At 64.3% G+C, this 887,766-nt stretch carries 896 protein-coding genes, 16 tRNA genes, 12 pseudogenes and 3 riboswitches (2 of these 927 only partly in view); of the genes and pseudogenes, 496 read left to right on the forward strand and 428 right to left on the reverse strand.

Annotated elements, in window-relative coordinates:
* Positions 1-915 carry the 3' portion of a tetratricopeptide repeat protein gene (locus ACZ46S_RS00235; protein ID WP_464062887.1) on the forward strand. It extends 459 nt beyond the left edge of the window, so the window shows 915 of its 1,374 coding nt (coding positions 460-1,374); its start codon lies off the left edge, out of view; its stop codon occupies positions 913-915.
* Between the two features lie 10 nt (positions 916-925).
* Entirely contained in the window at positions 926-1,921 is a 996-nt protein-coding gene (locus tag ACZ46S_RS00240; protein ID WP_464062888.1) for a hypothetical protein, read from the forward strand.
* Positions 1,922-1,954: 33 nt separating this feature from the next.
* Here the strand turns inward: ACZ46S_RS00240 and ACZ46S_RS00245 are convergent, their stop codons facing one another.
* From ACZ46S_RS00245 to ACZ46S_RS00265, 5 genes are all read right to left on the reverse strand, one after another.
* Complete coding sequence (locus ACZ46S_RS00245; protein WP_464062889.1) at positions 1,955-3,304, reverse strand: MFS transporter; 1,350 nt, start codon at positions 3,302-3,304, stop codon at positions 1,955-1,957.
* Between the two features lie 72 nt (positions 3,305-3,376).
* Positions 3,377-3,553: a hypothetical protein gene (locus ACZ46S_RS00250; protein WP_464062890.1), complete on the reverse strand. Its 177-nt coding sequence runs from the start codon at positions 3,551-3,553 to the stop codon at positions 3,377-3,379.
* A 113-nt stretch (positions 3,554-3,666) separates the two neighbouring features.
* Positions 3,667-4,575 carry a L,D-transpeptidase gene (locus ACZ46S_RS00255; protein ID WP_464062891.1) on the reverse strand — a complete coding sequence of 303 codons (909 nt, stop codon included), beginning with the start codon at positions 4,573-4,575 and terminating at the stop codon, positions 3,667-3,669.
* 123 nt (positions 4,576-4,698) lie between these two features.
* The gene (locus tag ACZ46S_RS00260; RefSeq protein WP_464062892.1) at positions 4,699-5,052 is read right to left on the reverse strand and encodes a hypothetical protein; all 354 of its coding nucleotides are present in this window, start codon (positions 5,050-5,052) and stop codon (positions 4,699-4,701) included.
* Positions 5,053-5,158: 106 nt separating this feature from the next.
* Positions 5,159-5,232: transfer RNA gene (locus ACZ46S_RS00265), tRNA-Cys, on the reverse strand.
* A 161-nt stretch (positions 5,233-5,393) separates the two neighbouring features.
* Here ACZ46S_RS00265 and ACZ46S_RS00270 point away from each other — a divergent pair.
* From ACZ46S_RS00270 to ACZ46S_RS00300, 7 genes are all read left to right on the forward strand, one after another.
* Positions 5,394-6,065, forward strand: a complete 672-nt coding sequence (locus tag ACZ46S_RS00270) for a protein-L-isoaspartate O-methyltransferase family protein (protein WP_464062893.1) — start codon at positions 5,394-5,396, stop codon at positions 6,063-6,065.
* 17 nt (positions 6,066-6,082) lie between these two features.
* Positions 6,083-7,585, forward strand: a complete 1,503-nt coding sequence (locus ACZ46S_RS00275) for a TolC family outer membrane protein (protein ID WP_464062894.1) — start codon at positions 6,083-6,085, stop codon at positions 7,583-7,585.
* A gap of 177 nt (positions 7,586-7,762) precedes the next feature.
* Positions 7,763-8,662 carry a DUF2497 domain-containing protein gene (locus ACZ46S_RS00280; RefSeq protein ID WP_464062895.1) on the forward strand — a complete coding sequence of 300 codons (900 nt, stop codon included), beginning with the start codon at positions 7,763-7,765 and terminating at the stop codon, positions 8,660-8,662.
* Positions 8,663-8,808: 146 nt separating this feature from the next.
* Positions 8,809-11,445: a valine--tRNA ligase gene (locus ACZ46S_RS00285; protein ID WP_464064311.1), complete on the forward strand. Its 2,637-nt coding sequence runs from the start codon at positions 8,809-8,811 to the stop codon at positions 11,443-11,445.
* Positions 11,446-11,452: 7 nt separating this feature from the next.
* The gene (locus tag ACZ46S_RS00290; RefSeq protein WP_464062896.1) at positions 11,453-12,469 is read left to right on the forward strand and encodes a glycosyltransferase family 4 protein; all 1,017 of its coding nucleotides are present in this window, start codon (positions 11,453-11,455) and stop codon (positions 12,467-12,469) included.
* On the forward strand, positions 12,466-12,909 hold the full coding sequence (locus ACZ46S_RS00295) for an N-acetyltransferase family protein (protein WP_464062897.1): 444 nt from the start codon (positions 12,466-12,468) through the stop codon (positions 12,907-12,909). The genes ACZ46S_RS00290 and ACZ46S_RS00295 overlap by 4 nt, the downstream gene beginning before the upstream one ends.
* Complete coding sequence (locus ACZ46S_RS00300; RefSeq protein ID WP_295744218.1) at positions 12,906-13,241, forward strand: hypothetical protein; 336 nt, start codon at positions 12,906-12,908, stop codon at positions 13,239-13,241. The genes ACZ46S_RS00295 and ACZ46S_RS00300 overlap by 4 nt, the downstream gene beginning before the upstream one ends.
* Before the next feature lie 99 nt (positions 13,242-13,340).
* On the opposite strand, the gene ACZ46S_RS00305 is transcribed toward ACZ46S_RS00300, so the two are convergent.
* The 3 genes from ACZ46S_RS00305 to pepN are packed head-to-tail and all read right to left on the reverse strand — an operon-like array spanning position 13,341 to position 17,304.
* Positions 13,341-14,024 carry a glutathione S-transferase N-terminal domain-containing protein gene (locus tag ACZ46S_RS00305; RefSeq protein WP_464062898.1) on the reverse strand — a complete coding sequence of 228 codons (684 nt, stop codon included), beginning with the start codon at positions 14,022-14,024 and terminating at the stop codon, positions 13,341-13,343.
* Positions 14,021-14,707 (reverse strand): glutathione binding-like protein, encoded by a 687-nt coding sequence (locus ACZ46S_RS00310; RefSeq protein ID WP_464062899.1) that lies wholly within the window; start codon positions 14,705-14,707, stop codon positions 14,021-14,023. Before ACZ46S_RS00310 ends, ACZ46S_RS00305 begins: the two co-directional genes overlap by 4 nt.
* Before the next feature lie 11 nt (positions 14,708-14,718).
* Positions 14,719-17,304 (reverse strand): aminopeptidase N, encoded by a 2,586-nt coding sequence (pepN, locus tag ACZ46S_RS00315; protein WP_464062900.1) that lies wholly within the window; start codon positions 17,302-17,304, stop codon positions 14,719-14,721.
* 58 nt (positions 17,305-17,362) lie between these two features.
* Between pepN and ACZ46S_RS00320 the strand changes: the two genes are divergently transcribed.
* Complete coding sequence (locus ACZ46S_RS00320; RefSeq protein ID WP_464062901.1) at positions 17,363-18,502, forward strand: GNAT family N-acetyltransferase; 1,140 nt, start codon at positions 17,363-17,365, stop codon at positions 18,500-18,502.
* A gap of 111 nt (positions 18,503-18,613) precedes the next feature.
* Here ACZ46S_RS00320 and ACZ46S_RS00325 read toward each other — a convergent pair whose 3' ends face one another.
* The 5 genes from ACZ46S_RS00325 to ACZ46S_RS00345 form a co-directional block, all read right to left on the reverse strand.
* Positions 18,614-19,720 (reverse strand): ABC transporter substrate-binding protein, encoded by a 1,107-nt coding sequence (locus tag ACZ46S_RS00325; protein WP_295744239.1) that lies wholly within the window; start codon positions 19,718-19,720, stop codon positions 18,614-18,616.
* A gap of 75 nt (positions 19,721-19,795) precedes the next feature.
* Entirely contained in the window at positions 19,796-20,515 is a 720-nt protein-coding gene (locus ACZ46S_RS00330; protein ID WP_464062902.1) for an ABC transporter ATP-binding protein, read from the reverse strand.
* A complete protein-coding gene (locus tag ACZ46S_RS00335; RefSeq protein ID WP_295744246.1) occupies positions 20,512-21,339 on the reverse strand; it encodes an ABC transporter ATP-binding protein in 828 nt (275 codons plus the stop codon). Before ACZ46S_RS00335 ends, ACZ46S_RS00330 begins: the two co-directional genes overlap by 4 nt.
* 3 nt (positions 21,340-21,342) lie before the next feature.
* Complete coding sequence (gene livM / locus ACZ46S_RS00340; protein ID WP_464062903.1) at positions 21,343-22,614, reverse strand: high-affinity branched-chain amino acid ABC transporter permease LivM; 1,272 nt, start codon at positions 22,612-22,614, stop codon at positions 21,343-21,345.
* 2 nt (positions 22,615-22,616) lie between these two features.
* Positions 22,617-23,525 carry an ABC transporter permease subunit gene (locus ACZ46S_RS00345; protein ID WP_026439972.1) on the reverse strand — a complete coding sequence of 303 codons (909 nt, stop codon included), beginning with the start codon at positions 23,523-23,525 and terminating at the stop codon, positions 22,617-22,619.
* Positions 23,526-23,716: 191 nt separating this feature from the next.
* Here ACZ46S_RS00345 and ACZ46S_RS00350 point away from each other — a divergent pair.
* Together ACZ46S_RS00350 and ACZ46S_RS00355 are read left to right on the forward strand one after the other, a co-directional pair.
* Positions 23,717-23,792, forward strand: a tRNA-Lys gene (locus ACZ46S_RS00350).
* Between the two features lie 242 nt (positions 23,793-24,034).
* On the forward strand, positions 24,035-24,832 hold the full coding sequence (locus ACZ46S_RS00355; RefSeq protein ID WP_464062904.1) for an EAL domain-containing protein: 798 nt from the start codon (positions 24,035-24,037) through the stop codon (positions 24,830-24,832).
* Between the two features lie 116 nt (positions 24,833-24,948).
* Here ACZ46S_RS00355 and ACZ46S_RS00360 read toward each other — a convergent pair whose 3' ends face one another.
* The gene (locus tag ACZ46S_RS00360) at positions 24,949-25,380 is read right to left on the reverse strand and encodes a CoA-binding protein (protein ID WP_295739601.1); all 432 of its coding nucleotides are present in this window, start codon (positions 25,378-25,380) and stop codon (positions 24,949-24,951) included.
* 41 nt (positions 25,381-25,421) lie between these two features.
* Here ACZ46S_RS00360 and ACZ46S_RS00365 point away from each other — a divergent pair, with 41 nt between their 5' ends.
* A complete protein-coding gene (locus ACZ46S_RS00365) occupies positions 25,422-27,023 on the forward strand; it encodes a glycoside hydrolase family 17 protein (RefSeq protein WP_464062905.1) in 1,602 nt (533 codons plus the stop codon).
* On the opposite strand, the gene ACZ46S_RS00370 is transcribed toward ACZ46S_RS00365, so the two are convergent.
* Positions 27,018-27,425 carry a GFA family protein gene (locus ACZ46S_RS00370; RefSeq protein ID WP_295739598.1) on the reverse strand — a complete coding sequence of 136 codons (408 nt, stop codon included), beginning with the start codon at positions 27,423-27,425 and terminating at the stop codon, positions 27,018-27,020. The two genes, ACZ46S_RS00365 and ACZ46S_RS00370, sit on opposite strands and share 6 nt — an antisense overlap.
* Positions 27,425-28,003, reverse strand: a complete 579-nt coding sequence (locus ACZ46S_RS00375; RefSeq protein ID WP_295739596.1) for a cupin domain-containing protein — start codon at positions 28,001-28,003, stop codon at positions 27,425-27,427. Before ACZ46S_RS00375 ends, ACZ46S_RS00370 begins: the two co-directional genes overlap by 1 nt.
* A 227-nt stretch (positions 28,004-28,230) precedes the next feature.
* Here ACZ46S_RS00375 and ACZ46S_RS00380 point away from each other — a divergent pair, with 227 nt between their 5' ends.
* The 8 genes from ACZ46S_RS00380 (at position 28,231) to ACZ46S_RS00415 (ending at position 37,652) form a co-directional block, all read left to right on the forward strand.
* Entirely contained in the window at positions 28,231-29,340 is a 1,110-nt protein-coding gene (locus ACZ46S_RS00380; RefSeq protein ID WP_464062906.1) for an ABC transporter ATP-binding protein, read from the forward strand.
* On the forward strand, positions 29,337-30,251 hold the full coding sequence (locus ACZ46S_RS00385; RefSeq protein WP_295739589.1) for an ABC transporter permease: 915 nt from the start codon (positions 29,337-29,339) through the stop codon (positions 30,249-30,251). The genes ACZ46S_RS00380 and ACZ46S_RS00385 overlap by 4 nt, the downstream gene beginning before the upstream one ends.
* Entirely contained in the window at positions 30,248-31,084 is an 837-nt protein-coding gene (locus ACZ46S_RS00390; protein WP_464062907.1) for an ABC transporter permease, read from the forward strand. The genes ACZ46S_RS00385 and ACZ46S_RS00390 overlap by 4 nt, the downstream gene beginning before the upstream one ends.
* Entirely contained in the window at positions 31,084-32,145 is a 1,062-nt protein-coding gene (locus ACZ46S_RS00395; RefSeq protein ID WP_295739586.1) for a polyamine ABC transporter substrate-binding protein, read from the forward strand. The genes ACZ46S_RS00390 and ACZ46S_RS00395 overlap by 1 nt, the downstream gene beginning before the upstream one ends.
* A 52-nt stretch (positions 32,146-32,197) precedes the next feature.
* Positions 32,198-33,547: a glutamine synthetase family protein gene (locus ACZ46S_RS00400; protein WP_295739585.1), complete on the forward strand. Its 1,350-nt coding sequence runs from the start codon at positions 32,198-32,200 to the stop codon at positions 33,545-33,547.
* A gap of 148 nt (positions 33,548-33,695) precedes the next feature.
* Positions 33,696-34,952, forward strand: coding sequence for an NAD(P)/FAD-dependent oxidoreductase (locus ACZ46S_RS00405; RefSeq protein WP_464062908.1), 1,257 nt, complete (start codon positions 33,696-33,698; stop codon positions 34,950-34,952).
* A gap of 67 nt (positions 34,953-35,019) precedes the next feature.
* Positions 35,020-35,889, forward strand: coding sequence for a universal stress protein (locus ACZ46S_RS00410; RefSeq protein WP_295739581.1), 870 nt, complete (start codon positions 35,020-35,022; stop codon positions 35,887-35,889).
* A gap of 203 nt (positions 35,890-36,092) precedes the next feature.
* Positions 36,093-37,652, forward strand: coding sequence for a Do family serine endopeptidase (locus ACZ46S_RS00415; protein WP_464062909.1), 1,560 nt, complete (start codon positions 36,093-36,095; stop codon positions 37,650-37,652).
* 80 nt (positions 37,653-37,732) lie between these two features.
* On the opposite strand, the gene hrcA is transcribed toward ACZ46S_RS00415, so the two are convergent.
* On the reverse strand, positions 37,733-38,800 hold the full coding sequence (hrcA, locus tag ACZ46S_RS00420) for a heat-inducible transcriptional repressor HrcA (RefSeq protein ID WP_295739577.1): 1,068 nt from the start codon (positions 38,798-38,800) through the stop codon (positions 37,733-37,735).
* A gap of 52 nt (positions 38,801-38,852) precedes the next feature.
* Between hrcA and rph the strand changes: the two genes are divergently transcribed.
* Both rph and ispD read left to right on the forward strand, forming a co-directional pair.
* Positions 38,853-39,566 carry a ribonuclease PH gene (gene rph / locus ACZ46S_RS00425; RefSeq protein ID WP_295739574.1) on the forward strand — a complete coding sequence of 238 codons (714 nt, stop codon included), beginning with the start codon at positions 38,853-38,855 and terminating at the stop codon, positions 39,564-39,566.
* A 166-nt stretch (positions 39,567-39,732) separates the two neighbouring features.
* A complete protein-coding gene (gene ispD, locus ACZ46S_RS00430) occupies positions 39,733-40,410 on the forward strand; it encodes a 2-C-methyl-D-erythritol 4-phosphate cytidylyltransferase (protein ID WP_464062910.1) in 678 nt (225 codons plus the stop codon).
* Positions 40,411-40,419: 9 nt separating this feature from the next.
* On the opposite strand, the gene ACZ46S_RS00435 is transcribed toward ispD, so the two are convergent.
* Complete coding sequence (locus ACZ46S_RS00435) at positions 40,420-41,127, reverse strand: hypothetical protein (protein ID WP_464062911.1); 708 nt, start codon at positions 41,125-41,127, stop codon at positions 40,420-40,422.
* A gap of 153 nt (positions 41,128-41,280) precedes the next feature.
* On the opposite strand from ACZ46S_RS00435, the gene ACZ46S_RS00440 reads away from it, so the two are divergent.
* Positions 41,281-41,985, forward strand: a complete 705-nt coding sequence (locus ACZ46S_RS00440; protein ID WP_464062912.1) for an SIMPL domain-containing protein — start codon at positions 41,281-41,283, stop codon at positions 41,983-41,985.
* A gap of 59 nt (positions 41,986-42,044) precedes the next feature.
* On the opposite strand, the gene ACZ46S_RS00445 is transcribed toward ACZ46S_RS00440, so the two are convergent.
* Entirely contained in the window at positions 42,045-42,944 is a 900-nt protein-coding gene (locus ACZ46S_RS00445) for a LysR substrate-binding domain-containing protein (RefSeq protein ID WP_464062913.1), read from the reverse strand.
* A gap of 104 nt (positions 42,945-43,048) precedes the next feature.
* Between ACZ46S_RS00445 and ACZ46S_RS00450 the strand changes: the two genes are divergently transcribed.
* Positions 43,049-43,273: a DUF1127 domain-containing protein gene (locus ACZ46S_RS00450; RefSeq protein WP_464062914.1), complete on the forward strand. Its 225-nt coding sequence runs from the start codon at positions 43,049-43,051 to the stop codon at positions 43,271-43,273.
* A gap of 76 nt (positions 43,274-43,349) precedes the next feature.
* On the opposite strand, the gene ACZ46S_RS00455 is transcribed toward ACZ46S_RS00450, so the two are convergent.
* Positions 43,350-44,381 (reverse strand): aspartate-semialdehyde dehydrogenase, encoded by a 1,032-nt coding sequence (locus ACZ46S_RS00455; protein WP_464062915.1) that lies wholly within the window; start codon positions 44,379-44,381, stop codon positions 43,350-43,352.
* Positions 44,382-44,551: 170 nt separating this feature from the next.
* Between ACZ46S_RS00455 and ACZ46S_RS00460 the strand changes: the two genes are divergently transcribed.
* Together ACZ46S_RS00460 and ACZ46S_RS00465 are read left to right on the forward strand one after the other, a co-directional pair.
* On the forward strand, positions 44,552-45,757 hold the full coding sequence (locus ACZ46S_RS00460; protein WP_464062916.1) for an MFS transporter: 1,206 nt from the start codon (positions 44,552-44,554) through the stop codon (positions 45,755-45,757).
* A gap of 47 nt (positions 45,758-45,804) precedes the next feature.
* On the forward strand, positions 45,805-46,092 hold the full coding sequence (locus tag ACZ46S_RS00465) for a hypothetical protein (RefSeq protein WP_464062917.1): 288 nt from the start codon (positions 45,805-45,807) through the stop codon (positions 46,090-46,092).
* Positions 46,093-46,226: 134 nt separating this feature from the next.
* Here ACZ46S_RS00465 and ACZ46S_RS00470 read toward each other — a convergent pair whose 3' ends face one another.
* The gene (locus ACZ46S_RS00470) at positions 46,227-47,603 is read right to left on the reverse strand and encodes an MDR family MFS transporter (RefSeq protein ID WP_464062918.1); all 1,377 of its coding nucleotides are present in this window, start codon (positions 47,601-47,603) and stop codon (positions 46,227-46,229) included.
* Positions 47,604-47,700: 97 nt separating this feature from the next.
* Between ACZ46S_RS00470 and ACZ46S_RS00475 the strand changes: the two genes are divergently transcribed.
* From ACZ46S_RS00475 to atpC, 6 genes are all read left to right on the forward strand, one after another.
* Entirely contained in the window at positions 47,701-48,273 is a 573-nt protein-coding gene (locus ACZ46S_RS00475) for a DUF2889 domain-containing protein (RefSeq protein ID WP_295739554.1), read from the forward strand.
* Between the two features lie 140 nt (positions 48,274-48,413).
* Positions 48,414-48,977, forward strand: a complete 564-nt coding sequence (gene atpH, locus ACZ46S_RS00480) for an ATP synthase F1 subunit delta (protein WP_464062919.1) — start codon at positions 48,414-48,416, stop codon at positions 48,975-48,977.
* A gap of 1 nt (position 48,978) precedes the next feature.
* Positions 48,979-50,511, forward strand: a complete 1,533-nt coding sequence (gene atpA, locus ACZ46S_RS00485; protein WP_295739550.1) for a F0F1 ATP synthase subunit alpha — start codon at positions 48,979-48,981, stop codon at positions 50,509-50,511.
* A gap of 4 nt (positions 50,512-50,515) precedes the next feature.
* Entirely contained in the window at positions 50,516-51,391 is an 876-nt protein-coding gene (locus ACZ46S_RS00490) for a F0F1 ATP synthase subunit gamma (protein ID WP_295739548.1), read from the forward strand.
* 10 nt (positions 51,392-51,401) lie between these two features.
* The gene (gene atpD, locus ACZ46S_RS00495; RefSeq protein ID WP_295739546.1) at positions 51,402-52,835 is read left to right on the forward strand and encodes a F0F1 ATP synthase subunit beta; all 1,434 of its coding nucleotides are present in this window, start codon (positions 51,402-51,404) and stop codon (positions 52,833-52,835) included.
* Positions 52,836-52,838: 3 nt separating this feature from the next.
* Entirely contained in the window at positions 52,839-53,255 is a 417-nt protein-coding gene (gene atpC / locus ACZ46S_RS00500) for an ATP synthase F1 subunit epsilon (protein ID WP_295739544.1), read from the forward strand.
* An 88-nt stretch (positions 53,256-53,343) separates the two neighbouring features.
* Here atpC and ACZ46S_RS00505 read toward each other — a convergent pair whose 3' ends face one another.
* Both ACZ46S_RS00505 and ACZ46S_RS00510 read right to left on the reverse strand, forming a co-directional pair.
* Positions 53,344-54,105 (reverse strand): GDSL-type esterase/lipase family protein, encoded by a 762-nt coding sequence (locus tag ACZ46S_RS00505; RefSeq protein WP_464062920.1) that lies wholly within the window; start codon positions 54,103-54,105, stop codon positions 53,344-53,346.
* Positions 54,102-54,935, reverse strand: coding sequence for an undecaprenyl-diphosphate phosphatase (locus ACZ46S_RS00510; RefSeq protein WP_295739540.1), 834 nt, complete (start codon positions 54,933-54,935; stop codon positions 54,102-54,104). The genes ACZ46S_RS00505 and ACZ46S_RS00510 overlap by 4 nt, the downstream gene beginning before the upstream one ends.
* Before the next feature lie 88 nt (positions 54,936-55,023).
* Between ACZ46S_RS00510 and ACZ46S_RS00515 the strand changes: the two genes are divergently transcribed.
* From ACZ46S_RS00515 to ACZ46S_RS00600, 18 genes are all read left to right on the forward strand, one after another.
* Positions 55,024-56,190, forward strand: a complete 1,167-nt coding sequence (locus ACZ46S_RS00515) for an MFS transporter (RefSeq protein ID WP_464062921.1) — start codon at positions 55,024-55,026, stop codon at positions 56,188-56,190.
* The gene (locus ACZ46S_RS00520; protein WP_464062922.1) at positions 56,187-57,407 is read left to right on the forward strand and encodes an SLC13 family permease; all 1,221 of its coding nucleotides are present in this window, start codon (positions 56,187-56,189) and stop codon (positions 57,405-57,407) included. Before ACZ46S_RS00515 ends, ACZ46S_RS00520 begins: the two co-directional genes overlap by 4 nt.
* A 57-nt stretch (positions 57,408-57,464) precedes the next feature.
* The gene (locus tag ACZ46S_RS00525; protein WP_464062923.1) at positions 57,465-58,925 is read left to right on the forward strand and encodes an oligosaccharide flippase family protein; all 1,461 of its coding nucleotides are present in this window, start codon (positions 57,465-57,467) and stop codon (positions 58,923-58,925) included.
* On the forward strand, positions 58,926-59,810 hold the full coding sequence (locus ACZ46S_RS00530; protein WP_464062924.1) for an N-formylglutamate amidohydrolase: 885 nt from the start codon (positions 58,926-58,928) through the stop codon (positions 59,808-59,810).
* Positions 59,811-60,122: 312 nt separating this feature from the next.
* A tRNA-Ser gene (locus ACZ46S_RS00535) sits at positions 60,123-60,215 on the forward strand.
* Between the two features lie 148 nt (positions 60,216-60,363).
* The gene (locus tag ACZ46S_RS00540) at positions 60,364-61,605 is read left to right on the forward strand and encodes a tyrosine-type recombinase/integrase (RefSeq protein ID WP_464062925.1); all 1,242 of its coding nucleotides are present in this window, start codon (positions 60,364-60,366) and stop codon (positions 61,603-61,605) included.
* The gene (locus tag ACZ46S_RS00545) at positions 61,598-62,245 is read left to right on the forward strand and encodes a hypothetical protein (RefSeq protein ID WP_464062926.1); all 648 of its coding nucleotides are present in this window, start codon (positions 61,598-61,600) and stop codon (positions 62,243-62,245) included. Before ACZ46S_RS00540 ends, ACZ46S_RS00545 begins: the two co-directional genes overlap by 8 nt.
* A gap of 100 nt (positions 62,246-62,345) precedes the next feature.
* Positions 62,346-62,597, forward strand: a complete 252-nt coding sequence (locus ACZ46S_RS00550) for a hypothetical protein (protein WP_464062927.1) — start codon at positions 62,346-62,348, stop codon at positions 62,595-62,597.
* A 122-nt stretch (positions 62,598-62,719) separates the two neighbouring features.
* Positions 62,720-62,989 carry a hypothetical protein gene (locus ACZ46S_RS00555; RefSeq protein ID WP_464062928.1) on the forward strand — a complete coding sequence of 90 codons (270 nt, stop codon included), beginning with the start codon at positions 62,720-62,722 and terminating at the stop codon, positions 62,987-62,989.
* On the forward strand, positions 62,986-63,798 hold the full coding sequence (locus tag ACZ46S_RS00560) for a bifunctional DNA primase/polymerase (RefSeq protein ID WP_464062929.1): 813 nt from the start codon (positions 62,986-62,988) through the stop codon (positions 63,796-63,798). Before ACZ46S_RS00555 ends, ACZ46S_RS00560 begins: the two co-directional genes overlap by 4 nt.
* On the forward strand, positions 63,795-65,420 hold the full coding sequence (locus tag ACZ46S_RS00565) for a hypothetical protein (RefSeq protein ID WP_464062930.1): 1,626 nt from the start codon (positions 63,795-63,797) through the stop codon (positions 65,418-65,420). The genes ACZ46S_RS00560 and ACZ46S_RS00565 overlap by 4 nt, the downstream gene beginning before the upstream one ends.
* 640 nt (positions 65,421-66,060) lie before the next feature.
* Complete coding sequence (locus ACZ46S_RS00570; protein WP_464062931.1) at positions 66,061-66,276, forward strand: hypothetical protein; 216 nt, start codon at positions 66,061-66,063, stop codon at positions 66,274-66,276.
* On the forward strand, positions 66,273-67,703 hold the full coding sequence (locus tag ACZ46S_RS00575; RefSeq protein WP_464062932.1) for a hypothetical protein: 1,431 nt from the start codon (positions 66,273-66,275) through the stop codon (positions 67,701-67,703). The genes ACZ46S_RS00570 and ACZ46S_RS00575 overlap by 4 nt, the downstream gene beginning before the upstream one ends.
* A 133-nt stretch (positions 67,704-67,836) precedes the next feature.
* On the forward strand, positions 67,837-68,064 hold the full coding sequence (locus ACZ46S_RS00580; RefSeq protein WP_464062933.1) for a hypothetical protein: 228 nt from the start codon (positions 67,837-67,839) through the stop codon (positions 68,062-68,064).
* 11 nt (positions 68,065-68,075) lie between these two features.
* On the forward strand, positions 68,076-68,681 hold the full coding sequence (locus ACZ46S_RS00585) for a hypothetical protein (protein ID WP_464062934.1): 606 nt from the start codon (positions 68,076-68,078) through the stop codon (positions 68,679-68,681).
* Between the two features lie 13 nt (positions 68,682-68,694).
* On the forward strand, positions 68,695-69,033 hold the full coding sequence (locus ACZ46S_RS00590) for a hypothetical protein (RefSeq protein WP_464062935.1): 339 nt from the start codon (positions 68,695-68,697) through the stop codon (positions 69,031-69,033).
* Positions 69,030-69,437 carry a hypothetical protein gene (locus tag ACZ46S_RS00595; protein ID WP_464062936.1) on the forward strand — a complete coding sequence of 136 codons (408 nt, stop codon included), beginning with the start codon at positions 69,030-69,032 and terminating at the stop codon, positions 69,435-69,437. The genes ACZ46S_RS00590 and ACZ46S_RS00595 overlap by 4 nt, the downstream gene beginning before the upstream one ends.
* 60 nt (positions 69,438-69,497) lie before the next feature.
* Positions 69,498-69,998, forward strand: coding sequence for a hypothetical protein (locus tag ACZ46S_RS00600; protein ID WP_464062937.1), 501 nt, complete (start codon positions 69,498-69,500; stop codon positions 69,996-69,998).
* A 382-nt stretch (positions 69,999-70,380) separates the two neighbouring features.
* On the opposite strand, the gene ACZ46S_RS00605 is transcribed toward ACZ46S_RS00600, so the two are convergent.
* The 4 genes from ACZ46S_RS00605 to ACZ46S_RS00620 all read right to left on the reverse strand — a co-directional run bounded on the left by ACZ46S_RS00605 (position 70,381) and on the right by ACZ46S_RS00620 (position 71,980).
* Positions 70,381-70,911 (reverse strand): YfbU family protein, encoded by a 531-nt coding sequence (locus ACZ46S_RS00605; protein ID WP_464062938.1) that lies wholly within the window; start codon positions 70,909-70,911, stop codon positions 70,381-70,383.
* Positions 70,912-71,022: 111 nt separating this feature from the next.
* Positions 71,023-71,373: an STY0301 family protein gene (locus ACZ46S_RS00610; RefSeq protein WP_464062939.1), complete on the reverse strand. Its 351-nt coding sequence runs from the start codon at positions 71,371-71,373 to the stop codon at positions 71,023-71,025.
* A complete protein-coding gene (locus ACZ46S_RS00615; protein WP_464062940.1) occupies positions 71,342-71,719 on the reverse strand; it encodes a BPSL0067 family protein in 378 nt (125 codons plus the stop codon). Before ACZ46S_RS00615 ends, ACZ46S_RS00610 begins: the two co-directional genes overlap by 32 nt.
* A 51-nt stretch (positions 71,720-71,770) precedes the next feature.
* Positions 71,771-71,980, reverse strand: a complete 210-nt coding sequence (locus ACZ46S_RS00620) for a hypothetical protein (RefSeq protein WP_464062941.1) — start codon at positions 71,978-71,980, stop codon at positions 71,771-71,773.
* Positions 71,981-72,095: 115 nt separating this feature from the next.
* Between ACZ46S_RS00620 and ACZ46S_RS00625 the strand changes: the two genes are divergently transcribed.
* The 4 genes from ACZ46S_RS00625 (at position 72,096) to ACZ46S_RS00640 (ending at position 73,319) form a co-directional block, all read left to right on the forward strand.
* Entirely contained in the window at positions 72,096-72,515 is a 420-nt protein-coding gene (locus ACZ46S_RS00625; protein WP_464062942.1) for a hypothetical protein, read from the forward strand.
* Complete coding sequence (locus ACZ46S_RS00630; RefSeq protein WP_464062943.1) at positions 72,512-72,712, forward strand: hypothetical protein; 201 nt, start codon at positions 72,512-72,514, stop codon at positions 72,710-72,712. Before ACZ46S_RS00625 ends, ACZ46S_RS00630 begins: the two co-directional genes overlap by 4 nt.
* On the forward strand, positions 72,709-72,990 hold the full coding sequence (locus tag ACZ46S_RS00635; protein WP_464062944.1) for a hypothetical protein: 282 nt from the start codon (positions 72,709-72,711) through the stop codon (positions 72,988-72,990). Before ACZ46S_RS00630 ends, ACZ46S_RS00635 begins: the two co-directional genes overlap by 4 nt.
* A gap of 92 nt (positions 72,991-73,082) precedes the next feature.
* The gene (locus tag ACZ46S_RS00640; RefSeq protein ID WP_464062945.1) at positions 73,083-73,319 is read left to right on the forward strand and encodes a hypothetical protein; all 237 of its coding nucleotides are present in this window, start codon (positions 73,083-73,085) and stop codon (positions 73,317-73,319) included.
* A 124-nt stretch (positions 73,320-73,443) separates the two neighbouring features.
* On the opposite strand, the gene ACZ46S_RS00645 is transcribed toward ACZ46S_RS00640, so the two are convergent.
* Complete coding sequence (locus ACZ46S_RS00645) at positions 73,444-74,088, reverse strand: GAF domain-containing protein (RefSeq protein WP_464062946.1); 645 nt, start codon at positions 74,086-74,088, stop codon at positions 73,444-73,446.
* Positions 74,089-75,030: 942 nt separating this feature from the next.
* Between ACZ46S_RS00645 and ACZ46S_RS00650 the strand changes: the two are divergent.
* Positions 75,031-75,147: pseudogene (locus tag ACZ46S_RS00650) on the forward strand (hypothetical protein); the annotation flags it as partial.
* Between the two features lie 284 nt (positions 75,148-75,431).
* Here ACZ46S_RS00650 and ACZ46S_RS00655 read toward each other — a convergent pair.
* The gene (locus tag ACZ46S_RS00655; protein WP_295739533.1) at positions 75,432-75,995 is read right to left on the reverse strand and encodes a hydrolase; all 564 of its coding nucleotides are present in this window, start codon (positions 75,993-75,995) and stop codon (positions 75,432-75,434) included.
* Positions 75,996-76,056: 61 nt separating this feature from the next.
* Between ACZ46S_RS00655 and ACZ46S_RS00660 the strand changes: the two genes are divergently transcribed.
* The 13 genes from ACZ46S_RS00660 to ACZ46S_RS00720 all read left to right on the forward strand — a co-directional run bounded on the left by ACZ46S_RS00660 (position 76,057) and on the right by ACZ46S_RS00720 (position 89,023).
* A complete protein-coding gene (locus ACZ46S_RS00660) occupies positions 76,057-76,656 on the forward strand; it encodes a TetR/AcrR family transcriptional regulator (RefSeq protein WP_464062947.1) in 600 nt (199 codons plus the stop codon).
* 85 nt (positions 76,657-76,741) lie between these two features.
* Entirely contained in the window at positions 76,742-77,761 is a 1,020-nt protein-coding gene (locus ACZ46S_RS00665; RefSeq protein WP_464062948.1) for a LacI family DNA-binding transcriptional regulator, read from the forward strand.
* Between the two features lie 7 nt (positions 77,762-77,768).
* Positions 77,769-78,782: an extracellular solute-binding protein gene (locus ACZ46S_RS00670; protein ID WP_464062949.1), complete on the forward strand. Its 1,014-nt coding sequence runs from the start codon at positions 77,769-77,771 to the stop codon at positions 78,780-78,782.
* The gene (locus tag ACZ46S_RS00675) at positions 78,782-79,600 is read left to right on the forward strand and encodes an ABC transporter permease (protein WP_295739527.1); all 819 of its coding nucleotides are present in this window, start codon (positions 78,782-78,784) and stop codon (positions 79,598-79,600) included. Before ACZ46S_RS00670 ends, ACZ46S_RS00675 begins: the two co-directional genes overlap by 1 nt.
* 5 nt (positions 79,601-79,605) lie before the next feature.
* Positions 79,606-80,403, forward strand: a complete 798-nt coding sequence (locus ACZ46S_RS00680) for an ABC transporter permease (RefSeq protein WP_464062950.1) — start codon at positions 79,606-79,608, stop codon at positions 80,401-80,403.
* Positions 80,400-81,431 (forward strand): ABC transporter ATP-binding protein, encoded by a 1,032-nt coding sequence (locus tag ACZ46S_RS00685; protein ID WP_464062951.1) that lies wholly within the window; start codon positions 80,400-80,402, stop codon positions 81,429-81,431. The genes ACZ46S_RS00680 and ACZ46S_RS00685 overlap by 4 nt, the downstream gene beginning before the upstream one ends.
* Positions 81,428-81,838, forward strand: a complete 411-nt coding sequence (locus ACZ46S_RS00690) for a metallophosphoesterase (RefSeq protein WP_464062952.1) — start codon at positions 81,428-81,430, stop codon at positions 81,836-81,838. The genes ACZ46S_RS00685 and ACZ46S_RS00690 overlap by 4 nt, the downstream gene beginning before the upstream one ends.
* Before the next feature lie 35 nt (positions 81,839-81,873).
* A complete protein-coding gene (locus ACZ46S_RS00695; RefSeq protein WP_464062953.1) occupies positions 81,874-82,245 on the forward strand; it encodes a metallophosphoesterase family protein in 372 nt (123 codons plus the stop codon).
* A gap of 77 nt (positions 82,246-82,322) precedes the next feature.
* Positions 82,323-83,009, forward strand: a complete 687-nt coding sequence (locus tag ACZ46S_RS00700) for a GntR family transcriptional regulator (protein WP_464062954.1) — start codon at positions 82,323-82,325, stop codon at positions 83,007-83,009.
* Positions 83,006-85,603, forward strand: coding sequence for a Fe/S-dependent 2-methylisocitrate dehydratase AcnD (acnD, locus tag ACZ46S_RS00705; protein ID WP_464062955.1), 2,598 nt, complete (start codon positions 83,006-83,008; stop codon positions 85,601-85,603). The genes ACZ46S_RS00700 and acnD overlap by 4 nt, the downstream gene beginning before the upstream one ends.
* Positions 85,604-85,608: 5 nt before the next feature.
* Positions 85,609-86,793, forward strand: coding sequence for a 2-methylaconitate cis-trans isomerase PrpF (prpF, locus tag ACZ46S_RS00710; RefSeq protein WP_464062956.1), 1,185 nt, complete (start codon positions 85,609-85,611; stop codon positions 86,791-86,793).
* A gap of 156 nt (positions 86,794-86,949) precedes the next feature.
* The gene (locus ACZ46S_RS00715) at positions 86,950-88,008 is read left to right on the forward strand and encodes a DUF47 family protein (RefSeq protein WP_464062957.1); all 1,059 of its coding nucleotides are present in this window, start codon (positions 86,950-86,952) and stop codon (positions 88,006-88,008) included.
* Positions 88,009-88,015: 7 nt separating this feature from the next.
* A complete protein-coding gene (locus tag ACZ46S_RS00720) occupies positions 88,016-89,023 on the forward strand; it encodes an anion permease (RefSeq protein WP_464062958.1) in 1,008 nt (335 codons plus the stop codon).
* A 115-nt stretch (positions 89,024-89,138) separates the two neighbouring features.
* Here ACZ46S_RS00720 and argB read toward each other — a convergent pair whose 3' ends face one another.
* Genes argB through rpmH form a run of 6 tightly spaced genes read right to left on the reverse strand, consistent with a single transcriptional unit; the run spans position 89,139 to position 93,176 of the window.
* Positions 89,139-90,032 (reverse strand): acetylglutamate kinase, encoded by an 894-nt coding sequence (gene argB, locus ACZ46S_RS00725; protein WP_008492490.1) that lies wholly within the window; start codon positions 90,030-90,032, stop codon positions 89,139-89,141.
* 7 nt (positions 90,033-90,039) lie between these two features.
* A complete protein-coding gene (gene yihA / locus ACZ46S_RS00730) occupies positions 90,040-90,741 on the reverse strand; it encodes a ribosome biogenesis GTP-binding protein YihA/YsxC (RefSeq protein WP_464062959.1) in 702 nt (233 codons plus the stop codon).
* A complete protein-coding gene (gene yidC, locus ACZ46S_RS00735; protein WP_464062960.1) occupies positions 90,684-92,429 on the reverse strand; it encodes a membrane protein insertase YidC in 1,746 nt (581 codons plus the stop codon). Before yidC ends, yihA begins: the two co-directional genes overlap by 58 nt.
* A 5-nt stretch (positions 92,430-92,434) precedes the next feature.
* On the reverse strand, positions 92,435-92,668 hold the full coding sequence (gene yidD / locus ACZ46S_RS00740) for a membrane protein insertion efficiency factor YidD (RefSeq protein WP_464062961.1): 234 nt from the start codon (positions 92,666-92,668) through the stop codon (positions 92,435-92,437).
* Positions 92,665-93,018, reverse strand: coding sequence for a ribonuclease P protein component (gene rnpA, locus ACZ46S_RS00745; RefSeq protein WP_366516268.1), 354 nt, complete (start codon positions 93,016-93,018; stop codon positions 92,665-92,667). Before rnpA ends, yidD begins: the two co-directional genes overlap by 4 nt.
* 23 nt (positions 93,019-93,041) lie before the next feature.
* Positions 93,042-93,176, reverse strand: coding sequence for a 50S ribosomal protein L34 (rpmH, locus tag ACZ46S_RS00750; protein ID WP_284259385.1), 135 nt, complete (start codon positions 93,174-93,176; stop codon positions 93,042-93,044).
* A 402-nt stretch (positions 93,177-93,578) separates the two neighbouring features.
* Here rpmH and ACZ46S_RS00755 point away from each other — a divergent pair, with 402 nt between their 5' ends.
* From ACZ46S_RS00755 to ACZ46S_RS00780, 6 genes are all read left to right on the forward strand, one after another.
* Positions 93,579-94,505 carry a patatin-like phospholipase family protein gene (locus tag ACZ46S_RS00755; RefSeq protein ID WP_464062962.1) on the forward strand — a complete coding sequence of 309 codons (927 nt, stop codon included), beginning with the start codon at positions 93,579-93,581 and terminating at the stop codon, positions 94,503-94,505.
* Positions 94,502-95,929: a sensor histidine kinase gene (locus ACZ46S_RS00760; protein ID WP_464062963.1), complete on the forward strand. Its 1,428-nt coding sequence runs from the start codon at positions 94,502-94,504 to the stop codon at positions 95,927-95,929. The genes ACZ46S_RS00755 and ACZ46S_RS00760 overlap by 4 nt, the downstream gene beginning before the upstream one ends.
* Positions 95,930-96,115: 186 nt before the next feature.
* Positions 96,116-96,685: a precorrin-2 dehydrogenase/sirohydrochlorin ferrochelatase family protein gene (locus ACZ46S_RS00765; protein WP_464062964.1), complete on the forward strand. Its 570-nt coding sequence runs from the start codon at positions 96,116-96,118 to the stop codon at positions 96,683-96,685.
* Between the two features lie 38 nt (positions 96,686-96,723).
* Positions 96,724-97,437: a phosphoadenylyl-sulfate reductase gene (locus tag ACZ46S_RS00770; RefSeq protein ID WP_464062965.1), complete on the forward strand. Its 714-nt coding sequence runs from the start codon at positions 96,724-96,726 to the stop codon at positions 97,435-97,437.
* A 497-nt stretch (positions 97,438-97,934) separates the two neighbouring features.
* Positions 97,935-99,245 (forward strand): citrate synthase, encoded by a 1,311-nt coding sequence (locus tag ACZ46S_RS00775; protein WP_464062966.1) that lies wholly within the window; start codon positions 97,935-97,937, stop codon positions 99,243-99,245.
* 76 nt (positions 99,246-99,321) lie between these two features.
* Positions 99,322-100,341, forward strand: coding sequence for a potassium channel family protein (locus tag ACZ46S_RS00780; protein ID WP_464062967.1), 1,020 nt, complete (start codon positions 99,322-99,324; stop codon positions 100,339-100,341).
* 56 nt (positions 100,342-100,397) lie between these two features.
* On the opposite strand, the gene ACZ46S_RS00785 is transcribed toward ACZ46S_RS00780, so the two are convergent.
* Entirely contained in the window at positions 100,398-101,717 is a 1,320-nt protein-coding gene (locus tag ACZ46S_RS00785) for an LLM class flavin-dependent oxidoreductase (protein WP_464062968.1), read from the reverse strand.
* 232 nt (positions 101,718-101,949) lie between these two features.
* Between ACZ46S_RS00785 and ACZ46S_RS00790 the strand changes: the two are divergent.
* A pseudogene (locus ACZ46S_RS00790) lies at positions 101,950-102,024 on the forward strand (antibiotic biosynthesis monooxygenase family protein); the annotation flags it as partial.
* A 19-nt stretch (positions 102,025-102,043) separates the two neighbouring features.
* Here the strand turns inward: ACZ46S_RS00790 and ACZ46S_RS00795 are convergent.
* The 3 genes from ACZ46S_RS00795 to ACZ46S_RS00805 form a co-directional block, all read right to left on the reverse strand.
* Entirely contained in the window at positions 102,044-102,304 is a 261-nt protein-coding gene (locus ACZ46S_RS00795; RefSeq protein ID WP_464064328.1) for a hypothetical protein, read from the reverse strand.
* 72 nt (positions 102,305-102,376) lie between these two features.
* Positions 102,377-103,480, reverse strand: coding sequence for a PA0069 family radical SAM protein (locus ACZ46S_RS00800; RefSeq protein WP_464062969.1), 1,104 nt, complete (start codon positions 103,478-103,480; stop codon positions 102,377-102,379).
* A 152-nt stretch (positions 103,481-103,632) separates the two neighbouring features.
* A complete protein-coding gene (locus ACZ46S_RS00805) occupies positions 103,633-103,848 on the reverse strand; it encodes a heavy-metal-associated domain-containing protein (RefSeq protein ID WP_295739486.1) in 216 nt (71 codons plus the stop codon).
* 94 nt (positions 103,849-103,942) lie between these two features.
* Between ACZ46S_RS00805 and ACZ46S_RS00810 the strand changes: the two genes are divergently transcribed.
* The 5 genes from ACZ46S_RS00810 to ACZ46S_RS00830 all read left to right on the forward strand — a co-directional run bounded on the left by ACZ46S_RS00810 (position 103,943) and on the right by ACZ46S_RS00830 (position 110,375).
* Positions 103,943-106,021 (forward strand): heavy metal translocating P-type ATPase, encoded by a 2,079-nt coding sequence (locus tag ACZ46S_RS00810; RefSeq protein WP_464062970.1) that lies wholly within the window; start codon positions 103,943-103,945, stop codon positions 106,019-106,021.
* A complete protein-coding gene (gene cueR, locus ACZ46S_RS00815; protein ID WP_035179984.1) occupies positions 106,018-106,431 on the forward strand; it encodes a Cu(I)-responsive transcriptional regulator in 414 nt (137 codons plus the stop codon). Before ACZ46S_RS00810 ends, cueR begins: the two co-directional genes overlap by 4 nt.
* A gap of 132 nt (positions 106,432-106,563) precedes the next feature.
* Positions 106,564-108,210 (forward strand): DEAD/DEAH box helicase, encoded by a 1,647-nt coding sequence (locus ACZ46S_RS00820; RefSeq protein WP_464062971.1) that lies wholly within the window; start codon positions 106,564-106,566, stop codon positions 108,208-108,210.
* A 100-nt stretch (positions 108,211-108,310) separates the two neighbouring features.
* Entirely contained in the window at positions 108,311-109,393 is a 1,083-nt protein-coding gene (locus ACZ46S_RS00825) for a class I SAM-dependent RNA methyltransferase (protein ID WP_464062972.1), read from the forward strand.
* 127 nt (positions 109,394-109,520) lie between these two features.
* On the forward strand, positions 109,521-110,375 hold the full coding sequence (locus ACZ46S_RS00830; RefSeq protein WP_464062973.1) for a mechanosensitive ion channel family protein: 855 nt from the start codon (positions 109,521-109,523) through the stop codon (positions 110,373-110,375).
* Positions 110,376-110,433: 58 nt separating this feature from the next.
* On the opposite strand, the gene ACZ46S_RS00835 is transcribed toward ACZ46S_RS00830, so the two are convergent.
* The 3 genes from ACZ46S_RS00835 to ACZ46S_RS00845 are packed head-to-tail and all read right to left on the reverse strand — an operon-like array spanning position 110,434 to position 112,409.
* The gene (locus ACZ46S_RS00835) at positions 110,434-110,829 is read right to left on the reverse strand and encodes a hypothetical protein (RefSeq protein WP_464062974.1); all 396 of its coding nucleotides are present in this window, start codon (positions 110,827-110,829) and stop codon (positions 110,434-110,436) included.
* Positions 110,830-110,872: 43 nt separating this feature from the next.
* A complete protein-coding gene (locus ACZ46S_RS00840; RefSeq protein ID WP_464062975.1) occupies positions 110,873-111,967 on the reverse strand; it encodes a P-loop ATPase, Sll1717 family in 1,095 nt (364 codons plus the stop codon).
* 31 nt (positions 111,968-111,998) lie between these two features.
* Complete coding sequence (locus tag ACZ46S_RS00845; RefSeq protein WP_464062976.1) at positions 111,999-112,409, reverse strand: rhodanese-like domain-containing protein; 411 nt, start codon at positions 112,407-112,409, stop codon at positions 111,999-112,001.
* A gap of 54 nt (positions 112,410-112,463) precedes the next feature.
* On the opposite strand from ACZ46S_RS00845, the gene ACZ46S_RS00850 reads away from it, so the two are divergent.
* Positions 112,464-113,447 (forward strand): cysteine synthase A, encoded by a 984-nt coding sequence (locus tag ACZ46S_RS00850; RefSeq protein ID WP_295739475.1) that lies wholly within the window; start codon positions 112,464-112,466, stop codon positions 113,445-113,447.
* Positions 113,438-114,802, forward strand: a complete 1,365-nt coding sequence (locus tag ACZ46S_RS00855) for an amidase family protein (RefSeq protein ID WP_464062977.1) — start codon at positions 113,438-113,440, stop codon at positions 114,800-114,802. Before ACZ46S_RS00850 ends, ACZ46S_RS00855 begins: the two co-directional genes overlap by 10 nt.
* A 135-nt stretch (positions 114,803-114,937) precedes the next feature.
* Here the strand turns inward: ACZ46S_RS00855 and ACZ46S_RS00860 are convergent, their stop codons facing one another.
* On the reverse strand, positions 114,938-116,236 hold the full coding sequence (locus ACZ46S_RS00860) for a hemolysin family protein (protein WP_464062978.1): 1,299 nt from the start codon (positions 116,234-116,236) through the stop codon (positions 114,938-114,940).
* 268 nt (positions 116,237-116,504) lie between these two features.
* Here ACZ46S_RS00860 and ACZ46S_RS00865 point away from each other — a divergent pair, with 268 nt between their 5' ends.
* The 9 genes from ACZ46S_RS00865 to ACZ46S_RS00905 all read left to right on the forward strand — a co-directional run bounded on the left by ACZ46S_RS00865 (position 116,505) and on the right by ACZ46S_RS00905 (position 125,042).
* A complete protein-coding gene (locus ACZ46S_RS00865) occupies positions 116,505-119,204 on the forward strand; it encodes a glycosyltransferase (RefSeq protein ID WP_464062979.1) in 2,700 nt (899 codons plus the stop codon).
* Positions 119,205-119,480: 276 nt separating this feature from the next.
* On the forward strand, positions 119,481-120,725 hold the full coding sequence (locus tag ACZ46S_RS00870) for a DEAD/DEAH box helicase (protein WP_464062980.1): 1,245 nt from the start codon (positions 119,481-119,483) through the stop codon (positions 120,723-120,725).
* Positions 120,726-120,866: 141 nt separating this feature from the next.
* Positions 120,867-121,751, forward strand: a complete 885-nt coding sequence (locus ACZ46S_RS00875; protein WP_464062981.1) for an S-methyl-5'-thioadenosine phosphorylase — start codon at positions 120,867-120,869, stop codon at positions 121,749-121,751.
* Between the two features lies 1 nt (position 121,752).
* Positions 121,753-122,475, forward strand: a complete 723-nt coding sequence (locus ACZ46S_RS00880) for a polysaccharide deacetylase family protein (protein WP_464062982.1) — start codon at positions 121,753-121,755, stop codon at positions 122,473-122,475.
* Between the two features lie 342 nt (positions 122,476-122,817).
* Positions 122,818-123,696, forward strand: a complete 879-nt coding sequence (locus ACZ46S_RS00885; protein WP_464062983.1) for a Hint domain-containing protein — start codon at positions 122,818-122,820, stop codon at positions 123,694-123,696.
* A gap of 245 nt (positions 123,697-123,941) precedes the next feature.
* Positions 123,942-124,016 (forward strand) — tRNA-Thr (locus tag ACZ46S_RS00890).
* A 48-nt stretch (positions 124,017-124,064) separates the two neighbouring features.
* Positions 124,065-124,140 (forward strand) — tRNA-Phe (locus tag ACZ46S_RS00895).
* 247 nt (positions 124,141-124,387) lie between these two features.
* Entirely contained in the window at positions 124,388-124,657 is a 270-nt protein-coding gene (locus ACZ46S_RS00900) for an HU family DNA-binding protein (protein WP_008492525.1), read from the forward strand.
* Positions 124,658-124,730: 73 nt separating this feature from the next.
* Positions 124,731-125,042, forward strand: a complete 312-nt coding sequence (locus tag ACZ46S_RS00905) for a cupin domain-containing protein (RefSeq protein WP_464062984.1) — start codon at positions 124,731-124,733, stop codon at positions 125,040-125,042.
* Positions 125,043-125,120: 78 nt separating this feature from the next.
* Here the strand turns inward: ACZ46S_RS00905 and parE are convergent, their stop codons facing one another.
* The 11 genes from parE to ACZ46S_RS00960 all read right to left on the reverse strand — a co-directional run bounded on the left by parE (position 125,121) and on the right by ACZ46S_RS00960 (position 136,966).
* The gene (parE, locus tag ACZ46S_RS00910; protein WP_464062985.1) at positions 125,121-127,094 is read right to left on the reverse strand and encodes a DNA topoisomerase IV subunit B; all 1,974 of its coding nucleotides are present in this window, start codon (positions 127,092-127,094) and stop codon (positions 125,121-125,123) included.
* A 72-nt stretch (positions 127,095-127,166) separates the two neighbouring features.
* Positions 127,167-128,339, reverse strand: coding sequence for a patatin-like phospholipase family protein (locus ACZ46S_RS00915; protein WP_464062986.1), 1,173 nt, complete (start codon positions 128,337-128,339; stop codon positions 127,167-127,169).
* A gap of 174 nt (positions 128,340-128,513) precedes the next feature.
* Positions 128,514-129,173 carry a dienelactone hydrolase family protein gene (locus tag ACZ46S_RS00920; protein WP_464062987.1) on the reverse strand — a complete coding sequence of 220 codons (660 nt, stop codon included), beginning with the start codon at positions 129,171-129,173 and terminating at the stop codon, positions 128,514-128,516.
* A gap of 30 nt (positions 129,174-129,203) precedes the next feature.
* Positions 129,204-129,677 (reverse strand): RNA pyrophosphohydrolase, encoded by a 474-nt coding sequence (locus tag ACZ46S_RS00925; RefSeq protein ID WP_295743808.1) that lies wholly within the window; start codon positions 129,675-129,677, stop codon positions 129,204-129,206.
* A 207-nt stretch (positions 129,678-129,884) separates the two neighbouring features.
* Entirely contained in the window at positions 129,885-131,258 is a 1,374-nt protein-coding gene (locus tag ACZ46S_RS00930; RefSeq protein ID WP_295743805.1) for a S41 family peptidase, read from the reverse strand.
* Positions 131,259-131,321: 63 nt separating this feature from the next.
* Complete coding sequence (locus tag ACZ46S_RS00935; RefSeq protein ID WP_464062988.1) at positions 131,322-132,515, reverse strand: murein hydrolase activator EnvC family protein; 1,194 nt, start codon at positions 132,513-132,515, stop codon at positions 131,322-131,324.
* Between the two features lies 1 nt (position 132,516).
* Positions 132,517-134,031, reverse strand: a complete 1,515-nt coding sequence (gene gpmI / locus ACZ46S_RS00940) for a 2,3-bisphosphoglycerate-independent phosphoglycerate mutase (protein WP_464062989.1) — start codon at positions 134,029-134,031, stop codon at positions 132,517-132,519.
* Between the two features lie 72 nt (positions 134,032-134,103).
* Positions 134,104-134,562, reverse strand: coding sequence for a 23S rRNA (pseudouridine(1915)-N(3))-methyltransferase RlmH (locus ACZ46S_RS00945; RefSeq protein ID WP_295743796.1), 459 nt, complete (start codon positions 134,560-134,562; stop codon positions 134,104-134,106).
* Positions 134,559-134,981 (reverse strand): ribosome silencing factor, encoded by a 423-nt coding sequence (rsfS, locus tag ACZ46S_RS00950; protein ID WP_295743792.1) that lies wholly within the window; start codon positions 134,979-134,981, stop codon positions 134,559-134,561. Before rsfS ends, ACZ46S_RS00945 begins: the two co-directional genes overlap by 4 nt.
* 95 nt (positions 134,982-135,076) lie before the next feature.
* Positions 135,077-135,694: a nicotinate-nucleotide adenylyltransferase gene (locus ACZ46S_RS00955; RefSeq protein ID WP_464062990.1), complete on the reverse strand. Its 618-nt coding sequence runs from the start codon at positions 135,692-135,694 to the stop codon at positions 135,077-135,079.
* 9 nt (positions 135,695-135,703) lie between these two features.
* Complete coding sequence (locus ACZ46S_RS00960; protein ID WP_464062991.1) at positions 135,704-136,966, reverse strand: glutamate-5-semialdehyde dehydrogenase; 1,263 nt, start codon at positions 136,964-136,966, stop codon at positions 135,704-135,706.
* 60 nt (positions 136,967-137,026) lie between these two features.
* Between ACZ46S_RS00960 and mutT the strand changes: the two genes are divergently transcribed.
* The gene (gene mutT / locus ACZ46S_RS00965; protein WP_464062993.1) at positions 137,027-138,037 is read left to right on the forward strand and encodes an 8-oxo-dGTP diphosphatase MutT; all 1,011 of its coding nucleotides are present in this window, start codon (positions 137,027-137,029) and stop codon (positions 138,035-138,037) included.
* The gene (locus ACZ46S_RS00970) at positions 138,034-138,876 is read left to right on the forward strand and encodes a competence/damage-inducible protein A (protein ID WP_464062994.1); all 843 of its coding nucleotides are present in this window, start codon (positions 138,034-138,036) and stop codon (positions 138,874-138,876) included. Before mutT ends, ACZ46S_RS00970 begins: the two co-directional genes overlap by 4 nt.
* Positions 138,877-138,949: 73 nt before the next feature.
* Here ACZ46S_RS00970 and ACZ46S_RS00975 read toward each other — a convergent pair whose 3' ends face one another.
* From ACZ46S_RS00975 to ACZ46S_RS00985, 3 genes are all read right to left on the reverse strand, one after another.
* On the reverse strand, positions 138,950-139,819 hold the full coding sequence (locus ACZ46S_RS00975) for a LysR family transcriptional regulator (protein ID WP_464062995.1): 870 nt from the start codon (positions 139,817-139,819) through the stop codon (positions 138,950-138,952).
* Positions 139,819-140,355, reverse strand: coding sequence for a peroxiredoxin-like family protein (locus ACZ46S_RS00980; protein ID WP_464062996.1), 537 nt, complete (start codon positions 140,353-140,355; stop codon positions 139,819-139,821). Before ACZ46S_RS00980 ends, ACZ46S_RS00975 begins: the two co-directional genes overlap by 1 nt.
* 241 nt (positions 140,356-140,596) lie before the next feature.
* The gene (locus ACZ46S_RS00985) at positions 140,597-140,872 is read right to left on the reverse strand and encodes a hypothetical protein (RefSeq protein WP_464062997.1); all 276 of its coding nucleotides are present in this window, start codon (positions 140,870-140,872) and stop codon (positions 140,597-140,599) included.
* A gap of 174 nt (positions 140,873-141,046) precedes the next feature.
* On the opposite strand from ACZ46S_RS00985, the gene ACZ46S_RS00990 reads away from it, so the two are divergent.
* Genes ACZ46S_RS00990 through ACZ46S_RS01000 form a run of 3 tightly spaced genes read left to right on the forward strand, consistent with a single transcriptional unit; the run spans position 141,047 to position 143,015 of the window.
* A complete protein-coding gene (locus ACZ46S_RS00990; RefSeq protein WP_295743766.1) occupies positions 141,047-141,634 on the forward strand; it encodes a cytochrome b/b6 domain-containing protein in 588 nt (195 codons plus the stop codon).
* A complete protein-coding gene (locus ACZ46S_RS00995) occupies positions 141,631-142,341 on the forward strand; it encodes a molybdopterin-dependent oxidoreductase (RefSeq protein ID WP_464062998.1) in 711 nt (236 codons plus the stop codon). Before ACZ46S_RS00990 ends, ACZ46S_RS00995 begins: the two co-directional genes overlap by 4 nt.
* Entirely contained in the window at positions 142,338-143,015 is a 678-nt protein-coding gene (locus ACZ46S_RS01000; RefSeq protein ID WP_464062999.1) for a DUF1223 domain-containing protein, read from the forward strand. Before ACZ46S_RS00995 ends, ACZ46S_RS01000 begins: the two co-directional genes overlap by 4 nt.
* A gap of 75 nt (positions 143,016-143,090) precedes the next feature.
* On the opposite strand, the gene ACZ46S_RS01005 is transcribed toward ACZ46S_RS01000, so the two are convergent.
* Positions 143,091-145,688, reverse strand: a complete 2,598-nt coding sequence (locus ACZ46S_RS01005) for a penicillin-binding protein 1A (RefSeq protein ID WP_464063000.1) — start codon at positions 145,686-145,688, stop codon at positions 143,091-143,093.
* Positions 145,689-145,749: 61 nt separating this feature from the next.
* A complete protein-coding gene (locus ACZ46S_RS01010) occupies positions 145,750-146,544 on the reverse strand; it encodes an N-acetylmuramoyl-L-alanine amidase family protein (RefSeq protein WP_464063002.1) in 795 nt (264 codons plus the stop codon).
* Between the two features lie 188 nt (positions 146,545-146,732).
* Between ACZ46S_RS01010 and ACZ46S_RS01015 the strand changes: the two genes are divergently transcribed.
* From ACZ46S_RS01015 to ACZ46S_RS01035, 5 genes are all read left to right on the forward strand, one after another.
* Positions 146,733-146,810: transfer RNA gene (locus tag ACZ46S_RS01015), tRNA-Pro, on the forward strand.
* 324 nt (positions 146,811-147,134) lie between these two features.
* Positions 147,135-148,316, forward strand: coding sequence for an MFS transporter (locus ACZ46S_RS01020; protein ID WP_464063003.1), 1,182 nt, complete (start codon positions 147,135-147,137; stop codon positions 148,314-148,316).
* Between the two features lie 96 nt (positions 148,317-148,412).
* On the forward strand, positions 148,413-149,330 hold the full coding sequence (locus ACZ46S_RS01025; protein ID WP_464063004.1) for a lysostaphin resistance A-like protein: 918 nt from the start codon (positions 148,413-148,415) through the stop codon (positions 149,328-149,330).
* A 10-nt stretch (positions 149,331-149,340) separates the two neighbouring features.
* The gene (locus ACZ46S_RS01030) at positions 149,341-150,114 is read left to right on the forward strand and encodes a Crp/Fnr family transcriptional regulator (RefSeq protein ID WP_295743743.1); all 774 of its coding nucleotides are present in this window, start codon (positions 149,341-149,343) and stop codon (positions 150,112-150,114) included.
* 66 nt (positions 150,115-150,180) lie between these two features.
* Positions 150,181-150,888 (forward strand): CBS domain-containing protein, encoded by a 708-nt coding sequence (locus tag ACZ46S_RS01035; RefSeq protein ID WP_464063005.1) that lies wholly within the window; start codon positions 150,181-150,183, stop codon positions 150,886-150,888.
* 140 nt (positions 150,889-151,028) lie between these two features.
* On the opposite strand, the gene ccmB is transcribed toward ACZ46S_RS01035, so the two are convergent.
* Together ccmB and ccmA are read right to left on the reverse strand one after the other, a co-directional pair.
* Positions 151,029-151,673, reverse strand: coding sequence for a heme exporter protein CcmB (gene ccmB / locus ACZ46S_RS01040; protein WP_464063006.1), 645 nt, complete (start codon positions 151,671-151,673; stop codon positions 151,029-151,031).
* Positions 151,670-152,185, reverse strand: coding sequence for a heme ABC exporter ATP-binding protein CcmA (gene ccmA / locus ACZ46S_RS01045; RefSeq protein WP_464063007.1), 516 nt, complete (start codon positions 152,183-152,185; stop codon positions 151,670-151,672). Before ccmA ends, ccmB begins: the two co-directional genes overlap by 4 nt.
* Positions 152,186-152,326: 141 nt before the next feature.
* Between ccmA and acnA the strand changes: the two genes are divergently transcribed.
* The gene (acnA, locus tag ACZ46S_RS01050) at positions 152,327-155,014 is read left to right on the forward strand and encodes an aconitate hydratase AcnA (RefSeq protein ID WP_464063008.1); all 2,688 of its coding nucleotides are present in this window, start codon (positions 152,327-152,329) and stop codon (positions 155,012-155,014) included.
* 156 nt (positions 155,015-155,170) lie between these two features.
* Here the strand turns inward: acnA and ACZ46S_RS01055 are convergent.
* Positions 155,171-155,245, reverse strand: a tRNA-Val gene (locus ACZ46S_RS01055).
* Between the two features lie 249 nt (positions 155,246-155,494).
* On the opposite strand from ACZ46S_RS01055, the gene ACZ46S_RS01060 reads away from it, so the two are divergent.
* From ACZ46S_RS01060 to ACZ46S_RS01195, 28 genes and pseudogenes are all read left to right on the forward strand, one after another.
* A complete protein-coding gene (locus ACZ46S_RS01060; protein ID WP_464063009.1) occupies positions 155,495-158,488 on the forward strand; it encodes a hybrid sensor histidine kinase/response regulator in 2,994 nt (997 codons plus the stop codon).
* A gap of 41 nt (positions 158,489-158,529) precedes the next feature.
* Positions 158,530-159,279: a YebC/PmpR family DNA-binding transcriptional regulator gene (locus ACZ46S_RS01065; RefSeq protein WP_295745226.1), complete on the forward strand. Its 750-nt coding sequence runs from the start codon at positions 158,530-158,532 to the stop codon at positions 159,277-159,279.
* Positions 159,279-159,794 (forward strand): crossover junction endodeoxyribonuclease RuvC, encoded by a 516-nt coding sequence (gene ruvC / locus ACZ46S_RS01070; RefSeq protein WP_295745223.1) that lies wholly within the window; start codon positions 159,279-159,281, stop codon positions 159,792-159,794. The genes ACZ46S_RS01065 and ruvC overlap by 1 nt, the downstream gene beginning before the upstream one ends.
* Positions 159,791-160,384, forward strand: a complete 594-nt coding sequence (gene ruvA, locus ACZ46S_RS01075) for a Holliday junction branch migration protein RuvA (RefSeq protein ID WP_464064312.1) — start codon at positions 159,791-159,793, stop codon at positions 160,382-160,384. The genes ruvC and ruvA overlap by 4 nt, the downstream gene beginning before the upstream one ends.
* Positions 160,381-160,692 (forward strand): hypothetical protein, encoded by a 312-nt coding sequence (locus ACZ46S_RS01080; protein ID WP_464063010.1) that lies wholly within the window; start codon positions 160,381-160,383, stop codon positions 160,690-160,692. The genes ruvA and ACZ46S_RS01080 overlap by 4 nt, the downstream gene beginning before the upstream one ends.
* Positions 160,693-160,763: 71 nt before the next feature.
* Positions 160,764-161,798 (forward strand): Holliday junction branch migration DNA helicase RuvB, encoded by a 1,035-nt coding sequence (gene ruvB / locus ACZ46S_RS01085; protein WP_464063011.1) that lies wholly within the window; start codon positions 160,764-160,766, stop codon positions 161,796-161,798.
* A 93-nt stretch (positions 161,799-161,891) separates the two neighbouring features.
* The gene (locus ACZ46S_RS01090; RefSeq protein ID WP_008492566.1) at positions 161,892-162,287 is read left to right on the forward strand and encodes a YbgC/FadM family acyl-CoA thioesterase; all 396 of its coding nucleotides are present in this window, start codon (positions 161,892-161,894) and stop codon (positions 162,285-162,287) included.
* A gap of 13 nt (positions 162,288-162,300) precedes the next feature.
* A complete protein-coding gene (tolQ, locus tag ACZ46S_RS01095) occupies positions 162,301-163,017 on the forward strand; it encodes a protein TolQ (protein ID WP_026440056.1) in 717 nt (238 codons plus the stop codon).
* On the forward strand, positions 163,018-163,449 hold the full coding sequence (gene tolR / locus ACZ46S_RS01100; protein ID WP_008492568.1) for a protein TolR: 432 nt from the start codon (positions 163,018-163,020) through the stop codon (positions 163,447-163,449).
* A gap of 21 nt (positions 163,450-163,470) precedes the next feature.
* Positions 163,471-164,430, forward strand: a complete 960-nt coding sequence (locus tag ACZ46S_RS01105; protein ID WP_464063012.1) for a hypothetical protein — start codon at positions 163,471-163,473, stop codon at positions 164,428-164,430.
* A gap of 8 nt (positions 164,431-164,438) precedes the next feature.
* Entirely contained in the window at positions 164,439-165,794 is a 1,356-nt protein-coding gene (tolB, locus tag ACZ46S_RS01110; protein WP_295746202.1) for a Tol-Pal system beta propeller repeat protein TolB, read from the forward strand.
* Between the two features lie 134 nt (positions 165,795-165,928).
* Positions 165,929-166,612 carry an OmpW/AlkL family protein gene (locus tag ACZ46S_RS01115; RefSeq protein WP_464063013.1) on the forward strand — a complete coding sequence of 228 codons (684 nt, stop codon included), beginning with the start codon at positions 165,929-165,931 and terminating at the stop codon, positions 166,610-166,612.
* Between the two features lie 492 nt (positions 166,613-167,104).
* Entirely contained in the window at positions 167,105-167,863 is a 759-nt protein-coding gene (gene rpsB / locus ACZ46S_RS01120) for a 30S ribosomal protein S2 (RefSeq protein ID WP_295746205.1), read from the forward strand.
* A 102-nt stretch (positions 167,864-167,965) separates the two neighbouring features.
* A complete protein-coding gene (tsf, locus tag ACZ46S_RS01125) occupies positions 167,966-168,871 on the forward strand; it encodes a translation elongation factor Ts (RefSeq protein WP_464063014.1) in 906 nt (301 codons plus the stop codon).
* 105 nt (positions 168,872-168,976) lie between these two features.
* On the forward strand, positions 168,977-169,699 hold the full coding sequence (pyrH, locus tag ACZ46S_RS01130) for a UMP kinase (protein ID WP_295744982.1): 723 nt from the start codon (positions 168,977-168,979) through the stop codon (positions 169,697-169,699).
* 15 nt (positions 169,700-169,714) lie between these two features.
* Positions 169,715-170,278 (forward strand): ribosome recycling factor, encoded by a 564-nt coding sequence (frr, locus tag ACZ46S_RS01135; protein ID WP_295744981.1) that lies wholly within the window; start codon positions 169,715-169,717, stop codon positions 170,276-170,278.
* Positions 170,278-170,988 carry a polyprenyl diphosphate synthase gene (gene uppS / locus ACZ46S_RS01140; protein ID WP_295744980.1) on the forward strand — a complete coding sequence of 237 codons (711 nt, stop codon included), beginning with the start codon at positions 170,278-170,280 and terminating at the stop codon, positions 170,986-170,988. Before frr ends, uppS begins: the two co-directional genes overlap by 1 nt.
* Positions 170,972-171,784, forward strand: coding sequence for a phosphatidate cytidylyltransferase (locus tag ACZ46S_RS01145; protein ID WP_464063015.1), 813 nt, complete (start codon positions 170,972-170,974; stop codon positions 171,782-171,784). Before uppS ends, ACZ46S_RS01145 begins: the two co-directional genes overlap by 17 nt.
* Positions 171,775-172,938 carry a 1-deoxy-D-xylulose-5-phosphate reductoisomerase gene (locus ACZ46S_RS01150; protein ID WP_464063016.1) on the forward strand — a complete coding sequence of 388 codons (1,164 nt, stop codon included), beginning with the start codon at positions 171,775-171,777 and terminating at the stop codon, positions 172,936-172,938. The genes ACZ46S_RS01145 and ACZ46S_RS01150 overlap by 10 nt, the downstream gene beginning before the upstream one ends.
* Positions 172,939-172,941: 3 nt before the next feature.
* A complete protein-coding gene (rseP, locus tag ACZ46S_RS01155) occupies positions 172,942-174,024 on the forward strand; it encodes an RIP metalloprotease RseP (protein ID WP_464063017.1) in 1,083 nt (360 codons plus the stop codon).
* A gap of 213 nt (positions 174,025-174,237) precedes the next feature.
* Complete coding sequence (gene bamA, locus ACZ46S_RS01160; RefSeq protein WP_464063018.1) at positions 174,238-176,628, forward strand: outer membrane protein assembly factor BamA; 2,391 nt, start codon at positions 174,238-174,240, stop codon at positions 176,626-176,628.
* Positions 176,629-177,408: an OmpH/Skp family outer membrane protein gene (locus ACZ46S_RS01165; RefSeq protein ID WP_295744970.1), complete on the forward strand. Its 780-nt coding sequence runs from the start codon at positions 176,629-176,631 to the stop codon at positions 177,406-177,408.
* A 3-nt stretch (positions 177,409-177,411) separates the two neighbouring features.
* Complete coding sequence (lpxD, locus tag ACZ46S_RS01170; RefSeq protein WP_464063019.1) at positions 177,412-178,470, forward strand: UDP-3-O-(3-hydroxymyristoyl)glucosamine N-acyltransferase; 1,059 nt, start codon at positions 177,412-177,414, stop codon at positions 178,468-178,470.
* A 41-nt stretch (positions 178,471-178,511) separates the two neighbouring features.
* A complete protein-coding gene (fabZ, locus tag ACZ46S_RS01175) occupies positions 178,512-178,958 on the forward strand; it encodes a 3-hydroxyacyl-ACP dehydratase FabZ (protein WP_295744986.1) in 447 nt (148 codons plus the stop codon).
* Between the two features lie 112 nt (positions 178,959-179,070).
* Positions 179,071-179,865: an acyl-ACP--UDP-N-acetylglucosamine O-acyltransferase gene (lpxA, locus tag ACZ46S_RS01180; RefSeq protein ID WP_464063020.1), complete on the forward strand. Its 795-nt coding sequence runs from the start codon at positions 179,071-179,073 to the stop codon at positions 179,863-179,865.
* Between the two features lie 145 nt (positions 179,866-180,010).
* A pseudogene (locus tag ACZ46S_RS01185) lies at positions 180,011-180,828 on the forward strand (LpxI family protein).
* Between the two features lie 30 nt (positions 180,829-180,858).
* Positions 180,859-181,257 carry a lactoylglutathione lyase gene (gene gloA, locus ACZ46S_RS01190; RefSeq protein WP_295744961.1) on the forward strand — a complete coding sequence of 133 codons (399 nt, stop codon included), beginning with the start codon at positions 180,859-180,861 and terminating at the stop codon, positions 181,255-181,257.
* 22 nt (positions 181,258-181,279) lie between these two features.
* Entirely contained in the window at positions 181,280-182,467 is a 1,188-nt protein-coding gene (locus ACZ46S_RS01195) for a sulfotransferase family protein (protein WP_464063021.1), read from the forward strand.
* Here ACZ46S_RS01195 and ACZ46S_RS01200 read toward each other — a convergent pair.
* Positions 182,400-183,575, reverse strand: a complete 1,176-nt coding sequence (locus ACZ46S_RS01200) for a glycosyltransferase (RefSeq protein WP_464063022.1) — start codon at positions 183,573-183,575, stop codon at positions 182,400-182,402. The two genes, ACZ46S_RS01195 and ACZ46S_RS01200, sit on opposite strands and share 68 nt — an antisense overlap.
* A gap of 83 nt (positions 183,576-183,658) precedes the next feature.
* Between ACZ46S_RS01200 and ACZ46S_RS01205 the strand changes: the two genes are divergently transcribed.
* Complete coding sequence (locus tag ACZ46S_RS01205) at positions 183,659-184,906, forward strand: glycosyltransferase family 4 protein (protein WP_464063023.1); 1,248 nt, start codon at positions 183,659-183,661, stop codon at positions 184,904-184,906.
* 18 nt (positions 184,907-184,924) lie between these two features.
* On the forward strand, positions 184,925-185,539 hold the full coding sequence (ureG, locus tag ACZ46S_RS01210; protein WP_295746250.1) for an urease accessory protein UreG: 615 nt from the start codon (positions 184,925-184,927) through the stop codon (positions 185,537-185,539).
* Positions 185,540-185,748: 209 nt separating this feature from the next.
* Here ureG and ACZ46S_RS01215 read toward each other — a convergent pair whose 3' ends face one another.
* Both ACZ46S_RS01215 and ACZ46S_RS01220 read right to left on the reverse strand, forming a co-directional pair.
* A complete protein-coding gene (locus tag ACZ46S_RS01215; RefSeq protein ID WP_464063024.1) occupies positions 185,749-187,401 on the reverse strand; it encodes an outer membrane protein assembly factor BamB family protein in 1,653 nt (550 codons plus the stop codon).
* 125 nt (positions 187,402-187,526) lie between these two features.
* Complete coding sequence (locus tag ACZ46S_RS01220) at positions 187,527-187,934, reverse strand: c-type cytochrome (protein WP_464063025.1); 408 nt, start codon at positions 187,932-187,934, stop codon at positions 187,527-187,529.
* A 122-nt stretch (positions 187,935-188,056) separates the two neighbouring features.
* On the opposite strand from ACZ46S_RS01220, the gene ACZ46S_RS01225 reads away from it, so the two are divergent.
* From ACZ46S_RS01225 to ACZ46S_RS01270, 10 genes are all read left to right on the forward strand, one after another.
* Complete coding sequence (locus ACZ46S_RS01225) at positions 188,057-188,200, forward strand: hypothetical protein (protein ID WP_464063026.1); 144 nt, start codon at positions 188,057-188,059, stop codon at positions 188,198-188,200.
* A gap of 87 nt (positions 188,201-188,287) precedes the next feature.
* Entirely contained in the window at positions 188,288-189,223 is a 936-nt protein-coding gene (locus tag ACZ46S_RS01230) for a LysR substrate-binding domain-containing protein (protein ID WP_464063027.1), read from the forward strand.
* A gap of 211 nt (positions 189,224-189,434) precedes the next feature.
* Positions 189,435-190,592 (forward strand): alpha/beta hydrolase family protein, encoded by a 1,158-nt coding sequence (locus ACZ46S_RS01235; RefSeq protein ID WP_464063028.1) that lies wholly within the window; start codon positions 189,435-189,437, stop codon positions 190,590-190,592.
* A 21-nt stretch (positions 190,593-190,613) separates the two neighbouring features.
* Positions 190,614-191,570 (forward strand): VOC family protein, encoded by a 957-nt coding sequence (locus ACZ46S_RS01240; protein WP_464063029.1) that lies wholly within the window; start codon positions 190,614-190,616, stop codon positions 191,568-191,570.
* Positions 191,525-191,944: a Rieske (2Fe-2S) protein gene (locus ACZ46S_RS01245; protein ID WP_464063030.1), complete on the forward strand. Its 420-nt coding sequence runs from the start codon at positions 191,525-191,527 to the stop codon at positions 191,942-191,944. Before ACZ46S_RS01240 ends, ACZ46S_RS01245 begins: the two co-directional genes overlap by 46 nt.
* A gap of 5 nt (positions 191,945-191,949) precedes the next feature.
* Positions 191,950-193,068: an FAD-dependent oxidoreductase gene (locus ACZ46S_RS01250; protein WP_295741942.1), complete on the forward strand. Its 1,119-nt coding sequence runs from the start codon at positions 191,950-191,952 to the stop codon at positions 193,066-193,068.
* Positions 193,069-193,084: 16 nt separating this feature from the next.
* Positions 193,085-194,068, forward strand: coding sequence for a fumarylacetoacetate hydrolase family protein (locus ACZ46S_RS01255; protein ID WP_464063031.1), 984 nt, complete (start codon positions 193,085-193,087; stop codon positions 194,066-194,068).
* Between the two features lie 157 nt (positions 194,069-194,225).
* On the forward strand, positions 194,226-195,170 hold the full coding sequence (locus tag ACZ46S_RS01260; protein ID WP_295741948.1) for a SphA family protein: 945 nt from the start codon (positions 194,226-194,228) through the stop codon (positions 195,168-195,170).
* Between the two features lie 11 nt (positions 195,171-195,181).
* Complete coding sequence (locus ACZ46S_RS01265) at positions 195,182-196,378, forward strand: MFS transporter (RefSeq protein WP_295741951.1); 1,197 nt, start codon at positions 195,182-195,184, stop codon at positions 196,376-196,378.
* Positions 196,379-196,426: 48 nt separating this feature from the next.
* On the forward strand, positions 196,427-197,209 hold the full coding sequence (locus ACZ46S_RS01270) for a cyclase family protein (protein ID WP_464063032.1): 783 nt from the start codon (positions 196,427-196,429) through the stop codon (positions 197,207-197,209).
* A gap of 307 nt (positions 197,210-197,516) precedes the next feature.
* Here ACZ46S_RS01270 and ACZ46S_RS01275 read toward each other — a convergent pair whose 3' ends face one another.
* From ACZ46S_RS01275 to ACZ46S_RS01375, 21 genes are all read right to left on the reverse strand, one after another.
* Positions 197,517-197,744 (reverse strand): helix-turn-helix transcriptional regulator, encoded by a 228-nt coding sequence (locus tag ACZ46S_RS01275; protein ID WP_464063033.1) that lies wholly within the window; start codon positions 197,742-197,744, stop codon positions 197,517-197,519.
* A 33-nt stretch (positions 197,745-197,777) separates the two neighbouring features.
* Entirely contained in the window at positions 197,778-198,068 is a 291-nt protein-coding gene (locus ACZ46S_RS01280) for a hypothetical protein (RefSeq protein ID WP_464063034.1), read from the reverse strand.
* A gap of 180 nt (positions 198,069-198,248) precedes the next feature.
* Positions 198,249-198,467 carry a hypothetical protein gene (locus ACZ46S_RS01285; protein WP_464063035.1) on the reverse strand — a complete coding sequence of 73 codons (219 nt, stop codon included), beginning with the start codon at positions 198,465-198,467 and terminating at the stop codon, positions 198,249-198,251.
* Positions 198,464-198,793 carry a hypothetical protein gene (locus ACZ46S_RS01290; RefSeq protein WP_464063036.1) on the reverse strand — a complete coding sequence of 110 codons (330 nt, stop codon included), beginning with the start codon at positions 198,791-198,793 and terminating at the stop codon, positions 198,464-198,466. Before ACZ46S_RS01290 ends, ACZ46S_RS01285 begins: the two co-directional genes overlap by 4 nt.
* Entirely contained in the window at positions 198,786-198,983 is a 198-nt protein-coding gene (locus tag ACZ46S_RS01295; protein ID WP_464063037.1) for a hypothetical protein, read from the reverse strand. Before ACZ46S_RS01295 ends, ACZ46S_RS01290 begins: the two co-directional genes overlap by 8 nt.
* The gene (locus tag ACZ46S_RS01300; protein ID WP_464063038.1) at positions 198,980-199,426 is read right to left on the reverse strand and encodes a hypothetical protein; all 447 of its coding nucleotides are present in this window, start codon (positions 199,424-199,426) and stop codon (positions 198,980-198,982) included. Before ACZ46S_RS01300 ends, ACZ46S_RS01295 begins: the two co-directional genes overlap by 4 nt.
* A gap of 3 nt (positions 199,427-199,429) precedes the next feature.
* On the reverse strand, positions 199,430-199,621 hold the full coding sequence (locus ACZ46S_RS01305; protein WP_464063039.1) for a hypothetical protein: 192 nt from the start codon (positions 199,619-199,621) through the stop codon (positions 199,430-199,432).
* Positions 199,618-199,914, reverse strand: a complete 297-nt coding sequence (locus ACZ46S_RS01310; RefSeq protein WP_464063040.1) for a hypothetical protein — start codon at positions 199,912-199,914, stop codon at positions 199,618-199,620. Before ACZ46S_RS01310 ends, ACZ46S_RS01305 begins: the two co-directional genes overlap by 4 nt.
* Positions 199,915-199,917: 3 nt before the next feature.
* On the reverse strand, positions 199,918-200,478 hold the full coding sequence (locus ACZ46S_RS01315) for a hypothetical protein (protein ID WP_464063041.1): 561 nt from the start codon (positions 200,476-200,478) through the stop codon (positions 199,918-199,920).
* Positions 200,479-200,481: 3 nt separating this feature from the next.
* On the reverse strand, positions 200,482-200,862 hold the full coding sequence (locus tag ACZ46S_RS01320; RefSeq protein WP_464063042.1) for a hypothetical protein: 381 nt from the start codon (positions 200,860-200,862) through the stop codon (positions 200,482-200,484).
* The gene (locus ACZ46S_RS01325; RefSeq protein ID WP_464063043.1) at positions 200,859-201,206 is read right to left on the reverse strand and encodes a hypothetical protein; all 348 of its coding nucleotides are present in this window, start codon (positions 201,204-201,206) and stop codon (positions 200,859-200,861) included. Before ACZ46S_RS01325 ends, ACZ46S_RS01320 begins: the two co-directional genes overlap by 4 nt.
* Complete coding sequence (locus ACZ46S_RS01330; RefSeq protein ID WP_464063044.1) at positions 201,203-201,451, reverse strand: hypothetical protein; 249 nt, start codon at positions 201,449-201,451, stop codon at positions 201,203-201,205. The genes ACZ46S_RS01325 and ACZ46S_RS01330 overlap by 4 nt, the downstream gene beginning before the upstream one ends.
* Positions 201,451-202,056: a 3'-5' exonuclease gene (locus tag ACZ46S_RS01335; protein ID WP_464063045.1), complete on the reverse strand. Its 606-nt coding sequence runs from the start codon at positions 202,054-202,056 to the stop codon at positions 201,451-201,453. The genes ACZ46S_RS01330 and ACZ46S_RS01335 overlap by 1 nt, the downstream gene beginning before the upstream one ends.
* Positions 202,057-203,718 carry a hypothetical protein gene (locus tag ACZ46S_RS01340; protein ID WP_464063046.1) on the reverse strand — a complete coding sequence of 554 codons (1,662 nt, stop codon included), beginning with the start codon at positions 203,716-203,718 and terminating at the stop codon, positions 202,057-202,059. It lies immediately after the preceding gene.
* Positions 203,718-204,719: a recombinase RecT gene (locus ACZ46S_RS01345; protein ID WP_464063047.1), complete on the reverse strand. Its 1,002-nt coding sequence runs from the start codon at positions 204,717-204,719 to the stop codon at positions 203,718-203,720. Before ACZ46S_RS01345 ends, ACZ46S_RS01340 begins: the two co-directional genes overlap by 1 nt.
* Positions 204,716-205,561, reverse strand: coding sequence for a PD-(D/E)XK nuclease family protein (locus ACZ46S_RS01350; RefSeq protein WP_464063048.1), 846 nt, complete (start codon positions 205,559-205,561; stop codon positions 204,716-204,718). Before ACZ46S_RS01350 ends, ACZ46S_RS01345 begins: the two co-directional genes overlap by 4 nt.
* Before the next feature lie 2 nt (positions 205,562-205,563).
* The gene (locus ACZ46S_RS01355) at positions 205,564-205,737 is read right to left on the reverse strand and encodes a hypothetical protein (protein WP_464063049.1); all 174 of its coding nucleotides are present in this window, start codon (positions 205,735-205,737) and stop codon (positions 205,564-205,566) included.
* Between the two features lie 73 nt (positions 205,738-205,810).
* Positions 205,811-206,014 carry a hypothetical protein gene (locus tag ACZ46S_RS01360; protein WP_464063050.1) on the reverse strand — a complete coding sequence of 68 codons (204 nt, stop codon included), beginning with the start codon at positions 206,012-206,014 and terminating at the stop codon, positions 205,811-205,813.
* Entirely contained in the window at positions 206,011-206,223 is a 213-nt protein-coding gene (locus tag ACZ46S_RS01365) for a hypothetical protein (RefSeq protein WP_464063051.1), read from the reverse strand. The genes ACZ46S_RS01360 and ACZ46S_RS01365 overlap by 4 nt, the downstream gene beginning before the upstream one ends.
* Before the next feature lie 138 nt (positions 206,224-206,361).
* Positions 206,362-207,075 (reverse strand): FkbM family methyltransferase, encoded by a 714-nt coding sequence (locus ACZ46S_RS01370; protein WP_464063052.1) that lies wholly within the window; start codon positions 207,073-207,075, stop codon positions 206,362-206,364.
* A 7-nt stretch (positions 207,076-207,082) separates the two neighbouring features.
* The gene (locus ACZ46S_RS01375) at positions 207,083-207,460 is read right to left on the reverse strand and encodes a helix-turn-helix domain-containing protein (RefSeq protein ID WP_464063053.1); all 378 of its coding nucleotides are present in this window, start codon (positions 207,458-207,460) and stop codon (positions 207,083-207,085) included.
* Between the two features lie 75 nt (positions 207,461-207,535).
* Here ACZ46S_RS01375 and ACZ46S_RS01380 point away from each other — a divergent pair, with 75 nt between their 5' ends.
* The 29 genes from ACZ46S_RS01380 to ACZ46S_RS01520 all read left to right on the forward strand — a co-directional run bounded on the left by ACZ46S_RS01380 (position 207,536) and on the right by ACZ46S_RS01520 (position 230,446).
* Positions 207,536-207,748, forward strand: a complete 213-nt coding sequence (locus ACZ46S_RS01380) for a helix-turn-helix domain-containing protein (protein WP_464063054.1) — start codon at positions 207,536-207,538, stop codon at positions 207,746-207,748.
* A 410-nt stretch (positions 207,749-208,158) separates the two neighbouring features.
* Complete coding sequence (locus tag ACZ46S_RS01385; RefSeq protein WP_464063055.1) at positions 208,159-208,455, forward strand: hypothetical protein; 297 nt, start codon at positions 208,159-208,161, stop codon at positions 208,453-208,455.
* Positions 208,456-208,587: 132 nt separating this feature from the next.
* A complete protein-coding gene (locus ACZ46S_RS01390; RefSeq protein ID WP_464063056.1) occupies positions 208,588-208,944 on the forward strand; it encodes a hypothetical protein in 357 nt (118 codons plus the stop codon).
* 127 nt (positions 208,945-209,071) lie between these two features.
* Positions 209,072-209,410, forward strand: a complete 339-nt coding sequence (locus ACZ46S_RS01395; protein WP_295741486.1) for a hypothetical protein — start codon at positions 209,072-209,074, stop codon at positions 209,408-209,410.
* A gap of 43 nt (positions 209,411-209,453) precedes the next feature.
* The gene (locus ACZ46S_RS01400) at positions 209,454-210,299 is read left to right on the forward strand and encodes a DUF2303 family protein (RefSeq protein WP_464063057.1); all 846 of its coding nucleotides are present in this window, start codon (positions 209,454-209,456) and stop codon (positions 210,297-210,299) included.
* Between the two features lie 48 nt (positions 210,300-210,347).
* Positions 210,348-210,788 carry a hypothetical protein gene (locus tag ACZ46S_RS01405; protein WP_464063058.1) on the forward strand — a complete coding sequence of 147 codons (441 nt, stop codon included), beginning with the start codon at positions 210,348-210,350 and terminating at the stop codon, positions 210,786-210,788.
* Positions 210,785-211,009, forward strand: coding sequence for a hypothetical protein (locus ACZ46S_RS01410; protein ID WP_464063060.1), 225 nt, complete (start codon positions 210,785-210,787; stop codon positions 211,007-211,009). Before ACZ46S_RS01405 ends, ACZ46S_RS01410 begins: the two co-directional genes overlap by 4 nt.
* A complete protein-coding gene (locus ACZ46S_RS01415; RefSeq protein WP_464063062.1) occupies positions 210,991-211,176 on the forward strand; it encodes a hypothetical protein in 186 nt (61 codons plus the stop codon). Before ACZ46S_RS01410 ends, ACZ46S_RS01415 begins: the two co-directional genes overlap by 19 nt.
* A complete protein-coding gene (locus ACZ46S_RS01420) occupies positions 211,173-211,367 on the forward strand; it encodes a hypothetical protein (RefSeq protein ID WP_464063063.1) in 195 nt (64 codons plus the stop codon). The genes ACZ46S_RS01415 and ACZ46S_RS01420 overlap by 4 nt, the downstream gene beginning before the upstream one ends.
* Complete coding sequence (locus tag ACZ46S_RS01425) at positions 211,360-212,193, forward strand: DUF1376 domain-containing protein (RefSeq protein WP_464063064.1); 834 nt, start codon at positions 211,360-211,362, stop codon at positions 212,191-212,193. Before ACZ46S_RS01420 ends, ACZ46S_RS01425 begins: the two co-directional genes overlap by 8 nt.
* Positions 212,190-212,708 (forward strand): hypothetical protein, encoded by a 519-nt coding sequence (locus ACZ46S_RS01430; protein WP_464063065.1) that lies wholly within the window; start codon positions 212,190-212,192, stop codon positions 212,706-212,708. Before ACZ46S_RS01425 ends, ACZ46S_RS01430 begins: the two co-directional genes overlap by 4 nt.
* Positions 212,701-213,294, forward strand: coding sequence for a transcription termination/antitermination protein NusG (gene nusG, locus ACZ46S_RS01435; protein ID WP_464063066.1), 594 nt, complete (start codon positions 212,701-212,703; stop codon positions 213,292-213,294). The genes ACZ46S_RS01430 and nusG overlap by 8 nt, the downstream gene beginning before the upstream one ends.
* A complete protein-coding gene (locus ACZ46S_RS01440) occupies positions 213,287-213,523 on the forward strand; it encodes a hypothetical protein (protein ID WP_464063067.1) in 237 nt (78 codons plus the stop codon). Before nusG ends, ACZ46S_RS01440 begins: the two co-directional genes overlap by 8 nt.
* Positions 213,516-213,710: a hypothetical protein gene (locus tag ACZ46S_RS01445; RefSeq protein WP_464063068.1), complete on the forward strand. Its 195-nt coding sequence runs from the start codon at positions 213,516-213,518 to the stop codon at positions 213,708-213,710. The genes ACZ46S_RS01440 and ACZ46S_RS01445 overlap by 8 nt, the downstream gene beginning before the upstream one ends.
* A gap of 505 nt (positions 213,711-214,215) precedes the next feature.
* Positions 214,216-215,556, forward strand: a complete 1,341-nt coding sequence (locus ACZ46S_RS01450; protein ID WP_464063069.1) for a hypothetical protein — start codon at positions 214,216-214,218, stop codon at positions 215,554-215,556.
* On the forward strand, positions 215,544-217,616 hold the full coding sequence (locus ACZ46S_RS01455) for a portal protein (RefSeq protein ID WP_464063071.1): 2,073 nt from the start codon (positions 215,544-215,546) through the stop codon (positions 217,614-217,616). The genes ACZ46S_RS01450 and ACZ46S_RS01455 overlap by 13 nt, the downstream gene beginning before the upstream one ends.
* A 467-nt stretch (positions 217,617-218,083) precedes the next feature.
* Complete coding sequence (locus ACZ46S_RS01460) at positions 218,084-218,854, forward strand: hypothetical protein (RefSeq protein ID WP_464063072.1); 771 nt, start codon at positions 218,084-218,086, stop codon at positions 218,852-218,854.
* A 166-nt stretch (positions 218,855-219,020) separates the two neighbouring features.
* Positions 219,021-220,247, forward strand: a complete 1,227-nt coding sequence (locus ACZ46S_RS01465; protein ID WP_464063073.1) for a P22 phage major capsid protein family protein — start codon at positions 219,021-219,023, stop codon at positions 220,245-220,247.
* 53 nt (positions 220,248-220,300) lie between these two features.
* Positions 220,301-220,501, forward strand: coding sequence for a hypothetical protein (locus ACZ46S_RS01470; protein WP_464063074.1), 201 nt, complete (start codon positions 220,301-220,303; stop codon positions 220,499-220,501).
* Positions 220,498-221,217 carry a hypothetical protein gene (locus tag ACZ46S_RS01475; protein WP_464063075.1) on the forward strand — a complete coding sequence of 240 codons (720 nt, stop codon included), beginning with the start codon at positions 220,498-220,500 and terminating at the stop codon, positions 221,215-221,217. Before ACZ46S_RS01470 ends, ACZ46S_RS01475 begins: the two co-directional genes overlap by 4 nt.
* The gene (locus tag ACZ46S_RS01480) at positions 221,217-221,486 is read left to right on the forward strand and encodes a hypothetical protein (RefSeq protein ID WP_464063076.1); all 270 of its coding nucleotides are present in this window, start codon (positions 221,217-221,219) and stop codon (positions 221,484-221,486) included. Before ACZ46S_RS01475 ends, ACZ46S_RS01480 begins: the two co-directional genes overlap by 1 nt.
* Positions 221,483-222,967, forward strand: a complete 1,485-nt coding sequence (locus ACZ46S_RS01485; protein WP_464063077.1) for a hypothetical protein — start codon at positions 221,483-221,485, stop codon at positions 222,965-222,967. Before ACZ46S_RS01480 ends, ACZ46S_RS01485 begins: the two co-directional genes overlap by 4 nt.
* Positions 222,968-222,974: 7 nt before the next feature.
* A complete protein-coding gene (locus ACZ46S_RS01490) occupies positions 222,975-224,042 on the forward strand; it encodes a hypothetical protein (protein ID WP_464063079.1) in 1,068 nt (355 codons plus the stop codon).
* A complete protein-coding gene (locus ACZ46S_RS01495) occupies positions 224,042-224,287 on the forward strand; it encodes a hypothetical protein (protein ID WP_464063081.1) in 246 nt (81 codons plus the stop codon). The genes ACZ46S_RS01490 and ACZ46S_RS01495 overlap by 1 nt, the downstream gene beginning before the upstream one ends.
* Entirely contained in the window at positions 224,287-224,736 is a 450-nt protein-coding gene (locus tag ACZ46S_RS01500; protein ID WP_464063082.1) for a hypothetical protein, read from the forward strand. Before ACZ46S_RS01495 ends, ACZ46S_RS01500 begins: the two co-directional genes overlap by 1 nt.
* Entirely contained in the window at positions 224,733-225,977 is a 1,245-nt protein-coding gene (locus tag ACZ46S_RS01505) for a hypothetical protein (RefSeq protein ID WP_464063084.1), read from the forward strand. Before ACZ46S_RS01500 ends, ACZ46S_RS01505 begins: the two co-directional genes overlap by 4 nt.
* A 112-nt stretch (positions 225,978-226,089) precedes the next feature.
* Positions 226,090-226,785: a hypothetical protein gene (locus ACZ46S_RS01510; protein ID WP_464063085.1), complete on the forward strand. Its 696-nt coding sequence runs from the start codon at positions 226,090-226,092 to the stop codon at positions 226,783-226,785.
* A 3-nt stretch (positions 226,786-226,788) separates the two neighbouring features.
* The gene (locus tag ACZ46S_RS01515) at positions 226,789-228,246 is read left to right on the forward strand and encodes a hypothetical protein (protein ID WP_464063086.1); all 1,458 of its coding nucleotides are present in this window, start codon (positions 226,789-226,791) and stop codon (positions 228,244-228,246) included.
* Between the two features lies 1 nt (position 228,247).
* The gene (locus ACZ46S_RS01520) at positions 228,248-230,446 is read left to right on the forward strand and encodes a lytic transglycosylase domain-containing protein (RefSeq protein ID WP_464063087.1); all 2,199 of its coding nucleotides are present in this window, start codon (positions 228,248-228,250) and stop codon (positions 230,444-230,446) included.
* Here ACZ46S_RS01520 and ACZ46S_RS01525 read toward each other — a convergent pair.
* Positions 230,443-230,625: a hypothetical protein gene (locus ACZ46S_RS01525; protein WP_464063088.1), complete on the reverse strand. Its 183-nt coding sequence runs from the start codon at positions 230,623-230,625 to the stop codon at positions 230,443-230,445. The genes ACZ46S_RS01520 and ACZ46S_RS01525 overlap by 4 nt on opposite strands.
* Here ACZ46S_RS01525 and ACZ46S_RS01530 point away from each other — a divergent pair.
* The 8 genes from ACZ46S_RS01530 to ACZ46S_RS01565 are packed head-to-tail and all read left to right on the forward strand — an operon-like array spanning position 230,624 to position 235,440.
* On the forward strand, positions 230,624-231,964 hold the full coding sequence (locus ACZ46S_RS01530) for a tail fiber protein (RefSeq protein WP_464063089.1): 1,341 nt from the start codon (positions 230,624-230,626) through the stop codon (positions 231,962-231,964). The two genes, ACZ46S_RS01525 and ACZ46S_RS01530, sit on opposite strands and share 2 nt — an antisense overlap.
* Positions 231,965-231,967: 3 nt before the next feature.
* Complete coding sequence (locus ACZ46S_RS01535) at positions 231,968-232,162, forward strand: hypothetical protein (protein ID WP_464063090.1); 195 nt, start codon at positions 231,968-231,970, stop codon at positions 232,160-232,162.
* The gene (locus ACZ46S_RS01540) at positions 232,159-232,482 is read left to right on the forward strand and encodes a hypothetical protein (RefSeq protein WP_464063091.1); all 324 of its coding nucleotides are present in this window, start codon (positions 232,159-232,161) and stop codon (positions 232,480-232,482) included. The genes ACZ46S_RS01535 and ACZ46S_RS01540 overlap by 4 nt, the downstream gene beginning before the upstream one ends.
* Entirely contained in the window at positions 232,479-232,721 is a 243-nt protein-coding gene (locus tag ACZ46S_RS01545; protein WP_464063092.1) for a hypothetical protein, read from the forward strand. Before ACZ46S_RS01540 ends, ACZ46S_RS01545 begins: the two co-directional genes overlap by 4 nt.
* Positions 232,718-233,038, forward strand: coding sequence for a hypothetical protein (locus ACZ46S_RS01550; protein ID WP_464063093.1), 321 nt, complete (start codon positions 232,718-232,720; stop codon positions 233,036-233,038). Before ACZ46S_RS01545 ends, ACZ46S_RS01550 begins: the two co-directional genes overlap by 4 nt.
* A 40-nt stretch (positions 233,039-233,078) precedes the next feature.
* Positions 233,079-233,603 (forward strand): glycoside hydrolase family 108 protein, encoded by a 525-nt coding sequence (locus ACZ46S_RS01555; RefSeq protein ID WP_464063094.1) that lies wholly within the window; start codon positions 233,079-233,081, stop codon positions 233,601-233,603.
* On the forward strand, positions 233,600-234,055 hold the full coding sequence (locus tag ACZ46S_RS01560) for a hypothetical protein (RefSeq protein WP_464063095.1): 456 nt from the start codon (positions 233,600-233,602) through the stop codon (positions 234,053-234,055). Before ACZ46S_RS01555 ends, ACZ46S_RS01560 begins: the two co-directional genes overlap by 4 nt.
* Complete coding sequence (locus ACZ46S_RS01565) at positions 234,052-235,440, forward strand: hypothetical protein (protein WP_464063096.1); 1,389 nt, start codon at positions 234,052-234,054, stop codon at positions 235,438-235,440. Before ACZ46S_RS01560 ends, ACZ46S_RS01565 begins: the two co-directional genes overlap by 4 nt.
* Positions 235,441-235,587: 147 nt before the next feature.
* On the opposite strand, the gene ACZ46S_RS01570 is transcribed toward ACZ46S_RS01565, so the two are convergent.
* Positions 235,588-236,796, reverse strand: coding sequence for a tyrosine-type recombinase/integrase (locus tag ACZ46S_RS01570; RefSeq protein WP_464063097.1), 1,209 nt, complete (start codon positions 236,794-236,796; stop codon positions 235,588-235,590).
* 155 nt (positions 236,797-236,951) lie between these two features.
* Positions 236,952-237,027, reverse strand: a tRNA-Asn gene (locus tag ACZ46S_RS01575).
* 183 nt (positions 237,028-237,210) lie between these two features.
* On the opposite strand from ACZ46S_RS01575, the gene ACZ46S_RS01580 reads away from it, so the two are divergent.
* The 3 genes from ACZ46S_RS01580 (at position 237,211) to ACZ46S_RS01590 (ending at position 240,367) form a co-directional block, all read left to right on the forward strand.
* Positions 237,211-237,297: transfer RNA gene (locus tag ACZ46S_RS01580), tRNA-Leu, on the forward strand.
* 203 nt (positions 237,298-237,500) lie between these two features.
* Positions 237,501-238,007, forward strand: coding sequence for an FUSC family protein (locus tag ACZ46S_RS01585; RefSeq protein ID WP_464063098.1), 507 nt, complete (start codon positions 237,501-237,503; stop codon positions 238,005-238,007).
* Positions 238,008-238,102: 95 nt separating this feature from the next.
* Positions 238,103-240,367 (forward strand): FdhF/YdeP family oxidoreductase, encoded by a 2,265-nt coding sequence (locus ACZ46S_RS01590; RefSeq protein WP_464063099.1) that lies wholly within the window; start codon positions 238,103-238,105, stop codon positions 240,365-240,367.
* A 124-nt stretch (positions 240,368-240,491) separates the two neighbouring features.
* Here ACZ46S_RS01590 and ACZ46S_RS01595 read toward each other — a convergent pair whose 3' ends face one another.
* Together ACZ46S_RS01595 and ACZ46S_RS01600 are read right to left on the reverse strand one after the other, a co-directional pair.
* Complete coding sequence (locus ACZ46S_RS01595) at positions 240,492-241,754, reverse strand: DUF445 domain-containing protein (protein WP_464063100.1); 1,263 nt, start codon at positions 241,752-241,754, stop codon at positions 240,492-240,494.
* 50 nt (positions 241,755-241,804) lie between these two features.
* Complete coding sequence (locus ACZ46S_RS01600) at positions 241,805-242,164, reverse strand: hypothetical protein (protein ID WP_464063101.1); 360 nt, start codon at positions 242,162-242,164, stop codon at positions 241,805-241,807.
* A gap of 211 nt (positions 242,165-242,375) precedes the next feature.
* Here ACZ46S_RS01600 and ACZ46S_RS01605 point away from each other — a divergent pair, with 211 nt between their 5' ends.
* Positions 242,376-242,540: a hypothetical protein gene (locus ACZ46S_RS01605; protein ID WP_295741971.1), complete on the forward strand. Its 165-nt coding sequence runs from the start codon at positions 242,376-242,378 to the stop codon at positions 242,538-242,540.
* A gap of 58 nt (positions 242,541-242,598) precedes the next feature.
* Positions 242,599-243,540: an MBL fold metallo-hydrolase gene (locus tag ACZ46S_RS01610; RefSeq protein ID WP_464063102.1), complete on the forward strand. Its 942-nt coding sequence runs from the start codon at positions 242,599-242,601 to the stop codon at positions 243,538-243,540.
* A gap of 3 nt (positions 243,541-243,543) precedes the next feature.
* On the opposite strand, the gene ACZ46S_RS01615 is transcribed toward ACZ46S_RS01610, so the two are convergent.
* The 3 genes from ACZ46S_RS01615 to secD all read right to left on the reverse strand — a co-directional run bounded on the left by ACZ46S_RS01615 (position 243,544) and on the right by secD (position 246,923).
* A complete protein-coding gene (locus ACZ46S_RS01615; RefSeq protein ID WP_464063103.1) occupies positions 243,544-244,296 on the reverse strand; it encodes an EAL domain-containing protein in 753 nt (250 codons plus the stop codon).
* Positions 244,297-244,384: 88 nt separating this feature from the next.
* Positions 244,385-245,332, reverse strand: a complete 948-nt coding sequence (secF, locus tag ACZ46S_RS01620) for a protein translocase subunit SecF (RefSeq protein ID WP_464063104.1) — start codon at positions 245,330-245,332, stop codon at positions 244,385-244,387.
* Between the two features lie 10 nt (positions 245,333-245,342).
* Positions 245,343-246,923: a protein translocase subunit SecD gene (gene secD, locus ACZ46S_RS01625; RefSeq protein ID WP_464063105.1), complete on the reverse strand. Its 1,581-nt coding sequence runs from the start codon at positions 246,921-246,923 to the stop codon at positions 245,343-245,345.
* Between the two features lie 85 nt (positions 246,924-247,008).
* Between secD and ACZ46S_RS01630 the strand changes: the two genes are divergently transcribed.
* Positions 247,009-247,992 (forward strand): Gfo/Idh/MocA family protein, encoded by a 984-nt coding sequence (locus tag ACZ46S_RS01630; RefSeq protein WP_464063106.1) that lies wholly within the window; start codon positions 247,009-247,011, stop codon positions 247,990-247,992.
* Positions 247,993-248,124: 132 nt separating this feature from the next.
* Here ACZ46S_RS01630 and ACZ46S_RS01635 read toward each other — a convergent pair whose 3' ends face one another.
* The 4 genes from ACZ46S_RS01635 to gatC form a co-directional block, all read right to left on the reverse strand.
* Positions 248,125-248,661, reverse strand: a complete 537-nt coding sequence (locus ACZ46S_RS01635) for a flavin reductase family protein (protein WP_464063107.1) — start codon at positions 248,659-248,661, stop codon at positions 248,125-248,127.
* 89 nt (positions 248,662-248,750) lie between these two features.
* Complete coding sequence (gene gatB, locus ACZ46S_RS01640; RefSeq protein ID WP_464063108.1) at positions 248,751-250,202, reverse strand: Asp-tRNA(Asn)/Glu-tRNA(Gln) amidotransferase subunit GatB; 1,452 nt, start codon at positions 250,200-250,202, stop codon at positions 248,751-248,753.
* Positions 250,202-251,677, reverse strand: coding sequence for an Asp-tRNA(Asn)/Glu-tRNA(Gln) amidotransferase subunit GatA (gene gatA / locus ACZ46S_RS01645; protein WP_464063109.1), 1,476 nt, complete (start codon positions 251,675-251,677; stop codon positions 250,202-250,204). The genes gatB and gatA overlap by 1 nt, the downstream gene beginning before the upstream one ends.
* Entirely contained in the window at positions 251,674-251,961 is a 288-nt protein-coding gene (gene gatC, locus ACZ46S_RS01650) for an Asp-tRNA(Asn)/Glu-tRNA(Gln) amidotransferase subunit GatC (RefSeq protein ID WP_464063110.1), read from the reverse strand. The genes gatA and gatC overlap by 4 nt, the downstream gene beginning before the upstream one ends.
* 47 nt (positions 251,962-252,008) lie before the next feature.
* On the opposite strand from gatC, the gene ruvX reads away from it, so the two are divergent.
* Both ruvX and ACZ46S_RS01660 read left to right on the forward strand, forming a co-directional pair.
* The gene (ruvX, locus tag ACZ46S_RS01655) at positions 252,009-252,470 is read left to right on the forward strand and encodes a Holliday junction resolvase RuvX (protein ID WP_464063111.1); all 462 of its coding nucleotides are present in this window, start codon (positions 252,009-252,011) and stop codon (positions 252,468-252,470) included.
* A gap of 135 nt (positions 252,471-252,605) precedes the next feature.
* The gene (locus tag ACZ46S_RS01660) at positions 252,606-253,187 is read left to right on the forward strand and encodes a fasciclin domain-containing protein (RefSeq protein ID WP_464063112.1); all 582 of its coding nucleotides are present in this window, start codon (positions 252,606-252,608) and stop codon (positions 253,185-253,187) included.
* Positions 253,188-253,393: 206 nt separating this feature from the next.
* On the opposite strand, the gene ACZ46S_RS01665 is transcribed toward ACZ46S_RS01660, so the two are convergent.
* From ACZ46S_RS01665 to ACZ46S_RS01675, 3 genes are all read right to left on the reverse strand, one after another.
* On the reverse strand, positions 253,394-253,567 hold the full coding sequence (locus tag ACZ46S_RS01665; protein ID WP_295742008.1) for a CsbD family protein: 174 nt from the start codon (positions 253,565-253,567) through the stop codon (positions 253,394-253,396).
* Between the two features lie 63 nt (positions 253,568-253,630).
* Positions 253,631-253,798, reverse strand: a complete 168-nt coding sequence (locus ACZ46S_RS01670) for an entericidin A/B family lipoprotein (protein WP_295742011.1) — start codon at positions 253,796-253,798, stop codon at positions 253,631-253,633.
* 153 nt (positions 253,799-253,951) lie between these two features.
* The gene (locus ACZ46S_RS01675) at positions 253,952-254,959 is read right to left on the reverse strand and encodes an LLM class flavin-dependent oxidoreductase (protein ID WP_464063113.1); all 1,008 of its coding nucleotides are present in this window, start codon (positions 254,957-254,959) and stop codon (positions 253,952-253,954) included.
* A 120-nt stretch (positions 254,960-255,079) separates the two neighbouring features.
* On the opposite strand from ACZ46S_RS01675, the gene ACZ46S_RS01680 reads away from it, so the two are divergent.
* The gene (locus ACZ46S_RS01680; protein WP_464063114.1) at positions 255,080-256,105 is read left to right on the forward strand and encodes an LLM class flavin-dependent oxidoreductase; all 1,026 of its coding nucleotides are present in this window, start codon (positions 255,080-255,082) and stop codon (positions 256,103-256,105) included.
* Between the two features lie 200 nt (positions 256,106-256,305).
* On the opposite strand, the gene ACZ46S_RS01685 is transcribed toward ACZ46S_RS01680, so the two are convergent.
* The 3 genes from ACZ46S_RS01685 to lipB form a co-directional block, all read right to left on the reverse strand.
* On the reverse strand, positions 256,306-256,806 hold the full coding sequence (locus ACZ46S_RS01685) for an OsmC family protein (protein WP_464063115.1): 501 nt from the start codon (positions 256,804-256,806) through the stop codon (positions 256,306-256,308).
* Between the two features lie 188 nt (positions 256,807-256,994).
* Positions 256,995-257,363: a gamma-glutamylcyclotransferase family protein gene (locus ACZ46S_RS01690; protein ID WP_295742022.1), complete on the reverse strand. Its 369-nt coding sequence runs from the start codon at positions 257,361-257,363 to the stop codon at positions 256,995-256,997.
* Positions 257,360-258,010: a lipoyl(octanoyl) transferase LipB gene (lipB, locus tag ACZ46S_RS01695; protein ID WP_464063116.1), complete on the reverse strand. Its 651-nt coding sequence runs from the start codon at positions 258,008-258,010 to the stop codon at positions 257,360-257,362. The genes ACZ46S_RS01690 and lipB overlap by 4 nt, the downstream gene beginning before the upstream one ends.
* Before the next feature lie 56 nt (positions 258,011-258,066).
* Here lipB and ACZ46S_RS01700 point away from each other — a divergent pair.
* The 4 genes from ACZ46S_RS01700 to ACZ46S_RS01715 all read left to right on the forward strand — a co-directional run bounded on the left by ACZ46S_RS01700 (position 258,067) and on the right by ACZ46S_RS01715 (position 261,195).
* A tRNA-Leu gene (locus tag ACZ46S_RS01700) sits at positions 258,067-258,152 on the forward strand.
* Between the two features lie 117 nt (positions 258,153-258,269).
* On the forward strand, positions 258,270-258,923 hold the full coding sequence (locus tag ACZ46S_RS01705; RefSeq protein WP_464063117.1) for a hypothetical protein: 654 nt from the start codon (positions 258,270-258,272) through the stop codon (positions 258,921-258,923).
* Positions 258,920-260,542 (forward strand): phosphate acyltransferase, encoded by a 1,623-nt coding sequence (locus ACZ46S_RS01710; RefSeq protein WP_464063118.1) that lies wholly within the window; start codon positions 258,920-258,922, stop codon positions 260,540-260,542. Before ACZ46S_RS01705 ends, ACZ46S_RS01710 begins: the two co-directional genes overlap by 4 nt.
* Before the next feature lie 365 nt (positions 260,543-260,907).
* Positions 260,908-261,195, forward strand: a complete 288-nt coding sequence (locus tag ACZ46S_RS01715) for a hypothetical protein (RefSeq protein WP_464063119.1) — start codon at positions 260,908-260,910, stop codon at positions 261,193-261,195.
* Positions 261,196-261,204: 9 nt separating this feature from the next.
* Here ACZ46S_RS01715 and ACZ46S_RS01720 read toward each other — a convergent pair whose 3' ends face one another.
* The 6 genes from ACZ46S_RS01720 to hisI all read right to left on the reverse strand — a co-directional run bounded on the left by ACZ46S_RS01720 (position 261,205) and on the right by hisI (position 266,531).
* Positions 261,205-261,459 (reverse strand): hypothetical protein, encoded by a 255-nt coding sequence (locus ACZ46S_RS01720; protein ID WP_464063120.1) that lies wholly within the window; start codon positions 261,457-261,459, stop codon positions 261,205-261,207.
* A gap of 100 nt (positions 261,460-261,559) precedes the next feature.
* Positions 261,560-262,714: a lipid-A-disaccharide synthase gene (lpxB, locus tag ACZ46S_RS01725; protein ID WP_464063121.1), complete on the reverse strand. Its 1,155-nt coding sequence runs from the start codon at positions 262,712-262,714 to the stop codon at positions 261,560-261,562.
* On the reverse strand, positions 262,711-263,577 hold the full coding sequence (locus tag ACZ46S_RS01730) for a carbon-nitrogen hydrolase family protein (protein WP_464063122.1): 867 nt from the start codon (positions 263,575-263,577) through the stop codon (positions 262,711-262,713). Before ACZ46S_RS01730 ends, lpxB begins: the two co-directional genes overlap by 4 nt.
* Positions 263,574-264,188, reverse strand: a complete 615-nt coding sequence (locus tag ACZ46S_RS01735) for a GNAT family N-acetyltransferase (protein WP_464063123.1) — start codon at positions 264,186-264,188, stop codon at positions 263,574-263,576. Before ACZ46S_RS01735 ends, ACZ46S_RS01730 begins: the two co-directional genes overlap by 4 nt.
* Positions 264,189-264,402: 214 nt before the next feature.
* The gene (locus ACZ46S_RS01740; protein ID WP_464063124.1) at positions 264,403-266,034 is read right to left on the reverse strand and encodes a c-type cytochrome; all 1,632 of its coding nucleotides are present in this window, start codon (positions 266,032-266,034) and stop codon (positions 264,403-264,405) included.
* 101 nt (positions 266,035-266,135) lie between these two features.
* Positions 266,136-266,531 (reverse strand): phosphoribosyl-AMP cyclohydrolase, encoded by a 396-nt coding sequence (hisI, locus tag ACZ46S_RS01745; RefSeq protein ID WP_464063125.1) that lies wholly within the window; start codon positions 266,529-266,531, stop codon positions 266,136-266,138.
* 99 nt (positions 266,532-266,630) lie between these two features.
* Here hisI and ACZ46S_RS01750 point away from each other — a divergent pair, with 99 nt between their 5' ends.
* The gene (locus tag ACZ46S_RS01750) at positions 266,631-267,686 is read left to right on the forward strand and encodes an SDR family oxidoreductase (protein ID WP_464063126.1); all 1,056 of its coding nucleotides are present in this window, start codon (positions 266,631-266,633) and stop codon (positions 267,684-267,686) included.
* Positions 267,687-267,690: 4 nt separating this feature from the next.
* On the opposite strand, the gene ppk2 is transcribed toward ACZ46S_RS01750, so the two are convergent.
* On the reverse strand, positions 267,691-268,446 hold the full coding sequence (gene ppk2, locus ACZ46S_RS01755; RefSeq protein WP_295742052.1) for a polyphosphate kinase 2: 756 nt from the start codon (positions 268,444-268,446) through the stop codon (positions 267,691-267,693).
* Positions 268,447-268,508: 62 nt separating this feature from the next.
* On the opposite strand from ppk2, the gene ACZ46S_RS01760 reads away from it, so the two are divergent.
* Positions 268,509-268,889 carry a YybH family protein gene (locus tag ACZ46S_RS01760; RefSeq protein ID WP_295742055.1) on the forward strand — a complete coding sequence of 127 codons (381 nt, stop codon included), beginning with the start codon at positions 268,509-268,511 and terminating at the stop codon, positions 268,887-268,889.
* Between the two features lie 44 nt (positions 268,890-268,933).
* Here ACZ46S_RS01760 and ACZ46S_RS01765 read toward each other — a convergent pair whose 3' ends face one another.
* Both ACZ46S_RS01765 and ACZ46S_RS01770 read right to left on the reverse strand, forming a co-directional pair.
* Entirely contained in the window at positions 268,934-270,214 is a 1,281-nt protein-coding gene (locus ACZ46S_RS01765; RefSeq protein ID WP_464063127.1) for a carbohydrate porin, read from the reverse strand.
* 117 nt (positions 270,215-270,331) lie between these two features.
* Positions 270,332-270,844, reverse strand: a complete 513-nt coding sequence (locus tag ACZ46S_RS01770) for an N-acetyltransferase family protein (RefSeq protein ID WP_464063128.1) — start codon at positions 270,842-270,844, stop codon at positions 270,332-270,334.
* A gap of 103 nt (positions 270,845-270,947) precedes the next feature.
* On the opposite strand from ACZ46S_RS01770, the gene ACZ46S_RS01775 reads away from it, so the two are divergent.
* Together ACZ46S_RS01775 and infC are read left to right on the forward strand one after the other, a co-directional pair.
* The gene (locus ACZ46S_RS01775) at positions 270,948-271,904 is read left to right on the forward strand and encodes a glycosyltransferase family 2 protein (protein WP_464063129.1); all 957 of its coding nucleotides are present in this window, start codon (positions 270,948-270,950) and stop codon (positions 271,902-271,904) included.
* Positions 271,905-272,002: 98 nt separating this feature from the next.
* Positions 272,003-272,578 carry a translation initiation factor IF-3 gene (infC, locus tag ACZ46S_RS01780; RefSeq protein WP_295746353.1) on the forward strand — a complete coding sequence of 192 codons (576 nt, stop codon included), beginning with the start codon at positions 272,003-272,005 and terminating at the stop codon, positions 272,576-272,578.
* Between the two features lie 177 nt (positions 272,579-272,755).
* On the opposite strand, the gene ACZ46S_RS01785 is transcribed toward infC, so the two are convergent.
* The 9 genes from ACZ46S_RS01785 to ACZ46S_RS01825 form a co-directional block, all read right to left on the reverse strand.
* A complete protein-coding gene (locus tag ACZ46S_RS01785) occupies positions 272,756-273,604 on the reverse strand; it encodes a DUF4167 domain-containing protein (RefSeq protein WP_464063130.1) in 849 nt (282 codons plus the stop codon).
* Between the two features lie 164 nt (positions 273,605-273,768).
* Positions 273,769-274,593 (reverse strand): peptide chain release factor N(5)-glutamine methyltransferase, encoded by an 825-nt coding sequence (gene prmC / locus ACZ46S_RS01790; RefSeq protein WP_464063131.1) that lies wholly within the window; start codon positions 274,591-274,593, stop codon positions 273,769-273,771.
* Positions 274,594-274,600: 7 nt separating this feature from the next.
* Positions 274,601-275,662, reverse strand: coding sequence for a peptide chain release factor 1 (gene prfA, locus ACZ46S_RS01795; protein ID WP_464063132.1), 1,062 nt, complete (start codon positions 275,660-275,662; stop codon positions 274,601-274,603).
* Complete coding sequence (hisS, locus tag ACZ46S_RS01800; RefSeq protein ID WP_464063133.1) at positions 275,659-276,888, reverse strand: histidine--tRNA ligase; 1,230 nt, start codon at positions 276,886-276,888, stop codon at positions 275,659-275,661. Before hisS ends, prfA begins: the two co-directional genes overlap by 4 nt.
* A 66-nt stretch (positions 276,889-276,954) precedes the next feature.
* Positions 276,955-278,079 carry a flavodoxin-dependent (E)-4-hydroxy-3-methylbut-2-enyl-diphosphate synthase gene (ispG, locus tag ACZ46S_RS01805; RefSeq protein ID WP_295743887.1) on the reverse strand — a complete coding sequence of 375 codons (1,125 nt, stop codon included), beginning with the start codon at positions 278,077-278,079 and terminating at the stop codon, positions 276,955-276,957.
* Between the two features lie 10 nt (positions 278,080-278,089).
* Positions 278,090-279,136, reverse strand: coding sequence for a RodZ domain-containing protein (locus ACZ46S_RS01810; protein WP_464063134.1), 1,047 nt, complete (start codon positions 279,134-279,136; stop codon positions 278,090-278,092).
* A gap of 23 nt (positions 279,137-279,159) precedes the next feature.
* A complete protein-coding gene (locus ACZ46S_RS01815; protein ID WP_464063135.1) occupies positions 279,160-281,454 on the reverse strand; it encodes a putative PEP-binding protein in 2,295 nt (764 codons plus the stop codon).
* Complete coding sequence (locus ACZ46S_RS01820; protein WP_464063136.1) at positions 281,438-282,472, reverse strand: NAD(P)H-dependent flavin oxidoreductase; 1,035 nt, start codon at positions 282,470-282,472, stop codon at positions 281,438-281,440. Before ACZ46S_RS01820 ends, ACZ46S_RS01815 begins: the two co-directional genes overlap by 17 nt.
* Before the next feature lie 2 nt (positions 282,473-282,474).
* Positions 282,475-283,689: an aspartate kinase gene (locus tag ACZ46S_RS01825; protein ID WP_295743900.1), complete on the reverse strand. Its 1,215-nt coding sequence runs from the start codon at positions 283,687-283,689 to the stop codon at positions 282,475-282,477.
* A 75-nt stretch (positions 283,690-283,764) separates the two neighbouring features.
* Here ACZ46S_RS01825 and ubiG point away from each other — a divergent pair, with 75 nt between their 5' ends.
* From ubiG to ACZ46S_RS01860, 7 genes are all read left to right on the forward strand, one after another.
* On the forward strand, positions 283,765-284,472 hold the full coding sequence (gene ubiG, locus ACZ46S_RS01830) for a bifunctional 2-polyprenyl-6-hydroxyphenol methylase/3-demethylubiquinol 3-O-methyltransferase UbiG (protein ID WP_295743903.1): 708 nt from the start codon (positions 283,765-283,767) through the stop codon (positions 284,470-284,472).
* 69 nt (positions 284,473-284,541) lie between these two features.
* A complete protein-coding gene (locus tag ACZ46S_RS01835; RefSeq protein WP_295743906.1) occupies positions 284,542-285,675 on the forward strand; it encodes a M20 metallopeptidase family protein in 1,134 nt (377 codons plus the stop codon).
* A gap of 210 nt (positions 285,676-285,885) precedes the next feature.
* Positions 285,886-286,626, forward strand: a complete 741-nt coding sequence (gene recO, locus ACZ46S_RS01840) for a DNA repair protein RecO (RefSeq protein ID WP_464063137.1) — start codon at positions 285,886-285,888, stop codon at positions 286,624-286,626.
* Entirely contained in the window at positions 286,616-288,832 is a 2,217-nt protein-coding gene (gene parC / locus ACZ46S_RS01845; protein ID WP_464063138.1) for a DNA topoisomerase IV subunit A, read from the forward strand. The genes recO and parC overlap by 11 nt, the downstream gene beginning before the upstream one ends.
* Before the next feature lie 10 nt (positions 288,833-288,842).
* Positions 288,843-290,846, forward strand: a complete 2,004-nt coding sequence (locus ACZ46S_RS01850) for an FUSC family protein (protein WP_464063139.1) — start codon at positions 288,843-288,845, stop codon at positions 290,844-290,846.
* Between the two features lie 88 nt (positions 290,847-290,934).
* Positions 290,935-291,270, forward strand: coding sequence for a hypothetical protein (locus tag ACZ46S_RS01855; RefSeq protein ID WP_464063140.1), 336 nt, complete (start codon positions 290,935-290,937; stop codon positions 291,268-291,270).
* A gap of 76 nt (positions 291,271-291,346) precedes the next feature.
* A complete protein-coding gene (locus tag ACZ46S_RS01860; RefSeq protein WP_464063141.1) occupies positions 291,347-291,697 on the forward strand; it encodes a hypothetical protein in 351 nt (116 codons plus the stop codon).
* A gap of 35 nt (positions 291,698-291,732) precedes the next feature.
* Here the strand turns inward: ACZ46S_RS01860 and ACZ46S_RS01865 are convergent, their stop codons facing one another.
* The 3 genes from ACZ46S_RS01865 to ACZ46S_RS01875 all read right to left on the reverse strand — a co-directional run bounded on the left by ACZ46S_RS01865 (position 291,733) and on the right by ACZ46S_RS01875 (position 293,661).
* Complete coding sequence (locus ACZ46S_RS01865) at positions 291,733-292,176, reverse strand: SufE family protein (protein WP_008492681.1); 444 nt, start codon at positions 292,174-292,176, stop codon at positions 291,733-291,735.
* Entirely contained in the window at positions 292,173-293,135 is a 963-nt protein-coding gene (locus tag ACZ46S_RS01870; protein ID WP_295743920.1) for a magnesium transporter CorA family protein, read from the reverse strand. Before ACZ46S_RS01870 ends, ACZ46S_RS01865 begins: the two co-directional genes overlap by 4 nt.
* 64 nt (positions 293,136-293,199) lie before the next feature.
* Entirely contained in the window at positions 293,200-293,661 is a 462-nt protein-coding gene (locus tag ACZ46S_RS01875) for a nuclear transport factor 2 family protein (protein ID WP_464063142.1), read from the reverse strand.
* 264 nt (positions 293,662-293,925) lie between these two features.
* On the opposite strand from ACZ46S_RS01875, the gene ACZ46S_RS01880 reads away from it, so the two are divergent.
* Positions 293,926-294,936 (forward strand): glycosyltransferase family 2 protein, encoded by a 1,011-nt coding sequence (locus ACZ46S_RS01880; protein WP_464063143.1) that lies wholly within the window; start codon positions 293,926-293,928, stop codon positions 294,934-294,936.
* 15 nt (positions 294,937-294,951) lie between these two features.
* On the opposite strand, the gene ACZ46S_RS01885 is transcribed toward ACZ46S_RS01880, so the two are convergent.
* The 4 genes from ACZ46S_RS01885 to ACZ46S_RS01900 form a co-directional block, all read right to left on the reverse strand.
* Positions 294,952-295,854: a glycosyltransferase family 2 protein gene (locus tag ACZ46S_RS01885; protein ID WP_464063144.1), complete on the reverse strand. Its 903-nt coding sequence runs from the start codon at positions 295,852-295,854 to the stop codon at positions 294,952-294,954.
* A gap of 46 nt (positions 295,855-295,900) precedes the next feature.
* Complete coding sequence (locus ACZ46S_RS01890; protein WP_464063145.1) at positions 295,901-296,686, reverse strand: ABC transporter ATP-binding protein; 786 nt, start codon at positions 296,684-296,686, stop codon at positions 295,901-295,903.
* A gap of 4 nt (positions 296,687-296,690) precedes the next feature.
* A complete protein-coding gene (locus ACZ46S_RS01895) occupies positions 296,691-297,572 on the reverse strand; it encodes an ABC transporter permease (protein WP_464063146.1) in 882 nt (293 codons plus the stop codon).
* A gap of 282 nt (positions 297,573-297,854) precedes the next feature.
* Positions 297,855-297,928, reverse strand: a tRNA-Gln gene (locus ACZ46S_RS01900).
* A gap of 147 nt (positions 297,929-298,075) precedes the next feature.
* Here ACZ46S_RS01900 and ACZ46S_RS01905 point away from each other — a divergent pair.
* The 8 genes from ACZ46S_RS01905 to ACZ46S_RS01940 all read left to right on the forward strand — a co-directional run bounded on the left by ACZ46S_RS01905 (position 298,076) and on the right by ACZ46S_RS01940 (position 305,144).
* The gene (locus tag ACZ46S_RS01905) at positions 298,076-299,134 is read left to right on the forward strand and encodes a Ppx/GppA phosphatase family protein (RefSeq protein ID WP_464063147.1); all 1,059 of its coding nucleotides are present in this window, start codon (positions 298,076-298,078) and stop codon (positions 299,132-299,134) included.
* Positions 299,131-299,805 (forward strand): RlmE family RNA methyltransferase, encoded by a 675-nt coding sequence (locus ACZ46S_RS01910; protein ID WP_295739047.1) that lies wholly within the window; start codon positions 299,131-299,133, stop codon positions 299,803-299,805. Before ACZ46S_RS01905 ends, ACZ46S_RS01910 begins: the two co-directional genes overlap by 4 nt.
* A 97-nt stretch (positions 299,806-299,902) precedes the next feature.
* Complete coding sequence (gene guaB / locus ACZ46S_RS01915; protein ID WP_295739045.1) at positions 299,903-301,399, forward strand: IMP dehydrogenase; 1,497 nt, start codon at positions 299,903-299,905, stop codon at positions 301,397-301,399.
* Between the two features lie 427 nt (positions 301,400-301,826).
* Positions 301,827-302,165, forward strand: coding sequence for a hypothetical protein (locus ACZ46S_RS01920; RefSeq protein WP_464063148.1), 339 nt, complete (start codon positions 301,827-301,829; stop codon positions 302,163-302,165).
* Between the two features lie 12 nt (positions 302,166-302,177).
* Positions 302,178-302,390, forward strand: a complete 213-nt coding sequence (locus tag ACZ46S_RS01925) for a hypothetical protein (protein WP_464063149.1) — start codon at positions 302,178-302,180, stop codon at positions 302,388-302,390.
* Positions 302,391-302,471: 81 nt separating this feature from the next.
* Positions 302,472-302,954, forward strand: a complete 483-nt coding sequence (locus ACZ46S_RS01930; protein WP_464063150.1) for a hypothetical protein — start codon at positions 302,472-302,474, stop codon at positions 302,952-302,954.
* 52 nt (positions 302,955-303,006) lie between these two features.
* Positions 303,007-303,741: an ABC transporter ATP-binding protein gene (locus ACZ46S_RS01935; RefSeq protein WP_464063151.1), complete on the forward strand. Its 735-nt coding sequence runs from the start codon at positions 303,007-303,009 to the stop codon at positions 303,739-303,741.
* The gene (locus tag ACZ46S_RS01940) at positions 303,741-305,144 is read left to right on the forward strand and encodes a hypothetical protein (protein ID WP_464063152.1); all 1,404 of its coding nucleotides are present in this window, start codon (positions 303,741-303,743) and stop codon (positions 305,142-305,144) included. The genes ACZ46S_RS01935 and ACZ46S_RS01940 overlap by 1 nt, the downstream gene beginning before the upstream one ends.
* Before the next feature lie 6 nt (positions 305,145-305,150).
* Here ACZ46S_RS01940 and ACZ46S_RS01945 read toward each other — a convergent pair whose 3' ends face one another.
* Positions 305,151-305,447, reverse strand: coding sequence for a PilZ domain-containing protein (locus ACZ46S_RS01945; RefSeq protein ID WP_295739034.1), 297 nt, complete (start codon positions 305,445-305,447; stop codon positions 305,151-305,153).
* Between the two features lie 104 nt (positions 305,448-305,551).
* Positions 305,552-306,385, reverse strand: a complete 834-nt coding sequence (gene panC, locus ACZ46S_RS01950) for a pantoate--beta-alanine ligase (RefSeq protein ID WP_464063153.1) — start codon at positions 306,383-306,385, stop codon at positions 305,552-305,554.
* 77 nt (positions 306,386-306,462) lie between these two features.
* On the opposite strand from panC, the gene cydD reads away from it, so the two are divergent.
* Positions 306,463-308,148 carry a thiol reductant ABC exporter subunit CydD gene (gene cydD / locus ACZ46S_RS01955; protein ID WP_464063154.1) on the forward strand — a complete coding sequence of 562 codons (1,686 nt, stop codon included), beginning with the start codon at positions 306,463-306,465 and terminating at the stop codon, positions 308,146-308,148.
* The gene (cydC, locus tag ACZ46S_RS01960; RefSeq protein ID WP_464063155.1) at positions 308,145-309,773 is read left to right on the forward strand and encodes a thiol reductant ABC exporter subunit CydC; all 1,629 of its coding nucleotides are present in this window, start codon (positions 308,145-308,147) and stop codon (positions 309,771-309,773) included. Before cydD ends, cydC begins: the two co-directional genes overlap by 4 nt.
* 107 nt (positions 309,774-309,880) lie before the next feature.
* Here cydC and ACZ46S_RS01965 read toward each other — a convergent pair whose 3' ends face one another.
* Positions 309,881-310,762 carry a PrsW family glutamic-type intramembrane protease gene (locus ACZ46S_RS01965; RefSeq protein WP_464063156.1) on the reverse strand — a complete coding sequence of 294 codons (882 nt, stop codon included), beginning with the start codon at positions 310,760-310,762 and terminating at the stop codon, positions 309,881-309,883.
* A gap of 223 nt (positions 310,763-310,985) precedes the next feature.
* Between ACZ46S_RS01965 and ACZ46S_RS01970 the strand changes: the two genes are divergently transcribed.
* A complete protein-coding gene (locus tag ACZ46S_RS01970; RefSeq protein WP_464063157.1) occupies positions 310,986-311,444 on the forward strand; it encodes an Hsp20 family protein in 459 nt (152 codons plus the stop codon).
* An 88-nt stretch (positions 311,445-311,532) separates the two neighbouring features.
* On the opposite strand, the gene prfB is transcribed toward ACZ46S_RS01970, so the two are convergent.
* A protein-coding gene (gene prfB / locus ACZ46S_RS01975) for a peptide chain release factor 2 (protein ID WP_295739024.1) occupies positions 311,533-312,664 on the reverse strand; the annotation gives its coding sequence in 2 pieces (ribosomal slippage) (positions 311,533-312,594 and positions 312,596-312,664; 1,131 coding nt in all).
* Positions 312,665-312,745: 81 nt separating this feature from the next.
* Here prfB and ACZ46S_RS01980 point away from each other — a divergent pair.
* Positions 312,746-314,215 (forward strand): glycosyltransferase family 39 protein, encoded by a 1,470-nt coding sequence (locus tag ACZ46S_RS01980; RefSeq protein ID WP_464063158.1) that lies wholly within the window; start codon positions 312,746-312,748, stop codon positions 314,213-314,215.
* Between the two features lie 79 nt (positions 314,216-314,294).
* Here the strand turns inward: ACZ46S_RS01980 and ACZ46S_RS01985 are convergent, their stop codons facing one another.
* Complete coding sequence (locus tag ACZ46S_RS01985) at positions 314,295-315,257, reverse strand: M14 family metallopeptidase (protein WP_464063159.1); 963 nt, start codon at positions 315,255-315,257, stop codon at positions 314,295-314,297.
* An 84-nt stretch (positions 315,258-315,341) separates the two neighbouring features.
* Between ACZ46S_RS01985 and ACZ46S_RS01990 the strand changes: the two genes are divergently transcribed.
* The 4 genes from ACZ46S_RS01990 to ACZ46S_RS02005 all read left to right on the forward strand — a co-directional run bounded on the left by ACZ46S_RS01990 (position 315,342) and on the right by ACZ46S_RS02005 (position 319,434).
* A complete protein-coding gene (locus ACZ46S_RS01990) occupies positions 315,342-316,271 on the forward strand; it encodes a mitochondrial fission ELM1 family protein (protein ID WP_464063160.1) in 930 nt (309 codons plus the stop codon).
* A gap of 3 nt (positions 316,272-316,274) precedes the next feature.
* Positions 316,275-318,161, forward strand: coding sequence for a hypothetical protein (locus ACZ46S_RS01995; protein WP_464063161.1), 1,887 nt, complete (start codon positions 316,275-316,277; stop codon positions 318,159-318,161).
* Between the two features lie 270 nt (positions 318,162-318,431).
* Positions 318,432-318,569 carry a hypothetical protein gene (locus ACZ46S_RS02000; protein ID WP_464063162.1) on the forward strand — a complete coding sequence of 46 codons (138 nt, stop codon included), beginning with the start codon at positions 318,432-318,434 and terminating at the stop codon, positions 318,567-318,569.
* A gap of 10 nt (positions 318,570-318,579) precedes the next feature.
* Positions 318,580-319,434, forward strand: coding sequence for a hypothetical protein (locus tag ACZ46S_RS02005; RefSeq protein WP_464063163.1), 855 nt, complete (start codon positions 318,580-318,582; stop codon positions 319,432-319,434).
* Between the two features lie 95 nt (positions 319,435-319,529).
* Here ACZ46S_RS02005 and ACZ46S_RS02010 read toward each other — a convergent pair whose 3' ends face one another.
* From ACZ46S_RS02010 to ACZ46S_RS02025, 4 genes are all read right to left on the reverse strand, one after another.
* Positions 319,530-320,099 (reverse strand): lipocalin family protein, encoded by a 570-nt coding sequence (locus ACZ46S_RS02010; RefSeq protein WP_464063164.1) that lies wholly within the window; start codon positions 320,097-320,099, stop codon positions 319,530-319,532.
* 66 nt (positions 320,100-320,165) lie between these two features.
* Positions 320,166-320,927 carry an arginyltransferase gene (locus ACZ46S_RS02015; protein ID WP_295739010.1) on the reverse strand — a complete coding sequence of 254 codons (762 nt, stop codon included), beginning with the start codon at positions 320,925-320,927 and terminating at the stop codon, positions 320,166-320,168.
* 34 nt (positions 320,928-320,961) lie between these two features.
* Complete coding sequence (locus ACZ46S_RS02020; protein ID WP_464063165.1) at positions 320,962-321,420, reverse strand: RDD family protein; 459 nt, start codon at positions 321,418-321,420, stop codon at positions 320,962-320,964.
* Entirely contained in the window at positions 321,386-322,567 is a 1,182-nt protein-coding gene (locus ACZ46S_RS02025) for a glycosyltransferase family 87 protein (protein ID WP_464063166.1), read from the reverse strand. The genes ACZ46S_RS02020 and ACZ46S_RS02025 overlap by 35 nt, the downstream gene beginning before the upstream one ends.
* 49 nt (positions 322,568-322,616) lie before the next feature.
* Here ACZ46S_RS02025 and ACZ46S_RS02030 point away from each other — a divergent pair, with 49 nt between their 5' ends.
* Both ACZ46S_RS02030 and ACZ46S_RS02035 read left to right on the forward strand, forming a co-directional pair.
* On the forward strand, positions 322,617-323,471 hold the full coding sequence (locus ACZ46S_RS02030) for an alpha/beta fold hydrolase (protein WP_464063167.1): 855 nt from the start codon (positions 322,617-322,619) through the stop codon (positions 323,469-323,471).
* Between the two features lie 73 nt (positions 323,472-323,544).
* Positions 323,545-324,462, forward strand: a complete 918-nt coding sequence (locus tag ACZ46S_RS02035) for a YihY/virulence factor BrkB family protein (RefSeq protein ID WP_295739002.1) — start codon at positions 323,545-323,547, stop codon at positions 324,460-324,462.
* Here ACZ46S_RS02035 and ACZ46S_RS02040 read toward each other — a convergent pair.
* Entirely contained in the window at positions 324,407-325,216 is an 810-nt protein-coding gene (locus ACZ46S_RS02040) for a sulfite exporter TauE/SafE family protein (protein ID WP_464063168.1), read from the reverse strand. The genes ACZ46S_RS02035 and ACZ46S_RS02040 overlap by 56 nt on opposite strands.
* A 92-nt stretch (positions 325,217-325,308) precedes the next feature.
* Between ACZ46S_RS02040 and ACZ46S_RS02045 the strand changes: the two genes are divergently transcribed.
* Genes ACZ46S_RS02045 through ACZ46S_RS02060 form a run of 4 tightly spaced genes read left to right on the forward strand, consistent with a single transcriptional unit; the run spans position 325,309 to position 329,028 of the window.
* Positions 325,309-325,944, forward strand: coding sequence for a lysophospholipid acyltransferase family protein (locus ACZ46S_RS02045; protein WP_464063169.1), 636 nt, complete (start codon positions 325,309-325,311; stop codon positions 325,942-325,944).
* On the forward strand, positions 325,941-327,173 hold the full coding sequence (locus ACZ46S_RS02050; protein ID WP_464063170.1) for a 3-deoxy-D-manno-octulosonic acid transferase: 1,233 nt from the start codon (positions 325,941-325,943) through the stop codon (positions 327,171-327,173). Before ACZ46S_RS02045 ends, ACZ46S_RS02050 begins: the two co-directional genes overlap by 4 nt.
* Positions 327,170-328,114 (forward strand): tetraacyldisaccharide 4'-kinase, encoded by a 945-nt coding sequence (gene lpxK, locus ACZ46S_RS02055; protein WP_464063171.1) that lies wholly within the window; start codon positions 327,170-327,172, stop codon positions 328,112-328,114. Before ACZ46S_RS02050 ends, lpxK begins: the two co-directional genes overlap by 4 nt.
* A complete protein-coding gene (locus tag ACZ46S_RS02060; RefSeq protein ID WP_464063172.1) occupies positions 328,111-329,028 on the forward strand; it encodes a lysophospholipid acyltransferase family protein in 918 nt (305 codons plus the stop codon). Before lpxK ends, ACZ46S_RS02060 begins: the two co-directional genes overlap by 4 nt.
* Positions 329,029-329,135: 107 nt before the next feature.
* On the opposite strand, the gene ACZ46S_RS02065 is transcribed toward ACZ46S_RS02060, so the two are convergent.
* The 3 genes from ACZ46S_RS02065 to ACZ46S_RS02075 form a co-directional block, all read right to left on the reverse strand.
* Positions 329,136-329,438, reverse strand: a complete 303-nt coding sequence (locus ACZ46S_RS02065; protein ID WP_295738990.1) for a DUF2218 domain-containing protein — start codon at positions 329,436-329,438, stop codon at positions 329,136-329,138.
* Between the two features lie 78 nt (positions 329,439-329,516).
* Positions 329,517-330,083, reverse strand: a complete 567-nt coding sequence (locus ACZ46S_RS02070; protein WP_464063173.1) for a PadR family transcriptional regulator — start codon at positions 330,081-330,083, stop codon at positions 329,517-329,519.
* Positions 330,084-330,150: 67 nt separating this feature from the next.
* Positions 330,151-330,843, reverse strand: coding sequence for an SDR family oxidoreductase (locus ACZ46S_RS02075; protein WP_464063174.1), 693 nt, complete (start codon positions 330,841-330,843; stop codon positions 330,151-330,153).
* 226 nt (positions 330,844-331,069) lie between these two features.
* Between ACZ46S_RS02075 and ACZ46S_RS02080 the strand changes: the two genes are divergently transcribed.
* A complete protein-coding gene (locus ACZ46S_RS02080) occupies positions 331,070-331,567 on the forward strand; it encodes a hypothetical protein (protein WP_464063175.1) in 498 nt (165 codons plus the stop codon).
* A gap of 77 nt (positions 331,568-331,644) precedes the next feature.
* Here ACZ46S_RS02080 and rlmN read toward each other — a convergent pair whose 3' ends face one another.
* The 3 genes from rlmN to fdhD form a co-directional block, all read right to left on the reverse strand.
* Complete coding sequence (gene rlmN / locus ACZ46S_RS02085) at positions 331,645-332,817, reverse strand: dual-specificity RNA methyltransferase RlmN (protein WP_464063176.1); 1,173 nt, start codon at positions 332,815-332,817, stop codon at positions 331,645-331,647.
* The gene (locus tag ACZ46S_RS02090; RefSeq protein ID WP_464063177.1) at positions 332,808-333,305 is read right to left on the reverse strand and encodes an invasion associated locus B family protein; all 498 of its coding nucleotides are present in this window, start codon (positions 333,303-333,305) and stop codon (positions 332,808-332,810) included. The genes rlmN and ACZ46S_RS02090 overlap by 10 nt, the downstream gene beginning before the upstream one ends.
* Positions 333,306-333,484: 179 nt before the next feature.
* On the reverse strand, positions 333,485-334,294 hold the full coding sequence (gene fdhD, locus ACZ46S_RS02095) for a formate dehydrogenase accessory sulfurtransferase FdhD (RefSeq protein WP_464063178.1): 810 nt from the start codon (positions 334,292-334,294) through the stop codon (positions 333,485-333,487).
* 179 nt (positions 334,295-334,473) lie between these two features.
* Here fdhD and ACZ46S_RS02100 point away from each other — a divergent pair, with 179 nt between their 5' ends.
* Positions 334,474-334,758, forward strand: coding sequence for a hypothetical protein (locus ACZ46S_RS02100; protein WP_464063179.1), 285 nt, complete (start codon positions 334,474-334,476; stop codon positions 334,756-334,758).
* A gap of 27 nt (positions 334,759-334,785) precedes the next feature.
* On the opposite strand, the gene ACZ46S_RS02105 is transcribed toward ACZ46S_RS02100, so the two are convergent.
* A complete protein-coding gene (locus ACZ46S_RS02105; RefSeq protein WP_008492750.1) occupies positions 334,786-335,001 on the reverse strand; it encodes a hypothetical protein in 216 nt (71 codons plus the stop codon).
* A 168-nt stretch (positions 335,002-335,169) separates the two neighbouring features.
* On the reverse strand, positions 335,170-336,987 hold the full coding sequence (gene glmS, locus ACZ46S_RS02110) for a glutamine--fructose-6-phosphate transaminase (isomerizing) (protein WP_464063180.1): 1,818 nt from the start codon (positions 336,985-336,987) through the stop codon (positions 335,170-335,172).
* A 97-nt stretch (positions 336,988-337,084) separates the two neighbouring features.
* Here glmS and ACZ46S_RS02115 point away from each other — a divergent pair, with 97 nt between their 5' ends.
* The 9 genes from ACZ46S_RS02115 (at position 337,085) to ACZ46S_RS02155 (ending at position 343,974) form a co-directional block, all read left to right on the forward strand.
* Positions 337,085-337,711 (forward strand): HAD family hydrolase, encoded by a 627-nt coding sequence (locus tag ACZ46S_RS02115; RefSeq protein ID WP_295738974.1) that lies wholly within the window; start codon positions 337,085-337,087, stop codon positions 337,709-337,711.
* Between the two features lie 111 nt (positions 337,712-337,822).
* Positions 337,823-338,275 (forward strand): RrF2 family transcriptional regulator, encoded by a 453-nt coding sequence (locus ACZ46S_RS02120; protein ID WP_464063181.1) that lies wholly within the window; start codon positions 337,823-337,825, stop codon positions 338,273-338,275.
* Between the two features lie 2 nt (positions 338,276-338,277).
* Entirely contained in the window at positions 338,278-339,723 is a 1,446-nt protein-coding gene (gene sufB / locus ACZ46S_RS02125; RefSeq protein ID WP_464063182.1) for a Fe-S cluster assembly protein SufB, read from the forward strand.
* Positions 339,723-340,466, forward strand: a complete 744-nt coding sequence (gene sufC / locus ACZ46S_RS02130; protein ID WP_464063183.1) for a Fe-S cluster assembly ATPase SufC — start codon at positions 339,723-339,725, stop codon at positions 340,464-340,466. Before sufB ends, sufC begins: the two co-directional genes overlap by 1 nt.
* Before the next feature lie 2 nt (positions 340,467-340,468).
* Positions 340,469-341,569, forward strand: a complete 1,101-nt coding sequence (sufD, locus tag ACZ46S_RS02135) for a Fe-S cluster assembly protein SufD (protein ID WP_464063184.1) — start codon at positions 340,469-340,471, stop codon at positions 341,567-341,569.
* Complete coding sequence (locus ACZ46S_RS02140) at positions 341,566-342,804, forward strand: cysteine desulfurase (RefSeq protein ID WP_464063185.1); 1,239 nt, start codon at positions 341,566-341,568, stop codon at positions 342,802-342,804. Before sufD ends, ACZ46S_RS02140 begins: the two co-directional genes overlap by 4 nt.
* On the forward strand, positions 342,801-343,226 hold the full coding sequence (gene sufU, locus ACZ46S_RS02145; protein WP_464063186.1) for a Fe-S cluster assembly sulfur transfer protein SufU: 426 nt from the start codon (positions 342,801-342,803) through the stop codon (positions 343,224-343,226). The genes ACZ46S_RS02140 and sufU overlap by 4 nt, the downstream gene beginning before the upstream one ends.
* Positions 343,219-343,596, forward strand: coding sequence for an SUF system Fe-S cluster assembly protein (locus tag ACZ46S_RS02150; RefSeq protein ID WP_234729510.1), 378 nt, complete (start codon positions 343,219-343,221; stop codon positions 343,594-343,596). The genes sufU and ACZ46S_RS02150 overlap by 8 nt, the downstream gene beginning before the upstream one ends.
* Positions 343,597-343,605: 9 nt before the next feature.
* On the forward strand, positions 343,606-343,974 hold the full coding sequence (locus tag ACZ46S_RS02155; protein ID WP_464063187.1) for a HesB/IscA family protein: 369 nt from the start codon (positions 343,606-343,608) through the stop codon (positions 343,972-343,974).
* A 42-nt stretch (positions 343,975-344,016) separates the two neighbouring features.
* Here ACZ46S_RS02155 and xth read toward each other — a convergent pair whose 3' ends face one another.
* Both xth and erpA read right to left on the reverse strand, forming a co-directional pair.
* Complete coding sequence (gene xth / locus ACZ46S_RS02160) at positions 344,017-344,790, reverse strand: exodeoxyribonuclease III (protein ID WP_464064313.1); 774 nt, start codon at positions 344,788-344,790, stop codon at positions 344,017-344,019.
* A 12-nt stretch (positions 344,791-344,802) separates the two neighbouring features.
* A complete protein-coding gene (erpA, locus tag ACZ46S_RS02165) occupies positions 344,803-345,144 on the reverse strand; it encodes an iron-sulfur cluster insertion protein ErpA (protein ID WP_026438567.1) in 342 nt (113 codons plus the stop codon).
* Between the two features lie 61 nt (positions 345,145-345,205).
* Between erpA and ACZ46S_RS02170 the strand changes: the two genes are divergently transcribed.
* From ACZ46S_RS02170 to ACZ46S_RS02255, 18 genes and pseudogenes are all read left to right on the forward strand, one after another.
* Positions 345,206-346,348, forward strand: coding sequence for a deoxyguanosinetriphosphate triphosphohydrolase (locus ACZ46S_RS02170; RefSeq protein WP_464063188.1), 1,143 nt, complete (start codon positions 345,206-345,208; stop codon positions 346,346-346,348).
* Between the two features lie 8 nt (positions 346,349-346,356).
* Positions 346,357-348,090, forward strand: a complete 1,734-nt coding sequence (gene argS, locus ACZ46S_RS02175) for an arginine--tRNA ligase (protein WP_464063189.1) — start codon at positions 346,357-346,359, stop codon at positions 348,088-348,090.
* Positions 348,091-348,094: 4 nt separating this feature from the next.
* Positions 348,095-348,868, forward strand: a complete 774-nt coding sequence (locus ACZ46S_RS02180; RefSeq protein WP_464063190.1) for an SPOR domain-containing protein — start codon at positions 348,095-348,097, stop codon at positions 348,866-348,868.
* Positions 348,865-349,716, forward strand: a complete 852-nt coding sequence (gene nagZ / locus ACZ46S_RS02185; protein WP_464063191.1) for a beta-N-acetylhexosaminidase — start codon at positions 348,865-348,867, stop codon at positions 349,714-349,716. The genes ACZ46S_RS02180 and nagZ overlap by 4 nt, the downstream gene beginning before the upstream one ends.
* Positions 349,716-350,420 (forward strand): site-2 protease family protein, encoded by a 705-nt coding sequence (locus ACZ46S_RS02190; protein ID WP_464063192.1) that lies wholly within the window; start codon positions 349,716-349,718, stop codon positions 350,418-350,420. The genes nagZ and ACZ46S_RS02190 overlap by 1 nt, the downstream gene beginning before the upstream one ends.
* Complete coding sequence (locus ACZ46S_RS02195) at positions 350,401-351,159, forward strand: segregation and condensation protein A (protein WP_464063193.1); 759 nt, start codon at positions 350,401-350,403, stop codon at positions 351,157-351,159. The genes ACZ46S_RS02190 and ACZ46S_RS02195 overlap by 20 nt, the downstream gene beginning before the upstream one ends.
* Complete coding sequence (gene scpB, locus ACZ46S_RS02200) at positions 351,152-351,772, forward strand: SMC-Scp complex subunit ScpB (protein WP_464063194.1); 621 nt, start codon at positions 351,152-351,154, stop codon at positions 351,770-351,772. Before ACZ46S_RS02195 ends, scpB begins: the two co-directional genes overlap by 8 nt.
* Positions 351,769-352,440: a gamma-glutamylcyclotransferase gene (locus tag ACZ46S_RS02205; protein WP_295738946.1), complete on the forward strand. Its 672-nt coding sequence runs from the start codon at positions 351,769-351,771 to the stop codon at positions 352,438-352,440. Before scpB ends, ACZ46S_RS02205 begins: the two co-directional genes overlap by 4 nt.
* Positions 352,441-352,463: 23 nt before the next feature.
* Positions 352,464-352,907, forward strand: coding sequence for a Sec-independent protein translocase protein TatB (gene tatB / locus ACZ46S_RS02210; RefSeq protein ID WP_295738944.1), 444 nt, complete (start codon positions 352,464-352,466; stop codon positions 352,905-352,907).
* Positions 352,908-353,726, forward strand: a complete 819-nt coding sequence (tatC, locus tag ACZ46S_RS02215) for a twin-arginine translocase subunit TatC (protein ID WP_464063195.1) — start codon at positions 352,908-352,910, stop codon at positions 353,724-353,726.
* A pseudogene (gene serS / locus ACZ46S_RS02220) lies at positions 353,719-354,986 on the forward strand (serine--tRNA ligase). The gene tatC and the pseudogene serS overlap by 8 nt, the downstream one beginning before the upstream one ends.
* 71 nt (positions 354,987-355,057) lie before the next feature.
* Positions 355,058-355,882, forward strand: a complete 825-nt coding sequence (gene dapD, locus ACZ46S_RS02225) for a 2,3,4,5-tetrahydropyridine-2,6-dicarboxylate N-succinyltransferase (protein WP_464063196.1) — start codon at positions 355,058-355,060, stop codon at positions 355,880-355,882.
* Positions 355,879-356,976: a succinyl-diaminopimelate desuccinylase gene (gene dapE / locus ACZ46S_RS02230; RefSeq protein ID WP_464063197.1), complete on the forward strand. Its 1,098-nt coding sequence runs from the start codon at positions 355,879-355,881 to the stop codon at positions 356,974-356,976. Before dapD ends, dapE begins: the two co-directional genes overlap by 4 nt.
* A complete protein-coding gene (locus ACZ46S_RS02235) occupies positions 356,973-357,539 on the forward strand; it encodes a hypothetical protein (RefSeq protein WP_464063198.1) in 567 nt (188 codons plus the stop codon). Before dapE ends, ACZ46S_RS02235 begins: the two co-directional genes overlap by 4 nt.
* 102 nt (positions 357,540-357,641) lie before the next feature.
* Positions 357,642-358,889 carry an efflux RND transporter periplasmic adaptor subunit gene (locus ACZ46S_RS02240; protein WP_464063199.1) on the forward strand — a complete coding sequence of 416 codons (1,248 nt, stop codon included), beginning with the start codon at positions 357,642-357,644 and terminating at the stop codon, positions 358,887-358,889.
* Positions 358,886-361,969 (forward strand): efflux RND transporter permease subunit, encoded by a 3,084-nt coding sequence (locus ACZ46S_RS02245; protein ID WP_464063200.1) that lies wholly within the window; start codon positions 358,886-358,888, stop codon positions 361,967-361,969. Before ACZ46S_RS02240 ends, ACZ46S_RS02245 begins: the two co-directional genes overlap by 4 nt.
* Positions 361,966-365,256: an efflux RND transporter permease subunit gene (locus tag ACZ46S_RS02250; protein ID WP_464063201.1), complete on the forward strand. Its 3,291-nt coding sequence runs from the start codon at positions 361,966-361,968 to the stop codon at positions 365,254-365,256. The genes ACZ46S_RS02245 and ACZ46S_RS02250 overlap by 4 nt, the downstream gene beginning before the upstream one ends.
* Positions 365,253-366,695, forward strand: a complete 1,443-nt coding sequence (locus ACZ46S_RS02255; RefSeq protein WP_464063202.1) for an efflux transporter outer membrane subunit — start codon at positions 365,253-365,255, stop codon at positions 366,693-366,695. The genes ACZ46S_RS02250 and ACZ46S_RS02255 overlap by 4 nt, the downstream gene beginning before the upstream one ends.
* Positions 366,696-366,746: 51 nt before the next feature.
* On the opposite strand, the gene guaA is transcribed toward ACZ46S_RS02255, so the two are convergent.
* The 9 genes from guaA to ACZ46S_RS02300 all read right to left on the reverse strand — a co-directional run bounded on the left by guaA (position 366,747) and on the right by ACZ46S_RS02300 (position 376,366).
* Positions 366,747-368,297: a glutamine-hydrolyzing GMP synthase gene (guaA, locus tag ACZ46S_RS02260; RefSeq protein WP_464063203.1), complete on the reverse strand. Its 1,551-nt coding sequence runs from the start codon at positions 368,295-368,297 to the stop codon at positions 366,747-366,749.
* A gap of 51 nt (positions 368,298-368,348) precedes the next feature.
* Positions 368,349-368,882, reverse strand: coding sequence for an N-acetyltransferase family protein (locus ACZ46S_RS02265; protein ID WP_464063204.1), 534 nt, complete (start codon positions 368,880-368,882; stop codon positions 368,349-368,351).
* Positions 368,879-370,156, reverse strand: coding sequence for an RsmB/NOP family class I SAM-dependent RNA methyltransferase (locus ACZ46S_RS02270; RefSeq protein ID WP_464063205.1), 1,278 nt, complete (start codon positions 370,154-370,156; stop codon positions 368,879-368,881). The genes ACZ46S_RS02265 and ACZ46S_RS02270 overlap by 4 nt, the downstream gene beginning before the upstream one ends.
* A 59-nt stretch (positions 370,157-370,215) precedes the next feature.
* Positions 370,216-370,887 (reverse strand): SDR family NAD(P)-dependent oxidoreductase, encoded by a 672-nt coding sequence (locus tag ACZ46S_RS02275; protein WP_464063206.1) that lies wholly within the window; start codon positions 370,885-370,887, stop codon positions 370,216-370,218.
* Complete coding sequence (locus ACZ46S_RS02280) at positions 370,884-372,086, reverse strand: sialidase family protein (protein ID WP_464063207.1); 1,203 nt, start codon at positions 372,084-372,086, stop codon at positions 370,884-370,886. The genes ACZ46S_RS02275 and ACZ46S_RS02280 overlap by 4 nt, the downstream gene beginning before the upstream one ends.
* Complete coding sequence (locus ACZ46S_RS02285; RefSeq protein ID WP_464063208.1) at positions 372,087-373,499, reverse strand: sodium:solute symporter family protein; 1,413 nt, start codon at positions 373,497-373,499, stop codon at positions 372,087-372,089.
* Positions 373,500-373,582: 83 nt separating this feature from the next.
* The gene (locus ACZ46S_RS02290) at positions 373,583-374,359 is read right to left on the reverse strand and encodes an IclR family transcriptional regulator (RefSeq protein WP_464063209.1); all 777 of its coding nucleotides are present in this window, start codon (positions 374,357-374,359) and stop codon (positions 373,583-373,585) included.
* Between the two features lie 237 nt (positions 374,360-374,596).
* Positions 374,597-376,102, reverse strand: a complete 1,506-nt coding sequence (locus tag ACZ46S_RS02295; protein WP_464063210.1) for a phospholipase D-like domain-containing protein — start codon at positions 376,100-376,102, stop codon at positions 374,597-374,599.
* Between the two features lie 9 nt (positions 376,103-376,111).
* Positions 376,112-376,366 (reverse strand): hypothetical protein, encoded by a 255-nt coding sequence (locus ACZ46S_RS02300; RefSeq protein WP_464063211.1) that lies wholly within the window; start codon positions 376,364-376,366, stop codon positions 376,112-376,114.
* A 75-nt stretch (positions 376,367-376,441) separates the two neighbouring features.
* Here ACZ46S_RS02300 and ACZ46S_RS02305 point away from each other — a divergent pair, with 75 nt between their 5' ends.
* From ACZ46S_RS02305 to ACZ46S_RS02315, 3 genes are all read left to right on the forward strand, one after another.
* Positions 376,442-377,137 (forward strand): SDR family NAD(P)-dependent oxidoreductase, encoded by a 696-nt coding sequence (locus tag ACZ46S_RS02305; protein WP_464063212.1) that lies wholly within the window; start codon positions 376,442-376,444, stop codon positions 377,135-377,137.
* A complete protein-coding gene (locus ACZ46S_RS02310; RefSeq protein WP_464063213.1) occupies positions 377,134-378,126 on the forward strand; it encodes an NAD(P)/FAD-dependent oxidoreductase in 993 nt (330 codons plus the stop codon). The genes ACZ46S_RS02305 and ACZ46S_RS02310 overlap by 4 nt, the downstream gene beginning before the upstream one ends.
* A gap of 212 nt (positions 378,127-378,338) precedes the next feature.
* The gene (locus ACZ46S_RS02315; protein ID WP_464063214.1) at positions 378,339-379,130 is read left to right on the forward strand and encodes a formate/nitrite transporter family protein; all 792 of its coding nucleotides are present in this window, start codon (positions 378,339-378,341) and stop codon (positions 379,128-379,130) included.
* 53 nt (positions 379,131-379,183) lie between these two features.
* On the opposite strand, the gene ACZ46S_RS02320 is transcribed toward ACZ46S_RS02315, so the two are convergent.
* The 5 genes from ACZ46S_RS02320 to ACZ46S_RS02340 form a co-directional block, all read right to left on the reverse strand.
* Positions 379,184-379,402 (reverse strand): formate dehydrogenase subunit delta, encoded by a 219-nt coding sequence (locus ACZ46S_RS02320; protein WP_464063215.1) that lies wholly within the window; start codon positions 379,400-379,402, stop codon positions 379,184-379,186.
* Positions 379,399-382,242: a formate dehydrogenase subunit alpha gene (gene fdhF / locus ACZ46S_RS02325; protein WP_464063216.1), complete on the reverse strand. Its 2,844-nt coding sequence runs from the start codon at positions 382,240-382,242 to the stop codon at positions 379,399-379,401. Before fdhF ends, ACZ46S_RS02320 begins: the two co-directional genes overlap by 4 nt.
* A gap of 9 nt (positions 382,243-382,251) precedes the next feature.
* Positions 382,252-383,766 (reverse strand): formate dehydrogenase beta subunit, encoded by a 1,515-nt coding sequence (locus tag ACZ46S_RS02330; protein WP_464063217.1) that lies wholly within the window; start codon positions 383,764-383,766, stop codon positions 382,252-382,254.
* The gene (locus ACZ46S_RS02335) at positions 383,766-384,230 is read right to left on the reverse strand and encodes a formate dehydrogenase subunit gamma (protein WP_464063218.1); all 465 of its coding nucleotides are present in this window, start codon (positions 384,228-384,230) and stop codon (positions 383,766-383,768) included. The genes ACZ46S_RS02330 and ACZ46S_RS02335 overlap by 1 nt, the downstream gene beginning before the upstream one ends.
* Positions 384,231-384,324: 94 nt before the next feature.
* On the reverse strand, positions 384,325-385,239 hold the full coding sequence (locus tag ACZ46S_RS02340; protein WP_464064314.1) for a LysR family transcriptional regulator: 915 nt from the start codon (positions 385,237-385,239) through the stop codon (positions 384,325-384,327).
* A gap of 170 nt (positions 385,240-385,409) precedes the next feature.
* Between ACZ46S_RS02340 and ACZ46S_RS02345 the strand changes: the two genes are divergently transcribed.
* Positions 385,410-387,281 carry a chloride channel protein gene (locus ACZ46S_RS02345; protein WP_464063219.1) on the forward strand — a complete coding sequence of 624 codons (1,872 nt, stop codon included), beginning with the start codon at positions 385,410-385,412 and terminating at the stop codon, positions 387,279-387,281.
* Between the two features lie 13 nt (positions 387,282-387,294).
* On the opposite strand, the gene ACZ46S_RS02350 is transcribed toward ACZ46S_RS02345, so the two are convergent.
* Positions 387,295-388,287 (reverse strand): LacI family DNA-binding transcriptional regulator, encoded by a 993-nt coding sequence (locus tag ACZ46S_RS02350; protein WP_464063220.1) that lies wholly within the window; start codon positions 388,285-388,287, stop codon positions 387,295-387,297.
* Positions 388,288-388,467: 180 nt separating this feature from the next.
* Here ACZ46S_RS02350 and ptsP point away from each other — a divergent pair, with 180 nt between their 5' ends.
* The 5 genes from ptsP to ACZ46S_RS02375 all read left to right on the forward strand — a co-directional run bounded on the left by ptsP (position 388,468) and on the right by ACZ46S_RS02375 (position 396,684).
* Positions 388,468-390,975: a phosphoenolpyruvate--protein phosphotransferase gene (gene ptsP / locus ACZ46S_RS02355; RefSeq protein ID WP_464063221.1), complete on the forward strand. Its 2,508-nt coding sequence runs from the start codon at positions 388,468-388,470 to the stop codon at positions 390,973-390,975.
* Positions 390,972-391,943 (forward strand): 1-phosphofructokinase, encoded by a 972-nt coding sequence (pfkB, locus tag ACZ46S_RS02360; protein WP_464063222.1) that lies wholly within the window; start codon positions 390,972-390,974, stop codon positions 391,941-391,943. Before ptsP ends, pfkB begins: the two co-directional genes overlap by 4 nt.
* Positions 391,940-393,613, forward strand: a complete 1,674-nt coding sequence (locus tag ACZ46S_RS02365; protein ID WP_295740730.1) for a fructose-specific PTS transporter subunit EIIC — start codon at positions 391,940-391,942, stop codon at positions 393,611-393,613. Before pfkB ends, ACZ46S_RS02365 begins: the two co-directional genes overlap by 4 nt.
* 482 nt (positions 393,614-394,095) lie before the next feature.
* Positions 394,096-395,421: a TIGR00366 family protein gene (locus ACZ46S_RS02370; RefSeq protein WP_464063223.1), complete on the forward strand. Its 1,326-nt coding sequence runs from the start codon at positions 394,096-394,098 to the stop codon at positions 395,419-395,421.
* Positions 395,422-395,565: 144 nt separating this feature from the next.
* Positions 395,566-396,684, forward strand: coding sequence for an aldose epimerase family protein (locus tag ACZ46S_RS02375; protein ID WP_295740734.1), 1,119 nt, complete (start codon positions 395,566-395,568; stop codon positions 396,682-396,684).
* 306 nt (positions 396,685-396,990) lie between these two features.
* Here the strand turns inward: ACZ46S_RS02375 and ACZ46S_RS02380 are convergent, their stop codons facing one another.
* The 10 genes from ACZ46S_RS02380 to ACZ46S_RS02425 all read right to left on the reverse strand — a co-directional run bounded on the left by ACZ46S_RS02380 (position 396,991) and on the right by ACZ46S_RS02425 (position 407,196).
* The gene (locus ACZ46S_RS02380; protein ID WP_464063224.1) at positions 396,991-398,784 is read right to left on the reverse strand and encodes an IlvD/Edd family dehydratase; all 1,794 of its coding nucleotides are present in this window, start codon (positions 398,782-398,784) and stop codon (positions 396,991-396,993) included.
* A 44-nt stretch (positions 398,785-398,828) separates the two neighbouring features.
* Entirely contained in the window at positions 398,829-399,749 is a 921-nt protein-coding gene (locus tag ACZ46S_RS02385; RefSeq protein ID WP_464063225.1) for a dihydrodipicolinate synthase family protein, read from the reverse strand.
* On the reverse strand, positions 399,746-400,504 hold the full coding sequence (locus ACZ46S_RS02390; protein WP_464063226.1) for an ATP-binding cassette domain-containing protein: 759 nt from the start codon (positions 400,502-400,504) through the stop codon (positions 399,746-399,748). Before ACZ46S_RS02390 ends, ACZ46S_RS02385 begins: the two co-directional genes overlap by 4 nt.
* Position 400,505: 1 nt before the next feature.
* On the reverse strand, positions 400,506-401,471 hold the full coding sequence (locus ACZ46S_RS02395) for an ABC transporter permease (protein ID WP_464063227.1): 966 nt from the start codon (positions 401,469-401,471) through the stop codon (positions 400,506-400,508).
* A gap of 42 nt (positions 401,472-401,513) precedes the next feature.
* Positions 401,514-402,596 carry a sugar ABC transporter substrate-binding protein gene (locus ACZ46S_RS02400; protein ID WP_295740744.1) on the reverse strand — a complete coding sequence of 361 codons (1,083 nt, stop codon included), beginning with the start codon at positions 402,594-402,596 and terminating at the stop codon, positions 401,514-401,516.
* Between the two features lie 126 nt (positions 402,597-402,722).
* Complete coding sequence (locus tag ACZ46S_RS02405; protein WP_464063228.1) at positions 402,723-403,604, reverse strand: SMP-30/gluconolactonase/LRE family protein; 882 nt, start codon at positions 403,602-403,604, stop codon at positions 402,723-402,725.
* Positions 403,588-404,361, reverse strand: coding sequence for an SDR family NAD(P)-dependent oxidoreductase (locus ACZ46S_RS02410; protein ID WP_464063229.1), 774 nt, complete (start codon positions 404,359-404,361; stop codon positions 403,588-403,590). Before ACZ46S_RS02410 ends, ACZ46S_RS02405 begins: the two co-directional genes overlap by 17 nt.
* A gap of 138 nt (positions 404,362-404,499) precedes the next feature.
* Positions 404,500-405,468, reverse strand: a complete 969-nt coding sequence (locus ACZ46S_RS02415) for a LysR family transcriptional regulator (RefSeq protein ID WP_295740750.1) — start codon at positions 405,466-405,468, stop codon at positions 404,500-404,502.
* 120 nt (positions 405,469-405,588) lie between these two features.
* On the reverse strand, positions 405,589-406,254 hold the full coding sequence (locus ACZ46S_RS02420; protein WP_464063230.1) for a 2-dehydro-3-deoxy-6-phosphogalactonate aldolase: 666 nt from the start codon (positions 406,252-406,254) through the stop codon (positions 405,589-405,591).
* 3 nt (positions 406,255-406,257) lie between these two features.
* On the reverse strand, positions 406,258-407,196 hold the full coding sequence (locus tag ACZ46S_RS02425; protein WP_464063231.1) for a 2-dehydro-3-deoxygalactonokinase: 939 nt from the start codon (positions 407,194-407,196) through the stop codon (positions 406,258-406,260).
* Positions 407,197-407,507: 311 nt separating this feature from the next.
* Here ACZ46S_RS02425 and ACZ46S_RS02430 point away from each other — a divergent pair, with 311 nt between their 5' ends.
* Entirely contained in the window at positions 407,508-408,248 is a 741-nt protein-coding gene (locus tag ACZ46S_RS02430) for an SDR family oxidoreductase (protein ID WP_295740756.1), read from the forward strand.
* 236 nt (positions 408,249-408,484) lie between these two features.
* Here the strand turns inward: ACZ46S_RS02430 and ACZ46S_RS02435 are convergent, their stop codons facing one another.
* Together ACZ46S_RS02435 and ACZ46S_RS02440 are read right to left on the reverse strand one after the other, a co-directional pair.
* Positions 408,485-408,880 (reverse strand): PRC-barrel domain-containing protein, encoded by a 396-nt coding sequence (locus tag ACZ46S_RS02435; protein WP_464063232.1) that lies wholly within the window; start codon positions 408,878-408,880, stop codon positions 408,485-408,487.
* Between the two features lie 137 nt (positions 408,881-409,017).
* Entirely contained in the window at positions 409,018-409,716 is a 699-nt protein-coding gene (locus tag ACZ46S_RS02440; RefSeq protein ID WP_464063233.1) for a CerR family C-terminal domain-containing protein, read from the reverse strand.
* A 143-nt stretch (positions 409,717-409,859) separates the two neighbouring features.
* Here ACZ46S_RS02440 and ACZ46S_RS02445 point away from each other — a divergent pair, with 143 nt between their 5' ends.
* The 3 genes from ACZ46S_RS02445 to ACZ46S_RS02455 are packed head-to-tail and all read left to right on the forward strand — an operon-like array spanning position 409,860 to position 413,912.
* Positions 409,860-410,909, forward strand: coding sequence for an HlyD family secretion protein (locus ACZ46S_RS02445; protein WP_464063234.1), 1,050 nt, complete (start codon positions 409,860-409,862; stop codon positions 410,907-410,909).
* Positions 410,909-412,477 carry a DHA2 family efflux MFS transporter permease subunit gene (locus ACZ46S_RS02450; protein ID WP_464063235.1) on the forward strand — a complete coding sequence of 523 codons (1,569 nt, stop codon included), beginning with the start codon at positions 410,909-410,911 and terminating at the stop codon, positions 412,475-412,477. Before ACZ46S_RS02445 ends, ACZ46S_RS02450 begins: the two co-directional genes overlap by 1 nt.
* Position 412,478: 1 nt before the next feature.
* Positions 412,479-413,912 (forward strand): efflux transporter outer membrane subunit, encoded by a 1,434-nt coding sequence (locus ACZ46S_RS02455; protein WP_464063236.1) that lies wholly within the window; start codon positions 412,479-412,481, stop codon positions 413,910-413,912.
* A 100-nt stretch (positions 413,913-414,012) separates the two neighbouring features.
* On the opposite strand, the gene ACZ46S_RS02460 is transcribed toward ACZ46S_RS02455, so the two are convergent.
* The 3 genes from ACZ46S_RS02460 to ACZ46S_RS02470 form a co-directional block, all read right to left on the reverse strand.
* Positions 414,013-414,525: a hypothetical protein gene (locus ACZ46S_RS02460; protein ID WP_464063237.1), complete on the reverse strand. Its 513-nt coding sequence runs from the start codon at positions 414,523-414,525 to the stop codon at positions 414,013-414,015.
* 481 nt (positions 414,526-415,006) lie between these two features.
* Positions 415,007-415,954: a tetratricopeptide repeat protein gene (locus ACZ46S_RS02465; protein WP_295740771.1), complete on the reverse strand. Its 948-nt coding sequence runs from the start codon at positions 415,952-415,954 to the stop codon at positions 415,007-415,009.
* Positions 415,951-417,279 (reverse strand): ATP-binding protein, encoded by a 1,329-nt coding sequence (locus ACZ46S_RS02470; RefSeq protein ID WP_464063238.1) that lies wholly within the window; start codon positions 417,277-417,279, stop codon positions 415,951-415,953. Before ACZ46S_RS02470 ends, ACZ46S_RS02465 begins: the two co-directional genes overlap by 4 nt.
* Before the next feature lie 11 nt (positions 417,280-417,290).
* On the opposite strand from ACZ46S_RS02470, the gene ACZ46S_RS02475 reads away from it, so the two are divergent.
* Positions 417,291-418,048, forward strand: a protein-coding gene (locus ACZ46S_RS02475; RefSeq protein WP_464062101.1) for an IS5 family transposase whose coding sequence is annotated in 2 segments (ribosomal slippage) — positions 417,291-417,609 and positions 417,609-418,048 — 759 coding nt in all. Because the reading frame shifts where the segments join, the coding sequence is not laid out codon by codon here.
* 231 nt (positions 418,049-418,279) lie between these two features.
* On the opposite strand, the gene ACZ46S_RS02480 is transcribed toward ACZ46S_RS02475, so the two are convergent.
* The gene (locus tag ACZ46S_RS02480; RefSeq protein WP_464064315.1) at positions 418,280-418,537 is read right to left on the reverse strand and encodes an Arm DNA-binding domain-containing protein; all 258 of its coding nucleotides are present in this window, start codon (positions 418,535-418,537) and stop codon (positions 418,280-418,282) included.
* A gap of 166 nt (positions 418,538-418,703) precedes the next feature.
* Positions 418,704-418,780: transfer RNA gene (locus tag ACZ46S_RS02485), tRNA-Arg, on the reverse strand.
* Between the two features lie 167 nt (positions 418,781-418,947).
* On the opposite strand from ACZ46S_RS02485, the gene ACZ46S_RS02490 reads away from it, so the two are divergent.
* The 11 genes and pseudogenes from ACZ46S_RS02490 (at position 418,948) to ACZ46S_RS02540 (ending at position 429,147) form a co-directional block, all read left to right on the forward strand.
* Complete coding sequence (locus tag ACZ46S_RS02490; protein WP_464063239.1) at positions 418,948-419,148, forward strand: Flp family type IVb pilin; 201 nt, start codon at positions 418,948-418,950, stop codon at positions 419,146-419,148.
* A 378-nt stretch (positions 419,149-419,526) separates the two neighbouring features.
* Complete coding sequence (locus tag ACZ46S_RS02495; RefSeq protein ID WP_464063240.1) at positions 419,527-419,715, forward strand: Flp family type IVb pilin; 189 nt, start codon at positions 419,527-419,529, stop codon at positions 419,713-419,715.
* A 289-nt stretch (positions 419,716-420,004) separates the two neighbouring features.
* Entirely contained in the window at positions 420,005-420,511 is a 507-nt protein-coding gene (locus ACZ46S_RS02500) for a prepilin peptidase (protein WP_464063241.1), read from the forward strand.
* A 169-nt stretch (positions 420,512-420,680) separates the two neighbouring features.
* Positions 420,681-421,361, forward strand: a pseudogene (gene cpaB / locus ACZ46S_RS02505) (Flp pilus assembly protein CpaB); the annotation flags it as partial.
* Positions 421,361-422,779, forward strand: coding sequence for a type II and III secretion system protein family protein (locus ACZ46S_RS02510; RefSeq protein WP_464063242.1), 1,419 nt, complete (start codon positions 421,361-421,363; stop codon positions 422,777-422,779). The pseudogene cpaB and the gene ACZ46S_RS02510, both read left to right, overlap by 1 nt.
* Positions 422,780-422,793: 14 nt before the next feature.
* A complete protein-coding gene (locus ACZ46S_RS02515) occupies positions 422,794-423,093 on the forward strand; it encodes a hypothetical protein (RefSeq protein ID WP_464063243.1) in 300 nt (99 codons plus the stop codon).
* 35 nt (positions 423,094-423,128) lie between these two features.
* Positions 423,129-424,391 (forward strand): AAA family ATPase, encoded by a 1,263-nt coding sequence (locus ACZ46S_RS02520; RefSeq protein WP_464063244.1) that lies wholly within the window; start codon positions 423,129-423,131, stop codon positions 424,389-424,391.
* A gap of 6 nt (positions 424,392-424,397) precedes the next feature.
* Complete coding sequence (locus tag ACZ46S_RS02525) at positions 424,398-425,795, forward strand: CpaF family protein (RefSeq protein WP_295740787.1); 1,398 nt, start codon at positions 424,398-424,400, stop codon at positions 425,793-425,795.
* Positions 425,795-426,781: a type II secretion system F family protein gene (locus tag ACZ46S_RS02530; protein ID WP_464063245.1), complete on the forward strand. Its 987-nt coding sequence runs from the start codon at positions 425,795-425,797 to the stop codon at positions 426,779-426,781. The genes ACZ46S_RS02525 and ACZ46S_RS02530 overlap by 1 nt, the downstream gene beginning before the upstream one ends.
* Positions 426,768-427,724 (forward strand): type II secretion system F family protein, encoded by a 957-nt coding sequence (locus tag ACZ46S_RS02535; protein WP_295740790.1) that lies wholly within the window; start codon positions 426,768-426,770, stop codon positions 427,722-427,724. The genes ACZ46S_RS02530 and ACZ46S_RS02535 overlap by 14 nt, the downstream gene beginning before the upstream one ends.
* Before the next feature lie 28 nt (positions 427,725-427,752).
* The gene (locus tag ACZ46S_RS02540; protein WP_464063246.1) at positions 427,753-429,147 is read left to right on the forward strand and encodes an SPOR domain-containing protein; all 1,395 of its coding nucleotides are present in this window, start codon (positions 427,753-427,755) and stop codon (positions 429,145-429,147) included.
* Positions 429,148-429,340: 193 nt separating this feature from the next.
* On the opposite strand, the gene ACZ46S_RS02545 is transcribed toward ACZ46S_RS02540, so the two are convergent.
* Together ACZ46S_RS02545 and gltX are read right to left on the reverse strand one after the other, a co-directional pair.
* The gene (locus ACZ46S_RS02545; RefSeq protein WP_464063247.1) at positions 429,341-429,727 is read right to left on the reverse strand and encodes a hypothetical protein; all 387 of its coding nucleotides are present in this window, start codon (positions 429,725-429,727) and stop codon (positions 429,341-429,343) included.
* A gap of 109 nt (positions 429,728-429,836) precedes the next feature.
* Complete coding sequence (gene gltX, locus ACZ46S_RS02550) at positions 429,837-431,231, reverse strand: glutamate--tRNA ligase (RefSeq protein ID WP_464063248.1); 1,395 nt, start codon at positions 431,229-431,231, stop codon at positions 429,837-429,839.
* Positions 431,232-431,310: 79 nt separating this feature from the next.
* Here gltX and ACZ46S_RS02555 point away from each other — a divergent pair, with 79 nt between their 5' ends.
* Positions 431,311-433,314: a ComEC/Rec2 family competence protein gene (locus ACZ46S_RS02555; protein WP_464063249.1), complete on the forward strand. Its 2,004-nt coding sequence runs from the start codon at positions 431,311-431,313 to the stop codon at positions 433,312-433,314.
* Positions 433,315-433,350: 36 nt separating this feature from the next.
* Entirely contained in the window at positions 433,351-435,462 is a 2,112-nt protein-coding gene (locus ACZ46S_RS02560) for a polysaccharide biosynthesis tyrosine autokinase (RefSeq protein ID WP_464063250.1), read from the forward strand.
* A gap of 28 nt (positions 435,463-435,490) precedes the next feature.
* Here ACZ46S_RS02560 and ACZ46S_RS02565 read toward each other — a convergent pair whose 3' ends face one another.
* Positions 435,491-436,537, reverse strand: a complete 1,047-nt coding sequence (locus ACZ46S_RS02565) for an acyltransferase family protein (RefSeq protein ID WP_464063251.1) — start codon at positions 436,535-436,537, stop codon at positions 435,491-435,493.
* Positions 436,538-436,583: 46 nt separating this feature from the next.
* On the opposite strand from ACZ46S_RS02565, the gene ACZ46S_RS02570 reads away from it, so the two are divergent.
* From ACZ46S_RS02570 to map, 5 genes are all read left to right on the forward strand, one after another.
* Complete coding sequence (locus tag ACZ46S_RS02570) at positions 436,584-437,783, forward strand: hypothetical protein (protein ID WP_464063252.1); 1,200 nt, start codon at positions 436,584-436,586, stop codon at positions 437,781-437,783.
* Positions 437,780-438,523 carry a WecB/TagA/CpsF family glycosyltransferase gene (locus ACZ46S_RS02575; protein WP_464063253.1) on the forward strand — a complete coding sequence of 248 codons (744 nt, stop codon included), beginning with the start codon at positions 437,780-437,782 and terminating at the stop codon, positions 438,521-438,523. Before ACZ46S_RS02570 ends, ACZ46S_RS02575 begins: the two co-directional genes overlap by 4 nt.
* Before the next feature lie 36 nt (positions 438,524-438,559).
* On the forward strand, positions 438,560-438,844 hold the full coding sequence (locus tag ACZ46S_RS02580) for a hypothetical protein (protein WP_051060181.1): 285 nt from the start codon (positions 438,560-438,562) through the stop codon (positions 438,842-438,844).
* Positions 438,844-440,247 (forward strand): class II fumarate hydratase, encoded by a 1,404-nt coding sequence (gene fumC, locus ACZ46S_RS02585; RefSeq protein ID WP_464063254.1) that lies wholly within the window; start codon positions 438,844-438,846, stop codon positions 440,245-440,247. The genes ACZ46S_RS02580 and fumC overlap by 1 nt, the downstream gene beginning before the upstream one ends.
* Positions 440,248-440,317: 70 nt before the next feature.
* The gene (map, locus tag ACZ46S_RS02590) at positions 440,318-441,121 is read left to right on the forward strand and encodes a type I methionyl aminopeptidase (protein WP_008492878.1); all 804 of its coding nucleotides are present in this window, start codon (positions 440,318-440,320) and stop codon (positions 441,119-441,121) included.
* A gap of 220 nt (positions 441,122-441,341) precedes the next feature.
* Here the strand turns inward: map and hpf are convergent, their stop codons facing one another.
* The 7 genes from hpf to ACZ46S_RS02625 all read right to left on the reverse strand — a co-directional run bounded on the left by hpf (position 441,342) and on the right by ACZ46S_RS02625 (position 447,133).
* Complete coding sequence (gene hpf, locus ACZ46S_RS02595) at positions 441,342-441,950, reverse strand: ribosome hibernation-promoting factor, HPF/YfiA family (RefSeq protein ID WP_295745110.1); 609 nt, start codon at positions 441,948-441,950, stop codon at positions 441,342-441,344.
* A gap of 66 nt (positions 441,951-442,016) precedes the next feature.
* Positions 442,017-443,516 (reverse strand): RNA polymerase factor sigma-54, encoded by a 1,500-nt coding sequence (gene rpoN / locus ACZ46S_RS02600; RefSeq protein WP_464063255.1) that lies wholly within the window; start codon positions 443,514-443,516, stop codon positions 442,017-442,019.
* Between the two features lie 246 nt (positions 443,517-443,762).
* On the reverse strand, positions 443,763-444,539 hold the full coding sequence (gene lptB, locus ACZ46S_RS02605; RefSeq protein ID WP_008492881.1) for an LPS export ABC transporter ATP-binding protein: 777 nt from the start codon (positions 444,537-444,539) through the stop codon (positions 443,763-443,765).
* A gap of 10 nt (positions 444,540-444,549) precedes the next feature.
* The gene (locus ACZ46S_RS02610) at positions 444,550-445,491 is read right to left on the reverse strand and encodes an LptA/OstA family protein (RefSeq protein ID WP_464063256.1); all 942 of its coding nucleotides are present in this window, start codon (positions 445,489-445,491) and stop codon (positions 444,550-444,552) included.
* Positions 445,488-446,141: an LPS export ABC transporter periplasmic protein LptC gene (lptC, locus tag ACZ46S_RS02615; RefSeq protein WP_464063257.1), complete on the reverse strand. Its 654-nt coding sequence runs from the start codon at positions 446,139-446,141 to the stop codon at positions 445,488-445,490. Before lptC ends, ACZ46S_RS02610 begins: the two co-directional genes overlap by 4 nt.
* Positions 446,142-446,369: 228 nt before the next feature.
* Positions 446,370-447,002: a ribonuclease D gene (locus ACZ46S_RS02620; protein ID WP_464063258.1), complete on the reverse strand. Its 633-nt coding sequence runs from the start codon at positions 447,000-447,002 to the stop codon at positions 446,370-446,372.
* A gap of 44 nt (positions 447,003-447,046) precedes the next feature.
* Positions 447,047-447,133, reverse strand: a tRNA-Leu gene (locus ACZ46S_RS02625).
* A 162-nt stretch (positions 447,134-447,295) separates the two neighbouring features.
* Between ACZ46S_RS02625 and ACZ46S_RS02630 the strand changes: the two genes are divergently transcribed.
* The 5 genes from ACZ46S_RS02630 (at position 447,296) to ACZ46S_RS02650 (ending at position 455,732) form a co-directional block, all read left to right on the forward strand.
* A complete protein-coding gene (locus tag ACZ46S_RS02630) occupies positions 447,296-448,234 on the forward strand; it encodes a complex I NDUFA9 subunit family protein (RefSeq protein ID WP_464063259.1) in 939 nt (312 codons plus the stop codon).
* 234 nt (positions 448,235-448,468) lie between these two features.
* The gene (locus ACZ46S_RS02635; protein ID WP_464063260.1) at positions 448,469-449,902 is read left to right on the forward strand and encodes an NAD(P)-dependent oxidoreductase; all 1,434 of its coding nucleotides are present in this window, start codon (positions 448,469-448,471) and stop codon (positions 449,900-449,902) included.
* 6 nt (positions 449,903-449,908) lie between these two features.
* The gene (gene gltB, locus ACZ46S_RS02640; RefSeq protein ID WP_464063261.1) at positions 449,909-454,441 is read left to right on the forward strand and encodes a glutamate synthase large subunit; all 4,533 of its coding nucleotides are present in this window, start codon (positions 449,909-449,911) and stop codon (positions 454,439-454,441) included.
* Positions 454,442-454,638: 197 nt separating this feature from the next.
* On the forward strand, positions 454,639-455,307 hold the full coding sequence (locus tag ACZ46S_RS02645; protein ID WP_295741280.1) for a glutathione S-transferase family protein: 669 nt from the start codon (positions 454,639-454,641) through the stop codon (positions 455,305-455,307).
* Between the two features lie 8 nt (positions 455,308-455,315).
* Positions 455,316-455,732 carry an acyl-CoA thioesterase gene (locus ACZ46S_RS02650; protein ID WP_464063262.1) on the forward strand — a complete coding sequence of 139 codons (417 nt, stop codon included), beginning with the start codon at positions 455,316-455,318 and terminating at the stop codon, positions 455,730-455,732.
* On the opposite strand, the gene ACZ46S_RS02655 is transcribed toward ACZ46S_RS02650, so the two are convergent.
* Genes ACZ46S_RS02655 through ACZ46S_RS02665 form a run of 3 tightly spaced genes read right to left on the reverse strand, consistent with a single transcriptional unit; the run spans position 455,704 to position 458,261 of the window.
* Positions 455,704-456,135, reverse strand: coding sequence for a GNAT family N-acetyltransferase (locus ACZ46S_RS02655; protein WP_464063263.1), 432 nt, complete (start codon positions 456,133-456,135; stop codon positions 455,704-455,706). The genes ACZ46S_RS02650 and ACZ46S_RS02655 overlap by 29 nt on opposite strands.
* Positions 456,135-457,721, reverse strand: coding sequence for a PhoX family protein (locus ACZ46S_RS02660; protein WP_464063264.1), 1,587 nt, complete (start codon positions 457,719-457,721; stop codon positions 456,135-456,137). Before ACZ46S_RS02660 ends, ACZ46S_RS02655 begins: the two co-directional genes overlap by 1 nt.
* 3 nt (positions 457,722-457,724) lie before the next feature.
* Positions 457,725-458,261, reverse strand: coding sequence for an outer membrane protein assembly factor BamE (locus ACZ46S_RS02665; protein WP_295741302.1), 537 nt, complete (start codon positions 458,259-458,261; stop codon positions 457,725-457,727).
* Between the two features lie 93 nt (positions 458,262-458,354).
* Here ACZ46S_RS02665 and ACZ46S_RS02670 point away from each other — a divergent pair, with 93 nt between their 5' ends.
* The 11 genes from ACZ46S_RS02670 (at position 458,355) to ACZ46S_RS02720 (ending at position 466,209) form a co-directional block, all read left to right on the forward strand.
* Positions 458,355-458,900, forward strand: a complete 546-nt coding sequence (locus ACZ46S_RS02670; protein WP_464063265.1) for a YceD family protein — start codon at positions 458,355-458,357, stop codon at positions 458,898-458,900.
* 118 nt (positions 458,901-459,018) lie between these two features.
* Positions 459,019-459,222, forward strand: coding sequence for a 50S ribosomal protein L32 (rpmF, locus tag ACZ46S_RS02675; RefSeq protein WP_008492897.1), 204 nt, complete (start codon positions 459,019-459,021; stop codon positions 459,220-459,222).
* Positions 459,223-459,274: 52 nt separating this feature from the next.
* On the forward strand, positions 459,275-460,327 hold the full coding sequence (gene plsX / locus ACZ46S_RS02680) for a phosphate acyltransferase PlsX (protein WP_464063266.1): 1,053 nt from the start codon (positions 459,275-459,277) through the stop codon (positions 460,325-460,327).
* On the forward strand, positions 460,320-461,306 hold the full coding sequence (locus ACZ46S_RS02685; RefSeq protein ID WP_464063267.1) for a beta-ketoacyl-ACP synthase III: 987 nt from the start codon (positions 460,320-460,322) through the stop codon (positions 461,304-461,306). Before plsX ends, ACZ46S_RS02685 begins: the two co-directional genes overlap by 8 nt.
* A 99-nt stretch (positions 461,307-461,405) precedes the next feature.
* Positions 461,406-461,714: an integration host factor subunit alpha gene (locus tag ACZ46S_RS02690; RefSeq protein ID WP_464063268.1), complete on the forward strand. Its 309-nt coding sequence runs from the start codon at positions 461,406-461,408 to the stop codon at positions 461,712-461,714.
* Positions 461,715-461,730: 16 nt separating this feature from the next.
* The gene (locus ACZ46S_RS02695) at positions 461,731-462,375 is read left to right on the forward strand and encodes a MerR family transcriptional regulator (RefSeq protein WP_464063269.1); all 645 of its coding nucleotides are present in this window, start codon (positions 461,731-461,733) and stop codon (positions 462,373-462,375) included.
* A gap of 131 nt (positions 462,376-462,506) precedes the next feature.
* A tRNA-Pro gene (locus tag ACZ46S_RS02700) sits at positions 462,507-462,583 on the forward strand.
* 98 nt (positions 462,584-462,681) lie between these two features.
* Positions 462,682-463,554 (forward strand): NAD(P)-dependent oxidoreductase, encoded by an 873-nt coding sequence (locus ACZ46S_RS02705; RefSeq protein WP_464063270.1) that lies wholly within the window; start codon positions 462,682-462,684, stop codon positions 463,552-463,554.
* Positions 463,555-463,578: 24 nt separating this feature from the next.
* A riboswitch (Fluoride riboswitch) is annotated at positions 463,579-463,643 on the forward strand.
* An 83-nt stretch (positions 463,644-463,726) separates the two neighbouring features.
* Positions 463,727-464,164, forward strand: coding sequence for a fluoride efflux transporter CrcB (gene crcB / locus ACZ46S_RS02710; RefSeq protein WP_295741326.1), 438 nt, complete (start codon positions 463,727-463,729; stop codon positions 464,162-464,164).
* Complete coding sequence (locus ACZ46S_RS02715; protein WP_464063271.1) at positions 464,164-464,970, forward strand: universal stress protein; 807 nt, start codon at positions 464,164-464,166, stop codon at positions 464,968-464,970. The genes crcB and ACZ46S_RS02715 overlap by 1 nt, the downstream gene beginning before the upstream one ends.
* A gap of 69 nt (positions 464,971-465,039) precedes the next feature.
* Positions 465,040-466,209 carry a cation:proton antiporter gene (locus tag ACZ46S_RS02720; protein WP_464063272.1) on the forward strand — a complete coding sequence of 390 codons (1,170 nt, stop codon included), beginning with the start codon at positions 465,040-465,042 and terminating at the stop codon, positions 466,207-466,209.
* Positions 466,210-466,422: 213 nt separating this feature from the next.
* Here the strand turns inward: ACZ46S_RS02720 and ACZ46S_RS02725 are convergent, their stop codons facing one another.
* The 6 genes from ACZ46S_RS02725 to ACZ46S_RS02750 form a co-directional block, all read right to left on the reverse strand.
* Positions 466,423-467,796 (reverse strand): glycosyltransferase, encoded by a 1,374-nt coding sequence (locus tag ACZ46S_RS02725; protein WP_295741336.1) that lies wholly within the window; start codon positions 467,794-467,796, stop codon positions 466,423-466,425.
* An 18-nt stretch (positions 467,797-467,814) separates the two neighbouring features.
* Positions 467,815-468,729 carry a hypothetical protein gene (locus ACZ46S_RS02730; RefSeq protein ID WP_295741339.1) on the reverse strand — a complete coding sequence of 305 codons (915 nt, stop codon included), beginning with the start codon at positions 468,727-468,729 and terminating at the stop codon, positions 467,815-467,817.
* 140 nt (positions 468,730-468,869) lie between these two features.
* Positions 468,870-471,605 carry a glycosyltransferase gene (locus tag ACZ46S_RS02735; RefSeq protein WP_464063273.1) on the reverse strand — a complete coding sequence of 912 codons (2,736 nt, stop codon included), beginning with the start codon at positions 471,603-471,605 and terminating at the stop codon, positions 468,870-468,872.
* A gap of 13 nt (positions 471,606-471,618) precedes the next feature.
* On the reverse strand, positions 471,619-473,400 hold the full coding sequence (locus tag ACZ46S_RS02740) for a tetratricopeptide repeat protein (protein WP_464063274.1): 1,782 nt from the start codon (positions 473,398-473,400) through the stop codon (positions 471,619-471,621).
* 3 nt (positions 473,401-473,403) lie between these two features.
* A complete protein-coding gene (locus ACZ46S_RS02745; protein ID WP_295741348.1) occupies positions 473,404-474,822 on the reverse strand; it encodes an HlyD family type I secretion periplasmic adaptor subunit in 1,419 nt (472 codons plus the stop codon).
* Positions 474,794-476,953, reverse strand: coding sequence for a peptidase domain-containing ABC transporter (locus ACZ46S_RS02750; RefSeq protein ID WP_464064316.1), 2,160 nt, complete (start codon positions 476,951-476,953; stop codon positions 474,794-474,796). The genes ACZ46S_RS02745 and ACZ46S_RS02750 overlap by 29 nt, the downstream gene beginning before the upstream one ends.
* Before the next feature lie 373 nt (positions 476,954-477,326).
* Here ACZ46S_RS02750 and ACZ46S_RS02755 point away from each other — a divergent pair, with 373 nt between their 5' ends.
* Positions 477,327-477,818, forward strand: a complete 492-nt coding sequence (locus ACZ46S_RS02755; RefSeq protein ID WP_008492914.1) for a GNAT family N-acetyltransferase — start codon at positions 477,327-477,329, stop codon at positions 477,816-477,818.
* 10 nt (positions 477,819-477,828) lie between these two features.
* Here ACZ46S_RS02755 and ACZ46S_RS02760 read toward each other — a convergent pair whose 3' ends face one another.
* From ACZ46S_RS02760 to gluQRS, 9 genes are all read right to left on the reverse strand, one after another.
* The gene (locus ACZ46S_RS02760) at positions 477,829-479,187 is read right to left on the reverse strand and encodes a glutamine synthetase family protein (RefSeq protein ID WP_464063275.1); all 1,359 of its coding nucleotides are present in this window, start codon (positions 479,185-479,187) and stop codon (positions 477,829-477,831) included.
* Between the two features lie 126 nt (positions 479,188-479,313).
* Positions 479,314-479,793 (reverse strand): helix-turn-helix domain-containing protein, encoded by a 480-nt coding sequence (locus ACZ46S_RS02765; RefSeq protein ID WP_295741355.1) that lies wholly within the window; start codon positions 479,791-479,793, stop codon positions 479,314-479,316.
* Between the two features lie 211 nt (positions 479,794-480,004).
* On the reverse strand, positions 480,005-481,552 hold the full coding sequence (gene lnt, locus ACZ46S_RS02770; protein ID WP_464063276.1) for an apolipoprotein N-acyltransferase: 1,548 nt from the start codon (positions 481,550-481,552) through the stop codon (positions 480,005-480,007).
* On the reverse strand, positions 481,518-482,177 hold the full coding sequence (mtnC, locus tag ACZ46S_RS02775; RefSeq protein ID WP_295741361.1) for an acireductone synthase: 660 nt from the start codon (positions 482,175-482,177) through the stop codon (positions 481,518-481,520). The genes lnt and mtnC overlap by 35 nt, the downstream gene beginning before the upstream one ends.
* On the reverse strand, positions 482,174-482,713 hold the full coding sequence (locus ACZ46S_RS02780; protein ID WP_295741366.1) for a 1,2-dihydroxy-3-keto-5-methylthiopentene dioxygenase: 540 nt from the start codon (positions 482,711-482,713) through the stop codon (positions 482,174-482,176). The genes mtnC and ACZ46S_RS02780 overlap by 4 nt, the downstream gene beginning before the upstream one ends.
* Entirely contained in the window at positions 482,710-483,306 is a 597-nt protein-coding gene (locus tag ACZ46S_RS02785) for a methylthioribulose 1-phosphate dehydratase (protein WP_464063277.1), read from the reverse strand. The genes ACZ46S_RS02780 and ACZ46S_RS02785 overlap by 4 nt, the downstream gene beginning before the upstream one ends.
* A gap of 1 nt (position 483,307) precedes the next feature.
* Entirely contained in the window at positions 483,308-483,556 is a 249-nt protein-coding gene (locus ACZ46S_RS02790; RefSeq protein WP_295741373.1) for a twin-arginine translocase TatA/TatE family subunit, read from the reverse strand.
* Positions 483,557-483,631: 75 nt separating this feature from the next.
* Positions 483,632-484,585, reverse strand: coding sequence for a lysostaphin resistance A-like protein (locus ACZ46S_RS02795; RefSeq protein WP_464063278.1), 954 nt, complete (start codon positions 484,583-484,585; stop codon positions 483,632-483,634).
* Positions 484,582-485,391 carry a tRNA glutamyl-Q(34) synthetase GluQRS gene (gene gluQRS, locus ACZ46S_RS02800; RefSeq protein ID WP_464063279.1) on the reverse strand — a complete coding sequence of 270 codons (810 nt, stop codon included), beginning with the start codon at positions 485,389-485,391 and terminating at the stop codon, positions 484,582-484,584. Before gluQRS ends, ACZ46S_RS02795 begins: the two co-directional genes overlap by 4 nt.
* A 200-nt stretch (positions 485,392-485,591) precedes the next feature.
* Here gluQRS and ACZ46S_RS02805 point away from each other — a divergent pair, with 200 nt between their 5' ends.
* Complete coding sequence (locus ACZ46S_RS02805; protein ID WP_008492927.1) at positions 485,592-486,152, forward strand: HNH endonuclease; 561 nt, start codon at positions 485,592-485,594, stop codon at positions 486,150-486,152.
* A 3-nt stretch (positions 486,153-486,155) separates the two neighbouring features.
* Positions 486,156-486,581 carry a GlcG/HbpS family heme-binding protein gene (locus ACZ46S_RS02810; RefSeq protein WP_295741384.1) on the forward strand — a complete coding sequence of 142 codons (426 nt, stop codon included), beginning with the start codon at positions 486,156-486,158 and terminating at the stop codon, positions 486,579-486,581.
* 50 nt (positions 486,582-486,631) lie between these two features.
* Here ACZ46S_RS02810 and ACZ46S_RS02815 read toward each other — a convergent pair whose 3' ends face one another.
* Both ACZ46S_RS02815 and ACZ46S_RS02820 read right to left on the reverse strand, forming a co-directional pair.
* The gene (locus ACZ46S_RS02815; protein ID WP_008492929.1) at positions 486,632-486,877 is read right to left on the reverse strand and encodes an Lrp/AsnC ligand binding domain-containing protein; all 246 of its coding nucleotides are present in this window, start codon (positions 486,875-486,877) and stop codon (positions 486,632-486,634) included.
* Complete coding sequence (locus ACZ46S_RS02820; RefSeq protein WP_464063280.1) at positions 486,874-487,803, reverse strand: LysR family transcriptional regulator; 930 nt, start codon at positions 487,801-487,803, stop codon at positions 486,874-486,876. The genes ACZ46S_RS02815 and ACZ46S_RS02820 overlap by 4 nt, the downstream gene beginning before the upstream one ends.
* A 122-nt stretch (positions 487,804-487,925) precedes the next feature.
* On the opposite strand from ACZ46S_RS02820, the gene ACZ46S_RS02825 reads away from it, so the two are divergent.
* The 5 genes from ACZ46S_RS02825 to ACZ46S_RS02845 all read left to right on the forward strand — a co-directional run bounded on the left by ACZ46S_RS02825 (position 487,926) and on the right by ACZ46S_RS02845 (position 492,979).
* Positions 487,926-488,531, forward strand: coding sequence for an FMN-dependent NADH-azoreductase (locus ACZ46S_RS02825; protein WP_464063281.1), 606 nt, complete (start codon positions 487,926-487,928; stop codon positions 488,529-488,531).
* 81 nt (positions 488,532-488,612) lie between these two features.
* Positions 488,613-489,215, forward strand: a complete 603-nt coding sequence (locus ACZ46S_RS02830) for a YceI family protein (RefSeq protein ID WP_234730706.1) — start codon at positions 488,613-488,615, stop codon at positions 489,213-489,215.
* Position 489,216: 1 nt separating this feature from the next.
* On the forward strand, positions 489,217-489,786 hold the full coding sequence (locus tag ACZ46S_RS02835; RefSeq protein WP_464063282.1) for a cytochrome b: 570 nt from the start codon (positions 489,217-489,219) through the stop codon (positions 489,784-489,786).
* Positions 489,783-490,331, forward strand: coding sequence for a YceI family protein (locus ACZ46S_RS02840; protein WP_464063283.1), 549 nt, complete (start codon positions 489,783-489,785; stop codon positions 490,329-490,331). Before ACZ46S_RS02835 ends, ACZ46S_RS02840 begins: the two co-directional genes overlap by 4 nt.
* Positions 490,332-490,567: 236 nt before the next feature.
* Complete coding sequence (locus tag ACZ46S_RS02845) at positions 490,568-492,979, forward strand: DNA translocase FtsK (RefSeq protein ID WP_464063284.1); 2,412 nt, start codon at positions 490,568-490,570, stop codon at positions 492,977-492,979.
* On the opposite strand, the gene ACZ46S_RS02850 is transcribed toward ACZ46S_RS02845, so the two are convergent.
* Positions 492,976-493,194 carry a hypothetical protein gene (locus tag ACZ46S_RS02850; protein ID WP_464063285.1) on the reverse strand — a complete coding sequence of 73 codons (219 nt, stop codon included), beginning with the start codon at positions 493,192-493,194 and terminating at the stop codon, positions 492,976-492,978. The genes ACZ46S_RS02845 and ACZ46S_RS02850 overlap by 4 nt on opposite strands.
* Before the next feature lie 24 nt (positions 493,195-493,218).
* Between ACZ46S_RS02850 and ACZ46S_RS02855 the strand changes: the two genes are divergently transcribed.
* Entirely contained in the window at positions 493,219-493,656 is a 438-nt protein-coding gene (locus ACZ46S_RS02855) for a cupin domain-containing protein (RefSeq protein ID WP_464063286.1), read from the forward strand.
* Positions 493,657-493,778: 122 nt separating this feature from the next.
* On the opposite strand, the gene ACZ46S_RS02860 is transcribed toward ACZ46S_RS02855, so the two are convergent.
* Positions 493,779-494,435, reverse strand: coding sequence for a glutathione S-transferase (locus ACZ46S_RS02860; RefSeq protein ID WP_295741411.1), 657 nt, complete (start codon positions 494,433-494,435; stop codon positions 493,779-493,781).
* A 130-nt stretch (positions 494,436-494,565) separates the two neighbouring features.
* Here ACZ46S_RS02860 and ACZ46S_RS02865 point away from each other — a divergent pair, with 130 nt between their 5' ends.
* Positions 494,566-495,783, forward strand: coding sequence for a polyhydroxyalkanoate depolymerase (locus tag ACZ46S_RS02865; protein WP_295741414.1), 1,218 nt, complete (start codon positions 494,566-494,568; stop codon positions 495,781-495,783).
* Positions 495,784-495,921: 138 nt separating this feature from the next.
* Here the strand turns inward: ACZ46S_RS02865 and ACZ46S_RS02870 are convergent, their stop codons facing one another.
* The 7 genes from ACZ46S_RS02870 to hisB form a co-directional block, all read right to left on the reverse strand.
* The gene (locus ACZ46S_RS02870; protein ID WP_295741418.1) at positions 495,922-496,287 is read right to left on the reverse strand and encodes a histidine triad nucleotide-binding protein; all 366 of its coding nucleotides are present in this window, start codon (positions 496,285-496,287) and stop codon (positions 495,922-495,924) included.
* Between the two features lie 10 nt (positions 496,288-496,297).
* The gene (locus ACZ46S_RS02875; protein ID WP_295741422.1) at positions 496,298-496,750 is read right to left on the reverse strand and encodes a phosphoribosyl-ATP diphosphatase; all 453 of its coding nucleotides are present in this window, start codon (positions 496,748-496,750) and stop codon (positions 496,298-496,300) included.
* 30 nt (positions 496,751-496,780) lie between these two features.
* Positions 496,781-497,548 carry an imidazole glycerol phosphate synthase subunit HisF gene (gene hisF, locus ACZ46S_RS02880; protein WP_295741425.1) on the reverse strand — a complete coding sequence of 256 codons (768 nt, stop codon included), beginning with the start codon at positions 497,546-497,548 and terminating at the stop codon, positions 496,781-496,783.
* The gene (gene hisA / locus ACZ46S_RS02885; protein WP_464063287.1) at positions 497,542-498,273 is read right to left on the reverse strand and encodes a 1-(5-phosphoribosyl)-5-[(5-phosphoribosylamino)methylideneamino]imidazole-4-carboxamide isomerase; all 732 of its coding nucleotides are present in this window, start codon (positions 498,271-498,273) and stop codon (positions 497,542-497,544) included. The genes hisF and hisA overlap by 7 nt, the downstream gene beginning before the upstream one ends.
* Positions 498,270-498,812 carry a GNAT family N-acetyltransferase gene (locus ACZ46S_RS02890; RefSeq protein WP_008492943.1) on the reverse strand — a complete coding sequence of 181 codons (543 nt, stop codon included), beginning with the start codon at positions 498,810-498,812 and terminating at the stop codon, positions 498,270-498,272. The genes hisA and ACZ46S_RS02890 overlap by 4 nt, the downstream gene beginning before the upstream one ends.
* 177 nt (positions 498,813-498,989) lie before the next feature.
* Positions 498,990-499,631, reverse strand: a complete 642-nt coding sequence (hisH, locus tag ACZ46S_RS02895; protein WP_464063288.1) for an imidazole glycerol phosphate synthase subunit HisH — start codon at positions 499,629-499,631, stop codon at positions 498,990-498,992.
* Complete coding sequence (gene hisB, locus ACZ46S_RS02900) at positions 499,628-500,218, reverse strand: imidazoleglycerol-phosphate dehydratase HisB (protein ID WP_464063289.1); 591 nt, start codon at positions 500,216-500,218, stop codon at positions 499,628-499,630. Before hisB ends, hisH begins: the two co-directional genes overlap by 4 nt.
* A gap of 168 nt (positions 500,219-500,386) precedes the next feature.
* Between hisB and ACZ46S_RS02905 the strand changes: the two genes are divergently transcribed.
* The 3 genes from ACZ46S_RS02905 to ACZ46S_RS02915 all read left to right on the forward strand — a co-directional run bounded on the left by ACZ46S_RS02905 (position 500,387) and on the right by ACZ46S_RS02915 (position 502,869).
* Entirely contained in the window at positions 500,387-501,577 is a 1,191-nt protein-coding gene (locus tag ACZ46S_RS02905; protein ID WP_464063290.1) for a multidrug effflux MFS transporter, read from the forward strand.
* 5 nt (positions 501,578-501,582) lie between these two features.
* On the forward strand, positions 501,583-502,338 hold the full coding sequence (locus ACZ46S_RS02910; RefSeq protein ID WP_295741442.1) for a gamma-glutamyl-gamma-aminobutyrate hydrolase family protein: 756 nt from the start codon (positions 501,583-501,585) through the stop codon (positions 502,336-502,338).
* Positions 502,339-502,428: 90 nt separating this feature from the next.
* On the forward strand, positions 502,429-502,869 hold the full coding sequence (locus ACZ46S_RS02915; RefSeq protein ID WP_464063291.1) for a hypothetical protein: 441 nt from the start codon (positions 502,429-502,431) through the stop codon (positions 502,867-502,869).
* Between the two features lie 88 nt (positions 502,870-502,957).
* Here the strand turns inward: ACZ46S_RS02915 and ACZ46S_RS02920 are convergent, their stop codons facing one another.
* The 7 genes from ACZ46S_RS02920 to purB all read right to left on the reverse strand — a co-directional run bounded on the left by ACZ46S_RS02920 (position 502,958) and on the right by purB (position 508,856).
* Positions 502,958-503,716 carry a MipA/OmpV family protein gene (locus ACZ46S_RS02920; RefSeq protein ID WP_026438680.1) on the reverse strand — a complete coding sequence of 253 codons (759 nt, stop codon included), beginning with the start codon at positions 503,714-503,716 and terminating at the stop codon, positions 502,958-502,960.
* 243 nt (positions 503,717-503,959) lie between these two features.
* On the reverse strand, positions 503,960-505,477 hold the full coding sequence (gene mctP, locus ACZ46S_RS02925) for a monocarboxylate uptake permease MctP (protein WP_464063292.1): 1,518 nt from the start codon (positions 505,475-505,477) through the stop codon (positions 503,960-503,962).
* Positions 505,474-505,662 (reverse strand): DUF3311 domain-containing protein, encoded by a 189-nt coding sequence (locus ACZ46S_RS02930; protein ID WP_295741452.1) that lies wholly within the window; start codon positions 505,660-505,662, stop codon positions 505,474-505,476. Before ACZ46S_RS02930 ends, mctP begins: the two co-directional genes overlap by 4 nt.
* Positions 505,663-505,742: 80 nt before the next feature.
* A complete protein-coding gene (locus ACZ46S_RS02935) occupies positions 505,743-506,429 on the reverse strand; it encodes an NRDE family protein (RefSeq protein WP_295741454.1) in 687 nt (228 codons plus the stop codon).
* Positions 506,422-507,063, reverse strand: coding sequence for an NUDIX domain-containing protein (locus ACZ46S_RS02940; RefSeq protein WP_464063293.1), 642 nt, complete (start codon positions 507,061-507,063; stop codon positions 506,422-506,424). Before ACZ46S_RS02940 ends, ACZ46S_RS02935 begins: the two co-directional genes overlap by 8 nt.
* A gap of 88 nt (positions 507,064-507,151) precedes the next feature.
* Positions 507,152-507,460 (reverse strand): hypothetical protein, encoded by a 309-nt coding sequence (locus ACZ46S_RS02945; protein ID WP_464063294.1) that lies wholly within the window; start codon positions 507,458-507,460, stop codon positions 507,152-507,154.
* 64 nt (positions 507,461-507,524) lie between these two features.
* The gene (purB, locus tag ACZ46S_RS02950) at positions 507,525-508,856 is read right to left on the reverse strand and encodes an adenylosuccinate lyase (protein WP_464063295.1); all 1,332 of its coding nucleotides are present in this window, start codon (positions 508,854-508,856) and stop codon (positions 507,525-507,527) included.
* A 96-nt stretch (positions 508,857-508,952) separates the two neighbouring features.
* Here purB and ACZ46S_RS02955 point away from each other — a divergent pair, with 96 nt between their 5' ends.
* On the forward strand, positions 508,953-509,555 hold the full coding sequence (locus ACZ46S_RS02955; RefSeq protein ID WP_464063296.1) for a YjbE family putative metal transport protein: 603 nt from the start codon (positions 508,953-508,955) through the stop codon (positions 509,553-509,555).
* 176 nt (positions 509,556-509,731) lie between these two features.
* The gene (locus tag ACZ46S_RS02960) at positions 509,732-511,189 is read left to right on the forward strand and encodes an amino acid permease (RefSeq protein WP_295742687.1); all 1,458 of its coding nucleotides are present in this window, start codon (positions 509,732-509,734) and stop codon (positions 511,187-511,189) included.
* Positions 511,190-511,325: 136 nt separating this feature from the next.
* On the opposite strand, the gene ACZ46S_RS02965 is transcribed toward ACZ46S_RS02960, so the two are convergent.
* Together ACZ46S_RS02965 and ACZ46S_RS02970 are read right to left on the reverse strand one after the other, a co-directional pair.
* A complete protein-coding gene (locus ACZ46S_RS02965) occupies positions 511,326-511,979 on the reverse strand; it encodes a 2OG-Fe(II) oxygenase (protein WP_464063297.1) in 654 nt (217 codons plus the stop codon).
* Positions 511,972-512,595 carry a 2OG-Fe(II) oxygenase gene (locus tag ACZ46S_RS02970; RefSeq protein WP_295742608.1) on the reverse strand — a complete coding sequence of 208 codons (624 nt, stop codon included), beginning with the start codon at positions 512,593-512,595 and terminating at the stop codon, positions 511,972-511,974. The genes ACZ46S_RS02965 and ACZ46S_RS02970 overlap by 8 nt, the downstream gene beginning before the upstream one ends.
* Before the next feature lie 129 nt (positions 512,596-512,724).
* Here ACZ46S_RS02970 and ACZ46S_RS02975 point away from each other — a divergent pair, with 129 nt between their 5' ends.
* Entirely contained in the window at positions 512,725-513,240 is a 516-nt protein-coding gene (locus tag ACZ46S_RS02975) for a hypothetical protein (protein ID WP_295742611.1), read from the forward strand.
* 18 nt (positions 513,241-513,258) lie between these two features.
* Here the strand turns inward: ACZ46S_RS02975 and ACZ46S_RS02980 are convergent, their stop codons facing one another.
* Positions 513,259-514,656, reverse strand: coding sequence for an ArnT family glycosyltransferase (locus tag ACZ46S_RS02980; RefSeq protein WP_464063298.1), 1,398 nt, complete (start codon positions 514,654-514,656; stop codon positions 513,259-513,261).
* A gap of 99 nt (positions 514,657-514,755) precedes the next feature.
* On the opposite strand from ACZ46S_RS02980, the gene ACZ46S_RS02985 reads away from it, so the two are divergent.
* From ACZ46S_RS02985 to ACZ46S_RS03005, 5 genes are all read left to right on the forward strand, one after another.
* On the forward strand, positions 514,756-515,256 hold the full coding sequence (locus ACZ46S_RS02985; RefSeq protein WP_295742617.1) for a DUF192 domain-containing protein: 501 nt from the start codon (positions 514,756-514,758) through the stop codon (positions 515,254-515,256).
* 15 nt (positions 515,257-515,271) lie between these two features.
* Positions 515,272-515,348: transfer RNA gene (locus tag ACZ46S_RS02990), tRNA-Pro, on the forward strand.
* 17 nt (positions 515,349-515,365) lie between these two features.
* Complete coding sequence (locus tag ACZ46S_RS02995; RefSeq protein ID WP_026438692.1) at positions 515,366-515,671, forward strand: ETC complex I subunit; 306 nt, start codon at positions 515,366-515,368, stop codon at positions 515,669-515,671.
* A gap of 157 nt (positions 515,672-515,828) precedes the next feature.
* A complete protein-coding gene (gene kdsA / locus ACZ46S_RS03000) occupies positions 515,829-516,662 on the forward strand; it encodes a 3-deoxy-8-phosphooctulonate synthase (protein WP_464063299.1) in 834 nt (277 codons plus the stop codon).
* On the forward strand, positions 516,659-517,636 hold the full coding sequence (locus tag ACZ46S_RS03005) for a KpsF/GutQ family sugar-phosphate isomerase (protein WP_295742624.1): 978 nt from the start codon (positions 516,659-516,661) through the stop codon (positions 517,634-517,636). The genes kdsA and ACZ46S_RS03005 overlap by 4 nt, the downstream gene beginning before the upstream one ends.
* Positions 517,637-517,773: 137 nt before the next feature.
* On the opposite strand, the gene ACZ46S_RS03010 is transcribed toward ACZ46S_RS03005, so the two are convergent.
* A complete protein-coding gene (locus tag ACZ46S_RS03010; RefSeq protein WP_464063300.1) occupies positions 517,774-517,950 on the reverse strand; it encodes a hypothetical protein in 177 nt (58 codons plus the stop codon).
* 381 nt (positions 517,951-518,331) lie between these two features.
* Between ACZ46S_RS03010 and ACZ46S_RS03015 the strand changes: the two genes are divergently transcribed.
* From ACZ46S_RS03015 to ACZ46S_RS03035, 5 genes are all read left to right on the forward strand, one after another.
* A complete protein-coding gene (locus ACZ46S_RS03015) occupies positions 518,332-519,231 on the forward strand; it encodes a YicC/YloC family endoribonuclease (RefSeq protein ID WP_464063301.1) in 900 nt (299 codons plus the stop codon).
* Positions 519,224-519,805 (forward strand): guanylate kinase, encoded by a 582-nt coding sequence (gmk, locus tag ACZ46S_RS03020; RefSeq protein ID WP_295742633.1) that lies wholly within the window; start codon positions 519,224-519,226, stop codon positions 519,803-519,805. The genes ACZ46S_RS03015 and gmk overlap by 8 nt, the downstream gene beginning before the upstream one ends.
* A 149-nt stretch (positions 519,806-519,954) precedes the next feature.
* The gene (gene gyrA, locus ACZ46S_RS03025; RefSeq protein ID WP_464063302.1) at positions 519,955-522,690 is read left to right on the forward strand and encodes a DNA gyrase subunit A; all 2,736 of its coding nucleotides are present in this window, start codon (positions 519,955-519,957) and stop codon (positions 522,688-522,690) included.
* Positions 522,683-523,189 (forward strand): pantetheine-phosphate adenylyltransferase, encoded by a 507-nt coding sequence (coaD, locus tag ACZ46S_RS03030; protein WP_464063303.1) that lies wholly within the window; start codon positions 522,683-522,685, stop codon positions 523,187-523,189. The genes gyrA and coaD overlap by 8 nt, the downstream gene beginning before the upstream one ends.
* A 56-nt stretch (positions 523,190-523,245) precedes the next feature.
* Positions 523,246-523,734: a peptidylprolyl isomerase gene (locus tag ACZ46S_RS03035; protein WP_464063304.1), complete on the forward strand. Its 489-nt coding sequence runs from the start codon at positions 523,246-523,248 to the stop codon at positions 523,732-523,734.
* Positions 523,735-523,975: 241 nt separating this feature from the next.
* Here the strand turns inward: ACZ46S_RS03035 and hpnJ are convergent.
* From hpnJ to dxs, 4 genes and pseudogenes are all read right to left on the reverse strand, one after another.
* A pseudogene (gene hpnJ / locus ACZ46S_RS03040) lies at positions 523,976-525,411 on the reverse strand (hopanoid biosynthesis associated radical SAM protein HpnJ).
* Between the two features lie 8 nt (positions 525,412-525,419).
* A complete protein-coding gene (hpnI, locus tag ACZ46S_RS03045) occupies positions 525,420-526,559 on the reverse strand; it encodes a bacteriohopanetetrol glucosamine biosynthesis glycosyltransferase HpnI (protein WP_464063305.1) in 1,140 nt (379 codons plus the stop codon).
* A gap of 33 nt (positions 526,560-526,592) precedes the next feature.
* Positions 526,593-527,204 (reverse strand): ABC transporter substrate-binding protein, encoded by a 612-nt coding sequence (locus ACZ46S_RS03050; protein WP_464063306.1) that lies wholly within the window; start codon positions 527,202-527,204, stop codon positions 526,593-526,595.
* Between the two features lie 18 nt (positions 527,205-527,222).
* Positions 527,223-529,154 carry a 1-deoxy-D-xylulose-5-phosphate synthase gene (dxs, locus tag ACZ46S_RS03055; RefSeq protein WP_464063307.1) on the reverse strand — a complete coding sequence of 644 codons (1,932 nt, stop codon included), beginning with the start codon at positions 529,152-529,154 and terminating at the stop codon, positions 527,223-527,225.
* A 320-nt stretch (positions 529,155-529,474) separates the two neighbouring features.
* On the opposite strand from dxs, the gene ispH reads away from it, so the two are divergent.
* Both ispH and hpnH read left to right on the forward strand, forming a co-directional pair.
* Positions 529,475-530,428 (forward strand): 4-hydroxy-3-methylbut-2-enyl diphosphate reductase, encoded by a 954-nt coding sequence (ispH, locus tag ACZ46S_RS03060; protein WP_464063308.1) that lies wholly within the window; start codon positions 529,475-529,477, stop codon positions 530,426-530,428.
* 12 nt (positions 530,429-530,440) lie between these two features.
* Positions 530,441-531,607 (forward strand): adenosyl-hopene transferase HpnH, encoded by a 1,167-nt coding sequence (hpnH, locus tag ACZ46S_RS03065; protein WP_464063309.1) that lies wholly within the window; start codon positions 530,441-530,443, stop codon positions 531,605-531,607.
* A gap of 85 nt (positions 531,608-531,692) precedes the next feature.
* Here the strand turns inward: hpnH and ACZ46S_RS03070 are convergent, their stop codons facing one another.
* From ACZ46S_RS03070 to ACZ46S_RS03080, 3 genes are all read right to left on the reverse strand, one after another.
* Positions 531,693-532,343: a phosphorylase family protein gene (locus tag ACZ46S_RS03070; protein ID WP_464063310.1), complete on the reverse strand. Its 651-nt coding sequence runs from the start codon at positions 532,341-532,343 to the stop codon at positions 531,693-531,695.
* A gap of 35 nt (positions 532,344-532,378) precedes the next feature.
* Positions 532,379-532,453 (reverse strand) — tRNA-Lys (locus ACZ46S_RS03075).
* A 121-nt stretch (positions 532,454-532,574) separates the two neighbouring features.
* Entirely contained in the window at positions 532,575-533,630 is a 1,056-nt protein-coding gene (locus tag ACZ46S_RS03080; protein WP_464063311.1) for an NAD(P)-dependent alcohol dehydrogenase, read from the reverse strand.
* Positions 533,631-533,803: 173 nt separating this feature from the next.
* Between ACZ46S_RS03080 and ACZ46S_RS03085 the strand changes: the two genes are divergently transcribed.
* From ACZ46S_RS03085 to glnT, 4 genes are all read left to right on the forward strand, one after another.
* Positions 533,804-534,682, forward strand: coding sequence for a class II glutamine amidotransferase (locus tag ACZ46S_RS03085; protein WP_464063312.1), 879 nt, complete (start codon positions 533,804-533,806; stop codon positions 534,680-534,682).
* Between the two features lie 20 nt (positions 534,683-534,702).
* On the forward strand, positions 534,703-535,395 hold the full coding sequence (locus ACZ46S_RS03090) for a protein glxC (RefSeq protein ID WP_464063313.1): 693 nt from the start codon (positions 534,703-534,705) through the stop codon (positions 535,393-535,395).
* Positions 535,396-535,397: 2 nt separating this feature from the next.
* The gene (locus tag ACZ46S_RS03095; protein WP_295742675.1) at positions 535,398-536,735 is read left to right on the forward strand and encodes an FMN-binding glutamate synthase family protein; all 1,338 of its coding nucleotides are present in this window, start codon (positions 535,398-535,400) and stop codon (positions 536,733-536,735) included.
* Between the two features lie 175 nt (positions 536,736-536,910).
* Positions 536,911-538,212, forward strand: coding sequence for a type III glutamate--ammonia ligase (gene glnT, locus ACZ46S_RS03100; RefSeq protein WP_464063314.1), 1,302 nt, complete (start codon positions 536,911-536,913; stop codon positions 538,210-538,212).
* Here glnT and ACZ46S_RS03105 read toward each other — a convergent pair whose 3' ends face one another.
* Positions 538,213-539,406 carry a PQQ-dependent sugar dehydrogenase gene (locus ACZ46S_RS03105; RefSeq protein WP_464063315.1) on the reverse strand — a complete coding sequence of 398 codons (1,194 nt, stop codon included), beginning with the start codon at positions 539,404-539,406 and terminating at the stop codon, positions 538,213-538,215.
* 82 nt (positions 539,407-539,488) lie between these two features.
* Here ACZ46S_RS03105 and ACZ46S_RS03110 point away from each other — a divergent pair, with 82 nt between their 5' ends.
* Positions 539,489-539,965, forward strand: a complete 477-nt coding sequence (locus tag ACZ46S_RS03110; protein ID WP_464063316.1) for a GNAT family N-acetyltransferase — start codon at positions 539,489-539,491, stop codon at positions 539,963-539,965.
* Positions 539,966-540,099: 134 nt separating this feature from the next.
* Here ACZ46S_RS03110 and ACZ46S_RS03115 read toward each other — a convergent pair whose 3' ends face one another.
* The 5 genes from ACZ46S_RS03115 to ACZ46S_RS03135 all read right to left on the reverse strand — a co-directional run bounded on the left by ACZ46S_RS03115 (position 540,100) and on the right by ACZ46S_RS03135 (position 544,776).
* Positions 540,100-541,164 carry a sensor domain-containing diguanylate cyclase gene (locus ACZ46S_RS03115; RefSeq protein ID WP_295745817.1) on the reverse strand — a complete coding sequence of 355 codons (1,065 nt, stop codon included), beginning with the start codon at positions 541,162-541,164 and terminating at the stop codon, positions 540,100-540,102.
* A gap of 381 nt (positions 541,165-541,545) precedes the next feature.
* Positions 541,546-542,499, reverse strand: coding sequence for an aldo/keto reductase (locus tag ACZ46S_RS03120; protein WP_464063317.1), 954 nt, complete (start codon positions 542,497-542,499; stop codon positions 541,546-541,548).
* 3 nt (positions 542,500-542,502) lie between these two features.
* The gene (locus tag ACZ46S_RS03125; protein ID WP_008492997.1) at positions 542,503-543,513 is read right to left on the reverse strand and encodes a zinc-binding alcohol dehydrogenase family protein; all 1,011 of its coding nucleotides are present in this window, start codon (positions 543,511-543,513) and stop codon (positions 542,503-542,505) included.
* 70 nt (positions 543,514-543,583) lie between these two features.
* Positions 543,584-544,291 (reverse strand): M48 family metallopeptidase, encoded by a 708-nt coding sequence (locus ACZ46S_RS03130; RefSeq protein WP_464063318.1) that lies wholly within the window; start codon positions 544,289-544,291, stop codon positions 543,584-543,586.
* Positions 544,288-544,776 (reverse strand): YcgN family cysteine cluster protein, encoded by a 489-nt coding sequence (locus ACZ46S_RS03135; RefSeq protein WP_464063319.1) that lies wholly within the window; start codon positions 544,774-544,776, stop codon positions 544,288-544,290. Before ACZ46S_RS03135 ends, ACZ46S_RS03130 begins: the two co-directional genes overlap by 4 nt.
* Before the next feature lie 81 nt (positions 544,777-544,857).
* On the opposite strand from ACZ46S_RS03135, the gene ACZ46S_RS03140 reads away from it, so the two are divergent.
* The 7 genes from ACZ46S_RS03140 to ACZ46S_RS03170 are packed head-to-tail and all read left to right on the forward strand — an operon-like array spanning position 544,858 to position 551,368.
* Positions 544,858-545,820 carry a lytic murein transglycosylase gene (locus ACZ46S_RS03140; protein ID WP_464063320.1) on the forward strand — a complete coding sequence of 321 codons (963 nt, stop codon included), beginning with the start codon at positions 544,858-544,860 and terminating at the stop codon, positions 545,818-545,820.
* Entirely contained in the window at positions 545,817-546,689 is an 873-nt protein-coding gene (locus ACZ46S_RS03145) for a septal ring lytic transglycosylase RlpA family protein (RefSeq protein WP_464063321.1), read from the forward strand. The genes ACZ46S_RS03140 and ACZ46S_RS03145 overlap by 4 nt, the downstream gene beginning before the upstream one ends.
* Complete coding sequence (tmk, locus tag ACZ46S_RS03150; protein WP_464063322.1) at positions 546,690-547,310, forward strand: dTMP kinase; 621 nt, start codon at positions 546,690-546,692, stop codon at positions 547,308-547,310. It begins immediately after the preceding gene.
* Entirely contained in the window at positions 547,310-548,278 is a 969-nt protein-coding gene (locus ACZ46S_RS03155) for a DNA polymerase III subunit delta' (RefSeq protein ID WP_464063323.1), read from the forward strand. The genes tmk and ACZ46S_RS03155 overlap by 1 nt, the downstream gene beginning before the upstream one ends.
* Complete coding sequence (metG, locus tag ACZ46S_RS03160; protein ID WP_464063324.1) at positions 548,275-549,804, forward strand: methionine--tRNA ligase; 1,530 nt, start codon at positions 548,275-548,277, stop codon at positions 549,802-549,804. The genes ACZ46S_RS03155 and metG overlap by 4 nt, the downstream gene beginning before the upstream one ends.
* Positions 549,804-550,583: a TatD family hydrolase gene (locus ACZ46S_RS03165; protein ID WP_464063325.1), complete on the forward strand. Its 780-nt coding sequence runs from the start codon at positions 549,804-549,806 to the stop codon at positions 550,581-550,583. The genes metG and ACZ46S_RS03165 overlap by 1 nt, the downstream gene beginning before the upstream one ends.
* The gene (locus tag ACZ46S_RS03170; RefSeq protein WP_464063326.1) at positions 550,580-551,368 is read left to right on the forward strand and encodes an MBL fold metallo-hydrolase; all 789 of its coding nucleotides are present in this window, start codon (positions 550,580-550,582) and stop codon (positions 551,366-551,368) included. Before ACZ46S_RS03165 ends, ACZ46S_RS03170 begins: the two co-directional genes overlap by 4 nt.
* Before the next feature lie 55 nt (positions 551,369-551,423).
* Here ACZ46S_RS03170 and ACZ46S_RS03175 read toward each other — a convergent pair whose 3' ends face one another.
* From ACZ46S_RS03175 to ACZ46S_RS03185, 3 genes are all read right to left on the reverse strand, one after another.
* A complete protein-coding gene (locus tag ACZ46S_RS03175; RefSeq protein WP_464063327.1) occupies positions 551,424-552,830 on the reverse strand; it encodes a Hint domain-containing protein in 1,407 nt (468 codons plus the stop codon).
* 512 nt (positions 552,831-553,342) lie between these two features.
* The gene (locus ACZ46S_RS03180; protein WP_464063328.1) at positions 553,343-553,543 is read right to left on the reverse strand and encodes a hypothetical protein; all 201 of its coding nucleotides are present in this window, start codon (positions 553,541-553,543) and stop codon (positions 553,343-553,345) included.
* A 136-nt stretch (positions 553,544-553,679) separates the two neighbouring features.
* Entirely contained in the window at positions 553,680-554,087 is a 408-nt protein-coding gene (locus tag ACZ46S_RS03185) for an OmpA family protein (RefSeq protein WP_464063329.1), read from the reverse strand.
* 103 nt (positions 554,088-554,190) lie between these two features.
* Between ACZ46S_RS03185 and ACZ46S_RS03190 the strand changes: the two genes are divergently transcribed.
* Genes ACZ46S_RS03190 through topA form a run of 6 tightly spaced genes read left to right on the forward strand, consistent with a single transcriptional unit; the run spans position 554,191 to position 561,193 of the window.
* Entirely contained in the window at positions 554,191-555,114 is a 924-nt protein-coding gene (locus tag ACZ46S_RS03190) for an aspartate carbamoyltransferase catalytic subunit (RefSeq protein WP_295744854.1), read from the forward strand.
* A 26-nt stretch (positions 555,115-555,140) separates the two neighbouring features.
* Positions 555,141-556,382, forward strand: coding sequence for a dihydroorotase (locus tag ACZ46S_RS03195; protein WP_464063330.1), 1,242 nt, complete (start codon positions 555,141-555,143; stop codon positions 556,380-556,382).
* Entirely contained in the window at positions 556,379-556,972 is a 594-nt protein-coding gene (plsY, locus tag ACZ46S_RS03200) for a glycerol-3-phosphate 1-O-acyltransferase PlsY (RefSeq protein ID WP_008493012.1), read from the forward strand. The genes ACZ46S_RS03195 and plsY overlap by 4 nt, the downstream gene beginning before the upstream one ends.
* Complete coding sequence (locus ACZ46S_RS03205; protein WP_295744845.1) at positions 556,969-557,343, forward strand: hypothetical protein; 375 nt, start codon at positions 556,969-556,971, stop codon at positions 557,341-557,343. Before plsY ends, ACZ46S_RS03205 begins: the two co-directional genes overlap by 4 nt.
* Positions 557,336-558,433 (forward strand): DNA-processing protein DprA, encoded by a 1,098-nt coding sequence (gene dprA / locus ACZ46S_RS03210; RefSeq protein WP_464063331.1) that lies wholly within the window; start codon positions 557,336-557,338, stop codon positions 558,431-558,433. Before ACZ46S_RS03205 ends, dprA begins: the two co-directional genes overlap by 8 nt.
* Positions 558,434-558,478: 45 nt before the next feature.
* The gene (gene topA / locus ACZ46S_RS03215; RefSeq protein WP_464063332.1) at positions 558,479-561,193 is read left to right on the forward strand and encodes a type I DNA topoisomerase; all 2,715 of its coding nucleotides are present in this window, start codon (positions 558,479-558,481) and stop codon (positions 561,191-561,193) included.
* Between the two features lie 108 nt (positions 561,194-561,301).
* On the opposite strand, the gene ACZ46S_RS03220 is transcribed toward topA, so the two are convergent.
* A complete protein-coding gene (locus ACZ46S_RS03220) occupies positions 561,302-561,889 on the reverse strand; it encodes a hypothetical protein (protein ID WP_464063333.1) in 588 nt (195 codons plus the stop codon).
* Between the two features lie 102 nt (positions 561,890-561,991).
* On the opposite strand from ACZ46S_RS03220, the gene ACZ46S_RS03225 reads away from it, so the two are divergent.
* On the forward strand, positions 561,992-562,384 hold the full coding sequence (locus ACZ46S_RS03225) for an MAPEG family protein (RefSeq protein ID WP_464063334.1): 393 nt from the start codon (positions 561,992-561,994) through the stop codon (positions 562,382-562,384).
* A 172-nt stretch (positions 562,385-562,556) separates the two neighbouring features.
* Here the strand turns inward: ACZ46S_RS03225 and ACZ46S_RS03230 are convergent, their stop codons facing one another.
* A complete protein-coding gene (locus ACZ46S_RS03230; protein WP_464064317.1) occupies positions 562,557-563,804 on the reverse strand; it encodes a carbohydrate porin in 1,248 nt (415 codons plus the stop codon).
* Positions 563,805-564,133: 329 nt separating this feature from the next.
* On the opposite strand from ACZ46S_RS03230, the gene ACZ46S_RS03235 reads away from it, so the two are divergent.
* From ACZ46S_RS03235 to ACZ46S_RS03255, 5 genes are read left to right on the forward strand one after another with little or no spacing between them, the layout of a single operon-like run.
* Complete coding sequence (locus ACZ46S_RS03235) at positions 564,134-565,315, forward strand: extracellular solute-binding protein (protein ID WP_464063335.1); 1,182 nt, start codon at positions 564,134-564,136, stop codon at positions 565,313-565,315.
* A 28-nt stretch (positions 565,316-565,343) separates the two neighbouring features.
* Positions 565,344-566,411, forward strand: a complete 1,068-nt coding sequence (locus tag ACZ46S_RS03240; RefSeq protein ID WP_464063336.1) for an ABC transporter ATP-binding protein — start codon at positions 565,344-565,346, stop codon at positions 566,409-566,411.
* Positions 566,412-566,419: 8 nt separating this feature from the next.
* The gene (locus tag ACZ46S_RS03245) at positions 566,420-567,340 is read left to right on the forward strand and encodes an ABC transporter permease (protein ID WP_464063337.1); all 921 of its coding nucleotides are present in this window, start codon (positions 566,420-566,422) and stop codon (positions 567,338-567,340) included.
* A 5-nt stretch (positions 567,341-567,345) separates the two neighbouring features.
* Entirely contained in the window at positions 567,346-568,188 is an 843-nt protein-coding gene (locus ACZ46S_RS03250; RefSeq protein ID WP_295739356.1) for an ABC transporter permease, read from the forward strand.
* Entirely contained in the window at positions 568,188-568,964 is a 777-nt protein-coding gene (locus ACZ46S_RS03255) for an NAD-dependent epimerase/dehydratase family protein (protein WP_464063338.1), read from the forward strand. The genes ACZ46S_RS03250 and ACZ46S_RS03255 overlap by 1 nt, the downstream gene beginning before the upstream one ends.
* Before the next feature lie 7 nt (positions 568,965-568,971).
* Here ACZ46S_RS03255 and ACZ46S_RS03260 read toward each other — a convergent pair whose 3' ends face one another.
* The 3 genes from ACZ46S_RS03260 to ACZ46S_RS03270 form a co-directional block, all read right to left on the reverse strand.
* Positions 568,972-570,588, reverse strand: coding sequence for an acyl-CoA dehydrogenase family protein (locus ACZ46S_RS03260; RefSeq protein WP_464063339.1), 1,617 nt, complete (start codon positions 570,586-570,588; stop codon positions 568,972-568,974).
* Positions 570,589-570,694: 106 nt separating this feature from the next.
* On the reverse strand, positions 570,695-570,928 hold the full coding sequence (locus tag ACZ46S_RS03265; protein ID WP_464063340.1) for a hypothetical protein: 234 nt from the start codon (positions 570,926-570,928) through the stop codon (positions 570,695-570,697).
* A 112-nt stretch (positions 570,929-571,040) separates the two neighbouring features.
* Entirely contained in the window at positions 571,041-571,406 is a 366-nt protein-coding gene (locus tag ACZ46S_RS03270) for an MFS transporter (protein WP_464063341.1), read from the reverse strand.
* A gap of 198 nt (positions 571,407-571,604) precedes the next feature.
* Between ACZ46S_RS03270 and ACZ46S_RS03275 the strand changes: the two genes are divergently transcribed.
* Together ACZ46S_RS03275 and ACZ46S_RS03280 are read left to right on the forward strand one after the other, a co-directional pair.
* Complete coding sequence (locus tag ACZ46S_RS03275) at positions 571,605-572,465, forward strand: PAAR domain-containing protein (RefSeq protein WP_464063342.1); 861 nt, start codon at positions 571,605-571,607, stop codon at positions 572,463-572,465.
* Between the two features lie 5 nt (positions 572,466-572,470).
* Positions 572,471-573,454: a pentapeptide repeat-containing protein gene (locus ACZ46S_RS03280; RefSeq protein ID WP_464063343.1), complete on the forward strand. Its 984-nt coding sequence runs from the start codon at positions 572,471-572,473 to the stop codon at positions 573,452-573,454.
* 16 nt (positions 573,455-573,470) lie between these two features.
* Here ACZ46S_RS03280 and ACZ46S_RS03285 read toward each other — a convergent pair whose 3' ends face one another.
* The 3 genes from ACZ46S_RS03285 to ACZ46S_RS03295 all read right to left on the reverse strand — a co-directional run bounded on the left by ACZ46S_RS03285 (position 573,471) and on the right by ACZ46S_RS03295 (position 577,110).
* Positions 573,471-574,433: an MFS transporter gene (locus tag ACZ46S_RS03285; RefSeq protein WP_464064318.1), complete on the reverse strand. Its 963-nt coding sequence runs from the start codon at positions 574,431-574,433 to the stop codon at positions 573,471-573,473.
* A 92-nt stretch (positions 574,434-574,525) separates the two neighbouring features.
* A complete protein-coding gene (locus ACZ46S_RS03290; protein ID WP_464063344.1) occupies positions 574,526-576,085 on the reverse strand; it encodes a cisplatin damage response ATP-dependent DNA ligase in 1,560 nt (519 codons plus the stop codon).
* Positions 576,082-577,110, reverse strand: coding sequence for a ligase-associated DNA damage response exonuclease (locus tag ACZ46S_RS03295; protein ID WP_464063345.1), 1,029 nt, complete (start codon positions 577,108-577,110; stop codon positions 576,082-576,084). The genes ACZ46S_RS03290 and ACZ46S_RS03295 overlap by 4 nt, the downstream gene beginning before the upstream one ends.
* Positions 577,111-577,131: 21 nt before the next feature.
* Here ACZ46S_RS03295 and ACZ46S_RS03300 point away from each other — a divergent pair, with 21 nt between their 5' ends.
* The 5 genes from ACZ46S_RS03300 (at position 577,132) to ACZ46S_RS03320 (ending at position 583,170) form a co-directional block, all read left to right on the forward strand.
* The gene (locus ACZ46S_RS03300; RefSeq protein WP_464063346.1) at positions 577,132-579,615 is read left to right on the forward strand and encodes a ligase-associated DNA damage response DEXH box helicase; all 2,484 of its coding nucleotides are present in this window, start codon (positions 577,132-577,134) and stop codon (positions 579,613-579,615) included.
* Positions 579,612-580,310 (forward strand): ligase-associated DNA damage response endonuclease PdeM, encoded by a 699-nt coding sequence (pdeM, locus tag ACZ46S_RS03305; protein WP_295739371.1) that lies wholly within the window; start codon positions 579,612-579,614, stop codon positions 580,308-580,310. Before ACZ46S_RS03300 ends, pdeM begins: the two co-directional genes overlap by 4 nt.
* 27 nt (positions 580,311-580,337) lie before the next feature.
* Entirely contained in the window at positions 580,338-581,741 is a 1,404-nt protein-coding gene (locus ACZ46S_RS03310) for a cryptochrome/photolyase family protein (RefSeq protein WP_464063347.1), read from the forward strand.
* 80 nt (positions 581,742-581,821) lie between these two features.
* On the forward strand, positions 581,822-582,496 hold the full coding sequence (locus ACZ46S_RS03315; protein ID WP_464064319.1) for a metallophosphoesterase: 675 nt from the start codon (positions 581,822-581,824) through the stop codon (positions 582,494-582,496).
* Positions 582,497-582,681: 185 nt separating this feature from the next.
* Positions 582,682-583,170 (forward strand): DUF421 domain-containing protein, encoded by a 489-nt coding sequence (locus tag ACZ46S_RS03320; RefSeq protein WP_464063348.1) that lies wholly within the window; start codon positions 582,682-582,684, stop codon positions 583,168-583,170.
* Positions 583,171-583,214: 44 nt separating this feature from the next.
* Here ACZ46S_RS03320 and ACZ46S_RS03325 read toward each other — a convergent pair whose 3' ends face one another.
* The 4 genes from ACZ46S_RS03325 to ACZ46S_RS03340 are packed head-to-tail and all read right to left on the reverse strand — an operon-like array spanning position 583,215 to position 587,829.
* The gene (locus ACZ46S_RS03325) at positions 583,215-583,853 is read right to left on the reverse strand and encodes an MBL fold metallo-hydrolase (RefSeq protein ID WP_295739378.1); all 639 of its coding nucleotides are present in this window, start codon (positions 583,851-583,853) and stop codon (positions 583,215-583,217) included.
* A complete protein-coding gene (thrS, locus tag ACZ46S_RS03330; protein WP_464063349.1) occupies positions 583,850-585,775 on the reverse strand; it encodes a threonine--tRNA ligase in 1,926 nt (641 codons plus the stop codon). The genes ACZ46S_RS03325 and thrS overlap by 4 nt, the downstream gene beginning before the upstream one ends.
* Before the next feature lie 36 nt (positions 585,776-585,811).
* The gene (locus tag ACZ46S_RS03335) at positions 585,812-586,696 is read right to left on the reverse strand and encodes a glycosyltransferase family 9 protein (RefSeq protein WP_464063350.1); all 885 of its coding nucleotides are present in this window, start codon (positions 586,694-586,696) and stop codon (positions 585,812-585,814) included.
* Complete coding sequence (locus ACZ46S_RS03340; RefSeq protein ID WP_464063351.1) at positions 586,693-587,829, reverse strand: glycosyltransferase family 4 protein; 1,137 nt, start codon at positions 587,827-587,829, stop codon at positions 586,693-586,695. Before ACZ46S_RS03340 ends, ACZ46S_RS03335 begins: the two co-directional genes overlap by 4 nt.
* Positions 587,830-587,863: 34 nt before the next feature.
* Between ACZ46S_RS03340 and ACZ46S_RS03345 the strand changes: the two genes are divergently transcribed.
* Positions 587,864-588,613, forward strand: a complete 750-nt coding sequence (locus ACZ46S_RS03345; protein ID WP_295739386.1) for an alpha/beta hydrolase — start codon at positions 587,864-587,866, stop codon at positions 588,611-588,613.
* Here the strand turns inward: ACZ46S_RS03345 and ACZ46S_RS03350 are convergent.
* Together ACZ46S_RS03350 and ACZ46S_RS03355 are read right to left on the reverse strand one after the other, a co-directional pair.
* Positions 588,569-589,423, reverse strand: coding sequence for an SDR family oxidoreductase (locus ACZ46S_RS03350; protein ID WP_464063352.1), 855 nt, complete (start codon positions 589,421-589,423; stop codon positions 588,569-588,571). The genes ACZ46S_RS03345 and ACZ46S_RS03350 overlap by 45 nt on opposite strands.
* Before the next feature lie 179 nt (positions 589,424-589,602).
* The gene (locus tag ACZ46S_RS03355) at positions 589,603-590,349 is read right to left on the reverse strand and encodes an orotate phosphoribosyltransferase (protein ID WP_295739389.1); all 747 of its coding nucleotides are present in this window, start codon (positions 590,347-590,349) and stop codon (positions 589,603-589,605) included.
* A gap of 150 nt (positions 590,350-590,499) precedes the next feature.
* On the opposite strand from ACZ46S_RS03355, the gene ACZ46S_RS03360 reads away from it, so the two are divergent.
* Both ACZ46S_RS03360 and ACZ46S_RS03365 read left to right on the forward strand, forming a co-directional pair.
* A complete protein-coding gene (locus ACZ46S_RS03360) occupies positions 590,500-591,711 on the forward strand; it encodes an NADP-dependent isocitrate dehydrogenase (protein ID WP_464063353.1) in 1,212 nt (403 codons plus the stop codon).
* Between the two features lie 72 nt (positions 591,712-591,783).
* A complete protein-coding gene (locus tag ACZ46S_RS03365; protein ID WP_464063354.1) occupies positions 591,784-592,941 on the forward strand; it encodes a glycosyltransferase family 61 protein in 1,158 nt (385 codons plus the stop codon).
* A 66-nt stretch (positions 592,942-593,007) separates the two neighbouring features.
* Here ACZ46S_RS03365 and ACZ46S_RS03370 read toward each other — a convergent pair whose 3' ends face one another.
* The 3 genes from ACZ46S_RS03370 to ACZ46S_RS03380 are packed head-to-tail and all read right to left on the reverse strand — an operon-like array spanning position 593,008 to position 595,623.
* Positions 593,008-593,763, reverse strand: a complete 756-nt coding sequence (locus tag ACZ46S_RS03370; protein WP_464063355.1) for a hypothetical protein — start codon at positions 593,761-593,763, stop codon at positions 593,008-593,010.
* 16 nt (positions 593,764-593,779) lie between these two features.
* The gene (locus ACZ46S_RS03375) at positions 593,780-595,252 is read right to left on the reverse strand and encodes an efflux transporter outer membrane subunit (RefSeq protein ID WP_464063356.1); all 1,473 of its coding nucleotides are present in this window, start codon (positions 595,250-595,252) and stop codon (positions 593,780-593,782) included.
* Between the two features lie 14 nt (positions 595,253-595,266).
* Positions 595,267-595,623 carry a hypothetical protein gene (locus ACZ46S_RS03380; protein ID WP_464063357.1) on the reverse strand — a complete coding sequence of 119 codons (357 nt, stop codon included), beginning with the start codon at positions 595,621-595,623 and terminating at the stop codon, positions 595,267-595,269.
* Between the two features lie 35 nt (positions 595,624-595,658).
* Here ACZ46S_RS03380 and ACZ46S_RS03385 point away from each other — a divergent pair, with 35 nt between their 5' ends.
* On the forward strand, positions 595,659-595,919 hold the full coding sequence (locus ACZ46S_RS03385) for a hypothetical protein (protein WP_464063358.1): 261 nt from the start codon (positions 595,659-595,661) through the stop codon (positions 595,917-595,919).
* 99 nt (positions 595,920-596,018) lie between these two features.
* Positions 596,019-596,651: a hypothetical protein gene (locus tag ACZ46S_RS03390; RefSeq protein ID WP_464063359.1), complete on the forward strand. Its 633-nt coding sequence runs from the start codon at positions 596,019-596,021 to the stop codon at positions 596,649-596,651.
* Here the strand turns inward: ACZ46S_RS03390 and ACZ46S_RS03395 are convergent.
* Complete coding sequence (locus tag ACZ46S_RS03395) at positions 596,646-596,885, reverse strand: DUF6471 domain-containing protein (protein ID WP_464063360.1); 240 nt, start codon at positions 596,883-596,885, stop codon at positions 596,646-596,648. The two genes, ACZ46S_RS03390 and ACZ46S_RS03395, sit on opposite strands and share 6 nt — an antisense overlap.
* 111 nt (positions 596,886-596,996) lie before the next feature.
* Between ACZ46S_RS03395 and ACZ46S_RS03400 the strand changes: the two genes are divergently transcribed.
* On the forward strand, positions 596,997-597,977 hold the full coding sequence (locus ACZ46S_RS03400) for an IS1595 family transposase (RefSeq protein WP_464063361.1): 981 nt from the start codon (positions 596,997-596,999) through the stop codon (positions 597,975-597,977).
* A 49-nt stretch (positions 597,978-598,026) separates the two neighbouring features.
* On the opposite strand, the gene ACZ46S_RS03405 is transcribed toward ACZ46S_RS03400, so the two are convergent.
* Together ACZ46S_RS03405 and ACZ46S_RS03410 are read right to left on the reverse strand one after the other, a co-directional pair.
* Positions 598,027-598,302 carry a hypothetical protein gene (locus ACZ46S_RS03405; protein WP_464063362.1) on the reverse strand — a complete coding sequence of 92 codons (276 nt, stop codon included), beginning with the start codon at positions 598,300-598,302 and terminating at the stop codon, positions 598,027-598,029.
* A 14-nt stretch (positions 598,303-598,316) separates the two neighbouring features.
* Positions 598,317-598,754 (reverse strand): hypothetical protein, encoded by a 438-nt coding sequence (locus tag ACZ46S_RS03410; RefSeq protein WP_464063363.1) that lies wholly within the window; start codon positions 598,752-598,754, stop codon positions 598,317-598,319.
* Positions 598,755-599,378: 624 nt separating this feature from the next.
* On the opposite strand from ACZ46S_RS03410, the gene ACZ46S_RS03415 reads away from it, so the two are divergent.
* Together ACZ46S_RS03415 and ACZ46S_RS03420 are read left to right on the forward strand one after the other, a co-directional pair.
* The gene (locus ACZ46S_RS03415; RefSeq protein WP_464063364.1) at positions 599,379-599,516 is read left to right on the forward strand and encodes a hypothetical protein; all 138 of its coding nucleotides are present in this window, start codon (positions 599,379-599,381) and stop codon (positions 599,514-599,516) included.
* The gene (locus ACZ46S_RS03420) at positions 599,516-599,797 is read left to right on the forward strand and encodes a hypothetical protein (RefSeq protein WP_464063365.1); all 282 of its coding nucleotides are present in this window, start codon (positions 599,516-599,518) and stop codon (positions 599,795-599,797) included. Before ACZ46S_RS03415 ends, ACZ46S_RS03420 begins: the two co-directional genes overlap by 1 nt.
* 191 nt (positions 599,798-599,988) lie before the next feature.
* Here the strand turns inward: ACZ46S_RS03420 and ACZ46S_RS03425 are convergent, their stop codons facing one another.
* Entirely contained in the window at positions 599,989-600,303 is a 315-nt protein-coding gene (locus ACZ46S_RS03425; RefSeq protein WP_464063366.1) for a hypothetical protein, read from the reverse strand.
* 532 nt (positions 600,304-600,835) lie between these two features.
* On the opposite strand from ACZ46S_RS03425, the gene ACZ46S_RS03430 reads away from it, so the two are divergent.
* Positions 600,836-601,207, forward strand: a complete 372-nt coding sequence (locus ACZ46S_RS03430) for a hypothetical protein (RefSeq protein ID WP_464063367.1) — start codon at positions 600,836-600,838, stop codon at positions 601,205-601,207.
* Between the two features lie 4 nt (positions 601,208-601,211).
* On the opposite strand, the gene ACZ46S_RS03435 is transcribed toward ACZ46S_RS03430, so the two are convergent.
* A complete protein-coding gene (locus ACZ46S_RS03435) occupies positions 601,212-601,652 on the reverse strand; it encodes an RrF2 family transcriptional regulator (protein WP_295739403.1) in 441 nt (146 codons plus the stop codon).
* On the opposite strand from ACZ46S_RS03435, the gene ACZ46S_RS03440 reads away from it, so the two are divergent.
* Positions 601,651-601,803 (forward strand): hypothetical protein, encoded by a 153-nt coding sequence (locus tag ACZ46S_RS03440; protein ID WP_464063368.1) that lies wholly within the window; start codon positions 601,651-601,653, stop codon positions 601,801-601,803. The two genes, ACZ46S_RS03435 and ACZ46S_RS03440, sit on opposite strands and share 2 nt — an antisense overlap.
* Here ACZ46S_RS03440 and ACZ46S_RS03445 read toward each other — a convergent pair.
* Entirely contained in the window at positions 601,800-603,395 is a 1,596-nt protein-coding gene (locus ACZ46S_RS03445; RefSeq protein ID WP_464063369.1) for an NAD(P)/FAD-dependent oxidoreductase, read from the reverse strand. The two genes, ACZ46S_RS03440 and ACZ46S_RS03445, sit on opposite strands and share 4 nt — an antisense overlap.
* Before the next feature lie 257 nt (positions 603,396-603,652).
* On the opposite strand from ACZ46S_RS03445, the gene ACZ46S_RS03450 reads away from it, so the two are divergent.
* Positions 603,653-605,767, forward strand: coding sequence for a glycosyltransferase (locus ACZ46S_RS03450; RefSeq protein WP_464063370.1), 2,115 nt, complete (start codon positions 603,653-603,655; stop codon positions 605,765-605,767).
* A 401-nt stretch (positions 605,768-606,168) separates the two neighbouring features.
* Here the strand turns inward: ACZ46S_RS03450 and ACZ46S_RS03455 are convergent, their stop codons facing one another.
* Together ACZ46S_RS03455 and ACZ46S_RS03460 are read right to left on the reverse strand one after the other, a co-directional pair.
* Positions 606,169-606,384: a hypothetical protein gene (locus ACZ46S_RS03455; RefSeq protein ID WP_464063371.1), complete on the reverse strand. Its 216-nt coding sequence runs from the start codon at positions 606,382-606,384 to the stop codon at positions 606,169-606,171.
* Positions 606,377-609,718: a transglutaminase family protein gene (locus ACZ46S_RS03460; RefSeq protein WP_464063372.1), complete on the reverse strand. Its 3,342-nt coding sequence runs from the start codon at positions 609,716-609,718 to the stop codon at positions 606,377-606,379. The genes ACZ46S_RS03455 and ACZ46S_RS03460 overlap by 8 nt, the downstream gene beginning before the upstream one ends.
* Before the next feature lie 92 nt (positions 609,719-609,810).
* Here ACZ46S_RS03460 and ACZ46S_RS03465 point away from each other — a divergent pair, with 92 nt between their 5' ends.
* A complete protein-coding gene (locus ACZ46S_RS03465; protein WP_464063373.1) occupies positions 609,811-610,926 on the forward strand; it encodes a glycosyltransferase family 8 protein in 1,116 nt (371 codons plus the stop codon).
* Positions 610,927-610,986: 60 nt separating this feature from the next.
* Here ACZ46S_RS03465 and tyrS read toward each other — a convergent pair whose 3' ends face one another.
* Genes tyrS through ACZ46S_RS03480 form a run of 3 tightly spaced genes read right to left on the reverse strand, consistent with a single transcriptional unit; the run spans position 610,987 to position 614,646 of the window.
* Positions 610,987-612,222, reverse strand: a complete 1,236-nt coding sequence (tyrS, locus tag ACZ46S_RS03470) for a tyrosine--tRNA ligase (RefSeq protein ID WP_464063374.1) — start codon at positions 612,220-612,222, stop codon at positions 610,987-610,989.
* Positions 612,223-612,226: 4 nt separating this feature from the next.
* A complete protein-coding gene (locus tag ACZ46S_RS03475) occupies positions 612,227-613,435 on the reverse strand; it encodes a glycosyltransferase family 87 protein (protein WP_464063375.1) in 1,209 nt (402 codons plus the stop codon).
* Complete coding sequence (locus ACZ46S_RS03480) at positions 613,432-614,646, reverse strand: glycosyltransferase family 87 protein (protein ID WP_464063376.1); 1,215 nt, start codon at positions 614,644-614,646, stop codon at positions 613,432-613,434. The genes ACZ46S_RS03475 and ACZ46S_RS03480 overlap by 4 nt, the downstream gene beginning before the upstream one ends.
* 45 nt (positions 614,647-614,691) lie before the next feature.
* On the opposite strand from ACZ46S_RS03480, the gene ACZ46S_RS03485 reads away from it, so the two are divergent.
* Complete coding sequence (locus ACZ46S_RS03485) at positions 614,692-615,786, forward strand: anhydro-N-acetylmuramic acid kinase (protein WP_464063377.1); 1,095 nt, start codon at positions 614,692-614,694, stop codon at positions 615,784-615,786.
* On the opposite strand, the gene ACZ46S_RS03490 is transcribed toward ACZ46S_RS03485, so the two are convergent.
* From ACZ46S_RS03490 to ACZ46S_RS03505, 4 genes are all read right to left on the reverse strand, one after another.
* The gene (locus tag ACZ46S_RS03490) at positions 615,768-617,513 is read right to left on the reverse strand and encodes a hypothetical protein (RefSeq protein WP_464063378.1); all 1,746 of its coding nucleotides are present in this window, start codon (positions 617,511-617,513) and stop codon (positions 615,768-615,770) included. The genes ACZ46S_RS03485 and ACZ46S_RS03490 overlap by 19 nt on opposite strands.
* Positions 617,510-618,940 carry an FMN-binding glutamate synthase family protein gene (locus ACZ46S_RS03495; protein WP_464063379.1) on the reverse strand — a complete coding sequence of 477 codons (1,431 nt, stop codon included), beginning with the start codon at positions 618,938-618,940 and terminating at the stop codon, positions 617,510-617,512. The genes ACZ46S_RS03490 and ACZ46S_RS03495 overlap by 4 nt, the downstream gene beginning before the upstream one ends.
* A gap of 101 nt (positions 618,941-619,041) precedes the next feature.
* Positions 619,042-620,406, reverse strand: coding sequence for an ATP-binding protein (locus ACZ46S_RS03500; protein ID WP_464063380.1), 1,365 nt, complete (start codon positions 620,404-620,406; stop codon positions 619,042-619,044).
* A gap of 8 nt (positions 620,407-620,414) precedes the next feature.
* A complete protein-coding gene (locus ACZ46S_RS03505; RefSeq protein WP_464063381.1) occupies positions 620,415-621,644 on the reverse strand; it encodes a penicillin-binding protein activator in 1,230 nt (409 codons plus the stop codon).
* A 44-nt stretch (positions 621,645-621,688) separates the two neighbouring features.
* Here ACZ46S_RS03505 and rsmI point away from each other — a divergent pair, with 44 nt between their 5' ends.
* Complete coding sequence (rsmI, locus tag ACZ46S_RS03510; RefSeq protein ID WP_464064320.1) at positions 621,689-622,582, forward strand: 16S rRNA (cytidine(1402)-2'-O)-methyltransferase; 894 nt, start codon at positions 621,689-621,691, stop codon at positions 622,580-622,582.
* Between the two features lie 14 nt (positions 622,583-622,596).
* On the opposite strand, the gene pdxH is transcribed toward rsmI, so the two are convergent.
* Positions 622,597-623,175 (reverse strand): pyridoxamine 5'-phosphate oxidase, encoded by a 579-nt coding sequence (gene pdxH, locus ACZ46S_RS03515; protein WP_464063382.1) that lies wholly within the window; start codon positions 623,173-623,175, stop codon positions 622,597-622,599.
* 100 nt (positions 623,176-623,275) lie between these two features.
* Between pdxH and fabI the strand changes: the two genes are divergently transcribed.
* The 4 genes from fabI to ACZ46S_RS03535 all read left to right on the forward strand — a co-directional run bounded on the left by fabI (position 623,276) and on the right by ACZ46S_RS03535 (position 626,702).
* A complete protein-coding gene (fabI, locus tag ACZ46S_RS03520; RefSeq protein WP_295739430.1) occupies positions 623,276-624,118 on the forward strand; it encodes an enoyl-ACP reductase FabI in 843 nt (280 codons plus the stop codon).
* Positions 624,119-624,120: 2 nt separating this feature from the next.
* Positions 624,121-625,194 carry a chorismate synthase gene (aroC, locus tag ACZ46S_RS03525; protein ID WP_464063383.1) on the forward strand — a complete coding sequence of 358 codons (1,074 nt, stop codon included), beginning with the start codon at positions 624,121-624,123 and terminating at the stop codon, positions 625,192-625,194.
* A 57-nt stretch (positions 625,195-625,251) separates the two neighbouring features.
* Positions 625,252-626,202 (forward strand): GGDEF domain-containing protein, encoded by a 951-nt coding sequence (locus ACZ46S_RS03530; protein WP_464063384.1) that lies wholly within the window; start codon positions 625,252-625,254, stop codon positions 626,200-626,202.
* A 119-nt stretch (positions 626,203-626,321) separates the two neighbouring features.
* Complete coding sequence (locus tag ACZ46S_RS03535; RefSeq protein ID WP_464063385.1) at positions 626,322-626,702, forward strand: hypothetical protein; 381 nt, start codon at positions 626,322-626,324, stop codon at positions 626,700-626,702.
* Between the two features lie 157 nt (positions 626,703-626,859).
* Here the strand turns inward: ACZ46S_RS03535 and ACZ46S_RS03540 are convergent, their stop codons facing one another.
* From ACZ46S_RS03540 to ACZ46S_RS03555, 4 genes are all read right to left on the reverse strand, one after another.
* Entirely contained in the window at positions 626,860-627,273 is a 414-nt protein-coding gene (locus ACZ46S_RS03540; RefSeq protein ID WP_464063386.1) for a hypothetical protein, read from the reverse strand.
* A gap of 123 nt (positions 627,274-627,396) precedes the next feature.
* Entirely contained in the window at positions 627,397-628,011 is a 615-nt protein-coding gene (gene rpsD / locus ACZ46S_RS03545; protein WP_026438762.1) for a 30S ribosomal protein S4, read from the reverse strand.
* Between the two features lie 129 nt (positions 628,012-628,140).
* On the reverse strand, positions 628,141-629,754 hold the full coding sequence (locus ACZ46S_RS03550; RefSeq protein WP_464064321.1) for a Hint domain-containing protein: 1,614 nt from the start codon (positions 629,752-629,754) through the stop codon (positions 628,141-628,143).
* Positions 629,755-629,761: 7 nt separating this feature from the next.
* Positions 629,762-632,407: a hypothetical protein gene (locus tag ACZ46S_RS03555; RefSeq protein WP_464063387.1), complete on the reverse strand. Its 2,646-nt coding sequence runs from the start codon at positions 632,405-632,407 to the stop codon at positions 629,762-629,764.
* A gap of 107 nt (positions 632,408-632,514) precedes the next feature.
* Here ACZ46S_RS03555 and rnr point away from each other — a divergent pair, with 107 nt between their 5' ends.
* The 4 genes from rnr to ACZ46S_RS03575 all read left to right on the forward strand — a co-directional run bounded on the left by rnr (position 632,515) and on the right by ACZ46S_RS03575 (position 637,929).
* Positions 632,515-634,755 carry a ribonuclease R gene (gene rnr, locus ACZ46S_RS03560; protein WP_464063388.1) on the forward strand — a complete coding sequence of 747 codons (2,241 nt, stop codon included), beginning with the start codon at positions 632,515-632,517 and terminating at the stop codon, positions 634,753-634,755.
* The gene (locus ACZ46S_RS03565) at positions 634,752-636,278 is read left to right on the forward strand and encodes a S41 family peptidase (protein WP_464063389.1); all 1,527 of its coding nucleotides are present in this window, start codon (positions 634,752-634,754) and stop codon (positions 636,276-636,278) included. The genes rnr and ACZ46S_RS03565 overlap by 4 nt, the downstream gene beginning before the upstream one ends.
* A gap of 62 nt (positions 636,279-636,340) precedes the next feature.
* Positions 636,341-636,508, forward strand: a complete 168-nt coding sequence (gene rpmG, locus ACZ46S_RS03570; protein ID WP_008493085.1) for a 50S ribosomal protein L33 — start codon at positions 636,341-636,343, stop codon at positions 636,506-636,508.
* Positions 636,509-636,693: 185 nt separating this feature from the next.
* On the forward strand, positions 636,694-637,929 hold the full coding sequence (locus tag ACZ46S_RS03575; RefSeq protein WP_464063390.1) for a zinc-binding metallopeptidase family protein: 1,236 nt from the start codon (positions 636,694-636,696) through the stop codon (positions 637,927-637,929).
* A 126-nt stretch (positions 637,930-638,055) separates the two neighbouring features.
* Here the strand turns inward: ACZ46S_RS03575 and thiL are convergent, their stop codons facing one another.
* The 10 genes from thiL to ACZ46S_RS03625 all read right to left on the reverse strand — a co-directional run bounded on the left by thiL (position 638,056) and on the right by ACZ46S_RS03625 (position 646,283).
* Complete coding sequence (gene thiL, locus ACZ46S_RS03580) at positions 638,056-638,988, reverse strand: thiamine-phosphate kinase (RefSeq protein WP_464063391.1); 933 nt, start codon at positions 638,986-638,988, stop codon at positions 638,056-638,058.
* Positions 638,988-639,464 carry a transcription antitermination factor NusB gene (gene nusB, locus ACZ46S_RS03585; protein ID WP_295739447.1) on the reverse strand — a complete coding sequence of 159 codons (477 nt, stop codon included), beginning with the start codon at positions 639,462-639,464 and terminating at the stop codon, positions 638,988-638,990. Before nusB ends, thiL begins: the two co-directional genes overlap by 1 nt.
* The gene (gene ribH / locus ACZ46S_RS03590; RefSeq protein WP_464063392.1) at positions 639,461-639,940 is read right to left on the reverse strand and encodes a 6,7-dimethyl-8-ribityllumazine synthase; all 480 of its coding nucleotides are present in this window, start codon (positions 639,938-639,940) and stop codon (positions 639,461-639,463) included. The genes nusB and ribH overlap by 4 nt, the downstream gene beginning before the upstream one ends.
* A gap of 29 nt (positions 639,941-639,969) precedes the next feature.
* Positions 639,970-641,106, reverse strand: a complete 1,137-nt coding sequence (ribB, locus tag ACZ46S_RS03595) for a 3,4-dihydroxy-2-butanone-4-phosphate synthase (protein ID WP_295739451.1) — start codon at positions 641,104-641,106, stop codon at positions 639,970-639,972.
* A gap of 47 nt (positions 641,107-641,153) precedes the next feature.
* Positions 641,154-641,768: a riboflavin synthase gene (locus ACZ46S_RS03600; protein ID WP_295739453.1), complete on the reverse strand. Its 615-nt coding sequence runs from the start codon at positions 641,766-641,768 to the stop codon at positions 641,154-641,156.
* 10 nt (positions 641,769-641,778) lie between these two features.
* Positions 641,779-642,876 (reverse strand): bifunctional diaminohydroxyphosphoribosylaminopyrimidine deaminase/5-amino-6-(5-phosphoribosylamino)uracil reductase RibD, encoded by a 1,098-nt coding sequence (gene ribD, locus ACZ46S_RS03605; protein WP_464063393.1) that lies wholly within the window; start codon positions 642,874-642,876, stop codon positions 641,779-641,781.
* Positions 642,873-643,349, reverse strand: coding sequence for a transcriptional regulator NrdR (gene nrdR, locus ACZ46S_RS03610; protein ID WP_008493093.1), 477 nt, complete (start codon positions 643,347-643,349; stop codon positions 642,873-642,875). The genes ribD and nrdR overlap by 4 nt, the downstream gene beginning before the upstream one ends.
* Positions 643,350-643,358: 9 nt before the next feature.
* Positions 643,359-644,657, reverse strand: coding sequence for a serine hydroxymethyltransferase (gene glyA, locus ACZ46S_RS03615; protein ID WP_464063394.1), 1,299 nt, complete (start codon positions 644,655-644,657; stop codon positions 643,359-643,361).
* A complete protein-coding gene (gene rpiB / locus ACZ46S_RS03620) occupies positions 644,654-645,112 on the reverse strand; it encodes a ribose 5-phosphate isomerase B (protein WP_464063395.1) in 459 nt (152 codons plus the stop codon). Before rpiB ends, glyA begins: the two co-directional genes overlap by 4 nt.
* A 73-nt stretch (positions 645,113-645,185) precedes the next feature.
* Positions 645,186-646,283, reverse strand: coding sequence for a tetratricopeptide repeat protein (locus ACZ46S_RS03625; protein ID WP_464063396.1), 1,098 nt, complete (start codon positions 646,281-646,283; stop codon positions 645,186-645,188).
* 204 nt (positions 646,284-646,487) lie between these two features.
* Between ACZ46S_RS03625 and hemB the strand changes: the two genes are divergently transcribed.
* Together hemB and ACZ46S_RS03635 are read left to right on the forward strand one after the other, a co-directional pair.
* Positions 646,488-647,480, forward strand: a complete 993-nt coding sequence (gene hemB / locus ACZ46S_RS03630; RefSeq protein WP_464063397.1) for a porphobilinogen synthase — start codon at positions 646,488-646,490, stop codon at positions 647,478-647,480.
* A 16-nt stretch (positions 647,481-647,496) separates the two neighbouring features.
* Positions 647,497-648,237, forward strand: coding sequence for an SDR family NAD(P)-dependent oxidoreductase (locus ACZ46S_RS03635; RefSeq protein WP_464063398.1), 741 nt, complete (start codon positions 647,497-647,499; stop codon positions 648,235-648,237).
* A gap of 284 nt (positions 648,238-648,521) precedes the next feature.
* Here ACZ46S_RS03635 and ACZ46S_RS03640 read toward each other — a convergent pair whose 3' ends face one another.
* A complete protein-coding gene (locus tag ACZ46S_RS03640) occupies positions 648,522-649,226 on the reverse strand; it encodes a squalene/phytoene synthase family protein (RefSeq protein WP_464063399.1) in 705 nt (234 codons plus the stop codon).
* Positions 649,227-649,276: 50 nt separating this feature from the next.
* On the opposite strand from ACZ46S_RS03640, the gene ACZ46S_RS03645 reads away from it, so the two are divergent.
* Positions 649,277-649,876, forward strand: a complete 600-nt coding sequence (locus ACZ46S_RS03645) for a superoxide dismutase (protein ID WP_464063400.1) — start codon at positions 649,277-649,279, stop codon at positions 649,874-649,876.
* 48 nt (positions 649,877-649,924) lie between these two features.
* On the opposite strand, the gene msrA (ACZ46S_RS03650) is transcribed toward ACZ46S_RS03645, so the two are convergent.
* Positions 649,925-650,455, reverse strand: coding sequence for a peptide-methionine (S)-S-oxide reductase MsrA (gene msrA / locus ACZ46S_RS03650; protein ID WP_464063401.1), 531 nt, complete (start codon positions 650,453-650,455; stop codon positions 649,925-649,927).
* Positions 650,452-650,862, reverse strand: a complete 411-nt coding sequence (locus ACZ46S_RS03655) for an EVE domain-containing protein (RefSeq protein WP_464063402.1) — start codon at positions 650,860-650,862, stop codon at positions 650,452-650,454. Before ACZ46S_RS03655 ends, msrA (ACZ46S_RS03650) begins: the two co-directional genes overlap by 4 nt.
* Before the next feature lie 67 nt (positions 650,863-650,929).
* On the opposite strand from ACZ46S_RS03655, the gene ccmC reads away from it, so the two are divergent.
* The 10 genes from ccmC to ACZ46S_RS03705 all read left to right on the forward strand — a co-directional run bounded on the left by ccmC (position 650,930) and on the right by ACZ46S_RS03705 (position 656,922).
* Complete coding sequence (gene ccmC / locus ACZ46S_RS03660; RefSeq protein WP_464063403.1) at positions 650,930-651,706, forward strand: heme ABC transporter permease CcmC; 777 nt, start codon at positions 650,930-650,932, stop codon at positions 651,704-651,706.
* A complete protein-coding gene (ccmD, locus tag ACZ46S_RS03665) occupies positions 651,703-651,855 on the forward strand; it encodes a heme exporter protein CcmD (protein WP_295743363.1) in 153 nt (50 codons plus the stop codon). Before ccmC ends, ccmD begins: the two co-directional genes overlap by 4 nt.
* A gap of 2 nt (positions 651,856-651,857) precedes the next feature.
* Positions 651,858-652,364, forward strand: coding sequence for a cytochrome c maturation protein CcmE (gene ccmE / locus ACZ46S_RS03670; RefSeq protein WP_295743366.1), 507 nt, complete (start codon positions 651,858-651,860; stop codon positions 652,362-652,364).
* Positions 652,361-654,322: a heme lyase CcmF/NrfE family subunit gene (locus tag ACZ46S_RS03675; RefSeq protein WP_464063404.1), complete on the forward strand. Its 1,962-nt coding sequence runs from the start codon at positions 652,361-652,363 to the stop codon at positions 654,320-654,322. The genes ccmE and ACZ46S_RS03675 overlap by 4 nt, the downstream gene beginning before the upstream one ends.
* A complete protein-coding gene (locus ACZ46S_RS03680) occupies positions 654,322-654,879 on the forward strand; it encodes a DsbE family thiol:disulfide interchange protein (RefSeq protein WP_464063405.1) in 558 nt (185 codons plus the stop codon). The genes ACZ46S_RS03675 and ACZ46S_RS03680 overlap by 1 nt, the downstream gene beginning before the upstream one ends.
* The gene (locus ACZ46S_RS03685) at positions 654,876-655,328 is read left to right on the forward strand and encodes a cytochrome c-type biogenesis protein (RefSeq protein ID WP_464063406.1); all 453 of its coding nucleotides are present in this window, start codon (positions 654,876-654,878) and stop codon (positions 655,326-655,328) included. Before ACZ46S_RS03680 ends, ACZ46S_RS03685 begins: the two co-directional genes overlap by 4 nt.
* Positions 655,325-655,951 (forward strand): c-type cytochrome biogenesis protein CcmI, encoded by a 627-nt coding sequence (ccmI, locus tag ACZ46S_RS03690; RefSeq protein ID WP_464063407.1) that lies wholly within the window; start codon positions 655,325-655,327, stop codon positions 655,949-655,951. Before ACZ46S_RS03685 ends, ccmI begins: the two co-directional genes overlap by 4 nt.
* Positions 655,952-655,997: 46 nt before the next feature.
* Complete coding sequence (locus tag ACZ46S_RS03695; protein ID WP_234729757.1) at positions 655,998-656,144, forward strand: DUF1674 domain-containing protein; 147 nt, start codon at positions 655,998-656,000, stop codon at positions 656,142-656,144.
* Positions 656,145-656,147: 3 nt separating this feature from the next.
* Positions 656,148-656,477 carry a DMT family transporter gene (locus tag ACZ46S_RS03700; RefSeq protein ID WP_464063408.1) on the forward strand — a complete coding sequence of 110 codons (330 nt, stop codon included), beginning with the start codon at positions 656,148-656,150 and terminating at the stop codon, positions 656,475-656,477.
* Between the two features lie 151 nt (positions 656,478-656,628).
* On the forward strand, positions 656,629-656,922 hold the full coding sequence (locus ACZ46S_RS03705) for a hypothetical protein (RefSeq protein WP_295743384.1): 294 nt from the start codon (positions 656,629-656,631) through the stop codon (positions 656,920-656,922).
* Between the two features lie 118 nt (positions 656,923-657,040).
* On the opposite strand, the gene mfd is transcribed toward ACZ46S_RS03705, so the two are convergent.
* Entirely contained in the window at positions 657,041-660,466 is a 3,426-nt protein-coding gene (gene mfd / locus ACZ46S_RS03710; protein WP_464063409.1) for a transcription-repair coupling factor, read from the reverse strand.
* A gap of 238 nt (positions 660,467-660,704) precedes the next feature.
* The gene (locus ACZ46S_RS03715; protein ID WP_008493117.1) at positions 660,705-660,983 is read right to left on the reverse strand and encodes an FAD assembly factor SdhE; all 279 of its coding nucleotides are present in this window, start codon (positions 660,981-660,983) and stop codon (positions 660,705-660,707) included.
* Between the two features lie 49 nt (positions 660,984-661,032).
* Between ACZ46S_RS03715 and recG the strand changes: the two genes are divergently transcribed.
* Positions 661,033-663,081 (forward strand): ATP-dependent DNA helicase RecG, encoded by a 2,049-nt coding sequence (recG, locus tag ACZ46S_RS03720; RefSeq protein WP_464063410.1) that lies wholly within the window; start codon positions 661,033-661,035, stop codon positions 663,079-663,081.
* 141 nt (positions 663,082-663,222) lie between these two features.
* Here recG and ACZ46S_RS03725 read toward each other — a convergent pair whose 3' ends face one another.
* Positions 663,223-663,975: a phytanoyl-CoA dioxygenase family protein gene (locus tag ACZ46S_RS03725; protein ID WP_464063411.1), complete on the reverse strand. Its 753-nt coding sequence runs from the start codon at positions 663,973-663,975 to the stop codon at positions 663,223-663,225.
* Complete coding sequence (locus ACZ46S_RS03730) at positions 663,972-664,463, reverse strand: cupin domain-containing protein (RefSeq protein WP_295743391.1); 492 nt, start codon at positions 664,461-664,463, stop codon at positions 663,972-663,974. Before ACZ46S_RS03730 ends, ACZ46S_RS03725 begins: the two co-directional genes overlap by 4 nt.
* A gap of 55 nt (positions 664,464-664,518) precedes the next feature.
* On the opposite strand from ACZ46S_RS03730, the gene ACZ46S_RS03735 reads away from it, so the two are divergent.
* Entirely contained in the window at positions 664,519-664,941 is a 423-nt protein-coding gene (locus tag ACZ46S_RS03735; protein ID WP_464063412.1) for an NUDIX hydrolase, read from the forward strand.
* A gap of 123 nt (positions 664,942-665,064) precedes the next feature.
* On the opposite strand, the gene ACZ46S_RS03740 is transcribed toward ACZ46S_RS03735, so the two are convergent.
* The gene (locus tag ACZ46S_RS03740) at positions 665,065-665,499 is read right to left on the reverse strand and encodes a 6,7-dimethyl-8-ribityllumazine synthase (protein WP_464063413.1); all 435 of its coding nucleotides are present in this window, start codon (positions 665,497-665,499) and stop codon (positions 665,065-665,067) included.
* 44 nt (positions 665,500-665,543) lie between these two features.
* Positions 665,544-666,029, reverse strand: a complete 486-nt coding sequence (locus tag ACZ46S_RS03745; protein ID WP_464063414.1) for a glutathione peroxidase — start codon at positions 666,027-666,029, stop codon at positions 665,544-665,546.
* A gap of 29 nt (positions 666,030-666,058) precedes the next feature.
* Here ACZ46S_RS03745 and mazG point away from each other — a divergent pair, with 29 nt between their 5' ends.
* The 3 genes from mazG to ACZ46S_RS03760 all read left to right on the forward strand — a co-directional run bounded on the left by mazG (position 666,059) and on the right by ACZ46S_RS03760 (position 669,034).
* Positions 666,059-666,847 (forward strand): nucleoside triphosphate pyrophosphohydrolase, encoded by a 789-nt coding sequence (gene mazG / locus ACZ46S_RS03750; RefSeq protein WP_464063415.1) that lies wholly within the window; start codon positions 666,059-666,061, stop codon positions 666,845-666,847.
* Positions 666,844-667,440 (forward strand): carbonic anhydrase, encoded by a 597-nt coding sequence (locus tag ACZ46S_RS03755; RefSeq protein ID WP_295743398.1) that lies wholly within the window; start codon positions 666,844-666,846, stop codon positions 667,438-667,440. Before mazG ends, ACZ46S_RS03755 begins: the two co-directional genes overlap by 4 nt.
* A gap of 313 nt (positions 667,441-667,753) precedes the next feature.
* On the forward strand, positions 667,754-669,034 hold the full coding sequence (locus ACZ46S_RS03760; protein ID WP_464063416.1) for an Nramp family divalent metal transporter: 1,281 nt from the start codon (positions 667,754-667,756) through the stop codon (positions 669,032-669,034).
* 5 nt (positions 669,035-669,039) lie between these two features.
* On the opposite strand, the gene ACZ46S_RS03765 is transcribed toward ACZ46S_RS03760, so the two are convergent.
* On the reverse strand, positions 669,040-669,483 hold the full coding sequence (locus ACZ46S_RS03765) for a monooxygenase family protein (protein WP_464063417.1): 444 nt from the start codon (positions 669,481-669,483) through the stop codon (positions 669,040-669,042).
* Between the two features lie 54 nt (positions 669,484-669,537).
* On the opposite strand from ACZ46S_RS03765, the gene ACZ46S_RS03770 reads away from it, so the two are divergent.
* Positions 669,538-670,098: a TetR/AcrR family transcriptional regulator gene (locus ACZ46S_RS03770; RefSeq protein ID WP_464063418.1), complete on the forward strand. Its 561-nt coding sequence runs from the start codon at positions 669,538-669,540 to the stop codon at positions 670,096-670,098.
* Positions 670,099-670,252: 154 nt separating this feature from the next.
* Here ACZ46S_RS03770 and ACZ46S_RS03775 read toward each other — a convergent pair whose 3' ends face one another.
* From ACZ46S_RS03775 to lepB, 10 genes are all read right to left on the reverse strand, one after another.
* Positions 670,253-671,509 carry an MFS transporter gene (locus tag ACZ46S_RS03775; protein ID WP_464063419.1) on the reverse strand — a complete coding sequence of 419 codons (1,257 nt, stop codon included), beginning with the start codon at positions 671,507-671,509 and terminating at the stop codon, positions 670,253-670,255.
* Positions 671,510-671,647: 138 nt separating this feature from the next.
* Positions 671,648-673,798 carry a polyribonucleotide nucleotidyltransferase gene (gene pnp / locus ACZ46S_RS03780; RefSeq protein ID WP_464063420.1) on the reverse strand — a complete coding sequence of 717 codons (2,151 nt, stop codon included), beginning with the start codon at positions 673,796-673,798 and terminating at the stop codon, positions 671,648-671,650.
* Positions 673,799-674,150: 352 nt separating this feature from the next.
* Positions 674,151-674,621 carry a xanthine phosphoribosyltransferase gene (gpt, locus tag ACZ46S_RS03785; protein WP_295743413.1) on the reverse strand — a complete coding sequence of 157 codons (471 nt, stop codon included), beginning with the start codon at positions 674,619-674,621 and terminating at the stop codon, positions 674,151-674,153.
* Between the two features lie 60 nt (positions 674,622-674,681).
* The gene (locus tag ACZ46S_RS03790; protein WP_295743415.1) at positions 674,682-675,440 is read right to left on the reverse strand and encodes an NAD kinase; all 759 of its coding nucleotides are present in this window, start codon (positions 675,438-675,440) and stop codon (positions 674,682-674,684) included.
* Positions 675,437-676,267: a carbon-nitrogen hydrolase family protein gene (locus ACZ46S_RS03795; protein WP_464063421.1), complete on the reverse strand. Its 831-nt coding sequence runs from the start codon at positions 676,265-676,267 to the stop codon at positions 675,437-675,439. The genes ACZ46S_RS03790 and ACZ46S_RS03795 overlap by 4 nt, the downstream gene beginning before the upstream one ends.
* A complete protein-coding gene (locus ACZ46S_RS03800) occupies positions 676,195-677,046 on the reverse strand; it encodes a class I SAM-dependent methyltransferase (protein ID WP_464063422.1) in 852 nt (283 codons plus the stop codon). Before ACZ46S_RS03800 ends, ACZ46S_RS03795 begins: the two co-directional genes overlap by 73 nt.
* Before the next feature lie 96 nt (positions 677,047-677,142).
* A complete protein-coding gene (locus tag ACZ46S_RS03805) occupies positions 677,143-678,771 on the reverse strand; it encodes a hypothetical protein (RefSeq protein ID WP_464063423.1) in 1,629 nt (542 codons plus the stop codon).
* A 14-nt stretch (positions 678,772-678,785) separates the two neighbouring features.
* On the reverse strand, positions 678,786-679,679 hold the full coding sequence (era, locus tag ACZ46S_RS03810; RefSeq protein WP_464063424.1) for a GTPase Era: 894 nt from the start codon (positions 679,677-679,679) through the stop codon (positions 678,786-678,788).
* Positions 679,676-680,347, reverse strand: a complete 672-nt coding sequence (gene rnc / locus ACZ46S_RS03815; protein WP_464063425.1) for a ribonuclease III — start codon at positions 680,345-680,347, stop codon at positions 679,676-679,678. Before rnc ends, era begins: the two co-directional genes overlap by 4 nt.
* The gene (gene lepB / locus ACZ46S_RS03820; protein ID WP_464063426.1) at positions 680,344-681,108 is read right to left on the reverse strand and encodes a signal peptidase I; all 765 of its coding nucleotides are present in this window, start codon (positions 681,106-681,108) and stop codon (positions 680,344-680,346) included. Before lepB ends, rnc begins: the two co-directional genes overlap by 4 nt.
* 171 nt (positions 681,109-681,279) lie before the next feature.
* Here lepB and ACZ46S_RS03825 point away from each other — a divergent pair, with 171 nt between their 5' ends.
* Both ACZ46S_RS03825 and ACZ46S_RS03830 read left to right on the forward strand, forming a co-directional pair.
* On the forward strand, positions 681,280-682,539 hold the full coding sequence (locus ACZ46S_RS03825; protein WP_464063427.1) for a D-alanyl-D-alanine carboxypeptidase family protein: 1,260 nt from the start codon (positions 681,280-681,282) through the stop codon (positions 682,537-682,539).
* Positions 682,536-682,784, forward strand: a complete 249-nt coding sequence (locus ACZ46S_RS03830) for a DUF3297 family protein (protein ID WP_464063428.1) — start codon at positions 682,536-682,538, stop codon at positions 682,782-682,784. The genes ACZ46S_RS03825 and ACZ46S_RS03830 overlap by 4 nt, the downstream gene beginning before the upstream one ends.
* A gap of 128 nt (positions 682,785-682,912) precedes the next feature.
* On the opposite strand, the gene ACZ46S_RS03835 is transcribed toward ACZ46S_RS03830, so the two are convergent.
* The 9 genes from ACZ46S_RS03835 to ACZ46S_RS03875 form a co-directional block, all read right to left on the reverse strand.
* Positions 682,913-683,821, reverse strand: a complete 909-nt coding sequence (locus ACZ46S_RS03835; RefSeq protein WP_464063429.1) for a hydrogen peroxide-inducible genes activator — start codon at positions 683,819-683,821, stop codon at positions 682,913-682,915.
* Positions 683,822-683,828: 7 nt separating this feature from the next.
* The gene (gene ahpF / locus ACZ46S_RS03840) at positions 683,829-685,409 is read right to left on the reverse strand and encodes an alkyl hydroperoxide reductase subunit F (RefSeq protein WP_464063430.1); all 1,581 of its coding nucleotides are present in this window, start codon (positions 685,407-685,409) and stop codon (positions 683,829-683,831) included.
* A gap of 124 nt (positions 685,410-685,533) precedes the next feature.
* Positions 685,534-686,097 carry an alkyl hydroperoxide reductase subunit C gene (ahpC, locus tag ACZ46S_RS03845; RefSeq protein ID WP_464063431.1) on the reverse strand — a complete coding sequence of 188 codons (564 nt, stop codon included), beginning with the start codon at positions 686,095-686,097 and terminating at the stop codon, positions 685,534-685,536.
* Between the two features lie 265 nt (positions 686,098-686,362).
* Complete coding sequence (locus tag ACZ46S_RS03850; RefSeq protein ID WP_295743682.1) at positions 686,363-687,145, reverse strand: succinate dehydrogenase iron-sulfur subunit; 783 nt, start codon at positions 687,143-687,145, stop codon at positions 686,363-686,365.
* 15 nt (positions 687,146-687,160) lie between these two features.
* On the reverse strand, positions 687,161-688,975 hold the full coding sequence (sdhA, locus tag ACZ46S_RS03855; RefSeq protein ID WP_295743684.1) for a succinate dehydrogenase flavoprotein subunit: 1,815 nt from the start codon (positions 688,973-688,975) through the stop codon (positions 687,161-687,163).
* Between the two features lie 12 nt (positions 688,976-688,987).
* Complete coding sequence (gene sdhD, locus ACZ46S_RS03860; RefSeq protein WP_295743686.1) at positions 688,988-689,395, reverse strand: succinate dehydrogenase, hydrophobic membrane anchor protein; 408 nt, start codon at positions 689,393-689,395, stop codon at positions 688,988-688,990.
* A 5-nt stretch (positions 689,396-689,400) separates the two neighbouring features.
* A complete protein-coding gene (gene sdhC / locus ACZ46S_RS03865; RefSeq protein ID WP_295743690.1) occupies positions 689,401-689,838 on the reverse strand; it encodes a succinate dehydrogenase, cytochrome b556 subunit in 438 nt (145 codons plus the stop codon).
* Positions 689,839-689,937: 99 nt separating this feature from the next.
* The gene (locus tag ACZ46S_RS03870) at positions 689,938-690,585 is read right to left on the reverse strand and encodes a class I SAM-dependent methyltransferase (protein ID WP_464063432.1); all 648 of its coding nucleotides are present in this window, start codon (positions 690,583-690,585) and stop codon (positions 689,938-689,940) included.
* Between the two features lie 4 nt (positions 690,586-690,589).
* Positions 690,590-690,850, reverse strand: a complete 261-nt coding sequence (locus ACZ46S_RS03875; protein ID WP_464063433.1) for an accessory factor UbiK family protein — start codon at positions 690,848-690,850, stop codon at positions 690,590-690,592.
* A 46-nt stretch (positions 690,851-690,896) separates the two neighbouring features.
* On the opposite strand from ACZ46S_RS03875, the gene rfaD reads away from it, so the two are divergent.
* From rfaD to ACZ46S_RS03900, 5 genes are read left to right on the forward strand one after another with little or no spacing between them, the layout of a single operon-like run.
* Complete coding sequence (gene rfaD / locus ACZ46S_RS03880) at positions 690,897-691,880, forward strand: ADP-glyceromanno-heptose 6-epimerase (protein WP_464063434.1); 984 nt, start codon at positions 690,897-690,899, stop codon at positions 691,878-691,880.
* Entirely contained in the window at positions 691,877-692,704 is an 828-nt protein-coding gene (gene lgt / locus ACZ46S_RS03885; RefSeq protein ID WP_464063435.1) for a prolipoprotein diacylglyceryl transferase, read from the forward strand. The genes rfaD and lgt overlap by 4 nt, the downstream gene beginning before the upstream one ends.
* 23 nt (positions 692,705-692,727) lie before the next feature.
* A complete protein-coding gene (locus ACZ46S_RS03890) occupies positions 692,728-693,621 on the forward strand; it encodes a class I SAM-dependent methyltransferase (RefSeq protein WP_464064322.1) in 894 nt (297 codons plus the stop codon).
* A complete protein-coding gene (pgeF, locus tag ACZ46S_RS03895; protein ID WP_464063436.1) occupies positions 693,618-694,355 on the forward strand; it encodes a peptidoglycan editing factor PgeF in 738 nt (245 codons plus the stop codon). Before ACZ46S_RS03890 ends, pgeF begins: the two co-directional genes overlap by 4 nt.
* Positions 694,352-695,239, forward strand: coding sequence for a hypothetical protein (locus ACZ46S_RS03900; protein WP_464063437.1), 888 nt, complete (start codon positions 694,352-694,354; stop codon positions 695,237-695,239). Before pgeF ends, ACZ46S_RS03900 begins: the two co-directional genes overlap by 4 nt.
* A gap of 88 nt (positions 695,240-695,327) precedes the next feature.
* Here the strand turns inward: ACZ46S_RS03900 and ACZ46S_RS03905 are convergent, their stop codons facing one another.
* Positions 695,328-695,990, reverse strand: coding sequence for a tyrosine-protein phosphatase (locus ACZ46S_RS03905; protein ID WP_464064323.1), 663 nt, complete (start codon positions 695,988-695,990; stop codon positions 695,328-695,330).
* Between the two features lie 64 nt (positions 695,991-696,054).
* Here ACZ46S_RS03905 and ACZ46S_RS03910 point away from each other — a divergent pair, with 64 nt between their 5' ends.
* Positions 696,055-697,812 carry an ABC transporter ATP-binding protein gene (locus tag ACZ46S_RS03910; RefSeq protein ID WP_464063438.1) on the forward strand — a complete coding sequence of 586 codons (1,758 nt, stop codon included), beginning with the start codon at positions 696,055-696,057 and terminating at the stop codon, positions 697,810-697,812.
* Positions 697,812-698,954, forward strand: a complete 1,143-nt coding sequence (locus ACZ46S_RS03915) for an MFS transporter (RefSeq protein ID WP_464064324.1) — start codon at positions 697,812-697,814, stop codon at positions 698,952-698,954. The genes ACZ46S_RS03910 and ACZ46S_RS03915 overlap by 1 nt, the downstream gene beginning before the upstream one ends.
* A 136-nt stretch (positions 698,955-699,090) precedes the next feature.
* Here the strand turns inward: ACZ46S_RS03915 and purD are convergent, their stop codons facing one another.
* Positions 699,091-700,362, reverse strand: a complete 1,272-nt coding sequence (gene purD, locus ACZ46S_RS03920; protein ID WP_464063439.1) for a phosphoribosylamine--glycine ligase — start codon at positions 700,360-700,362, stop codon at positions 699,091-699,093.
* A 49-nt stretch (positions 700,363-700,411) separates the two neighbouring features.
* On the opposite strand from purD, the gene xseA reads away from it, so the two are divergent.
* From xseA to ACZ46S_RS03940, 4 genes are read left to right on the forward strand one after another with little or no spacing between them, the layout of a single operon-like run.
* Complete coding sequence (xseA, locus tag ACZ46S_RS03925; RefSeq protein WP_464063440.1) at positions 700,412-701,896, forward strand: exodeoxyribonuclease VII large subunit; 1,485 nt, start codon at positions 700,412-700,414, stop codon at positions 701,894-701,896.
* Positions 701,897-701,939: 43 nt separating this feature from the next.
* Positions 701,940-703,184: a paraquat-inducible protein A gene (locus ACZ46S_RS03930; protein ID WP_464063441.1), complete on the forward strand. Its 1,245-nt coding sequence runs from the start codon at positions 701,940-701,942 to the stop codon at positions 703,182-703,184.
* Complete coding sequence (locus tag ACZ46S_RS03935; RefSeq protein WP_464063442.1) at positions 703,181-704,773, forward strand: PqiB family protein; 1,593 nt, start codon at positions 703,181-703,183, stop codon at positions 704,771-704,773. Before ACZ46S_RS03930 ends, ACZ46S_RS03935 begins: the two co-directional genes overlap by 4 nt.
* A complete protein-coding gene (locus tag ACZ46S_RS03940; RefSeq protein ID WP_464063443.1) occupies positions 704,770-705,324 on the forward strand; it encodes a PqiC family protein in 555 nt (184 codons plus the stop codon). Before ACZ46S_RS03935 ends, ACZ46S_RS03940 begins: the two co-directional genes overlap by 4 nt.
* A gap of 92 nt (positions 705,325-705,416) precedes the next feature.
* On the opposite strand, the gene ACZ46S_RS03945 is transcribed toward ACZ46S_RS03940, so the two are convergent.
* Positions 705,417-706,181, reverse strand: a complete 765-nt coding sequence (locus ACZ46S_RS03945; RefSeq protein ID WP_464063444.1) for a class I SAM-dependent methyltransferase — start codon at positions 706,179-706,181, stop codon at positions 705,417-705,419.
* Between the two features lie 78 nt (positions 706,182-706,259).
* Here ACZ46S_RS03945 and ACZ46S_RS03950 point away from each other — a divergent pair, with 78 nt between their 5' ends.
* On the forward strand, positions 706,260-707,042 hold the full coding sequence (locus ACZ46S_RS03950; RefSeq protein ID WP_464063445.1) for a helix-turn-helix transcriptional regulator: 783 nt from the start codon (positions 706,260-706,262) through the stop codon (positions 707,040-707,042).
* On the opposite strand, the gene ACZ46S_RS03955 is transcribed toward ACZ46S_RS03950, so the two are convergent.
* Complete coding sequence (locus ACZ46S_RS03955) at positions 707,016-707,966, reverse strand: AEC family transporter (RefSeq protein WP_464063446.1); 951 nt, start codon at positions 707,964-707,966, stop codon at positions 707,016-707,018. The two genes, ACZ46S_RS03950 and ACZ46S_RS03955, sit on opposite strands and share 27 nt — an antisense overlap.
* 116 nt (positions 707,967-708,082) lie before the next feature.
* Here ACZ46S_RS03955 and ACZ46S_RS03960 point away from each other — a divergent pair, with 116 nt between their 5' ends.
* Together ACZ46S_RS03960 and ACZ46S_RS03965 are read left to right on the forward strand one after the other, a co-directional pair.
* Positions 708,083-709,120 carry an enoyl-CoA hydratase/isomerase family protein gene (locus ACZ46S_RS03960; protein WP_464063447.1) on the forward strand — a complete coding sequence of 346 codons (1,038 nt, stop codon included), beginning with the start codon at positions 708,083-708,085 and terminating at the stop codon, positions 709,118-709,120.
* A 39-nt stretch (positions 709,121-709,159) separates the two neighbouring features.
* Positions 709,160-710,200 (forward strand): histone deacetylase family protein, encoded by a 1,041-nt coding sequence (locus ACZ46S_RS03965; RefSeq protein WP_464063448.1) that lies wholly within the window; start codon positions 709,160-709,162, stop codon positions 710,198-710,200.
* A gap of 60 nt (positions 710,201-710,260) precedes the next feature.
* Here ACZ46S_RS03965 and ACZ46S_RS03970 read toward each other — a convergent pair whose 3' ends face one another.
* Positions 710,261-710,977 carry a GntR family transcriptional regulator gene (locus tag ACZ46S_RS03970; RefSeq protein WP_464063449.1) on the reverse strand — a complete coding sequence of 239 codons (717 nt, stop codon included), beginning with the start codon at positions 710,975-710,977 and terminating at the stop codon, positions 710,261-710,263.
* A 108-nt stretch (positions 710,978-711,085) separates the two neighbouring features.
* Here ACZ46S_RS03970 and ACZ46S_RS03975 point away from each other — a divergent pair, with 108 nt between their 5' ends.
* Positions 711,086-712,114: an aromatic ring-hydroxylating dioxygenase subunit alpha gene (locus ACZ46S_RS03975; RefSeq protein WP_464063450.1), complete on the forward strand. Its 1,029-nt coding sequence runs from the start codon at positions 711,086-711,088 to the stop codon at positions 712,112-712,114.
* Positions 712,114-713,076, forward strand: a complete 963-nt coding sequence (locus ACZ46S_RS03980) for a PDR/VanB family oxidoreductase (RefSeq protein ID WP_464063451.1) — start codon at positions 712,114-712,116, stop codon at positions 713,074-713,076. Before ACZ46S_RS03975 ends, ACZ46S_RS03980 begins: the two co-directional genes overlap by 1 nt.
* 135 nt (positions 713,077-713,211) lie before the next feature.
* Here the strand turns inward: ACZ46S_RS03980 and ACZ46S_RS03985 are convergent, their stop codons facing one another.
* The 12 genes from ACZ46S_RS03985 to pobA form a co-directional block, all read right to left on the reverse strand.
* Entirely contained in the window at positions 713,212-713,850 is a 639-nt protein-coding gene (locus tag ACZ46S_RS03985) for a hypothetical protein (protein ID WP_464063452.1), read from the reverse strand.
* A 203-nt stretch (positions 713,851-714,053) separates the two neighbouring features.
* Complete coding sequence (locus tag ACZ46S_RS03990) at positions 714,054-715,151, reverse strand: NAD(P)-dependent alcohol dehydrogenase (RefSeq protein ID WP_464063453.1); 1,098 nt, start codon at positions 715,149-715,151, stop codon at positions 714,054-714,056.
* 10 nt (positions 715,152-715,161) lie between these two features.
* Positions 715,162-716,634 (reverse strand): benzaldehyde dehydrogenase, encoded by a 1,473-nt coding sequence (locus tag ACZ46S_RS03995; protein ID WP_464063454.1) that lies wholly within the window; start codon positions 716,632-716,634, stop codon positions 715,162-715,164.
* Positions 716,635-716,659: 25 nt separating this feature from the next.
* A complete protein-coding gene (locus ACZ46S_RS04000; protein WP_464063455.1) occupies positions 716,660-717,733 on the reverse strand; it encodes a branched-chain amino acid ABC transporter permease in 1,074 nt (357 codons plus the stop codon).
* Positions 717,730-718,626: a branched-chain amino acid ABC transporter permease gene (locus ACZ46S_RS04005; protein ID WP_464063456.1), complete on the reverse strand. Its 897-nt coding sequence runs from the start codon at positions 718,624-718,626 to the stop codon at positions 717,730-717,732. Before ACZ46S_RS04005 ends, ACZ46S_RS04000 begins: the two co-directional genes overlap by 4 nt.
* Before the next feature lie 12 nt (positions 718,627-718,638).
* Positions 718,639-719,346, reverse strand: coding sequence for an ABC transporter ATP-binding protein (locus tag ACZ46S_RS04010; protein ID WP_295739223.1), 708 nt, complete (start codon positions 719,344-719,346; stop codon positions 718,639-718,641).
* Positions 719,343-720,068, reverse strand: coding sequence for an ABC transporter ATP-binding protein (locus ACZ46S_RS04015; RefSeq protein ID WP_464063457.1), 726 nt, complete (start codon positions 720,066-720,068; stop codon positions 719,343-719,345). The genes ACZ46S_RS04010 and ACZ46S_RS04015 overlap by 4 nt, the downstream gene beginning before the upstream one ends.
* Before the next feature lie 2 nt (positions 720,069-720,070).
* Positions 720,071-720,955 (reverse strand): alpha/beta hydrolase, encoded by an 885-nt coding sequence (locus ACZ46S_RS04020; RefSeq protein ID WP_464063458.1) that lies wholly within the window; start codon positions 720,953-720,955, stop codon positions 720,071-720,073.
* A gap of 12 nt (positions 720,956-720,967) precedes the next feature.
* On the reverse strand, positions 720,968-722,278 hold the full coding sequence (locus ACZ46S_RS04025; protein ID WP_464063459.1) for an ABC transporter substrate-binding protein: 1,311 nt from the start codon (positions 722,276-722,278) through the stop codon (positions 720,968-720,970).
* A 30-nt stretch (positions 722,279-722,308) separates the two neighbouring features.
* Entirely contained in the window at positions 722,309-723,292 is a 984-nt protein-coding gene (locus ACZ46S_RS04030; RefSeq protein ID WP_464063460.1) for a SphA family protein, read from the reverse strand.
* Between the two features lie 279 nt (positions 723,293-723,571).
* Positions 723,572-724,525: a helix-turn-helix domain-containing protein gene (locus ACZ46S_RS04035; RefSeq protein WP_464063461.1), complete on the reverse strand. Its 954-nt coding sequence runs from the start codon at positions 724,523-724,525 to the stop codon at positions 723,572-723,574.
* Positions 724,526-724,815: 290 nt separating this feature from the next.
* Positions 724,816-725,991 (reverse strand): 4-hydroxybenzoate 3-monooxygenase, encoded by a 1,176-nt coding sequence (pobA, locus tag ACZ46S_RS04040; RefSeq protein WP_464063462.1) that lies wholly within the window; start codon positions 725,989-725,991, stop codon positions 724,816-724,818.
* 138 nt (positions 725,992-726,129) lie between these two features.
* On the opposite strand from pobA, the gene ACZ46S_RS04045 reads away from it, so the two are divergent.
* A complete protein-coding gene (locus ACZ46S_RS04045; protein ID WP_464063463.1) occupies positions 726,130-727,002 on the forward strand; it encodes a helix-turn-helix domain-containing protein in 873 nt (290 codons plus the stop codon).
* Between the two features lie 8 nt (positions 727,003-727,010).
* Here the strand turns inward: ACZ46S_RS04045 and ACZ46S_RS04050 are convergent, their stop codons facing one another.
* Both ACZ46S_RS04050 and ACZ46S_RS04055 read right to left on the reverse strand, forming a co-directional pair.
* On the reverse strand, positions 727,011-728,513 hold the full coding sequence (locus tag ACZ46S_RS04050; RefSeq protein ID WP_464063464.1) for an AMP-binding protein: 1,503 nt from the start codon (positions 728,511-728,513) through the stop codon (positions 727,011-727,013).
* Between the two features lie 26 nt (positions 728,514-728,539).
* Entirely contained in the window at positions 728,540-729,358 is an 819-nt protein-coding gene (locus tag ACZ46S_RS04055) for a p-hydroxycinnamoyl CoA hydratase/lyase (protein WP_008493198.1), read from the reverse strand.
* Positions 729,359-729,514: 156 nt separating this feature from the next.
* Between ACZ46S_RS04055 and ACZ46S_RS04060 the strand changes: the two genes are divergently transcribed.
* Positions 729,515-729,979, forward strand: a complete 465-nt coding sequence (locus tag ACZ46S_RS04060) for a MarR family winged helix-turn-helix transcriptional regulator (RefSeq protein WP_464063465.1) — start codon at positions 729,515-729,517, stop codon at positions 729,977-729,979.
* A 54-nt stretch (positions 729,980-730,033) separates the two neighbouring features.
* Here ACZ46S_RS04060 and ACZ46S_RS04065 read toward each other — a convergent pair whose 3' ends face one another.
* The 5 genes from ACZ46S_RS04065 to ACZ46S_RS04085 are packed head-to-tail and all read right to left on the reverse strand — an operon-like array spanning position 730,034 to position 734,509.
* Positions 730,034-730,540, reverse strand: coding sequence for a flavin reductase (locus tag ACZ46S_RS04065; RefSeq protein ID WP_464063466.1), 507 nt, complete (start codon positions 730,538-730,540; stop codon positions 730,034-730,036).
* A gap of 20 nt (positions 730,541-730,560) precedes the next feature.
* Positions 730,561-732,039 (reverse strand): aldehyde dehydrogenase, encoded by a 1,479-nt coding sequence (locus ACZ46S_RS04070; RefSeq protein ID WP_464063467.1) that lies wholly within the window; start codon positions 732,037-732,039, stop codon positions 730,561-730,563.
* A complete protein-coding gene (locus ACZ46S_RS04075) occupies positions 732,032-733,087 on the reverse strand; it encodes an LLM class flavin-dependent oxidoreductase (protein WP_464063468.1) in 1,056 nt (351 codons plus the stop codon). Before ACZ46S_RS04075 ends, ACZ46S_RS04070 begins: the two co-directional genes overlap by 8 nt.
* A gap of 20 nt (positions 733,088-733,107) precedes the next feature.
* On the reverse strand, positions 733,108-733,929 hold the full coding sequence (locus tag ACZ46S_RS04080; RefSeq protein WP_464063469.1) for an alpha/beta fold hydrolase: 822 nt from the start codon (positions 733,927-733,929) through the stop codon (positions 733,108-733,110).
* On the reverse strand, positions 733,922-734,509 hold the full coding sequence (locus ACZ46S_RS04085; protein WP_464063470.1) for an amino acid synthesis family protein: 588 nt from the start codon (positions 734,507-734,509) through the stop codon (positions 733,922-733,924). Before ACZ46S_RS04085 ends, ACZ46S_RS04080 begins: the two co-directional genes overlap by 8 nt.
* A gap of 131 nt (positions 734,510-734,640) precedes the next feature.
* On the opposite strand from ACZ46S_RS04085, the gene ACZ46S_RS04090 reads away from it, so the two are divergent.
* The 6 genes from ACZ46S_RS04090 (at position 734,641) to ACZ46S_RS04115 (ending at position 739,578) form a co-directional block, all read left to right on the forward strand.
* Positions 734,641-735,342, forward strand: coding sequence for a GntR family transcriptional regulator (locus tag ACZ46S_RS04090; RefSeq protein WP_295739248.1), 702 nt, complete (start codon positions 734,641-734,643; stop codon positions 735,340-735,342).
* A 183-nt stretch (positions 735,343-735,525) separates the two neighbouring features.
* Positions 735,526-735,864: an NIPSNAP family protein gene (locus ACZ46S_RS04095; RefSeq protein WP_295739250.1), complete on the forward strand. Its 339-nt coding sequence runs from the start codon at positions 735,526-735,528 to the stop codon at positions 735,862-735,864.
* Positions 735,864-736,877, forward strand: coding sequence for an ABC transporter substrate-binding protein (locus ACZ46S_RS04100; protein ID WP_464063471.1), 1,014 nt, complete (start codon positions 735,864-735,866; stop codon positions 736,875-736,877). The genes ACZ46S_RS04095 and ACZ46S_RS04100 overlap by 1 nt, the downstream gene beginning before the upstream one ends.
* On the forward strand, positions 736,862-737,743 hold the full coding sequence (locus tag ACZ46S_RS04105; RefSeq protein ID WP_464063472.1) for an ABC transporter permease: 882 nt from the start codon (positions 736,862-736,864) through the stop codon (positions 737,741-737,743). The genes ACZ46S_RS04100 and ACZ46S_RS04105 overlap by 16 nt, the downstream gene beginning before the upstream one ends.
* A 9-nt stretch (positions 737,744-737,752) precedes the next feature.
* Positions 737,753-738,547 carry an ABC transporter permease gene (locus ACZ46S_RS04110; RefSeq protein ID WP_464063473.1) on the forward strand — a complete coding sequence of 265 codons (795 nt, stop codon included), beginning with the start codon at positions 737,753-737,755 and terminating at the stop codon, positions 738,545-738,547.
* Positions 738,544-739,578: an ABC transporter ATP-binding protein gene (locus tag ACZ46S_RS04115; protein WP_464063474.1), complete on the forward strand. Its 1,035-nt coding sequence runs from the start codon at positions 738,544-738,546 to the stop codon at positions 739,576-739,578. The genes ACZ46S_RS04110 and ACZ46S_RS04115 overlap by 4 nt, the downstream gene beginning before the upstream one ends.
* 17 nt (positions 739,579-739,595) lie before the next feature.
* On the opposite strand, the gene ACZ46S_RS04120 is transcribed toward ACZ46S_RS04115, so the two are convergent.
* From ACZ46S_RS04120 to ACZ46S_RS04170, 11 genes and pseudogenes are all read right to left on the reverse strand, one after another.
* A complete protein-coding gene (locus ACZ46S_RS04120; RefSeq protein WP_464063475.1) occupies positions 739,596-740,303 on the reverse strand; it encodes a methyltransferase domain-containing protein in 708 nt (235 codons plus the stop codon).
* Complete coding sequence (locus ACZ46S_RS04125) at positions 740,300-741,469, reverse strand: aminotransferase class I/II-fold pyridoxal phosphate-dependent enzyme (RefSeq protein WP_464063476.1); 1,170 nt, start codon at positions 741,467-741,469, stop codon at positions 740,300-740,302. Before ACZ46S_RS04125 ends, ACZ46S_RS04120 begins: the two co-directional genes overlap by 4 nt.
* A 128-nt stretch (positions 741,470-741,597) precedes the next feature.
* On the reverse strand, positions 741,598-742,452 hold the full coding sequence (gene nadC, locus ACZ46S_RS04130) for a carboxylating nicotinate-nucleotide diphosphorylase (protein ID WP_464063477.1): 855 nt from the start codon (positions 742,450-742,452) through the stop codon (positions 741,598-741,600).
* A pseudogene (locus tag ACZ46S_RS04135) lies at positions 742,452-743,848 on the reverse strand (L-aspartate oxidase). The gene nadC and the pseudogene ACZ46S_RS04135 overlap by 1 nt, the downstream one beginning before the upstream one ends.
* On the reverse strand, positions 743,845-744,807 hold the full coding sequence (gene nadA / locus ACZ46S_RS04140; RefSeq protein ID WP_464063478.1) for a quinolinate synthase NadA: 963 nt from the start codon (positions 744,805-744,807) through the stop codon (positions 743,845-743,847). Before nadA ends, ACZ46S_RS04135 begins: the two are co-directional and overlap by 4 nt.
* A 131-nt stretch (positions 744,808-744,938) precedes the next feature.
* Positions 744,939-745,817 (reverse strand): NUDIX hydrolase, encoded by an 879-nt coding sequence (locus tag ACZ46S_RS04145; RefSeq protein ID WP_295739267.1) that lies wholly within the window; start codon positions 745,815-745,817, stop codon positions 744,939-744,941.
* Between the two features lie 2 nt (positions 745,818-745,819).
* Positions 745,820-747,526: an urease subunit alpha gene (ureC, locus tag ACZ46S_RS04150; protein WP_464063479.1), complete on the reverse strand. Its 1,707-nt coding sequence runs from the start codon at positions 747,524-747,526 to the stop codon at positions 745,820-745,822.
* Complete coding sequence (locus ACZ46S_RS04155; protein ID WP_295739272.1) at positions 747,526-747,834, reverse strand: urease subunit beta; 309 nt, start codon at positions 747,832-747,834, stop codon at positions 747,526-747,528. The genes ureC (ACZ46S_RS04150) and ACZ46S_RS04155 overlap by 1 nt, the downstream gene beginning before the upstream one ends.
* Complete coding sequence (locus ACZ46S_RS04160; protein WP_295739274.1) at positions 747,831-748,133, reverse strand: urease subunit gamma; 303 nt, start codon at positions 748,131-748,133, stop codon at positions 747,831-747,833. Before ACZ46S_RS04160 ends, ACZ46S_RS04155 begins: the two co-directional genes overlap by 4 nt.
* 11 nt (positions 748,134-748,144) lie before the next feature.
* Positions 748,145-748,972, reverse strand: a complete 828-nt coding sequence (locus tag ACZ46S_RS04165) for an urease accessory protein UreD (protein WP_464063480.1) — start codon at positions 748,970-748,972, stop codon at positions 748,145-748,147.
* A gap of 330 nt (positions 748,973-749,302) precedes the next feature.
* Positions 749,303-751,861 (reverse strand): autotransporter outer membrane beta-barrel domain-containing protein, encoded by a 2,559-nt coding sequence (locus ACZ46S_RS04170; protein WP_464063481.1) that lies wholly within the window; start codon positions 751,859-751,861, stop codon positions 749,303-749,305.
* Positions 751,862-752,092: 231 nt separating this feature from the next.
* Here ACZ46S_RS04170 and efp point away from each other — a divergent pair.
* The 6 genes and pseudogenes from efp (at position 752,093) to ACZ46S_RS04200 (ending at position 757,159) form a co-directional block, all read left to right on the forward strand.
* A pseudogene (efp, locus tag ACZ46S_RS04175) lies at positions 752,093-752,658 on the forward strand (elongation factor P).
* A gap of 267 nt (positions 752,659-752,925) precedes the next feature.
* Entirely contained in the window at positions 752,926-753,729 is an 804-nt protein-coding gene (locus tag ACZ46S_RS04180; protein WP_295739346.1) for an inositol monophosphatase family protein, read from the forward strand.
* 16 nt (positions 753,730-753,745) lie between these two features.
* Entirely contained in the window at positions 753,746-754,372 is a 627-nt protein-coding gene (locus ACZ46S_RS04185; RefSeq protein ID WP_464063482.1) for an OmpA family protein, read from the forward strand.
* A complete protein-coding gene (locus ACZ46S_RS04190) occupies positions 754,369-755,511 on the forward strand; it encodes an Mce/MlaD family protein (protein WP_295739283.1) in 1,143 nt (380 codons plus the stop codon). The genes ACZ46S_RS04185 and ACZ46S_RS04190 overlap by 4 nt, the downstream gene beginning before the upstream one ends.
* Complete coding sequence (locus ACZ46S_RS04195) at positions 755,508-756,614, forward strand: peptidoglycan -binding protein (RefSeq protein WP_464063483.1); 1,107 nt, start codon at positions 755,508-755,510, stop codon at positions 756,612-756,614. Before ACZ46S_RS04190 ends, ACZ46S_RS04195 begins: the two co-directional genes overlap by 4 nt.
* The gene (locus tag ACZ46S_RS04200) at positions 756,614-757,159 is read left to right on the forward strand and encodes a 5-formyltetrahydrofolate cyclo-ligase (protein ID WP_464063484.1); all 546 of its coding nucleotides are present in this window, start codon (positions 756,614-756,616) and stop codon (positions 757,157-757,159) included. The genes ACZ46S_RS04195 and ACZ46S_RS04200 overlap by 1 nt, the downstream gene beginning before the upstream one ends.
* 98 nt (positions 757,160-757,257) lie before the next feature.
* Here ACZ46S_RS04200 and ACZ46S_RS04205 read toward each other — a convergent pair whose 3' ends face one another.
* Positions 757,258-757,638 carry a YidB family protein gene (locus ACZ46S_RS04205; protein WP_464063485.1) on the reverse strand — a complete coding sequence of 127 codons (381 nt, stop codon included), beginning with the start codon at positions 757,636-757,638 and terminating at the stop codon, positions 757,258-757,260.
* 177 nt (positions 757,639-757,815) lie between these two features.
* Here ACZ46S_RS04205 and ACZ46S_RS04210 point away from each other — a divergent pair, with 177 nt between their 5' ends.
* Positions 757,816-758,106, forward strand: coding sequence for a 4a-hydroxytetrahydrobiopterin dehydratase (locus tag ACZ46S_RS04210; protein WP_464063486.1), 291 nt, complete (start codon positions 757,816-757,818; stop codon positions 758,104-758,106).
* Between the two features lie 56 nt (positions 758,107-758,162).
* On the opposite strand, the gene ACZ46S_RS04215 is transcribed toward ACZ46S_RS04210, so the two are convergent.
* On the reverse strand, positions 758,163-759,626 hold the full coding sequence (locus tag ACZ46S_RS04215) for a trypsin-like peptidase domain-containing protein (RefSeq protein ID WP_464063487.1): 1,464 nt from the start codon (positions 759,624-759,626) through the stop codon (positions 758,163-758,165).
* Between the two features lie 64 nt (positions 759,627-759,690).
* On the opposite strand from ACZ46S_RS04215, the gene ACZ46S_RS04220 reads away from it, so the two are divergent.
* Positions 759,691-760,695, forward strand: coding sequence for an Mrp/NBP35 family ATP-binding protein (locus ACZ46S_RS04220; RefSeq protein ID WP_464063488.1), 1,005 nt, complete (start codon positions 759,691-759,693; stop codon positions 760,693-760,695).
* 1 nt (position 760,696) lies between these two features.
* On the forward strand, positions 760,697-761,140 hold the full coding sequence (locus ACZ46S_RS04225) for a DNA polymerase III subunit chi (RefSeq protein ID WP_464063489.1): 444 nt from the start codon (positions 760,697-760,699) through the stop codon (positions 761,138-761,140).
* A 46-nt stretch (positions 761,141-761,186) separates the two neighbouring features.
* Here the strand turns inward: ACZ46S_RS04225 and ACZ46S_RS04230 are convergent, their stop codons facing one another.
* Entirely contained in the window at positions 761,187-761,759 is a 573-nt protein-coding gene (locus ACZ46S_RS04230; RefSeq protein WP_464063490.1) for a ferritin-like domain-containing protein, read from the reverse strand.
* A gap of 89 nt (positions 761,760-761,848) precedes the next feature.
* A complete protein-coding gene (locus tag ACZ46S_RS04235; protein WP_464063491.1) occupies positions 761,849-762,247 on the reverse strand; it encodes a baeRF12 domain-containing protein in 399 nt (132 codons plus the stop codon).
* A 196-nt stretch (positions 762,248-762,443) separates the two neighbouring features.
* Here ACZ46S_RS04235 and ACZ46S_RS04240 point away from each other — a divergent pair, with 196 nt between their 5' ends.
* Together ACZ46S_RS04240 and ACZ46S_RS04245 are read left to right on the forward strand one after the other, a co-directional pair.
* Positions 762,444-763,421: a GDP-mannose 4,6-dehydratase gene (locus ACZ46S_RS04240; protein WP_464063492.1), complete on the forward strand. Its 978-nt coding sequence runs from the start codon at positions 762,444-762,446 to the stop codon at positions 763,419-763,421.
* On the forward strand, positions 763,418-764,329 hold the full coding sequence (locus ACZ46S_RS04245) for a GDP-mannose 4,6-dehydratase (RefSeq protein WP_295739304.1): 912 nt from the start codon (positions 763,418-763,420) through the stop codon (positions 764,327-764,329). Before ACZ46S_RS04240 ends, ACZ46S_RS04245 begins: the two co-directional genes overlap by 4 nt.
* A 142-nt stretch (positions 764,330-764,471) precedes the next feature.
* Here the strand turns inward: ACZ46S_RS04245 and ACZ46S_RS04250 are convergent, their stop codons facing one another.
* Both ACZ46S_RS04250 and ACZ46S_RS04255 read right to left on the reverse strand, forming a co-directional pair.
* Positions 764,472-765,248: an enoyl-CoA hydratase-related protein gene (locus tag ACZ46S_RS04250; RefSeq protein WP_464063493.1), complete on the reverse strand. Its 777-nt coding sequence runs from the start codon at positions 765,246-765,248 to the stop codon at positions 764,472-764,474.
* Between the two features lie 33 nt (positions 765,249-765,281).
* Positions 765,282-766,067: an enoyl-CoA hydratase/isomerase family protein gene (locus tag ACZ46S_RS04255; RefSeq protein ID WP_464063494.1), complete on the reverse strand. Its 786-nt coding sequence runs from the start codon at positions 766,065-766,067 to the stop codon at positions 765,282-765,284.
* An 80-nt stretch (positions 766,068-766,147) separates the two neighbouring features.
* Here ACZ46S_RS04255 and ACZ46S_RS04260 point away from each other — a divergent pair, with 80 nt between their 5' ends.
* Positions 766,148-766,777 carry a TetR/AcrR family transcriptional regulator gene (locus ACZ46S_RS04260; protein WP_464063495.1) on the forward strand — a complete coding sequence of 210 codons (630 nt, stop codon included), beginning with the start codon at positions 766,148-766,150 and terminating at the stop codon, positions 766,775-766,777.
* Here ACZ46S_RS04260 and ACZ46S_RS04265 read toward each other — a convergent pair whose 3' ends face one another.
* Genes ACZ46S_RS04265 through ACZ46S_RS04295 form a run of 7 tightly spaced genes read right to left on the reverse strand, consistent with a single transcriptional unit; the run spans position 766,778 to position 774,109 of the window.
* Entirely contained in the window at positions 766,778-767,788 is a 1,011-nt protein-coding gene (locus ACZ46S_RS04265; protein WP_464063496.1) for an ABC transporter substrate-binding protein, read from the reverse strand.
* A 28-nt stretch (positions 767,789-767,816) separates the two neighbouring features.
* Positions 767,817-768,659: an ABC transporter permease gene (locus ACZ46S_RS04270; RefSeq protein ID WP_464063497.1), complete on the reverse strand. Its 843-nt coding sequence runs from the start codon at positions 768,657-768,659 to the stop codon at positions 767,817-767,819.
* Positions 768,656-769,438 (reverse strand): ABC transporter permease, encoded by a 783-nt coding sequence (locus tag ACZ46S_RS04275; RefSeq protein WP_464063498.1) that lies wholly within the window; start codon positions 769,436-769,438, stop codon positions 768,656-768,658. Before ACZ46S_RS04275 ends, ACZ46S_RS04270 begins: the two co-directional genes overlap by 4 nt.
* Positions 769,431-770,216, reverse strand: coding sequence for an ABC transporter ATP-binding protein (locus tag ACZ46S_RS04280; protein WP_464063499.1), 786 nt, complete (start codon positions 770,214-770,216; stop codon positions 769,431-769,433). Before ACZ46S_RS04280 ends, ACZ46S_RS04275 begins: the two co-directional genes overlap by 8 nt.
* Positions 770,213-771,469 carry a M20 family metallo-hydrolase gene (locus ACZ46S_RS04285; protein WP_464063500.1) on the reverse strand — a complete coding sequence of 419 codons (1,257 nt, stop codon included), beginning with the start codon at positions 771,467-771,469 and terminating at the stop codon, positions 770,213-770,215. The genes ACZ46S_RS04280 and ACZ46S_RS04285 overlap by 4 nt, the downstream gene beginning before the upstream one ends.
* Complete coding sequence (gene preA, locus ACZ46S_RS04290; protein ID WP_464063501.1) at positions 771,466-772,737, reverse strand: NAD-dependent dihydropyrimidine dehydrogenase subunit PreA; 1,272 nt, start codon at positions 772,735-772,737, stop codon at positions 771,466-771,468. Before preA ends, ACZ46S_RS04285 begins: the two co-directional genes overlap by 4 nt.
* Complete coding sequence (locus tag ACZ46S_RS04295) at positions 772,730-774,109, reverse strand: NAD(P)-dependent oxidoreductase (RefSeq protein WP_464063502.1); 1,380 nt, start codon at positions 774,107-774,109, stop codon at positions 772,730-772,732. Before ACZ46S_RS04295 ends, preA begins: the two co-directional genes overlap by 8 nt.
* A 113-nt stretch (positions 774,110-774,222) precedes the next feature.
* Here ACZ46S_RS04295 and ACZ46S_RS04300 point away from each other — a divergent pair, with 113 nt between their 5' ends.
* Together ACZ46S_RS04300 and hydA are read left to right on the forward strand one after the other, a co-directional pair.
* Positions 774,223-774,882, forward strand: a complete 660-nt coding sequence (locus ACZ46S_RS04300) for a TetR family transcriptional regulator C-terminal domain-containing protein (protein WP_464063503.1) — start codon at positions 774,223-774,225, stop codon at positions 774,880-774,882.
* Complete coding sequence (hydA, locus tag ACZ46S_RS04305; protein WP_464063504.1) at positions 774,879-776,342, forward strand: dihydropyrimidinase; 1,464 nt, start codon at positions 774,879-774,881, stop codon at positions 776,340-776,342. The genes ACZ46S_RS04300 and hydA overlap by 4 nt, the downstream gene beginning before the upstream one ends.
* A gap of 106 nt (positions 776,343-776,448) precedes the next feature.
* Here hydA and ACZ46S_RS04310 read toward each other — a convergent pair whose 3' ends face one another.
* From ACZ46S_RS04310 to ACZ46S_RS04325, 4 genes are all read right to left on the reverse strand, one after another.
* Positions 776,449-777,654 (reverse strand): MFS transporter, encoded by a 1,206-nt coding sequence (locus ACZ46S_RS04310; RefSeq protein WP_464063505.1) that lies wholly within the window; start codon positions 777,652-777,654, stop codon positions 776,449-776,451.
* Positions 777,655-777,720: 66 nt separating this feature from the next.
* Entirely contained in the window at positions 777,721-778,245 is a 525-nt protein-coding gene (locus ACZ46S_RS04315; RefSeq protein ID WP_464063506.1) for a thioesterase family protein, read from the reverse strand.
* Positions 778,242-779,900 (reverse strand): long-chain-fatty-acid--CoA ligase, encoded by a 1,659-nt coding sequence (locus ACZ46S_RS04320; RefSeq protein WP_464063507.1) that lies wholly within the window; start codon positions 779,898-779,900, stop codon positions 778,242-778,244. The genes ACZ46S_RS04315 and ACZ46S_RS04320 overlap by 4 nt, the downstream gene beginning before the upstream one ends.
* A 2-nt stretch (positions 779,901-779,902) precedes the next feature.
* A complete protein-coding gene (locus tag ACZ46S_RS04325) occupies positions 779,903-780,385 on the reverse strand; it encodes a DUF2147 domain-containing protein (RefSeq protein WP_464063508.1) in 483 nt (160 codons plus the stop codon).
* Positions 780,386-780,520: 135 nt separating this feature from the next.
* Between ACZ46S_RS04325 and ACZ46S_RS04330 the strand changes: the two genes are divergently transcribed.
* From ACZ46S_RS04330 to ACZ46S_RS04355, 6 genes are all read left to right on the forward strand, one after another.
* Positions 780,521-781,846 carry an OmpP1/FadL family transporter gene (locus ACZ46S_RS04330; protein WP_464063509.1) on the forward strand — a complete coding sequence of 442 codons (1,326 nt, stop codon included), beginning with the start codon at positions 780,521-780,523 and terminating at the stop codon, positions 781,844-781,846.
* An 88-nt stretch (positions 781,847-781,934) separates the two neighbouring features.
* The gene (locus ACZ46S_RS04335) at positions 781,935-782,417 is read left to right on the forward strand and encodes a MerR family transcriptional regulator (RefSeq protein ID WP_008493261.1); all 483 of its coding nucleotides are present in this window, start codon (positions 781,935-781,937) and stop codon (positions 782,415-782,417) included.
* Positions 782,414-783,550: a thiolase family protein gene (locus ACZ46S_RS04340; RefSeq protein WP_464063510.1), complete on the forward strand. Its 1,137-nt coding sequence runs from the start codon at positions 782,414-782,416 to the stop codon at positions 783,548-783,550. The genes ACZ46S_RS04335 and ACZ46S_RS04340 overlap by 4 nt, the downstream gene beginning before the upstream one ends.
* Positions 783,550-784,461 carry a 3-hydroxyacyl-CoA dehydrogenase family protein gene (locus tag ACZ46S_RS04345; RefSeq protein WP_464063511.1) on the forward strand — a complete coding sequence of 304 codons (912 nt, stop codon included), beginning with the start codon at positions 783,550-783,552 and terminating at the stop codon, positions 784,459-784,461. Before ACZ46S_RS04340 ends, ACZ46S_RS04345 begins: the two co-directional genes overlap by 1 nt.
* A gap of 20 nt (positions 784,462-784,481) precedes the next feature.
* The gene (locus tag ACZ46S_RS04350) at positions 784,482-785,837 is read left to right on the forward strand and encodes an enoyl-CoA hydratase/isomerase family protein (protein ID WP_464063512.1); all 1,356 of its coding nucleotides are present in this window, start codon (positions 784,482-784,484) and stop codon (positions 785,835-785,837) included.
* 11 nt (positions 785,838-785,848) lie between these two features.
* Positions 785,849-787,630, forward strand: coding sequence for an acyl-CoA dehydrogenase C-terminal domain-containing protein (locus ACZ46S_RS04355; protein WP_464063513.1), 1,782 nt, complete (start codon positions 785,849-785,851; stop codon positions 787,628-787,630).
* 62 nt (positions 787,631-787,692) lie between these two features.
* On the opposite strand, the gene ACZ46S_RS04360 is transcribed toward ACZ46S_RS04355, so the two are convergent.
* The 7 genes from ACZ46S_RS04360 to ACZ46S_RS04390 form a co-directional block, all read right to left on the reverse strand.
* Positions 787,693-787,866 carry a hypothetical protein gene (locus tag ACZ46S_RS04360; RefSeq protein WP_464063514.1) on the reverse strand — a complete coding sequence of 58 codons (174 nt, stop codon included), beginning with the start codon at positions 787,864-787,866 and terminating at the stop codon, positions 787,693-787,695.
* A 157-nt stretch (positions 787,867-788,023) separates the two neighbouring features.
* Positions 788,024-788,407, reverse strand: coding sequence for a hypothetical protein (locus tag ACZ46S_RS04365; protein ID WP_464063515.1), 384 nt, complete (start codon positions 788,405-788,407; stop codon positions 788,024-788,026).
* Positions 788,408-788,411: 4 nt separating this feature from the next.
* On the reverse strand, positions 788,412-789,035 hold the full coding sequence (locus tag ACZ46S_RS04370; protein WP_464063516.1) for a cytochrome c oxidase subunit 3: 624 nt from the start codon (positions 789,033-789,035) through the stop codon (positions 788,412-788,414).
* Complete coding sequence (locus ACZ46S_RS04375; RefSeq protein WP_464063517.1) at positions 789,035-791,110, reverse strand: cbb3-type cytochrome c oxidase subunit I; 2,076 nt, start codon at positions 791,108-791,110, stop codon at positions 789,035-789,037. The genes ACZ46S_RS04370 and ACZ46S_RS04375 overlap by 1 nt, the downstream gene beginning before the upstream one ends.
* 19 nt (positions 791,111-791,129) lie before the next feature.
* Positions 791,130-792,047, reverse strand: a complete 918-nt coding sequence (locus ACZ46S_RS04380; RefSeq protein ID WP_295745680.1) for a ubiquinol oxidase subunit II — start codon at positions 792,045-792,047, stop codon at positions 791,130-791,132.
* Between the two features lie 240 nt (positions 792,048-792,287).
* Positions 792,288-793,127 carry a DUF2189 domain-containing protein gene (locus ACZ46S_RS04385; RefSeq protein WP_464063518.1) on the reverse strand — a complete coding sequence of 280 codons (840 nt, stop codon included), beginning with the start codon at positions 793,125-793,127 and terminating at the stop codon, positions 792,288-792,290.
* A gap of 121 nt (positions 793,128-793,248) precedes the next feature.
* Positions 793,249-794,064, reverse strand: coding sequence for a shikimate 5-dehydrogenase (locus tag ACZ46S_RS04390; RefSeq protein WP_295745686.1), 816 nt, complete (start codon positions 794,062-794,064; stop codon positions 793,249-793,251).
* 120 nt (positions 794,065-794,184) lie between these two features.
* Here ACZ46S_RS04390 and msrA (ACZ46S_RS04395) point away from each other — a divergent pair, with 120 nt between their 5' ends.
* Together msrA (ACZ46S_RS04395) and msrB are read left to right on the forward strand one after the other, a co-directional pair.
* Positions 794,185-794,847, forward strand: coding sequence for a peptide-methionine (S)-S-oxide reductase MsrA (msrA, locus tag ACZ46S_RS04395; RefSeq protein ID WP_464063519.1), 663 nt, complete (start codon positions 794,185-794,187; stop codon positions 794,845-794,847).
* Positions 794,844-795,299, forward strand: coding sequence for a peptide-methionine (R)-S-oxide reductase MsrB (gene msrB / locus ACZ46S_RS04400; RefSeq protein ID WP_464063520.1), 456 nt, complete (start codon positions 794,844-794,846; stop codon positions 795,297-795,299). Before msrA (ACZ46S_RS04395) ends, msrB begins: the two co-directional genes overlap by 4 nt.
* Positions 795,300-795,361: 62 nt before the next feature.
* Here the strand turns inward: msrB and eda are convergent, their stop codons facing one another.
* From eda to ACZ46S_RS04425, 5 genes and pseudogenes are all read right to left on the reverse strand, one after another.
* Positions 795,362-795,994 (reverse strand): bifunctional 4-hydroxy-2-oxoglutarate aldolase/2-dehydro-3-deoxy-phosphogluconate aldolase, encoded by a 633-nt coding sequence (gene eda, locus ACZ46S_RS04405; RefSeq protein WP_464063521.1) that lies wholly within the window; start codon positions 795,992-795,994, stop codon positions 795,362-795,364.
* Entirely contained in the window at positions 795,991-797,820 is a 1,830-nt protein-coding gene (gene edd / locus ACZ46S_RS04410) for a phosphogluconate dehydratase (RefSeq protein ID WP_464063522.1), read from the reverse strand. The genes eda and edd overlap by 4 nt, the downstream gene beginning before the upstream one ends.
* A gap of 1 nt (position 797,821) precedes the next feature.
* Entirely contained in the window at positions 797,822-798,499 is a 678-nt protein-coding gene (pgl, locus tag ACZ46S_RS04415; RefSeq protein WP_464063523.1) for a 6-phosphogluconolactonase, read from the reverse strand.
* Positions 798,499-799,964: pseudogene (gene zwf, locus ACZ46S_RS04420) on the reverse strand (glucose-6-phosphate dehydrogenase). The gene pgl and the pseudogene zwf overlap by 1 nt, the downstream one beginning before the upstream one ends.
* Positions 799,965-800,046: 82 nt before the next feature.
* Positions 800,047-801,236: pseudogene (locus tag ACZ46S_RS04425) on the reverse strand (ROK family protein).
* A gap of 276 nt (positions 801,237-801,512) precedes the next feature.
* On the opposite strand from ACZ46S_RS04425, the gene ACZ46S_RS04430 reads away from it, so the two are divergent.
* Positions 801,513-802,937, forward strand: a complete 1,425-nt coding sequence (locus ACZ46S_RS04430; RefSeq protein ID WP_464063524.1) for a hypothetical protein — start codon at positions 801,513-801,515, stop codon at positions 802,935-802,937.
* 147 nt (positions 802,938-803,084) lie between these two features.
* A complete protein-coding gene (locus ACZ46S_RS04435) occupies positions 803,085-803,819 on the forward strand; it encodes an ROK family protein (protein WP_464063525.1) in 735 nt (244 codons plus the stop codon).
* Between the two features lie 207 nt (positions 803,820-804,026).
* Here ACZ46S_RS04435 and ACZ46S_RS04440 read toward each other — a convergent pair whose 3' ends face one another.
* From ACZ46S_RS04440 to ACZ46S_RS04450, 3 genes are all read right to left on the reverse strand, one after another.
* The gene (locus ACZ46S_RS04440; protein WP_464063526.1) at positions 804,027-805,217 is read right to left on the reverse strand and encodes a sugar ABC transporter permease; all 1,191 of its coding nucleotides are present in this window, start codon (positions 805,215-805,217) and stop codon (positions 804,027-804,029) included.
* Positions 805,218-805,237: 20 nt separating this feature from the next.
* Complete coding sequence (locus ACZ46S_RS04445) at positions 805,238-806,005, reverse strand: ATP-binding cassette domain-containing protein (RefSeq protein ID WP_295745202.1); 768 nt, start codon at positions 806,003-806,005, stop codon at positions 805,238-805,240.
* Between the two features lie 64 nt (positions 806,006-806,069).
* Positions 806,070-807,164 carry a sugar ABC transporter substrate-binding protein gene (locus ACZ46S_RS04450; protein WP_464063527.1) on the reverse strand — a complete coding sequence of 365 codons (1,095 nt, stop codon included), beginning with the start codon at positions 807,162-807,164 and terminating at the stop codon, positions 806,070-806,072.
* Positions 807,165-807,452: 288 nt separating this feature from the next.
* Here ACZ46S_RS04450 and ACZ46S_RS04455 point away from each other — a divergent pair, with 288 nt between their 5' ends.
* Together ACZ46S_RS04455 and ACZ46S_RS04460 are read left to right on the forward strand one after the other, a co-directional pair.
* On the forward strand, positions 807,453-808,595 hold the full coding sequence (locus ACZ46S_RS04455) for an alpha-hydroxy acid oxidase (protein WP_464063528.1): 1,143 nt from the start codon (positions 807,453-807,455) through the stop codon (positions 808,593-808,595).
* The gene (locus tag ACZ46S_RS04460; protein WP_464063529.1) at positions 808,592-809,137 is read left to right on the forward strand and encodes a HutD/Ves family protein; all 546 of its coding nucleotides are present in this window, start codon (positions 808,592-808,594) and stop codon (positions 809,135-809,137) included. Before ACZ46S_RS04455 ends, ACZ46S_RS04460 begins: the two co-directional genes overlap by 4 nt.
* On the opposite strand, the gene ACZ46S_RS04465 is transcribed toward ACZ46S_RS04460, so the two are convergent.
* From ACZ46S_RS04465 to ACZ46S_RS04475, 3 genes are all read right to left on the reverse strand, one after another.
* Positions 809,118-811,673, reverse strand: a complete 2,556-nt coding sequence (locus tag ACZ46S_RS04465; protein WP_464063530.1) for a hypothetical protein — start codon at positions 811,671-811,673, stop codon at positions 809,118-809,120. The two genes, ACZ46S_RS04460 and ACZ46S_RS04465, sit on opposite strands and share 20 nt — an antisense overlap.
* Before the next feature lie 107 nt (positions 811,674-811,780).
* On the reverse strand, positions 811,781-813,367 hold the full coding sequence (gene serA / locus ACZ46S_RS04470) for a phosphoglycerate dehydrogenase (protein WP_295746088.1): 1,587 nt from the start codon (positions 813,365-813,367) through the stop codon (positions 811,781-811,783).
* 110 nt (positions 813,368-813,477) lie between these two features.
* Positions 813,478-814,647 (reverse strand): phosphoserine transaminase, encoded by a 1,170-nt coding sequence (locus ACZ46S_RS04475; RefSeq protein WP_464063531.1) that lies wholly within the window; start codon positions 814,645-814,647, stop codon positions 813,478-813,480.
* A gap of 152 nt (positions 814,648-814,799) precedes the next feature.
* Here ACZ46S_RS04475 and ACZ46S_RS04480 point away from each other — a divergent pair, with 152 nt between their 5' ends.
* Positions 814,800-815,255: an Lrp/AsnC family transcriptional regulator gene (locus ACZ46S_RS04480; RefSeq protein WP_026439579.1), complete on the forward strand. Its 456-nt coding sequence runs from the start codon at positions 814,800-814,802 to the stop codon at positions 815,253-815,255.
* A gap of 4 nt (positions 815,256-815,259) precedes the next feature.
* Here ACZ46S_RS04480 and ACZ46S_RS04485 read toward each other — a convergent pair whose 3' ends face one another.
* From ACZ46S_RS04485 to ACZ46S_RS04495, 3 genes are read right to left on the reverse strand one after another with little or no spacing between them, the layout of a single operon-like run.
* Positions 815,260-816,411 (reverse strand): FRG domain-containing protein, encoded by a 1,152-nt coding sequence (locus ACZ46S_RS04485; protein WP_464063532.1) that lies wholly within the window; start codon positions 816,409-816,411, stop codon positions 815,260-815,262.
* Positions 816,412-816,413: 2 nt separating this feature from the next.
* Complete coding sequence (gene polA / locus ACZ46S_RS04490; protein ID WP_464063533.1) at positions 816,414-819,119, reverse strand: DNA polymerase I; 2,706 nt, start codon at positions 819,117-819,119, stop codon at positions 816,414-816,416.
* The gene (locus tag ACZ46S_RS04495) at positions 819,116-819,310 is read right to left on the reverse strand and encodes a zinc-finger domain-containing protein (protein WP_026439577.1); all 195 of its coding nucleotides are present in this window, start codon (positions 819,308-819,310) and stop codon (positions 819,116-819,118) included. The genes polA and ACZ46S_RS04495 overlap by 4 nt, the downstream gene beginning before the upstream one ends.
* 81 nt (positions 819,311-819,391) lie before the next feature.
* On the opposite strand from ACZ46S_RS04495, the gene ACZ46S_RS04500 reads away from it, so the two are divergent.
* Positions 819,392-820,336: an alpha/beta fold hydrolase gene (locus ACZ46S_RS04500; RefSeq protein ID WP_464064325.1), complete on the forward strand. Its 945-nt coding sequence runs from the start codon at positions 819,392-819,394 to the stop codon at positions 820,334-820,336.
* 53 nt (positions 820,337-820,389) lie between these two features.
* On the opposite strand, the gene ACZ46S_RS04505 is transcribed toward ACZ46S_RS04500, so the two are convergent.
* The 6 genes from ACZ46S_RS04505 to tsaE are packed head-to-tail and all read right to left on the reverse strand — an operon-like array spanning position 820,390 to position 828,580.
* Entirely contained in the window at positions 820,390-820,782 is a 393-nt protein-coding gene (locus ACZ46S_RS04505; RefSeq protein ID WP_008493296.1) for an acyl-CoA thioesterase, read from the reverse strand.
* Entirely contained in the window at positions 820,782-821,099 is a 318-nt protein-coding gene (gene trxA / locus ACZ46S_RS04510) for a thioredoxin (protein WP_008493297.1), read from the reverse strand. The genes ACZ46S_RS04505 and trxA overlap by 1 nt, the downstream gene beginning before the upstream one ends.
* Before the next feature lie 55 nt (positions 821,100-821,154).
* Complete coding sequence (gene addA / locus ACZ46S_RS04515; RefSeq protein WP_464063534.1) at positions 821,155-824,556, reverse strand: double-strand break repair helicase AddA; 3,402 nt, start codon at positions 824,554-824,556, stop codon at positions 821,155-821,157.
* Positions 824,543-827,431 (reverse strand): double-strand break repair protein AddB, encoded by a 2,889-nt coding sequence (gene addB / locus ACZ46S_RS04520; protein ID WP_464063535.1) that lies wholly within the window; start codon positions 827,429-827,431, stop codon positions 824,543-824,545. Before addB ends, addA begins: the two co-directional genes overlap by 14 nt.
* Positions 827,428-828,153 (reverse strand): nucleotidyltransferase family protein, encoded by a 726-nt coding sequence (locus ACZ46S_RS04525; protein WP_464063536.1) that lies wholly within the window; start codon positions 828,151-828,153, stop codon positions 827,428-827,430. The genes addB and ACZ46S_RS04525 overlap by 4 nt, the downstream gene beginning before the upstream one ends.
* The gene (gene tsaE / locus ACZ46S_RS04530) at positions 828,143-828,580 is read right to left on the reverse strand and encodes a tRNA (adenosine(37)-N6)-threonylcarbamoyltransferase complex ATPase subunit type 1 TsaE (RefSeq protein ID WP_464063537.1); all 438 of its coding nucleotides are present in this window, start codon (positions 828,578-828,580) and stop codon (positions 828,143-828,145) included. Before tsaE ends, ACZ46S_RS04525 begins: the two co-directional genes overlap by 11 nt.
* A 59-nt stretch (positions 828,581-828,639) precedes the next feature.
* Here tsaE and ACZ46S_RS04535 point away from each other — a divergent pair, with 59 nt between their 5' ends.
* The 4 genes from ACZ46S_RS04535 (at position 828,640) to ACZ46S_RS04550 (ending at position 834,088) form a co-directional block, all read left to right on the forward strand.
* The gene (locus ACZ46S_RS04535; RefSeq protein ID WP_464063538.1) at positions 828,640-829,650 is read left to right on the forward strand and encodes an NAD(P)/FAD-dependent oxidoreductase; all 1,011 of its coding nucleotides are present in this window, start codon (positions 828,640-828,642) and stop codon (positions 829,648-829,650) included.
* Complete coding sequence (locus tag ACZ46S_RS04540) at positions 829,647-831,086, forward strand: glycosyltransferase family protein (protein WP_464063539.1); 1,440 nt, start codon at positions 829,647-829,649, stop codon at positions 831,084-831,086. Before ACZ46S_RS04535 ends, ACZ46S_RS04540 begins: the two co-directional genes overlap by 4 nt.
* A complete protein-coding gene (locus tag ACZ46S_RS04545; RefSeq protein WP_464063540.1) occupies positions 831,083-832,507 on the forward strand; it encodes a glycosyltransferase family protein in 1,425 nt (474 codons plus the stop codon). Before ACZ46S_RS04540 ends, ACZ46S_RS04545 begins: the two co-directional genes overlap by 4 nt.
* Before the next feature lie 102 nt (positions 832,508-832,609).
* Entirely contained in the window at positions 832,610-834,088 is a 1,479-nt protein-coding gene (locus ACZ46S_RS04550; protein ID WP_464063541.1) for an NADP-dependent isocitrate dehydrogenase, read from the forward strand.
* Between the two features lie 163 nt (positions 834,089-834,251).
* Here the strand turns inward: ACZ46S_RS04550 and ACZ46S_RS04555 are convergent, their stop codons facing one another.
* A complete protein-coding gene (locus ACZ46S_RS04555) occupies positions 834,252-834,776 on the reverse strand; it encodes a ferritin-like domain-containing protein (protein ID WP_295746260.1) in 525 nt (174 codons plus the stop codon).
* A 201-nt stretch (positions 834,777-834,977) separates the two neighbouring features.
* Between ACZ46S_RS04555 and trpB the strand changes: the two genes are divergently transcribed.
* Positions 834,978-836,195: a tryptophan synthase subunit beta gene (gene trpB, locus ACZ46S_RS04560; RefSeq protein ID WP_295746258.1), complete on the forward strand. Its 1,218-nt coding sequence runs from the start codon at positions 834,978-834,980 to the stop codon at positions 836,193-836,195.
* The gene (gene trpA / locus ACZ46S_RS04565) at positions 836,192-836,995 is read left to right on the forward strand and encodes a tryptophan synthase subunit alpha (protein ID WP_464063542.1); all 804 of its coding nucleotides are present in this window, start codon (positions 836,192-836,194) and stop codon (positions 836,993-836,995) included. The genes trpB and trpA overlap by 4 nt, the downstream gene beginning before the upstream one ends.
* Positions 836,996-837,181: 186 nt before the next feature.
* On the opposite strand, the gene ACZ46S_RS04570 is transcribed toward trpA, so the two are convergent.
* Both ACZ46S_RS04570 and ACZ46S_RS04575 read right to left on the reverse strand, forming a co-directional pair.
* On the reverse strand, positions 837,182-837,334 hold the full coding sequence (locus tag ACZ46S_RS04570; protein ID WP_295738459.1) for a lipoprotein: 153 nt from the start codon (positions 837,332-837,334) through the stop codon (positions 837,182-837,184).
* 37 nt (positions 837,335-837,371) lie between these two features.
* Positions 837,372-837,680 (reverse strand): hypothetical protein, encoded by a 309-nt coding sequence (locus ACZ46S_RS04575; protein WP_464063543.1) that lies wholly within the window; start codon positions 837,678-837,680, stop codon positions 837,372-837,374.
* On the opposite strand from ACZ46S_RS04575, the gene ACZ46S_RS04580 reads away from it, so the two are divergent.
* A complete protein-coding gene (locus ACZ46S_RS04580; protein ID WP_464063544.1) occupies positions 837,661-837,933 on the forward strand; it encodes a hypothetical protein in 273 nt (90 codons plus the stop codon). The two genes, ACZ46S_RS04575 and ACZ46S_RS04580, sit on opposite strands and share 20 nt — an antisense overlap.
* Before the next feature lie 8 nt (positions 837,934-837,941).
* Here ACZ46S_RS04580 and cysQ read toward each other — a convergent pair whose 3' ends face one another.
* Entirely contained in the window at positions 837,942-838,700 is a 759-nt protein-coding gene (gene cysQ / locus ACZ46S_RS04585) for a 3'(2'),5'-bisphosphate nucleotidase CysQ (RefSeq protein ID WP_464063545.1), read from the reverse strand.
* A gap of 87 nt (positions 838,701-838,787) precedes the next feature.
* Here cysQ and ACZ46S_RS04590 point away from each other — a divergent pair, with 87 nt between their 5' ends.
* The 7 genes from ACZ46S_RS04590 to ACZ46S_RS04620 all read left to right on the forward strand — a co-directional run bounded on the left by ACZ46S_RS04590 (position 838,788) and on the right by ACZ46S_RS04620 (position 845,139).
* Positions 838,788-840,278: a leucyl aminopeptidase gene (locus ACZ46S_RS04590; RefSeq protein WP_464063546.1), complete on the forward strand. Its 1,491-nt coding sequence runs from the start codon at positions 838,788-838,790 to the stop codon at positions 840,276-840,278.
* Entirely contained in the window at positions 840,275-840,724 is a 450-nt protein-coding gene (locus ACZ46S_RS04595) for an urease accessory protein UreE (RefSeq protein ID WP_464063547.1), read from the forward strand. Before ACZ46S_RS04590 ends, ACZ46S_RS04595 begins: the two co-directional genes overlap by 4 nt.
* Positions 840,721-841,398: an urease accessory protein UreF gene (locus ACZ46S_RS04600; RefSeq protein WP_464063548.1), complete on the forward strand. Its 678-nt coding sequence runs from the start codon at positions 840,721-840,723 to the stop codon at positions 841,396-841,398. Before ACZ46S_RS04595 ends, ACZ46S_RS04600 begins: the two co-directional genes overlap by 4 nt.
* A 61-nt stretch (positions 841,399-841,459) precedes the next feature.
* Entirely contained in the window at positions 841,460-842,152 is a 693-nt protein-coding gene (locus ACZ46S_RS04605; protein WP_464063549.1) for an urease subunit beta, read from the forward strand.
* Between the two features lie 3 nt (positions 842,153-842,155).
* Positions 842,156-843,862 carry an urease subunit alpha gene (gene ureC / locus ACZ46S_RS04610; RefSeq protein ID WP_464063550.1) on the forward strand — a complete coding sequence of 569 codons (1,707 nt, stop codon included), beginning with the start codon at positions 842,156-842,158 and terminating at the stop codon, positions 843,860-843,862.
* Between the two features lies 1 nt (position 843,863).
* Positions 843,864-844,586, forward strand: coding sequence for an urease accessory protein UreD (locus tag ACZ46S_RS04615; RefSeq protein ID WP_464063551.1), 723 nt, complete (start codon positions 843,864-843,866; stop codon positions 844,584-844,586).
* A gap of 76 nt (positions 844,587-844,662) precedes the next feature.
* Positions 844,663-845,139, forward strand: coding sequence for a DUF4232 domain-containing protein (locus ACZ46S_RS04620; protein WP_464063552.1), 477 nt, complete (start codon positions 844,663-844,665; stop codon positions 845,137-845,139).
* Here ACZ46S_RS04620 and ACZ46S_RS04625 read toward each other — a convergent pair.
* Positions 845,136-845,369: a hypothetical protein gene (locus tag ACZ46S_RS04625; protein ID WP_464063553.1), complete on the reverse strand. Its 234-nt coding sequence runs from the start codon at positions 845,367-845,369 to the stop codon at positions 845,136-845,138. The two genes, ACZ46S_RS04620 and ACZ46S_RS04625, sit on opposite strands and share 4 nt — an antisense overlap.
* 191 nt (positions 845,370-845,560) lie before the next feature.
* On the opposite strand from ACZ46S_RS04625, the gene ACZ46S_RS04630 reads away from it, so the two are divergent.
* Entirely contained in the window at positions 845,561-846,205 is a 645-nt protein-coding gene (locus ACZ46S_RS04630; RefSeq protein ID WP_295738429.1) for a helix-turn-helix transcriptional regulator, read from the forward strand.
* A gap of 147 nt (positions 846,206-846,352) precedes the next feature.
* Here ACZ46S_RS04630 and ACZ46S_RS04635 read toward each other — a convergent pair whose 3' ends face one another.
* Positions 846,353-846,565, reverse strand: coding sequence for a hypothetical protein (locus ACZ46S_RS04635; RefSeq protein ID WP_464063554.1), 213 nt, complete (start codon positions 846,563-846,565; stop codon positions 846,353-846,355).
* A 204-nt stretch (positions 846,566-846,769) separates the two neighbouring features.
* On the opposite strand from ACZ46S_RS04635, the gene ACZ46S_RS04640 reads away from it, so the two are divergent.
* Entirely contained in the window at positions 846,770-847,018 is a 249-nt protein-coding gene (locus ACZ46S_RS04640) for a hypothetical protein (protein WP_464063555.1), read from the forward strand.
* A 39-nt stretch (positions 847,019-847,057) separates the two neighbouring features.
* Positions 847,058-847,693 (forward strand): DNA-3-methyladenine glycosylase family protein, encoded by a 636-nt coding sequence (locus ACZ46S_RS04645; protein WP_464063556.1) that lies wholly within the window; start codon positions 847,058-847,060, stop codon positions 847,691-847,693.
* 116 nt (positions 847,694-847,809) lie between these two features.
* On the opposite strand, the gene speE is transcribed toward ACZ46S_RS04645, so the two are convergent.
* From speE to gcvT, 5 genes and pseudogenes are all read right to left on the reverse strand, one after another.
* Positions 847,810-848,676 (reverse strand): polyamine aminopropyltransferase, encoded by an 867-nt coding sequence (speE, locus tag ACZ46S_RS04650; protein WP_295738421.1) that lies wholly within the window; start codon positions 848,674-848,676, stop codon positions 847,810-847,812.
* A 250-nt stretch (positions 848,677-848,926) separates the two neighbouring features.
* Positions 848,927-849,381 (reverse strand): annotated as a pseudogene (speD, locus tag ACZ46S_RS04655) (adenosylmethionine decarboxylase).
* A gap of 206 nt (positions 849,382-849,587) precedes the next feature.
* A complete protein-coding gene (gene gcvP, locus ACZ46S_RS04660) occupies positions 849,588-852,458 on the reverse strand; it encodes an aminomethyl-transferring glycine dehydrogenase (protein WP_464063557.1) in 2,871 nt (956 codons plus the stop codon).
* On the reverse strand, positions 852,455-852,835 hold the full coding sequence (gene gcvH, locus ACZ46S_RS04665; protein WP_464063558.1) for a glycine cleavage system protein GcvH: 381 nt from the start codon (positions 852,833-852,835) through the stop codon (positions 852,455-852,457). The genes gcvP and gcvH overlap by 4 nt, the downstream gene beginning before the upstream one ends.
* A 12-nt stretch (positions 852,836-852,847) precedes the next feature.
* Entirely contained in the window at positions 852,848-853,909 is a 1,062-nt protein-coding gene (gene gcvT / locus ACZ46S_RS04670; RefSeq protein WP_464064326.1) for a glycine cleavage system aminomethyltransferase GcvT, read from the reverse strand.
* A 46-nt stretch (positions 853,910-853,955) separates the two neighbouring features.
* Positions 853,956-854,054, reverse strand: a riboswitch (glycine riboswitch).
* A gap of 13 nt (positions 854,055-854,067) precedes the next feature.
* Positions 854,068-854,159: riboswitch (glycine riboswitch) on the reverse strand.
* An 84-nt stretch (positions 854,160-854,243) separates the two neighbouring features.
* Between gcvT and ACZ46S_RS04675 the strand changes: the two genes are divergently transcribed.
* From ACZ46S_RS04675 to ACZ46S_RS04695, 5 genes are all read left to right on the forward strand, one after another.
* Positions 854,244-855,029, forward strand: a complete 786-nt coding sequence (locus tag ACZ46S_RS04675) for an ABC transporter ATP-binding protein (protein ID WP_295738411.1) — start codon at positions 854,244-854,246, stop codon at positions 855,027-855,029.
* A gap of 132 nt (positions 855,030-855,161) precedes the next feature.
* Positions 855,162-855,503, forward strand: a complete 342-nt coding sequence (locus tag ACZ46S_RS04680; protein WP_205619739.1) for a response regulator — start codon at positions 855,162-855,164, stop codon at positions 855,501-855,503.
* The gene (locus tag ACZ46S_RS04685) at positions 855,500-855,880 is read left to right on the forward strand and encodes a hypothetical protein (protein ID WP_464063559.1); all 381 of its coding nucleotides are present in this window, start codon (positions 855,500-855,502) and stop codon (positions 855,878-855,880) included. The genes ACZ46S_RS04680 and ACZ46S_RS04685 overlap by 4 nt, the downstream gene beginning before the upstream one ends.
* 119 nt (positions 855,881-855,999) lie before the next feature.
* Positions 856,000-856,890: a DnaJ C-terminal domain-containing protein gene (locus ACZ46S_RS04690; RefSeq protein ID WP_464063560.1), complete on the forward strand. Its 891-nt coding sequence runs from the start codon at positions 856,000-856,002 to the stop codon at positions 856,888-856,890.
* Positions 856,887-857,198: a chaperone modulator CbpM gene (locus tag ACZ46S_RS04695; protein WP_464063561.1), complete on the forward strand. Its 312-nt coding sequence runs from the start codon at positions 856,887-856,889 to the stop codon at positions 857,196-857,198. The genes ACZ46S_RS04690 and ACZ46S_RS04695 overlap by 4 nt, the downstream gene beginning before the upstream one ends.
* 158 nt (positions 857,199-857,356) lie before the next feature.
* On the opposite strand, the gene metH is transcribed toward ACZ46S_RS04695, so the two are convergent.
* The gene (gene metH / locus ACZ46S_RS04700) at positions 857,357-860,842 is read right to left on the reverse strand and encodes a methionine synthase (RefSeq protein ID WP_464063562.1); all 3,486 of its coding nucleotides are present in this window, start codon (positions 860,840-860,842) and stop codon (positions 857,357-857,359) included.
* A gap of 38 nt (positions 860,843-860,880) precedes the next feature.
* Here metH and ACZ46S_RS04705 point away from each other — a divergent pair, with 38 nt between their 5' ends.
* Positions 860,881-861,210, forward strand: coding sequence for a P-loop NTPase family protein (locus ACZ46S_RS04705; RefSeq protein WP_295738399.1), 330 nt, complete (start codon positions 860,881-860,883; stop codon positions 861,208-861,210).
* Between the two features lie 85 nt (positions 861,211-861,295).
* On the opposite strand, the gene ACZ46S_RS04710 is transcribed toward ACZ46S_RS04705, so the two are convergent.
* Entirely contained in the window at positions 861,296-861,460 is a 165-nt protein-coding gene (locus ACZ46S_RS04710; RefSeq protein ID WP_008493342.1) for a DUF3309 family protein, read from the reverse strand.
* Positions 861,461-861,667: 207 nt separating this feature from the next.
* On the opposite strand from ACZ46S_RS04710, the gene lpdA reads away from it, so the two are divergent.
* The 5 genes and pseudogenes from lpdA to ACZ46S_RS04735 all read left to right on the forward strand — a co-directional run bounded on the left by lpdA (position 861,668) and on the right by ACZ46S_RS04735 (position 866,790).
* A complete protein-coding gene (gene lpdA, locus ACZ46S_RS04715; protein ID WP_464063563.1) occupies positions 861,668-863,059 on the forward strand; it encodes a dihydrolipoyl dehydrogenase in 1,392 nt (463 codons plus the stop codon).
* Positions 863,060-863,066: 7 nt separating this feature from the next.
* The gene (locus ACZ46S_RS04720; RefSeq protein ID WP_464063564.1) at positions 863,067-863,780 is read left to right on the forward strand and encodes a pyridoxine 5'-phosphate synthase; all 714 of its coding nucleotides are present in this window, start codon (positions 863,067-863,069) and stop codon (positions 863,778-863,780) included.
* Positions 863,781-864,023: 243 nt separating this feature from the next.
* Positions 864,024-864,989, forward strand: coding sequence for a glucokinase (glk, locus tag ACZ46S_RS04725; RefSeq protein WP_464063565.1), 966 nt, complete (start codon positions 864,024-864,026; stop codon positions 864,987-864,989).
* A 194-nt stretch (positions 864,990-865,183) separates the two neighbouring features.
* Positions 865,184-865,636, forward strand: a complete 453-nt coding sequence (locus ACZ46S_RS04730; RefSeq protein WP_464063566.1) for a MarR family winged helix-turn-helix transcriptional regulator — start codon at positions 865,184-865,186, stop codon at positions 865,634-865,636.
* Between the two features lie 309 nt (positions 865,637-865,945).
* A pseudogene (locus tag ACZ46S_RS04735) lies at positions 865,946-866,790 on the forward strand (formate/nitrite transporter family protein).
* Here the strand turns inward: ACZ46S_RS04735 and ACZ46S_RS04740 are convergent.
* The 6 genes from ACZ46S_RS04740 to argC form a co-directional block, all read right to left on the reverse strand.
* Complete coding sequence (locus tag ACZ46S_RS04740) at positions 866,747-867,559, reverse strand: EipB family protein (protein WP_464063567.1); 813 nt, start codon at positions 867,557-867,559, stop codon at positions 866,747-866,749. The pseudogene ACZ46S_RS04735 and the gene ACZ46S_RS04740 overlap by 44 nt on opposite strands.
* A 31-nt stretch (positions 867,560-867,590) precedes the next feature.
* Complete coding sequence (gene uvrB / locus ACZ46S_RS04745; protein ID WP_464063568.1) at positions 867,591-869,747, reverse strand: excinuclease ABC subunit UvrB; 2,157 nt, start codon at positions 869,745-869,747, stop codon at positions 867,591-867,593.
* Between the two features lie 239 nt (positions 869,748-869,986).
* Positions 869,987-870,433 carry a phasin family protein gene (locus ACZ46S_RS04750; RefSeq protein ID WP_295738365.1) on the reverse strand — a complete coding sequence of 149 codons (447 nt, stop codon included), beginning with the start codon at positions 870,431-870,433 and terminating at the stop codon, positions 869,987-869,989.
* A gap of 43 nt (positions 870,434-870,476) precedes the next feature.
* Positions 870,477-871,085 (reverse strand): TetR family transcriptional regulator, encoded by a 609-nt coding sequence (locus ACZ46S_RS04755; protein ID WP_464063569.1) that lies wholly within the window; start codon positions 871,083-871,085, stop codon positions 870,477-870,479.
* 53 nt (positions 871,086-871,138) lie between these two features.
* Positions 871,139-871,690: a gamma carbonic anhydrase family protein gene (locus ACZ46S_RS04760; RefSeq protein ID WP_464063570.1), complete on the reverse strand. Its 552-nt coding sequence runs from the start codon at positions 871,688-871,690 to the stop codon at positions 871,139-871,141.
* On the reverse strand, positions 871,687-872,595 hold the full coding sequence (gene argC, locus ACZ46S_RS04765; protein ID WP_464063571.1) for an N-acetyl-gamma-glutamyl-phosphate reductase: 909 nt from the start codon (positions 872,593-872,595) through the stop codon (positions 871,687-871,689). Before argC ends, ACZ46S_RS04760 begins: the two co-directional genes overlap by 4 nt.
* A gap of 67 nt (positions 872,596-872,662) precedes the next feature.
* Between argC and secB the strand changes: the two genes are divergently transcribed.
* Both secB and ACZ46S_RS04775 read left to right on the forward strand, forming a co-directional pair.
* Positions 872,663-873,166 (forward strand): protein-export chaperone SecB, encoded by a 504-nt coding sequence (secB, locus tag ACZ46S_RS04770; RefSeq protein ID WP_026439543.1) that lies wholly within the window; start codon positions 872,663-872,665, stop codon positions 873,164-873,166.
* A 179-nt stretch (positions 873,167-873,345) separates the two neighbouring features.
* A complete protein-coding gene (locus ACZ46S_RS04775) occupies positions 873,346-873,873 on the forward strand; it encodes a hypothetical protein (protein ID WP_464063572.1) in 528 nt (175 codons plus the stop codon).
* 52 nt (positions 873,874-873,925) lie between these two features.
* Here ACZ46S_RS04775 and ACZ46S_RS04780 read toward each other — a convergent pair whose 3' ends face one another.
* On the reverse strand, positions 873,926-874,447 hold the full coding sequence (locus ACZ46S_RS04780) for a TlpA family protein disulfide reductase (protein ID WP_464063573.1): 522 nt from the start codon (positions 874,445-874,447) through the stop codon (positions 873,926-873,928).
* Positions 874,448-874,496: 49 nt separating this feature from the next.
* Between ACZ46S_RS04780 and argH the strand changes: the two genes are divergently transcribed.
* Genes argH through lysA form a run of 3 tightly spaced genes read left to right on the forward strand, consistent with a single transcriptional unit; the run spans position 874,497 to position 877,389 of the window.
* Complete coding sequence (argH, locus tag ACZ46S_RS04785) at positions 874,497-875,939, forward strand: argininosuccinate lyase (RefSeq protein WP_464063574.1); 1,443 nt, start codon at positions 874,497-874,499, stop codon at positions 875,937-875,939.
* Positions 875,936-876,061, forward strand: a complete 126-nt coding sequence (locus tag ACZ46S_RS04790; RefSeq protein WP_295738347.1) for a lipoprotein — start codon at positions 875,936-875,938, stop codon at positions 876,059-876,061. The genes argH and ACZ46S_RS04790 overlap by 4 nt, the downstream gene beginning before the upstream one ends.
* An 11-nt stretch (positions 876,062-876,072) precedes the next feature.
* Positions 876,073-877,389, forward strand: coding sequence for a diaminopimelate decarboxylase (gene lysA / locus ACZ46S_RS04795; RefSeq protein WP_464063575.1), 1,317 nt, complete (start codon positions 876,073-876,075; stop codon positions 877,387-877,389).
* On the opposite strand, the gene ACZ46S_RS04800 is transcribed toward lysA, so the two are convergent.
* The 3 genes from ACZ46S_RS04800 to rnd are packed head-to-tail and all read right to left on the reverse strand — an operon-like array spanning position 877,376 to position 879,328.
* Entirely contained in the window at positions 877,376-877,825 is a 450-nt protein-coding gene (locus ACZ46S_RS04800; protein ID WP_464063576.1) for a GNAT family N-acetyltransferase, read from the reverse strand. The two genes, lysA and ACZ46S_RS04800, sit on opposite strands and share 14 nt — an antisense overlap.
* Positions 877,818-878,168, reverse strand: coding sequence for an MmcQ/YjbR family DNA-binding protein (locus ACZ46S_RS04805; RefSeq protein ID WP_464063577.1), 351 nt, complete (start codon positions 878,166-878,168; stop codon positions 877,818-877,820). Before ACZ46S_RS04805 ends, ACZ46S_RS04800 begins: the two co-directional genes overlap by 8 nt.
* The gene (gene rnd, locus ACZ46S_RS04810) at positions 878,165-879,328 is read right to left on the reverse strand and encodes a ribonuclease D (protein WP_295738335.1); all 1,164 of its coding nucleotides are present in this window, start codon (positions 879,326-879,328) and stop codon (positions 878,165-878,167) included. The genes ACZ46S_RS04805 and rnd overlap by 4 nt, the downstream gene beginning before the upstream one ends.
* 70 nt (positions 879,329-879,398) lie before the next feature.
* On the opposite strand from rnd, the gene aspS reads away from it, so the two are divergent.
* The 5 genes from aspS to phoB all read left to right on the forward strand — a co-directional run bounded on the left by aspS (position 879,399) and on the right by phoB (position 885,732).
* Positions 879,399-881,186 (forward strand): aspartate--tRNA ligase, encoded by a 1,788-nt coding sequence (gene aspS, locus ACZ46S_RS04815; protein ID WP_295738469.1) that lies wholly within the window; start codon positions 879,399-879,401, stop codon positions 881,184-881,186.
* Positions 881,187-881,461: 275 nt separating this feature from the next.
* Complete coding sequence (locus tag ACZ46S_RS04820) at positions 881,462-883,345, forward strand: autotransporter domain-containing protein (RefSeq protein WP_464063578.1); 1,884 nt, start codon at positions 881,462-881,464, stop codon at positions 883,343-883,345.
* 143 nt (positions 883,346-883,488) lie between these two features.
* Entirely contained in the window at positions 883,489-884,292 is an 804-nt protein-coding gene (gene pstB / locus ACZ46S_RS04825; protein ID WP_295738329.1) for a phosphate ABC transporter ATP-binding protein PstB, read from the forward strand.
* An 11-nt stretch (positions 884,293-884,303) separates the two neighbouring features.
* Positions 884,304-885,020: a phosphate signaling complex protein PhoU gene (gene phoU / locus ACZ46S_RS04830; RefSeq protein ID WP_464063579.1), complete on the forward strand. Its 717-nt coding sequence runs from the start codon at positions 884,304-884,306 to the stop codon at positions 885,018-885,020.
* A 4-nt stretch (positions 885,021-885,024) separates the two neighbouring features.
* Positions 885,025-885,732 carry a phosphate regulon transcriptional regulator PhoB gene (gene phoB / locus ACZ46S_RS04835; RefSeq protein WP_295738323.1) on the forward strand — a complete coding sequence of 236 codons (708 nt, stop codon included), beginning with the start codon at positions 885,025-885,027 and terminating at the stop codon, positions 885,730-885,732.
* Between the two features lie 281 nt (positions 885,733-886,013).
* Here phoB and ACZ46S_RS04840 read toward each other — a convergent pair.
* From ACZ46S_RS04840 to ACZ46S_RS04850, 3 genes are all read right to left on the reverse strand, one after another.
* Positions 886,014-886,962 (reverse strand): IS630 family transposase gene (locus ACZ46S_RS04840; RefSeq protein ID WP_464063580.1). Its coding sequence is split into 2 segments (ribosomal slippage): positions 886,014-886,619 and positions 886,621-886,962, totalling 948 coding nucleotides; the frame shifts between segments, so codons are not numbered across the junction.
* A gap of 98 nt (positions 886,963-887,060) precedes the next feature.
* Complete coding sequence (locus ACZ46S_RS04845) at positions 887,061-887,441, reverse strand: response regulator transcription factor (RefSeq protein WP_295738320.1); 381 nt, start codon at positions 887,439-887,441, stop codon at positions 887,061-887,063.
* A 157-nt stretch (positions 887,442-887,598) separates the two neighbouring features.
* Positions 887,599-887,766: the 3' portion of an NAD(P)/FAD-dependent oxidoreductase gene (locus ACZ46S_RS04850; RefSeq protein WP_464063581.1), read on the reverse strand. Its footprint extends 939 nt past the window's final position; only the last 168 of its 1,107 coding nucleotides appear in the window; the start codon falls outside the window, past its right edge — the gene reads right to left on this strand; its stop codon occupies positions 887,599-887,601.

Here is an 887,766-nt window from a genome sequence, read left to right on the forward strand (position 1 = left end):
TTCGAGAAGGCGGAGGCGCTGCTGCTCGGCGGCAAGCTGAAGGAAGGCTGGGAGAGCTATGAATGGCGCTTCAAGCTGAAACAGGCCGAGGGCATGTTGCCCAAGACCGAGAAGCCGCAATGGGATGGCCAGCCGCTCGCCCCCGGCAAGCTGCTGATCATCGGCGATCAGGGCTTTGGCGATTGCATCCAGTTTGGCCGCTACATCCCCTGGGCGGCGATGCTGGCGCCGCAGCCGATCATCGCCTGCTCCGGCGAACTGCTGCCTCTGCTCAGCCAGCTGCCGCATATCGGCAAGGTGGTGACGCGCTGGGACGATGCCGGGGATTACGACGCCTTTATCCCGCTCTCCGGCCTGCCGCGCCTGGCCGGCACCACCACGGAGAATATTCCGCCCTCGGGCTATCTGGCGGCCAAGCCGGCGCTGGTGGAGGAATGGTGCGCGCGGCTGGACCGGCTGGCCCCGCGGGGCAAGAAACGCATCGCCTTGGTCTGGGCCGGGCGGCCGACCCATAAGAACGACAAGAAGCGCAGCCTGAAGCTGTCCCAGTTCGCGCCGCTTTTCGCGCGCGACGATGTGGTGATTCTCACCGTGCAGAAGGGCGACCAGATTGCCCAGGCCGGCGGCTATTTCGGCCGCGCGCCTTTGGTCAATCTCGGCCCCGAGATCGAGGATTTTCTCGATACGATGGCGATCCTGCAGCATGTCGACCGGCTGGTGACGATCGACACCTCGGTCGCGCATATCGCCGGCGCCAGCAATGTGCCGACCTCCATCGTGCTGCCCTACGCGCCGGACTGGCGCTGGCTGCTGCACCGCGAGGACACGCCCTGGTATCCGAATATGCGGCTCTACCGGCAAAGCGTGCCCTTCCAGTGGGATGACGTGATCGCCCGCGTGGCGGCGGATCTGTAAGGCGGCGCTGATGTTCGGATCGCGCCGTGCGGCCCCGCTTTTCGCCGCCGCGCGCCGGCCGATTCTGCTGCTCCATGCCGGGCTGCACAAAACCGGCACCACCGCCTTGCAGGAGGCGCTGGCGGCGCAGCAGCAGGCGCTGCTGGCGCAGGGCGTGCTGTTCGTGCGCGCCGGCCGGCCGGTGAGTGCCGCCGGGCAGCATAATCTCGCCTGGCAGCTGATGCGCGACAGGCGCTATCACAGCGCCTGGGGGACCATCGACGAGGCGGCGCGCGAGATCGAAGCGCATGGCGGCCATGCCATCATCTCGGCGGAGGATTTTGAAACCTTTCTGGACCGGCCTGAGGCGTTCGCGCCGCTCACGCGCCACCCCGCACTCGCCGGGCATGAGATCGCGCTGCTGGTCTATCTGCGCGAACCCTGCGCCTATCTGCGCTCGCTCTATCTCGAACTCACCCAGGCCGGCATCGCCGAGGAGGCAAGGCTGGTGATCGCGCAGATCCTCGCCGCCGGACATTTTGATCTGCGGGAATGGCGGTTTCAGTTCGATTATGCCCGCCTCGCCGCCAGGCTGCGGCGCGGCTTTCCCGGGCGGGTGGTGCTGCGCGACTATCAGGCGCTGATCGGCGGCTCCAGCCTCGCGGATTTCCGGCATGTCACCGGGCTGAGGCTGGATGAGTTCGACGACAAGCGGCTGAACATGGCGCGCGCGCCGGGCGACGCGCTGCGCGATTTCTACGCGGCCCGGCTGGCCTTGCCGCTCACCCCCGCGCAGCTGGCGCAGATCGAGGATCTCGCCGCCGCTCTGGGCGGGCAGGCGCCCGGGCTTTCAGCCGCCAGCCTCGCCAGGCTGGCGGCGCGCTTCGGCCCGGCCCGGCGCAGCTTGCGCCGCTTCGGCGTCGGGCGCGATTGGGCGGTGCCGAACGCGGAGACCCGGCCGGGGATGACGCTGGAGGCGCTGTTTTCCTTCGAGACCCAATGCCGCCTGATGGGTGCCGAAGCCTGAACGCAGGGTTTGCCAGCCCCTCGCCAAAGAAACTCAGTCGGCATGCGCGGCGGAAAGCGGTGTTGAGAGCGCTTCCAGAGATTGCCCCTCGGCGGGAACCGCCAGGAATGCCGCCAGCACGCCCGCCCCGGCCATCAGCGCCCCGGCGAAGAGATAGCCCCCGCAAATCGCTAGCGGCGAGCCGGCGCCGATCAGCCGGCCAAAGACCAAAGGCGCCAGCACACCGCCCAGCGCGGTGCCGAAAGCGTAGAACAGCGCGATCGCCAGGGCCCGGATTTCCAGCGGAAACAGCTCGCTCGCGGTGAGGTAGGCGGCGCTGGCGGCGGAGGAGGCGATGAAGAAGATCGCCGCCCAGGCCAGGGTCTGCGTCGTCGCGTCGAACCATCCTTGCAGAAACCCATAGCCGGTGGCGGCGAGCAGCGCGCCGGAGAGGATATAGGTGCCGGCCAGCATGATCCGCCGCCCCAGCGTATCGAACAGCCAGCCCAGCCATAACGGCCCGAGAAAATTCCCCGCCGCCAGCGGCAAAAGATACAAGCCGGCGCGCCCCTGCGGCACGTGGTAGAAGCGCGTGAGCATCAGCGCGTAGGTGAAGAACAGCGCGTTATACAAAAATGCCTGAGCCGCCATCAGCGCCAGCACCAGAATGGTGCGGGCGCGGTAGGTGCGCAGCAGCACCGGCAGAATGACCCCCAGCCCGAAGCTCTGGCGCGGCTGCAATGTCAGTTCCGGCAGATCCTCCGGCGCCGGGCTGTCCGTCCGGGCCTCGATCTCGCGCATCAGCGCCTCGGCCTCCTGCTGGCGCCCATGGGTGACCAGCCAGCGCGGGCTCTCAGGGATGATCCGCCGCAGCGCCAGCACCCCCAGCCCGATCACCGCGCCGATGCCAAACCCCAGCCGCCAGCCGAGATCCTCCGGCAACCAATGCGGGTTGAGCAGGACCAGGCTCATCCCGGCGCCGATCACCGCCCCCAGCCAGTAGGTGCCGTTGAGCCCAAGCGCGACGCGCCCGCGCAGCCGTGCCGGGATCAGCTCATCCACCGCCGAATTCACCGCGGCATATTCACCGCCGATGCCCAGCCCCGTCAGCAGCCGGAAGGCTCCCAGCGCGGTGCCGTTCCAGGCAAAGGCGCTCAGCGCCACCCCGGCCAGATAGCAACCCAGCGTGAGGAAGAAAATGCGCCGCCGGCCGAACCGGTCCGTCGCCGCCCCGAACAGCAGCGCGCCGGCCACGGCGCCGGCGAGATAGCAGGAGCCGATCGCCCCCACCGCCTGCGGGCTGAGATGCAGCGTGTGCGGGCTGGTCAGCACCGCGCCGAGCGCGCCGATGATGGTGACTTCCAGCCCGTCCAGCATCCAGCTTGCCCCGAGCCCGGCCAGCACCAGCGCGTGAAAACGGCTCCAGCGCAGCCGGTCGAGCCGCGCCGGAATGTCGGTCCGGATCCGGCGAATGGCTCAGAACCCCGCGAAGCTGGCGGGGTTTTCCGCCGGATCCTCGGTCTCGATCTCCGCCGGCTGGGTGACCCGCTGGCGCGGCGGCTTGGCGTTCACGTCTGGCGCCGGCGGCTCGGGCTGCTGGCGTGGCGTGATTTTCGTCTTGGCGGGGTCCTGGCGCGGATTATGATTTTTCATGCCCCTCTCTAGCAAACCGCGCGGAGGCAATCCTGACCTTTGGATGAGGAGCCCGTCATGATTTCTGGCCTTCGGGCGCCGGGGCGAAGCCCGAGATTCGCCCCCGCCTTGGCTCAGCTATGATTGGTGCTCTTCATATAATTCGCCCAGTTCTGCTCGATCTGCTGCGCCTCTTGCGGGTCGGATAGCGGCGCGTCGGGCTCGGAGCTGTCGACCACCACCAGCTTGTCCCCGGCCAGCGGTGATTGCACATGGTCTGGCCCAAACAGCCAGGCGATTTCCGGATCGCTCGCCGCCTTCGGCGCCAGATCCGCGTCGAGCAGGCCGTGATGGTCGATGAAAATGTTGAACTTGGTCGGGATATGGATGCAGGCCTCGGAATCCGGCGTGCCCAGCTTGGGCTCCAGATAGACCGGATCGGTCGCGTGCATTTCCAGCCGCACCACCGCCACCTGGCCGGGGTGGCGCCAATCGGCGGTGGTGGACCAGCCGAAATCGTAAACCCGCAAGCCCTTGGCGCCGATGCCGCGAATGCCGTTCTGGTTCACCGTGCCCTGGGCGCGATAGCCGGGGATGCTGCCATCATTGATCATCACCCCCACCGGGGTCTTGAAATGCTCGGCCTGGCCGGGCCGGCCGGTGCTCACCTTCACCGCCCCCAGCACCTCCCACGCGGCGCCGGGCTGGGCGAACACCACCAGCAGGCGCTGCACCCTCACCGCGCGGTCCACCACCATCACCAGCTGCGGATGATCGATCGGCACATTGCGGGTCTGCAGCGCCTTGCGGGCGAGGGCGATGGCGCGGTCACGCTCCTCCTGGGGCACCGCCACATCCTGCGCGCCGAGTGCCAGCTTCATCTCGTCGGCGAGATGGAGGGCCTGCGCCGCTGGGTCGGCGGGCGGGGCAGGGGACTGAGCATCCTGCCCCGCCTGCTGTGGCGCCGGGGCGATGGCGGTCAGGGGTTGCGCCCGCGCCGGGCCGGCCGTCGCGAGGGCGAGCGCGATCAAACCAGCAGCCAAAGGAGGGCGAAAAACACTAAAAGTCTCGGGCATGACGAATCCGCAGTCTAAGCCCCTCAAATTGTCTCGTCCGGGCCGCGTAAGTCAAATTTTATCGTTGAAATACCGGCGGTTTGCGGAAAGTCATGGCGATGGGGGCACAGCCTTGGGGGGCAGGGCCAGCAGATCGTCCTGGACCTTTTTCAGCTTCTCCGGGGTCAGCCGACCGCCGGAGAGCGGCGCCAGATCCGACAGGCTCATGCTGTTGAACATCTGATAATGCGGGCTGGCCATCATCCCCGGCAGATCGCGCTCCAGCACCGCCTTGCCGCGCGGATCCGCCGCGATCTGATCGATCGGCGTTTGCAGCGAAAAATGCTCCGCGACAGGGGAGGACAAGACTGGCGCCGGCGGCGCGGGCGCCGCCTCGCAGCCGCAAAGCGTGGCGAGCAGGCCCAGACAGAACGGAGAAATCCAGAGTCGCGGGGCATCGAGCATGGCTCATCTTAGAGCGTCGTCGGGGATTGTATAGAACAAGCCGCGTTGGCTCGGGGCGCATCCCGCCCGGTTTGTGGCGGCGTGACGATGTTGGGGGCACCGAAAATGGAGGTCCGGGCGGGAATCGAACCCACATTCGCGGATTTGCAGTCCGCTGCATCACCACTCTGCCACCGGACCGGCTTGGTGTGGGCCCTATATCCTCGGGCGGGGGGCGTCGGTCAAGCCGGGTTTCACGGCTTTGCCAAAAATCTGCGCGGGCGGCTGGGTGGAACCGCCGCAGTTGAGTTTGCCACCGCCCCGCCGCTATAAGGTTCGCACTTGCGAAGCGGAAAGGTACCATGGCTCATACCGATGAATTTGCGACGGCGCGCGGCAATATGGTGGATTCGCAGGTCCGCCCCAACCATGTGCATGATCCGCGGGTGATCGGCACCATGCGCGTGCTGCCGCGCGAAGCCTTCGCTCCGGTGGCCGCCCAGGCCTATTCGGATGCCGACCTGAAGCTGGGCGAGGGGCGGTATATGCTCAAGCCGATGGTCACGGCGCGGCTGGCGCAGATGGCCCTGGCCCCGTCTTTTGCCACCCAGCAGAAGCTGCATATTCTGGTGATCGGCGCCGGCAGCGGCTATCTGGCGGCGCTGCTGAGCCTCGCCGGGGCCGATGTGGTGGCGCTGGAGGAAGAGCCGCGCCTGAACAATGGCGCTCTCGCCGCGCACGCGCCGCTGGTGCAGGCGGTGAATGGCCCGCTTGCCGCCGGCTGGCCGGCCGCCGGCCCTTATGATGTCATCGTCATCGAAGGCGCGGTCATGGAAATCCCCGCCATTCTCGCCGCGCAGCTCACCCCGCAGGGGCGGGTGGTGACGATTCTGGCGGATGACGCCGCCCCCGGCGCGATTGGGCGCGCGGTGATCGCCGAAGCGGTGCCGGGCGGCTATACCAGCCTGCCGGTGTTCGATTGCGCGGCCCGGCTGCTGCCGCAATTCGCGCCAACCCCCGCCTTCGTGTTTTGAACCGGGAGGGCAGAGCCTTGCCGCGCCTGTCCTGGCTGTCCGGCGTGGCGCTGGCGATGCTGCCCGCCGCCGCCTTCGCCGCCCCGCCCGCCAATCTCACCGATGCGCTGGTCGCGGCCTATTATAATAACCCCACCCTGCAGGAGCAGCGCGCGGCGCTGCGCCAGGCCGATGAAGAGGTGCCAACCGCTCTGGCCGGCTGGAAGCCGACGGTGGAGTTGCAGGGGCAGTTTGGTCGTGTCACCGGCTCCGAGAAATACAACACCACCTCCTTCGATCCGCTTACCCAACAATACGTGACCAACTCCAGCAAGGTGCCGGAAAACGGGACGGAGAAGATCGGCCAGGTCACGGTGACGCAACCGATCTATAAGGGCGGCAAGACGGTCAGCCAGACCCGCCAGGCGAAGAACGATGTCGCGGCGGCGCGCGCGCAGCTGCTCTCCCAGGAGCAGACGATCTTCCAGAATGTCGTGCAGGATTATGTCGCGGTGGTGGCCGACCAGAAGCTGCTCGCCTTGCAGCAGAGCAACCAGGATGTGCTGACCAAGCAGCTGCACGATACCCAGACCCAGTTCAATCTCGGCGAGATCACCATGACTTCGGTGGCGCAGGCCCAGGCCTCGCTGGCGCAGGCCCAGGAGCAGGTGCAGGTGGCGCAGGGCAATCTGCGCATCGCCCGGGAGAATTTCAGGCAGCTGGTGGGCGAGTATCCGGCCGATGCGCTGGCGCCGCCGCAGCCTCTGGTGTTGCCGGTCAGCGACAAGGCCGAGGCGGGCAAGGTGGCGGTGGCCAACAACCCGGATGTCGTCGCCGCGGAATTCAACGATGCCTCCCAGAAGGATGCGGTGGATGTCGCCTTCTCGGCGCTGATGCCGCAACTTTCGCTGCAGGCCTCGGCCTATAAGCAATCCGGCAGTTCCGGCCAGAACACCTATACCAGCGGCGCCTCCTTCATCGGCCAGCTGACGGTGCCGCTCTATCAGGGCGGCTCGGAATATGCCGCCATCCGCCAGGCCAAGGCCAAGGAGCAGCAGGCCTTCGCCGCCGTGCTGGTGGCGCAGCGCAAGGCCTATTCGCAGGCGACTCAGAGCTGGGAAGGCATGGTCTCATCGCGCGCCGCGGTGCTGGCCAGCAACGCCCAGATCAAGGCCGACGCGATCGCCCTGGACGGGACCGAGCGCGAGGAGTTGGTTGGCACCCGCACCACGCTGGATGTGCTCAATGCCCAGCAGTCGGTGCTCACCTCCCAGGTGCAGCAGGTGCAGAATATCGCGCAGATGGTGAATTATTCCTACGCGATCGCCGCCGCGATCGGCCGATTGACCGCGCGGGACTTGAATTTGCCTGTACATGCGTATGATGATCAGAAATATTACGACGCAGTTAAGTATGCCGGATTCGGAACGGGTGCGGCGGCGGATCGGCGGGCGGGCATCGCGCCAGATGGCGAGCTGTTGAACGCCCCGCCTGTCCCGCCGGTGGTACCGGTATCTGATTCGGCGCAGAACGCGCCCTAGAGTGCGATGACGTTAGATCTACCCGCCTTGTGGGTAAATCTAGTGTCTGAATCGCCCTCTCGCTTATGATTTAGAGTCTGACGGTTTTCGCTCGAGGCTCTGGTTTTGGTATGAGCGAGCAAATTTATCCCATCAAACGAGTCGGTTTGATCGGATGTTGCTCTAGAAGGAGGCAGGATGAGCGACGGCGACGGCATTTCCAACCGCCCCGGCCCGGCCAGCGCGGCGGAACCCTCGATGGAGGAGATCCTCGCCTCGATCCGGCGGATTTTGTCCGAAGAAGAAGGCGGCGCGAAGCGCCAGGCGGCGTCTGACGAGCTGGTGCTGCGCGCCAGCATGCGCGTGCTCTCGCCCGAACTGCCCGCCTCCGCCACCGAACCGCCGCGCATGCAGGATCCGGTCATTGCCCCGGAAGAGCCGCCTTTGCCGCAGCCGGGGCATTTCGCCCAGGCCCCGAGCTTCGAGCCGCCGCCGGCCCTGGAGCCAGCGCCGATCACCCTGCATGTCGAGCCCGAGCCGGTGCCGACCCCGGTCTGGCAGCAATCGCCGTTTCCGCCCGCTGACGAGCAGGCCCCGCCGGCGGAGCCGGCTTATTCTCAAGAACCGGCGGCGCCGGCTGATTTTCAACAATCGGCGGCGCCGTTCTATGAATCCGCGCCCGCGCAGTCGGCCTATCAGCCGCCGCAGGAACCGATTTATCAATCCCCTCAACCGCCCTCGATTTTCTCGGCCCAGCCCGCACCCGAGACGCTGTTTCCGATGCAGGCCCAGCCCTCTTACTTTGACCCCCAGCCCAGCCAGAAGGATGAGACCATGGACGAGCAGTTTCAGGGCCCGGAAGGGCTGGTCGGCGATCAGGCCGTGTCCGATATCAGCAACTCGATCGGCGCGCTGGTGCGCAGTGTCAGCGCCGAGCGCGCCGCCGGCGTCGGCCGCGCCGGTGTCACCATCGAGGATATCGTCCGCGAGGAGATGAAGCCGGTGCTGAAGGCCTGGCTGGATACGCATCTGCCCAGCCTGGTGGAGCGCATGGTCCGCGCCGAGATCAATCGTGTGATCGAACAGGCGCAGCGCTAGCAGCATCCCTACGCGGAAGTTCAGTTCAATAAGGGGCTTCAGCCTGACGCTGGAGCCCTTTCAGCCCGCCCCGGCGCGCCCCGCCGGTTTTTGTTTTCCCAGTAAGCTCGCCCGGGCCCGGGCGTTGAGGTTTTGACGTGACGACATTGGATAAGAGTTTTGAGCCGGCCTCCTCCGAGGCGCGGCTTTATGCCGGTTGGGAAGCCTCCGGCGCCTTCGCCGCGCAGCCGGCCAGCAACGCCGCGCCCTACACGATCATGATCCCGCCGCCGAACGTCACCGGCAGCCTGCATGTGGGCCACGCGCTGACGATGACGCTGCAGGATATTCTGGTCCGCTACCGGCGCATGCAGGGGCGCGACGTGCTCTGGCAGCCCGGCACCGACCATGCCGGCATTGCCACGCAAATGGTGGTGGAGCGGCTGCTGGATAAGGAAGGCGTCTCCCGCAAGGCGCTCGGCCGTGAGACCTTCCTCTCCCGGGTCTGGCAGTGGAAGGCGGAATCCGGCGGCAACATCACCCGGCAGCTGCGCCGCCTTGGCGCCTCGCCGGACTGGGCGCGCGAGCGTTTCACCATGGATGAGGGGCTCTCCGTCGCGGTGCGCGAAGTGTTCGTGCGGCTGTTCGAGGACGGGCTGATCTACCAGGATAAGCGCCTGGTGAACTGGGATACCGCCTTGCAGACCGCGATCTCTGACCTTGAGGTCGAGAGCCGGGATGTGAAGGGCCATATGTGGTATATTCGCTATCCGGTTGAGGGGGGCGAGGAGATCATCGTCGCCACCACCCGGCCGGAGACGATGCTGGCCGATACCGCCGTGGCGGTGCATCCCGAGAACGAAAAATACAAGCATCTGATCGGCAAGATCGTCACCTTGCCGCTGACCGGGCGGAAGATCCCGGTGGTGGCGGATGAGTATGCGGACCCGGAAAAAGGCACCGGCGCGGTGAAGATCACCCCGGCGCATGATTTCAACGATTTCGAGGTGGGCAAGCGGCACGGGCTGGAGATGCCCTCGATGCTCGACAAGCAGGGCCGCATCACGCTGGCCGAGCTGGGCGAGATGCCGGAATTTGTCCGCTCTCTGGAAGGGCTGGACCGGTTCGCGGCGCGCAAGCTCATCGTCGCCGAGCTGGAAGCGCAGGAGCTGCTGGTGGAGGTGAAGCCGCACCCGCATATGGTACCCTATGGCGACCGCTCCGGCACCGTGATCGAGCCCTTCCTCACCACCCAATGGTATTGCAACGCCCATGTGCTGGCGCAGCCGGCGATCAAGGCGGTGGAAGAGGGCCGCACCCAGTTCGTGCCCAAGCAGTGGGAGAACACTTTCTTCGCCTGGATGCGCGACATCCAGCCCTGGTGCATCTCCCGCCAGCTCTGGTGGGGCCACCGCATCCCGGCCTGGTATGACGAGGCCGGGAAGGTTTATGTGGCGCGCACTGCGGAAGAGGCCCAGGCCCAGGCCGGGGACGGCGTGGCGCTGACCCAGGATGAGGATGTGCTGGATACCTGGTTCTCCTCCGCGCTCTGGCCCTTCTCCACGCTCGGCTGGCCGGAGCAGACGCCGGAACTGGCCAAATACTACCCCACGGACACGCTGGTGACCGGCTTTGACATCATCTTCTTCTGGGTCGCCAGGATGATGATGATGGGGCTGCATTTCATGGGCGATGTGCCGTTCCGCACCATCTATATTCACGGGTTGGTGCGTGACGAGAAGGGGCAGAAAATGTCCAAATCCAAGGGCAATGTCCTGGACCCGCTGACCCTGATCGACCAGTTCGGCGCCGATGCGCTGCGCTATTCCGTGGCCGCCGCGGCGGGGCAGGGGCGCGATGTGAAATTGGGTGAGAAGATCGTCGAGACCAATCGCGGTTTTATCACCAAGATCTGGAACGCGGCGCGCTTCCTGGAGATGAACGGGGTGAAGCCGAACCCGGACTTCAAGCCGGGCGCGGCCAAGCTGCCGCTCTGCCGCTGGGTGCTGGCGCGCGCCAATGAGGCGATCATCGCCGCTACCGCTGGGCTCGATGCCTATCGCCCCAACGATTATGCCGGCGCCTGCTATCGCTTCGCCTGGGGCGATGTGTGCGACTGGTTCATCGAGCTGGCCAAGCCCGGCTTCGCCAGCGAGGATGCGGCGGAAATCCGCGACACGGCGGCCTACGTGCTGGGCGTGCTGCTGCGGCTGATGCACCCGCTGATTCCCTATGTGACCGAAGAGCTATGGGACCATTTCGGTTATGGCGAAGCCTTCTCGCTGATCGGCGCGTCCTGGCCGCAGATTGTGGCGGTGCAGGACGAGGCCGGCGCGCTGGAGGCCACCAACTGGCTGATCGCGCTGATCTCCGAAATCCGCTCCATCCGTTCCGAGATGAACGTGCCGCCCTCGCTGAAATCCCCGGTGCTGCTGCAGGATGCGAGCGCGCAGACGCTGGACCGCGCCGCGCAGAATTTCGAGGCGATTTCGCGCCTGGCGCGCGCCTCCGAAATCGGCCCGCTGAACGGGCCGGTGCCCAGGAACGCCGCGCAGGCGGTACTGGGCGAGGCGACGATCATCCTGCCGTTGGAAGGGCTGATCGATCTCGAAGCCGAGAAGAAGCGCCTGGCCGCTGCCCTTTCCAAGGCCGAAGCGGAGCTGAAGAAGGTGCAGGCGAAGCTCGGCAATGCCGATTTCACCGCCCGCGCCCCGGAAGCGATCCTCGAAGAGCATCGCGAGCGCGAGCAGAGCTTCGGCAATGAGGTAACGCGCCTCTCGGCGGCCCTCTCCCGCCTCGCCTGAGGGCCGCATGCGCATCCTGCTGGTCAACCATGAATTCACCATCACGGGGGCCAGCACGGTGCTGCTGCGGCTGGCGGCGCATCTGCAGGCGCGCGGCCACAGCCTGACGGTACTGCCCGCCAACCCGGCCGACGGGCCGATCAAGACCGCCTATGAGGCGCTTGGCATCGGCATCGCCAGCGGGGCGGCGTTGAGCGCGTTCGACATCGCCATCGCCAACGGCATCGGCACCACCCAGGCGGTGATCGACATTGCGGGCCGGGTGCCGACCATCTGGTTTTTGCACGAGGCGGAGGTTGGGCTGCGCATCCTGCTCAAAAATCCGGCGCTGGGGCAGGCATTCGGCATCGCGGCGGCGGTGGTGTACCAGACTGCCTACCAGGCGGAGGTCTATCGCTCCTTCACCTATGCGCTGCCGCCGCAGAAATTCCACATCATCCCCAACGGGCTGCCGCCGTTGCCAGAGAGCCTGCCGGCGGTGAGGCCGAAAGCCAGGCCCTTGCGGCTGGTGCAGGTGGGCAGCGTGGAGCCGCGCAAGCGCGGCGGTGATCTGATCCGCGCCGTGGCCGCCTCCGGGCTGGATATGGAATGCGTGCTGTGCGGGCGGGTTTATGAGCTGGATGAGGCCGCGCGGCGCCTGGCCGATGCCGAGCCTGCACGCTTCATCCTCACCGGCGAGGTACCACCGGAGACCGCTCTGGCCTGGATCGAGTCCGCCGATATCAGCGCCTTGGTTTCGTCCAGCGAAACCCAGGGCCTGTCCGCTTATGAGGCGGCGCAGTTCGCCAAGCCGTTGCTGCTCTCGGACCTGCCGGTGCATCGCGGCGTGTTCACCCATGGGCAGAACGCGCTGATGGCGCCGGTCGGGCATGTTGAGCTGTTGGCCGCGAATCTGGCGCTGCTGGCGGGCAATCCCGGCTTGCGCGCGCAGCTGGGGCAGGCGGCGGCGCAGGCGGTGCGTGGCTTCACCGTGGAACGGTTCTTCCTGCAATTCGAGGCGGTGATCGCCGGGCTGGCGGCATGAGCCTGATCATCCGCCCCCTCTTAGCCGGGGACCGCGCCGGCTGGGAGGCGCTCTGGCAAGGCTATCTGCGGTTTTATCAAGAAGATCTGCCGGACGAGGTTACCGAGATCGTCTTTCAGCGCCTGCTCGATCCGGCGGAGCCGATGGTGGCTCTGGTGGCGGAGCGCGAGGGCGCTTTGCTGGGTTTGGTGCATTGCGTGTTTCATCGCGGCACCTGGTCGGTCAGCGATGTCTGCTATCTGGAAGACCTGTTCACCGCCCCGGAAGCGCGCGGCCAGGGTGTGGGGCGGGGCTTGATCGAGGCGGTGTATGAGCTGGCGCGCGCGCGAGGTGTCGGCCGGGTTTATTGGGTGACGCAGGAGGGCAATAAAACCGCTCAGGCGCTCTATGAAAAACTCGCCGAGCGGGCGGATTTCATCCAGTACCGGAAAAGCCTGTGAATCATGCCGCCGCCCTGGCGCTGCTGTTGCTCGCCGCCTGCCTGGAAGCTGGCGGAGATGCCTTGGCGCGGACGGCCTTGCACGCCCATGCGCTGCCCGTCCGGCTGGGGTTTTTCGGCGCGGCGGCGTTGGTGCTGTTCATCTATGGGGTGACGGTGAATTTGCCGCCCTGGGATTTCGGGCGGCTCCTTGGCGTTTATGTGGCGCTGTTCTTCGTGGTGGCGCAGCTGATCAATCTGTTCGCTTTCGGCGTGCGCCCCGGCCTGCCGGTGCTGGCGGGCGGGGCGCTGATCCTGGCCGGCGGTTTGCTGATGACCTTCTGGAAAAGCTGAGGATTTTATAAAACAAAAGTTTTTTGGTGCCGCTTTTTTACAAAAAAGCGGCGAAAACGTCTGGGGCGGTGGCAACATTGCTGCCACCACGCCAGACTTTCAAGGAGCCGCCGCTCGGCCTTCAAGCCCATATGTCCCCAGCACACGCTGCATCCAGCCCAGGAGCGCGTCGCCCGGCTGAAATAGCGGGGTGGAGGACATCAGCCTTCCCCATTGCAACGCGCCGAAGACGATATGGTCCGCCCAGTTCGGCGCCTCGCCGGCGAGGAAGGGCTGGTCCGTCAGCAGTTTGCGCAATGGTCGCAGCACCAGATCCAGCCGCTCCAGCGCCAGATGCCGGGTGGCGTCGAACTCCTCCAGCCGGCGCCCCAGCATCGCCTCGCGGGTCAGGCGGAAATATTCCTGGTCCTTCGGGTGCAGCCGGCGGTGGATATCCGCCACCAGCAATTGCGCCAGCGCCGGATGCAGCGAAGTCTCCGCCCATTGCTTGACGAACATGCTCAGCGCCCGGGCCGGCGGCTCGCCGAACAAGGAGGCCTCGTTCGGGTAGGTGCGCTCCAGATAATCGGCGATGATCTGGCTGTCGGAGACGATGTTGGCGCCATCCAGCAGCACCGGCACCTTGCCCTGGCCGGAGGCGGCAAGCGCCTCCTTTTCGGTGAAATGCCAGGGGATGGTCTCGTAATCGAGGTTCTTGTGCGCCAGCGCCAGCTTCACCCGCCAGCAATAGGGGGAGAAGCGGGTGCCGTCGGCGGCGGTGAGGTCGTAGAGGCTGCGGCTCATCGCGCCGTCTGGCCGAACAGGATCTTGTTGGCGTCCTGGGTCACGGTGGGCGCGCTGTTGATCTCCTTCGCCTTCGCATAAGCGCGCTGCACCGCCGGGCGCGCGCTCATGCGCGCGAACCAGGCTTGCAGATGCGGGAAATCCTCCAGTTTCTGCTGCTGGCGCTCATAGGGGACGATCCAGGGATAGCTCGCCATATCGGCGATGGAGTAGTCCCCGGCGATATAGTCCCGCCCGTCCAGCTGCTTGTTGAGCACGCCGTAGAGACGGTTGGTCTCCTTCACATAGCGCTCCATCGCGTAGGGGATGCGCTCGGGGGCGTATTGCACGAAATGGTGGTTCTGCCCGGCCATCGGCCCCAGCCCGCCCATCTGCCAGTACAGCCATTGCAGCACCGCGAAACGCGCGCGCGGGGCTTTGGGGAGGAACTGGCCGGTTTTGTCGGCCAGATATTCCAGGATCGCGCCGCTCTCGAAAATGCCGAGCGGCGCGCCGCCATCGGCGGGGGCCATGTCGCGGATCGCGGGGATGCGGTTATTCGGCGCGAAGGCCAGGAAATCCGGGTTGAACTGCTCGCCCTTGGAGATGTTCACTGGGACAATCTTGTAGTCCAGCCCGGCCTCTTCGAGGAAAATGCTGACCTTATGGCCGTTCGGCGTGGTCCAGTAATAAAGCTCGATCATTGCGTCACTCCTTACGCCAGCGCCTTCGAGGCCAGCTCATATGTGTTGGGGCTGAGATGTTCACGCGCCAGGATGCGTTCAAGCTCGGCCTGCATCAGCCCCTGGCGGGCGGCATCGAAACGCCGCCAATGGCCAAGGGCGGTGACCAGCCGGGCGGCGATCTGCGGGTTGGTCTCGTCCAGCCGCAACACGAAATCCGCCAGCAGCTTATAGCCAGCACCTGATGCGTCATGAAACACCGCCGGGTTGCCGGTGAAGGCGCCGATGAGGGCGCGCACCCGGTTGGGGTTGCGCAGATCCATCGCCTTATGTTCCGCCAGCTTCTGCACCCGGGCCAGCGTGTCCGGCGCGTTGCTGCGGGCCTGCACGGCGAACCATTTATCCAGCACCAGCGGGGTGGAGTGCCATTCCGCGAAGAAGGCCTCCAGCGCTTGGTCACGGGCCGCGCCTTGCGTGTCCACCAGGCAGGCGAGGGCGGCCAGGCGCTCGGTCATGTTGCCGGCCTGCGCGAACTGGGTGGCGGCCGGGCCGCTCTCGCCGGCGGCGGTGAGATAGCCCAGCGCCGCATTGCGCAGCGCCCGCGCCGCCATGGCCGGGCCGGAGACATCCTCCGGCGCGGCAGTGGCAAATCCGTCATAGGTGGCCTGGAATTCCGCCTTCAGCGCGCTGCCGAGCGCCTTGCGGGCGGCCTGGCGCACGGCATGGATGGCATCCGGGTCCACCACCTCCATATCGTCGGCCAGCAGGCTCTCCATCGGCAGCACCAGCGCCTCGGCGGCGAAGGCGGGGTCGCGTTTGGCATCGGCCAGAATCGCGGCGATGGCGTCTTTCAGCCCGGCATCCAGGATGAAATCCTTGCCCTGTTGATGCGCGGCCACACCCTCCAGCAGCACCGCGCTGGCGTAGCGCTGCAATGCATCCCAGCGATTGAACAGATCCCCATCATGCGCCGCCAGGAAGGCCAGACGCTCCCGGCTCTGCCCCTTCAGCTTCACCGGGGCGGAGAAATGCCGGAACAAAGAGACGGCCTTCGGCGCCTGTTTCAGTTCGAAATCGAAGCGCTGCGATTCCTCGCGCAGCAGCAGGGTTTCGGCGTGCAGCTCGGCGCCATTTTCATCCAGCAGCGCCATGGCGACCGGGATCAGCAGCGCCTGCTTCTCCGGCTGGCCGGGCGTGGGGGCGGTGTGCTGGCGCAGGGTGAGGGAGAAGGTTTTGGTGGCCTCGTCCCAGGCCTCGTCGAAACTCACCTCCGGCGTGCCGGCCTGGCCGTACCAGAGCATCAGCTGCTTGAGGTCGATCTCGGTCGCGGACTGCATCGCCGCCCAGAAATCCTCCACCGTCGCGGCGGAATTGTCGTTCTTGGCGATATATTCATCCATGCCGCGCCGGAACGCCTCCGGCCCGATGATGGTGCGATACATCCGCACCAGCTCCGCCCCCTTTTCATAGATGGTGGTGGTGTAAAAATTGTTGATTTCCAGGTAACTGGCCGGGCGCACCGGATGCGCCAGCGGGCCGGCATCGTCGCGGAACTGGGTGGCGCGCAGCAGCCGGACATCGGCGATGCGTTTCACCGCCGCGGAGAACTGGTCCGACATATATTGCTGGTCGCGGAAGACGGTGAGGCCCTCTTTCAGCGAGAGCTGGAACCAGTCCCGGCAGGTGACGCGATCGCCGGTCCAGTTATGGAAATATTCATGCGCGATGACGCGTTCGACATTCTGGAAATCCGCATCGGTGGCGGTTTTGGAATCGGCCAGCACATAGGCGGTGTTGAAGATGTTGAGGCCCTTATTCTCCATCGCCCCGGCATTGAAATCCGAGACCGCGGCGATGTTGAAAATATCGAGATCATATTCGAGGCCGAAAACCTCCTCGTCCCATTTCATCGAGCGTTTCAGCGCGCCCATGGCGTGGTCGCAGCGCGTCTCGTCGCCGCGCTCCACCCACACGCCAAGCTCCACCTTGCGGCCGGAGGCGGTGGTGAACTCATCCTTCACCGCCACCAGATCCGCCGCCACCAGGGCGAAGAGATAGGAGGGTTTCGGGTGCGGGTCTTCCCACTCCGCATAGGCCTTGCCGTTCTCCACGCCGCTCGCCAGCTTGTTGCCGTTGGAGAGCAGGATGGGGAATTTATCCGCATCGGCGCGCATGCGTACATGGTAGCGCGCCATCACGTCCGGCCGGTCCGGGAAGAAGGTGATCTTGCGGAAGCCCTCCGCCTCGCACTGGGTGAAAAAGCCGGAGCCGGACATATAGAGGCCGGAGAGCTCGGTATTGGCGGCGGGATCGATACGCACACTGGTCTCCAGCACCGCCTCGTCGGGCATCTCGGGCAGGGTCAGGCTCTGCGCGTCCAGCGTATAGCGGTTATCGCCCAGCGCCTCGCCATTCAGCGCGATGGAGAGCAGTTCCAGCTTGCGCCCATCCAGCTTCAGCGGGCCGGGGGTGTTGCGCCGCAGTTTCAGGCGCGCATGCACGATGGTCGCCTCCGGCTCCAGCTCGAAATCCAGCGCCACATGCTCCACCAGGAAGGCGGGGGGGCGGTAATCGGCGAGCTTCACCGGGGTGCGGGGCGGGGTCTGTCCATCTGCCATGCGTCTGTGCTTCCTGTTCATGCTGGCGAAATGCCGCCGCCACCGCATATGGTAGGGCATGGATGGCGAGACATCTCTTCAGCTTGAGATTTTTCCGACGATTGCCGAGATCGGGCAAGAGGCATGGGATGGGTGCATCAGGGAGGATAACCCGTTTATCTCCTATGCGTTTCTCTCAAGCCTTGAGGAAAGCGGCTCGGTCGGCGGGCGCAGCGGCTGGCATCCACGGCATCTGGCGCTGCGCGACGCGGCCGGGGGGCTGCAGGCCGTCGCCCCGGCCTACGCGAAAACCCATTCCTACGGCGAATATGTGTTCGACCAGGGCTGGGCGAATGCCTTTGAGCGCGCGGGCGGGCGCTATTATCCGAAATTGCAGATTTCCGCGCCCTTCTCGCCGGTGCCGGGGCCAAGATTGCTGGGGGCGACGCCGGAGGTGATGGCGGCGGCGCTTGAGGCGGCGTGCAACGCCACCAAAACCTCCTCAGCGCACGTGACCTTCTGCACCGAGGCGGAATGGGAGGGGCTGGGCCGGGCCGGCTGGCTGCAGCGGCTGGGCATGCAATATCACTGGGAAAATCCCGGCTACGCGGATTTTGAGGAATTTTTGGCGGCACTTTCCTCGCGCAAGCGCAAGGCCATTCGCCGCGAGCGGCGCGACGCGCAAGCGGGCCTCACCTTCCGGGCGCTGAGCGGGGCCGAGCTGACGCCCGCGATCTGGGCGAAATTCTATGAATTCTACCTCTCCACCGTCGAGCGCAAATGGGGCGGGGCCTATCTGACCCCGGAATTCTTCCCGCTCCTGGGCAAGCGTTTAGGCGAGCGCGTGGTGCTGATGCTGGCGGAACGAAACGGCAAGCCGATCGCCGGTGCGCTCAATCTGCGCGGCGACGGCGTGCTCTACGGGCGCAATTGGGGGGCGCTGGAAGATGTGCCCTTCCTGCATTTCGAGCTCTGCTATTATCAGGCGATCGACTACGCCATCGCCCATGGGCTGAAGCGTGTGGAGGCGGGGGCGCAGGGGCAGCACAAGATCCAGCGCGGCTACCTGCCCAAGCCCACCTACTCGGCGCATTATATCGCGCATCCCGGCCTGCGCGCCGCGGTGGCGGATTTCCTGACGGCCGAGCGCGAGGAGATGCTGAGCGCGATGGAGGCATTGGCGGCGGAGGGGCCGTATCGGCAGGAGGGCGGGAGTTAGTTAAAAAACGTCTGGTTAATTCGGTCGATATCGTGCGGGACGGCCTGTTTCTGCCCGGCATAAAAAAAGCCCGGCGAATTGCCGGGCTTTTTCGTTTATTGGGCAGTCGCCTTACGGCTTCAGCGCGTACATGGCGTAATTGCCGTCATGCCACTTGTAGATGGCGTAGGCGGCGTTGACGACGTCGCCCTTGGAGTCGAACTTGATCGGCCCGAGCACGGTGTTCCACGGCCCGCCCGCCTTCAGCTCTTTCGCGACCTTGGTCGGGTTGGTGGTGCCGGCCTTCTTGGCGGCTTCCGCCCAGACCTGCACGGTGGCGTAGGAGTACAGCACATAGCCGGAAGGATCTTCCTTCGCGGCGGTCAGCTCGGCGACGACCTTGGCAGCGGCCGGGTCCTTCTCGGCCGGCGGCGGGAAGGTCATCAGCATCCCTTCGGCGGCACTGCCGGCCACCTGCCACAGGGCGGAGGTCACGGCCGCGTCTTCCGAGAAATATTGCGGCGTGAAGCCCTGGGTGACGCCTTGGCGCATGATCAGGCCCATGTCCGAATAATAGCCGCCCATATAGACCAGGGTAATGCCCTGCTCCTTCATGCGCGAGATCAGCGCGGAGTAGTCCTTGTCGCCGGCGGTGTAGGAGGTGTTGTAGGCCACCTTCACGCCCAGCTTCTTCAGGTTCAGCCGCACCTGGTCGGCAATGCCCTTGCCGTAGGTGGAGTTATCGTCCAGCACCGCGATCTTCGCCTTGGGGAAGTGCTTGGCGATATATTCCGCGGCCACCTTGCCCTGCTGGTCGTCACGGCCGCAGGTGCGGAAGGTGAAGGGGCTGCCATTATCGGTGTAGGCCGGGTTGGTCGAGGCCGGGGAGATCTCCAGGATGCCGGCATCCTCATAGACCTTGCTGGCCGGGATCGAGGAGGCGGAGCAGAAATGCCCGTCCACCATCACCACGCCATCGGAGACCAGCGTGTTGGCGGCGGAGACGGCCTGCTTCGGATCGCAGGCATCGTCCACCGGCACCGGCACCAGCTGCTTGCCGAGCACGCCGCCGGCCTTGTTGATGTCGGAGATCGCGAGGTCGAAGCCGGTCTTCATCTGCACGCCGAAGGCGGCGTTGGAGCCGGTGAGGGGACCGGCCATGCCGATCTTGATCTGCGCATGGGCGAGGCCGGTGCCGAGCGCCAGCAGCGCGGCGGTGCCAAAAAGGATGTTACGCAAAGTCTGCTCCTGTTGTTTATGGTGACGATCTGAGACAAGGTGCAAAACGAGTATGAGCCCAAAAAATGGGCCGTATCAATGGCTGCCTTCGAGATAGGCGGCCCTGATCTCGGGCTTGGCGAGCAGTTCCGCGCCAGTGCCCTGCATGGTCAGCTGCCCATTGACCAGAACATAGGCGCGGTGCGCCAGGCGCAGCGCCTGGTTGGCATTCTGCTCGACCAGCAGAACGGTGAGCCCGGTTTCCCGGTTGAGGTCGCGGATGGCACCGAAAATCTGCTTGATCACCAAGGGGGCCAGGCCCAGCGAGGGTTCATCCAGCAGCAGCAATTTCGGCTTGCTCATCAGCGCGCGGGCAATGGCCAGCATTTGCTGTTCGCCGCCCGAGAGTGTGCCGGCGCGTTGCGCGAAACGCTCCTCCAGGCGGGGAAAGAGCGTGAACATCTTTTTCAGGTTCACATCGTAATCTTCGTAATCGATCACCTGCGCGCCCATCAGCAGATTTTCCTCGACACTCATGCGCGGAAAAATCCGCCGCCCTTCCGGCGACTGGGCGATGCCCTTGCGGGCGATCTGAAAGGCGGGAAGGCTGGTGATGTCCTCGCCATAATACAGCACACGCCCGGTCTTGGCCTTGGGCATGCCGAAGATGGTCATCATCAGCGTGGATTTGCCGGCCCCGTTGGCGCCGATCAGGGTGACGATCTCGCCTTCCGGCACCTCGATGGAGACGTCGCGCAGCGCCTGGATCGGGCCATAAAAGCTGCTCACGCCCTGCAGTTCGAGAACATTGCTCATGCCACGCTCTCCGCCACCGGGGCGTCCGGGTCGTCCTCGTCGCCTTCGCCAAGATAGGCGGCGATGACGGCGGGGTCGTTGCGGATCTCGGCCGGGCTGCCATCGGCGATCTTCTTGCCGTGGTCGAGCACGATAATATGGTCGGAAATCTTCATCACCACGCCCATGTCATGTTCGATGAGCAGCAGCGAGCAGCCTTCATCGCGGATTTTCAGAAGCAGCTGGTTGAGCCCGGCGGATTCGCGCGGGTTGAGGCCGGCGGCGGGCTCGTCCAGGCACAGCAAGGCCGGTTCGGTGCACATCGCGCGGGCGATTTCCAGGCGGCGCTGGTCGCCATAGGGCAGGGCGCCGGCGGGATCGTCGGCGCGGGCCATCAGCCCGGTCTGCTCCAGCCAGTGCTTGGCGAGCTCGATCGCCTGTTTCTCGGCCTTGCGATAGCCGCCCAGCCCCAGCACGCCCAGCACGCCAAAGCCGGTTGCCGATTGCAGCTTATTATGCTGCGCGATCAGCAGGTTTTCCAGCGCCGTCATGCCGCCGAACAGGCGGATATTCTGGAAGGTGCGCGCCACCTTGCCCCGGGAGGCGACATGGTGGCCGGCCAGCTTCTCCAGCCGCACGATTTTGCCCAGGCTGGGCGACATCGCGATGCTGCCTTCGGTCGGCTTATAGAAGCCGGTGATGCAGTTGAAGAGCGTGGTCTTGCCGGCGCCGTTGGGGCCGATGACGGCGGTGATATGGCCGCGCTCGGCCGAGAAGGACACGTTATTGACCGCGGTGAGGCCGCCAAAACGCATCGTCAGGTTGGAGACGGAGAGAATGGTCATGGCTCAGCCCTTGCCTTCGGCGCGCAATTCCGCGCCGATCATTTTCGCTTTGCCCAACGAGACCGAGGGGCGGCGGATGGAGATGAAGCCGCGCGGGCGCACCACCATGATGGTCACCAGCGCCAGGCCGAAGATCAGCATGCGGTAGATCTGCAAGGATTGCAGCAATTCGGGGATGCCGATCATCACGCAGGCGGCGAGCACCACGCCGAGCTGGCTGCCAGCGCCACCCAGCACCACGATGGCGAGCACGGTGGCGGATTCGATGAAGGTGAAGCTGTCCGGGCTGATGAAGCTCTGCCGGGCGGCGAAGAAGCAGCCGGCGAAGCCGCCAAACATCGCGCCGATGGCGAAGGCGGTGAGTTTGGTGTTGCGGACATTGATGCCAAGCGAGCGGCAGGCGATCTCATCCTCGCGCAGCGCCTCCCAGGCGCGGCCGAGAGGCTGCTTGCGCAGCCGCAGCGTCACCCAGTTGGTGAGCAGCGCCAGCGCCAGGATCACGTAGAAGAGATAGGCGGTTTTCTGCCAGGGTTGCGGGTCGATGCCGAAGAAGCCGGCAAAGGTGCCCGGGCCGCCGGCCATGGAGAATTTCAGCCCGAACAGGCTGGGTGCTGGCATGCCGAGCAGCCCGTTGGGGCCGCCGGTGAGGGAGACCCAGTTGGTGATGACCAGCCGGATGATTTCCCCGAAGGCGAGGGTGACGATGGCCAGATAGTCGCCGCGCAGGCGCAGCACCGGAAAGCCCAGGCACATGCCCCAGAAGGCGGCGAGGATGCCGGCCAGCGGCAGGCATTCCCAGAAGCCGAGCCCGAAATTCGAGGCCAGCAGCGCGAAGGAATAGGCGCCGACGGCATAGAAGGCGACATAGCCGAGATCGAGCAGGCCGGCGAGGCCGACGACGATGTTCAGCCCCCAGCCCAGCATCACGTAAGTGAGGATGAGCACGCCGAGATCGATATAGGCGTTGGGCATGCCGGGCAGCAGCGGGAAGATGATCGCCACCGCCAGCAGCACCGGGCCGATATATTTTGCCGCGCGGGCGGCGGCGGCGCCGCTGCCGGGCTTGGTGGTCCGCTTGCCGCGCAGCCTGTGCCAGGCCAGCATCGCCATGCGGGCGATGAAGGTGGCGGCCACCGCCAGCACCAGCCGCTCCGGCGTTGGGCCGAGCGTGAGATTGCCGGAGGTGCCATCACCCAGATGCACGCCGAGGAAGGGGGCGAAAATCAGCAGCGCGAAAAACGCGCAGAGGCCCGCATCTTTGAGATCTTCCAGCATGATCAGACCTTCTCGATCTCGTGGCGGCCGAGCAGGCCGGAGGGCATGAACATCAGCACGATGGCCAGGATGGAATAGACCGCGGCATCCTTATAGGCGACGGTGGCATAGCCGGACCAGAACGCCTCGATCAGCCCGATCAGCAGCCCGCCCAGCACCGCGCCCGGCAGCGAGCCGATGCCGCCCAGCACCGCCGCGGTGAAGGCTTTGATGCCGGCGTTGAAGCCGATATAGAAATCGATCACCCCGTAATAGAGCAGGAACATCACCCCGGCGAAGGCGGCCAGGGCGGAGCCGATGACGAAGGTGAGGCTGATCGTGCGATTGGTGTTGACGCCCAGCAGCGCGGCCATTTTCGCATCCTGTTCGACCGCGCGCATCGCCCGGCCCAGCGGGGTTTTGGTGACCAGATAGGTGAAGGCCGCCAGCAGCACGAGGGTGACAATGATGATGGCGAGCTGCATCCAGGTCAGCTGCACGACGAAATCCCCCTGCTTCAGCAGCACGATGCCGCCGGGCAACAGGTTGGGAATCGCCCGCTCCAGCGCGCCCTGGCTGACCTGCACGTAATTTTCCAGCACGATCGACATGCCGATGGCGGAGATCAGCGGCGCCAGGCGGAAGGAGCCGCGCAGCGGCCGGTAGGCCACGCGCTCGATGGAGAAACCGTACACAGCGCAGATGAAGGCCGAAATGACGAAGGCCGCGGCAAGGGCCACGGGCACGGAGGTGACGGTGGACAAAGCTGTCAAGACGATGATGCCGACGAAGGCGCCGATCATAAAAACATCACCATGCGCGAAATTGATCATGCCGATGATGCCGTAGACCATTGTATAGCCAATGGCGATCAGGCCATAGATCATCCCGAGCGTCAGGCCGTTGATCAGTTGCTGCAGTGCATAGGCCATGTGCACATATTCCTTAAAAAAGCCGTAATCATGCGCCTATTGGATATGACCAATGCGTTAAGGTCAATGCCCGGGGACATTTTGGGCGGGCTGTACCCGATCCACAAAAACTTTTCCCCGGGGGCTTTTCAATCTCAAAATCAGCCGTTATAGAGCCGCCCACCGCAGCGCCTCACGGTGCCGCACAGGTTGGGTGCATAGCTCAGTTGGTAGAGCAGCTGACTCTTAATCAGTAGGTCCAAGGTTCGAATCCTTGTGCACCCACCAACCTTCCGGTTTTCCAAAAATCATTTAAGCACTCCAAAACATTACCAGACCTTAAGCTTTTCCGGCGAGACTTCCCGTCTGTTTGTCCGTCCCGTTGCGGGATCTGGCATTGCAGCGATAGCGGTGAAGGGAAGGCTCAAGTGTCAGCGGATGTCGCGCGTTATCAGGGTGAACATGCAAATGGCCCGGACGCCTCCCATTCCCTGGGGTGGCCTGGCGCCGCGCGGGAAGGCGCTGCTGCCTTGCCCGGTCAGGATGGGTTGCTGGATGAAATGGCGCGGGCGATCAGCCGGAATGAGCTGGTCATGCATTACCAACCGAAAATCCGGCTGGATACAGGCGAAGTGGTTGGATTCGAGGCGCTGGTGCGCTGGCGGCATCGGCACAAGGGGCTGGTCGGTCCCTCTCATTTTGTGCCGGCGGTTGAAGGCTCGCCGCTGCTCGCCGCCTTTACCGACAAGACGATCGAGCTGGCGCTGGCGCAATGCGCTTTATGGCAGGCGCGCGGCCATTTCCTCAAAATCGCGATCAATATCTCCGCGCGGATATTGGAGGATGACGGCTTCGTCCCCCGGCTACTGCGTCAGCTTGTGCTTTACGAGGTGCCGGCTTCGCGCATTTCGCTGGAGCTGACGGAGACCGCGCTGCTGGTCAATCTCGCCAAGGGGCAGGCGATGGTCCACCAGCTGCGCGACCAAGGGGTGAGCCTCTCGATCGATGATTTCGGTGCCGGCTACACCTCCTTTACCTATCTGCGCGAATTCATGGTGCCGGAAATCAAGCTGGATTGCGCCTTCGTGACGGATCTGGAGGTGAACCGTTTCAACGCCTCGCTGGTGCGCAGCCTGGCGATGTTCTGCGAGGCGCTGGGGGCGGATTTTGTCGCCGAGGGGGTCGAGCGCCGGGATGATTGGGGGACCCTGCTCGGGCTCGGCTGCCGAATCGCCCAGGGCTATTCCATCGCCCGGCCGATGGCGGGGGAGGATGTGCTGCCCTGGCTGCGCGAATGGTCGAAGCCGGCGGTGGCGCTGCCGGTCTGAGGTCAAGGTGGACGGAATATTTATAAAAGTTTTTTGGGGTGCGTCGGCGTTGCCAAAACCCCAGAGGTTTTCGCCGCTTTTTTGAAAAAAATCGGCAGCAAAAAACTTTTGCGCCTTTAGGCTTCCGGCCCCGCGACGCCCAGGCGCGGCATCTCCATCGCCGGGCAGCGATTCATCACCACATTCAGCCCGGCTTCCCGCGCCTCCTCGGCGGCTTTTTGGTTGATTACGCCCAGCTGCATCCATACCGTCTTGGCGTGCAGGCCAATCGCCTCGCGCACCGGCGCCAGCGCCTCCGAGGGGCGGCGGAACACGTCCAGCATGTCGAACGGCGCGGCTTCCGCCAATGTGGCCACCACTTTGCGGCCATGGATCTCGGCCCCCGCCAAGGCCGGGTTCACCGGCACGACGTCATAGCCATGGTTGAGCAGAAAGCGCATCACCCCGTAAGAGGGCCGGTCCGGCTTGGCGGAGGCGCCGACCAGGGCGATGCGCCTGGTGCCGGTGAGGATGCGGGTGAGGTCCTGGTCATTTGTCTCGTCGGTCATGTCTCTTTTCCAAAACCGGGCCATTGGCTAAGCCATGGGCCATGATCAAAGGTCTTTCCACCTGCGTGCTGCTCAGCCTGCTCACCCTTCTGCTTTGGCGGGGGCCGAATCAGCCTCAGGCTGGAGATGTGACCATGCCGGCCGGCAAGTTCAACTCCCTGTCCTATGCCCCTTACCAGGCCTGGCAGACGCCGATGGACAAGGATTTTCCCAGCCCTGCGGAAATTTCACACGACCTCAACCTGATCAAAGGCCAGGCGGATGGCATCCGGACCTATTCGGCCATCGAGGGCACGCCGGCGGAGACGCTGGCGCGGATCAAGGCCGGGACGGATATTGCCGGGCTGGCCAAGAAGGCCGGCTTGAAAATGTGGCTGGGCATCTGGCTCAGCGCCAATCCGGCCGATAATGCCAAGGAAATGGCCATCGGCATCGCCGAGGCGAAGGCTTATCCGAATACGGTCACCCGGGTGATTGTCGGCAATGAGGTGCTGCTGCGCCGGGATCTCTCGGTGGATGATCTGATCAAGGATATCGACAGCGTGCGCGCCCAGGTGAAGCAGCCGGTGGCCTATGCGGATGTCACGGATTTCTGGGAGCAATTCCCGCAAGTGGCGCCGCATGTGGATATCGTGATGATCCATTTCCTGCCTTATTGGGAAAACACCCCGCTTTCGGTGGATGACGCGCTGGCGGAGATCGACTCCACCACGGCGAAGTTCAAGCGGCTGTTTCCGGGTAAGCAGATTTCCATCGGCGAGACCGGCTGGCCTTCGCGCGGGCGCTGGCGCGGCCCGGCCGCCCCGTCGCGGGTGAATGAGGCGGTGTTTCTGCGCCGCTTTGTCGGGCTCGCGGCCAAGGAGGGGGTGGATTACAATCTGATCGAGGCGTTCGACCAGAACTGGAAATATGAGGATGAGGGCGTGGCCGGGGCCAATTGGGGCATCTGGAACGCCAACCGGGTGCAGAAATTCCCCCTCAATGGCCCGGTGGTGGAGCATCCCTCCTGGCCCTGGTACGCGGCGCTGGGCGCGCTTTCGGGCTGCCTGCTGTTCGCCGCGGTCGGGTTTCGCAATCTGCGGTTGGCGGTGCCGGCCTTCGCGCTGGGGAATGGCTTTGCCATTGCCTGCATGGGCACGCTGCCGATGCTTTATGACAATTGGCTGCGGCTGGATGCGCTGGTGAATCTGCCACTGCAGGCGCTGCTGGCGGTGCTGGCGCTGCGCCGGGCAGATGCGATTCTGGCGCGCCGTCCGGTGCTCCCGGCGCGCAGCGGGGCGCAGGCGCTGGCGGGCTGGCGGCGGCTGCGTCCGGGGCTGGATTATGGCGGGCTGTGGTTCCTGTTCCTGGCCTCGGCTTCGGTGTTTGAGGCGTTGCTGGTGTTCGATGGGCGGTATCGGGATGCGCCGATGGCGGTGTTCATCGTGCCGGTGATGGCCTCGGTGCTGCGGCTCTGGACCAAGGACCGCCCGACTCTGGGGTGGGAGGAATGCCTGGCTGGTGGCGCGCTGGCGGTGCTGGCGGTGGTGGATGTGGCGATCGAGGGGCTGGCCAATCTGGATTTCGTGATGTGGAACGTCGCGGCCTTGGTATTGGCGGCCCCGGTGCTGCTCGCCTGTGCGCGGCACAAAAAACTTTCATAAATCATAAGGCGGGGATGTCTCGAACGCCGGCAGTGTCTCGTCCAGCCCCTGCCAGGAAACCCGCTCGCACACCCAGCCTTGCGTGGTCGGGCGGATCGCCTCTGGCTCGTCCAGCGAGCCCAGCGTCACCCCCACGGAGCGCCCCTCCGGGTCCGTCATGTAAAGCGGTGTGCCGCAATCGCCGCAGAACCAGCGCGTCGCCAGCTTGGAAAAGGCAAAGCCGCGCGCCGCGCCCTTGGTGACCGCAAAGCGGGCGGGGGGCAGCTGCACCCAGGGTAGCCCCGCCGCGCCGGAGGCCTTCCGGCATTCCCGGCAGAAACATATATCCGCCACATCGCCGGCGAGATGCTCCAGCCGATAGGCCACCGCACCGCACAGACAGCCGCCGGTGAGGGTTGCCATCAGAAGGTCGGCGGGGAGTTGGCGCTGATCAGCACACAAGGCTCCTCGCCCTGGTTGCGGAAGCGGTGCGGGATATCGGAGCGGAAATAATATGCATCGCCGGGATTGAGCACGCGCTCCTGCACCCCCACCGTCACCGTCAGGCTGCCGGAGACGACAATGCCGCATTCCTCGCCCTCATGGCGCAGCATCGTATCGCCGGTATCCGCCCCCGGCTGGTAGGTTTCGCGCAGCATCCCCAGCGCCCGGCCCTTGGCCTTGCGCCCGACCAGACGCATCGACATTTCCGGCTGGTAGGCGATCTCGGTCAGCTCCTCGGCGGTGAAGAACACCTCGTCCGAGGGCGAGAAATCCAATGTGAAGAAATCCGCCAGGGTCAGCGGAATGCCATCGAGAATCTTCTTCAGCGAGGAAATCGAGGGGCTGACCCGGTTCTGCTCGATCAGCGAAATCGCCCCGTTGGTCACCCCGGCGCGGCGCGCCAGCTCGCGCTGGGTCAGCCCAAAAATCTGCCGGACCAGCTTCAAGCGCGTGCCGATATCGTCCGTAATGGTTTCGGCCGGGAGGGGCACTGACATAAAACTGCGATCCTTGCGTTTAGTATTTTCAACAATTTACCTATAAACCTCGGCCTGTTGCAACAAAAAGCCGTCCGTTTGGCGAAAAGTCCCGCCGAATATTCTTGACGCCTCTCAGGCAGTTAAGCGAGAGTGCGGCATTAACAAAACTTGAGGGTTTGCGTGCTGTGGACCAGAAAGCCGTATAAGAATAATCAAATTTCAGGCTGTTGGCGGAGGAAAGGCTGATGTCCTCCACGTTAGCCGTCGCAGGTGCCGAAGCCCAGACGGGGGGGCGCGGTGCAATCTCGCTGAGCGGGATTACGCGCATTTTCGCCGGAACAATTCCGGCTGTCGATCATATCGATCTTGAGATCAAGGCCGGCGAATTCTTCACCCTTCTCGGCCCATCGGGCTGCGGTAAGACCACGCTCTTGCGCATGATCGCGGGTTTCGAGACGCCTGATGAGGGGCGGATTTTGATTTCCGGGCGGGAGATGCAGTCCGTGCCGGCGCATGAACGTCCGGTGAACACGGTGTTCCAATCCTACGCGCTGTTCCCGCATCTGGATGTTGAGCAGAATATCGGCTTTGGCCTGCGCATGCGCGGGGTGAAGTCGGCCGAGCGCAAGCAGCGTGTCGATGCGATCATGGAGATGATGCAGATCGGCGCCTTCGCCAAGCGCAAGGCCGCACAGCTTTCTGGCGGGCAGCGCCAGCGTGTGGCGTTGGCGCGCGCGCTGGTGAATGAACCGGAAGTGGTGCTGCTGGACGAGCCGCTTTCCGCTTTGGATGCGAAGCTGCGCGCGGAATTGCAGATCGAGCTGCTGCGCATGCAGAAACGCCTTGGCATGACCTTCATCTTTGTCACCCATGACCAGCACGAGGCGCTGGTGATGTCCGATCGGATGGCGGTGATGAGCAAGGGCAGGATCCAGCAGATCGGCCCGGTGCTGGATGTGTATGAGCGGCCGCGCAATGTCTTTGTCGCGGAATTTCTGGGGCTCTCCAATATCTGGCAGATCACCCCGCTCAGCGACCATGAGGCGGAAACGCCTTTGGGCCGGCTCACCATTTCCGAAATGCTGCCGGCGGCGCGCATGGCGATGATCCGGCCGGAGAAAATCTGGCTCTATAGCGAGGACGCCGCACCTTATGGCCGGCCCAATCAGTTTTTCGGCATCATCCGCGAAGCGATCTATATGGGGGCGGCGACGCAATATCGCGTCGAGGTTGGTGAGAACAAGTTCGTGCTGGCCTACGACACCAACAACCAGGCGGCTGAACGCAGCTGGCGGCCGGGGGAGAAGATCGTCGTTGAGCTGAAGCCCGAGAACATCATGTTGATCGAGCCATGAGCGGCGCTGTCACCGAAGTGGCGCTGGAGCAGGCGCGCCAGCGTAGGCGCCTGTGGATGACATCCGGCCCAGGATTATTCTGGATCGTTCTGTTTCTGTTGATCCCGAGCCTGGTGCTGCTGGGCATCGCCTTCATGAGCGCCGATGATTATGGCGCGCCGATTTTGCCGCTGTCGCTGCAGCCCTTCCAGCAGGTGGCGGGGTTTTCGCTGCTGGGCTGGGATGCGGGCAATATCTCCATTCTGCTGCGTTCGCTGCAGCAGGCGGGCATCGCCACGCTGGTCTCGGCGGTGTTGTCCTACCCGCTGGTGTTCTTCATCCTGTCACGTCCCGAACCGATCAGGCCGCTGCTGCTTTTGTTCATCGTGCTGCCGAGCTGGACCAATCAGGTGGTGCGCACCTATGCCTGGCTGGAACTGCTGGGGCCGAACGCGCCGCTGACCTGGGTGGCGCATCATCTGCATCTGGTGGCGCCGGATCTGGGCATCGCGCCGGGCAGTTTCGCGGTGACCACCGGGCTTGCCTATAATTACCTGCCCTACATGATCGTGCCGCTCTACGCCTCGGCGGAGAAGCTGGACTGGACGCTGGTGGAAGCCGGGCGGGATCTTTACGCCTCCGGTGCGCGGCTTTTCTTCCATACCGTATTTCCCCAGACTCTGCCCGGGCTTTTGTCGGGTATCATCTTCGTGGCCATCCCCGCTTTCGGCGATTACGTGGTGCCGCAGCTGCTGGGCGGCGACAAGGCGCTGATGATCGGCTCGCTGATCGCCAACCAGTTCACCGAAACGCCGGACTGGCCCTATGGTGCCGCGCTGACCTTGATCATGCTCGTCGTCACCGGGCTTGGGCTTGTCGCCTTCCGGGTACTCAGCCGCAGGCTGGGCGGGGCCGAGGAGGCGTCGATATGATGCCGCGCAATGTCCGCCGCGCATTGGCTGGCTTTTCCTGGCCGATCTATGTGCTGCTCTATACGCCTCTGGCGTTGGTGGCCTGGTATTCCTTCGCCCCGGCGCCGAACACGCACGGGCTTTCGGTCTATGCCTACGGGGTGATGCTGCACGATCATAACGTCTTCGCCGCCCTGCGCCGATCGCTGATATTGGCGATCGGCTCGGCGATCATCTCCACCGCGCTGGGCGTGTTGCTGGGTTATGGGCTCTCGCGCTTCCGCACGCCCGGCGCGAAGGGCGTGCTGGCGAATATGCCAAGCCTGATCATCTATACGCCGATCATCATGCCGAGCCTGGTGTTTGGTATTTCGGAGCTGATTTTCTTCAATTTCGTGCATCGCTTCACCGGGCTGCTGGGAGCCGGGCTGGGCACGATGATGATCGCGCATATCACCTTCCAGGTCCCCTACGTGACGCTGACCGTGTTCGCGCGCCTGGCCGGGCTGGACCAGAATCTGTTCGATGCCGCGCATGATCTCTATGCTGACGGGTTGAAGAGCTTCTGGCATCTGATCGTGCCGGTGGTGCAGCCGGCGATCATCGGCGGTTTTCTGCTTGGCATCACCTTGTCGATCGATGATTTCACCATCAGCTTCTTCACCGCCGGTCCCGGCAGCGTCACCTTGCCGATCTATATTTACGGCGCCATCGCCCGCAAGGGCGTGACACCGGAGATCAACGCCATCGGCACGCTGATGATCGGTGCCGTCATCTTTCTCGCCCTGCTTCATTTCGTCATCACCAGGCACCGCGCCCGCGGCGCCGAACTCGCAGCAAAAGGAACAATCTGATGAAACGCCTCTCCCTCCTCGCCGCCGGCGCGTTGGCGCTGGGGCTGGTTGCGCCGCAAATGGCGAAGGCCGACCAGCCGACTTTGAATCTGTTCATCTGGTCCGATTATATTTCGGAATCGATTATCGACGGGTTCGAGCTGCAATGTAACTGCAAAGTCGTCGAGACGGATTACGAGAGCAACGCCGAGATGGAGGCGAAGCTGCGCGCCGGCGGCGATTCGCAATATGACGTGGTGGTGCCGTCCTCTTACTACGTGCCGGAAATGGTCGATGAGGGCCTGCTGCAGCCGGTCGATCATGCGGCGCTGACCAATTTCAAGAACCTCGCCGCCCGCTTCCAGAACCCGACCTACGACCCGGGCGACAAATATTCCATCCCCTACCAGTGGGGGACCACCGGCATTGTCTATGACCCGTCCAAGATCAAGGATCCCGGCGATGGCTGGGGGATTCTCTTCGACCCGAAGGTGAACCCGAACTACCCGTTCGTGATCCCGAAAGGCGAGGGGCGTGATCAGATCGGTGCGGCTTGCGCCTATCTCGGCTATGGTTTCAACTGCTCAGATCCGAAGCAATGGATTGAGGCGGCGAAGCTGATCAAGGCGACCAAGGCGCGGCCGAATTTCGCCGGCTTTGTCGATGAAACCCCGGCGCGCGACCAGATGAAGCACGGGCTCATCGCCGTCTCCATGGCCTATAACGGCGACATCGCCGGCTGTAAGGCCGATGGCACCTGCCTGAAGCTGAAATTCTACCTGCCCAAGCAGGGTTCCGAGATCTGGGTGGATACGATGGCCATCCCCGCCCATGCCCCGCATCCTGATCTCGCCAACGAGTTCATCAATTACATACTGGATGCCAGTGTCGGCGCCTCGCTCTCCAACTTCAACCAATATGCCAGTCCGAATCAGGCCTCGCAGCCGCAGCTCTCCGGCATTATGAGTTCCGAGCTGATCACGCCCACCGCTGAACAGATGAAGAATTTGCAGTTCCTGGCCCCGCTCACCGGCGCCAAGTACAAGCTGTTCAACCAGATCTGGACCAGCGTTCTGCAATAACCCGCGCGCGCGGCGCCTGATTGGAGGTGCCGCGCCTTTTCATGAGGATAACATGAGTGAACAGATCAATCTGAAAGACTGGTTCGAGGAACACCGGATCACCGAAGTCGAGTGCCTGGTGCCCGACATTACCGGCATTCCCCGCGGCAAGATCATGCCGGCGGAGAAATTCATCAAAGGCGGCCCGCCGCGTTTGCCCGAGGCGATTTTCATTCAGTCCGTCACCGGTGAATATCCGGACGATCCGACCGACAAGCTGACCGACCCCGCGATCATCGACATCAAGCTGGTGCCCGACACCTCCACGGTGCGGCTGGTGCCCTGGGCGCATGAGCCGACCGCGCAGATCATCCATGATTGCCAATACGCGAACGGCACGCCGGTGCCGATCGCGCCTCGGCAAGTCCTGCAGCGTGTGCTCAAGCTTTACGAAGAGCGCGGCTGGCAGCCGGTGCTGGCGCCGGAGCTGGAATTCTATCTGGTCGGCCGCAATACCGATCCTGATTACCCGCTGGTGCCGCCGGTTGGCCGCTCCGGCCGGCAGGAGAGCGGGCGTCAGGCCTACTCGATCGACGCGGTGAACGAGTTCGATCCGCTGTTCGAGGAGATGTATGATTTCTGCGATCTGCAGGAGATGGATCTCGATACGCTGATCCATGAGGAGGGCGCGGCGCAGGTGGAGATCAACCTGCTGCATGGCGACCCGCTGCACCGCGCCGACCAGGTGTTCCTGTTCAAGCGCACGGTGCGCGAGGTGGCGCTGCGGCATAATATCTACGCCACCTTCATGGCCAAGCCGATGAGCAACGAGCCGGGCAGCGCGATGCATGTGCATCAGAGCATCGTCGACCCAAAGACTGGCAAGAACCTCTTCGCTGGCGCTGACGGCAAGGCCAGCAAATTGTTCAAGAGCTATCTCGCGGGCCTGCAGAAATACATTCCCGCGACCATGCCGATTTTCGCGCCGAATGTGAATTCCTATCGCCGGCTGACGCGTTTTTCCAACGCGCCGATCAATCTGCAATGGGGCTATGACAATCGCACTTGCGGGCTGCGTGTGCCCTTTGGCGATGCGGCGGCGATGCGCGTGGAAAATCGCGTGCCGGGCGCGGATGCAAATCCATATCTGGCTTTCGCGGCGACGCTGGCCTGCGGCTATCTTGGCATGGTGCAGGAGTTGCAGGGCACGCCCGAGCAGATCGGCTCCGCCTACGCGGGCGAATACACGCTGCCGCGCGAGCTTTCGCATGCGCTGGATCTGATGGATCGTTCCGCGGAGATCCGCGAGGTGCTGGGCGACCAGATAGTCGATGTGCTGGTGGCGGTGAAGCGGCTGGAATACGAGACCTATCTGCGGGTGATCTCGTCCTGGGAGCGCGAGCATCTGCTGCTGAACGTCTAAAAGTTTTTTGGTGCCGCTTTTTTACAAAAAAGCGGCGAAAAACCTTCGGGTTGCTGACGATGACGGTGCCACCACCCCGAACGTCTGTGGGGACTTTTTGAAAAAAGTCCCCACATCCCCAAAAACTTCTAAAACTTTGGGCCATCGGATGGATAACAATTATTACCATGCCACGCGGCGTGTGGATTTTGCCGCGCCGCCTCTGGATCAGGATATCGAGACGGATGTTGCCATCATCGGTGGCGGCATCTCGGGTGTTTCGGCGGCGCTGCATTTGGCCGAGCGCGGGTTTCGGCCGGTGCTGTTGGAAGCCAGACAGATCGGCTGGGGCGCGTCGGGGCGCAATGGCGGCCAGGTGCTGCCGGGCTTCGGCGCCGGACAACATAAAATCACCCAGCTCGTCGGCGCCCAGGATGCCCGCAGATTATGGGACATGTCGGTGGAGGCGGTGGATCTGCTTTATGCCCGCATCGCCCAGCATAATATCCCGTGCGATCCGCGCCACGGCTATCTGCACGCCGCCCTGAAACCCCGCCATGTGCGCGAGCTGCGCGAGGAGCAGGAGGTGCTGGCGAAGCTCGGGGCGCCGGTTGGGGCGTTGCTGGAAGGCGCGGCATTGCGCGCGCGTCTGGCCAGCCCGCGCTATATCGCGGCACTTGAGGATAAGCTCGCCGGGCATGTGCATCCGCTGAACTACACGCTGGGCCTCGCCAAGGCGGCGCAGGCGGCGGGGGCGCGGATATTTGCCGGCAGCCCGGTTGCGCGCATCGAGGAGGGCGACATTGTCACCTTGCATGTCGGCGCGCGCCGGGTGCGGGCGAAGCATCTGATCATCGCCGGCGGCGCCTATCTGGAGGGGCTGGAAAAGCGCCTGCGCGGCTATGTCATGCCGGTTGGCACCTATGTGATGGCGACCGAGCCGCGTGCCGATGTGCGCGCGTTGATTCCCAATGATGAGGCGGTGGCGGATCTGAATTTCGTGCTGGATTATTATCGCCGCTCAGCGGATGACCGCATGCTCTTCGGCGGCCGCGTCTCTTATTCCAAGCGGCCGCCGCGAAATCTGGGGGCGGCGATGCTGGCGCGGGCGGTGAAGGTGTTCCCGCAGCTGAAGGACGCCAAGGTGGAATTCGCCTGGGGCGGGTTTGTCGATATCACCCGCAACCGTGCCCCGCATTTCGGCCGGCTGGGGCGCAATATCCTGTTCCTGGAAGGCTTCTCCGGGCATGGGCTGGCACTTACCGGCCTGGCCGGCAAGCTGGCGGCGGAAGCGGTAGCGGGGCAGGCGGAGCGCTTTGACGTCTTCGCCCGTATCCCGCATGCGCGCTTCCCCGGTGGCGAGGCGCTGCGCACCCCGGCTCTGGTGCTGGCGACGAGCTGGTTCAGGTTGCGCGATTTGCTTTGAGTTTGCCACTTGAGGCCTTAAGTGCAGTATAATCCGGTTACGGTTCTGTTCTTGAAGGCTTGAAAGCATGTCGGTTCGCAAATTCCTTCTTCCTGTCAGCAGCATGGAATCCGCCGCGGCGGCGCTGCAGGCCGGGCTGCTGCTGGCCCGCATGTGGAATGCGCATCTGGAGGTGCTGCATATCCAGTCCGACACGCGGGAGATCGCGCCGTTCGCGGGCGAAGGGCTGTCCGGCGCGCTGATCGAGGACATGATGAGTGCCACCGAGCGCGAGGGCGGGGTGCGCGTGCGCGGCCTGCAGGCGCTGTTCGCGGAGGCGACGGAAGCGGCGGTGGTGCCCATCGCCGCGGCGCATCGCGGCACCAACGAGCCGAGTGCCAGCTTCACCACCCTCACCGGGCGTGAGGAGCAGCTGGTGGCGCACAAGGCGCGCCTGGCGGATCTTACCATCGTGCCGCACCCGCTCTCCGGCGAGGATGTCTCCGCCGCCGAGGCGCTGCATGCGGTGCTGTTCGATTCCGGCCGGCCGGTGCTGCTGGCGCCGGTGGCGCCGCCCGCCAGCATCGGCAAGCGCATCGCCATCGCCTGGAACGGCACCTCCTATGCGGCCTCGGCCCTCGCCTCCGCCATGCCCTTCGTGCGCCAGGCCGAAGCGGTGCGGATTCTGGTGTGCGAGGATTATACCCGCCCGGGCCCCAGCGCGCAGGAGGTGCGCGACTATATCTCGCATCACGGTGTCGAGGCTGACATCGCCATGTTCACGCCGGTGGAGCGCAATATCGGCGCCGGGCTGCTGGCGGCGGCGCGCTCCTTCAATGCGGATCTGCTGACCATGGGGGCCTATTCCACCTCCTCGCGCCTGCGCCAGCTGATCCTGGGCGGGATTACCCGGCATGTGCTGGAAAATGCCCATCTCTCGGTGCTGATGAATCGCTGAGGCCGGGTTTTTCCGGGCATTTCACGGCAAATCTGGCGCTGATCTGAAACAATCTCCCCGCTGTTTGAAACGACCGCGCATGGGGGGTGAAGAAATGTAACCCTCGCGGCTGTTACAATTGAGATCGCGCCCCCCTAGTGGCATTTAAGTCACACATCGCCGTTCAGCGGCCCCATTGTCCAGTCAGACGCAGGAGATAGACCATGATCAAACAACATCGGACGCGTGCCACGGCTTCCGCTTTTGCCCTGCTGGGCGCCACGGCCCTGGCCGCTGTCAGCGTGGTGCCGGCGAAGGCCGCCGACCCGTCCATGGACGCGACCCAGCTTGTGCAGAAAAACTTCACCCCGGTGCCGGATTTCTCGACCCTGGTGAAAGCGGTGATGCCGGCGGTGGTCTCCGTGGATGTGAAGCTGAAGCTGGACCAGACCGCCGATGACAGCAGCTCCGGCCGTCAGGCGCAGAACGGCCTGCCGCCGGGCTTTCCGCAGATCCCCGGTTTCCCGCCCGGCTTTCCTTTTGGTTTCAGTGGCCCGCAGCAGCAGCCGCAGGCGATTGAGGCCAAGGGCTCGGGCTTTATCATCGACGCCAACGGCACCATCGTCACCAATAACCATGTGGTGAAGGGGGCCAAGACCGTCACGGTGACGCTCTCCAACGGCGATACCTATCCGGCGAAGATCCTGGGCACCGATCCCAAGACCGATCTGGCGGTGCTGAAGATCGACGCGAAGAAGCCGCTGCCCTATGTCGAGCTGGGAGATTCCAAGGATGTCGAGCCCGGCCAGTGGGTGATCGCGATGGGCAATCCGTTCGGGCTGGGCAATACGGTGACGACGGGCGTGGTCTCCGCGTTGGGCCGCGATATCGGCGATGGCCCGTATGACCGCTTCATCCAGACTGATGCGCCGATCAATGAGGGCAATTCCGGCGGGCCGCTGTTCAACCAGAAGGGCCAGGTGATCGGCATCAACACCGCCATCCTGTCGCCCTCCGGCGGCTCGGTCGGCATTGGCTTCTCCATTCCGTCCGACATGATCAAGCGCGTGGTCACCCAGCTGGTGGCGCATGGCAAGGTGACGCGCGGCTTCCTGGGCGTTTCCGCGCAGATGATCTCGCCGCAGATGGCGCAGGCGCTGAAGCTGCCGATGAGCAACCCGAACAAGGATGGCGCGCTGATCGCCGCCGTGGCGCCGAACAGCCCGGCCGCCAAGGCGGGGCTGAAGGCGGGCGACGTGATCACCGCCGTGAACGGCCAGAGCGTGACCAATCCGGGCGATCTGGCCGAGGACATCGCCAATATCGATCCGAGCGGCAAGGCCGACATCACCTATCTGCATGGCGGCAAGTCGCAGGATGTCAGCGTCGCGGTGGAGGAGATGCCGAGCAACCCGGATGCCAGCTTCGAGCACGGCAATACCGGCAATGGCGGCAGCCAGCAGAATGCCTCGCCGGCGGCGCTGGGCGTGACCTTGGCGCCGCTGACGCCGGATCTGCGCAACCAGCTCAATTTGCCGGATGATGCCACCGGGGCGGTGATCGTGAATGTGAAGCCGAATTCGCCGGCGGATCAGGCCGGGCTGCAGCAGGGCGATCTGCTGGTCGGCGTCGGCGCCACGGATGTGAACAGCCCGGATGAGGCGGTGAACGCGATCAAGGCCGCGCGCAAGGGCGGGGCGGACGCGGTGGCGCTGCGCATCGTCCGCCAGGGCCAGGCTCTGTTTGTCGGCATCGCCCTCGGCGACGGCAAAAACGGAAACTAACTAAAGTTTTTGAGGGTCGTAGGGAACTTTTTCCAAAAAGTTCCCTACACGGGCCGGTGCCAAGGCACCGGCCTTTTTTGTTACCCCAGCAACCGCCCGATCACCCGCGCGGTATAATCAACCACCGGAATAATCTTCCCGTAATTGATCCGCGTCGGCCCGATGACGCCGATCGCGCCCACAATCCGGTCCTGCGCGTTGCGCGCCGGGGCGACGATCATCGAGACCCCGGCGGAGCCGAACAGCCCCGATTCGGCGCCGATGAAAATCCGCACCCCGTCCGATTCCTCGGCCAGATCCAGCAGCTTCAGCAGCGTTTCCTCGGTCTCCAGCCGCTCGAACAAAGCCTGGATGGCGGAGAGTTTTTCGAGCTGGTCGATATCCTCCAAGAGCCGCCCCTGGCCGCGCAGGATCAGCGAGCCGGAGCGCCCTTCCTGGCCCCAGGTGGCGAGCCCGGCTTCGATGACGGCGCTGGTCAGTTCGTCCAAGGCGCTGCGGTCGGCGGTGAGCTCGGCGCGCACCCGGCTGCGCAGCTCCGTGAGGGTAAGGCCGGCGAGCTGGGCGTTGAGGAAGTTGCTGGCCTGCTGCAGGGCCGAGGGCGGCAGGCCGGGCGGGGTTTCGATGATGCGGTTTTCCACTTGGCCATCGGCCGAGACCAGCACCACCAGAGCGCGCCCCGGCGAGAGCGGCACGAATTCGATATGTTTCACCGGCCCTTCGCCCTTGGGGGCGAGCACCAGCCCGGCGGCGGCGGAGAGGCCGGAGAGCAGGGTTGAGGCCTGGGCCAGCGTGTCCTGCATAGAGCGGCCGGAGCCGGCGAGGGAGAGGTTGATATTGGTCCGCTCCTCCTCCGAAAGCTCGCCGAATTGCAGCAGCCCGTCCACGAATAGCCGCAGACCGCGATCCGTCGGCAGCCGGCCGGCGGAGGTGTGGGGGGAGAAGAGCAGCCCGGCATCGGTGAGGTCCGCCATCACGTTGCGGATGGTGGCGGGGGAGAGCTTGTGCGGGAGCAGGCGCGAGAGGGTGCGGCTGCCCACCGGCTCGCCGGTTTCGACATATTGCTCGACGATTTCCCGCAGCACGGCGGCGGAGCGTATGTCGAGCCCGGGCGGCAGCCGGGGGGGAGGGGATTTCTGTCTATGGTCCATCGGGCTAGGCTCGGATAATAGCACGGCGCAGCAGAATGTAAGGAGTCAGATCATGCGGCCCTCCGGCAGAGAATTCAACGCCCTGCGCCAGGTCTCCATCGAGACCGGGTTTTCCCACCATGCCGAGGGCTCGGCGCTGATCCGCATGGGGCGAACCGAGGTGCTGTGCACCGCCAGCGTCGAGGGGCGGGTGCCGCCTTTCATGCGCGGCCAGGGCGAGGGCTGGGTGACCGCCGAATACGGCATGCTGCCGCGTGCCACCCATACGCGCGGTGAGCGCGAGGCGGCGCGGGGCAAGCAATCCGGCCGCACGCAGGAGATCCAGCGGCTGATCGGGCGCAGCCTGCGCGCCGTGATCGACCGCAAGGCGATGGGCGAGATCACCGTGACGCTGGATTGCGATGTGCTGAACGCCGATGGCGGTACGCGCTGTGCGGCGATCAGCGGCGCCTATGTGGCGATGGTGTTGGCCTTCCGGCAGTTGAAGGCGAAGAATGTGATCAAATCCATGCCGATGCTGGGGCAGGTGGCGGCGGTGTCCTGTGGCATCTATCAGGGCAACCCGGTGCTGGATCTGGATTATGCCGAGGATTCGGCGGCGGATGCGGATGCGAATTTCATCCTGACCGCGGCGGGCGGGATTGTGGAAATCCAGGCGACGGCGGAGAAATCCAGCTTTGACGAGGCGGCCTTCAACAAGCTGCTGGGCCTGGCCCGCCAGGGGACGGCAGAGTTGTTCAAGGCCCAGAAAGCGGCGTTGGGTTAAGTCATAAAAGTTTTTTGGTGCCGCTTTTTTCAAAAAAGCGGCGAAAGACGTCAGGGGTGGTGACGACGACGCTGCCACTACCCCGATTGTTCGTGGGGGTGTTTTTGTAAAAACACCCCCACCCCCCAAAAAACTTTTGCAAATTTGGGTAAGAAGGGCAGGGGCTATGAATATCGGGCTGATCGTGGCGGCGGGGCGGGGCTATCGCGTGGGCGGGCCGTTGCCGAAGCAATATCTGCCGCTCAAGGGTGCGCCGATCCTGCGTCACACCATCCAGGCCCTCACCCGCCATCCGGAGATCGACGCGGTGCAGGTGCTGATCCATCCGGACGACCAGGCGCTGTATGACGATGCCACCGACGGGCTGGAGAAGCTGCTCGCCGTGCGCTTCGGCGGCAAGGAGCGGCAGGACAGCGTGCGGCTGGGGCTGGAAGCCATCGCTGTGCTGAAGCCGGACAATGTGCTGATCCACGACGCGGTGCGCCCCTTCATCGCGCTGGACACCATCTCGGCGGTGCTGGAGGTGCTGGGGCGCGGGGCCTCGGCCATCGTCGGCGTGCCGCTGGCCGATACGCTCAAGCGCGTGCAGGATGGGGTGGTGGCCGGCACGGTGAGCCGCGCCGGGCTCTGGCGGGCGCAGACGCCGCAGGGTTTTCGCTTCCAGGATATCTACAAGGCCCATCGCCACGCGGTGCAGACCGCGCCGGAGACGGATTTCACCGATGATGCGATGATCGCCGAACATGCCGGGCTGCGGGTGGAAATGGTGCTCGGCAGCGAGGATAATTTCAAGATCACCACCGCCGCCGATCTGCTCCGGGCCGAGGCCATGCTGGCTGGTTGAGGGCGCGGCTCAGTCGTAAATCCCGCCTTCCCGGCTGGGTCCGGCCTTGTCGAGCTTGGTCTTCATCACCCGCACCAGCTTGGCGATGGAGGCCATTGTGACCTTCCCGTTATCGATCGGCGAGATGCCGTCCATGCTGAATTCATTCCTGAATTTGGCCGGGATGACCAGCGCCGTGGCATGGCCTTCAATCATGTTCATTGCCCGTTGATTAAGGATGCCGCTTCTCACGCCGCCGCCATCGCGCTGGAGATACTGGTCGTAATCGAGACTGCTGATTAGCTTATTCGTGATGGGCTTCTTTGACGTGCGCCTCAGCCAGTTCGTCAGCCCCTCCACCTTGCTCGTCGCCATGACCAGCCCAAATTTGACGGTGTTGTTGCTGAGCTGTTGCATGCCGCCACGCACGCCGCTGAGCGTGGTGCTCTTATGTTTGCTGCTGTCACCGACCCGCGTGGCCCAGACGAAGACCTGCCCGGAAATCGGCCTTTCGAAGAGAATTCCGGTGCAACTGGAGAGGCCGTCGATCAGCGTGGTCATGTTCTTGGCGTAGAGCGCCAAACCTTTCTTGCCGGTGAAATCGATCAGCATGGGGGAGTAGAGTTGCCTATTCTCGACCATGGGCGGGGAAACGGACGCGCAGGTGTTGATAATATAGTGGGCTTTATTCTGATCCATAAGATCGGCGACGTTGAAGGGTAATTGAGAAACCCGCATGATACGCTCCGGTGAGATTTTTTGTCGTTCGGCGTTCTTTTAGCGAAATTTATAGATAATCGAAATGATTTTGACAATGCGTGGCGCGGGGGTGTTCTGGCGCGGAGCGGGGTTTGCGCCTAAATTCGCGGCGTTTTGGTGGAGGAGCGATATATGGCACGGAAAATCGTCTATCTGGTTACGGTTCTCAGCACGTTGGCGCTGCCTGCTGCGGCGCAGACCGCGCCCACCACCCTGTCACTGAGCGCCGAAGGCAGCGTCAAGGTCGAGCCGGACGAGGCCGTGGCCCAGTTCAACGTGCAGGCGGATGCGCCGAACGCCGCCGCCGCGCAGGCCAAGGTGAACCAGGCGATGGCCAAGGCGCTGGCCGCGGCGAAGGCGTTGCCGAACGTGGTGGCCACCACCGGCGGGTATAACAGCTATAATAGCGCGCCGAACGGCCAAAGCCGGCCGCAATTCACCGCGACCCAGAGCCTGACCCTGACCCAACCGGATAAAGGCGGCGTGCCGGACAAGGGTTTTACCGATCTGCTGGGCAGGTTGCAGGCGGACGGGCTGTTGCTGAACGGGCTCAGCGGTGAACTCTCCGATGCGGGCCGGCAAAACGCGGAGCGCGACGCGGTGCGCAATGCGCTCGCCGCCTTGCGCGCCGAAGCGGCGGATATTGCCGATACGCTGCATAAAAAGGTGGGCGCGTTGAAGCAGTTGAGTGTGAATGGCGCGTCCGCGCCGCTGCCGCCCAGTCCAAAGGTGATGATGCTGGCCGCCGCCCCCGCCGCGCCGCAATCGGCGCCGGACAAGGTGACGATTACGGCGAGCGTCTCGGCGCAGATCGAGCTGAATAGCGCTGGCAACTGAATTTCAAAAGTTTTTGAGGGTGTGGGGACATTTTTCAAAAACTCCCCACCAAAAACTTTTCAGGCGGCCCAGCCGGCGGTCTGCGCCTCGCGCGTTGCCTCGTCCTCGATATGTTCGGCCAGCCGGTCGGTGACGGGCTGCGGGGCGGTTTTGCCCTTCAGCATCAGCACGCAGAAATCCGGCAGTTTCGGTAGACCGTCCTCACCCGGGCGCAAGGCGCGGGTGCCTTCCGGCAGCCGGTTGGGGATGCCGCAGGTCATCGCCAGCCCGGCCAGCACCGGCACCAGCGAGCCGATGGCGCTACCTGAGACATAGGCGATGCGATAGGGCAAATGGGCCTCATCCAGCCCGCGCAAGGCGGCGCGCCGCCAGCTGCAATCATGCTCGGCCAGCGCCAGCGGCAGCGGCTCCAGCTTGTGCGGGACGAAGCGGGTGGAGGTGATCCAGGCCAGCGGCCCGCGAATCAGCTCCCGTGCAGGCCAGTTGCGCGCCTCATGCCCCTCGGAAATCAGCGACAGATCCAGCTGCCCGGCCTTCAGCCGGCCCATCAGCTCGGTTGAGGGCAGGCAGACCACCTCCACCTCCACCGCCGGATGGGTCTGGGCGAAGCGGCGCAGCGCGCCGGGGAGGAATTGCAGGGCGTAATCATCCGGGGTGCCGAGCCGCACCTTGCCGCTGATCTCCGGCGCCTGGAAGGCGGACCAGATGGAATCGTTGAGCACCAGCAGCTCGCGCGCGCGGGAGAGCAGATATTGCCCGTGCGGTGTCAGCTCGATGCCTTCACCCCGGCCGCGCTTGAGCAGGGTCTTGCCCAGAATATCCTCCAGCTTGCGCATCTGCATGGAAATCGCCGCCTGGGTGCGGCCGACGCGGCTGCCGGCGCGGGTGAAGTTCTGCTCCTCCGCCACATAGATGAAGGCGCGCAAGAGATCGGGGTCGAGGCCGGCGGGGAGGGACATCAGAATAAGAATATATGATTTTTATGATAACAACAATTCGTTTTTCTTATTCATGCCGGGCGCTTAGATCTTTCACGCGGGAAACAAACACGGAGTTGAAGACCATGCTGAGCATTGCCGAAAGGGTAAAAGCGGCAACATCGCCGCGCCCGGCGAAGCGGCCGAACGGGCTGTGGGCGCGGATCATGCGGATGCGCCAGGTGGTGGTTGGCCGGCGGGCGATCATGCGGATGGATGCAAGGATGCTGGGCGATATCGGGCTCTCTCCGGCCGACGCGCTGGAGGAGGTCAACCGCAAACCCTGGGACGACACGCCGCGGCCGCGCTGAAAAAGCGCCCGGAATGCAGGCAAAAAAAAGAGCGGCCTGACGGAGGCCGCTCTTTTTCCTTTATGTGGCTGCGCCCTTACGCCGCCTGCTTCTTCAGCAGCTTCTGTTTGATCAGCACCTCGGCGATCTGCACCGCGTTCAGCGCCGCGCCCTTGCGCAGATTGTCGGAGACGCACCAGAAGGCCAGGCCGTTTTCCACCGTCGGGTCCTTGCGCAGGCGCGAGACGAAGGTCGCGTCCTCGCCCTGGCACTCGATCGGGGTGATATAGCCGCCCGGCTCGCGCTTATCCTCGACGACGATGCCCGGCGCCTTGGCCAGCGCCTCGCGGGCTTCCTTCACCGAGACCGGGTTTTCGAATTCGACGAACACCGCCTCGGAATGGCCGATGAACACCGGCACGCGCACGCAGGTGGCGATCACCGGCACGTTGGGGTCGAGGATTTTCTTGGTCTCGACCGCCATCTTCCACTCTTCCTTGGTGGCGCCGTCATCCATGAACACGTCGATCTGCGGGATGCAGTTGAAGGCGATGTCCTTCTGGAACACTTGCGGCTTGCCCTTCTCATTCACGAAGGAGACCTTGGTGTTGTTATAGAGCTCGTCCATGCCCTCTTTGCCGGCGCCGGAGACGGACTGGTAGGTGCTCACCACCACGCGCTTGATCTTGAAGCGGTCATGCAGGGGCTTGAGGGCGACCACCATCTGGATGGTCGAGCAGTTCGGGTTGGCGATGATGTTGCGCTTGGTGTGCAGGGCGATGTCCTGCGGGTTCACCTCGGGCACCACCAGCGGCACGTCCGGGTCCATGCGGAATTGGGAGGTGTTGTCGATCACCACGCAGCCGGCCGCACCCGCGCGCGGCGCGTGAATGGCGGAGACGGAGGCGCCGGGGGAGAACAAGGCGATGTCCCAGCCGGTGAAATCGAAGCTCTCCAGATTCTGCACCTTCAGCACCTTATCCTCGCCGAAGGAGACTTCCTGCCCGGCGGAACGGCCGGAGGCCAGGGCGGCCACCTCGGAGACGGGGAAGTCGCGCTGGGCAAGGGTTTTCAGGATCTCGCGCCCCACCGCACCGGTGGCACCGACGACCGCAACCCTGTAGGACATGACGCTTACTCCAAAAATAAAAGTTCGGACGCCGGGGTTACGGCGAAATCTGCTTGCGCGCAAGCGTTTCACGCGAGAGTGCGAGGGGGGATGCGCGAATAGCATGAGTGCGGCGCAAAGCGCCCCGTTATAGGCTGCTCATGAACGCCAAAAGGACTGACCTTTCGCCAATGCGCGAAGCGGCGCTGCTGCGCCATGCCCCGTTCCTCCGTTATTATCTCGCCCGTGGCCTGGGCAGTTTTGCCTACCAGATGGCGGCGGTGGCGGTGGGCTGGCAGATCTATGCACTGACCCATAGCGCCTTTTTGCTCGGCATGGTCGGGCTGGCGCAATTCATTCCCGCCGCCGGTTTGGTATTTTTCGCCGGCCATGTCTCGGACCGGTATTCGCGCAAGCATGTGGTCATGGTCTGCCAGATCTTCGAGGCGATGGCGTCGCTGCTGCTGGCACTCTCGGCCTTCGGTCATTGGGAGAGTGTCGGGGTTATTTTCGCCGCGGTAGTGGTGATCGCCGCCGCGCGCTCTTTCGAGAACCCGGCAATGAGCGCGTTGCTCAACGCTGTCCTGCCGGAGGGCGCTTTCCAGCGCGGCGCGGCGATGGCCACAGGGGTATTCCAGCTGGCGACGATCGTCGGGCCCGCCCTGGGCGGGTTCATCTACGCGATCTCGCCCGGCTGGCCCTATGCGGCGATGGCGCTGGGCTGGGCGGCATCGGCCACAGCCGTCGCGGGCATTCTGGTTGACCGTCCGCCGGTTGCGAAGGAGCCGCCATCCTTGCGCGCCTTGTTCGCCGGGGTGGGGTTCGTGCGCCGTCATCCGATGATCCTGGGGACGATTTCACTGGATTTGTTCGCGGTGCTGCTCGGTGGGGCGACCGCGCTGCTGCCGATTTACGCGCGTGACATTCTGCATACCGGCCCCTGGGGACTGGGGCTGCTGCGCGGCGCCCCGGCGGCGGGGGCGCTGCTGATGACGCTGTGGCTCGCCCGCCATCCGGTGGAGCGGCGCGTGGGCATGCGCATGTTCCAGGCGGTGATCGTCTTCGGGCTCGGCACCATCCTGTTTGGCCTGTCCCATTCGATTCCGCTCTCCGTGCTGGCGCTGGCGGTGATGGGGGCGGCGGATACGATCAGCATGGTCATCCGCGTCTCGCTGGTGCAGCTGCGCACGCCAGACGATATGCGTGGCCGGGTGGGGGCGGTGAATTTCCTGTTTGTCAGCGCCTCCAACCAGGTCGGCGAGTTTGAAAGCGGCATGACGGCGGCGCTGTTCGGCGCGGTGCCGGCGGTGGTTCTGGGCGGCATCGGCACCATCGCCGTGGCGCTGCTTTGGATCAAATTGTTTCCGGCGCTCAAAAATGTTGAAAAACTGGAATGACTCACTAAAACTTGAGTGGCGTTTTCGGCATTCGAGATGGCAGAACCATGCCAGGAGAGAGGGGTGAGATGGGCAGCGGCGCGGCGAATGGCATGTTCTGGGGCATAATCGGGCTGGTGCTGGGTATCGCGGCGAGCATCGATAACATTCTGCTGGCCGGCATGCAGGGCCTTGGCATCTATCAGCCGCAATGGCAGGTCTGTATTCTGATTTTCATCGTGGCGCTGGCCGTGATGATGGTGATGCGCGTGCTCGGGGCGCTGCTCGGCTGGCTGACCCTGATTTTCTCCGCGGTGCTGCTGGTGCATTTCGTGTTTCCGACGCTGGGCCACTGAACGCCCGGGCGGTGTGCGGCGCCTGGAGCGAGAGGGGGTGACACCCACGCGCTCTACTCATGTTTTGACGAGCAATTTCATGCGTTTAGGGTGACGCTGCGGTGTCACCCTAAACGCATATTTCGCTAGCTGTCTCAGGGCCCGCTATGCAGCGTGATCTCGCGCATCCGCCAGCTCAAAGCCAGCCCGCCCAGTGCCACAGCCAGGCACAGCCCGAAGCCCAGCCGGTAGCCACTGATTGGATCGGCAAAGCCGCCATCCAAGGCGGCGCCGGCCAAGGTGGCGCCGAACACCCCGCCAATCGCCCGCAACAGCAGCAGCATGCCGGTGGCGATGCCGATTTCCGGCAGATCGGTCAGCGCCTGCACCGCCAGGATGGTGGTGGGCTGCAGCATGCCCACCCCGAAGCCGATCAGTGCCGAGACCGGTACCGGGGCGAAGAGCGGGTTGAGCGTCATCACCAGAAATGCCGTGGCGGCGAGGCTCGTGCCGGTGACGAACATCGCCCGCAGCTTGCCCGTGCGCCGGGCGATCTGTCCGGCCGTATAGGCGCCTGCCACGCCGGTGAGCAGGAAAGGCACCAGCTCGATGCCGGCCTGGGCCGGCTTGTCATGAAAGAAACGCTGCAGCAGCAGAGGAAACATGAAGATGGAGCCGAACAGGGCGAAATTATTCAGCGCCGCCAGGGCGATGGTGCCGCGCAGCCGGATCAGCAGGCCGGAGGGCATCAGCGGGTGCGGGCTGCGCCGCTGCTGGGCGCGCAGGGTGAGGATGCCGAACAGGCCGGCCAGCACCAGCCCCGCTTCCGGCCAGGAGAGCCAGCGCAGATCCACCCCGCCCAGGCTGATCGCCAGCAGCAGCAGCGCGCTGGCGCCGATCAGCAGCGCCGCGCCACTGAGATCGAACCGGCCGCGGCGGCCATTGATCGGCAGATCCTTCAGCCCGCGTATGCACAGCGCCAGGGCGCACAGCCCCAGCGGCAGATTGACCCAGAAAATATAGCGCCAGGAGAGATTCTGCGCGAGCCAGCCGCCCACCACCGGCCCCGCCCCGGAAGCCAGCGCCCACATCGAGGCGAAATAGGCCTGGTAGCGCCCACGCTCGCGCGGCGGCACCGCATCCGCCACCGCCGCCTGGGACACGGTGATCAGCGCCCCGCCCGCCAGCCCCTGCAGGGCCCGGCCCAGCAGCAATGCCGGCACAGACCAGGCGAGCGCGCAGAATATGCTGGTGAGCACGAAGGCGAGCAGGGCAGGGCCCAGCACCTTGGCACGGCCGAACTGGTCCGAGAGCTTGCCGTAAAGCGGGGTGGTGGCGGTGGAGGCGAGCAGATAGGCCGAGACCACCCAGGAGAGATGCGTCTGGCCGTGCAGGCTTTGCGCCATTTGCGGAATGGCGGGCAGCACCACGGTCTGGTCCAAGGCGGCCAGGAGCATGCACAGCATCACCCCCTGGACGACGCGCAGGCGCTCGGCGTGGCTATAGCGGCGCGGCTCTGCCTGCCCGTCCATGGCTGATCATCCTTATCGGCAATTGTGCTGACCCTTTTGGCCATGGCATGGATTTTGGCAAGATTGCCCGCGCCGGGCCCAGCCATAGGAAACAAGTATGCCTCTTTCCGCCGCCACCTCCCCCCGCCGCCTGCTGCACACCCGCGAGGTGACGCTGCAAGGCTATCTGCGCGAGGACGGGCTGATCGAGGTCGAGGCGCGGATGACCGATGTGAAGAGCTACAGCATGGCCAATATCGACCGCGCAGGCATCCCCGCCGGGGTGCCGCTGCACGATATGTGGATTCGCATGACCCTGACCGTCGAGGAGATGGAAATCGTCGCCTGCGAGGCGGCGATGGATTCGACACCCTATAATATATGCCCGCAAACCGCGCCGAATATGGCGCGGCTGGTGGGTTTGAAAATCGGCAAGGGGTTTTTGCGCGCCGCCGCGCAGCGCGTGGGCGGGGTTGAGGGCTGCACACATCTGCGCGAATTGCTGCAGCCGGTCGCCACCACCGCCTACCAGACCCGCTATTCCGTGCTCAATCACGGGCCCGACGGAGGGGAGGGCAAGGACAAGCCGGGCCTCGCGCCGGCGCTGCTGAATACCTGCCACTCTTACAATGAAACCGGGCCGGTGGTGGCGAGGTTGCGCGCGGAGGCGGAACTCTCTGCGCCAAACTGACACAAACCAAGGGCTTGATGCGCCGTTTGCGGGGGCGGGGCACTTATGGCCTTGCTGCGGCGGAAACCCTATGTTACTGCCCCGCCAAGCCTTGTAAGAGGCATTATATTTCAGAGCACGGCAACAAGGCAGGATAAACTTTGGTCGATATCACGGATAATCGTGTCACTGGCCTGGCCGGGCGTTACGCCGCGGCGCTTTACGCGCTGGCGCATGAGCAAGGCGCGCTGGACCAGACCATCGAGCAGATCGCGGCGCTGGGCCGCCTGATCAAGGAGAGCCAGCCTCTCGCCGCGCTGATCGCCAACCCGCTGACCGATGCCGGCAAGGCTGGTAAGGCGCTGGATGAGGCGCTGGCGGCGCAGGGTGTGTCCATGCTGGTGCGGCATTTTGTCGGCGTCGTCGCCGCGAATCGCCGCCTGCGCGACCTGCCGCTACTGATCGAGGGCTTTGGCGCCTATGCCGCCGCCAAGCGTGGCGAGGCGGTCGCAGTGGTCACCTCCGCCCACGCCTTGTCCGATACCCAGCGCGCCCAGCTCACCGCCCGCCTGGCCGAAGCCGGCCATGGCACCGTGCGGCTGATTGAAAAGCTCGATGCCGGGCTGCTCGGCGGTCTGCGTCTGCAGATCGGCGACAAGCTCTACGACACCACCCTCAAATCGCGCCTTAACCGGCTGAATTATTCTCTCAAGGGAGCTGCCTGATATGGAGATCCGTCCCGCCGAAATCTCCGAGATTCTGAAGCGTCAGATCGCGGATTTCGACACCGAAGCCAATGTGGCCGAGACCGGCCAGGTCCTCTCCGTGGGGGATGGCATCGCGCGCGTGTTCGGTCTCGCCAATGTGCAGGCCGGGGAGCTGGTGGATTTCCCCGGCTCCGGCCTCAAGGGCATGGCGCTGAACCTGGAAGCCGACAATGTCGGCGTGGTGATCTTCGGCGACGACAAGACCATCCGTGAGGGCGACACCGTCACCCGCACCGGCCAGATCGTCGATGTGCCGGTGGGCAAGGGGCTGCTCGGCCGCGTCGTTGACGCGCTGGGCAACCCGATCGACGGCAAGGGGCCGGTGATGTACGCCGAGCGCCGCCTGGTCGAGACCAAGGCGCCGGGTATCATTCCCCGCAAATCCGTGCATGAGCCGATGCAGACCGGCATCAAGGCGATCGACGTGCTGGTGCCCGTCGGCCGCGGCCAGCGCGAACTGATCATCGGCGACCGCCAGACCGGCAAGACCGCGCTGATCGTCGACACCATCATCAACCAGAAGGCGGTCAACGCCACCGGCGATGAGAGCAAGAAGCTGTACTGCATCTATGTCGCGGTCGGCCAGAAGCGCTCCACCGTGGCCCAGCTGGTGCGCACGCTGGAAGAATACGGCGTGATGGAATACTCCATCGTCGTCGCCGCCACCGCCTCCGATCCGGCGCCGATGCAGTATCTGGCCCCGTATACCGGCTGCGCCATGGGCGAATATTTCCGCGATAACGGCATGCACGCGCTGATCGGCTATGACGATCTGTCCAAGCAGGCGGTCGCCTATCGCCAGATGTCCCTGCTGCTGCGCCGCCCGCCGGGCCGCGAAGCCTATCCTGGCGACGTGTTCTACCTGCATTCGCGCCTGCTGGAGCGCGCGGCGAAGATGTCCGACGAGTACGGCGCGGGCTCGCTGACCGCGCTGCCGGTCATCGAAACCCAGGCCGGCGACGTTGGCGCCTACATCCCGACCAATGTGATCTCGATCACCGACGGGCAGATCTTCCTGGAGACCGAGCTGTTCTTCAAGGGCATCCGCCCCGCCATTAACGTTGGCCTCTCGGTCTCGCGCGTCGGCTCCGCCGCGCAGATCAAGGCGATGAAGCAGGTGGCCGGCAAGATCAAGCTGGATCTGGCGCAGTACCGCGAAATGGCGGCCTTCGCGCAGTTCTCCTCCGATCTCGACCCCGCCACCCAGAAGCTGCTGGCCCGTGGCGCGCGCCTGACCGAGCTGCTGAAGCAGCCGCAGTTCAAGCCGCTCTCGGTTGCCGAGCAGGTGATCTCCGTCTTCGCTGGCACCCGTGGCTATCTGGACGGTGTGGCGGTGGACAAGATCGGCCAGTTCGAAATGCAGCTGCTCTCCGACATCAAGGTGAACGCGCCCGAGATCGTGAACGCGATCGAGGCCGACCAGCAGATCAAGCCCGAGACGGAAAAGGCGCTGATCGCGTTCATCGAGACCCTGCTGCGCACCTTCGGATAAGCCCATGCCCTCGCTGAAAACCCTGCGCAACCGGATCAACAGCGTCAAATCGACGCAGAAGATCACGAGCGCCATGAAGATGGTGGCGGCGGCCAAGCTCCGCCGCGCGCAGGCCCAGGCCGAGGCCTCGCGCCCCTATGCCGTGCGCATGGCGGAGATGCTGGCGGCCCTGGCCGCCTCCGAGGCGGGCAACCCGAACGCCTCCAAGCTGCTGGTGGGCAATGGCAAGAGCCAGACCCACCTGCTGCTGGCGGTGACGGCGGATCGCGGTCTGGCGGGGGGCTTCAACGCCAATATCGCCAAGCAGGTGCGCCAGAAGGCCGCCCAGCTGACCGCCGAAGGCAAAACGGTGAAGATCTTCGCGCTCGGCCGCAAGGGCAATGACAGTTTGCGCCGCGACATGGGGGCCAGCATCACCGGCACCAAGAACTTTGTCGGCAAGAAGGTCGTGACTTTCGCGGATGCGGAGGAGGTGGCGCAGGAGGTCATTCGCGGCTTCAAGGCCGGCGAGTACGACACCGTGACGCTGATCTTCAACCGCTTCCATAATGTGATGACGCAGAAGCCGGTCGAGCAGCCGCTGATCCCCGCCGCGGCCCCCAGCGCGAATGATAACGCGATGGAGCATAATTACGAGGTGGAGCCGGATGACGGCACCTTGCTGGACCGTCTGCTGCCGCGCAATCTGGCGGTGCAGATCTACGCGGCCCTGCTGGAAAACGCCGCCGGCTTCTATGCCGCGCAGATGACCGCGATGGACAGCGCCACCCGCAATGCCGGCCAGATGATCAAGAAGCTGACGCTGAGCTATAACCGGGCCCGTCAGGCGAACATCACCAGAGAGCTGATTGAAATCATTTCCGGCGCGGAAGCCGTTTGAGGACATAGAGATGACAAGCAACAACACCGGCCGTGTGACCCAGATCAATGGCGCTGTTGTCGACGTTGAGTTCGACGGCGCGCTGCCCTTCATTCAGAACGCCCTGGAGACCCAGATCGGCGAGCGCCGCCTGGTGCTCGAAGTGGCGCAGGAAATCGGCGAGCGCACGGTGCGCTGCATCGCCATGGACAGCACCGACGGCATGGTCCGTGGCCAGTCCGTGACCGATACCGGTGCGGCCATCTCCGTGCCGGTCGGTCCGGGCGTGCTGGGGCGCATCCTGAACGTGATCGGCGAGCCGATCGACGAGCGCGGCCCGATCGCCGCGACGGCCCGCGCGCCGATCCATAACGACGCCCCCTCCTTCGAGGAGCAGGCCGGTTCCGCCGAGATCCTGGTCACCGGCATCAAGGTGGTGGATCTGCTGGCTCCGTATCTGAAGGGCGGCAAGGTCGGCCTGTTCGGCGGCGCCGGCGTGGGCAAGACCGTGCTCATCCAGGAGCTGATCAACAACATCGCCAAGGGCCATGGCGGCGTCTCCGTGTTCGCGGGCGTTGGCGAGCGGACCCGCGAGGGTAACGATCTGTACCATGAAATGGTCGATGCCGGCGTCATCAAGCTGAACGAGGACGGCACCACCGATGGCTCCAAGGTCGCCCTGGTTTATGGCCAGATGAACGAGCCGCCGGGTGCGCGCGCCCGCGTCGCCCTCTCCGGCGTGACGATGGCCGAGTATTTCCGCGACCAGGAAGGCCAGGACGTGCTGTTCTTCGTGGATAATATCTTCCGCTTCACCCAGGCGGGCGCGGAAATGTCCGCGCTGCTCGGCCGCATCCCCTCCGCGGTCGGCTATCAGCCGACCCTGGCGACGGATATGGGCGCCCTGCAGGAGCGCATCACCTCCACCAAGAAGGGGTCGATCACCTCCGTGCAGGCCGTGTACGTGCCCGCCGACGATTTGACCGACCCGGCGCCGGCCAACACCTTCGCGCATCTTGATGCGACGACCGTGCTGAACCGTGCGATCGCCGAAAAGGGTATCTACCCGGCCGTGGATCCGTTGGACTCCACCTCCCGCTCGCTCGATCCGCGCATCGTCGGCGAAGAGCATTACAAGGTGGCGCGCGACGTGCAGCGCATTCTGCAGACCTATAAGGGCCTGCAGGACATCATCGCCATTCTGGGCATGGACGAGCTCTCCGAGGACGACAAGCTGGTCGTGGCCCGCGCCCGTAAGATCGAGCGCTTCCTCTCCCAGCCCTTCCATGTCGCCGAAGTGTTCACGGGCTCGCCGGGCGTGTTCGTCGGCATCGAGGACACCATCCGCTCCTTCAAGGGGCTGGTGAACGGCGATTACGACCATATGCCGGAAGCGGCCTTCTACATGGTCGGCGGTATCGACGAGGCGATCGCCAAGGCCGAAGCCCTGGCGGCGAAGGCCTGATCCATGCCCTTGGCCCTGGAAATCATCAGCCCTGAGCGGCTGCTGCTGGCCCGTGAGGTCGACATGGTCGTGGTTCCGGGGACGGAAGGCGATCTCGGCATCCTGCCGGGCCATTCCAAGCTGGTCACCAGCCTGCGCGGCGGACTGGTCGATATCTACGAGGCCGGGAAGATCACCGACCGCTTCTTCGTCACCGGCGGTTTCGCCGAGGTGACGGAAGGGCGCTGCTCGGTGCTGGCGGACGAGATCATCCGCCAGGCTGATATCGACGCGGCGGCGGCGCAGGCAAAGCTGGCGGAGGCCAAGGCGGCCTTCGCGGCGGTGAACCTGCAGGATGCAGACGCCTATCGCGAGGCTTCGGATGCGCTGATTTCCGCCCAGGCGATGGTGGATAGCGCGGCGCTCCCGACCGCGGCTTAATGTTTACGTTGCTCCCAGAGTAACCTTAAGGCGCCCCTCACGGGGCGCCTTTTTTATGGCCCGGCGCGGCGCCGGGCTCCGGGCGCTGTCAGTTCTCGTATTTTTCCACGATCGGAGCGATGGCCTGGGCGATCATCGTCATGCCCTCGCGGTTAGGATGCAAGGCCGGCTCCGGCGGGGTGAGATGCGGGTCGACGAAGAGCGACGCGTCCACCTTGCCGTCCTTGATAAACAGATGCCGCAGATCGACGAAGGTGACGCTGGCATTCCCCTCATAATGCTTGGCGAGATCCGCATTGGTGGCGATGGTCTGCGCATCTACCCAGGGGCCGCGAATGCAGGGCAGCACGCCCAGCAGCAGGATATGCGCCCCGGGCAGGCGCTTCTGGGTGTTCGCCACCACGGATTCGATGCCGGGCACCGTCATCGCGGCATCCCAATGCACCCGGCCGAAATTATTGGCGCCGATCAGGATGATGGCGAGCTTCGGGTGCAGCCCTTCGACCTGGCCATGGTCGAGACGCCAGATCAGCGAGGCGGTGGTGTCGCCGATGAAGCCGAAATCCAGCGTGTCATAGGCGCTGTAATATTTGTCCCAGACCGGCTTGATGTCGTCATAGCCATGCCCGCCCTGGCGCTGCCAGTAATAGGTGATCGAATCGCCCAGCCAGACCAGCTTGGCGTTGGGATGCGCGGCTTTCTCCACCAGAGTGGCGTGCCAGCGGGCATTCCACCAGGGCAGATCGGTGCGGCCGATCGGCGCCTCGGCGAGGTTGACCTTGGCCTGGGCGACGGTGGGGGCGAATGCCGGCGCGAGCAGCAGGGCGGCTGCCAGCAAAGCGCGCCTCACAGCCCGCCCCAGAGCAGCGCCAGGGAGACGATGCCGGCCAGCGCGCAATAGATCGCGAATGGCTTCATCGCCCACTCATCGTGATCCTTGAAATAGCGCATCAGGAAGGCGGTGCTGGCATAGGCGACGATGCCGGAGACGAGGGCGGCCACCAGCGAGATGCCGAACAGCGCATGCAACTCATGCGCCTTGATCAGTTTCGGCACTTCGGCGGCGGCGGCGGCGAGGATCACCGGCGTGCCCATCAGGAAGGAGAATTTCGCCGCCCCGGCATAGGAAATGCCGCGCTGCAGCCCGCCGACGATGGCCGCCCCCGAGCGCGAGATGCCGGGCAGGAAGGCCAGGCACTGGAAGATGCCGATGATCAGCGCGTCCACATAACCGATGGTGGTGCCGCGCAGAGGCTGGTCGCGCCGGCGCTCGCCCAGGAGCAGCAGGATGGCGTTGAGGATGAGAAAGCCGGCCGCGATCATCGGGCTGGCGAAGAGATGGGCGATATGTTTCTTCAGCAGCGCGCCGATGATCACCGCCGGGATGGTGGCGACGATCAGCTTGCCCAGCAGCGCCCGGGCGGAGGCGTTTTCGGCCTCATAGCCCAGCCCCAGCACGCCGCGCGCCATCACCAGCCATTCCACATAGAAATAGGCGATCAGCCCGAAGGCGGTGCCCAGATGCAGCATCACCAGGAAAGGCAGGAAGCTCGGCGCCGCCTGGTCCACATGCCAATGCAGCAAGGCCGGCACCACCACCGCATGGCCCAGCGAGCTGACGGGGAAGAGTTCCGTCGCCCCCTGCAGGATGGCAAACAGCACGGCATGCAATAAATCCATGTAATCATCCCCTCAGCTATGGCGCGCTCAAGCCGGACGCCCCATTTGCTGCTTCGCAGAATTTTCCCGCGCCGTTAAGTCGAGGCCCATGTCTGAATCATCTCCGTCCCGACAAATGGTCGGGTTGCTCGCCGCCTCCTGCGGGATTGTCGTGGCGAATATTTATTATGCGCAGCCGCTGATCGGGTTGATCGGCCCGGCGCTGCATATGGGGGCGCAGGCGGAAAGCCTGATCGTGACTCTCACCCAGCTGGGATACGCGGCGGGGTTGCTGTTCCTGGTGCCGCTGGGGGATCTGGTGGAGAATCGGCGCCTGGTGGTGCTGACCATCGCGGCGGCGATCATCCCGCTGCTGCTGGCCGGCTTCGCCTGGGATGCGCGGGTGATGCTGGTGGTCTCGGCCTTGATCGGGGTGACCTCGGTGGCGGTGCAGATGCTAATCCCGCTGGCGGCGCATCTGACACCCGAACATCAGCGCGGCAAGGTGGTGGGGATGGTGACCTCCGGGCTGCTGTTCGGCATCCTGCTGTCGCGGCCCGTCGCCTCGACCATCGCGGCGTTTTCCTCCTGGCGGATGGTGTTCTTTCTCTCCGCCGCGGCGATGGCCGGGATGGCGGTGCTGCTGAGCCGCAAATTGCCGCACCGCCAGCCGGTGGCGAACCATCATTATGGCGAGCTGCTGGGCTCCTTGTTCACGCTGCCGCTGCGCTTTGCAGTGTTGCGCCAGCGCGCTTTCGTCCATGCCGCCTGCTTTGCCGGGTTCTCGCTGTTCTGGACCGGGGTGCCGCTTTATCTGGCGGCGCGGTTCGGCTTCACCCAGCGCGGCATCGCGGTGTTCGCGCTGGTGGGCGCGGCGGGGGCGCTGGTGGCGCCTTGGGCCGGGCATATGGCGGATCGTGGCCATACCCGGGCCGGCACCATCCTGGCGCTGCTGGGGGTGACGCTGGCCTTCATCATCGCGGCGCTGGGGGCGCAGATCCATTCGGTGCTGGTGCTGGCGCTGGCCGGCATCGTGCTCGACTCGGCGGTGCAGACCAATCTCGTGTTGAGCCAGCGCTCGATCTATATCCTCGCACCTGAGCTGCGCTCGCGGCTGAATGGCGTGTTCATGGCCTTCTTCTTCCTGGGCGGGGCGGCGGGTTCCGCCGCCTGCGGCGTGCTGCTGGCGCGCGGCGGCTGGGATGGGCTGTGCGTCGCCGGCGGCGCGCTGGGGCTGGTGGGGCTGGGCTATTTCCTTAGCGTACGCCGGGCATGAGCCTCGGTGTTGTCCTGCTGATCGTCGCCATCAGCTTGGGCTGCATCATGGCGCGGCCCTTCGGGGTGAAGGAGGCCTGGCCGGCTCTGGCTGGAGCGGTGCTGCTGGTTATGCTGGGCGCGCTCTCGCCGCGTGCCGCGCTCGCGGCGATGGGGCAGGGGGCGCAGGTTTATCTGTTTCTCATCGGCATGATGCTGCTGGCCGAGCTGGCGGTGCTGGAAGGCGTGTTCGACTGGGCGGCGGCGCATCTGGCGCGCTGGGCCGGGGGATCGGCGCTGCTGCTGTTCACGCTGGTTTATGCGCTGGCGGTGGTGATTACGGCACTGCTTTCCAACGATGCGACGGCGGTGGTGTTCACCCCCGCCGTCGCCGCCATGGCCGGGGCGGCGGGGGCAAGGGATAAGCTGCCTTATCTGCTGATCTGCGCCTTCGTCGCCAATGCCGCCTCGTTTCTGCTGCCAATTTCCAACCCCGCCAATCTGGTGCTGTTCGATGGGCAGATGCCGCGGCTGGGCGCGTGGCTGCATCTGTTCGGTTTGGCGTCGGTGCTGGCGATCCTGGCGAGCTACGCGACCTTATGGCTGACCCAAAGGGCGCATCTGCGTGAGACGCTGCAGGTGCCGGATGAGCGCGTGACCCTGGGTACGGGCGGGCGCTGGACGCTGGCCGGGCTGGGGGTGGCGGCTTTGCTGCTGGTGGCGGCGGCGGCCTTTGGCTGGGCTTTGGGAACGCTGACCTTCCTGCTCGGGGCAGGTTGCCTGGTGCTGGTCAGTCTGCTGACACGCACCGCACCCTGGCGCGTCTTACGTGGCGTCTCCTGGAGCGTCTTGCCGCTGGTGGCCGGGCTGTTCGTGATGGTCGCGGCGTTGGACCAGGCCGGGCTGGTGCGGGTGCTTTCCGGTTTCGCGCAGGCCGGGATTGGGCCGGTGGGGGCGGGGCTGGGGCTGCTCAGCAATCTCGCCAACAACCTGCCGGTCGGGCTGCTGGCGGCGCATCTCTTTGCCCAGGCCCCGGCCGGGGCGAGGGCGGCGGCGCTGATCGGGGTGGATCTCGGGCCGAACCTCTCCGTCACCGGCTCGCTGGCGACGATCCTCTGGCTGAATGCGCTGCGCCGTGAGGGGATGGAGATGAGCGCTTGGCGGTTCCTGGTGCTGGGCGCGGTGATGATGCCGCCGGCATTGGCGCTGGCGCTGCTCGGCTTGTGGGTGAGCCTCTGACCCTTTGACAGCGTCTGGTTGTGCTGTTTTCATACCGGATCTGTAACGGAGGCGGGGATGAGCCTGGCACGGCGCACCGCGCACGGGGCGGCCTGGAATTTCGCGACCGTGCTGGCCGAGCGCGCGGCGGGGTTTGCCATCCTGGCCTTGCTGTTGCGGGTGGTGCCGGCGCGCGATGTCGGGCTGATCGCGATCGCCTCGGCGATGTCCGAGCTGGCCAAGGTGGTGGCCAATTCCGGCGCCGGCGAGCAGGTGCAGGCCTGCCCCGGCGACCGCGCGGTGGAGGCCGGGGCGTTCTGGAGCCAGCTGCTCGCCGCGCTGCTGTTCATGGCCGGGCTGTGGCTGCTCGCGCCGTGGGCGGCGCGGCTCTATCATTTGCCGTTGCTGAAGGCGGTGCTGCGGGTGATGGCGCTGAGCGTGGTGATGACCTGCTTTCTCATCGTCCCCTCGGCGCGGCTCAGCTCGCAATTCCGCTTTCGCAGCATCGGGCTGATCTCGCTGGGCAGCACCCTGCTGGGCGGCTTGTGCGCGCTGCCGCTGGCCTATGCCGGGCAGGGTGTGGCGGCTTTGGTGGCGCAGCGCCTGGTGGGGGTGGCATTCTATGCACTGGTGGCCAGCGCCAGCGCGCGCTGGGTGCCGCCGCGCCCGCCCGGCTGGGTGGTGCTGCGCGCCGGCTTTGCCTTCTCCCGGCCGCTGATGGAGGCGGCCTTTGTCGATTTCATCGCCCTCACCGGCTATGTGATGCTGCTGGGGCTGTTGCTGCCATTGGTGGCGCTGGCGCAGTTTCGCATCGCCCAGCGGCTGCTGGAGGTGCTGCAGGAGGTGGCGTTTCTGCCCGCCCGCAAGCTGGTGCTGCCGGTGCTGGTGGCGGTGCGCGACGATCCGCCGCGCCGGGCTTTGGTGCTGCGCCATATTCTGGATGCGCTGTGCCTGCTGATCTTTTTCGTCAGCGCGGTGAGCGGCGCGGCGGCACGGCCATTGATGCTGCTGATGTTCGGACCGGGCTGGGCAGGGGCGGTGCCGGTATTCACCATCCTCAGCCTGGTGGCGCCGAGCCTCGCCCTCTATGGCATCATCAGCCCGTTGCTCACCGCGCTGGGACGGGTCGGGCTGGTCTCCTGGTATGCCTGGGTGAATGCGCTGAGCATGTTGGCGAGCTGCTGTCTGGCCGCACCGTTCGGGCTGGCGGCGCTGGCCTGGGCGCTGGCGGTGCGCGGGGCGGCTTCATCTTTGCTGTTTCTGCTGGCGCTGCGCCAGGGCCAGCGCGACCTGGCCTGGCCGCTCTTTCGGCTGCTGCTGGTGCCGCTGGCCGGGCTGCTCGGCGCGCGGCTGGCGGGTTGGGCGGTCACGCCGCTTTTGCCGGCCGCGTTGGCGCAGGCGCTGATCCTGCAGGCGGGCATTGCGGCGTTGAGTTTCATCGTCATCGTGCTGGCTTTGGCGCCGGCACGGCTGCGGGCCTTGGCGCGGCGGCTGCGGCTGGCACTGTTTCCCTTGCCCCCGCGCCCCCATGCTGGTTGAATGACGGCACCTATGGACGCACCGCCGATCACCCTCCACCGCCCGGCGCGGCAGCTGGCCGGCCTCGTATTGACCTCGCCGCATTCCGGCCGGGTCTATCCGGAGGCGTTTCTGCAGGCCTCGCGGCTGACGCCGGAGGCGATCCGCGGCTCGGAGGATAGTTTCGTCGAGGAGCTGTTCGCCGCCGGCCCGGCTCTGGGCGTGCCGCTGCTGTCGGCGGAATTCCCCCGCGCCTGGTGCGATGTGAATCGCGAACCCTGGGAGCTGGACCCCAACATGTTCGCGGACCGGCTGCCCGATTACGTCAACAGCGCCAGCCCGCGCGTGGCTTGCGGGTTGGGGACGGTGGCGCGGATCGTCGGCACCGGCGAGCCGATCTATGCCCGCAAGCTGTTGTTCGAGGAGGCGCGGGCGCGAATCGAGAGCTGCTGGCGGCCTTTTCACGAGGCGCTGGCCGGGCTGATCGAGGAAAATCTGGAGCGGTTCGGCTATTGCCTGGTGCTGGACTGCCACTCCATGCCCACCCCGTTCAGCCGGCTGAGCCCCCGCCCGGACATTATTCTAGGCGACGCGCACGGCGCCAGCTGCCGCCCGGCCTGGTCGAACTTCCTCGAACGGCAATTTCTCGGGCAGGGATTTTCGGTGCGCCGGAATGACCCGTATGCCGGCGGCTTCATCACCCGCCATTATGGCCGCCCGCATGAGGCGGTGCAGGTAATGCAGATCGAGCTGGCCCGCGGGCTTTACATGAATGAGCGCCAATATACCCGCAAACCCGGCTTCGAGGCGGTGCAGGCGCGGCTTTCCGCGATTCTGGCGGACGTGATCCAGACATTGCGGCAAGGCGGCCTGCCTGGTCCGGACTTCAAGCAAGCAGCGGAGTAAAAAAAAGGCGGTGCATAAAGCACCGCCAAGTTTAGGGAGGAAACGTCCAAGAAACAGGGGAGAAACTCACCCTGTAAAAACGTTTTACCTAAACTCATGTTGCAGTGCAAGAGAAATTTTGCGGCGCAGCATAAAACCGCCCCTCAGCTCCCTCATGCCAGACCGGCATTTTCCTTGGGGCGCTGGTCCGGCAGGCCCTGCCGCGCGAGATCCGGCTGAATCGCGACGATTATTCTTCACCTTGGGCTTTACCTTCGCGCGCCCGCCGATTATGAGCGTCGGGCTGGTGCCGTTCAGGCGACGCTGTGCACCGGAGGGGTGGCCGAGAGGCTGAAGGCGGCGGTTTGCTAAACCGTTATACGCTGTCAAGGCGTATCGTGGGTTCGAATCCCATCTCCTCCGCCAGCGCACCATGCATTACCCATCACCGACAAGCAAAAAGGCCAAGGTTTTCCTTGGTTTTCTAGCGTTCATTTTGCTTGCGTCTGCACCCAAATGCGCGTACATCTCGCTTTAGATTGTGGGATCATACGTTGGTCTGGATTTGTGGGATATGCCAAGACTGCTTGAAAAGCTCTCACCCATTGAGGTGAAGAACACGAACAAACCGGGAATGTACGGCGATGGCGGCGGCCTCTGGCTGCATGTCGGCCCGAACGCGCTGGACGAGAACGGCAAGCCGACCAAGACCGGCAAGAGCTGGATTTTCCGGTTCATGATCGACGGGAAGGCCCGCGAGATGGGGCTCGGGGCGGTTTATACCATCGGCCTGTCAGAGGCGCGGGATAAGGCCCGCGAGTGCCGCAAGCTGGTGCTGGAGGGGCTGGACCCGATTGAAGCCAAGCACGCCAAGCGCAAGGCCCGGAAACTGGAGGCGGCCAAGGCCATCACCTTCCAAAAATGCGCTGAGAAATACATTGCCGCGAACCAGGCCGGGTGGAGCAACGCCAAGCACGCCGAGCAATGGACCGCCACGCTGGCAACGTACGTCTATCCCATCATTGGAAGCCTTTCGGTGGGCGAGATCGAGACCGGGCATGTAACCAAGATCCTGGAGCCGATCTGGACAACCAAGTCCGAGACCGCAACCCGCGTGCGCGGGCGCATCGAGGCGGTTCTGAGCTATGCCACCACGCATGGCTGGCGCACGGGGGAGAACCCGGCGCGGTGGCGTGGTCATCTGGAGAACGTGCTGCCGAAGAAATCCAAGCTGGCGAAGGTGGAGCACCATGCCGCCCTGCCGTGGCGCGAGATTGGCGGCTTCATGGAGACGCTGGACGCTGAAAACGGCGTGGCCGCGCTGGCCCTGCGCTTTGCCATCCTGACGGCCGGACGTACCGGCGAGGTCATCGGGGCGCGGTGGGATGAGATCGATCTGGAGAATAAGGTCTGGACCGTGCCGGCCGAGCGCATGAAAGCCCGCGCCCAGCACCGCGTACCGCTATCGCCCCAAGCGCTGGACGTGCTGAAGCGGGCCGAGGCGCTACGGATCGATGGCGCGGATTATGTCTTCCCCGGCGCCAAGCAAGGCGCGCCGCTCTCCAACATGGCCATGCTGGTGCTGCTGCGCCGGATGAAGCGCGACGATCTGACCGCGCACGGCTTCCGCTCGACCTTCCGGGACTGGGCGGCCGAGACCGGCCAGCCGTCCGACATTGCCGAGGCCGCTCTGGCGCATACGCTGGGGAACAAGGTGCAGGCGGCTTATCAGCGCGGCGACCTGCTCGACCGGCGGCGCAAGCTGATGGAGAGCTGGGGGGAGTTTTGTGGGGTGGTGGAGAGGGCGGATGGGTAAGGCGCAGACTAATGCAGAAATAAGAGCTGCAAAAAACAAAGAACATATTACGCTTGAAGAGCTTCAGGAGGTCGTAAAAAAAATTGGCGCACCGCCAATAGGAAATACAAAAAGCTCCAGAATTTTAGTGGAAGTTATCCCAAAATTTAAAAACCCGCAGCGATTTGAAAGACGCAGAAACAACATAGCAAGACACAACAATGAAAGAAAAATTATAAAAGAATTTGAGGATTTGTTGATCACAACGCTGGCCAGAAAGAAAGACCTTTGTGACTTTTGTGGTGACCTTTGTGGTGACTTTGAAGCGACGATAGAGTGGCATGGAGTATCAAAAATCCAAAATTTAGCTGATGCATTTGAGGCAGCTAAACAATACATAACCCCAAAATTTTTTGGGGACGAAGCCGATCATCTAGACGGACCTCTTTCTAAAGATGAAGCTGTTTGGCTTTTTTCAACTTTCCGCAGAGCATGGCGGGAGGAAAAACAAAAAATCCCTTCGGCTTCGAAAACTTATAGGGCAATAGGAGCTGCACTACTAAAAGCAGGAATTAAAATATCCGATGAAGCTATAAAGAAGAGCGTAAAGGAAGGAGAGCTTCGTTTAAAAAAAAGGCAGCAAAAGGACAAAAACAGGTAGTAAAAAATAAGCCGTTTCGTACCCGATTTTTCTATTTCGCCTCACCCCATCCTTGGCGCATAAAATCTCCTGTTCTGCACATGCAAGCACTGGAGGCTTTATGAACCTGCCTATGAAATCCGAAACCGCCCTGGCGAAGGGGCTGACGCCTAAATATGGCGGCATTGATACGTGGTGCGCCCTGACCGGCATGTCTGTCCGGGGCACCTATGACCGCCTCGCGGCCGGCGACCTGATCGCGGTGAAGGTTGGCGCGCGGACGCTCATCAACATTGAGAAGGGCCTAGCCTGGCTGGAGAACCAGCCGCAAGCGCAAATCAAGGCCCAGGTTCGTCGTAAACCCAACAACTGAAACGCCGCCCAGGTTGTCCTAGCGCGGCGTGCAGATAACTTGCGATAGTTCGACGGCACCAAACTGCTAGCGTGTTATCCGCATTCCCACAAGGACAAAATGGCGGCGCATGGAGAAAATCTGTGCGTCAGGACGAAAATTTGTCACCGGAGCAGCTTCTCAGCTTTGCTCTGCATCGCGCTATTTATGGCGTGCGCGAAGCCGTCATTGAGGCAGGCGACACCAGCGATATTTCCTCGGCTGATCTTCAAGAGTTTTGCTGGGAAAGAGGCCAGGTTGAAGCCGCTGAGGCGCTTGCCCCGCTGATCTGTGATTGGCCGCTACGGCAGACTATCGCGCGCGCCTTCGCGGCTGAGGCGGTGGTGCTGGCGGCGGAGGTGTACGCTGAATGATCCCGGAAATCACGCAAGCCGCCATCAACATCGGGCGCAACAATGGCTGGCCCGTTTACCCCGCCAACGCCAACAAGATCCCGGCATGGAGCAAGGAAGAAGGGGGCAACGGCTTTTACGACGCATCAACCGAAGAGGTTGAGATCAAGCGCCTATTCAGCCATCCGCGCGCGGCGTTGATCTGCATTCGCACCGGCCAAGCATCCGGTATTTCAGTGCTGGATATAGATGCCAAGCACCCGGAAGCGCTGGCGTGGTGGAAGCAGAATGAACGGCACTTCGCCCGGACGCGGACCTATCGCACCCGTGGCGGTGGCCTGCACCTCTATTTCCAGCACCGGCCTGGCGTGCGCAATTCCGAAGGCAAGCCCGTCATCGGCATTGATGTACGCGGCGAAGGTGGCGGGATTATTCACTGGTTTGCCCATGGCTTTGAATGCCTGGACCATTCCCCGCCGGCACCCTGGCCAATATGGCTTTCCGCGCTGATCTGGCCACCGCCAGAGCCTATTTCCCGCGCGCCGGCCAATCATGGCCAGCTTTCCGCCGAGGCGCTGGAGCGTGTCAGGCGCGGCGCCATCCGCAAGGCTGCGGAAGCCCGCGAGGGAACCCGGCATTGCGCCATCCGTGATGCCGCGCTGTTGCTTGGAGGCATCCAAGACCGGGCGGGCTTCACGGATGATGATGCCGCCGCCTGGCTGCTTGATGCCACCGGCCTGCGGGGCGAACGCAAAGCCGAAAACACCATTCAATGGGGACTGGCCCAAGGGCGCGCCAAGCCTCTCGAAATTTCCCAGGAGCGTAAATGATCGATCGCAAGGACTGGATGCCGGAGCCGGAGCAAAAGCTGTCCATCCCGGAAATACCGCCAAATGTTCAAGCGCTGATCGACAACCCCGACAAACCGCAAAAGCCTGTTATTCGCGTCATCGCCGGCATTCTCCCTCAACGGGCAACGGATTGTGAGCAGGCGCTGACAGGCTCGGGCGCCGATGTATTTCAGCGCGGCGGGGTTTTGGTGCGACCGATGGCGTGGGAAGTCTCCGCGTCAGATGAGCGCACCACCATGGCGGCGGGGCTGAAGGTTATCACGCCGACAATGCTGGTGGATTTGCTGGCGCAAAACGCCGAATTCGTGAAGTACGATGCGCGGTCAAAGAAAGACGTGTCGACCGACCCGCCTGAAAAGGCTGCGGCGATTCTCCTGTCCCGCGCCGGCCTGTGGACCTTCCATGTCGTGTTGGGCATCCTCTCAGCCCCTACGCTGCGCCGGGACGGGACCATCATGTCTGCCCCCGGATATGACCCGCAAACTCGGTTTTATCTGGAGCCTGACCCGTCCCTGACCATTCCGCCGATGGCTCAACAGCCGACGCGCCAGGATGCAGAGGTGGCGCTTGAATTGCTCTCCGATCTGCTGGCGAATTTTCCGTTCTGCACCGACACGGATCGCTCTGTAGCGCTTAGCGCCATCATCTCCCCCATTGTGCGTGGCGCGCTAGGTATGGTCCCGCTGCATGCCTTCACGGCGCCGTCGCCTGGCACTGGCAAGAGCTATATCGCGGACGTGGCCAGCGCCATCCTGTCAGGCCGCATCTGTCCCGTGGCCACGGCGGGCAAGACTGAGGAAGAGACCGAGAAGCGCCTGGGCGCGCTGCTGATCGCCGGCTATCCGCTGGTGAGCATCGACAACGTATCCGCACCGCTGGGCGGTGATCTGCTTTGCCAGTTGATCGAGCGCCCCGTCATCCGCATCCGGCCGCTGGGCAAGTCCGAAATCATGGAGCTGGAAAGCCGCGCTACCGTTTTTGCGAACGGCAATAACTTGGTAATCGAAGGCGACATGACACGCCGCACGGTACTGGCGAGGCTCGATGCAGGCATGGAGCGGCCAGAGGAACGGCTATTTAACTTTGATCCCGTGGCCAAGGTGCTGGCCAATCGAGGCCCGTATATCGCCGCTGCCCTGACCATCGTGCGCGCCTATATCCTGGCAGGCCGACCGGGAAAGCTGGCCCCGCTGCAATCATTTACAGGATGGTCTGATAACGTCCGTAGCGCCCTGGTTTGGCTGGGAATGGCTGATCCGGCCGAGAGCATTAATGAGATCCGCGCAAACGACCCCATCCTGAGCAGCCTCAAGGGGGTTCTGTCTACATGGTGGGCCGTTTATGGCGACGAACGGCATAAGGCGGCGGACGTGGTGAAGCGGCTTGAGGGGATTAGCAGCCGCGATCCGCTGTTCAATGAACTGATGGCGCTGCGCGAGGCAATGCTGCCCGTGGTGGGAGTGCGCGGGGTTTTGGATAGCCGGAGGCTTAGCGACTGGCTCCGAAAGAACAAGGGGCGGCCAAGCGGTGGCCTCAGGTTCGCTATAGATGGATCGCGCGCGGGAACCGTTTACTGGAAAGCTGAAAGGACCATCGAATGATTGCGGTGGGTTTGGTGGGTTTGGTGGGTCTGTTTCAACTGACGTGGGAAAACTGTCAGTGACAGTTTCGGTGTAGTGTCCGAAACTGCCCCACCATCCCCACCATCCCCACCATCATGAAAGCGGGCTGAATTCCATCGTGCCGCAACTCGCCATAGGTGCATTTTGTACAACCAGACGAGCGCGTGGCCTGCCAAACTTGATTTTTCAAATTTTCCGGCCCGACGACCACCCGCCTGCCCCCGTTTCTGAGCGGATTTAACCCCGCGCGCGTGTCCGAGATGCGGGAGGGGCGCTAATCCCGCTCCAAACCCGTCCCGCGCTGCCGGAAATGCCAGCCGGTGAAACGACCCGCGAGACCCGTAAGCGGAAATGCTCTCCGCCGCGTTGGCAGAAAAATCCAGCATTTCGACTTGGTTTCCGCATGTCAGTGCATAGACCTGCAAGCCATCCCACAAATAACTTGCCGCAACCCGGCTTTTTTAGGCATAGAATCGATATGAGCCAGTTAGGACCATACTCTACCCCGGATAGCATAGCGAAACTGGACGGGCGCACACGTGAAGCGCGCCGGTTGAAGCAGATTCGTGCTGAGCTGGTTCAGCACCTTGGCGGCTCCCCCTCGCCAACACAGAAAATCATGATCGATAGATCCGCTATTCTGCTGCTTCGCCTGGAGATCATGGACCGCGAGGCGCTGGGCGGGGCGGTAATGTCGGATCATGACCAGCGCGCCTTCCTGGGCTGGAGCAATTCACTGGCGCGCATGCTCCGCACCCTCGGCCTGAAGGGTGCTGCCGGCAAAGCCCCGGCGCTGAGCGACTACCTCCGCAGCAAGAAGGATGGCGCCGAATGAACATCCTGGAAGCGATGGATGACAAGGCACTGTTCCGGCCGCACTTCAAAGGCGATAGCTGGGGCGCCTGGCGGGCCTTCCTGGCGGCACTGTTCGCGTTGGAGATGGATGACGACGCCCTAGCACTCTACCAGCGCCACACAGGCCGCACAGAGCCGCCTACAGAGGCTTTCAAGGAAGCGGCGCTGGTCATAGGCCGGCGCGGCGGCAAAAGCCGCGTGCTAGCCACGATTGCGGTCTTCCTGGCCTGCTTCCGTGACTATGAGCCGTATCTGGCGCCGGGTGAGGTTGCCACCATCGCCATCATCGCGGCGGATCGCCGGCAGGCCCGCTCGATATTCCGCTACATCAAGGGGCTGCTGCTGGACGTGCCGCTATTGGCGCCGATGGTTGAGGACGAAACCACCGAGACCATCACGCTGAATAACCGTGTGGTGTTCGAGATTGCGACCGCTAGCTTCCGAGTGACGCGCGGCTACACCTTCGCGGCGGTGCTGGCGGATGAGACCGCGTTCTGGCGTAGCGATGACAGCGCCAACCCGGACGTGGAAATCTTCGCGGCGCTGCGCCCTGGGCTTTCCACCATCCCCGGCAGCATCCTGCTCAACGCCTCCAGCCCGTACCGCAAGCGCGGCGTGCTGTATCAGGCTTTTGCCAAGCACTACGGGCAGAATAGCCGCGTGCTGGTGTGGAAGGCCGCAACGCTGGAGATGAACCCGGCGCTTGACCCGCGCATTGTCGCGGAAGCCTATGAGGAAGACCCGGAAAACGCCTCGGCCGAGTACGGCGCCGAATTCCGCAATGACCTTAGCGACTTCATCCCCCGTGACGTGGTGGACGCTTGCACCGCGCGGGGCCTGTACGAGATCGCGCCAATGCGCGGGAAGCGCTACGTCGCCTTTGTCGATCCTGCCGGCGGCACGGGTGGCGACAGCATGACGCTGGCCATAGCGCACAGGGATGGCGACAGGGCGGTGCTGGACGCGGTGCGCGAGGTAAAGCCGCCCTTCAGCCCTGAACAGGCTACAGCGGACTTTGCGGCGCTGCTGCGGAGCTATGGGATTAGCCGAGTGACGGGTGATCGCTACGCAGGGGAGTGGCCAAGAGAGCGCTTGCGGACGCATGGGATTGAATACGCTCTGAGCGACCGCTCAAAGAGCGACATTTACCGCGATTGCCTGCCGATCCTCAATTCCGGCCGGGCGCAGTTGCTCGATATCAAGCGCCTGGGCAGTCAGCTTTGCGGCTTGGAGCGGCGCACGGCGCGCAGCGGACGCGACAGCATCGACCATGCTCCGGGGGCACATGATGACGTGGCCAACGCGGCATGTGGTGCCTTGCTGCTGGTGGGTAGCGAGAAACAGCGTATGAGCCCCGCTGAAGCAGAGACATACGCACGCAAAGTCCGGGCAATGATGGTCCGGTAGAGCGTGCATCGAATTCGCCCGGCATTGGTTCAGACGGGTGAATGCGGCGGGGGTTTTTTAGGAAGGTTGTTGCCCCCGCCGTACATTTTTTTGTCGGCTCAGCCGACTGTTTTTAGAAAGGTTTGTTGATCCGATGAGCGACGAGAAAGACGTGATGAAGATGACCCGTGCTGAGTTTGCGCGGGCTAAACAGGAGCTGGTCACACAGACGGCTATCGACGCCAAGCGCGCCGAAGGCGAGCGGGCCATGGAGAAGATCCAGCGCCGCCATGAACACCCGCGCGAGCCGATGAAGGTGAAGCCGATTGATGACAATGTTCGCGTTGCTCCGGTGGGCGACGGACTTTCCAAACTGCTTTGAGAGGGATTTCGATGACTGTACAAAAGACTGAAGACCACCTGACTGCTGAACGGCGGTTGGACGAAGCCAAGGCCCGCGTTGCTGCGGCACTCCAGGCGCATCAAGCTGGTGTCAAGGAGTTTCACGAGGCCAAGGCCAAGCGCGACGAATTGCTAGCGGCAACCGGCACCGGGAAGCCCGTTTCCTCAGCGGCCATTAAAGAGGTTGAGGATACCCTGCGCGACGTGGAAAGCCGGCTGGCATTTCACAAGGCCGGACTCGATGGGGCCAAGCGCGCCCAGGCTGCGGCACTGGATCAACTGCGGCCGTTTGAGCGGCGCCATTTCGAGGCACGCCATCGCGAGCTGAACGAAACGCGCGCCAAGCTGTGCATGGAAGCCGACGCGCTGATCGAGCAGGCCCGCGCGAAGCTGGACGAGATCGCAGCGCTGGCGCCGGGTTATCACCAGATCAAAAACGAAGCCCTGGGTTCTGAGTGTCATCCGCATGTTGCTGGTTTTGGCGACCCCTGGCTTCCCGCGCCTCGGATCTCCAAGAAGATCCTTGTTTCTGCAACTTACGATGCGGGCGGCCAATATGTCCTGGTCAATTCCGTCCGTAGGGAACTGGGCGCTTGAGCCGGAGCACTGAATGACCCAAATCAACCAACTCCCCGTTATTACTGCGCACCATGCAGAGATCGCGGTGATCTTTTGCGATATGGGGAGCGGTCCCGGCGTGGAGCTTTCCGAGCGTACAGAGCGCGTGATTGCTTGGCGCATTGGCCTCACCGAGGCATGGCCTGTCTTTGCTGACTTTGAGGCGAACACCGCATCCGGCGTGATGGTTTTCATCGGGCACGGAGAAGTGAAGCTGCAACGCCTTGGCGGCAATATAGGCCCCATGACGCTAGAGGAAGCGCGCGAACATGCCTGGGCATACTTCTACCGCCGAAAAAGGCACGCGGATCAAGCCAGGCGCCGCGAATGACTAGCGCCGGTCTGATTGCCCGCCCGGAGCCTGAAAACGCCTCCAGCCTCAACACCGCACATAAAGGCGGCGCTGTTTTGATCCACATGCTCCCGCCCGTTCTGCGCAGCCCGCAATCGGGTGGCCCGATGATCGAGCGGGCGCGGTGCGAGATTGCCGGCATCGTCTATGAGGCGGAGAGCAAATGCGGGGCGGTGCTGGAACTGTGCCGGGTGCTGGTGGCGGCTGGCGTGCCGGACCAGCCATGGCAGGCGCTACGCGATGGCCGGCCGGTGCTGCGCGGGGCATCCATTCACCGGGCGGCGCTTCGCACGGTTTCCGAGACCGACCGCCAAGGACCGCGCTTTGCACGCTGGCGCCCCTTCGGCGGTGAGAGCAAGATGGACGAGGCCGGCGCCGCATAATCTGGCTTTGCTTAAAATCGGCGGAAGATATATTCATACACTTATGAGTGATTCCGCAGCATGAGCAAAGGGCTTGGAACGCAACAGCGCATGATGATTGCCGCGATGGCGGAAATTCATCACCAATTCCCGCGCATGAACTGGATTGCCTTAAGCGATGCGCTCAAGGGCTTTTTGTCAATATCCGAAGATCTACAGAGCCGGGTTGAGCTGCGCCAAGCGCGGGTGAGAGAGGCTGAGGAGCTGTATCAGCACCAGCGCCGGGAACACCGCAGGGAAACCGAACAGGCGGCGGCCGGAGGATGCCCCGAAGCCCGGAACGAATTAGATAGGCTGCGGAAGATTGATGAATTGAGATGGATAATCAAATCATTCAAAAGAACCGGAGGGCGCGATCTAAATTCGCCACCTATGCGCCGGCCGATGCTGGGCATTGATCCGGTTCTAAACCCCTCCCGGATCATCGCGGGACTTATCAGGCGCGGGCTTGTGGAAAAATGCCCGATTCAGAGAGGATATTACCGGCTTACCCCGGCAGGCTTCAAAACGGCGGCAATATAAATACCCCGGAATTTCGGGGCATCTCGTTAGCCTATTGGCGCAATTTCATGACAAGATTGCCACACGGCAAAGGCTGATTGATCTTCAAGCGGCTCAACTTGAGACGATTGAAAGCAAGGGGGTATCGGCGCAACTTGCGCCGAAAACAAAGGGGGTGCATCCAAGTCTGGATATACCCCAAAGCCGGGCGCTGGTATCAACATTGCTTACCCCAGCACGCCGCGCTTGAGCGGGATGAGCATGTGGCGGAATGGGTGCGGCTGACGGCGCAATCAAAGGGGGCGCAACTTGCGCCCCCTGGCGGCAAGCAGCCATACGAAAAGGGAATTAAAGCCGCCGTCCGCGACCTGGGCATTGAGCGCACCGAGGCGCAAAGATCCGATTATTCTTTACGATTGGACGGATGAATTCTTTCCAAGACAATTTTTTGAACTTGATCCGCCGTTAACGAAAAACGCTCATGATTTGGCAACGCCAACCATGCAGAGAGCATTCGCCTATACGTGGTTTCTGCGGGCATATGAGAATTATAATTTACAATATTGAGATATTCCCATTTTTTTTCTTTTTCGACACAAAATCGAACAAATCCGGCCAATTTAATCTCTCGGCTATTATTGTAATCAAAGCCAAAGAACCTGTTTTTTTCGACCAAGTGTTTTTGCTCTGGATAATTCGTTTCGAAGTTTTGGAGCGCTTCATACATCGAAAGCACATCGTAAACAAAAGTCACATCGTCAACTGTCAAGCCAGTCTCATCAATAGACTGAAACAAATTGTTGTACAGTGGTCGATATCCGTCTTCTAAAATTTGTTGAGCTCTTTCATAGAATTCTCGCTCGCTAGGATCTATATGTTTTAGAATTTCGTATTGGTTAAAGAGAAGCTTCCGCTCGAAGATTGTAAGATCCATTTGCATTTCTCCGCTGCTTTCTGCTTTCCGGAATATTCCGATATGAGAATGCTTTACCCTACAGCAAGAGGTTGTGTCGAGAGGCGGGCGGAGACGGCTCTGTTGATCATATCATTTTGAGCAATAAGCCTGAAACGGCTTCCCCCCGGCCCGGCACGAGGAGGCCCCCTTCGCATGGAGGGTTACTGTCTGATTCGTTTCCGCATATCGGCATACTAGGAAAGGATCAACTGATTGCAGATCCCATTTATCATACTCCCCAGCCGGGACTGGAATCAGATCGGCTAACTCAGAAGGCGGTCCATCAAAAAGGGAGGCGTTGTTGAGAACGTGAACTGAGCCTCCTGCGGTCAATGATGTGGGGCACTTCCAAGGATCGGCGCAGGCAGCAGGACTAAGCAACACACTGAACAGTAAGGCGTGTACAACTCTATTCGACCACATAGTATTGGTCTCCATCATCGACTTTTAGCCCGGCACCATTTTTAAACCTGATAAGCCGCTCATGGACAGGCTGCTTTGTGTGGCCTGTCCACTGGTCGAGAACAAGAATGCCGTTTGCGTTCTGCCCGAGATACACGGCACCGTGGCTAGTACCATTTGTGTGGTTGCCGTACCTGCCATTTACGTCGAATGTGGCAATAATAGTACCCGGGGCTAGATGCGCGCCTTTTACCTTTTCGCCCTTACGCCAAAAGGGCGTTGGGGGAATGGCTGTAACAGCGTGGACAAAGGCAATGCATTGGCCATCACCGACCATCTTGCCCATTAAGGCTTTAGTTTTGGTTAGGTTTGCAACGTAACTCATGCCGCCTTTCTTGCTGATTCGATATCATCCGGCAAGGTGGCATCAACCTGATTACCCCCTTGTATCTAGGTCTTTAGCCTTCTCAAGCCCCAGCTCGATCAGGCGGCGGATGGCTTCGGATTCTGTTTTCACTCGATTGGCAAAACGATAGTCCTCTATTGCTGCCAATAGGTCGTGGGGCAAGGAAACCAGCTTTCGAACCAGGCGGTCAGGGTTAATTACCATAAAAGTGATATCACCATAAACAGTGATGCTTGACAACGGTTGCGAGTGATATCACCATATACACGCCGCATGGGGATTTGCGGTGCAGATAGTCGGCCGGGCTTTGTGTGGGGACACTTGGCCCGGCCTCACCTTGGACACGGAGAGATCAATGACCAAAGCTGTTTCCACCCCTATCACGGCCGCCGCGAGCCGTAGAAGCCTGCTTGCGGCCGGCCCGTTGGCGGCCATCGCCGCAGCCATGCCCAGCATCACCCTTGGGCAGGTACAAGGCGAACAAGAGCTGATTGCGCTCTGCAACCGCCATATTGAAAATGTCGCTCGATATAACGCCGGCAGGTTTGACGGCGAATTTCAGGATGATCCGTTATGGCAAGAGTATGAGCGCACCCGTGCGGCGATATTTGAAGCCAAGCCCCGGACGCTCGCGGGCATGGCGGCTATAGCCCGCGCCGCAAAAGCCGAGGCGCTACAGCCCAACGGCGAGGAAGATTTCCGAAACTGTGCCAGCGCCCAATGGGCTTGGAACGTCATGCACGAAATTCTCCAGATGGCCGGGGGTGTGGCATGAGCGCGAAAAACCTATCCGAGGCTCAAGCGATCTGCATCCGCATCCTGGATGCCGCGACCACCGCCAATCTGATTATCAACAATCTCGAATGGGAAAAAACCAAGGAAGAAGATTGCCGCAATGCGGTCGATTGGATCAACGGCCGGATCAAGGAAGACGCAACGCGGCTGGCTAATATCCTGGACGGTGCAGCATGAGCCCCGCTGAGCGAGCCGAAGCCCGGCAAATGGCCCTTCACCACGCGGCTGAATTTGTGCGGGACGTGGAGCGCGTAAAATCCATAATCAGATTGATGAATGATGGATTGCGTGAGGATATCCGCAAGGCGCAGGAAACCGATGACAGGATCGGGGCTTGGGTGCCGGAGGTGTTGGAAATCAACACAAGCTGGTTGATGGATATCCTCGATAATCGCGCCGCGACCATCCGCAAACAGCTTGGGGAGGCTGGTGTTGAAGTAGGGCCGATGGTCTAGGGGATAGCGGGGGTAGCCGGGAAGCTATCCCCCTTTGCACCTCCCGCTAAATGTTCTTGATTTGTTCCATGGACTCGCCCTAGCTTCCTGCCATGAGCGATGACCTTGAAAAACTGACACCCGCCAGCGCCGACGATATCACCATGGCGCTACAGTATGGCCTGCAATTTAGTGGTCGTAAGCGCGTCCATACCGGGGATGGGTTTATGGCGCGCATCACGGCCGAGCGCTTGCTTGAGCATCTGGAGCTATGCGGCTTTGTCATCATGAAGAAGCCGCCCAGGCGGGAGCATAGCGATACGGGGTTTAAGGTGCCCATGAAGGATTAAGGGATCGCGGCGCCAATGGGGAACCGGCGCCGCGTAGGGAGGGGGCCGGCATGGGGTGCTGGCTCCCTCCGGCCGCGAAAATAGAGGAAAACTTCAGGAGCTTTGATTCTATAAGCGCAGGCCGTTAATTTTCAGACTGCTCAGCTTCTTTCGGGGCATTATTGTAGAGGAGAGACACGACATATTTAGCTGTCTCTTCATATCCTAAGAAGGCAAGATGATCGGCTCCACGAGCCAAGTCCTTCATCATTTTCATGGCTTTGAGCGTCTCTGACGTGTTTATGACTTCGAGCACTGCAGAGGCGCGACGAGCGTATGATCTGACGATATCGGCGCTTCTCTCTGAGAAATAGAGATTGGATGAGCTGAAGCCGCAAATCGCTCCAATCACTTCGTTTTTTCTGCCGCGAATTGCGGTTCCAATGAAGGACCGAATGTACGGAGAACCGCAAACAAATGGATTCGTTGAATACTGGCTGTTTTTGTCGAGGTCCTGCAGCTGAAGTATGCCGTCCCGATCTAAAACGGAGGCACAAAGCGCGCTGCCATAAGGGACATATGTAATGTCTCCGACAAAAACGCTCTCTACAAAACTGGATGAACCGGGAATAAATGAGGCGGCAGCATAGCTTACTCCCAGACGATCAGCCATCTCAAGCGCCAGCGTCCCCAATGAGATTTCCATCTCATTTTGAACCGAAGGACCGCTGTAAAAGTTGCGGGAGTCGGTTTCGAGTTCCAGTGTTTTGGCGGTTAGAGATGTAGTCATGGCAGTTCCTAGCTTAAAAGTTAGATTTACTCAGCCAACTCAAGCTTCAGCAGGCAACGGGGTGAAGGTTTGCGCTCTAAATCATTTCCGAAAAATTAAAAAATCAACATTAGGTGAACTTAACAATTATTCAATGAAATATATTAATATATCTCGTAATGTCGTCGACTTATCTGGAAACAGGAGCGGCATACTAGAGCCTTCAGCTTTTAGCTGAACGCTCTAGCTTTCGTTTTGGCGAGCAATTTCATGTGTTTATTTTGACGCTGGCGCGTCAACCTAAACACATATTGCTCTAAGTCAGCTGATGATGATCACGGCTCGAAGCTTCAATACTCTAGACAGTGGGACACACCGAGCGCGCCCTTTGCTGAGCGTCGCGGCGCCAATGGGGAACCGGCGCCGCGAGGGAGGGGGCGGTATGGGGAGGCTGGTCCCTCGGTGGGCGTGGTGATTTAGTTCACAGCCCCTCTCACCGGCATATTTAATCCCTTAGCGCTCGGGAATTTAGGTTTTGGGGGCTTCTTTTCGCCACGCCAACTGCTCGCAATCGCACTTTTCCAAGGGATGATCCATCCCACGCACCCAAGCGTATAAAGTTGTTGCTACCCGTTGAGTTGGGCAAGCGCCATTATTCGTTGAGTAAGCGCGGCATTATTTCTGGGGAGCAAAACCACGATGCGTATATTTTTTATATCCTCCATTGCTCTTGTTATGTCGGCGCCTTTTGCGTGTGCTGCTTCTCCTAACTCAATTACCGGTAACTGGACGCGCGACGACGGCGGAACTCGTATGGTCATCTCTCCATGCGGTTCAAATTTCTGCGCCACCAACACGTGGGTCAAAAACCCCAATGGACCCGAGCGGGTCGGGGACGAGCTCGTTCTTACGCTCAAGCCAACATCCGCGTCGGTTATGAAAGGTTGAGCTTATGATGTAAGGAGAAAGAAAACCTATCGGATGACTATAAAATTGGATGGCGAGCAGATGCAGACCAGCGGCTGCGTGCTATTCGGCATAATCTGCAAGAGCGCTGAATGGAGCCGCTCAGGCAGCTGATTGAATGCGGCAGTGTAAACGGTTCCGGGTTGATCGAGAGAGCCGCATAGCTCCTAACTTCTTTTGCATAGCTCTGCACGCGCATGCCGTTAGAATGCCTTGGTTGAATTGTGGGATAAGAAAGACGCAATGTTAACTTATTGATTTATAAAACAAAAAACGCACTAAAAGCGGACATCTCCTCCGCCAGCGCATCTCATTGACTTTCAAAATCTTAAAGCGGCTTTTTCGGCGTTTTCACACGTGCCGTTTGCCGCCCCGGTATGACCGGTGCGGCTTTTTGATCAGGCTTTGAAGCTGATCTCGGCACTCTGGCGCACCAGACCGAGGCGCGGGAAGATGGTCTTGATCGCGAATTCATGCGCGCCTTCGCCGAGCGAGGTGCAGAGATCCTCGGCCAGCACCAGCTGATAGCCATGTTCCCAGGCCTGACGCGCGGTTGATTCCACGCCGATATTGGTGGCGATGCCGCAGAGCACGATATTTGTGATGCCGCGGCGGCGGAGTTGCAGATCCAGCTCGGTGCCGTGAAAGGCGCTCCATTGGCGCTTGATGATGGTGACATCGCCCGGCTGCACCAGCCCTTCGACAAAATTCAGCCAGTCATCGGGCAGCTTGCCGTGGTTGCCGGGCGCGTCCACCTGCTGGCGTAGCGCATCGCCGAAATCCGCGTGCCAGCCGACATGCACGGGCACCACCAGCACCCCGGCGGCGCGGCATTTTGCCACAAAGGGCAGGGTACGGGCGACGATATCCGCACCCGTGCGCGGGCTGGTGGGCAGGGCGGTGATGCCGTTCTGCAGGTCGATGAGCACCAGGGCGGTGCGGGAGGGATCAAGCTCGGTCATGGGAACAGCCTTTTCAGATAAGGGGGGACTGTATTATGAGGGTATCCTCACATTTGGATATATGAGCGTGTCCTCACATTCGTCAAGCGCGACCCAGCCCGGCAAGGCGCCCAAGCAGGAGCGCGGCGTGCAGCGTGTCGCCGCACTGCTGGAAGCCGCCGCCAGCCTGTTTGCGGAAAAAGGCGTGGAGGCGGCGACGATGACCGAGATCGCCAAACGCGCCGGGGCGCCGATCGGCTCGCTTTATCAGTTTTTCCCCTCCAAATCCGCCGTGGCGATGGCGCTGCTGGAGCGCTATGCCGCCCGGCTGGAGAATAGTTTGGGGGCGTTGCGCGATGCCGCGCCGGGTTTGAGCCCGGAAGCGCTGGCGGCCGGGCTGCTGGCGGTGCTGCGCGCGCATGAGCAGGACCGGGCGCTGGCGCCTTCCTTGCTGGAGGCCTGTGCCGATCTGGTGGGCCAGGCGCGGCCGTTCCGTGCGCGCAGCCGCGCGCTGGTGGAAGCCGTTTTGCTTCAGGCCAGGCCACAACTCGCCCCCGGCCGCGCGGCGGCGATGACGATGCCGGTGCTGCTGATGATGAAGCAGGTGCCCAAGGCGGGGCAGGACGAAGAGGTGGTGGCGGAGCTGACGCGGATGCTCGCTATGTATCTGCGCGCCGGATAGCGGGATCGTGTAAACGTTTTCATTTTCACAAAAGCGTTTCCGGACTGTCGCGAAATTGTCATCGGCGGCGCGCTAAAGCGCCCTCATGAAATCGCAACCCCGTCCCACTTTGCACGATGTCGCCGCGCAAGCCGGCGTCTCCATCGCCACGGTCTCGCGGGTGCTCAATGGCGGGGCGCGGATTAGGCCAGAGACGGCGTTGCGTGTGCAGGAGGTGGTCCGCGCCTTGGGCTTTCGCCCCAACCGGATGGGGCGGGATCTGCGCAGGGGGCAGAGCCGCGCTGTCGGCGTGCTGCTGCCCACCCTCGCCAATCCGGTCTTCGCCGACAGTGTTTCCGGCATTCAGGAGGCGGCGCGCGAGGCGGGCTGGACGGTGTTGATCACCTCCAGCGATTACGACCCCGCCCAGGAGCTGGCGGCGATGGAGGGGCTGCTGGCCGAGCGCGTGGCCGGGCTGATTGTCACTGTCGCGGATGCCGGGCGCAGCCCGACCCTGGATGCGCTGGATGAGGCCGGCCAGCCTTACGTGCTCTTTCACAATGAATCGCCGTTTCCGCAGCGCGCCAGCGTGGCGGTGGATAATGAGGCGGCCGGCGCGGATGCGGCGCGGGCGCTGATCGCACAGGGGCATCGGCGGTTGGCGATGGTGGCGGGGCGGTTTCTCGCCTCGGACCGTTCGCGCCGGCGCCATCGCGGTTTCATGCAGGCGGTGGCGCGGGCCGGGCTGCCGGCGCCGGCCTTGATCGAAGCTGATTTCAATGCCGAGGAGGCGGCGGCGCTGGGCGGCGTGTTCACCGCCGCCGACCGGCCAACCGGGCTGTTTTGTTCCAATGATCTACTGGCGCTGCGCACCATCGCCGGTTTGCGCGCGCTGGGGCTGGCGGTGCCGGGGGATGTCTCGGTCATCGGCATGGACGGCATCAATGTCGGCCAGCTGATCAGCCCCAGCCTTGCCTCCATCGTGCAGCCGGCCCGCGAGATGGGCCGGCGCGCCTTCCTGCATCTGCTGGCGCGCATCGCCGAGGCGACCCCGCCCGCGCAGATCCGGCTTTCCCATAGCTACCGGCCCGGGCAGTCGCTCGCGGCCGCAATCCCCCAGGAGTGACCACGCCATGTTGAGACGTACCATGTTGACGCTGACCGGCGCGCTTGCCGCCAGCACCGCGATTTCCCGCCGCGCCTTCGCCCAGGAGACGGCGATTTGCTATAATTGCCCGCCGGAATGGGCGGACTGGGCCGGCCAGTTGAAGGCGTTTCAGCAGAAAACCGGCATTTTCGTGCCGGCGGATGACAAGAATAGCGGCCAGGCGATGGCCGCGGCCCTGGCCGAGCGCGCGCATCCGGTGGCGGATGCGATGTATCTGGGCGGGCAGGTTGGCATTCAGGCCAAGCAGGACGGGCTGACCCAGCCTTACAAGCCGGCCGGGTTCGACCAGGTGCCGGCCGGGCAGAAAGATCCGGAGGGCTACTGGTTCGCCATCCATAGCGGCACGCTGGGCTTTTTCGTCAACAAGGCCGCGCTGGGCGGCAAGCCGGTGCCGCAGAGCTGGGCGGATCTGCTCAAGCCCGATTATAGCGGCATGATCGGCTATCTGGACCCCTCCAGCGCGGCGGTCGGCTATGTCGGCGCGGTGGCGGTCAATCTCGCGATGGGCGGGAGCTATACGGATTTCACCCCGGCGATCACCTACTTTAAGAAACTCCAGGCCAACCAGCCGATCGTGCCTAAACAGACCGCCTATGCGCGGGTGCTCTCCGGCGAAATCCCCATTCTGCTGGATTATGATTTCGATGCCTACCGCGCCAAATATACCGACAAGGCGCCGGTGGAATTCGTGATTCCACAGGAAGGCAGCGTGAGTTTTCCGTATGTGATGACGCTGCTGAAGGGCGCGCCGCATCTGGAGAACGGCAAGAAGCTGCTGGATTTCACCCTCTCCGATGAAGGTCAGGCATTGTGGGCGAAGGCCTATCTGCGCCCGGCGCGCCCGGTGGCGCTGCCGCCGGAGATCGAGGCGCGCTTCCTGCCGGCCGCCGATTATGTCCGCGCGCGCCCGGTGGATCTGGCGGCGCTGGCGGCGGCGCAGAAAGGCTTTGCCGCGCGCTATCTCGCTGAAGTCTCGTAATGGCGCCATCGCGTCTCAGGCTGGCAGGGCTCGCCCTGCCGGCCGCCCTGGTGTTTCTGGGGTTCTTTGTTGTCCCCTTCGGCATCTTTCTGCATGTCGGCGGGCAGGGCGCGCATGGCTGGGCCGGCTACGCGCTGGCGCTGGGCGATGCGCGGCATCTGCAAAGCCTGCTCGCCACCTTCATTCTCTCCGTATTGGTGACGCTGGCGACGTTGGTGGTCGGTGGCATCTGTGGGCTGTTTCTGGGGCGGCATGAATTTCCTGGGCAGGGGCTTTTGATTTCGATCCTGACGCTGCCTTTGGCCTTTCCGGGTGTGGTGGTGGGGTTCATGATCATCATGCTGGGCGGAAGGCAGGGCTTGGTCACCCAGCTCAGCCTCGCTTTGCATGGCGGGCGGATCGTGTTTGCCTACTCGGTCTGGGGGCTGTTTCTCGGCTATCTCTATTTCTCCATTCCGCGCGTGGTGCTGACCATGCTGGCGGCGGCGCGCGGGCTGGATGCGGCGCTGGAGGAGGCGGCGCGCAGCCTGGGCGCGAAACCCTTTCAGATTTTCAGGGATATCACGCTGCCGGCGTTGCGCCCCGCGCTGGTCTCGGCGGCGGCGCTTACCTTCGCCACCTCGATGGGGGCCTTTGGCACGGCCTTCACCTTGGCGACGCGCGTGACCGTGCTGCCGATGATGATCTACACGGATTTCACTCTGACCACGGACCTCTCCTCGGTCGCGGCGCTGAGTCTGCTGCTCGGGCTGGTGAGCTGGGCGGCTTTGTTTCTGGCCCGCAGCCTGACCGGCGCCGGTGTGGCCGCAAGCGGTTAAAAATCATGACCAAACGTTATAAATTCGGGTTTTGGCTGCAGGCCGCGGTCACCGTCGCGTCCTGCCTGTTCATCGCGGTGCCGATGGCCTACTCCGTGCTCTCCGGCCTGATGCGCAATGCCTTTCTGGGGCTGCGCGGAGGCTTCACCTTTAAGTGGGTGGAGCAGGTGCTCAGCCTGTACTGGCCGACGATTTTGCTCTCGATCGAGATCGCCTTGCTTTGCTTGCTGGCGACGGCCTTGATCGGCATTCCCGCCGCCTACGCGCTGGCGCGTGCGCCGGGACGGCTGGCCCGGCTGGCGGAGGAGGCGTTGATCCTGCCGGTGGCGGTGCCGGGGCTGGCGACGGGGCTGGCTTTGGTTGTGGCCTATGATGGCTGGGGGAATTTCCGCCAGAGCATCTGGTTCATCCTGGCCGGGCATGTGCTGTTCACGTTGCCCTTCATGCTGCGCGCGGTGCTGGCGGTGATGGCGTCGGCGGATTTGCAAACGCTGGAGGAAGGCGCTGCAAGCCTGGGGGCCGGGTTCACCAGGCGCTTCCTTGGGGTGGTGTTGCCCAATTGCAAAAACGGGATTCTGGCTGGGGCGCTCAGCGTCGTCACGCTCTCGATGGGCGAATTCAACCTCACCTGGATACTGCACACGCCGCTGACCAAGACCCTGCCGGTGGCCCTGGCCGATGCCTACGCCTCGATGCGTCTGGAAATCGGCAGCGCCTACACCTTGATCTTTTTCATCATGACCGTGCCGTTGCTGCTCGCTCTGCAGCGCGCCACCAGGCCGCGCGCCGGAGACAGACCATGACAACCGACATCACCCTGCGGCAATGCGGCAAGGCTTTTGGCGCCACGCGCGTGCTGGAGCCGGTGGATCTTGCCATCCATGCCGGTGAAACCCTGGTGTTTCTGGGCCCCTCGGGCTGCGGCAAGACCACGTTGCTGCGGCTGATCGCCGGGCTGGAGAGCCCGGATGCGGGCGGGCGCATTCTCTTTGGCGGGCGAGATGTGACGGCTTTGCCGATCGAGAAGCGCAATGTCGGCATGGTGTTTCAGAGCTATGCGCTGTTTCCGAATATGAGTGTTGCCGAGAATATCGGCTATGGCTTGAAGATTCGCGGCGTGCCGAAGGCGCAGCGCCAGGCCCGTGTGGCCGAGATGCTGGAGATGATGCGCATTCCGGATCTCGGCAACCGCGCCATCGCCCAGCTTTCGGGCGGGCAGCGCCAGCGTGTCGCCCTGGCCCGCGCCGTGGCCGCGGCACCGGATGTGCTGCTGCTGGACGAGCCGTTGACCGCTCTGGATGCGAAATTGCGCGAGGCGCTGCGCGGTGAGATCAACGCGTTGCTGCGCGGGCTTGGCATCACCACCATTTATGTCACCCACGACCAGCAGGAGGCGATGGCGCTGGCCGACCGGCTGGTGGTGATGCGCAAGGGGCATATCGCGCAGATCGGCACGCCGCGCGAAATCTGGTTTCAGCCGGCGGATGCCTTCGTTGCGGATTTCATCGGCGCCAGCACGGGATTCTCGGGGCATGTCGAGGCCGGGCTGCTGCATGTGGCAGGGCTGCAGGCGCTGTGCGCGCAGGCGCCGGGGCGCTGCCGGGTGATGCTGCGCCCGCAGGCGCTGCGTGTGGCGCCGGAAGGTGTGCCGGTGCGTATCGAGGCCGCGCAATTTCTTGGTGAGCGTATGCGCCTGAGTGTTACCCTGCCTGACGGTACGGCGATGGCGCTGGATGTGCCGCCCGGATTGGAGGCGCTGCCGGGAGGCATGGTCCCGGTGGCACTCGATCTCGATCATCTCATCATCCTGCCTGAAAGTTCCGCCGCATGATCATCGCGCAACTGACCGACCTGCACATCAAGCGCGAAGGCCAGCTCGCCTACCGGAAGGTGGATACATCGGCGGCGTTGACGGCCGCACTTGACCATCTGGCCGCGCTGCCGATGCGCCCGGACGTGGTGCTGTTCACCGGGGATCTGGTGGATACCGGGCATCCTGATGAATATGCGCGGCTGGTGCTGCATCTTTCAGGGCTGACCCAGCCTTTCTATCTGCTGCCGGGTAACCACGATGCGCGTGAGGCGCTGCGTGCCGCGTTTCCCGGCCATGGTTATCTCGGCATGGAGGGCCCGGCCTGTTACACCATTGAGACCTACAAATTGCGGATCATCGCGCTGGATAGTCTGGTGCCGGGGCAGGGCGGGGGCGCGCTGGGGCGGCGCAGCTGGGTTGGCTGACGCAGCGCCTGGAGGAGCAGCCTGAGCGTCCGACCTTGATCGCCCTGCATCACCCGCCCTTCGCCACCGGGATCGGACATATGGACAAGCTGGGCCTGGCCGATGCGCAGGATTTCGCCGCCATCGTCGGCCGGCATAAACAGGTGCTGCGGGTGATTTGCGGGCATGTGCACCGGCCGATTACCACCTTTTGGGCCGGCAGCATCGCCTCAATCGCGCCTTCGACTGCGCACCAGGTGGCGCTGGATCTGCGCGAGGACGCGCCGTCGGCCTTCATGATGGAGCCGGGCGGCTACCAGCTTCATGCCTTCTCGGAGGAAACCGGGCTGGTCAGCCATACCGCGCTGACCGGCGGCTGGGCGGGGCCGTTCCCCTTCTTTGACGCTGAGGGCCGCTTGATCGAATAGCTGATTGTTGACAGTTTGGCTGGTTATGCGTAGTTTGTGGCGAATAAACGCGATCAATCACGGAAACTGTCAACAATATGGACAAGGACCCGGTTTTAAGCCCTGAAAGCGAGACGCTGAGCGAGCAGGTTTTGCGCCAGCTTCAGGCCGCTATTGTAAAAGGCGAGATCGCCCCGGGGACTAAAATTTCAGAGCCAGAGCTTGCCCGTGCCTACGGCATCAGCCGCGGCCCCCTACGTGAGGCGCTGCATCGGCTGGAAGGCCAGAAACTGCTGGTGCGGGTGCCGCATGTAGGCGCACGCGTCGTCTCTCTCTCCCGCGAAGAGCTGAACGAGCTTTATCAGATCCGTGAATCGCTCGAAGGCCTGGCCTGTAGGTTGGCGGCCGAGCGGATGAGCCCGCAAGAGGTGGAGGCGCTGCGCGCGGTGCTGGGCGCGCATGAGCGCGATGAGGCCTTCCAGGCCGGACGCGGCTATTATCAGCAGGAAGGCGATTTCGATTTTCATTATCGCATCGTCAAGGCCAGCGGCAATGCCATGCTGTTCAGGCTTCTATGCGATGAGCTCTACCAGCTGGCGCGGATGTATCGCATCCAATATGCCGGCATGCCGCACCGCCCGGCACAGGCTTTTGCCGAACATCACCGGATATTGGACGCCATCGCGCAGGGGGATGGCGAGCTGGCCGAACTTTTGATGCGCCGGCATATCCGCACCTCCCGGCTCAATATCGAAAAACAAACCTTGCAGGAAACCAAGCCATGAACAGCAAATTCCGCAAACCGCTCGGCAACTCGGGGTTGGATTATTTCGATGCGCGCGCCGCGGTGGAGGCCATTGCGCCAGGCGCCTACGCAACATTGCCCTATACCTCGCGAGTTCTGGCGGAAAATCTGGTGCGGCGCTGCGACCCTGGGCTTCTCGAAGAGGCTCTGAAACAGCTGATCGAACGCAAGCGCGAGATCGATTTCCCCTGGTATCCGGCGCGTGTGGTCTGCCATGATATTCTGGGGCAGACGGCGCTGGTGGATCTGGCCGGGCTGCGCGATGCGATCGCGGAGAAAGGCGGGGATCCGGCGAAGGTGAATCCGGTGGTGCCGGTGCAGCTGATTGTCGATCATTCCCTGGCGGTCGAGCATGCCGGGTTCGAGAAGGACGCGTTTCAGAAAAACCGTGAGGTGGAAGAGAGGCGCAATGCGGACCGCTTCCATTTCATCAAATGGACGCGCGAAGCCTTCGATAATATCGATGTCGTGCCGGCGGGCAACGGCATCATGCACCAGATCAACCTGGAGCGGCTCTCCCCGGTGATTTACACCCAGGATGGGGTGGCGTTTCCCGATACGCTGGTCGGCACCGATAGCCACACCCCGCATGTAGATGCGCTGGGCGTCATCGCCATTGGCGTTGGCGGGCTGGAGGCTGAGAATGTGATGCTGGGCCGCGCCTCCTGGATGCGGCTGCCGGATATTATCGGTGTCGAGCTCAGCGGGCGGCGCCAGCCGGGCATTACCGCGACCGATATCGTGCTCAGCCTCACCGAGTTTCTGCGTCGTGAGAAAGTTGTCGGCGCCTATCTTGAATTTTACGGGCCGGGGGCGCGCAGCCTGACGATCGGGGATCGTGCGACCATCTCCAACATGGCACCGGAATACGGCGCGACGGCGGCGATGTTCGCCATCGATGAGCAGACGATCGATTATCTGCGGCTGACCGGCCGTGAGGCATCGCAGCTTGCCCTGGTGGAGACCTACGCCAAGACGAATGGTCTTTGGGCAGATGATTTCGCGCAGGCCGAATATGAGCGTGTGCTGCGCTTTGATCTCTCCTCCGTGGTGCGCAGCATGGCCGGGCCGTCCAACCCGCATAAGCGCCTGCCGGTCTCGGATCTCGCCGCGCGCGGCGTGGCCGCCCCCTGGGTGGAGGAGGCGGGCAAGATGCCGGATGGCGCCGTCATCATCGCGGCCATTACCAGCTGCACCAACACCTCCAACCCGCGCAATGTCATCGCCGCCGGGCTGCTGGCGCGCAATGCCAACCGCGCCGGGCTGACGCGCAAGCCCTGGGTGAAATCCTCGCTCGCCCCTGGTTCGAAGGCGGTGGCGCTGTATCTCGATGAGGCGGGGCTGACCGCCGAATTGGAAAAGCTTGGCTTTGGCATTGTGGGCTTTGCCTGCACCACCTGCAACGGCATGTCCGGCGCGCTGGATCCGGCGATTCAGCAGGAGATTATCGAGCGCGACCTCTACGCCACCGCGGTGCTCTCGGGGAACCGGAATTTCGATGGTCGCATTCACCCCTACGCCAAGCAGGCCTTCCTGGCCTCGCCGCCTTTGGTCGTCGCCTACGCCATCGCCGGCACCATCCGCTTTGATATCGAGCGCGATGTGCTGGGGCATGATGCGTATGGCAAGGAGATCCGGCTGAAGGATCTCTGGCCGAGCGATGAGGAGATTGACGCGGTGGTTTCGGCCTCGGTGAAGCCAGAGCAGTTCCGCACTGTCTATGAGGCGATGTTCGGCACCCGCGCGGCCCGGCGCAAGGTGAGCCCGCTTTATGAATGGCGTGGCCAGAGCACCTATATTCGCCGCCCGCCCTACTGGGAGGGGGCGCTGGCCGGGGGGCGGCGTCTACGCAATATGCGCCCGCTGGCGATCCTGGGCGATAATATCACCACCGATCATCTCTCACCTTCCAACGCCATCCTGCCGGATTCGGCGGCTGGTGAGTATCTGGCGCGGATGGGGCTGCCGGAGGAGGATTTCAATTCCTACGCCACCCATCGCGGCGATCATCTCACCGCCCAGCGCGCCACTTTCGCCAACCCGACGCTGCTGAATGAGATGGTGCGCGACGAGAAAGGTGCGGTGCGCAAAGGCTCGCTGGCGCGGGTGGAGCCGGAAGGCAAAATCATGCGCATGTGGGAGGCGATTGAAACCTACATGCAGCGCGGCCAGCCTTTGATCATCATCGCCGGTGCGGATTACGGCCAGGGCTCCTCGCGCGACTGGGCGGCCAAGGGCGTGCGGCTGGCCGGCGTTGAGGTGATTGTCGCGGAAGGGTTTGAGCGCATCCATCGCACCAATCTCATCGGCATGGGGGTGCTGCCGCTACAATTCAAACCAGGCCGCACGCGCCTGACGCTGGGGCTCGACGGTACCGAGACCTATGATGTCACCGGCGCTCTGCGGCCGCGTGCGGAGCTGATGCTCACCATCCATCACAAGGATGGCGCGGTCTCGCAGGAGATCGTCACCTGCCGGCTGGATACGGCCGAGGAGGTTTCGATCTACGAGGCCGGCGGGGTGTTGCAGCGTTTTGCTGAGGATTTCCTCAGCGCCGCGCAGGCGGCGGAGTGAGCGCCATGGCCTTCGCACCGCAAATCAAAATCCCCGCCACCTATATGCGCGGCGGCACCTCCAAGGGCGTGTTTTTTAAGTTACAGGATTTGCCTGCATCAGCGCAAAAGCCGGGGGCGGCGCGGGATGCGCTGCTGATGCGGGTGATCGGCAGCCCGGATGCGTACGGCAAGCAGATTGATGGCATGGGGGCGGCAACCTCCAGCACCTCGAAAACCGTGATCCTGAGTGCCAGCACGCGGCCGGATCATGATGTTGATTACCTGTTCGGCCAGGTCGCCATCGACAAGCCGTTTGTCGACTGGTCAGGAAATTGCGGCAATCTTTCCGCCGCCGTCGGGCCGTTCGCGATCAGCAACGGGTTGGTCGATCCGGCGCGGCTGCCGCGCGATGGCATCGCCACCATCCGCATCTGGCAGGCGAATATCGGCAAGACCATCATCGCGCATGTGCCGATGACGAATGGCGCGGTGCAGGAAACCGGCGATTTCGAGCTGGACGGCGTAACCTTCCCCGCCGCCGAGGTCGAGCTGGAATTTCTCGACCCCGCCGAGGAGGGCGATGGCGGGGCGCTGTTCCCGACCGGCCATGTCGTCGACAGGCTGGAGGTGCCGGGCATCGGCAGCTTCGAGGTGACGATGATCAATGCCGGCATCCCGACGATTTTCCTGATGGCCGAGGCGTTGGGCTATAAAGGCACCGAGCTGCAGGATGACGTGAATGGCGACGCGGCGGCGCTGGCGAAGCTGGAAAGCATCCGTGCCCATGGCGCGCTGAAAATGGGGCTGATCAAAACGCTGGAAGAGGCCGCGACGCGCCAGCACACGCCCAAGCTGGCCTGGGTGGCGAAGCCCGCCGCTTATACCTCCTCCGCCGGCAAGCAAATCGCGGCGGGGGATGTCGATGTGCTGGTGCGCGCCATGTCCATGGGCAAGCTGCATCATGCGATGATGGGCACGGCCTCGGTCGCCATCGCCACCGCGGCGGCAGTGCCGGGCACGCTGGTCAATCTGGCGGCCGGCGGCGGGGTGCGGGAGGCGGTGCGCTTTGGCCATCCTTCGGGCAGCCTGCGCGTCGGCGCCGGGGCGAAACAGGAGAACGGCGCCTGGGTGGTGGCCAAGGCGGTGATGAGCCGTTCCGCCCGGGTGCTGATGAGCGGTTTCGTGCATGTGCCTGTGCAGGCGTGCTGACAGCCTCGCGTAAATGTGACATTGACGTGACAGAGGAAGGGGCGGATAAGCCCGCTTTTCCGCCGTCTTTTCACGTTCACAGGTTCAATTATCCGCCAGATTGCCGCTCTCCCCTACCGTATCGCGGGTACCGCCCTGGATGCGCCGATCGAGGTGATGCTCGTCACCTCCCGGCGCACCCATCGCTGGGTGCTGCCCAAGGGCAACCGCATGAAAGGTCTGCCGCCGCACCACGCTGCCGCCCAGGAAGCGTTTGAGGAAGCCGGGATTGAAGGCGCGGCCTGCCCGGCGGCTTTGGGCAGCTATCGCTACCGGAAATTGCTGCGCACCGGCGCCTCCCTGCTCGTGGATGTGGATGTGTTCCCGCTCGCCGTCACCGGGCTGCTGGAGGAATGGCCGGAGCGCGCCGAGCGCGAGCGGCGCTGGTTTCCCCTGCGCGAGGCGGCCAAGGCGGTGGATGAGGTGGATCTGGGCCAGCTGATCCGCAGCTTCCGCGGCAGCGAGCTGGTGGGGTTGGATAAGCGCGCCGCCTTTCTGGAGCGGCTGCGGGGCTTGAAGGACGGTTTGCGGATGTTTCACTGGTTTCAGGCGCTGCTGCCGCAGAAAGGGCAGTTTTTCGAATTGTTCGAAGCGCATGGCCAGACCTTGCTGGCCGGCAGTGGCGCGCTGACGCGGCTGCTGCAGGGCGGCGAGGGCATGGTTCAGCATATGCGCGAGATCAATGAGCGCGAGGAGGAGGCGGACGCCATCACCCGCGAGGTGAAGCGCAGCGTGCGCCGCATCTTCCTCACCCCGTTCGACCGCAGCGCCATCACCGGGCTGATCTCCTCGATGGAGGATGCCATCGACGAAATGCAACAGACGGCCCGGGCCACCGCGCTGTTCGAGGTTTCCGCCTTCGAGCCGGAGATGCGCGATATGGGCGCCATCATCGCCGATTCCGCCCGGCTGCTGGGCGAGGCGCTGCCGCTTTTGCGTAATATCCACGCCAATGCGGCGCGGCTGCATGAGCTCACCGGCCGGCTGGTGCGCCTTGAGGGCCAGGCGGATGACATCCATGCCGCCGGGCTGAAGAAGGCGTTCAAGACCCATGGCGCGGCGAACCCGATGGGCTTCATCGTCGCGCGCGAGCTCTACAGCCATCTGGAGCGGGTGGTGGACCGGTTCGAGGATGTCGCCAACGAGATTGACGGCCTCGTCATCGACCATTCCTGAGACCGCCATGATCGCGCATGCCACGCTGGCCCTGCCGCTGCTGATCGCCCTGGTGGCGCTGGCTTTGGCGTTCGATTTCGTCAATGGCGTGCATGACAGCGCCAACTCCATCGCCACCGTGGTCTCCACCAGGCTGCTCAATCCGATACAGGCGGTGGCCTTCGCCGCCTTCTTCAATTTCGCCGCCTATTGGATTTTCGGGCTGAAAGTGGCGGCGACGGTCGGCAAGGGCATTGTCGATGCGCATGTGGTCACCCCGCAAGTGGTGTTCGGCGCGCTGGTGGGGGCGATGGCGTGGAATGTCTTCACCTGGTGGCGCGGCATTCCCTCCTCCTCCAGCCACGCGCTGATCGGCGGGCTGCTGGGGGCAGGGGTGACGCATGCGGGCTGGCATACGGTGGTCTGGGGCGGGGTGAACAAGACGGTGCTGGCCATCGTGATCTCGCCTCTGGTCGGGCTGGTCGTCTCGATGGCGCTGATGCTGCTGACCAGCTGGCTGTTCCAACGCGTGACGGCGCGGGTGGCGGAGGCGATGTTCAAGCCGCTGCATCTGCTCTCGGCGGCGGCCTATTCGGTGGGCCATGGCGCCAATGACGCACAGAAGACGATGGGCATCATCGCCGTGCTGCTCTTCTCGCAAGGGCTGCTCGGGCCGCATTTCCACGTGCCGGGCTGGGTGGTGGTCGGCTGCTATATCGCGATGGCGCTGGGCACGCTGGCGGGGGGCTGGAAGATCATCCAGACCATGGGCAGCCGGATCACCCGGCTGGACCAGCACCAGGCTTTTTGTGCCTCGGCCGGTGGGTCGATCATGCTGTTCTCGGCATCCTCGCTGGGTGTGCCGGTCTCCACCACCCACACCATCATGGGCTGCGTGGTGGGCGTCGGCGCGGCGCGGCGGGCTTCGGCGGTGCGCTGGAGTGTGGCGAGCCGGGTGGTGGTGGCCTGGCTGGTGACGATCCCGGCTTCGGCGGCGGTTGGCGCGGTGGTTTATCTTCTGGTGGACACTCTCTGAACCGCCCGGATCGTCTCCAGGGGACAAAAGCCAGCGAGACGCGTCAAAAACGGGGTGCCGGCGTCATTGCGCCAACACCCCGGTTTTTCAAAGGCCTTCGTTCAGAAACGCGGCTTCATTTATGGATCATCGTGCCGATGCCATGCTCGGTGAACAGCTCCAGCAGCAACGCATGTGGCACGGTGCCGTCCAGGATGGTCGCCCCCTTCACGCCCTGCGTCACCGCCTCCATGCAGGTCTCCACCTTCGGGATCATCCCGCCGGAGATGGTGCCATCGGCGATCAGCGAACGGATCTGCGTCAGCGACAAATCCGCCAGCAGCGTCTTGCTCTTATCCAGCACCCCCGGCACGTCGGTCAGCATCAGCAAACGCTGCGCGTTCAGCGCGCCGGCGATGGCGCCGGCCACGGTATCGGCGTTGATATTGTAGGTCTGGCCATCCTCGCCCGCCCCCACCGGGGCGATCACCGGGATCAGCCCGGCGCCGGTCAGCGCATGGATCACCCGGGTATCGATGAACATCGGCTCGCCGACATAGCCCAGATCCAGCACCTGCTCGATCGCGCTGTCCGGGTCCTTATAGGTGCGGCGCAGTTTGCGCGCGCGGATCAGCCCGCCATCCTTGCCGGAGATCCCCACCGCCAGCGCCCCGGCGGCGTTGATCAGCCCGGCCACCTGCTTGTTCACGGTGCCGGCCAGCACCATCTCCACCACCTCGACCATGGCGGCATCGGTCACCCGCAGCCCCTGGATGAAGCTGGACTGGATGTTGAGGCGCTTGAGCATCGCATTGATCTGCGGCCCGCCGCCATGCACAACCACCGGATTGATGCCGACCTGCTTGAGCAAGGCGATGTCGCGGCCGAATTCGTTGGCCAGCGAGCCATCCATCGCATGCCCGCCATATTTTACCACGATGGTCGCACCCGCATAGCGGCGCAGATAAGGCAGCACCTTGGTGACGATATGCGCTTCGCGGGTCGCGTCGGTGATGTCTGCTCTGGTCATCTCGTCCTCATTCAACGAATTCGGCAATGGCGGCGCGCAGCTCTTCGATGCCGATGCTGCTCGCGCTAGACGTGGTGAGTATCTGGGGGAGGGCGGCAGGGTGCTGCGCGGTCAGGGCCCGCACCTCATCCTGTTTGCGCTTCAGCGCCGCCGGCTTCACCGAATCGGCCTTGGTCAGCACGATCTGGAACGGCACCGCGGACTGGTCCAGCAGCTCCATCACCGTCTCGTCCGAAACCTTGATCTCGACGCGCGCATCCAGCAGCAGGAAGACCCGGCGCAGATTGGGCCGCCCGCGCAGATAATCCAGCATCAGCCCCTGCCAGTCGCGCTTGATCTCCTTCGGCGCCTCGGCATAGCCGTAGCCTGGCATATCGACCAGCACCACCGGCCCGGCCTGACATTCAAAGAAGTTCAACTGCCGGGTGCGGCCGGGCTGGTGCGAGACCCGCGCCAGCGCCTTGCGCCCGGTGATCGCGTTGATCAGCGAGGATTTGCCGACATTGGAGCGCCCAGCCAGCGCGATCTCATTGCCGCGCGGCTCTGGCAGATGGTCCAGCGCCTGGGCGGCATAGAAGAACTCGCAAGTCGAGGCGAAGAGCTTGCGCCCCGCCTCGATCTGCTCCGGGCTGGGCCCGGTGGTCTCGAAATTCAGCCCTTTGCCGGGACCGTCTGCTTCGGCGCCATCGCCCTGCGCATGATCAGCCATTGCTGCCCCACGGAAAGAATGTTGTTACAGGTCCAGTACAGCACCAGCCCCGCCGGCGAGCGGGCCAGCATGAAGGTGAAGATCACCGGCATGAACTGGAACATTTTCTGCTGCGCCGGATCGGCCGGGGCCGGGTTCAGCTTCTGCTGCAGATACATCGTGCCGCCCATGATGATCGGCAGCAGGCCGACATGCAGGATCGGGTTGATGCTCATCGGGTCGAACGGGATCAGGCCGAACAGGTTGAAGATGTTCGTCGGGTCCGGCGCGGAGAGGTCATGCAGCCAGCCGAAGAAGGGCGCGTGACGCATCTCGATGGTGATGAAGATCACCTTGTACAGCGCGAAGAAGACCGGGATCTGCACGACCATCGGCAGGCAGCCCGAGGCCGGGTTGATCTTCTCCGAGCGGTACAGCTCCATCGTCGCCTGCTGGAGCTTGGTGTTGTCGTCCTTATACTGCTCCTTCAGCGCCGCGATCTTCGGCTGCATCGCCTTCATCCGGCCCATCGAGCGGTAGGAATAGCTGGCCAGCGGGAAGAAGAGCAGCTTCACGCCGATGGTGAAGATGATGATCGCCAGACCGAAATTGCCGGTCAGCGTGTTCAGCCAATCCAGGCAGAAGAAGATCGGCTTGGTCAGGAAATAGAGATGCCCGAAATCCACCGCCTTGTAGAAGGACGGGATGTGATACTGGCTCTGATACTGATCCAGGATCTTCACCACCTTGGCGCCGGTGAAGAGATGGCTGGTGAAATCCGCCTGACCGCCGGCCGGCACCTCGATGGGGGTCTGGGTGATGAAGCTGGTCTGGTAGGCGCCGCCATCGCCGTCGCTCACCGTGGCGTAGCTCATCGTCGCGTTCATCGTCGCACTCTGCGTCGGCACCACGGCGGTCAGCCAGTATTTGTCGGTAATGCCGGCCCAGCCGCCGGGGCCGGAGGTGGAATAGGCAACGCCGCCCTGTTTCTTCTCGCCCTCATCCTTGAGCGCGCCATAGCCTTCCTGCTTCAGCGTGCCGTTGAACACGCCGAGCGGGCCGTCGAACAACACCCAGCTGGAGGCGACCTTGGGCTGGTAATCGCGCACCACCCGCGACCATGGGTAGAGCTTCACCGGCGCCGCGCCGTGATTGACCACGTTCTGGGTGACGGTGAACATGAATTTATCGTCGATCTTCAGCAGCAGCTGGAAGGTCAGGCCCTGGCCGTTATCCCAGGAGAGGGTGACCGGGCTCCCCGGCGTCAGCGTCTGCGCGCTGGGGGTCCAGACGGTGCTGTTATCGGGCACCTTCACGCCATCCGGCGCGGTCCAGCCGAACTGGGCGTAGGAGGGGGTGTCGCCGCCGCGCCGCCCCTCGATCTGCACCAGCGGCGAATCCTTGGCGATGGTCTCGTGATAGCCTTTCAGCACCACGTCATCGAACACCGCGCCGGTCAGCCCGATGCTGCCTTTGAGCATCGGCGCATCGACGGCGAGGCGCGGCCCGTTGGCGGGCGCGCCTTGCGCGGTGCCGGGGGCACCGGCCTCGATCGCCGCTTGCTTTGTGCCGGCGGCCTGCTTCGCTTGCTGCACGGTCTGCGCCGGGTTGGGGGCGGGATGCGGGAAGAATTTCTCCTGCACCACGGTGAACACCGCCAAAATGCCAAAGGATATGGCGAGGGCGAGGATGAGGCGCTTGGTGTCCATCAGGGTCAGCTATCCTTCGGGGTGGGAACCGGGTCGTATCCGCCGGCATTGAAAGGGTGGCAGCGCAGGATGCGCCTTGCCGCGAGCAGGCTGCCACGGCCCGCGCCATGGCAGGCCAGCGCCTCGCGCGCATAGGCGCTGCAGGAGGGGTAGAAGCGGCAATTGGCGCCGATCACCGGGCGCAGCGTCAGCTCATAGGCGCGCACGGCACCTGAGAGCAGCAAGGCGGCCGGGCTCATGCCAGCACCTCGTCCAGCGCGCGGCGCAGATTCTGCGTCAGCCGCGCGAATTCCATCTCGCCGGTCTCGCGCCGGGCGATCAGCACCAGCTCGACACCGGGCAGCTCGCGGCCGGCCAAAACCAGACGCGCCGCCTCCCGCAACCGGCGCTTGGCGCGGTTACGGCAGACGGCGTTGCCGATTTTCTTCGTGGCCGTGTAGCCCACACGCACGCTCTCCGCCTGGCCGTCCTGGACGGCCTGCAGCACGAAGCCGTGCTTGGCGGTTTTCCTGCCCTTGGCCGCCAGGCGCAAAAACGCGGCGCGCCGGGTCAGCCGGGCGGGCGGTGTTTGGGCGGTGGCCATGGGCATAAGCGGCGCGCGTGGGCGCGCGATCAGGCGGAGAGCTTGGCGCGGCCCTTGGCGCGGCGGTTGGCGATGACCTTGCGGCCGCCGACCGTCGCCATACGGGCGCGGAACCCGTGCCGGCGCTTGCGGACGAGTTTGGAAGGTTGATAGGTCCGTTTCACGGCATTCTACTCCGGCAATTTACAAACAATAGCGTTCACCGGGCCATCCCTGGTCCGGCGGGGTTGGCGGGGTATAGGCGGGGCAGCACCGCCGCGTCAATCGCGCAGGCGCTGGGTGCGGCAAGATGGCGTTGCAACACCCAATTCTGATGCCCGTCGAATTCAGGAAAGCATCATAAAGCTGCCCGCGATGAGCAGCTTCGCGCCGGTTGCCGCGCGGGCCATCGCGGGGGCGAGGGGCTGATCTCCTGGTCCGGGCCGACTCGGCGGCATCTGCCTCCCCGCCTTTTGCCGCCCCCGGCGAACCGGTTCGCCAACCTCCCTTCGGCTTCTCCGCCCTGAACATTCGAGATGTAAAAATTTGCCAAGTCGGTTGTTTCCGGTCACAGAATGGTGATCAAGATGAAGAATTTGTTCGCTGCCCGCCCACGTACCGTTCTCGCCTTGCAGGGCGGCGGCGCGCATGGCGCCTTCACCTGGGGCGCTCTGGACCGGTTGCTGGAGGAGGGGCTGAGCTTCGACGCCGTCACCGGCGTCTCCTCGGGCGCGATGATCGCGGCGATGGCGGTGCAGGGGATGGTGAAGGCCGGCCCCTCTGGCGCGCGCGCCGCGGTGGCGCGGCTCTGGGGCCGGGTGATGGAGGGCAATCTGCTCGGCAATATCCCCGCCACGCCGCTGGACTGGATGTGGGACACCACCAAGGCCTTCAGCAATGATTTTGCCTGGAGCGGGTTGACCCAGGCGCTGCGGATGTTCGACCCCGGCGTGCTCAACCCGCTCGGCCAGAACCCGCTGGAGCCGCTGCTGCGCGAGCTGCTGGATGTCGCCGCGCTGCGCGCGCCCGATGCGGCGCGCCTCTATGTCGGCGCCACCGACGTGGAAAGCGGCGAGGCGGCGATTTTCAGCAATGCCGAGATTGGTGTCGAGGCCTTGCTGGCCTCGGCCTGCATCCCGATGATGTTTCCCACCGTGACGATCGGCGGCCGGCATTATTGGGATGGCGGCTATAGCTGCAACCCGCCGCTCGCGCCGGTGCTGGAGCCGGCGCCGGAGCGGCTGGTGCTGATCCGCGCGCAGCCGCGCCGGCGCCCCGGCGTGCCCACCGCCACCGCCGACATCGTGCACAGGCTGCACGAAATCGCCTTCCAGGCGCCGTTGGACGCTGAGCTGGCGCTGCTGCCAAGGCGGGTGCAGCTGATCGAGGTCAGCGCCGATGCGGCGCTGGCCCGCCACCCGCTCAATTCCAAGCTGAATACCGACCGCCCCTTCCTGGAGGCGCTGTTCGCCGCCGGCCGCGAGGCTGCCGAGCGAGCGTTGCACAGCGAATGATCTGGCTGAAGCGCCTGCGGCAGATGAATTTTCGGCCGCAGCCGGCTTCCCTGTCCTCCAAGGTGCTTTGGGTCACGGTCATTGCCATTCTGCTGATGGATCTGCTGGTGCTGCTGCCGGGGCTTGGCCACCGCCGGCAGCAATGGCTGGAACAGCGCGTCATTGAAGCGCGGCTGGCCTCTTATGCGTTGCTGCAACGCCCCTCCGCTGCCGCCATCGACGAAATTCTCCGCCATGCCGGGCTGCAGCAGATCAAGCTGTTGATGCGGGACCATCAAACGCTGCGCTGGCAGACCGATGCGCCGGTGCCACGCGGCGCCCTGCTGATCGCCCCGGCCGGTGAAGGGTTTTTCACCAGCATCGGCCGCGCCCTGCGGCAATTGACGGGCAGCGCGCCGCGCGAGGAGATCGTGCTGGCGCCGGACCGTGATATCGATGGCGCGATGCTGGAAGTCTGGGTCGATACCAGGCCGCTGGCGCTCGAACTGGTGGACTATGCCCGCAACGGCTTCGATTTCGCCCTGGTGGTGGCGCTGCTGACCGGGCTGCTGGTCTATGCCGTGCTCAACTGGCTGCTGGTGCGGCCGATGGAGGTGCTGATTTCGGCGATCATTCATTTCCGTGAATCCCCGGAGGAGCAGGGCAGCGCCGCCCTCGACCAGATGGCCGCCGACCCGAAGGACGACATCGCCCGCGCCGCCGCGGAGCTGAAAATCATGCAGGATGAGCTGCGCGCCGCGCTGTGGCGCAATGCGCGGCTCGCCGCCGTCGGCACCTCGGTCGCCAAGATCGCGCATGATCTGCGCAACATCCTTTCCTCCGCGCTGCTGGTCGCGGACCGGCTGCAGGACGTGCAGGACCCGTTGGTCCAGCGCGCCACCCGCACCTTGGTCCCCGCCGTCGAGCGCGCCACCCAGTTTGTCGCCAGGACGGTCGATTTCGCACGCGAGGGGCCGCCGCCGGTCAACCGCACACCGGTGCGGCTGCATGCGCTGGTGGATGAGGTGGCGGAGAGCCTGGTGCCGGAGGATGGCGGCTGGAGCGTGGTCAACCAGGTGCCTGAGGCGCTGGTGCTGCTGCTTGACCAGGAGCAGCTCTACCGCGTTCTCGCCAACCTGATCCGCAACGCCGCCGAGGCCGGGGCGACCCGCATCACGCTGAGCACCGAGACGGAAGCCTCCCACACCCGTCTGCTGGTGAGCGATAACGGGCCCGGCCTGCCGGCGCGGGCCCAGGCCAATCTGTTCCGCCCCTTCAGCGGCTCGGCCCGCAGCGGCGGCACCGGGCTGGGGCTGGCCATTGCCCGCGACCTGATCCGCGCCCATGGCGGCGAGCTGGTGATGCTGCGCACCGGCCCCGCCGGCACGATATTCCGCATGGATCTGACCACGCCGGAATTGCAGGACGTGCCCTTGCGCGCCTGAACCCGCGCCGAGGGCTTAGATTAAAAACCGGATAATCTCTATATATCTACAGGGTATTTTGGGTTTTGTTTGTCCCGCATGCGCGATTTCAACAAAATTATTTTTTTCAGCCCCTGAGGTTTGGCAGGAAATCCTTATTTTCAGCGGGATATTGCAACTGCCGGTAAAATGCTTTTCTAAATCCCTATGATCCCATTGGCTCTCAACCCTTCCCGCCTGAACCTCGCCTTGGCTGGCGTGGGGGCGCCGGCCTTGCGCCGCCTGCGCGGCCTGCGCGCGGCCGGGGCGCAGCGGCTTTCGGTGTTCAGCACGGACCCGGCCATCCTGGATGCGGCCGGTGGGGAGGGGCTGGACCGGCTGCCCCGCCCGGATGAGGTTGCGGGCTGGCATGTGCTGTGGATGGTGGGTCTGGAGCCAGCGCAATACCGCCCGCTGGCCGAAGCGGCGCGCGCGGCGAATGTGCTCGTCAATGTCGAGGACGTGCCGGAATTCTGCGATTTCAACTCGGTCGCGGAAATCCGCCGCGGGGATTTCCTGCTCACCATCTCCACCGGCGGCCAGGCGCCCGGCCTCGCGGGCGCGTTGCGCCGGCGGCTGGAGGCCTGTTTTCCGGAAAGCTGGGCGGCGCGGGTGAAGGAGATCGCGGCGCTGCGCCAGGGCTGGCAGGCGGAGCATGTGCCGATGCCGGAAGCCGCCAGGCGCATCGACGACATTGTCGAGCAGAGCTGTTGGCTCTCCTGCCCGAAATCAAAATAGCCCCGACCCGGTTGCACTCTTTTCCTGGACGATCCGAAATGCCCGACAGCCTGCCTCTCAATACCGATGCCTTGTCCGTTCTGCGCGAGGCGATGACCCGGCAATTCCCGGGGCAGATCGCGCTGGTGTCTTCGTTTGGGACCGAGTCCGCGATTTTGTTGCACATGGTGGCGCAGATCGACCCCGGCCTGCCGGTGATCTTCCTCGATACCGGCAAATTATTCCCCGAAACGCTGGCCTATCGGGACACGCTGATCGCCCGGCTCGGCCTCACCGGGCTGCGCTCCATCCGCCCTTCGGGCAAGCAGCTCGCCGCCTATGATCCCGATGGCCGGCTTTGGGAGAAAGACCCGGATCTGTGCTGCGCCATCCGCAAGACCAACCCGCTGGACGACGCGCTGGAGGGGTTCAGCGCCTGGATCACCGGGCGCAAGCGCGGCCAGTCCGCCACCCGCGCGCAGCTGCAGCTGCAGGAAACCGGCGCGGATGGGCGCATCACCATCAACCCGCTGGCCTTCTGGGACGATGCGATGCTGGCAGCCTATTTCCCGGCGCATGACCTGCCGGCGCATCCGCTGCAGGCGGAAGGCTATAGCTCCATCGGCTGCGCCACCTGCACGATGAAGCCGCTGCCCGGCGCCGATAAGCGTTCCGGCCGCTGGGCCGGCAAGGCGAAAACGGAATGCGGCATCCATATGCCCCGCGCCATGACCAAACCGGACTGGCCCGAGGAACTGAGTTTCGAGGTCTAAACAAGATATTGATATAAAAAGTTTTTGGGCGGAGGCGGCGAAGGTTCCGCTGCCGTGACCGCCTCGAAAGCTTAGAGCAATATGTGTTTAGGTCGACGCGCCAGCGTCAAAATAAACACATGAAATTGCTAGCTAAAACAAAATTTAGAGCATCAAGCTTAAAGCTTGATGCTCTAGGCCTGAGAATTTTTGCGACGGGACGCGGGGACTGCGAGGGCGCTTATGCGTTGCGCGCAGCCCTGCCGCACGGCAGCCTGCCGCAAGCCTCCGGCTTTCATCTGCGATTTGAACCATTTACGGCAAAATTGCGGCATTGCGGGAAAGGCCCCGGTAAGGCTCATAACCATTTCAACGCCCTGCTCTGGAGGGGCTGCCATGCTGCGGCGCGGCACACTGGCTTTACACGAGACGGCGGATTGAATAACGCTGCATCAGTTTCGTCCCGTCGGGATCGCCTTTCCCGACGCCCCTAAAAGTCAAAATAGAAGGTGAAGCACATGGCTCAAACCGAGACCAAACAGGTCGGCACGGCAACGCTTACGTTCAACAACAAGCAGGCCGAGCTGCCGGTGCTGGGCGGTTCGCTCGGCACGGACTGCATGGATGTCCGCAAGCTCCAGAGCGAGCTGGGCATCTTCACCTTCGATCCGAGCTATGGCTCCACCGCCTCCTGCGAAAGCTCGATCACCTATATCGACGGCGACGAGGGCGTGCTGCTGCATCGCGGCTACCCGATCGACCAGCTGGCCGAGCATTCCTCCTTCCTGGAAGTCGCCTATCTGCTGCTTTTCGGCGCCCTGCCGACCGCCCCGGAGTTGGAAAAATTCACCCACGGCGTCACCCGCCACACGATGCTGCATGAGCAGATCCGCAATTTCTGGAACGGCTTCCGCCGCGACGCGCACCCGATGGCGATGCTCTGCTCCGTGGTCGGCGCCATGTCCGCCTTCTACCCTGACAGCATCGACATCCACGATGAGCGTCAGCGCGAAATCTCCGCCTACCGGCTGATCGCGAAAATGCCGACGATCACCGCCTGGGCGCATAAATACAATGTCGGCCAGCCTTTCGTGTATCCGCGCAACGATTACTCCTACGCGGAAAACTTCCTGTATATGTTCCACGCCGTTCCGGCCGAGGATTACAAGCCCAACCCGGTGCTGACCAAGGCGATGGAGCGGATCCTGATTCTGCACGCCGACCATGAGCAGAACGCCTCCACCTCCACGGTGCGTCTCTCCGGCTCCACCGGCGCCAACCCGTTCGCCTGCATCGCCGCCGGCATCGCCTCGCTCTGGGGCCCCGCTCATGGCGGCGCCAACGAGGCCGTGCTGAAGATGCTCGCCGAAATCGGCCACAAGGATAACATTCCGGCCTTCATCGAGCAGGTGAAGGACAAGAATTCCGGCGTGAAGCTGATGGGCTTTGGCCATCGCGTCTATAAGAATTTCGACCCGCGCGCGAAGATCATGCAGAAGACCTGCCACGAAGTGCTGGGCGAACTCGGCATCAAGGACAGCCCGATGCTGGATCTGGCCATGGAGCTGGAGAAGATTGCGCTGCACGACGATTATTTCGTCTCCCGCAAGCTCTACCCGAACGTGGATTTCTATTCCGGCATCATCCTGAGCGCGATGGGCTTCCCGACCACGATGTTCACCCCGATCTTCGCGCTGGCGCGCACGGTGGGCTGGATCAGCCAGTGGAAGGAAATGATCGAGGACCCGACCAACCGCATCGGCCGTCCGCGTCAGATCTATACCGGCGCCCCGCAGCGCGACTACGTGCCGCTCGACAAGCGGGGCTGACCCTGGCCCGCCTGCCCCAAGCGCAGAGCAACCCTTTCGCGGCCCGCCCGCGAAAGGGTTTTATTTTGCCCGTTTCGTGAGACATTTCACCGACAGCCCGGCCCGCAACCTGATCGGCGGGCTGTGCTTCATGGCGGCGGTGGTGCTGGCCGCCACGCTCGCCTTCAGCCTCGCCGGCTGGAGTCTCGGCGATGCGTTCTATTTCGTGATCATCACGGTGTTCACCGTCGGCTATGACGAGGTGCACCCGATCGCGACACCGGAATTGCGCGCGATCACGCTGGCGACGATCATGCTCGGCTGCACCGGCATGATCTTCCTCACCGGTGCGTTGGTGCAGTTCATCACCTTCGGGCAGATCCAGCAATTATTGGGGCATCGGCGGATGAAATCGCAGATCGGCAGAATGAGCGGGCATGTGATTGTCTGCGGTTATGGGCGCATCGGCCATATGCTGGCGGATGAGCTGAAGGCGGGCGGGGCGGAATTTCTGATCCTGGACCGCGAGGAGGCGAAGCTGGCGGAGGCGGCCGAGCGCGGGCATCTGACGCTGGCGGGCGATGCCACGGATGAGCAGGTGCTGGAGGAGGCCGGGGTGCGCCGGGCGCGGGCCCTGGCCTGCGTGGTGCCAAATGACGCGGTGAATGTGTTTATCACCCTCTCGGCGCGCAATCTCAATCCCGATATCGAGATCATCGCCCGCGGCGAGGCGGCCAGCACCAAGAGCAAGCTGCTGCGCGCCGGGGCGAGCGCGGTGGTGGAGCCGACCCATATCGGCGCCGAGCGCATTGCCCAGCTGATCCTGTTTCCGCGCAGCGCGGCGCTGACGGATTCGGTGCCGATGCAGGTGCTGGGCACCGGCCTGCGCACGCTGGGGCTGGAGCTTGAGATTCTGCCGGTGGCGGCGGGCAGCCCCTATGCCGGGCAGAGTGTCGGGCAGATCGAGCGCGGGGCGGAGGGGACGCTGTTCGTGGTCGGGCTGAACCGGCGCGGCGGCGAGACGATCAGCCGCCCCGGGCCGGAGCTGATGGTCGAGGCGGGGGACGGCGTGGTCGTCATCACCCGTGCCGGGCGCGCCAGCCCAAGGCTGGGTTAAGCGCCGCCACGTCCCCGCCGGCTGAGCGACGTGCTGGGTTTTTTGCGGCCAGATGTTCAGCTGAAGAACCGGTTCGCCGGTCGCGCCAGCCCCAGATGCTCGCGCAGCGTGGTGCCGGCATAGGCGTCGCGATAGATACCGCGGCGGGTGAGTTCCGGTACCACCAGATCGACGAAATCATTCACCCCTTCCGGCACGGTGTTGAACATCACGTTGAATCCGTCCGCGCCTTTGCTCTCCAGCCATTCCTGCATGCCATCGGCGATCTCGCCCGGCGTGCCGACGAAGCTGAGCCCGCCATAGGCGCCGACATGCTGCGCCAGCTGCCGCACGGTGAGGCTCTGCTCGCGCGCCATCTTCACCAGCTGTGCCTGGGCGCTCTGGCTGGCATTGGTGGGGGGGAGCTCGGGCAAGGGCGCATCGAGATCGAACTTGCTGGCATCCACGCCCAGGCGCATTGAGAGGTTGGGCAGGGCGCTGTCCGGATGCACCAGCGCGTCCAGGCGCTGCTTCTTTTCCAGCGCCTCCGCATGGGTGCGGCCGACGACGACGAAGGCAGCCGGCAGAATTTTCAACGTATCATCGGCGCGGCCGAGAGCGGCCATGCGCTTATGGATGTCGGCATAGAATTCTTGGCCATCCTTCAACGTGCGGGCGGCGCCGAAAATCACCTCGGCGGTTTCCGCCGCCAGCTGGCGCCCGGCCTCGGAGGCGCCGGCCTGTACGATCACCGGGCGGCCCTGCACCGGCCTTGCGATATTCAAAGGCCCGCGCACGGCGAAATATTCGCCTTGATGATCCAGCCGGTGCATTTTTTGCGGATCGAAAAACACGCCGCTCTCCTGGTCGCGGATCCAGGCATCGTCGGCGAAGCTGTCCCACAGCCCGATGACCACATCGTGGAATTCCTTCGCACGGCGATAGCGCTCATCATGCTCCATCTGGTCCTCGCCGCCGAAATTCAGCGCCGATTCCGGGTTGGAGGTGGTGACGATGTTCCAGCCCGCGCGGCCTTTGCTGAGATGGTCGAGCGAGGCAAAGCGCCGGGCGATATGGAAAGGCGCATCGAAGGTGGTGGAGGCGGTGGCGACCAGGCCGATGCGGCTGGTCACCATCGAAAGGGCCGAGAGCAAGGTGAAAGGCTCGAAGGAGGTGACGGTGGCGCTGCGCTTGAGCGCATCCATGCCCATATTCAGCACGCCGAGATGGTCGGCCATGAAGAAGGCATCGAACCGGCCGCGCTCCAGCGTCTGGATCAGCTGGACCATATGTTCGAGATTGAAATTCGCGTCCGCCCAGGCGCCGGGATAGCGCCACCAGGCGGTGTGGATGCCGACCGGGCGCATGAAGGCGCCGAGATGCAATTGCTGACTCAAAGGGGAAATCCTTCCCGGCGCGGCGCCGGCCAAATGAACGTTTCCGATCATTTATGTAAGGAAAACGCGATGCCAAGGCCAAGGGCGGGAATTTCATCCAAGGCTTGACCAGGCTGGCCCTCGGCATCACGCTGCAAATGTTGAGGGCCGGGCGATGTATGTGGTGATTTTCCGGGCGCAAATCGCCCAGCTGGATGAAGAATACAGCGCCATGGCGCAGCGCCTGCGCGATATGGCGTTGCAGGAGTTCGGCTGCCTGGAATTTCACGCCCTCAGTGAGGGCGGTGAGGAGGTCGCGCTTTCCTATTGGCGCGATCTGCAGGCGATCAAAGCCTGGAAGGCGCAAACCGCGCATCTGCTGGCACAAAATACGGGGCGGGCGCGCTGGTATGGCGCATATCGCGTGGAAATCGCGGAAATTTCACGCGCTTATGGTTGGCCAGTTTCTCGGCCGGCTGACGCATAGAGCGGCGATAAGCCAGCAGGGTTTTGGTTTCCTCGGCGCAGATGCAGAGGAAATAGGCGCAGCCCAAGGCCGAGACCAGGCCGATGACGATGCTCGGATTGATGAAGAACAGATACTGCATGACCAAACTCCTTTGTGGGAATGGGCGGGCACTCTGCCCGCTGGAGGCTCCCGCTGGCGCGGGGCGCACGGGTTAGAAAAGACTCATCTGCTGGCTGGGCAGCGCCCGGCCGGGGACGCGGAATTGCGAAATATCGAGGCGTGAGCTGGCTTCATCCAGCCCCAGCCGCTTCACGGCGGCGCTGAAACGCTGGCGCAGCAGCTGCGCATAGGGGCCGCTGCCCTGAAAGCGGGAATGAAACTGCGCATCGTTCAGCGCCCCGGCGCGGGCCTGGCGGATCAGGCTCAGCACATGGCCGGCGCGCTCGGGCAGGAATTTGTTCAGCCAGTCGGTAAACAGCTCGCCCAGCTCATGCGGCAGGCGCAGCATGATGCTGTAGGCGCTGCCGGCCCCGGCGGCGGCGGCGGCTTCCAGAATGCGCTCCAGCTCCATATCGTTGAGGCCGGGGATCATCGGCGAGGCCATCACCGCCGCGGGAATGCCGGCCTGGACCAGCCCGGCGATCGCCGCCAGGCGGCGGGCGGGGGAGGCGGCGCGCGGCTCCATCGCCCGGGCCAGATCCGCATCCAGCGTGGTGATGGAGAGATGCACCTTCGCCAGCCCCTTCGCCGCCATGCGGCCGAGAATATCCGCATCGCGCAGCACCAAGGCGGATTTGGTGACGATGGCGACCGGGTTGTTGAAGCGCTCCAGCACCTCCAAAATCGCGCGGGTGAGACCCAGCGTGCGCTCCACCGGCTGGTAGGGGTCGGTATTGGAGCCGAGCACGATCACGTTGGGCTTGTAGCCGGGGCGGGAGAGCTCTTTTTCGAGCAGCTTCGGCGCGTCCGGCTTGAAGAGGATATTGGTCTCGAACTCCAGCCCGGCGGAGAAGCCCAGATAAGCGTGGCTGGGCCGGGCGAAGCAATAAATGCAGCCATGCTCGCAGCCGCGATACGGGTTGATGCTGGTCTCGAAGGAAAGATCCGGGCTGTCATTGCGGGCGATGATGCTGCGCGCGGCATCGCGGATCAGGCTGGTTTGCGGCCGCACGGCCTCTTCCGCCTGGTCCCAGCCATCATCGAAGGCGTCCCGGCGCGACGCTTCAAAGCGATTGGCCGGGTTGAGCCCGGTGCCGCGCCCTTTCAGCGCGCCAAAGCCGGCTTCCCGCTTGATTTGTACCCGAGACGCAGACATTGTGTGTTCATGCTCCGTTCTGGTTTGATTAAGGTCATCCCAGCCGCAAAGTCAAGAACAAAAGAAGAACAAAAATATTAAAAGCGCGTCGCTGCAAGGCCGTTTACGGCGGCCTTGCAAAAATCCGGTGCGGGCGCGGCGAAATTTGCGGTTTAACCCGCTGCCTTCACATCAAACCCAGCCGCCTCGATCGCCTCGGCGGCGCGGCCGGCATCGATCTCGCCGCCAATGACGACGCGCTTGGTGTCCAGGTCAGCGACCACATGCACGTTGGGGTCGAGCTTGCGCAGCGCCTCGGTGATCGAGCGCACGCAGCCCTGGCAATCCATGTCGGGCACGTCGAACTGTAAGGGGGTGGAATGGGCCATATCGGGTCTCCTGTGATTTATGCTGGATAAGGGTGGCCATGATGGGAAGGTCAAGCCTTGACCCTCCCATCATGGGAAGCCCTATATGAGGGCGATGGACCAGACCCTTGCCCCCTCCCGCGATATTGAGCTCAGCATCGGCGGCATGACTTGCGCCTCCTGCGTGGCGCGGGTGGAAAAAGTGCTGGGACGGGTGCCAGGGGTGCAGGCGGCGAGCGTCAATCTGGCGCTGGAGCGCGCGCATGTCACGGTCAGCGGCGAGGTGGGGCTGGAGGCGCTGGCGGCGGCGGTGGAGCGGGCGGGCTATAGCGCTGTCCCGGTCAAATCCGCCCGGCCGGATGCCAGCTGGCGCGAGCAGATCGAGCTGGTGGCCGCCTTCCTGCTGGCGGTGCCGGTGGTGCTGGACAGCATGGTGATGCCGGTGCCCCCGATGGTGCCGCTGATCTGCGCCACCTTGGTGCAATTTTGGCTGGGGGCGCGTTTCTACCGGGCCGGGTTCCTGGCCCTGCGCGCCGGCAGCGGCAATATGGATCTGCTGGTGGCGCTCGGCACCTCCGCCGCCTACGGGCTCTCGCTGTGGGATGTCTTTGCCGGCGGGCCGCTTTATCTGGAAAGTTCCGTGGCGGTGATCGCCCTGGTGCGGCTGGGCAAATATCTGGAAGGCCAGGCCAAGCGCGATGCCGCCAAGGCGGTGCTGGAGCTGCAGGCGCTGCGTCCGGAGCTGGCGCATCTGGCCAGCGGCGAGGATGTGGCGCCGGCCAGGCTGCGCGTGGATGACGAGATCCTGATCCGCCCCGGCGAGCGGGTGCCGGTGGATGGCGAGATATTGGAGGGCGAGGGCAGCCTGGATGAAAGCCCGGTGACCGGCGAGGCGCTGCCGCAGCCGCGGGGCAAGGGGGCCAAGCTGCTGGCCGGCACGCTGAATCTGGACGCGGTGCTGCGCCTGCGCGTCACCGCACCGCCCGGTGAGAGCTTCCTGGACCGGATGGCACGGCTGATCGAGCAGGCGCAATCCGCCAAGCCGCGCGTGCAGAAGCTGGCGGACCGGGTTTCTGCCTGGTTCGTGCCGATGGTGCTGGGCATCGCCGCACTCACCTTCGCCGGCTGGCTGCTGCATGGCGCGCCTGTCGCCACCGCGTTGATCAACGCGGTCTCGGTTCTGGTCATTGCCTGCCCCTGCGCCTTGGGGCTGGCGACACCTGCCGCGATTCTGGCCGGCACCGGGGCGGCGGCGAAGGCGGGGATCTTGTTCCGGGATGCCGATGCGATCGAGGCGGCGGCGAAGATCGACGTGCTGGCCTTCGACAAAACCGGCACGCTGACCACCGGCACCCCGACTTTGGCTGAAATCCGGCCTCTGGCTGATCTGGATGAGGAGCGGCTGCGCGCCATCGCCGCGTCCCTGGCGGCGCGGGACACCCATCCGCTGAGCCTGCCTTTGCGCCAGGACGGCGTGGCCCCGGCCACCGCCTTCAAGGCGTTGCCCGGCCAGGGCGTGCAGGGCGAGGTTGCGGGCGTGGCCTATCTGTTCGGCTCGGCCCGGCTGGTGCCGCACGTCCCGGTGCCGGGCGATGCGCTCACTTGGTCTTACCTCGCGCTGGCCGACGGCACGACGCTGGGGGCTTTCGGTTTCACCGACACGCCGCGCCCGGATGCGGCGCAGGCGGTAGCGCGGCTGCACGCCATGGGCATCAAAACTCTGCTGCTCACCGGCGACCGCGCCGCCGTGGCGCAGGCTCTGGCATCATCGCTCGGCATCGAGCGCGTGGAGGCCGAGACGACGCCGGAACAAAAGCGTGACATCATCGTGAATTTGCAAAAGCAGGGCCAGCGCGTCGCGATGCTGGGGGATGGCATCAACGATGCCGCCGCCCTGGCCGCCGCCGATGCCGGCATGGCGATGGGGCAGGGGGCGGATGTGGCGATCGAGGCCGCCGCCATCTCGCTGCTGCGCGCCGCGCCGTCTCTGGCCCCGGCTGCTTTGGACCTGGCCCGCCGCACCTGGCGGATTCTGCGCCAGGGCCTGTTCTGGGCGTTGTTTTACAATGCCTTGGGTTTGCCAGCGGCGGCATTCGGGCTGCTCAGCCCGGTGCTGGCGGGGGCGGCAATGGCGGCCTCCTCGCTCTGTGTGCTTGGCAATGCGCTGCGGCTGCGGCAATGGAGAGCGTCATGAGTTTGGTCACCATCGCCCAGGCTTCGGCCATTACCGGCGTCTCCGCCAAAATGATCCGGCATTATGAAAGCATTGGGCTGATCGCCGCCCCCATGCGCACCGAAAACCGCTATCGCCATTACAGCGAGGCGGAGTTGCACGAGCTGGGTTTCATCCGCCGCTCGCGCGATCTCGGCTTTTCCTTCGAGGATATCCGCCAGCTGCTCTCGCTCTGGCGCGACCGCACGCGTTCCTCCGCGGATGTGAAGGCGATCGCGCTGCGTCATGTCGAGGAGCTGGACCAGAAGGCCGCGGCGCTGGCGGCGATGAGCCGCACGCTGAAACAGCTCGCCGCCTGCTGCCATGGCGATGACCGGCCCGATTGTCCGATCCTGGATGCGCTCGACCCGCCGAAACCGGCTGAAATCTGACGCGATCCTTGACTTCCTGGCGCTCTTTGTCGATACGGAGCGCATTGACATGGGCGCGCTCCGCGCCCGGCGCGATGCTGCGCCCCGACCACGGGCGCACGCTTGCGCCTCCGACCACGAGAGACGCTATTTTTGTCCGACACAAAAGACGACCATCAAGACCCCAACGCTGAGCTGCCCGCCGAGCTGGAGGCGCGCATCGCTGATCCCGCGCCCGCGCCGGAAGAGAAGCCCGACTTCGCCTCGCTGGGTCTGTCCGAGCCGATCCTGAACGCCTTGGCGGAAAAGGGCTATGTGCACGCCACGCCAATCCAGGCGCAGGCGATCCCGGTGGTGCTGATGGGGCGCGACGTGCTGGGCGTGGCGCAGACCGGCACCGGCAAGACCGCCGGCTTCACCTTGCCGATGCTGGAAATCCTGGCCGGCTCGCGGGCCCGGGCGCGGATGCCGCGCTCGCTGATCCTGGAGCCGACCCGTGAGCTGGCCCTGCAGGTGGCGGAAAATTTCGTCCAGTACGGCAAGAATCTGAAGCTCAATCACGCGCTGCTGATCGGCGGTGAGAGCATGGCCGACCAGAAGGCGGTGCTGACCAAGGGCGTGGACGTGCTGATCGCCACGCCAGGCCGCTTGATCGATCTGTTCGAGCGCGGCGGGCTGCTGCTGCGCGATGTGCGGGTGCTGGTGATCGACGAAGCCGACCGCATGCTGGATATGGGTTTCATTCCGGACATTGAGCGCATCGTGACGATGCTGCCCACCAATCGGCAGACCTTGTTTTTTTCCGCCACCATGGCGCCGGAGATCCGCCGCCTGGCCGATGCCTTCTTGAGCAACCCGAAGGAAATCACCGTCTCCCGCCAGGCTTCGGTGGCCACCACCATCACCACCGGGCTGGCGCTGGTCTCCGAGATCGATAAGCGCGAGGCGCTGCGCCGGCTGCTGCGCGGTGAAGAGGTGCAGAACGCCATCGTCTTCTGTAACCGCAAGCGCGATGTGGATATCCTGTTCAAATCGCTCACCAAGCACGGCTTCGCCGCCGGCGCGCTGCATGGCGATCTGCCGCAGAGCGTGCGCTTTGCCACGCTGGAGAAATTCAAGGCGGGCGAGATCAAGATCCTGGTCTGCTCGGATGTCGCGGCGCGCGGCATCGATATTGGCGGGCTCAGCCACGTGTTCAATTTCGACGTGCCGCACCATGCCGAGGATTATGTGCACCGCATCGGCCGCACCGGCCGCGCCGGGCGTGAAGGCCACGCCTACACGCTGGCCGCGCCCGCGGACAAGCTGGCGGTGGAGGCGGTGGAGAAGCTGATCGGCAATCCCATCCCGCGCATCGAGATTTCCGGCCTGGATGAGGTGGAGTGGTCCGAAGAGGATGGCCGCCGCCGGGGCCGTGGGGCTAAGAGGGACGGCAAGGACGGCAAGGATAAAGGCCGCGACCGCGACCGTGGCGAGCGCAAGGGTGCCAAGGGCAAGGAAGGCGAGAAGGATCGCAAATCCACCGAGCGTCCGGAACGCTCTGAGCGCCCCGAACGGACGGAGCGCTCCGAGCGCGGCGAGCGTCAGGACCGCCCGGAGCGTGACCGCCGGCCGCGTGAGCGCGACCGCAATGATCGCGACCGCGGCGAGCGCGGTGAACGTGACCAGGGCCCGCCGGTGCGTGGCTTTGGCGACTCGGTCCCGGCCTTCATGCTGCTGCGCCGCCGCGACCAAGCCCGGCCAATGGGCGATGACGAGCCGGATGGGCCGGAAGATAACGGCTCCGATCTCGCGGCATAATTTATAAAAGTTTCTTGGTGCCGCTTATTTACAAAAAGCGGCGAAAGAGGTGGGGGATTTTTTCAAAAAGTCCCCATATCCCCAAAAACTTTTGAAATTTATGATGATGTCTCATTGCATTCATTTCGGCGCCTGTGGCGGTTGTGCCAGCGATGATCGGGCCAAGCCAGATAAGCGCGCGCTGCTGGCGCAGGCGCTGAGCCGGGCGGGCTATGCCCAGGCTGACATCGCCCCGCTGGTGGCCGCCCCCTTGCAGACGCGCCGGCGGGTGGATCTGGCCGCCTCCCGCAAGGCGGCCGAGATCAGCCTCGGGCTGCATCGCGTACGCTCCTCCGAAATCGTCGATATGCGTGAATGCGCCCTGCTGCGGCCGGATTTCCTGGCGCTGCTGGAGAAGCTGCGCACCCTGCTGCGCAGCCTCAACTGCTTTCGCCGCGAGGCTTCGCTGGTGATCAACTGGCTGGATAACGGGCCGGATATATTGCTGCGCGCCGATGCGCCGCTGACCCAGCCGGACCGCACCCGGCTGATCGCCTTCGCCAAGGATCACGACGCGCCGCGCATCAGCGTTGCCGAGCCGAAATCTCTGCCGGAGCCGATCATCATTCTGCGCCCGCCCATTCTGCGCTTTGCCGGGGTGGCGGTGACACCGCCGCCGGGCGGCTTCCTGCAGGCCTGCCCGGAAGGCGAGGCGGCGATTATCGCGGCCATGCTGGCCGGGCTGCCGAAGCTGCGCAACAAGAGCCGGCTGGTGGAGCTTTACGCCGGTTGCGGCACGCTGAGCTTCGCCCTGGCCCCGCATTCGCGCGTGGAAGCCTATGAGGGCGACGAGCCCGCCGTCTATGCCGCCGACAAAGCCGCGCGCGATGCCGGGCTTGCCGGGCGCGTCACCTTTGCCAAGCGCGATCTGCATCGCCGCCCGCTGCTGACGGCGGATTTCAAAGGCGCCGATGTGGTGGTGCTGGACCCGCCTTTCGCCGGCGCCGGCGCGCAGATGAAATTCCTCGCCCCGGCCGGGGTGAAACGGATCATCTATGTGAGCTGCAACCCCGACGCGCTGGCCCAGGATGCGGGCATGCTGCGCCATGCCGGCTATGAGATTCTGGCCGCAACGCCGATCGACCAGTTTCCATTCTCGGAAAATGTCGAGAGCGTGGTGGTATTCCAACGCGCCCGCGATTAGAGCGAAGCGTGAACCTCAGGGCGTTCCGGTTTCGTTTCAGCCCATTGAACGTCCTGACGAAATCGCCAAGTCCATGGCGCGCGGCCTCGCGGCGCGATGATTTGACCTGATGCAGAAGGAGACATCCATGACGATCAACCATGCGGTCACCGCCTTGTTCAGCGCGAGTACGTTGAACAGCATCATCGGCGTGCTGCTGAATGTGATTTATGCCATCGTCATTCTTGCCGTGGCGCATCTCGGCTCGCGGGCGCTGCATCGCTATATCGTCGGCTATGCGCAAAAGAGCGCGCATCTGGATGAAAGCCTGTTCCGGTTTTTCGGCACCATCGCCCGCTATCTGGTGATGGCCTTCGCCATCATCTTCGTGCTCAACCGCTTTGGGATTCAAACCGCCTCGCTGGTGGCGGTGCTGGGTGCCGCCGGCCTTGCCGTCGGTCTGGCGCTGCAGGGCACGCTCAGCAATCTTGCCGCCGGGATCATGCTGATTGTCTTCCGCCCGTTCAGGATCGGCAATTATATCAGCGCTGGCTCACATGCCGGCACGGTACTGGATGTAACCTTGTTCTATACCGAGCTGAAAACCTATGACGGGCTGCAGGTGCTGGTGCCCAACAAGGATGTCTGGGCCGGGGCGATCACCAATTATTCCAATATCCAGACGCGCCTGATCGACCTGACCATCGGCATTTCCTATGGCAGCGATTTGAAGAAAGCCTCCGCGATCCTGAACAAGCTGGCGCAGGAAGATGCGCGCGTGCTGAAAGATCCCGCGCCGTTCATCAAGGTTCTGCAGCTCTCCGACAGCTCGGTGGATTTCGTCTTCCGCGCCTGGACCAAGGCGGGGGATTGGTGGGTGACCAAATGCGAAATCACCGAGGCGATCAAGCTGGCCTTCGACGAGGCGGGGATTGAGATACCGTTCCCGAACCAGACATTGTCGTTCAACGGACCGTTGGAGCTGGCGCGGGCTGGAAAGTAAAGGGAAATAAAAATACTCTGCATTGATCTCCAACGCAGCTTTTGGCTTTGAATTTTCGCTATTCAAATAAATCGTCTGTTCCGTTCGTTGTGAATTCGGTGCTCATGTTTCGTCTGTATTGTTTTAGTCCTAGGCTGTCTTGTAGTCCTAGGTGTACGCGGAAGTTGTCGGCGTTAGGGTTGAAGCGTGCTTGAGGAGATTTGTGTCTGAAAATATATTCCGAGCCTCCATATCCTCCGCCACCAGATTGATAGAAGCCAATTATTGAGAACTCAAAAAGTTCCGCTAAAATGTCAGTAGGCGATACACCGGATTTGATTAAGTCAGCCCGCTTCCGGCAGGCGTCTTTGAATTCCTCCAGATCAAATTTTAACGCTTCAAGTTCTCGCAGAAGGTCGAAATAACTATCATGTCCTTCAATATGTTTGAAAATTTCATCTTGTAGCTCACGCAATAGGTAATCGGAATACTCTTTTCGAGCACTTGCAATCTCTTCGTTAGAGAATTTTCCTTTTTTTTGAGGGGTTTAATTTATGCCTGTCAAGGATCGCATTTGAAAATTTTATCATGTCCCGCGGACGTAGCATCGTGCGATCGATCATATGCTGATACTTGGTTTGCGAACCTCTCATTTCTTTGTCCTCGTCAAACGCAAGTTCCCAAGACCCGTCGGTGGGCGTGTCGAGAACCTTGCCGATGCGCTTTTCCATTAGTTGCTTGAGAGTGTACGGCAGACCCGGAGCGTCCCAAGCTATTCGGGCCAAAGCAGATTCGGTTAGTTTGTTTTTGTCTTCAAACCGAAGTATTTCATAGATATCATCACGCAAAAATACGACGATGTTTAGCGATCTACCAGCTTCTTTCGCAAGGAGGTTTATGCTTCTACTTGCCAATATTAAGCCGATTAGTCTCAGGGAGTAGTTGGGGTCTTTCGGGTCGAATCCCAAATCCAACTCATCAAACAAAACAAAATATCTACAGGAAGGGTTAAGAGAGCCAATTATCTTGTCAGAAATCGCACGATTTACTTCCGCCGCGATTGTAGGCAGATCGGATATAGGAACTTGTTGAGGGTTAGCGCTAATAGTTACAGGGCCAAGCTTAGCTCCAACGGTAGTACCAAGTTTTAAAACCGTCGCTGGTTGGAAAATTTGATGAATATCGGGATCTTTTGATCCATATGTATCGATAATGAATCGCTCTATTTTGGATAGTGCGTCTGTTGAAAAATCATTCCAAGGCTGTGATTGATCCATATTGATCAGAATTTTCGCAAGTCCAATAAGTATTAAATATTTCCAACTATGGATAAAGCACTCTTGCTCTGGCACACCAGTTTGCCGCTGCTTGTCGTGGTGGTGCCAAGGATAATCTCTGAACGTATGGCCAAACGTAAAGGTCGTTGGTCCGTAAGATCGTAAAATTTTTCGATAAATTGCGGTTTTACCGCTTCCTTTTCGACCAACAATTAAGAACCGTTTGCCATTCAAAGCGTCAGTAAATGCAATGTGATCTTTAAAACATTCGTCAAGAAGGCTGTCTGTATCAGCGTCAATTCCACCGAACGTTTCAATGTCAACTAAAGAATGCATCTATTACTAACCTATGGTTTTCAAGTTGATCCTACCCCTGCTTCCAGGGCAGCCCATCCGCTTTCCATCCCGCCACCAGGCCGCGATGGCCGCGCGGGTCGAGTGGGCCCTCGAAACCGTCCTTCACATTATAAACATGTTTGAACCCGGCCGCCTTGGCGGCCTGGGCGGCGGCCATGGAGCGTGCGCCGGAGCGGCAGATGAAATAGATATGAGCCTCATGCCCGGCATGCGCGGCACTCAGCCCGGTCAGGAAGTTCGGGTTGGGCTGCATGCTGGGGAATAGCTGCCACTGGATCAGCAATGTCTGCTTGCCGGCCTGGCTCAGCTCCGGCACGCCGACGAAGCTCCATTCCGCATTGGTGCGCACATCGCATAGCAGCGCATCAGGATTGCTCATCAGCGCTTCCCAGACCTGTCGCGGGGCCACATCTTCGATCATAATACCCTCCAGGCGTTAGCCTTTTGGGCCCAACCATAGCGAGGACGGAAACGGATGGAAACAGTGGCGGACGGGTTGATCGGGGCGATCGGCAATACCCCCCTCATCAGGCTCAAGCGCGCCTCCGCCCTCACGGGCTGTGAGATTTTGGGCAAGGCGGAGTTCTGCTCGCCGGGCGGTTCGGTGAAGGACCGGGCGGGGCTCGCCATCATCCGGGATGCCGAGGCGCGCGGATTGCTGAAGCCTGGCGGCACCATCGTCGAGGGCACGGCCGGCAATACCGGCATCGGCATCACGCTGGTGGCGAATGCGCTGGGCTATAAGAGCGTGATCGTGATGCCGGAGACGCAGAGCCAGGAGAAGATCGATTTCCTGCGCATGATCGGCGCGGATCTGCGGCTGGTGCCGGCCAAGCCCTTCAAGGATCCGGGGAATTACGTGCATGTCTCGCGCCGCCTGGCCGAAGAAATGGGCGCGGTCTGGGCCAATCAGTTCGATAATCTGGCCAATCGCGAGGGCCACCGCGCCACCACCGGCCCAGAAATCTGGGCGCAGACGGGGGGGAAGATCGACGCTTTCACCTGCGCCTGCGGCACCGGCGGCACGCTGGCCGGGGTGGCTTTGGCGCTGAAGGAGCGCAAGCCGGGGGTTAAAATCGTGCTGGCGGACCCGGAGGGGAGCGGGCTTTATGGCTGGGTGAAATCCGGCGATCTCACCGTCACCGGCTCCTCGATCACCGAGGGTATCGGCCAGTCCCGCGTGCCGGAAAACCTGAATGGCGCGCCGATCGACGATGCGGAGAAAATCCCCGATCCTGAGGCGCTGGAGCAGGTCTATGATCTGATGATCCATGAGGGGCTCTCCATCGGCGGCTCGGCCGGCATCAATGTCGCCGCGGCAATCCGGGTGGCGAAGGCGATGGGGCCGGGGCACACCATCGTTACCGTGCTGTGCGATGGCGGGGCGCGCTATCAGAGCAAGCTGTTCAACCCGGATTTCCTGCGTGCGAAGAACCTGCCGGTGCCGCCATGGATGTGAATGACGCGCCGGTTCTGGATGCCGGCGAATTGCTGGAGGCCTACCGCACCGGCGCGCTGACGCCGTTGCAGGCGCTGCAGGGTATTACTGAGCGCATCGCCCGGCGCAATCCCGAGATCAACGCCTTCGCCACGCTCAACAGCGCGGCCCTGGATGCGGCGCGCGAGAGCACCGCGCGCTGGCAGGCCGGGCAGGCGCGGGCGCTGGAAGGCGTGCCGGTGAGCGTGAAGGATCTGATCGATGTGCGCGGCCTGCCGACGCGCCGCGGCAGCAAGACGACCGATCCGGCGCCGGTGGCGCAGGATGCGCCCTTGGTGGCGCGGCTGCGCGCGGCCGGGGCGGTGATCATCGGCAAAACCACCAGCACGGAGTTCGGCTGGAAAAGCCCGGGCGATAACCCGCTCAACGGCATCACCCGCAACCCGTGGAATGTGGCGCATACGCCGGGTGGCTCCTCGGCCGGGGCGGCGGCGGCAGCCGGCTCGTTTTTCGGGCCGCTGCATGTGGGCACGGATGGCGGCGGCTCGATTCGCATTCCCGCCGCCTGGAGCGGCGTGGTCGGGTTGAAGCCGAGCTTCGGCCGCGTGCCGCAATGGAAGCTGGGCGCCTTCGGCCCGCTGGCGGTGGCCGGGCCGATTACCCGCTCGGTGCGCGATGCGGCGTTGCTGCTCTCGGTGCTGGCGGGGTTTGAGAAAGCGGATCCGTTCTCGCTGCCGGAACCAGCGCGCGATTATGGCGCCGGGCTGGAGGAAGGGGTGAAGGGACTGCGCATCGGTATTCTGCGCCGGCCCGGCTTCGATGCGCCGGCCGATGCGGCCTGCTGGGGCGCGGTGGAGGAGGCGGCTGCGATCCTGACCGAACAGGGGGCGCAGATTGTCGAGATCGCCCCCGCATTGCCCGATAGCGGCGCGATCTTCTCGACGCTATGGGGGGCGGGGTTGGCCAAGACCGTCGCGGGTGTGCCGCAGGCGCGGTTGGGGTTGGTCGATCCCGGGCTGCTGGCACTGGCGGAGCGCTATATGAACGTGCCGGGGCTGGATCTGCTGGCCGCCGAAGCCGGGCGGGTGGAGGCGACGCATGCGATGGCGATGCTGGAGGTGGACGCCATAATCTGCCCCGCCGTGCCGCACGGCGCGCCGCCCGTGGATGCCGAATATGGCGATGCGGTGGAAGCGCTGCTGCAGCATTGGGCGAGCTGGACGATGCTGTTCAGCCTGACGCGGCAACCGGCTTTGTCGCTGCCGATGGGCGTGGATGCAGCGGGTTTGCCGACGGCAGTGCAGATTGCGGCGCCGCTCTATCGCGATGATGTGGTGCTGAAGGTGGCGCGGGCGGTGGAAGTCGCCTTAGGATAAGTTGCAAAAGTTTTTGGGGTGCAGCCCTTTTTTCAAAAAGGGCCGCGAAATGCTTGGGGTGTTGACGACGACGTAGCACCACCCCAAATGTTTTCCGACCCTTTTTTGAAAAAAAGGGTCGGCCCCAAAAAACTTTCACGAATTTTCGGCGGCTTCCTTCGTCACCCGCACCCGCTCAATCCGCCGCCCATCCATCTCCGTCACTTCAAACTTCCAGCCGCCAAACAAAATCGCATCGCCCTTCGCCGCCGGGCGCAGCAGCAGCGCCAGAATCAGCCCGCCCAGCGTGTGATAGCTGCCCTCGCTCGGCAGATCCGGCAGATGCAGCCTGGCTTTGGTCTCGTCCACCGGGGTCAGCCCGTCCAGCTCATAGGCGCTGTCCGCCGGCGGCTCGATATAGGAGGAGGGGCCGGTATCCTCGGCATCGCCGACAATCGCCTCCAGCACGTCCGCCGCCGTCACCACCCCCTCGAAGCTGCCATATTCATCGAACACCAGCGCCATGCCCAGCGCATCCGCCTTCAGCCGCTCCAGCGCGTCCAGCGCCGAGACCGAATCCGGGATCGCCATCGGCTGGCGCAGCACGGAGGAGATGATCGGCCCTTCCTGCTTGCCCAGCACGCGGTCCAGCACATCCTTCGCCAGGATGATGCCGGTGACATTATCGACCGAGCCGTCGCACACCACGAATCGTGAATGCGGCGCGGCGCGCAGCCGGGCGATGATGTCCTCGCGCCCGGCGGAGCGGTCGATCCAGACGATTTCGGTGCGCGGCGTCATGATCGCGCGTACCGGCTTGTCCGCCAGGCGCAGCACGCGCTCGATAATGTCGCGCTCCTCGGTTTCCAGCACGCCGGTTTCAGCACCTTCCACCAGCATCGCCTTCAGCTCTTCTTCGGAAACGCCGCGCCGGTCCTCCTGGGTCGGGCCGAACAGGCGCAGCACGAGGTCCGTGGTGCGGCTCAGCAGCCAGATCGCCGGGGCGGCGATTTTCGCCAGCACCGAGACCGGCCCGGCCACCACCACCGCCAGCCGCTCCGGGTGGCGCAGACCCAGCTGCTTGGGCACCAGCTCGCCGAATACCAAAGTGAGATAGGTGATGACGAGAACGGTGACGACGACGCCGACCGGCCCGGCATAAGGCGCGATATAGGGCACATGCCGCAGCGGCCCCTGCATGCGCTCGCCCAGCTGGTCGCCGCCGAACATGCCGGTGAGAATGCCGACCAACGTGATGCCGAACTGGGTGGTGGGCAGGAAGCTCTGCGGGTCATCCGCCAGCATCCGCGCCTTGGTGGCGCCGCGCAGCCCCTGGCGCTCCATCAATGTCAGCATCGCCCGGCGCGAGGAGACCAGCGCCAGCTCCGCCAGCGCGAAGGCGCCGTTGAGAACCACCAGAAGCACGAGAATCAGAATTTGCACGATCAAAGGCATGGCCCGCTTCTAGCGCGGAATGGCAGCCGACGCGATTATGCCATGAAGTTGGGCGCGCTGTTGAAAGCGTAAGTGAAGCTGTCCAGACAACGCCTTCAAAAGAAGGGGAATTTGAGTAAATCCTTCCTACATCTGGTTACAAGATTAAATTTTGTTTGCCTTAGTTGGGCCACATTCGCGCCCAGCACCTGCCGCACTGGACGATCATATTGCCTCTCGATCCGGGGATTTTCCCGGGACGCAGCTTGGACATCGCTTGGACATCGCCATGACGTACCAGTCGCAAATTCGCCGCCAGACGGCGCTGATCTCCACCCGCAAGGCCCGCAAGGGCTGGGCGTCCCCCAGCTCATGGGCGGCCGCCATCGGCGTGGGTGTGGTCGCGTTCGGGATCTGGGCCGGCATCAACCGCCCGGCGACGAATATCGCGCCTTACACCGGAGAGATCGGCGGCTTCGCCTTCTCGCCCTTCCATAAAGGCGAGAGCCCGCAGACCGGCGATTACCCGACGACGGCGCAGATCAAGTCCGACCTCGCGCTGGCGGCCAAGCACACCCATAATATCCGCACCTACACGGTCGAGGGCGATCTCGGGCAGATCCCGGCGCTGGCGCAGGGCATGGGGCTGAACGTGACACTCGGCGCCTGGCTGGACCGTCACCCCGAGGCCAACGCCAAGGAGCTGGCGAAGGTGGTGCAGGTGGCGAACGCCAACCCGGACGTGAAGCAGGTGATGGTCGGTAACGAGACCATCCTGCGTGGCGACCAGACCGTGCCGGAACTGGTCTCCGAGATTCGTTCGGTTGAGAAGCAGGTGCATGTGCCGGTTTCCACCGCCGAGCCCTGGCATGTCTGGCTGAAGCATCCGGAGCTGGCCAATTCGGTTGATTTCATCACCGTGCATCTGCTGCCCTACTGGGAAGGCGTGCCGGAGAAGATCGCCGTGCAGGACAGCATGAACCGCTATGAGGCGGTCCATAAGATGTACCCGAACAAGAAGATCGTGATCGGCGAAATCGGCTGGCCGTCTGACGGTATCGATATCGGCGCGGCGCGCGCCAACAACATCAACCAGGCCCGCTTCCTGCGCGATTTCTTCAACCTCGCCCAGCAGAAGCATCTCGATTACTTCGTGATGGAAGCGTTCGACCAACCCTGGAAGACCAGCTTTGAGGGCCGTGCCGCCGGCTATTGGGGCATGTTCACGCTGGGCCGCCACCAGAAATGGTCGCTGACCGGCCCGGTCTGGAACCATCCGGAATGGATCTGGTACGCCGCCGGCGCGGCGCTGGCCAGCCTGCTCGCCACCATGGCGCTGCTCTCCCGCCGCCCTGACATCCGCTTCACCGGCAAGCTGCTCTTCGCGGCGTTGGTGGAAGGCTTCACCGCGACGCTGGCGATGCTGCTGATGAATATGGGCCAGACCTATCTCTCGCTGGGGGCCGCCGCGGTGTGGGGCGGGCTGGCGCTGGGGCAGGGGCTGCTGCTGTTCCTGCTGGTGGCTGACAGCTTCGATCTGGTCGAGACCATCTTCGGCCGCGTCGCCAAGCGGCATTTTGAACCGATGCCCGCCCCGGCTGGCGCCAAGCTGCCGAAGGTCTCCATCCATCTGCCGATCTGCAACGAGCCGCCGCACATGGTGAAGCAGACCCTCGATAGCCTGGCGGCGCTGGATTATGACCGCTTCGAGGTTCTGGTGATCGACAACAACACCATGGACCCGGCTGTCTGGGAGCCGGTGGCTGAGCATTGCGCCCGGCTGGGGCCGAAATTCCGCTTCTTCACCCTGGGCAAGTACAAAGGCTACAAGGCCGGCGCGCTGAATTTCGCCCTGCGTGAGACCGCCCCGGATGCCGAGGTGATCGGCGTGATCGACAGTGACTATCTGGTTGAGCCGGACTGGCTGCGCTCGATGGCCCCGGCCTTCGACGACCCGGCGGTGGGCTTCACCCAGTCCCCGCAGGATTACCGGGATAATGACGGCTCGATCTTCAAGCGCATGATGTTCTGGGAATATGCCGGCTTCTTCCATACCGGCATGGTCACCCGCAATGAGCGCAACGCGATCATCCAGCACGGCACGATGACACTGATCCGCAAGGAAGCGCTGCAGAACGAGAATGGCTGGGCTGAATGGTGCATCTGCGAGGACAGCCAGTTGGGTCTGCGCCTGTTCCGCGCCGGGTACGAGGCGGTCTATTCCAAGAAGAGCTTCGGCAAAGGCGTGATGCCGGACGACTACAACGCCTTCCGCAAGCAGCGTTACCGTTGGGCTTACGGCGCGATGCGGATTGTCCGCGGCAATGCGGCCGCTCTGTTCAACCCGCTGAACAAGGAGCTGACCGCCGGCCAGCGCTGGCACTTCATCACCGGCTGGCTGCCCTGGTTCGGCGATGCGCTGGGGATCGCCTTCCTGGCCATGGGTCTGGTCTGGTCCGCCGGGCTGATCCTGGATCCGGTGCGGTTTGAATTCCCGATCGCTTTGTTCATGCTGCCCTCGATCTTCCTGTTCGGCTTCAAGATCGTGCAGATCCTGGCCCTCTATAAGAGCCGCGTGCCTTGTGGCTTCTGGGACCGGGTGGGTGCGGCGGTGGCCGGGTTGGCGCTGAGCCACTCCATCGGCAAGGCGGTGTGGAAAGGCCTGTTCACCAACTCGCTGCCCTTCCTGCGCACGCCGAAGATGGAGAACGCCCCGGCCCTGGTGCAGGGTCTGGTGATGGCCCGCGAGGAGCTGGTGATCCTGGCTCTGACCTGGGGTGCGGCGCTGGGCGTTGGCTTTGGCCATCACTGGGCGACGCTGGAGACCAAGCTGTGGGTGGCGGTTTTGTTCACCCAGTCGATGCCCTATTTGGCCTCGGTCGGCGTCTCCATTCTGGCCGCCCTTCCGGCCAAGGCGCCGAAGCTGGTCGCCGCCCCCGCGGTGAAGCCGGTGAAGGCCCCGGTGATGCACCCGGCGGCGGGTGATTAACCCCCCACTCACCGGCTGAAACAGACCCTCCCGCTGCAAGGCGGGAGGGTTTTTTGTTGCAACGCGATACAGCCTTGCAAATGGCGGGCTTGCGTCGGCGCGCCCGGCAAGGCTAAGGGATATTCACCTGCCGCCATGGCGCGAACGAGACATGGCGGCACAGGCTTTATACGGGGCGGGGACGCCCTTTACGGGCTGTTTTGCACCGTCCTTTTCCAGATTCGCGCATGGGATACCGGACATTGACCGCCAGGGCATGGGCCTTCGGCGGTGGAGATGTTTGTTTTGACTGATTTGACCTTTGAGAGTTTTGGCCTGGCCTCCCCGATTTTGGGGGCGTTGACGGCGGCGGGCTTCATCAAGCCCACCCCCATCCAGGCGAAGGCCATCCCCCATGCGCTGGAGGGGCGTGACGTTCTTGGCATCGCCCAGACCGGCACCGGCAAGACCGCCGCCTTCGCCCTGCCGATGATCAACGCGATGACCGACCGCCTGCACAGCAAGCGCTTCTCCACCCGCGCCCTGGTGCTGGCCCCCACGCGTGAGCTGGCGGTGCAGATCGAGCAGGAAATCAAGAAATTCGCCGCCGGGCTTGGCCTGCGCACGGTGCTCATCGTCGGCGGCGTCAGCCGCTTCGGCCAGGTGCAGCGGATGATGCGCGGCGCCGACATCGTGGTGGGTTGCCCCGGCCGCGTGGTGGATCTGATGAACACCCGCGAGCTGGTCATCGACCAGTGCCAGTTCTTCGTGCTGGACGAGGCCGACCGCATGCTGGACCTCGGCTTCATGCCGGATATCCGCAAGGTGGTGAACGCGCTGCCCGCCCGCCGCCAATCGGCTCTGTTCTCCGCCACCATGCCGGCCGAAATCGCCAAGCTCGCCAACGGGTTGCTGCGTGAGCCGGTGCGCGTGGAAATCGAGGCGGTGGCCTCCACCCCGTCGCGCATCGAGCAGAGCGTGTATTTCGCGGAAGGGCCGGAGAAGCGCAATCTGCTGATCAAGCTGCTGCACCAGCCGGAATTCTCCAAGACCGTGGTGTTCACCCGCACCAAGCGCGGCGCCGACCGCGTGGCGCTGATGCTGAACAATTCCAAGATCTCGGCCGCCGCTCTGCACGGCAATCTCAGCCAGAATCAGCGCCAGCGCGCCCTGGATGCGTTCAAGGCCGGTGAGGTGCGCGCTTTGGTCGCCACCGATATCGCGGCGCGCGGCATCGATGTGAATGCGGTTTCGCACGTGATCAATTTCGAGCTGCCGAATGAGCCGGAGAGCTACGTGCACCGCATCGGCCGCACCGCGCGCAATGGCGCGGATGGCGTGGCGGTGGCGTTCTGCGACGCGACCGAACTGCCTTATCTGAACCAGATCGAGAAGCTGACCGGCATCAAGATGAAGGTGGCGGGCGGCGAGCGGCCCAAGCAGGCGATGCCGGTGAAGAAGCCGGCCCGCCATCCGGATATGCAGGTGCGCAAGATCAAGCCGAAGCGCCCGCCTTACCAGGAAAAGCGCAAGGTTGCGTGAACCGGCCAACTGCTTCTAAAGCAGAGTCGTAAAAATTTTTTGGGTGCCGCCTTTTTTGCAAAAAAGGCGGCATTTTCGCGCCTCTTTTGGCAAAACGGGGCGTCCCAAAAACTCTTGGACTTGATTTTTCGGAGTGGCGCTATGGGTGAGACGAAGCAGACGGTCATCGGCATCATCGGCGGGTCGGGGCTGTATAATATTGACGGTCTGACCGACACGAGTTGGGTCAAGGTCGAAACGCCTTGGGGCGAGCCCTCTGACGAATTCCTCGTCGGCTCCTTCCACGGCCAGAAGGTCGTCTTCCTGCCCCGCCACGGGCGCGGCCATAAAACCACCCCGACGGCGCTGAATTACCGTGCCAACATCCATGCGCTGAAATCGCTGGGGGTGACCGACATTCTCTCCCTCTCCGCCGTCGGCTCGCTGAAAGAGGAGCTGCCGCCGGGGCATTTCGTCATCGTCGACCAGTTCATCGACCGCTCCTTCGCCCGCGAGAAGAGCTTCTTCGGTCCGGGCTGCGTCGCGCATGTCTCGATGGCGCATCCGGTCTGCGGGCGTCTGGGCGATGCGCTGGAAGCCAGCCTGAAGGCTTTGGACCTGCCGCATACGCGCGGCGGTACCTATCTGGTGATGGAAGGCCCGCAATTCTCCACTTTGGCGGAGAGCAATCTCTATCGCAGCTGGGGCTGTTCGGTGATCGGCATGACCAACATGCCCGAGGCCAAGCTCGCCCGCGAAGCCGAGATCGATTACGCCACCGTCGCCATGGTGACGGATTATGATTGCTGGCACGAGGACCATGACGCCGTCACCGTCGACCAGGTGGTGAAGGTGCTGCTCGGCAATGCCGACAAGGCCCGCGCCCTGGTGAAGGACGTGCTCCCCCGCCTGGCCGCGCCGCGCGAAGCCTGCGCGCATGGCTGCGATACCGCGCTGACCTACGCGCTGATCACCGCCCCCGAGGCGCGCGATCCGGAGGCGCTGAAGCGTCTTGAGGTCGTCGCCGGCCGCGTGCTCAAGGCCTGATATGTGCGGCCTCTGCGGTGATGGGCTGAACCGCCGCCAGCTGCTCTTTGCCGGGCTGGCGGCACCCTTGGCGCTGGGGCCGCTCGACAGGCAGGGCCTGGTGGAGCCGGTGCTGCGCCTGCAACCGCAATCCGGCCCGCGCCGCGTGGCGGTGACGCTGGATTGCTGCCCCGGCCATTTCGACATGCGAATCGCCCCGGTTCTGGTCGAGCGCCGCATCCCGGCCACCATCTTCGTCACCGCCGTCTGGATGCGGATGAACCCGGATGGGCTGGCCTATTTCCTCCAGCACAAGGACATCTTCACCCTGGAGAACCATGGGGCGCGGCATCTGCCGCCGATTCTGGGCACCAGGCGCGTCTATGGGCTGGAGGTGGCCGGCAGCTGGCCCGCGATCCAGACCGAGATCAATGGCGGGGCGCTGGCCATCACCCAGGCCACCGGGCGGGTGCCGCAATGGTATCGCGGTGCCGCCGGGCTCTATACCCCGTCGGTGGTGCCGCTGATCGAGGCGCTGGGCGTGCGCGTGGCCGGCTATTCGCTGAATTCCGATGAAGGGGCCGGGCTGCCCGCCGCCATCGTGCAGGCGCGGATCGAGGCGGCGCGGGATGGCGATGTGATCGAAGGCCATATCAACCAGCCCAAACGCGCCAGCGGGGCTGGCATCGCCGCCGGGCTTGCCGCGTTGCAACAAAGTGGCGCGCAGTTCGTTGGGCTAAGCTGAACTAACGCTGTCTGACTCCCAAATGTCGAAAAAAATGAACGGCCTGCGGTTTGTTTGCGGGCTGATCAACGCGCCTACATCCCGCCTTCACTATTTCGTGAACTGAGCAAACAGGAAAATTTCCTTTAACTCAAGCTTGTTGCGATAAGGCAAAGAAAATCATTTCATAACATCCGTTAAAAAAATAACACGAAGTCGTCTAAATTATAAGAGGAGCTTCGTGATGACGGATGGAACCGACACAAACGGCTGGGGGGAACCGACACAGACGGTTGGGATGGAAGCGACACGGACGATCAAACGCCACCCAACCCCTCTGAATATCTGTTCCCGTTTTATCTGTTGAATGACAATGATGGGCGGGGGAACGTCTGCGTCGGGCTGCCCTTTCAGCTGAGCCCGCAGCAAGTGGTCTCGCCCAACGCATCGCCGATTTTATATGGCGGCGAAAAATTTTTCATCGTCGGCCAGACCGATACGCAGGTCTATATCGGCACCGCCACCCTCACCGGCAGCGGCAAAGTCATCGGCTTTGTGTTCGAGGATGCGACGACCCAGCAATATTTTCTATTTTCCACCACGCCGCTGGTATTGTGGGGCACCCCGATCACCATCCATGTCTCCAGCGGCGCCAACGACCCCAATCCTTATAACTGGGACCTCAGCAATGGCGGCGCGGCGGCCTATTGCTTCATGGCCGGCACCGAAATCGCCACCCCCACCGGCGGCGTGGCGGTCGAGGCGCTGCGGGCAGGGGATCTGGTGCTCTGCCATGATGGCCGGGTTGCGCCGGTGAGCTGGGTGGGGATGCGGACCATCGCCAGCCGCTTCGCCGACCGGCTGCGGGTGGTGCCCGTGCGGATCGCCGCCGGCGCCCTGGGCAATGGCCTGCCCTGGCGCGACCTGCTGCTCTCGCCGGACCATGCGCTGCTGCTGGATGGCGTGCTGGTGGAGGCCGGCGCACTGGTCAACGGCACCAGCATCAGGCGCGAGACGACCCTGCCGGAGCGCTTCTGCTATTATCATGTCGAGCTTGCCGACCATGCGCTGCTGCTGGCCGAAGGGGTGCCGGCGGAGAGCTTCCTGGACCAGGTGTCGGTTTTCGCCTTCGATAACTGGCATGAGCGCCCGGCACCGGTACAAGCTAGCGAAATGGCGCTGCCCCGGGTGAAATCCGCCCGCCAGCTGCCGCGCGCCCTGCGCGAGCGCCGCGCCGCCTGAGGCGCGATTCGGCCAGGCGAGGCCGTCATCCGGCCGGCGGGGCGCCCCGCCGGCCGTTTTCATGCCGGTCGCCGCATCGGCTGAAACTGGCGGTTTTCCGCGGGTTGAGCCGGTTACCCGCGGTTAGGGCGCGGATTTTCCACAGGAAAATGCCCCCGGATCCGATGATGACAGAAAAACTTCCCGCGCGGGACTTGCAGGCCCAACGCCAACAAGCTAGGAAGCGCCGCACCTTCGCGGGTTTCGCTGTCATAGCTCAGGGGTAGAGCACTTCATTGGTAATGAAGAGGTCCTGGGTTCAATTCCCAGTGACAGCACCAGCGAACTTGATCGGGGCGGCCTAATCGGTTAGGCAGCCTGGACCAAGGGCCCAGATAGCTCAGTTGGTAGAGCATGCGACTGAAAATCGCAGTGTCGCTGGTTCGATTCCGGCTCTGGGCACCATTTTCCTTTCCCGCTGAATCCTGCCGAATCCCCATTGTTTCGTGTGGCAACGATTTTTTGCGACGCAGCGCCACGCTTTTTTTGAAAAAACATTTCTCCCGAGGGGGTTTAAGGCTGGTCTTTTCCGCAGGCCGAGGCTAGATATTTCGCATCCAGCCGGGCAAATTCAAAGAGTCCCTGGTTTGAACATAGAATCTTCGGTCACGGAAGCTCCGGCCAGACCGATCAACAGGAAAAGGCGCGTATAATGTCAAAAGCGTTCATTGCCGAGGTCATTCAGGAAACCGCCGAGATCACCGGTGTTGCCGCCAACCGTACGGCTACCGTTCTGATCGAAGCGATCGTTAAGGAAATGAAGAAGAACGGCAAGTTCACCCTCCCGTCCTTCGGCACCTTCACCGTCCGCAAGACCAAGGCGCGCAAGGGCGTGAACCCGCGCACCGGCGAAGAGATCAAGGTGAAGGCCGGCAAGACCGTGCGCTTCAAGGCCTCCCCGACGCTGAAGAAGCTGGTCTGATCGCACCTGCATTTGCGAAAAGAAACCCGGACCAGGTCCGGGTTTTTTTATGCGCTGCGCCGGGGGGATGAAGATGCCGAAAACCTTGCATTATGCCTGGAACGATGTCGCGCCTTATGGCGATGCGAAGGCGGATCGCCGCCTGATCCCCGGGGCGGGGGGCGATTTGAAACGCGTGGCGGTGAAAGCCGGCACCCATGCCGCGCGCCACGCCCATGATTTCGAGCAGTTCGTGCTGATCTCAGAAGGGCAGGGCAGGCTGGTTTGCGAATCGGGCGAGATTGCGCTTCGCCCTGGTGTGGTGATTCATTTCGAGGCCAATGCCTGGCACGAAGCCTGGTTTGCAACCGATACGCTGCTTTACGAAGTGAATTTCAGGAGCTGATACCAGGCTAAATGTCCCATAACGGGACAGATGCCTGGCCGTCCCGATTGTCGCCAGCGGCGCGCAACCGGTCCTGACTCAGATATCCAGCTCTTCCACCTTGCCGGCATTTTCCTGGATGAATTGAAAGCGCAGCTCAGGGCGCTTGCCCATCAAACTATCCACCAGCGTCGAGGTTTCCGCCCGCGCCTCCGGGGCCGCGACAATGCGCAGCAGCGTGCGCTTGGCCGGGTCCATCGTGGTTTCCTTCAATACCGCGGGGGGCATTTCGCCAAGCCCTTTGAAGCGGCTGATTTCCACCTTGCTGCCGGGTTTGAAACTCTTCATCAGTTTCTCGCGCGCGGCATCGTCCATCGCGTAGATGCTCTTCGCCCCTTGTGTCAGACGATAGAGCGGCGGCTGCGCCAGATAGACATGGCCGTGGCGGATCAGCTCCGGCAGCTCGCGATAGAAGAAGGTCATCAACAGCGACGCGATATGCGCGCCGTCCACATCCGCATCGGTCATGATGATGATGCGTTCATAACGCAGATTGGCGCGGTTGAAGGATGTGCCGGTGCCGCAGCCCAGCGCCTCGATCAGGTCCTTCAGCTCCTGATTCTGTTTCAGCTTCTCCACCGAGGCGGAGGCGACATTCAGGATTTTGCCTTTCAGCGGCAGGATCGCCTGGGAGTTGCGGTTGCGCGCCTGCTTGGCGGAGCCGCCGGCGGAATCGCCCTCGACCAGGAAAATCTCGGTGCCCTCGGCGCTTTCCGTGGCGCAATCGGCCAGCTTGCCGGGCAGGCGCAGCCGCCGGGTGGCGGATTTGCGCGGCGTGTCTTTCTGTTCCTTGCGGCGGATGCGCTCTTCCGCGCGGTCCACCACATAGGCCAGCAGATTATCGGCATTCGCCGGATCGCCGGCCAGATAATGGTCGAAGCGGTCGCGCAGCGAGGTCTCGGTCAGACGCGTAGCTTCCTGGGTGGTCAGCTTGTCCTTGGTCTGGCCCTGGAATTGCGGATCGCGGATGAAGAGCGAGAGCTTGGCGCGCAGGCCCCCGAACAAATCCTCGGCGATGATCGCCGCCCCGCGCTTATTGCCGCGCGTCTCCGCCCAGGCGCGCAGGCCCTTCAGCAGGGCGGCGCGCATGCCGGCCTCATGGGTGCCGCCCAGCGGGGTGGGCACGGTGTTGCAGTACGTGTCCACACTGCTCTCGCCCTGCTCCAGCCAGGCCAGCGCCCATTCCAGCTTGCCCTGCTCCTGGCCGTTCACCGGGGCGAATTTCGCCTCGCCAGCCCAGATCTCGGGCAGCACCAGCGCCGCATCGCCCAGCTCCGCCGTCAGCGAGTCGCGCAAACCGCCGGGGAAATGCAGCTCCGCCTCCGCCGGCACCTCCGAATCCGCCTTCAGCAGCGCGGGGTCGCAGGCCCAGCGGATTTTCACCCCCCGGAACAGATACGCCTTGCTGCGGCATAATTTGAACAGCCGCGCCGGCGAGAATTTCAGCGCGCCGAAAATCTCCGTATCCGGCACGAAGCCGATGGTGGTGCCGCGCCGGTTCTGGGCCGCGCCCACTTCCTCCAGCCCGGTCTGCGGCACGCCCCGCACATAGCTCTGGCGGTACAGCTTGCGGTCCTTCGCGACCTCGGCGGTGAAGCTTGAGGAGAGCGCGTTCACCACCGAGGAGCCCACGCCGTGCAGCCCGCCCGAGGTGGCATAGGCCTTGCCGGAGAATTTGCCACCCGAATGCAGCGTGGTGAAAATCACCTCCAGCGCGGATTTGTTCTTGAATTTCGGGTGCGCATCCACCGGAATGCCGCGCCCGTTATCCCGGATGGTCAGCTGGTTGCCCTCATCCAGCCGCATCTCGATGGTCGTGGCATGGCCCGCCACCGCCTCGTCCATGGCATTATCGAGAATCTCGGCGGCCAGATGGTGCAGGGCATTCTCATCCGTGCCGCCAATATACATGCCAGGCCGCCGGCGGACGGGCTCCAGCCCCTCCAGAACCTCGATATCCTTCGCGCCATAACTGTCCTTGGCGGGGATGGTCTCGAACAGGTCACTACTCAACGCGGCCGACTCCTACGCTGCACCGGGGGTCTTGGTTGCCATGGCCGGTGCCGCGCAGGCAAGGGGGGAGCGCTATTCGCCCACCCGGTGCAGATCGTAAGAGCGTATGCCGGGCTCCCCGGTGAAGGTGAACCAATCGCCATGGTTCAGCGTGTTGCGGGTGTCGTAATAGCCCGAGCGCCAATGCTCCTTCATCGAGATGCGGCTGAATTCGTAATCCTTCGCATCCCCTTCATAGGCCTTCTGCTGGTAGATCAGCTGCATGATATTGATCTCGGGGAGCTGGCGCAGATCGGATTTCATCTGCTTCTGCTCATTGGTCAGCTCATTATCCGGCACCTTGCCCAGCGCGTCGCGCAAAGCCTGTTTCAGCCGGTGGGTCTGCAGGAAATGGTCGGTGGTGGTGCGGGTGCGCGAGGAGTACTGGATGTCCTTCTGCCGGGCCAGAACTTCCGGCATGTCACGCGGCACCTCGCCACGGGCGGAGAACAGATCCACCTGGAAGGCCAGCAAATTCTGCGAGCCGATATTATCCAGCAGATGCTGCAGCGGGGTGTTGGAGACCAGACCGCCATCCCAGTAATGGTGCCGCCCGATGCGGATCATCGGCAGCCCCGGCGGCAGCGCGCCGGAGGCCATGATATGCTCGGGCTCCAGGTCGCGCTCGGCATTGTCGAAATACACGAAATTCGCCGTCTCGACATTTACCGCCCCCACCGCGAGGCGGATTTCGCCCTCATTGATCAGCTTGAAATCCGCCAGCTTCTCCAGCGTGCGGTGCAGCGGCGAGGTATCGTACAAAGCGGTGGCGAAGCGCGCCCCGCGCGGGGCGAAGAAGCCCGAGGCCGGCACCGGGCGGAAGAAGCCCGGCTGGCCGAAAAACATGCCGTGCATGGCCGAGAGCCCATTGCGCAGCTTGCGGGCATTATCGCCCTCGAACCAGGTGGTGTACGGGTCTCGGGCGGTGATATCCATCCAGAATTTTTCCAGCTTCTCCAGCCGGTGCTCCGGCTTGTTGCCGGCGATGATGGCGGAGTTCACCGCGCCGATGGACACGCCCGCCACCCAGTCCGGCTCCAGCCCGGCCTCATGCAGCGCCTGATACACCCCCGCCTGATACGCCCCCAGCGCGCCGCCACCCTGCAGCACCAGCCCAATCACATCGCAGCCCTTCGGCCGGGCGACCGGCGCGATCGGGTCCAGAGGGCGGCGATGCGGGCGTTTGGGATCGGAGAGCATATCCATGGGCGGTCAATCCTTCTCGGCTGACGAATGGTCTCGAATATTTAAGGCGACGCTTATATTGTCCAGAAAATCATGCCATCCCAGGGCAATCTGTCAAACCGGCCATGCGAGAAGGATCGATGAAATGACGGCCTCCCTGGCGCCAAGGCGGCCGTCTCTACGATGCGGGAGATCTCAGCGCAGATGTTCGGCGAAAAACGCCAGGGCCCGCAGCTCCGCCAGCTCCCAATCCTTGCGGCTATAGCTGGCCCGGGCCTCGCAGCCGAAGCCGTGCTGCGCGCCTTCATAGACGAACACATCCGCCCCCGGCTGCGCCGCCTTGATCGCCTGCACATCGCTCATCGGGATGCCGTGATCCTCGCTGCCGAAATGCATCTGCACCGGGCAGTTGGGCTTGGCGTCCTTGGTGGCGGCGATGTTGCCGCCATACCAGCAGCTGGCGGCCTTGAAGCTCTTGGTTCGCGTCGCCGCGTCCCAGGCCAGGCTGCCACCCCAGCAATAGCCGATGATACCCACGGGCTCACCCTCGCCAAAGGCGGCGGCGGTCGCTTGTAAATCCAGCAGCGCCTGCGCGGTGGTCACCTGCTGCATCAGCGCGCGCCCCTCGGCGATGCCCTCCTGGTCATAGCCCAGCTCGATGCCGGGCGAGACGCGGTCGAACATCGCCGGCGCCAGCACCCGGTAGCCGAATCCGGCCAGGCGTTCCGCCACGTTGCGGATATGCTGGTTGACCCCGAAAATCTCCTGAACGACGACAAGCCCGCGCTTGGCATTGACGTTTCCGGCTTCGTAGGCGTGGAATTTGTGGCCGTCTGCGGCGGTGAGGGTCATCATCGGCGGGTGATCCTTAATCTGGCTGGCGGTTCAGCCGGCGAGGGATGCGAAATCCCGTGCCAGCGTCTCATAGATGTCGCGCTTGAAGGCCACTGCAAGGGCCGGCAGCTCGGAGAGTTTCACCCAGCGCCAATCTTCGAATTCCGGATGCGCATCGGCGGTAAGGTCGATATCCTCATCGCGCCCGGTGAAGCGCAGCGCGAACCATTTCTGCCGCTGGCCGCGATATTTGCCCTTCCAGGCAACCCCGATCAGCTCCGGCGGCAGGTCGTAGATCAGCCAGTCCGGGTGCTCGGCGATGATCTCGGCCTTGTCTGTGCCGATCTCTTCCTTCATTTCGCGCAGCACGGCGTCGCGCAAATCCTCACCCTCATCGACGCCGCCTTGCGGCAGCTGCCAGGCGTCGGGGTAATTCTTGCGCTTGCCGACGAAAACATGCCCGTCTTGCGAGAACAAAACGACGCCGACATTGAGCCGATAGGGCAGGGAGGGCTTGTCCGTCATCGCAGTTTCTCACCTAAATTCGCAAAAGTTTTTGGGCGGAGGCGGCCAAGGTTCCGCCGCTGCATAGCAGCGGTGGAAAGCCGCCGGAGGGGGTGGCCCTTTTTTCAAAAAGGGCCACAGAACGTCTGGGGTGCTGGCAACCTGGTTGCATATGCCCCGGCGTTTTTCGCCGCTTTTTTGCAAAAAAGCGGCACCAAAAAACTCTTGTCAGTTTGCCGCCGTCGTGGTCGAGGCCGGCTTCATGTCGGCGATCAGCTTCAGCGCCATCTGCAGCTGGAAGTCGGTCGCCGGCTTGGTCGGGTCGAATTTCGGCCAGTTGGCGGGCGGCTTGTTGGGAATGCTGGCGGCCACCGGCGGCAGCGGCAGCGGCGGCGGCAGGGCTGCGGCCTTCTGCTGGGTCGGGTTGGTGAAGGCGTGCAGCAGGTCGGTCTCGCGCAGCTGCGCGAAGCTGTCCTCCGGCGTCGCGCTGTCCGCCACCGTCACGTTCGGGGTCACGCCGTAATCCTGGATCGACTTGCCGGACGGGGTGAAATACAGCGCCGTGGTCAAGCGCAGCGCGCCTTCATTGTCGATCGGGATAATCGTCTGCACCGAGCCCTTGCCGAAGGTCTTGGTGCCCAGCACCAGCGCGCGGCGGTTCTGCTGCAGGGCGGCGGTGACGATCTCGGCCGCCGAGGCGGTGCCGGAATTGGTCAGCACCACGATCGGCGCGCCATTGGTGATGTCATTGCCCTGGGCGTACCAGGCCTGGTCGTCCTCGGAATGGCGGCCATGGGTGGAGACGATCTCGCCGCTGGTGACGAAATCATCTGACACCGCCACCGCCTGGTCGAGCAGCCCGCCCGGATTGTCGCGCAGATCCAGGATATAGCCATGGATCGGCCCATGCGCCTGCTTGTTCAGGCTCTTCACCGCGGCGCGGATATGCGCATCGGCATTCTCATCGAAACTGTCGAGGCGGATATAGCCGACCGGCCCGGCGGTGCTGGTGAGCAGCTTGCTCTTCACATCGTCGATCTTGATGATCTCGCGGGTCAGGGTGACATGCACCGGCGTATTCACGCCATTGCGCTTAATGGTGAGGGTGATCTGCGTGCCCGGCGCGCCGCGCATCTTGGAGACGGCATCGTCCAGCGACAGCCCTTCGGTGGCGTGGCCGTCGATCTCCACGATGATGTCGCCCGGCTTGATCCCCGCCTTCTGGCCCGGCGTGCCGTCAATCGGGGTGATCACCTTCAGCAGCCCGCTCACCTCGGTCACTTCCAGCCCCAGCCCGCCGAACTGGCCGGAGGTCTGCACCTGCATATCCGAATATTGCTGCGCATTCATGTAGCTGGAATGCGGGTCCAGCCCGGAGAGCATGCCGTTGGCGGCGTTGTAGATCAGCTTGTCGGTCGGCGGATCGATCACATAGTTCTGCTTGATCTGCGACAATATGTCACCAAAAAGCGAGAGCTGCTGATAGGTGCTGTCGCTTGGCGCGTTGTCGCCGAAAGCGCGGGAGAGGGGCTGCGTCAGCGATCCGGCGGCCAGACCGACCACGAAAACCCCGCCGAGCATCAAACCACCGCGCAAACGCATATATTTATCCCTTCAAACGCCGGGCGTATCGCCCTGACCCTATTAGATAGCATCCCGCCCGGATTATCCAGAGTGGCCGGCCGCCAGCCAGGCCGTAGGGTCCACCGGCTGGCCGCCCCGGCGCAGCTCAACATAGAGGCGCGGCTGGCGGGTGGGATCGCTCGCGCTGAAGGGCTGCATGCTGCCCAGCGGCTGCCCATGGGCGATGCGCTGGCCCTGCGAAACGTCGAGATGGCTCATTCCCGCCAGCACCGCCGAGAGGCTGGCGCCGCAATCCACGATCACCACCTGGCCATAGCCCGAGAGCGGGCCGCCATAGAGAATGGTGCCGTTGCACGGGCTGGTGACGCGCGCCCCCGGGGCGGCGGCGTAGGAAATGCCGGTGGCCGGGCCAGCCACGGTGGCGGCGCCATAGGGCTGGATGACATGCCCCGCCACCGGCGCGCCCGCCCCGCCGCTGGGCAGGTTCACCGGCGTCGCCGGAGCAGGGGTCTTCGGCACCAGATTGGCGATGGCCTGGTCCAGATCCGTCAGCTCATGCTTGGCCTTGGCGGCGGCGGCGGCCTCGGCGACCTTCTGGTCGGCCGCATCCTGCTCATCCTGCCTCGCCTGGTCGATATCCATGGAGAGCTTTGCCTCCGCCGCCTGCTGCGCCGCCACCGCGGCATCCAGCGCCTCGCGCGCGGCTTGCGCCTGGGTGATGGCGCTGGTCAGCGTCGCGGTCTCGGTTTTCACCGCCCGCGCCTGGTCGGAGACCTCCTGCGCCAGCCCTTGCAGAATGGCGATGCCGCGCACGCTGTCCACCGGCGATTGCGGGGCGGCGAGCAGCGTGGTGGCCGGCGCGGCGGAGAGGCGCTGCATCACCGGCAGCAGCGCCTTCAGCGCCGCCTGCGCCTGGTCCAGCCTTGCGGCGGCGGCATTCTGGGCGGCGGTGAGCATGGCGAGCTGGTTGGCATCCTTCGAGGTCTGGTCCTCCAGCCCGCGCAAGACGGCGGCGGCCTGCACCTGCTGCTGGGCCAGGGCGGCGGCTTTCTGCGCCACCTGCTTCTGCTGCGCGGCAGCCTGCGCTTCGGCCTGCTGATGCGCTTTGATCGCGGCGGCAGCGGCCTCGCGCTCGGCTTTCAGCTTGGCGGCGTCTGCATTGTCCTGATGGTGCGGGGCGGCGTGATGGGCGTGGGTTTTCGCCAGAGCCGGGCCGGCCAGCGCCAGCCACAGCCCGGCCAGCCCCGCATGGTGCAGCAGACGCGCGGGCTTCACCTTAGGCGAACAGCGGCTTGCCGGTCATCGCGGCGGGCTGCGCCACGCCCATCAGCTTCAGCAAGGTCGGCGCGATATCGGCCAGGATGCCGTCATGCAGCTTGATCCCCGCCGGCCCGCCGGCGATCAGCACCGGCACCGGATTGGTGGTGTGCGCGGTATGCGGCCCGCCGGTCTCCGGGTCGCGCATCATCTCGCAATTGCCGTGATCCGCGGTGACCAGAATCGCCCCGCCCTGCGCCTGCACCGCCGCCCAGATTTTGCCCAAGCCCGCATCCACCGTTTCCACCGCCTTGATCGCGGCGGGCAGCGAGCCGGTATGGCCGACCATGTCCGGATTGGCGAAATTCAGGATGATCATGTCGAACTGCCCGGTCTTGATCGCCGCCACCGCCTTCTCGGTCAGCTCCGGCGCGGACATTTCCGGCTGCAGATCATAGGTGGCGACCTTCGGCGAAGGCACCATGATCCGCTCTTCGCCGGGGAAGGGCGTCTCCACCCCGCCATTGAAGAAATAGGTGACGTGCGGATATTTCTCCGTCTCCGCCATGCGCAGCTGCTTCAGGCCGGCCTTGGAGACGACGCCGCCCAGCAGATCATCCATGCGCTGCGGCGCGAAGATGGTCTGCATGAAGGGGGCCAGCGCGTCCGAATAGGCGGTCATGCCCACCGCCCCCACCAGCTTGGGCTGGCGCGGCTGGAAGCCGTCGAAAGACGGGTCGAGCAAGGCGGTGAGGATCTCGCGCACCCGGTCCGCCCGGTAATTGGCGCAGATCACGCCGTCGCCATCCTTGATCCCGGCATAATCGCCAATCACGGCGGGCTTGATGAACTCATCGGTGATCTTGGCCTCGTAGCTGGCCTGGATCGCCGCCTCGGCGCTGGGAAAATGCGCGCCCTTGGCATCCACCAGCAGCTCATAGGCTTGGCTCACGCGCTCCCAGCGCTTATCGCGGTCCATGGCGTAATAGCGCCCGACCAGCGTGCCCAGCGTCGCGGCATCGCCCAGATCGGCCAGGAATGTCCGCATATAGCTCAGCCCGGCCCCGGGCGGGGTGTCCCGCCCATCCATCCAGCCATGGGCGATCACCGGGATGCCGGCCGCGTGCAGAATCTTCGCCAGCGCCACCGCATGGTCCTGGTGCGAATGCACCCCGCCCGGCGAGACCAGCCCCAGCAGATGCGCGGTGCCGCCACTTTTCTTCAACGCCGCGATGAAGCCCCGCACCGTCTCGGACTTGGCCAGCGTGCCATCCTCGATGGCGGCATCGATGCGCGGCAGATCCTGCATCACCGTCCGCCCGGCGCCGATATTCAGATGCCCGACCTCGGAATTGCCCATCTGCCCGCTCGGCAGCCCGACCACCCGGCCCGAAGTGGTGAGAAAGGCGCGCGGGCAGGTTTCCCAGAGCGCATCGAAATGCGGCGTGTGCGCCTGCGCGACGGCATTGTCCTGCGGCGACTCGTTCCAGCCGAAGCCATCGAGGATCACCAGCATCACGGGTTTCTTGGCCATTGCAGTCCTTAACTGAAGCGTTTCTAGGCCGGAGTTTAAGGAAAGCGCGCCGCGTTGGCTATGGCGGGGGGCTCAAGGCCGCCCGGCGCGGTGATAAGGATGCCCGGCCAGAATGCTCTGCGCGCGGTAGATCTGCTCGGCCAGCATCGGGCGCACCAGCATATGCGGCCAAGTGAGGGGGCCCAGCGAGAGTTTGGCCCCGGCGCGGGCGATCACCGGCGCGTCCAGCCCTTCCGCCCCGCCGATCACGAAGGCGAGTTTCTTGCTGCGCTCCAGCCAGCCGGCGAGCAGCTTCGCCAGTCCCGGCGAATCCGGGGCGGCGCCGTCCATATCCAGTGCGATCAGAAATTCATCCGCTTTCAGCGCGGCGAGGATGGCCTCGCCCTCGCGGCGCTTGATCTCGGCGGGAGCCCCTTGCCCGTCCGCGAACTCCACCAGCCCCATCGCGGGGCGGATGCGCTTCGCGTAACGGGCAAACAGCTCCATCTCCGGCGCCCTGGACGGCGCCTTGCCGATGGCGAGCAGCCTCAAGCCTCGCTATCCGCCTCATCAAGTTCGGCGGACCACATCTTCTCCAGCCCGTAGAGCGTGCGCGCTTCCGGCTTGAACAGATGCACGACGATATCCCCGGCATCGATCAGCACCCAGTCGGTGCCGGTGGCGCCCTCGGTCAGCGGCTTGCGGAACCCGGCCTCGGCCAGTTTCTCGTAGAGATGCGTCGCCATCGCGGCGATCTGCCGGTCGGCGATGCCGGTGGCGATGATCATGCGGTCCGCGAAGGAGGCGCGGCCGGCCAGATCCAACGTGACGATATCCTCGGCCTTGTCGTCCTCCAGCGTGGTGACGATGACGGCCTGCAGGCGGTCGAGAAATTCGGGAGCCGGCTTGGCCTCACCCTTTTTGCGCTTCGGGCCGGCGATGGCGGCTTTCTTGCGCGGTGTACCGGGCATGATGGCAACCGACTCGGCGGCCGGCTTGGCGGCGCGCTTGCGCGGGGCGGTTGTTTTGGCGCCCCGGCTGGCCGGGGTGCGGGTGGGCGTGCGCGTTATGGCTGCGTTCCTTCTAAAATCCTGCGGCGCAATGCGGTGGCCGAGGCCGCGTTCTCCCGCACGGGCAGGAGAATCCAGGCCGGCGCCCGCATTGTCGCCAGACATAACCCAGCCCGCGCGGGAAGGCGATCTTTTTGGTGGCGCTTTGCCGCCCGCCCGGCCAGCGCGCGGCGGGTGGCGCCGGGGCGGGGGACGACGAGCATCGGCATCGCATGGATGATCTCCTGCCAGCGCCCCCAGCGCGGCAGCTGGATCAGATTATCCGCCCCCATCAGCCAGACGAAGCGCACGCGCGGAAAGCGGCGCTTGAGGCCGCGCAGCGTATCGCGGGTATAGCGCGTGCCCATCCGGCTCTCGATATCGGTGGCGATGATAAGCCGGCCGTCGGCGATCTTGCGGGCACTCGCCAGCCGGTCCGCCAGCTTCGCCATGCCGTTCGCGGGTTTCAGCGGGTTGCCCGGCGAGACCAGCAGCCAGAGCTGGTCCAGCCCCAGATGCCGCATCGCCTCCCGTGCCACGTGCAGATGCCCCTCATGCGCCGGATTGAACGAGCCGCCGAGCAGCCCGATTTTCAGCCGGTGCCGGTGGCCATGGGTTGGCGTGTTGAAGGGCAACGGGGGCGGTTACGGGCGGGTCTGGCCGGTGCCGCGCACCACGTAGCGGAACGTCGTGAGCTGCTCCGGCCCGATCGGCCCGCGCGCATGGATATGGCCGGTGGCGATGCCGATTTCCGCGCCAAAGCCGAACTCGCCGCCATCGCAGAACTGGGTGGAAGCGTTCCACAGCGTCACCGCCGCCGGGCAGCGCGCCAGATAGGCCTCCGCCACCGCCTCATCCTGGGTGATGATGGCCTCGGTATGCTCGCTGCCATGGGCGCGCACATGCGCCAGCGCGCCCTCCGGCCCATCGACCACCGCGATGCTGAGGATCGCATCCTGCCATTCAGTGTCGAAATCCTTCTCTTCGGCGGCGGGCAGGGCAGGCAGGATGGCCCGCGCCGGTGCGTCGGCCTTGAAGGCGCAGCCGAGCTTGCTCAGATCCTCCACCAGCACCGGCAACAAAGACGGGGCGATGGTGGCGTCTATAAGAAGCGTCTCGGTGGCGCCGCAGACGCCGGGGCGGCGCATCTTGGCATTGGCCAGCACGCTGCGCGCCATCTCAGGGTCGGCGGCCGCGTGGATATAAGTATGGTTCAGCCCCTCGGCATGGGAGAGCACCGGCACCCGCGCCTCGCGCTGCACCAGTTCCACCAGCGTCTTGCCGCCGCGCGGGATGATCAGATCGATATGCCCGACCGCCCCCAGCATCGCCGCGACGAAGCGCCGGTCGGTCGAGGGTGCGACCTGCACCGCATCCGCCGGCAGCCCGGCGGCGCGCAGGCCGGTGGTGACGGCCTGGTGGATCGCCTGGGCGGAGTGAAAACTCTCGGAGCCGCCGCGCAGAATGATGGCATTGCCGGATTTCAGCGCGATCGCCGCCGCATCCGCGCCGACATTCGGGCGGCTCTCATAGATCATCCCCAGCACGCCGATCGGCTGGGCGATGCGGGCGATGCGCAGCCCGTTCGGGCGGGTCCATTCGGCCAGCGTATGGGCCAGAGGGTCGGGCAGATCCGCCACCTCTTCCAGCCCCTTGGCCATTGCCTCCACCCGGGCCGGGTTCAGCAGCAGCCGGTCGCCGAAGGCCGCCGAGCCTTTATAAGCGGCCATGTCCTTGGCATTCGCATCCAGGATAGAGGACGCCGCATCGCGCAGTGCCCCGGCGGCGGCACGCAACGCGGCATCGCGCGCGGCGGCTGGCTGGGTGGCCAGGGCGGCAGCGGCGGTCCGGGCGCGGCTACCCATCTCATCCATGGTTTGCGAAAATGTCTCAGACTCAGCGTTCATGGCGCGCATGCTTGCCCAGTCCTGGCGGGAAGATCAACTGCGGGTTACACTGACTTCAGCATGCCTGATCTCCTCGATTCGCTGATGCCCGGGCTCGCATTGCCGCCAGGTCCGGTGCTGCGCACCACGCGTCTCACCCTGCGCCCGCTGCATGGTGGGGATGTCGCCGCGTTTCATCGTCTCATCAATGACTGGGACATCTGCCGGCGCGTGCCGGATGCGCCCTTTCCCTATCCCGCGCTGCAGGCGGCGGAATGGGTGCAGGCGGCGGCTTCGGACCGCGCGGCGGGCCGCGCCGAGCAATTCGCCATCACCGATGCCGGCAGCGACGAGCTGCTGGGCTGCGCCGGGCTGAAACTCTCCAAGGACCGCAAATCCGCCGAGCTGGGCTACTGGATCGGCCGCGCCTATTGGCGCCAGGGCTACGCGCTGGAAGCGGTGCGCCGGCTTACCGAATGGGCCTTCGCGAGCCTGCCCATCACCCATCTCTCCGCCGTGGTGGCGGCGGATAATGACGGCTCGCTGGCGCTGCTGCGCAATCTCGGCTTCACCAAGACGCATAACGGCCACCGCGTTTTCTCCTGCCGCCCCGGCGAGAAGCTGCCGGTGAAGCATTTTGCTCTGGCCCGCGAACTGCCGCAGGACCAATCCGCGCCAAAGGCCGAAGAAGCGGCGAAAACATTGCTGGTGGTCGCCGCCGCCCTGATCGACGCACAAGGGCGGATTTTGCTGGCCCGCCGGCCCGAGGGGAAGAAAATGGCCGGGCTCTGGGAATTCCCCGGCGGCAAGCTGGAGCCGGGCGAGACCCCGGAAGGCGCGCTGGCCCGCGAGCTGCGCGAGGAGCTGGGGCTGGAGACCGAGCCCAAGGATTTCGCCCCCTTCGTCTTCGCCTCCCATGCCTATGACAGTTTCCATTTGCTGATGCCGGTGTTTCTCTGCCGGCGCTGGCGGGGCGAGCCGCGCGGCCGCGAGGGGCAGAAACTCGCCTGGGTGGCGCCGGAGGATCTGGCGGAATACCCGATGCCCGCCGCCGACCGTCCGTTGATTCCGATGTTGAGGGATTTTCTATGATGCCAGCCGAAATCAACAAATCCGCGGCGCCTCAAGATGAGGCTGGCATCGCGCGTGGGGATGGTGGGGCGGCCACGCGCCAAACAAAGTCAGGCAACCCCACCGCCGCGATCCTGATCATCGGCAATGAGATCCTCTCCGGCCGCACCCAGGATGTGAATGTCCAGTTCATCGCCCAACGCCTGGCCGCCCTGGGCATCCGGCTGCAGGAGGTGCGGGTGGTCCCCGACATTGCCGCCCGGATCATCGGCGCGGTGAACGAGCTGCGGGCCGCCTACACCATGCTGTTCACCACAGGTGGCATCGGCCCGACCCATGACGACATTACCAGCGAATGCATCGCCGCCGCTTTCGGCGTGCCCTGGGAGCTGCATGAGGAAACCGACGCGGAGATGAAGGCCCATATGGGCGAGCGCTACAACGAAGCCCGCCAACGCATGGCGACGATGCCGCGCGGCGCCGTGCCGATCAAGAACGAAGCCAGCATCGCGCCGGGCTTTACCATCGGCAATGTGCATGTGATGGCCGGGGTGCCGCGGATCATGCAATCGATGCTGAAGGCGCTGGAGCCGCAATTGCCGCGTGGCGAGGCGATCCAGATGCGCGCCGTGCACGGCATGGGGGTGATGGAAGGCGGCATCGCCGCCGGGCTTTCAGCCATCCAGGATAGATTTCCGCAGCTCGATCTCGGCAGCTACCCGTTCAAGCGCGATGGCGGCTGGGGCGTGGCTTTGGTGGCCAAGGGCACCGACCTTCCCGCCATCGAGGCGGCGATTATCGAAGCGACCGCGCTGATCCGCGCCCAGGGCGTGGAGCCGGTGCAGGGCGAACCCGCCTGACGAAGCGCCACACCCTTTGGCGGCTTTCCACGCCGCATGGCGGCGGCAGCTTTGCCGCCTTCGTCCGAAAATTTCAGGCGAACGCATTCGCCCGGCAGAGCCGGATAAACCCCATCGCCGCCTGATGCAGCGGCCGGCCGGCGACGGCGGTGAGCAAGATCTGCCGGGTCAGATCCGGCTCCACGAAGTCCCGCGCCGCCAGAGACGGGGAGATCGCCGCACGGTCGGAAAGCAGGGCCACGCCCAACCCGGCGCGCACCAGCTCCTGCATCTGCCCCAGCCCGGCGCGCAGGCGCTGGGTGCGCAAAGGCGGCGCCGCCAGCCGCGCCAGCGCTTCGCCGAAATTGCCGCATTCATCGCTGAGCAGCAGGGTTTCGCCGGCCAGATCTGCCAGGCCGCACTGGTTCTTGCGGGCGAGGGGATGGGTTTCCGGGCAGATCAGCCGCGGGGCATCGGTGAAAACTGGCCAGCGGTTCAGCCGCTCGGGCAAGGGCGCATCGGCGGGGAGCAGGGCGCAATCCAGCGCGTCGGCCAGCATCGAATCCACCAAGGTGCCGCATTGCGCTTCGGAGAAATGGATTTCCGTACCGGGCAGCACGCGCAAAATCTCCGCCACCGCGCCGGTGATCGGCGTGGCGGGAATGCCCGGCCCCAGCCCGATGCGCAGGCTGCGCGGGGCCGGGTTCTGATGCGCGCGGGCGAGCGCCTGGGCGGCCTGCGCGGCCTCCACCATCGTCTCGAAATGCGGGCGCATCTCCTGGCCCAAGGCGGTCAGGCGGGTGAGGGTGCGTTCGCGGAAGATCAAGGCGCCGCCAAGCTCTTCCTCAAGCTTCTGGATCGCGCGCGAGAAGGCCGGCTGGGTGACGTTGCAGGCCTGCGCGGCGCGGGAGAAATTCAGCGTCTCGCACAAAGCGAGGAAATAGCGGACCTGGGTGAGTTCCATCAGCGCAGGCCCGCCAGCGCGTCCAGAATGGCCTCTGGCTCGGGCCATTTGGTGAAATCCGTGTCCACGAAGCGCCGGGCGATGCGTCCATCCGGGGTGATGATGAAAATCGCCGGCACCGGCAGGCACCAGGCGGCATTGCCGTGGCGCAGCTCCATATCCAGCCCCGCGGCAACCAGCCCGGCACGGTAGAGCGGGGGGATCCGGTACACCACCCCGGCTTGCAGCCCGACGCCGAAATCCACATCGCACAGCACCTCCAGCCTACCGCCATGGCGGGTTTGCAGGGCGGCCGGCAGAGGACCGGTTTCAGGGGTGAGGGCGAGCAGCGAGGCGCCCGTTGCGCTAATGCGCGGCATCGCCGCGGCCAGGGCTTCCAGCATCAGCTTGCAGAACGGGCACCAGGTGCCGCGGAAAAAACCCAGCACCACCGACCCGTGGCGCAGCCGCGCGCCGAGCGAGACCAGCCCGCCATGGGCATCCGGCAGCATGAAATCCGGGAAGGCGGCCCCTTCGGGCAGGATCAACTCCGCCATGCGGGCCGCTTCGAGGGTGTCGACAAGCTGCCGATACGATGCATCCCAGACAGCATTTTCACGCCGGCTTGTGCGCAGACTATCCAGCTTCTGGGTCAGATCGCCGATGATCGGCCTCCTGGGTGGCGTGGGGTATTATGTATTGAGGCTGACGCCGGAGCGTCAAGAAGAGCAGCGTGAAGAAGACATGGGCCTCCCAGATCCGGCGCCCCACGCTTGGCGTGAGGCGCTGAGCTGGCGGTTACTGGCTGTTGGTGCCGTGACCCATGCTGTTATTGCCCATGCTGTCATGGCTCATGCCGTTGCCCATGCTGTCCTGGGTTTTGGTCTTGCCCATGTCATCATGTTTCATCGCATCATGGCCCATGCTGTCATGGCTCATGCCATTGCCCATCGTGTCGTGGCTCATGGCGCTGTTGCCCATGGTATCATGGCTCATGCCCGTGCTGGTCTGGGCGAGGGCGGCGCCGGCAATGGAAATGGACATGGCAGCGGCGAAAGCAAGTGAACGCAACATCGAAAATCTCCTGTGGGTGAGGCCGGATGATCCGGTGCCGCTGAGATGGCCCATTCACCATGTTCCACGCCAATGCCGTTGAGGCATGAACTCGATGCCTGAATCAGCCGCATCCAAGCCGGAAACCATGGCGTATAAGATCTCAAGTTTCCAAAACCGAGCGGAGTGCAGGCCATGCGTGCGCGCGTCATCCATCCCTGGCCCTTGCGGCTGACCCACTGGCTCAACGTCATCGCGATGGTGACGATGATCGGCTCCGGCTGGCAGATTTATAATGCCTCGCCCTTGTTCAATTTCAATTTCCCCGTCGGCATCGGTGCGTGGCTGGGGGCGGGAATCGCCTGGCATCTGGCGGCGATGTGGCTGCTGGTGCTGAACGGGCTGATCTATCTGGTCTGGAGCCTGGCCAGCGGGCATTACAAGAAATTCTTCCCGATCCGCCCGCGCGCGGTGCTGGCGGATCTGCGGGCGGCCTTGCGCTTCAATCTCAAGCATGAGCGCGGGGTTTATAATGCCGTGCAGCGCCTGCTTTATCTGGGCGTGCTGCTGGCCGGCCTGGTGGCGGTGCTCTCGGGGCTGTCGATCTGGAAGCCGGTACAGCTCTGGTTTCTGTGCGATGCCTTTGGCGGGTTTTTCATCGCCCGTTACGTGCATTTCTTCGCGATGACCGGGATCTGCCTGTTCATCCTCGTCCATCTTCTGCTGGTGGCGCTGGTGCCGAAAACCTTGCCGCCGATGATCACTGGAGGCCGCCTGCCATGATCCAACGCCGTTCATTGCTGCTGCGCGCCATGGCGCTCGGCGCCGCCGCCCCGCTCGGGGGCTGCAATTACGAGGATCCGGCGCATCCGGACCTCGCCGATAAATTCCTGCATGCGATGTCCGCCTGGAATGACCGGGTGCAGGAGGCTCTGTTCAACCCGCACACGCTGGCTCCGACCTTCCGGCCGGACCAGATCACCCGCCCGCCGCGCTTCAACGCGTTCTATTCCATCGACCAGGCGCCGGTCGTCGATGCGGCGAGCTACAAGCTGGAGCTGGGCGGGCAGATCCAGAGCAAGACCGGCTGGAGCCTGGCGCAGCTGCGCGCCCTGCCGCAGCATGAGCAGATCACCCGCTTCGTCTGCGTCGAGGGCTGGCGGGTGATCGGGCAATGGTCGGGCGTGCGGCTGAGCGATTTCCTGGCGCATGTCGGCGCGGATACCAGCTGCAAATATGTCAGCTTCAAATGCGCCGATGGCTATTACAGCTCGATCGACATGCCCTCGGCCCTGCATCCGCAGACCATTCTGGCGCTGGATTTTCTGGGCCAGCCGCTCACCGCGCCGTTCGGCGCGCCGGTGCGGCTGCGCATTCCCATCAAGCTCGGCTTCAAGAACCCGAAATCCATCATCCAGCTCGCCGTCACCAATGTCTATCCGGGTGGCTATTGGGAGGACCAGGGCTATAACTGGTTCAGCGGGTCATGAGGGGGCATCGTCTGGTGCTCGCGGCAGCTTTGGCGCTGTCCGCATCTCCGGCCTTTGCCCGGCCGGTGCTGGTGGAGCTGTTCACCTCGCAATCCTGCTCCTCCTGCCCGCCGGCGAATGCGCTGCTGGGGCAGCTGAAAGCGCAGGATAAGGATATTCTGCCGCTGAGCTTCGACGTGACCTACTGGAACGATCTCGGCTGGAAGGATACCGATTCGCTCCCAGGCGCCACGGATCGGCAGGATTGGTATGCCAGCCTGCGCAACAGCACCGAGGTTTATACGCCCGAGGCGGTGGTGGATGGGCAAAGCCAGCTTGTTGGTAGCCATGCGGCGGAGCTGCGCGCGGCGATCAAATCCGCCCAGGCCGCGCCCGCGGGGGATGTGGCGATCAGTATTTCCGGGCAGGAGCAGCTCGGCATTTCGGTGGCCGCCGGCAAAGGCACCGGCTCGGTGCTGCTGGTTGGCTATGACGACCAGCACCGCACCCATGTCGGTGCCGGGGAGAATGGCGGTGTGGTGATCACCGAGGTGAATGTGGTGCGCGCCATGGTGCCTTTGGGCGCCTGGTCCGGGGTCGCGCTGCAGCTGCGGGTGCCGCACCCGGCCGGGCAGCATGTCGCGGTGATTTTGCAGGGCGCTGACGGCCGGGTGCTGGGTCTGGCGGCGCGCTGATTTGCCGGCCAGGGTCGCGCATCGGGCAAAGAAAAACCCGCCTCGTGGCGGGTTTTTCTTTGGGGAGGCTCTGGATCAATACAGGCCGCCCAGAGATTTCTCGACCGTGGAGGGCGTGGCCGGCGTACCGGGGGCAGCGGGCTGGCCGGGGGCGGTCAGGCTCGGGGCGCCGCTCTGGCTGTTATCCATGCCGCCGCCGAGCAGGCCATTCTGGTTCTGCGCGCCCGGGCTCTGGCCGGGTTTGAAGGCTTCCGTCACCATCTGCCCGTTCGGTTCGGGCACCTGCTGCAGGGTCATCCCTGGCGGGGTGGCGAAATCCAGATCCGGCTGGCCCTTGAGCGCCACCTTCATGAATTCATTCCAGATCGGGCCGCAGACATTGCCGCCGGTTTCGTTGTTGCCAAGGCTGGTCGGCGTATCGAAGCCGGTCCAACAGCCGGTGACGATGCCCGGCGTGTAGCCGATGAACCAGGCATCGTTGAAATCGTTGGTGGTGCCGGTCTTGCCGGCGACGGGCTGGGAAATGCCCTTCACCGCCGGAACACCGGTGCCGCGCAGCACCACGCCCTTCATCATCACCTGCATCTGATAGGCGGAATCCGGATCCGCCACCTGCTGGCCGGTCTGGGTCAGAACCGGCGGCTGGTCCGGGTTGCCGTTCACGCAATTGGCGCATTGCTCGCCGGGGGCCTGATAGAGCACCGTGCCATCCGGGTTGGTGACGCTGTCGATCAGGCTGGGTGTGACCATCCGGCCGTAATTATCGATGGTCGCATAAGCGGTGACCATTTTCCACAAGGTGGTGTCGATGGCGCCGATGGCCGAGGGATAATAAGGTGGCATTTTATCGACGATGCCGAAATCCTGGAAGGTTTTGGCGATCGCCGGCAGGCCGATCTGGCGGGCCAGATGCAATGTCGCCAGGTTCAGCGACTGCTCCAGCGCGTGGAAGATGGGCACCGGGCCCTCGAAAGTCAGCTCGTAATTGCCGGGGCGATAGACAGTGCCATCCGGCAGAGTCTGCACGAACGGGCCATCCAGCACCTGGGCGTCGGGCTGGATGCCCTGCTCCATGGCGGTGAGATAGACCAGCGGCTTCACCGAGGAGCCGGGCTGGCGCTGCGCCTGGATGGCGCGGTTGAAGGGGCTGACATTATGGCTCCAGCCGCCGACCATGGCCAGCACCCGGCCGGTGCGCGGATCCATCGAGATCAGAGCCGCCTGGACCAGCGGGATCTGTTCCAGGGAGAGGGATTTGAGGTCGCCGGAGACCATCACCACATCGCCCTCATGCAGCACCTGGGCGGTGGAGCTGGGATGCGCGCCGGGATGGCCATTCACCAGCGGCCGCGCCCAGCGCATATTGGCGATTGGCAGCGTGCCGATGCCGGGCTTGCCGTCCGCCGGGTCGAGCGTGCCGATCCGCGCGCTGGGGCCGCTGGCGGCGAGCACGATGCCAAGCCGCCAGCCCTCGCGCATGCCTTGCGGGGTGGATTGCTTGGCCAGCAGCTTCTGCCAGTTATCGGCCAGATCGGGAGTCGCGAGATGGTTCACCAGCCCGTGCCAGCCGCCATAGATATGGTCGTAATCCTCCAGCCCGTTGCGCACCGCCGTGGTCGCGGCCTGCTGCAGCGTCGGGTTGAGGCTGGTGCGCACGATCAGCCCGCCGGTATTCACCGCGTCGGCGCCGAATTTCTGCACCAGCTGGGCACGCACCGCATCGGCGAAATAGCCGCCATTCACCAGATCCTGCCGGGCCTGGCCGGCTTTCGGCAGCAGCGGCTCGGCCAGGGCGGCCGTGGCCTGGTCCTGGGTGATGACGCCATCGGCCAGCATCCGGCCGATGATGAAATTGCGCCGCTGCAGCGAATCGGCGGGGTGCAGGAAGGGGTTGTAATTGGTCGGCGCCTTCGGCAGCGCGGCCAGCGTCGCCGCCTGGGCGATATCGAGCTGGGAGAGCGGCTTGTCGAAATAGGTCTGCGCGGCGGCGGCGACACCGAAGGAATTCTGCCCGAGATCGACCTCGTTCAGATACAGCGTCAGCACCTGCTGCTTGCTCATCGCCTGGCTGACGCGCATCGCCAGCAGCGCCTCCTTAATCTTGGTGGCGAAGGTGATGTGGTTATCCAGCAGCATGTTCTTCACCACCTGCTGGGTGATGGTGGAGGCGCCGATGGGCCGCCGGCCGGAGCCGATCAAGGTGATGTCGGTCAGTCCGGCGCGCACGATCGCCGCCGGATTGATGCCCGGCTCCACCCAGAACAGCCGGTCTTCCGCCGAAATAAAGGCGTTCTGCACGACTTTCGGAATCTGGTCGTAGGACACATAGATGCTGTGCTGCGTGCCCATTTCCGCCAGCAGCTGGAAATTCGAGGTATAGACGCGCGATTCCAATGGCGGCTTGTAGGTCTTCAGGCTGTCGATGCTGGGCAGGCCGGAGGAGAAATACAGGAAGGCCCCGCCCGCCACGACGATGCCGGCGATGATGACGACAAACACCAGCTTATAGACGCTGGAGACGCAGAAGGCGAAAATTTTGCCGATCAGGCCGCGAGGCTTGCGCGGCTTCGGCGCGCGCGGGTCCCGTGGCGGTTTTGGCCGTTGCGGGGCCTGCTGGCGGCTCGGGCGCGCCAGCCGCTCGCCGGGCGTGAAATCGTCATTCTGATCGGACATGCGCGGCTCTTAGCACCTTGTTTTATGGCCCGCGAGAGAGGCGAAATGACAGCTTTGCAATTCAGCCGGCCATGCGTCCACCGGCCGGGCCGGTGAAATAATGGTCCACCGCGCGGGTGAGCTTGGCCACCAGCTGGCGGCGCTGGCGCAGGTCGCGCAGCCGCCGTTCATCCTCTGCATTGCTGAGGCAGCCCATCTCCAGCAGCACGGAGGGGATGGAAGGATCGCGCAGCACCGCGAAATTGGCGCTGCGCTTGGGGTCCGGCAGCAGCGGGATGTCGCCGGAAAGCGAGCTGGCGATGTCGTTCTGGAAGGTGGCGGAGCCGATCTTGGTGGCGCGGGTTTCCAGGCTGGCCAGGATATTCGCCACTTGCGGCGAGACGTCGGAGGGGGCGGCGCTGGGGCCGTCGGCGCTGTTCTCATCCGCCGCCACCGCCGCCGCCAGCCGGTCGGAGGCCTTGTTGGACAAGGTGAACACCGAGGCGCCGCGCAAATCCGGTTCGGGCAGATGATCGCAATGCATCGAGAGGAAAAGATCCGCCTTATGCTCCAGCGCCAGATTGACGCGCCCTTCCAGCGTGATGAACTCATCGCTGCTGCGCGTCATCGCGACACGGTAGCGGCCGGTCTCCAGCAAAGCGTGGTGGAATTCCAGCGCCGTCGCCAGGGTGATGGTCTTTTCATAATAGCCATCAGGGGCGATGGCGCCGGGATCATGCCCACCATGGCCGGGGTCCAGCATGATCAGCGGTTTCTGCACGGCGGCGCAGGCCGGGCGGGAGAGGGCGGCAAGCCCGGCGGCGCCGAGTCCCAGGCGCAGAAAACCACGGCGTGTGGGGTCGCAAATCAGGCACATGCGTGTGGTCCTACCATCCGGCTTTCAGTTTTGGCTACGACTCATTGATAATCAGCCGGTTTTAGCGCGAGAAACGTAACCGCTTTATGTCCGCTTCTGGGTCTGTATGCGGCGCTGCACCAACATTTCACCGATCTGCGGGAGGGGGCTTGCGGAAGTTTTACGGCTTGGCTATAGGCTCGCCGCATCGGAGTGTAGCTCAGCCTGGTTAGAGTACTGTGTTCGGAACGCAGGGGCCGGAGGTTCGAATCCTCTCACTCCGACCAAATTTTCTCTCAAACATTTTAATCGTGGTTATTGGTAGAATTTAATTTTCTCCAGGTTCGGTCATGCTTTTCTGGCGTTTTTTTCACGTACGTGCGCGAAATGATGCTGCGCTGCAGTATAGTGCGTTAAAAATTCCAAAATTCATAAAAAACTTTCCTTGAACCAATTGCCTCCGAAAAATCTCTGCCCCATAGATGCTCTATTCTACCGGAGCGTATCTGGCGAAAGTTTTATTTTGCCGGTTTGCATGGGATGACATTTTGGAAGGAAACGACATGTCGGGGACCTCGGCTATCGATATCAGGCGGGCGCGTAATGCCGTTGTGGCCGCTTTTTTGGGCTGGACGCTGGATGCGTTCGATTTCTTCATTCTGATCCTTACCCTTGATAACGTCTCCAAGGCGTTCGGCGTCACCATCGGCTCCGTGGCGTTCTCGATCACCCTGACGCTCGGCACCCGCGCCATCGGCGCCTTCGTGTTTGGCCGGCTGGGGGATATTTACGGCCGCAAGCCGATCCTGATGCTGGTGATCGTGCTCTATTCCTTCTTCGAGGCGATGACCGGTTTCGCCTGGTCCTTCGTGTCCTTCATGGTCATCCGCACCTTGTTCGGCATCGCCATGGGCGGCGAATGGGGCCTTGGCTCCTCGCTGGCGATGGAGACGATCCCGGATCGCTGGCGCGGCTGGGTCTCCGGCCTGCTGCAGGCGGGCTATCCGTTCGGCTTCTTCCTGGCCACGCTGCTGTTCGATTTCGGCATGCAGCCGCTGGGCTGGCGCGGCATGTTCTTCGTCGGCGCGCTGCCGGCCCTGCTGGTGCTCTACATCGCCACCCAGGTGGAAGAGAGCCCGGCCTTCGAGGCGATGAAGCATCGCCCGACCAAGGTTTCCATCGGCACGGTTCTGCGCAAGAACATGAAGCTGGTGATTTATGGCGTGCTGATGATGGCGGCCTTCAACTTCTTCTCCCACGGCACGCAGGATATTTACGTCAAGCTGTTCCTGGGCAAGCAGCTGCACTTCACCCACAGCCAGATGGCCAATGCCGGGCTGATCTTCAACGCCGGCGCGATCATCGGCGGCGTCCTGTTCGGCTTCCTCAGCCAGAAAATCGGCCGCCGCTACGCGATCATCGGCGCCTGCTGCGTCTCGCTGCTGGCCCTCTATCCCTGGTCGCATGGTTCGGATTTCACCACCATCGCCATCGCCGCCTTCTTCATGCAGATCGGCGTGCAGGGTGCCTGGGGCGTGGTGCCGGTGCATCTGAACGAGCTCTCCCCGTCTGAAATCCGCGGCACCTTCCCGGGCTTCGTCTATCAGCTGGGCAATTTCGTCGCCTCCTTCAACGCGCCGATCCAGGTTGGCATGGCGATGAGCCATGGCGGGGATTACGGCTATGCGCTGGCGGTGGTCGGCGGTGTCGTCGCCGTGGTGCTGATCCTGCTGATGCTGTTCGGGCCGGAAGCGCGTAACGTCTCGATGACCCACGCGACCCTGCCCGAGTAATCTCGATGCCGGGGGCCGGTTGCGGCCCTTGGCAAGCTGCCCACTACAAGGGATGCTTCCGCGAGGGAGCATCCCTTTTTTGTTGCGGGAGTTTGAATGGGCTGGATGAGCAGGGCAGGGCGCGGCTGGCTGCGGGGCGCGGCGGGGGTGCGTGCCGGCTGGCGCGGGCTCGCCTATCTGTTGATCGCCCTGGTGCTGGTCGCTGTCGAAATCGCCGCACTGGCTTGGCTGAAGCCGCCCTGGGTGAGGCCGACGGCGCTGCTCAGCCCGCGCATCGTCCTACTCAACGAGGCTTTGCTGCTGGTGCCGATCTATCTTGCCAGCCAGGCCATGGCCCGGGCCGAGGGGCAGGATGTCGCCGCGTTCGGGTTGCGCCAGCCGCGGCCCGTTCGCGCGCTGGCCTGGGGGCTGGCGGCCGGTATCGCCGTGCTTTCGCTGCTGATCGCGCTGCTTTGGGGCGGTGGGTTGGCGCGGATCGGCGGGCAGGGGCTGGGGCTGGCGGCGTCTTTGGCCAGCCTTGCGGCCTGGTTCGGCGTCTCACTGCTGGTCGGCTTCACCGAGGAGTTGGGGCTTCGCGGCTATCCTCTGGTCGCCCTGGCGCGTGGCACCGGCTTCTGGCCGGCGGCTTTGATCACCAGCCTCGTCTTCGCGCTGCTGCATATCAGCAACGGGCATGAGAGCGTTATCGGCATCGTCAATGTGTTCGGCGCCGGGATGATTTTATGCCTCGCCCGTCAGCGTACTGGCGGGCTGTGGTGGCCGATTGGCTTTCACACCGGCTGGGATTTTGCCCAGAACGTGATCTTCGGCACCCATGATAGCGGCCAGGGCTGCGCCGGGGCGCTGCTCAGCACCCTGCCGGCCGGGCCGGCCTGGCTCTCCGGCGGGCTGACTGGCCCGGAAGGCAGCGTGATCGGTCTGGGCGTGGAACTGTTGGTCGCCGCGGCGATTTTGACCTGTCCGTCTCCGGCTCGGAATGATTTTGATATGGATCAACGCGGGCCTACCGGGTAATCATCCCTGCATGAGTTCCTTCGGCAAGATCGCCTCGCTGCGCCATCCGGTCTCCATCAATCTGACCGAGCGCCCGGCCGCCTCCGCCTGTGATGATTGCGGCGCGCGCCATATGGGGCTGTGCGACGCGCTTTCCGATGATGAGCTGGTGTTTCTCTCCCGGGCGGCGCAGCGCGTGACTTTTCCGGCCGGTAAGCTGTTCATGGAAGAGGGCGAGCCGGCGCAGTATTTTTATAACATGAATGCCGGCACGGTGCGGCTGTTCAAGGCGCTCCCGGATGGGCGCCGGCAGATCACCGGCTTTGCCACCGCCGGCCATTTCATCGGGCTGGCTTCGCTGGAGACCAACATGGTCTCGGCCGAGGCGATCGAGACGGTGCAGCTCTGCCGCTTCTCGCGCGCCAATCTGCACGCCATGTTCAGCGAATATCCGGCGCTGGAGCGCAAGCTGCTGGATGTGGCGATGCATGAGCTGGTGCTGAGCCAGCAGCAGATGCTGCTGCTTGGCCGCAAGACCGCGCTGGAGCGCATCGCCAGCTTCCTGATCGGCTGGGCGCAGCGCCAGGAAATTTGCGGCGCCGGCAAGCTGCCGCGCCCGGGATCGAAGCTGACCTTGCCGCTCTCACGCACCGATCTGGCGGATTATCTCGGCCTGACCATCGAAACCGTCTCGCGCTCGCTCAGCCAGCTGAAAAAGGACGGGTTGATCGAAATCCCCAATATTCACGAGATCGTTCTGCAGCGGCCGCAAGCCTTGGAAAACATCGCCGAAGCCGCCAATTGACAAGCATCAAGGCGCGCCCAAGCGTCTCCTGCCAGGAACAAGGCAGGCTCTAGTCAGGAGGATGCCATGAATGTTTCCGAAGTGATGACGCGCAACGCGCTTTCGGTGCAGCCGCGTACAACGGTTGCGGATGCGGCGCGGATCATGCTGGCCAACCAGGTCAGCGGGCTGCCGGTTCTGGATGAGGCCGGCGCGCTGGTGGGGGTGGTGACGGAGGGGGATCTGCTGCGCCGGGCCGAGATCGGCACCGAAGGCAGCCCGGCCGGCTGGCTGAAGGCGCTGCTGCAGCCGGCGGCGGTGGCGGCTGATTATGTCGCCACCCATTCCCGCCATGTCAGCGGGGTGATGACCCATAGCCCGATTTTCGCCACGCCCGAGATGTCGCTGGGCGAGGTGGCGCAGATCATGCTGCGCAAGCATATCAAGCGCCTGCCGGTGATAGAGAATGGCAAGCTGACCGGCGTGGTCAGCCGCGCGGATCTGTTGAAGGCGCTGACCGCGAAGCTGATCGAGACCCACCCGGAAGTGCGGACGGATGCGGAGATTCTGGCCTATATCAAAGCCGAGATCGCCAAGGCGAACTGGGCGCCGAAATCCGGCCTGCGGGTGAGTGTGCAGGATAAGGTGGTGACGCTGGATGGCACCATCTTCTCGGATGAGGAGCGTCAGGCGGTGGTGTGCATCGCCGAGAACGCGCCGGGCGTCGAGGATGTGCACGACAAGATGATCTTTGTCGATCCTGGCTCGGGCCTGTCCTTCCCGGCGACGGCCTGAGGGGATAAAAGTTTTTAGGGCGTGGCCCTTTTTTTAAAAAGGGCCACAAAACGCTCGGGGTTTTGGTAGCCTTGGCGCCACCACCCCGACCATTTTCGCCGCTTTTTTGAAAAAAAGCGGCACCAAAAAACGTCTTCTACTTATTCCGCGGCGGCGCGCAGCGCCAACCCCGTTCCCAGCGGCGCCAGCGGCAGGGCGGCCAGCAGCATCGCGAAAATCATATAAAACGGTGCCGCCGGATGCGGGCTGGTCGCGGCGGCGGTGCCGAAGATCAGGCTCGGGATCATCAGCGGCAGCGTGATCAGCGGCATCAGGATCGCGCCGCGCCGCGCCCCGGTGGTCAGCGCTGCCGCCAGCGTCCCCAGCAGCGAGAAAATCAGCGTGCCCGGCAGCAAGGTGGCCAAGAGCACCGGCAGTTTCTCGCCGGGCAGGCGTAGCATCACCGCCAGCGGCGCGGCGATGATCAGCAGCGGCAGCCCGGTTGTCAGCCAGTGCACGGCGGCCTTGGCGGCGGCGATTAAAGATGCGGGCTGGCCGGAGAGCAGCAGCAGATCCAGCGTGCCATCCTCGAAATCCGGCCCGAACAGGCGCTCCAGCGGCAGCAAGGCGGCCAGCAGCGCGGTCACCCAGACCACGCCCGGCGCGATCCGCCCCAGCACCACCGGATCCGGCCCGGCGCCGAAGGCGAACAGCGTCCCGGCGATGACGAAAAACAGCAGGGCCGCCATGCTCTCGGCGCCGTGCCGGAGGGAGAGGCGCAGCTCCCGCGCGATCAGCTCGATCATAGCGCCAGAACCTCGGTGCCGGGCAGCTCGATCGGGGTATGGGTGCTGGCGATGATCATGCCGCCTTTCGCCAGCTGGGCGGCGCAGAGGCCGAGAAATTGGTCGATGGAGGCGGCGTCGAGTCCCGTCGTCGGCTCATCGAGCAGCCAGAGCGGCCTGTCGGCGGCCACCACGCGGGCGATGGCGAGCCGCCGCTTCTGCCCGGCGGAGAGGAAACGCGCAGGCAAAGCCTGGAATTTTTCCAATCCCACGGCGGCGAGCGCGGATTTGGGGACATGCTCGCCAGCGGTGAGCGCCGGTTTCACCGCATCCTGATGGCCGAGCCAGGCGATGCGCTGGGCATGCGCCTCGCGGTCGGCGAAAGCGGGCAAAGCGTCCCAGAACAGTTCACCCGCGGCCAAAGGTGTGAGCCCGGCGATGGCGCGCAGCAGGCTGGATTTGCCCGCGCCATTCGCCCCGCGCAGCAGAAGCATGCCGCCAGGGCGAAGCTCAAAGCTCACACCCTGCTGCACCAGGCGTTCTCCGCGGAAAATGGCGAGTTTTTGGGCAGTGAGCAGGTGCAAAAATCCTTGGTCTCGGAATGGACGGGCGGGTACGGCTATGGTTTAAGCCGCACCAAATCACAAGCGGCAACTGCAGAAAGGTTTTGCCCCATGACAGCGATCGGCCACGATAGCCTGGAAACCAAGAAAACCCTGACCGTTGACGGTAAGTCCTATGAGTATTTCTCGCTTCCGGCCGCGGCCGCCAAGCTGGGCGATATTTCGCGCCTGCCGAAGACGCTGAAGGTTCTGCTTGAAAACGTGCTGCGCTTTGAAAACGGCGGCAGCTATACCCAGGAAGACGCCAAATCCATCATCGCCTGGCAGGAAAAGGCCTCCTCCACCAAGGAAGTGCCGTTCAAGCCCGCCCGCATCCTGATGCAGGATTTCACCGGCGTGCCGGCGGTGGTGGATCTGGCGGCGATGCGCGACGGCATTGGCCGTCTGGGCGCCGCCCCGGAGAAGGTGAACCCGCTGATCCCGGTGGATCTGGTGATCGATCACTCGGTGATGGTGGATTATTCCGCCTCCCACGACGCGCTGCAGAAGAATATCGACCTCGAATTCGAGCGCAACGCCGAGCGTTACCGCTTCCTGCGCTGGGGCCAGGAGGCTTTCAATAATTTCCGCGTGGTGCCGCCCGGCACCGGCATCTGCCACCAGGTGAACCTGGAATATCTGGCCCAGGTCGCCTGGACCTCCGAGAATGGCGGCAAGACCTATGTCTACCCGGACACGCTGTACGGCACCGACAGCCACACCACCATGGTCAACGGCCTGGGCGTGCTGGGCTGGGGTGTTGGCGGCATCGAGGCCGAGGCCGCGATGCTGGGCCAGCCGATCGCCATGCTGATCCCCGACGTGGTCGGCTTCAAGCTGACCGGCAAGCTCTCCGAAGGCGTCACCGCGACCGATCTGGTGCTGACCGTCACCCAGATGCTGCGCGCCAAGAAGGTCGTCGGCAAGTTCGTCGAGTTCTACGGCGAAGGCATGGCCGAGATGGCGCTGGCGGACCGCGCCACCATCGCCAATATGGCCCCGGAATACGGCGCCACCTGCGGCTTCTTCCCGGTTGACGAGGTCACGCTGGAATATCTGCGCCTCTCCGGCCGCGACGAGCACCGCATCAAGCTGGTCGAGGAATACACCAAGGCCCAGGGGCTGTGGCGCGACGCGCATGAGCCGGTCTTCTCCGACACGCTGGAACTGGATCTCTCCACCGTCATGCCCTCCCTCGCCGGTCCGAAGCGCCCGCAGGACCGCGTGCTGCTGAAGGACGCCGCCTCGGCCTTCAAGTCCGAGCTGACCAAGAGCCTGGGCGTGCCGGCCGATGCCGTTGCCGCCAAGGGCGCCGTCGCCGGGACCAATTACGAAATCACCCATGGCGACGTGGTGATCGCGGCGATCACCTCCTGCACCAACACCTCCAACCCGTACGTGCTGGTCGCCGCCGGCCTGGTGGCCCGCAAGGCCCGGGCGCTGGGCCTGGCGCCGAAGCCCTGGGTGAAGACCTCGCTCGCCCCCGGCAGCCAGGTTGTCACCGACTATCTGAACAAGTCCGGCCTGACCGAGGATCTGGATGCGATCGGGTTTGAGACCGTCGGCTATGGCTGCACCACCTGTATCGGCAATTCCGGCCCGCTGGCCGACCCGATCGTGGACGCGATTGAGAGCAACAAGCTGGTGGCGGTGTCCGTGCTCTCCGGCAACCGTAACTTCGAGGGCCGCGTGCACCCGAACGTGCGCGCCAACTACCTGGCCTCGCCGCCGCTGGTGGTCGCCTATTCGCTGTTCGGCAATATGCGCGAGGACATCACCACCGCGCAGATCGGCACCGCCAAGGACGGCAAGCCGGTGTATCTGAAGGATATCTGGCCCTCCAACAAGGAGATCCAGGATATCGTCGGCCAGGTGCTGACCCGTGAGATGTTCCTGGAGCGCTATTCGGACGTGTTCAAGGGCCCGGCCGAGTGGCAGGCGATCGAAGTCACCGGCGGCACCGACACCTATGCCTGGCCCTCCGGCTCGACCTATGTGAAGAACCCGCCCTACTTCCAGGACATCACCCCGGAGATCAAGCCGGTGAGCGATATCCATGGCGCGCGGATCATGGCGCTGCTGGGTGACTCCATCACGACCGACCATATTTCCCCGGCCGGTAACATCAAGAAATCCTCTCCCGCGGGCGTGTTCCTCTCCGAACACCAGGTGCAGCAGAAGGACTTCAACTCCTACGGTTCGCGCCGTGGGAATGACGATGTGATGGTGCGTGGCACCTTCGCCAATATCCGCATCAAGAACGAGATGATGGGTGGCGCCGAGGGTGGCAACACCAAATATTATCCGGGCGGGCAGGAGATGCCGATTTACGACGCCGCTCAGAAATACAAGAAGGATGGCGTGCCGCTGGTGGTGTTCGCCGGCCAGGAATACGGCACCGGCTCCTCGCGTGACTGGGCGGCCAAGGGTACCTTCCTGCTGGGCGTGAAGGCGGTGATCGCCGAGAGCTTCGAGCGTATTCACCGTTCCAACCTGGTTGGCATGGGCGTGCTGCCGCTGCTGTTCAAGAACGGCCAGACCCGCAAGAGCCTGGGCCTGACCGGCGAGGAGACCGTGGACATTGTCGGTCTCGACAAGCTGGCCCCGCGCATGGACATCAAGGCGATCATCACCCGTCCGGATGGCGCCAAGGAGGAGATCGAGCTGCTCTGCCGCGTCGATACCGCGGACGAGGTCGAGTACTACAAGAATGGCGGCATCCTGCAGTACGTGCTGCGCGGCATGGCCAAAGCCGCCTGATATTGCTTCCGGGGCACGGCAGAAGCCGCGCCCCGGACGTAAAATTTTCAAAAGTTTTCGGTTGCAGCCTTTTTTCGAAAAGGCTGCATTCTTTTTGTCTCGTGAACGCCAAAAAGCCCCGAAGGGCTTTGTGTAAGGCTTTAATTTAGAAGGAAGTGGTGGGCGCGACAGGGATTGAACCTGTGACCCTTCGCGTGTGAAGCGAATGCTCTACCGCTGAGCTACGCGCCCGGTGGGCGGGCTGATAATCTGCTCACAAGGCGCTGTCAATCACCTGACATAAACCATTTCGCGCGAGCCTCTCCGTATATTGCGGGGACTTCATGAAGCTTTCAGGGAAAATGTCAGAAAATTGAGGTTTTGCGATCATCGGGTAGGCATGGAATAGTCGTCGGAATGGTGATGATTTCTTCACATCAGCCAGCTGACCTCGCCGGACGCGACGGGGATTGCCTTGGGTTTCTCGCTCATGGCGGCGCAATGGGCGAATTGATCGGCGGATTCGATTGGGCGCGCACGAGTCTCGGCCCGGCCGAAGGCTGGTCGGCCGCGTTCAAGGGGCATGTCGCCACCTGCCTGCGGGTGCCACAGCCGCTGGCGATTCTCGCCGGGCCCGAGGGGGTGGTGCTGTATAACGATCCCTGCATTCCCTTGATGGCCGCGCGCGGGGCGTCGATGCTGGGCTGGAGCGCGCGTGCCGTCTGGCCGGAACTGGCGGATATTGTCAGCCTCGGTCAACTCGCGGAGCAGGGGGCGGGATTGCAGCCCATGACGGTCGATCTTGGCAGCGTCCCCGGCCAGGGGCGGCTGAGCGCGACCTGCCTGCCCTTGATGGGGGATGCCGGGAAAGTGCTGGCGGTGCTGGTCGTCCTCAAGCTGGGGACAGAGGATGTGAACACCCTGCCATCCGCCGCGACACAGCTGCCGGCCCTGCGGCGCCTTGCCGAGGCGATGCCGGGCCAGGTCTGGAGCGCGCGTCCGGATGGGCGGATGGATTGGATGAATGACCGGCTGAAGGCCGCTTTGGCCGCTGATGGCGGCGAGGGCTGGCCCGGTTTGCTGCATGAGGATGATCGCAGCGCCATCGCCCGGCGCTGGGCCGAGGCGGTGGCGGCCGGCATCCCGTATCAGGCCGAAGCCAGGTTGCGGACGCCCGAAGGCAGCTATTTCTGGCACCTGATCCATGCCACCCCGATTCGCGGCGCCGGCGACGAGGTCGAAGGCTGGGTTGGCAGCAATGTGAACATCCATGCCCGCAAGCTGGCCGAGGCCGAAGCCAGCGAGGCCCGCAACCGGATCTGGACGCTCAGCCGCGTCTATATGCTCACTTTCGATTCCCACGGCGTCATCCTGCACAGCAATCCGGCGATCGAGCGTGGGCTGGGCTGGCGCGAGCAGGAGCTAAGCGGGCGCAGGCTGCGCGCCTGTATCCATCCCCAGGATTACGTGTCGGCTCGCCAGGTCTTTGAGCGACTGGCCCAGGGGGAGACCATCCAGGGCTTCGAGTGTCGCTGCCTGATGAAGGTTGGGCATTACCGCGTGGTCGATTGGGAGGTGGTGCCGGATGGCGCGCTGAACCATGCGGTCGGGCGTGACATCACCGACCAGCGCGCCGCCCTGCGTATGCTGGAGCAGACCTGGGAGCTGTCTCCGGTGATGAAATTCATCACCGGGGAGGAGGGCATCATCGTCACCGTCAACCCTGCCTGGAGCAAGGTTCTGGGCTGGGACGAGGCGCAGAGCCGCGGGCGGATGCTGCAGGAGCTGGTGATGCCGGAGGATTGGGAACGGCTACGCCGGCATCTCTATGAACCGGGCGCGGCGCGGCGCGGCGGTGAGATCAGGGTGGGCATGCGGGCCAGGGATGGCGGGCGGCGGGAGGTGGTCTGGACCCATGTCGCCGAAGGCGGGCTGCATTACGGGTTCGGACGGGACGTGACGGCCGAGCATGAGGCGGCGGCGGCGGCGGCGGCGGCGAGTGCCGAGCGCGAACAGATCTGGGTCTCAGCTAATGATCTGCTGGCGACGATGACGCCGAATGGCAGGCTGCGTTCGGTCAACCCGTCCTGGCGGCGGTTGCTCGGCTATGAGGAGGCGCGGTTACTGGCGGCACCGTTGCTGGAGCTGGTACCAAATGCCGACCGACCCGCCGCCGCGCGCGCTTTGCAGGCGCTACGCGCCGGCCGGCCGGTGCGCGATGCGGAATGGCGGATTCTCGACCAGGCGGGGCGCGCCGTGCTGGTTTCCTGGTCGGCGGACCCGTTGGATGGCGCTGTCTATGTCGTCGGGCGCGATGTCAGCGCCCAGCGCGAGGCGGAGGAATTGCTGCGCCAATCCCAGAAGATGGAAGCGGTCGGCCAGCTGACCGGCGGCATCGCGCATGATTTCAATAATCTGCTGCAAGGCATCAGCGGCAGCCTGGAGGTGGTGGGCAAGCGGCTGCAACGCGGCCAGCATGAGGGGCTGGAACGTTTCATCGAACTGGCCATGGCCGCCGCGGACCGGGCGGCGGCACTCACCCATCGCTTGCTGGCCTTCTCGCGCCGGCAGCCGCTCGACCCCAAGCCAGTATCGGCGAACCCGCTGATCGGCTCGATGGAGATGCTGCTGCGCCGGACCTTGGGCGAGGCGGTGGAGCTGCGTCTCGAATTGCAGGATGGGTTGTGGACGACCTTGTGCGATCCCAACCAGCTTGAAAACGCCCTGCTGAACCTGACCATCAATGCGCGCGATGCGATGCCGGATGGCGGACGGCTGGTCATCGCCACGAAGAATATCGAGCTGGATGCGCCAGGTGTGGCCCGGCCGGGCGATATCGCATCCGGCGCCTATGTCTGCATCAGCGTCGCCGATAGCGGGCTCGGCATGGATGCCGCCACCGTGGCGCGGGCTTTCGAGCCGTTTTTCACCACCAAGCCGTTGGGGCAGGGCACCGGGCTCGGCCTGTCGATGATTTACGGCTTCGCCCGGCAATCAGGCGGCTTTCTGCGAATCGAGTCCGAGCCCGGTGCCGGCACCATTGTCCGGCTCTATCTGCCGCGCTGCCTGGAATGTGACGCCCCGACCGCGCAGGTCGCGCCGGCGCAGATCGCCTACGAGGCGACCGGCGAGAGCGTGCTGGTGGTCGAGGATGATGCGATGGTGCGCGCCTTGATCGTCGAGGTGTTGGGCACGCTCGGCTATGCCGCGCTGCAGGCCCAGGATGGGCCGCAGGGGCTCGAAATGCTGCAATCGCGCCGGGCGATCGATCTGCTGATCACCGATATCGGCCTGCCGGGGCTCAATGGCCGGCAGATCGCCGAGGCCGGACGGCTGCTGCGCCCCAATCTGAAGGTGCTGTTCATGACCGGCTATGCCGAGAAAGCAGTGATTCAGGAGGGCGGGCTGGCGCCGGGCATGGAGATCATGGCCAAACCCTTCACCATGGACGCTTTGGCGGCCCGGCTGCGCGGGATGCTTGGAAACAGCGCTTAACAGCGCTTCCGGCGTGACGCGGCGGATGCTAAAGCCCGCCCATGGCTGGACATTCACATGCAAAGAACATCATGCACCGCAAGGGCGCGCAGGACGCCAAGCGGGCCCGGATTTATGCCAAGCTGATCCGCGAGATCACCGTGGCGGCGAAGGAGGGGCTGCCCGACCCCGCCGCCAATCCCCGCCTGCGTGCGGGCATCGCCGCGGCGTTGAAGCAGAACATGACCCGCGATGCGATCGACCGCGCGATCAAGAAAGCCTCCGGCGCCGGTGGGACCGAGAATTACGAGGCGGTGCGCTATGAGGGCTATGGCCCGTCGGGTGTGGCGATCATCATCGAGGCGCTGACCGATAACCGCAACCGCACCGCCTCCGTGGTGCGCGCGGCCTTCAACAAGTCCGGCGGGGCTCTGGGGGAGACCAATTCCGTCTCCTTCATGTTCAACCGCCTGGCGGCGATCCGCTATCCGGCCTCGGCCGCCAGCGCGGACGCGATGCTGGAAGCCGCGATCGAAGCCGGGGCGGATGATGTGGTCTCGGACGAGGACGGGCACGAGGTGCAGGCGGCGGTGGAGAATTTCTTCGCGGTCCGCGATGCGCTGGCCCAGACCTTTGGCGATCCGGCGGAGGCCGGCATCGAATGGCAGCCGAACATGACGGTGATGCTGGACGAGGAAAAAGCCACCGGCGTGCTCAAGCTGATCGACACGTTGGAAGATGATGACGACGTGCAGAATGTTTACGCCAATTACGAGCTGCCGGACGAGGTTCTGGCGAAGCTCTCGGCGTAATGCCGCACGGCCCCGGCAGTGTTCGTATTTTGGGCATCGACCCCGGCCTGCGCTTCACGGGCTGGGGCGTGCTGGAGGCGCAGGGCAACCGGCTGGTGCATGTGGCGGACGGCGTCATCGCCACCGATGGCGGCGAGGATGTGCCGCTGCGGCTGAAGGATCTGGACGCGAAGCTGGCCGATCTGCTGGCGCGCTTTGCGCCGGATGAGGCGGCGGTTGAGGAAACCTATGTCAACCGCAACGCCACCGCGACGCTCAAGCTGGGCTATGCGCGCGGCGTGGCGCTGCTGGCCCCGGCGCGGGCGGGGATTCCGGTGTTTGAATATGGCGCCAAGACAGTGAAGATGTCCGTGGTCGGCACCGGCAATGCGGAGAAGGAGCAGGTGGGGCTGATGGTGAAGCGCTTGCTGCCCGGGTCCACCCAGAAACGCGCCGATGCGGCGGATGCGCTGGCGGTGGCGATCTGCCACGCGCATCGGCGCTCCACCTCGAATGTGTGGAAGAGCGTGTCATGATCGCCCGGCTGCGCGGCATCGTCGATTCGGTGGAGGACGGGCGCTGCGTCATCGATGTGAATGGCGTCGGCTATCTGGTGTTCTGCTCCTCGCGCACGCTGGGGGCGTTGCCGGAGGGGCTGACGACGCTGCTGATCGAGATGCAGGTGCGTGAGGACGCGATCACGCTCTACGGGTTTTACACCTCGGCCGAGCGGGAATGGTTCCGGCTGCTGACCACGGTGCAGGGGGTTGGGGCGAAGGTGGCGTTGGGCATTCTCTCCGCCCTGTCGCCGGACCAGCTGATCGGCGCGATTGCCGGGCAAGATAAGGGCGCGCTCACCCGCGCGCCGGGTGTGGGGCCGAAACTGGCGATCCGCATTCTCACCGAATTGCAGAGCAAGGCGGGGGCGATGCCGGGTGGTGGGGCGGCCGCCTTGCCGGTTGCAGCCACCAAGGGCGCAGCAGGCGATGCCCTCTCAGCACTCACGAACCTAGGCTATAAACGCCTCGAAGCCGAAGCGGCCTTGGCTAAAGCTATAGAAGCCCATGGCGAAGAGGCGAGTTTAGACATACTCATCCGTGCAGGGTTGAAGGCGTTGGCTAAGTGAAAGCGGATGGCACGTCCTCTTTTTTAGGGGCGGGCTTACGTTTCAATCTCTTTGGCATTCCGACTTATCTTTTTCTTCGTGTGCTCTTAGGCATTCCTAAGGCTCCTGCAGGGGCGGCGGTCGCGCCAGACGCCGGGCTGGCGTTCCTCGTCATCGCGCTCCCGGTGTTGGCCTTTTTTACAATTTTCAATTCGATGTGGTTGGTATCGATTTTAAGGTCGATTCGTCGCCAAGGCTGGAGGAGGCTTCAGGTTTGGGTGTTGGTCGCACTGGCTTGGGGGACGGTGACGTTTCTCGGTGTTGTTTGAGTATTTGGGGCTTTCACGTTGTGCGGGGTATGCACGCTTGGTAACGCAATCGGCGAGCTGGATGCCCATAGATGAATACTGACGATCGCATCACCTCCGGCGAACGCCTGCCTGACGATACCGGCGAAGCCTCGCTGCGTCCGCAGAGCCTGGAAGATTTCACAGGCCAGGCGGCCAGCCGGGAGAATCTGAAAATCTTCGTCGCCGCCGCGAAATCCCGCGGCGAGGCGCTGGACCATGTGCTGCTGCACGGACCGCCGGGGCTGGGCAAGACCACGCTGGCGCAGATCGTCGCGCATGAGATGGGGGTGGGGTTCAAGGCGACCTCCGGCCCGGTGATCCAGAAATCCGGGGATCTCGCGGCCATTCTCACCAATCTGCAGCCCAAGGACGTGCTGTTCATCGATGAGATCCACCGGCTGCAGCCGGCGATCGAGGAGATTCTCTATCCGGCGATGGAGGATTTTCAGCTCGATCTGATCATCGGCGAAGGCCCGGGGGCGCGCACGGTGCGCATCGATCTGCCGCCTTTCACGCTGGTGGGGGCCACCACCCGCGCCGGGTTGCTCGCCACCCCGTTGCGCGACCGCTTTGGCATACCGCTGCGGCTGGTCTTCTATACGCCGGATGAGCTGACCGGCATCGTCATCCGCCTGGCGCAGAAGCTGGGGATGAACCTCTCCTACGAGGGCGCCTATGAGATCGCCCGGCGCTCGCGCGGCACCCCGCGCATCGCCGGCCGGCTGACCCGCCGGGTGCGGGATTTCGCCACGGCGGCGAATGTTGCGGAAATTTCACAACAGCTCGCGGATGCCGCTTTGACCCGTCTGGATGTCGACCAGATCGGTCTGGACGCGATGGATATGCGCTATCTGAAGCGTCTGGCCGAGCATCATAATGGCGGCCCGGTGGGGGTGGAAACCCTCGCCGCCGCTCTCGCGGAAGCGCGCGACACGCTGGAGGACGTGGTGGAACCCTATCTGATTCAAGAGGGTTTGCTGCTGCGCACCTCGCGCGGGCGGATGCTGGGCGAGCCGGGCTGGAAGCATCTGGGGCTTAATCCGCCCCGCACCGGGCCGGATCTTCTGGATTTGCTGGACGAGTAATCCGCAACCGGAAATTGCGCCGGCCGAGATCATGGCGCCGCACCGCCACATTAAAACCTTTTTCAGCTTTAATCATGGGCTTGGAGCAGGATATTGATCTATCGTTACACCACGCGCATCTACTACCAGGACACGGATGCCGGGGGCATTGTTTACCATGGGAACTATCTCGCCATCGCCGAGCGCGCCCGCACCGAGGCGCTGCGCGAGATGGGCGCGCCGCATGCCGAAATGGTCGCGCAATACGGGGTCATGTTTGTGGTGCATCGCGTCAATCTGCTCTATCAGCGCCCCGCAAGGATTGATGAGCTGGTGAGCGTGGAGACCGAATTCACTGAGATGCGCGGGGCCAGCGTTACATTACGCCAGAAATTCCTGCGAGACAGCGACTCGCTGGCCGTGCTTGAGCTCGGCCTGGGTTGCGCACGTGTATCCGATGGCCGGGCGACGCGGATTCCGCGCGATTGGGCCGCGCGTCTGAAATTTTGAACGGGGAAAGATAGTGGACCAAACGGTGTCTCAGGCGGCGATGGCCGCGCCGCAGGCAAATCTCTCGCTGCTGGGTCTGTTCCTGCACGCGGATGCGGTGGTGAAGCTGGTGATGATCATCCTGTTGCTCGCCAGCATCTGGGTATGGACGATCATCATCGAGAAGGTGATGACGCTGCGCCGCGTCAACCGCGAGGCCAATGCGTTCGAGGATAATTTCTGGTCCGGCGGCAGCCTGGATGAGCTGTTCGACCGCGAGGGCGCCGACCCCACCAACCCGATGGCCGCCGTGTTCGGCGCGGCGATGAGCGAGTGGAAGCGCACCGCGCGCATCGCCGGCACCGATATCGGCCGCACCGCGGTGAAAGAGCGCGTGGACCGCGCGATGAACGTCACCATCATGCGCGAGATGGAGCGGCTGGAGCGGTTCATGATCTTCCTGGCCTCGGTCGGCTCAGTGGCGCCGTTCGTCGGTCTGTTCGGCACGGTCTGGGGCATCATGCATGCCTTCTCCGCCATCGCCGCGATGCATAATACTGATCTCGCGGTGGTCGCGCCGGGCATCGCCGAGGCGCTGTTCGCCACCGCCATCGGCCTCGTTGCCGCGATTCCGGCGGTGCTGGCCTATAACAAGCTCTCCAACGATCTCTCCCGCTTCGCCGGGCGGCTGGAAGGGTTCGGCACGGAATTCTCCGCCATCCTCTCCCGCCAGACCGAGGAGCATAAGTAAATGGCAGGCGGGCTCATCGGCGGGCCGGGAGGCGGTAAGCGCCGCTACCGGCCGATGGCGGAAATCAACGTCACCCCGCTGGTGGACGTGATGCTGGTGCTGCTGATCATCTTCATGGTCACCGCGCCGATGATCACCTCCTCGGTGCAGGTGAACCTGCCGCAGGCCAACGCCAAGCCGGCCAATGCCGATTCCAAGCCGATCACCGTCACGGTGGACGATAAGGGCAAGGTGTATCTGAACAATAGCGAGATCCCGCTGAACAATCTGGTCAGCACGCTGCAGGAAGCCTCGAAGAACAATGCCGATCAGCGCATTTTCATCCGTGGCGACAAGCAGGTCGATTACGGCACCATGCTGCAGGTGATGGCCGATATCGTGCAGGGCGGGTTCACCAAGGTCTCGCTGCTGGCCCAGCAGCCCGGTCAGTAAAGCCGGGCAGGGGAGCAACAAGTGGATCGCGATCTGCGCCGTAGCGCGATTGTTTCTGGCGTCATCCACGTGGCGATCATCATCGCCGCGATCGTGACGCTGCCCATGCAGCCGCTGAACACGTCGGCGGATGAGAGCGTGGATGTGGATCTGGTCGGCCCGACCCAGCCGCAGACGGCGCAGAACAAGGGCACCGTGGCCGCCCCCTCGGACCAGCCGGTGGTGCATAAGGGCCCGGTGAACCCAACCCAGCCCAAGCCGCAGCCAGTGGCGCCGCCGCCACCGCCACCCCCGCCACCGCCGCCGGCCCCGCCGCAACCCCCGGCGCCGACCCCGCCTGCGCCGCCGCCTCCGCCGCCACCCCCGGTGGAGACGCCGACACCCGCGCCGCCCCCGCCGCCGCCGGTAAAGCAGCCGCCGCCGCCGCAGAAGCCGACGCCGCCGGTGAAGCAGCCGGTGAAGCCGACCAAGGAGGTGAAGCCGCCGGCCGCCGTGCAATCGGCCACGCATCAGCAGCATGATGTCAAAAATCCGCTGCCGCTGAGCAAGGATGTGCTGAACACGCTCTCCAAGCTGCGGGTGAACCAGAAGCAGGATAAGCCGCCGACGGCGCAATATAACCCGGACCAGGGCGGTGCCCCGCATGGTGGCGGCAGCCCGAACAGCACCGCCAATTCCGGGCTCTCGGAGGCTGACCGCAACGCCATCGGCGCGCATGTGCGCCCGTGCTGGGGCATCGATGCCGGGGCCCCGGGGGTGCAGAATTTCTCCGTGCAGCTGCTGGTGACCACCGATGCCTCCGGCACCGTGCGCCAGGCCGTCGTTGCGCCCGCCTCGCAAGGCAATATGGGCGATCCGATCTACGCCGCCTACGCGCAGCGCGCCGTCGCCGCGGTGGAGAATTATCAATGTGCAACGTTGCCGCTGCCTTCCAATATGCTGGGCAAGGTCAACACCTTCCTGTTCAACTTCACGCCCTGAGAGGTACGATGATGACGCGTCTTCTGCTGCCGCCCTTCTCCCGCCGCCGTCTGCTCGGCACGGCCGGCGCCGCGAGCCTCCTGGCCCCGGCCGCCTTCGCGCAGACCGCCCCGGGCGGCACCGCCAATAACGGCCCAGCCATCAATGTCAGCGGCGCGCAGAACGCGCCGATTCCCATCGCCGTCTCGCCCTTCGGCGCCTCGGGCGTGGCGGCGCAGATCACCCAGGTGATCTCGGACGATCTCGCCCATTCCGGGCTGTTCCGCGCCATCGATCCATCCAGCTTCGTGCCCAACTCAGTGAATAACGGCACCCCGGTCTGGCAGAACTGGTCGCTGCTCGGCGCCCAGGGGCTGATCACCGGCGATGTGCAGGATGCCGGCGGCGGCCAGCTGCGGGTGGAATTCCGCCTCTGGAACGTGCAGCAACAGGCGCAGGTGCAGGGCACGGCCTACACCACCACCCAGGATAACTGGCGGCGCATCGCCCATATCATCGCCGATACCGTCTATCAGCAGATGATCGGCGAGAAGGGCTATTTCGACAGCCGGGTCGCCTTCATCTCGGTCTCCGGCACCACCACCAGCCCGGTCCGGCGCCTGGCGGTGATGGATTATGACGGCGCCAACGTGCAGTTCCTGACCGACGGCGCCAATATGGCGCTCTCCCCGCAATATAACCCGGCGCGCCAGCAGCTGGCCTTCGTCAGCTATCGCGGCGGCGCCAATCCGCGGGTCTATATGTTCAACCTGCAGACCGGCGCCACCCAGCTGGTCGGCGGCTTCGGCGAAATGACCATCGGCCCGCGCTTCTCGCCGGATGGCAATTCGCTGCTGATGTCGGTTTCGCGCAATGGCGGTGCCGCCATCGTGAAAACCAGCCTGAGCGGCGGCGGCGCCACCGAGCTGACGGACAGCAGCTCGATCAACGTGACGCCGTGCTATTCGCCGGATGGCTCGCAGATCGTCTTCAACTCGGACCGCGACGGCAATCAGCAGCTCTTCGTGATGAATGCCGATGGGTCGGGGGTGAAGCGCATCTCCTTCGGCCCTGGCCAGTATGCCGAGCCGGTCTGGTCGCCGCGCGGAGATCTGATCGCTTATACCTTCTGGGGTTCGGGCGGCTTCTCCATCGGCGTGATGGCGCCGGATGGCACCGGCGAGCGTATCATCTCCCAGGGCTTCCTGGTGGAAAGCCCCACCTTCTGCCCGAATGGCCGGGTGATCATGTTCTGCCGCCAATCCCCCACCGGTTCGGGCCACAGCTCCAACCTGGTGACCATCGGCGTCGATGGCTTCAATGAGCGCGTGGTCAACACCCCGACCTACGCCTCCGACCCGTCCTGGGGCCCGTTGCTGGCCTGATCCATACCCGCCTGTTGCATTGCGGCAACAGCTCTTTAAATCCCGGCTCCGCCGGGATTTTTTGTTTCAGATCAAAGTCCGGCGGCAAGGCGGGGGCTATCCGATGAGCGTCAAGTCAATCGGAGCTTCCTGCAATGAAAAACATGTTCCGCGCGGCCACCGCCGCTGCTCTCCTGGCCGGCGCGGCCGCCACCCCGGCGATGGCGCAGGGCTACAGCCTGCTCTCCGGCCCCACCGGCTACAAGGCCGGCGATATCATGACCCATCTCAGCCTGATCGGCGTCATTCCGGAGAATATCGACAGCCACATCACCGGCATGCCCGGCGCGAAGCTCGGCATCACCACCGGGGTGTCGCCGGAGCTCGATGCGTCCTATTTCTTCACCCCGAATCTCTCGGTGCAGCTGATCGCGGCGACCTCGCGCCACACCATCACCGCCAAGGGCGGGGCGCTGGGGGCCGGCGGCACGCTGGGCTCCACCTGGGTGCTGCCGCCGACGCTGACGGCGCAATGGCACTTCCCGCAGATCGGCGTGGTGCGCCCTTATGTCGGCGTTGGCATCACCGTCGCCTTCTTCTACGGCACCAGCCCGTCCGCGCAGCTGCTCGGCACCTCTGACAAGCTCGGCCTGCGCACAGCCGTTGGCCCCGCTTTCGATGCCGGGTTCGATGTGCCGGTGCAGGGCAATTGGAGCATCAATGTGGATGTGAAGCAGATGATCCTGCCGACCTCGGCGCGGCTGCTGCATGGCGCCGTGCACGCCCAGACCGGTCTGGACCCCACGGTGGTCGGCTTCGGCGTCGGCTACAAATTCTAGAGCAATATGTGTTTAGGTTGACGCGCCATCGTCAAAATAAACACATGAAATTACTCGCTAAAACAAAATTTAGAGCATCAAGCTAAAAGCTTGATACTCTAAAGCGCGATTGGTTCAGGTCGACGCGGTTGCGTCACCCTGAACGCGCTCTAACGCTTTGATTGAGAGGCTGATTCACGCTTCAGCTTGATCGCTTCGCGATTCAATCTGAACCGATCAGGCTCCAATTCCCAAGAGCTTTCGGGGGATGCGGGGGGCTGTTTTCAAAAAGCCCCCCGCGTCTTATTTGGCGGTCTGCCTGGGGTGCCACCGCTCCGGGTTGAATTCCCCGTAAAAATGCGCCATAGGGCGCGCGCCCGCATGGTGTGGGCAAATTCACACGCGGGGGCCTTTCCTGGCGCAAGCCTCAAGGTCCGGTGTTCGCTCCCTCATGGAGCCGGATGCTTCCCCCGCGGAGGATAAACCGGATTAGTTTTAGGAAAGAGGTTGCCAATGGCACTCCCCGACGTTTCCCTGCGCCAGCTGCTCGAAGCCGGTGTGCATTTCGGCCACAACACCCGCCGCTGGAACCCGCGCATGGCGCCGTTCCTGTTCGGCGTGCGCAACCAGGTCCACATCATCGACCTGCAGCAGACCGTTCCCCTGGCCGAGCGCGCCCTGAAGGCGATTCGCGATGTCACCGCCGCCGGTGGCCGCGTGCTGTTCGTGGGCACCAAGCGCGCCGCCGCCGAGCACGTGGCCGAGGCCGCGCAGCGCTGCGGTCAGTATTACGTCAACCATCGCTGGCTGGGCGGCATGCTCACCAACTGGAAGACCATCACCGGCTCCATCAAGCGCCTGCGCCAGATGGACGAGATGCTCTCCGGCGAGACCCAGGGTTACTCCAAGAAGGAAATCCTGAACTTCACCCGCGATCGCGAGAAGCTCGAGCGCGCCCTGGGCGGCATCAAGGACATGGGCGGCCTGCCGGACATCCTGTTCGTGATCGACACCAACAAGGAGAAGCTGGCCATCGAGGAAGCCAACAAGCTGGGCATCCCGGTTGTCGCCATTCTCGACTCCAACTCCTCCCCCGAGGGCGTGACCTTCCCGATCCCGGGTAATGACGACGCGATTCGCGCCATCACCCTGTATTGCGACCTGGTCGCCGGCGCGGTGCTGGACGGCATCTCCGCCGAGCTGGGCGCCTCCGGCGTCGATCTGGGCGCGGCCGAAGCGCCGGTGCTGGACGAAGCCCAGGCGCAGGCCTGATTTTTACCCCGCCTTGCCGCGAGGCCGGGCGGGCTTTGAAGGATCGGCGCGGTGTCTCCCGGCAGGGGGCGCCGCGCAAACACATCATTGAGGAGCGAACACATGGCCGAAATTACCGCTGCCCTGGTGAAAGACCTGCGCGAGACCACCGGCGCAGGCATGATGGATTGCAAGAAGGCGCTGGTTGAGACGAACGGCGACAAGGAAGCCGCGATCGACTGGCTGCGCAAGAAGGGCCTCTCCGCCGCCGCCAAGAAGTCCGGCCGCGTCGCCGCCGAAGGTCTGGTGGGCGTTGCCCTGGGTGCTGGCAAGGTCGCCATGGTCGAGATCAATGCCGAGACCGACTTCGTCGCCCGCAACGAAGCCTTCCAGGACTTCGTCGAGACCGTCGCCAAGGTCGCGCTGACCACCGGCGAGGACGTGGAGGCCCTGAAGGCCGCTGCGTATCCCGGCACCGGCCGCAGCGTCGCGGAAGAGACCGTGCACATGGTCGCCACCATCGGCGAGAACATGAATGTGCGCCGCGTCGCCGTCATCGAGGTGCCGGGCGGCACCGCCGCCGCCTATATCCATGGCGCGCTGAAGCCGGGCCTGGGCAAGATCGGCGTCATTGTCGGCCTCTCCGGCAACGCCAATGAGGCGCTGGAGACGCTGGGCCGCCAGATCGGCATGCATGTCGCCGCGACCCGTCCGGACGCGCTGACCATCGCCGAGGTCGACCCGGCCGCGCTGGAGCGCGAGAAGAACGTGCTGATCGAGAAGGCCAAGGCCTCCGGCAAGCCGGATGCGATCATCGAGAAGATGGTGCAGGGCCAGGTGCAGAAATATTACGGCGACGTGGTGCTGCTCGAGCAGGTCTGGGTGCATGACGGCGAGAGCAAGGTGAAGGACGTGGTCAAGAAGGCCGGTTCCGAGATCACCCGCTTCGTGCGCTTCACCCTTGGCGAAGGCATCGAGAAGGAAGTCACGGATTTCGCGGCGGAAGTGGCGGCTGCCGCCGGGGTTTAATCCTCCTTCCGTTTGCGCTACCCCTGGGGCGGTCCGGGCCTTCAAGCCCGGCACCGCCCTTTCTCTACCGCCCTGTTTTACCGCCCCTATTTCAAAGGCCGTCCCATGAGCGAAGCTCCACGCTATAAACGTGTTCTGTTGAAAGTCTCCGGCGAAGCCCTGATGGGCAAGCGCGAATACGGGCTGGACACCGAGACGGTGAAGACCATCGCCGCCGATGTGCGCGATGTCGTCAATATGGGCATCGAGGTCTGCCTGGTGATCGGCGGCGGCAATATCTTCCGCGGCATCGCCGGTGCCGCCGCCGGCATGGACCGCGCCCAGGCCGATTACATGGGCATGCTGGCCACGGTGATGAACGCGCTGGGCATGCAATCCGCGCTGGAGAAGGCCGGCGTGCCGACGCGCGTGCAGAGCGCGATTTCCATGGAGTCGGTCTGCGAGCCCTATATCCGCCGCCGCGCCGAGCGCCATATGGAAAAGGGCAGGGTGGTGATTTTCGCCGCCGGCACCGGCAACCCGTTCTTCACCACAGACACCGCCGCCGCCCTGCGCGCCACCGAGATGAAGTGCGACGCGATGCTCAAGGGCACCCAGGTGGACGGCGTCTATTCCGCCGATCCGCGCAAGGTGAGCGACGCCAAGCGTTACGAGGAACTGACCTATCTGGATGTGCTGGCCCGCGACCTCAACGTGATGGATGCCGCCGCGATCTCGCTCTCCCGCGAGAACAAGCTGCCCATCCTGGTCTTCAACATCCATGCGCCCGGCGCTTTCGCCGCCGTCATGCGGGGCGAGGGCCCCTTCACCCGGATCATCGAGAGCTAAGAAGGTTCTTTAAAAATGGCCGATATTGAAGCGATCAAAACCGACCTCATTCGCCGCATGGACGGCGCGCTGGAAGCGCTGAAGCGCGAATTCTCCGGCCTGCGCGCCGGCCGCGCCAGCCCGGCCTTGCTGGAGCCGGTGAAGGTGGAAGCCTATGGCTCGCTGATGCCGCTGAACCAGGTGGCGACCGTGGCGGTGCCGGAAGCGCGCATGCTCACCGTGCAGGTGTGGGACCGCTCGATGGTGAACGCCACTGTCGCCGCGATTCGCGATTGCGGGCTGGGGCTGAACCCGCAGCCGGATGGCCAGATCATCCGCGTGCCGCTGCCGGTGCTGACCGAGGAGCGGCGCATCGAGCTGGTGAAAGCCGCCAATAAATATGCCGAGGCCGCCCGCATCGCGGTGCGCGGCGTGCGCCGCGACGGCATGGAGCAGATCAAGGGCTTGCAGAAGAAGTCCGAAATCTCCGAAGATGAGGAGCGCGACTGGGCCGACCAGGTGCAGAAGCTGACGGACGGCTACATCAAGCGCGTCGATGAGAGTTTCGCGGAGAAGGAAAAGGATATCCGGCAGGTCTGATGGCTGACGCCGCCTCCCATTCAGTGCCCACGCATGTTGCCATCATCATGGATGGCAACGGCCGCTGGGCCGCCGCACGCGGGCTGCCGCGCGTGGCCGGCCACCGCGAAGGGGCCAAGGCGGTGCGCCGGGCGATCGAGGCGGCGGTGACGCATGGCGTGCCCTACCTCACCTTGTTCGCTTTCTCCTCCGAGAACTGGTCGCGCCCGGCCGGCGAGGTGCAGGACCTCACCTTCCTGCTCAAACATTATCTGCGCTCCGAGCTGGCCGAGCTGCATGCCGAGGGCGTGCGGCTGAAGGTGATCGGCGAGCGCGAGCGCTTCGGCGAGACGCTGGCGCATGAGCTGGAAGCCGCCGAGCGCCGCACGGCCGAGAATCAGCGCCTGACCTTGGTGCTGGCGCTTTCCTATGGCGGGCGTGCCGAGATCGTGCAGGCGGCGCGCCGGGCGATGCAAGCCGGGCTGCGGCCAGACGAGCTGACCGAGCAGAATTTCGCGCAATTCCTCCACACCGATGGCATCCCTGACCCGGATCTGGTCATCCGCACCTCCGGCGAGCAGCGGGTGAGCAATTTCCTGCTCTGGCAGCTGGCCTATGCCGAGATCTGGTTCACCAAGGTGCTGTGGCCGGATTTCTGCGCGGCGGATTTCGCCAATGCGATGCAGGATTACGCGGGCAGGGAGCGGCGATTCGGTGCCCGCCCTGTCTGACGTCTCCCCCCCAGCCGCCAAGGGGCGCTGGTCGGACCTCGCCCTGCGCGCCACCTCCGCCTTGGTGCTGGGGCCGCTGGCGCTGGTCTGCATGTGGGTAGGCGGCACCGCCTGGGATCTGCTGATCGGCGTGGCGATGGGCGGGCTCGGCCATGAATGGGCGAAGCTGGCCAAGCGCGACCATGCCTGGCCGCTGGCAGCGGTGCTGCTGATCGTCTGGGGGGTGAGCGTGCTGTTCGGGCCGCTGGCGGGGATCGAGGCGGTGCTGGCGCTCGCTCTGGCCTCTTGGCCGGTGTTCGGCCGCTTTGCCGCCCTTGGCGTGCCTTATGCCGGGCTGGGCGGCATCGCGCTGCTCTGGCTGCGCCACCGCCCTGCGGCCGGGCTGGTGGATGTGTTCTATATGCTGCTGGTGATCTGGGGCACGGATATCGGCGCCTATCTGGTCGGGCGGCTGGTTGGGGGGCGTAAGCTCGCGCCCCGTATTTCGCCGGGCAAGACCATCAGCGGTGCGATTGGCGGGCTGGTCATCGGCGGGCTTTGCGGGGCGCTGCTCGCGGCCTTCACGCTGGGCCAACCGCTGGCGGCCTTTGGCGTCGGGCTGGGCCTGAGCGCGGTGGCGCAAGCCGGGGATTTGCTGGAAAGCGCGATCAAGCGCAAACTCGGCGTGAAGGATTCCGGCCGGACGATCCCCGGACATGGCGGATTGTTCGACCGTTTGGATGGATTTTTGACGGCGGCACCGCTGGCGGCTTTGCTCGCGGTCTGCATGCATGGAGGCGTGGGGTTATGGGGGTGAAGCGGCTGAGCATTCTCGGGTCAACGGGCAGTGTCGGCACGCAAACTCTCGATCTCGTCGCGGAAAATCCGGACGCCTATCAAATCTGCGCGCTGATCGGCGGGCGCAACGTGGCGCTGCTGGCCGAACAGGCCCGGCGGTTCCGCCCGGAAATCACCGTGATCTCCGATGAAACCCTGCTGCCGGCGCTGCGCGAGGCGCTCTCGGGCAGCCATCTCGCCATCGCCGGCGGCCGCCAGGCGGTGCTGGAGGCGGCCGGGCGCAAGGCCGACTGGACGATGTGCGCGATCACCGGCACCATCGGGCTGGAGCCGACCTTGGCCGCCGTGCGCCAGGGCGGGGCGATCGCTTTCGCCTGCAAGGAATCCATGGTCTCCGCCGGGGATGTGTTCCTGCGCGAGGTGGAAGCGGCCGGGGCGACGCTGCTGCCGGTCGATTCCGAGCATAACGCGATCATGCAGGCGATGGCCGACGGCAACGCCAAGGCGGTCGACAAGATCGTGCTCACCGCCTCCGGCGGGCCGTTCCTCAATCACAGCCTGGAGGAGATGCGCGCGGTGACGCGCGAGGCGGCTTTGCGCCACCCGGTCTGGTCGATGGGCGCGAAGATCACCATCGATAGCGCGACGATGTTCAACAAAGGCCTCGAAGTGATTGAGGCTGCAAGATTGTTCAATCTTGCATCCGACAGGATCGAGGTGCTGGTGCACCCGCAATCGGTCATCCATGGCATGGTTTGCTATGCCGATGGCTCGGTGCTGGCGCAGCTTGGCAGCCCGGATATGCGCATCCCCATCGCCCACGCCCTGGCCTGGCCGCGGCGCCTGGCGACGCAAGCCCCGCGTCTGGATCTGGTGCAGGTGGCGAAGCTGGAATTCCACGCCCCGGACGAGCAGCGCTTCCCCGCTTTGCGCCTGGCCCGCGAGGCGCTGACCGCCGGCGGCGGTGCGCCCGCCGTGCTGAACGCCGCCAATGAAATCGCCGTCGCCGCCTTCCTGGACCGCAAGATCGGCTTCCTGGACATTGCCGGCATCGTCGAGAGCGTGATGCAATCCATCGGCGCCCCGGCCTTGCCGGATCTGGACGCGGTGCTCGCCATCGATGCCCAGGCCCGCGCCGCCGCCACCAATCTTGCCGCCGCAAAGGCCGCCTGACCCATGCTTGATACGCTGCGCACCCTCCTCGCCTTCATCGTCGAAATCGGCGTGCTGATTTTCGTGCATGAAATGGGGCATTATCTGGCGGCCCGCAGCCAGGGGGTCACCGTCGAGACCTTCTCTGTCGGGTTCGGCCCGGCGCTGCTGAAATATACCGCGAAAAAATCCGGCACGGTCTGGCAGGTCTCCGCCCTGCCGCTGGGCGGCTATGTGAAGATGCAGGGCTGGGGCGAGGAGCAGACGCGCGGCCCGGCCAAGCCCGGCTCCTTCGCCTCCGCCTCGCTCTCCTCCAAGGCCGTCATCGTCGCCGCGGGGCCGCTCGCCAATCTGCTGCTGGCGGTGGTGATCTATGCCGGCATGTTCATGACCGCCGGGCAGCTCACCACCCAGCCGGTGCTGAGCGATGTGCAGGCGGGGTCGCCGGCGGCGGAGTCGCATCTGCAATCGGGCGACCGGGTGCTGGCGATCGGCGACAACCCGATCGATAATTTCAACCAGCTGCAGCAGATCGTGGTCATGCACCCCGATACCGTGCTGGATTTCACCATCCAGCGCGGCAATGCGCGGCTGATGCTGCCGGTCATGGTCGGCGACATCACCATGAATGGCGACAAGATCGGCCATCTCGGCGTCATCGGCAGCCAATCCACCCTCAAGCGCCTCGCCCCCGGCCCGGCCATCGCCACCGCCTTCAGGGAAACCGGGGCACAGATCGCCGGCTGGTTCCATGGCATGGCGACGCTGATCGTCGATCATCGTGGCTTGCGCGACCTCTCAGGCCCGCTGGGAATCGCGCAGATCTCCGGCCAGGCGGCGGCCTTGGGCCTGCTTCCGGTGATCAGCCTGCTGGCGCTGCTCTCGATCAATCTCGGCCTGGTCAATCTGGTGCCGATTCCGATTCTCGATGGCGGGCATCTGGTGTTCTACGCGGTGGAAGCGCTGATCCGCCGCCCGGTGCCCGAGCAGGCGCGCGAGGCCGGGTTGAAAGTGGGGGTGGCGATCATTCTCTCGCTGGTGCTGCTGGTCACATTTAATGATCTGACCCGGCTCGGCGCGGTCGCCTGGTTCACGCATTTACTTTAGAGCAATATATGTTCCGCGCGGCGCCCCGGCGCCCCCGAAACGCATGAAACTGCTCGTGAAAACAAAGCTTTGCCGGATCATCTCCGGATGCGGGCGGCAAAGTTTAAACAGCGGCGCAGGGCGGTGCCACCTTGCCGGTTGCGTTCACCCGTGCCAAACGCCGCGAGATGGCACGTCCCGGCAGCCCGGGGTTCTAGGTTTGGGAGATTTCGATTGCTAAAGCCGCGCTCCGTTCTTCTGGCGTCCGTCTGCCTGCTGCCGGCCATGCTCGCCGCTTCCAGCCAACAGGCCCAGGCCGCGACCCCCACGCATCATAATAAGCCGGTGGCGCCCGTTCCCACGGGCGGCACCATCGCCGCGATCAACGTCACCGGGAATAAGCGGATCGAGTCCAGCACGATCATCGCTTATATGGTGGCGCAGCCCGGCCAGCCTTTCGACCAGCAGGCCATCAACCAGTCGGTGAAGACGCTCTACGCCACCGGGCTGTTCCAGAGCGTGAACATCACCCGCCAGGGCAGCGACCTGAATGTGGCGGTGGTGGAAAACCCGATCGTCAACCAGGTGCTGTTCTCCGGCGATACCGAGCTGACCGACAAGGTCGCCCAGGCTACCGTCAGCCTGAAGCCGCGCTCGGTTTATACCCCCGCCGCCGCCGAGGCCGACCGCCGCGCCCTGCTCGATGCCTATGCCAAGAAGGGCTATTACAACGCCCAGGTGACGGCCAATATCGTCAAGCTGCCGGATAACCGCGTGAATGTGGTGTTCCAGTGCGATGAGGGTCTCGAGACCAAGATCAGCCGCATTACCTTCGTCGGCAATGAACATTTCTCGCAAGGCACGCTGCGCACGGTGGTCTCCACCCGGCAGAGCGCCTGGTGGCGCTTCCTCTCCAGCTCGGACCAGTACAACCCGCAGCGCGTCGAGTATGACGAATATCTGCTGCACAAATTCTATTTCCATAAGGGCTATGCCGATTTCCAGGTGCTGAGCGCCAATGCCGGCCTCAGCCCCGACCGCAAATCCTTCTACCTGACCTTCACGGTCGATGAGGGCGCGCGTTACCGGATCGGCTCGATCAAGATCGTCTCCGGGATCAAGAACCTGCCCGAGCAGGAATTGCGCGGGCTGGTGCCGCTCTCCAAGGGCGACTGGTTCGATGGCGATGCGCTGCAGGAAGGCATCGACGCGCTGAACAAGCGCGCTCTCAATCTCGGCTATGCCTTCGCCACGGTGAACCCGCAGGTGTCGCTGGACAAAAAGAATCACACGATGGACATCGTCCTGAATGTGGTCAACGGCCCGCGCGTGTGGATCCAGCGTGTCGACATAACCGGCAATACCCGCACCGAGGACAAGGTGATCCGCCGTGAGATGACGGTGGCGGACGGCGATGCCTACAACCAGAGCAAGATCGACGAATCCACCAAGAACATCAAAAATCTCGGCTATTTTAAGGATGAGAAGATCACCACCCAGCCGGGCTCGACGCCGCAGCAGGTGGTGCTGAACACCGCGGTGACCGAGCAGGCCACCGGCCAGTTCTCGCTGGGCGGCGGCTACTCCACCTCGCTGGGGGCGTTGCTGAATACCGGCCTCAGCCAGAACAACTTCCTGGGGACGGGCATCAACGCCTCGATCAACGCCCTGATCGCCCAGCGCGGCACCCAGATCAATCTGGGCATGACCGACCCGTATTTCCTCGACCGCAACCTGATCGCGGGCTGGGATATCTTCCGCACGGTGACGAATTCCTACACCTCCGTCGGGCAGAACTATTCCTATTCGGAAAGCACGATGGGTGCCGATGTGCGCCTGGGCTACCGCTTCAACGATAATGTGCGGCAGACCTTCACCTACACGGTGAGCCAGCGTAACATTTACGACATCCCGACCGGCTCCAACACCAACATCTATATCCAGAACGAAGCCGGCAAATCCTCGCTCTCGCAGCTGAGCCAGACGCTGAGCTTCGATTATCTGGATGACGACCAGAACCCGCATTCGGGCCTGCGCCTGAACATCACCACGGATCTGGCCGGGCTTGGCGGCGATGCGAAATATTTCCGCATCACCCCGGACATCGCCTATTACATCCCGCTTGAGCATATCTTCGGCAACCCGGCCTGGGTGCTGAAATTCTCAGGCTCCGCCGGCTATCTCGCCGATATGCGCGGCTATACCGACAAGATCGAAGACCGCTTCTTCCTTGGCGGCGATAATCTGCGCGGCTTCGCCGATGGCGGCGTCGGCCCCTATGTCGAGCCGGTCTATAACAGCGCTGGCACCCTCACCAGCCAGGGCGGCCAGATCGGCGGCAAATATATGTGGACGCAGTCCACCGAACTGCATTTCCCGCTGCCGATCTCCAAGGATATCGGCATCTCCGGCTTTGCCTTCGTCGATGTCGGCTCGCTGTGGGGCGCCAACACGCTCAACAACGCCACCCTGCTCAACAGCTCCGCCCCGCGCGTCGGCGCCGGTGTCGGTATTTCCTGGAATACGCCGTTCGGCCTGATCAATTTGTCGCTGGCCCAGCCCGTGGTGAAGAAGAAGGGCGATCAGGTTCAGCAATTCCGCGTCTCTTTTGGTACGAGGTTCTAAGTGTCCGCTCTTTCCCGTTACGCGCTCGTTCTGCCGCTGCTGACGCTGGGTGCCGCGCCGGCGGCGCATGCCCAGTCCGCCTCGTCCGGTTCGCCCGGCTTCTTCATGCCGCCCAGCGCCCAGCAGCACAGCGCCGCACCTGCCGCCAAGCCGAAAGCCACCCATAGCGACGCAGCTTCCCCCGCCGCCGCGCAACCGGACCAGACCCAGTACAAGGTGCCGGACCTGCCCGCCCTGCCGCCCGCCCCGCCGCCGCCGACCGCCGTGATCGGCGTGCTCTCGGTGCCGGAAGTGCTGCAGAAATCCACCGCCGCCCAGGCCGTGCAAGCCGAGATCGAGAAGCGCCAGGCCGCCCTCTCGAAGGACGCGCAGGTTGCCCGCGAAAAGATCCAGAGCGAGCAGCAGGCGATCGTCGCCGAGCGCGGCAAGCTGTCTGATGCCGAGCTGGAGAAGAAGGAGCAGGCGCTGCAGAACGAGATCGCCGCGACCCAGACCAAGTTCCAGGAGCGCAACCAGGCCATCCAGAATTCCGGGCAGCAGGCGTTGCAGCAGATCGAGGCAATGCTGGCAGGCATCGTCAAGCAGGAAGCCCAGGCGCATGGCATGAACCTGGTGCTGCATCGCGAGCAGGCGGTGCTGAACGTCGCCGCCTTCGACCTGACCGACGAAACCGCCACCGAGCTGAACAAGCTGCTGCCGAGCGTGAAGGTGCCGCCCAGCGTGGTGACGCCGGGCATGCATGTCGACCAGCCGGGCGACCAGGGCAACGGCAGCCCCTGATCCATGGCAGAGACTGGCAAACCCGGCGATGAGCGGTTCTTCCGCTATGCCGGGCCCCATCCGGTCAGCGCCCTCGCGGCGCTGCTTGGCATTCAGGCGCCCGAAACCGAGCGTCTGATCCGTCGCGTCGCCCCCCTGCAGACCGCGGGGCCAGACGATGTCAGCTTTCTGGATAATCGCCGCTATGCGTCGCTGCTGGCGCAAACCAAGGCCGGCGCCGTCATCCTGCATCCTGATTTCGCGGAGAAGGTGCCGGAAGGCTGCATCGCCTTGGCGGTGCCCGAGCCTTATGTCGGCTGGGCCAAAATCTCGGCTTTGTTTTATCCTTTCCCGCAGGCCGCGGCCGGCATTCACCCCTCGGCGGTGATCGATCCGAGCGCGGAGGTGGATGCCACGGCCGAAATCGGCGCGGGGGCGGTCATCGGCGCGGGCGCGCAGATCGGCGCGGGCAGCTCCATCGGCGCACTGACCCATATCGGCCCTGGCGTCGTGGTGGGGCGCGATTGCCGCATCCATGCGCAGGCAACGGTGAGCCACGCCATTCTCGGCGACCGGGTGGTGATCTATCCCGGCGCGCGCATCGGCCAGGACGGGTTCGGCTTCGCCATCTCCAAAACCGGCTTCACCCCGGTGCCGCAGCTCGGCCGGGTGCTGATCGGCGATGGCGCGGAAATCGGCGCCAACTCCACCATCGATCGCGGCTCCGCCCAGGACACCATCATCGGGCCTGGCGTACATATCGATAATCTGGTGCAGATCGGCCATAACGTGAATATCGGCGCCTTCTCGGTGGTGGTGGCGCAGGCTGGTATCTCCGGCTCCACCCAGATCGGCCAGGGGGTGATGATCGCGGCCCAGGCCGGGCTCACCGGCCATCTGAAAATCGGCGACAAGGCCCGCATCGGCGCGCAATCCGGCGTGATGCAGGACGTGCCGGCCGGCGAGGAAGTGCTCGGCGCGCCCGCCCAGAATGTGAAAAGCTTCTTCCGCGAGGTGATCACCTTGCGCAAACTCGCCCAGTCCGGGCGCAAAGGACCAAAACAGGGATCTGATAAAGAATGACCGACGAGACTGCCCCCGCCCTTCCGCCCGTTGATATCGAGATGATCGATACCAAGCAGATCCTCGGCATGATCCCGCATCGCTACCCGTTCCTGCTGGTCGATCGGCTGGTGGAGATCCGCCGCGACCATTCCGCCGTCGGCATCAAGAATGTCACCGTCAACGAGCCGTTTTTTCAGGGGCATTTCCCCGGCCATCCGGTGATGCCGGGCGTGCTGGTCATCGAGAGCATGGCGCAGACGGCCGCCAGCATGGTCATCGCCACGCTGGGGCCGGATGCGGGGATTCCCATCGTCTATTTCATGTCCATCGACGGCGCGAAATTCCGCAAGCCGGTGACGCCGGGCGACCAGCTGCGCATCACCGTGACCAAGGAGAAGCGCCGGGGCCAGATCTGGCGTTTCGCCTGCGCCGCCCGTGTCGATGGCGCGATGGTAGCTGAGGCCACGATCACCGCGATGATCATGGAGAACGAGACGCCGGCATAATGCCTGCGCCGAGACATAAGCGGTAATTGAAATTGATTGGCCTCGGACGCTTCGCCCCGCTACAGCCCGGGCAGCTTGAAGCGGACAAGACATGCTGGATACGGTAACACCCATGATTCACCCCACCGCCCTCATCGAAGCCGGCGCCAGACTCGCGCCGGATGCGAAAATCGGCCCGTTCTGCACGGTCGGCCGGGATGTGGTGCTGGAAGCGGGGGTGGAGCTGGTCAGCCACGTCGCCATTTCCGGGCGCACCAGGGTGGGGGCGGGGGCGAAGATTTTCCCCTTCTGCACCATCGGGCTGGAGCCGCAGGATCTGAAATATAAGGGCGAGGAGACCGAAACGGTGATCGGCCCGCGCACCCAGATCCGCGAGCATGCCTCCATCCATCGCGGCACCGTCACCGGCTCCGGCATCACCCGCATCGGCGCCGACTGCCTGCTGATGGCCACCGTCCATGTCGCGCATGATTGCGTGCTGGGCGATGGCGTCATCATCTCCAACAATGTCGCACTTGGCGGGCATGTCGAGATCGGCGACCGCGCGGTGATCGGCGGCAATGCGGCTTTGCTGCAATTCACCCGGGTCGGCACCGGCGCCATGGTCGGCGGCCTCACCGGTGTCACCCGCGACGTGATCCCCTATGCCCGCGTCTTTGGCACCCGGGCCGAGCTGCTGGGGCTGAACCTGATCGGGCTGAAGCGGCGCGGGCTGGAGAAGGCGGCGCTGGCCGAGGTCAATAACGCCTATAAATTCCTGTTCTGCGGCCCCGGCGTGTTCGCCGCGCGCGTCGCCCAGGCTGGCGAAACCTACAAGGACAATGAACATGTCCAGCAGATCCTCGCCTTCATCGCCACGCCCTCGAAGCACGGTATCCTGACGAACGTCGCGGGCGAGGAGGAATAAAAGTTTTGGGCGCAGGCGCCCAAGGTTCCGACGCCGCTTTAGCGGCGTTGGAAAGGCGCCGGAGGGGCCGCTTTTTTCAAAAAGCCCCCATACCCCGAAAAACTTTTGCCACATAAGATCGACGCATCTGAAAGGGGGCAGGGGCATGAGTTCACCGCTGGGGATTATCGCGGGCGGCGGGCCGTTGCCGGGGCAGGTGGCGGCGGCGGCGCGGGCGTCCGGGCGAGAGGTCTTCATTGCCGCCCTCGAAGGCTATGCGCTGCCCGAAATCGTGAAACCTTTCCCGCATCACGCCTTCCGGCTCGGCGCCATCGGCGCGATGATCCGCGCCTTCCGTGACCGCGGCTGCCGGGATCTGGTGATGATCGGCCCGGTCAAACGCCCCTCCTTCCTCTCGCTGCGCCCGGATGCCGAAGGGGCGAAACTCCTGGCCCGGATCGGCAAGGCGGCGTTTCTGGGCGATGACGGTCTGCTCGCCGCCATCGTCCGGGTGCTCTCCGAGGAAGGCTTCAACGTGCTCGGCGCGCATGAGATCATCAACGACGCGCTGGCCCCTGACGGGCTGCTCACCGCTTTCGGCCCGGACGCCCAGGCGATGGCCGACATCAAGCGCGGCATCGAGGTGCTGAAACTCATCGGCGCCGCCGATATCGGCCAGGCCTGCGTCGTCCAGCAGGGCATCGTGCTGGCTGTGGAAACCGTGGAGGGCACCGATGCGATGCTCGCCCGCATCCCCCCGTCACGCGCCCTGGCCCGGCCGGGGTGCTGGTGAAAATGGCGAAACCGCAACAGGAGCGCCGCGCCGACCTGCCGACAATCGGGCCGGATACGATAAGCCATGCGTCCCGTGCTGGGCTTAGGGGGGTGGCATTTGAAGCCGGCGGCACCATATTGGCCTCGAAACTGCAACTTATTGAAACAGCGAACAAAGAACATATTTTTTTGTTGGGCGTTTCAACATAAGTTCATGAACGCGAGCGAAGAGGACAGGCGATGAGCGAATTTACGTACCTCCACACCATGTTGCGGGTCGGCGACCTCGAACGAAGCGTAAAATTCTACACCGAGCTGCTGGGCATGAAGGAGCTGCGCCGCAATGAGGTGCCGGATGGCAAATACACCCTCGTTTTCGTCGGTTATGGCGATGAGCGCAGCAATACCGTGCTTGAGCTCACCTATAATTGGGGCGTCGAGACCTACGAACTCGGCTCTGCCTTCGGCCATCTGGCGCTGGGCGTGCCGGATATTTACGCCACCTGCGAAAAACTGCGCGCCGCCGGGGTGAAAATTGCCCGCGAGCCCGGCCCGGTGAAATTCGGCACCACCGTCATCGCCTTCATCGAGGATCCGGACGGTTACAAGATCGAGCTGATCGAGCGGAAGCCGCACTGAGATGTCAGCCCTGGCGACGTGTTTGAGCCGGAGCTTCAATTGGGCCGATAAGGTCATCCCGGATGGCGCCTTCGCGGTGCCGTCCGCCCAGACGTTGATCCGCACCGCCGGGGCCTCACCCACGGCTGATTCCGTCGCCGGGCTGGAGGCGCTGCTTGCCTCCATTCAGGCCGAATCAGAGCTGAGCCTGTTCGGCCGCGTCTCGCTGCGCTGGGATTTCGCCCGGCTGCTGCGCAACGCCCAGACCATCGAGGACGCCCACCGCGCCAATCCGGCGCTCGGCGCCACGCCGGTCAAGGCGCCTCTGTTCATCCTCGGCCTGCCGCGCTCGGGTACCAGCTTCCTGCATGCGCTGATGGCAGAAGACCCTGACAACCAGGTGCCGCGCAACTGGCAGATGATCTATCCCGCGCCGCGCCCGGCCGGCTTCAACCCGGCCGGCGACAAGCGGGTGGTCAGCGTCGATAAGCAGCTGGATCTGTTCAACGGTCTCGCCCCGGGCTTTCGCGACATGCACCCGATCCATGCCGACAGCCCGCAGGAATGCAGCGAGATCACCTCGCATGTCTTCCAGAGCCTGCGCTTCGACAGCACCCATCGCGTGCCCGGTTATTTCGACTGGCTGGAGACCCACGGCCATCGCGATGCCTTTGTGTTTCACAAGAAATTTCTGCAATTCCTGCAAAACGGCAGCGCCGCGCGCTGGGTGCTGAAATGCCCGGACCACACTTTCACGCTGGATGCGATTCTGGATGTGTATCCGGATGCGCGTTTCGTCATTCTGCATCGCGACCCGATCGCCGTGCTGGGGTCGGTGGCGCATCTCACCCAGGTGCTGCGCAAGCCGTTCCTGCGCAATATCGATGCCGGGGAGATCGGCGCCCAGGTGGCGGCGCGCTGGACGCAGGGCGCCAATCTGTTGCTGGAATTCGACCAGCGCGCGGATGTGCCGGCGGCGCGCAAGCTGCACATGCAGTATGAGGAATTCACCGCCGACCCGCTGACGGCGATCGAGCGCATCTACGCGCATTTCGATGAGCCCTTCACCGCGACCGCCCGCGCCGCGATGGATGGCAAGATCAAAGCCAAGCCCCGCGGCGGGTATGGACGCCACGCGCCCTACCGGCTGGAGACCTTCAAGCTCAGCGTGCCGGCCCTGCAGACGGCCTTTCTGCCCTACGTGCAAACCTATTGCCAAGCAGCTCGCTGATCGTCTCCACCAGCAGCGGCGCGGTGACGGCGAGGCTGTAATGCTGTTCCACCCGCCGCCGCGCCGCCATGCCCATCGCGCTGGCGCGGGCAGGGTCGTCGCGTAGCGTCCGCAGGCTTTGCAGCCAGTCCGCGCTGGTGCTGGCGAGAAAGCCGGTTTCGCCCGGCCGGACGACGCGATGATTGGCGCCGATGGCGCTGCCCACCGCCGGCCTTGCCATCGCCATATACTGGATCAGCTTGTAACCGGATTTGCCGTTGGTCCATTCACTGTCCGGCAGCGGCATGATGCCGGCATGGCAGCGCCCGATCAGCTCGGTCTCGCTCTGCGCGCTCCAGGGCAGGCTTTCCACCTCCACCCCGGGCAGGGTGAAGCCCGGTGCGCCGATCACCAGCAGCCGCATCGGCGCCTCCCGCGCCAGCTGGCGCAGCGGCGCGGCGACGAGATCCAGATAGGCAGCGGTCAGCGGTGTGCCGATCCAGCCGATGGTGAACGGGCCGTCCGGAGGAGGAAGCGGCACGTAGCGGGCGGTGTCCACCACGGTCGGCAGCAGCAGAATATGGCGCGCCCCCTCGCTGGCGGCCCAGCGATAGAGCGTTTCGTTGGCGACGATGCACAGGGCCGCGCCGCGCAGCAGCTGCCCGAATTTGTTGCGCAGCACCGCCCGCACCAAAGCCGACGGCGAGGCCGCGTAGCGCAGCGCCCAGGCATCGTCGAAATCCAGAATATAGGGGGTCTGCCCCAACACCCCGCGCTCCAGCCAGAACGGCATCCAGGGCAGCAGCTCCTTCTCGATCCAGAGCAGATCATGCTGGCGGATGGCTTGGGGCAGGGACAAGGCCCGCCAATATCCGGCCAGCGCCGCCCCGCCACGCGCTCGCCCGCCATAGAGCGCCCGCAGATATTCATCATCAAGAAACGAGCTCCGGCTGACGCTCAATCCCGCCTGCACCAGAAGCGGCATATATTGCCCCAGCCTTAGCCGCGAACTGGCACCGAGCGGGCCATAGCGCATGGCGCAGAGCAGCCGTCCGGCGAGGGGGGCTGCCAGCCCGTGCGGCGCGGCCGGCTGGACCGGGCGAAAGGGCAATAAGAGCGGTTCGGACATGTGCCCAGCATAATAAAAACGTTGTCGAAATTAAACTAAAAGTTGCTAAAAGGTGAATCATTACAACCCGTATGGAGGGGGACGTGACTGGTTCGCTATCCTTGCCGCATCGGCTCTGGCGCTGCCTGCCGCAAAAGGCCCGGCGGGACGGGCTGGCCTGGCTCGCCGGCCAAATGGCTCCCTCCTGCGATCCGATCCCGCCCCCTCGCTCGACCGGGCTTGCTGTGGCGGGGGAGATGGAGGCGCCGACAGGGCTGGGCGAGGCGGCGCGGCGTTTCGCCACGGCGGCGGCCGCGCTGGGCTATGGCGGCACGCCGGTCCGGCTGGGCATCGGCCAGGCCCGCAGCGGCCAAGTACCACCAGATGCTGCCCTGCTGCTGGCGGTCAACGCCCCCAGCCTGGCGCCGATGCTGGCCCGTGGCGGTGCGGATTTCCTGCGCGGCCGCCGCGTCATCGGCAGCTGGGTCTGGGAATTGCCGACAATGCCGCCTGCCTGGGCGGCGGGGGTGCGCTATGTGCATGAGATCTGGGCGCCATCCCCCTTCGTGGCGCAGGCGCTGAGCCGGTTGCTGCCTGGCCGGGTGCGGCTGGTGCCTTATCCGCTGGCCTTCTGTCCACCGCCCGCCCCGGCGGCGCCTGAGCCTCTGGAGCTGCCGCCAGAGGCGGTGGTGGTGCTGGTCGTGCTCGCTCTCGGTTCCGGTCTGGAACGCAAAAACCCGCTGGCCGCCATCGCGGCGTTTCGCCAGGCCTTCGGCGTGCGGGCGGACCGTATGCTGATCGTCAAGCTGCAGGGGGCGGCTTCCTTCCCGCGCGAGGCCGCTTTGGTGCAGGCCCAGGCCGGGCCGAATATCCGCATCATCCCGGAGGATTGGCCACGCCCGCGCCTCGCTGGCTTGCTGCGGCGGGCCGATATCGTGCTCAGCCTGCACCGGGCGGAAGGTTTCGGGCTGGTGCTGGCCGAGGCGATGCTGGCGGGCAAGCCGGTGGTGGCCACCGGCTGGTCCGGCAATCTCGCTTTCATGGATGAGGACAGCGCTGGCCTTGTCGCGCATCGCCTGGTGCCGGTCCGCGATGCGGGCGGGCATTATGCGGATCTGCCGGGCGCAATGTGGGCGGAGCCGGAGATCGCGCATGCCGCTGTCTGGCTGCGCCGCCTCGCTGACCATCCGGCGCAGCGCCACCAGCTCGGTCGCCAGGGGCAGATATATGCCAGGGCCTGTCTGGATGGCGCCCCCATGCAGGCGGCGCTGGCGGCGGCCGGAATCCGGCCCTGCGCGATGGGGCTGGACGCGCCATCGCCCAAGGTGTTTGCTGAGATTGCGAACCCGTGAATGGAGTGACGAGGGCAGATGACAGCAGCGCGAATCGGTATCGGCGGCCCGGTGGGCTCAGGCAAAACCGCCCTGATCGAAGCCTTGATCCCGGTGCTGCAGCGACGCGGCGTGAATTTTGCCGTCATCACCAACGATCTCGTCACCGCCGAGGACGCGGAACGGCTGCGCCGCTCCGGGCTGATCGACCCTGAGCGCGTCGGCGCGGTGGAGGCCGGTGCCTGCCCGCATACCGTGATCCGCGAGGACCCGACCCTGAACATGCTGGCCGGCGACCGGATGGAAGCCGCCAATCCCGGTCTGGAACTGATCATCTACGAATCCGGCGGCGATAATCTCGCCTCCACCTTCTCGCTGGATCTGGTCGATTGGTGGATTTTCGTCATCGATGTCGCCGGTGGCGACGATATCCCGCGCAAGCGCGGCCCCGGCGTGCTGCGCTGCGATTTGCTGGTCATCAACAAGACCGACCTGGCCCCGCATGTCGGCGTCGATCTGGAGGCGATGCTGGCAGAGGCGACCACCGCCCGCGCCGGCAAGCCGCTCCTGGCCACCAATGCCCGCAGCGGCGAGGGGATCGAGGCGCTGGCCGATGCCATCACCAAGGCGGTGCTGTTCAGCAAGGCGGCCTGAGCCGAAAGCCTCGGCGTGACGCATCACGTCGATGCCGCATGCGCGCGGATATAACAAAGCCCGGTCAGATCAACAGATCTGACCGGGCTTCTTGATGCAGACGCGGGCCTTTTTTTAAACAGCGACGCGTCTTGCTCCAGGTTTTGTTTTAGCAAGCCATTTCATATGTTTATCTTGACGCTCGCGCGTCGATCTAAACATATATTGCCCTAGCCTTGCGGCAAGGCGAAGATCGCCACCGCGTCGCCGAGCGGATAGGTCATCTGGAAATTCCCGCCCGCGGCCACGGCGATATATTCACGGCCATTGACCTCATAGGCGACAGGCGGCGCGTTGACGCCCGCCCCCAGGTAGAAATGCCACAATTTCTTCCCGGTTTTCGCGTTGAAGGCATCGAACCAGCCATTGCCCTCGCCCATGAAAGCGATGTTGCCAGCGGTGACCAAGGCCCCGCCCATCGTCGGCTGCGGCACGGTCACGTTCCAGGCGATCTTGCCGCTATTCACGTCAATGGCGGTGAAGGTGCCGTTTTGCAGCCCGTGCGGTACATTCTTGAAGGTGCTGCCGAGACGGATCTGGCCCGGTATATCGCCAGCATTATTCTCCGTGGTGAAGGTCATCAGCTGATTCATGCCCATCACATAGATATATTTGGTCAGCGGCGAATAGGCCGGCGGGGCCCAGTCATCGCCGCCATTGGCGCCGGGCAGGCTCTGCACACCCTCCTTTGTCGGTGGCGCGAACATGTTCTTCTGCTCATCGAACGGTTCGGATTTGCGGATCAGCTTGCCGGTTTCACGGTTGACGATATAGAAAAACGCGGTTTTGCCGGCTTGCCCGGCCGCGGGCACCATTTTGCCATGGTCCATCGTATCGAACAGAACGACATTGCTGACGGCGTCGTAATCCCAGACATCATGCGGCACTTCCTGGTAGTACCAGGCCAGTGATCCGTCCTTGATGTGCAGCGCGACGATGGAATCGGTGTAGAGATTATCGCCGGCGCGCTGCGAGCCATCCAGATCCGGATTGGGATTGCCGGTCGAGAAGATCAGCAGGCCGCGCTTGGTGTCGATGGCCGGGGTCGTCCACACCGTGCCGCCGCCGGTTTTCCAGGACTCGCCAGCCCAGCTGGTTTTGTCGTTCGTGGTGTTGAAGCGCCAGGTCTGTTTGCCGGTCGTGGCGTCATAGGAGGCGACGAAACCGCGGATCGGCCATTCGCCGCCGGCACTGCCGATAATGACCTGGCCCTTATAGACGATCGGCGCCATGGTTTCCGAATAGCCGGCCTGGGCATCGGCGACATTCACCTTCCAGACCAGCTCTCCGGTATTGGCGTTGACATCGACCAGGCTGTTATCGAGCGTGAGGAAATAGACATTCCCATTCGCGACGGTGGCGCCGCGATTGACCGGGCCGCAACAGATCTGGTTCAGCCCGTCCGTGTAGGTGTAGGTCCATAGCGTCTCGCCCGTGGCCGCATTCATGGCGATGAGCGCCTGCTTGCTGTTGACCATCGGCGTGGTGATATACATCACACCATTGACGATGATCGGCGTCGTCTCGAAACTGGCGGTATAGCCGGTCTGGGCGATGGCGACCGGAGCGAGTTTCGCGATATTCGTGTCGTTGATCTGTTTCAGCGGCGAAAACCGGTGATTTTCATAACCATCGCCGGAGCCTAGCCAGTTTTGCCCGGTTTTCGCGGCATTCGCGGTCATTTCATCGGTGACGTTGGTGTTCGCCGTCACCGCCGGGCCACTGGCCGCCGCTTTCGCGCCGCCGGTTTCAGCCCCCATATTCTCTGGCGGCTGGCCCGCTTGCGCCGCGCCCAGGCTGAGCAGCAGCGCCGTGCCGGCCATAAGTGAAGCCAGGGTTGCAGATGTCTTTTTGAACCTTGAACCGTTCATTTCAATCTCCCTGATTTTGTTGTGTTGGCTTATTCCTTGATTTTTTGGAATTTTGGGGCCTTGCTTGGACGCCCGAACTATTGGGCCTTGCCAGGGTAAGGCAGCATATTGAGGCAGCTTAACCCGTCATTCGTCATATCCGCCGTTCCCGCCGGGTAATGGTTATAAGAAAGGATATAGGCAAAAATATCCTTGTATTGGGCATCCGTCAGGCTGCCTGGCGCATCCGCCGGCATCTGGGCGGCGATAAATGATTCCAGCTGCGAGGCGGTGATTTTGGTGAATTGCAGATAGGCCAGGAACTTTGGCCCCGCCAGCGCCGGGCCGGAATTGCCGGACATGTCGGCATTATGGCAGGAGGCGCATTTATCGTTATAGAGACTCATGCCAGCCTGCGCCTGCGCCGGTGAATAGATCCCGCCGCTTGGACAGGCGGCTTGGCCCGGCGTGACGGCCGCCAGGGAAAACAGGGTCAGCAGTGCCAACTTGGAGGCAATTTTTTGAAAACTCATTGGTTTGTTCGCAGCTTTGATTTGATTTTTAGGACGCCGCCGCAATCTTCGCGTTTATATTGAGGCTACAATGAATACTGCCCCGGATGCAAGGCATGGTTTCATCCGGGCTGGCCCGGCTTTCGCACAGGCCGGGCGGCTCGCCTGGGCGCCAGGATTTCCCGGCTGGCGGTGGCGCCCGCCTCTCCCCAAGATATGAGCCGTTCGAAATCGCGCAGAGCTTGCCCATGGAGTTGTAGCCGAAGGCCGTGATAGCGTGCCGCGCCGCCGTGACTCCAGGGCCGGCGCGATGAGTGTGTTTGTCGATAATAAAGGGAGGCGGCGCGTTGCGGATCAATAGCCTGGACCTGAATCTGCTGATCGTCCTGGATGCGTTGCTGACGCATGAAAATGTCACCCGCGTCGCGGAACAGCTGAACGTCACGCAGCCGACGATCAGTAATGCGCTCTCCAGACTAAGGCTGCATTTCAAGGACGAGCTTCTGGTGATGGTCGGGCGGCGCATGGTGCCCACACCTTTGGCCAGCCGGCTGCGTGATCCGGTTTCAGAGCTGTTGCGGCAGGCTCAGCGTGTGGCGCTGACCCGCTCCAGTTTCGATCCCGCCGAAGCCGAGACCGATATTGCCATTGCCGCTTCGGATTATGTCGTCGACGCCTTGATGCTCGATGTTCAACGCGAGCTGCTGCACCGCGCCCCGCGCATCAACACCCAGATCGTCAGTGTTTCAGCGCCGGCCAGGCAGAGATTTGCCGAAGGCAAGATGGATCTGATGTTTCATCCGCCCGAATTCGTGAACGCGAATGATCATTTTGAAACCGTCTTCGAGGATAAATTTGTCCCGGTGATCTGGGAGGGAAATGACGCGGTCGGCGCCACATTGCCGCTCGAGTCATTTCAGTCGATGCCTTACGCGGCCATCGAGTTTGGCGAATCGTCCCATATCAGCCAGTCTGACCTTTATTTTTCGCGCGCGGGCATCACCCGGAATATTCGGCTTCGTCTGCCCAACTATATCAATCTGGCGGCGGCCGTCATCGGCACGCCGTTAGTGGCGAGCCTGCCATGGCTGCTGGCACGCCACTGGGTCGGCAAGGGACTTCGGGTGGTGAAGCCCGATTTCACCTTCCCCACGCTGCCGGAAGTGATGTGCTGGCCGGCTCATCTCAATGACGATCCCGGCAATCAGTGGTTGCGTGGGCTGGTCAAGGATAAGGCGCAAAGGCTGCAAGCCTTGATCGACGCGGCGTTTTCCCACTCATAGACAATCTTTATTGCTTTCATTCAAAACGATGATTTGATCGGCCGTCCCCCCTGGCGCAATGAACGCACAACAAAAGTTGTGAGGGGATTTCGTCTTTGCCGAGCGGATAATTTATTCGCGTCATGGCCCGGGTGAACGGGCTCGATTTCTGATTTTGACTCTCATCAGGCGTAACCTCGCGCACAAGCCGCGGGTAGGCGCGGAGATATGCATGTTTCGCTATTTTCCCACAAATTATGTTTGGAATCTCTCTGTCGATCTCGCCATCGAGATGGGGGCAAGGATCGGCGAGATCGAGGAGATGTGCGCGTCTTTGCACGAGGCGGCGAAAGCCCCGGATGCCGCCGGCACGCGGGCCTTCCGCGAAGCCTGGGAAAACATGGCCGGCAAGCTGGTCGCGCTCGCGCGGGAGGACGAAGAAGCGGGGCGGCTCCTATCCGCAGGTGAAAAGCTCAATCGCGCCGCCATCTATCTGCTGACTTGCGAGCGCCTGCAATCGCGCGACGCGCCTGGCCGGCTCGAACTTTACAAAAAAGTTCTGGAAATTTTCGAAAAAGGCGTGGCGCTCTCAAGGGAGAATTGCCGGCGCGTGGAAATCCCTTACGAGGGCAAGGTGATTTCCGGCTTGTTCGTGCAGGCTGAGGATGTGAGCGGCCCCGCGCCCGTGCTGGTGCAGGTCAACGGCCTGGATTCCACGAAAGAGATGAAATATCGCGTCGGCCTGCCGGCGTGGCTGGCCAGGCGGGGTGTATCCTCGCTGGTGATCGATCAGCCCGGCACGGGCGAGGCGTTGCGCTTGCATAATCTAACGGCACGTTATGATTCCGAGCATTGGGCCAGCGTCGTGGTGGATTGGCTGGAAACCCAGCCAGGGATCGATTCCAAGCGGATCGGCTTGGAGGGCGTGTCGCTCGGCGGTTATTACTGTCCGCGCGCCGTGGCCTTCGAGCCGCGCTTCGCCATGGGCGTGTCCTGGGGGGCGAATCACGATTGGCGGGAGGTGCAGAAGCGCCGTCTGGCGAAAGAAGGCAGCTTTCCGGTGCCGCATTACTGGGAGCATGTCTGCTGGGTCTGGGGTGCCGCGAATATCGATGAATTCATGAAAATTGCGGAACATGTGCATCTCGACGGGATTCTGGACCGCATCAAGGTGCCGTTTCTGGTCACGCATGGCGAGAAGGATTCACAAATTCCGCTGGAGATGGCGCGGCGTACATATGACGCGCTGGTCAACAGCCCCAAGCGCGAGCTGAAGATTTTCACCGATCGCGAAGGTGGTGTGCAGCATTCGAGTTTCGATAATTCCATCAATGCCGGCCACTATATCGCCGATTGGGTGGCGCAAACCCTCGGCGGCCGGCTGGCCTGAACCGATATCACGGAGAGAGACATGAACATCACCAGCCTTGAGGGGCTTGTTTTCGGTGTTGACGATGTTGGCGCCTGCAACGAATTCCTCGCCAACATGGGACTTGAAGTGGTGGAGCGCGCCGATGACGGCGGGCATTTCCTCGCCGAGGATGGAACCTGGATCAGCATTCGTCCGCGCTCGGACGCACAATTGCCCGCCGCGTTGGAAACCGGGTCCATGCTGCGCGAGACCGTTTACGGCGCCGCCGATACGGACACGATCGAGGCGGTTGCCAAGGAGATGGCGCGCGACCGTGAAGTCACCTGGCATGCCGATGGCAGCATCGGATTTTACGATGATCTGGGCTTTGCCTTGCGGATCTGCGTCTCGGCGCGCAAGCCGCTGGAGGTGCCGGCGGAGGTGATGCCAAACGTTCCGAATTCGGCGCAAAGCCGTGGGCTGAATGTCATCGGTGTCACGCCCGGCGCGCCGGCGGCGCGGCCGCGCACCTTGTCCCATGTGGTGTATTTCGTTCCCGATGTGGCGTTGGCGGAAGCCTTCTACACGCAGCGTCTGGGGTTTCGCTGCACGGATCGTTTCACCGATGTCGGGCCCTTCCTGCGTCCGGCCGGGATGGCGGATCATCATGCCTTGTTCCTGATCCAAAGCCCGCCGCATATCAAAGGCATCGAGCATTTCGCCTTCCACATGGCCAGCCCCTCGCAGGTTCTGGCGGCCGGAACCCAGATGGTGAAGCGCGGCTTTCAGAGCTTCTGGGGGCCGGGGCGGCATCATTTCGGCAGCAACTGGTTCTGGTATTTCAATTGCCCGATGGGCTGCCACGCCGAATTCGACGCGGACATGGACCAGCATGACGATCATTGGGTGCCCCGCGCCACGGCGATGGGGCCCGAGGCCAGCCAGGCTTATCTGTTCCAGTTCCGTGAGAAATGGGCGCCCGGCGGGCCGCCGCCAAATGCCCGGCCGGCCAGCTGAGCATGACGGTGCTCTGCCATATTTCAGAGATTCCAGTTGATGGCGCCATCGGCGTCGAGCCTGGTGAAGACGGGCACGATACGATTTTTCTGGTCCGCCGCGCCGGGCATGTCTATGCCTACCGCGATTCCTGCCCGCATTGGCCAGGGGCGCGCATGGCCTGGCGGCGCCATGAATATCTGGATGCGGACGGCGCGCATATTGTCTGCCACGGCCATGGCGCCTTGTTTGACATTGCAACCGGCCATTGCCTTTCGGGGCCATGCGCCGGCTTGTCGCTCAGCGCCCTGCCGGTGGAGCTGACAGCGCAGGGTTTGGTGCGGCTCCTGCCCACCGCATCCGCGCCTTTGACCTCAAAGGAAATTTCAAAATGAGTGGAATGGCGAAGAATAGTCTCGTCATTGGCGGCGGGTTCGCGGGCATGGCCGCGGCGATTGAGCTGGCCAAGCGGGGCATGCGGGTCGAGCTGGTTGAGATCGACCCGGGCTGGCGGGCTTACGGCGCGGGGATCAGCCTGGGCGGCGCGACCTTGCGGGCGTTAAAAACCCTGGGCATTCTGGATGAGTTTTTGCGTGTCGCCCATGCCTCTGATGGCGTGGATATCCGCACCCCGGCCGGGGCGCTGATCGGCCAGCTGCCCACCCCGCGCCTGGCGGGGCCGGATGTGCCGGGCGGTGCTGGCGTGATGCGGCCGGTCCTGGCGGGCGTTCTCGCCGCCGCCACCCGCGCGGCCGGCGTCGCGGTGCGGCTGGGCGTGAGCTTTTCCAGCATCACCCAGACCGAAACCGGCGTGGAGGTGGCCTTCACCGATGGCGGGACAGGCCGGTATGATCTGCTGATCGGCGCCGATGGGCTTTATTCCAAGGTACGCACGGCATTGTTCCCGGACGCGCCGGCGCCGTCCTATAGCGGCCAGGGTGTGTGGCGCGCGGTGCTGCCGCGCCCGCCCGAGATTGCGCGCTGTACGATGTGGATGGGCGACAGGGTGAAGCCGGGGGTGAATCCGGTTTCCGCCGAGGAGATGTATCTTTTCGTCACCGAGGACCGCGCGGCGCATGAGCGCCTGGATCCGGCAGGCTTCGTCGATCATCTGCGCGCCTTGCTGGCGCCATTCCCGGACCCGGCTTTGCAGGCGATCAGGGCAGAGCTGGGGGCGCGGTCGCAGATCATCTACCGGCCCCTGGAAGGGCTGCTGCTGAAGAGCTGGTACCAGGGCAGGGTGGTGCTGGTGGGCGATGCGGTGCACGCCACCACCCCGCATCTGGCCTCCGGCGCCTGTATCGGGATCGAGGATGGCATCGTGCTGGCCGAGGAACTCGCGGGCGGCGGCGGCATCGAGGCCGCGCTCGCGCGCTTCCAGGCCCGGCGCTGGGAGCGCTGCCGCATGGTGGTGGAAAACTCGGCGCGGCTTGGCGTGATCGAGCGGACGGGTGGCGACAAGGCGGAACATGCGCGGATCATGCGCGACAGCCACCAGGCGCTGGCGGCGCCGATTTGAGAAAGGGGAGCGACCCATGAAGCTGGCCAGTTTGCGTGATGGCAGCCGCGATGGGCGGCTGGCCGTGGTCTCGCGTGATCTCTCCCGCGCCTGCCTGGCGCCCGTGCCCACCATGCTGGCGCTGATGGACCAGTGGGAGGCGCGCGAACCGGCGCTTCGCAGCTTGTATCAGGCCTTGAACGACGGCCAATGCGAGAGCTTCGCCTTCGATCCCGGCCAGGCGATGGCGCCGCTGCCGCGCAGCTTTCAATGGCTGGATGCCTCCGCCTTTCTGGCGCATGGCGCGTTGATGACCAAGGCGCTGCGCCTGGAGAAGAATGTGCAGGGCGATCTGCCGCTGATCTACCAGGGCGGATCGGATAGCCTGCTCGGCCCGTGCGAGGATGTGCCATTCCCCTCGGAAGCGTTGGGGATCGATTTCGAGGGCGAGTTCGCCGTGTGCCTGGGCGATGTGCCGATGGGGGCAACGCTGGAGGAGGCACATCAGGCGATCCGGTTGCTGACAATCGCCAATGATTGGAGCTTGCGCGCGCTGGCCGCGCGGGAAATGGCCACCGGCTTTGGCTGGCTGCAATGCAAGCCCTCCACCAGCTTCGCGCCGGTGGCGATCACCCCCGATGAGCTGGGGCCGGCCTGGGACCAGGGGCGGGTGAAATTGCGCCTCTCGGTCAGCCTGAACGGCGCGCTGTTCGGCCAGCCCGATGGCGCGGCGATGGATTTTAGCTTTCCGCAGCTGATCCGCCACGCCGCACGCACACGCCGCCTTTGCGCTGGCACCTTGCTGGGCTCGGGAACCGTTTCGGAAGGCGCGCCGCAGCGTGTGGGGAGCGCTTGCATCGCGGAGATGCGCGGCGGCGAGATGATTTTGCATGGCGAAGCGCGCACCGCCTTCCTGAAGTTTGGCGACGAGGTCGCGATGACGGCTTACGATGCCAACGGCCAAGCGCCTTTCGGGGCCCTATCGCAACGCGTCGTCGCCGCGCCGCGTCAGGAAATATGATGATTTCGTAAGCGTCTTTCACGGATTTTCCGTGCCGATAGAGACGCTCAATGGGAGGCATATAAAAACTAAATTTTCCAAAACGCCATGATTATGGATTGATCGCAACCGTCCAAGCGGCGCGCAAAGCGCCTTTACAAAGAGAAAGTCTGGGGAAATGAAAAAAATCCTGAAAATATCCGTGGCCCTCTCATGCTGCCTGGCGGCGGCACCGGCTTTGGCATTCGAAAATGACAGCGCCCCTTATCCCGTCGGCACCACCTCGATCGGCATCGCCTCCTTGCCGCCGATTCCCGGGATTTTTCTGCTGGACCAGACCAACGTGTCCGGTGCTGGCTATCTCACCGACAGCCATGGCGACAAGAAGCAGATCCCTCCCTTCAAGGTGCATTCCGTTTCAACCACGCCGCGTATTCTGATCAGCTGGCCAGTGACATTGCCGGGCAATGGGCGTCTCTACACGCAAATCGTCCCGCCGATCGTGGTGCTGAACACGGAAATATTCGGGCAGAAATTTCATACCGCGGGTGTGGCGAATTTCACCATCACACCGTTTCTCGGCCAATGGAACGTGACGCGGAATTTCAAAATCGCCAGCGGGCTTGACTTCATTCTGCCCACCGGCGCCTACAGCGCCAGCAAGCCCGCCATCGCCTCCGGCTATACCACCTACTCGCCGGTGCTTTCGCTGCGCTACAACAATCCGCAGGGGCTGGATATCGGCGTTTCCAACCGCCTCTTCTTCAACAGCACGAATACGCGCACCCATTACCATTCCGGCGATGCCTACCTGGCGGATTATATCGCCGGCTGGAATATCGGGCCGGTCGAGCTTGGCGTGACCGGCGGCTGGCTGCAGGAATATCAACGCGACAACCAGTATGGCGCGGCAATTCCCGGCTCACGCCAGGAGATTTTCAGGATCGGCCCCTCCATTACCTATAGCGGCCGGTTGCTGGGGAAGATCCCCTTCATCGTCAACGTCAATGATCAGTTCGACGTGATTTCAAAAAACGCGCCGAAGGAAAATAATTTCTGGGTGAATATCGGCTTTCCGCTATTCGCGCCGCCGCCGCCGGCCCCGCCGGTCCACGCCAGCTGAAGGAGCGGAGGATGAACGAGACGCAACGCCAGGCCGGAACCGGCCAGGGCATTTTGTTGCTGTGCGGGTCGTGCCTGCCCATTCTGGGCGCCGTCCTGCTTGGGCCGGTGCTGGCCGAGGTGCAGGCGCATTTCATCACAACCCCCAATGTCGCGGCCCTGACGCCGGTGATGCTCACCATTCCGGCCCTGATGATCGCGGTGTTTTCGCCCCTGGCCGGCTGGCTCGCGGACAGATTCGGCAGACGCCATCTGCTGCTGATCGGCTTGCTGGTTTACACGCTGTTCGGCACCGCGCCGCTCTATTTGCAGGGTTTGCACGCGATCGTGCTCTCGCGCGCCGGGCTGGGGCTTGCCGAGGCGGTGGTGATGACCATCTGCACCGCGCTGATCGGCGATTATTTCGAAGGACGCCGGCGTATGCTCTGGCTCTCCCTGCAGGGGGCGGTCGCGTCCTTCGCGGCGTCGGTGTTTTTCGGGCTCGGCGGCGCGCTGGGGGAGTTTGGCTGGCGCACGCCGTTCTGGCTCTATGTCGCCGGCATCGTGATGTTTCCCTTTGCCTTGAAGCTGTTGTGGGAGCCTTCCCGGCCGCATCGCCTGACGCCGCATCTGGGGGCGCAGAAGCTGCCCTGGCGGGTGCTGGCCGTGGCTTACCCGTTTGCCTTGGTCACCGGCATCGCGCTGCTGATGGTGCCCATTCAGCTCAGCTTCATTCTGCACGGGCTGGGGCTGGATTCGCCGGCCATTGCGGGGCTGCTTTCCGCCGGCAACCAGGCCTCGGTGCTGGCCGGCGCCTTGCTGTTCCGCCTGCTGGTGCGCTTTGGCTATGTGCCGGTGTTCGGCGGCGGGTTTTTCGCGGCTGGCGCTGGGCTGCTGCTGGTTTCGGTCAGCAAGGGGCAGGGCGGTTTGCTGCTGGGCGGCTGTTTGAACGGCTTCGGGTGCGGCCTGCTGCTGGTGGGGCTGATCACCTGGGCGCTGGCGGCGCTGCCCTCGAAGGTTCGCGGGGTTGGCGCCGGGGGCTTCAATAGCTGCGTGTTCCTCGGCGAGTTCCTCAGCCCGCTTGTCATCCTGCTTTTGCGCCATGGCGGGGTCAGCCTGGTCAGCGCCATGGCTTTTTGCGGCTGGGGTCTGGTGGCCTTGATGGTGCCCGCCTTGCTCGCGCCTTTGGCCATTCGCGTTCAGGCCGCCGCTCTGCCGGCGGCCGACTGAACGCAGCCGCCCCCGGCTCGCGGATTGCCCTTTCTGGAGTGAAGTTGAATGAGACGCTTTCTCGATCTTTCAGTCGCCATCGATAACGACACCCCGGCCGACCCGCCGCCGCTGCGGCCAAAAATCCTCTATCAGGATCACGCGCAAAGCGTCGCGGAAGTGCTGAATTTTTTCCCCGGCCTCAGGCAAGACCAATTGCCGGATGGGGCCGGCTGGGCGGTTGAGAGCTTGCAGGTCACCGCCCATAACGGCACGCATCTGGACGCGCCCTGGCATTATCATCCGACGATGGATGACGGCGCGCGCGCGATCACGATCGACGAAGTGCCGCTGGATTGGTGTTATCGTCCCGGCGTCAAGCTGGATTTCCGGCATATGGAAGACGGCTATGTGGCGAGCGCGGCGGATATCGAGGCGGAGTTGCGGCGGATCGGTTATACATTGCGGCCGCTGGATATCGTGGTCATCAACACCGCCGCCGGCGCGGCATATGGCACGCCGGCTTATCTGGGCAAAGGCTGCGGAATCGGCCGTGAGGCGACTTTATATTTGCTGGAACGGGGCGTGCGCGTCGCCGGCACCGACGCCTGGAGCTGGGACGCGCCCTTTCCGCTTACAGCCAGACGCTTTGCCGAAACCGGCGATGCGTCGTTGATCTGGGAGGGGCATAAGGCCGGCGCTAAGATCGGCTATTGTCACCTGGAAAAACTCGCCCGCCTGGCGGAGCTGCCGCCCTTTGGTTTCGACATCATTTGCTTTCCGACCAAAATCAAGAATGGCTCGGCGGGCTGGACCAGGGCGGTCGCTGTCTGGGAGGCGGAGACGGCGTGATCGCCGTCTTTAGAGCATCAAGCTTTTAGCTTGATGCTCTAAATTTTGTTTTAGCGAGCAATTTCATGTGTTTATTTTGACGCTGGCGCGTCAACCTAAACCCATATTGCTCTAACCCTCTTTTGTTCCGCTGACCTGCATGTAAGAAGCGATCTGAGCGTGCCCGTTTCAGACGAGCTTTTCAGCCCTGTCTTTTGATCCGGCCAACAAATCCAGCAGGTTCAAAATCAGCCAAATTATTCATTGAAAAACCTGGCTCCCGAAGTAGGACTCGGGAGCAGACTGCAAGACGTTGAAACGATTGGTTTTATTGTTGGTTTGCCTGGAGTTTATACGGTTTTTCTACGGTGATCTTGGCGCGCGGGCGCTCGGCCATCCAGGCTTCAACCTCATCACTTCTCCAGGCTACCGAGTTTTCGCCAATCTGGAATGGCAGCGGGAACCGCCCATCCGCAACCATCCGCTCAAGGGTGGGGACAGACACGCCGATCTTGGCTGCCACTTGCGGGCGCCTCAGAAACGATAAATCAGCCATCCCGCCCCCTATCCATCCCCTCACGCGCGTCAGTCATTTGAACCTCCACGGATAATGCATCTTCATCGATCTGATGTGATCCCGCTTGCTTCTGCGCAGGGCGGCTCCAGTAAGCGGACCTTCACCGAACCAAAAGCGGACAGGAAACGCGCCTTCATCTCGCGCCCGCATGAAGTCAGCGCCGATCTTGCAGATGCGATCCTTCGCATCGGCGCATAGGGGATTTGTGCCGCCGATCCAGCTCGGGGCCTTATTCACCCACGTTTGGAAAGTGTCGAAATAGCCATCATGCTCACGCTCGGGCAGCTTGGGCGCGTCAGTCATTGGCGGGGTGCTCCGATTTCGTAATTGCGTTGTAAGCCATATCAACCAAACGACTGCGTGATTCATGGCTGTTGGCCCTCTTGGCGGCCTTGAAGAAGGATCTCGCTTGAACTGCCAATTCGCAATCATGCGGAAAAGGCATCACCTCGCCGCACTTCACGCATCTCGATACGGCGCGATTCATGCGCTCATTTCCTCAATAACGGGTAGATCGGCAACGCGGCGGACGATGTCAAAGACGGACGTGCCATCTGCGCCCCAATAAAAACCATCCGAAAGCCAGCCGGACCGCTGACTGAAATCAGACCATTTTCCGCTATGCAGGCGGTTCGTCACGGCCACGAAATCCCCATTCCGCATCTGGTAAATCCCAGGGCCGGTTATCACGGGCGCGCTCACGGGGTCACCTCCGGCGCGGCGGGGAGGGGCATCCACAAGATAACATCATAAAGATGATGACCCATTTCAGAACATTCCCACCATTCATATTCTTTGTTCCAAAACATTCGGCGAGGGAAAACAGCGTGCTTTCTCCAGCCGAAAATGTGCGTCCCATCCCTCGGCGCCGTCTCAATCGGCTTCCACTCCCACGCAGCGGCGAGGGCGGCGGTGGCGCGTTTGTAGGCCCGATCATATGCCCACTTATTCAAATTGATTCTTGGCAACTCAAAAGTTTCAGGTTCAATCGCCCGCGCCACACGCTCCATGGTCTCTTTGTCAAACATCGGTGTGCTCCTCAATCTCAACCTCTCGTACAGCTCTCGCGCAAAGCCGAGCCGCAGCTTGTCCCTGCTTGCTCATGATGTGCTCGCTGCGGTCACAACATGCGGTGGCGGCTCGATTCCGCATCTCCTCCTGGCCGCGCTTGTAAGCGGCGTCACGCTCGGCGCGGAGGCGGGTGATTTCGTCGCTCATGCGTCGTCTCCGGGGATGGATGGGAGTTTCTTCCAAGTTCCAACATCGCTTGTTCCGTCCGGCATCCCCCAAAGCGTTCCGTCATCGCATAACGCAAGAGGCCAAGAACCATACGAACTTGCGGCAAGCGCAACCTGCACCACCCGCCGCGCTGGCTTCGGGATGGGGAGCGCCGGCCCGTACAAATGCGGGTTGTCGCGAAGCTGCTTCAGTTCGTCGATTGCATCGCTCACCTGCATGTCTAAAAACGCAGACGCAAGATCGATACAATGTTGCACGATACGCTTGCGTTCCGCCTCCCGCTGCGCCTCGGTCAGGCCGGCGCGCGTGTATCCGAGGGCGGTTAGGTGCTTGACTATTGCTTCGATGATGCTCGCCATATCCCACACTATGCCAGGATGCCGCGCCAAGGCTTCTTTTATGTCGTTCTCAAGGTCACTCATCTCTCATTCCTTCGCTGGCGGGATTGCGCCGAGGGCGCGTAGGTGGTCGATCTGGCGGGCGGCAGCATGAACAATCGCCTTTGCTGCTTGCGGATGTTTGGTGCAAGCTAGGCGAGCCGTGCCTATTTGCCATTCATACCATGCCGCTACGATTTGCGCCGCCGCCTCCAGCACCGCGTCATCGGGTGGGGTCATGGCTCAAGCATCCCAAGGCTGCGGGACAGTTCAGCGAACTTATTAACCTTGGCAACCTTGTCGTCTATTTCCTCGTCAGTAAAGGAGAGTAGATGTATAGAGGCATGGTCTTCCAGCATAAGCACCACAGCGTGAAGATCGCAAAGCTCCTGGCGAAGGCGCTGGTAATTTGTGAGCGCTTGTCCGGGCTGAACCTCATCAATGGTAAACTGCTGAGCCTTTAGGGCTCGCTGTGCAACCTCGTTGCACTCCTCGGCAATTTTGGTCAGCAGGAATTGTTCGTAAGTAAGCATTGATCACCCCTCCCTCGCTGCGAGTGCGGCGCGGGCTTTGTGGAAGTCGGAATATTTGCCGGAGATATAGCCTTCTTTTCCATCAGAAAACCCAAGATATTCACGATCGTTGTTAGGAACATGAGCCGCCATTTCAGCAAATGGCTCCAAAGCCTCCCACAACCGCTCCGCCTCCGCCCGCGTCGCATCGACTTGCGCGGCGAGGGTGGTGATTTGGGCGCGCAGGCTATTGATCTGCGCCGCTACTGCATTCGCTACGATTTCGTGCTCTGGCCCCGGCTCTGGCCCGTGAAGAAGAGCGCTCTCAGCGCTTGGCATTAGGACGCCCGCTTCATTGATGGCGTCTCGCATGGCTGTAAATGCCGCATGACGCTCTCGGCTCATGCGCTGCCATCGTGTGTTTTCTTCTAGCAACTCCTGCCGCTCGGCGTCCAGGGCGCGGAGGGTGGTGGCTATGTTGGATAGCGCGTGATCTGTGACAAGACATGCGGGCCCCTGTTGCCTTGCGGTGTTATCGGCCCAACCAGCCAGCGCCTCGACTTCCTCGGTGGTGATCTCGCGCATCACTCAGCCCTTCCTCGCTAGCGCGGCGCGGAGGCGTTGGCATGCTCTCTCAGCGTCGTCGAGTTCCCGCAAAATCCACTGCCGATTTGTTTCTCGCTGGTGAACCGGCAACTCCGGGTTGTAGCTTTCCAAACCCCACCGCAGTGCTTTCCCCACGGCGGCCAAGACCTCGCCGAACTCCTCGATCAAGTAACCCTGTTCTTGTCGAAGGGTTTTGGGCTCGTATTGCGGCTTTGATGTCCATGGAAGTTCAGCTTTACTCGCCGCCAGCTCGGACGTGATGAGGGCGCGGGCACGCGCGACAACTTTTGGCCAAGGATTTGTGTTGTCGTGAAATTTATCCCATTCCATGAACAGTTCATCGCCCAATTCTTCGTCAGTCATTTCGCCTCCGGGGTCATGAGGGAGCGGACAATTCCAGCGTATTCGTCACTGGCATCTGCTCGCCCTTCAAGGTGGGTGCTAACCTTACTGCCAGCGCGCCATTCCCTCACAAGCTTTTCACCGTGAGCGTCTATGGCGTCCGCCGCCAGATTCAGGGCTTTATTCTTCGCTTTGGCCAACTGCGTCCACAACTCCCGCCGCTCAGCGTCCAGGGCGCGGAGGGTGGTGGAAGTCGTTTGAAAGATGTCAGACCTAGCCTTTTGGCCAGCATTTTGATAGAGCACTGCATAAGCTTCCATCAGGTCAGCGCGCGCCTCGACTTCCTCGGTGGTGATCTCGGTCACGGCTCAACCCTCCCCACCACCTCAACCGGCTTCGGCAGCGGCAGGTCGGCGGTGATGTAGCAGGTTGGCGTACAGGCACGTGCCGGAACGCTTCCGTCTGGACGCTGGAGGAAATCAATATCGACGCAGCCATCGCTATGCACACGCACAGGAATCCGCACCCGCACCGTCCCCTCCTTCGGCGCATCCGGCACGCGGCCACGCATCAACGAGTTCCAGGCTTCGTCGTCGGGTTGGGTGGTCATCACGCAGCCTCTTTCGTGTCGATCAAGTGGAAATATATCCGGGCACAGGCCCGAACATCGACAAGCGCGTTGTGCGCGCCATCAAGTTCCTCGCCAAAGAAGTACTGGATGCACTCCGCAAGCTTCGGCGGCTTCGGATTCGTGAAACCCGCTGCTTTCATGCGATCAGTCGGCGGCAGATTCACGATGTGTGTTGCCGCCTTCATCGTACAGAAAGTTGGTGCCCTTTCTGCTTCTTCAACATCATCGCGGGCCATTCCGGTGCGCAAGCCGGCGATTTTCATAATGCGACGGTCAAAGCTAATGTTATGGGCAACCTCCACAGAGCACTTCCGGCGAAGATCATAAAAGATTGAGGCAACATCAAGCTCATGAACGCCGCAAGCCATCGCGATCTCGTTGGTGATCCCGTGGATTGCCGCAACCTCGTCGGGGATCGTCCAGCCGTCCGGCCTCACGATCAGGTCGATGCTGGCGCGCTCGATGCGCGTGACCGGGTCAACCAAAATTGCGGCGAACTGCACGATGTGGGGCTGATGATCGGCGTCGGACGGGGATTTAAAATCCGGCAAGCCGGTGGTCTCTGTGTCATAGATCAAGATCATTTATGCAGTCTCCTTCTTCGCCGCCATGGGCGATCCGCCCTCAATCCAGATGCTCTCGCCCAGACCGGCGCGGCCGAGGTCCGGCATGTCGTCGCGCTTCAGCAGCGTCATGCCGATCACCGCTCGCATCTTGATCTCCGCAAGCACTCGGAACAGCCCATTGCGCCCGGCCTTATCGAGAATGTCCGCGCCGTCGATCACGACGATCGGGGCCTTCTCGAAAGCTGCCACGGCCAGTTGCAGGGTGATGCGGGCGCGGCACTGCTCCCCGGCGCTGCACAGGCTGACAGGGCGGCCGCCGTAGCTCACCGCCATATCCGCATCGACATGGACCGGCGCCCAGCCGGCGGCCTTGCAGATGTGGACGAGGTGGCCGTTGAATTCGCCTAGGGTCTCGGCCAGCTTGGCGTGGCGCAACCCGGCCTTGTCCAGCAAATCGGCGACGGTCCCGGCGTAGCTCACCTTTGCCGCCAGGAGGGTTGCGTCTGTGACCCGGCGGCGCATCTCGGCCGTGGCCTGGGCAATGGCCAGCCCGTTCCGCGCCGCCTCGATTGCGGCGCTGTTGTCTCTCGCGGCACCCCCAGCGGCATCCAGCGCGGTCTTGGCCTCCTGGGACGCTTTCAGCTTGGCCTCGGCCGCGTCGAAGTAGCGCTGCGCCAGCGCGCTTGCCTCCTTGGCCTTGCGCGCGACTTCTGCGGCGCGGTCCCAATGCTGCGCCGCCTCTGTGAGGTCGTTGTGGTCGTCCTCGCCGGCCTCCACCAGCGCGCGGTCCCGAAGTCGCAGCGCGGCGGAGCAGCAGGGGCATGCCAGCGCCGGGGCGCCGGGCTGTGGCCGGGCGCCGAGAGCTTCCAGCGCCTTCGCCGCCTCGATCTCCCGGTCAAGGTTCTTGTCTCGGTCGGCGCGTGCCGCGGTCACGTCATCGGCGCGCTTGCCGAGCTCGTCCGCCAGCGCCTGCCAGCCATCGATCTGCGCCTGGGTCGCGCCCTGGGCGGCCTGGGCCTCCTGCATGGCATTTTCGGCCCGGGCGATGGCGTCCGCGCAGTCCTCGGCGGTCAGCGCCTCCATGCCAGGCTTCCAGCCATCCGGGCGCCATCTGACCGCCTTTTCTTTGCCCCAGCGCGTGCCCGTGACCTGCTCCCAGCGGCCTTTGATCTTGGCCCCGCCCTCTTTGAAATAGGCGTGCGCGGCGTCCCAGCCCTTGGGCAGATGCTTCAGCGCCTCCTCGATGATATCCGGCGGCACCTCCTGATCGGCCAGGGCGGCGCGCAGATCATCCGCCGAGGGCGTGGCGCCAATCAGCGCGATCAGCCGCTCGGCGCGCTCGGCCGGATTGATGGCCGCGAGATCGACCAGACCGGCCGAGACCTCGGACAAATCCTGCCAAGCACCCACGGTGGAGCGCTCCACGGCCGGCCAGGTGACGCTGGCGGATCCGGCGCCGGTCTCCAGCTCGACAGCAGCAAGGTCGGCACCGTCACGGACCAGCAGCCCGGCGGCCTTCTTGGTCATCCCGTCCGGCAGCAGGACGCCGGACGCAGCGGCGGCAATGGCCATGCAGGCCGATGACTTACCCGCCCCGTTCGCGCCGGCCAGGAGCAGGATGGGCGAGATCTGGGCGCGCAGGTCCGCGAGGCCACGGAAGTTTGAGATGATGACGTGCATCAGTTGAACAGCTCCCCAGCTGGGCCGGCGACGTGCGCCGGCACTTCATCGGCTTCTTTTTCGGTAGGAACCGTGACGGGCGGGGTTTTGTCCTGCTCGATGGCGGCCGCCTCGGCTTCATCCTGCGCCTCGTCCTCGTCGGGCGGCGTGATCGTCAGCTCCCCGTCGATCACCGCGCCGTCGATCACCGCACCCAGGCCCTGGGTCTCGTTCCGGTCGGCGCGTTCGTCCAGCGCGGTCGCGTTGGCAAGCTCGATGCTCATCGGCAGGTATTTGCAAAGCCGGCGGATGACGGTCTTGCGGCCCATTTCCTCGTAGTTAGTCGCCCAGGGGGTGTTGAGCGGCACGCCGGGCTTGGCGAAGCGGACGGCAGTACGATAGCCCTGGGACGCATCGCGGATCGCATTCACGTCCGATGCCGGCATAAATTCCAGTTGGGTGCCGCCGTCTTTCAGCTTGGCCACGGCATAGAAGCCGACGACTTTGCCGCGGTCGCCATCCAGGCGCGGCTTGTGCATGATGCTTTCGTCAGTCCCGAACGATACCTCGAAGGGGTCGTTTTCAAAGACCGGGTGCGAGCTGATGCTCACGATCTGCCCGGATCGGCGCGCGAGATCGATCAGCCCCTTATAGCCGACGACGATCTGCACTTCCGTGATGCCCTTCTTCTTGTTCTCGAAGGGGATCAGGTAAATGTGGCCCTGCGGCGTGTTCGGCTCCAGGCCGAGCTGCGCGCAGGTGATGACCGCGCCGAACAGGCTGGAAATCGTGCATTGCATCAGCTTCGGCGTTGTGCGCAGGCAGCGCAGCGCGATCTTGGTCATCCGGTCGGCGGTCATGTGCTGCGGGAGCACGGCCTTGATGGCGTCCTTATTGGCCTCGAAAAAGTCAGAAACCAGCGAGCCGCCGGCATCTTTGGCAACGAGGCCGCCAGCTTTTTTGATCTCGGCCAGTTTGCCCGGCTCAACCAGCTTGGGGCGTTGTGCGGTTGTCGCGCTCATTCGTCATTTTCCTTCTTGTGTTCGATGCAAAAGGGGGTGGAGTGCGCCGGGCACCATTTGGCGCTGCACAGCATGGAGGATGGGTTGGCGGCGAAGGCCCAGGCATCACCAGCCATGATGCCGGTCGCCTCGTCGCCCTCGCGGAAAACCTTGAGATCGCCCGCGATATGCCGCAGCACGTTCAAAGCGGCGTTCTCGGCCTGGGCGAGGTTGTATGGCGTCGTGACGGTGCTGGGCTGCGGCTTGCTGACGGCGACACGCTGAATGAATTTCACCGCCGCTTTGTCCACCGGAAGTCCGTTGCTCTTGCTGAGCAACGAATACGCCCCGATTTGCGGCGCGTGCATCGCCTGGCGCGTGCCGGTTTTCAGATCAATCAGCTCGTTCGGATCACGGGCCAGCACGTCTTTTTGGCCGGTCAACACGATCCCAAACCCGGTTTCTGCCTCAAGCGCTTCCTCGACGCTCACCGGATCAATGCCGGGCGCTACCTCGCGCTGAAAAACGTCGACCATCCGCACGATCTGCGTTTCCGCCGCGTTGCTGGTCGGGCTCTCCTTGTCGAACATCATGCCCTCCTCGGCAATCGCCCGGTATTCATCGACCGCGCAATCCGTGGCAGCGCTGAGCGGGGCGCGGGCGCCTGCCATCTTCTCGCGCAGCGTCAGGGCGGCGCCGGCATGAACGGCGGTGCCGATGCTGGCGCCGATATTGCGCGCGGTCTCGCGCAGGTCGTATCCGGCGGAAACGATCTCTGGCTTGAACAGCTTGGCGGCGGCGCGGCGCGGGCAATCGGCATACCCCGATAGCGCGCTGGCGCGGACAAAGGCGGGTTCATCCATCGTCAGAACCCCCTAAGCCGGGCCGGCGTCACCACGGCGGGGCTGCGCGGTGTGCGGATGATGTTGATGCAGGCGCAGAATATCGCCACCGGCACCGCATAGGATGCGCCCACAGCCAGCACGAACCAGATGAATGTGAGGACTGGGTGCGCATCCACGTAACCGAAAAAGGTCATCGCAAAATCTCCAGGATACAGGCGAGCAACGCCAGATACGTGATAAAAAAGCATGTGTCGGAAAGCGCCTGTTTCACAGGTCGAACGAGATTGCGTCTCGTGCCGCTTCCTTTTGCGCCAGCGCCTCGCGGTGGATCGCTTCGAGCTGCTGCACGTGGTGCGGGGAAATCTCAGCGGCTTTGGCCAGTGCGGCGGTGATGAGGCTCACATATTCGGTGTGTTCATCGAAGCGCTCGAACATGCGGTCAGAGCGCAAAAGGCGGTCGATGTAGCTCATGCTGCGGCCCTCCGCGTGCACACCTCAGCCTCATGCGCTTTCTGGGCCGCCTGGAGAAGGTCGAGTTGTTGGAAGATCGTCAGGCCTGGGAAATCGCGCTCAATGGCCGCGAAACCCGCCTGGTCCTTTGCGTCCCAGTCGCCGGGCGTGCGCTCGAATGCGGCCCGATACGCGGCGACGGCTTGGGGTGAATGATCGTAGATCGCCATGATCTGTCCTCTCTTTTGGGGACAGGCCGTGCTGTCCTCACCGGGTTGGTGAGGGTATTTAGCGTTATTAGCTAAATCTGGTCAAGCGAAAATCGCTAAACTTGAGGCAAAAAAAACCGCGCCGAAGCGCGGCCTGTTTTATTTGGGCGTCCACACGATGTCTGTCGATATTTTCCCGGGCGGCGATTCGCCCAACGGCATTAGGTTAGGCGTGTGGGGCGCATATCCGAGCCCAACCATTTCACTCCAAAGCGAATTAACCGAAGACCCGCTGCGCCGCAAAAGGTTGTCGTCCATCTCCATCAAAAAAGTAGGCTTAAATTTCTTGATGGTATTCAATGCTCCTTTTATGAATTCATGCTCAAAACCTTCAATGTCGACCTTGATAAAATCCAGGCGTTGGATTTTCAGAGATTCGACCACCTCATCAAGGCTAAGCACTGGAACGAGTTCCGAAACAACGCTCTCGCCCGATGCCACAGATAGGTTGGCCAAGCCATAGCCCATGTCTTTCCCGCGCTTGAGCGGCGTCGATATGATGGCGCAGCTAGGCGCGGCGCCCATCGCTGCGGCCAGGACGTGGATATTGCGGGCCCGGCGCAGGAACAGGGAAGCGCGTAGGATCGACCGCGTGTATGAGCTGGGCTCGACTGCATAAACGGTGCCTAAATTGGCTATTTTGGCCATTAGCCGGGAGATTTGGCCCCCGTGCGCTCCAACATCGAAGGCGATTCCGTCCGCCGGCAAAAACCGCTCCAAAACGGGACGCAAGTCTTTGTGATCTTGGCGCGTCGAGGATTTAAAGAGGTGACTAAGCCACCCCAGCGTCACGCGGAAACGATAGTATTGCACTCTGGCCTCACTTTTGATCTGGCAAAAACTCGCCGCTCGACAGCCACGCTTCAATAGCCTTCTTGTCCTTGGACACCAGAATTGAATGCGCTCGCTTCATCAAATCCGGCGTCAGGTTGTCGCCGGGGTCAAAAAGAAGCCGATCCGGGCTGGTCCCATATATTTGGGCCAGTAATTTCAAGTCAGTGAACCGCACCGCAGTCTCTCCGCTTTCCCACTTGGCAATTGTTGCTTGGTCCACCGGCTGACCGCCCTGGACTAATGTTCCTATTTTGTTCGCAACGTCCTGCCGTGACAAGCCTAAAGATTCACGCCACGCGCGAAGCGTGGGCATCGGCTCTCGAATGATGCGGCTCTTTTTTCCCATCCGGGGATTATGGCTCACTTCAAATTGATCCCTTAGAGCGCCATTAGCGAAATTCGCTTGACACGACTTTAGCGAAAATGGCAAAACGCTACCATGAAACTCCGCGCTTGGTTGTCTCAAAAAAACATGACCCAGACCCTTTTTGCTGAAAAGGTGGGGGCGCACCCCATCACGGTATCGAAGTGGGTAGCCGATGTGATGATGCCGCGCCGCGGCCATCTGCATCGCATTTTTGAAATCACCGATGGATCTGTGACGGCAAATGACTTTGCCGGCAGCCCGGCCAGCCAGGAGAGTGCGGCATGAAGCGCTTCCGCCCCACCTGCCCGAATTGCCTGCGTACCCCGCGCGGGCCGGTGTGCTCCGGTTGCCTGGAGGCGCGGCCATGAGGACGTATGCTCTCGCCGTCTTGTTCACGGCCATTGGCTTTGCCTTCGGCGCCATGTTCGCCGGGGCTACGCTCAACCTGTGCCAGATCGGGCTGTTCTGATGCCGCAGACCGTCCCCACGGCCTGTGCTACCCTTCCCGCATGGGCTTGGCCCATCCATGCGGCGTTTCCCCCTGGGCCTGTCTCCACCCTGAAACTTGCCCCGGCCTTGTGCCGGGGTCTTTTCCATCCCGCGTCATGCTCCCCAGCGGTCGCGGGCTCGATCCTCAAAGCGTCGGTTCCTTTCGTAAATTGCCGTCTCGATGCCTCTGAACATGGAGACATCGAGTGGACAATTATACGCCGAAAATCGGTCAAAAATTTTGCCAGGAGAGTGTTGTGAGCGAAGCCCTTGGCTCATTCGCGTTGGACCATATCCAGGCGAAATATCAGCCTTTGCGGCATGCGCAGGAGTTTCTCGCCCGCGCTGCCGGTGTAACCCCCGCGACGGCCATGAACTGGCTTCGTCGCCGCTGCGCTCCCCAGGCCGACAGCTTGGGCGAGCTTATCAAAAACGATCCAGAGTTTCGCGTGAAGCTTCTGGAATGGATCGAAAGGCAATCAGGTGGGATCACAGATAATTGAATGGGGCTGGTTCGGCTTCGGCCGGGCTGGCGCAGAGACGCAGGGAAACCTGTTCCCGGCGATCTGCTTGGGGTTCGTCCGCTTTAGCTGGTGTCGCGGCCATCTGGCCGACGCGCTGAAGGCGGTGCTGAAATGATCGGAATCTGGAAAGAGCGGCGCAGCCTGCGCATTCGGCTGGCGGAAGCCGAGACCGAACTGAAGCTGGCGGCGATGCTGATTGAGTCACTTTACGCCGATATCGCTGATTGGGATCGGGCGCTCCATGCCGAGATCGCCGACCGGAAGCGGGCGCTGCATGCCGGGATCGCCGAAGAGAAGCGGGCGCGGGTCGCGCTTGCCCAGCTTTTGGAGAGCGAGCGCGAGCGCAACAAGGATCTGTTCCAGCAGGGCGTCGATCAGGCGTTCCGGATTCACGATCTGGAGCGCCAACTTCGGGAGGATGCCCGTGTCTCGCCGAGCCAGGTTCAACACACATTGGGGATCGCCTGATCCCCTCACCCTTTGCCGTGGCGGCGCGGATACCCCGCGCGATGGCAAGCCGGACGGCGCGCATGAAAACGCGATCGAATCACACGGGCCGTCCGGAAATTTTCAAACGCCTTTTGGAGGCATTCCCATGGCCAACTCAAAACCGTTTCAACTCTTCCTGGCGGAGCACCGCAACGGCGTTCTGCATGACGAGTTGAGCGATAAGCTGCAGGAGCTCGTCGCCGCCGTCGCGCAGGAGAATAAGGGCGGCACACTCACGCTGAAGATCGTGGTCAAGCCCACCAGCGCCGGCAACGGCGCATTGACCGTGACCGACGAGATCAAAGTGACCGCGCCGAAGGAAACCAAGAGCGGCAGCATCTTCTTCGTGTCGCCGGAAAACAACCTGGTCCGCGAAGATCCGCGCCAGACCAAACTGGACCTTCGGCCTGTGCCGGAGCGCGAAGCGCCGCGCAGCATTGCCTGATTAACCCGCCCCGCCGCGCGGCGGGGCATCGAAAGGAAATTCCATGTCTCGTGAAGAAACCCACTATCATTCCGACCAGACCATGGCGGACGTTATTACCGCCGCGCGCGCTGGTGTTGAGCCCAAGCGCCTTGCTGGCGTCGAGAACGCCGTTTTCTTCCCTCTCAGGGATGAGGGGCGCATCGAGGATCTGCAGAGGTTCCAGCCGTCCCCACGCCGCAAGACCGGCACGATCACGGTGTTTGACGCCGTTTCCTTCAACAATGTGATGGATCAGAACTGGGATGCTGGGTTCCACACAGTCTATATAGACCGTGATGTAAATGCCCCCGCCATCATCGGCGTCATGAATGACAATGGCAGCCATGAAGGGGAAGCCGTCGGGCGTCTCGGCTGGCGGGATTTCCGTGTGCAGATCGAGCTGCGCCAGACTCCGCAGTGGAAGAAGTGGCGCGCGATGGACGGCAAGATGGTGTCGCAGACCGAATTCTCGGAATTCATTGAGGACAATCTCGCCGATATCGACACGCCGACCGGCGCCGAGATGCTGGAGATCGTCACCTATCTGCAGGCGACGCGCACGGTTTCCTTCAAGTCCGGCGTGCGCCTTTCGAACGGCGCAATCGAGTTTGTGAATAAGGAGGATATCGACGCCAAGGTTGGCGCCGGCAAGATCGAGGTGCCCGAGCGCTTCGTGCTGGCCTTGACGCCTTACCAGGGACTTCCCCTCTACAGCGTTCCGGCCCGTTTCAGGTACCGCCTGACGGACGGCAAGCTGACTATGGGCCTGAAGCTGGAGCGCATCGAGAACCTGATGAACCAGGTGCTGGATGAAGTGATCAAAGGGATCAGCTGCCCGAACATCATTTACGGAAAACCAGGCGCGTAAGCGCCTGGACTACGGCGCTTTCAGCCAAAAAGTCAGAGAAATAATGCTATGATGCGCACCATCCATTTCTCCCTCCCGATGCTCCTGCCGACGCGGAACGAACAGGATCGTCTGCATTACCACGACAAGACCCGGCTGAAAGAGCGCCTGGCGCTGGAGATCCGCGCCGCTGGCGTTCTACCGCCGCTGGCGCCGCTCGATCTCTGCGCCGTCACGATCTGGCGGCACTCGCTGGTTGAGCCAGACACGGATGGCCTGTTCGGGTCGATCAAGCAGCTGCTCGATGTGCTGCAGCCGAAGGGCGGCATCGTCACGGTGCAGGGAAAGCCCAGGCTGCGCAATCCCCAGGGTCTCGGCATCATCGCCGACGACAAGCCCAGCCGGTGCGCGGTTGATGTGCGCTGGATCAAGGCGCGGCACCGGACGGATCAGAAAACCGTGGTGGTGATCCGCGAGCTGGCCGAGATGCCGGCGCGGGAGGTGGCATGAAAAAGCCCCAGGGATACCTGCGCCGGCACATCCTCGCCGCCGCGGTGCAGGCCGTCGAGGCCGGGGCGCCGCTGCCCGCCACGCACGAGATCGCCCGGGACGCCGGGACAAGCAAGCAAGCGGTGCTCGTCACGATCGCCAAGATGGCTGTGCAGAACAAGCTGAGCATGGCGCCGGACCGGCGCGTGTTGGAGGTGCGGATATGCGCGGCAGGCCGATGAACGAAAACACAAAGCGCATGCTGGCGTTGGGTGTGGGTGAATCCACCCTGATTGGCGGTGCCAGTGTGCATGGCCTTCGTGGGGTGCACGCCACTATCAACAAAAACCGCGTCAAGGTGAAGATGCGAAGCAAATCCAACGGCGTCCGCGTGGAGCGCATCGCATGAGGCGCCCGGCGAAGCGCCTGGATAAGCGCCGGGCCATGCAGCACGAGGAAATGGAGCGTCAGCGCCGGTTCAATGCCGCGCTCGCTCAATACCCGCAGGACTGGCTCTGTCAGCCCTGCCAGATGCGGCAGGTCTTCGACCCGATCTGCGCGGATTGCACAGCCAAGATAAGGAAATATGCCGGTGTCTGAATTGCCTGAACCGATGACGCCGCCGGAGTGTGATCTGCGCGGTATGCCATACATGCCGCTTGATCTCATCCGGCTGTTCGATTCTGACCTCTACGCGCTGAGCACGGGCGACGAGTTCAAGGCCGCACTCACGCTTTGGGGCAAAAGTTTCTATCAGGTGCCGGCGGGAAGCTTGCCGTCCGATGACAGGCTGCTTGAGCATCTGTCCGGGTCGAAGCGCTGGAAGGCGGTGCGCGACATGGCGCTCCGTGGCTGGGTGAAGTGCTCGGACGGGCGCCTCTATCACCGCACGGTTGCCGCAAAGGTCGCGGAAGCCTGGGAGGCGAGGCTCGCGAAGCGCGCACGCACAGAAGCCGCGCGGGCTGCGCGACATAAAACACAATCCGTCAGTGACAGTGGCAACACGCCTCCTGTTACATCCTCTGTCACAGAGAATGTCACAACATCTGTTACAGAATCCAAGGGAAGGGAAGGGAACAGAAGGGAAGGGAAGAAAGATATTAGTTCGCTACGCTCACCGCGCGCGAGTGGCGATTTCGACGAATTCTGGGCGGCCTATCCGCGCAAAATCGGCAAGGGGCAGGCCGAGAGGGCCTACGCCACGGCTCTGCGCAAGGCGGATCATGGGAAAATCATGGCCGGGCTTCGGTCACAGCGCTTCGATGGGCCCGAACGATTCATCCCGCATCCCGCGACCTGGCTTAACGGCCAGCGATGGCTTGACGAGGCGCGATCAGGCGATCCGGTCTTGCGTGCCGCCGGCGTGATCGAGGGGCCAGACCTGGGCGGCTACGAACCCGACCCGCGCTGGGGGCTGATGCAATGAGCCAGGTCAAGCGCCAGTGGTGCGCCATGCTCGCCAAGCTCGTCGCGCCGATGGACCCGGAGACAGCGGCGCGGGCATTCGCGGACATGCTGCCCATGCTGCCCCCCGACGAGACGCTCTACACGCGCCAGACGCTCGATGCGGTGGCGACGTGTGAGCGACGTACCGCAGTGCCGACATACGCGGACATTTCCCGGGTGCTGGGTGAAGCATCCAAGGCCCGGCTCCCCGCCAGCGTGCGCATGGGCTACACGCCGCCGGCATGGCCTGCGCTGGGCTCTGATGCGGGATCACCCTCCCAGGCCGAGCGTGACGCCGCCTGTGCCCGCTCTCAGGCCGTCAAGGCCGAGCTGCGTGCTATGGGCACCGCAGCCCGTGGCGGCGACGAGAAGCCCCAGCCGCGCCACCTGGCGCCGCTGCAGCTCGCCCTGGCGTATCGGGTGGCGCAACGGCCGCTGCGCTGTGGGTTGCAGGCGGTGCTGGATCAACACGAAGCGAGGACGCAAAATGCTTGACGCGACACGGGCAGGTGTGATTCAGGAGAATAGCACTCTCAGCGGGCATTTGCCCCTGGAGTGCGGACGCCATGTCGAAGCCTGGTATTGCTGGAAAGCAAACCCAGGCGAGCAGTTCGCAGCACTCCGCAACATTTCCGCTCTCGGCTTTCGCGCCTACCTTCCGGCCTTTGTTGCCCGGCGCGAAAAGGGGCGCGAGATCATCCGGCCCTTGTTTGGCCCCTACGGGTTTGTGAGCTTTCCGCCCGGCGCGCGCTGGCAAGCCCTGTTCTCGACCCGGGGTGTGGCCAAGTTCTTTACCACACCCGGCGGACAGCCGACACGGGTCCAAGCAAGCATCGTCCATGCGCTGATGCAGCGCGGACGCCCGGGCGACGGTATCATCGATGAGACGTATCAAGGCCCGGTTTTCCCGGACGTGGCCGGCGAAACGGTCAAGATCCTGGATGGTCCATTCGCGAATCTGCACGGCTTGTGCCGATGGTCCACGCAGAAGCGCGTCGGCGTTTTGCTCGAAATCCTCGGCGGTCGGACCGTCGAAATCCAACTTCAGAGGCGCGGCGTGATCGCGGAAACCCATGGCTGAAGAACAGAAGGCTTTGCAGGATCTTACTCAAGAGGCAGATAAGTTTTTCCGAGATGCCTACTTCAAGCGTCAAATAACATCGGGCTCTAAAGAGCAGTTGGACAAATGGGATAAAGAATTGGCTGCAGAGGGAAAAATGACGCTCCGCCATTTTTCGAAATCAATTCTAAAGCCCGCAATGGACAAAATTAAAAAAGACCTCGGGTCAAAGGATTCTCCTCATGGCTAAACTCTCTCCGTCTGCCCGCAAGAAGCTGCCCGCGAAGGATTTCGCCGGTCCCGGCCGGTCGTTCCCGGTCGAGGATCGCGCACACGCCAAGGCCGCGATCATGGACAGCAAGGGAAAGCCGGACCGCAAGGCGATTGTGCGCAAGGCTGACGCCGAGCTGAAGCGGACGGATAAGAATCGAAAATGAGAGGCGGCGCGGGTAGGCCTTACAAGCGTCGATCTATTTTAAAGGCCCACAAGTATCGATCCACTGAAGGGTGGATTTTAACGGGCATCGATGGCCGCAGTGTAAATGGGGTCATTTACAGAACTTCTCAGCAAGCCAGAAGGGCCAGAAAAGCCCTCTTCTATGGCGCAAAATATTCGGAAGATCATTATGCCCAAGGGGCGGAAGTAGCAAAGGGTAGCAATGCCTCGTGGATCGAAGCCGGGTGAGCGGCGCGGTGGACGGGCCAAGGGGGTCAGCAACAAAGCTACCCGCGAGGTCAAGCGATCCCTCGAAATCCTGGCCCAAGGCCATGCCGACGCCGCTCTGCAAGCGCTTGTCGCTGTGGCGACAGCGGGAGAGTCTGAAGCGGCTCGGGTTTCGGCTGCCGTGGCAATCCTAGACCGCGGCTTCGGCCGGCCGCGCCAGGCGGTTGAGGTGGCAGGCAAGGATGGCGGCGCGCTTCAAATCCAAGTCGTGAGGTTCAGTGACGACGATCAGGATTCCCAATAAATGGCGCCCGCGCCCGGATCAGATGCGGCTCTGGAGCGCGCTCGAAGGGGGCAAGAAACGCGCCCTTGAGGTCGCTCATAGGCGCTGGGGCAAAGATGATGTGGCGCTGAACTGGACAGCCGTCAGCGCCATGCAAAAGCCGGCCACATACTGGCACATGCTCCCCGAGGCCAGCCAGGCGCGAAAAGCGATCTGGGACGCCGTAAACCCTCATACCGGCGTGCGGCGCATAGACCAGGCGTTTCCGCTCGCAATTCGGTCTTCTACCCGCGAAGACCATATGTTCATCCGGTTCAAGAATGGCGCCACATGGCAGGTCGTCGGATCGGACAACTTCAACAGCCTCGTCGGCTCGCCGCCATACGGCATTGTGTTTTCGGAATGGGCTCTGGCCGATCCTGAATCTTGGCAGATACTGGAGCCGATCCTGATCGAAAATGGCGGGTGGTCGCTGTTCATCACCACCCCGCGCGGCAATAACCACGCCGCCCGCATGTACCACGGCATGAAGGATAACCCGCTGTGGCATTGCGAAAAGATCAGCGCCGAAGAGACGGATGTTTTCACCGCTGAGCAGCTTGCCGAGGTGCGGCGCAACCTGATCACCATGAACGGCGAGGCGGTTGGCGTGGCAATCTTCGAGCAGGAATATCTGGTCAGCTTCGAAGGCGCGATCCCGGGCCAGGTCTATGCCGCCGAGCTGCGCGACGCCGAGAAAGCCGGGCGCATTACGCGGGTGCCATACGATCCGAGCAAGCCGGTTCACACATTCTGGGATCTGGGCTGGGCGGACCATACCAGCATCTGGCTCGCGCAGATGGTCGGCTTCGATATCCGGATCATCGACTTCATCCAGGGCCAGCAACGCCCGCTGAACCATTACCTGCAGGAGCTGCAGAGTCGCGGGTACGTCTACGGCACCGACTGGCTGCCTCACGACGCGCAGAGCCATGACATGGGCACCGGGCGGACGATCGAGGAGCTGATGCGCGGCGCCGGCCGGACGGTCCGGATCACGCCGAAGATCGGCGTCAGCGACGGCATCAACGCTCTGCGCACGATATTTCCCACGATCTGGTGGGATGCCGAGAAATGCAAGGCCGGCCTCGAAGCCCTCAAAGCCTACCATTACGATGTGAAAGAAGGTCAGTTGTCCCGAAACCCTGTCCACGATTGGGCGAGCCACGCCGCCGACGCCGCGCGCTATCTGGCAGTCGCGCTGCGTGAGCCGCCGGAGCACAAGCCGTTCGACCCGACGCCGCCGGCTCAGGTGTGGAGCATGGGGCAATCGGCTGGCCTGGGATGGATGCGTTGACGCACGAGGAGATCATCCGCGAGGCCAGGGAGCGCTTTAAGCGCGCCCAAGACTGGGAAGCGAACGCGCGCCAAGCCTTTCTGGACGATATGCGCTTTGCCGAGGGCGATTCGTATAACAATTGGCAGTGGCCGGATGCTGTAGTCTCAGATCGTCAGCTCAGCGGGTCGCCGATCCTGACGATCAACAAGACGCGCCAGCACTGCCTGCAGATCATCAACGACGCCCGGCAGAACAAGGTTGAGGTGCGATACGCGCCCTCGACCGGGGGCGCCACGCAGCAGGCGGCAGATGTGCTGAACGGCATTGCCCGCGCCATCGCCTATGCGAGCAACGCCGACGAAGCCATGATGGCCGCGGTCTGCACGCAGGTAAAGGGCGGCTGGGGTTATTGGCGCCTGATCACCGACTATGTCAGCGACGACAGCTTTGACCAGGAGATCCGCTGGGTCCGCGTGGCCGATCCGCTGACGGTCTATCTCGACCCTGACATCCAGGAGCAGGACGGCTCCGATGCGCGCTACGGATTTGTCTATGTGGACCGCGCCAAGGATGACGTAGAGGCCGAGTTTCCTCGTCTGAAGGGCAAGCTTGGCGGCGAAAATGCCATTGCCGGCAGCTCGGGTTGGATCACGGTCGATAAGGTGCGCGATTGCGAATACTTCCGGCGCCGCCAGAAGCGCGACAAGCTGATCATGACCGCCAAGGGCGAGACCTTCCGCCGCAGCGTCGTTGGCGCCGAGATCGCGGATGCTCTGCTTGAGGAAGATGGCGCCCGCGAGCGCGACGTGATGAACGAGGATGTGGAATGGTTCCGCATAATCGGCGACGAGATCGTCGAAAAGTCCATCTGGCCAGGCAAATACGTGCCACTGTTCCGCGTCATCGGCGAAGAGACGGTGATCGAGGGGCGGCTTGACCGAAAGGGACATACCCGGGCGCTGCTCGACCCACAGCGCATGTACAATTACTACAGCTCGATGGCCACGGAGCTGTTCGCGCTGCAGCCGCGGGCACCATTCATCGCCCCAATCGAGGCGATCCGCAACCATCCATATTGGAACAGCGCCAACATCCGCAATTATTCGGTGTTGCCGTACAACGGATTTGACGAAAAAGGGCAACCCATCGCGCCGCCGCAGCGCGCTGATCCGCCCCCGATCTCGCAAGGGGTCATGGCTGGCCTTCAAAGTACAGCCATGGAAATGCAGATGGTCTCCGGCCAGTACCAGGCGCTTATGGGCGAGGAGAGCAACGAGAAAAGCGGGAAGGCCATCAACGCCAGACAGCGCCAAGGCGAGAACAGCACCTATCATTACATCGACCACCTGGCCGATGCGGTGAGGTTTACCGGCAAAGCCATCCTCGACCTGATCCCGAAGGTCTATGACACGCGGCGCGCAATCAAGATCATGGGGCTTGATGGATCGGAAGAGACCGTCTTGATCGACCCCCGCGCCAAGCAGGCCTACCAGGAACATGAGCAGGAGCTCATGGAGGGGATCAAGAAAGTCTTCAACCCGACTATCGGCACCTATTCGGTGCGCGCCGATGTCGGCCCGGCCTATGCGACGGCGCGCCAGCAGACCTTTGACGCGCTGATCCAGCTCGCCGGCATGTCGCCGGAATTTATGGCCGCCGCGGGCGATTTGATCGTGAAAAGCGCGGACTTCGAGATGGCCGACGAGCTGGCTGAGCGGCTTTACAACATGGTTCCCGCGCAAGCATTGGGCGGCCCGTCTCCGCAAATGGCCGAAGCGCAGCAGCAGATCCAGAAGCTGCAGGCGGCACTTGCCGAGGCCATGCAGAAGCTGGCGGCGGCGCGCGGCAAGCAGCAGTCCACCGAGCAGCAGAAGGCAATCGACACCTACAAAGCCGAGACCGACCGCATGGCAACGCTGAAGGATGTTGACCCGGCCGTGTTGGTGCCGATCGTTCGGCAGGTCGTAGCGCAGGCGTTGACCAATCCGTTGCAGCCCATCGACGAGCCGATGCACGACATGCTGCAGAGCGCGCCGGCCCCCGCGCTGCCAATGCAGCAGCCCCAGGCAACCGCATAATGGCCTCTTGCTCGCAAATTCATAAGATAGTCGTCGACCCTAAGAAATTTGATGAGTCCGCAAAACGGCTCTGTGATTTTATATGGGAAAACTATCCAAAAACGGTAATCTCGCTTTCTTCTGTAGAATGGAAGAAAAACAAGTTTGTTTCAAACCATGATGTTTTGGTGGCATTTCGTCGGTCAAGCGGAAAGCGCGAACTTTTAAAAATTATCAAGAAAATGCCAGTCAATATGTTTTGTTATAAGCATGTTCCGCATTTGTATCTTGGCGTTCAGGTTGGATGGAATGAGTGGTAACACTCATCGCGATCTGCGCTTTCCACGGCGACACCTATGCGCCGGGCGCGCGCTTTGATTTCCGGCCCCTCGGGCCGCTCTCCTATTCGGGTGATTTGATCCCCGTATCCGTCGCGCCCGGCTGGCGCGCTTAACCGTTCGCGGGCCGGTAGCCCACGCAAGGACCCCATGACCGAAGAAAACACCCTAACCGCAGGCGCGGATACCGAGGCCGCGCTCAACCAGGGCGCGGAGACCACACAAAGCGCCCAAGCTGCCGAAAACGCCGCCGAACAGGCTGAAGCGGAAGCCGCTGCTGTAGCGGAAGCGGCCGAAAAGGCCAGGCGCGACGGTGCGCAAAAGCGCATCGACAAGGCTGTGCGAGCCCAGCGCGAAGCCGAGCGCGCCGCCGAAGCTGCCCGCCAGGAAGCCGAGCGCTCCAAGGCCGAACTGGAAGCGCTGAAGGACCCGGAAAAGGCCAAGGCCTTCCTGGAAGAGTCCGAGATCAACCGGCGCGCCGAGGAGCGAGCCAAGCAGCTGTTCGCGGAGCGTGACGCTCAGCAGAGGGTCAGCAATTTCGATGCCACCGGGCGCCAGGCCTTCGGCGATGAATGGAATGACCATTGCAATGCGGTCGCGGCATCCGTGGGTAAAGCCGGCCCGGTTCTGCTTTCCGCCCTGATGGAGACGGATGAGGGCCACAAGGCCATTCCGCTTCTCGCTGCAGATCCCGACCTTGCAGAGCGCTTGGTCAGCATGTCGCCCTACAAGGCCGGGCAAGAGCTGGCGAAGCTCGTGGCCAAGGCGAATGCAGCACCGCCGCCGGCACCGAAACCGCCCGGCGCCACCACCGCGCCGAAGCCGATCAAACCCGTTTCCGGCAACGCCAAATCGGATGGCTATCGCCCCGATATGACAGTCGAGGAACACATGGAGTGGCAGCGCAAGCAAGCGCGCTGATCTCTCTGCCTACCAGACTCGCGGGATAGACCGCGCGAACACCAGACCACCGCACCGCGACTTCTCATCACCCTTCGGATGCAGGTGAAACGCCCCAAGACCGCTTTCAGCGTGAGGGGATTTTCAAGCGCCACGCGCGCACTCCTGAAAATCCGAAGGATTCCCCATGAGCAATTCGCTCCTTACGATCGATATGATCACCAAGGACGCGCTCCCGCTGTTTGTGAACAGCAACGCGCTCCTCCAGAAGGTCAACCGCCAGTATGCGTCCGAGTTCAAGGACTCCGGCGCCAAGATCGGTGAAACCGTCCGCATCCGCCTGCCGTCCGACTACACCGTGACCAACGGCCCCAACCTGAACATTCAGGGCAACGTGCAGGTGAACACCAGCCTGACCGTTTCCAGCCAGAAGCATGTGGATATCGCATTCACCTCGGTTGAGCAGCGCATGCAGCTGTCCGAGTTCCGCGAGTTGGTGCTTCGCCCTGCCATCAACAACCTGGCCGGTCAGGTTGCCGCGGATCTCGCGTCCCTGGCCGACACGGTGCCGAATTACGTGGCGAACACCTCCGGCGGAAGCATCATTGCGCCGACCAAGAGTCAGTTCCTGCGTGCGAATGCGCTGCTGACGGCCAACTCTGCCCCGGTGGGCGAGCGCTCGGCCTTCCTGCACCCCGAGACCAACGCCTCGATGGTGGACAGCCAGACCGTGCTCTACAACCCGGCTGGCCAGATCAGCGACATCTACAAGAAGGGCGTCATGGGCGGCCCGGCGCTGGGCATCGGCGAATGGTATGAGGACCAGACCACTTGGTCCCATACCTCAGGCTCCTTCAGCGCCGGCGCGGTTACGGGTGTGGGGGCCAACGGTACCTCCTTGACGGTTTCCGCTGGCACCACCGGCACGCTGGTGGCGGGCGACATCATCACGGTGGCGGGTGTCTATGCCGTCAACCGCGTGACGAAGCAGATCAGCACGCGCCTGATGCAGTTTGTCGTCACCGCCAATGTGGCGAGCGGCGGCACATCGATCCCGATCTACCCGGCTCTTGTGCCGCCCTCCGGGGGCAACCCGGTGCAGTTCCAGACCGTCAACGCCGCGCCGGCCGCGAACGCCGCTATCACCATGGTCAATCCGGCCAGCACCACGTTCACCAAGAACCTGGTCATGCGCCCGGAAGCCTTCACCATGGCGATGCCGGACTTGCCCCTCTACGGCGCCGGCATCATCGCGGGCGCGCGGGAGAATTATCAGGGCTGCTCGCTGCGCATCATCGATGCTTATCTGCCTGGCACCGACCAGAAGGTGACACGTATCGACGTGCTCTACGGCTATGCGGCGATCCGTCCGGAATGGGCGGTCTGCGTGGCAGACGTGCCGACCTATTCCTGACCTGAAGGGGAGCTTTCGGGCTCCCCTTTCCTCAACATCATCGGAGATATTTCATGCCCATGGAAAACGGCCAGATCGTGGCCAATGACGGTAGCGGCATTTCCACGCCGGCCATCGCCCGCACCGGCGGCGCGCAATTTGCGGCCTTCGCCTGCCCGGCTTACCCGAAATGGGTGGAGACCGCAAAAGGCCCTGCGCTGGTACAGAACGCCGAAGAAGAGGCTGCAGCCATCAAGGGCAGCGCCGCGAAGTGACGCCCCGCGTTGCCATTGAGCAGGCGCTCAAGAAGATCGGGGTTCTCGGTGTCGGCCAGACGGCTGAAGCAGAGGATTACAACGATGCCTTCCTTGAGCTGCAAAACATGCTGTTTCAGTGGCAGCAGGAGCGCTGGCTCGTCTACGCGCTGATGGATGTCGCGCTGACCTCGAACGGCGCGAAATCCTACACGGTGGGTCTGGGCGGAGATTTCAACGTCCTGCGCCCGGACAACATCGAGAGCGCATATTTCATCAACCTGAATATGCAGGGTGAGCAGCCGGTCAGCTATCCGCTGGAAATCATCAAATCCTACGAGGATTACTCCAGACTGACGCTGAAAAGCCTTGTGACGTGGCCGCAATATGCGTTCTACGACAGCGCCTATCCGCTGGGAAATCTATTCGTAAATCCGATCCCGGCGGCAGCGCAATACGAGATTCACCTCGTCATCAAAACCCCGCTGCCGGCACCGAATGATGGCGGCACGGAGATGAGCACCCCTCCGGAATATAATCAGGCGATCATCTATAATCTGGCCTGCCTGCTGGCGACGAGCTACGGCGTGGCCGTGTCCCCCGATGTGCGCGTGGCCGCATCCACGGCACTGAACACGATCCGGCTCGCCAACACACAGATTTCGATGCTGCAAATGCCCAAGGCCGTCAGCGGTCGAGGCGGCGTCTATAACCCTTTCTCGGATCGGGTGAATTGATGGAAGTTATTGAAATCAACCCCAAAAAAGACCGCGAAGATCGGACGCGACGAATTCTTGGTCAGTCTGTAAAAAAAGCCCTTGACAATGAATCAATAGGGTTTGCGTTGGTCGCATGGGATGCCAGAGGTCAGTGTTATTCAAGCATTTGCACCCAAGACGGCCCCATCGGAGATAATCTTGTTCCTGCATACGTCCATGATGCCCTTAATCGACACGTTACATTGGTAATTTCATCTTTCTCTGAACCACGAATTTTGGACGAATGACCCAGCTCCCCCTTCTCTCCGGCTTCTACAAGTCGCGCAGCGTTATCGCCTCGGCGCAGCGCTGCCTGAATCTGTATCCGGAGGTGAACACGCCCGAAACCTACATGCTGATGCCGCAGATGACCGCCAGCGCTATCATGACGCTCTACCCGACGCCGGGCACGCGCATGCTGGGCAGCTTGGCGGCCGATCAGCAGGGGGCGGGCCGGGGTCTGTATTTGGCCTCGAACAACCAGCTTTATGCGGTAATCGGCAACACGGTCTATCACGTCGATCAGCTCTGGCGCTTCACGATCCTGGGATACATCCAGCGAGGCACCACGCCGGTATCGATGAAGGACAATGCGCAGACCATCGTCCTCGTGGATGGAACCGAGACCGGCTATACGATCGATCTCGCCAGCAACACGATGAGCACCATAGTCGACCTGACCGGCGCGTTCGTCGGCGCGGACAAAGTGGATTATCTCGACGGGTTCTTCATTTTCAACAAGCCCGGCACGCCCCAGTTTTACACGTCCCTGGCGCAATCGGTCACATTCGACAACCTCTATTTCGCCAACAAGAACGCCGCGCCCGACCTGCTCGTGACGCTTGTGGTGAATCAGCGCCAGCTCTGGCTAATTGGCCAGCAGACCACCGAGCTTTGGTACGACAGTGGGGCTAGCGACTTCCCCTTCGCGATCAACAGCTCCTACTTCATCCAGCACGGCTGCGCGGCGAAGTATTCCGTGGCTCAGCAGGACGGCAACATCTTCTGGCTCGGCACCGACCCGCAGGGCGCGCGCATCGTGCTCAAGGGCGTCGATCTGAATGCGGTGCGCATCAGCACGCATGCCATCGAAAACGAGTTCTACGACTATCCCCGGGTGGATGATGCCATCGGCTTCACGTATCAGCAGCTCGGGCACGCATTCTATGTTCTGACCTTCCCTGCCGCGGACAAGACGTGGGTCTATGACATCGACCAGGACATCTGGCACGAGCGCGCCACCATCGACGCCGCCGGCCAGGAGCACCGCATCCGCGCCAACGGCTATGCCTTCGCCTATGGCAAGCATGTCGTGATCGATTACGCCACCGGCGCGCTCTACGAGATGAGCCCGGACATTTATACGGATCTCGGACAGCCGATCCGCCGCGAGCGCACGTTCCCGCATCTCGTGAACGAACTGAAGCGCATCATCTATCGTGGCTTCCGCGCCGATATGGAGGCCGGCAACAGCGAGAACGTGCAGAATTATGCCAACGTCTCCGACCCGGTGAAGGCGTCCGCGCCTGTCCTGGCCGTGGGCTTCACCACCGAACCGGCCACCGGAAATAATGGTGTTCCAGTGACCTATACGGGAACGATGAACCTGCCGAATGAAGCGGTCGAGCTGGCCTTCAGCGCCACCAATACCGCGCCGCCAACCACCGGCTGGACCGCCGCCACCTCGAACGGGAATGGCACTTGGACCGGCTCCGTTACGCCATCTTGAGGGATAAATGAGCGCATCTGTTAAATGGACCGTGCTTGAGAATTTCGCGCGATCCACAAATACGGCGGATTATACGGCATGCGGCTGGAGCACTGGTGTCGCGCCCGGCGGGGCTCCTGGGCTTGGCTTCGGATCGGTTGACGCCGTTCTTGGCAAAACCGCATGCGTCATAAGCTCATACTACGCCGGATGGGTCTACGCGCAGCGTTCGCTTGGGTGGGATGGCGCCGCGCCGAAATCCCCTACCGTGGGGATGCGTTTTTATATCCCCGCTGGCGTGACAAACAGCATTGAGCTAATCCTGCTCGATTACAACTCTGCCACGATGGGCTCTGTCACCGTCTCCGCGCCTGCCGGAATCCTTTCCATTTCTGACTCGACTGGTGTGAAATACACATCGCCGCAGCCGGTCATCAACATGGGTGTGCCGTATTACCTTGAGGTCAACCTGACTCCGTCAAAGACAGCGGGGACCATGACCGTCTGGCTGAATGGTGTGATCGTTGACGCAACGCTATCTAGCCTCAACACGGACCCCAACTCAATCGGTTCGGTTCAGTTCATGCAGTTCCGCACCAATGGCGGCCAGTTTTCCTTCTCAGACGTTGGTGTGCTGGACGCCGAAACGGCTGGCAACCCAACGTCCTACGGCGACAATGACGTGCAGTACCTTGCGCCCGTCGCCAACGGCGCCACCGTGCAATTCACTCCGAATGGGCTGACCGTCAATTGGCAGAACGTCGCGAACACTCCACCCAACACCTCGGATTTCAATTCTTCCACCACCATCGGGGCGGTCGATCAGGTGAAGGTTGGCAACCTTTCTGTGTTGACCGAAAGCGTGGGTGGCATCTTCATCGTCACATCCGCCGAAAACATCTCCGGCGGCACGCATACATACTCGCAGCAATACTCCGGCTCCGGAGGTTCCACGGTCGGCACCAGCAGCGCCTTCACGCTCACCAACGGGTATCTGGTCTATGGCTCAAGCCCGACTACCGACCCGAACAGCGGCGTTGCCTGGGGCATCTCTGACGTGAACGGCATGACCATCGGTTACAGCTTGGTGTCCTGATGAGCAACACGATTCAGGTCAATCAGGCCGGCGTCTATGCCGCCAGCAAGACGAGCCCCCAAATGTCGGTCAATCAGGCCGGTGTGATGGTGGGCAGCAAGACCATTCCCGACGCGCGTTTCAACGGCGTGGGAGTGTTCGTCGCCACCAAGCGGACCAAGACCCTCTATTGCTGGGCGCGCCTGGCCAACTATCCGGCGATCCAGGCTGTCAGCACCGCCATCACCATCACGCATCTGCCATAATGCTCATCATCAACCCCATCACCGATCCAGGCTATGCCGGGCGGCCAATTGCGATCTCTGGCACGCTCTGGCCGACGACGCACAGGCTGAACATCGGTATCACGCAGAGCGCCGCCGTGGCGCCGGCGCTGATGACGCAGATCGGCGCCAGCGATGCGGGGCTTTGGTCGATTTCGCTCACCCCGACCTGGACCGGCGCGGTCTATGCCTGGGCGCAGGAGCTCGAGCCGGCCGAGGATCAGGTGATGCTCGCCGTATCCCGAGACCGCGGCTATTCGTTCGATGATGAGCGCGCCGTATCGCTCGGCGCGCCGGGCCGGCGCAACGCTATCGTGCAGTTCCGGCGCCTCGGCATGGGGCGCGACGTGGTGTTCCGCCTCCGCTGGTCCGCCGCATACCGCACGGCGCTTCAAGGCGCTTTCATCGACGTGGAGGCCAGCGCCTCGTGAGCCAGTCCTTCCTGCCTCAGTTCGGCATGCCGATCGTGGACAAGAACGGCAAAGCCACGATGCAGCTGCAGCAGTTCTTCATGCAGATGGCCAAGTCGGGCGCCGGCGTGAAGGTAACGGTGCAGGGCCAGAGCCAGACCGCCAACGCGCTGTCCTTTGGCGCTGGGTTCAGCGGCAACTACAGCGGCACCACATGGGATCTGTCCACTGGAATCAGCGTGTCCGGTTCGGAGCTGGATTATCCGGCGGTGACGAAGCTCGAATTTGGCGATGGCTTCAGCCTGTCCGGATCGCCGGGCGCGCTGACCATCAACGGCGGCGGCACAGCCCTCACAGTTATGCAGAATGGCGTCCTGGTCGGCAAAGGCGTGGACCTGATCAATCTAGCCGGGAGCGTCACCGCGAAGGTCGAGGGTGGGGAACTTTATCTCGTCGTCGGTGGCGTGCAGATCAATTCTGACGGCGGCAGCTATTCCAACATCGTCTCCGGCCCGAACATCACGCTGACAGGGGATGAGTCCGGCAATCTAACCATCGGTTCGCAGATCGGCGTCGAATATGCTGGGACGATTTACGAGACGCTTCTGGCGGGCAGCAATGTCACGATGACGCCAGGCACCGCAGGGCTGCAGATCTCATCAAGCGGCGGTGGGGGTGGAGGTGGATCGGGGCTGTTTGCGCCTATTATGTCTGCCGTTCCATCTCAAGCGGCGCTGGGCTTTACCTCTTGGGATAACCAAAACGGCGCTACAGCGACAGACGCTCTTACTGGCATCTTGTTAAAACAGCTTACATCAACCGGACACGTTCTTTCGGCAATATATAAATCTGCGCCCAGCGCCCCATATTCGGCACGCGCGTTAGTCCGATGGAGTTATGCAGCCGCAAATGCGCCAGGAATATTTTTTGGCTGGAGGTCTTCTGCTGGAAAATACGAAGGCATTTTAATTCAAGCCACAGCCGGTGTGTATTATACCTATTGGTCCAACACTTCTTCAGGAAATTTCAACGGAAAATCGATAACGTTTCCTGAGCAAGTCGAATATTGGTTGCAGCTAGTTGATGATGGAACATCGATAAGCATCGAAATAAGCTTTAATGGGATAGATTTCCAAAGTATTTTTTCAGCTATCTATGCAAGCGCATACCTGGGCGCAGGAAATTATAATCAAATCGCGTTTGGGGTAGACGCCTACAATGCGGGCGTTTCTTTTGTCATTATGAGCTATGCGGAGATCTAAATGTCCTCGTCCGTTCTTCTTGGCATGAGCGGCCTCTCTCGCAAACATCATAAGCGCTGCGTTTTATGAATATCAATACGATCCAACATAGCCTTTTCGAGAAGGTATAACCATGTCCCTAGCCCTCGGCGCCCTCGGCGGCCTGTCGTCTCTCGTCGGTTCCCTCGGCGGCGTTTTTGGCGCCGGCAGCGCAGCCAACGCGATGAAGGATGCGGCGGCCAATATTCAGGGCTACATCACCGACACCGCGCAGAAGGCCGCCAGCCAGCTTTCGCCCTACACATCGCTCGGATCGGCAGCGGCGAATGAGCTGACCTCTCAGCTGCCGTCCCTGTCGCAAGGCTTCAACCCCACCATGTCGCAGCTGGAGCAGACGCCTGGCTATCAGTTCGCGCGCCAGCAGGGCCAGGAGGCGACGCAGAACGGTTTCGCGGCGCGCGGCCTCGGTGTCTCGGGCGCGGCGCTGAAGGGTGCGGCCAATTATGCCGCCGGCTTGGCTGATCAGACCTATATGAACCAAGCCAATATCTACAACCAGAACCGCAGCACCACCGCCAACATCCTGACCGGCGCGACGGGGCTGGGCGAAAATGCCGCGAATCAGATCGGCAACTATTACATGGACACGGTCGGTCCCTTTGCCAGCGCGACGAGCGGCTATGGCAACGCCTCGGCCCTGGGCAATTTGGCGCCATGGACCGCGCTCACCGGGGTCGGGAGCAACCTGACCGGCCAGGCCACGTCCGGCACAGGGCTGGGGCAGCCCGGCCTCTCGTCGGGCATCTCCTCTTTGCTGGGGTATCTGTAAGCCATGGGCACCACCCTCGATCCCTCAATCATCACCGGCCAGCTGCAGCAGCAGGCCGAAAACACTGGCCCGCAGCAAACCCAGGGCTGGCTTGGCGCCCGGCAGTTGCTGCTCCAGAACCAGCAGCTCGCGGCAAAGCAGGCCGCCGGGCAGGATTTTCAGAAATCCATCAACGCGCTGACCGGGCAGGTCGATTACAGCAAGTTCAATGCGCTGCTGGGCGGCGACCCGCGCGCGGCTTTCGCGGCTCAGGATTCCTCCCAGGCTGGTCTCGTGAACCAGAACACGATGCAGGCGAACGCGCAGGCCGAGGCAAAGACCTATCTCGCCCGGCATGATGTTCTCTCCGGCATCGCCGCCGGCTGGATGCAGAACCCCAACCTGACGCGCGGGGATGTGATGGATGGGGTGGCGGACGCGATTTCCCAAGGCGTCATCGATGCGCAGACCGGCGCGCAGGTGATGAAATCCTTCGACCCGTCCAACCCGCAGGCATGGGCCAAGAATGAATTTGATACCTTGATGGCCCAGGCCGGCCAGGTGAAAGCGTTGCTGCCGGAATACAGCGCCATCAACACGGGCGGCGCGACGAATCTGGTCAACGTGAACCCGCTGGCTGGTCCGCCGCAAACCATGGGCAGCTTGCCCAACACCCTCAGTCCGGCCGAGGCATCCCAACCCACAACGATCACGTTGCCGAACGGCCAGCAGGTGACGGAACCGCGCGGGGCATATGCAGACGCAAATGGTATCCCGTCTATTTCGATGCCCGGCACTGGTGCAGCGTCGGCGCCCGCAGTGCTTGGCGGCGCGATCCCCGGTCCCGCGCCCGGCCAATTGGCCATGAATGATGCCGACACCAAGTATCTGACCGACACCTTGGCCCAGCAACAGGCGGCTCAGCAGGGCATGGCTTCGCTTCGCAACGTCATGGCGGCACTTCCTGGTGCCAACACGGGGCCCGCGGCGTCGTCCGTGGCGGAAATTGGCGCGGCTCTCGATCAGCTCGGCATCAATATTGGCGATAACCAAGCCACCCAGGAGCAAAACCTCACCAAAAACGCCACGCAGCTCATCATGAGCGCCACAGGCAAGCTGGGCGTTCCAACGGATGCAAAACTCGTCACGGCCGCCCTGGGTTCTCCCAACAGCCAGCTTACCGAGGGTGCCAACCGGACGATTGCCGGGGAGCTGATGGGCGGATTTGCCTACCAAAATGCTGCCGCGAATTATCTGCAGGCGGCGCGCGCTCAGGGCCTTACGCCCGGTACGGCGGCTTTTGCAAAAGTGCGGTCTCAGCTCAACGATCCCATGCTTGGAACCGCTTTCCAGTTCCTCTATCTCGACCCGGCGGCGCGGGCGCGGGTCCTCAAGGTGATGCCGAAACAAGAGCAGGAGCAGCTCGTCAATTCCATCAACTTCGCCTACACGATGGATAGCAATCTGCCGAGCCTGAAATAACATGTCTGGCGGCATTCACCCCCTTATCGTCAGCGCGGCTCAAAGCGAAGGCATTGACCCGGCGTGGCTGGCCGCGATCAACCAGCAGGAAAGCGGCGGCAAATACTTTGTGACATCGCCGGCCGGCGCCGAAGGCACCATGCAGATGTTGCCAAGCACCGCCGCAAGGGTCGGCGTGCGCAACCCATACGATCCGACCCAAGCCATTCCTGGCGCTGCGAAGATCTTGGCGCAAAACCTTAAGGCGGCAAACGGCAACCCCGCCGAGGCGACGGCGATGTATTTTGCCGGGCCAAACCGGGCCGAGTGGGGACCGAAAACCGTTCAATATGTCCATGATGTTGCCAAGAAATGGCAGGAGCAAAAGCAGGCCATGGCCAATCAGCCGCAAACGGGCGCTGTAACGCTTGACGATCTTCAGGCTTCGGCTGGAATGCAAGGGAACTCCTCGGCGAGTAACCAGGCGCAAGCCTCGCCTGGCGGCACACCAGCGCAAGCTCAGCAGATTAGCCTGGATGACCTTCAAGCCAGCGCGCAAGTCCCGGCGTCTCCTGCGGCACAGCAAATGCCGTCTATGTCGCCGGCGGCGCGGGCCGCGCATCCAATCGCGGCACGGGTTCTGGATGCCTCCAATGACATCGTGTACAACCCGGTGTCGCAAGGCATCCTCCACGGGTTTCATGCCCTGATCGATGTGCCGGCCCAGGGCGCGGCTATGCTTTTGGGAGGCGCTGGCGCCGCTCAGCAAGAAAGCGCTGCAAATCAGCAGGCATCCCAGCAGTTCCAGCAAAATTATGGCAACAACCTCGTCGCCAAAGGCGCAAGCCTTCTTGAACAGGGGCTTTTGGGCCTTCCACTGCTTGAGAGTGGCGTGGGCGCCGTGCGTGCTGCTGGAGAGAGGGTATTGCCGGGACTTGGCAACCTTTTGACGGGAGCTGGCGGCAGTGGCCTGGTTGGTCGCGCCGGATCTATGGCGGCCGGGGGAGCGCTCACTGGTGCTGGCGCGGCGGCGCTCACGGCAGGTGGCTCTCCCCAGCCCATTGGGCAGCAGGTCCTGCAGGGTGCCGAGGGCGGCGCTGTTGCTGGTCCTGTTCTTGGCGCCGCCGGCGCGCTGGCTGGGAAGGCGCTGGGTGGATTTGGGGTTGATCCTTACGTGGCCAAACTTGCCCAGGCAGCGCAAGCGCGCGGTATCCCGCTCCGAGCGGGCCAGATTGCCACCAACCCCTTCGTGAGGATGGCCGACGATGCCGTTGCCCGCGTGCCCTTCTCTGGAACGGCGGGAATGGCGGCGCAGACGCAGAGCGCCTTCAATCGGAACGTCGCCGCCACCATGGGCACCTCGGCCGAAAAGCTGACGCCTGACGTGATGCAGGCAACCAAGGCGCGCCTCGGGCAGGTATTTGATTCTGTCGCGCAGCAAACGCCCCGCATTGACCTCAACCCGATCCTTGGCACCTTCAGCACAATCGAAAACGACGCGCGTAGCACGTTGACCGATAGCGAATTCATGCCCGTGGCGAAGCAGATGAACAATGTTTTGGACATGGCCGATAGTGGGGGCGGTATCACCGGGGCGCAATACCAGAGCCTGACGCGGAAAGGTGCTCCCCTTGATCGGGCCATGCAAAGCAATGACCCGAATGTACGCTTCTATGCCGGCCAGGTTCGGGATGCCCTTGACCAGGCAATGCAAGCATCCGCGCCGCCAGAGGCTCAGCAGGCTTTGGCGACAGCTCGCGCCCAGTACAAAAACATGAAGACCATTGAACCGCTGGCGGCGAAATCGACCACGGGAGATATCAGCCCGGCCGCGCTGATGCAGCGCGTGTTGGCAAAAAACCCAGACGCTGCATACAACGGAGGCGGTGAAATGGGTGAGCTGGCGAGGATTGGCCAGCAATTCATGAAGGCCCCTGCAAACAGCGGAACGCCGGAGCGATTGGCTATTTTGACGGGCCTCGGTATGGGGGGCGGCGGCACGCTGGCCGGCCAATTTCTCTCTGGGAACCCGCTCTTGGCCGCTGCTGGCACCGTGGCTCCGATCGTTACCGCGCGGGCAGCAAATGCCCTGCTCAACAACAATGCTGTTCGCGAAGCATTGATCCGCCAAGCCCTCGGTCAGACGCAAGGACCTGCCGTCAATGCCTTAACGGCAGCGGCGGCGCAGCCGGTGGGTGCGACGATGCGCTCAAACCCTTAGCGCAAAATGATGCCTAACCCCTTCACGGGGAGCCAGACGAACACGGCAAATAGCGCATCCAGTTTCACAAACTGCCAAAGGTCGCTGGCAGGGGGATGATAAAGCGCAACCAGCGCTAAATCGATCCATGCGGCCACCAGAAAACAGAACCCATCCCACCTGGTCGGAGAATAATTCATGGCCGCGACAATCGGCGCGATTTTGCCGAAAGGCAAGACGCAATTTCTTGACGGCAACGGGGCGCCGCTCGCGGGCGGAAGCGTCTCGTTTTACATCCCCGGCACCGACACGCCGCTGTTCACGTATCAAGACCAGGCGCTGACCGTCCAGAACGCCAACCCGGTGATTCTCGACGCCAATGGCGAGGCGAACATCTGGGGTTTCGGATCCTTCCGCCAGGTGCTGCAGGACGTGAACGGCAACACGATTTGGGACGAGGTGGTCAGCTCGCCCGGGTGCACCGTTTTCGCGACGGACAGCGGTGTTGCGAACGCTCTGGCCGTGACGGTGCCCGGCCTGGCGTCCCTTTTCACCGGCCTGACGCTGGTGGTGATCCCGGCGGCGGCGAATACCGCGGCCACGACGATCACGGTCAACGGGCTGGCGGCGGCCGGCATCACCCTGGGCTCAACCGCGATTGCCGCCGGGTCTATCGCCGCCGGCGTTGCGGCGCAGATGACCTTCGACGGCACGAATTTCCAGCTCATCAACCCGCAGGTGCCACCGACCAGCAACAGCCCGGGCGACATCAAGGCCATCGCCGGCAACACGCCGCCGGCGGGCTGGGATCTGTGCATCGGCAAGACCTATTCCCGAGCGAACAACGCCGCGCTCTTCGCGGCCATCGGCACGCTTTGGGGTGCGGGGGACGGCTCCACAACCTTCCTCGGGCCGGATTTCCGGGGGCGCGGCCTGTTCGGCGCGGATGCCATGGGCGGCACAGCGGCCAATCGCCTCACCAGCGACAGCCTTGGCAGCACCACCACGGCGGCGGTGTTCACCGGCTCGATCTCCGGTACCACCCTCACGGTCTCTTCGGTGAGCAGCGGCACCCTGGCCATCGGGCAGACCGTGAACGGTACCAGCGTTGCCAGCGGCACCACCATCACGGCGCTAGGCAGCGGCACCGCAGGCGGCATCGGCACCTATACCGTGAGCGTCGGCCAGACGGTGGCGAGCGAAAGCATGACCACCAGCACCACCAGCAGCGTCAGCGCGACGGTGGGCGTCACCGGCGGCGACGAGCACACCCAAGCGCACAACCACGCCGCCACCAACACCGTCACCGATCCTGGCCATACACACCCCGATACCCAGGCGCACAACATCACCACCGGATCCAGCGATGCCGGCCCGCTTTCAACCACAGGCACGAGCGGCACCATGCAGAACGGGAACATCCAATCCGCAACGACTGGGATCAGTGTTGCGACGACTGTCAGCAGCTATGGAAGCGGTGGCAGTCAAAACCTGCCCCCCGCCGCCATCATCAACTGGATCATGTATGTGGGGGGTTAAAAAGTGACCGATTTTGAAAACATCAACTTTTCGGCTGAAGAAATCGCAACACTCAAGGACCTCGCCGCGAATGTAAGTATGGGGCGCAAGGTGTGGAAAATCCTCTACACCCTCGGCAAGTTCGCCGGCGCCGTTGCCGCCATCGCCGCTGCGGTCGCCACGGTTTGGGCCATCGCTACCGGAAAGCCCGTCCGGTGAGCGCGTATCGTCGGTTCAATGAGTGGCTGGCGGTGAAGATCACCGATGCCGTCGCCACGATGACCTGCGGGTATTGCTTTTGCATGCTCGCGCTTACAGGCCTCCCCGGGGCTATCCGCGATAGCCTTTCGCAACACAGCCTTCTTCCACTAACCGCGTGGACTTCACAGAATTTTATTCAGCTTGTTTTGTTGCCGGTGATCATGGTGAGTCAAATAGTCCAGCAAAAACGCATGGATGACCTTCATCGTAAAACCGACGATCTCCACGACAAGCATGATGCGTTGCACGCAAAAATCGATGGGGACGCCGAGCCATGACATTCATCGCCCGCATGCTCTCCGACGAAAACGGTGTTCCGGACGAGGCAAATCTCGTCTTCGTCGGTGCCGCCATCATCCTCGCCGTTGGCGCCTTCATGGTCGCCTTCGGCCATCCGTTCCCCTTGGGCGATTTCGCCGCGGCGATTTGCGCCCTCATCCCCCTTTACCGCGCCGCTCGGGGCGACTGGCGCGGTGAGAAACCCAACGCGCCCCTTTTGCAAAAGGACCAACCATGACCATCGAGACCACCACCCAGAACGTCGAGAACATCGTCAACGCGGTCGCGCCGGTTGTCGGCGCCGTTGCCTCCGGCGTTGTGCCGGGCGCTGCCGCCGATGTGGCCACCGCCGAAAGCGCGCTTACCGCCGCCGAGACCGTGGCCAACGCCGTCGAGGCGAATGCGCCGCACCACACCGCGCTGTCCGATGTGGCGGCCGGCGTTGCCGCGCTGGCGCAGACCCCGGTTGTGCAGGCCAGCCCGGTCGCCGCCGCACACGTGTCGGCTCTGTCCTCCATGTTGGCCGCCATCGAGGCGTTCTTCAAGGGCCTGTAACCCCATCGGCCCGGCGCAAGCCGGGCCACCGCGAGGCGTGATGGACAATTTCACAACCTGCTTCCTCTGGACCGTGGGCGCGGAAGGTGGCTTTACCAAGTCTCCGGCCGACCCCGGCAACTGGACCGGGGGCAAGATCGGCGTCGGCGCGCTGCTGGGCACGAAGTTCGGGATCAGCGCCGCAGCCTATCCGACGATCGACATCGAGAACCTGACCGAGGCCGACGCCGAGGCGATCTATCGCCGGGATTATTGGCCCAAGGTGCGCGGTGACAGCCTGCCTTTGCCCGTGGCCCGGGTGGCGTTCGACGCCGCCGTGAACAGCGGGGCCGACCGGGCGATAAAGCTGCTCCAGGTCGCCGCCGGGGTTGTGCAGGACGGCGATTTCGGGCCGGTGACGCTGGCCGCCGTGCTCGCCGCTGATCCCGTGGCGCTCGCCACCGCCGCGCTCTCATTCCGCCTCGTCTATCTCTCCGGCCTGTCCACCTGGGGCACCTATGGCCGGGGCTGGGCGCTCCGAATTCTCAAGCTTGGCCAGGCCGTGGCCGAAGGAACCACACCATGAAAATCGTCGCTTTCCTCGTGCTTCTGCTGCTGCCCGGCCTCGCGCTGGCGCAGCCGTCGACCCTCTCGACGAATTACTCCGGCATGTTCGGTTGGAACTCCAGCCTGAACAAATGGACCGGCATCCCGTATTCCGGCGGTGGCCTGGCCGTTTCCCCCACGCTGCCCGCCACCAGCACCGCGATCAACGGCACCACGTCCGCAACGGCGGGGACTTGGACTGAGGCGCTGGCCGGAAGCGCGGGGCGTGGAGGGTGCTATATCGAGGACGTAGGAACTGCCCCGATTTATATCGCGGTTGGCGCCACGCAGCCCACTTCCGGCAGCACGGCAACAGCGGTGGCTGAAATCGGCCCGGGCCTGCCTATTTCCTGGAATTGCTACGATCAGCAGACGGTATGGGTGTCCAGCACATCCGCTGCCAGTGTGGCCTATATCGGAGCAGCGAAATGATCCGCATTCTCCTTGCCATTTTCCTCGCGCTCTCGCCTCTCGTTGCACAAGCCCAGACCGCGCTGGGCGGCGGTGCGTTGGGGCCGGTGTCTGTCGTCGTCAACCGCGCGCAGAATACGCTCGCTCTGGTTGGTGACTCTCGCCTGGCGCAGCAAGTCGATTACGGCATGACCGCCTGGGGATTTGTAAATTGGGCCAACTACCTCGACGGCCACAAATACAACATCATCTATGACGACGCGATCAGCGGCGCGACCACCCGCCAGTACCTTTCCAGCACAGCGGGCCCTACTGGCATCGGAGCCAATTTTGGCGAAGGGCTTCAGGGTGCTCTGAATTCTCATGCGCGTTTTGTGGTGATTTACGGGGAGCTGAACGATTCTAGCACTTACACTGGCGATCAGATTTGGGATTGCACAGTGGCTGGAGCCGAGGCCTGTCCCGGTATTTTACAGGCTGCTCAGCAGCTGATCGCCAACGGCCAAATTCCGGTCATTCCACTGGAAGCAGGGCAGAACAATCTGAGCGGCGCGAAAGTCTCGCAGATCGTCCGTTATAATCAGCTCGTGCGCGAATTTTGCGAGGCTGGAAATGCTATCTGCCCGGATTTCCCCAGCGCGATTTGGGATTTTGCAACGACGACCGCGACCACGATCAATTTAATTCCTAACTCGACTCAAGATGGCACGCATCCGAACATGCTTGGCGGGTGGCTCGAAGGTAAGGTTTTCGATGCCGCGTTGTCTCCTCTTGTCCCGGCATATAGCCCACAAAGCGCAGGTGATGCGGACAATCTGCTGACCAATTCAAGCTTTTCGACCCAAACCGGAGGCTCGATTAGTGGCGGTGGCACGCTGAGCAGCGGCACAATTCCGAGCGGGTGGACGATCAAAGCCCCGTCTGGCGTTTCTGTTGCCTCGGCATTTGTGTCTGACCCGAGCGGCACGGGCTCTGACTGGCAGCTGTCGATCACGAATAACGCGGGGGCAAACCCCACAATCACAGTAATCCAGAATGCAGCCAACAACGCGGTTGCGGGGCAATCGTATCAAGCCGGCGGCACAGCAAGCGTTGCAAGCGGTGCAACGAATTTCCTCGGTGCGTCGCTTGCATTGCAGATTTGGGGCGGCTCAGCTCTTACTGTAAACACCAATGATTTTGTAAATTTCGCCAACGTCAATACGAACGGCCCGACCGGGGCTTATTCGGTGACGTATCAAACCCCGTGCGATCTAAATTCGCCAGCAGGAAGTTCGGTTTACACCCAATGCGCATACTCCGATAACGGCACTGCCTACGCACCTGCTTATGTGCTGTCGCCGACGTTCACCGCCAACGGAAGCGCCACGATTACGATCTCTCACCCGTGGCTAAGGCAGCGGTGATGAAGTGCCTCTTGTGCTGCCTATATCCTACCAGCCGCCCGCCTGGGTCCCGATCCTGGCGTGGTGGCCTTGGTATGCCCGGCCGACTGTGGTGTGGGTGATGGGGTGAGGCCGGGCGCGGGCAAGAACAAAGGGTGATTCTGCCCACTACTCCCGCGCCTTCCTATTCGGCGCCCGGCGCGGCAGATCGTTCAACTTTTCCGGCTCTGGGAAGCCATCCAGCAGCATATCGGCCCAAGCCTGGGCCAGCTCGCGGCGCCGCCTGATATATTGCGCCTGATTATACGCGCCCTCAACGTCGCCCTTCACCTTGTGCGCCAGCATCGTCTCAATGATGCGATTGTCGGCCGGAAAAGCCTCATTCATGATCGTGCTGAATGTCGAGCGGAAGCCGTGCGCGGTCTGGATGCCTTTATAGCCGGCGCGCTCCAGAAGGTCGTTCACCGCGTTTTCGCTCATGGGCAGCGCTGGATTGTACGGATGGGCGAACATATACGGGCATGATCCCGTAAGCCTTTTGAGCACCTGGAAAGCTGCAACCGCCTGGACAGGCAGCGCCACATAATGGCTCCGGTCGGTCTCTTCTGCCTTTTTGTGCTTCATCAGGTCGTGGGGGATAAACCAGCCGGGCTCATCGCCATCCAGGCCGTCTAGATCCTGCCAGCGCCCGTGGCGGATTTCGCCGGGGCGGAGGGCGCAGAGCATGGAAATCCTGGCCGCCAAGCGTAGAACGGGCCGGGCAGGGACGCTTTCCACCGCTCTCAGCATTTCCCGCGCTTTGTCCAGAGAGGTGATGGCGGGGTGGTGCTTGCGCTTCGGGATGGGCTGCATCACCTTCGACATGGACGCGGCGGGGTTTACCTCGGCCAAGCCGGCCGCGACCGCAAACTCAAAGACGCCGTTGATCCAGCCCCGAACGTCATGGGCATGATCGTGTTTCCCCTCGGCTTCAATGTCGAGAAGAAGCTTCATGACCACGGGCGCGCGGATCGCATTGACCATCTTGTCGCCAAATGCGGGGAAAGCGTGACGCTCAAGCGTCTTCATCACCGATGCGGCGTGCTTTTCCTTCCATCGGGGCAGGTTGCGCTTGTGCCATAGTCGGGCAACCGCGATGAACGTCTCCGAATCATCGGCCGGCGCTTTGCCGCGCTCATGGGCGGCAGCAGCCCGCGCCGCCTTCAGCCCCATTTCGGGGTATCGTCCGAGCGTGACGATCCTCTCCTTGCTGTTCCGATATACCCGGACGCGCCAGGACTTCACCCCTTTGGGCGACACCTCCAGCACCAATCCGCCCCCATCTGACAGCCTGCCCCCAGGCAACGCAGCCTTAATTTGTGCGTCGGTTAACGCCATTCCCGCCTCTCTCGCCCGTATAAAATCGCCGCGTTTTATACGGGCGTTCTACGGTCATGCCTGAGGCTGGATGATGTGCGATGATGGCGCATGATGTCAAAAATGGCTGGTTTCTGCCGTTTTTGATGTGCCTTGATGTGGGGTGAAAAGCCGGCTGGCTCCCGAAGTAGGACTCGAACCTACGACCGAGCGATTAACAGTCGCTTGCTCTACCAACTGAGCTATTCGGGACCGGTGGGCGGCTCTATAAACAACGCCCCGGAGGCTGGCAAGTGCCCTTGGCAAATAAATGACAGCTTTCTCCTCAACGCCCTGTAAGCGCTTGTTCAGCTTAAAAAACAGCCGCTTCGCGGCGGCAGGGCGGCCGCGCCAGTTGATTTCGCCGCGGGCCTCACTTACAGAAGACGCAGCCAGGCGGGTGTGGTGGAACTGGTAGACGCGCCGGACTCAAAATCCGGTTCCAGCAATGGAGTGTCGGTTCGATTCCGACCACCCGCACCAGGCTTCCCAACCCCTCTTTCATCGGCCCGCACCGCGCTCCAGCCCGCGTCAAAACCGACCGCAAAAGAGCGGCGCCAAAATCGCAAATCATCCGTCGGATTGCCGCAAAAACCTCGATCGCTGCCGCCTGTTCCCCTCGTCTGGACAAGGCGCCGTGGTTCCTGGAAGCTCACCTGGGCTGAAACCAGGCGCCGGGGCGATGAATGACACGCGATGAGATCTACCGGCATATAGCCTTCGTCCTGCGCTGCTCAGCTGCTGCCGCGCTGGCTTATCTGGCGGCCCGTGGAGTCGGGCTGCCGCACCCGGTCTGGGCGACGATGAGCGGCATCATCGTCTCCCAGGAAAAACTCAACGATACCAGCCGCGCCGCGCTCTGGCGGCTCACCGGCACGCTCGTTGGCGTCGTCTCGGCGGTGATTATCGGCGGCGCGCTGGTCGCCTTTGGCGCGCCGGTCCCGTTGCAGCTGGCCGGGGCCGTGTGTTTCTGCGCCGTGCTGGTGCGGCTCTGGCCGAATTTGCGGGTGTCGATGTGGACGGCGCCGATCGTGCTGCTCACCGTCGATCCCGGCGATACGATTCTACAGACCGGCATCTGGCGGGGCAGCGAGGTGCTGCTGGGCGGGCTCATCGGCATCGCCTTCCACGCCTTGGCGGAGCGCGCCATCACCTGGCTGGACGCGCACGAGGCCAGACCGCCCCAGGGCTGAGCAATAAGCGGAGCGGTGTTGCTGCATTGCAACTTGTCGCGGGGGGCAAGGACACTCATCTAGCGTCACGAACAATCCGCTGGGGAGTGGTGATCATGTCGGAAAAGCTGCGCTTTGAAACCTATAAGGCGCCGGCCGGTGGCTGGGGGGCGGCGAAAGCCACCGCCAAGGTGCTGCTGGAACAGAGCGTGGTGGTGAAAGGCAGCCAGGCGCTGCTGAAGATGAACCATCCGGACGGCTTCAAATGCCCAAGCTGCGCCTGGCCGAATCCGGACCGCGAGAAGAAGCTGGAATTCTGCGAGAACGGCGCCAAGGCACTGGCCGTTGAAGCCACCCGCAAGCGCGTCACCCGTGAATTCTTCGCCCAGTACAGCGTCACCGAGCTGATGGCGCAGTCCGATCACTGGCTGGAGGAGCAAGGCCGCCTGACCGAGCCGATGCGCTACGATGCCGCCACCGACCATTACGTGCCGGTTTCCTGGGACGATGCCTATAAGCTGATCGCCAGCGAGCTGAACGCCCTCTCCAGCCCCGACGAGGCGGAATTCTACACCTCCGGCCGCACCTCCAACGAGGCCGCCTTCCTCTATTCCGTGTTCGTGCGCGAATTCGGCACCAATAATTTCCCCGATTGCTCGAATATGTGCCACGAGCCGACCAGCCGCGGCCTGCCAATGTCGATCGGCATCGGCAAGGGCACGGTGGTGATCGGCGATTTCGCCAAGGCCGAGGCGATTTTCATCATCGGCCAGAATACCGGCACCAACAGCCCGCGCATGATGACCGAGCTGGTGCATGCCAGGAAGCGCAACGTGCCGATCGTGGCGGTGAACCCGATGCCCGAGCGCGCCCTGATCCGCTTCACCGAGCCGCAGGACATGGTGGAGATGGCCACCTTCCAGTCCACCCCGATTTCCAGCGAATTCGTGCATATCAAGATCGGCGGCGACGTGGCGCTGCTCAAGGGCATCATGAAGGTGCTGTTCGAGCGCGATGCGGCCGGAGAAAAGGTGCTGGATGAGGATTTCATCCGCGACCACACCCATGGCTTCGAGGCGCTGAAGGCGGATATCCTCGCCACCAGCTGGGCGGATATCGTCGCGGTCTCCGGCATCGAGGAAGCGCAGCTTCGGCGTTGCGCGGATATCTATATCGCCTCCAACGCCACCATCATCTGTTTCGGCATGGGCGTCACCCAGCACCAGCAGGGCGCGCGGGTGATCCAGCAGATCGCCAATCTGTTGATGCTGCGCGGGAATTTCGGCAAGCCCGGGGCCGGCATCTGCCCGGTGCGCGGCCATTCCAACGTGCAGGGGGACCGCACCGTCGGCATCGATGAGAAGCCGACCGCAGCCTATCTGGACAAGTTGCAGGAGGTCTTCGGCTTCGCCCCGCCGCGTGAGCATGGTCATCATGTGGTCGAGAGCGTGAAGGCGATGATCGAGGGCAGCGCCAAGGTATTCATCGGCATGGGCGGGAATTTCATCCACGCCATCCCGGACACCGTTGCCGCCTATGAGGCGATGCGCCGGCTCAACCTCACCGTCGGCATCGCCACCAAGCTCAATCGCGGCCATCTGGTGCATGGCAAGCAGGCCTTGATCCTGCCCGTCATCGCCCGCTCCGAGATCGACAACCAGGCCAGCGGCCCGCAATTCGTCACCATCGAGGATGCGATGTCCAACGTCACCGCCTCGCGCGGGGTGCTGGAGCCGGCAAGTGCCGATCTGCGCTCGGAGATCGAGATCGTCTGCCGCATGGCGATGGCGACGCTGCCCAACAGCGTGGTGCCCTGGGCCGAATATATCGCGGATTATAATCTCATCCGCGACCGCATCGCGGATGTGTATCCGGATTTGTTCGCCGGGTTCAATCAGCGGATCAAGGCGCCGGGCGGCTTCCATCTCAACAACCCGCCGCGTTCCCGGCAGTGGAAGACCGACACCGGCAAGGCGAATTTCCTGATCATCGAAGGGCTGGATGAGGATAAGCCGATCGGCGGGGCGGAGATGTTCCGCCTTTCCACCGTGCGCTCGCACGACCAGTACAACACCACCATCTATTCCAATTCGGACCGGTATCGCGGCGTCTATGACGGGCGGATGGTGCTGTTCATGAATGAGGCGGATATGCGCGATCACGGCATCGCGGCGCAGGCCAAGGTGGGGCTGGAGACGATCGCGGATGACGGGGTCGAGCGCCGGGTGATGGGGCTGACCGTCTATCCCTACCAGATGCCGCGCGGCAGCCTGGCCGGCTACTACCCGGAGCTGAACCCGCTGCTGCCGATCGGGCATCACGACGAAATTTCCGGCACGCCCGCGGCCAAGTCGATCCCGGTAAGGATCCTAAACTCATAAAAGTTTTTGGCGCCGCTTTTTTCAAAAAGCGGCAAAAACCTCTGGGGTGGTGGCAACCGCGTTGCCCCCCCAGCCTTTTCCCCGCCAAAAATTTTTACCTATGTTGTAAAGCTTTATACTTCGTTCACGGATGCGCCGGGGCCAGCCGCGCCAGCAGGCTCAGTGCCGCCCCCAGCACAAACCCGACCAGCGTGCCGTTCACCCGGATATATTGCAGATCCTTGCCCACCCGCAGCTCCAGCTTCTCGGTGATGGTCTTCGCATCCCAGGCACCGACGACATGGCCGATGAATTTCGCCCCTTCCGCCTGGGCGCTCGGCAATAGCCGCAGCACGCCGCCGCGCAGCGCCTCGTTCAGCCGCGCCTGGGTCGCCTCGTCGTGCCCCAGCACCTCGGCCAGATTGACCAGAGCCGCCTCGATCACCGCCACCGAGCGCCCATGCGGGTTGGCGGCATCCAGCTCCAGCGCCCGGCGCATCCTGGCCCAGACATCCCAGACCCAAGCCTGCACGGTCTCATGCGTCATCACCGCGCGCAGCGCCTGGCCAAGCTCGGCGGCGCGGGCCGGGTCTGTCTCCAGCTTGGCGATTTCGGCGCGTACCCATTCATCGAAGGCATCGCGGATCTCGGAGCTGTCAGGGCTGATCTTGTCCAGCTCGCTATTCACCGCCGAGAGCACGCGCTTGGCGATGCCTGCCCCCACCGCCCAGCCGACAAATTTGCCGCCATGCTCGGCGACGCGCTCCTTGATCGCCTCGCGCAGATTTTCCTCCCGCGCCGCCAGCATCTCCTTCACCTGGGCCAGGATAAAGCTGAACATCTCCTGATGCTTGCCGCCTTCCACCAGCCCGGCGAGGGCGCGCGCCACCACCACCCCGGCGGCGCGCCCGCCGACCAGCTTGGGCAGCAGCCGGTTGAGCAGGCGCCGGGCCCGCCCATCCTCGATGCTCGCCAGCAGCTTGGGCAGCATCCCGGCCAGCGCCTCGGCCAATGGCCGTGAAGCGGCCGGGTCGGCCAGGAAGCGGCGCAGGATGGCGGCGCCGTCCAGCTCCGCCAGCAACCGGCGCATATCGGACTCGGTGAACACATGGTTGGCGACGAACCGCCCCAGCGCATCGCCCAGGCGCTGCTTCTGCGCCGGCAGAATCGCGGTATGCGGGATCGGCAGCCCCAGAGGATGGCGAAACAAAGCGGTGACGGCGAACCAGTCCGCCACCCCGCCGATGAACCCGGCCTTGGCGGCGTCGCGCAGCAGCTCGGTCCAGCTGGAGGCGGGGAGCCAGTAGCTGCCAAGGGCCAGGGCGGCCATCAGCAGCAGCAGCGATGAGGCGAAAATTTTGTGGCGACGAAGCGCTGTGCGCAGGGGGGCGTCAGGGTCTTGCGGCATGGCCATGCGGAAATAGATGGCCCAGCTGAGCCCGCAAGTACACCCGGCCGCTAATTGCTGCCTTCGCCCGGCAGGCCGGGCAGGCCCTGTCCGCCTTGCGGGATATAGCCCGGATCGCTTGGCTGGGCCTTCATGCCGGTCAGCGGGTTCACCTGCACATTGTCGCGGTAGCAGCCCTGGCCATCATTCACCCCGCCGACGGAATTGCACTGGTCCTGCGCATTCAGCGCCAGGCCGGAGCTGGGGTCGATCTGCACGCCATTGCGCCGGCAATCCGTATAGGAGCCAATGCCCCCCACCGCCTGGCAGGACGGGTCGCGATCCGCCCCGACGATGCCGCTGCTCTGCGCCAAAGCCGGACCCGCCAGCACCCCGAGACAGATGGCGAAACAGAGATGCCGTCCGGCCATGAATATCCCCCTCATTCAGCATCCCCACGATGGCCAAGCCCGGCGCGCGCCGCAACCATGACCCGCACGGTTTTTATTGCATTTTAAAGGATCTGGGGCGTATCGTCAGGTTCGAGGATGAGTCCGGCGCAATTGCCGGGCGGCGTCAGTCTCTGTCCGAAAAAGCGGTCTGTGAATATCGCGTGCCATCGCAAGATGGAGGGTCAAGGCAATGAATATAAAAGATTATTCTCACGGTTCCCAGGGCCCCGGCGGGCATCTCCCGCACGGGCTCAGCCGCGCCCCGGCGCATGGCGCGGTGCTGCCGGTGGTGCTGGGCGTGGTCTGCGTCGCGGCGGTGCTGGGCGTTTTGTGGCTGGCCTATAATTTCGGCTGAACCGCCCCATAAGCCCGGGACATTTGCCCATCATCCCCCCGCATAGCATGATGCGGGCATGGGTTTTTTGTCTGAAGCCGTGCCGCAACGTCATGCGGTGCTCGATGTCCTCCCCGGGATCAGCCGGATCGTCGCCGATAATCCCGGCATCATGACCTATCACGGCACCAACTCCTATCTGGTGGAAACGCCCGACGGGCTGGTGGTGATCGATCCAGGGCCGGACGATGCGGCGCATATCGGCGATCTCCTCACCGCCATCGGCACGCGCAAGCTCGGGCTGATCCTGCTGACCCATACCCATGCCGACCATTATGCCGGCCTGCCGGCCTTGGCCGCGCGGACCGGCGCCAAGGTGGCGGCCTTCCACCAGCCGATGCGCGCGGCGCTCAAACCCGATCTGCCGCTGCGGGACGGCGATGTGTTGCAAGGCTTCACCGCCCTGCACACGCCCGGCCACGCCGCCGACCATCTCTGCTTCGCCTGGCGCGGGCAGGGGGGTGAGAAAATCCTGTTCAGCGGCGATCATGTGATGTCCTGGTCCTCCTCCATCGTCAGCCCGCCGGATGGGGACATGGCGGATTATTATCGCGGTCTGGAGCGGCTGCTGGCGCGCGATGATGATCTCTTCCTGCCCGGCCATGGCCCGCTGCTGCGCGCGCCGCGCGGGCTGACGGCGGAGCTGCTCGGCCATCGGCAACGGCGCGAGCGCAGCATTCTGGAGGCGTTGCGGCGGCAGGATTGGAGTGTGGCGGCGCTGGCGGCGGATCTCTACGCCAAGGCCGACCCGTTTCTGAAGGCGGCGGCGCAGCGCAACGTGCTGGCGCATCTGCTGAAGCTCTCCAAGGAGGGGCTGGTGCATGAGCTGGCGCCAGCACCCGCCTTGCATGCGGATAATCTGCTGATGCTGGAAAAAGCCGCCAACAGCCCCGCCTGGCGCCAGCGCATCGAGCGGATGGCGGAGGATTCCAAACGCCGCTTCGCCCTCGCCGCGGCGTAAGTCTCAGCCTTCGGCCGCGCTCAGCATCTCCGCGAGGGCCAAGGCGGTCAGCGGGCAGGCGAAGAAATAGCCCTGCCCGTGCGAGACACCCAGCGCCTGCATGCGCCGCATCTGGGCCGCCGTCTCGATCCCTTCGGCGACGACCTCCTGGCCGTGGCGCCTGGCGCTGCCGGTCATCGCGCGGATGAACATGGTGGCGTCGGCGCCCTCATCGGTGACCACGGAGCGGTCGAGCTTGATCGCGCTGAGCGGCGCGCCGAGCAGCGCATCCAGGCAGGCCATGCCGGGCACCGCATCGTCGAGCGCCAGCAGATAGCCATGCGCGCGCAAGCCCGCGATGCTGGCCAGGGCGGCGGGCGGGTCGCGCACCGGCTGCGTCTCGGTCAATTCAAACCGCAGCACCGTGGCAGCCAGACCATATTGCGCCTGCACCGCGCGGATCCGCTCGATCAGGCCGGGAAACACCAGAACATTCAGCGGCAGGTTGAAGGCCAGCTCCAGACCTCGCCGGTGCAGCCCATGTTCGACATATTCGCACAGCGCCCGGTCCATGATCGCAAGGGTGAGGTGCAATGCCGCTTCCGGGCAGGACATCACATCCACAATCGCCTGCGGCCCCAGCAGCTGGCCATCCGCCGTCTGGCTGCGGGCGAGAACTTCGGCATGGCAAACCGCCCCATCGCGCAAGCGGAAAATGGGCTGGTAGCGCAGACGCAACGTGTCGGCGAGGGCAATGCCGGCCGCCTTCGGGGGCATGTCTAAATTACCGAGAGTTGTTCAAAAATAACACTCGGCGGTTCTAACAGACTTAAATCCCCCGTGCGAGGGAAATTTCACTCTTTTTTCAATCGGATGGCTTTTTCACCGGAGTCGCGGAGCGGCGCAGCCGGTGCTCACCGAGGAAGAGCAGGATGGGCGCGGCGATGAAGATCGAGGACGAGGTGCCGACCACGATGCCGAACAGCATGATCCAGGCAAAGCCGGACAGTGCGGCGCCACCGAACAAAGCCAGCGGCAGGGCGGCGAGGAACACGGTGCCGGAGGTGCCCAGCGTCCGGTTCAGCGTCTCGTTGATCGAGAGATCGATCAGGTCCCGCAGCCCCATGGTTTTATATTTGCGCAGATTCTCGCGCATCCGGTCATAGACCACCACCTTGTCGTTGGTGGAGTAGCCGATGATGGTCAGGATGGCGGCGATGGTGACGAGGTCGAACGGGATGCGGGTGATGACCATGAAGCCGATGGTCTTGGTGGTATCCAGGATCAGCGTGACCACGGCGCCGACGGCGAACTGCCATTCAAAGCGGAACCAGATATAGACCAGGATCATCACGAAGGAGAGCCCCAGCGCCTCCAGCCCCTGGGTGAAAAGCTGGTCCGACACCGAGGCGCCGACCGCCTGGGTGGATTGGATTTTCGAGCCGGGGGCGGCCTTGTCCAAAGCCTGCTGCACCTCGCCGATGGCGGTCTGGGTGGCGCTGGCATTGGCGCGGCTCTCCAGGCTGATCAGCACCTGATCGCCCTGATTGCCGACCGATTGCAGTGCCGCGTCGCTGAGCCCGGCCCCGGCGAGGGCGCCGCGCAGCGCCGCGAAATCCGCCTTTTGCGGGGTCTGCACCTGCAGCACCACGCCGCCCTTGAAATCCAGCCCCATATTCAGGCCCGGATGGAAGAACAGCACGACCGAGGCCAGAGAGAGCACCGCCGAGGTGATCAGCCCGGCGAAGCGGCCATTCATGAAGCGGATCTTGGTCCCGTCCGGGACGAAGCGGAAAGCCGGTTTGGTGAACATGGTGGCGCTCCTAGACGGGCAAGGCGGCCGGACGGCGGGCGGCGTACCAGCGCGAGGTAATCAGCCGCACCACAACCGTGGCGGTGAACATGGTGGTGATGATGCCGGCACAGATGGTCACGGCGAAGCCGCGCACCGGCGGCGAGCCGAAGATGAACAGGGTCACGTGCGCCAGCAGCGTGGTGACGTTGGAATCGATGATGGTGCCGTAAGCGCGCTTATAGCCCGCCTCCAGCGCCGCCAGCGGCTTGCGCCCGGCCTTCACCTCCTCGCGCACGCGCTCATTGATCAGGATGTTGGCATCCACCGCCATGCCCAGGGTGAGCAGAATACCGGCCATGCCGGGCAAGGTGAGGGTGGCGCCCATCACCGAGAGGATGGCCAGCATCAGCACCAGATTCACCACCAGGGCGATATTCGCGAACCAGCCGAACAGCCCATAGAACAGCGCCATGAAGAACAGCACCAGCAGGAAGCCGACGCCAAGCGAGATCGCCCCGGCGCGGATCGCATCCGCGCCCAGCTCCGGCCCCACGCTCTGCTCTTCGACGATGTTCAGCGGCGCCGGCAGCGCGCCGGCACGCAGCAGCAGCGCCAGATCGGTGGCGGACTGGGCGGTGAAATTGCCGGAAATCTGACCCGAGCCACCGGTGATCGGCTCGCGGATGACCGGCGCCTCGATGATCTTGCCGTCCAGCACGATGGCGAACAATTTGCCGACATTGGCGGTGGTGGTATCCGCGAATTCCCGCGCGCCGACGGCGTTCAGGGTGAAATTCACCACCCATTGCCCGGTCTGCGGATCGGTGCTGGCCTGGGCGTTCTGCAGATCCGCGCCATCGACGGCGACATTGCTGAGCACCGCCAGCTTCTGCTGCGGATTATCGGACATTGGCAGCCACTCATCCCCCAGCGGGGCGGGCTGGCCCGGCGTGGCATTGGCATCGACCATCTGGAAGGTCATATGCGCGGTGGTGCCGATCAGCGTCTTCACCCGCTCCGGGTCCGAGATGCCGGGCAGCTGCACGACGATCTGGCTGTCCCCCTGGCGCTGGATCTGCGGGTTGAGCACGCCCGAGCCGTCGATGCGGCGCTGGATGATGGTGATCGCCTGCTGCACCGCCTGGGTGTCGCGGGCTTTCTGCGCCTGGGCGGGGACGGAGAGGGCGATGCTGCCATCCGGCTGCTGCGCCACGGCCAGGCTCGGCGTCGGCGAATTCGGCAGATAGGTGATCAGCCCTTGCAGCGCCTTCAGCGCCTGCGGCCCTTGGCCCGCCAGCGGGGTCAGCAGCACCTGATGGCTGGCCGCGTCCGCGTGCAGATCCTTATAGCCGAGATTATCCTTCACCAGCGTCTGCCGGGCCTCGCCGACCAGCTGGCCGAGATCCTGTTTCTGGATCGCATCCGTATCCAGCTGCAGCAGCAGATAGGAGCCGCCCTTCAGATCGAGCCCGAGATGCACCTGGTTCCAGGGCAGGAAAGCGGGCAGAAAGCCCGGCCGCGCCCAGAGATTGGGCAGGCTGAGCAACACCCCGAGGGCGACGACAAGCAGGATACCGATCGTCTTCGCACGGCTGAAATAAAGCAACACGGGCTCCGAAAAATGCCAAACCGCTTGCCGTATGGCGGGGCAGAGCGTTGCGCGCAACCCCGGAGCGGAATAGAGCGCTTAAGATATGAGCGAGCGATTGCAGGTGGGCTTGATCGGGGCGGGTCATTTTGGCCGCTACCATGCTTTGAAACTGGCGGGCGCGATGCGCGCCCGGCTCGTCGGGCTGGCGGATCCCAACCCCGCCCGCGCCAAGGAGGTGGCCTGGGAAGCGGGCTGCCCGGTGAAATCGGTCGAGGAGATTCTGGCCGAGGCGGATGCGGTGATCATCGCCGCCCCGGCCGAGTATCATTACGAGCACGCCGCCCGGGCCTTGCGCGCGGGCAAGCATGTGCTGGTGGAAAAACCCATCGCCGCGACCCTGGCGCAGGCGGATGAGCTGATCGCTTTGGCCGCGCAGGCGGGAAAGGTACTCCAGGTCGGGCATCTGGAGCGCTTCTCCGCGGCGCATGGGGCGCTCTCCTCGCGCATGGGCCGGCCGCTTTATATCGAGGCGGTGCGCATCGCCCCCTTCAAGCCGCGCGGCACGGATGTCTCGGTGATCCTGGATCTGATGATCCATGATCTCGATCTGATCCTGACCTTGGCCGACTCGGAGGTGGTGAGCGTGGACGCGGTGGGCGCGCCGGTGGCCAGCACTTTCGACGACATCGCCAATGCCCGCATCCGCTTCGCCTCGGGGGCGGTGGCGACGATCACCGCCAGCCGCATTTCGCTGAAGACCGAGCGCAAGATGCGCATCTTCTCCCAGACCGGCTATCTGACCGTGGATTTCTCCGCCCGCAAACTCACTTTGGTGGGCCGGGGCATCGGCACCAAGGTGCCGGGCTTTCCGGAATTCGGCATCGAGCAGGCCGGCTGGCAGGATCATGACGCGCTCTCCGCCGAACATGAGGCGTTTTTCGCCGCCTGCCTGGATGGCGCGCCGGTGGTGGTGGACGGGCTGGCCGGCAAGCACGCGCTGGCGGCGGCGCTGATGGTGAGTGCTTCGATTGCCGAGAGCCGGGCCATGGCCGAGGCCAGCGGGCTGATTCCGAATCTGAATTTATAAAAGTTTTTGGGGTGCAGCCCTTTTTTCAAAAAGGGCTGCAAAAACTCTGGGGTTTTGGCGATGTCGTTGCACACGCCCCGGCCTCTTCGCCGCTTTTTTTGAAAAAAAGCGGCACCAAAAAACTTTTGCTCCCTATTTCATTCTCGATTTCAGCGTGATGCGTTCGCCATCCACGCTGAACGCGCCATACCCATGGTGATGCAGCATCGGCGCCTCCCGTAAGGCCGGGTTCACCCAGCCTTTCACACATTCCAGCACGAACATGTCATAGGCCTTCACCATCGTCCGGTCACGCAGCCGGCATTCCAGATTGACGATCGCCTCGCCAATCAACGGCGCCGCAATCCGCGAAGCGGGCAGGGGGGTGAGGTCGAAATTGCCGAATTTATCCGTATCGTCCCCGGTGCAATTCCCAACCCCGGTGACGATCCGCGCCAGCCCGGCCGGCGGCACCGCGATCACCGCCTCGCCCTGGGTCAGCAACGCCGCGTAGCTGTGATTGGCCCGCGCCACCACGCAGCCGATCAATGCCGGCTCAAATCCCAGCACCATATGCCAGGACATCGCCATCACATTCGGCTTTCGCCCCGGCATCTGTGTGGTCAGCAGCACCACCGGGCCGGGCTCGATGAATTGATAGGCGTCCGTTAGCGGCAGATCTTGCATCATGGCCGCAACGCATAAACCCCGCCCAGAGGGCGGGGTTTGATCCGTATCAAGCACAGCCCGCGCAAAACCGCGCGGCAGGCATGAAGAAATCAGCCGAGCTGCTTCTTCACCGCCTCATTCACCAGGGCCGGGTTGCCCTTGCCCTGCATCGCCTTCATCACCTGGCCGACGAAGAAGCCGAAGAGCTTGTCCTTGCCGGATTTGTACTCCGCCACCTTGTCCTGGTTCTCGGCCAGCACCTTGGTCACCGCCGCGTCGATGGCGCCGGTATCGGTCACCTGGCGCAGCCCCTTCTCCTCGACGATGGCGCCCGGCGCCTTGCCGGTTTCCACCATCTCCTCGAACACATCCTTGGCGATGCGGCCATTGATGGTCTTGTCGGTGATCAGATCCAGCAGCGCGCCGAGATCGGCGGCGGAAACCGGCGGGTTCTCGATGCTCTTGCCGGTGCGGTTCATCGCCGCAAAGAAATCGCCGGAGATCCAGTTGGCGGCGAGCTTGCCGTCGCGTCCCTTGGCCACGGTTTCGTAGAAATCCGCCGTCGCCTGGTCGGCCACCAGCACGCCCGCATCGTAGAAGGGAATGCCATATTCCGCGCAGAAACGCGCGCGCTTCTCATCCGGCAGCTCCGGCAGGGCCGCCTTCAGCTCGTCCACCCAAGCCTGCTCCAGCACCAGCGGCAGCAGGTCCGGCTCGGGGAAATAGCGGTAATCATGCGCATCTTCCTTGGAGCGCATCGAGCGCGTCTCGCCCTTGGCGGGGTCGTAGAGCCGGGTTTCCTGCACCACCTCGCCGCCGCTCTCCCAGACCTCGATCTGGCGCAGCGCCTCCGCCTCCACCGCATGCATCACAAAGCGCACGGAGTTGACGTTCTTGATCTCGCAGCGTGTGCGGAATGCCTCGCCGGGCTTGCGCACGGAGACATTCACGTCCGCCCGCATCGAGCCTTCTTCCATATTGCCGTCGCAGGTGCCGAGATAGCGCACGATCTGGCGGATCTTGCGCAAGTAAGCCCCGGCCTCCTCCGGCGAACGGATATCCGGCTCGGAGACGATCTCCATCAGCCCCACACCCGCCCGGTTCAAATCCACCACGGATTTGCTCGGATGCTGGTCATGCATGGACTTGCCCGCATCCTGCTCCAGATGCAGCCTGGTGATGCCGATATGCTTGATCGTGCCATCCTGCAGCTCGATCTCGACATTGCCGGTGCCGACAATCGGGTGCTCGAACTGGCTGATCTGATAGCCCTGCGGCAGATCCGCGTAGAAATAATTCTTGCGGTCGAAGCGCGAGAACAGATTGATCCGCGCCTTCAGCCCCAACCCGGTGCGCACGGCCTGGGCCACGCATTCCTGGTTGATCACCGGCAGCATGCCGGGGAAACCGGCATCGATGAAGGAGACATGCGCATTCGGCGCGCCGCCATAGGTCGCGGACGCTCCGGAGAACAGCTTGGACTGAGAAATCACCTGGGCATGGACTTCAAGGCCGACCACGACCTCCCAGGCGCCGGTGCTGCCTTCCAACGTATAGGCCATTATTTCGCTCGCACTTCAGGCAGGGCCGAGAAGCCCGCCGCGTTTTCGATGGCGGCCGAGACCGCGAACACCGTTTCCTCGTCAAAATGCTTGCCGATCACCTGCAAGCCCAGCGGCAACCCGTCGGCGGAGAGCCCGGCCGGCACGCTCATCGCCGGCACCCCGGCCAGCGAGGCCGGCACGGTGAACACGTCGTTGAGATACATCGTCACCGGATCATCCATCTTCTCGCCCAGCCCAAAGGCGGCGGAGGGCGCGGTGGGGGTGAGGATGGCATCAACCTTCGCAAACGCGTCGGTGAAATCCTTCAGGATCAGGTTCCGCACCTTCTGCGCCTTCAGATAATAAGCGTCGTAATAGCCATGGCTCAGCACATAGGTGCCGATCATGATGCGCCGCTTCACCTCGGCGCCGAACCCTTCGGCGCGGCTGCGCTCATAGAGATCGATCAGATCCGCGCCATCCACGCGCTTGCCGTAGCGCACGCCATCATAGCGGGCGAGGTTGGAGGAAGCCTCCGCCGGGGCGACGATATAATACACCGCCAGACCGTATTTGGTGTGGGGCAGGGAAATCTCGACGATCTCCGCCCCCTGCGCCTTCAACCACTCAATCCCCTTATCCCAGAGGGCAAGGATTTCCGGGTTGGTGCCCTCCAGCCGGTATTCGGCCGGAATGCCGATCTTCAGCCCCTTCACGCCGCGGTTCAGCGCGGCGGTGAAATCCGGCACTTCACGTTCGGCCGAGGTGGAATCCTTCGGGTCAAACCCGGCCATGGCGTTCAGCAGCAGCGCGTTATCTTCCACATTGCGCGCCATCGGCCCCGGCTGGTCGAGCGAGGAGGCAAAGGCCACCACGCCGAAGCGCGAGCAGCGCCCATAGGTCGGCTTGATGCCGGCCAGCCCGGTAAAGGCGGCGGGCTGGCGGATGGAGCCGCCAGTATCCGTGCCCGTCGCCGCCAGCGCGATGCGCGCGGCCACCGCCGCCGCGGACCCGCCCGAGGAGCCGCCCGGCACCAGCTTGGCCTCCGCGCCCTGGCGCTTCCAGGGATTTTCCACCGCGCCATAGAAGGAGGTGATGTTGGAGGAGCCCATGGCGAACTCGTCCAGATTGGCCTTGCCCAGCATCACCGCCCCGGCCGCCTTCAGCTTGCCCGAAACCGTGCTCTCATAAGGCGGCACGAAGGGCTCCAGGATCGCGCTTCCCGCCGTGGTGCGCACACCCTCGGTGCAGAACAGATCCTTCATCGCGATGGGAATGCCGGTCAGCTTCGTCGCGGTGCCGTCAGCCAGGCGCGCATCGGCCGCCTTCGCCTGTTCCAGGGCCAGCTCCGGGGTGGTGGTGATATAGGCGTTCAAACGCGGATTCAGCGCCGCCACGGCCTCATTATAGGCCGTGGTCAGCTCCACGGCCGAAATCTCTTTCGCCTTCAGCGCCTTGGCGGCACCGGCGATGGTCAGGTCAAACATGCTCATTCCACAACTTTCGGCACGGCAAAGAAATTTCCGATGCGGTCGGGCGCATTGGCCAGGATTTTCTCCGCCATATCGCCGTCGGTGACCTGGTCCGCGCGTTGGCGCAGCGCCATTTGCGCGCCGCCGGAGAGCGGCTCGACACCGTCCACATTCACTTCGCCCAGCTGCTCCACATAGCCCAGAATCGCGTTCAACTCGTTCTGGAGGGTGGCAATTTCCTCGTCATTCACCCGAATCCGGGCCAGTTTCGCAATCCGGCGTACCGTTGCGGCGTCCAGCGACATACCAAAATCCCTTGGCTAAAAAATCCGGGCGGACCATACAGGCGGCCATGGCGCTCTACAACCTGCCCGAATTTTTATCCCTTTTGCCCCCCGGCTCCCGGCTGCTGGGGCTCGATCCCGGCTCCAAACGCATCGGCGTGGCCCTGTCCGATGTCGGTTTGCGCATCGCCAGCCCCTACACCACGCTGCAACGCACCAAGATGAAGTTCAACGCCGTCGAAATCGGCGAGATCGCGGTGCGCGAAGGGGTAGGGGGGCTGATCATCGGCCTGCCCTTGGATGGCGAGCAAACGCTCGGCCCCCGCGCCCAGGCGGCGCGGGACTGGGCGCATGGGCTCAGCGATCTGCTTGGCCTGCCGGTGGCGATGGTGGATGAGAGCTATTCCACCGCCGAGACCCATGAACGGCTGATTGCGGCCGGGGTCAGCCGGGCGCGGCGCGCCGAAATCGTCGACAAGCTGGCGGCGGCGGAGATTTTGCAACGCGCACTGGACGCGCTGCAAGCCTGACGCCGATGGCTCTGGCGGGCATATGGACGAAAATTCATCCACCTTCCCGGGCGCTCGCCAATCCGCCCGCCATATCAGCGCGTATTCCTGTTTGTTCACGAACCATTCAGGTTCTAACCAACAAGGAAATGTCGGATGTCTGCTCAAAAATTGCGGCTCGCTTTGACTCTTTCAGGACTCTTGCTGCTGCCCGGCCTCGCCGCCGCGCAATCCATGTCGGCTCAATCCATGTCGGCGGATCCCATGGTCGGCGGCGCCGCCATGTATCCCAGCCGGAACATCGTGCAAAATGCTTTGAACTCGAAGGACCACACAACACTCGTGGCGGCGGTGAAGGCGGCCGGGCTGGTGCCAACGCTGGAAGGCAAGGGACCGTTTACCGTGTTCGCGCCCACCAATGAGGCCTTCGCCGCGCTGCCGGCGGGTACCGTGCAAACGCTGCTGAAACCCGAAAACAAAGCTGAGCTCGTCAAGATTCTCACCTATCATGTCGTGCCCGGGCGCTATACCGCGGCGGATATCGAGAACATGATCCAGCAAGATGGCGGCACCGCGCAGCTCAAAACGGTCGAAGGCGAATCGCTGAGCTTCAGCAACGCCCCGGCGGGCGGGCTGATGGTCAAAGACGCCAAGGGCGATGAAGCGAAAATCACGATCAGCGATGTCATGCAGTCGAACGGCGTGATTCAGGTGATCGACAAGGTGCTGATGCCCTGAAGCTCGGCGCAGCGTCCGCTGAAACCGGCTTGTTCGCTCGCATCACGCGCCCGCGCATCAAATTTTCAGCCAAATTCTGGGAATTTTGCCTCGGCGCGGCATGTCTTCCGTTTACGTAACGCGGCGGCGTGAGCGGAACAGCTCTAGCTGTGAAAAAGGCGGCGGGGTTGTCCCCGCCGCCTCCAGCCGCTATCGCGGCGACGCGATCAATGCTTCTTGGCGGCGTCCTTCAGCCCGCCAATGGTGTTCTGCACCTTACCTTCGGCCTTGTCGGCCTTGCCTTCGGCTTGCAGCTTGGTGTCGCCGGTCACTTTGCCGGCGGCTTCCTTCACCGCGCCCTTGGCCTGCTTCAGGGTGCCTTCAATACGATCCTTGTCCATGTTGAATCTCCTCTATGTGGTTGCTGGATTGTCTCGGTGCGGCGCGTTCAGCGCCGCAGGAAATTAGGGGCTGGGCTTGCTGGGCGCGTTGGCATTGGCGCTGTTGGTCAGCGCGTGGCCGCCCTGGGACAGATCCTCACCGACGCCCGCCGTGGTATGGCAGGCAGCAAGACCCGCCGCCATCGACACCATCGCGAACAGACCAAAGGCAACACGAAACTTAGAAACCATCGCCCAAAATCCTTTATCCTTTTTGGAACGCTCCCCCGATTGGGACGCGTATCGTGAAATGGGATTTTGTCCGGCGGCTTGGAAAATTCAATCTGGAATACTTAAGCTTTCAGATTTGACAGATTTGTCTCATGAAACGCCCGTCATGGAATTTTAAGCGAGCCCAAATTCCCGCGCCAAGAGCTGGTAGGATTTCGTGCGCACCGCCGGATCATAAACCGCGGTGGTGATGGCGATCTCATCCAGCTGCAGATCCCGGCCGAGCTTATGCAGCCGCTCCGCCACCTGTGCCGGCGTGCCGATGAAATTGCGCGACAGCGACATTTGCATCTGCGCCTGCTCGGCCTCGGAAAACCCCATCTGGTCGGCCTCCTCGGGCGAGGGCAGGGGAATATAGACGCCGCGATTGCGCATCGCCCAGAAGGCGCCACGGGATTTCGCCCAATATTGCGCCTCCTCCTCGGTCTCCGCCGCCAGCGCGAACACGGTCGCCGCGGCGCGGCGCGGCGGCGCCTCCGGGCCGGGCTGCTTGAACTGGGAATGATAAGCATGCAGCGCTTCCTCCGCCCCGGCGCCGTCGGAGAAGAAATAGGCGAAGGCGTAAGGCAGGCCGAACCAGGCGGCGAGCTGGGCGCCATAGGTGGAGCTGCCGAGGATCCAGATTTCGGGGGCGTTCGGCCCGCGCGGCTCGCAGGTCACAGCGCGGAACGGATGATCCACCGGCAGCGTCTGGCCCGAGACCCAGACCGCGACATCGCGCACCTGGGCCGGGAACATATCCGCCGCCTGGCGCGCATTCGGGTTCAGCGCCAGAGCCGTGCGCCCATCCGAGCCCGGCGCGCGCCCCAGCCCGAGATCGATCCGCCCCGGCGCGATCGCCTCCAGCACCCGGAACTGCTCGGCCACTTTCAACGCCGAATAATGCGGCAGCATGATCCCCGCCGCCCCCACGCGGATGCGGCTGGTCTGGCTGGCGATCGCGGCGGCCAGCACCTCCGGCGCCGAGCCCGCCACCGCGCCGGAGCTGTGATGCTCCGAGAGCCAGTAGCGATGATAGCCAAACCCCTCACAGGCCCGCGCCAGGGCGATGCTCTCGCGGATCGCCTGGTCCGGCAGGATGTTGGTGCGGATCGGGGACTGGTCCAGGACGGAAAATTTCATATCGTTCATATAGGCCGGGGCGGGCGGCTTGCCAGATCCGCATGGCAGGCCAGACACCCTGCCGGAATTGGCAAAGCCCAGCCCGTGGGCCAAGTAGGCGGCGCTCCCTGACGCAAAGTGATGCAGATGAAGAAAATCGGCTTTCTCTCCTTCGGCCATTGGACCCCCTCGCCACAGTCCGGCACCCGCAGCGGCGCCGATGCGCTGCTGCAATCCATCGATCTCGCGGTGGCGGCGGAAGAGCTGGGGGCGGATGGCGCCTATTTCCGGGTGCATCATTTCGCCCGCCAGCTCGCCGCCCCGTTCCCGCTGCTGGCGGCTGTCGGCGCCAAAACCAAGCGCATCGAAATCGGCACCGGCGTCATCGATATGCGCTATGAAAACCCGCTCTACATGGCCGAGGATGCCGGGGCGGCGGACCTGATCTCCGGCGGCCGGCTGCAGCTTGGCATCAGCCGTGGCTCGCCGGAGCAGGTGATCGATGGCTGGCGCTATTTCGGCTATGCCCCGGCCGAGGGCGAGCAGGACAAGGATATGGGGCGCCGCCACGCCATGGTGCTGCTGGACGTGCTGCGCGGCGAGGGCTTCGCCCAGCCCAACCCGCGCCCGATGTTCCCCAACCCGCCCGGCCTGCTCCGCCTCGAGCCGCACGCGCCGGGTCTGCGCGAGCGCATCTGGTGGGGCTCAGGCTCCAACGCCACCGCCATCTGGGCGGCGCAGCAAGGCATGAATCTGCAAAGCTCCACCTTGAAGGATGACGAAACCGGCGAGCCTTTCCACATCCAGCAGGCCAAACAGATCCGCGCCTATCGCGAGGCCTGGAGGGCGGCCGGCCATACCCGCACCCCGCGCATTTCCGTCAGCCGCTCGATCTTCGCGCTGATCAACGACCAGGATCGCATGTATTTCGGGCGTGGCAAGGATCAGGACAGCATCGGCATGATCGATGAAAGCACCCGCGCCATCTTCGGCCGCTCCTATGCCGGCGAGCCGGAGGCGCTGATCGAGGAACTGCGCGCCGACGAGGCGATTGCCGAAGCCGACACGCTGCTGCTCACCGTGCCCAACCAGCTCGGCGTGGCCTACAACGCGCATGTGATCGAGGCGATCCTCAAACACATCGCCCCGGCTTTGGGCTGGCGCTAGAGCAATATGTGTTTAGGTTGACGCGGTATCGTCAAGATAAACACATAAAATTGCTCGCCAAAACGAAAGCTAGAGCGTTCAGCTAAAAGCTGAAGGCTCTAGAGCGATATATGTTGAGGTTGACGCGGCAGCGGCAACTTAAACACATGAAAATGCTCGCAAAAACGAAAGCTAGCGCCTTCAGCTCAAAGCTGAAGGCGCTAGAGCAGCGTCACCGTACAAGCCGGCGGCGCCGCCAGGGTCTGGAAAATCACGCAATAGCGCTCGGTGCTTTTCAACAGCTTGGCGCGCGTCGCCTCATCGGCATCGGTATCCAGCTTGAAGGTCAGGTTGATCGGCCCGAGCCCGACCGGGGCGGCGCGGTCGATCGCCAGCGTGCCGCGCGCATCCCAGAAGGAATGCGCCACTACCCGCGCCTGGCGCAGCCTGATGCCCATGGCGGTGGCGACGGCCGCCAGCGTCACCCCGGCGCAGGCCACCAGCGAATCGAGCAGCAGATCCGCCGAGCAAGCCGTCCCCTGCGGCCCGCCCGCGGCCGGATGCAGCCCCGCCTGTGCCGGGCGCGCATTGACCAGCGTGCAGGTGAGGCTCTCCTGCTCAATCACCCCTTCCGCCCGGGACTGCACCAGCGCATGGGCGGGGTTGTCCCGGTAATCCTGTTTCAGCGGCGCCTGCAAAGCCCGCAGCGTCTCGGCGTCCATCTTCCTCACCTTTCCGTCTTTTGCCGGGAGTATGGGAAGCTTTCCGCCGCGCCTCAACGCTGTTCAAAAACTGCGCGCGCCTGACCTTAGAGCATCAAGCTTTTAGCTTGATCCTCTAACTTTTGTTTTAGCGAGCAATTTCATGTGTTTATTTTGACGCTGGCGCGTCAACCTAAACACATATTGCTCTAAAAACTGCGCGAGCGCAGTGTCATCAGCCGCAAATCCGGCGCCCAGATGATCCGTGTCGGCGCATCGCCCATGAACACCAAAGCCCGGTGCGCCCCATCCTCCGCCGCCAGCCGTACGCGCATCAGCCGGTAGCGTACCGATTCATAGGCCTGCAGCCGCACCAGCATGTCGGCGTTGATCCGGATCACCATCCCCGGCACATGCGCCCCCGGCGCCCGGCGCAGCGTGGGGTAGCGCGCCCCGCGCAACTTCACCCGGGCAAAGCCATGCAGCCTGGCCGGCACCGGCTCATGGCGCAGCGGCCGCCCGGCGCAGCGCCCGAACGCCCCCTTGTCCGCCAGCGTGCCATACACGAAAATCTTCATCCGAAAATCTCTCCCCAGTGGCGGGCCAGCGCCGCATCCACCGCGTCCATGCCCACATCCACCCCCAGCGCCTTCAGGCTGGTCACCCCATGCTCGGCGATGCCGCAGGGCACGATGCCGCCAAAATGGCTCAGCTCCGGCGCCACGTTCAGCGCCAGCCCGTGCCAGGTGATCCAGTGCGAGACCCGCACCCCGATGGCGCCGATCTTCTCCTCCGTCCCATCCGGCCGCGCCACCCAGATGCCGACCCGCCCGTCCCGGATCTCACCCTTGATGCCGAATTCCTTCAGCGTGGCGATCACCCAGCGCTCCAGCCCGGCTACATAGCAGCGCACATCGCGCGCCGGCACGCTGCCATGGGGCTTGGCCAGATCCAGCATCGCATAGACCACGCGTTGCCCCGGCCCGTGATAGGTCCATTGCCCGCCGCGCCCGGCCTTGTAGGTGGGAAAGCGCGTCGCATCCTGCAGATCCTCGCGCTTCGCCGAGGTGCCCTCGGTATAAAGCGGCGGATGCTCGACCAGCCAGACCAGCTCCTTCGCCGCCCCGGCGCGGATCTCGGCGACGCGCGCCTGCATCCGGGCGAGGGCCGCCTCGTAATCGGTCAGACCCGGTGAAATTTCCCAATCCAAAGCGTCTTTCGTCATGGCTCCCCTGTTGCAGGCTCCGCGTTCATAGTCTATAGGCCCGCCGCAGCCTCGATGCGGTCGTGGCGGAATGGTAGACGCGCAAGCTTGAGGTGCTTGTGGGGGAAACCTCGTGGAAGTTCGAGTCTTCTCGACCGCACCAAGCTCCCTTCTCCAGAATTAGCGATCTTCAAAAATCACATGGCGGAGCGAGTTGCCAGCCCTGCCGGCTTGCGCCATGAACCCTTCAGATCATTGATTTCGGGGGAGGGTTCGAGACATGGATGAGACCTTACGCAAAGCGGCTCTGGATTATCACCGCTATCCCCGCCCCGGTAAGCTCGCCATCACCGCCACCAAGCGCATGGAAACCTCGCGGGATCTGGCGCTGGCCTATTCCCCGGGTGTCGCCGCCCCCTGCGAGTTGATCAAGGAAGACCCGGACAGCTCCTTCGACCTCACCTCGCGCGGCAATCTGGTCGCCGTCATCACCAACGGCACCGCCGTTCTGGGGCTGGGCAATATCGGCGCGCTCGCCGGCAAGCCGGTGATGGAGGGCAAATCCGTCCTGTTCAAGAAATTCGCCGGGATCGACAGCTTCGATATCGAGATCGACGAGCAGGACCCTGACAAGTTCATCGAAACCGTGGCACGGCTGGAGCCCAGCTTTGGCGGCATCAATCTGGAGGACATCAAGGCCCCGGAATGTTTCAAGATCGAGCAGATCTTGCGCGAGAAGATGAACATCCCGGTGTTTCATGACGACCAGCACGGCACCGCCATCATCGTCGGCGCCGCGGTGCTCAACACCATGGCCGTGCTGAACAAGAAGATCGAAGAGGTGCGCATCGTCACCTCCGGCGCGGGCGCGGCGGCACTCTCCTGCGTCAACATCCTCAAGGCGCTGGGGCCAACCCCGAGAACATCACCATGACCGACCGTGATGGCGTGGTGTATAAAGGCCGCCCGAATCTGGACCCGACTTTGCTGGACGTGGCCCGCGAGACCGATGCGCGGACTTTGCCGGAGGTGCTGCCCGGCGCGGATATCTTCCTCGGCCTCTCCGCCCCGCGCGTGCTGAAGGAGGAATGGCTGCATCTGCTGGGCGAGCGCCCGCTGATCCTGGCCCTGGCCAACCCGGAGCCGGAGATCATGCCGGAAATCGTCCAGCGCGTCCGCCCGGATGCGATCATGGCGACCGGCCGCTCGGATTTCCCCAACCAGGTCAATAACGTCATCTGCTTCCCCTTCATCTTCCGTGGCGCGCTGGATGTGCGCGCCACCGCGATCACCGAGGGGATGAAGCTGGCGGCCGTGCGCGCCATCGCCAATCTGGCGCATGTCGAGGCCTCGGACGTGGTCGCCGCCGCCTATGGCGGCAAGGCGCCGGTGTTTGGCCCGGATTACATCATTCCCAAGCCCTTCGACCCGCGGCTGATCCTGCATGTCGCCCCCGCCGTCGCCCAGGCGGCGATGGATGAGGGCGTCGCCCGCAAGCCGATCGCGGATTTCGAAGCCTATATGCATGAGCTGGAGCGCTTCGTGTTCCGCTCCGGCCAGCTGCTGCGCCCGGTCATCGAGGTGGCGCGTAAGGCGAAGCCGCGCATCGTCTATGCCGAGGGCGAGGATGAGCGCACGCTGCGCGCCGTGCAGAGCGTGGTGGATGACGGGCTGGCCAAGCCGATCCTGATCGGCAAGACCGAGGCGGTGACCGCGCGCATCCAGTCGCTGGGGCTGCGCCTGCGCCCCGGCCAGGATGTCGAGATCGTCGATCTGGAGCGGGATACGGCGTTGTTCGAGCAGCTGCTGGCGGCCTATTCCAAGCGCGTCGGCCGGCGCGGCACCCCGCCGGATGCCGCCGCCCGGCATGTGCGCAAGCGCCCGACCGTGACGGCGGCGATGCTGCTGGAGCAGGGCGCGGCGGATGCCGCGATCTGTGGCGGCACCGGTGATTGGTGGCGGCAATTCCAGTATGCGCTGCCGATCGTGCCGCGCAGCACCGGATCTGGCCGTGTCTTCGCGCTGACCGCCTTGATCCTGCAGGCCGGCCCGCTGTTTTTCTGCGACACCCATGTGAATGTGGACCCGAGTGCCGAAGAGGTGGCGGAGATGACGCTGATGGCGGCCGAGACGGTGCGCCATTTCGGCCTGCCGCCGAAGGTCGCACTGCTCTCCCACTCCAATTTCGGCGCCTCCAACTCGCCTTCCGCGAAGAAGATGCGCAAGGCGCTGGGGCTGATCCGGGCGCGCGACCCGGAGCTGGAGGTGGATGGCGAAATGCACGCCGATGCCGCCCTGGCCGAGCAGATCCGCCACCACGCGCTGCCCGATTCGACCCTGACCGGCACCGCCAACCTGCTGATCTTCCCGAATATCGACGCCGCCAACATCGCCTATAATCTGGTGAAGGCGACCGGCGAGGCGGTGACGGTGGGGCCGATGCTGCTGGGGCTGGAGAAGCCGCTGCATATCGCCGTGCCCAGCACGACAGCGCGCGGCATCACCAACCTCTCCGCCGTGGCGGCGATGCAGGCGGCGCTGGCGGCAAAGTAACAGGCTGCTTAAAACAACCGTTTGAAAAACTTATAGAAGTTTTTTGGGTGCCGCCTTTTTTCCAAAAAAGGCGGCGACAAGCTGGGGGCGGTGGCAGGAGCGGTGCCACCCCCGACACACACAAATTTTCATCAATTTCCGACTGCAGCTTTCCACCAGCATCGATCAAACAGCCCCTATATCAGCTCTGAACATCCAGCGCCGCGCCGGAGCTTTTATCGGAGGTGCCTGATGCTGTTTCTGCTGAGCTTTTTAGAGCATCAAGCTTTTAGCTTGATGCTCTAAATTTTTTTTAGCGAGCAATGTCTTGTGATTATTTTGACGCTGGCGCGTCAACCTAAACACATATTGCTCTAGCCGGGCTGTTGATCTGCAACGCGATTCCGCATCTGGCGGCTGGGCTGCGCGGCGAGCCGTTCCCCACCCCTTTCGCCACGCCGCGCGGCGTGGGGCTGTCCCCACCCGTGGTCAATCACCTCTGGGGCTGGTTCAATCTGTTTCTGGGGCTGGTTCTGCTGCCGCCGCGTGCGCTGTTTCTGGGCGCGCTGCCGCCTTTGCATAACAGCCTGTTCTGGTGTTTCGGCGTCGGCTTCCTGCTTTGCGGTCTCTATCTGGCCACGCATTTCGGCAAGGTCCGCACGCGGCAAGGCTGAAGGGCCGGTTCAGGCCAGCAGATTGATCCCGCCACTGGCGCTGGGGCTCGCGCTGGCGCTGCCGGGTTCCGGCGGGCGGGTGCGCGGGGTGGTGGCGATGGAGACGATGTCGCCCTTCTTGTCGCGCACGGTGGTAACGGTGGAGCCGTCCGGCAGGGTGGTGACGTTTGTGGTGTCGCCTGAAGTGCTGGAATTGAAGGCGCTGGCCAGCGAGGTGCTGGCGCTGCCCAGCCCGACGCTGCCGATACTCATGCTGGCACTCATGCTGCTCTCCTGGTCGTGTTGGCCGCCTGTTTTGGCAGGGGGGTGGAGGTTCAGAGTCTCATCATGGGCGCAGTGAAGCAGGAAAAAGTTAATAACTGATTTACGGGTCAGGCGAGGCCGCAACCATGCCGAGAATCGCCCGTGCCGCCGCCAAGGATGGCGTGCCGCCCGGGGCGCGCAGGCTGGCCAGGGCGGCGGTGAAGCCGGCACGCTGAGCCGCAGCTTCGGCCTCATCGGTCAGCAGGCCGCGCACGGTCTGCGCCAGCTGCGCCGGCGCGCAGTCCTCCTGCAGCAATTCCGGCACCAGGGCGCGCTTGGCCAGCAGATTGATCATCGCCACATGCGGCACCTTGATCAGCCGGCGCGCCATCATCGCCGAGAGCGGATTGACCCGGTAGGTCACCGCCATCGGCACCCCCGCCATTGCCAGTTCAAGCGTCGAGGTGCCGGATTTGGTCAGCGCGGCGCGGGCGGCGGCGAAGGCATCGTAGCGCTCCGATACGTCGCGCACGATGATCGGCCGCACCGGCCAGTCCGCCATATGCGCCGCCACCGCCTCGGCGATGCCCGAGGCCGCCGCGACCACCGGCACCAGCCCCGGCACGTCCGGCTGCAACAGCGCCAGCGTGTCCCGGAACACCGGCAGCAGCCGCTTGGTCTCGGTGACGCGCGAGCCCGGCATCAGCACCAGCGGCTTTGCGTCCGGTGCCAGCTTATGGGTGGCGCGGAAGCGGGCCGCGTCGCCGGCATCGGCGCCGGATTCCAGCACCGGATGGCCGGTGAAAACCGGATGCAGCCCGTGCGGGGCGAAGAAGTCCGGCTCGAAGGGCAGCAGGCAGAGCAGCTCATCCCAAAGCCCAGGGAAATGCTTCACCCGCTCCTGCCGCCAGGCCCAGACCTGCGGCGCGACATAATGCACCCGCTTCGGCCCGCCGGGGCCGATGGCTTTCAGCACCCGCAAGCAGAAGCCGGGGCTGTCGATGGTCAGCAAAATATCGGGCTGCTGAGCGCGGATGGCCTCGATGGTCTGTTTCAGGCGCTGTTTCAGATGCAGCAGTTTCGGCAAAATCTCCGCCAGCCCCATCAGCGCCAGCTCCTGCATCGGAAACAGCGAGGCGAGCCCGGCTTCCGCCATGCGCGCCCCGCCAATGCCGGTGAACTGGATCTCCGGGTCCAGTTTTCGTAGCGCTAGCATCAGACGCATGCCGAGCACGTCGCCGCTGGCTTCGCCGGCGATGATGAAGATACGGGTCATCGCAGCGCTACGATTTTGGCCGGGGCGACCGGCGCCCAGTCGCGGTGATTGAGCACCGCGCCTTGCCCGCGGACCTCGTCGATGGCGGCGAAATCGACGCTGGCGAAGACCAAGGCCGGCTCGTTCAGCGCCCCGGCGGCGGCGACGCCGTCATCCGGAAAGCCAATATCGCAAGGGGTGAAGAGGGCGGCATGGCCGATATTCACATCGATGGAGCCGGACCAGGCGGCGGTGCCGATCAACGGCACCACGGCGGTATAGCATTGATTTTCTACCGCCCGCGCCCGGGCGGAAAGGCGCACCCGGTTGAAGCCGGCGGGGGAGGCGGTGCAGCAAGGGATCAGGATGAGCTTCGCCCCCGCCGCCACCTGGGCGCGCACATGCAGGGGAAATTCGCTGTCATAGCAGATCGACACGCCGATCAGCCCGAATTGCGTATCGAACACCACAGGCGCCGCGCCACCGGCCACGCCCCATTCCTCATCCTCAAAGCGGGTCATCGCCTGCTTGTCCTGGAAGCCCATGGCGCCGCTGGGGGCGATGAAAGGGGCGCGGTTGCGGATTTTGCCATCCGCATCGCGCATCGGCAGGGAGCCGCCGAGGATGTGCAGCTTATGGCGCAACGACATATCCAGCAGCGCTTCCAGAATATCCGCTGACTTACCCTCTGCGTAATGCAGCTCGGCTTCGATGTCCGGGCTTTTGATCTCCGCGCCGGCGCAGACCATGGCGGCATATTCCGGCAGCACCAGCATATCCGCCCCGGCCAGGGCGGCTTCGGCGGCGAGGCGCTCCAGCCGCAGCAGGAAGGCCTTGAAGCTGGCGGGGGCGGAAACCCCGAACGGGGCGAGGGCGAGCTTCATAGGCGCTTGGTCCAGAAGGTTAGGTTTTTGGTGGTGGCGCTGGCTTCGTCCACATCCCGCCAGCTCATCTGGCAGACCAGATCCTCGCGCCTGGTGAAGCCGCGTTTGGTCCAGAACCCATCCAGCGGCTGGTAGCCATCCGGGCGCAGCCAATGGCTGGCGGGGCGCTGCACGGCGCAGAACGCCGCCAGTGAGGCGCCATAGGCGCGGGCCTGGCGCTCGCGCGCGACGAAAAACCCAACCCCCAGCCCGCGGCCGCGATAGGCTTTCTCCAGCACACTCTCGCCGAAATAAAAGATGTCGGAAATATCGATGCCGGCTTCCAGAAATGGGGTTTTCACCGCCTCGGTCTCGGCGGAGAGCGGCAGGCAGGTGGCGGCGCCGACGATTCGCTCACCGATTCGGGCCAGCACGATGGCGGCGCCATTCACCCGCACATAGGTTTGCAGATAGTCCCGCTCATGCGCCTCGTCGCCGTCATAGAGATAGGGAAATTCGCGGAAAACCTCGATGCGCAGCCGGGCGAGGTCGGGCAGTGCCGCCTGCGCGTCCTCGCCGGTGACGGTCTCCAGTTCAAGCTTGGCGCGTGGGGTGGGGGGCGGCAGGGTCATACGCGGCGCAGAATGTCCGCAGCAGGCAGGCCTGCCAAGCGCCCCGCCCTGAAACTATTAAAAGTTTTTGGGGGGGTGGGAACTTTTTTCAAAAAGTCCCCACGGCATTCCCTTAGAGCATCAAGCTTTTAGCTTGATGCTCTAGATTTTGTTTTAGCGAGCAATTTCATGTGTTTATTTTGACGCTGGCGCGTCAACCTAAACACATATTGCTCTAATGCGCGGCAACCAGCGGCTGCACGCTGGCGATGAAATCCTTCAGCGCCGCCTGTTTCTGCGCCAGGCTCAGCCCGTGCTCCTGCGCCAGCGCCGGGCAATAGGCGGCGACCAGCGTGTTGGTGAGGTCGGCCGGGCTGATGCTGCTATTGGCGCCGCGCACCGCGCCGATGAGGGCATTGGTGCGGTTGGACAAGGTGGCCGGCGTGACGCCCTGATAGATGTTCAGCCAGCCATTGCCGGGATCGGTGACCGAGGTTGGGGTGATCACCGGGCAGCCGAGATTATCGGCCTGCAGGCTGCCAGCACCTTGCAGATGGGTTTTCGCCCGCAGCGCCTTCACATCCTCCGGCGTGGCATTGGCGGTGCCCTTATTGCCCCAGGCGGTGCGGATATAGTTGGTGATGTCGGCGATCTGCTGATCGCTCAGCCTCGCCCCGAACACCGGCATCTTCATCGCCGGCGCGCCCCAGCTGCCCAGCCCGCCCAGCATGGCGCCGATGGCGTTGTCCGGCAGTTCGGCGGTGACGCTGTCATTGCCGGCGAGGTTGGGGACGAGTTTCGGCGGCAGACCGCCCCCGGTCTGGCCATGGCAGCCGGCGCAGCTCATTTTATAGAGCGCCTGGCCGCGGGCGATGGAGGCATTGGCATCGGCAATGGCGGGGGTGGGCGGGGTGTTCTGCGGCTTGGTGGCGGTTTGCAGGAAATCCGCGATGTCCGCGATGTCCGAGACCGGCAGCAGGCTGGTGGAATGGTCGGTCATGTCGCCCATCGGCCCGTAGGGCGAGCCTTTCACCAGATTGCCGTCATCATGCAGATAGGCGATCAGATCATCCTTCGCCCAGCCGCCGACGCCGTAGGTTTTGTCGGAGGAGATGTTGGGGGCATAGAGATTGTCGATCTTCGCCCCGGCGAACTGCTTGTCGTCCATCGTCGCCTGCAACAGGTTGCGCGGCGTATGGCATTCCTGGCAATGGCCCAGCGCGATGGTGAGATAGGCGCCGTTCTTCATATGCTCGTCCCAGGACGGGTCCATCTTCATCGGGCCGGTCTTGAAGAAGAGCAGCCGCCAGCCCAGCAGCACCGGGCGCTGGTTGAAGGGAAAGCGCATGGTGCTGGGGGCGCGCGGCGCATCCACCGGCGGCAGGCTCATCAGATAGGCCTTGATCGCCATCACATCCGGATAGGAAAGCTTGGTGTAGGAGGTATAAGGCATCGCCGGATACAGGAATTTCGGGAAAATCCCGTAGCTGTGGCCGGGCGAGACACCGTCATGCAGGGCGGCGTAGAATTGCGCGTCGGTCCAGTTGCCGATGCCCGTCTCTTTGTCCGGGGTGATGTTCGGGGTGGAGAGGCCGCCGAACGGCGTGTGCATGATCAGCCCGCCGGAGAACGGCGCCTGGCCGGGGCCGGTATGGCAGGGCATGCAATCCGCCGCATCGACCAGATATTTGCCGCGCGCCAGCAAGGCCGCGTGGTCCGTGGGGGCGGAGAGGGAGGAGGAGGGGTAATCCTTGGTGTCTGCGGCGGTGGCCACCCGGCTGACGGCGAGGCCGCCGATGATGAGGGCAAGGGCGGCGGCGGCGAGGAGGGGGCGCACGAAATTGGCCCGAGGCGTTTGCGCAGACATTGATCAGTTCCCTCGTTTTTCTTCCGGAGCCTCGCGCTTTCGGCGTGACGCTCCCTGTTTGATGGTTCTAGGGACCATTTCGCCGATTTAACGGCCCCAAATCAAGCCTTGCCGTAAAGTGTGTCAGGATGGATGTGCGGTGCAGCATTTTCTACCAGCGCGTCCTCCCGCACCGCCCGGTAGAAGCAGCTGCGCCGGCCGGTGTGGCAGGCAACACCGGTCTGGTCGACCAGCAGCAACAGCGCATCGCCATCGCAATCGATCCGCAGCTCGATCAGTTTCTGGGTCTGGCCGGAGCTTTCGCCCTTGCGCCAGAGTTTGGCGCGCGAGCGCGAGTAGTAGCAGACCTGGCCGGTGCGCAGCGTTTCTTCCACCGCCTCGCGGTTCATCCAGGCCATCATCAGGATCTCGCCGGTATCGTGCTGCTGGGCGATGGCGGCGACGAGCCCGTTGGCATCGAAGGAGAGGGCGGCGAGCAGGTCCGTTGGTGCGTTCATGCCCCAGAGAAGGTGCAAAGACGCTGCAAAGTCAACGCGTCCGGGTTGGCACGGGGCGCCTGGCTGCCCATGTGGCGGGGAGCTTGAAGGAGAGGCTTGATGACGAAGACGGCTTTGGTGGTGGGCGCGAGTGGGATTGTCGGCAGTGCGGCCTGTTCGCATCTATCCGCCCAGGGCTGGGAGGTGCTGGGGCTGGCGCGCCGCCCGCAGCACCAGCCGGGCGTGGTGCCGGTTGCGGCCGACCTGCTGGATGCGCAGGCCACGAAGGCGGCTCTGGCCGGAATGGCGCCGGAGATCGTCTTCATCTGCACCTGGCTGCGCCAGGACAGCGAGGCGGAGAATATCCGGGTGAATGCGGCGATGGTGCGCAATCTGCTGAACGCGCTGGGCGGGGCGACGCGGCATGTGGCGCTGGTGACCGGCTTGAAGCATTATCTTGGCCCCTTCGAGGCCTATGGCAAAGGCAGCCTGCCGCAGACGCCCTTCCGCGAGGACCAAGCCCGGCTGGATGTGGAGAATTTCTATTACGCCCAGGAGGATGAGCTGTTTGCCGCCGCGGCGCGGGATGGCTTCAGCTGGAGCGTGCACCGCCCGCACACGATCATTGGCAAGGCGGTGGGCAATGCGATGAATATGGGCACCACGCTGGCGGTCTATGCCTCGCTCTGCCGGGCGCTGGAGCGGCCGTTCTACTTCCCCGGCTCCGCCATGCAGTGGAACGGGCTGACGGATATGACCGATGCCAGGCTGCTCGCCGCGCACCTGCTCTGGGCGGCGCAGACGCCGGAGGCCGCCAACCAGGCCTTCAACGTGGTGAATGGCGACGTGTTCCGCTGGTCCTGGATGTGGGGGCGGATTGCGGACTGGTTCGGGCTGCAGGCGGCCCCCTTTACCGGCGAGCATCGCCCGCTCGAGGCGCAGATGGCGCAGGACGAAGGCAGCTGGGCCGATATCGCCGCGCGGGCCAGGCTGGTGGAGCCAAAGCTGAGCCGTCTCGCCTCGCCTTGGCATACCGATGCCGATCTGGGCCGGCCGATCGAGGTGGTGACGGATATGTCGAAGAGCCGTCGGCTGGGGTTTTCGCTGTATCAGCCGACGGATGAGGCGTTTTTCGAGCTGTTCACACGCTTGCAGGCGGACCGGCTGATTCCCTGACGGCTCAACGTGCCAGCATGCCGTTGTTGAGGCAGGTTTCGTCGAAGCGGCAGAGGATCTGGCCGTCGATGGCGTGGGATTTGGCGTTCTTGTAATCGATGCGGGTGATCAGATCCGCGATGATGGCCAGGCGCGCCGCCTTCTTGTCGTCGGCGCGGACCACGATCCAGGGGGCGGCGGCGCTGTCTGTGGCCAGCAGCATGGCGTCGCGGGCCTTGGTGTAATCGTCGAAATGCGCCAGCGCCTTTTCGTCGATCGGGCTGATTTTCCATTGCTTCAGCGGATCGTCGCGGCGGGCCTCGATGCGGGCCTTCTGCTCCTTGGCGTCGATATCGAGATAATATTTGACGATGGTGACGCCGGCTTCCGCCAGCATGGCTTCGAACACCGGCACAGTGCGCATGAATTCATGATATTCATGCTCGGTGCAGAACCCCATCACCCGCTCCACCCCGGCGCGGTTATACCAGGAGCGGTTGAACAGCACGATCTCCCCGGCGGCGGGGAGATGCGCGACATAGCGCTGGAAATACCATTGCGTGGTTTCGGTGTCGGAGGGTTTGGGCAAGGCGACGATGCGGATGTCGCGCGGGGAGAGATGTTCGGTGATGCGCTTGATGGTGCCATCCTTGCCGGCGGTGTCGCGCCCTTCCAGGATGATCAGCAATTTCTGGCCGCGTTCGATGACGTGGCGTTGCAGCTTCACCAGCTCGATCTGCAGATGGCGGAGGGTTTTTTCATAGCTTTGTGTCTTGGCCATAACCGAGCATAGGCGCGGGCACAGGAACGTGCAAAACCCCGGGAGCAAGCAGGAGGCAAGGCATGCGTGACGAGGTGTGCAAGGTGGCAAGCGCGTTGATTGCGGCGTTCGCGGCGAATGACCGGGACGGGTATTTCAGCTTTTTCACGCCCGAAGCGCGGTTTATTTTCCAGCATGTGCCGTTGGTGATGGAAAGCCGGGCCGCCTACGAGGCCGCGTATGATCGCTGGGTGCGCGAGGACGGGTTTCACGTGCTGGAATGCACCAGCCGCGAGCAGCATGCGCAGATTTATGGGGACAGCGCGGTTTTCACCCATGAAACCTTCACCAGGGTGCGGACCCATGCGGGGGAGAGCGCGATTACGGAGCGCGAGACCATTATTTTCATCCGCCAGGAGGGCGCATGGAAAGCGGTGCATGAGCATTTGTCGCCGCTGGTGTGAGGCGAAGCCCCGGCATGGAGACCCATGCCGGGACGCAGACGCATTCAGAAGGTGACGATGCCGCGCAGCCCCACCACCAGCTCATTGCCGAGCTTCTTGGCGGGATTGTTCGGATCATCGATGCCGCCGGACGGGTTGATCACGTACTGGATGTCTGGCTGCAGCACGAGCCAGGGGGTGGCCTGGGCCTGATAGGTGGCTTCGATCAGCGTCTCGGTACCCGGGCGGCGGCTGGCGCCGGCGGCGATCACCGCGTCGGCGGCGCGCGAGGAGACATGGGCCAGGCCGAAATCGATGCCGGCCTGGTCATTATCGCGGCCGGGCAGCGGGGCGGTGAGGGTGAAGCCGCCATTGAAGCCGAAATCGACCAGATTGCGGTCATCCGGCGCGCCCATGATGCGGCCGAAGACGTTCAGCGTTTGCGCGCTGCGCTTGGGCGACTGCCAGAGGGTCTGATCGACCACGCCATAGAGGCTGTAATTGCCGCGATGGTTATAGCCGTAGAGCTGGTCGGGGAAGCTGGCGGAATCGTACCAGCCGCCGAGCTTGTAGGTGCCGGGCAGGCCGAGCAGCTTGGTGCTGTATTGCAGCTCGGCGATCCAGAGCGCGCCGTTCTTCAGCGAGAAGCGGCCACCGCGCGGGTCCAGCGCCTGCTGGTTGTCGTCGAAGGCGCCTGCACCGGGATCGTCGTCATAGACGCCGGCCAGGATGGCGACGTTGTCGTTGGGCTTGAACTGGCCGCGCACCCCCAGCGAGGAGAGCGGGTAGGCCGGGCCGCCGCCATAGAGATCGGCGGAGGGGACCACCGGCCAGCCGGCCATGGTGTTGACGAACAGCGCCGTATAGGTGCTGCCGATGAATTCATTGTCGATGCTTTGCTGGCCGATTTTCACGTCGAATTTCGGGCCGATCTGCTGATCGTACCAAAGCTCCCAGAGGCGGGAGGCGTTGTCGCCCTCGTTGCCGTTGGCGGCCTGGATGTCGCCCAGATAATACTGGGTGAGGGGGCGGCCATGCAGCTGCAGGGCGGAGACATGGAAGCTGCCGCCGGCCAGGCCGAAGGCCTTGGCGGTGTCCACATCCAGGGTCATGGTGGTCACGCCCTGCATGGTGGCGCCGGTTTTCAGCCCGCCGGTGGTGTTGCCGAGCAGATTTTCCGAATCGGTGATGTTGACGCTGACGCCATGCGCGGCGAGGGCCGGCTTCAGCCCGCCCCAATTGCCGAGCAGCCCAGTGCTGTCCGCCTGCTGCGCCAGTGCCGGCCCGGCCAGCGCGGTGAGCAGCGCGCCCAGGCTGGCGCCGCGCCATGAAGTGAAAACGTCCATAATGACCCCTCTTTGTTGTCCGGCCGGAAGGCCGCATCGTCCTCGATGACGATCATTTAAATGTAAATGATAATCATTATCAAGTGTCGGATTTTTGCGATGATATACTATATCATTTTATTTGTGCGCCGGGGCAAGAGGGGCGAGGCGCTGGAACATCACCAAAGCGTCGACATCGCCTGCGCTGGGATGGTGAAAGGCGCCGGGCAGCCGGCCGATGGTGGCAAAGCCCATCTGCTCCCAAAGCCGCACCGCGCGGTGATTGGTGCTGACCACGAGATTGAACTGCATGGCGCGAAATCCAGCGGCGCGGGCCTGTTCCAGCGAATGCACGCACATGGCCCGGGCGATGCCGCGCCCACCGGCCCAGCCCGCGCTGACATAGCCGCAATTGGCGACATGCGCGCCGCCGCCGGCCTGATTGGCCTTCAGATAATAGGTGCCGGCGATCCGGCCTTCATCTAGGGCGACGAAGCAGCGTTTCTGCGGCGCCAGCCAATAGGCCAGGGCCTGCTCGCGCGACCAGTCGCGCGGCAGGGCGTAGGTCTCGCCGGCGGCGAGCATGGGGGCCAGGATCTCCCAGATGGCGAGGGCATCCTCTGGCGTGGCGGGGCGGATGGCGGGGCTCATGGGATTCTCTTCGGCTGAAATCAGCAGCGTGCCAAGATGAGGCAGGCGGCTGGACGCCGGCACGGGGCTTGCGCATAAATCCCGGCGCAGACGGAGCGCCAAAGTGACCAGGATCGTGTCCTTCACGCGGATATTGAACGAGGACGATATCGTCGAGGCGTTCGTGCGCCACCATGCCGCGCATGTGGATGAGATGCTGTTTCTGGATAATGGCAGCACGGATCGCACGCTGGAGATCTTGCAGGAACTGCTGAAGGAAGGCTTCCCGCTGCGGGTCTTTCGCAATCATGCGGTGAGTTTCGATGAAATCGCGGTGAATAGCTGGGGCTATCAGGCGGCCTCGCAGGTGCTGGGCGCGGATTGGGTGCTGTTTCTGGATGCGGATGAGTTCGTGGCCACGCCCTCCAGCGCGCCGCTGATGACGCTGCTGCCGGCGGACGCGCCCGTGCTGAGCCTGGAGCTGGTGAATTACGGCCAGGTCGGCGGTGAGGATGCGGCGGAGCTGGTGGTGCCCTGGCGGCTGCGCTGGCGCATGGCGGCCCCCAGCCATGTCATCAAGGTCATCGCCCGGGCGAAAATTCCCGGCTTGGTGGCGGGGGCGGGCAATCATGGCGTGTTCCTGCAAGGCCAGGAGGTGGCGCCGGTGCCGTTGCCCGGGTGCTGGCTGGCGCATTATCCGCGCCGCTCCGCCTGGCAGGCGATGCAGAAATGGGCGGCCGGGCGGATGAAGGCGCTGGCGGCCGGTGGCCAGGATGATTATTTCTCCCAGCATTATATCTCCCCCTATGAGACGCTGCGCGACAAGCCCGGCGAGCTGCTGCATAATCCCGGCTTTTTCGCGCAGGAATTCGACAGATCCCGGGCGGTCGAGGCGCCCTTGGCCTATCTCGGCGGCCCGCTTTCCTACACGATTCCGAGCGATCCCGGCCTGAAGGCGCTTTCCTCCTTCCTGCACATGACCGAGCAGCTGGCCCGCCAGCATGGAAAATTGCTGGATGAGTCGCGCGAGGCCCGGACCCTGGTGGAGCGCTGGAATGCGCGGCGCGAGTTTCTGTTCTGAACCGAAAACCGTTGAAATCCGCCCGGTTCGCGTTATCTCAAGCAGACTAGGCCCGGCCATGAGCAATGGCGCATTGCTTTTCGTCACAAATTGCGCTTATGCCGGTTCCAGCAATCGAAACAGGAGACTTTCCTATAGCCAGACCGCCAGCGCCGCCCGCCCCTCCCTCACGCGAGGGCCCCCGGGTTAACGAAGAAATCAGAATCCCGCAGGTTCGTCTGATCGACCAGGATGGTGAAATGATCGGCGTGCTCAGCACCCGTGACGCCATTGCGCGCGCTTACGCCGTGGGCCTCGACCTGGTCGAGATCAGCCCGAACGCGGAGCCGCCCGTCGCCAAGATCCTCGATTACGGCAAGTTCAAATATGAACAGCAGAAAAAGCGTAACGAGGCGCGCAAGAAGCAGAAGGTCGTCGAGATCAAGGAGGTGAAGGTTCGCCCCAATATCGACGATAATGACTATATGGTGAAGCTGAACGCGATGAAGCGTTTCATCGGCGAAGGCGACAAGGTGAAGGTCACTCTGCGCTTCCGTGGCCGCGAGATGGCGCACCAGGAGCTGGGCGTGAAAGTGCTGGAGCGCATCCGTGGCGACATGGAGGTGGAAACCAAGGTCGAGCAGATGCCGAAGCTGGAAATGCGCCAGATGGTGATGGTGCTGGCGCCGAAATAAAGGTGCTCGCCTTCACGGCATGAAAAAAGCCCGGCTTGCGCCGGGCTTTTTATTTGGGACCTGACCCGGCGGAGATTAGAGCATCAAGCTTTTAGCTTGATGCTCTAAACTTTGTTTTAGCGAGCAATTTCATGTGTTTATTTTGACGCTGGCGCGTCAACCTAAACACATATTGCTCTATTCCGCCGCCGGTTCGGTGGTTTTGGCGCGCGGCGGGCGGCCGCGGCGCTTCGGCGCCGGTTTGGCCTCGGGCTCGGTTAAGGTGAGTTCCGGGGCGTTGGCGGGCGGGGCGTCGGCGACGATGGGGATCGCGCGCGGCTCCGGCTGCTCCTGCCTCACCTCGGGCTGCGCGCCGGTGCCGGCTGGCTCCTGCTGGGCGGCACGCAGCTCGGCTTCCAGGGCGGAGCTGATATCGATCGGCGTATCGGCGATCGGCGCGGCCGGGCGGTAGGGGCGATCCTGACGGTCCTGGCGGTTTTCGTGGCGATTATCCTGGCGGTTGTCGCGGGGCTGGAAATCCGGACGGTTGCGCGGCTCGAAGCGGCGCTCCTGACGGTTATCACGGTTGTCCCGGTTATCACGGTTTTCGCGATTATCCCGGAACTCGCGGGGCTCGCGGTTGTCGCGGTTTTCACGCGGCTCATTGCGGTATTCACGCGGCGCCTGGCCTTCGCCCTCGCCCTGATACTCGCCTTGATTGCCGTTCTGATAGCGCGGTTCGCCATTATTCTGCTGCCCGCTCTGGCCCGGGGGCGGCAGGCCCTGGGCGGCGTTGATGGCGCTGACGATGCGGAAATAATGCTCGGCGTGCTGGTAATAGGCTTCGCTCAGCACCCGGTCGGCCGAGGAGGCCGCGTCGCGCGCCAGCTGCGTATATTTATCGTAGAGCTGCTGAGCGGTGCCGCGCACCCGCATTTCCGGGCCGGAGCTGTCGAACACATGATTACGGTTGAGCGGAATACCATTCTGCTGGTTGCGAAACCCGCCGCCGCCGCCGCCACCGGAACGGTGGTTGCGTCCACGCATGCGCTTCATATTCATCGGCTCGTGTCTATCCTCGTCTGCTGGCTTGCGCGGTGCGGCATATACATGCAACGCCCTTTTTGGCGCCGGTTTCATGCCCGGCGACTCGTGGACAAAACAGCCCGCGCCGCCCGTGCTTAGCGGTAAAAATTCATTCTGCCAATCGCTTATTTGCAGAATTTAAGGCTGATGGCGCGCTCTATGCCGGAAAGATCGCGGCGCAGCACGGTCTCAAAACCGGCCTGGCGTGCCAACTCACCCACAATATGCGCCTGGCCGATGCCAAGTTCAAGCACCGCCTGGCCGCCGGGGCTCATCAAGCGGGGCAGATCCGCGATGATGGCGCGGTAGGCGATGAGGCCATCGGCGCCGCCATCCAGGGCGGCAGCGGGCTCATAGGCGCGCACATCCGGCATCAGCCCGGCCAGATCCCCGGTTTCGATATAAGGCGGGTTGGAGAGCACCAGATCGAAGCGCTGCGAAATCGCATCGGCCCAGCTGCCGGCGAGGAAGGCGCTGCGGGGGGCGAGCCCCAGGCGCTCGGCGTTGCGGCGGGCGAGGGCGGCGGCGTTGGGGTTGAGATCGACCCCGACACCGAAGGCGTCCGGCAGCTCATGCAAGGCGGCCAGCAGCAGGCAGCCGGTGCCGGTGCCCAGATCCAGGATGCGCGCCGGGCGCTGGCCGGATTCCAGCACGGCTTCCAGCAAGGTTTCCGTATCCGGCCGGGGGATCAGGGTGGCGGGGGTGGTGAGGAAATCCAGGCCCCAGAATTCCTTATGGCCGATGATATAGGCCAAAGGCTCATGCGCGGCGCGGCGGGCGAGGGCGGATTGGTAGGCTTGCGGGTCCACCGCATCGCGCGCCAGCAGCCCGGCGGAATTGGTGCCCAGGCAGCCAGCGAGCAACGCCCGGGCCTCGCGGCGGGGCTCCTCCAGCCCGGCCTGGCGCAACGCTTCAGTGATCTCGGCCAGCGCCTGGGCGGTGGGGATCATCGGCGGATCATTCCTGCGCGGCCAGCCGCGCCGCCTGATCCTCGGCGATCAGCGCCTCGATGATATCGTCGAACTCGCCCAGCATCACCCGGTCGATTTTATGCAAAGTCAGGTTGATGCGGTGGTCGGTGACGCGGCCTTGCGGGAAGTTGTAGGTTCGGATGCGCTCCGAGCGGTCCCCGGTGCCGACCTGGCCCTTGCGGTCGGCGGCGCGGGTGGCGCTGAGGGCGGCGCGCTGCTGCTCATAGATGCGTGAGCGCAAAATCTTCATCGCCTTGGCGCGGTTCTTGTGCTGGCTGCGCTCCTCCTGCATCGCCACCACGGTGCCGGTGGGGATATGGGTGATGCGCACGGCGGATTCGGTTTTATTCACGTGCTGGCCGCCGGCCCCGGAGGCGCGATAGACATCGATGCGCAGATCCGCCTCGTTGATGTCCACATCCACCTCTTCGGCTTCGGGCATCACCGCGACGGTGATGGTGGAGGTGTGGATGCGGCCTTGGGTTTCCGTGGTGGGCACGCGCTGCACGCGGTGTACGCCGGATTCGAATTTCAGCTTGGCGAAGACGGATTTGCCGGTGATTTCGGCCATCGCCCCTTTCACCCCGCCCAGCTCGTTTTCATCATATTCCAGCACCTCGAAGCGCCAGCCCTGGGAGGCGGCATATTTCTGGTAGGCGGAGAAGAGTTCGGCGGCGAACAGCCCGGCTTCGTCGCCGCCGGCGGCGGGGCGGATTTCCAGGATGCCGGAGCGGGCATCGGCCTCGTCCTTGGGCAGCAGGGCCAGGCGCACGGCCATTTCCAGCTCGGGGAGCTGGGCTTTCAGCGCCTGCAGCTCGGCCTCGGCCAGCTCTTTCATGTCCGGGTCGGCGAGCAGGGCCTCGGCCTCGCGCCGCTGCTTTTCGGCCTCGCGCAAGGCGAGCACCTGTTCCTCGACCGGGCCGAGTTCCGCCAGCTCCTTGGAGGCTTTCACGAATTCCTCGCCGGCCAGCGTGCCGGAGAGCAGGAAGCGCAGCTCCTCGGCGCGGGCCAGGATGCGGTCGAGCTTGATGTCCAGCGCGTCGCTCATCCGCGCAGGCGCTCGATCAGTGTGGCGGCGGTGACATCCTCCTGGCTGCCGTCGGTGAGATTTTTCAGCTTGATCTCGGCGCCGACCAGTACCGCGTAGGCCGCGCCGGATTTATTGGCGCGCTCCAGGCGCTTTTTGGCATTGCCGGAATAGCCGATCTCGGCGGCGATGTTTTCTTTGCGCAGGGTGTTGAGAATCTCCAAGGCCTGGGCTTCGGAATCGCCGCCCATGGGAATCACGATGACCGGCTGCGCGGCGGCGGGCGGGGGCGCGATCAGCATGGAGAGACGCTCGATGCCCGCCCCCCAGCCGATGCCCGGCACGTTGGGGCCGCCCATCTGCTCGACCAGCCCGTCATAGCGCCCGCCCGCCATCACCGTGCCTTGCGCGCCCAGGGCGGTGGTAACGAATTCGAAGGCGGTATGGTTGTAATAATCCAGCCCGCGGACGATGCGGGGGTTTTCCGCGAAGGGCACGCCGAAGGCGGTCAGGGTGGATTTCAGGCCGTTATAGAAATTCGCGGCCTCTTCGGTGAGATGGTCGTAGATCAGCGGGGCGTTTTCAACCAGCGCCTTGTCGCCCTCATCCTTGGAATCCAGGATACGCAGCGGGTTTTTCTCCAGGCGCAGCTTGCTGTCTTGCGAAAGCTGCGCGGCATGGCCAGAGAAATAGGCGACCAGCGCGGCGCGGTAGGCCTCCCGGCTGGCGGCATCGCCCAGCGTGTTGATGTTGAGCACGACATCTTTCGCCACACCCAGCTCGTTGAGAATCCGCCAGCCGGCGGCGATCACCTCCGCATCGGCGAGCGGCGAGGCCGCACCCAGAAGCTCGATACCGATCTGGTGGAATTGCCGGTAGCGGCCTTTCTGTGGGCGCTCATAGCGAAACATCGGCCCGGCATAAAAGACTTTCTGCGGCAGGGTCTGGGTGAGGCCGCCGGTGATCAAGGCGCGGCAGATGCCGGCCGTGCCTTCCGGGCGCAGTGTCACGGAATCACCGCCGCGATCGTCAAACGTATACATTTCCTTGGTGACGACGTCCGAGGTTTCGCCCAGCGTGCGGGAGAAGACTTTGGTATCCTCGAAGATCGGCGTCTGCCATTCGGAAAAGCCGTAGAGCCGGGTGACGCGCCTGGCGGTTTCGATGACATGGAAATGCCGCGCCGCATCCTCGCCGATCAGATCCTTGGTGCCGCGCACGGGCTGCAAAAGAGTCGCCATCTTCATCCATCCATCAAAAACAAAACGCCGGGGCGCGCGGCCCCGGCGGTCAAACCTAGCAAAAAGACGCTGCTATTCAGCCGGGATCAGCGCGGCCTTCTTCGCGGCCTCGATCTGCTCGGCCTTTTTCTCGACCAGCTCGACCAGATGCTCGACCATCGCCTCGTCGGAGACGGTATGGTCGGTCTTGCCGTTGGCATAGACCATGTGCCGGCCGCCGCCGCCGCCGGTGAGGCCGAGATCCGTCATCAGCGCTTCGCCGGGGCCGTTGACCACGCAGCCGATGATCGAGAGGGTGATCGGGGTTTCGATATGGGCCAGACGCTCTTCCAGCGTTTCAACGGTCTTGATGACGTTGAAGCCCTGGCGGGCGCAGGAGGGGCAGGAGATGACGCGCACGCCGCGATGGCGGATGCCGAGCGATTTCAGAATATCCCAGCCCACCAGCACCTCTTCCTCCGGCTCGGCGGAGAGCGAGACGCGCATGGTATCGCCAATGCCGGCCCAGAGCAGCGAGCCCAGCCCGATGGAGGATTTGACGGTGCCGGCGCGCTTGCCGCCGGCCTCGGTGATGCCGATATGCAGCGGGTGGTCGCATTGCTCGGCCAGCTGTTGGTAGGCGGCGACGGCCATGAACACGTCCGAGGCCTTCACCGAGATCTTGAATTCGTGGAAATCGTGATCCTGGAGAATTTTCGCGTGCTCCAGGGCGGATTCCACCAGCGCGTCGGGGTTGGGCTCGCCGTATTTCTCCAGCAGATGCTTCTCCAGCGAGCCGGCATTCACACCGATGCGCATCGAGCAGCCATGGTCGCGCGCGGCCTTGATGACTTCCTTGACCCGCTCCGGCGAGCCGATATTGCCGGGGTTGATGCGCAGGCAGGCGGCCCCGTTCTGGGCGGCCTCGATGCCGCGCTTATAATGGAAATGAATGTCGGCGACGATGGGGACATTCACCCGCTTCACAATCTCCTTCAGCGCCGCGGAGCTTTCCTCATCCGGGCAGGAGACGCGCACGATATCCACGCCGGCCTTCTCCGCGCGCAGGATCTGCGCGACGGTGGCCTCCACGTCATGGGTGAGGGTGTTGGTCATGGTCTGCACCGAGACCGGCGCATCGCCGCCCACCTTCACATTGCCGACGCTGATCTGCCGGGATTTGCGGCGGTCGATCTGCTGATATTCGCGGTAGTTCATGAGGGTTCCTCTATTGGGCCGCGCTGGAAGCGGGGCTGGTCCCGGCGGAGGCCGGGGCGGATGCGGTGCCCGGAGCGGGCGGGGTCAGCTGGTAGCCATGCAGCACCACGCCCGGCGCGCCGAGCGGCTGGCCGGCCTGGCCGTTGGTGGTGAGCAGGGTGCCGCCGGCATTGCCGGTGGTCATTTTCAGGCCCGGCATGTCCGGCACCGGCCAGCTCTCGCCGGGGTGCAGCACTTTGCTGAACAATATGTTGCCGGCCGGGTCGGTGACCTGCACCCAGGCATCCTGGGTGGCGGTGATCTCGGTGCCCTGGGTCGCGGCGGGGGTGGAGGCCGCCGCATTGGCTGGGGCGGACGCGGCGGTGGGCGCGGATGCGCTGGATGCTGGGCCGGAGGGGGCTGCCGTGCTCTGCTCCGCTGCGGCCTGCCCGGCGGGGGCCTGCCCGGCTGAGGCCTGCCCGGCTGGGGCCTGCCCGGCCGGTGCTTGCCCGGCTGGGGGCGTGGCGGTCGGCTTGGTGCCCGAGGGCTGGGAGGGCGTGGCCGGGCTTTGGGGGCTCTCAACCGGCGGCGGCGTGACTTTCGGCGGCGTCGCCAGAGGCTGCAGCTCGGCCGGGACATGGGTGACGCTCTGGTCCAGCTGGCGCTGCTGTTCGGTATGGCGATACCAGAGCCCGTACCCGGCGACGACCAGCACGATGCCGATCAGCACGATCGCGCCTTTCGGCACGCCGCGATCCGGCACCGGGGCGAGGAACTGGATTTCCGCCTTTTCCGCCAGGCCGAGCTGCCCGGCATCGCGGAAGCGGCGCAGGATTTCCTCGCCATCCAGCCCCAGCGCCTGGGCATAGCTGCGCACGAAGCCGGTGCGGTAGGCGGTGCCGGGCAAGGAGGAGAGGTCCCCCGCCTCGATCGCCACCAGGAATTCCGGGCGGATGCGCAGCCCCTCGGCCACGTCCGGCAATTGCCAGCCCAGCCGCTCGCGCACCTCCCGCAGGCCCGCGCCGACGCGCGCGCCGGAAGAGGTGGATTCAGGCTCCATGATGTCGGGTCCGGTCATATGGTCTGGCATATCCATGTCTTTTAACCCGGAATGGGATATCCCTCAAATTGCGAGATTATGTTCTCGCGCCCATACCGCCAGCGGCTCGCGAATGCTCCCCCGGCGGCGCCGGCGCGGCGCAGTTCCCGCAGCACCGGGCGCAGCGCGTTGAGGTCCGCCTGCACCAGCACGGATTTCACCTTCAGGATGGAGCTGCCCGACATTGAGAGGGTGGTGACCCCCAGCGCCGCGAAGGCCAGCGCATCCAGCGGCCGGCCGGCGGCCTCGCCGCAGATGGAGAGCGGCACCCCGGCCTCCTGGCAGAGTGTCACCAGCTTTTCCAGCATCTCCAGCACCGGGGCGGAAAGCGTGTCGTAGCGATCCGCCAGCTCCGGGGTGCCGCGATCGGCGGCGAAGAGGAACTGCATCAGGTCGTTGGTGCCGACGGAGATGAAATCCGCCTCCGCCAGCAGCCCGGGGAGCTGGAAGAGCAAAGCGGGCACCTCCAGCATGGTGCCGGCATCCAGCCGCTCCGGGGCGGGGCGGATGCGCCCGGCCTCGGCCTCCAGCAGATCCCGCGCGGCGCGGAATTCCTCGACGGTGGCGACCATCGGGAACATCACCTGCAGCGGCCGGCCTTGCGCGCCCAGCAGCAGCGCGCGCAGCTGGCGGCGCAGAATCGCCGGGCGGTCCAGCCCGATGCGCAAGGAGCGCCAGCCCATGGCGGGGTTTTCCTCGGTCTGCGCGGTCTCGCCAGGCAGCAGCTTGTCGGCGCCCAGATCCAGCGTGCGGAACTGCACCGGGCGGCCCCTGGCGCGGTCCATCACCTTGCCATATTCGGCGGCCTGGCCGGCGACGTCCGGGATGCCGCCGGCGGCCAAGGCGGCGATTTCGGTGCGGTAGAGGCCGATGCCGTCGGCGCCGGTCTTGTCCAGCTGGTCCAGCTCCAGCGCCAGCCCGACATTCATCATAAGCTTGATCTCGGTGCCGTCCTTGGTGATGGCGGGCACGTCGCGGTAGCTGGCCAGGGTGGCGGCGCGCTCGTCGCGGGCGGCCATGGCGCGGTCATAGACCTGGATCACCTCCGGCTCCGGGCGCAGCACCAAAGTGCCTTCCTCGGCATCCAGCAAAGCCAGCTCGCCCTCGACCGCGGCTTCCACCGCGCCGCGATCCACCTGCAAAGCCGGGATGGAGAGGGCGCGGGCGAGGATGGCGGCGTGGCCGGAGGCGCTGGCTTCCTCGATGGCGATGCCGGCGATGCCGCGCGTGTGCCAGTCCAGCAGATCCGCCGGGCCGAGGCGGCGGACGATCAGGATCATGCCATCGGCGCGCTCGGGCTTCGGCGCCATGCCGCCGAGGGCGACCATCAGCCGGTTGATCATGTCCTCGATATCGGCGAGGCGTTCGCGCAGATACGGGTCGGCGATGCGGCGCATGCGCTCGCGCAGTTGCCGGGCGATCTTGTCCACCGCGGTTTCGGCGGTGAGGCCGTCATTGATCGCGGCGCGCACCTGGGCCAGCCAGCCGGAGCTCTGCGCCACCATCCGGTAGGCCTCCAGCACGTCGCGCGAGGCGTTGCCGCCGGGCATGTTGGCGCTGATCAGCCCGTCGAGGGATTTATTCGCTTCTTCCACCGCGATATCGAGCCGGGCCAGTTCGGCCTCCGGGTCTTCGGTCAGCAGCTTGGCGATGGGGGCGGCGGCGCCGTAAGCCAGCACCTCGCCCCGGGCGATGCCGGCGGAGAGCACATGCCCGGCATAGCGGCGGGGCAGGGAATCGGAGAAGCCTTCCTGGCTGATATCGGCGGCGCCGGCGCGGGCCAGGATCTCGGCCAGCAGCATCGCCACCGTGGCCAGCGATTCGACCTCGACCGGGGCATAGGCGCGGACCTCGCGGGACATCACCGCGATCACGCCCAGCGTGCGCCCGGCGCGTTTCACCGGCACCGCGAGCATCGAGGCCATGTTCTCCTCGCCGGTTTCGGCGCGGTAGACATAGCGGGGATGGTTCTGCACGTCGGGCAGGTTCTGCACGTCGCCGGAGGCGGCGGCGAGGCCGACAATGCCTTCGCCCACCCGCAATTTGGTGCGCCCGACGGCGGAGACATTCAGCCCCTGGGTGGCGGCGAGTTCGAGGATTTCACCCGGGCGGGTGACGTAGATAACGGTGGCATCGGCCACCAGACCCTCCGCCACCAGCTTGGCGAAATCCGCCAGCGAGGCGGTGCCGGTGGCGAGATTCTCCCGCAGCGCGGCAAAGAGGTGCCGTGTATCGCCGAATTTCGGCTTTTTGCGCCGGCGTGCCGGCGTGGACGGAGGATTATGCTCCTGTGCCACGCGCCACCAAGGCGGCGAGGGCCTGGGCCCGCAACGCCGCAATGATCTCGGCCACCGGCTGCACCGATGTCACCATGCCCACAGATTGCCCCGCCATCACGGAACCAGTCTCCACATCGCCGTCAATCACCGCGCGGCGCAGCGCGCCGGCCCAGAAATGCTCAATTTCCAGTTGCGCGGCGACTTTGTCCAGTTCGCCGGACTGGAATTTTTGCACCACTTCGGCCTGGTGGCGCATGAAGCGCTTGGTGCCCTCATTGATCAGCCCGCGCACCGGGATCACCGGGAAGCGCTCATCCAGCTGCACGCTTGGCAGCGCGTCGCGGGCGGCGGCGCGGATGAAGGCTTTTTTGAAGTTTTCGTGGGCGATGCTCTCGCTGGCGGCGGCGAAGCGTGTGCCGAGCTGCACGCCGGCCGCCCCCATCTCCAGATAGCCCAGCATCGCCTCGCCACGGCCGATGCCGCCGGCGACGAAAACCGGCACTTCGGTGATATGCGGCAGGATTTCCTGGGCCAGCACGGTGAGCGAGACCGGGCCGATATGGCCGCCGGCTTCCGAGCCCTCGATCACCAGCGCATCGGCGCCGGATTTGACCAGGCGCTTGGCCAGCACCAGGGCCGGGGCGAAGGCGACGACCTTGGCACCGCCATCCTTCGCCGCCTTGATATGCGCGCCCGAGGGGATGCCGCCGGCAAACACCACATGCCCGACCTGCTGGCGGATACAGACCTGCACCAGCTCCTCGAGCTGCGGATGCATGGTGATCAGATTGACGCCGAAGGGCTTGTCGGTCAGCGCCTTGGTCGCCTCGATCTCTTTTTCCAGCAATGCCGGGGGCATCGCGCCGCAGGCGATGACGCCGAAGCCGCCGGCATTGGAGATGGCGGAGACCAGATGCCGCTCGGACACCCAGCTCATCGCCCCGCCGAGAATGGCGTGGCGTGTGCCAAGGAAAGCGGCGCCGCGCTGTTGCAGCGCGTCCAGCGTGTCGTTCGCGGTCTGGTCCAGCTCAGCCATGTTCAGCCATCGAGCCCATAGGCGGTGTGCAAGGCGCGCACCGCGAGTTCGGTATATTCGGCCGCGACCAGCACCGAGACCTTGATCTCGGAGGTGGTGATCGCCTGGATATTGATGCCGCGCGCCGCCAGGGTTTTGAACATCGTGCCGGCGACCCCGGCATGGCTGCGCATGCCAACGCCGACGACCGAGAGCTTGGCGACATTCGGGTCCGAGTTGATCTCGGCATAACCGATCTCGGCCTTGGCCTGCTCCAGCACCTGCAAGGCGCGGGCCATGTCGGTCTTGCCGACGGTGAAGGTCATGTCGGTGGTGCCGTCGGCGGCGACATTCTGCACGATCATGTCGACGTTAATGGCGGCGTCCGACAGCGGCACGAACACGGCGGCGGCGACACCCGGGCGGTCCGGCACGCGGCGCACCGTGATTTTGGCGTCGTCCCGCGAATAGGCGATGCCGGCAACGATTTCCTTTTCCACGACCTCTTCCTCATCAACAACCATGGAGCCCGGCTTGTCAGCGAAGCTGGAGAGCACCTGCACGCGCACGCGCTCCTTCATCGCCAGCTCGACCGAGCGGGTCTGCAACACTTTCGCACCGACCGAGGCGAGCTCGAGCATTTCCTCGTAGGTGATCTTATGCAGTTTCTTGGCATTCGGCACGATGCGCGGATCGGTGGTGTAGATCCCGTCAACGTCCGTATAGATATCACATTGGTCCGCCTTCAGCGCGGCGGCAAGCGCCACGGCCGAGGTGTCCGAGCCGCCGCGGCCCAAAGTGGTGATGCGGTTATCCGGGCCGATGCCCTGGAAGCCGGCCAGCACCGGGATCTGGCCTTGCTGCATGCGCGAGATCAGCTCCTCGCCATCGATGCTCTCGATGCGGGCCTTGCCGTGCTCGCCATTGGTTTCCACCGCCACCTGCCAGCCCTGCCAGGAGCGGGCTTCCTGCCCCAGCTCCTGCAGCGCGATGGCGAGCAGCCCGGCGGTGACGTTCTCGCCGGTGGCCACCACCGCGTCATATTCGCGCGCATCGAACAGCGGCGAGAGGGACTGGCAATAGCCGACCAGCTGGTTGGTGACGCCGGACATGGCGGAGACCACCACCGCGACCTCATTGCCTTTATCAGCCTCGGCCTTGACGCGCTTGGCGACATTCTTGATCCGGTCGAGGTCGGCGACGGAGGTGCCGCCAAATTTCATCACGATGCGCGCCATGGACAAACCTTGAGAACTGGAACCTTGTGGAATTCGGGCCGGGGCGTCACATAGCGGCGGAGTAAGGATAGGGCAATGAGCCAGGGGTCAGTGATTGCGGAAGAAATCGCCCGGTTCGACGCGCTGGCGGCGCGTTGGTGGGACGCGCGGGGGCCGATGCGGCCCTTGCATATGCTCAATCCGGTCCGCGCCGGCTGGGTGGCGGCGCGCGTCCGGCGGGCGAAAGGCGAGGGGGTTTCGATTCTCGATGTCGGCTGCGGCGCCGGGCTGCTGGCCGAGGCGCTGGCCAAGGACGGATTCGCGGTGACCGGGCTGGATGCCGGGGCCGAGGTGATCGAGGTGGCGCGCAGCCATGCGCAGGGGCAGGGGCTGAACCTTACTTACCGCCACGGCACCGCCGAGGAGCTGGCGGCGGAGGGGGCGCGTTTCCCGGTGGTCACCGCGCTGGAGATCATCGAGCATGTCGCCGATCCGCTGGAATTCCTGAAAAGCCTGCGGGCCTTGCTGGCGCCGGAGGGCGTTTTGTTCCTCTCCACCCTCAACCGCACCCCGCAAAGCTATGCGGTGGCGAAATTCGGGGCGGAATATGTGCTGCGGCTGCTGCCGGTGGGCACGCATGACTGGAAGATGTTCATCAAGCCCGAGGAGCTGGGGCGGCTCTGCCGCGCGGCGGGGCTGCGCCTGACCGACACGGCGGGGCTGAGCTATTCCCCGCGCCAGGCCGGGTTTACGGTGAGCCGGGATCTTTCGATCAACTACATCGCCATGGCGGTGGCGGCGTAGGACATACATATAAGGGACTGGTACAGCTTTTGCTTGAAGCTGTGAAACAGCTGCGTTGAGGAGTGCGCTATGCCGGATGATTTCGCGACCACACTGACCGCATGGCGGCATCATCTCCACACCCATCCGGAACTCTCCCGCCAGGAGCGCGAGACCGCCGCCTTCGTCTGCGCCCGGCTGGATGAGCTGGGGATTCCCTACGAGGCCGGCATTGGCGGGCATGGGGTGGTGGCCAGCCTGAAGCGCGGCAATTCCAACCGCTCGGTGGGGTTGCGCGCCGATATGGATGCGCTGCCGATCCCCGAGGCCACCGGCAAGCCTTACGCCTCGGCCAGGCCGGGGGTGATGCATGCCTGCGGGCATGACGGCCACACCACCTCGCTGCTGGGGGCGGCGATGCTGTTGAAGGACGATCCGGACTGGTCCGGGCAGATCCATCTGGTGTTTCAGCCGGCCGAGGAAGGCTATAAGGGCGCGCACGCGATGGTCGAGGACGGGCTGTTCCAGCGTTTCCCGATGGAGCGGATCTTCGGCTACCATAACTGGCCGGGGCTGGAAGCCGGGACGGTGATGGTGCATCCGGAGTCGGTGATGGCCGGGGCGGTGAATTTCGTGGTGACGATGAAGGGCAAGGCCGGCCATGCCGGGATGCCGCATCTCTGCATCGACCCGGTGCAGGGCATCGCGCAGCTGATCGTGGCGGTGAACAGCATCGTCGCGCGCAATCTGCCGCCGATCCAGTCCGGGGTGATCTCCACCTGTATGCTCAAGGCCGGCGAGGCCCGCAACCAGGTGCCGGAGACGGCCTCGATGGAGGGCACCATCCGCGCTTACACCACCGAGAGCATGGAGCTGCTGAAGCGCCGCCTGACCGAGACGGCGAAAGGTGTGGCGATGGCGCTGGGGCTGGAGGCGGATGTTTGGCTGGGCGAGGAGCTGTCGCCGACCGGGAATGTGCCCGAGCAGGCGGAGCTGATGGCCCAGGCCGCCGCCGAGGCCGGGCTGAGGGTGCGCCGCGACATGGAACCGACGATGGGGGCGGAGGATTTTGGCCGGTTCCTGGAGGATGTGCCGGGCGCCTATGCCTGGGTCGGCAACGGCCCCAGCTCCGGCCTGCACAGCCCGACCTATGATTATAACGACGAGATCCTGCCGGTGGCGGCGAAGCTTTTGGCGAGCACGGCGAAAGCGGCGCTGAAGTAAAAATTATAAAAGTTTTTTGGGCCGCTTTTTTACAAAAAAGCGGCGAAGAATGTTTGGGGCGTTGACGACGGCGTTGCCACCCCTCAGGCATCTTGGGGTGTTTTTGAAAAAACACCCCATCCCTCCGGCGCCTTTCCATCGCCGCGCCGCGCCGATGGAACCTTGGGCGCCTCCGCCCTCCAAAACCTTTTGCGCAACGGGGATCACGCCATGGAAATCGAGGGGCCGGGAATCGTTGTGGAGCGCGTCCCGCATGGCGAGGGGGATTATCTCGTCACGCTGCTGAGCCCCGAAGGGCTGCGCCGGGGGCTGGCCAAAGGCGGGGCCTCGCGCCGGCAGGGCGGGATCTGGGAGCCAGGCAATATCGTCGCGGCGCGCTGGGTGGCGCGTCTGCCCGAGCAACTGGGCGCCTATAGCGGCGAGCTGGTGCGCCCGGTGGCGGCGCTGGCGATGCAGGAGCCGGACAGCCTCGCCGTGCTGCGCGCCGCCTGCCAGCTGGTCGCCCAGGCGCTGCCCGAACGTGAGGCCGCGCCCGAGAGCTTCCAGGGGCTGTTGCGGCTGCTGGCGGGCATCGAGATCAAAGGCCTGGCGCTGCCCGCGCTTTGCCGCTGGGAACTGGTGCTGCTGCGCGAGCTGGGCTTCGGGCTGGATTTTTCCTCCTCCGCCGGCGGCAATGACCGCCTGGCTTATGTCTCGCCGCGCACCGGCCGCGCCGTGACCCTTTCCGAGGCCGGGGACTGGGTGGACCGGCTGCTGCCCTTGCCGGATTTTTTGCTGGATGAAAGCGAGCCGGAGCTCAAGGATTGCGTGGCGGCGCTGCGCCTGACCGGACATTTTCTCGCCCGCGACGTGTTCGGCGCCCGCCACCGCCCCCTTCCGCCGGCGCGCGAGGCTCTTTATGAGCAACTTTCCCTGAGGCTTGAGGAGAAGGAGGGCGGCGATGCCGGATGATTTCGGGCAGGTGGAGGATCTGGCGCTCAGCAACGCGCTCTCCGAGCGTTACCTTGCCTATGCGCTCTCCACCATCATGTCCCGCTCGCTGCCGGATGTGCGCGATGGGCTGAAGCCGGTGCATCGCCGGCTGATCTACGGCATGCACCAGTTGAAGCTGGACCCGCGCTCGGGCTTCAAGAAATGCGCCCGCGTGGTCGGCGACGTGATGGGTAAGTTTCACCCGCATGGCGACAGCTCGATCTATGAGGCGCTGGTGCGGCTGGCGCAGGATTTCTCCTCGCGCTTTCCGCTGATCGAGGGCCAGGGGAATTTCGGCAATGTCGATGGCGATAACGCCGCGGCGATGCGCTACACCGAATCGCGCCTGACCGAGATCGCCGAATATCTGCTGCGCGGCATCGATGAGGATGCGGTGGATTTCCGCGCCACCTATGATGGCGAGGAGCAGGAGCCGGTGGTGCTGCCCGGCGCCTTCCCGAATCTGCTGGCCAACGGTGCGGCCGGCATCGCGGTGGGGATGGCGACCTCGATCCCGCCGCATAATGCCGGCGAGGTGTGCGCGGCGGCGCTGCATCTGATCGCCAACCCGGAGGCGACTACGGCCGAGCTGCTGGCGCATATGAAGGGGCCGGATTTCCCGACCGGCGGCGAGCTGGTGGAGGATGAGGCGACGATTCTGGCGGCCTATGAGACCGGGCGCGGCTCGCTGCGCACCCGGGCGGTGTGGGCGAAGGAGCCGGCGAAGAACGGCACCTGGAACATCGTCGTCACCGAAATCCCGTATCAGGTGCAGAAATCCCGTCTGGTCGAGCAGATCGCGCTGCTGCTGGGGGATAAGAAGCTGCCGCTGCTGGCGGATGTGCGCGATGAATCGGCCGAGCAGATAAGGCTGGTGCTGGAGCCGAAGAGCCGCACCGTGGATGCGGATATGCTGATGGCCTCGCTCTTCCGCGCCACCCAGCTGGAATCCCGCTTCTCGCTGAACATGAATGTGCTGGCGGATGGGCGGAACCCGAAAGTGATGGGGCTGAAGGCGATTTTGCGCGCCTGGGCGGATCATCGGCATGAGGTGCTGGTGCGCCGCTCCAACCATCGGCTCGCCGCCATCGCCAAGCGGCTGGAGATTTTGGACGGCTATATCAAGGTCTTCCTCAATCTGGACGAGGTGATCCGGATCATCCGCTTCGAGGATAAGCCGAAGGAGCAATTGATTGCGACTTTCGAGCTTTCCGAGGTGCAGGCCGAGGCGATCCTGAATATGCGGCTGCGCGCCTTGCGCAAGCTGGAAGAGATGGAGATCCGCAATGAGCATAAGAAGCTCAGCGCGGAGCAGAAGGGGTTGCAGGCTCTGCTGAAGGATGAGGGCAAGCGCTGGGCGAAGATCGCCGAGGAGATCGCCGAGGTGCAGGCGAAGTTCGGCGCCGGCCCGCTGGGCGCGCGGCGGACGAAGATTTCGGCGGCCGCGCCGGTTGTGGAGATCGTCGCCGAGGCGCTGGTGGAGCGCGAGCCGATTACCATCATCCTCTCCGAGAAAGGCTGGATCCGCGCCCAGAAAGGCCATCTGGCAGATGGCGCGGAGCTGAAATTCAAGGAGGGCGACAAGCTGTTCAAGCTGCTGCCCTGCCAGTCCACCGACAAGGTGGCGCTGCTGGGCACCAATGGCCGCGTCTACACCCTCAAGGCCGCCGACATTCCGCGCGGGCGCGGCGATGGCCAGGCGATCCGGCTGCTGGTGGAGCTGGCGAATGAGGATGGGGTGCTGATGCTGTTCGTGCCCGATCCTGAGCAGAAATATCTGGTCGCCTCCTCCACCGGGCGCGGCTTCATTCTCCCCGGGGCGGAGCTGGCCTCCGAGCGGCGGGCGGGCAAGACCATTCTGGTGGTCAAGCCCGGCGAGGAATGGGTGCTGTGCGTGCCGGCGAATGGCGACCATGTCGCGGTGATCGGCCAGAACCGCAAGCTGCTGGTCTTCCCGCTGGAGCAGCTGCCGGAGATGCCGCGCGGCACCGGCGTGCAGCTGCAGAAATACAAGGATGGCGGGCTTTCGGATGCCAAGGTGTTCACCCTGGCCGAGGGCTTGAGCTGGAGCATCGGCGAGCGTGTGCGCAATGAGGGCAAGCTGACCGAATGGCTGGGGGCGCGCGCGGCGGCCGGGCGGCTGCCGCCCAATGGCTTCCCCAAATCCAATAAATTCGGCGGCTGAGGCTGGCTGAATGAAGCTGGCGGCCCCCAATCTGAAGCCGGATTTGCGGGCGCTGTCGCTCTCGGAAGGGTTGCGGGCCTTCTGCGCGGTGGCGCTGCCGCTGCTGCTGGGGCAGGTGTTCGACGTGCCCCAGCTCGGGCTGGCGGCGTTGGGCGCGCTGCTGACCTGCTATGCCGACCCTGGCGGCCCGGCGGCGCGGCGGGCGCCTGCGGTGATCAGCTATGCGCTGCTGGGGGCGGGGTTGTATGCGCTGTTCAGCTGGGTGGGGGCGCAAAGCCCCTTGGTTTCGGCGCCGCTGGCCGCGTTTCTGGTCTTCTGCACGAGTTTCGCCCGGATTTACGGCCAGGCCGGGATGCAGGTGGGCAATCTCAGCAGCGTCGCCGCTTTGCTGGCTTTGGGGGCGCCGGAGCCCGGCATGGGTTGGGCGCTGCTGCACGGGCTGAATTTCCTGGCCGGCGCCGGCTGGGCGGTGATTTTGACGCTGGTGATCTGGGAGACGCATCCTTACGCGGCCTCGCGCCGGGCACTGGCGGAGGTGGCGAGGCGGCTGGCGCGGCTGAATGGCGAGCTGGTGCGCTTTGCCCGCCATGCCGAGGGCGAGGCGGCGTTTTCCGCCCATGCGCTGGAATATCGTGGTCAGGTGCGCGAGGCGATCGAGACGGCCCGGGCCGTGGCCTATGCAACCTTCCGCCGGCGCGGGCTGGTTTCGCCGCGTGGGGCGCAGCTCTCCTTGCGGCTGGAGAGTTTCGACCGGATTTTCGGGGCGTTGATCGCGCTCTCCGAACAGCTGGAGCAGGACCCGGCGGTGCGTGATGAATGCGTGGCGCCGCTGCGGCTGATCTCGGGCTGGCTGGCTGCGATGGAGCCGGAAATCCTCGCCGACCGGCCGCTGGATACGCCGCGCAAGCGCGCCAGCCTGAAGCGGCTGCGCCAGGCGCTGCGGGATTTGCCGGACGCGCCGGAGCGGCATGTGCTGGCGGCGATTGCCGAGCAGTTCGCGGTGCTGATCGCGGTGGCGCCGCCCACCGGGGCGGCCCTGCCGGCGCCAAGCCCGGTGGGGCTGCGCCGGCGGGTGCTCTCGCCGATCCGCCAGAATTTCACCTTGTCCTCCGTCGCCTTTCGGCACGCGTTGCGGGCGGCGGTGATCGCGCTGCCGGTGCTGGCGGTGACGACGCGCTTTGGCGGTATTTATTCGCATTGGGCGACGATCACGCTGGTCTTCTGCTTGCAGCCTTATTTCGCCGCGACCTGGGCGCGCACGGCCGAGCGCTGTGCCGGCACCGTGCTGGGCGGTGTGCTGGCGGCGGCTTTGGGGTTTTTCGTGCATACCGATCTGCAGCTGGCGCTTGCCATGCTGCCGCTCAGCCTGTGCGCCTTCGCGCTCAGGCCGGTGAATTTCAGCCTCTATATCGCCGTGCTCACCCCGATGGTGGTGCTGCTGGTGGAGAAATTACGCCCTGGCGAGAGCGAATTCTTCGTCGCCGCCTCGCGGGTGCTGTGGTCGCTGCTCGGCGGGGCGTTGGCGGTGCTGGGCAGCGCGCTGCTCTGGCCGGGCTTCGAGGCGCCGAAGCTGGAGAGCTTCCTCGGCACCGTGCGGCGCGCCCATGCCGCTTATGCGGAGGCGGTGATCGCCGCGCTGCTGGAGCAGGGGAGCTGGGGGGCGGCGGAGACGGCGCGGCGTGCCGCGGGCCTGGCCAGCAACAATCTCGAAGCCGCGTTGCAGCGCATCCTCTCCGAGCCGCATGGCCGCCACGAGCCGGCGATGGTGAGGGCCGCCGCCGCCGACGCGGCTTTGCGCCGCATGGCCGGGCGGCTTTCGCTGCTGGCGCTGGAGCGCCCCGCCATCGCGCCGCAGGAGCGCGATGTGTGGCGGGGCTGGGCGGTCTGGTTGCGTCAGATTCTGGAGGAAGGGCGCGCGGCGCCACGCCCGGCGCTGCCGATCGGCCCCGGGGCGGCGGATCTGGTGCGGCTGGCGCGGCAGGCGGAGCTGATCGCGCAAGAGGCAAGGGCGTAGAGCGCGGGCGCCCATGCCGGCCGGGCAGGGGGGCAATGCGCGGTTTTTCATTGCTGCGGCGCAGCATAAGCCCATATAGATCGATATTATGATGAAATTTCCTTCCTTTGCGTCCGGGTTTTGGCCGACCTGGCCGGGCCTGGATCTGCCCAATCTGGCGATGCAGAGCGCCATGCTGGCCTTCGAGGCGCAGCAGGTGGTCGCGCTGCGTCTGGCCAAGCTGGCGCAAGGCGGGCAGGACGCGCCGCATGAGACGCTGCTGATGGTCTCGGAAAAGCTGATGGCGGCGCATGAAAGCGGGGCGCTGATGCTGGATGCCGCGATGTCCGGCAAGCCGGGGCTGAATGCGCCGGAAGTGATGCAGCTTTATCGCAAGAAAGTGCGCGCCAACCGCCGCCGCTTGGCGCCACAGGCGGCCCCGTAACGCTTTCTTACCCAAGCGTCCCGGCTTTGCCATGATTGGCGCCTAGCTCTTCTGAGTAGCGTATCAGGAGGAGTTCATGACCACACGCCGCATGTTGTCCCGCCTGCTTGTGGGGGCGCTGATCGCCGCGCCTTCCTTGGCGCTGGCGCCCGGTGCCGCGCGTGCCCAGCCAATGCCCCCCCCGGGTGGCCCGCCGCTCCCGCCCGGCTTTCGGCCGGTCCCGCCGCCGCGCTTTGAGCCGCCCCCGCCGCCCCCGCCCGGCGCCGCCTTTGTCTGGGTGCCCGGCCATTGGCACTGGAATGGCGACCGCTATCTCTGGATCCGCGGCCATTATGTCCGCCGCCGCCCCGGCTGGCACCATTGGCGCGACGGCCATTGGGCCTTGATCGACGGCGCCTGGCGCTGGGTGCCGGGCGGCTGGTATTGATTTGATGCGCCCGGGGCCGCGCGCCCCCGGTGCGTTCAGCCGGCCGCCGGGGCGCTGGCGAGATCGTGAATCCGCTCCACCATCGCCGCGACGCCATTGCCGCGATTGGTCGAGAGCGCCCCGATCAACCCGAGATCATGCAGGAATTTTGCCGGGGTGGCGCGGATTTCCGCCCGTGTGCGGCCGGAAAACACCCGCAGCACCAGGGCCACCAGCCCGGAGACGATGGCGGCATCCGAGGCGCCGGTGAAAAACAGCTTGCCATCCTGCTCCTCGGCGGCCAGCCAGACCTGCGACTGGCAGCCGCGCACGCGATGCGCCTCATCCTGCCATTCGGCCGGGTAGGGGGGCAGTTTGCGGCCCAGTTCGATGATGAATTCGTAGCGCTCCATCCAATCGTCGAACATCTCAAGTTCGGCGCCGATGGCTTCGATGGCGCTGGCGGCGCTGGCGTCTTCGGGGGTGTAAAAAACGGTCATATCCACCCTCTTTTACGGAACCAGATCAGCGGCGCAACCGCGGAAATGATCATCAGCGCCCAGGCATAGGCATAGCCGTAGGTCCAGCTCAGCTCCGGGATGATCTTGAAATTCATCCCGTAGATGCCGGCGATCAGCGTCGGCGGGATGCCCATGATCGACACGATGGTCAGCACCTTGATCAGGCTGTTCTGGGCGATGTTGATGAAGCCCAGCGTCGCATCCATCAGGAACTGCACCTTGTCGGTGAGATGGGTGGAGAATTCATTGAGAGACGAGACATCCTTCTGCACCGATTTCAGCCGCTCGCGCACCGGCTTGCCCAGCCAGGGCGCGGCCACGCTGGCATAAGGGGCGATGCGGGCGATGCCGAGCTGGCAGTCACGCAGGTAGGAGAGGGAGTCGTAATCGAGCCCGAGCTTGACCAGGATCGCCTGCAATTCCCGTTCAGCATTGCGCGAGGGGGTGCGGCTGCCCATGCGGTGGTGAAAGATTTGGTGGCTGAGATCGTTCAGCTCGGCGCGCAGTTTCTCCAGCGCATCGGCCAGCTTGTCGGAGATCGCCTCGAGCAGCCCGGCGAAGAGATGCGCACTTGGCGGCACGTTTTCGGGTGGCGGCGGCGAGGTGAATTGCGCGAACACGGCGCTGGGGGCGAAGCGCAGCGTGATCAGATGCCGCGGCGAAAGCACGAAGCCGCAGACCCCGTCCTCCAGCAGCCCCTCCACGCGCGTGACCACTGGCAGGGACAGGGTGAGCACGTCATCCTCCACCGATAGCCGGGCGGAGTTCTCGATTTCCGCCAGATCGTCGTAATGCGGCAGCGAATTGCCGGTCAGGCGGGTGACGAAGGCATATTCCTCGGCGGTCGGGTTTTCCAGATCGAACCAGACCGCATCGGTGAAATCGGCCGGGGGCAGGCTCTGCAGCCGCGCGTGGTGGCAAGCATAGGCTTTCAGCATCTCGGGTCCTTCATCCTCGCGCCGGCTTTAGCAGCACCCCTCAACTTGGCAAGCGACGGATGCTTTACAATCCCAGCGCGCTGAGGCCGGGATGATCGTCCGGCCGGCGGCCGAGCGGCCAGTGGAATTTACGGTCCTCGGCGCGGATCGGCAGGTCGTTGATGCTGGCGAAGCGGCGCTGCATCAGCCCCTGGGCGTCGAATTCCCAGTTCTCGTTGCCGTAGGAGCGAAACCAGGTGCCGCTATCATCGTGCCATTCATAGGCAAAGCGCACGGCGATGCGGTGATCCGTGAAGGCCCAAAGTTCCTTGATCAGCCGGTAATCCAGCTCCTTCGCCCATTTACGGGTGAGGAAGGCGACGATTTCCTCCCGGCCGGTGACGAATTCGGCGCGGTTCCGCCAGATGCTGTCGGGGGTATAGACCAGCGAGACGCGCGCCGGATCGCGGCTGTTCCAGCCATCTTCGGCGAGGCGAACCTTGGCAATGGCGGTCTCCAGCGTGAAAGGCGGGGTCAAGGGCGGCATGGGGCAACTCCGTGATGTGGGTCCGGGCGCGTCCGGAGATGGAGAGATGCACAAGATTTAAGGCAGCCCCCCGCCGCAAGGCAATCCCGCACGCCAGCGGGCCGGCGCCAGCGCCGCCTTGGGCCAAATGCGTTAAAATTCGGGAAGGTTGGCGGTATCTATGGACGGTTGCATTGGTTCTTGCGAAGTAAAGTCCCAGTTTATCAGACGTTTTTCAGGTCAGCAGGTTACGCCAGTATGCAGCAGAGTGTTGGGGAAGCCCCGATGGATATGTCCGTTTGCGTCATTATCCCCTATTATAACGGCTCGAGATATATCGAGCGGTCGGCGCGCAGCGTGCTGGAGCAGAGCATCCCGCCGGCGGAATTCATCGTGGTGGATGACGGTTCCTCACCGGCGGAGGCCCAGGCGCTGGACGAGATCGCGGCGCGCATGGGGTTCAGGGTTCTGCACAAGGAAAATGGCGGCCAGGGGTCGGCGCGCAATTTCGGTGTGCAGCAGACCCGTTCCAATTTCATTTCGTTTCTTGATCAGGATGATTTTTACCTGAAGACCCATATCGAAATTTTGCTGGACGGCGTCAAGCGTAAAGACCCGTATTTTGGCTGGGTGTATGCGGATCTGGTTGAGGCGGATGAGGAGGGGCTGATCATTCGCCGCGAGACGGTGATTCACCATTCCAAGCATCCGAAGAAATTTCTCAACGATATGCTGCGTAAGGATATGCATGTGCTGCCCTCGGCCTCGTTGATCCGGCGTGAGGCGTTCGAGGCCGTCGGCGGGTTCGACCCGCAATTCACCGGCTATGAGGATGACGATCTGTTCCTGCGGATGTTCCGCAAGGGCTACACGAATTATTTCGTGAAAAAACCGGTAACGGTCTGGTGCATCAATAACAACAGCACCTCCTACAGCATCAAGATGAGCCGCAGCCGGCTGCGCTACATCCATAAGCTGGTCGAGACATTCCCCGACGATGCCGATAAGAATCGCTTCTTCTGCAGGGATCTGTTTCTGCCGCGCTTCAACCCTCTGGTGCTCGGCGAGGCGATGCGGGCCATCGTGCCGTCCAATTCGCCGCAGGACCAGAAGATGGCCAAGCATCGCGACGAGCTGATCGAGATCATGGAGGATTATGTGCAACTGATGACCGCCAATCCGTTCCTGCCGGAGAAGGCCAAGAGGCGGTTGCGGATGCAGGCGATGGTGCTGCGCACCAAATCCAGGCTGGTGGTCAGGGCGGCGCAGATCGTCAATCGAAAACTGCAGGGCTGAGCAGGGGTTTTTTGGTTACCGGCCAAGCCCGCCGGTGCGGGCGCGCAGGCTGTCGAGCAGCCCGCGCGTCATCATCCGCAGGCGGGATTTTGTCTGCCCGCCGAACAGGCCGAAGACGATGAAATAGGGAATGATCCGGCGGATGAAATAGAAGCGCCAGGCAATGTCGATATAGTCTCTGCGCGCCAGCATGAGGCTGTTGCGGATCGAGTAGTAGTTGCGGATTGGGCTGTGCACGGAAATCATCTTGCCGAAGAGCTTCAGCCGGCCATTGCCCAGCGTGTGCGCCATGATCCGGTTGAAGCTGACGAAGCTGCGATAGCCAAGGGATTTCGCCCGCAGACCCCATTCGATATCGACGAGATCGATGAAGAGATCTTCTTCCATGTCGCCGACCGCGCGCAAGGTCGGCATCGGGATCAGCGAACCGGAGGCGATGACGCAATCCACCTCCTGCAGGCGCGGATCGCCCGGGTGGACGCGCTGCTTGCGCAAGAGCAGGCCCCGCGCGCGCCAGATCTGCGTGAGCCGGCCATCATGCGTATCGCGATAGGCGCAGCCGACGGCGCCGAGCTTGATGCCCTGGCGGGCGAGCTCGATGCTGTCCCGCAGCAGGGAGGCGGCGGTGCCGTCCGGCAGCACCGTGTCCTGATCCATCAGCAGCACATAATCCGCGTTTTGCGCCGCGGCATCGGCGATGCCCTGATTCTGGGCGGCGGCGATGCCGCGATTTTCAGCAAAGCGGGTCAGCCGCGCCGCGTGCGCGGCGGCCAGGGTTTCCAGCGCCTGGATATTGGCGGAGCCATTATCGATGATGGAAACGCGCTCCACCTGCCGCGCCAGGCTCGCCAGCACCTGGGTGAAGGCGGCCAGGTCCGGATTATAGGTCACGATCACGGCGTGCAGCCTGGGGCTCATTCCTTCGATCCTGGCCGACGGTGAGATCAAGGCGCTGGCCGCGCGCTCAAGGATTGGCCAGCTGCTGGCCGCGGACCAGATCCTCGAAATCATGCCGGGGCAGATAGGCTTCGAAGACATCCATCGGCTTGCCATCCGCCTTGATCTGGCCGTTATCGAGCCAGATCAGCCGGTTTGTCCATTCGGCCAGGGTGGAGACGGAATGGCTGGCCAGGATCAGGATGTCGGCATGGCGCACCATGCCTTCCACCCGCGCCTTCGCCTTGGCCATGAAAGCGGCATCGCCGGCGAGCAGCCATTCATCCATCAGCAGAATTTCCGGCGGAAAGGCCGTCGCCATGGCGAAGGCCAGGCGCACCACCATGCCGGAGGAATAGTTGCGCACCGGAATATCCAGAAACTGCCCCAGCTCGGCGAATTCCTCGACATCCTTTTCCAGATAGCGGATCTGGGCCTTGGACAGGCCGAGGAAATAGCCGCGCAGATGGATATTCTCCCGCCCGGAGAGCTCCATGTTCATGCCCTGGCCGGGATCCAGCAGCGAGACCAGCTTGCCCTCCATCGACAAGGATCCCATCGTCGGCTGATAGATCCCGGAGAGGGTGCGCAGCAGCGTGGTCTTGCCGGCACCGTTGGAGCCGACCAGGCCGAGCCGGTCGCCTTCCTTCAGGGAGAAGGAGATTTCGCGCAGCGCCTGCACCGTCGGGCGGCTTTTCTTGTCGACGCCAAAGCGCGCGGACATTTTGCCCAGCACGGCTTTTTTGAGCGAGCGGCTTTCCGAATGGTAGAGCGGGAAATCGATCGAGAGATTGAAGGCTGTCAGATGTGTCACGCTGCTAGACCCAAAACGCGATACGGCCGCGGAACCGGGCGAAGCCGACCAGGGAGATGATGACGATGGCCCCCGAGACGCCAAGCGCGCCGAAAATATCCGTGGAGGTCAGCGGCAGGCCGAGAATCGGGTTGCGGACGACGCTGAGGATGAAGTTGAACGGGTTCATCTCGATGAGATGTTGCGCCGCCGGGTGGCCGTTGAGGGCGCTGATCTGCCAGATGATCGGCGTCAGGAAGAAGGCGACCTGCATCAGCGCCGCGATGATCTGGGGAATATCGCGAAAGCGCGCACAGATGGCGCCCAGCAGCAAAGAGAGGAACACCCCGTCGATCAGCCACAAGGCAAATCCCGGGATCGCCGCCAGTGAGACCAGGCTCTGCTTGACCTGGAAAATCACCAGCACGACGATGACGACGATGATGTTATGCGCCAGGATGATGGTGTTGCGCAGCACCGTGCGCACCGCATGCACCATCAGCGGCATCCGCGTGCCTTTGATCAGCGCGTCCGCGCTGATGAAGCTGGTGCAGCCTTCGACGACCAATGAGCTGAGATAGTTCCAGAGGATCAGCGAGATCGCCAGATAGGGCAGGTAGCTCTTGATGTCGGTATGGAACAGATCGGCATAAAGGAAGGCCATGGCGCCGATCTGGATGCCGGTGGAGATGGTCAGCCAGAACGGGCCGATCGCCGAGCCGCGATATCTTAACTTAATTTCAGAAAAGGCCAGGGCCCAGATCAGCCGGTAGAGCGAGGCGCCCTCGCGCAGATCCGCGAAGGCCAGGCGGAAGCGCTGGCCCCAGCCGCGATCGGCGGAGAGCGCGAAATGGGTCGGTGTTTTCAGCGCCTTGAGAGTGCTGTCCGGTGGCGCGAGCTCCGCCATATATATCAAACCCCTCACAATAGATCGGCATCGTGCCATCAGCAGCATTGCCGGGGCAGGGATGGCAACGGCTTGCCCGTGCCCCGGCCTGCCCGCCGCAGCCGCGCTGCCAGCGGCACCGCACATAGCGCGCTCACGCCGCAGGGTCGAGATGGCGGGCAAAACCCCGCCTCGCTTTCATGTAATGTTATGTTGCGGGCAGGGGGGCGAGAGGATTTGACCAACGCGACAAGCCACCCCGGTTTGGGGTTCAGATCCGCGATGAGGTGAGTGACCGAAGGATGGCTGGGGGACCTGGATTCGAACCAAGGCTGTCCGAGTCAGAGTCGGAAGTTCTACCGCTAAACTATCCCCCAAGCGGTATCGGTGGCGAGCATCTAGCATCGACATTTGGCGGGGGCAAGCCCGGTCTGTCATTCAATCAACACAAAATCTTCGGGTCCGGTTTGCAGGTGGCGGATTTGCGTCTTGCTCCGCTGGGATATTCCGCGAATATATAGAGTATGGCCAGTCAGTTCTCCCTCGCGCAGCCGACGCGGCCGGTTCCCCACCGGCGGGGAAAACGCCGCGCCGTGTTCGGGGGCATCGATCTCGGGACCAATAATTGCCGCATGCTGGTCGGCACCCCGACGGCGCAGGGCTTTCATATTCTCGACAGTTTCTCGCGAGTCGTGCGGCTGGGGGAGGGGCTGTATGAAACCGGGCAGCTCTCCGAGATGGCGATGGAGCGTGCCATCGCCTCGCTCAGCATCTGCGCGGAGCGGGTCCGGCGCTTCGCGGGGGATGAGCTGAACGGCCCCATCCGGCTGCGCGCCATCGCCACCGAGGCCTGCCGGCAGGCGGAAAACGGCCATGAATTCGTCCGCCGGGTGCGCGAGACCACGGGCTTGCCGCTGGAGATCATCAACCCGCGCGAGGAGGCGGAGCTGGCGGTGGAGAGCTGCGCGCCGCTGCTGCGCCGGGCCGGGCGGCGGGCGCTGCTGTTCGATATTGGCGGCGGCTCGACCGAGATTGCCTGGGTGCGGCTGGATGCCGGACCGCATCCGGAGCTGATCGGCTATCTTTCGCTGCCGGTGGGCGTGGTCACGCTCTCCGAGCGCTGCGCCGGCGCCTGTTACCAGAATGAGGGGTTTTCCCGGCTGGCGGAGGATATCGTCGCGATGCTGCGCCCGTTCGAGGCGGTGCACCGGATCGGCGAGGAAATCCGCCGCGGCGGGGTGGTGATGGTCGGCACCTCGGGCACGGTCACCACGCTGGCCGGGGTTTCGCTGAAGCTGGACCGCTATAGGCGCGGGCTGGTGGATGGGGTCTCGCTGTCGCGCCGCGCCGTGGATGAGGCGCTGGCCGAGGCCCGGGCGCTGGGGCGCGATGGGCTCTCGCGCCATCCTTGCATCGGCCATGAGCGGGTGGAATTCGTGCTGCCCGGCTGTGCCATTTTCGCCGCGATCCATGAATTATGGCAGGCGCCACGGCTGATGGTGGCCGATAGGGGCTTGCGCGAAGGCATGTTGATGAGGCTGATGCGCGACATGCCCGCTCATAAATCCCGTCTGCACGCATGACCGACCCGACCTCCAAGTTGCCGCCCCGCCGGGATGCCGTGCGGCTGAAAAATGCGCGCAAGCTCTCCACCTCGTCGCAACGCTGGCTGCAGCGCCAGCTCAACGATCCCTATGTGACCGCCGCCAAGGCCGCCGGCTGGCGTTCGCGCGCCGCCTTCAAGCTGATCGAGCTGGATGAGAAATATAAGTTGATCGGCAAGGGCAGCCGGGTGCTGGATCTCGGCGCGGCCCCCGGCGGCTGGAGCCAGGTGGCGCTGGAGCGCGGGGCGGCCAAGGTGGTCGGCATCGATCTGCTGGAAATCCAGCCGGTGGCGGGGGCCGATTTCATCCAGGGCGATTTCCTGGAAGAGGGAATCGAGGCCAAGCTGACCGAACTGCTCGGCGGCAAGGCGGATCTGGTGCTCTCGGACATGGCGCCGAACACCTCCGGCCATGTCGCCACCGACCATATCCGCATCATGGCCCTGGCCGAGACGGCCTTGGTCTTCGCCTGCGAGATTCTGGCGCCGGGCGGCGCCTTTGTCGCCAAGCTGTTCCAGGGCGGGGCGGAGAAGGACATGCTGAACATGCTGAAAGCCCGGTTTCGCAGCGTGAAGCATGCCAAGCCGCCGGCCAGCCGCAAGGATTCCAAGGAGATGTACGTGGTCGCCACCGGCTTTCGGCCGGAGTGAGCCGCTTACGCCCGGCGCGCATGGCACCTGCGACTTGCGCGGGCCGGGCGAGCCGGATAATGGGAGCCGCCAAGGTCTCTATAGGTGGGCATTGGCGATGGCATCGGATTTTTCACACAGCACGGAACTCTCCAACCGGATCGCGGAGGCGCTGGCTTTCGACGACGTGCTGATGGTGCCTGGCTATTCCCAGGTGCTCCCGGCCACGGTGAAAACCGCGACCCGACTCACCCGCAATATCTCGCTGAACATCCCGCTGATCTCGGCGGCGATGGATACGGTGACCGAGGCGCAGATGGCGATTGCCATGGCGCAGCAGGGCGGCATCGGCGTCATTCATAAAAACTTCACCATCGAGGAGCAGGCCGCCCAGGTCCGCAAGGTGAAGAAGTTCGAGAGCGGCATGGTGGTCAATCCGCTGACCATCTACCCCGACCAGACCCTTGAAGACGCCCGCGCGCTGATGGCCCAGCACAATATCTCCGGCTTTCCGGTGGTGGAGCGCGACGGCAAGCTGGTCGGCATTCTCACCCATCGCGATATGCGCTTCGCCACTGACCTGAACACCAAGGTCTATGAGCTGATGACCCGCGAGAATCTGGCGGTGGTCACGGCCGGGGTGTCCTCCGAGGAGGCGCGCGCGCTGCTGCATAAGCGCCGGCTGGAGAAGCTGCTGGTGGTGGACGAGAAGTTCCACTGCGTCGGGCTGATGACGGTGAAGGATATGGACAAGGCGCAGGCCTATCCGCTGGCCAATAAGGACGAGCTGGGCCGGCTGCGCGTGGCCGCTGCCACCGGCGTCGGCGCGGATGGCATGGCCCGCGCCGAGGCGCTGATCGAGGCCGGGGTGGATGTGGTGGTGGTGGACACCGCCCATGGCCATTCGGACGGGGTGCTGAAGGCGGTGGCGCGGATCAAACAGGCCTCCAACGCGGTGCAGATCATCGCCGGCAATGTGGCGACCCCCGAGGGCGCGCAGGCGCTGATCGATAGCGGCGCGGATGCGGTCAAGATCGGCATCGGGCCGGGGTCGATCTGCACCACCCGCGTCGTCGCCGGGGTCGGTGTGCCGCAATTCACCGCGGTGATGGAAACCGCCGCCGCCTGCCGCAAGGCCGGGGTGCCGGCGATTGCCGATGGCGGCATCCGCGCCTCGGGCGACATGGTGAAGGCGCTGGCCGCAGGGGCCGATGCGGTGATGGTCGGCTCGATGCTGGCCGGCACGGATGAGGCGCCGGGCGAGGTGTTCCTGTATCAGGGCCGGTCCTATAAATCCTATCGCGGCATGGGCTCGCTGGGGGCGATGGCGCGCGGCTCGGCCGACCGCTATTTCCAGCAGGAGATCAAGGACAGCCTGAAGCTGGTGCCGGAGGGCATTGAGGGCCGGGTGGGCTATAAGGGGCCGATGGCGGCTGTGGTGCATCAGCTGGTTGGCGGCTTGCGGGCTGGCATGGGCTATACCGGCAGCGCGGATATCGAGGCGCTGCAAACCCAGACCAAGTTCCGCCGCATCACCGGCGCGGGATTGCGCGAAAGCCATGTGCATGACGTGGCGATCACCCGCGAGGCGCCGAATTATCGCCAGGACGGCTGAAAAACCTCTTTTTTGAGCGGAGTTTTTTGACGGGTGTGGGGGTGTTTTTTCAAAAATGCCCCCACCTCCTGCCCCGGTTTTTAATGAAAAAGCCGCCTGCAGGCGGCTTTTTCATGGGCAGTATGCGGATGAACGGCCTTTCATGAAACAGGCAGGATCATCCGCGGCATTTCCCAAACTCCGAAATTTTGCTGGCCTGACAAGAATTTGTCTGAATCTGACTCCGCCCTGTCAGAGAGCAACCCGTCATTTCTAACATCCGGCTTGCCGCGCTTTAATCGCTCGGCCCTTTTTCCGCCCCACTCAGCGCCCAGATTCGATTTGCTAAACGAAAGATCGTGATCCCGGTTCGTTTATTTGAACCCGCTTCCTGCCCGATGGTGTGGCGGCGTTGGTCCGGTCGAACTCAACAGCAAGGAGAATGACCATGAAATACGGTTTTATGGCTGGCATGGCCGCGAGTTTGATGATGGGCGGGATGGCGCTGGCGCAGAGTGCAACCTACTCGCAGAGCACCACCACCACGACCAGCGCGCCGGCGATGAGCGCGCCCGCCCCGGTGGTGCCGCCCGCCCCCGGCACGCTGAGCACCACGGAAACCACCAAGGCCACGGATGGTTATGGTAATTCCTACCAATCCACCAAGACCACCTACGGCAACGTGAACGGCGCGGCCTCCGACAGCACGATGACGACCACCAGCGTGCCGACGCAGACCTATTATTCGAAGAAGACCACGACCACGACCACCAGCGGCAACGATTAAGGCGAGGGCGATATGAAAAAATTCAATATCGCGCTGGCGATTCCGATGATCGTGGCGGCGGGCGCGCTCAGCGCCTGCGCCGATAATCCGCCGCAGACGACCACGACCACCACCGAGACCGTGCAGAGCGCGGGTCAGGTGCAGCCTCAGCCGGCGCCGATGCTGCCGCCCGGCAGCACCACGACGACCCAGACCACGCATGCGGTCACCGTCCCGGCGCAGTGACGCCTGGGCCTCATCTAACGTCACGTTAGAAAACGCCGGGCGGTCCGCCGCCCGGCTGGTTTCATGAACAGGAGCTTTCAAATGCGCTTGGCAAAACCGATGATTTTCAGCGCGATGCTGTTGGCGGCGCCGCTGGCGATGGCGCAGAGCGCGCCGCAGAGCATGACCGGCGCGCGCCCGGGCAATGATATCGGCCCCCGCTCCTCGCTGCCGCTGTCGCCCAAGGCCAGCAACATCAATGGCATGGATACGAAATCCACCATCGCGCCGACGCCGCCCGCCCCTCAGGTCGGCCCGGATGCGCGTGTGGCGACGCTGCTGATGAGCGCCAACCAGTCTCTCATGCACCATCAGACCGGCACCGCCGACGAGGCGCTGGAACGCGCTGAGACCAACATTCTGCAACGCAGTGTCATCGCCACGCGCGCCAATGACCCGAGCCAGGACCCGGTGGTGGCGCAGATCGAGCAGGCCCGCCAGGCGATCGGCCGGCACGACCTGCAGGGCGCGCAGGCGACGATCCAGCAGATTTTGGGCAGCAATGCGCCAGAGCTGAGCCTCTAACCTCAGCTCATTGCCTCTGGCCGCCGCCGCCGCGCACCGTTAGGCTGGCGGTATGGAGACCGCATGGGCGCTGAATGCGCAGGGCTTGAGTAAATCCTTCGGGCGCAAGGTGGTGGAGGGGCTGACCCTGACCATCCGCCCGGGGGAATTCTATGCGCTGCTCGGCGCCAATGGTGCGGGCAAGACCACGACATTGCGGATGATCGCCGGGCTGACGCCGCCCGATGCCGGGCGCATCGAGGTGTTCGGGCGCGATGTGGTGAGCGACCCGCAGGGCGCGAAGGCGATCATGGCCTGGTTGCCGGATGAGCCGCTGCTCTACGACAAGCTGAGCCCGCTGGAATATCTGGAATTCATCGCCGGGCTCTGGCAGGTGCCGCCGGCGCTGGCCCGCAGCCGGGCCGATGAGCTGCTGGAGCTGCTGGGCCTCTGGCCGCACCGGGCCGAGCGCTGCGAAGGGTTTTCGCGCGGCATGAAGCAGAAGACCGTGCTGGCCGGCGCGTTGATTCATGATCCGAAACTCATGCTTCTGGATGAGCCCTTTACCGGGCTGGATGCCGGTTCCGCCCGCCTGGTGAAAAACCTGCTGACCAAACATGTCGAGAATGGCGCGGCGATTATTCTCACCACCCATATTCTGGAGGTGGCCGAGCGGCTGGCCAGCCGCATCGGCATTCTCGCCGGCGGCCGGCTGGTGGCCGAGGGCGGGCTGGAGGCGTTGCGCGGCCATGCCGGGTTTGAGAGCGGCACGCTGGAGGATGTGTTCCTCCAGCTCACCGCCGGCTGATGTTCAACCCGCCCGGATTTCTCTGGCTGCTGCGCCATGAGCTGAAGGTGCTGTGGCGCGGCTCCATTCTGGTGCGCACCCATCGTTATGTGCTGGTGCCGGCCAGCATCGTGATTTTGATGTTTCAGGCCTTCGGCGTGCTGGTCGGGCGTTTGATCGTGCGCCATCCGGTGGCGCCGGAGATCATGCTGCTGGCGCTCAACATCAATCTCGCTTTTCTGTTCGTGCTGATGTTTTCGCGCGCGATGATGGCCTGCATCGATGTGCTCTATGCGCGTGGCGATGCGGATTTTCTGCTCGCCTCGCCGATTGCGCCCAGCCGGGTGCTGGCGGTGCGCATGCTGGGGGTGGCGCTGAGCATCCTGGCCCCCTGGCTGCTGCTGGCGGGGATGCTGGCCAACGGGCTGATTATTTTCGGGCAGCTCTGGGCCCTCGCGGTCTATCCGATGCTGCTGGCCGAGGCGGTGGTGGTGGCGGCTTTGGCCTTCGCGCTGGTGGTGTTGCTGGTCGGGCGGATCGGGCCGATGGCGGCGCGCCGGGCCGGGCATTCCTTGGCGCTGTTCACCGGGGTCGGCATCTTCATTCTCGGCCAGACCCCGCATTTCGTCGCACATGCGGCGCTGGCGCGGTTCTGGTCCGGGCTGTTGCCGGGGCCGGGCGGGGGCGGGCTGGCTTATCTGTTCGCCCGCGGTCTGCTGGGTCAGAAGGGGCCGCTGCTGGCGGCGCTGGCGCTGGCGGCGCTGGTGTTCTGCCTGGTCTGGGTGTTCCTGGCCGGGCCGTTTGCGCGCGGGGCGATCAGTGCGGCCAGCTACCGGCCGGCGGGGCGGGAAGGGGCGCAGCAGGCGCGCTTCCGGCACAGCGCCTTCGCCAGCCTGATGGCCAAGGACCGCCGGCTGCTGGCGCGCTTTCCAGGGCTGGTCTCACAGATCGCCTATCGCTCCCTCACCTTGATCCCGGTGGTGGCGATTTTGCTCGGCAAGGTGGCGATCGGGCTGCCCGTCACGGTGCCGTTACTGGTGTTTCTGGCCGGGCAGCTCGGGCTGTTCTTCATCTCGGTGCTGGCACAGATGAATGACATGCCGGCCCTCATCGCATCGGCCCCGGTGGCGGCGCGGGCGCCGCGCCGTGCGGCGTATCTGGTCTGCGCGCAGACGGCTTTGGCGATAATCGGCCTGCCGGTTGTGGCGGTGCTGGTGAAAGCCCCAACGCTGGCGCCTGCGATGCTGCTGGGGATTGGCGCTGCGTTGGCCAGCAATCTCTGGCTCGGGCGCCGTCTGCCGATTCCGCTCAGCCGGGCGGCCTTTGGCAAAACCCAGGTCGGCACGCTGTTGGGGCTGGTTCTGGGGGTATCGATCAGCGCCGGCTGGGCGCTGGCGGCCTGGCTGGTGGTGGAATTCGCCTGATGAAGATTATGCGCTGGGCGGCGGGTCCAGGAATTCCAGCCCGACGGCATTGCCCCGGCTCCAGACCCGGCGCGCCCGGCGTGCCGGCTGTTCGCCGACCTGGATCTTGAACAGATCCGGCACCTGCACCACCGCGCTGGTCTCGATCCGCGCGCCATTGTCCGAATATTCCATGATCAGGCAATCATAGACGGTGGGGCTGAACATGCCGACATAAAGTTTCGCCCGGCCGAGCACGCGCTGGCGCGGCTCCTTGCGTTTATCTTCGGGTTTCAGCGCATCGAGCGGCGGCAGCTTTGACATTGCAGGAAAAGCCAGGATGTTGAGACGGCTGGCCTACATGCAAACACAGAGTCGCGCAAGCGGGTTGTGGATAATCCGCTTGTTTCCAGGGTGTTAAATGATTGTTAGTTTTGTTCGCCGATCGGCAGATTATCCAACAGGCGGACATGCCCGAGTTTTGCTGCCGCGATCAGCCGTGCCGGCGTCTGCAGCGCGGCGATCGGCTCCAGCGTCTGCGCCTGCACCAGCGCCACATAATCGGGCACCATGCCGGCGGCGGCGAGTTCCATTCGGGTGTGATGCAGGATCGCGGCCGGCTCCTTGCCGTGCAGCAAATATTTCACCGCATGCTGCAGGGCGGCGTGCAGCTTCGGCGCGGCGCGGCGCTCCTCCGGGCTGAGATAGGCGTTGCGCGAGGACAGCGCGAGCCCGTCCGCCTCGCGCACGGTGGGCACCGGGACGATGCGCACCGGCAGCAGCAGATCCGCCACCATCCGCCGCACCACTTGCACCTGCTGCCAGTCCTTCTCGCCGAAAAACGCCGCCTGCGGGCGGATCTGGCCGAATAGTTTGGCCACCACCGTGGCCACGCCGTTGAAATGGCCGGGCCGGGTGGCCCCCTCCCAGCGCTGGCTGGGGCCGGCGACATGGATGCTCGTCGCCCCCTCGGCCGGGTACATCTCCTCGACGCCAGGCATCCAGACCAGCTTGCAGCCGGCCGCTTCCAGCTTGGCGATGTCCCCGGCCTCGTCGCGCGGATAGCGGGCGAAATCCTCCTTCGGGCCAAACTGGGTCGGGTTGACGAAAATGCTGGCAACCGGGGTAAGGCCGGCTTCCCGCGCCGCCTCCACCAGCTTCAGATGCCCGGCATGCAAGGCGCCCATGGTGGGGACGAAACCGATATCGCCCAGCGTGGCGCGGGCGGCGGCGAGCTCTTCGAGAGTCCTGGCGATGATCATTTGGCGCGGCTTTTCAACATTTTTTGTCACTCGTCCAGCCCTGGGCAAGCTGGGAGGGGGAGGTTAGATAGGGCAACATGAACAGTGCCACGAAACCCTGGATAAAATCTGAACAGAAGCGCGGATTTCGTGCGGCGAATTTATCCTTTCTTTTCGGCGCGTTGGGTGTGGTCTGCGGGATCATCCAGGCCGGGGCGGCGGCGCGGCTGCTCGCCTCGCTGCTGCATGTGCAGCGCGGCGGGATTTCAGCCAGTATCTCCGGGCTGGTCTTCGCGTTGGCGGTGTTGGCGCGCGCCGGGCTGCAATTGCGCAATGAGCGGGGGAATTTCGAGCTGGGGGCCGCCGCCCGCCGGCGGCTGCGCGGCCAGGTGCTGAGCGCGCTGCTGGCGCTGGGCCCGGCCGGCTTGCGCGGGCGCCATTCGGCCGAGCTCGCCGCCAGCGCGGTGGACCGGGTGGAGGCGATGGACGGGTTCCACGCCCGCTGGGTGCCCGCCACGGGCATGGCGATCATCGGGCCGGGGCTGATCGGGCTGGTGGCGCTGCTGCTGGATTGGCGCAGCGGCTTGATCCTGATCATCGCCGGGCTGTTCGTGCCGTTCGCCATGGCGGTGGCCGGGATTGGCGCCGGCATCGCCGCGAAAAAGCAGTTTCTGGCGATGACCCGGCTGCAGGTGCGTTTCATGGACCGTATTCGCGGCATTTCGACCATCGTGCTGGCCGGGCGCGGCGAGGATGAGGCGCTGGCGCTGGCCGGCGCGGCGCGGGAGCTGCGGGAGCGCACCATGCGGGTGCTGCGGGTGGCGTTCCTGTCCTCGACAGCGTTGGATCTGGCGGCGGCGGCGGCGCTTATCTTGATTGTGGTGCGGTTCGCCCCGGCCTTGCACGGCGCGCATGAGCTGGCGCCGACCGCCTTGTTCCTGGTGCTGCTGGTGCCGGAGTTTTTCGCGCCGCTGCGCGCTTTCGCGGCGGTCTATGGCGACCGCATGGCGGTGGAGGCGGTGGCCGAGGAGCTTTCCACCCTGCCGGATGCCCCGGCCCCGGTGCCGCCGGTCGAGATACGCTCCGTCGCCGCGCAGGGCGTGACGCTGGCATTCGAGCATGTCTCCTATGGCTGGGAGCCGGCGCGGCCGGTGGTTGAGGATCTCTCCTTCAAGGTCGGGCGCGGCGAGATGCTGCTGCTCACCGGCGCCTCGGGCACTGGCAAATCCACCATCATCGACCTGATTTTGGGCTTCCTGGCGCCGCAGGCCGGGCGCATCACCATCAATGGCGCGGTGCTGGAGGATCTGGTGCCGGCGGCGCGCACCCGGATGCTGGGCTGGATCGGCCAGAAGCCGGTGATTTTCGCTGGCACGATCGAGGAGAATATCCGCTTCGCCAACCCCGCCGCGAGCGAGGATGAGCTGAAGGATGCGATCCGCAACGCGCATCTGGAGGAGCTGGTGGCGGCACTGCCGCAAGGTGTGCGCACGCCGTTGGGCGAGGGCGGGTTCGGTGTTTCCGGCGGGCAGGCGCAGCGCATCGCCATCGCCCGCGCCTTTCTGAAGGATGCCCCCTTGCTGCTGCTGGATGAGCCGACCTCGCATCTCGACCCCGCCGTGGAGCGCGATATTCTGGAGAGCCTGAAACATCTCGCCGCCGGGCGTACCGTGGTGCTGGCCACCCATTCCACCCAGGCGCTGGATCTCGCCAAGACCATCGGCGCCAAGCGGGTGGATCTCGATGCCTTGCGCTATGCCAGCTGGCGGGGGGCGCAGGCATGAGCCCGCTGTCGCGCGTTACCGGCCTTTGGCTGCGTCATCCGGGCTGGCTGGCGCTGGCCGTTTTGCTGGCGCTGGCGGCGCTGCTGGCGGCGATCACCATGATGGGCCTCTCCGGCCATGCGCTGGCGCTGGCCATTGCCGGCTTTGCGCTAACCGTGCCGGCTCTGCTCTCCTGGATGGGCGTGGCCCGGGTGCTGTTGCGCTATGGCGAGCGCGTGGTCGGGCATGAGGCGATTTTCCGGGCGCTGGGCGATCTGCGGATCTGGCTGTTTCGCGGGCTGGCGCGCAGTGCCGCCGGCGGGCTGGGGCTGCGCCGCTCGGGCGATGCGCTCTCCCGGCTGGTGAATGATGTCGACACGCTGGACGGGCTGTTCCTGCGGATTTTCGTGCCGCTGCTGAGTGCGCTGGTGCTGCTGCCGGTGCTGGGCTGGGTGCTGTGGGCCGAGCATGGGCTGGCGGTGCTGGCCTTGCTGCCCTTTGCCGTCGTGGCCTTTTATCTGCCCTGGCGCGCGGCGCGGGCGGCGCAGGCCAATGCCGCCAAGGCCGGGCTGGCGATGGCCGGCTTGCGCACCGCCGCCCTGGATGCGCTGCACGGGCTGCGCGAGGTGAAAATCTTCGCCGCCGAGGGCCGCATGCTGGCCGAGGTGCAGGCGCGCGAGGCGCAGCTTCTGGCCGCCCAGCGCGAGCTGGTGGGCGAGGGGGCGCGGCTGAACGCCATCGCCTTCATCGCCGCCCAGGCCGGCATTCTGCTGGCGATCATTCTTGGGTTTTTCGGCCTGCCGATCGAGGCGGTGGCCGCGGTGCTGGTGCTGACGGCGGGGTTTGAGGCGGTGATCGGCCTGCCGCGCGCCGGGCTGCTCTATGGCCAGGCGAAGATGGCGGCGATTCGGGTGGTGCAGGCGGCGGATGCGCCAGCACCGGTGCCCGAGCCGGCAACGCCGATGGCGATGCCGACACGAAATGCCATCGCCTTCGAGCATGTGAGTTTCCGCTATGGCGCGGACCGGCCCTTCGTATTCGAAAACCTCTCTCTGCAGCTGCCGGAAGGCTCGCGCACCGCGATATTGGGGCCGTCGGGGGCGGGAAAATCGACCATCGCGGCGCTGATCCTGAAACTGATCAAGCCGGTCTCGGGCCAGATCCGCTTTGGCGGGGTGGATATCGCGCAATTGCCGGCCGAGGCGCTGCGCCACCGCATCGCCTATCTCGGCCAGACCACGCATCTGTTTGCCGACAGCATCCGCAATAATCTGCTGCTCGGCGACCCGGCGGCGGATGAGGAGCGGTTATGGGCGGCGCTTGAGGCGGCGCAGGTGGCGGATGTGGTGCGCGCGCTGCCGGAGGGGCTGGAGAGCTGGCTGGGCGAGGGCGGCACGACGCTCTCCGGCGGGCAGGGGCGGCGTCTGGCGCTGGCCCGCACGCTGCTGATGGACGCGCCGATTATTCTGCTGGACGAGCCCTGCGCCGGGCTGGACGCGGCGACGGAGCAGGAATTCTTCCGTGTGTTCAACGCCGCCACGGAAGGGCGCACCGTGTTGCTGATCCTGCACCGTCTGACCGGGGTGGAGCATCTGGACCGGATCTGGCGGTTTACCGGTGGCACGCTGGTGGCGGCGGCTGGTTAAACCATTGTTTTAAAAAAATTTTTTGCTGCCGCTTTTTTTCAAAAAAGCGGCGAAAAACGCCGGGGCTTATTGAGAGACGCTTTCACACCCCGGCGCCAAACCGCCCATCAAGCATACCCATTCGCCCTGGCCATGGCGACCAGCCCCATATCCAGCGTGAACACCAGCGGCAATGCCGCGCACATCAGCAGCCCATGGGCGCCGGGGAAATGCAATGCCACGGCCAGCACCAGCAGGGTCAGCGCCAGCATCACCGCGGAGAACACCAGGGCGCGGTGACCGCTGGCATCCACCGGATCGCGGCGCCCATAAAGCGCGGTTTTGCCGTTCACCGCATGGTTGGTGAGGACCAGGGCAAAAATGCCCTCCGCCAGCATGACCGGCGGCAGAATTTGCATCGGCCAGCGCAGGCGGGGCAGCTCATGATGCAGGTTGAGCAGGAAATCATAAGAGAAATGGAAGGAGATCGGCACGATGAGGGCGAGCAGGATCAGCCGGCTGTCGGTGCCGCCTTTCTGCTGCCAGGCCAGGGCCATGAAGCTGCCCATGGTGAAGCCGAAAATCGCGTGCATCGGCACGGCGGTGACGGCGCGCACCAGCCAGACGCCAAAGCCGCCATGCACCACGTAGAGCTTGTTCTCCAGCACCGCGAAGCCGAGCGAGCAGCCCACCGCGATGAGAATGGCGATGCCGGGGCCGATCTCGTTCAGCTCCTTTTTGCCGAAACGGCTGACGGCGGCGAATTTCACCAGCTCCTCCGGCACCGCGGCCAGCAGCAGGGCGCCGACCGCCGCATGCGCCACCGGGGACAGGCCGCTCTCCGGCACCAGCCCTTCCAGGATTTCGATGATCAGCGCCAGGATGGCGAAGCGCGCGCCGAGCTTGAACATGCGCTTGCGCGTTGCCTTCGGCAGCCGCACATTCACCTTGATCGAGGCGATTTCCCAGATGAACAAGGCGGGCAGGGCGGCGATGAACAGGCTCAGCATGGCGCCTCGGTTGCGGATTGTTGCGCGATAGAAGGCTGTTGCGTCCGTTTGCGCAATCGTCCGCTATTCATTTTTTCTTGAAGCGCGCGAAAAAACGCTTATTATATCTGATGCGCGGTCGCCTCAATGAGGGGCCGGGCGCTCATACGGTTCGCCGTTTCGGGGATCGCAGGAGCTTTCCACAGAAGTTGTTTTTCAACCTTGCTTTTGAAGGAGGTTACTCATGACCTATGATTTCGCGCCTTTGTTCCGTACCGCTGTCGGGTTCGATCGTCTTGCCCGGCTCGTGGATACGTTGCCGCAGGATTCCGCCAGCTATCCGCCTTACAATATCGAAAAGACCGGCGAGGATTCCTACCGGGTCAGTCTCGCCGTGGCGGGTTTCGCGCCGGAAAATATCGAGGTCACGGTGAAGGATAACGCGCTTCTGGTCGCAGGCCATCTGGCCGAGGAGGCGAAGGGCGAGTTCCTGCATCGCGGTATCGCCACCCGGGCCTTCCAGCGCCGGTTTGTGCTGGCGGAGCATATGGTGGTGGATGGGGCGGAGCTGAATAACGGCCTGCTGAATGTGAGTTTGCGCCGGGTGGTGCCGGAAAGTGCCAAACCGCGCCGCATCGAGATTGTCACCGCCAAGGCTGCGCCGCAGACGGTAGAGACACCGGCCCTGCCACACGCCGCGTAACAGCGCAAAAGTTTAAGGGGGTTTGGGGGATTTTTTCAAAAATCCCCCAACTCTTGTACAAATAAAAAAGGGCCTTTCGGCCCCTTTTTTACTCCGCCATTGCCGAGGCTTCGGAGCGCGTCGCACCCACGCGGGCCGCCAGCGAGGAGGCCAGGAACGGGTCCAGGGCGCCGTCCAGCACCGCAGCCGGGTTGCCGCTTTCATGGTTGCTGCGCAGATCCTTCACCAGCTGGTAAGGTGCGAGCACATAAGAGCGGATCTGGTGGCCCCAGCCGATATCGGTTTTGGCGGCCTCGGTCGCGGCGGAGGCGGCTTCGCGCTTCTGCAGCTCCTGCTCATACATACGCGCCTTCAGCATGTTCATCGCGGTGGCGCGGTTGCGGTGCTGGGAGCGGTCGGTCTGGCAGGCGACGATGATGCCGGTCGGGATATGGGTGATGCGGATCGCCGATTCTGTCTTGTTCACGTGCTGGCCGCCGGCACCCGAGGCGCGGAACGTGTCCACTTTCAGGTCGGCCGGGTTGATCTCGATCTCGATCGTGTCATCGACCACCGGATAGACCCAGACCGAGGCAAAGCTGGTCTGCCGCCTGGCATTGGCATCGAAGGGGGAGATGCGCACCAGCCGGTGCACCCCGGCTTCGGTCTTCAGCCAGCCATAGGCGTTGGTGCCGAAGATCTGGATGGTCATGGATTTGATCCCGGCCTGTTCGCCCTCGGATTCTTCCATGATCTCGGTCTTGAAGCCCTTGCGCTCGGCCCAGCGCAGATACATGCGCGCCAGCATCTGGGCCCAGTCCTGCGCCTCGGTGCCGCCGGCGCCGGCATTGATTTCGATGAAGGCATCCCGGCTATCGGCCTCGCCGGAGAGCAGGGATTCGATCTCCTTCTCCTTGGCGGTGGCGGCCAGGCGCTCCAGCGTGGCGATGCCGTCTTTGACCATGCCCTCATCGCCCTCGGCCTCGGCCAGCTCGATCAGTTCGAGCGTATCCTTGGTTTCGGTTTCGATGGCATTCACGCCCTCGACCATCGAGGCGAGGCGGTTGCGCTCGCGCATCACCGCCTGGGCGGCTTCGGCATCGTTCCAGAGATTCGGGTCTTCGGCCCGGTGGTTCAGCTCAGCGAGCTTTAGGACTGCGGCATCCCAGTCAAAGATGCCTCCTCAGCAGGGCGACCGAGCGGCCGATCTGCTCATTCAGTTGGATGGATTCAGCGGACATTGCGCGGATATACGCGCATGGCGGGGGAATTGGTAGAGGCCTGGCTTGCCAAGCCGGTCGCCGGTTGCGATGCAGGCGCGCATGAAATCCGCCCTGCTGGTCGTCCTTACCGCACTGCTGTTCCGGCTGATCCTGGCCGGGTTCTCCGGGCTGGGGATCGATGAAAGCTATATGGTGGCGGCGAGTTCGCATTTCGCCGCGTCCTATTTCGACCATCCTTTGGCCTCCTGGTGGCTGGAGCTGGGGGCGCGGCATCTGTTCGGGTCGGCGGCGCCGATTGTGGTGCGGTTGCCGTTTGTGCTGCTCTCGGGCATCGCCTCCTGGCTGCTTTATCTGATCACGGCGCGGCTGTTTGGCGTGAGGGCGGCGTTCTGGGCGGTGCTGGCTTACAGCCTGTCCCCGGTCTTTTCCCTGGCTTTCGGGACCTGGGTGCTGCCGGACGGACCGCTGAATACCGCGCTTTTGGCGTTCCTTTACGCGCTGATCCACGCGCTGGGGCTGCCGGAGGGCAAGCCAGCGCCGCGCTGGTGGCTGGCGGCGGGACTGTTCGCCGGGCTGGCCATGCTCTCCAAATACAGCGCGGCGCTGGTGCTGACGGGTGCCGCGCTGGGCGTGTTGCTGGACCCTGTGGGCCGGCGCGCTCTGGCGCGGCCCTGGCCGTGGCTGGGTGTGGTGCTGGCGCTGGCGCTGTTCGCGCCGGTGGTGGTGTGGAATGCCCAGCATCATTGGGCGAGTTTTGGCTATCAGGGCGGGCGGGCCGAGGGTTTGCGGATCCGGCCGCTGATGCCGCTTTCCATCTGGGGCGGGGAGGCATTGTTCGTGCTGCCCTGGCTTTGGGCGCCGATGGTCTGGCTGCTGGTCCGCGCCTTTCTGGCGGGGTCGGCGGCGCGGGTCTCCTGGCTGCTGGGCTGGGCGGCGATCATCCCGGTGCTGCTATTTGCCGTGGTCGGGTTCTGGTCCTCCACCCATATTCTGTTTCATTGGGCCGCACCCGGCTATCTGATGCTGTTCCCGCTGCTGGGGGACTGGGCGACGCGCCGCTCGGTTCGGATGCTGCGGATTGTGGCCGCCATCACTGGCGGGTTGCTGGTGGCGGCGTCCTTGATCATCGTGGCGCTGGTGCAGTTCGGGCTGCCGCCTTTACTGGCGCACAGCTTCAAGCCGGGCAAATCGCCGATGCTGCAGGCGGTGGACTGGACCAGCATCGGCCCGGCGCTGCCGCCGGGGATCGCCGCGGTTGCCGCGCAGCGCTGGTTCGATGCCGGGAAGATCGGCTATGCGTTGCGCCGCGACGGGATCGCGCTGCCGGTGACGGTGTTCGGGCCGGAGCCGCACCAGTTCGCGTTCACGACGCCGCCGGAGAGTTTGCTGGGCAAGGATGTGCTGATCATCGCGATGCCGGGCGCGTTGATGCAAACTTATCAGCGTTTCGCGCCAGATTTTGCGAGTCTGAGGCCGGGGCCGGTATTGCCGGTGCTGGATCACGGCCAGATGCTGCTGGCGATTCCGACATTCATCGGCACCGATATGAAGAAAGCGCCGCAGGCGTAAAAATTTCCGGGGCTTTTTGCAGGCGCGGCTGAGGGTTCGAGGCTCAGGCTTTTTTTGATATCCACGCTTTTACAGCGCTTTATTTTATCGGCCGCGCCAGGCGTACCGCCGTGTGTCCGTGGCTTACCTTCAGGCTCGGCATGATCATGATCAGATCATCCTCCGGCGTGCGGATTTCGGCATCGCCGTCATGCGCGATCAGCGTCCCCGCCTGCGCGATCACCTCGCCCCCGACAAAATCCCGCACGAAGGCAAACCGGTTGGTCCGCGCGGTGATCACGCTCACCACCTCGGCGAAGTGCGATGACGGCGTCGGGGCCGGTCCTTCGATCATCCCGGCATGGCGCAGCAGCGCCATCACGCTTGCCCGGCTCTGCGCCACGGCGCTGTGGCGCCAATGCGGCCCGGCCTCCACCAGCAGGCAGGCGGCGCCGTTGGGGCTGGCCTCGGTGAAGCGGCCATAATCGATCAGCCTTTTGCCGCCGGCATGGCCGGTATCGGCCACCACCAGCCCCGGCGTGCCCACCGCCTGGCCCAGCGCCCGCCCGCGCGGCCCGGCGCCGCAAAGCAGCACCGGCATCGAGGGCCAGAGCATGGAATGCAGGTCCAGCAGCATGTCGGCCGAATCGATGATCGGCTTGATCTCCCGCGCCCGGTCCAGCTCCGCCGAGCGGCGCACCCCGAACAAAGCGAAATCATCCCAGACCCGGTTCATATCCTCTTCGACATAGCGCGAGGCGATCGGGTTGGCGGCATCGAAACGGGCATAGGCGGCGAGGTTGGCGAAGCCGAGCGTGAGCTTGCCGCAAAGCGGGGTGAAGCCGCTCTCCAGCAGCTCTTTCAGCACGATGGCGCCGGCGAACTCATTGCCGTGGATTAACGAGACCAGCACCACATGCGGGCCGGGGCGGCCGGAATCGCGGCAGGTGAAGCCTTGCACCCCGGTATTGCCCTGCAAATGGGCGGATAGATCCGGCGGCGGAATGTCCACCGTGAAGAAGGGCAGGTCATTCGGCAGGGCGGGGGCGGAGCCTGTCGTCATGAACAGCACTCTAGCGAAGCCGGAGGCCGGCGCAATCCGGCCGGGTTGACGGGCGCGCGCGCACCCCGCAAAGCCCAGCGCATCATGCTTGACGCGCGCATCATCTGTACCGATCTGGCCGGGCTGAAATCCCAGGCGCTGGGGCTGGCCGAGGCGGCCGGGCTGGCGGCGGAATTCCGGCCGCTGCGCTTTCGCAACGCCTGGGCCCATATCCCCACCAATTTCTGGTTCAATCCGCGCTGGGCGGTGGCGCCGGCGCTGTTCGCCGGGCCGCTGCCGCCGGTGGTGATCGGCGCTGGCGGCGCCGGGGCACGGGTGGCGGCGGCCTTGCGGTCGCGCGAGGTGAAGGCGGTGTGCATTCAGCATCCGCGCATGGCGCTTTCAAAGTTCGATGCGATTCTGGCCGGCCGGCATGACGGCATCGCGGGGCCGAATGTCATCGTCACCCGCACCGCCCTGCACCGCGTGACGCAGGCGCGGCTGGTCGCGGAGAGAGCGATCTGGGCGCCGCGTTTCGCGCATCTGCCCCGGCCTCTGGTGGCCGTGCTGCTGGGCGGCTCCAACGGGCGCTATAAATTCGAGGCCGCCGAGGGCCAGGCGCTCGCCGCCCAGCTGGCGGCGCTGGCGCGGCAGGGGGCGGGGCTGATGATCACGCCCTCGCGCCGCACCGCGCCTGAAGTGGTCGCCAGCCTGCGCGCGGCGTTGGAACCGCTGGGCGCCTGGATCTGGGATTTTACCGGCGAGAACCCGTATTTTGGCATGCTCGCCTGCGCTGATGCCATCATCGTCACCGCCGACAGCGTCTCCATGGTCTCCGAGGCCGTGGCCACCAGCGCGCCGGTCTTCCTGGCGCGGCTGCCGGGCAAATCCGCGCGCATCGGCGCCTTCATGGACGCTTTGGTGCGGGATGGCCGGGTGCGGGATTTTGCCGGGCGGCTGGAGCTGTGGGATACAGCCCCCCTGGATGACACGGAATGGGCGGGCCAGGAGCTGCGCCGGCGCCTCGGAGTTTAGTGAATGCTGGATATCGAGACTTTCGACAATCTGCGCGGCGGCAATGTCGTCTATAAGGCGCTTTCGCATCCTCTGGCGGCCAAGGCGCTGGCCGCCCTCGCCGCGCGCGCCGGGGCGGTGGCCTTGTTCGACCCGGACGGCATCGCCGGCCCGCTGCTCGCCCTGTGCCCGGATTTCGAGATCGAGGGGCTCTATGTGCAGGACACGCTGGCGCTGGGGCAGCCACGCGCCGGGCATATCGCCCGCCCGTTGACCGAGCTGCCGCAGGCGCGGGTGAGCACGGTGCTGCTGGCCGCCTTCGATGCCGCCAAGCGCGCCCAGCATCTGCACGCACTGCTGCCGCCAGGGGCCGAGCTGGTGACGCTGGATGCGGTGAAGCTGCCGGAAGCCTGGCTCTCCGAGCCGAAGCGCTATCTGGAGCCGCGCAATTTCGCCACCAATTTCGTGTTTTTCCGCGATGATGACCGCTTCGCCACCCGCCTGACCACGGCCAATTACTGGGCCGGCTATGGGGCGAAGGAGGTGCTGTTCCAGCATATATTGTTCGGCCAGGGCGGGCAGATCCTCGCCGAATGGTCACAGAGCGCGCCGCCCGGCACTGGCGGCTATGTGCTGGATAGCCGCGAGATCCGCGCGCGTTTTCGCCTGAAGCCGTTCATTGGCCAGCTTTTCATCCACGCCATCGGTGTGGCTGGCCATGATGTGGTGAAATACGCGCTGGATACCTACGCCACGGATAACGGGGCCTCGCTCTCCTGCACCCATGACGCCAATGCCTGGCCCTCGGCGCGTTTCGCCGGGCTGCCGGCGCCGCGCGCGGATGAGCGGGTGATCCTCTGGGTCCAGAACAGCCATGCCGTGCCGATCCCGGCCGGGGATTTCGCGCTGGACCGCATGGGCGCCGATGCCCCGGTGGCGCTGGCCGAGGAGATCCCGCCTTTCGCCACCCGCGCTTTGGATGTGGCCGAGCTGTTTCCGGATCTGCGCTGGCCCGCCCAGTTGGAGGTGTTGGCCGGCCGCCATGTGGTGCGCCCGCGCTATGAGGTGGTGCGCGATGGGCGCACCCGCATCGCGCATGTGAATGTCGAGCGCGCGGATCTGAAACCCGATCCCGGCATCAAGGCCCTGCATCCGGCGATGGGGCGCGGCTTCCTGCTGCCTTTCCCGATCCTGCCGCGTGGGCGTTTCCGCACCATCGCGCTGCCCACCCCGATGGTGGAGACCGAGCGCGACATGCCGCTGCGCCTGGATGTGTTCGCGCCGGATGGCCTCAAGATCGCGGATAAATTCCTCGGCCGTTTGCCGCGCGACCATGATCTCGCGGTGGATCTCGACGATGTGCTGGCCCCGGACGCGCTGCCCGATGGCGGCCATGCCGAGCTGGTCTATGATTTCCGCGAGGGCGGTGAGGCGGATGGCTGGCTGCACGCGCTCTTCCGGTTCGAGGACCGCGCCAACTTCCATGCGGCGGAGAGCAGCTTCGGCGCGCATATTTTCAACACGCTGATGGTCTATAAGAACGAGCCGCAGAGCTATACCGGCAAGCCGCCGGGCCTCTCCACCAGGCTGTTCCTGAAGCTGGGCTTTGGCGGGCGCGAGAGTTTCTGCGTGCTGATCTACCCGGCCTCCGGCCCGTGGCTGGCAAGCTCCAGCACGGCGCTGGAACTCTATGATGGGCAGGGGGTGAAGCTGGAGACGGCGCAGCTTGCCATCGCTTGTTCCGGTTCGCAGATCGTCAGGCCGCGACAGCATTTTTCGGAAGCGTCGCTGAGTGCGGCGGGCGAGACCGGCTATGTGCTGATCCGCGATGTCACCTGCCGGCTGTTCGGGTTCCATGGGCTTGAGGATGCGTCCGGCGGTTTTTCGCTCGACCATATGTTCGGCTTCTAACAAACGGCTCACAAATAATTTAGAGCAAAAGTTTTGGGCGGAGGCGGCAGAGATTCCGCCTCTGCGGCGCAGAGATGGAAAGCCGCCGGAGCGGGCGGCCCTTTTTTCAAAAAGGGCGGCAAAACGTTTGGGGGTGGTGAGCCGCTTGAACGCCACCGTCCATTGAAAAATTTCAAGAAAAATAAAGGGGAATTTCAACCGCGAAAGCCACCCCAACCACGGCCGCGCTAACGCCGCCATGTCATTCCCGTCATCTATGGAGGCCATCGCTTGAAGCCAGGCGCGCGGGGCCAAAATCTGCCCGGCAACAATATTTGCTCAAGGGGTTCTGCAATGCCGTATATCCTGCTCTGGCTGCTTGGCATTCCGCTGCCGATCATCATCATCCTGCTCCTGCTCTTCCACTGAGGAGATCGCAATGAGCGAGGTTTACGCAACGCCGGTTGAGACCGCGGCGCCGGTTTCGAGCCAGTCCGCTGTGTCCTGGGCGGCTATTTTCGCGGGCGGTGTCGCCGCCGCGGCGATCGCCATCATTCTCACCATCCTTGGCGCCGGTCTTGGCCTCGCTTCCGTTTCTCCCTGGGCTGGCCAGGGCGTTTCGGCGGTGGGCTTCACCATCATGGCAGCGGTGTGGCTGATCATCGTGCAATGGGTGGCGTCGTTCTTCGGCGGCTTCATCGCCGGGCGGCTGCGTACCAAATGGGTGGCGGTGCATACCGATGAGGTCGGCTTCCGCGATACCGCGCATGGCTTCCTGGCCTGGGCGGTGGCGCTGCTGATCACGGTCGGCGCGCTGGCCATGGCCGGCTCGAACGCCGTCCGGCTCGGTTCCGATGCGGCCTCCAAGGCGGCGGACACCAAGATCGCCCAGACCTATTATCTGAGCGAGTTGCTGCGTCCGGCGCCGTCCGGCAGCGGCGGTACGGCTGCCGGGCTGTCCCTGCCGGGCATGACCCCGCAGCAGATCCGCGACGATGCCAGCGCGGTGCTGACGCAATCCGCCGTCATCGGCAACGCCCCGCAAGCCGACAAGGATTATCTGGCGACGTTGGTGATGGCCGCGACCGGCATGGACCAGGCCTCAGCCCAGGCCCGGGTGAATGACGTGCTGACGCATGAGCAGGCCGACATCACCAAGGCCAAGCAGGTGGCCAATGCGGCGCGCAAGAGTGCTGCTGCGGCGGCGATCTACACCTTCTTCTCGGCGCTCATCGGTGCCTTCATCGCCGCTGTCGCCGGGGCGATCGGTGGGCGCATCCGGGATTGGTATTAACGCAAAATCTCTGGGGTGTTGGCGCGGTGTTGCCAACATCCCAGACGCTTGTGGGGTGTTTTTGAAAAAACACCCCACACCCCTAAAAACTTTTGTCAGGGCTGGCGGGTCATCACCAATTGGTTGGTGTTGTAGCCCAGGGCCGCCACGCGGTTGATCAGCATGCGCATCGCCGCCGGATCCAGATGCGGTGTGCGCGCCAAGATCCAGAGATAACGCCCGGACGGGTCGCCGACGATTGACCAGGCATAATCCGGCGCATGGTCCAGCACCCAGTAATTGCCGAAATAAAACGGGCCGAAAAAGCTCACCTTCAGCTTGGCGCCATCGGAGCCGGGAACGATTTTGGCGGTGCCATGCGCCACCTGTTCCTTGCCGTCCGGCTTGGTGCAGCGATTGACGATGGCGATCTTGCCATCCGGCCGCAGGCTGTAATCGGCGGTCACCGCCGCGCAGTTTTTCTCGAAGGACTGGTCGTAGCGCGCCAGCTCATACCAGCGGCCGAGATATTCATGCAGCGCAACCGGCTTCAGCGGCTCGGGCACATGCGCATTGCCGACCGGATGGCGCGTGTAAAGTGCGGCGCAACCGGCCAGCGCCAGCACCGGCAAGGCGAGCGCGGCAACGCGCAACGCCGTGGAGGAAGATGAGCGGGACACCGCCATGGAAAATCACCCTTCTGCAGTAACAGAGATCACATGGGTGCGGTGGGCGGGGGCGTCCAGCCCGGATCAGGCGGGCTGGGAGATCATGCGGGCCGGCAGCGTGGCGGCCTCGCCCAAGGCCCGCCACACCCCGCCGCGCAGCACCTCGCTGGGGTGGAACTTCGCCTTGTAGGACATCTTGCGGCTGTCCTCGACCCAGTAGCCGAGATAGACATGCTCAAGGCGCAAGCTCACCGCCCGGCGCGCCAGCCAGATGATGGCGTAGGTGCCGAGCGAGCGGGCGTTCATCTCGGTCTCGAAGAAGCTGTAGACGGCTGAGAGCCCGTCCCCCAGCCGGTCGGTCAGGCAGGCGCCGACCAGCTGGCCGCTGGGCAGGCGGAATTCCACCAGCGAGGTCTCGATCGGCGTGTCCTCGACCATGGCGCGGTAATCATAGAAGCTCATGGTCGACATATCGCCATCGCCATGCCGGGCCTGCTGATAGGCCTGAAACAGCGCATATTGCTCGGCGGTGGCCCGCGGCGGCATTTCCTGCACCAAGAGATCGGCATTGCGCTTCTCAATGCGCCGCTGGGTGCGGTCCGGCTCGAATTCATGCGCGCGGATGCGGATCGGCACGCAGGCATTGCAGCCGGCGCAGACCGGCGCATAGGCGATATTGTGGCTGCGCCGGAAGCCGCCGCGGCTCAGGCGGTCATGCAGCGTCTCGGCGGAGACGCCGGCAAGCTCTGTCACCACCTTGCGCTCCGTCCGGCCCGCGACATAGGGGCAGGGCAGCGGCGCCGTGGTGTAGAAGAAATGCGGACGTCTGGCGGGCTTGAAGCTCATTCGAATGATATGTTTGGGTCTGGGCGTGGCCGCGTCAATACGGAATTTGGGTCACACGCATCAGGGTGAGGCCGCTGAGCATGTCATGCGCCGCGCGCCGGCGTGGATTGAGGAAGGCGAGCAGGAAAGGCAGCCCGGCCAAGGCGAAGCTGAGCCAGAGCAGCAGCGTCCAGACAAAGGCCTGGGCCAGGCTGGGCGGCGCGAAATTCGCGTCCTGGCGGACTGCGATGCCGGTCAGGCGCTGGCCCGGCGTGGCGCCGGTGCCACCGATCAGCAGCGTGTAATAAACCAGCGGCAGCCAGGGCAGGATGTGAAAGGCGATCCAGCCGAACCCGAAGGTGAGCACCCCGAAGATCGCGATGGCGAAGACCATCGCCCAGCCGAACAGCGCCATGCCGATCATATCGAGCAGCAGGGCGGCGCAGCGCCGGGTGATAACGCCGTGGAACTGATGCTGCTCAGGCGAGGGGGGGTAGTAAAGGGTCTGGCTCATGGTTTGAATCTGCGCCGTTTCGCGCCCCCAACGCAAGCGCGCTGATGCCGCACAGGCATGCGGCGAGCAGCGGCGCGTCGATAAAGGCCCGGTGCCAGGGCGAGAGCAGCAACAGCGGCGCCAGATAGGCGGCCATTCCCAACGCCACCCAGCCCTTGCCCGGCCGCGCCTCCAGCGCCAGCGCCAGCGCGGCCACGACAGCGATACTGTCATAGGCATAAGCGTGCGGCTGCGCCAGGAAGCCCGCCACCAGCGTGACCGCCACCGCCAGCCGGTAGGGGGCGCGCCTGGCCGCCCAGATCACCACCCCGGCCATCGCCAGCGCGCACAGCATCTGCACCGCCCAGGCGAAGCCGATGCCGCCGCCCAGCGCGACGATGTTCGCCGAGGGGGTGATCAGGATATTGAGATTGAGCGTCTTGGCGGCGTGAAAATAGCTGTCCTGATAGGCCGGCAAGGTCTGCCACCAGAGCCGCCAGAGCCGCGCCGGGTAGATCACCGCGCTGGCCCCGTTCAGTACCAAAGCGGTGAGGCAGGCGGCCAGGATGGCTTTTGCCTCGCCGCGTGCGAGCAGGAAAAACGGCAGCATCACGCCCAGCTGCGGCTTCAGCGTCAGCAGCCCGAACCAGAACCCTGCCAGCAGCGGTGCGCGCGGCAGCGCCGCGAAGCCGGCCAGCAGCAAGGCGGTGGTGAACAGCCCGGTCTCGCCGGTGGCCAGGCACAGCAACGCCGCCGGGCTGGCCAGCAGGGCGGCCAGCACCGCTCCCGCACGCCCGGGAAAGGCCGCGCGGCAGGCCAAGGCGAGCGCGACGATCCCCAGTGCCGCCCAGACCAGCGCCGCCGGGCCGAAGGGCAGGGCCCGCAGCCAGGAGAGGGCCAGCAACAAGGTCGGTGGGTAGAGATAGGGGTAGAAGCTATGGAACCCGGCATAAAGCTGCTGCTCGAAGGCCTGCAACGCCGCGCTGTCATAAAGCCCCGCCGGATCATGCGCCGCGATGAAGCGTGGATAGGCCCAGAAGGCCATGAAATCGCTGTTCAGCCGCCCTGGGGCGGCAATCAGCGACACCAGCATGAACAGGCTGAGCCCGCCGCACAGCGCGATCATCACGGGAAGATAGGGGCCGGTTGTGGCGCGCTGGCGCATCATCTATGCCCTTAGGCCAGGAATTTGGCGTGGTCGAGAGAAGGAGTAGGTCATGGCGCGGTCGGGGTCGGTCAATTATCTGTTTGGCACGCGCTTCTATAAGATGGCCTTTGTCGAGTTCGGCAATCCCGCCGCCCCCGCGGTGGTCTGCGTGCATGGCCTCACCCGCAATGGCCGCGATTTCGACCAGCTGGCCGAAGCGCTTTCTGATCGTTTCCATGTGATCTGCCCGGATCTGCCAGGGCGCGGCAAATCCGAATGGCTGCCGGACGGTCTGGCCTATCAGCCGCCAACTTACGTGGTGGCGCTGGCGCATCTGCTGGCGCAGATCAACAAGCCGGTCGCCTGGGTCGGCACCTCTCTGGGCGGCATTTGCGGCATGATGATCGCCGCCGCCCAGAACACCCCGATCACCCGGCTGGTGCTCAACGATATCGGCCCGCATATCCCCGCCGCCTCGCTGCAGCGGATTCGCGATTACATGATGGGCGCGCCGGAGCGCTTCACCTCGGTGAAGGATCTGACCGCGCATCTGCGTGAAATCCATGCCCCGTTTGGTCTGCTCTCGGACGCGGAATGGGCGCATCTGGGCCGCTTCTCCGCCCGCCAGGTGCTCGACCCCACCGGCGAGGGCAAGACCACGGCGCTGCATTACGACCCGAAAATCATCGACCCGATCCGCGCCACCGTGCCGCTGGATGTCGATATGTGGCCGATCTGGGAGCATATCCACGCCCCGCGTCTGGTGATTCGCGGCGCCCAGAGCGATCTGCTCCTGCCCGAGACCTATGAGCGGATGCAGGCCGAGGGCGCGCAAGGCTATGTGGTGCCCGATGCCGGCCATGCCCCGGCGCTGATGGATTATGAGAGCCAGGCGCGGATCAAGGCGTTTCTGCTGGAAGGCTGAGCCTTCGCCTTACTTGCGGGTTACGGTTTTGTGGCGCGATTGATCGCGCCGCCGCAGGCTTTACATAAAGCCGATGGTTGACCGGATTTTCGACCGCGCGCATCTCCCGCTGGTCAAGAGAGCTTTGATTTCAGCCGTGCAGAGCACCGCCTCCCAGCGCGTGTCGCTGGTCGCGGCGGGCTGCGCGTTTTACGCGACGCTGGCGTTGTTCCCGACCATCACCATGCTGATTTCGCTCTACGGGCTGGTCTTCAATCCGGCGACCGTGCAGCCGCAGCTGCATTATCTGCAAAGCTTCATGCCGCCGGATGTGTATTCGCTGATCTCGCAGCGCATTCAGGATGTGGTCTCCACCCCGGCCAAGGGGCTGGGCGTGTCCTTTGCCATCTCGCTGCTGCTCTCGCTCTGGTCCTCCTCCACCGGCACCAAATCCGTGATCAACGCGCTCACCCTGGCCTATAATGAGCGCGAGACAAGGGGTATGATCAAATTCCAGCTGGTCGCGCTGGGAATGACCTTCATCGCCGTGCTGGGCACGGCGTTCGCCATCGGCTTCCTGGTGGCGCTGCCGTTGGCGATCGCGTTTCTCGGCCTGCCCTCCAGCCTGAAATTCCTGGTCGGGCTGATCAGCTTCGCGGCGATGATCGCCTTCATCGTGGTCGCACTCGGCCTGCTCTACCGTTTCGGCCCGGCCGGGAACCGCCGGACCTTCTATGCGCCGGGGGCCGGCATCGCCACAGTGGCGTGGCTGGCGGTGTGCTGGGGGTTCGGGCTTTATGTCGGGCATTTCGCCGCCTACAGCGCCACTTACGGGCCGCTGGCGACGATGATCGGCCTGATGATGTGGTTTTATATCTCGGCCTATGTCGTTCTGTTCGGCGCTGAGTTCAACGCGGCCCTGGACCGCGCCTGGCGCCACCGGCTGGGGGGCGGCATCAAAGCGCGTGCAGGAACCCCGCCCGCAACAGCATCTGCACCGCCGCCGCGATAATAAACAGCAGCACCACGGCGCGGAACAGTTTCGGCGGCAGCGCATCGCGTAGCGGCCGCCCGGCCAGAATGCCGGCGATCACCGGCAGCGCGGCGAGGGCCGAGATCACCAGATCGCCCCGGCTGGCATGGCCGGACTGGCCGAACACCGCGATCAGCACGGCGATGGAGATCACCAGCACCAGCGCGATTTCCTTGGTGAAGCGTTTACCGGTGGCGCCGGTGGCGATCAGATAGGTCGCCAGCAGCGGCCCCGGAATCGCCGAAACCCCCTCCATCAAGCCGCTGACAAAGCCGGCCAGCAGCCCGGTCAGCCCGGCGGATTTTTTCGGCAGGCTGAATTTCGGCGCGAACAGCAAGGCCAGCGCCGCGATGATCAGGATGATCCCGGCCAGCCCCACGGCGAAATGCGCCGGAATCGCGAACAGGATTTTCACCCCCAGCGCGATGCCCAGCACCGCGCCGATGACCAGCAGGGCGATCGATTTCAGCGCCGCCCCGGTTTTGCCGCCTTCCAGCGCCTGCGGGATATTGCCGAGGATGATCGGCAGCGAGAGCAGCAGCACCACCTGCTTGACGCTGAGCAGCCCGGTGAGCAGCGGGATCGCAATCAGCGGCACGCCGATGCTCACCACCCCCTTCACCAGCCCGCCGACGAACAGAGCCGCCAGTACGAGCAGCCAGCCTTGGGCGGAAAGCCCGGAGAGGGTCGGCCAGAGCAGCCCATGGGCCAGGGCGAGGTGTAAATTCAGCATCCGCGCCGGGTAGCCCGGGCGCGCCACGTTGGCAATGCCGGCCGGTTGATGCTACCCGCGCGGCTGTGAGCGGCTTCCTGAAATCCGAGCCCGTGCGGGCTTGTCTGGCCCGGCTTCTGGCCCTGTATATCCAAGTGGCGCTGCGCCTGCAGTTCAGCTGCCGGATCGAGGGGGAGGCGCATCTGCGCGCCTTGATCGGCCCAGCGCCGATGATCGCCGCCTTCTGGCATGAAACCCTGCCGACCATGCCGGGGCTGTGGCGCGAAGCCAGGCGCCTGGGCATGACCCGCCCGGCCGCGGTGCTGGCCAGCCGCCACCGCGATGGCCAGCTGATCGGCAATATCATGCGCGCTCTGGGGCTGGGGCTGGTCTCCGGCTCCAGCTCCAAGGGCGGCGCGGCCAGCCTGCATCAGCTGGTGCGGCTGATCCAGTCCGGCAGCCATATCGTCATCACCCCGGACGGCCCGCGCGGCCCGGCCCGGGTGCCGGCCCCCGGCGTGGCGGCGCTGGCGGGGATGACCGGCGCGCTGATCCTGCCCTGCGGCGCGGCCACCACCCGCTTCATCACGCTGAGCAAGAGCTGGGACGGAATGCGCATCCCGCTGCCTTTCGGCCGGCTGGTGTTGGTCTGCGGCGCGCCGCTGGCGGTGCCGCGCGAGGCGTGGCGGGAGGCGCTGCCGGCCATCGCCGCGGCGCTGGACGATGCCCAGGCGCGGGCAAAGCCGTGATCCTGCGACTCTATGCCGCCGCCACCGCGCTGGCGGCGCCTTTTCTCACCCGCATGCTGGCCAAGCGCGCGGGACGAGGTAAGGAGATCGCCTCCCGTCTGGCCGAGCGCCAGGGTATCGCCAGTTTGGAACGTCCGGCGGGGCGGCTGGTCTGGGTGCATGCGGCCAGTGTCGGTGAGACCATGTCCGCCTTGCCGCTGCTGCGGCTGCTGGCGGCGCGCGGCTCCGTGCTGCTGACCACCGGCACCGTCACCTCGGCCAAACTGGCGGCCGAGCGCCTGCCGCCCGGCGCGCTGCATCAATTCGTGCCGCTGGATGTGCCGGGCTGGGCGGCGCGGTTTCTGGAGCATTGGCGCCCGGATGTGGCGGTGTTTCTGGAAAGCGAGATCTGGCCCAATCTGCTCACCGGCTGCGATGCGCGGGGCATCAGGCGGGTGCTGGTGAATGGCCGCATCTCCGCCGGCTCGGCCCGCAACTGGGCGCGCCTGCCGCGCCTGGCGCGCCGGCTGCTCGGCGGGTTTTCCGCCATCCACGCCCAATCCGCCGGCGATGCCGCGCTGTTTCGCGGGCTGGGGGCGGCCAATCTGCGCGAATGGGGCAATCTGAAATTCTTTGCCGCCCCCTTGCCGGTGGACGATGCGGCGCTGGCCCGGCTGCAAGCCGCATGCCCCGGCCCGGTCTGGCTCGCCGCCAGCACCCATCCGGGTGAGGAGGCGCTGATCTATGCGGCGCATCAGGCGCTGCTGGCCGAGTATCCCGATCTGATCACGCTGCTCGTCCCCCGCCATCCGGAACGCGGCGGCGCGGTCGCGGCGTTATGCGGCAACGCCCCGCGCCGCTCTCTGGGCGAGATGCCGGTGGCGGGCCAAGTCTATGTGGCCGACACGCTGGGCGAGTTGGGGTTGTTCTTCCGCGCCGCGCCCTTCGCCTTCGTTGGCAACTCGCTGGTTGGCTTTGGCGGGCATAATATCGTCGAGCCGGCTTTGCTGGGCCGGCCGGTGATCTGCGGGCCGCATCTTGAGAATTTCATCGAGGCGTCGGAGCGCCTGCGAGGGGCGCAGGCGCTCTTGGATGTGGTTGATGTTCCAAGCCTTATCGCCGCCGCGCGGGGCTGGCTGGCGGACCCGGAGGCGGCGCATGCGGCCGGCGCGCGCGCGCAGGCGGTTTTTGCAGGCTCTGAGCGATTGCCTGAACGGCTCGTTGGCCTCATCTTGGGGTGCGAGCCATGAAAGCCCCGACATTCTGGACCAGGCGCGGCCCCACCGCGCAATTGCTGCGCCCTTTTGGGCTGGTCACCCGTCTCGCGACGGCGCGGCGGCTGCGCAGGCCGGGCCTGGCCATCGGCGTGCGGACCATCTGTGTCGGCAATGCCGGTGTCGGCGGGGCGGGCAAGACGGTGGTGGCGCTGGATATCCTCTCTCGCCTGACCGGCCACCCCTTTGCGCTGACGCGCGGCTATGGCGGCAGCCTGGCCGGGCCGCTGCTGGTGGAGCGCGGCCTGCATAGCCCGGCCGAGGTCGGCGATGAGGCGCTGTTGCTGGCCGATGTCGCCCCCACGGTAAAATCCCGCGACCGCGCCGCCGGGGCAAGGCTGGCCCTGGCCGAGGGCGCGACCGCCATCGTCATGGATGACGGCCTGCAGAACCCGGCTTTGCAGAAGGATCTGTCGCTGCTGGTGATCGATGGCGGCTATGGTTTCGGCAACGGGCTGCTGCTGCCCGCCGGGCCGCTGCGCGAGCCGGTGGAGGTTGCCGCCCAGCGCTGCCACGCCGCGGTGCTGATCGGCGAGGACGAGACCGGGGCGCTGGCCCGCCTGCCGGCCTCGATGCCGGTGCTGCGCGCGCATCTGGTGCCGGACTGCGCCGAGCCGCTGGGCCGCCGCCCGGTGATCGCCTTCGCCGGGATCGGCCGGCCGGAGAAATTCTTCCGCTCCGTGCTCTCGCTGGGGGCGGAGCTGGTGGCGCAGCACGCTTATCCGGACCATCACGTTTATGAGGCGCGCGATGCCTCGGCGCTGCTGGCCGAGGCCGCTTATAAGGGGGCCAAGCTGGTCACCACCGCCAAGGATTTCGTCAAGCTGCCGGCCAATCTGCGCGCCGCCTGCCTGGTCGTGCAGGCGCATCTGGCCTGGGAGGATGAGATGGCGCTGGAGCTGTTGCTGAGCGCATGAGCCGCCCGCCATTGTCTTTCACCCTCCGCGCCGAGGCGCTGCTGGTGCGTGGGCTGATCGGGCTGCTGCGGGCGCTGCCGGTCACCACTGCCTCCCGGCTGGGCGGCGCGGTGACGCGGATGATCGGCCCGCTGCTGCCGGTGACCCGCAAGGTGGGGGACGCCAATCTGCGCATGGCGATGCCGGCGCTGAACGCGGCGCAGCGCCAGGCGATATTGCGCGATGTCTGGACCAATCTCGGCCAGAGCATCGCCGAGCTGGTGCGGCTGCGGGCGATGACCCGCCAGCCCCGCGGCAGCACGGCGCCGGGCTATACGCTGGAGGGCTGGGAGGAGCATGTGCTGCCCCATATCGTGCCCGGCAAGCCGTTGCTGTTCTTCACCGCCCATATCGGCAATTGGGAGATCATGCCGCTGATCGCCGAGCGCAGCGGGGTGGAGTTCGGCTTCATGTACCGCGCCGCCTCGAACGCGGCGGTGGATGAGATTTTGCGCGGCCTGCGCCGGGATGGCTATCGCAGCACGGTCAAGATGTTCGCCAAGGGCGCGGCCGGGGGGCGCGCGGCGCTGGCGCATCTGCGCCAGGGCGGGGCGCTGGGGCTGCTGGTGGACCAGAAGCTGGATACCGGGCTCAGCGTGCCGTTCTTCGGCAAACCGGCGATGACGATGGACGCGCTGGCCAGCTTCGCGCTGAAATTCCAGTGCCCGGTGATCCCGATCCATGTCGAGCGGCAGGGCCCGGCGCGGCTGCATGTGGTGATCGAGGCGCCTTTGGTGCTGCCGGAGAGCGGGGATCGCAAGGCGGATCTGCTGGCGCTGACCGGCAGGATGAACCAGATTGTGGAAGGCTGGGTCAGGGCGCGGCCGGGGGACTGGTTATGGCTGCATCGGCGTTGGCCGAAGGGAAGCGTCTAGAATTCGTCTGTAAAGTTGCAAACGTTTTTTGGTGCCGCTGTTTTACAAAAAAGCGGCGAAAACTTCCGGGGTGTTGGCGAAGACGTAGCCAACACCCCGGAAGTTTTTCAGCAATCCGGCGCCGGGTGCTGGCTCCATTCAATCGCCAGCTCCTCCTGCGCCGCCAGAAGCAGCAAATGCTGGTCGATGGTGCGCTTCAGCGCTTCCAAGGCCTGCGCGTCGCCAGCATTGACGATGATGGAGAGCTTGCGCGCATCCGCATCCAGCGTGCAGAGGCCGGTGGAAAAGCTGACCTCCCCGGCGCTGTTGTCAGCCTCGCGCAGCGCCGGTAGGCGGGGCGCGAAATGGCTGACAAATTGCCCAAGATAGTCCCGCGCCTGGGCGGTGGGGATGATGGCCGTGGCATTCATGCGTCGCGGTCTCCTTCAGGGCTGCTTGCCCGCCTTGGTCGTCAGGCGCGGGGCTTCCCCCGCGCGGGTCGTCTCGGTTCAGAGCGCCTCGATCTTGCGCACCAGATCGTCGATCATCTCGGTCACCTGGGCCAGGGTCTGCGCATCGGCATCGCGGCCGCCAAAGCGCATGCGCAGCGCCGTGCGTAGATTTTCCATTGCCCGGCGCACCGGCAGCACTGAGGCGTGGGAGGGGGTAGCGAGGCTGATCCGCTCCAGCATCGCCTCCAGCACGGGGCGCGAACGGTTGAGCATCTCGCGCCCGGCCTCGGTGATGGTGAAGAGCTTTTTCGCGCCTTCGGTGGTCGCCTCAACCTGGCCCATCTCTTCGAGCATGGTGAGGGTCGGGTAGATCACGCCGGGGCTGGGCACGTAGGCGCCGCCGGTCAGCTCCTCGATCGCCTTGATCAGCTCATAGCCATGGCGCGGGCTTTCATTGATCAGGTTGAGCAGCAGCAGCCGCAGATCGCCATGTTCCAGCAGGCGCTTCAGCCGGCCGCCGCGATGGTGCCGCGGGTCACGCTCCTCCAGCCGTTCACGCATATCGCGCATGAAGCGGCGGCCGGGATGTTCGTGCCAAGGGCCGGAAAAATGATGGGGTTTCATGAGAGGATTCATCCTTCTGATGGTTTAGATAGTTTTAGATATATCTAAACACAGTCGAATGTCAAATCTATTCGGCATAAATCATCTTCCGGGTCATGCCTCCATCGACGGTGAACTCCGCCCCGGTGATGAAGGCCGCATCCGGCCCCAGCAGAAACGCCGCCAGATTGGCGATATCCTCGACCTTGCCGACCCGCCCGGCCGGGTGCTGGGCGTGGTCCTCGGGGCGGATGTCGTAATGGCCGGTATCGATCCAGCCTGGCGAAATGCAGTTCACCCGGATCTCCGGCCCCAGGCTGACCGCCAGCGCATGGGTCAGCGCCACCAGCCCGCCCTTGGAAGCGGCGTAGGATTCCGTATCCGGCTCCGACATATGGGCGCGGGTGGAGGCGATGGTGACGACAGCGCCCTTGCTGGCGCGCAGCATCTTGGCGCCGCAGCGCACCAGCAGGAAGGCGCTGGTGAGGTTGGTGGCCAGCACCGCGTTGAACTCCTCCGGCGTCAGCTCCTCCAGAGGCTTGCGGATCATGAAGCCGGCATTGCAGATGATGCCGTCCAGCCGTTCCTCCACCGCCTCGATGCCGGTGAACAGGCTGGCCACCTGTGCCGGGTCCGAGACATCGCAGATCACTGCGCGGGCGGCGCTGCTCTCGGGCTTGGCCTTGTCGGCGATGACGACACGATGCCCGTCCGCCAGCAATTTCGCCGCGATGCCCGCCCCGATGCCCTTGGCCCCGCCACTGATCAGATACACGCCCATATCTCGTTCTCCTGTCTTCGCTTTGGCCATCCTCAGCCGGAGATGTCGGGAGAAGATGACCATGTTCAAGCGAAAATAAGGCTTTCCAAAGGTAAGCTTATGTTGCGGCGCAGGGCGGCAGGGGGCGTTGCGGGGTGGTAACGCCTTACCTCATCTTCATGTTCTGGTTGTGGGCGGGCGCGGATGGCTTGGTTAAGCAAACCCATACAGCAAGGAAAGGATCTTCATGCGGCGTCTGATTTTGCTGACATTGCTGGGCCTGGGCGGCTGCGCGGTGAATGATTCGCGGGTGGCGCTGAAGGCGCAGCACCAGCTGGTCGGGCTCACGGAATTGCAGCTGGAGACCTGCGCGGGGGTGCCGGATGAGAAAGCCAGCTTCGGCGGCACCGATATTCTGACCTATTACGCGACCTCGACCAGCTCGACCGGGCTGACCATTCCGCTGATCGGCGGCATCAGCAAATCCTATGGCGGCTATTGCCATACGATTTTCCGGGTGGATGACGGCAAGGTGACGTCGGTGCGCTATGTCGGCGAGAAGGATGCGGTGGCAGCGGTGGATGCGTTCTGCGCCAACACCGTGCGCGGCTGCCTGGCCTTGCCGCCGCCGGATACGCCCGCGGCACCGGCGATGGGGGCCAGCCCGGCGGTGATTGAAAACCGCCCGCCGCAGCCTGTTCAGCCCGTACCGCCCCCCGGCGTTCCGGGCACACCGGCGGCGTAACTGCCCGCGTGCAGTCGGCAAAAGTTTTTGGGGGTATGGGGGCTTTTTTCAAAAAGCCCCCATGTCTTTCGCCGCGCCTACTCGGCGGCGTGCTGTTGCTTTTCGACTTCGCTCTTCAACTGCCCGCACGCCGCCAGAATATCGCGCCCGCGCGGGGTGCGGATCGGCGAGGCATAGCCGGCCTGCATCACGATATTGGCGAATTTCTTCAGCGCCTCGGGTGTGCTCGGCTGATAGGCGGAGCCCGGCCAGGGGTTGAAGGGGATCAGGTTCACCTTCGCCGGCAGCCCGGCGATGAGCCGCACCAGCTCATGCGCCTCGGCCTCGGAATCATTCACCCCGCGCAGCATCACATATTCAAACGTGATGCGCCGCGCATTGGAGGCGCTGGGATAGCGATGACAGGCCGCGATCAGCTCCTTGATCGGGTATTTGCGGTTCAGCGGCACCAGCTCGTCACGCAGATCATCGCGCACCGCATGCAGCGACACGGCCAGATTCACCCCCAGCTCCTCGCCGGCCCGGTCCATCATCGGCACCACGCCGGAGGTGGAGAGGGTGATGCGCCGGCGCGAGAGCGCGATGCCCTCGCCATCCATGATGATCTTCATCGCCTTGGCGACATTCTCGTAATTATAAAGCGGCTCGCCCATGCCCATCAGCACGATGGTGGAAAGCAGGCGCGGCGTCTCCCCGCGCGGGCTCGGCCATTCGCCATAGGCATCGCGCGCCGCCATGAACTGGCCGACGATCTCCGCCGCCGAGAGGTTGCGCGAGAGGCGCTGCGTGCCGGTATGGCAGAAGCGGCAGGAGAGGGTGCAGCCCACCTGGGAGGAGAGGCAGACCGCGCCGCGATCTTCCTGGCGATCCGGAATATACACCGTCTCCACCGCCTCATGGTCGCGGAAGCGGAACAGGAATTTACGGGTCTCGTCCTTGGAGAGCTGATCGGTCGCCACCTCCGGCCGGCCGATGACGAAGCGCTGCGCCAGCTTCTCCTGCAAGGGCTTGGCGATGTTGGACATCGCGGAGAAGTCCCGCACGCCCTGATGATAGATCCAGTGCCAGAGCTGCTTGGCGCGGAACGGCTTCTCACCGAACGCCTCCACCTCTTCCAGCAGCTCCTCGCGCGACAGCCCGACCAGATCCCGCCGCCCATCCGGCAAGATATGCGGCGGCGGCGAGAAATGCGCCGCCTTGGCGAGTATCCGCTCGCGTTCGGCGGCGGTGAGGTCGAGTGTCACTGACATGCGTCGGATATCGCCTTGTAGGCGGCGGAGAAGCCGGAGAGGGAGAACTGGTCGGTGACGGTGATCTTGCCCTTTGGCCCGGGGCTGGTGACGACCGCGTCATTGCCGGCCTTGAACGCGGCCACGGCTTTCGCGCCATCGGCGGTGAAGGCGACATTCTTCTGGGTATAGAAACCGAAATCCTGGGGGCCGACGGTCAGCTTCACCTTGGCGTTCTTGGGGTAATCATAGCCGGCGGTCACCGAGACCTCGTTGGCGGAGCCCTTGCGGTTGGTCACTGTCAGCATCACCTTGCCGCGCGAGGCGATCGCCGGCTTGGCGCTGTGCACAATGGTGAAGGCATAGCAGATCTTCGCCGCCCCGCTACCATAGGTGGCGGCTGTCCAGTCGCCATATTTGCCGCCATTGGGGCCAAGGGCGGTCGGGCCGGCGGCCAGGGCGGTGGCGGGGAGCAGGGTGAGCAGGGAGGTGGCGAGCAATCTCTTCATGGGCGAGCATTTAAAACAAACGCCGCCCACATGAAAGCCGGACCTGATTACCGTTTCAAAAGCCATGGCATAAAGTTATAAAAGTTATGCCGATATCACACGCCGCAGAGCCGGACAGTCTTGTTGGGACGGGGCATTCTCATCCCGCCCAATATTCAGGAAAACGGCGCCAAACAGCTTTATTCCGCTATATTTCCCGTGAACAAAATCTGGCCGTCGCGCCGCGCGATCGCCAGCACCGTCAGCCCCGCCTGCGCCGCCACCCGCAGCGCCAGCCCGGTGGGCGCGGAAATCGCCACAATTATGCGCATCCCGGCAATCACCGCCTTCTGCACCATCTCGTAAGAGCAGCGCGAGGTCAGCAGGCAGAATCCATCGGCGAAATCGACCCCGCCGCGCATCCCCGCCCCGATCAGCTTGTCCAGCGCATTATGCCGGCCGACATCCTCGCGGATCAGCCTGATTTCCCCGTCCGGCCCGCACCAGGCGGCGCCATGCACCATATGCACGTCGCGGTTCAGCGCCTGATGCGTCTCCAACGTGCCCAACGCATGGCGGATCGCGGCCAGAGATGAAGCGGGGCCGTCCGGCAGGTGGGGCAAGGGCCGCAAAATCTGGCCCGCATCCTCCACCCCGCAAACCCCGCAGCCGGTGCGGCCGACGACAGTGCGCCGCGCCGCCTGCATCAAGTTATGAAAGGCTTCGGCCGGGATGCGCAGATCGGCCGTGATCCCCTCCGGGCCGGCGGTCAGGGCGATGGAGCGGATCTCCTCGGCCCGTGTCACAATGCCCTCCGTCAACGAGAACCCGACGCAAAAATCCTCGATATCCCGGGCCGTGGCCATCATCACCGCATGGCGCATGGTATTGTAGCTGAGGCTGATCGGCGTCTCTTCCGCCAGTTGCCGCGCCACCGCTTGGGGCGCCTCTCCCTCAGCCAGGCGCTGGGCCGGCCAGCTGCACGAAACCGGGGGAAGGGGAGGCGTCATGGCGGCAAATTAGGGTGTGACGGTGAAAGCGCAAGAGGCGCCGCAAGCCGGGCCGATACGCAAACATAACCGGTTGGCGCATATGAAAATCCGCCGGTCTGTGCCTATATCTCAGATGACCGAGAGGTAAGGAGCGTGCGATGGTCCGGTTGTCGTTGGGAAGATCGTCTCTGGGACTGATGATGGCGATGGGGCTGGGCAGCGCCGCCCTGGCGCAGAGCGCCGCGACTGGCACGGCGACAATCACGCAGAACCCCAACAGCTCGGTGGTTCAACCCGGCCTGGCCAAGCCGCCCGGCAGCGCGCCGGCGCCGAAAGCCGCGCACAAGCCCGCCGGCAGCCAGCCAACCCTGCCGAATAACCCGACCCTGCCGCAAATTGCCCTGCACCCGACCGCGACGATCGGCTCGCCCGTCCCCATCGCCGGGCCAGGCGGCACCACCAAACAACCCACTGGGGAATAAGCGCTCGCGCGCCAAGTTTCGGCCGGGTCAACCCCGGCCGGTACGCAGGCTCTGCGGCCCGTCCGCCGGTTTCACGATCTCATCGCTCCGGCAGATACATTCGACATATTTGCCGTGATGTTCGCGAAACACCCAGCCATCTTCGATATAGATACGTTCCTGCGCGTGACTGCCGGCGCCAGCAAGCTGGGTCTTCAGCGCGACAATCCGGGAAGCGGCAGAGAGTGTGTGGAGCTGTTTCATCGTTCCCACCCTTTGTTCTCGGATGAGCAACCATAGGCGGAATTCGCGTCCGGCATCAAACGCAAAAACACAATCTTGCCAAATTTTATTCCCGGTTAGCGGAGGGTGAAAATCCGCTGCATCGCCGCGAATTTTCAGAATTCATAAATCGATCCGCTTGCCGGTGCGTCACTCCACCGTGACGGATTTCGCCAGGTTGCGCGGCTGGTCCACATCCGTGCCTTTCAGCACTGCGACATGATAGGCCAGCATCTGCACCGGAATCGCGTGCAGGATGGGGGCCGCGAACGGGTCGATGGGGGGCAGCAGGATGGTTTCCGCCGCGATCGGCGCCAGCTTGGAGGCGCCGTCCGCATCCGAGAACACCACGATCTGCCCGCCCCGCGCCGCCGCCTCCTGCAAATTCGAGGCGGTTTTCTCGAAGAGCGGCCCGGAGGGGCAGATGGCGATCACCGGCACGGATTTGTCGATCAGCGCGATCGGCCCGTGCTTCATCTCGCCCGCCGCATAGCCCTCGGCATGGATATAGGAGATTTCCTTCAGCTTCAGCGCGCCCTCCAGCGCGATGGGAAAGCACCCGCCGCGGCCGAGATAGAGCACGTCCCGCGCCTCGGCGATGCGCGCCGCCAGCTTCTGGATCGGCGCCTCATTGACGAGGATTTCGGCGGCTTTCGCCGGCACTTCCAGCAAGGCGGCGGCCAGCCGGGCAATCTCGGCCTCGCCCCGTGTGCCCTTGGCGCGGGCCAGGGCCAGGGCGAATACCGCCAGCGTGGTCATCTGCGCGGTGAAGGCCTTGGTGCTGGCCACACCGATCTCCGGCCCGGCGATGGTCTCCAGAATCGCGTCGCTTTCGCGCGCCATGGTGCTCTCCGGCACATTCAGCACCGAGAGGATCTTCTGCCCCTCGGCCTTCATATAGCGCAAAGCCGCCAGCGTATCGGCGGTCTCGCCGCTCTGGCTGACCAGCAGCCCCAGCCCGCCAGCCTCCATCGGCGGGGCGCGATAGCGGAATTCGCTGGCCACATCCGCCTCCACCGGCACCCGGGCGAGGTTCTCCAGCCAGAATTTCGCGGTCAGCCCGGCATAGAAGGCGGAGCCACAGGCGCTCATGGTGATGCGCTTGATGCCGGCGAGGTCGAAGGGCAAAGCGGGCAGGCGCGGGGCTTCCCCCTCCAGCATGCGGTGCAGCACATCGCCGATCACCACCGGATGCTCATGCAGCTCCTTCTCCATGAAATGCCGGAAATTGCCCTTGCCGATGGCCGCTCCGGTCAGCGCCGTCAGCTTCTTCTGGCGCAGCACCACATGGTTATGCTCGTCATGGAAGGTGGCGCCCTTGGCGGTCACCACCACCCAGTCGCCATCTTCCAGATAGGCGATCTCGCGGGTCAGCGGCGCCAGGGCCAGCGCGTCGGAGCCGAGATACATCTCCTCCGCCCCGAACCCCACCGCCAGCGGCGCGCCACGCTGGGCGCCGATCACCAGATCCTGATGCCCGGCGAAGATCAGCGCCAGCGCATAGGCGCCCTCCAGCCGGGCGAAGGCCTGGGAGGCGGCCTCGATGGGGGGCAGGCCGGTTTGCAGCAGGTAATCCACCAGCTGCGCCACCACTTCCGTATCGGTCTCGGTGACAAAGCTCTGGCCCTTGCCCTCCAGCTCCGTGCGCAGCGCGGCATGGTTTTCGATGATGCCGTTATGCACCACCGCCACCCGGGCGGTGGCGTGCGGATGGGCGTTGCCGACGGTCGGCGCGCCATGCGTCGCCCAGCGCGTATGGCCGATGCCGGTGGTGCCCGCCAGCGGCTCCGCTTCCAGCACCCCGGCCAGGTTCTTCAGCTTGCCCTCGGCCCGGCGCCGGTCGATATGGCCGTTGACCAGGGTGGCGATGCCGGCGGAATCATAGCCGCGATATTCCAGGCGCTGCAGCCCGCCCAGCAGCAAGGGGGCGGCTTCGGCATGACCCACAACACCAACGATTCCGCACATGCGCCTGTAACCTCTCTGTGATCTCGCATCTGCGGTAGCCCTGGCGGGCGGTTTATGTCAAAGGACAGGAGAATCAAATAATACGACGGAGTATTTCATGCGCGCGGTGATCTTCGATCTGGATGGCACCTTGATCGACGCGGCGCCGGACATCGCCGCCAAGCTGAATGTCGTCATCACCGAGGCCGGCCACCCGGCTTTGAGCTTGGAGACGGTGCACGGCATGATCGGCGACGGCGCCAAGGTGCTGGTCGAGCGCGCTTTTGCCTTTTACGGCCAGCCGGCCCAACCCGCCCAGCTGGAGCGCTTCATGGCGCTTTATGGCGTCGATCCGGTGAAGCATACGGTGATTTATGACGGCATCATCCCGGCCTTGGAGGCGCTGCGGGCGCAGGGCCGGCCGCTCGGTATCTGCACCAACAAGCCGATGCATGCCACCCGCGAGGTTTTGGCGGCACTCGACCTCAACCGCTTCTTCGGCGCCGTGCTGGGTGGGGATTCCACCCCCTACCGCAAGCCGGACCCGCGCCATCTGGCCGCCGTGCTCTCCGCACTGGAGGTGACGGATGCGATCATGGTCGGCGACCATGCCAACGATATGAAAGCCGCCGCCGGGCTGGGCCTGCCGGCGATTTTCTGCCCCTGGGGCTATGGCGAGGGGCAGGGCGATGCCCGGGCCGAACACCCGTCCGACCTGCCGGGGATCATCGACCGGCTGGGCTGAGCCGCGCGGCTTTACATGCAGCGCAACATTGCGTAACCGGCGCTTGACGCTGCGCCCGACTTGCCCCAATTGGGAAACAGGACTGGAATTGTCCTGTTTGACGGGGTTGCCATGCTGAAACTCTCACGCCTGACCGATTATGCGGTGGCCGCGCTGGTGCGCTTGGGCACAGCCGAGGGCGTGGAGACGTCACCCGGCATCGCCGCCGGCACCGGCATACCGGAGCCCACCATCGCCAAAGTCTTGAAGGTTTTGGCCGGGCAGGGGCTGGTGGTTTCCACCCGCGGTGCCCGCGGCGGTTACCGGCTTGGCCGGCCGCTGGCGGAGATTTCGGTCTCCGAGGTGATTTTCGCCATCGATGGCCCCATCGCCCTTACCTCCTGCGTGGAGGGGGCCAGCGGCCAGTGCGACAGCCAGTCGCTCTGCCCGGTGGCCGGGCGCTGGGATCCGGTGAATGACGCCATTCGTGGCGCCCTGTCTCACATCTCCCTGGCCGACATGGCCGCGGCCTCCGTGCCGCGCGCCCTGCGTGTGCCAGGACCCGCGATCAATGAGGTTGTTTGAGCATGTCCAGCACGACCGATGCCGTCATCCAGGACCTGGCGGCGCAAAAATATAAATACGGGTTCACCACCGAGATCGAGATGGAGGAATTCCCGAAAGGGCTCTCCCCCGACATCGTGCGGATGATTTCCGCCAAGAAAGGCGAGCCCGCCTGGCTGCTGGAATGGCGGCTGAAGGCCTACGAGGCCTGGCTGAAGATGGAAGAGCCGAGCTGGGCGCGCATCCATCACGCCCCGATCGATTATCAGGATCTCTATTACTACGCGGCGCCCGCCAAAGCCGCGCCGAAATCGCTCGATGAGGTCGATCCCGAGCTCTTGCGCACTTATGAGAAGCTGGGCATCCCGCTGAATGAGCGCGCCGCCCTGGCTGGTGTGGCGGTGGATGCGGTGTTCGACAGTGTGTCTGTCGCCACCACCTTCCGCGAGACCCTTTCGAAGGCCGGCGTGATCTTCTGCCCGATTTCCGAGGCGGTGCGCGAGCATCCCGAGCTGGTGCGCAAATATCTGGGCTCCGTGGTGCCGGCGGGTGATAATTACTTCGCCGCGCTGAACTCCGCCGTGTTCTCCGATGGCAGTTTCGTCTTCATTCCCAAGGGCGTGAAATGCCCGATGGAGCTTTCCACCTATTTCCGCATCAATGCCCGCAATACCGGGCAGTTTGAACGTACGCTGATCATCGCCGAGGAGGGGGCCTCCGTCTCCTACCTTGAAGGCTGCACCGCGCCGATGCGCGATGAAAACCAGCTGCACGCCGCCGTGGTTGAGCTGGTGGCGTTGGATGAGGCGAAGATCAAATATTCCACCGTGCAGAACTGGTATCCTGGCGATGCCGACGGCAAGGGCGGTATTTACAACTTCGTTACCAAGCGCGGCGCCTGCCGAGGCAGGAATTCCAAAATCTCCTGGACCCAGGTGGAAACCGGCTCGGCGATTACCTGGAAATATCCCTCCTGCATCCTGCAGGGCGAGGGCTCGGTGGGTGAGTTCTATTCGGTCGCCGTGACCAACGGGCATCAGCAGGCCGATACCGGCACCAAGATGATCCATATCGGCAAGAACACCAGCAGCACGATCATCTCCAAGGGCATTTCCGCCGGGAAATCCAACAACACCTATCGCGGCCAGGTGAAAATCCTGCCCGGCGCGTCCGGTGCGCGCAACTTCACCCAGTGCGATTCCTTGCTGATCGGCGATCAGTGCGGCGCGCATACGGTGCCCTATATCGAAAACCGCAATGCCTCGGCGAAAGTGGAGCATGAAGCGACCACCTCCAAGATCGCCGAGGACCAGCTTTTCTATTGCCGCTCGCGCGGTCTCTCGGAAGAGGATGCGGTGGGGCTGATCGTCAATGGCTTCTGCAAGGATGTGCTGAAGGAATTGCCGATGGAATTCGCCGTTGAGGCACAAAAACTATTAGCTGTTTCTCTGGAAGGTTCGGTGGGCTGATGCTCGAGATCAAGAATTTGCATGCGCGGATCGGCGATGCGGAAATCCTCAAGGGCGTGACGCTCACCATCCCGGATGGCGAGATCCATGCCATCATGGGCCCGAACGGCGCTGGTAAGTCGACCCTTTCCTACGTGCTCTCCGGCCGTGACGGCTATGAGGTGACGGAAGGCGAGGCGATTTATAACGGCCAGAATATTCTGGAGATGGAGCCGGAAGACCGCGCTGCCGCCGGGCTGTTCCTGGCCTTCCAATATCCGGTGGAGCTGCCGGGTGTGGGCAATGCCAATTTCCTGCGCACCGCCTTGAACGCCGTGCGCCGCAAGCGTGGTGAGGAAGAGCTGGATGCAGTGGCTTTCCTGAAGCAGGCCCGTGCCGCGGTGAAGCAGCTGGCGATGAAAGAGGATTTCCTCAAGCGCAACGTCAATGTCGGCTTCTCCGGCGGTGAGAAGAAGCGCAATGAGATGATGCAGATGGCGCTGCTGAAGCCGGGCCTGGCCATTCTGGACGAGACCGATTCCGGCCTGGATATCGATGCGCTGAAGATCGTCGCCGAAGGTGTGAACGCGCTGCGCAGCGAAAAATTCTCTGCCCTGGTCATCACCCATTATCAGCGCCTGCTCGATCATATCGTGCCGGATGTGGTGCATGTGCTGGCGAACGGGAAGATCGTGCGTTCCGGCCCGGCCGATCTGGCCAAGGAGCTGGAAGCCAGCGGCTATGCCGGGCTGGAAGCCGCCTGAGCATGACAGCGCTTCCCACCCGCAAGCTGGAGGCCTGGCGCTTTACCGATCTGCGCCCGATCTCCAGCACTGAATTCGGCGCCCCGCCGGCGATGGCGGCAGCACCCGAATTGCCGGATCTGCCGTTTCCGCGCTTCGTGTTCCTGAATGGCACACTGAACGCGGCACTCTCGACCTCTTTTGCCTACGCGAAACCGTTCGCGCCGGTGCAGGAAGTTGGCGCGCAGCCGATGGCGCTGATCAATGCGGCGAATGCCAAGGACGGTATCAATATCGTGGTGCCTGATGGGGTTGATGCCGGCGAAGTGCTGCTCATCTCGCAAGCCTCCGGTGCCGCGCCTTTCGCCTTCCACCCGCGCCATCGCGTGACGCTGGGGCAGGGGGCGAAGCTGACCATCGTCGAAATCGACGAAGGTGAAGGCGTGTACTGGCAGAATGCGCTGTTCGATATCGATGTTGCGCAAGATGCAAGGCTGCAGCATTTCCGCCTGCAGCAGGAAAGCCTGGAGGCGTTCAACATCACCTCCATCCGCGCGCGCATCGGCGAGGCCGCCGCCTACGAGCATTTCACCTTGACCCTGGGTGCGAAGCTTTCGCGCACCGAGATCGAGGCGGACCTCACCGGCGAGACCGCTCTGGCGCATCTCAACGCCGCCCAGCTTCTGGGTGGCAGCCAGCATGGCGATTTCACCACCATCATCCGCCACAAGGCGCCCAACTGCCCGTCGCGCCAGACGGTGAAATCCGTCCTCGCCGGCAAGGCCCGCGGGGTCTTCCAGGGCAAGATCGAAGTGGACCAGATCGCCCAGAAGACCGATGGCTACCAGATGAGCCAGGCGCTGCTGCTCTCCCCGGATGCCGAGATGGACATCAAGCCCGAGCTGCAAATTTTCGCGGATGACGTGAAATGCTCGCACGGTGCCACCATCGGCGCGCTGGATGAGGAGCAGGTGTTCTATCTGCGCTCGCGCGGTATTCCCGAGGCGGATGCACGGCAGATCCTGATCCGCGCCTTCCTTGAGGAAGCGCTGGAGCCGGTCACACACGACGCCTCCAAGGCTCTGTTCGAGGATGCGCTGGCAAGCTGGTGGGGCAAGCAATGAGCCTCACCACCCAGCCTCTGGATGTGCATAAGCTGCGTGAGGATTTCCCCATCCTGTCGCAAAAAGTGCATGGCAAGCCTTTCGTGTTTCTGGATTCCGGCGCCTCCGCGCAGAAGCCGAAACAGGTGATTGAGGCGATGCGCTTCGTGATGGAAGCGCAATATGCCAACGTCCATCGCGGCCTGCATTACATGTCCGAAAAAGCCTCGGATGCGTATGAGGCGGTGCGTGACAAGGTGGCGGAGCTGATCAATGCCGGCTCGCGTGATGAGATCGTCTTCACCCGCAACGCCACCGAGAGCGTGAATCTCGTCGCCTATACATGGGGCCGCAGCGCGCTGAAGCCTGGCGATGCGGTGGCGGTCTCCGAGATGGAGCACCACGCCAATCTCGTCCCCTGGCAGATGCTGCGCGATGCCCACGGCACCGAACTGCGCATCGTCAAAATCACCGATTCCGGCGAGCTGGACTGGGACTCGCTGGAACAGGTGTTCGCGGACGGCAAGGTGAAGCTGCTCTCGCTCACCCATATGTCCAACGTGCTGGGCACCTACACGCCGGTCGAGCGGCTGGCGAAATTCGCGCATGAGCGCGGCGCGAAGCTCATGCTGGACGGGGCGCAGGCGATCGTCCATCGCGCTGTCGATGTCCGCGCCATCGATGCGGATTTCTACGTCTTCTCCGGTCATAAGCTCTACGGCCCCACCGGCATCGGCGTGCTCTGGGCGAAGCCCGAAATCCTGGCCGAGATGCCGCCTTTCATGGGCGGCGGCGACATGATTGCCAGCGTCGGCTACCAGCATTCCACCTGGGCGAAGCCGCCGCACCGCTTCGAGGCCGGCACGCCGGCGATCATCGAGACGATCGGGCTAGGGGCGGCCATCGATTATGTCCGCAATGTCGGCTTCGCCGCGATTGCCGAACATGAGCGCCACCTCACCGAACATGCGCTGGCCACGCTGAGCCGGATCGAGGGGCTGCGTATCCTCGGCAGCGCGCAGGATCGCGGCGGGGTGATCTCCTTCGTGATGAAGGATGCGCATGCGCATGATATCGCCACACTTCTGGACCGCCAGGGCATCGCGGTGCGCGCCGGGCATCATTGCGCCGAGCCGCTGATGGGCCGCCTGGGTGTGACCAGCACCGCGCGCGCCACCTTCGGGCTGTACACGCTGCCCGAGGAGATCGACGCGCTGGCCACCGGGCTTGAGCGGGTGCGCAAGATTTTCGCATGAACGAGGCGCTCTACCACTCCCTCCTGCTCGACCGCGCCCGCCACCCGCGCCATGCGGGCCGGCCGGCCGCGTTCGATGCGATGGGGGCGGGGGAGAATCGCATGTGCGGAGACCAGGTCAGCATCTTCCGCGTAGGCTCCGCCTGCCGGCACGAGGCGCAGGGCTGCGCCATCCTTGCCGCCAGCGCGGAGCTGATGTGCGATGCGGCCACCGGCAAAAATGCCGGTGAAATCGCCATATTGGCAGAGAGTTTCGAGCAACTCGTTAAGACCGGGCAGGAAAACCCGGAATTGGGAGATCTGAATGCGCTTGCAGGCATTGCGCAATATCCTTCCCGGCTTCGGTGCGCGACCCTCCCCTGGAGCGCCCTCAGAGCCAGCCTCGCCGGAGATCCCGGCGCGGGAGATAGAGACCATGACTGAAGAGAAGCACGAACCCGAACAGATGCAGCCGGTGACCAGCTGGACGCCCGACGGCGAAAGCCCGCCGCGTGTCTCCGAGGAAGCGGTGATCGGCGCCATCTGCACCGTGTATGATCCGGAAATTCCGGTGAATATCTACGAGCTGGGGCTGATCTACGCGATCGAGATCGCCGATAATGGCAATGTGAAGGTTGAGATGACGCTGACGGCGCCGGGCTGCCCGTCCGCGCAGGAGCTGCCGGAGATGGTGCGTGACGCCATCGCGCAGATTGACGGGGTCGGCGATATCACGGTCGATACCGTCTGGGATCCGGCCTGGGACCAGAGCCGCATGAGCGAGGAAGCCCGGCTCATGCTGAACATGTTTTGAGGTGAAGCCATGGATGTAACCCACACCGCCGCGCCGAAAAAACGCGAGCTGCCGCCTTTGATGTCGCTGAGCGACGCCGCCGCCGCGCGGCTGCGCAAGCTCTATGATGGCGCCGAGAAGGGCAAGCTGCTGCGCATCTCCGTCGGCACCAAGGGCTGCTCGGGCATGTCCTACGAGATGGACTGGGTGGAAGCGCCCGCCGCCACGGATGAGGTGGTGAGGAGCCAGGATCTGACCGTGCTGGTGGACCGCAAGGCGACCTTGTTCCTGATCGGCACCGTGATGGACTACAAGGAAGACAAGCTGACGCGTGGCTTCACCTTCGAGAACCCGAACGAGAAGGGCCGCTGCGGCTGCGGCGAGAGCTTTCACGTTTAAGGAAGAGATGGGGCGTTTTTGAAAAACGCCCCCAAAAAACGTTTATGCCCCCAGGATCACCGATACCGGCACGTGGTCGCTGGGCTGGGTCTTGCCCCGCTCATCCTTGTGAATAATCACATGCTGTAACCGCTCCGCCAGCCTGGGCGAGAGCAGCGCATGGTCGATCCGCAGCCCGATATTCCTGTCCCACGCCCCGCCCTGATAATCCCAGAACGTATACAGCGTGTCCTTCGGATGCAGGGCCCGCACCGCCTCGGTCAGTCCGGTATGCAGCAGCGCATGAAACGCCGCCCTGGTTTCCGGGCGGATCAGCGCATCATTCGCCGGCAGCGCGCGCGGGGCGAAATCCGCGTCGGTCGGGCAGACATTATAGTCGCCGGCCAGGATGAAATCTTCATCCCCCGCCATCAGCGCCGCCGCGTGCGCGCGCAACGCCGCCATCCAGTGCAGCTTGTACTGGTAGCCGGCCTCACCGCCGGAATTGCCATTGGGCAGATACAGCCCGCCAATGCGCATCCCCTGGGCCTTCACCTCGACAAAGCGTGAATGCGCATCCTCCTCGCCCATGCCGGGCAGGCGGCGATGCGTCACCTCCACCCCGCCTTTATGCAGGATGGCGACGCCATTATAGGATTTCTGGCCGACAATCTCCGCCTCATAGCCAAGGGCAGAGAACGCCATGCCGGGAAACTGGTGTTCCTCGCACTTAATCTCCTGCAGCAGCAGGAAATCCGGCTGTTCGCGGTCCAGAAACGAGGCGACATGCGCCTCGCGCGTGCGCACGGAATTCACATTCCAGGTGGTGATTTTCAGCACGGGGAGGGGTCAGTCGACCGAGAAGGAGGTGCCGCAGCCGCAGGAGGCGGTGGCATTCGGGTTTTTCACCAGGAAATGCGCGCCCATCAGGCTGTCCTTGAAATCCAGCTCGGCCCCGGCCAGGAAATCCAGGCTCACCGGGTCCACCAACACTTTCGCCCCGTCGCGCTCCAGCACCAGATCATCCGGGGCGCTGGCGGCGGTCAGGTCGAATTTATATTGCAGGCCGGAGCAGCCACCGGCCAGAACCTCCACCCGCAGGGCCTGCGCGCTGGGGTCATCAGCCAGGATTTCCGCCACCCGGGCGGCGGCGGAGGCGGAAATGGCGAAAGGGGCAATCACGTCGCTCATGGCGCTTATATAGCGCGTCGCCCCCTTGGAGGTAAGGCCACGCTGTTCTAAAGCCCTGCCCATGGAGAAAGCCCCCTATGCCGTGCAGGAAGGCGAAAGCCGTGGCCGCGTGCATGACCAGGCGCGCTCGGACGAGCGCAGCCCCTTTCAGCGCGACCGCGACCGCGTGGTGCACAGCTCGGCCTTCCGCAAGCTGCAATATAAAACCCAGGTCTTCATCAACCGCGAGGGGGATTTCTACCGCACAAGGCTGACCCACAGCCTGGAGGTGGCGCAGATCGCCCGCGCCATCGCCCGTGCCCTGCGCTTCGATGAAGACCTCACCGAATGCCTGGCCTTGGCGCATGATCTCGGCCATCCACCCTTCGGCCATGCCGGCGAGACCGGGCTGGACGAGGCGCTGAAGGATTTTGGCGGGTTCGACCATAACGACCAGAGCTTCCGCGTCGTCACCCAGCTTGAGCAGCGTTATGCGGCGTTCGACGGGCTGAACCTCACCTGGGAAAGCCTGGAGGGGCTGGCCAAGCATAACGGCCCGCTGAAAAACCCGCCCCCGACCATCGCCGCCTTCAACGAAGCGCATGATCTGGACCTCGCCCGCCAGACCTCCGGCGAGGCGCAGATTGCGGCGTTCTCCGACGATATCGCCTATAACACCCATGATCTGGACGACGGGCTGCGCGCCGGGCTGTTCGCCTTCGAGGATATTCTGGAACTGCCGGTGATTGGCGATCTGCTGCGCGACGCCCGCAAGCTCACCGATCAGCCCCAGCGGATCCGCGCCGAGCTCAGCCGGCGGGTGATCAATTGCCTGGTGCATGACACGCTGGCCGAGAGCGGCCGCCGGCTGGAGGCGCTGGCCCCTACCTCCTGCGCGGATATTCGCGCCCATGCCGGCGCGGTGATCGGCTTCTCCGAGGAGATCCGCCAGGCCAATGTGGCGCTGAAACGCTTCCTGATGGCCCGTATGTACCGGCATTGGAAGCTCAACCGGATGAATTATAAATGCAGCCACGTCACCCGCACTCTGGGCAGCCTGCTGCTGAAGCGCCCAGAGCTGCTGCCCGATGATTGGCGTGCCCGCGCAGGCAAGCCCGAAACCCCGGAAGCCGCCGCCACCGTGCGCGACTATGTGGCCGGCATGACCGACCGCTACGCCCAGGATGAGTTTTCCCGTTTGACCGATCCGTCGGTTCCCGCTTGAGAGACAAGATGCAAGACGAAAATCTGTTTGCCGTGCTGCGCGGCAAGGTGCTGGCCGCCCTTGAAACATTGGCCCCGGGCCTCGCTCCGGAAATCCTGGCCCGGGTGGAGGTGACCCCCACCAAGGATGCCGCCCATGGCGATATGGCGACCAACGCCGCGATGATCGCCGCCAAGCCGGCCGGCAAAAACCCGCGCGAGCTGGCCGCCGGGCTGGTGGCGGCGCTGAGCGGCCAAGGCGGCATTGCCAAGGCTGAGGCGGCGGGGCCGGGCTTCGTCAACCTCACTTTGGCGCCGGAACTGCTGTTGGCGCAGATCCCGGTGATTCTGAACGCTGGGGAGGCTTACGGCCAGGGTGCGGCGCGGCCGGGCAAGATCAATGTCGAGTACGTCTCCGCCAACCCCACCGGGCCGCTGCATGTCGGTCATTGCCGGGGCGCCGTGGTGGGCGATGCGCTGGCCAATCTGCTGCGCAAGGCCGGGCATGATGTGGTCAAGGAATATTACGTCAACGATGCCGGGGCGCAGGTGCAGGCTTTGGCCCGCTCAAGCTATGTCCGGTATCTAGAGGCGCTGGGCCGCCCGACTTCCGCCTATATCGAAACCGTGCCCGGCGGCATGCAATATGGCGGCGCCTATCTCATCCCCATCGGCCAGGCGCTGGCGGAAAAATATGGCGACATCTATGCGGAGGCGCCGGAAGCCGCATGGCTGGAGCTGTTCCGCGATTTCGCCATCGAGCACATGATGAGCATGATCCGCGAGGATCTGGCCGCCTTGGGCGTGCGCCATGACGTGTTCTCCTCCGAGCGCGCGCTGGTCGAGAATGGCGGCGTGGAGCGCGGGCTGGATGCGCTGCGTGAAAAAGGCCTGATCTATCGCGGCATTCTGGAGCCGCCCAAGGGCAAGACGCCCGAGGATTGGGAGCCGCGCGAGCAGGAGCTGTTCCGCTCCACCGAATATGGCGACGACGTGGACCGCCCGGTCTCCAAATCCGACGGCAGCTACACCTATTTCGCCAACGACATCGCCTATCATAACGACAAGATCATCCGTGGCCCGCAGGCCGATCTGATCGACGTGTTGGGTGCGGACCATGGCGGCTATGTGAAGCGCATGCAGGCGGCGGTGAAGGCGCTCTCCGGCGGGCGACTGGATGTGGTGCTCTGCCAGATCGTCAAGGTGATGAAGGATGGCGAGCCGGTCAAAATGTCCAAGCGCGCCGGCACCTTTGTCGAGCTGCGGGATCTGATCGACGAGGTCGGGCCGGATGCGGTGCGCTTCCTGATGCTGATGCGCAAATCCGACGCGCAGATGGAGTTCGACCTCAACGCCGCCGTGGCGCAGACCCGCGAAAACCCGGTTTTCTACGTGCAATACGCGCATGCGCGGGCGCGCTCGGTGCTGCGCGCCGCCGCCGCGCCGTCGGCCGAGGCGGATTTCTCCACCCTCACCGCGCCGGAAGAGCAGGCGCTGCTGCGCCGGCTGATCACCTGGCCGCGTCTGGTCGAGCAGGCGGCGGAAGCGCGCGAGCCGCATCGCGTGGCGTTTTTCCTGTATGATCTGGCCTCGGATTTCCACGCTTTGTGGAATGCCGGGCGCGACAATGCCGCCTTGCGCTTCCTGCAGGAGGATAAGCCGGCGGAGACGGCGGCGCGCATCGGGCTTGTGGCGGCCACCGCCATCGTGCTTCGCTCGGCCCTGGCCGTGCTCGGCGTCACGCCGGTTGAGGAAATGAGGTAAGGATTTGCAGGAAGACGACGACGATTTCCTGTATCGGCCGCACCGCGCCAAGGGCCAGCGGCTGGACCCGGCGATCCAGCGCATGGCGATCGCCGCGGGCGGGGTTTCGGTGCTGGTCATCGTCGTCGCCTGGGTCTGGAGCGGCATCCATCCTTACACGTTCGGCCCGCCGCCGGTGGTGGAACCGCCGGCGACACCTTTGCGCGTGGTCCCTGCCGATCCTGGCGGGTTGGTGGTGCCGGGCGCCAATATTCCCATCATGTCCGGCGAGGTCAGCGACAAGGCGCCGCGTCTAGCCGCCCCTGGCCAGGCGCCGGATATCGCGGCTCTGGATCAGGCGGCGGGGTTGAACCAGCCGCCCCCTCAGCTGGCGCAGGCCGCCCCGCCGGCAGCGCCGGGGACGAGCCCGGATGACGCGCCGGCGCCGGCCAACGCCACCCCGGCCACCACCGACAAGCCGCAAAACATCACCCCCGCCGCCTCGCAGACGCCGCGCCCCGGCTCCACTGCCTCCAGCGCGGCCCAGGCCGAGGGGATGAGCGCGGTGCAGCTTGCCGCCACCGGGGATGAGGCCGGCGCGCTTTCCACCTGGACCAAGCTGCAAAAGCAGTTCCCGGATCTGCTCGCCGGGCGCACGCCGGAGATCATCCCGGCGATCGTGAACGGGCAGAGTGTCTGGCGGCTGCGGATTGGCGGCTTCCCCTCCGGCGCGGCGGCGAAAACATTCTGTGACAACCTCACCTCCAAGGGCGCGGCCTGTGCCGTGGCGGCATTTTGAAACCAGCGATTTTGGGGATTTCCGGCCTCTCACTGACGGGTGAGGAGCGCGCGCTGTTTCGTGAGCACGCGCCGCGCGGGGCGATTTTGTTCAAGCGCAACATCGCCGATCCGGCGCAGCTGGCGGACCTCACGGCGGAGCTGAAAGCCATCCTGCCGCCGGGCGCGGTGCTGATGGTGGACCAGGAGGGCGGGCGCGTCGCCCGGCTGCGTGCCCCGCATTGGCACGAACTGCCCGCCGCCGGCACGCTGAGGAGCGAGGAGGAAGCCTACGCCCACGGCCAGGCGCTCGGCGCCATGGTGCGCGAGGCCGGCTTCACCTGCACCGCCGCCCCGGTGCTGGATATCCGCATCCCCGGCGCCTCGGACGTGGTGGGGGACCGCGCGATCACCGGCGATGCCGCGACCGTCGGCCGGCTGGGCGGGGCGATCGCGCGCGGCATCATCGAAGCGGGCATCCTGCCGGTGATGAAGCATCTGCCCGGCCATGGGCGCGCCCTGGTTGATTCGCATGTGGCGCAGCCGGTGGTGCCGGCGTTGACGCGGGATGATCTGGCACCTTTCATCGCCAACAAGGATCTGCCCTGGGCGATGACGGCGCATGTGGTTTACGAGCAATATGACCGTTTCAATCCGGGCACCTTGTCCGAAATTGTGATCCGCGATCTCATTCGCGGCGAGATTGGATTTCAGGGCGTGCTGGTCTCGGACGATCTGGCCATGGGCGCGCTCTCCAGCGACCCTGACCCGGCCTCGCGGGCGCGCCGGGCGCTGGCGGCGGGGTGCGATATCGCGCTTTATTGCCCGGGCGATTTCGCCGGCAACCGGGCCGTGCTGGAGGCGCTGTGATGGTTCATTTTCTCTCTATCCTTGCCGGGCTCGGCATCGCCATCATCCTGCATGAGCTGGCGCATGGCGTCGTTGCTTATTGGATGGGCGACAAGACCGCTAAACTGGCCGGGCGGCTGACGCTGAACCCGGTTAGACATCTGGACAAGATGGGCTCCTTCATCCTGCCGCTGATTCTGGCGGTGGGGCAGCTCGCCACGCTGGGGCATATCGCCTTTCTCTATGGCTGGGCGAAGCCGGTGCCGGTCAATCCGTTCAACCTGCATCTCGGTGGCTATCGCGAGCCGCGCCGGCTGATGGCGATCGTCGCCCTGGCCGGGCCGGCGATGAATTTCATCCTGGCGCTGGGGGGCGGGGTGGCGATGCATGCGGCGGTGGCGGCGCAATCCATCCCCTGGCTGGATTTCCTGGCCTATTTCATCGAGATCAACCTGCTGCTTGGGCTGTTCAACCTGATCCCGCTGCCGCCGATGGATGGCGGGCGGATCGCGGTGGGCGTCCTGCCGCTGAAGCTGGCGATGCGGCTGGCGCGGGCGGAAAATCTTGGCATCGCCGCGGTGCTGCTGGTTTTGTTCGTGCTGCCGGTGACGCTGCAACAATTCGGCGTGCATTTCGACCCGTTCCGTGACGTGATGGGGCTGCTGCTGCCGGCCGCCGAGCGGCTGGTGCTGGGCCTGACGGGAAATGGCTTTGGAGACAACTGAGACCCTGGTTCTGTCGCTGGAGGGGTTCGAGGGGCCGCTGGACCTGCTGCTCGAACTCGCCCGCACCCAGAAGGTGGATCTGGCGAAAATCTCCATCCTGCAGCTGGTCGAGCAGTTTCTGGCGGTGATCGAAGGGGCGCGCCGGGTGCGCCTGGAGCTGGCGGCGGACTGGCTGGTGATGGCGGCCTGGCTGACCTGGCTGAAATCGCGCCTGCTGGTGCCGCAGCTGGGCGAGCCGGAGGATGCGGAGCTGGCCGCCGAAATTTTGCAGTCCCGGCTGATGCAGCTGCAGGCGATGCGCGTCGCCGCGGCCTGGATGGGGCAACGCCCGCAGCTGAACTGGGACGTGTTCGAGCGCGGCCTGCCGGAAGACCTCACCGAGCTGGACCGCTCGCGCCTGAAGCTGGACATGACCAGCCTGCTCTCCGCCTATCTGGCCGCCCGCCGCCGGGCCGGCGCCAAACAGCGCTACCGGCCTCGGCCGATGGTGTATTTCTCGGTGCAGGATGCGCTCCAGCGCGTCGGGCGGATGCTGGGCTCGCTGCCCGACTGGGCGAGCCTGGAGCAATTTCTGCCGGAAGGGCTGCAGGATGGCATTCCGCGCCGGGCAGCCATCTCCTCAACCCTCATCGCGGGGCTGGAAATGGCCAAGCATGGGCAGCTAGACTTGAAGCAGGATGAGCGGTTCGGGCCGATTCTGATGCGGCAGAAGAAGGAGAGCGAAGGATCTGATGGCTGAAGCCTTTACGCTGCCGATGCGCCTGGCCGAAGCGGCGATTTTCGCCGCCACCCAGCCGGTGACGGCCAGAATGCTGGCCAATCTGCTGCCGGTGGATACGGATGTGGACGCGGTGATGAGCGATCTGGTCACCGCCTATGCCTCGCGCGGGGTGAATATCGTCATGGTCGGCGGCGGCTGGCAGCTGCGCACCGCGCCTGATCTTGCCCCGGCTTTGCGCAAGGTGGTGGAGATGCCCCGCCGGCTGCCGCGCGTGGCGATGGAGAGCCTGGCCATCATCGCCTATCACCAGCCGGTCACCCGCACCGAGATCGAGGAGATCCGTGGCGCGGCCCTCTCCCAGAACACGCTGGATCTGCTGCTGGAGAACGGGCTGATCACGCCCAAGGGCCGCAAGGAGACCCCCGGCCGGCCGACCCTCTGGGGCACCACGCCGAATTTCCTCGCCCAGTTCGGGTTGAATGATCTGCGCGAGATGCCCAAGCGCGAGGAGCTGCTGATCGACCCGAACGGGCCGGCCCTTGCCGCGCCGCCAGCCGAGCCCGATGCGCAGCCGCAGGAGGCGGGGCAGCCGGATGAGGCGGCGGGGGTGGAAGAAGCGAAACCCGAATGAGCCCGCTGCGCATCACCCGCGAGACGCTGATGGACGGCACTTTGCGTGCCCGCCAGCGCGAATATGCCGCCGCCCATCCGGACATGCGCTGGCGCACCGAAGCGGAGATGAAGCAGCTTTTCGATGCAATCCTGGCCGCGCATCCGGCGGATGAAGATCTCTGGGTGTTCGGCTATGGCTCGCTGATCTGGAATCCGGCCTTCGATTACGAGGCGAAGAGCTGCGCCCTGCTGCGCGGCTGGCATCGGCGTTTCTGCCTGCGCATGTTCATCGGGCGCGGCACGCCGGAGACGCCGGGTGTGATGCTGGCCCTGGACCGCGGCGGGGCCTGCCGGGGGGTGGCGTTCCGAATCGCGGCTGAAAAAATCCGCCAGGAGCTGTGGCTGCTCTGGCAGCGGGAAATGTATGGCGGCGCCTATAATGCCCGCTGGGTGCGGCTTGAGGTCGGCGGCAAGCCCGTGCGGGCGATCACCTTCGTCATCAATCCCGACCATCCCCGCTACATCAAGGAGCTTTCGGTGGAGCAGACGGCGGCGCTGATCGCGTCCGGACGGGGGGATCTCGGCACCTGCCGGGAATATTTCGAAAACACCGTCGAGCATCTGCGCGCGCTGGGGGTGAAGGATGCGGCGCTGGCGCGGATTGCCGCGTCTTTGCCATCCGCGTGAGGGCCTGCTAGCAAGCCTGCGCGATGTTTGGATTGTCATGGGGTGAGATCGGGCTGATCATGGCGGTGGCATTGATTGCCATTGGGCCAAAGGATCTGCCTGTCGCGATCAGGACCGTCACCGGGCTGATCAAGAAGGCGCGCGGCATGGCCTCGGAATTCCAGGGCCATCTCGATGAGATGATGCGCGAGGCGAATCTCTCGGATGTGAAGGGCGAGATCGACAAGCTCCGCCGATTCGATTTCCGCACCGCCGCCGAAACCGCCTTGGACCCGGATGGCAGCCTGCGCGCCACCGCCAAGGAGGTGAATGACAGCGTCGAGACGCAGACAGTCACCGCCTACAAGCCGCCTTCCGTGGTCGAGGAAGCGCCGCCCGATGCCCCTGCCGTGATCCCGCCCGAGGCGGCGCGCAAGGCGCCCACACCCGCTTTCATTCCGCCTGGCACCAGGCGCTGGGGTTTTTAAATGACAACCGCCGATGAAGACCAGATCGACGACAAGGAAATGCCGCTGCTCGAGCATCTGGCGGAGTTGCGCAAACGGCTGATCTGGTCGGCCGCCGCCTTTCTGATCGCATTTCTTGTCTGCTATCATTTTTCCGCGAAGATTTACGACTTTCTGGCCGCCCCGCTGGCGCACGCGCTGGTGGCGCAGGGGCAGAAGCCGGAGCTGGTCTATACCGCGCTCTATGAGGCGTTCTTTACGGATGTGAAGGTGGCGGTGTTCGGCGCCGCCTTCATCTCCTTCCCGGTGCTGGCGACGCAGATCTGGCTGTTCGTCGCACCTGGGCTGTACCGGCGGGAGAAGCGCGCCTTGCTGCCCTTTCTCATCGTCACCCCCATCCTGTTCTTCGCCGGCGGGGCGCTGGCCTATTACGTGTTCTTCCCGATCGCCTGGAAATTCTTCCTCTCTTTCCAGCAGAGCGGCCAGGGCGTGGATATCTCGCTGCTGCCGAAGGTCTCGGATTATCTGAACATCGTGATGAAGCTGCTCTTCGCCTTCGGGCTCAGCTTCGAGCTGCCGGTGCTGCTTACATTGTTAGGCAAGGTCGGCATCGTCTCCTACGCGACGCTGAAGCGATATCGCCGCTACGCCTATGTCGGCTGTTTCATCGTCGCCGCCATCATGGCCCCGCCGGACGTGCCCAGCCAGTGCATCATGGCGGCGCTGCTGCTGTTCCTGTTCGAGATTTCGCTGTTCTTCGTGAAGCTCGTCGAGCCGAAATATGAGGACGAGGCCGAAGAGGCCGCCACCGCTGAGCAAAAAGACCAAGAGAATGCATGATATCAAGCTGATCCGCGAGGATGCCGAAGGGTTTGACGCGGCGCTGGCGCGCCGGGGCATGGCGCCGCTGTCGCGCGAGATCCTGGCGCTGGACGAGCAGCGCCGCACCGCGCTGGCCCGCCAGCAGGAGCTGCAGGCCGAGCGCAATGCGGTCTCCAAGAAGATCGGCGAGGCGAAGCGCGCCAAGGAAGACAGCGCCGCGCTGGAGGCGCAGGGGATGCGCATCCGCGAGGAGATTGCCAAGCTGGACGCCGAAGGGCCGCGTCTGGATGCGTTGCTGCGCGACACGCTGGGCAAGCTCCCGAACCTGCTGGATGCGGCGGTGCCCGACGGGCGCGACGAGGCGGAAAACAAGCTGGTGAAGGAATGGGGGGCGAAGCGCAATTTCGCCTTTACCCCGAAAGAGCATTTCGAGCTGGGCGAGGCGCTCGGCATGATGGATTTCGCCGGCGCGGCGAAGCTGGCCGGGGCGCGCTTTACCGTGCTGAAGGGCAAGCTCGCCCGGCTGGAACGCGCGCTGGGCCAGTTCATGCTGGATGTGCACACCACCGAGCATGGCTATGCCGAGACGGTGGTGCCGCTTTTGGTGAATGACGCCACCATGTACGGCACCGGCCAGTTGCCGAAATTCGCCGAGGATCTGTTTGCAACCACAGATGGGCGCTGGCTGATCCCGACCGCCGAGGTGCCGCTGACCAATCTGGTCGCCGGCGAGATCACCCCGGCGGCGCAATTGCCGCTGCGGCTGACCGCACTCTCTTATTGCTTCCGCTCCGAGGCCGGGTCCGCCGGGCGGGATGTGCGCGGCATGCTGCGTCAGCATCAGTTCACCAAGGTGGAGCTGGTGAGCATCACCACCCCGAGGAGAGCGCGGAGGAACATGAGCGCATGACCCGCGCCGCCGAGACGGTGCTGGAGCGGCTGGAACTGCCTTACCGGCGGATGCTGCTCTGCGCCGGGGATACCGGCTTTTCCGCCGCCAAGACCTATGATCTCGAGGTCTGGGTGCCGGGGCAGGGGAAATACCGGGAAATCTCCTCCTGCTCCAACACGCTCGCCTTCCAGGCGCGGCGGATGAATGCCCGTTTCCGGGTGGGCGATGGCAGGCCGGAATTCGTGCACACGCTGAACGGCTCGGGCACCGCTGTCGGCCGGGCGTTGATCGCGGTGATGGAGAATTATCAGAATGAGGATGGCTCGATCACCGTGCCATCCGTGCTGCGGCCTTATATGGGCGGGCTGGAGACCATCGCCGCCTGAGGCGGGTTGGCCGTTGATGGGGCCGGCGGGCAGCCGCCTGGTCCGCTGTGTATTTTGTAGGGAATGAAGTTATGAGCACCGCGCTGAAAACCGCCATCGAAGCCGCCTGGGACGACCGGGCCAGCATCTCGCCCGCCACCAAAGGCGAGGTGCGCGATGCCATTGAGGCGGCGCTGGAGCTGCTGGATTCCGGCCAGGCCCGGGTGGCGCAGCCGGGCGAGGGCGGCTGGGTGGTCAATCAGTGGCTGAAGCAGGCGGTGCTGCTCTCCTTCCGCCTGTACCCGAACTATGTGCAGGGCAATGTCGGCGATGCGCCAGTGTTCGACAAGGTGGCGATCAAGTTCGCCGGCTGGGATGAGGCGCGCTTTGCCGCCGCCGGCATGCGCGCGGTTCCCGGCGCCGTGGTCCGCCGCTCCGCCTTCATCGCCCCCGGCGTGGTGCTGATGCCGAGCTTCACCAATGTCGGCGCCTATGTCGGCGAGAACACCATGATCGACACCTGGTCGACCGTCGGCTCCTGCGCGCAGATCGGCAAGAACTGCCATATCTCCGGCGGTGTCGGCATTGGCGGGGTGCTGGAGCCGCTGCAGGCGAATCCGGTGATCATCGAGGATAATTGCTTCATCGGCGCGCGCTCCGAAGTGGCGGAAGGGGTGATCGTGGGTGAGGGCGCGGTGCTCTCGATGGGCGTGTTCCTGGGCGCCTCCACCAAGATCGTCGATCGCGAGACCGGCGAGATCATGTATGGCAAGGTGCCGCCTTATTCCGTGGTGGTGCCGGGCAGCCTGCCGGGCAAGACTCCGGCCGCGCCCAGCCTGGCGGCGGCGATCATCGTCAAGCGCGTGGATGCGCAGACCCGCTCCAAGACCTCGATCAACGAGTTGCTGCGCGCGTGATTTCCGCGCCCGCCCTGCTGCGCGAGCTGCTGCGCCGCGCTTCCGTCACCCCCGCCGATGCGGGGGCGCAGGAGGTGCTGATCGTAGCGCTACGAAAGCTGGGGTTTGAGGTGACGAGGCTGCGTTTCGGCGAGATCGAGAATTTTTTCGCCGAGCGCAAAGGCCCCGGAAAGCATCTCTGCTTCGCCGGCCATACGGATGTGGTGCCGCCCGGCGAGGGCTGGTCTCACGGGCCGTTCGACGGCGATGAGCAGGATGGCGTGCTCTATGGGCGCGGGGCGGTCGACATGAAAGGCGGCATCGCCGCTTTCGTCGCGGCGGCCTCGCGGGTGCCGGGTCATGTCTCGCTGCTGATTACCGGGGATGAGGAAGGCGAGGCGGTGGATGGCACCGTGCGGGTGCTGGACTGGATGCAGGAGCACGGGAAAATCCCGGATTTCTGCGTGGTCGGCGAGCCGACCAGCAAGGCGGTGCTCGGCGATGTGGTGAAGGTGGGGCGGCGCGGCAGTTTGAACGCCGTGATCACCATGCAGGGCCGTCAGGGCCACGCCGCCTACCCGCATCTGGCCGAGAATGCCGTGCATAAATTACTGCCCGCCTTGGCGGCGCTGGCGGCGCACAGGCTGGATGAGGGCTCGGAATTTTTCGAAGCTTCGACGCTGCAGATCACCACGGTTGATGTCGGCAATCCGGTCACCAACGTGATTCCCGGCGCGGCGGTGGCGAAGCTGAATATACGTTTCAATGATCTGCATTCCGGCGCCTCGCTGACAGCCTGGCTGAAGGAGATGCTGGCGCGCCACGCGCCTGGGGCGATGTTGCAGGTGAAGATTTCCGGCGAATCCTTTCTCACCCAGCCGGGCGAGGAGATCGGCGCGCTGGTGGGGGCGATTGAGCGGGTTACGGGGGTGACGCCGGACCGCAATACCGGCGGCGGCACCTCGGATGCGCGCTTCATCGCGCGGTTCTGCCCGGTGGCGGAGTTCGGGCTGGTCGGCACCAGCATGCATAAGGTGGATGAGGCGGTGCCGGTGGCTGAGCTGGAACGGCTCGCAGATGTCTACGCGGCGCTGATCGAAGGGTTTTGCGTATGATCATGCGCGGTCTGCTGCTGCTGGCGCGCGGCAACGCCAAAGGCATCGAGGAGTTCGGCACTGGCGAGGATGCGTTTGCCGCGTCGCTGGCGCCGTTGATCGCGTTTCCGCTGGTGGGCGCGCTGCTCAGCCTGGTCGCAGGCGATTGGAAAAGCGCGCTGCTGGGGCTGCTTTCGCGGCTTTGCACCGTGCTGGCGCTGCCCGTCATCACCTATGAGTTTGCCCGGCTGTTCGGGCGCCGGGAGCTGTGGCTGCGCACCGCCACGGCGCTGAACTGGTGCTTCTGGCTGGTGCTGCCGGCAATTCTGGTCGCGGCCTTCATCGGCTCGATCCTGGTTCAGTTCGGGCTGAAGATGGACCGGGTGGAGATGGCGGTGCTGGGGCTGATCGGGCTCTATCTGTTGTGGAATCGCTGGTTCGTGTTCCGCAACGGGCTGCAGCTGAATGTGTGGCGCTCTTTGCTGGTGCTGCTGGCCAGTATTGCCGTCACCGGGGCCTTCGCCGCCCTGCCTTGGGCCACCGGCCTGCCGCTCGCTTCCACCCAGATCACCTCGCTGCCCTGATCGGGTTACGATTTGTCATCCTGCTGTTAATGTTCGTGCTGGGACAAAAAGGGACGGAGTCCGTATAGCACCAGGCAGGATCTAGAGCAGGAGTGGGCTTTGGTGGCGGCAAGCGAAGGGCGGCGCAAGCGCGGCAAGGGGCGTTATATCATCGCCCTGGTGGTCATTCTCCTGGTGGCCTTCATCTGGTGGCGCCATAGCGGCCAGAAGCAGGCCGGGTATCGCCCGGCCGCGCAATCGGTGGTCACCGCCAAGGCGGTCAGCGGGCCGATGCAGGTGACCTTGGACGAGCTGGGCACCGTGACCCCCACCGCGACGGTGACGCTGCTGCCGCAGATTTCCGGCTATATCACCCAGATCGCCTTCACCGAGGGGCAGATGGTCCAGAAAGGCCAGTTCCTGGTGCAGATCGACCCGCGCCCCTATCAGATCCAGCTTGAGCAATATCAGGCGGCGCTGGCCAAGGACCAGGCCAGCCTGGACCAGGCGCGCTCCGACTATGCGCGTTATCTGAAGCTGGAGGCGCAGAACAGCATTTCCGCGCAGACCGTCTCGGACCAGAAATTCACCGTGGCGCAGGATGCGGCTTTGGTGCAATCCGACCAGGCGAATATCGACACCGCGAAGCTCGATCTGGCCTATTGCCATATCACCTCGCCGGTGACCGGGCGGATCGGCCTGCGGCTGGTGGATCTGGGCAATTACGTCACCTCCGGCAGCTCCACCGGGCTGGCGGTCGTGACCACCATCAGCCCGACCACGGTGGAATTCTCCGTCGCCCAACAGGATCTGACGCAGATTCTCGAACAGCTCGAACAAGGCCGAACCCTGCAGGCCAGCGCCTATGAGAGCGACGATGTGACCAAGCTGGAGGAGGGCACGCTCTCGGCCGTCGATAACCAGGTGAACACCTCCACCGGGATGGTGAAATTGCGCGCGGATTTCGCCAATACCGACAATAAGCTCTTCCCCAACCAGTTCGTGAATGTGCATCTGCTGGTGAAGACGCTGCGCAACGCGACCCTGGTGCCCAGCCCCGCGGTGCAGGAGGGTGCGCCGGGCGCCTATGTGTATGTGGTGCAACCCAACAACACGGTGAAGATGGTGCCGGTGACCACCGGGCCGACCGATGGCATCAACACCGTCATCACCAAAGGGGTAAGCCCCGGCGATGAGGTGGTGGTGGATGGTGTCGACCGGCTGACCGATGGCAGCAAGATCACGCCGTCGGGTACCGAGGCCGTGACCACCAACGGGGCGCAGGAAAATGTTACCCCGACGGCGACGACCCAGGGCAGCCCCCATGCGGGGCGGCATAAGAAACAGAACGGCCAGGCTGCCGCGCAGTGAACCCGTCCCGGCTTTTCATCCTTCGGCCGGTCGCGACATCGCTGCTGATGATCGCCTTCGTGCTGGTCGGGCTGGTGGCGTTTCAATATCTGCCGGTCGCGGCACTGCCGGATGTGAATTATCCCACCATCGAGGTGGAGACCTTCTATCCCGGTGCCTCGCCGGATGTGGTGAGCACCTCCATCACCGCACCGCTGGAGCGCCAGCTGGGCGAGATGCAGGGGCTCAACCAGATGTCGAGCCAGAGCTCGGCCGGGGCCTCGGTGATCACGCTGCAATTCGACCTGTCGCTGAGCCTGGATGTGGCCGAGCAGGAGGTGCAGGCGGCGATCAATGCGGCGGGCAATCTGCTGCCCTCCGACCTGCCGGCACCGCCGATCTACAACAAGGTGAACCCGGCCGACGCGCCGATCATGACGCTGGCGATCACCTCGAAGACGATGAACCTCATCGATGTGCAGCGTCTGGTGAATTCACGCCTGGCCTCGAAGATTTCCGAGATTTCGGGGGTCGGTCTGGTCAGCCTCGCGGGCGGCAATGAGCCGGCGATCCGCGTCGAGGTGAACCCGCAGGCGCTCGCCGCTTACGGCATTTCCATCGATAATGTCCGCACCGATATCGCCAATCTCAACGTCAATTCGCCGAAGGGCAGTTTCTCCGGCCCGGTGCAGAATTACACGATCAATGATAACGACCAGATCACCGATGCGTCGCAATATAACAATCTGGTCATCGCCTATAAGAACGGCACGCCGGTTTTCCTGAAGAATGTCGCCAAGGTGGTCTCCGCGCCGGAAAATGCCGAGCTGGGCGCCTGGGTGAACAGGACGCCGGCGATTATTCTGAATGTGCAGCGCCAGCCGAACGCCAACGTGATCAAGACGGTGGATGCGATCAAGCGGGCCTTGCCGACGCTTACCCAAGGGCTGCCGCCGGCGATGGATATTCAGGTGGTCAGCGACGGCACCACCTCCATCCGCGCCTCCGTGCGCGATGCCGAGTTCGAGCTGCTGCTTTCGATCTTCCTTGTCGTCGCCGTCATCTATCTGTTCCTGGGCAGTCTGCGCGCGACCGTGATCCCCAGCATTTCCGTGCCGGTGTCGCTGATCGGCACGTTGGCGGTGATGTATCTGTGCGGCTACTCGATCGATAATCTCTCGCTGATGGCGCTGATCGTCGCGACCGGCTTCGTGGTGGATGACAGCATCGTGATGATCGAGAATATCGCCCGCTATCTGGAGATGGGCGAGAGCCCGATGCAGGCGGCGCTGAAGGGGGCGGGGCAGATGGGCTTTACCATCATCTCGCTCACCGTCTCGCTGATCGCGGTGCTGATCCCGCTTTTGTTCATGGGCGATGTCACCGGGCGGCTCTTCTCCGAATTCGCGGTGACGCTGGCGGTGACCATCGTGATTTCGGCGGTGGTGTCGCTGACTTTGGTGCCGATGCTGTGCTCGCGGATTCTGCATGAGCATGCGCAGGAGCGGCCAGGGCGGATCGCGCTCTGGGCGGAGCGGCAATTCGCGCGCATCGTCGCCGCCTATGGGCGCGGGCTGAGCTGGGTGCTGGCGCATGCGGGGCTGACATTGGCGGTGTTTGTCGCGACGCTGGCGCTGACCGGGCTGATGTATGTGTTCATTCCGAAAAGCTTCTTTCCGGTGCAGGATACCGGGCAGATCCAGGGCATCAGCCAGGGGGCGCAAAGCACTTCCTACGCGGCGATGGCGCAGCACCAGCAGCAGTTGGCCGATGCGTTGCTGAAAGACCCGGACGTGGTCAGCCTGACCAGCTATATCGGCGTGGATGGCACCAACACCACGCTGAACCAGGGCCGCTTTCTGATCAATCTGAAACCAAAGAGCGAGCGCAGCCTTTCCGCCAGCGCGCTGATCCCGCGCCTGAACCGCGAGGTGGCGGGAGTGCCGGGCATCGCTCTGTTCCTGCAGCCGGTGCAGAGCCTGACGTTGGATACAAGTGTTTCGCCGACGCAGTATCAATTCGAGCTGGAGGACCCGAATAGCGGGGATTTCACCAGCTACGTGCCGAAGCTGATGGCGAAGCTGCAGAGCCTGCCGCAGATCACCGGTGTGGCGAGCGGGCTGCAGGCGGCGGGCAATTCGGTTTATATCGACATCAACCGCGCCAATGCGGCGCGCTACGGCATCACCCCGGCGACGGTGGATAGCGCGCTGTACGATGCTTTCGGCCAGCGCATCATCTCCACCATTTTCACCCAGAGCAACCAGTTCCGCGTGATCATGGGCGTGCCGGCGGATAAGATGACCTCCATCGCCTCGCTCGGGAACATCTATCTGCCCTCCTCCTCTTCGAGCGGCGGGGTGGTGCCGCTTTCGGCCATCGCCAGCTTCAGCGTGCAGAAAGTGCCGCTGGTGGTGGAGCATCTGGGCCAGTTCCCGGCCACGACCATCTCCTTCAACGTGGCGCAAGGGGCGACGCTTGGTGAGGCGGTGAATGCGATCAAGCGGGCGGAGACGCAGGTGAAGCTGCCAACCGCGATGCAGACCTCCTTCCAGGGCGCCGCGGCGCAGTTCCAGAGCTCGCTCTCCAACGAGGTCTATCTGCTGATCGCGGCGATCATCGCGGTCTATATCGTGCTGGGCGTGCTCTATGAGAGCTTCGTGCATCCGGTGACCATTCTCTCGACGCTGCCATCCGCGGGCATCGGCGCGCTGCTGTTTCTGTGGCTGGCGGGGGACGGGCTGGGGGTGATCGGGATTATCGGCATCGTGCTGCTGATCGGCATCGTGAAGAAGAACGCGATCATGATGATCGATTTCGCCTTGCAGGCGCAGCGCCATGAAGGCAAAGCGCCGCGCGAGGCGATTTATGAGGCGGCGCTGCTGCGCTTCCGGCCGATTTTGATGACGACGCTGGCCGCCTTGCTGGCCGGGCTGCCGCTGATCTTTGGCGGCGGCATGGGCTCTGAGCTGCGGGCACCTTTGGGGCTGGCCATCGTCGGCGGCCTGCTGGTCAGCCAGGTGCTCACGCTCTTCACCACGCCGGTGATCTATCTCGCCTTTGAGGCTTTGGCGGTGCGGCTGCGCGGGCAGCGCACATGAATATCCCGGCGATCTTCATTCGCCGGCCGGTGGCCAGCATCTTGCTGACCATCGGCATCGCGCTCTCCGGCATGCTGGCCTTCACCCGCATGCCGGTGGCGCCGCTGCCGAAGATCGCCTTTCCAACCATCCAGATCATGGCGCAGATGGCCGGGGCCAGCCCTGACACCATGGCCTCGACCGTGGCGGCACCTTTGGAGCGACATCTCGGCGCGATTGCGGATGTGACGGAGATGACCAGCCAATCCGGGATTGGCAGCACGCGCATCACGCTGCAATTCGGGCTGGACCGGAATATCGATGGTGCCGCGCGTGACACCGAGGCGGCGATCCAGGCGGCGCGGGCGGATCTGCCGACGAGCCTGCGCGCCAACCCGACCTATCACGAATTCAACCCGGCCGATATTCCGATCATGGTGCTCGCACTCACCTCGGATACGATGACGCCGGCGCAGCTTTATGATTCCGCCGATACCGTGCTGGAGCAGCAATTCTCCCAGATCTCCGGCGTGGGCGAGGTGGAGCTGGGCGGCTCGGCGCTGCCGGCGGTACGCGTTGAGTTGCAGCCGGGGAAGCTGGCGCAATATGGCATCGGGCTTGAGGATGTGCGCGCCGCCCTCGCCGGCGCCAACGCGAATGCGCCGAAAGGCTATTTCGATGTCGGCCCCAACCGCTATCAGCTCTACACCAACGACCAGGCGACGACGGCGGCGCAATATCGCGGGCTGGTGATCGCCTATCGCGATGGCCAGGCGGTGAAGCTCTCCGATGTCGCGGATGTGCGCAACTCGGTCGAGAACACCCAGAATGCCGGCTATTATAACGGCAAGCATGCGGTGCTGGTGATTGTCCATGCCACGCCGGACGCGAATATCATCAACACCGTCGATGACATCAAAAAGCTGCTGCCGACCTTGCGGGCCGCCTTGCCGCCTTCGGTGCATATCGGCGTGGCGATGGATCGCAGCCAGTCCATCCGCGCCGCCGTGGACGATACCGAGCGGACCTTGTTCATCGCCGTGCTGCTGGTGGTGGGGGTGGTGTTCCTGTTTCTGCGCTCGCCGCGCGCCACGCTGATCCCCGGGCTGGCGGTGCCGGTTTCGATCATCGGCACCTTCGGGCCGATGTATCTGCTGGGATTTTCCATCGATAATCTGTCGCTGATGGCGCTGACCATCGCCACCGGCTTCGTGGTGGATGACGCGGTGGTGGTGGTGGAAAACACCATGCGGCATCTGGAAGACGGGATGAGCCCGCTGGATGCGGCGCTGAAAGGCGGGGCCGAGGTCGGCTTCACCGTGCTCTCGATGAGCTTGTCGCTGATCGCGGTGTTCGTGCCGATTTTGCTGATGCCGGGGCTGCTTGGCATGTTGTTCAGGGAGTTCGCGGTGACGCTGTCGCTGGCGATCATCATTTCGCTGATCGTCTCGCTGACCATCACGCCGATGCTTTGCGCGCTGCTGCTGAAGCCGCCCTCACATGAGCCAGGGCGCAAGCGGCGGGTGCTGGACGCGATGGAGCGCGGCTTCACCGCCGCGCGCGATGGCTATGAGCGTTCGCTGCGCTGGGCGCTGCGCCATTCGCGGCTGATCGGGTTCGGCTTCCTGGTCACCATCATCCTCAACCTGGTGCTGTTCGTGGTGGTGCCGAAAGGGTTTTTCCCGGAGCAGGATACCGGGATGATCATCGGCAATATCCAGGCCGATCAATCCACCAGCTTCGCGGCGATGTCGGCGAAGTTGAAGCAGGCCCAGGCGATCATCCAGAAGGACCCGGCCGTGGCCTCGGCGGCCGGGTTCACCGGCGGGCGCTCGACCAATACGGCGATGATGTTCATCACGCTGAAGCCGCTCAGCGAGCGGCATCTCTCCGCCACCGCGATTGTGGCGCGGCTGCGCCCGCAGCTGGCGAAAATACCCGGAGCGCAGACCTTCCTGGTGCCGGCACAGGATTTGCGCGTCGGCGGGCGGCAGAGCAATGCCGAATATCAATACACGCTGACCAGCGATGATGCCGCGACGCTGCAGAGCTGGGTGCCGAAGATCGTCGCCGCACTGAAGCAGGACAAGGCGCTGCTGGATGTGAATTCGGATATGCAGACTGGCGGGCTGGAGACCGACATCAAGATCGACCGCGCCCAGGCATCGCGGCTGGGGCTGACGCCGCAGCAGATCGACGCGACGCTGTATGACGCGTTCGGCCAGCGGACGGTCTCCACCATCTATAATGAGCTGAACCAGTATGAGGTGGTGATGGAATTCGCCCCGCAATACCAGCAGACGCCGAATGATCTGAAACGCATCTATGTCAGCACCTCCGGCGGTAGCGCCAGCGGCACCAGCTCCACCCAGCTCGCCGCCGGGGCGGTGAGCAGCAGCACCAGCACGAGCGCGAGCAGCCTCACCAGCAGCGTGGCGCTGGACAGCGCCACCAATGCCGCCATCAACGCGATTTCCGGCAGCAGGAATTCCTCCTCCGGCACCGCGGTGAGCACCAACAAGGAAACCATGGTGCCGCTCGCCGCCTTCGCGACGGTGGCGCCGGGGACGACGCCGATTTCGGTGAACCATCAGGGCGGGCAGCTGGCGGCGACGATCTCCTTCTCGCTGCCCGGCGGCACGGCGCTGGGTACGGCAGCGGCGGAGATCCAGAAGACGATGAGCGATCTCGATGTGCCGCTGAGCATCAAGGGCAGTTTCGCCGGTACGGCGGCGGCGTTCCAATCCTCGCAAGCCTCCGAGAAGCTGATCATTCTGGCGGCGCTGGCGGCGGTCTATATCGTGCTGGGTATTCTGTATGAGAGCACCATCCATCCGCTGACCATTCTCTCCACCATTCCCTCGGCTGGCATTGGGGCCACCTTGTTCCTGCTGATGCTGAACACGCCGTTGACCATCATCGCGCTGATCGGCGTGATTTTGCTGATCGGCATCGTGAAGAAGAACGCGATTCTGATGATCGATTTCGCCCTGGCGCTGCAGCGTGGCGAGGGGATTGCGCCGGAGGAGGCGATTTTCCGCGCCGCCTTGCTGCGCTTCCGGCCGATCATGATGACCACCTTCGCCGCCGTGCTGGGGGCGTTGCCGCTGGCCATCGGCATCGGCCAGGGGGCGAGCTTGCGCCAGCCGCTGGGGCTGACCATCATTGGCGGGCTGCTGGTGAGCCAGGCGCTCACACTTTACACCACGCCGGTTCTGTATCTCTGGCTGGAACGGCTGGGCACGAAACTGCGCGGTGGGCGGGACAAGGCCGCGCCGCGTTCAGGTAGCATTGTGGAGGCGCCATGAGGCGGATTGCGTTTATCGGCCTGTTTGCCCTCTCGGGTTGCATGGTCGGGCCGAATTACCAGAAGCCGACGCTGGCGGTGCCCGCCGGCTATAAGACCGCGCCGGGCTGGGTGCAGGCGCAGCCGGCGGATGGCGCGCCGAAGGGCCAATGGTGGCGGAATTTCCAGGACCCGACGCTGGATCAGCTCGAAGCCCAGGTGGCGGTGAACAACGCCGCGCTGGCGGCGGATTTCTACGCCTACCAGCAGGCGGTGGCGTTGGCGCAGGAAGCGCGCGGCAATCTGTTCCCGACGCTGGCGCTCACCGGCAGCGCCACGCGCAGCGGGCAGGGGGGCAGTTCCGGCAGCCTTGGGGGGGCGAGCGGGCCGAAAACCTCCGGCACGTTCGAGGGGCAGGCGAGCTGGACGCCGGATATCTGGGGCAAGATCCGCCGCCAGGTGCAAAGCGATGTCGCCGCCGCGCAGGTGAGTGCGGCCGACCTCGCCAATGCCACGCTGAGCGCCCAGGCCAGCCTGGCGGAGGATTATGTGTATCTGCGCACGGCGGATGCGAATATCGCGCTGCTGAACCAGACCATCACCGCCTATCAGGACAGCCTGCGAATCACCCAGAACAAATATGATGCCGGCACCGTCGCGCAATCGGATGTGCTGACGGCGCAGACGGCGCTTGACGGGGCGCGGTCCAGCCTGATTTCCGAGCAGGCGACACGGGCGCAATATGAGCATGCGATCGCGCTGCTGACCGGCCATGCGCCGGCGGATCTCTCCATCCCGGACGGGCCGCAGATCGCCAGAGTGCCGGTGGCGCCGCCGCAGGTGCCGAGCACGCTGCTGGAACGCCGGCCCGACATCGCCGCCGCCGAGCGGAGCATGGCCGAGCAGAACGCCAATATCGGCGTGGCGGTGGGGGCATATTATCCGGATCTCAGCCTCTCGGCGCTGGGCGGGTTTTCGGCAACGCCGATCGGCGCCCTGTTCAGCGCCTCCAACGCGCTGTGGTCGTTGGGCGCCTCGGCGAGCGGGGATTTGTTCGAGGGTGGCGCACGCGCGCAGGCGGTGGCGGCGGCGAAGGCCGGCTATCTGGAGAGTGTTGAGACGTATCGCCAGACCGTGCTGAGCGCCTTCCAGGCGGTGGAGACGGATCTCTCCGATCTGCAGATCTATGCGGCGCAGGCACAGGTGCAGGCGCGGGCGGTGGCGGATGCGCAGCGCGCCGCGCAGATCGCGCTGAATGAGTATCGCGCCGGAACAGTGGATTATACCACGGTGGTCACGGCGCAGGTGACGCTGCTTTCCGACCAGCAGACGGCCTTGTCGATCCAGCAAAACCGGCTGCTGGCCAGCATCGCGCTGTATGCGGATTTGGGCGGCGGGTTCGAGGCCAAGGACCTGCCGAGCGCGGCGACGCTTCAGACCAAATTGCCGTTTGCGCCGTGAATGAAAAACGGGCCGGGAGTGATGTCCCGGCCCGTTTTGTTCAGTTCTGTATCATTCCCACTCGATCGTCCCAGGTGGCTTTGAGGTGATGTCGTAGGTCACCCGGTTGATGCCGCGTACTTCGTTGACGATGCGCCCGGCCACACGGGAGAGGAAATTGATGTCGAAGGGGTAGACATCGGCGGTCATGCCGTCGGTGCTGGTGACGGCGCGCAGGGCGCAGACCTGGTCGTAGGTGCGGCCATCGCCCATCACGCCCACGGATTTCACCGGCAGCAGCACCGCGAAAGCCTGCCAGATCGCGTCATAGAGCCCGGCGGCGCGGATTTCTTCCAGATAGATCGCATCCGCCTTCTGCAGGATGGCGACGGATTCGCGGCTGACCGCGCCCAGCACGCGGATCGCCAGGCCCGGGCCAGGGAAGGGGTGGCGGCCGACGATGGTCTCGGGCAGGCCAAGCTCGCGGCCAAGCTCACGCACCTCGTCCTTGAACAGCTCGCGCAGCGGCTCCACCAGCTTCAGCTTCATATAGTCGGGCAGGCCGCCGACATTATGGTGGGATTTGATGGTGACGGAGGGGCCGCCAAGGGCGGAGACACTCTCGATCACGTCCGGATAGAGCGTGCCCTGGGCCAGGAATTCCGCGCCGCCGATCTTCGAGGCTTCCTCATCGAACACGTCGATGAAGAGCTTGCCGATGATCTTGCGCTTGCGCTCCGGGTCGGTGACGCCGGCCAACTCGCCCAGGAACAGATCCGAGGCGTCGCGGTGGATGAGCTTGATGTTGAACTGGTCGCGGAAAACCTTCACCACCTCATCCGCCTCACCGGCGCGCAGCAGCCCGTGATCGACGAAGATGCAGGTGAGCTGGTCGCCGATCGCCTCATGGATCAGCGCGGCGGCAACCGAGCTGTCCACGCCGCCGGAGAGGCCGCAAATGACCCGGCCGGTGCCGACCTGGGCGCGGATTTTGGCGATTTCGGCCTCGCGGAAGCGCGCCATCGTCCAGTCGCCGGAGAGGCCGCAGACCTTGTGGGTGAAGTTCTTGATCAGCTGGGCGCCGTGCGGGGTGTGCACCACTTCCGGGTGGAACATCATGCCGTAATATTTGCGCTCGTCATTGGCGATGAGGGCGTAAGGCGCGCCCTCGGAGACGGCGACGGTCTTGAAGCCGGGCGGCGGGGCGGAAATATGGTCGCCATGGCTCATCCAGACCTGCTCGCGCGCGCCGACGGCCCAGGTGCCCTCGAACAGCTCGCAATCGGCGACGACATCGATATGGGCGCGGCCGAATTCGCGGATTTCAGCGCCCTTGGCCGTGCCGCCCAGCTGCACGCACATTGCCATCTGGCCATAGCAGATGCCCAGCACCGGCAGGCCGCTCTCGAACACCCAGTCCGGGGCGCGGGGGCTGCCTTCATCGGCCACGCTGGCCGGGCCGCCGGAGAGGATGATGCCGGCGGCGCCGAAATCGCGCATACGCTGCACATCCGCGTTGAAGGGGAGGATCTCGCAATAGACGCCGCTCTCGCGCACGCGCCGGGCGATCAGCTGGGTCACCTGGCTGCCGAAGTCCAGGATCAGGATTTTTTGCTGGCTCATGCGCCCAACTAGAGGAGGGCGCGGGGCTTTGCAACAGAGGGGAAGCGCGGTTCAGGCATTTACGTCGAGCAGGGTCTCGATCGGGTCCCAGGCGAAGGCGATCCGGGGGATTTCCTCACCGCCGACCCAGGTGGTGCCGGTGGCGATCTGTTTGCCGCCGAGATGCTGGTAGAAATAGCGGGACGGATTCTCAGCCAGCACCCAGGCATAGACCGAGCGGCAGCCGAGCCGGGCCAGATGCTTGGCGGAGCTGCGTAGCAGCTGCCCGCCCAGCCCGCGGTCGCGGTAATCCTCATGCACATAGAGGGTCTCGATCTCGCCATCGCCCAGGGTTTTCTCCCGGCAGCGGGCGGCGCTGGAGAAGCCGAGAATCGGCGGGGCGCCGGGCTCGCCATAGCAGGAGATCACATGCAGTCCGCCGCCGACGCGGATGCCGTGCTCATAATAGGCGCAAAGCCGGTTGAGGGAGAGGTTGGCGAGATAATCGTCAGGCAGCAGATTGGCATAGGCGCTGCGCCAGGTCGCCACATGCACAGCGGCAATGAAGCTGGCATCGGACAACCGGGCGCGGCGTATGGAAATCAAGCGGCACGCACCATGATGGCGGCGAAGAACCCGTCCGTGCCGTTGCGGGCCGGGGAGAGGCGCAGATGCGCGGAACCTTTGAGCGCCTCGGGCGCTTCCAGGGGCAGGACGGAGAAATCAGGATGACGCGCCATGAACGCCTCGATCTGTGCTTCGTTCTCATCTTGCAGCACGGAGCAGGTGGCGTAAACCAGTCTTCCGCCCGGCTTCACCAGTTTTTGCGCGCGGTCGAGAATCTCCGCCTGCTTCACGGTCAGCTCGGCCAGATCCGTCTCGGTGAGGCGGGCGCGGGCGTCCGGGTTGCGGCGCCAGGTGCCGGTGCCGGTGCAGGGGGCGTCCACCAGCACGCGGTCGAATTTCTTCTCCTGGCGCTTCACCCATTTATCGCCTGGTTCAAGCAGATGGCGCTCGGCATTATGCACCCCGGCGCGGCGCAGGCGCTTGATGGCGCCGTCCAGCCGCGGTTCCGAGACGTCGCAGGCGACGATATGTCCCTTATTCGCCATGCCCATCGCGATGGCGAGGGTTTTGCCGCCCGCACCGGCGCAGAAATCCGCGACGCGCATGCCGGGCTTGGCGTCCACCGCCAAAGCGATGAGCTGGCTGCCCTCGTCCTGGATCTCCACCAGCCCGTCCTGGAAGGCTTTGCCGGTGGTGACGGACTGGCGGTTGCGCAGGCGCAGGCCCCAGGGGGAGTATTCGGTGAGCTCAGCCCGCAGCCCCTCGGCGGCCAGGGCCATGCGGGCGCCCTCGCGGTCGGTTTTCAGCAGGTTGACGCGCAGATCCAGCGTCGCGGGCTCGTTCATCGCCGCCATTTCGTCCGAAAGGGTGGGGCCGAACTGGGCGCGCAGCTTGGGCAGGATCCAGTCCGGGATCTCGAATTTCACCGCTTCCGGCATGTCCGGATGTTCCAGCGTGCGGGTGGAGAGCTTTTCCAGGAGCGCCATTTCCTCGGGCTGCAGCGGCGGCGGCCCGTAGCGGCCGGAGACGAAGGCCGCGGCGATTTTCCCCGGGGTTTGGCCGGAAAACAGCGCCTGGGCGGCCAGCAGCAGCCGGGGCGTATGCGGGGCGCGGTGATAATCCAGCCACCAGCCCAGATGCCGGCGGGTGCGCAGAACCCCCCAGACCAGGGCCGAGACGGCGCGCCGGTCGCCGCCGCCGATAAAGCGGCGGGTGCGGAAGAAATGGTTGGCCACCGCGTCAGCAGGGCGGGGATCGGCTTCGATGAGGCCGAGAAGGTCGATGGCGGCGGCAAGCTGTCCGGCGGGTGTCATGGGGCACCCGTCGCGGATGCGGGGCGAGGCGTCAAGTCAAATCCGCCAAACGGGTGGGGCTAAAGCGAGGCGCCGCCGCAAACGACGATCTGTTGCCCGGTGATGGCCCCGGCATGCGGGCCCAGCAGGAATAGCGCCAGCGCCGCGATTTCTTCCGGGCGGATGAAGCGGCCGATGGGCGGTTGGCGCGGCGGCACGCCCTGGCGGGCCGGATCATCCAGCATCGGCGTGGCGGTGGCGCCGGGGGCGATGATGTTGGCGGTGATGTTGCGGTCCGCCAGCTCCGCCGCCCAGGAGCGCACCAGCCCGTTCAAGGCGGCTTTGCTGGCGGCATACTGGCTACGCCCGGCGGCGCCATTGGCGGTGCGGCTGCCGATAAGCAGCACCCGCCCGCCAGCCTGCATGCGTGGCACGACGATATTGGCGATCATGGTCGCGACGTCGACATGTAGGCGCCAGAGCTCTTGCCCGATGCCGCGTTCCATCTGCCCGAGCGGGGCCACGCGCAGCAGGCCGGCGGCGTGGATGAAGGCATCCGGCCGGACATCGCCCAGCAAGGAAGCGAGCTCGGCCTCGCTCACCGTGGCGAGATCGACCGGGATATGCGTGGCCGGCACCGAAGGGGGGCGCCGTCCTGGCGCGATGATGCGCCAGCCTTCCTCATGCAGGGCCTGCGCGATGGCCGCGCCGATGCCCGAGCTTGCCCCGGTGAGCAGCGCGATCCGGCTCATTGCGCCTCGACCCAGCCGGCCGGGATGCGGACATATTTGATCGCCTGGCGGTGATAGGTGTAGGCGACATGCAGCGTGCCATCGGCCCCGGCCTTGACCGAGGGGTAGGAGAGCTCGCGGTTGAGCCGATCCTTCGAGTTGTTGGTCAGGCAATAGCCGTCGCCGGTTTCGATGTCGCGTTTCACCCAGCTGGCGCCACCATCCTCTGAGACAGCGAGGGTCATCGGCGCGCGCGGCACGCCCCAGACGGCGGCGCGCTGGCCATGGTCGCGCACCGGATCATGCTTGCCCAGCCCGTCATCTTCGAGATCGTCATAGAGTGAGGCGCGGCGGTCAGCGCTGTCCTTGGCGGAGATGTCGTTGAAGACGATGGCGAGCCGGCCATCTGGCAGGGTGGTGAACTGGATCGAGGAGTTGTTGTTCGGCAAGAGGCTGGGGGTCGGCACCGTCCAGCTCTTGCCGTTATCCGACGAGCGGCTTTCATAAATCGCGTCCGCCCAGCGCGAGCGGAACAAAGCCAGCAGGGTGCCGTCACGCAGGATTTCAACACCCATATGCACGCAGCCCAAACTGTCCGGCACCTCATATTCCGTCCAGCTCCGGCCGCCATCTTTGGAGATCCGCACGGCGCTGGTATCGTAGCTGCCATCCCATTTCTCGCCGGGTTTGCCGTGGCAATACCAGAAGGGCAGCAGCATCTCGCCACCCGGCAGCATGGTCGGCGGCTGGCGCACGAAGATGCCGGCATTGCCGACGGCGTCGAACAGGGTTTCAACAGCACCCCAGCTCACGCCGCCATCCTGGGAGATGCGGCGGCGGACGATGGCGGTATCCTGGTTGCCGGCGATCTGCGCCGTCCAGATCAACCAGAGCGACCCGTCGGGCGCGTCGAACAGGATCGGATTCTGCTCGGAGCGCGACATGTCATCCGACAGGCGCACGGCGTCGCTCCAGCGATCGCTCCCGGCGGGCAGGCGGGCGCAATAGACGGAGATATCCGGCACGCCTTCCTGCGTGCCGCCGAACCAAACGCAAAGCAGATCGCCATTTGGCAAAACATGAAGATTGGCGGCGTGATTTTGGATACAGGGCGAGGGGATGTAGGCTTCACGCAAGGCGGCGTCGCTCTCCCTGGCCCGCAAGATATGAGTGTTGGCCAGACCGGGACGCGGCGCCATCAGGTTGACATTCATCGGCATTCACCTTTCGCTTTCGGTGTAGGGCGTGGGCTCGATATGCGGACGCTCGGATGAGACCAGCCGGTCGAGGGCCATCACCAGCACCGGCGATATGGCCGCGATATACATATTATCGATGCCGTAGGGGTTGTTCAGGATATACCAGATCGAGGTCGAGACGCAGGCGACGATCAGCCCTGCCGTGGCGCCGCGCGTGGTCTTGAACATCGGCAGGTAGAAGCCGATCAGTGCGATGACGGTGATCGACAGGCGCAGTGCCCGGGTGAAGAAGGACAGGCTCAAAATCTCCGGCACGTAATAGACGAAGACGAGCGGAACGACGGCGACGGCGAGCGAGATATAGCGCGTCATCCGCAGCTCACGCGCCGGCTCGGGCTTCAGCCAGGGCACCAGGAAATCGCGCATCACCAGCGCCGAAATGCCCAACGCGACGGTGCAGACGCTGACGAACACGGAGGCGACCAGCGAGGTGGTGATGAAGCCGGTGAGCAGCGGGTTCAGCCCATTGAGGAAAACCGGCAACGCATAGAGGCTCTTGATGCCCGGATGTGCGACCTTCGCCGCCATGCCGATCAACGCCAGCACGAAGCCCAGCGGCAGGCAGAGCGCCGCGGCGTAGAAGCAGGCGCGGCGGGCTTGGCTTTCATTCGGGGTCGAGGAAATCGCCTGCATGATGAACTGGGTCGAAAAGATCGCGCCAGTGGTGCCGACGGTCCAGGCGAAGATGGTCGGCGCGCCAATCGCGCCGGTCCAGGAGAAGGCGTTGGCGGGCAGTACCTGCGCCATGTGCGAGATGCCGCCGCTGGCCTGCATCGCGACAAAGAACAGGATGACGACGCCGACCAGCTTGATCAGCGTATGCAGCACGGTGACGTAGGCGACACCTTTCAGCCCACCGAACACGTAATAGAAGGTGCTGACAACGGCGATCAGCACCATCGCCTGCGGCAGGGTGAGCTTCAGCACGGTGGAGATTGCCGCCGCACCGCTGATGTAATTGCCGACATTCACTAGCAGCAGCGCATAGATCATGATGACCGAAACGACGAGCATGGTCGAGCGGCCATATTTTTTCGCGATCGCCGCCGAGATTGTGTATTCGCCGGAGCGGTAGAGCCGTTTGACAAAGAACAGGCCGAACAGGAAGAAGCCGATGGCCGCGCCGGTGACCGCCCATGAGGAGGACAGGCCCTTGGTGAAGGCTTCCTGCGCGGTGCCGATGGTGGATTTGGCGCCGATGAATTCGGACATCATCAACAGCCCGACCACGGCGGCCGGCAGCGCGCGGGCAGCGTTCATGAATTGGGAATTGGTCTTGCTGCGCAGCTTAAAGGTCAGCCAGCTGGTGAAGATAATGTAGGCGGCGACCATGATGAGAATAATCGCGGTGGTGGTGACGTTGGCGACTTGCATCCCATTCCTCCTGCCAGGCTCTGGCGTTGGATAGCTCTTGTTCAATTATCTTTGGCTCGGCGGCCTGACGCCGACCATTTCGGCTAGGCCATGCAGGCGCCGTCGGTGATGGTTTTCGCGGTCGAAAGCAGTTTCGGCACGGCCGAGGAAACGAAATCCTGAAGGCCCTGGCGTTCGGATTTGATTGTCAGGCTGATGGCGGCGCGCACGCTGCCGTTTGGCCAGAATAACGGCGCGGCGACGGTACGCAGCCCGTAGGCATTCTCGCCGTCCGAGACGGCGAAGCCCTGGTGGCGAACCTCCTCAAGCCGGGCCATGATCTGGCGTTTGTCGGTCAGGGTGCGGTCCGACAAGGCGACAAGCGTGCTGGAGTCCAGGATCGTCGATGCTGCCTCGGTTGGCAGGAAGGCGAGGATGGCATGGCCGAGTGCCGCGGCATAAGCGCCGGTGCGGCTGCCGGCGCGCCGTTCCGGAGGATGGCGTCCCAGATCGCCCTGGATACGCTCAAGATAGATCACATCCGCTCCCTCCAGCGCGCCGAGCGAGGCAGCATCGCCATAACTTGGCACCAGCATCTGTAATTGTGGGCGCGACAGGCCGGGCAGCCCCGCACCCTGCAGGGCGGAATGGCCAAGTTCCAGACATTTCAGCGTGAGCCAATAGCGTTTTGAATTTGGCACCTCGGCCAGATAGCCCAGTGCAACCAAAGTGTGGATCAGCCGGAACGCAGTTCCTCTGTCGAGTCCAGCCGCTTTCGCGACGTCGCTCACGGTCAGTTCCGCATGCCCTACATCGAAAGCGCGGAGAACCGAAAAGGCCTTCGCGACCGACTGAACGATATTTCGATCATCTTTCATCATAAAACGCTTCCGTTGTTCGCATTGCGAACATTTGTTCGTTAATTTGAAAGATAAGGAGGTTTTCCGCTGCGGTCAATCTTTCTGTGCGGACGGCACCGTGCCGCGATGTTGCGGGTGGCGCTGGCATTTAGACGGCCCGGACATTCGCGGATTATGGCGCCTCCGTCCTGCCGCGCCGTCAGGAGGTGACGAGCTGGGCAGGCGCCGGGCGTGTAAAAACGGCGTGAGGGAAGCGGATCAGCGCTTTCTGAATGCGGGCCAGCGCCAGCCCTTGAACAGGCTGCGGCGGCTCAGCGGTTCGAAGATTTCATCCGGCCCTTCCGGGTCAAGGATTTCATTGTCGGCCAGCCATTCTTTCACACCGCCAAGGTCTGGCAACTGATAGGGTGTTAGGCTGCGGCCCGTAGCACTCTCGCGCAGCGCCTCGATGCTGGCGATCAGCGATCCGCATTGCGCGAACAGCTCAGCCACCTCATTGGCTGGGCGATCAAAATGCTCCGCCAGAAGATCGTGCAATAACGGCAGGAATTTGAGTTCGCTATCTTGGTTGTCCGCCTCATGGGCGGGCAGGATGACATCGCATTCAGTATCCAGCCTGAGCGAACGGTTGTTAAAATTCGAGGAGCCGAGCCGAAGATAAATGCCATCGACAATGGTGATCTTGGCATGCACGTAGATTTCGTTGCCAGCCTTGGTCAGCGGGTGGTAAATCCGAAACCGGCCCTGATGGTCGATCCGCTGCAGCGCTTCAACAAGTCGGGCGCGCGCGGAATCCATGGCGATGGGCTCGATCCAGCCTTCCGCGCTTACCGGGTTGAGGATGACGATCTCCGGACCATCAGCCTCGGCCAACCTCTTGGCGATGGCCTGCGCCACCCGCCGCGAGGCAAAATACTGGCTTTCCGCGTAGATCCATTTTTTCGCCCGCGCGATCAGATCGAGATAAATTTGCTCAATCTCGGCAACCGGTTCGCGGTCCGGCATTTTGGGAATGGTACGGGCGATGGCGAGGCGGACATTGTGAAATTTCGGACGTAACGCCTCGGGCCAACATTCATGCGTGGCGGTTTCGGGTTCGAGGACTTCACCTGTCGCAGCCCGCCAGCGCTGCCGCGCGAGGTCACCCATCGCCCGGGCCAGGGGGCCGTCGAAGGCGCTGGTGGCGTCATGCCAGGGTTTGAGTTTTTCTCCGTTAGGGCCGACACGTCGCGGATCGTCGTCAAGATGTTGGCGGGTATCCCACCGCCCGACCGTCATATCAATGCCGCCGCAAAATGCGATCCGATCATCGATAACCACGATTTTTTGATGATGCGATCCGGCCAAGGGATGTTCGCCATCAAGTTTCAGGCGAATCTGTTTGTTCAGCTTCCAGCGGATAATTGAAAAGATTGTGCCTCCCCGAAATATCGCCTTGAAGGCACCAGTATCCCATCGCAACAACCTGATATTCAGGGTTGGTGTGCGCCGCGCCAGCCAAATGATGAAGTCACCAAGTGCGGCTGGTCCGCCATCTCGCTTATCTCCCAAACGGATACGTGCATCAAAATCCCATCCGATGAGATAGATGCTGTGTTTGGCCTCCAACATGGCCTGGCGTACGGCAATGAAGTAATCGGCCGCATCGATGATGACGGCAAAGCGATTTGCGCGCTCGATGCGCCAGCAATTATGGCCGGGACGCAAAAGCTCGTCAGTTGGCAGTTGAGGGCGAGCGGATGTGATGTCCTCGGTTAACGACATAAACTGGTCCTACGTGGCCAGGCTGGCATCTTCCGCCTCCATCATCCTCACGCTTGCGGGATTGATATGGGAAGGCTGAAAACGAAAACAATTGCACGACATTCTGAGTATTTCAGGGAGCAAGTCGGGCATTCGATCGATCTCGACCGGGCATTTCAGGGCTATGAATTTTTGTTTACGCCGGTCAAAAATATCCAGGGCCGCGCTTGTCTCGCCATTGATCCAGATTGCATTTTGTCTCGTATCACTTCCGATGAAGTCCATTAATCCTTTTCGCGACGCAATTTCTCATGCTGCCGATGATGAGCGGCCATGAGCAGGCTCGGTGATCGCGCTGTGGTGTTCGGGGCCAGCGGTGCCATTGGCGGCGCTTTGGTTGATGCGTTGAGGCGACGCGGCGTGGGGGAGGTGCATGCGCTGTCGCGGCGGCCTGGTGCGAAGTCGCCCGGGGTTTATCCAGCTTATGTCGATTTGTTGGACGAGGTAAGTCTCGGTGGCCAGGCGGCGCGGCTGGGTGCTGATGGGATGTTGGATACGATCATCGTCGCAACCGGCCTCCTGCATGCGCCCGGAATGCTGCCTGAGAAGGCATTGCGTGATCTGCGGCCAGAGTCGCTGGCCACATTGTTCGCGGTAAATTGTATTGGCCCGAGCCTGGTGATGAAACATTTTCTGGGCCTGCTGCCGCGCGACCGGCCTGCCAGATTCGCGGCACTTGCGGCACGCGTTGGAAGTATCTCCGATAATCAAAAGGGCGGCTGGTACGGCTATCGCGCCGCGAAGGCCGGGCTCAACATGATGCTGCGTAGTGCGGCGATCGAGATCGCCCGGCGCGCGCCGCAAGCTGTCATCATGGGTCTTCACCCGGGCACGGTCGATAGCGCGTTGTCGCAACCTTTTCAGAAACTCGTCCCGCCGGGGCAGTTGCGCCAGCCCGAGGATGCGGCCGAGCAATTGCTGGATGTGCTGGAAGCGGCCAGGCCGGAGCAATCCGGCAAATTATTTGCTTATGACGGGACGGAGATTTTGCCATGACCTCATTATCCGTCGCCGTCATCGGTGCGGGCGCGGCGGGGCTGGCGGCGGCGCGCGCGCTCTCGCGTCATTTTTCGGTGCGCGTTTTCGAAAAAGCACGTGGGCCGGGCGGGCGCCTGGCGCATCGCCGCCGCGAGCGTTTCGCGTTTGATTTCGGCGCGCAATATTTTACCGCGCGCGATCCCCGATTTGTCGCGGAGGTGGCGGCACTGCGCAGCGCCGGCATCGTCTCCCCATGGCACTGCCGGTTTTCAAAAATGGAGAATGGGCGTGAGATAGATCGCCAGATCTGGGATGATGACACGGCGCATTATGTCGGCACTGGCCGCATGAGCGCGCTCTCCGCTTATTGGGCGAGCGGCTTGGATGTGAAATTGCAAACCAGGATCACGCAGTTGCGTGAGACGCGAGCCGGCTGGAGCCTGCAAAGTGACAGCGGGGAGGTGTTCGGCCCGTTTGCCTTCGTGGTCATCGCCTTGCCGGCCTTGCAGGCGGCCGCTTTATTGCCCGATCAGTCGCCCTTGCGTGTCAACGCCCAGGAAGCGCGCATGTCTGGCTGTTTTGCATTGATGCTGGGGTTCGAAGCGCCTGCGGAATTAACTTTCGATGCCGTGGAAATTATCAACGGGCCGCTCAGTTGGCTGGCGGTTTGTGACTCCAGGCCAGGGCATGAAGCCGGGCCGGGGCTGGTGGTGTTGTCCAATAATCTTTGGGCGGATGTCCATATGGAAGATCCCCCGTCTCTGGTTGAGGCGGTGATGCGCGCGGAACTCGATCGTCTGATCGCGGCGAAATTGCGGGTGGTGCACGCGGATCTGCATCGCTGGCGCTATGCAAATTGTCCGCCGCTCCATGATGCTTTGCCGATGCTCGATGCCAGGAATCGTCTGGCGCTGTGCGGGGACTGGACGGATCACGGGCGCGTCGAGGCGGCGTACCTGTCCGGTGTGCGGATCGCGGAGCTGGTCCGCGGGGTGCTTACGGCTTAGCGCGTGGCAGAGGCATCGCGCGCATCAACAGATCGAATTTTCGTCAATAAAATACTTGTCATTTGTTAAGTCTCCAATGATAGTGTGGCACTCGGTGGCTCGGCGCGTTTGTGCCGTCGTTCGCCGTGCTCGCAAAAATATCCAATAATCGCGTGTCATTTTCTTGGAGAGTATTCATGGATTGGCTTAATCCCCCGGCCCTGGCCGGCGCCATGCTGGAAGCCGGCACAAAGAAGGCAAATCTTCCGGCAAAGACCATCTTATTGACCGGCATCCTTTCGGGCTTGTTTCTGGGTTTCACCACCACCTTGTTCGTGAATGCGCTTGTCGCAACGGGTGATGGCGTGGTGGCGGCCTTGTTCTTCCCGGTCGGGTTCATCCTTCTCGTTCTGCTCGGGCTTGAACTTTTCACCGGCAACGCGGCATTGCTGCCTTACGCGCAGATGGGCGGGCGGATTTCCGGCGGCCAGGTCGTCTCCGGCCTCGTCACGGTCTATATCGGCAATCTCATCGGCAGTGTGATCTACGCTTTGCTCTTTGCCGCCATCGATACGAAATTCTTCACCGACGCGCCGTCGCCGGTTGGCGCGAAAGTCGCCGCCATCGCCACCTTGAAAGTGGTGCCTTATATGAGCGCGGGCGCGGCCGGTTGGGGCACGGCGCTGCTGAAAGGCATCATCTGCAACTGGATGGTCAGCCTCGGCGCGGTGATGGCGCTGGTCACGCGCTCGACCATTGGCAAAATCTTCGCGATGTATCTGCCGATCATGGCCTTCGTTGCGCAAGGATTTGAGCACTGCGTGGTCAACATGTTCGTGATTCCCTGCGGCATCATGCTCGGTGCGAAGGTGAGTGTGGCGCAGTGGCTGATCTGGAACGAGATCCCGGTGACGATCGGGAATATCATCGGTGCCGTGATCATTACGGCGGCCGGGCTCTATTTGTCTTTCGGCAGATCCCCAAGCCCGGTGGTTGAGCAAAGCACGATACCGGTGCAGGGCTAAATGAAAAGGGAGGGGAATTTCCCCTCCCTTTTTTTATGGTCTTTGCGAAAGCTTCAGTTTTGTTCGTGGTGCAGTTGAGACAAGGCTTTATGAACCCGCTCATTTAGCCCGCTGCCGCCTCGCTCCAGATGCGCGAATATAGTGGCGAGCATACGTTTTTCCCAGAAGCTCTTGAGGTGGCCGGCGATTTCTCGCACGGCCACGTCCTCTTTTTCATGGTTGAAGAAATTGCCAATCTGGTTGGCCATGTAGACGAGCTTCTCGGTCTTCATTCCGCGGCCTCCTGAGGCGCGATCTGACGGGCCTTCTCGCTATGCGCCTGGTAACGCTCCTGCCATTCGGTCGGGCCGTTGGAGAGCGAGACCTGCACCGCCGTCACTTTATATTCCGGGCAATTCGTCGCCCAGTCAGAATAGTCGCTGGTGATGACATTGGCCTGCGTCATCGGGTGGTGGAAGGTGGTGTAGACCACGCCCGGCGCCACGCGATCGGTGATCTTCGCGCGCAGCGAGGTTTCGCCGGAGCGGCTGGCGAGCTTCACCCAGGCGCCGTCCTTCACCCCGCGCTGCTCGGCATCATGCGGATGGATTTCCAGAAGATCCTCGTCATGCCAGGCGACATTGGCGGTCCGCCGGGTCTGCGCGCCGACATTATATTGCGAGAGGATGCGCCCGGTGGTGAGCAGCAGCGGGAAGCGCGGTCCGGTTTTTTCGTCGGTCGGGATATAGTCGGTGACCACGAACTTGCCCTTGCCGCGGACGAAATGGCCGATATGCATGATCGGCGTGCCCTCGGGCGCGGCATCGTTGCAGGGCCATTGGATCGAGCCTTTCTTCTCCAGCGCCGCGTAGGAGACATTGGCGAAAGACGGCGTGGTGCGCGCGATCTCGTCCATGATCTCGCTGGGGTGGGCATAGTCGAGCGCCATCCCCATCGCCTTGGCCAGCATCAGCGTCACTTCCCAATCCGCAAAGCCGTTGCGTGGTGCCATCACCTTGCGCACGCGCTGAATGCGCCGCTCGGCATTGGTGAAGGTGCCGTCCTTCTCCAGGAAGGTCGAGCCGGGCAGGAAGACATGCGCGTAGTTCGAGGTCTCGTTGAGGAACAGATCCTGCACCACCACGCATTCCATGACGCTGAGGCCGTTGGTGATGTGGGTCGTGTCCGGATCGGACTGGGCGATATCCTCGCCCTGGATATAGAGCCCCTTGAAGCTGCCATCCATCGCCGCATCGAGCATGTTGGGAATGCGTAGGCCCGGCTCGTTGGAGAGCGGCACGTTCCATTCCGCCTCGAAAATATGCCGGACATTGTCATCCGCCACATGCCGGTAGCCGGGGAATTCATGCGGGAAGCTGCCCATATCGCAGCTGCCCTGCACGTTATTCTGGCCGCGCAGCGGGTTGATGCCGACACCGCGCCGGCCGACATTGCCGGTGACCATGGCGAGATTGGCGATGGCGATGACGGTGGTGGAGCCCTGGCTATGCTCGGTCACGCCCAGACCGTAATAGATCGCGCCATTGCCGCCAGTGGCGTAAAGCCGTGCCGCCTCGCGGATGGTTTGCGCCGGCACGCCGGAGATCTGCTCCACCGCCTCCGGGCTGTTTTTCGGGTCCAGAATGAAGCTGGCCCATTCGGAGAACTCATCCCAATCGCAGCGCTCGCGCACATAGGCTTCGTTGACCAGCCCTTCCGCGACGATGACATGCGAGAGCGCATTCACCACCGCGACATTGGTGCCGGGCCGCAGCGCGAGATGATACGCAGCCTCGACATGCGGGGTGCGGACAATGTCGGTCCGGCGCGGATCGATGACGATCAGCTTCGCGCCCTGGCGCAGACGCTGCTTCATGCGCGAGCCGAACACCGGATGCCCGTCCGTCGGGTTGGCGCCGATGACCATGATGACATCCGAATCCATCACGCTGTCGAAATCCTGCGTGCCGGCCGAGGTGCCCAAAGTCGTCTTCAGCCCGTAGCCGGTGGGGGAGTGACAGACGCGCGCACAGGTATCGACATTGTTATTGCCGAAGCCCGCGCGGATCAGCTTCTGCACCAGGAAGGTTTCCTCATTGGTGCAGCGCGAGGAGGTGATGCCGCCGATCGCATCCTTGCCATATTGCGCCTGGATGCGTTTGAACTCGGAAGCGACATGCGAAATCGCCTGCTCCCAGCTCACCTCCTGCCAAGGGTCGGTGATCTTGGCGCGGATCATCGGCTTGGTGATGCGATCCTTATGGGTGGCATAGCCCCAGGCGAAGCGGCCCTTCACGCAGGAATGGCCATGATTGGCCTGGCCGTCCTTGTAGGGAACCATGCGCACCAGCTCCTCGCCGCGCATCTCCGCCTTGAAGGCGCAGCCGACACCGCAATAGGCGCAGGTGGTGACAGCGGAATGCTCCGGCTGGCCCTGTTCGAGCACAGAGGTTTCAATCAGCGTCGCGGTCGGGCAGGCTTGCACGCAGGCGCCGCAAGAGACGCATTCCGAGCCCATGAACATCTCGCCAATGCCCGGCGAGACCTTCGAGTTGAAGCCGGAGCCGGCGATGGTCAGCGCGAAGGTGCCCTGGATTTCCTCGCAGGCGCGCACGCAGCGCGAGCAGACGATGCATTTCGAGGGGTCGAACTGGAAATAGGGGTTCGAATTATCCTTGGCCTGGCCGAGATGGGTTTCGATCTCGTTGCCATAGCGCACGTCGCGCAGCCCGACAGCGCCGGCCATGTCCTGCAATTCGCAATCGCCATTGGCGCCGCAGGTCAGGCAGTCCAGCGGATGGTCGGAGATATAGAGCTCCATCACCCCGCGGCGCAGCTTCGCCAGCTTGGCATTCTGCGTATGTACCACCATGCCTTCGGCCACCGGCGTGGTGCAGGAGGCCGGGGTGCCGGCGCGGCCTTCGATTTCCACCAGGCAGAGCCGGCAGGAGCCGAAACTATCCAGCGTATCGGTGGCGCAGAGTTTGGGGATTTGCGTGCCCATCTCCATCGCCGCGCGCATCACCGAGGTGCCCTCCGGCACGGTGATGCTCTGGCCATCGATGGTGAGGCTCACCAGCTTGGTGGCGTTGCTCGGCTTGGTGCCGTAATCGACTTCGTGAATCAGACCCATGTTGGACTCCTATTCCGCCGCCAGAGGCAGCGCGGCGCCGCCGAAATCTTCAGGAAAATGCGTGATCGCGCTTAAGACAGGGTAGGGGGTGAAACCGCCCAGGGCGCAGAGCGAGCCGAATTTCATCGTCTCGCAAAGATCCTTGACCAGATCGAGATCCCCCGGCCGGGACGCGCCGGCCACCACCCGGTCCAGAATCTCCGCGCCGCGCGTCGAGCCGATGCGGCAGGGCGTGCATTTGCCGCAGGATTCATGCGCGCAGAATTCCATCGCGAAGCGCGCCATCGCGGCCATGTTGGCGGTGTCGTCAAACACCACCAGCCCGCCATGGCCGATCAGCCCGTTGCGCGCCGCAAAGGCTTCGTAATCATAGGGCGTGTCGAATTGCGCCGGGGCGAAATAGGCGCCGAGCGGCCCGCCCGCCTGCACGGCGCGCACCGGACGGCCGGAGGCGGTGCCGCCGCCGATCTCATTCACCAGCTCGCCCAGCGTGATGCCGAAAGCGGTCTCGAACAGCCCGCCATGTTTGATATTGCCCGCCAGCTGCACCGGCATGGTGCCGCGCGAGCGTCCCATGCCGAAGCTCGCATAAGCCTCCGCGCCTTGCGCCAGGATATAGGGAATGGTCGCCAGCGAGATCAGGTTGTTGATCGCCGTGGGCTGGCCGAACAGGCCGCGCAGCGCCGGGATCGGCGGCTTCGCGCGCACCATGCCGCGCTTGCCCTCCAGGCTCTCCAGCAGCGCCGTTTCCTCGCCGCAGACATAGGCGCCGGCGCCGACCCGCAGCTCCAGCGCAAAGCCGTGAAGCAGGCCGGCTTCCGCGGCGATCAGCAGCGCCTCGTTAAAAATTTTGATGCCGTTGGGATATTCCGAGCGGCAATAGACATAACCCTGGCTGGCGCCCACCGCCCGCCCGGCAATCACCATGCCCTCGATCAGGCAGAACGGGTCCGCCTCCAGGATCAGCCGGTCCGCGAAAGTGCCGGAATCGCCCTCATCGGCGTTGCAGACAATATATTTCTGCGGCGCCTCGGCCTTGCGCACCGTCTCCCATTTCACCCCGGTGGGAAAGCCCGCCCCGCCGCGCCCGCGCAGGCCGGATTTGGTGACCTCGGCGCAGATCGCCTCGGCACTCATCCCGCGCGCCCGCTCCAGCCCGGCGAGGCCGCCATGGGCGCGGTAATCCGCCAGGCTCAGCGGGTCGATGATGCCGCAGCGCGCGAAGGTCAGGCGCTGCTGTTTGGCGAGGAAGGGCAGCGCCTCGACCAGCCCCAGCGCCTTGGGGTGGGAGGCGGGGTCGGCGAACAGCCCGGCCACGTCCGCCAGCGTCATCGGGCCAAAGCCGATGCGCCCTTCGGCCGTTTCGATCTCGACCAGCGGTTCCAGCCAGAACATCCCGCGTGAGCCATTGCGGATGATCTTGGCTGCAACGCCGCGCCTGGCGGCCTCGGCGGCGATGGCGGCGGCCAGAAGGTCAGCCCCCAGAGCCTGGGAAACCGCATCGCGGGGGACGAAAATACGCATCAGGCGGCCTCCTCGGCGAGGGCGTGCAGGCTTTGCGCATCCAGCCGGGCGCGGGGCTCGCCATCCAGCATCGCGTTGGGCCCGCAGGCGCAGAGCCCGAGGCAATAAACCGGCTCCACCGTCAGCCGCCCATCCGGCGTGGTCTCGCCCCATTCCAGCCCGAGGCTTTGCAGCAAGGCGGCGGCATGGGCCTCGCCGCCGACCGACTGGCAGGCTTCCGCCCGGCAGATTTTCAGCACATGCCGGCCCGCCGGGGCCTGGCGGAAATCATGATAGAAAGACACCACCCCATAGATTTCGGCGCGGGTGACATTGAGGCTCCGCGCCACCAGGCGCATCGCCTCGTCACTGATAAACCCGAACTCCTCCTGGAGCGCGTGCAGGATTGGCAGCATCGGACCTTTGATAGGCAGATACTTATTAACAATCTCTTGCGCGCGTGACGCATCCCAGCTGGCGGACATGGATCGCTTCACCTTTTTGCTTTTAACGGCGGGAAGATGCGCGAACGTAAGGTGAATTTCAATCCGGGTAATTCAGTGCTGCGATAGCACAAAACTATAGAACCAGCCCGCCTTCCAGGACCAGGGTGAACATCGCCTGGGCGAGCGGCGGCATCGGGCTGCGATCACTCGCCAGCAGCCCGACAATATGCGCCTCGTCGGGTTCATTGATCGGGATCGAGCGAAACCCCGGCCCCAGCCCGAAAATCTCCACCAGCTTCTCCGGCAGCACACAGGACCAGTTGCCCGTGCGCACATGCGAGAGCAGCACCATGATCGAGTTCGATTCCACCGCCGGCGGCAAATGTGCGCCGGATCGGCTCAGCAGCCGGTCGATGATGCGCCGGTTCTGCATATCCGGCGTCAGCAGGCAAAGCGGCGTCTGCGAGACTTCGGCCCAGCTCACCGCGTCGCGCTCGCCAAAGGCGGAGAGGGCGCTGGTCACCAGCCGGTAATGCTCTTTATAAAGCGGCGTGAAGCGGAATTTGCCGATCGGCTCGTTATCCAGATAGGTGACGCCGACATCGATTTCAGCGTTCTGCAGCTGCCGCAATATCTCCCCGGAATTGGCGGATTCCACGCTGAAGCGCACATTCGGGTGGCGGGCGCGGAAGGGCGAGGTGAGGCCGGCAACCACCGCCAGCGCCGTCGGGATCACCGAAATCCGCAACAGCCCAGCGAGGCCGCCGCTGGCGGTGGCCAGCTCCAGCCGCATCGAGCGCAGATCGGTGGCGATGCGCCGGGCCCAGCCCAGCACGATCTCGCCTTCCGGGGTGAAGCCCTGAAAGCGCGAGCTGCGAATGACCAGCGGCAAGCCCACCTGCTCCTCCAGCGCGCGGATGCCGGCCGAGAAGCTGGGCTGCGTGACGCCACATGCCTGCGCGGCGCGGCCAAAATTCTTCTCCCGCGCCAGAGCGATGAGATATTCGAATTTGGTGAGGATGAGGACGCTCCCGGGCTGCGGGCTCAGATTATCGGGGGGTGGCGCGGGCTGTCAAAGCCCAGATGCGCCGGCTTTGCGCATTGCCGTTTGCCGGCATCGCCGCCATGATAAGCCAACCCGGCCTGAGCGAGGCTGGGAGAACCAATTGGCCGCCAGGATCAGAGTGCGAATCCGGCGGCAGGGGAGGCAGCGGGGCCATGAGTTTGTCTACATCCGCGCGCGCGGTTCAATCCGGCCCGGCGCATGATGAGTCAGAGCAGACGCCGATGGGGGGCGAGCAGACGCCGGTGCGCGCGCTCAATCTGCTCTCCTTGTCGCTGATCGCCCTGGGGCTGGGTATTTTCACCGGCGCCGGCGCGGCCTTGTTCCGGGCGCTGATCGGGCTGATCCATAATCTCGGCTTCCTGGGGCAGCTCTCCTGGCATTACGACGCGAATCATTTCACCGCCGGCTCGCCCTGGGGCGCGCTCATCATTCTCGTGCCGGTCATTGGCGGGCTGGTGGTGACGTTTCTGGTGGTGAATTTCGCCCCGGAGGCGCGCGGCCATGGCGTGCCGGAGGTGATGGACGCGATCTTCTATAAAAGCGGCGTCATTCGCCCGGTGGTGGCGGTGGTGAAATCATTGGCCTCGGCGGTGGCCATCGGCACCGGGGCGGCGGTCGGCCGGGAAGGGCCGATCATCCAGATCGGTTCGGCGCTGGGCTCGACGCTGGGGCAGCTCATCAGGATGCCGGCGGATCAGCGGATCATTCTGGTCGCCTCCGGGGCAGGGGCCGGGATCGCGGCGACCTTTAACACACCCATCGGCGGGGTGATGTTCGCCATCGAGCTAATGATGCCCGAAATCGGGGTGACGGCGTTTTTGCCGGTGGCGCTGGCGACGGGGGCGGCCACCTTCATCGGGCGTGCCTTTTTTGGCGACCAGCCGGCTTTCTTCGTGCCGCCCTTGCCGTCGCTTGGCACCGGACCGGACGCCGCCGCGACCTTGCTGCTGTTCGCCGTGCTGGGCGGGCTGATCGGCGTCGCGGCCTGGGGCTTCATTCGGGGTCTGCATCTGGCGGAGGATGCGTTTGAGCGGATCCCGAATCGCTATCTGCGCCATGCGCTGGGCATGGCGATGGTGGGGCTGCTGTTCTACCTGCTCTATCGCACGCTCGGGCATTATTATGTCGATGGCGTCGGTTATGCGACGATCGAGGCGATTCTCACCGGCCAGCTCGGCACCAGCCTGCCGGTGCTCGGCAGCTTGCTGCTGTTCCTGTTCCTGGCCAAGCTGTTCGCCACCTCGGTCAGCCTCGGCTCCGGTTCCTCGGGCGGCATCTTCTCGCCCTCGCTGTTCATGGGGGCGGCGATCGGCGGCGCCTTCGCCGCGGCGCTGAAGGCGCTGCATGTGCCGTTGCCGATCGACGTGGCGAGCTTCGCCATGGTCGGCATGGCGGCGATGGTGGGCGGCGGCACCGGCGCGGTGATGACGGCGGTGGCGATGATCTTCGAGATGACGCGCGATTACGGCATCGTCATGCCGATGATCGTCGCGGTCGCGGTGGCGGTCGGGGTGCGCCGGCTGCTCTCGCCGGAGAATATCTATACGGTCAAGCTGGTCGGGCGCGGCCACAGCATTCCCCGGGCGCGCCATGCCAACATGTTCCTGGTCCGCCGGGCGCGCGACATCATGGTGCGCAGCGTGACCATCCTGCCCGCCGAGACCAGCTTCGAGGCGTTTCTGAGCGCCGAGGAGGAGACCGGGCGGATGCGCCATGTGGTGGTGACGCAAGCCGGGCAGATCCGCGGCGTGCTGCGGGTGAATATGGCGCTGCGGCGGGGGCTGGCGGAAGATGAGCGCGGGATCACGCTCGGCGATCTGGCCAGCCGGGATTTCACCATCGTGCGCGAAAACACCATGGCTTTCGATGTGATCCGCCGGCTCTGGGGAAAGCAGGCGATCATGGCGGTTGTGGTGGGCGATGGCGTCGGCGCGCCGCGCGCCGAGGATGTGTGCGGAGTGATCACCAAGGAGCACGTGGCGGACAGCGTCGCGGCGAATGTCGCCGATTACAGGAATGATTGAGCCGGGGTGAGCTTCAGGGAAGCGCGCGCCCGGTGGTGGAGCCGCGCGCCAGGCAGCGCCCGCCGAGGACCATCTTGCGCAGCGGCGCGTCCGGGTCCTCCAGCCGCTCCAGCAGGAGCTGCATGGCGGTGCGGCCCATCGTCGCCACCGGCTGCTCGATCACCGTCAGCCCGGGGCCGATCAGATCGGTCCAGCTTTCATTGTCGAACCCCGCCACCGCGAGGTCGTCGGGCATCGATTTGCCGGCGCCGCGCAGGGCCCGCACCACCCCCATCAGCAACAGCCCGTTGGAGGCGATGACCGCTTCCGGCGCGGGGCCGCGTTTGAACCAGCCCGCCACCTCCTCCTCCGCCGCCTTGATGCTGGGGGGGATGAAGCGCGCCGAGGGGGTGAGGCCGAAGCGGCGCATCGCCTCCTCATAGCCCAGCCGGCGTTCGACGCCGGTGGTGGAGGCGTTGCCGAACAGCCCCTCGATGCGCCGATAGCCGCGGTCGCGCAGATGCTCGACCAGCAGCGCGGCGGCGCCGGCATTGTCCAGCACCACCGCATCCTGGCCGCAGCCGGGCTCGGCGCGGTCGATCAGCACCATCGGGAAATTGAACTGGCGTTTGGCGAGCTTGCCCACCGTGGCGCGGGTGGGGGCGAAGATGACGCCGGTGACGCGCTCCTCCTCCATCAGCTGCAGGTAGAGCGCCTCCTTGTCCGGATTTTCGTCGGTATTGCAGAGGATGACCCGCAGCCCGGCCTTGTAGGCTTCATCCTCCACGGCGCGGGCCACGGCGGTGAAGAACGGGTTGGAGATATCCGCCACGATCAGCCCGATGGTCTGCGACTCCTGCGAGCGCAGGCGCCGCGCCGAGAGGTTGGGGCGGTAGCCGGTGGCTTTCACCGCCTCCTCGACCTTGGCGCGCAAGGCGGCGCTCACCTGCCCGCCGGCCAAGGCGCGGGATACGGTGGCGGGGGACACGTTCGCCCTGGCTGCAACGTCTTTGATGCTTACGCTCATGCTTCCTCCGGTTTCGCCTAAAAGCACGAAATCGTTCTCAGTCAAATGAGCGCTGAATCGCCGGAAAAAGCAAGAGACAAGCATGATGTTGCGTCCTGAATGGCACGCGATGCGGGATAATGCTTGACATGGAAACTGAAAACGATTTCAGTTGGCCGCAAATATGCCTGAGGAAATGCCATGTCCATGACACCGCCAGATCACCTACTGGGCCGGGAATTTGTCCGGCTGAACGCCACGCCCGCCAGCAAGGAAGACGCGATCGCGCAAGCTTGCCAGCTGCTCGTGGCGGCGGGTTGCGTGGAGCCGGCATTCGGGGAGTCGATGCTGCGGCGCGAGGCGGTGGCGAATACCTTCCTTGGCCATGGCGTGGCGATTCCGCACGGGCTGGGTGAGGATAAGGGGCTGATCCAGCGCGACGGCATCGCGGTGCTGCAGGTGCCGGCCGGGGTGGAATGGAATGAAGGGCAGCGCGCGCATCTGGTGGTGGCGATCGCCGCCCGGGGCGATGCGCATATCACCATCCTGCGCCGTCTGACCCGCTTGATCCAGGATGATGCCAGGCTGCAGGCGCTGTTCTCCACCGCCGACGCGGATGCCATCCTGCACGCCTTGGCCAGTGACGGGCCGCGCCAGGACGCCCCGGCGGCAAAGGATTTCAGCCAGGCTTTCGAGTGGGTTGTGGATTATCCCGCCGGGCTGCATGCGCGTCCGGCCAGCGCCTGGGTGGATGTGGTGCGCGCCCATGGCGTGCCGGTGCGGGTGCGCCATGGCCAGGAGATGGCGGATGCGCGCAACCTGGTTTCGCTGCTGCAGCTCGGGCTGCGGCGGGGCGATGCGGTGACGGTGTCCGCCGAAGGGGAGGGCGCCGAGGCGGCTCTGGCGGCGTTGCGCGCCAAGATCACCGGGCTGACCGCGCAGGAGGTGGCGGATGCCGCCGCCGCCGCGGCGAAGCAGGCGGCCGCTCCGGTGCGCGGCTGGACCCCGCCCGGCAGCCCGTTGACGATTTCCGGCATCGCCGCCAGCCCGGGCCTGGCCATCGGCAGGCTGCACGTGCTGCGGGGCGACGCGCTGGAGATTCCTGACCAGCCGGTGGCGCTCGCGCAAGGCGGGCAGTTGCTGCATGAGGCCCTGACCAACACCCGCCAGCAGCTGGTGGCGCTGGCGGACGCCACCGCCCGCCGCCTGGGCGCGCAGGATGCGCAGATTTTCAAGGCGCAGGCCGAGCTGTTGAACGATTCGGACCTGATCACGCTGAGCTGCCAGCTGATGGTGGAAGGCCATGGCCCGGCCTTCGCCTGGAACGAGGCGGTGAACCGCATGGCCGCCCGGCTCGGCGCGCTGGGCAACCCGGTGCTCGCCGCCCGCGCGGCGGATCTGCGCGATGTTGGAAGGCGGGTGCTCTCCTGGCTCGACCCCTCCATCGCCTCGGGCTCGCTCACCGAGCTGCCGGAGGCGCCGTGCATTCTGGTGGCGCAGGATCTCTCCCCCTCCGATACGGCCGGTCTGGATATCAACCGCGTGCTGGGGCTGGCGATGATCCAAGGCGGGCCGACCGCGCATAGCGCGATTCTGGCCCGCACCCTGGGTCTGCCCGCCATCGTCGCCGGCGGCGAGGCATTGGCGCAGGAGGCGCTCTCCGGGCAGCTCGCCATCGTCGATGGTCAGACCGGACGGCTTTATCTCAACCCCTCGCCGGAGGATGTGGCCTCGGCGCAAGACTGGGCGGCGGGCTTGCGCGCCACCCGGGCGCGCGAGGAGGCTGAGCGCGCCCGCCCGGCCACCACCACCGATGGCGTGCCTATCGAGGTGGCGGCGAATGTGAACCGGCCGGACCAGGTGCCGATGGCGCTGGCCGAAGGGGCCGAGGGGGTGGGGCTGATGCGCACCGAATTCCTGTTCCTGGAAAGCGGCGCGACGCCCAGCGAGGATGAGCAGCTGGCGATCTATCGGGGCATGATCGAGGCGCTGGAGGACAGGCCGCTGATCATCCGCGCCCTGGATATCGGCGGCGACAAGCAGGTGGCGCATCTGCATCTGCCGCGGGAGGAAAACCCCTTCCTGGGCGTGCGCGGGGCCCGGCTGCTGTTGCGCCGGCAGGATCTGCTGCTGCCGCAGCTGCGCGCCATCTATCGCGCGGCGGGGCAGGGCGGGAAGGTATCGATCATGTTCCCAATGGTGACCTCGGTGGCCGAGATCATCCGGTTGCGCGAGATCTGCGAGGAGGTTCGCGTTGCGGTGAACGGGCCGGCGCTGCCGATCGGCATCATGATCGAGGTGCCCGCCGCCGCCATCCAGGCCGACAGCCTGGCCGCGCATTGCGATTTCTTCTCCATCGGCACCAATGATCTGACCCAATATACGCTGGCGATCGACCGGCAGAACCCGGAGCTGGCGGCGGAGGCGGACAGCCTGCACCCCGCCGTGCTGCGGCTGATCGCGCAGACCGTGCAGGGGGCGCGGGCGCATGGGCGCTGGGTGGGCGTGTGCGGCGGCATTGCCGGCGATGCGCTGGGCGCGGCCTTGCTGGCCGGGCTGGGGGTGAGCGAGCTCTCGATGACCCCGCGCGACATTCCCGCAGTGAAGGCCAAGCTGCGCGGTGTTGCCTTCAGCGCCCTGAAGGCGCTGGCCGAGCAGGCGCTGGAGGCCGCGAGCGCGGCCGAGGTGCGGGCTCTGGAGCTGCCGTGAGCGCGCCGGTTTTAACCGTCACCCTGAACCCGGCGCTGGACCAGACGGTGCTGCTGGACGGGCTGCGCCCCGGCCAGGTGCATCGCGCCCCGGCGGCCTTTGTGCATGCCGGCGGCAAGGGGGTGAATGTGGCCGCTTGCCTCGCGGATTGGGGCGGCGGCCCGGTTGCGGCCAGCGGGCTGTTGGGGGCGGATAACCAGGCTTCCTTCAGCGCCCTGTTCGCCGCCAAGGGGATCGATGACGGGTTTCTACGCCTCCCCGGGGAAACCCGCACCAACATCAAGCTGAGCCATGATGGCGACACCACCGACATCAACCTGCCCGGCCTGATGGTGCCGGCCGGGATCGGCGCTGCCCTGGCGGACCGGTTGGAGGCCCTGGCGGTGCCGGGGGGCGTGGTGCTGCTGGCCGGCAGCCTGCCGGCCGGGATCGCGCCCGGTTACTACGCCACCCTGATCGCCCGGCTGGCCGCGCGCGGGGTGAGGGTGTTGCTGGATAGCTCGGGCGCGCCGTTGCGGGCCGGGCTGGGTGGCGCGGTGAAGCCCTTTGCCATCAAGCCCAACCGGGCGGAGCTGGAAGAGCTGACCGGCCGGGTTTTGGCTGACGACGCGGCGCTGCTGGCGGCGGCGGGTGAGTTGAATGCCGGCGGCGTTGAGCTGGTCGTCATCTCGCTCGGCGCCGAGGGGGCCTTGTTCGTCACCGCCCGGCAGGCCGTGCACGCCGGCTTGCCGCCCTTGCGGGTGGTCAGCAGCGTCGGCGCCGGGGATGCGATGATGGCGGGGATCATTGCGGCGCTGCGCGACGGGGCGGGGCTGGAGCGGATCGCCCGGCTGGGCACTGCTTTCGCGGCGGCCAAGCTCTCCCGTGCGGGGGCCAATCTGCCGCCGCGCCAGGAGGTCGAGGCATTGGCAAAACAAGTGGTTGTGAAAGACCTGACAAAAATGGAAGCGGAAGGGAAGAGCGTATGACGGAGATTATCGCGTCGGTCGCCGCGGGCAAGGCGGTGGTGCAGGGGGTGCTGGCGGCGGAGGCCTTGCGCAAGGCGGCCAAGCTGCAGGGCCGCAGCATCGAGGTGGAGGTGCATACCGCCGAAGGCGTGCTGAACAAGCTCAGCGCCGCGCAGATGCAGCAGGCCGGCCTGGTGCTGCTGGTGGGCGAGGGGGCGGTGCTGCCCGAGGCCACGGCGCCGCGCGTCACGGCGAGCATCGAACAGGTGCTGGCCGATCCCGCCGCCTTGCTGGGCGGGCCGAAGCAGGCGGTGAAGCGGATTGTCGCCGTCACCTCCTGCCCCACCGGCATCGCGCATACCTTCATGGCCGCCGAGGGGCTGCTGCAGGCCGCCGCCGCGCTGGGCCACGAGATCCGGGTGGAAACCCAAGGCTCCGTCGGCGCGCAGACGCCTTTGACGCCGGAGGAGATTGCCGCGGCGGATCTGGTGATCATCGCCGCCGACCGGCAGGTGGATCTCTCCCGCTTCGCCGGCAAGAGGCTGTTCGAATCCGGCGCCAAAGCCGCGATCAATGATGGACAAAATCTGATCCGTCGCGCCTTCGAGCAGGCATCGCTGCAGGGCGGCGCCACGGGGACGGCGACGCCGCAGAAGGCGGCGGGGGTGAAAACCGGCCCCTACCGGCATCTGATGACCGGCGTCTCCTACATGATCCCGTTCGTGACGGCGGGCGGGCTGTTGATCGCGCTGGCCTTTGCCTTTGGCGGCATCTATGCCACCGAGCCGAGCCATGCCCACAGCTTCGCCGGGGCGTTGTTCGAGATCGGCGCGAAATCCGCCTTCACCTTGTTCGTGCCCATCCTGGGCGGGTTCATCGCCTATTCCATCGCGGACAGGCCAGGGCTGGCGCCGGGCATGATCGGCGGGCTGCTCTCCTCGCTGCTGGGGGCCGGGTTCCTGGGGGCCATCGCCGCCGGCTTCCTGGCCGGGTATTTCACCTCCTGGTTCAACAAAACCCTGAAGCTGCCGCGCGCGCTGGAAGGGCTGAAGCCGGTGCTGATCCTGCCGCTGGCGGGCACGCTGGTGACGGGGCTGGCGATGGTCTACGTGATCGGCACCCCGATCGCCGACATCATGGCCTTCATGACGAACGTGCTGAAATCCATGCAGGGCTCCTCGGCCGTGATTCTCGGGCTGCTGCTCGGCGCGATGATGGCGTTCGACATGGGCGGGCCGGTGAACAAGGCCGCCTACGCCTTCGCGGTCGGGCTGCTCTCCGCGCAGATCTACACGCCGATGGCCGCCGTGATGGCCGCGGGGATGACGCCGCCGCTTGGCATCGCGCTGGCAACCTATCTGTTCCCCAGCCGGTTCAGCCTGGATGAACGCGAATCCGCCCTCTCCACCGGCGCTCTGGGTCTGTCCTTCATCACCGAGGGGGCGATTCCCTTCGCGGCGCGCGATCCGTTCCGGGTGATCCCCTGCAACATGGCCGGCTCGGCCCTGGCCGGGGCGATTTCGATGGCGATGGGCGTGCAGTTGAAGGTGCCGCATGGCGGGATTTTCGTGCTGCCGATCCCGAATGCGGTGACGCATCTGGGGGTCTATGCCATCGCGATTATCGCCGGCAGTGTCGCCACGGCGCTGGCGCTGGGGCTGGCCAAGCGCAACGCCGCCGTTCTGGCCTGAGGCGTGGCGGCTAGAGCCTTCAGCTTTGAGCTGAAGGCTCTAGCTTTCGTTTTGGCGCGCAATTTCATGTGTTTAAGTTGCCGCTGCCGGGTCAACCTCAACACATATCGCTCTAGACGCGCTCTAACGCTTTGATTGAGAGGTTGCTTCACGCTTCAGCTTGATCGCTTCGCGATTCAATCTGAACCATTCAGGCTCTAGAAACAGCTCGGATCATAGCGAACGCAACAGGCCGGTGGGCATCCACCGGCCTGTTGCGCGTTTTGGGCCTGGCTGGCGGGCGCGCGCTCTGGCGGGTTTTCTTGAGAAACCGTTTCTGGTAAGGAGTCCTGCCGTTAATCGATCAGTCTGACCGATTAACGGTCAGTTTCAACATCAACAAAGTTGCGTCCATCCGGTACCGGGGCACGGCAACGTCAGGGAGCGAGACATTGCAACCGCACCAACAAACAGCCCCAGCGGGGCCAGGCGGTCATCACGGCGTGATCGGCAAAATCGTATATGTGTTCGAGCGGGTGCTGCCGGACCCGTTTGTGCTCTCGATCTGGCTGACCGTTCTGGTCGGGCTGCTCGCCATTGCCTTCGCCCCGCATGCGAGCGCGACGACATTGCTGAACAGCTGGTATGGCGGGGCCTTCAAGATCCTGCAATTCGCCTTCCAGATGGTGCTGATCCTGGCCACCGGCTTTGCCGTGGCGGATGCGCCGGTGGTGCGGGCCCTGCTGGAGCGCCTCGCCCGGGGCGCGACCTCCCCCGCGCGCGCCGCCGCCCTGGTGTTCCCGATTGTCGGCCTCGCCGCCTGGGCGAATTGGGGGCTGGGGCTGGTGGTGGCGGCCTTCCTCTCGCGCGCCATCGCCCGCAATACGCGGATCGATTTCGGCTGGCTGGTCGCCGCCTGCTATTCCGCCTGGTCGGTCTGCAATAACGGGCTGTCCAGCTCCATTGCCCTCTCCCAGGCGAGCCACGGCAATGAGATGAATTTCATCGAAAAGGCCACCGGGCAGCTGATCCCGCTCTCCGCGACGATTTTCGCGCCCTTCGTGCTATTGCCCAGCCTCGCGGTGCTGGTGGTGATGGGGTTTGTGTTCGTGCGCATGTATCCCGCCGCCGACGTGCAGCCTCTGGTGCCGGAAGCAGATACGGGTGCGCAGGACAGCCATAGCCGCAGCGCGATCGCGCCGGACTCTTTCGCCGCCCGGCTGGAGCGCTCGCCGATCGGCACGCTGATCCTGCTGGCGATCGGGCTCGGGGTGATTTTCATCGCGGTGCAGGCCCATAAATTCGCGCTGGACATCAACACCACCATCCTGATCTTCCTGCTCGTCGGGCTGGCGCTGCAGGGGCGGCCGATCGCCTACGCCAACGCCATCCGCGCCGCGGTGACGCAATGCGGCGCGATGGTGCTGCAATATCCGATGTATGGCGGGATCATGGGGATCATGGCCGGCACCGGGCTGGCGGCGGCGATCGCCAAGGGTTTCGTCGCCTTCGCCTCGGCCGGCACGCTGCCCTTCTGGAGCTATTGCAGCTCCTTGATCATCACGCTGCTGGTGCCGAGTGCCGGCGGGCATTGGGCCGTGCAAGGACCTTTCGTGGTGCCGGCCGCGGTGGCGCTGCATGCGGATGCCGCGCGCACCGCGATGGGCGTGGCGATGGCGGAGAATGTCTCCAACATGCTGCAGCCCTTCTGGGCGGTGCCGATGGTGGCGATGGCGGGCATCCGCATCCAGAAAGTGATGGGCTACACCGCCATCACCTTTCTGGTCTCGCTGGTGATCTACGCCGCCGCGCTGCTGCTGATCCCGTAGGCGGCGATGACGACGCGCTGATATCGGTAAGGTTATCAGTCGCCTGTCATAGATTATTTTTACTGTGCGACGTAGGTTGATACGATATGGCGCTTTTTGAAAGGAAGCGCCATGAAAAACAGAAAAATCAAAGCAACAAAGCAAATGGCCGGGATTGCCGTTCTGGCCACGATCGCTGGGGTGGGCACGGCACATGCGGATAGCGTGACCCATGACAGTTTCGGCACATTGGCCAACGGCCAGACGGTCGAGCAATACACGCTGACCAACGCGCATGGCATGGTGGTGAAATTCATCACGCTGGGCGGCTGCATCACCGCCATCGATGTGCCGGACCGCGACAACAAGCTCGGCAATGTCGTGCTCGGCTTCAAGGACCTCAACGGCTACGCGGTGAAGAACTCCACCTATTTCGGCGCGATTGTCGGGCGGTATGCCAACCGCATCGCCAAGGGAGAGTTCACGCTGGACGGCAAGACCTACCATCTGCCGATCAATAACGGCGTGAACTCGCTGCATGGCGGCACCACAGGCTTTAATCTGCAGCTCTGGAAGGTTGCGACCAAGACCGTCAATAACGGCGTCGCCGCAGTTCTCACCTATACCAGCCCGGACGGGCAGGACGGCTATCCCGGCACGATGAAGGTGACGGTCACCTACACGTTGGAGGATTCCAACGCGCTGCGGATTGATTACGAAGCGACGACCGACAAGCCGACAGTGATCAACCTCACCAGCCATGATTACTTCAACCTGGATGGCAATGGCTCCGGCTCCGCCCTCGGGCAGCTGGTGCAGATCAACGCCGACAGCTACACGCCGACCGACGCCACCCAGATCCCCACCGGCGAGATCGCGCCCGTGGCGGGCACGCCGATGGATTTCCGCACGCTGCGGCCGATCGATTCGCAGATTTATGACGATTTCCAGCAACTGATCATGGCGCATGGCTATGACCATAACTGGGTGCTGAACAAGCCGCAGCCCGATGCGCTCAGCTTCGCCGCGGAAGCCTACGCGCCGAAGACCGGGCGGATCATGAAGGTCTACACGACGGAACCCGGGGTGCAGTTCTATACCGGCAATTATCTCGACGGCACCACGGTCGGATCCGACGACAAGCTTTACCGCCAGGGCGAGGGCTATACCTTCGAGACCCAGCACTACCCTGATTCGCCGAACGAGCCGAAATTCCCGAGCACCGAGCTGAAGCCGGGTCAGACCTTCAAATCCACCACGGTCTTTAAGTTCTCGACCGACTGAAAATGAAAACGCCGGCCTCGCGGTCGGCGTTCCCGTCTCTTAGAGCGAGATGGGTTTACCCCCACTCGCTCTATTTATGTTTGGCGAGAAACTTTATGACCCTGACTGAGTCCAGTCAGGGTCATTTTACTTTAGAGCCTTCAGCTTTTAGCTGAACGCTCTAGCTTTCATTTTAGCGAGCAATTTCATGTGTTTATTTTGACGCTGGCGCGTCAACCTAAACACATATTGCTCTAGCTTTCGTTTTGGCGAGCAATTTCATGTGTTTATTTTGACGCTGGCGCGTCAACCTAAACACATATTGCTCTAATGGCTATCGCGGGGGATGCCCTTGGTCTGGGCGATTCGCTGGTAGGCGATGGCGGGTTCCAGCACCGCGCCGGTATCCATCTGGCCGACGACGGCGCGTTGCATTTCCTGCCAGGGCGTCTGGTGCGCGGGATATTGATAGCCCCCCGCCGCTTCCAGCGCCACACGGCGCGCCGCCAGTTCCGCCTCCGGCACCAGCATGTCGGCCCGGCCATTCTTGAGATCGATCCTGACCTGGTCTCCGGTTTTCAACAGCGCCAGACCGCCGCCGACCGCCGCCTCGGGAGAAGCGTTGAGGATGGAGGGTGAGCCGGAGGTGCCCGATTGCCGGCCATCGCCGACACAAGGCAGCGAGGTGATGCCGGCCTTGATCAGGTAATCGGGCGCGCGCATGTTCACCACCTCGGCGGTGCCGGGATAGCCGATCGGCCCGGCGCCGCGCATGAACAGGATGCAATTGGCATCGATATTCAGCGCCGGATCGTCGATGCGCGCATGATATTCCTCCGGTCCGTCGAACACGATGGCGCGGCCCTCGAAGGCCTCTTCATCATTCGGGTTGGAGAGGTAGCGGGCGCGGAACTCCTCGGAAATCACACTGGTTTTCATGATCGCGGAGGTGAAGAGATTGCCGCGCAGAACCCGGAATCCCGCCCGTTGTTTCAACGGGTTTTCAAAAGGCCGGATCACCGCCTCGGCCATGATCTCCGCCCCCCGGCAATTCTCGCCAAGGGTCCGGCCATTCACCGTCAGCGCCTCCTCATGGATCAAGCCATGGCGCATCAGCTGGTTGACCACCGCCGGCACCCCGCCGGCGTGATAATAATCCTCGCCGAGATATTCACCCGCCGGCTGCAGATTGACGAGAAGCGGGATCTCCTCGCCGTAGGTCTGCCAATCATCGATGCTGAGCTCAACGCCGATATGGCGTGCCAGCGCGTTCAGATGGATGGGCGCGTTGGTCGAGCCGCCGATGGCGGAATTGACGCGGATCGCGTTGATGAAGGCTTCGCGCTTGAGAATATCAGAGGGTTTCAGATCCTCATGCACCATCTCGACGATCCGCAGCCCGGTCAGGTAGGCCATCTCCTGCCGGTCCCGGTAGGGCGCGGGAATGGCGGCGGAGCCGGGCAACTGCATGCCCAAAGCTTCCGCCAGGGAGTTCATCGTCGTGGCGGTGCCCATCGTGTTGCAATAGCCGGTGGAGGGGGCGGAGGAGGCGACCAGCTTGATGAAGCCCGCCTCGTCGATCTCGCCCTTGGCCAGCAATTCCCGCGCTTTCCAGACGATGGTTCCAGATCCTGTCCGCTCGCCGCGAAACCAGCCATTCAGCATCGGGCCTACGGAGAGGGCGATTGCGGGAATGTTCACGGTCGCCGCCGCCATCAGGCAGGCCGGGGTGGTCTTGTCGCAGCCGATGGTGAGCACCACCCCGTCCAGCGGATAGCCGTAGAGCAGCTCCACCAGCCCAAGATAAGCGAGATTGCGGTCCAGCCCCGGTGCCGGGCGCTTGCCGGTTTCCTGAATCGGGTGCACGGGAAATTCCAGCGGAATGCCGCCGGCTTCGCGAATCCCTTCCTTCACCCGGGTGGCGAGTTCAATGTGATGCCGGTTGCAAGGGGAGAGATCGGAACCGGTCTGGGCGATGCCGATGATCGGCCGCCCATCCTGAAGCTCCTTCTGGCTGATGCCGAAATTCATGTAACGTTCGATGTGCAGCGCCGTCATGTCCGGGTTGGCGGGATCGTCGAACCAGGCGCGGGAACGTAGCTTGGGAGGTGTCGTGGTCATGGGCAACTCTTTTCAAAAAGAGGCGGATGGAGGCTGGCGGCGGCTCATGTCCCCCAACGCAGCACAAGCGGATCGAGCGGGCGGGCGAGGGCGAGCAGCCCTTCGCGTTCGGCGGGGTGAACCGGCGCGATCGGGTGGCGCAGCCCATCATGCGCGATCACGCCGCCCGCGCGCATCAGGATTTTCGCCGTGGCAAAGCCACATTGGCGGTTTTCCCAGTTGATCAGGGGCAGCCAGCGCATATAGGCCTGCGTGGCTTTTTCCGGCTCGCCGGCAAACCAGGGATCGATGATCTGGCGGATGCCATCCGGAAAGCCGCCGCCGGTCATGGCGCCGGTGGCGCCGGCGGCGAGATCCGCCATCAGCGTGATCGCCTCCTCGCCATCCCACGGCCCCAGCACGGCGTCCCCGCCTTCCTCGATCAAGGCGCGCAATTTCGACGCGGCGCGCGGCACCTCGATTTTGAAGTAGGCGAGATTGCCGATCTCTTTGGCCATGCGGGCCAGCAGCGCCACGCTGAGCGGCGTGCCGGCGACCGGCGCATCTTGCACCATTACCGGAATCGTGATCGCCCCGGCGACGCGCTGGTAAAATTCATAAATCTCCGCCTCGCCGACGCGAATGGTGGCGCCATGGTAAGGCGGCATCACCATCACCATCGCCGCCCCCGCCGCTTCGGCGCGGCGCGAGCGGGCGGCGCAGACGGCGCTGCTGAAATGGCTGGTGGTGACGATGACCGGAACACGCCCCGCGACATGCGCGAGGCAGTCCAGCATCAAAATCTCACGCTCTTCATCGCTGAGCGCGAATTGTTCGGAGAAATTCGCCAGAATACAGATGCCGTTTGAGCCGGCATCGATCATGAAGTCTAGCGCGCGTCTTTGCCCCGCCAGATCCAGCCCGCCTTGCGCATCGAAGATGGTCGGGGCGACGGGAAAGACGCCCCGATAGACCGGGGCGCTCATTGCGCCGCCGCCCGGTATTCCCGCTTGACGATGTCCAGCAATTCCATGACCGAGGTTTCGGCGGAGCGGCCTTCGAAGGTGCAGGTGCCGCGCTGAACCATCATCACCTTGTCGGCGACATCCAGCGTCTGCGCGTAATTATGCGCGATCATGATCAGCGAGACATCGCCGCGGGCCTTCAACCGTTCGATCAGCGCGATGATCATCCCCGCCTCGCGCGCGCCCATGGCGGCCAGCGGCTCGTCCAGCAGCAGCACGCGGGCATTGGAGGAGACCGCCCGGGCAATGGCGATGGCCTGGCGCTGGCCACCGGAGAGCATGCCAACTTCCTCATCGACGGAGGGCACATTCACCCCGATATCGGCGAGTGCCGCCGCGGCGCGCTCGCGCATCGCCTTGTGATCGAGAAACGGCGTGCCCGGCTTGCGCAGCTCGCGGTTCAAAAACATGTTGTGATAGACGGAGAGCGTGTTGACCAGGGCGAGGTCCTGATAAACGCATTCGATGCCGTGGCTGCGCGCATGATCAACCGATTCAAACGCCACCTGTTGCCCCTTGACCAGCAACTCGCCGCTGCTGGGCGCATGAAACCCCGAGAGGATTTTCATCAGCGTCGATTTGCCAGCCCCGTTATCACCCAGTATGCCCAGCATTTCGCCTGGTTTCAGGTTCAGGGAAATGCCGTGCAGGGCCTGTACCCGGCCGAAGCGTTTGGTGATGTTGCGCGCTTCCAGCGCGTAGGTTGTGTCGCTCATGTCAGGTCCGGCTCCGGCGGCGCCAGGCCGCGAATTGCACGTTGGAGATCATGGTGATGAGAATGGCAGCACCGGTGATGATGTCGAAGGTGAAGGCGTTGATGCCCAACAAAGTGAAGCCATCCTGCAGAATGCCCAGCACCGCGGCGCCGATCAGCCCGCCCAGAATAGTGCCCGAGCCGCCCATCAGCGAGGTGCCGCCGATCACCGCCGAGGCGATGGCGAGGAACATCACATTCGCGCCGCCGGCATTCGGGTCGATGGAGGTGACATGAAACGCGTTGAGAATTCCAGCGAACCCGCCGAGCAGGCTGCAGAGCATAAAATTGCCGATCTTGATCCGCCGGATATGGATGCCAGCCTCCGCCGCTCCGGTGGGGTTGCCGCCGACGGCCACGGTATGCAGCCCCCAGCGCGTGTGCCGCAGCATGATATGCATGCCCAAGGCAATCACGACCGCCCAGAGGATTTCGCTGTAATCCCAGCCGCCGAGCACGAAGCCCGTGGCGCCGGCCGGGGTGTCGATCGGAAAGCCGCCGCTGATCGTCAGGGTCAGCCCGTTGAAGAGCAGCATCGCGCCGAGCGTGGTGATGAAGGAGGGTACGCCAAAGCGCACAGTGATCAACCCGATGAACAGCCCGAGCAGCGCTGAGGCCAGGAGGGCCGCGATCACGCCCAGGATCACCGGCAGTCCGGCGAGTATGGCAAAATGCATGATGAACGGGGCCAGGGCGAAGACCTGGCCGACCGAAAGATCGACCTCGCCGGCGATGAGCAGCATGATCTCACCGCAGGCGATCAGCGTCCAGGGTGCGAAAAACTGGCTCACCGTCTGCAGATTTGCGTCGGTGAAGAAATTCGGCGTCAAAATCTGGAAGACGATGACCAGCACGATGCCAGCCAGCAGAATACTCGCCTCGGGTTTGCGCAATAATAGCGTCGGCAGAGTGGCTTTTGTCTTATTCACGTTCGTTTCATCCCAAATGCAAGAATGCTGGCTGGCGCGCGGTTACGCCGAAATCGGGCCGGAGCGCGGCACGATCTGTTGTTTCGCGCTATTGCCTTCATAGCGGGTGGAGGTGTTCAGGTAGGGGCCGACATTGTCCTTGGTGACGAATTTCAGGCCGGTATTGATATCCGCCGGGCCAACCAGGCCGCCGGAGGCGAGATACATGACCATCTCCATCACCGTGTAGAAGCCCTGCAGGTAAGGCTGCTGGTCGATGGTGAAATCCAGCACGCCGGCATGGATGGCTTCCAGTGTGCGGGGCACGAGATCGAACCCGCCGCCATGCACGCCCTTCTTGTCCAGATTGAATTCCTGCATCACCTGGCCGATGGATTGGGTCGAGCCCGCATCCACCGCGAACATGCCCTTCACGTCCTGATGCCCGAGATAATAGGCTTTGATCTTGGGCAGTTCTTCATCGATGGTGGCGCCGGTGGCGATTTCCTCGTAGGTGATCGGCTTGCCGGAGGCCTTGATCGCCGCCGCCGCGCCGTCGATCCGCGGCTGGATGTTCAGCTGGCCGGGGGTGGCGATGAACAGCCCGACATGGCCGCTGCCGACGAGATCGACAATCTTCTGGCCCATCTGAAAGCCGGATTTGTAGAGATCCTGCCCGATATAAGCGAGACGCTTATTGTCGCTGTTGGCCGGCGCGTCGGCATTGTAGGAAAATACCGGAATGCCGGCCTGCAAGGCGGCGTCGGTCGGGCCGTTGAAGGCCTTGGGGTCGACGATGGCGACGGCGATGGCGTCGGCCTTGCCGGCGATGGCGGCGTTCATCGCATTCACCATCTCGCCGACCACGGCGGTCTCCGAGCCGGTCCATTGGTAATCGCAACCGAAATAGGCGCACGCATCCTGGATGCCATATTGCGTCGGCACGAAGAACGGGTTGGTGGTGACGTGATTCACGAACACCAGCTTCCAGCGCTTATGCTTGGGCAGGGGACCAGATTCCGCCGCCTGGGCGGTCTTCGACATCGCCGCCATGCCGGCCGCCGCGGCCAGCAAGGCAGGGCCGCCTTGCACCATCATGCGCCGCTTCAGATTGAGCAAACCTTTGGATTTTTCAGTGTCGTCCATTTTGGTTGGTTCCTCGGAGGTTATTGTTGCTTACGGAATGAAAAATATTTTAGGCGTTGAGCGATAGCAGTCAAATGCTTAATAGCGGGCATTTGATATCTTATTTATTATCGGTTTCGCCGGCGATCAGCCGGCGAAATCCGGGCAAGGCAGGCCGGCAAGCCCCGGCTGCAGCGCGAACAAGCCACCCGCCATGGGTTCGCGGGCGCGCTGCGCGGGGTTCAGCCCAATCGCGGCGGTGGTCACGTAAAGCGTCTCCAGCCGCTCACCGCCGAAGCAGCAGCTGGTAACTTGGGAAACCGGCAAGGCGATGGCGCGGTCCAGCCGGCCATCCGGGGTGAAGCGGCTGACGCGTGCGCCGCCCCAATGCGCCACCCACAGCCCGCCTTGTGCGTCCAGCGTCATGCCATCCGGATAGCCATCCGCTTCGGTGAAGCGGATGAAAGGCTGGCGCGGCGCCAGCGTGCCATCCGTTTGGCGGGCGTAGCGATAGATCGTGCGCGCGGCTGAATCCGTGTGATAGATGCAGCTGCCGTCTGGCGCGATCGCCGGGCCGTTGGCGATGGTGTAGCCGCGATCGACCAAGCTGGCGGAAAAATCCGGACGCAGATGGTAGAAGCCGCCGCTGGCATTGGCCTCGCCATCATCCATGCTGCCGAACCACAGGCTGCCATCATGGTCGGTTTTCGCATCGTTGAGCCTGTTGCCCGGCCATTCCTCCTCCACGCGGAGGCGCGGGGTGAAATGCGGCTGCGGCTCGATCTGCAAAATGCCGATCTCGTGCGGAAAACCGGCGACGAAACCACCGTCCCTACGCGGCAACAGCCAGGCCAGCCGGTCATGCATCTCCCAGTGCTGGGAGGTGCCGTCCGACGGGCGATGGCGATGCAGCCGCCGGCCTTTGATATCCACCCAATAGAGCGCCTGCTCGCGCTGATGCCAGACCGGGCCTTCACCCAGCAAGGCGCCGGCTTCGCCGCAGAGGCGCGGCTCAGATCCAGCCGCCATCGACCGTGAATTCCTGGGCGGTGCAGGCGGCGCTGTCATCGGCGGCGAGGAACAACGCCATGGCGGTGACATGGTCGGGCATCACCCGTTCCGGCAGGCATTGCTGGCGGGCGCGCTCGGCATCGGCCTCCGGCGTCAGCCAGAGCTGCAGCTGGCGCTCGGTGATGATCCAGCCCGGGACGATGGTGTTGACGCGCACATGCGAGGGCCCGAGATCGCGCGCCAGGCCGCGGGTGAGGCCATGGATCGCCGCCTTCGCCGCCGTGTAGGCCGGCATGCCGCCCTGGCCCTTTTTCCAGGAGGAGGAGCCGAAATTGATGATGCTGCCGGATTGGCGCGCCTGCATCCGCGGCGCCACGGCCTGGGCGGCGAAGAATTGCGGGCGCAGATTCACCGCCATCCGCTCATCCCAAAATTCCGGCGTCACCTCTTCGATTTTGTGGCGCTGGTCATTGGCGGCGTTGTTGACCAGCACGTCGATATCGCCAAGCTCCTGCTGCGCCTGGGCGATGCTGGCGCGCAGGGAAGCGATGTCGCGAATGTCGCAAGGGATGAAGAGTGGCGTGTGCCCGGTCTCCGTGCCAAGGCGCGCGGCCAAAGCGCGGCTGGGCTCTTCGGCGATGTCGATGAACGCCACCTTGGCGCCCTGCGCGGCAAAGCCCGCGGTCAGCGAGGCGCCGATGCCGGTGCCGCCACCGGTGATGAAAACCACGCGGTCCTTCAGGCTGGGGTAGGAGGCGGTTAGGATCTTTGTCATTTTTTCTCCTTGGACTGGCTTTGCGGCAGGCGCCGCGCGGCGCCGGGATTCGCCGCGACGCGCGATTTTGGGTAGGGCATGGGCAGAATAGCGGTCAAATGCGAAAATGCGGGCGTTCGATAATGTTTTGAATATCGTTCAGCCCGTAGCGCGGAATTTCTCAGGGTAACGGCGGGCCGCCAGCCCCAGGATCGCATCATGCATCACCCGCGCCCCTGGCGAGAGCGGCCGCTCCGCCAGGCGCAGCACACCATAAGGCTGCAGGAACACGCGCTCGGGAAATTCCAATATCCGCAGCCGGCTCATATCGGACATCAGCTTCGCGACATTCCATTCCAGCGAGGTGATTGCATCGGACTGGTTGACCATGATCAGCGACATCACCGCCGAGGTGGAATTGACGATGGAGCGTGGCATCGCCACGCCGGCGGCGAGGAAGAGCTGTTCGACCTTCTGGCGCAGCGGCGCCCCGCGCGGCTGCAGCACAAAGGGAAATTCCGCCAGCTCGGCGAGGCTGACATTCTTGCGGCCGGCCAGAGGGTGTGTCTCCCGACAGAGCAGATGCAGCTCCTCGCCCCATAATTCCTGGTAGGCGAATTGCTTCGGGTCCATGTCGCCGGGGATGCGCGCCAGGGCGAAATCGATCTCGCCATCCAGCAGCTTTGTCGCCAGCACGTCGCTGATATTGTGCTCGACGGTGATTTGCAGCCCAGGATGATGGCCACGCACCTCCTCGATCGCATCGACCAGCAGCTCGATCATCGGCGCCATCACCGTGCCGATGCAGACCATGCCGGTCTGGCCCTTGGTGAAGGCGTTCATCTCCATCGCCGCCTGGGTCAGGGTGCGCAGCGCCATGCCGCCATTGCGGATCAGGATCTCGCCCTGCACCGTCGGCAGCAGGCCGCGCGGATGCCGCTCGAACAAAGGCTGGCCGAAAATCGCCTCGACCTCCGCCAGCAATTTCGAGGCGGCGGGCTGGGCGATGTTCATATGTTCGGCGGCGCGGTGCAGATTGCGCTGCTCGTCGATCGCCAGCAGCAATTGCAGATGCCGCAGCTTCAGGCGCGAGCGCAGGAACCAGTCTGGTGCGAGACCGTGCGGCATACGCTCAGCCCAGGCCCGGCCGATGGCGCCAGATGCGTCGCATGAGCGCTTCAAACTCCCTTTGCCGTGGTTGATTATGGCCGGATCATTATCACGCATGGGTTGTGCCGTATATGCTGATTATGACCGGCCGGCGGGCAGGGCGTCGTAGGCCGCGATAACGCGCCGGGCGCGCTTGGCGACCTCGTCCGGATGGTCGCCGGGCCGGTAGAGGCTGGTGCCGAGGCCGAATACACGCACCCCGGCCTGCCAGAAGGCGGGAAAATCCGGCTCCGCCACCCCGCCAACGGCGCCGGTGAGCGTGCCGGGCGGCAGAATGGCGCGGATGGCGCCCAGCCCCGCCGCGCCCAGCACATTGGCGGGGAAGAATTTCAACGCGGAGGCCCCGTAGCGCAGCGCCGCCAACGCCTCCGTGGGGGTGAACACGCCGGGCATGCTCACCAGCCCCCGCCTTGCGGCCTCCACGAGCACCTCGGCCTCGACATTCGGTGACACGATCAGCCGCCCGCCGGCGCTGGCGACATCTTCCACCGCGCGAGCGGAGAGGACTGTGCCGGCGCCGATCAGGAGGCGGTCGCCGAATGCCCGCGCCAGGATCTCAACTGAACGCAGCGGCTGGGGCGAGTTCAGTGGCACCTCGATCGCCTCGAACCCGGCCTCGGCCAAGACCGTGCCGATCGGTTCGGCCTCCTCAGGTGTCAGGCCGCGTAAAATCGCCACGAGCCCGCGTTTGAGAGAGGGGAAGGGCGCGGCGGCGTGAATGTCTTGCAATTGAAAATCTTGCATGGGTCAGCCTTGGAAAAATGCAGGAAAGAGGTGGCGTGCCGCCTGTTCCAGCCCGGCCAGGGTCAGCGGTTCGGCGTCCAGCTGGCGGCAGGCGCGCTTGGTTCGGGCGATGGCCTGGGCATAAAGCGGCGCCAGCTTGCCGGAAGCCAGCAGCACCAGCTCTTGCGCCGCTTCGCCATCCAGCGCCGCGGCCAGCTCCGCGCCGATCAACAGGCCCGAGAGCCGTGCCGCCGCCGCGGCGCCTTTTTCCCCGGCCAGCAAGCCGGCGGCGCGGATCGCAAACAAGGCCAGCGGCCAGCGCGCCGGGTCCGCCAGCGCCGCCTCCACCCCGGCGGCGAACGCCGGATGGTCCGGCGCAAACCCCGCCGCGTCGCCGATGACATGGCGCAGGACCGAGTGGCGGGCGAGCAGGGCGAATAATTCGCCGGTCATCGCGGTATGAAACCGCATCACCCGCCCCGCCTGCAGTTGCACCCATTTATTGTGCGTGCCCGGCAGGCAGAGCAGGCCGGAAAATGCCGGTTCGCTGGCGAGGAAGCCGAGCAGCTGCGTCTCCTCGCCGCGCATCACATCCGGCCGGGCCGCATCCTCGCAGGCCAGGCCAGGCAGGATGCGCACATGCAGCCCGGCCTCGGTGAAGGCGCTGGCGGCATGCAGACAGGCGGAGGGGAAGGCGGGGGCGGCTACATAACCGGCCTCGCGCCAGCCGCGCCAGGCGCCCGCCATGCCGCAGACAATCACCGGCAGCGCCTTACTCTCGGCGAGTCCCATGGCGTGCAGCCGCGCCCGCAGCAGCGGCGCATAATCCGTTGGCTTCAGGCCATCCGCGCCATCGGGGCTGGCGACGTGGGCGCAGACCTGACCCGCAGCATCCAGCACCCAGAGGCGCAGATTGCTGGTGCCCCAATCGGCCAGCACGAGCCTGTCACTCTTTTCTGTCACCGTGCGGCGCTCAACACAATGCGGCGCTGGGCCGGATACGGCATGGTTTCACTCCTTGCCAGCGATTTCACGATGCTGGTCGATATGCGCGCCGGTTGGCCCGGAACGGCTTGTGGTGAGTGGTAGAGCGGAGGTTCGATAATTGTCAAATGGCATTTTTCGCCATTTTGATACCAAAAAATATATCATAACCGCCGGGCCGCGATGCTTATTTGATAATCGATCATGGCATTATCGATATTTGACGCGATCTCGCGCGCGGTCGATCATGACCGCTTTCGAGCGTCCATGAACATAAAAGAGGATGAACCATGAGGCTGAAAGGCAAGACCGCTCTCATCACGGCGGCGGGGCAGGGCATAGGGCGTGCCACGGCACTCGCCTTTGCCGCGGAGGGCGCCGATGTGCTCGCCACCGACATCAACGAAGCCGCGCTCAAACAACTTTCCGGGCTGCGGACCGCGACATTGGACGTGACGGACGCCGCCGCGATCCAGGCGCTGGTGGCCGAACATGGCCCCTTCGACATCCTGTTCAACTGCGCGGGCTATGTCGATGCCGGCAGCATCCTGGAAACCGAAGAAAAATCCTGGGCATTTTCCTGGTCGCTCAATGTCACCTCGATGTTTCACACCATCCGCGCGGTGCTCCCAGGCATGTTGGCGGCGGGCGGCGGGGCCATCATCAATATGGCCTCGGTTGCGTCCAGCCTGAAGGCGGTGCCGAATCGCTGCGCCTACAGCGTCACCAAGGCGGCGGTGATCGGGCTGACGAAATCTGTCGCGGCGGATTATATCGGGCAGGGGATACGCTGTAACGCGATCTGCCCGGGCACGGTGCAATCGCCCTCGCTGGATGAGCGGATCGCGGCCCAGGCCAAAGCGCAGGCGCGTGAGGCCGAGCAGATCCGGCGCGATTTCATCGCGCGCCAGCCGATGGGGCGTTTGGCCACCGCCGAGGAGATCGCCGCCTTGGCTGTCTATCTCGGCAGCGACGAGGCCGGCTTCACCACCGGCACGGCGCAGATCATCGATGGCGGCTGGTCGATGTAGCCTGGGCATCTGATCGCCGCCGGGCGGCGTCGGGCCGCGCCTGCTGGTCTCTCGCGGACCATCTGCGTCCGATGCTGGTCCTGCCGCGATATTTTCCCAAACAACCCGAAAAAAGATGGGAGATTTTGAAATCTCCCATCTCCCCGGACATCACACCTCGTCAACGGAAACTTCGCGAAAATTTTCAATCCGTCATCTGGATGATGCCAGATTGGGTCGCCAGAAATTCGAATCTGTCAGACGAGAGGCCGGTGACGGCCGTAATAATCATCGATCTGGCCGCGGTAACCTGGCTGGGACCAGTCAGGCAGATCAGCTTCCGCATAAGCGGGAGCGCCTTCAAGAACATCGCGGCTGAGATTGATGATATAGCCGCCATGCTGCTCGCTATATTTCAGCTGATTCCAGGGCAGAGGGTGATATTTCTCGCCAATGCCCAGAAACCCGCCGAAGGACAGAACCGCATAGGCGACACGGCCGGACATCTTGTCGATCATCACATCATAGATCGAGCCGATTTTCTCGCCATCGACGCCGTAGACATTTGTGAAATTCACTTTGCTTGCCGCAATCAGCGACATTGTTTCAAGCGCGCCATCGGTGACCGGTCGGTTTTGATTCGTATAGCTCATCTTGTCCTCCATTAAGCGGTTTGTTCAGGGTGCCGAGGAGGAGATGTAGGGTGAGGCGCGACGTCTGATTATGGGCGGATAAATTACAAAGGCGGACAGCTTGCCGCCTCGTGAGTGTCTAAACCAAGCTTGAGGCTCTAGATCAGCGCGCTCAGGCTAACGCGGGCCTGCCGGCGCAGCATCGCTTTGAAATCCTCCAGCGCCGCGCCGCGCAGCTCCTGCCAGCCAAGCCAGGGGAACAGATCGTCGCGATTATGATGCAGGACGATCAGCATGCCCATCGCCGCGAAGGCGCGCAGCCTGGTGTTGATCTCCTCCGGCGCCTGGCCGGTGGCGATCCCCGCCAGGGCGAAGAGATGGCCGAACAACCGGCTTGTGAAGCGCTGCTTATCCTCTGATTGATACGGGCCGCACCCGTCCTTGGCCTTGATCCGCGCGGCGAAGAGGCGCCAGCCTTTCACCTCCGAGGTCTCGAACAGAAATTCCGCCATCACCGCCAGCGTGTCGCCGAAAATCTCGGTCGCCGCGTCGCGATCGCTTGGCTGCAGCGCTTTGGCCCGGGCGAACACATCCTCCAGGGCCGCGGCGAAATGCGCGCGGATATAGGCGAGGCAGGCGGCGTAAAGCCCTTCCTTGCTGTCAAAATAATATTGCAGAGCCGGCGGGTTCACCCCGGCTTCCTGGGCGATCTGCCGGGTGGAGGTGCCTTCATATCCGTCCTCGCCGAAGCGGCGCAAAGCCGCTTCGATGATCCGCAGCCGCTTTTCCTCGCCGCGCGCATAGCCGCCGCCTTTCGGGCTGCGGCGGGGGCCATCCTGCTTCTGGGCCTCATCCACGGGATGGGTTAGATTTGTGCCAGTTGACATACATTTGCGCCAGGTTACATTTGTAGCATCCGGCATACATTGAAAGTCGTTCCTTGTCAGCTTCATCTTCAGCGCCCGCGGCGGCCGCACCCGCCGCGCCCGCGAAAACGCCTTTGCTCAAGCGCCCGCTCACCTGGGCGGTGCTGTTCCTGCTGCTGCTGATCCTGTGCATCTGGGGGCTGTATTGGCTGCTGGTGGCGCGCTTCTATGTCAGCACGGACGATGCCTATCTGAACGCCGATCAGGTGGCGATGGCGCCGCGTGTCTCCGGCTATGTCGCCCAGGTGCTGGTGCACGACAATCAGCAGGTGAAACAGGGGCAACTGCTGGTGAAGATCGACCCGGCGAATTACCAGGCCAGCCTCGCCCAGCAGCAAGCCACCGCCCAGGCGCGGCAAATGGATGTGAGCATCGCCGAAGGGCAGCTGATCCAGCTTCAGGCGGATCTGGCCCAGGCCCAGGCCAAGCTGGCCGGGGATGAGGCGAACCAGCATTACGCCGCCGGGCAGGTGGCGCGTTATCACAGCCTGGCGCAGAGCGGGGCGGAAGCGCCGCAGACCTATGCGCGGCTGGTCAGCCAGCGCGACCAGGCGGATGCGGCGGTGCGGGCGGATGCGGCCGGGGTGCGTGCCGCCCAGGCGCAGCTTGAAACCGCGCGGGAGAAGATCGGCCAGGCGCGGGCGCAGGCGCAGGCGGCGCAGGCGGCCCTGGCCAGCGCTCAGCTCGATATCGACCATACCGAGATCCGCGCCGGCATTTCCGGCGTGGTGGGAGACAAGACCGTGCAAGTCGGCCAGTTCGTGCAGCCCGGCACCAGGCTGCTCACCCTGGTGCCGGTACAGAATATCTATGTGACCGCGAATTTCCAGGAAACCCAGCTCGCCCATATGCGCATCGGCCAACACGCGACGGTGGCGGTGGATGCGCTGGATGGGCGCAAGCTGGATGCGGTGGTGCAGAGTTTCTCGCCGGGCACCGGGGCGCAATTCGCGCTGCTGCCGCCTGAGAATGCCACCGGGAATTTCACCAAGATTGTCCAGCGCGTGCCGGTGCGGCTGCGTCTGCAGGCTGATGCGGCGACGCTGGCGCGGCTGGTGCCGGGACTCTCCGTCACGGTAACGGTGGATACCCACGCCAAAGGCGCCGCCCAGGGCGCCGGCTGATGGCGCCCGACCATTCACAGACCAAGGCGAGCATGACCGACTGGCTAGCGGTGCTGGCCGGGGCGCTGGGGGCGCTGTTGGCGACGCTGGATACCTCCATCGTGAACTCTGCGCTGCCGACCATCCAGGGTGAGATCGGCGCCACCGGGACCGAGGGCACCTGGATGTCCACCGGCTATCTGGTCTCCGAGATCGTCATCATCCCGCTCACCGCCTGGCTCACAAGGCTGCTCGGGCTGCGCAGCCTGCTGCTGGGCAGCGTGGTGCTGTTTAGCCTGTTCTCGGCTTTGTGCGGTCTCTCCTCGGGCCTGACCATGCTGATCCTGGGCCGGGTAGGGCAGGGGTTTTTCGGCGGGGCGCTGATCCCCACCGCGCAGACCATCGTGCGCACCCGCCTGCCGGAGAGCCAGCAGCCTTTGGGGATGAGCCTGTTCGGGCTGATCGTGATCATGGGCCCGCTGGTCGGGCCGGTGCTGGGCGGCTGGCTGACCGAGACGGTAAGCTGGCGCTGGTGCTTCTTCCTCAACATGCCGGTGACGGTGGCACTCGTCACGCTGCTGCTGCTCGGGCTGAAACATGAACCCGCCCGGCCGGAATTGCTGGCGCGCGCCGACTGGGCCGGCATTTTCGGGCTGACACTCTTCCTCAGCTCGCTCACCGTGGTGCTGGAAGAGGGCCAGCGGGACCGCTGGTTCGACTCCAACCTGATCTGCTGGCTCACCGCGACCACTATTCTCGGCTTCGTGACGCTGATGATCGCCCAGCTCACCGTGGCGGACCCGGTGGTGAAATTGCGTCTGCTGCTCAACCGCTCTTATGCCAGCGTCATCATCATGGTGGTCGCGGTCGGTTCCGGGCTGTACGGGCTCACCTATCTGCTGCCGCAATTCCTCGCCAATATCGCCGGCTATAATGCCGAGCAGTCGGGACGGGTGCTGGTGCTCTCCGGCATTCCGGCGTTTCTGCTGATGCCGATCTTGCCGCGGCTGCTGGGACGGGTGGATCTGCGGATCATGGTGACAATCGGGCTGCTCTGTTTCGGTGGCGCCTGCATGCTGAATATCGGCCTCACCTCGCAGGAAAATGGCAGCGCTTTCGTCGCCTCGCAGTTGCTCACAGGTACGGGCATGCTGATGGCGATGATGCCGCTGAACCAGGCCTCGGTGGGGGCGGTGGGGCGCGAATTCGCGGCGGATGCGGCCGGGCTCTACAGCATGGCGCGCAATCTCGGCGGCTCCTCCGGCATTGCCATTCTCGGCATATTCATCGACCGGCGCACGGAGTTTCACGCCGACACCATCCGCGCCAGCCTGGATGCGAATTCGCCCTTGGTGCAGAGTCGGGTGGCGGGGATGGCGGCGAGCTTCATGCAGAACGGCACCGATGCCGCCTATGCACGGATGCAGGCGCTGAGCCAGTTGGCGGCGCAGATTCATATTCAGGCTCTGGTGATGACCTATTCCGATTGCTTCTATCTCTCCGGCGCCCTGCTGCTGGGCATTATTCCGCTGGTGGCCTTGCTGCGCCCGCCGCCGCGCCGGGCGCGCCCCGCGCAGGGAGGGCATTGAGATGCGCGGAACCGCCCGCCTCTCTCTGGCCTGCCTGCTGCTGTCAGGCTGCATGCTGGGGCCGAATTATAAAGGCCCGCCAAAGATGCTGCCGCAGGGCCAAAATTTTGTCCGTGCGGCGGATGCCGGCGCTGTCCCCAGCCCGCCTCTGGCGCAATGGTGGCTGGCGCTGCAGGATGCCGAGCTGAACCAGCTGGAGGCGCAGGCCCTGGCCGCCAGCCCCGACTTGGCGGCGGCGCGCGCGCGCCTGCGCGAATCCCGCGCCCAGCTGCATGCGGACCAGGCACAGCTTTTGCCCACCACCGGGGCCAGCGGCGTCTATCTGCACAGCCATAGCGGCGATGGTCTGCTCAACGGCCTGGTCGGCGGTGCCTCAGGTAGTGGCACTCAGGATTTGAATTTTTACAGCACCGGCTTCGATGCGAGCTGGGAGCTGGATCTGTTCGGGGCGAAGCGGCGCACCGCGGAAGGGGCGGCGGCACAGGCTCAGGCGCGCATCGCCGATCTCGCGGATGCGCAGGTGAGCCTGACCGCCAATGTCGCCCGCGCCTATGTGGATCTGCGCGCCGACCAGCAACGTGCGGCTTTGGCCGAGGCCAGCCTCGGGCTGCACCAGCAAATGCTGGCGCTGGAGCGCCAACGCGCCGCGGCCGGCACGGTTTCGCAGGATGATCTGGTGCAGCTGGCCCAGCAGGTGCAGCAGGACCAGGCCAATCTGGCGCCGCTGCGGGCGGAGATCTCCGTGCAGCTGGACCAGCTCGCCATCCTCACCGGCCAGCTCCCGGGGGCCTTGGATGCGGCGCTGGCCGCGCCGACAACAATGCCGATGCCGCCGGCGCAAGTCGCGGTGGGCAACCCGGCCTTGCTGTTGCGCCAGCGCCCGGACATACGCGCGGCGGAGCGCAACATCGCCGCGCGGAATGCCGCCATCGGCCAGCATCTGGCGGATTATTTCCCGAAGGTGACGCTGCTCGGCGATATCGGGTTTTCCTCAACCAACATCTCGCAGCTTTTTAACGGCAATGCCTTTTCCGTCCTCGCCGCGCCGATGATCTCCTGGACGCCGTTCGATTTCGGGCGCACTGAAGCCGCCGTCTCCCAGGCCCGGGCGGGGCGCGATGAGGCGGTGGCGAAGTACCAGAGCACGGTGCTGAATGCCTTGCAGGATGCCGAGGATTCGCTGGCCCGTTACGGCGCGCAACGGCAGAATTTGCAGGCGCTGGCACAGGCTTACGGGCTGGCGCAACGCAGCGCGGGATTTGCCCTGCAGCGTGCCGCGCAAGGCACCATCTCGCACCTGCAAATGCTGAGCGCGCAGCGTGATCTGGACAGCGCGCGGGACAGTTTCATCCAGGCCCAGGCGCGAACCACCGAGGATTACATCGCGTTGCAAAAGAGCCTGGGGCTGGGTTGGCAGGCGCCGGGCCAGGGCTGACCCGCGGCCGGCTCAAGAGACGCCGCAGGGCATTGAAGGAAAACCCCGACCGCGATCACGGTCGGGGCGAAACGCCGCATTTGGCGCCGCTGTCGCGGGATTACTTGGTGAGCTGGATGCTCTGCATGACCTTCGTCATCGCATCGTCATTGGCCTTGTCCGCCGCGTCGGAGCCCCAATAGGTCAGCATGACGTAGGTTCCGGGCTGGTCGGTGTCGATTATGATCAGTTCGAAATTGGTCGGGCCGTCCTTATCGGTGGCCTTGTAGGAGAAATCATGGAATTTCACGCCATTATTTTCGAAATCATTCTCCTGCTTGCTGCTCGGGTCAATTTGGAGCCCTTGGCCTTCCAGCGTCTTCAGCGTGTCGGCAATGGTGCTGCTCAACTCCTTGCCGGTGACGGATTCAGCGGAAAAATAAAGGCCGCCATCGGGCGAGGTCATTTCAACGCCGCCATCGAACGTGTCGGGCTTCCAGCTGTCGGGCAGGTCGATCGTCGCGACGGGGTTGCTGGACGGCAGAGAATACACTTTCGCTTCCGCGTTTTTCGCCGCGAATGCCATTGCGGACAGCGCCGCCATGGCCAGGAGGGCACCACGAATTTTCAACATACCCATGCTCTTTTGAAAAATGGTTAATAGATATCGGAATCAGGCTGGCATCGCGTCGGCAATGGGCAGATGCGCTCGCCGCGCGACGCCCGCCCTTGAGGGAGATGCCGTTGATTTGATGATCTCCCCTCAAAACGATGTTACTTCATTATTATAACGATAAAAGTTCTTGTCAAACGGGTCGCGGGGCAATGCCTGACATCGGCACCGGCCGGTGTGATTCCGGCGGGGCCCGGTTCATGGGAACAGGGCCAGGCGTTCGGTGTATTTGTTCGAGATATGCAGGATGCGGACAATATGCAGGTTTACCCTTAGGTCGAGGCGCATCAGGAGCCATGATGCGGGGGTCGACGCAGTCGGCCATGCATTCCAACTTGATTCCGGCCACTGACGCGGTGGCTTGGTAAGCGCGCCTTTTACCGCGCTTTCGCAAATTGCCCTTGATTTTCTCCCCCTCGGAAAATCTGCCCGTTGTTTGTGGCTAGTAATTTTTCAACTTCACCTGTCGGCGGTCGCGCCAGATCAACCAGCTTACATGCGCGGCGCAGAGCAGCCCATATCCAAGGATTCCTTCCATCACCGCCTGGTTAAGCGTGCTTTCAGCGGGCATATCCTGCAGCAGCCAAGCCGGCAGAAATAGTTGCACCAACGCGGCCGCACCACCCAGCGCAAGCATGATGAACATGAACGCCCCTTTGGGCAGCCGATTGGGTAATGTGCTGAACCACCAGAATGGCCGGGTGAACCAACTCTGCCAGGACCTCACCATTGCCAGAAGCCCCAGCGCCTCCAGATCCGTCGCATTGCGGGATAAAGCCCAGAGCGCCATGTCCCGTGCTGTCGCGATATCGTTCAGCCGGAATGCTATCTGCCCCTTCAATAACATCAGTTCCGGGGCTTCGGGGGCGCAGCGTAAGGCGCGGTCGGCGAAGCCTTTCGCCTGTTTAAAGTGGCGCTGCACCTTATGCAGCCGCGCATAACCCGCCCAGACCGATGCTGAATCCGGGGCCAGGCGTTGCGCCTGCGCCAGCGCCGCCTCGGCGGGTTTAAAGCGACCAAGTGCGCGCAGGACGGTGCTCAGAACAATGTGAGTCTCCGCGGACGCCGGCGCGAGGGCGATGGCCTCTTGCGCGGCGATCAGAGCCGCTCGCTTGCGCCGCAATTGCAGCAGCGTGAGCGCCCGCACACGCAAGCCATAGGCGCGCTCGGTCTCGTCGCAGGGCAATCCCAGCCCGGTCTCCAGCAAGGCCAGTGCCTGCTTATAACGGCCGAAGCCATAGTGCAGATTGCCCGCGTGCAGATAGGCTTCGGCCGCGCCCGGGGCGAGGTGGATTGCCCTCTCATAATGCTGCAAAGCCCCTGCCAGATTGCCCGCCCGCCAAGCGGCCTCGCCCTGCTTGAGCGCGGTTTGCAGCTGAGTATCCGTCACTTCTGGTGCTTCTCGAGAAATGCCAGCAGATCTCCATATAATCCGGGCTCAGGCGCGTATTTCGCGTAATTGCGCGCGGTGGAGAGCCATTCCAATGTCGTCGGGCGGGTTTCCTCCAGGGCCGCGTCCATGTGCAGACGCGAAATCTGCGTGCTCTCTCGCCCCTGCATCTCCTGCTCGATGGCAAGATCGATCGCGGTTTCAACGAGGTTGGTGAGATCGGCGCCCGAATAGCCGCTGGTCAGCGTGGCATAGCGCGCAATATCCAGCCCCGGCGCAATCGGGCGGTTGAGCAGCAGCCGGCGCAATATGGCCAGCCGCGCCGCCTGGTCCGGCGGCGGCACGAAGATGACACGGTCGAACCGCCCTGGGCGCCGGAAGGCGCTGTCCACTGCCCACGGCACATTGGTGGCGGCAAGCACCAGAATGCCGTCATTGCGGCTATCAAGCCCGTCAAACGTGCTCAGAAAGGTAGAGACCAGTGAGGTTTCAGAGCCGGATTTGCGCCGCGCCGCCAGGGCCTCAATCTCATCAAAAAACAGAATGGCGGGCTTGCGCTGCCGTGCCTCGGTGAATGCGGCGACGAGCTTTTTTTCTGCCTGGCCGCTATAGCAGTCCAATATCTCCGCAATGCCGACCTCGATGAAACTGGTATGCGCCTCACCGGCGGCGGCGCGAGCCAGCAGCGTCTTGCCGCAGCCGGGCGGGCCGTACAGGAGAATGCCACCTCCGGCACGCCGGCCGAAGCGCTCGAACAATTTTGGCTTCTCACGCGGTGCGATCATGCGGCGATGGATCTGGCGCTTCACCTCCTCCAACCCGCCTACATCGGCGAAGGTCATCGGCGCGGCCTGCAGGGCTGGCGGCACCGAAACTGGGCGATGTTCGTTTAGCTGCACCAGCACAGGCTGCTGTGTCCAACGAGCCGCTTGGTCAGGTTCGCCGACTTCCAGAAGAAACGCCCTGATCTCCCGGCACAGTGTTTCGTCGGTCATCGCGGCGGGATCAAGTGTCGAAATAAAAGCCGCGGCCTCGAAAAGTTTTCCCGTCTGGGTCGCCAGGGACAGCAAGGCCCGCAGCAAAATGCCTGATTCGGGATGCTCCGTGCAGGAGGCCAGCAATGCGTTAAACTCGTGATCCAACCTACCAGACATATGCCAACGCAGCTCCATCTTGTGATCAGCCGACATTTCCCATTTAAGCTGCCCATCCGACCTTGTTTGCGCGCAGGATAACCCGATCCTGGCCTTGGGAGAAGGCGGAATGGTGTCCATTAGGTCCTGTCTGCATTCATGGATTCCCTTTGTTTTAGAGTTCTGATTCAAGGCTTGAAGCCTTGAGCAGACGAACACTGACGGACGAGCAATGGAGCCGGATTGAGGGGCATCTTCCTGGGCGTGTTGGCACGCCTGGGCGGAGCGGGGTCGACAACCGGCTGTTTGTTGATGCGATCCTTTGGATGGCTGGTAATGCGGCGCGGTGGCGGGATTTGCCGGAGGTATTTGGCAAATGGACGGCGGTGCATGCGCGTTTCCGGCGCTGGTCTCATGCTGGCGTATGGAAGACGCTTTTCCATGCTCTGGCCGACACGCCGGATTTTGAATACGTCCTGATTGATAGCACCATCTCGAAAGTCCATGCCGATGCGGCAGGGGCAAAAGGGGGGCTGAAATTGCCGCTATCGGCCGTTCACGCGGGGGGCTGACAACCAAGCTGCACGCCGCCGTCGACGCGCTCGGCTTGCCGCTGCGCATCCATCCGACGCCGGGACATCATGGCGATTGCCCGCAGGCGCAAACCCTCCTGAAGGGCTTGCAGGGCGTCGGCCACGTCATCGCCGATGCCGCTTACGACGCCGACCCGCTACGCGCCTTCATTGCCAATGATCTCGGCGCAACCGCCCAGATCAAGCCTAATCCCAGCCGCGCCATCATCCCGCCAATCGATTGGAGGCTCTACAAGGAACGCCATCAGCTCGAGTGCTTCTTCAACAAACTCAAACGCTTCCGAAGGATCGCACTCCGATGCGAGAAAACCATCAAAGCCTTCATGGGGTTCGTGCATCTCGCTTGCGCCATGATCTGGCTACGATGAATGCAGACAGAACCTAGGGTGGCTGGCCTAAGGAGCCTCTGAACAAGGCGGTGATTGCGGGAGGCTGCGCAGTTGCGCGCCGGCGATGCCCCCCCCCGTGATGCAGCTGTTGCAGGCGGCTATGCGTCCTGAGTTTCGGAAAGGAAGGTGTGTCGTTCATAAGGCTTGCCGATCTGTTTCGTTCCGCGGCGGCGAGGGTTTCGTGCCGGCTGATTGGCCAGGCGAATCCTCTCATCCGGTGTCCGGGGATGATCCAGAGCGGCGCCTCTCCTTCCAGGCGGCGAATCGGATTTCCCCCTGGCGCAAGGTCATGTAAGGATAATCGCCGCGTATTATCGTGCTTTGGCGCTTGCCGAGGCGCAGCAGATGCCTCCAGATCCGGTGGCCCGAGCTCCCGCCCCGCATAAACAGCCCGTCACGATCATACAGTATATATGCCTTTGGCCCGGCTTGGGCGGTGGGTGATTTTGCATCCGTTAGATGTATCAGTTTCGAAACTTTTGAAGGGTAATGTTAAGCGTCAGGCAACATCACTCATGGAGACAAACGGGCTGAACATTTATGAAACAACTGACCGGTTATGGCGCAACAAGATATTTGATTTCATCGGGGTGCTGGTCGCACGCCGATAGTGTGATGTGGGGTTTTGAAAATCTGGCGCCCCCGGCAGGACTCGAACCTGCATAAACGAACTTAGAAGGATCGGAGCTTATCCAATTAGCCAACGGGGGCGCGGCGCCCGCCTCATATCATGCCGCCGCGAAACTGCCAAAATCCGGGCCAACCCGACGATTCACTACAATTTTACGTGACATAGCTATCAAAATGACCCGTAACTACGCTAGCGTCGAGATGGTCTGGCGGGCCGGCCGTTAATGTTTTTTTGTGCCAGCCCTAGGGTGAATGAACTGATGATGTTGAGGGGCTTAGGTCAAAATATGGTCTTCAGGCTGGCGGTTTTTCTGCGCGATCGCCGAGCTGTTACGTCCGTGGAATATGGCGTGATCGCATTGATCATCATCTTGGCTATAGTCGGGGGGTTAACGCGGATCGGCACCGAAGTCGCGGTGCCGTTCAATCAGGTGGCCTCGGAGCTCTGACGAGGGAAGAAATCACCTATCCGTACCGGCAGGCGGGCTGTCACTGTTGGAGACGCCGTATTGAAGACGTCGCTTGTCTCATAAAAGCAGACTGTCATAAAAAATTAAACAAATTTTGTTGTTGTGCTACATGATGGCCAAATCGTTAGGGTTACGGTCAGTCTAGCTTGGTTTTTTTGACAAAAAAGTCACGTTCACGGATTTTTGTTTAGTTCGTGCGCAAACATCGTTTGACAGAAACGGCTGATTTTTATGTATTGAAGCACAGCCTCGACAGGTTGATGACAAGGTGGGCTGATAGCGTGGCAGTTCCGCGTGAGACGCTTTCAGTGTTATCAGGTTTTAGTCTCGGATTAGCTTTTTGAAAGGTTTTCGTTCATGCTCATCAACTATGTTCGCGCTGCCATGACGACCAAGCTGGCCCAGCTCAATGTCGACAAACGCGCTGTCACCGCCATTGAATACGGTCTGATTGCCGCGCTGATCGCGGTCGTGATCATCGCCGCCGTGTCCCAGCTGGGCACGAAGATCTCCGACACCTTCAATTCCGTGGCGTCCGAGCTCTAAGCTAAGCTCAGCCCCCACATCTGCGCTGCGGCCGATCGGGTTCCCGGTCGGCCGTTTTTTTGTGGTGTGACACACAGCTTAAAAGCCCTTGTAATTTTTCAATTTTGCACGGTAAAATCGGAGTCTGTACGGTGTAGGTTGTGTTGAAAATGTCACGCCGAGATCTTGCTTCGGTGGGTTTTTGTTAACCTTATCGCTTTTTTTAAGCAGACTCGGATAAAGGCCTATTTACGGGGCGTTAAAGGGCGGAGCTGATGACGATCCTGGGACGTAAATTCATGAGGCGGATATGATCACCGCCTTTTTCGGCTTGGGGCTTGCTCTGCTTGTCTATGCTGCGGCGCATGATGTCGCTGTGCGAACGGTGCCCAATTCCGTTTCAGCTTTGGTTCTTCTCACCGGTTTCGGGCTGCGGTTGCTTGAGCATGATCTGCTCCCCGCCTTGCTGGCCGCTTTGCTGGTGTTTATCGCCCTGTTCGGCATCTGGTCGCTGGGTTTGATGGGCGGCGGCGATGTGAAGCTCTGGGCCGCGACCACGCTGCTGGTGCCCCCGGGCTGGCCCTCGCAATTGATGTTTCTGGCCGATGTCATGCTGCTAGGCGGCGTTCTTGGGCTGCTTTACCTTTTATTATCCCTCGTCGTGGGAAAACCGGCCGCTTCACGCGAAGGCTCACGCCTGACGCGTGCCCTGCGCACGGAGCGGTGGCGAATCCGTCGCCGGGGCCCGCTTCCCTATGCCTGCGCCATTGCCGGTGGCGCTCTCGTGGCAATCCTGCCACGCTTTTTTGAAACATAAGGTGGCCAATGGTCTTTCGCCTCGGCATATTCGCTGTTCTGATCGCCGCGCTGGCCGCTGTCGTTATCTTTGGATATTCAATCCTCAACCAGGGCCATAAAGCCCCGGTCGCCGCGGCCCCGCCGCCGACCGAACAAGTGCTGGTGGCGGGGGGCCGCTCTCCGGCGGCGCGCTCATCCAGCCCGGCAACATTACCAGCAGCTCGATGCTGATCAGCGCCGTGCCGCCGGACGCGCTGATCGACACCCCCAGCAATCGCAGCTCCCTGACCGGCGCGATGGTGAAATCGCCGATCGCCCAGGGCGCGGTGATTCTGAACAGCGGGGTCATCCATCCTGGCGATCACGGCTTCCTGGCCGCGGTGCTCGCCCCCGGTATGCGGGCGGTGACGGTGGCGGTCGATAACGTCACCGGCGCTGACGGGCTGATCTGGCCGGGCGATAAGGTGGATGTGTTGCTGACCCAGAGCATTTCCGGCGCGCCGGATGGCAAAAGCATCGCCGCCGAGACGGTGCTGAGCAATGTCCGGGTGATCGCCACCGGTCAGGAACTGATCAAGAACGCCAGCAATGGCAGCGGCGGCCCGAATAATCAGCCGGCCTCGACGGTGACGCTCGAGGTCACGCCCGAGCAGGCGGCGCGCTGCCTGGTCGCGGTCAATCTCGGCAAATTGTCGTTGATCGTGCATTCCGCCGCGAACCCGACCAGCGCGTCGGCACCGCAACAGACGCCCGGCCCGGTCTGGGCCGGTCAGGTTTCGCCGGCTCTTTCCGCCGCGCAGCCGGCGCAACAGACCGTCACCACGGTCAATGTGATTTCTTCAGGCACGACAGGGGAGTTCAAGTTCTGATGCGCGGTCTGTTTACGGCGTCCGTGCTGGCGCTTTCCACCCTGGCGCCGGCCGCTCTGGCGCAAACCGCAACCGGTAGCGGCGCCGCGACGCAACAGGCGCAGGTTGTGCCGCCCGCTTATTATGGCGGCATTACGCTGGCGAAAGGCCAGGGCAAGCTGATCAAGCTGCCGCGCCCGGTCGCCAATCTGTTCGTCGCCGATGACAGTATCGCCTCGGTGCGCCCGGCCAGCCCCGGCTCGATGTTCGTGTTCGGCAAGACGGCGGGCGAGACCGATGTCGTCGCCACCGACGCCGCCGGGAATCGAATCGCGCAATATTCGGTCACGGTGAACCAGTCCGGCTATGCGGGCCAGCGCATCGAAACCCAGTCCCGGGTGGTGGCACCTGGCAGCGGCGTCACCGCCGAATCGGAGCAGGGCGGCATCGTCGTGCGCGGCACGGTGCAGAGCCCCGAGGATGCCGACAAGGTGATGAGCCAGGCCAAGCTGATTTCGCCGAGCGGCAAGGTCACCAACGACCTCACCGTGGCGCAGCCGATCCAGGTGGAGCTGAAAGTGCGTATCGCCCAGATGTCGCGGGAGGTGACGCGCGAGCTTGGCATCAACTGGAGCAATGTCGGCTCCTCGGCGATTTCAATCGGCAAATTCGCACTGACCGGCAGCACCGCCTCGACCGCCAGCTCGCTCGCCTCGACCACGGCGGGCGGTGTGGGCGTCACCTTCCCGGGTGGCACCTTCGAAGGCGTGATCGACGCGCTGGCCACGGATAATCTTGCCCATATTCTGGCCGAGCCGACTTTGACCACGCTCTCCGGCACCCAGGCGAATTTCCAGGTGGGCGGGCAGTTTCCGATTCCGGTCTCCTCCAGCGGCACTGGCGGCAGCTCGACGGTGACGGTCAGCTTCAAGAATTATGGTGTGTTGCTCTCCTTCATCCCGACGGTGTTTTCCGATGGGCGGATCGCCCTGCAGGTATCGCCGCAGATCAGCACCATCGACAGTTCCAATGCCTCCACGGTCAGCTCCGGCGGCAGCTCGGAGGTGTTCTCGGTGCCCTCGCTGACGGTGACCGCCGCGTCCTCCACCGTCGTGCTCGGTTCGGGCCAGGGTATGGCGATCGCGGGCTTGCTGGAAGATACCACCAATCAGGTCAGCAATGGTCTGCCCGGTCTCTCCGAGATCCCGATCCTGGGCGCCTTGTTCCGCGGCAATGCCTTCCAACGCGAGCAGCAGGAGCTGGTGATCACGGTGACACCTTATATCGTCAATCCGGTCAACAACCCCAACAGCATCGCTTCGCCGGACGATGGCTGGTCGCCGCCGAATGATCTGCAGCGCATTCTTTTGCTCCGCAATAATGGCACCGATCAGGCCAGCACCAGCATCCCCGGCAATGCCGGCTTCATGGTGCAATGATGGAGCGCCCCACCATGACCAAACCCGCCTCGCTGTTTTGTCTGTTGGCGCTGCTGGCGTTGGCCGGTTGCCAGGGGGCGTTCAACCCGTTCGACCGTCCCGGTAATTGGTCCATGACCGGCGCCTCCAATGAGGCGACGGCGCAGCAGGTGGCGAACAAGGCCGATCTGATCAGCGGCCATGGCGAGCCGGGCAGCAGCGGCATCCTCGCCGTCGGCGGCGTCCAGCGCGCGACCACGAATGGCACCGGCACCGGCATTCAGACGCCGGTGCAGGCGACCTCGCCGGCCACGTCGATCAGTAGCGGCGGCTAGGAGACGGGCATGCACAGGACGGAAGGGGCAGTGATATGAGCACCCAGGGCGCGATGGGCGGGCTCGCCGAGTCCGGCAGGATGAGCAACCGCACGGACCGGCTGACCGTTCTGGCCTTTATCGGCGACACTGTCAGCGAACAGGTTCTGCGCGATACGCTGATCACCGCGGCTGGCGGCGGCATGGATGTGCGCCGCGGCACGGTGCGCACCGCCATCGCCGCCATGTCCAAGCTGCCGACGCCGGAAGTGCTGATCGTCGACATCGCCGGTGAGGAGCAGCCGCTGCAGGCATTGGGCGAATTGTCCGATGTGGTGGAGCCGGGTGTGCGCGTGCTGGTGGTCGGCGATATTCAGGAGGTGGATTTCTACCGCCACATTACCCGCGGCATGGGGGTGATGGAATATCTGTTCAAGCCGATCACCCGCGAGGCCGTGGCCCGGCATTTCGCCCCGCTGATCACCCGCAAATCCATCGGCGACGACGCCACACGCGGCGGGCGCGTGGTGGCGGTGATGGGCGCGCGGGGCGGGGTCGGGGCGACCACCATTGCCGGCAATCTGGCTTGGTTGCTGGGCGTGGTGGAAAAACGCCATACCGTGTTCCTGGAATCCGATATCCATATGGGCTCCGGCGCGTTGCTGCTGGGCGCCAAAACCGGCCCTGGCCTGCGCATGGCGCTGGAAACGCCGGACCGCATCGATCCGCTGTTCGTCGAGCGCGCCGCCCAGCCAGTGGCGGAGCGCCTGCATGTGCTGGCTTCCGAGGAGAAGCTGGCGGAGCCGATGAATTACACCGCTGGCGCCGCCCGCCGGCTGATCGAGGCGCTGCGCATCCGCTATAATTTCATCTTCATGGATGTGCCTTTCCTGCCGATGGCCTGCAATCGCGAGCTGATCGAATTCGCGCATCACCGCGTCATCGTCATGGACCCGTCTCTGGCCTCGGTGCGCGATACGATCAGGCTGCTGGCGCTGCCCAACGGCCCCTGGCAGCCGCAAAGCCCGACCGTGGTCCTGAACCGGCTGGGCCGCCCGGGCGGGCTGTCGCGCAAGCAGATCGAGGAGGCGCTGGAGCTGAAAATCCACATCACCATTCCGGACATGCCCAAGCAGCTCAATGAAAGTGCCAGTTTCGGCGAGCCGGCGGTGACCAATAAGGGCCCGTTCCGCCAGGCGGTTCTGGATCTGGCCCGTGAAATCGGCTTCGTGGCCAATCGCGACGAGATCGAGGGCAGCTTGGCGTTGCCAGGCCGCGGCGGCGGCTTGTTCAAAATGCTCGGCTTCAGCAAGGGATAACCGGCAATGTCTGACAGCATGCCGGTATTTGGACGCCGCCGCCGGGAAGAGCTGGAAGCCGCGGCCGCCATGCCGGCCTTGGCCGCCGCGCCAGCCGCCGCACCCGCCCCAGAGGTCAGCCGGTTTCCGGCCGATACCAGCACCTCGGTGCGGGCCGAAATCGCCGAGCTGCGCAATATGTGCCTGGCGCGCATGGACGCCACCGCCGTCGCCGCCTTGCCGCCGGAACGGCTGCTGATCGAAGTCGAACGGCTGATCTCCGATCTCGCCACCGATAAGCGCGTGCAGCTGAATGCCCGCGAGCAGCGCGCCTTGGCGACCGAGCTGGTGGACGACATGCTCGGGCTGGGGCCCTTGGAGCCCTTGCTTCTGGATGAGAGCATCAATGACATCATGGTCAACGGCCCGGACCATGTGTTTGTCGAGCGTTCGGGTAAATTGCTGCAGGTGCCGGTGCGGTTTCGCGACTGGGCGCATCTGACCAATATCTGCCAGCGCATCGCCGCCTCGGTCGGCCGGCGTGTCGATGAAGCCAGCCCGATGTGCGATGCGCGCCTGAAGGATGGCTCGCGCGTGAATATCGTGCTGCCGCCGCTGGCGATCGACGGGCCATCGATCTCGATCCGTAAATTCTCCAAGAAGCCGATCGATTTCAAGAAACTGATCGAATTCGGCGCGATGACGGCGCCGATCGCCCGGGTTCTGGAAATCGCCGCGCGTTGCCGGCTCAACATCATCGTCTCCGGCGGTACCGGCTCGGGCAAGACGACGATGATGAACGCGCTGTCGCGCTTCATCGACGCCACCGAGCGTATCGTCACGGTCGAGGATGCGGCGGAGCTGCAGCTGCAGCAGCCGCATGTGGTGCGGCTGGAAACCCGCCCCGCCAGCCTGGAAGGCAAGGGCGAGGTGACAGCGCGCGATCTGGTCCGCAACGCGCTGCGTATGCGCCCTGACCGGATCATCATCGGCGAAACCCGTGGCGCCGAAGCCTTCGACATGCTGCAGGCGATGAACACCGGCCATGATGGCTCGATGTCCACCATCCACGCCAACAACACCCGTGACGCGCTCTCGCGTATCGAGAATATGGTGCAGATGTCCTCGATGGGTCTGACGCCGCGCGCCATCCGCCAGCAGGTCTGTGCCGCGGTCAATCTCATCATTCAGGTCGAACGCCAGCGCGATGGCGGAAGGCGTGTGGTGCAGGTGACCGAGATCGCCGGGATCGAGGGTGAAACCCAGCTGCTCAACGATATCTTCAAGCTGGAGATCACCGGCGAGACGCCGAATGGCCGGTTGATCGGGCGCTACGAGGTCAGCCGCATTCGCTCATCCTTCCAGGAACGCTTGCAATATTACGGGCTGGACCGGGCCTGGATGGCGGCGCTGGAGGAAAATTGATGCTGCATCAGCTGCTCATCCTGCTTGGGCTGGTCATCATCCTCGCGATCGCGACGGTGGCGGTCACGCTCAATCTGGTGGGGGCGCATGACCGCGAGGAGCGGCTGAAGCGCCGGCTCACGGCCGCCACCACCTCCACCGCCGCGCCGATCACCACGGTCGATGAAGAGCTGCGTCTGGTGCGCCAGGTTTCGCGCGCGGATCAGATCAAGGAAAAAGCCGCCGCGTTGATCGGCGTCGATCTGCAGCAGGCGGAAACCTATCCGATCAAATGGTGGCTGGTGCCGCCTCTGGCCGCGATTGTCACGCTGGTGATCATGTGGCTCGCCTCGCACCCTCTGGGCAAATATCCCAGCATCTGGCTGCTGGCGAAATATGTCGGCACGCCGGTGCTCTGGTATCTGATCGATCGTTTCATCTTCAATTGGCTGAAGAATCGCCGCAACGCCAAGCTGATCGAGCAATTTCCCGATGCGCTGAACATCATCGTGCGCTGCGTGCGCGTCGGTATCCCCATCGGCGAGGCGCTGCGCACGGTGGCGCAGGATTCGATGGAGCCGACCAAGCGCGAATTCACCATTTTGGCCGACAAGGTGAGCATCGGCATTCCGCTCGATGTTTCGTTGCGTGAGCTCTCCGAGCGGGTGAAGCTAACCGAGTATCAATTCTTCGCCACCGCCATCACCCTGCAGGCGCGTTCCGGTGGCGGCATCACCCAGACGCTGGAGACGCTGGCGGATGTGATCCGCAAGCGCGTGGCGCTGAAATCGCGCGGCTACGCGCTGACCGCCGAAGCCCGCATGGGCTCCATGGTGCTCACCGTGCTGCCCTTCCTGGCCGGTGCCGGGCTGTTCTGGCTGCAGCCCGCTTATATCCGCATTCTCTTCACCACCGATGGCGGCGAGGCCATTCTTGGCGCGGCGATCCTGCTGCTCGCCGCCGGCATGGGCGTCATTCAATTCATGATCAGCAATGTTCTCAAATAGCGCCATTCCCCCTGTTGTCCTGCTGGCCGGCATGGTGTTCGCTTTGCTGGTGCTGGCGGCTGGCGTTTTTTATCTGAACCATACCCTGACCCGCGCGCAGCGGCTCGGCAAGCGGATCGATCTCGCCATCCATGGCCGCAACGCCACGCTGCTGGAGGAAGCCAAGCCGGAAGGCTCGGCGCTGGTGCGTCTGGTCTCGGCCTTTGGTATGGCCGTTGCCCGGTCCGGCCTGCTGTCGCGCAAAACCCTCGCGGAGATGACCGCGACGCTGGAAGGGGCGGGGTTTCGCGGCGGGCGCGGCATCGGCCTGTTCGTCGGCGCCAAGGTGCTGGGCCTGTTTCTGCTGCCGCTGCTGCTCTATTTCGCTTTCCACAATATTTTCGTCTCCACCATCGGGCTGGTGCTGAAGGTCGGCGGCGGCGCGGTGGTCGGCATGTTGCTGCCGGATATGATGGCGAAGAATATCCGCACCCGGCATCTCGAACAGGTTGAACGCGGCGTGCCGGATGCGCTGGACATGCTGGTGATCTGCGCCGATGCCGGTCTGGCGCTGGAGGCCGGCATTGCCCGCGTCGCCCAGGAGATTTCGCAGCTCAACCCGGATCTGGCGCAGGAGCTGACCCAGACCTCGCGCGAATTGCAGATCGGCGCGGATATGCGCAGCGTGATGTTTTCGCTGGGCCAGCGCACCGGGCTGGAAGTGCTCAAGCGGCTCGCCACCACGCTGAGCCAGTCGCTGCAATATGGCACGCCCTTGACGGCGGCGCTGCGCACCCTCTCCGCCGAATTGCGCGCCGAGGCGCTGATCCGCTTCGAGGATCGGGCCGGCAAGCTGCCCACCTTGATGACGCTGCCGATGATCGTCTTCATCCTGCCCTGTGTGTTCCTGATCGTTGGCGGGCCGGCGGTGATCCAGGTCATGGCCGTGCTGGCCCATCACTGAACATGAAACCTTGTACCGAAGAAGAGACATGATGACCCCCTGCGCCTTCGCTCGATCAGGCTATCCCCTGCGCCGCCTGCTGCGTGGTTCCGCCGCGGCGGCGATGGTTCTCGGCCTTGCCGCGTGCAGCCAGCCAGGGTCTCAGGTGGCGGCGGACGCGCCCAGCGGGTCCGTCGGGCCGAACACGCTGAATGTCGCGGATGCGGCCATCGCCGGCGGCGATCCGAACATGGCGCTGTCGATCTCGCAATCGATCCTCAAGGACGATCCGGACAATGTCGACGCGCTGGTGCATGAGGGCGATGCCTATTACGCGCTGAATCGCTGCCTGCCGGCGCAGGCGGCCTATTCCGTCGCATTGAAATACGACGCCAAATCCAGCCCGGCGGAAACCGGCCTGGGGCGCTGCCTGCTGAAGAGCGATCCGGCGGCGGCCGAGCAGGCTTTCATCGCGGCGGTGAACGCCGATCCCGGCAATGCCGCGGCCTGGAGCGATCTCGGCATCGCGCGCGACCTGCAAGGCAATTTCGCCGGCGCGGTCGAGCCTTATCAGAAATCGCTGCTGGCCAATCCCGGCAGCATGGCAACGGAGGTCAATCTCGGCCTCTCCCTGGCGCTTTCCGGACATGGGCCGCAAGCTCTGGCCTATCTCGGCCCGCTGGCCAGCGGCCAGAGCGCCACGCCGAAAATCCGCGAGGATTACGCCGCGGCGCTGATCGCGGCGGGGCGGGATGAGGAGGCGCGGCAGGTGCTCGCGATCGATCTGCCCCCCGAACAGGTGCAGCAGGCGATGGATGGTTTCTCGGCGCTGATCGCCAGCTCGATCCAGACACCTCCGCCCCCGCCGCCGCCGGCACCGACCCAGCCGGTGGTGACGACAACCCAGGTGACAACCCAAACCACCACGCTCGCGCCAACGCCGCTCGTCCCGCCCGTGCCGGTGGCGCCCGTGCCGGCTCCAGCGCCGGTGCCGAAGCCGAGTGCGGCTATTCCCACCAGCGGCGACCCCAACGCCGCCTATTCCGGCCCATCGCCGATCCCAGGGGCGATATCCTCCTCGACACCCGGCCCGGTGGCGACACCGCCAATGCCGGCCGCAACCCCGGCCCCCACGCCGGTGGCGATGCGCTACACACCGCCCCCCGCCGGCCCGGCGCCGGTGCATACCAGCCCCGGTGGCCCGGCGGCGGTGCAGCTTGGCGCGCTGCCGAGCCAGGAGGCCGCGCAGCACCAATGGAACAAGGTGCGCGCCGCGGCACCCTCGCTGTTCGCCGGAAAATCGCCCGATATCGTCGAGGCGAATGTGAAGGGTGCCACCTATTACCGCCTGCGCGTCACCGGCTTTTCCAGCCAGCTCGATGCGGCGCGGTTCTGCGGCGAAGTTTCCTCCGCCGGCTATGCCTGCACGGTGGCGAATTTTTGAAAATGAATCGGTTATAAAAGTTTTTTGGTGCCGCTTTTTTGCAAAAAAGCGGCGTCAGGACAAAAGGCCGGACGCCCCCGCTGGGGGCGATCCGGCCTTTTGTCACCTAGAGCCTTCAGCTTTTAGCTGAATGCTCTAGCTTTCATTTTGGCGAGCAATTTCAAAAACTTTGGCGACCTCAGGCCAAATCCGACTACTTGCTGGTACCCGTTGTGCCCATGCCGGTGGTGGATTGGCTGCCGGTCATGCCGCTGGCGCCGGAGCCATTGGTGCCGCTCTTCATCGCGTTGGAGGATGAGCTGCCGCCAGCCGTCCCCATCGACATGCTGGAGCCGCCAGAGCCCATGCCCGCGGTGGATTGGCTGCCGACCATGTTGTTGGAGCCGGTGCCGGCGGTGCCGGCCTTCATGCCGCTGCCATTGCCGCCGGAGGGGGCCATGCCGGCTCCGGTGGTGCCCATCCCGGCGGTGGAATGGCTGCCGATGGTGTTGGTTGAGCCGGTGGTCGTGGTCTGTGCCAGGGCCGGGGTGACGGCGCCGATGGCCAGAAGACAAGTCGCGGTGGTGAAAAAGCGTTTCATGGCAAACTCCCGTTTTAATTGGCCGGGTCGTCCCGGCTCACAACCCGATGTGGGGGCGCGGCCGGGATGTTTGCATGAACGCGATCTGAACGATGAGACGGATTACCCCTCAGGCGGCAACGGCCCTGATGCGCGCCAGCGCCTCGGGCTTGCCGAGCGCGATCAGCGTCGCGTCGATCCCCGGGCTCATCGTGCTGCCGGTCAGCGCGGCGCGCAGCGGCTGCGCCACCTGGCCGAGCTTACGCCCCTCCGCCTCGGCAAAGGCGCGCAGGGCGGCATCGATCGCCTCGGCGGTGAAATCGGTGCCGTCCAGAATACCGGCCAGACGCGCCAGCATCTCGCGATTCTCCAAGGTCAGCAGCGCCTCGGCCTTCGGCTCGAAGGGCAGGGGGATCTCCCGGGCCAGGAATGCAGCGGAATTGCTCAGCTCCTCCAGCGTCTTGGCGCGCTCCTTTAAGCCCGGCATCAGCGCCAAAATACGCTGCATGGCGGCGGTGCCGACGGTGATGTCGGCCTTGGCCAGACGCTCCACCACATCGTCGCGCAGCCGCGCATCGTCGGCCTGGCGCAGCCACATGCCGTTCAGATGGGTGAGCTTGGCATAATCCATGCGGCTGGCCGCCCGGCCCACGCCGTCCAGCGTGAACAGGGCGATCTGCTCGTCGCGGCCCAGGAACTCGGCATCGCCATGGCCCCAGCCCAGACGCAGCAGATAGTTGCAGAGCGCCTCCGGCAGGAAGCCCTGCTCGCGGAATTCCAGAATGCTCACCGCGCCATGGCGCTTGGAGAGCTTGGCGCCGTCGGCGCCATGGATCAGCGGAATATGCGCGAATTCGGGCTTCTCCCAGCCCATCGCGTCATAGATCTGGATCTGGCGGAAGGTGTTGGTGAGATGGTCATCGCCGCGAATGACATGGGTGATCGCCATGTCATGGTCATCCACCACCACCGCATGCAGATAGGTCGGCGTGCCGTCCGAGCGCAGGATGATCATGTCATCCATCTCGGCATTCTTCACCCGCACCTCGCCCTGCACCAGATCATTCAGCACCACCTCGCCCTCGCGCGGGGCCTTCAGGCGGATGGCGGGCTTCACACCTGCCGGCGCCTCCGACGGGTCGCGGTCACGCCAACGGCCGTCGTAACGCGGCGGGCGCTTCTCGGCCATCGCCGTCTCGCGCATCTGCGCCAGCTCCTCAGGCGTGCAATAGCAGCGATAGGCCTTGCCCTGCGCCAGCAGTTCCATCGCGACTTCCACATGCCTTGCCTCGCGGCCGCTCTGGAACACCGGGGTTTCGTCGGCCTTCAGATCCAGCCAGTCCAGCCCGTCCAGGATCACCTGCACCGCTTCCTGGGTGGAGCGGGCTTTGTCCGTATCCTCGATGCGCAGCACGAACTCACCGCCATGATGCCTGGCGAAGAGATAGTTGAACAGGGCGGTGCGGGCGCCGCCAATATGCAGCAGGCCGGTGGGAGAGGGCGCGAAGCGGGTACGGACTTTCATGGGCTGGCTGTTACTCTTTTGCGCCGATTTGTGCCAGCCGGACGAAAAGGTTAATCATCCGGAACAATCGGAGGTGGTATTGGCCCGGGACTGGTTCGCGCGCTGGGTGGAGGCGGAGCGGGGGCATTTCATCCTGCTGCTGCCGGTCGCCATGGGGGCCGCCATCCTGGTCTATTTCGCGCTGCCTTCGGAGCCGCCGCTCTGGCTGGCGGCGGCCCTGCCCGTGGGCGCGCTGCTGGCGATGGCGGCGAGCTGGCGGTTTCCCTATGCGCGGTTTCTGGCCTGGCTGCTGCTGGCGGGGGCCATCGGCTTCGCCCGGGCCGAATATCGCAGCGCTACGATGCCGGCGATGCCGCCGATCCCGTCCGGCGTGGTCAGCGTCAGCGGCTTTGTCGCGCGGGTGGAGATGCTGCCCAACACCGCCCGGGTGGTGCTGCGCGCCCCGCGGATCGATCACGGCCCGACGCTGCGCCGGCTGGTCCGGCTGAAGCTGCGCCCGGGCGACGCGCCGCCCGCTCCTGGGGCGCTGGTGAAAGCCTATGCGCTGCTGTTCGGGCCTGATCCGCCGGCCTATCCGGGCGGCTGGCAGCAGGGGCGGGACGAATATTTCGCCAATCTCGCCGGCGTCGGCGTGGCGCTCACCCCGCTGAAGCAGCTGCGCCCGGCGCCGCCCAGCCATTGGCGCGATGCGCTGCAGGCGTTGCGGCTGGACATCGCCACGCAGATTTTGCGCGCGCTGCCGCTTTCCACCGGCGCCATCGCGGTGACGCTGCTGACCGGCGATGAGCAGATCATCCCACCCGTCGAGCGCCAGGGCTTCATCCTCTCCGGCCTCGCCCATATTCTCGCGGTGGCCGGGCTGCATGTCGGCATCGTCATGGGCATCGTGTTTGTGCTGGCGCGCTGGGCGCTCTCACGCAGCGCCTGGTTGGCCTTGCACTGGCCGGGCAAACCCATTGCCGCCGTGCTGGCGCTGGCGGGCGGGGCGGGGTACGCGCTGCTCACCGGAGCGCATCTGCCGATTTTGCGCAGCCTGGCGATGGCCAGCCTGGTGACGCTCGGCGTGCTGCTGGGGCGGCGCGCGGTCTCGCTGCGCGGGCTGGCACTGGCGGCGATGATCCTGCTGCTGGCAACCCCGGAGGCGATCCTCTCCGCCAGCTTTCAGATGAGCTTCTCCGCCGTCGCCGCCCTCATCGCCGGCTATGAAGCGGTGCACCCGATCTGGCGGCGCTTCCATGCCGGGCGCAGCATGCTGGGGGCGGGGCTGATGCATGTGGTCGAGCTGGCCTTCACCAGCCTGCTCGCTGGCGGCGCCTCGATGCCGTTTTCCGCCTATCAGTTCCAGCAGATCGAACCCTACTGGATCCCGGCCAATCTGGTGGCGGTGCCGCTCACCGCGCTCTGGATCATGCCCTGGGGCCTGGTCGGGCTGGCGCTGCTGAAGCTGCATCTGGCCTGGCTGGCCTTCAAGCCGATGGGCTGGGGCATTGCGATCATCGTCTGGATGACCGCCCATATCGCCACCTGGCCGGACGCGCTGCTGCCGGTGGCGCCGATGCCGGGTTGCGCCATCCTGCTGATCGCGGCCGGGCTGGCCTGGCTGTGCCTGTGGCGCTCGCCGGCGCGGCTGGCGGGGGCAGGGCTGATCGCGGCCGGGCTGGCGGCTTCGCTGCTGGCCCGCCCGCCGGATGTGCTGGTCTCCGCCGATGCCAGGCTGATCGCCATTCGCCAAAGCGGGCAGGTGCTGCTGGTGGAATTGCCCAAGGCCAGCAGCTTCACGCTTGAGCAATGGCGCGCGGTCTGGGGTGGGGAGACTATGGTGCCATCCACCTGCAGCGCCGCCACCTGCCGCATCGGCGCCGTGCTTTATGCGGGGGTGCCGGTAACCGACTGCCAGGGGGCGCGCCTGCTGGTTTCGCCGGTGCCGCAACCCGGCTGTGCCGGCGCGGTGATCCTGGATGCCAGCCGCGCCGCGCGGGATGGCGCGCTGGCCGCCTGGGTGACACCGGAACGGGTCCGTCTGGCGACAGACCGCGCCTTTGAGGGTGCGCGCCCCTGGGTGCCGAAGTCACCGCAACCATAGATTGTTTTCCTTAGCTGATTTCGTTAATGTATCGTTATGAGTGTCGCGCTCCCGCCTTTGGCTGTCGCCGCCCCGCCCTCGCTGGCCGACCAGCTGCAAGGGCTGGGGCGGCAATGGCGGATCCTGCTGCTCTCCACCCTGCTGGCCCCGGCGCTGGCCGGATTGCTGCTGAGCCTCAGCCCCTCGCATTATCAGGCCACCGGCATTCTGCTCTATGATCCCGAAGCGGCGAGCCTGCCCGGCGCGAACGCCGCCAGCGCCGCGACGGCGCTGAACCAGGATGCGGTGATGGCGAGCCAGAGCGCCATCGTGCTCGCTCTGCCGGCGGCGGCGGCGATCGCGACCCGGCTGCATCTGGACCAGCTGCCGGAATTCAACCCGGCTTTGCGCAAGCGCATCTTCCCGCTCTCGCTGCTGCGGCCCCCCGCCGCGCCGGATGCGGCGACGCTGGCGCAGACCGTGCAGAAACATCTCGCCGTTTCGGTGCAGCCGGGGGCGCGGGTGATCGCGGTCAGCTTCCTGGCCCGCAGCCCCGCACTGGCCGCCGCTGGGGCCAATCTGGCGATGCAGCTTTATCTGGACCAGGGGCGCGATGTCGCCTTCCAGGCCCTCAATGACGCGCAAAGCTGGCTGGAGGCGCATTCCGCCCAGGTGCAGCAGCAGCTGGACGAGACCGAGACGAAGCTGGCGAAAGCCAGGGCCGGGGCAGGGGTGGTGGCGGCGACGCAAGGCAGCACCTTGACCGGTGAGACGGCGAGCCGGCTCGCCGCCTCGCTGGTGGAAGCGCAGGCGGCGCTGGCGATGGCCCGCGCCCGGCTCGATGCCGCCACCGAGGCCGGGGGCGATGCCGCCGCCGCCAACGCCGCCGTGGCGCCCAACCTGCTGCCGTTGCGCACCCAGCAGGCGCAGCTGGCCTCTCAGGTAAAGTCGCTCGCCAGCGAATACGGGTCCGCTTATCCGGCGCTGGTGACGGCGCGCGCGCAATTATCCGCCGTCACCGCGCAGATCGATGCGGAGGCCGGGCGCGAGATGCAGGCGGCCCGCGCCGATGTCGCCGCCGACGAGGCCCAGGTGCGGACGCTGCAGGCGGCGCTCACCCATATCCGCATTGCCAGCCAGACCGAGGATGAGGAGAGTGCTCCGGTCCGCGCTCTGGAGCAGCGCGCCGAGGCCGGGCGGGACATGTTGCGGGCGATGACCCTGCAGGCCGGGCAGCTGGCGCAGGATGCCTCGCTGACCCGGCCGGATGCGCGCATCCTGTCCCTGGCGGCGGTGCCGGCGCGGCCGGAGTCCAAGCATTATGCCATGGTCCTTAGCGCCTCGACCGTGCTGGGGCTGTGCCTGGGGGTGCTGCTGGCGGGCTTGCGCGATACGCTGGATCGCTCGCTGCGCTCAGGCAATGCCGTGCGCGAGGCGCTGGGGGTGAGCTGCCACGGTCTGCTGCCGGTCGCCGCCGGGCCGGAGGAGCGCGCCATCACCGCGCCGCTCTCGCTCTATTGCGAGCAATTGCGCGGCATCCGCACCGGGCTGGGGCTGGGCGAGCCGGGGCGGCAGATTTTGGCGGTGACGGCGGCGCGCCCGGCGGAAGGCAAGACCACGCTGTGCGTCTCGCTGGCGCGGATGCTGGCCGCTTCCGGGCTGCGGGTGCTGGCCATTGACGGCGATGTGCGCTGCCCCAGCTTCGGGCGGGTCTTCGGCCTGGATGAGCGCCCCGGCCTGGCAGAGCTGCTCCGCGGCACGGCGCAACTGTCCGACGCGCTGAGCCGCGACAAGCTGACCAGCCTGAGCCTGCTCTGCGCCGGCGGCCAGCGGGCCAGCGCGCTGGAGCTGTTTCTCTCTCCTGCCTTGCCGGCCTTGCTGGCCGCCTTGCGGGAGCGCTACGACATCATCCTGCTCGACGTGCCCCCGGCCTTTGCCCTGGCGGAGGCGCGGGTGCTCTGCCGGATGGCGGATCTGACTCTGCTGTGCATCCGCTGGGGCAGCACCCCGCGCCGGCTGGCACGCGAGGCGCTGAATTTGCTGCGCGAGGCCGGGGCCGAGGTGGCCGGCGCCGCGCTCACCCGCGTCAACCCCACCGCCCATGCCCGCTCTTTCCATACCGATGCCGAATTCTACGCCCCACGCTATGGCGGGTATGTGACGAAATAGCCGGGCGAGGGGCCGGCCGGTAACCTGTTTAGCTGTGGTGCTCGTGGCCGTGGCGCATGCGCGGCTTCAGCGGCGGCCAGCCATGGTCCTGGATGAGCAGCCACGCTGCCCGGCATAAAATCGGCCCGAACAATCCCGCCGCCATCAGCGCCGGGGCGAAGAGCAGGAAATGTCGGCCGTTCCAGGAGCCCAGGCGCAGCATCATGCCCTTGGCGAGCCCGATGCAGATGGTATTGCCGAGATAGATGGCGAAGCTGGCGCGCCCGAGGGCGAGCAGCGCGGCGCGCGCCCTCTGCGCCCGCAAGGCCCGCATCGCGCCGTGCAGGGCCGGCATCGAGATCACGCCGAGCGGCAGCATGTAGAAAGGCTGCGGCCAGTCTTGCCCCCATAGCGCGACGATACTCAGCCCCGCCAGCAGGCAGAGCAAGGCCGGCCGCCAGAGGCGCGCGAGGCAGCGCTCCCAGCTCGCCTGGGCGAACCCCGCCAGCGCGCCCAGCAGAAAGAACGGCGCGTAGCCGGTCAGCCGGTCGGCATAGAGATAGCCCGGCACCGGCAGCCAATAGGCCAGCAGCGCCAGCGCCAGCAGGTTCGCCAGCCGCTCGATTTGCCCGTCCAGCGCCCAGCGCGTCGCCAGCACCAGCACGAACAGGACGAACAGATACCAGACGCTCAGCGCCGGGCTGGCTTCGGTATGCCAGAACAGCCCGACCAGCCCGGCTTCGAGGCTGGGCGGCGTATTGTCCACGGCGATGAAGCGCGCCGCCACCAGCTTGCCGGCGAGAATGAGCAGCCCGAGCGCGAAAAACGGCAGCAGCAAGCGTTGCGCGCGCCGCTTCAGCGCATCGCCAAAACCGGCCCGCCCGCGCCCCAGAAAGCCCGACGCCGCCGCCACGAAGCCGCTCAGATACAGGAAAAACGGCATATGAAACGCATAGATCGCGCGGCGCAGCGGCTCGTACCATTGCACCTGGGCGGGGTCCTGGCGCGCTACGATATGGCCGAACACCACCAGGATGATGGCGAGGCCCTTGGCCATGTCGATATCCTGGCGGCGTGCGGAAATCTGAAAGCGCATTTGTTTTGTTATTAACATTATTCCACTTAAAATGGTATCAGAAACCGTGTCGCGCGATCTCGCATCCTGGTTGTGCCTGATGCTGCTCTGCTGGCCCGCCGCTGCCGGCGCGCAGATGCTGGATGATCTGTTGCCCATCACCGTCCCCGGCTTTGCGCCCGACGCGCCCGCTCTCACGCCACCTCAGGCGCGAGCACTTGGCGCCACCGGCTGGCGGTTCGGCACGCTGAGCCTCAGCCCCGCATTGAGTGCCACTGGCGGGTATGACAGCGCGCCGAACGGCGCCGCCGGCTCGATGCTCGTGCAGCTTTCGCCCAGCCTGGCGGTGAGTGACCCGGTGGCGGGGTTCGGCGCCTACGCGCTGGTCAGCCCCAGCCTGTATCCGCAGGACCAGCCGCAATCCTCCACCATGGCGGCGCTGGCGGTGGGGCAGGGCTTCACCATGGCGCGCCAGAGCCTCACCCTGGCTGGCGGCTTTGTGCGGGGGGCAGAGACCGGCTTTGCCATCGGGGCTGGCAATCTCGCCCGCCCGCTGCCCTTCAACCTGTCGCAGGTCCGGCTGAGCGATAGGATTACGCAGGCCGCGCTGACCATCACCCCGGACCTCTCCGCCAGCCTGCTGCGCGTCCCGGCCTCGCCGGCGCAGGACCGCAGCGATCTGCGCCCGGCCTTGCGGCTTTCCTATGATGACGGCGCGCCGCTGAGCTATGTGCTGGCGCTGCGCGGGGATCTCTCGGATGGGCGGATCGTGGCGCAGGATGCCACCAACATCGCCCTCCTCGGCGGGGTGCGCGACCAGGCGAGCGGGCTCTGGTCGGTCTCGGTGCTGGCGGGCGGGGCCGGGCGGTTGCCGCGCCAGGGGCCCGCACTGCTCACCCCGGCGCTGGAAATCCGGCTGGATTGGGCGCCCGACCGGCTGGACGAGCTGCGGCTGAATCTGGTCCGCGAGCTGGACGATCCGGACCGCGTCAGCGCGCTCCCCTACACGCTCAGCGCCGCCAAATTCACCTTGCTGCGCGCCGGGCTGCAACAGCTCTCCTTCAAGGCGCAGGGGGAGGTCTCGCAGGCCGATTATCTGCATGGGGATCTGCGGGAAACCCTGGTCAATCTCGGCGCCACGGTCGCCTGGCACGTCAGCCCCTTCATCGCGCTGGAGCTGCGCTACGGCTTCAACGACCGGCAATCGCCCCAGCTTGGCGCCGCCAATGAGCATGTGATGACGATGGGGGTGAGCTGGACGCCATGAACCACTTCGGGCTGCGCTTTGCGACCTGGGATATGATGACGGTCCGCACGGCCATCTTGGAACAGGCGGACGCGGCGGCTTTCCGTTATATCGTCACCCCGAATGTCGATCATCTGGAACGGCTGCGCCGCCAGCCGGGGCTGCGGCCGCTCTACCGGGAGGCCTGGCTCTGCTTGTTTGATTCGCGCTGCCTCGCCCGGCTGCTCGGGCTGTTTGGCCGCGCCATGCCGCCCGTGGTCACCGGCGCGGATCTCACCGCGGATCTGCTGCCCCACTTGGCGGGGATGCGGGTTGCCGTGATCGGCATGGAGGAGGCTGGTTTCGCAGCGCTACGATTACGCTATCCGGCGATCCTGTTTCACCGCCACGCACCGCCGATGGGGCTGCTCACCAATCTCGCCGCGCAGGAGGATGTGCTGGATTTCCTGCGCCAGCTGCAACCCCGGATCAGTTTCTTCGCGGTCGGCTCGCCGGTGCAGGAAATCCTCGCCCACCGGCTCTGGCGCGAGGGGGGCGGCAGCGGGGTGGGGCTTTGCTTCGGCGCGGCGCTGGCTTTCGCCGCCGGCACGGCGCAACGCGCCCCGCCCTGGATGCGCCGGGCCGGGCTGGAATGGCTGCATCGTCTGGCGAAGGAACCGCGCCGGCTGTCCCGGCGCTATCTGCTGGATGGGCCGCGTCTGCTGCTGGCTTTGGCGCGGGCTGAATTTCGTCCTGGCCATCGGGCGCGAGAGGGCGGATAACAACGCATCCCTCAAGCCTCCAGCAGGAGTCCGGATTTGGAGTCACTTCCTCCCGAAAAGCGCCGGGGCGGCGAAGATTCGCTTTGGGCCGTGGTCGCCGTGATCGGCCGGGTGATCCGCATCGCCGAGATCTTTCCCAACCGGGCGCAGGCCTTGCGCGATCAGGCGTGGCGCGAAGCCCAGGTACGCGCTTATGCGAGCTTCCTTGAAAGAACCGACCAGCCGGCCCCACGTTACATGATAAGGCCGATCCGCCGCACGGATCTGCCCCGCCGGTGGAAGCCTCTGCCGGCCCTGGGATTTCTGCATGGGAACTGGTGATGGCCACAACACGGATTGAACATGACGCGCTGGGCGATGTGGCGGTGCAAGCCGATCGGCTCTGGGGCGCGCAGACCGAGCGCAGCCTGGAGAATTTCAAAATCGGCCGGTCGCGTTACGTGTGGGGGCGCGAGGTTATTCGCGGCTTTGGCATTCTGAAGAAAGCCTGCGCGCTGGCCAACCAGGCGCTGGGGCAGTTGCCGGAGGAGAAGGCGCAGCTGATCGTGCAGGCGGCGCAGGAGGTGATCGACGGCAAATGGGATGAGGAATTCCCGCTGGTCGTGTTCCAGACCGGCTCGGGCACCCAGAGCAACATGAATGCGAATGAGGTGATCTCCAACCGCGCCATCCAGATCGCCGGCGGCGTGGTTGGCAGCAAGAAGCCGATCCACCCGAATGACGATGTCAATCACAGCCAGTCTTCCAACGATACCTTCCCGACGGTGATGCATATCGCCGCCGTGGAGGCCACCAAGGCGCGGCTGCTGCCGGCCATCGCCCGGCTCTCGGACATTTTCCGCGCCAAGGCGCTGGAATATGGCGATGTGGTGATGACCGGGCGCACCCATCTGCAGGATGCGACCCCGGTGACGCTGGGCCAGGTGATCTCCGGCTGGCAGGCGCAGCTGGATCAGGCGGCGGAGGGGATCGATCTCTCCCTGGCCGGGCTCTATGAGCTGGCGGTGGGCGGCACCGCGGTGGGCACCGGGCTCAACGCGCATCCGAATTTCGGCGCCACCGCGGCGGCGTTCATCGCCGAGGAAACCGGCTACCCGTTCATCACCGCGCCCAACAAATTCGCGGCCCTTTCGGCGCATGACGCGCTGGTGGCGGCTTCCGGCGCGGTGCGGGTGCTGGCGGGGGCGGCGATGAAGATTGCCAATGATGTGCGCTGGTATGCCTCCGGCCCGCGCACCGGCATCGGCGAGCTGCTGATCCCGGAAAACGAACCCGGCTCCTCGATCATGCCCGGCAAGATCAACCCGACCCAATGCGAGGCGCTGACCATGGTCGCGGTGCAGGTGTTCGGCAATGACCATGCCGTGGCCTTTGGCGGCTCGCAGGGGAATTTCCAGCTCAATGTCTATAAGCCGGTGATGCTGAGCAATTATCTCGACAGCGTGAATTTGCTGGCCGACGCGCTGGAAAGCTTTTGCAACCATTGCGCCGAAGGCATTGCGCCGGCACGCGAGAAGATCGCGGAAAATCTCGCTGCCAACCTGATGCTGGTGACGGCCTTGAACCCGCATATCGGCTACTCCAAATCGGCCGAGATCGCGCTGAAGGCGCATCGGGAGGGGCTGACGCTGCGTGAGGCCGCCCTGGCCAGCGGGGCGCTGAGCGGTGATGAGTTCGATGAATGGGTGAAACCCCAGGCTATGACGGCGCCGCTGACCGTCTGAGCGCGAATTTTGCGGCGCGCGGGCGAGATGTGCTAGCAATCTTGCCCTGACCAATCGAGGATGTTTGCTTATGGATGGCGGTGCAGATTCACGCCGGATCACGATCTACAAACCGGAGGATTTCGCGCCGATGCGCGCGGCGGGCAAGCTCGCCGCCGAGACGCTGGATATGATCACCGAACATGTCGCGCCGGGTGTCACCACCGAGCATCTGAACACGCTGTGCCATGAGTTCATCCTCGCCCATAATGCGGTGCCGGCGCCGTTGAATTATCGCGGCTATCCGAAATCCATCTGCACCTCGATCAATCATGTCGTCTGCCACGGCATTCCGGGGGACCGGAAGCTGCTGGACGGGGATGTGCTGAATATCGACGTGACGGTGATCCTGGATGGCTGGTACGGCGATTCCAGCCGGATGTACGTGGCCGGCAACGCCAATACCCGCGCCAAACGCTTGATCGACGTGACCTATGAGGCGCTGATGCGCGGCATCGCGGCGGTGAAGCCCGGCGCGACCTTTGGCGATATCGGCTATGTGATCCAGCAATATGTCGAGGCGCAGCGTTTCTCGGTGGTGCGGGATTTCTGCGGCCATGGCATCGGCCAGCGCTTCCATGAGCCGCCCAACGTGCTGCATTTTGGTAAGCGCGGGGAAGGGGCGGTGCTGAAGCCGGGGATGTTCTTCACCATCGAGCCGATGGTGAATATCGGCCGCCCGGATGTGAAGATCCTCGACGATGGCTGGACGGCGGTGACGCGCGACCGCTCGCTTTCGGCGCAGTTCGAACACATGATCGGCGTCACTGAGACCGGCGCTGAAATTTTTACGGTCTCTCCGAAAGGCTACACCCGCCCGCCTTACGAGGCGTAAGGGCGTAAAAGTTTTTGGGGGGCGGAAGCGGTCAGGGTTCCGCCGCCGCGTAGAGCGATATGTGTTTAGGTTGACGCGGCAGCGGCAACTTAAACACATCAAATTGCTCGCCAAAACGAAAGCTAGAGCATTCAGCTAAAAGCTGAAGGCTCTAGCGGCGGTGGAAAGCTGTTGGAGGGGTGGGGGTGTTTTTTCAAAAACCCCCCCACTTCTTTACCCCCTAACCATTCGGATCGATCCAGCCGACATGGCCATCCCCGCGTCGATACACGACGTTGAGCCCGCCGGTCTTGGAATTGCGGAACATCATCACCGGCTGAAAGGCCAGATCCATCTTCATCACCGCATCGCGCACGGTCAGGGTTTCGATCGCGGTGGTGTCCTCGGCGATGACGGTGGCGTGCAGTTCCATCGGCACCGCATCATGGCCATTGGCATGGCCGTTGGTGGGCGCCTCATGCTCCTCCTCATCGTCCGGCTCATGCGCCAGCACATAGGCGCGGGCCATTTCCGGCTTGATCTTGCCGAGATCGCGCTGATGCGCGGAGACCCGGCGCCGGTAGCGGCGCAGCCGTTTGGCGATATGCTCGGCCGCGTCCTCAAACGCGGCGCGCGCATCCGCCGCCTCGCCCTCGCCGCGCACCGTGATGCCGCGGCCGGCATGGAGGTTGATGTCGCAGGTAAAGAAGCTCCGGGCCTTGCTGAAGGTCACCTGCGCTTCGAGCGCGTGATCGAAATATTTGGCGGTAATCGTGCCGAGTTGCTTGTCCACATGCACACGCAAAGCGTCGGACAGTTCAACTTGCTTGCCAGAGACCGTTAACTGCATGGTCTTCTCCCGAACACAAACCGGCTCTGATTTCAGGCTGCCTGGCGCCACTCTTTCGCGCCAGGACTAGGCGGGCATTTTCTCCCGCTTACGCTGCGCCGAGCCGGGAATACGCAGCGCTTCCCTGTATTTGGCCACGGTCCTCCGTGCTATGTCTATGCCTTCTTTCTGTAATATTGATGCGACGGCGTCATCCGACAAAATATTTTTCGGACTCTCCTGGCCGATGATCTGCGCAACACGATAACGAACGGTTTCCGCCGAGTGGGTTTCTCCATTCGCGCCGGCCAAAGCGGTGGTGAAAAAGAATTTCAGCTCGAAAATCCCGCGCGGGGTGGCGATGGATTTGTTGGAGGTGACGCGCGAGACGGTGCTCTCATGCAGCCCCAGCTCCAGCGCGATATCGCGCAGGGTCAAGGGGCGCAGATGCGAGATGCCGTGATGGAAAAACCCATCCTGCCGGCGCACGATCTCGGCGGCGACGCGCAGGATGGTCTGGGCGCGGGATTCCAGCGCCTTCACCAGCCAGGTCGCCCCTTGCAGCTGCTCGGAGAGGAAGCTCTTGGTCTCCTTGTTGGCGCAGGCCAGGATGCGGGCATGAAAGCCCCGGCGGATGAGCAGGCGCGGCATCGTCTCCGGGTTGATTTCCAGCAGCCAGTCGCTGCCATCCTCGCCCTGCACCGGGGCGGGGCGCATCAGCACGTCGGGGATCAGCGGGCGCAGCGGCTCGGACTCAAAGCGCGCGCCGGGTTTCGGGTCGAGGCGCTTCAGCTCGGCCACCATATCGGCGAGATCCGCCGCATCCACCCCGCACAGCTCCTGCAGCGCGCGCATCTCGCGCTTTGCCAGCAGCGGCAGATGATCGAGCAGCGCCTGCATCGCCGGGTCCAGCCGGTTCAGCTCGGCCAGCTGCGCCGCGAGACATTCCGCCAGGCTGGTGGCGAACACGCCGACCGGGTCGAAATACATCATCACGGCGCGCACCGCTTCGAAACAGGACAGCTCCACCCCCAGCGCGCCGGCCAAAGCCTCCGGCGTGTCGCCCAGCCGGCCGGCGGGATCGAGGGTCGCGATCATCATGCTGGCGATCAGCCGCTCCTCGCGGCGGGCAAAGGCCAGGCGCGCCTGCTGCTCGAGATGTTCGCGCAGGCAAGGGCGCTGCGCCCCCAACGCGTCCACGGCATTCCAGTCCTCATCCGCGTCGCCGCCAAGGCCGCCGGTGCTGTAGCCATCGGCATTGGTGCCTGCGTCATAGACATTGCTGCTATCCATATCCAGCGGCGCCGCGCCCGCTTCAGGCAGCATTCCGGACAGTGTCAGACTCGCTGTATCCTCCGGCAGATCGGCCGTTTGCGCTGCGGTGGGGGGCTCCAAGGCGGTGACCGTCTCGTCGCCATCATCTTGCTCAAGTAGCGGATTTTTAAGGAGTTCTTCCTCGATATAGGCGCTGACCTCGAGGTTGGTGAATTGCAGCAGCTGGATCGCCTGGCGCAATTGCGGGGTCATCACCAGCGACTGAGACTGGCGCAAATCCAACCGCGGCGCGAAGGACGGAGCAAAAGCCATGCCAGAAACCTAGCGCGGTTTTCATCTTTGTCAAAGGGCGTTTGGCGCGAAACCTGCATGGTGCCGCGCAGCATTGCGGCGGCGAATTTCGGACATGAAAAAAGGGGGCATCCGCCCCCTTCGATTCATGCGCGGCGATCGCGTTTAGAGCAATATGTGTGTAGGTTGACGCGCCAGCGTCAAAATAAACACATGAAATTGCTCGTTAAAACAAAATTTAGAGCATCAAGCTAAAAGCTTGATGCTCTAAAGGCTGAATTTCTCGCCGAGATAGACCCGCCGCACATCCTCATGCGCCACCACCTGGTCGGGCGTGCCTTCCATCAGCACCTGGCCGTCATAGAGAATATAAGCGCGGTCGATGATCTCCAGCGTCTCGCGGACATTATGGTCGGTGATCAGCACGCCAAGCCCGCGATGCTTCAGATGCGCGACCAGATCGCGGATCTCGCCCACCGCGATCGGGTCGATGCCGGCCAGCGGCTCATCGAGCAGGATATAGCTGGGGCCGGTGGCCAGCGCGCGGGCGATTTCCACGCGCCGGCGCTCACCGCCGGAGAGGGCCAGCGCCGGGGTGCGGCGCAGATGCGAGATAGAGAACTCCGCCAGCAGCTCGGTCAGCATCTCCTCGCGCTTGTCGGCATCCTGCTCGACCATGTCGAGGGCGGCCATGATGTTCTGCTCGACATTCAGCCCGCGAAACACGCTGGCCTCCTGCGGCAGATAGCCGATGCCCAGGCGCGCGCGCCGATACATCGGCAAGCCGCCAATCTCGGCCCCATCCAGCGAGATGGTGCCGCTATCCGGGCCGATCAGCCCGACGATCATGTAGAAAGTGGTGGTCTTGCCGGCGCCGTTGGGGCCGAGCAGCCCCACCGCCTCACCGCGTTTCACCGACAGCGAGACATTGCGCACCACCGGGCGTTTCTTGAAGCGCTTGCCGAGGCCCTGCGCCACCAGCCCGGTTTGCTCGCCCAGCGGGCCGGTTTGGCTCATCAAGGCCGTGTCGATCGTCATGCTCATTGGGTCATGCTCATTTGGTCTTGCCGGAATTGGGCAGCACCACGCCGGAGACATGCCCGCCCGGGCCGGCCAGCAAGGTGGCCACGCCGGTCTTCATGTTCACCAGGGCGTCCGCGCCCTGCAGCTCATTCGGCCCATGGATGATATGCACATTGCCGCCCAGCCGCGCCTGCCCGGTGGGGGGCAGATAGACGCCGCGATCGCCGGTGGCGGTATCGGTGGTGGTCTTGATCACCACATGCCCGAAGGCTTCCACCTTCTGCAGATTGCCGGCCTGGCCCAGCGCGTCGGGGCTGCCGGCCGCTGCTTCTTTGGGGGCCGTAGCACCCGGCTTGGCGTTATCCGCCTGCGCCGCGAAATAGCCGACGATGACATCGGCGGCGATCGAGCGGCCATCATCGGCGACGATCAGCGCGTTGCCGCGCGCAATCGCCTTATGGTCGCCGGCGTAATATTCGATCGAATCCTTGGCGGTGACGGTGTCGTGTTGGGTGGTCAGCTTCAGATGCTGGCCGGTGAGCACCAGCACCTGCTGGGCCATGCTGTACACCGCGTGATCGCCCCAGGCATTATCGGTGGGGGTGTAGATATGCACATTGCCGATCGCATCCAGCTCGGTCAGCTGGGCATTGCCCTGGTCCAGCCCATCGGTGCCGGCATTGGCGCCGGTCGGCTGGGAAGCGGCAGCTTGTTGCGCCGGCGTGCCGCTGACCGGTTTTTTCACATAATGCGCCACCAGCTGGTCGGCGGTGACGGTGACATCCCCGCGCACCGCCTTGGCATCGCCATTGGCGGTGACGGTCTGCGCATCCTGCGACCAGGTGATGCCCTGCTGGGCGGTGATCTGAATCGGCACCGGCGCTGCCCCGGGTTGGCCGCCCAGATTCAAATCCTGCGCATGGGCCGGCGCGGCGGCAAGGGCCGCGGCCGGCAGGAGATAAATGAATTTCATTGAACCTGTGTGAGTGTCAGCGTCGCGGGACCATTGAAGGTGATTTTGCTGCCTCGCCCGGTCAAGGTAAAGCCCTTCTGCGCGTTCAGCGTGCCGAAAGGTCCGGTCACCTGCACCGGATCGGTGCTGCTTGCATTGCCCGCGTGCAGATCAATGGCGCTTTGCTGGGTGGTCACCACGGTACCGTCGTTGCGATACAGCGTCACCCCGCCGCCCAGCTCCAGCTTGTCGCTTTTCTGGTGATAATCGCCATTCGCCGATTTCAACGACAGCCAGGCGCCGGATTTCAAGGTGATGTCCCCCTGCGGCGCGACGAGGGCGACATTATCGTCGCCCTGCTGCACGGCGCTGCTGGCGGTCACCGTGTAAGGCTGCCCCTGCTGGTCGCGGCCATGATAGGTCGCGCCTTGCATGCGCGAAGCCTGGGCGCTGGCGCCGGCGGTCACGTGATAAGTGACGCGGTTGGCGCTGGAATGCCAGGAAGGCGCCAAGACCAGCGCCACCAGCAACAGCAGAGCCGCCGCCGGCAAGGCGCGTTTGAGCAGCGTCACCCGCAGGCTGCGCTTGGTCAGTTTATCGGCGGCCGGTTGGCGTTGCCGGCGGATTTCATCCAGCACGGAATTGCGGGGCGCCTGCGGAATGTGATTCATGCGGCCTCCTTGCTGGAAGGAACCATGAAAACCATAAAGCGAGCCATGTCTCGATGCTGCCGCATAAATAAGGCGGGAGCGGGGCAAATCTGCGCCCCGGCGATGCCCTTTGGCAAGGGCGTCGTGCATGCGTCGCCGCGAGGCCCGAAAATCGATCTCATTCTCTACGGTATGAACAGCGTCTCAACACCGGTCAACACGCGTTACGCAACTCTGTGTAACCTATGGTTAATGGCTGAACAGATCGGGCTCCTGATAGCCCAGCAGGTCCAGCTGTGCGCGCGTCGGCAGGAAGCGATAGGCCGATTCGGCGAGGCCGAGGCGGTTTTCGCGGACCAGCAGCGCGCGCAGCTTCTCCCAGATCAGGTGCAGATACAGCACGTCCGAGGCGGCATAGGTGAGCTGCTCGGCGGTCAGGCTGGGGCTCCCCCAATCGCTGCTCTGCTGCTGCTTGGAAATATCCACCCCGGCGAGGTCCCGGCACAGCTCCTTCAAGCCATGCCGATCGGTATAAGTGCGGACCAGCTTGGAGGCGATCTTGGTGCAGATCACCGGGGCGGTGAGCACGCCGAACGCATTATAGAGCGCGGCGATATCGAAGCGCCCGTAATGGAACAGCTTGGTGACCTCAGGATCGGCCAGCAAGGCTTTGAGATTGGGGCAATTCGCCCCTTGGCCGCCGAGCGATTCGGGGATGATCTGCACCAGATGCGCAACGCCGTCCCCGGCGCAGAGCTGCACCAGGCAGAGCCGGTCGCGATGCGGGTTGAGCCCCATCGTCTCGGTATCGATGGCAACGAGCGGGCCGAGCGACAAGCCGTCGGGCAGATCATGCTGGTGAAGCTGGATGCTGCTCGTCATCGTCTTAACTTTTGTTTTCAAGATTTTGAAAAGTAAGGAAAAAATGGTGCCCAGGAGAGGACTCGAACCTCCACGCCCTTGCGAGCGCTAGCACCTGAAGCTAGTGCGTCTACCAATTCCGCCACCTGGGCTTGACCATTTTTTCGGGCTTGCTTCGCTTTCGTTCAGCTTGCCGTCCCGACACCGTGGCATCGTGGGACGGGCGTTTAACTGTCCCGTCACATCACGTCAACTCGACTTGAGAGATTTTTTTCAGCTCTTACATTTGCAAGCAACTGAACGAGGGGGATTTCATGGGCGCGGCGCACGGAATTGCTACGGTTTTCGGGGCTTCAGGCTTTTTGGGCCGGCATATTGTGCAACGGCTGGCCGAGGCCGGTTACCGGGTGCGGGCGGCGGTGCGCGATGTTGAGGGTGCGAAATTCCTGAAACCGATGGGCGATGTCGGCCAGGTGGTGCCGCTTTACGCCCCGGTGAGCGACGAGGCGGCCTGTGCGCGGGCCATCAAGGGCGCGCAGATCGTCATTAACCTCGCCGGCATTCTGGCCGAATCGCGCGCCGGCGATTTCGGCCGCACCCATGCGCAGGGGGCAGGGCGGGTGGCGCGGCTGGCTCATGCGGCCGGGGCGCGGCTGGTGCATGTCTCGGCCATCGGCGCGAATCCGGCCAGCGCCTCCTCTTATGCGCGCAGCAAGGGCGAGGGCGAGCAGGCGGTGCAGGCGGCGCATCCGCGGGCGGCGATCCTGCGGCCCTCCATCGTCTTCGGGCCGCAGGATGAGTTCTTCAACCGCTTCGCCAAAATGGCGGTGCTCTCGCCGATACTGCCCATCGTGCATGGGGAGACGAAATTCCAGCCGGTCTTTGTCGGCGATGTCGCGGATGCCGCCATGCTTGCCCTCTACCCGCAGGCCGAAGGGCAGATTTTCGAGCTGGGCGGGCCGGAGCAGAAGAGCTTCCGGGCGCTGATGCGCCAGATGCTGGATATCATCGACCGCGATTGCTGGATCTGGGACATGCCGGTCGGGCTGGCCCGGCTGATCGCCAGCCTGCCGATGGCCGGGCTGACCGGGGATCAGATCACCTTGCTCGCCAGCGACAATGTCGTCGCCCCCGGGGCGCGCGGGTTCGAGGCGCTGGGCATCGCGCCCAAGCGGCTGGATCTGGTCCTGCCGGGCTATCTGCAACGATATCGTGCCTCAGCCCGCCGCCACGCTGATATTTTCAATTATTAGGTCCGAATAGTTACCTAATATAAGAAAATCTCTCGGGTGACCTCGTGGCGAATGAAGGGTTTTTGCGAAATTAGGTATGTTTTTGATACCTAATTCAAAAAAATCCTTGGCGTTCCGGGAAAAACTTCGTTAAGACTGGCCGCAACGCACGCTGCCGGGCGCTGCGCCGCTTTGCGGTGTCGCGCTTTGTTGACGGGCGAACCCGACGACGATCCCAGACGAACGAGGCGAAACATGGCCGAGCGCATGCTGAAATTCATCAATCTGCCGCAGCAGACCCCGGAGAAACGCCCGGCCACGCTGCGGCGCGAGGATTTCAACGAGATTTACGACAAGTTCGTGCCGGAAAAAGCCGCCGAGCAGGCCAGCCGCTGCTCGCAATGCGGGATTCCGTTCTGCTCGGTGCATTGTCCGCTCTCCAACAATATCCCAGACTGGCTGAAGCTCACCGCCGAGGGTCGGCTTGAGGAAGCCTATGAGCTTTCCTCCGCAACCAACACATTTCCCGAGATTTGTGGCCGCATCTGCCCGCAGGATCGTCTCTGCGAGGGTAATTGCGTGATCGAAAAAGGCTTTGAATCGGTCACAATCGGCGCGGTCGAGCGCTACATCACCGATACCGCCTTCGAGAATGATTGGGTGAAGCCGATTTCCCCCATCGCCGAACGGCCGCAGAGTGTCGGCATCATCGGCGCCGGCCCGGCTGGCCTCGCGGCTGCCGAGCGGCTGCGCGCCCAGGGCTATCAGGTGACGGTGTATGACCGGCATGACCGCGTCGGCGGGCTGCTGATCTACGGCATTCCCGGCTTCAAGCTGGAGAAGGAGATCGTGCTGCGCCGCTGGAAATGGCTGGAAGAGGGCGGGGTGAAATTCGTGCTCAATGCCGATATCGGCGGGGCCATTCCCTTTGCGGAGCTGCGCAAAAACCATGATGCGGTGCTGATCGCCACCGGCGTCTATAAGGCCCGCGAGATTGGCGGCCCCGGTGCCGGCCTGCCTGGCATCGTCAAGGCGCTGGATTATCTCATCACCTCCAACCGCAAGAGCCTGGGCGATGCGGTGCCGGATTACGAGTCCGGCCTGCTGAACGCCGCCGGCAAGGATGTGGTGGTGATCGGCGGCGGCGATACCGCGATGGATTGCGTGCGCACCGCCATCCGCCAGGACGCCAAATCCGTCACCTGCCTCTATCGCCGCGACAAGCAGAACATGCCGGGTAGCTTGCGCGAGGTGAAGAATGCCGAGGAGGAAGGTGTCACCTTCACTTGGCTCTCCGCCCCGGAAGCCTTCCTGGGCGACGACAAGATCACCGGCGTGCGCGCCGTGCGCATGCATCTGGGCATGCCCGACGCCTCCGGCCGCCAGTCGGTCGAGCCGATCGAAGGGTCGTCCTTCACCGTCAAGGCGGATCTGGTGATCAAGGCGCTGGGCTATGATCCGGAGGAGCTGCCGGGCGCCTTCAATGAGCCGGCGCTCAAGCTCACCGGCTGGGGCACGCTGAAGGTCGATGCGAAAAGCTTCGAGACCTCGCTGCCGGGCGTCTATGCCGCCGGCGATATCGTGCGCGGCGCCTCGCTGGTGGTCTGGGCCATTCGCGATGGCCGTGACGCCGCCGCCGCCATCCACCGTTCCATCCAAGCCGCGCACATCGCGCAGGCCGCGGAGTAATCCAAGATGAACCACGAAACCGCACCCGAATTCCTCGCCGCCTGGGACGCCAATGTTCAGGCCCTGGAACACACCTATTCGCGCGACATGGAGCATGATGCCTGCGGCGTCGGCCTGGTCGCCGCGCTGGATGGCAAGAAGCGCCGGGACATCGTGCAGGCCGGCATCGACGCGCTGAAGGCGGTCTGGCATCGCGGCGCTGTGGATGCTGATGGCAAGACCGGCGATGGCGCCGGCATCCATATCGAAATCCCGCAGGATTTCTTCGCCGACGAGGTCAAGCGCGGCGGTGACCGGCTGCATGGCGGGCCGATCGCGGTGGGCATGGTGTTCCTGCCGAAAACCGATCTCTCAGCGCAGGAGCGCTGCCGCCAGATCGTCGAGACCGAGATTCTGAGCTTCGGCTATCGCATCTATGGCTGGCGCCAGGTGCCGATCAATGTCGGCTGCATCGGCGAGAAGGCGAATGCGACCCGCCCCGAGATCGAGCAGATCATGCTCTGGAATGCCCGCGGCATTTCCGAGGATGAGTTCGAGCGCGAGCTCTATATCATCCGCCGCAAGATCGAGAAGGCGGCGATCGAGGCGCAGGTGCCCGAGCTTTATCTCTGCTCGCTCTCCTGCCGCTCCATCGTCTATAAGGGCATGTTCCTGGCCGAGAGCCTGACGGAATTCTACCCGGATCTGCTGGATGAGCGCTTCGTCTCGCGCTTTGCCATCTATCACCAGCGCTATTCCACCAACACTTTCCCGACCTGGAAGCTGGCCCAGCCGTTCCGCATGCTGGCGCATAATGGCGAGATCAACACCGTCGCCGGCAATATCAACTGGATGAAGAGCCACGAAACCCGGCTGGGCGCCGAAGGGCTCGATGAATTCCTGGATTATGTGAAGCCGGTGGTGCAGGCCCATGGCTCCGACACGGCGGCCTTGGACAATGTGTTCGAGCTGCTGGTGCGCGCCGGGCGCGACGCGCCGATGGCCAAGGCGCTGATGATCCCGCCCTCACTCAGCTCCGATGCGACGATGCCGCAGGCCCATAAGGACCTGTTCTCCTACTGCGCCGCGGTGATGGAGCCGTGGGACGGCCCGGCCGCCGTCTGCGCCACCGATGGCCGCTTCGTCATCGCCGGGCTGGACCGCAACGGGCTGCGCCCGCTGCGCTACTCGATCACCCGCCACAATATGCTGGTGGTCGGCTCCGAGACCGGCATGGTGAAGTTCGATGAGGAGGACATCGTCGAGAAGGGCGCGGTCGGCCCCGGCCAGACCATCGCTGTCGATCTGCAGGAAACCAAATTCTACCATGACGGCGAACTGAAGGACATGCTGGCCGCCCGCCAGGATTTCGCCGCCTGGACCAAGCGCATCACCGTCATCGACCATATCGTGAAGACCGACGCGCCGGAGCCGGTGCGCCTCGACGCCGAAGGGCTGCGCCGCCGGCAGCTCGCGGTCGGCTTCTCGCTGGAAGATATGGAGCTGATCCTGCACCCGATGGTGGAAACCGCGCAGGAGGCCATCGGCTCGATGGGCGATGACGCGCCGATCGCCGTGCTCTCCGACAAATATCGCGGCATGCATCATTTCTTCCGCCAGAGCTTCAGCCAGGTGACCAACCCGGCCATCGACAGCTTGCGCGAAACCCGGGTGATGTCGCTGAAAACCCGGCTTGGCAATCTCGGCAATGTTCTCGATGAGAACGAGGAGCAGTGCGACCTGCTGCAGCTGGAAAGCCCGGTGCTGTCCTCGGCCGAGTTCGAGGCGATGCGCCGCACCATGGGCGATAGCGCCTGCGTGGTCGATGCCACCTTCAAGATCGCGAACGGGGAGGGCGGTTTGCGCCGCGCCCTGGAGCGCATCCGCCGCGAGGCCGAGGAAGGTGTGCGCGCCGGCTGCACCCATGTCATCCTCACTGATGAGGCGATGAGCCCCGAGCGCGCGCCGATCCCGATGATCCTGGCCACCGGCGCGGTGCACACCCATCTGGTCCGCCAGTCTCTGCGCACCTTCACCTCGCTCAATGTCCGCTCCAGCGAATGTCTGGATGTGCATTATTTCGCGGTGCTGGTCGGTGTCGGCGCCACCACGGTGAACGCCTATCTGGCGCAGGAATGCATCGCGGACCGGCATGCGCGCGGGCTGTTCGGCACGCTGTCGCTGAAGGAATGCGTCGCCCGCTACAAGAAGGCGGTGGATAAGGGGCTGTTGAAGGTGATGTCCAAGATGGGCATTTCCGTCATCTCCTCCTATCGCGGCGGCTATAATTTCGAGGCGATCGGGCTTTCGCGCGCGCTGGTGGGTGAGTTCTTCCCCGGCATGCCCTCGCGCATTTCCGGCATCGGCCTGCCCGGCATCGCGCATAAGGTGCTGGAGCTGCATGAGAAGGCGTGGAGCGGCAACGTCGTCACGCTGGATGTTGGCGGGCAGTACCGCCTGCGCCGCTCCGGCGAGGCGCATGCCTTTGACAATAACGCCATCCATCTGCTGCAGACCGCCGTCGGCACCGGCTCCTACCGGATGTTCAAGAAATATTCGGAGATGGTGCGCAAGCAGAAGCCGGTGGCGCTGCGCGACCTGCTGGATTTCCGGACGGAAGGCCGGGCCGCGATTTCCGTGGACGAGGTCGAGAGCATTACCGAAATCCGCAAGCGGCTGCTGGCCCCGGGCATTTCGCTGGGCGCGCTGAGCCCGGAAGCGCATGAGACGCTGTCGATCGCGATGAACCGCATCGGCGCGCGCTCGGATTCCGGTGAGGGCGGCGAGGACCCGGCCCGCGCCGAGCCGCGCCCGAATGGCGATAATGCCTCTTCCGCGATCAAGCAGATCGCCTCGGGCCGCTTCGGCGTCACCGCGGAATATCTGAATGATTGCAAGGAGATCGAGATCAAGGTGGCGCAGGGTGCGAAGCCCGGCGAGGGCGGGCAGCTGCCCGGCTTCAAGGTCACCGGCCTGATCGCCAAGCTGCGCCACGCCACACCGGGCGTCACCCTGATCTCCCCGCCGCCGCATCACGATATCTACTCGATCGAGGATCTGGCGCAGCTGATCTATGATCTCAAGCAGATCAACCCGCGCGCCACGGTGTGCGTGAAGCTGGTGGCGCGCTCCGGCATCGGCACCATCGCCGCCGGTGTGGCGAAGGCGAAGGCGGATGCGATCCTGGTCTCCGGCCATGTCGGCGGCACTGGCGCCTCCCCGCAAAGCTCGGTGAAATATGCCGGCATGCCCTGGGAAATGGGGCTTTCGGAGGCACATCAGGTGCTGATGCTCAACCGTCTGCGCCATCATGTGGTGCTGCGCACCGATGGCGGCCTGAAGACCGGCCGTGACGTCGTCATCGCCGCGATGCTGGGGGCGGAAGAGTTCGGCATCGGCACCGCCTCTCTGGTGGCGATGGGCTGCATCATGGTCCGCCAGTGCCATTCCAACACCTGCCCGGTCGGCGTCTGCACCCAGGATGAGGAGCTGCGCAAGAAATTCGAGGGCACGCCGGAGAAGGTGATCAATTTGTTCTCGTTTGTGGCCGAGGAAGTGCGCGAAATCCTGGCCCAGCTCGGCTTCCGCAGCCTGCAGGAGGTGATCGGCCGTACCGATCTCTTGCATCAGGTCTCGCGCGGCGCGGACTATCTGGATGATCTCGATCTCAACCCGATCCTGGCCCAGGCCGACCCCGGCCCCTATGCCCGCTTCTGCACCCGCGAGGGCCGCAACGAGGTGCCGGAGACGCTGGATGCGCAGATGATCAAGGATGCCGAGCCCTTCTTCAAGAGCGGCGAGAAGATGCAGTTGCAGTACAACATCCGCAACACGCATCGCGCCATCGGCACCAAGTTCAGCTCGCAGATCGTCGCCAAATACCGCAAGGTGAAGCTGCAGCCGGATCACGTCACCGTGCGCCTGCGCGGCTCCGCCGGGCAGAGCCTCGGCGCCTTCGCGGTGAACGGGCTGAAGCTGGAAGTGGTTGGCGATGCCAATGACTATGTCGGTAAGGGCCTCTCGGGCGGCACCATCGTGGTGCGCACCGGCCCCTCCTCGAAGCTGAAGACCAACGAGAACACCATCATCGGCAATACCTGCCTCTATGGTGCCACCGGCGGCGCTCTGTTCGCGGCGGGTCTGGCGGGTGAGCGCTTCGCGGTGCGCAATTCCGGCGCCAATGCGGTCATCGAAGGGGCGGGCTCGAATGCCTGCGAATACATGACCGGCGGCACGGTGGTGATCCTGGGCGAGGTCGGCGACAATTTCGGCGCCGGCTTCACCGGCGGCGTGGCCTTTGTCTATGACCGTGCGAATATCTTCGAGAAGCGCATGAACAAGGAGACGCTGCACTGGCAGCGCGTGAATTCCAGCCACTGGGCCGGCGTGCTCAAGGGGCTGGTGGAGCGCCATGTCGCCGAGACCGAAAGCCGCTACGCCGCGACGCTGCTGAATGACTGGGAGCGCGAGGCCCCGCATTTCTGGCAGATCGTGCCGAAGGAGTTCGTGAAGTATCTGGCCGCACCTTTGGATGAGACGGCGCAGGCGCAGTCGGCGTGAAATCGTGGGGGCTTTTTGAAAAAAGCCCCCACACCCCCAAAAACTTTTGCTGGTTTTTCTGTCGGGCGTTGGTGAGGCGCTCAAACAATAACGGCGCGAGCGGCTTTGGCCCTCGCGCTGTTTTCATGTGACCCATGCGCGAGAAATCTCGTGCCCGCCGCTTTTGTTAAAAAAAGCCCCCTGCCATAAGAAGCGCCATGCGAATCCTCTATCATCTGCCGCTCTCCCCTTATTCGCGCAAAGTCCGTATGGTGCTGGCGGAAAAGCGTTTGCCCTTCGAGCTGCGGGCCGAGAAAATCTGGGAGCGCCAGGACAGCTATCTGGAGCTGAACCCCGCCTGCACGGTGCCGACGCTGATCGAGGATAACGGGCTGGTCATCCCCGATTCGCGGGTGATCTGCGAATATCTGGAAGAAGCCTACCCGGACACGGCGCTGATGAGCCGCGCCCAGCCCGAGCGCGTGGAAACCCGCCGGCTCGTCGCCTGGTTCGATGAGAAATTCTACCAGGAAGCGACGCGCAACCTCTATTGGGAAAAGCAGCTGAAGCCGGCGCTGAAGCTGGGCTCGCCCGACGCCAACGCGCTGCGCGCCGGCTATGCGAATTTGAAGCAGCATCTGCTCTATATCGGCTGGCTGGCGGAGCATCGGCGCTGGCTGGCGGGCTCGGGCCTCTCGGTCGCGGATTTCGCCGCCGCCGCCCAGCTCTCCACGCTGGATTTCATGGGCGATGTCGATTGGTCGGTCTCGCCCGCGGCCAAGGAATGGTATGCGCGGATCAAATCCCGCCCGAGCTTCCGCGCCATTCTGTCGGACCGCGTCAACGGCATGACCCCGCCGCCGCATTATACCGATCTGGATTTCTGAGGCCGGCCATGCAGCTTTCCGATTTCCCGCTGAAATCCCACGACAAGATCCGCTACAGCGATGTCGACCGGCAAGGCCATGTGAATAACGCGGTCTTCGTCACCTATCTGGAGACGGCGCGCACGGATTTGCTGGAGCAGATCGTCCCCGGCTTCTGGGAATCGGATTACGGCATCGTCGCCGCGCGGCTGGAGCTGGATTACCGGGCGGAATTATTCTGGCCGGGCATTGTCGAGACCGGCACGGCTCTGGCCTCGATCGGCCGGACCTCGATGGTGATCGAGCAGGCGATGTTCCAGGAGGGGCGGCTGGTGGCGCAGGCGAAGACGGTGCTGGTGCTGATCGACGCCAAGACCCACAAGCCGGTGGCGGTACCGGATGATCTGCGCGCCAGGCTTATGGCGTTCGCACGGCCTTCCGCATGAGCCGGTGCGGGATGCCGGCATCGAGATAGACCGGCCCTTCCGCGACATAGCCGAGCCGCTCATAAAACCCGATCGCCTGCGTTTGGGCTTCCAGTATGAAGGCATGGGCAGGGCAGGCGGCCTCGATGCCCTGCATCACCGCCTTGCCCAGCCCGAATTTGCGAAACGGGGCGGCGACGGCGACCCGGCCGATCTTCCACACGCCCGGCGCCTTTTCCACCGCCCGCGCGGTGGCGGCGGGCTGGCCCTCATGGCGCAGCAGCACATGGGTGGCGGTGGCGTCCAGCGCGTCCAGCTCCTCCTCCGGCGGCACCTTCTGCTCCTGCACGAACACCGCCATGCGCAGCGCGAAACAAGCCTCCAGCTCCGGCGAGCCGGGCAAAGCGCGCAGGATCTCGGCCATTATTGCGTGACCAGCCCGATGATGGTGGTCTGCGGCGGCATGTTCGGCCGCAAGGTGGGCCAGCGCGTCTCCGGATTGTCGAAGCTCGCCCCCGGGGTCGCGCCGGGATGGCGGACCGCGCCAAAGGCGGTCTTGCTGTTGGCATCGAAGGCCACACCACCGGCGGCGGCGCCCACCGGCGCCAGATAGGCATAGGCCAGCGCGCCGGTCGCCGGGCCGCTGGTCTGCATGATGAACAGCCCGTCGGCGCTCTGTTCGGTATCGCCCTTCTGGTCGGTGCCGATCCAGAGATTACCCGCCGGATCAACCGCCAGCGTGCGCGGCTTGCGCAGCCAGGCCTGGCTGCCGGGGCCGTATTGCGTGCCCTCGCGAACCGCCGGATTGCCGGCGACCAGCGCCAGCGTGGCGGGGAAATGTTTGGCGGTGGCATCGCCGCCGGGCAGGGTGAAGCGCACAATATGCCCCTCGCCGCCGCCAGGGTTCAGCGAATCGGCAACGCTGCGCTGGGCATTGCCGGCGCAGGCCATATAGAGCGCGCCGCCATCCTGGCTCAGCGCCAGCCCGGCCGGGGCGTCGAAGCTTTCGCCGCCGGCGGTGGCGCCGGCATTGGCCAGCCCGGCCAGGGTCGGCACGTCATTCGGCAGCGCCACCCAGTCGATCCCATCGCCCCCCAGCACCGCCACGCTCAACGTGCCGGAATCGAGCGCGCTGCCGTCGGTCGCGTTGGTGGCGGCGACGAAGCGGAACAGCATCCCGGCGGCTGCATCCTGGGTGAAGAACAGCACCGGGCGGCCATCCTTGCTCTGGGTGGCGAGCAGCCCGGCGCGGGCGATGCGGCCGATGGCGGTGCGTTTCACGGGAATATAAAGCGGGTTCAGCGCCTCCAGCTCCACCACCCAGCCATAGCGCGCGCCCTGGCCCGGGTCGCCATAGCCAAAACCCAAGCCGGAGAGGCGGTTGAGCCAGGGGGCGGCATCGCCCTCGGCCAGCAGCACATTGCCCCAGGGCGTGGCGCTGCCGGCCTGCACCGCCAGCACGCCTTGCACCGTGCTCCCTACCTGGGCGGCGGCCGGACCGGAGATCTGGCAGAGCGTGCCATCGGAGAGGCGGCGGGTCTGATAGCCCCCGACCACCGTCACCCAGCGCCCGGCCTGATATTGCAGATTGACCACCGTCACACCCTGCTCGCGCCCGGCGATGGCGGGATGGTCCATCCCGCCGGAAAACAGCATATTGGCCGGGGCGGTCGGGTTGGCCGTCACCAGCACCAGGCGCGGGATATTATCCTGCGCCGGCGGCGGGGCGATCAGCGCCGCGATCACAGCATCATAAGGAAACTGGTTATCCGCCTGCGCCAGGCTCAGCGCATCGGGGGTGAAGGGCGGTGCATCCGGCTGCAGCAGATCGCCCCAGCGGGCGATGACCAGCCGCGAGAAGCCAGGGCCGATCTTGTCGCCCAGCCCCGGCGCCTGCGGGTTGGCCGGGTTGTAGCCGAGATAATAAGGCGGCCTCGCCGCCATCTGCGCGCCGGCCCCGCCGGCGGCGAGGCTGGCAATGCCGGAAAGCAGCAGCGTGCGCCGGCGCATCGGCTAGAAGCTGCTGCCGGAGCTGCCGCCGCCGATATTGCCGGAGCTGCCGCCCAGGGAAGCGGCGCCGCCAGCGCTGGTGTCGGAGGCCGTGCCCAGCGGGTTATAGCTGCCGACACCGCCGATCAGCTGCTGCAGGAAGCCGGCGGAACCGCCGGGAACCGGCGTCTGCTTGCCGTCCATATCGACGCGGATGCCGTCCTTGAGATCCTTGCGGACATAGGATTCATACGTGCCGTTGCCATTGAAGGTGACCACCACGACGCTCTGCTTCTTCACGCCCTCGGTCTGGCCGATCCGCATCTTGGTGATCTGCGAGACATAGACCCAGTTATTCGGGTCATATTGCTCCACGAAGGTCGGCGGGCCGATCAGCGCCTGCACATCCGCCTGCTGCGACACGCCCGGGGTGAGCTGCTTCAACTGATCATTCGTCACCGCGATGCCGCGATAATGCGGCGCGTCGGAGAAGATGGCGCAGCCGGACAGGCCCGTCAGGGCGCAGAGAAGCAGGCTTTGGGACAGCTTGGTCAGGCGCACGCGTCTATCCTTAATCATTGGGAGCGATCTCTCGCCCGGTTGGGTCTCATGGCAGGGGCTTACGTGTCAATGCGCAGCGTCTATATTGCATGAATGACGGAAGAATTCAGCTATCCGGTGAAGGCCGGGCAGATCAAGGACCAGAAGCTCGAATACAGCCTGAAGGCGAACGATGCCGAGCGCGCGGCGCTGGCCAAGCGCTTCGGGCTGGTGGCGCTGGGCAAGCTCGAAGGGCAGTTCACCCTTTGGCATGAACGCGCGGGCATCATCGCCGCCAAGCTGAAAATGCGCGCGGTTGTGACCCAGAGCTGCGTGGTCAGCCTGGAGCCCTTCGAGGCCAAGCTGAACGAGACCGCTGAGCTGCGCTTCGTGCCGGAGGCGCATATGGGCCAGGCGCCGCGGGTTGAGGATAGCGACGAGGATGAGGAGGACATCACCCCAGCTTCCTTCGATTCGCCCGACGAAATCCCTTATGCCAACGATATCATCGATCTGGGTGCCGCCCTGGCCGAGCAGCTGGGGCTGGCGCTGGACCCATATCCGCGCAAGCCGGGGGCAAGTTTGCCGGAAGAGGCCAGCGATAGCAGCGCCAACCCTTTCGCCGCCTTGGCCGCCCGGCTGACCAAGCCCGAGGGCTAACCCCCGGCTAGCGCGCTGTTTTCCAATATAATGAGCAGCTATGACTTGCGATGCGCCCTGGCCTCTGCTACGCGGCGCCTTCCATATTACTCAGACTGTTTCTGTAAGGCGTTTTGTCATGGCTGTTCCTAAGCGAAAGACCTCTCCCTCCCGCGCCGGCATGCGCCGCAGCCACCAGGCGCTGACCGCCAACGCGCATGCCGAGTGCGCCAATTGCGGCGAGCTGAAGCGCCCCCACCATGTGTGCGCCCATTGCGGCCATTATGACGGCCGTGAAGTCGTCGGCGCCGGCAAGGAAGCCAAGGGCGTCGTTCGCGTCTAACCGCTATCGCGGTTTGGCGTGAAATGGTGGTGTAACCCGAGACAGGGGTGAGATGAGCCAGAGCAGTAAACTGGCAGTGGATGCCATGGGTGGTGACCACGCGCCGGACGCGATTATTGCGGGGCTCGACATTGCCGCGGAACGCCATCCGCAAGCGCAATTCCTGATTTTCGGCGACGAGGCGCGGTTGCGTCCGGTCCTGGCCAAGTGCAAGCGCCTGGCCGGGCGGTACGAGCTGCGCCACGCCGCCGAGGTGATCACCGGCGACATGAAGCCGACCGTGGCGCTGCGTTTGCGCGATTCCTCGCTGCGCCGCGCCATCGATGCTGTGCTGGCCGGTGAGGCCGAAGGCGTGATCTCCGCCGGCAATACCGGTGCGCTGCTCGCCCTCTCCAAAATCGTTCTGAAAACGCTGAAGGGCATCGACCGCCCGGCCATGGCCGCCATCGCCCCGTCCGCCAAGGGCGATGTGGTGATGCTCGATCTCGGGCTGAACGTGGTTTACGACGCCCGCAATCTGGTCGAATTCGCGTTGATGGGCACGGTGTTCGCCCGCATCGTGCTCGGGCTTCCGACCCCCACATTCGGCCTGCTGAATATCGGCTCCGAGGAAGGCAAGGGCGATGAGACGCTGCGCGCCGCCTCCAATACGTTGCGCGAAAGCCCGATCGCCGGGCAGTTCTACGGCTTCGTCGAAGGCCATGATATCGCCGCCGGCACCGTGGATGTGGTGGTGACGGACGGCTTCACCGGTAATGTCGCGCTGAAAACCGGCGAGGGCGCCTTGAAGCTGGTGGGCGATCTGCTGCGCCAGGTCTTCTCCGCCGGGCCGTTCGCGAAAATGGGCTATCTCTTCGCCCGTGGCGCGCTGAAGCGCCTGAAGGAAACCTTGGACCCCCGCCGCTATAATGGCGCGGTGCTGCTGGGGCTCAACGGCGTGGTGGTCAAATCCCATGGCGGCACCGACGCGCTGGGCTTTGCCCATGCGGTGGATGTGGCGCTGGACATGATCGCCAATGATTTCAACAGCCGCATCGCCGACGCCCTGACGGCGATGGACCACGCCATCCTCTCCGAAGCCCCGGTGCCGAACCAAAATGGTTGATGACAATCTGAGCCTTCGCCGCGCCGTGCTCACCGGCATCGGCGCCTATCTGCCTGCGCAAATCGTCACCAATGCCGATATGGCGGCACGGGTCGAGACCTCGGATGACTGGATCACCGAGCGCACCGGCATCAAGCAGCGCCATTTCGCCGCCCCGCACGAAACCGCCGCCTTCATGGGCGCCGAAGCCGGACGTCAGGCGCTGGAGAGAGCCGGGCTGGCGCCGGAGGCGCTGGGCGCCATCATCGTCGGCACCTCCACCCCGGACCAGGCTTTTCCCTCCACCGCCGTGCATATCCAGGCGGCCTTGGGCGCGAAAAACGCTTTCGGTTTCGATCTCTCCGCCGCCTGCTCTGGCTTCATCTATGCGCTCTCGGTCGCGGATGCGATGCTGCGCGCCGGCCAGGTGCAGAGCGTTCTGGTGATCGGCGCCGAGGTCTATTCCCGGATCCTGAATTTCGAGGACCGCACCACCTGCGTGCTGTTCGGCGACGGCGCCGGCGCGGTGCTGCTGGAAGCCAAGAGCGTGGCCAAGGACGGGCCGGGCGTACTCTCCACCCATCTGCACGCCGATGGCAAGCTCGCGGATATTCTCTATGTCGACGGCGCCGTCGGCCAGCCTGACAAATCCGGCCATCTGGTGATGCATGGGCGCGAGGTGTTCCGCCACGCCGTCACCTTGCTGGCCGGGGCGGTGAATGAGGCGCTGACCGAGAACGGCCTCACCGCCGCCGATATCGATCTGCTGGTCCCCCACCAGGCCAATCGCCGCATCATCGACGGCGTTGGCAAGAAGCTCGGCCTGCCGGATGAGCGCGTTATCGTCACTGTCGACAAGCACGCCAACACCTCCGCCGCCTCCATCCCGCTGGCGCTCGCCGTGGCGATGGAAGAGGGCAGGGTCAAGCCCGGCCAGCTGGTGCTGCTGGAAGCGCTGGGCGGCGGCTTGACCTGGGGTTCCGCGCTGCTGCGCCTCTAAAACCCTTTAAGATCAGCATCTCCCCACGAGTCGCCGCGATTTCACGCGAATCGGTCAAGAACTGATTGACCGCCAAGCCGCTCGTGCTAATCTTGCAAAATGAACACTTTGACGCGTGCACAGCTAACTGAGGCGATCTACGCGAGTGTCGGCTTGTCGCGGCACGAATCGGCGGATCTGCTTGAGCATGTCCTGAACCGGATCGCGGATGCGCTCGAGGTTGGAAAATCTGTTAAAATTAGTGGCTTCGGCACTTTTTCTGTCAGGCAGAAGGGGCGCCGTATTGGCCGGAATCCGAAAACCGGTGTTGAAGTCCCGATCCTGCCGCGGCGCGTTCTGGTGTTTCGCCCCAGCCAGATGTTGCGCGACGCGGTGAATGGCGGCCCGTCCGCCGCCCCCAAAGACTGACTGAGCGAAGGATCGCATGGTGGATGAAGAATTTAACGCGGCGCTGGATGACGGCGTAGCGTCCGACCTGAACCATGAGGCCGGGCGTCCGCGTATCCGCAAGGCCGCCGATGCGTTCCGTACCATTTCCGAAGTCGCTGACGAGCTGCATGTGCCCCAGCATGTGCTGCGCTTCTGGGAGACGAAATTCCCGCAGGTGCGGCCGCTGAAGCGCGGCGGCGGGCGGCGCTATTACCGGCCCGAGGATGTGGCGCTGCTGCGCCGGGTCGCGGATCTGCTTTATACTCAAGGCTATACCATCAAGGGCGTGCAGCGCCTGCTGCGCGATTCGGCGCCGAACCAAGCTTCTGAGCCGGCCCGCCAGGCCGCCGCCGAGTTGCCGCTGGACCAGCCGCCGGTCCCGGTGCCCGTTCTGGTGCCGGTGGTCGATGCCTCTGAGACCATGCTGGTTGAGGAGGCTGTGCAGACCGAGACAGCGCCACGCGAGGAGATTTCGCAGCCGGAGGAAGACGCCGCGCCATCGCGCCCGGAGCCTGTCCTGGCGGCCGATGTGCCAGCGCCGATCCAGCTGCTTGCGCCTGAGGACGAAATCCTCCGGTTGCGCGCGCTGCTCACCGAAACTTTGCTGGCATTGGAGGCGATGCGCGGGGTTCTGCGCTGATTGCCGCTCAAGCATCGCCCTTACCCAAACCGCCGCGCCCGCTGGGCCGGCGGTTTTCTTTTGGCCGACGGTTTTCTCGCCTCTGCCCCTTGGCGGCGCGCCCCCTTGCTGCTACAGCCTCGCCGCAGGTCCGGAGCGTAGCGCAGCCTGGTAGCGCATCAGTCTGGGGGACTGGGGGTCGTGGGTTCGAATCCCGCCGCTCCGACCATTTTCCATCTCATAAATCCTTGTTCATCAGCGGTTGAGCCCCCAATTCAGCCGTGATTTGGCGCGCCACGCGGCGTGCCGTGAACGGGATCAGAACGCATGAAAATCGGATTTATCGGGCTGGGGCAGATGGGCCACGGCATGGCGGCGAACCTCATCAAGGCCGGGCATGAGGTCACGGTTTATAACCGCACCCGTGAGAAAGCTGTGGGGCTGGACGCGCCGATCGCCGCCACCCCCGGCCAGGCCGCCGCCGGCAAGGAGATGCTGTTCACCATGCTCGCCAATGATGCGGCGTTGGAGGCGGTGCTGCATGGGCCGGATGGGATTCTGGCGCATCTGCCGCAGGGCGCGCTGCATATTTCCTGCAGCACCATCGCGGTGGCCACCGCCGAGGCGCTGGAGACGGCCCATGCCAAGGCCGGGCAGCGTTATCTCTCCGCGCCGGTCTTTGGCCGGCCGGATGCCGCCGCCGCCGCCAAGCTGTTCATCGCCGTGGCCGGGGCCAAGGCGGATATCGCGGCGGCGCAGCCGCTCTTCGATGTCATCGGCCAGCGCAGCTTCGTGCTCAGCGAGACCCCGTCCCACGCCAATCTGGTCAAGCTCAGCGGCAATTTCCTCATCGTCTCGGTGATCGAGGCGCTGGGTGAGGCGCTGGCCCTGGTCGGCAAAGGCGGGGTGGATAAGGCGGCCTATCTGGAGCTGCTCACCTCCACTCTGTTCAACGCGCCCGTCTATAAAATCTATGGCCAGATCCTGCTGGAGCAGAAATTCTCGCCGCCCGGCTTCGCCGCCCCGCTCGGCCAGAAGGATATCCGCCTGGTGCTGCAGGCCGCGGAGGCGCTGAACGTGCCGCTGCCGCTCGCCAGCCTGCTGCGCGACCGTTTCCTGACGCTGATGGCGAATGGCGGCGAACATCTGGACTGGGCGGCCATCGGCGCGCTGGCGGCGAAAGATTCCGGCCAGGCTTGAGCCGGCTCCCCGTTCCTTTTAGAACAGAGGCACGGGGATGGAGTCCCCCAAAACCGCTCCTTCGGGGAGCTGATGACTCCTGCACGCATCATGCGCTTTGCATGGAACGCTGCGGGAGTTTTGTGCCTGATTGGGCATCTCCCGCGGCATTGAAGAAGGAGAGAGAGAGACCATGTTGCAAACCCTGGTTGTCGCGCTGGGCGGGGCCATCGGCTCGGTCGGGCGTTATTGGGTGGCCCTATTTTTCGCCTCGGTCAGCAAAAACCTGCCCGTCGGCACCATCATCATCAATATTATCGGCTCCTTCGCCATCGGGTTTTTCGGCTCGCTGACGCTGAGCCATGGCAAATTCCCGGCCCCCGAGCCGGTGCGGATCTTCTTCATGGTCGGGGTCTGCGGCGGCTTCACCACCTTCTCCTCCTTCAGCCTGCAGACGCTGGATCTGCTGCGCGGCGGCGCGCCGGGCCGGGCCTTGCTGAATATCTTCGTCTCCGTGCTGCTTTGCCTGGCGGCGGTGGCGGCGGGGTACGCGCTGGGCACGCATCTCGGCGGCACTGGTGCTCAGATTGCGGAGGTGGCTCAGACGGCGATCGAAGAGGAAGCCTCCTGATGCTGCGCGTGCTCGCTCTGCTCACCGAAACCGCGACGGCGGATCAAATCCTCTCCGCCAGCGCCTGCCTGCTCGCCCAGGCTGGCCCCGCCGCGATCACGCTGCTGCATCCGCTGGCGCAGACCGACCCTGATTTCATGCCCACTGAAGAGGTGCACACCGCCCGCACCGATGCCCGCTTTGCCGCCAGCCAGCAGGCGCTGGCGGTTGAATTGGCGCAGCGCGCCGATGCCTGGCGCCAGACCGGCCTGCCCAGCCTGGAAATCCGCGCCGGCGTGCCTGAACAGATCGTCACCGCGGCGGCGCGGGAGGCGGATCTGATCCTGCTCGCCGCCCCGCAGGGCGATGCCGATGCCCGCGCGCTGCTGGACCTGCTGCTGCTGCGCATGGCCAAGCCGGTGCTGCTGCTGCCCCGGCAGATGCCGCGCAGCTTCGCGCAGAGCATCGCCATCGCCTGGTCGGATGCGGAGAATGCCGCCGCCCGGGCCATCGGCGCGGTGCAGGCGCTGCTGCGCGCCTGCCAGCGCGCCACCATCCTGCTCGGCACCGACAGCGCCCATGCGGCGGCGCCGCCGCAAGCCTTGCTGGACAGTCTGGAAGCGGCCGGCCGCCCGGCGCAGCTGCATGAATTCGCCCTCGCCGGGCGCCATGTCGGCACCGCCTTGCTGGCGGAGGCGCATGCGGTGGGCGCGGATTTCCTGGTCATGGGGGCGTTTACCCATGGGCGGCTGCGCGAAATCCTGTTCGGCGGCGCCACCGCCGAGGTGCTGCGGCAGCTCGATCTGCCGGTATTGATGCAGCATTGACCGGGCCGGGTCGATTTTGCGTCGAAATCCCGCGACTCTCTCCCAAAGCCCCCTATAGTCTCTAGCGATATGAATGATTTCCTGACCTCGATGCTGAGCCTGCTGGTGGTGGCGACCCTGGTGGCGCTGATCGCCCATCGTTTGAAACTGCCCTACACGGTGGGGCTGGTGCTGGCCGGAATCGCGCTGGCGGTGAGCCCGTTCCAGGCCGGGCTGACCCTGACCCAGAGCATCATCTACGAAATCATCCTGCCGCCTCTGCTGTTCGAGGCCGCGATCAACATCCAATGGAAGGATCTGCGGCTGGACGCGTTGCCGATCCTCACGCTGGCGTTGCCCGGCACGCTGATCTCGGCGGCCTTCGTCACTGCCGCGCTGCATTTCGGCCTGGGCTGGCCCCTGCCGCCGGCTTTGATGTTCGGCGTGCTGATCGCCGCGACCGACCCTGTCGCGGTCATCGCCATGTTCAAGGATAATGGCGTGCGCGGCCGGCTGCGGCTGCTGGTGGAGAGTGAGAGCCTGCTCAATGACGGCGTCGCCGCTGTGCTGTTCGCGCTGGCCTTGGTCTGGGTGCAGGCGGCGGGGCAGGCGCATGTCAGTGTCGGGCAGATTGGCGGGTTGCTGCTGGTCACGGTCGGCGGCGGCATTCTGGCCGGGGCGCTCTGCGCCGGGGTGGCGATTTTGCTGGTGCGCGGCACCGAGGATCATCTGGTGGAGAGCACCGTCACCGCCGTGCTGGCCTATAGCGCCTTTCTGCTGGCCGAGCATTTTCACGGCTCGGGCGTGCTGGCCACGGTCACAGCCGGGCTGTTGCTGGGCAATCTCGGGCTGGCCGAGACCAAAACCCGCTTCACCGGCATGGTCAGCGTGAAGGGCAGGGAGTTCGCGCTGGAGATGTGGGATTTCGTCGCCTTTATCGCCAACTCCATGGTGTTTCTGCTCATCGGCATCACCGTGGCGGGGATTCCGTTTCATAAGCTGGGGATTTGGGCGCTGGTCTTCATCATTCTGGCGGTGCTGGCCGGGCGGGCGCTGACGGTCTATCCGCTTTGCGCCTTGTTCGCGGGCTCACGCTGGCGCATCGAGCCGCCTTGTCAGCACGTGCTCTGGTGGGGGGCTTGCGCGGGGCGCTGGGGCTGGCGCTGGCGCTCTCACTGCCACGGGATATGCCGATGCATGACGAGGTGCTGGTGGCGACCTTCGGTGTCGTCGTGGTCTCGGTGGTGGGGCAGGGGCTGACGATGCCGTTGCTGCTGCGACGCCTCAAGATTGGCGGCGTGCCGGAATAGAAAACCAAGAGCGCAATAGGCGTTGCGGTTGAGGCGCCAGCATCAAGATGGACACATCAAATTGCGCGCTAAAAAATAGAGCCTCAAGCTGAAGGCTTGAGGCTCTAAAAACCATGAAGGGGCGTTTTTGAAAAAACGCCCCTTCATCCTCAAAAAATTCTGCTCACTTCGCCTTGGATTTCGGCTTGGCCTTCGCCACAGGCTTCGCTTCTGGTGCCTTGGCTGGCGCTGCTTTCGCCTTGGCGGCCGGCTTCGCCGCCGGTGCCTTCACAGGCTTCGCCGGCGCATCCGGCAGCAGCTTCGCCCCCACGATCTCCTCGATATAAGCCCGGTAGCGCGCGATATACTCATCCATGCCCAGATGCGCCTCGGCATAATCGCGCGCGCCCTTGCGCAGCTTCGCGCTCAGCTTGGCATCGCCCAGCAGCCGCAACACGTTATCGGCCAGCTTGTCATGATCCAGCGTCGGGGTGGAAAGCCCGTTCACCCCGTCCTTGATGAACTCCGCCACCGTCACGCTGTCCGCGCCGATGATGGCGCAGCCGCAGCCCAGCGCCTCGCGCAGTGACCAGGAGGCGACGAAGGGGTAGCTGAGATAAACATGCGCGTCCGAACGCTTCAGCAGGGTCAGATGGTCGCCATACGGCACCTTGCCCATGAAATGCACGCGCGAGCTATCGATCTGGCCGTCCAGCTCCTTCATCATCTTCTGCCGCCAATTGCCGCCTTCGGCGGGCATGGCGCCATAGCTGATATCGTCGCCGCCAACGAGCGAGACCACCACATCCGGCCGCGCCTTCAGAATTTTCGGCAAAGCCCGCATCATGGTGTGGAAGCCGCGATAGGGCTCCAGATTGCGCGAGACGAAGGTGATCAGCTTCTGCTTCGGCGTGACGGTGAGCGGGCCGACCTTCACGGTTTTCTTGAACAGGCTGGGGTCCGGCGCGCAGAGTGACAGATCCACCCCTTCCTCGATGATCCGCATCTTGCCGCGGGCCCATGCGGGATAGGTGTCGTACTGCCAGCGCGTCGGGGTCTGGCCCCATTGCTCCAGCGCCAGCGCCAGCAGATTGATCGTGTTCTTGCCGCGCACCGCGCCGAAATTGGTCACATGCATCGGGAATTCCGGGTCGAAATTCACGTCCGAATCATGGATGCGGTAATAGAACTCGAAATAGCCTAGGATCGGCACGCCGGGGAAGACATCGCAGAGATTGAGCATCTCACCCCAGCCATGATGGCCGATGATGATGTCCGGCTTGAAGCCCAGCGCCTTGATCTGGGCGAGGCCCTGATAACCGGCCTGGGCGCGGATCGCCGCCTGCTCGAATTCCCGCGCCGCCGGGGTGAGGGATTTGGGCGGCGGCGGCGGCCGGGAATAGGTGACCTTGCGCACCCCTTCCATGTAATTCTGGTTCGGCTCGGACATGAACACGATCTCGTGCGTGCCCGGCTCCGCCTGGTTGTCGGCCAGCAGGCTGCGCAGAATATGCAGATACTGGCCGGGGAAGTTCTGATGGACGAAGAGGAAATTCACGCCAGGCCTCGCCGGGTTTTACTTGCGGGCCTTGGCCGGCTTTTTGCCGCGCGGGGTCAGGGTGATCTGGAACGCCTCCAGCGGCGCCAGGCGCTCCGCCTCGCAGGTCTCGTCATTGCCGACCGGCCCGGCCGAGGCGCCGCCGATGAATTTCGCGGAATAGGAAATATCGTACTGCTCCGCCGCTTCGCCGGAGAGACGCACACGCAGCCCCAGCAGCGGCAGCGCCATGCCGCGCGAGCCGCAATATTGCCCGGCCTCCACCCAGGGGGAGAGCCAGCCACGGCCCAGCACCGCCTGGTAGGTGAAATCCGCCGGGGCGATTCCCGCCGGCGCCTTGATCGAGAAGCCCTCGATCCAGTTCTTGCTGCCAGCCTCGCCCAGCCAGTCCCCGAAGGCGGCGCCGACATCGCCGCGGCTCTGGATATGCGCCATGAAATCCATCTCCTCGGCCGGGTTCATCGCCGTGCTGGCCGGGGCGGGGGCGGGTTCAGCGGCCGCGGCGGGCTGGTTGGCGGCGATCTGCGCCTCGCCCAGCAGCTGGCGCACCTGCAGCTTCGGCGCCGCATCCGGCAGATTGGCGTATTGGTAGATGGTCACCAGCACCTGGCCGGGCTGGTTCTTCACCCGCACCAGTGCGGCATCGCCCTCGGCATTCAGCCAGCCATCGCCACGGAAGCTGGAAATCTCGACATTCTGCGCGCCCGACGGCGGCGGGGAGACGCGCACGCCCGGCATGCCGTTATGAATGGCGGCACCCGGATTCAGCTCGTTAACGAAACAGAACAGCCCCGGCGGCAACTGCATCAGATGCCCGGTCACCTTCAGCTCCTGCAGCTTGGCGCCGCCCTGGTTGGCGGCCTCCGGCTGGGGGGCGGGTGCGGGCGCTGCCGGCTTCTTGGGCGTGGCGGTGGCGGATTTGGCAGCGGCCATGGGGTGTCCTCGAAGTTAGAAATTCAAAAAGCAAGACAGCGTGGTTGCCCATATTGTTGCAGAACTTTCCACACACGCAAGGCATGACACAGCTAACTTAACGAAGCCCGACTGGCCAGCCTGAGGGGGGCGCTGCGGGGTCAAAAATTGATCCCGAGCAGGGCGTTGTTGATCCGTTCCGCTGGCAGACCGAGCGGCAGCACGGCGCCGCGCCGGGTGGCCCGCACCCGCTCCGCCTGGGCGCCCAGATCGAACACCAGCGCGTACAGCCCCGCCGCCCAGGCCTCGGTGAGGGTGAAGCACCAGGTTTCCGGGCAGATCGAGGGAATGAAGGCGAGGTCGGGCTGGATCTGCGCGATCAGCCCGGCCAGCTCCTCGGGCTTGTAGCCGCCGGTGATCTTGACCCCGGCCTCGAGCAGCGCGCCGTCCTCGGCGCTGGACCCGATGATGAAAAACTCCAAGGGCAGGGCGCGGGCTTTCGCATCCAGGGCGCAATCCAGCAGCACGTCATAACCCTTGGTGGGGCCGATGCCGCCCAGCACCGCGATCCGCCGCGCCCCCGCCCGTGGCGGGCGCAAGGAGACGGGCTGGCTGTCATCGTCCCACGCGGTGATGCGGGGCTTCAGCCCGGGGAAATGCCGCGCCAGGCGGCGGGCCATGTCCCCCGAGGGTACGCGCACCTCTCCGGCGGCGGCGAATTCGGCGCGGGAGCGGGCGAGCAGGCCTCGTACCGGCAGCGCCTCGAACACGCCGCGCCGGTCCTGCTTCACGCAGGCCTCGCAGCCTTTCACATCCGGTTCGCCGCAATAGCGCAGAGGCGCTTCGCGCGTCGGGCGGTTAAGCAGCGAGACGCGCGGGCAGAAGCTCGCATAATCATGCAGCACGATGTCCTGCCGCACCCCCAGCGCCGCCGCCAGCCCGCGCAGCGCCTCGTGCTGGCCCAGCATATGGTGCATCTCCACCCGCTCGATCCTGAAGCCGCGCAGCAGCGCCAGCATGTCTTCGAACTGGCGGGCAAGGTCGAAGCTCAGGTTGGGGCTGGTCCGGGTATGGCCGTCGCAGAGCAAGGCCGGCCAGGGGTAGCGCGGGGCTTTGCGCGTGGTCGGAAATTTCGTTGTCAGCACCAGGGGAAATTTCCCCTGCGCGCGCAATGCTTCGCAGACTCGCGCGACCTGCCTGGCCACCCCGCCGCCATGGCCATGGCTGATCAGCAGCACGCTGCGCCGCCCGGCGCGCGCCGCCTGCAGCCGGGCCGCATCCAGCGCGGCGCGGGCGGGGGCGAGCGCATCCGCCGCTCTGGCCTCTTCGATCAGCGCCCGGTAGCCCGGAAAGAGCTGCTCCAGCACCGCCTGATTGCGCCGCATCAGTGCCTGGGTGGCGCCCCGGAAGGAAACCCCGCCGCGATGCGCGACATAGGCGCCCAGGGCGGCAACACTGGCAAAGCCGAGATGGCGCGCTCGCAGGCAGAAATCATTCTCCTCGCCATAGCCCTGGGCGAACAGCGCGGTGCGCAAAAACCCTGTCTGTTTCAGGCAATCATGCCGGATATAGAGGCAGAACCCGACCCCGGTGGGAATTTCCGCCCAGCCCAGCCCGTTGGTCTTATGCGCCAGCCGGTCCAGCCTGGTGGCGCCGGCCAGATCCGGCATCGCATTGCCGCCGGCGGGATCGGGATAGGAGCAGAGCGTCGCCTCGTTGGAGAGCGGGGTGATCGTGCCGATGCAAGGTGCCGCATAGGCGACCTCGCGCAGCGTCGCGAAAGCATCTTTCGGGACCAGAACGTCACTATTGAGCAATATCACATCGTGATCTGCCGCCGCGCCCAGGCCGGTATTCACCGCCGCGCAGAAGCCCCGATTCGTCTCGTGCCGCAGCAGCTCGATCTGGCCGCGCTTTGCCGCCCGGTTCAGCAGGGCGGCCAGGGCCGGCTCCGGGGTGGCGTCATCGACGACGATCAGCCTGGCGCCGCGCGGCGCGGCGCGGCGCGCACTCGCCAAGGCGGCCCTGGCCTCCTCCAGCCCGCGATAGACCGGCATGATGATGGCGAGCCGGGCCCGGCGCGGGCAGCGTGACGGGGCTTGGCCGCGCTGGGCCGCCTTGCGCGGGGGCTGCGCGAAATCCGCCGGGTTCAGCGGCGCGCCGAGCAGCGCCCGCCCATCCGCGCCGCTGACCAGATAAGGCGGGGTGAGGCCGGCGAGGCGCCGGGCGGTGAGGCTGAACCGGTAGCGGGGCAGCAACGGCGTGGCCTCATCCGCCGCCAGCGCGGCGCCGCAGGTGAGGCTGAGCCGGGCGCCATTGCCGCCGGTGACGATGAGGCGCGGCTTCTGTTCCGGTGCGGCCGGGCGTACCGCCCAGCCGCGCAGCCCGCCGCGATGCGCCTCCACCACGCCCTCTATTCGGTTCAGCACCGCTTCGTCGGGGGCGCCCCCGAGAAAGGGCGGCCGGCCGTGCTGGATGCGTGTTCCCCGCGCATCCATCCCCTGAAATCCACCATAGCCGGCATTCAGGCTGATATGTTGCAGGAAGGCCGGCAGCTGCGGATCGTCCCCCAGGCAATGGCGGGCCAGCAGGGCCTCGGCGGCGCGGGCGGCGGCGGCGGCATCGCCCTGAATCTGCGCGGCGATGGCGAGGCCAATCCAGGCGGTGGCACTGTCATGCTTGGCCGCGATCTCGGCGAAACGCGCCGCCGCCCGCCGCGCTCCGTCCGGCCCGTCCGCCAGCTCGCGCTGCGCCAGTTCGAGATCGATTCGGGGGTCTTGCGGCGCCAGCCGCTTGGCGCGGTGCAGCCAGAACAGCGCATCCTCGCCCGGGCGCTGCGCCCGCAGATAGGCGGCGGTGGCGGTGCTCGGGTCTGCCGTGCCGGGCGTTTTGCTCAAGCGCGGATACGGCTCATTCCGCCGCCGCGGCGGGGGGCAGGGCAGCGAGCGCGTCCTTGGCCTCATCCAGCCCCGCCTCGGCGGCGAAGGTGAAGCATCGCCGCGCCGCTTCGAGATCGGGCGCGGTGGCGATGCCGTCGCGCAGATACAGGCCGAGCATCAAGGCGGCGCGGGGATGCTGGCGCTGCGCCGCCTTGCGGTACCAGGCCAGGGATTTGGCGCGATCGGTCTCGATCTGATGGCCGCCGCCATAGAGCGCGCCGAGCGAGAACATCGCCTCCGCGCTCTCCTGTTCGCTGGCGCGCTCGAACAGCACCCGCGCCGCCTCATCGTCGCGCGGGCCGCCGAGGCCTTGCAGATGCAGCATGGCGAGATCCAACAGCGCCGGCAGCAGATTGAGATCGGCGGCCTTTTGCAGCCAGAGCCGCGCCTCTTCCAGATTCTGCTCCACCCCGCGCCCCTCGGCGAGGATGCGGCCATAGCGATACTGGGCGTTGACGACATTGTCCGCCGCCTTGCGGAACCAGTGCGCGGCCGCCGTGTCATCGCGCGCCACGCCCACACCTTCGGCGAGGCAGACCGCGAAATTATAGGCGCCGATGGGATCGCCGGATTCGGCGGCCTTGGCGAACCAGTCCTGCACCGGCGGAATTTCCGCGACGCGCGGATTGACCTGACGCTTGACCACCATGGCGGCGAGATCCGTCTGGGCGCGCTGATCGCCCTGCTCGGCGGCCAGGCGCAGCCATTTCGCCGCCTCGTCCGGATTGCGCGGCACGGCGCCGATGCCGGTGAGGTTGAGCAGCCCGAGCGTGCGCGCCGCCCCCCGATGCCCGCCCTCGGCGGCGACCCGGAACCAGTTGGCGGCCTCGGCGTAATTCGGCGGAAACCCGTCATCGCCCTTGGCGTAGATCTCGCCGACGCGCATCGCGGCCTCGGCATCGCCGGCCAGGGCGGCGCGGCGCAGCCAGGTTTCACCCTCGACCTTGTTCTGCGCGATCACCTGGCCCTGATACAGCATGATGCCATAGCGGTGCTGGGCATCGCGTATGCCCTTCTCGGCCGCCAGCTTATAATGTCTGGCGGCCTGTTCGAGATCCGCATGCACGCCGATGGCGCGTTCATGGATCAGCCCGAGATAGAAATGCCCGGTGGCCAGGTCCGCCTCGGCCGCCTTGCGGATATGCGCGACAGCGGCGAAGGTTTTCTCGTCGTCATCGGCTTCCAGCAACAGGATGGTGCCGAGCCCGAGATGGCCGTGCGGCAGGCCGGCGGCGGCGGCACGGCCGTACCAATGCTTGGCCTGCTCGATATTCTGCACCTCCGCCGGTCCGCGGGAATAGAGATAGCCAAGCTGGGTCTGCGCATTGGCTTCCCCGGCCTCGGCGGCCAGGGTCAGCCATTTCAACGCGGCCTGAAGGTCCGGCGCGGTCTGCTCGGGCGTCTCGGCGCCTTGATCCTGGGGGGCGAACAGGGCCTGGCTATGATCGTCCCGGTACAGCCCGTGAGCGTAGAGATTGCCCAGCTCCGCCTGCGCCTTGGCATCCCCCGCCTGGGCGGCCAGCAGCAGCCAGCGCGCCGCATCCTTGGCGCTGCGAAAGCCGGTGGCCGCACCGTTCAGGTAATAAAAGCCAAGCGCGCGCGCCGCCTCCGGCAACCCGGCCTCGGCGGCGGTGGCGAAGAGCGGAAAGGCGCGCTCATGCTCGCCTTGGGCCGCCAGTTCGCGGGCACGGGCCAGGGCCTTTTGCGGATTGCGCGCCGCCAGCTTGTCGGCAAGGGAGAATTTCACCGCCATGGCTCAGGGCTCGTGCAAGCTCTGATAGGCGACAGGCGCCATCTGCGAGAGGAAATAGGAGAGGATGGAATGTTTGCCGACGACGATATCCGCCTCCAGCGGCATCCCCGGCACCAGCCGGAAGCCGGGCGGCACATTATGCAGATTCATCACATCCAAGGAGATCTGCGCCTTGTAATACAGCGTATGCGGCGCGGTGGGCAGCGGCGCGCCCATGGTCACGGCATTTTCCTGGTTCTGCGGGTTGATGCTCTCCGGGCTGACCGACTGCACGGTGCCCACGGCGCTACCATAACGGGTGGAATCCAACGTGTTGAACTTGATGGTGACCTTGTCGCCTACCCGCACGAAGCCGGATTCATCGGCGGGAATATCGGCCTCGACGATGAAGGGGGCGTTGATCGGCGCCAGCTGCATCAGCTGCTGGCCGGCCTGCAGCACCGAGCCGACGGAGACCGGGGCCACGCTCTGCACGATCGCATCCTGCGGCGCCTGCAGCACCAGCAGCGCATGGTTGAGCTTCGCCTTCGCCAGCTCCTGCTGGGACTGGGCGAGATTATTCAGCGCGGTGGCGAGATCGGTCGAGATTTTCGCGCGGAACTCCTGGGCGAAGCTGTCGCGCTGGGCCTGCACGGCGGCGAGCTGGCGCTCATCCGCCTGGGCCTGGGACTGGGCCTGGGAGAGCTGCGCCTGGACATTCACCCGTTCATCGGTCGCGGCCTCTGAATCGAGCTGGCTGCCCACCTGCATCTGCTGCAGCTTCTTGCGCATCTCCTCGACATTGGTGGCGATTTTCAGCCTTTGGGCATAGTAGTCCGCCTGCTGCTGGTAGCCGGTGATCTGGGTTTTCAGCTGGTTGATCTGCTGGTCGTAATTCTCCAGCGTGTAATGATACTGGCCCATCTGCTGGTTATAGGTCTGCAGCATCAGCGCCGAGGCCGGGTTGTTGGGATCCGGCACATAGGGCTTGTCCTCTTCCTGCGCCTTCAGCTGCGCCACCTGGGCGGCGTAGTTCTGCTCCTGCTGGGTGAGGGCGTCGTAGTCCGCTGTCGCGTAGGTCGGGTCCAGCGAGGCCAGAACCTGGCCCTTATAGACGAGGTCGCCCGGGCGGACATTGATGTCGCGCACGATCGAGGCGGCGCTGAAGGCCTGCACGCTGATGTCCGGTATCGTGGCGTTCAGGATGCCGGTGGCGGTCACCAGCCGGTCCACCTTGAACACGGCGGCGATGATCAGCACGATCGCCACCAGAGCGGTGATCGTATAGCCGGTCGAACGCGCCAGCGGCGGCAGCGGCGTGGCGATGACGGCGGCGGTGGGGGACTGGAATTCCAGCGCCGCCATCGGCAGCGTGTCTTCCGCGCCGGTCGTCGCCAGGGCGCGCCGGGGGGATTTAGACAATAGCTGGCTGAGACGATTCATCGTCGAACCCTTCAGGCGCAAGGTGGCGGTTCTGCTGGAACCAGAGATGGCGATAGATGGCGCAACGCTCGACCAGCTCCTTATGCGGGCCGATATCGATGGTCTTGCCCTGGTCGAGCACCATGATCAGGTCGCAATCCAGCAGCGAGGAGAGGCGGTGGGAGACGATGACCATGGTCCGCCCGGCGGCGATGCGCTGGATATTGGCATTCACCAGCGCCTCGCTTTCCGGATCGAGCGCGGAGGTGGCCTCGTCCAGGATCAGCACCCGCGGGTCGGAGATCAGCGCGCGGGCGATGGCCAGGCGCTGCTTCTGCCCGCCGGAGAGGTTGGGCGAGCCTTCCTGGATGAAGGTGTCATAGCCATTGGGCAGGCGCTCGATGAACTCCTCGGCACCGGCCAGACGCGCGGCGCGCACCGCATCCTCAAAGGACAGCCCCGGCCGGCCGGCGATGATATTCTCCCGCACCGTGCCGCGGAACAGGAAGTTATCCTGCAGCACCATGCCGAAATTCTTGCGGATATGGCGCAGATTGATCTCGCGCATATCGGTGCCGTCGATGCGGATGGAGCCGACATAGTCGCGGTTGATGCCCTGCAGCAGCCGGGTGATGGTGGATTTGCCCGAGCCCGAACGCCCGACCAGCCCCAGCATGGTGCCGGCGGGGATCTTGAAATTCATCTTGTCCAGCGCCGGGGTCTTGGCTCCTTCATAGCGGAAGGTGACGTCCCGGAACTCGATCGCGCCCTCGAAACGCGGACGCAGCCCCGTGGTCAGCGCCTGGCGCTCATTCGGCCGGTTCAGCACATGGCCGACCTGATCGATGGAGGCGCGGGCCTGATGCACCTCGTCCAGCAGGCCGGCGAGGCTGACCAGCGGGCCGGCGACGCGCCCGCCCAGCAGCATGAAGCCGAACAGGCTGGAGCTGTCGATCGAGTTCTGGGTGTGCAGCACGATGAAGGCGCCGACCAGGATGACGCCATAGCTGCAATAACGCTGCAGCGGCATGGTCAGCACCGCCGGCCAGTTGGCCATGCGCGCCTGCTCGACATTCAGCGCCGCCACCTCGGCGACGCTGGCATCCCATTGCGTGGCGCGGGTATTCTCCAGCGCCAGCGCCTTGACGGTGCGGATGCCGAACACGGTTTCGATCAGGATCGAGCCCTTGGCCGATTCCGCCGCGATCACCTTGCCGATCAGGATGCCGATCGGGCGCAGGAACACGGCGATGATCGCCGCGATCAGGGCGGCGGCGATCAGGATGGTCCAGGCCAGCGGCGCGCTCATATAGAACAGGATCGGCAGCAGCAGGATCAGCATGAACACGTCGATGAAGGCGTTCATCAGCTTGCCGGTGAGAAAGTCCCGCACCCGGTTGACCTGGCTGATCTTGTAGGAAATCTGCCCAGCCTGCTCGCGTTCGAAAAATTCGATCGGCAGCGCCACCAGCCGGTCGAAGATCATCAGGTTGAGCTTCGCGTCCAGCTTGGCCGCGAGCACCACCTCCATCATCTTCCGGCTCCAGGTCATGATCGCCTCGAAGAGCACCGCGACCAGCATCAGGATGATGACGAGATTGAGCGTCTGCGTGCTGTGGAACTGGATGACCACGCCGATGATGCGCATCACCACCAGGATCGGCACCAGGCTGAGCACGGTCAGCGTCACCGAGGTGATGGCGATATCGCGCAGGATCTTCGCATCGCCCCAGACGATCCGCGCGATCATGCCGAGATTGAAGGGCTGTTCCTCGAGCGCGCCGTGGCGGCTGGCGCGGATCAGCAAGGTGGCGCCGCTCCAGACCTGCTTCAGCCGCAGCTCATCCACCAGCACCGGGGCGGCGGAGGCCGGCTGGCGCGGGTCGCGCAGCACCAGCACGCCGCGTCCCCGGTCGCGCCCCACCAGCAGGGCGGCGCCGCCATCGTCCAGCAGCAGGATGATGGGGGAGGGCGATTCCATATTCATGATCTGGCGGAAATTCATCTGCACGCCGCGCGCCCACAGCCCGGCTTCCTTCAGCCAGACCACCAGCTCCGGCGGCGGCGGCGCCGCCTCGCTGCCGCGCAGGCGCAACCCGTCCAGATCCATTTCGACGCCATGGAAGCGCGCGACATTCAGCACCGCCGCCATACGTGCCTCGCCGGCCTGATTCAGCTGCAGCTTGGCATCGCTGAGGGCCGCCATGTCGGGGTTGGCGGGACCTCTCGGCTCGTCGGCGCCCAATCCGGGGTTGCGCGGCGTGTCATTCATCTGGTCTCAACCCTCACTCATGCGGCAGCATCCGGCGCCGCTAGGCGTCGTGACGCCCCCGCTTTATGCCCGGAAAACGGCGCGGAACACAACGGTACGGCAGCGCGCCGCCGAAAGATAACCAATTCATAAAATACACAAAAATATAAAATTTTATAAACTTCGTGCAATGATTGCCGGTTTTCGGTCCGCCCGGGATTTGCCATCGCCGGGCGGGTTGCATTACCCAGAAGCGCAAATGACAGGCAGGCCCATGAAAATCAGACCCGCGACCACCGACGATCTGGCGCAGATGCAGGCGATCTACGCCTATCATGTGCTGCACGGCACCGGCTCTTTTGAAGATGTGCCGCCCTCTCTGGAGGAGCTGAGCCAGCGATTCGAGGCCAATCAGGCCGCCGGCTATGCCTGGCTGGTGGCCGAGGACGGGCCGAAAATTCTGGGTTATGGCTATTACGGCCCGTTCCGCACCCGCCCGGCCTATAAGCATACGGTCGAGGACAGCGTGTATGTGCGCGAGGATGTGCGCGGCCAGGGGGTCGGCAAGGCGCTGGTTCTCGGGCTGGTCGAAGCGGCACAGGCGGCTGGCTATAAGCAGATGGTCTCGCTGATCGGGGATTCGGAGAACACCGCTTCCATCGGCGTGCATGCCAGCCTTGGCTTCCAGCATGCCGGCACCATGCGCAAGGTCGGCTTCAAGCTGGAGCGCTGGCTGGACGTGGTGATCATGCAGAAGGCGCTCTGAGGCGCCCGGCTTACATCCGCTCGAAAGAGCGGAATTTTTCCCAATCGGTGATGGCGGCGTTGAAGGCGTCCAGCTCCACCTTCGCCATGTTGGCGTAATGCGAGACCACTTCGGCACCGAAAGCGGCGTGGGCGAAGGCGCTGGAGGCGAAATGCAGCGCCGCATCGCCCAGGCTGGCCGGCACACGCGGCAACTCTGCCTGATAGGCATTGCCGGTGAAGGGCGCCACCGGCGCGTAATCCCCCTCGATCCCGGCCAGCCCGGCGGCGATCATCCCGGCCAGCGCCAGGTACGGATTCACATCCCCGCCCGGCAGCCGGTTTTCCACCCGCAGGCTTGGCCCATGCCCCACCACCCGGAAGGCGCAGGTGCGGTTATCCATCCCCCAGGCCAGGGCCGTCGGCGCGAAGCTGCTGGCGACATAGCGCTTATAGGAATTGATGTTGGGGGCGTAGAATAAGGTCGTCTCCTCGGCATGGCGCAGCAGACCGGCGATGAATTGCCGGAACAGCCGCGACGGGCCGTGCTGCTCCGCATCCAGAAACACCGGCTCGCCCGCCGCGTTGCGCAGCGAGAGATGGGCGTGGCAGCTATTGCCCTCGCGCTCGTTATATTTGGCCATGAAGGTCAAAGCCTGCCCGGCCTGCGCCGCGATCTCCTTGGCCGCCTCCTTGTAGATCACGTGATTGTCGCAGCATGCCAGCGCCGGGCCGTAGCGGAAATTGATCTCGTGCTGGCCGAGATTGCACTCACCCTTCGAGGTCTCGACCTGGATCCCCGCCGCCTCCATGGCGTTGCGGATGCGCCGCAGCAGCGGCTCCACCCGGGCGGTGCCGAGGATGGAATAATCGTTATTATACTGGTTGGCCGGGGTGAGGCCGCGATAGCCCTTGTCCCAGGCGGCCTCATAGCTGTCCTTGAACAGGATGAATTCCAGCTCGGTGGCGGCATAGGCGAACAGCTCATGGCCGCGCAGCCGCTCCAGCTGGCGCTTCAGGATGGTGCGCGGCGCCACCGCGGCCGGCTGATGGCCGGGCAGCTCGATATCGCACAGCAGGATCGCCGCCCCCTCCTGCCAGGGGGCCAGGCGCAGAGTCGAAAGGTCCGGCCGGAAGATGAAATCCCCGAAGCCTTTCTCCCAATTATTGATCGCATAGCCCTCGATCGGCTGGCATTCGATGTCGGTGGCCAGCAGATAGGCGCAGCCTTCCGCCTCGCCTTGCGCCACCATTTCCAGGAAATGGCGCGGCATCACGCGCTTGCCTTGCAGACGGCCCTGCATGTCCGGGATGGCCATGATCACCACATCCAGCGCGCCGCGCTCAGCCAGTGCCCGCAGCTCTGGCAGGGTCAGTTGTGTATCGGCCATGTCCCGCACCTCGTCTTGTTGCTTGGCCTTTGATTATACGCGCCTGTTGGCGGCTTCATAGGCTGGGTGACGAAGGGCAGGGCCATGAAAAAGGCCCCTTGCGGGGCCTTTCTTCAACGCTCTCGATCAATTCTCCTCGAAGCTGGCATCCGCCGGCGCCAGGGATTTGATCAGATCGAAAATCCGCTTGCGCATCGAGGCATCGGGAATGCGGTAATAGGCCCGCACCAGCTCCAGCGTTTCGCGCTTGGTCAGCTGATCGTCGATGCCGACGCTGAACGGCTCCTGCTGCTCGGCGAAGCCATAGGTGCGGCCGCGCGGGCCGGAAACCGGGCTCTCGGACATGCCTTCGGGCATATCATCGAAGAAATAGGAGATGGGAACATCCAGGATCCGCGAAATATCGAACAGGCGGGAGGCGCCAACGCGATTCATGCCGCGTTCATATTTCTGCACCTGCTGGAAGGTCAGCCCCAGCGCATCGCCCAGACGTTCCTGGGACATGCCCAACAAAGTCCGGCGCAGACGAATCCGCGAGCCGACATGCACGTCGATGGGACTGGGACGGCTTTCACGTTCCGGACGCTCAGCGTTCTCTTCAGCCATAAATGTCTTACTCTCCAGCATCCGACGCGATTACGCCGAATTAAGATTTGACCGTTCCGGTCGACGCGCGACTGCGCCACGTTAACGGCACATAGAATAACAAAAAGGCTAGGATATACTAGCCTAAGTTAAGTTAACAGGCGTTAACCGCAAAATCAATACAAAACTTATCAAATTGAATTATTAAATAGACACAACATTTATAGCCCTATCATTTTTGCAACTTTCTGGTGTAACCGGCGGCGAGGCCGGAGATGAGCAGGGCAATTGATAGCGTCAAGGGGATTTCAAGCCCCCAGCGCGCATAGAGAGTCGCGGGTTGGGCGGCCGGCAGCGGCGCGACGAGCACGCCCTGCGCATCCAGCGGCAATAAGGCGGTCACCCGTCCGAACGGGTCGATGACCGCCGAAATCCCGGAATTCGCAGCGCGCACCAGCGGCAATCCTTCCTCCACGGCGCGCAGCCGGACATCGGCGAAATGCTGACGCGGCCCGGCCGAATCGCCGAACCAGGCATCGTCGGTGATGTTGACGATCCAGGCGGGGCGCTGCGCTTTGTCGATAATCTGGCCGCTGAAGATCGCCTCATAGCAGATAATCGGCGCGAAAGCCGGCAGGCCGGGGATGTTGGCGATGGTTTCCGGCCCGCTGCCGGGGGTGAAGCCGCCTTCGAGCAGGCTGGGGATGATCTTCAGCGGAATCCAATGCGGCATATATTCGCCGAACGGCACCAGCTTCCATTTATCATACACGGCAAGCGGTGGTTGTGGTCCGTCCGTGACGATCAGGGAATTGCGGTAATCCTTCGGCCCGGCGATTCGCAGGCTGCCGGCGATGATCGGCGTGGTGCCGGTGACGGCGGCGAGCTGGGCGCGGGCATTATCGTCGCTTTGCAGCAGCCAGGGGCTGGCGGCTTCGGGCCAGATCACCGTGGTCGCCCCGGCCTTGATCCCGGCCTGGCTCATCGCCAGCAGGCGCTGCCAGTTGGCGAGCAGGGCGGGGCGGGAGAAATCCGGCGGCTCCGGGAAATCCGGCTGCAGCAGGGCGACTTTCGTGTCGGTCTGGCCCTCGGGTGTCGCCAGCCGCACCCAGCCATAGCCGGCCCAGACGATCAGCGCCGCCACCAGCGCCGCCAGCCCCTTGCGCCCGAACAGCGGCATCGTGGCCAGAAAGACGGTGAGCAGCGTCAGCCCGTACACCCCGAACAGGCTGGCCGGTTGCAGGAAGATATTGCCGAGCGTGCCGGGAATCGCCCAATCCGTGCCCCAGAAATTCCAGGGAAAGCCGGTGAAGAGGAATTGCTGGGCGAGGTTGGAAAGCCCCCATACCCCGGTGAACACCAGCACCCGTCCCAGCCCGGGCCGCACCAGACGCGCCGCCAGCACCGGCGGGATGGTGTAGAACGCCACCGCAAAGGCCAGAGCCGGGGCGGCGAAGGGCACCAGCCACCAGAAATCCTGCGCCTCGGTGAGGATGGGCTCGGTGATCCAGTACAGCCCGGCCAGCGCCAGGCCGAAGCCATAACACCAGCCGGTCAGCGCCGCGCGCTTCACGTTCGGCGCCTGCTCTACCAGCCGCAGCAAGGAAGGCACGGAAAACAGCAGAACGGGGAGCAGATGCACCGGCGGCAGCGCCAGGGCGGCGGCGAGCCCCCATAAAAAAGCCCGCGCGAGCGGGGCTTTTTGCAGGCGCCGTTGCGCGGCGCGGAAAAGCGCGACCGGCCGCTTATCCGCGGGGGAGATGGTAAAATTCTGCGACATTGTTGAAATCCACCGCGGTTTTATGTTTGGCGCTGGGCTTGGTCTCATCCTGCGGGCGCACCAACTGGCATGTCGCCAGTCCGGCCGCCGCCGCCGCGTCCAGCTCGGCCTCGACATCCGAGAGAAACAACGCCTCCTCCGGCGCCCCGCCGATCGCCCGGGCGATCGCCCGGTAGCTGTCCGACTCGCGCTTCGGCCCGATTGTCGTGTCGAAATATGACTGGAACAGAGGCGTCAGATCCCCCTCCGGCGTATGGCGGAACAGCAGCTTCTGGGCGGGCACCGAGCCGGAGGAATAGACGTAAAGCCGCAAGCCGGCGCGCATCCAGCGGCGCAGGGCAGGGGGCACGTCCTCGTAAATCTCGCCGGTCAGCTCGCCCTTGGCGTAACCCTGGGCCCAGATCTCGCCCTGAATGTTTTTCAGCGCGGTGATCTTCTCATCCCGGTCCATCCAGCCCAGCAGCGTCTCCAGCTTCGGCGCCGCTACCTCGGCCAGCGCCGGGTGGTCCGGGTGGGCGGCCAGAAAATCCGCCATTCGTGCCCGCGCATAAGGAAACAGCACCCGATGCACGAAGCTGATCGGCGTCGTGGTGCCCTCGATATCCGTGATGACCGAGAGAATCACGCGACCGGAAACCGCTTGGAAATCTCATCCCCGGTGAATTGCGCCACCCAGCCGGACGGGTCGGTGAACACCCGCAGCGCGGTGAAGCTGGGCGCCGGCCCGGCATCGAACCAATGCTTGATCCCGGTGGGCACGAAGATCAGATCGCCTTTTTCGCAGAGCGCGTCATAGACGCGGCCATTGGCGTGCAGCACGAAATGCCCGGAGCCTTCGACGAAAAACCGGATCTCCGGCTCGCTATGGGTATGCTCGGAGAGGAATTTCTCCCGCAGCGCGCCCGCCTGCGGATGTTCCGGCGAAAGCTTGATCACATCCGCCGAACCCGCCCCGGTCTCGCCCATCAACGTGTCCAGATAAGGCCGGTACGCCTCCAGAATTTCCTCCGAGCTGGCCTCGGGCGCCAGATGCACCGGGCTTTCCCAGCGCTCGAACCCGACCTCGATGGTCTTCAGCTCGGCGGCAACCGCCGCCGGGTCGGTGCTGTCGAACACCGGCAGGCCGGGATTGGTGTCTTCATAAACGGTCAGACGGCTCATTTCAGCTTCCTCCGCTCCAGCTCACAGGCCAGCAGGAATTCCAGCGCCTCCAGGCGCCAATAGGCATGCTCGACATCCTTGCCCCAGGCATAGATGCCATGCCCGGCCAATACATAGCCGATCGGCGTTTCCGCGATCAGATCCGGCTCGATCAAGGCCGCCAGCCGGCCGATATCCTGGTCGTTCTCATAAACCGGCAGGGTGATTTCCAGCTCATGGGTGGGAAAGCCGAAGGCCTTCAGCAGCTCATAATTGGCAAAGCTGATCGGCCCCTCCTTGGAGAGCACGGTGGCGGCCACGGAATGGCCGTGCAGCACCGCGCCCACGGGCGGAAACAGCCGGTAGAGCTGGCAATGCAGCAGCGTCTCCGCGCTCGGCTTCTGGTTGGAGACCAGCGGCTTGCCGTCATAATCCACCGCGATGATGTCCTCATCGGGCTTCAGCCGGCCTTTATGGACACCGCTGCGGGTGATGGCGATGCTCTGCCCATCCAGCCGCGAGGAGAGATTGCCGGCGGAGCCTGGAACCCAGCCGCGCGCATCCATCCGGCGCCCGATCTCCGCCAGCGCCGACGCCGCATCAGATGGGACCATCTCAGCCCTGGTGGGTCGTCGTGGTCTTGACCTGCTGCTCCGGCAGCGGGGCGTTCAGCTCGCTCATCCGCGCGTCAGCCGCGGGCGCGGGCTTTTCGGCGGGTTTGTCGTCCTCGGCCATGCTTTGCTTGAAGCTCTTGATGCCCTTGCCGAGGTCGCCCATCATCGAACTCACCCGGCCGCGGCCGCCCAGCAGAAGCAGGGCAACGACGAGAACAATCAGCCAATGCCAGATGCTTAAACCACCCATAACCTACACTCCAAAACCGCTATCGATTGTTAGTTTACCGAATTCCCCGTCCCCTGCCAAATGCCCCATTATTGGCTAATGTAACAGCGGGGCGGCGAGCAGCAGGCCGGTATTATAGGCGATGTGCAGCGCGATGCCGGGGCGGATGGAGCCCAGCCGCAGCCTCAAGACGCAATTGATCAGCGCCAGCAGCGTCACATCCACAAAGCCCGGCGGGTAATGCAGCTTTTCCGGCGCGTGCAGGGCGGCGAAGAGCAGGCTGGAAAGCAAGGTCGCCCAAACCGGGCCGAACCGGCTGGCCAGCCCCGCGAAGAGGATGCCACGAAACAAGATTTCCTCGACAATCGGCGCCAGCACGCAGATGGCCAGCAGCAAGGCCGGCATCGCCCAGAGCGGGCCGGAGAGCATCCGCGCCGAGGGCAGGGATTGCAGCTTCGCCGGATCCGGGGGCAAGAGATGGAAAATCCCCAGCACCAGCAGAATCACAGCCAGCGCCAGGATCATCGCCAGCGCATAATCCTGGCCGCGCGCCGGGCGCCAGGCCAGCCCGGCGGGGCTGCCATCCTGGGCCAGTGCCGGGCCCAGGCGGCGCAGCGCGCCCACCAGCCAGAGGGCGACGGCCAGCTCGCCGCAAATGACAATCTCCATCAAACTCAGCGGCTTGCGGAAATCCGGCAGATGCACCCGCCCGGTATGCAGGCTTTGCAGCAACCCGGCATCCAGCGGCGGCAGCACCGGCAGCAAGGTCGCCAGCCCCATCACCAGCCCGGCCAGGATCAGCAGCCAAATCGCCCGCAGCGGCCCGAGCCGGACCTGTCGCTTGGCCCGGGTGCCGGGCAGCCCGCCAAAGCACAGCGCCAGCACGCCCAGCGCCAGCCCTTCCGCCGCGCCCAGCCCCAGGAAATAAAGCCGCATTTTTATCGGATAATGCCCGGCCTGGGCGGCGAGATACCCGGCCGTGAAACATAAAACCGCGCCAATGGTCGCGAACAGCGCCGCCCACCCCAGAGCCGCCAGCGCCCGCCTCATGACGCGAAGCCGCGCAGCAGCGTTTCCGGATGCAGGCCCTGCGCCCGCAGCGCCCGCAGCGTCTGCGCCTTGTCGCGCTTAGCCAGCCTTTGCCCGTCCGGCCCCAGCAGCAGGCGATGGTGATGATAGACCGGCGTGTCATAGCCCAGCAGCTTTTGCAGCAGCACCTGGATATGCGTCGCCGCGCGCAGATCCTCGCCACGGATCACATGCGTCACAGCTTGCAGCGCATCGTCATGCACGACGCAGAGATGATAGCTGGTCGGCGTGTCCTTGCGGGCCAGCACCACATCGCCGAGCCTGTGGGGCTGCGCCTCCACCCAGCCGGTCTCTTCCTCGAAGAACCGCAACGCCCCGGCCTCAGCGCAGGCGCGCGCCGTATCCAGCCGCAGCGCGTAGGGCGCGCCGCTCTCAATCCGCGCGCTGCGCTCGGCGGCGCTCAAATGCTTGCAGGTGCCTGGATAGATGCCCTCCGGGGCATGCGGGGCGGATTGCGCCTTGGCGATTTCCGCGCGGCTGCAGAAACAGGGGTAAAGCAGCCCGCGCCCCGCCAGCTTGTCCAAAGCCGCGCGATAATCCGCGAAATGCGCGGATTGGAGTCGCACCTCGCCCTCCCAGCGCAACCCCAGCCAGGCCAGATCCTCCTTGATCGCATCGGCGAATTCCGGCTTGCAGCGGGTGGTGTCGATATCTTCCAGCCGCAGAAACCATTGCGCCGCGCGCCTGCGCCCGAGCCAGGCCGAATAAGCGTGACCCAGATGCAGATAGCCGGTGGGGCTGGGGGCGAAGCGGGAGATGATGCTCATATTGCCCTCTGATATAGCGCGCCGCGCTGGCTTCACGAACCGGCCTTGCAGATGACAAATGGGCGACAATCAAGCCCGATGCTTGCCGCCTATCGCGCTGCCTGTCATAAAGTCCATATGACTCGAACGGCCTACCATATGTGGCAGCGTTTCGTATCTGCCCCCCAAGATTTCGGCCTCAGCCCGGATAGGCGAGACTGATGCCCGACGGCGGTCTGCATTTCCCCGCCCTCGTCCTCAATGCGGATTTCCGTCCGCTTTCTTATTTTCCGTTATCGACCTGGACCTGGCAGGATGCCGTGAAAGCGGTGTTCCTGGACCGGGTTTCGGTGCTGTCGGAATATGAGCAAGAGGTGAGATCGCCCAGCTTCTCCATGCGTCTGCCCAGCGTGATCGCCTTGCGCGATTTCATTCCCTCGGCCCGCATGCCCGCCTTCACGCGCTTCAACGTGTTTCTGCGTGATGGGTTTTCCTGCCAATATTGCCTTGATCGTCGCGCCACCCAGGAGCTGACCTTCGACCACGTGATCCCCCGCGCCCGCGGCGGGCGCACGAGCTGGGAGAATGTCGTCACCGCCTGCGGCCCCTGCAATCTGCGCAAGGGCTCGAAAATGCCGCGCGAGTGCAATATGATCCCCAGACAGGAGCCGCGCCGGCCCACCGGCTACGAGCTGCAGGAGCGCGGGCGGCATTTTCCGCCCAATTATCTGCATGAGAGCTGGCGCGATTATCTGTATTGGGATTCTGAACTGGAAGGATAGACCATGGCGTTGACGCTGGAGACCGCGCAGAAAATCATCGCGGGGGCGCTGGCCCATGCCAAGAGCATCGAAACCAAGCCGCTGGCGGTGGTGGTGCTGGATGCGCGGGGCGCGCAAAAGGCCTTCGCGGCGCAGGACGGCACTTCGCTGAAGCGCGGCGAGATTGCTTTGGGCAAGGCGCAAGGCGCGCTGGGGCTGGGCATGGGCTCGCGGGCGCTGATGAAGCGGGCCGAACAGCAGCCTTACTTCATCGCCGCCGCCACCGCCGCCATTGGCGGCGCGCTGGTGCCGGTGCCGGGCGGGGTGCTGATCCGGCAGAATGGTGCCGTCATCGGCGCGGTCGGCATTTCCGGCTGCACCTCGGACAATGACGAGGCTTGTGCGGTGGCGGGGATCTCCGGCGCCGGGCTGGACGCTGACGGGGGTTAACAAACATTTCCGCCCCTTTTTTGAAAAAAGGGGCGGCCCCAAAAAACTTTTTAACCTGGCGTGAACGCGTTGAACGCGGTCATCGTCGAGGTGTCCCTGATCCCCGGCACCTTGTGCAGATGTTTGTTCACGAACAATCCAGGATCCTCGTCCTCCTCCAGATTGATGATCGCCATCAGATCATACGGCCCGGAAATTGAGTAGATATGGCAGGGGATCACATTGTCGATAATATAGGCCGCCACCTCATAGGCCTGGCCCAGCTCGCATTTGATCTGCACGATCAGCGTTTTCATGCGTATTCCTTCAATTCCTGCACGCCCTGGGATTCCACGGCGAAGTTTTTCAGCTGCTCGATGAACCAGCGCCCGGCCGGGCCCGGCGGCGCATCCTGCCGGTAGCCGGCGGACATGCTGATCTGGGCCCGTCCCGGAATGTCCTGCAATTGCAATTCCCGCAAGCGCCCGGCATCGAGATCATCCTGCACCATCTCCAGCGGCATCCCGCCCCAGCCAAGACCTGCCAGCAGAAAAGCGTGTTTGGCACCCAGATCCGCCAGCCGCCAATTGCGCCTGGAATGCACGCCGAATTCCTGCCCGCTGGTCAGCTCGGTGCGGTCGGTCAACACCAGTTGCACATGCTGCGCCATGTCGCATTCACCCAAAGGCGTGGTCTTCATCGCCAGAGGATGGGTGGGAGCGGCGACATTCACCATCTCCACCGCCAGCAGCCGCTCGGTCATCAGCCCGGAAATGCTGATCGGCAGATTGCATAATATGCCGATCTGGCTTTGCTGCTGCAGCACATTTTTCGCGACCCCGCCCAGCGCCTCGACGTAAAGCCGCAGCGGGGTGAGCGGGAAACGCTTCTCGAACACCGCCGCCGTGCGGGTGAGCACGGACATCGGAAACATCACATCCACCGCCACGGACAGCTCCGATTCGATCCCCGCCGCCATGCCCCTGGCACGCGATTTCATCAGCGCCATGCCAGCCAGCATCGCTTTCGCATCGGCCAGCAGCAGTTCGCCCCCCGGCGTGAGTTCCGGGTAGCGCCCCTCGCGCCGGAACAATTCCACACCCAGCTGCTCCTCCAGATTGGCAATCGCCTGGCTGACCACCGATTGCGCCCGCCCCAGCCTGCGCCCGGCGGCGGAAAAGCTCCTCTCTTCCGCCGCGGCGACGAAAATCCGCAACTGGTCGAATGTCACGCCCTCAATCATGCGAACCTATCGGCAAATAAGATGGTATCCATCTTTATATATAGGCTTCTGCGCCGAAAATCATCTCCTTAATAAGGCTCCGAACCGCGCCGCAGACCGGCGCCGCAGTCAGGAGTGACATCATGAAGCTTTGGCATATCGATTCCAGCGTGCTTGGCGATAATTCCGCCTCCCGCAAGCTCACCGCCGAGATCGTGGCGCGCGAAAAAGCGAAGCATCCCGGCCTCGAAGTCTCGTATCTGGACGTCGCCGCCGCGCCGCTGGGCCATCTCTCCCCGGCCCATATCGGCGCCATGTTCGGCCACCCGCCGACCGACGAGGCCACCCTGGCCGACATCGCCCGCGGGTCGGCCGCGATGGACGAGCTGTTTGCCGCCGACATCATCGTTATCGGCGCGCCGATGTATAATTTCGGCATCCCCAGCCAGCTGAAGGCGCTGATCGACCGCCTGCTGGTCGCCGGCAAGAGCTTCAAATATGGCGATGGCGGCGTGCCGGTCGGCCTGGTCCCGGCGGGCAAGAAGGTCATCATCGCCTCTACCCGTGGCGGCCTCTACACCCCGGGCAACCCGGCGGCGGCGCTGGAGCATCAGGAGAGCCATCTGACCGCGCTGCTGAACTTCGTTGGCCTCACCGACATTGTGTTCGTGCGTGCGGAAGGCCTGGCGCTGCCGGATAACCGCGCGCCGTCGATGGCCAAGGCCGAGGCCGAGATCGCCAAACTGTGAAATCTTGGGGGCTTTTTGTAAAAAGCCCCCAAACCCCCAAAAACTTTTGCAATTATTCATCGTGTTTCGCAGGGAGTTCTTATGAAGACCCAGATTATCGCCCTCGCCGCTCTCGCTCTGCCCGCCTTCGCCATGGCGCAGACCGCGCCAAACCCGAACCCGGCCGACGTGAAGGCCGGCACCTACAGCGTTGAGCCCACCCATACCCGCATCCTGTTCGCGGTGGACCATATGGGCTTCACCACCTGGTATGGCGATTTCACCAACGCCGCCGGTACCCTCACGCTGGACCCGAAGAAGCTTTCCGCCTCCAGCTTCGACATCACCGTGCCGACCGACAGCGTCACCACCACCAACACCACGCTGGATGGCGAGCTGAAATCCCCCGAATGGTTCGATGCGGCGAAGTATCCGACCATCGAATTCAAGTCCGAGAAGATCGTGCGCACCGGCAAGGATACCGCTCTGGTCACCGGCGAGTTCACCTTCCATGGCGTCACCAAGCCGCTCACGCTGAAGGCGAAGTTCAATGCCGGCGGCATCAACCCGCTGAGCAAGCAATACACGATCGGCTTCAACCTCTCCGGTTCGCTGAAGCGCTCGGACTTCAACCAGAAAACCTACCTGCCGCTGATCGGCGACAATGTCGCCATCACCATCAGCGCCGCTTTCGTTCAGAAGTAAGATGCAAGCGCGTTCGCGCTATGATCTGGTCGCGATCACCCTGCATTGGGTGATCGCGCTGGGGATGCTGTTTCAGCTCGCGATGGGGCTGGCGATGGTGCATTGGGGCTTTCCCATCGGCACCAAATTCATGCTGTTCCAGCTGCATAAATCCATCGGCATCACCATTCTGGCGGCGGTGATTTTGCGCGTGCTCTGGCGCCTCTGGCACAAGCCCCCGGCGCTGCCGCGGACGATGACGAGGCTGGAGGTCAAGGCCGCGCACGGCACGCATCATCTGCTCTATCTGCTGATGCTGGAAATCCCGCTCAGCGGCTGGCTGGTCGCCTCGCTTTCGCCGCTGCATATCCCGACGGTTCTTTATAAAACCATCCCCTGGCCGGCGCTGCCGGTGCCGGCGGGCTGGGTGAGCCAGCTCGGCGAGCATCGTGCCGGCACGCTGCATGCCTGGAGCGCCTACATCATCCTGGCGGCGATCGCGCTGCATTTGCTGGCCGTCATCCGCCATCAATTTTTCAAACGCGACGGCGTGCTGGCCCGCATGCTGCCGTTTCCCCGGAGCGCCTCATGAAATCCTCGCTTCTCCTGGCCGGCTTCCTGCTGGCCGGCTCCCCGGCTCTGGCGGCGGATTGGACCATCCAGCCCGCCGCCTCCAGCCTCACCTTCACCGGCACCGAAACCGGCGCTTCCTTCACCGGCAGCTTCGGCAGCTGGGGCGGGCAGATTTCCTACGATCCGGCGAAGCCGCAGGATGCGCATGTGCATCTGACCATCGCCCTGGCCAGCGCCAAATCCGGCGACGCCCAGCGTGACCAGGCGATGCCGGGCTCGGACTGGTTCGATGTCAGCGCGTTCCCGCAGGCGGTGTTTGACGCCACCGGCTTCACCCCGCAGGGCGGCGACAAGTTCCTGGCCAACGGCACGCTGACGATTCGCGGCGTGAAGAAGCCGGTATCGCTGCCCTTCACCCTCGATGTCACCGGCAACAAGGCGGTGGCGAAGGGCAAGATCACGCTCACCCGCACGGATTTCGGCGTGGGGCAGGGGGCCTGGAGCAGCGGCGACTATGTTGGGCTGAAGGTGGATGTCGCGTTCACGCTGACGGCGACTTCCTAAGCCTCTGACTTAAAAGAGCAAAAGTTTTTGAGGGCGGAGGCGCCCAAGGTTCCGGCGCTGCGCAGCAGCGCTGGAAGGCGCCGGAGGGGTGGCCCTTTTTCAAAAAGGGCCACGAAACGTTCGGGATGGTGGCAAAGCCGGTGCCACCGCCACAGACTTTTCGCGCCCCTTTCATGCCGCGCCGCGGCATTCTTAAAAACTTTGAAAATCAAACGCTGGCATCTATAAGTTATGCCATGGCTGTTGATCTGGGTGCCCGTCGTTTCATATCTCCGTCCATCCGCGCGCAGCTCAAGCGCCGGACAGGCGAGCTTGGCGCCATCATCATCGCCCTGGTCGCGCTCACACTCGGCCTGGCTCTGGCCTCCTACAATCCGGCCGACCCCTCCTTCGACACGATCAGCGCCAGCCCGGCCCATAATCTTGCCGGCACCACCGGCGCCGACATCGCGGATCTGATGCTGCAAGGCTTCGGCATCGCCGCCTTCATTCCCGTGGCGGTGCTGCTGGCCTGGGCTTATCGCATGGGCATTCGCGGCCAGGTGGGCCATTCCAAGACGCGCATCATCCTCGCCTGCGCCGCCATGCCGCTCGCCGCCATGGCGCTGTCGATGGCGTTTCAGATCATCCCCGGCGGGCGGCTCGGCTGGCCGGTGCCGGCTGGGCTGGGCGGTGCCGCCGGGCAGGTGCTGGCGCATATGGTCACCGCTTTGGGCCATTCCGTGCTCGGCAAGCTGGGCGGCGGGCTGGTGATGATCCTCACGCTGCTGCTGGCGCTGGGCAGTTTCGGCTTCGCGCTTGGCTTTACCCCTGGCGAATGGCGCTCCGGCGGCCGGCGCGCGGTGCAGGCCGCCTCGGGTGCCGCCAGCCATAGCCGCAAGAGCGCTGCCGTCGTCTCCTCCTGGCTCTCGCCCTTGCTGCAGACCGCCTCTGGCGGCGCGGCGCAGGCCGCCGAGCCCTCCCGCGCCTGGGTGCCCTCCCTTGGCGCCCCGGAGGATGACGAGGACGAGGCGCTGCCCGCCCCACGCAGCGAGCCGGCCTTGCCGATGCGCGCCAAGCCGAACGTCAAAGCCGTCGCCACCACCCGCGCCGCGCCGCCGCAGCAGCAGCGTCTGCCGTTGGAGGAGCTGGGCTGGGAGCCGCCGGCGCTGGATCTGCTGCGCGCCGCCCCGGCCCGTGGCAATAGCGGCCCCTCCGAGGAGGCGCTGCAGAATAATGCCCGGCTGCTGGAGACCGTGCTGCAGGATTACGGCGTGCAGGGCAAAATCGTCGAAATCCGCCCTGGCCCGGTGGTCACGCTCTATGAGCTGGAGCCCGCGCCGGGCATCCGTTCCGCCCGCGTCATCGGCCTCTCGGAAGATATCGCCCGCTCGCTCTCGGTGATGTCCGTGCGCATCGCCGTCGTCGCCGGGCGCAATGTCATCGGCATCGAGGTGCCGAACGCCAAGCGCGAGACGGTGTTCCTCTCCGAGCTGCTGGGTGCGGCCGATTGGGGCCGACAGAACGGCGCGCTCTCGCTGGCTTTGGGCAAGGACATCTCCGGCGCCCCGATCATCGCCGATCTCGCCCGGATGCCGCATCTGCTCATCGCCGGCACCACCGGCTCGGGTAAATCCGTCGGCGTCAATGCGATGATCATGAGCCTGCTGTTCAAGCTCTCGCCCGAGCAATGCCGGCTGATCATGATCGACCCGAAAATCCTGGAATTGTCGGTCTATGACGGCATCCCGCATCTGCTCACCCCGGTGGTGACGGAACCGCCGAAAGCGGTGGCGGCGCTGAAATGGGTGGTGCGCGAGATGGACCGCCGCTACCGCGCCATGAGCCAGCTCGCGGTGCGCAATATCAGCGGCTATAATGACCGGGTGAACGAGGCCCGCGGCCGTGGCGAGGTCGTCACCCGCCGCGTGCAGACCGGCTTTGACTCCGAAACCGGCAAGCCGGTGTTCGAGGAGCAGCCGCTGGCGCTGGAGCCGCTGCCCTTCATCGTCGTCTTCATCGACGAGATGGCGGATCTGATGATGGTCGCCGGCAAGGAGATTGAAATCTGCGTGCAGCGCCTGGCGCAGAAAGCCCGCGCCGCCGGCATCCATGTCATCATGGCCACGCAGCGCCCCTCTGTGGACGTGATCACCGGCACCATCAAGGCCAACTTCCCCACCCGTATCTCCTTCCAGGTGATCTCCAAATTCGACAGCCGCACCATCCTGGGCGAGCAGGGGGCGGAGCAGCTGCTGGGCCAGGGCGATCTGCTCTACATGGCCGGCGGCGGGCGCATCACCCGCGTCCACGGCCCCTTCGTCTCAGACCAGGAGGTGGAGGCGGTGGTGGACTATCTGCGCGAGCAGGGCGAGCCGAATTATCTGGATGAGGTCACCGAGCCCAGCGAGGACGATGAGGCCCCGGCCAGCGGCGCAGGCGCCATTGGCGGCAACACGACCGGCGAGAACGCGCTGTACGACCAGGCCGTGGCCATCGTCGCGCGGGACCGCAAGGCCAGCACCTCCTATCTGCAGCGTTGCTTGACGATTGGGTATAACCGGGCGGCCAAGCTGATTGAGCAGATGGAGAAAGAGGGCGTGGTGTCGCCGGCTAATCACGTGGGTAAACGTGAGGTGTTGGTGCGGCATGAGCGGGACGAGGATTAGGGCTTTACGGCGCTTTCCTTGAGGCCCCGGTGTTTTTCGCCGCTTTTTGAAAAAAGCGGCCCCTCCTGCGGCCTTCCACCATTGCTGCGCGGTGTCGGAACCTTCGCCGCCTCCGCCCAAAACTTTTGTAAATTATTCATTTTTCTGCGTTTTTGTTGCACCGCAAAATAATCCTGGCGGTCGGCACAGGCTTTGTGGCAGGCTGAGCTTTCCATTCCGCATAGAGAAGGAAGCCGCTCATGCTCGACAAGGCGATTGTGAATCTCTTCTCCCACGTCAAACCCGCCGACACACCCTGGCGCGCCGACGGTCTGCGCAGCTTCTTCCTCTACAAGGATCTCGGTGTGGACGCCGCCACCGGCGGGCGCGTCATCGCCCAGCTGGTCAAGGCCAACCCGGACTTCCCGCCCGAGGCCGGCACTGGCTGGCACCAGCATGTGGCGGATTTCCACATCGTCTTCATGACCAAGGGCTGGGCCCGCTTCATGTATGGCGACAAGGAAACCCTCGTCGAAGCCGGGGATTGCGTGCACCAGCAGCCCGGCATCACCCATTACCTCTTCGACTATTCGCCGGACATGGAATATCTCGAAATCACCTCGCCCGCCGCCTTCGGCACGGTGGATGCCCCCGGCCCCTGCGCCGTGCCCGGCCCCACCCCCTGGCCCGCCGCGTGAGGCTGGCCCGGTTTTAGGCGCAAATAAGCCGCCTTTCCGCCAATGAAAGGCGGCTTATTGATCCTGCCATGATCCATCACGCCGCCCAGCCGGGGCGCGCCGGGGTTACGCCAACGCCGCGCTCAGAAATCCAGATCCAGCTCGATGATCTCCTGCGGCTCCTCGCGCGCATCCGCGATCCATTCCTTCATCGGCGACCAGTTCAGGATGGTGTCGCAATAATCCTGGCACACCGGGCCGACCGTGACATCGTAGGAGAGAAACCGTGTGACCACCGGCGCATACATGCAGTCGGCGATCGTCGGCTGGCGGCCGAACAGGAACGGGCCCTTCCATGTGGTCAGGCAGTCCTGCCAGATCGAGAGAATCCGGTCGATATCCGCCTGCGCGGAGGACCAGACGGTGAAACCCGGCTTGCGAAAGCGCAGATTCATCGGCAGCGAGGAGCGCAAGGCGGCAAAACCGGAATGCATCTCGCCCGAGATGGAGCGGCAGCGTGCCCGCGCCGCCGGATCGCGCGGCAGCATATTCGCCTCTGGGAAGGCCTCGTTCAGATATTCGGCGATGGCGATGGTGTCCCACACGCTGATCTCGCCATGGATGAGGCAGGGCACCAGAATCGAGGAGGTGCGCATCAACAGCTCCTCCTTGGCGCGCGGATCATCCGGCGAAACCCGCTCCTCCTTGAAGGAAAGGCCGGAGAGTTTGGCGAGCAGAAAGCCCCGGAGCGACCAGGAAGAATAATTCTTGCTGCTGATCAGCAGGGTCGCTTCCGTCATGTTCACCCTTTCCTTTTAGACAAAATGAAACCATGATTACTAAAACTCAAAAGCATGGACAATGCTATGTCGGTTTCGCGGGGCGTGCCCATTTTTGTAAGAGTCGTAGGCGCTGGGGATTAGTTTTTTAATGCTGTATCAAATCTATCAGGCGCAGTCTGACCTTGTCGATCCCCTTCGCCGGCTGGCGCGTGGGACCAGCTCCTGGCTGAGCAGCTTCACGCCTGCCAGCCCGTACGGGCTGGTGATGCGCCATTTTAACGCGGCCCTGCAGGTTTTCGGCTATTCCGGCACCACCCATCAGCGGCCCGATTACGGCATCAAGGAGGTGCAGGTCGGCAACAGCGCGGTGGCGGTGCGCGAGGAGGTTGTGTTCTCCACCCCCTTCGCCAATCTTCTGCATTTCAGAAAGGACAGCGACCGCGCCCAGCCGAAATTGCTGGTGGTCGCCCCGCTTTCCGGCCATTTCCCCACCCTGCTGCGCAACACGATCGAGGTGCTGCTGCGCGACCACGATGTCTATGTCACCGACTGGGCGAATGCGCGTGACGTGCCGGTTTCCGCCGGGCGCTTCGGCTTCGACGATTATGTCGAGCACGTGATCAAATTTCTCGAAAAAATGGGTCCGCGCAGCCATGTCATCGGCGTTTGCCAGCCGACCGTCGCGGTGCTGGCCGCGGTTTCGGTGATGGCGCAGGATAATAACCCCGCCACGCCGCGCTCGATGACGCTGATGGCCGGCCCCATCGACACCCGCCGCAACCCGACCAAGGTGAATGTGCTGGCGAAAACCAAGCCGATGTCCTGGTTCGAGGAGAAGATGATCGGCATCGTCCCCTGGCGTTATGCCGGGGCGGGAAGGCGGGTCTATCCCGGCTTCATGCAGCTCACCGCCTTCGTCTCGATGAATATGGACAAGCATATCAGCGCCCATATTCGCCAATACGGCAATTTGGTGAAGGAGGATGACAGCGCCACGGACACGCATCGGCGCTTCTACGATGAATATCTGGCGGTGATGGATCTGCCGGCGGAGTTTTTCCTTGAAACCGTCGACAAGATTTTCATGCAGCACCAGCTTGCCACAGGCGAGCTGACCTATCGCGGGCGCAAGGTCGAGCCCTCGGCGATCCGCAAGACCTTCCTGTTCACGGTGGAAGGCGAGCGCGACGATATTTGCGGGCTGGGGCAGACGGCGGCGGCGCTGGATCTGTGCAGTTCGCTTAAGCCGATGCTCAAGCGCCATTATGTGCAGACCGGCGTCGGCCATTACGGCGTCTTTTCCGGCCGGCGCTGGGAGAATGAGATCTATCCGCTGGTCCGCGAAGTGATTCAGTTCTCGGTCTAAGGGAGCAAAAGTTTTTGGGGGGCGGCCCTTTTTTCAAAAAGGGCCGCGAAACGTTTGGGGCTTTGGCACCGTGTTGCCAAAGCCCCAACGTTTTCGCCGCTTTTTTGAAAAAAAGCGGCACCAAAAAACTTTTATAATTTAATCCTTGGGCGCGAGCAGATGTCCCATCGCCCGTCCGCCAAGGATATGCGCATGAAAATGCGGCACCATCTGCTGGCTGTCCGGCCCGGCATTGCAGACGATGCGAAACCCGCTCTCATCCACCCCGCACAGCTTCGCCACATGCGAAACCGCCCGGTAAAACCCGGTAATCTCCTCTGCCGAGGCACGCGCCCCGAAATCCAGCGCCGACACATAAGCCCCTTTCGGGATCACCAGCACATGCGTCGGCGCCTGCGGCGAGATGTCCGGGAAGGCCAGCGCGAACTCATCCTCATAGATCACCTTGGCGGGGATCTCCTTGCGCAGGATTTTCGCGAAGATATTGTTCGGATCATACGCCATGCGGGCCTCCTTACGGGATCTTCTTGGTGGGAAACCCAGGCAGCGCCTGCTTGCGCGCGGCCTTCTCGGCGATGCCGCTCATGCCTTCGCGCCGGGTCAGCTCGGTCCAGACCTCTTCCGGACGCAGTCCCGCATCCACCCACAGCACCATCAGATGATAGAGCACATCCGCACTCTCGCCGATCAGCGCGGTGCGGTTGCCGGCCACCGCCTCGATCACGCATTCCACCGCTTCCTCGCCGAATTTCTGCGCCACCTTGGAGGTGCCGCGCGAGAGCAGGCGGGCGGAATGGCTTTCATTCGGGCTGGCATCGGCGCGGCTCAGCACCGTGCCCCAGAGCCGGTCCAGCACCCGCGCATCGGCGCCAGCCAGGGCAGGGGGCGGCACGGCGCTCACCTTGCGCTTCGGCGCGGCTTTTTTCTTGGCGGTGGCAACGGGGGCTTTCTCGGTCTTTTTGGCCATGACTCGCACGCGACTCCTCGGGATCGAGCGCTATATTGCCCGTGGCAGGCGCACCGGCAAGCCGGCCTCGGCCAAGGCGCCCTTGACCTGCGCCACGGTGAACTGGCCGAAATGAAACACGCTGGCGGCCAGCAACCCGGTTGCCCCGGCCTGCGCGCCCTCGACGAAATGCCGGAGTTCGCCCACGCCGCCAGAGGCCACCACCGGCAACCTCACCGCGCCGCAGACCGCCTTCAGCAGCTCCAGGTCGAAGCCCTTGCCGGTGCCGTCCCGGTCCATCGATGTCAATAAAATTTCACCGGCGCCACGGGCTTGCATCTGCCGGGCCCAGTCCAGCACGTCGATCCCGGTGGCGGTGCGCCCGCCATGGGAATAGACCTCCCATTTGCCAGGCCCGCTCTGCCGCGCATCGATCGCCACCACCACGCACTGGCTGCCGAATTTCTCCGCCGCCTCGTTGATCAGCTCCGGGCGGGAAATCGCGGCGGAATTCACCGAGCATTTATCAGCCCCCGCCAGCAGCAGCCGGCGCATATCGGCCACCTGGCGAATGCCCCCGCCCACGGTCAGCGGCAGAAACACCTTCTCGGCGGTGCGGTGCACCACGTCCAGGATGGTGTCGCGATGATCGGAGCTGGCGGTGATGTCCAGAAAGGTCAGTTCATCCGCCCCGGCCTTGTCGTACAAGGCCGCCTGCTCCACCGGGTCCCCGGCATCGCGCAGCGAGACGAAATTCACCCCCTTCACCACCCGCCCGTCTTTCACATCCAGGCAGGGGATCACGCGCAGCTTCAACATGCGGCCAGCGCCTCCTTCGGGCTCAGACTGCCATCATAGAGCGCGCGGCCCAGGATGGAACCATCCAGATTGGTCTGGCTGGCCGCGGCTGACTTCAGTGCGATAATATCCGCCACCGAGGCCACACCGCCCGAGGCGATCACCGGCACGCTGACCGCCTTGGCCAGCGCGATGGTCTCATCCAGATTGAGACCCGTCTTCATCCCGTCCCGCGCGATATCGGTATAGATGATGGCGGCAATCCCGGCATCCTCGAAACGCCGGGCAAGCTCGGTCGCCGGCAGGTCGGAGGTCTCGGCCCAGCCTTCGGTCGCCACCATGCCGCCCTTGGCGTCGATCCCCACCGCCACCCGGCCGGGAAACGCCTTCGCCGCCTCGCGCACCAAAGCCGGGTTCTTCGCCGCCGCCGAGCCGAGAATGACGCGGCTGATGCCAGCCTCCAGCCACGCCTCGATCACCGCCATGTCGCGCAACCCGCCGCCCAGCTGCACCGGCACGCTCACGGATTTCAGAATGCTCTCCACCGCTTCGCGATTCTCGGTCCTGCCGGCGAAGGCGCCGTTGAGGTCCACCACATGCACCCAGCCGAACCCCGCCGCCTGCCAGGACGCCGCCTGCGCCCCCGGATCAGTGCCAAACACCGTCGCCTGATCCATCTCGCCGCGCTTGAGCCGGACGCACTGTCCGTCCTTGAGGTCGATGGCGGGATAGAGGGTGAGTGTCATTTCAAAGCCTTGTAGAAATAATGCCCCTGGATGATCTGGCCCTTGACCCGCGCATAAACCGGATGCGTGCCCCAAAGCTGATAGCCCTCGGCCTCATACAGCGCGATGGCGCTGGTCTGGCTGGCCCGGACATCCAGATTGATCACGTGAAAGCCCAGCGCGCGGGCCCGCTCCTCGGCCTTGCGCAGGATCATCCGCGCCAGCCCATGGCCGCGCGCATAAGGGGCGACGAACAGATGCATCAGCTGCACGGCGAAGCTCTGCGCCTCGTTATTGCGGGAGGGTTTCTGCAGCTGCGCCGCGCCGTAAATGACGCCGTCCATCCGGCCGACGATCAGCTCGCGTTCCGGCACCAACGGCACGCCGCGATAATATTGCACCACCGAGGCCGCGGTGGGCGGTTTCACCCAGCCAAAGCCGCCGCCATCGAGCACCGCGGCGGTGGCGGCTTCCGCCAGGGCATGGATATCGGCCTCGTCGGTGAAGGCCTCGATCCGCTCGGCCGTGATGCTGGTGGGGGCGGGCAGGGTCGTACTCACGCCTGCCTCTTGGCGCGTTCGGGGCGGGTTATCAAGAGGGGGTGGGGCATCGTGGGGGCTTTTTGAAAAAAGCCCCCACCCCTGCGGCGCCTTTCCAACTTTGCTTCGCAAAGCCGGAACCTTGGGCGCCTTCGCCCTCCAAAAACTTTTGCGACTTAACGCCGGGGCGTTGCTTGGTTACGGGCTCCAGGTGAGGAAATTGCCGAGGATGGTCAGGCCGACATCCTGGCTTTTCTCGGAATGGAACTGGGTGCCGGCGCGGTTGCCGCTGGCCACCATCGCCACCACCTCCCCGGCATAATCGGTGGTGGCCAGGATTTCATCCGGGCGGCCGCCGGAGAGCGCGTAGGAATGCACGAAATAGGCATGGTCGCCCGGCTTCAGCCCGTCCAGCAGCTTGTGCGAACCAGGCTCGAAACGCAGCTCGTTCCAGCCCATATGCGGCAGGCGTTCACCGCCCACCTGCATTTTGGCGATCTCGCCTTGCACCCAGCCAAAGCCCGGCGTGGCGCCATATTCCAGCCCGCGCTGCGCCATCAGCTGCATGCCGACACAGATGCCCAGGAACGGCGCGCCCTGCGCCACCCGCTCCTCCAGCGCATCCTTCAGCCCGGAGATGCTCTCCAGCCCCTGGGCGCAATCGGGAAACGCGCCCTGGCCGGGCAACACGATACGATCAGCCCGGCGCACCTCATCCGGTTCGGCGGTGATGACCACCTCCGCATCGAGTCCCCGCCGCGCCGCCGCCAGCTGCAGCCCCCGCGCCGCCGAGGCGAGATTGCCGCTCTGATAATCGATAACGGCGACGCGCTGGCTCACAGCGCGCCTTTGGTCGAGGGGATCTGCCCGGCAATGCGCGGCTCCGGCGCCACCGCGGCGCGCAGCGCCCGGGCCACCGCCTTGAAGCAGGCCTCGGCCACGTGATGGGCATTATGCCCGGCCAGCTGGCGCACATGCAGGTTGAAAAACCCGTTTCCGGCGAAGGCGCGGAAAAATTCCTCCACCAGCTGGGTATCCATCTCGCCCAGCATCGGCCGCTCGAAATTCACATTCCAGGCCACGAAGGCGCGGCCGGAGAGGTCGATCACCGCTTCCACCAGCGCCTCATCCATCGGCACGCTGGCCTGGCCGAAACGCTGGATGCCGCGCTTGTCGCTCAGCGCATTGGCGATGGCCTGGCCCAGCACGATGCCGACATCCTCGACCGTATGGTGCGAATCGATATGCACATCGCCCTTGGCGATGACGGAGATATCGATCAGCCCGTGCCGGGCGAAGGATTCCAGCATATGGTCGAAAAACCCGACCCCGGTATCGACATCCGCCTTGCCGGTGCCGTCCAGATTGACGGTGACGACGATGTCGGTTTCGTTGGTCTTGCGGCTCAGAGAATTGATGCGTGACATGGCGTTGACCTACACCGGTTCGATGGCCGGAAAAAGGCAGAATCATTGCATGGCACGCCCCATGACAGGGCTTGGGACAGGGCTTGGGGCAGGGCTTGGCGAAAACATTACAGCAATGCTGTCGCGCCGCTTTTCCCGGCCCGCCAATCTCTCTACTCAGGATCGGCCATGAACCGCGCCGTCACCCCAAAATTGCCGTTCCTGCTGGGCGCGATCATCGCCATCGGCCCGGTCTCCACCGACATGTATCTGCCCGCCTTTCCGCAGCTGGCGCATGACATGCAGGACCAGGCGGCGCCGCAATATTCGCTGGCCGCCTATTTTCTGGGGCTGGCCGTCGGCCAGATGACGCAGGGCGCGCTTTCGGATCGCCTCGGCCGGCGCGGGCCGCTGCTGGCCGGGTTGGTGCTGTTCATCCTGGCCTCGGCCGGCTGCGTCATCGCCTGGAACACGCCCTCGCTGGTGGTCTTCCGCTTCCTCACCGCGCTGGGCGCCTCCGCCGGGCTGGTGATCCCGCGCGCCATGGTGCGCGACCTGGCGGATGGTCCGGCGGCGGCGAAGATGCTCTCCAAGCTGATGCTGGCGATGGGTCTGGCGCCGATCTGCGCGCCGATGATCGGCGCCGTCTGCGTCATGTTCGCCAGCTGGCGCTTCATCTTCGGGCTCTGCACCGCCTATGGCGTCGTCGCGCTGCTCTGCGCCTGGTGGCTGATCCCGGATACGCTGCCGCCCGCCCGCCGCTCGCGCCTTGGCGTCGGCGCGGTGCTGGTGCGCTATGTCGAGATCTTCCGCGAACGTGGCTTTCTCACCCATGCGGTCATCAATGCCTGCGTGGCCGCCTGTCTGTTCGCTTATCTCAGCGGCACCCCGCAGATCTTCGAGGAAAGCTTCCATTGGTCGAGCACCGGATACGCGCTGCTCTTCGGGGTCAATTCCCTGGCTTATATCGGCTATAGCCAGCTCAACCCGATCCTGGTGACACGCTTCGGCATCGCCCCGGTCATCACGGTGATGATCATCTGGCAGCTGGCCTGCACGCTGCTGCTGGTGCTGCTTTCGATCCTGCCCCTCGGCGGGCTGCCGCTGGCCGGCGGGCTGCTGCTCACCGAAGGGGCGTTTGGCCTGCTGCTGCCCTGCTGCATGGTCGGCGCGCTCACCCGCCACCAGAACCATGCCGGCTCGGCCGCAGCGCTGCTCGGCACGCTGCAATATGCCGGCGGCGCGGTGGCGGGGCTGGGTGTGGGCGTGCTGGCGGACGGCACCGCCCGGCCGATGGCACTGGTGATGCTCGGCTGCGCTGCAATCGCCGCGCTTGCCGCCACCAAGCGGCCGCGCTTAAGCTTCGGCCCAGCGGAGTGATTGATATGCAAACATCGATTCTGGTCGGCATCCCGGCCTGCACGAAACTGATCAACGGCTATATCCAGCACGCCACCCCGGCGCGCTATGGCCAGGCGCTGCTGGATGGCGCCGGCGCCATCCCGGTGCTGATCCCGCCCGAGGGCGAGGCGATGCTGCCGCTGCTGGACCGGGTGGACGGTATCATGTTCAACGGCTCCCCCTCCAATGTGATGCCGACCCGCTACGGCGCCGATTACGACGCCACGCCGGACGCGCACGACCCCGAACGCGACGCCACCACCCTGCCGCTGATCCGTGCCGCGATCGAGCGTGGCATTCCCATCCTGGGCATCTGCCGGGGCATGCAGGAGCTCAACGTGGCCCTCGGCGGCACGCTGTTCCAGGAAGTGCACAAGGTGCCCGGCCGTGCCGACCATCGCTCCGGTGACGGCGATAACGAGTTCCGCTTCCGCCTCCAGCACGAGGTCGCGCTCAGCGGCGAGCTGGCCCGGATTTCGGGGGCAACCTCCATCCAGGTGAACTCCCTGCACGGCCAGGCGATCGACCAGCTCGCCCCCGGTCTGGTGGTGGAAGCAACGGCACCGGACGGCACCATCGAGGCGGTGCGGGTGGAGGGGGCGAAAGCCTTTGCCCTGGCGGTGCAATGGCATCCGGAATGGGAAGTCACGCATTTCCCGGACCGTCTGGCGCTGTTCCAGGCCTTCGGTGCCGCGGCCCAGGCTTACGCGGCGCAGCGTTCAGCCCGGCTTGCCGCGTAATTTAGTGCAACAAGAGGGCCATGCGGGCCGGAGGCGGCTATAAACCCGCCTTAATCGCGCTATATCATCGGCGGTATCAAGGAGGGTCACATGGACATCCAAACCATCGACAACCAATACGACCAGTTGCAGAACCAGGCACGCCAGACCGTGATGGAGCTGCAGAATTTGGCGGGCAAGCTGCAAAATGCCGCCAATGCGGGCGACCAGAATGCGCGTGAATGGTTTCTCGACCTGAAGAGCATCGCGCTGGCCATCCAGGCGGAGCAGAATCAGGTCGCCAATCTGCTGCAGGCGCTGCACGGCTATGTCGCCAACCAGGCGCAGCAAGGCTATGGCCAGCCAGGCTACCCGCAACAGGGCTATCCGCAGCAAGGTTATCCGCAACAGGGTTATCCCCCGCAGGGCTATGCGCAGCCGCAGCAGAGCGGCGGTATTCTCGGCGGTTTCCTGAATTCCGGCTTCGGCCGCGCCCTGGAAATGGGGGCCGGCTTTGGCATCGGCGAAGATATCATCAATAAGATTTTCTAATGGTTTTGGGGCTGGGGTGGTGGCGACGTTGTCGTCTCCACCCCAGGCGTTTTTCGCAGCTTTTTGAAAAAAGCTGCACCAAAAACTTTTAGAATTTATACATCACCGCCAGCGAGACACTCTCGTCATTCGGCGTCTGGGTGATCGGGCTGTCCGCCGCGTCGCCCATCAGCCGCTGATAGCCGCCACTCAGATCCACCAGCACATGCGGCGTCACGAAATAGGTCGCCGAAATCCCAATCCCGGCCTGCTCAACCCCGCCATGCGCCTTGAAGAAATGATAGCGCGTGCTCGCCGCCTGGGTGTGGCTGACGCCGAAATAGGTGGTCATGTAGCGCGTATCCGCCAGCGTCACGCTCGGCCCCATGAACCAGGCGAATTTCCGCGAGCTGCCCGGCATCGGCATATAAGCGCCGATATCCCCGACATAGCCGAAGGACGCGCCCAGCTGCTTGCGCACATCCACCCGCAGCGTCAGCGGAAAGCTCTTGGAGAGCACTGTGGTGGCGAACAGCTTCACCTCGGGCGCCATATGGATGGTGCCCAGCCCGTTCAAATCCCGCCCATCCACATGCGGCGAGCGGCCGAGATCATAGGTCAGCGCCGTGCCCACCGAAATATGCCGGAAGCTGAACAGATTCACGCCCAAACCTTCGCCGGTGGAGAGGAAGGCGATGTCCTTATAACGTATATCGATCGCCGGGCCGCCCTGCACGGTGTAGCGGCGCAGCCCATCGGCCGCCGGCCCGAACTGGGCCCCGGCCCCTACCTCGACCTCCCAGGTCGGGATTTTCGGCTCGAACAGCCGTTGCAGCTGAACGCCGGAGGAATATTGCCATTCGGCCATGGCGGACGCGCTTTGCGCGGCGGCCGGGTGCAGTCCAGCAAGGCTAAATATGCCCATCGCGCCAACACCGCAGATCATCTCACGCCACGCCATCAAAACCCCATCCCGTCGTTGTTTGATGAGGCAGTATGACGAACTTGCCGCTTCAACGCAGCAGGGCGGAGGGCAATTAGGGGCATTTTTGCCCTGCGGTTTGATGAAATGACGGCAAGGCGACGAAGACGCCGCCTTGCCGTCTCGTGCTCAGGCGTAATCCGCCGCCTCGGTCTCGTCCTTATGCCGGTCATTCGCCATGGCGTTCAGCGGGAAGCTGAGCACATAGGCGATGAGCGCATTCAAGATCACGGTGGCGAAGGCGATATAGGCGGGCAAGGTATAGCCCGCGACATGGAACGCCCAGACGCCGCCGAAATTATTATGCGCAACCAGCCAGGTGGCGGTGACGATGCCCACCGCCCAGCCGATCAGCAGCGCCCAGCCGTTGAAGAAACGGGTGAACACCGAGAAGACGATGGCCGGGAAGGTCTGGATCACCCACATGCCGCCGAGCAGCTGCAGCTGCACCGCGAACTGGGTGGGAATGGCGACGATGAAGAACAGCGCGCCGACCACCATCACCATCGCGAAGATCTTCGCCACCAGCGTCTCGGCACTGCCTTTCGAGCGGCTGATGAAGGGCTCGTAGATGTCGCGGGTGAAGATATTGGCCGAGGCGATCGCCATGATCGCGGCCGGCACCAGCGCGCCGATGGCGATCGCCGCGAAGCCGACGCCGACGAACCAGTCCGGGAACTCATACATGAACAAAGCCGGCACCGCGAAGCTCGCCTTGAAATGGGCGAAGCCTTCGGCGAATTGCGGCATCTTGTCCACGCCGGTGGCCACCGCCATGAAGCCCAGCATCGCCAGCAGGCTCAGCAGGATGGTGTAGGCCGGCAGCAAGGCGGCATTGCGGCGCAGCACACGCGGCCCGGCGGAGGAGAGAATGCCGGTGGTGGTGTGCGGGTACAGGAACAGCGCCATCGCCGAGCCCAGAGCCAGAGTCGCATAGCCGCCATAGCTGCCCAGGCTGTGCGCCGGCGGGGCGGCCAGGATCAGCTTCGCCGGGTTCACCTTGGCGAAGATATTGCCGAACCCGCCAAGCGACATCGGGATCGCGATGATCGCGACGATCACGGTCAGATAGATCAGCAGATCCTTGACGATGGAGATCATCGCCGGTGCGCGCAGGCCCGAGGTCCAGGTGAAGGCGGCCAGCACGATGAAGGCGGCGATCAGCGGCAGATGCCCGGGAATGCCCAGCGCGCCGATGATCACCTGCATGCCGACCAGCTGCAGCGCGATATAAGGCATGGTGGCGGCAATGCCGGTCACGCCCACGGCCAGCGCCAGCCAGCGATTGCCATAGCGCCCGCGCACGAATTCCGGCCCGGTGATGTAGCCGTATTTATGCGCCACCTTCCAGAGCTTGGGGAACACCATATAAAGAATCGGGTAGCACACCACCGTGTAAGGCACGGCGAAGAAGCCCAGCGCCCCGGCCCCATAGATCAACGCCGGAATGGCGATGAAGGTATAAGCCGTATAGGCGTCGCCGCCGATCAGGAACCAGGAGATCAGCGTACCGAAGCGCCGCCCGCCCAGGCCCCATTCCTCGATATGGTCGAGATTGCCGCCCTTCCAGCGCCCGGCCATGAAGCCCATGATTATGACGGCGACGATGAGGATCACGAACACCGTGATCGCGACGATATGAGTCATTTGTCGGCGCCTTCCTTGTCTTCAACCTTATAGACGATCCAGATCATCACCGAGGATGCGATGACCACCAGCATCTGGAACCAATAGAAGAACGGAAAGCCGAACAGTGTCGGGTTGACCTTGTTATAAAGCGGCACCCAAAGCGCGATCACAAAGATGATCACGAAAAATAATAATCTGATCATTAGACCCCCCAGAACGTTGTTTATGCCAATGATCCGGCGGGAAAGATTTTGCAAGATTTCGCGGTGCTTTTTTGGAGGGCCTACCAATCGAGGCGGCTAAAGCCGGTCCGGTCCGGCGGGCCGGGGGCGAAACATTGTGTCGCGGGGCCGGTTTTCGGTAAATCGACCAGCAGCGCGCAGACCGTGCCGAAACCATCCGCGGGGGCGGGAATATTCAGCTGCTCCTCGCGCGATCCGCTGGCATCCGCCAGCAGGGTTTTCCAGTTTTCGCGAGGCTGCGCCTCGAAACGCGGCAAATGCCTGGCGATGCGCGGCAGCGCGCGTTCATTCGGCTCGCCGGAGGTGATCATGGTCACGCGCGCGGTGAGCGCCTGCGCGTCGATCAGCCCATCCCCGAGCCCTCGCAGCAGATAGGCCGCGCTGGCATCGGCGATCACGAGATTGAAGCTGCGATAGATCCCGGCATCCTGCCCGGCCAACGCGGCGGCGGCCTTATCCGCGCTGTCCCGCGCCAGCGCCAGCAGCGGCAATTCCCCCCGGCTGCGCTTGCCCGGCGCCGGCCCCAGCGTGCCGTGCCGGTTGAGCAGCGCCGCGAACACCCCCGCCCGGTTCAGCGCCGCCCAGGTGCCGCCGCCCAGCCGGTCCCGCCCGCCGCAAATGCCCGGCCAATATTCCGCCGGCGCGTCCCAGGGCCGGTTTTTCATCTCATCCCGGTTGGCGGCAATGAAGATCCCCGCCGCGTCCCGGTGCAGGATGATGCTACACATTCAGCGCATCCCGGATCATCTCCAGATGGTCCGGCACCGCCAGATTTTCGGGCTTCACCTCCGAGGCCGGTAGGATGCTCACCGCCGTGGCGTCGTCCCCGGCCTTGAAGGGAATATCCCGCAAATCTCCCGATAATTTCACCCGAAAGGCGAGGGTGGAGACGGTGAACAGCTCATTCTTGCGCACCGGTGTGCCGGGCAGGTTGTTCCAGGCGCGGCGAATATCGAACGGGCGCACATGCCGGCGCGCGCCCAGCTGCGTCACCCGCGCGCGCGCCAGCAGCGCGGCGCTGATCCCGGCCTCCTCGCGCAGCTCTCGTAGCGCTGCGATTTCGGAGCGCTCCACCCCGCCCGGCACCGCATCCAAAAGCCCGCCCGGTAGCGCCTGTTTACCGCGTCCTGGGTTATGCAGCCTCGTGATAAGCAAAATCTGGCCTAAATCGTCCAGCAGCACCGCATCGGCGGCATGCACCAGCCAGACCCGCACATCGGCGCCGTCCGGCAGGCGCAGAAGCCCCAGATCATTGGCGACTTCGGTGGGTTCATCGGGGAATTGGCCGGCGGCGCAGCGCGCCATGATCTCGGCCTGCAGGCGCGGATCGGCCAGCATATGATCCAGAAAAAGCTCATCCATGCCGGGAGCTTACACCAATGAAATGGCTCGCCAAAAAATCAGTGCCGCCAACTGAGAGCGAGATGCCCTGAACGCCCGGCGCGGCGCGTCAAACCGTCTGCAGCTGCTCGGTTTCGGTCTGTTTGGCGCGGCGAAGGCTGCGTTTGGCACGCGGCGGCCGCGGCGGCGCATTGCGCGCCATGCCCAGAATGCCCGCCACCACCAGCCCCAGCGGCAATAGCGTGAAGCTGCCGCCGAACAGGATCGCCATCAGCGTCCCTCGGCCGATCAATGACGAGCCGGCCAAGGTGCGGAAGGGGCTGCCATCCACACCGGCCGGCGCCATGCCCGAAAATCCCAGCCCGAGAGCCAAAGCGACAAAAGCGGCGGCGAAAAGGGCGAGCAAGGTCAGGCGCATGCGCCCCCTAAACCGCACTCAGCCCGCCCGCGCCAGTCCTTTTTCGGCAAGGCTGCGTTGAGCCTCAGCCAAAAACGCGCTTGAAGATGGTATCCACATGCGCGTGGTGCATCTCGGCACTCATCGCCTTGTCGATCGCCTCCACCGGCACCCGGGCCGCCACCTCTTCATCGGCCAGCAGATTCTCGCGGAAGCTCTTGGCGTCGGGCTGGCCGAGCCTGGTCCAGGTCGCCATCGCGTTGCGCTGGATGATCTTATAGGAATCCTCGCGGGAGAAGCCGGCCTTGGTCAGCACCAGCAGCACCTCGCCGGAATGCACCACCCCGCCCAGGCTCTCGACATTGGCGGCCATCTGTTCGGGGTAGATGGTCAGCTTGTCCATCATCCCGGCCAGACGCACCAGGGCGAAATCCAGGGTCACGGTCGCATCCGGGCCGATGCCGCGCTCCACCGAGGAGTGCGAGATATCGCGCTCATGCCACAGCGCCACATTCTCCATCGCCGGGATCACCGCGGCGCGCACCAGCCGGGCGAGGCCGCAGAGATTTTCGGACAGCACCGGGTTGCGCTTATGCGGCATCGCCGATGAGCCCTTCTGCCCGGCATGGAAGAATTCCTCCGCCTCGCGCACTTCGGAGCGCTGCAAATGCCGCACCTCGGTCGCCAGACGCTCCACCGAAGAGGCGATCACCCCCAAAGTGGCGAAGAAGGCCGCATGGCGGTCACGCGGGATCACCTGGGTGGACACCGGCTCGGAGGCCAGCCCCAGCTTCTCGGCCACATATTCCTCAACGCGGGGATCCACATGCGCGAAGGTGCCGACCGCGCCGGAAATCGCGCAGGTGGCGATCTCGGCCCGCGCCGCGATCAGACGCTGCTTATTGCGGGCGAATTCGGCATAATGCCCGGCCAGCTTCAGGCCAAAGCTGGTCGGCTCGGCATGGATGCCGTGGCTGCGGCCGATGGTCAGCGTGTATTTATGCTCCTTGGCGCGCTTCTCCAGCGCCGCCAGCACCTTATCCAGATCCGCCAGCAGCAGATCCGCCGCTTGCGTCAGCTGCACGGCGAGGCAGGTATCCAGCACGTCCGAGGAGGTGAGGCCCTGATGCACGAAGCGGCTTTCCTCGCCCACGCGCTTGGCCAGCCAGGTCAGGAAGGCGATGACGTCATGGCGGGTGACGGCCTCGATCTCGTCGATCTCCCGCGTATCCGCCTCGGTGAAGGCGGCCATCGCGACATCGCCCTTCTCGCGGATCACCCGCGCCGCCTCGGCCGGAATCGCGCCCACCTGCGCCATCGCCTCGCAGGCATAGGCCTCGATCGCGAACCAGATCCGGTACTTGTTTTCCTGGGTCCAGATGGCGGCGGCCTCGGGGCGGGTATAGCGGGGGATCATCGGGCACTCCTGCGGCGAAACGGGGGAAATCTGCGCCTCGCCTAATCAGTTGCGCCCGCATTGACAAGACATGCCGGACTGAGACACCTCCCGCGCATGGATATACTCAGCCTCGCCGCCGTCCTGGCGCAGATCCTGCTGATCGATCTGGTTCTGGCCGGGGATAACGCCATCGTCATCGGCATCGCCGTGGCGCGGCTGGCGCCGGAGCAAAGGCGTGTGGCGATTCTGGCCGGCATTGGCGGCGCCACCATCATCCGGATCATCTTCGCGCTGCTGGCGCTGAAGCTGCTGGCGGTGATCGGCCTCACTTTGGCGGGTGGGCTGCTGCTGCTCTGGGTGGTGTGGAAATCCGCCCGCGAGCTTTACGCGCATCGCCAGAGCGTGGCGGTCAGCACCGCCGCCCCCGCCAGCCTGCGCGCCGCGATCTGGAAGATCGTCGTCGCCGATCTCTCGATGAGCCTGGATAATGTGCTGGCCGTGGCCGGCGCCGCGCATGACCATCCCTGGCTGCTGGCGGTGGGGCTGATCGTCTCGGTGGCGCTGATGGGGGTGGCGGCCAGCCTCGTGGCACGGATCATGCAGCGCTTCCCCTGGGTGGCCTGGGGCGGCATCGCCATCGTCGCCTATGTCGCCTTGCAGATGATCTGGGAGGGCTGGCACCAGGTGGCGCCGCATTTGGCGCATGTGTTGCACTGAGCCGCGCCTGACGCAGAGTTCATCCACCGGTTAGCCGCAGCGGCTAAAATTCTCTTTGCAGAATGAAGCTGGTCGGTTCAGCCTTCTGACATAAGCCACGGCTCCGCCGTGGCGCTCCGCTTTGACGCAAAAATATTTTAAAAGGATCGCGCATGGGGACCGAACCCACTGAAACCATGAATGCCGCGCAGAAGCGCGCCTGGCTGGAATCCCATGAGGAAGGCTACCATAAGGGGCTGAAACCGAGGCAGGTGCAGATGATCGCCATTGGCGGCGCCATCGGCACCGGGCTGTTCCTGGGGGCTGGCGGGCGTCTGCAACAGGCTGGCCCGTCTCTGGCGCTGGTCTATGCGGTATGCGGCATTTTCTGCTTCTTTATCATGCGCGCTTTGGGCGAGCTGGTGATGCACCGCCCCACCTCCGGCAGCTTCGTCTCCTATGCGCGGGAATTCATGGGCGAGCGCGGCTCCTTCATCGCCGGCTGGATGTATTATTTGAACTGGGCGATGACCGGCATCGTCGATACCACCGCCGCCGCCCTCTATATGAAATATTGGCATATGTTCGATGGCGTGCCGCAATGGCTGTTCGCCTTCATCGCCATGGCGATCATCGGGGCGATGAACCTGATGGCGGTGGGCTGGTTCGGCGAGATGGAATTCTGGTTCTCGCTGATCAAGGTCGGCGCGCTGGTGCTGTTCCTGATCATCGGCGTGGTCTTCCTCCTCATCGGCCATCCGGTGGCCGGCACCGCGACCGGGCTGCATCTGATCGCCGATCATGGCGGCATCTTCCCGCACGGGCTGCTGCCGGCGGTGGTGCTGATGCAGGGCGTGGTCTTCGCCTATGCCGGCATCGAGCTGGTCGGCACCGCGGCGGGCGAGGCGCAGGATGTGAAGCGCATCCTGCCGAAGGCGATCAACGCGGTGATGTACCGGATCGGCATTTTCTATGTCGGCTCCGTGGTGCTGCTGGTGCTGCTGATGCCCTGGAGCGCCTATAAGGCCGGCACCAGCCCGTTCGTGACCTTCTTTGGCTCGCTCGGCGTGCCCGGCATCGGCACCATCATGAATCTGGTGGTGCTGACGGCCGCGCTCTCCTCGCTGAATTCCGGGCTCTATTCCACCGGGCGGGTGCTGCGCGCGCTCTCCATGGGCGGCTCGGCGCCGGATTTCGTCGGCAAGATGAACAAGGCCAAGGTGCCCTATGGCGGCATCGTTGTGACGCTGGTGATCTATTTCTTCGGGGTGATCCTGAATTATCTGGTGCCGAGCCAGGTGTTCGAGATCGTGCTCAATGTCGCCTCTTTGGGCATTCTCAGCACCTGGGCCTTCATCATCATCTGCCAGATGAAACTGCGCCGCGCCCAGGCCAATGGCAGCGTGCCGAAGGTGGAATTCCGCATGCCGGGCGCGCCGGTGACCTCATGGGCGACATTGGCGTTCCTGCTGGCGGTGCTGGTGCTGATGGGCTTCGATTACCCGGACGGCACCTTCACCGTGGCGCTGATCCCGCTGGTGATCATCTGCCTGGCGGTGGGCTGGTTCGTGCTGAAGCGATCCGCGCTGTTCAGCCCCACCGCGCCCTCGGCGCTGCTCACCGAATTGCTCGGCGATACCGAGGTGAAGGACTGAACCTCCAATCCAGGCCCCAGCCAGTCATGGCGGGGCCTGGCTAGGGGGATTGGAGAAAGATCAGAGGGGCGACGGCGGTGTTGCATCCGCCCCGGCATTTTTTGCAGCTTTTTGAAAAAAGCTGCACCAAAAACTTTTACCCTATCGGTGCTTCCGGATAGGCCAGCTCATGCCGCGCCCGCCAGTCGGGCGTCACGTAATTCACGATCAGCGTGCGCCGCACCCCGGTGATGGGGCGTTTCTCGAACCCGTGCCAGCTATCCGTCCCCGGCACGAAAATCAGCCCCTGATTGCGCCCGGATGGCGCCGGGCCGAGCCAGGCTTCAGGGCTCGCATAGATGTCTGTCCCCCAATCCTCCCCCGCCGGCGGGTCGTTCAGATAGATCAGCAAGGTGAAGAATTTCGCCCCGATATCGGTATGCGGCTCCAGCCAGAACCCATCGCGATCCTGGCAATATTCGATGCGCAGAAAACCGCCGCGCAGCCGCGCGCCGGTCAGGGCCTGCAGCCTGTCGGTGACCTCTTGGCCTTGAAAGGCGCGGGCGAGGGCGGCGCAGGCCGGGTACGCCGCCCGTGCCCCCGCGCCGAAAAACAGCCGGGTGGAATTATGCGTCTCGCGCCGCCCCTGGGTGTCGCCGATGGCGGGCGGGGCGAGCGGCAGGGCGCAGATTTCCTCGGGCAACGCCTCTGGCAGCACATGGCGGAGCAGCCAGTGCGGATAGGGCGCGGCCTGCGCCTGGGCCGCGTCCAGGCTGGCGAGGAGGGAGGGGGTAACCGGCAGCTCAAGCATAATTGAGCAGACGCTTGGCCTGGGCAGAGAGGCGGTGGCGCATCAGCTCGCGCTGGGCGGCAAAGCCACTGGCCATCCAGTTGATCATCACATAGCGCCGCACCCCGACGAACGGCTCATGCCCGTGAAAGGAATTATCGCTGCGCTGAAAAGCAACCAGCGTGCCCAGGCTGGGCGGCACCTCGGTGATGATGTCATTAAGATCATCCGCCGCGCGCAGCAGCCGTAGCCGCCCGCCCTGGGATTGCCAGTCCTCGTTGAAATAGAGCAGGGCGGTGATCAGCTTGGTCTCGCTGTCGGTATGGATGCGCCCGTCCTTTTCCTGGGCGCGGCCGCGGATGGTCACCATGGTCGGCCGGCCGGTGAGGTCGATGCCGAATTTGCGCGAGACGGCCAGGGTCAGCGCCGGGCCGGTCAGCTCGTCGATCAAAGCGGCGAAGCTGGGGCCGGGGCGGGTGGCCTCCACCGGCAGCAGCCCGGCATGGTCGATGGCGGGGAAATCCCGCAGCACCGCCTGTTTCTGATCGGCGATGATGAAATCGCTCACCACCATATGCTTGAACGGGGCGGTGGTCAGCTTGGTCTGGGCGAACCGGTCGAGATCGAGAATCGGCATGGGAGATCCAGTCCTGGGATAGGCCGGAGCTAGGCGTGTTGCCGGCCTATCTCATTGACCTGGATCAAGCTTGGCCGGCGGCATTTGGCCTTTATTAAGCTTTTCGCCGCATCCTGGCCGGAGCGAAGATTGGACCACAGGCCTTCCCAGATGTTTTCCGGCAAACCTCCCAGCCCGTTCGATAGCGCCGCCTTCAGCAAGGCGCTGCTGGCGGAACGCCGGGTCGCACCGCGCTTCGGGGTGATCAAAAGCGCCAAGCTGCTGGTCGGGGAAGGCTATGCGCAAGGGGTTTATGATTGTCTGGTGCTGGATGAATCCGATACCGGCGCGCTGGTGGATCTCGGCACCGTGGTCAATCTGCCCGAGGAGATGGTGCTGCAGGTGGCCGGCGGGGCGCAACGCCGGGCACGGCGCTGCTGGGCGGTGGGCAGCAAGGCCGGGCTGGAATTTTTCGGCGCGCCGCTGCGCTCCAGCGAGGTTGCGCGCGGCATGCAGGAGGTGGCGCGGCTGATCGAGAGCAAGGGGCTGGCGGCTGGGATGATCGCGCTGCGCGGGCTGGCGTTTTTCGATGAACCGGCGCTGCGCGAGGCGGCTTTGCAGGCCGAGGCCGCCTGCGCGAAATTGTCGGATTTATTGAAGGGTTAGAGGCTGTTTCAAAAGTCGCTATGGTGAGTCGTCAAGTGGTGATTTGCGAGCACCGGAGCGCAGCAGGAACAGGTTGATGCCGGGGACATGCGCCCAGAGCCGGTAATGCGCGGCCAGGGCGGCCTGCAGCTCGGTATAGACATCCGGATCGGTGGTGGCTGGGTCGGGCGGCCAGCTATGGGTGGCGATGATCTGCGGGCGCTGCGCCAAAATCCGCGTCACTTCCTGCACCGGGTTGACCCGGGCGACGCCGGGCAGGGTCCGGCCGGTCAGCTCGGAGGGCAGCACGAACCGGGTCGGCGGCGTCAGCCCGGTCAGCGCGTAGAGAATCGGCTGCGAATCGAAGACATACAGGCTGTTCGGCGCCGCGGCGCGGATCAGCCGGGCGGCGGCCCGCACGCTGTCCGGCCCGGTAAACGGGGCGAAAGCCTGCCAGGCGGCGAGGCAAAGCTGGGCGGCGATCGCCAGGGCGGCGAGCGCGCGGGCCATGCGCCAAGGCAGCCGCGCCAGCGCCAGCCCCGCCGCCACGCAGAGCGGCGGCAACAGCTCGAGAAAATAATGGTCGTAGAAACTCTTAGCACTCAGCGCGCCGAGCAGGGAGGCCAGCAGCCAGAGCGGCAGGAACCAGCGCGGCCCGCTGCCTCGCGCTGTGAGCAGGCCGGCCAGAGCCGCGAGATAGAGCATCCCCCAGCGCCCCGCCTGTTGCGCCGCCGCGAAACGCGCCTGCGCCCAGGAAAACGGCACCCCGGCGCGGCGGAGATTGGCGAGGATCGCATCGTCCCACAAAAGCCCGAAGCGACCGGCGGCGAGATAGAGCAAGGCGGCCGCCAGCGGCGGCAGTGCCGCGCCGAGCGCGCCGGCCAGTACCGCCCGCGTGCCGCGCAACCGCCAGAGCAGTGCCAGCACCAGCAGCGCCTCCGGCGCGCAGACATATTTCACCATCACCCCAGCCCCCAGCCCGAGCCCCGCCAGCCAGGCCGGGCCGCCGCGCAGCACGCACAGCACCGCAAGCGCGATGCAGCAGGCCATGAAGGGTTCGGTATTGGCGGAAAGCCCGTCATTGGAAAGCCCGGCCAGCAGCGCCAGCAAGCCCGCCGCCCAGCCGGCTGAGGCCCGGCCGCCCAGCGCCATCACGATGCCCCGCACCGCCCAGCCCTCCAGTCCCAGGCAGAGCGAACTGGCGATGCGGATCGCGGCGATGCCGGGGATGATCGCCTGAAAAACCGCGAACATCGCATAGATGCCCGGCGGCTTGTTGTCCCAGATCCGGGTATAGGGCAGGTGGCCGGCCAGCCAGTCCCGCGCCATCAGCACATACAGGCTCTCGTCCCAGTCCAGCACCGAGCGATGCAGCACCGCCAGCCGCAGCAGCACGGCCAGGAGCAGAAAACAGGCGACAGGCCAGGCGCGTCTCACCGGGAATTTGTCGCATGCGGGCTTGGCGCCTGTCCATCTGTCGGGTGCTTGCCTTGGGCGCGGGGCTTCGGCACATAGGGGCGCGCACGGAGGAGTGACATGAAGCTTTTCGCCTATTCCCTGACCGCCTCTCTGTGGGCCGCATCCCTGCTGGCCGGGCCCATGGCCCTGGCGCAGCCGGCCAGTGACGATCCGACCGGCCCGCAGCCCAAGCTGCCGACCCAGCCTCTGCAGATCAAAACCGCCGCCGGCAAGGTTTTCAACTTCACCGTCGAAATCCCCAAGACCCAGCAGCAGCAGGATACTGGCGAGATGTTCCGCACGGACATCCCGGCCGATAGCGGCATGCTGTTCATCTGGCCGCAGCCGCAGAGCACCGCGATGTGGATGAAGAACTGCCCGGTGCCGGAGGATATGGTGTTCATCGGCGCCGATGGAAAAATTGTCTCCATCGCCGAGATGACCGTGCCTTATTCGCTGAAGCCCATCGCCCCGCCGGAGCCGGTGAAGGCGGTGCTGGAGCTGCAAGGCGGGCTGACGGCGAAGGATGATATCAATGTCGGCGATCAGGTGATTGCCAAGCCCTTCCCGGGGAGCTAAGTCCCCGGGGCAGTTCGGGGCGTGGCGCAGCCTGGTAGCGCGCTTGTTTTGGGTACAAGAGGCCCCCGGTTCGAATCCGGGCGCCCCGACCAGTCAGGAGTGATGTTGCATGCGGGCTCGTATCTTTCTTCCTCCCAAATCGGCCATGCAGTCCGGTCTGGCGCGCACCCATCGCTGGGTGCTGCAATATGAGCCGGAGAAAGCCAAGATCCGCGACCCGCTGATGGGCTGGACCGGCTCGGACGATATGCGCCAGCAGATCCGCCTGAGCTTCGAGACCAAGGAGGCCGCCATCGCCTATGCCGAGGCGCAGGGCATTCCGTATGATGTCGAGATCCCGCCGGCGCGGGTGCATAAGCCGAAATCCTATGCCGATAATTTCCGCGCCGACCGCAAGGAAAACTGGACCCACTAATTCGCAAAAGTTTTTGGTGCCGCTTTTTTCAAAAAGCGGCGAAAAACGTTTGGGTGGTGACGGCGGCGTTGCATACGCCCCACCGCTCTTCACCGCTTTTTTGTAAAAAAGCGGCACCAAAAAACTTTTATAACTTTATTCAGGATTCAAAAACGACATGGCCAACCTGCCCGAGCCAATTCTCGAAATTGGCGGCGTGCGCTTCGGCAACAACCTTCCCATGGCGCTGATCGCCGGGCCCTGCCAGATCGAAAGCGCCGCTCACGCCTTCGAATGCGCCAGCGCCCTGAAAGAGATCGCCGCACGCCTGGGCATCGGCCTCGTCTTCAAATCCTCCTTCGACAAAGCCAATCGCACCTCGCTGAAGGGCAAGCGCGGCGTCGGGCTCGATGCCGCCCTGCAGATCTTCGCCGATATCAAAGCCAAGCTCGGCCTGCCGCTGCTGACCGACGTGCATGAGCGCGAGCAATGCGCCCCGGTGGCGCAGGTGGTGGATATTCTGCAAATCCCCGCCTTTCTCTGCCGCCAGACCGATCTGCTGATCGCCGCCGCGCAGACCGGCGCGGTGGTGAATGTGAAGAAGGGCCAGTTCCTCGCCCCCTGGGACATGAAGAATGTCGTGGAAAAGCTCACCGAGTCCGGCAACCCCAAGGTGATGCTGACCGAGCGCGGCACCAGCTTCGGCTATAACACGCTGGTTTCGGACTTCCGCGGTCTGCCGTTGATGGCCGGCTACGGCGCGCCGGTGATTTTCGATGCCACCCATTCCGTGCAGCAGCCGGGCGGGCAGGGCGGCTCCTCCGGCGGGCAGCGCGAATTCGTGCCGGTGCTGGCCCGCGCCGCCGTGGCGGTGGGGGTGGCCGGGCTGTTCATCGAGACCCATCCAGACCCGGACAACGCCCCCTCCGACGGCCCGAACATGATCGCGCTGAAGGATTTCGAGGCGCTGGTGGCGCGGCTGATGGCGTTCGACGCGGTGGCCAAGGCGTGAGCGAGCTTTCCGCGCGGGCGCGGATGCTGCGCACGCTGGATATCGAGATGGAGGGGCTGGCGGCGCTGCGCGCGGCTCTGGACGGCGCGCTCGGCGATGCGTTTCTGGCGGCGGTGGAGGCCATCGAGCAGAGCGGCGGCTCCGTCATCGTCACCGGCATGGGCAAGTCCGGCCATATCGGCAAGAAGATTGCGGCCACCTTGGCCAGCACCGGCACCCATAGCCATTTCGTGCATCCGGCCGAGGCCAGCCATGGCGATCTCGGCATGGTCGCCCCCAATGATGTGGTGCTGGCCCTGTCCTGGTCCGGCGAGGCGCCGGAGCTGGCGAATATCATCAACTACGCCAAGCGCTTCGGCCATAAATTGATCGCCATCACCGCCCGGCCGGAGAGCGCCTTGGGGCGGTCGGCGGATATCGGGCTGTTTCTGCCGGCCGCCGAGGAAGCCTGCCCGAACAAGGTGGCGCCGACCACCTCGACCACGATGACCCTGGTGGCCGGCGACGTGCTGGCGGTGCTGCTGCTGGAGCGGCGCGGCTTCACCGCGACGGATTTTCGCCGCTTCCATCCTGGCGGCAAGCTCGGCGCCCAGCTGATCAGCGTGAGCCAGCTGATGCATAAAGGCGCGGAAATGCCGATCATCGGCCAGGAGACCATGCTCTCGGCTGGCATCGTGGAGATGACCTCGAAGCGCTTCGGCATTGCCGGGGTGGTGGATGGGGCAGGGGCGCTGATCGGCGTGCTGACGGATGGCGATCTGCGCCGCGCCTTCCAGGCCGGGTTCAAGGATATGCCGGCGCGTGAGGCGATGGGGCGGCGGCATCCGCCGCACACGATCACCGCCGATGCCATGGCCGCGCAGGCTTTGGCCCGGATGAGCGACGCGCAGATTACCTGCATGTTCGTGGTGGAGGAGAGCAAGCCCGTCGGGCTGCTGCATATTCACGATCTGCTGCGCGCGGGCGTGGTTTGATGTTCTAAACATGTCTGGGGCGGCGGCGAAGGGTCCGCCCCCCGGTGCGAGGCCGCCAGAGGCCTTTTCCTGTTAACAAAGCGGCGAAAAGGTTCGGGCGCGCGGCAGCCTGAGAGCCGCATGGCCCATTTTATCGCTCAGGACGCCTTATGGAAATCCTGCTCGGGCTGTGGCGTCATCGCCGGGGCGGCCTCGCGGGGGGTGGGAGCGGCGAAGCCTTGCGGGGCCGTGGCCGGGTGGGGATTGGCCGGGTCGGGCCGGCGAAAGCGCGGCACAGCCCAAAGTATCACGTTCTGAAGAGCCTGGCTGCTCATATTGGTCTACCTTTTCTGCGCCGCTTATTCGGCGCTGCTGGACGTGCCGGATATGGTAAATTTTAGCGCCTGAATATGGTGGAAAAGGTTAAGATTCAGAGAACTGCGTAAACATCTTTGAATATTCACGCCCGCATCGCGCGGCCCTGGCCTCAGCGGTCCTAGCCGAGCCGTCGCATATAGATCAACAACCTCACCGCGACAATGTTTTTATTATACGTTCAGAGGTGGTGTCAGCGGCCGGTCTCTCCGTTGCGTCCGGCAGTGGGGATGCGCCGCTTCGTTTCCGGGTCGAGCAAATCGTTCATGGCCACTGGTCGGCGGGCCGGGGAGGGGCCGGCATGTAGCGAGTTTATCCCCCACCTGCTAAGAGGCCAGCCCATGACAGAGAAGGTGCGGATTGTTTCGATGACGGGCTTCGCCCGCGCCCAGGGCGAGCACGGGGCGGCGAGCTTCGCCTGGGAGCTGCGCAGCGTGAACGGGCGCGGGCTGGATGTGAAATTGCGTCTGCCGAGCGGGCTGGAGGCGTTGGAGTTTCCGCTGCGCGAGGCCGTGGGCAAGGTGCTGAAGCGCGGCAATGTCTCGGGTACGCTGAGCCTGAAGCGCGAGGCCGCGAACGAGGTGCAGCCGGATATGGCGGTGCTGGCGCGGATCAAGGCGCTGGCGATCGAGCTGGCGGATTCGATCCCCGGCGCGCTGCCGCCCCGCGCCGAGGCGCTGCTGGGCCTGCCGGGCGTGATGCGCTCCACCGCCCCTGAGGAGAGCGAGGCGCAACGCGCGGCCTTGGCTGCCGCCGTGCAGACAGGCTTTGCCGAGGCGCTGGCCGGGCTGGCGCGGGCGCGCGCCGATGAGGGCGCGAAGCTGGACGAGATTTTGCGCGCCAATCTGGCCGAGATCGAGACGCTGCATGCCCAGGCCTTGAGCCTGGCCGCGCAGCAGCCTGAGCTGCACCGCGCCCGGCTGAGCGCGCAGCTGGCGGAGCTGCTTGGCAATGCCCCGGGCTTTCCGGAAGAGCGGCTGGCCCAGGAGATCGCGCTGCTGGCCACCAAATCCGATGTGCGCGAGGAGCTGGACCGGCTGAGCGCGCATATCGCCTCCGCCCGCGCGCTGCTGGCCGAAGGCGGCGCGGTGGGGCGCAAGCTCGATTTCCTGATGCAGGAATTCAACCGCGAGGCGAACACGCTATGCAGCAAATCGGCGTCCACCGAACTCACCAATCTCGGCCTCGCGCTGAAGGCTGCCATCGAGCAGCTGCGCGAGCAGGTGCAGAACGTTGAGTAGGCGCGGGCTTTGTCTCGTCCTGGCCGCACCGTCTGGTGCGGGCAAGACGACGCTGTCGCGCGCGTTGCTGGAGATTGACGACCAGCTCTCGCTCTCGGTGAGCGTGACGACGCGCGAGCGCCGCCCCGGCGAGAAGGAAGGCAAGCATTATTTCTTCATCACCCAGGCGCGTTTTGACGAAATGGTGGAGCAGAGCGAGCTGCTGGAATATGCAAGAGTGTTCGGCCGTTCCTACGGCACGCCGCGCCAGCCCGTGGAAGCGGCCTTGCGCGAGGGGCGGGATGTGATGTTCGACATCGATTGGCAGGGTTTCCGGCAGCTGCGCGCCTCTTTGGGGGAGGATGTGGTCGGCGTCTTCATCAAGCCGCCCTCGCTGGAGGTTTTGCATAACCGGCTGGTCAAGCGCGGCGACACGGCCGAGCAGGTGGCGCACCGCATGCAGCATGCCGAGGCCGAGATCAGCCATGCCGGGGAGTTCGACTATATCGTCGAGAATCACGATCTCGACGTGGCGCTGGCCGATATCCGCGCGATTCTGCGCGCCAGCCGGCTGCAGACGAAGCGCCAGGTTTAAAGCGGGCCGCGCAGGGGTCACTGATTTGTAAAGCCCCTGCGCGCATGCTATAAAACCGGCAGAATGCGGAAAATTTTTGCCTGTAAAATCAATATCTTCGTCCCGTCTGCCGGCACGGCAAACGGGCTCCACCGCGACTCTGCGCTGACATGAGCGAGATCACCAACGAGCCGGGCGCGGGGCCGCTGACGCCGCGCGGGCAGGAGCCGGTTTCCATCGAGCAGGAGATGCGTAAATCCTATCTGGATTACGCCATGTCCGTCATCGTCTCGCGCGCGCTGCCCGATGCGCGCGACGGGTTGAAGCCGGTTCATCGCCGCATTTTGTATGCGATGAACGAGGCCAACAACACGCCGGACAAGCCCTACCGCAAATCCGCCCGCATGACCGGCGACGTGCTGGGTAAATACCATCCGCATGGCGACCAGGCGGTGTATCTGGCGGGCGTGCGTCTGGCGCAGGATTTCTCCATGCGCCTGCCGCTGATCGACGGTCAGGGGAATTTCGGCTCCATCGACGGCGATAACCCCGCCGCCTCGCGTTATACCGAAATGCGCCTGGCCCCGCCGGCGATGCTGCTGCTGGCCGATATCGACAAGGACACCGTCGATTTCCAGGCCAACTATGATGAAAGCGAGCAGGAGCCGAAGGTTCTGCCCGCCGCGTTCCCGAATCTGCTGATCAACGGCGCCGGCGGCATCGCGGTGGGCATGGCCACCAATATCCCGCCGCACAACCCCACCGAGATCATGGATGCGGTGCTGGCGATGATTTCCAATCCGGAAATCACGCTGGAAGAGCTTATGAAAATCGTGCCCGGCCCGGATTTCCCGACCGCCGGCATCATTCTCGGCCGCTCCGGCATTCGCAACGCCTACGAGACCGGGCGCGGCTCCATCATCATGCGCTCGCGCGCGACGATCGAGCAGATCCGCAAGGATCGCGAGGCGATCATCGTCACCGAAATCCCGTATCAGGTGAATAAATCCACCCTGCTGGAGCGCATCGCCGAGCTGGTGCGGGCCAAGGAGATCGAAGGTATCGCGGATCTGCGCGATGAGTCGGATCGTGAGGGCATGCGCATCGTCATCGAGCTGAAGCGCGATGCGACCGGCGAAGTGGTGCTGAACCAGCTCTACCGCCTGACCTCGCTGCAGCAAAGCTTCGGCATCAACATGCTGGCGCTGGACCGCGGCAAGCCGCGGCAGATGGGCCTGCGCGAGTTGCTTGGCCTGTTCATCGAATTCCGCGAGGAGGTGATTCTGCGCCGGGCGCGGTTCGACCTCAACAAGGCGCGTGACCGGGCGCATCTGCTGATCGGGCTTGGCATCGCGGTGGCGAATATCGATGAGGTGATCCGCCTCATTCGCGCCGCCCCTGATTCCAACGCGGCGCGCGCGGCTTTGATGGCCCGCGACTGGCCGGCGGACGATGTGCTGCCGCTGCTGGCCCTGGTGGATGATTCCGGCAATGCCGTGGCGGCGGATAACACGATCAAGCTGACCGAAGCCCAGGCGCGCGGCATTCTGGAGCTGCGCTTGGCCCGCCTGACCGGGTTGGAGCGTGAGAAGATCCAGGCCGAGCTTGCGGAAGTCTCCGACAAGATCAAGGAATTTCTGGAGATCATCGGCAGCCGCATCCGCAGGCTGGAGGTGATGCAGACCGAGATCGTCGCGGCGAAGGACAAGATCGGCAGCGCGCGCAGATCCTCGATCGAGGATCTGGACGCGGATCTGGACGATGAAAGCCTGATCGAGCCGGGGCAGATGGTGATTACCCTGACCCGCGACGGCTTCATCAAGCGGACCCCGCTGGAGGTGTTCCGCCAGCAGAATCGCGGCGGGCGCGGACGCTCGGCGGCGGCGACGCGCGGGGATGACATCGTCACCCGCAGCTTCAACGCCCATACGCACCAATTCGTGCTGTTCTTCTCTTCCGGCGGCAAGGTGTATCGCGAAAAGGTCTGGCGTCTGCCGGAGGCGGCCGCGAATACCAAGGGCCGGGCCTTGGTGAATCTGCTGCCGGAGCTGGGTTCCGATCAGATCACCACGGTGCTGCCGCTGCCGCAGGATGAGAGCCTGTGGGAAAATCTGCATCTGGTCTTCGCCACCTCGTCGGGCAATGTGCGCCGGAACAAGCTTTCGGATTTCCGCAATGTCCGCGCCTCCGGGCTGATCGCGATGAAGCTGGATGAGGGCGATCATCTGATCGGTGTGGCCACCTGCCGGGATGGGGATGATGTGTTCCTCGCCACCAAGCTGGGCCGCTGCATCCGCTTCCAGATCAGCGATGAGACGTTGCGCGTGTTCTCCGGGCGGGATTCCACCGGCGTGCGCGGCATCAAGCTGGGCAAGGATGACGAGGTGATGAGCCTGTGCGTGCTGCGCCATGTCGAGGCCAGCGTGGAAGAGCGCGCGGCCTATCTGAAGCAGCGCAATGCCGCGGCGGATGAAGAGGGCGCGGCGCCCGAGGAGAGCGACGAGGCGGTGGCCGAGATCGCGATCTCTGAAGAGAAGATCAAGGAACTTGGCGAGGCGGAAGAAATTCTGCTCACCGTCACCGATTCCGGCTTCGGCAAGCGTTCTTCGGCCTATGAATATCGCGTCACCGGCCGTGGCGGCCAGGGTGTGGCCAACATCACGCTGAATGCCAAGCGCAACGGCAATGCCGTGGCGGCGAGCTTCGCGGTGCGCCCGGGCGATGACGTGATGCTGGTGACCGATGGCGGACGGCTGATCCGCGTGCCGGCGGACCAGGTGCGCCTGACCGGCCGCACCGCGATGGGTGTGACACTCTTCCGTTTGGATGACGATGAGCGTGTCACCTCCGTTTTCCCCGTGTTGGAAGATGAGCAGGCGGAGCCTGAGGAAAATATCGATGGCTGAACGCGTCGCGCTCTATCCGGGCACCTTCGATCCGATCACCAACGGGCATCTGGATATCATCACCCGCGCGACGCGGCTGGTGGACAGGCTGGTGATCGGGGTGGCGGTGAATATCGGCAAGGGGCCGATTTTCAGCCTGGAGGAGCGCGTCGCGCTGGTCCGCGCCGAGGTGGCGGGGATTGCCGGGAAGGCGGGAATTCCGGTCGAGGTGCATCCCTTCTCCTCGCTGCTGATCGATTTCGCCCGCGAGGTGGGAGCCGGCATGATTGTCCGGGGCCTGCGCGCGGTCTCCGATTTCGATTATGAGTTTCAGATGGCCGGAATGAATTACCGGCTGGATTCCAAGATCGAGACGGTGTTTCTGATGGCGAGCGAGACGCATCAGTTCATTTCCTCGCGGTTCGTGAAGGATATTGCCGCGTTCGGTGGCGATATTTCCAGCTTCGTGCCGAAGCAGACCTGCGAGGCCACCCAGGCAAAACTGAAGGGGAAAGCATGACCACCCGCCGCACCTTTATCACTGCCACAACCGCTACATTGCTGACGGGAGCTACCATGAGCGACGCGATGGCCGAGAGCACGGCCTCTAACAATCTGAAGATGACGCTGAAATATGGCGACGTCACCATCACGCTGCGCCCGGACCTGGCGCCGCTGGCGGCTGAGCGGCTGCGCACCCTGACCGCGCAGGGTTTTTATGATGGCTGCAAATTCTTCCGCGTCATCGCCGGCTTCATGGCGCAGACCGGCGATCCGACCAACACCGGCACCGGCGGCAGCCAGTTGCCGAACCTGCCGGCGGAATTCACCCAGGATGCGAGCTTCCTCACCGGCACGGTGGGCATGGCGCGCACCCAGGACCCGAATTCGGCGAACAGCCAGTTCTTCATCTGCTTCGATCCGTGCAGTTGGCTGGATGGCCAATACACCATCGTCGGCCAGGTGACGGCGGGCATGGATGCCGTGCAGCAGATCAAGAAGGGCTCGGGGTCGTCCGGGTCTGTTCAGGATCCGGATTCCATCATTAAGATGGTGGTTGCGTAAGGCGTCCCGATGACGGTGCGGCATAGCCGCGCCGTCTGAATCGGGCCGCCCATTTAAGAGAAGCAAAAAACCGGAGGGCTCAATGCCCTCCGGTTTTTTTATGCCTGTGGCTTGGACGTTAATGTAGGGCGGAGACAACACCTGACGCCCGGGCATGAAAAAACCCCCAAGGCGCGTTGAGCTCCTTGGGGGTTTTTGTGCGCCCTTTTTTGTAAAAAAGGGCGCCTCCAAAAAACTTTTGTTACGCCACTTTCGTTTCCTGGCGTTCTTTCAGGAACGCCTTGAACTCCAGCCCTTCACGCAGGCGGCGCACCAGCATTTGCGGGGACAGCGCCATTTCCTTCAGGATGGAGAGAATCTTCGACGGGCGGAAATAGAATTCGCGGTACAGCGTTTCCACCGAATCGAAAATCTCCTTGTGGGAGAGATGCGGATAATGCAGCGGCGCGATCTGCACGCCATGCTCGTCGATCAGCTCGGCATTCGCCACGTCCAGCCAGCCTTCCTGCACCGCCTGGTTATACAGGAAGGTACCGGGATAGGGGCGGCCAGCGACACCTGGATGGTGTGCGGGTTGATCTCCTTGGCGAATTCGATGGTTTCCTTCAGCGTCTCCTGCGTCTCGCCGGGCAGGCCGGCGATGAAGGTGCCGTGGATCTTGATGCCGAGCTTGTGGCAATCGGCGGTGAAGCGCTTGGCGACATCGACGCGCAAACCCTTCTTGATATTGTGCAGGATCTGCTGGTTGCCGGATTCATACCCCACCAGCAGCAGGCGCAGCCCGTTTTCCTTCAGCACCTTCAGCGTGCTGTAGGGCACATTGGCCTTGGCGTTGCAGGACCAGGAAATCTTCAGCTTGCCCAGCTCGCGCGCGATCTCCTCGGCGCGGGGCAGATTGTCGGTGAAGGTGTCGTCATCGAACATGATTTCCTGAACATTCGGGAACAGCTCGATGGCGCGCTTCACTTCGGCGATCACGTTGCCCACCGAACGGGTGCGGTATTTATGCCCGCCCACCGTCTGCGGCCACAGGCAGAAGGTGCAATGGGATTTGCAGCCGCGGCCGGTATAGATGGAGATGTAGGGGTGCTTCAGATAGCCGATGAAGTAATCCTCCATCCGCAGATGCTTCTTATACACGTCCACAACGAAGGGCAGCTCGTCCATATCCATCAGCAGCGGGCGGTCGTCATTCTTCAAGATCTCGCCATTGCCGTTGCGCCACCAGATGCCGAGCACCTCCGGCAGCGGCTTGCCCTCGGCGATTTCCTTGATGGTGAAATCGAACTCATTGCCGCAGACGAAATCCAGAACCGGGGCACGCTCCAGGCTCTCCACCGGCTGCACCGCGACCTTGGCGCCGATGAAGCCGACCATCATCGCCGGGTTCAGCTTCTTGAACTCTTCCGCCACCTTCACGTCATTCGCGAAGGACGGGGTGGAGGTGTGGATGATCAGCAACTGGTGAGTGGTGGCGTGCGGGAGCACATCCGCCATGGTCAGCTTCGCCGGCGGGGCGTCGATCAGGGTGGAATCCGGCAGCAGGGCCGCGGGCTGGGCCAGCCAGGTCGGGAACCAGAAGCTCTTGATCTCGCGCTTGGCCTGGTAGCGAGAGCCCGCGCCGCCATCGAAGCCATCGAAGGAGGGCGGCTGCAGAAACAGGGTTTTCATCGTCATTTTGTCACTCACTCTCTCGAACCAGGGGCTGGATGGCCCTTATCGGCGGCCATGGACTGGCCGCGCCAGACGACGCGGTTGCCCATGAAACCGGCTATATAAATGATCGTGCTGAAGAAATCACGCAACAGATAAAGCCAGATCTCTCGCGTGCGGGCGATGCGCAGCGCCGCCTCGATCCGCCAGCCCAGCACCACCCGCGCCCCCCAGACCAGCAGGAATAAAGCCAGGCTCCAGACCCCAAAGCCGGAGAACAGGATGGTGAGGACAGCCCAGAGCAGCGGGATCTGCAGCACCGAGGCGGCAAAGCCCAGCGGCTCCAGTGCCCGGATGGTGCGGGCCCAGCGCAGCTCATGGCTGAACAGGCTGGCGAAGCTCTCTTCCGGTACGGTGGTGGCGGGGATGACGGGCGCCAGCGCCACGCGCTCGCCCGCCGCCAGCACCTTGCGGCCAAGCAGCTGGTCGTCCGCCAGATGGTCGGCGAGCGCTTCCAACCCGCCGATGCGGGTCAGCAGGCTTTTGCGGATGGTCATGGTGGCGCCCAGGCAATCCTGCCGGCCGAGCTGGCGGGCCAGCAGCACGCCGGGCAGGAAGCTCTGGTTGATCTGCATGGCGCCGAGCAGAGCGGGAATGTCCCGGTTGCCGGGCAGGCCGGTATAGAGGCTGGTCACCAGCCCCACGCCGGGCGCCTCCAGCGTGGCGACGACATCCGAAAGGAAATGTGGCGGCACATGCACATCCGCATCCGAGATCACCAGCAGCTCATGCCGGGCGAGCGGGCGCATATTGATGAGGTTGGCGATCTTGCGGTTGCGCCCGTGCGGGGTGTCATTGACCATCAGCGCCACGTCGCGCTCAGGGTGGCGTTTGCGCAGCCGCCCGAGCAGCGGCAGCACCGGGTCGTCCTGGCTCTGCACGCCAAAGACCAGCTGGTAGTCCGGATAATCCTGCAAAAAGAAGGATTCCAGCGCCACTTCGCTGAGCGCTTCATCGCCATGCAGCGGCTTCAGCACGGTGACGCCCGGCCGCGACGCAGAAACACCGCGGGGCCGGGGGGCACAGAAACGCTCGGTCAGACGCGCGCCCAGAAAAAGCTGCACCACCCCGACCAGGGCGAGCAAAGCGGTGAGTAAAGCCAGAAATTGCAAAGGAGGCGCGTTTACCGAACAGAGGGGAGGGGGTTAGCTCGCTTGCAGGGCCTTGATCTTGGTCTTCAGCGCCGCGATCAGCTGCGAGGCATCGCCGGATTTCACCAGCGAGGCGAAGTCCGAGGCATGCACGGCGACCTGGCTGATGGTGCCGTTCAGCAGCACATCCTCGATCTGCCAGCCATTCGAGCCTTGCGCCACCACATAATCGATCTCAACCCCGGTATCGCCGGGCGAGGCCAGCTTGGTTTCGACGATCTTCTTGCCGCCCAGGCTCTTTTCCTCGGGCAGGATATTGATGGTCTGGCCGCTATAACCGTTGAACTCGGCGACATAGCTGGTGATGGTGAACTGGGTGAACAGGTCGATCAGCTCTTTCTGCTGGTCCGCCGGCAGGGTGGACCAGAGGAAGCCGACGGAATTCTTCGTCACTTCCGGCAGGTTGTAGGATTTCTCCACCACCGGGGCGAGCGCCTGGTAGCGGGCCTGAAAGCCCTGGCTCTTCGCCGATTTCATCGAGGCGATGAGGGCGGTGTCCAGCGTGGAGACGGGCGCGCTGGCGGCGGAACCGGCCGCGAAGGCGCAGGGGGTGAAAGCGAGGCTGGCGCTGAGCGCCAGCGCCGTGAAGCGGAGTGAATTTTTCATGCGCTTCATATAGGGGACCTATTGCGCCGGCATCGCGACAAAATCATGGAAAGATTGCAACCCGAGCGCGGTCAGCGCATGGGTAACGATATCCTGCGCCGTCAGCCCGGCTTCGATCATCTGCGCGGCTGGGCTGTTATGGTCGATCAACCGGTCCGGCAGCGTCATCGGGCGGAATTTCAGCCCCTTATCGAAAGCGCCGCTCCAGGCGAGGTGATGCGCCACCGCCGCGCCGAAGCCGCCGGCCGCCCCCTCTTCGATGGTGATCAGCACCTCATGATGGCGGGCGAGCTGGTCGATCAGATCAGTATCCAGCGGCTTCATGAAGCGCGCATCCGCGACCGTCGCTGGGAAGCCCTTGGCGGCCAGCTGGTCGGCGGCGTTGAGCGCGTCATGCAGGCGCGTTCCCAGCACCAGGATGGCAACCTTGCTGCCTTCGCGCAGGATGCGGCCCTTGCCGATCTCCCAGGGCGTGCCGCGCGCCGGAAGCTCGATGCCCAGCCCCTCGCCGCGCGGATAGCGGAAGGCGGAGGGGCGGTCATCGATGGCGGCGGCGGTGGCCACGGCATGCATCAGCTCCGCCTCGTCGGACGGGGCCATGATCACCATGCGCGGCATCGGGCCGAGGAAAGCGAGGTCGTAAGCGCCGGCATGGGTGGCGCCGTCCGCCCCGACCAGCCCGGCGCGGTCCATGGCGAAGCGCACCGGCAGGCTCTGCAGCACCACGTCATGCACCAGCTGGTCGTAACCGCGCTGCAGGAAGGTGGAATAGATGGCGCAGAACGGCTTCAGCCCTTCCGTCGCCATGCCGGCGGCGAAGGTGACGGCATGCTGCTCGGCGATGCCGACATCGAACATGCGGTCCGGGAATTTCGCCTCGAACTTATCGAGCCCGGTGCCCGGCGACATGGCGGCGGTGATCGCGACCACGCTGGAGTCCGCCTCCGCTTCCGCGATCAACGCCTTGGCGAACACGGAGGTATAAGTCGGCGGGCCGGGCGGGGCTTTTTTCTGCTCGCCGGTGACCACATTAAATTTCTGTACACCGTGATATTTGTCGGCGGCGGCCTCGGCCGGGGCGTAGCCCTTGCCTTTTTGCGTCACGATATGCAGCAGCACCGGCTCATTGGCTTCCGAATCGCGCAAATTGCGCAGTACCGGCATCAGATGCTCCATATTATGCCCGTCGATCGGACCCACATAATAAAAGCCCAGCTCCTCGAAGAGGGTGCCGCCGGTGAGGATGCCGCGGGCATATTCCTCGGCCTTGCGGGCGGTGCGCTCGATCGGCCGGGGGAAGCGCTTGGCCATCTTCGCAGCGAAATCGCGCAGGCTCATAAAGCTGCGCGAGGAGATCAAAGTGGAGAGATAGGTGCTCATCGCGCCGACCGGCGGGGCGATCGACATGTCATTGTCGTTCAGCACCACGATCAGGCGCGAGCGCATCGCCCCGGCATTGTTCATCGCCTCATAGGCCATGCCGGCGGACATCGAGCCATCGCCGATCACCGCGATGACGTTGCGCGGGTCAGCTTCCTTCTTCAGGTCGCGCGCCACCGCCATGCCGAGCCCGGCGGAAATGGAGGTGGAGGAATGGGCGGCGCCGAACGGGTCGTACTCGCTCTCGGAACGGCGGGTGAAGCCGGAAAGCCCGCCGGGCTGGCGCAGCGTGCGGATGCGATCGCGCCGGCCGGTGAGGATTTTATGCGGGTAGCATTGATGCCCGACATCCCAGATCAGCCGGTCGCGCGGGGTGTCGAACACGGCATGGATGGCGACGGTCAGCTCGACCACACCCAGCGAGGAGCCCAGATGGCCGCCAGTGACGGAGACGGTATCGATGGTCTCGGCGCGCAGCTCGTCCGCCAGCTGTTTCAGCTGCTCGATCGAGAAATTGCGCAAATCGGCAGGCACATTCACCCGGTCGAGCAAAGGGGTTTTCGGGGGCATCAGCAACAAGCTCCGTTTTGCGTCCGCGCTGCTTTGCCCATGGTGGTCCCTGTCATACGCTCTAACCTATTCATACACGCTCCACCCGATTCGCGGCGGGGCTATTATTTGTACATCCCTCACACATAAGCGACCGGGCGCCGAAAAGCCAGAAGCCCCCAACCGAAACAGGAGGCTGCCATTCCGCAGCCGGCCGCCTGGGAGGCAAGCTTATACTATGTGCACGCTTGCGGATTGTGGAGGCAATGACTTATTGCTGTGGCGAGAATGCGTTGCGGCGTGACGCGCGGGCAACAGGCAGCAGACAGGATTGAGAAAATATGGACGGTTCACAGCCCCCGAAAACATTGCGGGTCATTCTGGCGCAGCCCCGCGGCTTCTGCGCCGGGGTGGAGCGGGCGATCGACATTGTCGAACGGGCGCTGACCAAATTCGGCCCGCCGATCTATGTGCGCCACGAAATCGTGCATAACCGCCACGTGGTCGAGGATCTGCGCTCGCGCGGCGCGGTGTTCGTGGATGAGCTGGACGAGGTGCCGGAAGGCGCCTGGACCGTGTTCTCCGCCCACGGCGTCGCCCGCAAAGTGGTGCAGGCCGCCGCCGACCGCGAGCTGCCGGTGATCGACGCGACCTGCCCTCTGGTGGCCAAGGTGCATGCCGAAGGCCGCCGCTACGCCGCGCAAGGCCGTGAAATTGTGCTGATCGGCCATGCCGGGCACGCAGAGGTGGAAGGCACGATCGGCCAGATCGACGGCACCGTGTATCTGGTGCAGACGGTCGAGGATGCGGAAAAGCTTGAGGTCAAGGACCCGGAAAAGCTCTCCTATATCACCCAGACCACGCTCTCCGTCGATGATACGCGCGGCATCATCGCCGCTCTCAATGCGCGCTTCCCGGCGATTGTCGGCCCGGATGTGAAGGATATCTGCTATGCCACCCAGAACCGCCAGGAGGCGGTGCATCATCTCGCCGAGCTGGTGGACTTGATTTTGGTGGTGGGCAGCAAAAATTCTTCCAACTCCAACCGCTTGCGCGAAATCGGCGCTGAGCTTGGCCGCCCGGCCTATCTCATCGACGATGCCAGCGCTCTGCGGCCGGAATGGTTCCAGGGCGTGGCGAAGGTGGGGCTGACCGCCGGCGCCTCCGCGCCGGAGGTGCTGGTGCAGGGTGTGATCGATGGTATGCGCCGGTTCGGCCAGGTCGAGATCGAGCTACTGGCCGGCACGCCGGAAGATGTGAAGTTTAAGTTGCCCGCCGAAGTGGCTGAAGTTTAAGGATAACCAAATATGGGTGTACCGTTGAACCAGGCCGTCCGCGTTGGCGGCTATATTCTCAAGCAGCATCTCAAGGGCAATAAGCGCTATCCTCTGGTGCTGATGCTGGAGCCCTTGTTCCGCTGCAATCTGGCCTGCCAGGGCTGCGGCAAGATCGATTACCCGAACGAGATCCTCAATCAGCGCATCTCGCTGGAGGATGCGATCAAGGCGGCCGAGGAATGCCCGGCCCCGATCATCGCCATCGCCGGCGGTGAGCCGCTGCTGCACAAGGAAATGCCGCAGATCGTCGAGGCCTATCTGAAGATGGGCAAGTTCGTGATCCTGTGCACCAACGCGCTCCTGCTGGAAAAGAAGATCGACCAGTACAAGCCGCACAAGAATTTCTGCTGGGACATCCATCTGGACGGCGACAAGGAGATGCATGACCGCTCCGTCGACCAGGATGGCGTCTATGAGCGCGCGATCGACGCGCTGAAGCTCAGCAAAGCCAAGGGCTTCCGCACTTCCATCAACTGCACATTGTTCGATGGCGCCGATCCGGACCGGGTGGCGGCGTTCTTCGACATGGTCGCGGATCTGGACATTGAGGGCGTGATGACCTCGCCGGGCTATGCCTATGAGCGCGCCCCGGACCAGGAGCATTTCCTCAACCGCCAGCGCACCAAGGAGCTGTTCCGGGCGGTGTTCCGCCGCGGCAAGGAGAGCAAGAAGCGCGGCAAGGTGTGGAAATTCACCCAATCCCCGCTCTTCCTGGACTTCCTGGCCGGCAACCAATCCTATGCCTGCACCCCCTGGGGCAACCCGACCCGCAACGTGTTCGGCTGGCAGCGCCCCTGCTATCTGCTCGGCGAGGGCTATGCCAAGACCTATCAGGAGCTGATGGACAGCACCGAATGGGATAAATACGGTGTGGGCAATTACGAGAAATGCTCCGACTGCATGGTGCATTCCGGCTTCGAGGCGACGGCGGTGATGGATTCCATCAAGCGCCCCTGGCAGATCGCCAAGGTCGCGCTGAAGGGCATCAAGACCGAGGGTGCCATGGCCAAGGATATTCCGCTGGATAAGGCCCGCAAGGCCGATTTCAACGTGTTTACCCGGCATGTGGATAGCAAGATGGCGGAAATCCATGCGGCGAAAGCCGCGCGGCAGGCGGCGGCGCAGCCGGCGGAGTGAAGACATGGGGGCTTTTTGAAAAAAGCCCCCCATACCCCCAAAAACTTTTGCCACTTTGGGCCGTGGGTGTGGAAACGCCTGCGGCTTATATTTTTTCGGGCAGGGTTTTGACCCAGTTTATCAGGGCCTTGCGGGCGGCGGCGGCGTCGCGGCCGACTTTGATCAGGCCTGGAATTTGCCGGGGCTGGCTCAAGATGGAACGGGCCAGGGCCATGCCGTCCAGCTTGCCATCGGCCTTCAGCGCCACCAGGGCGGCGGGGGGCAGATCGCGCCCCGCCGGGTCCGCCACGGCGCGCAGCACCGCGAATGGCAGCTCCCTCTCCTTGGCCACCTCCGCCACCGCGCCGGATTCCAGATCCACCGCCGCGACGTGATAACGCTGGCTGAGCAACTGCTTTTCCTCGGCACTGGTGACGATTTTGTGCCAGCCGAGAATCGGGCCGGCGAGGGGGCCGCCGAGAAACTCCAGCAGCCGGTAATCGCAAGGGAAAGTGAGCAGGCCGGCCTGAATCGCGGACGGTACCAGGATACGGCCGGGCTTGAGGCCTTTTTGCAGACCGCCGGCCAGGCCGAAGCTGAGCAGCCCCAGCACGCCTTGTTCATCCACCAGCGCCTCGGCGGCCTTGCGGGCGCCAAGCGGTGTGCCACCGCCAACCATCACCGTGAATCCGGCATCGCGGAGCCATTGCGCTTCCGCCTGCAGGCCCGTCACGATGCCGATTTTGGCACGGTCCATTCAGAATTCCGAAAAATGCCGCGTTGATTTGCGCTTGGTGAGCCCGGTGGGGGTCGAACCCACGGCCGTCCGATTAAAAGTCGGATGCTCTACCACTGAGCTACAGGCTCTTACCAAGGTCCCGTGGGGCGGCGCCGCACGGTGAGGCGCAAAAACCATTTTTCGCCGTATAAAGTCAACCCATTGGCGGGCGAAAACGGCGCGCCTCGATGAGAGGCGCGCCGCGCCGGTTCAGGCCGCCTTCAGGCTCTTCATGTCGATGCAGAAGCGGTATTTCACGTCCGATTTCAGCATCCGCTCATAGGCCTCGTTGATCTGCTGGATGTTGATCATCTCCACATCCGCGGTGATGTTGTGCTTGTCGCAGAAATCCAGCATCTCCTGGGTTTCCTTGATGCCGCCGATCATCGATCCGGCGAAGCTGCGCCGGCGCATCAGCAGCGGGAACACCGAGATCGGCAGCGGATGCTCGGGCGCGCCCACCTGCACCATCGTCGCGTCGCGCTTCAGCAGCCCGAAGAAGGGGCTGAGATCGTGGCTGGCGGAGACGGTGTCGATGATCAGATCGAAGCTCTCGGCATGTTCGGCCATCTGCGCCTCATCCTTGGAGAGGATGACCAGGCTGGCGCCCAGGCGCTTGGCATCCGCAACCTTGCTGGCGGAGGTGGTGAACAGCGCGGTCTCAGCCCCCATCGCATGGGCCAGCTTCACGCCCATATGGCCAAGCCCGCCCAGCCCGATGATGCCGACCTTCTTGCCCGGCCCGGCACCCCAATGGCGCAGCGGCGAATACAGGGTGATGCCCGCGCAGAGCAGCGGCGCTGCGGCGGCCGGGTCCAGGTTCTCGGGGATGCGCAGGACGAAATTCTCATCCACCACGATCTTGTCCGAATAGCCGCCCTTGGAGGGTTCGTTGATCACCTTGTCGGTGCCGCCATAGGTCTGGCCGGTCAGGCCCTCGGCGCAATATTGCTCCAGCCCTTCCTGGCAGGAGGGGCAGGTGCGGCAGCTATTGACCATGCAGCCGACGCCGACACGCTCGCCGACTTTATATTTGGTCACACCCGGGCCGACGCTCTTCACCCGGCCGACAATCTCATGGCCCGGCACAGCGGGGTACTGGGTGAAATGCCACTCATCGCGGGCGAAATGGATGTCCGAATGGCAGACGCCGCAATATTCAATTTCGATTTCGATATCATTCTGGCCGACATCGCGGCGATTGAAGGTGAGGGGGGCGAGCGCCTCAGTCGGGCTGGCGGCGCCATAACCGGTGCAAACGAGCATAGGAATCTCCCTGGGTTAAAAATCCGAGAGGATATGGCCCCGCAAAAACCCGATTCAACCAAAGCGTCGGGCGGCGCGTTCAGTTTCCTTTAAAGAAATCTTTGTTCTTATAAGTTGACGGCGCCAACACCCTTGGATAACCTGCGCGCAGCGGAAAGGAGCAGGTTGCGCAGATGTGTGGGATTGCCGGATTATTTCTGAAGAATTCAGCTCTGGAGCCGCAACTGGGCGCGCTGATGAGCCATATGCTGAATGTATTGACCGAGCGCGGGCCTGACTCCGCCGGGTTTGCGATTTACAGCAGCGCCGCACCCGGGCAGGTGAAATTCACCCTGCGCGCGCCGGCCGGGTTTGATATGGCCGGATTCGCGGCCCGCTTTGGCGCCAGCCTGGCGGTGCATGACGACCATGCGGTGCTGAGCCTGGCCCAGGAGAAAGCGGCGGCGTTGCGCAACGCTTTGGCGACGACGCCGGAAATTGTCCTGGTCTCGGTCGGCAACCGCATCGAGCTGTTCAAGGGCATCGGCCTGCCGGAAGCTGTGGGGGCGCGCTTTGGGCTCTCCTCCATGTCCGGCAGCCATGCGGTGGGCCATACGCGCATGGCCACCGAATCGGCGGTGACCACGGAAGGCGCGCATCCTTTCTCCACCGGGGCGGATCAATGCCTGGTGCATAATGGCTCGCTCTCCAACCATAATGATGTGCGCCGCCGGCTGATGCGCGAGGGCATCAATTTCGCCACCCAAAATGATACCGAGGTGGCGGCGGGCTATCTGTCCTATAAATTGCGCGAAGGCGCGAAGCTGGATGCGGCGCTGACCGAGGCGCTGGAGGATCTCGACGGATTCTATAATTTTGTCGTCGGCACCGAGACCGGCTTTGGCGTGCTGCGCGATCCGGTCTCCTGCAAGCCGGCGGTGATGGCGGAGACGGATGATTATGTCGCTTTCGCCTCCGAATATCGCGCGCTGGCGGATCTGCCGGGCATCGAGGCGGCGCATCTGTTCGAGCCGGAACCGGGGCGCGTCTATTTCTGGGAGCGCGCGGCATGAGCGCGGCGTTGGAAAAAACCATGGAAGATACCATTACATTCGATCTCGCGGCGGCGCCGTTGCGGGAGCTGAATGAAAAACTGCAAACCCTCTCCGGCGGTACCAACCAGACCGCCTGGCGGATCGCCAACCCGCGCGGCGCGCATGCGCTGGCGGTGGGCATCACCGCCCCGGTGCAGGTGCTGATCGACGGCCATGCCGGCTATTATGCGGCGGGGATGAATGATGGCGCGTCCATCACCATCAATGGCAACGCCGCCACCGGGGTTGCGGAAAACATGATGTCCGGCCGCGTGCATGTGAAAGGCGATGCCAGCCAGTCGGCCGGCGCCACCGCGCATGGCGGCTTGCTGATCATCGACGGCAATGCCTCGGCGCGCTGCGGGATTTCGATGAAGGGCATCGATATCGTGGTGAAAGGCAATGTCGGCCATATGAGCGCCTTCATGGCGCAGAGCGGCAATCTGGTGGTCTGCGGCGATGCCGGGGATGCGCTGGGGGATTCGCTGTACGAGGCGCGGCTGTTCGTGAAAGGCAGCGTGAAGAGCCTGGGCGCGGATTGCGAGAAGAAAGAGATGGGCGCACAGGATCTCGAAATCCTGAAGGCCCTTCTGCAAAAAGCCGGCGTGGCCGAGAATCCGGAGGAGTTCACCCTCTACGGCTCGGCGCGCACTCTGTACCATTTCCATGTCGATAATGCCGGGGCGTACTGACCATGAACGACACGCCGTTCTCCCATATTCCGCAGACCAGGCCGCGCTTTTCCGCGACCTTCGATCCGCATACCATCGCCGAGATCCAGCGCGCCGCGGCCACCGGCATCTATGATATTCGCGGCGGCGGCACCAAGCGCAAGCTGCCGCATTTCGATGATCTGCTGTTCCTCGGCGCCTCGATGTCGCGCTATCCGCTGGAAGGCTATCGCGAGAAATGCGGCACGGATGTCGTGCTCGGCACGCGCTTTGCCAAAAAGCCGATCCATCTGAAAACCCCGGTGACGATTGCCGGCATGTCCTTCGGCGCGCTCTCTGGCAACGCCAAGGAGGCTTTGGGGCGCGGCGCCACGGCGGTGGGCACCTCCACCACCACCGGCGATGGCGGCATGACGCCCGAGGAGCGCGGCCATTCGCAGACCTTGGTCTATCAATATCTGCCCTCGCGCTACGGCATGAACCTCGCTGATCTGCGCAAGGCGGATGCGATTGAGGTTGTTGTCGGCCAGGGCGCGAAGCCGGGCGGCGGCGGCATGTTGCTGGGGCAGAAAATCTCCCCGCGCGTCGCCAAGATGCGCAATCTGCCGGAAGGGATCGACCAGCGCTCCGCCTGCCGCCATCCGGACTGGACCGGGCCGGATGATCTGGAGATCAAGATCCTGGAGCTGCGCGAGCTGACCAATTGGGAGAAGCCGATCTATGTGAAGGTCGGCGCCTCGCGGCCTTATTACGACATCGCGCTGGCGGTGAAGGCCGGGGCCGATGTGGTGGTGCTGGATGGCATGCAGGGCGGCACCGCGGCCACGCAGGAAGTGTTCATCGAGCAGGTCGGTATTCCCATCCTCGCCGCCATCCGCCCGGCGGTGCAGGCGCTGCAGGATCTGGGGATGCACCGGCAGGTGCAGCTGATCGTCTCGGGCGGCATCCGCACCGGGGCGGATGTGGCCAAGGCGATCGCGCTCGGCGCGGATGCGGTGGCGATCGGCACCGCGGCCTTGGTGGCGCTGGGCGATAATTCGCCGGAGTTCGAGGAGGAATATCGCAAGCTCGGCACCACCGCCGGCGCCTATGATGATTGGCATGAAGGGCGCGACCCGGCCGGCATCACCACCCAGGATCCGGCCCTGGCGGCGCGGCTGGACCCGGTGAAGGCCGGGCGGCGGCTGGCGAATTACCTCTCGGTGCTGACCATGGAGGCGCAGACCATCGCGCGGGCCTGCGGCAAGAGCCATCTGCATAATCTGGAGCCTGAGGATCTGGTGGCGCTGACGCTGGAGGCCTCCGCCATGGCGCAGGTGCCGCTGGCGGGGACGAGTTGGATCCCGGGGAAGGGGTTTTGATGAAGGTTCCGGGGGTGGTAACCATGTTGCCACCGCCCCGGGCGTTTTTGCCGCTTTTTTGAAAAAAAGCGGCGCCAAAAAACTTTTGCGATAATTTTTAAAAATACCCGATAAAAACCGGGACAATAGTCACACAGCTTGCTCCACCAGATACAACACCAAGCAAGGGACGACGATGGCGATCAAGCTTGCCGAAAAGGCGAAAGAACTCGGCCTCAAATATTTTCTGATTTCCTACACGGATCTGTTCGGCAGCCAGCGCGCCAAGCTGGTGCCGGCCTGCGCCATCGCGGGCATGCAGAAGAACGGCGCCGGGTTCGCGGGCTTTGCCACCTGGCTCGACATGTCCCCGGCGGATTCCGACATGTTCGCCCTGCCGGACCCGGAGACGCTGACGGTTCTGCCCTGGAAGAAGGAGGTCGGCTGGCTCGCCTCCGATATCTATATGGATGGGGAAAAGGTGGAGCAGGGGCCGCGCAATGTGCTCAAGCGCGTCATCGCCCAGGCGGAGAAGGCCGGATTTTTGATGAAATCCGGGGTGGAGTGCGAGTTCTTTCTCACCACGCCGGACGGCCAGGCGATTTCGGACGCGCTCGATACCGGCACCAAGCCCTGTTACGACGCCGGCGCGCTGCTGCGCCGCTACGATGTGATCACCGAGATCTGCGATGCGATGCAGGAGCTGGGCTGGGAGGCCTACCAGAACGACCATGAGGACGCGAACGGCCAGTTCGAGATGAACTGGCATTACGACGAGGCGCTGCTGACCGCCGACCGGCATGTGTTCTTCAAATTCATGGCCAAATCCATCGCCGAGAAGCATGGGTTGCGCGCCACCTTCATGCCCAAGCCGTTTCTGGGCCTCACCGGCTCGGGCTGCCACAGCCATGTCTCGCTGTGGAAGGGCAAGGAGAATCTGTTCGAGGATGAGAAGGGCGAGCTGGGCGTCTCGCAGCTTGGCTATCATTTCATCGGCGGCGTCATCCAGCATGCGGACGCGCTGGCGGCGATCACCAACCCGACGGTGAACAGCTATAAGCGCATCAATGCGCCACGGACGATTTCCGGGGCCACCTGGGCGCCGAATACCGTCACCTATGCCGGCAATAACCGTACCCATATGATCCGCATTCCCGAGCCGGGGCGCTTTGAGATGCGGCTGGCGGATGGGGCGGTGAATCCCTATCTGCTGCAGGCCTCGATCCTGGCGGCGGGGCTGGATGGCATCGCCAAACAGACCGACCCTGGCAAGCGGCTGGATATCAATATGTACACTGACGGGCATCTGGTGAAGGACGCCAAGAAGCTGCCGCTGAACCTGCTGGATGCGCTGCGCGCGCTGGAGGCGAATGCGACGCTGAAGGCGACGCTGGGGGAGGGCTTTGTGTCCGCCTACACCAAGCTCAAGCACGGCGAATGGAACGCCTACGCGGCGCATCTCTCGGACTGGGAGCGCCAGGCGACGCTGGATTGCTGATCAGCTGAGCGGGGCCAGGCGCAGCAGCGTGCCGTTATGGTCCTCGGTGATCAGCACGCTGCCATCCGGCAGCTCCGCGAGTGAGACCGGGCTGCCCATCGGCGCCTGGCCGGGTTTGCCGTTCCACCCCCAGATCACCTGCCAGGGCTCGCCTTCCGGCAGGCCTTGGGCGTTCAGTGTTATCGCCATCAGCCGGTGCCCTTGCGCGCGATAGCCATGATAGGGGATCAGCAGCGTGTCTTTCAGCGCCGCAATCCCAGCACCGCGATAGACCAGCAGCCCCAGCGGGGCGGCGTGCGGGGCGAGCAGAACGCTCGGCCTGGTCATTTTGGCGCAGTCGAATTGCGGATATTCCGGGCTGGGGCGGTTCTCATCGAAGCAATAGGGCCAGCCATAATCTGCGCCTGGCTTGATGATATCCAGCGTGTCGCGCGGTTCGGTCTCGTCGGAGAGATGCGGGTCGGCCAGATTGATGAAATCCCGCGCATTGACCGCGGCCGCCAGCTTGCCGTCGGGCAGCATCGCCAGCCCCATCGCGTTGCGCAGGCCGGTGGCGAGGATCTGGGCATCCTGAAACCGCAAGATTTTGCCGGGCTGGGGCATGAAGCGCGCGATGCTCGCCCGCGGCGGGGTGGCGGCGGTTTCCGGGCAGGGTTTCGCGGGGTTGGGCGGGGTTTTGCCCGGCCCTTCGCAATTATTCGTGGCCGAGCCGATATTGATGTCCAGCGCGCCGTCCGGCTCGACCACCGGGGCGGTCAGCGGATGGCGGCCAGTATCGGGCAGGCCGGTGATCACATCCTCCAGCGTCGCCTTGCCGCCCGCCAGCCGCAGCCGGGCAACGCGCCCGAGCAGCCCGAGATAGATCGTGCCATCCGGGGCGACCGCGATGCCGTTCGGTTCGTCCAGCCCGGTGAGCAGGGTTTGCGGCGGCGCCTTGCCGTCATCGGCGAAACGCAGCAGCGCGCCGCGCCCCTTCACCCAGCCGCCCATCTCCACGACATAGACATCATGCCCGGCCACGGCGATGCCGCGCGGAAAGTGCAACCCCTTGGCCACCAGCCCGACGCAGGTGCCGGGCAGGCTGGCGAGGTCAAGGCGCGGAAAGCCGGCGCAGCTGCCCTGGGGGTGATAAGGGGGCGCCGCCAGCGCGCGCACCGGCAGGCAGACCAGGAGCAGAATGAGAAGCCGGTTCATGGCGTTCCTTTCACGCAAATTTCGCAGAGCTTCGTTGAAATATGGCTCTTGTCAGGATCGGGGCGTCGGCCAATTGTCAGGCATGCTTACACGTCTTTCTCCCGATACGCCGCATTTTTCAGCGTTGCTGACGCTCAATAACGAACACGCGCAGGAGCTTTCGGCGGCGGATGAAGCCCGCTTCGCGCTGCTGCTGGAACGGGCTTTTTACGCCGCCTCGATGAATGACAGCGAAGCCCTGCTGATCGCCTTCGATCAGGACGCGGATTATGATTCACTGAATTTTCTCTGGTTCAAGCAGCGGTTTTTGAAATTCGTCTATATCGACCGGGTGGTGACCGCAAAGGCGGCGCGCGGGCGGGGCCATGGGGTGGCGCTGTATGATGCGCTGTTCCAGCAGGCGCGGCTGGCCGGCCATACGATTGCGGTGTGCGAGGTGAATGAGGACCCGCCGAACCCGGCATCGGATGCGTTCCACGCCCGTTTTGGGTTTTCACCCGCGGGGCGGGCGAAGCTGCCAAACGGCAAGGAGGTGAGATATTTCGTCAAAACGCTTTAGAGCAATATGTGTTTAGGTTGACGCGCCAGAGTCAAAATAAACACATGAAATTGCTCGCTAAAACAAAATTTAGAGCATCAAGCTAAAAGCTTGATACTCTAGCTCCTGGGAATTTCCAGGGCAGGCGGGAATTCCTACAGCAGCACGCTTTCCACCAGATTGCGCCCATTCTCCTTGGCCTGGCGCATCGCCTTGTCGGCGGCGCTGATCAGCAGCGCGGGGGAGGGGGCGATGGTCTTCGCCGCCGCCACGCCGATGCTCACCGTGATCGGCATATCCATCCCCGGCACGCTATGGCGGGCCACCGCCTCGCGAATGCGCTCCGCCACCAGCTTGGAATCGATAATGCCGGCGCGCAGCAGCACCAGGAAAGTGCCCGCGCCATAACGGCCGATCACATCCACCTCGCGCACACTCTGGCGCAGCCGGGCGGCGACCTCGAACAGCACGGTATCGCCCGCCTGGGTGCCGTAAGTCTCGTTGATCTGGTTCAGATGATCGATATCCACCAGCAGCAGGCTCAGCGGCGAGCCCCGGCTGGCGGCCGCGCATTCCAGATGCGCCAGATCCATGATCACGTTGCGCTTCCACATTTGCGTCAACCCGTCGATCGAATCGCGCCGGGCCAGCGGGTCCTGGGATTTGATCAGCGATTCCTGGAAAGATCCCTGCATCACCCGGGTCAGTTCGCGTTCGACGATCACCGCCAGGTCGCGGAGCGTGTCCAGCCCGGCGCGGCTGGGGCGGCGCGGCAGCGTATCCATCACGCAGAGCGCGCCAACGCAGGAGCGCGCCCCGGCATGAATCGGCTGGCCGGCGTAAAAGCGCACATTCGGGTTGCCCGTGACCAGCGGATTTTGGGCGAAGCGCTCATCCTGCGTGGTATCGGGGATGATAAGCGGATGATGCGCCTCAATCGTTTTGCCGCAAAAGGACAGCTCGCGCGGAATTTCCGCCATCGGCATGCCGACGCTGGATTTCAGCCATTGCTTGTCGCCGGAGATGAAGCTGATGGTGGCAATCGGCGCCTGCAGCACCCGCGCCGTCAGCCGGGTGATCCGGTCGAACCGCTCCTCGGCCGGGGTGTAGAGCAGATTGAGGGCGTTGAGATCCTTCAGGCGCTGTGATTCCGCCAGGCTGAGATACCCACCCTCAGGCGTCAGCAAGCTGGACGTCGTCGTCTGTTGGTTCGTCCACATGCGAAGTCTCTCATCGTCCAGAACGGCGTTAACACAGCGTTAAATTGTATCGTTTCCGAACGGCTTTCAAGGACCAACTCGTTTGCTCTGACGTTTTTTTGGCCTGATAAAACCTGCATCACGCGGATGTGAATGTAGTCTGCACGCGGAAGTTTTCAGTGCGCGATGCGATTTCCACTGGATGGCGGCGCGGCGGGCGCGCCTGCATCTTATGTCGCGCTTGCCGCGAAAATTGAGCCGGACCGCGCGGCCGCCTCAAAACCGAGACAAGCGAGGTGCGCGGTATATATTAACGGTAGGTTAATCGTCTTTCATCAAACCCGACCGCGCGAAAAAACCACCCGCGCCGATTGACAGCGCGGGGAGGGGCGGGGTCGTCGGTCAGGCGCTGGCCTCATCCAGCGCCGCGATGCTGTCCTTATCCAGCTCAAGCGCCGCCGCGCGGATCAGCGACTGCATCTGGCTCAGGCTGGTGGCGCTGGCAATCGGCGCGGTGATGCCGGATTTCTCCCGGCACCAGACAATCGCCACCTCGGAGGGCGCGGCGCCAATCCGTTGCGCCTGCGCCAGCAACGCCGCGATCACCGCCTTGCCCTTGTCCGTCGCCAGATATTTTTTCGCGCTCTCCCCACGCCGGCCGACGCAATCCGCCTCGCTCTTGTACTTGCCGCTGAGGAAGCCGGCGGCCAGGGCGAAGTAATTGATCGCCCCCACCTCCTCGGCGATGCAGAGCGATTGCAGCTCCGCCTCGAAGGCCGGGCGCTCCATCAGGTTATAGAGCGGCTGCAGGCTTTCATAACGCGGCAGATTATTCGCCTTGGCCACATCCAGCGCCGCCTTCAGCCGCGGCGCTGTGTAGTTGGAAGCGCCGATGGCCTTCACCTTGCCTTGTTTGATCAGCTCGGCGAACGCCCCCAGCGTCTCCTCCAGCGGCGTCTGCGGATCATCCTGATGCGCCTGGTAGAGATCGATATAATCCGTCTGCAGCCGGGTCAGCGACGCCTCGACGGCGGCGAAAATCCGCGCCTTGGACAGGCTGGCCGGATGATGGCCCATCGCCATGCCGACCTTGGTGAGGATCTTCACCTGGGAGCGGTTTTTGCGCTCCTTCATCCAGGCGCCGATGATCGCCTCGCTCTCCCCACCCTCATGTCCCTCGACCCAGGTGGAATACATATCCGCCGTGTCGATCGCGTTCAGCCCGCCCTCCAGCGCGGCATCCAGCAGATCGAGCGAGGTTTTGATATCCGCGGTCCAGCCGAAGACATTGCCGCCCAGAACCACGGGCGGCAGCGCCAGGCCGGAGCGGCCGAGCATTTTGGTGGGAAGCGCCATCAATCAGAATCCTTCCAGCACGATCTTGCCCATCGTCATCCCGGATTCCAGGGCGGCATGGGCACGGATCAGGTTTATCGCGTTGATGGGGCCGTAATTCTCGGTCATCGTCGTCTTCAACGTGCCGTTATCGACGAGATGCGCGATGGCCTCCAGCGTGCGGTGCTGCACGCTCATGTCATGTGTGTGCAAAAGCCCGCGTGTGAAGACATATTCGGTATGCAGCGTCGCGCTTTTACGGATCAGCGGCGAAACATTCAGCTCGCCGGCATTGGATTCGATGATGCCGACCGCCCCTTCCGGCGCCAGGAGCTCGACCAGCTTGTGGAAATGCTGTTTCACATGCGCGACGCAGAAAATATGGCCGGGCGGGTTGAGGCCGGCCTGCAAAATCTGCGCGCCGAGATCATGCTGGTGATTGACGATATGGTGCGCGCCGAGGCTGCGGCACCATTCCGCCGTCTCCGGCCGCGAGGCGGTGGCGATGATGGTCATGTCTGTTAGCTGTGCGGCGAGCTGAATGGCCATCGAGCCGACCCCGCCGCCAGCCCCCACCACCAGCATGGTGCCGCCATGCGGCTGGTCGCGCGGGATGCGAAAACGCTCGAACAGCATCTCCCAGGCGGTCAGCGCCGTCAGCGGCAGCGCCGCGGCCTGGGCGAAGCTCAAGCTTTTCGGCTTGTGGCCGACGATGCGGTCATCGACGAGCTGGAACTCGGCATTGCTGCCCTGGCGGTCCGGCACGCCGGCATAGAACACCTCATCGCCGACCGAGAAATTCTGCACTTCGGGGCCGATGGCGCGCACGATGCCGGCGGCGTCATAGCCCAGCACCCGCGGCTCGCCCAACGGCTCGGCCGATTGGCGGATCTTGGTATCGACCGGGTTGACCGAAACCGCCTTGATCTCGACCAGCAGGTCATGATGCCGGGGTACCGGCACCGGCAGATCGACATCCTGCAACGCATCCATGGAGGTAATCGGGCGGGCATGGGTAAAGGCAACGGCTTTCATGGGACGACTTTCTCTTCAGTTGGCCTGCTAGACATTGATATTTAAGACATATCCGAGGTTACATTTGAACTCATGCGCCGATGCGCAACAGCCCCGCCCCCTCGCTGGCCAGCCATGCGGTGGCGGCTTGCCTGTGCGGGGTGAGGGTTTCGGTCAGCGCCCAGAAATGCGGGCCGTGATTCATATGGCGCAGATGCGCGACCTCATGCGCCACCACATAATGCTGCACAGGCTCGGGCGCGCAGATCAGCCGCCAGCAAAAGGCGAGCGTGCCATCCGGCGCGCAGCTTCCCCAGCGCGAGCGTGTGTCCTTGATCCGCACGATCTTCGGCCGCAGCCCGGCCTCGCGGGCGATCTCGGCGGCCATCGCGGTCAAACGCTGCCGGGCCAGGCGCTTCAGGCAGTCCGCGACCCGGCGGGCGAGAAACTCCGCCTCGCCGGTGACGATGATCCGCCCCTCTTCGATCCAGGCGCCGCCGCGCCCTTCCGGGCGATGCAAGATCTCATGCGGCACGCCATGCACCGGCACCAGCGCGCCCGGCGCCAGCCGCAAGGGCTGGGGCAGGGCCTCCAGCTTCTCATTCACCCAGGCCTCATGCGCATGCAGCAGCGCCAGCCCGGCGCGGCGCGAGGCACGCATCGGCAGCGTGATCACCACGCCCTGGGCCGGGTCCACCCGCAGCGAAATCCGCTTCGCCCGGGCCGAACGCTTGAAGGCAACGGCGATCAGCGCCCCCTGCACGGGGACCAGTTCCGTGGTGAGGGGCTCTTGGCTCATGCGCGGCGGCGCCGTGGCATCTGCCCCGGCCAGTCCACGATATGGTCTTCCAGCTGCCCGGCCTGGCGCTCATCCAGGCAGCGCCCGGCGACCGACGCCCCGGCCTCGATCACGCTCTGCGCCCGGCCCGAGCGCAAAGGATGCCAGGCCGGCAGATCCTTGCCCTCATGCACCAGCCGATAGGCGCAGCTCGGCGGCAGCCAGTCCATTTTCTCCAGCTTCTTCGGCGTCAGCTTCACGCAATCCGGCACCAGCGATTTGCGGTTGGCATAATCCCGGCAGCGCGCGGTGTTCACATTCAACAGCCGGCAGGCGACATTGGTGAAGGCGATTTCGTCTGTATCCTCGTCGCGCAATTTATGCAGGCAGCAGCGCCCGCAGCCATCGCAGAGCGACTCCCACTCCGCCCGGCTCATCTGCGCCAACGTTTTGTCACGCCAAAATCCCATGCCGCCAGCATACAGGAGCGCACCGCGCCGCGCCATGCCGCCCGCTTCATGACAAGTTGTGCAGGCGCGCGCCGGCCCCGTTGCGGCGGCGCGGCATCGCATGGCACACTCGCTTCCATGTTCAGACGCATGATGTTGGCGGGGCTTGGCAGCGCTTTGGTGTTGCCGCAGGCGGGCAGGGCGGCACAGCCTTTCCCGGAATTTCTGGCGCAGCTGCAGGCGCGCGCGCGGGCGGCGGGGATCCCGGAGCGGATCGTCATGGCCAGCACCGGCAGCCTCACCCCCAACCAGGACGTGATCAAGCTCGACCATCACCAAGCCGAATTCACCCTGACCTGGGCGCAATATTCCAGCCGGGTGCTGAGCCAGACCCGCATCGCCAATGGCCAGGCGAAATACGCGCAGGTGCGCAGCCTACTCGCCGCCATCACCAGCCGCTATGGCGTTTCCGCCGATGTGATGCTGGGCATCTGGGGGCTGGAGACGAATTTCGGCGCCAACCAGGGCGATTTCAACGTGATCGACGCGCTGACCACCCTGGCCTGGGATCGCCAGAGCCATTATTTCGGCAATGAGGTGATCAAGGCGATGACCATCGTGGCGCGCGGCGATGCGCCGGTCGCCAATCTGCTGGGCTCCTATGCCGGCGCCATGGGGCAGCCGCAATTCATGCCCAGCACCTATCTCACCACCGCAATCTCCTTTTCCGGCCAGGGCGCGCCGGATATCTGGAATTCCGATGCCGATGCCCTGGCCTCGATGGCGAATTACCTCGCCAAGGCCGGCTGGCAGGCGGATGCGCCCTCCTCCGAACCGGTGCTGGCCCCGGCCAGTTTCAACGCCGCGCTGGCCGGGCGCGAAAACATGCAGACCATCGGCTATTGGGAGAAGCTTGGCGTGCAGCGCCTGCCCGGCGCTCCCGGGCTCTCCGCCGCCACCCCGGCCGCCTTGCTGCTGCCCGATGGCGCCGGCGGCCAGGCCTTTTTGGTCTATGAAAATTTCAAGGCGATCCGGCGCTATAACCCGTCCGATTTCTACGCGCTCGCGGTCGGCGCGCTGGGACGGATGATCCTGTCATGAGCAGCCGGCTGATCCTGGGGCTGTGCACGTTTCTGGCCGGCTGCATGCCCAAGGCGCCGCCGCCGCCCGCCCCGGGGCCGGTGACCTATACGGTCGGCAATCCCTATCAGGTCGGCGGCGAATGGCGCTATCCGCGCGAATTCGGCGCTTATGACGTCACCGGGCTGGGCATCATCATCGCGCATGATGACGATCCCTACACCGCCGATAACGAGCTGTACGACCCTGACGGGCTGATGGCCGCGAGTCCGGTACTGCCGCTGCCCAGCATCGTCACCATCACCAATCTGGTGAATGGCCGTTCGCTGCAGGTGCGGGTGAATGAGCGCGGGCCGAACGTGCCAGGGCGCGTCATCGCCGTGACGCCGCGCGTTGCCCGGCTCTTGGATTTCCCGTCCGGCGGCGTGGTCGAGGTTGAGGTGAAACTAAACACCCAGGCCAGTTCCGCGCTGCAGGGCGCGCTCGGCGCCGGGCCGAAGCTGCAGGCCGCCCCTGTCGCCGGCATCACCGCGCAAGCCTTGGGCGCGCCGGGCAGTGCCGGGCCGATCGGCGCGGCGCATCAGCTGGTGCAGACCAACGATAACACCCCGCGGAATGCCGGCCCGACCCTCTCCGGCCAGGTCATTCAGGCCCAGCCCGCGCCCGGCCCGCTCTGGGTGCAGCTGCCCGGCTATGGCAATGAAAGCGACGCGGCGCGGGTGATGGCGCGGCTCTACGGCATGCCGGCGCGCATCGTGCCGGTCTTCGGCGGCGATCGCACGCTCTGGGCGGTGAATATCGGGCCCTATCATTCGGTGGAGGATGCCGATCAGGCGCTGCAACATGTGCTGAATGCCGGCATGACCGACCCTGAGATCATCGTCCGGTAAGTGGCGCAGGGTCTGTTCATCACGCTGGAAGGCGGGGAGGGGGCAGGCAAATCCACCGCCGCCCGCGGCCTGGCCGAGGCGCTGCGCGGCGAAGGCCATGAGGTGGTGCTCACCCGCGAGCCCGGCGGCACCAAGGGCGCGGAGGCAATCCGCGCGCTGCTCCTCAACCAGGATCTGCCATTGGATGCGCTGGCCCAGACCATGCTGCATTTCGCCGCCCGCGCCGACCATGTGGCGGGGCTGATCCGCCCGGCACTGGCGCGCGGCGCCATCGTCATCTGCGACCGGTTTTACGATTCCACCATGGCCTATCAGGCCTATGGCCAGAATGTCCCCATTGCCCAGGTGCGCGCCTTGATCGAGCTGCTCGGGCTGGTGCCGGACATCACCTTCCTGCTCGCCCTTCCCGCCGCGCAAGCCCAGGCGCGGCTGGCCAAACGCGCCTCCGGCACCGACCGCTATGAGCAGATGAACCGCGATTTTTTCGCCCGCGTGCAGGCAGGCTTCGCCGAAATCGCCGCCGCCGAAGCCGAGCGCGTCGTCACCATCGATGCCAGCCCGGCGCCAGAGGCGGTGGTTGCCAGCATGCGGGCGGCGCTCCGCGCCCGGATGGGGTGCTGATGTCGCCCGACCCGCGCGCCAACCCGCATTTTCGCGGCCATGAGGCGGCCATCCATGCGCTGCGCTCGGCGGTGACCGCCGGGCGGCTGCATCATGGCTGGCTCTTCGCCGGGCCGCCGGGCATCGGCAAGGCCACCCTGGCCTATCGCTTCGGGCGCTGGCTGCTGGCCGCCGGACAGAGCGAGGATCTCGCCATCCCTGAATCCTCCGGCCCGTTCCGGCGCATCGCCGCCGGCACCCATCCGGATTTCTTCACCGTCGAGCGGCGGATCAACGCCAAAACCGAGAAGCTGCAAGGCGAAATCGTCATCGCCACGATCCAGGAGGCCAGCGCCTTCATGCGCCTCACCCCGGCCGAGGGCGGCTGGCGCGTGGTGCTGGTGGATGGCGCCGAGGATATGAACAGCAACGCCGCCAACGCGTTGCTGAAATTGCTGGAGGAACCGCCGCCGCGCTCAATCCTGCTGCTGACCAGCGCCGCCCCCGGCCGGCTTTTGCCCACCATCCGCAGCCGTTGCCGGGTGCTGCCAATGTCGCCGCTGCCGGACGCGGTGATGCGCGCCTTGCTGGCCGATTACGCCCCGGAGGCGGATGCGAACCGGCTGATCGAGCTGGCGGAGGGAAGCATCGGCAACGCGCTGAACCTGGCGGAAGGCGGCGGCGTCGCCGTCGCCGCGCTGGTGGACGAAGCGCTGGACGCCCCGGTTGCTCCCGCCCGTGCCCAGGCGATGGCCGACAGCGTCGCCCGCAGCGTGGAGGGGGCGGACAAGTTCGAGCTGTTCTTCTCTCTGCTGCGCACCCGCCTGGCCGCCCGCACCCGGGCGGCCGCACGGGCAGGGGCGGGCAATCTCACCCATAACGTCACGCTCTGGCAGGATTTTGGAAAACTGGAGCGTGAAGTGTTAGGACTGAACCTGGATAAGCGCGCCGCCATCCTCGTGGCGCTGGAACAGTTGCATAGGTCATGAGCAAGACGAAGTTTTATATCACCACGCCGATTTACTATGTGAACGGCGCGCCGCATCTCGGCCACGCTTACACCTCCACCGCCGCCGACGTGCTGGCCCGCTGGCACCGCCTCGCCGGCGATGAGGTCTTCTTCCTCACCGGCACCGACGAGCACGGCCAGAAGGTGGAAGCCGCCGCCCGCAATGCCGGCATCGCCCCGCAGGATTTCACCGACCGTGTCTCCGCCGATTTCCGCGACATGGCGCGGGCAATGAACATCTCCAACGATGATTTCATCCGCACCACCGAAGCGCGCCACAAGCAAGCCTGCCAGGCGATCTGGAGCAAGCTCAAGGAAAACGGCTTCATCTATCTCGGCGCCTATGAAGGCTGGTACGCGGTGCGCGATGAAGCCTTCTATGATGAGAGCGAAACCGCGCTGAAGCCGGATGGCAGCCGCTACGCGGTGGCCTCCGGGGCTGCCGTGGAATGGGTGGTCGAGCCCAGCTATTTCTTCAAGCTGAGCGCCTTTCAGGACAGGCTGCTGGCCTTCTATGAGGAAAATCCAGGCTTCATCGCCCCCGCCGCAAAGCGCAACGAAATCCTCTCCTTCGTGCGCGGCGGGCTGAACGATCTCTCCATCTCCCGCACCTCCTTCTCCTGGGGCGTGAAAGTGCCGGGGGATGAAAAGCATGTGATGTATGTCTGGCTGGACGCGCTGGTGAATTACCTCACCGCTGTCGGCTATCCTGACATGACCGGCCCGCGCGCGGGTTTCTGGCCCGCCAATCTACATCTGGTCGGCAAGGAGATCATCCGCTTCCACGCCGTCTATTGGCCCGCCTTCCTGATGGGTGCGGGGCTGGAGCTGCCGAAAAAGATCTTCTCGCATGGCTGGTGGACGGTCGAGGGCGAGAAAATGTCCAAATCCCTGGGCAATTTCATCGATGTCCGCCCGCTGGTGCAGGAATATGGGCTGGACCAGATCCGTTATTTCATCCTGCGCGAGGTGCCGTTTGGCAATGATGGGGATTTCTCCAAGGACTCTCTGCATCGGCGCATCAACTCGGATCTCGCCAACGGCATCGGCAACCTCGCCCAGCGCACCCTCTCCTTCATCGGCAAGAATGCCGGTGCGGCGGTGCCCCCGAAAGGCACGCTGACCGAGGCCGACGAGGCGCTGATCGCCGACGCCAAGGCGCTGCCGGCAAAACTCCATGCCGCGATGGAGAAGCTCGCCTTTCACGAGGCGCTGGATGAAATCTGGCGCCTGATCCGCGCCGCCGATGGCTATATCGACGCCCAGGCCCCCTGGAGCCTGCGCAAGACCGATCTCGATCGGATGAACAGCGTGCTCTACACGCTCTGTGTCGTGCTGCGCACGCTGGGCGTGGTGCTGCAGCCCTTCATGCCGGAGACGATGAGCAAGTTACTGGATTATCTCGGGCTGGACGAAGCCCGCTCGCTCGCCGTGCTGGACACTGCGCTGGTGGAAGGCACCGCCTTGCCCACCCCGACCGGCCTGTTCCCGCGCGTGGGTGTGTGATGCTCGTCGATTCCCACTGCCATCTCGATTATTTCAACCAGCCCGGCGAACAGGCGCAGGTGATCGCCCGCGCCGTCGCCGCCGGGGTGGGCGAGATGGTCAGCATCGGCGTGACGCTGGCGCAAAGCCGCGAAATCGTCGCCATCGCGCAGGCGCATGACAATGTCTGGGCCTGTGTCGGCGTGCATCCCAACCATGCGGCGGATGTGCTGCCGGTGGTGGAACCGGACGTGCTGGCCAAGCTCGCCGAACATCCGAAAGTCATCGGCATCGGCGAATCCGGCCTGGATTATTTCTACGACAAGGCGCCGAAGAATGTGCAGGAGCAGAATTTCCGCGCCAATATCCGCGCCGCGCGCCTGGCCGGCATGCCGATCTGCATCCATGCCCGCGACGCCGATGAGGATATCGCCAGGATATTGCGCGAGGAAAGGGAAGGGGGGCATTTCGAGTTTCTGCTGCATTGCTTCTCCTCCTCACGCTGGCTGGCGGAGCAGGCGATGGCGTTGGGCGGCTATTTCTCCTTCTCCGGCATCATCACCTTCCCGAAAGGCGAAAATGTCCGCGAGGTCGCGGCGATGGTCCCGGCCGACCGGATTCTGGTGGAGACCGACAGCCCCTATCTCGCCCCCGCGCCCTATCGCGGCAAGCGCAACGAACCCGCCTACACCGCCTACACGGCGGCGAAACTGGCGGAGGTGAGGGGGCTTTCGGAAACGGATTTGGCGGCGCTCACCACGCGCAATTTCCGCACCCTGTTCCCGAAAGCGGCGGCATGAAAATCACCCTGCTGGGCAGCGGCGGCTCGGCGGGGCTGCCGCAGATCGGCGGGCCGGATGGGCGTGGCGATTGGGGCCAGACGGACCCCACCGAGCCGCGCAACCGCCGCACCCGCCCCAGCATCGTCATCGAAACCGAAGCCGGCCAGCGCATCCTTGTCGATACCGGGCCGGATCTGCGCCAACAGCTCATCAACTGCGCGATCCCGAAAATCGATGCGGTGATCTACACCCATGACCATGCCGACCATGTCGCCGGGCTGGATGATGTGCGTATCCTCAACCGCATTCTGGAAGCGCCGATGCCGGCCTACGCCATCGCCTCGGTCTGGGCGCAACTGCGCGCGCGCTTCTCTTACGCATTCAGGGAGTGGAAAGGCGGCTTCTTCGGCCGCCCGGCCTTTTTCACCAATGACATCGTCGCGGGCGAGCCCTTCGCGCTGTTCGGCCTCTCGATTCTGCCCATCGACCAGGATCACGGCTACTCCCGTTCGCTCGGCCTGCGCATCGGGGATTTCGCCTATTGCACGGACGTGGTGCGCTTCGAGCCCGCGCAGATGGAGGCCCTGCAAGGGGTGAAAACCCTGGTGGTCGATTGCTTCACCCCGGACAATAACCATCCCACCCATGCCGGGCTCGGCACCGTGCAGGGCTGGGTGCAGGCGCTGAAAATCGAGCGCACCATCCTCACCCATATGGGGCCGGCGATGGATTACGCGAAACTGCGCCGCACGCTGCCGGACTGCATCGAGCCCGGCTATGACGGCATGGAATTTCACGCCTAAAAAACCGGGGCCATCGCTGGCCCCGGCTTCCCCCCCCCCCCCCCCCCCCGAATGCTCAGGCGGCGGCGGCGATGCCCAGCCGGCGGCGCAGCGCCATCGGCAGCTGGCGCGCGGATTTCACGCGCAGATAGCCCATTTCGGGTTTCTCCGGCGCCCCACCGAAAATCGCCTCATGCTCGGCCCAGTTATCGAAGGCCATGCGATCGACATGGTCGATGAAGGTCTCCGCCGAAACGCCTTCGGCGAGGATCAGCTCATGCGCATCCACCTCGACATGGTAATAGGTGAAATTCTCCTTAAGCCCGCTCACCCGGGTGATGCTCTCCCCATCCACCAACGCCCCGGCATTCACCAGAATATCATCCACCAGCACCGCATGATCCGGCGAGATCAGGAGGTCACGGGTAGGCTGCCCGGCACCGAGCGCGCCAGCGCCGACGCGCACCGGCAGATGGCGCAGCGGATCCGCGAACCGCGGCGAGACGACACGCTTGCCGATCCAGCGCACCGGCACCGCGTCGCCCTGAGCGGTGAGCACGAGATCGCCGATCTGCAATGCTTCGACGGTCGCAAACCCATCCGGCGTGGCGATCCGCGTGCCGGTCAGGAAGCATGGCACAGGACTATTGGCGGCGACATCGATCGAATAGGTGGTGGTGCCGGATGTCGTCCCGGAGGAGGCCGTGAAGGCAAGCGGCCCGTCACTCCCGAATGTGTAGGTGTTGTTGGTAAAGCCGGAGTCGAAGACGCTGAAGCTGCCAATGCTCGTGCCGCCGGCATTCAGCAGCGTGATGGTTTGCGTGCCTGTCGGCGTGCCGGTGATCGTGTAGGAATCCACGCTTCCGGACAGGTTTTGCAGCTGGATTTTGCTATTGACGCCGGTGAAGCCATTGATGGTCGTCGTTGAAAGATTGAGCAGGGTGCCGCCGGCATTGACCACAAACGTGCCGCCGCTGGACAGGAAATTGATGGTGGCATTACCCAAAATATCGGCAAGGCCGGTGCCGGGAGAAAAGGTGCCGCCATAGCCGATATTCACCGTGGTGCCAGACAAAGCGTTTGCGACGGTCCCGCTCGCGAAACTGGCGGTGCCGCCATAAACATCGATGGTCTGGCTGCCGAGTACATTCGCGCCGGCATTTATCTGCGTGGTTCCGCCAATATAGAAAACATTCCCAGCGCCCAGCGCGAGGGTGAGCGTGATGCCGCCCGTCGAACCCGGCACCGAGATGAAGGTGCCACTCGCGAGGGCGAGCAGTTCCGTGTAGCCCGTTGATCCGGTCACCACGCCGCCCGTGCCGAGCAAGCCCGTACCTAGAACGCCGGTATCGATCGAGGTTGAAGGAAGAATGCTCGTCCCGCCGGTGGTCGCAATCGATACAGTGTAGCTTTCGTCTCCTAAGAGGCCAGCCCCATTATCAACGACGGTGTAAACCAAATTGCCGATCGTGTAGGTCGTCATTCAATCCTCCATCCTCAAAGCTTCAGAAATATTCAGGAACAAACTGGAAAATTCCGTTTATTCCGGCCTTCTTGTTTGGTCCGTGTCACCAGGCACACAGCAGCCCTCTCCGGTTCACCACGCCTCTTCAGCGCGCCCTAAAGGGCAGGCGCTGCGCTCAGGCGCGTTCAACCGAACCAGACATCACAATGAACCGTTTGAAATCCGGCATGTTACCAACGCCGGAGCGCCGGATTTAGCCAGATTTACTAACTAACATATCCCCTATAAATTTCTGGTTTATGTTGATCTCGTTTTATTCTCAGTCCGCTTTGGCACAACTGGCAAGATGTTTGTTATAAATAAATTTTCATCAATGTGTTACCGATTTTCGCGTGAATGCGGCTTGATTCAATAATTACAAAGAAACTTTCCGTAGGCTTTAAATGTTTTGCAACGCAAAAACCGAGCCTACCTGCGTCCGTGTTAGCGCCAACATCAACTCAAGAGTGCATTTTATCTCGATGATAATGTTAGGTCTTTCCGCTCATGCGCGTGCCAGAATCATTATTTTGTTGCGTCTTGCGGATAAAAAGGAAGGGGTTGTCAACAGCTTTCGCGTAGGCTGATGAATGCCCGGTCATGCCGCGCCGCGCCGCGCCGGCCCGAACATAAATAACCGTCATCTTCACCGCATTGTGAACGGTAGCCTTGCTGTCCAACGCGTGATCCACCACGCAAACACCAGACTCGGGCCCCAAGGCCCCAGCCCAATCGTCATCATTGTCCGACCGTCATCCCTATTACTTTCCATAATATAGATTCTGCGTTTTATCCGTGTATGAAAAAGGCGGCCGAAGCCGCCTTCCTTCAGTGCCCGATTTCGACCAGCACCCGCCGCGCCGCCTGCACCGGGGCCCCCGGCGCCTCGCTCGTGGGCCGGATTTCGCCGCGCGCGTGGATCCGCAGCCTGGCGCGCTCCACGCCATCCGCCACCAGCTGGTCCGCCACCACCTGGGCCCGGGTTTTGGACAGATACAGATTTGCCTGCGGGTCGCCCACACTATCCGCCGCTCCCACCACGGTTACCGGCGCATCGGGCTGCTCATTGGCGGCCTTGGCGATGGTGGCGATGGTGGTCAGCGCCGGCTGGTCGAGCGCGGCGGAGAAAGGCTGGAAAAACACAGGGGTTGCCGGCGGCGGCGGGCCGACCGGGCCCTCGAGTTCGGCGCAACCGGCCAAACCGGCCAGAACGCTGAGAATCAGAAGTTTTTTCATCGAGCCCCCGTATTGCTTTGCAATACATCATTTCAGGAGCCCGGCCAAAAAATCAACTGGCGCATTCCCTGCCGGGCTGGATTATGGTCTAAGGCGGCTCGCCATGGCGTCATTGAAACATCTGCTCGGGATCGAGGGGCTCAACCCGGCCTCCGTGACCAATCTGCTGGATCTGGCCGAAAGCTACGCGCTTTTGAACCGCTCCGGCAAAACCCAACGCGACAGTTTGCGCGGCCGCACCCTGATCAATCTGTTCTTCGAGGACTCAACCCGCACCCGCACCAGCTTCGAGCTGGCCGGGCGCCGGCTGGGCGCGGATGTGGTCAATATGTCCGTCGCCACCTCCTCCGTCACCAAGGGCGAGACGCTGCTGGACACCGCCGCCACGCTGAATGCGATGAATTGCGATCTCTTGGTGGTGCGCCACAAATCCTCCGGCGCCCCTGCCCTCCTGGCGCAGAAGGTCGGGGCCTCGGTGATCAATGCCGGGGACGGCACGCATGAGCACCCGACCCAGGCGCTGCTGGATGCGTTGACCATCCGCCGCAACAAGGGCCGCATCTCCGGCCTCACTGTCGCCATCTGCGGCGATGTGCTGAATTCCCGCGTCGCCCGCTCCAACATCCTGCTGCTGACGATGATGGGCAATTTCGTCCGGCTGGTCGGGCCGCCGACCTTGGTGCCCGGCTCCATCGGCGTGAATGGCGTGGAGATTTTCCACGACATGGAAGCAGGGCTGAAAGGCGCTGACATCGTGATGATGCTGCGCCTGCAGAAAGAGCGCATGACCGCCGGGCTGATCCCCTCAAGCCGCGAATATTTCGCCTTCTACGGGCTGGACCGCAAGAAGCTGGCCTACGCCAAGCCGGACGCGCTGGTGATGCATCCTGGCCCGATGAACCGGGGGGTGGAGATCGATAGCGAGGTGGCGGACGATGCCGCGCGCTCGCTGATCAAGGAACAGGTGGAAATGGGTGTGGCCGTCCGCATGGCGGTTCTGGATACCTGCGCGCGGAGCAACCATTGAGTATTTTATTTCGTAAAATCCGTTATTTGGATGCGTCAGCGCAGAGTTTGCATGAAGGCGAGCTGCTGGTGCGGGACGACAAGATCGCCGATTTCGGCCCCTCTCTGGGCAATCCCGAAGGGGCTGAAATCATCGAGGCCGAGGGTGCCGTGCTGGCCCCGGGCCTGGTGGATATGCGCGCCGCCATCGGCGAGCCGGGCTTTGAATATCGCGAGACCATCGCCAGCGCGGCGCAGGCCGCCGCGGCCGGGGGCATCACCTCCATCGCCGTGCTGCCCGAGACCGATCCGGTGATCGACGATCCTGCCTTGGTGCGCTTCCTGCGTTCGCGCGGCGAGGAAACCGGCAGCCTGTCCGTGCTTCCTTACGGCGCCGCCACACGCGGGCTGGAGGGCAAGGAGTTGGCCGAATACGGGCTGATGAAGGCCGCCGGTGCCGTCGCCTTCACCGACGGCTCCAAAGCCATCGCCTCCTCGCGCACCATGCGGCTGGCTTTGTTCTATGCTTCGGGCTTCGATATGCGCATCGTCCAGCATCCTGAGGATGTGGAGTTGGCCCGTGGCGCCGCCGCCACCGCCGGCCCCCGCGCCACCTGGATGGGCCTGCCCGGCGTCTATGCCGCCGCCGAGGCGATCTGTGTGGCGCGCGACATCCGCCTGGCCGAACTCACCAATGGCGCGCTGCATTTCGCGCACGTGACCACCGCCGAGGCGCTGGAGCTGATCCGCCGCGCCAAGGAAAAAGGCCTGAAAATCACCTGCGATACCGCCCCGCCTTATTTCGACCTCAACGAAACCGCGATCGGCGATTACCGCACCTACGCCAAGCTGTCCCCGCCCTTGCGGGTGGAATCGGATCGTCTGGCCGTGATCGAGGCGCTGAAGGACGGCACCATCGACGCCATCGCCTCCGACCACCAGCCCCGCGATGCCGACGACAAGCGCCAGCCTTTCGCCGAGGCCGCCCCTGGCGGCTGCGGCCTGGCCACGCTGCTCAGCGTGACGCTGGCGCGGGTGCAGAATGGCGATCTCTCTCTGCCTCAGGCGCTGTCTCTGCTCACCGCCAGGCCCGCCGCCTGGCTGGGCATCGAGGCGGGCGTCATCGCCAAGGGCAAACAGGCCGATCTCTGTCTTTTCGATCCCGAAAAATCCTGGCAGGTTCAGGCCGGGAAACTTCCGGGCAAGGCGCAGAACACGCCGTTCGACGGCCGCGCCCTGGAAGGCGTGGTGCTGGGCACCTGGAAGGCCGGGCGGAGGGTGTACGGGTGATCTTGTCTTATCTTGGCGTCGCCATCTTCGGCTATCTGATGGGCAGCGTCCCCTACGGGCTGCTGCTCACCCGCCTCGCCGGGCTGGGCGATATCCGTTCGATCGGCTCGGGCAATATCGGCGCCACCAACGTGCTGCGCACCGGCAACAAGAAACTGGCGGCGGCGACCCTGTTGCTCGACGCGCTGAAAGGCTTCGTCGCGGTGATGGTGGTGAAGCTGGCCTGGCATCATGGCGTGCTGGTCACCGGCATCGCGGCGGTGCTCGGGCATCTGTTTCCAGTCTGGCTGCGCTTCAAGGGCGGCAAGGGTGTGGCGACGGGGCTGGGCGTGTTCTACGGCATGATCTGGCCGCTGGGCGTCATCTGCTGCGCCATCTGGCTGCTGGTGGCGTTCACGCTGCGCTATTCCTCGCTCTCCGCCCTCATCGCCTACGCCGTGGCGCCGATTGCGGCCTTGCTGCTGGACGGGCCCTTGGCCGCCGAGGCGGTGCTGATCATCTCGGCCTTGGTGTTCTGGAAGCATAAACCCAACATCCAGCGCCTGTTGCGTGGCGAGGAGCCGCGGATCGGCGGAAAGGCAACCGCATGAAACGCGCCCTTCCCTTCGCGCTCTGGCTGCTGACGGCGGCACCTTGCTTGGCGATCAGCCATTTCCAGGCCGACCGCATTCATATCTTCAATGCCGGCAGCTGCGCGGCCCCCACCGGCCCGCTCTGGATCACGATCGGCACCGGCATGGCCGCCCCCGGCTTCGTCAATGTCACCGCGCCGGGGTTCGATCAGATCGGCGCGCTGGTCTCCGGCAACGGCCCTGGCCAGTCCGAGGCGGTGCTGGCCGCGCAATCCCCCGGCTGCGGCGTCATCGCCGGCTTTTACCGAGAGGGCACGCCGGTCGGCGCCTGGATCGTTCCGCCGGCCAAGCTGCCGGAGCTGGTCGCCATCCTGAAGGCGAATGGCTGACGCCGCATTCGGGTTTTTGCGCCTGGCCCGCACCGAGAGCGTCGGGCCGATCACCTATCGCCGGCTTTTGCAGCGCTTCGATGACCCGGCGGCGGCGCTGGACGCCTTGCCTGGCCTGGCCCGTGCCGGCGGCCGCGCCACCCCGCCGCGGATCCCGCCCGTCGCCGAAATCGAACGCGAAATCGCAGCGCTACGAAAAATCGGCGGCCGGTTTCTCTTCCTGGGCCAGCCCGGCTACCCCCCGGCCTTGGCGGAATTGCCGGACGCCCCCGCCGCGCTTGCCGTGCTGGGCGATGCTGGCCTGCTCAGCGATGCCGGCATCGGCATTGTCGGCGCCCGCAATGCCTCGCTGAACGGGTTACGGCTGGCGGAGCTGCTGGCGGCGGATCTGGCGGCGCATCTGCCCATCATCTCCGGCCTGGCGCGCGGCATCGACAGTGCGGCGCATCAGGGCGCGCTGCGGGCGGGGAAGACCATCGCCGTCATCGCCGGCGGGCTGGATGTGCCCTACCCGCCCGAGAACGCCGATCTGCAACGAAGGATCGCGCAGGGGGGCGCGGTGGTGGCCGAGGCGCCGCTCGGCACCGCCCCGCTTGGCCGGCATTTTCCCAAGCGCAACCGCATCATCGCCGGGCTCTGCCAGGGGCTGGTGGTGATCGAGGCGGCGGCGCGCTCCGGCACGCTGCTCACCGCCCGCCTCGCCGCCGAGGCCGGGCGGGAGATTTTCGCCGTGCCCGGCTCGCCGCTGGACCCGCGCTCCGCCGGCGGCAATGACCTGCTGCGCCAGGGCGCGCATCTCACCGAAACCGCGCAGGATGTGCTCGCCAATCTGCGCGCCGCGCCGGCCCCGGCCGGGTTCGCCGCCCCAAAGCCGCCGCCGCTCATCGACATGCCGGACCCGCAGGAACTGGCCCGCGCCCGCGCCGCCATCCCGCCGCTGCTGGGCCGCGAGGGGGCCAGAGTTGACGAGATAGCCCGGCGCTGCCAACTGTCGATCCCAGCAATAAGGGCGGTGATCCTGGAATTGGAGCTGGCCGGGCGGGCGGAAAGCCTGGCTGGCGACAGGATCATCAGCCTGGAAGACCCTTAAAGACGCTGCGCAGGCAGCGGCAAGACGAATGAATGGAACGGCCCGTTGACTGATATCGTCGTCGTCGAATCTCCCTCCAAAGCCAAGACGATCAATAAATATCTGGGCGATTCCTATAAGGTTCTGGCGAGTTTCGGGCATGTGCGCGACCTGCCGCCGAAGGATGGCTCCGTCCGCCCGGACGAGGATTTCGCCATGGATTGGCAGGCGGATGATCGCGGCGCCAAGCAGCTCTCCGAAATCGCCAAGGCGCTGAAGGGGGCCGGCACGCTCTATCTGGCGACTGACCCGGACCGCGAAGGCGAGGCGATTTCCTGGCATGTGCAGACCGCTTTGGCGGAACGCAACGCGCTGAAGGGCGTGAATGTCCGCCGTGTCACCTTCAACGAGATCACCAAAACCGCCGTCAAGCACGCGATGGCGCATCCGCGCGATCTCGATACCCCGCTGATCGAGGCTTACCTCGCCCGCCGGGCGCTGGATTATCTGGTCGGCTTCACCCTCTCGCCGGTGCTCTGGCGCAAGCTGCCGGGCAGCCGCTCGGCCGGGCGGGTGCAATCCGTGGCGCTGCGGCTGATCTGCGAGCGCGAAGCCGAGATCGAGGTGTTCAAGGCGCGGGAATACTGGACGGTGGAGGCTTCCATGCTGACCCCGACCGGCGCCCCCTACCCTGCCCGGCTGACCCATTATCAGGGCAAGAAGCTGGAGCAGTTCGACCTGAATAACGAGGTTTCGGCCCGTGCCGCCGAGGCGGCGGTGAAGGCCGGGACCTTCAACGTGGCCAATGTCGAGAAAAAGCGCACCCGTCGCTCGCCGCCGCCGCCCTTCATCACCTCCACGCTGCAGCAAGAGGCCAGCCGAAAGCTCGGCTTCTCCTCCCAGCAGACCATGCGCCTGGCCCAGCAGCTTTATGAGGGCGTCGAGATCGGCGGCGATACGGTGGGTCTGATCACCTATATGCGAACCGATGGCGTGCAGCTGGCACAGGAGGCGGTGTCCTCCATGCGCAAGCAGATCCAGGCCGAATTCGGCGAGGCCTATCTGCCGGTCGCGCCGCGCATCTATCAGAGCAAGGCCAAGAACGCCCAGGAAGCGCATGAGGCGATCCGCCCGACCGATATTGCGCTGAAGCCGGAAAAAGTCGCGCGGATGCTCAATGCCGAGCAGGCGAAGCTCTATGAGCTGATCTATAAGCGCGCTCTGGCCTGCCAGATGTCGCCCGCCGAGCTGGACCAGACGGCGGTGGACCTCACCGACGGTGCGGGCCAGACGCTGCGCGCCACCGGCTCGGTGCTGGCCTTCGACGGTTTCCTGAAGCTCTACAAGGAAGACCAGGACGATCCTTCCGATCAGGATGAGGATAGCCGCATCCTGCCGCCGATCGCCAAGGGCGACCCGGCAAAGACCCGCGACGTGACCGCCAGCCAGCATTTCACTCAGCCGCCGCCGCGCTTCTCCGAGGCCAGCCTGGTGAAGAAGATGGAAGAGCTGGGCATCGGCCGGCCCTCCACCTATGCCTCCATCCTCTCGGTGCTGCGCGACCGCAATTATGTGAAGCTGGAGGCGCGGCGCTTCATCCCCGAGGATCGCGGCCGGCTGGTCACCGCCTTTCTCACCAGCTTCTTCGCCCGCTATGTCGATACCGGCTTCACCGCCAATCTGGAGGAGCAGCTCGACCAGATCGCCGAGGGCAATGAGGATTGGCGCGCGGTGCTGCGCGCCTTCTGGGACGATTTCTCGGCCGCGGTGGCGCAGACCAAGGATCTGAAAATCTCGGACGTGATCGACGCGCTGGATGCCGATCTCGGCCCGCATTTCTTCCCCACCCGCGAGGATGGCACGGATCCGCGCCTGTGCCCGGCCTGCGGCGATGGCCGGCTGGGGCTGAAGCTGGGACGGTTTGGCAGCTTTATCGGCTGCTCGAATTACCCGACCTGCCAATATACCCGCAAACTCGCGGTGGAAGGCGGGGATGACGAGACGGATGCGCTGAAGGACGGCATGCGCCTGCTGGGCCAGCATCCGGAGACCAAGGAGGATATCACCCTGCGCCGTGGCCCCTACGGGCTCTATGTGCAGCAGGGCGAGCCGGACCCGGAGGACAAGAAAGCCAAGCCCAAACGCGCCTCGCTGGCGCGCGGCATGGAAGGGGCGACGCTGACGCTGGACGAGGCGTTGGGGCTGCTGGCGCTGCCGCGCCTGATCGGGCTGCATCCGGAGACCGGGCAGAAGATCGAGGCGAATATCGGCCGCTTCGGGCCATATGTGAAAATGGGCGCCTTGTTTGCCTCGATGGATCGCGATGACAGCGTTCTGCATATGGGGCTGAACCGGGCGATGGAGCTGATCGCCAAGAAGCAGGACAGCATCAAGAGCATCGGCGCGCATCCGAAGGATGGGGCGGAGGTGCTGGTGCGCAAGGGCCGGTTTGGGCCGTATGCGCAATGGGGCAATGTCGTCGCCAATCTGCCGCGCGGGGTGGAGATGGGCGCGGTGACGCTGGATGAGGCGGTGGCGCTGCTGGCCGAGAAGGGCAAGACGCTGGCACCACGCGGCAAGAAGGGGGCGAAGGCGCCGGCGAAGAAGGCCGCCGCCGCGAAGACGGCACCGGCCGCGAAAGCCGCCCCCGCCAAGGGCGCGGCCAAGACGAGTTCTGCCAAGAATGCCGCGAAAAAGCCCGCTACGAAAAAACCAGCGGCCAAGGCAGCGCCGGCCAAAAAACCGGCAGCCAAAAAGCCCGCCGCGAAGACCACCGGCTGAATCGGGTTAGAGCGTCAAGCGTTTAGCTTGATGCTCCAACTTTTGTTTTGGCGAGGAATTTTATGTGTTTTTCCTGACGCTACCGCGTCAACCTCAACACATCTTACTCTAAGCGCTCGGCTTGTTTCGCGTCCGGCTGACCGGGCGCGGCGCAAGGCGGGCTTTCGCCGCCGGGGCGGGCATGTCCTCGTCCCGCGTCACCGGCGCTGGCGGACGGGCCGCCGTGGGTTTGGTCACATGGGTTTTCGGCGCGGTTGTCGCCAACTCGGCCGTCCGGGCCTTGGAGGTGGAGGTCTCGTGCACCTCCCGCGCCGGCTCCGGCGAGGTCGGCTCGGCGGCTTTGCGCGGGGCCGGGATGGTGCGCAGCAAGGCCCCCGCCTCGGTGAAGCTCTCGCGCAGCTCGTCCGAGATTTCCTTCGCCAGCGCCTGGGCCTGTTCAATATCGCGCTGCACCAGCTCCGAGACATGGGTGGGGTCGAGCTGGTTCCACTGCATCAGCGTCATCCGGCTGGCCAGATATTCCTGGCTGAATCGCAGCTGCGCGCGCATGGCCGCCCCCAGCCCCTGGAACAAGCGCTCCTGCGCCTGCAGCAAATTGGCGGTGCGGGCCTGGAATTGCCGCATCGCGGCTTCTGGATCGAAATTGGCGCCCATGAAGGCGGGGCCGGATGGGGTGTGCGGGTCGAGCTTCGCCATGTCGCGTCCTCCTCAGCAATATCGTTAATATAGACGCTGCCCGTGCCAATGTGGCGGAATTTCACGAAATTTTATAAGGTTTTTGCAGAATTGGAGGTGAAGATGGAAGGGTTTCACGGGCTGTTGGCCTGTGCCGGGGTGCTGGGCGGGCTGTTCGCGCTGCTCACGGTGAATGTGTTTTCTCAGCGTTTCAAGGCGAGGGTGGTGCTGGGAACGGGCGGGCCGGAGCATAAGGCTTTGCTGGTGGCCGTGCGCACCCATGCGAATTTCGCCGAATATGTGCCGCTGACCTTGCTGCTGCTGGCGGGAGATCTCTATGGCGGGGCGCCGTCCGGGCTGGTGGTGAAGGCCGGCTGGGTGCTGGTGGCGGCACGGGTGGCGCATGCGATCGGGATGCGCCTGCCCGCGCCAAATAAAAGCCGCGCGGCAGGGGCGCTGTTGACGCTGGCGGTGCTGGTTGGCGCCAGTCTGGAGGCGGTTTATCTGGCGATTTAGAGCATCAAGCTTTTAGCTTGATGCTCTAAATTTTGTTTTAGCGAGCAATTTCATGTGTTTATTTTGACGCTGGCGCGTCAACCTAAACACATATTGCTCTAGAGCCTGATCGGTTCAGATCGAATTAGACGCTTCGATCTGAACCCATATCGCGCGGCGATGCCGCGTCTGGTCAGAAGGTCAGCTTGGTCTCCAGCCCAAACACCCAGGCATTGGCGTAATGTTTGTAGGAGAAGGTGCCGGGATCCATCACATATTGCACGTTGGGATGGATGATCCACCACGGCGCCGCCTGAAACCCGTAACCGGCTTCGATCACGCCCTCGCCCGTGGACAGATCCGTCAGCGTTCCGTGCGAGGCGGCTTCCTTCGCGTCGATCGCGCGATGATTGATGATGGCCCGCACATAGCCGACATTGATGTAATCGTTCGGCCGCGCCGCGAAGGGGCCGCGCGCTTCCAGCCCGCCGAGAACCGAGCCCTGGAACAAGGCGGTGCTGGGGTCGGAATAGGAGACCATCGCGATGGCGATCAGCCCGCGCTTGGGTCCGCCAAAGCTCATCAGCATCTGGTCGCCGATCGCGTAAAACCCATAGCGCCCATTCTGGATGTCCGAGGCGTTGGTGACCGACGCGGCATCGCTGGTATCGTAATAAGCGCCAATTTTATATTCGCCGGGCAGGCCGCCGAAATGGGTCTTGTAGGCCGCCTCAACGGGGATCAGCGCCCCGGTGGAGCCGGAGGTGGACATTTTCAACCCGTTGCCAGTATTGCCGTAGGTTGGATTGACGTCATAGATTCCGGCTTCGAGATAGGCGTCCGGGGTGAAGTTCAGCTTGACGCGACCGCCCCATTTGCCGGTCGGGTTATCGGACCAGCCCGAGGAATTCGGCAGATTTTGCGGGTGGGCGCAGAAGCCGACATTCTGGAAGTCGCAGCCATAGGCGATGCCGGCGAAATCATTGCCCATCGGGTAGAAGCCGCCCTTGAGCTCGACCTGGTCGTGGAACAGCTTCTGGGTGAGGCTGACCTCGACGATGCGTGTCGTCTCGCCGGCGCCGTAAACCTCCTGCACCGCGAGCTTGTTGCCGGTATAGTCGGCCGAGGTGTTGCGCCCGACGCGGCTGTTGAAGCCGACCGTCAGCGTGGTGCCGTTCAGCCCGGCGAGCTTGCCGAGATCCGCCTTGAACCCGTAATAAAATTGCGAGGCGACATCGCTGCCCTGGCGCTTGCCGCCGGAGGCGCTGCTCGCTAGTTCGCCGACATAGCCGGCGGTGAAATCAATCCCGTCAGCGGCAAGCCGGGTGCGCCCGCCATTCCAGTTCCCGGTCATGGTTTTCTGGTTCATCCAGTCCTGCCATGTATAGGCCTGGGCGGCGCCGGCTGAAATCGCGGCAAGGCCGAGCCCTCCCAGCAACACAGCGCGCAATTTGGTAAATTTGTATGACAAATCTCGGGTAATCATGAACATGCTCCCAGCATTGTTTTTGCTTTCACGCGGAATTCGCGCCTTGATGACGTACAAAGCCGACTAAAATATGTCAATTATAATTATCTCTTGCTTTACAGACTTTTTCCGGCCTCGCTTATTCCTGAGTTTTTCAAAGCATTTTTCGCGGTCCACCGAAATTTGTTTAGTCGTAAAATGAGTTGACATATTTTTGAGGCTGGCCTTTTATGCGCCACGGCCGCGCGCCGCGTGGCGGAGTCGCAATAAGCCCACGCAACTGGGCAAATGGGAAACGGAACATGATAACAGAAAAAGTCTCGCGCAGAACGGTTTTGGGTGGCATGGCGGCGGCTGGGTTGAGCGGCGTGGCGCGCGCCGCGGCGCCGGCCTTGCCGTCCTCGCCGGTGAGCCTCAGCATCGTCGATGTGGCCGGCACGCTGGCCCTCACCCGCCCGGCTTTCGACGCGTATGTGAAGCAGAAACCGCATCTGGTTTCGCACATCGAATACAGCAAGGCGCCGGCGCCGGAATTGCCGGGCAAGCTGCATGCCGAGCAGCAGGCTGGGCGGCTGGATATCGACCTGGTGCTGACCGGCGTGGACGCGCTCTCCGCCGGTCTGAAGCAGGGCATCTGGACCCCGCTTTTCCCCAATTACGCCAGCGCGCTGCCCAACCCGTCGGCGATCTATCAGCCGCACGCGCTGCAGATGCAGAATTTCGCCCAGGACCATGCGCTGGAGGTGGTGTTCTGCCCCGCCGGGCCGCTGATCGAATATAACCCGGCGATGGTCAAGCAGGTGCCCACCACCACCGCCGAGGTGCTCGCCTGGGCCAAGGCGAATCCGAAGAAATTCATCTATGCCCGGCCCGAGAATTCCGGCCCGGCGCGTATCTTCATGATGGGCCTGCCCTATCTGCTGGGCGATTCCAACCCGCGTGACCCGCGCAAGGGCTGGGACAAGACCTGGGCCTTCATGGCGGAGCTGGGCAAGACCATCGAATATTACCCCTCCGGCACCGGCACCGTGATGCAGGAGCTGGGCTCGGGCCTGCGCGCGATGACGCCGACCCAGACCGGCTGGGACATCAACCCGCGCGCCCTGGGCGTGGTTCCGGCCTCGGTCGAGGTCGCGAAGTTCGACAATCAGATCATCGTCTGCGACGCCCAGTACATGGCGGTGCCGAAGGGCATCAAGCCGGAAAAACTGGCCGTGGTGCTGGATCTGATGAATTTCATGCTGCAGCCGGCGCAGCAGGCGGTGACCTATGACGAGGGCTATTTCTATCCCGGCCCGGCGGTGAAGAATGTGCCGCTTTCGATGGCGCCGCAGAAGAGCCAGGATGTGATCGCGAAATTCGGCCGTCCCTGGTACGATCAGATGATCGCCAGCGCGCCCACCTACATGCCGCTGAACGCGGACGATCTGGTCTATGCGCTCGGCCGCTGGGACCAGCAGATCGGCGTGATCACCGCGTCCTGATAAAAGATCAACGAGGAGTTCAAGGGTTATGACGATTTCCGCGAAGAATTTCCGGGAACTGAGGCTTGAGCGCATGCGCCGCGACTTTGGCGGGCTGAACGCGCTCAAGGATATTTCCCTCACCATCAAGCGCGGCGAGTTCATCGCCCTGCTGGGGCCTTCCGGGTGCGGCAAGTCGACGGCCCTGAACTGCCTCGCCGGATTGCTGCCGCTCACCGGCGGCAGCATCTGGGTGGATGACAACCGCATCGACCATCTGAAGCCGGAAGATCGCGGCTTTGGCATGGTGTTTCAGAATTATGCGCTGTTTCCGCATATGTCGCTGCGCAAGAATATCGGCTTTGGCCTGCGCATGCAGAAAAAGCCGCAAGCGGTGATCGACGCCAAGGTCGAGGAGGCGCTGGCGCTGGTGCGCCTGACCAAGCAGGCGGATAAGCTGCCCGGACAGATTTCGGGCGGCCAGCAGCAGCGTGTCGCGATCGCCCGCGCCATCGTCGTCGAACCGCCGCTGGTGCTGATGGATGAACCGCTTTCCAATCTCGACGCCAAGCTGCGTCTTGAAATGCGCGCGGAAATCCGGCGCATCCACAACATGATCGGCTGCTCCACCATCTATGTGACGCATGACCAGGACGAGGCGCTGTCGCTCGCCGACCGCATTGTGGTGCTGCGCGATGGCGAGGTGCGTCAGGTCGGCACGCCGCAGGAGCTTTATGCCCGCCCGGCGCATGCCGATGTCGCCGAGTTCATGGGCTATCGCAATCTGCTGAAGGCCGAGGCGGAGACGGAAGAAAATGGCCGGCTGAGCATGCGGGTGGGAGAAGCGCGCATCGCCGGGCTGGCGGTCGAGCCCGGCAATGGCCGCGATGTGATCGCCGCCCTGCGCCCGGAGGATCTGACCCCCTCCAATGACGGGCCGATTGCCGCCTCGGTGATTTCCGCTGAATATCGCGGCCGGGATTTCTACGGCCTGGCCCGCACCCAGGACGGCATGGAGCTTTGGTTCCGCTCCGATATCCCGGTGCAGCCGGGCGAGGCGCTGCGCCTGGGCGCGCCGGCGGAGCGTGTGCTGGTCTATCCCGCGAGGGCGGCATGAGTGCGGCCATGGAAAGCGTGCCCCTCTCTCCGCCTTCCGCGCCTGACCGTGTGAGCCTGGCCCAGCGCCTGGCCCGCCGCGGGCTGGATGTGACGACGCTGCTGCTGCTGCCGGCCTTGCTGTTCGTTCTGGCGCTGTTCGTCTATCCGGCTCTGTATGGGTTCTGGCTGTCCCTGCACCCGATGAACGCCAACGGCGTGTTCGGCTTTGGCAACTACATCGCCTTTTTCAGCGATCCTTACGTCTATGGCACCATCTTCACCACGCTGGAGCTGGCGGTGCCGGTGACGCTGGTGAATATCGCGCTTTCGGTGCCGATCGCGCTGCGGGTGCGGCATCTGCGCAAGCAGCGTCTGCTCACCACCATCCTCATCATTCCGGTGACGCTGGGGACGGTGCTCACCGCGCAGGGCATGCTGAATTTCTATGGGCCGCTCGGCTGGTTCAACCGGATTCTGATGACGCTGCATGTCATCGATGCGCCGGTGCGGCTGGTGCATAATTTCACCGGCGTGTTTCTCTCGCAGATCGTCAGCGGCTTTCCCTTCTGCTTCATGCTGATCCTGTCTTATGTCAGCGGCATCGATCCGTCGCTGGAACAGGCGGCCTCGATGCTGGGGGCGGGGCCGGCGGCGCGCTTCCGGCATATTCTGCTGCCGCTGCTGGGAGCTGGCCTGGCGATCACCTTCTGCCTGGCCTTCGTGCAGGCTTTCTCGGTGTTTCCCTCGGCGGTTCTGGTCGGCTCCCCCTCCGGTCCGACGCGCGTCATCGCCATCGCCGCCTATCACGCGGCCTATGAACAATATGATTATTCGATGGGCTCGGCCATCGCCATCATCATGGGGCTGGTGCAGATCATCGTCGTCGCCATCGTGATGAAGGCCAGCGCGGCTCTCTATCGCGGCCCGGCGGCGGGCGGCAAAGGGTGAAACACATGAAAATCGAAAGCGAGATCGCGGGCAAGCTCTGGCGCATCGCCATCTGGGCGCTGGTGGGCTTCTTCATCATCAACCTGACCGGCATCATCCTCAGCGTGGTGGTAGACAGTCTCGGCACCTCCTGGTTCGCCACCTGGCTGCCAAACGGTTTCACCACCAGCTGGTACAGCGAATCCTGGAGCAGCTTCCAGCTCGGCGGCGTGCTGGTGGTGACGCTGGAAGTGGCCGGCGCGGTGCTGATCGGCTCCGCCCTGCTCGGCGTGCCGGCGGCCTACGCGCTGGCGCGGCGGGACTTCCCCGGCAAGAAGCTGGTGATGCTGCTGTTCGTGCTGCCGCTGATCATCCCGCCCTTCACCTACGGCATTCCGCTCGCCTCGGTGCTGTATCAGTTCGGCCTCGGCGGCACCCTCACCGGCGTCATTCTGGCCAATCTGATGCCGAGCGTGCCCTTCGTGATCTTCATCCTGGTGCCCTTCATCGAGCAGATCGACCCCAGGGTGGAGGCGGCGGCGCGGGTGTTCGGCGCCGGGACCTGGGCGCTGTTCCGCAGCGTGATGGTGCCGCTGCTGCTGCCCGGCATCCTGGCGGCGCTGGTGCTGGTGCTGGTGCGCACCATCGGCCTGTTCGAGCTCACCTTCCTCACCGCCGGGCCGGGCAACCAGACGCTGGTCGTGGCACTCTATTACTCGGTGTTCGCGGCCGGCATGCGCGCCAACCAGACGATCGACGCGATGGCGGTGATCTATATGGTCACCAGCCTGGTCTGCCTGATCATCGCGCTGCGCTTCGTCGATCCCACCCAGATCGTCGGGCGCTCCAAGAAATCGGCGGCGCACTGATGGCCGGGCCCAAACTCACCCTCACCGGGGCCGGCGGCGCGCTGGGCCTGGTGCTGCGCCCGCGTTTGATCGCCAGGGGGGCGGTGCTCACCGCCGCCGGGCATCGCCTGCCGGAGCCGGTCTCGCCCGAGGAACGGGTGCTGGGCGGCGATCTGCGCGAGGATGCGGTGGTCGATGCGGCGCTGGCGGGGGCTGACGCGGTGATCCATCTCGCCGGCAGCTCGGTCGAGAAGCCGCTGGCGGAGATCATCCAGAATAATCTGGTCGCGCTGCAGCGCCTCTATGAGGGGGCGCGGCGGCATCGGGTGAAGCGGATCGTCTTCGCCTCCTCCAACCACACGATCGGCATGTACCCGGCCGGGCAACGTTTGAGCCTCGCCGACAAGGTCCGCCCGGACGGCAATTACGGCCTCTCCAAGGTCTGGGGCGAGGCGATGGGGCAGCTTTATTTCGACAAGTTCGGGATCGAGACGGTCTCGCTGCGGATCGGCAGCGCCATCGAGCGGCCGACCGAGCCGCGCCATCTCTCCACCTGGCTGGGCTATGACGATCTGGAGGATCTCATCTGGCGCGCCGCCACCGTGCCGGATGTAGGCTGCCTGACGGTCTGGGGCGTCTCCGCCAATAGCCGCTCCTGGTGGGACAATGCCGAAGCCGCCGCGCTGGGCTATGCGCCCAAGCAGAATGCCGAGGATTATGCCGAGGAGATTCTGCGTGGGCAGGATCCGGGCTGGCGTTTCCAGGGCGGCAGCTTCGCGCTCGCGGACGTGACCTGAAGCCCCCTCACCCCGACAGGCGCTGGATGATCGGGGTGAAATCGACCCCAGCCGGCAAGGTGCCCAGCGCCTGCCCGCCATCCTGGCCAAGCCGGGTGGCGCAGTAGGCATCCGCCATGAAGCCGGGAGCATGGCGCAGCAGCAGGCTGGCGGCCAAGGCCAGGGCAAGCTGCTCGGTCAAACGCCTTGCATGGCGCGGCTCAAAGGCCGGCAGCGGCGCGGCGAGCCAGGCATCCAGCGCCTTGCTGGCGCCCTTGGCCTTGCCGATTTCAGCGCGCAGCAGCGCCAGCCCCTCCGGTTGGCGAGAGAGGGCGCGCAACACATCCAGGCAGATGACATTGCCCGAGCCCTCCCACAGCCCGTTCAGCGGCGCGTCCCGGTAGAGCCGGGCGATGTCATGCTCCTCGATAAAGCCATTGCCGCCATGGCATTCCAGCGCCTCCGCCACCACCATCGGGGCGCGTTTACAGATGAAATATTTGGCGATCGGCGCCAGACACCGGGCCAGTATCTGCTCGCTTTCGTCCCGGCCGGCTTCATCCAGTGCCGCGGCGGCCCGCATTGCCAGCCACATCGCCGCCTCCGCCTCCAGCGCCAGATCCGCCAGCACATTCGCCATCGCCGGCTGGGCGGCGAGATCAGCCCCAAAGGCGCGGCGATGCGCCGCGTGGTGCGCCGCCAGCCGCACCGCCTGGCGCATCTGCCCGGCGCTGCCCAGCGCGCATTCTAGCCGGGTCAGATGCGCCATGTCGAGGATGGTCGCGATGCCGCGCCCCTCGGCGCCGACAATCCTCGCTTCCAGCCCCCGGAACTCGACCTCCGCCGAGGCATTGGAGCGGTTGCCGCATTTATCCTTTAATCTTTGCAGGGCCAGGAAATTGCGCCCGCCCTCATCACGCCAGCCTTGGGCCAGAAAGCAGGTCGGCCCGGCCGGGGTGCGCGCCAGGGTCAGGAACAGATCCGCCACCGGCACGGAGAAGAACCATTTATGCCCGGTCAGCTCGTAAATATCCCCGCCCTGATGGGTGGCAAGCGTCTGTACCTGGCGCAGATCGGAGCCGCCTTGTTTCTCCGTCATCGCCATGGCCACGGTCAGGGCCGCTTTCTGCGCCGGCGGCAGGGGGCGGGGATCGTAGCCGGGAGACAAGATACCCGGCTGAAACCGGGCCAGCAGATCCGGGGCATGGCGCAAAGCGGCCAGGGCGGCAAATGTCATCGCCGCCGGGCACCCGACCCCGGCCTCGCCCTGCGCCCAGAGATAAGACAGCGCCGCACGCGCCACATGGGCGCCGGGGCGCTGATCGGTCCAGCCCAGGGCATGCACCTCATCCGCCCGCACCATGGCCATCAGCTCATGCCAGGCGGGGTGGAAGGCCAGCTCGTCAATCCGGTGCCCGTAACGGTCATGGGTCCGTAATTCCGGCGTGAAGCGGTTGGCCTGCCGGGCCAGCTCCAGCACCCGGGCCGACCCCACATGCCAGCCGCAGGCGCAAAGCCGTGGCGCCGCCCAGCCGCCGCCATAGGTTTTCACGGCCTGGCACAGCGCCGCATCTTTTGTCCAGGCGTTGAAATCCTCCAAGGGCGGGGGCTGGTTCAGCACCTCGTGCGTCGGCGCGCCTCGCATGGCTTCCTCCAGGCTTTGGCTCCAGCCTATATGTTTTCCGGCCCCTGGTCACATCATAATCGCCCGCCGGCGGCGCCCAATTCAGGCGCCGCCGATGCGGCGACGTTCAAAAATTGCCTTGCTGCTGGCGCTGTATTTGCTGCTCCTGCGCCTGCCTCTTCTGGCGCTTCTTCAGCTCATGACCCGCGATGCAGCCCCCGACCGCGCCAAGCACGGCATGATGGCCGGCATAGTGACCGGCAACCGCCCCCACGGCCGCGCCGGACACACAGCCCGCGGCTAAGGCCGGTGAAGACCCGATGATGGCGAGCAGGGGAAATACGAAAATGAGACGCTTCAAGACAGACTCCATGAATTCGCGCCGGACCACTCCCACGCAAACGCATAATCAAGCCAGTAAATGGCGGAAAATGGGCTATACGCCGTCACGATTATGGGACGAGCCCGCGCGCTCAGGCGTCGGCAATGCGGTCGCAAGCGGGCCTGAGCTGGCTGGCGAAGCCGATCCAGAGCGCCAGTGAGACCAACGCGAACCCTCCTAATATCGTAAACATCGTCGGATATCCGAGCCCCTCCGCGATCCACCCGCCGAGCGCCGGGCTCAATGCGGCGCCGACGCCTTGAACCGTCATCACCGCCCCCTGGCCGACATTCACCCGGCCGGTGCCATTGAGGATGCGCGCGACCAGGCCAGGTACCGCGACGCTTTGCAGGCCGGCGCCGATCCCATCCAGAATCTGCACCGGGTAAACGCCCCAGGCGACGATGAGATGCGCGGCGACGATCCCACGGATTGGGGTGCAGACACGAAAGTGCATTTTACGCACGCCAGACATGAACGGATAGGAAACATTTGTCCGTTTTCTTATCCGAAAATAGATTTGTCCGTGATCTCATCAGAATGTCAAATTGCCGGACGGTTTGGCACGTGTCCGATAAATCCTCATTTCACGGACGAACGGGCATAATCTACATTGTTGCCTTGCCAGTCTGGCTCTGTTCAGTAGTGTTACCTCATGGCCGAAGGCAAACCCGCTGCGCGAATTACCGATATGCACATCTGCCCGGCCAGCGACGGACCGGTGCCACATGTCGGCGGGGCGATTGTTGCCGGATCACCCAATGTTCTGATCGGCGGGTTGCCCGCCGCCAGGGTGACGGATACCGCCACGTGCGTCGGGCCGCCCGCAACCATCATCAAGGGATCGTCCGGGGTCTTCATCAACGGCCTGCCAGCCGCCCGCATGGGCGACCAGACCTCTCATGGCGGTGTCATCGTCCTTGGCAGCCCAACCGTTCTGATCGGGGAGACCGGCAGCGGCGCGGGGGGCGGTGGTGGCGCGGGGGCACCTTCTGTCACGCTGGTATCGGATACGACCACGCCCCAAAACCCGCCCCTGACGCGCGAGCAGGTCTTTCGGCGTTTACAGGATCACACCACCAATGCGGCCCGGAAAATCGACCAGGGGCCGGATAAAAACGTGTATAGCCCACGGCAATTGAAAGCGATCGAGAAAGACCCGAACGCGCGAGCGCGGTTCCGGGGGAGTCAGATCGACAAAGAGGCTCGGGAAAATGTCAGAAAAGATCCAGACATAGGAGAGCGGGTCACCGGCAAGCCCAACAAGGGGCCAGACTTCATCGATAAGGACACTGGCGACCAGTACGACATGACCACCCAGGAGCAACTTCAGGCGCACCGGCTGAAATACGGTGACGATCTGATGCATCTGGACACCAGCGGCAAGACAATTGATCCCCAGCCACCAATGCCGCCGCCCAAAATTGCCCCGGCTTCGCCGCAAGGACCGCCGGATACCGTCATCACGCCAGAGGAACCCGATATCCCGATCATTGACGACATTTTTCTGCCATAGGCATCATGACCGAATTTTCCGCATCCAGACCACCGAAGCGATACACCGCCAAGCAGTTCACCGCCTGGCGCGAACGTTGGGCTGGAATCGATCCTGACGAGGCCCTCAAGACCCAGCCCTTCGGCAAGACCGAAGATGGCTTGTTTGATTTTCGGGGATTCCGGCTTTGTCTGCCAGGAGCGCGACGTAAGGCGAAGTTGAGGCATGCTGTGCTCAAAGGCTGCGACTTCACGGCAGGAATTTTGGCTGAAACGATCTCCGAACATTCAGTCTTCCAAGACTGCGTCTTCGATTACACCGATATGAATGATTTCGGTGACTATGGCAGCACCTTTACCAATTGCCGGTTCTATCGCTGCGAATGGACAATGGGAGCGATTGGGTTTGACTGGAACACAAGCAAGAGAGGCGAGTACCAGTCCCGCTACGTGAATTGCCACTTCGAGAATGTGAAGCTGACGAAGACGAGTATCGGCGATCCGCATTTTGTTGGCTGTTCATTCGTGTTCAAAAAGCTGAGCGGGGTGGATTTCGGATGCAGCGGCTTTGTGAATTGCCGCTTCGAAGGCGCGTTCCAGGACCTCACCTTCCGAGGAAAATACTCGGATGAGAACGACACTGCCCGCAAGGGCGATCCACAGTATGCCGGCTTTACAAACGTCAGCTTCGAAAAAGCTGCGTTGCAATGGTTCGCTCTGCGTGATGGTTTTCCGCTCAGATTGGTTGAGATGCCCGAAGACGGTAGCTCCTTCCTCGCCGACATGCCCCGGCTGTGTCGGGAGCAGCAGATAATCACTGGTAAGTTCTTAGACCAACGATCAAGGGAGGTCTTGTCCAGCTACCTAAACATCGAATGCGGTGTCGCCGAACGCCAACCGGTCAGCATTCTCTCCCGCTATGATCTCTTTGAATGTTTTCAAAAAGGCGAGGAAGCGCTCATTCAGCCGGTCTACGATCTGCTCAAACAAAGCTACGAAATTACGGCATAGGCAGGTAAACGGGACTTCAGGTGTTCCTTATTCGTTCACGGCTAGCGTGCGTAAAATGCACTTTCGTGTCTGCATCCCGAATTGGTAAAGAGACAAATGAGATCAGCAGCAAAAGCCAATATCCGCGTTTATCCACCAGCCGCATGGCGAAGATCGAGGCGAGGATCATGACCGCCTGCGCGACGACGACCGTCTGCGCCACGAAGATCGTCGGGTTTCCCTGCTTGGCGCCAACCACCGCAAGCCCGTAAAGCGGCAACATCGCGGCGTTGCCCAAATGGAAGCAGGCGAGCGATGCCGCCAGAATCAAGAGCGGCTTCGTCCGCAACAGAACTTGCAGGCCGCTTGCATGGCCGTCGCGGCCGGTTGCGCTGGTCAGCCCCCGGGCGGCCTCATGGTCGATCGCCCTGGCGGGGATCATCAACACTGAAATGATCGACAACACGCCAAACGCGCCCGCCAAAGCGAGAACGGCGGGAAACCCGTAGAGCCAGCCCAGCAAACCAGACAGGCCCGCGCCGACCATGTTCCCCGCATGATTGAATGCCTGGTTGCGGGCATTTTGTTGAGGAAAGCCGCTTTGATGCACGATGCCGAGGGTCAGCCCGGCGACCGCCGGACCGATCGCCGCCCCGGCGATCGCCGTTGCCACCTGCGAGGCGGCAATCATCCAAAATTCCTGCGAGAGAAGAATAAGGCTGGAGGCGGCGACGGTGCAGATGCCGGTGAGGACGATCAAGAGTCGCTTGCGGTGCGTCGCATCGACCAACGCACCGGCCGGCGCCGTCATCACCATCCCCGCGAGACCGCCAAGGGTCATCACCGTGCCGATCGGCCCGCTTGTCCAGTGATGCGCGAGCAGGAAGACGCTCAGGAATGGCCCGATTCCGGCCTGCATGTCGGCCATGAAAAAATTCAGAGCCTGTAGCGGCCAGATACCCAACCGCACGCGGTTTGTCTTCGTCCCTGGATTTATCATCACATCCCGCTGGCGGTTGAAAAGCCCCTCATGGATCTGGGCTCGGGCGGGGTGGATGACAATATATGAGCCCTCCAAATGCGCGGACGGGGCTAAATGAGTTTGCGCAGGCTCTCCAGCCGGTCCGCCTCCTCAGCCGGCTTGTCCGTGCGCAGGCGCAATATGCGCGGGAAGCGCAGCGCGATGCCGGATTTATGCCGGGTGGAGAGCTGGGCGGCATCGAACCCCAGCTCGAAGACCAGCTTTTTCTCCACCTCCCGCACCGGGCCAAAGCGGGCGATGGTATGGGAGCGGATCCATTTATCGATGAAATTCAGCTCCTCATCGGTATAGCCGGAATAGGCCTTCGCCACCGGCACCAGCTCGCCCGCCTCGGTCCAGACGCCGAACGTGTAATCCGAATAGAAGGAGGAGCGTTTGCCGTGGCCGCGCTGGGCGTACATCAGCACCGCATCCAGGCTCAGTGGGGCGCGTTTCCATTTCCACCACAGCCCCTTCGGCCGCCCGGCGACGTAAGGGGCGTCGCCGCGCTTGAGCATCAGCCCTTCGCTCGCCTCCGCCCGCGCCGCCTCGCGCAGGGCTGCCAGCTCGTCCATGTGGGCGAAGCTGATCAAAGGCGAGAGCTGCATGGCGGGCGGGCTGGTGGCCGCGAACCAGGCTTCCAGCCGGGCGCGGCGGGCATCAAACGGGAAGGAGCGCAGATCCTCGGCGTTCTCGAACAGCAGATCATAGAGCATGATCCCGACCGGGAATTTTTGCTGCAAGGCGGGAGTGGTGGTCTTGCGGTTGAGGCGCTGTTGAAGATCCGAGAAAGGCGCGATTTCGCCGTCGCGCATCACCAGCAGCTCGCCATCCAGCACGGCGTGGAAAACCGCGGCCTCCAGGATTTCCGGGAAGGCGGCGGAAATATCCTCGGCGGCGCGCGAATAGAGCCGCTTGCCGGTCGGGGTGGCGACAAGCTGCACCCGGATGCCGTCATATTTCTGCTCCGCCCGGAAATCCCGCCAGTCGGTGCGGGCGATGTCCTCTTCCTCCACCGGATGCGCCAGCATCACCGGGCGGAAGACCGGCGCCTCGCCGGGCGTGGGGCGCGGCCCCCTGCCCTCCAGCCAGCTGAACAGGCTGGTGTAGGGGGGCGCGAGACCGTGCCAGATCTCCTCGATCTCATTCACATCCACCAGCCCCATCTCCGCCAGAGCCAGCTTGGCCAGGCGCAGCGAGGCGCCGACGCGCAGGCCGCCAGTGAGGAGTTTGATGAGGGCCAACCGGGTTGAGGGATCGCAGCGGTCCAGCCATCCTTCAATTAAGCCAGGTATTTCGGTTCTCTTGGCGTTTCGTAGCGCTTCGACGATGGAGGGCAGGTCCGGCGCGTCGTCGCCATGGGTGGGCCAGATCAGCGCGATGGTCTCGGCCAGGTCGCCGACGAAATCGTAAGACAGCGAAAACAGCTCGGCATCTGTGCGCGCCGCCGCCAGCTCCTTCAGCGTCGCGGATTTTGCGCCGGGGAAATCCAGCGCGCCGGCGATGGCGGCCAGGGCATAGCCGCGCTCCGGGTCTGGGCGCGTGGCGAAATAGGCGCGCAGCAGGGCGATTTTGGTGTTGCGGCCGGGGGCGAAGAGCAGGCGCTCCAGGAGTTCGGCGAAGGCTTTCATTCGCCCTCCTCCTCCCCGTACCCGACCAAAGAGAGGGCGCGGGCGCGGATTTGGCGCAGGGCGCAGGCGCGGATCAGCGCTTCCTCGGCGCCGTGTGTGACCCAGATTTCCGGAGCCTGAACCTCGGCGATGGTGGCCAGCAGATCGTCCCAATCGGCATGGTCGGAGATGATCAGCGGCAGCTCGATGCCCGAGGCTTTGGCGCGTTGGCGCACGCGCATCCAGCCTGAGGCCTGGGCGACCACCGGGTCTTCCAGCCGCCGCCCCCAGCGCTCGCCCACCGCCGAGGGTGGGGCCAGCACCATCGCCCCCTTGAGCTGGGCTTTTTGGGCGACAGTGGCGGGGCGTAATTCGCCCAAGGGCACGCCGAGGCTCTCATACAACGCGCAGAGATTGGCATGCGCCCCGTGCAGATAGATCGGCGCATCGAACCCCTGCTGGCGCAGCATGGCGATCAGCCGCTGGGATTTGCCCAGCGAATAGGCGCCGATGACATGCGTGCGATCAGGAAAAAGCGCATGCGAGCGCAGGAGTTTTTCAATCTCGCCGGCGGGGTTGGGGTGGCGGAAGACCGGCAGTCCGAAGGTGGCTTCGGTGACGAACACATCGCAACGCACCGGCTCGAACGGGGCGCAGGTTGGGTCTGGCTGGCGCTTGTAATCGCCGGAGACGACGACGCGGCTGCCGGCATGTTCCAGCACGATCTGGGCGGAGCCTAACACGTGTCCTGCGGGGACAAGCTTTATGTTAACATCGTTAATGTGGAGCTGTTCGCCATAGGGCAGAGCCTGCTGCCTGGCCCCTGCCCGCTCCGCGCCCATGCGGGTGCGCATGATGGCCAGCGTCTCCGGCGTGGCGAGGACATGGTCATGGCCGGGGCGGGCATGGTCCGAATGGCCGTGGGTGATGATGGCGCGCGGCACGGCCCGCAGCGGGTCGATATAAAAATCGCCCGGCAGGCAATAGAGCCCGGCCGGGGTGGGCTTCAGCCAGCGTTCCGGGTGCGGGGTGTTGGAACAAAGCATGAAAACACCATATGGTGGCGCATGGCCTCTCTGCCAGAGCGATTTGAAAAATGGTTCGCCGCGAAAGGCTGGGGCCTGCGCGCGCATCAGGCGGCGATGCTGGCGGCTGCCGAGGAAGGCGCGGATGCGCTGCTGATCGCCCCCACCGGGGCGGGCAAGACGCTGGCGGGGTTTCTGCCGAGCCTGGTTGCGCTGGCGGCAAGCCCGCGCACGGGGTTGCATACGCTCTATGTCAGCCCGCTGAAGGCGCTGGGGACGGATATTGCCCGCAATCTGCAAATGCCGGTGGCGGAGATGGGCTTGTCCGTCTCCATCGAGACCCGCAGCGGCGACACGCCAGCTAACCGGCGGGCGCGGCAGAAGGAAGTGGCGCCGAATATTCTGCTCACCACACCGGAATCGCTGTTGTTGCTGCTCTCGCAGGAGAATAGTGCCGCCTATTTTGGCGAGCTGGCCTGTGTGGTGGTGGATGAGATCCATGCGCTGGCCGGAACCAAGCGGGGGGATCAGCTTGCCTTGTGCATCGCGCGGCTGCGTGCATTGTCTGCCACTAGGATTGTCGGGCTTTCGGCGACGGTGGCGCATCCTGAGGCGATGCGGCGGTTTGTCAGTCCTGAGGCCAGGCTGGTGCTGGCTGAGGCGGGGGCAGCGCCGGAGATAACATTGGCGCTGCCGGAAAAGGAAATCCCCTGGTCTGGCCATATGGGGCTGAAATCGGCGGAGCTGGTGCTGCAAAAGATCGCCCTCGCGAAAATGAGCATCGTCTTCGTCAATACCCGCGCCCAGGCGGAGCTGCTGTTTGCGGAAATCTGGCGGCATAATGAGGAAAATCTGCCGATCGCCATTCATCATGGCAGTTTGGACATTGCCCAGCGCCGCAAGGTGGAGGCGGCGATGGCGGAGGGGAGATTGCGCGGCGTCATCGCCACCTCCTCGCTGGATCTGGGCATCGATTGGGGCGGGGTGGATCAGGTGCTGCAGATCGGCGCGCCGAAAGGTGTGTCCCGACTGCTGCAACGTCTGGGCCGGGCCAATCACCGGCTGGATGAGCCCTCCCGCGCCGTGCTGGTGGCGGCCAACCGGTTCGAGGTGCTGGAATGCGAGGCAGCCATGGCGGGTGTGGCGGAGGCGGCTTTGGATGGCGATCCGCCCCGGCCCGGCGGGCTGGATGTGCTGGCCCAGCATATTCTGGGCATGGCTTGTGCGGGCAAATTTCACCCGGATGATCTCTATCGCGAGGTTGTCAGCGCTGCGCCCTATGAGGCGCTTTCGCGCCCGGATTTCGATGCGGTGCTCGGCTTTGTCGAGGATGGCGGCTACGCGCTGGCGGCCTATGAGCGCTATCGCAAATTATTCCGGGATTCGGAGGGGTTTCTCTATCCGGCCAATGCCAGGGTGGTGCAGCAATTCCGGATGAATATCGGCACCATCGTCGAGGCGCCGATGATCAAGATCCGGCTGCTGGGGCGGCGCGGTGGCGGGTTTGGCGCGGCGCTTGGCGAGGTGGAGGAATATTTCGTCAATCAGCTCACCCCAGGCGACAGCTTCATGTTTGCCGGACGGGTGCTGAAATTCATCCGACTGCGGGAGAATGCGGCGGAGGTGGTGGAGGCGCCGGGCAAGGAGCCGAAAGTGCCGGCCTATGCCGGGGCCAGGCTGCCGCTGACCACCAATCTGGCGGCACGGGTACGGGCGATGCTGCATGACCCTTCCTGTTGGGGCGCATTTCCCGAACAGGTGCGGGAATGGCTGGCATTGCAGAAGCGCCGCTCCCGCCTGCCCGGCCCGAACGGCTTGCTGGTGGAGACATTCCCGCGCGCCGGGCGCTGGTTCATGGTGGTGTATGCGTTTGAGGGGCGCAATGCGCACCAGACTTTGGGGCTGCTGCTGACCAAGCGGATGGAGCGGGCGGGGTTTGCGCCGATCGGCTTTGTCGCCTCCGATTATGTGCTGGCGGTGTGGTCCGCCCATCGGCCGGAGAAGATTGAGCAGCTTTTCCATGAGGATTTGCTGGGGGATGATCTGGAGGAATGGATGGAGACCAGCTCGCTGCTGCGCCGCGCCTTCCGGCAGGTGGCGGTGATTGCCGGGCTGATCCCGCGCCAGCTCCCAGGTGCCGAGAAAAACCGCCGCCAGGTGACGGTGAATTCGGATCTGATCTACGACGTGCTGCGCCGCCACCAGCCCGACCATATTCTGTTGCGCGCCACCCGCGCGGATGCGGCGCACGGGCTGATCGATCTCTCCCGCATCGCCGCCCTGCTGGCGCGGGCGAAAGGGCGGATCACCCATATGGCGCTCTCCCGCGTCTCGCCCTTGGCGGTGCCGGTGCTGCTGGAGATTGGCCGCGAGCATGTGCAGGGCGAGGCCGAGGAACTGCTGCTGGCCGAGACGCAGGCGCTGATCGCCGAGGCCAGCGAAGACGGGGCCAGCGAAGACGGGAATGTTCATGGAAATTTTATGCATGGTCCGAAAGGACAGAATATGCTCTTTGACCATACATGACCGCCGCACCGATTCATTTCCGCAACGAACGTTTGATGCTCGACCCCTCCGGTGCCGCTTTCTGGCCCGCCAAGCGGGTGCTGATCGTCGCCGACCTGCATTTCGAGAAATCCTCCTCGCTGGCCGCCCGCGGGGCGCTGCTGCCGCCGTTCGATACCAGGGCGACGCTGGAGCGGCTGACCAGGCTGGTGCGGCTCTACCGCCCGTCCCGGCTGATCGCGCTCGGGGACAGCTTCCATGACAGGCAAGGCCATGCCCGGCTCTCCAAGGATGACCGCGCCCGGCTGGAAGCGATCGGCCGGGAGGCGCAGATCATCTGGATCGCCGGCAATCACGACGCCACCCCGCATGATCTGCCGGGGCAATGCGTGGCCGAGCACCGGGAAGGCCCGTTCGTGTTCCGCCACCAGGCGCAGGCCCAGCTGGGGTTGCGGGAGATCGAGCTGTCCGGGCATTTCCACCCGAAAGCCAGCATCGAGTCGCGGGCCAAGCGGGTCTCGCGGCCCTGCTTCGTCTCCGATGGCAGCACCCGGCTGATCCTGCCCGCCTTCGGCGCTCTCACCGGCGGGCTGGATGTGCGCGAGGCGCCGATTGCCCGCCTGTTTCCGCGCGGCCTGCGGGTGTTCATGCTGGGCCAGGAGCAGCTTTATTCTTTTGCGCTGGAGCAGCTGGGGCGGCTGGCCGAGGTGGCGTAAGCGCCTCGCGCGCTTATATTCATCTCCATGACCAAGCTTGTCTGGTTTCGCAACGATCTGCGCCTTGCCGATCACCCGGCCCTGCACGCCGCCGCCGCGGCGGGCGATGTCATTCTGCTCTATATCCTCGATGAGCGCGCCGGCGGGGCGAGCCGCTGGTGGCTGCATCATTCGCTGACCGCGCTGGCGGCGGATATCGCCGCGCGCGGCGGGCAGCTGGTGCTGCGCAGGGGCGATGCGGTGGAGATCATCGCGGGGCTGGTGAAGGCACATAAGGTGAGTGCCGTGCATGTGGCGCGTGCCTATGAGCCGGCCTGGCGCGCGGCGGACCGCAAGCTGGATGCGGCGCTGAAGGCGCTGGATTGCGGGCTGCACCGGCATCTCGTCACCTCGCTGTTTCACCCGGAGCGGATCACCACCAAGGCCGGCGGGATGTACGGCGTCTACACGCCTTTCTCAAAAGCCTGCCAGGAGGCCGGGGTGCCGGAGGCGCTGCTGCCGGCGCCCAGCGCCCTGCGCGGGCCGAAGATCGAGAGCGAGGATCTGGCCGATTGGGGGCTGCTGCCGAGCAGGCCGGACTGGGCTGGCGGGCTGCGGGCGGAATGGACGCCCGGCGAGGCGGGAGCGAAGGCGCGGTTGCAGGCATTTCTGGCCGGGCCGGTGCAGGATTACGCCACGGCCCGCGACATACCCGGCCGGCATGGCACCTCGAAACTCTCCCCGCATGCGCATTTTGGTGAGATTTCGCCGCGTTATGTCTGGCACCAGGCGCGGGCGGCGGGGGCTGGCAAGGGGGTGGAAACCTTCCTGAAGGAGCTGCTCTGGCGGGAATTCTCGATCAATCTGCTCTGGCAGCATCCGGATCTGCGCCGCGAGCCGATCCGCAAGGAGTTCAAGGATTTCCCCTGGGAGGCGAACCGCGACAGGCTGATTGCCTGGCAGACGGGCCAGACCGGGATTCCCATTATCGATGCCGGGATGCGCGAGCTGTGGATCACCGGCTGGATGCATAACCGGGTGCGGATGATTTGCGCCTCCTATCTGGTCAAGCATCTGCTGATCCCCTGGCAGGCGGGCGAGGCCTGGTTCTGGGATACGCTGTGCGAGGCGGATGAGGCGGCGAACGGCGCCTCCTGGCAATGGGTGGCGGGCTGCGGCGCGGATGCAGCACCCTATTTCCGGGTGTTCAACCCGGTGCTGCAGGGGCAGAAATTCGATGGCGACGGCGCCTATGTGCGCCGGTTTGTGCCGGAGCTGCGTAAGTTGCCGGATAAATTCATCCACGCCCCATGGGAGGCGCCGGCAGAGATTTTGGCGGCGTGCGGGGTGCGGCTGGGAGGCAATTATCCGCAGCCGCTGGTGAAGCCGGCGGAGGGGCGCGACAAGGCGCTGGCCGCCTATGCGAGGTTGAAAGGCGAGGAGCCAGCGTAAGCCCTTGCCAGAGGTCGCGGAACAACCCATCTTTGAGTTGTAATGTTACCTTTTATTTCAACGCCTTGCTGGTACATGCGATGATCCCCTCCGGACGCGGACTGCGCATTGTCGGCGATGTGCATGGCGATTCCCGTGCCTTCGCGGCGGCGGCGCAGACGGATCGTTTCATCATTCAGCTCGGCGATCTCGTCGATGACGGGCCGGATACGCCTGGCGCGCTGCGGATCATGTTCGAGATTTTGGACGAAAGGCGCGGGCTGTTCCTGCTCGGCAATCATGATTTCAAGCTCGGGCGGGCGCTGCGGGGGGATCGGGTGCGCGGCGAGCCAACGGCGAAAACCATGGCGATTTTGCCCGAAGAGCTGCGGGAACGCACCCGCGAGGAGATTTTGCGCGCGCCGGTCTGGCTGCAATCGGGAAAATTGTTTTTCGTGCATGGCGGGTTTCATCCGGCGATGCTGGAGCAGCCCCCCGGCCCCTTCCCGGCTGGCCGGCCGGAGCCGCTCTGGGCGCGCGCGCTCTATGGCCAGACCAGTGGCCGGGTCAGCAGCGGCGGCAAGCCGGAGCGGCTGCTGCGCTGGGTGGATGATCTGCCCACCGGCATCACCGCTTATGTCGGCCATGACCAGCGCTCGACCGACGGGCGGCCTTATATCCGCCATGGGCGCAAGGGCGGGATGGCGGTGTTTCTGGATACCGGCGCCGGCAAAGGCGGGCATCTCTCCTGGATGGATATCGACCCCCTGCCCTGATCCGGCGCGTATGAGAGCGCTGCGGAGGCTGCTTCACGGCGCCGCTTGGTCGCGCCGCGATTTTAGAGCATCAAGCTTTTAGCTTGATGCTCTAAATTTTGTTTTAGAGAGCAATTTCATGTGTTTATTTTGACGCTGGCGCGTCAACCTAAACACATATTGCTCTAGCGAAAGGATATGGACAAATGCAGGCCTGGCACGCGTTGGTGGGGAACGGGGCGACGCAGATTTTCTGGTGGCAGATGAGCCTGCGCGCGGTGATTGTGCTGGCATACGGAATCGCCGCGATCCGGCTGTTGGGGCGGCGGGCCTTCAGCCGGCAGAGCCCGCTGGATATCGTCATCGCCATTGTCATCGGCTCCAGCCTCAGCCGCGCCCTGACCGGCAATGCCAAGCTGCTCGACACGCTGCTGGCGACGACAGTGTTTCTGTTACTCTATTGGGCGTTGGAGCATCTGGCGGCGCGCTGGCCAGCCCTGGCCTGGGCGGTGAAAGGGGCGCCGATCCCGCTGATCGACCAAGGCAGGATGCGCGGTGGGAATATGCGGGCCAGCGCGGTGACAATTCATGACATCGAGGAAGCGGCGCGTTGTGCCGGCCATGAGGGGCTGGGGGCGCTGGAAACGGCGATATTGGAGCGTAACGGGCAGATCAGCACGATTGCGAGGAAATAAGCGACACCGCCGGACCCTTTACCGCCCCTGGCCCCTAAAAACGTTTATTCGTTCAGATAGGGATTCGTTTCGCGCTCCGCCCCGATGGTGGAGCCGGGGCCGTGGCCGCAGAGGAAGCCGAAACTGTCCGGCAGCACCAGCAGCTCGCGCTTGATCGAGGCGATCAGCTGCGCGTGATCGCCGTAATCGCCCAGATCCGTGCGGCCGACCGAGCCCTTGAACAGCACATCGCCAAGAATGCCGAATTCCAGCGCCTTGTTCAGGAACACCATATGGCCCGGCGTATGGCCAGGGCAGTGGCGGACCTCGAAATCCGCCCCGCCCAGCTTGATCACGTCCCCCGCCCGCAGCCAGCGATCGGGCGTGCAGTCCCGCGCCTTGATGCCGTAGCGCGCCCCCTGCTCGGCCAGCCCATCGAGCAGAAACTTATCCTCGATGCCGGGGCCGATGATGCGCACATCCAGCTTTTCCGCCAGCTCCATCGCCCCGCCGGCATGGTCGATATGGCCATGGGTGAGGAAGATCTCGGTGATGGACAGGCCGAGCTTGGTGATCTGCTCGGTGATGTAGGGCACATCCCCGCCCGGGTCGATCACCGCGCCGATCTTGGTTTCGTCATCCCAGGCCAGGGCGCAATTCTGCTGAAAAGGGGTGACCGGGATGATGCCGATTTTGAAGCTCATGCGCGCAGATCCGGGGCGGTGGCTTCTGCTTTCAACAGGGCCACGGCCTCATCCAGCGACAGGATCTCTTGCGCGGCACCGCCCAGGCGGCGCAGGGCCACCTTGCGCTCCTCCGCCTCCTTGCGCCCGACCACCAGGATGTTGGGCACGTGATGCAGCGAATGGTCGCGGATTTTCGCCTGAATTTTCTGGTTGCTGGTATCCAGCTCCACCGCAAGCCCGGCGGCGCGCAACGCCTCGGCCACCTCGCCGGCATAGCCATCGGCATCCGAGACGATGGTGGCGACGACAACCTGGGTGGGGGCCAGCCAGAGCGGGAAGCGGCCGGCATATTGCTCGATCAGAATGCCGAGAAACCGCTCAAAGCTGCCGATGATGGCGCGATGCAGCATCACCGGGCGGGCGCGGCTGCTCTCGGAGGTGACATATTCGGCGTCCAGACGCTCCGGCAGCACGAAATCCACCTGGATGGTGCCGCATTGCCAATCCCGCCCGATGGCATCGCGCAGCACGAATTCCAGCTTCGGGCCATAGAAGGCGCCCTCGCCCGGATTCAGCGTGTATTCCACCCCGGCTTTTTCGCAGGCGGCCTTCAGCGCGCCCTCGGCGCGGTCCCAGACATCGTCGGCGCCGGCGCGAACCTCCGGGCGGTCCGAGAATTTGACCGTGAAGCTCTCGAAGCCGAAATCCTTATAGACGCTCTCCAGCAGGGCGACGAATTTCACCGTCTCGTCGGCGATCTGGTCTTCCATGCAGAAAATATGCGCGTCGTCCTGGGTGAAGGCCCGCACGCGCATGATGCCGTGCAGCGCGCCCGAGGGCTCGTAGCGGTGGCAGGCGCCGAATTCGGCCATGCGGATCGGCAGTTCCTTGTAGGAGCGCAGGCCCTGATTGAAGATCTGCACATGGCAGGGGCAGTTCATCGGCTTCAAGGCGAGGGTTGTGTCCTCCTCCGCCACTTCCGCGATGAACATGTTCTTGCGGTATTTATCCCAATGGCCGGAAAGCTCCCAGAGCTTGCGGTCCACCAGCTGCGGCGTGCGCACCTCCTCATAGCCGCCGGCTTCCTGGCGGCGACGGATATAGGCTTCCACCGTGCGGTAGAGCTTCCAGCCTTTCGGGTGCCAGAAGATGGAGCCGGTGGCCTCTTCCTGGATGTGGAACAGGTCCATCTCGCGGCCGATCTTGCGGTGGTCGCGCTTTTCCGCCTCTTCGAGCTGGGTGAGATAGGCGTCCAGCTCCTTATTGTCGCGCCAGGCGGTGCCGTAGATGCGGCTCAGCATCGGGTTTTTGGAATCACCGCGCCAATAGGCGCCGGCGGTCTTCATCAGCTTGAAGCCGCTGCCGATATCGCCGGTGGAGCGCATATGCGGGCCGCGGCACAGATCCAGCCACTCGCCCTGGCGGTAGATGGTGATGGTCTCGCTCTCGGGCAGATCGCGGATCAGCTCGGCCTTGAAGCGCTCGCCGCGGGCTTCGAAGAATTTGATCGCCTCCTCGCGGTCCCATTCCTCGCGGACGAAACCAGCATTACGGCCGATGATTTCGCGCATCTTGGCCTCGATCGCCGGCAGATCGGCCGGGGTGAAGGGCTCGTTGCGGTAGAAATCGTAATAGAAGCCGTTCTCGATCGAGGGGCCGATGGTGACCTGGGTGCCGGGGAAGAGCTCCTGCACGGCTTCGGCCAGCACATGGGCGGCGTCGTGGCGGATCATCTCCAAAGCCGCCTCGTCCTTGCGGGTGATGAATTTCACCGCGCTATCCTCGACGATTTCGCGGGAGAGGTCCATCTGCTTGCCGTTCACCTCCATCGCCAGTGCCGCGCGGGCCAGGCCCGGGCCGATGGCGGCGGCGATGGTGGTGCCGGTCACCGCGCCATCGAAGGAACGAACGGAACCGTCGGGCAAGGTGATGGCAGGCATAGGCGTCTTCCTAAAGTAATGAAACGTCGCGGCGGGTTATGGCAGCAGGGCCAGCACTTGCGCAACCGGCAGCTCTTGCAAGGTGGGGGCGCGGGCAATGGCCGGCCAGCCGCCATCGGGATAGCGCGGCGCGGTGCGGGTGGGCTCCGAGGCGGCGGAGAACAGGGAAATGCAAGGCGTGCCAAGAGCGGCGGCCAGATGCATCGGGCCGGTATCGTTGCCGATGGCAAGCGCAGCGCCCCGGAAGACCGAGGCGAGCTGGAAGAAATCCGTGCGGCCGGTGAGGTCCAGCCCGCCGGTGGTCTGGGCGAGAGGCTGTTCGCTTTTGGTGCCGACGATGACGGTGGGGCGGTTCAGGCCTGCCGCGACCGCGCGGAATTTTTCCGCCGGGAAGCGTTTTTCCGGGCGGTGCGGGGCGGCACCGGGGACGAGCACGACGTAGTCGGGCGGCAGATCGAGGCCAGAGATGTCACCGGCGAGCCAGGAGAGGTCCGGCGGCGGCAAAGGGGTGGGGATGCCGGCGAGGCCCAGCTGCTGTTCCAGCCGCTCGCGGCTATGCAGAGTTTCGCGGTTGCCAGCATCCGGGTAGGCGCAGCCGCTTGCGATGCCGGACCAGGCGGGGCGCCCGGCCAGGGCGAAATAGCGGGTGGAGCGGCCGGAAGTTTGCAGGTCATAGACCATGTCAAACCCGGCGAGCTGGCGTTTGAGCCGCAACAGGGCGGGGAGCTGCCACCAATCGGGTTTGGCGTCGATCTCGATCTTATCGAACCAGGGGCTGGCGCCGAGCAGCCCGGCATAGGGCTTGGTGGTGAGCAGGGTGATCTCGTCGCCCGCATGGCGGGCGCGGATGGCGGCAAAGGCGGCGAAACTCAGCACGATATCGCCAAAGGCGCCATGGCGGATGACGAGGATGCGGCTCATCCCAGCAGCTCGGCATAGAGATGCAGATAGCGCGTCTGCATCGCCTCCAGCGAGAAACGCTGCCCGACCGCTTCGCGGGCGCGCTGGCCGAAGGCGAGGCGCAGCGCCGCATCGCCGTCCAGAATCGCGTCGAACAAGCCGGCCAAAGCGGTTTCGTCGCCGGGTGGGAAGAGGAAGCCGGTGACATCTGGCTCGATCGTCTCATGCGCGCCGCCATGGCCGGCGGCGACGACGATTTTGCCCATTGCCTGCGCCTCGATGATGGTGCGGCCGAAGGCTTCCGGCTCGGTGGAGCAGTTCACCACGATATCGGCCAGTTTCAGCGCGGCGGGCATATCCTCGACATGCCCGGCCAAACGCAGCCGGCCGCCAATGCCGAGCCGGTTGGCGAGATCCAGCAGCTCCTGGGTGTATTTATGCCGGCCCTGATCCGAGCCGATGAGAATGCCCACCGCGTCCTGGTGCTGCATTTTCGCCAGAGCGCGGATGAACAGGCGCTGGCCCTTCCAGCCGGTGAGCCGGCCGGGAAGCAAAATCGCGGGCTGGCCGTTTTCGATCCGCCACTCCTTGGCCAGGCGCACCGCGCGGTCGCCACGCACCGCGGCGGGGTCGAATTTCTGCAGATCGACGCCGTTATGGATGACACGGAGTTTTGCAGGATCAATCTTGTAGCGCGATTTGATAAGATCCGAGATGAACTCGCTCACCGCCACCACCCGGGCGCCGGCGGCCATCACCTGATTATAGCGCTTCTTCAGCTTGCTCTTCTCGCCATAAGAGCCGTGATAGGTGGTGACGAACGGGATATTGAGCGCGCGCGCCGCGCGGAAGGCGGCCCAGGCCGGGGCGCGGGAATGGGCATGCACGAGATCGACATGGTTCTCCTCCATCACCTTTCGCAGCTTGCGCCCGTTGCGCCATATTTTTAAAGGATTCTTTGAAGCTACCGGCAGATGGATCAGCTCCGCCCCGGCGCGCAAAGCGAGGTTGGAAAGCGGCCCGTCCTCGGCCACAATGATCGAGCGATGGCCGCAGAGATGCACTGCCTGGGCGATTTCGATGGCCACCCGCTCCGCGCCGCCGGCATCGAGCTTGGGGAGCAGCTGGAGAATCGTGCGCGGGCGGTCAATCATGGCTGCGCGCTACCAGGGTTGGAGGGTTATGACTATGCCGTTTGTGTCACGCCTGCCGGGAATCGACCTGGCCTATGAGATTCTGGACGGGCGCGGGCCGCTGGTGATGTTCTGCCCCGGCTATGCCTCGGACATGCAGGGCACCAAGGCGCTGGCGTTGGAGGCCTGGTGCAAGGCGCAAGGCCGGGCGATGCTGCGCTTCGACTATGCCGGGCATGGCGCCTCCGGTGGCGTGTTTCTGGAAAACGGCATCGGCGACTGGGCGGCGGATGCGGCCTTCGTGCTGGAGCAGGTGGCGCCAGGCCAGGAGGTGCTGCTGGTCGGCTCCTCGATGGGCGGATGGATCTCGCTGATCCTCGGGCAGGCTTTGGGGGCGCGGCTGGTGGGGCTGGTCTTGCTGGCCCCTGCCCCGGATTTCACCGCAAGGCTGCTGGAGGTGGAGCTGCCGCCCGAGGCGCAGGCGGAAATCCGCGCCAAGGGCGTGATTTATAAGCCATCGGAGTATGGCGAGCCGATGCCCTTCTCGCTGGCGTTGATCGAGCGCAGCGCGGCGCATTATGTGATGACCAAACCGATCGCCATCACCGCGCCGGTGCGGATTCTGCACGGGATGCTGGACGATGCGGTGCCCTGGGAATTGTCGTTGCAGATCGTGCAGAAGCTGAGCGGCGCGGATGTGCGGGTGAGCTTCATCAAGGCCGGCGACCATCGGCTTTCCACGGCGGATGATCTGAAGCTGCTAGAGCAGACCGTTGGCGCGCTCCTCGGCCAGGATGGCGGCTAAGCCTTCGCGGTAGGTGGGGTAGCGCCAGGCAAGGCCGAGGCTGGCTTTGGTGGCATCGGCCCGCACCTTGCGGTTCTCCGCCCAGAAGCTGCGCGCCATCGGGGACATGGTTTTCACCGCCTCGTCAAACGGCACCGGCGGCGGCGGGGCAATGCCGAGCAGCCTTGCCGCTTCCTGGACCACGTCCGTCGGTGCGGCGGGCTCGTCATCGGCGAAGTTGAAGATGCCGGTCGCACCCTGGCGGATGGCGGCGGCGACCCCCAGCCCGATATCCTCGCGATGGATGCGCCCGAACATATGGCCGGGCTTGATCACATGCCGCCCCTGCCCGGCCCGCAGATCATCCAGCATCGAGCGGCCGGGGCCGTAAATGCCGGCGAGGCGGAAAATGGCCAGAGGCTTGCCCAAATCCGCCCAGCCCTGCTCGGCGGCGATGCGCCGGCGGGCGCGGGCGGAGCCGGGGTTGGGGGGCGTGGTTTCATCCACCCAGCCGCCTTGCGCATCGCCATAGATGCCGGTGGTGGAGAGATAGCCGAGCCAGCTTGCGGGTGCGGCGCGCAGGGCGGCGCCATAGCGGGCCAGCACCGGGTCGCCCTGCTCATCCGGCGCGGCGCTGGTGAGGATGTGGCTGGCCTGGGCGATGGCCGGCTGCGCCTGCTCGAAGGGCAGCAGCGTGACGCCGGGCTCCGGCCTGGTTGCGCTGCGATAGGTGGCACTCACCTGCCAGCCCGCCGCCACCGCCTCTTTGGCGATGGCGCGGCCGGCATAGCCGAGGCCGAAAATGAGGAGATGCGGGGATGAGATTGTCATCCCCGCCTTTCTGGCATCATCCCGCCCCCGTTAAAAGGCTGGGAGTATTCGCAAAAGTTTTTGGGGTGCAGCCCTTTTTTCAAAAAGGGCTGCAAAACGTCGGGGCTTTTGACGAGAGCGGTGCCACCACCCCAAACCGCGTCGCCCAAAAACTTTTATATCTTTTTCAAAGAGTTACTTTACGCCTTCTTGCCCAGCTTATACGCCAGCGCCTCTTCCGCGGTGGCGACACCGCCATGCGCGGCGGACCAGGCCATCGGGTTTTCCAGGAATTTGCGCACCCCGGCCAGGGCGGCATCCGAGAAATAAGCGTGGCTCTTGGCGGCTTCCAGCACATCCCACCAGGTGCAGAGATGGTGCAGCTTGATGTCCATGCTCTCCAGCGTCTCGAAGGAGCCGGGGAAGACGCCGTAGAAGAACACCACGAAAGTATGGTTGCAGAGCGCCCCGGCCTCGCGCAGCGCGTTGGCGAACTGGATCTTGGAGCCGCCATCGGTGGTCAGATCCTCGACCAGCAGCGTGTTCAGCCCCTCCGGCACGTCGCCCTCGATCAGCGCGTTCTTGCCGAAGCCCTTGGGCTTCTTGCGGACATAGGCCATCGGCGCGTGCATGCGCTCGGAGATCCAGGCGGCGAAGGGAATGCCCGCGGTCTCGCCGCCGGCGACGGCCTGGATGGTCTCATGGCCGACATGGCGGTAGATCTTCTCCACCGCCAGATCGCAGATTTTGGCGCGCGCGCGGGGGAAATAGATGATCTTGCGGCAATCGATATAGACCGGCGATTTCCAGCCGGAGGTGAGTGTATAGGGCTCCTCCGGGCGGAAATTCACCGCCTTGATCTCCAGCAGCAGCTTCGCCGTGGTCAGGGCAGCATCCCGGTCCCAGTCGCTCGCCCAGTCGATTTTCGCGGCAATCCGCCCACTCATGATCCCAAACTCCGTCAAACGCAGATAATCCGCCCCCTCCTAGCGGCTTGGGCGCAGCCCGTCCATGCGTTTTGGCGGGGCGGGGCCAGGGTTGTGCGGCGCGGCGGGAGTGGTATTTGATGCAGCCAGCATGGAGTAGAGAGAGTAGAAATGGCCAAAATCAAGGTAAAAACCCCGGTCGTGGAGATGGACGGCGACGAGATGACCCGGATCATCTGGGGCTTCATCAAAGAGAAGCTGATCCTGCCCTATCTCGACATCGACCTGAAATATTACGATCTGGGCATTGAGTACCGCGACCAGACCGACGACCAGGTGACCGTCGACGCGGCCAATGCCACCAAGCAGTATGGCGTGGCGGTGAAATGCGCCACCATCACCCCGGACGAGGCGCGGGTGAAGGAATTCAACCTCAAGAAAATGTGGAAGAGCCCGAACGGCACCATCCGCAACATCGTGGACGGCACGATTTTCCGCGAGCCGATCATCTGCAAGAACGTGCCGCGCCTGGTGCCGCATTGGACGCAGCCGATCGTGGTCGGCCGCCATGCCTATGGCGATATCTACCGCGCCACCGATTACAAGGTGCCCGGTGCCGGCAAGCTGCAGCTGAGCTTCACCCCGGAGGGTGGCGAGCCGGTGGTGATGGATGTGCATGACTTCACCGGCCCCGGTGTGGCGATGGGCATGTTCAACACGCTGAAATCCATCGAGGGCTTCGCGCGCGCCAGCTTCAATTACGGCCTGGCGCGGAATTACCCGGTCTATCTCTCCACCAAGAACACCATCCTGAAGGGCTATGACGGGTTCTTCAAGGATACGTTCGAGCGCATCTTCGAGGCCGAGTTCAAGGCGCAGTTCGAGAAGGCCGGGCTGACCTATGAGCACCGGCTGATCGACGACATGGTGGCCTGCGCGCTGAAATGGAGCGGCGGCTATGTGTGGGCGTGCAAGAATTATGACGGCGATGTGCAGTCCGACATCGTGGCGCAGGGCTTTGGCTCGCTGGGGCTGATGACCTCGGTGCTGCTGAACCCGGATGGCAGCGTGGTTGAGTCCGAGGCCGCGCACGGCACCGTGACCCGGCATTTCCGCGAGCACCAGAAGGGCCGCCCGACCTCGACCAACCCGATTGCCAGCATCTTCGCCTGGACCCGCGGGCTGATCTATCGCGGCCGCTTCGATGGCACGCAGGATGTGGTGGATTTCGCCGAGACGCTGGAGCGCGTGTGCATCGAGACGGTGGAAGCCGGCCACATGACCAAGGATCTGGCGCTGCTGATCGACAAGAACGCGCCCTGGCTGACGACCCAGGATTTCCTGGACAAGCTGGATGCGAATTTGAAAGTGGCGATGAAGTAAGGCTGTAGGGGGCAGACATAAGGTGTCTGTCCCCTTTCTTTACCGCACGGGACGGACAGGAGAGTTGAAGATATGGAAAGACCGTTCTACGTCGATAGAAACAACAGCCTTGATTTGGCCACGACAAAAGAAATCCTCGCACTCTCCAACCCTACAGAATCACGTCAGCTTATGGAGCTTGAGGCAGAGGGAACATATCTCAGAAAGCCTCCCGCTTTTTTTGATTTAGACGGCGCACTCCCTGACACAGCTGATATAGCACGGAATTGTTTTGCGCAGCTTTCCCAATGGCACCAATCGGTTGAACTACTCGAATTTCCGATGGCTGCTATAGTCGGGCAAGGAAGTGTTGTAACGAATGAGCGACGGCTGATTAAGGAAAGCGTTCTCGAATTTGTTGCGCATAATCGGGTCCCAGACAGTTTCATCGTCAATTCTGACGGAACATATGTATGTGATGTTGAACCGCGCAAGTTTCTCACAGGCTCTTGTTTTCTTGCCAAACGCCCATGGTATCAGAACTACGGACACTGGCTTGTTGATAGTCTAACAGTCATTGCTTTGGCTGCAGAGTTGATCCGCATAAACAAATGGAAGATTGTCATAGGCAAATTCCAAAGTGCGGGCATGACGCGTGCGGTGCTTGATAGCATCAACATGATATTCCCTGATATGGAGATCGAAGTTTTAGAACATCCAGATGATGAGGTCTGGTACTTTGAAAAACTTTTGTATGTCACACCAACGCATGTTCCTCCTTTGTTTAAGTCGCCAACTGCACTCAACAAGCTGCGCAAATTTGCTGCGTCAATAGAGCCAAAGACTTCAGGGCGCCGGATTTTTATTTCCAGAAACACCTCTAGCTTTCGTAGGCTAATTAATGAAGGTGAGATTTTTGGTCTTTTCAAAGAGTATGGATTCGAACTGGTTTATCCTGAAACGCTACCGTTCGCGGAACAGGTTAGGCTTTTTTCCGAATCCGAAATAATTGTCGGCGTTAAAGGCGCTGCTTTGACGAATTGCATATTTTCCCCACGCGGTATGAAGGTCCTATCCCTCTGCCCTGCAGATTTTCCGGACATGTTTTTCTGGGATTTTATCGCGCAGCTGGATGGAAAATATGCGGAAATCTATGGCCCAATTTTCACGCAGAACCACCAAAGCCATAACGATTTTTCAGTAGACCCTCTACGCGCTCTTGATGCCCTTCGAAAGCTTTTAGCGCTCTAGCCCAATCAAAAAAGGACGCCATTTTACAGCGTCCTTTTTTTGATTCACTTAATCTCGTAGCCTGCGTTATAGACGCCACGTGTCATCATTTTTATCGATCAACGTATATACATCCTCGATATGAAGATTAAATCTTCTCTTGAAACGACCGGCCTCAGAACCCACAAACGGTTGCTCTAACAATCCTAGTATTTTAGGAGAACCCATCCCAACCCATTTTTCGAAGTTTAAACGGTCTCGATGCTCGCCGGATAAATTTAACGGGTTCTCGAGACTGAAATTTTGTAATTCAGGAACGATCAAGCTTTTAATATACTCAGCCCGAGCCCACCAAAAATTACCGCTTATGTGAGGCCAAGGTTCAGCACAATAATTTGCGCCCACCAAATCATAATTTTTGAGATTTCTTACGCAGCCTTTCCAATGATCGAGCACAACGTATTCTAGCATGTGCCGCCATGTGTTCACTGCTCTGATTTGAATGTTTGGACCATCTTTAGATAGATAGCTTACTCCTTTTGTATGCAAGTAACCGACTGCATCATAAAGTCCGTTTGAGCAGGATTTATGTAATTCTCTTAAAGTCACACCTTCATATTGATGAGGTTCATCAGTCAAAGTGATTTCTTTAAAGAGATCATATTCTTCTACAAAATCGAAAATTTGGTTTTTCTGTGAACCTGATACAAAACAAAAGAGATCTCCGTAGGTCGGAAACCCAGAACGAACGATGCGTTTGATTTGCTCATCGACAAGGAATTTCCAAACAATTCCGTCTTCAGGTGCCCAAACATGATAGAAAACGGCCAGACGTTGGACCATGAGGAACTCCAGGAAATTATTTGGTTTCGCTTCCAGGAGGATACATCCCTTCCCATCCCCCGCCAAGCGCCTGATACAGCGTCACCAAATCCGTGCCCAGCTTCTGCAGTGATTCCGCCTGGTTCTGCTGGGCGGCGAGGTTGGTTTGTTGGGTGGTCAGCACGGTCAGGTAGTCAACCAGCCCTTCCTTATACTGCTCCTCGGCCAGGCCGAGGGCGATCTGGCTTTGCTTCACGTCTTCCCGCAGCGCCTGCTGGGTGGCGTGTTCCTGCTCGTAGGTCACCAGGGCGGTGTTTACCTGGGTGAAGGCGGTGAGCGCGGTTTTGGCGTAAGCGATGGCGGCTTCCTTCTGGCTCGCCTCGCTCAGCTTCAGCTCGCCGCGCAACTGGCCGCCCTCGAAGATCGGCAAGGTGATGGTCGGGCCGAAGCCATAGGTGAGGGATTTCCAGCTATCCATGGCGTTCAGCTGCATCCCCTCCAGCGAGGCGGAGGCGCTGAGCGAGACATCCGGGAAGAAGGCGGCCTTGGCGGCGCCGATCTGCGCGGTGGCGGCGTGCAGATTGTCGGCGGCCTCGCGCAGGTCCGGCCGGCGGTTCAACAGATCGGCCGGCAGCCCCACCGGCACGCTGGGCGGGGTGAGCGGCTGCGGGGCGGGGGTGAGCAGATCCTGCGGCAGGCCCTCCGGGGTTTGCCCGAGCAGCAGGCCGATCTGGTCGATCAGCGCGTCGCGCTGGGCGATCAAGGTCGGGATCTGGGCGGAAATCTGCGCCGCGGTGGCACGGGCATTGGCGACGTCGAGCGAGGTGGTCAGCCCCGCCTGCTGGCGCTCGGCGGTGAGCTTCACCAGCTGGTTGGCGAAATCCAGGTTCTTCTGAGTGATGCCGAGCACCGCCTCGGTGCCGCGCAGCTGGATATAGTTGCTGGCAACCTGCGCCTCGACATTCAGCAGCGCGGCGCGGCGGGCTTCCTCGGAGGCACGGGCCTTGGCCACGGCCTGCTCCACCAGCCGCTTGTTCTTGCCCCAGAGATCGAGGTCGAACATCGTCTGCAGCCCGTACTGGTAGAGATTATAAGGTTGGGTGACGGCGGGGAAGGCTTTGCCGAACTGGCCGAGCGGGCTGTTCGGGCTGACCACGTTGCGGCTATAGGAGGCGTTGGCGCCGAGATTGGGGTAGAGCGCCGCGCCCTGGATCTGCGCCTGCGCCTCGGCCTCGAACAGGCGCTGGGTGGCGATCTGCAGGTCCAGATTCTGCTGGACGGCGCGGGTTTCCAGGGCGGTCAGCACCGGGTCGTTGAAGCTGTTCCACCATTGCGGGTCCACAGCACCACCGGAGACGTAAGGGGCGCTGCTGGCCGGGGCATCGCTGAGGAAGGCAGCGGGCGCGTTGGCGTGGGGCGCCTGGTAGTTCGGCCCCATCATGCAGCCGGACAAGCCCGTCAGCAGCCCGAGCGACAGGGCGGAGCCGGCAAGCAGGCGACGCAAAGGCATGGATGTCACGATCTTCAAACTCCCTGTGCCGCGCCCGCGGCGGCCGCCAAAACAACCATGGCCGGGCCTGTCCGGGCAAGCCTCGTCCCGGGCAGAATCAACCAGCCGATGAAATTGCCGTCTTGTTGCACATAGGACAGGTTTTGCACCACTCTTAAACCAAGCTGGCAGCTATACGGCGGAAAACCCCGCGCGCGTCTTGAAAAACGGTGCAAATGCGCCGGGTGGCGCCGCCGCCATCCCGTCGAAACTGTTGAAAAGCCAAATCTTTGATTGAGCTTGCGCAACGCGGGTCTCATCAAAATCGCTAAGATCGTTAAAATATCGAAAAAAACCCTTGCGTCCGAGTCGTTTTTGCAGGTTAACTCCACTTAAGGTTGAAGTGCCCAAAAAGGGAGATAACGAAATGGCTGGTTTCACTTCTTTGGACGTGATCGTTCGTGACAAGCTGCGGACTTGGCCCCAGCATCCGCCCGGTCTTGCGGATCACGATATGGGGGCGTCCGGATCATGGCTGCGGGCGAGGCCAGGGCCGCCGCAGGAACGTGATCAGCCTTTCCTGAAGCTGCCCGGCGCCAACCGGCTGCGCACCCATCCGGATGGGTTATGGCTGTGCTTCGGTGGCACCGAGACGGACCCGTATGTCGATCTCTTCGGTCTTATGTAGCATATGCCACCAAAACCGAACCCTCCCCTCGCAAACCGAGGGAGGTTTCGATGGTTAAAATACCTATCTCGCACGTCCGCGAAAAAGTAAGATATGCTCATGAAACATTGGCGTACAATATTTGGCGGCTTATCTCTACTCTACACCGTTATTCGGTCGTTGCTTGATATGGTAGGATATGTTGACCTATTCATACAGCATTCACAGAACCTTGGGTGGGTGGCTTATCCTATTAAGCTCATATTAAGCCCCCCTGCATGGTTTCAAATCGCTATTTTAGCGTTGGGGCTTTTTCTAATTTGGCAAAGCTATCAATTAAAACACAAAAAATACGCTGCCCAAGAACAATTTCCGGGGAGAAAATTTATTGTTTTAATGAAGTTGCGTAGGGATAAAACTCTTTCCGAATGCTTGACCTATTTTATCCACAAAACATGGCAAAAACATTCTGATATAGAAAATTCGTCGTACGCTTTTATAAGCGACACTCTTCATAGCCTACGCCAGTCAGCATTAGATCAAGAAATCATAATTTGGGGTAAAAAGAATAACGTGTGGACAAAGATTCCCGCTACATTTTGGGAGCATTCAAAAATTGAATTTCAGGCCCCTGCGTACTGTATAGCTCAAGCGCTTCCTTATACTGAATTAATGGTGAGCCAAAAAGAGATTATGAAGATCGACTGGAGGTATCGTAGAGAACGCGCGCCATCCTTTTTTACAGATTTATAGGCTTTCCAATCGAATTCCCTCTAGTTCCAGTGCGGCTAGGGTGGCCAGAAGGAACGTTGCCGCGATTGTGCCCCGGCTGAGTTTGTTCGCGATTGATGCCTCTGTCTCCTTAAGCCCGTGTTCCTGTAGCCTTTTAGCTAATTCCGCATACGTAACGCCAGCCCGTTTCATCTCAGCCTTGATGAAACGGGCTGTTTTCGTTGCTAGCTCTTTCTCCGATTCCGCCAACCCCATCCCAACACCTCAAAATCAACAGAAAACTATCATATACGATATTTTTATGTTGCCAAGCATCCGATAAAAAGGTATCAGATATGATATCTTTTTATCGGATGTAAGGAACCAATGTCTCAGCACTTTCTTCTCTCAGCCAAGGCCAGGACGCTCTCGCTAGCGTCGGTCCTTCGCATGTCTGAGGAAGAAGCCGAGACGACCTTCATCAATATCCGTTGGGCAGCTACAGACGGTAAGCCGGTGTGCATTCATTGCGATTGCCCTACAGTTTATGAGGCTCGTCGTCCCGCTGGCGGCTTACGTTTCCGTTGCAAAGCATGCCGCAAAGACTTTTCAACTACTTCTGGCACCTTGTTTGCTCACCACAAAATGCCACTACGTAACTACCTTGCGGCGATTGCCATCTTCTGCAATGAAGTTAAGGGCAAATCGGCGCTGGCACTATCTCGCGACTTGGATGTGCAGTACAAAACAGCCTTCGTTTTGGCTCATAAGCTTCGAGAAGTCATGGCCACTGAGATGAAAGGGCGCGTTATTGGCGGCCCGGGAAAGATCGCAGAGGTCGATGGGGGCTATTTCGGCGGCTATGTGAAGCCCGCAAATCACAAAGAAAACCGTCGAGATCGTCGTGTTGCCAAGAACCAGAACGGCAAGCGCGAAGTGGTGGTCGTTATCCGTGAGCGCGATGGCAATTCGGTTCCGGCAGTATTTAGATCCGAAGGTGAAGCAACAGCATTTATTGCTGGGCGAGTGGCACAAGGCACAGAATTGATGGCTGACGAGGCTACCTCTTGGAACCCTCTGCATAGCCGCTTCCCAATGAAGCGCATTAATCACCAAGAATCCTATAGTCTCGATGGCGCATGCACGAACATGGCAGAGAGCTTTTTCTCTCGCCTACGTCGAGCAGAAAATGGCCATAACCACCATATCGCAGGGGCCTATCTAGTCCGGTACGCGCAAGAAGCATCCTGGCGAGAGGATCACCGTCGCCTTTCCAACGGCGCTCAGGTCCAAGCGGTGTCTGGGCTCGCTATGATAACGAAGCCCAGCGTAGATTGGAGCGGATATTGGCAGCGGAATAAAAAGTGATACCCCTTATCCTGAAAAAGGAAAACAGGATTAAAAGAGAGGATGACAGTTAATCCCTCAAAAACGCTTGATCTTCAACGAGAAGAGTTTCGCGGCACTTATCTAAAGAAGATCGAAGAGCCTGAATTTCTTCGGCTATTATATTTCGCATGGAGAGAAGGGCAGCTAGGTGGCTTATTGCTAAAGGCCGTTCCAGACGCGCATGATTTTTGGAATCTCGATATTCTAGATATACCGAAGATTGGTCTTTAGTTTGTGCATCTGCGATAGTAATTTCTATAGTAGATTCTTCTATAACAGTCCTCATTATTTTTATATTTGGCATTTTCTTTCTCCTTTTTACTGCAAATCTTTGGTCAGCTTTTCTTGCTGTTCAGCTTGATTGACGTAGTAATCGCGGCATCTCTTTGCTGATGTGAAATAAGTATACGCAATCTCTTGAGTTGTACTATCACTGAGCATAGCGGTTATTGTAACAGAAATAAGGCTACCATCTGTTGCATAAGATTTTGAAACAGAGGGATTTAAATTCAGAATTTCATCGTTACTAAAGATTTGTTTAGGCGACTGTTCTGAGATATGACATTGAATCAAACTGGTATCGTTTTGACTTAATTGAAAATTTGCCCAAGTCGTAGGCCCCATCGCGTACCATATTTGATCAGATTTTCCGGCGTTGGAAGCTGGAGACGGCGGCGTAGCATTGTTGCTGGCATCTTGACCCATCGCCATTCCCGGTAAAAACGCCAGTACCCCTACGAACCATAATTTTCGCATAAAATATTCCTCGCATTTTCTCCGGCTGGTGCCGGGTGGTTGGTAACGCGCACGCGAGGAGACGCGCCTCCCGTATTTCCTACGAGAGGTGTTGTATTTCGGGAGCCGCCCGACAGAGCGGAATCCCTCGCGTTTCAACGCATTACGCACTCAAAAGCGGTTACCAAGCCGTCTTGAGCGCCCGAATTATCTCATAAGGTGAAGAGGATGGGAAGAAGTAGGAGACACGCCGAGTCGCCTTAGTGAAACGGCAGAAAAGCACATTCCTATGTGTTTTTTCGCTTGTCAGACTCGGGTGGTCATAGCCAAAAGGGCCAAATATTGTGGGATTTATCCCCTAACCCCACCATCCGTTGAGGGATATTGGGGAAAACTGCTATTTAGCGGTTGCGCACCCTGCGGGACTCCGGGTAATTAATGAACGTCGGTGGATCGAGTGAAAAAGGGAGCTCCTGGCAGAGCTCCCCTTCACAAACTTTACCGTGACCAAAGGGGTCGTGGCTAAGCTTAGTAGGCGTTTGTACGCTGCCCTATAGTGGGCAAAACCCTACAGCAGTCAAGCCTAGGCGCGGTCCCTCAGACCTATTCGCAATAGTGCGAATGGGAATAGGGGAGCTTTACCAAATGCCTACCGGTAAAAAACCTGCCTCTTTGGCGGGAAAAATTTTGAGTAATCCCAACAGCACGAAGGCGGAAAAGAAGGTTGCAGCTTCTGATCTTGCTCAAGTGAAACATCAGCCGAGCAAGGGAAAGGGAAAGTAATGCCTAATCTCAAGGTCGCGCATATTCGGGAACAGGGGGTTGATATGATTATAGCTCCCTTGGATTCTCAATTTGACTACTTGTCTAGTGATGAGCAGCAAAGAAGCATCGCTGAAATTCAAATCGCAGCATCTTCAGCAGGGTTGGCCGGTACTGTAGCGGTCGTTTGGATGATTGGCCGGAGCATGAAGTTTATTGCTCCTCCTAACTGGCATCCGTTTTTTAAAACCCTGCCTTATAACATGGTAATAGCTAATTTGAATAAGGAGTTATCTTGGTAGGAAACAAGCTCTCATAATTCGCTTTAGCCACTTCTAGCCAACGAGGGTCTATATTCTGGATCCTCGTTTCGGTTTCCCCAAATTTATAGGTATCGTTTAGCGGAGATGTTTTTCTCTTTTTGTCCATAGTTGCTAATTTATAAAACTTTATCTCCTATCCCACCAAAGGGGTATCAGCATTTTTCCCTTCACTAAATCCGCCACATCCATTTATTCCAAGATCCCACTTTTTGAATGCGTCCCTGGCCGTTCATCACCGCCAAAACGGTGGAAAGCCGCTGATATGTATGGTCCTTCAGAGCATCAGGCACATCGCCAACTCTCTTCAGTTCAAACATTCGCCGGGCTATTTCTCTCATCGGAATAGGTTCTGATGCTTCCCGCAGAACATCCAAGGCATACCGGCTAAGCTCTCCTCGGGGAAACAACGGATGGGCCTTATGGATTGGGCGGTCTAAGGAGGCATCCGGCGCAAGCTGTTGAATGGATGCCTCGACGCCATCCAATTCCGTTTGAAGCCTTTTTTGCTGTTTAAGTATAGCCAGCCGTCTACGTCTGAGTTTGGTAAGCTTAGAAGAGCCCCTTTGGCTTTGAACAGTGTAGGGGTAAAAATTTCCTATGGAAGATTTAGACACAAAAGGCCTTGGCAAATATGATATTATCACTTTGAATTATTTCAGAAAAGAAATAGCTGATCCTAAGAACCATTGGGTTCCGAAAAGTCTGTGGGTGGAGACCCTTCAACTTGTGCGGTCAGAGCATCTAGCCGAGAGGCTAGGCTTGCTAGAGCGCCAGTAAATTTAAGCTCTAGATTGTTTAGTTCTTGACGTAGCCACTCGCACCTATCGTCGGCGGACATTTGTTTCCAATTTTCTGGGTACTTGTTCAACAGCATTACGAACCTCGTATCGCTAATAAGCGTGAGAAGATGCTCACATTCTAGCTTAACTTATTGATTTTTATAACCCGGCTTGTGGTGGCAGGTGCTACATAATACCGGATCTCTTCGCCATCGAGGCCTGCGGCTGCTACCAGAATTTGCTGGATAAGCGCTCGCGCTTCGCCCCCTCGATGCATTCCTGGCTGGCGGTGTGTGCGGAGGAATGGCTGATGCAGCCGGTCTCGCCCACCAACCCGATGGCGCGCTGGCGCTATATCGGCCTGCTGCGCCGCGCGCCGACCGGGCCGCTGGTGCTGCCGGTGCGCGATATGCGGGTGATGTATGCGCTGCGCCCGCGCCAATATACCGGCTTCGTCACCAGCCAGATCCCGCATGCGCATGAGTTCTTCGCGCCGATGGAGGCGATCATCGGGCCGGAGGGCTGGCAGAATCCGCCGCTGCGCGCCTTCATCGCCCGCACCTCGCCGCGGGCGAATTTCTTCAGCTACCCGGGGGCGAGTGCGGCCTGAGCGTTCAGGCGGTGAGTTCGGCGGGCAGTTTACCGTCCGCCAGCGCCTTGGCCAGCGAGGTGCCGTCCAGCTCATTGGCGATGGCATCGCGCACCCGGCGCATCACCTTGCGGATCTCGCAGGCTTGCTCGTCGCGGCATTCATCGCAGCGGCGGTAATAATTCACCGAGACGCAGGCGAGCGGCGCCAGCGGGCCGTCCATGATGCGCACCACCTGGCCGAAGGTGATCAGATCCGCCGGCTTGGCCAAAGCGTAGCCGCCGCCACGCCCCCGGCGCGAGCGCACCAGCCCGTTGCGGTTCAGCTCCAGCAGAATGGCTTCGAGGAATTTCTTCGGCAGATTCTCGCGCTCGGCGATCTCGGAGACCAGCAGCAGCTTGTCGTCCTTCTCGCGCGCCAGCACCATCAGGGCCTGCAAGGCATATTTGCATTTCTGCGACAGCATGACCCTTCTCCCGGCAGCTTTTGATCTGACATATTCATCTACAGGACTTCGTTCGCGCGGAAAATATCCCGGCAAGCATATTGCAGAATTTCCGATAGAAAAACAAGGAATTCAGGATCTAGAGCATCAAGCTAAAAGCTTGATGCTCTAGAGACCGGCCAGGCTCTTGATCACCGCTTCCGCGACCTTGATGCCATCCACCCCGGCGGAGAGAATACCGCCGGCATAGCCCGCCCCCTCCCCGGCCGGATACAGACCGCGCGTGTTCAGCGAGCAGAAATCCTTGCCCCGGGTGATGCGCAGCGGCGAGGAGGTGCGGGTTTCCACCCCGGTCAGCACCGCGTCGGGCCGGTCGAAACCCTTGATCTGCTTGCCGAAGGCCGGCAGCGCCTCGCGGATGGCGGCGATGGCGTAATCCGGCAAGGTGGGCCCCAGATCGGTCAGATGCACGCCGGGCTTGTAGCTGGGCAGCACCTCGCCGAACGATTTGGAGGGGGTGCCGGCGATGAAATCCCCCACCAGCTGCCCCGGCGCCTGATAGGCGCCGCCGCCCGCGACATAGGCGGCACGCTCCCAGACGCGCTGGAACTCAACCCCGGCCAGCACATCCCCCGGATAATCCGCCGGGGTGATGCCGACGACGATGCCGGCATTGGCGTTGCGCTCGGCCCGGGAATATTGGCTCATGCCGTTGGTGACCACCTGCCCGGCCTCGGAGGTGGCGGCAACCACGGTGCCGCCCGGGCACATGCAGAAGCTGTAGACTGAGCGGCCATTTTTGGCGTGATGCACCAGCTTGTAATCGGCCGCGCCCAGAATCGGATGGCCGGCGAAGGGGCCGAAGCGATGGCGGTCGATCATCCCTTGCGGATGCTCGATGCGGAAACCGATGGAGAAGGGCTTGGCTTCCATGAACACGCCGCGCTGATGCAGCCGCGCGAAGGTGTCGCGCGCCGAGTGGCCGATGGCGAGGATGACGTGATCGGTCTCGATCCGCTCGCCGCTCTCCAGCAGCAGTGCGCGGATCTGGCCGTCCGTGATCTCGAAATCGTCCACCCGCGTGTCGAACCGGTATTCGCCGCCCAGGGCGGTGACTTTCGCGCGGATCGCCTCGACCATGGAGACCAGCCGGAAGGTGCCGATATGCGGCTTGGCGATGGTGAGGATTTCCTCCGGCGCCCCGGCCTCGACGAATTCCTCCATCACCTTGCGGCCGAGAAAGCGCGGGTCCTTGATCTGGGAATAGAGCTTGCCGTCCGAGAAGGTGCCGGCCCCGCCTTCGCCGAACTGCACGTTGGAGGCGACATTGAGCTCACCGCGCCGCCACAGCCCCCAAGTGTCCTTGGTGCGTTGGCGCACCAGCTTGCCGCGCTCCAGCACCAGCGGGCCGAATCCGGCCTCGGCCAGGATCAGCGCCGCCAGGATGCCGCAGGGGCCGGTGCCGATGATCACCGGGCGTTTCGCCGGGCGCGCCTTGGCGATGGCGGGGAATTGATAGCCCATATCCGGCGTCGGCGCGCCGGTTGCCACGTCCCGGTCGAGCACCGCATCGATCGTATAGACCAGCATCACCTGGGATTTCTTGCGCGCATCCCAGGCCCGCCTGTGCACCTGCCAGGAGAGGATGGCGCGCTCCGGCACGCCGAAACCTTCGGCGATGGCGGCGATGAGCGCCTGCGGCTGATGGTCGATCGGCAGGCGCAATTCGGTGAGGCGGCGGGAGGGGAAGGATGTCGGGGCCATGGCAGATGTGGCGTCTAACCCGGCGCGGCGCATCCGCCAATCGTCCCGGCGCGGATTTTATCCACAGCGCTCTTGATAAGCCTGTGGAGAAGCGTGTGGATGAAGCGCAAACCACGGCTGCGGGGCAGAGGCGGGCACGGTTTGGCGCCGCGATGGTTGACCCGGTTGCGGATTCGGGTTTCGGATAGGCAATAATCCGGAGGCCGCATGACAAAACTTCACTGGCCAGAGCTTGGGCTTTGCGCGGGCGGGCGCGGATGAGCCTGGTCATCGATCTGCGCTGCCTGCAGGACCCGGCCTACCGGGAGCGGGGCATCGGCAATCATGCGCGCAATCTCATCCGCCATGCGCCGCCGGGCTGGGTGGGGGTGTATGATCCCGCCCTGCCGGCGTTGCCGCAGGCGGTGGCGGCACGCGCCGGGCGGCTCTCGCCGCATGGCTACGTGCCCGGCGCTACGCTGTTCCTCAACCCCTCGCCCTTCACGCCGAACCAGGAATTCTGCGCCCGGCTGCTGAGCGATAAGCGCGTGTACAAAGCCGTTTGCGTGTATGATTTCATCCCGTTCGATGCGCCAGAGCGCTATCTGCGCACGGCCGGGGCGCGGCTGGACTATTATGCCGCGCTGGCCTGGCTGCGGCGTTACGATCTTTATTTTCCCATCTCGGTGCCCACCGAGGCGCGGCTGCGTGAGCTGTTCGGCGCGGTGAAAAGCGTGGTCACCGGCGTCGGGCTGCCGCCTTTTCTGCAGGCGCTGGCGCCGGCGGGGCCGCGCCATGTGCTGATGGTGGGCGGGGATGATCCGCGCAAGAACCCGGAGCTGCTGCTGCGCGCGATGGCCGCCCGGCCGGGCCTGAGCGAGACCGAGCTGGTGATCACCGGCGGCTATGACGAGCAAGAAGCCGCCCGGCTGCGCGCGATCCGCCCGGTGGCGCTGCCGGGGCGGGTGAGTGATGCCACGCTGGCCGGGCTCTATGCGCAAGCGCTGGCGGTGGTCACGCCGTCCAGGGCGGAAGGGTTTTCAATGCCGGTGGTGGAGGCGTGCCGGGTGGGCGTACCCTCCCTCGCCTCGGACATTCCCGCGCACCGGGCGCTGTTGCCGGCGCGCTTCCTGTTCGGGCCGGATGATGTGGAGGAGCTGGCCGCGCTGCTGGAAGAGACGCTGCGGGCCCGCGAGGCGGTGATCGCCGCGCAGGCGGGGCTGGCGGCGCCCTTTGCCGAAGCCGCGGTGGCGGCGAAGCTGTTTGCCGCCCTGCCCGCGCCCGCGCCGCCAATATCGCGGCGGCCGCGCATCGCCTTGCTCTCGCCCTTGCCGCCCACCCGCAGCGGCGTGGCGGACCATTCGGCGGCATTGCTCACCGCCTTGCGCAAGCTGGCGCGGGTGGAGGCGTTCTCCGGCCCCTATTCCCGGCTGGCGGTGCAGGATGGGGCCTATGACGCGGTGCTCTGCGTGCTCGGCAATGCGCCGCTGCATGAGGAGATCTATCAGCTCTGCCTGCGCTATGGCGCGGCCTGTCTGTGCCATGATGCGCGGCTGCTGGGGCTGGCCACCACCCACGGCCTCGCCCCCGCCGCCATGCTGGCCGGGGAGGAGCTGGGACGGGTGGTGAGCGAGGACGAGATCGCCGTCTGGGCGGCCGATGAGAGCCAACGCGAGGCGAGTTTTCTGGGGAAGCTGGCACACGCGGCGCGGCCGCTGATCTTCCACGCGCCGCAGCCGGTGCGGCTCTGCCAGGAGCGCTTCGGCGTGCGGGCGCATTGCCTGCCCTTCCCGATGATGCGCCCGCACGCGCCGATCACGCCGGCAGAGCGCGATGCGGCGCGGGCGCGTCTGAGGATCGGCCCGGCGGAACAGCTCATCGTCTCCTTCGGGTTTCTGGTGCCGGCGAAAGCCATCGGCGCGGCGCTGGCGGCTTTCGCTTTGCTGAAACGCGGGCGCCCGGCGGCGCGGCTGGTCTTTGTCGGCGAGGTGGCGATGGATGTCGCGCCGTTGCGCGACGAGGCGGCTTCGTTGGGGGTGACGCTGGGCACCGGGTTTGTCACCCCGGAGACGTACCGGGCCTGGGCGGCGGCGGCGGATGCGGGGCTGCAACTGCGCATCGGCCAGGCGGGCGGGGTCTCGGCGGCGTTGCAGGATGGCATCGGCGCCGGGCTGAACATGGTGGCGAGCCGGGATCTGGCGGAGACCATCGCGGCGCCGGATTATGTGCTGCGGGTGGCGGATGTGCCGGATGTGGCGGAGATCGCCGGGGCGCTGGCGCGGGCCTTGGTGGCGCCTCGGCCGGATGAGGTGGTGAGGGCCGCTTACTGCGCCGCGCATGACATTGAGGCTTATGCGGAGCGGTTATTGCAGCTGATCTTGGGGAACTTTTGAAAAAATCCCAAAATCCCTCAAAAGCTATGGCAACTATATACTTGGCCAAGCCTATTTATGGGGCACAAAAAGCGCACATGGCTCGGTCAGCGACACGGGTCTCTTGTAGCACCTGTGACGCTTTTTGCTTGTCTGAGTAAGGACCAAGCCATTGTCCATTTTTGCCTGAATCTAAAGCATTTTTACCTTTTCCACCGTTACAATGAGGACAATGTGTCAAATGCAATCGAGCACGTTTGACGGTCCAATTTTCATATACCCAATACTCAGGCATCCGAGCACACCTCCTTAATTGAGCTACGCCATACGGCATACTCCATACGGCATACTCTACAAATCACGACGTTTGAATCTCAAAATGGACGCTTAGTCAGGGATATAATTGCCAAAACTTTTGCGATTTAGACGGTGCCTTGCCTGGCCAAAGCTATGGTGACCAAGGCGGCTTCCATCTGTTTGGATAACGCATTTTCCTTCGCCCGCAGCGCCGCCAGCTCCTCGCGCAGCAGCGCCTGTTCCGCCCTTATCGCCGCCAGCTCCGCCGCCATGCGGTCCTGTGCCGCCGTCACGTCGGCCGCCATGAACTGACGCAGGCGCTTAAGCTGAGCCTTAAGCATGGCGGCGCAGATCCAGGCAGCGCGGGAATTCCGGCCCCTCCACCGGCAGCGGCAGCGGTGCCGGCCCCGGCGTATGGCCAAAGGCCCAGAAGCGCGAGCGCCGCCTTGCCTCGGCCGCGTTGGAATTGATCGGGAAATCCTCATAAGAGCGCCCGCCCGGATGCACGGCATGATGCGTCATCCCGCCGATCGAGCGGCCGGACCAGGTGTCGTACACATCAAACACCAAAGGTGTCTGCACGCCGATGGTCGGGTGCAAGGCCGAGTATGGCGCCCAGGCCTTGAAACGCACCCCGGCGACATATTCGCCCTGTGTCTGGGTGCGCTGCATCGGCATCGCCGCACCATTGCAGGAGAGGATATAGCGCTCATCCACCCAGCCATTCACCTTCACCTGCAGGCGTTCGGCGGAGCTGTCCACGTAACGCGCGGTGCCGCCGCTGCTCTGCTCCTCGCCCAGCACGTGCCAGGGCTCCAGCGCGTGGCGCAGTTCAAGCTGCATGTCGCGCACGCTCACATCGCCCAGCTTGGGGAAGCGGAATTCCAGATGCGGGGCGAACCAGTCCGGGTCGAGCGGGAAGCCGAGCCCGGCCAGCTCTTCCAACGCGTCCTTGAAATCCTGCTCGGCATAGTGGGGAAGCAGGAATTCATCATGCAGGCGCGTGCCCCAGCGGACCAGCCGGCGCTCATAAGGCCGCTCCCAGAAGGCGGCGACGGCGGAGCGCATCAGCAGAATCTGCGCCGCGGACATCTGCTCATGCGGCGGCATTTCGAAGGCGCGGAATTCCACCAGCCCGCGCCGGCCGGAGGAGCCGTCCGGCGAATACATTTTGTCGATGCAGAATTCCGTGCGGTGGCCGTTGCCGGTCATGTCGCAGAGAATGTTGCGGAACAGCCGGTCCACCAGCCAAGGCGGGGTCTGGCTCTGGCGGCCGACCTGGCGGAAGGCGATTTCCAGCTCGTTGATGCTGTCCTCCCGCGCTTCGTCGATGCGCGGATGCTGCGAGGAGGGGCCGATGAACAGGCCAGAGAACAGGAAGCTGAGGCTGGGATGGTTATGCCAGAAGCCCAGCATGGATTTCAGCAGGTCCGGCCGGCGCAGGAAGGGGCTGTCGGTGGGGGATTTCGCGCCCATTACCACATGATTGCCGCCGCCCGTGCCGACATGCCGGCCATCCAGCATGAATTTCTCCGCCGCCAGCCCGACCTCGCGCGCCGCCTCATAAAGCTGGGCGTTGCGGGTGGTCAGCTCGGCCCAGCTGGTGGAGGCGGGGATGTTGGCCTCGATCACGCCCGGGTCAGGGGTGACGGAGAAATTCACCACGCGCTCATCCTCGGGCGGGAGATAGCCTTCCAGCACCACCTTGCGGCCAAACTCGGCGGCGGTGGCCTCGATGGCGGCGGTGAGTTCCAGCCAATCCTCGACGTCGTACAGCGGCGGGTAGAAGATGTGGATTTTGCCGTCACGGGCTTCCACGCAAAGCGCGGTGCGCACCACGCCCGGTTCCTCGCGCCCAACCACCGGCAGGCTCTGCGGCACGGGGCGGAAATTCTCGATCGCCCCCTGCCCTTCGGCGGCATTCGGCCGGTAGCGGGCGAACTGCAAGGCATCGCGGCGCGGGAGCGGGGCTTTCGGCGCGAACGGGTCGGCCTCGTACGCCTGCTCGATGCTCGCATCATCCGCCCAGGGAAGGCTGTCGAGCGGCAGACGCAGGCCGATCGGGCTGTCGCCGGGGATCAGGAAGAGCAGATCATCCTTGAAGAACCAATGGCCGGATTGCCAGCTTCGCTGGCCATCCATGATGACCCGGCGCAGCGGCAGCACGGAGCCGACATTCGAGGCCAGGCCTTGGCCGAAGACTTTCGCCAGACGCGCGCGCTCCAGCGGGTCGCGCAGCTTGGCATCCTCGGTGACGACATTCGCCGGCAGGCGTTTTTCGCGCCAGAGGTAATAATGGATGTCCTCATGGGCGGCGTTGACCAAAGCGGGATCAACCTGCAGACGCTCGGCCAGAGCGCGGGCGAAGATCGCTGTGTCCTCGGCATTGGCGTTGTCGGTATCGTCGTCCGAGGCGAGCAGAGACGGGTCCTTCCAGACCGGCTCGCCATCGGCGCGCCAATGGGCGTGGATGGCCCAGCGCGGGAGCTGCTCGCCAGGATAGTGCTTGCCCATATTGTAGGTGAGTGCTGCTCCTTTGCCCCAGAGCGGGGTGAGTTTGCGGATCAGGCGCCCGGCATAAGCGCGCTTGGTCGGGCCCAGCGCGTCGATATTCCATTCCGCCCCTTCATGGTCCGTGGCGGAGACGAAGGTGGGCTCGCCGCCCATGGTCAGGCGCACATCGTTGCGCAGCAGCGCATGGTCCACGCGCGCGCCGCGGGCGAGAATGTCCTGCCATTGCTTGTCGGTATAGGGCTTGGTGACGCGCGGGGTTTCCTTCACCCGCTTCACTTCCATGTGGAAATCGAATTCGGTCTCGGTGCCGTCCTCGGCGATGAAGCCGCCGGAGATGGGGGCGGCGGATTGCGGGGACGGGGTGGCGGCAAGCGGAATATGCCCCTCGCCGGTGAGCAGGCCGGAGGTGGCATCCAGCCCGACCCAGCCGGCACCGGGCAGATAAACCTCGGCCCAGGCATGGAGATCCGTGAAGTCGGCCTCCGGCCCGGCGGCACCGCCATCCACGGGCTTCTGGTCGGCGGTGAGCTGGATCAGATAGCCGGAGACAAAGCGCGCGGCAAAGCCCAGATGGCGCAGCAGATTGACCAGCAGCCAGCCGGAATCCCGGCAGGAGCCTTTGCAAAGCGCCAGTGTTTCCTCTGGCGTGAAGACGCCGGGTTCCATGCGCACGACGTAGGAGATGCGCTCATTCACCATGCGGTTGATCTCAACCAGCATGTCGGTGGTGCGCGGCTCCTGATCCTTGAATTTCGCCTTCACCTCGGCGATCAGCGCCGTCAGCAGCGGGCCGGGCTTGCTCAACAGCCGGAACGGCGCCAGCTCCTCGGCCAGCACGGGGTCATAGGCGAAGGGGAAGGTTTCCGCCTCCGGTTCGAGGAAGAAATCGAACGGGTTGATCGTCGCCATGTCGGCGACGAGATCAACGATCACCTCGAAGCTGGTGACGCGCTCGGGAAAGACGACGCGGGCGAGGAAATTGCCTTGCGGATCCTGCTGCCAGTTGAGGAAATGCGGCTTCGGCGCGATCCGCAGCGAATAGGAGATGATCGGGGTGCGGGCGTAAGGGGCAGGACGCAGCCGGATGGTCTGCGGCCCCAGCGACACCGGACGGTCGTATTTATAGGAGGTGCGATGAGTGATGGCGGCGTGGATCGACATGCAGGCTCCTTGGATACGCTTTCAGCCCAGCATGCGCAGGGCTGTTTCGCAACGCAATAGCAACCAGAGGGTAAAGCGCGCATGACAGTGGCGTGATTGTCAGCGGCCGGGCGGGGTGCGAACATGAAGCGGGCAGGCTGCTGTTTTTGGCGGCAAAAGACGCGTGGGGGCGCACGGGTGTGGGCGAGCGCAAGGCGGTGTTTTTCGCGGCGGATGCGGCCTATCTGCCTCTGGCCTGGGTGGCGGCACGGGATGTGGCGGCGCAAGCCGGGCGGGATTTCGATGTCTGCCTGCTGCTGCCCGAGGATGTCGCGGCCCCGCCGCCGCCGGGCGTGCGCATGCTGCGGGTGCGTTTGCCGGAGGTGTTGGCGCATGTGGCGGGGCCGGCGCATATGTCGCCTTTCGCTTATGCCAGGCTGGCCGCCCCAGCTTTGTGGCTCAGCGCGTATGACCGGCTGCTTTATCTGGATTCGGATATCAGGGTGAGCGGCGATCTCTCGCCTTTGTTCCGGCTGGAGATGGGCGAGGCGCTGGCGGCGATGGTGGAGGATTGCGGGCGCTATCTGGGGGCTGCCGGCGGGCGGGAGGATTGGGATGATTATCGGACCCGCACCGGCTTGCGGCTCGACGCCCCCTATTTCAACAGCGGGGTGATTTTGATGAATGCGGCGCGCTGGCGGGCGGAGGGGTTATGGGAGCAGGCGGCCTCGTTCATCGCGGCGCGGGGGGCGCAATTGCGGTTCATGGACCAGGATGCGCTGAATGTTCTGGGCGGGCGGATCCTGGAGCTTTCGCCGCGCTGGAATTTCTGCACGCATTATATGGGGCTGGGGCTGGAGGGCGTGGTGGCGCCACGGGTGCGGCATTATCTGAACGTGCTGAAGCCGTGGCGGGACCCGGAATGGAGGATTTTATACGGCAAGGCGGATGTGAAGGCGTTTGGTGCCGCGTTCGCGGAGTCACCCTGGCCGGGGTTTGTGCATAAGGGGCTGGTTTCGGCCCTGCCCTGGCGCAGACGGGCGGCGCTGGCGGCGGCAAGGGCGGCGCGGCATGTGCCGGAGGCGGCCCTGGCCGGGCATATGGAAAATTTCATCGGCCTGGCGCCAAGATTATGGCGGGATGTGCGCGCCGGCTTCGCCGAAGGCGTGGCGCGCTATGTGGATTTGAGTGCGGAAGAGGCCATTGCCTGGAAAACCGCACTGACCTGAGGGAACAAAAGTTTTTAGGGGGTCCAAGGGGGGATTTTTCCAAAAATCCCCCTTGCCTTCTTATCCTTCGAGTTTGACGAGCACGTGCTGTTTCTTGCCCACAGAGAGCTTCTGCTCTGGCTTGGGGGCGATCATCTGCGCCTCATCGCCAATGGTGACATCATCCAGCTTGGCGCCGCCACCGCGAATGAGCCGCCGCGCCTCGCCATTGGAGGCGGCCAACCCGGCTTTCACCAGCAGCGCGAATGCCGGCAGGCCCGCGCCGAATTCGGCGGCGGTGAGGGTGATCGATGGCAGGCTGCCGGCGGCGACCCCTTCGGTGAAGAGCTTGCGGGCGGTCTCGGCGGCCTCCTCGGCGGCGGCGCGGCCATGGGCCAGGGTGGTCGCCTCGGTGGCCAGGATGATCTTGGCGCTGTTGATCTCGGCACCGCCCAGGGCTTCGAGGCGGGCGATTTCGTCGAGCGGGACGTCCGTGAACAGGCGCAGGAAGCGGCCGACATCGGCATCCTCGGTGTTGCGCCAGAATTGCCAGTAATTGTACGGGCTGAGCTTCTCCGCCGAGAGCCAGACCGCGCCGGCGGCGCTCTTGCCCATCTTCTGGCCAGAGGCGGTGGTGATCAGCGGCGTGGTGAGACCGAAGACGCTCTTTTGGTCGGTCCGGCGCACCAGCTCGATGCCGGAGACGATATTGCCCCATTGGTCGGAGCCGCCCATCTGCAGCACGACATTGTTGCGGCGGTTGAGCTCGCGGAAATCGTAGCTCTGCAGGATGGAGTAGTTGAATTCCAGGAAGGTGAGGCCCTGCTCGCGGTCCAGCCGGCTCTTTACGGAATCGAAGGAGAGCATGCGGTTCACGGAGAAATGCACGCCGACCTCGCGCAGCAGCCCGATATAAGAGAGCTTGTCCAGCCAGTCCGCGTTGTTCACCAGAATGGCGTCGTTCGGGCCGTCGCCGAAATTGATGAAGGCTTCCAGGTTTTTGCGGATGCCGATCAGGTTGGTGGCGATCTGCTCGTCACCCAGCAGCTGGCGGGCTTCCTCGCGGAAAGACGGGTCGCCGATGCGGGTGGTGCCGCCGCCCATCAGCGCCACCGGGCGATGGCCATGGCGCTGGAACAGGCGCAGCAGCATGATCGGGATCATGTGGCCGACATGCAGGCTGTCGGCGGTGAGGTCGAACCCGGCATAGCCGGCGATGGAACCGTTCGCGCAGGCGGCGTCCAGCGCCTCCTCGTCGGTGCATTGGAAGATGAAGCCGCGGGCTTTCGCCTCGGCCAGAAATGCGCTGTTCGCCATGGTTCTACTCCTGTGCCGGCGCGGGTAGCACAGGCGCAGGCTGGGGCAAAGCCGTGCGCCACAAGGCGGCGAGGACGATGAGCGGGGTGAGCTCATGCCCGGTGGCGATGGAGATGACCAGGCAGAGGCCAGGCCAGAGGAAGAGCAGCGCGTCCAGGATGCCGATGCGCCAATGGCGGCTTTGCGCGGATTGGGCGAGGATCACGCCATAGGCGGTCATGTAACAGGTATATTCGTAGGGCACGGCGATGAGGTTGAGGCAGATGGCGGCGGCGCAAAGCTGCGCCGGGCGCCATTTCACCAGGAGCATGGCGGCAAATGCCGCCAGCGTGGCCGCGATCTGAAGCCCCGCCGTAAGCCCGGTGCCAACGCCGAAACTACGCAACATCCAATAAACCGAGGCGCCCCAGCCTTGTTCACCTGCGGCATCGAAGGGGGCGGCCAGCAGTGCGAGGCTCTGGCCTCGCCCTTGGACAAGATAAGCCCGCCAAGCCTCCTGACCAAAGCAGAGATAAGACAGCAGACAAAGCCCCAACCCCACCGCGCCGCACGCGGCAAACGCGCGCCAGCGACGCTGTCCCAGCCATAGAACCGGCAAGATCAAGCCCAATTGCGGCTTGATGGCGAATAACCCGGACAATGCGCCGCCCAGTACCGGGTAACGCTGTCCCAGACGGATTGCGGCAAGCATCAACGCCCCGCCCAACATGCCAAACTGCACGAGCTGATAATCGATAAGTGCCGCCGGGCTGAGCAGCCCGATGGCGATGACCGCCCAGCCATAGCCGGCAAGACGCAGAAGCAACAGCGAGGCGATGATGCAGAAACCGATCCAGCTCAGCGCCGCGATTTCGAAGGGCAAATGCGAAAGCGGCGCCAGGACCAGCAAGGTCGGCGGCATGTAGAAGAAGGTCTGGTAGGGGAAATGCGGGATCAGCATCTGTCCCGCCGCGTCGATGAAACGAGGTGGCGAATAAAGAGTCGCGAACTCATGCGCCTGAGCCAGCTTACCGGCCGGCCAGAAGACGGAAAAATCGCACTCGGGCCGGTTGCAGGGCGCATCCAGCCCGATCGGTTTGCCGGCGAGATAACCCAGGCGCGGCCCCATATGCTGGGCAAAGGCAACAAGGAAAATGCCCCAAACGCCGAGCAGGATGGCGATGGCGCCGAAGCGGTCGATGAAGCGCAGATAGGCGCGCAGGCGCATGGTCATGGATATGGGCGTTTCCTCTGGGCGGACTCAAATACAAGACGCAGCAGGCTCGCCATAATGATCAGCGGTGAAAACAGATGGCCGGTTTGGATGGCAATAAGGGGGCAGAAGGGCGGCCACAGCCAGAACAGCAAGTCCGTAATGAAGATACGCCCGCCGCGGCGCTCGGCCAGGGCCGCCAAGACCCATGCACCACCCACCATGTCGCTGATATAACCGTAAGGCGTTGCCAGCAGCGTCAGCAAAACGGTGGCGGCGACGCGGTCAAGGGTTGGTGCGTCTGACCACCGCCAAATCCAGATCGCCGTCAGCGCGGCGAAACCCGTCACGCAAGCCTGCACCAAATTGGCCAAAGCGAGGCCAACATGGAAACTGCGCAGCATCCAGAAAACGGAAATCCCACCGCCCATATAAATATGCGGATTGAATGGGAGGTTGATGACGGCTCTGGTTTCCTGAACTCCATAGGTGAAATATGTGGCCCAGACAGATTTGCCGAAAAACAGCGTCGTGAACCCGGCCAAGGCTAATACGCAAACGATAAAGCCCACGGCACTGCGCAGATTTTGCCGTGCGAAGGCGACAGCCGGTGCCAACAGCCCAAGCTGTGGCTTGAGCGCCAAAAATCCCAGCAACGCCCCCGCCTTCCCCGGTTGGTCGAGGGCGCGCATTAGCCCGGCCACGAAAATGGCACCGCCGACGATGCCGATCTGGCCAAGCTCAAGACACCAAACTGCAGCAGGGCTCAGGCAACCCGCCAGGATCACCAGCCATGACAACCCAGCCCAGCGCAACAACAGAATGGCCGAAAGCAACAGCGCCGCGCTCCAGGCGAAAAAGCTTGGCTCGAACGGCAAATAAGCCGCCAGCGCGCTGGGAAGCAGCATGGGGGGCGGGTAGAAGAATGCCTCGACACCAAGCTGGAGATTGAACAGATGCTGCTGGAATGCGTGAAATCGCGCAGGATCGTAAATCTGGGTGAAGGCGCCATGCCGGGCGAGAAGCCCAGCCGGCCAGAAGGCGGTGAAATCACATTCCGGCGTCTGGCACGGTGGATCGATATGTACCGACGTGCCAAACAAATAAGCCAGTCGCGGCAGCATATGGTCAAGCGCGGATTTCGTCCACAATAACCAGAAACAGCCCAAAACGACCCATAGCAGCGCGGTCCAGCTCTTTCCGAACCAGGCCAGGTCTCGTCTCACATTCATGCCGCCTCTTGCCCTGCTCCGCCTCTCTCGCTTAGCACAAACATCATGACAGCCAATGCCGCCGCCCGTACCTACCGCGCCATCGGGCTGATGTCCGGCACCTCGCTGGATGGGGTGGATGCGGCCTGGATCGAGACCGATGGCGAGCATGTCAGCGGCTTCGGGCCGGCGGCGACGTTGTTGTACGATGACGCGTTGCGCGCCCAGCTGCGCGGCCTGCTCGACCGGGCGCCGGACCTCTCAGCGGATGATCCGGCCGTGCTGGACGCCGCCGCCCGGCTGACCCGCGAGCACGCGCTGGCGGTGGCGCTGCTCGGGCGCGCGGCCGATATTGTCGGGTTTCACGGCCAGACCATCCTGCATGCCCCAAAAGCCGGGCGGACCTGGCAGATCGGCGATGCGGCGCTGCTCTCCCACATCACCAGGCTGCCGGTGGCGTTTGATTTCCGCACAGCCGATGTCGCCGCCGGCGGCGAGGGCGCGCCGTTGGTGCCGCTGTTTCACGCGGCACTGGCGCGGGAGCTGGAAAAGCCGCTGCTGATCGTGAATATCGGCGGGGTGGCGAATGCGACCTGGCTGGGCGCGGCGGGCGAGATCATCGCCTGCGATACCGGGCCCGGGAATGGCCCGCTGGACGATCTGGCGCAGGCGCATCTCGGCCAGCCTTATGACAAGGGCGGCGCGCTGGCCGCTGGCGGGCAGGTTGACCAGGAGCGGCTGCAACAGCTGCTGGCACATCCTTTCTTCGCGCAACCCGCGCCAAAATCGCTCGACCGGCTGAGTTTCTCCAGCCTCATCGACCAGGCCACACAGGGCCTCGTACCGCCCGACGCCGCCGCCACGCTGGCGGCGTTTATCTGTGCCGCGATTGCGCAGACGCCCTTCCCCGCCTTGCCGAAACAGGTGCTGGTCACCGGCGGCGGCCGGCATAATGCCACGCTGATGGCGGGGCTCGCCGCGCGCTTTGCGGTGCCGGTGCGCCCGGTGGAGGCGGTGGGCTGGAATGGCGATGCGCTGGAGGCGCAATGTTTCGGCTTCCTCGCCGTACGCACGCTGCGCGGCCTGCCGCTCTCGCTGCCCAGCACCACAGGGGTAAAAACCCCGCAGACCGGCGGCCGGATTTACGGGACGATCTTGTAGAGCGTCCAGCCCGCCGCATCGCTGCCGATGGCGCGCAGCCAGGGCGGCACGCTGGCTTTGTTCAGCGCGTCCCAGAGCGTGTCGGGCGGCAGATTAGCGACCAGCAGATAGCGGCCGGGCATCGGGCAGAACAGCACATATTTGGCGCCGGTATCCGCCACCGCCTGCGGCTCGCTGCTGCCGGGCACCGCGCGCCAGGCGGCGCGGTCGCGCATGAAGGCGGGCACGCCATGCTCATAGAGTGAGCCGACGGTTTCGATCTGGCTGCGATAGAGCAGCTCGGGCGTGTCCTCGGCGCGGGCCAGCACCACCTGCCCCGCCGCCGGGGCCAGCAGCTTCGCGATATGGCGCAGGCTGCAGGAAGGATAGGAGCGCCCGCCCGCAACTGCCTTCGGCGCCGCGCCGGCCCGCGCCGCCAGGAACGGCACCAGCAGGATCAACGCCAGCAGAGCGATGCGTTTCACCCCCGCCAGCGCCCCCTGCATCCCGCTCAGCGCCACCGGCAGCAGGCAGGCCGCGAACAGGGCCGAGAAGCAGGTGAAAAGCAGATAGAAATAGCCCAGCAACAGCGCCACCAGGGCGCAGAGCGCGACATAGGCCCACGCCCAGGGGGCGCGGCGCGGCGTGCCCAGCAGCGCCGGCGCCGCGAGGTCCACCAGCGCCGGGCGGCGCTCCGCCCAGGCCCGCCGCGCGGCGTAGAGAACCGCCCACAGGCCGGGGAGCAGGAACACGATCAGCTCGCGCCCGCGCGGGGCCATCTGTTCGGTGATCACCCCGAACATCGCCTTCAGCTGATCCGGCGGCAGCAGCCCGGACGGGCCCTTGATGACGCCGGGATAGGTCGCGATCCAGGCCGCCAGCGGCACCCCCAGCACCGCCAGCCCCAGCGGCCCGCGCAGCCGCGCCGGGGCGCGCGCCTGCACCCGCGTCAGCACCGCGGCGCTCACCAACAGCACCAGCGCCATGCTGAAATAGACGATGGAGAGCCGGTCGATCTCCGGATCGCCATAGCCGCCGGCCGGCGGGTCGATGAAGAAGGCGATGCCGATCACGTCGAAGCACCCGGCCGCGGTGGCCAGGATGGTGGTGGCGTTGCGGGCATAAAGCCAGCGCAAGCCCAGCCCGGCATAGGCCATCAGCACGAAGGGCATCGTCTCCGGCGTCATCCAGATGCCAAAGCCCCCGGCCAGACCGGCCATGAAGCCGAGCCCGACATCGCCGCGCAGGGCGCGCAGCACGAAGCCGGCCGTCAACGCGATGAAGACCAGCAGGGCGATGTGATAATGCACCACGCCGGGCAGCGCGATCGAGGCCAGGGCCGGCAGGATGGCGGCGGCAGCGGCGGCGGACCAGAGATGCCGGCGCAGCGCCAAAGGCTCCACCGCCCAGGCGCACACCGCCCCCAGCGCGCCTACCCCCAGCGGCCCCAGCGCCACCCCGGCGGCGAACAGCGCCTTATGCCAGCCGATCACCAGGCTCAGCGGGGCCGCCATCAGCCACAGAATGATATCGAGCAGCCGCGACCATTCCACCATCACCCCCGCGCCGGAATCATCCCGCGCGACGCTGGTAACGAGATGGCCGAGATGCACACCCTGCTCGATGCGCAGCAGCCGCATATAGGAATCCGGGTCCTGCAGGCTGCCCGCCAGCACGCTCGGCCATTGATGCAGACCGAGCAGGATATTCAGCCCGGTGCTGAGCAGAAACAGCAGGCCGTAGATCAATTGGACTGTGCCCGGAACCCCGCCACGCCGCTCTCCAACGCGGTGACATGCTTGGGTGCGAATTTGCTGGCATCGGTCACGCCGCAGCTATGCGCGATGATCTCCACCTCATCGCGCATCTTCAGCGCGTAGCGCGAGACGCGCACCGCCTTGTCGGTCGGGTCCAGCCCGGCGATCAGGCGTTTGTCGGCGGCGGTGACGCCGGTGGGGCAATGGCCGGTGCCGCATTTCATCGCCTGGATGCAGCCCAACGCGAACATGAAGCCGCGCGCGGAGGAAACGAAATCCGCGCCCATGCACAAAGCCCAGGCCACCTTGTCCGGGGTGATCAGCTTGCCGGAGGCGACGATGCGGATGCGGTGCTGCAGCCCATGCTCGTAACGCAGCGCCGCGACATAAGGCAGCGCCTGGGTGATCGGCAGCCCGACATAATCGGCCAGCGATTCCGGCGCCGCCCCGGTGCCGCCCTCGCCGCCATCGATCTGGACATAATCCGGGCAATGCTCGGGATTGTCGGCGCAATCGCCGAACCATTCATCGAGGAAGGCCGGGTCGCCCAGCACGAATTTCACCCCCACCGGCTTGCCGGTGATGCTGCGTACGCGATGCACGAATTCGCCCAGCTCGGTGACGCTGCCGATATCGCGGTGGCGGTTGGGGGAGATGCTGTCCTGCCCCGGGGTGATGCCGCGGATCTCGGCGATCTCCTGTGTCACTTTCGCGCCGGGCAGGATGCCGCCTTTGCCGGGCTTCGCCCCTTGCGCCAGTTTTACCTCAAACATCTTCACCTGCGGGTGTGCGGCCAGCTCGCGCAGCCGGGCCTCGGAGAGATTGCCCTCGGCATCGCGCACGCCATATTTCGCGGTGCCGATCTGCATGACGATATCCGCCCCGCCCTCCAGATGATAGCGGCTCAAACCGCCCTCGCCCGTGCTCATCCAGATGCCCGCCAGCTTCGCCCCGCGCGAGAGCGCGGTGACGGCATTGTTGCTGAGCGCGCCATAGGACATGCCGGAGATATTGAAGAAGCTGGCGGCCGGATAAGGCTGCTCACAGGCGCCGGGGCCGTTGGCGATGCCGATCAGCTTGCCGCCGTAAGCGCGCTTATCCTCATCCAGCACCGGAAAGGCGGCGTTGCGGAACACGAAGCTGGGCACGGCCTCCGAGCCGAAGCTGATGAAATTGGAAACCCCCTTGGCGGAGCGATAGACCCAGCTGCGCTCCAGCCGGTTGAACGGGCGCTCCACCCAGTCCGAGAGATATTGGTACTGGCGCATATAAGTGCCCCAGGTTTCCGCGAAATAGCGGAAATGCCCGATAATGGGGAAATTGCGCAGCACGGTATGCCGGGTCTGTGTCTTGTCGTGGATGAACAGCGCGACCAGACCGAGAATGATCAGCACGATGATGATGGCCAAGATGGTCATGCGGGGGGTCCCTCTCCTGCTGTTGGTTTCATTAACGGAGAAGTTTGGGGATGTCTTGGGGGCGCTGGTCGCCGGCGCGCCCTCCAAAAGCTTTCGCCATTTTAGCGCACGGGGCCGGGGAGCCAGACGGAGAAAGAGCTGCCCTGGCCAAGCTCGCTCTCGATCACCAGCCGGCCGCGATGGCGCGAGACCACATGCTTGACGATGGCCAGCCCCAGCCCGGTGCCGCCAATATTGCGCGACCGGCCTTTATCGACGCGGTAGAAACGCTCGGTCAACCTCGGAATATGCTCGCGCGGGATGCCCGCCCCGTCATCGCTCACCGAAACCAACACCCCGCCCGCCGGAAAGCGTTCATCCTGGGCGATGCCGGCGGAGAGCCTCACCCGCCCGCCCGGCTTGCCGTATTTCAAGGCGTTTTCGAGGAGATTGGTGAAAACCTGGGTCAGCTGATCGGCATCGGCGGCAACCCGAGGCAGATCCGCCGGCACCTCCACCAGCAGGGTCGTCGCCTGCGCCCTGACCATCGGCTCCAGCCCGGCGACGATGCGCTCCAGCAGCGGCGGCAGGTGCAGCAGCTCCTTCGGCGGCGAATGTTCGGAAATCTCGATCTTGGAGAGCGAGAGCAGATCGCCGATCACGCGCTGCATCCGCGCCGCCTGCTCGGCCATGATGCCCAGGAAGGTTTCCTGCGCCTCGCGGTCATCGGCGGCGGGGCCGCGCAGCGTTTCGATGAAGCCGATCAGGCTGGCCAAGGGCGTGCGCAGCTCGTGGCTGGAATTGGCGACGAAATCGGCGCGCATCTTCTCCAGCGCGCGCTCGCGGGTGCGGTCGCTGACCAGCATATAGACCGGCCCGCCGACCGGGATCATCGTCACTTCCAGATCCCGCTTCACCGGCGCGGCCAGCACCACCTCCCGGCGCACCGGCGCGGCGCTGGCCAGCACTTCGGCCAAAGCGTCGCGCACATCCGGGTGGCGCAGCAGGGCCGCCGTCTCGGTGCCGAAGGCGGTGATCGCGCTGTCATTGCGCCAGAGCAAGGCCCCATCCTCGCCCAGCTTCAGCAGCGGGTCCGGCAGGCGCTCGACTAGGGCGCGATCCTCCGCCGCGCTGGCCACGTGGCGGCTGCGTAGCAGCCGTTCGGCATGGATCAGCCGCAGCGCCTCGGCCCCCAGATCGCTCATGCCGGGGATCAGCAGATGCCGGTCGGTCGGCAGCGATTCCGGGGCGGTGCGCAAGGCGCGCACCAGCCGGGTCATCGCCACCACATCGCGCCCCAGCAACAGCGCGAATAGCAGCGCCACCAGCGTGCAGACCGCCCAGGCGGCGAAAGCCAGCAGCGGCCGCAGATCCCCCAGCGCCGCGAGCAAGGCAAAGACCAGGCTGGGTGTGAGCCCCAGGCCGAAAAACAAAGCGAGGGCGGCGGGGCCGGCCTTGTCCCAGCTATTGCCTTCGGGCGCGGACATCTGACGGCTCAGGGGCTATTGAGGCTGGCGGGCGCTGGCGAGGTGATGGTCGGCTGCCCCGGCGTGATCGAGAACACGGCCAGGCCACGCCTCACCGTGCCATCCGGGTCGAGCACCAAGAGCCCGTCAGTCCCGGTGAAGCCGGAGGGGGCACTCAGCGTCTGCACCGTATAGCCGCCATTGGCGGCGGCCAGCTTGGCCAGGGCGGCGGCATCGAAGGCGACATCCGCGATCGCCGGCGGCGCGCTGCCATAGGCGGCGGTGTATTTGGCATCGAAAGACGCGGCATCGGCGGGGTCCGGGGCGGCATAGATGGCGCCGCGCAGCGCGCTCTGCCCGGCCATGGCGCTGGCCAAGGGCGCCCAGAGCGAGGGGCCCATCAGCAGCACCTGCGGCGCCGAAACATCGTAATATGGCAGGAAATTCGCCAACTCCGCCAGGGTGTTGCCATCCGTCGCGCCGATGAACAGAGCGTTGAAGCTGGGCGGCGCCACCTGCTGGCGGCGCAGCTCGCGGGCCTTGGCCAGCCCTTCCGCCGTGTTGCTGTCCTTCGCCGCCTTGATCTGCGCCATCAGCGCCTCACCGCGCCCGCTCCAGTCCGACAGCGTGCGCACGGCGTTATTCAGGCTGGAGAAGCCCGGCTCGTAGAACTGGATCTGCGGCGCCGGCTCGCTCAGCTTGGCGGCTTCCTGCTGCAGCGCCTGGCCGAGGCGATGGCCGAAATCCGTATCCGGCAACAGCCCGGCGAGTTGGGTATGGCCGGCATCGGAGGCGGCCTGCACGACGCGGCGGACCTGTTGCCCGGGCGAGATGCCCAGCGGCCAGACGCCCGGCTGCGCCACCGTGCCGTCATTGGTGAAGGCCAGGACATTCACCCCGGCCTGTTTGGCGATGGGGGCGACCGCCTGGGTCTCGGCGGCGGTCAGCGGCCCGAGGATGATGCCATCCCCCGCCGCCAGCCCGGCCTGCGCGGCGCTCACCGCACCGCCAGCCGTACCGCCGGTGTCGCGAATATCCAGGGCCGGGGTGCTGCCGGGCGGAAACGCGATCTTGGCGGCATTGGCCAGGGCCTGGCCCACCGGAGCCAGCGGCCCGCTCAGCGGCACCAGCAGCATGACATTGCCGGATGTCTTGCCTGTGTTATTCGGGGTGCCGGCATTCGGCGTCAGCGCCGCGGGCAAAGACCCGCTGCCGTTGATCTGAGGGGCTTGCCCGGCGCAGCTGGCAAGGGCCAGCATGCCGCCAAGGAGTAGAGATGAGCGAAGAGACGGCACCAGGCGCAATGATTGATCCTCCAACGCAAGCCCCGCCCACGGCGATGGCCGGGGCGTCCCTGCCCGCTCTTGTGATGGTTTCGACGCCAATCGGCAACCTTCAAGATTTATCGGACAGGGCGAGATCGACCTTATCTGGGGTGAACGCGATCCTGTGTGAAGATACGAGAACCAGCGCGGTGCTGCTGCGCGCCCACGGAATCAGCGCCAAATGCGTCGCCTTGCACGAACATAATGAATCCGCCGCGATTCCCCGGCTTGTGGCGGCGATGCAACAGGGTGAACGTTACGCTTTGATCTCTGATGCCGGCACGCCCTTGGTCTCTGACCCCGGCTACCGGCTGGTGCGCGCGGTCATCGAGGCGGGGCTGCCCGTCTCCGGCGTGCCCGGGGCGAATGCGGCGGTGCTGGCCCTCACCCTCTCCGGGCTGCCGCCGCAGCCTTTTCTGTTCACCGGCTTCCTGCCGCCCAAGTCCGGCCCCCGCCGCAGCGCTTTCGCCGGGCTGCGTGGCGCCGAGCTGGCCGGGCTCAGCGCCACCCATATTTTCTACGAGGCCCCGCACCGCCTGGCGGAATTCCTCGCCGATGCCGCGAGCGCCTTCGGCGACCGCCCGGCCGCGGTGTGCCGGGAGCTGACCAAGCATTATGAGGAGGTGCGCCGGGACACGCTGCCGGCCCTGGCGGCGCATTACGCCGAGCACGCGGCGCGCGGCGAGATCGTCGTGGTGGTCGGGCCGGCGCCAGCGGAGGAGACCGGGGCGGAGTCGCTGGATGAGGCGCTGCGCGCGGCGCTGAAGAGCCTCAGCGTGAAGGATGCCGCCGCCGCCGTGGCCGCCGCCACCGGGCTGCCGAAAAAGCAGGTTTATAAGCGTGCTCTGGAGATGGCGCAGGGGGAGGATTAGCCCCCTGCCCGCCGTTACGGGTAAAGCCGCCCGCTGGTCCAGCCGCCTTCCGCCTTGCTGAATATCAGCCGGTCATGCAGGCGGAAATCGATCCCCTGCCAGAACTCGAAATAATCCGGCGTCAGCCGCCAGCCGGACCAGAAGTCCGGGCGCGGCACCGTCTGGCCGGCGAAGCGCGCTTCCATTTCCTGCAACTGGCTCTCGAACAGGCTGCGCGAGGCCAGCGGGCGGGATTGCGCGGAGGCCCAGGCGCCCAGCTGCGAGCCGCGCGGGCGGGTGGCGAAATACGCGTCGGCCTGGGCCGGCTCCACCGGCGAAATCGCGCCTTCGATGCGGATCTGCCGCTGCAGGCTCTTCCAGTGGAACAGCAGCGCCACGTGCGGATTGCCCGCCATATGCTGGGCCTTGCGCGAGCCGAGATTGCCATAGAACACGAAGCCGCGCTCATCCCAGGCTTTCAGCAGCAGAATCCGGGCCGCCGGCCGGCCTTCGGGGGAGACCGTCGCCACGGTCATCGCGTTCGGATCGTTCGGTTCGGTGCGCTGCGCCTCCTCGAACCAGAGACCGAACTGGCGGAAAGGATCCTCGCTCATCGTCACTTATGCTCCTGCGCGTCTTGTGAGCCTTGATTGGCGCTGTCCTCTATGCCACCAACCGGACCCTCAGACGATAGCAGCACGGAGATGAGCCGCGATGGCCGACACCGATACCGAATCCGCCCTGCCCCAGGGCACGTTGATGCAGGGCAAGCGCGGCCTGATCATGGGCGTGGCGAATAACCGCTCCATCGCCTGGGCCATCGCCCGCGCTGTCGCCGCGCAGGGCGGCGAGCTGGCTTTCACCTATATGGGCGAGGCGCTGGAGAAGCGGGTGCGCCCGCTGGCCGCGTCCGTCGGCTCCGATATCCTGATCCCCTGCGATGTCGGCGACGATGCCGCCATCGATGCCGCTTTCGAGACCTTGAAGGCGAAATGGGGCAAGATCGACTTCCTGGTGCATGCGATCGGCTTCGCGGACAAGAATTTTCTGCGCGGGCGCTATGTTGACACACCGCGCGCGGTGTTCCAGCAGGCGCTGGATATTTCCGCCTATTCCTTCGCCGCCGTCTCCCAGCGCGCCGCCGCGATGATGCCCGATGGCGGCGCGCTGCTCACCCTCACCTATCTCGGCGGTGAGCGCTGGATGCCGCATTATAATGTGATGGGTGTTGCCAAGGCCGCGCTTGAAGCCTCGGTGCGCTACATGGCGGCGGATCTCGGCAAGGACAAAATCCGCGTCAACGCGATCTCCGCCGGGCCGATCAAGACGCTGGCGGCCAGCGGCATCGGCGATTTCAGCTATATTCTGAAATGGAACAAATATAACGCGCCGCTGCAGCGCAATGTGGAGCTGGAGGAGGTCGGCATGTCCGGCCTGTATCTGCTCTCCGATCTCGGCCGCGGCGTGACCGGCGAGACCCATCATGTCGATTGCGGCTATCATGTCGTCGGCATGAAGCACCCGGACGCGCCGGACTTCACCATCGCCAGCGAGTAATCATGTCCTTCAACACATTCGGGCAGCTGTTTCGCGTCACCACCTGGGGCGAGAGCCACGGGCCGGCGATCGGCGCGGTGGTGGATGGCTGCCCGCCGGGCATTGAGCTTTCGGAAGCGGATATCCAGCCCTTTCTGGATCGCCGCCGGCCCGGCACTTCGCGCTTCACCACCCAACGCCAGGAGCCGGACGAGGTGAAAATCCTCTCCGGCGTGCATGAGGGCAAGACCACCGGCACGCCGATTTCGCTGATGATCGAGAATACCGATCAGCGTTCGAAGGATTACGCCAATATCGCGGCGCGCTACCGGCCCGGCCATGCGGATGTGGCCTATGACATGAAATACGGCCATCGCGACCCGCGCGGTGGCGGGCGCTCCTCCGCCCGCGAAACCGCGATGCGGGTGGCCGCCGGGGCGATTGCCCGCAAGGTGCTGGGCGCGCGCGTGGTGATTCGCGGCGCCATGGTGGCGATGGGGGCGCATGCCATCGATCGCGCCAACTGGGACTGGGCGCAGGTGGAGCAGAACCCGTTCTTCTGCCCCGATGCGACCGCCGCGCAAGCCTGGGAAGGCGAGCTGGATGCGGTGCGCAAATCCGGCTCCTCCATCGGCGCGGTGCTGGAGATCGTCGCCGAGGGGGTGCCGCCGGGCCTGGGCGCGCCGATCTATGGCAAGCTGGATGCGGATATCGCCGCCGCGCTGATGAGCATCAACGCGGTGAAGGGGGTGGAGATCGGCGATGGGTTTGCCTCTGCCGCCTTGCGCGGTGAAGAGAATGCCGATGAGATGCGGATGAAGGATGGGGAGATTGAATTCCTCTCCAACCATGCCGGCGGCATCCTCGGCGGCATCGCCACCGGCCAGCCGATTCTGGCCCGATTCGCGGTGAAGCCGACCAGCTCCATCCTGATCCCGAAGCGCTCGGTGAGTGCCGATGGCGAGGAGGTGGAGGTGATGACCAAGGGCCGGCATGACCCGTGTGTCGGCATCCGCGCCGTGCCGGTGGGCGAAGCGATGTTGGCCTGCGTGCTGGCCGACCATCTGCTGCGCCATCGCGGCCAGACCGGGCGCTGAACCGCCCGGCCAAGCGGGCTTAAAGCGCTGTTAAGCATCGGGTTTTAGGAGTCCTTTATGACCCGTTCGCCGCTTTTTCCTCCCGCCGGCGCGCGTCTGGCGCCGGCCTCCTGGCTTGCCGTCGGCGCCACGCTCGCGGATTTCGCCTTCGAGACAGATCCGCTGGGCCGCTTCACCGCCTTTGGCCCCGGCCGCGCTTTGGGCCGCCCCACGGCGGCGCTGATGGGGCAGGAATTCACCATATTGCTGGCTGGCGGCAACCAGGAAGAGGCCGCGGTGAGCGCCAATGAGCTACGCTCGATCATCACCACAATCTGCGTGGAATGCGTCGCCTGGCACGGGCGGCTGCGCCTGGCCGGGCCGGATGGCGCCATGCGGCTCTATCGGCTCTCGCTGGCGCCGCGCAGGGAGGGCAGCCAGATCGCCGGCACTTACGGGCTGTTGTTCGATCTGGAAACACCCGATTTGGTGTTGCCGGACCGCCATGCCGAACGCGCCGCGCGTCCCGGCTTCAGCCCGGGCACGATGCTGGATGTGGAAACCGGGCTGTGGAGCCGCGCCACCTTCGCCACCGAAATCACCCGGCGGCTGGACCGGCTCGATGTCGAGGAGCAACCGGGCACGCTGCTTTATATCGGCTTCGGCCCGTTGAATGCGAAGCTGCGGCCGGCGGTGGCGTTGCGTCTCGCGGAGGAGCTGCGCGACATTATGCGCCCGACAGACCTGCTGGGCCGGGTGGGGGAGCAGGTCATCGGGCTTTGGTGCGATGGGATGGACCATCTCACCGGCGGCGAACGGGCGGCGAAATTCTGCACGACCTTGCCGGCCTTGCTGCCGGAACGGACGCTGCTGAATGTAGGGGTGGTGCCGCGCTGGCCGGGCAGAGGCGAGGATGCGGAAACCGTGATGGAACATGCGGCCATGATGCTGCGCCAACTGCAGAACGAAGACGCCCCCGAGCCCGGCGCCCCCAGCGCGCCGCGCTGGCGGGTCTGGCAGAGCGATTAGAAGCCTGCCCAGACCGAACGCCCTGGCAGGACAAGCCGCGAGAGGGGCAACAGGACTGGCAACAAGACTGGTTACAAGACGGGCGCGCGTTCCAGCTGCGCGTAAAGCGGCTTGCCGCCATGCAAGCCTGGCGCGATGATGGGGCGACGACCACGGAGCCCGCTCAGTTGAAAATTCTGCCCACCGCCCTTCTGGCCTGCCTGGCCGCCTGCCCGGCCCTGGCGCGCCCGCTGCCCAACCCGCCGCCCTCGGGCATCACCGTGCATCTGTTCGGCCCGGATTCCATCGGCTCCCAAATCCTGCCGGACGGCGCCAGCACGACGGGCGGCGCAAAACCCTCCGGCGGCGCGGACGCGGCGCCCGCTTCGCAGGCGCGGCCGGAGCCGACATGGGGCCAGATCGCCCACGAAATGTTCGTCACCGGCGACCCGGCGCAGGAAGCAGAGCCGCGCTTTGCCACCGGACGCGCCGGGCAGCATGCCGGCCAGCTGAACCAATAGCGCATCGGGTGTTTGTCTCGGCCCGCAATTCCTAAAGATATTTTGGGGGCTGGATTTTTTAAAAAGGCCGCGAAGCGATGTGGGGGCTTTTTGTAAAAAGCCCCCACGCCCCGAAAAACTTTTATAAGTTTTTCAAAGATTTGCTTTCATGTGGCCTTTAGCTATCCCGGGCGCGCAGCTTGGCCGCGTCGTCCTGCAGATGCTTGGCCATCTCATCCATATGCCAGGCTTCGATGTCGTAGAAGGTGACATAGCCGCGCTTGGCGGTGTCGATCTGGCTGAAATGATCGACCACCGGCTTGAAATCGGCCGCCTTGGCCTGGGCCAAGGTCAGATGGCCGTCATGGCTGGTATTGGCCGCATAGAAATCCGTCAGGAAACGCTGCGGGCCCATCCCGTGATGGTGCCAGGGGCCGCCATGCGGGCCCATCGGGCCGGGGCCCATGTCCCCCATCCCACCCGCCATCCCCGGCGGGGGCGGCGGCGGTGGGTTGGCGCCGTTATCGGCGGCTTGCGCGAAGGCGAGGCCAGGTGCCAGCGCCAGCAAAGAAGCAAAAACAATACGACGCATCGGATACTCCCAAGAAAACTGTCGATGCGCTCTTTCTAAGGCCAGCGTGTAACAGCCGCGTCTCGTCCTTGTGACCAAAAAAAACGGCGCCCGAAGGCGCCGTTTTCCTGGAAGATCCAGATCTTAGCGGGAGTAGAACTCGACCACCAGATGCGGTTCCATCTGCACCGGGAAGGGCACATCGGCCAGCTTCGGGGCGCGCAGGAAGCGGCCCTTCATGGCGCGGTGATCCACCTCGACATATTCCGGCACATCGCGCTCGCCGCTCTGCGCGGCATCGAGCACCACGGCCAGCTGCTTGGACTTCTCGCGGACCTCGATCACGTCCTCATCCTTCACCTGATAGGAGGGGATGTTGACGCGCTGGCCGTTGACGGTGACGTGACCATGCGAGACGAACTGACGGGCCGCGAACGGGGTGATCGCGAATTTGAGGCGGTAGATGACCGCATCCAGGCGGCGCTCCAGCAGCTCGATCAGGTTCTCGGAGGTGTCGCCCTTACGGCGCACGGCCTCTTCATAATACTTATAGAAGGCCTTCTCGGAGATGTTGCCGTAATAGCCCTTGAGCTTCTGCTTGGCCATCAACTGCACGCCGAAATCGGACGGCTTCTTGCGGCGCTGGCCATGCTGGCCGGGGCCGTATTCGCGCTTGTTCACCGGGGACTTCGCACGGCCCCACAGATTCACGCCCAAGCGGCGGTTGATCTTATACTTGCTTTCAGTGCGCTTGGTCATGGCGCAGTTACCCTTCTTGTTAAAACCGCCAGTAGTCTCTTCCGTTCAGCCACAATATCCTGTGGGCAAAACAGAGAGCGGGCGCGAGCGACCACCGCTCGTCCACGTTCCCGGCAACGAGGGGCGCGTCTATCCTGTTGAGCCGGGGGCGTCAATGGCCGGGGGCGGCCGAAATCCCGGAGGGCTGCCCTGCGCGCGCTGCCAGCTTTGCGGCAAGGCGGCGATGGCAAGCTGCCAGTGCCGGCGCGGCCGGGGGCTGAGCAGGCTGGCGCGGCTGCCCATCCAGTCCCCGATATCACCCGGCGCGCGCGCCAGCCAGCCCGCGCCCAGCCGCAAACCGGGCGTATCGCCCAGGCAAAGCCCCAGCGCCCGCCGATCCTCCGAGTCCGGGTCGGTCTCCGCCGGGGCGCAGGACGGGGCGAGCAGGATCAGCTCGCGCGCCGGCTGCGCCAGGCTGAACCGGGCCTGACGCCAGCCACCGGGGCCGGCGAAGCAGGGCAGCACATCCTGCCCCGCCGCCACGGCGCGCAGCCGGGGCAGGAAGCCGGGGGTGAAGCCGGCCCGCAGCGCCTGCTCGTGCAGCGTCCGGCGGATGGCGGCCAGACGCGGCCCGCCGGTCACGGTGGCGGCGAAGGGGCGGCGTGCCGGGCTGCGGCGCCCCAGCTCGTGGCTCAGCCAGTCCCGGTTGCCGTCGCAGAAATAGGATTCACAGGCCAGCCCCTCGGCCGATACCGCGTCATGGCGGTCCAGCTCCAGATGGTAATAGGTGATGGCGGGCATCGCCGTATCGCGCCGGATGGTGGCGCCGTTGACCAGAAGCGCGGCCGGCACCAGCACCCCCTCGACATAAACCCCGTGCGAAGGTGAGAGCCGCACCGGCCGGGCCGGCTTGCCGGGGCCAAACGCGCCGGGGCGGATCAGCACCGGGCGGGCCTCCTGGCCGGGGCCGTGATTGAGGTCCAGCACGCTCCAGCCCAGCCAACGCACCGGCCGGCGCTCGCCGCGGGTGGTGATCACCGGATCGCCCGGGCGCAGCGCCTCGATCGGGCGGTAGCCGTGCGGGGTGAGGATGCCGGTGCCGCGGGCAAAGCACGGGAGTTCGCCGCCGAGCGTGAGCAACGCCCCGCCGCTGCCATCCGCGATCACGCTCACCGCCGGCAGCGCCCCGGCGGCGGTGCCCAGCGTGAAGGACGCGGTGAGGCTGCCCTGAGCGTTGCGGACATTGATGGTGCTGCCCGCCAGCCCGACCAGAGACGGGGCGACGCCGACCAGATCCACCGCATCGAAGCTGGACATATTGGCGATGCCCGGCATGCCGGCGGCGACATCATCCAGAACCAGCAGGCTGGAGGTGCCGGTGAAGCTGATCGGCGTGCTGGCCAGATCGGCGCTGTTCAGCTCCAGAGTCGCCTGACTGCCGATCTCCACCACACCGCCGCCGATCAGGCTGCCCCCGGCCAGCAGCAGATCCCCGCCCTGGACGATGAGCGTGCCGGTATCGATGAGCGTGCCGGCATCGATGATGCCATGGCCCGCCAGCGTGCCGGCGAGGCTGAGCGTGCCCGCCTGCACGAGGCCATTATCGAGCTGCGCGTTGAACAGACTCATCGCGCCGGTGGTGGCGAGCGTCCCGGCGATGCTGAGCTGGCCGGCGCTTTCCACCAGGCTGGCCGCCTGCAGGCTGGTGCCCACGCCCAAACTGACAAGGCCGCCGCTGAGGTTGGCGGTGCCGGCGATATTCATCCGCGCGCTACCGCCCAGCGTCAGCCCGCCAGCACCGGCATAATTCCTGGCATCCAGCCGCGCGCCGCCCGCCAGGGTGACGCCGCCGCGATTGCCGAGGCTGCCCAGGGACAAAGTCGCCGCGCCGGTGGCCTCCAGCACCCCGCCGCTGCCCAGCGTCAGGCTTCCGGCGGCAAGGCTCCCGGCGGCATAGAGAGTGGCGTTGCCCGCGACGCCCACCAGCGCCGCGCCGCCAATGCTCATCGCCCCCAGCACGGCCAGGCTGCCCGCCCCGGCGCCGGAGGCGGCCATGGTCAGCGTCCCGGCCAGGCTGACCGCCTGGCTCAGCACCTCCAGCGCCCCTGCCCCGCCAACATCGCCCAGCGTGACATTGCCGCCCAGCGCCACCCGCGCCGCGCGCCAGCCCGCCGCCATCGACCTCCAGCGCGGTGCCGGAATAGCCGCTGGCCTGGAACGGGTCCTCGAAATCCACCGCGCCGGTGATCAGCGCCCCGCCCAGCGCGTGCGCCACATTATCGGTATAGAGCCCGCCGCTGCTGCCGAAGGAAACGAATTCGCCGGCGGTCAGCCCCAGTCCGGAATAGCCATTCACGGTGCCGGTGCTGCCTTTGCCGATCCCCTCATAATCGATCAACCCGGAGAGAATGCCCGACCCGCTGCTGATGGTGAGCACATCCAGCGCCCCGGTGCCGGTATAAAGCAGGGCGGCCAGCTGCGCGTTCATCAGCTGCAGATTGATCGCGCTCAGCGTCAGCGTGCTGCCAACGCTGCTCCCGACGCTCAGGCTGCCATGGGCGGTGGTCAGGGTCAGGCTGAGCGCCTGGGTCGTCGGCGCGGCCAATGCCAGGCTGAGGCCGAGCAATGGCTGCGTCACCCCGGCGCTGGCGGCGAACAGCCCGCCACTGCTGATCGTCGCCAGGCTGGAATGCAGCACCACCTCCGGGTCCCCGGCGGAATCGAAGCTGGTGGCGGGGAACAGTCCGGTGGGGATGTTGGCGGCAATCGTATAGCTGTCGGTAACCCCGTTGCTGTCCACCCCGGCGACGACGAAGCTGGAAGTGCCGGAGAGGGTGTTCACATCCTTCACCGTCAGCCCGGTGAGGCCGGGGAAGATCAAGGCGTCGCCGACCGCGAAGCCGGTGACGGTGCCGGAGAAATCCTGCGGCCCGGTGATGACGAAGGCGCCGCCGCTGCCGCCCAGCGTGCCGGCGAAGCCGCCGCCGATCGTCGCCACACCCGGCCCGCCAAAGCCCAGCGTCACACCGCTGGCAATGGTCAGCGGCGTGGTATTGAAAATCCCGAAGAGCGGGGTTTGCGGGCCGAGCACCATGACGCCGCCGCCAGCGACCTCCAGATGCGTGCCCGTCGCGATCATCCCGGCATCGATTTCCAGCGTGCTGCCGCCCAGCGCCAGCAGCGTGCCGCTGCCATCGATCATCCCGGACTGGGAAAACCCCCCGACGCTGAGCGTGCCGCTGCCCTCCAGGATCGCCCCGGCCGCCAGGCTGATCCCTTCCTGGTAGTCATTCGCAGCCCCGGCGCCGACCCCCAGCCCGTTGGCGAAATTCGCCACCGCATTGGTTCCCAGCACCAGCTCGCCTTGCAAGCTGGCCGCATTGCCGATGAGCAACTGCCCGCTCTCGATCACCGATTGCGCCGCCAGCCCCCCGAAATCATAGGCGGTGCCGCTGAGCAGCAACGAATTGGCCGGCATCTCCAGCACACCGCCTGCGGCAATAGAGAGCCCGCCGGCGGTGAGATTGCCCATCAGCGCGGTCAGCCCGGTGACGGCAAGCGTGCCGGCCAGGCTCTGCGCCCCGGTCACCAGCGTCTGCCCGCCCAGCGTATAGCTCGCGGTTGCCGGGGCGAGGCCGACATTATAGAGGAACAGATTGCCGTATGTGACCTCCTGCGGCAGCACCCCGCTGAGATTCCAGGCCTCATACTCAAGATGCTGGCCGCCGGAGATGGTCGGCCCGGCAAATTCCAGCGAGGTCAGCAGCGTGTTCAGCGCGCCGATCTCGTTCGCCGCCAGGGTCAGCTCGATGGTGCCGCTGCCGATGCCGCTGGCCTCGATCCCGGAGAGGGGGGAATAGCCGGGGAGCATCAGCACCCCCTCGGCCACGGACAAAGTGAGCTGCAGCGTCTCCTGCGCGCCCAACCCCATCGCCGCCAGGGCGCTGGCGGCGGGGTCGGCGAGCAGCAGAGCGGGAAGGGTCTGCGGCTGGTTGGGCGAAATCGTCACCAGCAAGGTCGGGTCGACAAAGGCCGGGGGGTTCTCCGGCACCAGCGTCAGCGCCAGCGTGCTGCTGGCCAGGCTCCCGTAATTATCGGCCGCCTGCAGGGAGATCAGATCCGTGCCCGCTCCGGCCGCCTCGCTGATCTGCAGGCTGGAGAGAGCCGCATTCACCTGTGCCTGGGAGCCCGAGATCACCAGCGTGTTGTTTTTGGCCGACACCGAGGCGCCGCTGGTGGCGCTGGCACTCATCGCCGCCGCCGCATTCGCCGCGACAAGCTCCAGCGTGATATTCGCGCCTGCATTCGGATCGCTCACCGCCAGGCCATAGGGCAGCCCCGCCAGGGAGGAGAGCGTGGGCTGCCCCTCGATGGCCGTGATCGTCGCGGGAAGCTTGATGCTGATGATGCCGCTCACAACGCCAGGTTACACGATTCGGTATCGCAATCAACCATCGATTTGTCCGCAAACAGACCCGCAAACAGACATGGCCGGAAACCGCTCCCGGCCCCATACTAGAGGTCATGAAGACCAGGACGAAGCAGACCAAGCCGAAAGCCGCCAAACCGGCCCGGGACAAGCCGCAAACCGCGCTGCCCAGCCGCGACTCGGTGAAGCGCTTCCTGGCCGAGGCCGTGAGCCCGCCGCATTTTCGCGATGTGGTGCGCGCCTTCTCGGTCACGCCGGAGAACCGCAAGGGGCTGCGCGGCATCCTGAAATCGCTGGAGGTGGAGGGCCATGCCGAGCGCGCCGGGCGCAAGCGCTTCACCGAGGCGGGACGGCTTCCGGAAAACGCGATGGTCGAAGTCACCGGAATCGACCGCGATGGCGAGGCCATCGCCAAGCCGGTGCTCTGGGAGGGACCAGGCCGCCCGCCGGTGATCTTCATGCAGCCCGAGCGCAAGGGCGCCGCCGCCCTCGCCCCCGGCGCCAAGGTGATGGCGCGGCTGCGCCAGATCGGCCCGGATAAATATGAGGGCCGCACGCTCAAGCGCGTCGAAGGCCAGTCCGGCAGCATTGTCGGGCTGTTCCATAAAGCCCCTCATGGCGGGCGCATCGAGCCGACGGAGAAGCGCCAGAAGGGCGAATGGGTGGTGCCAGCCGGGGAGACGATGGAGGCCGAGGAAGGCGAGATCGTCCGCGCCGAGCCGCTGCCCGGCAAGCCGTTCGGCCCGAAGCCGGCGCGCATTACCGAGCGGCTGGGCAATGCCAGCGATGCCCGCAATGTCAGCCTCATCGCCATCGCCCAGCACGGCATCCCGATGGAGTTCTCCGAAGCCGCCTTGAAAGAGGCGAAGCGGGCGAAGAATGTCGCGCTGGGCAAGCGCACGGATCTGCGCGAGCTGCCGCTGATCACCATCGACGGCGCCGATGCCAGGGATTTCGACGATGCGGTGTTCGCCGCGCCGGAGCCGCATGGCTACCGGCTGATCGTCGCCATCGCCGATGTCGCGCATTATGTGAAACCCGGCAGCGGGCTGGACAAGGACGCCAAGGCCCGCGGCAATAGCTGCTATTTCCCCGACCGGGTGGTGCCGATGCTGCCCGAGGAACTCTCCAACGGGCTCTGCTCGCTCAAACCCGGTGAGGAGCGCGGCTGCCTGTTCGTCGAAATGCATATCGACGTGCACGGCAATAAAATCCGCCACCGTTTCGGGCGCGGGCTGATGCGCTCGGCGGCGCGCAAAACCTATGAGCAGGTGCAGGAAGAGTTCGAGGATAACCCCGAAAACCACGCCCATCTCTACGCCGCCTACCACGCGCTGAGCGAGGCGCGGGAGCGGCGCGGCACGCTGGATCTGGATCTGCCGGAGCGCAAGGTAAGCTTGGGCGCGGATGGGCAGGTGCAATCCGTCGCGCCGCGCCCGCGTCTGGCCAGCCACAGGCTGATCGAGGAATTCATGATCCTCGCCAATGTCTGCGCGGCGGAGGAGCTGGAGCGGCTGAAACTGCCCTGCATGTACCGCGTGCACGCCCCGCCCAGCCCGGAGAAGCTGGATAATCTGCGCAGCTTCCTCTCCACGCTGGATATCTCGCTGAAACCCGGGGACCAGTTGCACCCGCGCGATCTGGACGGGATTCTGCGCCTTGTCGCCGGCACGCCCGCCGCCACCATGGTCAATGAGACCATGCTGCGCGCCCAGAGCCAGGCGGAGTATGCGCCGGACAATATCGGCCATTTCGGCCTGGCCCTTGGCCGTTATGCGCATTTCACATCGCCGATCCGCCGCTATGCGGATCTGCTGGTGCACCGCGCCCTCATCAAAGGCCTCAAGCTCGGCCGCGATGGGCTGCAAGACGATGAAATCGCAGGGTTTGCCGACATCGCCGAGCACATCACCGCGACCGAGCGGCGCGCCACCATGGCCGAGCGCGATTCCTCGGATCGTTATCTTGCGCTGTATTTGCAACACCGCGTCGGAGAGTTGTTCGCCGCCCGGATTTCGGGGGTGACGAAGTTCGGTCTCTTCGCCACTTTAACGGAAAGTGGTGCGAGCGGGTTCTTGAGTATGGCTAGTCTGCCGGACGATTTCTGGATGTTCGACGAACGCACCCAAACTCTGTCCGGCCGCCGCAGCCGGGCGGTGTTTTCCCTGGCGCAGGAGATCGAGGTGAGGCTGAACGAGGCAAAGCCCGTGACCGGCGGCTTGCTGCTGGGGCTGGCCGGGCTGCCGGACGCTGCCGCCGGGCCGGTGCGCCGGCGGGCCGGCGGGCGCGTGACCCCGGTGAAACCGACAAAAGCGAAGCAGAAGCGGCGCAAGTGAAGCGCGCTGGGCTACTCTTGCTGCTTTGCCTGCTGCTGCCGCCGGGGCTGTGGTGCCGCACGGCCGATGCCGCGGCCGCCACCGCCAGTTTCGATACGGCCGCGGCCGCCAGCGTGTGGTCCGCCGCCCTCACTTACATTGCCCCGCGCGCGCTCAACCCCGTCACCATCCCGCAAATGACCATGTGGGGGCTGAACGGGCTGGCGGCGCTGGACCCCAATCTCAATACCGCCCTGCAGGATGGGGAGATCCGCCTGTACGGGCCGGACCGGCTGCTGGCCGCCCTGCCCGCCCCGCCGCCGACCGACGCCGCCGGCTGGGGACAGGCGGCGGCCCAGGTGGCGCTGGCGGCCTATAATGCCTCCCCGGCTTTGCGCCTGGCCGGCACGCAAGGCATCATCGGCAATTTCTTCGACGAGCTGTTCAACCATTTCGATCCCTATTCGCGCTATGAAAGCCCGGTACAGGCGGCGCAGGACCAGCTGATGATCACCGGGCTGGGCGGCACCGGGCTGACACTGGCGGCAAAGGGCGGCCGGGTGGTGATCGGCGCGGTGGCGGCCGACAGCCCGGCGTCGGATGTTGGGCTGCAGCCGGGCATGCTCGTCACACAGGTGAATGGGCGCGCCGCCTATCCCTCGATGGTGGAGGCGCTGAACAACGCCATGCCCGGCCTGCCCGGCAGCAAGCTCAGCCTCTCGGTGGCCGAGGCCGGCCAGGCGCCGCAAGCCCTCACCCTCACCCGCGGTTTCATCCCGCCGCAGACCGTGTTTACCGAACCGGATCTGGCGCCGGGCATCGCGATGCTGAAGATTAGCGGCTTCAACAAGGGCACGGGCGACCAGTTCGCCCAGGCGCTGGCTGGGGTGATGGCGCAGACGCCACCGCCTTCCGCCCTGGTGCTGGATCTGCGCGGCAATCGCGGCGGGGTGCTGCGCCAGGCGGTGCTGGTGGCCGATTCGCTGCTGCAATCCGGCCCGATCGCCGAGACCAACGGGCGCGACCCGGATGCCGACCAGGCGTTCAAGGCCGAAGGGGCTGACCTCACCAACGGCGCCCGCCTGGCCGTGCTGGTCGATGGACAGACCGCCAGCGCCGCCGAAATCCTCTCCTCCGCCTTGGCTGATGACGGGCGGGCGGTGGTGATCGGCTCCGAAACGCTGGGCAAGGGGCTGGTGCAGACCGTGACCGCCCTGCCCGATGGCGGCGAGCTCTACGTGACCTGGAGCCGGGTGCTGGCCCCGCGTGGCTGGCCGCTGCAAGGTATGGGAGTGATGCCGCAGATCTGCACCAGCAACGGCCCGCAAGCGCTGAACCAGCAGCTGGCCGCGCTGGCGCAGGGGCGCAACCTGCAATCGCCGGTGCTGGCGCAGGCGCGTGCGGTGCGCGCCCCGGTCAGCATCGACCGGATTCTCGCCCTGCGCAGCGCCTGCCCGGCCGATATTGGCGGCGCGCTGGACGAGCAGGCGGCCATCGCCCTGCTCAGCAACCCGGAAATGTACCAGGCCGCGCTTCTGCATTGAACGGAAGCGCTTGACGAAGCGTGCATAGCTGGGCCATACGGCCCGCTCTGGAGATTCTTATCATGGCCAAATCAAACGTCGTTCAAATCAAGCTCGTTTCCACCGCCGACACCGGCTACTTCTACGTGACCAAGAAGAATGCCCGTGCGCAGACTCAGAAGCTTGAGATGAACAAGTATGACCCCGTCGTGCGTAAGCACGTGAAATTCAAAGAAGCGAAGATCAAGTAATCTTCGCGGTGTAAGCACGTGAAGTTCAAGGACGCGAAGATCAAGTGATCTTCGCCCCGGGCCAAGACCTGGGAATTGGCTTCGCGAGCCGCCTGTGAATTTGGATATGGCGGAGATTTCACAGGAAATCTCGCCCGGCATACCTAAATACCCCTCGAACCGAAAATGGTCAGAGGGGTATTTTCGTGCGTCTATTTTCCTGCAAATCCTGCGCCCAGACTCTGTTCTTCGAGAACATCTCCTGCGAGCGCTGCGCGCACCAGCTCGGATTCGATTCAGAGAGCCTGACCCTGCTGACCCTGGAGCAGGATGGCGACGCGCTGCGCCCGCTCGGCGGCCAGACGCGCTATCGCTATTGCGACAATGCCCAGCACGGCGCCTGCAACTGGCTGGTGCAGGCCAACGCCCAGGATGGGCTCTGCGCCGCCTGCCAGCATAACCGCACTATTCCGGACCTCTCCGTGCCGGAAAATCTGGCTGAATGGCAGAAGATGGAAGTGGCCAAGCACCGGCTGTTCTACACGCTGATGCGCCTTGGCCTGCCACACCAGAGCATCGCCGAAAATCCGCAAACCGGGCTGGCTTTCGATTTCCTGGCCGACCCGCCGAGCGGCCCGCGCATCCTCACCGGCCATGACGAGGGCTTGATCACCATTAATCTGAAAGAGGCGGATGACGCGATGCGCGAGAGATTCCGCACCGAGATGGGCGAGCCCTACCGGACCCTGCTCGGCCATTTCCGCCACGAGGTCGGGCATTATTACTGGAATCTGCTGGTGCGCGATGCCGGGCGGCGCAATGAATGCCGCGCGGTGTTCGGCGATGACAGCATCGATTACGGCCAGGCGTTGCAGGCCCATTACGAGCAGGGCGCGCCGGCCAACTGGGCGCAGAGCTACATCTCCGCCTACGCCACCATGCACCCCTGGGAGGATTTCGCCGAGACCTGGGCGCATTATCTGCATATCGTCGACACGCTGGAGACCGCCAGCGCCTTTGGCCTGCGCATCCATCCGCGCCGGACGGAGAATGAGCTGCTGCATGCGGATATCGATTTCGACCCGCATCGGGCGGAGAGCGTCGAGCAATTGATCGAGGCCTGGCTGCCGCTGACCTTCGCGATGAACTCGCTGAACCGCTCGATGGGGCAGCAGGATCTCTACCCGTTCGTGATTTCCGAAACGGTGATCCGCAAGCTCGGCTTCATCCATGAGCTGGTGCATGGACGTGTGGGCGGCAGCGCCACGGCGGCCGGGCCGATGCCGGCGGGGATCGTCCTGCCGCAAACGCCACCCGGGCGGGACCAGCCCCCGCCCGATGGCGACGAGCCGCCGCCGGTGGATGAGCCCCCGGCCGACGCCCCGCCAATGCCACCGCCGCATGTGCCGGTGCCGCCGCCGCTCAACGTGGGAATGATTTAAAAAGTTTTTGGGGGGCGGCCCTCTTTTCAAAAAAAGGCTGCAAAAGATTTGGGGTTTGGCAACGCCGTTGCCACCACCCCAAGAATCTTCGCCGCTTTTTTGAAAAAAAGCGGCCCCAAAAAACCTTTAGAAATGTTTCCAGCCGGCCCCGGACAAGGCCATGGGTTCATCATCGGCGCCAAGCACCACCACACCTGCCCCAGGGTGGAAGGTTCCGATGCGCGTGACCGGCACAGCACCGCAGGCCGCCCGCAGCGCCGCCTCATTCTCCGGCGGCACCGCCAGCAGTAGCTCATAATCATCGCCGCCGGTCAGCCGCAGCTCCAGCGCATCATCCCCCAGCGCCGCCGCCTCCGGCGAGGCCGGCACGTCCCGCGCATTGATCACCGCCCGCAGACCGCCCGCCCGGCAGAGATGGCCAAGATCCTGCACCAGCCCGTCCGAGATATCGATGGCGGCATTTACAATCCCCGCCAGCTCCAACCCCACGCGCGGGTCAGGCAGCACGGAGCGGCGGCGCAGAAAGCCGGTCGGGTCCTCAAGCTTGCCTCGGCGCACCTCCAGCCCCAGCGCGCCATCGCCGATGGTGCCGGTGACGAATATCCCGTCCCCTGCCCTGGCCCCGCTGCGCCGTAGCGCCTGGCCGGGGGCGACGTGGCCGATCAAGGTGGCACTCAGCGCGATATCGGCGCGTGAGGAGGAGGAATCGCCACCCAGCAGCCCGATGCCGAATGTCGCCTGATCCTGCCCCAGCCCCTTGGCGAAGGCTTCCAGCCAGGCTTCATCCACCCGCTTCGGCAGCGCCGTGGTCAGCAGATAGCCCAGAGGCACCGCCCCCATCGCCGCCAGATCGGACAAATTCCGCCGCAACAGCTTGCGGGCGATCAGCGCCGGATCGTCATCGGAGAAAAAATGCACCGTCTCCAGCATCTGGTCGACGGTGAAGACCAGCTCGCGCCCCGGCGGCGGGGCGAGAATGGCGGCGTCATCTTTCAGGCTCAACCCCGCCGCGGCGGCGAGCGGAGCGAAGAAGGTTTCGATCCGGCTGAATTCGTCCATCAGCCAGCGTTGGACTTGAACTCGGCCGGGCGCAGCAGATGCGCCAGCTTGTCCAGCACGCCGTTGAGCATACGCGGCTCATCGCCGGAGAAGAAGCCGTGGGCGACGTCGAGATACTCGTTCATCACCACTTTCGCCGGCGGCCCGTCGCTCATCCACAGCTCCGCCCCGCCGGCGCGCAAAGCCGCGCGCAGCACCGGATCCAGCCGGGTCATCGGCCAGCTCTCCGGCAGCGCCTGGGTGATCATGCCGTCCACCACATCCTGCTGCTCGGTGGCGGTGCGCACGATGCGAGTGAAAAGCGGCACATCCGCCTCCGGCATCTTGCCGTCCTCCAGCCCGCCCTGCCAGGGCAGGCTGCCGAGGCGATGGCGGACGAACTGGTCGATCACCGTCTCCGAACTCACCTGGGCGTGTTCAGACTGATACAGCGCCTGCACGGCGGCAACGCGCGACAGGGTACGGGGGCGGCTCATGCGGCGAACCGGCGCTTCAGCGCGATCTGTTTCAGGCAAGCCACGGCGGCCTCGGCGCCCTTATTGGCGCCGGTCTCGCGCGAGCGGGCATGGGCCTGGGCCAGCGTGTCCACGGTCAGCAGCCCGGTGCCCAGCGCCAGACGCTGGCTCGCCGCCACATTGATCATCCCGGTCATCGCGGCATCGCAGACGAACTCGTAATGGTCGGTCTCGCCACGCACCACGCAGCCGAGCGTGACATAGCCGTCAAATCCGTCCTTGCCGCCGGCCGCGATGGCGAGCGCCTGCGGCAACTCATAGGCGCCGGCGATTTCGATGATTTCCACTTCGGCCTTCACCTGGGCGAAAATCTCCTGGGCGGCGTGCAGCATGCCCTCCACCACATCGCGATAATAAGGCGCGCTGATGACGAGAATGCGGGGGGCCGGGCCGCCAATCTGCGGGGCCACCGGCAAGGGTGCGTCGGCTGTGCTCATGACTCTCTACTTTGAACTCTTTGAAAATATTACTTGCTATCGCAATCGGCGAGGCCGCGCTGCTCAACCACGTTGAGCCCGTACCCCTCCAGACCGATGATGTTGCGCTTATGGTTGGAGAGCAGGATCATGTTCTTGACCCCGAGATCCAGCAGGATCTGCGCGCCGATGCCGTAATCGCGCAGATCGCGGCCACCATGCGTCCCCTCGATCAGCGCCCGCAGGCCGGTGGACATCGCCTTCTGCCGCGCATCGCGGACGATGACGACGACGCCGCGCCCGGCCCGGCCGATCTCCTGCATCGATTCATGCAGGGCCGCCATATGGCCGTTACCCAGCACATCGCCGATCAGCTCCATGCCGTGCATGCGCACCAGCACCGGATCTTCGCCGGAGAGATCGCCCTTCACCAGCGCCAGATGCTCAACCCCATCGACCTTGCTCTCGAAGGCGATCATCTTCCAGGCGCCGCCATCGCGGGCGGTGACATTGCCCTGCTCGACGCGCTTGACCAGACGCTCATTGGTGCGCCGATAGGCGATCAGATCGGCGATGGTGCCGAGCTTGATATTGTGGCGCTGGGCGAAGGCCACCAGCTCCGGCAGCCTTGCCATGGTGCCGTCATCATTGATGATCTCGCAGATCACCCCGGCCGGGATCAGCCCGGCGAGGCGGGCGATATCCACCGCCGCCTCGGTATGGCCGGCGCGCACCAGCGTGCCGCCATCGCGTGCCATCAGCGGAAAGATATGGCCGGGCGAGACGATATCATCGCGGCCCAGCTCCGGGTTGATCGCCACCGCCACGGTGCGGGCACGGTCAGCCGCGGAAATGCCGGTGGAAATGCCTTCCCGCGCCTCGATCGAGATGGTGAAGGCGGTCTCGTGCCGGCTGCCATTGGCCTGGGTCATCAAGGGCAGGCCGAGCGTGTCGCAGCGGGACTTGGTCATCGCCAGGCAGACCAGGCCGCGCGCATGCTTGATCATGAAATTGATCGCATCCGGGGTGGCGAACTGGGCGGGGATCACCAGATCGCCCTCATTCTCGCGATCCTCGTCATCGACCAGGATGAAGATGCGCCCGGCGCGGGCTTCCTCGATGATCTCCGCCGGCGGGGAGATATAGTCATGCAGCCCGGAGCTGGAGAGGGTCTTCAAGCCGTCCATGATACGCAATCCTTTCGCACCGGTCCGCGGGGCCGGCGGATATAAGCCTAGTTCGTCTTAAAGCTTAGCTGACGGGCGAGATAGCGCGCCAGCATGTCGATTTCCACATTCACCTTATCACCAGGGCGCAGGGCAGAGAAATTCGTGTGCGCGGCGGTGTGCGGAATGATGTTGACGCCAAAGCGCAAGCCCTCGACCTCGTTGACGGTCAGCGACACGCCATTGATGGCGATGCTGCCCTTGGCCGCGACGAACGGGCCCAGCGCTTCCGGCAGCTCGAACAGCCAGCGCACCGAGCCATTTTCCGGGGTGGCGGAGATCACTTCGGCCAGCCCGTCGACATGGCCGGAGACCAGATGCCCGCCCAGCTCATCGCCCAGCCGCAGCGAGCCTTCGAGATTGACCAAGGTGCCTGCGCGCCAGCCGCCGAGATTGGTCTTGGAGAGCGTCTCGGCGGAGACCTCGACGGTGAACCAGTCATCCCCGGCCTCGATCACGGTCAGGCAGACGCCGGAACAGGCGATGGAGGCGCCCAGCTTCTTCTGCGCCCCGGACCAGACCTCGTTGGCGGGGGTTTCGATGGTGAAGCGGGCATCCTGCCCGTTGCCGATGGCGCTGACGGCACGGATGCGCCCGACGCCGGTGATCAATCCGGTGAACATAATCTGGTCCTTAAACGGGCTGGCGGATGAAATCCGTCAGCATATCCGCGCCGAGGCGGCGCGATGAGATCTGGGTAAAGCGCGGCATCTGCGCAAGGCTGGCGATGCCGAAGGCCTGGGCGGCGGGCAGACCGTCCCCGCCGATCACGCAAGGGGCATGGAACCAGGAGAGACGGTCGACCAGATTGGCCCGCAGCAAAGCCGCCGCCAAGGTGCCGCCGCCCTCGGCCAGCACGCTGGTAAGCCCGTTCTGCGCCAGCGCTTTCATCGCCGCGACCAGATCGACCCCGATACTGGCCGCCGGCAGCTCGATCAGCTTCACCCCGGCCTGGGTCAGCGCCTTGGCGCGCAATTTATCCGCGCCGTCGCGGTGCAAAATCCACAGCGGATGCCGGGCCGCGCCGCGTACCAGCTTGGAGAGCAAGGGCGTGCGCAAATGGCTGTCCACCACCACCCGGACCAGATCCGTGCGGCGATAGCCCTCGATCCGGCAGGTCAGCTCGGGATCGTCCTCCAGCACGGTGCCGACACCGACCATGATCGCGTCATGGGTGCCGCGCAGCATATGCGCGGCCTGGCGGGCCGGCTCGCCGGTGATCCATTTCGATTCACCCTTGGCGGTGGCGATGCGCCCATCCAACGAACTGGCCAGCTTGAGACGCAGCAGCGGCCGGCCCTGGCGCTGCACCATGGCAAAACCAGCGATCGAAGCCTCGCATTCCGCCGCCAGCACACCCTCGGTGACGCTGATGCCAGCCGCGCGCAGCCGCGCGATGCCGGCGCCATTCACCTTGGGATGCGGGTCCTGCGCGCCGAGCACCACGCGGGAGACCCCAGCCTGGATCAATGCTTCCGTGCAAGGACCTGATTTTCCGGTAAAATTGCAGGGCTCAAGCGTCACATAGGCGACGCCGCCACGGGCCGCATCGCCGGCCTGGGCCAGCGCGTTCACCTCGGCATGCGGCCGCCCGCCCGGCGCGGTAAAACCCCGCCCGACGACCCGGCCCCGATTGACGATGACGCAGCCGACCGACGGGTTGGGCGCGGTCTGCCCCAATCCGCGCCGGGCCATGGCCAGCGCGGCACGCATGAATTCCTCGTCGCTCATTCCTGGTCCGGCTGAGCCAAAGGCGCGCCGTCCATGCCGCCGAGAAATGCTTCAAAATCGCGGGCTTCGCGGAAGTCCCTGTAAACCGACGCGAAGCGCACATAGGCCACCGCGTCGATCGCCTTCAGCGCTTCCATCACCGCCTCGCCGATCGCCTCGCTCTTCACCTCACCCTCGCCGCTGGCTTCCAGCTTGCGCACAATGCCGTTGACGATACGCTCCTGGCGCTCCTCATCCACCGGGCGCTTGTTCAGCGCCACGCGGATGGAGCGGGCGAGCTTGTCGCGGTCGAAAGCGACGCGCTTGCCATCGGCCTTCACCACCGTCAGCTCGCGCAGCTGCACGCGCTCGACGGTCGTGAAACGCTGCCCGCATCCCGCACAGAAACGCCGGCGCCGGATGGCGCTGTTATCATCTGTCGGGCGGCTATCCTTCACCTGGGTGTCGGCATCGCCGCAGAACGGGCAGCGCATCGCGGCGGCTTACCGATAGATCGGAAAGCGCGCGCAGAGCGCCTTCACCCGCGCCCCCACCGCCGCCTCGGCGGCGTCGTTGCTGCCGTCATTGGACTTCGCCAGACCGTCCAGCACCTCGCCGATCATCTGGCCGATCTGTTTGAACTCCTCGGTGCCGAAGCCGCGCGTGGTCGCGGCCGGGGTGCCGAGGCGAATGCCGGAGGTGATGGCGGGCTTGGCCGGGTCGAACGGGATGGCGTTCTTGTTGGCGGTGATATGGGCGCGCTCCAGGCTCGCCTCCGCCGCCTTGCCGGTGGTGTTCTTCGGGCGCAGATCGACCAGCAGCAAATGGCTGTCAGTGCCGCCGGAGACGATCGCCAGCCCCTGCTCCACCAAAGTTTGCGCCAGCATTTTGGCATTCGCCGCCACCTGCTTCTGGTAGGCGACGAAGTCCGGTGTCAGCGCCTCGCCGAAAGCCACGGCCTTGCCGGCGATCACATGCATCAGCGGGCCGCCCTGCAGGCCGGGGAAGGTCGCGGAGTTGATCTTCTTGGCGATGTCCTCGTCATTGGTCAGCACCATGCCGCCACGCGGACCGCGCAGGGTCTTGTGGGTGGTGGTGGTGACGACATGGGCGTGCGGGATCGGGCTCGGATAGATCCCGGCGGCAACCAGCCCGGCGAAATGCGCCATATCGACCATGAAGAAGGCCCCGACTTCATCGGCCACTGCGCGGATGCGGGCGAAATCGATGAAGCGCGGATAGGCGGAGCCGCCGGCGATGATCAGCTTGGGCTTATGCTCGCGGGCCAGACGCTCCAGCTCCTCATAATCCAGCAGCCCGTCCTCACGGCGCACGCCGTACTGCACGGCGTTGAACCATTTGCCCGAGAGGTTGGGTGCGGCGCCATGGGTGAGATGCCCACCGGCAGCCAGCGACATGCCCAGAATGGTGTCACCCGGCTTCACCAAAGCCAGCAGCACGGACTGGTTGGCCTGAGAGCCGGAATTGGCCTGCACATTGGCAAAGCCGCAGCCAAACAGCTTCTTGGCGCGCTCGATCGCCAGCGTTTCCACCTCGTCGGAAGGGCCGCAGCCGCCATAATAGCGCTTGCCGGGATAGCCCTCGGCATATTTGTTGGTGAACACCGAGCCCTGGGCGGCCAGCACCGCGGCGGAGACGATGTTCTCGGAGGCGATCAGCTCGATGCCATCCTGCTCACGCGCCAGCTCACGGCCGATGATCGCCGCCACATCGGGATCCACTTCAGCGAGCGGGGCATTGAAGAAGCGCTGCAAACGCGGGGCGAGGCTCTGATCGTTCATGGCGTGGATTCCGTCGTCTGGTTGAGTTTGTCGAGCCGGCGCTGGTGCCGCCCGCCTTCATAAGGGGTGGAGAGGAAGGCGCCGAGAATATCCAGCGCCACTTCCTCGCCGATCACGCGTGCGCCCAGCGCCAGCACATTGGCGTCGTTATGCGCGCGGGTCAGGCGGGCGGTGGTGACATCATGCACCAGCCCGCAGCGAATGCCGGGATGGCGGTTGGCCGCGATCGACATGCCGATGCCGGTGCCGCAGACCAGAATGCCGAAATCGGCACGTTTTTCGGTAACCGCGCCGCAGACCGCCTGGGCGAAATCCGGATAATCGACGGAGGCCGGGCCATCCGTGCCATAATCCTGCACCTCGTGCCCGGCTTCGATCAGCACGGCGGCAAGACGGTTCTTCAGGGTTACCCCACCATGATCGGCGCCGAGCGCCACTGTCAAAGACCGAGTCATGGCGCCCCCTTACCATGCGCGCCGCGCTGTTGAAACCGTTGCTTTTTCATGCCTGCCGCAACGGCGCGGCGGTTCAATTTTTGGAAGGCGTGATCATGGCGATGGCGGCCTTGGCCTGGGGCACGCCCTCCTGCTGCGCGAGCAGGAAATCCCGCGCCGCCTGCGGCACATCCTGTGCCATGCCCAGCCCCTGCGCGGCGCAATAGCCCAGCGCCAGAAAAGCGGGGCCATATTGCGCGCTGGCCGCCTGTCCGAACAGCGCCACCGCCCGCCCGGTATCCTTCGCAACACCCTGGCCGTAAAGGTAAAGATAGCCGAGATCGGTCTGCGCCGCAGGGTCCTTCTGCGCGGCGGCCTGGGCGAACCAGTGCGCCGCCTGGGCATTGTCCCGCGCGATGCCTAGCCCGGTCTGGTAAGCGAGGCCGAGGCTGGTCTGCGCCGGGGCGTAGCCGCTCAGCGCCGCGGCGCGGTACCAGGCGGTGGCCAGCGCCGCATCGCGCACGCCGCCGCGCCCGCTTTCATAGAAGCGCCCGGCCTCATATTCGGCCTGGACATTGCCCGCCTGCGCCGCCTGCAAATAGAGGCCAAAGGCGGCCTTATCGTCCTTCGGCAAGGTGATCTCGTCCTGGGTCTTGCGTTGGTCCAGCAAGCTGGCCAGCGCGAAGGCGGCCTGCTGCTCGCCGGTCGCCGCCCGGCTTTGCAGACGCGCCAGCGCCGCGCCATTCTGCCCCGCCCGCGCCAGCAGGCTGGCCACGGACTCAACCGGCACCGCCGCGGGCGGCGGGGGCGGCAGCGGGGCGAGCCGCGTCGGCACCACCGCCACCACCGGCGCGGGGCGCAGCACGGGGGTTGGCACAGGCTGGCGATGCGCGATCGTCGCCAGCACCAGACAGGCCGTGACCAACGCCGCGCCCAGGCCCGCCAGCCTCTGTCCGATGGGGCGGCGCGGCATCACCGCAACCGCCGCCCGAGGCGCCGGCGCGGCCCGGAAATGCTGCCTGATCTGTTCGTAAATCCGCGCCTGGGCGGCAGGCTCCAGCGCCAAAGCCGCGCGTAGATCAGCCCGGCTCAGCCCGGCCGGCAATTTCGCGGCGCCGCCAGCGAAGGCCTGGGCGAACAGCGCGGCCAGCACCTCCTCCGGCCCGCGATACTGCATCATGCTGTCCGACATTCCGCCTTCGCCAACCCCCGTCGACTCAACCCTTACGCGAACCGTACAATCCGCTTTATCTGACGACTCGTATTATAAACTTTAACAAACCGTTTCGCATCTCCGTTTTTCCACAGATCGCCTTGCGCGCTGGCACCGCCCGCAGCCCAGCCATGAGCGCGATCAGCCGTCGCGTGCCGCGTGGCTTTGGGCTACAAGCCTGTCATGCTTGGACAAAATTTCCCCCTGACGCGGCTGCGCCGCAACCGTTTCGATGCCGCCACCCGCCGGCTGGTGGCCGAGCACAGCCTCAGCGTCGATGATCTGATCTGGCCGATCTTCATCCGCGAGGGCGGCGGCGAGCCGGTCGAGGTGCAGGCGATGCCGGGGCAATTCCGCGTCGGGCTGGATGGCCTGGCCAGGCATGTGGAGCAGGCGGCAAAGCTCGGCATCCCCGCCCTGGCGCTGTTCCCCGTCACCCCGGCTGAGCTGAAAAACCCCGAGGGCAGCGAGGCGCTGAACCCGGAAAACCTGATCTGCCGCGCCGCCCGGCTGCTGAAGAAGGAATTCCCGGATTTCGCGCTGGTCGGCGATGTCGCGCTCGACCCTTATACCGACCACGCCCATGACGGGTTGCTGCGCGATGGCTATGTGGCGAATGACGAAAGCGTGGAGGTTCTCGCCAAACAGGCGGTGAACCAGGCCAATGCCGGGATCGATTTCATCGCCCCCTCGGACATGATGGATGGCCGCATCAAGGCGCTGCGCGAGGCGCTGGACCAGGCGGGCCATATCCATACCCGGATCATGAGCTACGCCGCCAAATACGCCTCCGCCTTCTACGGCCCGTTCCGCGACGCGCTGGGCAACCAGGGCGCGCTGCAGGGCGACAAGAAGACCTACCAGATGAACCCCGCCAATTCAGACGAGGCGCTGCGCGAAGTGGCGATGGACATTGCCGAGGGTGCGGATATGGTGATGGTCAAGCCCGGCATGCCGTATCTGGACATCATCCGCCGGGTGAAGGAGGCGTTCGGCGTGCCGGTGTTCGCCTATCAGGTCTCTGGCGAATACGCGATGATCGAGGCCGCCGCCCGCAATGGCTGGATCGACCATGACAAGGCGATGATGGAGGCGCTGATGTGCTTCAAGCGCGCCGGCTGTTCCGGCATTCTCACCTACCATGCGGTGCAGGCGGCGACGCTCCTGCACGGCTAACCATACGGAGGGATCAATGAGCCTGTGGCCCGGCGCCCATATGCCGAAGCTGAACGACCGGTTGGCCATCGTCACCGGGGCGAATAGCGGCATCGGCTATTACGCGGCGCTGGAGCTGGCCCGGGCCGGGGCGAATGTGATCCTCGGCTGCCGCAGCCCTGCGCGTGGCGCGGCGGCGCTGGCGCGGATCGAGGCCATCGCCCCCGGCCGCGCCCAGCTGGAGAAGCTGGACCTCTCGGACTTCGCCTCGGTGCGGGATTTCGCCGCGCGGGTGAAGGAACGCCATGGCTGCCTGGATATTCTGCTCAACAATGCCGGGGTGATGGCCCCGCCCACCCGCCAGACCACGGCGCAGGGCTACGAGCTGCAATTCGGCGTGAATTTCCTCGGCCATTATCTGCTCACCGCCTTGCTGCTGGAGCCGATCCTGGCGGCGCGCGCCCCGCGCATCATCCAGGTGTCCTCCATCGCCCATCGCCAGGGCAGGATGGCCTGGGACGATCTGCAATCCGAGACCAGCTACCATCCCTGGAACGCCTACCGGCAAAGCAAGCTCGCCTGCCTGATCTTCGCGCATGAGCTGGGACGGCGTGCCGCCGCCGGGGGCTGGGGGGCGCTCTCGCTCGCCGCCCATCCGGGCATCGCGGCGACCGAGCTGGTCGCCAACGGGCCGGGCGCGGGCAGCCGCATCGCCTGGCTGCAGAAGCTCGCCGCCCCTTCATCCAGCAATCCGGCGAGGCCGGCGCCTGGCCGCTGATCCTGGCCTGCATCGACCCTTATGCCCGTGAGGGAAATTATTATGGGCCGCGCCATCTGTTCGAATGCAAGGGCCCGCCCGGCCCGGCGAAATCCGAACCGCAGGCGCTGGACCCGGAAGCCGGGCGCCGGCTCTGGGAGGTTGCCGAGAGGCTGACCGGCGAGGCGCTGCGCCCCGCCCCTTAAAGAGACCAAAATTTGGCGGCCTTAGGCTTTTTGGAAACGGCCCCCACCGCTTTCGCCGCTTTTTTGAAAAAAAGCGGCACCAAAAAACTTTTGCCAATTTCAGGCCCTGCCGCGCATCAGCGCCCGCAATACCGCCAACCTGTCCCAGACATCGCGCGGCGCATAATCGCGCCATAGATCCCGCCTTACAAACGCCGCCGGCGCCCAGGCCGCGAACGCCCCGCGCGGCGGCTTTGCGTCCAGCAGCCCCAGCGCCTCCTGGCGCAAACGCGCAACCGGCGTGCCATCCGCCGGCAGCAACGAACGCTCCTGGCGGGCCAGAAACGGCGCCGCCCGCAAAATCCCCGAAATCGCGTAAGCGGTGCCGAGATCCTCGATCGCGGCACTATCCTGCCCGAGCATTTGTCCCGCTACCCGCGCCAGCCGCCCGCCCGTGTTGCGCGCATAGGCCAGAAACGCCGGCAGATCCGGAATTTCGTCATCCGCATCGCTCTCGCGCGCATTCACCAGCGCCAGCAGCCCGTCACGGGGCAGCAGCCCGGCCTCGATCGCCGCCAGCAGCGGCGTCGCCAGCTCATGTTTCTTGGCGCTGCCCTCCACCACCTCGCGCCACCATTGCAGCCGGATCAGCGCCAGCATCGCGTTGCTGGCCACCTCCCGGGCGCGGGCCAGCTCATGGTTGAAAAGATATAAAAGACAAAGCCTCTCCCGCATCTCAGGCGGGGCAAAGAGGGTTGCGAAATGCCGGTCCGGATCGACCCGGCGCAGGCGGGATAAAAGGCTTTCATCGCTTGACGCAGGCATGATCACTCCATAGCTAATCGACGCGGCGAAACAAATTGGAGTAATCCACAATGGCGTTTGAACTGCCTTCCCTCCCCTATTCCACCAATGCGCTGGCCGAGGCCGGCATGTGCCAGGAAACCCTGGAGCTGCATCACGGCAAGCACCATCAGGCCTATGTGACGGCGCTGAACGGCTTCGTCGAGAAGAACGCCGACCTGCAGGGCAAGTCCCTCGAGGAGATCGTCAAGCTCTCCTACAACAAGCCGGACCTGGCGCCGGTCTTCAACAATGCCGGCCAGCATTGGAACCATATCCTGTTCTGGGAAAATCTGGCGCCGAATGGCGGCAAGATCCCCGGCAAGCTGGAGACCAAGCTGGTCGAGGATTTCGGCTCCGTCGACGCCTTCAAGGAGGCCTTCAAGGCCGCCGGCGTCGGCCAGTTCGGCTCCGGCTGGGCCTGGCTGATGCTGGCCGCTGACGGCAAGCTGAAGGTCACCAAGACCCCGAACGGCTCCAACCCGCTCGCCACCGGCGAAGGCAAGGTGCTGCTGGGCCTGGATGTGTGGGAGCACTCCTACTATCTGGACTTCCGCAATCGCCGTCCGGACTACATCACCAACTATCTGAACAAGCTGGCGAATTACGAGTACGCCGCAGCGCAGCTCTGATTGCAAAAGGGTGGAGAGTTCATGCTCCCCACCCTAAATTTTTGTGGTTTAGTCAGGTTTCTTCAGGCGGTCGCGGAAGCTCTTGCGCAGCTTCGCGATTTTCGGCGCCACCACCGCCTGGCAATAGCCAGAGCCGGGATTACGCTCGAAATAATCCTCATGCTCCGCCTCGGCGGGCCAGAATTTGCCAAGCTCCGTCACCTCGGTGACGATCCTGCCCCAGACCGGCGTGAATTCCGCGATCGCCGCCTCCGCGGCCGCCTTCTGCGCGGCGTCCACATAAAAAATCGCCGAGCGATATTGCGTGCCGATATCGTTGCCTTGCCGGTTCAGCGTCGTCGGATCATGGATGGTGAAGAACACCCGCAGCAGGTCCTCATAGGAAATCACCGAAGGGTCATATTCCACCCGCACCACCTCCGCATGGCCGGTGCTGCCGCTGCAGACCTGCTTGTAGCTGGGATGGTCCACATGCCCGCCAGCATAGCCGGACTGCACCTTGCCCACCCCCACCAGCGAATCATAGGCCGCCTCCAGGCACCAGAAACAGCCACCGGCCAGAACCGCATAAGCGCTCATTTCACCCCTCCCATCTCACACAGCATGGCCCAATGTTCGGCCCCCACCGGAGCGACCGACAGCCGCGAATATTTCAGCAGGGCCAGATCCTGGAATCTGGGGTCGGCCTTGATCGCCGCAAGGGTGACCGGGGTTTTCAAAGGCTTCACCGCCTGCATATCGACACAGACCCAGTCGCCGCTCTCAGCACTCGGGTCTGGATAGGCCTCGCGCGCGACTTTCACGATGCCGACAATCTCGCGGCCGATATTGGAATGGTAGAAGAAGGCGAGATCGCCTTTGCGCATCTCCTTCAGATGCCGTTTGGCCAGGTGGTTGCGCACCCCGGTCCAGGGTTCGATGCCGTTTTCCACCTGCTGCGCCCAGGAAAACGCGTCCGGTTCAGATTTCACAAGCCAATACTGCATGGGGGGCGAGTGTAACCAATTTTCACAACGCTTCAAATTCACCTGAACAAGTCGTAAGTACTTCCACATGAAGGAAAGCGCCCTCTCGACGGCCAATTCCGCGCGAAGCGGCGGCTGGTTTCACTATTTCGCCAATCCCGGGCGATTTCAGCGCGTGGCCCGGCCCACTTTGCCCTGGCTTGCCGGCTTTGCATTGATCCTGACAGTCACCGGCATCGTCTGGGGCTATTGGTTCGCGCCGGCGGACTGGCAGCAGGGCGATGCGGCGCGGATCATGTATGTGCATGTCCCCGCCGCCTGGGTGGCGATGGCGGGTTATGCGGCGCTGGCTTTCTGCTCCTTCCTCTCGCTGGTCTGGCGGCATCCGCTGGCGGATATCGCGGCGGAGGAGATCGGCCCGGTGGGGGCGGGGTTTACCGCTGTCTGCCTGGTGTCCGGCTCGCTCTGGGGCAAACCGATGTGGGGCGCCTACTGGGTCTGGGATGCGCGGCTGACCTCGGTGTTGATCCTGTTCTTCCTCTATCTCGGCCATATCGCGCTGATCCGCGCCTTCGACAACAAGGCCCATGCCTATCGCGCCGCCGCCATTCTGGCGCTGGCCGGGGCGGTGAACCTGCCGATCATCGTGTTCTCGGTGCAATGGTGGAACACGCTGCACCAGGGCAATACGATCTCGATCACCGGTGGCTCGAAGATTTACATCACCATGCTCTACCCGCTGCTGATCGCCTCTGTGGGCTTCTATCTTACCTTCATCACCATGGTGGTGGCGCGGATGTCGGCGGCGATCTCTGAGCGCAAGACCACCGCCCTGCTGCGCGCCGCCGCGGAGCGCGCGCCATGAACCCCGCTGCACTGCAGAGCATCAATGTCTGGCCCTTCATCAACGGGGCCTATGGGGTGACGGTGGTGTTCCTGATCGGCGCCGCCTGGCTGACCTTCGCGCGGCTGCGCCGGGCGCGGGCGCGTCTGGCCCAGGCTGAACAGCTCTAACCATGCGGGCTCCGAAAAAGCGGCGGCTTTATCTCGTTTTGGCCAGTCTTGTGTGTTTGGGCGGCGCGGTGGCGTTGAGCCTGGCGGCCTTCTCCTCCTCCCTCACCTATTTCCTCTCGCCCCGCCAGGTGGTGGCCAAGGCCCCGGCGCCGGGGCAGAGCTTCCGGCTGGGCGGCATCGTCGAGATGGGCAGCGTGAAGACCACACTCTCCGGCGACAAGCCGACCACCAGCTTCGCCATCACCGATGGCCGCGCCGCCGTGCCGGTGACCTTCACCGGCGTGCTGCCGGACCTGTTCCGCGAGGGCCAGGGTGTGGTGACCATCGGCGCGATGGGCCCGAACGGCGTTTTTGTGGCCGATGAGGTGCTGGCCAAGCATGGCGCCGATTACATGCCCAAGGATGTCGAGGAGGAGCTGAAGAAGAGCGGCGAATGGGACCCGCGCTTCGGCCCGCCGCCCAATGCCAGCGCCTGGAACGACATGAAAGTGAAAGGCAGCGGCACATGATCCCCGAACTCGGCCATTTTCTGTTGGCGATGGCGGTGGTGCTGGCCTGCGTGCAGGGCATTATCGGCATCATCGGCCCGACGCTGAAGGACCCGCGCGCCTTGGCGGCGGCGCCGGTGCTGACGCTGCTGCATTTCACCGCCATTGCCTTGTCCTTCCTGGCACTGGTCTGGGCCGGCGTGGTCTCGGATTTCACGGTCGAGAATATCGCGGATTTCTCCTCCTCGATCGTGCCGCTGATGTATCGCATCACCGGGGTCTGGGGGAATCATGACGGCTCGATCCTGCTCTGGTGCCTGATCCTGTCGCTCTGCGGCGCCGCCGTGGCGCTGGGCGGGCGGCAGCTTCCCGCCACCTTGCGCGCCCGCGTGCTCGGCGTGCTGGGTCTGGTCTCCTGCGGCTTCCTGCTCTTTACCTTGTCGGTCTCGGACCCGTTCACCCGCATCTGGCCGCCGCCCTTGGAGGGGGCCGGCATGAACCCGATCCTGCAGGACCCCGGCTTGGCCTTCCATCCGCCGGTTCTCTACACCGGCTATGTCGGCTTCTCGGTCGCTTTCGCCTTTGCCATCGCGGCGCTGCTGGAAGGGCGGATCGACGCCGCCTGGGGCCGCTGGGTGCGCCCCTGGGCGCTGATCTCCTGGTGCTTCCTCACCGCCGGCATCACGCTGGGCAGCTGGTGGTCCTATTACACGCTAGGCTGGGGCGGGTACTGGTTCTGGGACCCGGTGGAAAATGCTGCGCTGCTGCCCTGGCTCACCGGCACCGCGCTGCTGCATTGCGCCATCGTGGTCGAGAAGCGCGAGGCGCTGAAGGCCTGGACGGTGCTGCTGGCCATCGCCACCTTCTCGCTCTCGCTCTCCGGCACCTTCCTGGTGCGCTCTGGCATTCTGAATTCCGTGCACAGCTTCGCGGCGGCACCTGATCAAGGGCTGTTTATTCTGGCTTTGCTCGGCGTCACCATTGGCGGCTCGCTGCTGCTCTTTGCGATCCGCGCGCCGATTCTGGCCGGGGCCGGCATCTATGCGCCGATCAGCCGTGAGAGCGCGCTGGTGCTGAATAATATCTTCCTCTGCGCCATTGCCGCGGTGGTGTTCACCGGCACGCTCTACCCGCCTTTCGCCAATCTGCTGTTCGGAATTCAGCTCTCCGTCGGCGCGCCCTTCTTCAACCAGACGGTGCTGCCTCTGGCCGGGCCGATCATTCTGGCGATGGGGGTGGGGCCGCTTTTGCGCTGGAAACGCGCGGACATGCTGCCGGTGCTGCAGCGCCTGTGGCTGGCCGGCGGCATCGCTGTGCTGGTGCTGATCATCCTCACCGCCACCAAGCATCTGATCGCCGCCCTCGGGCTGGCGGGCGGCGCCTGGGTGGTGATGGCCGGCCTCACCGATCTCGCGGATCGCATCCGGCTGTTCCGCGCCCCGCTCGGCCAGGCGCTGGGGCGGCTGTTCGGCCTGCCGCGCGCGGCGATTGGGGCGGCGCTGGGGCATATCGGCTTTGGCGTGTCCGTGCTCGGCATCGCCGGGATGACGCTGGCGCAGCAGAGTGTCGTGGTGCTCAAGCCCGGCCAATCGACCCAGCTTGGCGGCTATAGCTGGACGCTTCAGGATATTCACGATGCGCCGGGGCCGAATTATTCCCAGCGCGTCGCGGATGTCAGCATCGGCGAAGGCGGCCATACCTTCCTCACCTTGCACCCGGCCCGGCGCATCTTCACCGCCCAGGGCACCACCACCAACGATGCCGCCATCCACACAAACGGGCTGCAGGACCTCTATGTGGTCTTTGCCGATGAGCAGAATGGCGGCGCGGAACTGCGGTTGAACTGGCATCCCGGCGCGCCGTTGATCTGGTTTGGCGGCTTGATCATGGCGCTCGGCGGGTTCTGCTCGCTCTCCGACCGGCGGCTGCGCGTCGGCGCGCCCAACCGCAAGCGCCTGCCGAAAGGGGCGGCGGCCTGATGTCGCCTTTGCGTCGGCGTTTGCTGTTCGGGGTGCCGCTTGCTGTCGTGGTGGCGGGCGGGGCCGGATTCTACACCATCCTGCGCCGCATGCAGGTGGATGATTACGACCCGCACGCCCTGCCCTCGCCGTTGATCGGCAAGCGCCCGCCGGCCTTCACCCTGCCCGGCACCAATGGCGCCCAGGGCTTCGCCAACACTGATATCGAAGCGCCCGCCAAGCCGATGCTGGTGAACTGGTTCGCCAGCTGGTGCCTGCCCTGCCAGCAGGAGACGCCGATGCTGGCCAAGCTGGCGGCCAGCGGCATCACCATCTGGGGCATCGCCTATCAGGACCAGCCGGACGCCACCGCCGATTATCTGGCCAGGTTCGGCAACCCGTATCAGCGCATCGCCGCCGACGCTTCGGGGCTCACCGCGATCAATTGGGGGGTTTACGGCGTGCCGGAGACCTATTTCATCGACAAGACCGGCATCGTGCGCTGGCGCTATCCCGGTGCGCTGACCCAGCAGGTGGTCGACAGCCAGCTGATGCCGCTATTCCGGAAATATTCATGAGAGCGCCGCGCATTTTGCTGGCGCTGCTGCTGCTGCCCGGTCTGGCGCTGGGGCAGGATATGGTGGTGCGCGACGGCGTCACCCTCACCCCCGCCCAGGAAAAGCGGGCCGAGGCGGTGGGCGACCAGCTGCGCTGCCTGGTCTGCCAGAATGAGAGCATCGAGGCCTCCTCCGCCAAGCTGGCGCATCAGCTGCGGGTGATCATCCGCCAGCAGGTGGTGCAGGGCGTGCCGAACAAGCAGATCATGAATTACATGGTCCAGCGCTACGGCATTTTCGTGCTGCTGAAACCGCCGATCTCGCCGCTGACCTGGCTGCTCTACGCCTCGCCCTTTATCGCGCTGATTCTGGGTTTTTTCGCGGTCTGGTTCGGCCGGCGCGCCCGCCAGCCCGCCACCGCCCCGCTGAGCCAGGCCGAGCAGGCCAGGCTGGATGAATTGCTGAAATGATCCTGATCTATATGGCGCTGCTGGCGCTGGCTTTCTCGCTGCCGCTGCTGCTGACCCTGCGCGCCCCGCGCAACCTGCCGGAGCGGCGCGACGCGGCCCTGGCGCTGCACCGCGCCCAGCTGGTGGAGCTGGAGCGCGACCTCGCCGATGGCCGTATCAGCCGCGCCGAGCATGATGGCGCGCGGCTGGAAATCGAACGCCGGGTGCTGGCGGCGGATGCCTTCCCCGCCACCGCGAAAGGCGGCAGCGCCAAGGTGCTGCTGATTGTCGCCACTCTGGCGCTGCCACTAGGGGCGTTCTCGCTCTATCTTCCAGATGCCACCTGGAATGTTCCCTCCGAGCCGCATGCGAAGTGGCTGGCGCAACAGGAGTCGGCGCAGGCGAAGCTGGCCCAGCTGATCGCGCTGCTGCGCGCGCATCTGGCCAGCGTGAAGCCGGGCACCGCGGATGCCAGCCAGGGCGAGGCTTATCTTGCGGAGGCGCTGAGCGAGCAGGCCGGTGCCATCACCCCGGAAGCCTTGGGGCTGTTCAAGCAATCGCTCGCCAGCGCCCCGGCCAACGCCACCTGGCGCCAGCTCGACCAGCAGCGGATCATGCAGGCCGGCGTGCAACCCGGCCAGTAGCCGCAATCCCCTTCCCTTCCCCGGCGGATCGCCTACATTGCCGGGCATGGAAGACACCAAACCCGCCCCCGCGGCGCAGACCCCGAAAAAGCCCGAGGCTCCGAAACTGCCGAAAGAGATCGGCGGCCCGACCGGGCCGGAGCCGACCCGTTATGGCGACTGGGAGAAGAATGGCCGCTGCTCGGATTTCTGAGCCTTGGCCTATCTCTTTCTGGCGATCGCGATCCTCTCTGAGGTCACCGCCACCTCGGCATTGAAAGCCTGTGCCGGTTTCACCCGGCTGGGGCCGTCTATCCTCGTACTGGTCGGCTATTGCATCAGCTTTTTCATGCTCTCGCAGGTGGTGAAGGTGATCCCGCTTGGCTATGCCTACGCGCTCTGGTGCGGCTTTGGCATCATCCTCATCGCCGGGGTGGGGTTTTTCTATTACCGCCAGCCGGTGGACTGGCCGGGCGTGGCTGGCATGGCGCTGATCATGGCGGGGGTGCTGGTGATCAATCTGTTTTCCAAAATGGCGGTGCGCTGAAGGCGGGTTAACGCCGCCCTGGTTAACCCCCCTGGTTAACGCCATTGTCAGAACATTTTTAATTGCCTCCCCCGCCCCGCGCCCCAAATCCCTGAAGCTTAGGCGCGCCAGTCACTTGGCGCTTCTTCTTAAACATTCAGGAGAACGAAATATGAAAGCAGGGATCGGGATTATCGGGATCATCGTCGTGGTGCTGGTGATCTTCTTCGGGGTGCCGATGGCCGCCGGCGGCAGCACCAATGTCTGTCAGGCGCTGGAGAAGCATAATGTCAGCCAGACGGCGCAGAACATTACCGGTACGTCCAACGGCCCGGTGCATAACCTCATCAATTCGGTCGGGCAGAGCTTCGCCACCGGCGAGGGCGAGCAGCAGAAGCAGGCGGCAGAGCATCCGAATACGCCGAGCGTGGTGAGCTGCGCTGCCGCCTATTGGAAGACGCTATAAGGGAGAAAGCCTGGGGGGATTTTTGTAAAAATCCCCCCAGCCCTCCGGCGGCTTTCCACCGCTGCTTACGCAGCGGCGGAACCTTGGCCGCCTACGCCCCTTAAAAACTTTTGCTCTTTTAGGCCTCGGGGGTTTTCACCAGCTTGACCAGATTTGAGAGCAAGTCGCGGGCATAGGCCATGCGGGCACTTACATCCATGTCGCGCACCATCGCCAGCTTCTGGTCCGGGCGCAATTTCACCAGCCCGCCTTTGGTGCCGATCCAGCGGATCAGCCCGGCCGGATTGGAAAAATCATTCTTGCGGAAGCTGATCACCATGCCCTTCGGCCCGGCATCCAGCTTCTCCACATTCGCCTCACGGCAGGCGCGCTTCAGCGCCACCACCGAGAGCAGATTTTCTACCTCCTGCGGCACCGGTCCGAACCGGTCCACCAGCTCCGCCGCCAGCGCCTCGCTCTCGGCATCCGAGCCAAGCCCGCCAATGCGCCGGTACAACCCCAGCCGGATCGGCAGATCCGCCACATAGGTCTCGGGGATCAGCACCGGCAGGCCGAGATTGATGTTCGGCGTCCAATCCCGCTCCACCTTCTGCGCCTCCTTGTTCTGGGCGCGCAGATCATTCACCGCATCCTCCAGCATCTGCTGATAGAGCTCGATGCCGACCTCGCGGATATGGCCGGATTGCTCATTGCCGAGCAGATTGCCAGCACCTCGCAAATCCAGATCATGGCTGGCCAGCGTAAAGCCCGCCCCCAGCGTGTCCAGCGTCTGCATCACCTCCAGCCGCTTCTCGGACGCCGCCGAGAGCCGGTGATGCGGCGGCCAGGTGAGATAGGCATAGCCACGCTGCTTGCCCCGCCCGACGCGGCCACGCAGCTGATACAGCCCGGCCAGGCCGAACATATCCGCCCGGTAGATGATCAACGTGTTCACCGCCGGCATGTCGAGGCCGGATTCCACGATATTGGTGGCCAGCAGCACATCGTACTTGCCCTCGCCGAACGCGGTCATCACCCGTTCCAGCTCGGTCGGCGCCAGACGGCCATGGGCCATCACCGTGCGCAGCTCCGGCACGATCTCGCGCAGCCGCACCGCCATCGGCTCCAGATCCTCGATCCTGGGCACCACGCAGAAAATCTGCCCGCCGCGGAATCTTTCGCGGGCGATGGCTTCTTTGATCACCAGACTGTCGAACGGCATGATGAAGGTGCGCACCGCCAGCCGGTCCACCGGCGGGGTGGTGATCAGCGACAGGTCACGCACCCCGGTGAGGGCGAGCTGCAGCGTGCGCGGGATCGGCGTGGCGGTCAGGGTGAGCACATGCACATCGGCCTTCAGCTCTTTCAGCCGCTCTTTGTGCTTCACGCCGAAATGCTGCTCCTCATCGACGATCAGCAGCCCGAGATCCGAGAAGGAAATCCCCTGCGCCATGACCGCGTGAGTGCCGACGACGATTGAGATTTCGCCCGAAGCCAGACCGGCTTTCACCTGCGCGGCCTCCTTCGCCGTCACCAGCCGGGAAAGCTGCGCCACCTTGATCGGCAGCCCCTCGAAGCGGGCGGAGAAGGAGCGGAAATGCTGGCGCGCCAGCAGCGTGGTGGGCACCACCACCGCCACCTGGGAGCCGGCCATCGCCGCGATGAAGGCGGCGCGCAGCGCCACCTCTGTCTTGCCGAAACCGACATCGCCGCAGATCAGCCGGTCCATCGGCCGGCCGCTGGCGAAATCCTCCATCACATCGGCGATCGCCTTCGCCTGGTCCTCGGTCTCGGTATAAGGGAAGCGGGCGCAGAATTCCGCGAAGGCGCCGTCATCGGCGGCGAGCAGCGGGGCTTCGCGCATCTTGCGCTCGGCCGCCAGCCTTATCAGCCCGGCCGCCATATCCTGAATGCGGTTCTTCGCCTTGGCCTTGCGCGCCTGCCAGGAGGCGCCGCCCAGCTTGTCCAGCGTAACCCCGTCGCCCTCCTGGCCGAAGCGCGAGAGCAGGTCGATATTTTCAACCGGCAGGAACAGCTTGTCCCCGCCATCATAGATCAGCTTCAAACAATCATGCGCGGCGCCGTTGACGGTGACCGTCTCCAGCCCCTCATAGCGGCCAATGCCGTGATCCTGGTGCACGACCAGATCCCCAGCCTCGATCTCGGTAGCGTCCGCGATGAATTGGTCGGCCCGGCGTTTGCGCTTCGGCGGGCGGGCGATGCGGCTGCCGAGCAGATCCTGCTCCGCCACCACCGCCAGACGGTCCGTGATGAAGCCACGCTCCAGCGGCAGCACGGCGAGCGCGATGGTGCCCGGCGGCAAGGCCCGGGCCTCGTCCGCCGAGACCACCGGGCGCACCGGGCCGACGCCGTGCTCCTTGAGCATCAGCGTCAGCCGTTCGCGCGAGCCAAAGCTCCAGGCAGCGAGCAGGATGGTGCGCCCGCTCTCCGCCCATTTGGTTTTCAGCTCGCCCAGCGCCTCGAAGGCCGGAATTTGCTGGCCGGTGAGGATCGGCGCCGGGCGGCCGCCAATCTCGATGCCCGCCGCCCCGCCATCCGGCTTGGTGAAGGGCGAGAAGGCAAAGCATGGCCCCTTGGCCAAAGCCGCCTCCCACGCCTCGCGGTCCAGATACAGCATCCCCGGCGGGATCGGCCGGAAAATCGGCTCGCCAGGGCGCGGCGGTAGCCGGCGCTCGGCATAATGGTCGGCGATCAGCTCAAAGCGCGCTTCCACCGCCGCCTCGGCCTGGTGGTCCAGGCTGACGGAAGCGTTGGGGAGATAATCGAAGACCGTCTCCATCGCCTCGGTGAAAAGCGGCAGATAATGCTCGGCCCCAGGATGGCGCCGCCCCTCAGAGATGGATACGTAAAGCGCATCCTCCACCGCCTTCGGCCCGAACAATTCCCGCCAGTTGGTGCGAAACCGCGCCACCGAGGCGCTGTCCAGCGGCAGTTCCGAGGCTGGGTGGAAATCCAGCCGCGGCAGCGCCTCGCCGGAGCGCTGGGTTTCCGTGTCGAAATGCCGCAGGCTCTCGATCTCGTCCCCGAACATGTCGATGCGCACAGGCTGCGCCGCACCCGCCGGGAACACGTCCAGAATGCCGCCGCGTAAGCTGAACTCGCCCGCTTCCATCACCATCCCGGTGCGCCGATAGCCATCAGCCTCCAGGAAGCTGGCAACATCGCTGAGCGAAACCTGCTCGCCCTTGGCCAGGCTCAACCCCGCCCCCGCCAGCGCGCTGCGGGGCGCCACCTTCTGCAGGGCCGCATTCACCGTCGTCAGCACAATCCGCTTCTTGCCCGGCTCCGCCTGCAGCCGGCTCAGCGCCGAAATCCGCTCCGCGACAATCCCGCCATTCGGAGAAACCCGATCGTAAGGCAAACAATCCCAGGCCGGCAGCGCAATCACCTCGATCTCAGGCCCGAAAAACCCGATCTCCTCCGCCAACGCCGCCAAACGCGCATCATCCCGCGCCACATGCAAAACCGGCCCGTCATGCTCACCCAGCCGACGCACCAGCACCAACGCATCCACGCCTTCCGGCGCGCCGTAAACGGGGATCATGGGCAAATTGTCTCCGTTGTCTCAGGGGGGCGCTGCCCCCCTGACCCCCCCGCCAAGGGCTCGCCCTTGGAACCCGCCCGGGTCTGTGGAAGGGAGGGCCATACCAAGGCCTGCGCTGAGAGCGGCACCAAGCCGGCCCTCCCTTCCACAGACCCGAACTGATGGGATCCTAAGGGACTGCGTCCCTTAGCGGGGGTCCAGGGGGCAGAGCCCCCTGGGGTAACGAAGACAGATAGCCTCATATCCCGTTCAGGGCCGCTTCGCGGATGCGCCGGAGCATGGGGCTGTCGGCGTGGGCGGGGATGGGTTTGCGGCCGGTGAGCCAGTCGGCGAGTTCGGCGTCGGGGAATTCCATGACGGCTTCGATTTCGTCGAGTTCGGACTCGGACATGCCGGCGATTCGGGCTTTGACGAAGCCGCCGATCATCAGGTCGTTCTCATAGGTGCCGCGGTGATTGGCGCGGTAGAGCAGCCGTTTGCGGCGTGTATCCAGGGACGCGTGTTCATCTTCGGTCATGACGGCTTGCGGTATAGGGTTGGTTTGGCCAAGAGTTAAGCCCGTGACGATGGAATTTTTGCTGCCCTTGCGCGCTTCGCTGGCCACATTGCCCGGCCTCGGCGCCCGGCTTTCAGGATTGATGGCGAAGCTGGTGGGTGGGGAGAGCGTGCGCGATGTGCTGTTCCATCTGCCGGTGGAGTATGTGGACCGGCGGGCGACGCCGAATTTGGCGCAAGCCCAGCCCGGGCAGGTGGCGACGCTGCGGGTGGAGATCGTCAGCCATGAGCAGCCGGCGCGCAGGGGCCAGCCCTGGCGGGTGGTGATGGGCGATGGCACCGGCTTTGGCGAGATCGTGCTGTTTCACGCGGCCCGGCTGTCGCAATTTCCGGTGGGGGCGAAGCTGATTGTCGCCGGCAAGCTGGAGCGGTTTCAGGACCGGCTGGTGATGGCGCATCCGGACCAGGTGACGCATCAGTTCCGCGAGGCGGAATTTCCCTGGATCGAGCCGGTCTGGCCGCTGGCGGCGGGGATTACCCCACGCACGATGCGCCGGGCGGTGCTGGGCGCGCTGGAGGTGCTGCCTGAGTTTCCCGAATGGCAGGATGCGAGCATTCTGGCCAAGCGCGGCTGGCCGGGTTTTGGGGCGGCGCTGCGCGCCTTGCATGCGCCGGCGGAGGTGCCAAGCAAGGCACCGCGTGAGCGTCTGGCTTATGACGAGCTGCTGGCGCGCCAAATTGCCTTTGCGCTGGTGCGCGCCAGGCGGCGGCGCGAGAGCGGGCGCGGCCTGCGTGGCGATAACCGGCTGCGGGCGCGGGCCTTGGCGAAATTTGGCTTTCCCCCCACCGCCGGGCAGTTGCAGGCGCTGCAGGAGATCGACGCGGACATGGCCGCGCCGCACCGGATGCGACGGCTGCTGCAGGGCGATGTCGGCTCCGGCAAGACGCTGGTCGCGCTGCTGGCCTGCCTGGGCGCGGTGGAGGCCGGGGCGCAGGCGGCGCTGATGGCGCCGACGGAGATTTTGGCCAAACAGCATTTTGCGACCTTCAAGCGCCTCTCCCCGGTGCCGGTGGCGCTGCTGACAGGCAGCGTGAAGGGCGCGGCGCGCAAGGCGATTTTGCAGGATCTGGCCGATGGCACGCTGAAGATCATCATCGGCACCCATGCGATTTTCCAGAAGAGCGTGGCGTTTCACGATCTCGGGCTGGCGGTGATCGATGAGCAGCATCGCTTCGGGGTGGATCAGCGTCTGGCGTTGGGGGCAAAGGGCGAGGCCGCGGATTTGCTGGTGATGACGGCAACACCCATTCCGCGCACGCTGCTGCTGACCCATTGGGCGGAGATGGATGTCTCGCGCATCACTGAAAAACCCAAGGGCCGGGCGCCGATCACCACCACCATGCACCGGCTCTCTGAGTTGCCGAAGCTGCGCGAGGCGATTGCGCGGGCGATCGCGGCGGGCGGGCGGGTCTATTGGGTTTGCCCGCTGGTCTCGGAGTCCGAGGCGTTGGACATCACCGCCGCCGAAATCCGCTTCGCCGAGCTGCAGGGCGTGTTTGGCGAGGCGGTGGCGATGGCGCATGGGCAGATGCCGGCCGAGCAGCGCGATGCCGCACTGGCGGATTTCGCCGCTGGACGCAAGACGATCCTGGTCGCCACCACCGTCATTGAGGTCGGGGTGGATGTGCCGGAGGCAAATGTGATGGTGATCGAGCATGCGGAGCGCTTCGGGCTGGCGCAGCTGCACCAGCTGCGCGGGCGGGTGGGGCGCGGGGCGGCGAAGAGTTTCTGCCTGCTGCTGCACGACAACAAGATCGGCCAGACGGCGCGCAAGCGGCTCTCCATCCTACGCGATACCGAGGACGGGTTTCTGATTTCGGATGAGGATTTCCGCATGCGCGGGGCGGGCGAATATCTCGGCACCCGCCAGTCCGGCCTGCCTGGCTATTTGCTGGCGGACCCGGAGGAGAATGGCGATCTGCTGACCATGGCGCGCCAGGATGCGGTGATGACCTTGCAGCGCGACCCAAGGCTGGAGAGTGAACGCGGACAGGCCTTGCGGATCTTGCTCAATCTGTTCGATCAGCGCGAGGCGATTGAGACGGTGAAGGCGGGTTAGAGGCTGTTTCAAAAGTCGCTATGGTGAGTCGCCAAGTGGTGATTTGCGAGCACCGGCGCGCAGCGTACTTAAGGTAAGTGAGCACCGGAGCGCAGAAAATCGCCGCTTGGCGGCCGCCAGAGTGGATTTTCAAACAGCCTCTTAGCCGAGCCCCTGCCCGGTGAATTGCTCACGCGGCTGTTCAGCCGGCACGGGCGAGCCCGCCTGCAGAATAAGGTTGCGCCGGGGCCGCGCGGCGCGGTTCATGCCGCCCCCATGGATGACGCGCGGGTGGATCAGCACCACATCCCCCGGCGCGCACACCGCCGCCACTGGCCTGCCAGAATGCGCCGCCATGTAGGCGGCCACATCATCGGCCGCATCCTCGCACTGCGAACCGGGATAAAACATCGTGGCGCCGGACTCGTCCGTCATGCCGTCCAGGCACAGCATCAGGCGTAAATATCGCCCATCGGGCGGGCAGATATAACGGTTTGGAAAATCCCGGTGCCAGGCAATCGCACGGCCGAAGCGGGCCTGCTTGATGGTGGCGTTGGTGTAATGCAGCGTCGGCTGATCCAGCCCCAGCAGGTCTGAAAAAATACGCTTCAGGCCTGAGGTTTCGTGAAACGGCCGAAACGAAGTCGCGAACAGCGCCAGATCATTGACCAGAAACAAAGCGGCGCCGACATCGGCGATCCCATCGCGCCGATGCGCCGGCAGGTCGCGCTCGAACACCAGCTTTCCCTCATGCCGCGCCGCCAGCGCTTCGGCGGTCTCCTCGATCCTTGTCAGTGCCGCCGCAAACCCGGCCAGCATGGCGGGCGTATACAGCCCGCTTAAAATGACAAAGCCCTGCGCCCTATAATCCGCCTTCGCGGCCTCCCAGTCTCGCGGCCAGGCATGACGGATCATTCCCCCCTTGCCTTCCCGTCATGCGGCCCCAGCTCACGCGCTGGCCAGTCCTTCCAGGCCCTCTCGCCGATCGAGGCTTGATAAGCCTGGTTTTTCGGGTAGGCGATGCGGTTCTGCGGCCCGTTCGGCTCGCCGATCACCATGAGCCGCACCTCCTCGCCCGTGTTGTTGAGAAAGCTGTGGCAGATACCCGTGCCGGGCGGGAAGGACACCGCATCGCCGGGGGCTAGCCGGTGCAGATGCCCATCCAGCCACACATCCGGCGTGCCCTCCAGCACAAACACGAATTCTTCCTGGGCACTTTCCGCGTGCGGGTAGGAGGTGCGCCGCCCGGGTGGCAGCCTTTCATGGTGAATGGCAATCCGCGTCAGCCCCATTTGGCGGGCCAGCGGCGCGCCAATGCTCATCAGTTCCGTATCGCCCGGATAGACGGCTTCATCCGCATCCTCGAGGTCGCGCCAATGGCGGATGCAAGCGGGTCGGGTCATCGTCAAGCTCCTCGCATTTGGCGGGACGCCGCATTAGCCCTAGATCATCCAGGACATGAGCCAGTATCCCAGCGCGCCGAAAATCGGCATCGGCATCGTTCTCATCAAAGGCGATGAGGTGCTGCTCGTCAAACGCGGCAAGCCGCCGGGGGCCGGGCTATGGTCCCTGCCCGGCGGCAAGCAGGAGCTGGGCGAGACGGCGCAGGAGACCGCGCGGCGCGAATTATTCGAGGAAACCGGCCTGCGCTGCGGGCCACTGGTGCTGGCCGGGCATGTGGATTCGATCCATCGCGACGCGGCGGGGGCGATTGAGTTTCACTATACGATTTTGGATTTCGCGGCGCGCTATGAGGGCGGCGAGGCGAAGGCGCAGGATGATGTGCTGGAGGTGGCCTGGGCGACGCGCGATGAGTTTGACCGCTACGGGCTTTGGACTGAGGCGCGGCGGATCATCGAGGCGGCGTTTGGGTTGGTCTGACGATTTTGCCACCGCCCCAAACGCTTTCGGGACGTTTTTGAAAAAACCTCCCGACCCCGCGGCGCCTTTCCAGCGCCGCGCCGCGACCAAGGAAGCTTGGGCGCCGCCGCCCTGCGAAAATTTTCAGGACTTCAGGCTTGCCCGGGTCTCGGTGATCGCCAGCGCCGCTTTCGCGGCCTCTTGGCCTTTGGTGACGAAATGCGCCTGGTAGATGGCGTTGTGATGCGCGGTTTCCTGATAGTGATGCGGGGTGAGCGAAACCGAGATCACCGGCACGCCGCTATCCAGCCCGGCGCGCATCAAGCCATCCACCACCGCCTGGGCGACGAAATCATGCCGGTAAATGCCACCATCCACCACGAAGGCCGCCGCCACCACCGCCGCGTAGCGGCCGGTCTGCGCCAGGTCGCGCGCCAGCAGCGGCATCTCGAAGGCGCCGGGCACGCTGAACACATCCACCTGCGCGGCGGGGATCAGCTCCTGAAAGCCTTTCAGCGCCTGATCGACGATATCGGCATGCCAGGAGGCCTTGATGAAGGCAAAACGCGCAGAACTCATCTGAAAAACCTTTCTTGATCGCGCGGAACATAGGCCCCGGCGATTTATCCGGGCAAGAGCGCGCGCGCGATGGCGCGTTTGACCTTCGGCGCCTCGGGCTTGGTCGCGGAGATGAAGAAATCCAGCAGCTGTCCGTCCGGGCCGAGCAGATATTTGTAGAAATTCCAGCGCGGCTTCGCCAGAAAACCTTTCTGCGCCACCACCCAGCGGAAGAAGGGATGCGCCGCCTCGCCTATGGCGTGCTCTTTCGCCATCATCGGGAAATCCACGCCGTAATTGGCCTGGCAGAACTGGCCGATTTCCTCTGCCCCGCCCGGCTCCTGGCCGCCGAAATCATTGCAGGGCACGCCGATGACGGTGAGCCCGCGCAGCCCATATTCCGCCCACAGCGCCTGCAAGCCTTGGTATTGCGGGGTGAAGCCGCATTTGCTGGCGGTGTTGGCCACCAGCACCACGCGCCCCTTTAAGGCCGCCAGCGGATAGGGCTCGCCCTTCAGCGTGCTGAATGAAAACTCATGAGCGCTGGCCATTTTGCGTCCTGCTATCTAAAAACCCGATCATGTCGAATGAAGCACCGATTCAGGCCCTCATCAACGTGATGGCGGCTTTGCGTGATCCTGAGACCGGCTGTCCCTGGGACAAGGAGCAGGATTTCGCCACCATCGCGCCCTATACGATCGAGGAAGCCTATGAGGTCCGCGCCGCCATCGCCTCAGGCGATCCGGCGCAGCTGCAGGATGAGCTGGGTGATCTGCTGTTCCAGGTGGTCTATCACGCGCAGATGGCGGCCGAGCGCGGCTGGTTCAGTTTCGACGATGTCGCCGCCGGGATCACCGCGAAAATGATCCGCCGGCATCCGCATGTGTTCGGCGAGGAGGCTAGCCGCTCTGCCGCCGCGCAGACCGCCGCCTGGGAGAGCCAGAAGGAGGCCGAGCGCGCCAGCCTCGCCCAGCATGGCGCGCTGGACGGGGTGGCGATGGCCCTGCCCGCGCTCAAACGCGCCCAGAAACTCACCAGCCGCGCCGCGCGGGTGAAGTTCGACTGGCCGGACGCGACCGCGGTGCTGGAGAAACTAGACGAGGAGATCGCCGAGCTGAAGGCGGAGCTGGCGGAAGCCAAGCCCGCGCGCCTCGCCGATGAGCTAGGGGATCTGCTCTTCGTGCTGGTCAATCTCGCCCGCAAGCTCGGCCAGGATGCCGAGGCTTGCCTTGAAGGCGCGAATGAGAAATTCATCCGGCGGTTTTCGCGGGTGGAGGCGTTGCTGGCGCAATCCGGCAAAACCCCGCGCGACTCGACGCTTGAGGAAATGGAAGCTTTTTGGGTCACGGCGAAACAGGAGGGGTTATGAAGACATTGCTCGAAGGGTATGAGCGGTTCCGCAGCAGCTATTGGCAGGAGCATAAGGACCGCTACACGACTCTGGCGCGCGACGGCCAGTCCCCGCCGGCGATGGTGATCGCCTGTTCCGACAGCCGCGTGGCCCCGGAAGCGATCTTCGATTGCGCCCCGGGCGAGATTTTCGTGGTGCGCAATGTCAGCGCCCTGGTGCCGCCCTACGCGCCGGACGACAAGCAGCACGGCACCTCCGCGGCTTTGGAATTCGCGGTGAACTCGCTGAATGTGCGCTCCATCGTCGTGCTCGGCCATAGCCGGTGCGGCGGCATTCGCGCCCTGATGCAGGGCTCGGGCGAAGGCAGCCGGGACTTCGTGGATAGCTGGATGCAGATTGCCACCACCGCGCGCCAGCGCGTCTGCGATGCGCCGGAGAGCCGGGAGGCGGATTTCGACAGCCAGTGCGCCGCCTGCGAGCATGAGGCAATCCGCGTCTCGCTGGCCAATCTGCTCAGCTTCCCCTGGATCAAGGAGCGGGTTCTGGATGGCCGCCTGACCCTGGCCGGGCTGCATTTCAATGTCGAAACCGGGCATCTGCAGATGGTCTGAGACCGATCAGGCTGATCTGAAAATTTCATAATGATCGGCAAGGCGCGGTGTTCAGCGATGAACGCCGCGCCTTTTCAATGGATTAACCACAGAATCCTAGAGCCTGATCGGTTCAGATTGAATCGCGAAGCGATCAAGCTGAACCGTGAATCAGCCTCTAAACCAAAGCGTTAGAGCGCGTTCAGGGTGACGCAACAGCGTCAGCCTGAACGCGCTCTAAAAGCCAGTGGCGCGGACATGCCCTTGCAAAAAATGTAGCCAAGGCTACATTTTTCCCGTGCGCCATACGGTGCGCGAGGAGTGACCAGGCAGAATGGATGCCGAGACTGACACCGGGCTGAGCCGCCGGACCGAGGCCGAGATCCACGCCGTTCTGGCGGGGCGCCGGCATGGGCTGCGCACCGCCTTGCTGTTCGCCGGCCCGGCGCTGATCGCCTCCATCGCCTATATGGACCCCGGCAATATCGCCACCAACATCCAGGCCGGCTCCTTCTATGGCTATCGGCTGCTCTGGGTGGTGCTGCTGGCCAATGTCATCGCCATGCTGTTCCAGGCGCTTTCCGCCAAATTGGGCCTGGTGACCGGGCGCAATCTGGCCGAGACCTGCCGCGAGCATCTGCCGCGCAAGCTGATCTATTTCATGTGGGTGGTCAGCGAGGTGGCGGCGATGGCGACCGACCTCGCCGAGTTCCTCGGCGGCGCCATCGGGCTGGCATTGCTGTGCCATCTGCCGCTGCTCGCGGGCATGGGGATCACGGCGGTGCTCACCTATGTATTTCTGATTCTCGGCGGGCGCGGCTTCCGGCCGATGGAGCTGATGATCGGCGGGCTGATCCTGGTGATCGCGGCCTGCTATCTGGCGGAAATATTCATCTCCCCGGTGCAATGGGGCCAGGCGGCGCGCGGCGCCGTGCTGCCGATTTTGCCGGATGCGAATGCGCTGACCATCGCGGTGGGGATCATCGGCGCCACGGTGATGCCGCACGCGCTCTATCTGCATTCAAGCCTCACCCAGCACCGCGTCACCCCGCGCGACGATGCGCAGCGCCGGACGCTGTTGCGCTTTTCCAACCGCGAGGTGGTGATCGCGCTAAGTCTGGCGGGGCTGGTGAATATGGCGATGGTGGTGACCGCCGCCGCCGCCTTCCATGCCGGGCATCCGGATGTGGCGGATATTGAAACCGCCTATCACACCCTCACCCCGCTGCTCGGCCCCGCCGCGGCCGGCGTGTTCCTGGTGGCGCTGATGGCCTCGGGCCTCTCCTCCTCGGCGGTGGCGACGATGGCCGGGCAGTCGATCATGCAGGGTTTCGTCGCCTTCTCCATTCCGCTCTGGCTGCGCCGGCTGATCACGATGCTGCCGGCCTTCGCCGTCGTCGGGCTGGGGGTGGATGCGACACGCGCGCTGGTGCTGAGCCAGGTGGTGCTCTCCTTCGCGCTGCCGGTGCCGATGATCGCCCTGGTCGCCTTCACCCGCCGGGTGGATATCATGGGCGGATTCGCCAATTCCCGGCTGCTGAACGGGCTGGCCGTCGCCGGGGCGGCGTTCATTCTGGGGCTGAATATCGTGCTGCTGGTGCAGATGCTGGGCTGAGCGGATCACCCCATCCGGCCACGGCTGCTCTTATAGGCCCCTTCGACAGCGTGCGGCGGAGCGATTTTCTGCAAGCCAAGCGGGGCCGGCATATCCAGATAGATCCCCTCCATGCCGCCGGTCTTTCGATAGGCCTCGTGCCAGAAGCCGGTGCCGGCGGGGTCCTTGATGAAATCGCGCCACCATCCGGCATGCGCGCCGGTGCGGGTGAAGGCTTCCAGACTCTCCATATCCCGCCAATATTGCCGCATGCCGACATGCAACGCCCCGAACAGCATGAATTCATGCGCGAGCAGCCCATCGGGCTGGGCCGCGACGGCGCGCTGGATTTGCGGGCCGAGCCGCGCCAGTGTGGCAACCCCGCGCAGGCGTCTCACCCGCATGCCGAGATACACCACCACCAGCTCGGGGATCGTCGATAAATCAACCGAAACGCGCTTGGAAGCCATGGCGACCTCGATTATGTTGACAGTGTAAACTGTTTTCCCATAATGGAGTTATCAGTGTCAACCAATGTTCCGGAGAAGCGCGAATTGCGGGCGGCGTTGATCACCGCCGGGCGGCATTTGCTGGCGGAGGCGGGGCTGGCCGGGCTGTCCTTGCGGGCGGTGACACGCCAGGCCGGGGTGTCCGCCACCGCCGCCTATCGTTATTTCGCGGACCGGGAGCATTTGCTCGCCGCGATCGCCACCTCCGGCGTATGGGAACTCACAGCGGATCTCGAAGCCGCCGACAGGCTTGGGGTGGACAAGCTGCAGGACCAGGCTTGTGCCTATATACGCTTCGCGGTGGCCAATCCGGCTTTGTACCGGCTGATTTTCGGGCCGGAGCGGCTCAGCCATTATCCGGAGCTGGAGAGTGCGCTGGCGGCCGCCTATGGGGTGCTGGCGGCGCGGGTGGCCAAGCAGGCGGCACCGGGCCGGGCGACCGACAAGACGATGGCGTGCTGGTGCCTGGTGCATGGGCTGGCGAGCCTGGCGATTGATTCGCGCCTGCCGCCGGATGCCGGGCCGGCGCAGCTGCTGGCGGCGAGGCTGACCGCGACACTGAATTTAGAAAATTAAGCCCTAAACATGTTCGGGATCGCGATTTGAGCTAGAGCATCAAGCTTTTAGCTTGATGCTCTAATGTTTGTTTTAGCGAGCTATTTCATGTGTTTATTTTGACGCTAGCGCGTCAACCTAAACACATATTGCTCTAAAAGCGGCCCCAAAACAATTACCTATATAATCTCATCCGCCGCTGCGCCGCCCAGATCGCCGCCAGCGTGATGAAGGCCGTCACCACCAGATACAGGGCCGGGCTGCGCGGGCTGCCGGTTTGAGCGATCAGCCAGGTGAAGATGAACGGCGCCGAGCCGCCAAACAGAGCGATGCCGATCGAGTAGCCGGTGGAAAGACCGATCCCGCGGCCCTGGATCGGGAACACCAGCCCCATGAACCCGTTCAGCGGCGCGTTATAAGGCAGCGCCACCAGATTGAAGAGGATCGGCATACAGAACAAAGCCGCCTCGGTGGGATAATGCTGCAGCAGGGTGAAGGCCGGATAGGCCACCACCGCCATGCCGATGCAGGAGCCGATCATCAGCCCGACATTGCCGGTACGGTCGAACAGCCGCGCCAGGAACAGCCGCAGCGGGATGATCAGCATCAGGATCAGATACAGGATGAATATCGCGGAGAGCGCCTTGTGCGGCTGCATATGCAGCTGCGTGGTGGCGTAGGTGGGCAAATACAGCCCCAGATAGGTCTGCGCCGTGCCGATCGCCACCAACCCTCCGGCGATAACGATGGCGCCGGGCAGGATCGGGTGCCGGCCAGGATTTTCCACCTGCTGGCGCTTGAACGCCGGCGCATCCTCCAGCCGCCGGCGCAGGATCAGCACGACCACACCGCCGATGGCGCCGAGCAAAAAGGCGATGCGGAAATTCTGCAGCCCGAAAAACCCTTGCGGATGCAGCGAGAGCAGCCAGGCCACCCCCACCGCCAGCAGGCCGGAGATATTCTGGCTGATGCCCTGGAAGCTCGCCGCATGCGTCTCCGCCCCTTCTGAATGTTCGATCATCAGCGCAGTCGAGCTGCCGAATTCGCCGCCCAGTGCGAGCCCCTGCACCAGCCGCGCCGCCAGGATGCCGAACGGCGCCCACAGGCCGAGTTGCGCATGGCCGGGCAAAATGGCCATGAACAAGGAGGCGAGGCTCATCATCGCCACGCAGAGGATCATGCAGAAGGCGCGGCCTTTCACATCGGCCAGCCGCCCGAGGATGATGGCGCCGATCGGCCGGGCGAAGAAGGAGACACCGAACGTGCCGAAGGTGAGCAGCAGCCGGGCGGTTTCGCTATGGGCGGGAAAGAAGGTCTGCCCCAGCGCCAGGGCGAAATAGCCATAGACCATGAAATCGTAGAATTCGAGCGCATTGCCGGCCGAAGCGGCGGCGATCAATCTGGCCCGCGAAACACGCTTTTCTTGTGTCATTCACCCACATCCCCTGCTGGTTCAGGCAAGTATGGCAAGCGCCTCGCCGCAACGCAAAACGGCGCCCAGAGGGCGCCGCTGCGTCGCGGAAGAGGTGGGGTGTTTTTGAAAAAACACCCCACACCCCCAAAAACTTTTTTAACCCTCGGCCTGCTCGCGCTTGCTCTTGGTGGAGCCAACCTGGTCGGTGATGTCCGCACCGGTTTCCTGGTCGACCACGCGCATGGAGAGCTTCACCTTGCCGCGATCGTCGAAGCCGATCACCTTCACCTTCACCGCATCGCCCTGCTTGACCACATCGGTGGTCTTGGCAACGCGGCCCTGCGCCAGCTCGGAGATATGGACGAGACCATCCTTCGCACCGAGGAAGTTCACGAAGGCGCCGAAATCGGCGGTCTTCACGACCTTGCCATTATAGATCACGCCAACTTCCGGCTCCGCCACGATGCCCTTGATCATGTCGAGGGCAGCCTGGATCTTCTTGTCGTCGGAGGCGGCGATCTTCACCGTGCCGTCATCGCCGATATCAACCTTGGCACCGGTCTTTTCGACGATGTCGCGGATCACCTTGCCGCCGGTGCCGATCACGTCGCGGATCTTTTCCTTCGGCACGGAGGTGGTGACGATCTTCGGCGCGTTGGCGGACACGCCGTCGCGGTTGCCGGTGATCGCCTTGGCCATCTCGCCCAGAATGTGCAGACGACCACCCTTGGCCTGCTCCAGGGCGATCTTCATGATCTCCGGGGTGATCGAGGTGATCTTGATGTCCATCTGCAGGGCGGTGATGCCCGCTTCAGTGCCGGCCACCTTGAAATCCATGTCGCCGAGGTGATCCTCGTCGCCCAGAATATCGGAGAGAACCGCGAAGCCCTTATCTTCCTTGATCAGCCCCATGGCGATGCCCGCCACCGGGGATTTCAGCGGCACGCCGGCATCCATCAGCGACAAGGAGGTGCCGCAGACCGTGGCCATCGAGGAGGAACCGTTGGACTCGGTGATCTCGGAGACCACGCGCAGCGTGTAGGGGAAGGCTTCCTTGGTCGGCAGCAGCGGATGCACCGCGCGCCAAGCCAGCTTGCCATGGCCGATTTCACGGCGGCCCGGCGAACCCATGCGGCCGGTCTCACCCACGGAGAACGGAGGGAAGTTGTAATGGAGCATGAAATGCTCCTTGAACTCGCCCTCGATGGCATCCACCACCTGCTCGTCCTGGGCGGTGCCCAGCGTGGCCACGACCAGCGCCTGGGTCTCGCCACGGGTAAACAGCGCGGAGCCATGGGTGCGCGGCAGCACGCCAACCTCGGAGAGGATCGGGCGCACGGTCTTGGTGTCGCGGCCATCGATGCGCAGACCGGTATCCAGGATGGCGTTACGGACGATGTCCGCTTCCAGCTCCTTGAACAGGCCCTTGGCGGCTTCCGCGTTCAGCCCTTCCTCGGTCAGCTTGGCGGCGGCCTCTTTCTTGGCGGCGGCCAGCTTCTCGTAGCGCACCTGCTTCTGGGTTTCCTTATAGGCCTCGGTGATGGCGGCGCGGGCCAGCGCATCCACGCGCGCCTTCAGGGTCTTGGTCTCCTCGGATTCCTCCGGCAGATCCCACGGCTCCTTGGCGGCGACCTCGGCCAGTTCGATGATCGCCTGGATCACCGGCTGGAAGCTCTGATGGCCGAAGGTGACCGCACCCAGCATCACCTCCTCGGAAAGTTCGGAGGCTTCGGATTCGACCATCAACACGCCTTCGGTGGTGCCGGCCAGCACCAGATCCAGCTTGCTCTCTTCGCGCTCGCTGGTGGTCGGGTTCAGCACATACTCACCGTTGATATAACCAACGCGGGCCGCGCCCACCGGGCCGAAGAACGGAATGCCGGAGAGGGTCAGCGCGGCGGAGGCCGCCACCAGGCCCAGCACGTCCGGATCATTGTCCAGATCATGGCTCAGCACGTTCACCACAACCTGCACTTCGTTGCGGAAGCCCTCGGGGAAGAGCGGGCGGATCGGACGGTCGATCAGGCGGGAGACCAGCGTCTCCTTCTCGGTCGGGCGGCCTTCACGCTTGAAGAAGCCGCCAGGAATACGGCCGGCGGCGTAGAATTTTTCCTGATAATTGACGGTGAGCGGGAAGAAATCCTGCCCCGGCTTGGCGGCCTTGGCGCCGACCACGGTGGCGAGCACCACGGTATCGCCATAGGAGGCCACCACGGCGCCATCGGCCTGACGGGCAACCTTGCCGGTCTCCAGAATCAGGGTCTTGCCACCCCATTCCATCTCTTTGCGGAAGAATTTATCGAACATACACAGACTCCGTCGCGGCGTGCGGAGCAGAGCCCAAGGGGAATCATACGCAGACAGCCGGGTTTTCGGGGCGGCGCCTCGGGCGGCATGGGTCTGGCTGGGGCAAAAACCCGCAACCACGGACCATGTGGCCGGAAACGCCGCAAGATTTCAAAACCGGCGACGGCGCGGATCATCCCGATGGCGTTTTTGCCCCGAACGGCCGCAGAAAACGCCGCGCCACCATGGCGCGGCTGCGGTTGTCTAGCCGGTTTTGCCCCCCCTGGCTAGGCGCGGGGGATCTGCCCCGCCCAGGGCGGGCTCAGCTCTTGCGCGCCAACGGCTCGTTCAGCTTTTGCGCGCCAAGGGCCGCTCAGCTCTTGCGCGCCAAGGGCGCGACAAATTGCGGCTCCGTGTCCCACGGGAACAGGATCCAGGTATCCTGGCTGACCTCGGTGATGAAGGTATCCACCGTCGGCTTGCCCGCCGGCTTGGCGTAGACCGTGGCGAAATGCGCCTTCGGCAACAGGGCGCGCACATGCCGGGCGGTGGTGCCGCTATCGACCAGGTCGTCGATGATCAGCCAGCCCTCGCCATCGCCCGCGGCCGGGGCCGGCTTGGTGACATGCGGCTCGCCGCGGGTCTCGTCGTCATAGGTGACGACGCAGATACATTCGATCAGCCGGCAATCCAGTTCGCGGGCGATGATCGCGGCCGGGATCAGCCCGCCGCGCGTGACCGCCACAATGCCCTTCCACGGCCCCGCCTCATGCAAACGCCAGGAAAGCGCCTTGGCGTCGCGATGTAGCTGGTCCCAGGTGACGGTGAAATAATGCTGTGCCATGGCATGGCCTTAATCAAGCCGGGCCATAACGTCTACTGCAACGAAAGCAGGCAAGCCCCGCTAAACGGTGAATTGCTCGGTGATGATTCGTTCGGAAAGCGCCCGGTCCGGGTCGAACAGCACCGTGGCGCCGAGGCTGCGATCCTCATGCACCGCCACCGAAATCACATCCCGCACCTCGGTGAAATCCGCCACCGCCGCCACCGGGCGTTTTTCCGGCTCCAGCACTTCGAACAGAACATCCACCGTGGCCGGCAGCAGCGCGCCGCGCCAGCGCCTGGGGCGGAAGGCGGAAATCGGCGTCAGCGGCAAGAGATTGGCCGAAAGCGGGACGATCGGCCCGTGCGCGGAGAGGTTATAGGCAGTGGAGCCGGCGGGGGTGGAGATCAGCACCCCATCGCAGATCAGCTCGGCCAGGCGCTCGCGCTGATCCACCGAGATGCGAATCTTCGCCGCCTGGCGCCCCTGGCGCAGCAGCGAAACCTCGTTCAACGCCATCGCCTCCTCGACCACGCCGGAGGCGGTGACGGCATGCATGCGCAAGGGATGCAGCACCGAAGGCAGCGCCCGGCCGATTCGCGCGGTCAGATCATCCTCGTGATATTCGTTCATCATAAAGCCGACGGAGCCGCAATTCATGCCATAGACCGGCATGGAACCGCCCAGAACCTGATGCAGGCATTCCAGCATCAGCCCGTCCCCGCCCAGCGCCACGATGACATCGGCCGCCTTCACCTCATGGTCGCCATAGAGCCCTTGCAGCCGCGCGCGCGCGGCCCTGGCCCCCTCCGTCTGCGCGGCGATGAAAGCGAGCTTCATGCGAGCTTGCGATGCGCCAGCACGGGCATGTTGGCGCGGGTGCGCGCGGTCAGCTCGCGGTCGATCCGCGCGCTGGCGAAGCCCAGCCCGTCAGAGGCCCTGGCGACAACATGCCCCCAGGGATCGATGATCATCGAATGGCCGTAGGTCGCGCGCGCCTCGCCGCCGGCATCGTGATGCACCCCGGTGCAGGCGGCGGCGGCAACCCAGCATTGGGTCTCGATCGCCCGCGCCCGCAGCAGCACCTCCCAATGGTCCTTGCCGGTCTGCAGGGTGAAGGCGGCGGGCAGCAGGATAATCTCCGCGCCCTGGCGGCGCAGCGCCAGGAACAACTCGGCAAAGCGCAGATCATAGCAGATCGCGACACCGATCCTCACACCCTGCATCACGAAGGTGACGACCTCCTCCCCGGCGCCGTAAGTGGCGCTTTCGCGATAGCCCTCGCCATTCGGGGTGACGATGTCGAACAGATGGATCTTGCGATAACGCGCCAGCTCCTCGCCCTGCGGGCTGAACACCAGCGAGGTGTTGAACAGTTTTTCGCCCGCCAGCTCGCCGATCGAGCCGCCATGCACATGGATGTTGTTCTCCACCGCCATGGCGCGCAGGAATTCATAGGCCTCGCCGCCCTGCCCGCCCGGGGCCGGCAGCGGCTCGGCGGCGGCGAATTTCTGTGCCCGGTCGCCCCCCAGGCAGGTCCAGATTTCCGGCAGCACCACCAAATCCGGCTGCTCCGCAGCCACCGCCGCCTCGATCAAGGCACGGGCCTGGGCGATGTTCTGCGCCTTATCCGCCCGCGGCGACATTTGAATGACGGAGATGCGCATTTCAATACCTTCTGCTCCGTAGCCCGCTCTGCTAAAAAATCATTTTCTAAGACTGCGATAAGCGATAACCCAAATGGCAGGCTCCACCGATCAAGCACATGCGCCTCAAGTGCAAAAACATGCCTCAAGATCACATTTACGAGCCAATGGGGCTTCCCAACACCGATGGACCGCCGTTCGCCTGGTAGCTTATCCATTAATCGCGCCAGCCACGCGATAGGCAATAGCGCACTATTCATGAAGCTGAACAGCCGCGGCCTCAATCCCGCCTGAGCGAAAGCTTTGCGTAACTGCTCCGCCTCGTAACGGCGTTTATGATGTAAATGGGCGTCGTGGCGGCCATAGAGGGCCTGATAGGCCGGGACAGTGATCAGCGCCACGCCATTGGGCCTGAGATGCTTAGCGATCAGAGCCAAAGTCTTGGCATCATCTTCGATATGCTCTAATACATCAAGTAAACAGATCAAATCGAAACGACGATCGGCCAATCCTGCCGCCTCAGGAAGAATTCCGGCTAACAACTCGACAGTTACACCGTTACGCTCAGCCAATTCAGCCGACATAGCACGCGCAACATCGTCAAGTTCTAATGCCGTGATCTGGCCAAACCTAGAGAGCATCTGAAAATTGCCACCTGTTCCAGAGCCCAACTCCAAAATCCGCGCGTCAGATGGCAAGTCTAATCGAGCGATCACGCTCTCCAAAATACGACGCCGCGCCACAAACCACCAATGGCTTTGCTCATTCGCCGCCATTTCTTCATAGGCTTTACGCTCCACGAAGCACCGATAATCTCAAGCTTGGATCCATTACGAATACACCCGAAAATATTGCCTCAGGACGCTACTCTGCCAAAAACTACCTATATACCCTACTCACTTTTGCGGCACTTGCAGGATTGTCACTCCACTATCTTCCCTTCGCTCCCATGATAAAGAAGCTAACTTATCTGTGATCAACTTTGAGGTGCCAGGGGCAATAATGACATATTGCGCCCCGGACGCGGTGGCGTAAGCCACAAATTCTTCAAGAAAATTTTTCGCCAGACGCCCTGAAAACAGTTGCATGACGGCTGGAAAATCTTGTGCCGGACGGAGCGGAAAGCCAAAATAGCCACCTACCATCACGAAGCCGTAATCGCTTTCCAACTGCCAATAAGAGCCAGGCCCCTGTCCTGCAAACGGTAAAATGATTAGTCGGGAGGACGGCCCAAGGAGTGTTCTGATATGGCTGGGGCGAAAAAAAGCGATATCTGGCAAAGAGCTCCAGGGATGGGGAGACGGCAGCAGAGCAACGCAGGCGAGCAGCGCCAAGATAAACCGACTTCCCCCCTCTATTGTCCAGCGCGAAACAATGATAGCTGAGACAAGCGAAAGATAGACAGCAAAGCGTGTTGCCAATGCATTGCCGATTAACGGCAACTTTTGAAGCACAAACCAGGGCAAACCGATTTGTGTAAAATAGCCATCAAACCACATTATCGGGCCGAAACAGCACAGCATAAACGCTAAAAAGCATATCAGAAGAAATTTGCGTTCTTGTCGCCTTTCAAAGCCAAACAAAAAAATGATGACAATAAGCGGCACGCCAAGATAAATATCCTGCTCTTGAGGGCCTCCATTAAATCTATCCGAAATACCTCGAAAAAATCCCCCAAACAAATTGTTGGTTGAAGGAACAATGAGATTGAGTGGGTCGGCTACGTAATAGTACGGCCAAGCCGCTGGATGGTTGATGAGTTTATAAGTCTGTAACATCGGCGCCGCGAAGGGTGACAAAAAAAGCGCGACGACCAATCCCGTCGCAACCCCGTCGACAAAAAGCCGTTTAAGAACCTGCCTACGCTGTGGCAGATAAGCGAGTGCGAAGAAGTAGGCAATGCCGCCAAAAAAAAACAGAGTCGCAAAAACCTCAAGACAGATAAAAAATTGAGCAACAAGAATGGCAGAGGCTAATGCCACCGCAGCCGGGCGGCTGAATTCATCGTCTAATCGCTTCAGCACCACAAGCAATAAAGCCGGCAAACACGCAACCATCGTTAGGTTTAGCGCGGTTTCACTCTGGGCCATGACGTATGTTGAAAAGCCAAAGAGATAGCCCCCTATCAGGGAGGGGGCAAACTTCTTTGAACCATGTAGACATACGAGATACGCAAACCAAGCCGCAAGAATTGGAGCTGAGATAATAAAAAAATTATAGGTGAAGACAACCCCGAATAACGCGGTCAACGGCCAGCCGAGAAACGCCAGTAGAGGCACTGATGTCTCCCAAAGAAGCGGAACGCCGTACGGATACCAGGCAACTTTCGCCAAAAATGGATTAAGGTGGTATACGATTGCATGCGGCCACCATGACAAGAACCAAAGGAATTCGAACGGATCTTCAGGTGTGCCCGCGACTTGTCGGGTTAACGCGCCTCCCTGCCAAACTAACGCCGCACTACAGAGTGCGTAGATCGAGAAAGCCGCAAAGTGAGATTTGCCTCTAATTTTGGACAGAATCACAACCTTGCTTCCCTTCAGCCACGCGGCAGATCCAGCCCGACGGCGCGGATGCGGGCGGCTTCCTCATCCCAGCCCGGCCGCTCGACCACGCGCAGGAACAGATCCACCTTCACCTCCATCAGCCGCTCCAGCTCCTGCCGGGCCCGGCTGCCGATCTCCTTGATCCGCGTGCCCTTGGCGCCGATCAAAATCGCCTTATGCCCCTCGCGGGCGACATAAATGACGGCATCGATGCGGATGGAGCCGTTGCGCTGCTCCTTGAAGCTCTCGGTCTCCACCGTGGCGCCGTAGGGCACCTCGTCGCGGGTCTGCAGGAAAATCTGCTCGCGCACGATCTCGGCCGCCAACTGGCGGTCCGGCAGGTCCGTCATCTCATCCTCGGGGTAGAGATACGGGCTCTCCGGCATCTGCGCCACGCAATAATCCAATAGCGCCTCGATCCCATCGCCGCTCTGCGCGGAGATCATGAAGACCTCCTCGAACTTCGCCATCGCCGCCGCCTGTTGCGCCATCGGCAGCAGCTCCTGGCGGTCGATCAGATCGATCTTGTTGAGCACCAGCGAGAGGCGCGCGCCGCTTTCGGCCAGCTTGGCGGCGATGTCGCGCACCCCTTCGGTCAGGCCATGCTTGGCATCCACCAGCAGGAAGCGCAGATCCGCCTCGCCGGCACCATTCCAGGCGGCTTCCACCATCGCCTTGTCCAGCCGCCGCTTGGGCGCGAAAATACCCGGCGTATCGACGAAGATCAGCTGCGTCTCGTCACGCACCAGAATGCCCAGCACCCGCGCCCGGGTGGTCTGCGCCTTCGGGCTGACGATGGAGACCTTCGCCCCGGTCAGCCGGTTGAGAAGGGTGGATTTGCCGGCATTGGGGGCGCCGATGAGGGCGATGAAGCCGCATTTGGTCATTTCGGTAACTGTCCTAACAAAAGCCGCGCCGCCTCTTGTTCGGCGGCGCGCTTGGCGCCCGCTTGCGCGGTGGCGCTCTCCTCTCCCACACTCACCCGTACCACGAAAAGCGGCGCGTGCGAGGGGCCGGATTGCTCCAGTGTTTCGTAAAGCGGCAAAATCTGGCCGCGCTTGAGCGCCCATTCCTGCAACGCGGTCTTGGGGTCCTTTGGCGGGGCGGCCTGCGCCTCCACGGCATCGGCCATAACCCGGTGCACAAAGGCGCGCGCGGCCTCCAGCCCGGCATCGAGATAGAGCGCGCCGATCATCGCCTCCACCGCATCCGCCAGCACGTTGGGCTGGGTGCTCACCCCGCGCTTGGCCTCGCCCGGGGCGACATTGAGCATGGCGCCGACATTATGCGCCTCCGCCACCGCCGCCAGTGCCGGCTTGGAGACCAGAGCCGCCAGGCGCGGGCCGAGCTTGCCCTCCTGCTCATTGGGAAAGCGCTCACTCAGCCATTCCGCGACGATCAGCCCCAGCACCCGGTCGCCGATGAATTCCAGCCGCTCATTCGAGCCGACCCCCTTCGCCCCGGCGGCGGAGCGATGGGTCAGCGCCTCGCTCAGCAGCGCGGGCCGGGAGAATTCATGTCCCAGAAAGGCGGCGGCGATTTCCGTGCGGGTCACTTGATGCCGTGCAGCATCCGGCCCCAGCGGATCTCAAACGGCCATTGCCAGATCTGCCAGAACGGGTGGCGCAAATCGATGGAGAAGAAGATGATCTCCGCCGGGCCGATGACATTCTCCACCGGCACATAGCCGACAGGCCCGTCCATGAAGCGCGAATCCTCGGAATTATCCCGGTTATCGCCCATCATGAAGAGATCGCCCGGCGGCACGGTATAGAGCGGGGTGTTATTGGGATCGACCCCGCCTTCATTCTCCGGCGCGTTGGTCACCTTCAGGATGGCATGGGTGACGCCGCCCGGCAGGGTTTCCTGGTAATCCTTGGTTACCACCGGCGCGCCCGAGGAGGTGTCGGTATAATCGCCGACAAAAGTCCGCGGCACCTCCTTGCCGTTGATATAGAGCTGCCCGGCGATCATCTGCACCGTATCGCCAGGCAGGCCGATCACGCGCTTGATGTAATCCTCATCCGGGGCACCGGGCGGGCGGAACACCACCACGGTGCCGCGCTTGGGCATCCGCCCGAAGATCCGGCCCTTGAACCAGTCCGGCGCGAAGGGCAGCGAATAATGCGAGTAGCCATAGGCGAATTTATCGACGACCAGATAGTCGCCGACCAGCAGCGTCGGCACCATTGAGCCGGAGGGGATATAAAAAGGTTCGAACAGGAAGGTGTGAATGCCCACCGCGATCAACCCGGCATAGACGACCGTTTTGATGAATTCGCCCAAACCGCCTGTTTCTTTGCCGCGCCGTGCCATGAAACCCTTTTCCCGCTCGATTGGCGCATCAAACAAGCGGCAGGCCGCTTGTCAAGAAACGCCGGCCTGATGCGGCCCGGTTACAAGCCGTTAACGCGCGACGCCTTGCGCGGCGCGGCGGTTCGGGTGCAGACAGGCCCCGCCCCAATAAGCCTGGAGTGTGGATCGCCTATGCTGAGACTGTCTGGCCTGTCATGTGCCACCCTTGCCATCGCTTTGGCCGCCGCCGCGCCGGTTCTGGCGAAGACGCAACATGCCGCCACGGCCGCCGATTCGGGCGCCAATGGCGATACCGGCAAGATCGGCGCCACCGCCGCGCCCTCAGGCCCGCCCCCCACCCCCGACAGCCCGATCGCGGACAAGAACACCCCGCAACCGCCGGCGCTGCCGGACATGACCTCCTATGTGCTGATGGACGCCAAGACCGGCGCGATCATCGCCGAGGCCGCACCGCATCTGCAGGTGCCCCCCGCCAGCCTGACCAAGCTGATGACCGCGCATCTGGTCTATCAGGCGCTGCATCATGGCAGCCTGAAGCTGGACCAGACCGTGCCGGTCTCGGTCGATGCCTGGCACCAGCAGGGCTCGACCATGTTCATCCAGCCCAGCTCCGTGGTGAATGTGGACCAGTTGCTGCACGGGCTGATCATCGTCTCCGGCAACGATGCCGCCACCGCGCTGGCCGAGCAGGTGGCCGGCTCCACCGGCGCCTTCGTTCAGATGATGAACGACATGGCGCGCAAGCTGGACATGACCGACACCAACTACACCAACCCGACCGGCCTGCCCGACCCGGCGCTGCGCACCTCCTCCATGGATGTCGCCAAGCTGTCGCGCGCGATCCTGCAGGATGAGCCGGAAATTCTCGATATCTCCAAGGAGCAGAGCTACACCTATGGCGGCATCACCCAGCGCAGCTGGAACCCGGTGCTGTTCAAGGACCCGACCGTGGACGGGCTGAAAACCGGCCTGACCCGCGAGGCCGGCCATTGCATCGATGCCACCGCCAAGCGCGGCGATATGCGCTTCATCGCCGTCGTCACCGGTGGCCCGACCTGGGGTGAGAGCACCGCGGCGGTGGAGAGTCTGCTGGATTACGGCCAGCGCTTCTTCACCGACATGCAGATCGCCACCGCCAACCAACCGATCGACACGCTGAAGAGCGAAGCTTTGAACAGCGGCCAGGTCGCTGTCGGCACCGCGCAGGATCTGGTGCTGACAGTCCCGGTGGACGCGCAGAAGGCGATCACCCACAGCATCACCTACACCGCCGACCTGACGCCGGGCGTGAAGAAGGGCGAGACGCTGGGCAGCGTGACCTACAGCGCCAACGGCAAGGCGCTGGCGAGTGTGCCGGTGATCGCCCTGGCGGATTCGCCGCCGGCGAGCTTCATCACCAAACTGAAAAACAAGATACGGAAAATGCTATGACCGACACCCCGCCCGACCGCCTGAGCATCGATCAGGACAGCAAATTCTTCAATGAGGCGATTCTGGAGCGCGGCATCGGCATTCGCTTCAATGGCGTCGAGAAGAATAATGTCGAGGAATATTGCGTCTCCGAGGGCTGGGTGCGGGTCGCCGCCGGCAAGGCGCTGGACCGCAAGGGCAAGCCGCTGACCGTGAAGCTCAAGGGCAGCGTGGAGGCGTATTTCCGCGAAGAGCCCAAGGCCTAAGGTCCCAAAAGTTTTTTGGTGCCGCTTTTTTACAAAAAAGCGGCGAAAACGTGGGGGCGTTGGCACAGCGGTTGCCAACGCCCCAAACGTTTTGCAGCCCTTTTTGAAAAAAGGTCTGCATTGCTCCCCTAGGCGCACGCCTCGGTGATGACCGGGGCCAAGGCGCGATATTCCGGCGCGCGCGGGCTGCCCTCCCGCCAGGCCAAGGCCAGGCTCCGCCAGCCGCTGCCACCATCCAGCTTGCGCAGCTCCACCCCGGTGCCTTTCGCCAAGCCCGCCCGCACCGCCAGCTCCGGCACCAAAGTCACCCCCAGCCCGCCCGCCACCATCTGGATCAGCGTATGCAGCGAGGTCGCCGCGAAGCGCTGCTGTTCGCGCTCGCGCCCCAATGCCGTGCCGCACACCGCCAGCACCTGGTCGCGCAGGCAATGCCCATCCTCCAGCAGCAGAAACTGCTCGGCCGCCAGATCCGCCGGGGTGAGCGAGGGCCGCGCCGCCAGCACATGGCCGGGCGGCAGCGCCACCAGAAACTCATCGCGCGCCAGCATCAGCGTCTCCGCACCCGCGCAAGCACAAGGCTGGGCCAGGATCAGCAGATCCAGCATCCCAGCATCCAGCTGCTCCAGCAGCCGCTCGGTCTGATCCTCGCGCAGGAAGAGTTTCAGCGCCTGATAGCGGTCGCGCAATTGCGGCATCAGCCTTGGCAGCAGGAACGGCCCCACGGTCGGGATCACCCCCAGCCGCAACGGGCCGGACATCGGGGCGCGCGCCGCATCCGCCGTCTCCGCCACCGACGCCAGCGCGGCCAAAGCCGCCCGTGCCTTCGCCACCAGCTCCAGCCCCAGCGGGGTGAAGACCGGATGCTTGGACGCCGCACGATCCAGAATCGAAGCGTCGAGGGCCCGCTCCAGCGCCAGAATCCCGGCGGAGAGGGTGGATTGCGAGACCGCGCAGGCCGAAGCCGCGCGGCCGAAATGTCCCGTCTCCGCCAGCATCACCAGATAGCGCAGCTGCTGCGGGCTCGGCAGATAGGCCATGGCGGCTTTATTCGGCCGCCACCGCCTCCTCCGGCGCCAGGCGGATCAGATAATCGAACGCGGACAAGGCCGCCTTCGCCCCTTCCCCGGCCGCGATGATAATCTGCTTATAAGGCACGATCGTCGCATCCCCCGCCGCGAACACCCCGGCCAGCGAGGTCTCGCCGCGCACATCGATCTCGATCTCACCGCGCGATGTGAGCGCCAGCGCGCCCTTCAGCCATTCGGTGTTCGGCACCAGACCGATCTGCACGAAAATGCCATCCAGCTCCAGCCTGTGCGCCGCGCCTGTCTTGCGATCCTCATAGGACAGGCCGACAACCTTCTCGCCATCGCCATGCACGTGCGTGGTCTTGGCGGAGGTGACGATGCTGGCATTCGGCAGGCTCCGCAGCTTCGCCTGCAGCACCGCATCGGCACGCAACTGGCCATCGAACTCGATCAGCGTGACATGGCTGACAATTCCGGCCAGATCGATCGCCGCCTCCACGCCGGAATTGCCGCCGCCGATCACCGCGACGCGCTTGCCCTTGAACAGCGGGCCGTCGCAATGCGGGCAATAGGCCACGCCCTTGTTGCGGTATTCCGCCTCGCCGGGCACGTTCATCGTGCGCCAGCGCGCCCCTGGGGCGAGCACCAGCGACTTCGATTTCACCGCGGCGCCGCTTGCCAGTTTCACCTCGAACAAGCCGCCTTTATGCGCCGGCGGGACAATCGCGGCGGCAAGCTGCCCCTTCATGATGTCCACCTCGTAATCGCGCGTATGCTGCTCCAGCGCCGCCGCCAGTTTCGGGCCCTCGGTGTGGGGGACGGAGATGAAATTCTCAATCGCCATCGTATCCAGCACCTGGCCGCCGAAGCGCTCCGCCAGAAGGCCGGTGCGAATGCCCTTGCGCGCCGCATAGACCGCCGCCGCCGCACCGGCCGGGCCGGCACCCACCACCAGCACCTCGAACGGCGCCTTGGCGGAAAGATTGGCCGCCTCGCGCGCCACCGCCCCGGTATCCAGCTTGGCGATGATCTGCTCGATTTCCATGCGGCCCTGGCCGAAGGCTTCGCCATTCAGCTTGATCGTCGGCACCGCCATCACCTTCTCCGCCTTCACCTCATCCTGGAAGGCGGCGCCATCAACGGCGACATGGGTGATGCCGGGATTCAAAATGGCGAGCAGGTTCAGCGCCTGCACCACATCCGGGCAATTCTGGCAGGATTGCGAGAAATAGGTGGTGAAATGAAATTCGCCTTGAATCTCCTTGATCTGCGCGATCACCTCCGGGGCGATCTTCGGCGGATAGCCGCCGGTCTGCAGCAATGCCAGCACCAGCGAGGTAAATTCATGGCCCATCGGCAGGCCCGCGAAGCGCACGCCGCGCGCCGCGCCGGCCTTGCGGATTTCGAAGGAGGGCACGCGCGCATCGGCGCCATCCAGCTTCAGGGTGATCTTCTCGCTCTGCGCGGTGATATCTTCCAGCAGGCCACGCATCTCTTTCGACAGCCCGCCATCATCGAGCGAGGCCACCAGTTCGATCGGCTCCGGCATCCGGGCGAGATAGGTCTTCAACTGGCCTTTGAGGCTGTCGTCCAACATCGGGTGCTCCATAGCTTCGAGACTAAGGGCGCGTGGGCCGGGATCATCCGCACAGCCGCGCGTCGCCTGACTAAATATTTTTCGGTGTGCCCCCGCCGGTTATCCGCCGGGGGCGGCGCAAAAATCAGATCTTGCCGACCAGGTCGAGCGACGGGGCAAGGGTCTTCTCGCCTTCCTGCCACTTGGCCGGGCAGACCTCGCCGGGGTGAGCGGCGACATACTGGGCAGCCTTCACCTTGCGCAGCAGTTCCTTGGCGTCGCGGCCAATGCCACCGGCGGTGATCTCGACGATCTGGATCTTGCCCTCGGGGTCGATCACGAAGGTGCCGCGATCAGCCAGGCCGGCATCCTCGATCAGCACCCCGAAATTGCGCGAGATCACATGGGTCGGGTCGCCCACCATCGGGTAATCGATCTTGTTGATCGCATCCGAGGTGTCATGCCAGGCCTTGTGGGAGAAATGCGTGTCGGTGGAAACCGCGTAGATCTCAACGCCCAGATTTTTGAACTCGACATAATTGTCGGCTAGGTCTTCCAGCTCGGTCGGGCAGACGAAGGTGAAATCAGCCGGGTAGAAGAACACCACAGACCACTTCCCCTTGAGATCGGCCTCGCTCACGGTGATGAATTTGCCACCATGAAAGGCCTGAGCGGTGAAGGGTTTCACTTCGGTGTTGATCAGAGACATACTTAGCTCCTTTTGGGTTTGCTGCATCGCAACGTGAGCTATGTAGACATAAATCTCTTATCTAGGAAATTGATTTTATGTGACGCGATGATCGATTGGGTCGATCATGGGGAATAAGACCAAGGCCGGATGCCCCTGCTGGGGGCGATCCGGCCTTGGTCTCGGGGGGTTTGAAAAAACACCCCCACACCCCCCAAAAACTTTTGCAAACAAAAAGGCCCGGCATTTGGCCGGGCCTTTGCTCTCTTGGACGCTCTTCTATCTCTTAAGCCTGGCGTTCCAGCATCAGCTGCTTGATCTTGCCGATCGCCTTGGCCGGGTTCAGACCCTTCGGGCAGGTCTGGGTGCAGTTCATGATCGTGTGGCAGCGATAGAGCTTGAACGGGTCTTCCAGCGCATCCAGACGCTTGCCGGTCGCCTCGTCGCGGCTATCCGCGATCCAGCGATAAGCCTGCAGCAGCACCGCCGGGCCGAGATAGCGGTCGCCATTCCACCAATAGCTCGGGCAGGAGGTGGAGCAGCAGAAGCACAGAATGCACTCCCACAGACCATCCAGCTCCGCGCGCTCTTCCTTGGACTGCAGACGCTCCTCATCCGGCGGGGCCGGCGTGTCGGATTGCAGCCAGGGCTCGATCGAGCGCAGCTGCGCGTAAGGCTGGGAGAGATCCGGCACCAGATCCTTCACCACCGGCATATGCGGCAGCGGGGTGATCTTCACATCGCCCTTCACATCCGCGATCGGCTTCAGGCAGGCCAGGGTGTTGGTGCCGTCGATATTCATCGCGCAGGAGCCGCAAATGCCTTCGCGGCAGGAGCGGCGGAAGGTCAGCGAGCTGTCGATCTCGTTTTTGATCTTGATGATCGCGTCGAGCACCATCGGCCCGCATTTATCGAGATCCACCTCATAGGTGTCCATCACCGGGTTTTTCCCGTCATCCGGGTTCCAGCGATAAACCTGGAAGGATTTCACCCGCTTCGCACCAGCCTCGGCCTTGTAGGTCTTGCCGGTGCCGATCTTGGAATTCGCGGGAAGCTTGAATTCAGCCATCTTCCTGATCTCCCCTTAGTAAACGCGCTTCTTCGGCGGGAACACGGACACCTCGTTGGTGAGGGTCTGCATCTTCACCGGGCGGTAGCTCAGCGCCACCTTGCCGTCATCTTCCACATACGCCACCGTATGCTTCATCCATTCATGGTCGTCGCGCTCGGGGAAGTCGTCATGCGCCTGGGCGCCGCGGCTTTCCTTGCGGGCTTCGGCGCCGACCATGGTGGCCACCGCATTGCCCATGAGATTCTGCAGCTCCAGCGCTTCCATGAGGTCGGAGTTCCAGATCAAGGACGAGTCCTGCACCTTCATGTCGGACATGCCGCCCCACAGCTTCTCCATTTTCTGCACACCCTCGGTGAGCGACTTGGAGTTGCGGAACACCGCGGCGTGGGACTGCATGGTCCGCTGCAGTTGGTCGCGCAGCTCCGCCACCTTGGTGCCGCCCTTGGCGTAGCGTGTGGCATCGAAGCGGGCCAGCGAGGCCTCGCCGGCGCCGGCCGGCAGGTTCGGCTGCGCGGCGCCGGGCTTGATCGTCGCGGCGGCGCGATGCCCGGCCGCACGGCCAAACACCACCAGATCCAGCAGCGAGTTGGTGCCCAGACGGTTGGCGCCATGCACGGACACGCAGGCCGCCTCGCCCACCGCCATCAGCCCGGGCACCACCGCATCGGGGTTCTCAGGCGTCGGGCGCAGCACTTCGGCGTGATAGTTCGTGGGAATGCCGCCCATGTTATAATGCACGGTCGGCAGCACCGGAATGGCTTCCTTGGTCACGTCCACACCGGCGAACACGCGCGCGGTCTCGGAAATGCCCGGCAGGCGCTCATGCAGAATATCCGCGCCCAGATGCTCCAGATGCAGCAGGATATGGTCCTTGTTCGGACCCACGCCGCGGCCTTCATTGATCTCGATGGTCATCGAGCGGGAGACCACGTCGCGCGAGGCCAGATCCTTGGCGGAGGGCGCATAGCGCTCCATGAAGCGCTCGCCTTCGGAGTTGGTGAGATAGCCACCCTCGCCGCGGGCGCCTTCGGTGATCAGGCAGCCGGCGGGGAAGATGCCGGTCGGGTGGAACTGCACGAATTCCATGTCCTGAACCGGCAGCCCGGCGCGGATCGCCATGCCGCCGCCATCGCCGGTGCAGGTATGGGCGGAGGTGCAGGAGAGATAGGCGCGGCCATAGCCGCCGGTCGCCAGCACCACGGTCTGCGCGCGGAAGCGATGGATCGAGCCATCTTCCAGGCACCAGGCCATCACGCCACGGCAGGCGCCTTCCTCGTCCATGATCAGGTCGAGGGCGAAATACTCAACGAAGAACTCGACCTCATGCTTCAGGCTCTGCTGGTAGAGCGTGTGCAGCATGGCGTGGCCGGTACGGTCGGCGGCGGCGCAGGCGCGCATCGCCGGCTCGCCATTGCCGTAATCCTGCATATGGCCGCCGAAGGGGCGCTGATAGATCTTGCCGTCCTCGGTGCGCGAGAAGGGCATGCCGAAATGCTCCAGCTCGCGGATGGCGGGCACCGCCTCGCGGCAGAGATATTCGATGGCATCCTGGTCGCCCAGCCAGTCCGACCCCTTCACGGTGTCGTACATGTGCCAGCGCCAATCATCCGCGCCCATATTGGCCAGCGCGGCGGAAATGCCGCCCTGTGCCGCCACGGTGTGCGAGCGGGTGGGGAAGACCTTGGTGATGCAGGCGGTCTTCAGGCCGGCCGCACCCATGCCCAAAGTGGTCCGCAGCCCCGAGCCGCCGGCGCCGACGACCACGACATCATAAGTATGGTCAATGATTTTATAGGCCCCGAAAGAGGGCTTGCTGATCGCGTTCATATTACGCCTCGTTCAGGAAAGGGCGAGCTTAAGGACGGAAACGGCGGAGGCCAGGGCCAGGAAGACGATGATGCCTTTCAGCACCATGACCATCAGCAGCCGTTTGGCCTCGTTCGGCACATAATCCTCGACCACCACCTGCAGCCCCATCGAGAGATGGTAGAACATGATGATGATGAGGGCGAGGAACAGCGCGCTGTTCCAGGGCTCGGCCATGTAAGCGTGCATGGCATGGGCGTCAGCGCCCAGCAGCATGATCACCGAGACCACGAAATAGAGCGAGAGCGGCAGCAGCGCCACGGAGGTGACACGCTCGGCCCACCAATGGGCGGCGCCATGCTTGGCGGAACCAAGGCCACGCGCCCGGCCAAGCTGGCTGCGGCGCATGGTGATCGAGGGGGTTTTGTCTTGCGTGCTCATATCTCTCACCACACCAGAAGGGCAACGACCCAGAACAGCACGGTGAGGGCCACCGTACCCGCGAACACCAGCTTGCCGTTGCGGTGCATGTCCGGCAGCTCGAAGCCCTTGCCCGAATCCCAGGCCAGATGGCGGATGCCGTTGCAGAAATGGTAAAACAGCGCGACGGTGAAGCCGAACAGGATCAGCATGCCGATCCAGGAGGCCCAGACCGCCTGAATGACGGAAAACGCCCCATCCCCGGACGCGGCGCAAACCAGCCACAGCGTCATCAGGATCGTCCCGACACCCAGCGCGCACCCGGTGATGCGATGCAGGATGGAGGAGAGCGACGACATCTGGAAGCGATAGGCGCTGCCCAGCATAAAGGGAGAAACTGGCCGGCGGACCAGCTTACCCTCGGAATTGCGCCCTATCATCAGGGCTTCGCGGACATCCTTCATGGGAACCTTTCTCTCAGGTCAGTGCAGCCATATTATGTTGCAGGTGCTTAGTCCCCATGAATGGGGCGGTCAACGATTCGGAACGAAACTCTGCTCTGTTCAATCCAGACCAGAGGAAATCGCGTATAAACAAACCTGTCTTGTGGTCGAATCTTCCAATTCCAGGCTGGTCGGCACCTCAAAATGCGCCAAAATCTCACCCGGATCGGCCGGGCGGTAGTGCCGTCCAGGGTCGGCGAGCAGAACTATCTTGCATTTTGCCAAAGCGCGCAGCCAGGGCATGATCGTCGCCGCCATCGCGCTTTCGTAACATATATCCCCGGCGATGATCACGTCCCAATCGCCGTCCTCGCCCACCACATTGCCGGGGCTGAGGGTGATTTCCACCCCGTTCAACGCGGCGTTCAGGGTAATCGCCGCCTGCGCCATCGGGTCGATCTCGGCGGCTTCCACGCTTTGCGCCCCGGCCAGGGCGGCGGCGATGCCGGCCAGCCCGGAGCCGGCGGCGAAATCCAGCACCCGCCTGCCCCGCACCAGCTCGGGATGCTCACTTATATAAAGCGCCAGCGCCTCCGAGCCGGGCCAGGCGAAGGCCCAGTAAGGCGGGGCGATATTCTGTTCGGCGAGAAACGCCTCCGTCGCCTGCCAGAGCGGGGTCAGCGCGCTGGCCAGATAAAGCCGGATCGAAGGCACCAAAGCCGCCCGCCCGATGGCGAGCTGGGCGGTGATGAACCCCTCCGGCGCCATCTCTTTAAGGCTCGGACCCGTCCTTGCCGGCCTGCTCCAGCGCGGCGACACGTTTCTCCAGCGCATCCGCCTGCTCGCGGGCGCGGCGTGCCAACTCGGCCATCGCGTCGAACTCGTCGCGCCGGACCAGATCCATCCGCCGCAGCGCCTCTTCAACCCGCGCCTTGGCCAGCGCCGACATTTCCTCGCGCAAACCCGCCAGGGCGGAGATGGCGCCGCCCGCCACGCCGGCCAGATCGTCAAAAATTTTCGGTCGTTCAATCATCTGCGGGGCCTTCCAGCTTGTCCTGCTTGTCCATATAACCCGGGGCATGATTTTGGTCACGGGCGGGTCGGGTTTCATCGGCTCCAATCTCAACGCGGCGCTCGCCGCCGATGGGCAGGAGGTCGCCATCGCCGACTGGCTGGGCCAGGAAGGGCAGAAATGGCGCAATCTCTACCATAACCCGCCTTCCCATGTGGTGGCGCCGGAGGCGCTGGAGGCGTGGCTCGCCAGCAACCCGCGCCTCTCCGCCATCGTGCATATGGGCGCCATTTCCGAGACCACGGCGCGCGACGCGGATCTGGTCTGGCAAAGCAATGTCAGTTTGAGCCAGATGCTGTGGAACTGGTGCGCACGGCATGGCGTGCGCTTCATCTATGCCTCCTCCGCCGCCACCTATGGCGACGGCGCGCAGGGCTTCGAGGATGATAACGACCTCGCCGCCATGGCCCGGCTGCGCCCGCTCAATCTCTATGGCTGGAGCAAGCTCGCCTTCGATCTCTGGGCGCTGCGCCAGGTCGCCGCCCACCGCCCCGCCCCGCCGGCCTGGGCGGGGGTGAAATTCTTCAATGTCTACGGCCCGAATGAATATCACAAGGGCAAGATGATCTCGGTGGTGAAGGTCAAGCATGACGAGATCATCGCCGGCGGCCCGGCGCGTTTATTTAAATCCGACCGGCCGGAGCTGGCGGACGGCGCCCAGAGCCGGGATTTCATCCATGTCGACGATGTGGTGGCGGGGCTGAAATTCCTGCTCACCACTCCGGCTCTCGCCGGCATCTATAATCTCGGCACCGGGGCGGCCCGCACCTATGCGGATCTGGCCCGCGCCGTCTGCGCCGCCAACGGCGTGGATGAGCGGATCGAATATATCGAAATGCCGCCGGCGCTGCGCGGGCAATACCAATCCTTCACCCAGGCGCCGATGCACCGGATGCGCGCGCTGGGCTTCAATCATCAATTCATCTCTTTGGAAGCGGGCGTTTCCGCCTATATCCAGAACCATCTATTGAAGGCCGATCCCTATAAATGAGCCACCCGATCATTCTGCCGGTCTTCCCCAAAGGGTTCCATATCGGCCCGCTTTTCATCCATTATTACGCCCTAGCCTATATTATCGGGCTGCTGCTGGGCTGGCGGCTGGTGCGGCGCATGGTGGCCCGCCAGCCGGTTGCGGCCAGCGGGCTGCATGTGGATGATTTCCTCACCTGGGCGGTGCTCGGCGTCATCCTGGGCGGGCGCATCGGCTATGTGCTGTTCTATCAGCCGGTTTATTTCTTCACCCATCCGCTGGCGATCCCGGAAGTCTGGGATGGCGGGATGAGCTTCCATGGCGGCTTCCTCGGCGTCACCGTGGCGATTCTCACCTTCTGCTGGAAGCACGGGCTGAACCCGTTCCGCTTCGGGGACCGCATCGCCGTGGCGGTGCCGATCGGGCTGTTCCTCGGGCGTTGCGCGAATTTCATCAATGGCGAGCTCTGGGGCCGCGCCGCGCCTCCCGGCTTTCCGCTGGCGATGGTCTATCCGGCCGACCCGTATCAGCTGCCGCGCTACCCTTCGGAGCTGATCGAGGCCTCGCTGGAAGGCATCACGCTGTTCATCATCATGCTCTGCTTCGCCAGCTCCTTGCGCATCCGCACCCGCACCGGCACCCTCACCGGCATCTTCCTGGTCGGATACGGGCTGGCACGGATCACCGGCGAGTGCTTCCGCGAACCGGACCCGTTCCTGGGTTTCCTGCCCTTCGGCACCACGATGGGGCAGCTGCTTTCCATCCCGATGGTCATTGCCGGGCTGATCTTCCTGTATTTCGCCCGCCCGGCGCGGGAAACCAAACTGCCTGAAAGCAAGGCGTGAGCGCGCAGCGTTTCGACCATTTCATGGCGGCGGCGAACGCCGCCTATTACGCCAAAGGCCGGTTCGGCCAGGATTTCGTCACCGCCCCGGAGCTAACCCAGGTATTCGGCGAGCTGCTCGGCGCCTGGGCGAAGGTGGTCTGGCAGCTGATGGGCGCGCCAGAAGGCATCATGCTGGCCGAAGCCGGCCCCGGGCGCGGCGTGCTGATGGCCGACGCGCTGCGCCTCTGGCCCGCGCCCTCCGTTCATTTCATCGAAACCTCGCCGGCCTTGCGGGCCGAACAGGCCGCCCGCGTGCCCCACGCGAACTGGCATGACAAGCTGGCGGACATCCCGGCCGGCCCGCTGATCCTGCTCGCCAATGAGTTTCTCGATGCGTTGCCGGTGCGCCAGTTCATCCGCCGCGATTCCGGCTGGATGGAGCGCTACGTGGCGGACGGTGCCTATCTCGAATACCCCACCGATTACGCCCTGCCGGACGATCCCATCGGCAGCGTGCGCGAGGTGAATGAGGCGGCTCTGGACTTCGTGCGCGCCCTCTCCGCCCGCGGCGGCGTCGGGCTGTTCATCGATTACGGCCCGGCGGAAAGTGCCGCCGGCGAGAGCGTGCAGGCGATCCGGGGCGGCGCCTATGCCGACCCGCTTGCCGCCCCCGGCGAGGCGGATATCACCGCCCATGTCGATTTCGCCGCGCTGAAACGGGCCGCCCATGCCCAGGGCCCGGTGAAGCAGAACCATTTCCTCACCTCGCTCGGCCTCTATCAGCGCAGCGACCGTCTGGCCCAGCGCCATCCGGAGAAGGCGATGGATCTGCGCCTGACCGTGCAGCGCTTGACGGCGCCCGAAGCGATGGGCAGCCTGTTCAAGGTGCTGGCAATCTGTCCGCCCGACCTGCCGACTTTGCCAGGATTCGCATGACCGATTTCATCACGGCCGATCTGCCCGCGCGGCACGGGTTTTTCACCCGCCATGGCGGCGTCTCCACCGGCCTCTATGCCAGCCTGAATGCCAGCTTCTCGTCCGATGACGCCGACGCCGTACGGGAAAACCGCGCGCTTATCGCTAAAGCCATGGGGGTGGAACGCGGCGCGCTGCTGGGGCTGAAACAGGTGCACGGGCCAGGGGTGGTGACTGTCACCACGCCTTGGACGGAGGGCGAAGGCCCCAGCGCCGATGCGCTGGTCACCACCCTGCCCGGCTTGGCTCTGGGCATCATCACCGCCGATTGCGCGCCGGTGCTGTTTTACGGCGATAATGGCGCTGTCGGCGCCGCCCATGCCGGCTGGCGCGGCGCCGTGGCCGGGGTGCTGGAAGCGACCGTGACGGCGCTGCGGGATCTCGGCGCGCAAAATGTGCGCGCCGCCATCGGCCCCTGCATCCATCAACCCAGCTACGAGGTGGGCGAGGATATGCGCGACGCTGTGCTGAACGAAAGCCGCGCCGCCGCCAGCTTCTTTTCCGCCGGCCGCCCTGGCCATTTCTGGTTCGACCTGCCCGGCTATTGCGCCGCGCGTCTGGCCCGAGCGGGGGTGAGCGCCGAAATCCTGCCGCATGATACCTGCGCGGATGAGGCGAATTTCTTTTCCTATCGCCGCAAGACCTTGCGGCAGGAGCCCGCCACGGGCCATCAGCTTTCGGTCATATGCTCATGAAACGCGCCTCTCTTCTCCTCGCTCTCGCTTTGGCCGGATGCGGCACGCTGCCGGAGCCGTTCTACGGCAATCCCGGCCCGGCCGGCGCCCGGCTGTCGATCCCGCCGGCCCCGGTGCTGTTCGTGCCCTCGCCCGGCCAGGCGCTGCTGGGCGACGATGCGGCCCAGCTCTACGCCAAGGATCTCGCGACCGAGCTGGCGGATTACGACGTGCCGAGCGTCGCCGGCCCGGCGCGGAAGCTGAACTGGCACCTGGATGTCACCGCCAAGCTGGAGGGTGAGAGCGTGGTGCCCGCCTATGCGGTGGTCGGGCCGGACAAGAAGATCTACGGCAAACAGACCGGCGCGCCGGTCCCGGCCAAAGGCTGGGCGAACGGTGACCCCGCGACTTTGGATGCGGCGGCGAAAGCGGCGGCACCGGGCCTCTCCAAGCTGATGGCCGGGATCAATGCCGATATTCAGCAGAGCAACCCGCAATCGCTGGAGAACCGCACGCCGCGCATCTTCATCGCCGGCGTCAGCGGCGCGCCAGGCGATGGCGACACCGCGCTGCCGACCGATCTGGCGCACGCCCTGCCCGGCCCCAATCTGATCCTAGTGAAGGATAAGAAGACCGCCGATTTCACCGTCACCGGCACGGTGAAGGCAACCCCGGCGGGCCAGGGCGAGGATGAGGTGCAACTGAATTGGGTGGTGCGGGATGTGAATGACCGGGTGATCGGCCAGGTGACGCAGATCCATGCCTTGAAGCCGTCGGACATGGCGCCGTACTGGGGTGACGTGGCGGCGGCGGCGACAAAGGAGGCGGCGGGCGGCATCCAGAACGTGGTGCAGAATGAAATTTTGAAGAAGGCGACAAAGCCCAGCGCAGCGCCAAAAAATTAAAAGTTTTTTGGTGCCGCTTTTTTACAAAAAAGCGGCGAAAAACGTTGGGGGTTTTGGCACCGCCGTCATCAACACCCCAAACGTTTTGCTACTCTCTCCCCAGCAGCTTCCCGTTAATAAACTCCGCCACCCGCCCGGCCTTGAACGCCGCCCGCAGCTCGGCCTCGTCATAATCCTCGCGCACCCAATCCAGGAACGGCTTGCGCCCCTCGCCCGTGCGCCGATACAGCTCGAAAAACGCGTCCAGAATCCCGGTCTTGGACTGCTTGATATGCCCAAAGCGCAGCGAGAGCTGCCCCATCGCCTGCGCCACCGTGCCGCCCTTGATGAGAATGAACAGCCCCGCCGCCAGCCCCGCCCGGTCCGCGCCGGATTTGCAATGGATCAAAGCCGGGCCGCGCATGCTCTCGACGATCTGGGCCAGCCGCAAAATCCGGTCCTTATGCGGCGCGCCGCGGGACTCGAAGGCCATATCGTAAAAATCCAGCCCCAGCCGCCGCGCTTCCTCGCGCGAGAGCGCGTCGGAGCCGTTTTTCGCCTGGCCGCGCAGATTGATCAGGCTCTTCAGCCCCACCTTCTCCTTGAACCGGCGCAGATTGCCCGGGGTGGGATGGTTGGAGCGGTAGAGCTGGCCGGGCACAACCGGGGCGAAATTCGTCCAGAAGATACGCAGGAAGGCATGGTCGACAAACAGCGCATCCACCCAGGCATTGCGCCGGCCGTGGGGGGTGGAGAGGTCGCCCTTGTAGATCGTGTCCATGGCCGGGCTGTAGCGCATTTTTCCGCCGGCCCAAACTGTGCTTAACCACGCCGCCATGAGCAAAGCCCCGATTTCCGCCGCCAATGCCTCCACGATTGCCCTGGTGCGCCGGCTCTGGCGCGAGCATGTGCGGCATTTCAAGGGCCGCATCGCGCTGATCGTCGCCGCCACTTTGACCCTCTCTGCCACCACCGCGCTCTATCCGATCATCATCAAATGGGCGTTCGACCTGTTCGCGGACAAGGATAAGCGCATCCTCTACCAGGTGCCGCTGATGGTACTGGCCGTCACCGCCGTCAAAGGCAGCTCGATGTATCTGCAGGCGGTGATGACGCAGGACATGGTGCTGCTGGTCATCCGCCGGCTGCAGGTCTCGATGTTCGGCCATCTCACCAACGCCGCCCTGGCGCGGGTGGAGCGCGAGGCCCCGGCCCAGCTCGCCACGCGCTTCACCACGGACGCCACCGTGATCCGCGATGCGATGACCCGGGCGGTGAACGCGGTGGCGGATGCCACCACCGTCGTCGGGCTGGTGGTCTCGATGTTCGTGATCGACTGGCAGCTCAGCCTGATCTCCGCCTTCATCTACCCGCTGGCGGCGATGCCGATCGACCGCATCGGCCGGCGCATGCGCCGCGCCTCCGGCGGCATGCAGGCGCAGCTGGGCGAGGCCGCCGCCATCCTGAATGAGAGCTTCGCCCAGGCCCGCACCGTGCGCGCCTATGGGCTGGAAGCGATCGAGCAAAAGCGCGCCGAGGCCACCTTCACCGGGCTCTACCGCGCCTTGATCCGCATGACCCGCGTGCGCGCCCGGCTGGACCCGATTCTGGAAGTGCTGGCCGGCGTGGCTGTGGCGCTGGTCATTGGCTTCGAGGGCTGGCGCAACGCCACGGGCGGGAGCGGCATTGGCAGCTTCATGGGCTTCATGTCGGCGTTGCTGATCATGTCCCGCCCCTTGCGCGCGCTGGGGACGATGAATGCCGCCATCCAGGAAGGGCTGGCGGGGATGATCCGGGTGTTCGACGTGATCGACGAACCCGCCGCCATCGCCGATGCGCCGGGTGCTGTGGCCCTGCCGCCCGGCCCCGGCGAGGTGCGCTTCCGGCAGATCGGCTTTACTTATCCGGATGGGCGCATCGGCCTGAAGTCGCTGGATTTCACCGCGGCACCGGGGAAGATGCTGGCGCTGGTCGGCGCCTCGGGGGCCGGCAAATCCACCGCTTTGGCGCTGATCCCGCGCCTCTATACCCCCTCGGCGGGCGAAATCCTGGTCGATGGGGCGGATATCTCCCACGTCACCCTCGCCTCCTTGCGCGGCGCCATCGCCTATGTCGGCCAGGAAGCTTTGTTGTTCGATGACAGCATCGAAGCAAATATCCGCCTTGGCCGCCCAGGTGCCAGCGATGCGGAGGTGGCCCAGGCCGCCGAGGCCGCCGCCTGCGGCTTCATCAAGGACATGCCGGAGGGTTTTAAAACCCGCGTCGGCGTGAATGGCCAGCGCCTCTCCGGCGGGCAGCGCCAGCGCGTCTCCATTGCGCGGGCCATCCTGCGCAACCCGCGCATCCTGCTGCTGGACGAAGCCACCAGCGCGCTGGACACGGAAAGCGAGGCCCTGGTGCAGGCCGCCCTGGCCCGGCTGCGCGCCGGGCGCACCACCATCGTCGTCGCCCACCGCCTCTCCACCGTGCGCGATGCCGACCAGATTGTGGTGATGGCCGACGGCCAGGCGGTGGAAACCGGCACGCATGAGGATCTGATCGCCCAGAACGGCGCCTTCGCCAGGCTGGTGCGCGCCCAGGCGCTGGCGGCGTGATGCATCCCGCCCTGCGTATCGCAACCGCCATGGTAGGGGCATTTTTCTCCGCCGGGGCGTACTGGATGTTCCTGCCGCTGCTCTCGGTGGCGCTGCGGGCCAAAGGGGTGGATGATTTCTGGGTCGGCATCATCTCGGCGCTGCCCTGGATCGGCCTGCTCGCCATCTCCGGCTTCGTGCCGCGCGTCACCCGCAAACTCGGGCTGCAGCGCATGGTGCTCACCGGGATTTGCATCACCATCTTCGTGTTTCTGGGCTTCGCCGCTACCGGCAAGGTCTGGGTCTGGAGCCTGCTCTGCCTGGTGATGGGCGGTGCGGTGGCGCTGCGCTGGGCCGGGCTGGATACCTGGATGAACGGCTCCTTCCCCGCGCATCTGCGCGGGCGGCTGACCGGCTTGTATGAGCTGATTCTGGGCTGCTCGATGGCGCTCGGCCCGGCTCTGGTCGCCATTGCCGGCAATCAGGGCGCGCTGCCGTTTTTGTTCGGCGCCGGGGTAACCGCTTTCGCCGCCTGCCTGCTGCTGCTGGCCGGGCGGGAAGCCGGCGCGGAGGATGAGGACGAGGATAGGCCCGCCCGCCAGCGCGACATTCTGCGCCATCACCGCCCCGCCTTCATCGGCATTTTCCTGGTTGGCTTCACCGAGGCCTGTAACCTTTCGCTGCTGCCGCTCTATGGTCTCTCGGACGGGTTTTCGGTGCATCTCTCGGCTCTGATGGCGGCGGCGGTGCAGGCGGGCGCGGCGGCGGGCGCCATCGGGCTCGGCGTGCTGGCCGACCATATGGACCGCCACAAATTGCGCGATGCCACGGCAATCATCATGGCGATCATGCCGCTGGGGCTGGCATTGCCGCTGCACCAGGGGCTGTGGCCGTGGCTGTTCGTCTGGGGCATGGCACAGGGAGGGATGTTCACGCTGGGCATCGTGTTCCTGGCCTCGCGTTATGCCGGGCTGGGGCTGGCGAGCGCGATGTCGCTCTCGATGGTGGTGTACACGCTGGGCGGCATCGCCGGCCCGCCGCTGCTGGGGCTGTGCATGAGCATGTTGGGGGCGACGGGGTTTGCGCTGGGTTTGGCGCTGGTCGCGGTGATGGGGCTGGTGGCGCTGCTGCGCGCCGGGGCCCGACAAAAACACTTGGCTTAAGTTTTAAAAGTTTTTTGGTGCCGCTTTTTTACAAAAAAGCGGCGGAAAACGTCTGGGGTGTTGGCACCGCCGGTGCCACCACCCCGAACGTCTTGTAGCCCTTTTTGAAAAAAGGGCTGCACCCCAAAAACTTCTATTAGATTCCCACCGCCCTGCGCCCGATATCCCGCCGGCAGAACCCATCCTCCCAATCCAGCCGCCCAATCGCCTCATAGGCCCGGCCCAGCGCCTGCTTCAGGTCCGCCCCCACCGCGTTCACGGCCAACACCCGCCCGCCATTGGCGAGAATCCCGCCTTGGTCCGCCATCGTGCCCGCATGGAAGATGGTCACACCCTCGACAGCGCCCGCCTCGTCCAGCCCATAAATCTCGCTGCCCGTGGCATAGGCGCCGGGATAGCCCTTCGCGCACATCACCACCGTCGCCGAGCCGCCCGCCGCGAATTCCGCCTTCGCCTCTGAAAGCCGCCCCTCCGCCGCCGCCTTCAGCGCGGTCAGCAAATCGGAGGAGAGCATCGGCAACACCGTCTCGCATTCCGGATCGCCGAAGCGGACATTATACTCGATCAGCTTCGGCCCATCCGCCTCCACCATCAGCCCGGCGAACAGAAACCCGCGGAACGGCGTGCCCCGGCGCACCATTTCCTTCAGCGCCGGACGGATCGTCTCATCCATCGAACGCCGCAAAATCTCTTCCGTCGCCCAGGGCGGATTGAAAATCGCCCCCATGCCGCCGGTATTCGGCCCGGTATCGCCCTCGCCGACGCGCTTATGGTCGGCCGCCGCGCCGAAGAACAGCGCATCCTCGCCATCGCACAGCGCGAACACGGAAATCTCCTCGCCGACCAGGCATTGCTCGATCACCACCGAGGCTCCGGCGGCGCCATGCACCTTGTCTTCCATGATCGCGGTGACGGCCTCATGCGCCTCCTCCAGCGTGGTGGCGACGACAACCCCCTTGCCCGCCGCCAGCCCGTCCGCCTTGATCACGATCGGGGCGCCAACCTTGTCCAGATAGTCATGCGCCGCCTCGGCATCGGTAAATTTCTCCCAGGCGGCGGTGGGGATCTTCGCCGCATCGGCCACCTCTTTGGTGAAGATCTTGCTGCCCTCCAGCTGCGCCGCCGCGGCCGAGGGACCGAAACAGGCAATCCCGGCCTTTTCCAGCGCATCCGCCACCCCGGCCACCAGCGGCGCCTCCGGCCCCGGCACCACCAGGTCGATCTTCTGTTCCAGGGCGAATTTCACGATGCCATCCACATCCAGCGCGCGCAGCGGCACGTTCTCGGCCAGCGCGGCGGTGCCAGGATTGCCAGGGGCGACATAGAGTTTCGTCAGCAGCGGGCTCTTGGCGATCGCCCAGGCCAGCGCATGCTCCCGTCCGCCCGAACCGATGATCAATACCCGCATCTCGCAAACCCCTCTGTTACCGGGGGGCGCTGTATCATAATCTGTGCGCATGAGTGAATCCGCGACCAATACCCCTGAATTTTCCGTCTCCGAGCTGGCCGGGGCGGTCAAACGCACGCTGGAGGGCTCCTTTGGCCGGGTGCGGGTGCGCGGCGAGATCACCGAGTTCAAGGCCTACGCCTCAGGCCACCAATATTTCGCGCTGAAGGATGAGAGTGCGAAAATCCGCGGCATCATCTGGAAAGGCGTGGTGCCGCGCGTCGGGCTGAAGGCGGAGAACGGGCTGGAGGTCATCGCCACCGGCCGCATCACCTCCTATCCGGAGCGCTCGGAATATCAGCTCATCGTCGAGAAGCTGGAATATGCCGGGGCCGGCGCGCTGCTGGCGCGAATCGAGATGCTGAAGGCCAAGCTCCAGGCCGAGGGGTTGTTTGAGCGCCGCCGCGCCTTGCCGATGCTGCCCAAAATCATCGGCCTCGTCACCTCGCCGCAAGGGGCGGTGCTGCAGGACATCAAAACCACCATCGCCCGGCGCTTTCCCCGCCAGCTGCTGCTCTGGCCGGTGCCGGTGCAGGGCGACGGGGCGGCCGAAAAGATCGCCGCCGCCATCGAAGGCTTCAACAGCCTCCCCGCCGGCTTTCCGCAGCCGGACGTGCTGATCGTCGCGCGCGGCGGCGGCAGCCTGGAGGATCTGATGGCCTTTAACGAGGAAATCGTGGTCCGCGCCGCCGCCGCCAGCCGCATCCCGCTGATCTCCGCCGTCGGCCATGAAACCGATACCACCCTCATCGATTTCGCCTCGGACCGGCGTGCCCCCACCCCCACCGCCGCCGCCGAAATGGCGGTGCCGGCGCGGCTGGAACTGCTGGCGGACCTCGCCCAGCGCGCCGCCCGCCTGCAAGGGGCGATGGCCCGCCACACCACACAGGCCGCGAACGGGCTGGAGCGCGCGGCGAACCGGCTGCCGGACCTGCCTGCGATGCTGGGCACCGCCCGCCAGCGGCTGGATGACCGCACCGAGCGCCACGCCCTGGCTTTGCCCAACTATATGGCCGGCCGGCGCGCCCGGCTGGAGCGCCAGGTACTGCGCCACCCGCGCGATATTCTCGTCGGGCTGAGAGGCCGGGTGGATCTGCTCGGCCATCGCCTTGCCATCGGCTTGCCCAACCTGCTACGTGGCGCGCAACGCCGGCTGGATACCACCGCCCACCGCCTGCCGCCGCCGCAAGGCCAGCTCCAGCCTCGCCAGGCCGCCCTGGCGCTTGCCGCCCACCGGCTGCAAGTGCCGATGCCGGCCCGGCTGAAGGACGCCTCCACCCGCCTCTATAACGCGACGGCCCGGCTGGAAAGCGCCTCTTATGAGCGGGTTCTGGCACGCGGCTTCGCCCTGGTCACCACCTCCAAGGGCGAGGCCGTCACCAGCGCCGCCGCGGTGAAACCCGGCGCGGCGCTGCGGCTGCGCTTCGCCGACGGCAAGGTGGAAGTGAAGGCCAGCGCCTCTTCCAAGCCCGATCAGCTCGATCTCGGGCTTTGATAAAGCTTGAACCGGCCCCGCGCGCGCGCCAAATCAGCCGGACATGACCACGCCGCCGCTGGCCCCTCCCGACGACGATTGGCGCGAATGCCCGCATTGCGGCCTGTTCAGCCGTCTGCCCCACATCCACCCCGGGATGGTGGCGGAATGTCCGCGCTGTGACCACACGCTCTGGCGGATGCGCCGCGCGACGCTCAACTTTCCCCTGGCCTGCTCGCTCGCCGCCGGGCTGTTCTACCTCTTCGCGCTGATCGCCCCGATGCTGGAGGTGGACGCCTATGGCCGCTTTTCGCTGGCGCGGATCGAAACCGGGCCGCTGCGGCTGGTCGAGGCGGGCTGGGGGCTGGTGGGCGCGCTGGTGTTCGCGGTGACGCTGGTGCTGCCGGGGCTCAAACTCGCCATTATGCTCACCACCTTGCTGGGGCTGAAATTCCACCTGCCCAAAAGCTGGCTGCGCGGCATTTTCCGCTATTACGCCCCGATCACCCCCTGGGCGATGATCGATGTCTATCTGCTGGGCTTCCTGGTCGCCTATACCCGCCTCGCCGGCATGTTCAGCGTGCGGCTGGATACCGCCCTCTACGCGCTGATCGGGCTGATGCTGGCCATGGCCGCCGCCGATGCCGGGCTGGACCAGGAAATCGTCTGGCGCGCGCTGGACCAGCCCGACAAAACCGCCCCGACCGCGCCCGCTGGCGAGCTGATCAGCTGCGATGCCTGCGGCCAGGTCAGCAATGGCGAGACCGGCGATCTCTGCCGGCGCTGCGATGCGCCCTTGTTCGCCCGCAAACCCGCCAGCATCTCGCGCGCCTGGGCCTATACCATCGCCGCCGGCTGTCTTTATATCCCGGCCAATCTCTACCCGTTCATGGATCTGACCAGCCTCGCCCACACCCAGTCCTATACGATCATGGGCGGCATCGTGGAGCTGGCGGATGTCGGGCTGTGGCCGCTGGCTGCCCTTGTGCTGTTCGCCAGCATCGCCATTCCGCTGCTGAAGCTGCTCGGCATGGCCTATATGCTGCTGGCCACGCAATGCTGCAGCGGCCATCTGCTGCACGGCCGCACCAAGGCCTACCGGATCATCGATTTCATCGGCCGCTGGTCGATGATCGACGTGTTCATGGTTTCCATCCTCATCGCCCTTGTGCATTTCGGGCAGTTCGCCAATGTCAGGGCGAATGTGGGGGCCATCTGCTTCGCGGCGGTGGTGGTGCTCACCATGTTCGCCGTCAACGCCTTCGACCCCCGCCTGATGTGGGACAATGACCAGGAGCCCGAAGCATGAGCGACCAGCAGGCGCCGCCGCCCAATACACCGCCGCGTGCGAAGCTGCGCCGCCAGAGCTTCCATCTGGTCTGGCTGATCCCCATCGTCGCCGCGATCATCGCCGGCTATCTCGGCTATCGCACCATCATGGAGCGCGGCCCGCTGTTGACGCTCAGCTTCGTCAATGCCGACGGCCTCACCGCCGGCCAGACCCAGCTGAAATACAAGGCCGTAGCGCTGGGCACGGTGGAGGGCATCGACCTCGCCAAGGATAATTCCCACGTCATCGTCCGGGTGCGGATGAACGATGTCGGCGAACGCTTCCTCAATTCCAACGCGCGCTTCTGGGTGGTGCGGCCGCGGCTGAATTTCTCCGACATCTCCGCCTTCGAGACCATCGTCTCCGGTGCCTATATCACCGTGGACCCGGGCAAGACCCGCGGCGCCTATAAGGACCATTTCACCGGGCTGGAAACGCCGCCGGGCGTGCGCTCCGACGAGCCCGGCCGCACCTACACGCTCACCGCCAACACCATCGGCTCGATCAATTCCGGCTCGCCGATCTTCTACCGCGACGTGCCGGTGGGCGAGGTGCTGGGCTATGACATCGGCAACGGCATCGGGCCGATCAAGATCAGCATCTTCATCCGCGCCCCCTTCGACGATCTGGTGCGCGAGGATAGCCGCTTCTGGAACTCCTCCGGCGTTGCCTTCGGCATCAAGGGCGGCGTGCTGCAATTGCAGCTGCAATCCATCCAGGCGCTGGTGGCCGGCGGCATCTCCTTCAGCCTGCCGCACGCGGCGCTGGATGACAAACCCAGCCCGAACGGCGCCAGTTTCCGCCTCTACGCGTCCCAGCAGCAGGCGGACTCCAGCGCCTATGACACCCAGATTCCGGTTGTCTCCTACATCACCAGCGATGTCAGCGGCCTCACCCCCGGCTCCCCGGTCACCGCCCTTGGCATCCAGGTCGGCGATGTCACCGGCGTGGAGCTGATGGTCGACCAGAAAAACGGCACCGCCAAGGTGAAGGTGAGCATGCAGCTGCAGCCGCAACGCATCCTCTCGCTCGGCCCGAACGCCAAAACCCCGGATCCGCAGACCGTGTTCCAGCGTTTCGTCGATAACGGCATGCGCGTCGAACTCGGCACGCAGAATTATGTGACCGGGCAGAAAGAGATCAATCTGGTGATGGAGCCGAAGGCGCCACCGGCGAAGGTGACGATGGAAGGCGGCGCCATCGTGCTGCCCTACAAGCCGGGCGGGCTGGATGCGCTGATGGCCAACGCCGCGGATATCACCGGCAAGGTCGATCAGATGCCCTTCAAGCAGATCGGCGATAATCTCAGCAAGCTGCTGGCCACCGCCAACGGCACGCTGGGCAGTGCGCAGACCAAGGCGTTGCTGAAAAATCTAAGCGACACGCTGAAAACCGCCAACACCACGCTGCAGGGGCTGAACCAGGGCTTCGGCAATGATTCGGATTTCCAGAGAAGCCTGCAGCAAATTCTCACCCAGGCCAACGCCACGCTGCAATCGCTGCAGGCGCTGACCACCTATCTCAACCAGCACCCGCAGGCGGTGCTTTTCGGACGGAGCGGCAAATGAAGCGGCGTTATGTGCTCATCGGCGGCGCGGCGCTGCTCTCGGGCTGCGCCTCGGCGCAGGTGCGAAGCTGGCAGATCGCGGCACTGCCGGGCCAGGCGCGCGGCGGGGCCGGGCAGCGCATCGGGGTGCGCAGCATCGGCCTGCCCGGCGCGCTGAACCAGTCCGGCGTGCCCAAGCCCGGCGGCGCCTACGCGGCGGAGGCTTTTGCCAACGACCAATGGGCCGCCCCCCTGGCGCAATTGCTGCAGACCGCGATGGTGCAGGACCTGGCCCAGCGCCTGCCGGGCGATAATGTGCTGGCCGATGGCGGCGCCATCGGCGCGGCGGCGGATCTGCTGGTGGAAATCCAGGTGCTGCAATTCGCCCCCGATGCGGCGGGCAAGGTGACGCTGAGCGCACAGCTGGCGACGCGCCCGGCGAAACAACAGCAATGGCAGCTGCAAAGCTTCGCCGCCACCGCTCCCGGTGGTGCCACCGCCCAGGGCATCGCCGCGGCGATGAGCAGCCTCTGGGGCCAGGCCGCCGACCGCGTGGCCGAAATGCTCAGTTAACAAAATTTTTTGGGCGGGGTTTTGGCAAAGCTGGCCCCCGCGCCGCCGGCCTCTTCGCCGCTTTTTTGGAAAAAAGCGGCCCCAGAAAACATTTACACCATCTCCACGACCATGGTCGCGACCTCAAGGTCGAAACTGCCATCTTCGGCAATCGCGAAATACTCTTTCACCTCCGCCGGCGCGGTCTTTTGAACGATGCGGATCGCCTCCTGGATCGCCGGCGGCGTCGCGGTGCGCGCCACCCAGCTGGCAAACTCCATCCGCAGCCGCCGCATCGTCACGCCGCGCAGCCCGAAGCCCGCCTGCGCCAGCATCGCGCCCCACTCCGCGACGCTGTAATTGCGCCCGTGCGAGGGGTCGCGCAGCAGCTCCATCGTCTGCAGATGGCTGTCCAGCACCGGCTTCGCCGGCGCCACCGTATCGATGAACACCCCGAACGCGCCTTTCTTGCTCACCCGCCTGGCCGCCCGCAGCCCGGCCGGCACATCCGCCCAATGATGCGCGGTAAACCGGCACAGCACCGCATCGAACAGCCCATCCTCGAAGGGCAGCGCCTCGGCGGCGCAGAGCCGGGTTTCGATATTGCTCAGGCCGCGCGCCGTGGCCGTCCGCGCCACCGCCTCCAGCATGGCGGGCGTCACGTCGCAGGCCACCACCCGGTTCGCGTATGGCGCGGCGCGGTAGCTCACATGCCCGCCGCCGCAGCCCAGATCCAGCACGCAGGAGGGGGCGCGCGCCCGCAGCAGCGCCTCCATCTCGTCAAGATCCGCACCGCCGGCATGCACGGCGCTTTGCACATAGGCATCGGCACGCGGGGCGTAATGGGTGGCGGCGAAATTCTGCTCGGTCTGGCTCATATCTTGTCTCCTGCCCTGGATTTATCCGGGTAAATAAACCGGTATAAGGAGCAAAATTATCCTGGTATAAATTCCACCATGGATCACCTCCCGCAACGGCGCGAACTCGGCGCCTTCATCCGCGCCCGGCGCGAGGCGCTGAGCCCCCCGCCCGGTGGCGGACGCCGCCGCACCCCGGGCCTGCGCCGCGAGGAAGCCGCCACGCGCTGCGCTCTCAGCCCCACACTCTATACCTGGATCGAGCAAGGGCGGGACATCTCCCTCACCGCCCGCACCCTTTCCGCCCTGGCGCAGGGGCTCAGCCTTACCCCGGCCGAGCGCGCTTATCTTTTCGCACTTGGGCAGCTCCGCGATCCAGCCACGCCGCCCAAACTCCCCGCTTTGGCGCCGGTGCCCGCCGCCTTGCGGCGCGCGCTCAGCGCCATCGCCGCCCCCGCCTATCTGCTGGATGCCCGCTTCACCGCCCGCGCCTGGAATGCCCCGGCCCGCGCCCTCTTCGCCCCCTGGCATGAAAGTGGCGAACCCAACCTGCTGCGATTCGTCTTCCTGGTCCCCGCGGCGCGGCGTTTCATTCAGGACTGGGCCGCCAGCGCGCGCCGGCTGGTTGCCGAATTCCGCGCCGAAACCGCTGAAACTCCGGACGATCCACGCCTGCAACGCCTGCTCGACGAGTTGCGCGCGCAAAGCCCGGATTTCGCCAAGGCCTGGGCCGCGCGCGACGTGCAGGCGCGCCTCGGCGGGCTGCGCCGCTTCACCCACCCCACCCAGGGTGCGCTGAGCTTCACCCAGTTAAATTTCCAGCACCTCGCCAGCGAGCGCTACCGGCTGATCATGCTAATCGAGCCAGGCGAGCAGAGCTGAAACGGTAAACAGCGACAGCACGGTTGAAATCAAAATCGAGCGCGAGGTCACCGCCGCCTCCCGGTCATAGAGCTTGGCCAGCATGAACGGCCCGGTGCCCGTCGGCATCGCCGCCATGATCACCGCCGTTTTCGCCCAGACCTCCGGCATCGCCCAGAGCTTATAGACGAGCAGGAAGGTCAACAGCGGTTGCACCACCAGCTTCAGCCCGACCAGCCGGACAATCACCCTCGCCTGCGCCACCGCCTTGGACTGCGCCAGGAACAGCCCGATGGTCACCAGCGCGCAGGGGCTGGCGGACTCACCCAGCAGGTCGGTCAGATGAAACACCGGGGCTGGCAGCGTCCAGCCCGTACCGCCGCGCAGCAAGGCAAAGCCCAGCCCCACCAGCGGCGCGCAGATCAGCGGGTTGCGCAGCAGCGAGGCCCCGACCTTGCGCACCGCCGCGCCGATGGCTGGGCTTTTCTGCAAATCGATCTCGATCAGCACGATGGCGCCCGCAAAGATCACGCAGGCGACGATGATGGTGGCAATGATCGAGGGCACCAGGCTGGCCTGGCCCATCGCCGTCAGGCAGAGCGGAATGCCCATATAGCCGGTATTGGAATAGCTGGCGTTCAAACCGTCGATCGAGCGGTCCGACAAACGATGCCCCGGCGGCAGATGCCGCTGGCCGAGCGCGAAGGAGAGCAAAAAGCACGCCAGCGCGCCGATCAGAAACGCCGCGATGAAGGCCGGATGGTCCAGCTGCGCCCCATCGATATGCGCCATCGCCTGAAACAACAAAGCCGGCAGCCCCAGCCAGACCACGTATTTATTCAGCGCATCCGTCGCCTCCGGCCCGAGAATTCCGCGCTTGGAGACCAGGAAGCCCAGAAAAATCAGCCCAAAAACCGGAAAAACCGACGCGATTACGTGATTCATACTGTCCTGATTTCAGACTTCTCACGATGCGGCAAGATAAGTTTTCCGCAAGCCTGCCCTTGGCGCGAGGGACGGGTCATGGTCCATTACCCGCAAAACTTCAGGAGCGGAACGCCATGTCAGCTGAACTCGGGATCGAAACCAAAGGCGCGCTGGGGATCATCCGGCTCAACCGCCCCAAGGCGATCAACGCGCTGACCCTGGAGATGGTGAACGGGCTGGACACCGCTTTGACCCGTTTCGCCGCCGATCCCGCCATCGCCGCCGTGCTGGTCAGCGGCGAGGGTGAACGAGGCCTCTGTGCCGGCGGCGATATTCGCGCCCTCTACGACCACCGCGCCGAGGGCACCGGCCCGGGCCTCGCCTTCTTCGCCGCCGAATACCGGCTGAACGCGCAGATCGCCAGCTTCCCCAAACCCTATATCGCCTTCATGGACGGCATCACCATGGGCGGCGGCGTGGGCATCTCCGCGCATGGCGCGGTGCGCATCGTCACCGAGCGCACGCGTCTGGCGATGCCCGAAACCGGCATCGGCTTCTTCCCGGATGTCGGGGCGAGCTGGCTGCTCTCCCGCGCCCCGGGCGAGCTTGGCACCTATCTGGCGCTGACCGGACAGATCATCGGCGGCGCGGATGCGATCCTGGCCGGGCTGGCGGACGCTCTGGTGGAGAGCAGCGCCCTGCCCGCCTTGCGCGCCGACCTCGAAGCCCTGCCGGCCAGCGCCACCCAGGCCGACATCATCGCCCTGCTGCCGCGCGATGTGCCGGAGGCGAAGCTTGCCGCGCATCTGGACCTCATCAATCGCTGCTTCGCCTTCGATGATGCAAGCCTGATCGTCCAGGCGCTGGCGCAGGACGGCTCAGCCTTCGCCCAGGAGACGCTGGCCGTGCTGGCGCAGAAATCCCCCACCGGCATGCAGGTGGCGCTGCGCCTGCTGCGCGCGGCCCGGGCCTCGGCGGACGTGCGCGAATGCCTGCAACGCGAATACGCCGCCTGCGCCCAGGTGCTGGCGACGGCTGAGTTCTATGAAGGTGTCCGCGCCGCCGTGGTGGATAAGGACCGCCAGCCGAAATGGAATCCATCCAGCCTGGCCGAGGTGACGCCGGCGCTGATCGCGCCCTATTTCCGCCCCGCCCAGGACCAGCTGTTCTGACCGCTTGCCGCTGCCAAAAAGCCGGATCATATTCCTCGCATGAAAGTAATTTTCTCCGAAGACCATGAGCTGCATCAGAGCCCCGGCGAGTTGTTCCTCGGCGGCTTTACCGAGGCGTTCGAGAAACCCGAACGCGCCCGGCTGGTCCTGGCCCGCGCCCGCGAAATCGGGCTGGGCCCGGTGCTGGCCCCCGAAGCGTTTGCACTGGAGGCGATCACCCGCATCCATGACCCGGCTTTGGTCGAACTGCTGCAGACCGCGCACGCGCAATGGCTGGCCAGCGGCCGCAGCGGTGCCGCCTACCCCTACACATGGGCCGCGCGCGGCATGCGCACCGACCGGGTTTCAAAAGAAATAGACGGCAAGCTGGGCTTTCACAGTTTCGATTGCGGCACCCCGATCACCGCCACCAGCTGGCAGGCGATCAAAGCCTCTGCCGATGTCGCCCTCACCGGCGCGAAATTGCTGAATGACGGCGAGGAAAGCGCCTTCGCCCTTTGCCGCCCGCCCGGCCACCACGCCACCGCCAGCCAGTTCGGCGGCTATTGCTTCCTCAACAACGCCGCCATCGCCGCGCAATCCCTGTTGGACCAGGGGGCGAAACGCGTCGCCATCCTCGATGTCGATTACCATCACGGCAACGGCACCCAGGATATTTTCTACCACCGCGACGATGTGCTGTTCGTCTCGCTGCATGGCGATCCGGACCAGGAATTTCCCTATATGCTGGGCTTCGCGGATGAAACCGGCACCGGCGCCGGCGAAGGCTGCAATGTCAACTACCCGCTGCCCTGGGGCACGGAATGGGAAAGCTGGAGTGCCGCGCTGGAAGATGGGCTGAAGCGCATCGCCGCCTACGCGCCGGAGGTGGTGCTGGTCTCGCTCGGCGTGGACACCTACAAGAACGACCCGATTTCGCATTTCAAGCTGGAGCATGAGCATTTCACCCGCATGGGCGCGCGCATCAAATCGCTGAACCGGCCGACCTTGTTTGTGATGGAGGGCGGCTATGCGGTGGCGGAAATCGGCATCAATGCGGTGAATGTGTTGACGGGGTTTGAAGCGGCTTTGGGGGGCTGATAGAGACAGCCGCCCGCCACATCCAAACCGCCGACGGACTCTGAACGACCGCTCAAGCCTTCAGCTGAACTGACCGCTGCGCAGAATCGCCACCCCCTCGCGCGCTGGATCCAATTCCGTATAGCGCAGCACGGCGTTGGCATGTTCGCGCATCAGCGCCTCCGCCCGCGCCCCTTGCCCGGCGGCGATCGCCTCGACGATGTCGTGATGCTGCATATGGGCGTAATTCAGGCGCTTATATTCGGCGGCGAGGTTATTGCGGTCGATCGCCAGGGCCTTCACCGAGGCGAAGGGGAGATGGTCGTTACGCGAGAGCGCCTCCTGGATGGCGGCGTTGCCGGAAGCCTCGATAATCGCGGCGTGGAAGCGGATATTGAGGTCCAGATAGAGCGGCGCGTCCGCCTCGGTGAAACCCCCTTTTTCCAGCAAGGCATCGCCTTCCCGCAGGCAGAGCTTGAGGGTTTGCAGCACCGCCTCATTCGCGCCGCGCTCGGCCAGCAACCGCGCGGCCAGCCCTTCCAGCACCCCGCGCACCTCCACCGCGCCGACGATCTGGGCCGATGACACGGCGCGCACCGCGAAGCCGCGCGCCCCGGCCCGCACCAGCAACCCCTCCTGCTCCAGCTCCCGGAAAGCCATGCGCACCGGCATGCGCGAGACGCCGAGGCGCTGCGCCAGCGGAATCTCCGCCAGACGCTCTCCGGCGGCGAGCTCCCCGGCGCTGATCATCCGCCGCAGCGTCACCAGCACGCGCTGCCCGGTGCGTTCACCACTCATGGCCAAACCTAAAAATTGGATACAATTTAGCCGATTCAAATTGACTCATACCCAGGATTCCGCGTTTATTGGATACATTAGCAAAAATAATCCAGGAGTGGAAACGCGATGTTCCTGAAAAACGCGTGGTATGTGGCGGCAATGCCGGACGAGCTGGCGGAGAAGCCGCTGGGCCGGACGATCTGCGGCGAAAAAATGGTGTTTTACCGCGGCGCCGGCGGCAAGGTGGCGGCGGTGGAGGATTTCTGCCCGCATCGCGGCGCCCCGCTCTCGCTGGGCTATGTCGAGGACGGCAAGCTCGTCTGCGGCTATCATGGGCTGGCGATGGGCTGCGAAGGCAAGGCGCTGGAGATGCCGGGCCAGCGCGTGAACGGCTTCCCCGCGATCAAATCCTACGCGGTCGAGGAGCGTTACGGCTTTATCTGGGTCTGGCCGGGCGACAAGGCCCAGGCCGATCCGGCGAGCATCCATCATCTCGAATGGGCTGTGAATCCGGAATGGGCCTATGGCGGCGGGCTGTACCATATCAATTGCGATTACCGGCTGATGATCGATAATCTGATGGATCTGACGCATGAAACCTATGTTCATGCCGGCTCCATCGGCCAGAAGGAGATCGACGAGGCGCCGGTTTCCACCAGGCTCGACGGGGATCACGTCATCACCAGCCGTTTCATGGAAAATATCAAGGCGCCGCCCTTCTGGCAGATGGCGCTGCGAATGAATGATCTGGCGCCGGATGTGGCGGTGGATCGCTGGCAGATCTGCCATTTCCATCCGCCCTCGCATGTGTTGATCGAGGTCGGCGTGGCGCATGCCGGGCATGGCGGCTATCAGGCGCCGGAGGCGGTGAAGGCCTCCAGCATCGTGGTCGATTTCATCACCCCGGAAACCGAGACCTCGCATTGGTATTTCTGGGGCATGGCGCGGCATTTCAAACCCGGCGATGCCGAACTCACCGCCAAGATCCGCGAGGGCCAGGGCAAGATCTTCAACGAGGACCGAGAGATGCTGGAACAGCAGCAGCAAAATCTGCTGCGCTGGCCGGAGCGGGCCTTGCTGAAGCTGAATATCGACGCGGGGGGCGTGCAGTCCCGCCGGATCATCGAGCGGCTGCTGGCCGCGCAGGCGGCGTGATGCTGGCGCCGATGACGATCGAGACCGAGCTGGTCGCGGTCCGCGATGCTGGCCTGGATGTGCGGCATTTCACCCTCGCCGCCGTGGCGGGCGCGTTGCCGCCCTTCAGCGCCGGCGCGCATGTGGATGTGCATCTGCCCGGCGGGCTGGTCCGGCAATATTCGCTGTGCGGCGACCCGGATGCCGGCGGCCCTTACGAAATCGCCGTGCTGCGCGAGCCCGCCTCACGCGGCGGTTCGGTGGCGATGCACGGGCTGGAGGCCGGGGCCAGGCTGACGATCAGCCCGCCACGCAACCTCTTTGCCCTGGATGAGACGGCATCGAAAACCCTGCTCTTCGCGGGCGGCATCGGCATCACGCCGCTTTTGGCGATGGCCAGGCGGCTGCACCGGCTGGGGGCGGATTTCGAGCTGCATTATTGCGCCCGCACCCAGGCCAGGGCAGCGTTTCTGGAGGCGCTGCGGCAGGCGCCGTTCGCGGCCCGGGTGGTCACGCATTTCGATGACGGCGCGCCGAACCAGGCCCTGAACGCCCCAGCCCTGCTGGCCCATCCGGATGCAGGGACGCATCTTTACGTCTGCGGCCCGGTCGGGTTCATGGCACATGTACTCGCCAGCGCCCAGGCGGCGGGGTGGGATGAAACGAGGCTGCACCGGGAATATTTCACAGCCCCGGCAACGCAGACCGGCGGCGACCAGGCATTCGAGATCGAGATCGCCAGCACCGGCCAGGTGCTCACCGTGCCGCCAGAGCGCAGCGCCTGGACGGTGCTGGACGAAGCCGGGCTGTTCGTGCCGGTATCCTGCGAGCAGGGCATTTGCGGCACCTGCCTGGTCGGGGTGAAATCCGGCCTGCCCGAGCATCGCGACAGCTATCTGACCGATGCGGAGCATGCGGCCAATGATCAATTCACCCCTTGCTGCTCACGCGCCAAAACAGCAAGATTGGTGCTTGATCTTTAAGTCTGCTCGGTCCGGTTTGAATCACCAGGCGATCAAGCTGAGCCATAAAGCCGTATCCTGGTTCCGCTTTACGGATCGGCTGTAAATATGAAACGCGGCCGGTGCGAAACCGGCCGCGTTTTTAAAACCAAAGGATCAGCCTTTTGCTTTTCGAAGCTCAAAGGCGGTGGAGAACTCAAAACTGCCATCCGGCTTTTTACGCGGCGCGCCGAACAGCCTTGCCTTCACAAACACGTTGTTGCGCAGTTTCACGGTCAGCCAGATCAGCAGGATCGGCAGCAGCACACCAAGCAAAAGCTCCAACAGAGGCAGCGCGCCGGAGGACGGGTCGGCCAGCGTTTGCATGGTGGCGCTCAGGGATTGCGGAATCATCAGCAACAACAGGACCACCGCACCGATATAGCCGCCATATTTATATTTGAAGATACTGAGCGATATGGACGCGAAAACCCCGAAAAACAGCAGCCCGAGCAGGATGGCGACGACCGTCGACGTACCGGGATCCATTTCCGAACCCAGCTTGGCGCTGACCTGGACGGCCTTCGCCAGCCCGATGAGAATCGCCAGCAGCATCATCAAGGTCCCAAGCACGATATTCATCCGGCGATAACGGCGCATGCCTTCCGGTGACGGGATGGAGGCGACAATCCGCGCCGCCATCAAGGGTTTTTGAACATCGGACAGAATCTGGTCGAAGATTTCGGGCTTGGTCATGCCCTGGGCGGAAAGCGCCCTGGCGCGCAACGCCGCATCCTTTAACTGGCGTCTGGTCATCGACCTCTCCTTGCCATTGCAATTTTTTTGAATGTACGAGGATCTAGATAACCGGCAGGCGCCCCCGCCACAAGGTCATTTGTTTTGATGGAGATACCGAAATCTCCCAGCCTACATTTTCCGGATCACGTTTCCACCGCCCGGCCTACCGCGCGGCGGGCGCATGGGGGTTCATCGCAAAGCCCCCATGCCGCCGCGCCGGCTCAGAGTTTCAAAACCGCCTTCACGCAGGCGCCGCTTTCCGAATCATGCACGGCCTCGTTGATCTGCGCGAAATCGTAAAACCGCATCATCTTCTCGGCCGGGAAGCGGCCCTGCGCGTGCAGCGCGATCAGCTTGGGCAGAAACACGGCCGGCTCCGCATCGCCCTCGACAATGCCGCGTATATGCTTGCCGCTGGTCAGCAGGTCGATCACCGGCACCGGCAGCACCTCATCCGGGCGCGAGGCGCCGATAATGCCCAGCGTGCCACGCGGCGCCAGCGCCGCCAGCGCCTGGGAGAGCACCGGGATCAGCGCCGTCGTGTCGATCGCGTAGGCCACGCCGCCGCCGGTGATCTGCCGGATCGCCTCGACAGGATTGTCAGTCCCGGCATTCACCGCATGGGTGGCGCCGAGAACCCTGGCGAGATCGAGCCGGGCCTGGTTGCGGTCGACGGCGATGATGCAGCTCGCCCCCACCAGCTTCGCCGCCATCACCGCCGAGAGCCCGACCGAGCCGGTGCCGAACACGGCGAGGCTCTCCCCTACCCCGACCTTCAGCGCATTGATGACGGCCCCGGCACCGGTCTGGATGCCGCAGCCAAACGGCGCCAGCACCGCGAGATCGGCATCCGCCGCCACCTTCACCACATTGCTGTGATGTGCCACCACATGGCTGGCAAAGCTGGACTGGCCGAAGAAATGGCTGTGCACCGGCCCGGCATCACAGCTGAGCGCGGTGCTGCCATCGGCCCGGGCGCCGCCGAAATTCAGCGGGAAAAAGCCGTGGCAATAGCTGGGCGCATGCGCCGCGCAAGAGGGGCAGGCCCCGCAGGCACGGTAGCTCATCACCACCTTGTCCCCCACCGCGAAGCCGGACACACCCGCCCCCACCTGTTCGACGATGCCCGCCCCCTCATGCCCCAGCACAATCGGCTGGGGCACCGGGAACACTTGGTCGCGCATTGCCAGATCCGTGTGGCAGACGCCGACGGCAGTGATGCGGATCAGCACCTCATCCGCGCGCGGGGCTTCGAGGCTCAGGGTTTCGAGATGGAATTTGCCACCCGGGGTGCGGGTCACGGCTGCCTGAATATGCATGCTGGCCTCCTCAGAACGGCTTCATCGGCGCGTCGGCCTGCAGCGTCATCCATTGCCACATGGAGAATTCCTCCCAGCTGGCCGGCCCCCCGACGGCGGTGCCGTTGCCCGAGGCGCCGCGCCCGCCGAACGGGTTGGCCACGTCATCGGCGACACTCTGGTCGTTGATGTGGATCAGGCCGGTCTTCAGCTGCCGGGCAATCTTCATGGCGCGGCCGATATCCTTGCCGATGATGCCGGCGGATAGCCCGTATTCGGTGTTATTGGCCAGCGCGATCGCCTCCTCGTCGGTATCGAACGGCACGATATTCACCACCGGCCCGAAAATCTCCTCATCGAAGCAGGGCATGCCGGGGCGCACATCCTCCAGCACGGTGGGCTTGTAGAAGAGCTGCTCATAGGTGCCGCCCGCCGCCAGCTTCGCGCCAGCCGCCACCGAGTCCGTGACCAGCTTGTGCACACGCTGCAGCTGGCGCTGGTTGATCAGCGGCCCCAGCGCCACCTGGCCGGAGGCCGGATCACCCACCGGCAAATGATTGGCCTTTTCCACCAGCGCCGCGGTAAGCGCCGGCGCCAGCGACCGCTCGACCAGGATGCGCCCGGAGGCCATGCAGATCTGCCCCTGATGGAACCAGGCGCCGAAGGCAACATTGGAGGCGGCGGCCGCGAGATCGGCATCGCCCAGCACGATGACGGAGTTCTTGCCGCCCAGCTCCAGCGAAACCTTCTTCAAATGCCTGCCGCAGGTCTCACCCACCTTGCGCCCGGCGGCGGTGGAGCCGGTGAAGGCGACCATCTGGATATTGGGATCGGTGCAGACCGCCTCACCCGCCTCCACATAGCCGGGCACCATATGCAGCAGCCCCTTCGGCAGCCCGGCCATCTCGAAGATGCGGGCGATGATCACACCGCCGGAGACCACCGTCTGCGGGTCCGGCTTCAGCACCACGCCATTGCCGATGGCCAAGGCGGGGGCCACGGCGCGCAGCCCCAGGATCAGCGGGAAATTGAACGGCGAGATCACGCCCACCACGCCCAGCGGCACCCGCCGCGCGATGGAGAGGCGCTCCGGCGTGGAAGGCAGCACCTGGCTCGGAATATGGTGCAGCAGGGCGGCGGCGGCACGGCAGATCTCCACCGCCTCGCGCACCTCGTGCTGGCCCTTGGGGATGATGGCGCCGGTCTCGCGGGCGATCCAGAGCGCCAGCTCCTCCGCATGGGTTTCAAAAAGCGCCGCCGCCTTCAGCAAAATCGCCTCGCGCTGGCGCTCATGGGTGGCGAACCAGGCAGGCTGCGCCGCCGTCGCCGCCTGGGCGGCGGCGGCAATCTCCGCCGCGCCGCCAATCCCGGTGCGGGTCAGCACGCCGGCGGTGGCGGGCTCAAGCACGTCGGCGATGGTGGGGGCGGCGGCCCAGTCGCCATTGAACAGCTTGCCCTCCCAGCCGGTACCAAGGAAAGCGCCTTGGGTGATTGCGTCCAACATGATGTTCACTCCGTGTTTGATTGATTCAGGATGGTTCGGAAGCCGGGCTTGCGGCGGGCGGCTTCGTGGAGGGGCGGCGGGCGAAGCCGCGCTGCCGGCCGGCCTCCCCGTCCCGCAATTTCAGCATATAACCAACGGGCAGCAGGCGCAGCGCGTAGCGGCGCTCCACCCAGCCCCAGATGCCCTGCGGCAGCAACAGGGCGAATCCTACCGCGGCGGCGCCAATGCCGATGAGATACCACACGCCCTGAGCGCCGAAGCCGGCCTCCACCGCGAAGAACAGGATGGCGCCGAGGATCGGCCCCTCGAAGGTGCCGATACCGCCCACGAGGGTCATGAAGATCATGTAGGCGGTCCATTGCACGCCGAAATAGGTGTTCGGCTGAAACGAGATCGAGGTGGCGAGCCATACCGCCCCGGCCATGCCGGCCCCCAGCGCCGCCAGCACGAACATGATGCGCTTGGTGCGCCCGACCTGCACGCCCACCGAGCGCGCCGCCTCCTCATTGTCGCGGATCGCCTGCATCGCCGCCCCCAGCCGCGAGCGCAGCAGCGCGAACAGCAGCAGCGCCACCCCGGCCATGGCGAGCAGCCCGAACCAGTAGGTATCCGCCCTGCGCGCTTCGGGGGCGAAGCTGTTGAGCGCCAGCAGCGAGGTGCCGGTCGCGCCCTGCACGATCGGGTCCAGGCTGACCAGCAGCTGCACCAGCGCCGCCAGCACCCACATGCCGATGGCGAACTCCCCCGCCCGCAGCTTCAGCATGAAGCTGGAGACGATCAAGGCCAGCACCGCGCTGCCCGCACCACCCAGCAGCAGCGCCGCATAAACCGGCATGCCGGCCTGGGAGAGCCGGATCGCGCCATAGGCGCCGAAGCCGAAGAAGAGCTGCTGCCCGACAGAGACCAGCCCGCCATAGCCGGCCAGCGCGTTCCAGGTGATCGCCAGCATCACATACACGAACAAGGTGGTGAGATGATCGACCGCATTCGCCGAGAGCAGAAACGGGCCCGCCAGGAGCGCCACATTCAGCGCCGCGATCAAAATGGTGCTGACGATGGAACGGCGTGTCCAGCGCTGGACGTGATAGGCGTGCGTCATGCGACCCTCATGCGGAAACGGCGGAGATAGGCGCTGAGCGCGCCGCCCTGGTAGAGCCGGGCGATCAGCACGATGAGAAACACGGCATGGCCGGCGATTTGCGACAGATGCGTGTTGAGCGCCCCGCCGACGCCCTGCGCCACCCCCAGCACGATGCCGCCGATGAGCGTGCCCCAGAGCGAGCCGGTGCCGCCGATCACCACCGCCTCGAAGGCGTAGAGCAGCTGCGGGCCACCGGCATAGGGATCGAAACTCCCGCTGGCCCCCAACGCCGCGCCGGCCAGCCCGACCATGACCATGGCCAGCGCCGTGGTGGCGGCGCGGACCAGCCTGGTATCGACGCCGGAGAGCCGGGCGGCATCCTCATCCTCCGCGGTGGCGCGGATGCGCCGGCCGATCTGGGTGTGCGAGAGCAAAAGCTGCGTGCCCCCCAGCACCAGCAGCGCGGCGGCGAACACCAGACAGGCGAGCTGGCTGATGAAAATGCCGCCGATGGTCCAGCTGCCATAAGAGAGCGTGCCGATATCGCCCGCGAAGGACTGCGTATCCGCGCCGAAAATGCTGAACAGCACATTGTCGCAGATCAGCGCCAGGCCGAACGTGGCCAGCAGCGGCACCAGCGCGCCGCCCTTCAGGCTGGGCTCGATGATGCAGAATTGCAGCGCCACCCCCAGCAGCGCCATCACCGGCAACATCAAGGCGAGACCGCCCAGCGGCGAGATGCCGAGCGTCTGATAGATCACCATCATGATGAAGGCGCCCAGCACCGCCAGCGACCCATGCGCCAGATTGATGACGCGCATGACCCCGAACAGAAAGGAAAGCCCGGCCGCCAGCAAGGCGTAATACCCGCCCAGCAGCACGCCTTGCAGAATCTGATTAAGCCAGAACATCGCTACATCCTTTCAATGCGCTTGCCGGTTGAGGCCGAAATAGGCCTCCATCACCGCCTCGCGCGTCAGGCTGCCGGCGGCGCCGGAGAGCACGATGCGCCCTTCCAGCATGCACACCAGCCGCGTCGCCGCCGCCATGGCCCGGCGCAGATCCTGTTCGACGAGAATGATGCTGGTGCCGGCCTCGCGCAGCTTGGGCAGGGCTTCGTAAACCCCATCCACCGCGACCGGCGAAAGCCCAAGCGACAGCTCATCCAGCAACAGCAGCTCCGGGTTGGTCATCAGCGCCCGGCCGATTGCCACCGCCTGCTGCTGTCCGCCCGAGAGCAGCCCGGCCTGGCGCTTGAGAATGGGCTTGAGCTGTGGGAGCGCCTCCAGCACCGTCTCGAAATTCCACCTCCCCTTGCGGCAGGCGGCAAGGTGCAGCGTGTCCTGCACATTCATCCCCGGAAACAGCCGCCGCCCCTCCGGCACCAGGGCGATGCCCCCACGCACCCGCCGATGCGCGGACAGCCGGGTGACATCCTGCCCGCGAAACATGATCCGCCCCTGCACGGGACGGTGCGCGCCGGCGATGCTGCGCATCAGCGTGCTCTTGCCCGCGCCATTGGCGCCGACGATGGCCAGCACCTCGCCAGGCGCCATGCTGAAGGAGAGATCATGCAGCGCCACAAGCAGCCCGTGACAGGCCTTGAGATTTTCAATTGTCAGCAAGCTCATGCCGCGACCTCCTCCGAGCCGAGATAGGCGCTGATCACCACCGGATCTTTCAGCACCGCCTGCGGCTCCCCTTCGGCGATGATGCGTCCGGCATCCATGCAGACCAGCCGGGTGACGACTTTCACCAGGATGTGCACGATATGCTCGATCCAGACAATGGCGATGCCGCGCCGGCGCAGATCCAGGATGACCTCCACCAGCTCCAGCGCCTCACCGTCGGTCAGGCCGCCGCCGATCTCATCGAGCAGCAGCAAGTCCGGGCCGGTGGCCAAAGCCCGCGCCAGCTCCAGCCGCTTGCGCTCCAGCAGCCCCAGCGTCTCCGCCGGGCGGTTGGCGGCGGCGAGCATGCCGCACAGCTCCAGCGAATCCACCGCCCGGTCATAGGCCTCGCGCTGCGCGAAGCCGCCGCCTTGCGTTGCCGCCACCAGCAGATTTTCGAACACGGTCATGCCGCCGAACGGCTTTGGCACCTGATGCGAACGGCCAATGCCTTGGCGGCAGCGCCAGGCGGCGTCCTGCCCGGTGATCGCCTCCCCCCGCAGGGCGATGCGCCCCTCGCTCACCGGCACCGCGCCGGAGAGCAGGTTGAGCAGGCTGGTCTTGCCGGCCCCGTTAGGGCCGACAATGCCGACAGCCTCGTTCGCCGCCACGTGGAACCCCACGCCATTGACGACGGCCAGCGCGCCATAACGCTTCACCAGCCCGGTTGCTTCAAGCAACATGCTCATGACTCCACCAAATGGCGGCGAAGAAAACTGGCGGCCTCCTCGATGGATGCCATCCCTTCTTGTACCAGCGGCGCGTAAAGCTGCCAGGAATGGCACATCCCTTCCCAAACCCGCAGCTCTGTCCGAACCCCTGCCCCGCGCAACCTTCGTGCGATGGTGACGGAATCATCGCGAAGCATCTCCCGCGACCCGACATGAACGAGCACCGGCGGCAAACCGGAAAGATCCGCGAATAACGGTGTCACCGCCGGGTCGCGTAAATTCCGGCCGGGCAAATAGGCGCTTAGGAACAGACCGATCAGTTCCTTGGAGAGGATCGGGTCATCGGTGACGCTGTGATGTGTCTCGCCATCCCCCGCAAAATCCAGGGCAGGAGACATCAGAGCCAATGCGGCGGGGCTTCGCCCTCCTTCCTTCCGGGCCCGAATAGCCGTGGACAAGGCAAGATTGCCGCCCGCGCTGTCCCCCGACAGGGCGATGGTCTCGTATCCTTCAGCCACAGCCCAGTGCAAGGCGGACAGGGCATCGTCATGGGCCGCGGGAAACACATGCTCCGGCGCAAGCCGGTAATCCGCAGCTAGAACCGCGATGCTCGCGGCGCGGGCGAGGTTGGCCGCCACTGTGCGGTGGGTTCGCGCGGATCCCAGCACGAAGCCGCCGCCATGATAATAGATGATCAGCCTGCCGGGGAGGGCATCGGCGGGCAGGATGAGATCTCCGCCCACCGGACCCGCTTCGACGCGCCGGATCTCCAGCCCATCTGGAACCGGCAGGGCGGCATGCGCGGCGTTGAACCAGTCCCGCAATTCCGAGGGACTGCCTTGCGGTGGAGGATTTGCCGCCATCACTCCCAAAAGCGTATCAAGTTCAATCAACGACATGCCGTGCCCCCCTCACATCTTGTACGGCTCAAGCGGGCCCTGGATGGGCACGGATGGATCCTCCGCATGCTCGAAGGTGCGGTAATCCAGTTTATATTTGCCGGAGGTCGCCTTCAGCCATTGCGCGCCGATGAGATTGGTGGTGGCGACATTGGGCACCGGACCATTTACGAAATCGATCCGGCCCATCACCGTGGTCGTCTGCAAGCGGCTCATCGCCTTCGCCACCGCGGATTTATCCTTGGGATTTCCAGCGGATTTCAGCGTCGCCACCATGGCGTCGAACAGCGCCAGGGAGGGCCCGAGCTGTTGCTGCCATTGCCGCCCGGTCGTGGTCTGGTAGGTGCTGGCGAGCTGCGCCGAGCTGAGCCCGGTGAGCGCCGAACCATACGGGAAGGCCGGATGCCAGTAGGCACCGGCATTGATCCGGTAGCCCAGCGGGCCCAGCGCTTCCATCTGCGAGGGGAACAGCCCGGTTTTGGCGACGGTGACGATCTTCATCTGCCGGGTCAGCCCCTGCTGCGCCGCCTGGCGCCAGAAGCTGGTGAAATCCGGCGGGATCGGGAAGGTGCAAAACACCTCGCAGCCGGCTTTCTTGAACATCGCGATCTGCGCTGAATAATCGGTGGTACCGTCCTGGTAGCCGCCAGGATCGACCATATCGAACCCGGCCTTGGCGAGGTCGGGCAAAAGATGCGCGCGGATGGCATTCCCATCCGCATCGTTGGGGCACAGCACCGCCACCCGCTTGTTGCTGGTTACATCATTGTTCCAGCTGGAGATGTAGAGATCCCGGAACTGCGCGGTGCCGAAGCAGAAATGGTAGGTCCATTTGAACGGCGAAGGCTGACCTGGCTTGGCGCCGCGCCCGAAATACCAGGACTCCCAGGGCACGATGGTGGAAAGGCACGGCACGCCTGCCGCCTCGCACGCATCGGCCACCGGATTGACCACTTCCGGCGTCGAGGTGGTCAGCATCAGATCGATCTGCTGGCCATTGATCAGCTCCTTGGCGAGCTGGCTGGCCCGGGCGGGATCGGACTGGGTGTCGCGATCGAAAATCGTGACCTCGTAGGTGGTGCCGTTCAGCGTCAGCCCGTTCGCGAACGCCTTGCGGACCAGCCCGAGAATGAACGGATCCCCCTCCCCGAAGCCGGCCAGCGGCCCGGTGCGCGGGCTGATGAAGCCGATGCGCAACGTATTCGCCGCCGCCGCCCGCGCCGGGCGCCAGCCGGCGCCAAGCCCCAGCGCAACCCCAGCCCCAGCGCCGACGAGCAGCCGGCGCGACAGCCCCTCACGGCTGTTTATATCTCGAACGCTCATGGTGTTTCCCCGATCTTTGCTGTTGGCATCTCAAAAGGCATGGATGTAGCGCAGAATGACATTGAAGCCGTTGGTGGTGTTTTTCTTCACCACCGGCAGATAGACATTCAGGAAGCCGATATTGTTCTGGTTGAACATGTAGGTCGCCCCCGGACCCATCGAGAGGCTCTCGGTCTCCGTGCCTTTCTGGGTCACGCCATTCACCTGGTCGTCGGTGAATTGCTTGAAGTAATAGCCATTGAGCCCGACATTGAGCTTCGGCAGCACCTCGTAGGAGGCGGTGAAATTCACCCAGCCCGCATCGCCCGCCTGGGTGGTGGTGCCGGCCGGCAGCGGCGCGCTGGACGCCGGCTGGGAATTGGTGAAATTATGCAGATAGTTGAACCGCGCCGACAATTCGGTTTTGGCGGTCGGCAGCAATGTCACCGACCAATAGGGATTGATCGACCAGAAGCCTGAGCTGGGATTGATGTCCTTCGAGGTATCGTACGACCCGCTGGGCGAGATCACATCGAATTCCATGCGCTGCGCGAAAACCGGGCGGCCGCCGCGAATGACCGGCGGAAACGCGATGAACGGGCCCCAGGTGATGTCGCCAACCCCCATGCCGCGATTGGCGACCAGCCGGACCGGGCTGTCATGCGCGAAAGAGGCATTGAGATCGACCAGCGGCACGATCGCCATGGCCCCCAGCACCCCGCCGAACAGATGATAAGGCGACACATAAATGAACTGGTTGAGCGAGACGATCGCGGTGATGCTGGTGTTCTTGAACACCGGAATCGCGTTGCCATTGGTGTCGTTGATGGCGTTGAAATGCTGCATCTGGAAATATTGCTGGTAGATCAGACCAGGCGTGTATTTGCCCAGCGCATCGAAGAAGCTGGTGCCGCCGAGATTGATGCCCGACGGCTCGTTGACCGTCACCGCCTGGGCGGGCTTCAGCGCCGCGCCGCAGGCCAGCGCCAGGGCCAGAACCGCGGAAGAAACAACCTGGAATTTTCTTGTTTTCATTGAACGCTCCCATCTTGGATACGCCTTTGCGGCGTTGATTTTAAGGATCCGGCCGTTCCGGCCGGGACATTGACTTATGTTATATTACATATCTTTTGATGCCGCACGGCACCCGCGGCGTTCCAATTCCACTCCCCTTGCGTCTTGCCGCCGCGTTGAATCCGGCGCTGCGCAGCTTATCGCATCCTGGCCTCGGCCACGCTGTTCCAGGGGAGACATGGAGATTTGTCCGAAAGGGACAGCCTCTCAAGGCTCGATCTTGGCGACACAACCCGAGGCTTAGTGGCTCGCCTGCCGATACGCACTGGGGCTGCACCCGAAACGCTCTCGAAAAGCCCTGCTGAAATGCGAAAAATTATTGAACCCATAAGCAAATGCGATTTCACCGACAGCGAGATGGCGTTGCGTCGCGGCGCGCAGCGCCTGGGCACAGTGCTCCAGACGCGACTGCCAGATAAACTCCGCCAAGGAGATGTCACTCCCGGCAAAGGCGCGATGCAGATGCCGCTTCGAGCACCCAAACCGCTCAGCCAGGCTTTGCACCGAAAGCTCCGGGTCGGTGATATGGGTGCGGATATAATGCTTCACCTGGAATTCCAGCGTCTGGGCGGCGGAAACGCTGGCGCGCTCCTGCGCCGCGCCGGCGATGGCAAGGCGCAGCAAATTGGTCGCCACCTCCCCAAGCCCCGCTGCTTCACTGGCGCTGGCCCGCGCGCCCTCGGCCAAAATGCTGTTGATGTAGTTCGGAAAAATTCTGCCTACGGCCGAGGTTTTGCCAAAATCTTGTACACCGAAAATATCCAGCTGGGCAGCGGGTAGATGCAAATCCGCCTTTGGCACCAAAATCACGAATTGATGAACCTGGGTCAGATTCACCACCCGATAGGGCCGCGCCGTATCGTAAAACGTCCATCCCGCCCCGTCGAGCACCACCTCCCGCCCAGCCTGGGCGAACAGGCTGCGTCCGGATAATTGGACAGCAACTTTTACAAATTCACGTGGACCGTTATTGGCGCTGCGCGCCTCCCGCACCACCGCCACGGAGGAGGAGGAAAGCTCGCAAAGCTTGACTTGCCCGGCCTCCTGGAAGCGGGCGCGTCCAAAAAACGGCGCGTCGTCAATGATGTTGGATTTCAGCCCTCCCATCATTTGCCAAAGCGCATGATCCCAAACGGGCATCTGACTCGCGCCAACAGCCTCGATCCATGTCCCCGGCGTCGTTTCACATGACATGCCGTTTCATCCCAATGCCAGCAGCAGCTGTTTTAGTTTTGATTTTAACGGTCAGATTACAGCGATCGGCGGAACGCCGTCAAGAATTTCGGGTCAAAACGATCTAATATATATCATATCATACTGGCCTCACCCCCCTGCGCCGCCCCTGTCAGCGACATTAACAACAGACAACACCACCTGATCGGCGCCACGGGGCATGGGTGATCCATCTCCCTCTGGCGCGGTAGACGTTCAGATTGACGCGTCGGATTCAACGTAAACGCTGAAATAGCCCGCCAAACCAAAAGCTAGAGCAGCGGCAGGCCGACATAATTCTCCGCCAGGCTCCGCTGCGCCGCCTCGGATTGGCGGATATAATCCAGCTCCGCCATTTGCAGCCGCCGGGCGAACCCATCCATCTCTGGAAAACGATGCGTCACCGAGGTAAACCACCAGGAAAAGCGCTCCGCCTTCCACACCCGCGCCAAGGCGCGCGCGGAATATCCCTCAAGCCCGCCAGCCCGGCCAGACGTGAAAAATTCAACAAGCGCATCCGCCAGAAACGTGACATCGGAGGCGGCCAGGTTCATCCCCTTGGCGCCGGTCGGCGGGACGATATGAGCTGCATCCCCAGCCAGAAACAACCGCCCCCAGCGCATCGGCTCGGCAACAAAAGAGCGCAGCGGCGCGATGGATTTCTCGAAGGCCGCCCCGCGCGTGACCTTCCCGGCCAGTTGCGGGCCAAGCCGCAGGCACAGCTCATCCCAAAACCGCTCATCCGGCCAATCCTCGAGCTTCTCCTCCAGCCCGCATTGCACGTAATAGCGGCTGCGGGTGGGCGAGCGCATCGAGGCCAGGGCGAAACCACGCTCGTGATTGGCATAGACCAGCTCATCATCCGCCGGCGGCACGTCGGCGAGGATGCCGAGCCAGCCAAACGGATAGACACGCTCGAACTGGCGCAGCACAGTGGCGGGAATCGCCGCCCGGCTGACACCATGAAACCCGTCACACCCGGCCACGAAGCGGCAAGCGAGCTGCTTGGCCTCCCCTTGTACGGTCCAGGTGACTGTGGGTTCATCCCCATCCAGCCCGTGCAGAGCCACATCCTCGGCATTCCAGACGATCTCGACCCCACGCGCCGGTGCGGCATCGAACAGATCCTTCATCACCTCCTGCTGGCCATACACAACAACATGCCGCCCGCCTGTGAGCGCCGCCAGATCGATGTGGAACAGCTCCCCATCCAGCGCCAGATTGGTGCCGCCATGCACCAGCCCCTCACGCTCCATCCGCGCATTCAGCCCAAGCCTGCGCAACAGATCAACCGTCACCTGCTCGAGCACGCCGGCGCGCACCCGCGCCTCGACATAGGCCCGGTCGCGCCGCTCCAGCACCACCGCTTTTATCCCCTCCTGGACCAGCAGATGGGCGAGCAACATGCCGGCCGGGCCAGCGCCGATGATTGCGATGTCAGTTTTCATGGTCAGGATGTTCCCCAAGCGCCAGGATAACGGCGCATTGTATATGTTACATCACATAATAATCAGCCGGGCCGCGCCGCCCATGGAGGCTACGCCAAAAAACTTGGATATTTCACCAAGTCCAGGCTAAGTGGCGCCATGCAGGATTCCAGCGCGGTACCGAGCTTCTATTTATATGGCGAATCCCACCGCGCCGCCGCCCCCGGTTTCGTGCACGCGGAAGCGCTGGATGACCGCTCCCGCCCCTCGGACTGGACGATCCGCCCGCATGCGCATCGCGAGCTGGCGCAGCTGATATTCATCAGCAAGGGCGGCGGTGACATGCGCGCCGAGGCCCGCACGCTGCGGTTTACAGCCCCCAGCCTGCTGGTGGTGCCCGCCGGGCTCGTCCATGGGTTCACATGGGTGGCGGAAACCGCGGGGGTGGTGATCACCATGGCCAGTACCTACCTCGCCGGCCTCACGGCGCGCGATGCGGATGCCAGCGCCCTGTTCGCCAACGCCGCGGCACTGGCGTTGCCGCAGGGCGCGGCAGCGTCCCTCCAGCGCCACAGCCGGGATTTGATGCGTGAGCTGGGCTGGTCCGCCCCCGGGCATAAAACCGCGGTGGATGCGGCGGTGCTGGCGATTTTGCTGGCCGGCATCCGCGCCCGCGCGCAGGCCAGCAGCCCGGCGCCGCGCGCCGGGCATTACGCCGGGCTGGTCGCCAGGCTGCGCGCGCGCATCGAAGAGCGCTTCAGGCTGCGCGAACCGGTCCCCGCCTACGCTGCTTCTCTGGGTGTCTCCGTCACCGCCTTGCGCAACGCCTGCACACGCATCGCCGGCGCCGCTCCGGGCACCTTGCTGGATGAACGCGCGATGCTGGAAGCACGCCGTGCGCTGCTTTATTCAAACCTGTCCGTCGCCGAGATCGGCTATGCGCTGGGCTTCGCCGATCCCGGACATTTTTCCCGGTTTTTCACGCGCCATGCGGGCCAGTCCCCGCGCGCCTTCCGGGCGGCGGCGCAATGAGGCGGCGCTCAGTCCCGGTCGGGCCGCGCGGCCAGCAGATCACGCAGGCCAGGCTTCAGGATCTTGCCGGTGCCGGTGCGCGGCAGCGCCGCGACGAAGCTGACATATTTCGGAATCTTGTAGCGCGCCAGACGCGTATTGAGAAAGGCGAGGATCTCCTGCGCATCCGGCCCGGGTTCGGCCACCACCACCGCCAGATGCCCCACCTCGCCCCAACGCGTATCCGGCACGCCGATGACCGCCGCCTCGCGGATCCCCGGCATCCCCGCCAGGGCCGCCTCGATCTCCACCGGATAAACATTCTCGCCGCCGGAAATGAACATGTCCTTCTTGCGGTCCACCAGGAAAAAGAACCCATCCTCATCCTGGCGGGCAATATCGCCGGTGCGAAACCAGCCCTCGGCGGTGAAGGCCTTTGCGGTCTCATCCGGGGCGCGCCAATAGGCGGTGAAGATATTTTCGCCCTTCAGCAGCAACTCCCCGGCCATTCCCGGCGCCACATCATCGCCATTGGCATCGACGATGCGCGTCTGGATGGATGGCGGGATCAGCCCCGCGGCACCGGCCTTCTGGTCGATCAGCGGAATATGAACCGGCATGCAGGAGACGGTTCCGGCCTCGCTCATGCCAAACCCATCGGCAATGGCAATGCCATCGCGCAGCCAGGCGCGAATATCGGCCGCCGGATGCGGCGCGCCGCCGGAAAAAATGCCGGTGAGGTTGCGCAGGCGTTGCGGGTCAAAGCCCGGCTCGGCGCGCAGCATCTTCGCCATTTGCGGCACACAGAAATAATGCGTGATCCGCAAGCCGGGATCGGAGAGCCGGGCCAATGTGCGGGCGGCGTCAAAGCCCTCGCTGATCAGCACCGCGCCGCCGCGCATGAAGGCGGGACGCAGATTGGTGATGATCCCCATGACATGAAACATCGGCGTTTCCGCCAGCATCGTGCTCTCATGGGTGACACGGGCCAGCAGGCCGAAATTCACCGCGGTCTGGGTGATGTTGCGTTCGCTCAGCAACACGCCCTTGGGCCGGCCGGAGGTGCCGGAGGTGTAGAGAATGAGGCTGGGCGCGGCACGGTCGAACGGCACCGGCGCCAGCGCCGCCGCCTGTTCAATCTCGCCGCGCAGCGCGGGAAACAAGGTTCGCCGCACCGCGGCGCGGAGCGGGTTAAGAAACTCCTCGTCGCCAACCAGCAAGGCCGGATCGCAATCATCAAGCAGCCGGCTCTGCTCGGGCAATGCCAGGCGCCAGTTGAGCGGCACGAAAATCGCGCCGATGCGCGCGCAGGCGAGATGCAGCAGCGCCTGTTCGGCACAATTGCGCCCCAGCGCCGCGATGCGCTCTCCCGGCTTGATGCCGTAATGCGACACCAACAACCCGGCAGTCTGGGCAATCGCCGCGTCCCATTGCGCGTAGTTCCATTGGCGGCCGCTGGCGAATTCCAGCACCGCCAGCGCCTCTGGCTGCAGGCGCGCCTGCAGGCCGGGATCGTCCACGATATTGACCATTGCGTTTCCTCCCCTGCTGGACGCGCTCAGTCTTTCAAACGATAGGCGCCAAGCCCGGGCTTGTAGGTTTTTTCATCGATGAACTGACGAATCCCCTCTTTTCGCCCATCATTATCATAGGAGTTCGCCGCCTCCTGGGCACGCACCAGATAATCCTCGGCATTCTCATAGGTCATCTCACCCACCCGGCGCACGGCATCCTTTGTCGCTTTCAGCGCCACGGGGTTCTTCTTCAGCAGCACGTTGGCAACCTCGGTCACACGCTGGCGCAGGCCAGAGAGCGGCAGCGCCTCATTAACCAGCCCCCAGGCGGCGGCGGTTTTGCCATCCACCATCTCACCCATCATGGCGTGGTACATGGCATTGCGGAAGGAGAGCAACTCCACCGCCACCTTGGTGGCCCCACCGCCGGGCAGAATGCCCCAATTGATCTCGGAGAGGCCAAACTGCGCCTCCTCCGCCGCAAAGGCGAGGTCACAGGCGAAGAGCGGGCCGTAGCCGCCGCCAAAGCACCAGCCATTCACCATCGCGATGGTCGGCTTCTGGTACCAGCGCAGCCGCCGCCACCAGCCATAGGATTCACGCTGCGCCTTGCGCGTGGCGCCCAGCCCCTGCGCCTCCGTCTCCCGGAAATATTCCTTCAAATCCATGCCCGCGGACCAGGCCGTGCCCTCGCCGGTGAGCACCAGCACGCCGACATCCTCGCGGAATTCCAGCTCGTCGAGTACCTCCATCATCCGCCGGTTCAGCCCCGGGCTCATGCAATTGCGCTTCTCCGGACGGTTGAATTTCACCCAGGCGATGCGGTTTTCCACCGTGAACGCGACGGTATCGGTCTCAGACATTTTCATTCCCCTTCAAAAGCAAGGCCTGCGGCAAAGCCGGCGCGCCTCATCTGATACCGGTTTTAATGCTATATATCATAACATACAAGCCCCACGGCGCCGCCCCGGGGGCTGGATAAGATTGCGTCGGCCACGGGGCGCGGGCATAGTCGCGCCATGGCGCTGAAACTGAAATCCCCCGCCCCTGCCCCGGTTGAGAACGGCGGCCCCAGCAATCCCCTGGAAGAGCTTCTGGGCTACCAGCTGCGCCGCGCCTCCCAGGCGATGATGGCGGATCTTGGCGCCGAGCTGGCGGATCTGGACCTCAAGGTCACCGAAATGTCGGTGCTGATGGTGATCGAGGAGAATCAGGACATCACCCAGAGCGAAATCGGCCGCGTACTGGCCATTCAGCGCGCCAACATGGTGCCGCTGACCACGCAGCTGGAACGCCGTGGGCTGCTGCGCAAGGGGGCAACCACGGGGCGGGCGCAAGCGCTGCGCCTGACGTCCGCCGGGCGGGCGCTGATGCGCGAATGCCGCAAGCGCGTGGCCCGGCATGAGGCGCGCTTCCTGGCCGGCATCGGCAAAGCCCAGCGCGAGGCGCTGTTGCGGCATTTAAGGATGGTTTGGGAAGGCTAGCACTGTCTGGGTTTCGGTTGACGCGCCAGCCAGCGCCAAATCATGCGCCGCGCCTCAACCGGCTTCTTGCAGCGCCGTCTCCAGCCGGTGATAGCGGCGCTGGTGATAGACCAGCCCGGTAGCGTGGGGACAGAGTTTGACCGCCCTCACATCGCAGAACAGCACGCGATGCGTCCCAACCTCGACGACACTGGAAATCACCCCGTCAAAGGCGGCAGTGGCGGCCTCCAGCACCGGCGCGCCAGTTTCCAGTCGCCCCCAGCCCGCCTGGGCGAAGCGCTCCGCCATGCTCAGCCCCTGCTGGCCCGAAAACAAGCGCGAGAGCGGCTCGCCATCCGCATTGAGCACATTCACGCAAAGCGGCCCGCCCTGCTGAAACGCACCCGAGAGCCGGCTGTTTTTGTTCATGCAGACAAGCAGCGTCGCCGGCGTGTCGGTCACGCTGCACACGGCGGAGGCGGTGAACCCCATATCGCCCTCCGGCGCGCGGGTGGTGATGATGTTCACCGCGGCCCCCAGCCGGGCCATGGCATCCCTGAACAAGGCGGTGTCGATTGTCATCGGGCGGGGCTTTCCAAAACTCAACGCATCACGAACGGATCGGGCAACGGCGCGTCCGAGAGATTGATCCAGACCGATTTGGTTCTGGTATAATCCAGGATCGATTCGACCCCGCCCTCGCGTCCCAGCCCGCTTTCCTTGTACCCCCCAAAGGGCACCAGCGGCGAGATGACCCGGTAGGTATTCACCCACACCACCCCCGCCCGGATGGCGCGGGCCAGCCGGTGCGCGCGCGCGAGGTTTTGCGTGAACACACCGCTGGCCAGGGCGAATTTCGAATCATTCGCCAGCGCCAGCGCCTCGTCCTCGGTATCAAACGCGATCACGCTGAGCACCGGGGCAAAAAACTCCTCGCCCCAGCAGGGCGGCTCGGGCGTGTCGCAGAGCAGGATCGTCGGGCGCAGATAGAAACCCGCCGCAAACCCCGCCGGCACATCGCCGCCGGTGATCAGCACCGCGCCTTGCTCCTGGCTGTCCTTGATCAGCGCCAGGGCCCGGTCGCGCTGGCGCGCGGTGGCCAGCGGCCCCATCTGCGTGGCCGCGTCGGCCGGGTTGCCGATGACGATCTGCTCCGCCCGCGCCTTCAATCTTTCCAGCAGTGCCGGCAGCAGCGGGCGCTGCACCAGCAGCCGCGAGCCGGCCACGCAGCTCTGCCCGCTGGCCGCGAAAATGCCGGCGATGACCGCGCTGACCACATTATCGGGATCGGCATCCGCAAAGGCCAGCACCGGCGATTTGCCACCCAGCTCAAGCGTCGTCGCGGCCAGGTTGATGGCGGAATTGCGGACGATATGCCGCGCCGTCTCCGGCCCGCCGGTGAAGGCGATGCGTGCGACCAGCGGATGCGTGGTGAGCGCCTGGCCACATTGCGCGCCGGTGCCGGTGATGATGTTCACCACCCCCGGCGGGAAGCCCGCGTCATGCACCACCCGGGCAAATTCCAGCAGCGGCGCGGCGCCATCCTCGGCGGCCTTCAGCACCATTGTGCAGCCCGCCGCCAGGGCCGGGCCCAGCTTCACCGCCGCCAGAAAGAGCTGCGAATTCCAGGGCACCATGGCGGCCACCACCCCCACCGGCTCGCGCCGCAGCGTCACCTCCATCTCCGGCTTGTCCACCGGCACGTGCAGCCCCATCACCTTGTCGGCCAGCCCGCCATAGAAGCGGAAATAGTCGGCGATATAGGCGATCTGCCCGCCGGTCTCGCGGATGATCTTGCCGGTATCCCGGGTTTCCAGCGCGGCCAGGCGCGGCGCCGCCTCGGCCAGCAGATCCCCCAGCCGGGAGAGCAGCTTGCCGCGCGCGGTGGCGGTGAGCCCGGCCCAGGCGGGGGCCTGCAAGGCGGCATGCGCGGCGCGCACGGCGCGGTCCACATCCTGCGCGCTGGCGGCGGGCATCAGCGCCCAGGGCGCGCCGGTGGCCGGGTCCAGGCTTTCGAAATGCGCCGCCGCCTCCTCGAAGCGCCCGTCAATATAATGCTGAAACCGCGGCAGCTCAGGCATATTCGGCGGCTTTCTGGAAATGCGGCATCACCTCTTCGATGAAGCGCCGCAGCGAGGCCTGTTTGCGCGCAAAGCTCATGCCGCTATCGATCCACAGGCTGAACTGATCATAGCCCAGCGCCTCATAGGCTTTCAGCCTTGCCACCACCTCCTCGGAGGTGCCGATGACCAGCGTCTTGCGCACCGTCTCCGGCGCGTATTGCGGCATTGCGGCCATCTCTTCGGGCGTCAGCGCCTCCATCATGCCGCGCGTCACCGGCTTCTTGTTCTGGAACCAGGCGCCGAAATAGCAATAAAACCGGCTCAGCTCCTCGGCCCCTTGCGCGGCGTCTGCTTCGTCGGCGGCGACATAGGTGTGCTGCAGCAGCATGATCTGCGGGCGCTTGACCTGCGGGTTGGCGGCGCAGGCGGCGTTGAAGCGCTGCATCAGGCTTTCCACCTCCTCATCGCCGCTGGCCAGCGGCGTCACCTGCACATTGCAGCCCGTGCGCACCGCGAATTCATGCGAGTTCGGATCGCGCGCCGCCACCCAGATCGGCGGCCCGCCGGGCTGTAGCGGCTGCGGCACCGCGCTGGTTTTGGGAAACTGCCAATATTCGCCCTGATGCTCGTAATCGCCCTGGAACAGCTTCTGCACCGCGGGCACCAGCTCGCGCATGCGCAACCCTGCCTCCATCGGTGTCAGCCCCGGCTGCAGCCGCTCATACTCGAAACTATAGGCCCCGCGCGCGATGCCAAGCTCCAGCCGGCCACGGGTGATCAGATCGGTCATCGCCGTCTCGCCCGCCAGCTTGATCGGGTGCCAGAACGGCGCGATCACCGAGCTGGTGCCCAGCCGGATCTTCGTTGTCTTCGGCGCCAGATAGGCGATCTGCAGGAACGGGTTGGGCGCGATGGTGAATTCCATGCCGTGATGCTCGCCGATCCAGGCGGCTTCCATGCCGCCGGCTTCGGCCTGCATCACCAGCGCTTCCAGCTCGTCCAGAAGCTCAATCTGGCTCTGCCCCGCGCAGAGGCGTTCCATATGCACAAACAGCGAGAATTTCATAATGTCGCTCCGTCGTAAAGCTATTGCGCGGCGTGCAACAGCACGGTTTCATCAAGAAAACGGCCAAGAACGTCATTCACAACCCCGGGCGCCGCCAGGCTCATCATGTGGCGCTGGCCGGGCAACGCCACATCCCGCCCCTGCGGCGCGGCGGCTGCCATGCGGCGGGACATATCGGGCGAGGAATTCTCATCTTCCTCGCCGGTCAGGAACAAGGCCGGCATCGCCAGCCTCCCCAGCCGGCCTTCATGCGCGGCATCGGCGCGGGCGAACAGCCCATAGGCGCGGGCATAGCCGACCGGATCCACCGTCGCCAGCGCTGCACCGACCCAGGCGGCGGTCTCCAGCTGCTCCGGCGGCACCGGCGCGCCAAACCAGCGATCGATCGCCGCCTGCCGCCAGCCCAGCTCTCCGGCCCCCGCGCGCAAGGCGGCGGCGCGCGCGGCCACGGCGCTGCGCTGCGCCGGCGTGCGGCAATAGACCGCATTCATCGGCACCACCGCCCGCACGCGGTCAGGATGCGCCAGCGCGAATTCCAACGCGACCAGCGCGCCCATCGAATGGCCGACGAGGCTGACACGCTCCAGCCCCAGCCCATCGAGCAGCGCCAGGAGCTGTGCCGCATAATCGTCGAGCGTGGGCGCCTGCGGCGGCAACACGCTGCTGCCATGGCCCAACGTGTCATAAGCCACGACATCCCAGCGCGGCGCGAAGGCGGCCATTTGCGGCGCCCAGAAGCCGGCATGCATGCCCACGCCATGGATCAGCACCAGCGCCGGGCCGGCGCCCGCCCGGCAATAGCCGGTGCCGCCCAGCCGGCCGAGATGATAGCCCTCAGCCATTCAGATCGCCCAGCTCGGCCAAATCCTTGTACCGATCGCCGATGCGATGGTGCGGGCGGCCGCCGATGGAGGCGCCGAGTGCGACCAGGATTTCATCCGGGCCCGGCGCATCGTCGATGCTGAACTGCACGGTGAGATAATGCGAGCGCATCCCCTCATCATGCTTGTGCATCAGGGGGATCTGGATCGAGGCGCCCGGCCCGCCACGGGTGTTGGTAAAGGCGAGATAGGATTTCGCCCCGACGGCACGGCGGTAATGATTGCCAAAGCGCAGCGTATGGATCAGCGCCGAGGCATGTTCAACCTCCCCCGCGCTGCCGACGATGGCGCATTTGCCATAGCCTTCCACCGCCTCGCCGGAGCCGGCCAGGCGCAGGATTTCGGCGGTCAGCATCTCACCCAGCAGCGGCCCGATGGCGCGGATTTCCGGCGAAAGATCCTCGACAAAGCCCCGCCCGGCCCAGGGATTGGCGAGCACCGCGGCGGCGCCGAACAGTTTGAACGGCCCAGGCGCGGCGCGCCCGCCCTCGATGCGAATATCTTCAGTGTAGGTGACGAGCTTGCGCAGGGACAGCGTCATGGCGAACTCCTTATTGTCTTATGGTATACCATAAGATTGACAAGAGCGGGCTGTAAAGAGGAAACTGCCATTGCGGGTCGTTTTTGACTCGCGACATGATAAACAGACTCACGGGAAACAGGTCTTCTTCCATGCCGGACAGCCAACCAGACGCATTGCTGATCGACCGCCCCGCGAAAACCTTGCGGCAATTGGCGCTTGAGAAAATGCGCGAAGCCATCCTCACGATGAAATTCCGACCCGGCGAGCGGCTGGTGGAACGCGCCTTGTGCGAGCGGCTGGGGGTCAGCCGCTCGGTCGTGCGCGAGGTCCTGCGGCATCTGGAATCGGAAGGTCTGGTCGAGACGATTCCCAATCACGGTCCGGCCGTCGCGGCCCCGGAGCCGGCGAAAATCGCGCAGATCTATGAGCTGCGCTCGATGCTGGAAGCGCTGGCCGCGCGCCACTGCGCCGCCCGCGCCACCCCGGCCGACCTCGCCGCGCTGCGCACGGCGCTGGAGGCGGTGCGCGCCGGCTACGCCGCCGGCGAGCCCTTCACCGTGCTGGCCGCCACCGCACAGTTTTACGAGGCGATGTTCCGCGCCGCCGGACGACAGGTGGCGTGGGAGCTGCTGGTGGCGCTGAATGGGCGGATCACCCATCTGCGCGCCCGCACCATCTCGACCTCGGGGCGGGAGCGGGACGGGATGGCGGAGATGCAGGCGATCCTGGATGCCATTATCGCGCGTGATCCGGACGCGGCAGCGGCGGCTTCGGTGCGGCATCTGCAAAACGCCCTGCAGCTGGCCCTGAAGCAGGGCCCCGCCGAAAGCCAGAGCCACAGCCCGAACTGAACCGATAAAAAGTCCAGCGCAGCGCACAAAAAATCGCCAGAATGCCGCTTTTCGCAAAGTCTCCTCACCGGCCTCACCCATTTTGGCGATAAATACGGCAAGCCGGGCGCGTTTTCCTCTTTACAGCATCTTTCCCTCGCTCTTATGGTATACCATAAGATAAACATACCAAGGCCCGCTCCGATGTTCTACGAGATGCGTACCTACAGGCTAAAGACCGGCACCGTTCCGGCCTATCTGAAACTGGTCGAGGAGGAGGGCATCGCCATCCAGAGCGCGCATCTGGGCGGGCTGGCGGGCTATTTCTTCACCGAGATCGGCCCCCAGAACGAGATCGTGCATATCTGGGCCTATCCCAGCCTGGATGAGCGCGACCGCCGCCGCGCCGCCCTCATCCGCGATCCGCGCTGGCTGGCGTTTCTTCCCAAAATCCAGGCCCTGATCGAGACGATGGAGACGAAAATCCTGCGTCCCGCGCCCTTCTCGCCGCTGCCTGGCAACCCGCTCAACAAGGAGGTCTGATGATGCGACGCTTAGGCTTGGGGCTTTGTCTGGCATTGGGCGGCATGGCCGCCGCGCAGGCGCAGAACAGCATGGTGTTCACCAGCTGGGGCGGCACCACCCAGCAGGCCCAGCAGAAGGACTGGGCCGACCCGTTCACCAAGACCACCGGCATCAAGGTGCTGCAGGACGGGCCGACCGATTACGGCAAGTTCAAGGCGATGGTGGAGAGCGGCAATGTCTCCTGGGACGTGGTCGATGTCGAAGGGGATTTCGCGCAGGAAGCCGCCAAGACCGGGCTGCTCGCCCCGATCGATCTGCCCGCGGCGGATGCCGCCCAGCTCGACCCGCGCTTCAACAGCCCCGACGCCGTCGGCTCCTTCTATTATTCCTTCGTCATCGCCTACAATAAATCGAAATTCAAAGACGATGCGCCGAAGACCATGGCGGATCTGTTCGATACCGCGAAATTCCCCGGCAAGCGCTGCTTCTATAAATGGTCCTTCGCCGGCGTGCTCGAAGCCGCCTTGCTGGCCGACGGGGTGAAGCCGGACCAGCTCTACCCGCTGGATCTCGACCGCGCCTTCAAGAAGCTCGACAGCATCAAGAGCGACATCGTCTGGTGGAGCACCGGCGCGCAATCCCAGCAGCAGCTGGCCTCCGGCCAATGCCCGATCAGCCTGATGTGGAATGGCCGCGTGCAGGCGCTGCAGGATAGCGGCGTGCCGGTCGCGATGAGCTGGGACGACAACCTCACCGCCGGCGACATGCTGGTGATCCCCAAAGGCGCGCCGCATCTGGCGCAAGCGCGGAAATTCATCGCCTACGCCACCAGCGCCAAGGCGCAGGCCGCCTTTGCCACCGATACCGGCTATGCCCCGGTGAATAAAGATGCCGCCGCGCTGATGGGCCCGAAAGCCCTGGCCACGCTGCCAGGCGCTCATGCCGCCAGCCATGTGGATCTGAACATGGCCTACTGGGCCGCGCACCGCGATGACATCGCCAACCGCTGGTATGCATGGCAGACCAAATAAGCCTGCACACGCCAGCGCCCGCCGCGGCGCGTGAGCCAAGGCGCCGCCGCGCCAGGGGCTTTGCCCCGGCGGCGCCGGTTCTCGCCTTCCTGCTGCTCTGTTTCGCGCTGCCGGTGCTGGCGCTGTTGCTGCGCTCGATCATGGAGCCGCATCTCGGGCTGCAGAATTACGCCGCGCTGCTCGCCACCGGCACCTACGCGAATGTGCTCGAAAACACCTTTCTCATCTCCTTCATCGTCACCGCCATCACCGCTGTGGTTGGGCTGCCTCTGGCCTGGTTCATCACCGTGGCGCCGCGCCGCCTCGGCCGGCTGGTCTTTGGCATCGTCATTCTTTCGATGTGGACCAATCTGCTGGCGCGCACCTATGCCTGGATGGTGCTGCTGCAGGATACCGGGCCGATCAATAATTTCCTGATCTGGACGGGGATTATCAAAACTCCCCTGCCGCTTTACGGCAGCATGGCGGGGGTGGTGATCGGCATGGTCTATATCATGCTGCCCTTCATGGTGATTTCCCTGCGCGGGCCGCTGGCGGCACTCGACCCGGCGATGTTCCAGGCCGCCTCCTTGTGCGGCGCCTCGCGGCTGCAAAGCTTCACCCGCATCTTTCTGCCACTGCTGCTGCCAGGGCTGGGGGCGGGCGGGCTGATCATCTTCGTGATGTCGCTCGGCTATTACATCACCCCCTCCCTGCTCGGCGGCGCGCAGGACATGATGCTGGCGGAACTCATCGCCCAGCAGGTGCAAACGCTGCTCAATTGGGGGCTCGCCGGCGCCGCCTCCTTCGTGTTGCTGGTGGTCACCCTGGCACTCTATGCCGTGCAGGCGCGCTACCTCGCCCCGCATGGCCGGAAAGGGCACTGATCCATGTTAATGGAGTTCTCGCAGCTCGGCTGGTGGCGCGTCGTGCTCTCCGCGGTGGCGGGGCTGGCGGCGTTGTTCCTGCTCGCCCCTCTGGGGCTGTTGATCGCGCTGTCTTTCGACAGCTCGCAATGGCTGCAATTCCCGCCCCCGGGCTGGACGCTGCAATGGTACGCGCAGGTCTTCGCCGACCCGAACTGGCTGGCCTCGCTGCTCACCTCGCTTGAGCTGGGGGCGGTGGTCACCCTCGCCTCGGTGCTGCTGGGGCTGCTCGCGGGCTTTGCCATCGCGCGCGGGCGTTTCCCCGGACGCGAGACCCTGCGCGGCTTTTTCCTCACCCCGATGATCATGCCCTCGATCGTGCTGGGCATCGCGCTCTATGCGGTGTTTCTGCGCCTGCATCTGGCCGGCACGTTTTTGGGCTTCGTGCTGGCGCATCTGGTGCTGGCCCTGCCCTTCTCCATCGTCGCCATCACCGGCGCGCTGGAAGCGACCGACAAATCCCTGGAGGACGCCGCCATGCTGTGCGGCGCCGGGCTGTGGGAGGCGCGGGTGCGGGTGATTTTGCCCGCCATCCGCCATGGCATTTTTTCCGCCGCGATCTTCTCCTTTCTGACCTCCTGGGATGAGGTGGTGGTGGCGATTTTCATGGCCAGCCCCGGCCTGCAAACCCTGCCGGTGCGCATGCTGGGCGAGGTGCGGCAGAATCTCTCCCCGGATATCGCCGTGGTTTCCTCCCTGCTCGTGCTCGGCACGCTGCTGCTGATGGGATTGGCGGCATTTTTCAACAAGGATGCAAAGCGATGAGCGCCTATCTTGAGCTGCGCAACCTGCGCAAGGAGTTCGGCGATTTCGTCGCCATCGACAATATCTCGCTGCGCATCGAAAAGGGCGAGTTCATCACCTTCCTCGGCCCGTCCGGCTCGGGCAAGAGCACCACGCTCTACGCCATCGCCGGCTTCGTCGAGCCCAATGCCGGCGATGTGCTGCTCAATGGCCGCTCGCTGGTCGGTGTGCCTCCCAATCATCGCGATATCGGCATGGTGTTTCAGCGCTATACGCTGTTCCCGCATCTCAGTGTCGCGGAAAACATCGCCTTTCCGCTGCGTGTGCGCCGCCGGCCAAAAGCCGAGATCGAGGCGAAGGTGGCGCAGATGCTTGAGCTCGTGCACCTCACCCCGATGCGCGCGCGCAAGCCCGCCCAGCTCTCCGGCGGCCAGCAACAGCGCGTCGCCCTGGCCCGCGCGCTTGCCTATGATCCCCAGATCCTGCTGATGGACGAGCCGCTCTCCGCCCTCGACAAGAAACTCCGCGAGGATATTCAAGGCGAGATCAAACGCATCCATTCCGAGACCGGGGTGACCATCATTTACGTCACCCACGACCAGGAGGAGGCGCTGCGTTTGTCAGACCGGATCGTGCTGTTCAACCATGGCGGCATCGAGCAGGTCGGCACCGGGGAGGATCTCTATGACCGCCCGCGCAGCAGCTTCGCCGCCGGGTTCATCGGCAATTCGAATCTGATCGAGATCCGCCTGGATGAAGGCGCCGCCCATCTGCCCGACGGCACCAGCCTGCCGCATTTCAATCACCCCCATCAGGGCGCCAAACGTCTGATGGTGCGGCCGGAGGATATGCATCTCGCGACGGAGGGAATTGCCGCGCGGGTGACGGAGCGGATTTATCTCGGCGATGTCATCGCCTACACTGTGCGGACAGGCTGGGGGCAGGATCTATCCATCCGCGCCCAACGCCGGGCGGCGCCTCACCAGGCCATCATTGGCGAGACGGTGAAAATCGACTTCAACCGTGAACAGGCCTACATCATTCCTGAGTAGGCCATAACCTTCCGCACCTATGGTTTGACATAGCTGCCGAACAGCACTTCATACCGTACATCGAACCCGTTCGCCGTGCGCGCCAAAGCCCGCCGCATCACCGAGGCTGGCACCGGGCGATGCCCGGCACGCGGCGTCTGCGCCCCGATCGCTTTCAAAGCCCGCAGAAATGCCCTGCCGCTGGCATGATGCTCGACAAAGATCTCCGCCTCGATCTGCGCCCGCCACGGAAACTCTGATGCCGCCGGATAGGCGTGCAGGCCGCCAGCATCGCCCAGCACCGCCCGCCATTCCGCGAACGTTCCTGCCCCCAGCGTGGCAAAGCGCATCTCGCCGCCGGGGGCGAGCATCGCCGCCAGCCGCTCCAAAGACGCCGGCAAATCCTCAAACCATTGCATCGCCAGGCTGGAGACGATCAGCTCGAAGCGCCCCAACCCCGCCTCCGGCGCCTGCCCATCCATCTGCAGAAACCGCCCCCGCCCCCCCAGACGGGCTTCGCAAATCTCCAGCATTTCAGCGGAAATATCCGTCAGCACCAGCTCCGCCTGCGGAAACAGCCGCGCCAGATGCTGGCTCAACCCGCCCGTCCCGCAGCCGATTTCCAGAATCCGCCGCGGCGCCCCGCCCAGCCTTGCCGCCAGCGCAGCCGCCACACGCGGCTGCACCTGCGCGATGTCGTCATAACGCTTCGCCGCCTTGGCGAAATGAAGCGCGATCAGGCTCACAGCAACCGCCCGATCGAATCCGCCAACGCGTCGATCTCGCTTTGCGTATGCAGCGCGCACAATGCCAGCCGCAGGCGCGAGGTGCCAGCCGGCACCGTCGGCGGGCGGATCGCCACCGTCGCGAACCCGGCTGTCTCCAAAGCTGCCGCCAGCGCCAGGGCTTTTTCTTCCTCGCCCAGAATCAGCGGGACGATCTGGGTGAAACTGCCGCCCGTATCAAGCCCCATCCCCCGCAGCCGCGCGCGCAGATGCGCTGACAGCCCGTGCAGATGCGCCCGCCGCGGCCCCATTTGCGGGATCAGATCCAGCGCCGCCTGCATCGCCCCCAGCACCGCCGGCGGCAGCGCCGTGGCATAAATCACCCCACCGCAGCGATTGACCAGATACTCGCGCAGCACCGCCGAGCCCGCCACATAAGCGCCAAACCCGCCCAGCCCCTTGCTGAACGTGCCCATCGCCAGCCCGTTCTTCAGCCCATGCGCCAGCCCGAAGCCGTTTTCACCCAGCACCCCGGTCGCATGCGCCTCGTCGATATAGAGAAACGCCCCGAATTTTTCCGCCAGCGCCTGCAGTGCCGCCATATCCGGCCCGTCCCCATCCATGGAAAACACCGATTCGGTGACGATGAAGCGCGGCCGCTTCAATTCCGCATCCCGCGCCAGCAGCTCTTCCAGATGCGCCAGATCATTATGCCGGAACCTGATCTGCCGCACCCCGGCGGCGATGCAGCCTTGGATCAGGCTGGCATGGTTCAGCCGGTCCGCATAAACCAGCGGCGCCGCGCCCAATGTTTTCGCATCCAGCAGCGCCGGCAGCAAAGTGAGATTCGCCTGCGCGCCGGAGACGAACACCAGCGCCGCCTGCGCCCCCTTCCCCGCCGCCAACTTGGCCTCGATCTCGTCCAGCGGCGCCAGATTGCCCGCCACCAGCCGCGAGGCCCCGGCCCCGGCCCCGGAACGCTGGGCATAATCCCGCGCGGCTTCAATCAAGGCCGGGTGATGCGCCAGGCCGAGATAATCATTGGAGGAAAAATCGATCAGCGCCGGGCCGTCGCCATAGCGCAGCCGCGCGTTGGGCAATTTCACCACCGAACGCAAGCGGCGCCTGCGCCCGGCTGCGGCCGCCTCATCCAGCGCGCGGCCCCAAAGCTCGTCGAAATCAAACATCGCGGCTGGGTCTAGACCAAAAGGCCGAGGGAGCGAAATATGGCCTTGAGCCGAAGGTTCCGGGCATCCGCCCCTTTTTGTAAAAAAGCGGCGGCCCCAAAAAACTTTTGGAAATTTAAGACATTATATTAGGCTGCGAAATCCAGCCCGATATCCAGCACCTTGGCGCTATGCGTCAGCCAGCCGGCGGAAATCAAATCCACCCCGGCCTCGGCGATCGCCGGGGCGCTCTGCGCATTGATCCGCCCGGACGCCTCCGCCACCGCCCGCCCGCCGATCATCGCCACCGCCTCGCGCAGCATCTGCGGCCCCATATTATCCAGCAAAATCGCATCCGGCCCGAAACCCAGCGCCTCTTCCAGCTGTGCCAGATTATCCACCTCGATCTCGATTTTCACCAGATGCCCGGCATAGGCCTTGGCCGCCTGCATCGCCGCCTCCACCCCGCCGGCAATGGCGATGTGGTTGTCCTTGATCAGAATCGCATCATCCAGCCCGAAGCGATGATTCGCCCCGCCCCCGGCCCGCACCGCGTATTTTTCGGCAAAACGCAGCCCAGGCGTGGTTTTGCGGGTGCAGGAAATCCGCGCCCTGGTATGGGCGATGGCCCGCGCAATGCCGTTGGTGGCACTGGCAATGCCGGAGAGATGCCCAAGGAAATTCAGCGCCACCCGCTCTCCGCTCAGCAACGCGCGGGCATTGCCGGCGATCCGCGCGATCTCCGCCCCCGGCGCCAGCGCCGCCCCGTCCTGCAGCACGGGCTGAAAGCTGATCTCGGGATCGATCAGATGAAAGGCGATGCGGGCGAAATCCAGCCCCGCCAGCACCCCCTCCTCCCGCGCATTCAGCACCAGGGAAGCTTGCGCATCCGGCGGGATCACACCCTCCGAGGTCACATCCCCGGCCCGGCCCAGATCCTCCAGCAAAGCGGCCCGCACGGCGGGTTCGATCATGATATCCGGTAATTTCGTCACGCTCATCATCACGCCGCCTGGGAAAGAGGTTGGTCGATGCGCGCATGCGCCCCGACGGAAATTTTACGCGCCCGCGCTGGCTGCACGATCGCCAAGGCCAAATCGGCGGCAGGATTATCGGCCATCGCACTCAGCGCCGCCTCGGCCCGCGCCAGCCCGGCTTCCGAACGCATCACCCCGCAATCGGCGGACATGATCTCACGCACCGCGTCCGCATCCGGCAGCTTCGGGGCCGGCATCTCCGGCAGTGCCCGCAAGGGGCGCGCTGCCATCCCGGCCATCACCCGCCCGGCCTCAGCCCCGCAAATCGCCGCCTCCAGCAGCGAGTTGCTGGCCAGACGGTTGGCGCCATGCAGACCCGTGCACGCCACCTCGCCAGCGGCGAACAGCCCTTCCACATCGCTGCGCCCCTCCGCATCCACCGCGACACCGCCCATATGGTAATGCGCCGCCGGGCGTACCGGGATGGGATCGCGTGCCGGATCGATCCCCGCCGCCAGGCAGGAGGCCTGAATGGTCGGGAAATGCTGCGCGAACACGGAAAGCGGCCGCGCATCCAGAAACACTTTATGCCCGGCCGCCAGATGCGCGAACACGCCCCGCGCCACCACGTCACGCGGCGCCAGATCCCGCCCATTCATGAAATAGGCCCCGGTCTCGTCGATAAACCGCGCCCCCTCGCCGCGCACCGCCTCGGAGACCAGCGGACAGGGAAAGCGCTCGGTCGCCAACGCTGTCGGATGAAACTGCACAAACTCCAAGTCCCGCAGCGTCGCCCCAGCCGCTTTGGCCAGCATCAACCCCTGGCCGATGGCGCCCGCCGGGTTGGTGGAATAGCGAAACAGCCCGCCAATCCCCCCGTCGCCAGCAGCACCCGGTCGGTGGCCAGATTGAACACGCTCCCGCCCTGGCGCAGCTGCACGCCCTCCACCCCGGCCTCGCCGACGAAAATCCGCGTCGCCACCGCCTGCAGCAGCGTGACCGACGGCGTCCGCGCCAATGTCTCGATCAGCGCGCGCATGATCGTCGCCCCGGTCTGGTCGCCGCCGCCATGCAGGATGCGATGGCGCGAATGCGCCGCCTCCAGCCCGAGCGACAACCGGCCATCGGGGTTGCGGTCAAAGGCCACGCCGTAACCCAGCAGCGTCTCCACCAGAGCCGGCCCGGCGCTGACAATCCGCCGCACCGCCGCCTCGTCACACAGCCCCGCCCCGGCGGTTAACGTATCCTGGATATGGAGGTTAACATCGTCATCCTCCCCCATCGCCACGGCCATCCCGCCCTGGGAGAGCCAGCTCGCCGCGCCCTCGCCCAGAGGAAGCGGATTGATCAGCGTCACCGGCGCCGGGGCGGCTGCCAGCGCCGCCATCAGCCCCGCCACGCCGCCGCCGATGATGGTGATCATTTGACCGCCAGCATCCGCTCGACCGAACGGCGCGCCGCCTCGAAATGCTCGGCCGGAATGGTCACTTCCGTCTGCATCTCCTCCAACGCCTTGCGGATATTGCGCAGCGTGATCTTTTTCATATGCGGGCAGAGATTGCAGGGCCGCACAAACTCCGTCTCCGGCGCCCCTTGCGCGATATTATCGCTCATCGAGCATTCGGTGATCAGCGCCACGCGCGCCGGCTTCCGGTCGCGCACGAAATCCGCCATCACCGCGGTCGAGCCGGAGAAATCCGCCACATCCACCACGTCCGGCGGGCATTCCGGATGCGCCAGCACCACCACGCCGGGATGCTGGGCCCGCAGCGCGTGGATATCCTCGGGCGTGAAGCGCTCATGCACCTCGCAATGCCCCTTCCAGGCGATGATTTTCACCCCGGTTTCCTTGGCGACATTCTGCGCCAGGAACTCATCCGGCAGCATGATCACCTCCGGCACGCCCAGCGATTCCACCACCTTCCTGGCATTGCCCGAGGTGCAGCAAATGTCGGATGCCGCCTTCACCTCGGCCGTGGAATTCACATAGGTCACCACCGGCCGGCCGGGATATTTCGCCCGCATCAGCGCCACATCGGCCGCGGTAATGCTATCCGCCAGCGAGCAACCTGCCTCGCGATCGGGGATCAGCACCACCTTGTTCGGGTTCATCAGCTTCGCGGTCTCGGCCATGAAATGCACGCCGGCCAGCAGGATCACATCCGCATCCACGGTCTGCGCCTCGCGCGCCAGCGCCAGGCTGTCGCCGACAATATCGGCCACGCCGTGGAAAATCTCCGGCGTCTGATAATTATGCGCCAGGATGACGGCGTTACGGGCTTTCTTCAGCGCCAGGATGGCCTTTGCATCCTCCTCCATCGCCGCCCATTCGAAGGGCGGGATCACGCGGGAGACACGGTTGTAAAGCTGATCCAGCGGCATGGCGGCTCTCCATTTATACTCAATATGAGTATAATACTCGACGCGGTTATACTCAGAGTGAGAATAAGCTTCAAGTCAAATTTCTTACAGGCGCGGCGGCAGCGCCCGCACGGCAGCCATGTGGAAATTTTTTAACGCACCAGTGGCAATTTGGTGCCTGACAAGCCACGCTCCGCCAACACCTCCGCCCGGAACCGGAACAGCTTCGCCGGCCGCCCCGCCAGGCCCGAGGCCAGTTCGCCGGTTTCCTCCACCAGATTCTGCGTCTCGATCAGCCGGCGGAAATTCGGCTTATGCAGGCTCTGCCCGGCCAGCGCCTCCATGCTCTGCTGCAATTCCAGCAGCGTGAACGCCTTAGGCAACAGCTCGAACACCACCGGCCGATATTTGATCTTGGCGCGCAGCCGGGCAATCGCTGTGGCCAGAATCCGGCGATGGTCATGCGTCATCTCCAGCCCGGTGCCGGGCAGAACACGCGCCTGGGTCTTGCGCATCGCTTCCGGCAGCAGCCCGGCCTCCCACAGCAATTCGTAGCGCTGCAGAACCAGCTCCTCGTTCCAGCCCTCGCCTTCGGGAAACAGCCAGGCCAGACGCGCTTGGCGCGTCGCCTCTTCCCCCGCCCAGCCCTCCAGCGCCGCCCGCAAAGGCGCTAAAGCCGGCGGCCCCTTGCGGGCATCCTCCCAGGGAAAATACTCGTACCAGCCGCGCCATTGCGCGCCGGGATAGGGCGCGCCGACCTCGCGGGTCAGCCCCAGATACGAAATCGAAACGCTACGATCAGCGCCCCCGCGCTGGTCCGCGAAGGTATAGAGCTGCTCGACATAGCCGAGCGGATGATGGGTCTGCGCCTCCACCCAGGCGCGCAACCCCGCCTGCAGGCTGCGATGGCCGGTCTGCAACGGGCCGGAGGGCAGCGCGAAACCGTCCTCGATGGTCAGCACCCGTGGCTCGCCGCCGGTCACGGCGACCAGCACCGCGATCAGATCCGCCTGCACCCCACTATCCGGCATGGTCAGAACAGGAAATAGCGTTGCGCCATCGGCAGAACCTCAGCCGGCTCACACACCAGCAACTCGCCATCCGCCCGTACCTCATAGGTTTCCGGATTGACCTCCAGATGCGGCGTCGCGTTGTTATGGATCATGGACGCCTTGCCGATGCCGCCGCGCACATTCTCAACCGGCGCCAACGGGCGGGACAGTTTCAGCCGCCCTCCAATATCCTCGGACAGCGCCGCCTGCGAGACGAAGAGCAGCGAGGATTCAATCCCCGCCCGCCCATAGGTGCCGAACATCGGCCGGTAATGCACCGGCTGCGGGGTGGGGATGGAGGCATTCGGGTCGCCCATCTGCGCCATCGCAATCGAGCCGCCTTTCAACACCATATCCGGCTTGATGCCGAAAAAGGCTGGACTCCACAGCACCAGATCCGCCAGCTTGCCGGTCTCGATGGAGCCGATATGCCGGGAGAGCCCCTGCGCGATCGCCGGGTTGATCGTGTATTTGGCGATATAGCGCTTGATCCGCGCATTATCGGCGGCGCCATCCCCGGCCAAAGCCCCGCGCTGCACTTTCATTTTATGCGCGGTCTGCCAGGTGCGGATGATCACTTCGCCAACACGGCCCATCGCCTGGCTGTCGGAGGAGAACATCGAGAGCACGCCGAGATCATGCAGAATATCCTCCGCCGCGATGGTCTCCTTGCGGATGCGGCTTTCGGCAAAGGCGATATCCTCGGGGATCGAGCCATCCAGATGATGGCAGACCATCAGCATATCCAGATGCTCATCCAGCGTGTTCACCGTGTAAGGTCGCGTCGGGTTGGTGGAGCTGGGCAGCACGTTGGGCAAGCCCGCCACCCGGATAATGTCCGGCGCATGGCCGCCACCGGCCCCTTCCGTATGGAAGGCATGGATGGTGCGGCCCTTGAAGGCCGCGATGGTGTCTTCAACAAAGCCGCTTTCATTCAGCGTGTCCGAATGCAGCATCACCTGCACATCGTATTTATCCGCCACACTCAGGCAATTATCGATGGCGGCCGGTGTGGTGCCCCAATCCTCATGCAGCTTCAGCGAGGAGGCGCCGGCGCGGATCATCTCCTCCAGCGCTTCCGGCCGGCTGGCATTGCCCTTGCCGGTGAAGGCGATGTTCATCGGAAACGCTTCCGCCGCCTGCAGCATCCGGCCGAGATGAAACGGGCCCGGCGTGCAGGTGGTGGCCGCCGTGCCGGTGGCGGGGCCGGTGCCGCCGCCCACCATCGTCGTCACCCCGCTGGACAGCGCTTCCTCAATCTGCTGCGGGCAGATGAAATGAATATGCGCATCGATGCCGCCGGCGGTGAGGATCTTGCCCTCCCCCGCAATCACCTCGGTCCCAGGCCCGACGATGATATCCACGCCCGGCTGCACATCCGGATTGCCGGCCTTGCCGATCTTGCCGATGCGCCCACCGACGATGGCGACATCCGCCTTCACGATGCCCCAATGGTCGATGATCAGCGCATTGGTGATGACGGTATCCACCGCCCCTTGCGCATTGGTGATCTGGGACTGGCCCATGCCGTCGCGGATCACCTTGCCGCCGCCGAACTTCACCTCTTCGCCATAGAGGGTGAAATCCTTCTCCACCTCGGCGAACAATTCCGTATCAGCCAGCCGCACCCTGTCGCCCACGGTGGGGCCGAACATGTCCGCATAAGCGGCGCGCGAAATCTTTGCCATTATTCAGCGCTCCCCATGGTCAGGCCGCGAAAGCCGTAAATTTTGCGCGCGCCGCGATAGGGCACCAAAGTCACCTCCCGGCTCTGCCCCGGCTCAAAGCGAATGGCCGTGCCGGCGGCAATATCCAGCCTTTTGCCCTGGGCTTGCGCGCGGTCGAACACCAGCCCGGCATTGGTTTCGGCAAAATGATAATGGCTGCCGACCTGGATCGGCCGGTCGCCTTTATTGGCCACGAGAATGACGGTTTTTTCCAACCCTTCATTCAGCTCAATCTCGCCCTCGGGCGTGAAAATCTCGCCCGGGATCATCGGATCGGCTCATGCACGGTGACGAGCTTGGTGCCGTCCGGGAAGGTTGCTTCCACCTGCACGTCATGGATCATCTCGGCCACCCCTTCCATCACCTGGTCGCGGGTGATCACATGCGCCCCCGCCTCCATCAGCTCCGCCACACGGCGCCCATCGCGCGCGCCCTCGACCACGAAATCGGTGATCAGCGCCACCGCTTCGGGATAATTCAGCTTCACCCCGCGCTCGAGGCGCTTGCGCGCGACGATGGCGGCCATCGCCACCAGCAATTTGTCTTTTTCTCGCGGTGTCAGAATCACAATCTTGCCCCTCAGCTTTGCCAGACGCGCGGCAGCCCAAATTCGCTTAATATCGACAGCGCCGCAACCACGGCGCGACGAAGCCGGATCGCATCCGGCGCCAGGATGCGGGCCAGCAGCAGATCCCCATGCAGGGTCACGCCCGCACCGGGAAGCGCCGCGCGCAAGCCAGGCAGGTGCGCCGTAAGGTCCGGGCCGATGGCGAACAGGCTGGCCATCGCCCGCGCCCCGCCGGCCAGCCCCGGCTGGTCGAGCTGGGCGAACAAATCCCCCTCAAGCCGCGCCACATCGCGCCAGAGCCGCTTGCCGGCGCGGGTGATGGAGATGCGGTCTTTCAGCCAGCCGGCGCGCAACGCCTCGCCCATCGCCAGCCGCCCGAAGATCAGGCTCTCCACCCCGACCAGCGACGCGCCGGGGGCGATGTCGATGTCTAGATGTCTATCCAGGGAAAACCCGTCGAAGAGGATGGTCTCCTGCGGCAGGTAGAAAAGCCGGGCGTCAGCGGCGAGGGTCAGACGGGTCCTGATGCGCGCCGGGGCCTCGCCCAGCGCCCGATAGATGCGCTCCGCCGCCTGGGAGGCGAACATGCACCGCGCCCCCACCCCGAGATCCAGCTGCGTTTCCACCGCGTCGCCACTGGCGATTCCACCGGAAATATTGATCGCCACCAGCTCGGGGATCGGCCCGCTCTGCAGCAGCCGGGCCTTCAGGCAACCTTGCTGGTAGAAGCTGCGCAGCCGGGTGCGCCCGTGCGGCGCCGTCAGCGCCAGATCGAGCAAGCCCGCCGCGCGTTGGTGCGGGGCAGCGCGCAGCGCGTCGCGGGCGGAGATATGGGTCATTCCCCCAGCATGACCACGGCCTTGGGCACCGGCAAGGGGGCAAATGACTTAGAGCCTTCAGCTTTTAGATGAAGGCTCTAAGTTTTGTTTTGGCGAGCAATTTCATGTGTTTAAGTTGCCGCTGCCGTGTCAACCTCAACACATATCGCTCTAGCTTGGTTAGGGAGATTTACAAAGTTTCGTCAATTGACGGCGCCGTCTTGCCGCAAAATACGAAGGGGGGCTTTTAGCCCCCCTTCGCGGCGCCGCGCCAACACCCCCAGGCGATGTTGCGAGCTCGGGCGCCACCGCCCCAACAGCTTTTATCCGTATCGGCTTTGGGGTCGGGTCTCAGAAGCGCAAGGCGAGCTCCGCCTGCACGGATTGGGTGTGATCACTGGCGGCCAGCGCGGCCTCGTAGCGCAGGCTGAGCCGCCAGGCCCCGCGCCCGATGGTGAGCCCGGCGCCAAGCTGGGCACTGACCGGGGAGAGATGCGTGGCGCTGGTGGAGGTCAGGCTGCCATCAGTGGCGACAAGGCTGGTCGAGGCGCCAGGATTGCTGGCATTCACCGTCACCCCCAGCAGCGCCTGCGGCACAATCTCCACCCCGCTGGCGGTAAGGAAGCGTTTCGCCACGCTCATCCGCAGATAAGGCGCGACATAGGTGCCGGAATTGCGCCTGGCCTGCACCGCGAAGCTCTGGGTGGCGGCCGTTTCAGAGAGGGCGCCGAGGCTGATATGGGTGATACGCAACCCGATGGCGGGACGCAGGAGCAGCCCGTTCAGTTCCATGGGCAGCGCCGCCTGCAAGCCGCCCGAGATCAGCCCGCCAGTGCCTTTGCCGATGGCATAGCCCGCGCCGGTCGGCCGGGTGGTGCGATCCGTCAGCAGCCCACCGGAGAGCGCGCCGTTGATCTCGACCCGGCCGAGGCTGAAGCCGCCGTAAAGCCCCAGCCGCACGGCCTGCATCGAGGTCTTGCCGGATTGCTTGTCCAGCAGATCCTGCTGGTCATAGCCCACCGCGAAACCGATCTGGCCATTCCCCAGCTTGCGGTCCAGCCCAGCCAGAACCCCGCCACCCTGGGCGGAATAGGCGCTGGTGGAGAGATCCGTGGCGCTGGCCTGCACCCAACCACCCAGCCGGCACAGCCCCGCTGCCAACGCGGTGGCGAGATTGCCCGCCTCACCGGCGGCTTGCGGCACCTGCAGGGAGCAGGACTGGCCAGTGCCGGACGCGGGCGGGGCCAGCAGGGTCTGGGTCAGCGCGTCGCCGGACAGCGCCTCATCCTGCGCCGCATTGGCGAAGAGGCTGGCATCCTGGGGGGCGACCACAAGGCTCTGCGCCAGACTGAGCAGCGGCACGGTTTGGGTGGTGGTGGTCGTCACCGTGGCGGCGCTGGCGAGCGCGGTGGGGGCCAGGCTCTGCGCCGTGCTGACCAGGAGCGGGGTCGCCGCCGGGCTGCTCGTCAGGGTGCGGGCATGCTGGGCCGAATCGGTGCTGACGATGCTGGCGAAATCCCCGCTCACCCCACCGGCGGCGTTCAGGAAGGCGTAGCTCCCCGGCGCGTAGGTGCCGGGCGAGAGCACATAGGCCAGCGTACCGCCAAGCTGGGCATGGCCGGTGACGATGAGCTGGTTCATCCCGGTGGGGGTGACGACAACCCGCAGCGTGCCGGTCGCGCCTTGGGTAAAATTGCCCTGGATGGTCAGCGGCGTGCCGACCAGCCCGGCGGTCAGCGTGCCGTTATTGGTCACCTGCCCGACCGCCCAGTTGCCGGTGACGGTCCAGGCCGCGTTCGGGGCCACCGTCAGGCTACCGGCGCCGAAATTCACAATCGGGCTGGAAAGATCGCCATGCCCGGCGAGGGTGATGGCACTGGCGGTGCCGGTGCCGTCAATGGCGCCGTTGATCTGCGCACCGGTGCCGAGCGTCAGGCTGGAGGCGCCGTTATGCAAGGCGATGGCGCTGCCCCCGGTGCCGGTGACCACACCGGTCTCTTCGATGGTGACCGCGCCGCCGGCCAGAATGCCGATGCCGCCGGTGATGCTGCCCTGATTATTGATGACACTGCCCGCCGTCGCCGAAACCCCGACGACGCCCCCGGTGATCTGTCCGGCCGCCGCATTGGTCAGGCTGCCCGCCGCGCCGAGCTTCACCCCGACGACGCCGCCATTGATGTTGCCCGCATTGTTTAGACTGGCGCCGTTGGTGAGCTGCACGCCGGTCTGGCCGCCATGGATCAGCCCGGTATTGGTGATCTCACCGCCATGGCCGATATCGATCAACCCGACCGTGCCGCCGGCAAGGCTGCCGCTATTGGTCACGGCGCTGTCGCCCATCAGATAAACCCCGAAGACGGGCCCGGTGATCAGCCCGGCATTATTGATGCTGGAACCGCTGCCATTGGCATAAACCCCGGCGCTGGCGCCCAAAATGCGGCCGCCGGCCTGGTTGGCGAGGTTGCCACCGGCAAAGAGCGACACCGCATCGCCCGTGCCGGCGGAAATCTGCCCGCTATTGGAGACATTGCCCGCGGCACCTCCGGTATAGACGCCGATATGGCCACCGAAGATGGAGCCGCTATTCGCCACGCTGCCTCCCTGGTTGAGGCTGACGCCGTCAATCCCGCCGCCAATGGCGCCGCTGTTGGTGACACTCACCCCGGCGCCGTTGCCCTGCACCGCATAGCCCGGCGCATCGATGATGGCGCTGTTGATCAGGGCGCCATTGCCAGGCAGCGCAATGCCGATGGCGGTGCTGGAGAGCAGATTGGTGGTGTTGTCGATGGAGCTTGGCTGCTGGGTCTGAGCCATCACCGGCTGGGCAAGCGAAATGGCGGCGGGCAGAGCCAAAACCGGGGCGCAAACGGTCAACGGCGCCTTGCGCGCGAACGTCCTCAGGGTGGTCATGGGATAGGGGTCTTTCAACAAGCCCCCATTTTGCGGGCATGGCTGTTTGATTACGGATAAGTCATTTTTAGAAGGAAAACGTGAAAGAAAAGTTAACCGTCTGCAATGTTGATTTGCTTTTCTTTAACCAGCCCCGCACGCCGAAATGCCCACAAACCCTTGCCTCCCGCGCCGGGGCGGCGTAAGCCCCGGCCTCACGATCATTCAAAGTTCAATCCGCAGGGCAGTATTATGAAGCAGCAGGCTAACCTCATCCGCGCCGGCCAGGTCATCGAGCACGATGGCGCGCGCTGGACCGTGCTGAAGCAGCAAATCATCACCCCCGGCAAAGGCGGCGCCTTCATCCAGGTGGAAATGCGCAACCTCAAGACCGGCAACAAAACCAACGAACGCTGGCGCACCGCTGATACCGTCGAGCGCCTGACCACCGAAGACCGGGACTATACCTACTCCTACACCGACGGCGACAACCTCGTGCTGATGGACCCCGAAACCTTCGAACAATTCATGGTCCCCACCGCCATCCTCGGCGATAGCGCCCCCTTCCTGCAGGATAACATGGCCGTCTCCGTCGCCCTCGTCGAAGGCGACCCGGTCGGTATCACCCTGCCGCCCCACGTCACCCTCGAAATCGTCGAGGCCGACCCGGTCGTCAAAGGCCAAACCGCCTCCTCCTCCTATAAACCCGCGAAACTCTCCAACGGCGTGAAAACCCTCGTCCCCCCTTCATCGAAGCCGGCGAACGCGTCGTCGTGCGCACCGAAGACGGTAGCTACGTGGAACGCGCCAAGGGGTAAGGAAGACCCAAGGGGCTTCGCCCCTTGGAACCCCACCGGGGCCTGAGGCCCCGGACCCCCATTAGTTTAGGTTCCGGGTGGGAGGGGTAACTCGCCGCCCGGTTTTTCTGTTTTATGGCCCTTGTCCGGGGCGGCGAGTTACCCCTCCCACCCGGAACCCAATTAGCGGGGTCTGGGCCTCAGGCCCAGCGGGGGTGCAGGGGCGGAGCCCCCTGGTCTTACTTTTCTCTAGGAGCCCTTCCCATGATGCCACGTCTCTCGGCGCATATGACGGTGATGCACAACGCTGCGAACAAGGCGGCGAAGCGTTTATTGCGTGATTTCATGGAGGTTGAGAATCTCCAGGTTTCGGTGAAGGGGCCGGGCGATTTTGTCAGCCAGGCGGACATGCGCGCGGAGCAGACGCTGCGTGAGGAGCTGGAGAAGGCGCGTCCTGGGTATGCGTTTTTGATGGAGGAGAGCGGGGCGTCGGGGTCGGATAAATGGTCCTGGCGCTGGGTGGTTGATCCTTTGGATGGGACGACGAATTTCCTGCATGGGATTCCGCATTGGGCGATTTCGATTGCGCTGGAGAAAAGATTGCCTGACGGTAATACGGAGATCGCCGCGGCGGTGGTGTATTGCCCGGTAAATGGCGAGATGTTCTGGGCCGAGAAGGGTGTGGGCGCGTATCTGAACGATAAGCGGCTGCGGGTTTCGGCGCGCCGGGAGCTGCATACGGCCTTGTTCGCGACGGGGATTCCGTTTGCCGCGACCTCGGCCAAGAACCGCCTGGCGTTTGCGCGCACGCTGGGGGCGTTGATGCCGGCGACGGCGGGTGTGCGCCGGTTTGGCTCGGCGGCGCTGGACCTCGCCTGGGTCGCGGCCGGGCGGTATGACGGCTATTGGGAGATGGGCATCAAGCCGTGGGACATTGCGGCGGGCATGCTGATCGTGCGTGAGGCCGGCGGTTATGCGACCGATGGCGAGGGCAAGGATCTGGTGGATGACGTGGTGGTGGCGGCGAACCCGCATCTGCACGGCAAGCTGCTGGAGCTGGTGCAGGACGGGCTTTCCGCCAGGAAGGGTTAAGGCTAGTTTGCCAGACGTGAAGATTTCAGTCTGGCTGTGCGGCCTCCTCCTCGTTGCTCCGGCCTGCGCGCACGCGCAGGTCACGGTGAATCAAGCGGCTCTGCGGCAATTGCAGGGTCTGCCGGCGCCCGCGCCGGTGGTGGCCCCGGCGGCCAGGACGGCGGTGGCGCGGCCGCATAAGGTCTATAAGCGGCATATCGAAAAGCATCTGGCGGAAACACATGCGGCGGTGAAGCCGGTGCCGGCGGTGGCCAAGCCGGCCCCGGCGCCCAAACCGGGAATGCCGGCGCCGCAGCCGGTGGTGGCCAAGCCCGCTGTACCCCCTGCCCCGCCGAAGCCGGCGATTCCCAGTCTGGCGACCCTCGATTTCGCGCCCGGCAGCGCGGCCTTGCCTGCGAATGCGCAGGCGGTGCTGAAGCCATTCTGTGCCGCCGGCACGCCGGTGCCGGTGATCGCGCATGCGCCGCGCGATCCGAACGATGCCTCGGGCGCGATGCGGCTTTCGCTGGCGCGGGCCTTTGCCATTCGTGATGCGTTGACCGCTTGCGGGGTGAGTGCGGCGAATGTGATCCCGCGCGCGGCGGGCCCGGCGAAGAGCGGGGACAGCAATCAGGCCGAGATCGGCGCGGGGGCGAAGCCATGACCAGACCGACCAATTATCTGATCCGGATGATTTTGTTCTGCATCATCGTCTATGGCGGGGCGGCGGCACTCTCGCCGGTGCTGGCGCGGTTTTTCACCGCCAATCCGGTGATCAATTCGGTGATCCTGCTGGTCGAGATATTCGGCGTGTTCTGGAATATCCGCCAGGTGCAGCGGCTTTATCCGGAGGCGGCCTGGGTGGAGGCGTTCCGGCGCAACCGGCAGAGCCTGGTGGAGGCGCCGGCACCGACGTTGCTGGCGCCGATGGCGCGGATGCTGCAGGGGCGCGCGGATGGCGAGCGGCGGCTGACCCTCTCCGGCCAGTCGATGCGCACGATCCTGGACGGGATTTCAACCCGGCTCGACGAATCCCGGGAATTGTCGCGCTACATCACCGGGGTGATGATCTTTCTTGGCCTGCTCGGCACCTTCTGGGGGCTGCTGCATACGGTCTCCTCGGTGGCCGAGGTGATCAACGGCATGAATCTGACCACTGGCGGCGACGTGAACGCGATGTTCGCGCAGCTGAAGGCCGGGCTGGCGAAGCCGCTGGCGGGGATGGGCACGGCCTTCTCGGCCTCGATGTTCGGCCTTTCGGGCGCGCTGATCCTGGGGTTTCTGGACCTCACCGCGGGCCAGGCGCAGAACCGGTTTTTCAATGAGCTGGAGGAGTGGCTGGCCTCCCTGACCAGGCTGGGCACGGGCATTCTTTCCGGTGATGGCGAGGGCAGCGTGCCGGGCTATGTGCAGGCGCTGCTGGAGCAGACGGCGGAGAATATGGACCAGCTGCAGCGCGTGCTGGCGCGCGGCGAGGAAAGCCGCGAGCAGGGCAACCAGGCGCTGCGGGCCCTGGGCGAGCGCATGGGGGATCTGGACGAGACGCTGCGGGTGCAGCAGCAGCTGATGGAGAAGCTGGCGCGCAACCAGCTCAGCCTCACCCCGATCCTGACCAAGATGGCGGAGGGGCGGGAGAGCGCCACCGATCCGCTGCGCGCGCATCTGCGCAATATCGAGCTGCTGCTCAACCGCTTCATCACCGAGACCGATCAGGGCCGGGCGCAGAGCCTGAGCGAATTGCGCGCCGATCTGCGGCTGCTGACCCGCACTCTGGCCAACCGGCTGGATGAGCCACGCGGATGAGCCGGCGGCGCGGCGGCGGCAATAACGGGCTGGAGGCCTGGCCGGGCTATGTGGATGCGCTCTCCACCCTGCTCATGGTCACCATCTTCGTGCTGCTGGTATTCGTGCTGGCGGAGGCGTTTCTCTCCTCCGCGCTGACCGGCTCGGACAATACGATCAGCCGGCTGAAGGAACAGATCGCCGAGCTGACGCAGAGCCTGTCGATGGAGACGGCGAAGGACACCACGCTCGCCCAAGAGCTGGCGGCGCTGAATGCGCAGCTGGCGGCGGCACAGAGCGCCAACGCGGCGCTGAGCCAGCAGGCGACCCAGGATAAGAGCACGATTTCCGGGCTGCAAAGCGCTGAGGGGGCGTTGCAGGCGCAGCTCTCGGACGCGCAGGCGCAGCTGGCGGCGGCGAGCGGGCGGCTGGCCAGCCTGCAGGGCGGCAGCGATACCGCCGCCAAGCTCGCGGATGCGCAGAAGCTGAACAAGCAGGATGAGGCGCAGATCGCGCTGCTGAACCAGCAGATGGCGGCGCTGCGCGCCCAACTTGCGGCGCTGCAGCAGGCGCTGGACGCGGCCCAGGCGGCGGATACCAAGGACAAGGTGCAGATCACCGATCTCGGCAAGCAGCTGAACGAGGCGCTGGCCCGCAAGGTGGAGGAGCTGCAGCAATATCAGAGCGTGTTCTTCAAGACGCTGAGCCAGAGTTTGCAGGGCGAGAAGAACATCAAGGTGGTCGGCGACCGCTTCGTGTTCGAGAGCGACGTGCTGTTTCCGGTGGATGAGGCGACAATCACCCCGGCCGGCAAGGCGGAGATCGCGCAGGTGGCGAATGCGGTGAAGAAGATCGCCACGAAGATCCCGGATAATGTGAACTGGGTGCTCTCGGTGGATGGCTATGCGGATGCGCAGCCGATCAAAGGCGGGCCGTATAAATCCAACTTTGACCTCTCGGCGGCGCGGGCGCTGGCGGTGCTGGATCTGCTGATCGCGGACGGGGTGCCGGCGAACCGGCTGGTGACCTCGGGCATGGGCGCCAACAACCCGATCGCCACCGGCAACACGCCGGCGGATTACGCGCAGAACCGGCGGATCGAATTCCGGCTGACCACGCCCTGATGGAACTGGCGGCGCGCAAGGCGGCGTTGCGGGCGGAGCTTTTGGGGCTGCGCGCGGCGCAGGACCCAGCACTGGGGGCAGCGCTTTGCGCGCATGTGCTGGCGAGCGGGATCATCCCGCCGGATGCGGTGGTCGGCGGCTTCATGCCGATGCGCGGCGAGGTCGATATCCTGCCATTGCTGCACGCGCTGACGGCGCGCGGCCAGGCGCTGGCGCTGCCGGAAACGCTGGCTTTGGGTCAGCCCTTGGTGTTTCGCGCCTGGACGCCGGGGGCGAAGATGCTGCCGGGGCGGTTTCGCACCTCCTACCCTGACGCGGCCGAGATTGTGCCGGATTTTCTGCTGATCCCGCTGCTGGGCTTCAATGCCCGGGGACACCGGCTGGGCTATGGCGGCGGCTATTATGACCGGACCTTGGCGGCATTGCCGGGAGCATTCCGGCTCGGCTGCGCCTATGCGATGCAGGAGGTCTCGATGCTGCCGGTGGAGGCGACGGATTTGCCGCTGCATGCCGTCGCGACCGAGGCCGGACTCAGGCATTTTTAAAAGTTTTTGGTGCCGCTTTTTTTCAAAAAAGCGGCAAAAACGACTGGGGTTTTGGCAATGCCGGCGCCACTGCGTCGACGTTTTTCGCCAAAAACTGTTTACCCCTGAACATCTGCGGGCGTCTGCCCGTTCGGGGTCTGCCCGCCGGGGGTCAGATGGTCGATAATGCCCGGCAAATGCTGGGCGAGCATGGCGCTGACCTGGCTGGTGTCGATGCCATATTTATCCGCCAGACCCTGCAGCACCGGCTGACCCAGCACGCGTTGGATGCTGTCCTGGTCCAGCGGCAAATTTTGCCCATCGCCGACCCAGGAGGCGACATGCGCGCCAAAGCCGGTCTGGGCGAAGCGGTCGACCAGACCGTCAACGCCGTCGATCCCGTGCTGGGAGAGTTCATTCATCAGCGGGCCGGCGATCTGGTTGCTCTGCAGGGATTGAAACTCGGTGAATAGGCCGGAGAGGTTTCCGAACAGCGACATGGCGGGCTCCTTTTGAACAGGGCCCCAGCCTAGCCCGGGTGCCGGAAAAAAGCATCCCGCATGCGCAACGGATTCACCGAACCGCCATATTCATGAGAGATTGCAAAGGTTTTTCCGCTTGCGGCCAGGAGGGCGCGCGCCCAGCTTCAGGGGATAGCAACCGAAAAGGAGCCCGAAATGTCCAAATTGCTCGGTCAGGAGGCGCTGAACAGACTGCCTGCGAAATGGGCGCTGGCGCAGGATGGCAAATCCATCACCCAGGCCTTCACATTCAAGAGCTTCGCCGAGGCCTTCTCGTTCATGACGCATGTGGCGTTGCTGGCGGAAAAGGCGGATCATCACCCGGATTGGTCGAACAGCTATAACAAGGTGACGATCAGCCTGAGCAGCCATGATGCGGGCGGGGTGACGCAGAAGGATATCGAGCTGGCGAGGGCGATCAGCGATTTCGTCTGGTTGCCGCAGTAACAGCGTGAAAGAGATGGGGGGCGTTTTTGCCCCCCTCCTCGAAAACTTTTGTGACTTTATTTGCCGGGTTTCACCGGAATCCAGCGCGGGCCAGGATCCCCGCCGCTGCCATCCGCGCCGGTGACCATGAATATGGCCGGCATCTGGCCCAGACCCTGCACCTGTTTGCGCAGATCCGCCGCACTGGCGACGACGACGCCGTTGACCTGCTCGATGACATCGCCCGCGACGATCCCGGCTTTTTCCGCCGGCCCCTTGGCGGAGAGCACGGAGACGCCCATTGCCGCCGGCGGGCCGGCCAGCCCCAGCCCATATTGCGGCAGCTCCACCGGGGCGGGCGGTTTCGCGTCGGCCTGGGCGATGCTCTCATCCTGCTTGGGTGGCGGCGCCTGGATCACCAGGCTGGCCTGGCCCGGCTTGCCGTCGCGCACATAATCCACGCTCACACTCTGCCCGGTCTGGAACTCGGCGATGCGGATGGTCAGCGCCTGGGGATCGTCGATCGCGGCGGCGCTGATGGCGGTGATCACGTCGCCGGGCCGCAGCTTGCCGGCGGCGGGGGAATGCGGGTCCACCGCGCCGACCAGCACGCCCTTGGTGGAGGAGAGTTTCAGCGCCGTCTGGATCTGCGGAGTCAGATCCTCCACAGCCACGCCCAGCCAGCCGCGCTGCATCTTGCCGTCATGGGCCAGTGCCTCGGCCACCGGCTCGGCCATCGCCGAGGGGATGGAGAAGCCGATGCCATCCGAGGTGCCGGAGGGTGAATAGATCGCGGAATTCACCCCGATCACCTGACCCTGCAGATTGAACAGCGGCCCGCCGGAATTGCCCTTGTTGATGGCGGCGTCGGTCTGGATGAAATCGTCGAACTTGGTGTCGCCGATCTGCCGGTGCAGGGCGCTGATGATGCCGGCAGTGTTGGAATTGGGCATGCCGAACGGGTTGCCGATGGCCAGCACCCAATCCCCCACCCGCATCTGCGCGGAATTGCCGAACGGCACATAGGGCAGCGGATGCCCGGCATTGATTTTCAGCACCGCGAGATCGGCATCCTTATCCACGCCGGCGATGATGGCGGGATAGACCGTGCCGTCCGGGAAGGTGACGGTGACGTTGCTGGCACCATTCACCACGTGATGATTGGTGAGAATATAGCCGGCGGGGTCGAAGACGAAGCCCGAGCCCAGCGATTCGATGGTTTTCGGCGGCGGCACCACCCCGCCATCGGCGGCGTTCTTGGTGTCGGCGGCGGGGTGGAAGCCGGTATTGCCGTCGCCGCCATCGCTGCCATCGTCGTTATTATCGCCATTATCGCCATTATCGCCCGCGGCGGGCGGCGTGGCGGAGACCGGCGCCATCGAGGCGATGGAGACCACGGCAGGGCCGACCTTGGCAGCCAGATCCGCCAGCGGCGGCGGCAGGGCCTGGGTGTCGGTCGGCGCCAGGCTGGGCGGGGCGGCATGCGCGGCCATGCCGGCGAGCAGAAACAAGGCAGGGAGCGGACGCGCCAGAAACTTCATGCCGCCAAGAGTGGCGGCGGCGGGCGATCTTCGCAAGAGGGGCGACAGCGACTATCTCTAGGGCATGACCGAAGCAGAGATTCGCGCGGCCCTCGCGCCCTTCAAAATCGAGAACCGCATCGACGGTGTGCATGTTCAGGACGGGCTGGTGCAGGTGAGCCTGCGTGCCGCCCGCGAGGAAGCGGCGGGGCTGGAAGGGCTGCGCCGCGAGATCGAGGCCAGGCTGAAAGGGCTGAAGGGGGTGAAATCCGCGACCGTGGTGCTCACCGCGCATGCGGCCCCGGCCCCGGCTCCCGCCGCCGAGCCGCCTGTGCTGCCGGAGGTGAAGCATGTGGTGGCCGTGGCCTCGGGCAAAGGCGGGGTCGGCAAATCCACCGTCGCGGTCAATCTGGCGGTTTCGCTGGCCCAGCGCGGGCTGAAGGTGGGGCTGCTGGATGCTGATATTTACGGCCCCTCCTTGCCGAAAATGCTGGGGCTGGCGACCAAGCCGCCGGTGCGCGACGGGCGGATCCAGACGCTGCAAGCCTGGGGGGTGAAGTCGATGTCGATCGGCTATCTGGTGCCCGAGGACAAGGCGATGATCTGGCGCGGCCCGATGGTGATGGGCGCGCTGAACCAGATGCTGGGCCAGGTGGAGTGGGGCGCTTTGGATATTCTGGTGGTCGACATGCCGCCCGGCACCGGCGATGCACAGCTGACTTTGGCGCAGAAGGCCAAGCCCTCGGGCGCGGTGATCGTCTCCACCCCGCAGGATCTGGCGCTGCTGGATGCGCGGCGCGGCGTGCAGATGTTCGAGCAGGTCGGCATCAAGGTGCTGGGCGTGGTGGAGAATATGTCCTTCTTCTGCTGCCCGTCCTGCGGGCATCGGGCGGAGATTTTCGGCCATGGCGGGGCGGAGCGCGAGGCGGAGCGGATCGGCGTGCCGTTCCTTGGCGAGATTCCGTTGGAGATCGCGGTGCGCGAGGCGGGCGACGAGGGCAAGCCGGTGGTGGCCTCGGATGAGAACGGCAAGGTGGCCGGGGCGTTCCGGCAGCTGGCGGCCAGCGTGAGCAAGGCGCTGGGGCTGTAACTTGGCCGAGATCGGCTTCTATCACCTCACCCGCACGGGGTTGGCCCAGGCGCTGCCGGCGCTGCTCGGGCGCACGCTGGCGGCGGGCGAGAAGGCGCTGGTGGCCTGTCCGGATGAGACGATGATGGCGGCGCTGGATGATGCGCTCTGGCAGGCGCAGAACCCTGACTGGCTGCCGCATGGCACCGCGCAGTCACCCTACCCGGAGCTGCAGCCGATTTTCCTGACCACGAACATGCAAAACCCCGCCGGGGCGCGGTTTCTGTTTCGCGTCGGCGGGGTGGAAGCGCCGGTGGAGGGGTTTGTCCGGGCGTTCGATCTGTTCGATGGCAATGACGAGGCACAGGTGCTGGCCGCGCGTGCCCGCTGGAAGGCGGAAAAGGCGGCGGGGCATGCGCTGGCCTACTGGAAACAGGAAGATAGTGGCTGGGTGAAAGCCGGGTAAGTCGTGGGAGCTTTTTGGAAAGCTCCCACACCCAAAACTTTGGGGCTTACTCCTTCACGACGGGCCGGACATCGCCGTCTTCCAGCAGATCAAGCATGTCGGTGGCGTGGTCTTCCTCATCCGCCAGTATCTCTTCCAGCATCGAACGGGTGGACGGATCGCCCGCCTCGCTGAAATATTTGATCAGATCACGATAATGCTCGATCGCCACGCGTTCGGCGACGAGATTGCCCTTCACCATCTCGGTCAACGTCTCGGCATGGCCATATTCCGTGGCCGAGCGCGAGGCCAGGCCCTCGGGATTGAAATTCGGCGTGCCGCCGAGCTGGTCGATCCGCTCGGCGATGCGCTCCATATGCTCACGCTCCTCCGCCGCATGCTCCGCGAATTCCTCGCCGACGCTCTTGGAGGTAATGCCGGAAACGGAGATCGAGTTCATCGTGTAGCGCAGCACACAGACGATTTCCGTCGCCAGCGCGCCCTGCAGAAGTTCGATGGCGCGCGTGGGGTTTTTGTAATCCGGCGTCACCGCGCCATCCGCGATGGATTGCTGCGCCTGGGCGCGTAGCACGTTCATGTCGCGCAGGAAATAATTGCCGCTCTCTTGGGTCTTGGCCATGATTGATCTCCGAAACTATCGGACATCCACTTGGCCCTGACCCTGGCCGGATGAAACCAGCGCAATGTGACGGGTGGCTTGAAACCTGTTCATGTCGGCAGCCGCGCGCCATAGACCGGGCACAGCCATTGGCGCAGATGCGGCCAGAGCTCGTGATCCTGCAGCCAGGTCAGATCCTTATCCAAAACCTCCCGCAACTTGGCTTGCGCGGCCTTGCCGAGATGCAGGCGGATCCTGTTCAGCGTGTGCGCCGGTGCCGCGATATAAAGCTGGTCATAAAGCGCCACCTGCTGGTTCAGCTCGGTCGCCACCCAGATCGGCAATATTTCGCGGGCGCGGGCATGGGCGTCGTCACGCGCGCCGGGCGCGCCGCCCCGCGGCGCGGCGCGCGCGCTCGAATACAGGCTGTTATCCTCCGGTTCGGGCCGCACGAACCGCGCATGTTCAGCGTCGGCCAGGACGATCAGCGTGTTCAAATGAGTAGGCATGGCCACTCCCCTTATTGCGTTAAACCAGCAATAGCGTCGCCCCAATCGCCGCGTCCTTGATCCCGGTCAAAAAAATCCGAAAGCGGAACGATTGATAAAGCCGCTAACCTATGGTTGCATCATACCTACAGGCCCATGACCGCCAGAAGATGAAGAGGCTCGACATGCTCCCACCCTGCTCGCTTGCCGACCGCCGATGAAAACCGCCCTGATCACCGGCATCTCCGGGCAGGACGGCGCCTATCTGGCGCAGCTGCTGCTGGAGAAGGGCTATCATGTCGCCGGCATGGCGCGGCGCTGTTCAAACCCTGACCAGGCGCGTGCGCGGTTGCGTTGGCTGGGCATCGCGGACGAGGTGGAGATTCTGGACGGGGATCTGACCGACCTCTCCAGCTTGCTGCGGGTGCTGACCCGGGTGCGTCCCGATGAGGTTTATAATCTCGGCGCGCAGAGCTTTGTCGCGCTCTCATGGCAGCAGCCGATTCTCACCGGTGAGGTGACCGGCATGGGGGTGTTCAACCTGCTGGAGGCGGTCCGGCTATCCAACCTGCCGGTGCGGTTTTATCAGGCCTCGTCCTCGGAGATGTTCGGCAAGGCGCAGGCGCCGCTGCAGAGCGAAACCACGCCGTTCTATCCGCGCAGCCCCTACGCGGTGGCGAAGCTGGCCGGGCACTGGATCACCGTGAATTATCGCGAAAGCTTCGGGCTGCACGCCTCTTCCGGCATTTTATTCAACCATGAGAGCCCTTTGCGTGGCATGGAATTCGTTACCCGAAAGATTACAAATGCCGTGGCAGGGATCAAGCTGGGCTTGAATCAAGGGCTTGAGCTAGGCAATCTTGAAGCGACACGGGACTGGGGACATGCCCGCGATTATGTGAAAGCGATGTGGCTGATGATGCAGCAGGAAAGTCCGGGAGATTATGTCATTGCAACCGGACGCAGCGTGAGCATCCGATCGTTCTGCGAGATCGCTTTTCGCCATGCCGGGCTGGATTACCGGGATCATGTACGGGTGAATCCGGCTTTTTTCCGACCGGCGGAGGTGGATTGCCTGTGCGGCGACGCGGCCAAGGCGCATCAGGCGCTGGGCTGGGCGCCGCAGGTCGGGCTGGAGGCGCTGGCGGCTGAGATGGTGGAGGCCGATCTGCACCGCCTGTCGCGCGCCGCATGACCAGGCTGCTGATCACTGGCGCCAGCGGTTTCGCCGGACGGCATCTGCTGGCGCATCTGCGCCAGGACGCGCCGCATCTGGAATTGCTCGCCCCCTCGCTCGACATTACCGACCAGAAGGCCATCGAGGCGCTGATCGCAACGGCGCAGCCGGATATTTTGCTGCATCTGGCGGGCATTTCCTCGCTCCGCCATGCCGCCGCCCACCCGGAGCGTACCTTCGCGGTGAATGTGCTGGGGAGCCTCAATCTCGCCGAGGCAGTTCTGGCGCATGCGCCCGCCTGCCGCTTCATCTTCGTCTCCAGCACGGAAGTCTATGGCCGCGCCTGCATCGCTGGCGAGGCGGTGACGGAGGCGACGGTGCCCGAGCCGGTAGGGCCCTACGCGCTGAGCAAGGCCAATGCCGAAGAGGCGCTGGCCGCCCTGCCGGGGCTGAAGCTGCTGCGCCTGCGCGTCGGCAACCATACCGGGCCCGGGCAGCTGCCGGATTTCGTGGTGCCGGCCTTCGCCCGGCAGATCGCGCGGATCGAGGCGCGGCTGCAGCCGCCGGTGCTGAAGACGGGAAATCTCGATAGCTGGCGGGATTTCCTGGATGTTCACGATATCTGCACGGCCTACACGGCAGCCTGCGCCTTGCCGGACTTCGCGCCCAAGGAGGTGCTGAACATCGCCAGCGGCAAGCCGCAGCGCATCGGCACGCTGCTGGAGATGCTGCTGAGCATGGCGCGCGTGGAAATCTCCGTGCAGCCGGATGCGGCGCGCCAGCGCCAGGGCGAGATCCGCTATACGCTGATCGATGCCAGCCGGGCCAAAGCGCGGCTGAACTGGGCGCCGCAGCGCGCCATGCGCGAAACCCTCGCCGCGACGCTGGCTTATTGGCGCGCGGAGGCGGCGAAGGAAGCTGGCTAAGCAATATATGTTGAGGTTGACGCGCCAGCGTCGAGATAAAAACTTCGGGCTTGGCGGCGCCTTTGCAAAAACTCCAAGGTTTTTGCCGCTTTTTTGTAAAAAAGCGGCGCAAAAAACTTTTGCGTTTTTTACAGGGGAGGTTTTACTTACCCGTCCAGCTCGCCTTGCGCTTTTCGATGAACGCCGCCATGCCTTCCTGCTTGTCCTGGCTCGACGCCAGGCCGAAGAACATGCGCCTCTCAAAGCGCACCCCTTCCGACAGGCTGGTCTCGAACGCGGCATTGACCAGCTCCTTGTTCGCCTTCACCGCCAGCGGGCCGAGCCCGGCGATGGTCGCGGCCTGGGCCAGCGCGGTTTCGATCAGCTTCGCCGCCGGGACGATCTCGGCCACCAGCCCGGCGCGCTCGGCTTCCTCGGCCCCCATCATCCGGCCGGTGAGGCACATCTGCATCGCCTTGGCCTTGCCGACGGCGCGGGTAAGGCGCTGCGAGCCACCCATGCCCGGCGCGGTGCCGAGCGTGATCTCCGGCTGGCCGAATTTCGCGGTATCGGCGGCGAGGATATAATCCGCCATCATCGCCAGCTCGCAGCCCCCGCCCAGCGCATAGCCAGAGACGGCGGCGATCCAGGGCTTGGTGGTGGCGCGCAGCATGCGGTCATAGCCGGCGAATTTGTCCGGCCCGTACATGTCGGCGAAGCCCTGGGCCTGCATCTCCTTGATATCCGCCCCGGCGGCAAAGGCCTTCTCGGAGCCGGTGAGGACGAGGCAGCCCTGCCCTGCATCCGCCTCGAACGCCGCGAAGGCGGCTTCGAGATCCGCCAGCAGCTGGGCGTTGAGCGCATTCAGCGCCTTCGGGCGGTTGAGGGTGACCAGCGTCACCGCGCCATGCTGTTCGACGATCAGCGTCTCATAGGCCATGATTTTGACGTCCTTCCTTGTGGTAGCGTGAGCCTAGCATGGTTGTGAAAAATCCGGCGCCCGCTTGGCCAGAAAGGCTGCAATGCCCTCCTGCCCTTCCTGGCCGCGCAAAGCGGTGGCGATGGCGCGGGCTTCCCATTCCATCTGCTCCTCCAGCCCGGTGGCAAGGCTGCGCGCCAGCAGCGCCCTGGTGCCGGCCAGCGCCGCACCCGGCCCCTGGGCCAGCCTCTGCGCCACCGTCAGCGCCTCGGCCTGCGGATCATCGGCGACGCGGGTGATCAGCCCGATGGCGGCGGCTTCCTGGGCGCCCACGCGCCGGTTCGTGAGCGCCAGCTCCTGGGCCCGGCGCAGCCCGACCAGGCGCGGCAGCAACCAGCTCGCCCCCAGATCCGGCGTCAGCCCGATGGCGGTATAGGCGACTGTGAAATGCGCGGTGGGCGCCGCGATAACGATATCCCCCAGCATGGCGAGCGACAGCCCCGCCCCCGCCGCCGGGCCGTTCACCGCCACAACCAGCGGCTTGCCCATGCGCGCCAGGCGGGAGACGGCGCCATGCAGGATGGTCGTCATCTCCTTGGCCAGATGCGAGACCCGCGCCCCCGCCGCGGCGAAGCCGTGAATATCGCCGCCGCCGCAGAAGAGCGGACCATTGCCGGTGAGCAGCACGGCGCGGATGGCGGCATCCTCATCGCACTCGATGGCGGCGTCGAACAGAGCGCGGGACATCTCGGGGTTCAGCGTATTGGCCGCGTCTGGGCGGTTGAGGGTGATGCGGGCCAGCCCGCTTTCGCGGGTAAAGAGCAGCGGCGGCGGGTTCATGAACAAACCTCTTGGTATATTATTTACTAACGCGTAGGTTCCATGCTTCATTGTCCGCGTCAAGATGAAGCCTGGATGTGATGGATAAGAGTGCGCCCGCGATCCCCCCTTTCCGCAATGCGCGCGAGCGCGAGCAGGAGCGCGCGGCCAAGCGCGATGCTGTGCTGCGGGCGGCGGTGCGGATGTTCAATGAGCGCGGCTACCACACCACCTCGCTCGACGATGTCGCCGCCAGCCTCGGCATCTCCAAGCCGCTGATCTATCATTATCTGGGGGCGAAGGAGCAGGTGCTGTTCGAATGTCTGCGGCTTGGCATCGGCCGGCTGCGCGAGGCGGTGCAGCAGGCCGAAGCGCTGCAAGGCAATGGGCTTGAGCGGCTGAAATTGTTCCTGTGCATCTATGCGCAGGTGATCATGGATGATTTCGGGCGCTGCGTGATCCGCACCGGGGACGAGGTGCTGGCGCCGGAAAGCCGCGCGCAGTTCCGCGCGCTGAAACGCGAAATCGACGAGGCGCTGCGGCGGTTTCTGCAAGCGGCGGCAGATGATGGCTCGGCGCGGATCAGCGATGTGAAGCTGACCGCCTTTGGCCTGGCCGGCGCGCTAAACTGGACGGCGCGCTGGCAGGAGGCCGAAGGCGATCTGCCGCCGGAGCAACTCGCCGCGAAGCTGGTGGATATCTTGCTTCGCGGGATTGAGCCGAGAGGATAGTTACTCCTTGATGCCGTAGGCGGCGTCGTAGATTTTATGCGTGTAGGCGCCTTCCGGCTGTTTGGTGATCACCGGGTCGGTCTTGTCCGCCATCAGCACGCTGACCGTGCGCTGATAGGCGGCGGGGTCGAGATAGCCGTCCTTGTCCTTGCCGTCAGTGAGCAGCGTGGCGACGGAGCCCATCATCCTGGTCTGATGCGCCGCATCCAGCACCCCGGCGGTGTCGTTATCCATCACGATCTTCACCGCCTCGGCCTGGTGCGAAGCGGCATAATCCCAGCCCTGCATCGTGGCTTTCACGAATTTCGCGAGGTCGGCGGCTTTCTGCGGATTGGCCAGCTCGGCATCGGTGGTGTAGAGCCCGTCTTCGAGCATCGCCACGCCTTCATTCTGATATTTGAAGACGACGAGCTGATCCGGCTTCATCCCGGCTTCGATCAGCTGCCAATATTCATTATAGTTCATCGTGGAAATGCAAGCAGCCTGCTTCTGCAGCAGCGGCTGCACGTTGAATCCCTGCTTGAGCACCTTCACATCCGGGTTGGCGCCGGAGGTGGTGTAGCCGAGCTTACCCATCCAGGCGAGGAAGGGATATTGGTTGCCGGCAAACCAAACGCCCAAGGTTTTGCCTTTAAAATCCTTCGGCGAGGTGACACCGCTATCCTTGCGGCAGGTGAGTTCCAGGCCGGATTTCTGGAAAATTTGGGCGATGTTGACGAGCGGCACGCCTTTCTCGCGCGCGGCCAGCGCGTCCGGCATCCAATCCACGATCACATCGGCACCGCCGGCGGCGATGACCTGGGAGGGGTTGATGTCCGGGCCGCCGGGCTTGATGGTCACCTCCAGCCCGGCATCCTTGTAAAACCCCTTGGCCTGGGCGACGTAATAGCCGGCGAACTGGGCTTGCGTCACCCATTTCAGCTGCAATGTCAGATGATCCGCGGCCGAGGCGGCGGATGCGAAACCGAGCGACGGGGCCAGCGCCAACATCCAGGCCAGGGTCTTCTTCATGATCTTCAGCCTCTCCTTTAGGGTTTTTTCAGTTCGGGTTGCGGTAGGATGGATGCCAGAAGGTCACCGCCCGCTCCAGCAGCGCCAGGGCGGCGAAAGAGAGCGAGCCGGTGAGCGCGACGATGAGAATGGCGGCCCAGACGATGTCCAGATTGAGGCTGGCGGCTTCAGTGGAAATGCGAAAGCCGAGACCAAGGATCGGCGAGCCGAAAAACTCCGCCACCACCGCGCCGATCAGCGCCAGGGTGGAGTTGAGCTTCAGCGCCGCGAAGATATGCGGCAGGGCGGCGGGGAGGCGCAGCTTGAGCAGCGTGACCGGGTAAGAGGCGGCGTAGCTCAGCAGCAACTCCCGCTCCAGAACACTGGCTTCATTCAACCCCGCCGTGGTGTTGACCAGCATGGGAAAAATCGTCATCGCTGCCACCACGGCGGCTTTGGATTGCCAGCCAAAGCCAAACCACATCACCGCGATCGGCGCGATGCCGATGATCGGCATCGCGGAGACGAGGTTTCCCAACGGCATCAGGCCGCGCTTGAGAAAATCCGAACGATCGATGGCCAGGGCCAGCAGGAAGCCGACGGCGCAGCCGATGATATAGCCGGGCAGCACGGAGCGCAGCACGGTCTGCACGAAATCCGCCGCCAGCATGCCGGCATTTGCGCACAGGGCGAGAAAGATGGCGCTGGGGGCGGGCAGCAGAATCGCGGGAACGGCGAACCCCTTCACCAGCGCCTGCCAGAGCCAGAGCAGCCAGAGACCGAAGATGGCAGGGGTGGCAAGGCGGGCGGCGAAGCTCTCCCGGCGCACACTGGCGGCCATGGAGAAGAACGCGATGATGGTGAAGATGATGGAAAGCAGCAGATATTTCACAACCTACCCCCGCGCTGCCAGCGTAGGCCCGCTTCCAGAAGCGAGAGGATTCCGAGGATGAGGGCCGAGAGCAAGGACGCCGCCAGCAGCGCGGACCAGACCATCAGGGTCTGCCCGTAATAACTGCCGGCGAGCAGGCGCGAACCGAGCCCGGCCTGCGCGCCGGTCGGCAATTCAGCGACAATGGCACCCATCACCGCCAGCGCCGCGGAGACGCGCAAGGCGGGAAACAGGAAGGCCACGGAGGCCGGCAGGCGCAGCTTGGAGAAGATCTCGGATTCGCGCGCCGAGTAGGTTTGCAGCAGCTCGAACTGGATTGTCTCCGGGGCGCGCATGCCTTTCACCAGCCCGACGACGATGGGAAAGAACGCCAGGTAGGCGGCGATGGCGACTTTCGGGACCAGACCGGAGAGGCCGAGATTGCCGAGCACCACCACCACCATCGGCGCGATGGCGAGCACCGGCACAGTCTGGCTGGCGATGACCCAAGGCATCAAGGAGCGATCCAGCGCTTTCACATGCACGATCAGCGTGGCGATGACGCCGCCGATCACAAGCGCCACGGCAAGGCCCAGCAACGCCTCCTCCGCCGTGATGAAAGCATGGAAAAGCAGGTTACGCGGCGAGGAAAGCGGCCAGTCAAAGACGCTGTCGCCAAGCGCGCCGATCACCTGGTCCGGACGCGGCAGGAGAGTTGTGCCTACCAAAGCCGAGGCCGCGTACCAGAGGATAAAGGCGGCGAGCGTGACGACGGTGACCGGCAGCACGGATCTAATCATAAGAATGACCCGCCCGCAGCGCCGCACGCACGCGATGCGCGACATCGGCGAAGGCCGCACTGTCGCGCAAGGCGAGATCACGGGTGCGCGGAAGTTCGCTCTCGATGATTTCAACGATCCGGCCCGGGCGCGGCGACATTACGACGATGCGGGTGGAGAGGAACACCGCCTCGTCGATGGAATGGGTGACAAAGCCGCAGGTCAGGCCGGTCGTGCGCCAGAGGTCCTGGAGATGCAGGTTGAGGCCGTCGCGGGTGATTTCGTCCAGCGCGCCGAAGGGTTCGTCCATCAGCAGCAAGGAGGGCTCAAAAGAGAGCGCGCGGGCGATGGAGGCGCGCTGCTGCATGCCGCCGGAGAGCTGCCAGGGAAATTTTTTCGCGAAGGCGGATAGCCCGACCAGATCAAGATAGCGCGCGGCGCGTTCCTGCCTCTCGCGCTTTGGCAGGCCCATGATTTCCAGCGGCAGCATCACGTTGCGTTCAATGTTGCGCCAGGCATAGAGCGCTGGCGCCTGAAACACGTAGCCGTAGGCGCGCGCGCGCCTGGCCTCGGCGGCGCTGACGCCATTCACCTTCAATTCGCCGCTGGTCGGCTGTACGAGATCGGCGATGGCGCGCAGCAGCGTGGTCTTGCCGCAGCCGGAGGGGCCGATGAAGGAGACGAAATCACCGGGCGCGATGTCCAGGCTGATCCTCTCAAGTGCGACCGTGCCTTTGAACTCAACGCGCAGATCCCGCGCAGAGACCGCCGGGAGCTTCATCGAACCCTCTTGGTTCATGCAGGCTGTTTCTGCGCCAGACGGGCATCCGTCGCCAGCACGGCCTGCAACAGCACATCCGCACCGGCGGCGACATGTTCAGGCTCAGCCTTCTCCGCCTCGTTATGGCTGATGCCTTTCTCACACGGCACGAAAATCATCGTCGTCGGCGCGACCTTGGCGATGTAGGCGGAATCATGCCCGGCACCGGAGACGATGCGGCGCGCGGAGAGGCCGAGATCGGCGCTGGCGCGCTCGACGGCGGCGATGCAATCAGCATCGAAATGCACGGCGGGGGAATCCCAGATGCATTCGCAGATGAAGCTGATGCCAGTGCCGAGCAGGATTTTCTCGAATGCGTCCTTCACCTCTTTTTCCATTTTCGCCACGACCTCATCGTTGGGATGGCGGAAATCGATGCTGAAGAACACTTCACCTGGAATGACATTGCGGGAATTCGGCCGCGCCTCGATGAGACCGACGGTGGAGACCGCGTCCGGCCCGTGCGCCAGGGCAATGGCCTGGACCACCTGGATCATCTTAGCTGCGGCTACCAGCGCATCCTGGCGCATGCGCATCGGCGTGGTGCCGGCATGGCAATCCATGCCCGTCACCGTCACGCCGTACCAGCGCATCCCCTGCACGCCGGTGACGATGCCGATGGATTTACCTTCATCTTCCAGGATCGGCCCCTGTTCGATATGCAGCTCGAAATGCGCGGCCAACTTATGGGCGCCGCAGGCTTCCTCGCCGGCGAAGCCGATGCGCTTGAGCTCATCGCCGAAGCGTAGGCCCTCACGGTCCTCGCGTTCATAGGCATAGTCCTTGGAGAACACGCCTGCAAAGACGCCGGAGGACAGCATCGCAGGAGCGAAGCGCGCGCCTTCCTCATTGGTCCAGTCGATCAGCTCGATCGGGGCGTTGGTCTCGATGCCGGCATCGTTCAGGCTGCGCAGCACTTCCAACCCGGCGAGCACGCCAATAATGCCGTCGAACTTACCGCCGGTAGGCTGGGTGTCGAGATGGCTGCCGATGGCAATCGGCGGCAGGCTGTTATCCTTACCCGGCCGGCGGGCGAAGATGTTGCCCATATCGTCATAGGAAACCACGCAGCCCGCGGCGGTGCATTTATCGATCAGCCAGTGGCGGACCTGGGCGTCCAGATCCGTCAGCGTCAGACGTTTGACGCCACCTTTTTCGGTGCCACCGATTTTCGCGGTCTCGATGATGGTCTCCCAGAGACGGGCGGCATCCACGCGTAGGTTGGTACTCATCGGGCTGGCTCCACCACGCGCATCGGGTTGTTCGGATGCTGCTTCCAGGTGAGATGCGTGGTAGCCTTCTGCGGCACCATAGTGATGCAGCCGCTCACCGGGCAGACATGCGAACAAAGATTACAGCCGACACATTCATCATCGATCACCTCGTAAAACCTCTTCTCGCCAGTCTCTTGCAGCTTGATTGCCTGATGAGCCGTATCCTCGCAAGCGATATGGCACAGCCCGCAGCCGATACAGACGTGCGCGTTGATACTGGCGATGGTTTTCCAGGCCAGATTCAGGTCGTTCCAATGCACGAAATTCTTCACCGCGCGCCCGGTGACATCTTCGATGCGCGCATAGCCCTTCTCATCCATCCAGTTGGAGAGACCGCCGATCATGTCTTCAACGATACGAAACCCGTAATGCATGGCGGCGGTGCAAACCTGCACACTGCCCGCCCCCAGGGCCAGGAACTCCGCCGCGTCGCGCCAGCTTGAGATGCCGCCAATGCCGGAAATGGGCAGGCCCGGGAGAGAGCGTGCGATTTCGCCGACCATACGCAGCGCGATCGGCTTGACCGCCGGGCCGCAATAGCCGCCATGGGTGCCGAGGCCATCGACGGTCGGCTCGGGCACCATATTATCGAGATCGACCCCGGTGATGGAGGTGATGGTGTTGATCAGGCTGACGGCATCCGCGCCGCCACGCCTGGCGGCTTCGGCGGGTTTGAGAATATCGGTGATGTTGGGCGTGAGTTTCACGATCACCGGCATGCGGCTATATTGTTTGCACCAGCGCGTGACCATCTCGACATAATCCGGCACCTGGCCGACGGCCGCCCCCATGCCGCGCTCGCTCATCCCGTGCGGGCAGCCGAAATTCAGTTCGATACCGTCAGCGCCTGTAGCTTCCACCAACGGCAGGATGCGCTTCCAGCTTTCCTCCTCACACGGCACCATCAGGCTGACCACCACGGCGCGGTCTGGCCAGTTGCATTTCACCGCGCGAATTTCATCGAGATTGAGCTGCAGAGGACGATCCGTGATCAGCTCGATATTATTCATACCCATCAGGCGCTGGCCGTTATAGCCAATGGCGCCATAGCGGGAACTGACATTCACCACCGGCGGATCCTCGCCCAGCGTTTTCCACACCACCCCGCCCCAGCCGGCCTTGAAGGCGCGTTCGACATTGTAGGCTTTGTCTGTCGGCGGGGCGGAGGCGAGCCAGAACGGGTTGGGCGCCTTGATGCCGGCGAAATCGATGCGCAGATCAGCCATTAAGTTCGCCTTTCATGTAGACGTTGATGCTTTGCGCGGCGCGCTTGCCATCGGCCACCGCCTGCACGGTGAGGTCCTGGCCGGGAATGCAATCCCCGCCTGCGAAAACGCCGGGCAGCGAGGTTTGCAGATCTTCATTCACCACGATGCGCCCGGCGCGGATGGCGGGGAGCGCTTCGTCTTCCCAAATCTCCAGGCTCTGGCCGACGGCTTTCAGAACCATGTCGGCGCGCAAGATGTAGCCTTCCTCACCCAGGACCAGCCTGCCATCTTCCAGCTTGGTGCGGGCAAAGCGGATGCGTTGCACCGCCCCCTGCCCTTCCAGCGCCACGGGGGCGGCCCAGTGGCGGAAATCCACGCCATTTACCAGGGCCCAATCCTGCTCGACGGAGGTGGCCGACATGTCCTCGCGGCCGCGACGATAGACCAGGCTCACCTGCTCCGCCCCCAGCCTCTTGGCCTGCACGGCGGCGTCGATGGCGGTGTTGCCGCCGCCGATCACCACGACATGGCGGCCGACCGGCACGTCCGATTTGTCGCTGGATTGGCGCAGGCTTTCGATGAAGCGTACGGCATCCATCACGCCGTGCAGCGCCTCGCCGGGAATGGCGAGCGCCTTCACCCCGGACTGACCGATGGCGAGAAACACCGCGTCATAATCACGGCGCAGCGTGCCGAGATCAAGCTCGCGCCCCAGCGCCTGGTTGGGAATGATCTCGATACCGCCGATGGAGATGATGAAAGCGACTTCGCGGGCCGCGAAATCGTCCGCCATCTTGTAGGCGGCGATACCGTATTCATTGAGCCCGCCGGGTTTTGGCTTGGCATCAAAGATGCTGACATCATGCCCGGCTTTGGCCAGCTCATGCGCGCAGGCGAGGCCGGCCGGGCCTGCGCCAAGGATGGCGACGCGTTTGCCGGTGGACGGCGCGCGGGTGAAAGGATGCAGGCCGGCCGCCTCCGCGCGGGCCATGGCGGCATCTGTGGCGACGCGCTGCAGCGCGCCGATCTCGACAGGTTTGTGCTGCTGGGCGGTGCGCACACAGGCGCCCTCGCACAATATCTCGGTCGGGCAGACGCGGGCGCAGGCGCCGCCGAGAATGTTCGCTTCGAGAATTTTGCTGCCCGCGCCAATGAGATTATCGGTTGTGATGGCGCGGATGAAGCCGGGAATGTCGATGCGCGTCGGGCATGCGGCAATGCAGGGCGCGTCGTAGCAGAAATAACAGCGTGCGGCTTCAATGGCGGCCTCGTCGCGGCTCAGCAACGGATGCGCATCGGCGAAACATTCCGCCAGCCGCGCAACAGGCAAGCGCGACGCGGCAATATCGCCGCCGCCCAAATTATAAACAGAGTCTTCGGTGGCGCTCATGAAAGCTCCCGATTGGATCGCAAATCCAGCTTGACCAAAGCTGATTAAACAGTCAAGTTGTTTATCGAGATCGCGAAACAGAAATATATTCCGCGAAAATCAGGATAAATTTTATGCAGTTGACGCATAAACCCGCAAAATCGCGCCAAGCGCGCAGCGAACAGGCGGAGCAGCGTATTCTCGCCGCCGCCGAGCAGGTCTTTGCCCAGGCCGGGTTTGGCGGGGCCACCATGTCCGCGCTGGCGGCGGCGGCGGGGCTGCCTTCGGCCAATCTGCATTATCATTTCGGTACCAAGGAAGGGCTGTATAAAGCGGTATTGCAGAATATCATGCGGCTTTGGCTCGATGCGGCGGAGGGCATCACCGCGACGGCCGCCCCGGCGCAAGCGCTGGCGGCCTATATCAAGGCGAAGCTCGCCTACTCGCGCACGCGCCCCTACGCCTCCAAGGTGTTCGCCAACGAAGTGCTGCACGGCGCGGTGCATCTGCATTCCTATCTGGGCGAGGAGCTGCGGCGGGTGGTGGCGCAAAAAACCCAGGTTCTGCAAGGATGGATGGAAAATGGCCTGATGGAGCGTGTGGATGCGCGGCATCTGTTTTTCCTGCTCTGGGCGATGACCCAGACCTACGCCGATTTCGACACCCAAATCCGCACCGTGCTCGGGCGCGCGGCGCTGCTGGAGGAGGATTTCGCCATTGCCGAAGACCTGATCCTGCGCCTGACCTTGCGCGGTTGCGGGCTGGATTTTCCCCTCAAGGAGCACAGAGCATGAGCCTACTCATTCGCGGCGGCACGGTTCTCACCGCCGAGCATCAGCACCGCGCCGACGTGCTGTGCGCGGACGGCAAGATCATCGCCATCGGCGAGCAGCTGGACGCCCCCGTAGGCACCGAGATTGTCGAGGCCGGGGAAGCCTACGTGATTCCGGGTGGGATCGACCCGCACACCCATATGGAGCTGCCCTTCATGGGCACCACCGCCTCCGATGATTTCTACTCCGGCACCGCTGCCGGACTAGCCGGCGGCACCACGATGATTATCGATTTCGCCATACCGGGACCAAATGACTCGCCGCTGGAGGTTTTCAAAACCTCGCGGCGCTGGGCGGAGAAATCCTGTTCGGATTACGCCTTTCACGTCGCCATCACCTCATGGTCCGAGCGCGTGGCCGAGGAGATGGGCATTCTGGCGCGCGCGCATGGGGTGAACAGCTTCAAGCATTTCATGGCCTATAAGGGCGCCATCATGGCGGATGACCATGTGCTGCTGAACAGTTTTTCCCGGGCGCTGGAACTGGGGGCGATTCCCACCGTGCATGCGGAGAATGGCGAGGCGGTGTATCACCTACAGCGCAGCCTGCTGGCCCAGGGCGTTACCGGGCCGGAAGGGCATCCGCTCTCGCGCCCGCCGGCGGTGGAGGGCGAAGCGGCGGAACGGGCGATTGCGATCGCCAATGTGCTCGGCGTGCCGGTTTATATCGTACATGTCTCCACGGCGGAGGCGACGAACGCGATCGCAAGGGCGCGGGCGGCGGGGCAGCGCGTCTATGGCGAGGTGCTGGCGCAGCATCTGGTGGTGGATGAGAGCGTGTATCAGAACCCGGACTGGGATTTTGCCGCCGCCCATGTGATGAGCCCGCCTTTTCGGCCCAAACATCATCAAAAGGCGCTATGGGCGGGCCTGGCCTCCGGGCAGTTGCAGACCACGGCGACGGATCATTGCTGTTTTCGCGCCGTGCAGAAGGCGGCGGGGCGGGAGAATTTCACCGCGATTCCCAACGGTACCGGCGGCATCGAGGACCGGATGAGCGTGCTCTGGCATCACGGCGTCGGCAGCGGGCGGCTCACACCGCAGGAATTCGTGCGCGTCACCTCTACCAATACGGCGCAGATTTTCAACATCTATCCGCGCAAGGGCGCGGTTTCAGTGGGGGCGGATGCGGATCTGGTGGTGTGGGACCCGAAGGCGAGCCGGGTGATCTCGGCGAAGACCCAGCATCAGCAGGTGGATGTGAATGTGTATGAGGGGATGCAGGTGACCGGGCTGGCGCGCCACACCATCGCGGCGGGGAAGCTGGTGTATAGCGAGGGGGATTTGCGGGCTGAGCGCGGGGCCGGGCGCTATATCGAGCGGCCTTGCTATATGCCGGTGCTGCGGGCGCAGGAGATCCGCAACCGGCTTGCCGCGCCGCAGGCCGTTCCGCGGGCGCCGGCGGTGGCGGTGACGCCTTGAGCAATCCCCCCCAAACGTCTGGGGCGATGGCACCGTCCTTGCCACCGCCCAGACGTCTTTCGCCGCTTTTTTGAAAAAAAGCGGCACCAAAAAACTTTTGCTAATTTTAGCCGATGCCTTTCATCAGCACCGCCTGGCGCAGCTTCCAGGTCAGCGTCAGCGCGCCCAGCACAACCAGCAGCCCGAGCAGGAACACCGTCGGATAGCCCAGCCGCGCCGCCACCAGCCCGGCCAGCGGGCCGGTAAGGCCCATCGCGATATCCATGAACACGGTATAGATGCTAATCGCCGCCCCGCGGCTGCCGGCGGCGACGGGGTGCAGCGCCTCCACCGCCAAGGCCGGAAACACCAGCGAGAAGCCGAACCCCGCCAGCGATGCGCCGAGCAGCGCGATCAGCGGCGCCGGGGCCAGCCAGATCAGCGCCAGCCCCACCGCCTCCACCACGAATGAGACCAGAGCCGCGCGAAAACCGCCGAACCGGCCGATCGCCCCGGCCAGGACAATGCGCACCAGCACGAAGCTGACCCCGAAAGCCGTGAGCGCCAGCGATGCGCCCTCCCAGCCATGGGCGACGTAATAGAGCGCCATGAAGGCGACGATGATGCCAAAGCCGAAAGAACCGCCGGCCAGCGCCAGCCCGTAAGGGGTCATCTGCCGGACCACGCGCCAGGCGCTCATTCGCATTGCGCCCACCAGAGGCGGCACGGCGTCGATCCTGCGGGCGAAATAGAGGCCGATCAGCGGCAGCACCACCGCCACCGCGCCGAGCAGATGCAGCCCGCCCCAGCCTGCCAGCAACACGCCCAAGGGCGCCCCCGCGGCGATACCGCCATAGGAGGAGACGCCGTTCCAGGAGATCACCTCGGCGGTGGCGGCACTTCCAACCCGGCCGATATTCCAGGTGACGCAGCCCGTCCCGGTGCCGCTCTCGGCAATGCCCAGCAGCAGCCGGCTCACCCCCAGCCAGAGCAGGATCACCAGCGGCGTGTGGCAGACGCTGGCAATGAGAATGCAAAGCCCGTTCAGCGCGCCAAAAACCAGCCCGCAGATGACGATGGTCTTCGCGCCCCTGGTGTCCGAAATTCGCCCGGCCAGCGAGCGGCTGACCAGCGTTGCGGCATATTGCAGGCTGATGATGGCCCCGGCCAACGCCGCGCTATAGCCCAATTTGAAATGCACCAGGCTCGGAAACACCGCCAGCGGCAGGCCGATCAACAGATAATTGATGGCGTTGAGCAGGGCGACGGGCAGGATTCGGATGGTGCGCTGGCCTTTGGTCAGGCTATCCGGGGTCGGCTTGGGGGCGGTCATGGCGCGGCTTTATTAGGCGGTTTGGACCAGCCCGTACATTCCGCCGGCCATGCGGCGGGCACAACCTCACCCCGCGAATTGCGCCTCCAGAGCCGCCCAATCCAAGGCCCAGCTGGGGGCGGGCGGCCCGTAATCCGCCGCGCCGGGGCGCAGCCCGGCCAGCACCGGGCCCGGGGGCACCAGCTTGCCGGCTTTCACGAAGCCGGCGCGCATCGCCGCCTTGCAGGCGATGCCCTCCGGCCCGATGAAAACCTGCTCCACATACATCCAGCGCTCATCCCAGCCGAGCAGACGCGTCTCCAGCGTGAAGCGCGCGAAAGGGGCGAGTGGGCGGCGAAAGCGCAAGGCGGAGCCGCCCAACACCACCCCCAGACGCTGCGCGCGCATCGCCCGCCACACGCCGGCGCGCAGGATCAGATCCGTACGGCCGAGATCCATCAGCGCCAGATAGCGGGAATTGGTGAGATGCAGATTGAGGTCCAGATCCAGCGGCCAGACCCTGAAGCGCAGGCGCGAGACATCCGTGACGCCAAGCCCCTGCCCGCGCCAGGCCCCGAAGACGACGCATAGCAGCCGGAAGATCAGATTCATGACGCGGCCTTGGCCTGTGCCATGGCGGCCTGCTCCTCCGCCACCAGATCCTTGCGCGAGAGCTTGCCGACCACGGTTTTCGGCAGGCTGGCACGGAACTCGATGCGCTTGGGCCGTTCCACCGGGGAGAGATGCTCCTCCAGGAAGGCCTGCAGCTCCGCCTCGGTGACGCTGGCCCCCTCATGCAGCGTCACATAGGCTTTCGGCACCTGGCCGCGCCTGGCGTCGGGAATACCGATCACCACGGCCTCATGCACCGCCGGGTGCCGGTAGAGCGCTTCCTCGACCATGCGCGGATAGACGTTATAGCCGCCGGAGATGATCAGATCCTTGATCCGGTCGACCAGGAAGATATAGCCATCCGCGTCGATATAGCCGACATCGCCGGTGCGCAGCGCCCCCTCCACCATCACCTTCGCGGTCTCGTCCGGGCGATTCCAATAGCCCAGCATCACTTGCGGGCCGCGCACGCAGACCTCGCCCAACTCGCCAGGGGCCAGCACACGGGACGGATCGTCCAGCCCACGAATTTCGACAATGGTTCCCTCCACCGGCAGGCCGATGGAGCCATCGCGCACCGCGCCGAAAATATTGCAGGCGACCACCGGCGAGGCCTCGGAAAGCCCGTACCCCTCGACCAGCTGACAGCCGGTCAGCGCCTCGAACTGGGTGCGGATTTCAGCCGGCAGCGGCGCCGCGCCGGAGACGCAGAAGCGGATGGAGGCCAGCTCCCATTTCTCCTTCGCCGCCGCCTCGTTGATATTGGCGTAAATCGTGGGGACTCCGGGGAAGAAGAGCGGGCGGGTGCGCGCCAGCGTCTTGCGCAGCAAGGCTTTGTCATAGCGCGGCAACAGGATCATGGTGAGGCCGAGCAGCACCGAGAGATTCATCGCCACCGTCATCGCCAGCACGTGGAAAAGCGGCACCAGCGTGAGCATGCCAGCACCGGCCTCGATCTCTGGCAGGCGGCGATCCACCTGGGCGCAATTGGCGGAGAGATTGGCGTGGCTGAGCATCGCCGCTTTCGGAATGCCGGTGGTGCCGCCGGTATATTGCAGCACCGCGATGTCACGCTGCGGATCGCACGGCACCGGGCGCGGCGCTCCCGCTCCCGCCCCCAGCGCGGCAAAGCGCACCACCCGCGCATCCGCCGGCAGCCGCGCCAGGCTCTTGCGCCGGGTCAGCCAGAAGCCGCAGCGTTTGACGACATCCAGGCTCTCCAGCATCGAGCCGACGATGAGATGGTCCAGCCCGCCATCGGCGACGATGGGCGCGAATTTGTTATACAGCTCAGCGACATCCAGCGTGACAGCGATACGCGCGCCGCTATCTTTCAGAAAATGCCGCAGCTCGCGCTCGACATAAAGCGGGCTGAGATTCACCACGATGCCGCCCACCTGCAGGATGGCGAAATAGCAGATGACATAATAGGGCGTGTTCGGCAGGCAGAGCGCGACACGCGTGCCCTTCTCCACCCCCAGACGCTGAAACCCGGCGGCGGCGCGCGCCACCAGCCGGCCAAGCTCGGCATAGCTCGTGCGTTTGCCGAGAAAATCCAAGGCGGTGATCTGCGGCCATTGCGCCACGGCGCGCTCCAGCAGCGCATGCACCGGCACCGCGGGGATGCTTCCGTGGCGGCTATCGAAGTGCAGCATGCTCAAGCTCCCGCGCACGGGGTGGGCGGAGCCGGCAGGCGGGTCCAGGTTTCGGACCGGCCGAGCAGCGGGATGCCGACATAGCCGCGCACATGCAGCGTGCCGTCGGCGGCCAGATGCATCACCGATTTATAGGTTTTGCCGTTTTCGGGATCGTAGATCCAGCCTCCCTTCCAACTGTCCGGCCCATCCGGGGTGAAGCGGCCGAGAATCGGCAGGCCGCAGAGCGGGCGGCTTTGCAGCGCGGCATCGCTGTTGTGAATATCGGTCTTGGGCTTGCCCTGCGCATCCAGCGGCGCGCGCAGCCATTCGATTTTGCCACAGAGATCAGCGCCGCATGGCGCGATCTCGATGCCGGCCTTGCCGGTCTGGTCCAGCCACCAGCCTTGCGGCGAGGGCTGCGCGCTGGCCGGGGCGCCCCACAGCGCCCCGGCGGCGAGCGCCGGAAGAAAAATCGCCAGGCGGCGGAAAGTGAATGCTTGCATTTCCATCCCTTTTTGGTATTTAACATACACAATACGTCAGGTAACGACTCTATTCAACAACAAAGACGCGGCGTGACGGCAAAGACGCACACGGGACCTGGCCCTAGAAAGAAAGCTGAGGAGGAAAGCGGTATCATGAAAAAAACAACAGCGATCAGATCTTATCTTCTGGCGGCGAGCGCCTTGTGCGCCCTGGCCGCGGCGCCCGCGGCGCGGGCCTCCGGCTTTGGCCTGCGTGAGGGCTCCGCCGACTGGCTGGGGAACGCCTTTGTCGGCGGCGAGGCGAAAGCCTATGACGCCTCCACCGCCTGGACCAACCCGGCCGGCATGGCGCTGCTGAACCAGGACGAGATCGACGGCAATGTCAGCTATATCGGCCCGTCCGCCAGCTTCAGCGGCTATAACACCGACCCGCTGACCGGCGGCAAGGTGAGCGGCGTGCAGGGCGGCAATGCCGTCACCCCGGCGGCCTCGGGCGCGATGTTCGGCGTGCTGGTGCTGGGGCCGGATTGGCGGGTGGGCTTCTCCGTCACCAACCCGTATGGCGAGCGCACCTCCTACCCCACCAATTTCGTCGGCCGCTATCAGAGCCTGGTCTCCAGCATCACCGGCATCGATTTCAGCCCGTCAATTTCCTATAAGGTGAACAACCATTTCTCCATCGGCGGCGGGCCGGTGTTCGAGTATTTCAATGCCCGCCTCACCCAGGCGCTGAACGTGCCGGTGCTGAGTGCCGCCACCGGGCAGGATCCGTTCGCCGATGTGCATGGCAGCGATCTTGGCGTCGGCTATAATATCGGTATGATGTATCAGCTCGATGACGCGACGCGCATTGGCGTGGATTATCATTCGCGCATCCGCCACAACATCACCGGCACCCAGAGCATCTCCACCCCGCCGATCTATTCCGCGCTGAGCCCGGCGACGGTGGCGCTGCTGGGGGCGGAAAACAGCCGTGCGACCACCTCCATCACCCTGCCGGATTCGATCGGGGTTGGCATCTATCATCAGGTGAATGACCGGCTGGCGCTGATGGGCAGCCTGCAATGGACACATTGGGCGCTGTTCAACAGCCTGCATATTACCCCGAGCAATGGCGCGCCGGGCACGGTGATCAACGAGAACTGGCATAATACCTGGTTCGCCGGCGTCGGCGCGAATTATCAGCTCACCGAACGGCTGATGCTGCAGGCGGGCTTTGCCTTCGACCAGTCGCCGGTGACGGACAGCAACCGCACCTCGCGCGTGCCCGATGCCAACCATTACGATATTGGCGTCGGCGCGCAATATAAGCTCACCCCGGCGACGACCTTCCAGCTCGCTTATGGTCATGTCTTCACCCCGGGCGGGAGCGTCAACACCACCGCTTCAAGCTCGCTGCCCACCCCCAGCGGCACGCTGGTCGGAAATTACAGCGCCTCGGATAATTCCGTGACCGCCGGGGTGACGATGAAGTTCTGAGCTTCACCGGGCGGCAAAACGCCGCCCGGGCGCAACCGAGACAAAATGACGACCGGCCCTTACAGGTGTCCGGCGTGATGGAGGCCCCATGTCGCACCAGGATCCGCTCTATACCGTCACACAACTCGGCGCCGAGCTTGGGATCACCGTGCGCACGCTGCATTTCTACGAGGCGCAGGGGCTGCTCACGCCGCGGCGCATCGGCAATAACCGCGTCTATTCCCAGCGCGACCGGGCCCGCATGATTCTGATCCTGCGCGGCAAGCGGCTGGGTTTCTCGATCAAGGAGATCAAGGAATATATCGAGCTTTACGATGTCGATCCGACCCAGGGCCAGCAGACCAAGCAGCTGCTGAAGGCCGTGCATCATCGCATCCAGAAGCTTGAGGATCAGCGCGTGGCGCTGGAACAGACATTGAATGAGCTGCGCGGCATCGAGCTGCAATGCCAGACGGTGCTGGAGAGGCTGGGGACGATCCAGGCCCCGCCGCCGGCGCCAAAAACCGAACCCAAATCAGGCGTGGCCAGGAAACCGGCCCGCGCCGCCAAAACGATCGGGAGATCAAATTGACCCAAGCCGTGATCGCGGGCTACGCCCGCTCGCCCTTTACCCTGGCTGCCAAAGGCGCGCTGGCGCGCGTGCGGCCGGATGATCTGGCCGCCGAGACCATTGCCGGTCTGGTGGCAAGGCTCTCACTGAATGCGGCAGATCTGGAAGCCGTGATTCTCGGCTGCGCCTTCCCGGAAGGCGAGCAGGGGCTGAATCTGGCGCGGCTGGTGGGCTTGAATGCCGGGCTGCCGCAATCGGTCGGCGGCTATACGGTCAATCATTTCTGCGGCTCCTCGATGCAGGCGATCCATATCGCGGCGGGGCATATCGCCGCCGGGGCGGGCGAGGCCTTCATCGCCGCCGGGGTGGAGAGCATGAGCCGGGTGCCGATGGGCGGCTATAACCCGCTGCCCAACCCTGGCCTCTATGCCAAGCTGCCCGCCGCCTATATGGGCATGGGCGAGACCGCCGAGAATGTCGCGGCAAAGTGGAATATTTCGCGGGCTGAGCAGGAAGCCTTCGCGGTGGAGAGCCAGAGGCGTGCCGCCGCCGCCATCGCCGAAGGGCGGTTGCGCGAGGAGATCGTGCCGATCACCTCCAAGGCCGGCATGATCGAGCAGGATGGCTGCCCACGGCCGGAGACCAGCGCCGAGACCCTGGCCGGGCTGAAGCCAGCTTTCAGCGCGCAAGGCAGTGTCACCGCCGGCACCTCCTCGCCGCTGACCGACGGCGCCTCCGCCGTGCTGGTGTGCAGCGCGGATTACGCCGCCAAGCATGGGCTGAAGCCGCTGGCGCGGATTCTCGCCAGCGCCACCGCCGGCTGCGCGCCGGAGATCATGGGCATCGGCCCGGTCGCGGCGTCGAAAAAGGCGCTGGCGCGGGCGGGGATTTCCGTGAGCGACCTCGATGTGGTGGAGCTGAATGAGGCTTTCGCCTCGCAGTCCTTGGCCTGTATCCGGGATCTCGGGTTGGATGCGGCGAAAGTGAATATCGATGGTGGCGCCATCGCGCTTGGCCATCCGCTGGGCGCCACCGGCGCGCGTATCACCGGCAAGGCCGCCGCATTGCTGGCGCGCACCGGCGGGCGCTATGCGCTGGCGACGCAATGCATCGGCGGCGGCCAGGGCATCGCCACCGTGCTGGAGCGCGTGTGATGGAGAGCATCCGCAAGGCCGCCGTCATCGGGGCCGGAACCATGGGGGCGGCGATTGCCGCGCAATTCGCCAATGCCGGGGTGCCGGTATTGCTGCTGGATATCGTGAAGGAGGGCACCCCCCATCGCAACGCGCTGGCCGAGGGCGCCATCGCGAAAATGTTGAAGACCGACCCTGCCCCGTTCATGTCCACCCGGGCGGCGAAGCTGGTGACGCCGGGCAATCTGGAGGATGATCTGGGCCAGCTTTCGAGCTGCGACTGGATCGTCGAGGCGATCATCGAGCGGCTGGATCTGAAGCAGGCGCTCTATAAGAAAATCGACGCTGTGCGCAAACCGGGCAGCGCTGTCTCCTCCAACACCTCGACCATCCCGCTGGCCAAACTCACCGAGGGGATGCCGGAGAGTTTCAAGCGCGACTTCCTGATCACGCATTTCTTCAACCCGCCGCGCTATATGCGGTTGCTGGAGCTGGTGAGCGGGCCGGAAACGGATGCGAAGCTGGCGCAGGACGTGGCGCGTTTCGCTGATCTGATGCTGGGCAAGAGCGTGGTGAGCGCGAAAGATTCGCCAGGCTTCATCGCCAACCGGCTGGGCGTGTTCTGGTTGCAGACCGGCGTGGTCGAGGCGATGGAGCTGGGGCTGACCGTCGAGGAAGCCGACGCGATCATGAGCCGGCCCTTCGGGATTCCGAAAACCGGTGTATTTGGCTTGATCGATCTGGTCGGGCTGGATCTGATGCCGCATATCAATGCCAGCCTCGCCGGCAGTCTGCCGCAGAGCGATGCCTTTCACGCCACCAATAAGGATATGCCGCTGATCAAGACGATGATCGCGGAGGGCAATATCGGGCGCAAGGGCAAAGGCGGGTTCTACCGCAAGGGGCGAAGGGGCGCGAGGCGATCGACCTGACCAGCGGCGCCTACCGCCCGGTGCGCAAGGCCAGCACGCCGGACGGGCGGGATTTGCGCAAGCTGCTGGAGGGCTCCGCCTATGCCTGGCGGGTGATGGGGCCGACGCTGGCCTACGCGGCCTCGCTGCTGCCGGAGGCGGCGGATGATGTGCACGCCATCGATGAGGCGATGCGGCTTGGCTATAATTGGAAGCTGGGGCCCTTCGAGCTGATCGATAAGATCGGCGCGGATTGGCTGGCGGAGAAGCTGGCGAAGGATGGTATGAAGGTGCCGGCTTTGCTGGATGCCGCGCGCGGCCAGAGCTTTTACAAGCTGGATGGCGCCAAACGGCTTTATCTCGGGCTGGACGATGCCTACCATGAGCTGCACCGCCCCGAGGGCGTGCTGATGCTGGAAGACATCAAGCGTGCGACGAAGCCGCTGCTGAAAAACGCCTCCGCCAGCCTGTGGGATATTGGCAATGGCGTGCTCTGCTTTGAGCTGACCTCGAAGAGCAATAGCTGGGATGCGCAGAATCTCGAACTGCTCGGCAAGGCGATCGAGCTGGTGCCGCAGAACCATAAGGCGCTGGTGATCTATAATGAAGGCGCGCATTTCTCCGTCGGCGCCAATCTGGGGCTGGCTTTGTTTGCCGCCAACATCGCCGCCTGGGGCGAGATTGAGAAACTCGTGGCCAATGGCCAGAAGATTTTCAAGGCGCTGAAATACGCGCCCTTCCCCAGCGTGGCCGCGCCGTTCGGCATGGCGCTGGGTGGCGGCTGCGAAATCGTGCTGCATGCCGCGGCGGTGCAGGCACATGCGGAGACCTATATCGGGCTGGTGGAATGCGGTGTCGGGCTGGTGCCCGCCTGGGGTGGGTGCAGCGAAATGCTGGCGCGCTACCAGGCTGCCAAGACCATGCCGAAAGGCCCGATGCCGGCGGCGGCGAAAGTGTTCGAGATGGTCTCCACCGCCACGGTCAGCAAATCCGCCGCCAACGCCAAGGAACTTCTGTTCCTGCGCGAAGGCGATGGCATCACCATGAACCGCTACCGGCTGCTGGCCGATGCCAAGGCCAAGGCGCTGGCGATGGTGGAGGGCTATGCCGCGCCGGAGCCGCCAACCTACCAGCTCCCCGGCGAGGATGGTCGTGTCGGCTTTGGCATGGCGGTGAAGGAATTCCGCAAGAAGGGTCTCGCCACGGCATATGATGAGGTGGTGGCCGGAGAGCTGGCCACCGTGCTCAGCGGCGGCGAGGCCGATCTCATCGACCGGCCGAGCGAGGCCGATATTCTGGCGCTGGAACGCGGCGCCTTCACCCGGTTGATCCGCAAGGACGGCACGCTGGCGCGCATCGAGACGATGCTCTCCACCGGCAAGCCGCTGCGCAACTAAGGAGACGAGCCATGCAAACCTACACCGCCCCGCTGCGGGACATGCGCTTTGTGCTGCACGAGCTGCACCCCGCCCCTGCCCTGCCCGGCCATGAGGAGTTCACGCCCGAGCTGCTGGATACCGTGCTGGAGGAAGCCGGGAAATTCTGTTCTGAAGTGCTGCTGCCAATCAACGCCTCCGGCGATGAGGAAGGCTGCCATTATGAAAACGGCGTGGTCCGCACGCCAAAAGGCTTCAAGGAAGCCTACGCGGCCTTCAATGAAGCCGGCTGGGGCGCGCTGAATGCCGACCCCGCCTATGGCGGCCAGGGCCTGCCGGAAACGGTGGCGAAGCTGGTGGAGGAGATGATCTGCGCCTGCAACATCTCCTTCGGCCTCTATCCCGGCCTCACCCATGGCGCCTATCTGGCGATGAAGAGCCATGCCTCGGACGAGCTGAAGGATTTCTACCTGCCGAAAATGGTCTCGGGCGAATGGGCGGGCACCATGTGCCTGACCGAGCCGCATTGCGGCACCGATCTCGGGCTGCTGCGCACCAAAGCCATCCCGCAGGAAGATGGCAGCTACAGCCTGACGGGATCGAAAATCTTCATCTCCGCTGGCGAGCACGACATGGCGGAAAACATCATCCATCTGGTGCTGGCCAAGTTGCCGGACGCGCCCGCCGGGGTGAAGGGCATCTCGCTCTTCCTGGTGCCGAAATTCCTGCCGGATGAGAACGGCAAGCCGGGGGTGCGCAACAATGTCTCCTGTGCCGCCATCGAGCATAAGATGGGCATCAAGGCCTCCGCCACCTGCCAGATGAATTTCGACGACGCCAAGGGCTGGCTGATCGGCGCGCCGCATAAGGGCATGCAGGCGATGTTCGTGATGATGAATTCCGAACGCCTCTCGGTCGGCACGCAAGGTCTGGGCATTGGCGAGGCCGCCTACCAGGGTGCTGTCGCCTACGCGAAGGACCGGTTGCAGGGCCGCTCCCTCGCGGGCGCGAAATATCCCGAGAAGGCCGCCGATCCGATCATCGTGCATCCGGATATCCGCCGCAATCTGATGACCATGCGCGCCTATAATGAAGGCTGCCGGGCGCTGGGAGTCTGGGTTGCCGGGGTGATGGACATCGCCGAGCGTTCGGGCGATGAAAAAGCCAAGGCGGAGGCTGAGGAGTTCATCGCGGTGATGACGCCGATCGTGAAGGCGCTGTTCACCGATCTCGGCTTCGAGAGCGCCAATCTGGCGGTGCAGACCTATGGCGGACATGGCTATATCCGCGATCATGGCATGGAGCAGCTGGTGCGTGATTCGCGCATCGCGATGATCTATGAAGGCACCAACGGCATCCAGGCGCTGGATCTGGTCGGGCGCAAGCTGCCTGCGAATATGGGCCGCGGCCTGCGCCGCTTCTTCCATCCGGTGCAGGCGTTCATTGACGAAAACCAGAACGACCCGGCCATCGGCAAGCTGGTGCAGGGCTTTGCCCGCGGCTTCGGGGCCTTGCAGCTCGCCACCTCCTTCATCGCCGAAAAGGCGCTGAAGGATCCTGAGGAAGCCGGCGCGGCCGCCACCGAATATCTGCGCCTGTTCGGGCTGGTGGCACTGGGCTTCATGTGGATGCGCAGCGCCAAAATCGCCGCCGGCAAACTGGCCGATGCCGGGCCGGATGCCGGCTTCTACAAGACCAAGCTGGTGACGGCGCGCTTCTTCATCGAGCGCATCCTGCCCCAGGTCGGCGCCCTGCTGGTCTCCATCAAATCCGGCAAGGCGTCGATGATGGCGCTTGAGGACGAAGCCTTCTAAAACGCGTAGGAAACTACTGGCTAAACTTTGGATAGAGCGAGCGGTTGCAAGCCTGTCTCGCTCTATTGCGTCTTGTCTGACTGGCGGGCGACCACCGCATTGGCTTCGCGGATCGCCCGCCCCTCATCGCCCGTTCGCTGCAAAGTCTCATTCGCGACCTTCGCCCAGAGGGCGCGCAGCGTTTCGCTATTGGCCTTATGGGTATGGCGTTCGGCGTCTTTCGCGGTCCAGGGCATCTGCTCCTCCTGACATTTCGCTTGCCCTACAGGTGGGCGTGCGGCCGGCTCATGCAAGCGAAGGCGGCGAAATTGCTCTCTACCGGCCCTTGCGCGCATGAAAAAACCCCGGCGCGCTTTCGCCCGCCGGGGTCTGATCGACCGGAAATGTCCGGGGTTACTGCAGCAGCGTCGGCTGGGTGGCGGCGGCCGCGCTGTTGGGCATCACCATGGTGCGCTGATCCAGGGACTGGAACATCCACACGGTCAGGCCAACGGTGATGATGAAAAGCGGCACGGTGAGGATCAGCGAGACGCTCTTCCAGATCTGGGCGCGGGAAATATCCAGCCCGTAGAACAGCACCGCCTGGGAGAGCAGCGCCAGCGCCGCCAGACCGCCGACGACCTCGACATAGGTTTCATAGTCCATGTCGTGACGCAGCGTGACGATGAGGGCCGCCCCCATCAGCGCCACGGTGCTGATGAAGCCGGCAATATAGCGCATCGCCCCGCCCATGCGGACTTCCGGATGCGCCAGCGGATCGGAATGAGAACCAGCCATCTGATCAGGCTCCAATCATATAGACATAGATGTAAACGCAAACCCAGACGGTGGCCTGGAACTGCCAGAACATGCGCAGGTTCAAGAGCCGGGCCACCACCATCTCGTTGAAGCCGTCACGCGGGATCTGCACCAGCATCACCAGCATCCAGAGCAGCCCGAACAGCATGTGGATGGCATGGGTCAGGATCAGCACGAAATAGGCCGAGAGATAGCCCGAGCGGTCCATGCCATTGCCCTGGGCGGTCAGCGTCGCCAGATCGTTGAAGCCAAAGCCCAGGAACACCACCGCGAGCACCATCGCGGCGACAATGCCGAGAATGACACCGGCGCGGTTGCCGGTTTTCAGCGCCACGGTGGCAAGGCTGTAGGCGGTGACGGAGCCGAGGATGGCGATGGTCTGCCAGAAGCCCTCGACCGGGTTGACGATCTGCGAGGCGATCGGCCCGCCGGCGGCGTTCATCGGGGTGTCGAGCACCGCATAGGCGGCGAACAGCGCCGTGAACAGCAGCGCGTCGCTGAGCATATAGAGCCAGAAACCCAGCGTGCGGGCGGAAATCTGGCTATGCCCCGCAAAGCCGGGCGCGAAGAGGCGCGTATTCGCGTCAGGTGCCGCTTGGTGGGCCATTAATGCGCCTCCACGTGAGAATAATGGTGGTGGGAACGGTCCGGCTGTTCGGAGACAACCGAGCCCAGAGCGAGGTCACGCTCCATCGCCGCGATCTCTTCCGGCTGCAAATGATAGCCCTCATTCTTATAGAAGGAGCGGATGATCACGCAGACGATCAGCGCCGTCAGTGAAATCGCCGCCAGCCACCAGATGCGCCAGATCATCGCGAAGCCCCAGACCGCGGCCAGCATGCCGATGACGAACGGCATCCCGGTATTGCTCGGCATATGGATGGCCTCGAAATGCTCAGGCTGCGCCTTGTCCAGCCCGTGCCTGCGGCGCCAGGCCAGCTCGTCGCGGGTGTTCACCTGCGGCGTCACCGCGAAATTATAGAATGGCACCGGCGAGGGGGTGAGCCATTCCAGCGTGCGCGAGGTGCCCCAGGCATCCGCGCCGGCCGCGTTCTTCTTGCGGTTGACGATGGAGAAAACCAGCATCAGCGCGAAGCAGGCCAGCGAGATCACATACAGGATCATGCCGACTTCCTCGACCACCAGCATCGGCTTCCAGGCGGTGTTGAAGGTCCAGTCCAGACGGCGGGTTTCGCCCTCGAAGCCCAGCGCGAACATCGCGGTGAAGACGATGAGCGTGGCGATGGAGAAGGTCCAGAAGAAGGCCTTGCCCCAGCTCTCATCGAGCCTGAAACCGAACACTTTCGGGAACCAGTAGGAGACGCCGGCAAAGGCGGCGGCCACGACCAGCAGCACCATGCAGTGGAAATGCGCGATGACGAAGACCGAGTCATGCACCGTGTAGTTCACCGCCGGGATCGCCAGCATCATGCCGGTGAGGCCGCCGGCCAACAGCAGGAACAGCCCGAACATCGCCCACAGCATCGGCACAGTATAGGTGATACGGGCGCGATACATGGTGAAGGCCCAGTTGAACACCTTCACGCCTGTCGGAATGCCGACCAGCATGGTGGCGACGGAGAAGAAGCCGTTAATGTCCGGCCCCGCCCCCATGGTGAAGAAGTGATGCAGCCACACCACCCAGGAGACGCCGGCGATGGCGAAGGAGGCCGCCACCATGGTGACATACCCGAAGAGCGGCTTCTCACAGAAGGTCGGCACGACCTCGGAGAGAATGCCGAACACCGGCAGGATCAGGAAGTACACCTCCGGATGGCCCCAGAGCCAGAACAGGTTGGTATACAGCATCAGATTGCCGCCCATGCCGGCGGTAAAGAAATGCGTGCCCAGATAACGGTCCGCACCCAGCAGCGCCAAGGCCACACCCAGCACCGGGAAGGCGGTGAGGCCGATGATGTTGGTGGAGAGCGTGGTCCAGCTGAAAATCGGCATGCGGAACCAGGTCATCCCCGGAGCGCGCATTTCCACGATGGTGACGATCATGTTGATCGCATTCAGCGTGGTGCCGACCGAGGAGATCTGAATCGCCCACATCCAGTAATCGACACCGGTGGAGGGGGAGTAGGGCAGCTCGGTCAGCGGGATCAGGCCGACCCAGCCGGCGGCCGAGAAGTCACCCACGAACAGCGAGAGCATGACCAGCCCGGCGGCGCCGGCGGTGAGCCAGAGCGAGAGCGCGTTCATGTACGGGAAGGCCATGTCGCGCGCGCCCAGCTGCAGCGGCACCACGATATTCTGGAAGCCGGTGAGGATGGGGGTGGCGGCGAACAGGATCATGATGGTCCCGTGCGCGGAATAGACCTGGTCGAAATGGAAGGGCGGCAGGAAGCCGTGCTGCGCGCCCATATAGCCGGGGGCATTCGGGCCGTTGGCCAGCACCTGCTGGGTGCGGATCATCAGGCCGTCGGCGAAGCCGCGGAACAGCATGACCAGGCCGATGACGATATACATCACGCCGATCTTCTTATGATCGACCGTGGTCAGCCATTCGCGCCAGAAATACCCGACTTTCTTGAAGTAGAGCACCGCGCCGACGACCACGATGGCGGCCAGCATGGCGCCCGCGAAGGTATATTGCAGGATGGGGATATTATAGGGGATCTGATCCAGCGTGAGGCGGCCGAAGAGCGGCGACCAAGGACCGGGAACGTGTACTTGCATGATCTAACCTTCCTTCGCGCTATTTCTCGTTGGAGGCGATGCTCTTGGTGAGAGCGGCCGAGACGGGATAGACCACGCCGGCCTGCGCCGCGGCCACGACCTTGTCGAAGAGTTGCGGGTCGGGGTTGGAGAAATAGGAGATCTTCGCGCCGATATTGGCATGCGGCTGGGCCAGTTTCTGGAAATCGGCATAGCTCAGCTGATCCGGGCTGGAGGCCGCTTTCTGCACCCAGGCGGTGAAGTCAGCCGGAGAGACGATCTTGGTGTCGAACTGCATCCAGGAGAAGCCGGCGCCGGAGAAATCGGCGGCGAAGCCGGTCCATTGGCCCAGCTTGGGCGCGTCGAACGTGTCCTTGGTGCGCATGCCCGGCATTACCGCGATCATCGGCAGCAGCTGCGGCACATAGATGTCGTTGGAGACGGAGGCGGAGGTCAGGTTGAACTTCACCACCGCCCCCTGAGGGACGACCAGCTGGTCGATGGTGGCGATCTTCTGCTGCGGATAGACGAAAACCCACTGCCAGTCGGTGGCGATGACGTCGACATGCAGGACATTCTGCGGGTCCGCGGCGATCTGCTTCTGCAGCAACCCGGGGTTGTACGGCTCGATCGCATACAAGGTTTTCACCGTATACCAGCCGAGACCGCCGACGATGAGCAGCGGCACGCCCCACACCAGCAATTCCAGCGCCGTGTTGTGCGACCAGTCCGGGTCGTGTTTGGCGTTGGCGCCGGCGCGATAGCGCCAGCCGAACCAGATAATGACCAGCAGCACCGGCAGAATGACCAGCATCATCACGACCGTATCGACGATCGTGGCATGCCATTCCTGGGTGGCGATCAGATTCTCCGGGTGGAACAGCAGGTAGTCTCCGCTCGAGGCGCAGGCGGCCAGCGCCAGCATGGGGAGCAGAGCGAGATAGGGTTTCAGTCTCAAGGCTGCCTCGCGTCTAAGATTTCCACCTCCCGCACCAGCGCAAACCGGCCCGGACGGCACTTCAAGTTCAACCGCGCGGCATATTCACGCCGCGCGGCTCAACATAGACAGCCTTTATCGTGATTGGTCGCAAACGGAAAGCCATTGTCACATTTTGACATGACATATCAGAAATCTGACATGACAGGCTTCAACACCTATTCGCGAGGCCTTATATCCCGGATACGTGCCTCCTGCACCTCAAACGTTGCGAATCATCCGCCGATAGAGATGCCAGGCGCTATGTCCCAGGATGGGAATCGTCACCGCCAAGCCGATCAGCCCGGGAATCGCGCCAATCAGCAGCAAACCGGCAATAAGAGCGCCCCAAATCAGCGTTACGCCTGGATTGGTAAGGGCCGCCTGCACTGAGACCGACAAAGCTTCCATAACCCCCATTTCATGGTCGAGGGCCAGTTGAAAGGAAACCAGCGCCGTGGCCAGCGCCACCACCCCGAACACCGCGCCGACGAGCACCCCGATCAGGATCATCTCATGGCCGGGGGCGGTGGCGAAAGTGTCGTGCAGGAAGCTCCCGGTGCCGGGAACGCTCCCCAGCGTTGCGTGGTAAATCACACCGGCAACCGCGATCCAGACCGCGAACAGCCCGATCAGCAGCCCGGCCAGGCGCTTGATGACACCGCCGCGCGACGACTCGAAGATCGCCCCGGCGGCATCCACGGTCGCGACTCCGTCGCGCTCGCGCTGCCGGCTCAGCGCGCCGAACCAGATCGTCGCCACCGGGCCGACCAGCGCCATGCCGCTCGCGACAGGGAAGAGCAGCGGCAATAAATGCCGGTCGATCAAGGCGATGGCAATGAAGAGCGCCGCCAGCGGGTAGATGACGACCATCACCAGCACATCCGTACGGCAGGCCAGCCAATCCTGCACACCCTCGCGCAAGGCGGCACGCAGATCGCCAAAGCCGATCTTCTGCACCATGACCGGACTGGTATCGGCTTCCGGATGGGTCGTCGTGGGGTAAGGCTGTCCACCGGGATAATCTGTATCGTGCACGGCCTTGATCAGCGTAGCAGCCATCGGTCTTCTCCCAATTCTGCCCCATTTTGGGCGGGCAAATTTTCTTCTTCTTTTGATTTAAGACCGTTTTGGCGTTTTCAACCAGAAAAATCGTAACCGCGTCTCCAGAATTCCGAAGCGGCTATCCGGCCCGCGCATGGGCGGTGGCGGCGGCGAAAAGCTCGGCATCCGGATGCCGGCCGGTATAGAGGATGAATTGCTCCAGCGCCTGCAGCGCCACGATCTGCGCGCCGGTGACCACGGATTTGCCCAGCTGCCGGGCGGCATGGACCAAGGGCGTCTCGGCCGGCACCGCCACCACATCCATCACCGCCGAGGCACGCTCGATCATCGGCTCCGGGAAGGCGTAATGCCCCTCCTCCGGCCCGCCCGCCATGCCGATGGGGGTAGCGTTGAGCAGATACTCCGCCTCCACCCCGTCCATGCTGGCGGCCCATTCATAGCCGCAAGCTTGCGCCAGCGCCCTGCCCTGCGCCTCATTGCGGGCGATGATAATGCCGTTTTCATAGCCCGAGAGCTTCAGCGCATAGGCGACCGCCTTGGCCATGCCGCCGCTGCCGCGCAGCGCCACCCGCGCGCTGGGCGGCAGACCGGCCTGGCGCAGCAGATCCCGCACCGCGATGAAATCCGTATTATAAGCCACCAGCCGGCCATTTTCATTGACGATGGTGTTGACCGACTGGATCGCCGCCGCCGAGGGGGTGAGCTCATCCAGCAGCGGGATGCAGGCTTCCTTATAAGGCATGGAGACGCCGCAGCCGCGGATTTTCAAGGCGCGCAAGCCGCGAATGGCGCCTTCCAGATCCTCCGTGGTGCAGGCTTTGTAAATATAATTCAGCCCCAAATTCTGGTAGAGATAATTATGGAAGCGTGTGCCGAAATTGCTGGGCCGCGCCGCGAGCGAAATGCAGATTGTGGTATCCTTGTCTATGCTCATCGGCCTGCCCTCCTGGTGGGCGCAGACTAGCATAAAAGTCAGGCATCAAAACCATGCCTGGACGCGACGGGTCGGCTGCGCGCAGTTTGCCGTTCCGCAAAAGCGTTGAAGGAGCTTGTGATGCGTAGCCTCTATCTCGTCCCGGTCTTTCTCGGCCTCGCCGGCGCCGCGCAAGCCGCCCTGCCCGCCCCCGCCTATGACCCGCCCGATACCGCTCCCAGCGAGACCGCCATTCTCTCCGGCGGCTGCTTCTGGGGCGTGCAGGGCGTGTTCGAGCATGTGAAGGGCGTCAGCCAGGCGCTGTCGGGCTATACCGGCGGGCAGAAGGCCACGGCGGATTACGAGACGGTGAGCACCGGCAGCACCGGCCACGCGGAATCCGTGAAAATCACCTTCAACCCGCGGCTGATCTCCTATGGCCAGATCCTGCAGATCTATTTCGCCGTCACCACCGACCCGACCGAGCTGAACTACCAGGGCCCGGACCATGGCACCCAATATCGCGGCGAAATCTGGGCAAGCTCGCCGCAACAGAAGCAGATCGCCACACGCTATATCGCGCAACTGAGCGCGGACCATGCCTTCCCGGCGCCGATCGTCACCCGCGTGGATGCGGCGATGCCGTTCTATCCGGCCGAGCGCTATCATCAGGATTTCCTGATCCGCCATCCGGATAATCCCTATATCGTCTTCAACGACATCCCGAAGGTGCAAGCGTTGAAGGCGCAATTCCCGGCTTTGTATGAACGTGATCCGGTGACGGTTCTGAAAGGCAACACATGATCCGCCGTATGTTCCTGCTGGCCGGCGCCAGCGCCCTGGCGCTGGGCGCGAAGGCCCGCGCCGCCTACCGGGTGACGCACACGGACGCCGAATGGCGCCAGTTGCTCACCCCGGCGCAATATCAGATTTTGCGCCAGCAAGGCACCGAGCCGCCATTCACCTCGGCGCTGCTGAATGAGCATCGCAAAGGCATTTTCAATTGCGCCGGCTGCGCGCTGCCGCTGTTTTCCTCGGCGACGAAATATGACAGTGGCACCGGCTGGCCCAGCTTCTACGCGCCGCTGCCGCATGCGGTGGATGAGCGCAACGATACCAGCTTCGGCATGGACCGCACCGAGGTGCATTGCAGCCAATGCGGCGGCCATCTCGGCCATGTGTTCCCGGATGGGCCGCGCCCAACCGGCTTGCGCTATTGTATGAACGGGCTAGCGTTGCGTTTCACGCCGGCGTGAAAGACATGGGGTGTTTTTGAAAAAACACCCCACCCCGCAGGCGCCGCCAAAACTTTTACGACTTAAGCTTTCAGCTTCGCCGCCCCTGCCGCCAGCTTGGTGATGGCGTCCCAATCCTTGGCCGCGACCAGCTCCTTCTTCACCATCCAGGAGCCGCCGACGCACAGCACGTTGGGCAGCTTCAGATAGCGCGGGGCGATCTCCGGGGTGATGCCGCCGGTCGGGCAGAATTGCAGCTGCGGCAGCGGCGAGGCGATGGAGGAGAGGAACGGCGCCCCGCCCGCCGCCTCGGCCGGAAAGAATTTCGCGAAGCGATAGCCGCGCTCGATCAGCACCATCGCCTCCGAGGCGCTGGCGATGCCGGGCAGCGGTGCTAAGTCCGCATCCTCCGCCGCATCCAGAAGTTTGCGCGTGGCCCCAGGCGAGACGGCGAATTGCGCGCCCGCCTTCGCCGCCTGCTTGTACTGCTTGGGCGTCAGCACGGTGCCGACACCGGCCACCGCCCCCTCCACCTCATTCGCCACCGCGCGGATCGCCTCCAACGCCGCAGGCGTGCGCAGCGTGATCTCGATCGCCTTCAGCCCGCCTTGCACCAGCGCGCGGGCCAGCGGCACCGCATCCGCCACATCATCGATGATCACCACCGGGATCACCGGGGCGAGCTTCATGATGGTTTCCAAACCCTCCTGGATCATGCGTGCGACTCCTCGTAGGCGAAAATGGATGCGCCAAGATCGGCGCGGCTGACCAGATGGCGGAAGGGCGCGAACAGCTCGCGCCCGGTGCCGTGATGGCTGGCCTCGAGATCCGCCAGCGCATCCGCGCGCGCCTCCCACTCAGCCGCATCCACCAGCGCGCTCAGCGTGCCCGCCTTGGCATCGACGCGGACAATGTCGCCATCCCTCAGCTTGGCGAGCGGCCCGCCGGCCAGCGCCTCCGGCGTGGCGTGGATGGCCGAGAGCACCTTGCCGGAAGCGCCGGACATGCGGCCATCAGTGACCAGCGCCACCCGGAAGCCCTTGTCCTGCAACACCCCAAGCGGGGGCATCAGCTTGTGCAATTCCGGCATGCCGTTCGCCTTCGGCCCCTGGAAGCGGACCACCACGACGACATCCTTGTTCAGCTCACCCGCCTTGAATGCCGCTTGCACCGCTTCCTGGCTGTGGAACACCAGGCAAGGGGCTTCGAGCACATGCCGTTCTTCCGCCACGGCGGAGGTTTTCACCACCGCCTGACCGAGATTGCCGCTGAGCAGTTTCAGCCCGCCGGTCGGCTGGAACGGGTTGGCGGCAGGGCGCAGCACTTTTTCATCGCCGCTGGATGTAGGCGCGTCGCGCCAGGCCAATGCGCCGTCCTGCAGGTAGGGTTCCCTGATATAGGCGGAAAGCCCCTTGCCCATGATGGTGTCCACATCCTCATGCAGCAGCCCGGCCTCGATCAGCTCGCGGATCAAAAATCCGGTGCCGCCGGCGGCGTGGAAGTGATTCACATCGGCCTGGCCGTTGGGATAGATGCGGCACAGCAAAGGTGTCACCGCCGCCAGGTCCGAAAGATCATGCCAGGTGATGGTGATCCCCGCCGCCGCCGCCATCGGCAGCAGATGGATGGTATGGTTGGTCGACCCGCCCGTGGCGTGCAGCGCGACGATCGCATTCACGAAGCTGCGCTCATCGATCATCCGGCCCACCGGCTGGAAATTCTCGCCCAGAGCCGTCTGGCTCATCACCCGCTCAACCGCGAACGCGGTCAGCGCATCGCGCAAGGGCGTGCCGGGATTCACAAAAGCCGAGCCGGGCACATGCAGCCCCATGATCTCGACCAGCATCTGGTTGGTGTTGGCGGTGCCGTAGAAGGTGCAGGTGCCCGGCGCGTGGTAGGCTTCGCCTTCCGCCTTCAACAGCGCCGCGCGGTCGATCTTGCCTTCCGCATAAAGCTGGCGGATCTTGGCTTTTTCGGAATTGGGCAGGCCGGAGGGCATCGGCCCGGCGGGGATCAGCACGGAGGGCAGATGCCCGAAGCTCAGCATGCCAATCACCAGCCCGGGCACGATCTTATCGCAAATCCCCAGGAAACAAGCGGCATCGAAGGTGTTGTGGGAGAGCGCCACGCCGGTTGCCAGCGCGATCACGTCGCGCGAGAATAGCGAGAGCTCCATGCCGGCCTCGCCCTGCGTCACCCCATCGCACATCGCCGGCACGCCGCCCGCCACCATCGCCACACCGCCAAGCTTGCGCGCGGCTTCGCGGATCTGCTCCGGGTAGGTTTCGTAGGGGCGGTGGGCGGAGAGCATGTCGTTATAGGCGGTGACGATGGCAAGGCTACCGCCATCGCCGTCGCGCAGCACGGCCTTGTCCTGCGCGCCGCAGCCGGCGAAGCCATGCGCCTGGTTGGCGCAGCCCAAAGCCTGGCGCTTGGGCTTGTGGCTGGCCGCCTGCGCCACGCGCTGCAGGTAGCGCGAACGCGGCCCACGGCTTCGCTCAATGATCCGGGCCGTAACCTCGGCAATGACAGGGTGAAGCATGTTACTCACTCCAATAAATCTGCGGATCATGACGCAAGGCGGCGCGGATGGGCATCTCCTCATCCGGCCCGCCGGCCAAGGCCTGTTCCAGAACCTCACGCTTGCGCGCGCCTTCAATGTGCAGGGCCAGCAAATCCGCCTGGCCCAATACCGGCAGCGTCAAGGTGATGCGCGGCTCGCCGGCGCCCGGCGCCTGCATCGTTTCCACCAGCTGCCCGTTGGCAGGGGCCAGGGCGGCGGCCAGATGGTCGCCGCCGGGGAAGAAGGAGGCCGTATGCCCATCCTCTCCCATACCTAGGATCGCCGCCGCCAGGGACAAGGGCAAAGCCGCCAGCTCCGCCTCCAGCGCCTTCAGCCCCGCCGCCGGCGTCGGCGCGCCGTTATAGAGCGGCAGAAACCGCGCCTGGGCGGCACGGTTCTGCAGCAACGCCCGGCGCACCATGGCGGCGTTGGAGCGGGGGTTGTCCTCGGGCACCCAGCGCTCATCCACCAAAGTAACCACCACCCGCGACCAATCCAGCTCGGCCCGGCTCAGCGCCGCGAAAAAGGCACCAGGCGTGCTGCCGCCGGAGACGGCCAGCACCGCCTCCACCTGCAGCTGCAAGCGGTTATGCAAAGCCCGCGTGGTATCCTCCGCCAGTTTTTCCGCCAAAGCGTCGCGGGTGGGGAAGATCAGCATCAGGGCGATCCGTCCGCCCAGGTTCTGCCATCGCGTTCAATGAGCGCGATGGCCGCACTCGGCCCCCAGGTGCCGGCCGTATAGGGCTTCGGCGCGTCCGGGGCGTTGCTCCAGGCCTCCAGGATCGGGTCGACCCAGGCCCAGGCGGCCTCCACCTCGTCGCGGCGCATGAACAAGGTCTGGTTGCCGCGCACCACATCCAGCACCAGCCGCTCATAGGCATCCGGGTTGCGGACATTGAAGGTGGAGGCGAAGCTCATATCCAGCGAGACCGGACGCAGACGCATCCCCCCGGACCAGGATCCTTGATCATCAGCCAGAGCTTCACGCCCTCATCCGGCTGCAGCCGGATCACCAGCCGATTCGCCATCACCGGCCCCGCCCCCTTGCCGAACACCGAATGCGGCACCGGCCGGAAGGTAATGACGATTTCCGACACACGCTCGGCCAGACGCTTGCCGGTGCGCAGATAAAACGGCACCCCCGCCCAGCGCCAATTCTCGATCTCGGCTTTCAGCGCCACGAAGGTTTCGGTCTGGCTGGAAGGCTGCCCCAGCTCCTCCAGATAGCCCGGCACCGGCCCGCCGGCGGAGGCGCCGGCGCGATACTGGCCGCGCACCCAATCCTGCGACTCCATTGGCTTGAGCGCCCGCAGCACTTTCAGCTTCTCGTCGCGCACCGCATCGGCGGCGAGATGGGCGGGCGGCTCCATCGCCACCAGGCAGAGCAGCTGCAATATATGGTTCTGCACCATGTCGCGCAGCGCCCCGGCGGTGTCGTAATAGCCGGCCCGGCCCTCAACCCCGAGCGACTCCGCCACGGTGATCTGCACATGGTCGATATGGGCGGCATTCCAGAGCGGCTCGAACAGCCCGTTGGCGAAGCGCAGCGCCATCAGGTTCTGCACCGTTTCCTTGCCGAGATAATGATCGATACGATAGACGCGGTCTTCCGGGAACACCTGGGCGATCGCCTGGTTCACCGCATGCGCGCTCTCGCCATCCTTGCCGACCGGCTTTTCCACCACCACCCGGGCATTCTCACCGGCAAGATTGAAGCGCCCCAGCCGCTCGCAGATCGGCCCGAACAAAGCCGGACCGGTGGCGAGGTAGAACACGATCACCCGGTCCTGATAAGGCTGCAACGCGGTGGCGAGCTCCGCCCAGCCTTCATCGCCGGTGGCATCCGCCGCGATGTAATGAATGCGCTTCAAGAACCGCTCGACAATCTCCGCCGGGCGTTCGCTGACGGGCACATGCTCCTCCACCGCCGCCTTCGCCTGGGCGACGAATTCGTCATCGCTGAGCTGCCCGCGCGAGACGCCGAAAATCTCCGCCGCGTCCGGCAGCTGGCCATCCGCATCGCGCTGGAACATGGCGGGGATCAGCTTGCGGCGGGAGAGATCGCCCGTGGCGCCAAACACGACGAGAACAAACGGCTCAACTGGGATCACACGGCTGGTCATACTCTCTCCTTCCGAAGATGCGCCCGGCATCTTCCCCTAATTTGTCTTAAACGGCGGCGGCGGCAAGGGGCCGCGCGGCAAGTCACGCCTGAACGCCCGGGCGCAGCATGGCGACATGCGGCTCTTCCAGAAAATGTTGCAGCGCGATCGCAATGCCGCCCATCGGCACCGCGAACTCGCCAAGCGTGGAAACGCTGATCGCGATCTCGCCGCCGATTTCGCGCAACGCATTCGCCTCGAACACCGGCCGGGCGGCGGGCAGCAGATATTCCGCCAGCACGGCCATCGCCCCACCCAGCACAATCCGTCCGGGCGCGAAAATATTGGCGAGATTGGCAAGCCCCAGCCCGAGATGCTGGCCACATTCGGCCAGCACCGCGCGCACCCCGGCCTCGCCGCGCAAGGCGGCCTCGCGCACCGCGGCGATATCCGGGAAGTTCAACTTCGCGTCACGCAGGCGCTCGAAAATCGCACGCTCGGAAATATAGGCTTCAAAGCAGCCGAAACCGCCGCAGGCGCAAGGCCGGCCATTGGGCACCAGCTTCATATGCCCGACCTCCCCCGCCATGCCGCGCGGGCCGCGATAGATCGCCCCCCCAGATACAGCCCGCCACCCACACCGGAGCGGCCGGAGAGATAGATGAAATCCGCATCCGGTGCGCCTTGCCCGAACAGATGCTCCGCCGCGGCCGCCGCCTTGATGTCGTTCTCCAGCTGTACCGGCACCGCGAGAGACGCCGCCAGCGCCGCGCCGAAATCGACATCATGCCAATCCAGATTCGGCGCCAGCGCCAATTTGCCATCCAGCCCGACCAGACCCGGCACGCCCACCCCGACCCCCGCCAGCGCCTTGCGTGGGTAGCCGGTTTGTTTCAGCAGCGTGGCGATGCCGGATTTGATCGCAGCGATAACCATTTCCTGATCCTTGCTGCCAGGAACATGCAGATTGGCCAGTATCGTGCCGGCGAAACTGCACAATACCAGCTCGCTTTCATCAACATCCACCGCGACTCCCGCCAAAACGCCGGTCTTCTCATTGATATTTAGTTGGCTATTGGGTCGCCCTGAGCGTCCGGTGCGTTCGCCCTGGCTGCGCTCCACCAGCCCGTCTTGTTCCAGGGACGCCAGGATGATGGAGATGGTGGCAAGGTCAATGCCTGTGTCTTTTGACAGACCTTGCGGTGAAATAGAGGGGTTTTTGCGAATCCCGTGAAACACGCGCGCCGCATTGATCTTGCGGATGATATTGGAATTGATCCGGCGTGTGTTCATGGCGCCACAGCCTTAGCGTAACCGCAACAGCCCGGCAATTTTTATTTGACAGCGTACCGGAGCCTTCATATTCATGGTTTATTCGGGGCTAAAATAATTCACCCGAAAACCAAGCGGAACGCCTGTGGGAAGAGGAACGATATAGAGAAAAAAAGACTTCTTGAACACGTCATGTTCAGGCTATGACACCTGCGTATCTCGTTGCGACCCTATGTTGCGGCGCAGCTTGAAACGTAAACAGCCGAAAAATCATCAGAACAACAGGAGGAGGACGTAATGTCCAAACTGATCAAAAGCCTCGCAGGCATGAAGAATTCCTGCAGCAAAGCCGCGTTTTTCGCCGCCGGCATGCTGCCGCTGGCCGGGCTGGCGATGCCGGCGCACGCGCAGAGCCTGCAGGATGCGCTGCGGCAGACCACGATTTCCGGCATGGCCGGGGTGTATGACTTCACCTACGCCAACAAGGGGGAAGTCGGGAAAAACACACAAAACGCCTTCGCCGTCGGCGGCAATCTCAATCTGCATACCGGCGCGTTCGAGGGTTTCAGCGTTGGGCTGGGCGGCTATACCGGCCAGTCTCTCGGCCTGTATTCGCGCAACCCGAATCACGATGACAGCTCCGAGCTGACCAGCCACACCCATAGCGAACAATCGCTGCGCGAGGCCTTCCTGCAGTACGAAAACCGCTATCTGGAAGTGCGCGGCGGCCGGCAGTTCATCAACACCCCGTTCGCCAACCAGGATCTCTACACCTTCAATCCGCGCGCCTTCATGGGCTTCGCCGGTGTCGCCAACGTGATCGGCGGCAATAACGGCGCCGCCGATGCCGGGCCGCTGAGCCTGAACACGAACACCGCGACCCTGTCGGTCATGGCGACGCGCATGTTCAACTATAATTCGCGTTATAGCAGCGACTTTGTCAGCGGCGACCGCTACCTCACCCACACCAACGGCTTCATCGCCTTCGGTGCCAAGTTCCAGAACCGTTACGACAATGTCGATTACACGGCGCAGGGCTGGTACTATAATTTCTACGGCCAGGCGCAGATGTTCTACGGCCAGGCCGATTTCGTGACGCCGATGAACGCGAATTCCAACCTGTTCGGCTCCGCGCAGATGGTCAGCGAAGGCAATTCCGGTTCCGGCTTCACCCCGGCCGGCGTGACCTATAATGTTGACGCGCATGTCTATGGCGGCAAGCTCGGCATGACCTTCGGTGACGACAAGATCGCGGTGATCGGCGATTACAGCCCGTCCTCCTACGGTTCCTTCCACCATGGCGGCATGGTCCACCCCTACAACGATCTGTCCGGCACGATCTTCACCGACACGATGCAGAACGGTATCGAGGATATGGGGCCGGGCTACGCTTACGGCATCACCGGCACCATCAAGGCGCTGGGCGGCAAGTTGGAAATTGACCCGACCTATGTCGAGTACAACGCCGATTATGGCTTCGGTGGCAGCACCTACAGCTATGGCGGTGCCTATGGCTTCCCCGCTGGCGTTGCGCCGATTCACAATGAATCGATCCATGTCATCGATGCCGGCTTCAGCTATAATCTCTCGGATGTGCTGAAGGGCCTCTCGGTGGCGTGGGATACGGATGCGGCCTTCGCGCAGAACGATAGCTCGCAGACCACCGCGCATTACGACAACCCGTATTTCAGCAGCCGCTTTTATCTGAAATACGCCTTCTGATCCTGATGCCGCTCCACGCCAAAGGCGGCGGGGCGGCATTGTTCGGCAGGCTGCGGAGAGGTCCCGGCCCGTCCGGACCGATTGGAAACACCACAGAGGCCATGCCCGGTTTTGCCCAGGCTGGCCTCTTTTTATTTGGGGAATAACATGACGGCAGACATACATCCTGAGCGAATTCTGGCTCTGGATATTGGCGGTACCGGGCTGAAGGCTGCGTTGTTGAACCATGCCGGAGAGATGCTGGCACCAGCCGCGCGCTGCCCGACACCGCCCGGCGCCAGCCCCACGCAATTACTGGAGACAGTGGCGAAGCTGATCGCGCCGCTTGGCGAATTCGATGTTATTTCCATCGGCTTTCCGGGTGCCATCAAGCATAACATCGTTCTCACGGCGCCTAATCTCGGCACCAAAAACTGGCATGGCACGGATCTCGCCGCCCTCGCCAGCACACGCTTCAACCGCCCGGCAAGGCTGGCGAATGACGCGACAATGCATGGGCTTGGCATTATCGCCGGAGAGGGCATCGAGGTAGTGCTGACTTTGGGCACCGGCATGGGCTTTGCCTTGTTCCGCGATTTCGTGCCGGCACCGCAGATCGAGCTTGGCCGGCATGTTGCTGGTGAGGAGCCGAGCTATGACGATTTCGTTGGCGATGCCGCGCTCAAGCGCGTCGGCGAAATGCGCTGGAAAGCACGGGTGCAGGAGACGATCGGGCGGATCCACAGCCTGGTGAATTTCGATGTGCTCTATCTCGGTGGCGGCAATGCGCGGCTGTTCAGCCTACAGGAGCTGCCTGACGGCGTTATCCTCGCGCGCAACGAGGCGGGGCTGACGGGAGGCGCCAAGCTCTGGCGTGCAGAAGTCGGGCGGGCGTTGCAGTGATGCGCGGAGATAGCCAGCCAAATTTATAAAGTTTTTTAGTGCCGCTTTTTCCCAAAAAAGCGGCAAAACGTTCGGGGTGGAGGCAATGGCATTGCCTCCACCCCGAACGTTTTTGAGCATTTTGAAACCAGCAAACTCCCGGCGCCCAAAAATCTCCAAGAAAAAAGGGGCCGTAAGGCCCCTTTCTTTTGGTCGAGATCTCTGTGCTCAGGCGCGGCCGGAGCGCATCCGGCGCTGGCGCAGGATCGTATCGATGGTGATGGCGGCGAGAAGAATCACCCCCTCCACCCCGAAGCGCACGGACGAGGGCGCGCCGATCAGATCCATGCCGTTGGTGACGGAGGCGATCACCAGCGCGCCGAAGAACGCGCCATAGACCGAGCCACGCCCGCCAAACAGGCTGGTGCCGCCGATCACCGCCGCGGCAACGGCGTTCAGCATGATGTCGGAATCACCCACCGTGGCGGAGGCCACACCAAGCCGCGCCGCATCCAGCAAACCGCCCAGCCCGACCAGCGCGCCTGCCAGGGTGAAGGCCGCCAGCTGCACGAAGCGAACATTGATGCCCGAACGCCGCGCCGCCTCAACATTGCCGCCCACCGCGTAAAGATGCCGGCCGAAGCGCATGGATTTGGTGAGGAAGGCGCAGGCGAACAGCGCCGCGAGGAAGATCACCAGCAGCACCGGCACACCCTGATAAGCGCAGAGCAGCCCGATGCCGATGACCAGCACCACCAGCATGAAGGCAAGCTTGACGAAGAACAGGCTGTGCGCCTCCCCTGCCCCGCGCCGGCGCCGGTCCACATGGCGCCGCAGCGAGACAATGGCAAACAGCGCAAACAAGGCCAGCGAAATAATCCAGCTCCACCGCGCGGGCACGTCCAGCGTGCCGACAGCGGTGGAAAGATCATCCGAGAGCGGCACCGAACCGCCATGCTGGGTCAGCATCGCCAGCACCAAGCCTTCCGCGATCATCGCCCCGCCGAGCGAGACCACGAAGCTCGGCACGCCGACGCGCGAAACCAGAATACCCTGCAGGAAGCCGATCACCACCGAAGCGCCGATGGCGAGAAACACGCAGGGCCAGACAGGAAGGTTGAGGAACACCGTGCCGACCGAGAACACCGAGGCGGCGACCACGCTGCTCCAGCCGATCGAAAGATCGATCATGCCGAGCAGGATCACCAGCGTTTCCGCCAGCGCCAGTGTGCCCGTCACCACAATCTGCGCCGAGAGATTGCTGAGATTGCGGGGGGTGAGGAAATGCGGATTGAGAATTTCGAAGACGATCCAGATCGCGATCAGCGCCGCGATCACCGGCATCATGCCAAGATCGGTGGAGCTCAGAAGCTTCTGCGTCCAGCCGGGTGCCTTGGTGTTGTTCTGTGCTGTTGTCATTTGGTTCACCGCGCTCATGTTCAGGCCATGCCCCCGATGGTGGTGCGCGAGCCGGTAATGCAGCCCACCACTTCCTCAGGAGTCAGGTCGGATTTGCGTTCTTCCATCACGGTCTGGCCCAGGCGCAGCACCACCACGCTATCGGCCACTTCGAAGACGTTTTGCATATTATGCGTGATCAGGATCACGCCGAAGCCTTGCTCGGCCAGGTCGCGCACCAGGCGCAGAACCTCCGCCGTCTGCGCCACACCCAACGCGGCGGTCGGCTCGTCCATGATGACGATTTTCTTGCCCCACAGCACCGCGCGGGCAATGGCGACCGCCTGGCGCTGGCCGCCGGAGAGCGCGGCCACCGGCGTATCCAAAGCCGGCAGATTGACCCGCAAGGTTTTCAGAACCTTCCTGGCCTCTTCTTCCATATCCACATCGCGCAGCATGCCGAACGGCCCGCTCACCCGCTCACGCCCCAGGAACAAATTGGCGCAGATGCCGAGATTATCGCACAGCGCCAGATCCTGATACACGGTCTGGATGCCAAGTCCGGTCGCATCGGCGGGGCGGCGGATCTGCACCTCCTGGCCTTCGAGCATGATGCTGCCGCTATCGGCCGGCGCCACGCCGGCGATCGCCTTGATGGTGGTGGATTTGCCCGCGCCGTTATCGCCCAGCAACGCCGTGACCTCGCCGCGTCGCACGGTGAAACTCACATCGCGCAACGCCGTGACGGCCCCGTATTTCTTGTGCAGGCCTTTCACGCTCAACAAATCATGCGTGCTGGCTGAATTCATGGAAGTCTCCAAAAAAATTGGAGATGAAACGCGGCGCGTTTCATCTCCTTGAGTTATAGCCTGGTTATTTCTGGCAGAGCGGCGCCTTGGCGGCGTCGCCGACGCAGATCGAAGGCAGCGTGGCGTAGCCGGACTTGATCACCGTATCCTTCATATTGTCGGCGGTGACGACGAGCGGGGTGAGCAGAACCGACGGCACGTTGATCTTGCCGTTATTCACCTTCCCGTTCACCAGCCCAGCCGGCGCCTTGCCATCGGCGGCGATGCCAACGGCGAACTGCGCCGCGGCCGCGGCTTCCTGCGGCACATATTTGAACACGGTCATCGATTGCAGACCTTCAAGGATGTAGGTCAGGCCGCCATTCGTCGCATCCTGGCCGGTCACCGGAATCTTGCCGGCGAGGCCCACCGCCTGCAGCGCGCGAATGGCGCCCGAAGCGGTGCCGTCATTCGCGGCGAGCACGCCATCGACCTTGTTGCCGAGCCGGGTCAGCGCCTGCTGGGTCTCCTGGAAGGCATTCTCCGGGCTCCAGCTCGGCGTCATCACCGAGTAGGCGATCTTCAGCTTGCCGGCCTTCACCAGGGGATTCAGCACATTCAGCGCACCGCGCTTGAATTCCAGACCGTTCGAATCGGTCGGCGCGCCGTTGATCATGATGATCGAACCGCCCGGCTTCACATGGTCGGCGATATACTGGCCCTGCAGCTCGCCAACCCGCAGATTGTCGAACGAGACATAGCCGGCCGGCTTGGAATCCTGGATCAGACGATCATAGGAGATCACCGGCACATGGTTGCGCGCCGCGTAGGCCACGATGGCGGCCCCCGCCTTGCCGTCCACCGGGTCCACCACCAGCACGTTGGCGCCATTGGTGATCGCGGATTGCGCCTGGTTGAGCTGCGAATCCGGGTTGGAGTTGGCGTTGGTGACGATCAGCGTGGTGTTGGGGTCAGCCTGCTTCACCAGCTTGGTGAATTCCGGGCGATCCATCTGCTCATAACGCGGCGAGGAGTTTTCCGGCAGCAGGAAGCCGATGGTGATTTTCTTGTCGCTGATCTGGCTCACCTGCGGCGGCGTAATGGTCTGCGCCATGGCCGGCAGCGCGCCGGCGAGCATCATGGTCAGCGCCGTGGCACCGTAAAGCTTGGTGGATTTCATTCGATTTTCTCCCTTTGTGAACTGTTTCTCGATTTCGGCTGGAGCGTATGGCATCCTTGCGCGGCCATATCGACAGTCCACCCGAATTATTTTTACCCTCGTATAAACATACGTAAAGACGCCCTTTGCCCCTGTCAAGCTGAATGATCGCAGCGCGCGAGCGGAATTTTCCGCAGCGCAGCATCTGTCGGAACAGCGCCGTCCCCTTGACCCGCTTGTACCGCGTTTTTATCAAATCCACATGAAAAAAGCGGATGTTTACGCGCCAAGCGGCGCCGCGCACAGCGCATGAGGCTGCTCAATGTCGCCGATGCCCGGGCCGAGGCGCAGCGCCGCCTGCCGAAAATCTTCTTCGATTATATCGATGGCGGCGCGGCCTCCGAGGCGACGATGCGCGCCAACGAGGCCGATTTCGCCCGCTATGAGCTGGAGCAGCGCGCCCTGAGCGGCATCACCGCCCCCAGGCTGGGCACGACATTCCTCGGCCAGACGCAGGCGCTGCCCTTCATGCTCGGGCCGGTCGGGTTCCTCGGGCTCTACGCGCGCGATGGCGAGATCCAGGCCGCACGCGCCGCCGCCAAGGCGGGAATCGGCTTTTGCCTGTCCAGCTTCTCCATCGCCTCCATCACCCGCCTGGCCAGGCAGGTGCAGGCCCAGCCGATGTTCCAGCTCTATATGCTGAAGGACCGCGGCCTCGCCCTGGACATGATCGGGGCGGCGCGTGGCGCGGGAGTGGAGACGTTGTTCCTTACCGTGGATTGCGCCATCACCGGCATCCGCGAGCGCGATGCCCGCAACGGCTTCCGCGCCCTCACCCGCCTCACCCCGGCTTTGGCGCTGAAGCTGCTGGAGCGGCCGGGCTGGTGCTGGGACATGCTGCGCCAGGGCCGCCCGCAGGTGGAGGCGCTGGCCGGGCGCCAGGAATTCGGGCGCGGCGTGCTGGCCCAGGCCGCCGCCCTCTCCGCGCGAATCGACCCGGCTTTGGCCTGGAAGGATCTGGACTGGGTGCGCACCCAATGGCCGGGGCGGATCGTGCTGAAGGGCATCATGCACCCCGAGGACGCGCATTGGGCGCGCGAGACCGGGATGGACGGCATCGTCGTCTCCAACCATGGCGGCCGGCAACTGGATGGCGCCAGCTCCACCATCTCCCGCCTGGCCGAGATCGTCGCCGCCGCGGGCGGGATCGAGGTGATGATCGATGGCGGCTTCCGGCGCGGCGCGGATATTCTGAAGGCGATCGCGCTGGGGGCGTCCGGGGTGATGCTGGGCCGGGCCATGGCCTTCGCCGTGGCCGCCGATGGCGAGCGCGGGGTGGCCACCCTCATCGCCGCCCTGGCGCGCGAGATCGAGGTGGCGATGGCGCTGATGGGCTGCCCCGATATCGACACGCTGCGCGCCGAGGGCAAGCGGTTTCTGAAGGTGAAATGATGCAGCTCTTCCGCGCCGCCGAGCGCGCCGAGACTCGGTGGAAAAATGGTGGCGGCATCACCAGGCCGGTGGCAAGCGCCCCTGGCCAGGGCCGCGAATTCGGCTGGCGGCTCAGCCTGGCCGATATCAGCGCGCCGGGGCCGTTTTCCCTATTCCCCGGCATCTCCCGGCTCATGGGCATTCTGGAGGGGCGGCTGCGGCTTGAGGTGCAAAGGCTGCCCGTGGTGGTGCTCTCCCCGTCCGACTCCGCCTTCGCGTATCCCGGCGAAGCACCGACCTTTGGCGCGCCACTTGGCGGAATGGTCCGCGGCATTAATCTGATGTTCGATCCGGCATGCTTCGCGGCAACGCTGGATTACGCCGCCCCTCGCCTGCACCGCCCAGCGGGGCCAGCCACCCATATCATTTTGGCTCTGGCCCCGCTGAAGCTGAACGGCACCTTACTCGGCACATACGACGCCGCCTTGCTGGCAGCGGGGGAGGAAATCCACGCCGAGGGCGGCCCGCTTTGGGTCGCGGGGCTTACACCGCCCGTGACCTGATTCCCAAACCGAGGTTAGCCGCCCAGAGCGCCAGCCCAATAACCGCTATCAAAATAGCGAGTTTGATATGGGGCGGCTCATAATAGAACCGGATTTCGTTCAACCCCGTTTTCAACTGTACCGCTTGCACAATACCTGATTTTTGAACCACCAAAGAGTGACCATTGACCAAGACATGCCAGCCTGGATCGTACAACTCCAATCTGGTGAGCGTTGCTGCCCCTGCACATTGTGCAGATAAAAGCGTACGCGATGTTGCATCGAGCGTACAATGCGCGCCCGTTACTTCGAAATAAGGGCGCGGCGCCTCCAACTCAATAACATCAGCGGCAGTGCCTTGATAAGCCAAGCCTTTGATTGGCGCTTGCCAAGGCGCCGCCAGTTGCAAACGCGGCCTATCCCCCACCATCCATACCGCCACCGCATGCGTGCCAGAGAGATGCTTTATCTGATATGTCAGTTTCCCCTGCTCCACGGGCAAGGGCGGGTTGAAAACAAACAACGCCGGTGAATTGTCCTGGACCTGCGCCAGCATAATCTGGCTGGTCTCACAAAACCCAGACGCATTGCAAAGCTGCAATTGCACAATACCATCCGCCGTGCCGCCATATGTGCCAAATTTAACAGAAGCCGCCGCGATCTGCTTCAAAGGCACAGCTTGATCGATTTCACCCTCAATCTCGCCTCCGGCGAACAGCGGCCGCGCCGTTTCGCTGCCTATATTGGCGGTGAGCGCGAAATCATGCTTTGCGTAATCAAGCGCATTTCGCACGACGAGATATTTCACCCCGAAATTCGCATAAGCTGGCAAATAATCCAAAATGGATTGTCCAAGCCCCGAAACATCGAAACTGTTCAAATCGGCTTTTGGGTCGAGTAGCGCATGCGCTGAATCGGTCCATAACAAAGGAACCGGCAAGGCATTATAATTTACGCTGGCTATGCCGTAGCGATCTGGAAAATTTAATCCAAACGGCCCGGTGCTGGCCATGCGCTGCAACCCGGTATTCTGTTTTAAGAACTCGATAACACCCTGATCGAGTTTCCCGCCACTCAAACCGGAGAACTGCGGCACTATAAAATTGCCCAAAGGCAGGATCAGTACGGACAATATAACCCAGATCGGTCGTATGGGGGCACGTAAAAAATTTACGACAAAACCCGTGCAGAGAATTGTCAGCAGAAAAGCCAACAGGCTAATCCAAGCCATATCCGGTCGCTGTTTATACAAGGACAATGTAAACGTCATATTAGGCATGACGGCCAAGGCAGCCAAACCCACAACCAACAATATGATAAGCGCGATGCGCCCGGGCCGCATCGGTGACAAGCGGGATACATCATCAAGCGCCAATGCGGCCAACAGCACAAAAGCCATATCAACCGCTGGCCCGCTATACCGGGCCGCATCCATGACCGCGACAGCTGGAATATGGTTGACCAGCCACATCACTGGTGGAAAACCGAGATACCGCATCTGCCAAAAGATTATCCAGGCAACTAATATGTAGCGAAAGCCGCGGTACGGTACTGGCCCACCGCGCAACAGCCCTGCAAGAGCCAATGTCAATACCGGAACTGTCACCCAACCCGGCAAACGCGTGAGATTATAAGAAAATCCAGCCGGAGGAGGCTGTCCAAATAACCCATAAATTTGCTGAAAAAGCTGCAGCGCAAGCAGGTTTTTCGGCATTGTGATAATTCTGAAGAGCGCATCATGTGGGCCCAGATAGGCTTTGGCTGCAAGCGCACTGGCGGGAATTAACAATGGAGCGCAGAGACACAGCGCCACCAAGAGAGCGACGGCCAATTTGGAGATATAAGGAACCCATTGGCGACGCTGCAACGCTCCGAAGCGCCAAAGTGCCCAGAGCCCCGCCAGCATACCATCAAAATAGGCAACTTCCGGATTACCGGCGTAGATTGAATAAACACATGCGATCACGATGCCGGACCACCCGCCCCGCTTCCCCTGCGCAGAGGCTCGTGCCGCATATTCAATACCCAGCAGCAGCAGCGGAAAAAAAGGCAGAGGCGCAATCGGCGCGCTTGGACACAAAAGATACTCTGGCGTAAACTCGAACAACGCAGCGCCCATCAAAGCCGCACGCGGCGCCAGCCTGATCTCCTTCAAAAAGACATAGAGAAATACACCGCTTAACGCCTGCAGGATCACGCGCAACCATATCCAGCCTGCATTGAAATGCAGCAGCAGCACGAAAGGCAGAAAGAAGGCTTCAGACTGTGTTTCCGCCGCTAAAGGCATGCCGAGGCCGGCATAAGGGTTCCACCAAGGAATAATGCCATGCAGCCAATCGGAAGCGACCAAGTAGCCGATAGGCTGAATGATGTAGCCAACAGAAGGATCGACCCAGCCCGCTGGGCCAGAAAATACGCCACCACGCATGGCTGTTCCTAGCCACGAGAGCTGCAATGTCGGATCAGTATTGAAAAAACAGGTTGCCAAATTGCCCAACAAAGCCAGGGCGACCAGTACCGCAACATGCTTTGCGTTACGGGATATCATCTCTTTCAACGTCAACCCCTTCCTCGCGGCCGGCGAGCCATAGCAAAAAAACAATATTGCATCAAAAAAGCCCCCCTTCTTTCGAAGGGGGGCTTTTCGCGAGGCTTGAAAAGCGCTCAGAACGCCAGATTGGTCGCCTGCATCACCAGCGGCAGGGCGCGCACGGCCTGCAGCACCGCTTCCGGCGTCTCGCCATCGGTGGAGACCAGGCAGATCGCATCCTCGCCCTCGGCCGCGCGGCCGAGATGGAAGGTGGCGATATTCACCCCCGCCTCCGCCAGCGTGGTGCCGAAGCGGCCGATGAAGCCCGGCTTGTCCTTGTTGGTCACGTAGAGCATATGCGGCGCGAAATCCGCCTCCACCTTGATGCCCTTAATCTCCACCAGGCGCGGCTTGCCATTGCCGATCAGCGTGCCGGCGACGGAGCGCGTGCCCTTCTCAGTGGTCACGGTGATGCGCAGCAGCGTCTGGTAATCGCCGGTGCGGTCATGCGAGGCCTCGGAAACCTCGATGCCATGGTCGCGCGCCAGCACCGGGGCGTTGACCATGTTCACCCCGTCCATCACCGGCGTCAGCAGCCCGGCCAGGGCGGTGGCGTTCAGCGGGCGGTGGTTGAGCAGCGAGGCCGCGCCCTCATACTCGATCAGGATGCGCTGGATGGTGCCGTCCTGCGCCTGCGTCATCTGCCCGGCGAAGCCGCCCAGCAGCCGGGCCAGCTCCATATAGGGGCGCAGGCGCGGCGCTTCCTCGGCGGTCACACTCGGCATGTTCAGCGCGTTGGTGACGGAACCGGTGAGCAGGAAGTCGGAAATCTGCTCGGCCACCTGCAGCGCCACATTCTCCTGCGCCTCGGAGGTGGAGGCGCCCAGATGCGGGGTGCAGACCACGTTTTCCAGCTCGAACAGCTTGTTCTCCTTGGCCGGCTCAACCTCGAACACGTCCAGCCCGGCGGCGGCGACATGGCCGGATTTCAGCGCCTCATACAGCGCCGCCTCATCCACCAGGCCACCACGCGCGCAATTGATGATGCGCACACCCTTCTTCATCTTCGCGATCGCCTCGGCGGAGATCAGATTCCGCGTCGCCTCGATCAGCGGCGTGTGCAGCGTGATGAAATCGGCCTTGGCGAAGATCGTCTCCAGATCCGCCTTCTCCACGCCCAGCTCCACCGCGCGCGCTTCCGTCAGGAACGGATCATAGGCCAGCACCTTCATCTTCAGCCCAACCGCGCGGTCGGCGACGATGGAGCCGATATTGCCGCAGCCGATCAGCCCCAGCACCTTGCCGGTGACTTCCACGCCCATGAAGCGGTTCTTCTCCCACTTCCCGGCCTTGGTGGAGATCGTCGCCTCGGGGATCTGCCTTGCGGTGGCGAAAATCATCGCAATCGCGTGCTCGGCGGTGGTGATGGCGTTGCCGTTCGGGGTGTTCATCACCACCACGCCGCGCGAGGTGGCGGATTTCACATCCACATTATCCACGCCGATGCCAGCCCGGCCAACGACCTTCAGGTTCGTCGCCACATCCAGCACTTCCTTCGTCACCTTGGTGGCGGAGCGGATGGCCAGCCCGTCATACTGGCCGATAATCTCACGCAGCTCAGCCGGGGTGAGGCCGGTTTTCACGTCAACTTCGACGCCGCGAGTCTTGAAGATTTCAATGGCGGCGGGGGACAGCTTGTCCGAGATCAGAACTTTGACCATGGGTGGGGCATTCCTGTGAGGATTTTTCGCCGCTTTTTGAAAAAAGCGGCACCAAAAACTTTTGCAACCTGGGTCCGGGGCGCGGGCTGGCCGAAGCCCCGGAGCAAAAATCAGGCCTGGGCGACGCTGTCGATGGCGTAGTCGATCCAGGGCAGCAGGGCCTGGATGTCGGACGTCTCAACCGTGGCACCGCCCCAGATCCGCAGGCCCGGCGGGGCATCGCGATACGCACCGGCATCCAGCGCCACGTTTTCCTTCTCCAGCAGGCTGGCAACCGCCTTCGCGGCCTTGGCCTGGCCTTCCGCATCCAGCGCCTTGAACCAGGGCGCGTCGATCACCAGGCAGATCGAGGTGCAGGAGCGCACGGACGCGTCTTCCGCCAGGAAGCGCACCCGCTCATTGCCCTCAACCCAATCCGCGATCGCCTTCAAATTCGCCTCGGAGCGCGCGATCAGCCCCTGCAGCCCGCCAACGCCCTGCGCCCAACGCAGACCATCCAGCGCATCTTCCACGCAGAGCATGGACGGGGTGTTGATCGTCTCGCCGACGAAAATCCCCTCGGTCAGCTTGCCCTTGGAGGTCAGGCGGAAAATCTTCGGCAGCGGCCAGGCCGGGCTGTAGCTGGTCAGCCGCTCCACGGCGCGCGGCGAGAGGGCCAGCATGCCGTGCCCTGCCTCACCGCCCAGCACCTTCTGCCAGGACCAGGTGACGACATCGAGCTTGTCCCAGGGCAGATCCATCGCGAAGGCAGCGGAGGTGCTGTCCGCAATCACCAGCCCCTCACGGTCGGCCGGGATGAAATCGCCATTGGCGAAGCGCACGCCGGAGGTGGTGCCGTTCCAGGCCAGAACCACGTCATGGCTGAAATCGATCTGGGTCACGTCCGGGAGCTGGCCGTAATCGGCCTTGATCACGCGGGCATCGGCCAGCTTCAGCTGCTTGACCACGTCGGTCGCCCAGGCTTCAGAGAAGCTTTCATGCGCCAGCACATCCACCGGACGCGCGCCGAGCAGGGACCACAGCGCCATCTCCACCGCCCCGGTATCGGAGGCCGGCACGATGCCCAGCCGCCAGCCTTCCGGCATGCCCAGGATGGATTTGGAAAGGGAGATCACCTCCGCGAGCCGGGCTTTCGGCTCCTTCGCGCGGTGCGAACGGCCGAGCAGCGCGCCTTCCAGGGCCGCCAGGGAAAAGCCGGGGCGCTTGGCGCAAGGGCCGGAGGAGAAATTCGGGTTATTCGGACGCAGCGCGGGCTTGGCGGCCGGAGAAAAATCTGCCATTAAAACTCTCCCTTACAGAAGAAAAGCGCCCCGGTGGGGGGGCGTGACCCGAGGAGGCCTGTACTGCGTTTCTTTCGCCGCCGCAAGAGCCGCCTGCCGCATCCCCTGCCATCGATTGATGCAACTTTAATGACGAAAGCCGACCCTAGACCATGATCGAGCTGGATCAGATCGACCGTTCCATCCTGCGGCTGCTGGCCTCGGATGCCTCCCTCTCGCTCAACGAGATCGCCGACAAGGTGGGGCTCACCGCCACACCTTGCTGGAAGCGCATCAAGCGCATGGAGGAGAACGGCATCATCAAATCCCGCGTCGCGGTGCTGGACGCCGACAAGCTCGGCCTGCCGGTCTCGGTCTTCGTCTCGGTGGAAACCAACGACCACTCCGCCGCCTGGCTGGATAAATTTCATCAGGCTGTCAAAAACATCCCGGAAATCGTCGGCGCGTGGCGGATGAGCGGCGATGTGGATTATCTGCTGCACGTGGTGGTGCCCGATATCGCCGCATATGATTCCTTCTACCGCAAGCTGATCGAAATGGTGCCGCTACGGAATGTTTCCAGCCGCTTTGCGATGGAGCGGATGAAGGAAGGGGCGTTGCCGATTTAGGTGTCTAGAAATTTTTCTCTTTTAAGCTCTCACAAACACCGTCGAGCCCAGGAAAAAGTGACCCCGCCCCAATATTCATCAGCGACAACTCTCTCATTACTTTATCACGGAGAGAGACAGGAAGATCATACGCCTCTAGATATTTAGTCTTATTCTGACTCTCTATCGTTACGATAAAAGCCTCAATATCGTCGACATTGGACAACATAGAAATAGCTTGCTGCGGCAAAACTCTTAAATTTCCGAGTGGAACGGCATTTAATATTGAAACATTTGGCCTCGCAAGGAAAAGCTTATCGGCACGCGCTAGCTTATTCCACTCTTGAGCATCAAACTTGTAAATTCGTACAAAAGATTCGTTGTTGGTCGTTTCTCTTAAATTTCGAAAAGCGAAAAAAGCTGCAACGTAGGGCGACCAAGTCCAATCCAAAAGCGGCGTCGGAAAACCGTGGTGTTGGGCCAGATTCAAAAAAGCAGCGTAATGCTCTCTGTTGGTGAGGTCCAAAGGAGGGTTTAAGTACTGATTTGTGTACCGATACAATTCACGAACGTCATGATCAGCATACCGATCGAGATTGACTCTACCGGTCCGATGAAAGCTCGTCCGCAATCTCCAAGTGCTATTTTCTTGACCACGAAATATATATCTTTGAAACTGCAAGCCGTCCAAGAGATCTCTAAACTCATTCCACCCCGTTAGCTTTTTTGCTTTTAAATCGGAAGCTATTTTTCGACCGGCTTTAGATTTTTTAGCCCGCCCAGACGCGAAAGTCCCAACAGATGTTTTCCATGAGAACTCCAAACCGTCCTCGACGCTTTTTAAATCCACATCAGCCGTTTTCGGTAAGGACATCCCTTTTCCTTCCAAAAACAAAACAGCATCTTTAGAAAGTGGATTTCCAAAATTATCAACATGAATGACTTCAATAGATTTAAGTTGGTGTTCAAATTGAGAAGGTGAAAACTCGAACTTTATTAAACTATTCGGATAATATTCGATGTTGTCCCAGGCCACCGCAGTCCCGACTACTAACTCGTCGATTTTATCGCAGTCAATAATTGCTGCACCGCTATTTGAGCCTGAGTATTCAGCCACCCACTGCCCAGCAAAAAGTGACGCATAATCAATTTTTTCCGTTTTGATTGATTCTTCCAAATTCAATGCGCCTTCCCCCAATCCTTCCCCACACCCGTCTCCACCACCAGCGGCACAGACAAAGTCGCCGCCCCCTGCATCACCTCTTTCACCAAGGAAGCCGCCTTTTCCGCCTCATCGTCCGGCGTCTCGAACAGCAGCTCGTCATGCACCTGCAGCAGCAGCTTTGTCTTTAGCCCTGCATCCGCCAGCGCCTTCGGCAACTTCACCATCGCGCGCTTGATGATGTCGGAGGCCCCGCCTTGCAGCGGCGCGTTGATCGCCTGGCGTTCCGCATAGGCCCGCAGCGCCGGGATTTTATCCTTGATCCGTGGCACCCAGCAGCGCCGGCCGAACGGGGTGAGCACATAGCCATCAATGCGCGCCTGCTCCTTCGTCGCATCCATATAAGCGCGGATTTCCGGATAGCGTTTGAAATAGGCATCGATATAGCTCTTGGCCTCGCCCGCGGAAATGCCGAGCTGCCGGGCCAGGCCGAAGGCGGAAATGCCGTAGATGATGCCGAAATTGATCGCCTTGGCGCGCCGCCTGGTCGCCCCGTCCATCTGCGCCATCGGCACGCCGAACACTTCGGAGGCGGTACGGGCGTGAATATCCTCGCCCGTGGCAAAGCTCTCCTTCAGCGCCGGAATATCCGCCACATGCGCCAACAGCCGCAGCTCGATCTGCGAATAATCCGCCGAAATCAGGCTATGCCCCGGCGGCGCGATGAACGCCTTGCGGATGCGCGCCCCTTCCTCGGTGCGGATCGGGATATTCTGCAAATTCGGATCGGTGGAGGAGAGCCGCCCGGTGGTGGTCGCCGCCATCTGGAAATTCGTATGCACACGCCCGGTCTTTTCGTCGATCTGCCCGACCAGCGCATCCGCGTAGGTGGATTTCAGCTTGGCGAGCTGGCGCCACTCCATCACACGCTGCGCGATCTCCACGCCCTGCTCCGCCAGCCCTTCCAGCACGGAGCTATCCGTGCCCCAGGCGCCATTCTTGCCTTTCTTGCCGCCGGAGAGCCCCATCTCCTCAAACAGCACCTCGCCCAGCTGCTTCGGGCTGCCGACATTGAATTCATGCCCGGCGAGCTGATGGATCTGCGCCTCGAACACGCCCATGCGCTCACCAAACTCGGTGGACATGGCGGAGAGATCCGCCTTGTCCACCAGCACGCCCTCGGCTTCCATCGCCGCCAGCACCGGCACCAGCTTCTTCTCCAAAAGCTCGTACAAGGCGAGCGCCTTATGCACCCGCAAAGCCGGTTTCAGCTGGTTCCAGAGCCGCAGCGTCACATCCGCCGCCTCGGCCCCCAGAGCGGTCGCCTTCTCCACCGGCGCCTGCGCGAAATTCAGCCGCGCCCGCCCGGTGCCGGTGACATCGTCAGCGGTTTTCACGCTGTGGGAGAGATGCACCCGCGCCAATGTCGCCAAATCATGCGAAAAATTCCCCGCATCCTGGGCGTAGGAGATCAGCATCGTGTCATCGAACGGGGCCGGCGCGGTCAATCCGGCCCGCGCCAGCGCCTCCAGCGCGAATTTCGCGTCATGGAAAATTTTCAGCACCGCCGGGTCGGCAAACAGCGCGTCCAGCGCCTCCGCCGCCTCGTCCCAGCCCAGCTGCGGTTCGGCATCCAGCGTGGTGTGATGGCGCAAGGGCAGATACACGCCCTGCCCCGCCGCCCCCGCCAGCCCCAGCCCGACCAGCCGGCCATGCAGCCCGGACGGATCATCCGTCTGCACCGAAAGCGCCACCACCCCGGCTTGATGCGCGGCGGCGATGATCTCCCGCAGCGCCTCGATCTTATAAACCGGCTGATAGGGCCCGAAGGGCGCGTGGCTCTGCTCGACCTCCACGGCCTCTTCCGCCTGGCCGTCCTCAAGCCCGAGGCGATGGCGGATGGAGCGGAAATTATTCTCCACCAGAAAGGCGCGCAGGACCGCCGCATCCCACGCCTTCACCCCCAGCGCCTCCACCGGCAGCGGCAGCGGCGCATCGTCGCGCAAAATCACCAGCTCGCGCGAAATCCTTGCCGCCTGCGCATGCTCGATCAGCGCATCCCGCCGCTTCGAGGGCTTCATCGAGGGCGCCGCCGCCAGCACCGCCTCCAGCGTGCCATACTCGCCAATCAGCGCCGCCGCCCCTTTCGGGCCAATCCCCGGCACGCCGGGCACGTTATCGACGGAGTCGCCAATCAGCGCCTGCACCTCGATCACCTTGTCCGGCGTCACCCCGAATTTCTTCTCGACCTCTTCGAGGCCGATCGGGGTGTTCTTCATCGGGTCCAGCATTTCCACGCCAGGGCGCAGCAGCTGCATCAAATCCTTGTCAGACGAGACGATCACCGCCTCCCCGCCCGCTTCCAGGGCCGCCTTGGCATAGGCGGCGATCAGATCATCCGCCTCCCAATCCTCAAGCTCGATCGAGGGCACGCCGAAGGCCTTGGTCGCCTCGCGGATCAGCGCGAATTGCGGCACCAGCTCCGGCGGCGGCTCGGGCCGGTGGGCCTTGTACTGGTCGTAGAGCCGGTTGCGGAACGTATACCGCCCGGCATCGAAAATCACCGCCAGATGCGTGCCGGTATGGTCCTTCAGCAACCGCGCCAGCATGTTGCAGAAGCCGAAGACCGCATTCACATGCACGCCATCGGCGCGCTGCATGTCAGGGATGGCGTGAAAGGCCCGGAAGATGAAGCCCGAGCCATCGACGAGGACGAGTTTCAATGGCTCTCGCCCGCGCCGTCACCATCCAGGATGAAGATGCGCGAGCAATAAGGGCAGGCGACTTGCTTGCCCGGGATCTGCAGGTAGACTTTGGGGTGGCCGAGCGGGCCGACGCCGCCATCGCAGGAGACGGACCGGGTTTTCACATGAAGAATTTCGGAATGATTGATCGAATCCGTCTGTACGCTCATGGCTCCGCTCTCCGGTGCAAAGATATAACCGCCCCCCTCTTAGCTTCATTCCGCGCCATACCCAAGCTGGGGCTGGCATTGGTGTTAAGCGGCTGCGTCTCGCCGCCCTTCGGCGTGCCACATGCCAGGCCCGGCCACCCCATTATCACCAGCGGCTATTTTCACCTCTCGGACGGGGCAATGCAGCCCTACCGGGTTTATCCCGCGCTAGGCCCGGTGAAGGCGGTGGTGCTGGCCCTGCATGGCTATACGGATAGCCGGGATGGCTGGGAGATATTGGCAAAATACCTTACCCCTCACGGCATCGAGATCATCGCGCCGGACCTCTCCTCCTTCGGCGCCAGCAAGAACCGGGGCATCTGGCCGGGAACCGCGGTGCTGGTGGACGAATCGCGCCAGGAGGCGGTGATGCTGCGCGCCCGCTATCCCCACACGCCGCTCTTTATCATGGGCGAGAGCATGGGCGGCGCCATTGGGCTGCTGCTCGGCGCCTCACCCAACCCGCCGCCGGTGGATGGCTATGTGCTCTCAGCCCCGGCCGTGTGGGGCGGGCGGGCGATGAGCCCGCTCTTCCGGGAGACGCTGCATGTGGCTGATTTCTTCGCGCCGGGCAAACGCCTCACCGGCCAGTCCGCGCATGTGCGGGCCTCCGACAATATCGAAGCACTGATCGCCTTTGGCGAAGATCCGCTGACCATCCATGCGCCAAGGATCGACAATATCGAAGGGCTGGTGACGCTGATGGGCCAGGCCCAGGCGGCCTGTGCCCGCTTCAATCAGAAAGCGTTGATCCTCTATGGCGGAAAGGACCAGCTGGTGCCCAAGACAGCCATGGATGATTGCTGGCAATCCCTGCCGGCGCATGCGCCGGTGACTTTGGCCTATTACCCGCCGGATTATCACCTGCTCCCGCGCGATCTGGAGCGGGCGGTGCCGAGCGCGGATATTTTGGCGTTTCTGGAGGGGCATGGGCTGCCGTCCGACGCGCCCAGTCAGGCGACGATCTTCCTAGCAACGGGCCAATAAGACGAAGGGGCTTTTTGTAAAAACCCCTTCAACCCCAAAAACTTTTGCTCTTTTCAGCCGCGCTTGGGCAGCGGCCGGGGCCGTCCCGTCGAATCGATGGCCACGAACCGGAACACCGCCTTGGTCACGCGCTCGTCATTCTCCTCGGCGCGCTCGCGCCGCCAGGCCTCGACCGAGATGTTCATCGAGGTTCGGCCGGTGCTGAGCAGCTCGCAATACACACTCACCTCATCGCCGATCTTCACCGGGCGGATGAAGCTCATCGCCTCCACCGCCACGGTCACGCAGCGCCCATGGGCCGTGCGCTGGGCCAGATTGCCGGCCGCGAGATCCATCTGGCTCATCAGCCAGCCGCCAAAAATATCGCCATTGGCATTGGCATCCGCCGGCATGGCGATGGTGCGGATCATCGGCATGATCGCCGGCGGCTGCTCGCGGTCGGACATTAGAGGCTTTTCTCGATCCAGGCCTTGAGCACGGATTTCGGCGCCGCGCCCACCTGCTGGGCCGCCACCTGGCCGTCCTTGAAGATCAGCAGGGTCGGGATGCCGCGCACGCCATACTGGGTCGGGGTCATCGGATTCTCATCGATATTCACCTTCACCACTTCCAGCTTGCCGCCATATTCCTCGGCCAGCGCCTCCAGCGAAGGGGCGATGGACCGGCACGGGCCACACCATTCGGCCCAGAAATCCACCAGAACCGGGGTGCTGGATTTCAGCACATCGGTCGAAAACGTTGCGTCGGTTACAGCCTTGGTCATGATACACCTGTCAAAAACAGAATTTTTCGTAACATGGCGGTGATTGCCACGCCGATCAACCCAACCCCACCTGGTCCAAGGCCGCCTCCGGCACCGCCATGGTTGCGGCCCGCGCGGTCCAGACCAGCAGGCAGCGCACGGGGCGGCCAGGGTGGATCTGACGCAGCACAGCGCGATAGGCGGCGAGCTGGGCGAGATATTTTTCCGGGATTCCGGCCGCGTCCGAGGGGGGATTTCTGTCGGTCTTGTAGTCGGCGATGAGGATCTCCTCCGGACCGATGAAAACCCGGTCCGCGATGCCCGCCACTTCCCGCCCGGCAACGACGCCCGCCAGCTCCATTTCCGCCACCGAACCAGGGCCGAACAGCGGCGCCAGCGCCGGCTCATGCAGAATTTTCAGGACGGAGGCGCAAATTTCCGCCGCCTCCGGGGCCAGAGCCGGCTGCGCGGCAAGATAGGCCAACGCCGCCGCCTCCCGCGCCGGCACCGCCACGCCGGGCAGATGCTGCAGCAACGCATGCACCGCCACACCGCGCGCCATGGCGGCGGCGCGGCGCGAGGCCGGGCTTTGCGGCCCGGCCAGCGGGCTGATGGCGAGGGCGGCGCGGGAGGTTTCATCCGCCACCCGGCTGGGGACGATTCGCTGCGGGCCCGGTGCCTCCTTCGGCGCGGGGGCGGCCTTCCAGTCCGGCGCGCGCCCCGCCCAGGCGGGGAGATCGGCCCGCGGCTTGCTGCGGGCCTGGGAGGCGCCGTCCGGTGCGGCGCTCTGCGGGCAATCATACAGCAGCACGCCGTCCTCGTCGCGCGCGCCCAGCCGGGCGAAGCCCTGCTTTACCGCCTCGTACCAGCACTCAGCCGGCAATGCGCGCCGCCCGGCGGCGCCGCAGATCAGCAACTCATCCTCGGCCCGGGTCAGCGCCACATAGAGCAGGCGGTTATATTCATCGAGCTGGGCGCGGCGCAGCGCCTCCTGCTCATGGGCCAGCACCGCCGGGCGCAGCGCCGCGCGCGGGCAGAGCACCGGTAGCCGGTATGATGCCTGCGGCACGTCCAGCCAGAACAGGCTGCCCTCGGCCTGCGGCAGGCCGGTGGTGTCGGGCATGATCACGATCGGCGCCTGCAAGCCCTTGGCGCCATGCACGGTCATGATCCGCACCTCGTCGCTCCCGGCCTCGGATTCGCGCTTGATCGCGGTTTCGCTGGCCCGCAGCTTCTGCACGAAAAGCTGCAGACTGCCCGGCTCGGCGATGGAGAATTGCAGCGCCTCGGCCAGGAACTCGTCCAGCGGCTCCGCCGCCTCGGCGCCAAAGCGCGCCAGCAGCCTGGCCCGCCCGCCCAGCGCCCCCAGCGCCTCCGAGAGCAGGGCGAAAGGCGTGTCATAATCCGCGCGGGCGCGCAGCGCCTCGAAATAGGCTTTCGGGGCCTGCCAGTCCGGGCGCTCATCGGCCCGGGCATAGAGCGCGCCCAGGAGCGAGCCGGGGCGGCCCAGCGCCAGCTCCATCAGGCTGTCATCGGTCAGCCCACCCAAGGGCGAGACCAGGAATTGCGCGAAGGCGAGATCATCCTCGGGCAGCAGCAGCGCGTCGCACAGCGCCAGCATGTCCGCCACCGCCGGCTGCCGCGGCAGCACCATACGGTCCAGCCCCGCCACCTCGATGCCGCGTGCCTTCAGCTCGGAGGTCACGGCGCCGACAATCGCCCCGCGCGAGCGCACCAGAATGAGAAAATCCCCAGGCCGCGCCAGCCGGTCTTTCGCCGGCAGCGGCTGCGTCAGCCGCATTTCGATATAGGCCGCCAATCGCCCCGCCAACGCCGCGACGGCGGATTCAGCGTTCTGATACTCATCCAGCACCTGCCAGTCCGGCGCCGCCTGCGCCTCTTCGGCGACACTCAGCGGCCAGAGCGCCACCTCGCCGGCCTGGCCCCGCCTGGCCACGCCATGGCGCAGGCGCTCACCCGGCGCCACCACACCCTGGCGGGCAAAGCCCTCGGCAAACACGGCATCGGTGAGTTCCAGCACCGGCGCGGTGGAGCGGAAGGAGACGGAGAGCGCGCCATCCAGCCAGCCCTGCCCCGCCTGCTGCGCCGCACGCCGGAATTTATCCCGGTTGGCATCGAAGCTTTTCAGATCCGCGCCCTGGAAGGAGAAGATCGATTGTTTCGGATCCCCCACCGCGAAAATGCTGCGCCCAGCCGCGCGCGCCCCTTCACCCGCGAAAAACTCGGCGGCGATGGCGTTGGCGATGTCCCATTGCGCCGGGGCGGTGTCCTGCACCTCGTCCAGCAGCAGATGCTCGATGCCGCCATCCAGCTTGTACAACACCCAGGCCGCTCCCGGATCGATCAGAAGTTCCGAGGTCTGCGCGATGAGATCGCCATAAGAGAGCTCGGAGGCCAGACGCTTCTCCGCCCGCTCCGCCAGCCCCACCGGGGCGAGAATATCCAGCAGCGCGGCGTTGATGCGCAGCAGCCGGATCAGCTTCAGCCGATCCTGCAACGTCAGCACACGCTCGGCCTCTTTCTGGAATTCGGCCTTGATCCGGTCTTCCTCGGCAGCGAGGTTCTTGCCGCAAAACCCTTTCAGCGTGCGCGGCTCACCGGCTGTGGTGAGGCAGATGCCAGCCCACACCTCAGGCGTCGCGATGCGTTCAGGCTGCGACAGCGCCAGCCAATCCAGCCCCGGCCAGGCCCATTTCTGGCCGCTGGCATTGCCGCGTGAGGCCACAGCGTTGAGTGCCTCGCGCAATACACCTTCACGCGGCGGGTTCACCAGATCCGCCAGCAGCGCCGCCTCATCCTCATCCCGCGCGCCCAAGGCCGCCCGCAGCAGCGCCGCCCGCGCCGGGGCCGGCTCATCCAGAAACGCTTTTTCCGCCTTTTGCACGAATTTGCCGCTGAGATCGGCAAAGCGCAGCTCGTCGATCTCCGCCGCCAGCACCTCCACCGCCGCGCGCGCCGTGGGGCTGGCCAGCACCTGCTCGCGCGCCGCGCGCAGCCGCAGGGCCGCCGCCTCGTCATCGGCAACGGTGAAATGCGGCGAGAGCCGTGCCTCCAGCGGGAAGCGCCGCAGCAGCGACTGGCAGAAGGCATGGATCGTCTCGATCCGCATCCCCCCTGGCAGATCCAGCACCTCCGCGAACAGCCGCCGGGCGCGGGCGAGCGTGGCCGCATCCGCCACCACATCCAGCGCCTGCAATGCGGCGCGCAGCCTCTCCTGCGGCAGCGCCACCCATTCGCCCAGCCGCCGGTTGAGGCGAATGCGCATCTCCGCCGCCGCCGCCTTGGTGTAGGTGAGGCAGAGAATGCGCTCCGGCGGCGTGCCCGCCAGCATCAGCCGCAACAGCCGGTCGGTCAGCAGCTTGGTCTTGCCGCTGCCGGCGGAGGCGGCAACGAAGGCTGAAATCGCCGGGTTGGAGGCGCGTTGCTGCTCCTGGTTGGCCTGCTCAATCGCCCCCATTCTCATCCTCCCCGCCCCATTCGGCGCGGCGCGACAGGCCGGCATAATCATCGAACCGGTTTTCCCGCTCCGGATGCGGCGCGGCGAGAAAGGCCGTTGCCGGGTCTGCGAACTTCGCCAGCAGCGCGGGCAGCTCGCCGGCCCGCTCGACCACTTCGCGCAGCGCCTCGGGCGTTTTCAGCACCACGTTCTGCGCCCCGGCCGCCGCCCGGCCGGAGAGCGCCACGTAGAGCAACTCCACCGCCTCCCCCTCAAATTCCGGACCAAACGCGCCGCGCCGCGCCATCGCCGCCTCCAACGGCAGCTGCGGGGCAATGCCGGCTTTCACCTGCTTCTCGGACGGGACATTGCCGGTCTTGTAGTCGATGATCCTGATCCCGCCTTGCGCGTCGCGCTCGATGCGGTCGGCCCGGCCCTTCAGCGTGAAACCGCCCGGCATCCGCCATTCGCCCGGCTGCTCCAGCGCCTGGGCGGCGGGCGGGCCATGTTCGGCCAGACGGGCACGCTCCTCCACCACCAGCCATTCGGCGATGCGCCCGAGCCGCGCCCCCCACCATTGCGCCAGCGCGGCGCGCGGGCGTTGCTCGCGCATCGCCACCTCCAGCGCATTGCGCAGCCGGGCTGGGGCATCGGGCGCGGTAATGTCGCCGGTTTTGAAAAATGCCGCCAGCCCGGCATGCACCACATCGCCGAACTGGCTGGCGTCGCTCTCCTCATCCAGCGCCTCCAGCGGCGCCAGCTTCAGGATCTTGCGCGCATAGATCGCGTAAGGATCGACCATCAGCGTCGCGATGTCGGAGATGGAATAGGTTTTCGGCCGCGCATGGGCTGGCGGGCGGGGCTGCGGCTTTGCCCGGCGGCTGCGCTCGACCGGCAGATCGAGCTGCCCGACCCACAGCCCCGCCTCATGCGCGGGCAGGCTTTGCCCCTGCCCGGCCAGCATCGCGGCCAGCCGCGTCAGCCAGCGCGCGGGTACCGCCGGGGCGCGCTCGCGCCGGTTCGGCGTGGCCAGCACCACCTGCCGGCAGGCGCAGGCGAGCGAGAAAAACCCATGCGCCGCCTGGCCGATCTTACGTTCCGGGCTGGGTAGCCCGGCGGCGCGGCGCATCGGGCGCGAGAGCCAGGGGCCGGGCTCTTCCGGCGATGGCCACACACCCTCCACCAGCCCGCCCAGCACCGCCACATCCACGCTCTGCAACGCCGCCTCCTGAATGCCCCAGATGGCGATGCGCGGATGCCCGTCCTTGGCGCGCGGCTTGCGCACGCTCTGCCCGGCGATCAGCGCATCCAGCAGCTCCGGCAGATCCGCCGGGTCCATCTCCGGCATCTCCGCCAGCGCCACCAGACTTTCGGAGAGCACAGAAGAGAGCGCATTGCCGGCCTCGCCCAGCCAAAGCCGCGCCGGGCCGGGCTCATCCGGCGTCGCCGCCAGCGCCTCCCCGGCCTCGATCAAGGCGGTCAGCGCCGCCACCGGCGAGACCGCGACCGGCAGCGCCAGCGGCGCCAGCATCGCTTCCAGCCGGGTGAGGAAATCCTGCTCCGCCTGGTGCTCGTCCTTCAGCCGGAAGCGCAACCCCTCCAGCCCCGGCGGCGGGCGCGGGCCGCGCAGAGCATGGCGCTCCAGCTTGCGGGCCATGCCGCGGAAATCCAGCGGCGCCAACCCGCCGGTGGCGAGCGGATGTTTCAGCAAAGCCAGCAGCGGCAGCGGCGCGTAGCCCTCGCGCGCGGCGCGGGCGAGCAGGCGCAGATACACAGCCGGCGGGGTGGCGGAGAGCGGCTCGCCGGCACTGTCATCCGCGGTGATGCCAAAGCGCTTCAGCGCCGCCCCCACCCGCGCCGCCAGCGCCCGGTCCGGCGTGATCAGCGCGGCACTCTGCCCCGGTATCTGCAGGGCCTCGCGCAGGATCATCGCGATCGCCACCGCATTCTGCGCCTCATCCCCAGTCTCCAGCCGGGAGAGCCCGGCCAGATCCAGCGCCGCCGGTTCCTGCCAGGCGGAGAGCGCGGCGGCGGGCAGCAAGGCGCGGGAGAGCAGCGCCCCGCGCCCGCTTGGCATTGCGCCCGGCAGCGCCTCCACCTCTTCCACCCGCGCCCCGATATCGGCCAGCAGCCGGGCGATGCCGCCCTGGGCGTGCGAGTCCTCCACCCCCTCCCAGGCTTCGGGAGCCAGATGCGGATCGAACCCCGGCAAAATCAGCCGCCCTTGCGGCAGCTTCGCCACCATCTCCGCCATGCGGGCGATAGCCGGCGTGCCTTCCGCCGCGACCATCCAGACCGGCCCGGCGGGCGGGTTTTCGCCCCAGGCCTTCGCTTGCGCCTCGATCAACAGCGCCAGACGCTTCGCCGGGTTCATCACCCCTTCAGCCTCCAGAATGGCCGGCCAGGCATGGGTGACGATGGTGAGGAATTCCAGCGTTTTCTGCCAATGTTCCGCGAATTCCGCCGGCGCCAGCCCTGGCAGGGCGGCGGCGAGATCCACCCCGGCATGGTCGGCCTCATCCAGCAGCGTCGCAAATTCCGCCGCCAGGCTCCAGGCGGCGGGGAGCTTCTGCGGCGCGCCGCTCTCTTGCGGCTTTTGCAGGATCAGCCGTGCCAGCAGCGCCTGCCGCCGCGCGGGGGCGATGGCGGGGGGCAGCGAAAACCCGGCCGAGAGCAGCAGCCCGGCCTCGTCGATATTGCCCAGCGCCACGATGCGCGGCAGCAGCAGCGCCTTGCCCGCATTGGCCTCCAGAAACGCCGCCCCCAGCGCCTGCGCCGCACGCCGGCTGGGCAGAATGATCAGCCCCTCATGCGCCCCGCCCTCCGCCAGCCAGAGCCGGGCCAGAGACGGCAGAAACGCGGCCTCCGGCGCGAAGGCCCCGATCCGCAAACTCACGTGGAATTACCCACTTCCCGCGCCGCCAGCAGCTCCTCGGCGCGGAGTATATCTTCCGGCGTGGTCAAATGCAGCCAGACCCCGTCATGCACGATGGCATTCAGCCGCCCCGCCGCCAGCGCCTCGTCCCAGAGCCGGTTCATCGAGAAACGCTCCACCTTGTCACTATGCAGCAGCGCGGTGGTGGCGATCTGGATGCCGGAATAGAGATAAGGGGCCACCTCGCGCTCCTCGCGCCGGCGCAACCCCGCCTCGCGGTCCCAGACGAAATCGCCAAAGCGCGTCTCGGCGATGGTGCCGGCGGAGCGCGCCAGCAGCAGCATCGCATCCTCGCGCCTGGGGTCGAAGGCGGCGGCCAGGCGCGGCAGCGCCGCAGAGGGGCCGTCCACCCAATAGGAATCGCCATTGAGGATATAAAACGGCGCATCCGGCAGCAGCGCCTCGGCGGCCATCGCCGCCAGGGCGCCGCCGGTCTCCAGCAGGCTCTCCTCGCGGCGCACCGTCACCCCCTCATAGCGATCGAAAAACGCCTCGATCTGCTCGGCCAGATGAAACGCATTCACGATCACCTTGCGCACCCCGGCATCGCGCAGCCGGGACATGGTATGGGCCAGGATCGGCTGCCCGGCGAGGTTCAGCAGCGGCTTCGGGGTGGAATCGCTGAGCGGGCGCATCCGCTCGCCCAGCCCCGCGCATAAAATCACGGCCGTATCAGGTCGCATCGAAACCTCTCACATCCCCTGCAATCTCAACCATCCGTCCGTCGCCATCCAGCGAAAACCGCAGGCGCCAGGCGCCGGGCGGGGTCATCTCACCCAGCCGCTCGGGCCATTCCACCAGAGCGATGCCCTCCAGCGCCTCGTCCCAGCCCAGCTCCTCCAGCCCCGCCGGACCATTCAGCCGCCAGAGATCATAATGCCAGATCTGGGTGCCATCCGGGGCGTCGTATGTTTGCACCAGCGTGAAGGTTGGGCTGGGCACGGTCAGCCGCGCATCCCCCAGCCGGGCGCGGATGAAGGCGCGCGCGAAGCTGGATTTGCCCGCCCCCAGCGGGCCTTCCAGCAGCAGCACGTCCCCGGCGCGCGCGATCGCGGCCAGTTTTTCCCCCAGGCTCTGCGTCTCCGACTCGTCCTTCAGCTTCAGGCGCATGAGATTGTTTTGCCGGGACCGGCTTGATTGGAAAAGGGGGCCGAGGCAAAGCAGAGCGCATGGAACGGATTTCTGCCGATGTGGCGATCATAGGCGCTGGCCCGGCCGGCATGTTCGCGGTGTTCGAATGCGGGATGCTGAAAATGTCCTGCGTGCTGATCGATGCGCTGGACGAGCTGGGCGGGCAATGCGTCGCCCTCTATCCGGAAAAGCCGATCTACGACATTCCCGCCCATCCCGGCATCGAGGGCGGCGCGCTGATCGCCAAGCTGGAAGAACAGATCGCGCCGTTCGACTGCGCAAAGCTGCTGGGCCGGCAGGTGACCGGCCTCGCCGGCACCGCGGGCGATTTCACCCTGACCACCAGCGCCGGCGACGAGGTGAGGGCCAAAGCCGTGATCCTGGCGGCCGGCGCCGGCGCCTTTGGCCCCAACCGCCCGCCTCTGGACGGGCTGGAGGCGTTCGAGGCCAGCGGGGCGGTGCGCTATTATGTAAAGAAGCGTGAGGATCTGCGCGGCAAGCGCGTGGTCATCGCCGGTGGCGGGGATTCGGCGGTGGATTGGGCGCTGGCGCTGCAAGGCATCGCCGCCAGCATCGCCGTGGTGCATCGCCGCCCGAAATTCCGCGCCGCCCCGGAAAGCACCGCCCAGCTCGACGCGCTGGCCGCTGCCGGCCAGGTGGAGATGGTGATCCCCTACCAGCTCCACGCCCTGCACGGCGCGGGCGGCGCGCTGGCAGCAGTGGAAGTCGCCGATCTGGACGGGGCGACAAAGCATCTGCCCGCCGATGTGCTGCTGCCCTTCTTCGGGCTGGCGATGGAGCTGGGGCCGATCAACGACTGGGGCCTGGGTCTGGAAAAGAGCCATGTCGCGGTGACGCCCTATAACATGCAGACCTCCCTGCCCGGCGTGTTCGCGGTGGGCGATATCTGCACCTATCCCGGCAAGCTGAAGCTGATCCTGCAAGGCTTCGCCGAAGGGGCGATGGCGGCGCACGCGATCTATGGCATCGTCAACCCGGATACGGCTTTGCATTTCGAATATTCCACCAGCAAAGGCGTGCCGGGTTGATCGCAGCCGGGCGCAGCCTGCTGCAGGCGCGCCCGCTCCTGGTTTGCTGTCTATTGGCCCTGGCCCTGCGCTTGCCTCTGGCGATCTGGGGCCAGAATTTCATCTCACCCGATGAAATCGCGCAATATCTCGGCGAGGCGCATCGGCTGGTCTACGGCCAGGGGCCGGTGCCCTGGGAATATCAGGTCGGCCTGCGCTCCTGGCTGCTGCCGGGGCTGCTCGCCGGGCCGATGGAGCTGGCCAAGCTGGCCCAGCTTTCCCCCTATGCCGGCATCGTGCTGGTGCGCATCCTGCTCTGTTTCGCCTCGCTCAGCCTGGTCTGGGCCGGTTTCGTCTGGGGGCGGATGGCGCATGGCCCGCGCGGCGGGCTGATCGCCGGGGGGCTGGCCGCACTCTGGCCGGATCTCTGGCTGATGGCCCCGCACCCGCTGGAGGAGGCGCTGGCCGCCTATTGCCTGGTTCCCGCCGCCTGCCTCGCCAATCTGAAGCACAGCACGCTTCATGTGCTGATTGGCGGGTTTCTGCTGGGGTTGGGCTTTGCCCTGCGGGAGCCGCTGGCCCCGGCGATCGCCATTATCGGCATCGCGCTATGCGGCCGCAGCTTGCGCGGCTGGGCGCTGGGGCTGGGGGCGGCGGCGTTTCCCGTGCTCCTGGTCGGCGGGTTGGACTGGCTGAGCTGGGGCCAGCCTTTCCGCTCTTTCTGGCTTAATATCGCGCTCAACCTCGCCCTGGGGCGCGGTGCCAGCGGCTTATTCAGCCCATCGCCACCGCTGCTCTACTTTGCCGGGCTGGCGCTGGACTGGCTGTGGACGCTGCCGCTGCTGCTCTGGCTGGCCTGGCGCGGGGCGCGGCTCGCCCCCGCCGCGGGCCTGGCGGCGCTGGCGCTGATCCTGGAACATAGCCTGATCTCCCATAAGGAATTCCGCTACATCTTCCCGGCCATCGCCTTGCTGGTGCCGCTGGCCGGCATCGGCCTGGCCGGGCTGCGACGCGCGCGGTCGGTGTTTCTGGTCACGCTCCTGCTGGTCTCCGGGCCGCTCTGTAGCCCGTTCCTCAGCCTGTCTCTCACCCTCTCCCGCCACGCCTTCGCGCTCTATCATGCGCTCGCCGCACGCCATCCCCGACTGGTCGCGGTGGAATATGCCGATACGCGTTTCATGCCGCTGGCGCCCTTATTCGGAGCGACCGCCTTCACCACCCTCCAAGGCGCAGCGCAGGCCGATGCCATCGTCGCCGCCGCAAGCTCACCCAACATTCCCCCCGGCTTCACCCGCTTGCTTTGCGTCACCCGCGACCCTGGCGCGGCCGGGCCAGCCAATCCGCGTATCTGCGCCTGGACCCGCACCGAGAGCGCGCTGCCCGTCTCTGGCAATGTACCGCCCTTGCAGCTCGCTTTCCCCGCCGCCGCCCAGCCCTTCCGGATCCGGCCGCCATGAGATCACGCCTCGCCGCGCATCCGCTCGGCTGCGTCATGATCCTGGCCCTGGCGCTGCGCCTGCCCCTCGCCATATGGGGCCAGGATATCGTCGCCCCGGATGAGATCATCCAATATTTCGGCCAGGCGCATCGGCTGGTCTATGGGCACGGGCCGGTGCCCTGGGAGTTCCAGGTGGGCATGCGCTCCTGGCTGGTGCCCGGGCTGCTGGCGGGACCGATCTGGCTGGTGAAGGCGCTGGGCGGCGCCCCCGTCACCGGCCTGCTCCTCGCCAAGCTCCTGCTCTGCCTCGCCTCGCTCAGCCTGGTCGGCTGCACCTATGGCTGGGGCCGGATGTTCCATGGCGCGCGCGGCGGCTGGATCGCCGGCGGGCTCGCCGCGCTCTGGCCGGATCTCTGGCTGATGGCACCGCACCCGCTGGAGGAATCGCTGAGCGCCTACGCGCTGGTGCCGGCCTGCTATGTCGCCACACGCGCCCGCCAGAGCGAAGCGCGCGCGCACATCCTCACCGCCGGCGCGCTGCTGGGGCTGAGCTTCGTGCTGCGCGAACAGCTCGCCCCGGCGATCGCGCTGATCGGGCTGATGCTGTGCGGGCGCAGCCCGCGGCGCTGGGGGCTGGCGCTGGGCGCCGCCGCGCTGCCGGTGCTCCTCGCCGGGGGGCTGGACTGGCTCACCTGGGGCCAGCCCTTCCGTTCTTTCTGGCTCAATATCTATCTGAACGCCGTGCTCGGCGTCGCGGCGGGGAGTTTCGGCGGCGAGCCGGTCAGCTTCTATGCGCTGCATCTGCTGGAGGATTGGCTCTGGGCCATCATCCCCATCGCCTGGCTGGCCTGGCGCGGGGCGCGCCGTCTGCCGATGCTGGCTCTGGCGGCAATGCTGATCCTGGTCGAGCATAATCTGCTCGGCCATAAGGAATTGCGCTTCATCTTCCCGGCCATCGCGCTGATCGTGCCGCTGGTGGGCGTCGGGCTGGCGGAGCGGCCGCTTTCCCGGCGGCTGGTGCTGGCCCTGCTCTCCGGCCTGCTGCTCTCGCCCGTCACCGCCTACGCGCTGCTGGAAGACAGCAGCGCCACCAGCCTCTATGGCCGCCTCGCGGCGCGGCATCCCTGCCTGGTTGCCATCGGCATCGTCAACAGCCATTTCGTGCCGATGACGCCGCTCTTCGCCAGCACCGATTTCACCGGGATGCAGGATGCGGCCCGCGCCGATGCGATCGTCGCCCCCGAAGCCACCGCCATCCCGCCCGGCTTCACCCGCGATCGCTGCGTCCTGCGCGACCGCTTCTTCCCCGGCAAACATCCGCTCATGATCTGCGCCTGGACCCGCGAGCATGGCTGGTGCGGCCAGACCGGCCCGGCAGCGCCGCCGCCGGGCTTCGTCTATCCGCCCGCCGCGCGTGCCTTTATCATCACGGGGCGTTAACCAGGACCGCCCATAGCCCATATCCGAAATGCCATCGGCACGTATATGCCGCGCCGCAACACAAGGCTATAAGGCCGCCATCCAGAAAATAGGAGCCAAGACATGACCGCGACAGGTTCGACCACCCCGAAGACCAAAGTCACAGCTTTGCCGGGGGACGGCATCGGCCCCGAGGTCATGGACGCCACCATCCGCATCCTGGAGGCCGCCAACGCCCCGATCGAATGGGAGTTCGCCGAGGCCGGCGCCAAGGCGTTCGAGCGCGGCGTGGTCACCGGCGTGCCGCGTGAAACCTTGGACTCCATCGGCGCCAACAAGCTGGCGCTGAAATCCCCGCTGGAAACCCCCATCGGCTATGGCGGCAAATCCGCCAACGTGACGATGCGCAAATATTTCGAGCTCTACGCCAATATCCGCCCGGTGCGCGAGCTTCCCGGCATCCAGACCCCCTTCTCCGGCCGCGGCATCGACATGGTGATCGTGCGTGAGAACGTCGAGGACGTTTACGCCGGCATCGAGCATATGCAGACCAGCACCGTCGCGCAGTGCCTGAAGCTGATGACCGCCGCCGGCTGTGAGCGCATCATCCGCGCCGCCTACGGCGTGGCGCTGTCCGAGGAGCGCAAGGAAGTCACCGTCGCCCACAAGGCCAACATCATGAAGCTCACCGAGGGCATGATGAAGCGCATGGGCGAGAAGGTGGCGCGCGAATTTCCCGGCATCAAGGCGAGCCAGGTGATCATCGATAACTGCGCCCATCAGCTGGTCATCCGCCCGGAGAATTACGACGTCATCGTCACTTCCAACATGAATGGGGACATCATCTCGGACCTCGCGGCCGGTCTGGTCGGCGGTCTGGGCATCGCCCCCTCCTCCAACCTGGGCGACCAGGTGGCGATGTTCGAGGCCGTGCACGGCTCCGCCCCGGACATTGCCGGCAAGGACATGGCGAACCCGACCGCCCTGCTCTGCGCCTCCATCATGCTGCTGCGCCATATCGGCGCCTTCGATGTCGCTGAGACCGTCGAGCAGGCTTTGTTCGTCACCCTGGCCGAGGGCCGCAACCTCACCGGGGACCTCGCCCCGCGCGGTCATGGCGTGGGCACCAAGGCCTATACGGATCAGGTCATCGCCAATCTCGGCCGCAGCTCCGCGATGAAGTCCCGCACCTACAAGAAGCTGGAACTCACCGCCTGGCCGAAGCTGACCGCGCATATGGAGCCCTCCACCCGCGAGCTGGTCGGCATCGACGTGTTCCTGGAAACCGACCAGGACGCCGAGACGCTGGGCAAGACGCTGGAGCAGATTTCCGAATACAGCCCCTTCACCCTCACCGGCATTTCCAACCGTGGCGTCACCGTCTATCCGCCGACGGGCGGGCAGACCTTCCTGGTCGACCATTTCGCCGCCCGCTTCATGCTGAAGCACCCGATCTCGCTGGCCGGCAACACCGCCGAAGGCCAGCCGGAAATCTCCTATCTGGTGCAGCGCATCGGCGCGAAATTCTCCTGGATGCATATCGAGAAGCTGCAGCGTTTTGACGGCAAGGACGCGTTTGAGCGGCCGCAGGGCGAAGGCTGATCCCACCCAACGCAAAAAGGCCCCGCAAGGGGCCTTTTTTAGAGCAATATGCGTTTAGATTGACGCGGCAGCGTCAAGATAAAGCATATGAATTTGCTCGCCAAACATGAGTAGAGCGAGCGGGTGTAAACCCATCTCGCTCTCGGCGCGAACCGGACGGGTTTCAGATCAGCTGCGTCGTCAGCAGATCTTCCATATCGCTGGTATGGGCTTCCTCATCCGCCATGATCTCATCGAGCATCGCCTGGGTCTTCGGATCATGCCCGGCGAAATGCCCGGACAGCTCCCGGTACAGCTCGATCACGCATTGCTCGGCGGCCAGATTCTCCGCGAACAGGCGCGGCAGGCAGCCCTTGGCGGCTTCCGGCGCCATATGGCGCGTCGCCAGCCCGGCGGCGTAGTAATCCGGCTTGCCGCCCAGTTCGGTGATCCTCGCCGCCAGCCGCGTCATATGGTCGCGCTCATCCGCAGCCTGGGCCGCGCATTCGGTGGCCACCCACTCATTCTCCAGCCCGTCGGCGGAAATCGCGATCAGGCTGTAGCGCAGCACGCAGGCGATCTCGGCCGACATCGCCGCCTGCAACAACCCCACCGGCTCCGCCCCGCTGGCCATCATCGCCTGCGCGGTGGCGCGCAAACGCTGAACGTCGGCAAGAAAATGGTTATCTCCGGTCGCCTGCTCGTACATGCGCTACCCTTTTCGCACGATAATTGAGAATAATTCTCAGTCCACGCTTTATACGTAAACCCTGCCCTCCGCCCGATCAAGCAGGATCGATGCCATGGCGCGCCGAATTCATGTCCGGCCTGTCATCACGACATGATTTTTTACCACGCGCCGCCGGCTCGGCCCTGTTTAACTTCCGGCCGGCTGCGCTAGAAGAGACGCATGAACGACCTCACCCCCAACAGCCTGCGCGCCTGGCCCGACGCGCGCGGCCGCTTCGGCGAATTTGGCGGCCGCTATGTCGCCGAAACCTTGATGCCGCTGATCCTGGAGCTGGAAACCGCCTACCGCGCGGCAAAGGCCGACCCGGAATTCCAGAAAGAGCTGGATTATTACCTGACGCATTATGTGGGGCGGCCGAGCCCGCTCTGGCAGGCGCAGCGTCTGAGCGCGCATCTGGGCGGGGCGAAAATCTATTTCAAGCGCGAAGAGCTGAACCATACCGGCGCGCACAAGATCAATAATTGCGTCGGCCAGATTCTGCTGGCCAAGCGCATGGGCAAGACCCGCATCATCGCCGAGACCGGGGCCGGCCAGCACGGTGTCGCCACCGCCACGGTCTGCGCCCTCTTCGGCCTGCCCTGCACGGTTTACATGGGCGCCACCGATGTCGAGCGCCAGCAGCCCAACGTGTTCCGCATGAAGCTGCTGGGGGCCGAGGTGGTGCCGGTGAAATCCGGTGCGGGCACGCTGAAGGACGCGATGAACGATGCGCTGCGCGACTGGGTCGCGAATGTGCATGACACTTTCTACATCATCGGCACCGCCGCCGGCCCGCACCCCTACCCGGAGCTGGTGCGCGACTTCCAGACCATCATCGGCACCGAGGCCCGCGAGCAGCTGATGCAGGCCGAAGGCCGCCTGCCGGATGTCGCCATCGCCTCGGTCGGCGGCGGCTCGAATGCCATCGGGCTGTTCCATACCTTCCTGGACGAACCCAATGTGCGCCTCATCGGCGTCGAGGCCGCCGGCAAGGGCATGCATACGAGCGAGCACGCCGCCAGCCTCAACAAAGGCCGCCCCGGCGTGCTGCACGGCAACCGCACCTATCTGCTGCAGGATGATGACGGGCAGATTTTGGAAGCCCACTCCATCTCCGCCGGGCTGGATTATCCCGGCATCGGCCCCGAGCATAGCTGGCTGCACGACATCAAGCGCGTCGAATATGTCGGCATCACCGATAGCGAGGCGCTGGAAGCCTTCCAGCTCTGCGCCCGCACCGAGGGCATCATCCCCGCCCTCGAATGCGCCCACGCCTTGGCCCATATCTCCAAAATCGCGCCGGAGATGGGCAAGGAGCAGATCATCCTGCTCAACCTTTCCGGCCGTGGGGATAAGGATATCTTCACCGTCGCCAAACATCTGGGAACAAGCCTATGAGCCGCATCGCCGGTGTATTCGCTGGCCTGCGCAAGCAAGGCCGCGGCGCCCTGATCCCCTTCGTCGAGGCGTTCGACCCTGACCGCGCGACCACCCTGGCGCTGCTCCAGGGCATGGCCGCCAATGGCGCGGACATCATCGAGATCGGCATGCCCTTCACCGACCCGATGGCCGATGGCCCGACCATCCAGGCCGCCGGGCTGCGCGGGCTGAAGGCCGGGGCGACGCTGAGGGGCGTACTGGACCTGGTGCGCGAGTTCCGCGCCAGCGATACCCGCACCCCGCTGGTGCTGATGGGCTATCTCAACCCCATCCTCTCTTACGGCGTGCCGCAATTCTGCGTCGATGCCGCGAAGGCCGGGGTGGACGGGCTGATCATCGTCGATCTGCCGCCCGAGGAAGCCGACCTGATCCTGGACGATGCCAAGGCGAATGCGCTGGACATCATCCGGCTGATCGCCCCCACCACCTCCGATACACGGCTGAAGCAGGTGCTCGAAGGCTCGTCGGGCTTTGTCTATTACGTCTCCATCACCGGCATCACCGGCACCCGCACCGCCTCGGCAGCGGATCTGGCGCGCGACATCCCCCGCCTGCGCGCCGCCACCGACCTGCCGATCGCGGTCGGGTTTGGCGTCCGCACGCCCGAGCAGGCCGCCACCGTGGTGGCGCATGCGGATGCCGCGATCGTCGCCTCGGCGCTGATCGATACGCTGTGCAAGGAGAATAAGGACGCCGTGCTGCGCGATGTGCGGGCCCTGGCCGACGGCGTGCGGGGTGTGCGCAAACAGGCGGCGTAAAGCGAGAGGGGTTTACACCCGCTCGCCCTCTTTATGTTCTGACGCGCCAGCGCCAAGATAAACACATGAAATTGCGCGCTAAAACAAAGCTTAGAGCCTCAGGTTAAAAGCCTGAGGCTTTAAACACCCATCGCTCTCTGTCAGGCTTTTGTCACCCGGACAGGGGCTGAAGCGTCCCTCATGCGCCTATTGCGCCGGCCCAGGATAAGGCGGCGGGGGCGGGTTGGGCGGCGGCGCGTTCAAATCATAGGGCTGACCATTCGGGCCCCCGCCCGCGCCATACATCACGCAGCCAGACAGCCCGGCCAGCAACAGCAGCGGCAACAGCATTTTGCGCATGAGTCCTCACCCGGAGCAGCGCCCCGTTATTGATTGGTCAAACCGAAGAAAGAATTCCCATGGGCGCCGCCTTGCGGCCCGCCGCCATGATCCCCACCCGGGCCGCCACCACCAGGCCCCCCGCCATGCCCGGGGCCGCCGCCGGGACCGCCGCCATGATCGCCACCAGGGCCGCCGCCGGGACCGCCGCCATGATCGCCCCCCGGACCGCCACCCGGGCCTCCGGGCCGGCCGCCAGGGCCGCCATGCCCATCGCCATCCTGGCCGCCGCCATGCCAGCCGCCCGGCGGGGGGCGCCGGTCCGGTCCGCCATGCCAGCCGCCATCATGGTCGCGATCGCCGCCATGCCAGCCGCCATCATGATCGCCGCCGCCGACGAAGACGCCGCCGCCGGACACATAGCCGGGCTGGCCGTAATAATAACCACCCGGTTGGGAATAGCCGCCGGACGAATAATAACCGCCATCCGGACGGTCATACCCATAACCACCAGAGCCATAGACGCAGCCTGTAAGGGATGCCAGCGACCCGGCCACCAGAAGGGGAACAAGAATGCGTTTCATGATGATGATATAGTGCGCCGGATCATGACTTCATGATGGCGAGATTAAGAGCGTTTACCCCAGGCGAAAAAATCCGGGTTTTCCCAGCCCGGCTTGCCGTAGCGCAGCGCCGTCCCTTCGCGCGTCAGCACCGCCCCGCCGGCCGCCTCCAGCACCGCCTGCGGCGCCGCCGTGTCCCATTCCATCGTCCGCCCCAGCCGCGGGTAGAAATCCGCCACCCCTTCGGCCAGACGCAGGAATTTCAGCGCCGAGCCGATATTCACCAGCTCCGCCACCCGGTAATCCGCCAGGCAGGCTTTCAGCTCCGGCGCGTCCTGGTAGTGGCGGGAGGCGAACACGCTCAGCCCCTCCTCTGGCGGGCGCCGGACCTGAATGCGCGCCTCCGCCCCGCCTTGCCGCCGCCACGCCCCCTGCCCGACCAGCCCGAAATGCAGCTCGTTCAAGGCCGGCGAGGCCACCGCCCCCAGCACCGGCGCGCCGCCGACGATCAGCCCGATACAGACCGCGAACTCATCCCGCCCGGCGGCGAATTCGCGGGTGCCGTCCAGCGGGTCCACCAGCCAGTACATCATCCCCGGCACGGTGATCCGCCCGGCCGCCACCTCCTCTTCCGCCACCACCGGAATCGCCGGCACCGCGTCCCGCAAGCCCGCGGTGATCAGCGCCTCCGCCTGGCGGTCGGCGATCGTCACCGGGGTCTCGTCGCCCTTGGTCTCCACCTCGAAGCCGGCGGCGCGGATGGCGCGGATGGTGGCAGCGGCCGCGTCGGCCAGGCGCACGGCGAGCGAAAGAAGGTCTTGCATGCGCAGAGTCTTACCCCCCTCCCCCCGGCTGGCCAAGATGCGCGGCGGTGATATGGTTGCGGCAGTTTGAAGACAGAAGGTGGTCGCATGGTCGAGATCTTGTTCGCGAAATCCGCATTGCCGAAAGACGGGGTGCTGGTGTTCCCCCTGGCCGAGGACGCGCCGCTGCGCGAGGACGCCGCCAGCCTGAATGAGCGCCATGACGGCGCGCTGGCCAAGGCGATCGAGGCCGCCAGCTTCAAGGGCAAGGCCGGGCAGAGCCTCAATCTCTACCATATCGGCGGCTATAAGCGCGTGCTGCTGCTGGGCACCGGCAAGGCCGATGCGCCGCGCCGCGCCGAGCTGCTGGGGGCAGCACTTGCCACCAGCCTGAGCCAGGAGAGCGAGGCCAGCCTCGTTGCCGCCGGCTTCAGCGCCGACGAGGCCGCGCAGATCGCGCTGGGGGCCAGCCTGCGCGCCTACCGGTTCGACAAATACCGCACCACCGAAAAGGAGGAGGCCAAGCCGAAGCTGAAAAAGCTGAAACTGCTCTGCGCCGCGCCGAAGGAGGCCGAGGCCGCCTGGAGCAGCGCCAAGGCGGTGGCGAGCGGCGTGGATTTCGCCCGCGACCTGGTCTCCGAGCCGGCCAACATTCTCTGCCCGGCGGAATTCGCCGAGCGGCTGGAGGGCTTGAAGAAGCTTGGCCTCAAGATCGAGGTTTACGGCCAGAAGGAGCTGGAGAAGCTCGGCTTCGGCACCATGCTCGCGGTCTCCCAGGGCTCGGTGCGCGAGCCGCGCATGGTGGTGATGCAATGGCTCGGCGCCTCCGGCGGCGATGAGAAGAAGGCAAAGAAGCCGAAAGAGCCTTTGGTTTTCGTCGGCAAGGGCGTCACCTTCGACACTGGCGGCATCTCGCTGAAGCCCGCCGCCGGCATGGAGGACATGAAATGGGACATGGCCGGGGCCGGCGCCGTCTCCGGGCTGATGGCCGCTCTGGCCGGGCGCAAGGCGAAATTGGATGCGATCGGCCTGGTCGGGCTGGTCGAGAACATGCCGTCGGGCGCCGCCACCCGCCCGGGTGACGTGGTGAAGAGCTATGCCGGCAAAACCGTCGAGATTCTCAACACCGATGCCGAGGGAAGGCTGGTGCTGGCGGATGTGCTCTATTACGCGCAGGAGCGTTTCGCGCCGAAATTCATGGTCAATCTCGCTACCCTCACCGGCGCCATCATCGTCGGGCTTGGCCATGAATATGCCGGGCTGTTCTCCAACAGCGACGAGCTGGTGGAGAAACTCGTCGCCTCCGGCGAAATCGTCGGCGAAAAGCTCTGGCGCATGCCGCTGGCCAAGGAAGGCGAGGCCTACGATAAGGAGTTGGACTCCGCCATTGCCGATGTGAAGAATATCGGCGGCGGGCGCGCCGGCGGCTCGATCACCGCGGCGCAATTCCTGCAGCGCTTCGTCAACAACACGCCCTGGGCGCATCTGGACATTGCCGGCATGGCCTGGGCCACCAAGGATGCCGGCGTCACCCCGAAAGGGGCAACCGCTTTCGGCGTGCGCCTGCTCGACCATTTCGCCCGGGGCTTCGAGGCATGAGCGAACTGCTCATCGAAACCATCCTGGGCGACAAGAAAGATCCCGCTTTTGCCGAGAAACTTCACGATCTCGGCCATCATGGCGGGCATGTGGAAACGCTGGTGGTGACACAGGAAGACCTGCCCCGCCGGCGCTTCCATGCCCAGACCGACCACGGCACGCCCTGCTTTATCGCGCTGCCCCGCGATGTCAGCCTCACTGACGGCGCGGTATTGTACCTGAGCGACCACAAGGCCGTGGTGCTGAAGGTCGGCGCGCAGGATTGGCTGCGGCTGCAACCGCAAAATGGCGGCGGGCTGGAGCTGGGCTACATGGCCGGCAATCTGCACTGGCGGGTGCGTTTCGATGAGGGCTGCCTGCTCGTCGCCATCGACCATCCCCGCGAAACCTACCTGGCCCGGCTGCATGAGCTGGAACATGCCGGCAAGGTGAAGGTGCTGGAGTGAGCGACGCGCTGAACCTCCTGCGCGGGCTGCAATTCGCCGACGGGCAATTCCCCTCCGGCGGCTTCGCCTTCTCCTGGGGGGTGGAAAGCCTGGCGGCGGACGGTCTGCTCACCCGGGCGGACTGGCCTTCCTTCCTGGCGGGGCAGATGCAGCATCGCTGGGCCACGCAGGACCGCCCGCTGACCGCCCATGCCTACCTGAACGCGAATAATCCAGACGCGCTCAAGGAACTTGACGAGCTCACCGAGGCCCTCAGCCTCGCTGCCGCCGCCCGCGAGGGCTCGCGCCGCGCTGGCGCCGCGCTGCTCTCCACCCATGTCCGCCTCGGCACGCCGGGCGCGTCGGCCTACCGGGACCGGGTGAATGCCAGCGAGGTGCCGGGGCATCTGCCGGTGGTGATGGGCATCGTGCTGGCGGGTGCCGGGTTGGATCTGCCCACCGCGCTGGCCGTCTCGGCCCATTCCAGCGCGCAGGCGCTGGGCTCGGCGGCGGTTAGGCTCGGGCTGATTGGGGCACTGGATGCGCAACTTGCCTTGCAGGGCTTGCAGCCACGTCTGGCGGAATGGGTAGCGTTGTCTTTGCCGAAGCTGGATGAAATCGGTGGGTTCACGCCGTTGGCAGATATTGCGATGATGCGCCACCCGACCCAACCGCAGCAGCTATTTTCGAATTAGGCAGAAGCCGCTTTTTTGAAAAAAAGTGGCACCAAAAAACTTTTGATCCTGGAGTGCGGGCATGAATCTGTCGCCGACTGAGCTGGAACGGCTTACCATTTTTACCGCCGCCGAACATGCGCGGCGGCTGAAAGCCCGTGGCGTCAAGCTTTCGCACCCGGAAGCTGTCGCCCTCATCGCCGATGAGATGCTGCTGGCGGCGCGCTGCGGGCTTGCTTACCAGGCCATCGTCGATATGGCGGCAAACCTCCTTACCCCGGATGACGTCGAACCCGGCGTGCCGACCCTCACCGAATTCATCGCCGTCGAAGCCAATTTCCCTGAAGGCACCAAGCTCGTCATCGTCTTCCGCCCGATCGCCGATGGCCAGGAAAACCAGGGGGTCGAGATCCCCGGCGAGCTCATCCCCGAAGACGGCGAGATCGAGCTCAATGCCGGCCGCGCGCGCCTCGAGATCGAGGTGCTGAACACCGGCGACCGCGACATCCAGGTCCGCTCCCACGCGCATTTTTTCGAAACCAACCCAGCGCTGCAATTCGACCGCAACGCCGCCTTCGGCTTCCGGCTGGATGTGCCCTCCGGCTCTGGCATTCGCTTCGAGCCCGGCATTTCCAAAAAAATCACCCTCGTCGCCATGGCCGGCGCGCGCCTCATCCACGGCCAGGCCGGGCTGACCAATGGCCGGCTGGACGATCCGGAGATCGCGCAAGCCGCCCGCGCAGCCGCCCGCGCGCGCGGTTACAAGGGAGCCTGAGCCATGGTGAAAATGACCCGCGCCGACTACGCCGCCACTTTCGGCCCCACCAAGGGCGACATGGTCCGCCTCGGCGATACCGGCCTGCTCGCGCAAATCGAGCAGGATTACACCACCTACGGCGATGAGCTGACCACCGGCGCCGGCAAAGCCATGCGCGACGGCGAAGGCTTCCAGACCACCGGCACCCGCGCTTCCGGCGCGCTGGATGCGGTGGTGCAGAACGCCACCATCCTCGATCCGGTGCTCGGCATCATCAAAGCCGATATCGGCATCCGCGATGGCCGGATCGTCGGCATCGGCAAGGCCGGCAATCCGGACATCATGGCAGGCGTGGACCCGAACCTGCGCACCGGCCCCAACACCGCCGTGCATCACGCCGAAGCCTACATCGTCACCCCCGGCGCCATCGAGAGCCACGCGCATTTCCTCTGCCCGCAGCAATCGGACCACGCTCTGGCCGGCGGCACCACCACCATCATCGGCATGTCGCCCGGCCCGTATTTCGATGTTTCCTGCTCCGGCCCCGCCATTCTCGGCCAGCTCATCCAGGCGGCGGAATTCTCGCCGCTGAATTTCGGCTTCCTCGGGCGCGGCTGTTCAGACCCGGGGGCGGTCGAGGAATCCGTCTCCGGCGGCGCGCTGGGGGTGAAAATCCATGAGGATTTCGGGGCCTCCGGCGCGGTCATCGATGGCTGCCTGATCGCCGCCAACCGGCATGATTTTTCCGTCTGCCTACACACAGACACGATCAACGAATATGGCTTCTGCGAGGATACCATCCGCGCCATCAATGGCCGCTCCATCCATATGTTCCACACCGAAGGGGCGGGCGGCGGCCATGCGCCGGATCTGCTGCGTGTCAACGGTCTGGCCAACGTGCTGCCCGGCTCCACCAACCCCACCAACCCCTTCACCGCCTACGCGCTGAATGAAGGGCTGCCGATGACCATCCTCGCCCATGCGATGAACTGGCGCCTGCCCGAGGACCTCGCCTTCGCCGAATCACGCGTGCGCCCGCAAACCATGGCGGCGGAGGATCTGCTGCACGATATGGGCGCCATCTCGATCTTCTCGACCGACAGCCAGGGCATGGGCCGCCTCGCCGAAAACCAGGCCAAATGCTGGCAACTTGCCAGCGTGATGAAGCGCCGCCAGGGCCGCCTGTCGGAAGAAAAGACCGCCCGCGCCGATAATGAGCGCATCAAGCGCTACCTCGCCAAGCTCACCATCAACCCCGCCATCGCCGCGGGCATCGATGCCTACGTAGGCTCCATCCAGCCCGGCCGCATGGCGGATTTGGTGTTCTGGCCGCGCGCCAGCTTCGGCATCAAACCGCGCGTGGTGATGAAGAGCGGCTTCATCGTCTGGGCCACATGCGGCGATGCCAATGGCAGCATGATGGATAGCGAGCCCAACATCCAACGCCCGATGTGGGGCAGCCTGGGGCTCTCCCCGCAAAAACTCGGCGCCACCTTCGTCTCCAAGCTCGCCATCGAGGCCGGTCGCGCGGAAAAGCTCGGCGTGCAAAAACCATTCCTGCCCATCGCCAACACCAACGGGCTGGGCAAAAAGGATATGCTGCATAACGACGCCTTGCCGAACATCGAGGTGGACAGCGAAACCTTCGAAGTCCGCGCGGATGGACGCCTGCTCGCCGGCCCGCCCGCCGCGCAGGTGCCGCTCAACCGCGCCTATATGTTGCGATGAGGTGAGGCCGCAACTCTCTCTGCGCTTCGCCCCCGGCGCGGATGGCCGCACCCGCCTGACCCAGCGCCTCGCTGGCTACCCGTACGCGATCACCGCGCCCCATGCCCGCACCGGCAGGCTGGCGCGGCTGACGCTGCAATCCATCTCCGGCGGCCTCCATGGCGGCGAAACGCTGGCGCAGCACATCACCCTCGCCCCCGGCGCCCACGCGCATCTGCTGCAACCCGCCGCCACCGCCGTGCGCCGCCAGGGCGATGCCGCCCCCGCCCACCAGACTATCCGGCTGGAGATCGGCGCCGGTGCCAGCCTGATCTATGAAACCCGGCCGCTGATCATGCTCCCCGGCGCGGCGCTGATCCAGGCATGGGACATCACCCTCGGCCAAGGCGCGAAATTGCTGCTGGCGGATGGCTTCCTCAGCCACAATCCGCAAGGCGGCGCGGCGGACTGGCAGCTCACCACCAGCCTGCGCGCCCGCACCGCAGACGGCCGGCTGCTCGCCGCCGAGCATATGGCCCCGCGCGCCAGCCCCCTTACCTGCGCCAAGCTCTGGGGCTTCGGGATCGACCTCTCTGGCCTGAAGCTGCCGCCAGGTGCCGGCTGCAGCGCGCTGGCGCATCATGCCGGCCATGTCATCGCGCTGGCCGGCAGCCCGGCCGGGCCGCTCTGCGCCGCGCTGGCGGCGCTGGTCGGGCAAGCGAGGGAAGCAATGGGGCCTTATTGAACCCCCCCCCTCCGCCCGCAAAAACTTTCATTCATTTTCCAGCTTGGAGTTAGAACGGCGCGGCTACATACAGCCTATGCGCCTCGCCTTGCTCCTTATTTGTCTCGCCGCCCCTGCCTCTGCATTGCCGGTCTGCAAGCCGGACCAGCTCTCGCTCGGTTTCGACGCCGAAAACGGCAATTTCGACGGCATGTCCCATTCCGGCACCTTGCTGGTGCTCCGCAATCTCGGCCCCGCCCCCTGCCAGCTGCCGGCCTTCCCGACCCTGGCGATGGAGACCGCGAAGGGCGAGCCCCTGCCCATCCAGCCCACCCGCCAGGGCAGCGCCGCGCCCGTTCGCCTGGCCGCCGGGGCAGAGGCGACAGCCGGGCTGTACTGGGTCTCCTCGCCGGTCTATGCGCATAATCGCTGTCTGAAGCCCGCGCAGCTGCGTCTCTCCTGGCCGGGCGGCAATTTGCACCAAATTTTCACCGGCACGCTCTGCGGCCCCGACAACGCGCCCGCCCGCCTCACCCAGCCGCCTCTGGCGCTGGACCCGCCACCGCCCGGCTAAACCATGGGCCGCAAGGCGATCCGCTTGCCCTCCCCGGCGATGCTGGCAATCCGTCCGCCTTCGGCGCCGGAGAGCATCACCATGTCGCCCTCCGCCATCAGATCCGCCGCATCGGCAAAAAATCCAGGCTTACCCGCCTCCGCCAGATTGTCGTTCCCGGCCTTGTAGTGCCAGAGCGTGAAGCCGTTCGCATAAGCCAGCACAGAAAGATTGCGCAGCGTGAATGACATTGGATTTTCCTTTCGCCTTACCTGAGGTTGAGTTACGAAAGGTTTATATTCCTATGAACAGAACATAACAAGAACAAAATGGCTTTTCGGGCCAATTTTTTGGTGAAAATTCCGAAAAAATTCCTATTTTCCCTTTCCGCTTGTTACGAACTCGCGTAAATCTCTGATCTTAAAAGATTGACCAGGCTCCCATGCGGCATGATGACATCTGGCGGGCGATCGACACTTTGGCGGCGGAGCGCGGGCTCTCCCCCTCCGCCCTGGCGCGCCAGGCCGGGCTGGACGCGACCAGCTTCAACCCCTCCAAGCGCCGCACCCCGGACGGCAAGCTGCGCTGGCCCTCCACCGAGAGTATTGCCAAGATCCTGGAAGCCACCGGCGCCAAGCTGGAAGATTTCTCCGCCCTGGTGAACGGCGCGCGCGCCATCCCGGAGGCCCGCGCCAAAGGCCGCTCGCGCCTGCCCTTGATCGGCATGGCGCAGGCGGGCGCGGAAGGGTTTTTCGATGATGGCGGCTATCCCGCCGGGGCCGGCTGGGATGAGGTGGAGCTCCCCACCGTGGCCGATGTGCACGCCTACGCGCTCAGCATCAACGGCGATTCGATGCTGCCGGTCTACCGGCCGGGCGATACCATCATCGTCTCCCCGGCCGCCCCCGTGCGCCAGGGCGACCGCGTGGTGGTCCGCACCCAGGATGAGGCGGTGATGGCGAAGCTGCTGCTGCGCCGTACCGCGGGGCGGATCGAGCTGGGCTCGCTGAACCCGGATTATCCGGATCTGCGCTTTCCCGCCCGCGCGGTTCTATGGATGCACAGGATCATCTGGGCCAGCCAATAGGCTTAGAGGCTGTTTGAAAAGCCACTCTGGCGGCCGCCAAGCGGCGATTTGCTGCGCGCCGGTGCTCACGTACCTCAAGTACGCTGCGCTCCGGTGCTCGCAAATCACCACTTGACGACTCACCATAGCGACTTTTGAAACAGCCTCTTAACGCCAGCGATGCCCGCCGCCCCAGCCCCACCAGCCGCCGACGACAACCGGCGCAGGCTCCACGGCCACCGGCGGCGCGGCATAATAGCCGGAACTGTAATACCCGTCGGATGGATAATAGACGCAGCCGGCAAGCGCCGCCCCCGCCAGCACCACCACCGCCATACGCCGCACCAGGGCCCCAAACGGCCTCGCATTGAACTCTGCCATTGTTAAATCCTCGCCATATATTCAGACGCGTTTTCAACTTGACCGAACCCTGTGACGGATTTGCGTCGCGATTGCGGCGGCCTTCACATAGTTGTGTAAGACAATGCAACGCGGCGCTGAATTTCGTGACATGTCCCTCTTGTTTTTATTCTGCACTGGATTATGCACGCGGCTGTAACCATAACCCCTCAGGGATTTACAAACATGGCTTCTCTGTCTTCCAAGTTCTCCCGCACCCTGGCGTTCGCCTCCGCCCTGACCCTGGCCGTCTCCGGCACTGCCTTCGCGCAGACCGCCCCGGCGACCTCCGCCCCGGCCGCGTCCGCCCCGGCTGCGACCATGTCCGCCCCGGCCGCTTCCGCCCACAAGGCGAAGAAGTCCACCCACAAGAAAGTGGCCGCCAAGAAGAAGATGAAGACCAAGAAGGCCTCTTCCACCGCCACCAAGTCCTGATCGACTTGCCCGCCTAGGCGGGGCCTGCGAGGATGCGGCATGGATGATCCATTGCCGCATCTTTCAAAAGCCGATCCCCGCCTCGGCGATCTCATTGCGCGGCTCGGCAAGCTGCCACGGGTCAAGCCCGAACATAAAGAGCTCTATCACGCGCTCTTCTCCGCCATCGCGCATCAGCAGCTCCACGCCAAGGCGGCACAATCCATTCTCGGTCGGCTCCGTTCCGCCTGCGGCGAAACCCTCCCCGATTCCCAAACGCTGCTCGCCCTTCCCGACTCCACGCTGCGCGCCTGCGGTTTTTCCGCCTCCAAGGTCGCCGCCCTGCGCGATGTCGCCGCCAAGGCCGCTGACGGCACCATCCCCTCCCGCAGCGTCGCGAAAACCCTCACCGACGAAGAGCTGATCGCGCGCCTCATCACCATCCGCGGCGTCGGCCGCTGGACGGTGGAGATGATTCTGATTTTCACCCTGGAGCGGCCTGACGTTTTTCCCGTCGATGATTTCGGCGTGCGCGAAGGCTACCGCATCCTGCACGGGCTGGACGCCCAGCCAAAGCCGAAAGCCTTCGCCGAAATCGGCAAGGCCTTCGCGCCGCACCGCACGCTGGCGGCACGCTATCTCTGGCGGGCGGCGGATGAACTGAAGAAGCCTGGGACGATCGTCAGCAAGGCGTAAAAAAGGAAGGGGAGCTGTTTGGAAACAGCTCCCCCTTCGACCCCCGCAAAACCTTTTTAGATGCGCGGCCCGATTCAGGCGTCGCGGCGTTGCGCCGCTCCGCCATCGGGACGCGTTTACTTCGGCAGATGTTTCGCGATGTAGGGCGGCAGCCAGAAGCTCGCCACATGCACGCGCGGGCTCCAATATTCGCTCTTGCCGGCAATATCGCCCGCCGCCTCGGCGCGCTTGGCAATCTCGTCCACGCTCACCTCGGTCTGCGCCGGATTCTTGCCCGCCCAGCCCAGCGTCATATAGCCGCCTACATAGGTCGGCACCGCCGCCACATAAGCCGACACGAACGGGAAGAATTTCTTGCGCCGCACCGAGGTCTCATACAGCTCATCCGCCTGCATGAACGGCACGCCGCACTGATTCACAATCAGCCCGTCCTCGCGCAAAATCCGCGCCGCGTTCTCGTAAAACTCGTCCGTGAACAAAACCTCGCCCACGCCGATCGGATCGGTCGAATCCACAATGATCACATCGAAAGAGCCCGTCGGCGCCTTCTTCACATAATCAATGCCATCGCCGACAATCACTTCGCCACGCGGGTTGGTCCACGCATCGCCGCCAATGCCCGGCAGGAATTCCTTGGAGAGGCGAATCACCTCCCCATCAATCTCCGCCATCACCGCGCGCTCAACGCCCTTGTGCATCAGCACATGCTTCAACACACCACCATCGCCCGCACCAATAATCAGCACGTCCTTGGCATGGCCATGCGCCAGCAACGGCACATGCGTCAGCATCTCCTGATACACAAACTCATCGCGCTCAGTGATCTGAATCACGCCATCCAGCGTCAAAACCCGGCCATGACTCGTGGTCTCGAAAACCCCGATATCCTGAAACTCACTCTTCACCCGCGCCAACTCACGCACAGTCTTAAAGCGCTGCCCCCAATCCGGATACAACGTCTCATTCAACCAGGTCTCGGCCATCAAAGCGCTCCTTGTTCGTGTCAGTACCCAAGGGGGGCGCTGCCCCCCTTGACCCCCTGCTGGGGCCTGAGGCCCCAGACCCCCGCTACTGAGCGTACCGTGAGGGAGGGGTCACTCGCCCGTAAGGGCCAGGGTTTCAAGCATAACACCGGGAGGGCGAGTGACCCCTCCCTCACGGTACGCTTAACTAATAGGGGTTTGGGGCCTCAGGCCCCAACGGGGGTCCAGGGGGCAGAGCCCCCTGGGATCCTTACGCGATCAAGCCGCGCTTTTGCTCGTTGATCTGGATGTGCGACGGCGTGAAGGCTTCCTTGAGGAAGGGATCAGCTTGTAGGGGTCGCAGCAGCCGCACATGAACACGTCCAGAGCGGCGAAGTTACGTTCCGGCCAGCTATGGATGGAGATATGGCTTTCGGCCAGCACGACGACGCCGGAGACGCCGCCATTCGGCTCGAAATGGTGAAAATGGTGGTGCAGGATGGTGGCGCCGGCGGCGCGCGCGCCGTCGCACAGCGTCTGGTCGATCAGCTGCGGGCTATCCAGGTTGGATGCGCCCCACAGATCGATGATCAGGTGCATGCCGGCGTACTTCACGCCGTCTTTTTCGACGTAATAGTCCTTCTGTGCCTCGTCGGAGACCGTGGAAATCATCTGGTTTTCGCTCGGAGACTCCGAGACCATCCCCAGTTGGGCAAGTGCGTTCATTGCGAACCCCCTAACTAGTAGACAGCCTGTAGAACATGACACCGCGTCATGCCCCCCTGGGCCAGTGGGGGCGGCTTATGAGGCCATCCCCCCCTGGATGCAAGTGATATTTTGCCCCCAGACCCCAAAAAATTTAACCCCTGCCCCGCGTTGGCGGAGCAGGGGTTTTTCGTGAAAGACGCAAGCAGGAAACAAAGAAGTTTCCGTTACTCCGCCGCCTCCTGATAGGCCTCCAGCGCCGCGCAGGAGCAGACCAGGTTGCGGTCGCCATAGACGTTATCCACCCGCTTCACCGGCGGCCAGTATTTCTGCGCCGCCACGTAGGGCAGCGGGAAGGCGGCCACCTGCCGGGAATAGCCATGCGTCCAGTCCTGCGCCATCACCTCAGAGGCGGTGTGCGGCGCGTTCTTCAGCGGATTGTCATCCTTCGGCCAGGTGCCGGAGGCAATCAGCGCGATCTCACCGGCGATGCTCAGCATCGCGTCGCAGAACCGGTCCAGCTCGCCTTTATCCTCGCTCTCGGTTGGTTCGATCATCAGCGTGCCGGCGACCGGCCAGGACATTGTCGGGGCGTGGAAGCCGTAATCGGCCAGACGCTTGGCGATATCCTCCACCTGCACGCCGGAGGTCGCGGCAAAGCCACGGCAATCGACGATGCATTCATGCGCGACGCGCCCCTGCTCGCCCCGATACAGAATCGGATAAGCCTGGGAGAGCCGGGTGGCGATGTAGTTGGCGTTCAGGATCGCCGCCCGCGTCGCCTGGGTGATCCCCTCCGGCCCCATCAGCCGGATATAAGCGTAGGGGATGGGCAGGATCAGCGCCGAGCCGAATGGCGCCGCCGAGACCGGCCCAAACCCCGTTTCCGGCCCCGCATCGGCGCGCAGCGGGTGGGTGGGCAGATGCGGCGCCAGATGCGCCGCCACCCCGATCGGCCCCACGCCGGGCCCGCCGCCGCCATGCGGGATGCAGAAGGTCTTATGCAGGTTGAGATGGCAAACATCGGCGCCGATATTGGCCGGGCTGGTCAGCCCCACCTGCGCGTTCATGTTGGCGCCATCCATATAGACCTGCCCACCAGCCTCATGCACCGCCCGCACGATGTCGCGGATCGCGGTCTCGAACACGCCATGGGTGCTCGGATAGGTGATCATCAGCGCCGCGATGCGCGGGCCGTAGGCGGCGATCTTCGCCTGCATGTCGGCCAGTTCGACATTGCCGTGCTTGTCGCAGGCGGTCACCACAACCTTGTAGCCCGCCATGGCGGCGGAGGCCGGGTTGGTGCCGTGCGCCGAGGCCGGGATCAGGCAGATATCCCTGGCCCCCTCGCCGCGCGCCTCATGATAGGCGCGGATGGCAAGCAGCCCGGCATATTCGCCCTGCGCCCCGGAATTGGGCTGCAAGGACACCGCCGCGAAGCCCGTCACCTCGCACAAAAGCGCCGCCAGCTCGTCGATGAGCTGCTTGAAGCCCTGCGTCTGGCTTGCCGGCGCGAATGGATGCAGGCTGGCGAATTCCGGCCAGGTGATCGCCGCCATCTCCACCGCGGCGTTGAGTTTCATCGTGCAGGAGCCAAGCGGGATCATCGAGCGGTTGAGCGCGACATCCTTGTCCTCCAGCCGCTTCAGATAGCGCAGCATGGCGTGCTCGGAATGATGCGCGCTGAACACCTCCTCGGTGCAGAAGCGGCTCTTGCGCTCCAGCGCCGCCGGAATCGAGACCGCCGCCTCCCCCAGCGTGCCGCCGAACAGCCCGGCCAGCGCGTCCAGCGCGGATCGGGTGACGGTTTCATCCAGCGCGATGCCGATGCCCGTCGCATCGATCCGGCGCAGATTGAATCCGGCCGCCTCGGCCTTGTCCATCAGCGCCTGCGCCTGCCCGCCCGCCTCGATCGCCAGCGTGTCGAAGAACGCCGTGTGGCGCAGCGCGAAGCCAGCCTTGCCGACCACATCCGCCAGCAGCCGCGCCTGCAAATTCACCCGCCGCGCAATCGCCTTCAGCCCCTCCGGCCCGTGCCAGGCGGCATAGAACCCGGCCATCACCGCCAGCAGCACCTGCGCGGTGCAGATATTGCTGGTCGCCTTCTCGCGGCGGATATGCTGCTCGCGGGTCTGCAAGGCGAGACGCATCGCCGGCCGCCCGGCGGCATCCACCGAAACCCCGACCAATCGCCCCGGCATGGCGCGCTTGAACGCGTCGCGGGTGGCGAAATAGCCGGCATGCGGGCCGCCAAACCCCATCGGCACGCCAAAGCGCTGGGCGGAGCCGACGGTGATATCCGCCCCCATCTCGCCCGGCGGGGTCAGCAGCGTCAGCGCCAGCAGGTCGGCGCAGACGATGCTCATCGCCCCCACCGCCTTGCCCGCCGCGATCTCGCCGGAGAGATCCCGCACCTGCCCGGTGGACCCCGGATAATTCAGCACCAGCGCGAACGGCTTCGCCGCGCTGATCGCGTCCACATCCCCTGGCGCCACATCCAGAATCTCCCAGCCCAGCGGCCAGGCGCGGGTGGCGATCACGGCGCGGGTCTGCGGATGCACATCCTTCGCCACCGCGATCACCTTGCTGCCGGCCTTGTGCAGGGAGAAGGCCATCGCCACGCCCTCGGCGGCGGCGCTGGCCTCGTCCAGCAGCGAGGCATTGGCGATATCCAGCCCGGTCAGCGCGGCGATCATGGTCTGGAAGTTCAAAATCGCTTCCAGCCGGCCCTGGCTGATCTCCGCCTGATAGGGCGTATAGGCCGTGTACCAGCCCGGATTCTCCAGCACGTTGCGCTGGATCACCGGCGGGGTGACGGTGCCGTGATAGCCCATGCCGATCAGCGAATGCTTCACCACATTGCGGCTGGCGATCTGGCGCAGCCGGTTCAGCAGCGCCGCCTCATCCTCGGCGGCGGGCAGCGCCAGCGCGGCATTGGTGCGGATGCTCTCCGGAATGGTCTGGGCGATCAGCCCTTCCAGGCTCGGTGCCCCCACCGCCTTCAGCATCGCGCCAATCTGCGCCTCATCCGGCCCGATATGCCGGGCGACGAAGCTATCCGGCCGCTCCAGCGCGGCCAGTTCGGTCAATGCGTTCACGAAAGCGTCCCCAGAAATTCGTCGTACCCGGCGCGGTCCATCAGCTCGGTCAGCGCCGCCGGGTCCTGCAGGCGCAGCTTGAAGAACCAGCCCTCGCCCTCGGCGGCGCTGTTCACCTTGGCCGGCTCATCGACAATGCTCTGATTCACCTCCGCCACCGTGCCGGAGAACGGCGCATACACGTCGGAGGCCGCCTTCACGCTCTCCACCACCGCGCAGGCCTCGCCCTTGCCGACCGAGCGGCCCGGCTCCGGCAGCTCCACGAACACGATATCGCCCAGCGCCGCCTGCGCGTGGTCGGTGATGCCGATGGTGGCCAGCCCATCCGCCCCGACGGCGACCCACTCATGATCCTTGGAATAGAAAATCTGCGACATGAGCCTTACCTTTCAGCGGACATAGTTATGAGGAACGAAGGGCAGCCCTGTGACCTGCCCGGGAAGCGGCTTGTCGCGCACGATCAGGTCGAGCGCGGTGCCGGGTTCAGCCGCATCGGCGCGGACATAGCCGAGCGCGATCGGTGCATTGAGTGTGGGCGAAAACACGCCCGAGGTAACATGGCCGAGGCTCTGCCCGTCCTTGGCCCGGATCTCGGCGCCAGCCCGCGCCGGGGCGCGGCCCTCCAGCCGGATGCCGACCAGGCGCCGCGCCGGGCCATTGGCCTGCACTGTTTTCACCGCGCCAGCGCCCAGGAAATCCGCATGCTCCAGCCGCTTCTTCGAGAGCGCGAAGCCGAGCCCGGCGGAGACCGGGTCCGTCGTCTCGTCGATATCATTGCCATAGAGCGGCAGCCCGGCTTCCAGCCGCAGCGAATCCCGCGCCCCCAGCCCGGCCGGCACAGCACCGCGCGCCAGCAGCTTTTCCGCCAGCGCCTCGCCATTCTCGCCGGCGCAGCCGATCTCGAATCCATCCTCGCCGGTATAGCCGGAGCGGGTGACGATGCAGTCGATCCCCTCGACCGCCAGCGCCGCCACATCCATGAATTTCAGCCCCGCCGCCTCGGGCAGCACATCCTTGGCCTTCGGCCCCTGCAGGGCGAGCAGCGCGCGGTCGAACCTGGTCTGCACATCCAGCCCATTGCCGCGCAGATGCGCCACATCCGCCGCCTTGCGCCCGGCATTCAGCACCAGCTGGATATGCGCGCCGAGATTGGCCATCATCAAATCATCGAGAATGCCGCCTGCCTCATTCAGCAGCAGCGTATAACGCTGCCGCCCTGGCTTCAGCCCGGCGACATCGCCCGGCACGAAGCGGGCCAGCCCGGCCACATCGGCGATCTCCGCCTGCCCCATATGCGAAACATCGAACAACGCCGCACCGGTGCGGCAGGCCACATGTTCGGCGATGATGCCCTGATATTGCAGCGGCATATCGTAGCCGGCGAATTCCACCATGCGCGCGCCTAAACGGCGATGCAAAGCGTCCAAAGGAGTCTGGGCCAAAAGAAAAATCCCCCAAAAGTCAGTTCACCCGGCACGCGACGCGCCCCGGAAAATCTGACCCCCCTCTGTCCTGTGACCTGAGAGATTCGGGTGGTGAGACCCTTGACCCCGTCGGTGCGGCGGGGGCTCCCGCCGGCTTTCCAGAGTGTCCTTCCCCGCAAAACGGCGACCGATCCGCAGCCCTTTTGCCTGAGCGGTTCCGGGGGCCGGTTGCGCCTTCGGCGGCGGGGCAAGCCCCGCTCTCTCCTGCGTCCGCGTAAGGACGCTTCCCTTTTGCCCGAGGGTACGTATTTTGCAAAGCTGAATCTGCCCCTTACGCGCAAAAACCAGATCGAGGCCCCGCATGCTAGACGCCGACCAGACCGCCCCCGCCCTCGCGGTGGAGAATATCCATAAATCCTTCGGGTCGGTGGAGGTGCTCAAGGGCGTGTCCCTGTCGGCGCGCGACCAGGATGTCATCGCCATTCTCGGCTCCTCCGGCTCGGGCAAGAGCACCTTCCTGCGCTGCATCAACATGCTGGAAATGCCCGACCAGGGCAGTGTCGCGATCAAGGGCGAGACCATCGCGATGACGCACGGCAAGGGCGGCCGCGCCTGTGCCGACCCGAAACAGCTGGAACGGCTGCGCGCCCGGCTCTCCATGGTGTTCCAGCAATTCAATCTCTGGGGCCATATGAACGTGCTGCAAAACGTCATGGAAGCGCCGGTGCATGTGCTCAAGCAGGACAAGAAGACCGCCCGCGCCAAGGCCGAGGCGATGCTGGAGAAGGTCGGCCTCTCCGCCAAGCTGGATGCTTTTCCCGCCCAGCTCTCCGGCGGCCAGCAGCAGCGCGTCGCCATCGCCCGGGCACTTGCCATGGAGCCGGACGTGCTGCTGTTCGATGAGCCGACCTCGGCGCTGGACCCGGAACTGGTCGGCGAGGTGCTGAAAGTGATGCGCGACCTCGCCAAGGAAGGCCGCACCATGCTCGTCGTCACCCATGAGATGGGCTTCGCCCGCGAGGTCGCGAGCCGGGTGATGTTCCTGCATAAAGGCCAGACCGAGGAGGAAGGCGCGCCGCACGAGATGTTCGCCGCCCCGAAGACCGAGCGCTTCCGGCAATTTCTGTCGAGCACATTGAAACATTGATAGAATTGATGGGATTGCAGGAAGCCCCTGGCTCTCCCACATGAGAGATCCATAACGGCCGGATTTCGCTTGCTCCCTATGCTCTCCATCAAATCTCCGCCCTCTTCCCAAGCGCAGGCCGCCGTTTTGCTTGTGGAAGACGAGCCGGTTATCCGGCTGCTTCTGGCGGAAGCGCTGCGCAATGAGGGCTTGCGCGTGATCGAGGCGAGCAACGCCGACGATGCCTGGACCTATCTGCAAGCCGGCGGCGACGCGGATCTGGTGTTTTCGGACATCACCATGCCGGGCTCGATCAACGGGCTGGAGCTGATGCGCCGCATCGCCACCGCCTACCCCGAACTCAAACGCATCATCACCTCCGCCAATCCGGGCCGGGAGAATGTTTCGGCGCTGGGCCTGTTCCTGGCCAAGCCCTACCGGCTGGAGACGGCGGCGAAGGCGACATTGGACCTGCTGGGACGGGAGGCGAAATGAGCGAGACGGAAGAGCTGTTACGGGTTCTGCTGGTGGAACCCGACGTGCTGGTGCGCCATACGGTGGCGGAATATCTGCGCGAATGCGGCTATCACGTCGCCGAGGCGGCCGGGCTGGAGGAGGCGCGGCATCTGCTGGACTCCGGCAAGGTGCGGGTGGATGTGCTGTTCTCCCGCGGCGAGGTCGGCTTTGCCGCGGCGCGCCTGGCCCGCGAGGCCTTCCCGGATCTGGACGTGGTGCTGAGCGCCGGCCTGGCCAGCACCGCCGCCAAGGCGCATGATCTGTGCGAGATGGGGCCGGAAGAAAACCCGCCTTACGATCATCAATATCTGCTGGAGCAGATCAAGCGGCTCACCGCCCGTCGGCACGGCGGCTAGACACACGGAAAACTGGCACCTCCCGCAGCCCCGGCCTTGCAAGGCCGGGGCGTTGTTAAATCAAGGTTTGTCTCCTTATCTTAGGGCTAGGTTGCATTACCTTCGAGTCAGGGACGAGCATGGCAGACGACCCGTATAAAATTCTCGGTGTAAAGAAAGAGGCCAGCGCGGACGAAATTCGTTCCGCCTATCGCAAGCTGGCGAAAAAACACCACCCGGATCTCAACCCCGGCAACAAGGCGGCGGAAGAGACCTTCAAATCCATCTCCGGCGCCTATGACCTGCTGAGCGACGCCGAGAAGCGCGGCAAATATGATCGCGGCGAGATCGACGCCTCGGGCGCGGAACGCCCGCAGGCGCAGAGCTGGCGCCATTATGCCGAGGCCGGGCCGGGCGAGCGTTATGCCTATTCCGGCGGCGGTGGCGCGGATTTCGAGGATCTGTTCGGCAACATCTTCAACCAGCGCCCGCGCGGCCCGGCCAAGGGGCGGGACCGGCAATATAGCCTGGAAATCGGCTTCCTGGAGGCGGTGAGCGGCGCCACCAGGCGCATCACCCTGCCCGATGGCGGCACGCTGGATGTGAAAATCCCCCCCGGCACCGAGGAAGGGGATATTCTGCGCCTGCGCGGCAAGGGCGATCCCGGCGCCAAGGGCGGGCCGGATGGCGATGCGCTGATCGAAATCCATGTCGCCCCGCATAAATTCTACCGCCGCATGGGCCGCAACATCCATATGGAAGTGCCGGTCTCGATGAAGGAGGCGGTGCTGGGCGCGAAGATCACCCTGCCCACCCCGGCCGGCGACGTGGCGATGACGATCCGCCCCGGCACCGAGAGCGGCACCGAGATGCGCCTGCGCGGGCGCGGCGTGCCGGCGCATGGCAAGCACGAGGCGGGGGATTTGCATGTGAAGCTGAACGTCGTCATCGGCCCGGCCGACGCGGCGTTGAAGACATTCCTGGAAGGCTGGGCGCAGCCTGGCTTCAACCCAAGGGAGGGGCTGAAATGATGGATTTCGAGTCTCTGCATATTGCCGGGCTGGACGAGGCGGAGCTGGGCGGCTGGATTGAGGCCTCCTGGGTGCGCGCCTCGGGCACGGCCGGGGCCTGGCGGTTCGAGGCGGTGGATGTAGCGCGAATCAGGCTGATTCATACGCTGCGGCATGAGCTGGAGATTGGCGAGGACGCGGTGCCGGTGGTGCTGTCGCTGCTGGACCAGCTTTACGAATTGCGGCGCAACGCGGCGAAGCTGAACGCGGCGCTGACGAGCCTGCCGCCCGAAGCCCGCGCGGCGGTGCTAAAACACTTAGAGGAATAAAAGTTTTTTGGGGCCGACCCTTTTTTGAAAAAAAGGGTCGGAAACGTTTGGGGCGTTGGCAATGTCGTTACCAACGCCCCAAACGCTTTTCTCAAAATTGGGCGGCCCGATTCAGACGATGCGGCTGCGCCGCCTCGTCATCGGGACGCCAAAAACTTTTACACCGAAAAATACTTCGCGTGGCTGTTCAGCACCACAATCGCGCTGGTGCTCTGTTCCGGATGCAGCTGATGCTCGTCCGACAGCGAAATCCCAATCCGCTCCGCCCCCAACAGCCGCAGAAGCTGCTCCTGGTCCTCCAGCTTCGGACAGGCCGGATAGCCGAAGCTGTAGCGTGAGCCGCGATAGCCCTGCCCCAGCATCTTCTCCATCTCCCGGTCATCCTCCGCCGCGAAGCCCAGTTCGGCGCGGATGCGCTTATGGGTGTACTCCGCCAGCGCCTCCGCCATCTCCACCGAAACGCCGTGCAGATAGAGATAATCCTGGTAGCGATTGCCCTCGAACCATTCCCGCGCCACCTCGGAGGCCTTCTGCCCCATGGTCACCGCCTGCAGCCCGATCACGCCGCGCCCATCCTCCACATCGGGGAAGAAATCCGCGATGCATTCGCCATCCTGCTTGGGCTGGCGCGGCAGCGCGAAGCGGGCAACTTCCGTGGTGCCGTCTTCATCGAACAGGATCAGATCATTCCCCTGCCCCGCCGCCTTCCAATAGCCATACACCGCCTGCGGATGCAGAATATGTTCCGCCTCGCAGAGATCGAGCATGCGCTTCATCACCGGCCGCAGCTCCTGGCGGGCCCAGCCCATGAAATCCTCCAGGCTCTTGCCCTGCTTGCGAAAGCCCCATTGGAACTGGAACAAAGAACGCTCATTCAGGAACGGCACCACCGCCTTCGGCGCCGCCTCCAGCATTTTCGCGCCCCAGAAGGGCGGCACCAATGGCGGCTGGTCCGCGTTCAGGCGGCGGCGGCGGGCCTGCACCTCCTTCACATCCACCGGCGCGAAGGCGCTTGCCTCCGCCTGGCCCAGCGTGCGCTTGGTGTTGCGGGCCTTGCCGGCGCGCTTGGCCTGGATGGCGGCGAGGTAATCGTCGAAATCATTCCCCGTCACCTTGTCCATCAGATGCAGCCCGTCGAACGCATCGCGCGCATAGGCGACACGCCCCGAGGCATAGGAAGCGGCGCAGTCCTCCTCCACATAATTGCGCGTCAGCGCCGCCCCGCCCAGCATCACCGGAATATCCAGCCCCTGGCGGGACATCTCTTCCAGATTTTCCCGCATCACCACGGTGGATTTCACCAACAGGCCAGACATGCCGATGGCATGGGCCTTATGCTCCTTCGCCGCCGCCACCATCTCCGCCAGCGGCACCTTGATGCCGAGATTGACGACCTTGTAGCCGTTATTGGTGAGGATGATATCGACCAGGTTCTTGCCGATATCATGCACATCGCCCTTCACCGTGGCGAGCACGATGATCCCGCGCTCCTCGCCCTCGACGCGCTCCATCATCGGCTCCAGATAGGCCACCGCGGCCTTCATCGTCTCGGCCGATTGCAGCACGAAGGGCAGCTGCATCTTGCCGGCGCCAAACAGCTCGCCCACCACCTTCATCCCATCCAGCAGGATGTTGTTGATGATCTCCAGCGGCTTGTGGGTCTTCAGCGCCTCGTCCAGATCCTCGGTCAGCCCCTTGCGGTCGCCATCGACAATGCGGTCCTTCAGCCGCCCCTCCGGGGTCTCGGCACGTTTCTTCTTGGTGGCGTCCGCCGCCTTGCGGTCCGCGAACATCTCCAGCAGCTTCTGCAGCGGGTCGTACCCCTCTTCGCGACGATCGAAAATCAGATCCTCGCACACCTTCACCTCGGCCGGGTCGATCATATGCAGCGGCCGGATTTTCGAGACATGCACGATCGCCCCGGTCATGCCGGCCTTCACCGCATGGTCCAGGAATACCGAGTTCAGCACCGCCCGCGCGGCCGGGTTGAGGCCGAAGGAGATGTTGGAGAGGCCGAGAATGATCTGAATGTCGGGGAATTTGTCCCGGATCAGCTTGATGCCTTCCAGCGTCCATTGCCCCAGCTTGCGGTCATCCTCATTGCCGGTGGCGATGGTGAAGGTCAGCGGGTCGATCATCAGATCGGACTGCGGCAGCCCGTACTGGTCGCAGGCAAACGCCACCAGCCGCTCGGCGATGCGCAGCTTGTCCGCCGGCTCCTTGGCCATGCCGACCTCATCGATGGTCAGCGCGATCATCGCCGCGCCGAATTTCTTCGCCAGCTTCATGCGCTCATGCGCATGGCCCTCGCCATCCTCGAAATTGATCGAGTTGATGATCGGCTTGCCGCCATGCCGCTTCAGCGCCGCCTCGATCACCGGCGTCTCGGTGGAATCGATCACCAGAGGCGCATTCACCGAGGAGGTGAAGCGGGTAATCACCTCGTTCATTTCCGCAATCTCGTCGCGCCCGACGAAGGCGGTGCAGATATCCAGCGCGTTGGAGGCTTCCGCCACCTGCTCGCGGCCCATGGCGACACAGCCATCCCAGTCGCCCGCCTCCTGCAGCTCGCGCCATTTCTTCGAGCCATTGGCGTTGCAGCGCTCGCCGATGGAGAAATAGGCATTCTCCTGGCGCAGCGGCACCGCGCCATAAAGGCTGGCGACGGAGGGCACCCAATGGAATTTGCGCTTGACCGGCGCCGGGCGCGGATTGCCCAGCTTCTTCAACATCCCGTCCAGCGCCTGGATATGCGGGATGGAAGTGCCACAGCAGCCGCCGATCAGGTTCACCCCGTCCTCGACCACGAAACGCTCCACCCAGCTCGCCATCTCCGCCCCGCTCAGCGGGTAATGGGTCTGGCCGTCCACCAGCTCGGGCAGGCCGGCATTCGGCTGCACGGAAATCTTGCCGGGCCAGTTCTGGGAGAGATAGCGCACATGCTCGGCCATCTCCTGCGGGCCGGTGGCGCAGTTCAGCCCGATCAGCGGCACATCCAGCGCGTGGATCACGGTGGCGGCGGCGGCGATGTCGGGCCCCACCAGCAGCGTGCCGGTGGTCTCCACCGTCACCTGCACGAAAATCGGCGTATCCTTGCCGGCTTCGGCAATGGCGCGCTTGGCGCCGTTCACCGCCGCCTTGATCTGGAGCGTGTCCTGGCAGGTCTCGATCAGCAGCGCATCCACCCCGCCGGCCAGCAGCCCGACGCACTGGGCGTAGAGCGCCTCCTCCAGCGGGTCATAGGCGATATTGCCCAGGCTCGGCAGCTTGGTCCCCGGCCCGATCGAGCCGACCACCCAGCGCTGCCGGCCATCGGCGAAGCTCTCGGCGGCCTCGCGCGCCAGCTCGCCGGCGATCTTGTTGATCTCGAAGGCGCGGTCCTGCAGCTCGAACTCCGCCAGCGTGATCGGCGAGCCACCGAAGGAATTGGTCTGCACCATGTCCGAGCCGGCCTCGAAATAGCCGCGATGGATCTCGCGCACGAGGTCCGGGCGGGACAGGTTCAGCACTTCCGTGCAGTTTTCCTTGTCCCAGAAATCCTTCTCGATATCGAGGGTGAGCGCCTGCACGCGCGAGCCCATGCCGCCATCGCAGAGCAGAACGTTACGGGAGAGGGCTTCGAGCAGATGTGGACGCTTTGACATGCTTGCCAAATAGCCCCCCGCACCCCCATTTCCAAGTCATGGAAAAAGATGGCCGCATTCCGGTTTATATAGGGGGCACGCCCGGCCCACAGGACGCGGTGCTGGTGGAGGATGGCCACGCCATGCCGCCGGCCGGCCATGCCATACGCTTCACCGCCCCGCGCTTTGGCCACCAGCCTGGCTGCTTCTGCTGCACCGCGCGCGGCCCGGCGGCCAATGCCTTCTCCGCCTTGTACCGGGACCGGGCGATGGGGGCGGCGCCTTATTTCGAGCGTGTGCTGATTCTGGCCTCGCGGCAGGGCGAGGCGGACATCAAGGCGGCGCTGGAGCAGGATGCGGTCACGAAAGCGCGGTTTCGGTTGGGGTGAGACAAAGCCCGGACACCCCGCCAGGGGGCGTTCCGGGCTTTTGGCCGAAGGGGGATTTTTGCCCCCCTTAAACCCTCAAAAAGCTTTACGCCGTGTGGAAGCCGCCGGCGAGCCAGATGATCAGCAGCACGATGATGATCAGCCCCAGCACCCCGCCCGACCCGCGCCCGCCATAAGAGCGATGCGCGTAATAGCCGCCACCGCCGCCAAACAGCAGCACCAGCAGAATGATGATCAGAATCAAACCCATGACAATCCTCCGATAACGAAGCCGAAATCTGGAAAGGACATAGGGATGCGCCGCGCCGGGGCCGCATGAGACGTTCATGAAATCCCCGAAAGCCGGCTCAAGCCCCGGAAAAAGCTGGGCTGCCCCTCGGCTGGCGAATTGTCCGGCGCGCCGGTTGGGTCTAAGAGCCGGGGCGCAAGGTATTTATCAGCGCTTGGAGAGGGAAAAATGGCCGAAGCTTTCGACGTTATCGTGATCGGGTCCGGGCCGGGCGGCTATGTCTGCGCCATTCGCGCGGCACAGCTCGGCTTCAAGGTAGCCTGCGTCGAGAAGCGCGCCACGCTGGGCGGCACCTGCCTGAATATCGGCTGCATCCCCTCCAAGGCGCTGCTGCAATCCTCCGAGAATTTCCACGAGGCGGCGCATGGCTTCGCCGATCACGGCATCCAGATCGAGGGCGTGAAGCTGGATCTGGCCAAGATGCAGGCCCGCAAGGGCGAGGTGGTGAACCAGAACACCAAGGGCATCGAGTTCCTGTTCAAGAAGAACAAGATCACCTGGATCAAGGGTGCCGCCAAGTTCACCGGCAAGACCGAAATCGAGGTCGAGAGCAAGGGCTACACCGCCAAGCATATCGTCATCGCCACCGGCTCCGATTCCACCCCGCTGAAGGGGGTCGAGGTCGATGAGAAGCGCATCGTCACCTCCACCGGCGCGCTGGAGCTGGACAAGGTGCCGGGCCATCTGGTGGTCATTGGCGGCGGCGTGATCGGCCTCGAGATGGGCTCGGTCTGGCGCCGCCTGGGCGCGGAAGTCACCGTCATCGAGTTCCTGGAAAAGATCACCCCGACCATGGATGGCGAGATCTCCAAGAGCTTCCAGCAGATCCTGACCAAGCAGGGCTTCAAGTTCGAGCTGGGCCAGAAGGTCACCTCCGCCAAGGTCGAGGGCGAGAAGGTCACCCTCACCGTCGAGCCGGCCAAGGGCGGCGAGGCCAAGACCATCACCGCCGATGTGGTGCTGCTGGCCATCGGCCGCTACGCCTACACCGCCGGGCTGAACCTGGAGGCCGCCGGGGTTGAGACCGACGAGCGCGGCCGGGTGAAGATCGGCAAGCATTTCGAAACCAACGTGCCGGGCGTGTACGCCATCGGCGACGTGGTGGCCGGCGCGATGCTGGCCCACAAGGCCGAGGAAGAGGGCGTCGCTTTGGCCGAGATCCTGGCCGGCCAGCATGGCCATGTGAATTACGGCGCCATCCCCAGCGTCGTTTACACCTGGCCGGAAGTCGCCTCCGTTGGGCAGACCGAGGAAGAGCTGAAGGCCGCCGGTGTGGCCTATAAGGTCGGCAAATTCCCCTTCATGGCCAATGGCCGCGCCCGCGCCATGGGCGCCACGGAAGGCTTCGTGAAGCTGCTGGCCGACAAGACCACCGACCAGCTGCTCGGCGCCCACATCATCGGGCCGGATGCGGGCGGGCTGATCGCCGAATGCACCATGGGCATCGAATTCGGCGCCTCCGCCGAGGACGTGGCCCGCACCTGCCACGCCCATCCGACCCTGGCCGAAGTGGTGAAGGAAGCCGCCCTGGCCGTGGACGGACGGCCGATCCATATCTGATCGCGCCATGATCCGCCTCGGCGTCAATATCGATCATGTCGCCACGCTCAGAAATGCGCGTGGCGGCAACCATCCCGATCCGCTGACGGTGGCCAAGGCGCTGGTCGGCTCGGGCATGGATGGCATCACCATCCATCTGCGCGAGGATCGGCGCCATATTCGCGACGCCGATGCCGAGGCGATCTGCGCCTGGGCCGGCAAGCCGGTAAATTTCGAGATGGCGGCGACGAACGAGATGGTCGCCATCGCCACCCGGCTGAAGCCGCATGGCTGCTGCATCGTGCCTGAGCGCCGGGCCGAGATCACCACCGAGGGCGGGCTGGACGTGTTCAATCAGCGCGAGGCGCTGCGCCCCGCCATCGCCCGGCTGAAGGATGCGGGCATCCGCGTCTCTTTGTTCGTGGACCCGGACGAGGCCCAGATCCACGCCGCCGCCGAGGTTGGCGCGCAGGTGGTGGAGCTGCATACCGGCGCCTATGCCAATGGCAAATTGGGCGAGTTGGACCGGCTGCGCGAGGCGGCGAGCCTGACCACCAAGGCCGGGCTGGAATGCCATGCCGGCCACGGGCTGACCTTCGCCAATGTCTCACCCGTCGCCGCCCTGCCGGAAGTGACCGAGCTGAATATCGGCCATTTCCTCATCGGCGAAGCGCTGCTGATCGGCCTGCCCGCGGCGATCGCCGAAATGAAGCGCCTGATGATCGAAGCCCGCGTAAAATAAAAGTTTTTTGGCGGAGGCGGCAAAGGTTCCGCCGCTGCTTTAGCAGCGGTGGAAAGCCGCCGGAGGCGCCGCTTTTTTACAAAAAAGCGGCGAAAACGCCGGGGCGTATGCACCGCCGTTGCCAAAGCCCCAAACGTTTTGCGGCCCTTTTTGAAAAAAGGGCCGCCCCCCAAAAACTTTTGATCCGCTGCGCGGCTTTGGCTTCGCCTTTGCATTTTGGCGCCGCCACAACACATTAAATACATGACCGCGAATAAAGAAATCGTCGCCGGGGATATCGGCGGCACCAATGCGCGCTTCTGTCTGGCGCGGATCGAACAGGGCCGGGTGGTTGCGTTGGGTGAAACCGTGCAGATCCAGACCCGCGATGTCGGCGGCTTCGCCGAGGCCTGGGGGATTTTCGCCCGCGAAACCGGCAGGCCCCTGCCGCGCGAGGCCGCCATCGCCATTGCCTGCCCGGTGCAGGGCGAGGTGCTGAAACTCACCAACACCCATTGGAGCATCCGCCCGGCGGCGCTGAAAGCCCAGCTCGGGCTGGAGCGGCTGGATTTCATCAATGATTTCGGGGCGGTCGGCCATAGCCTGTCACAATTGCAAGAGACGGATTACGTGCATCTCGCCGGCCCACCCGGCCTGCTGCCGGCCCAGGGGACGATCACCATCGTCGGCCCCGGCACCGGGCTGGGCGTCGCCCAGGTGTTGCGCACCGCCACCCATGCCCATGTGCTGGAATGCGAAGGCGGCCATATCAGCTTTGCCCCCTTGGACGAGTTCGAGGACGAGCTGCTGGCCAGGCTGCGCGCCCGGCACGGGCGGGTCTCCGCCGAACGCGTCGTCTCCGGTCCGGGGCTGCGCGCCATCCATGAAACCCTGGCCGCCGCCCGCAACCTGCCCGCTTATCCAGGCCCGGACGCCGCCCTTTGGCAAAGCGGCATTGACGGGCAAGATGAAATCGCCATGGAAGCGATTTCACGCTTCGGCGCGGCGCTGGGCGCGGTCGCGGGGGACTACGCCCTGGCCCATGGCGCCAGCGCGGTTGTAATCGCTGGCGGAATCATTCCGAGACTGTTACATATATTGCCAAGAACAGGCTTCGTGCATCGTTTCTTGGATAAGGGTCGGTTTCAACCTCTAATGGCACGGCTTCCGGTAAAGCTGATCGTGCATGCCTGCCCGGGTTTGCTGGGAGCCGCCTCAACCGCCGCCTAAATGCCGCACCACAGAGTTGTTCAATGATTTGTGATGCAACGTAAGAGTTGTTTTTTTTAAGTGGATGATGCTAACTGACCTAACCCGATAAGAAAATTGTATCAATTTTTCTACAAACAGGATACTCAGTCATGGATATCGGCATTGGTGGCAAAAGCCCATTCACTTGCGAGACGATGCATAATCCAGGCTTCATGATCCGACGTCTGCACCAGATCTACGTCGCCCTGTTCGCCGATGAGACGATGGGGCTGGAGATCACCCCGGTGCAGCTCAGCGTGCTGCGCGCGATTTCTAACCAGGCCGGGCGGGACCAGTCCGCCATCGCCGAGGAAATCGGTGTCGATCGCGCGACCCTCGCCAGCGTTGCCGCGCGGCTGGAAAGCGGCGGGTTGATCCGCCGGGCGATCAGCCGGCGCGACCAGCGCCAAAAGCTGCTGCACCTCACCGCCAAGGGCAAGGCCGCCCTCACCCGCATGCAGGCCCCGATGGCGCGCGCCAATGAGCGCATTCTGGCCCCTTTGGACGAGGCGGAGCAGGAATTATTCCTCTCGCTGCTGGCTCATCTGGTCGATGGCGGCAATGAACATGCCCGCGCCAAGCTGAAGCTGCAATTCGGAAAAGACTTCAGCCACGGCCCGACCTGAAAAAAGCTTCACCCACACCCCGATGTATCCGGCTCTGTCCGCGCTTAAGTGATGGGCCGAGAGTTCGACGACATAAGATGCAATCGCGCGGCGATTCCATCTTATGTCCTCCGGCTCAAGAGCAATATGTGTTGAGGGTGACGCGCCAGCGTCAAGATAAACACATGAAATTGCGCGACAAAACAAAACTTGGCGCATCAAGCTAAAAAGCTTGATGCGCCAACACGCATCGCCGGAGGGTCTGTGGCCGAAGACAATCAATTACAGCATCTCGACGAAGGCGAGCTGCGTCTGGCCGAACGCCATTCCGTGCCGGATGCCTTCCTGATCCATGAAATCATCCGCCATGAGGGCGAGGAAGAACTGGCCCGCAAGCCCGGCGCGCTGGCGCTCTCGGGCCTGGCGGCCGGGCTCTCGATGGGGTTTTCCTTCCTCACCCAGGCGCTGCTCACCGCCGGCCTGCCGGACACACCCTGGCGGCATACGCTGGCCAGCTTCGGCTATGCGGTGGGCTTCATCATCGTGGTCCTCGCCCGTCAGCAGCTTTTCACCGAAAGCACCCTCACCGCCATCCTGCCGCTGATCACCCGGCGCGACCGCGCGACGCTGCTGGGGGTGCTCAAGCTCTGGGGGTGGTGCTCACCGCCAATATCGCCGGCACCTGGATTTTCGCCGTGCTGGTCCACGCGCCGGGGCTGTTCCCCCCCGCCGTCACCCCGGCCTTGCAGGAGATGGCGCGGGCGGCGATCCATTCGGGCTTCGCCGCCACCTTCGTGCGCGCCTTCTTCGCCGGCTGGCTGATCGCGCTGATGGTCTGGATTTTGCCCAGCGCCTCCACCTCGCGCCCACTGATCGTGCTGCTGATCACCTATGTGGTGGCCCTCGCCCAGCTCTCCCACATCATCGCCGGCTCAGCCGAGGCCGCTTATGGCGTGCTGGCGGGCAGCGCCACGCTCTATGACTATGTCGCGGAATTTTTCGCCCCCACCGTTCTGGGCAATATCGCCGGCGGGATCGTAATGGTCTCGGTGCTCAATCACGGCGCCATCAAGCCGGAGATCGAGGAGCGTCTGGGCGATGGCGAACGGCAGGAAAAGCGCAACGCCAATCTCAGGGCGACTTCGCGGGCGGGCAAGCCGAAGGCGGGACGCTGAGGCTGGTCAGCTTGCCGCTCATCACGAAATCCCCGAAATCCAGCACCAGCCCGGTGGCCACACCGTTTTCGTAATAGCGCATCGAGGTGCGGAAATCCGGCGTCTCATCCTGGTTCTTGCGCTCGAAAAAGCCGATATCGACATCGGTGCTGGCGAATTTATCCAGATCCGGCCAGGGCGCCTTCTCCGCCTCATGGTGGCCGAGCACGGTGATGAAGGTCGCCTGGGCGCCGTCTGGCGAGGTGCCATCGAACAGCAAGGGCGAGATGAATTGCTTGCCCGCCCGCCCGGCCGCCAGCAGCGCCTCGGTATGCTGCATCGGGAACAAGGTGCCCGGCGGCAGCTTCACCTGTTTCTTGGTCGGCGCGGTATAATCGATCACGCCGCTCTCATCCGGCCCGGTATGGGTGGCGGTGCCGGCACTGTCGATCTTCTCCTTGCCGTCATTATCGCTCTCGCGCAGGGTGAAGCTGAGGGTTTTGCCGTCCTTGCTCTCCCAGGTGATGTAGTCGCTGACCGATTTGGTCAGCGAGCCATCAACATTGCGGATGATCAGCGTCATATGCTGCGTCGTCGCCCAGCCGGTGCAGCCATCCACCACGTTGAAATTCATCTGCCCGGTGGCGCCGGTGATGTCATGGGTGCGCAGCTTGGAGAGGGTCAGCTTATAGACGGCATGCTGGCCGGTGAGCTGGCTGGCGAGATCAGGGGCGGCAAGCGCCGGCAACGGCGTCAGGGCAGCGAGCAAAGCGAGGGCGGAGAGCTTCATGCCACGCAGGATACAAGCGCGGCGCGCGCCGTCAAACCTTGCGCGCCCGCCCTTTGCCCTTGCGCATCGCCGGATCATATCCCCCGCCGCCCGGCCCCAGCGGCACCGGGCCTTTCGGCTTGGCCGGCGCGCGGCTGGCGAGCGGCGGCGGCTCCAGCCCCAGCATCAACGCCTCCAGCCGCTTCACCTCATCGCGCAGCCGCGCCGCTTCCTCGAACTCCAGATCCGCCGCGGCGGCGCGCATCCGGGTTTCCAGCGCGGCGATCGAGCTGGCCAGATCCTTGCCGACAAACTCGTCCGTCTTCACATCTTTCACCGGCGCCACGGTGACGTAATCCTGCTCGAACACCGAATGGATCACCTCGCCGATATTTTTGCGCACCGATTGCGGGGTGATGCCATGCGCCTCATTCCAGGCCATCTGCTTGGCCCGCCGCCGCTCGGTCTCGTCGATCGCCTGTTTCAGCGAATTGGTCATGGTGTCGGCATAGAGAATGACCCGGCCATCGACATTGCGCGCCGCCCGGCCGATGGTCTGCACCAGCGAGGTGACGGAGCGCAGGAAGCCTTCCTTATCCGCATCCAGAATCGCCACCAGCATACATTCCGGAATATCCAGACCCTCGCGCAGCAGATTGATGCCGATGAGAACATCATAGGCGCCAAGCCGCAGATCGCGGATGATCTCGATGCGCTCCAGCGTATCCACATCCGAATGCAGATAGCGCACCCGCACACCCTGCTCGGTGAGATATTCGGTAAGGTCCTCGGCCATGCGCTTGGTCAGCGTCGTCACCAGCACCCGCCCGCCCTGCTTGGTGACAAGCCTGATTTCGCCGAGCAGATCGTCAACCTGATGCTCCACCGGGCGGATTTCGGTGACCGGATCGACCAGCCCGGTCGGGCGGATCACCTGTTCCGCGAACACGCCCTGGGTGCGCTCCATCTCCCACGGTCCGGGGGTGGCGGAGATGAACAAGGATTGCGGGCGGAAACGCTCCCACTCCTCGAATTTCAACGGCCGGTTATCGATGCAGCTCGGCAGCCGGAACCCATATTCGGAGAGGGTGAATTTGCGCGCGTAATCGCCTTTGTACATGCCGCCGATCTGCGGCACCGTGACATGGCTCTCATCGACAAACAGCAAGGCATTATCAGGCAGATATTCAAACAAGGTCGGCGGCGGCTCGCCGGCGTTGCGCCCGGAGAGATAGCGCGAATAATTCTCGATGCCCTTGCACGCCCCGGTGGTTTCCATCATCTCGATATCGAAGGTGGTGCGCTGCTGCAGCCGCTCCGCCTCCAAAAGCTTGCCCTCCGCGGTGAATTTCGCCAGCTGCTCTTTCATCTCGAGCTTGATCTTGGAAATCGCCTGGGTCAGCGTCGGGCGCGGTGTGACGTAATGGGAATTCGCATAGACCGAAATATTTTCCAGCGCCGCGCTCTGCTCGCCGGTCAGCGGATCGAATTCTGAAATTTTCTCGATCTCATCGCCGAACAACGTCACCCGCCAGGCGCGGTCCTCATACTGGGAGGGGAAAATATCAACCGTCTCGCCGCGCACGCGAAAGGAGCCACGGGCAAACGCCATGTCGTTGCGGCGATATTGTAGATCCACCAGCGCCTTCACCAGCGTATCCCGGTCGATCCGCCCGCCGGTCTCCAGACGCACCACCATCTTCGAGTAGGTCTCGACCGAGCCGATACCGTAAATGCAGGAGACGGAGGCGACGATGATGACATCGCCGCGCTCCAGCAGCGCCTGGGTGGCGGCGTGGCGCATGCGGTCGATCGTCTCGTTGATCGCGCTGTCTTTCTCAATGTAGGTGTCCGAGCGCGGCACATAGGCTTCGGGCTGGTAGTAGTCGTAGTAAGAGACGAAATATTCCACCGCGTTATCGGGGAAGAAGCTCTTCATCTCGGCATAAAGCTGGGCGGCCAGCGTCTTGTTCGGGGCCAGCACCAGGGCCGGGCGCTGCGCCGCCTCGATCACCTTGGCCATGGTGAAGGTCTTGCCGGAGCCGGTCACCCCCAGCAGCACCTGGTCGCGCTCCTGCGCCCGCAGCCCCTCGACCAGCTGCGCGATGGCGCTCGGCTGATCGCCGGCGGGCTGGTAGTCTGAGACCACGCGCAGCGGCTTCTGCAACGGCCGGGGCGCCTGTTTTTGCGGAATGAAGGTCAGGGACATGCCCGCAATATGGCCCCTGGCTCAGCCTTGGAAAAGCCCGTGCCTGATTTCGCAAAAGTTTTTGGGGGGCGGCCCTTTTTTCAAAAAGGGCCGCAAAACATTGGGAGTGGTGACGACCGCGTTGCGCACGGCCGGGCGTTTTCGCCGCTTTTTTGAAAAAAAGCGGCATCAAAAAGCTTTTGGTTTATTTGAGCGGCCCGATTCAGACTGCGCGGCTGCGCCGCTCCGTCATCGGGACGCTATTTTTTCTCCAAAAGCGCCTTCATCTCGGTCATCGCCTCGGAAAACCGCGTATTCAGCTTGCTCATCGCCTCGGCGTTGGATTTCTGGATCAAATCCCCCAGCTCCTTTGTGTTCGCCACGGCGTTCTCATACGCCTTCTTCAGCAGCTCGGCCTGCTTGGCCGCGCGCGCCGCCGGCGGCTGGTTCGCGGAAAGCTCCTTCAGCGTCGCGGTCAGGCCGGACATCGTCTCCTGCATGATCTCCATGTGCCGGCGCGCCACCAGCTGCGCGCCTTCCAGCGCCACCCGGTTGGCCTCGGTCAACGCGTCCAGATTGCGCTTATGCGCGGCCAGCACCGCCTCCACATCCGGCATCGCGGGGATCTTCATATCCCCCATCAGCTTCTTCACATCGAACTCGGGCATGAAAGGCGGGGTGCCGGCTTTTGTCGTCTTCTCAACCATTGTTCGTCTCCTTGGTTATGGTTTTATCCCCCGCCTTGGCTCCTCAGAGCGGCGCGGGCAGCTCAGGCTCCGGCGCCGCCTTGGGCGCCGGTTCGGTGGAAAAGCGCGTGGCAAAGCGCTCGGCGCGGGCCAGGGCGCTATCCACCGCCGCCATTGTCGCGGTCAGATCCAGGCTTTCATCCTCGGCCCAGGCGCGCAGCCCATAAAGCCACACTGCCAGCAGCCCGCGCTTTTTCACCGCACCAGTGAGGCCGGTGGCATCCACCCCCGCCCCTTCGAGCAGCCAGCCCATGGAGGCGATGTTCATCTCCGCCAGCGCCACCGCCAGCGGCGGGCAGGACGGCAGCGCCTTCATCAAGGCCAGCACGCCAGGGCGCCTTGCCTGCAGAAAATCGAAGCGGCGCAGCAGGATATCGAACAGCCGGTCGCGCACGCTGCCATCCTGCGGCACATGGCTCAACGCCGCCGCATCCGCCAGCCGGCCGAATTTTTTCAGGATTTTTCCGGTGCAGGGAAACAGCGCCCGGGCGCGCACCAGATCCAGCCCGGCATGGCGCGCCGCGGCGGCGGGCGAGACATGCCGCCAGCCAGCCTCAGCCCCCAGGGCGAAAGCGGCATCGACAAGGGCGGCTTCGAAATCCTGATCGCTCATGTGCGAAACTTAGTCGCGCGCGGCGAGATTTTCCACAATATTTTCCAGGAAAATTAAGTGATTGGCCGCAATGTTTTCACATATTGCGCGGTCAGGCCGAGATAATGCGGTACCGTCTCATCCCAGCGCGCCCGCTCCGCATCGCTCATCACCCGCACCAGCCGCGCCGGGGTACCGGTCCACAGCTCCTGCTTTCCGATGCGCTTGCCCGGCCCCAGCAAGGCCCGCGCCCCGAGCAGCCCGCCTTCCTCCACCACCGCGCCATCCAGCACCGTCGCCCCCATGCCGATGAAGGCGCGGTTCTCCAGCCGGCAGGCATGGATGATGGCGCCATGGCCGATCGTCACATCATCGCCGATGATCGCCGGATGGTCGTCATGGTCCACATGCACGATGGTCCCATCCTGCACATTGGAGCGCGCGCCGACGATCACCGGGTTGGTGTCGCCGCGCAGCACGGCGTTGAACCAGATATTCGCCCCCGGCCCGACCCTCACATCGCCGATCAGCACCGCCGTCGGCGCCACCCAGGCGGTCGGGTCGATTTGCGGCGCCAGATTGCCCAGCGCGTAGAGCAACCCGCCCGGGCGCTGCGCCGCGCTCACGCCGCCAGCCCCAGCATCAGCTTCAAATTCTGCACCGCCGCCCCGGAGGCGCCCTTGCCGAGATTATCCAGCCGGGCGATCGCCACAGCCTGCCCCGCCGCCTCATTGCCGGCGACGAAGATTTCGAGGCGATTGCTGCCGTTCAACGCTTCCGGGTCGAGATTGCCGCCGGCAAGCCCGCGCCGCACGACGATAGTCTCCGCCCCGGCATAGAAATCCGCATAAGCCTCGGCCAGTTGCGCGGCGCTGCCGGGCCTGGCCAGCTGGTCCAGATGCAAAGGCAGGCTAACCAGCATGCCCTGGTGATAATGGCCCACGGCGGGGCAGAAAATCGGCGCCCGGGTCAGCCCGGTATATTTCATGATTTCAGGAATATGCTTGTGCTTGAGCCCCAGCGCGTACAGCTCATAGGCCGGTCCGCCCTTGGCCTCGTGGTCCGCGATCATCCCCTTGCCGCCGCCCGAATAGCCGGAAATGGCGTTGATCGAGACCGGCGCATCCGCCGCCAGCAGCCCCAGCCCCAGCAGCGGGCGCAAGAGCGCGATCGCCCCGGTGGCGTAGCAGCCGGGATTGGCGACGCGCTGCGCCTTGGCGATCTTCTCCGCCTGGTCCGGCCAGGCCTCGGCAAAACCATAGACCCAGCCCGGCGTGATCCGGTGGGCGGTGCTGGCATCCAGAATCCTTGCCCCTTGCGGGGCGATGGCAACCGCCTCGCGCGCCGCCTCATCCGGCAGGCAGAGCACGGTCAGATCCGCATTGCCCATCGCCTCGGCGCGGGCTTCCGGGTCCTTTCGGCGCGCATCCGCCAGGGTGACGAGAGAAAAGCCCCCATCCGCCTCAAGGCGCTGGGCGATGCCAAGCCCGGTGGTTCCGGCCTGGCCGTCAATGAAGATGCGTGCGGTCATGCCCTACTCTTATCATGCCCTGCCCAGCGTGCTAGGGCAGCGCAGCCTTTCAACAGGGAAACCAGATATGTCCGAACAAGCCGGCCTGCCGCCGCAACCGCTGATCCTCAACATCCAGTACACCAAGGATCTCTCCTTCGAGGTGCCCGGCGCGCCCGCCATCTTCACCCAGCTGCGCGCCCAGCCGCATGTGAACCTGAATCTGGACGTGCAGGTGCGCCGCATCGAGGAAGAGCAGACCATTTTCGAGGTCGCGCTGGCGATCCGCGCCGAGGGCACCACCGAGGCGCCGAAATCCGCCGGCGGCACCCAGGAGAAACCGCCTGTCGTGTTCATCGCCGAGCTGTCCTATGCCGGCGTGTTCACCCTCAACGGCATTCCGGAAGAGCAGCAGGAGCCGATTCTGCTGGTCGAGTGCCCGCGTCTGCTCTTCCCCTTCGCCCGCAACATCCTGGCCGACGTGACCCGCGATGGCGGCTTCCCGCCGGTGCTGCTCGGGCCGATCGACTTCGTCGGCCTCTGGCACCAGCGCCGCACCGCCGCCGCTGCCGCCAACGGCGCGCCGAACTGAGACGGTAAAATCGTGGGGTGTTTTTGAAGAACACCCCACGCCCGCGCTGACCGTCCAGCGCCGCCCATACGCCTTAACGATGTGAGGTTCAGAGCTTTCCGTCCGCGAAAACATCTCGAATGAAACCCAAATTTATGCTGTATCCTGACGCTTGGACATAAAGAACGGCGGCAAGAGAGATGAGCACGACCAGCCAAAATGACGGAATGCGGCCCTATCTGCCGCCGCGGCGGGCGATAAATTTCTGCAGCGCTGGGTTAGGTGGGGGGCTATTTATTGCCCCACTCACATTGGTTTTGAATATACTCTATCTTTGGTTTGGCGATGCTTGGCTAAGCGTCTTCATGCCTGACGGCGTGCCCATCGGTCCGGTGATTTTAGCGATTATCTTAGCGATATTCGGCATCAACTTTGTCCGAAAAATCTATATCTACAAAACCGTAAAATGGGTCCGCCGCTTCCGTCGGCTGGCTTTTATATCCTCGCTTTTCACGCTTCTACTGCTTGTATGGAATGTCATCGAGCTTGTGCTTGCCCCCAACCAGGATATCTTTGCGTGGTATTTGATGTCGGTCATTCTACTAAGCGCGGCGCTGGGATTGTGCGGGCTGCTGTTATGGACCATCCACAAATATCGCTGGTACCAGCCCGACTCAAAGCCTGACGAATGGGAACTGCCCGAGGCGCTCTTGAACCGGGGCGAATAAGGCGGCGCACCCCTGTGCGGAGCGCACCGCAAGCGCCCAGAACCGTGGCGTTTCAGGCCTGAGTGGCGCCCTGTCTTTCGTCCGGCTTTCCAGAACGCGCCAGATCCTGCAGGAAGTCCAGCACGCTCTTGGTGTTCCAGTCCGCGCCGCCATCCAGCCTTGCCACAGCCTTGCCTGCCGGATTGATCACCAAAGTCACCGGTATCCCTTCCGTATTCATCATATCCAGATCATCGCCATCTGGATCGACCAGCATCGGCAAATTGCGGATGCCATGCAGGGCAAAATAAGCCTGCACCGCCGGCAGACCATCCACATCGATCGAGATCGGCAGGATCAAGCCGCCGAATTTCGCCAGCTTCGGCGCCAGCGCCGCGAAGGTCGGCAGTTCTTCCTTGCACGGGCCGCACCAGGTCGCCCACAGATTGACCAGCAGCACATGCCCCTTGAAATCCGCCAGGCTCAGGCTCTTGCCCTTGTCGTCCTGGAATTTCAGCGCCGGCGGGGCCACCGGGGCGAACGCAGTCCAGCCCAGCGCCGCATCCGGCATATCCGCGTCGGCGCTTTGCGCCATTGTGCGATTGCCCCAGGCCGCGCCCAGGGCTAAGGCAGGGCCAGCGGCGATGAGTGATCGGCGCAACAGTAAAGGGCGTTTGGGTTTGACCGACAAAGACAGCACTCCGAACAAAGGTCAGCTTCAGTGGGGCGGGCGTTTCGCCGCCGGTCCCGCAGAGGTGATGCAGGCCATTAATGCCTCGATCAGCTTCGATGCCAAGCTCTGGCGCCAGGATATTGCCGGCAGCCAGGCCCATGCCGCGATGCTGGCCAAGCAGGGCATTATCACGGCGCAGGACCAGAGCGCCATCGCCGCCGGGCTGGAGGCGATCGGCGCCGAGATCGAGGCCGGTACGTTCGAATTCTCCGAAGAGCTGGAAGATATCCATACCAATATCGAAGTCCGGCTGACCGCGCGCATCGGCGAAGCCGCACGCCGGCTGCATACCGCCCGCAGCCGCAACGACCAGGTGGCGACCGATTTCCGCCTCTGGGTGCGCGATGCGCTGGACGGGGTGCTGGGCCAAATCCACGGGCTGATGCAGGCCATGGCCACCCGCGCCGCCGAGTATGCCGATACCGTGATGCCCGGCTTCACCCATCTGCAAACCGCCCAGCCGGTTACCTTTGGTCACCATTTGCTCGCCTATGTGGAGATGCTGGCCCGCGATGCCGGCCGCCTGCGCGATGCCCGCGCCCGGCTGAATGAATGCCCGCTGGGCGCCGCCGCCCTGGCCGGCACCTCCTTTCCCATCGACCGCCACGCCACCGCCACTGCCCTGGGCTTCGACCGGCCGACCGCCAATTCGCTGGATTCCGTCTCGGACCGCGATTTCGCGCTGGAATTCCTCTCCGCCCTCTCGATCTGCGCGATGCATCTCTCCCGCTTCTCGGAAGAGATCATCATCTGGTGCTCCTCGCCCTATAAACTGATCGAGCTCTCGGATGCCTTCACCACCGGCTCCTCGATCATGCCGCAAAAGCGCAACCCGGACGCCGCCGAGCTGGCCAAGGCCAAAACCGGCCGCATCTTCGGCGCCCTCATTGGCCTGCTGACGGTGATGAAGGGCCTGCCGATGGCCTATGCCAAGGACATGCAGGAGGACAAGGAGCCGGTGTTCGACGCCGTCGCCGCCATCTCTTTGTCGCTCGCCGCCATGGACGGCATGGTGCGCGACCTGCAAGCCAACAAGGCCCGCATGGATGCTCTCGCCGGCTCGGGCTTCTCCACCGCCACCGACCTCGCGGATTGGTTGGTGCGGGTGCTGAAAATGCCCTTCCGGGATGCGCATCATGTCACCGGGCAGCTGGTCCGGCTGGCGGAATCGAAGCGCTGCGATTTGCCGGAGCTGAGCCTGGCGGACATGCACTCCATCGAGCCCCGCATCACCGCGGAGATTTTCGAAGTGCTGACGGTGCAGGCCTCCGTCGCCTCGCGCACCTCCTATGGCGGCACCGCCCCCGCCAATGTCGCCAAACAGGCCGCGCTCTGGCTGGAGAAACTGGCATGAAATATCTGTTCATCCTGCTCGCCATGTCGGCTCTGGCCGGCTGCGGCCGTCGCGGCGCCCCCGTGCCTCCCGGCCCGGCGCAGGACATCACCTACCCCCACAGCTATCCGCCGCCGCAATAAAGAGGTCCGCCATGGCCGACATGAATTTCACCGGGCCGGAACCGCGGCTTGAGGATCTGCTCGCCGCCCGCAAGCAGTTGACCATGCACGCCCAGGACGGGCTGTGCCTGGAAGGCGTGCCGCTGAACGCCATCGCCGACGCCTTCGGCACCCCCAGCTGGGTCTATGGCGCCGCCACCATGCGCGCGCGTTTCGCAAGCCTGCGAGATGCGTTCGCGGCCGAGGGCGTGCCGATGCACATCCATTACGCGGTGAAGGCGAATGACCATCTCGCCCTGCTCAACCTGTTCCGTGAACAGGGGGCCGGGGCGGATGTGGTCTCCATCGGCGAGTTCATGCGCGCCACCAAGGCCGGGATCGCGGCCAAGCATGTGGTCTATTCCGGCGTCGGCAAATCGGCGGCGGAGCTGGAGGCGGCGCTGAGCGCCGGTGTCGGCCAGATCAATGTGGAGAGCGCGGAAGAGATCGAGATGATCTCTGGCATTGCCTCCAGGCTCGGCGTTGAGGCGGCGATCGCGCTGCGGATGAACCCGGATGTCGATGCCGGCACCCATGCCAAGATCACCACCGGGCTGGCCGAAAACAAGTTTGGCATCGCGGCGGCGGATATTCCCGCCCTCTATGCCCGCGCGGCGGCGCTGCCCGGGGTGCGGCCGGTCGGCATCGCCATGCATATTGGCAGCCAGATCCTCTCCACCGAACCCTACCGCCTCGCCTACGCGAAGGGGGCGGCGATGATCCGCGCCCTGCGCGAGGCCGGGCAGAATGTGGATGTGTTCGATATCGGCGGCGGCCTGGGCATTGGCTATCAGGACGAGCCGGGCCTCTCCCCCCACGCCTTCGCCGCCACGGTGAAACAGGTGACGCAGGGGCTGGGCGTGCGGTTGATGATGGAGCCGGGGCGCTATCTGGTCGGCCCGGCCGGGGTGCTGCTGGGCAGTGTCATTCTGGAAAAGCAGGCCGGCAAGCGCTTCCTGGTGCTGGATGCGGCGATGAACGACCTCGCCCGCCCGGCCATGTATGATGCCTGGCACGGCATCCTGCCGCTGGACGCGGCCGCTTATCGTAGCGCTACGATGCCGGCCGACGTGGTCGGGCCGATCTGCGAGAGCGCCGACCAGTTCGCCACCGACCGCCTGCTGCCGGAGATCAAGCCGGGCGGGCGCGTGGCCTTGCTGGATGCCGGGGCCTATGGCGCGGTGATGAGCAGCGCCTATAATTCCCGCCCCCGCGCCGCCGCCGTGCTGGTGGATGAGGGGCGTTTCCATCTGATCACCCCGCGCCAGGACATCGAAGCGCTCTGGGCCGAGGAAATCATCCCCGGCTGAGGCGCATCTTCACGATCTCAACCGGTGCACCGCCGGCCGGGTGGGTGTAGAGGCCGCGCGCCAGCGCCTCGAAGCCGTGTTTTTCATAGAAGGGCGCCGCGTTCAGCGTGGCGTTAAGGCGGATTTCGCCGGGGCCGGCGAGGGCCAGCCCCGCTTGCAGCAGGCGCTGCCCCAGCCCCTGCCCCGCCGCCGCCGGGCGCACGAACAGGCGCAAAATCTCGCCCGGGGCGGTTTCGATGAAGCCGTTCAGGCCCGAATCCACAAGCACATTGCCTTTGGCGATCACCGCCTCGTACTGCGCGGCATCGCGCCCTTCCATCCAGCCTTCGATCTGGGCGGCGCTGTAATGCCCGGCGGCCAGCCCCCGGATCGCGGCTGCGGTGAGGTCGTAGAGCGCCTGGCCCTCGCCGGGCTTGGCGGGGCGCAGCTCAGCCAAGGCCAAGTTCGGCGCGCTGGGCGCGGGTCAGGCTGGCGGCGACGAGGCGGTGGGATTCGGCGAGGTGCTCGAACAGCGCCGCATCGCTGAGCACCCCACCCTCCACCCGCAGCCAGGTGCCACGGCGCAGATAAGGCGCGCGGCTGGCGAGGCCCTGTTCGCGCAGAAGCTGGAAGGCGAGCGGGCTGGCTTTGAACACATAGCCATCCTCACCCGGAAAGCCGCCGCCGATGGCAAAGACCTTTGGCCCTATTTTATGCACATGGCTCTCGCCCCACTGCACCACCATGTGGCTGCCGGGAAGCTTGGCGCAAAACCGGTCGAAGGCGGCCAGGCGGTTCACAATTCGACGATCTTGATCCGCTTGCCCTGGGTGGAGAGGGCGATCTGGCCACGGATCAGGCGCAGCGCCGTCTCCCCGAACATCTCGCGGCGCCAGCCTTCCAGCACCGGGTTGGGGGCGGTCTCATCCAGGGCCAGCGCCTCGATATCGTCGCTGCCCGCCACCAGCCGCGCCGCGACATTATTCTTCTCCGCCGCCGCCGCCAGCAGCACTTTCAGCAGCGCCACCAGCGCCGGGGAGGCCTTGGCGCTTTCGCGCTGGCGCTCGGCCTTGGGCAGCTCGGACTCCGGCCAGGCCTTCGCCTCCTTGATCGCGGCCAGCAGCGAGGCGCCGGATTTGCCATTGGCGAAGCCCGCCGAAATGCCGCGCGCCTTGGCCAGCGCCTCGGCATCGTCCGGCGCCAGCGAGGCGATTTCGGGCACCTGCTCATCCTTCAGCAGCCGGCCGCGCGGGATATTGATGCGCTGCGCCTCACGCTCGCGCCAGGCGGCGATGGCCTTGGCAAGCCCCAGCTGGCGGCGGTTATTGGAGCGGATTTTCAGCCGCTCCCAGGCGCGCTCCGGGTCCACACGGTAGGTCTCGGGCAGGGTCAGGATCGCCATCTCCTCGGCCACCCAGTCCAGCCGCCCCTCGGCCGCCAGCTTGGCGCTGAGCTTCTCATAGACCGCGCGCAGATGGGTGACATCGGCCGCGGCATAGTTGATCTGGGATTTCGAGAGCGGGCGGGCCGACCAGTCCGAGAAGCGATGGGCCTTGTCGATATGCGCGCCGGTCAAAGCATTGACCAGGCTGTCATAGCCGACCTGATCGCCAAACCCGGCCACCATCGCCGCGACCTGGGTATCGAAGAGCGGCACCGGCACGGCGCCGAAGAGCTGCAGGAAAATCTCCACATCCTGGCGGCAGGCATGGAAGACTTTGACCACGCTCTCTTTCGCCAGCAGCCGGCCGAGGGGGCTTAGGTCCATGTCCGGGGCCTGGGCGTCCACCACCGCGGTATCCTGCGCGCCGCCCAGCTGCACCAGGCACAGCTCCGGGTAATAGGTCTTCTCGCGCATGAATTCGGTGTCCACCGTCACGAAGGCTTCGGTCTCAAGACGGGCGCACAAAGCCTCCAAAGCCTCGGACGTGGCGATGAATTCGATCTTGTTTTCGTTCATGCCCCTCCCATAGCGCCGCGCCCGCTTGACAGGAAGCAGGGCAAGGGCTCTTTCGCGCCCCATGGAACAGATTCACGCCTACCGCACCCATAATTGCGCTGCCCTGCGGGCCGCGGATATCGGCCAAACCGCCCGGCTTTCCGGCTGGGTCCACGCCAAGCGCGACCATGGCGGGCTGCTGTTCATCGATCTGCGCGATCATTACGGCCTGACCCAATGCGTGTTCCCCGCCGGCTCCGCCGGGTTCGCGGCGGCGGAGGCGGCGCGCGTCGAGTCGGTGATCACCGTCACCGGCGAGGTTGTGGCCCGCGCCGAGGGCACCACCAATGCCAAGCTGCCGACCGGCGATATCGAGCTGCGGGTGGCGAGCCTGGAGGTGCAGGGCCCGGCCGATGTGCTGCCGATGCAGGTGGCGGGTGGCGAGAACTACCCGGACGAGCTGCGGCTGAAATATCGCTTCCTGGATCTGCGCCGCGAGCAGGTGCACAAGAATATCGTGCTGCGCTCGGGCGTGATCTCTAGCTTCCGCCGCCGCATGATCGAGGCCGGGTTTACCGAATTCCAGACCCCGATCCTCACCGCCTCCAGCCCTGAGGGGGCGCGCGACTTCCTGGTGCCGGCGCGCAACCATCCTGGCAAGTTCTACGCGCTGCCGCAGGCGCCGCAGCAATTCAAGCAGCTGCTGATGGTGGCGGGGTTTGACCGTTACTTCCAGATCGCGCCTTGCTTCCGCGATGAGGCGAGCCGGGCGGACCGTTCGCCGGGCGAGTTCTACCAGCTCGATTTCGAGATGAGCTTTGTGACGCAGGAAGACGTGTTCAACACGATCGAGCCGATCCTGCATGGGGTGTTCGATGAGTTCGCGCAGGGGCGCGATGTCGGCAAGCCGCCCTTCGAGCGCATCCCCTACGATGTGTCGATGCTGAAATATGGCTCGGACAAGCCGGATCTACGCAACCCGATCGTCATTTCCGATGTCACCGAGGCGTTCCGCGACTCCTCCTTCGGGCTGTTCGCGAAGATCGTCGAGGGCGGCGGCATTGTGCGCGCCATTCCCGCCCCTGGAGCCGGCGGCAATCCGCGCTCCTTCTTCGATAAGCTGAATGAATGGGCGCGGGCCGAGGGTGCGGGTGGCTTGGGCTACATCACCTGGAACGAGGCCGGGGCGCAGGGGCCGATCGCGAAGAATTTGGCCCCCGAGCGGGCCGAGGCGATCCGCGTGGCGTGCGGCCTGAAGGCCGGCGATGCGGTGTTCTTTGCCGCCGGCAAGGCGGAGGCCGCGGCGAAATTTGCCGGCAGCGTGCGCACCAAGCTCGGCAATGATCTCGGACTGATCAAGGCGGGTGAGTTCAAGTTCTGCTGGATCGTCGATTTCCCGATGTTCGAGTATGACGAGGAGCTGAAGCAGGTGGTGTTCTCGCATAACCCGTTTTCGATGCCGCAGGGCGGCATGGAGGCGCTGGAGACGCAGGACCCGCTGACGATCAAGGCTTTCCAGTATGATATCGTCTGCAACGGCATCGAGCTGTCTTCGGGCGCGATCCGGAATCATCGCCCGGATATCATGCTGAAGGCGTTTGAGATTGCCGGTTACGGGCCGGAAGAGGTTGAGGCACGGTTTGGCGGCATGTTGAATGCGTTCCGCTATGGCGCGCCGCCGCATGGCGGCTCGGCCCCGGGCATTGACCGGATTGTGATGCTGCTGGCGGATGAGCCGAATATCCGCGAGGTGATCGCCTTCCCGCTGAACCAGCAGGGCGAGGATTTGATGATGGGCGCCCCGGCGCCGATCCCGGCGAACCGGCTGAAGGAGCTGTCCATTGCGTTGGCGCTGCCGCCGAAAGTCGTCAAAACCTAAGTTACAAAAGTTTTTGGGGTGCAGCCCTTTTTTCAAAAAGGGCTGCAAAACGTTTGGGGCGTTGGCACTACGGTGCCAACGCCCCAAACGTCTATGGGGAACTTTTTGAAAAAAGTTCCCCATACCCCTCAAAAACTTCTGCAACTTTTACCGCCGCTCTCCCCTTCGGGGAGGCGGCTTTTTTTCATTGCACGATCACGTCACTTTTCCGTCGCCATCCTAACCATTGCGTGATACAAAGCCTGCAAAGGTAAGATAAAACGGGAGACACGACCATGAGGAAAACCAGGCTTCTGGCCGGTGTGGCAGCGCTTAGCCTGATGGCGGCGCCTGCGGCGAAGGCGGGCAATCTCTATGTGTTTGGCGACAGCCTGTCGGATGACGGCAATCTCTACAAACTCACCGGCCTGCCGCCGGCACCTTATTATGAGGGGCGGTTTTCCAACGGGCCGGTCTGGGTGGAATATCTGCCGGGGCTGACCGGGCTCGGGTTTTCCTCAGCCAATGACTATGCCTATGGCGGGGCCTTTACCGGGGCGCTGACCATCGGCACCACCAATGCCGGCACCAATCTGGAAGCGGCGGCGCTGCCGGGGATCACCACCGAGATCGCGGCGTTCCAGGCGGCGGGGGGCAGTTTCGGCGCGAATGACGTGGTGACGCTGTGGGGCGGGGCGAATAATTACTTCGCCTATGCGGCGGCGGTGCAGGCCAACCCGGCGGCGGCCACCGCGCTGGTGACGCAGGCTGTCACCACGACGATCACGCAGCTCACCCAGGATACCACATCGCTGATCAATCTCGGCGCCAGGATGCTGATTGTGCCCAACCTGCCGGATCTGGGGCTGACGCCGAATTTCAACAGCACGGCGCAGGGCGTGGCGCTGGGCGATGCGTTCTCGCAGGCGCATGATGCGGCGCTGCCGACCGAGATGCAGCTGCTGCATCAGGGCACGGGGGCGAATATCATCGTGCTGAATACGGAGGCGCTGCTGAACCGGGTGGTGGCGGATCCGTCTCTGTACGGCTTCACCAACGTCACCAATGCCTGCCTGTATACGGTGGCCTGCGTAACCGGCAGCACGGCCACCCAGAACAGCTATCTGTTCTGGGATAATGTGCACCCGACCACCCATGCACAGCAGATCATCGCCGAATATGCCGCCGCGTCGCTGCAAGGCTTTGAGAGCCTGACGGTGCCGGCACGGGTGAATGCGAATGCCGCGGAGAGTTTCGCGGGGCTGCTGAATGCGCGGCTGGATGCGTTGCAGAACGGCGCCAGCGGCGCGTCCTATGACATTAACGGGGTGAATGGCGGCACCGCCGATCCGGCGCATAAACTGGCGATGTTCCTCTCCGTCACCGGACAGTTCGGCACCCGCAAGACCGAGGGCTTCGATAGCGGCTATAATTATCGCAGCGCGGTGACGGCGCTGGGGGTGGATATGCGGGTGAATGAGCATCTCACCGCCGGCCTGTCGCTCGCCTATAACAACACCCATGCGAATGTGAGCGGCGGCGGCACGGTACAGGATCATGGCGTCGATGTCGGGCTGTATGCGCTGGCGAGCTCCGGCGACGCCTATGCCAAAATCTATGCCGCCTGGGACCATGACAACGACAAGACCCAGCGCAACGGGGTGATTGGCGGCATCACCGGCAAGCCTTCGGGCACCAGCTGGAGTGCCGGCGGCGCGGTGGGGCTGAAATTCCATCCGGCGACGAATATCGCCGTAGGGCCGGAATTCGGGCTGGGTTACACCCAGAGCGGGTTGGGCAATTATACCGAGAGCGGCGATGCGCTGCTGACCCAGAGCGTGAATTCGCAGAGCTATAAGCAGCTGGTCGCCAGTGCCGGCGGCACGATTGCGACGAATATCAGCCTGGGCGGCGTGGCGCTTGCCCCGCATGCCGGCGCGGCGGCTGAGTTTCTGCTGGCCGGGCCGAACCAGCGCTTCAGCTCCGCCTTCACCGATGTGCCCGGCGTGACGCTGACCAACAGCTACCCGCACCAGACGGGCAGCTGGGGCTTGTTCAACCTGGGTGTGAGTGCGACATTCACCCAGCGCTTCAGCGCCAGCCTGGAGGCGGCCACGACCGCCTTCAAGAGCGACGGCAATGACACGCAAGTTACCGGCAACCTCCTCTGGCGGTTCTGAACAGCGCGCCGGGCGAAGCCGCCCGGCGAAAAATTTAAGACTCGTTTTGCGGAGGCGGCTGTCATAGAAGCTTCACGCGACTGTCATCGTACTGTCACGTATCGCGCCTATGGAATGGCCTTATGGAAATAGCGAGTCACAACATGTCCTCCGATGCCCAGCTCCCCCATACCCTGCAGCAGGTCCCGGGGGCTGAGCCGCGTGTCTCCATCCGCAATCTGAATTTTTATTACGGCGCGACGCACGCGCTGAAGAATGTCTCGATCGATTTCCCGGATCGCCAGGCGACGGCGATGATCGGCCCGTCGGGCTGCGGCAAATCGACGCTGCTGCGTGTTCTCAACCGCATGTACGATCTTTATCCCGGCCAGCGCGCCGAGGGTGAGGTGCTGATGGGCGGGGATAATCTGATCGCCCCGGGCGTGGATATGAACAAGCTGCGCCGGCGCGTGGGCATGGTGTTCCAGAAGCCGACCCCGTTTCCGAAATCCATTTACGAGAACGTGCTGTTTGGCGTGCGGCTGCATGAGAAGCTGTCCAAGGCCGAGGCGGATGAGCGGGTGGAATGGGCGCTGACCCGCGCCGCCCTCTGGGGCGAGGTGAAGGATAGGCTGCAAAGCTCCGCCATCGGCCTTTCCGGTGGCCAGCAGCAGCGCCTTTGCATTGCCCGCTCCATCGCGGTGCGCCCGGAGGTGCTGCTGCTCGACGAGCCGACCTCGGCGCTCGATCCGATCAGCACGCTGAAGATCGAGGAGCTGGTGGATGAGCTGAAGCGGGATTTCTGCATCGTCATCGTCACCCATAACATGCAGCAGGCCGGACGCTGCGCGGACCAGGTGGCGTTCTTCTATCTGGGTGAGCTGGTGGAAGTTGGCTCCTCCAGCCAGATCTTCACCGCCCCGCGCGAGCGCAAGACCCAGGAATATATCACCGGCCGGTTCGGCTAAGGAGACAGACGATGGCCGACCAACCGAAACATATGATTTCCAGCTTCGAGGCTGACCTGAAAAAGCTGCGCGATGCCATCGCCAATATGGGCGGGCTGGTGGAGCGCGCGGTGGCGGATGCCTCCAGCGCGCTGATCGGCCATGACGCCGAGCTGGCGGCGCGGGTGATCGAGGGCGATGCCAAGATCGACGCCGAGCAGCACCGGATCGAGCAATTCGCCGTGCAGCTGCTGGCGCTGCGCCAGCCGGTGGCGGATGATCTGCGCCAGGTGATCCAGGCGCTGAAGATCGTGAACGATCTTGAGCGCGTCGGCGATTATGCCGCCAACATCGCCAAGCGCTCGATCGTCATCAATCAGGTCGCCAGCGGTTTCTCCCTCGCCGGGCTGGGGCAGATGTCCAACCTGGTGCAGCAGAATCTGAAAGCCAGCATCGACACGGTGGGCGAGAGCGACCCGCAGAAGGCGATTGCGGTGTGGCGGGCCGACCAGTCCGTGGATGACCTCTACAACACCATCTTCCGCGAGCTGATCACCTACATGATGGAGGATGCGCGCAATATTTCCGCCTGCACGCATCTGATGTTCATCGCGAAGAATCTGGAGCGCATCGGCGACCATACCACCAACATGGCCGAGCTGACCTATTACGCGATCACCGGCACCAACCTGCCGGATTTCCGCCCCAAGGGCGATGTCACCTCCACCTACATGCCGGCCGCCAACTGACCACATGTCCGAGAGCAACAAGCCGTATGTGCTGATCGTCGAGGATGAGGCGCCGCTGGTCACTTTGCTGCGCTATAATCTGGAAAAACAGGGCTTCCGGGTTGAGGATGCCGGCGATGGCGGCGAGGCGCTGACGCGCATCACCGAGGCGCCGCCTGATCTTTTGCTGCTGGACTGGATGCTGCCGACGATGTCGGGCATCGAGCTGTGCCGCCAGCTGCGCCGCCGCCCGGCGACGCGCCAGCTTCCGATCATCATGCTCACCGCCCGGGCGGAAGAGCAGGATGCGGTGCGCGGGCTGGATACCGGGGCGGATGACTACATCACCAAGCCCTTCTCGACCGAGGCGCTGATCGCCCGCATTCGCGCACTGCTGCGCCGGGCGGGCGCGGTGCCGCAGAAGAACAAGCTGGCCTTCCACGATATCTCGCTGGACCCGGCCTCGCATCGCGTGCTGCGCAATGGCCGCACGCTGCATCTGGGGCCGACGGAGTTCCGGCTGCTGGAGTTTTTCCTGCGCCATCCCAAGCGCGTGTTTTCGCGCGAGGATGTGCTGAATGCGGTATGGGGGCGCGACATACATGTCGAGCCACGCACGGTGGATGTGCATATTCGCCGGCTGCGCAAGGCGATCAACGGGCCGGGCGAGATCGACATCGTGCGCACGGTGCGCGCGGCGGGGTATGCGCTGGACTTAGAAGACGTAGAGTAAAGGTTTTTTGGGGCGTAGGCGGCCATGGTTCCGCCGCTGCGTCGCAGCGGTGGAATGCCGCCTAGAGCAATATGTGTTTAGGTTGACGCGACAGCGTCAAAATAAACACATGAAATTGCTCGCTAAAACAAATTCTAGAGCATCAAGCTAAAAGCTTGATGCTCTAGACAAAAGGCCGGACGCCCCCTCTGGGGGCGATCCGGCCTTTTGTCACGTAGGGAACTTTTTGAAAAAAGTTCCCTACAACCCTCAAAAACTTTTTATTTTAGAATCTTCTGTGATTAGATTGACGCATATCCTGCGTGTTTGAGGTAATTTGTGCATTCTTCTGGCGGGAAGTGATCGAGCAGTGCCCCGATGCGTCGCCATGTGGCTTCGACGGTTCTCTCGGCGGCTTTTCTGAGTAGGGTTTTGAGCTTTGCGAAGACCTGCTCGATGGGATTGAGGTCTGGGCTGTAGGGCGGCAGGAAGACGAGCTTGGCACCGGCTTTTCTTATGGCATCGCGCGCTGTCTTGGCCTTGTGGCTGCCGAGATTGTCGAGGATGATGACATCGCCGGGGCGCAGCGTCGGCACCAGGAATTGCTCGACATAGGCGGTGAAGCTGCGGCTGTTGATGGGGCCATCGAGTACACAGGGCGCGGTAACCTTGTCGGCCCGCAGGGCGGCGATGAAGGTCAAGGTTTTCCAATGCCCGTGCGGCACCTTGGCGTGCAGCTTTTGCCCACGCCGGCAGCGCCCATGGGTGCGGGTCATGTTGGTTTTGGCCCAGGTCTCGTCGATAAACACCAGGCGAGACGCGTCAATTTTTCCCTGATACCGCCGCCAGCGCGCCCGCTTGAAGGCGATGTCAGGCCGGTCCTGCTCGGCGGGCAGCACGGTTTTTTTTGAAGCTGATGCCCTCAGCGCGGAAGAACCGCGACAACATGCCGGTGTCGGCGCGCACGCCACGCTCTTCCCACAGGCGCACGCTCAACGCCGCCAGCGTGATGTCGGCCTGCTCCTCAATGACCGCCAAAAGCCAGGCGCGCTCAGGCTTCACCTTCGAGGGCCGGTGGCCACCAGTGCCAGCGCTGCGTCGGTCACCAACCCGATGCAGGCGCTGAACCCATTTGATGGCAGACGATGCGCTCACGCCAAAACGCCGCGCCGCGGACCGGCAAGTCTCCTCACCGCTCTCCACAACCGAAATCACGCGTTCACGAAGATCAGAAGAATAAGCTCGGGGCATCAGCGCTGGCCTCCTCAACCAGTCCTAATCGTGAATCACATCAGCCCCGCGTCGGTAAAGAGATAGGATTCAAGCTATTCACAGAGGACTCTAGGATTTCAGGCGCTGCGGGTGATCCCGCCGCGCCGCGCCAGCCCCTCGACCCGCGCCAGCAACTCCGAAAACGCGAACGGCTTCGCCAGATAATCATCGCCACCCGCGCGCAAGCCCGCCACCTTGTTGGTCGGCTCGCCCAGCCCGGAGAGGATCAGCACCGGGGTCTCGATCTTCTGCGCCCGCAAATGCGAGAGCAGCACCAGACCGTCCTCTTTCTCCGGCAGCATGCGGTCCAGAATGATCACGTCAAACGTCTCCCGCGCCGCACGCTCGCGGCCGGCCTGGGCGGATTCGGCGTGAATCACATTATGCCCAGCCTCACGCATGCCTTTGAGCACGAAGGAGACGACGTTCTTGTCGTCCTCAATGAATAATATCCGCAAAGCTAGCCCCTTTACGCCAGTGCCCCAAAGATTTGTCTTTGCACTAGATATCGGAAGCATGACGCGCAATTCAAGTTTACCAGGCATCGCGCTCAGCCCACCGGCCCGGCCATGCGGTGATGGCCGTATGAAACGCCTTGCGGCCTTGCAACCAATTTCAGCGAAAGCGCATCGGGTCGATCTGCGGGATCACCACCCCGGCCGGCCCAGGATCCTCATGCCGGACCATGGCGGCGATCAACGCCGAGGCCGCCGGCGCGGTCTGGATGCCATAGCCGCCCTGCCCCACCGCCCAGAAAAACCCGTCCACCGCCTTGTCATAGCC

The sequence above is a fragment of the Acidocella aluminiidurans genome (assembly GCF_055383125.1).

Excerpts from the sequence above, each read along its gene's own strand:
- ACZ46S_RS01750 (WP_464063126.1), top strand. The coding sequence starts at position 266,631 with ATGACGAAGACGGCTTTGGTGGTGGGCGCGAGTGGGATTGTCGGCAGT.
- fabI (WP_295739430.1), top strand. The coding sequence starts at position 623,276 with ATGGCCGACACCGATACCGAATCCGCCCTGCCCCAGGGCACGTTGATG.
- ACZ46S_RS01305 (WP_464063039.1), bottom strand. The coding sequence starts at position 199,621 with ATGACCCCACCCGATGACGCGGTGCTGGAGGCGGCGGCGCAAATCGTA.
- hisA (WP_464063287.1), bottom strand. The coding sequence starts at position 498,273 with ATGACACTCACCCTCTATCCCGCCATCGACCTCAAGGACGGACAGTGC.
- ACZ46S_RS03355 (WP_295739389.1), bottom strand. The coding sequence starts at position 590,349 with ATGAGTGGGCGGATTGCCGCGAAAATCGACTGGGCGAGCGACTGGGAC.
- ACZ46S_RS01835 (WP_295743906.1), top strand. The coding sequence starts at position 284,542 with ATGCCGGATGATTTCGCGACCACACTGACCGCATGGCGGCATCATCTC.
- addA (WP_464063534.1), bottom strand. The coding sequence starts at position 824,556 with ATGGGGGCGATTGAGCAGGCCAACCAGGAGCAGCAACGCGCCTCCAAC.
- ACZ46S_RS04730 (WP_464063566.1), top strand. The coding sequence starts at position 865,184 with ATGATCCGACGTCTGCACCAGATCTACGTCGCCCTGTTCGCCGATGAG.
- ACZ46S_RS03235 (WP_464063335.1), top strand. The coding sequence starts at position 564,134 with ATGATAACAGAAAAAGTCTCGCGCAGAACGGTTTTGGGTGGCATGGCG.
- ACZ46S_RS03295 (WP_464063345.1), bottom strand. The coding sequence starts at position 577,110 with ATGCTTTGTTCCAACACCCCGCACCCGGAACGCTGGCTGAAGCCCACC.
- ACZ46S_RS04190 (WP_295739283.1), top strand. The coding sequence starts at position 754,369 with ATGACCAGACCGACCAATTATCTGATCCGGATGATTTTGTTCTGCATC.
- ACZ46S_RS01550 (WP_464063093.1), top strand. The coding sequence starts at position 232,718 with ATGACCATCGAGACCACCACCCAGAACGTCGAGAACATCGTCAACGCG.
- ACZ46S_RS00560 (WP_464062929.1), top strand. The coding sequence starts at position 62,986 with ATGATCCCGGAAATCACGCAAGCCGCCATCAACATCGGGCGCAACAAT.
- ACZ46S_RS02915 (WP_464063291.1), top strand. The coding sequence starts at position 502,429 with ATGGACATCCAAACCATCGACAACCAATACGACCAGTTGCAGAACCAG.
- ACZ46S_RS04390 (WP_295745686.1), bottom strand. The coding sequence starts at position 794,064 with ATGAGCATAGACAAGGATACCACAATCTGCATTTCGCTCGCGGCGCGG.
- uvrB (WP_464063568.1), bottom strand. The coding sequence starts at position 869,747 with ATGTCCCTGACCTTCATTCCGCAAAAACAGGCGCCCCGGCCGTTGCAG.
- ACZ46S_RS02065 (WP_295738990.1), bottom strand. The coding sequence starts at position 329,438 with ATGAATGCCACGGCCATCATCCCCACCGCCCAGGCGCGGGACTATCTT.
- recO (WP_464063137.1), top strand. The coding sequence starts at position 285,886 with ATGGAAATCGAGGGGCCGGGAATCGTTGTGGAGCGCGTCCCGCATGGC.
- fdhD (WP_464063178.1), bottom strand. The coding sequence starts at position 334,294 with ATGACGCCTCCCCTTCCCCCGGTTTCGTGCAGCTGGCCGGCCCAGCGC.
- ACZ46S_RS02015 (WP_295739010.1), bottom strand. The coding sequence starts at position 320,927 with ATGAGCTTCAAGCCCGCCAGACGTCCGCATTTCTTCTACACCACGGCG.
- ACZ46S_RS03475 (WP_464063375.1), bottom strand. The coding sequence starts at position 613,435 with ATGACCATGCGCCTGCGCGCCTATCTGCGCTTCATCGACCGCTTCGGC.
- ACZ46S_RS03035 (WP_464063304.1), top strand. The coding sequence starts at position 523,246 with ATGAGCGACGCGATGGCCGAGAGCACGGCCTCTAACAATCTGAAGATG.
- ACZ46S_RS00575 (WP_464062932.1), top strand. The coding sequence starts at position 66,273 with ATGAACATCCTGGAAGCGATGGATGACAAGGCACTGTTCCGGCCGCAC.
- ACZ46S_RS01410 (WP_464063060.1), top strand. The coding sequence starts at position 210,785 with ATGAAAAAGCCCCAGGGATACCTGCGCCGGCACATCCTCGCCGCCGCG.
- ACZ46S_RS04675 (WP_295738411.1), top strand. The coding sequence starts at position 854,244 with ATGCTAGACGCCGACCAGACCGCCCCCGCCCTCGCGGTGGAGAATATC.
- thrS (WP_464063349.1), bottom strand. The coding sequence starts at position 585,775 with ATGCCTGCCATCACCTTGCCCGACGGTTCCGTTCGTTCCTTCGATGGC.
- ACZ46S_RS01680 (WP_464063114.1), top strand. The coding sequence starts at position 255,080 with ATGCAGATGAAGAAAATCGGCTTTCTCTCCTTCGGCCATTGGACCCCC.
- ACZ46S_RS01570 (WP_464063097.1), bottom strand. The coding sequence starts at position 236,796 with ATGGCGTTAACCGACGCACAAATTAAGGCTGCGTTGCCTGGGGGCAGG.
- ACZ46S_RS01925 (WP_464063149.1), top strand. The coding sequence starts at position 302,178 with ATGAAAAAATTCAATATCGCGCTGGCGATTCCGATGATCGTGGCGGCG.
- ACZ46S_RS04205 (WP_464063485.1), bottom strand. The coding sequence starts at position 757,638 with ATGTCGCTGTTCGGAAACCTCTCCGGCCTATTCACCGAGTTTCAATCC.
- pgeF (WP_464063436.1), top strand. The coding sequence starts at position 693,618 with ATGACCGATTTCATCACGGCCGATCTGCCCGCGCGGCACGGGTTTTTC.
- ACZ46S_RS01460 (WP_464063072.1), top strand. The coding sequence starts at position 218,084 with ATGACCGAAGAAAACACCCTAACCGCAGGCGCGGATACCGAGGCCGCG.
- gatB (WP_464063108.1), bottom strand. The coding sequence starts at position 250,202 with ATGGCCTATACGTTGGAAGGCAGCACCGGCGCCTGGGAGGTCGTGGTC.
- ureC (WP_464063479.1), bottom strand. The coding sequence starts at position 747,526 with ATGGCAAAGATTTCGCGCGCCGCTTATGCGGACATGTTCGGCCCCACC.
- ACZ46S_RS01855 (WP_464063140.1), top strand. The coding sequence starts at position 290,935 with ATGATGAAATTTCCTTCCTTTGCGTCCGGGTTTTGGCCGACCTGGCCG.
- ACZ46S_RS02985 (WP_295742617.1), top strand. The coding sequence starts at position 514,756 with ATGAAGCTTTTCGCCTATTCCCTGACCGCCTCTCTGTGGGCCGCATCC.
- ACZ46S_RS04235 (WP_464063491.1), bottom strand. The coding sequence starts at position 762,247 with ATGCCTACTCATTTGAACACGCTGATCGTCCTGGCCGACGCTGAACAT.
- ACZ46S_RS02940 (WP_464063293.1), bottom strand. The coding sequence starts at position 507,063 with ATGGATGAGCTTTTTCTGGATCATATGCTGGCCGATCCGCGCCTGCAG.
- hisI (WP_464063125.1), bottom strand. The coding sequence starts at position 266,531 with ATGAACGCACCAACGGACCTGCTCGCCGCCCTCTCCTTCGATGCCAAC.
- xseA (WP_464063440.1), top strand. The coding sequence starts at position 700,412 with ATGAGTGAATCCGCGACCAATACCCCTGAATTTTCCGTCTCCGAGCTG.
- recG (WP_464063410.1), top strand. The coding sequence starts at position 661,033 with ATGGAATTTTTGCTGCCCTTGCGCGCTTCGCTGGCCACATTGCCCGGC.
- mutT (WP_464062993.1), top strand. The coding sequence starts at position 137,027 with ATGCCTGATCTCCTCGATTCGCTGATGCCCGGGCTCGCATTGCCGCCA.
- fumC (WP_464063254.1), top strand. The coding sequence starts at position 438,844 with ATGGCCACAACACGGATTGAACATGACGCGCTGGGCGATGTGGCGGTG.
- ACZ46S_RS00520 (WP_464062922.1), top strand. The coding sequence starts at position 56,187 with ATGAGCCTCGGTGTTGTCCTGCTGATCGTCGCCATCAGCTTGGGCTGC.
- ACZ46S_RS01065 (WP_295745226.1), top strand. The coding sequence starts at position 158,530 with ATGGCTGGACATTCACATGCAAAGAACATCATGCACCGCAAGGGCGCG.
- ACZ46S_RS01880 (WP_464063143.1), top strand. The coding sequence starts at position 293,926 with ATGGATATGTCCGTTTGCGTCATTATCCCCTATTATAACGGCTCGAGA.
- ACZ46S_RS03165 (WP_464063325.1), top strand. The coding sequence starts at position 549,804 with ATGCTCGTCGATTCCCACTGCCATCTCGATTATTTCAACCAGCCCGGC.
- rnd (WP_295738335.1), bottom strand. The coding sequence starts at position 879,328 with ATGAACGAAAACAAGATCGAATTCATCGCCACGTCCGAGGCTTTGGAG.
- ACZ46S_RS00380 (WP_464062906.1), top strand. The coding sequence starts at position 28,231 with ATGTCCTCCACGTTAGCCGTCGCAGGTGCCGAAGCCCAGACGGGGGGG.
- ACZ46S_RS02920 (WP_026438680.1), bottom strand. The coding sequence starts at position 503,716 with ATGGCCGAATGGCAATATTCCTCCGGCGTTCAGCTGCAACGGCTGTTC.
- ACZ46S_RS00635 (WP_464062944.1), top strand. The coding sequence starts at position 72,709 with ATGAGCCCCGCTGAGCGAGCCGAAGCCCGGCAAATGGCCCTTCACCAC.
- ACZ46S_RS03755 (WP_295743398.1), top strand. The coding sequence starts at position 666,844 with ATGAAGACATTGCTCGAAGGGTATGAGCGGTTCCGCAGCAGCTATTGG.
- ACZ46S_RS03790 (WP_295743415.1), bottom strand. The coding sequence starts at position 675,440 with ATGAAGCTCGCTTTCATCGCCGCGCAGACGGAGGGGGCCAGGGCCGCG.
- tsaE (WP_464063537.1), bottom strand. The coding sequence starts at position 828,580 with ATGCGCCTGAAGCTGAAGGACGAGTCGGAGACGCAGAGCCTGGGGGAA.
- ACZ46S_RS03115 (WP_295745817.1), bottom strand. The coding sequence starts at position 541,164 with ATGTGGACGAACCAACAGACGACGACGTCCAGCTTGCTGACGCCTGAG.
- ACZ46S_RS04440 (WP_464063526.1), bottom strand. The coding sequence starts at position 805,217 with ATGACAACAGCACAGAACAACACCAAGGCACCCGGCTGGACGCAGAAG.
- ACZ46S_RS00410 (WP_295739581.1), top strand. The coding sequence starts at position 35,020 with ATGTCGGTTCGCAAATTCCTTCTTCCTGTCAGCAGCATGGAATCCGCC.
- ACZ46S_RS02755 (WP_008492914.1), top strand. The coding sequence starts at position 477,327 with ATGAAAATCAGACCCGCGACCACCGACGATCTGGCGCAGATGCAGGCG.
- ACZ46S_RS01630 (WP_464063106.1), top strand. The coding sequence starts at position 247,009 with ATGAGCGAGCGATTGCAGGTGGGCTTGATCGGGGCGGGTCATTTTGGC.
- ACZ46S_RS00770 (WP_464062965.1), top strand. The coding sequence starts at position 96,724 with ATGCCCGACAGCCTGCCTCTCAATACCGATGCCTTGTCCGTTCTGCGC.
- ACZ46S_RS00905 (WP_464062984.1), top strand. The coding sequence starts at position 124,731 with ATGCCGAAAACCTTGCATTATGCCTGGAACGATGTCGCGCCTTATGGC.
- ACZ46S_RS01340 (WP_464063046.1), bottom strand. The coding sequence starts at position 203,718 with ATGCACGTCATCATCTCAAACTTCCGTGGCCTCGCGGACCTGCGCGCC.
- ACZ46S_RS04375 (WP_464063517.1), bottom strand. The coding sequence starts at position 791,110 with ATGCAAGTACACGTTCCCGGTCCTTGGTCGCCGCTCTTCGGCCGCCTC.
- ACZ46S_RS02255 (WP_464063202.1), top strand. The coding sequence starts at position 365,253 with ATGAGGCGGATTGCGTTTATCGGCCTGTTTGCCCTCTCGGGTTGCATG.
- ACZ46S_RS03415 (WP_464063364.1), top strand. The coding sequence starts at position 599,379 with ATGCCTACCGGTAAAAAACCTGCCTCTTTGGCGGGAAAAATTTTGAGT.
- ACZ46S_RS02865 (WP_295741414.1), top strand. The coding sequence starts at position 494,566 with ATGCTGTATCAAATCTATCAGGCGCAGTCTGACCTTGTCGATCCCCTT.
- ACZ46S_RS04605 (WP_464063549.1), top strand. The coding sequence starts at position 841,460 with ATGAATCTGTCGCCGACTGAGCTGGAACGGCTTACCATTTTTACCGCC.
- ACZ46S_RS04300 (WP_464063503.1), top strand. The coding sequence starts at position 774,223 with ATGCAGTTGACGCATAAACCCGCAAAATCGCGCCAAGCGCGCAGCGAA.
- ACZ46S_RS01685 (WP_464063115.1), bottom strand. The coding sequence starts at position 256,806 with ATGGACGCCGAGACGCTGCGGGCTTTGCAGGCGCCGCTGAAACAGGAT.
- ACZ46S_RS04355 (WP_464063513.1), top strand. The coding sequence starts at position 785,849 with ATGCAAACCTACACCGCCCCGCTGCGGGACATGCGCTTTGTGCTGCAC.
- ACZ46S_RS02830 (WP_234730706.1), top strand. The coding sequence starts at position 488,613 with ATGAAGACCCAGATTATCGCCCTCGCCGCTCTCGCTCTGCCCGCCTTC.
- ACZ46S_RS03635 (WP_464063398.1), top strand. The coding sequence starts at position 647,497 with ATGAGCCTGTGGCCCGGCGCCCATATGCCGAAGCTGAACGACCGGTTG.
- ACZ46S_RS01005 (WP_464063000.1), bottom strand. The coding sequence starts at position 145,688 with ATGTCCGATCAGAATGACGATTTCACGCCCGGCGAGCGGCTGGCGCGC.
- ACZ46S_RS01610 (WP_464063102.1), top strand. The coding sequence starts at position 242,599 with ATGGGTTTTTTGTCTGAAGCCGTGCCGCAACGTCATGCGGTGCTCGAT.
- ACZ46S_RS01405 (WP_464063058.1), top strand. The coding sequence starts at position 210,348 with ATGATGCGCACCATCCATTTCTCCCTCCCGATGCTCCTGCCGACGCGG.
- ACZ46S_RS03970 (WP_464063449.1), bottom strand. The coding sequence starts at position 710,977 with ATGAGTGGTGAACGCACCGGGCAGCGCGTGCTGGTGACGCTGCGGCGG.
- ACZ46S_RS03485 (WP_464063377.1), top strand. The coding sequence starts at position 614,692 with ATGACAGCCAATGCCGCCGCCCGTACCTACCGCGCCATCGGGCTGATG.
- ACZ46S_RS00875 (WP_464062981.1), top strand. The coding sequence starts at position 120,867 with ATGGGTGAGACGAAGCAGACGGTCATCGGCATCATCGGCGGGTCGGGG.
- ccmE (WP_295743366.1), top strand. The coding sequence starts at position 651,858 with ATGCGGGCTCCGAAAAAGCGGCGGCTTTATCTCGTTTTGGCCAGTCTT.
- ACZ46S_RS04145 (WP_295739267.1), bottom strand. The coding sequence starts at position 745,817 with ATGCCGGATAGTGGGGTGCAGGCGGATCTGATCGCGGTGCTGGTCGCC.
- plsX (WP_464063266.1), top strand. The coding sequence starts at position 459,275 with ATGAGCCAGAGCAGTAAACTGGCAGTGGATGCCATGGGTGGTGACCAC.
- ACZ46S_RS00585 (WP_464062934.1), top strand. The coding sequence starts at position 68,076 with ATGACTGTACAAAAGACTGAAGACCACCTGACTGCTGAACGGCGGTTG.
- ACZ46S_RS03940 (WP_464063443.1), top strand. The coding sequence starts at position 704,770 with ATGAAGCGGCGTTATGTGCTCATCGGCGGCGCGGCGCTGCTCTCGGGC.
- map (WP_008492878.1), top strand. The coding sequence starts at position 440,318 with ATGGATGGCGGTGCAGATTCACGCCGGATCACGATCTACAAACCGGAG.
- ACZ46S_RS02320 (WP_464063215.1), bottom strand. The coding sequence starts at position 379,402 with ATGAAGACCGAGAAGCTCGTCTACATGGCCAACCAGATTGGCAATTTC.
- ACZ46S_RS03340 (WP_464063351.1), bottom strand. The coding sequence starts at position 587,829 with ATGATTGACCGCCCGCGCACGATTCTCCAGCTGCTCCCCAAGCTCGAT.
- ACZ46S_RS03985 (WP_464063452.1), bottom strand. The coding sequence starts at position 713,850 with ATGACCAGACGCCAGTTAAAGGATGCGGCGTTGCGCGCCAGGGCGCTT.
- ACZ46S_RS04645 (WP_464063556.1), top strand. The coding sequence starts at position 847,058 with ATGGATGATCCATTGCCGCATCTTTCAAAAGCCGATCCCCGCCTCGGC.
- ACZ46S_RS02765 (WP_295741355.1), bottom strand. The coding sequence starts at position 479,793 with ATGGCTGAAGAGAACGCTGAGCGTCCGGAACGTGAAAGCCGTCCCAGT.
- ACZ46S_RS02745 (WP_295741348.1), bottom strand. The coding sequence starts at position 474,822 with ATGAATCGTCTCAGCCAGCTATTGTCTAAATCCCCCCGGCGCGCCCTG.
- ACZ46S_RS04535 (WP_464063538.1), top strand. The coding sequence starts at position 828,640 with ATGGAACGGATTTCTGCCGATGTGGCGATCATAGGCGCTGGCCCGGCC.
- ACZ46S_RS00345 (WP_026439972.1), bottom strand. The coding sequence starts at position 23,525 with ATGGCCTATGCACTGCAGCAACTGATCAACGGCCTGACGCTCGGGATG.
- ACZ46S_RS04695 (WP_464063561.1), top strand. The coding sequence starts at position 856,887 with ATGATGGATTTCGAGTCTCTGCATATTGCCGGGCTGGACGAGGCGGAG.
- ACZ46S_RS00920 (WP_464062987.1), bottom strand. The coding sequence starts at position 129,173 with ATGATGACCCTCACCGCCGCAGACGGCCACAAATTCCACGCCTACGAA.
- ACZ46S_RS01465 (WP_464063073.1), top strand. The coding sequence starts at position 219,021 with ATGAGCAATTCGCTCCTTACGATCGATATGATCACCAAGGACGCGCTC.
- rpsB (WP_295746205.1), top strand. The coding sequence starts at position 167,105 with ATGGCACTCCCCGACGTTTCCCTGCGCCAGCTGCTCGAAGCCGGTGTG.
- ACZ46S_RS02810 (WP_295741384.1), top strand. The coding sequence starts at position 486,156 with ATGGCGTTGACGCTGGAGACCGCGCAGAAAATCATCGCGGGGGCGCTG.
- lgt (WP_464063435.1), top strand. The coding sequence starts at position 691,877 with ATGAGCCACCCGATCATTCTGCCGGTCTTCCCCAAAGGGTTCCATATC.
- ACZ46S_RS04115 (WP_464063474.1), top strand. The coding sequence starts at position 738,544 with ATGAGCGCCTATCTTGAGCTGCGCAACCTGCGCAAGGAGTTCGGCGAT.
- ACZ46S_RS03315 (WP_464064319.1), top strand. The coding sequence starts at position 581,822 with ATGATCCCCTCCGGACGCGGACTGCGCATTGTCGGCGATGTGCATGGC.
- ACZ46S_RS00540 (WP_464062925.1), top strand. The coding sequence starts at position 60,364 with ATGCCAAGACTGCTTGAAAAGCTCTCACCCATTGAGGTGAAGAACACG.
- yihA (WP_464062959.1), bottom strand. The coding sequence starts at position 90,741 with ATGGCTGATCATGCGCAGGGCGATGGCGCCGAAGCAGACGGTCCCGGC.
- lepB (WP_464063426.1), bottom strand. The coding sequence starts at position 681,108 with ATGGCACGGCGCGGCAAAGAAACAGGCGGTTTGGGCGAATTCATCAAA.
- ACZ46S_RS02205 (WP_295738946.1), top strand. The coding sequence starts at position 351,769 with ATGAGCCCGCTGCGCATCACCCGCGAGACGCTGATGGACGGCACTTTG.
- ACZ46S_RS01615 (WP_464063103.1), bottom strand. The coding sequence starts at position 244,296 with ATGCCCCCGAAGGCGGCCGGCATTGCCCTCGCCGACACGTTGCGTCTG.
- ACZ46S_RS01485 (WP_464063077.1), top strand. The coding sequence starts at position 221,483 with ATGACCCAGCTCCCCCTTCTCTCCGGCTTCTACAAGTCGCGCAGCGTT.
- mazG (WP_464063415.1), top strand. The coding sequence starts at position 666,059 with ATGTCGAATGAAGCACCGATTCAGGCCCTCATCAACGTGATGGCGGCT.
- ACZ46S_RS03550 (WP_464064321.1), bottom strand. The coding sequence starts at position 629,754 with ATGAATATCGCCGGCACCGCCAACCTCAGCGGCGGCCTTGTCAGTTTG.
- ACZ46S_RS01250 (WP_295741942.1), top strand. The coding sequence starts at position 191,950 with ATGGCGAAGAATAGTCTCGTCATTGGCGGCGGGTTCGCGGGCATGGCC.
- prmC (WP_464063131.1), bottom strand. The coding sequence starts at position 274,593 with ATGATCCCCACCGCCCAGGCGCTGGCCGAGATCACTGAAGCGTTGCGC.
- ACZ46S_RS04550 (WP_464063541.1), top strand. The coding sequence starts at position 832,610 with ATGACCGCGACAGGTTCGACCACCCCGAAGACCAAAGTCACAGCTTTG.
- tyrS (WP_464063374.1), bottom strand. The coding sequence starts at position 612,222 with ATGGCGAACAGCGCATTTCTGGCCGAGGCGAAAGCCCGCGGCTTCATC.
- ACZ46S_RS04640 (WP_464063555.1), top strand. The coding sequence starts at position 846,770 with ATGGCTTCTCTGTCTTCCAAGTTCTCCCGCACCCTGGCGTTCGCCTCC.
- ACZ46S_RS02385 (WP_464063225.1), bottom strand. The coding sequence starts at position 399,749 with ATGAGCGCCCCGGTCTATCGGGGCGTCTTTCCCGTCGCCCCGACCATC.
- rnpA (WP_366516268.1), bottom strand. The coding sequence starts at position 93,018 with ATGCCCATGGCCACCGCCCAAACACCGCCCGCCCGGCTGACCCGGCGC.
- ACZ46S_RS00690 (WP_464062952.1), top strand. The coding sequence starts at position 81,428 with ATGATCATCGCGCAACTGACCGACCTGCACATCAAGCGCGAAGGCCAG.
- argH (WP_464063574.1), top strand. The coding sequence starts at position 874,497 with ATGAGTGATCGGCGCAACAGTAAAGGGCGTTTGGGTTTGACCGACAAA.
- hemB (WP_464063397.1), top strand. The coding sequence starts at position 646,488 with ATGCTTGGACAAAATTTCCCCCTGACGCGGCTGCGCCGCAACCGTTTC.
- ACZ46S_RS00660 (WP_464062947.1), top strand. The coding sequence starts at position 76,057 with ATGAGCGTGTCCTCACATTCGTCAAGCGCGACCCAGCCCGGCAAGGCG.
- ACZ46S_RS02010 (WP_464063164.1), bottom strand. The coding sequence starts at position 320,099 with ATGGCGGTGTCCCGCTCATCTTCCTCCACGGCGTTGCGCGTTGCCGCG.
- ACZ46S_RS03995 (WP_464063454.1), bottom strand. The coding sequence starts at position 716,634 with ATGTTGGACGCAATCACCCAAGGCGCTTTCCTTGGTACCGGCTGGGAG.
- gpt (WP_295743413.1), bottom strand. The coding sequence starts at position 674,621 with ATGGCACAGCATTATTTCACCGTCACCTGGGACCAGCTACATCGCGAC.
- ACZ46S_RS02840 (WP_464063283.1), top strand. The coding sequence starts at position 489,783 with ATGAAATCCTCGCTTCTCCTGGCCGGCTTCCTGCTGGCCGGCTCCCCG.
- ACZ46S_RS04025 (WP_464063459.1), bottom strand. The coding sequence starts at position 722,278 with ATGAGCGTTCGAGATATAAACAGCCGTGAGGGGCTGTCGCGCCGGCTG.
- ACZ46S_RS03830 (WP_464063428.1), top strand. The coding sequence starts at position 682,536 with ATGACCGACACCCCGCCCGACCGCCTGAGCATCGATCAGGACAGCAAA.
- panC (WP_464063153.1), bottom strand. The coding sequence starts at position 306,385 with ATGATCATCGCCAGGACTCTCGAAGAGCTCGCCGCCGCCCGCGCCACG.
- ptsP (WP_464063221.1), top strand. The coding sequence starts at position 388,468 with ATGTCCATGACACCGCCAGATCACCTACTGGGCCGGGAATTTGTCCGG.
- ACZ46S_RS02005 (WP_464063163.1), top strand. The coding sequence starts at position 318,580 with ATGAGCGAGGTTTACGCAACGCCGGTTGAGACCGCGGCGCCGGTTTCG.
- acnA (WP_464063008.1), top strand. The coding sequence starts at position 152,327 with ATGACAGCGATCGGCCACGATAGCCTGGAAACCAAGAAAACCCTGACC.
- ACZ46S_RS04310 (WP_464063505.1), bottom strand. The coding sequence starts at position 777,654 with ATGACCGCCCCCAAGCCGACCCCGGATAGCCTGACCAAAGGCCAGCGC.
- secF (WP_464063104.1), bottom strand. The coding sequence starts at position 245,332 with ATGTTCACCAAACCGGCTTTCCGCTTCGTCCCGGACGGGACCAAGATC.
- ACZ46S_RS00465 (WP_464062917.1), top strand. The coding sequence starts at position 45,805 with ATGCCAGGAGAGAGGGGTGAGATGGGCAGCGGCGCGGCGAATGGCATG.
- ribB (WP_295739451.1), bottom strand. The coding sequence starts at position 641,106 with ATGGACGGCTTGAAGACCCTCTCCAGCTCCGGGCTGCATGACTATATC.
- ACZ46S_RS02715 (WP_464063271.1), top strand. The coding sequence starts at position 464,164 with ATGCTGCGCGTGCTCGCTCTGCTCACCGAAACCGCGACGGCGGATCAA.
- ACZ46S_RS00980 (WP_464062996.1), bottom strand. The coding sequence starts at position 140,355 with ATGGCGGAGTTGATCCTGCCCGAAGGGGCCGCCTTCCCGGATTTCATG.
- ACZ46S_RS00490 (WP_295739548.1), top strand. The coding sequence starts at position 50,516 with ATGCCCTCGCTGAAAACCCTGCGCAACCGGATCAACAGCGTCAAATCG.
- ACZ46S_RS00700 (WP_464062954.1), top strand. The coding sequence starts at position 82,323 with ATGGACAAGGACCCGGTTTTAAGCCCTGAAAGCGAGACGCTGAGCGAG.
- ACZ46S_RS04710 (WP_008493342.1), bottom strand. The coding sequence starts at position 861,460 with ATGGGTTTGATTCTGATCATCATTCTGCTGGTGCTGCTGTTTGGCGGC.
- ACZ46S_RS01945 (WP_295739034.1), bottom strand. The coding sequence starts at position 305,447 with ATGTCAAAGCTGCCGCCGCTCGATGCGCTGAAACCCGAAGATAAACGC.
- ACZ46S_RS01705 (WP_464063117.1), top strand. The coding sequence starts at position 258,270 with ATGGATGAGACCTTACGCAAAGCGGCTCTGGATTATCACCGCTATCCC.
- ACZ46S_RS02435 (WP_464063232.1), bottom strand. The coding sequence starts at position 408,880 with ATGAGCTATACGAATCAAAACCGACCGGTCACCGATGGCGCGCTTGAA.
- ACZ46S_RS03140 (WP_464063320.1), top strand. The coding sequence starts at position 544,858 with ATGTTCAGACGCATGATGTTGGCGGGGCTTGGCAGCGCTTTGGTGTTG.
- ACZ46S_RS01810 (WP_464063134.1), bottom strand. The coding sequence starts at position 279,136 with ATGACCGGACCCGACATCATGGAGCCTGAATCCACCTCTTCCGGCGCG.
- ACZ46S_RS00405 (WP_464062908.1), top strand. The coding sequence starts at position 33,696 with ATGGATAACAATTATTACCATGCCACGCGGCGTGTGGATTTTGCCGCG.
- ACZ46S_RS01860 (WP_464063141.1), top strand. The coding sequence starts at position 291,347 with ATGACCACACGCCGCATGTTGTCCCGCCTGCTTGTGGGGGCGCTGATC.
- ACZ46S_RS03275 (WP_464063342.1), top strand. The coding sequence starts at position 571,605 with ATGGCCGAAGGCAAACCCGCTGCGCGAATTACCGATATGCACATCTGC.
- ACZ46S_RS03010 (WP_464063300.1), bottom strand. The coding sequence starts at position 517,950 with ATGAGCAGCCAGGCTCTTCAGAACGTGATACTTTGGGCTGTGCCGCGC.
- ACZ46S_RS02250 (WP_464063201.1), top strand. The coding sequence starts at position 361,966 with ATGAATATCCCGGCGATCTTCATTCGCCGGCCGGTGGCCAGCATCTTG.
- ACZ46S_RS00615 (WP_464062940.1), bottom strand. The coding sequence starts at position 71,719 with ATGAGTTACGTTGCAAACCTAACCAAAACTAAAGCCTTAATGGGCAAG.
- rsfS (WP_295743792.1), bottom strand. The coding sequence starts at position 134,981 with ATGCCCGGTACACCGCGCAAGAAAGCCGCCATCGCCGGCCCGAAGCGC.
- ACZ46S_RS00860 (WP_464062978.1), bottom strand. The coding sequence starts at position 116,236 with ATGCCTTTGATCGTGCAAATTCTGATTCTCGTGCTTCTGGTGGTTCTC.
- ACZ46S_RS04755 (WP_464063569.1), bottom strand. The coding sequence starts at position 871,085 with ATGAGCGATCAGGATTTCGAAGCCGCCCTTGTCGATGCCGCTTTCGCC.
- ACZ46S_RS01665 (WP_295742008.1), bottom strand. The coding sequence starts at position 253,567 with ATGGACAAGGATCGTATTGAAGGCACCCTGAAGCAGGCCAAGGGCGCG.
- hisB (WP_464063289.1), bottom strand. The coding sequence starts at position 500,218 with ATGTCACGCATCAATTCTCTGAGCCGCAAGACCAACGAAACCGACATC.
- ACZ46S_RS02780 (WP_295741366.1), bottom strand. The coding sequence starts at position 482,713 with ATGAGCCGTCTGACCGTTTATGAAGACACCAATCCCGGCCTGCCGGTG.
- ACZ46S_RS01595 (WP_464063100.1), bottom strand. The coding sequence starts at position 241,754 with ATGCCGCAAGACCCTGACGCCCCCCTGCGCACAGCGCTTCGTCGCCAC.
- ACZ46S_RS00240 (WP_464062888.1), top strand. The coding sequence starts at position 926 with ATGTTCGGATCGCGCCGTGCGGCCCCGCTTTTCGCCGCCGCGCGCCGG.
- ACZ46S_RS04005 (WP_464063456.1), bottom strand. The coding sequence starts at position 718,626 with ATGTTCTGGCTTAATCAGATTCTGCAAGGCGTGCTGCTGGGCGGGTAT.
- edd (WP_464063522.1), bottom strand. The coding sequence starts at position 797,820 with ATGCTTCACCCTGTCATTGCCGAGGTTACGGCCCGGATCATTGAGCGA.
- ACZ46S_RS03080 (WP_464063311.1), bottom strand. The coding sequence starts at position 533,630 with ATGCTCGTTTGCACCGGTTATGGCGCCGCCAGCCCGACTGAGGCGCTC.
- ACZ46S_RS01400 (WP_464063057.1), top strand. The coding sequence starts at position 209,454 with ATGTCTCGTGAAGAAACCCACTATCATTCCGACCAGACCATGGCGGAC.
- ACZ46S_RS02105 (WP_008492750.1), bottom strand. The coding sequence starts at position 335,001 with ATGAAACAGCTCCACACACTCTCTGCCGCTTCCCGGATTGTCGCGCTG.
- ACZ46S_RS00960 (WP_464062991.1), bottom strand. The coding sequence starts at position 136,966 with ATGAACGCTGAGTCTGAGACATTTTCGCAAACCATGGATGAGATGGGT.
- ACZ46S_RS04250 (WP_464063493.1), bottom strand. The coding sequence starts at position 765,248 with ATGGCCTATGAGACGCTGATCGTCGAACAGCATGGCGCGGTGACGCTG.
- pyrH (WP_295744982.1), top strand. The coding sequence starts at position 168,977 with ATGAGCGAAGCTCCACGCTATAAACGTGTTCTGTTGAAAGTCTCCGGC.
- ACZ46S_RS03980 (WP_464063451.1), top strand. The coding sequence starts at position 712,114 with ATGCTGGCGCCGATGACGATCGAGACCGAGCTGGTCGCGGTCCGCGAT.
- ACZ46S_RS00595 (WP_464062936.1), top strand. The coding sequence starts at position 69,030 with ATGACTAGCGCCGGTCTGATTGCCCGCCCGGAGCCTGAAAACGCCTCC.
- hrcA (WP_295739577.1), bottom strand. The coding sequence starts at position 38,800 with ATGGACCATAGACAGAAATCCCCTCCCCCCCGGCTGCCGCCCGGGCTC.
- ACZ46S_RS04365 (WP_464063515.1), bottom strand. The coding sequence starts at position 788,407 with ATGGCTGGTTCTCATTCCGATCCGCTGGCGCATCCGGAAGTCCGCATG.
- ACZ46S_RS00670 (WP_464062949.1), top strand. The coding sequence starts at position 77,769 with ATGTTGAGACGTACCATGTTGACGCTGACCGGCGCGCTTGCCGCCAGC.
- guaA (WP_464063203.1), bottom strand. The coding sequence starts at position 368,297 with ATGAGCCAGCAAAAAATCCTGATCCTGGACTTCGGCAGCCAGGTGACC.
- ACZ46S_RS04200 (WP_464063484.1), top strand. The coding sequence starts at position 756,614 with ATGGAACTGGCGGCGCGCAAGGCGGCGTTGCGGGCGGAGCTTTTGGGG.
- ACZ46S_RS00865 (WP_464062979.1), top strand. The coding sequence starts at position 116,505 with ATGACGTACCAGTCGCAAATTCGCCGCCAGACGGCGCTGATCTCCACC.
- ACZ46S_RS03910 (WP_464063438.1), top strand. The coding sequence starts at position 696,055 with ATGAGCAAAGCCCCGATTTCCGCCGCCAATGCCTCCACGATTGCCCTG.
- ACZ46S_RS01500 (WP_464063082.1), top strand. The coding sequence starts at position 224,287 with ATGCTCATCATCAACCCCATCACCGATCCAGGCTATGCCGGGCGGCCA.
- ACZ46S_RS02965 (WP_464063297.1), bottom strand. The coding sequence starts at position 511,979 with ATGCTTGAGCTGCCGGTTACCCCCTCCCTCCTCGCCAGCCTGGACGCG.
- rfaD (WP_464063434.1), top strand. The coding sequence starts at position 690,897 with ATGATTTTGGTCACGGGCGGGTCGGGTTTCATCGGCTCCAATCTCAAC.
- ACZ46S_RS01765 (WP_464063127.1), bottom strand. The coding sequence starts at position 270,214 with ATGGACGTTTTCACTTCATGGCGCGGCGCCAGCCTGGGCGCGCTGCTC.
- ACZ46S_RS02630 (WP_464063259.1), top strand. The coding sequence starts at position 447,296 with ATGGGCGCGGCGCACGGAATTGCTACGGTTTTCGGGGCTTCAGGCTTT.
- ACZ46S_RS03675 (WP_464063404.1), top strand. The coding sequence starts at position 652,361 with ATGATCCCCGAACTCGGCCATTTTCTGTTGGCGATGGCGGTGGTGCTG.
- ACZ46S_RS01850 (WP_464063139.1), top strand. The coding sequence starts at position 288,843 with ATGAAGCTGGCGGCCCCCAATCTGAAGCCGGATTTGCGGGCGCTGTCG.
- ACZ46S_RS04010 (WP_295739223.1), bottom strand. The coding sequence starts at position 719,346 with ATGAGCTTGCTGACAATTGAAAATCTCAAGGCCTGTCACGGGCTGCTT.
- frr (WP_295744981.1), top strand. The coding sequence starts at position 169,715 with ATGGCCGATATTGAAGCGATCAAAACCGACCTCATTCGCCGCATGGAC.
- ACZ46S_RS04460 (WP_464063529.1), top strand. The coding sequence starts at position 808,592 with ATGATGCAGCTCTTCCGCGCCGCCGAGCGCGCCGAGACTCGGTGGAAA.
- ACZ46S_RS00795 (WP_464064328.1), bottom strand. The coding sequence starts at position 102,304 with ATGCAGTATCTGTTCTTCATCAATCCGAGCATCGTCATCGGCCTGGTC.
- ACZ46S_RS02275 (WP_464063206.1), bottom strand. The coding sequence starts at position 370,887 with ATGAGCCGGATCGCGCTGCTCACCGGGGCAAGCTCGGGCATCGGCGCG.
- ACZ46S_RS01875 (WP_464063142.1), bottom strand. The coding sequence starts at position 293,661 with ATGCCGCCCTTGACCCCGCCTTTCACGCTGGAGACCGCCATTGCCAAG.
- ACZ46S_RS04050 (WP_464063464.1), bottom strand. The coding sequence starts at position 728,513 with ATGGTCAATATCGTGGACGATCCCGGCCTGCAGGCGCGCCTGCAGCCA.
- ACZ46S_RS02375 (WP_295740734.1), top strand. The coding sequence starts at position 395,566 with ATGGCCGGGATTGCCGTTCTGGCCACGATCGCTGGGGTGGGCACGGCA.
- ACZ46S_RS04555 (WP_295746260.1), bottom strand. The coding sequence starts at position 834,776 with ATGTACGAGCAGGCGACCGGAGATAACCATTTTCTTGCCGACGTTCAG.
- ACZ46S_RS03725 (WP_464063411.1), bottom strand. The coding sequence starts at position 663,975 with ATGATCCGTCATGCCTGGCCGCGAGACTGGGAGGCCGCGAAGGCGGAT.
- livM (WP_464062903.1), bottom strand. The coding sequence starts at position 22,614 with ATGCTGGAAGATCTCAAAGATGCGGGCCTCTGCGCGTTTTTCGCGCTG.
- ACZ46S_RS01730 (WP_464063122.1), bottom strand. The coding sequence starts at position 263,577 with ATGAAGCTCGCCCTCGCCCCGTTCGGGGTTTCCGCCCCCGCCAGCTTC.
- ACZ46S_RS01940 (WP_464063152.1), top strand. The coding sequence starts at position 303,741 with ATGTTCAACCCGCCCGGATTTCTCTGGCTGCTGCGCCATGAGCTGAAG.
- gpmI (WP_464062989.1), bottom strand. The coding sequence starts at position 134,031 with ATGGCCAAGAAACCCGTGATGCTGGTGATCCTCGATGGCTTCGGCTGG.
- ACZ46S_RS00445 (WP_464062913.1), bottom strand. The coding sequence starts at position 42,944 with ATGTCCCTCCCCGCCGGCCTCGACCCCGATCTCTTGCGCGCCTTCATC.
- ACZ46S_RS00330 (WP_464062902.1), bottom strand. The coding sequence starts at position 20,515 with ATGAGCAATGTTCTCGAACTGCAGGGCGTGAGCAGCTTTTATGGCCCG.
- argS (WP_464063189.1), top strand. The coding sequence starts at position 346,357 with ATGCAAGACGAAAATCTGTTTGCCGTGCTGCGCGGCAAGGTGCTGGCC.
- ACZ46S_RS03205 (WP_295744845.1), top strand. The coding sequence starts at position 556,969 with ATGAAACGCGCCCTTCCCTTCGCGCTCTGGCTGCTGACGGCGGCACCT.
- ACZ46S_RS01310 (WP_464063040.1), bottom strand. The coding sequence starts at position 199,914 with ATGCTTACTTACGAACAATTCCTGCTGACCAAAATTGCCGAGGAGTGC.
- ACZ46S_RS02410 (WP_464063229.1), bottom strand. The coding sequence starts at position 404,361 with ATGACAAAGATCCTAACCGCCTCCTACCCCAGCCTGAAGGACCGCGTG.
- ACZ46S_RS02845 (WP_464063284.1), top strand. The coding sequence starts at position 490,568 with ATGGCTGTTGATCTGGGTGCCCGTCGTTTCATATCTCCGTCCATCCGC.
- ACZ46S_RS02285 (WP_464063208.1), bottom strand. The coding sequence starts at position 373,499 with ATGCAAGTCGCCAACGTCACCACCACCGCGATTATTCTCATCATGGTC.
- pgl (WP_464063523.1), bottom strand. The coding sequence starts at position 798,499 with ATGCTGATCTTCCCCACCCGCGACGCTTTGGCGGAAAAACTGGCGGAG.
- ACZ46S_RS01380 (WP_464063054.1), top strand. The coding sequence starts at position 207,536 with ATGAAACTCCGCGCTTGGTTGTCTCAAAAAAACATGACCCAGACCCTT.
- ACZ46S_RS04105 (WP_464063472.1), top strand. The coding sequence starts at position 736,862 with ATGGCAGACCAAATAAGCCTGCACACGCCAGCGCCCGCCGCGGCGCGT.
- ACZ46S_RS01240 (WP_464063029.1), top strand. The coding sequence starts at position 190,614 with ATGAACATCACCAGCCTTGAGGGGCTTGTTTTCGGTGTTGACGATGTT.
- ACZ46S_RS01320 (WP_464063042.1), bottom strand. The coding sequence starts at position 200,862 with ATGACTGACGAAGAATTGGGCGATGAACTGTTCATGGAATGGGATAAA.
- ACZ46S_RS04090 (WP_295739248.1), top strand. The coding sequence starts at position 734,641 with ATGCCGGACAGCCAACCAGACGCATTGCTGATCGACCGCCCCGCGAAA.
- ACZ46S_RS03900 (WP_464063437.1), top strand. The coding sequence starts at position 694,352 with ATGAAACGCGCCTCTCTTCTCCTCGCTCTCGCTTTGGCCGGATGCGGC.
- ACZ46S_RS00260 (WP_464062892.1), bottom strand. The coding sequence starts at position 5,052 with ATGCTCGATGCCCCGCGACTCTGGATTTCTCCGTTCTGTCTGGGCCTG.
- ACZ46S_RS02540 (WP_464063246.1), top strand. The coding sequence starts at position 427,753 with ATGATGACCCCCTGCGCCTTCGCTCGATCAGGCTATCCCCTGCGCCGC.
- ACZ46S_RS01035 (WP_464063005.1), top strand. The coding sequence starts at position 150,181 with ATGAATGTTTCCGAAGTGATGACGCGCAACGCGCTTTCGGTGCAGCCG.
- ACZ46S_RS00360 (WP_295739601.1), bottom strand. The coding sequence starts at position 25,380 with ATGACCGACGAGACAAATGACCAGGACCTCACCCGCATCCTCACCGGC.
- ACZ46S_RS02295 (WP_464063210.1), bottom strand. The coding sequence starts at position 376,102 with ATGTCGTTAACCGAGGACATCACATCCGCTCGCCCTCAACTGCCAACT.
- ACZ46S_RS00565 (WP_464062930.1), top strand. The coding sequence starts at position 63,795 with ATGATCGATCGCAAGGACTGGATGCCGGAGCCGGAGCAAAAGCTGTCC.
- dapD (WP_464063196.1), top strand. The coding sequence starts at position 355,058 with ATGAGCACCGCGCTGAAAACCGCCATCGAAGCCGCCTGGGACGACCGG.
- ACZ46S_RS00995 (WP_464062998.1), top strand. The coding sequence starts at position 141,631 with ATGATCCAACGCCGTTCATTGCTGCTGCGCGCCATGGCGCTCGGCGCC.
- ACZ46S_RS02805 (WP_008492927.1), top strand. The coding sequence starts at position 485,592 with ATGCCCGACGGCGGTCTGCATTTCCCCGCCCTCGTCCTCAATGCGGAT.
- ACZ46S_RS03685 (WP_464063406.1), top strand. The coding sequence starts at position 654,876 with ATGAGAGCGCCGCGCATTTTGCTGGCGCTGCTGCTGCTGCCCGGTCTG.
- yidD (WP_464062961.1), bottom strand. The coding sequence starts at position 92,668 with ATGAGCCCGGCCGCCTTGCTGCTCTCAGGTGCCGTGCGCGCCTATGAG.
- ACZ46S_RS03640 (WP_464063399.1), bottom strand. The coding sequence starts at position 649,226 with ATGCCTGCGTCAAGCGATGAAAGCCTTTTATCCCGCCTGCGCCGGGTC.
- ACZ46S_RS01670 (WP_295742011.1), bottom strand. The coding sequence starts at position 253,798 with ATGGTTTCTAAGTTTCGTGTTGCCTTTGGTCTGTTCGCGATGGTGTCG.
- ACZ46S_RS03395 (WP_464063360.1), bottom strand. The coding sequence starts at position 596,885 with ATGGGGTTGGCGGAATCGGAGAAAGAGCTAGCAACGAAAACAGCCCGT.
- ACZ46S_RS01330 (WP_464063044.1), bottom strand. The coding sequence starts at position 201,451 with ATGACCACCCAACCCGACGACGAAGCCTGGAACTCGTTGATGCGTGGC.
- hisS (WP_464063133.1), bottom strand. The coding sequence starts at position 276,888 with ATGAAGATGGCGACTCTTTTGCAGCCCGTGCGCGGCACCAAGGATCTG.
- ACZ46S_RS04455 (WP_464063528.1), top strand. The coding sequence starts at position 807,453 with ATGAGGCTGCTCAATGTCGCCGATGCCCGGGCCGAGGCGCAGCGCCGC.
- ACZ46S_RS03185 (WP_464063329.1), bottom strand. The coding sequence starts at position 554,087 with ATGAAAAAACTTCTGATTCTCAGCGTTCTGGCCGGTTTGGCCGGTTGC.
- ACZ46S_RS01345 (WP_464063047.1), bottom strand. The coding sequence starts at position 204,719 with ATGAGCGCGACAACCGCACAACGCCCCAAGCTGGTTGAGCCGGGCAAA.
- msrA (WP_464063519.1), top strand. The coding sequence starts at position 794,185 with ATGCGTAGCCTCTATCTCGTCCCGGTCTTTCTCGGCCTCGCCGGCGCC.
- ACZ46S_RS04075 (WP_464063468.1), bottom strand. The coding sequence starts at position 733,087 with ATGAAATTCTCGCTGTTTGTGCATATGGAACGCCTCTGCGCGGGGCAG.
- ACZ46S_RS03345 (WP_295739386.1), top strand. The coding sequence starts at position 587,864 with ATGCCGTTTGTGTCACGCCTGCCGGGAATCGACCTGGCCTATGAGATT.
- ACZ46S_RS03775 (WP_464063419.1), bottom strand. The coding sequence starts at position 671,509 with ATGACACAAGAAAAGCGTGTTTCGCGGGCCAGATTGATCGCCGCCGCT.
- ureC (WP_464063550.1), top strand. The coding sequence starts at position 842,156 with ATGGTGAAAATGACCCGCGCCGACTACGCCGCCACTTTCGGCCCCACC.
- ACZ46S_RS04685 (WP_464063559.1), top strand. The coding sequence starts at position 855,500 with ATGAGCGAGACGGAAGAGCTGTTACGGGTTCTGCTGGTGGAACCCGAC.
- ACZ46S_RS03360 (WP_464063353.1), top strand. The coding sequence starts at position 590,500 with ATGGCCAAAATCAAGGTAAAAACCCCGGTCGTGGAGATGGACGGCGAC.
- ACZ46S_RS03975 (WP_464063450.1), top strand. The coding sequence starts at position 711,086 with ATGTTCCTGAAAAACGCGTGGTATGTGGCGGCAATGCCGGACGAGCTG.
- ACZ46S_RS00365 (WP_464062905.1), top strand. The coding sequence starts at position 25,422 with ATGATCAAAGGTCTTTCCACCTGCGTGCTGCTCAGCCTGCTCACCCTT.
- ACZ46S_RS02365 (WP_295740730.1), top strand. The coding sequence starts at position 391,940 with ATGACGGAGATTATCGCGTCGGTCGCCGCGGGCAAGGCGGTGGTGCAG.
- aroC (WP_464063383.1), top strand. The coding sequence starts at position 624,121 with ATGTCCTTCAACACATTCGGGCAGCTGTTTCGCGTCACCACCTGGGGC.
- ACZ46S_RS03730 (WP_295743391.1), bottom strand. The coding sequence starts at position 664,463 with ATGACCCGACCCGCTTGCATCCGCCATTGGCGCGACCTCGAGGATGCG.
- ACZ46S_RS02115 (WP_295738974.1), top strand. The coding sequence starts at position 337,085 with ATGCGCGCGGTGATCTTCGATCTGGATGGCACCTTGATCGACGCGGCG.
- lpxA (WP_464063020.1), top strand. The coding sequence starts at position 179,071 with ATGATTCACCCCACCGCCCTCATCGAAGCCGGCGCCAGACTCGCGCCG.
- ACZ46S_RS00550 (WP_464062927.1), top strand. The coding sequence starts at position 62,346 with ATGAACCTGCCTATGAAATCCGAAACCGCCCTGGCGAAGGGGCTGACG.
- trxA (WP_008493297.1), bottom strand. The coding sequence starts at position 821,099 with ATGACCAAGGCTGTAACCGACGCAACGTTTTCGACCGATGTGCTGAAA.
- tolR (WP_008492568.1), top strand. The coding sequence starts at position 163,018 with ATGGCAGGCGGGCTCATCGGCGGGCCGGGAGGCGGTAAGCGCCGCTAC.
- ACZ46S_RS00370 (WP_295739598.1), bottom strand. The coding sequence starts at position 27,425 with ATGGCAACCCTCACCGGCGGCTGTCTGTGCGGTGCGGTGGCCTATCGG.
- ACZ46S_RS03350 (WP_464063352.1), bottom strand. The coding sequence starts at position 589,423 with ATGACAATCTCATCCCCGCATCTCCTCATTTTCGGCCTCGGCTATGCC.
- ACZ46S_RS02945 (WP_464063294.1), bottom strand. The coding sequence starts at position 507,460 with ATGCGCCTGACCTTGCTCGCCCTTTTCGCCGCCGCTTTTGTCGCTTTG.
- trpB (WP_295746258.1), top strand. The coding sequence starts at position 834,978 with ATGAACGACCTCACCCCCAACAGCCTGCGCGCCTGGCCCGACGCGCGC.
- ACZ46S_RS03965 (WP_464063448.1), top strand. The coding sequence starts at position 709,160 with ATGAAAGTAATTTTCTCCGAAGACCATGAGCTGCATCAGAGCCCCGGC.
- ACZ46S_RS01000 (WP_464062999.1), top strand. The coding sequence starts at position 142,338 with ATGAGGGGGCATCGTCTGGTGCTCGCGGCAGCTTTGGCGCTGTCCGCA.
- ACZ46S_RS00810 (WP_464062970.1), top strand. The coding sequence starts at position 103,943 with ATGGACCAGACCCTTGCCCCCTCCCGCGATATTGAGCTCAGCATCGGC.
- ACZ46S_RS03955 (WP_464063446.1), bottom strand. The coding sequence starts at position 707,966 with ATGAATCACGTAATCGCGTCGGTTTTTCCGGTTTTTGGGCTGATTTTT.
- ACZ46S_RS03420 (WP_464063365.1), top strand. The coding sequence starts at position 599,516 with ATGCCTAATCTCAAGGTCGCGCATATTCGGGAACAGGGGGTTGATATG.
- sufC (WP_464063183.1), top strand. The coding sequence starts at position 339,723 with ATGCTCGAGATCAAGAATTTGCATGCGCGGATCGGCGATGCGGAAATC.
- ACZ46S_RS03695 (WP_234729757.1), top strand. The coding sequence starts at position 655,998 with ATGGAAGACACCAAACCCGCCCCCGCGGCGCAGACCCCGAAAAAGCCC.
- ACZ46S_RS03460 (WP_464063372.1), bottom strand. The coding sequence starts at position 609,718 with ATGTCGATCCACGCCGCCATCACTCATCGCACCTCCTATAAATACGAC.
- ACZ46S_RS03950 (WP_464063445.1), top strand. The coding sequence starts at position 706,260 with ATGGATCACCTCCCGCAACGGCGCGAACTCGGCGCCTTCATCCGCGCC.
- ACZ46S_RS02290 (WP_464063209.1), bottom strand. The coding sequence starts at position 374,359 with ATGATGAAAGATGATCGAAATATCGTTCAGTCGGTCGCGAAGGCCTTT.
- ACZ46S_RS03385 (WP_464063358.1), top strand. The coding sequence starts at position 595,659 with ATGGCTGGTTTCACTTCTTTGGACGTGATCGTTCGTGACAAGCTGCGG.
- ACZ46S_RS04195 (WP_464063483.1), top strand. The coding sequence starts at position 755,508 with ATGAGCCGGCGGCGCGGCGGCGGCAATAACGGGCTGGAGGCCTGGCCG.
- ACZ46S_RS04370 (WP_464063516.1), bottom strand. The coding sequence starts at position 789,035 with ATGGCCCACCAAGCGGCACCTGACGCGAATACGCGCCTCTTCGCGCCC.
- ACZ46S_RS02100 (WP_464063179.1), top strand. The coding sequence starts at position 334,474 with ATGATGGCGATGGGGCTGGGCAGCGCCGCCCTGGCGCAGAGCGCCGCG.
- ACZ46S_RS00985 (WP_464062997.1), bottom strand. The coding sequence starts at position 140,872 with ATGTTGCGTTCACTTGCTTTCGCCGCTGCCATGTCCATTTCCATTGCC.
- ACZ46S_RS03155 (WP_464063323.1), top strand. The coding sequence starts at position 547,310 with ATGTCGCCCGACCCGCGCGCCAACCCGCATTTTCGCGGCCATGAGGCG.
- ruvC (WP_295745223.1), top strand. The coding sequence starts at position 159,279 with ATGCCGCACGGCCCCGGCAGTGTTCGTATTTTGGGCATCGACCCCGGC.
- ACZ46S_RS01930 (WP_464063150.1), top strand. The coding sequence starts at position 302,472 with ATGCGCTTGGCAAAACCGATGATTTTCAGCGCGATGCTGTTGGCGGCG.
- ACZ46S_RS03175 (WP_464063327.1), bottom strand. The coding sequence starts at position 552,830 with ATGACGACCTACACGATCGGCAATTTGGTTTACACCGTCGTTGATAAT.
- ACZ46S_RS04720 (WP_464063564.1), top strand. The coding sequence starts at position 863,067 with ATGATCCGCCTCGGCGTCAATATCGATCATGTCGCCACGCTCAGAAAT.
- ACZ46S_RS02270 (WP_464063205.1), bottom strand. The coding sequence starts at position 370,156 with ATGACACCCGCCGGACAGCTTGCCGCCGCCATCGACCTTCTCGGCCTC.
- ppk2 (WP_295742052.1), bottom strand. The coding sequence starts at position 268,446 with ATGGCCAAGACACAAAGCTATGAAAAAACCCTCCGCCATCTGCAGATC.
- ACZ46S_RS02660 (WP_464063264.1), bottom strand. The coding sequence starts at position 457,721 with ATGCGCCGGCGCACGCTGCTGCTTTCCGGCATTGCCAGCCTCGCCGCC.
- ACZ46S_RS00390 (WP_464062907.1), top strand. The coding sequence starts at position 30,248 with ATGATGCCGCGCAATGTCCGCCGCGCATTGGCTGGCTTTTCCTGGCCG.
- ACZ46S_RS02280 (WP_464063207.1), bottom strand. The coding sequence starts at position 372,086 with ATGCCGATGAATGTCAACCTGATGGCGCCGCGTCCCGGTCTGGCCAAC.
- lpxB (WP_464063121.1), bottom strand. The coding sequence starts at position 262,714 with ATGACCCGTATCTTCATCATCGCCGGCGAAGCCAGCGGCGACGTGCTC.
- dprA (WP_464063331.1), top strand. The coding sequence starts at position 557,336 with ATGGCTGACGCCGCATTCGGGTTTTTGCGCCTGGCCCGCACCGAGAGC.
- ACZ46S_RS02825 (WP_464063281.1), top strand. The coding sequence starts at position 487,926 with ATGAAGCTTTGGCATATCGATTCCAGCGTGCTTGGCGATAATTCCGCC.
- ACZ46S_RS03530 (WP_464063384.1), top strand. The coding sequence starts at position 625,252 with ATGACCCGTTCGCCGCTTTTTCCTCCCGCCGGCGCGCGTCTGGCGCCG.
- eda (WP_464063521.1), bottom strand. The coding sequence starts at position 795,994 with ATGATCCAGGAGGGTTTGGAAACCATCATGAAGCTCGCCCCGGTGATC.
- ACZ46S_RS03325 (WP_295739378.1), bottom strand. The coding sequence starts at position 583,853 with ATGAGCTTCAAAATCGGCATCATCCCGGTCACCCCTTTTCAGCAGAAT.
- ACZ46S_RS03125 (WP_008492997.1), bottom strand. The coding sequence starts at position 543,513 with ATGAAAGCCGTTGCCTTTACCCATGCCCGCCCGATTACCTCCATGGAT.
- ACZ46S_RS04255 (WP_464063494.1), bottom strand. The coding sequence starts at position 766,067 with ATGAACCCGCCGCCGCTGCTCTTTACCCGCGAAAGCGGGCTGGCCCGC.
- ACZ46S_RS03705 (WP_295743384.1), top strand. The coding sequence starts at position 656,629 with ATGAAAGCAGGGATCGGGATTATCGGGATCATCGTCGTGGTGCTGGTG.
- ACZ46S_RS02535 (WP_295740790.1), top strand. The coding sequence starts at position 426,768 with ATGTTCTCAAATAGCGCCATTCCCCCTGTTGTCCTGCTGGCCGGCATG.
- ACZ46S_RS01115 (WP_464063013.1), top strand. The coding sequence starts at position 165,929 with ATGAAAAACATGTTCCGCGCGGCCACCGCCGCTGCTCTCCTGGCCGGC.
- ACZ46S_RS03310 (WP_464063347.1), top strand. The coding sequence starts at position 580,338 with ATGACCAAGCTTGTCTGGTTTCGCAACGATCTGCGCCTTGCCGATCAC.
- ACZ46S_RS03240 (WP_464063336.1), top strand. The coding sequence starts at position 565,344 with ATGACGATTTCCGCGAAGAATTTCCGGGAACTGAGGCTTGAGCGCATG.
- ispH (WP_464063308.1), top strand. The coding sequence starts at position 529,475 with ATGGACGGTTCACAGCCCCCGAAAACATTGCGGGTCATTCTGGCGCAG.
- speE (WP_295738421.1), bottom strand. The coding sequence starts at position 848,676 with ATGGCCGAGACCTGGTTGAATGAGACGTTGTATCCGGATTGGGGGCAG.
- ACZ46S_RS03270 (WP_464063341.1), bottom strand. The coding sequence starts at position 571,406 with ATGCACTTTCGTGTCTGCACCCCAATCCGTGGGATCGTCGCCGCGCAT.
- atpD (WP_295739546.1), top strand. The coding sequence starts at position 51,402 with ATGACAAGCAACAACACCGGCCGTGTGACCCAGATCAATGGCGCTGTT.
- ACZ46S_RS02415 (WP_295740750.1), bottom strand. The coding sequence starts at position 405,468 with ATGCCGCACGGTCTCGCACCAGACTGGTTCCTGCGCTCGCGCCTGAAG.
- ACZ46S_RS02080 (WP_464063175.1), top strand. The coding sequence starts at position 331,070 with ATGCGGCGTCTGATTTTGCTGACATTGCTGGGCCTGGGCGGCTGCGCG.
- ACZ46S_RS03070 (WP_464063310.1), bottom strand. The coding sequence starts at position 532,343 with ATGGACCGTGCCAAAATCGGCATCGTGACGGGCCTGCAGGCGGAAGCG.
- ACZ46S_RS04690 (WP_464063560.1), top strand. The coding sequence starts at position 856,000 with ATGGCAGACGACCCGTATAAAATTCTCGGTGTAAAGAAAGAGGCCAGC.
- lpdA (WP_464063563.1), top strand. The coding sequence starts at position 861,668 with ATGGCCGAAGCTTTCGACGTTATCGTGATCGGGTCCGGGCCGGGCGGC.
- ACZ46S_RS00855 (WP_464062977.1), top strand. The coding sequence starts at position 113,438 with ATGGATGTGAATGACGCGCCGGTTCTGGATGCCGGCGAATTGCTGGAG.
- nusB (WP_295739447.1), bottom strand. The coding sequence starts at position 639,464 with ATGAGCCGCCCCCGTACCCTGTCGCGCGTTGCCGCCGTGCAGGCGCTG.
- gltX (WP_464063248.1), bottom strand. The coding sequence starts at position 431,231 with ATGAAAGTCCGTACCCGCTTCGCGCCCTCTCCCACCGGCCTGCTGCAT.
- uppS (WP_295744980.1), top strand. The coding sequence starts at position 170,278 with ATGGCTGACGCCGCCTCCCATTCAGTGCCCACGCATGTTGCCATCATC.
- ACZ46S_RS04215 (WP_464063487.1), bottom strand. The coding sequence starts at position 759,626 with ATGAAGTTTCTGGCGCGTCCGCTCCCTGCCTTGTTTCTGCTCGCCGGC.
- ACZ46S_RS02090 (WP_464063177.1), bottom strand. The coding sequence starts at position 333,305 with ATGAAGAGATTGCTCGCCACCTCCCTGCTCACCCTGCTCCCCGCCACC.
- ACZ46S_RS04035 (WP_464063461.1), bottom strand. The coding sequence starts at position 724,525 with ATGTCATGTGAAACGACGCCGGGGACATGGATCGAGGCTGTTGGCGCG.
- rnr (WP_464063388.1), top strand. The coding sequence starts at position 632,515 with ATGAAGACCAGGACGAAGCAGACCAAGCCGAAAGCCGCCAAACCGGCC.
- ACZ46S_RS02455 (WP_464063236.1), top strand. The coding sequence starts at position 412,479 with ATGCGCGGAACCGCCCGCCTCTCTCTGGCCTGCCTGCTGCTGTCAGGC.
- serA (WP_295746088.1), bottom strand. The coding sequence starts at position 813,367 with ATGGTCAAAGTTCTGATCTCGGACAAGCTGTCCCCCGCCGCCATTGAA.
- ACZ46S_RS02300 (WP_464063211.1), bottom strand. The coding sequence starts at position 376,366 with ATGGACTTCATCGGAAGTGATACGAGACAAAATGCAATCTGGATCAAT.
- ACZ46S_RS00665 (WP_464062948.1), top strand. The coding sequence starts at position 76,742 with ATGAAATCGCAACCCCGTCCCACTTTGCACGATGTCGCCGCGCAAGCC.
- ACZ46S_RS01515 (WP_464063086.1), top strand. The coding sequence starts at position 226,789 with ATGGGCACCACCCTCGATCCCTCAATCATCACCGGCCAGCTGCAGCAG.
- ACZ46S_RS02060 (WP_464063172.1), top strand. The coding sequence starts at position 328,111 with ATGAGCCGCCCGCCATTGTCTTTCACCCTCCGCGCCGAGGCGCTGCTG.
- ACZ46S_RS03280 (WP_464063343.1), top strand. The coding sequence starts at position 572,471 with ATGACCGAATTTTCCGCATCCAGACCACCGAAGCGATACACCGCCAAG.
- ACZ46S_RS02420 (WP_464063230.1), bottom strand. The coding sequence starts at position 406,254 with ATGCAAGATTTTCAATTGCAAGACATTCACGCCGCCGCGCCCTTCCCC.
- pnp (WP_464063420.1), bottom strand. The coding sequence starts at position 673,798 with ATGTTCGATAAATTCTTCCGCAAAGAGATGGAATGGGGTGGCAAGACC.
- ACZ46S_RS01470 (WP_464063074.1), top strand. The coding sequence starts at position 220,301 with ATGCCCATGGAAAACGGCCAGATCGTGGCCAATGACGGTAGCGGCATT.
- ACZ46S_RS02750 (WP_464064316.1), bottom strand. The coding sequence starts at position 476,953 with ATGGCGGCGGTGCTGAATGTCGCGCGCTTCCATGGCGTCGAAATGGAT.
- ccmC (WP_464063403.1), top strand. The coding sequence starts at position 650,930 with ATGAAGGAAAGCGCCCTCTCGACGGCCAATTCCGCGCGAAGCGGCGGC.
- ACZ46S_RS01430 (WP_464063065.1), top strand. The coding sequence starts at position 212,190 with ATGAGCCAGGTCAAGCGCCAGTGGTGCGCCATGCTCGCCAAGCTCGTC.
- ACZ46S_RS01390 (WP_464063056.1), top strand. The coding sequence starts at position 208,588 with ATGATCGGAATCTGGAAAGAGCGGCGCAGCCTGCGCATTCGGCTGGCG.
- phoB (WP_295738323.1), top strand. The coding sequence starts at position 885,025 with ATGTCCGAGAGCAACAAGCCGTATGTGCTGATCGTCGAGGATGAGGCG.
- pdeM (WP_295739371.1), top strand. The coding sequence starts at position 579,612 with ATGACCGCCGCACCGATTCATTTCCGCAACGAACGTTTGATGCTCGAC.
- ACZ46S_RS04385 (WP_464063518.1), bottom strand. The coding sequence starts at position 793,127 with ATGGCTGCTACGCTGATCAAGGCCGTGCACGATACAGATTATCCCGGT.
- ACZ46S_RS02820 (WP_464063280.1), bottom strand. The coding sequence starts at position 487,803 with ATGATTGAGGGCGTGACATTCGACCAGTTGCGGATTTTCGTCGCCGCG.
- ACZ46S_RS03170 (WP_464063326.1), top strand. The coding sequence starts at position 550,580 with ATGAAAATCACCCTGCTGGGCAGCGGCGGCTCGGCGGGGCTGCCGCAG.
- ispD (WP_464062910.1), top strand. The coding sequence starts at position 39,733 with ATGAATATCGGGCTGATCGTGGCGGCGGGGCGGGGCTATCGCGTGGGC.
- nadC (WP_464063477.1), bottom strand. The coding sequence starts at position 742,452 with ATGATGAGCGTGACGAAATTACCGGATATCATGATCGAACCCGCCGTG.
- ACZ46S_RS00850 (WP_295739475.1), top strand. The coding sequence starts at position 112,464 with ATGGAAACAGTGGCGGACGGGTTGATCGGGGCGATCGGCAATACCCCC.
- ACZ46S_RS00775 (WP_464062966.1), top strand. The coding sequence starts at position 97,935 with ATGGCTCAAACCGAGACCAAACAGGTCGGCACGGCAACGCTTACGTTC.
- ACZ46S_RS02195 (WP_464063193.1), top strand. The coding sequence starts at position 350,401 with ATGGCTTTGGAGACAACTGAGACCCTGGTTCTGTCGCTGGAGGGGTTC.
- ACZ46S_RS01300 (WP_464063038.1), bottom strand. The coding sequence starts at position 199,426 with ATGAGTGACCTTGAGAACGACATAAAAGAAGCCTTGGCGCGGCATCCT.
- ACZ46S_RS01920 (WP_464063148.1), top strand. The coding sequence starts at position 301,827 with ATGAAATACGGTTTTATGGCTGGCATGGCCGCGAGTTTGATGATGGGC.
- ACZ46S_RS04220 (WP_464063488.1), top strand. The coding sequence starts at position 759,691 with ATGACCGAAGCAGAGATTCGCGCGGCCCTCGCGCCCTTCAAAATCGAG.
- ACZ46S_RS02515 (WP_464063243.1), top strand. The coding sequence starts at position 422,794 with ATGACCAAACCCGCCTCGCTGTTTTGTCTGTTGGCGCTGCTGGCGTTG.
- ACZ46S_RS02620 (WP_464063258.1), bottom strand. The coding sequence starts at position 447,002 with ATGACGAGCAGCATCCAGCTTCACCAGCATGATCTGCCCGACGGCTTG.
- ACZ46S_RS01260 (WP_295741948.1), top strand. The coding sequence starts at position 194,226 with ATGAAAAAAATCCTGAAAATATCCGTGGCCCTCTCATGCTGCCTGGCG.
- ACZ46S_RS00610 (WP_464062939.1), bottom strand. The coding sequence starts at position 71,373 with ATGATGGAGACCAATACTATGTGGTCGAATAGAGTTGTACACGCCTTA.
- ACZ46S_RS02070 (WP_464063173.1), bottom strand. The coding sequence starts at position 330,083 with ATGAAACCCCATCATTTTTCCGGCCCTTGGCACGAACATCCCGGCCGC.
- ACZ46S_RS04295 (WP_464063502.1), bottom strand. The coding sequence starts at position 774,109 with ATGAGCGCCACCGAAGACTCTGTTTATAATTTGGGCGGCGGCGATATT.
- ACZ46S_RS03540 (WP_464063386.1), bottom strand. The coding sequence starts at position 627,273 with ATGCGTCGTATTGTTTTTGCTTCTTTGCTGGCGCTGGCACCTGGCCTC.
- ACZ46S_RS00475 (WP_295739554.1), top strand. The coding sequence starts at position 47,701 with ATGCCTCTTTCCGCCGCCACCTCCCCCCGCCGCCTGCTGCACACCCGC.
- ACZ46S_RS02635 (WP_464063260.1), top strand. The coding sequence starts at position 448,469 with ATGGCCGAGCGCATGCTGAAATTCATCAATCTGCCGCAGCAGACCCCG.
- glmS (WP_464063180.1), bottom strand. The coding sequence starts at position 336,987 with ATGTGCGGAATCGTTGGTGTTGTGGGTCATGCCGAAGCCGCCCCCTTG.
- ACZ46S_RS02740 (WP_464063274.1), bottom strand. The coding sequence starts at position 473,400 with ATGGCGGTGAAATTCTCCCTTGCCGACAAGCTGGCGGCGCGCAATCCG.
- tsf (WP_464063014.1), top strand. The coding sequence starts at position 167,966 with ATGGCCGAAATTACCGCTGCCCTGGTGAAAGACCTGCGCGAGACCACC.
- sdhA (WP_295743684.1), bottom strand. The coding sequence starts at position 688,975 with ATGAACGCGATCAGCAAGCCCTCTTTCGGGGCCTATAAAATCATTGAC.
- ACZ46S_RS04280 (WP_464063499.1), bottom strand. The coding sequence starts at position 770,216 with ATGAACCAAGAGGGTTCGATGAAGCTCCCGGCGGTCTCTGCGCGGGAT.
- ACZ46S_RS03440 (WP_464063368.1), top strand. The coding sequence starts at position 601,651 with ATGACCCTTCTCCCGGCAGCTTTTGATCTGACATATTCATCTACAGGA.
- ACZ46S_RS03375 (WP_464063356.1), bottom strand. The coding sequence starts at position 595,252 with ATGCCTTTGCGTCGCCTGCTTGCCGGCTCCGCCCTGTCGCTCGGGCTG.
- tatC (WP_464063195.1), top strand. The coding sequence starts at position 352,908 with ATGACAACCGCCGATGAAGACCAGATCGACGACAAGGAAATGCCGCTG.
- atpC (WP_295739544.1), top strand. The coding sequence starts at position 52,839 with ATGCCCTTGGCCCTGGAAATCATCAGCCCTGAGCGGCTGCTGCTGGCC.
- ACZ46S_RS04065 (WP_464063466.1), bottom strand. The coding sequence starts at position 730,540 with ATGACAATCGACACCGCCTTGTTCAGGGATGCCATGGCCCGGCTGGGG.
- ACZ46S_RS02685 (WP_464063267.1), top strand. The coding sequence starts at position 460,320 with ATGGTTGATGACAATCTGAGCCTTCGCCGCGCCGTGCTCACCGGCATC.
- ACZ46S_RS02510 (WP_464063242.1), top strand. The coding sequence starts at position 421,361 with ATGCGCGGTCTGTTTACGGCGTCCGTGCTGGCGCTTTCCACCCTGGCG.
- ACZ46S_RS02545 (WP_464063247.1), bottom strand. The coding sequence starts at position 429,727 with ATGAAACGCTTTTTCACCACCGCGACTTGTCTTCTGGCCATCGGCGCC.
- rpiB (WP_464063395.1), bottom strand. The coding sequence starts at position 645,112 with ATGACTCGGTCTTTGACAGTGGCGCTCGGCGCCGATCATGGTGGGGTA.
- gyrA (WP_464063302.1), top strand. The coding sequence starts at position 519,955 with ATGAGCGAGATCACCAACGAGCCGGGCGCGGGGCCGCTGACGCCGCGC.
- ACZ46S_RS01060 (WP_464063009.1), top strand. The coding sequence starts at position 155,495 with ATGGGCGAATTGATCGGCGGATTCGATTGGGCGCGCACGAGTCTCGGC.
- ACZ46S_RS04590 (WP_464063546.1), top strand. The coding sequence starts at position 838,788 with ATGGTCGAGATCTTGTTCGCGAAATCCGCATTGCCGAAAGACGGGGTG.
- ACZ46S_RS03600 (WP_295739453.1), bottom strand. The coding sequence starts at position 641,768 with ATGTTCACCGGATTGATCACCGGCGTCGGGCGCATCCGTGCCGTCAGC.
- ACZ46S_RS03110 (WP_464063316.1), top strand. The coding sequence starts at position 539,489 with ATGCTTACACGTCTTTCTCCCGATACGCCGCATTTTTCAGCGTTGCTG.
- ACZ46S_RS02030 (WP_464063167.1), top strand. The coding sequence starts at position 322,617 with ATGGCGCGGTCGGGGTCGGTCAATTATCTGTTTGGCACGCGCTTCTAT.
- ACZ46S_RS00510 (WP_295739540.1), bottom strand. The coding sequence starts at position 54,935 with ATGGATTTATTGCATGCCGTGCTGTTTGCCATCCTGCAGGGGGCGACG.
- coaD (WP_464063303.1), top strand. The coding sequence starts at position 522,683 with ATGGCTGAACGCGTCGCGCTCTATCCGGGCACCTTCGATCCGATCACC.
- nusG (WP_464063066.1), top strand. The coding sequence starts at position 212,701 with ATGCTTGACGCGACACGGGCAGGTGTGATTCAGGAGAATAGCACTCTC.
- pdxH (WP_464063382.1), bottom strand. The coding sequence starts at position 623,175 with ATGAGCGAGGATCCTTTCCGCCAGTTCGGTCTCTGGTTCGAGGAGGCG.
- ACZ46S_RS03455 (WP_464063371.1), bottom strand. The coding sequence starts at position 606,384 with ATGCTTAAGGCTCAGCTTAAGCGCCTGCGTCAGTTCATGGCGGCCGAC.
- ACZ46S_RS00385 (WP_295739589.1), top strand. The coding sequence starts at position 29,337 with ATGAGCGGCGCTGTCACCGAAGTGGCGCTGGAGCAGGCGCGCCAGCGT.
- ACZ46S_RS00375 (WP_295739596.1), bottom strand. The coding sequence starts at position 28,003 with ATGTCAGTGCCCCTCCCGGCCGAAACCATTACGGACGATATCGGCACG.
- ACZ46S_RS03400 (WP_464063361.1), top strand. The coding sequence starts at position 596,997 with ATGTCTCAGCACTTTCTTCTCTCAGCCAAGGCCAGGACGCTCTCGCTA.
- ACZ46S_RS04000 (WP_464063455.1), bottom strand. The coding sequence starts at position 717,733 with ATGACGCACGCCTATCACGTCCAGCGCTGGACACGCCGTTCCATCGTC.
- sufB (WP_464063182.1), top strand. The coding sequence starts at position 338,278 with ATGTCCAGCACGACCGATGCCGTCATCCAGGACCTGGCGGCGCAAAAA.
- ACZ46S_RS04570 (WP_295738459.1), bottom strand. The coding sequence starts at position 837,334 with ATGCGCAAAATGCTGTTGCCGCTGCTGTTGCTGGCCGGGCTGTCTGGC.
- ACZ46S_RS01290 (WP_464063036.1), bottom strand. The coding sequence starts at position 198,793 with ATGTTTGACAAAGAGACCATGGAGCGTGTGGCGCGGGCGATTGAACCT.
- metH (WP_464063562.1), bottom strand. The coding sequence starts at position 860,842 with ATGTCAAAGCGTCCACATCTGCTCGAAGCCCTCTCCCGTAACGTTCTG.
- ACZ46S_RS01520 (WP_464063087.1), top strand. The coding sequence starts at position 228,248 with ATGTCTGGCGGCATTCACCCCCTTATCGTCAGCGCGGCTCAAAGCGAA.
- rseP (WP_464063017.1), top strand. The coding sequence starts at position 172,942 with ATGCTTGATACGCTGCGCACCCTCCTCGCCTTCATCGTCGAAATCGGC.
- ACZ46S_RS02565 (WP_464063251.1), bottom strand. The coding sequence starts at position 436,537 with ATGCGCTTTCAGATTTCCGCACGCCGCCAGGATATCGACATGGCCAAG.
- ACZ46S_RS01335 (WP_464063045.1), bottom strand. The coding sequence starts at position 202,056 with ATGATCTTGATCTATGACACAGAGACCACCGGCTTGCCGGATTTTAAA.
- ACZ46S_RS04230 (WP_464063490.1), bottom strand. The coding sequence starts at position 761,759 with ATGGCCAAGACCCAAGAGAGCGGCAATTATTTCCTGCGCGACATGAAC.
- ACZ46S_RS00295 (WP_464062897.1), top strand. The coding sequence starts at position 12,466 with ATGAGCCTGATCATCCGCCCCCTCTTAGCCGGGGACCGCGCCGGCTGG.
- ACZ46S_RS04575 (WP_464063543.1), bottom strand. The coding sequence starts at position 837,680 with ATGGCGGCGATCGCGACCATGATGGCGGCTGGCATGGCGGACCGGACC.
- ACZ46S_RS01995 (WP_464063161.1), top strand. The coding sequence starts at position 316,275 with ATGCTGGATATCGAGACTTTCGACAATCTGCGCGGCGGCAATGTCGTC.
- argB (WP_008492490.1), bottom strand. The coding sequence starts at position 90,032 with ATGACCAGAGCAGACATCACCGACGCGACCCGCGAAGCGCATATCGTC.
- ACZ46S_RS00280 (WP_464062895.1), top strand. The coding sequence starts at position 7,763 with ATGAGCGACGGCGACGGCATTTCCAACCGCCCCGGCCCGGCCAGCGCG.
- phoU (WP_464063579.1), top strand. The coding sequence starts at position 884,304 with ATGGCCGACCAACCGAAACATATGATTTCCAGCTTCGAGGCTGACCTG.
- ACZ46S_RS03765 (WP_464063417.1), bottom strand. The coding sequence starts at position 669,483 with ATGGCTTCCAAGCGCGTTTCGGTTGATTTATCGACGATCCCCGAGCTG.
- ACZ46S_RS02460 (WP_464063237.1), bottom strand. The coding sequence starts at position 414,525 with ATGTTGAAAATTCGTGGTGCCCTCCTGGCCATGGCGGCGCTGTCCGCA.
- preA (WP_464063501.1), bottom strand. The coding sequence starts at position 772,737 with ATGGCTGATCTGCGCATCGATTTCGCCGGCATCAAGGCGCCCAACCCG.
- ACZ46S_RS01420 (WP_464063063.1), top strand. The coding sequence starts at position 211,173 with ATGAGGCGCCCGGCGAAGCGCCTGGATAAGCGCCGGGCCATGCAGCAC.
- ACZ46S_RS04085 (WP_464063470.1), bottom strand. The coding sequence starts at position 734,509 with ATGACGCTGTCCCTGCGCAAGCTCGTCACCTACACTGAAGATATTCGC.
- hydA (WP_464063504.1), top strand. The coding sequence starts at position 774,879 with ATGAGCCTACTCATTCGCGGCGGCACGGTTCTCACCGCCGAGCATCAG.
- sufU (WP_464063186.1), top strand. The coding sequence starts at position 342,801 with ATGAACGAGGCGCTCTACCACTCCCTCCTGCTCGACCGCGCCCGCCAC.
- ACZ46S_RS01820 (WP_464063136.1), bottom strand. The coding sequence starts at position 282,472 with ATGGCTGAGCTGGACCAGACCGCGAACGACACGCTGGACGCGCTGCAA.
- ACZ46S_RS00630 (WP_464062943.1), top strand. The coding sequence starts at position 72,512 with ATGAGCGCGAAAAACCTATCCGAGGCTCAAGCGATCTGCATCCGCATC.
- hisF (WP_295741425.1), bottom strand. The coding sequence starts at position 497,548 with ATGTTGAAGCTGCGCGTGATCCCCTGCCTGGATGTGAAAGACGGGCGG.
- ACZ46S_RS03450 (WP_464063370.1), top strand. The coding sequence starts at position 603,653 with ATGAGCCTGGTCATCGATCTGCGCTGCCTGCAGGACCCGGCCTACCGG.
- ACZ46S_RS01660 (WP_464063112.1), top strand. The coding sequence starts at position 252,606 with ATGTCTGCTCAAAAATTGCGGCTCGCTTTGACTCTTTCAGGACTCTTG.
- ACZ46S_RS03655 (WP_464063402.1), bottom strand. The coding sequence starts at position 650,862 with ATGCAGTATTGGCTTGTGAAATCTGAACCGGACGCGTTTTCCTGGGCG.
- ACZ46S_RS02345 (WP_464063219.1), top strand. The coding sequence starts at position 385,410 with ATGAGTTTGTCTACATCCGCGCGCGCGGTTCAATCCGGCCCGGCGCAT.
- ACZ46S_RS02520 (WP_464063244.1), top strand. The coding sequence starts at position 423,129 with ATGAGCACCCAGGGCGCGATGGGCGGGCTCGCCGAGTCCGGCAGGATG.
- ACZ46S_RS02835 (WP_464063282.1), top strand. The coding sequence starts at position 489,217 with ATGCAAGCGCGTTCGCGCTATGATCTGGTCGCGATCACCCTGCATTGG.
- ACZ46S_RS02025 (WP_464063166.1), bottom strand. The coding sequence starts at position 322,567 with ATGATGCGCCAGCGCGCCACAACCGGCCCCTATCTTCCCGTGATGATC.
- ACZ46S_RS03090 (WP_464063313.1), top strand. The coding sequence starts at position 534,703 with ATGGAAGATACCATTACATTCGATCTCGCGGCGGCGCCGTTGCGGGAG.
- pstB (WP_295738329.1), top strand. The coding sequence starts at position 883,489 with ATGTCCTCCGATGCCCAGCTCCCCCATACCCTGCAGCAGGTCCCGGGG.
- ACZ46S_RS00675 (WP_295739527.1), top strand. The coding sequence starts at position 78,782 with ATGGCGCCATCGCGTCTCAGGCTGGCAGGGCTCGCCCTGCCGGCCGCC.
- ACZ46S_RS01395 (WP_295741486.1), top strand. The coding sequence starts at position 209,072 with ATGGCCAACTCAAAACCGTTTCAACTCTTCCTGGCGGAGCACCGCAAC.
- ACZ46S_RS03365 (WP_464063354.1), top strand. The coding sequence starts at position 591,784 with ATGGAAAGACCGTTCTACGTCGATAGAAACAACAGCCTTGATTTGGCC.
- mctP (WP_464063292.1), bottom strand. The coding sequence starts at position 505,477 with ATGACTCATATCGTCGCGATCACGGTGTTCGTGATCCTCATCGTCGCC.
- ACZ46S_RS01495 (WP_464063081.1), top strand. The coding sequence starts at position 224,042 with ATGAGCAACACGATTCAGGTCAATCAGGCCGGCGTCTATGCCGCCAGC.
- infC (WP_295746353.1), top strand. The coding sequence starts at position 272,003 with ATGCCGGTTCCAGCAATCGAAACAGGAGACTTTCCTATAGCCAGACCG.
- ACZ46S_RS01560 (WP_464063095.1), top strand. The coding sequence starts at position 233,600 with ATGAAAATCGTCGCTTTCCTCGTGCTTCTGCTGCTGCCCGGCCTCGCG.
- ACZ46S_RS02955 (WP_464063296.1), top strand. The coding sequence starts at position 508,953 with ATGGATATACTCAGCCTCGCCGCCGTCCTGGCGCAGATCCTGCTGATC.
- ACZ46S_RS03645 (WP_464063400.1), top strand. The coding sequence starts at position 649,277 with ATGGCGTTTGAACTGCCTTCCCTCCCCTATTCCACCAATGCGCTGGCC.
- sdhC (WP_295743690.1), bottom strand. The coding sequence starts at position 689,838 with ATGAAGGATGTCCGCGAAGCCCTGATGATAGGGCGCAATTCCGAGGGT.
- ACZ46S_RS03300 (WP_464063346.1), top strand. The coding sequence starts at position 577,132 with ATGGCCTCTCTGCCAGAGCGATTTGAAAAATGGTTCGCCGCGAAAGGC.
- ACZ46S_RS00455 (WP_464062915.1), bottom strand. The coding sequence starts at position 44,381 with ATGTCCTACAGGGTTGCGGTCGTCGGTGCCACCGGTGCGGTGGGGCGC.
- ureG (WP_295746250.1), top strand. The coding sequence starts at position 184,925 with ATGACAGCAGCGCGAATCGGTATCGGCGGCCCGGTGGGCTCAGGCAAA.
- ACZ46S_RS00435 (WP_464062911.1), bottom strand. The coding sequence starts at position 41,127 with ATGCGGGTTTCTCAATTACCCTTCAACGTCGCCGATCTTATGGATCAG.
- ACZ46S_RS04775 (WP_464063572.1), top strand. The coding sequence starts at position 873,346 with ATGAGCACGACCAGCCAAAATGACGGAATGCGGCCCTATCTGCCGCCG.
- ACZ46S_RS04240 (WP_464063492.1), top strand. The coding sequence starts at position 762,444 with ATGAAAACCGCCCTGATCACCGGCATCTCCGGGCAGGACGGCGCCTAT.
- ACZ46S_RS01490 (WP_464063079.1), top strand. The coding sequence starts at position 222,975 with ATGAGCGCATCTGTTAAATGGACCGTGCTTGAGAATTTCGCGCGATCC.
- ACZ46S_RS00400 (WP_295739585.1), top strand. The coding sequence starts at position 32,198 with ATGAGTGAACAGATCAATCTGAAAGACTGGTTCGAGGAACACCGGATC.
- ACZ46S_RS00570 (WP_464062931.1), top strand. The coding sequence starts at position 66,061 with ATGATCGATAGATCCGCTATTCTGCTGCTTCGCCTGGAGATCATGGAC.
- lpxD (WP_464063019.1), top strand. The coding sequence starts at position 177,412 with ATGGCAGAGACTGGCAAACCCGGCGATGAGCGGTTCTTCCGCTATGCC.
- ACZ46S_RS02850 (WP_464063285.1), bottom strand. The coding sequence starts at position 493,194 with ATGGAAAGCTCAGCCTGCCACAAAGCCTGTGCCGACCGCCAGGATTAT.
- ACZ46S_RS02695 (WP_464063269.1), top strand. The coding sequence starts at position 461,731 with ATGGTGGATGAAGAATTTAACGCGGCGCTGGATGACGGCGTAGCGTCC.
- ACZ46S_RS00600 (WP_464062937.1), top strand. The coding sequence starts at position 69,498 with ATGAGCAAAGGGCTTGGAACGCAACAGCGCATGATGATTGCCGCGATG.
- crcB (WP_295741326.1), top strand. The coding sequence starts at position 463,727 with ATGTTGCAAACCCTGGTTGTCGCGCTGGGCGGGGCCATCGGCTCGGTC.
- ACZ46S_RS01735 (WP_464063123.1), bottom strand. The coding sequence starts at position 264,188 with ATGACCCTGCCGCCCCCCACCCCACGCGCCAAGCTTGAACTGGAGACC.
- ACZ46S_RS02525 (WP_295740787.1), top strand. The coding sequence starts at position 424,398 with ATGTCTGACAGCATGCCGGTATTTGGACGCCGCCGCCGGGAAGAGCTG.
- ACZ46S_RS00760 (WP_464062963.1), top strand. The coding sequence starts at position 94,502 with ATGATCTGGCTGAAGCGCCTGCGGCAGATGAATTTTCGGCCGCAGCCG.
- ACZ46S_RS01635 (WP_464063107.1), bottom strand. The coding sequence starts at position 248,661 with ATGATGCAAGATCTGCCGCTAACGGACGCCTATCAATTCATCGAGCCC.
- ACZ46S_RS03740 (WP_464063413.1), bottom strand. The coding sequence starts at position 665,499 with ATGAGTTCTGCGCGTTTTGCCTTCATCAAGGCCTCCTGGCATGCCGAT.
- gltB (WP_464063261.1), top strand. The coding sequence starts at position 449,909 with ATGAACCACGAAACCGCACCCGAATTCCTCGCCGCCTGGGACGCCAAT.
- ACZ46S_RS02075 (WP_464063174.1), bottom strand. The coding sequence starts at position 330,843 with ATGGGCGTGTATCTGATCAGTGGCGGGGCCAAGGGCATCGGGGCGGGC.
- ACZ46S_RS00900 (WP_008492525.1), top strand. The coding sequence starts at position 124,388 with ATGTCAAAAGCGTTCATTGCCGAGGTCATTCAGGAAACCGCCGAGATC.
- ACZ46S_RS03850 (WP_295743682.1), bottom strand. The coding sequence starts at position 687,145 with ATGGCTGAATTCAAGCTTCCCGCGAATTCCAAGATCGGCACCGGCAAG.
- glyA (WP_464063394.1), bottom strand. The coding sequence starts at position 644,657 with ATGAACGATCAGAGCCTCGCCCCGCGTTTGCAGCGCTTCTTCAATGCC.
- ACZ46S_RS04210 (WP_464063486.1), top strand. The coding sequence starts at position 757,816 with ATGTCCAAATTGCTCGGTCAGGAGGCGCTGAACAGACTGCCTGCGAAA.
- ACZ46S_RS00305 (WP_464062898.1), bottom strand. The coding sequence starts at position 14,024 with ATGAGCCGCAGCCTCTACGACCTCACCGCCGCCGACGGCACCCGCTTC.
- ACZ46S_RS00825 (WP_464062972.1), top strand. The coding sequence starts at position 108,311 with ATGATGATGTCTCATTGCATTCATTTCGGCGCCTGTGGCGGTTGTGCC.
- ACZ46S_RS02720 (WP_464063272.1), top strand. The coding sequence starts at position 465,040 with ATGAATGATTTCCTGACCTCGATGCTGAGCCTGCTGGTGGTGGCGACC.
- ACZ46S_RS01710 (WP_464063118.1), top strand. The coding sequence starts at position 258,920 with ATGACCGACCGTGATGGCGTGGTGTATAAAGGCCGCCCGAATCTGGAC.
- ACZ46S_RS03825 (WP_464063427.1), top strand. The coding sequence starts at position 681,280 with ATGCTGAGACTGTCTGGCCTGTCATGTGCCACCCTTGCCATCGCTTTG.
- ACZ46S_RS03795 (WP_464063421.1), bottom strand. The coding sequence starts at position 676,267 with ATGCGCATCTCCGTCATTCAAATGTCGCCGCGGGCGGATAAGGCGCAG.
- ACZ46S_RS00450 (WP_464062914.1), top strand. The coding sequence starts at position 43,049 with ATGCTGAGCATTGCCGAAAGGGTAAAAGCGGCAACATCGCCGCGCCCG.
- atpA (WP_295739550.1), top strand. The coding sequence starts at position 48,979 with ATGGAGATCCGTCCCGCCGAAATCTCCGAGATTCTGAAGCGTCAGATC.
- rpmF (WP_008492897.1), top strand. The coding sequence starts at position 459,019 with ATGGCTGTTCCTAAGCGAAAGACCTCTCCCTCCCGCGCCGGCATGCGC.
- ACZ46S_RS01760 (WP_295742055.1), top strand. The coding sequence starts at position 268,509 with ATGCGTGACGAGGTGTGCAAGGTGGCAAGCGCGTTGATTGCGGCGTTC.
- gcvH (WP_464063558.1), bottom strand. The coding sequence starts at position 852,835 with ATGTCGCAGATTTTCTATTCCAAGGATCATGAGTGGGTCGCCGTCGGG.
- ACZ46S_RS02350 (WP_464063220.1), bottom strand. The coding sequence starts at position 388,287 with ATGAGCGTAAGCATCAAAGACGTTGCAGCCAGGGCGAACGTGTCCCCC.
- ribD (WP_464063393.1), bottom strand. The coding sequence starts at position 642,876 with ATGAGCGACGAGGAATTCATGCGTGCCGCGCTGGCCATGGCCCGGCGC.
- ACZ46S_RS02155 (WP_464063187.1), top strand. The coding sequence starts at position 343,606 with ATGGATGTAACCCACACCGCCGCGCCGAAAAAACGCGAGCTGCCGCCT.
- fabZ (WP_295744986.1), top strand. The coding sequence starts at position 178,512 with ATGATCGATACCAAGCAGATCCTCGGCATGATCCCGCATCGCTACCCG.
- ACZ46S_RS03120 (WP_464063317.1), bottom strand. The coding sequence starts at position 542,499 with ATGGCGCTTCCCACCAAAATGCTCGGCCGCTCCGGCCTGGCGCTGCCG.
- ACZ46S_RS03680 (WP_464063405.1), top strand. The coding sequence starts at position 654,322 with ATGTCGCCTTTGCGTCGGCGTTTGCTGTTCGGGGTGCCGCTTGCTGTC.
- ACZ46S_RS04180 (WP_295739346.1), top strand. The coding sequence starts at position 752,926 with ATGACGGTGATGCACAACGCTGCGAACAAGGCGGCGAAGCGTTTATTG.
- ACZ46S_RS00990 (WP_295743766.1), top strand. The coding sequence starts at position 141,047 with ATGCGTGCGCGCGTCATCCATCCCTGGCCCTTGCGGCTGACCCACTGG.
- ACZ46S_RS01895 (WP_464063146.1), bottom strand. The coding sequence starts at position 297,572 with ATGGCGGAGCTCGCGCCACCGGACAGCACTCTCAAGGCGCTGAAAACA.
- ACZ46S_RS03625 (WP_464063396.1), bottom strand. The coding sequence starts at position 646,283 with ATGTCGGACAGCATGATGCAGTATCGCGGGCCGGAGGAGGTGCTGGCC.
- ACZ46S_RS01980 (WP_464063158.1), top strand. The coding sequence starts at position 312,746 with ATGAAATCCGCCCTGCTGGTCGTCCTTACCGCACTGCTGTTCCGGCTG.
- ACZ46S_RS03915 (WP_464064324.1), top strand. The coding sequence starts at position 697,812 with ATGCATCCCGCCCTGCGTATCGCAACCGCCATGGTAGGGGCATTTTTC.
- ACZ46S_RS01965 (WP_464063156.1), bottom strand. The coding sequence starts at position 310,762 with ATGCTGAGCCTGTTCATCGCCGCCCTGCCCGCCTTGTTCATCTGGGAA.
- ACZ46S_RS00590 (WP_464062935.1), top strand. The coding sequence starts at position 68,695 with ATGACCCAAATCAACCAACTCCCCGTTATTACTGCGCACCATGCAGAG.
- ACZ46S_RS01480 (WP_464063076.1), top strand. The coding sequence starts at position 221,217 with ATGGAAGTTATTGAAATCAACCCCAAAAAAGACCGCGAAGATCGGACG.
- ccmB (WP_464063006.1), bottom strand. The coding sequence starts at position 151,673 with ATGATCGAGCTGATCGCGCGGGAGCTGCGCCTCTCCCTCCGGCACGGC.
- ACZ46S_RS02910 (WP_295741442.1), top strand. The coding sequence starts at position 501,583 with ATGCAAACATCGATTCTGGTCGGCATCCCGGCCTGCACGAAACTGATC.
- lnt (WP_464063276.1), bottom strand. The coding sequence starts at position 481,552 with ATGTCGCAGAATTTTACCATCTCCCCCGCGGATAAGCGGCCGGTCGCG.
- ACZ46S_RS00640 (WP_464062945.1), top strand. The coding sequence starts at position 73,083 with ATGAGCGATGACCTTGAAAAACTGACACCCGCCAGCGCCGACGATATC.
- ACZ46S_RS00685 (WP_464062951.1), top strand. The coding sequence starts at position 80,400 with ATGACAACCGACATCACCCTGCGGCAATGCGGCAAGGCTTTTGGCGCC.
- ACZ46S_RS00930 (WP_295743805.1), bottom strand. The coding sequence starts at position 131,258 with ATGCGTTTGCGCGGTGGTTTGATGCTCGGCGGGGTTTTCGTGGTCGGT.
- ACZ46S_RS01970 (WP_464063157.1), top strand. The coding sequence starts at position 310,986 with ATGACCTATGATTTCGCGCCTTTGTTCCGTACCGCTGTCGGGTTCGAT.
- ACZ46S_RS01355 (WP_464063049.1), bottom strand. The coding sequence starts at position 205,737 with ATGACCTTTTTCGGTTACGTGGATGCGCACCCAGTCCTCACATTCATC.
- ACZ46S_RS00470 (WP_464062918.1), bottom strand. The coding sequence starts at position 47,603 with ATGGACGGGCAGGCAGAGCCGCGCCGCTATAGCCACGCCGAGCGCCTG.
- ACZ46S_RS04015 (WP_464063457.1), bottom strand. The coding sequence starts at position 720,068 with ATGTTGCTTGAAGCAACCGGGCTGGTGAAGCGTTATGGCGCGCTGGCC.
- ACZ46S_RS04480 (WP_026439579.1), top strand. The coding sequence starts at position 814,800 with ATGATCGAGCTGGATCAGATCGACCGTTCCATCCTGCGGCTGCTGGCC.
- ACZ46S_RS00805 (WP_295739486.1), bottom strand. The coding sequence starts at position 103,848 with ATGGCCCATTCCACCCCCTTACAGTTCGACGTGCCCGACATGGATTGC.
- ACZ46S_RS02310 (WP_464063213.1), top strand. The coding sequence starts at position 377,134 with ATGACCTCATTATCCGTCGCCGTCATCGGTGCGGGCGCGGCGGGGCTG.
- ACZ46S_RS03435 (WP_295739403.1), bottom strand. The coding sequence starts at position 601,652 with ATGCTGTCGCAGAAATGCAAATATGCCTTGCAGGCCCTGATGGTGCTG.
- nrdR (WP_008493093.1), bottom strand. The coding sequence starts at position 643,349 with ATGCGCTGCCCGTTCTGCGGCGATGCCGACACCCAGGTGAAGGATAGC.
- ACZ46S_RS01785 (WP_464063130.1), bottom strand. The coding sequence starts at position 273,604 with ATGCGTGGACGCAACCACCGTTCCGGTGGCGGCGGCGGCGGCGGGTTT.
- pobA (WP_464063462.1), bottom strand. The coding sequence starts at position 725,991 with ATGAAAACTGACATCGCAATCATCGGCGCTGGCCCGGCCGGCATGTTG.
- ACZ46S_RS03190 (WP_295744854.1), top strand. The coding sequence starts at position 554,191 with ATGGCGTCATTGAAACATCTGCTCGGGATCGAGGGGCTCAACCCGGCC.
- ACZ46S_RS04820 (WP_464063578.1), top strand. The coding sequence starts at position 881,462 with ATGAGGAAAACCAGGCTTCTGGCCGGTGTGGCAGCGCTTAGCCTGATG.
- ACZ46S_RS00755 (WP_464062962.1), top strand. The coding sequence starts at position 93,579 with ATGAAGAATTTGTTCGCTGCCCGCCCACGTACCGTTCTCGCCTTGCAG.
- ACZ46S_RS01440 (WP_464063067.1), top strand. The coding sequence starts at position 213,287 with ATGGCTGAAGAACAGAAGGCTTTGCAGGATCTTACTCAAGAGGCAGAT.
- metG (WP_464063324.1), top strand. The coding sequence starts at position 548,275 with ATGAGCAAGACGAAGTTTTATATCACCACGCCGATTTACTATGTGAAC.
- ACZ46S_RS03250 (WP_295739356.1), top strand. The coding sequence starts at position 567,346 with ATGAAAATCGAAAGCGAGATCGCGGGCAAGCTCTGGCGCATCGCCATC.
- ACZ46S_RS03405 (WP_464063362.1), bottom strand. The coding sequence starts at position 598,302 with ATGCCAAATATAAAAATAATGAGGACTGTTATAGAAGAATCTACTATA.
- ACZ46S_RS04445 (WP_295745202.1), bottom strand. The coding sequence starts at position 806,005 with ATGAATTCAGCCAGCACGCATGATTTGTTGAGCGTGAAAGGCCTGCAC.
- ACZ46S_RS02960 (WP_295742687.1), top strand. The coding sequence starts at position 509,732 with ATGAATGCCGCGCAGAAGCGCGCCTGGCTGGAATCCCATGAGGAAGGC.
- ACZ46S_RS01605 (WP_295741971.1), top strand. The coding sequence starts at position 242,376 with ATGAATATAAAAGATTATTCTCACGGTTCCCAGGGCCCCGGCGGGCAT.
- lptB (WP_008492881.1), bottom strand. The coding sequence starts at position 444,539 with ATGAGCATGACGATCGACACGGCCTTGATGAGCCAAACCGGCCCGCTG.
- ACZ46S_RS04045 (WP_464063463.1), top strand. The coding sequence starts at position 726,130 with ATGCAGGATTCCAGCGCGGTACCGAGCTTCTATTTATATGGCGAATCC.
- ACZ46S_RS04030 (WP_464063460.1), bottom strand. The coding sequence starts at position 723,292 with ATGAAAACAAGAAAATTCCAGGTTGTTTCTTCCGCGGTTCTGGCCCTG.
- ACZ46S_RS03760 (WP_464063416.1), top strand. The coding sequence starts at position 667,754 with ATGGATGCCGAGACTGACACCGGGCTGAGCCGCCGGACCGAGGCCGAG.
- ACZ46S_RS03225 (WP_464063334.1), top strand. The coding sequence starts at position 561,992 with ATGGAAGGGTTTCACGGGCTGTTGGCCTGTGCCGGGGTGCTGGGCGGG.
- ACZ46S_RS04740 (WP_464063567.1), bottom strand. The coding sequence starts at position 867,559 with ATGAAGCTCTCCGCCCTCGCTTTGCTCGCTGCCCTGACGCCGTTGCCG.
- rsmI (WP_464064320.1), top strand. The coding sequence starts at position 621,689 with ATGATTGATCCTCCAACGCAAGCCCCGCCCACGGCGATGGCCGGGGCG.
- ACZ46S_RS01200 (WP_464063022.1), bottom strand. The coding sequence starts at position 183,575 with ATGTCCGAACCGCTCTTATTGCCCTTTCGCCCGGTCCAGCCGGCCGCG.
- sdhD (WP_295743686.1), bottom strand. The coding sequence starts at position 689,395 with ATGAGCACGCAAGACAAAACCCCCTCGATCACCATGCGCCGCAGCCAG.
- cueR (WP_035179984.1), top strand. The coding sequence starts at position 106,018 with ATGAGTTTGGTCACCATCGCCCAGGCTTCGGCCATTACCGGCGTCTCC.
- ACZ46S_RS01215 (WP_464063024.1), bottom strand. The coding sequence starts at position 187,401 with ATGGCCGGCACGGCGCTGCTGCTCAGCCTGGGCGCGGCGCAAGCGGGC.
- ACZ46S_RS02870 (WP_295741418.1), bottom strand. The coding sequence starts at position 496,287 with ATGGCGTATGATCCGAACAATATCTTCGCGAAAATCCTGCGCAAGGAG.
- nadA (WP_464063478.1), bottom strand. The coding sequence starts at position 744,807 with ATGCCGCTGGATCAGCTTTACAACCGTGTCTCCCGCGTGATCCCGCCC.
- ACZ46S_RS01245 (WP_464063030.1), top strand. The coding sequence starts at position 191,525 with ATGGGCGCCCGGCGGGCCGCCGCCAAATGCCCGGCCGGCCAGCTGAGC.
- ACZ46S_RS01365 (WP_464063051.1), bottom strand. The coding sequence starts at position 206,223 with ATGGCGATCTACGATCATTCACCCCAAGCCGTCGCCGCGTATCGGGCC.
- ACZ46S_RS01825 (WP_295743900.1), bottom strand. The coding sequence starts at position 283,689 with ATGGCGCGCATCGTGATGAAATTTGGCGGCACCTCCGTCGCCGACCTC.
- ACZ46S_RS01280 (WP_464063034.1), bottom strand. The coding sequence starts at position 198,068 with ATGACTGACGCGCCCAAGCTGCCCGAGCGTGAGCATGATGGCTATTTC.
- ACZ46S_RS02815 (WP_008492929.1), bottom strand. The coding sequence starts at position 486,877 with ATGAAAACGCTGATCGTGCAGATCAAATGCGAGCTGGGCCAGGCCTAT.
- ACZ46S_RS04545 (WP_464063540.1), top strand. The coding sequence starts at position 831,083 with ATGAGATCACGCCTCGCCGCGCATCCGCTCGGCTGCGTCATGATCCTG.
- gatA (WP_464063109.1), bottom strand. The coding sequence starts at position 251,677 with ATGAGCATGTTTGACCTGACCATCGCCGGTGCCGCCAAGGCGCTGAAG.
- ACZ46S_RS02875 (WP_295741422.1), bottom strand. The coding sequence starts at position 496,750 with ATGGCCAAAAAGACCGAGAAAGCCCCCGTTGCCACCGCCAAGAAAAAA.
- ACZ46S_RS04360 (WP_464063514.1), bottom strand. The coding sequence starts at position 787,866 with ATGCCCTGGACCGCGAAAGACGCCGAACGCCATACCCATAAGGCCAAT.
- ACZ46S_RS02190 (WP_464063192.1), top strand. The coding sequence starts at position 349,716 with ATGGTTCATTTTCTCTCTATCCTTGCCGGGCTCGGCATCGCCATCATC.
- ACZ46S_RS03735 (WP_464063412.1), top strand. The coding sequence starts at position 664,519 with ATGAGCCAGTATCCCAGCGCGCCGAAAATCGGCATCGGCATCGTTCTC.
- ACZ46S_RS04580 (WP_464063544.1), top strand. The coding sequence starts at position 837,661 with ATGGTCGCGATCGCCGCCATGCCAGCCGCCATCATGATCGCCGCCGCC.
- ACZ46S_RS00680 (WP_464062950.1), top strand. The coding sequence starts at position 79,606 with ATGACCAAACGTTATAAATTCGGGTTTTGGCTGCAGGCCGCGGTCACC.
- ACZ46S_RS02530 (WP_464063245.1), top strand. The coding sequence starts at position 425,795 with ATGCTGCATCAGCTGCTCATCCTGCTTGGGCTGGTCATCATCCTCGCG.
- mfd (WP_464063409.1), bottom strand. The coding sequence starts at position 660,466 with ATGATCCCCGTTTACGGCGCGCCGGAAGGCGTGGATGCGTTGGTGCTG.
- ACZ46S_RS00270 (WP_464062893.1), top strand. The coding sequence starts at position 5,394 with ATGGCTCATACCGATGAATTTGCGACGGCGCGCGGCAATATGGTGGAT.
- ACZ46S_RS01990 (WP_464063160.1), top strand. The coding sequence starts at position 315,342 with ATGCTTGACGCGCGCATCATCTGTACCGATCTGGCCGGGCTGAAATCC.
- cydD (WP_464063154.1), top strand. The coding sequence starts at position 306,463 with ATGAACAGTGCCACGAAACCCTGGATAAAATCTGAACAGAAGCGCGGA.
- ACZ46S_RS04265 (WP_464063496.1), bottom strand. The coding sequence starts at position 767,788 with ATGAAGAAGACCCTGGCCTGGATGTTGGCGCTGGCCCCGTCGCTCGGT.
- ruvA (WP_464064312.1), top strand. The coding sequence starts at position 159,791 with ATGATCGCCCGGCTGCGCGGCATCGTCGATTCGGTGGAGGACGGGCGC.
- ACZ46S_RS02855 (WP_464063286.1), top strand. The coding sequence starts at position 493,219 with ATGCTCGACAAGGCGATTGTGAATCTCTTCTCCCACGTCAAACCCGCC.
- ACZ46S_RS03480 (WP_464063376.1), bottom strand. The coding sequence starts at position 614,646 with ATGAATGTGAGACGAGACCTGGCCTGGTTCGGAAAGAGCTGGACCGCG.
- ACZ46S_RS04595 (WP_464063547.1), top strand. The coding sequence starts at position 840,275 with ATGAGCGAACTGCTCATCGAAACCATCCTGGGCGACAAGAAAGATCCC.
- glk (WP_464063565.1), top strand. The coding sequence starts at position 864,024 with ATGACCGCGAATAAAGAAATCGTCGCCGGGGATATCGGCGGCACCAAT.
- ACZ46S_RS00515 (WP_464062921.1), top strand. The coding sequence starts at position 55,024 with ATGTCTGAATCATCTCCGTCCCGACAAATGGTCGGGTTGCTCGCCGCC.
- purB (WP_464063295.1), bottom strand. The coding sequence starts at position 508,856 with ATGATCCCCCGCTATACCCGCCCCGAGGCCGCCGCCATCTGGACCCAG.
- ACZ46S_RS01150 (WP_464063016.1), top strand. The coding sequence starts at position 171,775 with ATGGGGGTGAAGCGGCTGAGCATTCTCGGGTCAACGGGCAGTGTCGGC.
- ACZ46S_RS03320 (WP_464063348.1), top strand. The coding sequence starts at position 582,682 with ATGCAGGCCTGGCACGCGTTGGTGGGGAACGGGGCGACGCAGATTTTC.
- ispG (WP_295743887.1), bottom strand. The coding sequence starts at position 278,079 with ATGAACTACCGCGAATATCAGCAGATCGACCGCCGCAAATCCCGGCAG.
- trpA (WP_464063542.1), top strand. The coding sequence starts at position 836,192 with ATGAGCCGCATCGCCGGTGTATTCGCTGGCCTGCGCAAGCAAGGCCGC.
- ACZ46S_RS03495 (WP_464063379.1), bottom strand. The coding sequence starts at position 618,940 with ATGACCATCTTGGCCATCATCATCGTGCTGATCATTCTCGGTCTGGTC.
- ACZ46S_RS03095 (WP_295742675.1), top strand. The coding sequence starts at position 535,398 with ATGAACGACACGCCGTTCTCCCATATTCCGCAGACCAGGCCGCGCTTT.
- ACZ46S_RS01010 (WP_464063002.1), bottom strand. The coding sequence starts at position 146,544 with ATGTGCCTGATTTGCGACCCCACACGCCGTGGTTTTCTGCGCCTGGGA.
- ACZ46S_RS04330 (WP_464063509.1), top strand. The coding sequence starts at position 780,521 with ATGAAAAAAACAACAGCGATCAGATCTTATCTTCTGGCGGCGAGCGCC.
- ACZ46S_RS00580 (WP_464062933.1), top strand. The coding sequence starts at position 67,837 with ATGAGCGACGAGAAAGACGTGATGAAGATGACCCGTGCTGAGTTTGCG.
- ACZ46S_RS00605 (WP_464062938.1), bottom strand. The coding sequence starts at position 70,911 with ATGGATCTTACAATCTTCGAGCGGAAGCTTCTCTTTAACCAATACGAA.
- ACZ46S_RS01445 (WP_464063068.1), top strand. The coding sequence starts at position 213,516 with ATGGCTAAACTCTCTCCGTCTGCCCGCAAGAAGCTGCCCGCGAAGGAT.
- ACZ46S_RS01865 (WP_008492681.1), bottom strand. The coding sequence starts at position 292,176 with ATGACCGTTTTTTACACCCCCGAAGACGCCAGCGCCGCCAGCGCCATC.
- acnD (WP_464062955.1), top strand. The coding sequence starts at position 83,006 with ATGAACAGCAAATTCCGCAAACCGCTCGGCAACTCGGGGTTGGATTAT.
- ACZ46S_RS02760 (WP_464063275.1), bottom strand. The coding sequence starts at position 479,187 with ATGGCCGATACACAACTGACCCTGCCAGAGCTGCGGGCACTGGCTGAG.
- ACZ46S_RS00320 (WP_464062901.1), top strand. The coding sequence starts at position 17,363 with ATGGATGGCGAGACATCTCTTCAGCTTGAGATTTTTCCGACGATTGCC.
- ACZ46S_RS03290 (WP_464063344.1), bottom strand. The coding sequence starts at position 576,085 with ATGAAAGCCTTCGCCGAACTCCTGGAGCGCCTGCTCTTCGCCCCCGGC.
- ACZ46S_RS03015 (WP_464063301.1), top strand. The coding sequence starts at position 518,332 with ATGACAGAGAAGGTGCGGATTGTTTCGATGACGGGCTTCGCCCGCGCC.
- ACZ46S_RS03890 (WP_464064322.1), top strand. The coding sequence starts at position 692,728 with ATGGCGGCGGCGAACGCCGCCTATTACGCCAAAGGCCGGTTCGGCCAG.
- dxs (WP_464063307.1), bottom strand. The coding sequence starts at position 529,154 with ATGCCCCCGAAAACCCCTTTGCTCGACCGGGTGAATGTGCCTGCCGAT.
- ACZ46S_RS02335 (WP_464063218.1), bottom strand. The coding sequence starts at position 384,230 with ATGTCCGCCAGCTGGGATGCGTCACGCGCGCAAGAGATTGTTAATAAG.
- gloA (WP_295744961.1), top strand. The coding sequence starts at position 180,859 with ATGAGCGAATTTACGTACCTCCACACCATGTTGCGGGTCGGCGACCTC.
- ACZ46S_RS04165 (WP_464063480.1), bottom strand. The coding sequence starts at position 748,972 with ATGACCCATATCTCCGCCCGCGACGCGCTGCGCGCTGCCCCGCACCAA.
- ACZ46S_RS04325 (WP_464063508.1), bottom strand. The coding sequence starts at position 780,385 with ATGCAAGCATTCACTTTCCGCCGCCTGGCGATTTTTCTTCCGGCGCTC.
- prfA (WP_464063132.1), bottom strand. The coding sequence starts at position 275,662 with ATGAGCGACGCGCTGGACATCAAGCTCGACCGCATCCTGGCCCGCGCC.
- scpB (WP_464063194.1), top strand. The coding sequence starts at position 351,152 with ATGGCTGAAGCCTTTACGCTGCCGATGCGCCTGGCCGAAGCGGCGATT.
- ACZ46S_RS02450 (WP_464063235.1), top strand. The coding sequence starts at position 410,909 with ATGGCGCCCGACCATTCACAGACCAAGGCGAGCATGACCGACTGGCTA.
- ACZ46S_RS03370 (WP_464063355.1), bottom strand. The coding sequence starts at position 593,763 with ATGGTCCAACGTCTGGCCGTTTTCTATCATGTTTGGGCACCTGAAGAC.
- ACZ46S_RS02935 (WP_295741454.1), bottom strand. The coding sequence starts at position 506,429 with ATGTGTAGCATCATCCTGCACCGGGACGCGGCGGGGATCTTCATTGCC.
- ACZ46S_RS01545 (WP_464063092.1), top strand. The coding sequence starts at position 232,479 with ATGACATTCATCGCCCGCATGCTCTCCGACGAAAACGGTGTTCCGGAC.
- ACZ46S_RS02315 (WP_464063214.1), top strand. The coding sequence starts at position 378,339 with ATGCTGGAAGCCGGCACAAAGAAGGCAAATCTTCCGGCAAAGACCATC.
- ACZ46S_RS03220 (WP_464063333.1), bottom strand. The coding sequence starts at position 561,889 with ATGGCGAAGCTCGACCCGCACACCCCATCCGGCCCCGCCTTCATGGGC.
- ACZ46S_RS02405 (WP_464063228.1), bottom strand. The coding sequence starts at position 403,604 with ATGGCGGCTGGATCTGAGCCGCGCCTCTGCGGCGAAGCCGGCGCCTTG.
- ACZ46S_RS01720 (WP_464063120.1), bottom strand. The coding sequence starts at position 261,459 with ATGAGTGCCAGCATGAGTATCGGCAGCGTCGGGCTGGGCAGCGCCAGC.
- ACZ46S_RS00460 (WP_464062916.1), top strand. The coding sequence starts at position 44,552 with ATGCGCGAAGCGGCGCTGCTGCGCCATGCCCCGTTCCTCCGTTATTAT.
- ACZ46S_RS03935 (WP_464063442.1), top strand. The coding sequence starts at position 703,181 with ATGAGCGACCAGCAGGCGCCGCCGCCCAATACACCGCCGCGTGCGAAG.
- ACZ46S_RS03445 (WP_464063369.1), bottom strand. The coding sequence starts at position 603,395 with ATGGCCCCGACATCCTTCCCCTCCCGCCGCCTCACCGAATTGCGCCTG.
- ACZ46S_RS04155 (WP_295739272.1), bottom strand. The coding sequence starts at position 747,834 with ATGATCCCGGGCGAGATTTTCACGCCCGAGGGCGAGATTGAGCTGAAT.
- prpF (WP_464062956.1), top strand. The coding sequence starts at position 85,609 with ATGGCCTTCGCACCGCAAATCAAAATCCCCGCCACCTATATGCGCGGC.
- rpoN (WP_464063255.1), bottom strand. The coding sequence starts at position 443,516 with ATGGCTTTTGCTCCGTCCTTCGCGCCGCGGTTGGATTTGCGCCAGTCT.
- ACZ46S_RS03875 (WP_464063433.1), bottom strand. The coding sequence starts at position 690,850 with ATGATTGAACGACCGAAAATTTTTGACGATCTGGCCGGCGTGGCGGGC.
- cysQ (WP_464063545.1), bottom strand. The coding sequence starts at position 838,700 with ATGCAAGACCTTCTTTCGCTCGCCGTGCGCCTGGCCGACGCGGCCGCT.
- ACZ46S_RS04435 (WP_464063525.1), top strand. The coding sequence starts at position 803,085 with ATGACGGCAGACATACATCCTGAGCGAATTCTGGCTCTGGATATTGGC.
- ACZ46S_RS02430 (WP_295740756.1), top strand. The coding sequence starts at position 407,508 with ATGAGGCTGAAAGGCAAGACCGCTCTCATCACGGCGGCGGGGCAGGGC.
- ACZ46S_RS02560 (WP_464063250.1), top strand. The coding sequence starts at position 433,351 with ATGAGTGTCGCGCTCCCGCCTTTGGCTGTCGCCGCCCCGCCCTCGCTG.
- ACZ46S_RS01225 (WP_464063026.1), top strand. The coding sequence starts at position 188,057 with ATGGTTTCATCCGGGCTGGCCCGGCTTTCGCACAGGCCGGGCGGCTCG.
- ACZ46S_RS04260 (WP_464063495.1), top strand. The coding sequence starts at position 766,148 with ATGGATAAGAGTGCGCCCGCGATCCCCCCTTTCCGCAATGCGCGCGAG.
- pepN (WP_464062900.1), bottom strand. The coding sequence starts at position 17,304 with ATGGCAGATGGACAGACCCCGCCCCGCACCCCGGTGAAGCTCGCCGAT.
- gatC (WP_464063110.1), bottom strand. The coding sequence starts at position 251,961 with ATGTCGCTGGACGCCGCAACGGTACGCCGGATTGCGAAACTGGCCCGG.
- ACZ46S_RS00525 (WP_464062923.1), top strand. The coding sequence starts at position 57,465 with ATGAGCCTGGCACGGCGCACCGCGCACGGGGCGGCCTGGAATTTCGCG.
- parC (WP_464063138.1), top strand. The coding sequence starts at position 286,616 with ATGCCGGATGATTTCGGGCAGGTGGAGGATCTGGCGCTCAGCAACGCG.
- ACZ46S_RS03145 (WP_464063321.1), top strand. The coding sequence starts at position 545,817 with ATGAGCAGCCGGCTGATCCTGGGGCTGTGCACGTTTCTGGCCGGCTGC.
- ACZ46S_RS00880 (WP_464062982.1), top strand. The coding sequence starts at position 121,753 with ATGTGCGGCCTCTGCGGTGATGGGCTGAACCGCCGCCAGCTGCTCTTT.
- ACZ46S_RS04705 (WP_295738399.1), top strand. The coding sequence starts at position 860,881 with ATGGAAAAAGATGGCCGCATTCCGGTTTATATAGGGGGCACGCCCGGC.
- ACZ46S_RS01455 (WP_464063071.1), top strand. The coding sequence starts at position 215,544 with ATGGATGCGTTGACGCACGAGGAGATCATCCGCGAGGCCAGGGAGCGC.
- rpmG (WP_008493085.1), top strand. The coding sequence starts at position 636,341 with ATGGCCAAATCAAACGTCGTTCAAATCAAGCTCGTTTCCACCGCCGAC.
- ACZ46S_RS01585 (WP_464063098.1), top strand. The coding sequence starts at position 237,501 with ATGACACGCGATGAGATCTACCGGCATATAGCCTTCGTCCTGCGCTGC.
- ACZ46S_RS02235 (WP_464063198.1), top strand. The coding sequence starts at position 356,973 with ATGATCATGCGCGGTCTGCTGCTGCTGGCGCGCGGCAACGCCAAAGGC.
- ACZ46S_RS01770 (WP_464063128.1), bottom strand. The coding sequence starts at position 270,844 with ATGAGCCCCGCCATCCGCCCCGCCACGCCAGAGGATGCCCTCGCCATC.
- secB (WP_026439543.1), top strand. The coding sequence starts at position 872,663 with ATGTCCGAACAAGCCGGCCTGCCGCCGCAACCGCTGATCCTCAACATC.
- ACZ46S_RS02040 (WP_464063168.1), bottom strand. The coding sequence starts at position 325,216 with ATGCTGAATTTACACCTCGCCCTGGCCCATGGGCTGCTCTGGCCGACC.
- ACZ46S_RS04110 (WP_464063473.1), top strand. The coding sequence starts at position 737,753 with ATGGAGTTCTCGCAGCTCGGCTGGTGGCGCGTCGTGCTCTCCGCGGTG.
- ACZ46S_RS01315 (WP_464063041.1), bottom strand. The coding sequence starts at position 200,478 with ATGCGCGAGATCACCACCGAGGAAGTCGAGGCGCTGGCTGGTTGGGCC.
- ACZ46S_RS02170 (WP_464063188.1), top strand. The coding sequence starts at position 345,206 with ATGGAGAAAGCCCCCTATGCCGTGCAGGAAGGCGAAAGCCGTGGCCGC.
- ACZ46S_RS01555 (WP_464063094.1), top strand. The coding sequence starts at position 233,079 with ATGGACAATTTCACAACCTGCTTCCTCTGGACCGTGGGCGCGGAAGGT.
- ACZ46S_RS03255 (WP_464063338.1), top strand. The coding sequence starts at position 568,188 with ATGGCCGGGCCCAAACTCACCCTCACCGGGGCCGGCGGCGCGCTGGGC.
- ACZ46S_RS01265 (WP_295741951.1), top strand. The coding sequence starts at position 195,182 with ATGAACGAGACGCAACGCCAGGCCGGAACCGGCCAGGGCATTTTGTTG.
- ACZ46S_RS04070 (WP_464063467.1), bottom strand. The coding sequence starts at position 732,039 with ATGCCTGAGCTGCCGCGGTTTCAGCATTATATTGACGGGCGCTTCGAG.
- ACZ46S_RS03960 (WP_464063447.1), top strand. The coding sequence starts at position 708,083 with ATGTCAGCTGAACTCGGGATCGAAACCAAAGGCGCGCTGGGGATCATC.
- ACZ46S_RS02035 (WP_295739002.1), top strand. The coding sequence starts at position 323,545 with ATGGTTGACCGGATTTTCGACCGCGCGCATCTCCCGCTGGTCAAGAGA.
- ACZ46S_RS00975 (WP_464062995.1), bottom strand. The coding sequence starts at position 139,819 with ATGGAACTCACCCAGGTCCGCTATTTCCTCGCTTTGTGCGAGACGCTG.
- ACZ46S_RS03130 (WP_464063318.1), bottom strand. The coding sequence starts at position 544,291 with ATGAGCCAAGAGCCCCTCACCACGGAACTGGTCCCCGTGCAGGGGGCG.
- ACZ46S_RS04430 (WP_464063524.1), top strand. The coding sequence starts at position 801,513 with ATGTCCAAACTGATCAAAAGCCTCGCAGGCATGAAGAATTCCTGCAGC.
- ACZ46S_RS00715 (WP_464062957.1), top strand. The coding sequence starts at position 86,950 with ATGCTCGTCACCTCCCGGCGCACCCATCGCTGGGTGCTGCCCAAGGGC.
- cydC (WP_464063155.1), top strand. The coding sequence starts at position 308,145 with ATGAGCCCGCTGTCGCGCGTTACCGGCCTTTGGCTGCGTCATCCGGGC.
- ACZ46S_RS04285 (WP_464063500.1), bottom strand. The coding sequence starts at position 771,469 with ATGAGTACCAACCTACGCGTGGATGCCGCCCGTCTCTGGGAGACCATC.
- ACZ46S_RS04320 (WP_464063507.1), bottom strand. The coding sequence starts at position 779,900 with ATGCTGCACTTCGATAGCCGCCACGGAAGCATCCCCGCGGTGCCGGTG.
- ACZ46S_RS01675 (WP_464063113.1), bottom strand. The coding sequence starts at position 254,959 with ATGAAATTTTCCGTCCTGGACCAGTCCCCGATCCGCACCAACATCCTG.
- ACZ46S_RS04525 (WP_464063536.1), bottom strand. The coding sequence starts at position 828,153 with ATGCGACCTGATACGGCCGTGATTTTATGCGCGGGGCTGGGCGAGCGG.
- ACZ46S_RS04245 (WP_295739304.1), top strand. The coding sequence starts at position 763,418 with ATGACCAGGCTGCTGATCACTGGCGCCAGCGGTTTCGCCGGACGGCAT.
- ACZ46S_RS01905 (WP_464063147.1), top strand. The coding sequence starts at position 298,076 with ATGGCCAGTCAGTTCTCCCTCGCGCAGCCGACGCGGCCGGTTCCCCAC.
- ACZ46S_RS00970 (WP_464062994.1), top strand. The coding sequence starts at position 138,034 with ATGATGCCAGCCGAAATCAACAAATCCGCGGCGCCTCAAGATGAGGCT.
- ACZ46S_RS04315 (WP_464063506.1), bottom strand. The coding sequence starts at position 778,245 with ATGAATCTGATCTTCCGGCTGCTATGCGTCGTCTTCGGGGCCTGGCGC.
- ACZ46S_RS02575 (WP_464063253.1), top strand. The coding sequence starts at position 437,780 with ATGAACCACTTCGGGCTGCGCTTTGCGACCTGGGATATGATGACGGTC.
- ACZ46S_RS01530 (WP_464063089.1), top strand. The coding sequence starts at position 230,624 with ATGGCCGCGACAATCGGCGCGATTTTGCCGAAAGGCAAGACGCAATTT.
- ACZ46S_RS04095 (WP_295739250.1), top strand. The coding sequence starts at position 735,526 with ATGTTCTACGAGATGCGTACCTACAGGCTAAAGACCGGCACCGTTCCG.
- guaB (WP_295739045.1), top strand. The coding sequence starts at position 299,903 with ATGGCATCGGATTTTTCACACAGCACGGAACTCTCCAACCGGATCGCG.
- ccmD (WP_295743363.1), top strand. The coding sequence starts at position 651,703 with ATGAACCCCGCTGCACTGCAGAGCATCAATGTCTGGCCCTTCATCAAC.
- ACZ46S_RS03835 (WP_464063429.1), bottom strand. The coding sequence starts at position 683,821 with ATGGCCTATCTGCCGAGCCCGCAGCAGCTGCGCTATCTGGTGATGCTG.
- lptC (WP_464063257.1), bottom strand. The coding sequence starts at position 446,141 with ATGAATCACATTCCGCAGGCGCCCCGCAATTCCGTGCTGGATGAAATC.
- ACZ46S_RS01525 (WP_464063088.1), bottom strand. The coding sequence starts at position 230,625 with ATGAATTATTCTCCGACCAGGTGGGATGGGTTCTGTTTTCTGGTGGCC.
- ACZ46S_RS01935 (WP_464063151.1), top strand. The coding sequence starts at position 303,007 with ATGGAGACCGCATGGGCGCTGAATGCGCAGGGCTTGAGTAAATCCTTC.
- ACZ46S_RS00530 (WP_464062924.1), top strand. The coding sequence starts at position 58,926 with ATGACGGCACCTATGGACGCACCGCCGATCACCCTCCACCGCCCGGCG.
- ACZ46S_RS03335 (WP_464063350.1), bottom strand. The coding sequence starts at position 586,696 with ATGAGCCGCATCCTCGTCATCCGCCATGGCGCCTTTGGCGATATCGTG.
- ACZ46S_RS01590 (WP_464063099.1), top strand. The coding sequence starts at position 238,103 with ATGTCGGAAAAGCTGCGCTTTGAAACCTATAAGGCGCCGGCCGGTGGC.
- argC (WP_464063571.1), bottom strand. The coding sequence starts at position 872,595 with ATGACCGCACGCATCTTCATTGACGGCCAGGCCGGAACCACCGGGCTT.
- ACZ46S_RS04780 (WP_464063573.1), bottom strand. The coding sequence starts at position 874,447 with ATGGCGCAAAGCGCCGACGCGGATATGCCGGATGCGGCGCTGGGCTGG.
- ccmI (WP_464063407.1), top strand. The coding sequence starts at position 655,325 with ATGATCCTGATCTATATGGCGCTGCTGGCGCTGGCTTTCTCGCTGCCG.
- ACZ46S_RS04790 (WP_295738347.1), top strand. The coding sequence starts at position 875,936 with ATGAAATATCTGTTCATCCTGCTCGCCATGTCGGCTCTGGCCGGCTGC.
- ACZ46S_RS03085 (WP_464063312.1), top strand. The coding sequence starts at position 533,804 with ATGTGTGGGATTGCCGGATTATTTCTGAAGAATTCAGCTCTGGAGCCG.
- era (WP_464063424.1), bottom strand. The coding sequence starts at position 679,679 with ATGACCAAATGCGGCTTCATCGCCCTCATCGGCGCCCCCAATGCCGGC.
- ACZ46S_RS02390 (WP_464063226.1), bottom strand. The coding sequence starts at position 400,504 with ATGAGCGACACAACCTACGCGCTGGAAGCGCGCAACATCACCAAACGC.
- ACZ46S_RS04620 (WP_464063552.1), top strand. The coding sequence starts at position 844,663 with ATGCGCCTCGCCTTGCTCCTTATTTGTCTCGCCGCCCCTGCCTCTGCA.
- ACZ46S_RS01275 (WP_464063033.1), bottom strand. The coding sequence starts at position 197,744 with ATGGCTGATTTATCGTTTCTGAGGCGCCCGCAAGTGGCAGCCAAGATC.
- ACZ46S_RS04100 (WP_464063471.1), top strand. The coding sequence starts at position 735,864 with ATGATGCGACGCTTAGGCTTGGGGCTTTGTCTGGCATTGGGCGGCATG.
- ACZ46S_RS04080 (WP_464063469.1), bottom strand. The coding sequence starts at position 733,929 with ATGGCTGAGGGCTATCATCTCGGCCGGCTGGGCGGCACCGGCTATTGC.
- ACZ46S_RS04060 (WP_464063465.1), top strand. The coding sequence starts at position 729,515 with ATGGCGCTGAAACTGAAATCCCCCGCCCCTGCCCCGGTTGAGAACGGC.
- ACZ46S_RS03410 (WP_464063363.1), bottom strand. The coding sequence starts at position 598,754 with ATGCGAAAATTATGGTTCGTAGGGGTACTGGCGTTTTTACCGGGAATG.
- lpxK (WP_464063171.1), top strand. The coding sequence starts at position 327,170 with ATGAAAGCCCCGACATTCTGGACCAGGCGCGGCCCCACCGCGCAATTG.
- ACZ46S_RS00545 (WP_464062926.1), top strand. The coding sequence starts at position 61,598 with ATGGGTAAGGCGCAGACTAATGCAGAAATAAGAGCTGCAAAAAACAAA.
- ACZ46S_RS02330 (WP_464063217.1), bottom strand. The coding sequence starts at position 383,766 with ATGCGTATTTTCGTCCCCCGCGATGCGGTTTCCCAGGCTCTGGGGGCT.
- ACZ46S_RS02150 (WP_234729510.1), top strand. The coding sequence starts at position 343,219 with ATGACTGAAGAGAAGCACGAACCCGAACAGATGCAGCCGGTGACCAGC.
- ACZ46S_RS00720 (WP_464062958.1), top strand. The coding sequence starts at position 88,016 with ATGATCGCGCATGCCACGCTGGCCCTGCCGCTGCTGATCGCCCTGGTG.
- ACZ46S_RS01690 (WP_295742022.1), bottom strand. The coding sequence starts at position 257,363 with ATGAAGATTTTCGTGTATGGCACGCTGGCGGACAAGGGGGCGTTCGGG.
- ACZ46S_RS04335 (WP_008493261.1), top strand. The coding sequence starts at position 781,935 with ATGTCGCACCAGGATCCGCTCTATACCGTCACACAACTCGGCGCCGAG.
- msrA (WP_464063401.1), bottom strand. The coding sequence starts at position 650,455 with ATGAGCGCTTATGCGGTTCTGGCCGGTGGCTGTTTCTGGTGCCTGGAG.
- ACZ46S_RS04020 (WP_464063458.1), bottom strand. The coding sequence starts at position 720,955 with ATGTCGTTGATTGAACTTGATACGCTTTTGGGAGTGATGGCGGCAAAT.
- ruvX (WP_464063111.1), top strand. The coding sequence starts at position 252,009 with ATGGCGCTCTACAACCTGCCCGAATTTTTATCCCTTTTGCCCCCCGGC.
- ACZ46S_RS00830 (WP_464062973.1), top strand. The coding sequence starts at position 109,521 with ATGACGATCAACCATGCGGTCACCGCCTTGTTCAGCGCGAGTACGTTG.
- ACZ46S_RS01255 (WP_464063031.1), top strand. The coding sequence starts at position 193,085 with ATGAAGCTGGCCAGTTTGCGTGATGGCAGCCGCGATGGGCGGCTGGCC.
- ACZ46S_RS01270 (WP_464063032.1), top strand. The coding sequence starts at position 196,427 with ATGAGACGCTTTCTCGATCTTTCAGTCGCCATCGATAACGACACCCCG.
- ACZ46S_RS01600 (WP_464063101.1), bottom strand. The coding sequence starts at position 242,164 with ATGGCCGGACGGCATCTCTGTTTCGCCATCTGTCTCGGGGTGCTGGCG.
- ACZ46S_RS04495 (WP_026439577.1), bottom strand. The coding sequence starts at position 819,310 with ATGAGCGTACAGACGGATTCGATCAATCATTCCGAAATTCTTCATGTG.
- ACZ46S_RS01870 (WP_295743920.1), bottom strand. The coding sequence starts at position 293,135 with ATGCTGAAAGCCTATGCTTGCCACCACGCGCGGCTGCAGAGCCTGCCC.
- ACZ46S_RS03745 (WP_464063414.1), bottom strand. The coding sequence starts at position 666,029 with ATGGCCAGCGCTCATGAGTTTTCATTCAGCACGCTGAAGGGCGAGCCC.
- ACZ46S_RS03500 (WP_464063380.1), bottom strand. The coding sequence starts at position 620,406 with ATGTCCGCGCCCGAAGGCAATAGCTGGGACAAGGCCGGCCCCGCCGCC.
- ACZ46S_RS02120 (WP_464063181.1), top strand. The coding sequence starts at position 337,823 with ATGCTGAAACTCTCACGCCTGACCGATTATGCGGTGGCCGCGCTGGTG.
- ACZ46S_RS03245 (WP_464063337.1), top strand. The coding sequence starts at position 566,420 with ATGGAAAGCGTGCCCCTCTCTCCGCCTTCCGCGCCTGACCGTGTGAGC.
- rph (WP_295739574.1), top strand. The coding sequence starts at position 38,853 with ATGCGGCCCTCCGGCAGAGAATTCAACGCCCTGCGCCAGGTCTCCATC.
- ACZ46S_RS02495 (WP_464063240.1), top strand. The coding sequence starts at position 419,527 with ATGCTCATCAACTATGTTCGCGCTGCCATGACGACCAAGCTGGCCCAG.
- ACZ46S_RS01030 (WP_295743743.1), top strand. The coding sequence starts at position 149,341 with ATGAGTTCCTTCGGCAAGATCGCCTCGCTGCGCCATCCGGTCTCCATC.
- lipB (WP_464063116.1), bottom strand. The coding sequence starts at position 258,010 with ATGACGAAAGACGCTTTGGATTGGGAAATTTCACCGGGTCTGACCGAT.
- ACZ46S_RS02020 (WP_464063165.1), bottom strand. The coding sequence starts at position 321,420 with ATGAGCCAGACCCTTTACTACCCCCCCTCGCCTGAGCAGCATCAGTTC.
- ACZ46S_RS04625 (WP_464063553.1), bottom strand. The coding sequence starts at position 845,369 with ATGTCATTCACGCTGCGCAATCTTTCTGTGCTGGCTTATGCGAACGGC.
- ACZ46S_RS03390 (WP_464063359.1), top strand. The coding sequence starts at position 596,019 with ATGAAACATTGGCGTACAATATTTGGCGGCTTATCTCTACTCTACACC.
- ACZ46S_RS02610 (WP_464063256.1), bottom strand. The coding sequence starts at position 445,491 with ATGAAATTCATTTATCTCCTGCCGGCCGCGGCCCTTGCCGCCGCGCCG.
- ACZ46S_RS02970 (WP_295742608.1), bottom strand. The coding sequence starts at position 512,595 with ATGCCGATTCTCGATCTCGACCGGTTCGCCCAGACCAAGCTGACCACC.
- ACZ46S_RS03945 (WP_464063444.1), bottom strand. The coding sequence starts at position 706,181 with ATGAGCCAGACCGAGCAGAATTTCGCCGCCACCCATTACGCCCCGCGT.
- purD (WP_464063439.1), bottom strand. The coding sequence starts at position 700,362 with ATGCGGGTATTGATCATCGGTTCGGGCGGACGGGAGCATGCGCTGGCC.
- ACZ46S_RS01360 (WP_464063050.1), bottom strand. The coding sequence starts at position 206,014 with ATGAGCTACATCGACCGCCTTTTGCGCTCTGACCGCATGTTCGAGCGC.
- ACZ46S_RS04170 (WP_464063481.1), bottom strand. The coding sequence starts at position 751,861 with ATGACCACCCTGAGGACGTTCGCGCGCAAGGCGCCGTTGACCGTTTGC.
- ACZ46S_RS04630 (WP_295738429.1), top strand. The coding sequence starts at position 845,561 with ATGCGGCATGATGACATCTGGCGGGCGATCGACACTTTGGCGGCGGAG.
- ACZ46S_RS02860 (WP_295741411.1), bottom strand. The coding sequence starts at position 494,435 with ATGACGGAAGCGACCCTGCTGATCAGCAGCAAGAATTATTCTTCCTGG.
- ACZ46S_RS03050 (WP_464063306.1), bottom strand. The coding sequence starts at position 527,204 with ATGAAAAATTCACTCCGCTTCACGGCGCTGGCGCTCAGCGCCAGCCTC.
- ACZ46S_RS04055 (WP_008493198.1), bottom strand. The coding sequence starts at position 729,358 with ATGTCTGAGACCGATACCGTCGCGTTCACGGTGGAAAACCGCATCGCC.
- ACZ46S_RS03930 (WP_464063441.1), top strand. The coding sequence starts at position 701,940 with ATGACCACGCCGCCGCTGGCCCCTCCCGACGACGATTGGCGCGAATGC.
- ACZ46S_RS00250 (WP_464062890.1), bottom strand. The coding sequence starts at position 3,553 with ATGAAAAATCATAATCCGCGCCAGGACCCCGCCAAGACGAAAATCACG.
- ACZ46S_RS00335 (WP_295744246.1), bottom strand. The coding sequence starts at position 21,339 with ATGACCATTCTCTCCGTCTCCAACCTGACGATGCGTTTTGGCGGCCTC.
- ACZ46S_RS04635 (WP_464063554.1), bottom strand. The coding sequence starts at position 846,565 with ATGGCAGAGTTCAATGCGAGGCCGTTTGGGGCCCTGGTGCGGCGTATG.
- ACZ46S_RS01740 (WP_464063124.1), bottom strand. The coding sequence starts at position 266,034 with ATGTCTGCGCAAACGCCTCGGGCCAATTTCGTGCGCCCCCTCCTCGCC.
- ACZ46S_RS01415 (WP_464063062.1), top strand. The coding sequence starts at position 210,991 with ATGCGCGGCAGGCCGATGAACGAAAACACAAAGCGCATGCTGGCGTTG.
- erpA (WP_026438567.1), bottom strand. The coding sequence starts at position 345,144 with ATGAGCGACGTGATTGCCCCTTTCGCCATTTCCGCCTCCGCCGCCGCC.
- ACZ46S_RS00440 (WP_464062912.1), top strand. The coding sequence starts at position 41,281 with ATGGCACGGAAAATCGTCTATCTGGTTACGGTTCTCAGCACGTTGGCG.
- tatB (WP_295738944.1), top strand. The coding sequence starts at position 352,464 with ATGTTTGGATTGTCATGGGGTGAGATCGGGCTGATCATGGCGGTGGCA.
- thiL (WP_464063391.1), bottom strand. The coding sequence starts at position 638,988 with ATGGACGAATTCAGCCGGATCGAAACCTTCTTCGCTCCGCTCGCCGCC.
- rlmN (WP_464063176.1), bottom strand. The coding sequence starts at position 332,817 with ATGTCAGTGACACTCGACCTCACCGCCGCCGAACGCGAGCGGATACTC.
- ahpF (WP_464063430.1), bottom strand. The coding sequence starts at position 685,409 with ATGTTGGACGACAGCCTCAAAGGCCAGTTGAAGACCTATCTCGCCCGG.
- ACZ46S_RS00290 (WP_464062896.1), top strand. The coding sequence starts at position 11,453 with ATGCGCATCCTGCTGGTCAACCATGAATTCACCATCACGGGGGCCAGC.
- ACZ46S_RS00845 (WP_464062976.1), bottom strand. The coding sequence starts at position 112,409 with ATGATCGAAGATGTGGCCCCGCGACAGGTCTGGGAAGCGCTGATGAGC.
- ACZ46S_RS01565 (WP_464063096.1), top strand. The coding sequence starts at position 234,052 with ATGATCCGCATTCTCCTTGCCATTTTCCTCGCGCTCTCGCCTCTCGTT.
- sufD (WP_464063184.1), top strand. The coding sequence starts at position 340,469 with ATGACAGCGCTTCCCACCCGCAAGCTGGAGGCCTGGCGCTTTACCGAT.
- ACZ46S_RS01885 (WP_464063144.1), bottom strand. The coding sequence starts at position 295,854 with ATGAGCCCCAGGCTGCACGCCGTGATCGTGACCTATAATCCGGACCTG.
- ACZ46S_RS02705 (WP_464063270.1), top strand. The coding sequence starts at position 462,682 with ATGAAAATCGGATTTATCGGGCTGGGGCAGATGGGCCACGGCATGGCG.
- ACZ46S_RS01350 (WP_464063048.1), bottom strand. The coding sequence starts at position 205,561 with ATGGATGAACCCGCCTTTGTCCGCGCCAGCGCGCTATCGGGGTATGCC.
- ACZ46S_RS02930 (WP_295741452.1), bottom strand. The coding sequence starts at position 505,662 with ATGATCAGATTATTATTTTTCGTGATCATCTTTGTGATCGCGCTTTGG.
- ACZ46S_RS03535 (WP_464063385.1), top strand. The coding sequence starts at position 626,322 with ATGCAAGCCTGGCGCGATGATGGGGCGACGACCACGGAGCCCGCTCAG.
- ubiG (WP_295743903.1), top strand. The coding sequence starts at position 283,765 with ATGAGCCAGGGGTCAGTGATTGCGGAAGAAATCGCCCGGTTCGACGCG.
- rpsD (WP_026438762.1), bottom strand. The coding sequence starts at position 628,011 with ATGACCAAGCGCACTGAAAGCAAGTATAAGATCAACCGCCGCTTGGGC.
- ribH (WP_464063392.1), bottom strand. The coding sequence starts at position 639,940 with ATGAGCACAGCCGACGCACCCTTGCCGGTGGCCCCGCAGATTGGCGGC.
- ACZ46S_RS02730 (WP_295741339.1), bottom strand. The coding sequence starts at position 468,729 with ATGGCCGCTGCCAAATCCGCCACCGCCACGCCCAAGAAGCCGGCAGCG.
- ACZ46S_RS03135 (WP_464063319.1), bottom strand. The coding sequence starts at position 544,776 with ATGGCGCGGCGCGGTGCGCTCCTGTATGCTGGCGGCATGGGATTTTGG.
- ACZ46S_RS03285 (WP_464064318.1), bottom strand. The coding sequence starts at position 574,433 with ATGATAAATCCAGGGACGAAGACAAACCGCGTGCGGTTGGGTATCTGG.
- kdsA (WP_464063299.1), top strand. The coding sequence starts at position 515,829 with ATGGCCAACCTGCCCGAGCCAATTCTCGAAATTGGCGGCGTGCGCTTC.
- ACZ46S_RS02400 (WP_295740744.1), bottom strand. The coding sequence starts at position 402,596 with ATGGACGACACTGAAAAATCCAAAGGTTTGCTCAATCTGAAGCGGCGC.
- ACZ46S_RS00915 (WP_464062986.1), bottom strand. The coding sequence starts at position 128,339 with ATGGATATGCTCTCCGATCCCAAACGCCCGCATCGCCGCCCTCTGGAC.
- ACZ46S_RS00395 (WP_295739586.1), top strand. The coding sequence starts at position 31,084 with ATGAAACGCCTCTCCCTCCTCGCCGCCGGCGCGTTGGCGCTGGGGCTG.
- ACZ46S_RS01025 (WP_464063004.1), top strand. The coding sequence starts at position 148,413 with ATGGGCTGGATGAGCAGGGCAGGGCGCGGCTGGCTGCGGGGCGCGGCG.
- yidC (WP_464062960.1), bottom strand. The coding sequence starts at position 92,429 with ATGGACACCAAGCGCCTCATCCTCGCCCTCGCCATATCCTTTGGCATT.
- ACZ46S_RS03870 (WP_464063432.1), bottom strand. The coding sequence starts at position 690,585 with ATGGCGCCGGAGGGGTTCATCACCGCCCAGCTCGCCATCGGGCGGGCG.
- gluQRS (WP_464063279.1), bottom strand. The coding sequence starts at position 485,391 with ATGAGCATCATCTCCCGCTTCGCCCCCAGCCCCACCGGCTATCTGCAT.
- ACZ46S_RS04345 (WP_464063511.1), top strand. The coding sequence starts at position 783,550 with ATGGAGAGCATCCGCAAGGCCGCCGTCATCGGGGCCGGAACCATGGGG.
- ACZ46S_RS02795 (WP_464063278.1), bottom strand. The coding sequence starts at position 484,585 with ATGAGGCGGGCGCTGGCGGCTCTGGGGTGGGCGGCGCTGTTCGCGACC.
- ACZ46S_RS01235 (WP_464063028.1), top strand. The coding sequence starts at position 189,435 with ATGTTTCGCTATTTTCCCACAAATTATGTTTGGAATCTCTCTGTCGAT.
- ACZ46S_RS02790 (WP_295741373.1), bottom strand. The coding sequence starts at position 483,556 with ATGGGTGGTTTAAGCATCTGGCATTGGCTGATTGTTCTCGTCGTTGCC.
- ACZ46S_RS00655 (WP_295739533.1), bottom strand. The coding sequence starts at position 75,995 with ATGACCGAGCTTGATCCCTCCCGCACCGCCCTGGTGCTCATCGACCTG.
- ACZ46S_RS01910 (WP_295739047.1), top strand. The coding sequence starts at position 299,131 with ATGACCGACCCGACCTCCAAGTTGCCGCCCCGCCGGGATGCCGTGCGG.
- ACZ46S_RS04750 (WP_295738365.1), bottom strand. The coding sequence starts at position 870,433 with ATGGTTGAGAAGACGACAAAAGCCGGCACCCCGCCTTTCATGCCCGAG.
- ACZ46S_RS04125 (WP_464063476.1), bottom strand. The coding sequence starts at position 741,469 with ATGTTTGATTTCGACGAGCTTTGGGGCCGCGCGCTGGATGAGGCGGCC.
- hpnH (WP_464063309.1), top strand. The coding sequence starts at position 530,441 with ATGGGTGTACCGTTGAACCAGGCCGTCCGCGTTGGCGGCTATATTCTC.
- ACZ46S_RS00925 (WP_295743808.1), bottom strand. The coding sequence starts at position 129,677 with ATGACGGACAAGCCCTCCCTGCCCTATCGGCTCAATGTCGGCGTCGTT.
- ACZ46S_RS04450 (WP_464063527.1), bottom strand. The coding sequence starts at position 807,164 with ATGAAATCCACCAAGCTTTACGGTGCCACGGCGCTGACCATGATGCTC.
- ACZ46S_RS02650 (WP_464063262.1), top strand. The coding sequence starts at position 455,316 with ATGCAGCTTTCCGATTTCCCGCTGAAATCCCACGACAAGATCCGCTAC.
- glnT (WP_464063314.1), top strand. The coding sequence starts at position 536,911 with ATGGCGATCAAGCTTGCCGAAAAGGCGAAAGAACTCGGCCTCAAATAT.
- ACZ46S_RS00625 (WP_464062942.1), top strand. The coding sequence starts at position 72,096 with ATGACCAAAGCTGTTTCCACCCCTATCACGGCCGCCGCGAGCCGTAGA.
- msrB (WP_464063520.1), top strand. The coding sequence starts at position 794,844 with ATGATCCGCCGTATGTTCCTGCTGGCCGGCGCCAGCGCCCTGGCGCTG.
- ACZ46S_RS02785 (WP_464063277.1), bottom strand. The coding sequence starts at position 483,306 with ATGGTCCCATCTGATGCGGCGTCGGCGCTGGCGGAGATCGGGCGCCGG.
- ACZ46S_RS02645 (WP_295741280.1), top strand. The coding sequence starts at position 454,639 with ATGCGAATCCTCTATCATCTGCCGCTCTCCCCTTATTCGCGCAAAGTC.
- tolB (WP_295746202.1), top strand. The coding sequence starts at position 164,439 with ATGATGACGCGTCTTCTGCTGCCGCCCTTCTCCCGCCGCCGTCTGCTC.
- ACZ46S_RS02690 (WP_464063268.1), top strand. The coding sequence starts at position 461,406 with ATGAACACTTTGACGCGTGCACAGCTAACTGAGGCGATCTACGCGAGT.
- fdhF (WP_464063216.1), bottom strand. The coding sequence starts at position 382,242 with ATGGGTCTGATTCACGAAGTCGATTACGGCACCAAGCCGAGCAACGCC.
- ACZ46S_RS01295 (WP_464063037.1), bottom strand. The coding sequence starts at position 198,983 with ATGAGCGACGAAATCACCCGCCTCCGCGCCGAGCGTGACGCCGCTTAC.
- ACZ46S_RS00310 (WP_464062899.1), bottom strand. The coding sequence starts at position 14,707 with ATGATCGAGCTTTATTACTGGACCACGCCGAACGGCCATAAGGTCAGC.
- ACZ46S_RS03105 (WP_464063315.1), bottom strand. The coding sequence starts at position 539,406 with ATGAACCGGCTTCTCATTCTGCTCCTGGTCTGCCTGCCGGTGCGCGCG.
- ACZ46S_RS03260 (WP_464063339.1), bottom strand. The coding sequence starts at position 570,588 with ATGCGAGGCGCGCCGACGCACGAGGTGCTGAACCAGCCCCCGCCCTTG.
- ACZ46S_RS02995 (WP_026438692.1), top strand. The coding sequence starts at position 515,366 with ATGCGGGCTCGTATCTTTCTTCCTCCCAAATCGGCCATGCAGTCCGGT.
- lysA (WP_464063575.1), top strand. The coding sequence starts at position 876,073 with ATGGCCGACATGAATTTCACCGGGCCGGAACCGCGGCTTGAGGATCTG.
- ACZ46S_RS04505 (WP_008493296.1), bottom strand. The coding sequence starts at position 820,782 with ATGTCCGACCGCGAGCAGCCGCCGGCGATCATGCCGATGATCCGCACC.
- ACZ46S_RS00415 (WP_464062909.1), top strand. The coding sequence starts at position 36,093 with ATGATCAAACAACATCGGACGCGTGCCACGGCTTCCGCTTTTGCCCTG.
- ahpC (WP_464063431.1), bottom strand. The coding sequence starts at position 686,097 with ATGTCTCTGATCAACACCGAAGTGAAACCCTTCACCGCTCAGGCCTTT.
- ACZ46S_RS03715 (WP_008493117.1), bottom strand. The coding sequence starts at position 660,983 with ATGACCGAAGATGAACACGCGTCCCTGGATACACGCCGCAAACGGCTG.
- ACZ46S_RS02500 (WP_464063241.1), top strand. The coding sequence starts at position 420,005 with ATGATCACCGCCTTTTTCGGCTTGGGGCTTGCTCTGCTTGTCTATGCT.
- ACZ46S_RS00840 (WP_464062975.1), bottom strand. The coding sequence starts at position 111,967 with ATGCATTCTTTAGTTGACATTGAAACGTTCGGTGGAATTGACGCTGAT.
- ACZ46S_RS02140 (WP_464063185.1), top strand. The coding sequence starts at position 341,566 with ATGAGCCTCACCACCCAGCCTCTGGATGTGCATAAGCTGCGTGAGGAT.
- ACZ46S_RS04475 (WP_464063531.1), bottom strand. The coding sequence starts at position 814,647 with ATGGCAGATTTTTCTCCGGCCGCCAAGCCCGCGCTGCGTCCGAATAAC.
- ACZ46S_RS04275 (WP_464063498.1), bottom strand. The coding sequence starts at position 769,438 with ATGATTAGATCCGTGCTGCCGGTCACCGTCGTCACGCTCGCCGCCTTT.
- ACZ46S_RS00765 (WP_464062964.1), top strand. The coding sequence starts at position 96,116 with ATGATCCCATTGGCTCTCAACCCTTCCCGCCTGAACCTCGCCTTGGCT.
- ACZ46S_RS00870 (WP_464062980.1), top strand. The coding sequence starts at position 119,481 with ATGTTTGTTTTGACTGATTTGACCTTTGAGAGTTTTGGCCTGGCCTCC.
- ACZ46S_RS00800 (WP_464062969.1), bottom strand. The coding sequence starts at position 103,480 with ATGTCTGCGTCTCGGGTACAAATCAAGCGGGAAGCCGGCTTTGGCGCG.
- hpf (WP_295745110.1), bottom strand. The coding sequence starts at position 441,950 with ATGCAGTTAACGGTCTCTGGCAAGCAAGTTGAACTGTCCGACGCTTTG.
- ACZ46S_RS03505 (WP_464063381.1), bottom strand. The coding sequence starts at position 621,644 with ATGCTGGCCCTTGCCAGCTGCGCCGGGCAAGCCCCTCAGATCAACGGC.
- ACZ46S_RS02670 (WP_464063265.1), top strand. The coding sequence starts at position 458,355 with ATGACGGAAGAATTCAGCTATCCGGTGAAGGCCGGGCAGATCAAGGAC.
- ACZ46S_RS03990 (WP_464063453.1), bottom strand. The coding sequence starts at position 715,151 with ATGCATATTCAGGCAGCCGTGACCCGCACCCCGGGTGGCAAATTCCAT.
- ruvB (WP_464063011.1), top strand. The coding sequence starts at position 160,764 with ATGAATACTGACGATCGCATCACCTCCGGCGAACGCCTGCCTGACGAT.
- ACZ46S_RS02380 (WP_464063224.1), bottom strand. The coding sequence starts at position 398,784 with ATGACCACGACACCTCCCAAGCTACGTTCCCGCGCCTGGTTCGACGAT.
- ACZ46S_RS01985 (WP_464063159.1), bottom strand. The coding sequence starts at position 315,257 with ATGACGACAGGCTCCGCCCCCGCCCTGCCGAATGACCTGCCCTTCTTC.
- ACZ46S_RS00645 (WP_464062946.1), bottom strand. The coding sequence starts at position 74,088 with ATGACTACATCTCTAACCGCCAAAACACTGGAACTCGAAACCGACTCC.
- ACZ46S_RS02655 (WP_464063263.1), bottom strand. The coding sequence starts at position 456,135 with ATGGCCGAGATCCTGCGCGCTTTGCCCGGCTCGCCGGAGCTGGAGGCT.
- ACZ46S_RS02905 (WP_464063290.1), top strand. The coding sequence starts at position 500,387 with ATGAACCGCGCCGTCACCCCAAAATTGCCGTTCCTGCTGGGCGCGATC.
- ACZ46S_RS01510 (WP_464063085.1), top strand. The coding sequence starts at position 226,090 with ATGTCCCTAGCCCTCGGCGCCCTCGGCGGCCTGTCGTCTCTCGTCGGT.